Annotated in this window: 873 protein-coding genes, 20 tRNA genes, 10 rRNA genes, 3 other RNA genes, 1 pseudogene, 3 riboswitches and 1 other annotated feature (1 of these 911 running past the window's edge); of the genes and pseudogenes, 537 read left to right on the forward strand and 370 right to left on the reverse strand. The window is 54.9% G+C overall.

The window, feature by feature from the left end; genetic code table 11:
- From ACR8BF_RS00510 to ACR8BF_RS00530, 5 genes are all read right to left on the reverse strand, one after another.
- A protein-coding gene (locus ACR8BF_RS00510) for an oligosaccharide flippase family protein (RefSeq protein WP_434745417.1) crosses the window boundary here: on the reverse strand, positions 1–199 show its 5' portion. It extends 446 nt beyond the left edge of the window; 199 of the gene's 645 nt are visible here — the first part of the coding sequence; it begins with the start codon at positions 197–199; its stop codon lies off the left edge, out of view.
- Between the two features lie 781 nt (positions 200–980).
- Positions 981–1,376: a polyketide cyclase gene (locus ACR8BF_RS00515; protein ID WP_179899210.1), complete on the reverse strand. Its 396-nt coding sequence runs from the start codon at positions 1,374–1,376 to the stop codon at positions 981–983.
- A 136-nt stretch (positions 1,377–1,512) separates the two neighbouring features.
- Entirely contained in the window at positions 1,513–2,655 is a 1,143-nt protein-coding gene (locus tag ACR8BF_RS00520; protein WP_434745418.1) for an alanine racemase, read from the reverse strand.
- A gap of 193 nt (positions 2,656–2,848) precedes the next feature.
- Positions 2,849–3,772, reverse strand: a complete 924-nt coding sequence (lpxP, locus tag ACR8BF_RS00525; protein ID WP_179899212.1) for a kdo(2)-lipid IV(A) palmitoleoyltransferase — start codon at positions 3,770–3,772, stop codon at positions 2,849–2,851.
- Positions 3,773–4,198: 426 nt separating this feature from the next.
- Positions 4,199–5,062 (reverse strand): YicC/YloC family endoribonuclease, encoded by an 864-nt coding sequence (locus ACR8BF_RS00530; protein ID WP_292987340.1) that lies wholly within the window; start codon positions 5,060–5,062, stop codon positions 4,199–4,201.
- 155 nt (positions 5,063–5,217) lie between these two features.
- Between ACR8BF_RS00530 and ACR8BF_RS00535 the strand changes: the two genes are divergently transcribed.
- Positions 5,218–5,643 carry a DUF3574 domain-containing protein gene (locus ACR8BF_RS00535; RefSeq protein ID WP_179899214.1) on the forward strand — a complete coding sequence of 142 codons (426 nt, stop codon included), beginning with the start codon at positions 5,218–5,220 and terminating at the stop codon, positions 5,641–5,643.
- A 38-nt stretch (positions 5,644–5,681) separates the two neighbouring features.
- Here ACR8BF_RS00535 and ACR8BF_RS00540 read toward each other — a convergent pair whose 3' ends face one another.
- On the reverse strand, positions 5,682–6,866 hold the full coding sequence (locus ACR8BF_RS00540; RefSeq protein ID WP_179899215.1) for a NupC/NupG family nucleoside CNT transporter: 1,185 nt from the start codon (positions 6,864–6,866) through the stop codon (positions 5,682–5,684).
- A 150-nt stretch (positions 6,867–7,016) separates the two neighbouring features.
- Between ACR8BF_RS00540 and rph the strand changes: the two genes are divergently transcribed.
- Both rph and pyrE read left to right on the forward strand, forming a co-directional pair.
- Positions 7,017–7,733 (forward strand): ribonuclease PH, encoded by a 717-nt coding sequence (rph, locus tag ACR8BF_RS00545; protein ID WP_179899216.1) that lies wholly within the window; start codon positions 7,017–7,019, stop codon positions 7,731–7,733.
- 49 nt (positions 7,734–7,782) lie between these two features.
- Positions 7,783–8,424 (forward strand): orotate phosphoribosyltransferase, encoded by a 642-nt coding sequence (gene pyrE / locus ACR8BF_RS00550; protein ID WP_179899217.1) that lies wholly within the window; start codon positions 7,783–7,785, stop codon positions 8,422–8,424.
- 35 nt (positions 8,425–8,459) lie between these two features.
- On the opposite strand, the gene slmA is transcribed toward pyrE, so the two are convergent.
- From slmA to coaBC, 3 genes are all read right to left on the reverse strand, one after another.
- Positions 8,460–9,056, reverse strand: a complete 597-nt coding sequence (gene slmA, locus ACR8BF_RS00555; protein ID WP_010258372.1) for a nucleoid occlusion factor SlmA — start codon at positions 9,054–9,056, stop codon at positions 8,460–8,462.
- 119 nt (positions 9,057–9,175) lie between these two features.
- Entirely contained in the window at positions 9,176–9,634 is a 459-nt protein-coding gene (dut, locus tag ACR8BF_RS00560; RefSeq protein WP_179899218.1) for a dUTP diphosphatase, read from the reverse strand.
- Positions 9,612–10,832, reverse strand: a complete 1,221-nt coding sequence (gene coaBC, locus ACR8BF_RS00565; RefSeq protein ID WP_434745419.1) for a bifunctional phosphopantothenoylcysteine decarboxylase/phosphopantothenate--cysteine ligase CoaBC — start codon at positions 10,830–10,832, stop codon at positions 9,612–9,614. Before coaBC ends, dut begins: the two co-directional genes overlap by 23 nt.
- A 180-nt stretch (positions 10,833–11,012) precedes the next feature.
- On the opposite strand from coaBC, the gene radC reads away from it, so the two are divergent.
- From radC to mutM, 4 genes are all read left to right on the forward strand, one after another.
- Positions 11,013–11,669, forward strand: a complete 657-nt coding sequence (gene radC, locus ACR8BF_RS00570; protein WP_179899220.1) for a RadC family protein — start codon at positions 11,013–11,015, stop codon at positions 11,667–11,669.
- A 241-nt stretch (positions 11,670–11,910) separates the two neighbouring features.
- Positions 11,911–12,147, forward strand: coding sequence for a 50S ribosomal protein L28 (gene rpmB, locus ACR8BF_RS00575; protein ID WP_006121249.1), 237 nt, complete (start codon positions 11,911–11,913; stop codon positions 12,145–12,147).
- 19 nt (positions 12,148–12,166) lie between these two features.
- Positions 12,167–12,334: a 50S ribosomal protein L33 gene (gene rpmG / locus ACR8BF_RS00580; protein ID WP_003024094.1), complete on the forward strand. Its 168-nt coding sequence runs from the start codon at positions 12,167–12,169 to the stop codon at positions 12,332–12,334.
- 69 nt (positions 12,335–12,403) lie between these two features.
- On the forward strand, positions 12,404–13,213 hold the full coding sequence (gene mutM, locus ACR8BF_RS00585) for a bifunctional DNA-formamidopyrimidine glycosylase/DNA-(apurinic or apyrimidinic site) lyase (RefSeq protein WP_434745420.1): 810 nt from the start codon (positions 12,404–12,406) through the stop codon (positions 13,211–13,213).
- Here the strand turns inward: mutM and coaD are convergent.
- The 11 genes from coaD to rfaD form a co-directional block, all read right to left on the reverse strand.
- Positions 13,210–13,689, reverse strand: a complete 480-nt coding sequence (gene coaD, locus ACR8BF_RS00590) for a pantetheine-phosphate adenylyltransferase (RefSeq protein WP_313701182.1) — start codon at positions 13,687–13,689, stop codon at positions 13,210–13,212. The genes mutM and coaD overlap by 4 nt on opposite strands.
- Entirely contained in the window at positions 13,686–14,462 is a 777-nt protein-coding gene (locus ACR8BF_RS00595; protein WP_434745421.1) for a glycosyltransferase family 2 protein, read from the reverse strand. Before ACR8BF_RS00595 ends, coaD begins: the two co-directional genes overlap by 4 nt.
- The gene (waaA, locus tag ACR8BF_RS00600; protein ID WP_179899224.1) at positions 14,462–15,736 is read right to left on the reverse strand and encodes a lipid IV(A) 3-deoxy-D-manno-octulosonic acid transferase; all 1,275 of its coding nucleotides are present in this window, start codon (positions 15,734–15,736) and stop codon (positions 14,462–14,464) included. The genes ACR8BF_RS00595 and waaA overlap by 1 nt, the downstream gene beginning before the upstream one ends.
- Before the next feature lie 92 nt (positions 15,737–15,828).
- Positions 15,829–16,962 carry a glycosyltransferase family 4 protein gene (locus tag ACR8BF_RS00605; protein ID WP_179899225.1) on the reverse strand — a complete coding sequence of 378 codons (1,134 nt, stop codon included), beginning with the start codon at positions 16,960–16,962 and terminating at the stop codon, positions 15,829–15,831.
- Positions 16,955–18,031, reverse strand: a complete 1,077-nt coding sequence (gene rfaQ, locus ACR8BF_RS00610; RefSeq protein ID WP_434745422.1) for a putative lipopolysaccharide heptosyltransferase III — start codon at positions 18,029–18,031, stop codon at positions 16,955–16,957. Before rfaQ ends, ACR8BF_RS00605 begins: the two co-directional genes overlap by 8 nt.
- A gap of 73 nt (positions 18,032–18,104) precedes the next feature.
- Entirely contained in the window at positions 18,105–19,091 is a 987-nt protein-coding gene (locus tag ACR8BF_RS00615) for a glycosyltransferase (protein WP_434745423.1), read from the reverse strand.
- 327 nt (positions 19,092–19,418) lie between these two features.
- Entirely contained in the window at positions 19,419–20,423 is a 1,005-nt protein-coding gene (locus ACR8BF_RS00620; protein ID WP_179899228.1) for a glycosyltransferase family 8 protein, read from the reverse strand.
- Between the two features lie 9 nt (positions 20,424–20,432).
- Positions 20,433–21,509: a glycosyltransferase family 9 protein gene (locus tag ACR8BF_RS00625; protein ID WP_434745424.1), complete on the reverse strand. Its 1,077-nt coding sequence runs from the start codon at positions 21,507–21,509 to the stop codon at positions 20,433–20,435.
- The gene (gene rfaC, locus ACR8BF_RS00630; RefSeq protein WP_434745425.1) at positions 21,506–22,483 is read right to left on the reverse strand and encodes a lipopolysaccharide heptosyltransferase RfaC; all 978 of its coding nucleotides are present in this window, start codon (positions 22,481–22,483) and stop codon (positions 21,506–21,508) included. Before rfaC ends, ACR8BF_RS00625 begins: the two co-directional genes overlap by 4 nt.
- Positions 22,471–23,526 carry an ADP-heptose--LPS heptosyltransferase RfaF gene (rfaF, locus tag ACR8BF_RS00635; protein ID WP_434745426.1) on the reverse strand — a complete coding sequence of 352 codons (1,056 nt, stop codon included), beginning with the start codon at positions 23,524–23,526 and terminating at the stop codon, positions 22,471–22,473. Before rfaF ends, rfaC begins: the two co-directional genes overlap by 13 nt.
- A gap of 17 nt (positions 23,527–23,543) precedes the next feature.
- Positions 23,544–24,476: an ADP-glyceromanno-heptose 6-epimerase gene (rfaD, locus tag ACR8BF_RS00640; protein ID WP_313701170.1), complete on the reverse strand. Its 933-nt coding sequence runs from the start codon at positions 24,474–24,476 to the stop codon at positions 23,544–23,546.
- A 230-nt stretch (positions 24,477–24,706) separates the two neighbouring features.
- Here rfaD and ACR8BF_RS00645 point away from each other — a divergent pair, with 230 nt between their 5' ends.
- Both ACR8BF_RS00645 and tdh read left to right on the forward strand, forming a co-directional pair.
- Positions 24,707–25,903, forward strand: a complete 1,197-nt coding sequence (locus ACR8BF_RS00645) for a glycine C-acetyltransferase (protein WP_434745904.1) — start codon at positions 24,707–24,709, stop codon at positions 25,901–25,903.
- A gap of 10 nt (positions 25,904–25,913) precedes the next feature.
- On the forward strand, positions 25,914–26,942 hold the full coding sequence (gene tdh / locus ACR8BF_RS00650; protein ID WP_179899233.1) for an L-threonine 3-dehydrogenase: 1,029 nt from the start codon (positions 25,914–25,916) through the stop codon (positions 26,940–26,942).
- Between the two features lie 28 nt (positions 26,943–26,970).
- On the opposite strand, the gene ACR8BF_RS00655 is transcribed toward tdh, so the two are convergent.
- The 4 genes from ACR8BF_RS00655 to envC all read right to left on the reverse strand — a co-directional run bounded on the left by ACR8BF_RS00655 (position 26,971) and on the right by envC (position 31,416).
- On the reverse strand, positions 26,971–27,882 hold the full coding sequence (locus tag ACR8BF_RS00655; RefSeq protein WP_314985730.1) for a hypothetical protein: 912 nt from the start codon (positions 27,880–27,882) through the stop codon (positions 26,971–26,973).
- Complete coding sequence (locus tag ACR8BF_RS00660; RefSeq protein WP_292987300.1) at positions 27,875–29,104, reverse strand: glycosyltransferase; 1,230 nt, start codon at positions 29,102–29,104, stop codon at positions 27,875–27,877. Before ACR8BF_RS00660 ends, ACR8BF_RS00655 begins: the two co-directional genes overlap by 8 nt.
- A 104-nt stretch (positions 29,105–29,208) precedes the next feature.
- Complete coding sequence (locus ACR8BF_RS00665; RefSeq protein WP_179899236.1) at positions 29,209–30,111, reverse strand: divergent polysaccharide deacetylase family protein; 903 nt, start codon at positions 30,109–30,111, stop codon at positions 29,209–29,211.
- 3 nt (positions 30,112–30,114) lie between these two features.
- The gene (gene envC / locus ACR8BF_RS00670; RefSeq protein WP_434745427.1) at positions 30,115–31,416 is read right to left on the reverse strand and encodes a murein hydrolase activator EnvC; all 1,302 of its coding nucleotides are present in this window, start codon (positions 31,414–31,416) and stop codon (positions 30,115–30,117) included.
- 252 nt (positions 31,417–31,668) lie between these two features.
- On the opposite strand from envC, the gene ACR8BF_RS00675 reads away from it, so the two are divergent.
- The 5 genes from ACR8BF_RS00675 (at position 31,669) to cysE (ending at position 34,789) form a co-directional block, all read left to right on the forward strand.
- The gene (locus tag ACR8BF_RS00675) at positions 31,669–32,100 is read left to right on the forward strand and encodes a rhodanese-like domain-containing protein (RefSeq protein ID WP_109653815.1); all 432 of its coding nucleotides are present in this window, start codon (positions 31,669–31,671) and stop codon (positions 32,098–32,100) included.
- Positions 32,101–32,119: 19 nt separating this feature from the next.
- On the forward strand, positions 32,120–32,374 hold the full coding sequence (gene grxC, locus ACR8BF_RS00680; protein WP_179899238.1) for a glutaredoxin 3: 255 nt from the start codon (positions 32,120–32,122) through the stop codon (positions 32,372–32,374).
- Positions 32,375–32,412: 38 nt separating this feature from the next.
- Positions 32,413–32,883: a protein-export chaperone SecB gene (gene secB, locus ACR8BF_RS00685; RefSeq protein WP_179899239.1), complete on the forward strand. Its 471-nt coding sequence runs from the start codon at positions 32,413–32,415 to the stop codon at positions 32,881–32,883.
- Positions 32,883–33,899 (forward strand): NAD(P)H-dependent glycerol-3-phosphate dehydrogenase, encoded by a 1,017-nt coding sequence (gene gpsA, locus ACR8BF_RS00690; protein WP_179899240.1) that lies wholly within the window; start codon positions 32,883–32,885, stop codon positions 33,897–33,899. The genes secB and gpsA overlap by 1 nt, the downstream gene beginning before the upstream one ends.
- 68 nt (positions 33,900–33,967) lie before the next feature.
- A complete protein-coding gene (gene cysE / locus ACR8BF_RS00695) occupies positions 33,968–34,789 on the forward strand; it encodes a serine O-acetyltransferase (RefSeq protein WP_179899241.1) in 822 nt (273 codons plus the stop codon).
- Here cysE and trmL read toward each other — a convergent pair.
- From trmL to cpxR, 3 genes are read right to left on the reverse strand one after another with little or no spacing between them, the layout of a single operon-like run.
- A complete protein-coding gene (gene trmL / locus ACR8BF_RS00700; protein WP_313701162.1) occupies positions 34,786–35,259 on the reverse strand; it encodes a tRNA (uridine(34)/cytosine(34)/5-carboxymethylaminomethyluridine(34)-2'-O)-methyltransferase TrmL in 474 nt (157 codons plus the stop codon). The two genes, cysE and trmL, sit on opposite strands and share 4 nt — an antisense overlap.
- 35 nt (positions 35,260–35,294) lie before the next feature.
- On the reverse strand, positions 35,295–36,674 hold the full coding sequence (cpxA, locus tag ACR8BF_RS00705; RefSeq protein ID WP_179899243.1) for an envelope stress sensor histidine kinase CpxA: 1,380 nt from the start codon (positions 36,672–36,674) through the stop codon (positions 35,295–35,297).
- Positions 36,671–37,369, reverse strand: a complete 699-nt coding sequence (cpxR, locus tag ACR8BF_RS00710) for an envelope stress response regulator transcription factor CpxR (RefSeq protein WP_009088062.1) — start codon at positions 37,367–37,369, stop codon at positions 36,671–36,673. The genes cpxA and cpxR overlap by 4 nt, the downstream gene beginning before the upstream one ends.
- Before the next feature lie 148 nt (positions 37,370–37,517).
- Here cpxR and cpxP point away from each other — a divergent pair, with 148 nt between their 5' ends.
- From cpxP to ACR8BF_RS00740, 6 genes are all read left to right on the forward strand, one after another.
- Positions 37,518–38,027 carry a cell-envelope stress modulator CpxP gene (gene cpxP, locus ACR8BF_RS00715; protein ID WP_136196533.1) on the forward strand — a complete coding sequence of 170 codons (510 nt, stop codon included), beginning with the start codon at positions 37,518–37,520 and terminating at the stop codon, positions 38,025–38,027.
- Positions 38,028–38,483: 456 nt separating this feature from the next.
- Complete coding sequence (locus tag ACR8BF_RS00720) at positions 38,484–38,639, forward strand: general stress protein (RefSeq protein ID WP_003851267.1); 156 nt, start codon at positions 38,484–38,486, stop codon at positions 38,637–38,639.
- A gap of 249 nt (positions 38,640–38,888) precedes the next feature.
- The gene (fieF, locus tag ACR8BF_RS00725) at positions 38,889–39,791 is read left to right on the forward strand and encodes a CDF family cation-efflux transporter FieF (RefSeq protein ID WP_434745428.1); all 903 of its coding nucleotides are present in this window, start codon (positions 38,889–38,891) and stop codon (positions 39,789–39,791) included.
- 208 nt (positions 39,792–39,999) lie between these two features.
- Positions 40,000–40,962, forward strand: coding sequence for a 6-phosphofructokinase (gene pfkA / locus ACR8BF_RS00730; protein WP_003851263.1), 963 nt, complete (start codon positions 40,000–40,002; stop codon positions 40,960–40,962).
- Between the two features lie 144 nt (positions 40,963–41,106).
- Positions 41,107–42,096, forward strand: coding sequence for a sulfate ABC transporter substrate-binding protein (locus tag ACR8BF_RS00735; protein WP_434745429.1), 990 nt, complete (start codon positions 41,107–41,109; stop codon positions 42,094–42,096).
- A 162-nt stretch (positions 42,097–42,258) separates the two neighbouring features.
- Positions 42,259–43,032, forward strand: a complete 774-nt coding sequence (locus ACR8BF_RS00740; protein ID WP_434745430.1) for a CDP-diacylglycerol diphosphatase — start codon at positions 42,259–42,261, stop codon at positions 43,030–43,032.
- Between the two features lie 27 nt (positions 43,033–43,059).
- On the opposite strand, the gene tpiA is transcribed toward ACR8BF_RS00740, so the two are convergent.
- Complete coding sequence (gene tpiA / locus ACR8BF_RS00745) at positions 43,060–43,827, reverse strand: triose-phosphate isomerase (RefSeq protein WP_090967193.1); 768 nt, start codon at positions 43,825–43,827, stop codon at positions 43,060–43,062.
- A 120-nt stretch (positions 43,828–43,947) separates the two neighbouring features.
- Positions 43,948–44,538, reverse strand: coding sequence for a DUF1454 family protein (locus ACR8BF_RS00750; RefSeq protein WP_179899249.1), 591 nt, complete (start codon positions 44,536–44,538; stop codon positions 43,948–43,950).
- A gap of 98 nt (positions 44,539–44,636) precedes the next feature.
- Between ACR8BF_RS00750 and ACR8BF_RS00755 the strand changes: the two genes are divergently transcribed.
- Positions 44,637–45,071, forward strand: coding sequence for a DUF805 domain-containing protein (locus tag ACR8BF_RS00755; RefSeq protein WP_179899250.1), 435 nt, complete (start codon positions 44,637–44,639; stop codon positions 45,069–45,071).
- Here ACR8BF_RS00755 and fpr read toward each other — a convergent pair.
- Positions 45,062–45,808, reverse strand: a complete 747-nt coding sequence (gene fpr / locus ACR8BF_RS00760; protein ID WP_179899251.1) for a ferredoxin--NADP(+) reductase — start codon at positions 45,806–45,808, stop codon at positions 45,062–45,064. The two genes, ACR8BF_RS00755 and fpr, sit on opposite strands and share 10 nt — an antisense overlap.
- Before the next feature lie 273 nt (positions 45,809–46,081).
- Here fpr and emrD point away from each other — a divergent pair, with 273 nt between their 5' ends.
- Positions 46,082–47,275 (forward strand): multidrug efflux MFS transporter EmrD, encoded by a 1,194-nt coding sequence (emrD, locus tag ACR8BF_RS00765; protein ID WP_434745431.1) that lies wholly within the window; start codon positions 46,082–46,084, stop codon positions 47,273–47,275.
- Here the strand turns inward: emrD and glpX are convergent.
- The 3 genes from glpX to ACR8BF_RS00780 form a co-directional block, all read right to left on the reverse strand.
- Positions 47,265–48,275, reverse strand: a complete 1,011-nt coding sequence (gene glpX, locus ACR8BF_RS00770) for a class II fructose-bisphosphatase (protein ID WP_434745432.1) — start codon at positions 48,273–48,275, stop codon at positions 47,265–47,267. The genes emrD and glpX overlap by 11 nt on opposite strands.
- A 97-nt stretch (positions 48,276–48,372) precedes the next feature.
- Positions 48,373–49,884: a glycerol kinase GlpK gene (glpK, locus tag ACR8BF_RS00775; protein WP_179899254.1), complete on the reverse strand. Its 1,512-nt coding sequence runs from the start codon at positions 49,882–49,884 to the stop codon at positions 48,373–48,375.
- Between the two features lie 30 nt (positions 49,885–49,914).
- A complete protein-coding gene (locus ACR8BF_RS00780) occupies positions 49,915–50,766 on the reverse strand; it encodes an MIP/aquaporin family protein (protein WP_434745433.1) in 852 nt (283 codons plus the stop codon).
- A 405-nt stretch (positions 50,767–51,171) separates the two neighbouring features.
- Here ACR8BF_RS00780 and zapB point away from each other — a divergent pair, with 405 nt between their 5' ends.
- Positions 51,172–51,411 carry a cell division protein ZapB gene (gene zapB / locus ACR8BF_RS00785; protein WP_003851242.1) on the forward strand — a complete coding sequence of 80 codons (240 nt, stop codon included), beginning with the start codon at positions 51,172–51,174 and terminating at the stop codon, positions 51,409–51,411.
- Positions 51,412–51,464: 53 nt separating this feature from the next.
- On the opposite strand, the gene rraA is transcribed toward zapB, so the two are convergent.
- From rraA to priA, 6 genes are all read right to left on the reverse strand, one after another.
- Positions 51,465–51,950, reverse strand: coding sequence for a ribonuclease E activity regulator RraA (gene rraA / locus ACR8BF_RS00790; RefSeq protein WP_003851240.1), 486 nt, complete (start codon positions 51,948–51,950; stop codon positions 51,465–51,467).
- Between the two features lie 158 nt (positions 51,951–52,108).
- On the reverse strand, positions 52,109–53,446 hold the full coding sequence (hslU, locus tag ACR8BF_RS00795; RefSeq protein WP_090967185.1) for an HslU--HslV peptidase ATPase subunit: 1,338 nt from the start codon (positions 53,444–53,446) through the stop codon (positions 52,109–52,111).
- A gap of 10 nt (positions 53,447–53,456) precedes the next feature.
- The gene (gene hslV, locus ACR8BF_RS00800; protein ID WP_003851234.1) at positions 53,457–53,987 is read right to left on the reverse strand and encodes an ATP-dependent protease subunit HslV; all 531 of its coding nucleotides are present in this window, start codon (positions 53,985–53,987) and stop codon (positions 53,457–53,459) included.
- A gap of 88 nt (positions 53,988–54,075) precedes the next feature.
- Entirely contained in the window at positions 54,076–55,074 is a 999-nt protein-coding gene (gene ftsN / locus ACR8BF_RS00805) for a cell division protein FtsN (RefSeq protein ID WP_434745434.1), read from the reverse strand.
- A 152-nt stretch (positions 55,075–55,226) separates the two neighbouring features.
- On the reverse strand, positions 55,227–56,264 hold the full coding sequence (gene cytR / locus ACR8BF_RS00810) for a DNA-binding transcriptional regulator CytR (protein ID WP_179899257.1): 1,038 nt from the start codon (positions 56,262–56,264) through the stop codon (positions 55,227–55,229).
- A 164-nt stretch (positions 56,265–56,428) separates the two neighbouring features.
- A complete protein-coding gene (priA, locus tag ACR8BF_RS00815; protein WP_434745435.1) occupies positions 56,429–58,624 on the reverse strand; it encodes a primosomal protein N' in 2,196 nt (731 codons plus the stop codon).
- 225 nt (positions 58,625–58,849) lie between these two features.
- On the opposite strand from priA, the gene rpmE reads away from it, so the two are divergent.
- Positions 58,850–59,065: a 50S ribosomal protein L31 gene (gene rpmE, locus ACR8BF_RS00820; RefSeq protein ID WP_003851227.1), complete on the forward strand. Its 216-nt coding sequence runs from the start codon at positions 58,850–58,852 to the stop codon at positions 59,063–59,065.
- Between the two features lie 78 nt (positions 59,066–59,143).
- On the opposite strand, the gene metJ is transcribed toward rpmE, so the two are convergent.
- Positions 59,144–59,461, reverse strand: coding sequence for a met regulon transcriptional regulator MetJ (gene metJ / locus ACR8BF_RS00825; protein ID WP_009088019.1), 318 nt, complete (start codon positions 59,459–59,461; stop codon positions 59,144–59,146).
- A gap of 273 nt (positions 59,462–59,734) precedes the next feature.
- Between metJ and metB the strand changes: the two genes are divergently transcribed.
- From metB to metF, 3 genes are all read left to right on the forward strand, one after another.
- Positions 59,735–60,895: a cystathionine gamma-synthase gene (gene metB, locus ACR8BF_RS00830; protein ID WP_434745436.1), complete on the forward strand. Its 1,161-nt coding sequence runs from the start codon at positions 59,735–59,737 to the stop codon at positions 60,893–60,895.
- A gap of 2 nt (positions 60,896–60,897) precedes the next feature.
- Entirely contained in the window at positions 60,898–63,333 is a 2,436-nt protein-coding gene (locus ACR8BF_RS00835) for a bifunctional aspartate kinase/homoserine dehydrogenase II (RefSeq protein ID WP_179899260.1), read from the forward strand.
- Positions 63,334–63,535: 202 nt separating this feature from the next.
- Entirely contained in the window at positions 63,536–64,432 is an 897-nt protein-coding gene (gene metF / locus ACR8BF_RS00840) for a methylenetetrahydrofolate reductase (RefSeq protein ID WP_179899261.1), read from the forward strand.
- 95 nt (positions 64,433–64,527) lie between these two features.
- Here metF and ppc read toward each other — a convergent pair whose 3' ends face one another.
- Both ppc and argE read right to left on the reverse strand, forming a co-directional pair.
- Positions 64,528–67,179, reverse strand: coding sequence for a phosphoenolpyruvate carboxylase (ppc, locus tag ACR8BF_RS00845; protein WP_179899262.1), 2,652 nt, complete (start codon positions 67,177–67,179; stop codon positions 64,528–64,530).
- Positions 67,180–67,532: 353 nt separating this feature from the next.
- The gene (argE, locus tag ACR8BF_RS00850; protein WP_434745437.1) at positions 67,533–68,681 is read right to left on the reverse strand and encodes an acetylornithine deacetylase; all 1,149 of its coding nucleotides are present in this window, start codon (positions 68,679–68,681) and stop codon (positions 67,533–67,535) included.
- A gap of 167 nt (positions 68,682–68,848) precedes the next feature.
- Here argE and argC point away from each other — a divergent pair, with 167 nt between their 5' ends.
- From argC to argH, 4 genes are all read left to right on the forward strand, one after another.
- Positions 68,849–69,853 carry an N-acetyl-gamma-glutamyl-phosphate reductase gene (gene argC, locus ACR8BF_RS00855; protein WP_179899264.1) on the forward strand — a complete coding sequence of 335 codons (1,005 nt, stop codon included), beginning with the start codon at positions 68,849–68,851 and terminating at the stop codon, positions 69,851–69,853.
- Positions 69,854–69,867: 14 nt separating this feature from the next.
- The gene (gene argB, locus ACR8BF_RS00860; RefSeq protein ID WP_292987242.1) at positions 69,868–70,644 is read left to right on the forward strand and encodes an acetylglutamate kinase; all 777 of its coding nucleotides are present in this window, start codon (positions 69,868–69,870) and stop codon (positions 70,642–70,644) included.
- A gap of 24 nt (positions 70,645–70,668) precedes the next feature.
- A complete protein-coding gene (locus ACR8BF_RS00865) occupies positions 70,669–71,886 on the forward strand; it encodes an argininosuccinate synthase (protein WP_022624925.1) in 1,218 nt (405 codons plus the stop codon).
- 90 nt (positions 71,887–71,976) lie between these two features.
- Positions 71,977–73,350 (forward strand): argininosuccinate lyase, encoded by a 1,374-nt coding sequence (gene argH / locus ACR8BF_RS00870; RefSeq protein ID WP_434745438.1) that lies wholly within the window; start codon positions 71,977–71,979, stop codon positions 73,348–73,350.
- Between the two features lie 119 nt (positions 73,351–73,469).
- Here the strand turns inward: argH and ACR8BF_RS00875 are convergent, their stop codons facing one another.
- A complete protein-coding gene (locus ACR8BF_RS00875) occupies positions 73,470–74,204 on the reverse strand; it encodes a glutathione peroxidase (RefSeq protein ID WP_179899267.1) in 735 nt (244 codons plus the stop codon).
- A 123-nt stretch (positions 74,205–74,327) separates the two neighbouring features.
- Between ACR8BF_RS00875 and oxyR the strand changes: the two genes are divergently transcribed.
- Positions 74,328–75,245 (forward strand): DNA-binding transcriptional regulator OxyR, encoded by a 918-nt coding sequence (oxyR, locus tag ACR8BF_RS00880; protein WP_010258132.1) that lies wholly within the window; start codon positions 74,328–74,330, stop codon positions 75,243–75,245.
- Here the strand turns inward: oxyR and sthA are convergent.
- Positions 75,228–76,628, reverse strand: a complete 1,401-nt coding sequence (gene sthA / locus ACR8BF_RS00885; protein ID WP_090967168.1) for a Si-specific NAD(P)(+) transhydrogenase — start codon at positions 76,626–76,628, stop codon at positions 75,228–75,230. The genes oxyR and sthA overlap by 18 nt on opposite strands.
- Before the next feature lie 192 nt (positions 76,629–76,820).
- Here sthA and fabR point away from each other — a divergent pair, with 192 nt between their 5' ends.
- Together fabR and ACR8BF_RS00895 are read left to right on the forward strand one after the other, a co-directional pair.
- Positions 76,821–77,468, forward strand: coding sequence for an HTH-type transcriptional repressor FabR (gene fabR, locus ACR8BF_RS00890; RefSeq protein ID WP_179899268.1), 648 nt, complete (start codon positions 76,821–76,823; stop codon positions 77,466–77,468).
- A gap of 14 nt (positions 77,469–77,482) precedes the next feature.
- The gene (locus ACR8BF_RS00895; protein WP_179899269.1) at positions 77,483–77,836 is read left to right on the forward strand and encodes a YijD family membrane protein; all 354 of its coding nucleotides are present in this window, start codon (positions 77,483–77,485) and stop codon (positions 77,834–77,836) included.
- Between the two features lie 39 nt (positions 77,837–77,875).
- On the opposite strand, the gene trmA is transcribed toward ACR8BF_RS00895, so the two are convergent.
- Positions 77,876–78,979, reverse strand: coding sequence for a tRNA (uridine(54)-C5)-methyltransferase TrmA (gene trmA, locus ACR8BF_RS00900; protein WP_314985715.1), 1,104 nt, complete (start codon positions 78,977–78,979; stop codon positions 77,876–77,878).
- 98 nt (positions 78,980–79,077) lie between these two features.
- A riboswitch (cobalamin riboswitch) is annotated at positions 79,078–79,260 on the forward strand.
- 70 nt (positions 79,261–79,330) lie between these two features.
- Between trmA and btuB the strand changes: the two genes are divergently transcribed.
- The 9 genes from btuB to ACR8BF_RS00945 all read left to right on the forward strand — a co-directional run bounded on the left by btuB (position 79,331) and on the right by ACR8BF_RS00945 (position 87,875).
- Complete coding sequence (gene btuB / locus ACR8BF_RS00905) at positions 79,331–81,205, forward strand: TonB-dependent vitamin B12 receptor BtuB (protein ID WP_434745439.1); 1,875 nt, start codon at positions 79,331–79,333, stop codon at positions 81,203–81,205.
- On the forward strand, positions 81,150–82,001 hold the full coding sequence (murI, locus tag ACR8BF_RS00910) for a glutamate racemase (protein ID WP_434745440.1): 852 nt from the start codon (positions 81,150–81,152) through the stop codon (positions 81,999–82,001). Before btuB ends, murI begins: the two co-directional genes overlap by 56 nt.
- 394 nt (positions 82,002–82,395) lie before the next feature.
- Positions 82,396–83,936 (forward strand): 16S ribosomal RNA (locus ACR8BF_RS00915).
- A 73-nt stretch (positions 83,937–84,009) separates the two neighbouring features.
- A tRNA-Ile gene (locus tag ACR8BF_RS00920) sits at positions 84,010–84,086 on the forward strand.
- A gap of 142 nt (positions 84,087–84,228) precedes the next feature.
- A tRNA-Ala gene (locus tag ACR8BF_RS00925) sits at positions 84,229–84,304 on the forward strand.
- Positions 84,305–84,512: 208 nt separating this feature from the next.
- Positions 84,513–87,420, forward strand: a 23S ribosomal RNA gene (locus tag ACR8BF_RS00930).
- Between the two features lie 92 nt (positions 87,421–87,512).
- Positions 87,513–87,628 (forward strand): 5S ribosomal RNA (rrf, locus tag ACR8BF_RS00935).
- The 16S, 23S and 5S rRNA genes sit together here with 4 tRNA genes alongside, the layout of an rRNA operon.
- 87 nt (positions 87,629–87,715) lie before the next feature.
- Positions 87,716–87,792: transfer RNA gene (locus ACR8BF_RS00940), tRNA-Asp, on the forward strand.
- Positions 87,793–87,799: 7 nt separating this feature from the next.
- Positions 87,800–87,875: transfer RNA gene (locus ACR8BF_RS00945), tRNA-Trp, on the forward strand.
- 116 nt (positions 87,876–87,991) lie between these two features.
- Here ACR8BF_RS00945 and hdfR read toward each other — a convergent pair.
- Positions 87,992–88,825: an HTH-type transcriptional regulator HdfR gene (hdfR, locus tag ACR8BF_RS00950; protein WP_008926363.1), complete on the reverse strand. Its 834-nt coding sequence runs from the start codon at positions 88,823–88,825 to the stop codon at positions 87,992–87,994.
- A 120-nt stretch (positions 88,826–88,945) separates the two neighbouring features.
- On the opposite strand from hdfR, the gene ACR8BF_RS00955 reads away from it, so the two are divergent.
- Entirely contained in the window at positions 88,946–89,284 is a 339-nt protein-coding gene (locus ACR8BF_RS00955) for a DUF413 domain-containing protein (protein WP_010253568.1), read from the forward strand.
- A 25-nt stretch (positions 89,285–89,309) separates the two neighbouring features.
- Here the strand turns inward: ACR8BF_RS00955 and ACR8BF_RS00960 are convergent, their stop codons facing one another.
- A complete protein-coding gene (locus ACR8BF_RS00960; RefSeq protein WP_434745441.1) occupies positions 89,310–90,830 on the reverse strand; it encodes a YifB family Mg chelatase-like AAA ATPase in 1,521 nt (506 codons plus the stop codon).
- A gap of 330 nt (positions 90,831–91,160) precedes the next feature.
- Here ACR8BF_RS00960 and ilvL point away from each other — a divergent pair, with 330 nt between their 5' ends.
- From ilvL to ilvA, 6 genes are all read left to right on the forward strand, one after another.
- Positions 91,161–91,259, forward strand: coding sequence for an ilv operon leader peptide (ilvL, locus tag ACR8BF_RS00965; RefSeq protein ID WP_072101316.1), 99 nt, complete (start codon positions 91,161–91,163; stop codon positions 91,257–91,259).
- A 150-nt stretch (positions 91,260–91,409) separates the two neighbouring features.
- The gene (gene ilvG / locus ACR8BF_RS00970; RefSeq protein ID WP_314985396.1) at positions 91,410–93,056 is read left to right on the forward strand and encodes an acetolactate synthase 2 catalytic subunit; all 1,647 of its coding nucleotides are present in this window, start codon (positions 91,410–91,412) and stop codon (positions 93,054–93,056) included.
- Complete coding sequence (gene ilvM, locus ACR8BF_RS00975; RefSeq protein WP_179898703.1) at positions 93,053–93,310, forward strand: acetolactate synthase 2 small subunit; 258 nt, start codon at positions 93,053–93,055, stop codon at positions 93,308–93,310. Before ilvG ends, ilvM begins: the two co-directional genes overlap by 4 nt.
- A gap of 18 nt (positions 93,311–93,328) precedes the next feature.
- The gene (locus ACR8BF_RS00980; RefSeq protein ID WP_136196583.1) at positions 93,329–94,258 is read left to right on the forward strand and encodes a branched-chain amino acid transaminase; all 930 of its coding nucleotides are present in this window, start codon (positions 93,329–93,331) and stop codon (positions 94,256–94,258) included.
- Between the two features lie 62 nt (positions 94,259–94,320).
- Positions 94,321–96,171: a dihydroxy-acid dehydratase gene (gene ilvD / locus ACR8BF_RS00985; protein ID WP_095706524.1), complete on the forward strand. Its 1,851-nt coding sequence runs from the start codon at positions 94,321–94,323 to the stop codon at positions 96,169–96,171.
- A gap of 2 nt (positions 96,172–96,173) precedes the next feature.
- On the forward strand, positions 96,174–97,721 hold the full coding sequence (gene ilvA / locus ACR8BF_RS00990; protein ID WP_008926356.1) for a threonine ammonia-lyase, biosynthetic: 1,548 nt from the start codon (positions 96,174–96,176) through the stop codon (positions 97,719–97,721).
- Here ilvA and ilvY read toward each other — a convergent pair whose 3' ends face one another.
- Entirely contained in the window at positions 97,722–98,603 is an 882-nt protein-coding gene (gene ilvY, locus ACR8BF_RS00995; RefSeq protein WP_008926355.1) for an HTH-type transcriptional activator IlvY, read from the reverse strand.
- Between the two features lie 162 nt (positions 98,604–98,765).
- Here ilvY and ilvC point away from each other — a divergent pair, with 162 nt between their 5' ends.
- Entirely contained in the window at positions 98,766–100,241 is a 1,476-nt protein-coding gene (ilvC, locus tag ACR8BF_RS01000) for a ketol-acid reductoisomerase (protein ID WP_033784686.1), read from the forward strand.
- 355 nt (positions 100,242–100,596) lie between these two features.
- Here the strand turns inward: ilvC and ACR8BF_RS01005 are convergent, their stop codons facing one another.
- From ACR8BF_RS01005 to ACR8BF_RS01015, 3 genes are all read right to left on the reverse strand, one after another.
- Positions 100,597–101,928, reverse strand: coding sequence for an MFS transporter (locus tag ACR8BF_RS01005; RefSeq protein WP_434745442.1), 1,332 nt, complete (start codon positions 101,926–101,928; stop codon positions 100,597–100,599).
- Positions 101,929–102,200: 272 nt separating this feature from the next.
- Positions 102,201–103,220, reverse strand: coding sequence for an inner membrane protein YhjD (gene yhjD, locus ACR8BF_RS01010; protein WP_434745443.1), 1,020 nt, complete (start codon positions 103,218–103,220; stop codon positions 102,201–102,203).
- A gap of 45 nt (positions 103,221–103,265) precedes the next feature.
- Positions 103,266–104,165: a LysR family transcriptional regulator gene (locus tag ACR8BF_RS01015; protein ID WP_179898705.1), complete on the reverse strand. Its 900-nt coding sequence runs from the start codon at positions 104,163–104,165 to the stop codon at positions 103,266–103,268.
- A 115-nt stretch (positions 104,166–104,280) separates the two neighbouring features.
- Between ACR8BF_RS01015 and ACR8BF_RS01020 the strand changes: the two genes are divergently transcribed.
- A complete protein-coding gene (locus tag ACR8BF_RS01020; protein ID WP_179898706.1) occupies positions 104,281–105,039 on the forward strand; it encodes an SDR family NAD(P)-dependent oxidoreductase in 759 nt (252 codons plus the stop codon).
- Positions 105,040–105,078: 39 nt separating this feature from the next.
- Here the strand turns inward: ACR8BF_RS01020 and ACR8BF_RS01025 are convergent, their stop codons facing one another.
- On the reverse strand, positions 105,079–105,927 hold the full coding sequence (locus ACR8BF_RS01025) for a PhzF family phenazine biosynthesis protein (RefSeq protein ID WP_434745444.1): 849 nt from the start codon (positions 105,925–105,927) through the stop codon (positions 105,079–105,081).
- A gap of 106 nt (positions 105,928–106,033) precedes the next feature.
- On the opposite strand from ACR8BF_RS01025, the gene ACR8BF_RS01030 reads away from it, so the two are divergent.
- Positions 106,034–106,657: a glutathione S-transferase family protein gene (locus tag ACR8BF_RS01030; protein WP_313701112.1), complete on the forward strand. Its 624-nt coding sequence runs from the start codon at positions 106,034–106,036 to the stop codon at positions 106,655–106,657.
- Here the strand turns inward: ACR8BF_RS01030 and ACR8BF_RS01035 are convergent.
- Entirely contained in the window at positions 106,624–108,111 is a 1,488-nt protein-coding gene (locus ACR8BF_RS01035; protein WP_292987134.1) for a PLP-dependent aminotransferase family protein, read from the reverse strand. The two genes, ACR8BF_RS01030 and ACR8BF_RS01035, sit on opposite strands and share 34 nt — an antisense overlap.
- A 135-nt stretch (positions 108,112–108,246) precedes the next feature.
- Here ACR8BF_RS01035 and ACR8BF_RS01040 point away from each other — a divergent pair, with 135 nt between their 5' ends.
- Entirely contained in the window at positions 108,247–108,834 is a 588-nt protein-coding gene (locus ACR8BF_RS01040; protein WP_179898710.1) for a LysE family translocator, read from the forward strand.
- Here the strand turns inward: ACR8BF_RS01040 and ACR8BF_RS01045 are convergent.
- The 3 genes from ACR8BF_RS01045 to ACR8BF_RS01055 all read right to left on the reverse strand — a co-directional run bounded on the left by ACR8BF_RS01045 (position 108,831) and on the right by ACR8BF_RS01055 (position 113,925).
- Positions 108,831–111,215: a phosphoketolase family protein gene (locus ACR8BF_RS01045; RefSeq protein ID WP_434745445.1), complete on the reverse strand. Its 2,385-nt coding sequence runs from the start codon at positions 111,213–111,215 to the stop codon at positions 108,831–108,833. The genes ACR8BF_RS01040 and ACR8BF_RS01045 overlap by 4 nt on opposite strands.
- A gap of 126 nt (positions 111,216–111,341) precedes the next feature.
- Positions 111,342–112,958: a malate dehydrogenase (quinone) gene (mqo, locus tag ACR8BF_RS01050; protein ID WP_434745446.1), complete on the reverse strand. Its 1,617-nt coding sequence runs from the start codon at positions 112,956–112,958 to the stop codon at positions 111,342–111,344.
- Positions 112,959–113,469: 511 nt separating this feature from the next.
- A complete protein-coding gene (locus ACR8BF_RS01055) occupies positions 113,470–113,925 on the reverse strand; it encodes a carboxymuconolactone decarboxylase family protein (RefSeq protein ID WP_179898713.1) in 456 nt (151 codons plus the stop codon).
- A 57-nt stretch (positions 113,926–113,982) separates the two neighbouring features.
- On the opposite strand from ACR8BF_RS01055, the gene ACR8BF_RS01060 reads away from it, so the two are divergent.
- The gene (locus tag ACR8BF_RS01060) at positions 113,983–115,419 is read left to right on the forward strand and encodes a PLP-dependent aminotransferase family protein (RefSeq protein WP_179898714.1); all 1,437 of its coding nucleotides are present in this window, start codon (positions 113,983–113,985) and stop codon (positions 115,417–115,419) included.
- Here ACR8BF_RS01060 and ACR8BF_RS01065 read toward each other — a convergent pair.
- A complete protein-coding gene (locus ACR8BF_RS01065; protein ID WP_136197670.1) occupies positions 115,409–115,651 on the reverse strand; it encodes a DUF1158 domain-containing protein in 243 nt (80 codons plus the stop codon). The two genes, ACR8BF_RS01060 and ACR8BF_RS01065, sit on opposite strands and share 11 nt — an antisense overlap.
- Before the next feature lie 316 nt (positions 115,652–115,967).
- Here ACR8BF_RS01065 and mntP point away from each other — a divergent pair, with 316 nt between their 5' ends.
- Together mntP and azuC are read left to right on the forward strand one after the other, a co-directional pair.
- Positions 115,968–116,543 (forward strand): manganese efflux pump MntP, encoded by a 576-nt coding sequence (gene mntP, locus ACR8BF_RS01070; protein ID WP_179898715.1) that lies wholly within the window; start codon positions 115,968–115,970, stop codon positions 116,541–116,543.
- A gap of 117 nt (positions 116,544–116,660) precedes the next feature.
- Positions 116,661–116,738: a stress response protein AzuC gene (gene azuC / locus ACR8BF_RS01075; RefSeq protein ID WP_123809971.1), complete on the forward strand. Its 78-nt coding sequence runs from the start codon at positions 116,661–116,663 to the stop codon at positions 116,736–116,738.
- Between the two features lie 371 nt (positions 116,739–117,109).
- Here azuC and ACR8BF_RS01080 read toward each other — a convergent pair whose 3' ends face one another.
- Together ACR8BF_RS01080 and ACR8BF_RS01085 are read right to left on the reverse strand one after the other, a co-directional pair.
- Positions 117,110–117,706, reverse strand: a complete 597-nt coding sequence (locus ACR8BF_RS01080; protein WP_179898716.1) for a glutathione S-transferase family protein — start codon at positions 117,704–117,706, stop codon at positions 117,110–117,112.
- 255 nt (positions 117,707–117,961) lie between these two features.
- A complete protein-coding gene (locus ACR8BF_RS01085; RefSeq protein WP_179898717.1) occupies positions 117,962–118,864 on the reverse strand; it encodes a LysR family transcriptional regulator in 903 nt (300 codons plus the stop codon).
- 136 nt (positions 118,865–119,000) lie between these two features.
- On the opposite strand from ACR8BF_RS01085, the gene ACR8BF_RS01090 reads away from it, so the two are divergent.
- The 3 genes from ACR8BF_RS01090 to ACR8BF_RS01100 all read left to right on the forward strand — a co-directional run bounded on the left by ACR8BF_RS01090 (position 119,001) and on the right by ACR8BF_RS01100 (position 122,384).
- Positions 119,001–119,747, forward strand: a complete 747-nt coding sequence (locus ACR8BF_RS01090) for an SDR family oxidoreductase (RefSeq protein WP_434745447.1) — start codon at positions 119,001–119,003, stop codon at positions 119,745–119,747.
- A 341-nt stretch (positions 119,748–120,088) separates the two neighbouring features.
- Positions 120,089–121,000 carry an alpha/beta fold hydrolase gene (locus tag ACR8BF_RS01095; RefSeq protein ID WP_292987118.1) on the forward strand — a complete coding sequence of 304 codons (912 nt, stop codon included), beginning with the start codon at positions 120,089–120,091 and terminating at the stop codon, positions 120,998–121,000.
- Positions 120,993–122,384, forward strand: a complete 1,392-nt coding sequence (locus tag ACR8BF_RS01100; protein WP_292987116.1) for a hypothetical protein — start codon at positions 120,993–120,995, stop codon at positions 122,382–122,384. The genes ACR8BF_RS01095 and ACR8BF_RS01100 overlap by 8 nt, the downstream gene beginning before the upstream one ends.
- A 19-nt stretch (positions 122,385–122,403) precedes the next feature.
- Here the strand turns inward: ACR8BF_RS01100 and ACR8BF_RS01105 are convergent, their stop codons facing one another.
- Both ACR8BF_RS01105 and ACR8BF_RS01110 read right to left on the reverse strand, forming a co-directional pair.
- Positions 122,404–123,756 carry an MFS transporter gene (locus ACR8BF_RS01105; protein WP_179898721.1) on the reverse strand — a complete coding sequence of 451 codons (1,353 nt, stop codon included), beginning with the start codon at positions 123,754–123,756 and terminating at the stop codon, positions 122,404–122,406.
- A gap of 170 nt (positions 123,757–123,926) precedes the next feature.
- Positions 123,927–124,829, reverse strand: coding sequence for a GntR family transcriptional regulator (locus tag ACR8BF_RS01110; RefSeq protein WP_179898722.1), 903 nt, complete (start codon positions 124,827–124,829; stop codon positions 123,927–123,929).
- Between the two features lie 137 nt (positions 124,830–124,966).
- Here ACR8BF_RS01110 and ACR8BF_RS01115 point away from each other — a divergent pair, with 137 nt between their 5' ends.
- Complete coding sequence (locus tag ACR8BF_RS01115; protein WP_434745448.1) at positions 124,967–125,995, forward strand: zinc-binding alcohol dehydrogenase family protein; 1,029 nt, start codon at positions 124,967–124,969, stop codon at positions 125,993–125,995.
- A 17-nt stretch (positions 125,996–126,012) separates the two neighbouring features.
- On the opposite strand, the gene ACR8BF_RS01120 is transcribed toward ACR8BF_RS01115, so the two are convergent.
- Positions 126,013–126,933, reverse strand: a complete 921-nt coding sequence (locus ACR8BF_RS01120) for a nucleoside hydrolase (protein ID WP_434745449.1) — start codon at positions 126,931–126,933, stop codon at positions 126,013–126,015.
- Positions 126,934–127,050: 117 nt separating this feature from the next.
- Positions 127,051–127,126: riboswitch (Fluoride riboswitch) on the forward strand.
- A gap of 87 nt (positions 127,127–127,213) precedes the next feature.
- On the opposite strand from ACR8BF_RS01120, the gene crcB reads away from it, so the two are divergent.
- The gene (gene crcB, locus ACR8BF_RS01125) at positions 127,214–127,591 is read left to right on the forward strand and encodes a fluoride efflux transporter CrcB (RefSeq protein ID WP_136198120.1); all 378 of its coding nucleotides are present in this window, start codon (positions 127,214–127,216) and stop codon (positions 127,589–127,591) included.
- A 122-nt stretch (positions 127,592–127,713) separates the two neighbouring features.
- Positions 127,714–128,529, forward strand: coding sequence for a sugar phosphate isomerase/epimerase family protein (locus ACR8BF_RS01130; protein ID WP_434745450.1), 816 nt, complete (start codon positions 127,714–127,716; stop codon positions 128,527–128,529).
- On the opposite strand, the gene ACR8BF_RS01135 is transcribed toward ACR8BF_RS01130, so the two are convergent.
- The 3 genes from ACR8BF_RS01135 to ACR8BF_RS01145 form a co-directional block, all read right to left on the reverse strand.
- Positions 128,526–129,131 carry an alpha/beta hydrolase gene (locus tag ACR8BF_RS01135; RefSeq protein WP_434745905.1) on the reverse strand — a complete coding sequence of 202 codons (606 nt, stop codon included), beginning with the start codon at positions 129,129–129,131 and terminating at the stop codon, positions 128,526–128,528. The two genes, ACR8BF_RS01130 and ACR8BF_RS01135, sit on opposite strands and share 4 nt — an antisense overlap.
- Positions 129,132–129,142: 11 nt before the next feature.
- The gene (locus tag ACR8BF_RS01140; protein WP_179898726.1) at positions 129,143–130,084 is read right to left on the reverse strand and encodes a glutathione S-transferase family protein; all 942 of its coding nucleotides are present in this window, start codon (positions 130,082–130,084) and stop codon (positions 129,143–129,145) included.
- A gap of 98 nt (positions 130,085–130,182) precedes the next feature.
- Positions 130,183–131,088, reverse strand: coding sequence for a LysR family transcriptional regulator (locus ACR8BF_RS01145; protein WP_314985383.1), 906 nt, complete (start codon positions 131,086–131,088; stop codon positions 130,183–130,185).
- Positions 131,089–131,229: 141 nt separating this feature from the next.
- On the opposite strand from ACR8BF_RS01145, the gene ACR8BF_RS01150 reads away from it, so the two are divergent.
- Entirely contained in the window at positions 131,230–132,354 is a 1,125-nt protein-coding gene (locus tag ACR8BF_RS01150; RefSeq protein WP_179898728.1) for a GNAT family N-acetyltransferase, read from the forward strand.
- On the opposite strand, the gene ACR8BF_RS01155 is transcribed toward ACR8BF_RS01150, so the two are convergent.
- Positions 132,351–134,183, reverse strand: a complete 1,833-nt coding sequence (locus ACR8BF_RS01155; RefSeq protein ID WP_434745451.1) for an ABC transporter ATP-binding protein — start codon at positions 134,181–134,183, stop codon at positions 132,351–132,353. The genes ACR8BF_RS01150 and ACR8BF_RS01155 overlap by 4 nt on opposite strands.
- Positions 134,184–134,255: 72 nt before the next feature.
- On the opposite strand from ACR8BF_RS01155, the gene ACR8BF_RS01160 reads away from it, so the two are divergent.
- Positions 134,256–134,756 (forward strand): GNAT family N-acetyltransferase, encoded by a 501-nt coding sequence (locus ACR8BF_RS01160; RefSeq protein ID WP_179898730.1) that lies wholly within the window; start codon positions 134,256–134,258, stop codon positions 134,754–134,756.
- Positions 134,757–134,791: 35 nt separating this feature from the next.
- Here the strand turns inward: ACR8BF_RS01160 and ACR8BF_RS01165 are convergent, their stop codons facing one another.
- Positions 134,792–135,709: a sugar ABC transporter substrate-binding protein gene (locus tag ACR8BF_RS01165; RefSeq protein WP_292987103.1), complete on the reverse strand. Its 918-nt coding sequence runs from the start codon at positions 135,707–135,709 to the stop codon at positions 134,792–134,794.
- A 421-nt stretch (positions 135,710–136,130) separates the two neighbouring features.
- Here ACR8BF_RS01165 and ACR8BF_RS01170 point away from each other — a divergent pair, with 421 nt between their 5' ends.
- The 9 genes from ACR8BF_RS01170 to ACR8BF_RS01210 all read left to right on the forward strand — a co-directional run bounded on the left by ACR8BF_RS01170 (position 136,131) and on the right by ACR8BF_RS01210 (position 147,543).
- Complete coding sequence (locus ACR8BF_RS01170; protein ID WP_179898732.1) at positions 136,131–137,522, forward strand: MFS transporter; 1,392 nt, start codon at positions 136,131–136,133, stop codon at positions 137,520–137,522.
- A complete protein-coding gene (locus ACR8BF_RS01175) occupies positions 137,503–138,459 on the forward strand; it encodes a 2-hydroxyacid dehydrogenase (RefSeq protein WP_179898733.1) in 957 nt (318 codons plus the stop codon). Before ACR8BF_RS01170 ends, ACR8BF_RS01175 begins: the two co-directional genes overlap by 20 nt.
- A gap of 159 nt (positions 138,460–138,618) precedes the next feature.
- Positions 138,619–139,785, forward strand: a complete 1,167-nt coding sequence (locus ACR8BF_RS01180) for an HD-GYP domain-containing protein (protein WP_292987101.1) — start codon at positions 138,619–138,621, stop codon at positions 139,783–139,785.
- A gap of 108 nt (positions 139,786–139,893) precedes the next feature.
- A complete protein-coding gene (gene kdpF, locus ACR8BF_RS01185) occupies positions 139,894–139,983 on the forward strand; it encodes a K(+)-transporting ATPase subunit F (protein ID WP_010253443.1) in 90 nt (29 codons plus the stop codon).
- Positions 139,983–141,671 carry a potassium-transporting ATPase subunit KdpA gene (gene kdpA / locus ACR8BF_RS01190; protein ID WP_434745452.1) on the forward strand — a complete coding sequence of 563 codons (1,689 nt, stop codon included), beginning with the start codon at positions 139,983–139,985 and terminating at the stop codon, positions 141,669–141,671. The genes kdpF and kdpA overlap by 1 nt, the downstream gene beginning before the upstream one ends.
- The gene (gene kdpB / locus ACR8BF_RS01195; RefSeq protein WP_179898736.1) at positions 141,668–143,716 is read left to right on the forward strand and encodes a potassium-transporting ATPase subunit KdpB; all 2,049 of its coding nucleotides are present in this window, start codon (positions 141,668–141,670) and stop codon (positions 143,714–143,716) included. Before kdpA ends, kdpB begins: the two co-directional genes overlap by 4 nt.
- 10 nt (positions 143,717–143,726) lie before the next feature.
- On the forward strand, positions 143,727–144,293 hold the full coding sequence (kdpC, locus tag ACR8BF_RS01200) for a potassium-transporting ATPase subunit KdpC (protein WP_434745453.1): 567 nt from the start codon (positions 143,727–143,729) through the stop codon (positions 144,291–144,293).
- 16 nt (positions 144,294–144,309) lie between these two features.
- A complete protein-coding gene (kdpD, locus tag ACR8BF_RS01205) occupies positions 144,310–146,985 on the forward strand; it encodes a two-component system sensor histidine kinase KdpD (protein WP_179898738.1) in 2,676 nt (891 codons plus the stop codon).
- Positions 146,986–147,039: 54 nt separating this feature from the next.
- The gene (locus tag ACR8BF_RS01210; RefSeq protein WP_136199029.1) at positions 147,040–147,543 is read left to right on the forward strand and encodes a TIGR00645 family protein; all 504 of its coding nucleotides are present in this window, start codon (positions 147,040–147,042) and stop codon (positions 147,541–147,543) included.
- 34 nt (positions 147,544–147,577) lie between these two features.
- Here the strand turns inward: ACR8BF_RS01210 and ACR8BF_RS01215 are convergent, their stop codons facing one another.
- Positions 147,578–148,546: a LysR family transcriptional regulator gene (locus ACR8BF_RS01215; protein WP_292987081.1), complete on the reverse strand. Its 969-nt coding sequence runs from the start codon at positions 148,544–148,546 to the stop codon at positions 147,578–147,580.
- A 93-nt stretch (positions 148,547–148,639) separates the two neighbouring features.
- Between ACR8BF_RS01215 and ACR8BF_RS01220 the strand changes: the two genes are divergently transcribed.
- The 4 genes from ACR8BF_RS01220 to ACR8BF_RS01235 all read left to right on the forward strand — a co-directional run bounded on the left by ACR8BF_RS01220 (position 148,640) and on the right by ACR8BF_RS01235 (position 152,682).
- The gene (locus tag ACR8BF_RS01220; RefSeq protein WP_179898740.1) at positions 148,640–149,842 is read left to right on the forward strand and encodes an MFS transporter; all 1,203 of its coding nucleotides are present in this window, start codon (positions 148,640–148,642) and stop codon (positions 149,840–149,842) included.
- Positions 149,843–149,903: 61 nt separating this feature from the next.
- On the forward strand, positions 149,904–151,250 hold the full coding sequence (locus tag ACR8BF_RS01225; RefSeq protein ID WP_179898741.1) for a cation:proton antiporter: 1,347 nt from the start codon (positions 149,904–149,906) through the stop codon (positions 151,248–151,250).
- Positions 151,251–151,272: 22 nt separating this feature from the next.
- Positions 151,273–151,617, forward strand: coding sequence for a hypothetical protein (locus tag ACR8BF_RS01230; protein WP_434745454.1), 345 nt, complete (start codon positions 151,273–151,275; stop codon positions 151,615–151,617).
- A 168-nt stretch (positions 151,618–151,785) separates the two neighbouring features.
- Positions 151,786–152,682, forward strand: a complete 897-nt coding sequence (locus ACR8BF_RS01235; protein ID WP_434745455.1) for an alpha/beta hydrolase — start codon at positions 151,786–151,788, stop codon at positions 152,680–152,682.
- Between the two features lie 147 nt (positions 152,683–152,829).
- On the opposite strand, the gene ACR8BF_RS01240 is transcribed toward ACR8BF_RS01235, so the two are convergent.
- The 7 genes from ACR8BF_RS01240 to ACR8BF_RS01270 form a co-directional block, all read right to left on the reverse strand.
- Positions 152,830–153,909, reverse strand: a complete 1,080-nt coding sequence (locus ACR8BF_RS01240; protein WP_434745456.1) for a porin — start codon at positions 153,907–153,909, stop codon at positions 152,830–152,832.
- 193 nt (positions 153,910–154,102) lie between these two features.
- Entirely contained in the window at positions 154,103–154,849 is a 747-nt protein-coding gene (locus tag ACR8BF_RS01245; protein WP_434745457.1) for a glycerophosphodiester phosphodiesterase family protein, read from the reverse strand.
- A 37-nt stretch (positions 154,850–154,886) separates the two neighbouring features.
- Positions 154,887–155,990, reverse strand: coding sequence for an extracellular solute-binding protein (locus tag ACR8BF_RS01250; RefSeq protein ID WP_434745458.1), 1,104 nt, complete (start codon positions 155,988–155,990; stop codon positions 154,887–154,889).
- A gap of 31 nt (positions 155,991–156,021) precedes the next feature.
- On the reverse strand, positions 156,022–156,858 hold the full coding sequence (locus ACR8BF_RS01255) for an ABC transporter permease (protein ID WP_434745459.1): 837 nt from the start codon (positions 156,856–156,858) through the stop codon (positions 156,022–156,024).
- Complete coding sequence (locus ACR8BF_RS01260; RefSeq protein ID WP_434745460.1) at positions 156,855–157,724, reverse strand: ABC transporter permease; 870 nt, start codon at positions 157,722–157,724, stop codon at positions 156,855–156,857. The genes ACR8BF_RS01255 and ACR8BF_RS01260 overlap by 4 nt, the downstream gene beginning before the upstream one ends.
- On the reverse strand, positions 157,721–158,821 hold the full coding sequence (locus ACR8BF_RS01265) for an ABC transporter ATP-binding protein (protein ID WP_434745461.1): 1,101 nt from the start codon (positions 158,819–158,821) through the stop codon (positions 157,721–157,723). Before ACR8BF_RS01265 ends, ACR8BF_RS01260 begins: the two co-directional genes overlap by 4 nt.
- 292 nt (positions 158,822–159,113) lie before the next feature.
- Positions 159,114–159,887 (reverse strand): inositol monophosphatase family protein, encoded by a 774-nt coding sequence (locus tag ACR8BF_RS01270; protein ID WP_434745462.1) that lies wholly within the window; start codon positions 159,885–159,887, stop codon positions 159,114–159,116.
- 307 nt (positions 159,888–160,194) lie between these two features.
- On the opposite strand from ACR8BF_RS01270, the gene ACR8BF_RS01275 reads away from it, so the two are divergent.
- Positions 160,195–161,325 (forward strand): ROK family transcriptional regulator, encoded by a 1,131-nt coding sequence (locus tag ACR8BF_RS01275; protein ID WP_314985371.1) that lies wholly within the window; start codon positions 160,195–160,197, stop codon positions 161,323–161,325.
- A gap of 69 nt (positions 161,326–161,394) precedes the next feature.
- On the opposite strand, the gene gorA is transcribed toward ACR8BF_RS01275, so the two are convergent.
- Complete coding sequence (gene gorA / locus ACR8BF_RS01280) at positions 161,395–162,747, reverse strand: glutathione-disulfide reductase (RefSeq protein WP_179898751.1); 1,353 nt, start codon at positions 162,745–162,747, stop codon at positions 161,395–161,397.
- A gap of 127 nt (positions 162,748–162,874) precedes the next feature.
- On the opposite strand from gorA, the gene rnz reads away from it, so the two are divergent.
- A complete protein-coding gene (rnz, locus tag ACR8BF_RS01285) occupies positions 162,875–163,786 on the forward strand; it encodes a ribonuclease Z (protein WP_179898752.1) in 912 nt (303 codons plus the stop codon).
- On the opposite strand, the gene ACR8BF_RS01290 is transcribed toward rnz, so the two are convergent.
- A complete protein-coding gene (locus tag ACR8BF_RS01290; RefSeq protein ID WP_434745463.1) occupies positions 163,783–164,601 on the reverse strand; it encodes a lysostaphin resistance A-like protein in 819 nt (272 codons plus the stop codon). The genes rnz and ACR8BF_RS01290 overlap by 4 nt on opposite strands.
- A 6-nt stretch (positions 164,602–164,607) precedes the next feature.
- Positions 164,608–165,450 (reverse strand): 23S rRNA (adenine(2030)-N(6))-methyltransferase RlmJ, encoded by an 843-nt coding sequence (locus ACR8BF_RS01295; protein WP_179898754.1) that lies wholly within the window; start codon positions 165,448–165,450, stop codon positions 164,608–164,610.
- A 418-nt stretch (positions 165,451–165,868) separates the two neighbouring features.
- Between ACR8BF_RS01295 and prlC the strand changes: the two genes are divergently transcribed.
- Both prlC and rsmJ read left to right on the forward strand, forming a co-directional pair.
- Positions 165,869–167,911: an oligopeptidase A gene (prlC, locus tag ACR8BF_RS01300; RefSeq protein ID WP_434745464.1), complete on the forward strand. Its 2,043-nt coding sequence runs from the start codon at positions 165,869–165,871 to the stop codon at positions 167,909–167,911.
- An 8-nt stretch (positions 167,912–167,919) separates the two neighbouring features.
- The gene (rsmJ, locus tag ACR8BF_RS01305) at positions 167,920–168,666 is read left to right on the forward strand and encodes a 16S rRNA (guanine(1516)-N(2))-methyltransferase RsmJ (protein WP_179898756.1); all 747 of its coding nucleotides are present in this window, start codon (positions 167,920–167,922) and stop codon (positions 168,664–168,666) included.
- A 56-nt stretch (positions 168,667–168,722) separates the two neighbouring features.
- Here rsmJ and uspA read toward each other — a convergent pair whose 3' ends face one another.
- Positions 168,723–169,160, reverse strand: a complete 438-nt coding sequence (uspA, locus tag ACR8BF_RS01310) for a universal stress protein UspA (RefSeq protein ID WP_010253396.1) — start codon at positions 169,158–169,160, stop codon at positions 168,723–168,725.
- Positions 169,161–169,573: 413 nt separating this feature from the next.
- On the opposite strand from uspA, the gene uspB reads away from it, so the two are divergent.
- Complete coding sequence (gene uspB, locus ACR8BF_RS01315) at positions 169,574–169,909, forward strand: universal stress protein UspB (RefSeq protein WP_136196226.1); 336 nt, start codon at positions 169,574–169,576, stop codon at positions 169,907–169,909.
- 37 nt (positions 169,910–169,946) lie between these two features.
- Here uspB and pitA read toward each other — a convergent pair whose 3' ends face one another.
- Positions 169,947–171,449, reverse strand: coding sequence for an inorganic phosphate transporter PitA (pitA, locus tag ACR8BF_RS01320; RefSeq protein WP_313701052.1), 1,503 nt, complete (start codon positions 171,447–171,449; stop codon positions 169,947–169,949).
- A 242-nt stretch (positions 171,450–171,691) separates the two neighbouring features.
- Between pitA and ACR8BF_RS01325 the strand changes: the two genes are divergently transcribed.
- Positions 171,692–172,876 (forward strand): NAD(P)/FAD-dependent oxidoreductase, encoded by a 1,185-nt coding sequence (locus tag ACR8BF_RS01325; RefSeq protein ID WP_314985365.1) that lies wholly within the window; start codon positions 171,692–171,694, stop codon positions 172,874–172,876.
- A gap of 7 nt (positions 172,877–172,883) precedes the next feature.
- Here the strand turns inward: ACR8BF_RS01325 and ACR8BF_RS01330 are convergent, their stop codons facing one another.
- Positions 172,884–173,870 carry an aldo/keto reductase gene (locus tag ACR8BF_RS01330; RefSeq protein ID WP_434745465.1) on the reverse strand — a complete coding sequence of 329 codons (987 nt, stop codon included), beginning with the start codon at positions 173,868–173,870 and terminating at the stop codon, positions 172,884–172,886.
- Positions 173,871–174,162: 292 nt separating this feature from the next.
- On the opposite strand from ACR8BF_RS01330, the gene ACR8BF_RS01335 reads away from it, so the two are divergent.
- Positions 174,163–174,360 carry a hypothetical protein gene (locus ACR8BF_RS01335; protein ID WP_179898761.1) on the forward strand — a complete coding sequence of 66 codons (198 nt, stop codon included), beginning with the start codon at positions 174,163–174,165 and terminating at the stop codon, positions 174,358–174,360.
- Between the two features lies 1 nt (position 174,361).
- Entirely contained in the window at positions 174,362–175,189 is an 828-nt protein-coding gene (locus ACR8BF_RS01340; protein ID WP_179898762.1) for a hypothetical protein, read from the forward strand.
- Positions 175,190–175,244: 55 nt separating this feature from the next.
- Here the strand turns inward: ACR8BF_RS01340 and ACR8BF_RS01345 are convergent, their stop codons facing one another.
- Complete coding sequence (locus ACR8BF_RS01345; RefSeq protein ID WP_292987040.1) at positions 175,245–176,264, reverse strand: LacI family DNA-binding transcriptional regulator; 1,020 nt, start codon at positions 176,262–176,264, stop codon at positions 175,245–175,247.
- A 229-nt stretch (positions 176,265–176,493) separates the two neighbouring features.
- On the opposite strand from ACR8BF_RS01345, the gene ACR8BF_RS01350 reads away from it, so the two are divergent.
- Positions 176,494–177,171: an SDR family oxidoreductase gene (locus ACR8BF_RS01350; protein WP_179898764.1), complete on the forward strand. Its 678-nt coding sequence runs from the start codon at positions 176,494–176,496 to the stop codon at positions 177,169–177,171.
- A 15-nt stretch (positions 177,172–177,186) separates the two neighbouring features.
- On the opposite strand, the gene ACR8BF_RS01355 is transcribed toward ACR8BF_RS01350, so the two are convergent.
- Entirely contained in the window at positions 177,187–178,575 is a 1,389-nt protein-coding gene (locus tag ACR8BF_RS01355; protein ID WP_179898765.1) for a sugar porter family MFS transporter, read from the reverse strand.
- A gap of 272 nt (positions 178,576–178,847) precedes the next feature.
- Between ACR8BF_RS01355 and ACR8BF_RS01360 the strand changes: the two genes are divergently transcribed.
- Positions 178,848–179,507: an epoxyqueuosine reductase QueH gene (locus ACR8BF_RS01360; protein ID WP_179898766.1), complete on the forward strand. Its 660-nt coding sequence runs from the start codon at positions 178,848–178,850 to the stop codon at positions 179,505–179,507.
- Here ACR8BF_RS01360 and ACR8BF_RS01365 read toward each other — a convergent pair.
- A complete protein-coding gene (locus ACR8BF_RS01365; RefSeq protein ID WP_179898767.1) occupies positions 179,489–180,007 on the reverse strand; it encodes a helix-turn-helix domain-containing protein in 519 nt (172 codons plus the stop codon). The two genes, ACR8BF_RS01360 and ACR8BF_RS01365, sit on opposite strands and share 19 nt — an antisense overlap.
- 343 nt (positions 180,008–180,350) lie before the next feature.
- Here ACR8BF_RS01365 and ACR8BF_RS01370 point away from each other — a divergent pair, with 343 nt between their 5' ends.
- Positions 180,351–181,373 carry an alpha/beta fold hydrolase gene (locus ACR8BF_RS01370; protein WP_179898768.1) on the forward strand — a complete coding sequence of 341 codons (1,023 nt, stop codon included), beginning with the start codon at positions 180,351–180,353 and terminating at the stop codon, positions 181,371–181,373.
- A 26-nt stretch (positions 181,374–181,399) separates the two neighbouring features.
- Here ACR8BF_RS01370 and ACR8BF_RS01375 read toward each other — a convergent pair whose 3' ends face one another.
- The 5 genes from ACR8BF_RS01375 to uxuA form a co-directional block, all read right to left on the reverse strand.
- Positions 181,400–182,368, reverse strand: coding sequence for a sensor domain-containing diguanylate cyclase (locus ACR8BF_RS01375; protein ID WP_292987031.1), 969 nt, complete (start codon positions 182,366–182,368; stop codon positions 181,400–181,402).
- Between the two features lie 102 nt (positions 182,369–182,470).
- Entirely contained in the window at positions 182,471–183,448 is a 978-nt protein-coding gene (gene hemB / locus ACR8BF_RS01380; RefSeq protein WP_179898770.1) for a porphobilinogen synthase, read from the reverse strand.
- A gap of 127 nt (positions 183,449–183,575) precedes the next feature.
- Positions 183,576–185,081, reverse strand: coding sequence for a glycine betaine/L-proline transporter ProP (proP, locus tag ACR8BF_RS01385; RefSeq protein WP_179898771.1), 1,506 nt, complete (start codon positions 185,079–185,081; stop codon positions 183,576–183,578).
- Positions 185,082–185,531: 450 nt separating this feature from the next.
- Positions 185,532–187,145, reverse strand: coding sequence for an EAL domain-containing protein (locus ACR8BF_RS01390; RefSeq protein ID WP_434745466.1), 1,614 nt, complete (start codon positions 187,143–187,145; stop codon positions 185,532–185,534).
- A 285-nt stretch (positions 187,146–187,430) separates the two neighbouring features.
- Positions 187,431–188,615 (reverse strand): mannonate dehydratase, encoded by a 1,185-nt coding sequence (uxuA, locus tag ACR8BF_RS01395; RefSeq protein WP_314985361.1) that lies wholly within the window; start codon positions 188,613–188,615, stop codon positions 187,431–187,433.
- Between the two features lie 148 nt (positions 188,616–188,763).
- On the opposite strand from uxuA, the gene ACR8BF_RS01400 reads away from it, so the two are divergent.
- On the forward strand, positions 188,764–189,441 hold the full coding sequence (locus ACR8BF_RS01400; protein WP_179898774.1) for a FadR/GntR family transcriptional regulator: 678 nt from the start codon (positions 188,764–188,766) through the stop codon (positions 189,439–189,441).
- Here ACR8BF_RS01400 and ACR8BF_RS01405 read toward each other — a convergent pair.
- The gene (locus tag ACR8BF_RS01405) at positions 189,430–190,485 is read right to left on the reverse strand and encodes an AI-2E family transporter (RefSeq protein ID WP_292987021.1); all 1,056 of its coding nucleotides are present in this window, start codon (positions 190,483–190,485) and stop codon (positions 189,430–189,432) included. The genes ACR8BF_RS01400 and ACR8BF_RS01405 overlap by 12 nt on opposite strands.
- A gap of 278 nt (positions 190,486–190,763) precedes the next feature.
- Between ACR8BF_RS01405 and ACR8BF_RS01410 the strand changes: the two genes are divergently transcribed.
- Positions 190,764–191,987 (forward strand): MFS transporter, encoded by a 1,224-nt coding sequence (locus ACR8BF_RS01410; protein WP_313701024.1) that lies wholly within the window; start codon positions 190,764–190,766, stop codon positions 191,985–191,987.
- A 75-nt stretch (positions 191,988–192,062) separates the two neighbouring features.
- Here the strand turns inward: ACR8BF_RS01410 and ACR8BF_RS01415 are convergent, their stop codons facing one another.
- Positions 192,063–192,878 carry a TIM barrel protein gene (locus ACR8BF_RS01415; RefSeq protein ID WP_434745467.1) on the reverse strand — a complete coding sequence of 272 codons (816 nt, stop codon included), beginning with the start codon at positions 192,876–192,878 and terminating at the stop codon, positions 192,063–192,065.
- 419 nt (positions 192,879–193,297) lie between these two features.
- On the opposite strand from ACR8BF_RS01415, the gene ACR8BF_RS01420 reads away from it, so the two are divergent.
- Both ACR8BF_RS01420 and iolB read left to right on the forward strand, forming a co-directional pair.
- Positions 193,298–194,803, forward strand: a complete 1,506-nt coding sequence (locus ACR8BF_RS01420; RefSeq protein ID WP_179898778.1) for a CoA-acylating methylmalonate-semialdehyde dehydrogenase — start codon at positions 193,298–193,300, stop codon at positions 194,801–194,803.
- Positions 194,804–194,922: 119 nt separating this feature from the next.
- Entirely contained in the window at positions 194,923–195,741 is an 819-nt protein-coding gene (gene iolB / locus ACR8BF_RS01425; RefSeq protein ID WP_313701020.1) for a 5-deoxy-glucuronate isomerase, read from the forward strand.
- A gap of 82 nt (positions 195,742–195,823) precedes the next feature.
- On the opposite strand, the gene ACR8BF_RS01430 is transcribed toward iolB, so the two are convergent.
- Positions 195,824–196,672 (reverse strand): MurR/RpiR family transcriptional regulator, encoded by an 849-nt coding sequence (locus tag ACR8BF_RS01430; protein WP_033784214.1) that lies wholly within the window; start codon positions 196,670–196,672, stop codon positions 195,824–195,826.
- A 491-nt stretch (positions 196,673–197,163) separates the two neighbouring features.
- Complete coding sequence (locus tag ACR8BF_RS01435) at positions 197,164–199,077, reverse strand: bifunctional 5-dehydro-2-deoxygluconokinase/5-dehydro-2-deoxyphosphogluconate aldolase (RefSeq protein ID WP_292987013.1); 1,914 nt, start codon at positions 199,075–199,077, stop codon at positions 197,164–197,166.
- 545 nt (positions 199,078–199,622) lie between these two features.
- On the opposite strand from ACR8BF_RS01435, the gene iolD reads away from it, so the two are divergent.
- From iolD to iolE, 3 genes are all read left to right on the forward strand, one after another.
- The gene (gene iolD / locus ACR8BF_RS01440) at positions 199,623–201,563 is read left to right on the forward strand and encodes a 3D-(3,5/4)-trihydroxycyclohexane-1,2-dione acylhydrolase (decyclizing) (RefSeq protein WP_434745468.1); all 1,941 of its coding nucleotides are present in this window, start codon (positions 199,623–199,625) and stop codon (positions 201,561–201,563) included.
- Between the two features lie 62 nt (positions 201,564–201,625).
- Positions 201,626–202,636 (forward strand): Gfo/Idh/MocA family protein, encoded by a 1,011-nt coding sequence (locus ACR8BF_RS01445; RefSeq protein ID WP_013359358.1) that lies wholly within the window; start codon positions 201,626–201,628, stop codon positions 202,634–202,636.
- Positions 202,637–202,683: 47 nt separating this feature from the next.
- A complete protein-coding gene (gene iolE, locus ACR8BF_RS01450; RefSeq protein WP_434745469.1) occupies positions 202,684–203,580 on the forward strand; it encodes a myo-inosose-2 dehydratase in 897 nt (298 codons plus the stop codon).
- Positions 203,581–203,629: 49 nt separating this feature from the next.
- On the opposite strand, the gene ACR8BF_RS01455 is transcribed toward iolE, so the two are convergent.
- Together ACR8BF_RS01455 and ACR8BF_RS01460 are read right to left on the reverse strand one after the other, a co-directional pair.
- Positions 203,630–204,184: a DcrB family lipoprotein gene (locus ACR8BF_RS01455; protein WP_003852180.1), complete on the reverse strand. Its 555-nt coding sequence runs from the start codon at positions 204,182–204,184 to the stop codon at positions 203,630–203,632.
- Positions 204,185–204,301: 117 nt separating this feature from the next.
- Complete coding sequence (locus ACR8BF_RS01460; RefSeq protein ID WP_003852182.1) at positions 204,302–204,967, reverse strand: 7-cyano-7-deazaguanine/7-aminomethyl-7-deazaguanine transporter; 666 nt, start codon at positions 204,965–204,967, stop codon at positions 204,302–204,304.
- 204 nt (positions 204,968–205,171) lie between these two features.
- Between ACR8BF_RS01460 and tusA the strand changes: the two genes are divergently transcribed.
- Entirely contained in the window at positions 205,172–205,423 is a 252-nt protein-coding gene (gene tusA / locus ACR8BF_RS01465) for a sulfurtransferase TusA (RefSeq protein WP_003852184.1), read from the forward strand.
- Positions 205,424–205,476: 53 nt separating this feature from the next.
- Here tusA and ACR8BF_RS01470 read toward each other — a convergent pair whose 3' ends face one another.
- Positions 205,477–207,753, reverse strand: a complete 2,277-nt coding sequence (locus tag ACR8BF_RS01470) for a zinc/cadmium/mercury/lead-transporting ATPase (RefSeq protein ID WP_434745470.1) — start codon at positions 207,751–207,753, stop codon at positions 205,477–205,479.
- Between the two features lie 94 nt (positions 207,754–207,847).
- Positions 207,848–208,477, reverse strand: coding sequence for a lysoplasmalogenase (locus ACR8BF_RS01475; RefSeq protein ID WP_179898785.1), 630 nt, complete (start codon positions 208,475–208,477; stop codon positions 207,848–207,850).
- Positions 208,478–208,622: 145 nt separating this feature from the next.
- Here ACR8BF_RS01475 and ACR8BF_RS01480 point away from each other — a divergent pair, with 145 nt between their 5' ends.
- Positions 208,623–208,979 (forward strand): DUF2500 domain-containing protein, encoded by a 357-nt coding sequence (locus ACR8BF_RS01480; protein ID WP_179898786.1) that lies wholly within the window; start codon positions 208,623–208,625, stop codon positions 208,977–208,979.
- Between the two features lie 26 nt (positions 208,980–209,005).
- Here the strand turns inward: ACR8BF_RS01480 and ACR8BF_RS01485 are convergent, their stop codons facing one another.
- Together ACR8BF_RS01485 and rsmD are read right to left on the reverse strand one after the other, a co-directional pair.
- Positions 209,006–209,278, reverse strand: a complete 273-nt coding sequence (locus ACR8BF_RS01485; RefSeq protein WP_003852192.1) for a DUF1145 family protein — start codon at positions 209,276–209,278, stop codon at positions 209,006–209,008.
- A complete protein-coding gene (gene rsmD, locus ACR8BF_RS01490; RefSeq protein ID WP_010671526.1) occupies positions 209,268–209,867 on the reverse strand; it encodes a 16S rRNA (guanine(966)-N(2))-methyltransferase in 600 nt (199 codons plus the stop codon). Before rsmD ends, ACR8BF_RS01485 begins: the two co-directional genes overlap by 11 nt.
- 232 nt (positions 209,868–210,099) lie before the next feature.
- Here rsmD and ftsY point away from each other — a divergent pair, with 232 nt between their 5' ends.
- The 4 genes from ftsY (at position 210,100) to rpoH (ending at position 214,464) form a co-directional block, all read left to right on the forward strand.
- A complete protein-coding gene (gene ftsY, locus ACR8BF_RS01495) occupies positions 210,100–211,719 on the forward strand; it encodes a signal recognition particle-docking protein FtsY (RefSeq protein ID WP_434745471.1) in 1,620 nt (539 codons plus the stop codon).
- Between the two features lie 5 nt (positions 211,720–211,724).
- Complete coding sequence (ftsE, locus tag ACR8BF_RS01500; RefSeq protein WP_003852197.1) at positions 211,725–212,393, forward strand: cell division ATP-binding protein FtsE; 669 nt, start codon at positions 211,725–211,727, stop codon at positions 212,391–212,393.
- Positions 212,383–213,366 (forward strand): permease-like cell division protein FtsX, encoded by a 984-nt coding sequence (gene ftsX / locus ACR8BF_RS01505; protein WP_179898788.1) that lies wholly within the window; start codon positions 212,383–212,385, stop codon positions 213,364–213,366. Before ftsE ends, ftsX begins: the two co-directional genes overlap by 11 nt.
- A gap of 240 nt (positions 213,367–213,606) precedes the next feature.
- Positions 213,607–214,464, forward strand: coding sequence for an RNA polymerase sigma factor RpoH (rpoH, locus tag ACR8BF_RS01510; RefSeq protein WP_003852201.1), 858 nt, complete (start codon positions 213,607–213,609; stop codon positions 214,462–214,464).
- Between the two features lie 60 nt (positions 214,465–214,524).
- Here rpoH and panM read toward each other — a convergent pair whose 3' ends face one another.
- Entirely contained in the window at positions 214,525–214,920 is a 396-nt protein-coding gene (panM, locus tag ACR8BF_RS01515; RefSeq protein WP_292987000.1) for an aspartate 1-decarboxylase autocleavage activator PanM, read from the reverse strand.
- 396 nt (positions 214,921–215,316) lie between these two features.
- Here panM and ACR8BF_RS01520 point away from each other — a divergent pair, with 396 nt between their 5' ends.
- From ACR8BF_RS01520 to ugpQ, 10 genes are all read left to right on the forward strand, one after another.
- Positions 215,317–216,429, forward strand: a complete 1,113-nt coding sequence (locus tag ACR8BF_RS01520; protein WP_179898790.1) for a branched-chain amino acid ABC transporter substrate-binding protein — start codon at positions 215,317–215,319, stop codon at positions 216,427–216,429.
- A 134-nt stretch (positions 216,430–216,563) separates the two neighbouring features.
- The gene (gene livH, locus ACR8BF_RS01525) at positions 216,564–217,490 is read left to right on the forward strand and encodes a high-affinity branched-chain amino acid ABC transporter permease LivH (RefSeq protein WP_009087789.1); all 927 of its coding nucleotides are present in this window, start codon (positions 216,564–216,566) and stop codon (positions 217,488–217,490) included.
- The gene (locus tag ACR8BF_RS01530) at positions 217,487–218,758 is read left to right on the forward strand and encodes a high-affinity branched-chain amino acid ABC transporter permease LivM (RefSeq protein ID WP_179898791.1); all 1,272 of its coding nucleotides are present in this window, start codon (positions 217,487–217,489) and stop codon (positions 218,756–218,758) included. The genes livH and ACR8BF_RS01530 overlap by 4 nt, the downstream gene beginning before the upstream one ends.
- Positions 218,755–219,519, forward strand: a complete 765-nt coding sequence (gene livG, locus ACR8BF_RS01535) for a high-affinity branched-chain amino acid ABC transporter ATP-binding protein LivG (protein ID WP_179898792.1) — start codon at positions 218,755–218,757, stop codon at positions 219,517–219,519. Before ACR8BF_RS01530 ends, livG begins: the two co-directional genes overlap by 4 nt.
- 1 nt (position 219,520) lies before the next feature.
- A complete protein-coding gene (livF, locus tag ACR8BF_RS01540; RefSeq protein ID WP_008926291.1) occupies positions 219,521–220,234 on the forward strand; it encodes a high-affinity branched-chain amino acid ABC transporter ATP-binding protein LivF in 714 nt (237 codons plus the stop codon).
- Positions 220,235–220,634: 400 nt separating this feature from the next.
- A complete protein-coding gene (ugpB, locus tag ACR8BF_RS01545; RefSeq protein ID WP_434745472.1) occupies positions 220,635–221,951 on the forward strand; it encodes a sn-glycerol-3-phosphate ABC transporter substrate-binding protein UgpB in 1,317 nt (438 codons plus the stop codon).
- A gap of 55 nt (positions 221,952–222,006) precedes the next feature.
- Positions 222,007–222,894 (forward strand): sn-glycerol-3-phosphate ABC transporter permease UgpA, encoded by an 888-nt coding sequence (gene ugpA / locus ACR8BF_RS01550; RefSeq protein ID WP_179898794.1) that lies wholly within the window; start codon positions 222,007–222,009, stop codon positions 222,892–222,894.
- Positions 222,891–223,736, forward strand: a complete 846-nt coding sequence (gene ugpE, locus ACR8BF_RS01555) for a sn-glycerol-3-phosphate ABC transporter permease UgpE (RefSeq protein ID WP_179898795.1) — start codon at positions 222,891–222,893, stop codon at positions 223,734–223,736. Before ugpA ends, ugpE begins: the two co-directional genes overlap by 4 nt.
- 1 nt (position 223,737) lies before the next feature.
- Positions 223,738–224,811, forward strand: coding sequence for a sn-glycerol-3-phosphate import ATP-binding protein UgpC (locus ACR8BF_RS01560; RefSeq protein WP_136196369.1), 1,074 nt, complete (start codon positions 223,738–223,740; stop codon positions 224,809–224,811).
- Entirely contained in the window at positions 224,808–225,551 is a 744-nt protein-coding gene (gene ugpQ / locus ACR8BF_RS01565; protein ID WP_292986972.1) for a glycerophosphodiester phosphodiesterase, read from the forward strand. Before ACR8BF_RS01560 ends, ugpQ begins: the two co-directional genes overlap by 4 nt.
- Here the strand turns inward: ugpQ and ACR8BF_RS01570 are convergent.
- Positions 225,548–225,835 carry a DUF2756 domain-containing protein gene (locus ACR8BF_RS01570; RefSeq protein ID WP_179898798.1) on the reverse strand — a complete coding sequence of 96 codons (288 nt, stop codon included), beginning with the start codon at positions 225,833–225,835 and terminating at the stop codon, positions 225,548–225,550. The two genes, ugpQ and ACR8BF_RS01570, sit on opposite strands and share 4 nt — an antisense overlap.
- A 212-nt stretch (positions 225,836–226,047) precedes the next feature.
- Between ACR8BF_RS01570 and ggt the strand changes: the two genes are divergently transcribed.
- The gene (gene ggt, locus ACR8BF_RS01575; protein ID WP_434745473.1) at positions 226,048–227,793 is read left to right on the forward strand and encodes a gamma-glutamyltransferase; all 1,746 of its coding nucleotides are present in this window, start codon (positions 226,048–226,050) and stop codon (positions 227,791–227,793) included.
- 106 nt (positions 227,794–227,899) lie between these two features.
- On the opposite strand, the gene ACR8BF_RS01580 is transcribed toward ggt, so the two are convergent.
- Positions 227,900–228,394, reverse strand: coding sequence for a GNAT family N-acetyltransferase (locus ACR8BF_RS01580; RefSeq protein WP_179898800.1), 495 nt, complete (start codon positions 228,392–228,394; stop codon positions 227,900–227,902).
- Between the two features lie 347 nt (positions 228,395–228,741).
- On the opposite strand from ACR8BF_RS01580, the gene ACR8BF_RS01585 reads away from it, so the two are divergent.
- The 4 genes from ACR8BF_RS01585 (at position 228,742) to gntU (ending at position 232,555) form a co-directional block, all read left to right on the forward strand.
- On the forward strand, positions 228,742–229,437 hold the full coding sequence (locus ACR8BF_RS01585) for a pirin family protein (RefSeq protein WP_434745474.1): 696 nt from the start codon (positions 228,742–228,744) through the stop codon (positions 229,435–229,437).
- A 102-nt stretch (positions 229,438–229,539) separates the two neighbouring features.
- The gene (gntR, locus tag ACR8BF_RS01590) at positions 229,540–230,535 is read left to right on the forward strand and encodes a gluconate operon transcriptional repressor GntR (protein ID WP_292986965.1); all 996 of its coding nucleotides are present in this window, start codon (positions 229,540–229,542) and stop codon (positions 230,533–230,535) included.
- A 140-nt stretch (positions 230,536–230,675) separates the two neighbouring features.
- Positions 230,676–231,212, forward strand: a complete 537-nt coding sequence (gene gntK, locus ACR8BF_RS01595; protein ID WP_292986963.1) for a gluconokinase — start codon at positions 230,676–230,678, stop codon at positions 231,210–231,212.
- Positions 231,213–231,214: 2 nt separating this feature from the next.
- Positions 231,215–232,555 carry a gluconate transporter gene (gene gntU, locus ACR8BF_RS01600; protein ID WP_179898804.1) on the forward strand — a complete coding sequence of 447 codons (1,341 nt, stop codon included), beginning with the start codon at positions 231,215–231,217 and terminating at the stop codon, positions 232,553–232,555.
- A 24-nt stretch (positions 232,556–232,579) separates the two neighbouring features.
- Here gntU and ACR8BF_RS01605 read toward each other — a convergent pair whose 3' ends face one another.
- The 3 genes from ACR8BF_RS01605 to ACR8BF_RS01615 all read right to left on the reverse strand — a co-directional run bounded on the left by ACR8BF_RS01605 (position 232,580) and on the right by ACR8BF_RS01615 (position 234,094).
- On the reverse strand, positions 232,580–232,897 hold the full coding sequence (locus ACR8BF_RS01605) for a DUF805 domain-containing protein (protein ID WP_179898805.1): 318 nt from the start codon (positions 232,895–232,897) through the stop codon (positions 232,580–232,582).
- On the reverse strand, positions 232,894–233,319 hold the full coding sequence (locus ACR8BF_RS01610; protein ID WP_179898806.1) for a hypothetical protein: 426 nt from the start codon (positions 233,317–233,319) through the stop codon (positions 232,894–232,896). Before ACR8BF_RS01610 ends, ACR8BF_RS01605 begins: the two co-directional genes overlap by 4 nt.
- A gap of 181 nt (positions 233,320–233,500) precedes the next feature.
- On the reverse strand, positions 233,501–234,094 hold the full coding sequence (locus ACR8BF_RS01615; RefSeq protein ID WP_179898807.1) for a YhgN family NAAT transporter: 594 nt from the start codon (positions 234,092–234,094) through the stop codon (positions 233,501–233,503).
- 217 nt (positions 234,095–234,311) lie between these two features.
- Here ACR8BF_RS01615 and asd (ACR8BF_RS01620) point away from each other — a divergent pair, with 217 nt between their 5' ends.
- The 7 genes from asd (ACR8BF_RS01620) to ACR8BF_RS01650 all read left to right on the forward strand — a co-directional run bounded on the left by asd (ACR8BF_RS01620) (position 234,312) and on the right by ACR8BF_RS01650 (position 246,758).
- Positions 234,312–235,421 (forward strand): aspartate-semialdehyde dehydrogenase, encoded by a 1,110-nt coding sequence (gene asd, locus ACR8BF_RS01620; protein ID WP_434745475.1) that lies wholly within the window; start codon positions 234,312–234,314, stop codon positions 235,419–235,421.
- A gap of 751 nt (positions 235,422–236,172) precedes the next feature.
- Entirely contained in the window at positions 236,173–238,356 is a 2,184-nt protein-coding gene (gene glgB / locus ACR8BF_RS01625; protein ID WP_434745476.1) for a 1,4-alpha-glucan branching enzyme, read from the forward strand.
- Positions 238,353–240,335 carry a glycogen debranching protein GlgX gene (gene glgX / locus ACR8BF_RS01630; RefSeq protein ID WP_434745477.1) on the forward strand — a complete coding sequence of 661 codons (1,983 nt, stop codon included), beginning with the start codon at positions 238,353–238,355 and terminating at the stop codon, positions 240,333–240,335. The genes glgB and glgX overlap by 4 nt, the downstream gene beginning before the upstream one ends.
- Positions 240,336–240,345: 10 nt before the next feature.
- A complete protein-coding gene (glgC, locus tag ACR8BF_RS01635; protein WP_179898811.1) occupies positions 240,346–241,638 on the forward strand; it encodes a glucose-1-phosphate adenylyltransferase in 1,293 nt (430 codons plus the stop codon).
- Between the two features lie 63 nt (positions 241,639–241,701).
- On the forward strand, positions 241,702–243,135 hold the full coding sequence (gene glgA / locus ACR8BF_RS01640; protein WP_179898812.1) for a glycogen synthase GlgA: 1,434 nt from the start codon (positions 241,702–241,704) through the stop codon (positions 243,133–243,135).
- Positions 243,136–243,154: 19 nt separating this feature from the next.
- Positions 243,155–245,602 (forward strand): glycogen phosphorylase, encoded by a 2,448-nt coding sequence (gene glgP, locus ACR8BF_RS01645; RefSeq protein WP_179898813.1) that lies wholly within the window; start codon positions 243,155–243,157, stop codon positions 245,600–245,602.
- A 220-nt stretch (positions 245,603–245,822) separates the two neighbouring features.
- A complete protein-coding gene (locus ACR8BF_RS01650; protein WP_179898814.1) occupies positions 245,823–246,758 on the forward strand; it encodes a LysR family transcriptional regulator in 936 nt (311 codons plus the stop codon).
- Here ACR8BF_RS01650 and mdcH read toward each other — a convergent pair.
- From mdcH to glpD, 9 genes are all read right to left on the reverse strand, one after another.
- The gene (gene mdcH / locus ACR8BF_RS01655; RefSeq protein WP_179898815.1) at positions 246,739–247,641 is read right to left on the reverse strand and encodes a malonate decarboxylase subunit epsilon; all 903 of its coding nucleotides are present in this window, start codon (positions 247,639–247,641) and stop codon (positions 246,739–246,741) included. The genes ACR8BF_RS01650 and mdcH overlap by 20 nt on opposite strands.
- On the reverse strand, positions 247,638–248,255 hold the full coding sequence (locus tag ACR8BF_RS01660; protein ID WP_292986945.1) for a malonate decarboxylase holo-ACP synthase: 618 nt from the start codon (positions 248,253–248,255) through the stop codon (positions 247,638–247,640). Before ACR8BF_RS01660 ends, mdcH begins: the two co-directional genes overlap by 4 nt.
- A 1-nt stretch (position 248,256) precedes the next feature.
- Positions 248,257–249,216: an AEC family transporter gene (locus ACR8BF_RS01665; protein WP_292986943.1), complete on the reverse strand. Its 960-nt coding sequence runs from the start codon at positions 249,214–249,216 to the stop codon at positions 248,257–248,259.
- A 134-nt stretch (positions 249,217–249,350) separates the two neighbouring features.
- A complete protein-coding gene (gene mdcE, locus ACR8BF_RS01670; RefSeq protein ID WP_292986941.1) occupies positions 249,351–250,151 on the reverse strand; it encodes a biotin-independent malonate decarboxylase subunit gamma in 801 nt (266 codons plus the stop codon).
- Entirely contained in the window at positions 250,151–250,984 is an 834-nt protein-coding gene (locus ACR8BF_RS01675) for a biotin-independent malonate decarboxylase subunit beta (protein ID WP_179898819.1), read from the reverse strand. Before ACR8BF_RS01675 ends, mdcE begins: the two co-directional genes overlap by 1 nt.
- Positions 250,977–251,276 carry a malonate decarboxylase acyl carrier protein gene (gene mdcC / locus ACR8BF_RS01680; protein WP_179898820.1) on the reverse strand — a complete coding sequence of 100 codons (300 nt, stop codon included), beginning with the start codon at positions 251,274–251,276 and terminating at the stop codon, positions 250,977–250,979. The genes ACR8BF_RS01675 and mdcC overlap by 8 nt, the downstream gene beginning before the upstream one ends.
- 8 nt (positions 251,277–251,284) lie before the next feature.
- Positions 251,285–252,145: a triphosphoribosyl-dephospho-CoA synthase gene (locus tag ACR8BF_RS01685; RefSeq protein ID WP_179898821.1), complete on the reverse strand. Its 861-nt coding sequence runs from the start codon at positions 252,143–252,145 to the stop codon at positions 251,285–251,287.
- Positions 252,145–253,800: a malonate decarboxylase subunit alpha gene (mdcA, locus tag ACR8BF_RS01690; RefSeq protein ID WP_292986937.1), complete on the reverse strand. Its 1,656-nt coding sequence runs from the start codon at positions 253,798–253,800 to the stop codon at positions 252,145–252,147. The genes ACR8BF_RS01685 and mdcA overlap by 1 nt, the downstream gene beginning before the upstream one ends.
- Positions 253,801–254,134: 334 nt before the next feature.
- Positions 254,135–255,640: a glycerol-3-phosphate dehydrogenase gene (gene glpD / locus ACR8BF_RS01695; protein WP_179898823.1), complete on the reverse strand. Its 1,506-nt coding sequence runs from the start codon at positions 255,638–255,640 to the stop codon at positions 254,135–254,137.
- 227 nt (positions 255,641–255,867) lie between these two features.
- Between glpD and glpE the strand changes: the two genes are divergently transcribed.
- From glpE to malQ, 5 genes are all read left to right on the forward strand, one after another.
- The gene (glpE, locus tag ACR8BF_RS01700; protein ID WP_292986935.1) at positions 255,868–256,194 is read left to right on the forward strand and encodes a thiosulfate sulfurtransferase GlpE; all 327 of its coding nucleotides are present in this window, start codon (positions 255,868–255,870) and stop codon (positions 256,192–256,194) included.
- A gap of 29 nt (positions 256,195–256,223) precedes the next feature.
- On the forward strand, positions 256,224–257,045 hold the full coding sequence (gene glpG / locus ACR8BF_RS01705; RefSeq protein ID WP_136198033.1) for a rhomboid family intramembrane serine protease GlpG: 822 nt from the start codon (positions 256,224–256,226) through the stop codon (positions 257,043–257,045).
- Between the two features lie 31 nt (positions 257,046–257,076).
- Positions 257,077–257,835 carry a DeoR/GlpR family transcriptional regulator gene (locus ACR8BF_RS01710; RefSeq protein WP_179898825.1) on the forward strand — a complete coding sequence of 253 codons (759 nt, stop codon included), beginning with the start codon at positions 257,077–257,079 and terminating at the stop codon, positions 257,833–257,835.
- A 155-nt stretch (positions 257,836–257,990) separates the two neighbouring features.
- Positions 257,991–260,396, forward strand: coding sequence for a maltodextrin phosphorylase (gene malP / locus ACR8BF_RS01715; RefSeq protein ID WP_179898826.1), 2,406 nt, complete (start codon positions 257,991–257,993; stop codon positions 260,394–260,396).
- Positions 260,397–260,405: 9 nt separating this feature from the next.
- Positions 260,406–262,487: a 4-alpha-glucanotransferase gene (gene malQ, locus ACR8BF_RS01720; RefSeq protein WP_434745478.1), complete on the forward strand. Its 2,082-nt coding sequence runs from the start codon at positions 260,406–260,408 to the stop codon at positions 262,485–262,487.
- A gap of 46 nt (positions 262,488–262,533) precedes the next feature.
- Here malQ and nfuA read toward each other — a convergent pair whose 3' ends face one another.
- Both nfuA and gntX read right to left on the reverse strand, forming a co-directional pair.
- Positions 262,534–263,109 (reverse strand): Fe-S biogenesis protein NfuA, encoded by a 576-nt coding sequence (gene nfuA / locus ACR8BF_RS01725; RefSeq protein ID WP_010253194.1) that lies wholly within the window; start codon positions 263,107–263,109, stop codon positions 262,534–262,536.
- A gap of 58 nt (positions 263,110–263,167) precedes the next feature.
- Positions 263,168–263,848, reverse strand: a complete 681-nt coding sequence (gene gntX / locus ACR8BF_RS01730; RefSeq protein WP_179898828.1) for a DNA utilization protein GntX — start codon at positions 263,846–263,848, stop codon at positions 263,168–263,170.
- Positions 263,849–263,883: 35 nt separating this feature from the next.
- Between gntX and bioH the strand changes: the two genes are divergently transcribed.
- Both bioH and ACR8BF_RS01740 read left to right on the forward strand, forming a co-directional pair.
- Positions 263,884–264,660 (forward strand): pimeloyl-ACP methyl ester esterase BioH, encoded by a 777-nt coding sequence (gene bioH / locus ACR8BF_RS01735; RefSeq protein ID WP_179898829.1) that lies wholly within the window; start codon positions 263,884–263,886, stop codon positions 264,658–264,660.
- Positions 264,661–264,830: 170 nt separating this feature from the next.
- Positions 264,831–265,100, forward strand: a complete 270-nt coding sequence (locus tag ACR8BF_RS01740; RefSeq protein ID WP_010671554.1) for a YdgH/BhsA/McbA-like domain containing protein — start codon at positions 264,831–264,833, stop codon at positions 265,098–265,100.
- Here ACR8BF_RS01740 and ACR8BF_RS01745 read toward each other — a convergent pair whose 3' ends face one another.
- The 4 genes from ACR8BF_RS01745 to yjbE all read right to left on the reverse strand — a co-directional run bounded on the left by ACR8BF_RS01745 (position 265,101) and on the right by yjbE (position 270,251).
- A complete protein-coding gene (locus ACR8BF_RS01745; RefSeq protein WP_314985336.1) occupies positions 265,101–266,786 on the reverse strand; it encodes an alpha-amylase family glycosyl hydrolase in 1,686 nt (561 codons plus the stop codon).
- 127 nt (positions 266,787–266,913) lie between these two features.
- The gene (locus ACR8BF_RS01750) at positions 266,914–269,241 is read right to left on the reverse strand and encodes a Tex family protein (RefSeq protein ID WP_314985335.1); all 2,328 of its coding nucleotides are present in this window, start codon (positions 269,239–269,241) and stop codon (positions 266,914–266,916) included.
- A 103-nt stretch (positions 269,242–269,344) separates the two neighbouring features.
- Complete coding sequence (gene greB, locus ACR8BF_RS01755) at positions 269,345–269,818, reverse strand: transcription elongation factor GreB (protein ID WP_090966786.1); 474 nt, start codon at positions 269,816–269,818, stop codon at positions 269,345–269,347.
- Between the two features lie 184 nt (positions 269,819–270,002).
- The gene (gene yjbE / locus ACR8BF_RS01760) at positions 270,003–270,251 is read right to left on the reverse strand and encodes an exopolysaccharide production protein YjbE (protein WP_314985334.1); all 249 of its coding nucleotides are present in this window, start codon (positions 270,249–270,251) and stop codon (positions 270,003–270,005) included.
- A 536-nt stretch (positions 270,252–270,787) separates the two neighbouring features.
- Between yjbE and ompR the strand changes: the two genes are divergently transcribed.
- Positions 270,788–271,507: an osmolarity response regulator transcription factor OmpR gene (ompR, locus tag ACR8BF_RS01765; protein WP_003853014.1), complete on the forward strand. Its 720-nt coding sequence runs from the start codon at positions 270,788–270,790 to the stop codon at positions 271,505–271,507.
- Entirely contained in the window at positions 271,504–272,871 is a 1,368-nt protein-coding gene (gene envZ / locus ACR8BF_RS01770; RefSeq protein ID WP_179898833.1) for a two-component system sensor histidine kinase EnvZ, read from the forward strand. The genes ompR and envZ overlap by 4 nt, the downstream gene beginning before the upstream one ends.
- Before the next feature lie 39 nt (positions 272,872–272,910).
- Here envZ and pckA read toward each other — a convergent pair whose 3' ends face one another.
- The 5 genes from pckA to ACR8BF_RS01795 form a co-directional block, all read right to left on the reverse strand.
- On the reverse strand, positions 272,911–274,530 hold the full coding sequence (gene pckA / locus ACR8BF_RS01775) for a phosphoenolpyruvate carboxykinase (ATP) (protein WP_434745479.1): 1,620 nt from the start codon (positions 274,528–274,530) through the stop codon (positions 272,911–272,913).
- Between the two features lie 369 nt (positions 274,531–274,899).
- Positions 274,900–275,766 (reverse strand): Hsp33 family molecular chaperone HslO, encoded by an 867-nt coding sequence (gene hslO, locus ACR8BF_RS01780; protein ID WP_292986905.1) that lies wholly within the window; start codon positions 275,764–275,766, stop codon positions 274,900–274,902.
- 50 nt (positions 275,767–275,816) lie between these two features.
- On the reverse strand, positions 275,817–276,218 hold the full coding sequence (gene hslR / locus ACR8BF_RS01785; protein WP_179898836.1) for a ribosome-associated heat shock protein Hsp15: 402 nt from the start codon (positions 276,216–276,218) through the stop codon (positions 275,817–275,819).
- A gap of 13 nt (positions 276,219–276,231) precedes the next feature.
- Complete coding sequence (gene yrfG / locus ACR8BF_RS01790) at positions 276,232–276,879, reverse strand: GMP/IMP nucleotidase (RefSeq protein WP_434745480.1); 648 nt, start codon at positions 276,877–276,879, stop codon at positions 276,232–276,234.
- 52 nt (positions 276,880–276,931) lie between these two features.
- Complete coding sequence (locus tag ACR8BF_RS01795) at positions 276,932–279,067, reverse strand: intracellular growth attenuator family protein (RefSeq protein ID WP_179898838.1); 2,136 nt, start codon at positions 279,065–279,067, stop codon at positions 276,932–276,934.
- A 390-nt stretch (positions 279,068–279,457) separates the two neighbouring features.
- Between ACR8BF_RS01795 and nudE the strand changes: the two genes are divergently transcribed.
- Positions 279,458–280,021 (forward strand): ADP compounds hydrolase NudE, encoded by a 564-nt coding sequence (nudE, locus tag ACR8BF_RS01800; RefSeq protein ID WP_179898839.1) that lies wholly within the window; start codon positions 279,458–279,460, stop codon positions 280,019–280,021.
- Positions 280,022–280,093: 72 nt separating this feature from the next.
- Here the strand turns inward: nudE and mrcA are convergent, their stop codons facing one another.
- Positions 280,094–282,643 carry a peptidoglycan glycosyltransferase/peptidoglycan DD-transpeptidase MrcA gene (gene mrcA, locus ACR8BF_RS01805; protein ID WP_434745481.1) on the reverse strand — a complete coding sequence of 850 codons (2,550 nt, stop codon included), beginning with the start codon at positions 282,641–282,643 and terminating at the stop codon, positions 280,094–280,096.
- A gap of 117 nt (positions 282,644–282,760) precedes the next feature.
- Here mrcA and pilM point away from each other — a divergent pair, with 117 nt between their 5' ends.
- From pilM to hofQ, 5 genes are read left to right on the forward strand one after another with little or no spacing between them, the layout of a single operon-like run.
- Positions 282,761–283,567: a type IV pilus biogenesis protein PilM gene (gene pilM, locus ACR8BF_RS01810; RefSeq protein ID WP_434745482.1), complete on the forward strand. Its 807-nt coding sequence runs from the start codon at positions 282,761–282,763 to the stop codon at positions 283,565–283,567.
- The gene (locus tag ACR8BF_RS01815) at positions 283,564–284,109 is read left to right on the forward strand and encodes a PilN domain-containing protein (RefSeq protein ID WP_434745483.1); all 546 of its coding nucleotides are present in this window, start codon (positions 283,564–283,566) and stop codon (positions 284,107–284,109) included. Before pilM ends, ACR8BF_RS01815 begins: the two co-directional genes overlap by 4 nt.
- Complete coding sequence (locus ACR8BF_RS01820; protein WP_434745484.1) at positions 284,102–284,599, forward strand: hypothetical protein; 498 nt, start codon at positions 284,102–284,104, stop codon at positions 284,597–284,599. The genes ACR8BF_RS01815 and ACR8BF_RS01820 overlap by 8 nt, the downstream gene beginning before the upstream one ends.
- On the forward strand, positions 284,589–284,972 hold the full coding sequence (locus tag ACR8BF_RS01825; protein ID WP_434745485.1) for a HofP DNA utilization family protein: 384 nt from the start codon (positions 284,589–284,591) through the stop codon (positions 284,970–284,972). The genes ACR8BF_RS01820 and ACR8BF_RS01825 overlap by 11 nt, the downstream gene beginning before the upstream one ends.
- Complete coding sequence (hofQ, locus tag ACR8BF_RS01830) at positions 284,911–286,182, forward strand: DNA uptake porin HofQ (RefSeq protein ID WP_292986891.1); 1,272 nt, start codon at positions 284,911–284,913, stop codon at positions 286,180–286,182. The genes ACR8BF_RS01825 and hofQ overlap by 62 nt, the downstream gene beginning before the upstream one ends.
- A gap of 91 nt (positions 286,183–286,273) precedes the next feature.
- Here the strand turns inward: hofQ and ACR8BF_RS01835 are convergent, their stop codons facing one another.
- A complete protein-coding gene (locus tag ACR8BF_RS01835; protein ID WP_255434305.1) occupies positions 286,274–286,447 on the reverse strand; it encodes a hypothetical protein in 174 nt (57 codons plus the stop codon).
- 97 nt (positions 286,448–286,544) lie between these two features.
- Between ACR8BF_RS01835 and aroK the strand changes: the two genes are divergently transcribed.
- The 7 genes from aroK (at position 286,545) to trpS (ending at position 292,657) form a co-directional block, all read left to right on the forward strand.
- Complete coding sequence (aroK, locus tag ACR8BF_RS01840) at positions 286,545–287,066, forward strand: shikimate kinase AroK (RefSeq protein ID WP_003852989.1); 522 nt, start codon at positions 286,545–286,547, stop codon at positions 287,064–287,066.
- A 38-nt stretch (positions 287,067–287,104) separates the two neighbouring features.
- The gene (gene aroB, locus ACR8BF_RS01845) at positions 287,105–288,193 is read left to right on the forward strand and encodes a 3-dehydroquinate synthase (protein ID WP_434745486.1); all 1,089 of its coding nucleotides are present in this window, start codon (positions 287,105–287,107) and stop codon (positions 288,191–288,193) included.
- A gap of 72 nt (positions 288,194–288,265) precedes the next feature.
- Positions 288,266–289,318, forward strand: coding sequence for an SPOR domain-containing protein (locus ACR8BF_RS01850; RefSeq protein WP_434745487.1), 1,053 nt, complete (start codon positions 288,266–288,268; stop codon positions 289,316–289,318).
- A gap of 93 nt (positions 289,319–289,411) precedes the next feature.
- Positions 289,412–290,227 carry an adenine-specific DNA-methyltransferase gene (gene dam / locus ACR8BF_RS01855; RefSeq protein ID WP_179898848.1) on the forward strand — a complete coding sequence of 272 codons (816 nt, stop codon included), beginning with the start codon at positions 289,412–289,414 and terminating at the stop codon, positions 290,225–290,227.
- Between the two features lie 67 nt (positions 290,228–290,294).
- Positions 290,295–290,978: a ribulose-phosphate 3-epimerase gene (gene rpe, locus ACR8BF_RS01860; RefSeq protein ID WP_179898849.1), complete on the forward strand. Its 684-nt coding sequence runs from the start codon at positions 290,295–290,297 to the stop codon at positions 290,976–290,978.
- A complete protein-coding gene (locus ACR8BF_RS01865) occupies positions 290,962–291,639 on the forward strand; it encodes a phosphoglycolate phosphatase (protein ID WP_313701338.1) in 678 nt (225 codons plus the stop codon). Before rpe ends, ACR8BF_RS01865 begins: the two co-directional genes overlap by 17 nt.
- A gap of 16 nt (positions 291,640–291,655) precedes the next feature.
- Positions 291,656–292,657 (forward strand): tryptophan--tRNA ligase, encoded by a 1,002-nt coding sequence (trpS, locus tag ACR8BF_RS01870; RefSeq protein WP_136196875.1) that lies wholly within the window; start codon positions 291,656–291,658, stop codon positions 292,655–292,657.
- Between the two features lie 57 nt (positions 292,658–292,714).
- On the opposite strand, the gene cysG (ACR8BF_RS01875) is transcribed toward trpS, so the two are convergent.
- Genes cysG (ACR8BF_RS01875) through nirB form a run of 3 tightly spaced genes read right to left on the reverse strand, consistent with a single transcriptional unit; the run spans position 292,715 to position 296,988 of the window.
- Positions 292,715–294,079, reverse strand: a complete 1,365-nt coding sequence (gene cysG / locus ACR8BF_RS01875) for a siroheme synthase CysG (RefSeq protein ID WP_434745488.1) — start codon at positions 294,077–294,079, stop codon at positions 292,715–292,717.
- Positions 294,080–294,124: 45 nt separating this feature from the next.
- The gene (gene nirD, locus ACR8BF_RS01880; RefSeq protein WP_179898852.1) at positions 294,125–294,451 is read right to left on the reverse strand and encodes a nitrite reductase small subunit NirD; all 327 of its coding nucleotides are present in this window, start codon (positions 294,449–294,451) and stop codon (positions 294,125–294,127) included.
- The gene (gene nirB, locus ACR8BF_RS01885) at positions 294,448–296,988 is read right to left on the reverse strand and encodes a nitrite reductase large subunit NirB (RefSeq protein WP_434745489.1); all 2,541 of its coding nucleotides are present in this window, start codon (positions 296,986–296,988) and stop codon (positions 294,448–294,450) included. The genes nirD and nirB overlap by 4 nt, the downstream gene beginning before the upstream one ends.
- Positions 296,989–297,209: 221 nt before the next feature.
- Between nirB and ACR8BF_RS01890 the strand changes: the two genes are divergently transcribed.
- Positions 297,210–298,487, forward strand: a complete 1,278-nt coding sequence (locus ACR8BF_RS01890; RefSeq protein WP_179898854.1) for a cytosine deaminase — start codon at positions 297,210–297,212, stop codon at positions 298,485–298,487.
- A 35-nt stretch (positions 298,488–298,522) separates the two neighbouring features.
- Here the strand turns inward: ACR8BF_RS01890 and tsgA are convergent, their stop codons facing one another.
- Positions 298,523–299,701: an MFS transporter TsgA gene (gene tsgA, locus ACR8BF_RS01895; protein ID WP_179898855.1), complete on the reverse strand. Its 1,179-nt coding sequence runs from the start codon at positions 299,699–299,701 to the stop codon at positions 298,523–298,525.
- 261 nt (positions 299,702–299,962) lie between these two features.
- Between tsgA and ppiA the strand changes: the two genes are divergently transcribed.
- The 5 genes from ppiA to argD all read left to right on the forward strand — a co-directional run bounded on the left by ppiA (position 299,963) and on the right by argD (position 303,307).
- Complete coding sequence (gene ppiA, locus ACR8BF_RS01900) at positions 299,963–300,535, forward strand: peptidylprolyl isomerase A (RefSeq protein ID WP_003852970.1); 573 nt, start codon at positions 299,963–299,965, stop codon at positions 300,533–300,535.
- A 99-nt stretch (positions 300,536–300,634) separates the two neighbouring features.
- Positions 300,635–300,805 carry a YhfG family protein gene (locus tag ACR8BF_RS01905; protein WP_314985323.1) on the forward strand — a complete coding sequence of 57 codons (171 nt, stop codon included), beginning with the start codon at positions 300,635–300,637 and terminating at the stop codon, positions 300,803–300,805.
- Positions 300,795–301,388, forward strand: coding sequence for a putative adenosine monophosphate-protein transferase Fic (locus ACR8BF_RS01910; RefSeq protein ID WP_179898857.1), 594 nt, complete (start codon positions 300,795–300,797; stop codon positions 301,386–301,388). Before ACR8BF_RS01905 ends, ACR8BF_RS01910 begins: the two co-directional genes overlap by 11 nt.
- A gap of 41 nt (positions 301,389–301,429) precedes the next feature.
- Entirely contained in the window at positions 301,430–302,005 is a 576-nt protein-coding gene (locus ACR8BF_RS01915; protein WP_292986867.1) for an aminodeoxychorismate/anthranilate synthase component II, read from the forward strand.
- 81 nt (positions 302,006–302,086) lie between these two features.
- Complete coding sequence (argD, locus tag ACR8BF_RS01920; RefSeq protein ID WP_434745490.1) at positions 302,087–303,307, forward strand: bifunctional acetylornithine/succinyldiaminopimelate transaminase; 1,221 nt, start codon at positions 302,087–302,089, stop codon at positions 303,305–303,307.
- Position 303,308: 1 nt separating this feature from the next.
- Here the strand turns inward: argD and ACR8BF_RS01925 are convergent, their stop codons facing one another.
- Together ACR8BF_RS01925 and crp are read right to left on the reverse strand one after the other, a co-directional pair.
- Positions 303,309–305,384: a YccS/YhfK family putative transporter gene (locus ACR8BF_RS01925; protein ID WP_179898860.1), complete on the reverse strand. Its 2,076-nt coding sequence runs from the start codon at positions 305,382–305,384 to the stop codon at positions 303,309–303,311.
- Between the two features lie 57 nt (positions 305,385–305,441).
- Complete coding sequence (crp, locus tag ACR8BF_RS01930) at positions 305,442–306,074, reverse strand: cAMP-activated global transcriptional regulator CRP (protein ID WP_003852956.1); 633 nt, start codon at positions 306,072–306,074, stop codon at positions 305,442–305,444.
- 303 nt (positions 306,075–306,377) lie between these two features.
- Between crp and ACR8BF_RS01935 the strand changes: the two genes are divergently transcribed.
- Positions 306,378–306,782: an OsmC family protein gene (locus ACR8BF_RS01935; RefSeq protein WP_179898861.1), complete on the forward strand. Its 405-nt coding sequence runs from the start codon at positions 306,378–306,380 to the stop codon at positions 306,780–306,782.
- Positions 306,783–306,925: 143 nt separating this feature from the next.
- Here ACR8BF_RS01935 and ACR8BF_RS01940 read toward each other — a convergent pair whose 3' ends face one another.
- The 3 genes from ACR8BF_RS01940 to ACR8BF_RS01950 all read right to left on the reverse strand — a co-directional run bounded on the left by ACR8BF_RS01940 (position 306,926) and on the right by ACR8BF_RS01950 (position 309,096).
- Entirely contained in the window at positions 306,926–307,795 is an 870-nt protein-coding gene (locus ACR8BF_RS01940; RefSeq protein WP_179898862.1) for a phosphoribulokinase, read from the reverse strand.
- Between the two features lie 61 nt (positions 307,796–307,856).
- Positions 307,857–308,075 carry a YheU family protein gene (locus tag ACR8BF_RS01945; protein ID WP_003852945.1) on the reverse strand — a complete coding sequence of 73 codons (219 nt, stop codon included), beginning with the start codon at positions 308,073–308,075 and terminating at the stop codon, positions 307,857–307,859.
- A 4-nt stretch (positions 308,076–308,079) separates the two neighbouring features.
- Positions 308,080–309,096, reverse strand: coding sequence for a hydrolase (locus ACR8BF_RS01950; RefSeq protein ID WP_434745491.1), 1,017 nt, complete (start codon positions 309,094–309,096; stop codon positions 308,080–308,082).
- A gap of 57 nt (positions 309,097–309,153) precedes the next feature.
- Here ACR8BF_RS01950 and ACR8BF_RS01955 point away from each other — a divergent pair, with 57 nt between their 5' ends.
- Positions 309,154–309,756: a LysE family translocator gene (locus tag ACR8BF_RS01955; RefSeq protein WP_179898864.1), complete on the forward strand. Its 603-nt coding sequence runs from the start codon at positions 309,154–309,156 to the stop codon at positions 309,754–309,756.
- A 1-nt stretch (position 309,757) separates the two neighbouring features.
- Here the strand turns inward: ACR8BF_RS01955 and ACR8BF_RS01960 are convergent, their stop codons facing one another.
- A complete protein-coding gene (locus ACR8BF_RS01960; RefSeq protein WP_179898865.1) occupies positions 309,758–310,738 on the reverse strand; it encodes a LacI family DNA-binding transcriptional regulator in 981 nt (326 codons plus the stop codon).
- A gap of 236 nt (positions 310,739–310,974) precedes the next feature.
- Here ACR8BF_RS01960 and tauA point away from each other — a divergent pair, with 236 nt between their 5' ends.
- Genes tauA through tauD form a run of 4 tightly spaced genes read left to right on the forward strand, consistent with a single transcriptional unit; the run spans position 310,975 to position 314,389 of the window.
- A complete protein-coding gene (tauA, locus tag ACR8BF_RS01965; protein WP_434745492.1) occupies positions 310,975–311,952 on the forward strand; it encodes a taurine ABC transporter substrate-binding protein in 978 nt (325 codons plus the stop codon).
- Positions 311,953–311,961: 9 nt separating this feature from the next.
- Positions 311,962–312,729: a taurine ABC transporter ATP-binding subunit gene (gene tauB / locus ACR8BF_RS01970; protein WP_283546929.1), complete on the forward strand. Its 768-nt coding sequence runs from the start codon at positions 311,962–311,964 to the stop codon at positions 312,727–312,729.
- Positions 312,726–313,553, forward strand: coding sequence for a taurine ABC transporter permease TauC (gene tauC / locus ACR8BF_RS01975; RefSeq protein WP_434745493.1), 828 nt, complete (start codon positions 312,726–312,728; stop codon positions 313,551–313,553). Before tauB ends, tauC begins: the two co-directional genes overlap by 4 nt.
- Positions 313,550–314,389 carry a taurine dioxygenase gene (gene tauD / locus ACR8BF_RS01980; protein ID WP_434745494.1) on the forward strand — a complete coding sequence of 280 codons (840 nt, stop codon included), beginning with the start codon at positions 313,550–313,552 and terminating at the stop codon, positions 314,387–314,389. The genes tauC and tauD overlap by 4 nt, the downstream gene beginning before the upstream one ends.
- Before the next feature lie 33 nt (positions 314,390–314,422).
- Here the strand turns inward: tauD and ACR8BF_RS01985 are convergent, their stop codons facing one another.
- Positions 314,423–316,327, reverse strand: coding sequence for an ABC transporter ATP-binding protein (locus tag ACR8BF_RS01985; RefSeq protein ID WP_136196205.1), 1,905 nt, complete (start codon positions 316,325–316,327; stop codon positions 314,423–314,425).
- 112 nt (positions 316,328–316,439) lie between these two features.
- Between ACR8BF_RS01985 and kefG the strand changes: the two genes are divergently transcribed.
- The 4 genes from kefG (at position 316,440) to slyD (ending at position 319,779) form a co-directional block, all read left to right on the forward strand.
- Complete coding sequence (gene kefG, locus ACR8BF_RS01990) at positions 316,440–316,991, forward strand: glutathione-regulated potassium-efflux system ancillary protein KefG (RefSeq protein WP_179898871.1); 552 nt, start codon at positions 316,440–316,442, stop codon at positions 316,989–316,991.
- On the forward strand, positions 316,992–318,797 hold the full coding sequence (gene kefB / locus ACR8BF_RS01995) for a glutathione-regulated potassium-efflux system protein KefB (protein WP_179898872.1): 1,806 nt from the start codon (positions 316,992–316,994) through the stop codon (positions 318,795–318,797). It begins immediately after the preceding gene.
- A 23-nt stretch (positions 318,798–318,820) separates the two neighbouring features.
- The gene (locus ACR8BF_RS02000) at positions 318,821–319,015 is read left to right on the forward strand and encodes a YheV family putative zinc ribbon protein (RefSeq protein WP_010253033.1); all 195 of its coding nucleotides are present in this window, start codon (positions 318,821–318,823) and stop codon (positions 319,013–319,015) included.
- 197 nt (positions 319,016–319,212) lie between these two features.
- A complete protein-coding gene (gene slyD / locus ACR8BF_RS02005; RefSeq protein WP_010671583.1) occupies positions 319,213–319,779 on the forward strand; it encodes a peptidylprolyl isomerase in 567 nt (188 codons plus the stop codon).
- A gap of 95 nt (positions 319,780–319,874) precedes the next feature.
- Here the strand turns inward: slyD and ACR8BF_RS02010 are convergent, their stop codons facing one another.
- The gene (locus ACR8BF_RS02010; protein WP_010253031.1) at positions 319,875–320,093 is read right to left on the reverse strand and encodes a SlyX family protein; all 219 of its coding nucleotides are present in this window, start codon (positions 320,091–320,093) and stop codon (positions 319,875–319,877) included.
- A 269-nt stretch (positions 320,094–320,362) separates the two neighbouring features.
- Between ACR8BF_RS02010 and fkpA the strand changes: the two genes are divergently transcribed.
- The 11 genes from fkpA to bfr all read left to right on the forward strand — a co-directional run bounded on the left by fkpA (position 320,363) and on the right by bfr (position 328,602).
- Entirely contained in the window at positions 320,363–321,208 is an 846-nt protein-coding gene (gene fkpA, locus ACR8BF_RS02015) for an FKBP-type peptidyl-prolyl cis-trans isomerase (RefSeq protein ID WP_179898873.1), read from the forward strand.
- A gap of 165 nt (positions 321,209–321,373) precedes the next feature.
- Positions 321,374–322,096, forward strand: a complete 723-nt coding sequence (locus ACR8BF_RS02020) for a helix-turn-helix transcriptional regulator (RefSeq protein WP_136196209.1) — start codon at positions 321,374–321,376, stop codon at positions 322,094–322,096.
- Positions 322,096–322,482 carry a sulfurtransferase complex subunit TusD gene (tusD, locus tag ACR8BF_RS02025; protein WP_179898874.1) on the forward strand — a complete coding sequence of 129 codons (387 nt, stop codon included), beginning with the start codon at positions 322,096–322,098 and terminating at the stop codon, positions 322,480–322,482. Before ACR8BF_RS02020 ends, tusD begins: the two co-directional genes overlap by 1 nt.
- The gene (gene tusC / locus ACR8BF_RS02030) at positions 322,482–322,841 is read left to right on the forward strand and encodes a sulfurtransferase complex subunit TusC (protein ID WP_179898875.1); all 360 of its coding nucleotides are present in this window, start codon (positions 322,482–322,484) and stop codon (positions 322,839–322,841) included. Before tusD ends, tusC begins: the two co-directional genes overlap by 1 nt.
- A 9-nt stretch (positions 322,842–322,850) precedes the next feature.
- A complete protein-coding gene (gene tusB, locus ACR8BF_RS02035; protein WP_292986826.1) occupies positions 322,851–323,138 on the forward strand; it encodes a sulfurtransferase complex subunit TusB in 288 nt (95 codons plus the stop codon).
- A gap of 124 nt (positions 323,139–323,262) precedes the next feature.
- A complete protein-coding gene (gene rpsL / locus ACR8BF_RS02040) occupies positions 323,263–323,637 on the forward strand; it encodes a 30S ribosomal protein S12 (RefSeq protein WP_003852912.1) in 375 nt (124 codons plus the stop codon).
- A 96-nt stretch (positions 323,638–323,733) separates the two neighbouring features.
- On the forward strand, positions 323,734–324,204 hold the full coding sequence (rpsG, locus tag ACR8BF_RS02045) for a 30S ribosomal protein S7 (RefSeq protein WP_003852909.1): 471 nt from the start codon (positions 323,734–323,736) through the stop codon (positions 324,202–324,204).
- A 90-nt stretch (positions 324,205–324,294) separates the two neighbouring features.
- Positions 324,295–326,409 carry an elongation factor G gene (gene fusA, locus ACR8BF_RS02050; protein ID WP_179898877.1) on the forward strand — a complete coding sequence of 705 codons (2,115 nt, stop codon included), beginning with the start codon at positions 324,295–324,297 and terminating at the stop codon, positions 326,407–326,409.
- Positions 326,410–326,477: 68 nt separating this feature from the next.
- Positions 326,478–327,662, forward strand: coding sequence for an elongation factor Tu (tuf, locus tag ACR8BF_RS02055; RefSeq protein ID WP_179898878.1), 1,185 nt, complete (start codon positions 326,478–326,480; stop codon positions 327,660–327,662).
- Between the two features lie 172 nt (positions 327,663–327,834).
- Entirely contained in the window at positions 327,835–328,029 is a 195-nt protein-coding gene (bfd, locus tag ACR8BF_RS02060; protein ID WP_179898893.1) for a bacterioferritin-associated ferredoxin, read from the forward strand.
- Positions 328,030–328,128: 99 nt separating this feature from the next.
- Positions 328,129–328,602 carry a bacterioferritin gene (gene bfr, locus ACR8BF_RS02065; RefSeq protein ID WP_179898879.1) on the forward strand — a complete coding sequence of 158 codons (474 nt, stop codon included), beginning with the start codon at positions 328,129–328,131 and terminating at the stop codon, positions 328,600–328,602.
- Here the strand turns inward: bfr and ACR8BF_RS02070 are convergent.
- Positions 328,589–329,362 carry a prepilin peptidase gene (locus ACR8BF_RS02070; RefSeq protein ID WP_434745906.1) on the reverse strand — a complete coding sequence of 258 codons (774 nt, stop codon included), beginning with the start codon at positions 329,360–329,362 and terminating at the stop codon, positions 328,589–328,591. The two genes, bfr and ACR8BF_RS02070, sit on opposite strands and share 14 nt — an antisense overlap.
- Positions 329,363–329,755: 393 nt before the next feature.
- Between ACR8BF_RS02070 and rpsJ the strand changes: the two genes are divergently transcribed.
- The 32 genes from rpsJ (at position 329,756) to ACR8BF_RS02230 (ending at position 346,374) form a co-directional block, all read left to right on the forward strand.
- The gene (gene rpsJ / locus ACR8BF_RS02075) at positions 329,756–330,067 is read left to right on the forward strand and encodes a 30S ribosomal protein S10 (RefSeq protein ID WP_001181005.1); all 312 of its coding nucleotides are present in this window, start codon (positions 329,756–329,758) and stop codon (positions 330,065–330,067) included.
- Between the two features lie 32 nt (positions 330,068–330,099).
- Positions 330,100–330,729, forward strand: a complete 630-nt coding sequence (gene rplC, locus ACR8BF_RS02080) for a 50S ribosomal protein L3 (RefSeq protein ID WP_003850712.1) — start codon at positions 330,100–330,102, stop codon at positions 330,727–330,729.
- 10 nt (positions 330,730–330,739) lie between these two features.
- Positions 330,740–331,345: a 50S ribosomal protein L4 gene (rplD, locus tag ACR8BF_RS02085; RefSeq protein WP_003850711.1), complete on the forward strand. Its 606-nt coding sequence runs from the start codon at positions 330,740–330,742 to the stop codon at positions 331,343–331,345.
- Positions 331,342–331,644 (forward strand): 50S ribosomal protein L23, encoded by a 303-nt coding sequence (gene rplW, locus ACR8BF_RS02090; protein WP_003850708.1) that lies wholly within the window; start codon positions 331,342–331,344, stop codon positions 331,642–331,644. The genes rplD and rplW overlap by 4 nt, the downstream gene beginning before the upstream one ends.
- 17 nt (positions 331,645–331,661) lie before the next feature.
- On the forward strand, positions 331,662–332,483 hold the full coding sequence (rplB, locus tag ACR8BF_RS02095; RefSeq protein ID WP_008927137.1) for a 50S ribosomal protein L2: 822 nt from the start codon (positions 331,662–331,664) through the stop codon (positions 332,481–332,483).
- 16 nt (positions 332,484–332,499) lie between these two features.
- Positions 332,500–332,778, forward strand: a complete 279-nt coding sequence (rpsS, locus tag ACR8BF_RS02100; RefSeq protein ID WP_001138115.1) for a 30S ribosomal protein S19 — start codon at positions 332,500–332,502, stop codon at positions 332,776–332,778.
- Positions 332,779–332,791: 13 nt separating this feature from the next.
- Positions 332,792–333,124, forward strand: a complete 333-nt coding sequence (gene rplV, locus ACR8BF_RS02105; protein WP_008927136.1) for a 50S ribosomal protein L22 — start codon at positions 332,792–332,794, stop codon at positions 333,122–333,124.
- A gap of 17 nt (positions 333,125–333,141) precedes the next feature.
- A complete protein-coding gene (gene rpsC / locus ACR8BF_RS02110) occupies positions 333,142–333,840 on the forward strand; it encodes a 30S ribosomal protein S3 (protein WP_008927135.1) in 699 nt (232 codons plus the stop codon).
- A 12-nt stretch (positions 333,841–333,852) separates the two neighbouring features.
- Entirely contained in the window at positions 333,853–334,263 is a 411-nt protein-coding gene (gene rplP, locus ACR8BF_RS02115; protein ID WP_008927134.1) for a 50S ribosomal protein L16, read from the forward strand.
- Positions 334,263–334,454: a 50S ribosomal protein L29 gene (gene rpmC / locus ACR8BF_RS02120; protein ID WP_003850146.1), complete on the forward strand. Its 192-nt coding sequence runs from the start codon at positions 334,263–334,265 to the stop codon at positions 334,452–334,454. The genes rplP and rpmC overlap by 1 nt, the downstream gene beginning before the upstream one ends.
- The gene (gene rpsQ / locus ACR8BF_RS02125; protein WP_003850147.1) at positions 334,454–334,708 is read left to right on the forward strand and encodes a 30S ribosomal protein S17; all 255 of its coding nucleotides are present in this window, start codon (positions 334,454–334,456) and stop codon (positions 334,706–334,708) included. The genes rpmC and rpsQ overlap by 1 nt, the downstream gene beginning before the upstream one ends.
- Positions 334,709–335,066: 358 nt before the next feature.
- On the forward strand, positions 335,067–336,419 hold the full coding sequence (locus tag ACR8BF_RS02130) for an 8-oxoguanine deaminase (protein WP_313701937.1): 1,353 nt from the start codon (positions 335,067–335,069) through the stop codon (positions 336,417–336,419).
- Positions 336,420–336,667: 248 nt separating this feature from the next.
- Positions 336,668–337,039, forward strand: coding sequence for a 50S ribosomal protein L14 (rplN, locus tag ACR8BF_RS02135; protein WP_006120590.1), 372 nt, complete (start codon positions 336,668–336,670; stop codon positions 337,037–337,039).
- A 10-nt stretch (positions 337,040–337,049) separates the two neighbouring features.
- Entirely contained in the window at positions 337,050–337,364 is a 315-nt protein-coding gene (gene rplX / locus ACR8BF_RS02140; protein ID WP_003850150.1) for a 50S ribosomal protein L24, read from the forward strand.
- A 14-nt stretch (positions 337,365–337,378) separates the two neighbouring features.
- Positions 337,379–337,918, forward strand: coding sequence for a 50S ribosomal protein L5 (gene rplE / locus ACR8BF_RS02145; protein WP_003850155.1), 540 nt, complete (start codon positions 337,379–337,381; stop codon positions 337,916–337,918).
- 14 nt (positions 337,919–337,932) lie between these two features.
- Entirely contained in the window at positions 337,933–338,238 is a 306-nt protein-coding gene (gene rpsN, locus ACR8BF_RS02150; RefSeq protein WP_008927132.1) for a 30S ribosomal protein S14, read from the forward strand.
- Positions 338,239–338,270: 32 nt separating this feature from the next.
- Positions 338,271–338,663: a 30S ribosomal protein S8 gene (rpsH, locus tag ACR8BF_RS02155; protein WP_003850158.1), complete on the forward strand. Its 393-nt coding sequence runs from the start codon at positions 338,271–338,273 to the stop codon at positions 338,661–338,663.
- A gap of 13 nt (positions 338,664–338,676) precedes the next feature.
- Complete coding sequence (gene rplF, locus ACR8BF_RS02160; RefSeq protein WP_003850161.1) at positions 338,677–339,210, forward strand: 50S ribosomal protein L6; 534 nt, start codon at positions 338,677–338,679, stop codon at positions 339,208–339,210.
- A gap of 9 nt (positions 339,211–339,219) precedes the next feature.
- Positions 339,220–339,573: a 50S ribosomal protein L18 gene (gene rplR, locus ACR8BF_RS02165; protein WP_003850163.1), complete on the forward strand. Its 354-nt coding sequence runs from the start codon at positions 339,220–339,222 to the stop codon at positions 339,571–339,573.
- A gap of 14 nt (positions 339,574–339,587) precedes the next feature.
- The gene (gene rpsE, locus ACR8BF_RS02170) at positions 339,588–340,088 is read left to right on the forward strand and encodes a 30S ribosomal protein S5 (protein ID WP_003850164.1); all 501 of its coding nucleotides are present in this window, start codon (positions 339,588–339,590) and stop codon (positions 340,086–340,088) included.
- Positions 340,089–340,093: 5 nt separating this feature from the next.
- A complete protein-coding gene (gene rpmD / locus ACR8BF_RS02175; RefSeq protein WP_003850166.1) occupies positions 340,094–340,273 on the forward strand; it encodes a 50S ribosomal protein L30 in 180 nt (59 codons plus the stop codon).
- A gap of 3 nt (positions 340,274–340,276) precedes the next feature.
- Positions 340,277–340,711 carry a 50S ribosomal protein L15 gene (gene rplO / locus ACR8BF_RS02180; protein ID WP_090967264.1) on the forward strand — a complete coding sequence of 145 codons (435 nt, stop codon included), beginning with the start codon at positions 340,277–340,279 and terminating at the stop codon, positions 340,709–340,711.
- A gap of 7 nt (positions 340,712–340,718) precedes the next feature.
- On the forward strand, positions 340,719–342,050 hold the full coding sequence (gene secY, locus ACR8BF_RS02185) for a preprotein translocase subunit SecY (protein ID WP_090967263.1): 1,332 nt from the start codon (positions 340,719–340,721) through the stop codon (positions 342,048–342,050).
- Between the two features lie 32 nt (positions 342,051–342,082).
- Positions 342,083–342,199 (forward strand): 50S ribosomal protein L36, encoded by a 117-nt coding sequence (gene rpmJ, locus ACR8BF_RS02190; RefSeq protein ID WP_090967262.1) that lies wholly within the window; start codon positions 342,083–342,085, stop codon positions 342,197–342,199.
- Positions 342,200–342,344: 145 nt separating this feature from the next.
- Positions 342,345–342,701: a 30S ribosomal protein S13 gene (gene rpsM / locus ACR8BF_RS02195; protein ID WP_090967261.1), complete on the forward strand. Its 357-nt coding sequence runs from the start codon at positions 342,345–342,347 to the stop codon at positions 342,699–342,701.
- A gap of 16 nt (positions 342,702–342,717) precedes the next feature.
- The gene (gene rpsK / locus ACR8BF_RS02200; protein ID WP_004160563.1) at positions 342,718–343,107 is read left to right on the forward strand and encodes a 30S ribosomal protein S11; all 390 of its coding nucleotides are present in this window, start codon (positions 342,718–342,720) and stop codon (positions 343,105–343,107) included.
- A gap of 33 nt (positions 343,108–343,140) precedes the next feature.
- Positions 343,141–343,761, forward strand: coding sequence for a 30S ribosomal protein S4 (rpsD, locus tag ACR8BF_RS02205; protein ID WP_008927131.1), 621 nt, complete (start codon positions 343,141–343,143; stop codon positions 343,759–343,761).
- Positions 343,762–343,786: 25 nt separating this feature from the next.
- The gene (locus ACR8BF_RS02210) at positions 343,787–344,776 is read left to right on the forward strand and encodes a DNA-directed RNA polymerase subunit alpha (protein WP_003850179.1); all 990 of its coding nucleotides are present in this window, start codon (positions 343,787–343,789) and stop codon (positions 344,774–344,776) included.
- A 40-nt stretch (positions 344,777–344,816) separates the two neighbouring features.
- Positions 344,817–345,203 carry a 50S ribosomal protein L17 gene (gene rplQ, locus ACR8BF_RS02215; RefSeq protein ID WP_003850180.1) on the forward strand — a complete coding sequence of 129 codons (387 nt, stop codon included), beginning with the start codon at positions 344,817–344,819 and terminating at the stop codon, positions 345,201–345,203.
- 95 nt (positions 345,204–345,298) lie between these two features.
- Positions 345,299–345,670: a DUF1992 domain-containing protein gene (locus ACR8BF_RS02220; protein WP_292985770.1), complete on the forward strand. Its 372-nt coding sequence runs from the start codon at positions 345,299–345,301 to the stop codon at positions 345,668–345,670.
- Positions 345,671–346,087, forward strand: a complete 417-nt coding sequence (zntR, locus tag ACR8BF_RS02225) for a Zn(2+)-responsive transcriptional regulator (RefSeq protein ID WP_136196218.1) — start codon at positions 345,671–345,673, stop codon at positions 346,085–346,087. It begins immediately after the preceding gene.
- A gap of 59 nt (positions 346,088–346,146) precedes the next feature.
- Positions 346,147–346,374, forward strand: a complete 228-nt coding sequence (locus tag ACR8BF_RS02230; RefSeq protein ID WP_292985773.1) for an alternative ribosome-rescue factor A — start codon at positions 346,147–346,149, stop codon at positions 346,372–346,374.
- Between the two features lie 4 nt (positions 346,375–346,378).
- On the opposite strand, the gene mscL is transcribed toward ACR8BF_RS02230, so the two are convergent.
- From mscL to def, 5 genes are all read right to left on the reverse strand, one after another.
- Positions 346,379–346,789: a large-conductance mechanosensitive channel protein MscL gene (gene mscL / locus ACR8BF_RS02235; RefSeq protein WP_022625142.1), complete on the reverse strand. Its 411-nt coding sequence runs from the start codon at positions 346,787–346,789 to the stop codon at positions 346,379–346,381.
- Positions 346,790–346,913: 124 nt separating this feature from the next.
- On the reverse strand, positions 346,914–348,290 hold the full coding sequence (trkA, locus tag ACR8BF_RS02240) for a Trk system potassium transporter TrkA (protein ID WP_179898882.1): 1,377 nt from the start codon (positions 348,288–348,290) through the stop codon (positions 346,914–346,916).
- 18 nt (positions 348,291–348,308) lie between these two features.
- The gene (rsmB, locus tag ACR8BF_RS02245; RefSeq protein ID WP_314985282.1) at positions 348,309–349,610 is read right to left on the reverse strand and encodes a 16S rRNA (cytosine(967)-C(5))-methyltransferase RsmB; all 1,302 of its coding nucleotides are present in this window, start codon (positions 349,608–349,610) and stop codon (positions 348,309–348,311) included.
- Between the two features lie 49 nt (positions 349,611–349,659).
- Complete coding sequence (gene fmt, locus ACR8BF_RS02250) at positions 349,660–350,604, reverse strand: methionyl-tRNA formyltransferase (protein ID WP_434745495.1); 945 nt, start codon at positions 350,602–350,604, stop codon at positions 349,660–349,662.
- Positions 350,605–350,624: 20 nt separating this feature from the next.
- Entirely contained in the window at positions 350,625–351,137 is a 513-nt protein-coding gene (def, locus tag ACR8BF_RS02255) for a peptide deformylase (protein WP_013359230.1), read from the reverse strand.
- 115 nt (positions 351,138–351,252) lie between these two features.
- Between def and dprA the strand changes: the two genes are divergently transcribed.
- From dprA to ACR8BF_RS02285, 6 genes are read left to right on the forward strand one after another with little or no spacing between them, the layout of a single operon-like run.
- Positions 351,253–352,377, forward strand: coding sequence for a DNA-protecting protein DprA (gene dprA, locus ACR8BF_RS02260; RefSeq protein ID WP_434745496.1), 1,125 nt, complete (start codon positions 351,253–351,255; stop codon positions 352,375–352,377).
- Complete coding sequence (smg, locus tag ACR8BF_RS02265) at positions 352,349–352,822, forward strand: DUF494 family protein Smg (RefSeq protein WP_033784131.1); 474 nt, start codon at positions 352,349–352,351, stop codon at positions 352,820–352,822. Before dprA ends, smg begins: the two co-directional genes overlap by 29 nt.
- Before the next feature lie 24 nt (positions 352,823–352,846).
- Positions 352,847–353,395, forward strand: a complete 549-nt coding sequence (locus ACR8BF_RS02270; protein ID WP_434745497.1) for a DNA topoisomerase family protein — start codon at positions 352,847–352,849, stop codon at positions 353,393–353,395.
- Between the two features lie 3 nt (positions 353,396–353,398).
- Complete coding sequence (gene tsaC, locus ACR8BF_RS02275) at positions 353,399–353,971, forward strand: L-threonylcarbamoyladenylate synthase type 1 TsaC (protein WP_434745498.1); 573 nt, start codon at positions 353,399–353,401, stop codon at positions 353,969–353,971.
- Positions 353,972–353,974: 3 nt separating this feature from the next.
- Positions 353,975–354,793 (forward strand): shikimate dehydrogenase, encoded by an 819-nt coding sequence (gene aroE, locus ACR8BF_RS02280; protein ID WP_179898888.1) that lies wholly within the window; start codon positions 353,975–353,977, stop codon positions 354,791–354,793.
- Entirely contained in the window at positions 354,790–355,047 is a 258-nt protein-coding gene (locus tag ACR8BF_RS02285) for a DUF1488 domain-containing protein (RefSeq protein ID WP_434745499.1), read from the forward strand. Before aroE ends, ACR8BF_RS02285 begins: the two co-directional genes overlap by 4 nt.
- On the opposite strand, the gene ACR8BF_RS02290 is transcribed toward ACR8BF_RS02285, so the two are convergent.
- Positions 355,014–355,568: a gamma carbonic anhydrase family protein gene (locus tag ACR8BF_RS02290; RefSeq protein WP_179898895.1), complete on the reverse strand. Its 555-nt coding sequence runs from the start codon at positions 355,566–355,568 to the stop codon at positions 355,014–355,016. The two genes, ACR8BF_RS02285 and ACR8BF_RS02290, sit on opposite strands and share 34 nt — an antisense overlap.
- 489 nt (positions 355,569–356,057) lie before the next feature.
- Here ACR8BF_RS02290 and ACR8BF_RS02295 point away from each other — a divergent pair.
- From ACR8BF_RS02295 to rrf (ACR8BF_RS02320), 6 genes are all read left to right on the forward strand, one after another.
- Positions 356,058–357,600: ribosomal RNA gene (locus tag ACR8BF_RS02295) — 16S ribosomal RNA — on the forward strand.
- Positions 357,601–357,688: 88 nt separating this feature from the next.
- Positions 357,689–357,763: transfer RNA gene (locus ACR8BF_RS02300), tRNA-Glu, on the forward strand.
- A gap of 231 nt (positions 357,764–357,994) precedes the next feature.
- Positions 357,995–360,902: ribosomal RNA gene (locus ACR8BF_RS02305) — 23S ribosomal RNA — on the forward strand.
- 94 nt (positions 360,903–360,996) lie between these two features.
- Positions 360,997–361,112, forward strand: a 5S ribosomal RNA gene (gene rrf / locus ACR8BF_RS02310).
- A 14-nt stretch (positions 361,113–361,126) separates the two neighbouring features.
- A tRNA-Thr gene (locus ACR8BF_RS02315) sits at positions 361,127–361,202 on the forward strand.
- 34 nt (positions 361,203–361,236) lie between these two features.
- Positions 361,237–361,352 (forward strand): 5S ribosomal RNA (gene rrf / locus ACR8BF_RS02320).
- A 203-nt stretch (positions 361,353–361,555) separates the two neighbouring features.
- Here rrf (ACR8BF_RS02320) and ACR8BF_RS02325 read toward each other — a convergent pair.
- The 14 genes from ACR8BF_RS02325 to msrP all read right to left on the reverse strand — a co-directional run bounded on the left by ACR8BF_RS02325 (position 361,556) and on the right by msrP (position 374,700).
- Positions 361,556–362,317, reverse strand: coding sequence for an amino acid ABC transporter ATP-binding protein (locus tag ACR8BF_RS02325; RefSeq protein ID WP_090966293.1), 762 nt, complete (start codon positions 362,315–362,317; stop codon positions 361,556–361,558).
- A gap of 8 nt (positions 362,318–362,325) precedes the next feature.
- Positions 362,326–363,426: an amino acid ABC transporter permease gene (locus tag ACR8BF_RS02330; RefSeq protein WP_179898688.1), complete on the reverse strand. Its 1,101-nt coding sequence runs from the start codon at positions 363,424–363,426 to the stop codon at positions 362,326–362,328.
- Positions 363,427–363,441: 15 nt separating this feature from the next.
- On the reverse strand, positions 363,442–364,620 hold the full coding sequence (locus ACR8BF_RS02335) for an amino acid ABC transporter permease (protein ID WP_434745500.1): 1,179 nt from the start codon (positions 364,618–364,620) through the stop codon (positions 363,442–363,444).
- A 67-nt stretch (positions 364,621–364,687) separates the two neighbouring features.
- The gene (locus tag ACR8BF_RS02340) at positions 364,688–365,713 is read right to left on the reverse strand and encodes an amino acid ABC transporter substrate-binding protein (protein WP_434745501.1); all 1,026 of its coding nucleotides are present in this window, start codon (positions 365,711–365,713) and stop codon (positions 364,688–364,690) included.
- Between the two features lie 542 nt (positions 365,714–366,255).
- The gene (gene fis / locus ACR8BF_RS02345; protein WP_003855228.1) at positions 366,256–366,552 is read right to left on the reverse strand and encodes a DNA-binding transcriptional regulator Fis; all 297 of its coding nucleotides are present in this window, start codon (positions 366,550–366,552) and stop codon (positions 366,256–366,258) included.
- Positions 366,553–366,575: 23 nt separating this feature from the next.
- Positions 366,576–367,541, reverse strand: a complete 966-nt coding sequence (gene dusB / locus ACR8BF_RS02350; protein ID WP_008925814.1) for a tRNA dihydrouridine synthase DusB — start codon at positions 367,539–367,541, stop codon at positions 366,576–366,578.
- Between the two features lie 366 nt (positions 367,542–367,907).
- Positions 367,908–368,789: a 50S ribosomal protein L11 methyltransferase gene (gene prmA / locus ACR8BF_RS02355; RefSeq protein ID WP_434745502.1), complete on the reverse strand. Its 882-nt coding sequence runs from the start codon at positions 368,787–368,789 to the stop codon at positions 367,908–367,910.
- A 16-nt stretch (positions 368,790–368,805) separates the two neighbouring features.
- Positions 368,806–370,251: a sodium/pantothenate symporter gene (gene panF, locus ACR8BF_RS02360; protein ID WP_313701853.1), complete on the reverse strand. Its 1,446-nt coding sequence runs from the start codon at positions 370,249–370,251 to the stop codon at positions 368,806–368,808.
- A complete protein-coding gene (locus tag ACR8BF_RS02365; protein ID WP_179898683.1) occupies positions 370,241–370,483 on the reverse strand; it encodes a YhdT family protein in 243 nt (80 codons plus the stop codon). Before ACR8BF_RS02365 ends, panF begins: the two co-directional genes overlap by 11 nt.
- 72 nt (positions 370,484–370,555) lie before the next feature.
- Complete coding sequence (gene accC / locus ACR8BF_RS02370; RefSeq protein ID WP_136196658.1) at positions 370,556–371,905, reverse strand: acetyl-CoA carboxylase biotin carboxylase subunit; 1,350 nt, start codon at positions 371,903–371,905, stop codon at positions 370,556–370,558.
- A gap of 11 nt (positions 371,906–371,916) precedes the next feature.
- Positions 371,917–372,378 (reverse strand): acetyl-CoA carboxylase biotin carboxyl carrier protein, encoded by a 462-nt coding sequence (gene accB / locus ACR8BF_RS02375; protein WP_090966277.1) that lies wholly within the window; start codon positions 372,376–372,378, stop codon positions 371,917–371,919.
- Between the two features lie 26 nt (positions 372,379–372,404).
- A complete protein-coding gene (aroQ, locus tag ACR8BF_RS02380; RefSeq protein WP_179898700.1) occupies positions 372,405–372,857 on the reverse strand; it encodes a type II 3-dehydroquinate dehydratase in 453 nt (150 codons plus the stop codon).
- A gap of 232 nt (positions 372,858–373,089) precedes the next feature.
- Positions 373,090–373,695, reverse strand: coding sequence for a protein-methionine-sulfoxide reductase heme-binding subunit MsrQ (msrQ, locus tag ACR8BF_RS02385; protein WP_292989215.1), 606 nt, complete (start codon positions 373,693–373,695; stop codon positions 373,090–373,092).
- Entirely contained in the window at positions 373,696–374,700 is a 1,005-nt protein-coding gene (gene msrP / locus ACR8BF_RS02390) for a protein-methionine-sulfoxide reductase catalytic subunit MsrP (protein WP_179898681.1), read from the reverse strand.
- 284 nt (positions 374,701–374,984) lie between these two features.
- Here msrP and csrD point away from each other — a divergent pair, with 284 nt between their 5' ends.
- The 8 genes from csrD (at position 374,985) to tldD (ending at position 387,492) form a co-directional block, all read left to right on the forward strand.
- Positions 374,985–376,934 (forward strand): RNase E specificity factor CsrD, encoded by a 1,950-nt coding sequence (gene csrD, locus ACR8BF_RS02395; RefSeq protein WP_434745503.1) that lies wholly within the window; start codon positions 374,985–374,987, stop codon positions 376,932–376,934.
- 310 nt (positions 376,935–377,244) lie between these two features.
- Positions 377,245–378,288: a rod shape-determining protein MreB gene (mreB, locus tag ACR8BF_RS02400; RefSeq protein ID WP_003855260.1), complete on the forward strand. Its 1,044-nt coding sequence runs from the start codon at positions 377,245–377,247 to the stop codon at positions 378,286–378,288.
- 147 nt (positions 378,289–378,435) lie between these two features.
- Entirely contained in the window at positions 378,436–379,458 is a 1,023-nt protein-coding gene (mreC, locus tag ACR8BF_RS02405; RefSeq protein WP_179898679.1) for a rod shape-determining protein MreC, read from the forward strand.
- Entirely contained in the window at positions 379,455–379,943 is a 489-nt protein-coding gene (gene mreD, locus ACR8BF_RS02410; protein WP_090966267.1) for a rod shape-determining protein MreD, read from the forward strand. The genes mreC and mreD overlap by 4 nt, the downstream gene beginning before the upstream one ends.
- Positions 379,944–379,951: 8 nt before the next feature.
- Positions 379,952–380,545: a Maf family protein gene (locus ACR8BF_RS02415; RefSeq protein WP_179898678.1), complete on the forward strand. Its 594-nt coding sequence runs from the start codon at positions 379,952–379,954 to the stop codon at positions 380,543–380,545.
- On the forward strand, positions 380,535–382,004 hold the full coding sequence (gene rng, locus ACR8BF_RS02420) for a ribonuclease G (RefSeq protein ID WP_098052256.1): 1,470 nt from the start codon (positions 380,535–380,537) through the stop codon (positions 382,002–382,004). Before ACR8BF_RS02415 ends, rng begins: the two co-directional genes overlap by 11 nt.
- A gap of 147 nt (positions 382,005–382,151) precedes the next feature.
- A complete protein-coding gene (yhdP, locus tag ACR8BF_RS02425) occupies positions 382,152–385,982 on the forward strand; it encodes an AsmA2 domain-containing protein YhdP (RefSeq protein WP_434745504.1) in 3,831 nt (1,276 codons plus the stop codon).
- Positions 385,983–386,046: 64 nt separating this feature from the next.
- Positions 386,047–387,492 carry a metalloprotease TldD gene (gene tldD / locus ACR8BF_RS02430; protein ID WP_136196652.1) on the forward strand — a complete coding sequence of 482 codons (1,446 nt, stop codon included), beginning with the start codon at positions 386,047–386,049 and terminating at the stop codon, positions 387,490–387,492.
- A 33-nt stretch (positions 387,493–387,525) separates the two neighbouring features.
- On the opposite strand, the gene aaeR is transcribed toward tldD, so the two are convergent.
- The gene (gene aaeR / locus ACR8BF_RS02435) at positions 387,526–388,443 is read right to left on the reverse strand and encodes an HTH-type transcriptional activator AaeR (RefSeq protein ID WP_179898676.1); all 918 of its coding nucleotides are present in this window, start codon (positions 388,441–388,443) and stop codon (positions 387,526–387,528) included.
- A gap of 232 nt (positions 388,444–388,675) precedes the next feature.
- On the opposite strand from aaeR, the gene aaeX reads away from it, so the two are divergent.
- The 5 genes from aaeX (at position 388,676) to ACR8BF_RS02460 (ending at position 393,671) form a co-directional block, all read left to right on the forward strand.
- Positions 388,676–388,879, forward strand: coding sequence for a p-hydroxybenzoic acid efflux pump operon protein AaeX (gene aaeX / locus ACR8BF_RS02440; RefSeq protein ID WP_009087501.1), 204 nt, complete (start codon positions 388,676–388,678; stop codon positions 388,877–388,879).
- Positions 388,880–388,886: 7 nt separating this feature from the next.
- The gene (gene aaeA / locus ACR8BF_RS02445) at positions 388,887–389,819 is read left to right on the forward strand and encodes a p-hydroxybenzoic acid efflux pump subunit AaeA (RefSeq protein WP_179898675.1); all 933 of its coding nucleotides are present in this window, start codon (positions 388,887–388,889) and stop codon (positions 389,817–389,819) included.
- 9 nt (positions 389,820–389,828) lie between these two features.
- Entirely contained in the window at positions 389,829–391,781 is a 1,953-nt protein-coding gene (gene aaeB / locus ACR8BF_RS02450; RefSeq protein WP_179898674.1) for a p-hydroxybenzoic acid efflux pump subunit AaeB, read from the forward strand.
- Between the two features lie 113 nt (positions 391,782–391,894).
- A complete protein-coding gene (locus ACR8BF_RS02455; protein WP_434745505.1) occupies positions 391,895–393,346 on the forward strand; it encodes an NAD-dependent succinate-semialdehyde dehydrogenase in 1,452 nt (483 codons plus the stop codon).
- 55 nt (positions 393,347–393,401) lie between these two features.
- Complete coding sequence (locus ACR8BF_RS02460) at positions 393,402–393,671, forward strand: barstar family protein (protein ID WP_090966317.1); 270 nt, start codon at positions 393,402–393,404, stop codon at positions 393,669–393,671.
- 65 nt (positions 393,672–393,736) lie between these two features.
- Here ACR8BF_RS02460 and yhcN (ACR8BF_RS02465) read toward each other — a convergent pair whose 3' ends face one another.
- The 4 genes from yhcN (ACR8BF_RS02465) to argR form a co-directional block, all read right to left on the reverse strand.
- Complete coding sequence (gene yhcN, locus ACR8BF_RS02465) at positions 393,737–394,000, reverse strand: peroxide/acid stress response protein YhcN (protein WP_179898672.1); 264 nt, start codon at positions 393,998–394,000, stop codon at positions 393,737–393,739.
- Between the two features lie 94 nt (positions 394,001–394,094).
- Positions 394,095–394,361: a YdgH/BhsA/McbA-like domain containing protein gene (locus tag ACR8BF_RS02470; RefSeq protein WP_313701839.1), complete on the reverse strand. Its 267-nt coding sequence runs from the start codon at positions 394,359–394,361 to the stop codon at positions 394,095–394,097.
- 88 nt (positions 394,362–394,449) lie between these two features.
- On the reverse strand, positions 394,450–394,713 hold the full coding sequence (gene yhcN / locus ACR8BF_RS02475; RefSeq protein WP_179898671.1) for a peroxide/acid stress response protein YhcN: 264 nt from the start codon (positions 394,711–394,713) through the stop codon (positions 394,450–394,452).
- 473 nt (positions 394,714–395,186) lie between these two features.
- Positions 395,187–395,657: a transcriptional regulator ArgR gene (argR, locus tag ACR8BF_RS02480; RefSeq protein ID WP_179898670.1), complete on the reverse strand. Its 471-nt coding sequence runs from the start codon at positions 395,655–395,657 to the stop codon at positions 395,187–395,189.
- Between the two features lie 440 nt (positions 395,658–396,097).
- Here argR and mdh point away from each other — a divergent pair, with 440 nt between their 5' ends.
- Positions 396,098–397,036, forward strand: a complete 939-nt coding sequence (gene mdh / locus ACR8BF_RS02485) for a malate dehydrogenase (protein WP_434745506.1) — start codon at positions 396,098–396,100, stop codon at positions 397,034–397,036.
- Between the two features lie 49 nt (positions 397,037–397,085).
- On the opposite strand, the gene mscM is transcribed toward mdh, so the two are convergent.
- The 3 genes from mscM to rsgA all read right to left on the reverse strand — a co-directional run bounded on the left by mscM (position 397,086) and on the right by rsgA (position 402,550).
- Complete coding sequence (gene mscM, locus ACR8BF_RS02490) at positions 397,086–400,415, reverse strand: miniconductance mechanosensitive channel MscM (protein WP_179898669.1); 3,330 nt, start codon at positions 400,413–400,415, stop codon at positions 397,086–397,088.
- Positions 400,416–400,429: 14 nt separating this feature from the next.
- A complete protein-coding gene (gene asd, locus ACR8BF_RS02495; protein ID WP_434745507.1) occupies positions 400,430–401,329 on the reverse strand; it encodes an archaetidylserine decarboxylase in 900 nt (299 codons plus the stop codon).
- Between the two features lie 171 nt (positions 401,330–401,500).
- Positions 401,501–402,550 carry a small ribosomal subunit biogenesis GTPase RsgA gene (rsgA, locus tag ACR8BF_RS02500; RefSeq protein ID WP_179898667.1) on the reverse strand — a complete coding sequence of 350 codons (1,050 nt, stop codon included), beginning with the start codon at positions 402,548–402,550 and terminating at the stop codon, positions 401,501–401,503.
- Between the two features lie 101 nt (positions 402,551–402,651).
- On the opposite strand from rsgA, the gene orn reads away from it, so the two are divergent.
- The 4 genes from orn (at position 402,652) to ACR8BF_RS02520 (ending at position 403,639) form a co-directional block, all read left to right on the forward strand.
- Positions 402,652–403,200: an oligoribonuclease gene (gene orn, locus ACR8BF_RS02505; RefSeq protein ID WP_090966237.1), complete on the forward strand. Its 549-nt coding sequence runs from the start codon at positions 402,652–402,654 to the stop codon at positions 403,198–403,200.
- A gap of 154 nt (positions 403,201–403,354) precedes the next feature.
- Positions 403,355–403,430 (forward strand) — tRNA-Gly (locus tag ACR8BF_RS02510).
- A gap of 31 nt (positions 403,431–403,461) precedes the next feature.
- Positions 403,462–403,537: transfer RNA gene (locus ACR8BF_RS02515), tRNA-Gly, on the forward strand.
- A gap of 26 nt (positions 403,538–403,563) precedes the next feature.
- Positions 403,564–403,639 (forward strand) — tRNA-Gly (locus ACR8BF_RS02520).
- Between the two features lie 351 nt (positions 403,640–403,990).
- Here ACR8BF_RS02520 and queG read toward each other — a convergent pair.
- Positions 403,991–405,130: a tRNA epoxyqueuosine(34) reductase QueG gene (queG, locus tag ACR8BF_RS02525; RefSeq protein ID WP_434745508.1), complete on the reverse strand. Its 1,140-nt coding sequence runs from the start codon at positions 405,128–405,130 to the stop codon at positions 403,991–403,993.
- Between queG and nnr the strand changes: the two genes are divergently transcribed.
- The 15 genes from nnr to ACR8BF_RS02600 all read left to right on the forward strand — a co-directional run bounded on the left by nnr (position 405,129) and on the right by ACR8BF_RS02600 (position 423,371).
- Positions 405,129–406,649, forward strand: a complete 1,521-nt coding sequence (gene nnr, locus ACR8BF_RS02530) for a bifunctional ADP-dependent NAD(P)H-hydrate dehydratase/NAD(P)H-hydrate epimerase (RefSeq protein ID WP_313700184.1) — start codon at positions 405,129–405,131, stop codon at positions 406,647–406,649. The genes queG and nnr overlap by 2 nt on opposite strands.
- Complete coding sequence (gene tsaE, locus ACR8BF_RS02535; RefSeq protein ID WP_179898664.1) at positions 406,646–407,122, forward strand: tRNA (adenosine(37)-N6)-threonylcarbamoyltransferase complex ATPase subunit type 1 TsaE; 477 nt, start codon at positions 406,646–406,648, stop codon at positions 407,120–407,122. Before nnr ends, tsaE begins: the two co-directional genes overlap by 4 nt.
- Positions 407,119–408,789 (forward strand): N-acetylmuramoyl-L-alanine amidase AmiB, encoded by a 1,671-nt coding sequence (gene amiB / locus ACR8BF_RS02540; RefSeq protein ID WP_434745509.1) that lies wholly within the window; start codon positions 407,119–407,121, stop codon positions 408,787–408,789. The genes tsaE and amiB overlap by 4 nt, the downstream gene beginning before the upstream one ends.
- 46 nt (positions 408,790–408,835) lie before the next feature.
- On the forward strand, positions 408,836–410,701 hold the full coding sequence (mutL, locus tag ACR8BF_RS02545) for a DNA mismatch repair endonuclease MutL (protein ID WP_434745510.1): 1,866 nt from the start codon (positions 408,836–408,838) through the stop codon (positions 410,699–410,701).
- Positions 410,694–411,644, forward strand: a complete 951-nt coding sequence (miaA, locus tag ACR8BF_RS02550) for a tRNA (adenosine(37)-N6)-dimethylallyltransferase MiaA (RefSeq protein WP_179898661.1) — start codon at positions 410,694–410,696, stop codon at positions 411,642–411,644. The genes mutL and miaA overlap by 8 nt, the downstream gene beginning before the upstream one ends.
- A 103-nt stretch (positions 411,645–411,747) precedes the next feature.
- Entirely contained in the window at positions 411,748–412,059 is a 312-nt protein-coding gene (gene hfq / locus ACR8BF_RS02555; RefSeq protein WP_009087468.1) for an RNA chaperone Hfq, read from the forward strand.
- A gap of 72 nt (positions 412,060–412,131) precedes the next feature.
- The gene (hflX, locus tag ACR8BF_RS02560; RefSeq protein ID WP_090966223.1) at positions 412,132–413,412 is read left to right on the forward strand and encodes a ribosome rescue GTPase HflX; all 1,281 of its coding nucleotides are present in this window, start codon (positions 412,132–412,134) and stop codon (positions 413,410–413,412) included.
- A gap of 170 nt (positions 413,413–413,582) precedes the next feature.
- Positions 413,583–414,821, forward strand: a complete 1,239-nt coding sequence (gene hflK / locus ACR8BF_RS02565) for an FtsH protease activity modulator HflK (protein WP_179898659.1) — start codon at positions 413,583–413,585, stop codon at positions 414,819–414,821.
- Positions 414,822–414,824: 3 nt separating this feature from the next.
- Entirely contained in the window at positions 414,825–415,829 is a 1,005-nt protein-coding gene (hflC, locus tag ACR8BF_RS02570) for a protease modulator HflC (protein WP_003855319.1), read from the forward strand.
- 56 nt (positions 415,830–415,885) lie between these two features.
- Entirely contained in the window at positions 415,886–416,086 is a 201-nt protein-coding gene (locus ACR8BF_RS02575; protein WP_010256126.1) for a DUF2065 domain-containing protein, read from the forward strand.
- Positions 416,087–416,252: 166 nt separating this feature from the next.
- Positions 416,253–417,551 (forward strand): adenylosuccinate synthase, encoded by a 1,299-nt coding sequence (locus ACR8BF_RS02580; RefSeq protein ID WP_292989142.1) that lies wholly within the window; start codon positions 416,253–416,255, stop codon positions 417,549–417,551.
- A 218-nt stretch (positions 417,552–417,769) separates the two neighbouring features.
- On the forward strand, positions 417,770–418,213 hold the full coding sequence (nsrR, locus tag ACR8BF_RS02585) for a nitric oxide-sensing transcriptional repressor NsrR (RefSeq protein WP_003855325.1): 444 nt from the start codon (positions 417,770–417,772) through the stop codon (positions 418,211–418,213).
- 16 nt (positions 418,214–418,229) lie between these two features.
- Positions 418,230–420,719: a ribonuclease R gene (rnr, locus tag ACR8BF_RS02590; protein WP_179898657.1), complete on the forward strand. Its 2,490-nt coding sequence runs from the start codon at positions 418,230–418,232 to the stop codon at positions 420,717–420,719.
- A 68-nt stretch (positions 420,720–420,787) separates the two neighbouring features.
- Positions 420,788–421,522, forward strand: coding sequence for a 23S rRNA (guanosine(2251)-2'-O)-methyltransferase RlmB (gene rlmB / locus ACR8BF_RS02595; RefSeq protein WP_179898656.1), 735 nt, complete (start codon positions 420,788–420,790; stop codon positions 421,520–421,522).
- A gap of 220 nt (positions 421,523–421,742) precedes the next feature.
- Positions 421,743–423,371 carry an isovaleryl-CoA dehydrogenase gene (locus tag ACR8BF_RS02600; protein WP_292989134.1) on the forward strand — a complete coding sequence of 543 codons (1,629 nt, stop codon included), beginning with the start codon at positions 421,743–421,745 and terminating at the stop codon, positions 423,369–423,371.
- Here the strand turns inward: ACR8BF_RS02600 and bsmA are convergent.
- Positions 423,345–423,671: a biofilm peroxide resistance protein BsmA gene (bsmA, locus tag ACR8BF_RS02605; protein WP_179898654.1), complete on the reverse strand. Its 327-nt coding sequence runs from the start codon at positions 423,669–423,671 to the stop codon at positions 423,345–423,347. The two genes, ACR8BF_RS02600 and bsmA, sit on opposite strands and share 27 nt — an antisense overlap.
- Before the next feature lie 56 nt (positions 423,672–423,727).
- Positions 423,728–425,659 (reverse strand): methyl-accepting chemotaxis protein, encoded by a 1,932-nt coding sequence (locus ACR8BF_RS02610; RefSeq protein ID WP_434745511.1) that lies wholly within the window; start codon positions 425,657–425,659, stop codon positions 423,728–423,730.
- Between the two features lie 158 nt (positions 425,660–425,817).
- Between ACR8BF_RS02610 and yjfP the strand changes: the two genes are divergently transcribed.
- Positions 425,818–426,567, forward strand: coding sequence for an esterase (yjfP, locus tag ACR8BF_RS02615; RefSeq protein ID WP_434745512.1), 750 nt, complete (start codon positions 425,818–425,820; stop codon positions 426,565–426,567).
- 49 nt (positions 426,568–426,616) lie between these two features.
- Here the strand turns inward: yjfP and ACR8BF_RS02620 are convergent, their stop codons facing one another.
- Positions 426,617–426,823, reverse strand: a complete 207-nt coding sequence (locus ACR8BF_RS02620; protein WP_136197721.1) for a hypothetical protein — start codon at positions 426,821–426,823, stop codon at positions 426,617–426,619.
- A gap of 404 nt (positions 426,824–427,227) precedes the next feature.
- Here ACR8BF_RS02620 and rpsF point away from each other — a divergent pair, with 404 nt between their 5' ends.
- Genes rpsF through rplI form a run of 4 tightly spaced genes read left to right on the forward strand, consistent with a single transcriptional unit; the run spans position 427,228 to position 428,668 of the window.
- Positions 427,228–427,623: a 30S ribosomal protein S6 gene (gene rpsF / locus ACR8BF_RS02625; RefSeq protein WP_003855334.1), complete on the forward strand. Its 396-nt coding sequence runs from the start codon at positions 427,228–427,230 to the stop codon at positions 427,621–427,623.
- 6 nt (positions 427,624–427,629) lie between these two features.
- A complete protein-coding gene (priB, locus tag ACR8BF_RS02630; RefSeq protein WP_010256154.1) occupies positions 427,630–427,947 on the forward strand; it encodes a primosomal replication protein N in 318 nt (105 codons plus the stop codon).
- Between the two features lie 4 nt (positions 427,948–427,951).
- Positions 427,952–428,179 (forward strand): 30S ribosomal protein S18, encoded by a 228-nt coding sequence (rpsR, locus tag ACR8BF_RS02635; RefSeq protein ID WP_002210155.1) that lies wholly within the window; start codon positions 427,952–427,954, stop codon positions 428,177–428,179.
- A 39-nt stretch (positions 428,180–428,218) separates the two neighbouring features.
- Positions 428,219–428,668 carry a 50S ribosomal protein L9 gene (gene rplI, locus ACR8BF_RS02640; RefSeq protein ID WP_003855506.1) on the forward strand — a complete coding sequence of 150 codons (450 nt, stop codon included), beginning with the start codon at positions 428,219–428,221 and terminating at the stop codon, positions 428,666–428,668.
- Between the two features lie 81 nt (positions 428,669–428,749).
- Here rplI and ACR8BF_RS02645 read toward each other — a convergent pair whose 3' ends face one another.
- Positions 428,750–429,427: a LysM-like peptidoglycan-binding domain-containing protein gene (locus ACR8BF_RS02645; RefSeq protein ID WP_313700164.1), complete on the reverse strand. Its 678-nt coding sequence runs from the start codon at positions 429,425–429,427 to the stop codon at positions 428,750–428,752.
- 220 nt (positions 429,428–429,647) lie between these two features.
- Here ACR8BF_RS02645 and fklB point away from each other — a divergent pair, with 220 nt between their 5' ends.
- On the forward strand, positions 429,648–430,268 hold the full coding sequence (gene fklB, locus ACR8BF_RS02650; protein WP_090966197.1) for an FKBP-type peptidyl-prolyl cis-trans isomerase: 621 nt from the start codon (positions 429,648–429,650) through the stop codon (positions 430,266–430,268).
- Between the two features lie 45 nt (positions 430,269–430,313).
- Here fklB and ACR8BF_RS02655 read toward each other — a convergent pair whose 3' ends face one another.
- Positions 430,314–432,257 carry a bifunctional 2',3'-cyclic-nucleotide 2'-phosphodiesterase/3'-nucleotidase gene (locus ACR8BF_RS02655; protein ID WP_434745513.1) on the reverse strand — a complete coding sequence of 648 codons (1,944 nt, stop codon included), beginning with the start codon at positions 432,255–432,257 and terminating at the stop codon, positions 430,314–430,316.
- 294 nt (positions 432,258–432,551) lie between these two features.
- On the opposite strand from ACR8BF_RS02655, the gene cysQ reads away from it, so the two are divergent.
- A complete protein-coding gene (gene cysQ, locus ACR8BF_RS02660; protein WP_179898649.1) occupies positions 432,552–433,295 on the forward strand; it encodes a 3'(2'),5'-bisphosphate nucleotidase CysQ in 744 nt (247 codons plus the stop codon).
- A gap of 56 nt (positions 433,296–433,351) precedes the next feature.
- Here the strand turns inward: cysQ and ACR8BF_RS02665 are convergent, their stop codons facing one another.
- Positions 433,352–433,909 carry a YtfJ family protein gene (locus ACR8BF_RS02665; RefSeq protein WP_179898648.1) on the reverse strand — a complete coding sequence of 186 codons (558 nt, stop codon included), beginning with the start codon at positions 433,907–433,909 and terminating at the stop codon, positions 433,352–433,354.
- A 315-nt stretch (positions 433,910–434,224) separates the two neighbouring features.
- On the opposite strand from ACR8BF_RS02665, the gene ACR8BF_RS02670 reads away from it, so the two are divergent.
- Positions 434,225–434,431, forward strand: a complete 207-nt coding sequence (locus ACR8BF_RS02670; RefSeq protein WP_003855513.1) for a DUF1107 domain-containing protein — start codon at positions 434,225–434,227, stop codon at positions 434,429–434,431.
- A 52-nt stretch (positions 434,432–434,483) separates the two neighbouring features.
- On the opposite strand, the gene ACR8BF_RS02675 is transcribed toward ACR8BF_RS02670, so the two are convergent.
- The gene (locus ACR8BF_RS02675; RefSeq protein ID WP_179898647.1) at positions 434,484–435,806 is read right to left on the reverse strand and encodes a hemolysin family protein; all 1,323 of its coding nucleotides are present in this window, start codon (positions 435,804–435,806) and stop codon (positions 434,484–434,486) included.
- Between the two features lie 518 nt (positions 435,807–436,324).
- On the opposite strand from ACR8BF_RS02675, the gene tamA reads away from it, so the two are divergent.
- Genes tamA through ACR8BF_RS02690 form a run of 3 tightly spaced genes read left to right on the forward strand, consistent with a single transcriptional unit; the run spans position 436,325 to position 442,160 of the window.
- Positions 436,325–438,040, forward strand: a complete 1,716-nt coding sequence (gene tamA / locus ACR8BF_RS02680; RefSeq protein WP_292989277.1) for an autotransporter assembly complex protein TamA — start codon at positions 436,325–436,327, stop codon at positions 438,038–438,040.
- Complete coding sequence (gene tamB / locus ACR8BF_RS02685) at positions 438,037–441,804, forward strand: autotransporter assembly complex protein TamB (protein WP_292988057.1); 3,768 nt, start codon at positions 438,037–438,039, stop codon at positions 441,802–441,804. The genes tamA and tamB overlap by 4 nt, the downstream gene beginning before the upstream one ends.
- A 2-nt stretch (positions 441,805–441,806) precedes the next feature.
- Positions 441,807–442,160: a gamma-glutamylcyclotransferase family protein gene (locus ACR8BF_RS02690; RefSeq protein ID WP_179898645.1), complete on the forward strand. Its 354-nt coding sequence runs from the start codon at positions 441,807–441,809 to the stop codon at positions 442,158–442,160.
- Positions 442,161–442,219: 59 nt separating this feature from the next.
- Here the strand turns inward: ACR8BF_RS02690 and ppa are convergent, their stop codons facing one another.
- The 3 genes from ppa to ACR8BF_RS02705 all read right to left on the reverse strand — a co-directional run bounded on the left by ppa (position 442,220) and on the right by ACR8BF_RS02705 (position 443,772).
- Complete coding sequence (gene ppa, locus ACR8BF_RS02695) at positions 442,220–442,750, reverse strand: inorganic diphosphatase (RefSeq protein WP_003855519.1); 531 nt, start codon at positions 442,748–442,750, stop codon at positions 442,220–442,222.
- A gap of 100 nt (positions 442,751–442,850) precedes the next feature.
- Positions 442,851–443,300 carry a DUF441 domain-containing protein gene (locus ACR8BF_RS02700; RefSeq protein ID WP_179898644.1) on the reverse strand — a complete coding sequence of 150 codons (450 nt, stop codon included), beginning with the start codon at positions 443,298–443,300 and terminating at the stop codon, positions 442,851–442,853.
- Between the two features lie 61 nt (positions 443,301–443,361).
- The gene (locus ACR8BF_RS02705) at positions 443,362–443,772 is read right to left on the reverse strand and encodes a lysozyme inhibitor LprI family protein (protein ID WP_179898643.1); all 411 of its coding nucleotides are present in this window, start codon (positions 443,770–443,772) and stop codon (positions 443,362–443,364) included.
- Between the two features lie 168 nt (positions 443,773–443,940).
- On the opposite strand from ACR8BF_RS02705, the gene ACR8BF_RS02710 reads away from it, so the two are divergent.
- Entirely contained in the window at positions 443,941–445,500 is a 1,560-nt protein-coding gene (locus ACR8BF_RS02710; RefSeq protein WP_313700153.1) for a methyl-accepting chemotaxis protein, read from the forward strand.
- A 59-nt stretch (positions 445,501–445,559) separates the two neighbouring features.
- Here the strand turns inward: ACR8BF_RS02710 and fbp are convergent, their stop codons facing one another.
- Positions 445,560–446,567 (reverse strand): class 1 fructose-bisphosphatase, encoded by a 1,008-nt coding sequence (fbp, locus tag ACR8BF_RS02715; RefSeq protein WP_179898641.1) that lies wholly within the window; start codon positions 446,565–446,567, stop codon positions 445,560–445,562.
- 168 nt (positions 446,568–446,735) lie between these two features.
- Here fbp and mpl point away from each other — a divergent pair, with 168 nt between their 5' ends.
- Both mpl and ACR8BF_RS02725 read left to right on the forward strand, forming a co-directional pair.
- Entirely contained in the window at positions 446,736–448,088 is a 1,353-nt protein-coding gene (mpl, locus tag ACR8BF_RS02720; protein ID WP_434745514.1) for a UDP-N-acetylmuramate:L-alanyl-gamma-D-glutamyl-meso-diaminopimelate ligase, read from the forward strand.
- Between the two features lie 505 nt (positions 448,089–448,593).
- Entirely contained in the window at positions 448,594–448,899 is a 306-nt protein-coding gene (locus tag ACR8BF_RS02725; protein ID WP_313700148.1) for an oligogalacturonate-specific porin KdgM family protein, read from the forward strand.
- Positions 448,900–448,939: 40 nt separating this feature from the next.
- Here ACR8BF_RS02725 and yjgA read toward each other — a convergent pair whose 3' ends face one another.
- Positions 448,940–449,485, reverse strand: coding sequence for a ribosome biogenesis factor YjgA (yjgA, locus tag ACR8BF_RS02730; protein WP_179898639.1), 546 nt, complete (start codon positions 449,483–449,485; stop codon positions 448,940–448,942).
- 114 nt (positions 449,486–449,599) lie between these two features.
- Here yjgA and pmbA point away from each other — a divergent pair, with 114 nt between their 5' ends.
- From pmbA to ACR8BF_RS02785, 11 genes are all read left to right on the forward strand, one after another.
- Positions 449,600–450,940 carry a metalloprotease PmbA gene (pmbA, locus tag ACR8BF_RS02735; protein WP_370463491.1) on the forward strand — a complete coding sequence of 447 codons (1,341 nt, stop codon included), beginning with the start codon at positions 449,600–449,602 and terminating at the stop codon, positions 450,938–450,940.
- A 62-nt stretch (positions 450,941–451,002) separates the two neighbouring features.
- Positions 451,003–451,389 carry a cytochrome b562 gene (gene cybC / locus ACR8BF_RS02740; protein WP_434745907.1) on the forward strand — a complete coding sequence of 129 codons (387 nt, stop codon included), beginning with the start codon at positions 451,003–451,005 and terminating at the stop codon, positions 451,387–451,389.
- A gap of 295 nt (positions 451,390–451,684) precedes the next feature.
- Positions 451,685–452,020 carry a glycine dehydrogenase gene (locus ACR8BF_RS02745; protein ID WP_179898637.1) on the forward strand — a complete coding sequence of 112 codons (336 nt, stop codon included), beginning with the start codon at positions 451,685–451,687 and terminating at the stop codon, positions 452,018–452,020.
- Between the two features lie 13 nt (positions 452,021–452,033).
- A complete protein-coding gene (locus ACR8BF_RS02750) occupies positions 452,034–452,390 on the forward strand; it encodes an SFCGS family glycine-rich protein (protein WP_010256477.1) in 357 nt (118 codons plus the stop codon).
- A gap of 2 nt (positions 452,391–452,392) precedes the next feature.
- Complete coding sequence (locus ACR8BF_RS02755; protein ID WP_179898636.1) at positions 452,393–452,692, forward strand: DUF4312 family protein; 300 nt, start codon at positions 452,393–452,395, stop codon at positions 452,690–452,692.
- A 126-nt stretch (positions 452,693–452,818) separates the two neighbouring features.
- Complete coding sequence (locus tag ACR8BF_RS02760) at positions 452,819–453,589, forward strand: DUF4311 domain-containing protein (protein ID WP_434745515.1); 771 nt, start codon at positions 452,819–452,821, stop codon at positions 453,587–453,589.
- A gap of 11 nt (positions 453,590–453,600) precedes the next feature.
- Entirely contained in the window at positions 453,601–454,242 is a 642-nt protein-coding gene (locus ACR8BF_RS02765) for a DUF4310 family protein (protein ID WP_010256482.1), read from the forward strand.
- A 44-nt stretch (positions 454,243–454,286) separates the two neighbouring features.
- The gene (locus ACR8BF_RS02770) at positions 454,287–455,417 is read left to right on the forward strand and encodes an amidohydrolase/deacetylase family metallohydrolase (RefSeq protein WP_434745516.1); all 1,131 of its coding nucleotides are present in this window, start codon (positions 454,287–454,289) and stop codon (positions 455,415–455,417) included.
- Entirely contained in the window at positions 455,401–456,522 is a 1,122-nt protein-coding gene (locus ACR8BF_RS02775; protein WP_434745517.1) for a DgaE family pyridoxal phosphate-dependent ammonia lyase, read from the forward strand. Before ACR8BF_RS02770 ends, ACR8BF_RS02775 begins: the two co-directional genes overlap by 17 nt.
- Positions 456,519–457,262, forward strand: coding sequence for a 2-dehydro-3-deoxy-phosphogluconate aldolase (dagF, locus tag ACR8BF_RS02780; protein ID WP_179898632.1), 744 nt, complete (start codon positions 456,519–456,521; stop codon positions 457,260–457,262). The genes ACR8BF_RS02775 and dagF overlap by 4 nt, the downstream gene beginning before the upstream one ends.
- Before the next feature lie 104 nt (positions 457,263–457,366).
- Complete coding sequence (locus ACR8BF_RS02785) at positions 457,367–459,277, forward strand: BglG family transcription antiterminator (protein WP_434745518.1); 1,911 nt, start codon at positions 457,367–457,369, stop codon at positions 459,275–459,277.
- Between the two features lie 5 nt (positions 459,278–459,282).
- Here the strand turns inward: ACR8BF_RS02785 and ACR8BF_RS02790 are convergent, their stop codons facing one another.
- Positions 459,283–460,182, reverse strand: coding sequence for a LysR family transcriptional regulator (locus ACR8BF_RS02790; RefSeq protein ID WP_003855535.1), 900 nt, complete (start codon positions 460,180–460,182; stop codon positions 459,283–459,285).
- 129 nt (positions 460,183–460,311) lie between these two features.
- On the opposite strand from ACR8BF_RS02790, the gene ACR8BF_RS02795 reads away from it, so the two are divergent.
- Positions 460,312–461,016, forward strand: a complete 705-nt coding sequence (locus ACR8BF_RS02795; RefSeq protein ID WP_003855536.1) for a pirin family protein — start codon at positions 460,312–460,314, stop codon at positions 461,014–461,016.
- A gap of 52 nt (positions 461,017–461,068) precedes the next feature.
- Here the strand turns inward: ACR8BF_RS02795 and dolP are convergent, their stop codons facing one another.
- The 4 genes from dolP to ACR8BF_RS02815 are packed head-to-tail and all read right to left on the reverse strand — an operon-like array spanning position 461,069 to position 464,641.
- Positions 461,069–461,641, reverse strand: coding sequence for a division/outer membrane stress-associated lipid-binding lipoprotein (gene dolP, locus ACR8BF_RS02800; protein ID WP_008925774.1), 573 nt, complete (start codon positions 461,639–461,641; stop codon positions 461,069–461,071).
- 14 nt (positions 461,642–461,655) lie between these two features.
- Positions 461,656–462,243, reverse strand: coding sequence for a DnaA initiator-associating protein DiaA (gene diaA / locus ACR8BF_RS02805; RefSeq protein WP_003855538.1), 588 nt, complete (start codon positions 462,241–462,243; stop codon positions 461,656–461,658).
- 14 nt (positions 462,244–462,257) lie between these two features.
- Entirely contained in the window at positions 462,258–462,653 is a 396-nt protein-coding gene (locus tag ACR8BF_RS02810; protein ID WP_314985746.1) for a YraN family protein, read from the reverse strand.
- Positions 462,611–464,641 carry a penicillin-binding protein activator gene (locus ACR8BF_RS02815; protein WP_434745519.1) on the reverse strand — a complete coding sequence of 677 codons (2,031 nt, stop codon included), beginning with the start codon at positions 464,639–464,641 and terminating at the stop codon, positions 462,611–462,613. Before ACR8BF_RS02815 ends, ACR8BF_RS02810 begins: the two co-directional genes overlap by 43 nt.
- A 62-nt stretch (positions 464,642–464,703) precedes the next feature.
- On the opposite strand from ACR8BF_RS02815, the gene rsmI reads away from it, so the two are divergent.
- Positions 464,704–465,570, forward strand: a complete 867-nt coding sequence (gene rsmI / locus ACR8BF_RS02820) for a 16S rRNA (cytidine(1402)-2'-O)-methyltransferase (RefSeq protein ID WP_179898628.1) — start codon at positions 464,704–464,706, stop codon at positions 465,568–465,570.
- A 33-nt stretch (positions 465,571–465,603) separates the two neighbouring features.
- An RNA gene (gene rnpB / locus ACR8BF_RS02825) (RNase P RNA component class A) lies at positions 465,604–465,982 on the forward strand.
- Positions 465,983–466,039: 57 nt separating this feature from the next.
- On the opposite strand, the gene ACR8BF_RS02830 is transcribed toward rnpB, so the two are convergent.
- The 10 genes from ACR8BF_RS02830 to ACR8BF_RS02875 form a co-directional block, all read right to left on the reverse strand.
- Positions 466,040–467,014: a glutathione S-transferase family protein gene (locus ACR8BF_RS02830; protein ID WP_434745520.1), complete on the reverse strand. Its 975-nt coding sequence runs from the start codon at positions 467,012–467,014 to the stop codon at positions 466,040–466,042.
- A gap of 76 nt (positions 467,015–467,090) precedes the next feature.
- Entirely contained in the window at positions 467,091–467,501 is a 411-nt protein-coding gene (locus ACR8BF_RS02835; protein WP_434745908.1) for a DoxX family protein, read from the reverse strand.
- 202 nt (positions 467,502–467,703) lie between these two features.
- Positions 467,704–467,988 carry a YqjK-like family protein gene (locus tag ACR8BF_RS02840; RefSeq protein ID WP_179898626.1) on the reverse strand — a complete coding sequence of 95 codons (285 nt, stop codon included), beginning with the start codon at positions 467,986–467,988 and terminating at the stop codon, positions 467,704–467,706.
- Positions 467,988–468,383 (reverse strand): phage holin family protein, encoded by a 396-nt coding sequence (locus tag ACR8BF_RS02845; protein WP_090966137.1) that lies wholly within the window; start codon positions 468,381–468,383, stop codon positions 467,988–467,990. The genes ACR8BF_RS02840 and ACR8BF_RS02845 overlap by 1 nt, the downstream gene beginning before the upstream one ends.
- A gap of 2 nt (positions 468,384–468,385) precedes the next feature.
- Positions 468,386–468,691, reverse strand: a complete 306-nt coding sequence (locus tag ACR8BF_RS02850) for a DUF883 family protein (protein WP_179898625.1) — start codon at positions 468,689–468,691, stop codon at positions 468,386–468,388.
- A 35-nt stretch (positions 468,692–468,726) separates the two neighbouring features.
- Entirely contained in the window at positions 468,727–469,101 is a 375-nt protein-coding gene (locus ACR8BF_RS02855; protein ID WP_179898624.1) for a DUF1090 domain-containing protein, read from the reverse strand.
- Between the two features lie 192 nt (positions 469,102–469,293).
- On the reverse strand, positions 469,294–469,641 hold the full coding sequence (mzrA, locus tag ACR8BF_RS02860) for an EnvZ/OmpR regulon moderator MzrA (protein ID WP_003850221.1): 348 nt from the start codon (positions 469,639–469,641) through the stop codon (positions 469,294–469,296).
- Positions 469,641–470,315 (reverse strand): DedA family protein, encoded by a 675-nt coding sequence (locus tag ACR8BF_RS02865; RefSeq protein WP_434745521.1) that lies wholly within the window; start codon positions 470,313–470,315, stop codon positions 469,641–469,643. Before ACR8BF_RS02865 ends, mzrA begins: the two co-directional genes overlap by 1 nt.
- A 325-nt stretch (positions 470,316–470,640) precedes the next feature.
- On the reverse strand, positions 470,641–471,417 hold the full coding sequence (exuR, locus tag ACR8BF_RS02870) for a transcriptional regulator ExuR (RefSeq protein WP_179898622.1): 777 nt from the start codon (positions 471,415–471,417) through the stop codon (positions 470,641–470,643).
- A gap of 86 nt (positions 471,418–471,503) precedes the next feature.
- On the reverse strand, positions 471,504–472,808 hold the full coding sequence (locus tag ACR8BF_RS02875; RefSeq protein WP_179898621.1) for an MFS transporter: 1,305 nt from the start codon (positions 472,806–472,808) through the stop codon (positions 471,504–471,506).
- A 400-nt stretch (positions 472,809–473,208) separates the two neighbouring features.
- Here ACR8BF_RS02875 and uxaC point away from each other — a divergent pair, with 400 nt between their 5' ends.
- From uxaC to ACR8BF_RS02890, 3 genes are read left to right on the forward strand one after another with little or no spacing between them, the layout of a single operon-like run.
- The gene (gene uxaC, locus ACR8BF_RS02880) at positions 473,209–474,624 is read left to right on the forward strand and encodes a glucuronate isomerase (protein ID WP_434745522.1); all 1,416 of its coding nucleotides are present in this window, start codon (positions 473,209–473,211) and stop codon (positions 474,622–474,624) included.
- A gap of 2 nt (positions 474,625–474,626) precedes the next feature.
- Entirely contained in the window at positions 474,627–476,075 is a 1,449-nt protein-coding gene (locus ACR8BF_RS02885; protein WP_434745523.1) for a tagaturonate reductase, read from the forward strand.
- Positions 476,076–476,079: 4 nt separating this feature from the next.
- Positions 476,080–477,570 (forward strand): UxaA family hydrolase, encoded by a 1,491-nt coding sequence (locus tag ACR8BF_RS02890; protein WP_179898618.1) that lies wholly within the window; start codon positions 476,080–476,082, stop codon positions 477,568–477,570.
- Between the two features lie 187 nt (positions 477,571–477,757).
- Here the strand turns inward: ACR8BF_RS02890 and sstT are convergent, their stop codons facing one another.
- From sstT to ACR8BF_RS02905, 3 genes are all read right to left on the reverse strand, one after another.
- The gene (gene sstT / locus ACR8BF_RS02895) at positions 477,758–478,990 is read right to left on the reverse strand and encodes a serine/threonine transporter SstT (protein WP_179898617.1); all 1,233 of its coding nucleotides are present in this window, start codon (positions 478,988–478,990) and stop codon (positions 477,758–477,760) included.
- Between the two features lie 235 nt (positions 478,991–479,225).
- Positions 479,226–480,194 (reverse strand): TerC family protein, encoded by a 969-nt coding sequence (locus tag ACR8BF_RS02900; protein ID WP_179898616.1) that lies wholly within the window; start codon positions 480,192–480,194, stop codon positions 479,226–479,228.
- A 256-nt stretch (positions 480,195–480,450) separates the two neighbouring features.
- Entirely contained in the window at positions 480,451–481,437 is a 987-nt protein-coding gene (locus tag ACR8BF_RS02905) for a Gfo/Idh/MocA family protein (RefSeq protein WP_434745524.1), read from the reverse strand.
- Positions 481,438–481,583: 146 nt separating this feature from the next.
- Between ACR8BF_RS02905 and ACR8BF_RS02910 the strand changes: the two genes are divergently transcribed.
- Complete coding sequence (locus ACR8BF_RS02910) at positions 481,584–483,272, forward strand: chloride channel protein (RefSeq protein WP_434745525.1); 1,689 nt, start codon at positions 481,584–481,586, stop codon at positions 483,270–483,272.
- Here ACR8BF_RS02910 and ACR8BF_RS02915 read toward each other — a convergent pair.
- Positions 483,269–483,772 (reverse strand): M48 metallopeptidase family protein, encoded by a 504-nt coding sequence (locus ACR8BF_RS02915; protein WP_013359120.1) that lies wholly within the window; start codon positions 483,770–483,772, stop codon positions 483,269–483,271. The genes ACR8BF_RS02910 and ACR8BF_RS02915 overlap by 4 nt on opposite strands.
- 83 nt (positions 483,773–483,855) lie before the next feature.
- Between ACR8BF_RS02915 and rlmG the strand changes: the two genes are divergently transcribed.
- Positions 483,856–484,974, forward strand: a complete 1,119-nt coding sequence (rlmG, locus tag ACR8BF_RS02920) for a 23S rRNA (guanine(1835)-N(2))-methyltransferase RlmG (RefSeq protein ID WP_179898613.1) — start codon at positions 483,856–483,858, stop codon at positions 484,972–484,974.
- Here the strand turns inward: rlmG and ACR8BF_RS02925 are convergent, their stop codons facing one another.
- Together ACR8BF_RS02925 and ACR8BF_RS02930 are read right to left on the reverse strand one after the other, a co-directional pair.
- Positions 484,975–486,993 carry an FAD-dependent oxidoreductase gene (locus tag ACR8BF_RS02925; protein ID WP_434745526.1) on the reverse strand — a complete coding sequence of 673 codons (2,019 nt, stop codon included), beginning with the start codon at positions 486,991–486,993 and terminating at the stop codon, positions 484,975–484,977.
- Between the two features lie 199 nt (positions 486,994–487,192).
- Positions 487,193–487,900: a polyphenol oxidase family protein gene (locus ACR8BF_RS02930; RefSeq protein ID WP_434745527.1), complete on the reverse strand. Its 708-nt coding sequence runs from the start codon at positions 487,898–487,900 to the stop codon at positions 487,193–487,195.
- A gap of 106 nt (positions 487,901–488,006) precedes the next feature.
- Here ACR8BF_RS02930 and ACR8BF_RS02935 point away from each other — a divergent pair, with 106 nt between their 5' ends.
- The 4 genes from ACR8BF_RS02935 to ACR8BF_RS02950 all read left to right on the forward strand — a co-directional run bounded on the left by ACR8BF_RS02935 (position 488,007) and on the right by ACR8BF_RS02950 (position 493,193).
- A complete protein-coding gene (locus tag ACR8BF_RS02935; protein ID WP_434745909.1) occupies positions 488,007–488,816 on the forward strand; it encodes a 5'-nucleotidase, lipoprotein e(P4) family in 810 nt (269 codons plus the stop codon).
- Positions 488,817–489,395: 579 nt separating this feature from the next.
- Positions 489,396–490,031: a carbonic anhydrase gene (locus tag ACR8BF_RS02940; RefSeq protein WP_292987991.1), complete on the forward strand. Its 636-nt coding sequence runs from the start codon at positions 489,396–489,398 to the stop codon at positions 490,029–490,031.
- Complete coding sequence (locus ACR8BF_RS02945) at positions 490,028–491,503, forward strand: SulP family inorganic anion transporter (RefSeq protein WP_434745528.1); 1,476 nt, start codon at positions 490,028–490,030, stop codon at positions 491,501–491,503. Before ACR8BF_RS02940 ends, ACR8BF_RS02945 begins: the two co-directional genes overlap by 4 nt.
- 268 nt (positions 491,504–491,771) lie before the next feature.
- Complete coding sequence (locus tag ACR8BF_RS02950; protein WP_292987987.1) at positions 491,772–493,193, forward strand: GGDEF domain-containing protein; 1,422 nt, start codon at positions 491,772–491,774, stop codon at positions 493,191–493,193.
- A gap of 25 nt (positions 493,194–493,218) precedes the next feature.
- Here the strand turns inward: ACR8BF_RS02950 and ddlA are convergent, their stop codons facing one another.
- Complete coding sequence (gene ddlA, locus ACR8BF_RS02955; protein WP_434745529.1) at positions 493,219–494,316, reverse strand: D-alanine--D-alanine ligase; 1,098 nt, start codon at positions 494,314–494,316, stop codon at positions 493,219–493,221.
- Positions 494,317–495,693: 1,377 nt separating this feature from the next.
- Between ddlA and ACR8BF_RS02960 the strand changes: the two genes are divergently transcribed.
- Positions 495,694–497,043, forward strand: a complete 1,350-nt coding sequence (locus ACR8BF_RS02960; protein WP_292987981.1) for a DUF4145 domain-containing protein — start codon at positions 495,694–495,696, stop codon at positions 497,041–497,043.
- A gap of 59 nt (positions 497,044–497,102) precedes the next feature.
- Here ACR8BF_RS02960 and ACR8BF_RS02965 read toward each other — a convergent pair whose 3' ends face one another.
- Genes ACR8BF_RS02965 through ACR8BF_RS02980 form a run of 4 tightly spaced genes read right to left on the reverse strand, consistent with a single transcriptional unit; the run spans position 497,103 to position 499,542 of the window.
- The gene (locus tag ACR8BF_RS02965) at positions 497,103–497,672 is read right to left on the reverse strand and encodes a hypothetical protein (protein WP_434745530.1); all 570 of its coding nucleotides are present in this window, start codon (positions 497,670–497,672) and stop codon (positions 497,103–497,105) included.
- A 29-nt stretch (positions 497,673–497,701) separates the two neighbouring features.
- Complete coding sequence (locus ACR8BF_RS02970) at positions 497,702–497,878, reverse strand: hypothetical protein (protein WP_292987977.1); 177 nt, start codon at positions 497,876–497,878, stop codon at positions 497,702–497,704.
- A 32-nt stretch (positions 497,879–497,910) separates the two neighbouring features.
- Positions 497,911–498,927 (reverse strand): phage integrase, encoded by a 1,017-nt coding sequence (locus ACR8BF_RS02975; RefSeq protein WP_292987975.1) that lies wholly within the window; start codon positions 498,925–498,927, stop codon positions 497,911–497,913.
- A gap of 9 nt (positions 498,928–498,936) precedes the next feature.
- Positions 498,937–499,542: a phage repressor protein CI gene (locus ACR8BF_RS02980; RefSeq protein ID WP_434745531.1), complete on the reverse strand. Its 606-nt coding sequence runs from the start codon at positions 499,540–499,542 to the stop codon at positions 498,937–498,939.
- Positions 499,543–499,631: 89 nt separating this feature from the next.
- Between ACR8BF_RS02980 and ACR8BF_RS02985 the strand changes: the two genes are divergently transcribed.
- Genes ACR8BF_RS02985 through ACR8BF_RS02995 form a run of 3 tightly spaced genes read left to right on the forward strand, consistent with a single transcriptional unit; the run spans position 499,632 to position 500,617 of the window.
- A complete protein-coding gene (locus tag ACR8BF_RS02985; protein WP_211728512.1) occupies positions 499,632–499,868 on the forward strand; it encodes a regulator in 237 nt (78 codons plus the stop codon).
- Between the two features lie 34 nt (positions 499,869–499,902).
- The gene (locus ACR8BF_RS02990; RefSeq protein WP_292987967.1) at positions 499,903–500,412 is read left to right on the forward strand and encodes a phage regulatory CII family protein; all 510 of its coding nucleotides are present in this window, start codon (positions 499,903–499,905) and stop codon (positions 500,410–500,412) included.
- A 7-nt stretch (positions 500,413–500,419) separates the two neighbouring features.
- Positions 500,420–500,617, forward strand: coding sequence for a hypothetical protein (locus tag ACR8BF_RS02995; protein WP_292987965.1), 198 nt, complete (start codon positions 500,420–500,422; stop codon positions 500,615–500,617).
- Here ACR8BF_RS02995 and ACR8BF_RS03000 read toward each other — a convergent pair.
- On the reverse strand, positions 500,614–500,865 hold the full coding sequence (locus ACR8BF_RS03000) for a hypothetical protein (protein WP_292987963.1): 252 nt from the start codon (positions 500,863–500,865) through the stop codon (positions 500,614–500,616). The genes ACR8BF_RS02995 and ACR8BF_RS03000 overlap by 4 nt on opposite strands.
- A gap of 38 nt (positions 500,866–500,903) precedes the next feature.
- Here ACR8BF_RS03000 and ACR8BF_RS03005 point away from each other — a divergent pair, with 38 nt between their 5' ends.
- The 8 genes from ACR8BF_RS03005 (at position 500,904) to ACR8BF_RS03040 (ending at position 505,641) form a co-directional block, all read left to right on the forward strand.
- The gene (locus ACR8BF_RS03005) at positions 500,904–501,098 is read left to right on the forward strand and encodes a phage filamentation protein Fil family protein (RefSeq protein ID WP_292987961.1); all 195 of its coding nucleotides are present in this window, start codon (positions 500,904–500,906) and stop codon (positions 501,096–501,098) included.
- A complete protein-coding gene (locus tag ACR8BF_RS03010; RefSeq protein ID WP_292987959.1) occupies positions 501,062–501,400 on the forward strand; it encodes a DUF5347 family protein in 339 nt (112 codons plus the stop codon). The genes ACR8BF_RS03005 and ACR8BF_RS03010 overlap by 37 nt, the downstream gene beginning before the upstream one ends.
- 69 nt (positions 501,401–501,469) lie before the next feature.
- Positions 501,470–501,697, forward strand: a complete 228-nt coding sequence (locus ACR8BF_RS03015; protein ID WP_292987957.1) for a DUF2732 family protein — start codon at positions 501,470–501,472, stop codon at positions 501,695–501,697.
- Positions 501,697–501,924, forward strand: coding sequence for a TraR/DksA family transcriptional regulator (locus tag ACR8BF_RS03020; protein ID WP_292987955.1), 228 nt, complete (start codon positions 501,697–501,699; stop codon positions 501,922–501,924). Before ACR8BF_RS03015 ends, ACR8BF_RS03020 begins: the two co-directional genes overlap by 1 nt.
- Before the next feature lie 160 nt (positions 501,925–502,084).
- Positions 502,085–504,031, forward strand: coding sequence for a replication endonuclease (locus tag ACR8BF_RS03025; RefSeq protein WP_434745910.1), 1,947 nt, complete (start codon positions 502,085–502,087; stop codon positions 504,029–504,031).
- A gap of 107 nt (positions 504,032–504,138) precedes the next feature.
- The gene (locus ACR8BF_RS03030) at positions 504,139–504,327 is read left to right on the forward strand and encodes a hypothetical protein (RefSeq protein WP_187505866.1); all 189 of its coding nucleotides are present in this window, start codon (positions 504,139–504,141) and stop codon (positions 504,325–504,327) included.
- 312 nt (positions 504,328–504,639) lie between these two features.
- Positions 504,640–505,032, forward strand: a complete 393-nt coding sequence (locus ACR8BF_RS03035; protein ID WP_292987951.1) for a hypothetical protein — start codon at positions 504,640–504,642, stop codon at positions 505,030–505,032.
- On the forward strand, positions 505,033–505,641 hold the full coding sequence (locus ACR8BF_RS03040) for a toll/interleukin-1 receptor domain-containing protein (protein ID WP_292987949.1): 609 nt from the start codon (positions 505,033–505,035) through the stop codon (positions 505,639–505,641).
- A gap of 96 nt (positions 505,642–505,737) precedes the next feature.
- On the opposite strand, the gene ACR8BF_RS03045 is transcribed toward ACR8BF_RS03040, so the two are convergent.
- Positions 505,738–506,775 carry a phage portal protein gene (locus ACR8BF_RS03045; RefSeq protein WP_292987947.1) on the reverse strand — a complete coding sequence of 346 codons (1,038 nt, stop codon included), beginning with the start codon at positions 506,773–506,775 and terminating at the stop codon, positions 505,738–505,740.
- Positions 506,775–508,541, reverse strand: coding sequence for a terminase ATPase subunit family protein (locus ACR8BF_RS03050; RefSeq protein ID WP_211727605.1), 1,767 nt, complete (start codon positions 508,539–508,541; stop codon positions 506,775–506,777). The genes ACR8BF_RS03045 and ACR8BF_RS03050 overlap by 1 nt, the downstream gene beginning before the upstream one ends.
- A 142-nt stretch (positions 508,542–508,683) precedes the next feature.
- Here ACR8BF_RS03050 and ACR8BF_RS03055 point away from each other — a divergent pair, with 142 nt between their 5' ends.
- The 11 genes from ACR8BF_RS03055 to ACR8BF_RS03105 all read left to right on the forward strand — a co-directional run bounded on the left by ACR8BF_RS03055 (position 508,684) and on the right by ACR8BF_RS03105 (position 514,272).
- Positions 508,684–509,541, forward strand: a complete 858-nt coding sequence (locus ACR8BF_RS03055; protein ID WP_061902065.1) for a GPO family capsid scaffolding protein — start codon at positions 508,684–508,686, stop codon at positions 509,539–509,541.
- 44 nt (positions 509,542–509,585) lie between these two features.
- Positions 509,586–510,755: a phage major capsid protein, P2 family gene (locus ACR8BF_RS03060; protein ID WP_292987943.1), complete on the forward strand. Its 1,170-nt coding sequence runs from the start codon at positions 509,586–509,588 to the stop codon at positions 510,753–510,755.
- A gap of 3 nt (positions 510,756–510,758) precedes the next feature.
- Positions 510,759–511,403 carry a phage terminase small subunit gene (gene gpM, locus ACR8BF_RS03065; protein WP_292987941.1) on the forward strand — a complete coding sequence of 215 codons (645 nt, stop codon included), beginning with the start codon at positions 510,759–510,761 and terminating at the stop codon, positions 511,401–511,403.
- 99 nt (positions 511,404–511,502) lie between these two features.
- Positions 511,503–511,967, forward strand: coding sequence for a head completion/stabilization protein (locus ACR8BF_RS03070; RefSeq protein ID WP_292987939.1), 465 nt, complete (start codon positions 511,503–511,505; stop codon positions 511,965–511,967).
- Positions 511,967–512,170 (forward strand): tail protein X, encoded by a 204-nt coding sequence (locus tag ACR8BF_RS03075; RefSeq protein ID WP_033786650.1) that lies wholly within the window; start codon positions 511,967–511,969, stop codon positions 512,168–512,170. Before ACR8BF_RS03070 ends, ACR8BF_RS03075 begins: the two co-directional genes overlap by 1 nt.
- Positions 512,171–512,173: 3 nt before the next feature.
- Positions 512,174–512,386 (forward strand): HP1 family phage holin, encoded by a 213-nt coding sequence (locus tag ACR8BF_RS03080; RefSeq protein ID WP_060680980.1) that lies wholly within the window; start codon positions 512,174–512,176, stop codon positions 512,384–512,386.
- Complete coding sequence (locus ACR8BF_RS03085) at positions 512,367–512,876, forward strand: lysozyme (RefSeq protein WP_292987936.1); 510 nt, start codon at positions 512,367–512,369, stop codon at positions 512,874–512,876. Before ACR8BF_RS03080 ends, ACR8BF_RS03085 begins: the two co-directional genes overlap by 20 nt.
- Before the next feature lie 4 nt (positions 512,877–512,880).
- The gene (gene lysB / locus ACR8BF_RS03090) at positions 512,881–513,306 is read left to right on the forward strand and encodes an Rz-like lysis system protein LysB (RefSeq protein ID WP_292987934.1); all 426 of its coding nucleotides are present in this window, start codon (positions 512,881–512,883) and stop codon (positions 513,304–513,306) included.
- Positions 513,200–513,439, forward strand: a complete 240-nt coding sequence (gene lysC / locus ACR8BF_RS03095) for an Rz1-like lysis system protein LysC (RefSeq protein WP_233267932.1) — start codon at positions 513,200–513,202, stop codon at positions 513,437–513,439. The genes lysB (ACR8BF_RS03090) and lysC (ACR8BF_RS03095) overlap by 107 nt, the downstream gene beginning before the upstream one ends.
- A complete protein-coding gene (locus ACR8BF_RS03100) occupies positions 513,402–513,833 on the forward strand; it encodes a phage tail protein (protein ID WP_292987929.1) in 432 nt (143 codons plus the stop codon). Before lysC (ACR8BF_RS03095) ends, ACR8BF_RS03100 begins: the two co-directional genes overlap by 38 nt.
- The gene (locus ACR8BF_RS03105) at positions 513,826–514,272 is read left to right on the forward strand and encodes a phage virion morphogenesis protein (protein ID WP_292987927.1); all 447 of its coding nucleotides are present in this window, start codon (positions 513,826–513,828) and stop codon (positions 514,270–514,272) included. Before ACR8BF_RS03100 ends, ACR8BF_RS03105 begins: the two co-directional genes overlap by 8 nt.
- Before the next feature lie 71 nt (positions 514,273–514,343).
- Here ACR8BF_RS03105 and ACR8BF_RS03110 read toward each other — a convergent pair whose 3' ends face one another.
- Complete coding sequence (locus tag ACR8BF_RS03110; protein WP_292987925.1) at positions 514,344–515,789, reverse strand: hypothetical protein; 1,446 nt, start codon at positions 515,787–515,789, stop codon at positions 514,344–514,346.
- Positions 515,790–515,864: 75 nt separating this feature from the next.
- Between ACR8BF_RS03110 and ACR8BF_RS03115 the strand changes: the two genes are divergently transcribed.
- The 6 genes from ACR8BF_RS03115 to ACR8BF_RS03140 are packed head-to-tail and all read left to right on the forward strand — an operon-like array spanning position 515,865 to position 520,034.
- The gene (locus ACR8BF_RS03115) at positions 515,865–516,443 is read left to right on the forward strand and encodes a phage baseplate assembly protein V (RefSeq protein WP_434745532.1); all 579 of its coding nucleotides are present in this window, start codon (positions 515,865–515,867) and stop codon (positions 516,441–516,443) included.
- Positions 516,440–516,796: a GPW/gp25 family protein gene (locus ACR8BF_RS03120; RefSeq protein WP_434745533.1), complete on the forward strand. Its 357-nt coding sequence runs from the start codon at positions 516,440–516,442 to the stop codon at positions 516,794–516,796. The genes ACR8BF_RS03115 and ACR8BF_RS03120 overlap by 4 nt, the downstream gene beginning before the upstream one ends.
- Entirely contained in the window at positions 516,783–517,697 is a 915-nt protein-coding gene (locus tag ACR8BF_RS03125; RefSeq protein ID WP_434745534.1) for a baseplate J/gp47 family protein, read from the forward strand. Before ACR8BF_RS03120 ends, ACR8BF_RS03125 begins: the two co-directional genes overlap by 14 nt.
- Positions 517,694–518,305 carry a phage tail protein I gene (locus ACR8BF_RS03130; RefSeq protein ID WP_434745535.1) on the forward strand — a complete coding sequence of 204 codons (612 nt, stop codon included), beginning with the start codon at positions 517,694–517,696 and terminating at the stop codon, positions 518,303–518,305. The genes ACR8BF_RS03125 and ACR8BF_RS03130 overlap by 4 nt, the downstream gene beginning before the upstream one ends.
- Positions 518,302–519,441: a phage tail protein gene (locus ACR8BF_RS03135; protein ID WP_434745536.1), complete on the forward strand. Its 1,140-nt coding sequence runs from the start codon at positions 518,302–518,304 to the stop codon at positions 519,439–519,441. Before ACR8BF_RS03130 ends, ACR8BF_RS03135 begins: the two co-directional genes overlap by 4 nt.
- Positions 519,441–520,034, forward strand: a complete 594-nt coding sequence (locus ACR8BF_RS03140; protein WP_292987913.1) for a tail fiber assembly protein — start codon at positions 519,441–519,443, stop codon at positions 520,032–520,034. Before ACR8BF_RS03135 ends, ACR8BF_RS03140 begins: the two co-directional genes overlap by 1 nt.
- Before the next feature lie 3 nt (positions 520,035–520,037).
- Here ACR8BF_RS03140 and ACR8BF_RS03145 read toward each other — a convergent pair whose 3' ends face one another.
- Positions 520,038–520,556: a hypothetical protein gene (locus tag ACR8BF_RS03145; RefSeq protein ID WP_292987911.1), complete on the reverse strand. Its 519-nt coding sequence runs from the start codon at positions 520,554–520,556 to the stop codon at positions 520,038–520,040.
- 109 nt (positions 520,557–520,665) lie between these two features.
- On the opposite strand from ACR8BF_RS03145, the gene ACR8BF_RS03150 reads away from it, so the two are divergent.
- From ACR8BF_RS03150 to ACR8BF_RS03185, 8 genes are all read left to right on the forward strand, one after another.
- Positions 520,666–521,835 (forward strand): phage tail sheath protein, encoded by a 1,170-nt coding sequence (locus ACR8BF_RS03150; protein ID WP_292987909.1) that lies wholly within the window; start codon positions 520,666–520,668, stop codon positions 521,833–521,835.
- A gap of 12 nt (positions 521,836–521,847) precedes the next feature.
- The gene (locus tag ACR8BF_RS03155) at positions 521,848–522,363 is read left to right on the forward strand and encodes a phage major tail tube protein (RefSeq protein WP_292987907.1); all 516 of its coding nucleotides are present in this window, start codon (positions 521,848–521,850) and stop codon (positions 522,361–522,363) included.
- A gap of 56 nt (positions 522,364–522,419) precedes the next feature.
- The gene (locus ACR8BF_RS03160; protein WP_292987905.1) at positions 522,420–522,728 is read left to right on the forward strand and encodes a phage tail assembly protein; all 309 of its coding nucleotides are present in this window, start codon (positions 522,420–522,422) and stop codon (positions 522,726–522,728) included.
- Between the two features lie 14 nt (positions 522,729–522,742).
- A complete protein-coding gene (locus tag ACR8BF_RS03165; protein ID WP_033786692.1) occupies positions 522,743–522,862 on the forward strand; it encodes a GpE family phage tail protein in 120 nt (39 codons plus the stop codon).
- Complete coding sequence (locus ACR8BF_RS03170) at positions 522,855–525,560, forward strand: phage tail tape measure protein (protein ID WP_434745537.1); 2,706 nt, start codon at positions 522,855–522,857, stop codon at positions 525,558–525,560. The genes ACR8BF_RS03165 and ACR8BF_RS03170 overlap by 8 nt, the downstream gene beginning before the upstream one ends.
- The gene (locus ACR8BF_RS03175) at positions 525,557–526,042 is read left to right on the forward strand and encodes a phage tail protein (RefSeq protein WP_292987898.1); all 486 of its coding nucleotides are present in this window, start codon (positions 525,557–525,559) and stop codon (positions 526,040–526,042) included. Before ACR8BF_RS03170 ends, ACR8BF_RS03175 begins: the two co-directional genes overlap by 4 nt.
- Positions 526,039–527,142: a phage late control D family protein gene (locus ACR8BF_RS03180; protein WP_292987896.1), complete on the forward strand. Its 1,104-nt coding sequence runs from the start codon at positions 526,039–526,041 to the stop codon at positions 527,140–527,142. Before ACR8BF_RS03175 ends, ACR8BF_RS03180 begins: the two co-directional genes overlap by 4 nt.
- A 62-nt stretch (positions 527,143–527,204) precedes the next feature.
- Positions 527,205–527,423 (forward strand): ogr/Delta-like zinc finger family protein, encoded by a 219-nt coding sequence (locus ACR8BF_RS03185; protein WP_013510553.1) that lies wholly within the window; start codon positions 527,205–527,207, stop codon positions 527,421–527,423.
- Positions 527,424–527,501: 78 nt separating this feature from the next.
- Here the strand turns inward: ACR8BF_RS03185 and ACR8BF_RS03190 are convergent, their stop codons facing one another.
- From ACR8BF_RS03190 to ACR8BF_RS03200, 3 genes are all read right to left on the reverse strand, one after another.
- Complete coding sequence (locus ACR8BF_RS03190) at positions 527,502–528,353, reverse strand: hypothetical protein (protein ID WP_292987893.1); 852 nt, start codon at positions 528,351–528,353, stop codon at positions 527,502–527,504.
- Between the two features lie 376 nt (positions 528,354–528,729).
- Positions 528,730–528,805, reverse strand: a tRNA-Ile gene (locus ACR8BF_RS03195).
- Positions 528,806–529,007: 202 nt separating this feature from the next.
- The gene (locus ACR8BF_RS03200; protein WP_434745538.1) at positions 529,008–529,799 is read right to left on the reverse strand and encodes an SDR family NAD(P)-dependent oxidoreductase; all 792 of its coding nucleotides are present in this window, start codon (positions 529,797–529,799) and stop codon (positions 529,008–529,010) included.
- Positions 529,800–529,937: 138 nt separating this feature from the next.
- Here ACR8BF_RS03200 and ACR8BF_RS03205 point away from each other — a divergent pair, with 138 nt between their 5' ends.
- Both ACR8BF_RS03205 and mug read left to right on the forward strand, forming a co-directional pair.
- Positions 529,938–530,522, forward strand: coding sequence for a TetR/AcrR family transcriptional regulator (locus ACR8BF_RS03205; protein ID WP_434745539.1), 585 nt, complete (start codon positions 529,938–529,940; stop codon positions 530,520–530,522).
- Entirely contained in the window at positions 530,519–531,037 is a 519-nt protein-coding gene (mug, locus tag ACR8BF_RS03210; RefSeq protein ID WP_434745540.1) for a G/U mismatch-specific DNA glycosylase, read from the forward strand. The genes ACR8BF_RS03205 and mug overlap by 4 nt, the downstream gene beginning before the upstream one ends.
- A 79-nt stretch (positions 531,038–531,116) precedes the next feature.
- Here the strand turns inward: mug and rpoD are convergent, their stop codons facing one another.
- The 3 genes from rpoD to rpsU form a co-directional block, all read right to left on the reverse strand.
- On the reverse strand, positions 531,117–532,958 hold the full coding sequence (gene rpoD / locus ACR8BF_RS03215) for an RNA polymerase sigma factor RpoD (RefSeq protein WP_179898593.1): 1,842 nt from the start codon (positions 532,956–532,958) through the stop codon (positions 531,117–531,119).
- A gap of 242 nt (positions 532,959–533,200) precedes the next feature.
- Positions 533,201–534,946 (reverse strand): DNA primase, encoded by a 1,746-nt coding sequence (gene dnaG / locus ACR8BF_RS03220; RefSeq protein WP_179898592.1) that lies wholly within the window; start codon positions 534,944–534,946, stop codon positions 533,201–533,203.
- Positions 534,947–535,064: 118 nt separating this feature from the next.
- Positions 535,065–535,280: a 30S ribosomal protein S21 gene (rpsU, locus tag ACR8BF_RS03225; RefSeq protein ID WP_001144069.1), complete on the reverse strand. Its 216-nt coding sequence runs from the start codon at positions 535,278–535,280 to the stop codon at positions 535,065–535,067.
- 277 nt (positions 535,281–535,557) lie between these two features.
- Here rpsU and tsaD point away from each other — a divergent pair, with 277 nt between their 5' ends.
- Entirely contained in the window at positions 535,558–536,571 is a 1,014-nt protein-coding gene (tsaD, locus tag ACR8BF_RS03230) for a tRNA (adenosine(37)-N6)-threonylcarbamoyltransferase complex transferase subunit TsaD (RefSeq protein WP_179898591.1), read from the forward strand.
- A gap of 29 nt (positions 536,572–536,600) precedes the next feature.
- Here the strand turns inward: tsaD and plsY are convergent, their stop codons facing one another.
- Positions 536,601–537,206: a glycerol-3-phosphate 1-O-acyltransferase PlsY gene (plsY, locus tag ACR8BF_RS03235; RefSeq protein ID WP_179898590.1), complete on the reverse strand. Its 606-nt coding sequence runs from the start codon at positions 537,204–537,206 to the stop codon at positions 536,601–536,603.
- 108 nt (positions 537,207–537,314) lie between these two features.
- Between plsY and folB the strand changes: the two genes are divergently transcribed.
- Both folB and bacA read left to right on the forward strand, forming a co-directional pair.
- The gene (gene folB / locus ACR8BF_RS03240) at positions 537,315–537,674 is read left to right on the forward strand and encodes a bifunctional dihydroneopterin aldolase/7,8-dihydroneopterin epimerase (protein WP_314985511.1); all 360 of its coding nucleotides are present in this window, start codon (positions 537,315–537,317) and stop codon (positions 537,672–537,674) included.
- A 192-nt stretch (positions 537,675–537,866) separates the two neighbouring features.
- Entirely contained in the window at positions 537,867–538,685 is an 819-nt protein-coding gene (bacA, locus tag ACR8BF_RS03245; protein WP_179898588.1) for an undecaprenyl-diphosphate phosphatase, read from the forward strand.
- A 15-nt stretch (positions 538,686–538,700) separates the two neighbouring features.
- Here bacA and ACR8BF_RS03250 read toward each other — a convergent pair whose 3' ends face one another.
- Positions 538,701–539,933: a multifunctional CCA addition/repair protein gene (locus ACR8BF_RS03250; protein ID WP_292987882.1), complete on the reverse strand. Its 1,233-nt coding sequence runs from the start codon at positions 539,931–539,933 to the stop codon at positions 538,701–538,703.
- A gap of 158 nt (positions 539,934–540,091) precedes the next feature.
- A complete protein-coding gene (locus ACR8BF_RS03255) occupies positions 540,092–540,712 on the reverse strand; it encodes a TIGR04211 family SH3 domain-containing protein (RefSeq protein WP_292987880.1) in 621 nt (206 codons plus the stop codon).
- A gap of 272 nt (positions 540,713–540,984) precedes the next feature.
- On the opposite strand from ACR8BF_RS03255, the gene ACR8BF_RS03260 reads away from it, so the two are divergent.
- The 3 genes from ACR8BF_RS03260 to hldE all read left to right on the forward strand — a co-directional run bounded on the left by ACR8BF_RS03260 (position 540,985) and on the right by hldE (position 546,676).
- A complete protein-coding gene (locus ACR8BF_RS03260) occupies positions 540,985–542,295 on the forward strand; it encodes an inorganic triphosphatase (protein ID WP_434745541.1) in 1,311 nt (436 codons plus the stop codon).
- Between the two features lie 33 nt (positions 542,296–542,328).
- A complete protein-coding gene (glnE, locus tag ACR8BF_RS03265; protein WP_434745542.1) occupies positions 542,329–545,181 on the forward strand; it encodes a bifunctional [glutamate--ammonia ligase]-adenylyl-L-tyrosine phosphorylase/[glutamate--ammonia-ligase] adenylyltransferase in 2,853 nt (950 codons plus the stop codon).
- A 70-nt stretch (positions 545,182–545,251) separates the two neighbouring features.
- Positions 545,252–546,676 carry a bifunctional D-glycero-beta-D-manno-heptose-7-phosphate kinase/D-glycero-beta-D-manno-heptose 1-phosphate adenylyltransferase HldE gene (hldE, locus tag ACR8BF_RS03270; protein WP_179898583.1) on the forward strand — a complete coding sequence of 475 codons (1,425 nt, stop codon included), beginning with the start codon at positions 545,252–545,254 and terminating at the stop codon, positions 546,674–546,676.
- Positions 546,677–546,714: 38 nt separating this feature from the next.
- Here hldE and ubiK read toward each other — a convergent pair whose 3' ends face one another.
- On the reverse strand, positions 546,715–547,104 hold the full coding sequence (gene ubiK, locus ACR8BF_RS03275; protein ID WP_313700088.1) for a ubiquinone biosynthesis accessory factor UbiK: 390 nt from the start codon (positions 547,102–547,104) through the stop codon (positions 546,715–546,717).
- Positions 547,105–547,275: 171 nt separating this feature from the next.
- Positions 547,276–547,433, forward strand: a riboswitch (FMN riboswitch).
- Between the two features lie 110 nt (positions 547,434–547,543).
- On the opposite strand from ubiK, the gene ribB reads away from it, so the two are divergent.
- Together ribB and ygiD are read left to right on the forward strand one after the other, a co-directional pair.
- Positions 547,544–548,200: a 3,4-dihydroxy-2-butanone-4-phosphate synthase gene (gene ribB, locus ACR8BF_RS03280; RefSeq protein WP_292987872.1), complete on the forward strand. Its 657-nt coding sequence runs from the start codon at positions 547,544–547,546 to the stop codon at positions 548,198–548,200.
- Positions 548,201–548,427: 227 nt separating this feature from the next.
- Positions 548,428–549,213, forward strand: coding sequence for a 4,5-DOPA dioxygenase extradiol (gene ygiD, locus ACR8BF_RS03285; RefSeq protein WP_434745543.1), 786 nt, complete (start codon positions 548,428–548,430; stop codon positions 549,211–549,213).
- A 52-nt stretch (positions 549,214–549,265) separates the two neighbouring features.
- On the opposite strand, the gene ACR8BF_RS03290 is transcribed toward ygiD, so the two are convergent.
- From ACR8BF_RS03290 to tolC, 3 genes are all read right to left on the reverse strand, one after another.
- Positions 549,266–550,426, reverse strand: coding sequence for a glutathionylspermidine synthase family protein (locus ACR8BF_RS03290; protein WP_179898579.1), 1,161 nt, complete (start codon positions 550,424–550,426; stop codon positions 549,266–549,268).
- A gap of 7 nt (positions 550,427–550,433) precedes the next feature.
- Positions 550,434–551,105 (reverse strand): DUF1190 family protein, encoded by a 672-nt coding sequence (locus tag ACR8BF_RS03295; RefSeq protein ID WP_179898578.1) that lies wholly within the window; start codon positions 551,103–551,105, stop codon positions 550,434–550,436.
- Positions 551,106–551,247: 142 nt separating this feature from the next.
- Positions 551,248–552,714 carry an outer membrane channel protein TolC gene (gene tolC, locus ACR8BF_RS03300; RefSeq protein WP_179898577.1) on the reverse strand — a complete coding sequence of 489 codons (1,467 nt, stop codon included), beginning with the start codon at positions 552,712–552,714 and terminating at the stop codon, positions 551,248–551,250.
- A 214-nt stretch (positions 552,715–552,928) separates the two neighbouring features.
- Here tolC and nudF point away from each other — a divergent pair, with 214 nt between their 5' ends.
- From nudF to ACR8BF_RS03330, 6 genes are all read left to right on the forward strand, one after another.
- Complete coding sequence (gene nudF, locus ACR8BF_RS03305; RefSeq protein WP_179898695.1) at positions 552,929–553,564, forward strand: ADP-ribose diphosphatase; 636 nt, start codon at positions 552,929–552,931, stop codon at positions 553,562–553,564.
- The gene (locus tag ACR8BF_RS03310) at positions 553,561–553,986 is read left to right on the forward strand and encodes a DUF1249 family protein (protein WP_008925735.1); all 426 of its coding nucleotides are present in this window, start codon (positions 553,561–553,563) and stop codon (positions 553,984–553,986) included. Before nudF ends, ACR8BF_RS03310 begins: the two co-directional genes overlap by 4 nt.
- Positions 553,987–554,028: 42 nt before the next feature.
- Positions 554,029–554,856, forward strand: a complete 828-nt coding sequence (gene cpdA, locus ACR8BF_RS03315; protein ID WP_179898576.1) for a 3',5'-cyclic-AMP phosphodiesterase — start codon at positions 554,029–554,031, stop codon at positions 554,854–554,856.
- A gap of 3 nt (positions 554,857–554,859) precedes the next feature.
- The gene (gene yqiA, locus ACR8BF_RS03320; protein ID WP_313700079.1) at positions 554,860–555,441 is read left to right on the forward strand and encodes an esterase YqiA; all 582 of its coding nucleotides are present in this window, start codon (positions 554,860–554,862) and stop codon (positions 555,439–555,441) included.
- Between the two features lie 49 nt (positions 555,442–555,490).
- Positions 555,491–557,386 (forward strand): DNA topoisomerase IV subunit B, encoded by a 1,896-nt coding sequence (gene parE, locus ACR8BF_RS03325; RefSeq protein WP_179898574.1) that lies wholly within the window; start codon positions 555,491–555,493, stop codon positions 557,384–557,386.
- A 93-nt stretch (positions 557,387–557,479) separates the two neighbouring features.
- Positions 557,480–558,379 carry a LysR substrate-binding domain-containing protein gene (locus ACR8BF_RS03330; RefSeq protein ID WP_314985506.1) on the forward strand — a complete coding sequence of 300 codons (900 nt, stop codon included), beginning with the start codon at positions 557,480–557,482 and terminating at the stop codon, positions 558,377–558,379.
- Between the two features lie 180 nt (positions 558,380–558,559).
- Here ACR8BF_RS03330 and ACR8BF_RS03335 read toward each other — a convergent pair whose 3' ends face one another.
- A complete protein-coding gene (locus ACR8BF_RS03335; protein WP_031590861.1) occupies positions 558,560–558,868 on the reverse strand; it encodes a putative quinol monooxygenase in 309 nt (102 codons plus the stop codon).
- A 49-nt stretch (positions 558,869–558,917) separates the two neighbouring features.
- Positions 558,918–559,499, reverse strand: coding sequence for an NAD(P)H-dependent oxidoreductase (locus tag ACR8BF_RS03340; protein ID WP_179898572.1), 582 nt, complete (start codon positions 559,497–559,499; stop codon positions 558,918–558,920).
- A 168-nt stretch (positions 559,500–559,667) separates the two neighbouring features.
- Here ACR8BF_RS03340 and ACR8BF_RS03345 point away from each other — a divergent pair, with 168 nt between their 5' ends.
- The 4 genes from ACR8BF_RS03345 to ftsP all read left to right on the forward strand — a co-directional run bounded on the left by ACR8BF_RS03345 (position 559,668) and on the right by ftsP (position 565,254).
- Positions 559,668–560,432 (forward strand): transporter substrate-binding domain-containing protein, encoded by a 765-nt coding sequence (locus ACR8BF_RS03345; protein ID WP_434745544.1) that lies wholly within the window; start codon positions 559,668–559,670, stop codon positions 560,430–560,432.
- Positions 560,433–560,624: 192 nt separating this feature from the next.
- Positions 560,625–562,898 (forward strand): DNA topoisomerase IV subunit A, encoded by a 2,274-nt coding sequence (gene parC, locus ACR8BF_RS03350; protein WP_179898571.1) that lies wholly within the window; start codon positions 560,625–560,627, stop codon positions 562,896–562,898.
- A gap of 45 nt (positions 562,899–562,943) precedes the next feature.
- On the forward strand, positions 562,944–563,681 hold the full coding sequence (locus ACR8BF_RS03355; protein WP_136196741.1) for a 1-acylglycerol-3-phosphate O-acyltransferase: 738 nt from the start codon (positions 562,944–562,946) through the stop codon (positions 563,679–563,681).
- A gap of 142 nt (positions 563,682–563,823) precedes the next feature.
- Positions 563,824–565,254, forward strand: a complete 1,431-nt coding sequence (ftsP, locus tag ACR8BF_RS03360) for a cell division protein FtsP (protein WP_179898570.1) — start codon at positions 563,824–563,826, stop codon at positions 565,252–565,254.
- 91 nt (positions 565,255–565,345) lie between these two features.
- Here ftsP and dkgA read toward each other — a convergent pair whose 3' ends face one another.
- On the reverse strand, positions 565,346–566,170 hold the full coding sequence (gene dkgA / locus ACR8BF_RS03365) for a 2,5-didehydrogluconate reductase DkgA (protein ID WP_179898569.1): 825 nt from the start codon (positions 566,168–566,170) through the stop codon (positions 565,346–565,348).
- 204 nt (positions 566,171–566,374) lie between these two features.
- On the opposite strand from dkgA, the gene ACR8BF_RS03370 reads away from it, so the two are divergent.
- On the forward strand, positions 566,375–567,283 hold the full coding sequence (locus ACR8BF_RS03370; RefSeq protein ID WP_136197350.1) for an AraC family transcriptional regulator: 909 nt from the start codon (positions 566,375–566,377) through the stop codon (positions 567,281–567,283).
- A 28-nt stretch (positions 567,284–567,311) separates the two neighbouring features.
- Here the strand turns inward: ACR8BF_RS03370 and ACR8BF_RS03375 are convergent, their stop codons facing one another.
- The 5 genes from ACR8BF_RS03375 to ACR8BF_RS03395 form a co-directional block, all read right to left on the reverse strand.
- Positions 567,312–567,974, reverse strand: a complete 663-nt coding sequence (locus tag ACR8BF_RS03375; protein WP_179898568.1) for a DedA family protein — start codon at positions 567,972–567,974, stop codon at positions 567,312–567,314.
- A 175-nt stretch (positions 567,975–568,149) separates the two neighbouring features.
- Positions 568,150–569,340 carry a cystathionine beta-lyase gene (gene metC, locus ACR8BF_RS03380; RefSeq protein WP_292987851.1) on the reverse strand — a complete coding sequence of 397 codons (1,191 nt, stop codon included), beginning with the start codon at positions 569,338–569,340 and terminating at the stop codon, positions 568,150–568,152.
- Between the two features lie 131 nt (positions 569,341–569,471).
- Positions 569,472–570,758 carry a TRAP transporter large permease gene (locus ACR8BF_RS03385; protein WP_313700069.1) on the reverse strand — a complete coding sequence of 429 codons (1,287 nt, stop codon included), beginning with the start codon at positions 570,756–570,758 and terminating at the stop codon, positions 569,472–569,474.
- A gap of 13 nt (positions 570,759–570,771) precedes the next feature.
- Positions 570,772–571,278, reverse strand: coding sequence for a TRAP transporter small permease (locus ACR8BF_RS03390; protein ID WP_136197353.1), 507 nt, complete (start codon positions 571,276–571,278; stop codon positions 570,772–570,774).
- 46 nt (positions 571,279–571,324) lie between these two features.
- Positions 571,325–572,296 (reverse strand): TRAP transporter substrate-binding protein, encoded by a 972-nt coding sequence (locus tag ACR8BF_RS03395; protein WP_292987848.1) that lies wholly within the window; start codon positions 572,294–572,296, stop codon positions 571,325–571,327.
- Between the two features lie 348 nt (positions 572,297–572,644).
- Between ACR8BF_RS03395 and exbB the strand changes: the two genes are divergently transcribed.
- The 3 genes from exbB (at position 572,645) to ACR8BF_RS03410 (ending at position 575,358) form a co-directional block, all read left to right on the forward strand.
- Positions 572,645–573,367 (forward strand): tol-pal system-associated acyl-CoA thioesterase, encoded by a 723-nt coding sequence (gene exbB, locus ACR8BF_RS03400; RefSeq protein WP_179898564.1) that lies wholly within the window; start codon positions 572,645–572,647, stop codon positions 573,365–573,367.
- Between the two features lie 6 nt (positions 573,368–573,373).
- Complete coding sequence (gene exbD / locus ACR8BF_RS03405) at positions 573,374–573,796, forward strand: TonB system transport protein ExbD (RefSeq protein WP_434745545.1); 423 nt, start codon at positions 573,374–573,376, stop codon at positions 573,794–573,796.
- 236 nt (positions 573,797–574,032) lie between these two features.
- Entirely contained in the window at positions 574,033–575,358 is a 1,326-nt protein-coding gene (locus ACR8BF_RS03410; protein ID WP_434745546.1) for an MFS transporter, read from the forward strand.
- Here the strand turns inward: ACR8BF_RS03410 and ACR8BF_RS03415 are convergent.
- From ACR8BF_RS03415 to ACR8BF_RS03435, 5 genes are read right to left on the reverse strand one after another with little or no spacing between them, the layout of a single operon-like run.
- Positions 575,355–576,332, reverse strand: coding sequence for a Csu type fimbrial protein (locus tag ACR8BF_RS03415; protein ID WP_434745547.1), 978 nt, complete (start codon positions 576,330–576,332; stop codon positions 575,355–575,357). The genes ACR8BF_RS03410 and ACR8BF_RS03415 overlap by 4 nt on opposite strands.
- The gene (locus tag ACR8BF_RS03420) at positions 576,329–578,776 is read right to left on the reverse strand and encodes a fimbria/pilus outer membrane usher protein (protein WP_434745548.1); all 2,448 of its coding nucleotides are present in this window, start codon (positions 578,774–578,776) and stop codon (positions 576,329–576,331) included. The genes ACR8BF_RS03415 and ACR8BF_RS03420 overlap by 4 nt, the downstream gene beginning before the upstream one ends.
- A 7-nt stretch (positions 578,777–578,783) precedes the next feature.
- Entirely contained in the window at positions 578,784–579,479 is a 696-nt protein-coding gene (locus tag ACR8BF_RS03425) for a fimbrial biogenesis chaperone (protein WP_313700057.1), read from the reverse strand.
- Between the two features lie 25 nt (positions 579,480–579,504).
- Complete coding sequence (locus ACR8BF_RS03430) at positions 579,505–579,996, reverse strand: Csu type fimbrial protein (RefSeq protein ID WP_434745549.1); 492 nt, start codon at positions 579,994–579,996, stop codon at positions 579,505–579,507.
- A 46-nt stretch (positions 579,997–580,042) separates the two neighbouring features.
- Positions 580,043–580,612, reverse strand: coding sequence for a spore coat protein U domain-containing protein (locus ACR8BF_RS03435; RefSeq protein ID WP_179898558.1), 570 nt, complete (start codon positions 580,610–580,612; stop codon positions 580,043–580,045).
- A gap of 543 nt (positions 580,613–581,155) precedes the next feature.
- Between ACR8BF_RS03435 and ACR8BF_RS03440 the strand changes: the two genes are divergently transcribed.
- The 3 genes from ACR8BF_RS03440 (at position 581,156) to ACR8BF_RS03450 (ending at position 587,080) form a co-directional block, all read left to right on the forward strand.
- Positions 581,156–583,240 (forward strand): bifunctional diguanylate cyclase/phosphodiesterase, encoded by a 2,085-nt coding sequence (locus tag ACR8BF_RS03440; RefSeq protein ID WP_314985503.1) that lies wholly within the window; start codon positions 581,156–581,158, stop codon positions 583,238–583,240.
- 147 nt (positions 583,241–583,387) lie between these two features.
- A complete protein-coding gene (locus ACR8BF_RS03445; protein ID WP_292987835.1) occupies positions 583,388–585,535 on the forward strand; it encodes a putative bifunctional diguanylate cyclase/phosphodiesterase in 2,148 nt (715 codons plus the stop codon).
- A gap of 141 nt (positions 585,536–585,676) precedes the next feature.
- On the forward strand, positions 585,677–587,080 hold the full coding sequence (locus tag ACR8BF_RS03450) for a PLP-dependent aminotransferase family protein (protein WP_313700050.1): 1,404 nt from the start codon (positions 585,677–585,679) through the stop codon (positions 587,078–587,080).
- Here ACR8BF_RS03450 and ACR8BF_RS03455 read toward each other — a convergent pair.
- On the reverse strand, positions 587,077–587,559 hold the full coding sequence (locus ACR8BF_RS03455; protein WP_136197976.1) for a YlaC family protein: 483 nt from the start codon (positions 587,557–587,559) through the stop codon (positions 587,077–587,079). The genes ACR8BF_RS03450 and ACR8BF_RS03455 overlap by 4 nt on opposite strands.
- A 328-nt stretch (positions 587,560–587,887) precedes the next feature.
- On the opposite strand from ACR8BF_RS03455, the gene ACR8BF_RS03460 reads away from it, so the two are divergent.
- Both ACR8BF_RS03460 and ACR8BF_RS03465 read left to right on the forward strand, forming a co-directional pair.
- Positions 587,888–588,499, forward strand: a complete 612-nt coding sequence (locus ACR8BF_RS03460; RefSeq protein ID WP_313700048.1) for a cupin domain-containing protein — start codon at positions 587,888–587,890, stop codon at positions 588,497–588,499.
- A 273-nt stretch (positions 588,500–588,772) separates the two neighbouring features.
- Complete coding sequence (locus tag ACR8BF_RS03465; RefSeq protein WP_313700046.1) at positions 588,773–591,622, forward strand: bifunctional diguanylate cyclase/phosphodiesterase; 2,850 nt, start codon at positions 588,773–588,775, stop codon at positions 591,620–591,622.
- 10 nt (positions 591,623–591,632) lie between these two features.
- Here ACR8BF_RS03465 and ACR8BF_RS03470 read toward each other — a convergent pair whose 3' ends face one another.
- Complete coding sequence (locus ACR8BF_RS03470; protein ID WP_179898552.1) at positions 591,633–592,697, reverse strand: LacI family DNA-binding transcriptional regulator; 1,065 nt, start codon at positions 592,695–592,697, stop codon at positions 591,633–591,635.
- 223 nt (positions 592,698–592,920) lie between these two features.
- On the opposite strand from ACR8BF_RS03470, the gene ACR8BF_RS03475 reads away from it, so the two are divergent.
- Positions 592,921–594,231, forward strand: a complete 1,311-nt coding sequence (locus ACR8BF_RS03475) for an MFS transporter (RefSeq protein WP_179898551.1) — start codon at positions 592,921–592,923, stop codon at positions 594,229–594,231.
- Between the two features lie 10 nt (positions 594,232–594,241).
- Positions 594,242–596,605, forward strand: coding sequence for a TIM-barrel domain-containing protein (locus tag ACR8BF_RS03480; RefSeq protein ID WP_434745550.1), 2,364 nt, complete (start codon positions 594,242–594,244; stop codon positions 596,603–596,605).
- A gap of 60 nt (positions 596,606–596,665) precedes the next feature.
- On the opposite strand, the gene ftnA is transcribed toward ACR8BF_RS03480, so the two are convergent.
- Positions 596,666–597,172 (reverse strand): non-heme ferritin, encoded by a 507-nt coding sequence (gene ftnA, locus ACR8BF_RS03485; protein WP_179898549.1) that lies wholly within the window; start codon positions 597,170–597,172, stop codon positions 596,666–596,668.
- Positions 597,173–597,660: 488 nt separating this feature from the next.
- Between ftnA and ACR8BF_RS03490 the strand changes: the two genes are divergently transcribed.
- From ACR8BF_RS03490 to mrdA, 13 genes are all read left to right on the forward strand, one after another.
- A complete protein-coding gene (locus tag ACR8BF_RS03490; RefSeq protein ID WP_179898548.1) occupies positions 597,661–598,329 on the forward strand; it encodes a nucleoside recognition domain-containing protein in 669 nt (222 codons plus the stop codon).
- Positions 598,319–598,792 (forward strand): YjiG family protein, encoded by a 474-nt coding sequence (locus ACR8BF_RS03495; protein WP_010248980.1) that lies wholly within the window; start codon positions 598,319–598,321, stop codon positions 598,790–598,792. The genes ACR8BF_RS03490 and ACR8BF_RS03495 overlap by 11 nt, the downstream gene beginning before the upstream one ends.
- 4 nt (positions 598,793–598,796) lie before the next feature.
- Positions 598,797–599,900, forward strand: a complete 1,104-nt coding sequence (locus ACR8BF_RS03500) for an amidohydrolase (RefSeq protein ID WP_434745551.1) — start codon at positions 598,797–598,799, stop codon at positions 599,898–599,900.
- A 293-nt stretch (positions 599,901–600,193) separates the two neighbouring features.
- Entirely contained in the window at positions 600,194–601,780 is a 1,587-nt protein-coding gene (gene prfC, locus ACR8BF_RS03505) for a peptide chain release factor 3 (RefSeq protein WP_179898546.1), read from the forward strand.
- Positions 601,781–602,039: 259 nt separating this feature from the next.
- Positions 602,040–602,654, forward strand: a complete 615-nt coding sequence (gene osmY / locus ACR8BF_RS03510) for a molecular chaperone OsmY (RefSeq protein WP_179898545.1) — start codon at positions 602,040–602,042, stop codon at positions 602,652–602,654.
- Positions 602,655–602,750: 96 nt separating this feature from the next.
- The gene (locus tag ACR8BF_RS03515) at positions 602,751–602,912 is read left to right on the forward strand and encodes a DUF1328 domain-containing protein (RefSeq protein ID WP_003848537.1); all 162 of its coding nucleotides are present in this window, start codon (positions 602,751–602,753) and stop codon (positions 602,910–602,912) included.
- Between the two features lie 221 nt (positions 602,913–603,133).
- Positions 603,134–604,186, forward strand: coding sequence for a patatin-like phospholipase family protein (locus ACR8BF_RS03520; protein ID WP_434745552.1), 1,053 nt, complete (start codon positions 603,134–603,136; stop codon positions 604,184–604,186).
- Positions 604,183–604,980 (forward strand): TatD family hydrolase, encoded by a 798-nt coding sequence (locus ACR8BF_RS03525; protein WP_434745553.1) that lies wholly within the window; start codon positions 604,183–604,185, stop codon positions 604,978–604,980. Before ACR8BF_RS03520 ends, ACR8BF_RS03525 begins: the two co-directional genes overlap by 4 nt.
- Positions 604,981–605,228: 248 nt before the next feature.
- Positions 605,229–606,008, forward strand: a complete 780-nt coding sequence (gene deoC, locus ACR8BF_RS03530; RefSeq protein ID WP_292987805.1) for a deoxyribose-phosphate aldolase — start codon at positions 605,229–605,231, stop codon at positions 606,006–606,008.
- Between the two features lie 62 nt (positions 606,009–606,070).
- Positions 606,071–607,399 carry a thymidine phosphorylase gene (gene deoA / locus ACR8BF_RS03535; RefSeq protein WP_179898541.1) on the forward strand — a complete coding sequence of 443 codons (1,329 nt, stop codon included), beginning with the start codon at positions 606,071–606,073 and terminating at the stop codon, positions 607,397–607,399.
- Positions 607,400–607,494: 95 nt separating this feature from the next.
- A complete protein-coding gene (deoB, locus tag ACR8BF_RS03540; protein WP_179898540.1) occupies positions 607,495–608,718 on the forward strand; it encodes a phosphopentomutase in 1,224 nt (407 codons plus the stop codon).
- A gap of 26 nt (positions 608,719–608,744) precedes the next feature.
- A complete protein-coding gene (gene deoD, locus ACR8BF_RS03545) occupies positions 608,745–609,458 on the forward strand; it encodes a purine-nucleoside phosphorylase (protein WP_179898539.1) in 714 nt (237 codons plus the stop codon).
- A gap of 221 nt (positions 609,459–609,679) precedes the next feature.
- A complete protein-coding gene (gene mrdA, locus ACR8BF_RS03550; protein WP_292987800.1) occupies positions 609,680–611,551 on the forward strand; it encodes a penicillin-binding protein 2 in 1,872 nt (623 codons plus the stop codon).
- A gap of 27 nt (positions 611,552–611,578) precedes the next feature.
- Here the strand turns inward: mrdA and ACR8BF_RS03555 are convergent, their stop codons facing one another.
- Positions 611,579–612,898, reverse strand: a complete 1,320-nt coding sequence (locus ACR8BF_RS03555) for a methyl-accepting chemotaxis protein (protein ID WP_292987798.1) — start codon at positions 612,896–612,898, stop codon at positions 611,579–611,581.
- A 222-nt stretch (positions 612,899–613,120) separates the two neighbouring features.
- Between ACR8BF_RS03555 and ACR8BF_RS03560 the strand changes: the two genes are divergently transcribed.
- The 5 genes from ACR8BF_RS03560 (at position 613,121) to ACR8BF_RS03580 (ending at position 616,891) form a co-directional block, all read left to right on the forward strand.
- A tRNA-Phe gene (locus tag ACR8BF_RS03560) sits at positions 613,121–613,196 on the forward strand.
- A gap of 313 nt (positions 613,197–613,509) precedes the next feature.
- Positions 613,510–614,475 carry a diguanylate cyclase domain-containing protein gene (locus ACR8BF_RS03565; protein ID WP_434745554.1) on the forward strand — a complete coding sequence of 322 codons (966 nt, stop codon included), beginning with the start codon at positions 613,510–613,512 and terminating at the stop codon, positions 614,473–614,475.
- Positions 614,476–615,224: 749 nt separating this feature from the next.
- Positions 615,225–615,389 (forward strand): general stress protein, encoded by a 165-nt coding sequence (locus tag ACR8BF_RS03570; RefSeq protein WP_004571242.1) that lies wholly within the window; start codon positions 615,225–615,227, stop codon positions 615,387–615,389.
- Between the two features lie 502 nt (positions 615,390–615,891).
- Positions 615,892–616,374, forward strand: a complete 483-nt coding sequence (locus ACR8BF_RS03575; RefSeq protein WP_179898535.1) for a ferritin-like domain-containing protein — start codon at positions 615,892–615,894, stop codon at positions 616,372–616,374.
- A gap of 10 nt (positions 616,375–616,384) precedes the next feature.
- A complete protein-coding gene (locus ACR8BF_RS03580; protein ID WP_179898534.1) occupies positions 616,385–616,891 on the forward strand; it encodes a ferritin-like domain-containing protein in 507 nt (168 codons plus the stop codon).
- A 73-nt stretch (positions 616,892–616,964) separates the two neighbouring features.
- Here ACR8BF_RS03580 and treF read toward each other — a convergent pair whose 3' ends face one another.
- Complete coding sequence (gene treF, locus ACR8BF_RS03585; RefSeq protein WP_179898693.1) at positions 616,965–618,623, reverse strand: alpha,alpha-trehalase TreF; 1,659 nt, start codon at positions 618,621–618,623, stop codon at positions 616,965–616,967.
- A gap of 349 nt (positions 618,624–618,972) precedes the next feature.
- On the reverse strand, positions 618,973–619,830 hold the full coding sequence (locus ACR8BF_RS03590; protein ID WP_434745555.1) for an SDR family oxidoreductase: 858 nt from the start codon (positions 619,828–619,830) through the stop codon (positions 618,973–618,975).
- 98 nt (positions 619,831–619,928) lie between these two features.
- Here ACR8BF_RS03590 and ACR8BF_RS03595 point away from each other — a divergent pair, with 98 nt between their 5' ends.
- From ACR8BF_RS03595 to ACR8BF_RS03630, 8 genes are all read left to right on the forward strand, one after another.
- Entirely contained in the window at positions 619,929–620,339 is a 411-nt protein-coding gene (locus ACR8BF_RS03595) for a winged helix-turn-helix transcriptional regulator (protein ID WP_179898532.1), read from the forward strand.
- A 749-nt stretch (positions 620,340–621,088) separates the two neighbouring features.
- Positions 621,089–622,501, forward strand: a complete 1,413-nt coding sequence (locus ACR8BF_RS03600) for a cytochrome ubiquinol oxidase subunit I (protein ID WP_090965940.1) — start codon at positions 621,089–621,091, stop codon at positions 622,499–622,501.
- A 1-nt stretch (position 622,502) separates the two neighbouring features.
- On the forward strand, positions 622,503–623,507 hold the full coding sequence (cydB, locus tag ACR8BF_RS03605; protein ID WP_090965936.1) for a cytochrome d ubiquinol oxidase subunit II: 1,005 nt from the start codon (positions 622,503–622,505) through the stop codon (positions 623,505–623,507).
- 1 nt (position 623,508) lies between these two features.
- Positions 623,509–623,682, forward strand: a complete 174-nt coding sequence (locus tag ACR8BF_RS03610) for a DUF2474 domain-containing protein (RefSeq protein ID WP_434745556.1) — start codon at positions 623,509–623,511, stop codon at positions 623,680–623,682.
- A gap of 217 nt (positions 623,683–623,899) precedes the next feature.
- Positions 623,900–624,769: a helix-turn-helix domain-containing protein gene (locus ACR8BF_RS03615; RefSeq protein WP_292987785.1), complete on the forward strand. Its 870-nt coding sequence runs from the start codon at positions 623,900–623,902 to the stop codon at positions 624,767–624,769.
- Positions 624,770–624,977: 208 nt separating this feature from the next.
- Positions 624,978–625,172, forward strand: a complete 195-nt coding sequence (locus ACR8BF_RS03620) for a hypothetical protein (protein ID WP_179898530.1) — start codon at positions 624,978–624,980, stop codon at positions 625,170–625,172.
- A gap of 331 nt (positions 625,173–625,503) precedes the next feature.
- Entirely contained in the window at positions 625,504–626,286 is a 783-nt protein-coding gene (locus ACR8BF_RS03625; protein WP_434745557.1) for a siderophore-interacting protein, read from the forward strand.
- Positions 626,287–626,358: 72 nt separating this feature from the next.
- Positions 626,359–626,898 carry a PadR family transcriptional regulator gene (locus ACR8BF_RS03630; RefSeq protein WP_434745558.1) on the forward strand — a complete coding sequence of 180 codons (540 nt, stop codon included), beginning with the start codon at positions 626,359–626,361 and terminating at the stop codon, positions 626,896–626,898.
- Here ACR8BF_RS03630 and ACR8BF_RS03635 read toward each other — a convergent pair whose 3' ends face one another.
- Positions 626,899–627,195 carry a SelT/SelW/SelH family protein gene (locus ACR8BF_RS03635; protein ID WP_179898527.1) on the reverse strand — a complete coding sequence of 99 codons (297 nt, stop codon included), beginning with the start codon at positions 627,193–627,195 and terminating at the stop codon, positions 626,899–626,901.
- Positions 627,196–627,686: 491 nt separating this feature from the next.
- Between ACR8BF_RS03635 and ACR8BF_RS03640 the strand changes: the two genes are divergently transcribed.
- Positions 627,687–628,184 (forward strand): CinA family protein, encoded by a 498-nt coding sequence (locus tag ACR8BF_RS03640; protein WP_434745559.1) that lies wholly within the window; start codon positions 627,687–627,689, stop codon positions 628,182–628,184.
- 30 nt (positions 628,185–628,214) lie between these two features.
- Here the strand turns inward: ACR8BF_RS03640 and acuI are convergent, their stop codons facing one another.
- Positions 628,215–629,198 (reverse strand): acrylyl-CoA reductase (NADPH), encoded by a 984-nt coding sequence (gene acuI / locus ACR8BF_RS03645; protein WP_179898525.1) that lies wholly within the window; start codon positions 629,196–629,198, stop codon positions 628,215–628,217.
- 554 nt (positions 629,199–629,752) lie between these two features.
- On the opposite strand from acuI, the gene ACR8BF_RS03650 reads away from it, so the two are divergent.
- Positions 629,753–631,906: an ornithine decarboxylase gene (locus tag ACR8BF_RS03650; protein ID WP_434745560.1), complete on the forward strand. Its 2,154-nt coding sequence runs from the start codon at positions 629,753–629,755 to the stop codon at positions 631,904–631,906.
- Positions 631,907–632,706: 800 nt separating this feature from the next.
- On the opposite strand, the gene mltC is transcribed toward ACR8BF_RS03650, so the two are convergent.
- From mltC to mutY, 3 genes are read right to left on the reverse strand one after another with little or no spacing between them, the layout of a single operon-like run.
- Entirely contained in the window at positions 632,707–633,786 is a 1,080-nt protein-coding gene (gene mltC / locus ACR8BF_RS03655; RefSeq protein WP_179898523.1) for a membrane-bound lytic murein transglycosylase MltC, read from the reverse strand.
- 54 nt (positions 633,787–633,840) lie between these two features.
- Positions 633,841–634,113, reverse strand: coding sequence for an oxidative damage protection protein (locus ACR8BF_RS03660; protein ID WP_090965909.1), 273 nt, complete (start codon positions 634,111–634,113; stop codon positions 633,841–633,843).
- Positions 634,113–635,198 carry an A/G-specific adenine glycosylase gene (gene mutY, locus ACR8BF_RS03665; protein WP_179898522.1) on the reverse strand — a complete coding sequence of 362 codons (1,086 nt, stop codon included), beginning with the start codon at positions 635,196–635,198 and terminating at the stop codon, positions 634,113–634,115. Before mutY ends, ACR8BF_RS03660 begins: the two co-directional genes overlap by 1 nt.
- Positions 635,199–635,352: 154 nt before the next feature.
- On the opposite strand from mutY, the gene trmB reads away from it, so the two are divergent.
- The 3 genes from trmB (at position 635,353) to ACR8BF_RS03680 (ending at position 637,180) form a co-directional block, all read left to right on the forward strand.
- Positions 635,353–636,072, forward strand: coding sequence for a tRNA (guanosine(46)-N7)-methyltransferase TrmB (gene trmB / locus ACR8BF_RS03670; RefSeq protein WP_179898521.1), 720 nt, complete (start codon positions 635,353–635,355; stop codon positions 636,070–636,072).
- The gene (locus ACR8BF_RS03675) at positions 636,072–636,398 is read left to right on the forward strand and encodes a YggL family protein (protein WP_003853403.1); all 327 of its coding nucleotides are present in this window, start codon (positions 636,072–636,074) and stop codon (positions 636,396–636,398) included. The genes trmB and ACR8BF_RS03675 overlap by 1 nt, the downstream gene beginning before the upstream one ends.
- A 65-nt stretch (positions 636,399–636,463) precedes the next feature.
- Positions 636,464–637,180 carry a DUF2884 domain-containing protein gene (locus ACR8BF_RS03680; RefSeq protein WP_434745561.1) on the forward strand — a complete coding sequence of 239 codons (717 nt, stop codon included), beginning with the start codon at positions 636,464–636,466 and terminating at the stop codon, positions 637,178–637,180.
- A 50-nt stretch (positions 637,181–637,230) separates the two neighbouring features.
- Here the strand turns inward: ACR8BF_RS03680 and hemW are convergent, their stop codons facing one another.
- The 4 genes from hemW to ACR8BF_RS03700 are packed head-to-tail and all read right to left on the reverse strand — an operon-like array spanning position 637,231 to position 640,252.
- Complete coding sequence (hemW, locus tag ACR8BF_RS03685) at positions 637,231–638,370, reverse strand: radical SAM family heme chaperone HemW (RefSeq protein WP_179898519.1); 1,140 nt, start codon at positions 638,368–638,370, stop codon at positions 637,231–637,233.
- Positions 638,363–638,956, reverse strand: coding sequence for an XTP/dITP diphosphatase (locus ACR8BF_RS03690; protein ID WP_179898518.1), 594 nt, complete (start codon positions 638,954–638,956; stop codon positions 638,363–638,365). Before ACR8BF_RS03690 ends, hemW begins: the two co-directional genes overlap by 8 nt.
- 21 nt (positions 638,957–638,977) lie before the next feature.
- Complete coding sequence (locus tag ACR8BF_RS03695) at positions 638,978–639,532, reverse strand: YggT family protein (RefSeq protein WP_013358979.1); 555 nt, start codon at positions 639,530–639,532, stop codon at positions 638,978–638,980.
- A gap of 12 nt (positions 639,533–639,544) precedes the next feature.
- Positions 639,545–640,252, reverse strand: coding sequence for a YggS family pyridoxal phosphate-dependent enzyme (locus ACR8BF_RS03700; RefSeq protein WP_434745562.1), 708 nt, complete (start codon positions 640,250–640,252; stop codon positions 639,545–639,547).
- Between the two features lie 14 nt (positions 640,253–640,266).
- On the opposite strand from ACR8BF_RS03700, the gene ACR8BF_RS03705 reads away from it, so the two are divergent.
- Positions 640,267–641,262, forward strand: coding sequence for a type IV pilus twitching motility protein PilT (locus tag ACR8BF_RS03705; RefSeq protein ID WP_434745563.1), 996 nt, complete (start codon positions 640,267–640,269; stop codon positions 641,260–641,262).
- 5 nt (positions 641,263–641,267) lie between these two features.
- On the opposite strand, the gene ruvX is transcribed toward ACR8BF_RS03705, so the two are convergent.
- The 6 genes from ruvX to ACR8BF_RS03735 all read right to left on the reverse strand — a co-directional run bounded on the left by ruvX (position 641,268) and on the right by ACR8BF_RS03735 (position 645,480).
- A complete protein-coding gene (ruvX, locus tag ACR8BF_RS03710) occupies positions 641,268–641,687 on the reverse strand; it encodes a Holliday junction resolvase RuvX (RefSeq protein WP_179898515.1) in 420 nt (139 codons plus the stop codon).
- On the reverse strand, positions 641,687–642,250 hold the full coding sequence (locus tag ACR8BF_RS03715; protein ID WP_179898514.1) for a YqgE/AlgH family protein: 564 nt from the start codon (positions 642,248–642,250) through the stop codon (positions 641,687–641,689). The genes ruvX and ACR8BF_RS03715 overlap by 1 nt, the downstream gene beginning before the upstream one ends.
- Before the next feature lie 87 nt (positions 642,251–642,337).
- Complete coding sequence (gene gshB / locus ACR8BF_RS03720) at positions 642,338–643,282, reverse strand: glutathione synthase (RefSeq protein ID WP_179898513.1); 945 nt, start codon at positions 643,280–643,282, stop codon at positions 642,338–642,340.
- Between the two features lie 106 nt (positions 643,283–643,388).
- A complete protein-coding gene (gene rsmE, locus ACR8BF_RS03725; protein ID WP_179898512.1) occupies positions 643,389–644,120 on the reverse strand; it encodes a 16S rRNA (uracil(1498)-N(3))-methyltransferase in 732 nt (243 codons plus the stop codon).
- A 67-nt stretch (positions 644,121–644,187) separates the two neighbouring features.
- Entirely contained in the window at positions 644,188–644,892 is a 705-nt protein-coding gene (gene endA / locus ACR8BF_RS03730) for a deoxyribonuclease I (protein ID WP_434745564.1), read from the reverse strand.
- 75 nt (positions 644,893–644,967) lie between these two features.
- On the reverse strand, positions 644,968–645,480 hold the full coding sequence (locus ACR8BF_RS03735) for a SprT family zinc-dependent metalloprotease (RefSeq protein ID WP_179898510.1): 513 nt from the start codon (positions 645,478–645,480) through the stop codon (positions 644,968–644,970).
- Positions 645,481–645,621: 141 nt separating this feature from the next.
- Here ACR8BF_RS03735 and ACR8BF_RS03740 point away from each other — a divergent pair, with 141 nt between their 5' ends.
- Both ACR8BF_RS03740 and ACR8BF_RS03745 read left to right on the forward strand, forming a co-directional pair.
- A complete protein-coding gene (locus ACR8BF_RS03740) occupies positions 645,622–646,770 on the forward strand; it encodes a glycosyltransferase (RefSeq protein WP_434745565.1) in 1,149 nt (382 codons plus the stop codon).
- 25 nt (positions 646,771–646,795) lie between these two features.
- Complete coding sequence (locus ACR8BF_RS03745) at positions 646,796–648,031, forward strand: O-antigen ligase family protein (RefSeq protein ID WP_434745566.1); 1,236 nt, start codon at positions 646,796–646,798, stop codon at positions 648,029–648,031.
- 69 nt (positions 648,032–648,100) lie between these two features.
- Here ACR8BF_RS03745 and ACR8BF_RS03750 read toward each other — a convergent pair whose 3' ends face one another.
- Complete coding sequence (locus ACR8BF_RS03750; protein WP_179898507.1) at positions 648,101–649,498, reverse strand: sugar porter family MFS transporter; 1,398 nt, start codon at positions 649,496–649,498, stop codon at positions 648,101–648,103.
- Between the two features lie 534 nt (positions 649,499–650,032).
- On the reverse strand, positions 650,033–651,184 hold the full coding sequence (gene metK, locus ACR8BF_RS03755) for a methionine adenosyltransferase (RefSeq protein ID WP_179898506.1): 1,152 nt from the start codon (positions 651,182–651,184) through the stop codon (positions 650,033–650,035).
- A gap of 842 nt (positions 651,185–652,026) precedes the next feature.
- On the opposite strand from metK, the gene speA reads away from it, so the two are divergent.
- The 3 genes from speA (at position 652,027) to ACR8BF_RS03770 (ending at position 655,696) form a co-directional block, all read left to right on the forward strand.
- Positions 652,027–654,003: a biosynthetic arginine decarboxylase gene (gene speA / locus ACR8BF_RS03760; protein ID WP_090965877.1), complete on the forward strand. Its 1,977-nt coding sequence runs from the start codon at positions 652,027–652,029 to the stop codon at positions 654,001–654,003.
- Between the two features lie 171 nt (positions 654,004–654,174).
- A complete protein-coding gene (gene speB, locus ACR8BF_RS03765) occupies positions 654,175–655,095 on the forward strand; it encodes an agmatinase (protein ID WP_090965875.1) in 921 nt (306 codons plus the stop codon).
- A gap of 190 nt (positions 655,096–655,285) precedes the next feature.
- Entirely contained in the window at positions 655,286–655,696 is a 411-nt protein-coding gene (locus ACR8BF_RS03770) for a YidB family protein (protein ID WP_314985488.1), read from the forward strand.
- A gap of 64 nt (positions 655,697–655,760) precedes the next feature.
- Here the strand turns inward: ACR8BF_RS03770 and ACR8BF_RS03775 are convergent, their stop codons facing one another.
- Positions 655,761–656,516, reverse strand: a complete 756-nt coding sequence (locus ACR8BF_RS03775; protein WP_179898504.1) for a M48 family metallopeptidase — start codon at positions 656,514–656,516, stop codon at positions 655,761–655,763.
- 271 nt (positions 656,517–656,787) lie between these two features.
- Here ACR8BF_RS03775 and tkt point away from each other — a divergent pair, with 271 nt between their 5' ends.
- The 7 genes from tkt (at position 656,788) to ACR8BF_RS03810 (ending at position 665,208) form a co-directional block, all read left to right on the forward strand.
- Entirely contained in the window at positions 656,788–658,782 is a 1,995-nt protein-coding gene (gene tkt / locus ACR8BF_RS03780) for a transketolase (protein WP_314985487.1), read from the forward strand.
- A gap of 315 nt (positions 658,783–659,097) precedes the next feature.
- Positions 659,098–660,117: an erythrose-4-phosphate dehydrogenase gene (epd, locus tag ACR8BF_RS03785; RefSeq protein WP_179898502.1), complete on the forward strand. Its 1,020-nt coding sequence runs from the start codon at positions 659,098–659,100 to the stop codon at positions 660,115–660,117.
- 51 nt (positions 660,118–660,168) lie between these two features.
- On the forward strand, positions 660,169–661,332 hold the full coding sequence (gene pgk / locus ACR8BF_RS03790) for a phosphoglycerate kinase (protein WP_136196161.1): 1,164 nt from the start codon (positions 660,169–660,171) through the stop codon (positions 661,330–661,332).
- 105 nt (positions 661,333–661,437) lie between these two features.
- Complete coding sequence (gene fbaA / locus ACR8BF_RS03795) at positions 661,438–662,517, forward strand: class II fructose-bisphosphate aldolase (protein ID WP_010248835.1); 1,080 nt, start codon at positions 661,438–661,440, stop codon at positions 662,515–662,517.
- A 192-nt stretch (positions 662,518–662,709) separates the two neighbouring features.
- On the forward strand, positions 662,710–663,591 hold the full coding sequence (mscS, locus tag ACR8BF_RS03800) for a small-conductance mechanosensitive channel MscS (protein ID WP_179898500.1): 882 nt from the start codon (positions 662,710–662,712) through the stop codon (positions 663,589–663,591).
- A 126-nt stretch (positions 663,592–663,717) separates the two neighbouring features.
- On the forward strand, positions 663,718–664,341 hold the full coding sequence (gene argO, locus ACR8BF_RS03805) for an arginine exporter ArgO (RefSeq protein ID WP_434745567.1): 624 nt from the start codon (positions 663,718–663,720) through the stop codon (positions 664,339–664,341).
- 144 nt (positions 664,342–664,485) lie between these two features.
- Positions 664,486–665,208: an oxidative stress defense protein gene (locus ACR8BF_RS03810; RefSeq protein ID WP_292987745.1), complete on the forward strand. Its 723-nt coding sequence runs from the start codon at positions 664,486–664,488 to the stop codon at positions 665,206–665,208.
- A 32-nt stretch (positions 665,209–665,240) separates the two neighbouring features.
- Here ACR8BF_RS03810 and ACR8BF_RS03815 read toward each other — a convergent pair whose 3' ends face one another.
- A complete protein-coding gene (locus ACR8BF_RS03815) occupies positions 665,241–666,146 on the reverse strand; it encodes a LysR family transcriptional regulator ArgP (RefSeq protein WP_179898497.1) in 906 nt (301 codons plus the stop codon).
- A 181-nt stretch (positions 666,147–666,327) separates the two neighbouring features.
- On the opposite strand from ACR8BF_RS03815, the gene rpiA reads away from it, so the two are divergent.
- Positions 666,328–666,987 (forward strand): ribose-5-phosphate isomerase RpiA, encoded by a 660-nt coding sequence (gene rpiA / locus ACR8BF_RS03820; RefSeq protein WP_434745568.1) that lies wholly within the window; start codon positions 666,328–666,330, stop codon positions 666,985–666,987.
- A gap of 279 nt (positions 666,988–667,266) precedes the next feature.
- Entirely contained in the window at positions 667,267–668,505 is a 1,239-nt protein-coding gene (gene serA, locus ACR8BF_RS03825) for a phosphoglycerate dehydrogenase (RefSeq protein ID WP_434745569.1), read from the forward strand.
- Between the two features lie 257 nt (positions 668,506–668,762).
- Here serA and ACR8BF_RS03830 read toward each other — a convergent pair whose 3' ends face one another.
- The 3 genes from ACR8BF_RS03830 to zapA form a co-directional block, all read right to left on the reverse strand.
- Entirely contained in the window at positions 668,763–669,356 is a 594-nt protein-coding gene (locus ACR8BF_RS03830) for a 5-formyltetrahydrofolate cyclo-ligase (protein ID WP_434745911.1), read from the reverse strand.
- 91 nt (positions 669,357–669,447) lie between these two features.
- A non-coding RNA gene (gene ssrS, locus ACR8BF_RS03835) (6S RNA) lies at positions 669,448–669,630 on the reverse strand.
- 40 nt (positions 669,631–669,670) lie between these two features.
- Entirely contained in the window at positions 669,671–670,000 is a 330-nt protein-coding gene (zapA, locus tag ACR8BF_RS03840; RefSeq protein WP_090965854.1) for a cell division protein ZapA, read from the reverse strand.
- 170 nt (positions 670,001–670,170) lie between these two features.
- On the opposite strand from zapA, the gene ACR8BF_RS03845 reads away from it, so the two are divergent.
- From ACR8BF_RS03845 to ACR8BF_RS03880, 8 genes are all read left to right on the forward strand, one after another.
- Entirely contained in the window at positions 670,171–670,749 is a 579-nt protein-coding gene (locus tag ACR8BF_RS03845; protein WP_179898494.1) for a YecA family protein, read from the forward strand.
- A 46-nt stretch (positions 670,750–670,795) separates the two neighbouring features.
- Positions 670,796–672,118, forward strand: coding sequence for a Xaa-Pro aminopeptidase (gene pepP, locus ACR8BF_RS03850; RefSeq protein ID WP_434745570.1), 1,323 nt, complete (start codon positions 670,796–670,798; stop codon positions 672,116–672,118).
- The gene (gene ubiH / locus ACR8BF_RS03855; RefSeq protein WP_292987740.1) at positions 672,115–673,293 is read left to right on the forward strand and encodes a 2-octaprenyl-6-methoxyphenyl hydroxylase; all 1,179 of its coding nucleotides are present in this window, start codon (positions 672,115–672,117) and stop codon (positions 673,291–673,293) included. The genes pepP and ubiH overlap by 4 nt, the downstream gene beginning before the upstream one ends.
- Positions 673,294–673,306: 13 nt before the next feature.
- Entirely contained in the window at positions 673,307–674,509 is a 1,203-nt protein-coding gene (ubiI, locus tag ACR8BF_RS03860; protein ID WP_292987738.1) for an FAD-dependent 2-octaprenylphenol hydroxylase, read from the forward strand.
- Between the two features lie 431 nt (positions 674,510–674,940).
- Complete coding sequence (gene gcvT / locus ACR8BF_RS03865) at positions 674,941–676,038, forward strand: glycine cleavage system aminomethyltransferase GcvT (RefSeq protein ID WP_292987736.1); 1,098 nt, start codon at positions 674,941–674,943, stop codon at positions 676,036–676,038.
- Positions 676,039–676,061: 23 nt separating this feature from the next.
- Complete coding sequence (gene gcvH, locus ACR8BF_RS03870; RefSeq protein WP_136196821.1) at positions 676,062–676,448, forward strand: glycine cleavage system protein GcvH; 387 nt, start codon at positions 676,062–676,064, stop codon at positions 676,446–676,448.
- Between the two features lie 80 nt (positions 676,449–676,528).
- Complete coding sequence (gcvP, locus tag ACR8BF_RS03875) at positions 676,529–679,402, forward strand: aminomethyl-transferring glycine dehydrogenase (protein ID WP_292987734.1); 2,874 nt, start codon at positions 676,529–676,531, stop codon at positions 679,400–679,402.
- Between the two features lie 66 nt (positions 679,403–679,468).
- Positions 679,469–680,212, forward strand: a complete 744-nt coding sequence (locus ACR8BF_RS03880) for an SDR family oxidoreductase (protein ID WP_179898488.1) — start codon at positions 679,469–679,471, stop codon at positions 680,210–680,212.
- Positions 680,213–680,242: 30 nt separating this feature from the next.
- Here the strand turns inward: ACR8BF_RS03880 and ACR8BF_RS03885 are convergent, their stop codons facing one another.
- Complete coding sequence (locus ACR8BF_RS03885; RefSeq protein ID WP_314985481.1) at positions 680,243–681,682, reverse strand: 6-phospho-beta-glucosidase; 1,440 nt, start codon at positions 681,680–681,682, stop codon at positions 680,243–680,245.
- Positions 681,683–681,797: 115 nt separating this feature from the next.
- Complete coding sequence (locus tag ACR8BF_RS03890) at positions 681,798–682,517, reverse strand: MurR/RpiR family transcriptional regulator (protein WP_179898486.1); 720 nt, start codon at positions 682,515–682,517, stop codon at positions 681,798–681,800.
- Positions 682,518–682,686: 169 nt separating this feature from the next.
- Between ACR8BF_RS03890 and trhA the strand changes: the two genes are divergently transcribed.
- Positions 682,687–683,352 carry a PAQR family membrane homeostasis protein TrhA gene (trhA, locus tag ACR8BF_RS03895; protein ID WP_292987729.1) on the forward strand — a complete coding sequence of 222 codons (666 nt, stop codon included), beginning with the start codon at positions 682,687–682,689 and terminating at the stop codon, positions 683,350–683,352.
- A 49-nt stretch (positions 683,353–683,401) separates the two neighbouring features.
- Here the strand turns inward: trhA and ygfZ are convergent, their stop codons facing one another.
- Positions 683,402–684,388 carry a tRNA-modifying protein YgfZ gene (ygfZ, locus tag ACR8BF_RS03900; protein WP_179898484.1) on the reverse strand — a complete coding sequence of 329 codons (987 nt, stop codon included), beginning with the start codon at positions 684,386–684,388 and terminating at the stop codon, positions 683,402–683,404.
- A gap of 226 nt (positions 684,389–684,614) precedes the next feature.
- On the opposite strand from ygfZ, the gene sdhE reads away from it, so the two are divergent.
- Both sdhE and ACR8BF_RS03910 read left to right on the forward strand, forming a co-directional pair.
- Entirely contained in the window at positions 684,615–684,881 is a 267-nt protein-coding gene (gene sdhE / locus ACR8BF_RS03905; RefSeq protein WP_179898483.1) for an FAD assembly factor SdhE, read from the forward strand.
- Positions 684,856–685,266, forward strand: coding sequence for a protein YgfX (locus ACR8BF_RS03910; protein WP_434745571.1), 411 nt, complete (start codon positions 684,856–684,858; stop codon positions 685,264–685,266). Before sdhE ends, ACR8BF_RS03910 begins: the two co-directional genes overlap by 26 nt.
- Positions 685,267–685,351: 85 nt before the next feature.
- Here ACR8BF_RS03910 and fldB read toward each other — a convergent pair whose 3' ends face one another.
- Positions 685,352–685,870: a flavodoxin FldB gene (fldB, locus tag ACR8BF_RS03915; protein ID WP_292987723.1), complete on the reverse strand. Its 519-nt coding sequence runs from the start codon at positions 685,868–685,870 to the stop codon at positions 685,352–685,354.
- 102 nt (positions 685,871–685,972) lie between these two features.
- Between fldB and xerD the strand changes: the two genes are divergently transcribed.
- The 5 genes from xerD (at position 685,973) to lysS (ending at position 692,181) form a co-directional block, all read left to right on the forward strand.
- Complete coding sequence (gene xerD / locus ACR8BF_RS03920) at positions 685,973–686,866, forward strand: site-specific tyrosine recombinase XerD (protein WP_179898480.1); 894 nt, start codon at positions 685,973–685,975, stop codon at positions 686,864–686,866.
- 21 nt (positions 686,867–686,887) lie between these two features.
- Entirely contained in the window at positions 686,888–687,601 is a 714-nt protein-coding gene (gene dsbC / locus ACR8BF_RS03925; protein WP_003852889.1) for a bifunctional protein-disulfide isomerase/oxidoreductase DsbC, read from the forward strand.
- A gap of 3 nt (positions 687,602–687,604) precedes the next feature.
- The gene (recJ, locus tag ACR8BF_RS03930) at positions 687,605–689,341 is read left to right on the forward strand and encodes a single-stranded-DNA-specific exonuclease RecJ (protein WP_314985479.1); all 1,737 of its coding nucleotides are present in this window, start codon (positions 687,605–687,607) and stop codon (positions 689,339–689,341) included.
- Positions 689,342–689,559: 218 nt separating this feature from the next.
- A protein-coding gene (gene prfB / locus ACR8BF_RS03935) for a peptide chain release factor 2 (RefSeq protein ID WP_179898478.1) occupies positions 689,560–690,658 on the forward strand; the annotation gives its coding sequence in 2 pieces (ribosomal slippage) (positions 689,560–689,634 and positions 689,636–690,658; 1,098 coding nt in all).
- Positions 690,659–690,660: 2 nt separating this feature from the next.
- Entirely contained in the window at positions 690,661–692,181 is a 1,521-nt protein-coding gene (gene lysS / locus ACR8BF_RS03940) for a lysine--tRNA ligase (protein WP_179898477.1), read from the forward strand.
- 61 nt (positions 692,182–692,242) lie between these two features.
- On the opposite strand, the gene ACR8BF_RS03945 is transcribed toward lysS, so the two are convergent.
- Positions 692,243–692,869, reverse strand: coding sequence for a serine protease (locus ACR8BF_RS03945; protein WP_434745572.1), 627 nt, complete (start codon positions 692,867–692,869; stop codon positions 692,243–692,245).
- A gap of 361 nt (positions 692,870–693,230) precedes the next feature.
- Between ACR8BF_RS03945 and ACR8BF_RS03950 the strand changes: the two genes are divergently transcribed.
- On the forward strand, positions 693,231–694,394 hold the full coding sequence (locus ACR8BF_RS03950) for an MFS transporter (protein ID WP_179898475.1): 1,164 nt from the start codon (positions 693,231–693,233) through the stop codon (positions 694,392–694,394).
- Here ACR8BF_RS03950 and ACR8BF_RS03955 read toward each other — a convergent pair.
- Positions 694,391–695,311, reverse strand: coding sequence for a LysR family transcriptional regulator (locus tag ACR8BF_RS03955; RefSeq protein WP_179898474.1), 921 nt, complete (start codon positions 695,309–695,311; stop codon positions 694,391–694,393). The two genes, ACR8BF_RS03950 and ACR8BF_RS03955, sit on opposite strands and share 4 nt — an antisense overlap.
- Positions 695,312–695,413: 102 nt before the next feature.
- Here ACR8BF_RS03955 and lysA point away from each other — a divergent pair, with 102 nt between their 5' ends.
- Complete coding sequence (gene lysA / locus ACR8BF_RS03960; protein ID WP_434745573.1) at positions 695,414–696,670, forward strand: diaminopimelate decarboxylase; 1,257 nt, start codon at positions 695,414–695,416, stop codon at positions 696,668–696,670.
- A gap of 32 nt (positions 696,671–696,702) precedes the next feature.
- Here lysA and ACR8BF_RS03965 read toward each other — a convergent pair whose 3' ends face one another.
- Positions 696,703–697,011, reverse strand: a complete 309-nt coding sequence (locus tag ACR8BF_RS03965) for a PTS lactose/cellobiose transporter subunit IIA (protein WP_434745574.1) — start codon at positions 697,009–697,011, stop codon at positions 696,703–696,705.
- A 178-nt stretch (positions 697,012–697,189) separates the two neighbouring features.
- Here ACR8BF_RS03965 and ACR8BF_RS03970 point away from each other — a divergent pair, with 178 nt between their 5' ends.
- The 5 genes from ACR8BF_RS03970 (at position 697,190) to ACR8BF_RS03990 (ending at position 701,615) form a co-directional block, all read left to right on the forward strand.
- Positions 697,190–698,539, forward strand: a complete 1,350-nt coding sequence (locus tag ACR8BF_RS03970) for a PTS sugar transporter subunit IIC (protein ID WP_434745575.1) — start codon at positions 697,190–697,192, stop codon at positions 698,537–698,539.
- On the forward strand, positions 698,536–699,963 hold the full coding sequence (locus ACR8BF_RS03975; RefSeq protein WP_434745576.1) for a glycoside hydrolase family 1 protein: 1,428 nt from the start codon (positions 698,536–698,538) through the stop codon (positions 699,961–699,963). Before ACR8BF_RS03970 ends, ACR8BF_RS03975 begins: the two co-directional genes overlap by 4 nt.
- 15 nt (positions 699,964–699,978) lie before the next feature.
- Positions 699,979–700,296 carry a PTS sugar transporter subunit IIB gene (locus ACR8BF_RS03980; protein ID WP_003853964.1) on the forward strand — a complete coding sequence of 106 codons (318 nt, stop codon included), beginning with the start codon at positions 699,979–699,981 and terminating at the stop codon, positions 700,294–700,296.
- A gap of 96 nt (positions 700,297–700,392) precedes the next feature.
- The gene (locus ACR8BF_RS03985) at positions 700,393–701,166 is read left to right on the forward strand and encodes an FCD domain-containing protein (RefSeq protein ID WP_434745577.1); all 774 of its coding nucleotides are present in this window, start codon (positions 700,393–700,395) and stop codon (positions 701,164–701,166) included.
- The gene (locus tag ACR8BF_RS03990; protein ID WP_286865513.1) at positions 701,163–701,615 is read left to right on the forward strand and encodes a GNAT family N-acetyltransferase; all 453 of its coding nucleotides are present in this window, start codon (positions 701,163–701,165) and stop codon (positions 701,613–701,615) included. Before ACR8BF_RS03985 ends, ACR8BF_RS03990 begins: the two co-directional genes overlap by 4 nt.
- Positions 701,616–701,655: 40 nt before the next feature.
- On the opposite strand, the gene ACR8BF_RS03995 is transcribed toward ACR8BF_RS03990, so the two are convergent.
- The 4 genes from ACR8BF_RS03995 to mutH form a co-directional block, all read right to left on the reverse strand.
- Positions 701,656–702,696: an NADP(H)-dependent aldo-keto reductase gene (locus ACR8BF_RS03995; RefSeq protein WP_090965805.1), complete on the reverse strand. Its 1,041-nt coding sequence runs from the start codon at positions 702,694–702,696 to the stop codon at positions 701,656–701,658.
- 140 nt (positions 702,697–702,836) lie between these two features.
- A complete protein-coding gene (locus ACR8BF_RS04000) occupies positions 702,837–703,055 on the reverse strand; it encodes a YgdI/YgdR family lipoprotein (RefSeq protein ID WP_003853956.1) in 219 nt (72 codons plus the stop codon).
- A gap of 118 nt (positions 703,056–703,173) precedes the next feature.
- Positions 703,174–703,884, reverse strand: coding sequence for a TerC family protein (locus ACR8BF_RS04005; protein WP_003853954.1), 711 nt, complete (start codon positions 703,882–703,884; stop codon positions 703,174–703,176).
- Between the two features lie 99 nt (positions 703,885–703,983).
- Positions 703,984–704,661 (reverse strand): DNA mismatch repair endonuclease MutH, encoded by a 678-nt coding sequence (gene mutH / locus ACR8BF_RS04010; protein ID WP_179898469.1) that lies wholly within the window; start codon positions 704,659–704,661, stop codon positions 703,984–703,986.
- 683 nt (positions 704,662–705,344) lie between these two features.
- Here mutH and rppH point away from each other — a divergent pair.
- From rppH to recD, 12 genes are all read left to right on the forward strand, one after another.
- Positions 705,345–705,872 (forward strand): RNA pyrophosphohydrolase, encoded by a 528-nt coding sequence (rppH, locus tag ACR8BF_RS04015; protein ID WP_009087042.1) that lies wholly within the window; start codon positions 705,345–705,347, stop codon positions 705,870–705,872.
- 12 nt (positions 705,873–705,884) lie between these two features.
- Complete coding sequence (ptsP, locus tag ACR8BF_RS04020; RefSeq protein WP_179898468.1) at positions 705,885–708,131, forward strand: phosphoenolpyruvate--protein phosphotransferase; 2,247 nt, start codon at positions 705,885–705,887, stop codon at positions 708,129–708,131.
- Positions 708,132–708,273: 142 nt separating this feature from the next.
- Positions 708,274–709,155, forward strand: a complete 882-nt coding sequence (gene lgt, locus ACR8BF_RS04025; RefSeq protein ID WP_090966301.1) for a prolipoprotein diacylglyceryl transferase — start codon at positions 708,274–708,276, stop codon at positions 709,153–709,155.
- Positions 709,152–709,946 carry a thymidylate synthase gene (thyA, locus tag ACR8BF_RS04030; protein ID WP_179898467.1) on the forward strand — a complete coding sequence of 265 codons (795 nt, stop codon included), beginning with the start codon at positions 709,152–709,154 and terminating at the stop codon, positions 709,944–709,946. Before lgt ends, thyA begins: the two co-directional genes overlap by 4 nt.
- A gap of 186 nt (positions 709,947–710,132) precedes the next feature.
- Positions 710,133–710,603 carry a prepilin-type N-terminal cleavage/methylation domain-containing protein gene (locus ACR8BF_RS04035; RefSeq protein WP_434745578.1) on the forward strand — a complete coding sequence of 157 codons (471 nt, stop codon included), beginning with the start codon at positions 710,133–710,135 and terminating at the stop codon, positions 710,601–710,603.
- Positions 710,600–711,127, forward strand: a complete 528-nt coding sequence (locus ACR8BF_RS04040) for a prepilin peptidase-dependent protein (protein ID WP_434745912.1) — start codon at positions 710,600–710,602, stop codon at positions 711,125–711,127. The genes ACR8BF_RS04035 and ACR8BF_RS04040 overlap by 4 nt, the downstream gene beginning before the upstream one ends.
- Complete coding sequence (locus ACR8BF_RS04045) at positions 711,124–711,528, forward strand: DUF2509 family protein (RefSeq protein ID WP_313701652.1); 405 nt, start codon at positions 711,124–711,126, stop codon at positions 711,526–711,528. Before ACR8BF_RS04040 ends, ACR8BF_RS04045 begins: the two co-directional genes overlap by 4 nt.
- A 46-nt stretch (positions 711,529–711,574) precedes the next feature.
- Positions 711,575–711,814: a prepilin-type N-terminal cleavage/methylation domain-containing protein gene (locus tag ACR8BF_RS04050; protein WP_179898690.1), complete on the forward strand. Its 240-nt coding sequence runs from the start codon at positions 711,575–711,577 to the stop codon at positions 711,812–711,814.
- 101 nt (positions 711,815–711,915) lie between these two features.
- Positions 711,916–715,293, forward strand: coding sequence for an exodeoxyribonuclease V subunit gamma (gene recC / locus ACR8BF_RS04055; RefSeq protein WP_434745579.1), 3,378 nt, complete (start codon positions 711,916–711,918; stop codon positions 715,291–715,293).
- 108 nt (positions 715,294–715,401) lie between these two features.
- Complete coding sequence (ptrA, locus tag ACR8BF_RS04060) at positions 715,402–718,293, forward strand: pitrilysin (protein ID WP_292987686.1); 2,892 nt, start codon at positions 715,402–715,404, stop codon at positions 718,291–718,293.
- On the forward strand, positions 718,290–721,829 hold the full coding sequence (gene recB / locus ACR8BF_RS04065; RefSeq protein ID WP_434745580.1) for an exodeoxyribonuclease V subunit beta: 3,540 nt from the start codon (positions 718,290–718,292) through the stop codon (positions 721,827–721,829). The genes ptrA and recB overlap by 4 nt, the downstream gene beginning before the upstream one ends.
- Positions 721,826–723,667, forward strand: a complete 1,842-nt coding sequence (recD, locus tag ACR8BF_RS04070; protein WP_434745581.1) for an exodeoxyribonuclease V subunit alpha — start codon at positions 721,826–721,828, stop codon at positions 723,665–723,667. Before recB ends, recD begins: the two co-directional genes overlap by 4 nt.
- Positions 723,668–723,717: 50 nt before the next feature.
- On the opposite strand, the gene argA is transcribed toward recD, so the two are convergent.
- A complete protein-coding gene (argA, locus tag ACR8BF_RS04075; protein WP_003853937.1) occupies positions 723,718–725,046 on the reverse strand; it encodes an amino-acid N-acetyltransferase in 1,329 nt (442 codons plus the stop codon).
- A 232-nt stretch (positions 725,047–725,278) separates the two neighbouring features.
- Between argA and amiC the strand changes: the two genes are divergently transcribed.
- A complete protein-coding gene (gene amiC, locus ACR8BF_RS04080; RefSeq protein ID WP_434745582.1) occupies positions 725,279–726,523 on the forward strand; it encodes an N-acetylmuramoyl-L-alanine amidase AmiC in 1,245 nt (414 codons plus the stop codon).
- A 111-nt stretch (positions 726,524–726,634) separates the two neighbouring features.
- Here the strand turns inward: amiC and ACR8BF_RS04085 are convergent.
- The 3 genes from ACR8BF_RS04085 to ACR8BF_RS04095 form a co-directional block, all read right to left on the reverse strand.
- Positions 726,635–726,711, reverse strand: a tRNA-Met gene (locus tag ACR8BF_RS04085).
- Positions 726,712–726,765: 54 nt separating this feature from the next.
- A tRNA-Met gene (locus tag ACR8BF_RS04090) sits at positions 726,766–726,842 on the reverse strand.
- Positions 726,843–726,907: 65 nt separating this feature from the next.
- A tRNA-Met gene (locus tag ACR8BF_RS04095) sits at positions 726,908–726,984 on the reverse strand.
- Positions 726,985–727,187: 203 nt separating this feature from the next.
- Between ACR8BF_RS04095 and mltA the strand changes: the two genes are divergently transcribed.
- Together mltA and tcdA are read left to right on the forward strand one after the other, a co-directional pair.
- Positions 727,188–728,336: a murein transglycosylase A gene (gene mltA, locus ACR8BF_RS04100; protein WP_313700984.1), complete on the forward strand. Its 1,149-nt coding sequence runs from the start codon at positions 727,188–727,190 to the stop codon at positions 728,334–728,336.
- 48 nt (positions 728,337–728,384) lie between these two features.
- Positions 728,385–729,197 carry a tRNA cyclic N6-threonylcarbamoyladenosine(37) synthase TcdA gene (gene tcdA, locus ACR8BF_RS04105; protein WP_313700983.1) on the forward strand — a complete coding sequence of 271 codons (813 nt, stop codon included), beginning with the start codon at positions 728,385–728,387 and terminating at the stop codon, positions 729,195–729,197.
- Here the strand turns inward: tcdA and csdE are convergent.
- Together csdE and csdA are read right to left on the reverse strand one after the other, a co-directional pair.
- A complete protein-coding gene (csdE, locus tag ACR8BF_RS04110) occupies positions 729,176–729,631 on the reverse strand; it encodes a cysteine desulfurase sulfur acceptor subunit CsdE (RefSeq protein WP_179898457.1) in 456 nt (151 codons plus the stop codon). The two genes, tcdA and csdE, sit on opposite strands and share 22 nt — an antisense overlap.
- 2 nt (positions 729,632–729,633) lie before the next feature.
- Positions 729,634–730,842, reverse strand: coding sequence for a cysteine desulfurase CsdA (csdA, locus tag ACR8BF_RS04115; protein WP_434745583.1), 1,209 nt, complete (start codon positions 730,840–730,842; stop codon positions 729,634–729,636).
- 208 nt (positions 730,843–731,050) lie between these two features.
- Here csdA and ACR8BF_RS04120 point away from each other — a divergent pair, with 208 nt between their 5' ends.
- The 4 genes from ACR8BF_RS04120 (at position 731,051) to rlmM (ending at position 734,066) form a co-directional block, all read left to right on the forward strand.
- Positions 731,051–731,275: a YgdI/YgdR family lipoprotein gene (locus ACR8BF_RS04120; protein WP_090965769.1), complete on the forward strand. Its 225-nt coding sequence runs from the start codon at positions 731,051–731,053 to the stop codon at positions 731,273–731,275.
- 334 nt (positions 731,276–731,609) lie between these two features.
- Positions 731,610–732,527, forward strand: coding sequence for a transcriptional regulator GcvA (locus tag ACR8BF_RS04125; protein ID WP_136198173.1), 918 nt, complete (start codon positions 731,610–731,612; stop codon positions 732,525–732,527).
- A gap of 50 nt (positions 732,528–732,577) precedes the next feature.
- Positions 732,578–732,973, forward strand: a complete 396-nt coding sequence (locus ACR8BF_RS04130) for a DUF423 domain-containing protein (protein ID WP_013358901.1) — start codon at positions 732,578–732,580, stop codon at positions 732,971–732,973.
- Positions 732,966–734,066, forward strand: a complete 1,101-nt coding sequence (gene rlmM / locus ACR8BF_RS04135) for a 23S rRNA (cytidine(2498)-2'-O)-methyltransferase RlmM (protein WP_179898455.1) — start codon at positions 732,966–732,968, stop codon at positions 734,064–734,066. Before ACR8BF_RS04130 ends, rlmM begins: the two co-directional genes overlap by 8 nt.
- 24 nt (positions 734,067–734,090) lie before the next feature.
- On the opposite strand, the gene xni is transcribed toward rlmM, so the two are convergent.
- From xni to queF, 3 genes are all read right to left on the reverse strand, one after another.
- The gene (xni, locus tag ACR8BF_RS04140; protein WP_179898454.1) at positions 734,091–734,846 is read right to left on the reverse strand and encodes a flap endonuclease Xni; all 756 of its coding nucleotides are present in this window, start codon (positions 734,844–734,846) and stop codon (positions 734,091–734,093) included.
- Positions 734,847–734,880: 34 nt separating this feature from the next.
- Positions 734,881–736,245, reverse strand: a complete 1,365-nt coding sequence (ppnN, locus tag ACR8BF_RS04145) for a nucleotide 5'-monophosphate nucleosidase PpnN (RefSeq protein WP_179898453.1) — start codon at positions 736,243–736,245, stop codon at positions 734,881–734,883.
- Between the two features lie 169 nt (positions 736,246–736,414).
- Positions 736,415–737,260, reverse strand: a complete 846-nt coding sequence (queF, locus tag ACR8BF_RS04150; RefSeq protein WP_179898452.1) for an NADPH-dependent 7-cyano-7-deazaguanine reductase QueF — start codon at positions 737,258–737,260, stop codon at positions 736,415–736,417.
- A gap of 62 nt (positions 737,261–737,322) precedes the next feature.
- Between queF and syd the strand changes: the two genes are divergently transcribed.
- From syd to ACR8BF_RS04170, 4 genes are all read left to right on the forward strand, one after another.
- Entirely contained in the window at positions 737,323–737,871 is a 549-nt protein-coding gene (syd, locus tag ACR8BF_RS04155) for a SecY-interacting protein (RefSeq protein ID WP_179898451.1), read from the forward strand.
- 587 nt (positions 737,872–738,458) lie between these two features.
- Positions 738,459–738,788, forward strand: coding sequence for a YqcC family protein (locus ACR8BF_RS04160; protein WP_179898450.1), 330 nt, complete (start codon positions 738,459–738,461; stop codon positions 738,786–738,788).
- On the forward strand, positions 738,788–739,567 hold the full coding sequence (gene truC / locus ACR8BF_RS04165; RefSeq protein WP_179898449.1) for a tRNA pseudouridine(65) synthase TruC: 780 nt from the start codon (positions 738,788–738,790) through the stop codon (positions 739,565–739,567). The genes ACR8BF_RS04160 and truC overlap by 1 nt, the downstream gene beginning before the upstream one ends.
- A gap of 12 nt (positions 739,568–739,579) precedes the next feature.
- Positions 739,580–740,026, forward strand: coding sequence for a flavodoxin (locus ACR8BF_RS04170; RefSeq protein ID WP_313700968.1), 447 nt, complete (start codon positions 739,580–739,582; stop codon positions 740,024–740,026).
- A 63-nt stretch (positions 740,027–740,089) separates the two neighbouring features.
- Here ACR8BF_RS04170 and garD read toward each other — a convergent pair whose 3' ends face one another.
- Positions 740,090–741,649, reverse strand: coding sequence for a galactarate dehydratase (gene garD / locus ACR8BF_RS04175; RefSeq protein WP_314985775.1), 1,560 nt, complete (start codon positions 741,647–741,649; stop codon positions 740,090–740,092).
- Positions 741,650–742,222: 573 nt separating this feature from the next.
- Between garD and ACR8BF_RS04180 the strand changes: the two genes are divergently transcribed.
- The 6 genes from ACR8BF_RS04180 to ACR8BF_RS04205 all read left to right on the forward strand — a co-directional run bounded on the left by ACR8BF_RS04180 (position 742,223) and on the right by ACR8BF_RS04205 (position 749,201).
- Positions 742,223–743,584, forward strand: coding sequence for an MFS transporter (locus tag ACR8BF_RS04180; protein WP_314985776.1), 1,362 nt, complete (start codon positions 742,223–742,225; stop codon positions 743,582–743,584).
- A complete protein-coding gene (locus ACR8BF_RS04185) occupies positions 743,581–744,927 on the forward strand; it encodes an enolase C-terminal domain-like protein (protein WP_314985777.1) in 1,347 nt (448 codons plus the stop codon). The genes ACR8BF_RS04180 and ACR8BF_RS04185 overlap by 4 nt, the downstream gene beginning before the upstream one ends.
- Positions 744,928–744,937: 10 nt before the next feature.
- Positions 744,938–746,269, forward strand: coding sequence for a glucarate dehydratase (gudD, locus tag ACR8BF_RS04190; RefSeq protein WP_292987648.1), 1,332 nt, complete (start codon positions 744,938–744,940; stop codon positions 746,267–746,269).
- Positions 746,270–746,313: 44 nt separating this feature from the next.
- The gene (garL, locus tag ACR8BF_RS04195; protein WP_179898443.1) at positions 746,314–747,084 is read left to right on the forward strand and encodes a 2-dehydro-3-deoxyglucarate aldolase; all 771 of its coding nucleotides are present in this window, start codon (positions 746,314–746,316) and stop codon (positions 747,082–747,084) included.
- Between the two features lie 19 nt (positions 747,085–747,103).
- Positions 747,104–747,988, forward strand: coding sequence for a 2-hydroxy-3-oxopropionate reductase (gene garR, locus ACR8BF_RS04200; RefSeq protein ID WP_314985778.1), 885 nt, complete (start codon positions 747,104–747,106; stop codon positions 747,986–747,988).
- Positions 747,989–748,061: 73 nt separating this feature from the next.
- Positions 748,062–749,201, forward strand: coding sequence for a glycerate kinase (locus ACR8BF_RS04205; RefSeq protein ID WP_179898441.1), 1,140 nt, complete (start codon positions 748,062–748,064; stop codon positions 749,199–749,201).
- 171 nt (positions 749,202–749,372) lie between these two features.
- Here ACR8BF_RS04205 and barA read toward each other — a convergent pair whose 3' ends face one another.
- Entirely contained in the window at positions 749,373–752,102 is a 2,730-nt protein-coding gene (barA, locus tag ACR8BF_RS04210) for a two-component sensor histidine kinase BarA (RefSeq protein ID WP_314985779.1), read from the reverse strand.
- 94 nt (positions 752,103–752,196) lie between these two features.
- Between barA and rlmD the strand changes: the two genes are divergently transcribed.
- From rlmD to queE, 6 genes are all read left to right on the forward strand, one after another.
- Positions 752,197–753,513: a 23S rRNA (uracil(1939)-C(5))-methyltransferase RlmD gene (gene rlmD / locus ACR8BF_RS04215; RefSeq protein WP_434745584.1), complete on the forward strand. Its 1,317-nt coding sequence runs from the start codon at positions 752,197–752,199 to the stop codon at positions 753,511–753,513.
- Positions 753,514–753,542: 29 nt separating this feature from the next.
- Positions 753,543–755,774, forward strand: a complete 2,232-nt coding sequence (gene relA / locus ACR8BF_RS04220; protein WP_292987638.1) for a GTP diphosphokinase — start codon at positions 753,543–753,545, stop codon at positions 755,772–755,774.
- Positions 755,775–755,932: 158 nt separating this feature from the next.
- Positions 755,933–756,721 carry a nucleoside triphosphate pyrophosphohydrolase gene (gene mazG / locus ACR8BF_RS04225; RefSeq protein ID WP_434745585.1) on the forward strand — a complete coding sequence of 263 codons (789 nt, stop codon included), beginning with the start codon at positions 755,933–755,935 and terminating at the stop codon, positions 756,719–756,721.
- Between the two features lie 230 nt (positions 756,722–756,951).
- A complete protein-coding gene (pyrG, locus tag ACR8BF_RS04230; protein ID WP_434745586.1) occupies positions 756,952–758,589 on the forward strand; it encodes a glutamine hydrolyzing CTP synthase in 1,638 nt (545 codons plus the stop codon).
- A gap of 76 nt (positions 758,590–758,665) precedes the next feature.
- The gene (gene eno / locus ACR8BF_RS04235) at positions 758,666–759,961 is read left to right on the forward strand and encodes a phosphopyruvate hydratase (RefSeq protein ID WP_179898436.1); all 1,296 of its coding nucleotides are present in this window, start codon (positions 758,666–758,668) and stop codon (positions 759,959–759,961) included.
- A 149-nt stretch (positions 759,962–760,110) separates the two neighbouring features.
- The gene (gene queE / locus ACR8BF_RS04240) at positions 760,111–760,782 is read left to right on the forward strand and encodes a 7-carboxy-7-deazaguanine synthase QueE (protein ID WP_179898435.1); all 672 of its coding nucleotides are present in this window, start codon (positions 760,111–760,113) and stop codon (positions 760,780–760,782) included.
- Positions 760,783–760,879: 97 nt separating this feature from the next.
- Here the strand turns inward: queE and queD are convergent, their stop codons facing one another.
- Complete coding sequence (gene queD / locus ACR8BF_RS04245) at positions 760,880–761,239, reverse strand: 6-carboxytetrahydropterin synthase QueD (protein WP_179898434.1); 360 nt, start codon at positions 761,237–761,239, stop codon at positions 760,880–760,882.
- A 299-nt stretch (positions 761,240–761,538) separates the two neighbouring features.
- On the opposite strand from queD, the gene cysJ reads away from it, so the two are divergent.
- The 3 genes from cysJ to ACR8BF_RS04260 are packed head-to-tail and all read left to right on the forward strand — an operon-like array spanning position 761,539 to position 765,802.
- Complete coding sequence (gene cysJ, locus ACR8BF_RS04250) at positions 761,539–763,350, forward strand: NADPH-dependent assimilatory sulfite reductase flavoprotein subunit (RefSeq protein ID WP_179898433.1); 1,812 nt, start codon at positions 761,539–761,541, stop codon at positions 763,348–763,350.
- The gene (gene cysI / locus ACR8BF_RS04255; protein ID WP_434745587.1) at positions 763,350–765,071 is read left to right on the forward strand and encodes an assimilatory sulfite reductase (NADPH) hemoprotein subunit; all 1,722 of its coding nucleotides are present in this window, start codon (positions 763,350–763,352) and stop codon (positions 765,069–765,071) included. Before cysJ ends, cysI begins: the two co-directional genes overlap by 1 nt.
- On the forward strand, positions 765,068–765,802 hold the full coding sequence (locus tag ACR8BF_RS04260) for a phosphoadenylyl-sulfate reductase (protein ID WP_004571209.1): 735 nt from the start codon (positions 765,068–765,070) through the stop codon (positions 765,800–765,802). Before cysI ends, ACR8BF_RS04260 begins: the two co-directional genes overlap by 4 nt.
- Before the next feature lie 60 nt (positions 765,803–765,862).
- On the opposite strand, the gene ACR8BF_RS04265 is transcribed toward ACR8BF_RS04260, so the two are convergent.
- Both ACR8BF_RS04265 and ACR8BF_RS04270 read right to left on the reverse strand, forming a co-directional pair.
- The gene (locus ACR8BF_RS04265; protein WP_179898431.1) at positions 765,863–766,048 is read right to left on the reverse strand and encodes a hypothetical protein; all 186 of its coding nucleotides are present in this window, start codon (positions 766,046–766,048) and stop codon (positions 765,863–765,865) included.
- Between the two features lie 15 nt (positions 766,049–766,063).
- Positions 766,064–767,077: an aminopeptidase gene (locus tag ACR8BF_RS04270; RefSeq protein ID WP_179898430.1), complete on the reverse strand. Its 1,014-nt coding sequence runs from the start codon at positions 767,075–767,077 to the stop codon at positions 766,064–766,066.
- Between the two features lie 365 nt (positions 767,078–767,442).
- Here ACR8BF_RS04270 and cysG (ACR8BF_RS04275) point away from each other — a divergent pair, with 365 nt between their 5' ends.
- From cysG (ACR8BF_RS04275) to rpoS, 13 genes are all read left to right on the forward strand, one after another.
- A complete protein-coding gene (gene cysG / locus ACR8BF_RS04275) occupies positions 767,443–768,858 on the forward strand; it encodes a siroheme synthase CysG (protein WP_179898429.1) in 1,416 nt (471 codons plus the stop codon).
- A 9-nt stretch (positions 768,859–768,867) separates the two neighbouring features.
- Positions 768,868–769,776: a sulfate adenylyltransferase subunit CysD gene (gene cysD, locus ACR8BF_RS04280; protein WP_033733611.1), complete on the forward strand. Its 909-nt coding sequence runs from the start codon at positions 768,868–768,870 to the stop codon at positions 769,774–769,776.
- Positions 769,777–769,787: 11 nt separating this feature from the next.
- The gene (gene cysN / locus ACR8BF_RS04285; RefSeq protein WP_179898428.1) at positions 769,788–771,215 is read left to right on the forward strand and encodes a sulfate adenylyltransferase subunit CysN; all 1,428 of its coding nucleotides are present in this window, start codon (positions 769,788–769,790) and stop codon (positions 771,213–771,215) included.
- A complete protein-coding gene (gene cysC, locus ACR8BF_RS04290; RefSeq protein WP_434745588.1) occupies positions 771,215–771,820 on the forward strand; it encodes an adenylyl-sulfate kinase in 606 nt (201 codons plus the stop codon). The genes cysN and cysC overlap by 1 nt, the downstream gene beginning before the upstream one ends.
- 54 nt (positions 771,821–771,874) lie before the next feature.
- The gene (locus tag ACR8BF_RS04295; RefSeq protein ID WP_313700944.1) at positions 771,875–772,195 is read left to right on the forward strand and encodes a DUF3561 family protein; all 321 of its coding nucleotides are present in this window, start codon (positions 771,875–771,877) and stop codon (positions 772,193–772,195) included.
- Between the two features lie 169 nt (positions 772,196–772,364).
- Positions 772,365–772,682 carry a cell division protein FtsB gene (ftsB, locus tag ACR8BF_RS04300; protein ID WP_179898426.1) on the forward strand — a complete coding sequence of 106 codons (318 nt, stop codon included), beginning with the start codon at positions 772,365–772,367 and terminating at the stop codon, positions 772,680–772,682.
- A 3-nt stretch (positions 772,683–772,685) separates the two neighbouring features.
- Positions 772,686–773,402: a 2-C-methyl-D-erythritol 4-phosphate cytidylyltransferase gene (gene ispD / locus ACR8BF_RS04305; RefSeq protein WP_434745589.1), complete on the forward strand. Its 717-nt coding sequence runs from the start codon at positions 772,686–772,688 to the stop codon at positions 773,400–773,402.
- A complete protein-coding gene (ispF, locus tag ACR8BF_RS04310) occupies positions 773,402–773,884 on the forward strand; it encodes a 2-C-methyl-D-erythritol 2,4-cyclodiphosphate synthase (protein WP_008927107.1) in 483 nt (160 codons plus the stop codon). The genes ispD and ispF overlap by 1 nt, the downstream gene beginning before the upstream one ends.
- On the forward strand, positions 773,881–774,921 hold the full coding sequence (gene truD, locus ACR8BF_RS04315) for a tRNA pseudouridine(13) synthase TruD (RefSeq protein WP_434745590.1): 1,041 nt from the start codon (positions 773,881–773,883) through the stop codon (positions 774,919–774,921). The genes ispF and truD overlap by 4 nt, the downstream gene beginning before the upstream one ends.
- A 191-nt stretch (positions 774,922–775,112) precedes the next feature.
- Positions 775,113–775,874 carry a 5'/3'-nucleotidase SurE gene (gene surE / locus ACR8BF_RS04320; protein ID WP_179898423.1) on the forward strand — a complete coding sequence of 254 codons (762 nt, stop codon included), beginning with the start codon at positions 775,113–775,115 and terminating at the stop codon, positions 775,872–775,874.
- On the forward strand, positions 775,868–776,494 hold the full coding sequence (locus tag ACR8BF_RS04325; protein ID WP_179898422.1) for a protein-L-isoaspartate(D-aspartate) O-methyltransferase: 627 nt from the start codon (positions 775,868–775,870) through the stop codon (positions 776,492–776,494). The genes surE and ACR8BF_RS04325 overlap by 7 nt, the downstream gene beginning before the upstream one ends.
- 162 nt (positions 776,495–776,656) lie before the next feature.
- Entirely contained in the window at positions 776,657–777,757 is a 1,101-nt protein-coding gene (gene nlpD / locus ACR8BF_RS04330; RefSeq protein ID WP_179898421.1) for a murein hydrolase activator NlpD, read from the forward strand.
- 57 nt (positions 777,758–777,814) lie between these two features.
- Complete coding sequence (rpoS, locus tag ACR8BF_RS04335) at positions 777,815–778,807, forward strand: RNA polymerase sigma factor RpoS (RefSeq protein ID WP_003849090.1); 993 nt, start codon at positions 777,815–777,817, stop codon at positions 778,805–778,807.
- 131 nt (positions 778,808–778,938) lie between these two features.
- On the opposite strand, the gene mutS is transcribed toward rpoS, so the two are convergent.
- Together mutS and narL are read right to left on the reverse strand one after the other, a co-directional pair.
- On the reverse strand, positions 778,939–781,500 hold the full coding sequence (gene mutS, locus ACR8BF_RS04340; RefSeq protein ID WP_434745591.1) for a DNA mismatch repair protein MutS: 2,562 nt from the start codon (positions 781,498–781,500) through the stop codon (positions 778,939–778,941).
- Between the two features lie 306 nt (positions 781,501–781,806).
- Positions 781,807–782,475: a two-component system response regulator NarL gene (narL, locus tag ACR8BF_RS04345; protein WP_434745592.1), complete on the reverse strand. Its 669-nt coding sequence runs from the start codon at positions 782,473–782,475 to the stop codon at positions 781,807–781,809.
- A 294-nt stretch (positions 782,476–782,769) separates the two neighbouring features.
- Between narL and ACR8BF_RS04350 the strand changes: the two genes are divergently transcribed.
- The 7 genes from ACR8BF_RS04350 (at position 782,770) to ACR8BF_RS04380 (ending at position 792,615) form a co-directional block, all read left to right on the forward strand.
- Positions 782,770–784,161, forward strand: coding sequence for a NarK family nitrate/nitrite MFS transporter (locus ACR8BF_RS04350; protein WP_313700891.1), 1,392 nt, complete (start codon positions 782,770–782,772; stop codon positions 784,159–784,161).
- 101 nt (positions 784,162–784,262) lie between these two features.
- The gene (locus ACR8BF_RS04355) at positions 784,263–788,024 is read left to right on the forward strand and encodes a nitrate reductase subunit alpha (RefSeq protein ID WP_434745593.1); all 3,762 of its coding nucleotides are present in this window, start codon (positions 784,263–784,265) and stop codon (positions 788,022–788,024) included.
- Positions 788,021–789,565 carry a nitrate reductase subunit beta gene (narH, locus tag ACR8BF_RS04360; RefSeq protein ID WP_434745594.1) on the forward strand — a complete coding sequence of 515 codons (1,545 nt, stop codon included), beginning with the start codon at positions 788,021–788,023 and terminating at the stop codon, positions 789,563–789,565. Before ACR8BF_RS04355 ends, narH begins: the two co-directional genes overlap by 4 nt.
- Positions 789,562–790,290, forward strand: a complete 729-nt coding sequence (narJ, locus tag ACR8BF_RS04365; RefSeq protein WP_179898415.1) for a nitrate reductase molybdenum cofactor assembly chaperone — start codon at positions 789,562–789,564, stop codon at positions 790,288–790,290. Before narH ends, narJ begins: the two co-directional genes overlap by 4 nt.
- Entirely contained in the window at positions 790,287–790,964 is a 678-nt protein-coding gene (gene narI, locus ACR8BF_RS04370; protein WP_179898414.1) for a respiratory nitrate reductase subunit gamma, read from the forward strand. Before narJ ends, narI begins: the two co-directional genes overlap by 4 nt.
- 152 nt (positions 790,965–791,116) lie before the next feature.
- Positions 791,117–792,199, forward strand: coding sequence for a lytic murein transglycosylase B (gene mltB, locus ACR8BF_RS04375; RefSeq protein WP_136197516.1), 1,083 nt, complete (start codon positions 791,117–791,119; stop codon positions 792,197–792,199).
- Positions 792,200–792,279: 80 nt separating this feature from the next.
- Positions 792,280–792,615 (forward strand): zinc ribbon domain-containing protein YjdM, encoded by a 336-nt coding sequence (locus tag ACR8BF_RS04380; RefSeq protein ID WP_313700881.1) that lies wholly within the window; start codon positions 792,280–792,282, stop codon positions 792,613–792,615.
- Positions 792,616–792,645: 30 nt separating this feature from the next.
- Here the strand turns inward: ACR8BF_RS04380 and ACR8BF_RS04385 are convergent, their stop codons facing one another.
- A complete protein-coding gene (locus ACR8BF_RS04385) occupies positions 792,646–793,536 on the reverse strand; it encodes a dihydrodipicolinate synthase family protein (protein ID WP_434745595.1) in 891 nt (296 codons plus the stop codon).
- A gap of 166 nt (positions 793,537–793,702) precedes the next feature.
- Here ACR8BF_RS04385 and tam point away from each other — a divergent pair, with 166 nt between their 5' ends.
- From tam to luxS, 14 genes are all read left to right on the forward strand, one after another.
- Positions 793,703–794,479, forward strand: a complete 777-nt coding sequence (gene tam / locus ACR8BF_RS04390; protein ID WP_434745913.1) for a trans-aconitate 2-methyltransferase — start codon at positions 793,703–793,705, stop codon at positions 794,477–794,479.
- Between the two features lie 105 nt (positions 794,480–794,584).
- Entirely contained in the window at positions 794,585–795,079 is a 495-nt protein-coding gene (pncC, locus tag ACR8BF_RS04395; RefSeq protein WP_434745596.1) for a nicotinamide-nucleotide amidase, read from the forward strand.
- 95 nt (positions 795,080–795,174) lie between these two features.
- Entirely contained in the window at positions 795,175–796,245 is a 1,071-nt protein-coding gene (gene recA / locus ACR8BF_RS04400) for a recombinase RecA (protein ID WP_179898409.1), read from the forward strand.
- Positions 796,246–796,368: 123 nt separating this feature from the next.
- Positions 796,369–796,887, forward strand: coding sequence for a regulatory protein RecX (locus ACR8BF_RS04405; RefSeq protein WP_179898408.1), 519 nt, complete (start codon positions 796,369–796,371; stop codon positions 796,885–796,887).
- 133 nt (positions 796,888–797,020) lie between these two features.
- On the forward strand, positions 797,021–799,648 hold the full coding sequence (gene alaS / locus ACR8BF_RS04410; protein WP_434745597.1) for an alanine--tRNA ligase: 2,628 nt from the start codon (positions 797,021–797,023) through the stop codon (positions 799,646–799,648).
- A gap of 248 nt (positions 799,649–799,896) precedes the next feature.
- Positions 799,897–800,082: a carbon storage regulator CsrA gene (csrA, locus tag ACR8BF_RS04415; RefSeq protein WP_008927091.1), complete on the forward strand. Its 186-nt coding sequence runs from the start codon at positions 799,897–799,899 to the stop codon at positions 800,080–800,082.
- Between the two features lie 283 nt (positions 800,083–800,365).
- A tRNA-Ser gene (locus tag ACR8BF_RS04420) sits at positions 800,366–800,458 on the forward strand.
- An 8-nt stretch (positions 800,459–800,466) separates the two neighbouring features.
- Positions 800,467–800,543, forward strand: a tRNA-Arg gene (locus ACR8BF_RS04425).
- Between the two features lie 79 nt (positions 800,544–800,622).
- Positions 800,623–800,699: transfer RNA gene (locus tag ACR8BF_RS04430), tRNA-Arg, on the forward strand.
- 71 nt (positions 800,700–800,770) lie between these two features.
- Positions 800,771–800,847 (forward strand) — tRNA-Arg (locus ACR8BF_RS04435).
- A gap of 459 nt (positions 800,848–801,306) precedes the next feature.
- Positions 801,307–801,873 carry a fructose-1-phosphate/6-phosphogluconate phosphatase gene (gene yqaB, locus ACR8BF_RS04440; RefSeq protein WP_434745598.1) on the forward strand — a complete coding sequence of 189 codons (567 nt, stop codon included), beginning with the start codon at positions 801,307–801,309 and terminating at the stop codon, positions 801,871–801,873.
- Positions 801,870–802,298 (forward strand): YqaA family protein, encoded by a 429-nt coding sequence (locus ACR8BF_RS04445; protein WP_179898405.1) that lies wholly within the window; start codon positions 801,870–801,872, stop codon positions 802,296–802,298. Before yqaB ends, ACR8BF_RS04445 begins: the two co-directional genes overlap by 4 nt.
- 31 nt (positions 802,299–802,329) lie before the next feature.
- Positions 802,330–803,937 (forward strand): glutamate--cysteine ligase, encoded by a 1,608-nt coding sequence (gene gshA / locus ACR8BF_RS04450; protein ID WP_434745599.1) that lies wholly within the window; start codon positions 802,330–802,332, stop codon positions 803,935–803,937.
- A gap of 150 nt (positions 803,938–804,087) precedes the next feature.
- The gene (luxS, locus tag ACR8BF_RS04455) at positions 804,088–804,603 is read left to right on the forward strand and encodes an S-ribosylhomocysteine lyase (RefSeq protein WP_009086888.1); all 516 of its coding nucleotides are present in this window, start codon (positions 804,088–804,090) and stop codon (positions 804,601–804,603) included.
- A gap of 61 nt (positions 804,604–804,664) precedes the next feature.
- On the opposite strand, the gene ACR8BF_RS04460 is transcribed toward luxS, so the two are convergent.
- Together ACR8BF_RS04460 and ACR8BF_RS04465 are read right to left on the reverse strand one after the other, a co-directional pair.
- Positions 804,665–805,951: an HlyC/CorC family transporter gene (locus ACR8BF_RS04460; RefSeq protein WP_179898403.1), complete on the reverse strand. Its 1,287-nt coding sequence runs from the start codon at positions 805,949–805,951 to the stop codon at positions 804,665–804,667.
- A gap of 15 nt (positions 805,952–805,966) precedes the next feature.
- On the reverse strand, positions 805,967–806,767 hold the full coding sequence (locus ACR8BF_RS04465; protein ID WP_090965656.1) for a cytochrome C assembly family protein: 801 nt from the start codon (positions 806,765–806,767) through the stop codon (positions 805,967–805,969).
- 165 nt (positions 806,768–806,932) lie between these two features.
- Here ACR8BF_RS04465 and ffh point away from each other — a divergent pair, with 165 nt between their 5' ends.
- The 5 genes from ffh to rplS all read left to right on the forward strand — a co-directional run bounded on the left by ffh (position 806,933) and on the right by rplS (position 810,442).
- Complete coding sequence (ffh, locus tag ACR8BF_RS04470; protein WP_003849043.1) at positions 806,933–808,294, forward strand: signal recognition particle protein; 1,362 nt, start codon at positions 806,933–806,935, stop codon at positions 808,292–808,294.
- A gap of 142 nt (positions 808,295–808,436) precedes the next feature.
- Positions 808,437–808,685, forward strand: coding sequence for a 30S ribosomal protein S16 (gene rpsP / locus ACR8BF_RS04475; protein ID WP_003849041.1), 249 nt, complete (start codon positions 808,437–808,439; stop codon positions 808,683–808,685).
- A gap of 18 nt (positions 808,686–808,703) precedes the next feature.
- Complete coding sequence (rimM, locus tag ACR8BF_RS04480) at positions 808,704–809,252, forward strand: ribosome maturation factor RimM (RefSeq protein ID WP_003849039.1); 549 nt, start codon at positions 808,704–808,706, stop codon at positions 809,250–809,252.
- A gap of 35 nt (positions 809,253–809,287) precedes the next feature.
- The gene (gene trmD / locus ACR8BF_RS04485) at positions 809,288–810,052 is read left to right on the forward strand and encodes a tRNA (guanosine(37)-N1)-methyltransferase TrmD (protein ID WP_434745600.1); all 765 of its coding nucleotides are present in this window, start codon (positions 809,288–809,290) and stop codon (positions 810,050–810,052) included.
- A gap of 42 nt (positions 810,053–810,094) precedes the next feature.
- A complete protein-coding gene (gene rplS / locus ACR8BF_RS04490; protein ID WP_003849035.1) occupies positions 810,095–810,442 on the forward strand; it encodes a 50S ribosomal protein L19 in 348 nt (115 codons plus the stop codon).
- 147 nt (positions 810,443–810,589) lie between these two features.
- Here the strand turns inward: rplS and ACR8BF_RS04495 are convergent, their stop codons facing one another.
- From ACR8BF_RS04495 to ACR8BF_RS04535, 9 genes are all read right to left on the reverse strand, one after another.
- Positions 810,590–810,820 carry an ogr/Delta-like zinc finger family protein gene (locus ACR8BF_RS04495; RefSeq protein ID WP_072044056.1) on the reverse strand — a complete coding sequence of 77 codons (231 nt, stop codon included), beginning with the start codon at positions 810,818–810,820 and terminating at the stop codon, positions 810,590–810,592.
- 70 nt (positions 810,821–810,890) lie between these two features.
- Positions 810,891–811,994, reverse strand: a complete 1,104-nt coding sequence (locus ACR8BF_RS04500) for a phage late control D family protein (protein ID WP_434745601.1) — start codon at positions 811,992–811,994, stop codon at positions 810,891–810,893.
- Positions 811,991–812,476, reverse strand: coding sequence for a phage tail protein (locus tag ACR8BF_RS04505; RefSeq protein ID WP_434745602.1), 486 nt, complete (start codon positions 812,474–812,476; stop codon positions 811,991–811,993). The genes ACR8BF_RS04500 and ACR8BF_RS04505 overlap by 4 nt, the downstream gene beginning before the upstream one ends.
- Positions 812,473–815,178, reverse strand: coding sequence for a phage tail tape measure protein (locus ACR8BF_RS04510; RefSeq protein WP_434745603.1), 2,706 nt, complete (start codon positions 815,176–815,178; stop codon positions 812,473–812,475). The genes ACR8BF_RS04505 and ACR8BF_RS04510 overlap by 4 nt, the downstream gene beginning before the upstream one ends.
- Positions 815,171–815,290: a GpE family phage tail protein gene (locus ACR8BF_RS04515; protein WP_434745604.1), complete on the reverse strand. Its 120-nt coding sequence runs from the start codon at positions 815,288–815,290 to the stop codon at positions 815,171–815,173. Before ACR8BF_RS04515 ends, ACR8BF_RS04510 begins: the two co-directional genes overlap by 8 nt.
- A 14-nt stretch (positions 815,291–815,304) precedes the next feature.
- The gene (locus ACR8BF_RS04520; protein ID WP_434745605.1) at positions 815,305–815,613 is read right to left on the reverse strand and encodes a phage tail assembly protein; all 309 of its coding nucleotides are present in this window, start codon (positions 815,611–815,613) and stop codon (positions 815,305–815,307) included.
- Between the two features lie 56 nt (positions 815,614–815,669).
- A complete protein-coding gene (locus ACR8BF_RS04525; RefSeq protein ID WP_009086863.1) occupies positions 815,670–816,185 on the reverse strand; it encodes a phage major tail tube protein in 516 nt (171 codons plus the stop codon).
- Positions 816,186–816,197: 12 nt separating this feature from the next.
- Complete coding sequence (locus ACR8BF_RS04530) at positions 816,198–817,367, reverse strand: phage tail sheath protein (protein ID WP_434745606.1); 1,170 nt, start codon at positions 817,365–817,367, stop codon at positions 816,198–816,200.
- Positions 817,368–817,412: 45 nt separating this feature from the next.
- Positions 817,413–818,036, reverse strand: coding sequence for a recombinase family protein (locus tag ACR8BF_RS04535; protein WP_434745607.1), 624 nt, complete (start codon positions 818,034–818,036; stop codon positions 817,413–817,415).
- Between the two features lie 60 nt (positions 818,037–818,096).
- Between ACR8BF_RS04535 and ACR8BF_RS04540 the strand changes: the two genes are divergently transcribed.
- Together ACR8BF_RS04540 and ACR8BF_RS04545 are read left to right on the forward strand one after the other, a co-directional pair.
- Positions 818,097–818,849 carry a hypothetical protein gene (locus tag ACR8BF_RS04540; RefSeq protein ID WP_434745608.1) on the forward strand — a complete coding sequence of 251 codons (753 nt, stop codon included), beginning with the start codon at positions 818,097–818,099 and terminating at the stop codon, positions 818,847–818,849.
- On the forward strand, positions 818,849–819,061 hold the full coding sequence (locus tag ACR8BF_RS04545; protein WP_434745609.1) for a hypothetical protein: 213 nt from the start codon (positions 818,849–818,851) through the stop codon (positions 819,059–819,061). Before ACR8BF_RS04540 ends, ACR8BF_RS04545 begins: the two co-directional genes overlap by 1 nt.
- A 26-nt stretch (positions 819,062–819,087) precedes the next feature.
- On the opposite strand, the gene ACR8BF_RS04550 is transcribed toward ACR8BF_RS04545, so the two are convergent.
- The 6 genes from ACR8BF_RS04550 to ACR8BF_RS04575 are packed head-to-tail and all read right to left on the reverse strand — an operon-like array spanning position 819,088 to position 823,146.
- Complete coding sequence (locus ACR8BF_RS04550) at positions 819,088–819,480, reverse strand: tail fiber assembly protein (protein ID WP_191942342.1); 393 nt, start codon at positions 819,478–819,480, stop codon at positions 819,088–819,090.
- Entirely contained in the window at positions 819,480–820,709 is a 1,230-nt protein-coding gene (locus tag ACR8BF_RS04555; RefSeq protein ID WP_434745610.1) for a phage tail protein, read from the reverse strand. Before ACR8BF_RS04555 ends, ACR8BF_RS04550 begins: the two co-directional genes overlap by 1 nt.
- On the reverse strand, positions 820,706–821,317 hold the full coding sequence (locus ACR8BF_RS04560; protein ID WP_292987917.1) for a phage tail protein I: 612 nt from the start codon (positions 821,315–821,317) through the stop codon (positions 820,706–820,708). The genes ACR8BF_RS04555 and ACR8BF_RS04560 overlap by 4 nt, the downstream gene beginning before the upstream one ends.
- Positions 821,314–822,228, reverse strand: coding sequence for a baseplate J/gp47 family protein (locus tag ACR8BF_RS04565; RefSeq protein WP_434745611.1), 915 nt, complete (start codon positions 822,226–822,228; stop codon positions 821,314–821,316). Before ACR8BF_RS04565 ends, ACR8BF_RS04560 begins: the two co-directional genes overlap by 4 nt.
- Positions 822,215–822,568 (reverse strand): GPW/gp25 family protein, encoded by a 354-nt coding sequence (locus ACR8BF_RS04570; protein ID WP_111534581.1) that lies wholly within the window; start codon positions 822,566–822,568, stop codon positions 822,215–822,217. The genes ACR8BF_RS04565 and ACR8BF_RS04570 overlap by 14 nt, the downstream gene beginning before the upstream one ends.
- A complete protein-coding gene (locus tag ACR8BF_RS04575; protein WP_434745612.1) occupies positions 822,568–823,146 on the reverse strand; it encodes a phage baseplate assembly protein V in 579 nt (192 codons plus the stop codon). Before ACR8BF_RS04575 ends, ACR8BF_RS04570 begins: the two co-directional genes overlap by 1 nt.
- A gap of 84 nt (positions 823,147–823,230) precedes the next feature.
- Between ACR8BF_RS04575 and ACR8BF_RS04580 the strand changes: the two genes are divergently transcribed.
- Positions 823,231–825,066, forward strand: a complete 1,836-nt coding sequence (locus tag ACR8BF_RS04580; protein WP_434745613.1) for a P-loop NTPase fold protein — start codon at positions 823,231–823,233, stop codon at positions 825,064–825,066.
- 18 nt (positions 825,067–825,084) lie between these two features.
- Here the strand turns inward: ACR8BF_RS04580 and ACR8BF_RS04585 are convergent, their stop codons facing one another.
- From ACR8BF_RS04585 to ACR8BF_RS04635, 11 genes are all read right to left on the reverse strand, one after another.
- Positions 825,085–825,528 (reverse strand): phage virion morphogenesis protein, encoded by a 444-nt coding sequence (locus ACR8BF_RS04585; protein ID WP_434745614.1) that lies wholly within the window; start codon positions 825,526–825,528, stop codon positions 825,085–825,087.
- Positions 825,521–825,952, reverse strand: coding sequence for a phage tail protein (locus ACR8BF_RS04590; protein WP_434745615.1), 432 nt, complete (start codon positions 825,950–825,952; stop codon positions 825,521–825,523). Before ACR8BF_RS04590 ends, ACR8BF_RS04585 begins: the two co-directional genes overlap by 8 nt.
- Complete coding sequence (lysC, locus tag ACR8BF_RS04595; RefSeq protein WP_346549450.1) at positions 825,915–826,154, reverse strand: Rz1-like lysis system protein LysC; 240 nt, start codon at positions 826,152–826,154, stop codon at positions 825,915–825,917. Before lysC (ACR8BF_RS04595) ends, ACR8BF_RS04590 begins: the two co-directional genes overlap by 38 nt.
- Complete coding sequence (gene lysB / locus ACR8BF_RS04600; RefSeq protein WP_434745616.1) at positions 826,048–826,473, reverse strand: Rz-like lysis system protein LysB; 426 nt, start codon at positions 826,471–826,473, stop codon at positions 826,048–826,050. Before lysB (ACR8BF_RS04600) ends, lysC (ACR8BF_RS04595) begins: the two co-directional genes overlap by 107 nt.
- Before the next feature lie 4 nt (positions 826,474–826,477).
- Positions 826,478–826,987: a lysozyme gene (locus ACR8BF_RS04605; protein WP_434745617.1), complete on the reverse strand. Its 510-nt coding sequence runs from the start codon at positions 826,985–826,987 to the stop codon at positions 826,478–826,480.
- Complete coding sequence (locus ACR8BF_RS04610; RefSeq protein ID WP_191942352.1) at positions 826,968–827,180, reverse strand: HP1 family phage holin; 213 nt, start codon at positions 827,178–827,180, stop codon at positions 826,968–826,970. Before ACR8BF_RS04610 ends, ACR8BF_RS04605 begins: the two co-directional genes overlap by 20 nt.
- Before the next feature lie 3 nt (positions 827,181–827,183).
- Positions 827,184–827,387, reverse strand: a complete 204-nt coding sequence (locus ACR8BF_RS04615) for a tail protein X (RefSeq protein ID WP_434745618.1) — start codon at positions 827,385–827,387, stop codon at positions 827,184–827,186.
- The gene (locus ACR8BF_RS04620) at positions 827,387–827,851 is read right to left on the reverse strand and encodes a head completion/stabilization protein (protein ID WP_434745619.1); all 465 of its coding nucleotides are present in this window, start codon (positions 827,849–827,851) and stop codon (positions 827,387–827,389) included. The genes ACR8BF_RS04615 and ACR8BF_RS04620 overlap by 1 nt, the downstream gene beginning before the upstream one ends.
- Before the next feature lie 99 nt (positions 827,852–827,950).
- Positions 827,951–828,595 (reverse strand): phage terminase small subunit, encoded by a 645-nt coding sequence (gene gpM / locus ACR8BF_RS04625; protein WP_434745620.1) that lies wholly within the window; start codon positions 828,593–828,595, stop codon positions 827,951–827,953.
- Positions 828,596–828,598: 3 nt separating this feature from the next.
- Positions 828,599–829,795, reverse strand: coding sequence for a phage major capsid protein, P2 family (locus ACR8BF_RS04630; protein ID WP_434745621.1), 1,197 nt, complete (start codon positions 829,793–829,795; stop codon positions 828,599–828,601).
- Positions 829,796–829,837: 42 nt separating this feature from the next.
- Positions 829,838–830,695 (reverse strand): GPO family capsid scaffolding protein, encoded by an 858-nt coding sequence (locus ACR8BF_RS04635; protein ID WP_434745622.1) that lies wholly within the window; start codon positions 830,693–830,695, stop codon positions 829,838–829,840.
- A gap of 142 nt (positions 830,696–830,837) precedes the next feature.
- Between ACR8BF_RS04635 and ACR8BF_RS04640 the strand changes: the two genes are divergently transcribed.
- Together ACR8BF_RS04640 and ACR8BF_RS04645 are read left to right on the forward strand one after the other, a co-directional pair.
- A complete protein-coding gene (locus ACR8BF_RS04640) occupies positions 830,838–832,604 on the forward strand; it encodes a terminase ATPase subunit family protein (RefSeq protein ID WP_434745914.1) in 1,767 nt (588 codons plus the stop codon).
- A complete protein-coding gene (locus ACR8BF_RS04645; RefSeq protein ID WP_434745623.1) occupies positions 832,604–833,638 on the forward strand; it encodes a phage portal protein in 1,035 nt (344 codons plus the stop codon). The genes ACR8BF_RS04640 and ACR8BF_RS04645 overlap by 1 nt, the downstream gene beginning before the upstream one ends.
- A gap of 62 nt (positions 833,639–833,700) precedes the next feature.
- Here ACR8BF_RS04645 and ACR8BF_RS04650 read toward each other — a convergent pair whose 3' ends face one another.
- The 13 genes from ACR8BF_RS04650 to ACR8BF_RS04710 form a co-directional block, all read right to left on the reverse strand.
- Complete coding sequence (locus ACR8BF_RS04650; RefSeq protein ID WP_434745624.1) at positions 833,701–835,422, reverse strand: AIPR family protein; 1,722 nt, start codon at positions 835,420–835,422, stop codon at positions 833,701–833,703.
- Between the two features lie 261 nt (positions 835,423–835,683).
- Entirely contained in the window at positions 835,684–835,950 is a 267-nt protein-coding gene (locus ACR8BF_RS04655; RefSeq protein WP_434745625.1) for a hypothetical protein, read from the reverse strand.
- A gap of 99 nt (positions 835,951–836,049) precedes the next feature.
- Entirely contained in the window at positions 836,050–836,235 is a 186-nt protein-coding gene (locus tag ACR8BF_RS04660; protein WP_064690404.1) for a hypothetical protein, read from the reverse strand.
- Between the two features lie 198 nt (positions 836,236–836,433).
- On the reverse strand, positions 836,434–838,746 hold the full coding sequence (locus tag ACR8BF_RS04665) for a replication endonuclease (RefSeq protein ID WP_434745915.1): 2,313 nt from the start codon (positions 838,744–838,746) through the stop codon (positions 836,434–836,436).
- A 53-nt stretch (positions 838,747–838,799) separates the two neighbouring features.
- The gene (locus ACR8BF_RS04670) at positions 838,800–839,804 is read right to left on the reverse strand and encodes a phosphoadenosine phosphosulfate reductase family protein (RefSeq protein ID WP_434745626.1); all 1,005 of its coding nucleotides are present in this window, start codon (positions 839,802–839,804) and stop codon (positions 838,800–838,802) included.
- Positions 839,801–840,664, reverse strand: a complete 864-nt coding sequence (locus ACR8BF_RS04675) for a DNA adenine methylase (protein WP_434745627.1) — start codon at positions 840,662–840,664, stop codon at positions 839,801–839,803. The genes ACR8BF_RS04670 and ACR8BF_RS04675 overlap by 4 nt, the downstream gene beginning before the upstream one ends.
- A complete protein-coding gene (locus ACR8BF_RS04680) occupies positions 840,661–840,888 on the reverse strand; it encodes a TraR/DksA family transcriptional regulator (RefSeq protein ID WP_434745628.1) in 228 nt (75 codons plus the stop codon). The genes ACR8BF_RS04675 and ACR8BF_RS04680 overlap by 4 nt, the downstream gene beginning before the upstream one ends.
- Positions 840,888–841,115 carry a DUF2732 family protein gene (locus ACR8BF_RS04685; protein WP_434745629.1) on the reverse strand — a complete coding sequence of 76 codons (228 nt, stop codon included), beginning with the start codon at positions 841,113–841,115 and terminating at the stop codon, positions 840,888–840,890. The genes ACR8BF_RS04680 and ACR8BF_RS04685 overlap by 1 nt, the downstream gene beginning before the upstream one ends.
- 69 nt (positions 841,116–841,184) lie before the next feature.
- Positions 841,185–841,523, reverse strand: a complete 339-nt coding sequence (locus ACR8BF_RS04690; protein ID WP_434745630.1) for a DUF5347 family protein — start codon at positions 841,521–841,523, stop codon at positions 841,185–841,187.
- The gene (locus ACR8BF_RS04695; protein ID WP_434745631.1) at positions 841,487–841,681 is read right to left on the reverse strand and encodes a phage filamentation protein Fil family protein; all 195 of its coding nucleotides are present in this window, start codon (positions 841,679–841,681) and stop codon (positions 841,487–841,489) included. Before ACR8BF_RS04695 ends, ACR8BF_RS04690 begins: the two co-directional genes overlap by 37 nt.
- On the reverse strand, positions 841,666–841,863 hold the full coding sequence (locus tag ACR8BF_RS04700) for a hypothetical protein (protein WP_072044059.1): 198 nt from the start codon (positions 841,861–841,863) through the stop codon (positions 841,666–841,668). The genes ACR8BF_RS04695 and ACR8BF_RS04700 overlap by 16 nt, the downstream gene beginning before the upstream one ends.
- Positions 841,864–841,867: 4 nt before the next feature.
- Positions 841,868–842,377: a phage regulatory CII family protein gene (locus ACR8BF_RS04705; RefSeq protein WP_434745632.1), complete on the reverse strand. Its 510-nt coding sequence runs from the start codon at positions 842,375–842,377 to the stop codon at positions 841,868–841,870.
- Positions 842,378–842,412: 35 nt separating this feature from the next.
- Positions 842,413–842,637, reverse strand: a complete 225-nt coding sequence (locus ACR8BF_RS04710) for a hypothetical protein (RefSeq protein ID WP_045139711.1) — start codon at positions 842,635–842,637, stop codon at positions 842,413–842,415.
- A gap of 122 nt (positions 842,638–842,759) precedes the next feature.
- On the opposite strand from ACR8BF_RS04710, the gene ACR8BF_RS04715 reads away from it, so the two are divergent.
- From ACR8BF_RS04715 to ACR8BF_RS04745, 7 genes are all read left to right on the forward strand, one after another.
- On the forward strand, positions 842,760–843,611 hold the full coding sequence (locus ACR8BF_RS04715) for a phage repressor protein CI (protein ID WP_434745633.1): 852 nt from the start codon (positions 842,760–842,762) through the stop codon (positions 843,609–843,611).
- A 257-nt stretch (positions 843,612–843,868) separates the two neighbouring features.
- On the forward strand, positions 843,869–844,903 hold the full coding sequence (locus ACR8BF_RS04720; protein WP_434745634.1) for a phage integrase: 1,035 nt from the start codon (positions 843,869–843,871) through the stop codon (positions 844,901–844,903).
- Complete coding sequence (locus tag ACR8BF_RS04725; RefSeq protein ID WP_434745635.1) at positions 844,896–845,885, forward strand: GTP pyrophosphokinase; 990 nt, start codon at positions 844,896–844,898, stop codon at positions 845,883–845,885. Before ACR8BF_RS04720 ends, ACR8BF_RS04725 begins: the two co-directional genes overlap by 8 nt.
- A 448-nt stretch (positions 845,886–846,333) precedes the next feature.
- Positions 846,334–846,465, forward strand: coding sequence for a TIR domain-containing protein (locus ACR8BF_RS04730; RefSeq protein WP_434745916.1), 132 nt, complete (start codon positions 846,334–846,336; stop codon positions 846,463–846,465).
- Positions 846,466–846,543: 78 nt separating this feature from the next.
- A complete protein-coding gene (locus ACR8BF_RS04735; protein WP_434745636.1) occupies positions 846,544–846,852 on the forward strand; it encodes a hypothetical protein in 309 nt (102 codons plus the stop codon).
- 624 nt (positions 846,853–847,476) lie between these two features.
- Positions 847,477–847,842, forward strand: coding sequence for a tyrosine-type recombinase/integrase (locus ACR8BF_RS04740; protein ID WP_313700868.1), 366 nt, complete (start codon positions 847,477–847,479; stop codon positions 847,840–847,842).
- Positions 847,823–848,599, forward strand: a complete 777-nt coding sequence (locus ACR8BF_RS04745; protein ID WP_313700866.1) for a hypothetical protein — start codon at positions 847,823–847,825, stop codon at positions 848,597–848,599. Before ACR8BF_RS04740 ends, ACR8BF_RS04745 begins: the two co-directional genes overlap by 20 nt.
- A gap of 299 nt (positions 848,600–848,898) precedes the next feature.
- On the opposite strand, the gene ACR8BF_RS04750 is transcribed toward ACR8BF_RS04745, so the two are convergent.
- Positions 848,899–849,435, reverse strand: a complete 537-nt coding sequence (locus ACR8BF_RS04750; protein ID WP_434745637.1) for a GNAT family N-acetyltransferase — start codon at positions 849,433–849,435, stop codon at positions 848,899–848,901.
- Positions 849,436–849,722: 287 nt separating this feature from the next.
- Between ACR8BF_RS04750 and ACR8BF_RS04755 the strand changes: the two genes are divergently transcribed.
- Together ACR8BF_RS04755 and tyrA are read left to right on the forward strand one after the other, a co-directional pair.
- Positions 849,723–850,802, forward strand: coding sequence for a 3-deoxy-7-phosphoheptulonate synthase (locus ACR8BF_RS04755; RefSeq protein WP_179898400.1), 1,080 nt, complete (start codon positions 849,723–849,725; stop codon positions 850,800–850,802).
- A gap of 5 nt (positions 850,803–850,807) precedes the next feature.
- Complete coding sequence (tyrA, locus tag ACR8BF_RS04760) at positions 850,808–851,929, forward strand: bifunctional chorismate mutase/prephenate dehydrogenase (protein WP_434745638.1); 1,122 nt, start codon at positions 850,808–850,810, stop codon at positions 851,927–851,929.
- A gap of 32 nt (positions 851,930–851,961) precedes the next feature.
- Here tyrA and pheA read toward each other — a convergent pair whose 3' ends face one another.
- The 4 genes from pheA to bamD all read right to left on the reverse strand — a co-directional run bounded on the left by pheA (position 851,962) and on the right by bamD (position 854,721).
- Positions 851,962–853,137: a bifunctional chorismate mutase/prephenate dehydratase gene (gene pheA, locus ACR8BF_RS04765; RefSeq protein ID WP_434745639.1), complete on the reverse strand. Its 1,176-nt coding sequence runs from the start codon at positions 853,135–853,137 to the stop codon at positions 851,962–851,964.
- A 22-nt stretch (positions 853,138–853,159) separates the two neighbouring features.
- Positions 853,160–853,284: a sequence feature (Phe leader region), on the reverse strand.
- Positions 853,236–853,283, reverse strand: a complete 48-nt coding sequence (gene pheL / locus ACR8BF_RS04770) for a pheA operon leader peptide PheL (RefSeq protein ID WP_187507180.1) — start codon at positions 853,281–853,283, stop codon at positions 853,236–853,238. It overlaps the preceding feature by 48 nt.
- 88 nt (positions 853,285–853,372) lie before the next feature.
- Positions 853,373–853,708: a ribosome-associated translation inhibitor RaiA gene (gene raiA, locus ACR8BF_RS04775; RefSeq protein WP_003849030.1), complete on the reverse strand. Its 336-nt coding sequence runs from the start codon at positions 853,706–853,708 to the stop codon at positions 853,373–853,375.
- 281 nt (positions 853,709–853,989) lie between these two features.
- Positions 853,990–854,721, reverse strand: coding sequence for an outer membrane protein assembly factor BamD (bamD, locus tag ACR8BF_RS04780; RefSeq protein ID WP_090965572.1), 732 nt, complete (start codon positions 854,719–854,721; stop codon positions 853,990–853,992).
- Positions 854,722–854,850: 129 nt separating this feature from the next.
- Between bamD and rluD the strand changes: the two genes are divergently transcribed.
- The 9 genes from rluD to ACR8BF_RS04825 all read left to right on the forward strand — a co-directional run bounded on the left by rluD (position 854,851) and on the right by ACR8BF_RS04825 (position 866,527).
- Positions 854,851–855,828, forward strand: coding sequence for a 23S rRNA pseudouridine(1911/1915/1917) synthase RluD (rluD, locus tag ACR8BF_RS04785; protein WP_434745640.1), 978 nt, complete (start codon positions 854,851–854,853; stop codon positions 855,826–855,828).
- Complete coding sequence (gene yfiH / locus ACR8BF_RS04790; protein WP_434745641.1) at positions 855,828–856,556, forward strand: purine nucleoside phosphorylase YfiH; 729 nt, start codon at positions 855,828–855,830, stop codon at positions 856,554–856,556. The genes rluD and yfiH overlap by 1 nt, the downstream gene beginning before the upstream one ends.
- Positions 856,557–856,669: 113 nt before the next feature.
- Entirely contained in the window at positions 856,670–859,255 is a 2,586-nt protein-coding gene (gene clpB / locus ACR8BF_RS04795; RefSeq protein ID WP_179898395.1) for an ATP-dependent chaperone ClpB, read from the forward strand.
- Between the two features lie 474 nt (positions 859,256–859,729).
- Positions 859,730–861,270 (forward strand): 16S ribosomal RNA (locus tag ACR8BF_RS04800).
- A 73-nt stretch (positions 861,271–861,343) separates the two neighbouring features.
- Positions 861,344–861,420 (forward strand) — tRNA-Ile (locus tag ACR8BF_RS04805).
- 142 nt (positions 861,421–861,562) lie between these two features.
- Positions 861,563–861,638 (forward strand) — tRNA-Ala (locus tag ACR8BF_RS04810).
- Positions 861,639–861,846: 208 nt separating this feature from the next.
- Positions 861,847–864,755, forward strand: a 23S ribosomal RNA gene (locus ACR8BF_RS04815).
- Positions 864,756–864,847: 92 nt separating this feature from the next.
- A 5S ribosomal RNA gene (gene rrf, locus ACR8BF_RS04820) occupies positions 864,848–864,963 on the forward strand.
- 277 nt (positions 864,964–865,240) lie between these two features.
- The gene (locus ACR8BF_RS04825) at positions 865,241–866,527 is read left to right on the forward strand and encodes an MFS family transporter (protein WP_179894975.1); all 1,287 of its coding nucleotides are present in this window, start codon (positions 865,241–865,243) and stop codon (positions 866,525–866,527) included.
- Positions 866,528–866,694: 167 nt separating this feature from the next.
- Here the strand turns inward: ACR8BF_RS04825 and pssA are convergent, their stop codons facing one another.
- The 4 genes from pssA to trxC all read right to left on the reverse strand — a co-directional run bounded on the left by pssA (position 866,695) and on the right by trxC (position 872,143).
- A complete protein-coding gene (pssA, locus tag ACR8BF_RS04830) occupies positions 866,695–868,050 on the reverse strand; it encodes a CDP-diacylglycerol--serine O-phosphatidyltransferase (RefSeq protein WP_179894976.1) in 1,356 nt (451 codons plus the stop codon).
- Between the two features lie 117 nt (positions 868,051–868,167).
- Positions 868,168–870,825 (reverse strand): GNAT family N-acetyltransferase, encoded by a 2,658-nt coding sequence (locus ACR8BF_RS04835; protein ID WP_434745642.1) that lies wholly within the window; start codon positions 870,823–870,825, stop codon positions 868,168–868,170.
- Positions 870,826–870,964: 139 nt separating this feature from the next.
- The gene (locus ACR8BF_RS04840; RefSeq protein WP_292991181.1) at positions 870,965–871,642 is read right to left on the reverse strand and encodes a tRNA-uridine aminocarboxypropyltransferase; all 678 of its coding nucleotides are present in this window, start codon (positions 871,640–871,642) and stop codon (positions 870,965–870,967) included.
- 81 nt (positions 871,643–871,723) lie between these two features.
- Positions 871,724–872,143, reverse strand: coding sequence for a thioredoxin TrxC (gene trxC, locus ACR8BF_RS04845; RefSeq protein WP_008926766.1), 420 nt, complete (start codon positions 872,141–872,143; stop codon positions 871,724–871,726).
- 159 nt (positions 872,144–872,302) lie between these two features.
- Between trxC and ACR8BF_RS04850 the strand changes: the two genes are divergently transcribed.
- Positions 872,303–873,487 (forward strand): tRNA/rRNA methyltransferase, encoded by a 1,185-nt coding sequence (locus ACR8BF_RS04850; RefSeq protein WP_179894979.1) that lies wholly within the window; start codon positions 872,303–872,305, stop codon positions 873,485–873,487.
- Positions 873,488–873,577: 90 nt separating this feature from the next.
- Here ACR8BF_RS04850 and emrB read toward each other — a convergent pair whose 3' ends face one another.
- From emrB to ACR8BF_RS04895, 9 genes are all read right to left on the reverse strand, one after another.
- Positions 873,578–875,113: a multidrug efflux MFS transporter permease subunit EmrB gene (emrB, locus tag ACR8BF_RS04855; protein WP_179894980.1), complete on the reverse strand. Its 1,536-nt coding sequence runs from the start codon at positions 875,111–875,113 to the stop codon at positions 873,578–873,580.
- Between the two features lie 16 nt (positions 875,114–875,129).
- Entirely contained in the window at positions 875,130–876,302 is a 1,173-nt protein-coding gene (emrA, locus tag ACR8BF_RS04860; protein WP_179894981.1) for a multidrug efflux MFS transporter periplasmic adaptor subunit EmrA, read from the reverse strand.
- A gap of 149 nt (positions 876,303–876,451) precedes the next feature.
- Positions 876,452–876,982 (reverse strand): transcriptional repressor MprA, encoded by a 531-nt coding sequence (gene mprA, locus ACR8BF_RS04865; RefSeq protein WP_061063194.1) that lies wholly within the window; start codon positions 876,980–876,982, stop codon positions 876,452–876,454.
- A 302-nt stretch (positions 876,983–877,284) separates the two neighbouring features.
- Positions 877,285–878,472 (reverse strand): MFS transporter, encoded by a 1,188-nt coding sequence (locus tag ACR8BF_RS04870; protein ID WP_292991204.1) that lies wholly within the window; start codon positions 878,470–878,472, stop codon positions 877,285–877,287.
- A gap of 257 nt (positions 878,473–878,729) precedes the next feature.
- Positions 878,730–879,689: a class 1b ribonucleoside-diphosphate reductase subunit beta gene (gene nrdF / locus ACR8BF_RS04875; protein WP_434745917.1), complete on the reverse strand. Its 960-nt coding sequence runs from the start codon at positions 879,687–879,689 to the stop codon at positions 878,730–878,732.
- An 8-nt stretch (positions 879,690–879,697) separates the two neighbouring features.
- The gene (nrdE, locus tag ACR8BF_RS04880; RefSeq protein ID WP_434745643.1) at positions 879,698–881,836 is read right to left on the reverse strand and encodes a class 1b ribonucleoside-diphosphate reductase subunit alpha; all 2,139 of its coding nucleotides are present in this window, start codon (positions 881,834–881,836) and stop codon (positions 879,698–879,700) included.
- The gene (gene nrdI / locus ACR8BF_RS04885; protein WP_179894984.1) at positions 881,806–882,219 is read right to left on the reverse strand and encodes a class Ib ribonucleoside-diphosphate reductase assembly flavoprotein NrdI; all 414 of its coding nucleotides are present in this window, start codon (positions 882,217–882,219) and stop codon (positions 881,806–881,808) included. The genes nrdE and nrdI overlap by 31 nt, the downstream gene beginning before the upstream one ends.
- 4 nt (positions 882,220–882,223) lie before the next feature.
- Positions 882,224–882,466 carry a redoxin NrdH gene (locus tag ACR8BF_RS04890; RefSeq protein WP_434745644.1) on the reverse strand — a complete coding sequence of 81 codons (243 nt, stop codon included), beginning with the start codon at positions 882,464–882,466 and terminating at the stop codon, positions 882,224–882,226.
- A gap of 299 nt (positions 882,467–882,765) precedes the next feature.
- Positions 882,766–883,083: a DUF883 family protein gene (locus tag ACR8BF_RS04895; protein ID WP_010257764.1), complete on the reverse strand. Its 318-nt coding sequence runs from the start codon at positions 883,081–883,083 to the stop codon at positions 882,766–882,768.
- Positions 883,084–883,236: 153 nt separating this feature from the next.
- Here ACR8BF_RS04895 and ACR8BF_RS04900 point away from each other — a divergent pair, with 153 nt between their 5' ends.
- The 4 genes from ACR8BF_RS04900 to ACR8BF_RS04915 all read left to right on the forward strand — a co-directional run bounded on the left by ACR8BF_RS04900 (position 883,237) and on the right by ACR8BF_RS04915 (position 886,548).
- A complete protein-coding gene (locus tag ACR8BF_RS04900; RefSeq protein WP_003850360.1) occupies positions 883,237–883,572 on the forward strand; it encodes a DUF2002 family protein in 336 nt (111 codons plus the stop codon).
- Between the two features lie 136 nt (positions 883,573–883,708).
- A complete protein-coding gene (gene mmuP, locus ACR8BF_RS04905) occupies positions 883,709–885,118 on the forward strand; it encodes an S-methylmethionine permease (protein WP_179894986.1) in 1,410 nt (469 codons plus the stop codon).
- Positions 885,108–886,043, forward strand: a complete 936-nt coding sequence (gene mmuM / locus ACR8BF_RS04910; RefSeq protein WP_179896994.1) for a homocysteine S-methyltransferase — start codon at positions 885,108–885,110, stop codon at positions 886,041–886,043. Before mmuP ends, mmuM begins: the two co-directional genes overlap by 11 nt.
- 85 nt (positions 886,044–886,128) lie before the next feature.
- Complete coding sequence (locus ACR8BF_RS04915; protein WP_003850357.1) at positions 886,129–886,548, forward strand: hypothetical protein; 420 nt, start codon at positions 886,129–886,131, stop codon at positions 886,546–886,548.
- On the opposite strand, the gene speG is transcribed toward ACR8BF_RS04915, so the two are convergent.
- The 6 genes from speG to ACR8BF_RS04945 form a co-directional block, all read right to left on the reverse strand.
- Positions 886,549–887,094 carry a spermidine N1-acetyltransferase gene (gene speG / locus ACR8BF_RS04920; RefSeq protein ID WP_003850356.1) on the reverse strand — a complete coding sequence of 182 codons (546 nt, stop codon included), beginning with the start codon at positions 887,092–887,094 and terminating at the stop codon, positions 886,549–886,551. It lies immediately after the preceding gene.
- Between the two features lie 210 nt (positions 887,095–887,304).
- Positions 887,305–887,982: an ABC transporter ATP-binding protein gene (locus ACR8BF_RS04925; RefSeq protein WP_179894987.1), complete on the reverse strand. Its 678-nt coding sequence runs from the start codon at positions 887,980–887,982 to the stop codon at positions 887,305–887,307.
- Positions 887,975–888,805, reverse strand: a complete 831-nt coding sequence (locus tag ACR8BF_RS04930) for an ABC transporter ATP-binding protein (RefSeq protein ID WP_314985645.1) — start codon at positions 888,803–888,805, stop codon at positions 887,975–887,977. Before ACR8BF_RS04930 ends, ACR8BF_RS04925 begins: the two co-directional genes overlap by 8 nt.
- Positions 888,795–889,652 (reverse strand): ABC transporter permease, encoded by an 858-nt coding sequence (locus ACR8BF_RS04935; protein ID WP_010257750.1) that lies wholly within the window; start codon positions 889,650–889,652, stop codon positions 888,795–888,797. Before ACR8BF_RS04935 ends, ACR8BF_RS04930 begins: the two co-directional genes overlap by 11 nt.
- The gene (locus ACR8BF_RS04940; protein ID WP_179894989.1) at positions 889,649–890,701 is read right to left on the reverse strand and encodes an ABC transporter permease; all 1,053 of its coding nucleotides are present in this window, start codon (positions 890,699–890,701) and stop codon (positions 889,649–889,651) included. Before ACR8BF_RS04940 ends, ACR8BF_RS04935 begins: the two co-directional genes overlap by 4 nt.
- The gene (locus ACR8BF_RS04945) at positions 890,701–892,269 is read right to left on the reverse strand and encodes an ABC transporter substrate-binding protein (RefSeq protein WP_179894990.1); all 1,569 of its coding nucleotides are present in this window, start codon (positions 892,267–892,269) and stop codon (positions 890,701–890,703) included. The genes ACR8BF_RS04940 and ACR8BF_RS04945 overlap by 1 nt, the downstream gene beginning before the upstream one ends.
- 658 nt (positions 892,270–892,927) lie before the next feature.
- Here ACR8BF_RS04945 and mgtA point away from each other — a divergent pair.
- Together mgtA and mgtU are read left to right on the forward strand one after the other, a co-directional pair.
- Positions 892,928–895,630, forward strand: a complete 2,703-nt coding sequence (gene mgtA, locus ACR8BF_RS04950) for a magnesium-translocating P-type ATPase (protein ID WP_292991281.1) — start codon at positions 892,928–892,930, stop codon at positions 895,628–895,630.
- Between the two features lie 10 nt (positions 895,631–895,640).
- A complete protein-coding gene (mgtU, locus tag ACR8BF_RS04955) occupies positions 895,641–895,727 on the forward strand; it encodes a magnesium transporter protection protein MgtU (protein WP_370463438.1) in 87 nt (28 codons plus the stop codon).
- Positions 895,728–895,784: 57 nt separating this feature from the next.
- On the opposite strand, the gene ACR8BF_RS04960 is transcribed toward mgtU, so the two are convergent.
- The 3 genes from ACR8BF_RS04960 to ACR8BF_RS04970 form a co-directional block, all read right to left on the reverse strand.
- Positions 895,785–896,639, reverse strand: coding sequence for a PA4780 family RIO1-like protein kinase (locus tag ACR8BF_RS04960; RefSeq protein WP_179894992.1), 855 nt, complete (start codon positions 896,637–896,639; stop codon positions 895,785–895,787).
- 326 nt (positions 896,640–896,965) lie between these two features.
- Positions 896,966–897,454, reverse strand: a complete 489-nt coding sequence (locus ACR8BF_RS04965; RefSeq protein WP_179894993.1) for a cold-shock protein — start codon at positions 897,452–897,454, stop codon at positions 896,966–896,968.
- 144 nt (positions 897,455–897,598) lie between these two features.
- Positions 897,599–897,844: a YmjA family protein gene (locus ACR8BF_RS04970; protein ID WP_179894994.1), complete on the reverse strand. Its 246-nt coding sequence runs from the start codon at positions 897,842–897,844 to the stop codon at positions 897,599–897,601.
- 539 nt (positions 897,845–898,383) lie between these two features.
- On the opposite strand from ACR8BF_RS04970, the gene ACR8BF_RS04975 reads away from it, so the two are divergent.
- Both ACR8BF_RS04975 and cirA read left to right on the forward strand, forming a co-directional pair.
- Entirely contained in the window at positions 898,384–899,490 is a 1,107-nt protein-coding gene (locus tag ACR8BF_RS04975) for an ABC transporter substrate-binding protein (RefSeq protein ID WP_434745918.1), read from the forward strand.
- A 50-nt stretch (positions 899,491–899,540) separates the two neighbouring features.
- The gene (cirA, locus tag ACR8BF_RS04980; RefSeq protein WP_434745645.1) at positions 899,541–901,514 is read left to right on the forward strand and encodes a catecholate siderophore receptor CirA; all 1,974 of its coding nucleotides are present in this window, start codon (positions 899,541–899,543) and stop codon (positions 901,512–901,514) included.
- Between the two features lie 64 nt (positions 901,515–901,578).
- On the opposite strand, the gene oxlT is transcribed toward cirA, so the two are convergent.
- A complete protein-coding gene (oxlT, locus tag ACR8BF_RS04985) occupies positions 901,579–902,853 on the reverse strand; it encodes an oxalate/formate MFS antiporter (protein WP_434745646.1) in 1,275 nt (424 codons plus the stop codon).
- Between the two features lie 1,448 nt (positions 902,854–904,301).
- On the opposite strand from oxlT, the gene ACR8BF_RS04990 reads away from it, so the two are divergent.
- A complete protein-coding gene (locus tag ACR8BF_RS04990; RefSeq protein WP_434745647.1) occupies positions 904,302–905,522 on the forward strand; it encodes a potassium channel family protein in 1,221 nt (406 codons plus the stop codon).
- A gap of 242 nt (positions 905,523–905,764) precedes the next feature.
- Here ACR8BF_RS04990 and ACR8BF_RS04995 read toward each other — a convergent pair.
- The 3 genes and pseudogenes from ACR8BF_RS04995 to smpB all read right to left on the reverse strand — a co-directional run.
- Positions 905,765–907,160, reverse strand: a pseudogene (locus ACR8BF_RS04995) (DNA primase family protein); the annotation flags it as partial.
- Positions 907,161–907,541: 381 nt separating this feature from the next.
- Positions 907,542–907,903: a transfer-messenger RNA gene (gene ssrA / locus ACR8BF_RS05000) on the reverse strand.
- Between the two features lie 43 nt (positions 907,904–907,946).
- Positions 907,947–908,429: an SsrA-binding protein SmpB gene (smpB, locus tag ACR8BF_RS05005; RefSeq protein ID WP_010257694.1), complete on the reverse strand. Its 483-nt coding sequence runs from the start codon at positions 908,427–908,429 to the stop codon at positions 907,947–907,949.
- 158 nt (positions 908,430–908,587) lie between these two features.
- Here smpB and ACR8BF_RS05010 point away from each other — a divergent pair, with 158 nt between their 5' ends.
- Complete coding sequence (locus ACR8BF_RS05010) at positions 908,588–909,022, forward strand: type II toxin-antitoxin system RatA family toxin (protein ID WP_090958545.1); 435 nt, start codon at positions 908,588–908,590, stop codon at positions 909,020–909,022.
- Positions 909,015–909,308 (forward strand): RnfH family protein, encoded by a 294-nt coding sequence (locus tag ACR8BF_RS05015; protein ID WP_179895007.1) that lies wholly within the window; start codon positions 909,015–909,017, stop codon positions 909,306–909,308. Before ACR8BF_RS05010 ends, ACR8BF_RS05015 begins: the two co-directional genes overlap by 8 nt.
- 94 nt (positions 909,309–909,402) lie before the next feature.
- Here ACR8BF_RS05015 and bamE read toward each other — a convergent pair whose 3' ends face one another.
- From bamE to nadK, 3 genes are all read right to left on the reverse strand, one after another.
- Entirely contained in the window at positions 909,403–909,750 is a 348-nt protein-coding gene (bamE, locus tag ACR8BF_RS05020; protein WP_179895008.1) for an outer membrane protein assembly factor BamE, read from the reverse strand.
- A 186-nt stretch (positions 909,751–909,936) separates the two neighbouring features.
- A complete protein-coding gene (recN, locus tag ACR8BF_RS05025) occupies positions 909,937–911,598 on the reverse strand; it encodes a DNA repair protein RecN (protein ID WP_434745648.1) in 1,662 nt (553 codons plus the stop codon).
- Positions 911,599–911,682: 84 nt separating this feature from the next.
- Positions 911,683–912,561, reverse strand: coding sequence for an NAD(+) kinase (gene nadK / locus ACR8BF_RS05030; RefSeq protein WP_179895010.1), 879 nt, complete (start codon positions 912,559–912,561; stop codon positions 911,683–911,685).
- A 122-nt stretch (positions 912,562–912,683) separates the two neighbouring features.
- On the opposite strand from nadK, the gene grpE reads away from it, so the two are divergent.
- Entirely contained in the window at positions 912,684–913,265 is a 582-nt protein-coding gene (grpE, locus tag ACR8BF_RS05035) for a nucleotide exchange factor GrpE (RefSeq protein WP_010257683.1), read from the forward strand.
- A gap of 59 nt (positions 913,266–913,324) precedes the next feature.
- On the opposite strand, the gene ung is transcribed toward grpE, so the two are convergent.
- Positions 913,325–914,005, reverse strand: coding sequence for a uracil-DNA glycosylase (gene ung, locus ACR8BF_RS05040; protein WP_314985632.1), 681 nt, complete (start codon positions 914,003–914,005; stop codon positions 913,325–913,327).
- Positions 914,006–914,223 lie beyond the last annotated feature (218 nt).

Consider the following 914,223-nt stretch of genomic DNA (forward strand, 5'->3'; position numbering starts at 1 on the left):
TCAGCGTATTGGAGAAGCCGCGATCGGCCAGAGTGTCGATTGCCAGCAGAGCAATCACGGCAATCGCCAGCAGGTTCAGTTCATTCGCCTGCAGTATCTGCGCCAGCAATGAGAGCTGCAGTACGCCGATGCCAATAATTTTGATTGAGGAGAGCAGAGACCATTTTGCGCTATTAAGACTGCTTTCACGTATTGCCATAATATACTCGTTAGAGTCCATCGACTCTGTGAGAATTAAATAGTTGTGTAACGGCAAGTAGGGGTTGCTGTGACACCGTTAGTTAGTGCAATTTTTCCGGCCGAAGCCCTTAAAACCTCTCGAGGCTTGCCATGTTATTATGTGTTCAATCAAATGATGCCCGGATAAATAAAAGCTATCCCTGGTAAATTCTCTGTTTCGTGTCATGGCGGGATCCCATGCAGCTAATAAGAATCCCGCCAGATCACGAATAAATCCTGTTGTAGTTTTATATTCTCCAGCCAGCATCCTTGCGGCAATCTCAACGCATTCTTTTTGTGACAACTAAGGATACGTTGAGCGGTCCATGACTTTTTTCCTGCTTTATCATTATGGGTATTGCTGTGTGTGGAATGATTTATACATTGTTTTATTTAATTTAACACCATAAGAAAAGTCTGATTACGCGACAACAGAAATAAATGGTTTCACTCTATGCATGATAAATATTAAATCCCCAGCAGAGCAGTAATAAACAATTGTTGATGATTAATGTATGCGTTGGAAAGAAAGTGTTCACATGCAAGGTCAGGAGGCCTGAAATCAGGGGATCTACCTCTCTGTCAGGGGCATTTGCCAGGAATTTTCCTGGCAGCGATTCTTAAGCACGGGTTGTGGTAAATATGTAATGGGGGTGAGTAATCAGATAAGCGCTTTATGCTTTATTGTTAGAATTTTTTCTATTTTTTTTCATTAACGACCAGTGATAAGTACAGAGAAAAAAGCGAGCTAAGTCATTGATCTATTGTGTCAGAAGCTGGTTGAGTTTCTCCAGATCGCTGCTAACCCATTCAATATCAAGCTTAAATCGCTCATCTGAAGTAAATGGCTGGCGAAAAACCGTTACGATCACTTCGGCGCCCTGTTCGTTAGCTATCACGCGCATCGGCACGTAGATCTCCTTTCCTGAGCCGCTATCAATCCAGTGATCCATAACGCCAAACGGATTATAGGGTGAGAACCGGATCTTCACATTGCCCTGAGGGCCTTTAGCACGCCAGCGGTTGCCATCAGGTTCCAGTGCGCTTTGTGTCAGCCCGGAAGCCCACTTAGGGAAAAATTCTGGCTTCCAGATAGTTTCATAAAGATCTAACCACTGACGTGGAATTGTCAGGCTCAGAGTGCGCGAGGAGAGCATGTAACCTCCGGTAGATAGGCTAAAAAGGCATTAAAGCATGGGCCCAGGCTTGTTAAAACGTTGTTACAGCAGAAGTGTGGTGTTGACAGGGTTTCGTACAAACGACAGACAACGGATGAGGCTGTCTGTCTTTGATTCAGATGAAATTGCCGCGCGCAGAAATTGTATGCTCTTCGCTATGACCGCTGGTGTAACGAAGTATAAAGCCATCTGACTGGGCCATAACTGCGCAACTGTGATTCGGGAAGATACGCAGCAATGTGCCGACTTCCGGGCGGCGATCCTGATAAAGCAGAAAACCGTGCTCCTCCGATAACTTCGTCACCTCATATGTGTGGCCCGCTTCGTCAGCTGCAATACCAAAGCCGCTGGCGTTGGTGCCATGCGGTCCTTTATCCGAACTCAGCATTTTCGACCCGGCATCCACAATCGCAAAATGTTCGTTCACCGCGACCACGCGTGTAATGACACTCATTGCCAGCTGATCCACGTGACTCAACCCGAGGCGGCAGGCAGTAAGATCCAGCAGGGCATAGTTGCCGGGCCTGATTTCATTAATACAGGGTGCAATGTCTGCTGCCAGCGCGGTAGGCGTTGAACCTACGGAGAGTGGGCAGTCAGTAAACCCAGCAGCCTGCAGTTTTGCCTTTACTCGCTGCATCAGTGTTGTTTCCTGCCGCGCCACATCGGCAATGGCCGCAGCGTTACCGGCACCATAAGCGTGACCCGCATGCGACACTAATCCGCCAAAGCGTAACCCTTTGTCCTGCAGCGCCAGGGCAATCAGCACCGCTTCATCTGTATCTGGATTAACGCCAATCCGATGTAATCCAACATCAACCTTAATCGCCACCGCCAGTTCGCATTCTGGTTGCTGCTCACTGGCCTCAGCAATCGCTGCCACACCCTGCAGTCTGTCCGCAATCAGGGTGAGCCTGACCCGGTGAAGCACGGCGAGGCGCAGTAATTCTGCCACGCTTTGCGGGTGTACAACCGGATAGGCCAACAGCAAATCACTAACGCCACCCTGAATGAAACTGATGCCTTCGCTGGGTTTAGAGACGGTAATACCCTGTGCGCCGGACGCAATCTGACGTTGTGCAATCCAGACGCTTTTATGTGTTTTGATATGCGGACGCAGTGTGGCGCCAGCGGCACTGGCTTTGCGCTGCATATGCTGCAGGTTATGCTCCAGGCGATGTGCATCCACTTCAATATAGGGCGTAAGGCGATCATCAATCAGCGGGCGCTGCCACTGCTGTGTATCGTTGATATTCATAAGATTGTCCGGCATTTGACGAGGTAAGAGGATTCATCATTCCTTAATTACCTCTCTGATACCAGCCTGCCTGCCGCAGAACAGGTGTGCTGAATAGCTGAAGTTATTGGGACAGAGGAAGCGGACGTAACGCATGAGGGGTTCAGCAGATAAAAACAATAAAGCAGGCGCGTGGCCTGCTTTATCAGTTAACTCAGACGTAGAGCGATTTTTCACCCGGTGGGCGGGTTTTGAAGCGACGGTGCAGCCAGAGATATTGTTCGGGCGCACGCAGAATCTGATTTTCGATCACTTTGTTCATATAAGCTGCAGCAGCAGCCTCGTCCGTATGAGGGTAATTTTCCAGCATCGGTTCGATGATCAAGTGGTAGCCATCATTTCCTGGATTACGAATCAGCATAATCGGCACCATCGCTGGCTTCGCCAGACGCGACAGAACAAACGTCCCGTTAGTGGTGGCGGCTTTTTCCACTGCAAACAGCGGCGCAAAGGTGCTGCCTTTAGGGCCGTAATCCTGGTCAGGCGCAAACCAGACCGATTCACCCTGTTTCAGGGCATTAACCATACCGCGTAGATCACGACGGTCGATCATCGCTTTATTAGAGCGCATCCGACCTTTAGTCTGCACATATTCCATCGCCTGGTTATTGTGGGGGCGGTACATCGCCATCATTGGCTGACAGAGTCCGCTGATGCGGCCACCCAGTTCCAGTGACATGAAATGCACACCAATCAGCATCACACCACGATTTTCTTTCTGCGCAGCATGCAGGTTTTCCATTCCCGATACTTTAAACAGACGTCTTACTGCACGGTCAGACCAGAACCAGGCAATACCGGTTTCAGCCAGGGCCATGCCCAGCGACGCAAAGTTGCCGGCAATCATATGCTCTGTTTTTTCTTCACTGATGCCCGGGAAGCAGAGTTCGATGTTCCGTCGGGTGATGCGTTCGCGGCGCTGCAGGAAATGACGGGAAATTTTGCCCGCGCCGGTACCGAGACGCATAAGAACAGGATAGGGAAGCTGTACCAGAAGCCAGAGCACACCAAGGCCAAACCAGGTAAACCAATAACGCGGATGCAGCAGCGAACTGCTAAATTTTCCGTTGTTTTTCATTAACAACCTTCATGGAATAGGGGGAAGTATCGCATAAAGAGCACTTCCATGAGTCTTAAAGCGGTACGGCTGTACTGATTTCGACCAGTACTTTATCAAAAAGTGCCTTCAAAGAAAGGGAAACTCCGGAATCTACAGGATTGACCTGTTTCATGGAGAGGCGTTAATACCGGCTGTAAAAATACATTAATCCGATAAAAGGTTTACTTTTCAATTTTTTAAGCGAAGCCTAAAGGAGGCTTTAATTGTAAGCGAGGTCGTTTCAGGAACAGTCTGGAAATGATTATTTATTTATCTTTACCTGATTCTGATGCTGGCTGCGCTGAAAAAGCGATTAATTGTGGCGGAAGGAGTGAATACTTTAAGTGCTGACAGCAGCTGAAAGGGGTAACAAAGCGCTGCTGCGAGCGCTTTGTTGGGTAGAAATTACTCAATATTCTGAATCTGCTCGCGCATCTGTTCAATCAGCACTTTTAGTTCGATCGCTGAAGTGGTGATTTCTGCGTTAATCGACTTTGATGCCAGCGTATTCGACTCACGATTGAACTCCTGCATCATGAAATCGAGACGGCGGCCAACGGCCTCTTTCTTTTTTAGGATGTTGTAGGTCTCTTTCACGTGCGCATCCAGACGATCCAGCTCTTCAGAGACGTCGACACGCTGCGCCATCATCACCAGTTCCTGCTCAAGGCGATTGTTTTCCAGCTGGACTTCAGCATCTTCCAGCTTGGCGACCAGACGCTCACGCTGCCATTTAATCACTTCAGGCATCTGCGCGCGCACTTTGCTGACTTCCTGTGAGACGCCTTCCAGACGTTGCTCAATCATCGCTTTCAGTGCAGTGCCTTCGCTTTCACGTGCCGCAATAAAATCATCCAGCGCACCATCCAGTGCCTGTAATAACTGCGTGTTGATAGCATCCAGATCCTGCTCCTGCGCAGACATCACACCCGGCCAGCGCAGAATATCCAGCGGATTAATCGCGCCTTCATCGCTCTGCATTTTTACCCAGTTGGCAGCCTGCACCAGCTGTTTAGCCAGCGTTTCATTGAGCATCAGCTCGCCCTGCGCGCTGGGATCGGCATCATAACGCAGGTTGCACTCAATTTTACCGCGCGTCAGACGCTGGCGAATGCGCTCGCGGATAACCGGCTCCAGCCCACGAAACTGCTCCGGCAGACGGATATAAGTTTCCAGATAACGCTGGTTAACGGAACGCAGCTCCCAGGCGGCGCTGCCCCATTCGCCTTTGGCTTCACGGCGGGCATAAGCGGTCATACTGCGGATCATAAGCGGTACTCATTTGCGGAAAGATGGGTGAAGTATAGCGAGGCGAGCCACGGCATAACAGGCATAAGCGTCTCACAGGAAAATAACGAACCATTTCCGCTTTTAGTGACAGCCACTTATGATGAACGCTGACCCCTTGTGAGGATGACTAATCTATGTCTCGCGTTATTGCTCTTCCTGTTGTGATGGCGCTGCTGCTGGCGGGTTGCCAGATTCGCCACGCGCCGCCGACTAAACCGCAACCCATCTGTGCGGGTGGCGATATGATGATGCAGACCACGTTGTGGTTTGGACTAAGCAAGCCAGATGGCGGCAGTGTGAGTTCACTCGACTGGATGAACTTCGTAGATAACGAAGTCACGCCACGTTTCAAAGCGGGATTGTCGGTCTATGACGCTAAAGGTCAGTGGCTGGGCGAGAACGGTAAGCTGGCACGAGAGAACAGTAAGGCATTGATGCTCATCCATGGTATCGATCACGCCACCAATCAGGATATTGAGGCGTTACGCAATCTCTACAAAAAACGGTTTGATCAGGAGTCGGTGATGCGGGTAGATGCGCCCGTCTGTGTCGGATTCTAGGGCGAAAGCGGGCGGCAGCACTGCCGCCCGTTGAATCATCAGATAAACAGGCCCGCAAAGGCCGCAGAGAGCAGGCTGACCAGCGTGGAGCCATAGACCAGCTTCCAGCCAAACCGGGAAACCACATTTCCCTGTTTCTCGTTCAGGCCTTTTATTGCGCCCGCTACAATGCCGATCGAGGCAAAGTTAGCAAAGGAGACCAGGAACACCGACAGAATACCCAGCCCGCGCGCACTCATGCTCGACGCGACTTTCTGCAGTTCAATCATCGCCACAAATTCATTCGCAACCAGCTTGGTCGCCATGATGCTGGCTGCCTGCAGGGCATCGGCTTTGGGAATACCAATTAGCCAGGCCAGTGGATAGAACAGATAGCCGAGCAGCTGCTGGAAGCTGTAGCCGAACACCGCCGCAAACACCGCGTTCACGGCAGCAATCAGGGCAATAAAGCCAATCAGCATCGCCAGAATGATCATCGCAACTTTGAAACCGGCAAGTATGTACTCGCCCAGCATCTCAAAGAAGCTCTGCTCTTCATGCAGCTTTTCCAGCGCGATAGGCTGCTCATCCCGGCTTTCCATCGGGTTGATGATCGACAGGATAATAAAGGTGCTGAACATGTTAAGCAGCAGGGCCGCAACCACATACTTCGGTTCAATCATCGACATATAAGCCCCGACAATCGACAACGAAACGGTGGACATCGCGGTCGCTGCCATGGTGTAGAGACGGCGCGGCGGGATATCGCCCAGAATCCCTTTATAGGCGATAAAGTTTTCTGACTGACCCAGAATCAGTGTGCTGACGGCGTTAAACGACTCCAGCTTGCCCATGCCGTTAATCTTCGACAGCAGTGTCCCGAAAATACGGATCAGCAGGGGCAGAATACGCCAGTGCTGCAATATGCCGATCAGTGCTGAAATAAAGACAATCGGGCAAAGCACGCCAAGGAAGATAAATGCCAGCCCCTGTTTGCTCATTCCGCCAAACACGAATTCTGTGCCCTGTGCGGCAAAGCCCAGCAGCGTCTCAAAGAAACCGGCGAACGAGCTGACCAGCGCCAGACCTCCGGCAGAGTGAAGGAAGAACCAACCCAACGCGGCTTCCACCACAATCAGTTGAACAATAAAGCGCAGACGAATCTGTTTACGGTCATGACTGACCAGCAGCGCAAGGGCGAAAATCACCACCAGCGCCAGCAGGAAATGAAGAATGGCGGCCATATGTCTTTTTTATCAGAGAGAAAGGAAAGCGCATTTAGCCACAGCTGGCAGGGAATTTCATCTGATGCCTGCGCCGGACCTGCGTAAGAGACAGCGGGCAAGGAAGTCCGTATAATGCGCAGCCAATCATTAGCAAGCCGGAGAATACCCATGCGTCCAGCAGGCCGTAGCGCACAACAGGTGCGTCCAGTCACATTGACCCGCAATTACACCAAACACGCAGAGGGTTCCGTTCTGGTGGAATTCGGCGAAACAAAAGTGCTTTGCACTGCCTCCGTAGACGAAGGGGTTCCGCGTTTCCTTAAAGGCCAGGGCCAGGGTTGGGTTACCGCCGAATATGGCATGCTGCCGCGTTCGACCCACAGCCGTATGGCGCGTGAAGCCGCAAAAGGCAAGCAGGGCGGGCGAACCCTGGAGATTCAGCGTCTGATCGCCCGTTCACTGCGCGCCGCGGTGGATCTGAAAGCCCTGGGTGAATTTACCATCACGCTTGACTGTGACGTGATTCAGGCCGATGGCGGCACCCGTACCGCATCAATCACTGGCGCCTGTGTGGCACTGGCTGATGCGCTGAACAAACTTGTAGCCAGCGGCAAGCTGAAAGCAAACCCGATGAAGGGCATGGTCGCAGCGATTTCAGTGGGCATCGTCAGGGGCGAAGCGTTATGCGATCTGGAGTACGTTGAAGACTCAGCCGCAGAAACCGACATGAACGTCGTGATGCTGGAAGATGGCCGCATGATCGAGGTGCAGGGCACTGCCGAGGGCGAACCGTTCAGTCATGAAGAGTTGCTGACGCTACTGGCGCTGGCACGCGGCGGAATTGAGGAATTAATTCAGGCGCAGAAAGCAGCGCTGGAAAATTGATGTAACAGGCGACCTCAGAGTCGCCTTTTCTTTATTTGAGGAGTGAGAAATGAAAGCCTGGCAGCGTCAGTTTATTGAATTCGCCCTGAACAAACAGGTGCTGAAGTTCGGTGAGTTCACTTTGAAGTCCGGGCGTAAAAGCCCCTATTTCTTTAATGCCGGTCTGTTTAACAGCGGACGGGATTTAGCGCTGCTGGGACGCTTCTACGCGCAGGCGCTGGTGGATGGCGCTGTGGATTTCGATCTGCTGTTCGGTCCGGCCTATAAAGGCATTCCGATTGCCACCACTACAGCGGTGGCGCTGGCGGATCATCATGACCGCGATGTGCCTTACTGCTTCAACCGTAAAGAAGCCAAAGATCATGGTGAAGGCGGTCTGCTGGTGGGCAGCACGCTGCAGGGTAAAGTGATGCTGGTAGACGATGTGATCACCGCCGGCACGGCGATTCGTGAGTCGATGGATATTATCGGCGCGCACAACGCTACCCTGGCTGGCGTGCTGGTTTCGCTTGATCGTCAGGAGCGTGGACGCGGAGAAATGTCGGCGATTCAGGAAGTGGAACGTGATTACGGCTGTAAAGTAACCGCGATTATCACACTGGCAGACCTGATCGCCTGGCTGGAAGAGAAGCCGGAGATGGCCGATCATCTGGCCCAGGTCCGTGCTTATCAGAAAGCATACGGGATTTAACAGAGGCGGGCGCGATGCCCGCCTTCTCTGACTCTTTACGCCAGCTGTGCGGCAATCAGCGGCCAGCGAGCCTCAAAGTCTGCGGTAGGACTAAAACGAAACTCAGAACGGACATACCGCGACAATAAGCCTTCACAGAACGCCAGCAGCTGACTTGCCAGTAACGCCTCATCAGCCTGAAAGGCTTCGCCCTCTCGCATTTTCCGTTCACGCATGACCTGTCGCAGTTGCACTTCAATCCGCTCGAACAGTTGATTGATACGTCCCTGCAGCCGGTCCTGCTCAAACATCAGCGCATGGCCGGTCAGAATGCGCGTCAGTCCCGGATTACGCTCACCAAATCCCAGAATCAATTGCACGATCAGACGCAGACGCGTCATGGTCTCTTTTTCATCCTTGAGGATCAGATTGATGCGGGTAATCAGACTGTCTTCGATAAACTCAATCAGGCTATCGAACATTCGTGTCTTGCTGGGGAAATGACGATACAGCGCCGCTTCGGAAACCCCCACCGTGGCTGCCAGTTTGGCTGTGGTAATACGCTGACTACCATCACCCGACTCCAGCATCTGCGCCAGCGCCTGCAAAATCTCTTCGCGACGATTCCGCTTCGCGACTTTTTTTTCTGCCATGACCTTAAAGACCCCTGAAATTCACCTAAAAACAGGCAACACCTACGCATCTGCCACAGGAACGCGTCCTGCGGCGATGAGGAAAAATAACGGGCGTAAGTGAAAGTCGGTAATGCGGGTTACTGGCGGCCGGAGTGGCCGAAGCCGCCTTCGCCGCGCTGGCTGGCGTCGAAATCTTCGACCAGGTTAAATTCCGCCTGGACTACCGGTACAAACACCAGTTGTGCCATGCGATCGCCGGGCTGCAGTGAGAAGCTTTCCTGGCCACGATTCCAGACCGATACCATGAGCTGTCCCTGATAGTCCGAATCAATCAGACCTACCAGATTGCCCAGCACGATGCCATGCTTGTGGCCAAGGCCTGAGCGCGGCAGGATCACAGCGGCCAGATCGGGGTCGGCGATATGAATCGCCAGGCCGGTCGGAACCAGTGTCGTGGTGCCTGGTTCGATGTTGAGAACATCATCAATACAGGCGCGTAAATCTAACCCAGCGGAACCTGAAGTAGCGTAGGTCGGCAGTGGAAACTCTTTGCCGACGCGCGCATCCAGAATCTTAACGTCTATTTTTTTCATCATAACGGCTGACAATCTCGTCTATTAATTGTTGGCCAAGGAGAGACTTATCGCTGAGCGGTAAGCGTTTTTCTCCATCCTGCCAAAAAAGGTGAAGAGCATTGGTGTCGCTATTAAATCCCTGACCGGCCTTAGCGACGTCGTTAGCGCAGATCAGGTCCAGATTTTTGCGCACACGTTTTTGCCGGGCGTATTCTTCCACATTCTGTGTTTCAGCAGCAAATCCAACGACGAATGGCCGGTTTTCGTGAAGAGCAGCCACGCCAGCAACAATATCGGGATTTTTTACCAGGTGCAGCGTGACGTTATCATCACCGCCCTGTTTCTTGATTTTATCGGCCGCAATATCGGCTGCCCGGTAGTCTGCCACGGCTGCGCTTGCAATGAAAATATGTTGTTTATCTATCTCACTCATCACAGCGGCCTGCATCTCCAGCGCGCTGGTAACATCAATGCGCCGCACACCGGCAGGTGCAGCCAGGGTGACCGGGCCGCTGACCAGCGTCACCTGTGCGCCGCGGCTGGCCGCGGCTGCGGCAATAGCAAAGCCCATTTTACCGGAGCTGTGATTCGTGATGTAGCGCACCGGATCCAGTGCCTCTCGGGTCGGGCCGGCGGTAATCATAATGTTGAGATGTTGCAGATCGTTGACGGGCGCGGCCCACTGCACCGCATAGTCAACAATCGCCAGCGGGTCAAGCATCCGACCCGGCCCGACATCACCACAGGCCTGGCTGCCGCTGTCCGGTCCCCAAATCAGCACGCCTCGCTCGTGGAGCGTCTGAAGGTTTTGCTGGGTCACCGCCGCGCGATACATCTGCTGATTCATGGCAGGCACCACCGCGACGGGTGAAGCCGTCGCTAACACAGCGGTCGTCACCAGATCGTTTGCCATACCGGCAGTAACACGGGCAATCAGGTCGGCAGTGGCGGGTGCCAGCACAATCAGATCGGCCCATTTTGCCAGTTCAATATGACCCATCGCCGCTTCCGCAGCGGGATCAAGGAGATCGTCAAAAACCGGATAGCCGGAGACGGCCTGCAGGCTGAGCGGGGTAATAAACGCTTTGGCGCCCTCTGTCATCATTACGCGCACATCTGCCCCGCGATCGCGCAGGCGGCGTACCAGCTCAGGTGCTTTATAAGCGGCGATACCGCCGCTTACGCCAAGAAGAATTCTTTTGCCCGCTAATCCCATCATGATGTTGGCCTCACTAAGCTCTCTGCCGCTCGCGGCGGCGAATGCACGGACTTTATCACAAAAGTACGGATGCGCCTTTTCAGCGACTGCGTTTGCGAGCCGCCTCGTAGATTGCAGCTCCACTAATAGCCGCGTTCTCCAGGATAGGCCATTCTGAGGCTCATCTCAGGGAGAGCGAACATGAAAGTTAAGGGACCACGGGAAAAACTTCAGACGCTGGGTGCCCATTCGCTCAGCGATACTGAACTGCTGGCCATTTTTCTCCGTACCGGATCGCCCGGGCAAAATGTCCTTGAGCTGGCCGGGCAGATGCTGGAGGGTTTTGGCTCGCTTTATCAGCTCATGACGTCAGACAAAGCAGCACTCAGTAAAATCAAAGGCGTCGGCGATGCCAAGCTGGCGCAACTTCACGCAATTGCCGAACTGGCGAAGCGCTTTTTCGCCAGCAAGCTGGCCCGCGAAAGCGCAATGGAGAATCCACAAATCACGCGTCAGTATCTGCAAAGTCTGTTAGCCCATCAGGAGCGTGAGATCTTTATGGCCCTGTTTCTGGATAACCAGCATCGGGTCCTGCGGGCACAAAATATGTTCTCGGGCTCCATTAACAGCGTGGAAGTGCACCCCCGCGAGATCGTCCGTGAAGCGCTGAAGCTCAACGCGGCCGCCCTGATACTGGCGCATAATCACCCATCGGGCATGGCCGAACCCAGCAGGGCAGACCGTGAAGTGACGCATAAAGTCAGCGAAGCCTGCCAGCTACTCGACATCCGTTTGCTCGATCATCTGGTGATAGGTCACGGCGAATATGTCTCCTTTGCGGAGCGTGGATGGCTCTGATACCGGGAAATTTCACGCCAGGTGGCGGCTTTTTGCCCGATCATTCGGGATCTTTATCTGTTCGGGACTTGAGCACTTGGGCTGAGCGGCGTATACTACGCCACCTTTGAGAATCTCGGGTTTGGCGGTTAGGCCAGCTTAGCGGGTTCCATGGAATTCGCCTGGCGGGCTGCAAGCCTGACGAGGCGGCCCAAACCTAATTTTTAAAGCTCGAGCTGATTTGATTTTTGGAGATATTGACATGTCACGAGTCTGCCAGGTAACTGGAAAGCGTCCGGTGACGGGTAACAACCGTTCCCACGCAATGAACGCGACGAAACGCCGTTTCCTTCCGAACCTGCACTCACACCGTTTTTGGGTTGAGAGCGAGAAGCGCTTCGTTACTCTGCGTGTATCTGTTAAAGGTATGCGTATTATTGATAAAAAGGGCATTGATACGGTGTTAGCCGATATGCGTGCCCGTGGTGAGAAGTACTAAGGTACTAAGGAACTGAATCATGGCTAAAGGTATTCGTGAGAAGATCAAGCTGGTTTCCTCTGCTGGTACAGGTCACTTCTATACCACCACGAAGAACAAACGTACTAAACCAGAGAAGCTGGAACTGAAAAAGTTCGATCCGGTTGTACGTCAGCATGTGCTCTACAAAGAAGCTAAAATTAAGTAATTTTAGTGTTCTGCTAAAAACCCGGCTCCGGCCGGGTTTTTTGTTTGTGTAAAACGCTGAGGAGAGGGTATGCCAGAGTTGCCAGAGGTTGAAACCAGCCGCCGCGGTATCGAACCGCATTTGGTCGGTGAAACCATCCTTCACGCCGTGGTGCGTAATTCACGTCTGCGCTGGCCTGTTTCGCAGGAGATTCTGGCGCTGAGCGATCAGCCGGTTCTCAGCGTGCAGCGCCGGGCGAAATATCTGCTGCTGGAGCTGCCGCATGGCTGGATCATTATCCACCTTGGTATGTCAGGCAGCCTGCGCGTGCTGTCAGAAGAGCTGCCAGCGGCGAAGCATGACCATGTTGATTTAGTAATGAGCAACGGCAAAGTGCTGCGCTACACCGATCCGCGCCGCTTTGGCGCCTGGCTCTGGAGCAGCGATCTGGCAGGCAGTAGCGTACTGGCACATCTCGGGCCGGAGCCGCTCAGCGAGGCGTTTGACGGGGCTTACCTGTTCGATAAGTCACGCGGCAAAAGGACGCTCATCAAGCAGTGGCTGATGGATAACAAAGTGGTGGTGGGTGTGGGCAACATTTACGCCAGTGAGTCTCTGTTTACCGCCGGGATCATTCCCGATCGTGCTGCCGGAAGCCTGTCGCAGACTGAAGCGGAGCTACTGGTCAATACCATCAAAGCGGTGCTGTTACGCTCGATTGAGCAGGGCGGGACCACGCTGCGTGACTTCCTGCAGACCGACGGCAAGCCGGGCTATTTTGCACAGCAGTTGCAGGTTTATGGCCGGGCAGGTAAACCCTGCCGGGCATGCGGTACGCCGATTGTCAGCGGCAGGCATGGGCAGCGCAGCACTTACTGGTGCCCGAACTGCCAGCACTAAGCCAGTTTAGCCAGCAGTGCCTGATGCACCGGCGCGGGCAGGAAGGCGCTGACATCGCCGCCGTGACGCGCCACCTCTTTGACCAGTGAGGAAGAGATAAACGAAAAGCCTTCAGACGGCATCAGGAAGACACTCTCCAGCGTCGGCAGCAGGTGACGATTCATCTGCGCCAGCTGCATTTCATATTCAAAATCTGACACTGCACGCAAGCCACGGACCAGAACATTCGCCTGCTGGTCACGGGCGAAATTCGCCATCAGATCGCTGAAGCCGACGACCTCAACGTTGGGCAGATGAGCTATGACTTCACCAGCCAGCGCCACGCGCTCATCCAGACTGAACATCGGTTTTTTACTGGGGCTGGCGGCAACGGCCAGAATGACCTTATCAAACATCTGTGCTGCACGCGTCACGATGTCGACATGGCCAAGCGTCACAGGATCAAACGTACCGGGATAGATGGCTTTCGTAGTCATACTCGCCCTTTTGCCGAAGCATGATTCAGCGCCCAGAGGGCTGAATATTTATTGAAGGTATATTGCGCGTTGACCACCGCCAGAATCCAGCCCTGCGTGCCGTCGAGAAAGCCGGCACGCAGCAGCAACGTTTTCACAAACGCGCCCAGCGTATGGCTGAACACAGAAAACAGGCTGCAACGCTTACCACGCTGATGGCGTTCCGTAGCCCAGGCTTCAGCATAGGCCAGTTGCTTACGCTGAAAGGCGACTAAATCGCGGCAGGTCAGATGTTCCAGATCGCCAGGCAATGCCACTACCGGCGCGCCGTCACTCTGCAGTGATTCATGCACCAGATTGTCATTGTAGTGGAAGGTGCGAGGATAGAGACGCATTACGCGGTCGGGATACCAGCCACTGTGGCGCATGAAGCGACCGAGAAACAGATTAGTTCGGCCCAGGCTATAAACCGTGCGGCTGGGTGGGGCAATCAGTACCTGCTCAATCGCGGCTCGCAATTCGGGTGAAACACGCTCATCCGCATCGATCATCAGAATCATGTCGCCGGTGGCATAATCCTGCGCGCGCTGGCGCTGAATGCCATAGCCCTGCCAGTCATCATTGAGATAGACCTTTGCTCCCGCCTTTGTGGCAATGTTGACACTGTCGTCACTGCTGCCAGAATCCAGCATGATAATTTCATCGGCCCAGCTAACCGAAGCCAGGCAATCAGGCAGCAGTTCCGCTTCATTTTTGGCGATCATCACCACGGAAAGACGTTGGCGTGCTGACATTAGTGGGTCCGGGGTGGCAGATGCGGTTCGAGTAACTGTAGCAGACGCTGGAGTGCACCCTGATTCTGATGCAGCACGTCCACCGCATGGCGTCCGTAATAACGGCGGTAATCATCATCCTGCAACAGATTGGTGACCTCTTTTTCCAGCGAAATCACGTCGGTAACGGTGATCAGTCCCTGACCTTCCTGCAATTTGCTGCAGATATCTTTGAAATTCCAGATATGGGGTCCCATCAGAACCGGAAGTGCATGGGCGGCAGGTTCAAGCGGGTTGTGTCCGCCCCGTTCAACCAGGCTGCCACCGACAAACGCCAGATCGGCAATGCCATAAAGCAGCATCAGTTCCCCCATCGAATCACCAATGACCACCTGCGTTGAGCCAGAAGGGATCTCGCCGCTGCTGCGCAGGATAAAACTAAATCCTCGTGCCTGCGTCAGTTCGCGGGCATCGTTGAAGCGCTCGGGATGGCGGGGAACAAGAATCAGCAGCAGATCCGGAAACGTCTGCAACAGGCGGCGATGGGCATCCAGCACTATAGCCTCTTCGCCTTCGTGCGTGCTGGTAGCGATCCACACCGGACGGCGCGGCGCCCACTGGCGACGCAGTGTCACCGCTCTGGCGGCCAGTTCTGGCGTGACGGAAATATCAAATTTCAGGCTGCCGGTGACTGTCAGTTGTGAACGTTTAAGGCCCAGACTCAGGAAGCGGTCACCATCTTCTGCATTCTGCGCCGCAATCAGCGTGATGCTCTGCAACAACTGGCGCATGAATTTACCGAGCTTGCGGTAGCCTTTAGCGGATCGCGCCGAAAGGCGGGCATTGGCGATCACCAGCGGAATATTGCGCTGGTGCAGGATGCGGATAATGTTCGGCCATAGCTCGGTTTCCATGATGATTACCAGCCGTGGGTTGACCGTATCCAGAAAACGATTGATCGAACCCGGCAGGTCATAAGGCAGATAAACGTGATGCACATCTTTGCCAAAAGCAGACTGCGCGCGTTCAGAGCCGGTCGGCGTCATAGTCGTCACGGTAATCGGCAGGGTCGGGTAACGGTGACGCAGCGCACGCACCAGCGGAATAGCGGCCAGGGTTTCACCCACAGAGACCGAATGGAGCACAATGCCGTCGGGCTTCACTTTGCCGACACAATAGCCATAGCGTTCTGCCCAGCGCTTGCGATAGGCAGGCGCTTTACGACCGCGCAGCCACAGGCGCAGCCAAATCAGTGGCTGAATTAAGTAGAGCAATGCGGTGTAAATGGTCGTCATAGTTACCGTTACAGCAGGTTCGCGTCTAAAAACAGATTAAAATCAGATGACGGCATGTTATCAGAAACCCTGCATGCACTCATCCCACATTGTCAGTTGCTATTCAGTACCTGCTGATAAAGCGAGGTCAGTGACAGCGCCAGTCGTTGTGGGCTGTAAGGTTCAATTTTGCGCCGTGCCGCCTCACCCATTCGTGAATCCAGGGAAAGTGCCGGTATTGCGTTAATGGCCTTATTTAACCCATTGATATCCAAAGCATCACAAACGAAGCCTTCCTGACCAGCGGTAATAAATTCTGCGCCACCGCAACCGGTGCTGGTAATCACCGGTAAGCCGCAGGCCATCGCCTCCAGCACCACATTCGGGAATGGATCGTAGAGCGTGGGCAGCAGCAGGCCGTCCGCCGCGTGATAGTACGGCTGCACGTCCTGCTGTACGCCGATAAAGCGCAGGCGATCCAGACAGTTAAGCTGGTTTGCCAACTGCTGATAACGCTGTAATTGCTTATCCTGACCTACCACGATCAGATAACGATCGCTGGCGGCCAGCGCCTGGATTGCCGCTTTCAGTCCCTTACGTTCAAAGCCGGAGCCGACATAAATCAGTACGGTAGCGGCATCGGGCAGTTCCAGTTGCTGACGGGTAGCGCGACGAGCCGCTTCCGTGGCGGGCTGAAAACGGCTGGCGTCGATAGCGTTATGAATAACATGGATTTTACCGGCGTCGAGCGAGAAGCAGCGCAGGATATCGCGCTTTACCATCTCCGAATTACAGATCACCGCTTTTAGCGTCGGAGAGTTAAACATCTCCGCTTCCGCCTGCAGCACATAGCGATGGTAAGGACTCAGCGCCGCACTCAACCGTTGCCAGGATGAGACGATGCGGGCGCGCTGTTCCAGCCAGACGCGATGCACCCCATCACCCGCGCGGAAAATGTCACAGCCTGCGATGCGCTCATGGCTTTGCACAATATCGAACTTTTCTCGTTCCCAGCAGGCACGGGCTGCACGGGCAAAGCCGCGCTCACGGGATATCCGGCCCAGCTTTGCCGGATTGCAGATATGCAGATGCCAGTCGGGATTAGGCGTGCCCTGCCAGCTACGGGTAATGATATTGAGATCGAGCTGTTCGGTGCCCAGCGCTTCCAGCGCGCGTGAGATAAAACGCTCGGCACCGCCATCCGGACGATATTTCTGACGGACAATCGCCAGCCGTAGCTTACTCATTCAGGTAGGTCCTCGCTGCCGCGACCACATCCTTCACCGGAATGGCCGAGAGATAACGCTGGTCAGTTTTAGTATCGATGGAGTCGGGTGAGGGCAGTGGGCCATAATCGCCTGCCCAGATGACATGATTATTGTCACCCCAGGGCCGCCAGTGCTGAAGCTTGGTCGGGCCAAACAGCGCAATGCAGGGCGTTTCAAGCGCGGCAGCCATGTGCATCGGCGCAGAGTCGACACCTATAAACAGCCGGGCGTGATCGATCAGCGCTGCCAGCTGCGGCAGAGTAAACTGGCCCGCCAGAGAAACCACATTCTTTGATGCACAGAGCGCCCGAATACGGTTAATCATCGCCAGCTCCTGCTTGTCCGGCCCGGCGGTGAGCACCACTTTGCGGCCCGGCTGCGCCAGCTGATCGAGCGTGGCGGCAACGCTCTCCTCTTCCCAGCATTTGAAGCCCCAGCGTGAGGTCGGCTGCACCACAATATAGGGTGCGGTGACATGATGTTCCGCCAGTCTTGTCAGTACAGTTTGCCGGTCAGCATCGCTGTAGTGCATTGAAACGCGTGCGCCGTCGCTGCTGATGCCGAGGGGCGACAGCGCCGACATATTCTGCTCAACGGTATGCAGTTTGCTGTGATTGTGTGTGGGGACCAGGTCGTTGTGACACCAGCGCCACAGAACATTATCACGTTTTTTAAAAGCGAAGCCGATACGAACGGGTGCCGCAGAGAGCCGGGTAATCAAAGCCGCACGCCACTGATCGGCCAGATTAATCACCAGATCATAATCGGCGTCACGCACGGCACGAATTAATGCACGCTCATGGCCCAGCTTGCGCCAGGTGCCCTCCTGCTTCCATTTGCGGTCGATGACGTGCAAATGGCGGATAGCCGGATGCGCCTCCAGCATCGGACGCGTCTCCTTATAGAGCAACACGTCAATGCTGGCCTGCGGATAACGCTCATGAAGCGCATTGATGGCCGGCGTTGTGAGCAGCATGTCACCATGATGGCGCAGCTTTATCAGTAATATATTTTTTGGAGAGAAGTTTGCTGGAGTCAGGCTGGCCATAAACAAGAGTTCTCAGAATTCAGTGAACCGATTGTAGGGCAAACCCTTTTTAGGATAAAGCCAGCCTCAAAGGTTATTTATCACGCCAGCGATAGAGCCGCGCCAGCCATAACAGCAACTGATACCACTGCTTAATTCCCCGGGCATTACGTAACATGCGCAGGTGTGTCCCGGTCGCGAACAGATCGGCAATGATTGCCTGGCGTGAGCGGGCGTCAGGCTCTCGTCTCACACTGTGACAAACGCTGAGCGCTTCATGGGTCACCTGATAGTGAAATGACGGGTAGATCGTCACGTGGTCACGATAACGATTGTTGAGCTCTTCCAGCAGCCGCGCAATCTTCAGGTAATGACGCTGATATTCAACGTTACGCTCACCGGTGCGTTTGCGGTTGCTGATGGAGGCGTCGTGCATATAGTAGCGATAGAGCACCGCTTCGGTATAACGCACACGTTTTGCCAGCAGCATAAACTCGGTGGTCCAGGGAATATCCTGATGATGCAGGCCCGGTTCGAACTGCAGCTGATGCTGCTCAATCAGCTCCCGGCGATAGATACCCAGCCAGACCACATGCATATAACGACGGGTTTTCAACGCGGTATTGAGCCAGTCGGCACCGCTCAGTACCGGCGTGCTGCGCAAACGGTCCAGGGGAATAAGCGGCTTTACCCGCTGGCTATGTTTGAAAAACCACTCAGCATTGCACTGTGCTGCATCCAGATTGTCTGCTTCCGCCAGCGTTACGAGCGTCTGATACATATCGGGCTGCATTGTGTCATCTGCGTCAGGAAAGGTGACATATTTCCCGCGAGCTATCGCCAGACCCGCATTACGCGCGCGCGAAACACCGCCATTTTCCTGATGAACCACGCGAATATGAGAATGCTGCTGTGCATACTGGTCGGCACGCTCGCCTGAGCCGTCGGTGGAACCATCATCGACAATAATGATTTCCAGCGCGGTCAGTGTCTGCGCCAGCAGTGAGTGCATGAACTCATCAAACATGCTGCCCGCGTTGTACATCGGGGTAATAATACTCAGCAGAGGAGAAGTACTCATGACAATATCTGCACCAGCGTTGTATTCACTGCGAAAGGACGTTGCCTTGTCATAAATGATTTCCAAATCAGCAGAATGAAATCGGGGAGTTCATGATTATAAAACGGTGTAGCTTCCCTGCTTTACTAAAAACCACGCCCGACAATAATAATGCGCTATATGCGCTTTTTTTATGCAAACTGGTCGCGCAGGTAAACAGATTAGTATGTTGGCTTTCTGTCAGCGTCGTTTTTATAGCGGTATTGGCAAACAGCAGGCGGGATAAATGACGGGAAAGTCAGGCACTGCAATAACAGCGCCTGCATCAATCTGATAAACCTGTATGCGCTATTGCTCGCTTTGTTTAAAAAACTTGAGACTGACATACTTCATCATCCAGCTCAGGCTTTCAGCATACTGTTTCTGATGCCATTTTACGCGAGCGAATCGCTTCATCTCTTTATAATGCTTTGGCGTATCAAGGGGTTGTGCAGCCCAGGGTGAGCGCTGGTAATAGCTGTGGTAGCGCTGGGCAAGGTCGCTGCCAGCCCATGCATGCCAGGGTTTGCATTTACCGGTGTAGTGGATCATCACCGTCTCTTCAGGCACGCCCGAGTGATCCCAGACTTTATTAGCGATGATGTCGTAAATCTGGTTATAACGGTCCGGCAGGATCAGGATCTCATCTTCCAGCACGATATTAAGCGCATCCTGATCGGGAAAACCAAATTCTGCGCCCCGCGACACCAGCACCTCGGTAATGCGCGCGGTGGTCTGCCTTTCGAGCCAGCGTGGAATATTGATCAGCATAAAGCCGGAGTTGAAATAGTGATGATGCTTCAGCCCCAGCCGTGTGCACTGGTTCTGTCGCGCACGTGGCGTGTCATTACAGGCGGCCAGCGTGTAATCCGTGATATCCAGGGTGAACAGGGGAGAGTAATCACCTACTACCAGGGTATCTGCATCAATATAGATTACCCGATCGCTGTAGCTCGCCACGGTTCCAGGAATAAGGAAACGGTAGTGGATACTTTTAGGGTAGCGTCCGACCGCAGGCAACTGATCAACCCAGTCACTGTTAAAGATATGCAGCGTGATGGCCAGACGATGACCTGAGGCCAGCGAACGCAGTTTTTCCATATCCTCATCATGTAGCGAGTCTGAGAAAATATGAGCGTGGAAAGCCGTATCGGGATGATGGCTGAGAAGTGAAAACAACGTAATGCCCAGGCCACGCGCGTAGGCGTGGTTAATGCCAAACGCAACGTGAACCGGATTGTCATCCGTGTCAGCAAGCGTGTTAACCAGCAGCTGACTTTGCTGAACGGCATCAGCAAGAGGGGTAATTGCCATTACGCTTCACTATTCCAGATTATGAGTAATAAACGTTTGTATTCTAGTCAGTTTATCGTGATCCAGCCCGAATAATTTTTCAGCAGGCTGATCAAACTTAAACCGGGTGGCAAAAACGAACGTCGACGCAGCAATATCATCCGGTCCGATAAACAAAACATTATTGACTGGACGCTGCTCCCTGACTTCACACGGCCCATAAAGCATGATGATCGGGATCTGCTGCGCATCCGCAATATAGGCATTGCCAGAGTCAGAGGAGATATAAAAATCCATCTGCGAAATGGCCCACGGAACCTCTTCCAGTTTTAGCTCACCAATCAGACTGACGATATTCTCTTTCGGGCCGGTCAGGCTCAGTAACTCATCCAGCCACGGCTGCTCGGCTGGCGGACCAAACACATAAAAAGTGCAGGGCAGGTCAGACAGCGACGCCATCAGCTGCTGCCAGATGCTGGCAGGAATCGTCTTTGCTTTGTTACCGGCAGAAATACTGATGCCTATTTTAATGCCGCTGCGCGGATTCTGTAGCGCGGCGGGCGGCACGGACGGCTGCCAGAGCGGCGAGGTCGCGTGTTTAGGGAAATCGGTGTAGCGATAGTTGCGGTTAATCAGCTTCAGGTAACTGTCGAGCGTTAAGTCTGTCTTCGCATGGTCGACAATGCCGGTGGCGCTGCGATAGAAGGTCTTATGGTAAGACTTACGCACATAGGTACGCAGAAACTGTTTGTTCGGTGCGTTGCATAACGCGGCAAAGAACAGGTTTACGCTGTTTGGCTGCACCAGATAGACATTGTCATAGCGGTTCATCAGGGTGAACGCGAGCTTCAGTTTGGCAAAAAAGCTGCGCTTTGCGTCTTCAATCAGAAAATAACGGCTGACCGTGTCATCGTGACGCGCCAGCGGCTCTACCGCTTTGCTGATCAACAGCTCAGACTGACCCAGGGCGCGCAGCATCGGGGTGATATTGATAAAATCACCAATCTTCGCCGTCTGGATGATTAAGCTGCGTCCGGTTGGCCGATAGAACAGCCGCATTATGGCCCGGACAGGCAGCAGTAGCAGGTAGATCAGCACATAGTTCATGGCGTGTTTTCCGTAATAACGGCCTGCAGTTTTTCTGCTACCGTGTCAGCAGTCAGCTCCGCCAGATTATGATTCGGGGCGCTCAGTGCCTGTTGGTTCTGACCGTACCCGCCAATCAGGCCGGGATCGGTCGGGCCATACAGCGTGAGATTGGGGCGATCCAGCGCCGCCGTCAGATGGCTTAATCCGGTATCGACGGAGACCACTGCCCGGGCGCCCGCCAGCTGTCGGGCTATCGCTTCAAGCGTCAGCTTAGGCAGCACCTCAACATGCTCAAAACCTTCTGCAAGGCGCAGTGCGCGTTGATGCTCGTGTTCAGCACCCCAGGGCAGTTTCACTCGCAGACCGCTCGGCTGCATCTGTTCAATCAGCTGTCGCCAGTGCGATTCCGGCCAGTGCTTGTTATCACGGGTCGTGGCATGCAGGAAGACCAGGTAATGCTGTGCGTCAGCGGGCAGATGATGCAGGAAGTGTCCCGCAATTGCGTAGTCACCCTGGTGTTGCGGCTTTTCATAGCCCAGGCTTTTGGCAAACAGTTCGCGCGTCCGTTCAACCGCGTGCTGTCGCTTACTGACCTCATGGCGGACGTCATACCACCAGCTGGCAAACGGCTCACGCGCGCTGCGACTGTCCTGGCCATGCTTCACCCCTTTCGATAAACGGGTGACCAGTGCGGCACTTTTGATCAGTCCCTGCGCATCAATCACGACATCATACTCACGTGACTGTAACTCGCGCTTAAACTGCACGCGCTCTTCACGCTGCTGACTGCCGAACCAGTGTTTGCGCCAGCGGCGAATCGCAACCGGTAACACTTTGTCGACGGCAGGATGCCAGCCTGGGATCTGCGCAAAATTCTCTTCCACCACCCAGTCGAAGCGGATGTCGGGAATGGCATGCATCGCATCTGTCAGAGCAGGAAGCGAATGCAGAACATCGCCCATGGAGGAGGTTTTAACAATCAGGACGTGCATGGCACCTCCTGTGGCGCGAGCAGTTCGCTCAGCGTCTGATGTACGCGCGCAGGCTGGATATCGATCAGGCTCTGGTGATAGCCCTGTTCGGCATCGCCTTTGCGCACTTTGTGATAGCCGGTAATCAGGCGAATAATGCGCGCCTGACGTGCCAGCGGCGGCGTGAAGTCAGGGCTGCTGGGGCCATAGAGCGCGACCAGTGGACGATCCAGTGCCGCGGCGATATGCATCAGGCCGGAGTCATTGCTGACCACAGCACGGCATTGCGCCAGCAGAATTACCGCCTGTTCCAGCTGGGTTTCGCCCGCCAGATTACGGCAATGGCCGCGCGCCTCTTCAGGCAGCGCAGCGATAATCTCTTCGCCGGTCTGGCGGTCTTTGGCGGAGCCGAACAGCACGATCTGGAAGCCGTCAGCAATCAGCTGGTGGGCCAGCGTGGCGTAGTGATAGTGCGGCCAGCGTTTGGCCGGGCCAAATTCTGCGCCCGGACAAAAACCGATGATCGGACGGGTCGCCGCGAGCTGAAACTGTGCAGCCGTCTCAATCTTTTCCTGCTCTTCAACCTGCAATTTTGGCCACAACAGCGGCTGTGGCAGCTGCGCCGCCGAGGCAACAGGTATGTCGTAACCCAGCGCAACATAGCGCTCAACCATCAGCGGAAATGCGGCTTTATCCAGCACCCGCAAATCGTTCAGCAGGCCATAACGCATTTCACCGCGCCAGCCGACGCGGCGTTTTATTCCAGCGAAGAAGGGGACCAGCGCCGACTTAAAGGAGTTAGGCAGCACATAAGCACGGTCGTAATGACTGGCGCGTAGCATTTTTCCCAGTCGGCGACGCTCACCAATGCCCAGTGCGCCATGCCCGAGTGGCGTCGCCAGCGCCTGATTCACCTCCGGCATGCGTGACAGCAACGGACGGCACCACGCAGGAGCCATCACGTCAATCACTGCATCCGGATGTTCGGCCTTGAGTGTGCGATAGAGACTTTGCGACATCATCATATCGCCGACCCACGACGGGCCGATTACCAGAATTTTCATCGCCGGAGCAGCTTCCTTTATGCGTTACGGTTCAGCCAGACCATATATTCAGCAACGCCCTGGGCCACTGTTTTAAATGGCTTGTCGTAGCCAGCGGCACGCAGCTTCGTGAGATCGGCCTGGGTATAAGCCTGATAGCGTCCTTTGAGTTTTTCCGGGAACGGGATGTACTCAATCTGACCTTTCTGATGAAATCTGAGTACCGCATCAGCCACTTCCTGGAAGGATTCGGCGCGGCCTGTGCCACAGTTGTAAATCCCGGAGACACCATTTTCCCAGCACCACAGATTCACTTCAGCCACATCATCCACGTGGATGAAATCACGCTTAAAGCCGTCACTGCCTTCAAATAGTTTTGGATTTTCATCGTTGCTGATCTGCGTGTTCAGATGGAAAGCCACACTTGCCATGCTGCCTTTATGGCCTTCACGCGGTCCGTATACATTGAAATAGCGGAAGCCGCACACTGGCGAATTCGCTTCCGGTAGCATCTGGCGGACATAGTGGTCGAACAGCATTTTGGAGTAACCATAAACATTCAGCGGCTGCTCATACTGGCGCTCTTCAATGAAATTCTCGTTGCGTCCGCCGTAGGTCGCTGCAGAAGAGGCGTAGAGGAACGGGATCTCGCGCTCAAGACAGAAGTGCAGCAACTCTTTGGAGTACTGATAGTTGTTCTCCATCATGTACTTGCCATCCCACTCGGTGGTGGATGAGCAGGCGCCCTGATGGAATACCGCTTCGATCGGGCCTAAATCATCGCCCGCCATCACGCTCATCAGGAACTCTTCTTTATCCATGTAATCGACGATATCCAGGTCGACTAAATTGGCAAACTTGGTGCCATCTTTCAGATTATCCACCACCAGAATGTCGGTGTGACCGCGATCGTTCAGCGCTTTGACGATGTTGCTGCCAATCATTCCTGCGCCGCCAGTTACGATAATCATGTTGTTACCTTCAACGTTGTGGGGTGAAACAGGAGGTTTCACACACGAATACTTCACATCATAACATTTCATCAGGGTGCAGACAGCCAGATGACTCTGTAACACTTTGTGCGTACATCATCGCGGCGTGAACTATGCTGCAAAAATGACATTCTGTTGGGCGATTTATCGTGAAGAAGTGACCTGTTCAGTAAGATATGCCAGATTTTTGCCATCTGAGGAGAACAATGATGCCTGCGCAATTTTATCAACAGCTTCGTCAGCAACTTGATGATGCACGTCAGGAAGGACTGTTTAAACAGGAACGAATCATCACTTCTGCCCAGCAGACGGAAATCGCGGTTGGCAGCGATCCGGCAGTGATAAACTTCTGCGCCAATAACTATTTAGGTCTGGCGAACCATCCGGCGCTGATTCAGGCGGCGAAAGAGGGTATGGATTCTCATGGTTTTGGCATGGCGTCGGTGCGTTTTATTTGCGGCACGCAGGATAGCCATAAGCAGCTGGAAAAGCGTCTGGCAGAGTTTCTCGGCATGGAGGATGCCATTCTTTACTCCTCCTGTTTCGATGCCAACGGGGGCCTGTTTGAAACCCTGCTTGACGCACAGGATGCGGTCATCTCGGATGCGCTGAATCATGCATCCATTATCGACGGCGTCCGGCTGTGCAAAGCGCAGCGTTATCGCTACGCCAACAACGATATGGCGGCGCTGCGGGCCTGCCTGCAGGAAGCGCGCGATAAAGGCGCTCGCCATATTCTGATTGCCACCGATGGCGTCTTTTCCATGGATGGGGTGATTGCGAATCTGTCCGCCATATGCGACCTCGCCGATGAGTTCTCCGCGCTGGTGATGGTGGATGATTCCCATGCGGTGGGCTTTGTCGGAAACGCCGGACGTGGAACCCATGAATACTGCGATGTTATGGGCCGGGTCGACATCATTACCGGCACGCTGGGTAAAGCGCTCGGCGGCGCATCCGGTGGCTACACCGCAGCAAAGGCCGAAGTGGTGGAGTGGTTGCGTCAGCGTTCCCGTCCCTATCTGTTCTCTAATTCGCTGGCCCCGGCCATTGTGGCCGCCTCGCTGCGGGTGTTGGATCTGCTCAGCGAAGGTGACGGGCTGCGTCAGCGTCTGTGGGACAATGCCCGCTACTTTCGGGAGCAGATGACGGCGACGGGCTTTACGCTGGCCGGTGCCGATCACGCCATTATTCCGGTGATGCTGGGTGAAGCCAGTGTTGCTCAGGAGTTTGCCCGCCTGCTGCAACAGGAAGGTATTTACGTGACCGGCTTCTTCTATCCGGTGGTGCCAAAAGGTCAGGCACGCATTCGCACCCAAATCTCCGCGGCGCACACCCAGCAACAGCTGGAACGTGCGGTGACGGCTTTTACCCGCATCGGCAAACAACTGGGCGTCATCGCCTGAGGAGTCCGTCATGAAAGCACTCGCCAAACTGAAGAAGGAAGAGGGCATCTGGATGGTGACCGATGCGCCGGTTCCAGAGCCAGGTCACAACGATCTGTTGATTAAAATTCGTAAAACCGCCATCTGTGGCACCGATGTCCATATCTACAACTGGGATGACTGGTCGCGAAAAACCATTCCGGTGCCGATGATTGTCGGTCATGAATATGTGGGTGAGGTGGTTGCGACAGGACAGGAAGTGAAAGGTTTTACGATTGGCGATCGGGTCTCGGGCGAGGGGCATATCACCTGCGGGCACTGCCGCAACTGCCGCGCCGGGCGCACGCATTTATGCCGCAACACGATGGGCGTGGGCGTCAACCGCCAGGGCTGTTTCGCGGAGTATCTGGTTATCCCGGCCTTTAATGCGTTCAAAATTCCCGACAACATCTCCGATGAGCTGGCGGCAATCTTTGATCCGTTCGGCAATGCGGTGCATACCGCACTCTCGTTCGATCTGGTCGGCGAAGATGTGCTGATCTCCGGCGCAGGTCCAATCGGAATCATGGCCGCCGCGGTCTGTCGTCACGTCGGTGCGCGCAACGTCGTGATCACGGACATCAATGAGTACCGGCTGGCACTGGCACGAAAAATGGGTGTCACGCGCGCGGTCAATGTGGCGAATGAAAATCTGCGGGAAGTGATGCATTCACTGGGCATGACGGAGGGATTTGATGTCGGGCTGGAGATGTCGGGTGCGCCTCCTGCGTTTCGTAGCCTGCTGGAGGTGATGAATCACGGTGGGCGTATCGCACTGTTGGGCATCCCGCCGGGTGAAATGGCGATCGACTGGAACCAGGTGATCTTCAAAGGGCTTTTCATCAAGGGAATCTATGGCCGTGAGATGTTCGAAACCTGGTACAAAATGGCGGCACTGATTCAGTCCGGCCTCGATTTAACGCCGGTAATTACCCATCGCTATAGCATTGACGATTTCCAGCAGGGCTTTGATGAGATGCGATCAGGACGCTCGGGGAAAGTGATACTGAGCTGGGATTAAATTAACGGCCGCCGGGGCGGCCGCGTGATTAGCTTTGCTTCTTCTCTTCGTCGGTCAGGTAGCGCACTTTGCGCGTGTAGTCCTGACCTTTGAACTTCAGCGGCTGTTGCGGATCGGCGAGGTATTTTTGCCATTCCGACAGCGGGAATCCGCCATGTGCGCCCACCACGTCAGACGGGATCACCGCCGACTGACCGCCAATTTTCTTTGAGACCGGCCAGTTAGCCCATTCACCCAGATTGACGGTTTTAATATCCAGCATGTCCAGCAACACCGCGAGCGGCAGCTGGTCAGTCGGCGGCTGGCTGTCGTTCATCAAATTCCAGGTGTCATTAAACAGCGTCAGCCACAGCGGCGAAATGCGCTGCCAGACCTCACGCGTGGCAGCCAGGTAAGCGCCATTAACGTGGTCTGTCAGGTAGGGACGAATGCTGTGCTGATAGTAAGCGGGAATCGCCGCTTCTGGTGCGCCCTCCAGCTTGGCAATCATTTTACCCTGACGGAAGCTGGAGTAGAGATGGCCTCGCTTCATCATGATCTCCGGCATCTTAAGCAGATTGAGGTCGGAATCGATCATCAGAATGCCGTTGCCTTTTGCCTGCAGGGGCGCCTGCAATTTGATCAATCGGCTGCGATAGATCTGCTTGTAGCGATAGCTCTCTTCCCTGTGTGGCACATCCAGCGTTGCCACGCGGGTTTTCACTGGCAGGCTGCCAAAGGCGTGCGCGGGCTGATCGCTGACAATCACGATCTCTTCTGCCTCCGTCGCAAAGCGCGCCGCAAAATCGGCACTGAGCAGGGCTTCTTCAATATAGTCCGCGCCAGTGCAGGGGATCACGACCGACGTGACCGGAACGGTCCCCTCACCCCCCTGATGCGAATAAGGCAGGTTATGGCGCGATCTGATATGGCGGTAACGGGGATTTAAAAAATTAAGCATGGGGTTTCTTTTTAACGACGCTCTGCAGAATATTCTCGACGCCGCTGATATAGGTTTCAATAGCGTACTGTTCACGTACGCGTTTCGCTGCCGCATTGATCAGGCGTTGACGTAAATCCGCATCCTGCCACAGCGCGGTCAGGTTTTGGGTCAGCTGCACTACATTGCCATAGTCAAACAGCAGCCCGGTTTCGTCATGACTGATCAATTCGGCAGTGCCGACTACGCGTGATCCTACAACGGCGGTATTTACCAGCATCGCTTCCAGCACGACCCTGGGTAAGCCTTCACTGCGAGAGGCAAGAATAAAGGTATCAAAGGCGGTGAGGTAATCCAGCGCATTGTTCTGAAAGCCCGTAAAGACCACGTGATGCTGAATGTTCTCAGCGGTGGCGAGTTGCAGCAGATGCTGAAGCTCCGGACCCGCCCCGACAATCACCATCTTCCAGTCTGCATCGGGATTGGCACGTTTAAAGCGGCCCAGCGCCTGCAGAATATGGTGATTAGATTTACGTAATATCAGCGAGCCGATCGTGCCAAACACAAAGGTCGACGGAGAGAGTTTAAAGCGCTGGCGGACTTCAAGGCGGTCGGGCAGGGACTGATGAATGTCGATAGCGTTATTGACGGTAAAACAGCGCTCCGCATCCACACCATGAGTGCGCAGGGTGTTATTGACACCCTGTGACACCGCAATGACTGCCTGACAGTCCTGATTAACTATGTTGACCAGCCGCGGTTCCAGAACCGGATCGATACGGCAGTGTTGCACCACCGCAACCTCCAGGCTGCGCGCCGCCAGATACCCTTCCACATTGGTGCTCGGCTGATTATTCATGTAGAGCGTGTCAAACTTCCCCAGCTGTAGCAGTGAATTGATTTTGCTGGCATTAGGTATAATGCGCCAGTGGGTATCAATCTCATCGATGGCACGCTTCCTGAGCTTTTTATTGAAAAACAACAATGCCCTAGCGGCTTCTTTAACCAGTTTCGCCCAGCGTGGCTGCTTGATTTGTGGAATAAAAAAGACCGGAATAGCCAGCGCATTCAGCGTGGCCTCAATGGTTTCGTCGTTGCCACGGCTGTAGTTGTGATAGAAGCAGCAGGTGATATCAAACTTTTGACGATCGATACGTTTCAGCAGCTCCAGCATACTGTTGGTGCCGCCGCCCCACTCTCTGCCGTTATCCAGCAGCAGGATTTTTTGTTTATTAATCGTCATCCCTATTACTGCTCCCGCACAGCCCGTTCTAACCCGACCCAGGATTATAGTAATTTCTGCACATAAATGAACGCTTAGCCGACGACTTAGCATTCATAGCAAATTCAGAACAGATTTTTTAGCGTCTTAAACAGCGGGCTGTTATTCACGCTTTCGCCTATTACCGTTAAGGCTCTGGTAGCCGGAACCGGCGCCAGCGGCTGTTTCGGTTTACACAAACCGGCAGGCTGGAAGCGTGGAGGTACCGGTTTTGGCGGAGCCACAGGCGTCTGTGAGCCGCTATGGAGTGATTCGTTCAGCAACTGGCTGGGACGAACCAGCGTAATGTCGGCTGGCAGCGTGGGTAACATCTGTTGCAGCACCCGCACGGTAGTCGGGTGAGGATGACCAATGGCAATCGCGTAACCGTTGCGCTGTGCCAGTTTCACCGCCCGACTGAACTGCTGGCGGATGGCGTTAATATCCTGGCTGTCATCAAGGAATACCCGACGTTTTAACACTTTGACCTGGGTACCCTGCGCGGCAGGAATCGCCTGACTATTGGCGATGGTCATGCTATCCAGAAAGTAGAGATTGTAGTGGTTCAGCGCCTGCATCACCTTCTGCATGCCGGGCAGGCTTGAGGTCATCCTGCTGCCCATATGGTTGTTAAGTCCCACAGCATAAGGCACGTTGTTAACCGCATTGCGCATGATGCGTGAAACCTCTTCGCTGCTCATCTCCGGCGTTAAAGTATCTTTTTCCAGCGGCTGTTTGCTCAGGGGTGCCATCGGCAGATGGATCAGGACTTCGTGACCACTCTGATGCGCTTTAGTCGCCATTTCACGAGCGTGGGGCGCGTTGGGCAACACCGCCACTGAAATGGCCTGCGGCATCTGCAGGACTTTGTTCTCTTCGGTGGGGCGATAACCGACATCATCGATGACAATCGCCAGCTTGCCCGCCTGCGCAGCGCAGGAGAACAGCAGGGCGCTCAACAGAACGGGAATTTTTCGACGTTGCAGCAAAACTTATTTTCCTAACCACGGAAGTGGATTGACGGCCTGTCCCTGACGTCGGATTTCAAAATAGAGCGACGGGGTACCGCGGCCACCACTGGTGCCCACCAGCGCGATAGGCTGTCCTGCCTTCACCTGCGTACCTACGCTCACCAACGCACTTTGGTTGTAGCCATACAGACTCATATCGCCTTTACCGTGTTCCAGCACCACGACCAGACCATAGCCCTGTAACCAGTCGGCCATCAGCACACGACCGTCAGCGATAGCTTTCACCTCGGTGCCTTCCCGCGCATCAATCACCAGCCCTTTCCAGCGCAGTTCACCCTGTAACTGTTCACCAAAGCGGTGTTCAATACGTCCGCGTACTGGCCACAAGGCCTGTCCGCCCGCGCGACCCAGTCCACCGGTGCGGGCCACCAGTTCGCGTTCGCTCTGGGTTGGCTGATAGCTGGAACCTTTGGCTTTCGCCTGGGCCTGACGCTGACGCACTTTTTCCGCCTCACGCGCTTCACGGGCTGCGCGCTCGCGCGCCTCGCGTTCCGCACGGGCGATTTTATCCTGCAGGCGGCTTTCGTTTTGACGCATCTCAACCAGATCGGCCTGATCTTTTTCCAGCGCACTTTCCAGTGACGTCAGGGTCTTTTTACGCGCTTCGCTCGCCTGTTGCAGCTTCTGCTGCTGGCCCTGCTGCTGCGCTAACAAATCTTTCTGCTGCTGCTGTTTCTGCTCCAGCGATGCGCGTTGCTGATCTAAATCCTGACGTGTCTTTTGCAGCGATTCGATACTTTTCTGGCGGGCAGCATTCAGATAACCGAAATAGGCCAGAATACGCTCACTGCGCTGGCTCTCTTCACCGCCCATCAAGAGCTGTACACCGTTGTGCTTACCCTGGCGAAATGCCGCATCAAGTTGCTCTGAAAGCAGGCTTTCCTGACGAGTTTGCTGTTTTTCAAGACGGGCAATAGAAGAAGCGAGTTGTTTGATTTCGTCATTCAGGGCGGTAAGACTATTGCGTGTGTCACGTAGCTGTCGACTCGCCTGAGCAATGATTTTTTCCTGGCTCTGCAGCTGGTCGAGTAATTTGCTACGCTGCACCTTCTGCGCTTTGACGCTTTTCTCTTTCTCAGCAATGTTTTGCTGAATGGACTGCAGTTGAGATTTGCTGTCTTCTGCACTCCGGGCAACAGCAGGCAATAACAGTGCCCCCGCACAAAGCAGGCTAAGGGAGAGGCTGGACAAGTGTATGAACAACGGCAGGTTATCGCCGTTGGGACGGGTCCTTGTGTGCGAAACGGTTGTTTTTCCCTTCATAGGCCAATGATTATTCCACGATGAACCGCCGCTTACCAGTGCTCCCCACTGGCATTTGCTTTTCCAGTTATGTCCACTTTCGCAATGGCATGGATTAAGCCTTACGCCATTTTTGCTATTCAGCCACTTTTTTTGGAAAATGGCGCACAAATCGATACTCTGGCCGCATAGCATCTGTACATGCGAAGTGGCGCAGGTATACTCAGAACCCTTGTTTTAGCTTATTAGCCCGGTCTGGAGTCGTTACCCCTCATGCAAGAAATTATGCAGTTTGCAAGCAATCACCCCATCCTGAGTCTGGCATGGGTCGTTTTACTCGTTCTGGTGATTGTGACTACCGTTAAAGGAATGTTCTCTAAGGTAAAAACGATCAGCCGCGGTGAAGCAACCCGCCTGATTAACAAAGAGGACGCGGTAGTGGTAGACGTGCGTTCGCGTGACGATTTCCGCAGAGGGCATATTTCAGGTGCGCTGAATGTGGCAGCCGCTGAGATTAAAAAAGGCAACATCGACGAACTGGCAAAGCATAAAGCGCAGCCCATAATTGTGGTGTGTGCAACGGGACAAAGCGCGGGTGATTCTGCTGCGCATCTGAGCGCTGCTGGCTTTGAGCAGGTTTCAGTACTGAAAGATGGTATCAGTGGCTGGAGCGGCGAAAATCTGCCATTAGTTCGCGGTAAATAAACTCACAGAGGTGCTGATCATGGCAAATGTTGAAATGTATACCAAGGCTACCTGCCCTTATTGCCATCGGGCGAAGGCGCTGTTAACGCAAAAAGGCGTATCGTTTCAGGAGATCCCCATCGATGGAGACACGGCGAAACGCGAAGAAATGATAAAACGTAGCGGTCGCACCACCGTGCCTCAGATTTTTATTGATGCACTGCACATTGGCGGCTGCGACGACTTATTCGCACTCGATAACCGCGAAGGTTTAGATCCACTACTGCAGGCGTAACTTTACGCCGGATAATCTCATAAATAGGATTTGGTCACATGTCAGAACAAAACACTAACGAAATGCAATTCCAGATTCAGCGCGTATTCACCAAAGATATCTCTTTTGAAGCGCCCAATGCCCCGCAGGTTTTCCAGAAAGAGTGGGAACCGGACGTAAAACTGGATCTGGACACTGCATCTTCTCAGCTGGCTGACGAAGTTTACGAAGTGGTACTTCGTGTGACTGTAACCGCCACTGTGGGCGAAGAGACGGCTTTCCTGTGTGAAGTTCAGCAGGCTGGTATCTTCACCATTAGCGGGATCGAAGGAACGCAGATGGCACATTGCCTGGGTGCATACTGCCCGAACATCCTGTTCCCGTATGCACGCGAATGCATTACCAGTCTGGTATCACGTGGTACGTTCCCGCAGCTGAACCTGGCACCGGTTAACTTTGATGCGCTGTTCATGAACTACCTTCAGCAGCAGCAAGGCGAAGAAGGTGCAGCACCCCATCAGGATGCCTGATGACAACTCACGCTTCGATTAGCGTCATCGGTGCCGGTTCCTACGGCACCGCTTTGGCGATTACGCTGGCCCGTAATGGCCATCCGGTGCTGCTATGGGGACATAACCCGGCGCATCTGGCGCAACTTCAGAATGACCGCTGCAACACTGCTTTTCTGCCTGATGTCCCGTTCCCCGACAATCTTTCCCTTGAACCTGATCTGACCAAAGCTATTGCTGCCAGCCGCGACTTATTGATCGTGGTGCCGAGTCATGTGTTTGGCGATGTGCTGCAGCAGATCAAGCCTCATCTGCAGCCAGACTCGCGAATTGTCTGGGCGACCAAAGGACTGGAAAAAGAGACAGGCCGTTTGCTGCAGGATGTGGCGCGTGAAATCGTAGGTGATGCTATTCCGCTGGCCGTGATCTCCGGGCCGACCTTTGCGAAAGAGCTGGCAGCGGGCTTACCGACCGCTATCGCGCTGGCCGCAACGGATGCGCAGTTTGCTGACGACCTGCAGCAGAAGCTGCACTGTGGTAAAAGCTTCCGTGTTTATAACAACCCTGATTTTGTCGGCGTACAACTGGGTGGCGCGGTGAAAAACGTGATCGCTATCGGTGCCGGGATCTCTGACGGGATTGGTTTTGGCGCGAATGCGCGCACCGCACTGATCACTCGTGGTCTGGCAGAGATGAGCCGCTTAGGCGCAGCGTTGGGTGCCGATCCTACGACCTTTATGGGCATGGCAGGCCTGGGCGATCTGGTGCTGACATGTACCGATAATCAGTCGCGTAACCGACGTTTTGGCATGATGCTGGGCCAGGGCGAAGATGTAGATAGCGCGCAACGCATTATCGGACAAGTTGTAGAAGGCTACAGAAATACTAAAGAAGTCAAAGCACTGGCTGCACGTCTGGGCGTTGAAATGCCGATCACCGAGCAGATTTATCAGGTGCTGTATTGCGAAAAACCGGCGAGAGATGCAGCATTGAGCCTGCTGGGACGAACAAGGAAGGACGAAAACAGCACTGGCTAACGCAGGACGCGTAGCATCATCACCTGCAGCGCCCACTCAGGCGCTTTTTTTATCGGGAGAAAGCAGCAATGTCGTCTGATGAGTTAGAACTGGTCTGGAATAATATCAAAGCAGAAGCGCGCGCGCTGGCTGATTGTGAGCCGATGCTGGCCAGCTTCTTCCACGCGACATTGCTCAAGCATGAAAATCTCGGTAGCGCACTGAGTTATATGCTGGCTAATAAACTGGCTAACCCGATTATGCCCGCCATCGCCATTCGTGAAATCGTTGAAGAAGCTTACCGTGAAGATCCGTCGCTGATTATGTCAGCGGCCTACGATATTCAGGCCGTGCGTCAGCGCGATCCGGCAGTCGATAAATACTCCACGCCGCTGCTCTACCTCAAAGGTTTTCACGCCTTGCAGGCCTACCGCATTGGCCACTGGCTGTGGAATGAAGGCCGGCGTGCACTGGCGGTTTATCTGCAGAATGAAATCTCCGTCTCTTTTGCCGTCGATATTCATCCCGCTGCCAACATCGGCCACGGCATCATGCTCGACCATGCCACTGGCATTGTAATTGGCGAAACCGCCGTAGTTGAGCATGATGTCTCGATTCTGCAATCGGTGACCCTGGGCGGAACCGGTAAAACCAGCGGCGACCGTCATCCTAAAATTCGTGAAGGAGTGATGATTGGTGCCGGTGCGAAAGTACTCGGCAATATTGAAGTCGGCAAGGGAGCAAAAATCGGTGCTGGTTCTGTGGTTTTACAACCCGTGCCGCCGCATACCACCGCAGCAGGCGTACCCGCGCGTATCGTCGGTAAGCCAGGCAGTGAAAAGCCGTCGATGGATATGGATCAGCACTTCAATGGCAGCCTGGCCGGTTTTCAGTTTGGCGACGGTATCTAGTCTTTAACCAGCGCGCCCGCGTAATCCAGCTGGCGCCACGCTTCATAAACCACAACCGATACAGCATTCGACAAATTCATACTACGGCTTTCGGGTCTCATCGGGATGCGGATTTTTTGCTGTGCCGGTAACGCGGCCAGAATCTCAGCGGGCAGTCCACGGCTCTCCGGTCCAAACAGCAAATAATCCCCCGCCTGATAGGCGACGGCACTGTGCGCAGGTGTTCCCTTGGTCGTCAGCGCAAACAGACGCTCAGGCGACTCGCTGGCGACAAACGCCTGATAGTCAGCATGGAATTTAATGGCCGTAAATTCGTGGTAATCCAGCCCGGCGCGACGTAAACGCTTGTCATCCCAGGCAAAGCCGAGCGGCTGAATCAGATGAAGCTGGAAGCCCGTATTAGCGCACAGGCGAATGATGTTGCCGGTATTCGGCGGAATTTCTGGTTCAAACAAGACAATATTAAGCATAAGGCCCCCGATGACAGGGGCCGAAGCATAGCAAATTATTGACGGCCGGAGGAGTAGAGCGGCAACCAGAGGGTCAGACGCAGGCCGCCCAATGGGCTGTCATCGGCTTTAACCCAGCCGCGATGTTGCTGCACCGCGGTTTCGACAATCGCCAGACCGAGACCAGTGCCGCCTGATTCGCGATCGCGTGCTTCATCGGTACGGTAGAAGGGACGGAAAATCTGTTCACGATCTTCCGGACTTACGCCAGGACCATCATCATCAACATGTACCGTAATACCGGAAATATCCACGGAGAAGCTGACGCTAATGTGCGTGTGTGAATAGCGCAGCGCATTGCGCACGATATTTTCCAGCGCACTCTCCAGCGCATGAGGGTTGCCATAAAGCGGCCATGGCCCCGGCGGATAGGGGATATCCATCTTCTTGCCCATCTGCTCAGCTTCGAAACGGGCATCTTCCAGCACGCCATTCCACAACTGATTCGCCTTCATCGCTTCGCTGACCAGCGCATTTTTATGCTGGGTGCGCGAGAGCACCAGCAGATCGTTAATCATGCCGTCAAGTCGCTGTGCTTCCATCTCAATGCGGGCCAGCTCCTTACCTTCACCCTGTCGCCGACGCAGCAGCGCGGTAGCCAGTTGCAGGCGGGTAAGCGGGGTACGCAGTTCATGGCTGATATCCGATAACAGGCGTTGCTGACCGGTCATCATCCGTTCCAGCGCACTGACCATCTGGTTAAAGCTGGAACCCGCGGCCAGAAACTCCTGCGGACCTGACTCCAGTTCCGGATGCTGACGCAGGTTTCCACTTGCGACTTCATCGGCGGCATATTTCAGCTTACGTGCCGGGCGTGCCAGGCTCCATGCCAGCCACAGCAGCAGCGGTGAGCTGATCAGCATGGTGACGATAAGCAGCAATAATGGACGGTCAAACAGCAGATTGACAAAATCGAGCTGGGAACTGTTGGCGGGACGGATCATGTAAAGCTGGTAGTTATCTTCGCCATCCCGGACGGCAAAAGGCCCTACCAGCTCAACGCGACCATATTTCTTCTTTTGTGGATGATCGGCATTGTCAGACTGGCCGATAAAATTGCGGATAACCTGCATTTCATTATGTTGCGCGCCGATCACCCGACCTTCACTGGTTACTAACAGCAGCCGCTGACCCGGCGGTGCCCACTTTTCCACAGCCCGAAACAGGCGACGCCACCACATCAGATCGTTAGGGGGATCCTGTGACAGCTCTGCTTCGACGTGTTGCTCAATCATGATGCCCTGCCGCTGTTCACTCTCCAGCAGCGAGGTCATCTGTCGTGAATCAAGTTTGGGCACCATTAACACCAGCATCAACACCAGCGCCAGCGTTAACCAGAAGATAGCGAAGATACGGGTGGTCAGACTTCCAATCATGATGCCGAAACCATCAGATAGCCGCGGCCACGTAACGTTTTAAACCAGGGGTGACCGTCACGGCGCTCAGGCAGCTTGCGACGCAGATTCGAGATATGCATATCAATGGCACGGTCAAAAGGTGTCAGGCGTTTGCCCAGCACTTCCTGACTCAGATGTTCACGCGACACGACCTGGCCCAGATGCTGCGCCAGCAGGTAGAGCAGGGTGAACTCAGTACCGGTAAGATCCAGCGTGACATCATCAAAACTGGCCTCCTGACGGCCGGGATTGAGACGCAGGCAGTCCACTTCCAGCGTAGGTGAGCTGTTATCATGTTGCTGCTGCTGTTCACTCCAGTTTGAGCGCCGCAAAATAGCGCGGATACGCGCCACCAGTTCGCGATCGTTAAACGGCTTAGGCAGATAGTCATCTGCACCCAGTTCGAGGCCCAGAACGCGATCCAGCTCGCTTCCGCGCGCCGTTAGCATGATGACGGGGGTTTGATGTTGCTGGCGCAGTTCTTTCAGGGTGTCGATACCGTTTTTCTTCGGCATCATGACATCCAGTAAAAGCAAATCAATAGAGTTATCGAGCAGGTTCAGTGCTTGTTCACCATCACTGGCGACCACCACTTCAAACCCTTCCATTTCTAACAGTTCTTTTAAAAGCGAAGTTAATTCGCGGTCGTCATCTACCAACAGGATTTTATTCATTTTTGTAGCCCTCCGCAGGCAAAATACCGTGTTCCTGGCGCACCTATCCATCGCTTTACGTAGTTTTACACCCCCTGACGGATGTTTGCAGCTGTCGCCGTACACTGGCTCTCGTTGAATCGCAAAACGGAACGAACTGGAGTACACGATGCGCAAATTAACCGCCGTCGTCCTTGCCTCAGCGATGGCTCTGAGTGTCGCCAGCGCAGATGCTAAAGATGCGACGACGATTGACGAGATGCATCATGGCGGATTGCCGACAGGCAGTATGACGCAAAATCCGCAAAGCCACATGTTCGACGGTATCGAGCTGACTGAAGAGCAACGTCAGCAGATGCGTGACCTGATGCAACAGGCCCGACATGATCGCCCGGTCGTTCATATTGATGATATCGCAGCACTCCATGAGTTAGTGACTGCAGACCAGTTTAATGAAGCGGCCATCCGTCAGAAGGCGGAAGTTATCGCCAGAGTTCAGGTTGAACAGCAGGTCGAGATGGCGCGCGTACAGAATCAAATGTTTCAGCTGCTAACGCCGGCCCAGCAGTCCACGTTACAGAAGAATTACCAGCGGCGACTTAATGAGCTGCGACAGTTTTCGAATTTGCAGTCAGCGTCATCGCTGCAGGCAGTGAGTAGTACCAGCAGTAACCAGTAACATAGTATCCCTGTTTTCCTTGCCATAGACACATCCCTGTCTTCCCCCGCCATGATGGTGGGGGTTTTTTTTTATCTTTTTTTCACTTTTTTTATTTTGACAGGAATCATCACCTATCAATAAAACATCCGTTTTATTAGCGCGTATCGAGATTTATTACATCAGATTCATCGATTTCTTATTATTTGCGTCACGGCGTAAATTTAAACGGACCGGCAATCGTTCTGCTGACTGTAAAATATTATAACTCGCTGAAATTAAATGAATTACAGGTGGTCTCTGAGGTTTTTGTTCATATCTTTCAACCAGATAAAATCCCCGCGTTACGCTTGCCGGTTCAGGCGCATCACCTAGACTAAATCCTGTCACTGCAGGGAAGTTAAGTGTCTTTGCGAAGTCTCAGGGAGCAGCAACCACATTATGTAGTCCTGAATGAAACTATTAACGGAGTAAGTTATGGCAGAGCATCGTGGTGGTTCAGGTAATTTCGCAGATAATCCGCAAAAAGCGTCTGAAGCTGGCAAAAAAGGTGGACAGAACAGCGGCGGCGGGAACTTCAAAAACGATCGTGAAAAGGCATCAGAAGCCGGGAAAAAAGGCGGTAAAAAGTAGTTGCCGATCTTTTCTCAGCATCGGCCAGTCGCTAAGTATGGTCTGGCAATGATGTGTATGACACTTTGCCCCGTCCTCCAAAGGTCGGGGCTTGTTATTTTTGCCTGCTTTACTTAATACCCCTGCGTTTCTCAAATGAGCCTGATCCGGAAAATCACCCGTTAAGCACAGCCCGCCTCCTGGTGTTAAACTTCAGCCATTCATCCATTTAAGTGCGCATCCTCACTGATAGCGCATAGGGAATCTGGCATGCAACCCTCTTATGGCCGACTGGTAAAGCGTGCTGCGCTCGCTGCCACCATTCTTGCGTCTGTGCTTTTAATAGTGAAAATTTTTGCCTGGTGGTACACCGGTTCGGTGAGTTTACTGGCCTCACTGGTCGACTCACTGGTGGATATCGCCGCCTCGCTGACCAATCTGCTGGTCGTGCGTTATGCGCTGCAGCCTGCCGATGAAGATCACACGTTCGGGCACGGCAAAGCGGAGTCGCTGGCGGCCCTGGCGCAAAGCATGTTTATTTCCGGTTCGGCGCTATTTCTGTTTCTGACCGGCCTGCAGCATCTGGCAACGCCCAATGAGTTGCGGGCGCCAGGTGTCGGAATTGTGGTGACCGTTGTGGCACTGACTTCAACGCTGGTGCTGGTCGCCTTTCAGCGCTGGGTGGTGCGTAGAACCCGCAGTCAGGCGATTCGGGCTGACATGCTGCACTATCAGTCGGACGTCATCATGAATGGCGCCATTTTGATTGCGCTGGTGCTGAGCAGCTATGGCTTTGCCCGTGCGGATGCCCTGTTCGCCCTGGGGATTGGTGTTTTCATTCTCTATAGCGCATTACGGATGGGCTACGAAGCGGTGCAGTCATTGCTGGATCGCGCGTTACCGGAAGAGGAGCGGCAGCAAATCCTGACGCTGGCAACAAACTGGCCGCAGGTGCAGGGCGTTCACGATCTGCGAACGCGCCAGTCCGGCCCGACCAAATTTATTCAGTTGCATCTGGAACTGGAAGATCAGCTGCCACTGGTGCAGGCGCATCGGGTAGCCGATCAGGTTGAGAAGGCGTTACGCAAAGAATTTCCCGGTTCAGATGTAATTATCCATCAGGATCCCTGTTCTGTGGTACCGTTCGAGACGAAAGATTCTTTAGGTTTTTAACGTAAATGAATCAAATCGATACGTCAGGGATGACGTATCGCTAACATCGCTGCAAAAAATAGTGAAAAGTTGTCTGACCTGAATCAATTCAGCAGCAGGCCTTTGATATACTATCTGCCATCACATGTCGCGCTGGTCGTAAAAGTGAAAGTCAGCAGCGATCGACAGGCAGGATTAACCCTTAGTTTTGAACAATCCAGAGGTTGTCATGATCAAAAAAATTGGTGTATTAACCAGCGGCGGTGACGCCCCAGGCATGAACGCAGCTATTCGTGGAGTGGTTCGTTCCGCGCTGAGTGAAGGACTGGAAGTTTTTGGGATCTATGACGGTTATCTGGGATTGTACGAAGATCGCATGATCAATCTTGATCGCTACAGCGTCTCCGACATGATTAACCGCGGCGGCACTTTCCTGGGCTCAGCGCGTTTCCCTGAGTTCCGTAATGAAGATGTGCGCCAGGTCGCCATTGAGAACATGAAAAAGCGCGGCATCGATGCGCTGGTAGTGATTGGGGGTGACGGTTCCTACATGGGGGCTAAGCGCCTGACTGAAATGGGCTTCCCCTGCATTGGTCTGCCTGGCACCATCGACAATGACGTGGCCGGAACGGATTACACCATCGGCTATTTCACTGCACTGGAAACCGTGGTTGAAGCGATTGACCGCCTGCGTGACACCTCTTCCTCGCATCAGCGTATCTCAATTGTTGAAGTGATGGGCCGCTACTGTGGCGATTTGACCCTGGCGGCGGCGATTGCCGGTGGCTGTGAGTTCATCGTGCTGCCAGAATTCCCGTACACCCGCGAAGAGCTGGTAGCGGAAATTAAAGCGGGCATCGCCAAAGGTAAAAAGCACGCTATCGTGGCGATTACCGAGCACATCTGCGATATCGACGATCTGGCGCGTTTCATTGAAACAGAAACCAAACGTGAAACCCGTTCGACCGTTCTGGGCCATATTCAGCGTGGCGGTGCACCTTGTGCGTATGACCGTATCCTGGCGTCACGTATGGGAGCTTACTCTATTGAATTGCTGATGCAGGGTTACGGCGGCCGTTGCGTCGGCATTCAGAACGAGAAGATGGTGCATCACGACATCGTTGACGCGATTGAAAACATGAAGCGCCCGTTCAAGCGTGACTGGCTTGATACTGCAAAAAAACTCTATTAGTTCTGTTGCGGGGTGTGCTGCACAGCATGCCCCCTGCATTCTCGTTCGATATTCCCCAAAGTTATAACCGCTTATTTTTAATTCTTTTAGCTCTGTAATAGTTTATGTCACGCTGAGCCCATAACGACATTGGGAGAGTGCGTAATGAACAAGTGGAGTATCGGCGTTACCCTGTTGCTGGCCTCAACCAGCGTTCTGGCGAAAGACATTCAGCTGTTAAACGTTTCCTACGATCCAACCCGTGAGCTGTACGAACAGTACAACAAAGCGTTCAGTGCGTACTACAAACAGGAAACCGGGGATAATGTCGTGGTCCGTCAGTCGCATGGCGGTTCCGGTAAACAGGCGACCTCAGTGATTAATGGCATCCGTGCGGATGTCGTCACACTGGCGTTGCAATCGGATGTCGATGCTATTGCAGAACGCGGTCGTATTGATAAGAACTGGATTCAGCGTCTGCCTGATAACTCTGCGCCTTACACGTCCACCATTGTCTTCCTGGTCCGCAAAGATAATCCCAGGGGCATCCATGACTGGAGCGACCTGATCAAACCAGGCGTGTCCGTGATTACCCCTAACCCGAAAACCTCCGGCGGCGCACGCTGGAACTATCTGGCAGCCTGGGGCTGGGCGCTGGATCATAACAATGGTGATCAGGCCAAAGCGCTGGCGTACGTCAGAGCGCTGTTTAAAAACGTTGAAGTGCAGGATTCTGGCGCGCGCGGCGCAACTAACACCTTCGTTGAACGCGGGATTGGTGATGTACTGATCGCCTGGGAAAACGAAGCCTATCTGGCGGTTAACAAGCTGGGTAAAGACAAGTTCGAGATTGTCACCCCGAGCGAATCAATTCTGGCTGAACCGACCGTGTCAGTAGTTGATAAAGTGGTAGATGAAAAGGAAACGCGTAAAGTCGCAGACGCTTATCTGAAATACCTTTATTCGCCAGAAGGTCAGACTATCGCGGCACAAAACTACTATCGTCCGCGTGATGCTGAAATCGCGAAGAAATTCGCCAGCCAGTTTGCGCCAGTGAAACTGTTTACCATTCAGGATAAATTTGGTGGCTGGGCACAGGCCCAGAAAGCCCACTTCGCCGATGGCGGCAGCTATGACCAGGTCATGAAACCGTAATACGTTGCGGTCAGTCCATCCCTGCGCTGACCGCTTATCCGCAACAATCCCATCTTTCTCTCTTCGCTGCCCGGCCACTGGGTTAGCCGCCCGAATTCCCCGTGACATTCCTTTCTCCCCAGGCGAGGATGCAGGCTGCTAAACCATTCAGGAAGCGTTGTTATGCCGACAAATCGTCGTGCAACCAGTCTGGTTGCGGTTCTGCTGGTGCTGGTCATTGCGGGGATATTGGTTGCCGCACTGCATTTCAAAAAAAACAGTGATGCGCTGTGGCAGATTGTCAGCGAGAAATGTGTGCCTCATCAGCGGAGCAGCGGAGACCCTGCGCCCTGTCAGCGTGTCGATCAGCAGCATCGCTATGCCATGCTGAAGGATATGCATGGTCCATTGCAGTATCTGCTGATACCGCTCGACAAAATCACCGGCATCGAAAGCCCACGGTTACTGCAACCCGCAACGCCCAACTACTTTGCTCTTGCGTGGCATGAACGAATCCTGCTTGCACAACGACGCGGCTCACCCATTGATGATCGGGTTCTGTCACTGGCCATCAATTCACAGTATGGCCGGACGCAGAACCAGCTCCATATTCATCTCTCCTGTCTGCGACCCGACGTGCGTAAGCAACTGGATCAGCTGACACCGCAGCTTAGTGGGCAGTGGCAGGCCATCACGTTAATTAAGCACCGCTACTGGCTGCGAGCCCTTACGGCAGATGAGCTGACTCAGCAGAGTGCATTTATCCGGCTGGCCGATGAGCGACCAGAAGCTCGCACAGAGATGGGAAAATATGGGCTGGCACTGGCTGAGTTAAGCGATGGGCGACTGGTGCTGATGGCGATAGAGCGGAACTGGCTGCTGCTGAACAGTGGCTCGGCGGAGGAGTTGCAGGATCACGCCTGTGAGCTGATTGCGCCCATAAAAAAGGCGGCTTAAGCGCCGCCTTTGATCGGTACGTTAATGCTAGGCGCTTTTTGCAGCCGCCGCAGCTTTAACGATCACTGCGAAAGCATCTGCTTTCAGTGACGCACCGCCAACCAGCGCGCCATCGATATCAGGCTGAGTGAACAGCTCAGCAGCATTCTTATCGTTCACTGAACCGCCATACTGGATAATGACCTGTTCTGCGATAGCCGCATCTTTCTTCGCGATATGATCACGAATGAATTTGTGCACGGCCTGTGCCTGAGCAGGGGTCGCCGATTTTCCGGTACCGATGGCCCAGACTGGCTCATACGCGATGACCGCATCTTTGAACGCTTCGGCACCCTGGGTTTCCAGCACGGCATCCAGCTGACGAGCGCAGACTTCTTCGGTTTTACCCGCTTCGTTTTCTGCTTCGGTTTCACCAATGCACAGCACAGGAATCAGACCCACTGACTTCAGAACCGCGTATTTCTTCGCGATGAACTCGTCGCTCTCTTTGTGGTAAGTGCGGCGTTCTGAGTGACCGATAATGATGTATTTCGCACCGATATCTTTCAGCATTTCTGCGGAAACTTCACCGGTAAATGCACCAGACAGGTTAACGTCCACGTTCTGCGCACCCAGTGCGATGTGGCTACCGGAGATGGCGTGTTTTGCCTGCTCAAGATAGAGCGCTGGCGGTGCAATGGCGACGCCACAACCCTCTACGCCAGACAGTTCTTTGCGCAAGCCCGCGATCAGTTCAGCTGTGATCTGCTTGCTGCCATTCAACTTCCAGTTACCCATAACCAGTGGATGTCGCATTCTATCCTCCGCATAAAGCGATACATGAAAAATCACTGCCAGCTGGCAGCATTGTCTGCCAGACAGTATAGAGATCAAATGTAGCGATGGCTTTGCTTTTCGTCATTTTCAGCCACATCTTCAGGGGTTCGCGAGTGCCAGTTTTACCGGCTCAACGGCAAAGGTCAGCCCCTTGTCACCGTTGTCAGCCACCACAAAACGGAGCGCGCCGTCGACCTGCGCAAAGTAGGGCAAATCCTTACCTTCCTTCAGCAAACCTTCCAGCTTTTTACGCCCCTCATCGGCGCTGAGTCCCGGTACAAAGAAGCGCAGCATGGCCGTCATGTAGGCCAGCGCTTTTTGCTGCGAGGCGCTCTGATCCGGTCCTGGCAAGGGCAGCCAGGTAATTTGCAGCGTCTTGATTTTGCCGGTACCGGGTTCCAGTGCGGTAGATGCATAGAGCGTTTCATTGATTTTGCTGGCAGCGCGCGTCAGGTTACTTTTGTCACCCCGATTATCAATCGCGCGATATTCCGGCAGCATCAGCGTCGCATTGGCCAGATTATACTTTTCGCGAAACTGGCCGATAGTCATATCAAAGGTGGGAGCACCCGCCAGCAGATAGGGCGCGGTAGGCAAGGCTTCGGGCCGTTCCTGCGGTGGCGGATCGGCGGCAAAGACCGGAACCGTCAGCGCAAATGATAACAGCAGCGCGCCAGGCAAATTCTTCATTTTGTCGATCCTAACCCGTAAACTCAGGCGCAAATTAAAACGGTTTTTATCCGCGAGGTCAAAAGCGCGGCGGTTCTCTTCTCTCTGGATGATAATGCATGACGTTACAACAATGGTGTTTTTCCTGGCGCGGCCGTCTGGGACGACGTGATTTCTGGATCTGGCAGGCGGTCTGGGTGCTGACAACGACACTGTTATTTACCCTGGCAGCAAACGACTGGGTTGATACCCAGATGGCGGCCTTTGGCGTGGTTTGCCTGCTGTGGCCCGCCAGCGCAGTCATTGTAAAACGTCTGCACGATCGTAATCGTCCCGGCTACTGGGGATTTCTGGTGATTGTTGCCTGGCTGCTGGTGGCAGGAAACTGGAGCATGCTGAGCGGCATTCTGCCCTGGCTATTGGGTCGCGCTATTCCCTTTGTGTTAATCGCTGGCCTGCTGCTCGAACTTGGCGTTTTTCGCGGCACCCCCGGCGCTAACCGGTTTGGTACCGCGACCCAGCCGGTACGATACCGGCAAACGGCTCACCAGTAATGTTCGCTGGTGATATGGCCCGGCTTGCGCTTCAGGTGCTTCCGCATCTCGCGCGTCTCTTTCAGTAATTGTTGCGTATCACGCACCATCTGCGGATTGCCGCACAGCATCACATGGCTGCTATCGGCATCCAGCGTTAATCCTGTGGCACGCTCCAGCTCGCCATTTTCGATCAGCGCCGGAACCCGGCCCGTCAGCGAACCGGGGATCGTTTCGCGGCTCACCACCGTCTGGATGTGCAGCTTGCCCTGATAATGCTGCTGCAGTTGCTGCATCAGGGGCAAAAAGCTCAGGTCTGCCGCATAGCGTGCGGCATGGACCAGCACGATGTTTTCAAAGCGATCCAGCCCTTCGCCTTGCTGAAGCATGGAAAGGTAAGGGCCAATAGCGGTGCCGGTTGCCAGCATCCATAATGTTTTGCACTCCGGAACTTCATCAAGCACAAAGAATCCTGCGGCTTCTTTCGTGACCATCACCTGATCGCCAGGCTGGAGTGCCTGCAGATGCGGACTCAGCTTGCCCTCGGGCACGGTGACCAGGTAAAACTCCAGCAGATCATCTTTCGGCGCATTGACGAAAGAGTAAGCGCGCTGCACACGCTCACCGTCAATTTCCAGTGCCAGCTTGGCAAATTGCCCGGCGATAAAGGGATCGATAGGCGCTTTGACCCGGAGACTGAACAGCGCATCCGTCCAGTTTTTCACTTCCTTTACTTCCGCATTGACCCACTCAGCCATAATCACTCCCTGGTTGTTGATTATTCAGGCAGGTCACCATTTTCGCGACTAGCCAGTGAGAATGCCAGCTTGCGCCCAGGCAAAGGCTCTAATCGACAAACTGTTGCTTTGCCTTTACAGGCTGGCCCATAAACTTGACGGGCGCAAGCCGGGACCTTTCGGCCTGCCTCTCGCTTTGTCATCTAATCCTGATATTTTGCCCGCTATAACAAGATGACTGGCGGGTGAACCGCTGTTTTAACCTCCTTTCACAGAAAGAAATTTTGCATAATCATGATTAGTAAACTGGAAAATCGCCCGCTGCTGGTGATGCTCATTGTGCTGGTGGCCGTTGGGCAGATGGCACAGACCATCTATGTCCCGGCGATGTCGGTAATGGCGGACGCTCTGAATGTGCGGGATGGCGCGCTGCAGCGTGTAATGGCGGCTTATCTGATGACCTATGGCGGATCCCAGCTGATCTACGGACCACTGTCAGACAGCGTGGGTCGCCGTCCGGTGATCCTGGCAGGCATGGCGATCTTTATGATCGGCGCAATCACGGCTCTGATGGCGACCTCACTCGATATGCTGGTGCTCGGCAGCGCTATTCAGGGACTGGGAACCGGCGTGGCTGGCGTAATGGCCCGTACTATGCCGCGAGATCTGTATGAGGGGCACGCGCTGCGCCGCGCTAACAGCCTGCTTAATATGGGCATCCTGGTCAGCCCGCTGCTGGCACCGGTGATTGGCGCCCTGCTGACCCAACTCTTTGGCTGGCATGCCTGTTTCGCCTTCCTGCTGCTGCTTTGTCTGGCGGTTACGCTGTCAATGGCACGCTGGCTGCCGGAAACCCGGCCGGAGAGCACGGAAGTGACCCCTTTCTTCAAACGCTACGCTCGCCTGCTCAGCGACGCGAATTTCGTTCGCTACATTGTGCTGCTGATTGGCGCGCTGGCCGGGATTGCGGTATTTGAGTCGAGCTGTGGCGTGCTGCTGGGCGGCGTTCTCGGTCTGCATAGCCTGACCGTTAGCATCCTCTTCATCCTGCCAATTCCGGCGGCGTTCTTCGGTGCCTGGTTCGCTGGTCGCGAGCAGGGTTCATGGCACAGTCTGATGTGGTGGGGCGTGAATAGCTGTCTGCTGGCAGGCATTCTGATGTGGATCCCGGCGTGGTTCGGCATAATGAATATCTGGACGCTGCTGGTGCCTGCCGCGCTGTTCTTCTTTGGCGCTGGCATGCTCTTCCCGCTGGCGACTTCAGGGGCAATGGAGCCGTATGCCTGGCTGGCGGGTAGTGCGGGCGCGCTGATTGGCGGGATGCAGAACCTGGGATCGGGCCTGGTGGCGTGGCTGTCGGCCATGATGCCACAGCGCGATCAATTCAGCCTTGGCATGCTGATGTTCTTCACGGCGCTGGTGATGCTGCTCTGTTGGTTGCCACTCTCACGTCAGCCGGAGCGCGGCAACCAGCCGGTTACAGGATAAACGGATGGAGCGCCGGATCTTTACGGTCGAGATAGTGAATCGACTGGATGCGGCGAATGGTGCGTGATTTACCGCGAATCAGCAGGGTTTCGCTGGTGGCGATATTGCCCTGACGCGTAATGCCTTTCAGTAACTCGCCACTGGTAATGCCGGTGGCGGCAAACACCACGTTGTCATTGCGCGCCATCTCACCTAGCGTCAGCTTCTTACCCGCTTCAATCCCCATCTCTGCACAGCGTTGCAGTTCCTGCTCGCCAAGCCGACGATTTTCAGCGCTGTCGCCTTTGACGTGGTGACGCGCCAGCAACCGGCCCTGCATATCGCCATCCAGCGCGCGGATGACTGCCGCAGAGACCACGCCTTCGGGGGCGCCGCCGATGCCATACATCACATCCACTTCGCTGTCTGGCATGCAGGTCAGAATCGAGGCGGCGACATCGCCATCCGGGAAGGTAAATACCCGCACGCCCAGCTGCTGCAATTCGCTAATCACCGCATCATGACGCGGCTTAGCCAGGATCGACACAGTCAGCTGTGACAGCGGCTTATTCATCGCAATCGCGATATTACGCAGGTTAGTTTCCAGCGGCAGCTCGAGGTCGATCGCGCCATGTGCGGCAGGACCTACGATCAGTTTTTCCATATACATGTCGGGGGCGTGCAGAAAGCTGCCTTTATCGCCCACAGCCATTACGGCCAGCGCATTCGCCTGGCCAAGCGCCGTCATGCGGGTACCCTCAATCGGATCGACGGCAATATCGACTGCATCACCGTGACCGGTACCGACTTTTTCACCGATATAGAGCATCGGGGCTTCGTCGATTTCGCCTTCACCGATCACAATCTGACCGTCAATTTCAATGGAGTTCAGGACATGACGCATGGCATGGACAGCCGCTCCGTCAGCCGCATTTTTGTCGCCGCGTCCTAACCAGTGATAGCCTGCCAGGGCGGCAGCTTCGGTTACGCGGGAAAATTCAATCGCAAGTTCTCGTTTCATGGCATCTACCTGACAAAAAACCGGCAGGCAGTGTATCACAGCGGGGAGAGCGGGGCGGGGAAAAGGCCCGCGACGGCCAACGTCGCGGGCGTTGATATTACTCCTGTTCTTCCCATGCCTGGGCGCGGGCAACCGCTTTTTTCCAGCCAGCATAACGGAAGTTACGCTCGGTGGTTTCCAGACTTGGACGGAACTCACGCTCGATAACGGCTTTAGAGCGTACTTCATCCAGATCCTGCCAGAAGCCAACAGCCAGACCAGCCAGATACGCAGAACCCAGCGCGGTTACTTCACGCACTTCCGGACGCTCAACACGGGTGCCAAGGATGTCAGCCTGGAACTGCATCAGGAAGTTGTTGGATACCGCACCACCATCCACGCGCAGGGCCTGCAGGCGGGTATTGGCATCGTTCTGCATCGCTTCCAGAACGTCACGCGTCTGATAAGCGATTGACTCCAGCGTCGCGCGGATGATGTGGTTAGAGTTTGCGCCGCGGGTCAGACCGAAGATCGCGCCACGGGCATACGGGTCCCAGTAAGGTGCGCCCAGACCGGTGAAAGCAGGCACCATGTAAACGCCATTGGTATCTTTCACTTTCATCGCAAAGTATTCAGAGTCAGCCGCTTCGCTGATCAGCTTCATCTCATCACGCAGCCACTGAATAGAGGCACCACCGATAAATACAGCACCTTCCAGTGCATAGTTCACTTCACCGCGCGGGCCACAGGCGATAGTGGTGAGCAGGCCGTGAGTCGAGGTCACCGCTTCCGTACCGGTGTTCATCAGCATGAAGCAGCCGGTACCGTAGGTGTTTTTTGCCATGCCAGGCTGTACACAGAGCTGTCCGTACAGTGCGGCCTGCTGGTCACCGGCGATACCGGCGATAGGAATACGTGTACCGCCTTTACCACCAATGTTGGTCTGGCCGTAAACCTCAGAAGAGGACTTCACTTCTGGCAGCATTTCACGCGGGATATCCAGGATATCCAGCATGCGCTGATCCCACTCGAGCTTATGAATATTGAACATCATGGTACGGGAGGCGTTGGTGTAGTCGGTGATGTGCACGCGTCCCTGAGTCATTTTCCATACCAGCCAGGTATCAACGGTACCGAACAGCAGCTCGCCACGTTTTGCACGCTCACGCGAGCCTTCAACGTGATCCAGAATCCACTTCACTTTTGTACCGGAGAAGTAAGGGTTAATCACCAGACCGGTGGTGTGCTGGATGTACTCTTCCAGACCTTCTTTCTTCAGTTTGTGACAGTAGTCAGCGGTGCGGGGATCCTGCCAGACGATGGCGTTGTAGATCGGTTTGCCGGTCTCTTTTTCCCAGACAATAGCGGTTTCGCGCTGGTTGGTAATACCGATTGCCGCAATCTCATCAGAGCGGATATCGGCATGGGCCAGCACTTCGACCAGCGTCGAGCTTTGTGAAGCCCAGATATCCATCGGGTCATGTTCTACCCAACCCGCTTTCGGGTAGATCTGGGTGAATTCGCGCTGCGATACCGCGACGATATTGGAGTCATGGTCGAGAACGACGGCGCGGGAACTGGTTGTGCCCTGATCGAGCGCGACAATATATTTTTTATCTGTGGTAGTCATAAATTCAGTCCTGATGATAAAAAGTGAAACTTACGCTTTACGCTGCTGAGCGCGTGCAACCGGTTTTTCTGCTGGAACACTGGGTTCCTGCGCGGCACCTGGCAGGTAGCGGCCAATCAGTGTGCGATAACCTACTGCACCCAGGCAGGCACCGACCAGCGGGCCAAAAATAGGGACCAGGAAGTAAGGAATATCTTTACCACCCGTAAAGGCAACGTTACCCCAGCCAGCGAAGAAGGCGAACAGCTTAGGTCCGAAATCACGCGCCGGGTTAAGAGCAAAGCCGGTCAGCGGACCCATTGAGCCACCAATAACAGCGACCAGCAGGCCAATCAACAGCGGCGCCATCGGTCCACGCGGAACACCGTTGCCATCGTCGGTCAGCGCCATAATCACCGCCATAAGCACGGCGGTAATGACCATCTCGACCAGGAACGCCTGACCGACGCTGATGTGCGGGTTAGGATAGGTTGAGAAGATACCCGCCAGATCCAGACTCTGAACCGTACCGCGTACCATCTGATGACTTTGTTCGTAATCGACAAACAGGCTGTAGTAGAGACCATAAACCAGCGCGGCCGCGCAGAATGCTCCGGCGATTTGCGCCAGAATATACGGGACCACTTTACGGCCTTCGAAGTTGGCGAACAGACAAAGCGCAACCGTAACGGCAGGGTTCAGATGGGCACCTGATACCCCAGCGGTAAGATAGACAGCCATTGAGACCGCTAAGCCCCAGATGATGCAGATTTCCCACTGACCGAAGGCGGCACCGGCGAGTTTCAGTGCAGCCACACAGCCTGCACCAAAGAAAATAATCAAGCCTGTCCCCAGAAATTCGGCAATACACTGACCTTTGAGCGTGTTAGTTGTCTGACTCATAATAGTGGTTCCTGAAGCGAGGTTAAATTTTATCAGTTTTTGTTCTCAGTCCATGAGGCACCCCGTTTTAATGTAGGGCTGATGTGAATTTATCGTTAACGAACATAAACGAGAAATAGCGAAATCGTTTTTTGTGTACTGCGTCATAAAAATGCGCGTTTTCGCGTATTCTGGCTTTCCTTAGCCCATATTCGCGCCTGATTACAGGAAGAGTGGACCCTTGCCGAAAAGCAGCAACAGTAAGCGCAGCGTAAATTCAGGGATTGGCTGAAAAGTGTTACAGACTGCGCTCGCAGCGGCCACGTTGCTGGACTTGAGGGGTGAGGCTACATACAATCGGGACAACGTTGCTGGCTTAAGCTGGCATCATCAACGCCTTGCAGGAATTTAGGAGAGGTCAGAAAGATGTCATTTGAAGTGTTTGAGAAACTGGAAGCGAAAGTACAGCAGGCGATTGATACCATCACCCTGTTGCAGATGGAAATCGAAGAGCTGAAAGAGCAAAACAACTCACTGCGTAACGATGCGCAACAAGTCGCGGGCAACCACGATGCGCTGATGCGTGAAAATCAGCATCTGAAAGAAGAGCAACACGTGTGGCAGGAACGTCTGCGTGCATTGCTGGGAAAAATGGAAGAGGTTTGAAGCCTCAGCTGATGTGAAAAACGGGTGCTCTGGCACCCGTTTTCATGTCTGGCTTATTCGAGGTCCAGCGCATCCTCTGACAGAATGATACCGGTGTTGTCGGCATAAAGATGATCGCCGGAGAAGAAGGTGACGCCGCCGAAATTGACACGCACATCGCTTTCGCCAATCCCTTCACCTGCAGCGCCTGCCGGAATCGCGGCAATGGCCTGAATGCCAATCTCCAGCTCTTCCAGCTCATCAACCTGGCGTACCGAACCGTAAACCACCAGGCCTTCCCACTCATTAGTTGCCGCCAGGCGTGCCAGTTGGGCATCGACCAGCGCACGACGCACTGAGCCGCCGCCATCAATCACCAGTACGCGACCCCGACCATTCTCTTCCAGCAGATCGTAGAGTAAGCCGTTGTCTTCAAAGCATTTCACTGTGGTAATCTGACCACCGAATGAAGTGCGCCCACCAAAGTTTGAAAAAAGCGGTTCAACAACATTCACTTCTTCATGGTAGATATCGCAGAGTTCAGATGTATCGTATTTCATAAGGGTTTCGTCTGTTTGCCACAGGAAGGGTAAGTATATCGCTATATGCAGATTGTTGGCAAAATCATCAGTATGAAAAAAGCATCGTTCGATCAAGAACATGCATAAAAAAGCCCAGCCGGGTGGGCTGGGCTTCGGAAAAGCGCTGAATCCGTGAATCAGAGAATGAAGCGGCTAAGGTCTTCGTCAGCCACCAGTTCATCCAGATGTTTAGCCACATAGTCAGCATCGATGGTAAAGGATTCACCATGACGATCGCTGGCGTCATACGAGATATCTTCCATCAGACGCTCCAGCACGGTATGCAGGCGGCGCGCACCAATATTTTCGGTGGTTTCGTTAACCTGCCATGCGGCTTCAGCGATCCGGCGAATACCCTCTTCGGTGAACTCGATGTTCACGCCTTCGGTATTCATCAGTGCTTTGTACTGCACGGTAATCGAGGCATTCGGCTCGGTCAGGATGCGCTGGAAATCATTGACGGTCAGCGCCTGCAGCTCAACACGAATCGGCAGACGGCCCTGAAGTTCCGGAATCAGATCGGAAGGGCTGGCAACCTGGAACGCACCTGAGGCGATAAACAGGATGTGGTCAGTTTTCACCATGCCATGCTTGGTGGAGACGGTGCAGCCTTCAACCAGCGGCAGCAGGTCGCGCTGAACGCCTTCGCGAGAGACATCGGGTCCGCCCGCATTCTGGCCGCCGCGCTTACAAATTTTGTCGATCTCATCGATGAACACGATACCGTGCTGCTCGACCGCTTCAATCGCATCCTGCTTAAGCTCTTCCGGGTTAACCAGTTTTGCCGCTTCTTCTTCGATCAGGAGCTTCATCGCTTCTTTGATCTTCAGCTTGCGGGCTTTCTGCTTCTGGCCGCCGAGGTTCTGGAACATCGACTGCAGCTGGCTGGTCATCTCTTCCATGCCTGGAGGGGCCATGATTTCGACGCCTGGGCTGCTGGCAGCCAGATCGATCTCAATCTCTTTATCGTCCAGCTGGCCTTCGCGCAGCTTCTTGCGGAACGACTGGCGTGCCGCAGAAGGTTCAGCGCTCTGTTCTGACTGGCCCCAGTTGTTTTTCGCTGGCGGAATCAGCACATCAAGAATGCGCTCTTCTGCCATCTCTTCGGCACGATATTTGTTCTTTTCAATCGCCTGACTGCGCACCATCTTAATGGCCGAATCGGTCAGGTCACGAATGATAGAGTCCACTTCCTTACCGACATAACCGACTTCGGTAAATTTAGTCGCCTCGACTTTGATGAACGGTGCATTGGCCAGCTTGGCCAGACGACGTGCGATCTCGGTTTTACCGACACCGGTCGGACCGATCATCAGAATGTTTTTAGGGGTCACTTCATGGCGCAGCTCTTCGTCGAGCTGCATGCGGCGCCAGCGGTTGCGCAGTGCAATAGCCACGGCGCGCTTGGCGCTGTCCTGGCCGATGATAAAGCGGTTTAATTCGCTGACGATTTCGCGTGGAGTCATCTCAGACATATTTATACCTTTACGCCTTAGACGTTAATTCTTCGAAATTAACGTTGTGGTTAGTGTAGATGCAGATATCACCCGCGATATTCAGCGACTTCTCGACGATGTCGCGTGCGCCCATTTCGGTATTCTCCAGCAGCGCACGTGCCGCTGCCTGGGCGAAAGGCCCACCGGAGCCGATGGCGATCAAATCGTTTTCAGGCTGGATGACGTCACCGTTACCGCTGATGATCAGTGAGGCTGACTCATCCGCGACGGCCAGTAAGGCTTCAAGGCGACGCAGCATACGGTCGGTACGCCAGTCTTTGGCCAGCTCCACCGCTGCTTTCACCAGGTGGCCCTGATGCATTTCCAGTTTACGTTCGAAAAGTTCAAACAGGGTGAAGGCGTCTGCGGTGCCGCCAGCAAATCCGGCAATCACCTTATCATTGTATAAACGACGCACTTTTTTTACGTTGCCTTTCATCACGGTATTGCCGAGCGTAGCCTGGCCATCACCGCCAATGACTACCTGGCCGTTGCGTCGTACACTTACTATTGTTGTCACGGGCAGACCCCTTGTTGCTGTCGGAAAAGGACTCCGCGCACGGGGCGCGGAGTATCATGCAACAGATATGGGGCGGGTTTGACGGGTTTCAACCCCCGACAGAGAGCGGAATACAGCTGGAATGTCCGGAACTGCGCAGACGTTTCAGGGTACTGTCAGCGGATGCACGATCTTTATACGGACCAATCACGACGCGATTCCAGCCCCCACCGGTAGTAATGCGGCTTTCAAAGCCTTCAAAAGCTAAGCCCGCACGCACCGATTCAGCCTGGTCAGTACCTTTAAATGAACCACACTGCACCATCCAGCGCTGCGAAGAGGCTTTCTCCACCGGTTTCGCCTTCGCGGTCTCCTGCGGTTTTGACTCCACTTCCGGTTCCCGCGTTATAGGCGCAGGTTGCGACTGGCGTTGTACGTTTTGCTGCTGCTGCTGCTGCTGCTGCTGCTGCTGCTGCTGACGTTGCAATTGTTGCTGACGCTGTTGTTGTTGCTGCAACTGCTGCTGGCGTTGCTGTTGCTGCTGAGCCTGCAACTGCTGGCGTTGTTGCTGAACCTGTTGCTGCTGCTGTTGTTGCTGAACCTGCTGCTGTTGACGTTGCAGCTGTTGCAACTGCTGCTGATGCTGGAGTGTCTGCTGACGTTGCGCCGGCGTCTGTTCATTCCAGGGCACTTCATTGAGCTGCGTCGGCTGCTGACGCATATCCGCCTGCATCTGCTCCAGCAACTGGCGCTGCTCGTCGGTCAGCTGGGTCTGCGACTTCACTTCGCCACCCGAAGAGGGTTCGATAGGGGTCGGCACAGTAACCTGACGATTCTCCAGCTCTTTAATATATTTCCAGCGCTCCTCGGGCTTCGGCGGTAAGCCATTGCCGTTGGCTTTATGATCCGTAATGACCGGCACGTCTTCTTTCTTGTGATGCGCCAGGAACCATAAACCACCGGCAAAGGTCACCAACACTGCGACCGCCAGTACAATCATCAGTTTAGATGTTCCCGAACCGCCTTTGCTCTTCTTGCCACGGCTGGGGCTTTTTTTGCGACGCGTCCCTGTTGAACGCCCGCGGCCTACGTAATCTTTTTGTGCCACTCTCGTTCTTATACCCTTCAAAAATAGTGCCAGATGGGCGAAATGATGATTTTTACGCGCCCGGCAAGGAGTCCGCCATGTTACTTAAGGGTCGGAACTTTGACCAGCAGTGTTCGCCTTAAGAATCTACTGAAAAAAACAGACGAAAATGCTTATTTCTCGCGCTTTTTTGCTCGCGCTGTACTGCCCCGGATGGTCAATCCGGCATCCAGCAACCGCGAACCGCTGATCACCCGCTTACCATTTAACTCATCCAGCAGCAGCAGCATCGCTTCCCGGCCTATCTGATAGCGTGGCTGGGTGACCGTGGTCAGCGGCGGCTCGCAGTAACGTGATAACTCAATGTCATCGAATCCGACCACAGAGAGATCTTCAGGTATCCGCAATCCACAGCGTCTGGCCTGATTCATCGCCCCCAATGCCATAATGTCGCTGTGGCAGAACAGGGCACGCGGCGGTAGCGGCAGCGTCATCAGCTGATTCATGGCGGCAACGCCCGCCTCAAACGTGAAGTCACCGCGCACAATATAAGTGGGATCGACCGTCAGCCCGCTGCGGCGCATCGCCTGAACATATCCCTGCAGACGATACTGGCAGAGCGGCATCTCTTCCGGTCCGGCGATACAGGCGATCTGCGTATGGCCCAACTGCAGTAAATGATTCACCGCTTCAAACGCGGCGGTCAGGTTATCAATGTGAACCGTGGGCAGCGACATTTCCGGCGCAAACTCATTCGCCATCACCATGGGTGGCAGGTTACGTTGCTCATCAATGCTGGCATCAAAAGGCAGCTGTGAGCCAAGCAGCACCATGCCATCGATCTGTCGTGTGACCATCAGGTTGAGAAAGGTTCTCTCCTGCTGATTCTGATGGGCGCAGTCGCCGATCAGTACCAGATAGCCCTCTTCGGCTGCTGTGACTTCGACGCCACGAATGATTTCACTAAAGAAGGGATCGCAGATGTCAGGGACAATGACCAGGATGGTACGTGTCTCATTACGACGCGCGTTGCGTGTGGGGCCATGTGCCGCATAGCCGACGGCGGCAACCGCCTGCTCGACTTTATGGCGGGTGGCCGCAGAAACCTTTTCTGGATTCATCAGCGCACGCGATACGGTGGCGGTTGAGACGCCCGCGTGTTCCGCGACATCCTTCATCGTGGCGGCGGGCGATTGTTGATTCTGCTCCAACACATGCTCCTGACGCGTTATGGCGCGTTCGATTCTGTTTTTGCCTGACCTGAAAGCAAACCGGGCAACATTGTTAACGATTGCCCGGCTGGTTGTTACTTAATTTGCATAAAAATTGTGACTTATGCGACATTTTTCGATCTGGCTCGCAGTGTCAGAAAAAATCAGCTCTCGGTCGGGTCAATATCCAGCGTCCATTTCACTTTGCGCGCGGCGGGTAGCGTGGAAACCAGCGGCAATGAACTGCTCAGCAACTGCTGCAGACGCTGCCGGGAAGGATGCTGAAGCAGCAGTTGCCAGCGCCAGCGTCCACTGCGTTTTGGCTGCAGAGCAGGCAATGGACCCATAAACCACATCGCCTTGTCATTTAGCGGGCTCGCCTCCAGCAGATTGCGGAGTTGCTGCAGGAATTCCGCCGCCTGCTGATTATCCATATCTTCCGCGCGGAACAACGCATGGCGGCTCCAGGGCGGCAGGTGAACTGCCTGTCTCTCCAGCAGCGCCTGCTGAGCAAACGCCGAATAACCCTGGTGCAGCAGCGTCTGCAACAGCGGATGTTCCGGATGGTGCGTCTGCAGCAGCACCTCGCCCTGTTTGCCGGCACGGCCAGCGCGACCGGCGACCTGGGTATAGAGCTGCGCAAAGCGTTCCGCCGCACGAAAATCGGCTGAGAACAGTGCTCCATCGACATCCAGCAGTGACACCAGCGTGACATCGGGGAAGTGGTGGCCTTTGGCCAGCATCTGCGTGCCGACCAGAATACGTGCGCCACCGCGATGGACATCAGCCAGATGCTGCTCCAGCGCGCCTTTGCGGCTGGTGGTATCACGATCGATTCGCGACACCGGCACGCCAGGGAAGAGTGTGCCGAGCTGCTGCTCCAGCTGTTCTGTCCCGACACCTACCGGCAGCAGATGGGTTGAGCCACACTGCGGGCATTGATTAGGCAGTGGACGCTGGCTGTCACAATGGTGGCAGCGTAGCTGGCGATGATGCTGATGCAGCGTGTAATAGCGGTCACATCGGGTACACTCGGCAATCCAGCCGCAATCGTGACAGAGCAGGGCGGGCGAAAAGCCGCGGCGGTTAAGAAACAGCAGCACCTGATTATCGGCCTGCAGATGCTGGCGCATTTTACCAATCAGGCCCGGTGCAAGGCCGCCGATTAGCTGCACACCTTTTAAATCGATAAGCTGTTGCAGTGCCGGTCTGGCATTACCGGCACGCTTTGTCAGGTCGAGCTGGCGATACTTGCCGCTACGCACATTGTGCAGTGTTTCCAGCGCGGGCGTCGCCGATCCCATGACAATCGGGATATCCTCTTCATGGGCGCGGAAGACAGCCAGGTCACGCGCCTGATAGCGCCAGCCTTCCTGCTGCTTATAAGAGCTGTCATGCTCTTCATCAATAATGATGACGCCAGGACGGGCCAGCGGCGTAAACAGCGCCGATCGCGTGCCAATCACAATCGCCGTTTCGCCGCGCCGTGCACGTAACCACACCGCCAGCCGCTCACTGTCATTTAAGGCAGAGTGCAGCACATCGATGGGCGCATCAAAACGTTCGCGAAAACGGGCGATAGTCTGTGGGGTTAAGCCAATCTCCGGCACCAGCACCAGCGCCTGTTTACCGCGTGCCAGCACATTTTCCAGCACACTAAGGTAGACCTCAGTTTTGCCGGAACCGGTGATACCCGCCAACAGCCACGCTGCATAATGTTCATCATCTGCCCGAATCGCACCGACGGCCATCGCCTGATCGGTGTTCAGTCGCAGACGTTCACCTTTCACGGCATAGGTGGTACGCCAGTCATGCCTCTGCGGCTGATGCTCATGCAGTTCGCATAGCCCTTTGGCCCGCAGTGCCTGCAGTGTCGCCTCCGTCAGATCGTGTTCAGTGACCTGATGACGATAGAGCGGTTGCTGACGCAGAGCAGCCAGTGCCTGCTGCTGTTTAGGTGCCCGCTTTAAACTTTCTGGTGCAGTTTCCCGGCCCTGCTCGGTAATTTCCCAGCGCCACAGTGGATTGTCCTGCGCCGCTTTGCCCTGGCGCAGCAGTACCGGAATCGCGTGGCTCAGCACTTCTCCCTGCGGCGAGTGATAGTAGCTGGCGGCCCAGTTAAGAATGCGCCACAGTGAGGGCGGATAGAGAGACTCACTATCCAGTACCTCGATCACGTGCTTGAGTTGTGCTTCCGGCAGATCGCTGCTGTCACGAAAGGCGACCACAATCCCGATCATCCTGCGATTGCCAAAGGGCACACTCACGCGACCGCCGATGACCGGCTGCGCACCCTGTGGCGGCAGATAATCAAACAGGCGGGGCAAGGGGACGGGCAGGGCGACCTGGACTACGGGCATAACTCTCTCTTTCCGGCATAATCATAGGGTAAGCTAGTGTACACGCTGACCCTGACGGCGGGTATCTCAGCAGAAGTTTGCAGCAATCGAAAGTTACCTGTATAATATGCCGCCTTCGGTGAGAAAGATCTGGCCGGAGTACACCCTATAATGTTCAACCGCGTGTGGTGCTGTGCAGGTTAACGCCTGGCACGGAGAGCGACACGGCCTTCTATGAGGTTTCCCATGAAACAAGGTATTCACCCGAAATACGAAGCAGTTACTATCAAATGTACCTGCGGCAACGAGATTCACACCCGTTCAACACTGACTCACGAACTGAACCTGGACGTTTGTGGCAAATGCCACCCGTTCTATACCGGTAAGCAGCGTGAAGTGGCAACTGGTGGCCGTGTTGACCGCTTTAACAAGCGTTTCAGCGTGCCGGGCGCTAAAAAATAAGATTAAAAGGCACCTGAACCTGCGGGTTCGGCGGCAAGAAAAACCCAGCTTCGGCTGGGTTTTTTTATGGCTGAAAGATCAATACTCCCAGGTATCCGGGTCGACACCCATCTGGCGCATGATTGCTTTTGCTTCTTCCGGAATCTCATCACTGCGCTCTTTGCGCAGGTCGACGTCATCCGGCAGCGGTTGGCCCGTAAAGGCATGTAAAAAGGCTTCGCAAAGCAGCTCGCTGTTGGTGGCGTGACGCAGGTTGTTTACCTGACGACGGGTACGCTCATCCGTTAAAATCTTCAGCACGCTCAATGGGATAGATACTGTAATCTTCTTAACCTGCTCGCTCTTCTTACCGTGCTCAGCGTACGGGCTGATATATTCGCCGTTCCATTCAGCCATGGGTTACCTTAATTAATAAACGTTAAATGTGAGGAAATCAGCGGATTATGCCTGATTTTTTCCTGCCTGGCCCCTGATATGGCGGGTTTTCTTCGCTCACTACCACTGCATTGCAGAGGGGAACGCCAGGCGATGACGCATAATTTTAGCGGTTATTGCGTTTTTGCTCAATCTATACGCAAAGACATTTAGATGTCCAGATGTATTGACGTCTAATTAGGGGGTGATATCCTGTGGCCTACCTTTTATTCACTCTTCAGGAACAATTCGCTCATGACCCGTAAACCGGCAACCATCGCAGTGCGCAGCGGTTTGAATGATGACGAGCAATATGGCTGCGTTGTCCCGCCCATTCACCTCTCGACCACCTATAACTTCCTGGATTTCAATGAACCGCGTGCGCATGACTACTCCCGTCGTGGCAACCCCACTCGTGATGTCGTACAGCGTACCCTGGCCGAACTGGAAGGGGGAGCGGGCGCGGTATTAACCAATACCGGGATGTCGGCGATTCACCTGGTCACGACAGTGTTCCTGAAGCCTGGCGATCTGCTGGTTGCGCCACACGACTGTTATGGTGGCAGCTATCGACTGTTTGACAGCCTGAACAAGCGCGGCGCGTATCGGGTGAAATTTGTCGATCAGGGCGATCCGGTGGCGCTTAAGGCGGCACTGGATGAAAGTCCTAAACTGGTGCTGATTGAAAGCCCCAGCAATCCGCTGCTACGCGTAGTGGATATCAGTGCAATTTGCGCCGCCGCGCGTGCGGCAGGTGCCATCAGCGTGGTGGACAACACCTTTATGAGTCCGGCGCTGCAGAACCCTCTGGCGCTGGGCGCTGATCTGGTGATCCACTCCTGTACCAAATACCTCAATGGCCACTCCGATGTGGTGGCGGGCGCGGTGATTGCCAAAGATCCGCAACTGGCGACCGACCTGGCCTGGTGGGCTAATAACATTGGTGTGACCGGCGCGGCGTTTGACAGCTATCTGCTGCTGCGTGGGATTCGTACACTGTCGCCGCGTATTGCAGCGGCACAACGCAACGCACTTGCGATTGTTGAGTATCTGAAGCAGCAGAAGCGGGTGAAAAAGTTGTATCATCCTTCGCTGCCGGAAAACGCCGGACACGAACATGCCGTACGTCAGCAGCGCGGCTTTGGCGCGATGCTGAGTTTTGAAATCGACGGTGATGAGGCGCTGCTGCGCCGCTTCCTGAAAGCGTTGCGGCTATTTACGCTGGCGGAATCGCTGGGCGGAGTAGAGAGTCTGATCTCCCATACCGCCACCATGACGCACGCGGGGATGTCGGCAGAAGCACGCGCGGCAGCGGGCATTTCCGATACGCTGCTACGGATTTCTGTCGGTATTGAAGATCACGAAGATTTAATTGCCGATCTGGATAATGCATTCCGGGTCGCAGCCGAGGGTTAAGCATGACGATTTCAGCAGGCGCCGGAACGCCGAACATCAGGCAGTTGCATAAGTTTGGCGGCAGCAGCCTGGCCGATGCGCGTTGTTATCAGCGCGTTGCCAGCATTATGGCGGACTACAGCCAGCCGGGCGATCTGATGGTGGTCTCTGCGGCAGGCTCAACGACTAACCAGCTGATTAGCTGGCTGAAGCTGAGCCAGAACGATCGCCTCTCTGCGCACCAGGTGCAACAGGCTTTACGACGCTACCAGAGCGAACTGATCAGTGCGCTGCTGCCTGCTGAGATAGCCGAACCTTTAATTACCGCGTTTATTCACGATCTCGAAAAGCTGGCTGCCCTGCTGGATGCACCGATCACTGATGCGGTCTATGCCGAAGTGGTCGGGCACGGTGAAGTCTGGTCGGCACGCCTGATGTCAGCGGTACTGAGCCAGCGTGATCTGCAGGCCTGCTGGCTGGATGCGCGTGAGTTTCTGCGCGCTGAACGTGCTGCTCAACCGCAGGTGGATGAAGGTAAATCCTGGCCGCTGCTGCAGACTTTGCTGGCGCAACATCCGCACAAGCGCATCGTGGTAACCGGATTTATCAGCCGCAACGACGCCGGTGAAACCGTTCTGCTTGGCCGTAATGGCTCCGACTATTCTGCTACGCAGATTGGTGCGCTGGCGGGGGTCGGACGTGTGACCATCTGGAGCGATGTGGCGGGTGTTTACAGCGCCGATCCCCGCAAAGTCTCTGATGCCTGTCTGCTGCCGCTGCTAAGGCTTGATGAAGCCAGTGAGCTGGCGCGCCTGGCCGCGCCGGTGCTGCACACCCGTACGCTGCAGCCGGTTTCTGGCAGCGATATCGACCTGCAACTGCGCTGCAGTTATCAGCCGGAGCAGGGCTCAACCCGTATTGAACGCGTGCTGGCCTCCGGGACGGGCGCGCGTATTGTCACCAGTCACGATGATGTTTGCCTGATTGAGATTCAGCTGCCAGAGCAGCATGACTTCGTTATCCTGCATAAAGAGATCGACCTGTTGCTGAAACGCGCGCAGCTGCGTCCGCTGGCGTTTGGCGTCCATCCTGATCGTCAACTGCTGCAGCTCTGTTATACCTCCGAAGTGGTTAACAGCGCCTTTTCGCTGCTACAGGATGCCGGTTTCCCGGGCCATCTGCAGCTGCGTGACGGCCTGGCGCTGGTGGCGCTGGTTGGCGCAGGCGTTACCCGCAATCCGCTGCATACCCATCGCTTCTGGCAGCAGTTAAAAGATCAGCCGGTTGAGTTCATCTGGCAGTCAGAAGAGCACATCAGCGTGGTCGCGGTGCTGCGCGTCGGCCCGACTCAGCATCTTATTCAGGGACTGCATCAGTCACTGTTCCGGGCAGAAAAACGCATCGGTCTGATGCTGTTTGGCAAAGGCAATATCGGTTCACGCTGGCTGGAGCTGTTTGCCCGCGATCAGGAAACGCTGTCAGCGCGAACCGGCTTTGAATTTGTGCTGGCGGGCGTGGTGGATAGCCGTCGCAGCCTCCTGAGCTATGATGGACTGGATGCCAGCCGGGCACTCGCCTTCTTTGATGATGAAGCGGTGGAGCGCGATGAAGAGTCGCTGTTCCTGTGGATGCGTGCTCACCCGTTTGATGATCTGGTGGTGCTGGATGTTACGGCCAGCACACCGCTGGCGCAGCAGTATCTCGACTTCGCCAGCCACGGTTTTCATGTGATCAGCGCCAATAAGGTCGCGGGGGCGTCTGACAGTCAGACCTGGCGGCAGATTCGTGATGCCTTTACCAAAACCGGGCGTCACTGGCTGTATAACGCCACCGTCGGTGCCGGCCTGCCGATCAACTACACGGTGCGGGATCTGCGTGACAGTGGCGATACCATCCTGGCGATCAGTGGGATCTTCTCCGGCACCCTGTCGTGGCTGTTCCTGCAGTTTGATGGCACGGTGCCGTTTACTGAGCTCGTGGATCAGGCGTGGCAGCAGGGCCTGACCGAGCCCGATCCACGTGCCGATCTCTCGGGTCAGGATGTGATGCGCAAGCTGGTGATCCTGGCGCGTGAGGCAGGCTATAACATCGAGCCGGATCAGGTGCGGGTTGAATCGCTGGTGCCGACAAACTGTCAACAAGGCTCAGTGGACCACTTCTTTGAGAATGGTGAAGAGCTGAACGAGCAGATGCTGCAACGGCTGGAAGCTGCGCAGGAGATGGATCTGGTGCTGCGTTACGTTGCCCGTTTTGATGCCAATGGTAAGGCGCGCGTGGGTGTTGAAGCGGTGCGTCCGGAACATCCGCTGGCCTCACTGCTGCCGTGCGACAACGTCTTTGCGATTGAGAGTCGCTGGTATCGTGATAATCCGCTGGTGATCCGTGGACCTGGCGCAGGCCGGGATGTCACCGCTGGCGCTATCCAGTCAGATATTAATCGCCTTGCACAACTGCTGTAATTTTTCCTTATCAGGCGCTTCGGCGCCTGATTTCAATGCGTTATCTCTTTCCGGTTGAATTCCCTTCATGTTGATTGAAAAATGATCACCTCTGTTGATCATTTTTAGGTTGACGGCACTCTCAGATTACGTCATTTTGAACATCTGGACGTCTAAACGTTTAGATGTTCGTAGGCCAGTTGTTAATCGATGAGGGTGCAGGATGAGTTTCTTTCATGCCAATCAGCGCGAAGCGCTAAACCAGAGCCTGGCTGAGCTGAACGGGCAAATTAATGTTTCATTTGAATTCTTCCCGCCTCGTACCAGCGAAATGGAAGAGACCCTGTGGACCTCCATCGATCGTCTGAGCAGCCTGAAGCCGAAATTCGTTTCTGTCACCTACGGCGCGAACTCAGGCGAACGCGATCGCACTCACAGCATTATCAAAGGCATAAAAGATCGCACCGGTCTGGAGGCTGCTCCGCATCTGACCTGTGTCGATGCCACGCGGGATGAACTACGCTCCATCGCCCAGGATTACTGGAACAACGGCATTCGTCATATTGTGGCGCTGCGTGGCGATCTGCCGCCTGGCAGCGGTAAGCCAGAGATGTACGGCAGCGATCTGGTGTCGTTGCTGAAAGAGGTTGGCGATTTTGATATTTCCGTCGCTGCCTATCCGGAAGTCCATCCCGAAGCGAAAAGCGCCCAGGCCGATCTGATTAACCTGAAGCGAAAAATTGATGCTGGCGCAAACCGGGCCATTACCCAGTTTTTCTTCGACGTTGAAAGTTATCTGCGTTTTCGCGACCGCTGTGTTTCGACGGGTATTGACGTGGAAATCGTGCCGGGCATTCTGCCGGTTTCTAACTTCAAACAGCTGCAACGCTTTGCCACGCTGACCAATGTGCGCGTGCCGGGCTGGATGAGCGCGATGTTTGCTGGTCTGGATGATGACCCGGAAACGCGCAAAATGGTGGGCGCTAATATTGCGATGGACATGGTGAAAATCCTGTCACGTGAAGGGGTGAAAGATTTCCATTTTTACACGCTGAACCGTGCCGAAATGAGTTACGCCATCTGCCACACTTTAGGCGTGCGTCCTGCCGTTGCGGCTTGATTGCTGCGCTTCAGCCAATAAAAAAGTCGGGAGAGTCCCGACTTTTTTGTTTTTGCTGGGTGACGGCACCGACGATTATCAGCGCCTGACCACGTTTAACCGGTATTGCGCATACCTGCCGCCACACCTGCAATTGTCACCATCAGAGCCTGCTCTACGCGGGCATCCGGCTCATCGCCACGGGCTTCCTGCGCACGTGAACGATGCAGCAGTTCTGCCTGGAGTACGTTAAGCGGATCGGTATAGACGTTACGCAGCGCAATCGACTCGGCGATCCACGGCTGGTCAGCCATCAGATGTGAGTCATTGGCGATGGTCAGTACCGCTTTGATATCCGCAGCAAGCTGTTCGCGCAGCTGTTTACCCAGCGGCCAGAGTGATTTATCGACCAGACGCTGATCGTAATACTCCGCCAGCCACAGGTCGGCTTTCGAGAAGACCATCTCCAGCATCCCCAGACGGGTGGAGAAGAATGGCCAGTCGCGGCACATCGCTTCCAGCTGATCCTGATGACCGGCTGCCATCGCCTGCTGTAATGCAGCGCCGGCACCCAGCCACGCAGGCAGCATCAGACGGTTCTGCGTCCAGGCGAAAATCCACGGAATCGCACGCAATGACTCTACGCCGCCGGTAGGCCGGCGTTTGGCCGGACGTGAGCCCAGCGGTAATTTACCCAGCTCCTGTTCCGGCGTCGCCGAGCGGAAGTAGGGTACGAAGTCAGCATTTTCACGCACATAACCGCGATACATCGCACAGGAGTCAGCCGAGAGCTGATCCATGATATCGCGCCATTCGCGTTTTGGCTCCGGCGGCGGCATCAGGTTCGCTTCCAGAATCGCGCCGGTGTAGAGCGACAGGCTGGCGATAGTGACAGCCGGTAAGCCATATTTAAAGCGGATCATCTCACCCTGTTCAGTCACACGCAGACCACCGCGCAGGCTGCCTGGCGGTTGTGACAGCAGTGCAGCATGGGCGGGCGCGCCGCCACGACCAATACTGCCGCCGCGTCCGTGGAACAGCGTTAGTGAAATTCCCGCTTTCTCGCAGGTTTTAATCAGCGCATCCTGCGCCTGATATTGCGCCCAGCTGGCGGCCATCACACCGGCATCTTTCGCCGAGTCAGAATAGCCAATCATTACCATCTGTTTGCCCTGAATAAAGCCGCGATACCAGTCGATGCTCAGCAGCTGGCTCATGACGTCGTTCGCGTTGTTCAGGTCATCAAGCGTTTCAAATAGCGGGGCAACCGGCATGGCATAACCGATACCGGCTTCCTTCAGCAGCAGATGCACGGCCAGTACGTCAGAAGGCGTTTTCGCCATCGAAATAACATAGGCGGCGATAGAACCCTGTGGGGCTTCAGCCGCGACGCGGCAGGTCTCCAGCACTTCACGCGTCTCATCGCTGGGTTCCCAGGTCCGTGGCAGCAGTGGGCGCTTGGAATTCAGTTCACGGATCAGGAACGCCTGCTTGTCCGCTTCAGACCAGCTTTCATAATCGCCAAGGCCGAGATAGCGGGTCACTTCAGCGATCGCCTCTTTGTGACGGGTGCTCTCCTGGCGCAGATCGATTCGCACCAAAGGCACGCCGAAGCATTTCACGCGGCGCAGCGTATCGAGCAACTGACCGTTGGCGATAATGCCCATGCCGCACTGTTGCAGTGACTGATAGATGGCAAACAGCGGGTCCCACAGCTGATCGTTGGAAACCAGCAGATCGGCCGGACGCGGCAGACGTTCGCCTTTCAGGCGCCGTTCCAGGAAGGACTGGGTGGTCATTAACTGACTGCGCAGACGTTTCAGGATCACACGGTAAGGCTCAAGCGCTTCCGGATCGCCGCTGAGTTCGCGGATCTCTTCACTGCACTCGGACATCGACAACTCGGAGATCAGCACACCGATATCACGCAGGAACAGGTCAGTGGCTTTCCAGCGACTCAGCTGCATCACATGGCGGGTAATAGACGCCGTGACGTTCGGGTTACCATCGCGGTCCCCACCCATCCATGAGGTGAACTGAACCGGCACGAAATCGACCGGCAGCTTGAGGCCAAACGCCTCTTCGACCTGCTCGTTAAGCTCACGCAGGAAAGCAGGAACGCCTTCCCACAGGCTATTTTCTACGACGGCAAAGCCCCATTTGGCTTCATCGATAGGGGTCGGACGATATTTTCGGATCTCATCGGTGTGCCACGCCTGCGCCACCAGTTGACGCAGACGGCGCATAATCTGGTTACGTTCGTAATCGGAGACGTCACTGTGATCGAGCTGCTTCAGGCAGCTGTTCACCTCAACCAGCTTGTGAATCAGCGTACGACGGGTGATTTCGGTCGGGTGGGCGGTCAGCACCAGTTCCAGTGACAGCGACTCAATGGCCGCAAGGATGTCGCTTTCGCTGATATCTTTCTGCTGCTTCAGGGTATCAAAGGTCTTTTTCAGCAGTTCAGGATGGTTCTCACCCTCGCCACTTTGCGAGATGGTCTGATACTGCTCAGCCACATTGGTGAGGTTCAGAAACTGGCTAAAAGCGCGTGCAACCGGCAGAAGCTCCTCGTTGGAGAGATTCTGCAGCGTATTGAGCAGTTCTTTACGATGAGTGTCATTTCCTGCACGGGATGACTTGGAGAGCTTACGGATGGTTTCCACCTGGTCGAGGATGTTCTCACCCAGTGCATCCTTAATCGTATCCCCGAGCAGTTTGCCGAGCATACTGACATTACTTCGCATTGCGGAATATTGTTCGTTCATTGGACCCTGACACCCTTATCGTCTTGAAAAACCTCTACACCCGACCTTTCAGGCAGCAGAAAAAACAACAACATTGTGTTCCCCATAATCTACAGGGAACCGGCTCCGTTGCCGCCTGTCTGCATGCTGAAACGTTCTGGATAATCACCCGGTGGGCATAACATCGTCTTTTATCTAGCCACGTAATGTTGCGTTCGTCAAATGCGTTAAAGTGCGCCGAAGATGTGGCTAACTAACGGAAATTCGTAGAATTTATCGGGAAAGAAGCGGGATAAGTTATTCTTATTGTTAAATCCCGCAGAATGAAGGGGCATTTTGCTGTTAATACAGTGAAATGCCCCATTTGCTGTCAATCAGCGACAAAAATGCTGCACAACCTGACTAATAAGTGCCCGTGTCGGCTTAATAAATGCCGTATCGATAAATTCGTCTGGCTGATGTGCCTGATTTATTGAACCTGGACCCAGGACCAGCGTCGGACAGAGTTGCTGAATAAACGGTGCCTCGGTGCAGTAGTTCACCACCTCGGTTGGCGTCCCCAGTAATTTTTCAACCACACTCACCAGCTCATGATTTGCCGGACACTCATAGCCCGGAATCGGAGGATGCAGTTCAGCCACCGTGACACGGCCCGGCCAGCGTGCACTCACCGGAGCCAGCGCTTCGTTCAGTAATCCATCCAGATCGCTCAGCGACAGGCCCGGCAGTGGACGGATATCCATATGCAGTTCACAGCAGGCGCAGATACGGTTCGCGGCGTCTCCGCCATGAATATGGCCGAAATTCATGGTCGGATAGGGAATAGCAAAGCCGTCATGGTGATAACGCTCCTGCAGCGTCGTGCGCAGTTGCATAAGATGAGTAATTGACTCATGCATCAGTTCAATGGCGTTGACGCCACGCGCGGGATCGCTGGAATGGCCCGATTTCCCCTCAATACGAATCACGTTCGACAGATGGCCTTTGTGCGCGCGTACCGGTTTAAGCGAAGTCGGTTCACCGATGATGGCGCAGTCGGGGCGCAGTTGCGTCGATTCAGAGAAATATTTGGCACCTGCCATGGTGGTCTCTTCATCGGCCGTGGCGAGGATATAGAGCGGCTTGCTCAGCGTGCTGACATCCACATCGCGCAGCGTATCAAGAATAAAGGCGAAAAAGCCTTTCATGTCTGCCGTACCCAGGCCATAAAGCTTGTTGTCGTGCTCGGTCAGGGTAAAGGGATCGCGCGTCCAGCGGCCATCATCAAAGGGAACGGTATCGGTATGACCGGCTAACAGCAGGCCGCCTGCACCGGTGCCGGTTCTCGCCAGCATGTTAAATTTATTGCGGGTGCCGGGGACCGGCTGCACTTCAACACTGAAGCCAAGGTCCCGGAACCAGCCGGCCAGCAAATTGATTAAAGTTTCATTACTCTGATCCAGTGCGGCATCGGTTGCGCTGATCGACGGTGTGGCGATTAACTGGCTGTAGAGTTCAATAAAAGGCGGTAATTTTGTCTTCACTGTTGGCTTTCCTTGGGTTAGGATGTATCCATATTCATGCAGTAATAGTGAATAAAAATACATTAACGTCTTCTGCAAGGGAACCATAAATCACTGCAGATGACAGGGTGGGTAACGGGGCAAGGCCGCGACCCGGAACGTGCGACTGTAAAAAGGGTTACAGCCTGATGTTGAATACGCTGATCGTTGGTGCCAGTGGGTATGCTGGCACAGAGCTTGTCACCTTCCTGAATCGTCATCCACATATCAACATAACCGCTTTGGCGGTTTCGGCGCAAAGTCCTGATGCCGGCAAGCGCCTGTCCGATCTCCATCCGCAGCTGAAAGGTGTGGTGGATTTGCCGCTTCAGCCCCTGAGCAGTGCGGCCGAGTGGGCAGACAAAGTGGATGTTGTGTTTCTGGCGACGGCCCACGAAGTCAGCCACGATCTGGCGCCGGAATTTCTCAAAGCTGGTTGTGTGGTGTTCGACCTGTCGGGCGCGTTCCGCGTTAATGACGCTGATTTTTATACCCGCTTCTATGGCTTCACCCATCAGCATAGCGGCTGGCTGGATAAAGCCGTTTACGGCCTCGCGGAATACCAGCATGAGAAAATCCAGCAGGCGCAGCTGGTCGCGGTACCGGGTTGCTACCCGACCGCTGCGCAGCTGGCACTGAAACCCCTGGTGGATGCCGGACTGTTAAATGATGCGCAGTGGCCGGTTATTAACGCCACCAGCGGTGTGAGCGGAGCCGGACGTAAAGCGAATGTCGGTACCAGTTTCTGCGAAGTGAGCCTGCAGCCTTACGGCCTGTTCAACCATCGTCATCACCCTGAAATCGTCGCACACCTGGGAACACCCGTGATCTTCACGCCGCATCTGGGCAGTTTCCCGCGCGGTATTCTGGCAACCATCACCTGCCGTCTGAAAGCGGATGTCAGCCGCGAAGATATCGCCGCCGTTTTCCATCGCGCCTATGACAACAAGCCACTGGTACGGCTCTATGAAAAGGGTGTACCGGCGCTGAAAGCCGTTGTCGGCCTGCCTTACTGTGATATCGGTTTTGAAGTACAGGGCGAACATCTGATTGTCGTAGCCGCCGAAGATAATCTGCTCAAAGGTGCGGCATCGCAGGCGGTACAGTGCCTGAACATCCGGTTCGGCTTCCCTGAAACGCAGTCACTGATTTAACGGACCAATAAACCATGACCAATCCATTAATTATTAAGCTGGGCGGTGTGCTGTTAGACAGCGAAGAAGCGCTGGCCCGCCTGTTTGAAGCGCTGCTGAAGTACCGTAGCGCCCATCAGCGTCCGCTGATCATTGTCCACGGCGGCGGCTGTCTGGTCGATGAACTGATGAAAAAGCTGGCGCTGCCGGTGATGAAGAAAAATGGCCTGCGCGTTACCCCTGCCGATCAGATCGACATTATTACCGGTGCGCTGGCAGGTACTGCTAACAAAACGTTGCTGGCCTGGGCAAAAAAATCGGGCATCAATGCAGTCGGCCTCTGCCTGGGTGATGCGGGCATTGTCAATGTCGCCCCGTTTGATAAAGAACTCGGCCATGTAGGCCACGCAACGCCGGGTAATCCGGCCTTGCTGACCACCCTGCTGGCGGCCGGTTACATGCCAGTGGTGAGCTCCATTGGCATTACTGACAGCGGCGACCTGATGAACGTCAACGCTGACCAGGCGGCGACCGCACTGGCCTCGACGCTGGGTGCTGATCTGGTTCTGTTGTCAGACGTCAGTGGTATTCTTGACGGCAAAGGTCAGCGCATCGAAGAGATGACCGCCGACAAAGCTGAACAGCTGATTACCCAGGGCATTATTACCGATGGCATGATTGTTAAAGTGCACGCTGCGCTCGATGCGGCACGTACGCTTGGTCGCCCGGTGGATATTGCCAGCTGGCGTCACGCTGAGCGGCTGCCTGACCTGTTTAACGGCGTGTCGATTGGCACCCGGATTCTCGCTTAACGACTCTGATTCAAGGATTACGAAATGCAAACGCAAAACATCAAAAAAATCGTTCTGGCTTACTCCGGTGGTCTTGATACTTCGGCCATCATTCCATGGCTGAAAGAGAACTACGGCGGCTGTGAAGTGGTCGCTTTCGTAGCGGATATCGGTCAGGAGCGCGGCGATCTGGAAGGTGTGGAGAAAAAAGCCCTGCAGTCCGGCGCCTCTGAATGCCACGTGGTTGACCTGCGTGAAGAGTTCATCAGCGACTATGTTTATCCGGTACTGCAGACCGGTGCGCTGTATGAAGGCACCTATCTGCTGGGCACCTCTATGGCGCGTCCTATCATCGCTAAAGCGCAGGTTGAGCTGGCGCTGAAAGTGGGCGCGGATGCGCTGTGCCATGGCGCAACCGGTAAAGGGAATGACCAGGTGCGTTTCGAAACCACCTATACCGCGCTGGCTCCGCAGCTGAAAGTCGTGGCACCGTGGCGTGAATGGAACCTGCGTTCACGTGAAGCGCTGCTGGACTACCTGAAAGAGCGCAACATCCCGACGACTGCGTCACTGGAAAAAATCTACAGCCGTGACGAAAACGCCTGGCACATCTCCACTGAAGGCGGCGTGCTGGAAAGCCCGGCCAATGCACCGAATAAAGATTGCTGGGTCTGGACGGTCGATCCGCTGGAAGCGCCTGACCAGCCTGAAGAAGTGACTGTAACCGTTGAGAAAGGTCGGGTTGTGGCGGTTAACGGCGAAAAACTGAGTCCGTTCCAGTGTCTGGAAAAACTGAATGTGCTGGGCGCAAAACATGGCGTTGGCCGTATCGATATCGTTGAAAACCGTCTGGTGGGCATTAAATCCCGCGGCTGCTACGAAACCCCTGGCGGCACCATTATGGTGAATGCGCTGCGTGCAGTTGAGCAGCTGGTGCTGGATCGCGATAGCTTCAAATGGCGTGAGCAGCTGGGCCACGAGATGTCTTATGTAGTTTACGATGGTCGCTGGTTCGCCCCACTGCGTAAGTCGATTCAGGCTGCGGCCGAATCGCTGGCAGAAGAGGTTAACGGTGAAGTGGTGCTGCAGCTCTACAAAGGCCAGGCAACAGCTACCCAGAAGCGTTCTGCGAATAGCCTCTACTCGGAAGAGTTCGCCACCTTCGGTGAAGATGAAGTGTACGATCATCGTCATGCGGGCGGCTTTATCCGTCTGTTCTCGCTCTCTTCGCGTATCCGCGCCCTGAACGAGCAGAAGAAGTAATTTTCAGGCGGGGCACGCCTCGCCTCACAGTTTTAATTCAGGGGCGGCATTTATGCCGCCTCTTGTTTAACGATTCAGAGGAGTTTTCACATGGCACTTTGGGGTGGACGGTTTACTCAGGCAGCGGATCAGCGTTTTAAACAGTTCAATGACTCGCTGCGCTTCGATTACCGCCTGGCAGAGCAGGACATCATTGGCTCTGTTGCCTGGTCCAAAGCGCTGGTGACGGTCAATGTCCTGACTCAGGATGAGCAACAGCAGCTGGAAGTAGCCCTCAATACATTACTGGATGAAGTGCGTGAAAATCCTGAGCAGATCCTGCAGAGCGACGCTGAAGATATCCATAGCTGGGTGGAAGGCAAGCTGATCGATAAAGTCGGTTCGCTGGGTAAAAAGCTGCACACTGGCCGTAGCCGTAACGATCAGGTCGCGACCGATCTGAAACTGTGGTGCAAGGTGCAGATTGAAGCGCTGCTGGGTGCCACACGTGAACTGCAGCAGGCGCTGGTGGTGACTGCTGAAGCCAATCAGGATGCCGTGATGCCTGGCTACACCCACCTGCAGCGTGCGCAGCCGGTGACGTTTGCACACTGGTGTCTGGCCTACGTTGAAATGCTGGCGCGTGATGAGAGCCGTCTGCAGGATACCCTGAAGCGGCTTGATGTCAGCCCGCTGGGCTGTGGCGCACTGGCCGGAACCGCTTACGAGATCGATCGTCAGCAGCTGGCAGGCTGGCTGGGCTTCGCTTCCGCCACGCGCAACAGTCTGGATACGGTATCCGACCGCGATCACGTGCTGGAGCTGCTCTCTGACGCGGCTATCGGCATGGTGCATCTGTCGCGCTTTGCCGAAGATATGATTTTCTTCAACACCGGCGAAGCGGGCTTTATTGAGCTGTCAGATAAAGTGACCTCCGGCTCATCGCTGATGCCGCAGAAGAAAAACCCGGATGCATTGGAGCTGATTCGCGGCAAGTGTGGTCGGGTGCAGGGCGCACTGACTGGCATGATGATGACACTGAAAGGTCTGCCGCTGGCGTACAACAAAGATATGCAGGAAGATAAAGAGGGTCTGTTTGACGCGCTCGATACCTGGCTTGACTGTCTGCATATGTCAGTACTGGTGCTGGATGGGCTGCAGGTTAAACGCCCGCGCTGCCAGGAAGCGGCTGAACAGGGCTACGCCAATTCCACCGAGCTGGCCGACTATCTGGTCGCCAAAGGTGTGCCGTTCCGTGAAGCACACCATATCGTCGGTGAAGTCGTGGTGGCCGCTATCGGGCAGGGCGTGGCGCTGGAAGCGCTGTCGCTGGCGCAGCTGCAGCAGTTCAGTGCGGTGATTGGTGAGGATGTCTATCCGATCCTGGCGCTGCAATCCTGCCTGGATAAGCGTAATGCGCAGGGCGGTGTTTCACCACAGCAGGTTGCGCGTGCCATCGGTGACGCTAAGCAACGTCTGGCATGATTAGCAGGTAAAAAAAAGCGGGCATATTCAATGCCCGCCAACCTCTAGCTTCAGAATAACTACTTTTTTATAGGCACATCATCAAAGCGTCCACTCTCCCGGCCGACGCTCAGATTCTCTTACGCTGACAGCAAGTATTGATGCAGATCCTCGCTGCCGCCAATGTGACGACCGCCCATGAAGATCTGCGGTACCGTCGCCCGGCCTGAAACGGCACGCAGACTTACGGTTGTCGCATCCTGTCCCAGCACAATCTCTTCGTACTGAATGCCATGATCCATCAGCATCTGTTTTGCCTGGGTGCAGAAGCTGCAGCCTGGCTTAGTGAAAATAGAGACCGACTCCTGCGCTTTACACTCCGGCGCCAGATAGCGCAGCATGGTGTCGGCATCAGAAACCTCAAACGGATCGCCCGGCTTGTTCGGTTCTACAAACATTTTCTCTACCACGCCGTTACGTACCAGCATGGAGTAGCGCCATGAGCGTGGGCCAAAGCCGAGATCGGCCTTCTCAACCAGCATCTCCATGCCACGGGTGAACTCGCCGTTGCCATCAGGGATAAAGGTAATATTGTCTGCACGCTGTTCCGCTTTCCAGGCGTTCATCACAAAGGTGTCATTCACCGAGATGCACAGAATGCTATCCACACCCTGCTGAGCAAACAGACCTGCTAATTCGTTGTAACGCGGCAGATGGCTGGAAGAGCAGGTGGGTGTAAAGGCACCCGGCAGTGAAAAAACAATCACCGTTTTGTCTTTAAACAGCGCTTCGGTGGTTATATCGACCCAGCGATCGCCCTGACGTGTGTGAAAAATCACCGACGGAATCGCTTTACCTTCCTGACTTGCAAACATTTTTTCTCCTGACATACCGCGTCCCATTTGATGCGCGCATTATTCCCAACCACCCTTGATAGGGCCAATCGTTCATTGCTATTCTATCTATCGCCACGGGCTATCGTGGTTTGGAGGGTAATAATGAATATTCGTGATCTTGAATATCTGGTTTCGCTTGCTGAACACCGTCATTTCCGCCGCGCGGCGGATGCGTGTCATGTCAGTCAGCCGACGTTAAGCGGGCAGATCCGCAAGCTGGAAGATGAGCTGGGCGTGATGCTGCTGGAGCGCACCAGCCGTAAAGTGCTGTTCACGCAGGCAGGTTTGCTGCTGGTGGATCAGGCGCGTACGGTGCTGCGTGAAGTGAAAGTGCTGAAAGAGATGGCCAGTCAGCAAGGGGAAGCGATGTCAGGTCCGCTGCATATCGGACTCATCCCGACCACCGCGCCTTATTTACTGCCACAGATTATTCCGACGCTGCACCAGACATTCCCAAAACTGGAGATGTATCTGCACGAAGCGCAGACGCAGCAGCTGCTGGCGCAGCTCGACAGCGGCAAGCTGGACTGTGCGATTATCGCGCTGGTCAAAGAGAGCCAGGCCTTTATTGAAGTGCCATTATTTGATGAACCGATGAAGCTGGCGGTCTATGCCGATCATCCGTGGTGCGATCGCGATCGTGTGCCGATGTCTGATCTGGCTGGCGAGAAATTGCTGATGCTGGAAGATGGGCACTGTCTGCGTGACCAGGCAATGGGGTTCTGCTTTGAGGCGGGCGCCGATGAAGATACCCATTTCCGGGCGACCAGTCTTGAGACGCTGCGCAATATGGTAGCGGCAGGTAGCGGCATTACGCTGTTACCGGCGCTGGCAGTTCCACCAGAGCGTATCCGCGACGGTGTTTGCTATCTCACCTGCTACAAACCGGTGCCACAGCGCACGATTGCGCTGGTCTATCGTCCGGGTTCACCTCTGCGCAGCCGTTATGAACAGCTGGCAGAGGCAATTAAAACCCACATGCAGCACTATTTCGACGCTGCGTTAAAACAGGCGGTTTAAGCCGTTTAACGCCGCAACACGATAGGCTTCGGCCATGGTCGGATAGTTAAAGGTGGTATTCACGAAGTACTCAATCGTGTTGCCACCATTTTTTTGCTCCATGATCGCCTGACCGATGTGGATGATCTCGGCGGCACGCTCGCCAAAGCAGTGGATCCCCAGAATCTCTTTGGTTTCACGATGGAACAGGATCTTCAGGCTGCCGACGTTCATACCTACGATCTGCGCCCGCGCCAGATGCTTGAACTGCGCACGACCCACTTCGTAAGGCACCTTCATGGCCGTCAGCTGCTGCTCGGTTTTACCTACGGAGCTGATTTCCGGAATGGTGTAGATACCGGTTGGGATATCTTCAATCAGGTGCGCCGTAGCTTCCCCTTTGATAATCGCCTGTGCGGCAATACGGCCCTGATCGTAGGCGGCTGAGGCCAGACTCGGATAACCGATCACGTCACCGACAGCATAGATGTGCGGCTGAGCCGTCTGATACATGCTGTTCACCTTCAGCAGGCCACGACCATCCGCTTCCAGCCCCACATTTTCCAGCGACAGCGAATCGGTATTGCCGGTACGGCCATTGGCGTAAAGCAGGCAGTCCGCTTTCACTTTCTTGCCCGACTTCAGATGCATGATGACGCCATCTTCCACGCCTTCGATCTTCTCAAACTCTTCGTTGTGACGAATCACCACGCCGCTGTTCCAGAAGTGATAGGAGAGAGAATCTGACATCTCCTGGTCAAGGAACGCCAGCAGACGATCGCGGGTGTTAATCAGGTCAACCTTGACGTTCAGACCACGGAAAATCGACGCATATTCACAGCCAATCACGCCAGCGCCGTAAATAATGACGTGACCCGGTTCGTGGTGCAGGTTGAGGATAGAGTCGGAGTCATAAACGCGGGGATGGGTAAAGTCGACATCGTCAGGATGATAAGGTCGTGAACCACAGGCGATAACAAACTTCTCTGCTGTCAGCGTCTCACGCGTGCCATCGGGTTGCTCAATCTCAACGGTGTTGGCATCAACGAAATGCGCATCACCCTGATAAAGTTCACAGCGATTACGCTCATAGAAGCCCTGACGCATGGCTGTCTGCTGGCTGATCACGCTTTCAGTGTGATTAAGAATGTCGGCAAAAGAGGAGCGAAGCAGTCGGGTATGATCGCTGTAAAGCGGGTTCTGGTTGAATTCAATAATGCGGCTGACGGCGTGGCGAAGGGCTTTAGAAGGGATAGTACCCCAGTGCGTACAACCGCCGCCGATGTTGTGGTAGCGTTCGATCACGGCGATGCGCGCTCCCTGTTTTACCAGCCCCATCGCCGCCCCTTCACCGCCGGGTCCTGAGCCAATCACAATGGCATCGTAATCGTAAGACTTTTGCATACCGATACGTCCTATTATTTATACATTTTTACAACGAGATTCTAACATCTCGTCGCGCACTTCTGAATTCTATCAGCGATTTTCATCACATTTTGACAAAGAGTGAGGTTCACAGGCAGTGACAAAGATTGCCAATCTGTACGCTGAAAATTTTGTTATAGTGCCCCTTCAACACCGCTAAAGGCAGAGAGCATGGGCGTCAGAGCGCAACAAAAAGAACGTACACGACGTACACTGATTGAAGCAGCTTTCAGTCAGCTCAGCGCCGAGCGCAGTTTTGCCAGTTTGAGTCTGCGGGAAGTGGCCCGTGAAGCAGGCATTGCACCGACCTCCTTTTATCGTCATTTCAAGGATGTTGATGAGCTTGGTCTGACAATGGTAGATGAAAGCGGGCTGATGCTGCGACAGCTGATGCGCCAGGCGCGCCAGCGTATCGCCAAAGGCGGCAGCATCATTAAGACATCGGTGGCGACCTTTATGGAGTTCATCGGTAACAACCCCAACGCTTTCCGCCTGTTACTGCGTGAACGTTCCGGCACCTCTGCCGCGTTCCGTGCCGCCGTGGCGCGTGAAATTCAGCACTTTATCGCTGAACTGGCTGATTATCTTGAGGTCGAAAATCGCATGCCGCGCAGTTTCACCGAAGCGCAGGCTGAAGCGATGGTGACCATTGTCTTCAGCGCCGGAGCAGAAGCTCTGGATGTTGATGCTGAGCAGCGACGTAAGCTTGAGGATCGGCTGGTGTTACAGCTGCGCATGATCGCTAAAGGCGCTTATTACTGGTACCGCCGTGAGCAGGAACGACTGGCGGTCACCCTGGAAAAACCCGAAGAGCAATAAGTAAGGATTCGTCCATGACCCACCCAGGTACCCGCGATAAAAGCACTCTGGCACTGGCTTTTATTACCGGCTTAGCGATTAACGGCTCGTTTTCTGTACTGTTTAGCGCCTTTGTTCCCTTCTCGATTTTTCCGCTGATTTCGCTGGGTCTGGCGGCCTGGTGCCTGCATCAGCGTTATCTCAACACCAATATGCCAGACGGTATGCCAGGACTCGCGGCAGCATTTTTCCTGCTGGGGATTCTGGTTTATAGCGCACTGGTGCGGGCAGAATACCCGGACATTGGCTCCAACTTCGTTCCCACGGTTCTGATGGTGGCGCTGGTGTTCTGGATTGCGACGCGGTTTAAGCGCAAGCGTAATCAGTAGGGATAAAAGAAAACGGGAACCTCAGGGTTCCCGTTTTTTTTACGCTTTACGCGTCAGCAGGACGCCGCATTCCATATGATGGGTATAGGGGAATTGATCGAACAGCGCCAGCCGCGTCACGTCGTGCGTTTCTGCCAGTGTCTGCAGATTGTCGCTCAGGGTCTGCGGATTGCAGGAGATGTAAAGGATACGCGGATACGCCTGCACCATTTTCACCGTCTCTTCATCCAGGCCGCTGCGCGGCGGATCGACAAAAATCGTCTCGCAGTCGTAGCTGGTCAGGTCAATTCCTTCCAGACGATTGAAGCTGCGCACGCCATTCATCGCCTGCGTAAACTCTTCCGCCGCCATACGAATGATTTGCACATTATCAATCTGGTTCACGGCAATATTGTATTGCGCCGACGCAACAGAGGGCTTGGCGATTTCAGTCGCCAGAACGCGGCGGAAGTTACGCGCCAGCGCCAGCGAGAAGTTGCCGTTACCGCAGTAGAGTTCCAGCAGGTCGCCCTGTGAATCCTGCGTCACATCCAGCGCCCATTCCAGCATCTGAATATTCATCGCCGCGTTAGGCTGGGTGAAACTGTTCTCGACCTGACGATAGACAATCTCGCGGCCCGCCACCGGCAGACACTCATCCACATAGTCGCGATCCAGACAGATTTTGGTCTTAGTCGCACGGCCAATCAGCTGCACATCCAGACCTTCCGCACGCAGCTGGTCACGCAGTGCTGCGGCTGCCTGCTGCCACTCATCATCCAGCTTGCGGTGGTAGAGCAGTGAAATCACAATCTGATTGCTCAGGGTCGACAGATAGTCGATCTGGAACAGTTTATGACGCAGGGTGCGGTTATCACGGATCGCGGCGATCATCTTTGGCATCAGCTGATTGATCAGCTGGCTGGCCGCCGGGAACTGATCAACGCGGATCCGCTCGCGTGTCTGCTGATCAAAGATGATGTGATAAATATCATCGCCGTCGTGCCACAGGCGGAATTCGGCGCGCATCCGATAGTGGCTGACCGGCGAACGGAACACCTCCACGTCGGGCGCAGCAAACGGCGTCATCATCGTCTCTAAACGACTGACTTTTTCCGCCAGCTGTGCGTCATAGTCTTCAATGGGGAGATGTTCGGGTGTCATGAGCAATCCTGATTAATAGCTTACCAGCGGGCGATTGTAGGCATTCACTTGCTGATGTCCAGTCCTGCAGCGGCTGTCTGGACTTCCGTATCGCCACTCCGTAGACTGCAGACGCCGGCCTCAAGCCCGAGTTAATAGGGAATCCAGTGTGAATCTGGAGCTGACGCGCAGCGGTAAAGAATGTCGTGATGAGTGCAATTGCAGACACTGTCCTCCGGGATGGGAAGTCATCATCACTTATGGTTCCCAGCCCGAAGACCTGCCGGTGTAACGTCGCTACTCGTACAATCATCGCGTGCTATTGATTGTCGGCCTGCGGCATCCTGCTTCGTCTTATGGATGCAATTAAAAATGACAAAAAAAACGGCTTCGCTGTTCGCTCTGAGCGCAACGGCGATTTCTCTCTGGGCGCAAAACGGTTTTGCGCAGGGGAATGATGATACGCAGATAGTCACCGCCAACCGTTTTGCCGAACCTGTTTCCGGGGTGCTGGCTCCCACTACCGTCGTCACGCGTGATGAAATCGATCGCTGGCAGGCCAAAAGCCTCACGGATGTGATGCGCCGTCTGCCGGGTGTCGATGTCGCGCAAAGCGGCGGGTTAGGGCAGCAGAGTTCGCTGTTTATTCGGGGCACCGAGTCCAGACATGTGCTGATCCTTATTGATGGTATCCGGCTTAATCAGGCGGGTATCACCGGGTCGTCGGACCTCAGCCAGATCCCCCTGTCGCTGGTACAGCGCATCGAATATATTCGCGGCGCGCGTTCTGCGGTTTATGGTTCTGACGCGATTGGCGGCGTGGTGAATATTATTACGGGTCGATCGCAACCGGGCACCACGCTCACGGCGGGCATGGGGTCCAACGGCTATCAATCTTACGACGGCTCAACCCAGCAGATGCTGGGCGACGCGACAAAGCTCACTCTGGCTGGCAACTATACCTATACCAGAGGGTATGACGTAGTCGCGGGCTATCCCAATGACTATGGTCCGGCGCAGCACGATCGCGATGGCTTTATGAGCAAAACGCTGTATGGCAACCTTGAGCATCAGTTCAGCGAGGAACTCAGTGGTTTTGTGCGCGGCTACGGGTTTGATAACCGTACCGCCTACGACGGGCAATATAACTACGATGAGAGCGGCATTAACGGACTGGCGGATACCCGTCAGCTCTACAGCCAGACCTGGGACACCGGGTTACGCTTCAACCGTGACTTTTACTCTACTCAGCTCATCGCCAGTTATGGCCATACCAAAGACATTAACTACGATCCGCGCAATGGCCGCTATGGCGCCGCGTCGACCTTTGATGATGTCACTCAGTACAATCTGCAGTGGGGCAATACCGTGCAGGTGGGGCAGGGCGCCGTCAGCGCGGGTGTTGACTGGCAGAAGGAGACCACCGAGCCAGGCACGAACACTTTGTCAGATGGTTATGAACAGCGGAATACCGGCCTCTACGTGACCGGGCAGCAACAGTTTGGCAGCGTCACCCTTGAAGGCGCGGTCCGTGGTGACGATAACAATCAGTTTGGCTGGCATAACACCTGGCAGACGGCGGCCTCATGGGAGTTTATCTCCGGCTACCGCGCTTTCGCCTCTTATGGCACAGCTTTCAAAGCGCCGAATCTGTCGCAGGTTTACAGCCCGTTCTATGGTAACCGCGACCTCGACCCGGAAAAAAGTAAGCAGTGGGAAGGTGGTTTTGAAGGCCTGAGCGGGCCGGTGAACTGGCGGGTATCGGGCTATCGTAACGACATTGATAATCTGATTGAAGGTGATCCGCAGACCTTCCGCTATTACAACATTGAGCAGGCGCGTATTAAAGGCGTTGAAGCCACCGCGGGATTCGATACCGGGCCGCTGACGCATCAGCTCTCATATGATTATGTCGATGCGCGGGATGGCAGTACCGATCAGCCGCTCATTCGCCGGGCTAAGCAGCAGGTAAAGTATCAGCTCGACTGGACGCTGTATGAGTTTGACTGGTCCGTGACTTATCACTATCTGGGCGACCGTTATGATACCGACTTCAACAGCACGCCCAGCCGTCGTGTGAAGTTAGGTGGCGTCAGCCTGTGGGATCTCGCCGTCTCATATCCTGTCACTTCACAACTCACGGTTCGTGGTAGAATTGCCAACCTGTTCGATAAAGATTACGAGACAGTGTATGGCTATCAGACTCCAGGACGAGAGTATTACCTCAGCGGCAGCTACAACTTCTGATTTACGTCCCACCGTGCTGGTGTTTGATTCCGGCGTCGGTGGGCTTTCTGTCTATGATGAAGTCCGTCAGCTGTTGCCGGATCTTCATTATATTTACGCTTTTGATAACGCCGGCTTCCCCTATGGTGAGAAAAGCGAAACTTTCATCGTGGAACGGGTGGTCGCTATCGTTGAGGCCATTACGCAGCGTTATCCTCTCTCGTTAGTCATCATCGCCTGCAATACGGCCAGCACGGTTTCATTGCCCGCTTTACGTGAACGCTTTGCGTTTCCTGTCGTAGGTGTTGTTCCGGCAATTAAACCGGCCGCACGCCTGACACGTAATGGTGTGGTCGGGTTGCTGGCGACGCGGGCGACGGTGCGCCGTCCTTATACCCATGAGCTGGTGGCGCAATTTGCCGGTTCCTGCAACATCGAGATGCTGGGATCGGCGGAACTGGTGGAACTGGCCGAAGCGAAGCTGCACGGCGCAGAGGTTGCGCTGGATGAGGTGCGCCGCATTGTTCAGCCCTGGCTGCGGATGGCTGAACCACCAGATACGGTCGTTTTAGGCTGTACGCACTTTCCTTTACTGCGCGAAGAGTTACAGCAGGTACTACCTGAAGGGACGCGTTTGATTGATTCCGGTGCGGCAATCGCCCGACGTACTGTCTGGTTACTGGAACATGAAGCTCCTGAAGTACATTCTTCGCAACAGAACGTCGCATTCTGCACTGAGCTGGATGGCGAAGCGGTACAATTATCACCCGTTTTACAGCGTTATGGCTTTCCGTTGCTGGAAAAACTGGCGCTTTAGCGGCTTTTCGCTGAAAAAAGAAGCACTCGGAATTTTATTTCAAATTAGCTCTTGTCAGCCTCCGAGAACTCCCTATAATGCGCCTCCACTGACACGGCACAACGGCTTACGAAGCGCCGGGTTAAGTAGGTTCGAAATCATACGAACCAGTGAGTTAAGCGAAAATAAATGCTTGACTGACAATGCGGAAAGCGTAATATACGCAGCCCGCGCCGCAGTAAATCGCGGCATGCTCTTTAACAATTTATCAGACAATCTGTGTGGGCACTCGCAGGATTGATATCAGCGTCTCCGGACGTAAAATATATCAAGCCTCACGAGTGAACACATAATGAAATTCATTATGACGTTTTACAGATGAGCACCGCTTAACTTGTTTAAGCAAATCAAACTTAAATTGAAGAGTTTGATCATGGCTCAGATTGAACGCTGGCGGCAGGCCTAACACATGCAAGTCGGACGGTAGCACAGAGAGCTTGCTCTTGGGTGACGAGTGGCGGACGGGTGAGTAATGTCTGGGGATCTGCCCGATAGAGGGGGATAACCACTGGAAACGGTGGCTAATACCGCATAACGTCGCAAGACCAAAGAGGGGGACCTTCGGGCCTCTCACTATCGGATGAACCCAGATGGGATTAGCTAGTAGGCGGGGTAATGGCCCACCTAGGCGACGATCCCTAGCTGGTCTGAGAGGATGACCAGCCACACTGGAACTGAGACACGGTCCAGACTCCTACGGGAGGCAGCAGTGGGGAATATTGCACAATGGGCGCAAGCCTGATGCAGCCATGCCGCGTGTATGAAGAAGGCCTTCGGGTTGTAAAGTACTTTCAGCGGGGAGGAAGGCGATGCGGTTAATAACCGCGTCGATTGACGTTACCCGCAGAAGAAGCACCGGCTAACTCCGTGCCAGCAGCCGCGGTAATACGGAGGGTGCAAGCGTTAATCGGAATTACTGGGCGTAAAGCGCACGCAGGCGGTCTGTTAAGTCAGATGTGAAATCCCCGGGCTTAACCTGGGAACTGCATTTGAAACTGGCAGGCTTGAGTCTTGTAGAGGGGGGTAGAATTCCAGGTGTAGCGGTGAAATGCGTAGAGATCTGGAGGAATACCGGTGGCGAAGGCGGCCCCCTGGACAAAGACTGACGCTCAGGTGCGAAAGCGTGGGGAGCAAACAGGATTAGATACCCTGGTAGTCCACGCCGTAAACGATGTCGACTTGGAGGTTGTTCCCTTGAGGAGTGGCTTCCGGAGCTAACGCGTTAAGTCGACCGCCTGGGGAGTACGGCCGCAAGGTTAAAACTCAAATGAATTGACGGGGGCCCGCACAAGCGGTGGAGCATGTGGTTTAATTCGATGCAACGCGAAGAACCTTACCTACTCTTGACATCCACGGAATTTGGCAGAGATGCCTTAGTGCCTTCGGGAACCGTGAGACAGGTGCTGCATGGCTGTCGTCAGCTCGTGTTGTGAAATGTTGGGTTAAGTCCCGCAACGAGCGCAACCCTTATCCTTTGTTGCCAGCGAGTAATGTCGGGAACTCAAAGGAGACTGCCGGTGATAAACCGGAGGAAGGTGGGGATGACGTCAAGTCATCATGGCCCTTACGAGTAGGGCTACACACGTGCTACAATGGCGCATACAAAGAGAAGCGACCTCGCGAGAGCAAGCGGACCTCACAAAGTGCGTCGTAGTCCGGATCGGAGTCTGCAACTCGACTCCGTGAAGTCGGAATCGCTAGTAATCGTGGATCAGAATGCCACGGTGAATACGTTCCCGGGCCTTGTACACACCGCCCGTCACACCATGGGAGTGGGTTGCAAAAGAAGTAGGTAGCTTAACCTTCGGGAGGGCGCTTACCACTTTGTGATTCATGACTGGGGTGAAGTCGTAACAAGGTAACCGTAGGGGAACCTGCGGTTGGATCACCTCCTTACCTGAAGATACCTTCCCGCGCAGTGTCCACACAGATTGTCTGATAAAAAGTAACGAGCAGAAAAAACCTCTACAGGCTTGTAGCTCAGGTGGTTAGAGCGCACCCCTGATAAGGGTGAGGTCGGTGGTTCAAGTCCACTCAGGCCTACCAAATTCGCACTCACGCTGCGTTATGTTCCCGGCTCGCATAGTTCACTATGCTTCGCGGAAACATGCCTTGCCTGAGCACGAATTGCATTTCTCACGAAGTGTACTCGGTTGAGTGGTAGTAGTGGTCTCTGCAGTAACTGTATGGGGCTATAGCTCAGCTGGGAGAGCGCCTGCCTTGCACGCAGGAGGTCAGCGGTTCGATCCCGCTTAGCTCCACCATACCGTTAATCTGTTTTTTCTGAATACTTCAGAGCGTACCGGCAACGGTGCGCTGCGAAGTATTATGCTCTTTAACAATCCGGAACAAGCTGAAAATTGAAACGACGCGTCGTTTTCATTCTCCGTAATAAGAATGAAAAGCACGATGCGTTCGAGTCTCTCAAATGCTCGTGACTTGCAAGCGTTGTAAAACGCCTGTGGGTTGTGAGGTTAAGCGACTAAGCGTACACGGTGGATGCCCAGGCAGTCAGAGGCGATGAAGGACGTGCTAATCTGCGTAAAGCGACGGTAAGGTGATATGAACCGCTACAGCCGTCGATGTCCGAATGGGGAAACCCGGTGCACTCTGTGCATCATTGCAGCATGAATACATAGTGCTGCAAGGCGAACCGGGGGAACTGAAACATCTAAGTACCCCGAGGAAAAGAAATCAACCGAGATTCCCCCAGTAGCGGCGAGCGAACGGGGAGCAGCCCAGAGCCTGAATCAGCATGTGTGTTAGTGGAAGCGTCTGGAAAGTCGCAGGGTACAGGGTGATACTCCCGTACACAAAAGCACATATGCTGTGAGCTCGATGAGTAAGGCGGGACACGTGGTATCCTGTCTGAATATGGGGGGACCATCCTCCAAGGCTAAATACTCCTGACTGACCGATAGTGAACCAGTACCGTGAGGGAAAGGCGAAAAGAACCCCGGCGAGGGGAGTGAAACAGAACCTGAAACCGTGTACGTACAAGCAGTGGGAGCCTTCTTTATGGGGGTGACTGCGTACCTTTTGTATAATGGGTCAGCGACTTATATTCTGTAGCAAGGTTAACCGTATAGGGGAGCCGCAGGGAAACCGAGTCTTAACTGGGCGTTAAGTTGCAGGGTATAGACCCGAAACCCGGTGATCTAGCCATGGGCAGGTTGAAGGTTGGGTAACACTAACTGGAGGACCGAACCGACTAATGTTGAAAAATTAGCGGATGACCTGTGGCTGGGGGTGAAAGGCCAATCAAACCGGGAGATAGCTGGTTCTCCCCGAAAGCTATTTAGGTAGCGCCTCGTGAACTCATCTTCGGGGGTAGAGCACTGTTTCGGCTAGGGGGCCATCCCGGCTTACCAACCCGATGCAAACTGCGAATACCGGAGAATGTTATCACGGGAGACACACGGCGGGTGCTAACGTCCGTCGTGAAGAGGGAAACAACCCAGACCGCCAGCTAAGGTCCCAAAGTCATGGTTAAGTGGGAAACGATGTGGGAAGGCACAGACAGCCAGGATGTTGGCTTAGAAGCAGCCATCATTTAAAGAAAGCGTAATAGCTCACTGGTCGAGTCGGCCTGCGCGGAAGATGTAACGGGGCTAAACCATGCACCGAAGCTGCGGCAGCGACACTATGTGTTGTTGGGTAGGGGAGCGTTCTGTAAGCCGTCGAAGGTGGCCTGTGAGGGCTGCTGGAGGTATCAGAAGTGCGAATGCTGACATAAGTAACGATAAAGCGGGTGAAAAGCCCGCTCGCCGGAAGACCAAGGGTTCCTGTTCAACGTTAATCGGAGCAGGGTGAGTCGACCCCTAAGGCGAGGCCGAAAGGCGTAGTCGATGGGAAACAGGTTAATATTCCTGTACTCGGTGTTACTGCGAAGGGGGGACGGAGAAGGCTATATCAGCCGGGCGACGGTTGTCCCGGTTTAAGCGTGTAGGCGGAGGGTCCAGGTAAATCCGGTCCCTTATCAACGCTGAGGCGTGACGACGAGGCACTACGGTGCTGAAGTGATAAATGCCCAGCTTCCAGGAAAAGCCTCTAAGCATCAGGTAACACAGAATCGTACCCCAAACCGACACAGGTGGTCAGGTAGAGAATACCAAGGCGCTTGAGAGAACTCGGGTGAAGGAACTAGGCAAAATGGTGCCGTAACTTCGGGAGAAGGCACGCTGGCGCGTAGGTGGAGGGACCTGCTCCCCGAGCCGAAGCCAGTCGAAGATACCAGCTGGCTGCAACTGTTTATTAAAAACACAGCACTGTGCAAACACGAAAGTGGACGTATACGGTGTGACGCCTGCCCGGTGCCGGAAGGTTAATTGATGGGGTTATCCGCAAGGAGAAGCTCTTGATCGAAGCCCCGGTAAACGGCGGCCGTAACTATAACGGTCCTAAGGTAGCGAAATTCCTTGTCGGGTAAGTTCCGACCTGCACGAATGGCGTAATGATGGCCAGGCTGTCTCCACCCGAGACTCAGTGAAATTGAACTCGCTGTGAAGATGCAGTGTACCCGCGGCAAGACGGAAAGACCCCGTGAACCTTTACTACAGCTTGACACTGAACATTGAGCCTTGATGTGTAGGATAGGTGGGAGGCTTTGAAGCGCGGACGCCAGTTCGCGTGGAGCCAACCTTGAAATACCACCCTTTAATGTTTGATGTTCTAACGTAGGCCCGTTACCCGGGCTGCGGACAGTGTCTGGTGGGTAGTTTGACTGGGGCGGTCTCCTCCTAAAGAGTAACGGAGGAGCACGAAGGTCAGCTAATCACGGTCGGACATCGTGAGGTTAGTGCAATGGCATAAGCTGGCTTGACTGCGAGAGTGACGGCTCGAGCAGGTGCGAAAGCAGGTCATAGTGATCCGGTGGTTCTGAATGGAAGGGCCATCGCTCAACGGATAAAAGGTACTCCGGGGATAACAGGCTGATACCGCCCAAGAGTTCATATCGACGGCGGTGTTTGGCACCTCGATGTCGGCTCATCACATCCTGGGGCTGAAGTAGGTCCCAAGGGTACGGCTGTTCGCCGTTTAAAGTGGTACGCGAGCTGGGTTTAGAACGTCGTGAGACAGTTCGGTCCCTATCTGCCGTGGGCGCTGGAGAATTGAGGGGGGTTGCTCCTAGTACGAGAGGACCGGAGTGAACGCACCACTGGTGTTCGGGTTGTCATGCCAATGGCATTGCCCGGTAGCTAAGTGCGGAAAAGATAAGTGCTGAAAGCATCTAAGCACGAAACTTGCCCCGAGATGAGTTCTCCCTGACTCCTTGAGAGTCCTGAAGGGACGTTGAAGACTACGACGTTGATAGGCCGGGTGTGTAAGCGCAGCGATGCGTTGAGCTAACCGGTACTAATGACCCGTGAGGCTTAACCTTACAACGCCAGAGGCGTTTTTGAGAGACACGATTTTCAGCCTTGTACCGGATAATCTGCGCGGCCTTAACGGGCGGCGCGGAGACAGAATTTGCCTGGCGGCTTTAGCGCGGTGGTCCCACCTGACCCCATGCCGAACTCAGAAGTGAAACGCCGTAGCGCCGATGGTAGTGTGGGGTCTCCCCATGCGAGAGTAGGGAACTGCCAGGCATCAAATTCGTTCCTTTTCCTCTGACAGGGAAAATAACAGGAACAGACGGCTCTCAGCCGGTTGCTGAGCGCTGTGAAAGAATCGGTGGAGCGGTAGTTCAGTTGGTTAGAATACCTGCCTGTCACGCAGGGGGTCGCGGGTTCGAGCCCCGTCCGTTCCGCCACCCTATTAGGGGCGTAGTTCAATTGGTAGAGCACCGGTCTCCAAAACCGGGTGTTGGGGGTTCGAGTCCCTCCGCCCCTGCCAGAAAACGATCCTTTGCTTCGGCAAAGGATTTTTTTTTGCTTTTAAGAAAGCAAAAAGAAAAACCAGCTAACACTAACTGGCCTCTGTTCTTATCTGTTTAATCCCTGCCTGCAAATTCAGCTGTTTTGCCTGACCAGAATCGGGAATTTAAGCAACTGACGGATATGTGCCTGCTGATCGCTGTTCTGCAACCAGACAGCATAGAGCGGACGAACGGCAACAGGCGTATCCGGAATCATCATCAACTCACTGTAAACGCTCTGCCAGAAGTCCGGCAGGAAAGCGCACGCTCCCGTGGTATGCAGCAGTTCACGGGTGACATGCGCCGACGTTGTGGATAGTACTGGCACATCATCAGCCCCCGAGAGGTAGCTCTGGTGCTGATGAAAATCTGCCCCCCATTCCAGCTTAATATAATCATATTTTTCGCGTTTTTCGCTCTGCCGGGCACAAAACAACGCGAGTGAAATGTGACCAATCTGCTGACTGGTTAACTCATCCATTTTCGGCGCTTCAGTGGTGATCAACAAATCCAGCTGGCGCTCATGGAGCTGCTTAACCAGCAGATGCCGCTGTGCCACGCGTGCTTCTAAATGCAGGCTCTCACGATTCTCATACAGCGTCTGTAGCCATGGCGTAAGATAAGCCTCCCACAGAGATGCACTGGCACCTATCGAAAGCTCATGATGCTGCTGAGTGTGAGAAACCTCCTTCTTAGCCATCATCCAGGTGCTCATCAGGCTTTCAGCATAAGGAAGCAGTCGCTCTCCGGCCGCAGTCAGACGTATGTTATTGCGATGCCGTGTAAAAAGATTAACGCCAAGCTGATTCTCCAACTGACGGATGCGAAAACTGACAGCAGATTGCGTAAGGTAAAGTGCTTCTGCAGCACGCCCGAAATGGCGTGTTCTGCTCACTTCCAGGAAAGTTTTCAGTAATTCCGTATCCACAGCGTTCTCCCAAAAAATGTTTGTCGTATAGATTTAAATGTTTTGTTTTACACTCTGTCAAGCCTATCTAATACTCCGCGCCATTAACAGCACGGCATTAGAAAATCAGGAGCGTGTAACATGGCGGAAAGCTTCTCAACAGAGAATCGTTTCTTTGATAACAAACATTACCCGCGTGGTTTCTCACGCCACGGTGACTTTACTATTAAAGAAGCTCAGCTTCTTGAACGCCACGGTTTCGCTTTTAATGAGCTGGATTTATCAAAGCGTGAGCCTGCGACCGAAGAAGAACGTTTGTTTATTGAAGTGTGTCGTGGCGTGCGTGAGCCGCAAACGGAAGCTGAACGTGTTTGGTCTAAATATATGACCCGTATTAAGCGTCCTAAGCGTTTTCATACGCTGTCTGGCGGTAAACCGCAGATGGACACCGTTGAAGACTTTACTGACAGCGACGATTAATTGATAAGGGGCGAAAGCCCCTTTTTTATTGCAGGCTGTTATGCAGATGAATCATCAATCGATCAATCGTGCGATAACTGACGGCTTCCTGCAGATGATATCGTGTGATGTCTGCATCCCCCGCCAGATCGGCTACCGTGCGTGCCACTTTCAAAATCCGCTGCCATGCCCGTACCGATAAACCTAACTTCTCCAGCACGGACTCCAGCCACTCGGCATCCTCTTTAGCAGGCTGACACCAGCGCATAATCTCCGCATTGTTTAAATGCGCATTTATTTTGCCTGCGCGAGCCAGCTGAATCTCACGTGCCGCGACCACCCTATAACGAACCTGCTCAGACGCTTCCGCTCTGGCACGCTGACCGCTGAGCATGCCACTCGGCAGTAGTGGCACCTCCAGCGAAAGATCAAAACGATCAAGAAAAGGGCCTGATAGCTTACTGAGATACCGGAGCACCTGTTGGGGTGAGCAGCGGTTATGCTGTCCCTGATAATGCCCGGTTGGACTGGGGTTCATCGCAGCAATGAGCTGAAACCGTGCCGGGTAGGTGACTTTAGCGCGGGTACGTGAAATAGCGATGATGCCCGACTCTAACGGCTCGCGCAGGGAGTCCAGCACCTTGCGATCAAATTCCGGTAACTCATCCAGGAACAACACGCCGTTATGTGCCAGTGAGATCTCACCGGGCCGTGGCAGCGATCCGCCGCCAATTAAAGCATAGAGAGACGCGCTATGATGAGGTGACCTGAATGGCCGGGTGCGCCACTGTCGGTGCAGGGCACTGTTGTTCACCAGGCTGGCAATTGCCGCGCACTCCAGTGCTTCCTGATCGCTTAAAGCAGGCATAATGCCAGGCAGTCGGGTTGCGAGCATGGTTTTACCGGTGCCAGGTGGCCCAATCAGTAACAGGTTGTGCCCGCCAGCTGCAGTGATCTCCAGTGCTCTGCGACCCTGTTCCTGACCAATGATATCCGCGAGATCCTCAGCAGGCGCATCGCCCTGATGCTCTGGGTATTGGGCTGCTGGTAATGTAAGCTCATTGCGCAGAAAGCCGCACACTTCGCTGAGGTGAGCGGCGACCAGCGACGTACCCTGCCGGATGAGTCCGGCATCACCCTGATTTTCAGCCGAGAGAACGAGCTGCCGCCCATCCCGGATAGCCACCATGGCTGCAGGTATTGCGCCCTGTACACCGCATAGTGCGCCGTCGAGTGCCAGTTCACCCAGAAACTCATAGTGCGTCAGCTTGTCGGCAGGAAGCTGCTCAGAGGCGACCAGAATGGCGATTGCCATGGGTAAGTCATACCGCCCGCCCTCTTTGGGTAAATCCGCCGGTGCCAGATTGATGGTGACGCGTTTTGCCGGAAAGGTAAAACCGCTGTTGATGATGGCGCTGCGTACCCGCTCACGTGCTTCTTTCACAGTGATTTCAGGCAGACCCACCAGTGTTAATGCAGGCAGGCCGTTACTGATGTGTGCTTCAATGGTCACCAGCGGGGCCTGGACTCCCAGTGCTGCCCGGGTCAGAACTTTTGACAATGACATACTCGCTCCTTGTTGCCACCAGTCTGGCGACAGCGTTAAAGGAAGGCGAGGAGATGATCAGCACGGTTCGGGGTATCGCACAGCCCATAAGTGATTATTCCATGACGTATTAAAACGTTGTGTGGCTGCGCACAAATTCGCCAAAACATCATTACGTCACTAAAGTGATGAATAATTATCATCATATGATTTTTTCTTGTTTTACAAATCGATAGTGCGCCATTCAGCGTTATGCACTAAAAAAAGTCTGTGAAAAAAGTTGTGTCGTCACCCCTGACTATGATAACTCTGTAGGCATTACTTCGAACACGAAAAAGAATTGAACAACACATGAAAGCCCTTCTACAAGTGATTAGCCTGGTCGTGATTAGCGTGGTGGTGGTTATTAACCTACCGTGCGGGGCAACGCTTGGAGAAAGAAAGGCTTAAAAATCAAGCCTCGAATCCGAAAAAACCCCCGCACCGAAAGGTCCGGGGGTTTTTTTTCGACCCGAGGAAATATCAGTAAATCCACAAGGAACAAACAATGAACAGTAGCATAAAATTCTGTTGTTCCGGTCAGGACACAGGAGAATAGCGATGACAGGTGCACAGTGGGTAGTTCAGGCTTTACGCGCGCAAGGTGTTGATACCGTATTTGGTTACCCTGGCGGCGCAATCATGCCGGTATACGACGCGCTCTATGACGGCGGCGTGGAACACCTACTGTGTCGTCATGAGCAGGGCGCTGTGATGGCGGCCATTGGCTATGCCCGATCAACCGGCAAAACTGGCGTCTGTATCGCCACTTCAGGTCCTGGCGCAACTAACCTGATCACTGGCCTGGCGGATGCCATGATGGATTCGGTTCCGGTTGTCGCCATCACCGGTCAGGTTACCTCTGCCTTTATCGGCACCGATGCCTTCCAGGAGATCGACGTCCTGGGACTCTCGCTGGCCTGTACCAAACACAGCTTCCTGGTCGAATCTCTGGATGAGCTGCCCGCTATCATGGCAGAAGCCTTTGCGCTGGCGCAGTCGGGTCGTCCGGGTCCGGTGCTGGTTGATATTCCGAAAGACATTCAGATTGCACAGGGTGAACCCGTACCGCATCTGGTTCCGGTAGAAGAGGGAAGCGCACTGCCACATCAGGCGATTCACGAAGCACGTGCACTGATGGCGCAGGCCAGAAAACCAATGCTTTACGTTGGCGGTGGAGTGGGTCTGGCACAGGCAGTTCCTGCACTGCGCGCGCTGGCAGAAGAGACCGGCATCCCGGCTGTGGCTACCCTGAAGGGGCTGGGCAGCGTGGATCCAAACAGTGATGTCTATATGGGCATGCTGGGGATGCACGGCACCAAAGCCGCCAATCTGGCCGTACAGGCGTGTGACCTGCTGATCGCAATCGGTGCCCGATTCGACGACCGCGTAACCGGCAAGCTGGATACCTTTGCACCGCACGCCAGCGTAATTCATCTCGACATCGATCCTGCTGAGTTAAACAAATTGCGTCGCGCACATGTCTCTCTGCAGGGCGATCTCAACGAACTGCTGCCTGCCCTGAGTCAGCCTCTGCATATCGACGCCTGGCGTGATGAGGTGAAAGCCCTTAAAGCCAGTCATCCATGGCGCTATGACCATCCGGGCGAAGCGATCTATGCGCCGCTGTTGCTGAAGCAGCTTTCCGACCGCAAACCGGCCAATGCCGTGGTTACCACCGACGTCGGGCAGCACCAGATGTGGACGGCGCAACACATGGCATTCAGTGCGCCGGAGAACTTCATCACCTCCAGTGGCTTAGGCACCATGGGCTTTGGTTTACCAGCCGCTATCGGCGCGCAGGTTGCACGTCCGGAAGATACGGTTATCTGTGTTTCGGGCGATGGCTCGATCATGATGAACATCCAGGAGCTGGGCACGATTAAGCGCGGCAAGCTGCCGGTCAAAATCGTACTGATGGATAACCAGCGTCTGGGTATGGTGCGTCAGTGGCAGCAGCTCTTTTTCGATGGCCGCTACAGTGAAACCAATCTGTCCGACAATCCCGACTTCCTCACGCTGGCCAGCGCGTTCAACATCCCCGGCCAGCGCATTACCCGTAAAGATCAGGTCGACGCCGCCCTTGATGCTCTGCTGAACAGCGAAGGTCCTTACTTCCTGCATGTTGCAATAGATGAGCATGAAAACGTCTGGCCACTGGTACCGCCGGGTGCCAGCAATGCAAACATGATGGAGAAAACCGTATGAACCAGCATCAATTGTCTATCGAAGCCCGTTTCCGTCCTGAAATATTGGAGCGCATCTTACGCGTCGTGCGTCACCGCGGCTTTCAGGTCTGTTCTATGAACATGGCCTCAGTCGCCAACGCAGACAACATTAATATTGAAATGACCGTTGCCAGCCAGCGCTCCGTCGATTTACTGTCTTCGCAGTTAAGTAAATTGATCGACGTTGCATGCGTTCAGATTCAACAACAGACAACACAACAAATCCGCGCGTAGCCGCGAGAGGGAATAACAATGAGCACGAAGAAAGCAGACTTTATTTGGTTCAATGGCGAGATGGTTAAGTGGGAAGATGCGAAGGTCAGCGTCATGTCTCACGCGTTGCACTACGGTACGTCGGTATTTGAAGGCGTGCGTTGCTACGACTCTCACAAAGGACCGGTTGTGTTCCGTCATCGCGAACACATGCAACGTCTGCACGACTCCGCCAAAATCTACCGCTTCCCGATTAAAAGCAGCGTTGATGAGCTGATGGAAGCGTGCCGCGAAGTCATCCGCGTGAACAAACTGAAAAGTGCTTATATCCGTCCGCTGGCCTTTGTCGGCGATGTGGGCCTGGGCGTGAACCCGCCAGACGGCTTCACCACCGACGTGATCATTGCTGCCTTCCCGTGGGGCGCATATCTGGGTGCTGAAGCGCTGGAGAACGGCATCGATGCCATGGTCTCCTCATGGAACCGCGTTGCGCCAAATACCCTGCCAACCGCCGCTAAAGCAGGGGGTAACTACCTCTCCTCACTGCTGGTGGGCAGCGAAGCTCGTCGTCACGGCTATCAGGAAGGGATCGCGCTGGATACCAATGGCCTGATCTCCGAAGGTGCAGGCGAAAACCTGTTTGAAGTTAAAGATGGCGTGCTCTATACACCGCCATTTACCTCTTCGGCACTGCCGGGTATCACCCGCGATGCCATCATCACGCTGGCGCGCGATATGGGCATTGAAGTGCGTGAGCAGACGCTGTCGCGTGAATCACTTTACCTGGCAGACGAAATCTTTATGTCAGGCACCGCCGCAGAAATCACACCAGTGCGCAGCGTTGATCGCATTCAGGTTGGCGAAGGCAAACGTGGTCCGGTCACCAAACGTATCCAGGAAGCCTTCTTTGGCCTGTTCACTGGCGAAACCGAAGACAAATGGGGCTGGTTAGATCCGGTTAATCCATAATCAGATACAGCGCGGGCGTCATCTGACGTCCGCGAGCTTATTCTTACTGGAGTAAATAGAGTATGCCTAAGTACCGTTCCGCCACTACCACCCACGGCCGCAATATGGCGGGTGCCCGTGCCTTATGGCGCGCGACAGGAATGACCGACGACGATTTCGGCAAGCCGATTATCGCTGTGGTTAACTCATTCACCCAATTTGTACCTGGCCACGTTCACCTGCGCGACCTGGGTAAACTGGTTGCCGAACAGATCGAAGCGGCTGGCGGTGTGGCTAAAGAGTTCAACACCATCGCGGTGGATGACGGTATTGCCATGGGTCATGGCGGCATGCTGTATTCACTGCCTTCGCGCGAACTGATTGCTGACTCGGTCGAGTACATGGTCAACGCGCACTGCGCCGACGCCATGGTCTGCATCTCCAACTGCGACAAAATCACCCCAGGTATGCTGATGGCGTCCCTGCGCCTCAATATCCCGGTGATCTTTGTTTCCGGCGGCCCGATGGAAGCGGGTAAAACCAAGCTTTCTGATCAGATCATCAAGCTGGACCTGGTGGATGCGATGATTCAGGGTGCCAACCCGAACGTCAGCGATGCCGACAGCGATCAGATTGAACGCTCTGCCTGCCCGACCTGCGGCTCCTGTTCTGGTATGTTCACCGCCAACTCGATGAACTGCCTGACTGAAGCACTCGGCCTGTCGCAGCCTGGCAACGGTTCACTGCTGGCAACGCACGCCGATCGCAAAGAGCTGTTCATCAATGCCGGTAAGCGCATCGTCAGTCTGACCAAGCGCTACTACGAGCAGGATGACGTCAACATGCTGCCGCGTAACATCGCAAACAAGGCCGCGTTCGAAAACGCCATGATGCTGGATATCGCCATGGGCGGTTCCACCAACACCGTACTGCACCTGCTGGCGGCGGCACAGGAAGGCGACATCGACTTCAATATTTCCGACATCGATCGCCTGTCACGTAAAGTGCCTCAGCTGTGTAAAGTCGCGCCAAGCACCCCGAAATACCACATGGAAGATGTGCATCGCGCGGGCGGCGTTTTTGCCATTCTCGGCGAGCTGGATCGCGCAGGCCTGTTCGACAGCAGCGCCCGTAATATCCTGCAGCAGACGATGCGTGAAACACTGGATCAGTACGACATCATGCTGACCAAAGATCAGGCGGTTAAAGATATGTTCCGCGCTGGCCCGGCGGGCATCCGTACCACCCAGGCATTCTCGCAGAACTGCCGCTGGGACACGCTGGATGATGACCGTGCCGAAGGCTGTATCCGTACCCGCGAAAATGCTTACTCGCAGGATGGCGGTCTGGCCGTGCTTTACGGCAATATCGCCGAAGATGGCTGTATCGTTAAAACGGCGGGCGTCGACAAAGAGATTCTGACCTTCACCGGTCCGGCTAAAGTCTATGAAAGTCAGGATGACGCGGTAGAAGCGATTCTGGGCGGCAAAGTCGTAGCAGGCGACGTGGTCGTCATCCGCTACGAAGGACCAAAAGGCGGACCGGGCATGCAGGAAATGCTCTATCCGACCACCTATCTGAAATCGATGGGCCTGGGCAAAAGCTGTGCACTGATCACTGACGGTCGCTTCTCCGGCGGTACATCGGGCCTCTCTATCGGTCACGCTTCGCCTGAAGCAGCCAACGGCGGCACCATTGCGCTGGTCAAAGATGGCGACACCATTGAAATCGATATCCCTAATCGCGGCATCAAACTCGCTGTGCCGGATAACGAACTGCACGCCCGCCGTGAAGAGCAGCAGGCACGTGGCGATGCGGCGTATACGCCGGTCAATCGCCAGCGTGAAGTCTCCTTTGCGCTGCGTGCTTACGCATTACTCGCGACCAGTGCTGACAAAGGCGCCGTCCGCGATAAGAGCAAGCTGGGAGGCTAAAAATGGCCGAGTCTCAACCGCTACCTGACGCGCCTGGCGGCGCCGAATATTTGCGCGCAGTGCTGCGTTCCCCGGTGTATGAAGTTGCACAGGTGACGCCGCTGCAGGTTATGGAAAAAATTTCAGCGCGTCTCGGCAACACCATTCTGGTGAAGCGGGAAGATCGCCAGCCGGTGCACAGTTTCAAAGTGCGCGGTGCTTACGCGATGATTGCCGGTCTGAACGAAGAGCAGAAAGCGCGCGGCGTGGTGACGGCGTCAGCCGGTAACCATGCGCAGGGCGTGGCACTCTCCGCGACGAAACTGGGCATCAAGTCACTGATTGTGATGCCGCTGGCGACCGCAGACATCAAGGTTGATGCAGTGCGCGCATTTGGCGGTGAGGCTTTCCTGTTTGGCGCCAACTTTGATGAGGCGAAAGCCAAAGCGATAGAACTCGCTGAACAGCGCGGCTACACCTTCGTGCCGCCATTTGACCATCCGGCTGTCATTGCCGGACAGGGCACGCTGGCGATGGAGCTGTTGCAGCAGGATGCGCACCTCGACCGGGTCTTTGTCCCGGTTGGCGGCGGCGGTCTGGCGGCCGGCGTGGCTGTGCTGATTAAGCAACTCATGCCGCAAATCAAAGTGATTGCGGTGGAATCAGAAGATTCAGCCTGCCTGAAAGCTGCACTGGAAGCGGGTCATCCGGTCGATCTGCCGCGCGTCGGGCTGTTTGCCGAAGGCGTAGCGGTCAAACGGATTGGCAGCGAAACTTTCCGGCTCTGTCAGGCTTACATCGATGACATTATCACCGTCGATAGCGATGCGATTTGCGCGGCGATGAAAGATCTGTTCGAAGATGTTCGTGCCGTGGCGGAGCCGTCTGGCGCGCTGGCGCTGGCGGGCATGAAAAAGTATATCCAGCAGCACGAGATCAAAGGCGAGCGGCTGGCGCATGTGTTATCAGGTGCCAACGTCAACTTCCACGGCCTGCGTTACGTCTCCGAGCGTTGTGAGCTGGGCGAACAGCGTGAAGCGCTGCTGGCCGTCACCATCCCGGAACAGCAGGGCAGCTTCCTGCGCTTCTGCCAGACGCTGGGCGGACGTTCCATCACCGAGTTCAACTACCGCTACGCGGATGCGGACAAAGCCTGCATCTTTGTTGGCGTGCGTCTGACCCGTGGCGTGGAGGAGCGTAGCGAAATCATCAGCGAGCTCACCAGCGGCGGTTATCAGGTGGTCGATCTTTCAGATGATGAGATGGCGAAATTGCACGTGCGCTACATGGTGGGTGGACGTCCCTCCAAGCCGCTGCGTGAACGGCTCTTCAGCTTTGAATTCCCGGAGGCACCTGGCGCATTGCTGAAGTTCCTGCAGACGCTGGGCACTCACTGGAATATCTCGCTGTTTCATTACCGCAGCCACGGCACCGACTATGGTCGTGTGCTGGCAGCTTTTGAACTCGGCAGCGATGAGCCACGTTTCGAGGAGCATCTCACCGATCTGGGTTACGACTTTCATGACGAAAGCCAGAACCCGGCGTTCCGCTTCTTCCTGTCAGGCAACTGATTACAGCTGGCTCCAGAAAGCACTGATCAGCGGCTCTCCGAGCCGCTTTTTTTGCACGCAAATGCCGAGCTCGAACGGTGCAACCGAGTCAATATTCTCCAGTAACAGCACGCGGTTACGCACCGGGTCCGGGCTGTTCTCCAGCACCACATCCGGCAACAGTGCAATACCACAGCCCAGCGCCACCATTGAGACAATCGCCTCATGACCCGATACTGTGGCGTAAATCACCGGATTCGGTATGCGCTGACGGCGGAACCAGAGGTCGATACGCCGTCGTGCAGGCCCCTGCACCGGCAGGATAAACGGAATTTTTGACCAGTCGGGCTGCGGCTGTGTGGCCTGGGTGCGAACAGCACAGGGCAGCGCAGGCGCAATCAGTACCAGCGGGATCAGCCCCAGTGGCATAAAATCAATGCTGGCGGGCAGGGTTTCAGGCCGTCCCGCAATCGCCAGATCGGCATCGCCGGAGTGCACTTTTTCCACCGCATCCGCGGCATCGCCGGTATCCAGTTTGATTTCAACCTGCGGATGTTCAGCGCGAAAACGGTCAAGGATTGGCGGCAGATGACTATAGGCCGCCGTCACAGAACAGAACAGGCGTAGTTCGCCGCTGAGTGATGGGCCGTTAAGATCCATCACATGGCGCAGTTGCTGATACTGCAAAAGTGTCTGCTGGGCAAACTGGCGCAGGCGTTCGCCCGCTTCCGTCAGCGTCACGGTGCGGTTATCGCGCAGAAACAGCGCATGGCCGACATCTTCTTCAAGCCGCTGGATCTGGCGTGACAGCGTGGAAGGGCTGACGTGCATAGCACGCGCAGTGCGCCCGAAGTGGCAGCTTTCTGCCAGATGAAGAAACAGCTTCAGATCCCGTAAATCCATGTGCGCGTCGCCTCTGGGTGGTGTTGCATTTATTGCAATGTGACGTTGTTAATATATCAATTTAAGCAACAGAATTCCTGTCATATGATGGGGTCATTCGCGGCGCTGCATGATTCGCCGTTCCTGAACAAAAAAAGCAAACACAACCTTACCGGAGTACTCATGGCTAACTATTTCAACACATTGAACCTGCGCAACCAGCTGGCGCAATTAGGCAAATGTCGTTTCATGGCGCGTGATGAATTCGCGGATGGTGCCAGTTTCCTGAAAGGCAAAAAAGTCGTTATCGTTGGCTGTGGTGCGCAGGGCCTGAACCAGGGTCTGAACATGCGTGATTCCGGTCTGGACGTCGCCTATGCACTGCGTGCCGAAGCGATTGCGGAAAAACGCCCTTCATGGCGCAAAGCGACCGATAACGGTTTCAAAGTGGGGACTTACGAAGATCTGATCCCGCAGGCTGACCTGGTGGTTAACCTGACTCCAGACAAGCAGCACTCTGCTGTGGTTCAGGCTGTTCAGCCGCTGATGAAAGATGGCGCTGCGCTGGGTTACTCACACGGTTTCAACATCGTTGAAGTGGGCGAAAGCATTCGTAAAGACATCACCGTCGTGATGGTGGCACCGAAGTGCCCGGGAACTGAAGTGCGTGAAGAGTACAAACGTGGCTTTGGTGTGCCGACGCTGATCGCGGTTCACCCGGAAAACGATCCTAAAGGCGAAGGCATGGCGATTGCTAAAGCCTGGGCAGCAGCGACTGGCGGCGATCGTGCTGGCGTACTGGAGTCCTCCTTCGTAGCAGAAGTGAAATCAGACCTGATGGGTGAGCAGACTATCCTGTGCGGTATGTTGCAGGCCGGTTCACTGCTCTGCTTCGACAAGCTGGTGGCTGAAGGGACCGACCCGGCTTACGCAGAAAAACTGATTCAGTTCGGCTGGGAAACCATCACCGAGTCACTGAAATTTGGTGGTATCACCCTGATGATGGATCGTCTTTCTAACCCGGCGAAGCTGCGCGCTTATGCACTGTCGGAACAGCTGAAAACCATCATGGCGCCGCTGTTCCAGAAGCACATGGATGACATCATCTCCGGTGAATTCTCTTCCGGCATGATGGCTGACTGGGCGAATGATGATAAAAACCTGCTGACCTGGCGTGAAGAGACCGGCCAGACCGCATTCGAAACCGCCTCACAGTATGAAGGCAAAATCGAAGAGCAGGAGTACTACGACAAAGGTGTTGTGATGGTAGCGATGGTTAAAGCGGGCGTTGAGCTGGCGTTTGAAACCATGGTAGACGCTGGCATCATTGAAGAGTCTGCTTACTACGAATCACTGCATGAGCTGCCGCTGATTGCGAATACCATCGCCCGTAAGCGTCTGTATGAAATGAACGTGGTTATCTCTGATACTGCCGAATATGGTAACTATCTGTTCTCCTTCGCCGCAGTTCCGCTGCTGAAAGAGTTCATGACCACATTGCAGCCAGGCGATCTGGGTAAAGCGGTTGAAGGCACGCAGGTCGACAATGCGCAGCTGCGTGACGTCAACGAAGCCGTTCGCCAGCATCCGATTGAAACCGTTGGCCGCAAACTGCGTGGCTACATGACCGACATGAAGCGTATCGCTGTCGCGGGCTAATAAACCTCTTCACCATTTTCAGCAAAACAAACCCCGGCTTGCCGGGGTTTTTTATTTGTGAACACTGCCTGGAAGGTTCGCTGTAGGAACGGTGCCTGCACTGCCTGCTTCGCTGTAAGATCGAGCCTGTACAGGCAATACGGTCAGATCGGAAAGACGCAAAACCCGCCATCCCTGGCATGCTCTGCCCGCGCGATTACGCACCTCATCCCTGAGCCTTTCGCCTGACCTCAGGGCGATGCTTTTTAGCCCTTCAGGGGTCATGTCTATCCCCTGATGCCCCCTCTGTTTACTGAATCCAATCCATAAAAAAACCCGGCGGCTGCCGGGTTTCACTGATCTTCATCCAATCGGATTAAACGTCATACAGCGTCTGATTACGTGTCTCTTTACAGGCGAGTAACGCAATCAGCGTCAGTACGGCCATCGATGCCAGATACAGCCCCACCGCCTGCAAACCATAATGCGCATTCAGCCAGGTCGCGATATAAGGCGCAACGGAGGCACCCAGAATCGAGGAGAGGTTATAGGAGAACGATGCGCCGGTATAACGCACTTCCGTCGGGAACAGCTCTGGCAGCAGCGCGCCCATCGGGCCAAACGTCAGCCCCATAATGCTCAGACCCAGCAGCAGAAACGCCATCACCAGTGCCTGCGAACCCGAACCGAGCATCGTCGGGAACAGGAACGAAAACGCGATAATCATCAGCGTAATAGTAATCATCGTCTTGCGACGACCAAAACGGTCAGCCAGCAAACCGGCAATCGGCACCATCACGCCAAAACCGATCACCGCCAGCATCAGCATCCACAGCATGCTGTTACGCGGGATGCCCAGACCAGCAGGCGCTGCCGTGGTGCCATAACTCATCGAATAGACAGTCATGATATAGAACAGCGTATAGGTCGCCAGCATGATAAAGGTGCCGAGAATCGTGGCGGTCAGATGCTTGCTCAGCAGCGCCGCAATCGGCACCCGAACCTGCTTTTTCTCTTTCTGCACTTTGGCAAACACCGGGCTTTCATGCAGTGACACGCGGACATAGAGGCCAATCAACACCAGCACTGCAGAGAGAATAAACGGCACGCGCCAGCCCCACTGCATAAATTGCTCGTCGGTCAGCAGCCATGAAAGCAGCAAAAAAGTCCCGTTAGCGAAGAAAAAGCCAATCGGCGCACCCAGTTGAGGGAACGAACCATAAAGCGCACGCTTCTTTGCCGGTGCATTTTCCGTCGCCAGCAGCGCCGCGCCACCCCATTCACCGCCCAGCCCCAGTCCCTGACCAAAACGCGCCAGCGCCAGTAGCAGCGGTGCCATCACGCCGATCGTCTCATAGCTGGGCAGCAGACCAATTACCACGGTAGAAATGCCCATGGTCAGCAGCGAGGCAACCAGCGTGGCTTTGCGACCCACGCGATCGCCAAAATGACCAAACACCGCTGAGCCAATCGGACGCGCGATAAAGGCGATAGCGAAAGTGGCCAGCGACTGTAGCGTCGCGACCGTGGCATCACCCTGCGGGAAGAAAATGTGCGGGAAAACAATCACCGCAGCCGTGGCATAAATATAAAAGTCGAAGAATTCGATGGCCGTACCGACCAGCGAGGCAATCACCACTTTACTGCGTGAGTTAACCGGCGTGGGATCCTGCTGTTTGTCGAGCGTGTCTGTGAGAGAGGCTTGCATAACTGTTTCTTATTTGTAAATACAGACAAAGAATCTTACGCATCTGCCAGAGCGCATTCAATGATGAAAACCCGCGCCGCGTCTGGCTTCAGCGGGTGAAAAGTGGATAATTTGTGTGGTACTGCGAATAGCGGGTGATACCGGGGTAAACCGGACGATATCTGGCGGGATACTCTAAGAAAGGGCTAAATAAAAGTGACCCCTCAGCTATTCATCCTGTTATCTGATGAAAAAATAGCCGAGGGGTGATATTTTCCGCTGTTGTTAACGGATTACGATGTTTTGTGTCGGGAGGCGCTGCCCCCTTCGCGCATCTGTGGGTCATCTTTATATTTGGCCGTGGCGATCCATGCCGCACAGAACAGCGTCAGGCGGGCAAAGAAGTAGAAGAACGCCATCAGGCCGAGTACGGAACCAAAGGCCGCACCGGAAGGCGACGTCGCCATCTTCGGCAGCGTCAGCGTCATGACAAACTTGATCACCTCAAAGCCGATTGCCGCCAGCAGTGTGCCGCGGAACAGTGCTTTTTTACGCGGCTTATGACGCGGCAGGATCCAGAAAATCCACAGGAACAGCAGATAGTTAGCCATGACAGAAATCGAAGTGGCGATGATGGTCAGTGCAGGCCGTAACCAGTCGATGCCATCCAGGCCCAGTGCACTCACGGTAGAGGCCTGCGCAGAACCGGCTACCGAGGTCAGCGACAGCGTAATCACCAGCGCCAGCATCAGTCCAGCCAGCGATAGCAGATCGCGGATGTAACGTTTCCAGATCTTCTCTTTGTCATCCGGTTTGCGTTCCCAGACGTCGCGCGACTGGGCACGAATCGCTTCACGCAGGTTGCCCATCCAGTTAAGACCGGAGTAGAGCGCCAGCAGTAAACCGGTGATACCCACGGTGGCGCGCTGTTGAATGGCGGTATTCACCGTATTCTTCAACGTGGTCGCCAGCGTCGGATCGCTGATGCTGCTGACAATTTTGTTGATGATATCAGTCAGCAGATCCGGATTTGATGCCAGCACAAAACCCACGGCGGCAAATGACACCATCAGAATGGGAATCAGCGACAAAAATGAGAAATAGGTAATGGCCGCACCAAACTGGCTGCCGAGCCGATCGTTAAAGCGGTCAAGGGCGCGGATAAAATGCGCCACCGCAGGAATAGCCTGAAACCAGGTGGCGAAACGCGACACGCGATCAATGGATTCATCCACGGTGTGATTGCCGGTTTTAATGTCGATAAGCGGCTTTTGTGGCTGCAAATCCTGTGGGTTTTCCTGCTTGTCTGTCATAGACCTTCACTGTCCTGTTTATCATTAAAATCAAAGTATAGCCGCTCAGGTGACGTACTCCTGTAACACCTGACTCAGCCACTCCATAAATACCCGCACGCGACGTGCCACATTGCGGCGGTGCGGATAGAGCAGATGGATTGGCATCGGTCTGGCGGGGAAGCGATGCAACACTTCCACCAGCTCGCCCCTTTCCAGTAATGTCTGAATCCCGGCGGCAGGCACCTGAATAATGCCTAATCCTGCCAGACAGGCGGCGCGATAGGTTTCAGTGCTGTTCACCGTCACCACGCCGCCGGTATGAACGTAATGGCACTGCCTGCCATCAAAATATTCAAACCCGGGTGATGCCTGACCGAGCTGCTGGCTGTAATGCACCATCGCATGCTGCGACAGCTCTTCCAGACGCGTCGGCATGCCGAACCGCGAAAGGTAGCCAGGGCTGGCACAGTTGATCAAGGTGTGGGTACCAATTTTTCGCGCAATCAGGCCTGAATCTTTGAGTTCTCCGACCCGAAGTACACAATCAAACCCTTCGCGGATAACATCCACCTGCCGGTCGCTGCTGCTCAGCTCAATCTCCACACCGGGGTAGTGCTGCAAAAATTCTGGCAGCCTTGGCAGGACAAAACCGGTGGCCATCGCTACCGACATATCGACCCGCAGTTTACCGCTGAGTGAGGCGGGTTCGTGCTGGAACAGGCTGTCTAAATCGTCAATCATCGACAATAAATCCAGACAGCGATCGTAATAAACTAATCCATCCTGGGTCAGCTGCACCCGGCGCGTGGTGCGATGCAGCAAACGTGTTGCCATTTGATTCTCCAGCGCCTGAATCTGTCGCGATACGCTGCCTTTTGGTACGCCTAAACTCTCTGCGGCGCGGGTAAAACTGCCCATTTCGGCCACCCGCACAAACACCTGCATTGCGTGAATTTTGTCCATGTTGTTCACCGATTGTTGTCTTTATTGAAACAGTGATGCGCGTTTAACCCTGTTTATAGATCAATAATTCGCGAATATCCTTAACCCGTGTTCAATTTTTCAACAGGCGAGAGCGATGAATCAGAAAATAGCGTTAATTACCGGTGGAAACCGTGGTTTAGGCCGAAATGGAGCCTTAAAACTGGCTGCCAGAGGCACCGATATCATTCTGACGTACCGCAGCCATGCCGATGAGGCGCAGGCGGTCGTAAAGGAAATTGAGGCGCTGGGAAGGCGCGCCGTGGCGCTGGCCCTGGATGTCGGCGAAACCGGCCAGTTCGATCGCTTTGTCGGAGAAGTGAATCAGGCGCTTCAGCAGCAGTGGCAATGTGAGCGCTTTGATTATTTAGTGAACAATGCCGGTCACGGACACTACAAGCCCTTTACCGACACCACCGAGGCGGAATTTGATGCGCTGGTGAATGTGCATTTTAAAGGGCCTTACTTTCTCACCCAGAAACTGCTGCCGCTGATCAACGACGGCGGCCGCATCCTGAATATTTCCAGCGGGCTGACCCGGCTGGTCTATCCTGGCTCTTCGACCTATGCGTCGATGAAAGGGGCGATGGAAGTCCTGACGCGCTATCAGGCGAAAGAGCTGGGCGAACGGCGCATTCGCGTCAATATCCTGGCGCCTGGTGCGATAGAGACCGACTTCGGTGGTGGCCGTGTACGCGACACCCGCGAGATTAACGATCAGATTGCCGGACTGACGGCGCTTGGCCGGGTCGGACTGCCGGATGATATCGGCGATGCCATCAGTGCGATCCTGAGTGACGAAACCGGCTGGATTACCGCGCAGCGTATTGAAGCGTCAGGCGGTCAGGGAATTTAACGGCGGGCGGCGTCGCGGTTAACACGACGCCGCCGCCTTTCACAGCGTAATGGTGCCATCAATGACGGTAACCGTATTGCCGCCAATCCAGATGGTCTCACCGGCGAAAGATACGTTCACCCGGCCTGCACGCTGCAGGGCCGTTCCCTGGCGAACGCGATAGGCGGTGGTATGGCCTGCCGCTGCGAAGTAACGCGCCAGACAGGCGTTGGCGCTGCCGGTCACCGGATCTTCGGTCAGGCTACCATGCTCTACCAGCAGGCCACGCACTTCATACTGCTCAGGCTCGCCCTCAGGTAAGCGGCCAAACGGCATCACGCCCGCCACACCTGCATGTTTAATCAGGCGCTGCAAATCGCTGACATTGGGCTGCAGCGCCAGCACGGCGTCGGCGGTGATCATCGGTACCAGCAGCCAGCGAATTCCCATATCCACGATGGTCGGGCTTTGCGTCAGATCGAACGCATTGCTGTTAAAGGCGTTCCCCATCAGCGCATCCTGCCACGGCATCAGGGTGGCAGCAGGTGCGGCAAACGCCAGTTCACCTGTTTCACCCATCTTTACCGTCACGTTACCGACGCCGCACTCCTGCACAATTTCACCCGGTGTACGGATTGGCCAGCCCGCCTCCAGTAGCGCGTGCGCGGTGCCCAGCGTCGGATGACCGGCAAATGGCAGCTCGCCTTCCACGGTAAAAATACGTACCCGGTAGTCCGCCTCTTCGTGCTGTGGCGGCAGCACAAAGGTGGTTTCTGACAGGTTAGTCCAGCGGGCAATCGCTGCCAGCTGGCTATCGCTTAACCCCTGAGCATCCATAATCACCGCCAGCGGATTGCCATTAAAGGCGGATGAGGTAAACACATCGACTTGCTTAAACGCGACCTTCATTGTGACTCCTTGCTCTGGGTTCAGTGTGGCCTTTTCTCTGCCGGATGATTGCTTATAACAGCTAACAGCGTTATCAATAAGTTAAAGATTTTATCGGAGACTCTGAATGCTAACGATCCTGGGACGCGCCTCCTCAATCAACGTGCGCAAAGTTTTATGGCTGTGTGACGAGCTTGACCTTGCGTATCAGCGCGAAGAGTGGGGCGACGGCTTCCGCTCAACCCACCTGCCGGAATTCATGGCACTGAATCCGAATGCGATGGTGCCGGTTCTGAAAGATGATGACTTTGTGATGTGGGAGTCCAATGCCATTCTGCGCTATCTGGCGAATGCCTATGGCGGCGAATGGCTCTATCCTCATCATCCGCAAACGCGGGCGCCTGTGGATCAGTGGATAGACTGGCAAGCCACCGAACTCAACACCTCCTGGCGCTACGCATTTATGTCGCTGGTGCGAAATTCACCGGCTCATCAGGATCCACGTCTGCTGGCGGCAGCCAGTAAAGGCTGGGCACACACCATGAGCATTCTCAATCAGCAACTGGAAAAAACCGGTCGCTACGTTGCCGGGCGTAATTTCACGCTGGCAGATATTCCGATCGGTCTGGCGGTGAACCGCTGGTTTGAAACCCCGCTCGACCATCCCGATTACCCTGCGGTGCGGACTTATTATGAGCGCCTGACTGAACGTCGCGGCTATACCGTCTGGGGCCGCAACGGTACACCCTGAGCCTCGCCGCACGGGATTCCTGCCAGTTCACAGGCGATTTCACCCGCGCGCTGAATTGCCCGGGAGTAGCGCGCATCAAACGGATAGCAGCAGGAGAGTCGCAGCGCATGGTTGTAGCGTTCGCTCAGTGAATAGAGCGCGCCAGGCGTGACGCAAATTTGCTCCTGCAGCAGTCGATCAAACATCTCGGTGGTATTCACGCCGCCCGGTAACTCGACCCAGAAGACGAAGCCGCCACGCGGCAGCGTTGCGCGCGTGCCCTCCGGGAAGTAGCGGGCGATCAGACCCCGCGCCTCATCCAGGTTAGCTGCGTAACGACGGCGCAGCGTGCGCAAATGGTGGTCGTAACCGCCGGAAGCGAGAAACTCCGCCAGCGTTTCAGACAGCAGGGCGGACTCGGCCATCGATGACACTGCTTTCAGCCGGGCAATCGCATCATGAAAACGGCCAGCGGCGGTCCAGCCAATACGGAAATCGGGGGCCACAGTTTTGGTGAAGCTGGTGCAGTAGATCACCCAGCCATCGCGATCAAAGGCTTTCACGGCGGGCGAGAGCGGCCAGTCGAACTGCAACTCGTCATATAGCCCATCTTCTATCAGCGGAACGTGGTAAGTATTCACTAACTTCGCCAGCCGCTTCTTGTTCTCCAGCGACATACCGCAGCCCAGCGGGTTCTGCGCGCTCGGCATCGCAATCAGTGCCTTAATGCGCTGCTCCTGCAGCAGCATCTCCAGTGCATCCAGCGACAGCCCATGCTGCGGGTCGGTGGGGATTTCCAGCGCCTTCAGGCCGAGCGAGGCCAGCAGCGGGAAGAGGAAGAAGTAGGTCGGTGACTCCAGCCCGACGCAGTCACCAGGCTGCGTAACCGCCCGCAATGCCAGCTGAAGTGCCTCCATGCAGCCATGAGTCAGGGTGATCTCATCGGCGGTGAGCGTCTGCCCGGCGTGCAGCGCCCGTCGCGCTATCTCCTCCCGTAAGCGCTCACTACCGGGCGGAAGCGCATAGCGACCGATCATGTTGGGATGACGGCGCAACAAGGAGGCCGTAATCCGGGCGATGCGCACCGCAGGAAACAGTTCACTATCCTGCGGGCAGGCCAGAGAGATATTGGTGTAGTCCGGATGATTCTGCGCCGCAAATACCTTATCGATCAGGTCGAGCTTGCCGCTGCTGGGGTCGCGTACCCGGGTCTTATGCTGACCGTGACGGGTTACGGCAGGCAACACGCCGCGCACGTAATAGCCCGACTGCGGTCGCGCCTCAATCAACCCGCGATCTTCCAGCATCTGCCAGGCGTTGAGCACCGTATTGACGCTAACCTGGTGTGACTGGGCAACACGGCGAATCGCCGGCAGGCGTTTGCCCGGTTTCAGCGTGCCCTGATGGATGGCCTCAGCGAAGCTGTCTGCCAGCTGCTGATAGAGCGGCTGATCGGAAGTAGGAGCAAGGGACACAGTCGCCTCCGGTCTGGATGGGTACAATTGCTGTTAATAAGAACTGTATCCATAACAATAGTGATTTTGTGTCACTGTTACCATCCCTTTCCCCGCCGTAGCATAGAATTCTGCCCACTTTTCAGGAGAGCCATCATGCTCGATCCCTCTTTCTTCAGTTACGTTACCGTGATGTCCATTACGCCAGGCCCGAACAACCTGTTGCTGGCGACCTCCGGGGTCAATTTTGGCATGCGGCGAACCCTGCCGATGGTGTTCGGCATACTAGTGGGCTGTGCGGTGCAGACGGTGATGGCTGGCATGGCGCTGGAGGTGTTACTGCACTGGATGGCGGCGATTCGCCTGCCGCTGACGCTGGCAGGCTGTAGCTATCTGATGTGGTTATCCTGGAAGATTTTTCGCGCCGGTGCACCCGAAGCGCGAACCCGCCCACAGCCGATGACGCTGGTGGGCGGCGCCTGCTTCCAGGCGGTCAATCCTAAAGCCTGGCTGATGGCCACCAACGTCGCGCTGCTTTACAGCGGCAGCAACGGCGTGCTGACGGTGATGATCGGCTTTATGCTGCTCAATCTGCCCTGCATCCTGATCTGGGCTGCGCTGGGCGATCGCCTGCGCAGCCATCTGCAGATTGCCTGGAAGCGTCAGCTGTTTAACAGCCTGATGGCGCTGTCGCTGGTGGCGACCACCATCTGGATGCTGACCGACGCGCTGCTGGCCGCTTAATCAGGTGCACCCGGCGCGGTGGCCGACGGCCATTTCCAGTTCTGTACTTCCGGCAAATCTTCGCCATGTTCACGAACATAGCGATGATGCTCCGCCAGACGCTGCTGTAAATCTTCCAGCAGCTCCGGATGGGCATCGGCCAGGCCCGGCACGCGCAGAATCGCCTCCTGCGCCAGATGATAGCGGTCAAGCTCGTTCAGCACCGTCATATCAAATGGCGTGGTAGTGGTTCCCTCTTCATTAAAGCCGCGCACATGGAAGTTGCGGTGATTGGTGCGTGAATAGGTCAGCCGATGTATCAGCGTCGGATAGCCGTGGAAGGCAAAGATCACCGGTTTATCCTGGGTAAACAGTGCGTCGAATTCCGCATCAGATTTGCCATGCGGATGCTGATCTTCCGGCTGCAGCGCCAGCAGATCGACCACGTTCACCACGCGGATGCGCAGTTCGGGCAACATCTCACGCAGCAGATCCACCGCCGCCATGGTTTCCATAGTCGGCACATCACCGGCGCAGGCCATCACCACATCCGGCTGGTCATTCTCCGGTGTGGTGCCCGCCCAGCGCCACTCGCCCATACCCGCTTCACAATGGGTCACCGCACTGGCCATATCCAGCCACTGCGGCGCAGGCTGTTTGCCCGCCACAATCACATTAATCCGATCCCAGGTGCGCAGGCAGTGATCGCCCACCCACAGCAGCGTATTAGCATCGGGCGGCAGATAGATGCGCACGATGTCCGCTTTCTTGTTGGCGACATGATCGATAAAGCCCGGATCCTGATGGCTGTAACCATTGTGGTCCTGACGCCAGACGTGCGAAGAGAGCAGATAATTCAGTGACGAGATCGGTTTGCGCCAGCCCAGTTTACGTGACACTTTCAGCCACTTGGCGTGCTGGTTAAACATCGAATCGACGATATGAATAAAAGCTTCATAGCAGTTGAACAGCCCGTGGCGACCGGTCAGGAGATAGCCTTCAAGCCAGCCCTGACACTGATGCTCACTGAGGATTTCCATCACCCGGCCATCCCGCGCCAGCTGCTCATCGTACGGCTCGGTTCGTTCCAGCCAGGTGCGGCTGGTCACATCGAAGACAGGTGTCAGGCGGTTAGAGGCGGTTTCATCCGGGCCAAACAGGCGGAAATTATCGCGGTTCCGCTGGAACAGTACGCTGAGATAGCGCCCCAGATGCTCAGTGGCCTGCGCCATCTCCGTGCCTGGCTCGCTGACATCGCAGGCAAACTCCGCAATGTCAGGTGCATCCAGCTCACGGCGTAGCAGGCCGCCATTGGCATAAGGCGAAGCCCCCATGCGTTTTTCGCCTTCCGGTGCCAGCGCCTGCAGTTCTGGCTTCAGGCGACCCTGTTCATCAAACAGGTCGTCGGGCTGATAGCTGCGCATCCACGTTTCAAGGATCTGTCGATGACCTTCATCTTCACGACAGGCCGCGACCGGCACCTGATGCGCGCGCCAGAAATTCTCCACTTTTTTGCCATCCACCGTTTTTGGGCCGGTCCAGCCTTTGGGGCTGCGCAGGATAATCATCGGCCAGCGTGGCACGTCGGTGCTGGCGTTGCCGCTGCGCGCCTCACGCTGATACTCAGCGATCTTATTGAAGGCGTTATCCAGTGCCTCCGCCATCAGCGGATGCATTTTTTCCGGCTCATGCCCGCAGACGAATATTGGCTCATAGCCATAGCCGCTGAATAGCTGGTGCAGATCCTCATCGCTGCTTCGACCCAGTAGCGTCGGGTTAGCAATCTTGTAGCCATTAAGATGCAGAATCGGCAGCACCGCGCCGTCACGTTCAGGATTGAGGAATTTGATGCCGTGCCAGCTGGAGGCCAGCGGCCCGGTCTCCGCTTCGCCGTCGCCAATCACGCACGGCACCACCAGATCGGGATTATCGAAGGCCGCACCAAAGGCATGAGAGAGTGAGTAGCCCAGCTCACCGCCTTCATTAATCGAGCCGGGCGTTTCCGGCGCCGCATGGCTGGGAATGCCACCCGGAAAGGAGAACTGTTTAAACAGGCGCTGCATGCCTGCCGCATCCTGAGAGATGTGCGGATAAATTTCGCTGTAGCTGCCCTCCAGCCAGGTATTCGCCACCATGCCGGGGCCGCCATGACCTGGCCCGCAGATGTAGATCATATTCAGGTCGCGCAGGCGAATAACACGGTTGAGGTGGGCATAGATAAAATTCAGACCTGGCGTGGTGCCCCAGTGACCCAGCAGACGCGGTTTAATATGTTCCGGCCTGAGTGGCTCGCGCAACAGCGGGTTATCCATCAGGTAAATCTGTCCGACGGAGAGGTAATTCGCCGCCCGCCAGTAGCGGTCGAGCAGGGTAAGTTCGGGTGACGCAGGGGAGTAAGACATGCGGGTTCCTCCTGATCGTTCAGCTAAAAGATGTCTTAACCCTAATAGAGAATCCTCGGAACGACCAGGCAACCGCCCAATAAAAAAGGCCCCGCCATGCGGAGCCTTTTTATCAATGGCGCTGAATTACTTGCCGACGACGAATGCGGTTTCCCGTCCTTCATCGTTGGCCGCCATCGGGGTGACCGGCGAGTAGTCAAGCTGGAGAATACGGCTGGTTTCAGCTAACACTTTTTCTGTCAGCGCCACGTCGCCGTTCAGCTTACGACCCCAGGAGGGGACTACCGCACGGATTTTGTTCTGCCATTCCGGCGAAGCCATCTGCTCAGGACAGACCTTGTGCAGCAGCTCCAGCATGATCGGTGCTGCCGTAGACGCGCCCGGCGAGGCACCCAGCAGAGCTGAAATCGTACCATCCTGTGAAGCGACGACTTCGGTGCCCAGACGCAACACAGCGCCCTCTTTCTCATCTTTTTTTATGATCTGCACACGCTGACCGGCTGTGACAAGGCGCCAGTCCTCCTGTTTCGCCTGCGGCACATAGGCACGCAGCGCGTCCATACGGTCACGGTCACTTTGCAGTACCTGATCCATCAGGTATTTCACCAGATCAAAGCTTTTCAGCCCGACTTTAACCATTGGCAGCATATTGCTGCTGTTCAGCGAGGTGAACATATCCATCAGCGAACCCTGCTTCAGGAACCGGGTCGAGAAGGTGGCGAACGGGCCAAACAGCAACACCTGCTTGCCATCCAGCACGCGGGTGTCGACGTGTGGCACGGACATGGGTGGCGCACCCACGCTGGCTTTGCCGTAGACCTTGGCCATGTGCTGCTCGACGACCTGCGGGTTTTCCGTGACCAGGAACGAACCACCTACCGGGAAACCGGCGTAGCCGTTGGCTTCCGGAATGCCGGCCTTCTGCAACAGCGGTAACGCCGCGCCGCCAGCTCCGATAAATATTTTGCCTGCGGTCAGCGTGCGACGCGTGCCGCTGTTCAGACACTGCAGCGTGACCTGCCAGCGACCATCAGCCAGCTTTTTCAGCTCACGCACTTCCTGACGGAGACGCAGCTGGAAATTCTCTTTCTTCTCTAACGTGGCAATTAACTGACGGGTGATTTCACCGAAGTTCACATCGGTACCCATCTCCGTCCAGGTCGCGGCCACTTTCTGGCTGCGGTCACGGCCATTCATCACCAGCGGGATCCAGCGGGCAATCTGCTGCGGATCTTCGGAGTAGGCCATGCCACGGAACAGGGTGCTTTTCTGCAGTGCCTGGAAGCGCTTGCGCAGGAAGTCGACGTTGTCGTCACCCCAGACAAAGCTCATGTGCGGCGTACTGTGAATAAAGCTTTTAGGATTGCGCAGATTGCCTTTCTGGACCTGATAAGCCCAGAACTGGCGGGAAATCTGGAACGATTCGTTGATCGTTATCGCTTTGGAGATGTCGATGCTGCCATCGGTCTGCTGAGGTGTATAGTTCAGCTCCGCCAGCGCCGCATGACCGGTGCCCGCGTTATTCCAGCCATTGGATGACTCTTCGGCCACACTATCGAGCCGCTCCACCATTTCGATAGACCAGTCCGGCTCTAACTCCTGCAGCCATGCACCGAGGGTAGCGCTCATCACACCAGCACCAATCAGCAGCACGTCAACGTCTTTGCGCTCCTGCGCGGTAATAGTGGTGTCCTTTGCCATGGCACTCATCGCGAGCGCAAGGTTTACAGCTGAATTGCTCATGAGGCGACATCTCCTCTTCTGTTGACCTGAAGCCCAACAGTTTCGCAGGCGAAATAGTCACGCTTCTTACGAGCGCGTTGCGCTATTTCTCAAAGGTTAAGTCTCAGGTATAGGGTTAAAGCGGTGATAACGCGTTAACTGAACGTTATGCTTAGTCATCTGAATATAACATTCTCGCATCTGAATTAAACATTAGTTTATTTTTTAAATGCAGAAATGATTCAGCATAAGAATTAATCATCAGGCTCAGTGGCGTATTAGCGTTTTTTTAGAGGTAAGTCAGTGAGTTAACTGAAAATCCATGTTGCGGAAAAGCCCCATGCTGGTGCAGTGGCGGAAAGGATGCGAACAGGGCGGAATTATTTAATTAGCTGAAATTTAGCGATTTATTATGCAGCGAGGAATAACAGGAATCGGGAGCAGAGAGCCTTAACGCCCTCTGTTGTAAAAATAATGTTACATTTTTGTGAGTCTTAAAATGCGTTCGCACCCGCGCACGCATCGGATTCACTTATGACTGATTCGCGCTGGCAGGGAGCTTTTTCAGACTTATCGCCATGCGGTTATAGGTGTTCATCAGGCCAATTGCGATGTTCAGATCGACAATCTCTTTTTCACTGAAGTGGACTTTCAGTGCGTTATAGCGAGTGTCTGGCGCGCCCTGCTGAGCAATCAGTGTCAGGCATTCAGCCCAGTGCAGGGCCACCTTTTCTTTATCACTGAACAGCGTGCCGGATTCATGCCAGACAGATGTCAGTACGATCTTATCCCAGCTCATACCCGATTTATTCAGCGCTTTGGTATGCATATCAATGCAGTAGGCGCAGCCGTTAATCTGGGATATGCGCAGGAACAGCAGTTCCAGTAAAGTGAGCGGCAGATCGGTTTGCGCCAGATAACTGTATACGCCGCCCAGCGCTTTCATGCCTGCCGGTGCTGCACTGTGAAAATCAATACGTTCGCTCATCTTATTGCCTCCTGGGGTTGATGAGGCGATTTTCGGCCTTTCAATGGAGCAGATAAAGTGCCAAAAAATGAGAGTCTGACTGGTCCATCACCGTTTTCTACACTCACACTGCAGCGTGGCACTTCACGCGGCCTCAGCGAGCAATTGCGCCAGCTGATTGAACAGGCGATTGGTGAAGGGCGTTTACAGCCCGGCGCACGTCTGCCCTCCTGCCGCGATCTGGCGGCGCAGCTCGGCGTAGCGCGCGGCACCGTTCGTGCCAGCTATGACATGCTGGTTGAGGGTCAGTTTCTGCAGGCCAGAGGCGCGGCGGGCACCTTTGTCAGCGCATTACTACCGCTAAAACCGGCCGGTGCTAATACTGAACGTCTGCTACTGGAGGGCGCAGAAGAATATGACGCGGCACCGCTGACCTTTCAGATGGGCATTCCGGCCAGCGATGCATTCCCGGCGAAAGTCTGGCTGCGCATTCTCCAGCGTCATGCGCGCATGCAGGCCAGCAGAGCGGCCAGCTATCCCGATCCGCGCGGTAGCGTAGCGCTGCGTCAGGCGCTGGTGGCCTACCTGGCGGTGGCACGCGGCCTGCGCTGTCAGGCGGACCAGATCATTATCACCAGCGGTTATGCGGGCGCGATGGGCCTGATTGGGCTGGCGATGGATTTTCAGGGAAAAACAGCCTGGCTGGAAGATCCCGGCTTCTGGGTGGCACGTCGCGCGGTTGAAGCATTGCGTGTCACGCCGGTTTCCGTGCCGGTTGATGCTGAAGGGTTGCAGGTGGAGGCCGGGATTGCCCGCGCGCCGGATGCCGCTTTCGCGCTGGTCACCCCGGGACAGCAGGCGCCGCTTGGCATGACCATGAGCCTGGTACGCCGCCATGAATTGCTGAACTGGGCCAGCCGGGAGCAGCGCTGGATTATCGAAGATGACTATCTCGGCGAGCTTCAGCCCGGCAACCGTGCGGCTCCGGCACTCGCAGCACTCGATAGCGAGGGGCGGGTGCTGCACATCGGTACCTTCAGCAAGACGCTGACGCCGCAACTGCGGCTGGGTTTTATGGTGGTTCCGCCCGCGCTGACGTCGCGCTTCAGCGAGGTCTGCGCGTTGCTTTCGCCTGCATCCTCAGGATTGTTGCACAACGCGGTGGCGGAGTTTCTGCGGGAAGGTCACTTTATGCGGCATCTTCGGCGCATGAAGCGCATCTATCATGAGCGACTGGAACAGATGATCGCGGCGCTCCATCCTCACTTTCCTGACCTGCAACGTGCCGGGCTGGCGGTGATTGTCCGCTTACCCGCCGGTACGCCGGATGAGGCCATTGCGCAGCAGGCGGTGGAGTGGGGCATGGCACCTTCGCCGCTGTCGATCTGGTATCAGCAGGCCGATCAGCGCGGTGCGGGTCTGGTGCTGGGTGCGGCACATCTGCCGCGTGAAGGTTACGCGCGCAGCGCCGAACGGCTAAAAGCCCTGGTCGATGCGCAGGCGGTCAGCCTCTGAACCAGCGACGCCAGACAAAGCGGATAACAAAAAACTCTATGGCGCCCAGCAGCAAAAACCAGACGCAAAACACCACCGTGTAGAGCTGATTCAGATCCTGTAAATGGAACATCTGCAACAGATGCTGCGCCACCGTCACGCTAAAGGCGGGCGCGGGCAGCAGCAGCGCCGAGAGAAAACCCAGCAGCAAAATGCCGCCAGGCACGATCAATGTTTCAAAAGGGTTATTCATAACCGGTATCTCATATTTATCAGCCAGGCATTTTCCGGTAATCGGCGACAGGGTTCAATGGTGGCGTGCGGCAATACGCGCCCAGGGCGCATTGCAGGGCAAAGGAAACGGCCAGAAAAGGCTTTGCCACCATCGACTTAGCGCCATTCATAGCGAATGATAAGAGTTATAGCCTTTGCTATACTTAAAGCCCTGATTTTACTGTCTTTTTATCTTGAGGTTTGCGTGGTAGACTGCGCCCACTTTTTCATAACTGAACACTTTGTGTGGTGAATTCAGCGTGAATTGCCGCTTTTTCGCCCCAGGTGAATAAATCATGACCTTTATTGCCACTTTAATTCTTGCGCTGGGTATGTCGATGGACGCGTTTGCCGCTGCGCTGGGCAAAGGTGCCACATTGCATCGTCCTGGTTTTAAAGAAGCGCTGCGTACCGGTCTGATCTTCGGCTCTATTGAAGCGCTGACCCCACTGATTGGCTGGGCGCTTGGCCTGGCCGCCAGCCGTTACATCATGGCGTGGGATCACTGGGTTGCCTTCACCCTGCTGGCATTTCTGGGTGGCCGTATGATGATGGAAGGTTTTCGTCAGACAGCCGTCGCAGAACCTTGTGAAGCCCCGCAAAGTCATGGCTTTATGGTCCTGGCGACCACCGCCGTCGCGACCAGCCTGGATGCGCTGGCGGTCGGTGTTGGTCTGGCTTTCCTGCAGGTGAACATTCTCACTACTGCGCTGACCATTGGTGCTGCCACCACGGTGATGGCGACGACCGGTGTATTAGTCGGACGCTTTATCGGTCCGGTACTGGGCAAATGGGCGGAAGTGCTGGGTGGCGTGGTTTTAATCGCTGTCGGCTCCACCATTCTGTTGCAGCATCTTGGCTACACCGCCTAGGGCTTTTGCACATAAAAGCGTCATTTTTGTGATCTGGTTCAAATTTATTTGCTGTTAAAACGCACAGAGGCTATACTTTTTCGGTATATCTTCAACTAAATTTGAATCAGGTATTTTATGAAACGCATCATTAAACACGTGTTCCGCGCCTACGTTGAGACGTTCAAACACGTGCCGCCGGGTGCCATGTACTAAGTACAGTACCCCGCAAGAAACCCTCGATAATCGCGGTCAGGGATCGACCTGTGATTATCACCTTTTGCTTTTGCTTTCTTCTGAGTAAACCCGCGTTTTTGCACTTCCTGGTGCGTCTAATCTGCTTCTGTCACTCTTCTTGTTGTCTTCGCGCTAAAAACACTTTCTGGCGACAAAATGACGCCTTTTTGCTTCCGTGCTTTATGTGTCGGTTGTGATGTTTTTTATGTTTGGATTAAGCGGTGTCAGGCAAGTTGTCAGGTGATGACTCGTTGCTAATTTGACATTAATGTTTACTCACAATGAGGCTAAATGTCCGCTTTGTGCCAGATTCGAACGTTGATGAACCCTTAAGAGATGACAAAACCTGATTAGCGATTATTTACTTCCTGAGCCTTCAAGAAAGCGGGGCGACTCGTTGCTCTGCATATGTAGCTATCAATCTCTTCGGTGATTTCCAATCCGCACAGCTTTGCCCATAACAACGTATGAGAAAGAAAAATATCGGCCAGTGTAAAGTTATTACCTGCAATCCATGCTTGAGTGGGGTTAAAGCGAATCTGAGAAATAACTTTATCTGCTTCCTTACTGAGGTAATTCATTATATCCGGCGAACGTTGGTTTTCGGGAGTGAAGACAATATGTTTGAGCAGACCCCAGACGGGGGCTTCCAGATCGGATAGCGTGAAGCTTAACCACGAATTAACGGAGGCTTTTTCTTCAGCGGTTGCGGGATAAATAGAGATGTCTTTATGTTGTTCACACAGGTAAATACAGATCGCTAAGGTTTCACTGATTGACACGTCACCATCGGTCAAAAAAGGAACTTTTCCTAATGGATGGGGTGATTTAACCTCAGAAGCAGGGTTCAAAAGCTCGACTCTGATGGACTCGTAATTCGCGCCCATCTCTTCAAGAGCCCAGAGTACTCTTAATGATCGGCTTTTAGGGTAGGTATAGATCTTCAATTCAATATCCCTTTGTTGTGAAAGCAATTTTATAAGTTAAGTAGGTAGCTCATGTCAAAATTTCCGCTTTTCGCGCATAGCATATATCCCCCGCGGTTAGGTCCACTTTGTGCCAGGAGCGGACGCAGGGAGCTGCCTGAGCATAGTAAAACCGGTTGCCATTGGGCTATTTTTCAGGCGATGTAGAGGTTAAGAGAAACCGCCTGAAGTTGACTCAATATTACTGAAAATTCAGTAATATTCTGTATGTCATGCTCATTTCACGGGATTGCAAACCTTGAAGGCGTGATTTTTTTCAAAAATTCCTGCTACAAAATCCATGAATACAATCGCCCTTTTTGGCAAAAGTCGATTGGCAACATAAACGGCCTGAATGGGAACGGGCGACGCAGTGTAACCAGTCAGCAATAATTGTAATTCGCCACTTTCCAGCCCCTCTTTAAACAACCATTCCGGGCCCTGTGCGATTCCAATTCCCGCATTGACAAATTTCTGTACTGCTTCAGGTGAATTGACCCTGAGCCGACCAGAAACAGGAACAGTGATATCCTTAAATCTCCAGGTGGCGCCTGTTGTCAGCAGGGTATAGATCAAACACTCATGTTTTTTTAAATCTTCTGGCGTATCAGGAGTTCCATATTTAGTCAGGTACTTATTACTGGCAACACAGACTCGCTCAAACATGCCAAGCCTGCGGGCATGCATAGCACTGTCTTCCAGGTGGCCAATCCGTATGGCCAGCTCAGCCCCTTCATCAACGAGATTGACATAGCGGTCATTAATCTGCAGGTCCAGTGCCATTTCAGGGTTGCGTTCTAAAAAATCCGGGATGTGCGGAACTAAGAATGTATGAGCCAGTGCTGTGGGGCAGGCAACGCGTAACAGCCCTGTGGGTGTAACATTTTCTCTGAAAGAAGACTCTGACTCTTCGACAGCCTCAAGAATCCGCCTTGTTTCCAGATAATAACGTTCGCCTTCAGGCGTTAATGAGAGCTTGCGGGTCGATCTGTGAAGTAATCTGGTCTGCAAATGTTCTTCGAGGGTTGCTACATGACGGCTAATATTCGGTTGCCCTAAACCTAAATCTCTGCCAGCTGCGGAAAAGCTGCCTGTTTCAACGGTACGGACAAAACATCTCATCAAAAGTAATTTATCCATTCAATTGCTCATTTATGCTTTTAAAGCATGAAATATATTCAAATATACAATCTTATCACTCAGTTTGCATAAGCATATATTGTCTTCCTGTCGGTCATTCGCCGATCCGTTGTTAAAGCCAGCAGGAGATTTTCAGATGTCCAGATTACAAGGCAAGCGTGCACTGATTACAGGTGGAACAAGTGGTATTGGTCTTGAAACAGCGAAGCTGTTTGTTGCAGAAGGTGCACGCGTTATTGTTACCGGGGTTAACCCGGATTCAATTGCAAAGGCGAAAGCAGAACTGGGTTATGGAGTTTTAGTGGTAAGCGCTGATTCCGCTGATATAAATGCGCAAAAAGCGCTGGCTCACACTGTAAAGGAACACTTTGGTGAGTTGGATATCGCTTTCCTGAATGCAGGCATATCAATGTATATGCCAATTGAACAATGGACAGAGGAACTGTTCGACCGCATTTATGATATCAACGTCAAAGGTCCTTATTTCCTGATGCAGTCTCTGCTGCCCGTTTTCGCCAGCTCTGCATCAGTGATCTTTAATACATCTGTAAATGCTCATACAGGGCCCGTAAATTCTTCAGTTTACGGCTCAACGAAAGCAGCATTGCTTAACATGTCGAAAACACTCTCTAACGAGTTGCTTCCCCGTGGGATTCGTATCAATGCCGTGAGCCCCGGCCCGGTTGATACACCGCTTTATGATAAGGCGGGAATTCCGGTGGAATATCATGATCAGGTGATGAAAGATATCGTTGCAACCATCCCTGCAGGTCGTTTTGGTAAGCCTCAGGAAGTAGCGCAAGCGGTGCTTTATTTCGCCTCTGATGAGTCTGCCTGGACGGTGGGTTCAGAAATCATCATCGACGGCGGCGTTTTAATCTAAGCCACCATAATAAGGTTTACAGTGAATCAAGCCCGCCACCTTTTATAGCGACGGGTTTTGATTTTATCTGGAGTCTGAGATGTCTATCCATTGATCTGCTCAAGGTTAATTAACACTGCCGCAAGTGGGTAATACGTCCTTGAGGGACAATTGCAGAAGTCCGCTTTTCGCTCAAAGCAAACATACATCATTTCATACAGTAATTGCCTTTCTCTGCCACATCTCATCACCGTTTTCTTTAATACATAACCCCTCAATCTCTCACCCCCACCACACCATTAACCCGCCGCCCACCCGATCCCGTCCTACACTGAATTATTCCCCCCAACCAGGAGCAGCGGATGATCCAGAAGCATCGACGAAAACAGGCAGCGATTGTGGCAGGCGTAGGATTAGGTGTAGCGGCCACGCTTTGGGGTATGAAACGCTGGCAGGAACTCAAGCAAACGCCGCCGGTGTCGCCGCGTAGTCATCATGCGGGGCTGGCAGGCTACTTCCAGCAGGTGGGCGACTGGCGCATGTTTACCCGCGTTACACCCAATGAAGATCAGGGACTGCCGGTGGTATTGATTCACGGTCTGGTCATGTCGGGCCGGGCGATGGAGCCGCTGGCACTGGCGCTGGGACGTGACTATCACGTGCTGGTGCCGGATCTGCCTGGCTTTGGGGCCAGTACGCTGCCCGCGTCTGCGCCGGTCATGACGGTGGATCAGCAGGCGGACGCGCTCTGGCTCTGGCTGCAACACAACGGGTTTCAGCGTGCCATCTGGGTCGGTAACGGTTTTGGCTGCCAGATTCTGGCCGCGCTGGCGGTGAAATATCCGCAGGCAGTGGCGGGGCTGGTGCTGCAGGGGCCGACGGTGGATCGCCATGCGCGCAGCCTGACGCGTCAGCTCTGGCGCAGCTGGCGTAACACCGGACTGGAGGGGCATCGCTCGCCGGGTTCGCTGGCGCGCATTGATTATGCAAAAGCGGGACTGCGCCGTGCGTTTGGCACGTTGCGCGTCATGATGCGCGACCACATCGAACATCGCCTCACTTATATCAACGCGCCGACGCTGCTGCTGCGTGGCTCGCGCGATCCGATCTGCCCGGCGCGCTGGCTGGATGAACTCGCCGCGCTGATGCCGCGCAGTGAACGCCTGACGCTGCGCGACGGCACCCATACGCTGCACTACGTCTATCCGTGGAGTTTCTGCAACGCCATCCGCCCGTTCGTGGCGCGCATTCAGCAGGAGAATCAGCATGAGTAAACCGCCCAAGGGTATCGCCCGTTTTGACTCTGCCGCCGCCATGTTGCTGGCGCTGGCGAATGCGCTACACGATCGCCCCTTTGCCAGTCCGAGCCAGTCACCGACGCTTGACCGGCTGCTGCCTTCGCTGAATCGTCTGCCGACCGGGCTGCGTGAGTGGGGTTATGCGCTGGGCGGCATGGCCGAAGGCATCAGCCTGCGCCAGGCGGGTGAGCTGGATATAGAAGGCATCGCTGAATGGATGGTGAGTGAGTATCCACAGCAGGATTATCCGGCGGCCTTTATCGGCTCGTCGAACGGCGCGCTGGTGCATCTTGCATCGGCGATGAATGTCCCCTGGCTGCCGCAAACCTTCCTCTGTCCGGTGCGTGCCGCCAGCAACGATCCCGATGATGCGCAGGCGAGTTTTGAGCAGGGCAAAGAGGTGGCTGCCGCGCTGCTGGCCGCCTGGCCACGGCTGGCGGTTCACCACATGCATGATCCGAATCAGGATCGCCTGATGCTCGACCAGATGCGTTATTTCCGGCTGAAACTGCGCGAAATGCCACTGGCCTTCAACGAATTTCTGATGGGAAGTCTGCCTGCGGGTTCCACGCTGTTTATCAATCACTGCACCCAGCAGTGGCCGGTGACGCGCACCAGCGATCGCTCGTTCTTTCAGTTTGGTGCGCCGGGCGGGGCCAGTGAGAAAGAGTTTATGCAGGGCGGTCCGCGCGTGGCGGAATATCTGGCGCGCTATGGCGTCGAGCATGACCGCTGGACACCGCCAGCCATCACCGATCGGGTGCCAGAAGCGGAATGGGGGCTGGATGGCTATCTGATCCCACCACTGAAAAAGCTGGCCGAAGCACAGAACTGGAAGCTGATGGAGATTCGTTATGAAGACCCGGAAGCGATGAGTTTTGTGGTAGCGGAGATCTACCGCGACTGGTATCTGGCGGCGGGCATCTTACCGACCCGGCTGACGGTGGACAGTTTCCTGCTCATGGACCCCTGGTGTACCCAGCAGCAGCAGGCGATTCCGTTCTGGCTGAGTTTCAGTAGCGAATCCTCGGCGTTAGCGCTGCAGCGCTTCCTGGAAAAGCAGCCGCCGTTCCGCAACATCGACATGATGCTCTTTTCGCACGGCACTGACAGTATCGGGCTGGCGGAGATTGATCGCTGGCGGGCGCTGCTCTCTCATGCCCGTGATGAAGGCGTTTTCATTGGCGTGGATGAAGAGCGTTTCCCGCGTGATTTCGCCACCTTTGCCCGCTTCGACTCAGCGCTACGGGAACGGGCACCGCTGTTGCCACCACCGCCTCCGCTGAGTGCGGAGACGGTGATGTCAGGTATTAAGCGTTACGGAGCAAAACACGGTGTCACGCTGACGGCGCTGACGTAGCCGCCGCGTCATCCGGTGATTAGTCGCCGTCGGTGATGGGCTGGCGCACCAGCAGCAGATAAGCGAGTGCGCCAACCAGCGTCACACAGGCACAAATCATCAGCGCAAGGCTGAACGATTTGGTGGTGTCGAGCACCCAGCCGGTGATTACGGGCGCGAACGAGGCAAAGATAAAGCTGGCAAAGTTCTGGATGCTGCCGACCGAAGCGGTCATACGGGCGGTGACGTTGGCGTGAATCAGTCCCCAGCAAGACGTTCCGGCAAAGTGGATACAGAACAGCGCCATGCCAATCAGCGTTACGGCGCTGGTGGTATCGGTCGCGCGGGTCACTACGGCGGTGAATCCGGCTGAGAGCAGCATCCCGCTGACGATGCAGACTTTGCGGGTTTTTACTGCGTTAAAGCCACGACGCACCAGCGCGTCAACGACATAGCCATTCAGCAGCATGCCCGCCGCACCAAACAGGAACGGAATCGCCGCCAGCAGGCCAGTACTTTTCAGATCGAGGTGATAGGTGGACTGCAGGTAGCCCGGCAGCCAGGCGATATAGAGCCACGCGGTGTAGTTGATGCCGCTGAAGCCAATCATCATTCCCCACATGGTGCGCTGCTTAAACAGGCCGCGCCACTCTTTGAAACTGATCGGCTCTTTCCGCGACGCCACGCTGCCCGCCTGCAGATAGTGGATCTCTTCGGCGCTCAGGGTGTTGTTGTCACGGTCGCGGTAAATCATATACCAGCCGATAGCGAGGAACATACCGAGGATACCGATGGTGACAAACATGCCACGCCATCCCATTACCAGCATCATCGCCGCCAGAATCGGCGGGGCCACCGACAGCCCAATCATCGAAGCCGCATTAAACATCCCCATCGGCATGCCGCGATCTTTAATGTTGAACCAGTCGTTGATCACCTTCACGCCGCACGGGTTCATCGGCGCTTCGCCAATACCCAGACCGATGCGCACCAGGATGAACTGGGTGAAGTTATGCACCAGACCAGAGGCGGCCTGGAACAGCGACCAGATAAACATGCCGATGCCGAGCATAATGCGCGGCCCTTTACGATCCAGCAGCGCGCCACACGGCAGCTGCGCCAGGCCATACGCCAGCGAAAAAGCCGAGAGCAGGAAGCCGATTTCGGTGGCGCTCAGTCCCATTTCCTCACGGATGGTCATATTCGCGACCGACAGCGAGCTGCGATCCAGATAGTTGATGATGGCCGCGAACAGCAACAGCAGCATCGCCGTGATCTGCACCTTGCGGATACGCGGTGAACGTACCACGTCGCTGCGCATCGGCACGAAATCCTGGTCTGGTGGCGTGTTACCGGTCACGCTGTCGCGGCCGGTTACTGAGGTCTTTTCCATTGCACTCTCCCGAAACTGGGTACTTATCGTTATGGTGAGAAGGGGTCTGCGCGCAGCGGCAAAAGGCCGCTGTGACGTTGCAGTCGAGACTAAGAGCAAAGGGTTAAGTATGTTGCAAAGATGTTTCTGAATCGTGCGGGAGCTAGTGCTTTGTGGTTTTTAATCGGTTTTTAATTGTACTGACCGATTGAGCGCACCATCGAGGTTTTGGCGGTCGCCAGATGACTGTGTAATGCACAGAGCGCATCGATATCCTGACGGCTAATCAGTGCGGTCAGGATCGCCATATGCTCCTCCAGCGCGACGATATTACGCTGCTTAAGATCGCTTTCATCCCACTGATAATGCGAGTGAAAGATCACTGAGATAATCTCCAGTGACTGGTTGAAAAACGGGTTACTGGCGGCGGATAAAATCAGTGAATGCATCTGGCGATCCAGTGCAGCAAAGTGGCGATAGTTGCTGGCGATGGTATCGCGCATCGATCGGTGACGATCCAGCAGATCCCGTGCCTGAACCCAACGCTCATCGCTGGCGGGCAGATTCAGGAAGCGGCTCAGGGCGTGGGTTTCCAGCATCTCGCGCAGTTCAAACAGCTTCTCGGCGTAATCCTGAGTGAATTTTTTCATGCGCCACTGACCGCGTTTCACGGGCTCCAGCAGGTCATAGCGCATAAAGCGCAGCAGAAATTCGCGCACCACTACCGGGCTGACTTTCACCTGCTGCGCCAGTTGCAGCTCGCTGAAGGTATCGCCGGGCACCAGCTGCCGCTGATTAATCATATTAAAAAACATCTGCTCAAAGTGGCTGGCCTGCTGCTCAATCGGCGGCGTTAAGGCGCTAAAACTGTCATCTTCGCAGGGATCGCGCACGATTACGTAGGTTTGATCGACTTTGTCGAGCACGCCGCACTGATGCAGATAGTGCAGCGTATGGCGCACCGTGGTCCGGCTGATATTGAACATCTCGGCCAGTGCCGCCTGGGGGGGAAGGGGGGAACGAATATGACGCTGAGCAATGCTCTCAAGCATCTGGTTAATCACGTTCTGACGCAAATTCTGGCTGCGGCTCATCTGACTCTCCGGTTTTTTATGCATTAAAAACCATTCAAAGCCCAAAAAAATCGTCGTGCTTCACATTTCCCGCTAACGAACGCCGCGCAGCAAGCAGGATTCGCCATAACTGCCTGCAGGACAACCGGAGAATCACCATGACAACAATGAAAGCACTGGTCATCGCTGAACCACGTAAGATGGTCTGGGCCACCCGTGACACCCCTGAGCCTGCCGCTGGCGAGGTGCTGATTAAAATTCTCACCGCCGGGATCTGCGGCACTGATATCCACGCCTGGTCCGGCAATCAGCCGTTCTTCAGCTATCCACGGGTGCTGGGCCATGAAATCTGTGCCGAAGTGGTGGCGCTGGGTAGTGGCGCCGCGGGCTTTCAGCCAGGCCAGCGGGTGGCGTTAATGCCCTACATCTCCTGTCTGCGCTGCGACGCCTGTCAGAGTGGCAAGACTAACTGCTGTGAGCAGATCTCGGTCATTGGCGTGCATCAGGATGGCGGTTTCTGTGATTACCTGAGCGTGCCGGTCAGCACGTTGCTGGCGGTGGATGAGGTGGCTCCGGAAGCGGCCGCGCTGATTGAGCCGTTTGCCATCAGCGCCCATGCGGTGCGTCGCGCCGGAATCATGGCGGATGAGCAGGTGCTGGTAGTGGGAGCCGGACCGATAGGGTTGGGTGTCGCCGCCATTGCTGCCGCCAGCGGCGCGCAGGTGGTGGTGGCGGACACCAGCGAATTCCGTCGCCAGCATGTCGCTGACCAGCTCGGGCTGGCGGCACTGAATCCGGCGGATGAGGCGTTTTATAACGCGCTACGCGAGCAGTTTGGTGGCCGGCTGGCGCTGAAGGTGATCGACGCTACTGGCAGCCCGGCGGCGATGAACAATGCGGTCAACCTGATGCGACACGGCGGCACAATCGTCTATGTCGGCCTGCACAAAGGCGATCTGGTCATCCCGGACAGTGAATTCCACAAAAAAGAAACCACGCTAATGGGCAGCCGCAATGCCACCCGCGAAGATTTCGACCGGGTGAGTGCGCTGATGGCCAGCGGCCAGCTGCGCGCCGAAATGATGCTGAATCACCATCTGGCTTTTTCCACGCTGGATGAAACCTTCGAGGCGCAAATCATCAACAACCGCCAATTGATCAAAGGTGTGATCCACTTCGACCGGTAACGCGGTCAGCCAGCGTTTCAGGACGCGGTGAGGGTCTCAAAGAAGTGCGCCCGCACCGCGTCGGCATCCACGCCGAGCGCGATACGCTGGGCGGGCAGACCGGCAAACGGATCCGCTCGTGAGGCCAGCGCGCTCAGTTTACGCACCGTCTGACCGCAGGCGATGCCCTCTGTGATGACCCGCAGCGGATTTTCAGCGATCGTAAAAGCCTGCGGCAGCGTCAGCCACGCCACCGCCAGGGTGTCGTGCAACGCCATTCCATTAAATCCCTCTTTTGCCAGACTGTAAGCCAGGTAAGGGCGACAGATAGCGCTCAGCACCGGCTGGTTCAGACGCTGAACCTCATCGCCGCTGATCAGCACCTTGTGCGTGACATCCAGCGGGATCACCACCACGTTCAGCGCCGAGGCGAGCACCTGATCGGCCGCATGCGGATCTTTCCAGATATTGAATTCGCTGAAAGGCGTCACGTTGCCGCTGTGGCCATCGGTGCCAAACGCGCCGCCCATGATCACCAGCTCTTTCACCAGCGGAATAATATCCGGTGCCTGATTAATAGCCGTGGCGATGTTGGTCAGCGGACCAATCGCCACCAGGGTGATCTGATGCGGCTGTGCCCGCACGCTGTCGATAATAAACTGCACCGCGCCTGGCGCCTCATCGCTGAAGGGATTATCAAACGCGTCGCCCAGGCCGTCTTCACCGTGCAGCCTGGCGGACGCAGAGGGTGCCAGCGCCAGCGGCCGTGAACAGCCACGATAGACCTCTGCGTTAATCGCCATTTTGTCGCAAAACAGCCGGGCATTTTTCACCGCCTGCCCCACCGCCACGTTGCCAAACACCGTGGTAATCCCCAGCAGATGCTGCGTCCGCGCCGCATAAGCCAGCGCAAAGGCATCATCCACGCCGATATCAGTATCAAAAATCAGGGTCCGCATAGGGTCTCCGCAACAGGCTGTAAACCCTCAGCATTACCCCGTCAGCGTGCAGGGCGTCAAGCGATTCTGCCGCCACGAGCACACGCTTGCCAGCCTGAAACGGGCGTCGTATTATCACCCGCTCAAGGTGATGGCGTGCCACCTTTCCCAACCGCCGGTGGGCTTAACACCGGCTGATGACGCCTGACACTCAATCCTTTCGCGGGAGCTGAGGTGTCAGGCGCAGTTTATCTCTGCCTCTCCCCTCAGCCCGGCATTACTCTGTAATCAGGAGCAACACATGTTTAAACCATTACTGGCTGTGATGATCGGCGGCTCTGCCGGCTGTGTACTGCGCTGGCTTTTCTCGATGCGTTTTAATGCGCTCTTCCCTAATCTGCCGCCTGGCACGCTGCTGGTGAATCTGATTGGCGGTCTGGTGATCGGCGGCGCGATGGCCTGGTTTGTCCGCCATCCCGATGTCGATCCGATCTGGAAACTGCTTATCGTCACCGGACTCTGCGGCGGGCTGACCACCTTCTCCTCGTTTACTGCGGAATTAATGGGGCTGCTTCAGACAGGCAAATATCTCTGGGCGATGGCCAGTGCGCTGGTGCATGTGATCGGCTCACTGCTGATGGCGTTTGCCGGTTTCGCGCTGGTCACGCTGCTGGGCTGATCCGGCGAATCGGCGCTTGTCATAACGATTAAGAGGTAGATACTGTTTCAGGTTTTACGCGCGTGTTTCAGGGCGTAACACTGAACGTCACCGATTATTCCGGACGATTAAGGAGCCGAGCAATGCGAACCAATCCCACCTTCCTTAACCTGGTGTTGTTAAACGGTGAACCTGGCCAGAAACTGCAGGCGGCGCGTGACGCCGGTTTTGATCAGGTTGAGATCTGGCGCGAGGATGTCGAAGCAAACCAGGGCGGCGCGGCGGCTCTGGCTGAGATCGCCGCCCGACAGGGGCCTGGCTTTACCAATCTCCAGGTGCTGCGTGATTTTACCGGCGCACCCGGTGCGCTGCGCGGAAAGAAGCGCGAGGAGCTGCGCCAGTTTATTCAGATTGCTCAGACGCTGGGCTGCGACACGCTTCAGGCGCCAGCCACTACCCGCGAAGATTGCTGCGCCGACCAGATTGATGATGACCTGCGCTGGATGGCCTCTGAAGCTGCGCGCTACAACATGCGCATTATGTATGAGCCGATGGCCTGGTGCAGCGTGGACAACACGCTGCCGCTGGCGTGGCAGCGATTGCAGCGGCTCGACCAGCCCAATATCGGGCTGGTGGTTGATCTGTTCCACATCTGCGCGCTGGGGGGCGACGCCTCGCATCTGGATGGCATTCCCGCCGATCGCATTTATGAAGTACAGCTGTGTGATATGGCGGCCGTTCCCGCCCAGGATAAGCAGAGCCTGATGGCGATGGCAAAGCACCAGCGTCTGCTGCCCGGCGATGGCATTATCGATGTTGAACGCTTTGTCGATAAGCTCAAAAGTGCAGGCTATCAGGGGCCGGTGGGAATCGAAGTCTTTAATGATGCGCTGAAGCGCCTGCCGCCCGACATGGCTGCACGTCATGCCTGGCAGGCGTTAAAGCGTTGCTGGGGTTAATCCTGTAAGCACTGCCCGATAAATCCGGCGGCATGCATTGCACCCTGGGCTGAGATGGTGTGGCCGGTGGCGGGTTCAAAGCGCGCCTCGACCGGCACCAATGCGGCCCGGAGTCGTGCTGCGGCTGATTCGCTCTCCTGCCACGGGATCACCTCATCGGCCTGACCGTGGATCAGCAGCGCGGGCACATGAGCCTGCGGGGCTAATTCACCGTCAACCGCCAGACGACCGGAAAAGGCGACCACGCCCGCCAGCGGATAACGGCCAGAAGCCAGCGCATCCAGCGCCATGATCGATCCCTGAGAGAAGCCCACCAGCACCACATCCTGCCAGCGATCGGCGAAGCCGTGCTGCGCGACAATCTCGCTCAGTGTCGCATCAAACGCCGCCCGCGCGGCCCGAACCCGTCCCGGCCGGTTCTCTGGCGTCACGTCCTCCAGGCTGAACCACTGCCAGCCAAAACCGGCGGCAAAACGTTCAGGCGCATTGGGAGAGGCAAAAATCACATCCGGCAACAGCGTCGCCCAGTGACGGCCAATCGGTGCCAGATCGTCGCCGTTACTGCCCACGCCATGCAGAAAAATTACCAGTGCTTTTGCCATCATTGCTCCTTTTAAAAACCGTATTCACTCATATCAGGACCAGCCGGAACGATCCCGTTCGGGTTCAGCGCCTTGATCGAGTAGTAACCCTGTTTGATGTGATCGATGCTGACGGTCTCTCGCACGCCAGAGACCGACAACATGCTCTTAAGATAGCGGTTCAGCAACGTATAGTCGCGTATCCGGCGCAGATTGCATTTGAACAGGCCATAATAGGCCACGTCAAAACGAATCAGGGTCACGAACAGGCGAATATCAGCTTCCGTCAGCCGTTCACCCAGCAGGAAGGTGCGACCATCGCTGAGCAGGGCTTCCAGTTCGTCGAGCTGGCTGAAAACGTCATTAAATGCCTGGTGATAGCTGATTGATGTTGTCGCGAATCCGGCGCGGTAAACGCCGTTGTTCAGACGCGGATAGAGGCTCTCATTCAGCGCATCGATCTCAGCGCGCAGCGCGACGGGGTAGAGATCGATGCGGTTATTGGCCAGATCGCCAAAGCCGCTGTTAAACATGCGCACAATATCAGCGGACTCATTGTTGACGATGGTGCCGGTTTTCTTGTCCCACAGCACCGGCACGGTGGCGCGGCCCGTATAATCGGGCACCACGCGGGTGTAGATTTCATGCAGATACTGCGCGTTATTCAGCGGGTCCGGCTGCGCACCGGGGAAGTGACCAAAGCGCCAGCCCTGGGCATCGAGCTGCGGCTCCACCACCGTTACGCTAATCAGCGACTCCAGTCCTTTAAGTTTACGCGCCATCAGGGTGCGTGATGCCCACGGGCAGATCAGCCCCACATAGAGATGGTAGCGATCGGGTTCGGCCGCGAATTCGGTGGAGCCATCGCTGCTGATAAAATGCCGGAAGCCGGACGTCTGACGGACAAACCCGCCCTGTTTATCGGTAGCCTGTACTGGATGCCAGTCACTACTCCATTTGCCTTCTACTAACATCACGTCACCTCTCTCTATTTTGAGAAGTAGCTTAACTGATGACTAAATGGTTGATAATCCGGTCATAAAGACAATGATTTCTTCCATTATGGAAGAAATCACGTGGGTGGAAAATGGGTAAAGTGGGTCACCAGGAAGTCGATGAGCAGACGCGCCCGGTGTGCCAGATGGCGGGCAGGCGGGTAAACCGCAAACAGGCCAAGCGGCGGCGTGTCGAAGTTTTCCAGCAGCCGGACAATCTCACCGCGTTGCAGCGCGGGGGCTGCAACAAAACCGGGCAGACGCGCAATGCCTAATCCGGCGACTGCCGCCTGCAGACAGGCTTCGGTATTGGCAAAGCGCAGACGTCCGCGCACCGGTACGGTAACAATCTCGTTGCTGCCGTCACAACTGGCAAATGGCCAGTGCCAGGGATCGCGGAAGTTAGTGTCGATAATGCATTGATGCTGGGCTATTTCACGCCAGTGCTGCGGCGTGCCGAACTGCTCAAGATAGACCGGCGACGCGGCGATGCGCACATGCACTTCACCCAGCCTGCGCGCCACCAGACTGCTGTCGCTGAGGTTGCCGATACGGATCGCCATATCAAACCCCTCATCGACAATGTTTACGGCCCGGTCTGAAAAGCTGACATCCAGTTCAATCAGCGGATAGCGCCGGGCAAATGCCACCAGCACCTGGGAGAGTACCACCGTGCCAAAGGAGCCGGGCGCGCTGATTTTCAGCCTGCCGGTAGGCGTGGTGGCACTTTCACGTACGCTGGCATCCAGCGCCTCAAAGGCATCCAGCAGGTTTTTCACCCGCTCATAATAACTGCGGCCAACATCGGTGGGCGACAGGGCGCGCGTGCTGCGCTTAAACAGCTGAACGCCGAGCCGCTGCTCCAGTTTTGAAACCAGCTTCGAAGCCTGACTGCTGCTGGTGCCGAGACGTAACGCCGCCGCAGAAAAGCTGCCGGTTTCCAGCACCGTGACAAACATCCGGTCACAATCGAGTCGATCCATGGCCATGTCCTGTGGAGGTAAAGTGGCAGTATAGAAGCTGAGTCCTGGCGTTGCAGCCTTCACTTTGCGTGCCTTTACCCTTTCGCTGGGGTGGAAAACCTGCTTGACTGAACCTCTGCCCGACGTTTTCTGGAGTATTTCATGTCGCTGATTCACCTGACGTCACTGGCGGATATCCCGGCCGCCGAGTGGGATGCGCTGTTGCCTGATGACCAGCCTTTTTTGCGCCATGCGTTTCTGCTGACGCTGGAAGAGAGTGGCAGCGTGCGGCCCGAATCGGGCTGGCAGTCTGATCATCTGTTATGGCGGGAAAATGGCGTGACCCGCGCCGCGCTGCCGGGCTACCAGAAATATCATTCACAGGGCGAATATGTTTTTGATCACGCCTGGGCGGATGCCAGCCAGCGTGCCGGGATCCGCTACTATCCAAAGTGGCTGGGGGCGATCCCCTTTAGTCCGGTCAGCGGCGCGCGCCTGCTGGGGGAACCCTCTGCTGCCGCACAGCTGCTGTCAGCCCTGCCGGAGAGCCTGTTGCAGCAGGGCTTAAGCGGCGCGCACATTAACTTTACGGATGCGCAGGCGAACCAGCTGCTGGCCGATCAGCCCGACTGGCTCTCCCGGCTCGGCTGTCAGTATCACTGGCATAACCGTGGCTACCGCGATTTTCAGGATTTCCTGGATACGCTGATGTCGCGCAAGCGAAAGCAGCTGCGTAAAGAGCGTGAGCAGGTGGCGCAGAGCGGTTTTGTGTTTGACCGTTATCTGGGCTACCAGCTGCGCGAAGATCAGTGGGATTTTGTCTACACCTGTTATGCCAATACCTATGCGGTACGCGGCCAGCGGCCTTATCTGACGCGAAACTTCTTCAGCCTGCTGGCGGAACGGATGCCGCAGAATATTGTGGTGGTGATCGCCCGCTTACAGCAGCAACCGGCGGCGATGGCCTTTTATCTGCGGGACAGCCACTCGCTCTATGGCCGCTACTGGGGCTGTCTGGCGGAATTTGACCGGCTGCACTTCGAAACCTGTTTCTATCAGGGGATGGATTTAGCCCTTGATGAAGGGCTGACGCGGTTTGATGCGGGCGCGCAGGGTGAGCACAAGCTGGTGCGCGGCTTTGAGCCGCAGATCACCCACTCCTGGCACTATCTGCTGCATCCTGGCCTGCGCGATGCCGTGGCAGATTTTCTGGTGCAGGAGCGGGAAGGCGTGCGCGGCTGGGCGGAAGAAGCGCGCGACGCCTTACCCTATCGACGTGGCGATTAATCGATGCCGACAAAGCCGCCGGTCTGATGCTGCCACAGCCGGGCATACAGACCGTTCCGGGCCAGCAACTCGTGATGGCTGCCCATCTCGGCAATGCCGCCTTTATCCAGCACCACCAGTCGATCCATCTTCGCGATGGTCGACAGGCGGTGTGCAATCGCGATTACGGTTTTGCCCTGCATCAATGACTCCAGGCTCTCCTGAATCGCCGCTTCCACTTCGGAGTCGAGCGCAGAGGTAGCCTCATCCATGATCAGAACCGGGGCATCCTTCAGCAGCACACGGGCAATCGCCACACGCTGGCGCTGACCACCCGACAGTTTCACGCCTCGCTCGCCCACGTGCGCGTCCAGCCCGGTGCGGCCCAGCGAGTCGGAGAGCAGCGGAATAAACTCATCGGCGCGGGCGCGGTGAATGGCAAGCTGTAGCTCTTCTTCACTGGCGTCAGGACGGCCATAGAGCAGGTTTTCGCGGATTGAGCGGTGCAGCAGCGAGGTGTCCTGCGTAATCATGCCAATCTGGCTGCGCAGGCTCTCCTGCGTTACGGCGGCGATATCCTGATCGTCGATCACAATCCGCCCACCGTTCAGGTCATAAAGACGCAGCAGCAGGTTTACCAGCGTCGATTTACCGGCACCCGAAGGACCAATCAGACCAATCTTCTCGCCCGGTTTGATGTCGAGGTTAAAGCCGTTAATCACCTGGCGGCCACCGCCATAATCGAAGCGCACATCCTCAAAACGGATGTTGCCGCGCGTCACCTTCAGCTGCTCCGCCTGCGGCACATCCTGCACGCTCAGCGGCTGCGCGATGGTTTTCAGGCCATCCTGTACCGTGCCGATATTTTCGAAGATGCCATTGACCACCCACATGATCCAGCCGGACATGTTCACCAGGCGGATCACCAGACCCGTGGCCAGCGCAATCGCCCCAACGCTAATCAGTGACTGGCTCCACAACCACAGCGCCAGTCCGGATGTTGAGACAATCAGCAGGCCGTTCAGCGCCGACAGCGTCAGATCCATGCTGGTGACCATGCGGCCAGCGTGCTGGGTTTTTTCCGTCTGCTCCTGAATCGCCTCACGCGCATACTGCCGTTCCAGGTCGCTGTGGGCAAACAGCTTGATGGTGGCGATGTTGGTGTAACCGTCAACAATGGTGCCCATCAGCTTTGAGCGCGACTCCGAGGAGACCACCGAACGCGCTTTGACACGCGGCACAAAGAATCGCAGCGAGGCGCTGTAGGCCACCATCCATAGGATCAGCGGGATCATCAGCCGCCAGTCGGCACCGGCAAACAGTACCAGCGAGGTCACGGCGTAGATCAGCACATGCCAGATGGCATCGACCAGCTGCACCGCGGAATCACGCAGTGAACTGCCGGTTAGCATAATGCGCTGGGCAATACGACCCGCGAAATCGTTCTGAAAGAAGTTGAGGCTCTGGCGCAGTACGTAGTTGTGATTCTGCCAGCGGATCATGCTGGTCATACTCGGGCTGATGCTCTGGTGAACCAGCATGTCGTGCAGGGCGATAAAAATCGGCCGCAGAATCAGCGCCACCGCCCCCATCCACAGGAGTATCGGCCAGTTATCCCGGAACAGGGTGGCAGGTGTGGAGTGATTGACCATATCGATAATGCGGCTCAGATAGCTGAACAGCGATACTTCGATCAGCGCGGATGCCAGCCCTACCACCAGCAGCGCCGCAAAACTTGGCCAGACCTGACGCAGATAATAGCGGTAAAACGACCAGACCGTTGAGGGAGGCGAATCGGTGGGCGCGTCATGAAAAATATTGATAAAACGCTCAAAACGACGATACAACATAGCGATACTCTTTCCGTCCGGTAAAGAGCTACAGCTTAGTGCATGAACCTCGATCGGCTAAAAGGAGAAAATATGGAAATCATTATTCGGGCACGGGAACCGCAGGATGCTGCTGCCTATCAAAGGCTCTACAGTCATCCCGATGTCTATCCCTGGACACTGCAGTTGCCGTTTCCCAGTGTCGCCACCTGGGAGAAAAAATTCGCCAGAATGGATGCAGAGGGATTTATCGCCTTTGTGGCCGAGATTGATGGCGTGCTGGCCGGTGAGCTGACGCTGTTCGTGGATAACAAGCCGCGCACTCGCCACTGCATCAGCTTTGGGCTGGGCGTGCATCCCGATTTCGCCGGTCGCGGCGTCGGTGAGCGCCTGATCCGCACCGCGCTGGATTATTCCCGCAACTGGCTGGGCATTACGCGTATGGAGCTGGAGGTGTTTCATGACAACGAACGGGCGCTGCGGCTCTATGAACGACTGGGCTTTGAGCGTGAAGGGGTGATGCGGCAGGCTGCACTGCGCGACGGTCAGCTGCGCGATGTGGTGATGATGGCGAAACTGCTGCACGAGAAGTGATACCCGGAGCGGCATCACTGCCGCTCCATGTCGCGTTACGGATTTTTAGTGCGGTATTGCTGCATGTTCTGTTGCGTCACCAGCTCAAAGGGGATCCACTGGTGAGAATCCACCTTCTGGCCTTTGATCATCTGCTGCGCCACCTCAACCGATTTTTTGCCCTGACCCACGGCATCCTGGAACACCGTCACCGCCAGTTTACCGCTCGCCAGCGCTTTCAGGCCATCCGGCGTGGCATCAATGCCGCCCACCAGAATGGTTTTCTTCGGCTTCGCCTGCGCAATCGCCATCGTCGCGCCAATCGCCATCTCATCGTTGTTGGCGGCGACAATATCAATCTCTTCGCCGTTCGACAGCCAGTTGAGCATTAAATCCATGCCCTCATTGCGTGCATAGTTGGCGGTCTGCTTCAGCACCACTTTCATGTCGGGATATTTTGCCACCACCTGTTCCACATCTCGGGTGCGCTGCAGCGCACCCGCATCGCTGAGGTTACCGATCATGATGGCGACTTTGCCACGGTAACCGGCCTGCTTCGCCAGCGCTTCCATCTGCAATGTGCCGGACTCGCGTTCGTCAGAACCGACAAACACTACGCCCGGCGGCAGGGTTTTATCGCCCGGGGAGCGGTTAACATAGACCAGCGGAATGTGCGCCTGCTGCGCCAGTTTCGTCAGGGCAGGGGTACTGGCGGAGTCCACCGGATCGACAATAATCGCGTCCACGCCAGCACTGATAAAGCTCTGCACCTGGTCGGTCTGACGACCCACGTCACCGCGCGCATCTTCGAACTGCGCATCCAGCTGACGCACTTTGGCCTCTTTCTCAATCGACTGGCGAATAAGGGTGAGGAAGTTCTGGTCGAAATAGGCCATCGAGACGCCGATCTTTTCTGCCAGCGCCGACGTGGAAAGAGAGAGCAGACAGAGTATTGCCCATGCACGTTTTTTCATTGGTGACTCCCGAGGTAAACCGGATGGAATGGATTTTTCATTTTTTGTAAAAATGGATAAACCACGATCATTTGCAGCTTAGGAATTGCCGCCAGGTTTGACAACCGGCCCTTTTCACACTTGCTAGCGCCGCCACACTTTGCCGTAAAATCGCCGCGTCATAGCTGGCAGGGCCGGTGAAATCTCCGACCTGGCGCACACTCCGGGGCAGAGAGCCATGGCTTTTCGCGCTTTTGTGCAGCGCCGCACGGGCAGTTGTGGCGGTTGCCAGAAAAGCGCGTAATCGGACCCGACGATCTCAACATCCGCACAATGACCAATGGTTAGCGGCCTATCTATATTCCCTTAAACGGGATATCTCAGCGTTATTCCTGAAAAAAACCTCGTGGCGTAACCCGCCGCTTTTTAAGGAATTCAGCTCATGCCTAAAGACCAAAAGCCTCAACGGACGACGCATGTCCGCATCGGGATCCTCTGCCTGATCCTGTTTCTGTCGGTGGTGGCATACGCCGACCGCTCGATCCTCTCGATCTCCGGGTCGGCGATCAAAGAAGAGTTCGGGCTGTCAGCGATCCAGCTCGGATTGATCCTCTCTGCCTTTAGCTGGGCCTATGTTATCGGGCAGATCCCCGGCGGACTGTTGCTTGACCGCTTTGGAGCCAAAAAAGTCTATGGCGTCACGCTGGCGCTCTGGTCCGTGTCCACGCTGGCGATGGGATTCGTGGGCGAGTTCTCCAGCGGCATGACCGGCGCGCTGATGCTGATGTTTGGTCTGCGCTTTATGCTGGGATTGATTGAAGCGCCCAGCTTTCCCGCCAATGCGCGCGTGGTGATTATGTGGTTCCCGGGTGCAGAGCGGGGACGGGCTTCATCGCTGTTCAGTTCGGCGCAATATTTCGCCGTCGCCATCTTCTCGCCGCTTTCAGGCTGGCTGGTGTCGCGCTTTGGCTGGGAATGGCCATTCTTTGTGCTGGGCGGCATCGGTCTGGTGGCGGTGTTTGTCTGGGCGGCCTGGATGCGCGAGCCGCGCAATCACCCCGGCGTGTCGGAAAGCGAACTGCGCCACATCGTGGAGGGTGGTGCGCTGGTCGATATTGATGCGGCCCAGACGCTGAAAGCGCGGCCACCGGTCAGCAAAGCGATGTTCAGAAAGCTGCTCACCAATCGCATGCTGTGGTGCGCCTATCTCGGTCAGTACTGCATCATCGCGCTCAGCTACTTCTTTATTACCTGGTTTCCCATTTATCTGGTGCAGGCGCGCGGCATGAACATCATGGAGGCGGGATTCGCCACCGTTGCGCCGGCGCTGTTTGGTTTTCTGGGCGGGATTAGCGGCGGTTACCTGTCAGACACGTTAATCGCCCGAGGCTGGAGCGTCTCCTGGGCGCGCAAAACACCCTATATCGTCGGCATGCTGATGGCGTCGAGCCTGGTGCTGGCTGCAATCATTCCTGGTAACGGCGGCATCATCGCCATTATGTCCTTCGCCTTTTTCGGCAAAGGCATCGCGGCCGGAGCCGGCACCTGGACGGTGATCAGCGACACCGCACCGAAAGAGGCGGTGGGTCTGGCGGGGTCGATTTTTAACGGCATCGGCAATATCGCCGGTTTCACCACGCCGCTGCTATTCGGCATCATCGTCGGTCTGACCGGCAGCTACAGCATCGGACTGGCGTTTGTGGCGGCACACTGCGTGGTAGCGGCTCTGCTGTTCCTGCTGGTGATGGGACCGATTGAACGCGTCGGCGAAGAGACCCATCGCCCTGCATCCTATAACAATCAGGAGAAAGAAGATGGCCTTAAAGCAATGTAAGGTGCTGATAAAAGGGAAATATCTGCCGCCGCAGCTGATAGAGAATATCGAACAGTCGTTTACCGCGTTCCGGCTGTGGGAGGCGGATGATGAGGCGGCCTTTCTGGCTGAGCAGGGTGCAGATATCGACATGCTGGTCACCAGCGGCAACGCGGTGATGGGCGCACCAGCCGCGCTGATCGCCGCGCTACCCAATCTGAAAGCGATCTGCAGTAACGGCGTCGGGTATGACAGCATTGATACGGAGGCCGCCCGGTCACGCGGCATTGTGGTGACCAACACGCCAGAGGTGCTGAATGATTGCGTCGCGGATCTGGGGATGGCACTGCTGCTGGATGTGGCGCGCCGCATCAGTGAGGCCGATCGTTTCACGCGCGCAGGCCACTGGCAGCAGGGGCGCTTTCCGCTGAGCAGCAAAATCGGCGGCAAGGTGTGCGGCATTGTCGGGCTGGGTAATATCGGTCAGGCGGTGGCCAGGCGCGCGCAGGCGTTTGATATGCAGATACATTACTACAACCCACGTTCACGGCCTGATGTGCCCTATACCCGGCATGAGAGCCTGGTGGCCCTGGCGCAACAGGCCGATTTTCTGGTGCTGACGCTGCCGGGTGGTGCCACGACGCGTCATATTATCAACGCGGACGTATTGCAGGCGCTGGGACCGCAGGGCTATCTGATTAACATCGCACGCGGTAGCGTGGTCGATCAGCAGGCGCTGCTGAAGGCGCTGGAAACCGGGCAGATCGCCGGTGCCGGGCTGGATGTGTTTGAACAGGAGCCGCAGGTGCCGGATGCCCTGCGCCAGCGCGACAATGTGGTGATTACGCCGCATATCGCCAGCAGCACCTGCGAAACGATGGCAGCGATGGCTGACCTGGTGTTTGAGAACATGCTGGCCTTTGCCCGTGGTGAGCCGGTGCTGACCCGGGTGGTGTAACCACACCAATGACTTAGCCATGCGCAAGCACGAGAGAGGCAGGAGGCCTCTCCTCTGACCACACTCCCGACACCACACTTCGCACAAAACAGCCTGAAGAAAATTTGCCCGGCTGCCGATATCACCTTATCCCACCCGCTGATGTTAAGGAGTGATAGCGTGATAAAGCTGATTACCATTGATGAATTGCGTCCAGGGATGTTTATCCACAAGCTGGAGGTCTGGTGGATAAAGGACCAGCGCATTCATAATCAAATGCTGATCACCGATCCACGTCAAATCGCCACGCTACGCAGTGAAGGGATCCGCCAGCTCTGGATCGACCTCGATCGATCGGTTCAGACGCCGATCGCCACCTCGATCGCAAAGCGAACCATCGGGCGCACCCCGTTTTTTCAGGAACTGGATCAGGCACAGCAGATCTTTCAACAGGGCAAACCAAAAGTGCTGGCGATGTTCAACGAGGCGCGGCTGGGTAACGGCCTGAAGCTCGATTACATGATGGATCTGGTCGATGAAATTGCCGGATCGATCACGCGTGAACCCTCTGCCATGCTAAGCGTGGCACGGCTGAAAAATCATGATGACTACACCTATCTGCACTCTATGGCGGTCTGTGGACTGATGATCGCGCTGGGCAAAAAGCTCGGACTGGATGAGACTCAGCTGCGCCGGGTGGGGATGGGCGGTTTACTGCACGATGTTGGCAAAGCGGCTGTGCCGCTGGCGATCCTGAACAAAGCGGGCAAGCTGACTGAAGAGGAGTTCAGGGTGATGCGGGAGCATCCGGTGGTCGGCACACAGATGCTGATAGAAGCCAATGCCGATGACGACCTGCTCGATATCGCCCTGCATCATCATGAAAAATATGATGGCAGTGGCTATCCGCACCGCCTGAAAGGCGAGGCGATTTCGTTCTACGCCCGCATGGCGGCAGTGTGTGATGTCTATGATGCTGTCACCTCGACCCGCGCCTACCGCAAAGGCTGGACGCCTGCTGAGGCGATGCATCAGATGCTGAGCTGGCGCGGCCATTTTGATCCTGGGCTGCTGCACACCTTCGTGCGTACTATCGGGATCTATCCGGTGGGATCGCTGGTGCGTCTGGCCTCTGGTCGGGTGGCGCTGGTGGTGAAAGTGGGCGAAAAATCACTGATGCGTCCCTGTGTGCATGTCTTCTGGTCGCTACATGCCCAGCGTGAAGTGAAACCGGAGGAGCTCGACCTCGGCGACAGCTTCTGCACCGACAGCATTGTGGGCGCAGAAGACAGCACGCTGTGGGGTAACGTCGATCTCAATCGTATCTGGGCGCTGGAAGTCGCCTGATTTTTCGCCATTTTTACACTATTTTTACGCCCGCCCGCTGCATTTTAACCCCTTCTTTATACGCCTCCGCGCAAGCTAAGCCATAAATCCAATCCTCTGGAGGTTCCTGTGAGCGTGGGCGTAATAACTGGCATTGTGCTGGTGGTGTTGTTACTGGGCTATCTGATCTATGCCCTGTTAAACGCGGAGGCCTTCTGATGGCGGCCAATGCTTTTTTACTCATCGCATTTTATCTGGTGCTGCTGATGGTGCTGGCGCAGCCGCTTGGACGGGGCCTGGCTTCGTTAGTGGCTGATAAGCCGGTGTTTGCCCGCCTGGAAGCGCCACTGTGGCGACTGCTGGGCGCGCAGGCATCGGACATGCGCTGGCCGCACTACCTGCTGGCAATTCTGTTGTTCAACGCGCTGGGTTTCGTGGTGCTGCTGGGCATTTTGCTGTTGCAGGGCTCACTGCCGCTGAATCCTCAGCAGTTGCCTGGCCTGAGCTGGCATCTGGCGCTCAATACCGCCACGAGCTTCGTGACCAACACCAACTGGCAGTCCTACAGCGGCGAAAGCACCCTGAGCTATTTCAGTCAGATGGTGGGCCTGACGGTGCAGAACTTCCTCTCTGCCGCGACCGGTATCGCCGTCGCCTTTGCGCTGATCCGTGGCTTCGCCAATCGCAGCTCTGCTTCGCTGGGTAACGCCTGGCGCGACCTGACGCGCATCACACTCTACGTCTTACTGCCCATCAGCCTGCTGATGGCGCTGTTCTTTGTCAGTCAGGGCAGCATTCAGAACTTCGCGCCTTATCACAGCCTCTCCACGCTGGAAGGCGTGCAGCAGACGCTGTCGATGGGGCCGGTGGCGTCGCAGGAAGCGATCAAAATGCTGGGCACCAACGGTGGCGGCTTCTTTAACGCCAACTCCTCTCATCCGTTTGAAAACCCGACGGTGCTGACCAACCTGGTGCAGATGCTGAGCATCTTCCTGATTCCGGCGGCGCTCTGTTTCGCGTTTGGCGAAAGCGTGCGTGACCGTCGTCAGGGCCACATGTTGCTGTGGGCGATGACGCTGATGTTTGTGGCGGCGGTATCGGTCGTGATGTGGGCCGAACTGCAGGGCAACCCGCACTTCCTCCAGCTGGGTGCTGACAGCGCCGTCAATATGGAAGGCAAAGAGACGCGCTTTGGCATTCTTAACAGCAGCCTGTTTGCGGTCATCACCACTGCGGCCTCCTGCGGTGCGGTCAATGCCATGCATGACTCCTTTACCGCGCTGGGCGGCATGGTGCCGATGTGGCTGATGCAGCTGGGTGAAGTGGTGTTTGGCGGCGTTGGTGCCGGTCTCTACGGCATGCTGCTGTTTGTGCTGCTGGCGGTGTTTATCGCCGGACTGATGATTGGCCGTACCCCGGAGTTCCTGGGCAAAAAAGTCGATGTGTGGGAGATGAAAATGACCGCACTGGCGATTCTGGTCACCCCGGCGCTGGTGCTGATCGGCACTGCCCTGGCGATGATGACCGACGCCGGACGCAGCGCAATGGCGAACCCCGGCATTCACGGCTTCAGCGAAGTGCTCTACGCGGTCTCCTCGGCGGCTAACAACAACGGCAGTGCCTTTGCCGGACTGAGTGCGAACACGCCGTTCTGGAACCTGTTACTGGCTGCCTGCATGCTGCTGGGTCGCTTCGGCATCATCATTCCGGTGATGGCCATTGCCGGTGCGATGGCGGTGAAAAAAGTGCAGCCGGTAGGGAACGGCACGCTGCCAACCCACGGTCCGCTGTTTATTGCACTGCTGATCGGTACCGTGCTGCTGGTGGGTGCACTGACCTTTATTCCTGCTCTGGCGCTGGGCCCGGTGGCTGAGCATCTGCAACTTGTTCAGGGACAATCCTCATGAGTCGTCAACAACAGGCGTTATTTGACGCAGCCCTGCTGCGTACCTCGGCCTGGGATGCAGTAAAAAAGCTCGATCCCCGGGTACAGTTCCGTAACCCGGTGATGTTTGTGGTCTACCTCGGCAGCATCCTGACCTCACTGCTGGCGCTGGCGATGCTGACCGGACGTATCAGCGGCAGCGCCAGCTTTACTGGCTCGATTGCGGTCTGGCTCTGGTTTACCGTGCTGTTCGCCAACCTGGCAGAGGCGCTGGCAGAAGGGCGCAGTAAGGCCCAGGCGAGCAGCCTGAAAGGGGTCAAGAAGACCAGCTTTGCCAAAAAACTGTCATCGGCGCGCTATGGTGCCGGGTGGCAGCAGGTCAGTGCCGATGAGCTGCGTAAAGGCGATGCGGTGCTGGTGGAAGCGGGCGATATCATTCCCTGTGATGGCGAAGTGATGGAAGGCGGTGCCTCTGTCGATGAGAGCGCCATTACCGGTGAGTCTGCACCGGTCATCCGTGAGTCAGGGGGTGACTTCGCCTCTGTGACAGGGGGGACGCGTATTCTCTCTGACTGGCTGGTGATCACCTGTAGCGCCAACCCGGGCGAAACCTTCCTTGACCGGATGATCGCCATGGTGGAAGGCGCGAAACGCCGCAAAACCCCGAATGAGATCGCGCTGACTATTCTGCTGGTATCACTGACCATCGTGTTCCTGCTGGCGACCGTGACGCTCTGGCCGTTCTCGGCCTGGGGCGGCACGCCGGTCAGCGTCACGGTACTGGTGGCACTGCTGGTCTGCCTGATCCCGACCACGATCGGCGGCCTGCTGTCGGCGATTGGTGTGGCGGGGATGAGCCGCATGCTGGGCGCTAACGTCATTGCGACCAGCGGTCGTGCTGTGGAAGCCGCCGGGGATGTGGATGTGCTGATGCTGGACAAAACCGGCACCATCACGCTGGGTAACCGCCAGGCGACCCAGTTCATGCCCGCACCGGGCGTCAGCGAAGAGCAGCTGGCCGACGCCGCGCAGCTCGCCTCGCTGGCCGATGAGACGCCGGAAGGCCGCAGCATCGTGGTGCTGGCAAAACAGCGATTTAATCTGCGTGAGCGCGATCTCAGCAGCATGGGTGCCAGCTTTATTCCGTTCTCCGCCCAGACCCGCATGAGTGGCGTGAACGTGCAGGATCGGTTGATCCGCAAAGGCGCCGTCGATGCCGTTCGTCGCCATATCGAAGCGAACCACGGCCGTTTCCCTGCCGAAGTGAATGCCCAGGTGGAAGAGGTGGCACGCAGTGGCGGCACACCGCTGGTGGTGTCAGAGGGCGCGAACGTGCTGGGCGTGGTGGCGCTGAAAGATATCGTGAAAGGCGGCATCAAAGAGCGTTTTGCCGAACTGCGCAAAATGGGCATTAAAACGGTGATGATCACCGGTGATAACCCGCTGACCGCCGCGGCGATTGCCGCAGAAGCGGGCGTGGATGACTTCCTGTCAGAGGCTACGCCGGAAGCCAAACTGGCGCTGATCCGCCAGTATCAGGCAGAAGGGCGTTTAGTGGCGATGACCGGTGACGGCACCAATGATGCGCCAGCACTGGCGCAGGCAGATGTGGCGGTGGCGATGAACTCCGGTACCCAGGCGGCGAAAGAGGCGGGCAACATGGTCGACCTCGACTCGAACCCGACCAAGCTGCTGGAAGTGGTGCACATCGGTAAACAGATGCTGATGACGCGCGGTTCGCTGACCACCTTCAGTATTGCCAATGACGTGGCGAAATATTTCGCCATTATTCCGGCGGCGTTTGCGGCGACCTATCCGCAGCTCAACATGCTCAACGTGATGCATCTGCACTCGCCCGCCAGCGCAATCCTGTCGGCGGTGATCTTTAACGCCCTGGTAATTGTCTTCCTGATCCCGCTGGCCCTGAAAGGCGTCAGCTACCGCCCACTGAGTGCGGCTGCGCTGCTGCGCCGCAACCTGCTGGTTTACGGTCTGGGTGGCCTGCTGGTGCCGTTTATCGGCATCAAAGCGATCGATCTGCTGTTAGTGTTTTCAGGCATGGCCTGAGGAGAGAAAAATGAGTCAGTTACGTCCGGCAATTTTACTGTTGTTGCTGCTTACGCTTGTCACCGGCGTGGTTTATCCTTTGCTCACCACCGGTCTGGCGCAGTGGCTGTTTCCGTCCCAGTCCAGCGGCTCGTTGCTGGAGGATCATGGCGTGGCGCGCGGGTCAGTGCTGATTGGCCAGAACTTTACCCAGCCCGGCTATTTCTGGGGCCGCCCTTCAGCGACAGGTGATAAACCCTATAACCCGCTCTCCTCAGGCGGCAGCAATATGGCCGCCAGCAACCCGGCGCTGGATAAAGCGGTAGCCGACCGCGTCACTGCGCTCCGGGCCGCCAATCCGCAGGCACCGGCCGCCGTGCCGGTTGAGCTGGTCACTGCCTCAGCCAGCGGGCTGGATCCGGATATCTCGCCACAGGCTGCTCTCTGGCAGGCGCCACGCGTCGCTGCCAGCCGCAGGGTGCCAGTGGCGCAGGTCGAGGCGCTGATTGAAAAGATGACGCATCGTCCACTGATGCCATTCCTCGGCACACCGACGCTCAACGTATTGCAGCTGAATATGGCGCTCAACGAACTGTAAGGGTGTTAAGGAAGCGATGAACCACGAACCCCAGCGTCCCGATCCCGACGCACTGCTGCAGGCTAACCGCGAAACACATCGCGGCCAGCTGAAAATTTACTTTGGTGCCTGTGCTGGCGTGGGCAAAACCTACGCCATGCTGCAGGAGGCACAGCGGCTGCGTGCGCAGGGTCTGGATGTACTGATCGGCGTGGTAGAGACGCATGATCGGCCGGAAACCGCACAGCTGCTGACAGGATTAACCCTGCTGCCGCGTCGCGCGACTGGCCGTTCGCGTCATGCGGAGTTTGATCTCGATGCCGCACTGGCCCGCCATCCGGCCGTGATCCTGATGGATGAACTGGCGCACACCAACGTAAAGGGCTCACGCCATCCCAAGCGCTGGCAGGATATTGAGGAGCTGCTGGAGGCGGGCATCGACGTCCTGACAACCGTTAACGTGCAGCATCTTGAGAGCCTTAACGATGTGGTCGGCGGGGTCACCGGCATTCAGGTGCGCGAAACCGTGCCCGATCCCTTTTTTGACAGTGCCGACGAAGTGGTGCTGGTCGATCTGCCGCCCGACGACCTGCGGCAGCGGCTGAAAGAGGGCAAAGTCTACATTGGTGACCGTGCTGAGCGCGCCATCGAAAACTTTTTCCGCAAAGGTAACCTCTTCGCCCTGCGTGAGCTGGCTCTGCGTCGCACCGCCGACCGGGTCGATGATCAGATGCGCGCCTGGCGCGATCAGCAGGGACGGGAACGCGTCTGGCACACCCGTGACGCCATTCTCCTCTGCATTGGCGACGACAGCGGCAGTGAAAAGCTGGTGCGAACCGCTGCCCGCCTGGCGGCGCGACTCGGCAGTGAATGGCACGCGGTCTATGTCGAAACGCCCCGGCTCAACCGGCTACCGGAAGCGCGGCGACGGGCGATTCTGCGCACCCTACAGCTGGCGCAGGAGCTGGGCGCGGAAACCGCCACCCTCTCTGAACCGGATGAAGCGGAAGCGGTACTGGGCTATGCCCGCGAACACAATCTGGGCAAAATCGTCACCGGCCGTCGCCCGCTGCGGCGCTGGCGGCGTGACAGTTTTGCTGAACGTCTGGGCCAGCTTGGCCCGGATCTCGACCTGCTGGTCGTTGCGCTGGATGAGCCACTGAAGGATGCGCCGCATCCGCTGCCGGATGGCCGCGTTACCAGCGAAAAATGGCGTATTCAGCTGCGCGGCGTGATGATGGCGCTGGTGCTCTGCATCGTTGTCACCGCAGCCGGACAGTCGGTGCTGATCAATTTCGATCCCGCCAACTGCGTGATGATCTATCTGCTGGCGGTGGTGATCGTGGCGCTGCGCTATGGCCGCTGGCCGTCGGTGATCGCCACGGTGATGAATATCATCGCCTTCGATCTGTTCTTTGTGGCGCCCACCGGCACGGTGGCCGTCTCCGATCTGCAATATCTGGTGACCTTTGGCGTGATGCTGGCTGTGGGTGTCATTGTCGGCAATCTCACGGCAGGCGTACGCTATCAGGCGCGGGTGGCGCGCTACCGCGAGCAGCGGGCGCGCCAGCTCTATGAGATGGCGAAATCGCTGGGCAGCGCGTTAACGCCGCAGGATATTGCCGCCACCAGCCAGCGGGTGCTCGACGCCACACTACAGGCGCGCTGCCTGCTGCTGCTGCCGGATGATGAGGGCGAGCTGAAGCCGGTGGGTGATGCGTTACCGGCCAGCGAGCCGGATCGCGCGATTGCGAAATGGAGTTACAGCAAAGGCCAGCCTGCGGGCGCGGGCACCGATACCTTACCGGCGGTGCCTTATCAGATCCTGCCGCTGAAAAGCGGCGCGCACTGCCGGGGTTTACTGGTGGTGGAGCCGCAGAACCTGCGTCAGCTGATGATCCCCGAACAGCAGCGGCTGGTAGAGACCTTTACCGTATTGATCGCCAACGCCCTGGAGCGGATAGCGCTGTCGCACAGCGAGGCGGCCTCCCGTCTCTCGGCTGAGCGTGAACAGCTCCGCAATGCGCTGCTGTCGGCGCTGTCTCACGACCTTCGCACGCCGCTGACTGTGCTGTTTGGTCAGGCGGAAATGCTGATGCTCGACCTGGCCAGCGACAACTCAAAATATGTGCCACAGGCGAGCCAGATCCGCGAGCAGACGCTGAGCACCATCCGGCTGGTGAGCAACATGCTGGATATGGCGCGCATTCAGTCGGGTGGCCTCAATCTGCGGGAAGAGTGGCTGGCGCTGGAAGAGGTGATCGGCGGCGCGCTGAGCAGCATGGCTCCGTCGCTGAAAGGGCATGAGGTCCAGCTCGATCTGCCGGATGATATCGTGCTGATCAAAGGCGACAGCACGCTGCTGGAGCGGGTCTTTACTAACCTGATAGAAAACAGCCTGAAATATGCCGGTAACAGCGCACCACGCGGCATCCGCGCCTGGCGGGCAGCAACACGGCTGGAGATGGCGGTCTGGGACAGCGGGCCGGGCATTGCCGAAGACGATTTAACCCGGATATTCGATAAGTTCTGGCGCGGCAATAAAGAGTCGGCGGTGCCGGGCGTCGGGCTGGGTCTGGCGATCTGTAAAACCATTATCGAGAGTCACGGTGGCCAGATCTGGGCCGAAAACCGGCCCGAAGGTGGCGCCGCATTTCGTCTCTCGCTGCCGCTGCCGCCCGCCCCTGAAATTTCTGACGAAGGGCTGAAATAACTTCACAGTTGATCGGTTATACTGCCGGACCTGTTTGATTATTCGTGGGATTGTATGGAACGTTTTACCGAAAACCTGATGTATGCATCGCGCTGGTTGCTGGCCCCGGTTTACATTGGACTTTCGCTGGGATTGCTGGCGCTGACCATTAAATTTTTCCAGGAAATTTTCCACCTGCTGCCCAACATTTTCAGCATTGCGGAAAACGATCTGATCCTGCTGCTGCTGTCGCTGGTGGACATGACGCTGGTTGGCGGCCTGCTGGTGATGGTGATGCTGTCGGGTTATGAAAACTTTATCTCTAAGCTCGATATTGACGAAGATAAAGAGAAGCTGAGCTGGCTGGGCAAGATGGACTCCGGCTCGCTGAAAAACAAAGTCGCTGCCTCCATTGTCGCCATCTCCTCGATTCACCTGCTGCGGGTGTTTATGGAAGCGCGCAACGTCGAAAACGACAAACTGATGTGGTACGTGATTATCCACCTGACCTTTGTGCTCTCTGCCTTTGTCATGGGCTGGCTGGATCAAATGTCGCGCGCCGACAAAAAACCGAAGTAACCCCTCTGGCGGCCCGCTGACGCGGGCGCCTGCTTTATCCTTTCCGTTCTGTTCCCCCCGAATGACCTTCCGGCTTCGAGGCCGGGCGTGTGCCCGCCAGTTGCGGCATCACCTCTTTAATCATGGCAAAGAAGTGTTGCAGTCTGGCCGGGTAGTAACTCGCCCAGGGATAGGTCAGCCACACCGGCAGCGGCGGTGCCTGCCACGCAGGCATCAGCTGAACCAGGCCGCCATTCGCCAGATCTTCCTGCACCGCCCAGGACGAGACGATCGCAGCACCCATCCCCGCCAGTGCCGCTTTGCGCACCGCATATAAACTGTCGCTGCTCAGCCGGGGGGTAATCGCCAGATTCACCGGCTGGCCATCGTCAATCTTCTGCAACGCCACTTCGTTACGGTAAAAACTGGTCAGTGCCAGCCACGGCAGATCGCGCAGCTGTTCAATCTGCTCTATGGGCGGATGCTGCGCCAGCAGGTGCGGGGCCGCCACCACAATGCGCGGCACTTCGGCCAGCAGAATCGCCACCACTGAGGGATCGGTGGGTGCGCCGACCTGGATAGCGCAGTCGACATTCTCCGCCATAAAGTCGGGCGTACGGTCATTCAGCATCCACTCAATGTTGAGCCGGGGATAGCGGTGCAGATAGTCCACCAGTGGGGCGATGAGCTGATCCTGACCAAAGGCGTGCGGGGCACGAACCCGCAGCGTACCGACCGGATCGGCGCTGGCACCGGTCAGTTCATCTTCCAGCGCATGCCAGGTCGCCAGCAGCTGTCGCGCCTGGGCGTAGCAGCGTTCGCCATCATCGGTGAGCTTCAGCGCATGCGTGGTGCGCAGGATCAGCTTCAATCCCAGCCGCTGCTCCAGGGTCTGCAGCCGACGGCTGACGGTGGGCTGTGTCGTACCGAGCTGGGCGGCAGCGGCGGATAAGCTGCCGCTCTCGACGATACGGATAAATGTCTGCATCAGGTCGATGCGATCGCTGCTGTTAGGGTTGTTCATACGTACCACGCATAATGGTTTTGCCTGATGTTAGTCTACCGCGTATAACCGCGATGCGCTTTAATGGTGGTACGAATTGATGAGGATTACAGCATGTCAGCCATACAAACCCAGACTCAAAATGAAACGCTCTCTACGCCACTGGTGTTTACCCTGGCCGCCGGTGCCGGACTCAGCGTTGCGTCGATTTACTACAGCCAGCCGATGCTGGATATCATCAGCAAGCAGTTTAATGCCGGCATTGGCGCAGTTGGCATGGTGCCGATGCTGACCCAGGCGGGCTATGCGCTGGGTATTCTGCTGCTGGCCCCGCTGGGCGATCGCCATGACCGCCGCACCATTATCTTTATTAAAGGCTTATTGCTGGTAGCGGCGCTGCTGCTGTGTGGTTTTTCCGGTGGACTCAGCGCGCTGCTGGTTGCCAGTTTTATCACCGGCCTGACCGCCACGGTGGCGCAGGATATTGTGCCCGCGTCGGCGGCCCTGGCCCCGGAACGCAGCCGGGGTAAAATAGTCGGCACGGTGATGACCGGGCTGCTGGTCGGCATCCTGTTATCGCGGGTGGTCAGCGGGGTGGTGGCGGAGTATTTCGGCTGGCGCACCATGTACATGATCGCCGCGCTGGCGGTGCTGCTGATTACGCTGACGCTGTGGCGGGTCCTGCCGCGCTTCGCACCCGGCACCTCGGTGAGCTATCCGCGGCTGTTGCTGTCGCTGGTGCATCTGTGGCGTCACCATCAGACGCTGCGCCGCGCCGCGCTGGCTCAGGGTCTGCTCTCTGTGGCCTTCAGCGCCTTCTGGTCGACGCTGGCGTTAATGCTCAGCGACCGCTTTCATCTGGACAGTGCGGTGGCCGGCGCCTTTGGTTTAGCCGGTGCAGCGGGTGCCATGGCGGCACCGCTGGCAGGCAGCTTTGCTGACCGCATTGGTCCGGCAAGGGTCACGCAGGCAGGTGCCGCGCTGGTGACGATCTCCTTTGCGCTGATGTTCCTGCTGCCGCTACTGCCGATGCCGGCGCAGCTGGCGCTGATAGTCGTTTGTACCATCGGCTTTGATTTAGGCGTACAGGCCACGCTGGTGGCGCATCAGACGCTGGTTTATGGCCTGGCGCCGGAAGCGCGCAGTCGCCTGAATGCCCTGCTGTTTACCGTGGTCTTTATCGGTATGGCCACCGGTGCGGCGCTGGGCAGTCTGGCGCTGGCTCACTGGGGCTGGAATGGTGTGGTTGCGCTCGCCACCTTAGCCGGTGCAGCTGCTCTCGCGGTCCGCTTCGCCAGCCGTCACCTGAAAAACTGACACCTCGCCCGTCAAAAAATGTGCCAGGCTTATTCATAAACCCGAAATATTGTGGAGTATTATGAACTTTTTAGCCTGGACAGCAGCGACGGGCGGCCTCCTGCTGCTGATGTCGCTGGCTTCCGGTTGGATTCACCGGGGGCCTGTGACCTCATTTGGTCTGTTCCTTATCGCGGGCATGCTGTGCGGCCCGTGGGGATTTGATGTTATCCACCTTGATATCGTCACCCATTCCGAAGCCGTGGCCCATATTACTGAAATCACCATGGCGGCCTCGCTGTTTATCACCGGTCTCAAGCTGCGTCAGCCGCTGCAGAACAACTGCTGGCACACCGGGCTGAAACTGGCTTTTCCCGCCATGCTGCTCACCGTCGGCGCAATGACCCTGCTGGCACACTTCCTGGTGGGATTAGACTGGCCGATAGCGCTGGCGTTTGGGGCGATTGTCGCGCCGACCGATCCGGTGCTGGCGAGTTTAATCTCGGTCAACGATGCGCAGGATGATGATTCGCTGCGGGTGGCGATCTCCAGCGAGGCGGGCATGAACGATGGCTCCGCATTACCCCTGCTGATGCTGGCGCTGCTGCTGTTCAATGGCGAAAGCCTGAGTGGGGCGATGCTGGCCCACTGGGGTGCGGTCGAGGTGCTCTGGGCAATTGGCGGCGGTCTTGTTATCGGGTTTGTTCTGGGACAGTTAATCGGCATGCTGGCAACCCGACTGCGCAATGCTAATGGCGACGTTGCGCCCAATGATTTTCTGGCGCTGGCGCTGATTGCGCTAAGTTATGCGCTGGTGGAATACCTGGGTGCCTCCGGCTTCCTGGCCGCCTTCGCCGCCGGACTGGGGTTACGCCGTGCCGAGCTGGGCGTGTTTCGTCGCCATCAGCCTGACGATCTCTCTGACGACGAGCGTGTGTTGCCGTCTGAGGCGCTGGTGAATCCTAACAAACGTCTGGCGCATCAGGGCGACAACAATATGGTGAAGTCGATTGGGTTTGTAGTAGGCGACGCCCTCTCTTTTGGCGATACTATTGAACGTTTACTGGCGGCTGGCATGATGGTGGTGCTGGGCGTCACACTGGCGCAGCACTGGAATATCTATGGCGTGCTGATTGGCCTGGTGCTGTTTGCGGTGGTGCGACCGCTGGCCGTGTGGCTGGTGACAGTACGCGCCGGACTCCCGCTGGGGCAGCGTCTGCTGATTGGCTGGCTGGGTATCCGGGGAATTGGCAGCCTGAACTATATCGCCTATGCCTGGACGCACGGCATGCAAGGCCCGCAGATGGAAATCATGACGAATATGGCGTTAACGCTGGTGGTCTGCAGCGTGGTGGTTCACGGCACCACCGTGACGCCGCTGCTGAACTGGCGTCAGAAGCGCCTTGAAGCCCTTCAGCGCAAGGTATAACCCGAACAAACAGGAGTTAAGAATGAAAGTGACTCAGATAGTGCTGCTGAGCATCCTCGCCACCGGCAGCGCGCTGGCGGCGGACGACACTGACACCGAGCAGAATGTTTACGCCAGTCAGCTGTGCCACATTGTCAGCGGCGAGAAAAAGGTCGCGAGTGCGGATCAATATGTTGAACAGATGAAATCTTCAGTGGCGCGCAGTCAGTCATCATCGGCAATGAATCAGCCCGAATTTGATGAAGAGTCCGCGCGTGAAGTGGCCAGTGCCTGGCTGCAACTGGGTGACGATGAGCGTGCCCAACTGCGCGTCAACGAACAGCAGTGTGAGCAGGCCGTCATGGCGCAGTTCCAGCAGGAAGATTAACCACCCTGAATGAGATAAAAACGCGCCTGCCGGGCGCGTTTTTTTATGGCTTTTGACACTCGATTGCGTACATAATCGCCACCCATGGCACCAGACTTGCATTGATTCATTCTTCTGCAGCCTGCCGCACCGGTTTGCTGACACTTCGGGCTTCACAAAACAGGCATTATGATTACGCGTCGACGCTTTATACTCGGCACGGGAGCGCTCGGGCTCTCCATGACCACCGGCAAATTATTTGCCCGCGATGACATTATTCCCCTCTGGCCGGATGATCCGCCCGGCGGCGGCGGCCCATCCGGCCATTTGAAGATTAACAGCACGGGTTCCTGGTCAAATATCGTCAGCCCGGCAATTCAGCGGTTTAAACCGGAAAATCCGAATGGCGAAGCGGTATTAATTGCCGCTGGCGGCGGTTATCGCTGGATCGGCATGGGACGCGAAGCCTGGCCGGTCGCACGCTGGCTCAATGCCAATGGCTATACCGCCTATGTGCTCAGCTACCGGTTGCCGCATGAGAAGTGGCAGGCGGGTCGGTTGGCGCCGCTGCAGGATGCGCAGCGCGCCATCCGGCTGGTGCGATCCTTTGAGCGCAAGGTGCACGTACTGGGCTTCTCTGCCGGTGGGCATCTGCTGGGAATGGCGGCGGCGCGGCCGGACTTTGAATCGTATCCGGCCATCGACCCGCTGGATGAAGTGGTGCCGAAAGTTGACAGCGTTGGCCTGATCTATCCGGTCATTACGCTGGAAGCGCCTTATCAGCACACCAATACCCATCTGATGATGGTTGGTAAAAATGCCACGCCGCAGGATGAGGCGAACTGGTCAGTGCAGAACTATGTAACCCGACAGTATCCGCCAACGTTTCTGGCGCAGGCCGAGGACGATCACACCTCCAATCCGTTTAACACCGAACTGATGCGCGACACCTGTCGCCGTAACCGCGTGCCGGTTGAGCTGATTCAGATCAGCAAAGGCGGGCATGGATTCGGTCTTGGCAAGGCGGGCAGCCCGGCAGCCCTGTGGGATCAGGCGTATGTGCGCTGGCTGGATCGGGTTAGCTGAGTTGCACTGGCGCGGTGCGTCGCTGCACTCCGCAGCCCTGTTATCATTTCCCATTCGGCTGACATAAAAAAGCCGGCATTAGCCAGCCTCGCTAAATTAGCGATTTTCAGGACAGAAGCAATACCGTACAAAACATGATCAGCCTGGTCAGAACTGATAGGTCAGGCCCATGCCGATACTGTTTTTCGTCGTAATGCCGGTGGCACGCGTAAAGTCATTTTCCTTCAGCAAGTTAATGCGGTAGTCCACGTAGGTCAGCATGTTCTTGTTGAAATAGTAATAGGTGCCCACTGCAATATATTTCTGCATCGTCTCGTTGCCCCCGGCAAAATTCCCTGCGCCCTGCAGGTTTTCGCCACGCTGGGTAACAAAACCCACAGAAGGGCGCAAACCGTTCAGGAACTGGTACTGCGCAATCGCCTCAACGTTATGGGTTTTGTCGGCGACCTGTGCCAGCTGCCCATAAGGCGTAACGTTATTGGCTTCGCCATACATTGCGGCCAGATAGATCTGGCTGGCATCATATTTTGCAGAGGTTACCCAGGCGGTGGCTTCGTCTCCCTGCCCGTCAGCTTGCTGAGTCAGCGTCCGTTTTGCTTTCATCCCTGCCGCCGCAATGCTCAGTCCATCGGTAATGCTGTAAGTCAGACCAGCACCGTAACCATCCCCGTTAGCCAGTCTGGCGGTTGCGCGGTCATTTTTCCCTTGATACTGCAGGGTTAGCTTTAATCCACCCCAGTCCGGAGAGTGCCATGTCGCGAGGCCGGTTGAGCGTTTTGACAGGAAGTTATCGTTAGTGGTCATGGTGCCGGAACCGTAGACCGGTGCCATATCCGTATAGGCAGAAGCAACATACAGTGCCCCAAAGCTACGGCCATAATCGAACGAGCCGAAGTCGACCATTTTCAGACCTGCAAAGCCTAAACGTGTGGCATTACCCGTTTGTGCATCGCTAGCGCCTTCACTGTGATTCAGCTGGAAATTATATTCCCATTGACCATAACCGGTAAGCTGATCATTAATTTGCGTCTCACCTTTAAAACCCAGTCGTGCATAAGAGTTGTCGCCATCTTCTGCAATATTATCTGAGAAAACATGGCGCGCATCAACTTTACCGTACAGGTCGAGCTTATTTCCATTTTTATTATAAATCTCGGAAGAGTATGCAGAAAATGAGATCAGAAAACACATTGCATACGGCGCGATTTTTTTTATTTCATTGTGCATATCATCTGCCCTTATCAGTTAACTGAAGTATGAGGATATTACCGCTCAGGGCGGCATTCATTTCGATATCACTTTCGTCTTTTTTAATAAATAATAAAATGGTTGTAATGGCCATAAAGGCTATGGCCACTTTCTATAATAAATTTCCCTGGTGTTATTGCCTTCCTGCAGCGTATTTCCTGGCGATTTTTTATTAAAAGGCTAAGTCGGGGATATCGCTTAATACTGTTTGTGCGCCTGCATCAATATATTTTCGGGCAAGAACCGGGTCATTGATCGTGGCAATCGCGAATTCAATTCCTGAACGGGCCAGTCGCGCCAGGTCTTCGTCCGTCGCGAAGTCACCCAGGAAATGCAGGATCTGGCAATCTGTTCTGGCGAGGAGCGCCGCGGGGTCTTTCGGTGGGATGCAAACCGCCAGCCCACGCGGTACGTCAGGCATAAGCTTTGCGGCAACCTGCAGCGAAATCTCAGAGAAGCTGCTGATAAATAACTTCTTCTCGTTTGCTGGCCATAGTGATTTCAGCTGAGCGATCGCTATCTCCGCCGTTTCCACTTCCTGCCCGGAGGTGGGTTTGATTTCCAGTTGCAGCCCGACGCCTTTATCCAGTACAAAGCCGACTGTTTCAGCCAGCGTAGGCACTTTCACGCCCTTGAAAAGGTGGCCGTAACACACGCCAGCCTCCAGCGACCGAATCTCTTCCAGAGTTAAATTCGCCACATAGCCTTTGCCATTCGTTGTCCGGTTTACGGAATCGTCATGAATAATGACCGGGTGCATATCTTTGGTGAGTTTGACATCCACCTCAATCCACGTCGCGCCGCGTTCAACAGCCGCCTGAAACGAAGGTAACGTGTTTTCCGGTGCCAGCAGTGGTGCGCCCCGATGGGCAATCAGGCGTGAGTTCACTACACGTGCAGGTTGTTTTTTGGTCGACATTCCTGGCTTTACCTTCTGTTAGGGTTTTATCGCAGGTCTACCTGAGCAAAACCTGGTTAGAAAATTCGGTTCTGACTTCATCACCCAGCGGTTTAGGCATGGACTGAGTGCCATGAACGCGCTCTTTGTTGTTGATTAGCCCCGCATCGCGATTCACTTCTTTGTTTTGAGGGGTAATGCCGTAAACCTGTTGGAACAGCCGTTGGGTGGTGGGTAGCGTCAGCCAGTGAATAAACAGCAACGCTGCCGCTTTATGGGGGGCGTTTTTGGGTATCGCCACCATATTTCCGCCACCGGGCATGCCGAAATCGGGGATATAAAGCCGGATCGTTTTCGGGACTTCACCGTGGTTTTCTAATCCCATCAGGTAATCTTCCCAGGCGGGAACCAGCAGGAATTCACCGCTGACCAGTCGGGTGATGCTGTCGGCATTGGAGGCCGTAATGATGTAGTTGGGGCGCTGCTGCTTGAACCACTTCCAGGCGGGCTGAAGAGCCGTCAGGCTTTTTACATCCGCATCGCCTTTCGTGAAATCAAAACCCGGTACCAGTGTGCGCGTCACCGATTCAATGAAGGCCGGGCCGGATCCGCCGTTTTCAACGTTGAAGCCAAATTCCTGACGATGACTCTGCAAAAAAGCCGTAATCTGCGGCAGTGTTCGCGGTAACTCACTTTCTTTCAGGCGGCGCGAATCGTAGGCCAGACCGGTCTGGTTGCCCCAAAATGCCACGCCATAGCCTTTACTGTCCGTTCCCTCAATGGTGTAGTTCAGGGTTTTGCCTGCCGGCAGCAGTGTATTAATCGGGCCAAAAAACGTTTGCTGAGGTGATACGGTCCCGAAGGCCCCGCCGCCAATCGAAAACAGATCAATGTCACCCGTATCCCGTCCCCGGTCTGCCATGAGTTTATTAATATTGCCCTGTAGTGTGCCTTCAGACAGGGTAACGTTAATACCGTACTGTTTTTCAAACAGGCTGACCTGCTCTTTTAAACGGTCCTGGTAATACCATTGATACCAGGTTAATTCCCCTTCTTTTTTCGCCTGTTCGACAATCTGTTCCCAGTTCATCGTGGTTAAATCCTGAGCCCAACAACAGAAAGCCCCAGCCAGCAATAATATTGCAGCAACGAGTCTGAACATATGTTTCCCCAATAACGCGAATTAAAGACTGTCAGCCTTTTCCTGCAAAGGCGGCGACAGGATTTCTTGTCAGTAATTTTTCTGCAATCAACATTAAAATGACATTCGGTATAACCAGCATTAAAGAAATGACCGCCGCATTGGGTCGAATAAAGTTATAACCCAGATAAGAATACAGAATGGTAGGGACGGTAATAAAATCGGGTGAGCCAACAATGAAACTTATAGCGAACTCTTCTATTGATAACGTAAAAACAATAATTAATGCGGCAAATATTCCCGGTTTCAGGGTGGGCAGGCAGGCCACTAAAAAACGGTTTATCACCGAAGCGCCCATATCTCGTGCCGCATCAAGCGTATCCTGGCGTATCTGCGAAAACGACAGGGTCAGAATGCGTACGGCATAAGGCATCAGGATAATAATATGCCCTGTCAAAATGCCGCCAAACCGGCTGTGAATACCCACTACGTTGAGCAACATGGAAAAAAACAGCGCAACGACAAAGCCCGGAACGATAAGCGGCAATAAGATCGCATTCTGTAAAAGGTCTTTGCCCGTAAACGACATTCTGCCAAACGCCCACGCGGCAGGCAGAGACAGCACCAGCGTGCACACGGAGACGGTTGCCGCCAGTAAATAGCTGTTCCTGAGCGCCTGCGGTAACGCGGTCGTGGTCCATACTTCCACCCAGCGGCCCAGTGAGAGAACCGGCGGCAGAGCATCTGGCCATGCCCACGGATGGGTTTTATCGACCAGTGACCACAGGACGGTCAGGATCAAGGGAATAACCAGCCACAGCATAAAGAGAGCGGTGATAATGATCATCATGACGATCCGCAGCGGGGATAAGGTCTGTCTGGCTTTCATGATCGCTGTTCTCCGGCTTGTTGTAGCCACTTCGCCAGGGTGGCAAGCACGACTGCCCCGACAAAAGCCGCCAGCATTAAAATCACCGCGACAACGGCCGAGAGATTCCAGCCCTGCGCGCTCATTTCAGGGAAGCGCAGCATGTACTGCGAAAGAGAGAACACGCTGGTCGGGCCCGCAACGACCTGGAATGTAAAGTCACCCAGGGCACCGATGAAGATCAGTACCAGCGATACCTGAACGGACTTGATAGATAAGGGCAGGATGATGTGTAACAACCGGGCAGTCTTGCCAGCACCCAAATCCTGCGCGGCATTAAAAATTTCGTCGCCAATCGCGCGCAGGCTGGCGGTAATGATAAGCAGTGCATAGGGAAGCTGTTTCCAGACCTGCAAAATAATCACGCCAATTCCCCAGCGGTCATTCTGCATTCTGATGGGGTGAGAGATGATCCCCAGCTTGAGCAAGCCAAGGTTAATAAAGCCCTGCCAGGAAATCAGGTTGATAAACAACAGTGCAGCTACCAGCCCGTGTACCATCAGCGGGGCTTTGAGTAAGCCGCCTATCAGCATTGAGCCGGGGAAAGGCTTTCTCAGCCACAGTGCCAGCGGAAGCGCCAGGGCAACGGATAGCACCGCGCTGATGACGCCGATTCTGAGCGAATAGCCTGTCGCGCGCCATAGCTGGCTGTCATTCAGAATGGTTTGCCAGTACTGAAGCGTGAAGTGCGCCGGTGCGCCAAAATTAAACAGGCCAACGGATTGCGTCAACGCCATGATCACAATCAGCACCAGAGTGATGATTACCGGTGCGACCGCGGGCAGGACCAGCCACCAACAGAGCCTGTTCCGGTTGCGCGTTTTCATAAATAGCTTTCCCGTAAAAAGCGGATCTTATCTGGCGCAATAGAGAAATTTACATTGTCACCTTCGCGGATGGGGTTTTTACCGACCAGCTGGATACAACACGGATATTCCGTTTCTTCATGGCCCAACGGATGAACCTGAAGTTCAGAAAGGTTTCCCAGAAAACTGACTGCACCGATCCCGAAGGCCAGCGTGTTTTTCCCGGTACCGTGTTCGCTCAGCAGGGCATCCTCAGGGCGCCAGAAGGCATAGACCTTGTCCGATACGGGCGGCACAGGGCTATGGATTTCCATTTCGCCCAGTACGCACGCAATGCGATAAATACCGGTGCTGCTGTCGCTATCCAGTACGCGGGCTTTCATGACGTTAGCCTGACCGACAAAACCAGCGACAAAGCGGTTTATCGGGGAGTAATAGATCTCATCCGGCGTACCGGTTTGTTCAATCTTTCCGGCATTCATGACTACCACAACGTCCGACATCGACAGGGCTTCTGCACGGTCATGGGTAACATAAATGGCGGTAAACCCATGGGAGCGCTGAAGCTGTCTGATCTCCAGTCGTACCTTGTCGCGTAATTTGGCATCCAGATTTGACAGCGGCTCATCAAACAACACGATTTCCGGACGCACGGCCAGGGCTCTGGCCAGCGCCACGCGCTGCTGCTGACCGCCGGATAACTGCGCTGGCATTTTAGGCAAATGCGCATTCAGCGATACCTGAGCGGCGGTCTGCGCTACACGATCGTGAATGTCCGTTTTGGCCATCTTCATCTGCCTGAGACCAAACCCGATATTTTCAGCAACGGAAAGGTGAGGGAAAAGCGCATAGGACTGAAAGCACATCGCCGTATCGCGATGTTCAGGTTTGACATGATGCATGTCCTGCTGGTGGATCAGTACTTCGCCACTATCAAGACTGTAAAAGCCGGCAATAACTTTAAGCAGCGTGGTTTTGCCACAGCCAGAGGGGCCAAGCAGGGAAACAAATTGCCCTTTTTTGGCCTGCAGTGAAATGCCGTTCAGCGCGACAAAATCGTCGAACGTCAGCATGGCATTGTGGATTTCTAGCGTATTCACGTTGGGCTGCTCCGTCATAAAATGCCAGGTAATTCGTAATTAATGCGATATGCATAATAATTCGGCATATTGAATTTTAGCAATTTCAGACAGGTTAAGAATTTATTAACTTTTTAAAACCAAACAATAACAGTGAATTGGTTGTTTACTTTGAAGTCGTATGTTTAACGTGCTAAATATTTTTATGCGTTTCGATTAATATTAAGGATGAAAAGTAAGGCGATTCTAAAAGAATGCCTGTAGAGGGCAGGACAGCGGGAAGACGCTGTCCTTAAATGCAGTGATAAGGTAAGTCCGGGGCAATGCGTGGTCAGGCAGGAGTAAAACGAGGATAAGGGATAAACCGGGCGGCAAGGCGGTTCATTTCGGGTGTGCCGACACTCACATGTGTGCTGCTTTTTTCCTGTGTGCCGGCAAGATGCGCATCCAGTCCCGCCGCTTTACAGAGGGCATAGCCCGCAGAAACGTCCCACATGCTGCTGAAACATTCCTGATAACCGTCGACGTAACCCAGCACGCTGAAGGTTAAACCTACGGTGGCACAGCGATAGCGCACGACATTCCAGCCGTCGTCCCGATAGGCCTTTTCAATACAGAGCTGATGGGTGAAATCCCATGATGGACTGTCACCCATCGCCACAGTTTTAATCCCTTCGGCAACCACAGGCCGTTCAAAGGGTTCACCATTCAGATAAACCCCTGTCTCTTTGCCGCCGCTCACCATGAGGTTTAAAACGGGATGCACGATCACGCCCATAACCGGCTCGCCATCGTGTACATAGCCAACAGAAATCCCCCACAATGACGAGCCGCGCAGGAAGTTACTCGTACCATCAATAGGATCAACAGACCAGTAGCTGGCGCTGAGCTCACCGCCATGCTCTTCACCGATAATAGAATCCTGGGGGAAATGGTGTTCCAGACGCTGCCGAATCAGATTTTCCACTTCCCGATCGGCTTCACTGAAGACATCCTGCGGCCTTTTTTCGCAGACCGCTAATTCACTCAGCTGTCTGAAATAGTTAAGAGCCAAAAGTGAGGCCTCTTGTGCGATGCGTTCAGCCACCTTTAAGCGCGTTTCCATTGTTTACCGTTTACCTGATGCATAAAAAGAAGTGTGTGGATGCAGACAGAACCCTGTGCACAGTGCAAGTCCCCCTCCGTGCATAAGGCTCGCTTTTAATATAATGCACATTGCATTATATTAGAGTATCTCTCCGTTATGTTTCACTATTATGATGCTTTTATGATCGGAGAATGCAGGGCAGGAGAGGCTGAAAATCAGTACATTTTACTAAAACGTAAAGGCACAGCCCTTTACTATTCGTCATGCATAAAAGCATGCTAGGGTATTAACAGAACCCATTATTAAATACGGTGAGGACAACGCTGTGGTTCATGGATATTCCGCTGGTCGTGACGTCGAACTTAATCGCAGTGAAAAACTCATTCTGGAGCTTGTCCGCCGCAATGATGGCATTTCCCGCTCCTCGCTGGTTTCGCAAACCATTCTGAATCAGTCATCTGTTCACCGCATTGTTGATACGCTGACCGAAAACGGCTTTCTCAGCCTGGGGGAATCACCGTCCCAGGGAAGAGGTAAGCCCAGCCCGTCATTATCACTGAATGCGAATGCGCGTTATGGTTACGGCATCTCTATTAACTCAGACAGCGTTGCCGCCAGTCTGATTAATTTCCGCGGCGGTATTACAGAATACTGCGTACTGGATACGCATCCGCACGAACCTGCCCGTACTTTACTCAATATCAAACATCACTATCTGGATACCTTAAAACAATACGGTATTTCGCCAGAAAAAATCTGTGGTGTGGGATACAGCATGGCGGGCTTTCTTTATGATTCACGAAAGTATTTCAATCCGCCTGAACCTTTAAAAAACTGGATGGGCATCGATCTGCGCCGTGAAATTACCATGTTATTTGATCGGCCGGTATGGATTGAAAATAACGCCACGACGGCGGCGCACGCTGAAGCCTTTTTAGGTGCCGGGCTGAAATACGATACGTTTGGTTATCTCTCTTTTAATTATGGATTCGGCGGTGGCATCGTGATTAACGGTAAACCGTTTCAGGGTGCATTTGGTAATGCCGGGGAGATCAGCCGTATTTTTACGCCGGAAGAGGGCAAGCTGCGGCCGGCTCTGGGGATCCTGATCGATCGGTTACGTCACGGCGGTATTGAAATTAAAGATATTCGCGATCTCAATCATAAATTTGATCCGGCCTGGCCGATTGCGCAACAGTGGGTAGAAGACGTAACACCAAACCTGCATCGGGCAATGGATGCGATGAATGCGGTGATCGATCCCGCTGCCATTATCTTAGGAGGCGAAATTCCCCGTAAGCTGGGCGAGATGTTCTTAGCCATGCCGCGGACTTGTTCGGGTAAACGCTGGGATATTTCTGCGGAATATCCGGATATTCTGCTAAGCGCCATTGAGGGGGACAGTTCGGCACTGGGCGCGGCGTTGACGCCGTTGCGGGAAACCTATTTTCATTAAGGCCGTTACCCGCAGATCAACGTTTCAGCGGGTAACGGTAAGTCATGCGCATGACCAGGGAGTAAGTTGCTAGCGCATCGTCACAAACTCTTCTGCTGCGGTCGGGTGGATCGCCACGGTGTTATCAAAGTCTTTCTTGGTGGCACCCATTTTCAGCGCCACGGCGAAGCCCTGTAACATTTCATCCATACCGAATCCGATACCGTGAATGCCGACAATTTTCTCGTCTGCGCCCACACAGACCAGCTTCATACGGCACGGCTGACGATGCTGGGTGACGGCGGTGTACATCGCGGTGAACGACGATTTGTAGACCTTCACCTGGTCATCGCCATACTGTTCGCGTGCCTGCGGCTCGGTCAGTCCCACGGTGCCAATCGGCGGATGGCTAAACACCACGGTCGGGATATTGCTGTAATCCAGATGTTCGTCCGGTTTGTTGTTAAACAGACGCTCAGAGAGACGGCGACCTGCCGCAACCGCCACTGGCGTCAGCTCAACCGCACCGGTGTTGTCGCCCACGGCGTAGATGCCTGACACACTGGTGTTCTGGAATTTATCAACGCTGATATAGCCTTTGTCGTTCAACGCCACGCCAGCGGCTTGAATGTTGAGATTGTCAGTTTCAGGCTCACGGCCAATCGCCCATACCAGGCAATCCACGGTATAGTCACTGCCGTTTTCCAGCTGCAGCGTCAGGCTGCCATCGCCGTTTTTAATCACAGCTTTTGGAATGGATTCTGTGTGCAGCGCCGGGCCTTCAGTGTTCATCACCTCGACCAGCGTCTCAGTGAGCAGCGGATCGAAGCTGCGCAGCGGCGCATGTTTACGCACGAACAGGTGAGTTTCTGAACCCAGCGCGTTCACCACGCCTGCCAGTTCGACCGCGATATAGCCTGCACCGATCACCGCGGTGCGTTTTGGCAGGGCATCCAGTTCGAAGAAGCCATCGGAATCAATACCGTACTCCGCACCCGGAATGTTGGGGTGAACCGGACGACCGCCGGTGGCGATCAGAATATGGTTGGCTGTGATAATCTCGCCGTTAACTTCAACGCTGTGCGCATCGACAAAGCGGGCAAAGCCTTTGATGACTTCAACCTTGTTTTTACCCAGTACGTTGTCGTAAGAGTTATGGATGCGATCGATGTAGGCGCTGCGGTTTTTCACCAGTGTGGCCCAGTCGAAGCGATTCACGGTAGTGTCGAAGCCATAATCCGGCCCGTAGAGATGGATCGCTTCGGCGATTTGCGCGGCATGCCACATGATTTTTTTCGGCACGCAACCCACGTTCACGCAGGTGCCGCCCAGTTCTTTCGCTTCAATCAGGGCGCATTTCTGGCCATACATAGCTGCACGGTTAATCGAGGCGATGCCGCCGCTGCCGCCGCCAATGGCGAGATAGTCGAAATGTCGGGTCATTGAAGTATCCATCCGGTTGCATAAAAAATTGGGGTTGAGTGTAACGCTGCGGGTCGAAATGACGCAAAGTTTGCGCCTATGATTGTAATAGGGTTCTGTTTTTTATTCGCTTACAGGGAAGCATACCATGCACCTTACTTTTCTCGGCACCGGCGGCGGTGCTCCCAGCCTGCAACGTAACGTGACGTCCATTGCTTTTACCCGCGCGCTGAGTGGTGAAACCTGGCTGTTCGACTGCGGGGAAGGCACGCAATTACAGTTTATGCGCTCCAGCCTGAAACCGGGCAAGCTGGATAAGATTTTTATTACCCATCTGCATGGCGATCATATTTTCGGACTGCCAGGATTACTCACCAGCCGGTCGATGGCCGGACTGACCTCACCGATGACGGTCTATGGCCCCAAGGGATTAAAAACCTTTGTTGAGACAGCGCTGTCGATCAGCGGCTCCTACACCGACTACCCGCTGACCATTGTTGAGATTGAGGCGGGCTGGACGCTGGATGACGGTGAGTTTCGTATCAGTGCCTGGCCGCTGAGCCATCCGGTGGAGTGCTTTGGCTACCGCATTGAACAGCATGACAAACCCGGCCTGCTGGATGCCGCGCGGCTGAAAGCGGAAGGGGTACCACGCGGTCCGTGGTTTCAGCAGCTGAAACAGGGTGAGTGTGTGACGCTGGAGGATGGACGGGTGGTCAACGGTGCTGACTATCTGGGCCCGGCAACACCCGGCAAAAAGCTGGCCATCTTTGGCGATACCGCACCGACCGAGGTCGCGTTGCAACTGGCGGCGGATGTTGACCTGATGGTGCATGAAACCACGCTGGAGGCGGTAATGGTGGAAAAAGCCAACGGGCGCGGGCACTCCACAACGCTGCAGGCTGCCGACGTGGCAAAGCGCGCCGGGGCAAAAAGGATGATCGCCACCCATTTCAGCTCCCGCTATCTGGCAAAGGACATGAGCCGCCTGCTGGCAGAGTGCCAGACCATTTTTCCCTGCACCGAGCTGGCCTCGGACCTGGCCGTCTTCACTGTTTAGTGATGCAGTGCCGGATAAGTAAACAGCAGCAGATGGGTGAGGTTAAGAGCAAAGTGCAGGGCGGTCGCCAGCCATAAACGGCCGCTCCAGTGCCACGCCAGACCGTAAAGCAGACCAGCCAGAGAGGCGAAAACAACCAGCAGCACGCCGCCCTGGATATGTGCCAGCCCGAACAGCAGCGAACTTAACAACAGCGCGGGCATACCGCCTAACGCCTCTCTCAGCCGCTGTTGCAGATAGCCCCGGAACAGCGCCTCTTCGGCCAGCGAGACGAAGAACAGATTCGCCAGCATAAACGCGGCCAGCCACGGCGGATTGTGCGGCTCAAACGCCAGCCCTCCCAGCAGCACGGCGCTACCCAACAGCAGCGGCACGGCGGCGATTAACGCGAGTGCGGCTACCCATGGATAACGCGGCGGGCAGGCACGAGCGCGGAACAGCGTCGGCAGGCAGGCCAGCAGCACAAAGGGGATTAGCGCTTTATCGAAGTTGAAGGAAAAACTGAACGGCAGGCTCTGCGCGCCAATCTTTACCTCATCGATCTGGAGGGGATTGTTAAAGCCGGGCAAGAGATGGAGTAACAGTCCCAGCGAAATCAGCACCAGCAGCGCTTCGCTCAGGATTTGTAGTCGGGAATGCATCGGGTCAAAGCGGCGCAGTGCGACCAGTGCGGCGATTCCCGCCAGCAGCGGTAACACCGGCCACGTCAGGACCTGATGATAAAACCCCAGCAGCGCGGCGAGCGCTAACAGCAGTAACGCCAGCCGCCGTGCGGGTTGCAGCGCGCCCAGCGCGCCTGCCAGCAGAAGCCACATGAGGATTTATTCAGGAACGATCTGATTCACCGCATAGTGACCCGTTCCGGTCGGGACCAGTTTCTGGTGCAGCCACGGCAGCAGGGTATTCATCTGCTGGGCCAGCTTCCACGGTGGGTTAATCACGATCATGCCGGAGGCGGTCATGCCACGCTGATCGCTGTCCGGACGGGCAGCCAGTTCGATCTGCAGAATATTGCGGATGCCAGTCGCTTCCAGGTCGCGCAGCATATGTTTGATCTGCTGGCGTAACACCACCGGATACCACAGCGCAAAGACGCCGGTGCCAAAACGCTTATGGCCTTCCTGAATGCCTTTCACTACTGCCTGGTAGTCGCTTTTCATTTCATACGGCGGATCGATCAGTACCAGACCGCGACGCGACAGGGGGGGCAGTTTCGATTTTAACTGCTGATAACCGTCGGCACGATCGACGCGCGCGCGGTCATCTTTGCTGAATTCGTTACGCAGCAGCGGATAGTCGCTGGAGTGCAGCTCAGTGAGTTGCAGTCTGTCATCTTCACGCAGCAGATGACGGGCGATCAGCGGCGAACCCGGATAGTAGCGCAGCGTGCCACTGCGGTTCAGGGCACGAATCGCATCAAAATAGGGTTGCAGCAATTCCGGCGCATCCGGCTGCTGCCAGATACGAGAGATGCCTTCCAGATATTCACCGGTGCGCTCGGCGTGCTCGCCGCTCAGCTGATAGCGACCTGCGCCCGCATGGGTATCAAGGTAGAAAAACGGTTTCTCTTTCTCTTTCAGCGCCGTGATGATCAGGCTCAGAACGGTGTGCTTCAGCACGTCGGCGTGGTTGCCAGCATGGAAGCTATGGCGATAACTCAGCATTGTTTATCCTGTTGAATGTATAAGGTTTTAATTGATGGAAAATCAATTTATACCAATTATTACCCCACGTATTACCCACAGAACGACGCACAGCAACCGATGCAGGAAAAGCATGAGAATCGGCGATTATATCAGGGATGACCGGCTGATGGGCCAGAAGCGTGATAACAAATCGGGATTGCTGGGCGCGGTTCAGGGTGGCGAGTGAGGTTTGTGGTTTCCAGACGCGTAAATCTGCCTGGTGCGCCAGTCAGCATCCCGGGCATCAGACAAAAGCAGGCATCTTCCGTGCGGTGATCCGCGCGTTTCTTCCTCACCTCATCCTGGCTGCCATTGATTTTCACTACACTAAGCCGCATGTTACTTAGATTGCGTTGCGCGACCCGCTGCGCCCCATACATCTCTAAAGGACTGTGCTATGACCAATCCGCTACTGACATCTTTTACGCTACCGCCTTTTTCTGCCATTCAGCCTGAACATGTGGTGCCTGCCGTGACGGAAGTGCTGAGCCACTGTCGCGCTGAAGTTGAAAAAGTCGTTGCACAGGGCGCGCCCTATACCTGGGATAATCTGGTTCAGCCGCTGGCAGAAACCGACGATCGCCTGAGTCGTATTTTCTCACCGGTCAGCCATCTTAACGCGGTAAAAAATAGCCCGGAGCTGCGTGAAGCCTATGAGCAGACGCTGCCACTGCTCTCAGAATACAGCACCTGGGTCGGTCAGCATGAAGGCCTCTATCAGGCGTATCGCAACCTTAAAGAGGGTGATCAGTACGCGGCTCTGGATCTGGCGCAGAAGAAAGCGGTCGATAACGCCCTGCGTGATTTTGAACTCTCCGGTATTGGTCTGCCAAAAGATAAACAGCAGCGTTATGGCGAAATTGCCGCGCGCCTCTCTGAACTGGGTTCGGCTTACAGCAACAACGTGCTTGATGCCACCATGGGCTGGAGCAAGCTGATCACTGATGAAAGCGAGCTGGCGGGTATGCCGGAAAGCGCGATGGCGGCGGCGAAAGCACAGGCTGAAGCCAAAGAGCAGGAAGGCTGGTTGCTGACGCTGGATATCCCAAGCTATCTGCCGGTCATGACCTACTGCGACAACGCCGCGCTGCGTGAAGAGATGTATCGCGCCTATGCGACGCGCGCCTCCGATCAGGGTCCGAATGCCGGTAAATGGGATAACGGCCCTATCATGGCGGAAGAGCTGGCGCTGCGTCACGAGCTGGCACAGCTGCTGGGCTTTGACTCCTATGCGGATAAATCGCTGGCGACCAAAATGGCGCAAAGCCCGTCCCAGGTGATCGACTTCCTTAATGACCTGGCTAAACGCGCCCGTCCGCAGGGTGAAAAAGAGCTGGAGCAGCTGCGCGCCTTCACCCAAAAAGAGCATGGCGTCACTGAACTGAATCCGTGGGATCTCACCTATTACGGTGAAAAGCAGAAGCAGCATCTCTACACCATCAGCGATGAGCAACTGCGTCCTTACTTCCCGGAGGAGCGTGCGGTTGCCGGTCTGTTTGAAGTGGTCAAACGTATTTACGGTATCAGCGCGAAGCAGCGTACCGATGTTGAGGTTTACCATCCGGATGTGAAGTTCTTCGATCTGTTCGATGAAACCGGTGAACTGCGTGGCAGCTTCTATCTCGATCTTTACGCCCGCGAGCACAAACGTGGTGGGGCGTGGATGGATGACTGTGTGGGTCAGATGCGTAAAGCCGATGGCAGCCTGCAGAAGCCCGTTGCTTACCTGACCTGTAACTTTAACCGTCCGGTGAAAGGCAAACCTGCGCTGTTCACCCATGACGAAGTGATTACTCTGTTCCATGAGTTTGGTCATGGCCTGCACCATATGCTGACCCGCATCGAAGCGCCTGGCGTTTCCGGTATCAGCGGTGTGCCATGGGATGCGGTCGAACTGCCAAGCCAGTTCATGGAAAACTGGTGCTGGGAACCGGACGCGCTGGCGTTTATCTCGGGTCACTTTGAAACCGGCGAACCGCTGCCGAAAGCGTTGCTGGATAAAATGCTGGCGGCGAAGAACTACCAGGCCGCGCTGTTTATCCTGCGTCAGCTGGAGTTCGGCCTGTTCGATTTCCGTCTGCACACCGAGTTTAATCCGGAGAAAGGCGCGCAGATTCTGGAAACCCTGCGTGAAGTGAAAAGTCGCGTAGCGGTTGTCCCGAGTCCGGAATGGGGCCGTTTCCCGCACGCCTTCAGCCACATCTTTGCTGGCGGCTATGCGGCGGGTTACTACAGCTATCTGTGGGCAGACGTGCTGGCGGCGGATGCTTACTCCCGCTTCGAAGAAGAGGGCATCTTCAACCGTGAAACCGGTCAGTCCTTCCTGGATAACATCCTGACACGTGGCGGTTCTGAAGAGCCGATGGAGCTGTTCAAACGCTTCCGTGGCCGTGAGCCGCAGCTCGATGCGATGCTGGAACATTACGGCATTCAGGGATAAGTCGGTTCGTGAAAATCTGTTTACTCGATGAATCAGGCGCCGGAGACGGCGCCTTATCACTTTTAGCGCAGCGCTGGAAGCTGGAGCACGATGAAGCGTCGCTGCTGGCGCTGGTGCAGACCCCAACGCACCTTGAACTGCGCAAACGTGATGAGCCTAAGCTGGGCGGTATTTTTGTTGATTTCGTCACGGGTGCAATGGCACATCGCCGTCGCTTCGGGGGTGGACGCGGCGAAGCCGTCGCCAAAGCGGTGGGTATCAAAGGCGGTTACCTGCCGGACGTGGTCGACGCCACTGCCGGACTGGGACGTGATGCATTTGTGCTGGCGGCGCTCGGTTGCCGGGTGCGAATGCTGGAGCGCCATCCGGTGGTGGCTGCGCTGCTGGAAGATGGATTACAGCGCGGTTATCAGGATGCGGAAATTGGCCCATGGCTGCGCGATCGCCTGACGCTGATTCATGCGGCCAGCGCGCAGGCGCTGGGTGATATCACACCGCGGCCAGATGTGGTCTACCTCGATCCGATGTACCCGCATCGCCAGAAAAGTGCACTGGTGAAAAAGGAGATGCGGGTCTTTCAGTCGCTGGTGGGGCCGGATGAAGATGCGGATGCACTCCTGGAACCGGCCCGTCGGCTGGCAAAGAAACGCATCGTGGTAAAACGGCCAGACTATGCACCGCCACTGGCAGGTGTGGTAACGCAGGCGGCGGTCGTCACTAAAAGCCATCGCTTTGATATCTATCCCCCGCTCTGAACGTATAAAAAAAGCCGGCTTCAGGCCGGCTTTATTCATTTTGTTACGCGACTGATTTATGCCTCGTCTTCATCGCGCAGCGGCACAATCAGCATGTCGATGTGCACGGTGTTAATTAGCTGACGTGCTGAGGACATCAGCTTACTCCAGAAATCCTGATGATGACCACACACCACCAGGTCAACATCATATTTCCTTATCGCATCAACCAGAACCTGGCCGAGGTCGCCACTGCCGCTCAGCGTCTCACTGATCGGATAGCCTGCCGCATCTGACAACCCTTTCAGCGCCGCATGCGTCTCTTCAGATATGCGTTTCTGCATATCCCCTAAGTTGACATCAATCAGACCGGTGTAAAGGTCGGAGTAATTCACATCAACGTGAATCAGGGAAATTCTGGCATCGTACGGACGAGCCAGCGAGACGGCCTTATCCACCAGCAACTGGCTTTCGGGAGAAAGGTCTACTGCAATCAGGATGTGTTTATAAGCCATGATAAAACTCCTTTCACGAGATTAAGGATGGCATCCGGTGTTCCTGCCGCGTCACAGCTTAGCGAAATCCCTTGCGCGAGCGGGCGATGAGCGCCACCAAAGTGTCTACCTGCATTGCAGGTGATGATGTTGTTATGCCCTGAGTATAGCCTTCTCTCACTGTAAATGCTGCCGTTGCCGCCTGGCTTATGAATAAGATCAAGGCTATGCCGGTTTTACTCGCGCTGAACGAAAATCATCGTTGGAAAAAATGTAAAGAAATCTCCTACACTGAAAAAAGGCGGACCGGTTCACAGCCGCTCAGGGGGTCGAAAACTTTCGCAGTCCGGTGATTCAGTGGCTGGTTTTTTCTGCAGGCGGACTCGGTGTCTGACACGAGTTCTGTTTGCGATCCCAGCCGGGAGGGGGAGAATATGATCAGCACTATTGCGCTTTTTTGGGCTCTTTGTGTGGTGTGTATCGTGAATATGGCGCGCTATTTTTCGTCTCTTCGCGCGCTGCTGGCGGTATTACGGGGATGCGATCCGCTGCTGTATCAGTATGTCGATGGGGCAGGTTTTTTCACCTCTCACGGTCAGCCGAGCAAGCAGGTGCGCCTGGTCACCTATATCTGGGCAAAGCGCTATCTTGATCATCATGACGATGAGTTTATCCGGCGCTGCGAGCGGGTTCGGGGACAGTTTATTCTGACCAGTGCGCTGTGTGGATTGGTGGTCATTAGTCTGGTGGCGCTGGCAATCTGGCATTAAAAAAGGGCGACTTGCGTCGCCCTTTTGTCTGCTGGCATCACACCAGTTTTAAGGCAATCCAGTAGAGTGAACCTGACAGCAGAATACAAACCGGCAGGGTGAAAATCCACGCCATGGCGATGTTCTTGATGGTCCGGCTCTGCAATCCACCACCGTCGACCAGCATGGTACCGGCTACCGATGAGGAGAGGATATGCGTGGTGGAGACGGGCATGCCGGTATAGCTGGCAACGCCAATCGACAGCGCAGCTGTCACCTGTGCTGACATTCCCTGTGCATAGGTCATGCCTTTTTTACCAATCTTCTCACCAATGGTGGTGGCAACACGACGCCAGCCGATCATGGTACCGACGCCCAGCGCCAGTGCCACGGCCACAATAATCCAGATAGGCGCATACTCGATGGTGCCAAGCAGGTCGCTTTTCAGCTTATTGAGGAAGCGTTTGTCATCTGGCGAGGTCTCTTCCAGACGGGCCGCTTTGTCGGCAGTATCCGAGATACACAGCAGCAGACGACGCATCTGACCGCGCTGATCAACTGTCAGCTGATCGTAGCTCTGCAGATTATTCAGCAACACCTGAGCACGCTGTACCGCGTGCAATGCGCGCGCGCTGTCACAGTGGAACTCCTGCGAGCTGGTTGCGGGCACTTCTTCCGGCGTGGGCAGCTTAGGGGGTGCCATCTGGATGATGTGCGTCAGCGAGGCATTATGCTGCTGGTAATACTGCTCCAGGTGATTGACCGCATCGCGGGTGCGCGTGATGTCATAACCTGAGGCATTCATATTCACCACGAAACCGGCCGGTGCCACGCCAATCAGGACCAGCATGATCAGGCCAATACCTTTCTGACCGTCATTCGCACCATGCGAATAGCTCACACCAATTGCCGAAACAATCAGGGCGATACGGGTCCAGAACGGCGGCTTTTTCTTGCCATCGATCTTCTCGCGGTCAGCAGGCGTCATATGAATACGCGCACGCTTTTTGGTATTGCTCCAGTAGCGACGCAGAATAAAGATTAAGCCGCCCGCCATCGCCAGGCCGACAATCGGCGACAGGATCAGAGAAAGGAAGATGTTCAGGACTTTCGGAATGTTGAGCGCATCAACCACCGAGGTTCCGCTCATCAGGGCGTTGGTCAGACCGATACCGATAATGGCGCCGATCAACGTATGGGAGCTGGAGGCCGGCAGACCGAGATACCAGGTGCCGAGGTTCCAGATAATCGCCGCCAGCAGCATAGAAAACACCATGGCGAGACCGTGAGCCGATCCAACATTTAATAACAGATCGGTAGGAAGCATATGAACAATAGCGTAAGCGACACTCAATCCACCGAGCAGCACGCCAAGGAAGTTGAATACACCCGCCATCACCACAGCAAGCTGGGCACGCATGGCACGCGTATAGATGACCGTCGCAACTGCGTTGGCCGTGTCGTGGAAACCGTTGATCGCTTCGTAAAACAATACAAACAGCAGGGCAAGAACCAATAACAGACTCGTACTGAGGTCTAGACCAGCAAACAGATGTAGCATAACGTTACGCCATTTTTGGAGGACATGAACGCGGCGCATTATCCGCGACAACGTGCTGTATGGGAAAGGAAAATATAGTGCTAATTTAACCTTTCGCTGTAAGCCTTAAGGATAACCCAGCGAAAAAGGGTTAGATATTAGACAGATACAATATGACACATTTACGGCAATTTTTTGACGCTGGCGTCTCAGTGAGCAGATCACTACAATCTGCGCCTTTCCAGTAAAGTGAGTGAACCGCAGTGGAACAGTTTGACGTTATCATCATTGGTGCCGGAGCCGCAGGGCTGTTCTGTGCCGCTCAGGCCGGACAGCGGGGTCGCCGCGTGTTACTGCTGGATAACGGCAAAAAGCCGGGCCGTAAAATTCTGATGTCTGGCGGTGGCCGCTGCAACTTCACCAACCTCTATACCGAACCGGCGGCGTATCTGTCGCAAAATCCTCACTTCTGTAAATCGGCGCTGGCGCGTTATACCCAGTGGGATTTTATCGATCTGGTGAATCGCCACGGGATCGCCTGGCACGAGAAAACCCTGGGCCAGCTCTTCTGCGATGATTCCGCCCAGCAGATTGTCGATCTGCTGCTGGCCGAATGTGACAAAGGCAATGTCACCCTGCGGTTGCGCAGTGAAGTGCTCAGCGTGGTACGCGATGACAGCGGATATACCCTGCAACTCAACGGCAGCACGGTTCAGGCGGAAAAGCTGGTTATCGCCAGCGGCGGTCTGTCGATGCCTGGCCTGGGTGCCACGCCGTTTGGCTATAAAATAGCGGAGCAGTTCGGGCTAAGCGTCTTTCCGACGCGGGCGGCGCTGGTGCCTTTCACCCTGCACAAGCCGCTGCTGGAGCAGTTGCAGACCCTGTCAGGCGTCGCGCTGGAGACTACGATTGACGCGCAGGATGGCACCCGCTTCAAAGAGGCGATGCTCTTTACCCACCGGGGTCTCTCCGGTCCGGCGGTATTGCAGATTTCCAGCTACTGGCTGCCCGGTGAGTTCGTCACCATCGATCTCTCACCCGCCACGCCACTTGAAGCCTTTCTGACGGCGCAGCGTGAAGCACATCCGAATCTGAGCCTGAAAAACAGCCTGGCGAAAATCCTGCCGAAGCGTCTGGTGGAAGTCCTGCAGGCGCTGAAGGTGGTGCCGGATATCACCCTGAAGCAGCTCAACAGCAAACAGCAAACCGAGCTGGCGCTGTCACTGCACGCCTGGCGCATTCAGCCAAACGGTACCGAGGGATATCGTACTGCGGAAGTGACGATGGGCGGCGTGGATACGACGCAGCTCTCCTCAAAAACCATGGAGGCGCGCGCGGTACCGGGGCTTTACTTTATTGGTGAAGTGGCCGATGTCACCGGCTGGCTGGGTGGATATAACTTCCAGTGGGCCTGGAGTTCTGCCTGGGCTTGCGCCCAGGCGTTGTAACGCGCGTTTACCAGCGCTGATGCACGTGAGGCGCGATCTTCTCCTGATAGATCTGTTTCAGCGCCGTCATCGTTTCCGCAGAGAGCGCATCGACGTCGCTGGCACGGGCATTGGCTTCAGCCTGCTCGCGGTTTTTCGCGCCAGGAATCACCACGCTGACATCCTCGTTCATCAGGATCCAGCGCAGCGCAAACATCGCCATAGTCGTGTCGCCAGTAACAAAGCGGCGAATCTCCTCAACGGCCTCCAGTGCCACCTCATAAGGTACGCCGGAAAAGGTCTCACCTTTATCAAACGCTTCGCCATTACGGTTAAAGGCACGGTGGTCGTCAGCGGCAAAGACGCTGTCGGCGCGCATTTTGCCGGTCAGCAGGCCCGACGCCAGCGGCACACGGGCGATGATGGCCACATCACGGCGTTTCGCCTCACGCAGCAGCAGTTCAGCCGGACGCTGGCGGAAAATGTTATAGATGAGCTGAATTGACGAGACGTTTGGAAACTCCAGCGCCTTCAGGCCTTCCTCAACTTTTTCTACGGAAACACCGTAGTGACGGATTTTTCCGGCCGCGACCATCTCATCCATCACCGCAAAGACGTCCGGATTGTAGTAAACCTCGGTCGGTGGGCAATGCAGCTGCACCAGATCCAGCGTGTCAGTCTGCAGATTTTCCCGTGAGCGATCGATAAACGCGTTGAGGTTTTCGGCGGTGTAGCCCTCGGCCACGTGCGGTGAAAGGCGACGCCCCAGCTTGGTAGCCACAAACGGGCGCTCACCGCCGCGCTCATTCAGCACCTCTGCAATGATTTTTTCGGAGCGTCCATCGCCATAGACATCGGCGGTATCAATAAAGGTGATGCCCGCATCCAGCGCGGCGTTTAGCGCGGCTTTGGCATCCTCCATGCTCACTTCCCCCCAGGTTCCGCCAATAGCCCATGCGCCAAAGCCAATTTCGGAGACGCGCTGGCCGGTACGGCCCAGTGTTCTTAGTTTCATGCAAACATTCCTCGATGCGTTTCAGACAGGGTGACAGAAAGCGGTTAACCATTGAGCTTAGCGCGTCCTGACGGAGAGGGGATTTAACGTTATTGCCGATCAGCCCGGTAAAAATGCGATTCTGCTGCAGCAGGCCGCTGGTTACGTTGAAGATTTCAGTGAAAAATGGCATGAGCAGGGTGGCTGTCGCTTCGCTAATTTCTTGATTTTAAGAAATTTCACCCGAAATTAAACAGGCAAGAGTGTGGATTCAGTCACATACTTCAATTTTCAGGCCAACAAGTGGATCGCTATGTTTAAAATTATTAAGTCGGTCTTTGCCAGTCCCGATAAGTTTCTGCAGATCATGACCCGTCAGGATATCAACGATTCAATCGCTGAAGGTGAGCGCATCATTATTGATGAGAACGGCAATATCTCGGTCAACACGCTGAGCGAGGAAGTCCACGAAGATTTTGCCCGTCATGTGAATACATTAAAGGGAGTGTGAGGTGGGTACCGCAATATTCATGGTGTTAATGGTCAGTGGTTACTGGTACACCAGCCGCGATTTAAACAGCCGCTTTAAAATCCGTCGCTCGTCGGGTTGGGATGTCTACTTCCTGGTCGCGCTCTACGGCTGTATTTTTGTTCTTCAGGGTGTCTTCGCCACCGGCATCATCTGGTTACTGTTGCTCTGTATTTCCGGCATTGCCAACGCCGTTCAGATGATCCCCGGCGTGCATCTGAAGTGGCAGGTAGAGTTTATGAACTGGAGCTTCCTGGGTATCCAGGCACCGGTCGTAATCATGCTCGCCTTTTCCATCCTGCTCTGCCTTTATCGCTCAAACTGGGCAGGCAGTGCACGGCTGAACGTTTCAGGTCGTAAAGACCTTTATCAGCAACTTTCACGCTCCAATGGTGTGGAACAACTGCTGTTTCAGTGCATGGAAGAGGGTGAACTGGCATGGATTACCATGAAGTCGCGTCGCATTTACATCGGCATGATTCATGCCTCGACGTTTGAATATGAGAGCACCAAAAACATTGTACTGATCCCGATGCTGAGCGGATACCGCGATAGCAAGACACTGAAGCTGGCGGTGGAACACAACTACAGCAAGTGGTACGCGGAGCATGACATCACGCTCGATTCGAAACCCAAAGATGCAATGTCGTTCCGCAAAGTGATCATGGTTGAGCAGATTGAAAGTCTGTCACTGTTTGATCCCGCCAGTGCTGCCGCACTTTCAATGGGACATCCGCAGGAAGTGGAGAAGAGTCAGGGTAACGATGACGCGGACAGCCCGGATGATAAAAGCCGGGATGCTGCGGGTTAAAAGCTCGATCGGTTTCCCCTGATGATGTGACATCGTCAGGGGAAACCGATCCCCCTCACGCCATATTTTCCGCCGTAAAGAGCCGAAACGCGACTTTACCCGCCTGATAGACATCCGGTTGATAGCCGGTTTCCAGATGACTCAGCATCAGATCAATCGCTAACCGGGCATGCTGTTGAGCATGCTGATCCAGGGTATATGCCACTTCATCGTTCAGCAGCAGCTGGCGGGTCACCTCATAAAGCTCGTGCGTGATGTAGGTGCATTTACCCAGCAGCTGATGAGCGCGCAGGGTATCGCTGACATCGGTATTGCCCATGCCAGTGTTGTAGACGCCCGCAATCGCCTGCGATGGTTTCAGGTTGCGGGCCAGCACGCTGCGGATAGTTTCCCGCTGATCCTGACCCGATAGCACCTCACGCAGATGACGCTGCGGCGCACGCTGTTCCATCGACTCCCTGAAACCGGCGATACGCTGGCGATGGGCGCGATAATCAAAGCGGCCGCTGACCATCAGAATGTCACCGGGCTGGCTCACTGTTTTACTCATCAGTAATCCTGCCGTACGGCCCGCCTGATACTGGTCGATGCCGACATGACACAGGCGGTCAGCATCGGGCAGATCGGTGACGATGGTGATCACCGGCACATTGCGGCTGCGGCACAGCGCAAGAGCGCGATAGATGGGCGGCGAATCGTGCGCAAATACAATGATGCCGTCGCGGGTACTGCTGCGGGCGATAATGCTTTGCGCCAGCTGCTCAGGCTGCGCTTCAGCCACCAGGGTTTTGTGCAACTTCAATCGGCGATAGCCAAGCTGACTGGCGACCTCGCTGAAATGGGTAGTGAGCTGCTGAAAAAAGGATGAGCCGTTATTACTGAGGAACACCTCGATTTGCCACGGATGCTGGTACTCTTCTGGCAGCAGACGCTTGAGTCCCACTTCGCGCGCAGCTTTCAGGACCTTGCGGCTGGTCTCCAGCGACACGCCGCCACGCTCATTCAGCACCCGATCGACCGTCGCGATCCCGACGCCCGCCATTTTTGCCACCACCTCTAAGGTGAGCTTTTTCATTCAGACTCCACGGGAAAAATGGCGACTAGCTGCTGCCTGCCAGACTGTTTATCTCTTCTAACCGGTTAAAAGTAAAAGATAAAGCGATTTAATGATGGAAACCCATCATCGGCGCTGTGCCGCAAGGTTTTTACCGGCAGTGCGGTCGTCAGGCTAAAAAGCACAGCGAGCCGCTGTCCTGGCGGAATACCCGTTAAGCTTGTAATGGGACAATTAACGAGGAATGAATATGGCTCAGCAAAAAGAGGTTCTGATTATTGGCGCTTCACGCGGTATCGGGCTGGCGGTAGCACAGGCGTTTGCTGGTGAGGGCTGGCAGGTCACGGCGACGCATCGCAGTGGCATTCCGGAGCAGGGCAACAAGCCAGACATTCACTGGCATGCACTGGATATGACGCACTCATCGGCGGTTCAGCAGCTTGCCAGCCAGCTCAGTGGCAGGACGTTCGATGCGATTCTGATCAACGCCGGGATTTCCGGGCCTTCACACCAGAAGGTGTCGCAGAGTGACGATCAGGATCTGGCACAGCTTTTCCTGACCAATGCGATAGCACCGGTTCGCAGTGCAGAGATTCTACTGCCGCTGTTGAAACCGGAAGGCGTGCTGGCGCTGACCTCCTCTCAGCTCGGCAGCCTGAATGAAAACCCGCAGGCGCAGATGCCGATTTATTCGGCCAGCAAAGCCGCCCTGAATATGCTGAGCCGCACACTGACCCCGGCAGTTGACGCGCAGAGCGGGACGCTGCTAACGCTGCACCCCGGCTGGGTGAAAACGGATATGGGCGGTGAAAGCGCGCCCCTGACGGCTGAAGAGAGCGCGGCCGGTATCGTCCAGCAACTGACCCAGTGGCGCGGACGTGGGGGTCATCACTACGTTGATTACGCCGGCCAGCAGCTGCAATGGTAAGTTGATACGGGGCGGTTACGCCCCGATGTCACGTAGTGCTTTGCCCTTCATCAGGTTTCGTTCAATGTGCTCCAGCGTCACATGTTTGGTCTCGGGTACCAGCATCAGCGTCAGCACGATAAACACCAGATTGAGCGCGCCGTAGAACCAGAAAGTGTTGGCATTTCCCAGCTGATCCAGCATCGTCAGGAAAGTCGCACCCACAATCATATTACCGACCCAGTTAGTGGTGGTGGAGGCGGTAATGCCGAAGTCACGTCCTTTCAGCGGCTGGATCTCTGAACAGAGCAGCCAGATCACCGGTCCGGCCGCCATCGCGAAACCGACGATAAACATCAGCAGCATGGCGACAGCAAAGTATTTACGGAAATCGGTTTCGACGCCCATGTGCAGCAGCGTTCCCAGCACGCCCATTCCCACCGCCATCACCAGAAAACTGGTGGTGAGCATCGGCTTACGACCCCAGCGATCGACAAAGAAAATCGCAATCAGTGTGGCCAGCATGTTGACCAGCCCGACAATCACCGTGCCCCACATCTGCTCACTGGTGCTGGAGAAGCCAGCGATGTTGAAGATTTTAGGTGCGTAATACATCACCACATTCATACCGGTAAACTGCTGCATCACCTGTAGCAGCATGCCGAGCCACACCGCGCGGCGGAAATTACCATTAGAACGGAACAGCGACCAGCCACGTTGCTTCACCTGCAGGCTCTCACGAATCTCTTCCAGCTCCTCCCGGGCCTGCTCGCTGCTGTTACGCAGCCGATCCAGCACCCGCTGCGCCTCGTTAAAGCGTCCGTGCGCCGCCAGCCAGCGCGGGCTGTTGGGCAGAAACAGCACGCCGATAAACAGGATCACTGCCGGAATGGCGATAACGCCCAGCATCCCGCGCCAGTTGCCGCTGTAGCTGAACGCGGTGTCGGAGAGATAAGCCACCACGATGCCGGTGGTCAGCATCAGTTGATACATCGAAATCATTGAGCCACGAATGCGTTCCGGCGCAATCTCCGCCAGATAGAGAGGCGCGGTGTAAGAGGCAATCCCTACCGCCAGACCCAGCATCACGCGGGCACAGACCAGCGACTCCACATCGGGTGAAAAGGCTGACCACAGCGAGCCAATCACAAACAGCGTCGCGCCTGCCAGCATGCTTTTCTTGCGCCCCAGCTTTGATGACATCCAGCCCGCCGCCAGCGCGCCCAGCGCCGCACCAAACATCATCGAACTTACGACCCATTCCTGCTGATGGTTAGTGATCTGCAAATCCTTCGCCAGAAACGGCAAGGCTCCGGCAATGACGCCGATATCCAGACCAAACAGCAGACCGGAGAGTGCCGCCATAAAACAGACGAACCAGGTAAAGCGATTCTGTTGATTTCCCGATTTTTTTGCCGCAACCATGCCGGTCTCCTTACGGTGATGTCATGTCAATATTGTTAATGTTATGTAAACATAGTCGATACCAGTGTGGCACCGATCACACTTCCGGCCATGGCTGAGGTTGCACTGGATTTTACGTGACAATAAAGCACTGAAGATCAACCGCGTGGCACCGGGAGTCGAAGACTGCAGCAGAGGCATGAATATGCAAAGCAGAGGATTCGGTTCAGATTTTGCAACTGTCCGCCTGCGGCATTACACTGCCGCTTTTCTGCCATTGATTGAAGGTGCTTATGTCTGAACCTTTCCAGCGTCAGCCGCTGCCTTTGCCGGGCGGCCATAAAAAAGTGCTGCTGCACTCCTGTTGCGCACCCTGTTCGGGTGAAGTAATGGAAGCGATGCTGGCATCCGGTATTGAATATACAATCTATTTCTACAACCCGAATATTCATCCGCTCAAGGAGTATGAGCTGCGCAAAGAGGAGAATATTCGCTTTGCAGAAAAATTTGGTGTGCCTTTTGTTGATGCGGATTACGACCGGGATAACTGGTTTGAACGGGCGCGTGGGCTGGAGTGGTCACCGGAACGGGGTGAACGCTGCACCATGTGTTTTGATATGCGTTTTGAGCGCACGGCACTCTACGCCCACGAGAACGGCTTTCCGGTCATGACCAGTTGCCTGGGTATTTCACGCTGGAAAGATATGAAGCAGATTAACGACTGTGGTGTCCGTGCAGCGGCAGCGTATCCGGATCTGATGTACTGGGATTTTAACTGGCGTAAAGGCGGCGGATCGTCGCGCATGATTGAAATCAGTAAACGTGAGAGTTTCTATCAACAGGAATATTGTGGCTGCGTTTATTCACTGCGCGACACCAATCGTCATCGCGTCACCCAGGGACGTGAGCGTATTCAGATTGGCGTACAATATTATCAGCCGGATGAATCCTGATTAGCGTAAAGTGCAGAAGCGTCTGCCTGCGCATATCCGCGCACTAAGGGCGTAACAGATCGGACTGTTACGCCACAGCTCTGCTTCAGGCTTCCAGGCCGCACGTAACTGCACCGCGCACAGGGATCATCAGTGTCACTCATCTGCTGCTTCGCCTCGTCGTTCATCAGACGTTTACGGCAGGCGCTCGGCGTACAGCCCATAATCTGCTTAAACGAGCGGGTAAAAGATTGCTGGCTTTCAAAATGGTATTTCAGCGCCAGGCTGATAATGGGCGTGCGGCTGTTTTTTAAATCGTTTATACAGGCATTGAGCTTTTTCTTACGAATATAACGCGCCAGCGTTTCATTATGATAACGGGCAAAGAGCTTCTGTAAGTACCACTTAGAGTAGCCGGCCTTTTCTGCAATATCATCAACACTTAAGCGCTGATCCAGATTATGATTAATCCACTCAGTGATTGAGATAATCACACTCTCGTTATATTTATTTTCGTTCATAGATACCCCGCTATTTAATTCAGGAATTCTAATTAATTTATCTTAATGTGCTTATTCTTTGCGTAAAGTTTTTTCAGTATTTGAATCGTTATCTCTGATGATATTCATTTGAAGGATAGTTATTAATAAATAAGATGAATTGTGATTAATCTGTTTGTAATTATAGGTGAATGGATAATTCATTCAGCCAGAGAATAATTAAAACGAAGCATTATTCTGCTGTCAGTCTCCGGCTTAACCCTGTCAGCGCCCGTGTAATCAACGCGATAGCACAGCCCATCAATAGATTTTTGGCTGTGACATGCCAGGCTTATGAGTCACCTTTAACCTGGAGAATCCCCGGATGAGCCCGACATACGCGCTGAAAAAACCGCTTGCCGCCTTGCTCACCTCGCTGGCTTTATTTGCTCATGCCCCCGCTAGCGCCACGCCTGTCTATGGCGAGCAGCTTGAAGGATTTAAATACCCTTATCCTTTGCAGCATTTTGATTTTCAGTCCCAGCAGCAGCCGCTGAGTATGGGCTATATGGATGTGAAACCGACGCAACGGGCTAATGGCAAAACCGTGGTGCTGATGCACGGTAAAAACTTCTGTGGCGCGACCTGGGAAGAGACTATTCGCGCACTGAGCCAGCAGGGATATCGCGTTATCGCGCCCGATCAGATTGGCTTCTGCAGCTCGACCAAGCCCGCCAGTTATCAATACACCTTTCAGCAGCTGGCGGAGAACACCCATCAGCTACTTGCCCGGCTGGGTGTAGATAAGGCGGTAATTGTGGGTCACTCTACTGGCGGGATGCTGGCAACGCGTTATGCGCTGATGTATCCGGAACAGACGCAGAAGCTGGTGCTGGTTAACCCGATTGGGCTGGAGGACTGGAAAGCCAAAGGCGCGCCATGGCGCTCGGTGGATCAGTGGTATCAGCGCGAACTCAAACTCAGCGCAGAGGGCATTAAGAAGTATGAGCAGAAGACTTACTATGTCGGGCGCTGGAAACCGGAATATGATCAGTGGGTCGATATGCTGGCCGGACTCAACAGTGGGCCGGGTCATCAGAAGGTGGCATGGAACTCGGCCTTAATCTACGACATGATTTTCACGCAGCCGGTATTTTATGAATTCGGCGATCTGAACGTCCCGACGACTCTGATGATCGGCACCTCAGACACCACGGCCATCGGCAGTGATATCGCCTCTGCGGAGGTGAAAGCCCGGCTGGGTGATTACGCGGTGCTGGGGAAAGAGGTGGCAAAACGCATTCCGGGCGCGCGCTTAATTGAATTTCCCGGTATGGGACATGCGCCGCAAATGGAAGAACCGGCAACGTTTAATCAGACGCTGCTCGACGATCTGGCCCGGCCCTGAACCGTCAGGCGCTGCGGCGCCTGATCTTACACCGCGATGCGTTTCTGCTTTTTTCTGAGGTACATCTGCTCATCGCTGTCGTGCAGCAACTGCTCCAGCGACTGCGGGTTTTCCGCGTCAAACTCCACCACGCCGGAAGAGAATTGCAGGCGGTAACGACGGTTCAGGCTGATCGACTGCTGTTGCAGATAATGGTCGAACTGCATGAGTAGCGTTTCACTCTGCTGCTGCTGCAGGCCATTAAACAGCACAACAAATTCATCGCCGCCCAGACGGGCAAACAAATCGGAATGCTTGAACACCACTTTCATCGCATCAGAGAAGTCCATCAGCGCGCGGTCGCCTTCGCGATGGCCCAGCGTGTCATTAATCTGCTTAAATTTGTCGAGATCGAGGAAGGTCAGGCTGGCGGGACGGTTTTTCATCCGGCACTCATTCAGCACCATCTGACCCAGCGTCATAAAGCCGCGGCGATTGGTAATCTGCGTCAGTTCATCACAGGTGGCGGTCTGAAAGGCCACCAGTTCCGCTTCCGCCATGGCGGCCAGGTCGCGCATCGTGGCCTGGTCCTCTTCATTAAATTGACGTGGCTCACGACCAATAATACAGAGCGTACCCATTTTAGCGCCGCCTGGTGCTCGCAGCGGACAGCCCGCATAAAAGCGAATGTGCGGATCGCCTGTCACCAGCGGATTATCATGAAAGCGTTCATCTTTTAATGCATCTTCAACAATCATGATCTCATCCTGCAGGATGGCATGGGCGCAGAAAGAGATGTTCCGGGGCGATCCTGTGGGTTCATAGCCCTGAGCGGATTTAAACCACTGATGATCGGCTTCCAGCAGGCTGACTAGCGCGATAGGAACGTCATACAGGCGCCGTGCCAGCCGGGTTAAACGATCAAAACGTTCTTCCGCTGGGGTGTTCATGATGTTCAGCTTACGCAACTGCGATAAACGTTGTGCCTCATCGGCGGGGATTTCAGGTGCTTTCATCACAGAGCCCTTTGTTTTCTAGCTGAAGCCAGGTTCTGGTGTTTGCCTTACAGCGAAGAAGAAGAGCGTGATATCACGACCACGCTCTTTATGAGGAGGGGATCAGAGCACTTTTTGTTCGGCGAGATCAAGGGCGAAATAGCTGAAAATGAGGTCCGCACCGGCACGTTTAATCGCACCGAGACTCTCCAGCACCACATTACGCTCATCAATGGCACCAGCCTGTGCGGCAAATTTGATCATCGCGTATTCACCACTTACCTGATACGCCGCCAGCGGCAGTTCGGTGCGTTCACGGATGTCGCGCAGGATATCCAGATAAGCGCCTGCCGGTTTCACCATCAGTGAATCTGCGCCCTGCGCCGCATCGAGCAGCGATTCGCGGATCGCTTCACGGCGGTTCATCGGGTTCATCTGGTAGGTTTTACGATCGCCTTTCAGTGCGGTACCCGCTGCTTCACGGAACGGGCCGTAAAACGAGGAGGCGAACTTGGTGGAGTAAGACATGATGGCGGTCTGGGTAAAGCCCGCAGCGTCCAGTGCCCGGCGAATCGCCTCAACCTGACCATCCATCGCCGCTGACGGAGCGATGAAATCTGCACCGGCTGCTGCGGCTACCACCGCCTGCTTGCCCAGGTTTTCCAGGGTGGCATCGTTATCGACGCCGTGATCACACAGCACGCCACAGTGGCCGTGGCTGGTGTATTCACAGAAGCAGGTGTCAGACATCACGATCATTTCCGGCACGGTATCTTTGCAGATGCGGGACATGCGCGCCACCAGACCGTTTTCGTTCCAGGCATCGCTGCCGGTGGCATCGGTATGGTGCGAAATCCCAAAGGTCATCACCGAGCGGATACCTGCTTTGGCGATACGCTCAATCTCATAGGCGAGACGTTTTTCCGGAATACGCATTACGCCAGGCATCGCCTGAATCGCTTTGTAATCGTCGACTTCTTCTTCAACAAAAATAGGCAGAGCTAAATCGTTCAGGGTCAGGGAAGACTCCTGAAACATTTCACGCATCGAGGCGCTGGCGCGCAATCTTCTTGGGCGCTGGATAAGGGAATAATCAGACATTTTCATTCTTACGCAGGTGAAAAAAGTAACAACAGTTTACTCTCTTTGCCCGCGAGGTATGAAGGTTTGTGTGCGGTAAGAGAGGGGGAAAAGGGCTCTCCCGCCGGGCGGCGGGAGAGCAGAACAATTACTCGTTAATATCCGGATGCTGCTGCACCAGGTTTTTACGTTTCGCTTCCAGACGGGAGATCTCTTCGTCGATATCTTCGATTTTGTGCTCGATATTATCGTGATGCTCCTGCAGGATTTCGCGCGCTTCTTCCATATCTGACGCTGCCGGTGTCGCGCCTTTCAGCGGCTTATTGGCCGTTTCTTTCATGTACAGACCGGTAATCAGACCAATGACCGCCACCACCATCAGATAGTAGGCTGGCATGTAGAGGTTATTCGTCGTTTCCACCAGCCAGGCGGCCAGAGTAGGCGTCAGGCCCGCAATCAGTACCGAAATGTTAAACGCACTCGCCAGCGCACTGTAGCGGATATGGGTCGGGAACATGGCAGGCAGTGACGAAGCCATCACGCCAGTAAAGGCGTTGAGGATCACCGCCAGAAGCAGCAGACCGCCAAAAATCAGTCCCAGCACGCCACTGTTAATCATCATGAAGGCGGGAATCGAGAAAATCATCAGGGCAATACTGCCGATAATGACAAACGGACGACGGCCAAAGCGGTCACTCATCATGCCGATCATTGGCTGAACAAACAGCATACCGATCATGATGGCAATAATAATCATCACGCCGTGGTCTTCGCTGTAGTGCAGGTTATGCGACAGGTAGCTCGGCATGTACGTCAGCAACATGTAGTAGGTGACGTTAGTGGCGATAACCAGGCCGATACAGGAGAGCAGGCTACGCCAGTGTTTGGTCGCAATCTCTTTAAATGAAACCTGCGGACCATCCTGCAGGCCTTCGCGGTCGCCCTGTTCCAGTTTGTCCACGTGCTGCTGGAATGCCGGGGTTTCTTCCAGCGCATGACGCAGATAAAGACCGATAATGCCCAGCGGCAGCGCGACGAAGAACGGCAGACGCCAGCCCCACTCAAGGAAGCTCTCTTCCCCGATAATGGAGGAGATCAGCACCACCAGGCCCGCGCCGAGCACGAAGCCCGCAATCGAACCAAAGTCGAGCCAGCTGCCCATAAAACCGCGTTTGCGGTCAGGCGAGTACTCGGCCACAAAAATTGAAGCACCGGTATATTCACCACCTACCGAGAAGCCCTGCGCCATCTTCGCTAACAGCAGCAGAATCGGTGCCCAGATGCCGATGGAGGCATAGGAGGGTATCAGGCCGATACAGAAGGTACTGACCGACATGATGATAATGGTGATGGAAAGGATTTTCTGACGACCATATTTGTCGCCCAGCATCCCGAAGAACAGTCCACCCAGCGGGCGAATAAGAAATGGAACAGAGAAGGTGGCGAGCGCCGCGATCATCTGAATACCCGGCGAGACGTCCGGGAAAAACACTTTACCCAGCGCATAGGCGACGAAGCCATAAACACCGAAGTCGAACCACTCCATCGCGTTACCCAGAGAGGCCGCGGTGATAGCTTTACGTAAACGAGTATCATCGATGATAGTAACATCATCGATCCCAATTGGTTTTACACGCTTCCTACGCAATTTCATAGAATTACCCTGTAATGGAACACAAAAGTTCTCAACGGCGCGAGCCGTGGTGAGTCATCAGATCGCTGCGTTGAGAAATTTAAGCATAGCCGTAAATAAGCGCTATTTACGCGACGGCTGACACAATAATTACGGTTGTTATTATTGCGAACAGCGACAGAGTATACCGTTTTTGTGTGATATCTGTCATGTTTGAGCTAAAAATGGCCTCCAGAGAGGTGATTTTTCGCTGTTTAGCTCCACAAAAAAATTATCACTCTGCGTGACGACCGCCGTTTTTTTCAGCAAATCAGAGGATATGACAAGGATTAAGGAGGGAGGCAGACACCGTAGGTGGTTAAACAGTATACAAAGCCGGGCACCAGGCGGGGCGAATGCGTAAAAAATGGAACGCCGGAAAAGGAGATTGATGAGCTATTCAGCCGGAAACCTGGTCAGTTCAGATTGAGTTCAGACAGTGCCCTTTGGTCGGGCATCAGGAACGTGCTCCTGCTCATGCTCAACCGGCTGGTCACCCGCGGCGGCCAGCCAGGCGATGAACGCCTTGTTGTCCATTGGGCGTGCATAATAATAGCCCTGGATATAGACCACGCCGCGCCGTTGCAGATAGCTAAACTGTAAGGCGGACTCGACGCCCTCCCCAAGCACTTCCAGTTCCAGCTCATTGCTGAGCTGAATAATGACATCCAGCACCGGGGTTCTGCCTTCCAGGGATTCAATCGCGTTGATAAAGCCGCGATCGATCTTCAGATAATCCAGGGTGAAGGTCTGTAAATAGCTGAGCGAACAGTTACCGGTCCCAAAATCATCAATGGCGACCTTCATTCCACAACCGCGAAGCTGCTCCAGCTTGCGAGCGACCTCAGCGCCATCTTTTATCAGGCTTCGTTCGGTCAGCTCCAGGGTAATCAGGAACTGCTTGTCTTTTATCCGCTCGGCAAACTGCAGCATGTCGTCGACAAAGTCAGGATGCTGAAGATGATCTGCTGCCACGTTGATGGCCAGGTGGAAATGGGGTTTAACCTCCCAGTCCATCACATCCTCTGCGATTAAATTGAGCAGATGGCGGGTCAGCGGCACAATCATCCCTTCCGCTTCTGCTGCGCCAATGAAAATATCGGGCCGCACGCCGTTACCGTCTGGCGTTGTCCAGCGCAATAATGCCTCTACGCCGCTGCAGCGTTGCAGCCGGTTGTCATAGACCGGCTGATAATGCGCCCTGAACTGGTCGCTGTTGATTGCCCGCCGAATCTCATCGCGCCATGAAATACGTCGCTGAAGCCAGTTCGCCATCAGCATCATCAACAGAATCGAGAAGATAGCCGCCATCGGCATGATGATAAACATCACCTGACGCCATGCGGCGATCAGTTCAGAAGGCGAGGCAATCAGGGTGACAGAGAGCGGATAGCGGGTTGACCTGGCCTGATAAATCATCGGTTCAAACCAGCTGGACGCGGCGATTTGTGGATTGCCAAACGCGATCGGTGCACCGTCGCTGAAGTTCATGCTGAAATGATAGTGATGGGTGCTGTTGATAGCGCGCATAAAATCGATCAGATACTGGCCATCAATCATTGCCCAGAATCCCTCGCCATCGGGCAGGTCGCGCATAAAAATCACTGCCGGACGATCGGGAACGCCAGATGTTCTGGCAATCGACAGGCTCCACCAGGCTTTTCCGGTGACGGGCGCGTCGCGCAGGATCATATCCTTCAGGAAACCAGGCTCTGCTCCATAGGCTGAAGAACAGGCAATTCTGTTTTCTTCCATTTTACCGACGCCGCGGAAATAGGGATTCAGTGAGGCGATGCGCTGCAACTGATTTTGAATCTGGCTGCAGGGCTGGTGCTGAAACTGGCGCAGCTCGGTAATCATATCCCAGGCGCTGTCGCTCATTCTCTCAGCCTGAGATAACAGCGTATTTGCAGCGCTCACCTGCTGCTGCCTGACGGTGTGGCGCGTATCCAGGGCGGTAAAAAAAATGCCAATAATCAGAGGCAGCACGCCGGAGATAATAATCGCCAGCCTTGCGTAGTCGCGTTTTCGTTTCAGTAGCGGCACTGCTGAATCCTCTGAGTATTATTTGTTCAAGGCAGGGAGCTAATCAGTCGCGCAGCATAGCATTTCTCCGGGCCGGGCAGATTAGCGTTTCTGCGATCAACAGAACTGACCCAGGTCAATTATCGACCAGACAGGGCATTTATTGACAGGTTGTTTTGCTTTCATTGGGGGGCAGCAAAAAAATCAGGCGAGAAAATGGAACTGCCAGGGAAAAGGGCAGTTCGCCGCAGCGGATGAAGAAGATCCTGGCCCGTCAGCGGGCGGGCGCAGGGTAAGACACATTAACTAGTCGGCAAAATAGATCTGTTTCAGCGCCACTTCAACACCGCGCAGCTCAGCAAGTCCTTTCAGGCGGCCAATGGCGGAATATCCTGGATTGGTGCGCTTATGCAGGTCGTCCAGCATCTGATGGCCATGATCGGGACGCATCGGTATCGCCCGCTGATTGCCCGCCCGACGACGGCGCTGCTCTTCCGCCAGAATAACCCTGATGACGCCGACCATATCGACATCGCCCGCCAGATGGGCTGCTTCGTGGAAGCTGTCAGGGTTCTCCTCACGCTTCGTGGCGCGCAGGTGGATGAAGTTGATGCGGTCAGCATACGTTTCCGCCATCTCAACCAGCGCATTGTCGGCACGCACGCCATAAGAGCCGGTGCAGAAACAGAAACCGTTGTGCAGACTGTCCACGGTTTCTTTCAGCCATTGCATATCTTCCTGCGTAGAGATAATGCGCGGCAGGCCGAGAATAGGACGCGGTGGATCATCCGGATGCACCGCCAGTTTAATCCCCACTTCCTCCGCCACCGGTACGATGGCGCGCAGGAAGGTTGCCATATGCTCGCGCAGTTTCGCTTTGTCGATGCCGTCATACTGCGCCAGCTGCGCCTGAAACTGCTCCAGGGTGTAACCCTCTTCAGCACCTGGCAGACCGGCGATAATATTGCGCACCAGAGTATTTTTCTCTTCTTCACTCATCGCGGCAAAGCGCGCTGCGGCGGCCTGCTGCCCGGTAGCGCTGTAATCCTTCTCCGCACCGGGACGCTTGAGCAGATAAAGTTCGAAAGCCGCGAAGGCGTCGGCATCGAAGCGCAGCGCTTTTGCGCCATCCGGTAGCGTCCAGGCGAGGTCGGTACGCGTCCAGTCCAGCACCGGCATGAAGTTGTAGCAGACAGTATCAATGCCGCAGGCGCCCAGATTACGTATCGACTGCTGATAATTAGCGATATAGCGAAGGAAGTCACCACGCTGGGTTTTGATCGCCTCATGGACCGGGATGCTTTCCACCACCGACCAGACCAGACCTTTTTCTGCCAGCAGAGCCTGACGCGCTTTGATCTCCTCCACCGGCCAAACCTCGCCGTTAGGGATATGGTGCAGGGCCGTTACGATACCGGTCGCGCCCGCCTGACGCGCATCATCCAGTGAAACCGGATCATTCGGGCCGTACCATCGCCATGTATGTTCCATTTTTACTCCTTACTGTGATGTGGCCCAGTGGTCAGGCCGCTTGACCAAGAGTAGGATAGTGGACAAATCAGGGCCGTGATCGGGATCGCAGCATGACAAACTGCATCGACGAAGAGATCGGTTTTAAATGCAATAAGAGGAGAGGGTGATGACGCTACCCGTCATAAAAACCGAGCGGCTCTACCGTCAAATCGCCAACGTTATTATGGCCGGCATTACGCGCGGTGATTTTGTCGCCGGTGGCCTGCTGCCACCGGAGCGCGAGCTGGCGAAACAACTGGGTGTCAGCCGCTCGTCAGTGCGTGAAGCACTGATTGCGCTGGAAATGACTGGCTGGGTCGATATCCGCACGGGCAACGGCGTTTACGTCGCGCAGCCGCTGCCGCAGGCCGCCGTTCCGCAGGAGAGTTGCAGCCTGCAGGATCTGCTTCAGGCGCGTGAAGCGTTTGAGGGGATGCTGGCAGGATTTGCCGCACGGAACGGCACCGCCGGGCAGCGGGCGGCATTGCTGGCGCTGACCGCCGAACTGCAGCAGTACAATGAAAACGATGCGGCCTTTCTGGAGCAGGACAAGCGCTTCCACCTGCTGATTAGCGAGATGAGCGGCAATGATGTGTTACGCGACCTGCTGGAGCAGTTATGGAACCGGCGTCACAGCCCGCATGTGCAGCGACTGGAACGCCATTATGCCGATAACAGCTTTGCGCAGGAGATGAACGCTGACCATCAGCAGATCGCCGATGCGATTGTGGCGGGTGATGAAGCCGCAGCCCGCCAGGCGATGGAGAGTCATCTGCAGCACGTGCAGCAGCGGCTACTTGGTTAATGCCCGCGTCCGCTTAGGTCGTCCGGTGCCCAGCATAATCGCCAGACGGCTACCGCCTGGCGTGGTCTCCATCAGGATTTTGGTAATGCTGGTGAGCGGCACCGAGAGCAGCATACCGACCGGACCGAGCAGCCAGCCCCAGAATATCAGCGACAGAAATACTACCAGCGTTGATAAGCCCAGGCCGCGCCCCATCAGACGTGGTTCCAGCATATTGCCGAACACCATATGAATCGCGGTAAACAGTGCCGCCACCATCGCAGCATCAAACAGGCTGTTCAGTAACAGCGCCTGCAGAAAGGGCGGAATGCCGGCAATAATCGGGCCGATATTGGGAATGAAGTTGAGGATAAACGCCACAACAGCCCACAAAAGCGCGAATTTCACATCCAGCAGATAGAGACTCAGCCAGACGGCGATGCCGGTGATCAGACTCACCAGGGTTTTCAGCGCCAGATAGTGCGTCACGCCTTTCAGCGCTTTATGCAGCCCGGCGATACGAATTTTGGGGTTCACCAGCGCGTTACGCATTTTGTAAGGCAGGTGATGGACCTCAAACAGCATAAAGACGACGGTCAGCACCAGCAGCACGGTATTGGTCATTGCGCCGGAAAAGCCGCTCAGCGCCACGCTTGCCAGGTTCATCATGGTATTCGGGTCAAAACGCTGTACCAGCGCATTCGTTGAAATATTGAGATGAAAGCCCGCCGCCAGATGTTGCAGCAATGTCATTTTCTGCTCCATCGTGGCGCGCAGTTGCGGGTAGAGATCAGAAAACTCGCTCATGGAGCTGGCAATAATGGCACCCAGCAGCAGGATACCGCAGAAGATCACGGTAATGACCAGACCAATCGCCAGTCCGCGGCGGAAGCCACGACGCATCAGCATCGTCACCAGGGGATTCAGCACAATCGCAAAGAACGCCGCCAGCAGAAGCGGGACCAGAATATCGGACGCTGCCCGAACCCCGGCGAGGATGATGACCAGCATCGCCAGTTTTATCAGAATATTTTGTCCGATCTTTTCCCGTTGCAGCTCGCTCATTCTCTCTCTCGTAATGTAATTTGGCTGCTGAAAGTGTAGCTGAAAGAAAATTAACAATCTGATTTATCAGAGAAACGGTAAAGCGCGGCGGCAAAAGGGTGGGGTAATCAGCGCCACATTACTCAGCTATAGCGGCAGTGCAGCGACCTTCTTTTTTCCCGCTTTTCCCGCCGTTTTCATCTGCCTGATAACCGTGCCATTGTGATGCGCGGGTGGCGAAAGCGGGTATAGTTAAAGGATTAACCTTATCATTCAGCCAAATACGAGCGCGAGGACGCATGCCTGAACAGCCTGCAGTGGAACAGAACGTCCCATCCGGAAACCGGAATATCTCTCTGCTGATCCTCTCTATAGTGGCGTACAACTTTGCCAGCTATCTCACCATTGGTCTGCCGCTGGCAGTGTTGCCAGGCTGGGTGCATGACCAGCTGGGCTTCAGCGCATTCTGGGCGGGACTGGTAATCAGCCTGCAATATGTGGCGACGCTGCTGAGCCGGCCACACGCCGGACGCTATGCGGATAGCTGGGGACCAAAGAAAGTGGTGGTGACGGGCCTGGTGGGTTGTCTGATCAGCGGATTGTGTATTCTGCTGGCGGCCCTGATCGCATCACCGATATGGAGCCTGACGCTGCTCTGCATCGGCCGGATGATTTTGGGCGTGGGCCAGAGTTTTACCGGCACCGGCACCTCATTGTGGGGGGTGGCGCGGGTTGGTTCGCTGCACATTGGCCGGGTCATCTCCTGGAACGGTATTGTCACCTATGGCGCAATGGCAATCGGCGCACCGCTCGGCGTGGTGATCTTTCAGGCAGGTGGCCTGCTGTGGCTGTCACTGGTGATTGTGGCTATCTGTGCGGTGGGCATCGTCTGCGCTGTGCCGCGTCCGGCCGTAAAAGCCAGCCGGGCCAGACCGCTGCCGTTTCGGGCTGTGCTGGGAAAAATCGCCGGTTTTGGTGCGATTCTGGCGATGGGATCGGCGGGTTTTGGCGTTATCGCCACCTTTATTACCCTGTTCTATCAGGATAAAGGCTGGGAAGGAGCCGCTTTTGCGCTTTCCCTGTTCAGCATGGCTTTTGTTGGCGCACGCCTGCTGTTTCCCAATGCGATTAACCGCTACGGCGGTCTGCGGGTCGCCAGCGTTTGTCTGGCGGTTGAGGCTGCCGGACTGTTTCTGGTCGCCGCTGCGGGTAATCCCTGGATGGCAAACGCGGGTGCCTTTCTGACCGGGGCCGGATTTTCTTTGGTGTTCCCGGCGCTGGGCGTGGTGGCCGTAAAAGTGGTGCCGCAGCAGAATCAGGGCAGTGCCCTGGCAACCTATACCGCCTTTATGGATCTGTCGCTGGGGATTACCGGGCCACTGGCCGGATTCATCATGAATTATGCGGATGTCTCACGCGTCTATCTGCTCACGGCGCTGCTGGTCTGTGTTGCGTTTTTCTGTACGCTGCGCCTGTTGCGGCGTCAGGGATCGCTGCCAGCAGCAGACGGTTCTTCAGAATAAAAAAAATGGCCCAGTAGCGGGCCATAACGTCTTTTCAGACACAGATAAACGGATAAATGTGGGATACAACAGGCTTTATGCCTGCAGCAGTTCAATACTGTGGCGGATCTGGCGTTCAGTCTCCGCTGGGGTCCAGCTGTTGAGCTGGCCGGAGAAAGGCTCAAAGGAATAGATGCCCCTGTAGCCGAGCATCTCCAGCCGTTTAACCTGTACCACGCTCTTCAGCACATCGTTATCACTCAGCATGATGCGTTCTTCGTCGGTCAGCTCGGCGGTCGGACGTTGATCTTCAACGCCTGACAGGTGCACCAGTCCAATCTGGTCAATATCAATGCTCACCGGGAATTCCTGTTCAGCATTCTCATAGAGATGATGATGAAAGGTATCCAGCAGCAGTTTAAAGGGCACGCCTGCCGCAGCGATCAATGCCTGCGCCTGCACGGTCGAACGCAGTGAGCTGACCGGAAACCCCAGAGGCTCCACCAGCCCCAGAATGCCATAGTGGGCAAAGCGCGGCGCCAGCTCCTGCATTGCCGCCTGTGTCTGCTGAGGCGATACGGTAATCCCCTCATTCAGCGGACACATCACCAGCGCTTTCGCACCAATCTGTTGTGCCGTCTGTAACAGCGCCTCGGCCCGGCTCAGCAGCGCGTCATCAATACGGTTAAACGGATAGAGCGCATTAATGCTGATGATATCAATGTGATACCTGTCGATCAGGGCGCGCAGCTGATCGGTGCTGAGATCGTCAGTAACGCTGCCGCCCGGCATATCATTACGCAGTTCAACCTTGCTCAGGCCCAGACGCTGAACCAGCTGAAAGAAGGCTTCCAGCGAGAGCCGGGGCGCAATTTTGCGGTTAATACAAAAACGAGTGGGATCAATAGCCATGTGCTGACTCCGGGACAGGAGATGTTGCGGCTAAAGAAAACATTTATTTCATTGATAGTGAATTATGAAATGTAAATTATTAGATCAGCCTCGCATTAATTTCATATTTCGTTTCATCTCTATCCATAAACACTGGATCGACCTCGCAGTAATACCACCGATCCATATGACAATCATTTCCCTGCTGAGCTTGGTCTGGCCGCTGATAATGGCCTCGTCCCCTCATCATGTTTTCCATGACAGACGGATGGAAAAATGCGATCTGTGCCGCTAAAAGCAAATTTTTCAAAAAGAACTATTTGAAAAATTTATTCCACTGTAATAGCTTCTTAATACGCTTTCAGGTTTGCCGGGTCAGGCAGTGTGGCAGGCCACAGGGTCTGTCTGCAGCGAACTTAACCATCTTAAGAGGCAACATCATGACAATCATAGGTAACTTTATTGGCGGTAAAACCACTTTCAGCGCCAGCAACGAAACCATCCCTGTTTACGATCCGGCAACCGGCAAAGTGGTCCGTGAACTGACGCAAAGTACCGCTGATGAAGTGGCTCAGGCAATTGGTGTCGCGCATGACGCGTTTTCAGCCTGGTCTAAAACCTCGCCGCTGCGTCGCGCCCGCGTTCTGTTTAACTTTAAAGCGCTGATGGAGCAGCATCGTGATGAGCTGGCAGCGCTGATTGTTTCTGAGCATGGCAAAGTCTGGTCCGATGCACTGGGGGAACTGACGCGTGGCATTGAAGTCATTGAGTTTGCCTGCGGCATCCCTCATCTGCTCAAAGGCGAATATTCCCCGAACGTCGGCGGCGGCGTTGACAGCTTCTCGCTGATGCAGCCGGTCGGCGTTGTTGCGGGCATTACGCCGTTCAACTTCCCGGCGATGGTGCCATTGTGGATGTTCCCGATCGCACTGGCCTGCGGTAACACCTTTGTGCTGAAGCCACCGGCGCTGGATCCGTCTGCGGCCGTGCGTATGGCTGAACTGCTGACTGAAGCGGGCCTGCCGGATGGCGTATTTAACGTGGTGCACAGCTCTAATGAAGATGCTGAGCAGCTCTATAAGGATCCACGTATTGCCGCGGTGAGCTTCGTCGGCTCTTCAGGCGTCGCTGAGCATATCTATAAAACCGCCAGCGCCCACGGCAAGCGTGTGCAGGCATTTGGCGCGGCGAAAAACCACGCCATCGTCATGCCGGATGCCGATCTGGATGCCACCGTTAACGCCATCATGGGCGGTGCGTTTGGTTCTGCCGGTGAACGCTGTATGGCACTGCCGGTTGTTGTCGCCGTGGGCGATGACACAGCCGACAAACTGATTGCCCGCCTGACACCGCTGGTGAAAGCGCTGCGTATCGGCCCGGGAATGAGCCAGGGTGCCGATGAAAATGAGATGGGTCCGGTTGTCTCTGCCGCGCATCAGAAGAAGGTGCTGGGTTACATCGACAAAGGCGAGCAGGAAGGCGCGAAGCTGGTGGTCGATGGCCGTAACGTGCAGGTTGCGGGTCATGCAGAAGGTTACTACGTTGGCGGCACGCTGTTTGATAATGTCACTTCGGAGATGGTGATCTGGCGTGAAGAGATTTTTGGGCCGGTGCTGAGCATCATGCGCGCACCGGACTACGACAGTGCATTGCAACTGGTTAACAGCCATGAGTTTGGCAACGGCAGTGCGATTTTCACCAGCAACGGTCATACCGCGCGCGAGTTTGTGCAGAACGTTGAAGCGGGCATGGTGGGTGTCAACGTGCCGGTTCCGGTGCCGATGGCATTCCACAGCTTCGGTGGCTGGAAACGTTCTGTGTTTGGTGCGCTGAATGTCCACGGGCCGGATGGCGTGCGCTTCTATACGCGCATGAAAACCGCCACCGTGCGCTGGCCGTCCGGTCAGCAGACCGTGTCTGAATTCAGTATGCCAACCTTAGGCTAATTTATTTCAACGTCGATCACGGTGTGCGACCGGCAGGATACTCTGCCGGTCGCTTTGTTCGCTGGCATTGCGCCCGCGTAACACTCGCCGTGTTAATCGTGACAGAGAGGAGGATCAGGATGTCTTTACTGTCGAAAGCACAGGCCCCTGACGCGCAGGGCCGTATTCAGCATGTCACGCCTGAGCGCGCTGGCTGGCGTTATGTAGGGTTTGATGCTTATCTGCTGAAGAAAGGGGAAACCCTGCGTCTCAACAGCGGTGATAAAGAGCTGTGTCTGGTGCTGGTGGCCGGGCTGGCCTCGGTGAAAACCCGCCATGCTGAGTTTTCTGGTATTGGTAAGCGCATGTCGCCATTTGAGCGCGTGCCGCCTTATTCCGTTTATGTGCCGCATGACGATGAAGTTGAAGTTTACGCTGACAGCGATCTTGAACTGGCGGTCTGTAACGCGCCCGGTCAGGGAAATCTGCCTGCACGACTGATCGCGCCAGCTGATGTTGGTGTTGAGCATCGCGGAAAAGGGCGCAACCAGCGCCTGGTGCATAACATCCTGCCCGACACTGAACCGGCTGACAGCCTGCTGGTGGTTGAGGTCTATACCAACGAGGGCGATACCAGCTCTTATCCCAGCCACAAGCACGATCAGGAGGAGAGTGAAAGCGAAACCTACCTGGAAGAGACCTACTATCACCGTTTCGATCCGGAGCCTGGTTTTGCCATGCAGCGCGTCTACACCGACGACCGCTCACTGGATGTCTGTATGGCACCCTATAATCGCGACGTGGTAATGGTACCGCGCGGCTATCACCCCGTGGCGACGCTGGCAGGTTATAACAACTACTATCTGAACGTGATGGCAGGGCCAGTACGGTTGTGGAAATTCAGCTGGGAGAAAGATCACGCCTGGGTGAACAGCGACAGCTATCCGCGCAAAGCGTAAGTCACTGCGTTTTTATCAGTGCGTGGATAGCATCAAAAAGGGCAGCCGATTGAGCTGCCCTTTTTACTGTGCGGAACGCAGGTTACTGAGCCGAACTATCGGCATTGTTCAGAGCCAGTGACACCGCCAGTGTCTGCGCCAGGCAGAGTGAGGCAACCTGCGAACGGAAGCCATCGACCTGCGCTTCGCGTACCACAAAGCAGACATCGCTGAAAGCGGCCAGCGGGCTGACCTGGCTGTCGGTAATAGCGATCTGATGCGCGCCACGTTTAGCACCCATTTCCACCACTTCGACCGCTTCACGTGCATAAGGCGAGTAGCTGATCGCAATCACCACATCTTTCGGGTTTACCAGGCTGAGCTGCTCGGTAAACATCCCGCCCAGGCCATCAATCAGAAACGCGCGACGCTCCAGGTGACGCAGCGCGTACACCAGATAGGAGGCGACGCTGAAAGAGCGACGCAGGCCGATCACATAGATGTTCTCCGCCTCATTCAGCAGTTTTACCGCCTTGTTCAGTTGCTCAGGATTAACCTGCATCGCCAGCTGCTGCAGTGCCTGGCTGTTGACCATAGTAAAAACGTTAAGGATCTCTGCCGGACTTTCAGGCGCACTGGCGCTGTCATCCGTGGAGGTCTGACGAAACAGACGCGCGCGCTCGGTATAGTTGACCGTCTCCTCCATCAGGTGCTGACGAAAAACCTGTTTCATTTCGTTGAAACCGCTGAAGCCAAACGCATTCGCAAAACGGATCAGTGTCGACGGCGGCACATCGGCCTGCTGGGCAATGGAGGCGACGGTGTCGAAAGCAATACTGTTACTGTTATCAAGGATGTAGCGCGCAACCTGTTTAAGACGCTTGCTCAGCGTTTCGTAGCGGCGACGAATATCGTCCTGCAAGAGAGAAAGTTGGGTGGGATTATTGTTCATCACTTCTGCCCGTATAATTAGAATAATGGCTGCATAATGAGCGCTATATTACCAGATGGATGGAAAATTTCATTTCTTTGCGTCAACGATGCAGTTTATTTCATGGCTTTATGAAATGGTTCACAGATTAGCTTTAGCGCCCGATGCGTGACTTTTCGCGAACAATGTCAGGATGAAAGCCGGGATGAAATGCCAGCAGGCTGGGAGGGTAACCAGTAAAAAACGCCATCCCGGTTGGGATAGCGTGATGAAAAAGTCTGTCTCTGCCTGCTATGAGTTCGCGCCGGCGCAGGTAACATGGTCAGATCGGAAAGTCGCTTAAGCCATCCATGGCCGCTCGGCCCGCGCCGTCCCTGGCGCTGGACGCTTTGCTCCTCTGACCATGTTACCTGCGCGTTGAGCTTATTTGTTGCTGCAACATTTACCCTGCCTTGAGTAAGTCAGCAGTCTGAGGCCATCGCGGTTGAGACAGGTCATAGCAGAGCAGCAAATCAGGCGCGGGCAGCGCGCCAGTACTCAATCAGCCGCAGATAGTTGCCTTTTACGGTCTCTATCAGTGCCTGATCGTCCAGTTCACCCTGTAACCACTGGCGCGAAGGCTGGCCAAAGATGGTGCGACCCACCGCAAAGCCTTTCACCCACGGCGCCCTGGCCGCAGCCGCGAAGCCCGCTTTAAGCTTCTCTTCAGGTGCATCCAGACCGAGTAACAGAATGCCGCGACAGTGAGGATCCTGCTGCTCAATCAGCGTGCTGATTGCCTGCCAGCTTTCTGCCGACAGCGGTGGCAGTTTCCACCAGTCAGGCTGAATGCCCAGACTGTAGAAATGCGTCAGCATATCAAGGTAATAGGCTTCATTCTTATCCGGATTGCTTTCCGGCAGAATGACCTCCAGCAACAGTTCATGACCGCTTTTGTTACAGCCATTCCAGACGTCGAGCACCACATCATCCTGCTCTTTACGCAGTTCAGCGCTGTCATGGGGATGATAAAACACCAGACATTTCACTACGTGCTCGGCTGGCCAGTCGATCAGCTGCGAGCCAATGTTGCCATGCTCCAGGCGCAGCGGACGTGAGCTCGGCAGCTCAATCGGGCGGCCAATCCACCAGTTCTTACCGGTGATGGCATTCAGCGCTTTCTGTCCATAGGTGGTATCCGCCAGAATGCCGCTTTTGTTCTCTAAGCCCGCCTCTCCGGCAGCCTGCTGAGCGGCTTCCAGCAGCAGCAGTTTCAACTGTGGAATGCGGCTCTCGTCGACACCGGCTTCCTGCGCCATGTCCGCCAGCTGTTTGCGATGATCAAAAGCGAAAACGTTCAGCTCCGGCCACGCCTGCTTGCGGGTGGTCACGCGGTGAAGATGGTTAAGGCGGCTATCAAGATCGGGACGTTTCACCGCTTTGTCGCGGCTCAGGAAGTCATCCAGTTCCGCTTTGGTTGGCATGGCAGGAGCACAGCCGTGGCGTGAAACCACCAGCGCTCCGCAGGCGTTGGCGTAACGGCATGCCTGCTCCCAGCCTTCATCATTCAGCCAGCCGCGCAGCAGGCCAGACATAAAGGCATCGCCTGCGCCCAGCACATTGAGAACCTCGACGCGCACGCCAGTGTGCAACTGAGTCTCTTCCCAGCTATCCGGAATATCCCCTTCAAACACCACGCAACCCAGCGGACCGCGTTTGCAGACCAGCGTTGCCTGACTTGCCTTACGCACGTTTTTCAGCGCAGTCAGGGTATCAGTGCTGCCACCGGCAATATGAAACTCCTCTTCGGTGCCAACGATCAAATCGAAGTAGTGCACCACTTCCTGTAACTGCTGCGTAACCTGGGAGGACTCAATGAAACGCGTTTCACCGTCACCCAGAGAGGTCAGTCCCCACAGGACCGGGCGGTAATCAATATCCAGCGCCGTGCGCAGACCGTTGCGGCGGGCGATATCCAGCGCTTTCAGCACGGCTTCACGCGTTTGTGGATGCGATAAGTGCGTGCCGGTTACCGCTACCGCACGGGAAGAGGTAATAAAGGTTTCGTCGATATCTTCCGGCACCAGCCCCATATCAGCACAGTTATCACGGTAGAAAATCAGCGGAAAAGTCTCTTCATCTTTAATCCCAAGGATCACCATGCCGGTCAGACGTTTTGCATCGGTGATCAGGGCATCGGTGTTACAGCCAACACGCTGCAACGCTTCACGCAGAAAGCGACCATTATGCTCATCTCCCACCCGCGCCAGCATCGCCGATTTGAGCCCCTGAATCGCGGTGCCATAGGCGACGTTGCCCGACGATCCGCCCAGATATTTCGCAAAGGAGGTGACATCTTCCAGTCGCGCTCCGATTTGCTGGCCATAAAAATCAACGGCGATGCGCCCGATACAAATCACATCAAGCGGCTTCTGTTGTGTACTCATACCTGTGGTTTCCTTCTGTGATTGGCAGAGCGGGCGGGCGAAAAGACCGACACCAGGTGCGCTCTGCTTCCGGGTCTGTGGGTGTCTGACAAACGATAGGGGAATTATGAGGAATAAAAATTCCATATTCAATACGAAATGAAATATCCATCGCAATTTTGTGAACCAGTTAAAACTCCTGATTCTCTTCCGCCTGCGCAGTCTCTGTCGTCACGATGTGCGGTATGTCAGGGTTGTGAAGGGGATCGCAGGAATCCTCACGCCAGTCAGGCAAGCTGCCGCATTGAAATGAATTTTTTCATCATGCACCACACTCTGTTAAATGTTCCAGATTTCTCCTCTGCAATCCCCCGCCAGACCTGAAGCAGGCATTAAATTTGATCTCACTCGCAAAATGAAATGTTTCTTCTGTAATCGTGTTTTATGAAAAATATATTTGTTTATAATCGCCTCACGTTTCAGTTATTCCGGTCGCCTTTTCCGCCGATGACAACGCCTGGCGTGCTGTCGCGGAAGTCGGGGTCCACCAGCATGTAAGGAAGAATATGGGCACTATCAGACTGACCACGGCACAGGCGCTGGTTAAATTTTTAGATAATCAATTTATTGATGTCGATGGCGTTGAAACGAAGTTCGTCAAAGGCATCTTCGCGATCTTCGGACATGGCAACGTGCTGGGCCTGGGCCAGGCGCTGGAACAGGATAGCGGCGATCTGATGGTTTATCAGGGCCGTAATGAACAGGGTATGTCCCATGCCGCCACCGGCTTTGCCCGCCAGTCACTGCGTCGCCAGATTATTGCCTGCAGTTCATCCGTGGGGCCTGGTGCGGCGAATATGATCACTGCCGCCGCGACGGCTACGGCTAACCGCATTCCTCTGCTGCTGCTGCCCGGCGACGTCTTCGCTACCCGCCAGCCCGATCCGGTGCTGCAACAGATTGAGCAGAGCTACGACCTCAGCATCAGCACCAACGACGCCTTCCGCGCCGTCAGCAAATACTGGGATCGCGTCAGCCGCCCGGAGCAGCTGATGTCCGCCTGTATTAATGCCATGCGCGTACTGACCGATCCGGCAGAAACCGGCGCGGTCACGCTCTCTCTTCCACAGGATGTGCAGGGCGAAGCCTGGGATTACCCGGACTACTTCTTCCAGAAACGCGTGCACCGTCTGGATCGCCGTCTGCCGGTGGCGGCGCAGCTGGCGGATGCCCTGACGCTGATAAACCGTAAGCGCAAGCCGATGATTATCTGTGGCGGTGGTGTGAAATACTCCGAAGCAGGCGAGGCGCTGCGCCAGTTTGCTGAACGTTATCAGATTCCTTTTGCCGAGACGCAGGCGGGCAAAGGGACGCTGGTCTCTGACCATCCGCTGAATGTCGGCGGCGTGGGTGAAACCGGCTGTCTGGCCGCCAACCTGCTGGCAAAAGAAGCTGATTTAGTCATCGGCATCGGCACCCGCTACACCGATTTCACCACCGCATCGAAATGGATTTTCCAGCATCCCGATGTCAGCTTCCTGAACATCAACGTCAGCAACTTCGACAGCTACAAGCTGGATGGCGTGCAGCTGCTGGCCGATGCCCGCGAAGGGCTGACCGCGCTCACCGCCGCGCTGGCCTCACAGCACTACAGCAACGACTGGGGCAATCAGATTGAGCAGGCGCAGAGCCAGCTGCTGAAAGAGACACAGCGTGTCTACCAGGTGGAATATCACGATGGCGACTTTGTGCCAGAGATTGCTGACCATCTCGACCGCGAAGCGGTGTTCGCTGAATTTAACCGCCTGACGCAGTCGCTGCTGACGCAAAGCAGCGTGCTCGGCACCTTAAACGAGCAACTGCCGAAAGACGCCGTGGTCGTCGCGGCGGCAGGCAGTCTGCCGGGCGACCTGCAGCGCGTCTGGCGCACCAAAGATTACAACGCCTACCACGTCGAATATGGCTACTCCTGCATGGGTTATGAAGTGAATGCCGCGCTGGGTGTGAAGCTGGCGCAACCGCAGCGCGAGGTCTATGCGCTGGTCGGTGATGGCTCCTTTATGATGCTGCATTCAGAGCTGGTCACCTCAATTCAGGAAGGGGCGAAAATCAACGTGGTGCTGCTGGATAACATGACCAACGGCTGCATCAATAACCTGCAGATGGAACACGGCATGGACAGCTTCACCACCGAGTTCCGCTTCCGTAATCCCGAAGGCGGCAAGCTGGACGGCGGCTTTATTCCGGTCGATTTCGCCGCGATTGCTGCCGGTTATGGCTGCAAAACCTATCGCGTCACCACGCTGGAGCAGCTCAAAGCGGCGCTGGAAGATGCCCGCACTCAGACGGTTTCTACCCTTATCGACATCAAAGTGCTGCCTAAAACCATGATCCACAAATATTTCAGCTGGTGGCATGTCGGTGTGGCGCAGGCCTCGAAAACCGAACGTGCGCAGGCGGTGGCGGACACGCTCAACAGCCATCTGGATCAGGCGCGCAAATATTAATTTCCGGGCCGTGCTGCGGCCCGTTTTCCTCTTCTCCGTACGAACCCTACACAGGTGTAATTATGACTTTGAAACTTGGCGTCATCGGTACAGGTGCAATTGGTCAGGAACATATTCGCCGCTGCAGCCATGTGCTGCAGGGTGCTCAGGTGGTTGCCGTCTCTGACATTAATGTCGACGGCGCGCGTGCCGCACTGCAGCGCCTGAACATTGAGGCGGAGGTGTTCGAAAATGGGCACGATGTGATTCAGTCGCCGAATGTTGATGCGGTGCTGGTCACCTCATGGGATCCAACCCATGAAGAGTTCACCTTAGCGGCGATTGCCGCCGGTAAACCGGTCTTTTGTGAGAAGCCGCTGGCGATGAGCGCCGAGGGCTGTCGCCGGGTGGTGGATGCCGAGATTCAGGCAGGTAAACGCCTTGTGCAGGTCGGCTTTATGCGTCCTTACGATGCGGGCTATCGCGCCCTGAAAAAGGTGATTACCGATGGCGACATCGGTGAGCCGCTGATGCTGCACTGCGCACACCGTAATCCGACGGTGCCAGAGAACTACACCACGCCGATGGCGATCACCAACACCCTGATCCACGAGCTGGATGTGCTGCGCTGGCTGACAAACGACGACTATAAAACGGTGCAGGTGATCTTCCCGCGCGTGACGTCGAAATCGCATGGCCAGCTGAAAGATCCGCAGATCGTCCTGTTCGAAACCCACAAAGGGGTGCGCATCGACGTTGAGATCTTCGTTAACTGCGCTTACGGCTATGACATTCAGTGTGAAGTGGTCGGTGAAGAAGGGATTGCCCGCCTGCCGGAGCCTTCTTCAGTACAGCTGCGCAAAGATGCCCGTCTGTCGAACACCATTCTGGTGGACTGGAAAGATCGCTTTATCGAGGCGTATGACGTTGAGCTGCAGGCGTTTATCAACGACATCAAAGCGGGCCAGCTTACCGGTCCTTCTGCCTGGGATGGCTTTGCCGCCTCTGTGGCAGCCGATGCCTGCATCAAAGCGCAGAACAGTGGTGCGATTGAGCCGGTAGAGATGCCGCCGCGTCCTGCTTTTTATAACTGATTCAGCTGTCTATGCGGCCTGGCCGCTCTCCGCCTGGGAATAAGAAAATGAACAAAGAGAACGTAAAACTGGCGATCGCGCCGATCGGCTGGACCAATGATGACATGCCGGATCTCGGCAGTGAAAATACCTTCCAGCAGACCGTCAGTGAGATGGCGCTGGCTGGCTTTACCGGCAGCGAAGTGGGGAGCAAATACCCGCGCGATCCGGCGATTCTGAAGCCGATGCTCGACCTTCGCGGCATCGAAATCTGCAACGCCTGGTTCAGCACCTTTTTCGCCAACGGCGACAAAGAGAAAACCATCGAACAGTTCATTGAGCACATGAACTTCCTGCATGCGATGGGCGCACGGGTGATTGGCTGCTCCGAGCAGAGCAAAAGTATTCAGGGCACCACGCTGGCGGTGTTCGAGAAGAAAGCGATCTTCACCGATGAAGAGTGGCGGTTAACGGCAGAAGGCTATAACGAACTTGCCCGCATAGCGGCAGATAAGGGGATGCGCGTGACGCTGCATCACCACATGGGTACCGGCATTCAGACCACGGAAGAGATCGACCGGTTTATGGCGATGACCGACGAGCAGGTCGGGTTGCTGTATGACACCGGCCACGTTTACTACTCCGAAGGCTCCCAGCAGAAGATGCTGGCAGTGCTGGAAAAATATCTGCCGCGTATCTTCCACGTTCATCTCAAGGATGTGCGTGATGAGGTGGTCGCCGAGGTGCGTGAGAACCATCTCTCGTTCCTGGAGGGCGTGAAAAAGGGCACCTTTACCGTGCCGGGCGATGGCGTGATCGACTTCAAACCGGTTTTCAAAATCCTGGATGATTACGGCTACAAAGGCTGGATGGTGGTTGAAGCGGAGCAGGATCCTGCGCTGGCTAATCCCTTTGAATATGCAGTGAAAGCGCGGAAATATATTCGGGAAAATACAGGTTTATAACGTGCTCTGAACAAAGGCTGGCTTTCCTGTGGAGAGCCAGCCTTTTGTTTTATTTCAGCGTAATGCTTTTCACAATGTTGTCAGCATCGCTCTGCGCCTGCTGCTGATTATCGCCTGGCAGCGTAATCTGCAGTGTCACCAGCTTGCCATCCACTTTTGCCAGAACCACGGAAGACCATGAGGTCTGGTTATTGGCAGAAATCACGGTATCCAGCTGCTGTGCGGGCTGATCTTTCAGCGTCACAGATTTGTTCGAGACGACCTGCAACTGCGGGTCACGGTTACGCTGCTGCTGTTCCATGCGCTTTGACAGCACATCCAGCCCATCACTGGTCGGGTCACCGGCAATCACAATAATGGCGCGGGCACCGGTTTCATCCGCATAAACGTGCATGTTTGTGGTCTGCGAACCCAGTTTCCCGCTTTTGTCTGACATGCCTGGTGGCAGTGAGAAGCTCAGTTTGCCATCCATCAGCGTGACAGTCTGCGCCGACTGACTGGCGCTGACGCCGTTGTCATTTGCCGCTTCATCTTTCTTCTGGTCACAGGCCGCTAAGCCAAGAACCAGTAAACCCATTCCTACATATTTCACCAGGTTGCGCATCAGAATCCCTTTTTAAGTTTCCAGTCAGGCAGTAATACAACAGGAATCAGGTTGCAAACGCAACCTGATGATTGTCAGAAGATCTTAGCGGGTAATAGCAGAAAACTGTATGGGCGCTTAGCCGAAATTTACCTGGCGGGCGGTCTGGCGCTCCGCCAGACGCTTCAGCGCGGCGTTGAGCAGCACGCCGTAGGCGGGCAGGAAGAAGACCATGCAGATCAGCACTTTGAAGCTGTAATCCACGAGGGCGATCTCAACCCAGTGCTGCGCCATAAACGCATCAGGACTTTTATAGAAGGCGATAAAGAAGAAGGCCAGCGTATCGCTGATATTCCCCAGGAACATGGCACAGCCCGGTGCTATCCACCACTGTGGCAGACGACGCAGACGGTTGAACACGTGAACGTCGAGGATCTGACCCAGCGCATAAGCCATGAAGCTGGCGCAGGCGATACGGGCAACAAACAGGTTCATCACTTCCAGTGCCTGCCATCCCTGCCATTCACCCTGATAAAACAGCGCGGAGACGCCGTAAGAGATAAACAGCGCTGGGATCATCACGGCCAGAATAATGCGCCGGGCCAGCGGTGCGCCAAAAATACGCACGGTAAGATCGGTCGCCAGGAAGATAAAGGGAAAGCTGAATGCACCCCAGGTAGTATGGAAGCCAAAGACAGAAATAGGCAGCTGAACCAGATAGTTACTTGATGTGATCACCAGCAGGTGAAACAGCGACAACCAGAAAAGCGCATGCATGCGCTGACGCGAAGAAAATGCGAGCATATTCAACCTTTTTAATGTTGGGGTGAGGGAACCCATTGCGGGACGCCGTTCGGGCAGCGCCTGGCAGTTTTATGAGCAAAAAGCGGCGGCATCTTACCGCGTTGTGCTTTTTATGCAATGGTTAATTTTAGCGCAATCGTTATCGCCTTGATTCACCGCCAGCACGCGCTAGAATGAGCGCCCTTTACCTGAACCGAGTTGATTATGAGCGATGCTTTTTCCTCTGCCGACCATCAGCTGGATGCCCGTGGCCTGCGTTGCCCGGAGCCGGTGATGATGGTGCGCAAAACCGTACGCGGCCTGCAGGATGGCGAGACGTTGCTGATCATCGCCGATGATCCGGCGACGACCCGCGATATTCCCGGCTTCTGCCGCTTTATGGAACATGGCCTGCTGGCGCAGCAGACCGACACGCTGCCCTACCAGTTTCTGATCCGCAAAGGCATGGCAGGTTAACGACAGCCGTTCGGGCCGTCTTAAACCTCACTCTTCGATCAGAAGCCTCACAGTCAGGCGCGACGACGCAGTAACCGCAACGCGTTGGCGGTGACCAGCGCGGTCGCTCCCGAATCTGCCAGTACCGCCAGCCAGAGTCCGGTCAGGCCCATCAGGGTAGTGACCAGGAAAATCGCCTTCAGACCCAGCGCAATTCCGATATTCTGGCGAATGATGCGCCGTGTCCGGCGTGCCAGCGCAATCATCGGGGCCAGATTGCTGAGCTGGTTACGCGTCAGTGCTGCATCGGCCGCTTCCAGCGCGACATCGGTGCCACTGCCCATCGCAATGCCCAGCGTCGCCGCTTTCATCGCCGGGGCATCGTTAATGCCATCTCCGACCATCGCCAGCGGCTGTTGCTGACTCAGTTCACGGATCGCCGCCACCTTATCGGCGGGCAGCAGGCTGGCGCGATAATCTATATCCAGCTGGCGGGCTATCGCCGCCGCAGCGCGCGGATTGTCACCCGTCAGCATCAGGCTCTCAATACCCAGCTTTTTCAACGCTTTTAACGCCGCCACGGCGTCGTCGCGCAGCTGATCGCGCAGGGCCAGCGCACCCAGCGCTTCGCCATCGCGCATCAGCACCACCAGGGTTTCACCTTCGGCTTCCTGCTGAGCAATCTGCGCATTTTGCTGCGGCGTCAGACCGGGAGTATGGCCGGGCGTCAGCAGCTGAATCTGCTGGCCTGAGACCTGCGCACTGATACCGCGTCCGGCCTGTACCTGCTGATCCTGCGCGTCAGGAATAACAAGGTCACGCGCCTGCGCAGCCGACACGATAGCGCTGGCCAGTGGATGGGTCGCACCCTGTTCCGCAGCAGCGCTCAGCGCCAGTATCTCTGATTCGGCGGTCTTGCCAAATCGCAGGATCTGCGTCAGCTGTGGCTTGCCCAGCGTCAGCGTGCCGGTTTTATCAAACGCCATTCTGCGCAGCGAACTCAGCCGTTCCAGCGCCGCACCGCCTTTAATCAGTGCGCCCTGTCGCGCCGCCGCTGCCAGCCCGGAGGTGATTGCAGCGGGAGTTGAGATCACCAGTGCACAGGGGCAGCCAATCAGCAGCAGCGTCAGCCCTTTGTAGATCCACGGCTGCCAGTCACCTGCGAAGAACAGGGGCGGCACCACCATCACTAACAGTGACAACAGCATCACCAGCGGCGTGTAGATGCGACTGAACTGGTCGATAAAGCGTTCAACCGGCGCACGGTGCGTTTCCGCTTCCTCAATCAGCTGCAGGATACGATCAATCGCGCTTTCACCCGGCTTCGACACCACTTCAAGCATCACCAGCCGATCCACGCTGGTGGCACCGGCGAGGATTTTTTCGCCGCTGGCGCGGGTTACCGGCAATGATTCCCCGGTTAACGCACTCTCATCGAAACTGGCGAGTGTGCTCATTAAACGGCCGTCGACCGGCAGGCGGCTGCCCGCTGCCACTTCAATCACATCGCCGGGTTGCAGCGCCGCCAGCGGTACTTCAAGACGTTTGCCCTGTTCAAGGCGAATAGCCGATTCAGGCCGCAACGCCATCAGGCTGGTGACACCGCTGCGCGCCCTGGAGGCGGCATAGCTTTCCAGCTGTTCGCCCAGCTGAAACAGTACCAGCACCATCGCGGCTTCGGCATGCGCACCAATAATCAGCGCACCAGCCGACGCCAGGGTCATTAATGTTTCAATGGTAAAAGGCGATCCGCTGCGGATGCGCTGCCATGCACCGCGCGCGACCGGGACCAGACCAGCCAGTGTGGTCAGCACAAACAGCCGATCGCCCCAGGCGGGCGCGAACTGGCTGAGAATGCTGCTGGAAAGCACCAGCAATGCCAGCAAAATCAGCAGGCGGTTTTGCTGCCAGCCCGGACTGGCGGGCAGGGTGGCTGACGGGGTAGCGAGCTGGAAGCCGGCTTTTTTCACTGCCTGTTCAACGGCATTTTGCACATCCTGGTCGGCGTTGACGACCAGCTTCTCGCTGCTAAACAGCACGCGAGCGTCGGTCACGCCTTTTACCTGACGGACGGCGGTTTCAATAGTGCGGGCGCAGCCCGGGCAATCCATCCCGCTGACCTGCCAGCTAAAGGGCCTGGAGCCTCGCCGGTCGCTTTCTTCGGTGGCGTCGGCGTCATTGCCAGGGCTGCTGTTACTGTCACAGCAACAGCCCGCTGTATCCGCCGTTACCGGCGTAGCAGCATGAATAGAAAGGGAGAGGGGACGGGCCTGACGAACCTGGCACAGCGGTTTTGCTGCGGCGTGGCTGGCACGCGGTTTGCCGCAGCCACAGGCGTGATGTTGATGCATATGACCTCCAGAGTATAAAAAAAGCGGGATGAGCAACCCGGCTCATCCCGCTATCCTACACTCTGGAGTGAACTCCAGAGTCAAGACTATTTTCTCAGACGACCCACAAGGAGCGCACGATCATAAAGTGACCCGCAAAGTAGCAGGCGGCGACGATCGCGCTGTCAGCGGTGAAGCGACGGCGATAGTGCGAGATAAACCAGACGGCGTTTGCCAGCAGCAGCAGACCGGCACCGACCATGATCGAGAAGCTGTAATCGGTCGGGCGGAAGAAGTACTGCTCGGTTGCTATCCAGGTCATCACCAGCGTCATGCCGATAAACGTACAGACAGGCCAGCGCAGATCCTCCAGTCGGCTCCAGATGATGCCAATCAGTGCGGCACCGATGATCAGCAGCGTCAGCGGAATCGGCCAGAAGAAGGTCATGGTCATGCTGGCAGCGAAGCAAAGCGTATAGAGCAGGTGCGACAGGAAGAAAGCCCCGACGGCATAGAGCATCTGCTGACGTGGCAGCAGCGTTAACGCATCACCGACCAGCGTCGCGACCAGACCGGCCAGAATCAGGTAGTCAGTGGTCTGCAGCACCGGTGCCTGCCAGGCCAGCCCAACGAGAAGCAGCAGCGTGACCGGTTTAAACAGCCAGCGTTGCCACTGCGGGCCGCGATAGGTGGCATCGACATACAGCCAGCCGGAGAAAAGTACAGCGAGGAAAGACCAGAGCATTGTTTCTCCCTTTTTTTACTCAAAATGGTGAAAGATCCCAAAATATCCCTTCCAGTTTAGGTTAAGCCTCTGAGATGTGACAATCAGGCAACTCTGGTTGTATGCTTTGCCGCCTCATTCATTCTCCCGCAGGCAGGAAAGCGCTATGAGCAAACCGCCGCTAATTTTTATCATCGTCCTGGCAATTATCGCCGTGCTGGCGACCCGTCAGTTCATCAGGCAACGCCGTGAAGTGGCGGTCAATGATGCGTCACCGGCGCGTTCTCTGCAGGCTGAGGTCAAAACCAAACGTGAATTTCCTTCTCCCAATCGCCGTTCACGGCAGCGCGAAGTGATCGCCGGAGAAGAGATGCGATTTGAGGTGCTGTTTCATCCACTGAACGGGGCCAGCGACATTAAAGTGCAGCTGAAAGAAGAGGAATATCACCAGCTGGATAAAGGCGCGAGAGGCGAACTGAAGATGCAGGGCACGCGCTTTATCAGCTTCACGCCTTTACAGTAACGGGCGGGCATAGCGCCCGCACGGCACTATTTCTTGCGTGGGAAGTTTTTCTTCTGCCAGGCGACCAGTTCGAACACCCCGAACAGAAACACTTTGGCCTGGGTGACGCGGTCAATCGGCGGCGCATCTTTGGTCTGCGTGGTGCGCAGTAACACCAGCTGCAGACCGTGCATCAGGATCATGAAAATCAGCGCAACGTTAATAAAATAAGTCAGCGGTTTCGGGTAGGGATGAACCAGGTTAGCCAGTAAAAATCCCCACACGCAAAGCATCAACAGACGCCCCAAATTAAGTAACATCCTGCGTCTCCTGTTGACGTTGATACAAACGATAAGCCACTTGTCCGGCTATTTTCTCGCGATAAAGATCCCACTCTGGCGGCACCGGCGGTGCGCCATTTTCTACTTCACTTTCGACGTAAATCAGCGCCTGATCGGCCAGCCAGTGATTCTGCTCCAGCAACTGCAACGTCTGTTCCAGCAATCCCTGACGAAACGGCGGATCGATAAATACCACATCAAAGGGCTCGCCCGGCTGTGCCAGCCAGTTTAACGCATTGGTCTGGATCACGGTGCCATTACTGGCGCGCAGCGTCTGCAGATTTTTTGTCAGTTGCTGCGCCACCGGACGTTCCAGCTCCAGCAGGGTCGCCGATCCCGCGTAACGCGATAACGCTTCCAGTCCTAATGCGCCGCTTCCGGCAAAGCAGTCGAGGCAGCGCGCCTCTGGCAACACCGGGGCCAGCCAGTTAAACAGCGTTTCACGCACCCTATCGGTGGTCGGGCGCAGCCCGGCGCTATCCGGCACCGGTAATTTACGTCCGCGCCACTGGCCGCCAATGATGCGAATCTGCCCGGCACCGCCTGTACTGCGGGGGTTTTTGTTCATCTCGCTCACAACTCGTCATAATTTGTTGCGTAGTTTAACGGGCGAATGGGTGAGAAGAAACGTTAAAAAAGGGTGCTGTGGTGAGCTGGCTGGAAAGTGTTAGACTACTGAGTTGCTGAAGTCATGCATTATTCTGCGGTTTACGCTGGTCTGGCGCTGACCGACTTTCATTGATTTACCCCTGGAAACCACGCGCGACCAGGACAAAGCCATCGAGGAGTGTCGTCACACAATGGCAAAAGAGAAAAAACGTGGCTTTTTTTCCTGGCTGGGATTTGGCAAAGAGGAAGAGAAACAACCTGCAGCAGAGGAGCAGACGCAAGAGGTCACTGAACCTGCACAGCAGCAGACAGAACAGGAAGCCCCGGCATTAAGCCAGGCTGAAGCGCAAGCGGAAGAGACTGTCGTTATCACCGAAACGGTGGCCGGACAGCAGCGTGAGGCGGACGTCACCGCGGCAGCGCCGCATGAATCAGCACCCATGGTGCTCGATGAAGCTGAGCCGATTGAGGCCGATCCTGAAGCGCTACTGGACGTCTCCGCACCTGAACATGACGCGAAACCGGGTATCGGCGCCGACGACGTGGTCACGCCGATCGCTGATGAGGCTCCTGCAGACGCACCGTTAAGCGAAGAGGAGCTGACCGCGCTGGCGCTGGGCGACGCTCCGATTGTTGAAATCCCGGAGAGCGAAGCAGACGCACCGTTAAGCGAAGAAGAGCTGACCGCGCTGGCGCTGGATGACGCCGGGATTGTCGAAACGCCGCACAGCGAAGCAGATGCGCCGCTAAGCGAAGAAGAGCTGACTGCGCTGGCACTCGGTGACGCCGAAGTCACTGACGCGGAACCGGCTGATGCGTTATCCGATACCGTCAGCGATCTTCCGCTGGCCGCCGCGCCTCTCATCGTGCAGGAGCAGGAGCGTCCGAGCAAAGAGGGCTTCTTTGCCCGCCTGAAGCGCAGCCTGGTAAAAACCCGTCAGAACCTCGGTTCCGGTTTTATCAGCCTGTTCCGTGGCAAAAAAATTGATGATGACCTGTTTGATGAGCTGGAAGAGCAACTGCTGATTGCGGATGTGGGTGTGGATACCACTCGCCGCATCATCACCCATCTGACCCAGCAGGCAAACCGCAAGCAGCTGCGTGACGCGGAAGCGCTTTACGGCCTGCTGAAAGCGGAAATGGCTTCTATTCTGACGAAAGTGGATGCGCCACTGGATGTCTCAGGCAAAACGCCCTTTGTCATCCTGATGGTTGGCGTTAATGGCGTGGGTAAAACCACCACCATCGGTAAGCTGGCGCGCCAGTATCAGGCCGAAGGCAAAACGGTGATGTTAGCGGCTGGTGATACCTTCCGTGCGGCGGCGGTTGAGCAGCTGCAGGTGTGGGGTCAGCGCAATAACATTCCTGTGATTGCTCAGCACACGGGCGCAGATTCCGCTTCGGTGATCTTCGATGCCATTCAGGCAGCGAAATCGCGTGGCGTTGACGTGCTGATTGCCGATACGGCCGGTCGTCTGCAGAACAAATCGCATCTGATGGAAGAGCTGAAAAAAATCACCCGCGTGATGAAAAAACTGGATGATTCAGCGCCACACGAAGTGATGCTGACGCTGGATGCCAGCACCGGACAGAATGCGGTCAGCCAGGCCCGACTGTTTAACGAAGCCGTCGGCCTGACCGGTATTGCGCTCACCAAGCTGGATGGCACGGCCAAAGGCGGTGTGATCTTCTCGATAGCCGATCAGTTCGGTATTCCGATTCGCTACATTGGCGTGGGTGAAGGCATTGAAGATTTACGGCCGTTTAAGGCGGAAGATTTTATTGAGGCACTGTTTGCCCGAGAGGACTAATTAGGATGATTCGCTTTGAAGAGGTCAGTAAGGCATATCTCGGCGGACGTCAGGCGCTACAGGGCGTAGATTTCCGTCTGCGTCCTGGCGAAATGGCGTTTCTGACCGGCCACTCCGGTGCCGGTAAAAGTACCTTGCTGAAGCTGATTTGTGGCATTGAGCGCCCGAGTGCTGGAAAAATCTGGTTCAGCGGCCATGACATTTCCCGCCTGCGTAACAGTGAGGTGCCTTTTCTGCGTCGTCAGATTGGCATGATTTTCCAGGATCACCATCTGCTGATGGATCGTTCGGTTTATGACAATGTGGCTATCCCACTGATTATTTCCGGTGCCAGCGGCGAAGATATCCGTCGCCGCGTCTCGGCGGCACTGGATAAAGTCGGCCTGCTCGACAAAGCGAAAAGTTATCCGATTCAGCTTTCGGGCGGTGAACAGCAGCGTGTGGGCATCGCCCGGGCGGTGGTGAACAAACCGGCCGTACTGCTGGCAGATGAACCGACCGGTAACCTTGACGATGCGCTGTCAGAAGACATTCTGCGCCTGTTTGAAGAATTTAACCGTGTCGGCGTCACCGTTCTGATGGCGACGCATGACAGCGGCCTGATCGCCCGACGCAATTACCGGATGATGACGCTGAATCAGGGACGTCTGCACGGAGGCCACGATGGTCAATAAACGCATTAAACGTCCGGCTGCACCGAAAGCGAAGCAGCAGTCGAAGAGTAAAGCGCTGAAGGGCGGCTGGCAGGAGCAGTGGCGTTATGCACTGCGCGGCACGCTTTCTGATATGTGGCGTCAGCCGCTGGCTACGCTGCTGACGGTCATGGTTATCGCCATTTCACTGACGCTGCCCAGCGTCTGCTACATGGTGTGGAAAAATGTCAGCCAGGCGGCCACACAGTGGTATCCGGCTCCACAGTTAACGGTTTATCTCTCCAAAACGCTGGATGATACAGCGGCAGAAAACGTGGTGGCGCAGCTCAAGCAGGTCGACGGCGTGGATAACGTCAACTACCTGACGCGGGAAGAGGCGCTGAACGAGTTCCGCAACTGGTCAGGCTTTGGCGGCGCAATGGATATGCTGGAGCAGAATCCGCTGCCTGCGGTAGCCATCATCACGCCGAAGCTCAACTTCCAGAATTCAGACACCATGCAGAACCTGCGCGATCGGGTGAGCAAAGTGCAGGGCGTGGATGAAGTGCGGATGGATGACAGCTGGTTTGCAAGACTGGCAGCGCTGACCGGGCTGGTGGGGCAAATCGCCTCAATGATTGGCGTGCTGATGATTGTGGCGGTGTTCCTGGTGATCGGTAACAGCGTCCGTCTCAGTATCTTTGCCCGACGCGACACCATTAACGTGCAGAAGCTGATTGGTGCTACCGACGGCTTCATCCTGCGTCCTTTCCTTTACGGTGGGGCGCTACTGGGCTTCAGCGGCGCGGTGCTGTCATTGCTGCTGTCAGAAGTGCTGGTGCTGCGTCTGCAATCTGTTGTCGCCAGTGTGGCGACCGTATTTGGTACCACCTTCTCGCTGGAAGGCTTCTCCTGGGATGAGGCGCTGCTGCTGTTACTGATTTCAGCGATCATCGGCTGGGTAGCGGCGTGGCTGGCAACGGTACAACATTTACGTCGATTTACGCCGCAGTAAACGCCTGCAACATTTTTTTGTTATAATGGTCCTCTGCTGCCGAGGGTGGGTGCAGAGGATTTTTTCCCTCTTCCCTTCCTGTCATCTGTGTGTAAAATATTCACTGCTACAATTGAACTTGTGGATAACTTTACCACTCTAAGTAGCACAGATTGCTTTCGGATCTCGCGCGACGTTGACGTAATGTATCGTCTGCGCAGGGAAATGTGCGGCAATTCCACTAAATTTGTGAGGGTTTGAATGACCAAAGAAATGCAAACTTTAGCTATTGCTCCTCTTGGTAACCTGGAGTCTTACGTCCGGGCTGCGAATACCTGGCCGATGCTCTCGGCTGAAGAGGAAAAAGCGTTGGCTGAACGGCTGCATTACCAGGGCGATCTGGAAGCAGCAAAGACGCTGATCCTGTCTCACCTACGCTTTGTAGTTCATATCGCTCGTAATTACTCCGGCTACGGTCTGCCACAGGCTGACCTGGTCCAGGAAGGCAACATCGGCCTGATGAAAGCGGTACGTCGCTTCAACCCTGAAGTGGGCGTGCGTCTGGTTTCATTTGCCGTGCACTGGATTAAAGCGGAGATTCACGAATACGTGCTGCGTAACTGGCGTATCGTGAAAGTCGCGACCACCAAAGCACAGCGTAAGCTGTTCTTTAACCTGCGTAAAACCAAGCAGCGTCTGGGCTGGTTCAATCAGGACGAAGTCGAGATGGTTGCGCGTGAGCTGGGCGTAAGCAGCAAAGATGTACGTGAAATGGAGTCGCGTATGGCCGCGCAGGACATGACCTTTGATATGTCTGCTGACGACGAGAGCAGCGAAGGCCGTTCGATGGCGCCGGTGCTTTATCTCCAGGATAAAACCTCTGACTTTGCTGACGGCATTGAAGAGGATAACTGGGACGCACACGCCGCTGACAAGCTGAGCTATGCGATGGAAGGTCTGGATGAGCGTAGTCAGCACATCATTCGCGCCCGCTGGCTGGATGAAGACAATAAAACCACGCTGCAGGAGCTGGCCGATCAGTATGGTGTATCAGCCGAACGTGTCCGGCAGCTTGAAAAGAACGCCATGAAGAAACTGCGTATGGCGATCGAAGCGTAACGCACTTCAACACCTCAAGGGGCGACAGATGATGTCGCCCTTTTTGTTTTCTGCACCTGTCTATTCTACCGCCCGTATCCAGCCATCACTCTGCGCCCTGAAACCACACGCCTGCATGAACGCTGCCCGCACCTGCTGATCGTCACTGCCATCATCGGCAATCCACCAGTCTGATATCGACCCATTCTGCCTGATTGTATCTTCAAGCAGATACTGACCCACGCCGCGTCGGCGGGTGACATCGCGCACCGTCAGCCGGTGAATCTTGCCATGCATCCCCGAGATTTCCAGTTGCAAACCCGCCAGCAGCCGATCGTTAAAGCGCGCGGCGTAGAGACGATGTCGCTCACTCATACTCTGTTCCAGTTGTTCAATCTCCAGATCCGGCCAGACTTTGCCAAGATCGATGCGGTCCTGCGCAGTCAGCGTGGTTAAACGCTGAATAGTGAGCTTCATAACAAAAACCTCTGTAATAGGGGGAAAGTGCAGCGAAAGTATACAACCAGAGTGCCACCACATTTTCATCAATAAAACAGGTCAAAAGATGGCCTGGATGCCAGGATAATAGTTGTAAACAGGGATAGCAGGCGATCAATCCAGCACAACGCGCTGGCAAAGTGGTCATAAACCGGCCGTTGCCTCCAGTGTATTATGCTGTTTCACTCAGCCAATTCTGAATATGTCAGTTGATTTACAGAATAAACTTCCTGTTTAATAACCTGAAAAATAAAGCCTTATTACTAAAAAATGCCAGAAAAGTACGCTAACTCCTTCATGCTTAATCAGTTTTCGGCTTTATCTGGCAACGCAAGCACGCACAACATACACGACAAAACAAATGGGGTAGTCAGGATGAAAATGAAAGGTCGCGCATTACTGGCAGGATGTGTAGCACTGGCGATGAGCCATGCGGCGCTGGCTGAAGATATCAAAGTGGCAATTGTCGGCGCAATGTCGGGTCCGGTGGCACAGTACGGTGACATGGAGTTCGCGGGTGCCACGCAGGCGATTGAAGATATCAATGCCAAAGGTGGCGTAAACGGTAACAAGCTGGTTGCAGTGAAATATGATGACGCCTGTGACCCGAAACAGGCGGTTGCGGTAGCGAACAAGGTGATTAATGACGGTATCCATTACGTGATCGGCCACCTCTGCTCTTCCTCTACCCAGCCCGCGTCTGACATCTATGAAGATGAAGGCGTGCTGATGATTACCCCGGCCGCGACCGCACCTGACCTGACTGCCCGTGGCTATAAACTGATTATGCGCACCACCGGTCTCGACTCCGATCAGGGCCCGACTGCCGCAAAATATGTGATGAGCGAGCTTAAGCCTAAGCGCATCGCCGTGGTTCATGACAAACAGCAGTATGGCGAAGGCCTGGCGCGCTCCGTGCAGGAGAGCCTGAAAAAGCAGGGCGCTAATATTGTGATGTTTGAAGGTATCACCGCAGGCGACAAAGATTTCTCTACCCTGGTGGCGCGCTTCAAGAAAGAGAATGTCGATTTCGTCTATTTCGGCGGCTACTACCCGGAAATGGGCCAGATCGTGCGTCAGGCACGTGCTGCAGGCCTGAAAACCCAGTTTATGGGGCCTGAAGGCGTGGGTAACGCCTCGCTGTCGAATATCGCCGGTGCGGCTTCTGAAGGCATGCTGGTGACCCTGCCGAAACGCTACGACCAGGTTGAAACCAACAAACCGATCGTTGACGCGCTGAAAGCGAAGAAACTGGATCCGACCGGACCGTTCGTCTGGACTACCTATGCGGCTCTGCAGTCGCTGGCAACCGGTATGGAGCGCAGCAAAAGCACTGAGCCGGACGCTATCGTGAAAAACCTCAAGGAGGGCGCTGCGGTGCCAACCGTGATGGGCAACCTGAACTGGGATGAGAAGGGCGATCTCAAGGGCTTTGAATTCGGCGTCTTCAAATGGCATGCCGATGGCACCTCGACCGCAGTGAAGTAAACCAGGCTGTTTTGTGGTGAGCAGGAAGCCGAATAACCGGTTTCCTCTCACCAGCGACACGAACGCCTGGTGCTCGTCTGCCAGGCGTTTTTTGTACCCCGTTCGCCTGCGATCGGTTAAGTAAGGGTCAAGGTATGTCCGAGCAGTTCCTCTATTTTATTCAGCAGATGTTTAACGGTGTGACCCTGGGTAGCACCTACGCGCTGATCGCCATCGGTTACACCATGGTTTACGGCATTATCGGCATGATCAACTTCGCCCACGGCGAGGTCTACATGATCGGTAGCTACGTCTCCTTTATCGTCATTGCTGCCCTGATGATGATGGGCATCGACACCACCTGGCTGATGATTGCAGCCGGCTTTGTGATGGCCGTCATTATCTCCAGCGCCTATGGCTGGAGCATTGAGCGCGTCGCCTACCGGCCTGTGCGTTCATCCAAGCGCCTGATTGCGCTGATCTCCGCCATCGGGATGTCGATATTCCTGCAAAACTACGTCAGCCTGACGCAGGGCTCACGCGACCTGGCGCTGCCGAGCCTGATCACCGGACAGTGGACGGTAGGCGAGAGCAACGGTTTTGCCGCCACTATCTCCACCATGCAGATTGTGATCTGGGTGGTGACGTTCCTGGCGATGCTGGCGCTGACCACCTTTATCCGCTATTCCCGCATGGGACGCGCCTGTCGCGCCTGCGCTGAAGATCTGAAAATGGCCAGCCTGCTGGGAATAAACACCGACCGTGTGATCTCGCTGACCTTTGTGATCGGTGCCGCGATGGCGGCGGTCGCAGGCGTGCTGCTGGGCCAGTTCTATGGTTCGATCAACCCCTTCATCGGCTTTATGGCGGGCATGAAAGCCTTCACCGCCGCCGTGCTGGGCGGGATTGGCAGTATTCCGGGTGCGATGATTGGCGGCCTGGTGCTGGGCATTGCTGAAGCGCTGACTTCGGCGTATCTCAGCACAGAATATAAAGATGTGGTCTCGTTTGCCCTGCTGATTGTGGTGCTGCTGGTGATGCCAACCGGGATTCTGGGTCGCCCGGAGGTCGAAAAAGTATGAAGACTTCCTTTATCAACGCCCTGATCTCCTCAGTGATGTTGCTGGTGCTCGCCACCTTCTTTATGGGGCTACGCCTGAATCTGGACGGCACCAATCTGGTGGTTCAGAACGCCGGTAGTGTGCGCTGGAACTGGATCGCTGCAGGCTGTGCGGTGGTGTTCCTGTTCCAGCTGCTTCGCCCGGTATGGCAAAGCGGCCTGAAGAAAATTTCCGGCCCGGCGCTGGTGTTACCGGGTCTGGATGGTTCGACGCCGAAGCAGAAGCTGGTGATGGCGGTGATGATTATCGCCGCGATTGCCTGGCCATTCCTGGTATCACGCGGCACCGTCGATATCGCCACTATGACGCTGATCTACGTGATGCTCGGTCTGGGCTTAAACGTCGTCGTCGGACTCTCTGGCCTGCTGGTGCTGGGTTATGGCGGCTTCTATGCCATTGGTGCTTACACCTTTGCGCTGCTGAACCACTATTACGGTCTCGGTTTCTGGCAGTGCCTGCCGCTTTCCGGCATGGTAGCCGCACTGTTTGGTCTGCTGCTGGGCTTCCCGGTACTGCGACTGCGCGGTGACTACCTGGCGATTGTGACACTGGGCTTCGGTGAAATCGTGCGTATTCTGCTGCTGAACAACACTGCCCTGACCGGCGGACCGAATGGCATCAGCCAGATCCCGAAACCGACGCTGTTTGGTCTGGAGTTTGGCCGTACGCCACGTGAAGGCGGCTGGGATACCTTCCACAACTTCTTTGGGCTGAAGTATGATCCCAGCGACCGCATTATCTTTCTCTACCTGGTGGCGCTGCTGCTGGTGGTGCTGACCCTGTTCGTGATTAACCGGCTGCTGCGTATGCCGCTGGGCCGGGCCTGGGAAGCGCTGCGCGAAGATGAGATTGCCTGCCGTTCACTGGGCCTTAGCCCGACCCGCATTAAGCTGACTGCCTTTACCATCAGTGCCGCGTTTGCTGGCTTTGCCGGCAGCCTCTTCGCGGCGCGTCAGGGCTTTGTCAGCCCGGAATCCTTTACCTTTGTCGAATCCGCCTTTGTACTGGCGATTGTGGTTCTGGGCGGGATGGGCTCGCAATTTGCGGTGATTCTGGCGGCCATTCTGCTGGTGGTGTCACGCGAGCTGATGCGCGATCTTAATGAGTACAGCATGCTGGTGCTGGGTGGTCTGATGGTGCTGATGATGATCTGGCGTCCGCAGGGATTGTTGCCAATGAAGCGTCCGCATCTGAAGCTCAGAACCGCTAAAAAAGGAGAGCAGGCATGAAGCCTTTATTAGCCGTTGAAGGCCTGATGATGCGCTTCGGCGGTCTGTTAGCCGTGAACAATGTGGCGCTTGAGCTGCGTCCGCAGGAGATCGTTTCGCTGATTGGCCCCAACGGTGCTGGTAAAACCACCGTGTTCAACTGCCTGACCGGCTTTTACAAGCCCACCGGCGGCACGATTAAGTTACGTGAGCAGCATCTGGAAGGCTTGCCGGGCCAGAAGATTGCGCGGATGGGCATCGTGCGCACTTTCCAGCACGTGCGTCTGTTCCGTGAGATGACAGTGATTGAGAACCTGCTGGTGGCGCAGCATCAGCACCTGAAAAGTGGTGTCTTTTCCGGTTTACTGAAAACGCCGGCGTTTCGCCGCAGTGAGAGCGAGGCGCTGGATCGTGCGGCGACCTGGCTGGAGCGGGTCGGTCTGCTGGATCTGGCTAACCGGCAGGCAGGCAATCTGGCCTATGGTCAGCAGCGTCGGCTGGAGATTGCGCGCTGCATGGTGACGCGCCCGGAGATCCTGATGCTGGATGAACCGGCGGCGGGCCTTAATCCCAAAGAGACGCACGAGCTGGACGCGCTGATTGCGGAACTGCGTGGTGAACACAAGGTGTCGGTGCTGCTGATTGAACATGATATGAAGCTGGTGATGGGCATTTCTGATCGTATATACGTGGTCAATCAGGGAACGCCGCTGGCTAACGGAACGCCGGAGGAGATTCGTAATAACCCGGATGTCATTCGTGCCTATTTAGGAGAGGCCTGAGATGGCAAATGCGATGTTAACCATTGAGAACGTCAGTGCCCACTACGGCAAAATTCAGGCGCTGCACAACGTCAGCCTCTATATCAATCAGGGCGAAATCGTTACCCTGATTGGCGCTAACGGAGCCGGAAAAACCACGCTGCTGGGCACGCTCTGCGGCGAGCCGCGCGCGACCCAGGGCACCATTACCTTTGATGGCAAAGCCATTACCGACTGGCAAACGGCGCGCATCATGCGTGAAGCGATTGCCATCGTGCCAGAGGGACGGCGGGTATTCTCGCGTATGACGGTGGAAGAGAACCTGGCGATGGGCGGCTTTTTTGCCAGCCGACCGGACTATCTGACGCGGATTAAGCGCGTATATGAACTTTTTCCGCGTCTGGAAGAGCGTAAAATCCAGCGCGCCGGAACCATGTCAGGTGGCGAACAGCAGATGCTGGCGATTGGCCGTGCGCTGATGAGCCAGCCGCGCCTGCTGCTGCTGGATGAACCGTCGCTGGGACTGGCACCGATCATCATTCAGCAGATTTTCGATACCATTGAGCAGCTGCGCAGCGAGGGGATGACGATTTTCCTGGTAGAGCAGAATGCGAATCAGGCGCTGAAGCTGGCGGATCGGGGCTATGTGCTGGAGAACGGGCATGTGGTGCTTGAAGACACCGGTGCAGCGCTACTCTCCAACGAAGCCGTCCGCAGCGCGTACCTCGGAGCCTGATGGGGCACGGCCTGGCTTACTTGCCAGGTTCGGGTTGGGCAGTGCTCGCCATCCTCACGTACTATGTGTACGCTCCGGTGGCTGCGCGCTGTCCGCCCGCAACCTGCCTGCGCCGCCGACGGCCTTAAATATCGGTGTTGGTGGAGCCGCAATTAGCGTTTGAGTGAAGTGTAAACCCGCATCGCACGTTTTCACTTCCTGATCGCTCTGCCATTTATGTAACTAAAAACGGGCCGCGTGGGCGTTTTGCCGCCGCGCTGTCTGCATCCTCTTTTCCTCTCTTTCGCCTGTCATCTGGCTGTCATCTGGTTGTTATTAATCCGTCATTTCCCCGTGTCATGTTACTTCGCGAAACAGAAATCCGTGATTTCACGCGTATTTACCTGCACAGGAAAATTCTATGTCCGTCGTTACCTTTCGTCGTAGCCTGATGAGCGCGCTGCTCGGTCTGACGCTCAGCAGCCATGCCATGGCCGCCACTGAGATCCCTTTCTGGCACTCCATGGAAGGCGAGCTTGGCAAAGAAGTGGATTCGCTGGCACAGCGTTTTAACGAGACGCATCCCGATTACAAAATTGTTCCGACCTACAAAGGTAACTACGAGCAGAGCCTGGCAGCAGGGATTGCGGCAGTGCGTAGCGGCAAGGCGCCTGCCGTACTGCAGGTCTACGAAGTCGGTACGGCAACCATGATGGCCTCAAAAGCGATTGTGCCGGTGCATCAGGTTTTTAAAGACGCCGGAATTCCTTTCGATGAAAAACAGTTCGTGCCAACGGTAGCGGGCTACTACAGCGACAGCAAAGGTCAGTTGATCTCTCAGCCGTTCAACAGCTCAACGCCGGTACTCTATTACAACAAAGATGCCTTTAAGAAAGCGGGTCTGAACCCGGACCAGCCGCCTAAAACCTGGCAGGAGCTGGCGAGGGATGCCGCCGCACTGCGTAAATCGGGCATGAGCTGTGGCTACGCCAGCGGCTGGCAGGGCTGGATCCAGATTGAAAACTTCAGCGCCTGGCATGCTCTGCCGGTCGCGACTGAAAACAACGGATTTGACGGGCTTGATGCGGTGCTGGAGTTCAACAAGCCGGTACTGGTTCGTCATATCGAACTGCTGGAAGCGATGAACAAGAAAGGGGACTTCACCTACTTTGGCCGCAAAGATGAGTCCACCGCTAAGTTCTACAACGGCGACTGCGGTATCACCACCGCCTCATCCGGTTCACTGGCTGATATCCGTCACTATGCCAAATTCAACTTCGGCGTTGGCATGATGCCGTATGACGACACCGTGCCAGATGCGCCGCAGAACGCCCTGATCGGCGGTGCCAGCCTGTGGGTGATGAAAGGCAAAGATGCGGCAACCTACAAAGGCGTGGCCGAGTTCATGCAGTTCCTGGCTAAACCGGAAATTGCTGCGGAATGGCACCAGAAAACCGGCTATCTGCCGATTACTACCGCCGCCTACGAGCTGACGAAACAGCAGGGCTTCTACGATAAGAATCCGGGTGCGGATATCGCCACCCGCCAGATGATGAACAAGCCGCCATTGCCGTTCACCAAAGGGATGCGTCTGGGCAACATGCCGCAGATTCGTACCGTGATCGACGAAGAGCTGGAAAGCGTCTGGACCGGCAAACAATCACCGCAAAACGCGATGGATAACGCAGTGAAACGCGGCAACGAGCTGCTGCGCCGCTTCCAGCAGCAGGTGAAGTAATCTCCCCTTGCGGGCCAGCGCAGGCTGGCCCCTCTCTTCTGACGTCAGGTACGCCATGTCTTCATCTCGTCCGGTCTTTCGCACCAGTCTGTTGCCCTATCTTCTGGTGCTGCCGCAACTGCTGATTACCGCTATCTTCTTTCTCTGGCCTGCCGGTGAAGCGCTGTGGTACTCGCTGCAAAGCCTCGATCCTTTTGGCATCTCCAGCAGCTTTGTCGGGCTGGAAAACTTCAGACGGCTGTTTGCCGATCCTTACTATCTGGATTCGTTCTGGACCACCATCAAATTCAGCGGCATGGTTACGGTGTTCGGCATGGTCTTGTCGCTACTGCTGGCAGCGCTGGTGGATTATGTGGTGCGACTGCGCCGCCTCTATCAGACCCTGCTGCTGCTGCCCTACGCCGTTGCGCCCGTGGTAGCTGCGGTGCTGTGGATGTTTCTGTTTAACCCTGGCCTGGGCCTGTTCAGCTACCTGCTGAACCACGTCGGCTACAACTGGAACTACGCGCAGAACAGCGGTCAGGCGATGTTCCTGGTGGTGCTGGCATCGATCTGGCAGCAGATGAGCTACAACTTCCTGTTCTTCTTCGCCGCATTGCAGTCTATCCCCAAATCGCTGGTGGAAGCCGCCGCGATTGACGGTGCCGGACCGGTACGTCGTTTCTTCAACCTCTCACTGCCGCTGATTACGCCGGTCAGCTTCTTCCTGCTGGTGGTGAACCTGATCTACGCCTTCTTCGATACCTTCCCGGTGATCGATGCCGCAACCGGCGGCGGGCCGGTGCAGGCGACCACCACGCTTATCTACAAAATCTATCGCGAAGGCTTTACCGGGCTGGATCTCTCCTCGTCTGCGGCGCAGTCGGTAGTGCTGATGCTGCTGGTGATTGGGTTGACGGTGCTCCAGTTCCGCTTTGTTGAACGTAAGGTGCAATACCAATGATTGAGAATCGACGCGGACTGGATATCTTCAGCCACATTGTGCTGGTGCTGGGCGTGCTCACTATTCTGTTTCCGCTCTATGTCGCCTTTGTGGCGGCGACGCTGGATAACGAGGCGGTTTATCAGGTGCCGATGACGCTGGTGCCCGGCACGCACCTGTGGGAGAACATCTCGCGCATCTGGACGCATGGCGTCAACGGCAGCGGACCGGCGTTTGGCCTGATGCTGTTTAACAGCATGATCATGGCGCTGGGTATCACCTTCGGCAAAATTACCGTATCGATGCTGTCGGCGTTTGCGCTGGTCTGGTTCCGTTTTCCGCTACGGTCGCTCTTTTTCTGGCTGATTTTCATCACCCTGATGCTGCCGGTTGAGGTGCGTATCTTCCCCACGGTGCAGGTGATAGCCGACCTTAATCTGCTCGACAGCTACAGCGGATTAACCCTGCCGCTGATGGCCTCGGCGACCGCAACTTTCCTGTTCCGTCAGTTCTTTATGTCGCTGCCGGATGAGCTGGTGGAAGCCGCGCGCATCGACGGTGCCAGCGCAATGCGCTTCTTTATCGACATCGTTCTGCCGCTGTCGAAAACCAATCTGGCGGCGCTGTTTGTGATCACTTTTATCTACGGCTGGAACCAGTATCTCTGGCCACTGCTGATCATCAATGATGCCAGCCTCGGCACGGCGGTGGCGGGGATCAAAAGTATGATCTCCACCAGCGGATCACCGACCCAATGGAACGAAGTGATGGCGGCAATGTTATTAACCCTGATTCCGCCGCTGGTGGTGGTATTAGTCATGCAGCGTGCCTTTGTGCGCGGTCTGGTTGAGAGTGAGAAATAAGATGGCAGGCGTAACCCTTCAGGCAGTAACCAAGTCCTACGATGGCAAAAATCAGATCATTCAGCCGCTGAACGTCACCATCAATGAAGGCGAGTTTATGGTGATGGTCGGGCCATCTGGCTGCGGAAAATCGACCCTGCTGCGCATGGTGGCCGGACTGGAGCGCGTCACCTCTGGCGATATCTATATCGACAACCGCCGCGTCACCCAGGAAGAGCCGAAAGATCGCGGCATTGCGATGGTGTTCCAGAACTATGCGCTCTATCCCCATATGTCGGTGGAGGAGAACATGGCCTATGGCCTGAAAATCCGCGGGATGGGCAAAGAGCAGATCCGCCAGCGCGTGCTCGATGCGGCCCGCAGTCTGGAGCTGGATCACCTGCTGATGCGTCGGCCTCGCGAACTCTCCGGCGGACAGCGTCAGCGCGTGGCGATGGGACGCGCTATCGTGCGTGAACCGGCAGTGTTTCTGTTCGATGAGCCGCTATCGAATCTTGATGCCCGCCTGCGTGTGCAGATGCGTCTGGAGCTGCAACAGCTGCACCGCCGCCTGCAGACTACCAGCCTCTATGTGACGCACGATCAGGTCGAGGCGATGACGCTGGCGCAAAGAGTGATGGTGATGAACAAAGGCGTGGTCGAACAGCTCGGCACGCCGGTCGACGTATATGAACGTCCGGCCAGCCAGTTTGTGGCCTCGTTTATCGGCGCGCCCGCCATGAACCTGCTGAAAGGGCAGTTCAGCAGCGATGGCTCGCGCTTTAACCTCGATGCCTCGCATGCCCTGCCGCTCAGCGACAGTAAAGCGAAATGGGCCAACCGGCCGGTGGTGCTGGGCATCCGGCCAGAGCATATTCAGCTCAGCAGCCGCGAGCAGGGTGGTGTGCCGCTGCGGGTCGATACGCTGGAGATGCTGGGAGCCGATAATCTGGCACATGGCCGCATCGGTGACACGCCACTGGTGGTACGCTTAGCGCACAGCGAACGGCCGCAGCCTGGCAGTACGCTGTGGCTGCATCTGCCATCAGATGCGTTACACTTCTTTGATTCAACCCATGGAAAGCGACTGGAATGAGCACACAACACTGGCCCTATCCGCGCATCGTCGCCCATCGTGGCGGCGGTAAACTGGCACCGGAAAACACGCTGGCCGCGATTGACACGGGCGCGAAATATGGTCATCAGATGATTGAGTTTGATGCCAAATTATCAATGGATGCGCAGATCTTCCTGTTGCATGACGATACGCTGGATCGCACCAGCAACGGCTGGGGCGTGGCGGGGCAGTTGCCGTGGGAGAAGCTGTCGCAGCTTGATGCGGGCAGCTGGTTTGGTCATGCATTTACCGGCGAGAAGCTGGCGCGGCTGGATGAGGTGGCGGCACGCTGTCGTCAGCATCAGATGATGGCGAACATCGAGATCAAGCCGACCACCGGCAGTGACGCTGAAACCGGACGTGCCGTAGCGCAGGCTGCCGCGATCCTGTGGCAGGATCAGACAGCACCGTTGCTCTCTTCGTTCTCTTTTGACGCGCTGGAAGCGGCGATGCAGGTCGAGCCGCAACTGCCACGTGGCCTGCTTTCGCACAGCTGGGATCCAGCGTGGCAGGAAAAAACGACCGCGCTGAGGTGCGTGTCGATCCATCTCAATCACAAAGTGCTGACCGCAGAGCGGGTCGCCGAACTGAAAGCCGGCGGACTGAAGATTCTGGTTTATACCGTGAACAGCCCGGATCGGGCGCGGGAGTTACTGAAGTGGGGCGTCGATGCCATCTGTACCGACAGCATCGACATCATTGGCCCCGATTTTCATTAGTTCTGGTTTTGATTCTGATTCGGCTGGCCCGGCTGCGAGGTAATCACCCGCTGCTGGGCGCTGTTCCGCTGTTCCTGCATTTTACGCTGCATGTCCTGCGTCTGACGCTGCTGATCCTGGCGCAGCTTGAGCTGTTGCTGCTGCTGGCCGGTCTGCATCTGCGACTGCATCCGCTGCTGACTCGGGTTATAGCCAGGTTTATTCGGATCGTTGGTGCTGTTCAGCGTGTTCGCCTGGCTGGCGAAAGGCAGCAGGGCGGCTAAAACAATTATCCACTTTTTCATCTCTCCTCCTTCCTTAACGCGACAGGGTTTTGGGTGCACAACGGCGCACACCGATATCAGGGTCGCACTCATAAGTTTACCCGATATCACAGACCTTACTTTCAGATGTATTCCTGATTTGACTTAACCCTGATTATTTTGCTGTATTTGTAGAGACTTGCAGAAATGATAAAAAAATGTAAATAACAATACGGGATGGTGGCAGGATGAAAATGCAGCAAACAATGCGTCAGCTTAGCTGGTCGCTGGTGATGAGTTTCACGGTGGTGGCAGGTGCTAACGCTGCTCCTGTTCAGGCTCCGCCGGTCTCCTACGGCGTGGACAGTGATACTTTTCATCCGGTAAAAGCGCAGCACGGTATGGTGGCATCAGTGGATGCGATGGCAACCCAGGTCGGCGTTGAGATCCTGCGTCAGGGCGGGAATGCGGTGGATGCCGCGGTCGCTGTGGGTTTTGCGCTGGCCGTGACCCATCCGCAGGCAGGCAACCTGGGCGGCGGCGGCTTTATGCTGTTGCGCACCGCGTCTGGCCGCGCGACTGCCATCGATTTCCGTGAAATGGCACCGGGCCATGCGTCGCGCGATATGTTCCTGGATAAGCAGGGCAATGCCGACAGTAAGCTGTCGCTGACATCACATCTTGCCTCCGGTACGCCGGGTACCGTCGCCGGACTGGCGCTGGCGGCGCAGAAATATGGCACTCTGCCGCTGAGCACTCTGCTGGCACCGGCGATCAAACTGGCGCGTGACGGTATTCCGGTCAACGATGCGCTGGCGGATGATTTGAAAACTTACGGCAAAGAAGTACTGGTCACCCATCCCAACAGCAAAGCAATCTTCTATAAACCGGACGGCACGCCGTGGCAGAAGGGCGATCGGCTGGTGCAGAAAAACCTGGCCCACAGCCTGCAACTGATTGCCCGTCAGGGACCGGATGCCTTTTATAAAGGTGAAATCGCGGATGAGATCGCCGGAGAGATGGCGCAACACGGTGGTCTGATCAACAAAGCTGACCTGGCGGCCTATCGTGCGGTCGAGCGTAAGCCCGTCAGCGGGACTTACCGTGGTTATGAAGTTTTCTCGATGCCGCCTCCGTCATCCGGTGGTATCCACATCGTGCAGATCCTCAATATCCTGGAGAACTTTGATCTGGCGAAGATGGGCTTTGGCAGCGCTGACGCTATGCAGGTGATGGCGGAAGCGGAAAAATATGCTTATGCGGATCGCTCGGAGTATCTCGGCGACCCCGATTTCGTGAAGGTGCCGTGGCAGGCGCTGACCAGTAAAGCGTATGCCAGATCGCTGGCGCAGCACATCGATGTGGCGAAGGCGCGCCCTTCCAGCGAGATCAAGCCCGGCAAACTCGAACCTTATGAAAGTAATCAGACGACTCATTTCTCGGTGGTGGATAAGCAGGGCAATGCGGTCGCGGTAACCTATACGCTTAACACCTATTTCGGCAGCGGGATTGTGGCGGGCAACAGCGGCATCCTGATGAATAATGAAATGGATGACTTCTCAGCCAAGCCAGGCACGCCAAATGTCTATGGGCTGGTCGGCGGGGAAGCGAATGCGGTGCAGCCAGCGAAACGCCCGTTGTCATCAATGTCGCCGACTATCATCGCCAAAGGAGGCAAAACCTGGCTGGTAACTGGTAGTCCTGGCGGTAGCCGCATTATCACCACGGTGCTTCAGATGGTAGTTAACAGCATCGATTTTGGAATGAACGTGGCGGAAGCCACCAATGCACCGCGCTTCCATCATCAGTGGTTGCCGGATCAGCTGCGGGTGGAGAAGGGCTTCAGTCCGGATACGCTGCGTCTGCTGGAAGCCAAAGGTCAGCATGTGAAGGTACTGCCGTCGATGGGCAGTACGCAGAGCATCATGATCGGGCCGGATGGCATGCTCTATGGCGCTTCCGATCCGCGCAGTATTGATGATTTGAGTGCGGGTTATTGAGATTTGAGACTGCTGACAGCCTCAAACCCAGGTGATAACTGACAGCAAACCTTGTCAGGATTTATCAGAAGAAAGGGCACTTCGGTGTCTTTTCTGCTTCCACACGTCAGGCTTTAACCCGCGCCATATAATGCGCGTCGATTAGTTCACCGTGACGTAATGCGAAGCCTTTAGCCGTTCCCTCAATCTCAAAACCGAAACGCTGATAAAGGGCGATGGCCGGGCCATTATCGACGAATACCGTCAGCTCCATCCGGCTCACCTGTAACCAGTTGTCGCATAACATGACCATTTCACGCATGAGTGCAGTGCCGACGCCTCGCTGCCGGTAGCGTTCATCCACACCCATTCCCAGAGAGGCGACGTGACGGCGTCTGGCGCGATCTTCCACATGCAAAGCACACTGGCCGACGACCTCCTCATCAATACAGGCCACCAGCAGATGCGCATTGGGCTGAGGTGTGGCGAGACGGGTATGCCACATCTGGAGTGATGAGTGGGGCAGATGGAGTGTGCTGGCCTGGGTATCTGGCTGACCGTAAATCCTGTGCAGCGCAGCAGCATCTTCTGGCGTGACGTGACGGACAACGATTTCACTCATGGTCTCTCCTTTAGCCGATAAAACCTTTTAAACATCAAGGTATTCACCCTGAGAATCAAGCTAAAAAACAGGGAAAAGGCTTTACAGATACGAATGATAATGATTATTATTGCTATGCGTTCCCGGGAGGTCGCCTGACAGCCTGAGAAAGCACGACATTGCTCACATTGCTTCCAGTATTATTTCGCCAGCTTATCCGCTGGCTTTTTTTTGCCTCCTCTCCTTCAATGCTTTTCAGTCACGGGTTCACACTCATTCAACTATTTTGAACAGAGGGGTGAAGTTTTTCAGCTATCAATCAAACCACCTCAGAGACACACTATAAAAAACATTGAGGAGATTTGAACATGATCTATGTACGCAAAGCTGAAGAACGCGGTCACGCAAACCATGGCTGGCTGGATAGCTGGCACACCTTCTCTTTTGCCAGCTATCACGATGCGAACTTTATGGGTTTCTCCGCGCTGCGGGTCATCAATGAAGATGTGATCGATGGCGGTCAGGGGTTTGGCACCCATCCCCATAAAGATATGGAAATCCTGACCTACGTGCTTTCCGGCACGGTTGAGCATCAGGACAGCATGGGAAACAAAGAGCAGATCCCGGCAGGGGAGTTCCAGATCATGAGCGCCGGCACCGGCGTCCGTCACTCAGAATACAATGCCAGCGAAAGCGATCCGCTGCACCTCTATCAGATCTGGATCATTCCTGAGCGTGCCGGCATTGAGCCACGTTACGATCAGCGCCGCTTCCCGGATATTAAAGGGCGTCAGCTGGTGTTAAGCCCGGATGCACGTGAAGGTTCGCTGAAAGTTTATCAGGACATGACCTTATCACGCTGGGTACTGGCTGCCGGTGAGCAGGAAAGCGTCGCGATTGATGCAGGACGTCGTATCTGGATTCAGGTGGTTAAAGGTGATGTGACCGTTAACGGCAACGCGATCACCACCAGCGATGCCCTGGCGATCTGGGATGAAAGCGCGCTGACAATTGAAGCCAGCTCGGCTGCAGAAGTCCTGCTGTTTGATCTGCCACCGGTCTAAGCCGATAACGGGCGCGCATCGTCGCGCCCGGTTGGCAATTTTGTGACAGAAAAGTGATAGACTCATCGTACTTTAGCTTTCAGGGCGATCCCAGGCGCTACGATGAAGAAGAAAAGACCGGTATTACAGGACGTTGCCGATCGCGTCGGCATTACAAAAATGACCGTCAGCCGTTACCTGCGTAATCCTGAGCAGGTCTCTGTTGCCCTGCGGGACAAGATTGCAGTGGCACTGGATGAGCTGGGTTATATCCCTAATCGCGCCCCCGATATGCTTTCTAACGCCACCAGCCGCGCCATCGGCGTGCTGCTGCCGTCACTCACCAACCAGGTTTTTGCCGATGTCCTGCGCGGCATCGAAGCTGTCACCGACGAAGCCAACTATCAGACGCTGGTCGCCCACTTTGGCTACAACCCACAAAAAGAGGAGCTGCAACTGCGCTCGCTGCTGGGCTGGAACATTGATGGCGTGATCCTCACCGAACGCACCCATACGCCAGGCACGCTGCGTATGCTGGAAGTGGCCGGAATTCCGGTGATAGAGATGATGGACAGCGTCACACCCTGCCTGGATATGGCGGTCGGCTTTGATAACGTCGAAGCGGCCCGGCAGATGACGCGGGCTATCCTCAGCAAAGGCCATCGACACACCGTCTACCTTGGCGCACGTCTTGATGAACGTACGCTGCAGAAGCAACAGGGTTATGAAATCGCGATGTGTGAAGCGGGGCTGACGCCGCGCAGCGTGATGATGGAAGAGGCTTCTTCATTCAGCGCTGGTGGTGATTTGCTGCGTGAGGCGCAACGTCTCTATCCTGAAACGGATAGCCTGTTCTGCACCAATGACGATCTGGCGGTCGGCGCAATGTTTGAGTGCCAGCGCCAGGGGTTGCAGGTGCCCACCCAGATGGCGATTGCTGGTTTTCACGGGCATGACATCAGCCAGGTGGTGACGCCACAACTGGCAACGGTGCTGACACCACGTGACCGCATGGGACGTGAAGCGGCAGCACTATTACTGGCGCGAATCGCCGGTGAAAGCAGTGATAATCAGCTGCGGGATGTCGGTTTTGAGATCAGTGAAGGTGGCAGCATCTGATTGTGTTGTTTTTATGAGTCAGCTCACACTTTCGTGCTTTTCCTGGTAAAAAGGTTGCCAGGCTGTTAACCGGCCAGGAGAATGAGAGACGCCATTGTTATCGGTAACATTGGCAAATTCTCACCTGCCGGAGCAGAAAAATGACAACGCAATCCCCGTCACATCACGTCTTTATCCTGATGGGCGTTTCAGGCAGCGGAAAGTCTGCCGTCGCCAACCAGGTTTCTCACAAGCTCAATACGGCCTTTCTTGACGGTGATTTTCTTCATCCCCGCGCCAACATTCTGAAGATGGCCGATGGTCATCCGCTGGATGACAGCGATCGCCAGCCGTGGTTACAGGCGCTGAACGATGCCGCCTTTGCCATGCAGCGCACTCAGGCGATTTCAATCATTGTCTGTTCAGCCCTGAAGAAAAGTTATCGCGACATTCTGCGTCAGGGAAATGACAACCTGCGTTTCGTCTACCTGAAAGGCGATTTCGACACTATTGAAGCCCGCCTGAAAGCGCGTAAAGGGCACTTCTTTAAGCCGCAGATGCTGGTCACCCAGTTTGCCACGCTGCAAGAGCCGGCCAGTGATGAGTCGGATGTCCTGGTCGTGGATATCGCGCATTCACTCGACGACGTGGTGGCGGCTACGGTTGCGACTATCCAGGACGCTATCAGCCAGGATTAGAGATGAATACCGCAACACTCGTTTTGACCGCAGCAGGCTCCGTCCTGCTGCTGCTTTTTCTGGTGATGAAGGCGCGCATGCACGCCTTCGTCGCGCTGATGTTAGTCTCCATCGGTGCCGGCCTGTTTTCCGGCATGCCACTCAACAAAATCGCTGAAACGATGCAGAAGGGGATGGGCGGTACGCTCGGCTTCCTCGCCATTGTGGTCGCGCTGGGCGCAATGTTCGGCAAAATCCTGCATGAAACCGGCGCCGTGGATCAGATCGCTATACGGATGCTGAAAACCTTTGGTCAGAGCCGCGCCCATTATGCGATGGGCATTGCCGGTCTGATCTGCGCGCTGCCGCTCTTCTTTGAGGTTGCTGTGGTGCTGTTAATCAGCATTGCGTTTGCGGTGGCGCGGCGAACCGGCGGCAATCTGGTGAAGCTGGTGATCCCGCTGTTTGCGGGCGTTGCGGCGTCGGCGGCATTCCTGCTGCCCGGACCGGCCCCAATGCTGCTGGCCTCGCAGATGCATGCGGACTTTGGCTGGATGATCCTGCTGGGTCTCTGCGCGGCAATCCCCGGCATGCTGATTGCCGGGCCTCTGTTCGGCAACTTTATCGGCAACCACGTCACCTTCAGCGCGCCACCGGAAGATCATCAACCGGATGTTGATGAGAGCAAGCTGCCGTCATTTGGTTTCAGCCTCTCACTGATCCTGTTTCCACTGGTGCTGGTTGGCCTGAAAACCATCGGCGCACGCTTTACAACCGAAGGCACCACGCTTTACGAGTGGCTCGAATTTATCGGCCATCCTTTCACTGCGATCCTGCTGGCGTTGCTGGTGGCGATTTATGGCCTGGCTTACCGTCAGGGCATGGATAAAGAGCGGGTGATGCAGGTGTGCGGCAGCGCGCTGCAACCGGCCGGGATTATCCTGCTGGTGATTGGTGCGGGCGGGGTGTTTAAGCAGGTACTGGTAGATTCTGGCGTCGGTCCGGTGCTGGGTAATGCGCTGACCGGCGCAGGACTGCCCATTGCGCTGGCCTGCTTTATTCTGTCGGGTGCGGTGCGGGTGATTCAGGGATCGGCCACGGTCGCCTGTCTGACCACTGTGGGCTTAATCATGCCGGTGATTGAGCCGCTGCACTATAGCGGTGCCCAGCTGGCGGCACTGTCGATCTGCATCGGCGGTGGCTCTATCATTATCAGCCATGTGAATGATGCCGGTTTCTGGCTGTTTGGTCGTTTCACCGGGGCCAGCGAAGCGGAAACGCTGAAGACCTGGACGCTGATGGAGACCATTCTTGGTACTACCGGGGCTATCACAGGTATGATTGCTTTCGAACTGCTTTCCTGACCAACCCGACGGGTTATATGCCCGTCAGGTCTTTTCCCGCGAGCGGGGGAAGAGTAAAAAAGGGAACAGCAGATAAGGCGCAACTATCAAAAGAATAATGACGCCGGACGAATAGCCAGCGTCATTTATTCTTCTTACCGCGCAGGAAAAAACAGGCAAAATAAACAGCAGCAGCGCGATTAAGCCTATTTCACGCAGTGGCCCGGTAAACCATTGCAGATAACTGCAGAACCAGGCCAGCTGGAACAGCAGGAAAATAAAATAGCGCGTCCTTCCTTCACGCCCTTGATAGTTAAACGTGCGCAGCAGACAGCTTTTGATAATCTGCAGCAGACTGTTCATGCCCATTTTCTTCTTATCAAAGCAAAAACAACCAGCGTAATGGCGGAGGCAACTAAGTAAACCCAGGCAAAATCAGTGACGTCAACCTGCATCAGCTGCGCGTCATTCAGCGCCGCTTTCTGGCCCGAGAAGGATAGTACGGTCAGGCCAGCTAAACAGAGTATATTTGCCAGAAAAAACAGCGCCTGAAAGGCTGTTTCTTTAGCCACGGACAGGAAGGCAATTTTTCTGAACGCCCACCAGGCTGCCAGATAAACCAGCAGCCAGAGCAACGCGCAGAGTAGTGGAGCAACCAGATAACTGCGCATATCTGTGATCACCCCTGAATGGCCGCTGATGGCATACTGCAGGACTTCCTGAAGAGAGAAGTAACCTGTTATCAGATAGAGCGCGCCGAAAAAAAAGGGTAATAACAACCTCATTGCGTTTCCTTCCAGATTTTCAGACGCTGCATCTGATTTTCGATACTGCCCGCCATAGAAATCTCTTTTTTTACAAAACTATATAATACTATTGTTCATTTCAATGCCGTAACGCTCTGATAAAACGGCTGAATTAATGTGGCTGTCTGCCGGCCTTTCAGGGTAAACGGCAAAATTGTACTTACAGCTTCAGATAAGCCCGAATGCCATCCAGGAACATCTGGGTGGCCAGCATAATCAGTATCAATCCCATCAGTCGCTCTAGCGCATTCACACCCTTATCACCCAGCAGACGCAGGAACAGTCCTGACATCAGCAGAATGCCAACCGTCACGCCCCAGGCGATCAACAGTGCGCCGACCAGATGCGACATCTGATGCGGATACTGATGTGACAGCAGCATCAGCGTCGCTAGCAGCGATGGCCCGGCGACCAGTGGAATCGCCAGCGGTACCAGGAAGGGCTCTTCACCCGCCGGTAAGCCGGAACTGCTGCTTTCAGCCGACGGAAAAATCATCTTGATGGCAATCAGAAACAGGATAATCCCGCCGGAAATCGACACGGTTTCGGTGCGCAGATTTAAAAACGCCAGGATGCGTTCGCCAGTAAACAGGAACAGCAGCATGATGATCAGCGCGATCAACATTTCGCGCATTAGCACAACCCGCCGCCGTTTCGGCTCCAGATGCTTTAAAACCGACATAAAAATCGGCAGATTGCCCAGCGGATCCATAATTAACAACAATAATATTGTCGCCGAAATCATTTCAGTCATCGGTTTTGCGCCATGTTGTTCGCGAAAAAGCAGAGTTATTAGTTACGCTGCTGAAAAAGTTAGCGTAATCGAATTAATTCACTTGCTACCCGGCCTGCATTTTGTAGAGTGAGGGGACACAGGTAAATCTTATTATTACGCAGAGCGGCGTGAAAATAGCACGCCGCTCTCTCCTCTGAAATGAAAAGCAGGTGTAACTGCCTTAGACGGACACGACATGAAGAATGTAGGTTTTGTTGGTTGGCGCGGCATGGTCGGCTCAGTGCTGATGTCCCGCATGAGTGAAGAGCGTGATTTTGATGCAATCAATCCGGTCTTCTTCTCGACGTCGCAGCATGGTCAGGCGGCACCCGCGTTTGCGGGCAAACAGCAGGGCACATTGCAGGATGCGTTTGATATTGAGGCGCTGCGCGCGCTGGATATCATTATTACCTGCCAGGGCGGCGACTACACCAGTGACGTCTATCCTAAGCTGCGAGACAGCGGCTGGCAGGGATACTGGATTGATGCGGCCTCCACGCTGCGCATGAAAGAAGATGCCATCATCATCCTCGATCCGGTTAACCATGCTGTCATTCGCCAGGGCATCGACCGTGGCATCAAAACCTTTGTCGGGGGTAACTGTACTGTCAGCCTGATGCTGATGTCACTGGGCGGCCTGTTTGCGCAGGATCTGGTGGAGTGGGCTTCGGTTGCCACTTATCAGGCAGCCTCTGGCGGCGGCGCGCGCCACATGCGCGAACTGCTGACCCAGATGGGCATGCTGCACGATCACGTTGCGCCAGCGCTGCAGAACCCGGCTTCCGCCATCCTCGACATTGAGCGTAGCGTGACCAACTTTACCCGTTCTGGCACCTTACCGACCGATAACTTCGGCGTACCGCTGGCAGGCAGCCTGATTCCGTGGATTGATAAGCAGCTGGATAACGGCCAGAGCCGCGAAGAGTGGAAGGGCCAGGCAGAGACCAACAAGATCCTCGCCACTTCTAAGGTCATCCCGGTTGACGGATTGTGTGTGCGCGTCGGTGCGCTGCGCTGCCACAGCCAGGCCTTTACGCTGAAGCTGAAACGCGACCTGCCGCTGGCTGAAATCGAGCAGCTGCTGGCCTCTCACAATGAGTGGGTCAAAGTGGTGCCGAATGACCGCGAGCTGACGATGCGTGAACTGACCCCTGCCGCTGTGACTGGCACGCTGACCACACCGGTTGGCCGCCTGCGTAAACTGAACATGGGGCCGGAATATCTTTCTGCCTTCACAGTAGGCGACCAGCTGTTATGGGGCGCAGCCGAACCGCTGCGTCGCATGCTGCGGTTGTTAACCAACTAACCAGCAAACATCGCCACAGGGCGGATTGATGATCAATGCCGCTCCGGTGATACAGATGATCGGTTAACCGCCTGGTTGCTCTGTTAAAGCCCGTAATCATTCCTGATGGTTACGGGCTTTTTTGTTGTGCGTACAGGCGTGAAATTCATTAAACACAGGGTTTACAGACATTACAGCGCTGACTGGAAGCAGGTTTACTTCTTACCCTGTTGATGAACCCATGCTGCCCATAACAGAAACATGTCGTTAACCGTCGCTTTACAACACGTTATCAGGTAGCTTTTCTTAACTGTCGTCTGCACGCATCGCGCCTGGCGTCTGACCGGGAGCGGCGGCAGAGCTACCGTTTAGATACGATAAAAATGTTGTTTCATCAGTCAGGGCGTTCCGGGCAGCTTAAATGAAAATAATCATCACTTTATCCGGCTTTTTCATCTTTGCCGTACACGAAACAATCTGCCGTTTCGTTTACTAAGTGATCAGATTCCCTTTTTTGCCGTTCAATGAAGAATATTTTGCTTAAGTCCGTGGCAACTCCCGTGACCAAGCTATGATTTAACCATGATGTGCCACAGGTAACTCTTGTGCTTTCCGGATTAAATGGTTGTGGTACACGGCAAAAACACTTTTCCCACGGAATGGCCTGACTTCTTTGTCGTTGTACGTATGGCTCAATGAAGAGCAGCGCAGGTGACTCGCAACAGGTTATGTTGCGTTCATTTCGGCTGCCAATTATCACAGGAAGAAAGTCATGTCAGAGCTTCCCGATCGCGATGCGATCAATGCCCTTTTTGCGGGCAATTATGCTGACCCTTTTTCGTTACTAGGGATGCACCGAACTCAGCAAGGCCTCGAAGTCAGGGCCTTGCTCCCCGAAGCGCTGGAAGTGTGGGTCATTGAAACCTCCACCGGGCGCAAACTGGCTCAGCTGATGTGCGAAGATGCACGCGGCTTCTTCAGTGGCGTCATTCCACGCCGTAAAAACCCGTTCCGCTATCAGCTGGCGGTCAACTGGCATGGCCAGCAAAACCTCGTCGATGATGCCTATCGTTTCGGCCCGCTGCTGCAGGAGATGGATCTGTGGCTGCTGGCGGAAGGCACACACCTGCGCCCTTATGAGACGCTGGGCGCCCACGGCGACGTCATTGATGGCGTCTTTGGTACCCGCTTCTGCGTCTGGGCACCCAATGCCCGTCGCGTTTCAGTGGTTGGCGATTTCAACTTCTGGGATGGCCGCCGTCATCCGATGCGTCTGCGTCAGGAGCTGGGTATCTGGGAGCTGTTTGTGCCGGGTGCGGTCAACGGGCAGCTCTACAAATATGAAATCATTGATGCCAATGGTGAACTGCGCATCAAAGCGGACCCTTACGCCTTTGAGGCACAGATGCGTCCCCAAACGGCGTCGATGATTTGTGGTCTGCCAGAGCCGGTTGAGATGAAAGAGGAGCGCAAGGCCGCCAATGCCTTCGACGCACCGATTTCGATCTATGAAGTCCACCTGGGCTCCTGGCGTCGTCACACCGACAACAACTTCTGGCTGAGTTACAAAGAACTGGCAGAACAGCTGGTGCCCTACGTCAAAGAGATGGGCTTTACCCATATCGAACTGCTGCCGATCAATGAACATCCGTTTGATGGCAGCTGGGGCTATCAGCCACTGGGCATGTATGCACCGACCCGGCGTTTTGGTACCCGTGACGAGTTCCGCACCTTCATTGACGCCGCTCATGAAGCGGGTCTCAACGTGTTGCTCGACTGGGTGCCGGGTCATTTCCCCAGCGACGATTTCGGTCTGGCGAAGTACGACGGCACCGAACTCTATGAACATAGCGATCCGCGCGAAGGCTTCCATCAGGACTGGAATACCCTGATCTACAACTTTGGCCGCCGCGAAGTGAGCAACTATCTGTCAGGCAATGCGCTCTACTGGACCGAGCGCTTTGGCATTGATGGTCTGCGCGTGGATGCGGTAGCGTCGATGATCTACCGCGATTACAGCCGCAGTGAAGGAGAGTGGGTGCCGAATCAGTACGGTGGCCGTGAGAACCTTGAAGCGATTGAGTTTCTGCGTTACACCAACCGCACGCTCGGCACCGTAGCCTGCGGTTCAGTGACAATGGCCGAAGAGTCTACGGACTATCCTGGTGTGACGCGTCCGACGGAAGGCGGCGGGCTGGGCTTCTGGTTCAAATGGAATCTGGGCTGGATGCACGACACGCTCGACTACATGAAGGTCGATCCCATCTATCGCAAGCATCATCATGACCTGATGAGCTTCGGCATGATGTACAACTACACCGAAAACTTTGTGCTGCCGCTGTCGCATGACGAAGTGGTGCACGGTAAGCGCTCGATTCTCGATCGTATGCCGGGCGACGCCTGGCAGAAGTTTGCTAACCTGCGTGCCTACTACGGCTGGATGTGGGGCTTCCCGGGCAAGAAACTGCTGTTTATGGGTAACGAATTCGCCCAGGGACGCGAGTGGAACCACGACGTCAGCCTTGACTGGCATCTGCTGGAAGGGGAAGACAACTGGCACAATGGCGTTCACCGTCTGGTGCGCGATCTCAACCACACCTATCAGTACTACACGCCACTGCATCAGCTCGACTTCGATCCGGCAGGTTTTGAGTGGCTGGTGGTAAACGATGCAGAGCACTCCGTGTTCGCCTTTGTGCGTCGTGACCGTGAAGGTAACGAAGTGATCGTGGTCAGTAACTTTACTCCGGTGCCGCGTCCGGGCTATCGCTTTGGCGTCAATCAGCCAGGCTACTGGCGTGAAGTGCTGAACACCGATCAGCATGAATATCATGGCAGCGACGTGCGCAACAATCGGGTGCATACCGATGAGCAGGAGAGCCACGGACGACCGCAGTCGCTGAGTCTCAATCTTCCGCCGCTGGCAACAGTATGGCTGGTGCGGGAGGCTGAATGACAATCACTGCCGGCGATCCCGAACCGCTTGGTGCCAGCTACGATGGCAAAGGCGTTAACTTCACCCTCTTTTCTCAGCATGCAGAGCGCGTAGAGCTCTGCCTGTTTGATGAGCAGGGTGCAGAACAGCGTCTTGACCTGCCTGGCCGCAGTGGGGATATCTGGCATGGTTATGTTCCGGCGTTAAAACCGGGACAGCGCTACGGCTACCGGGTACATGGCCCCTGGGCGCCGAAGCAGGGACACCGTTTTAATCCGGCGAAGCTGCTGGTTGACCCCTGCGCCCGCGCGGTTGAAGGCGATGTTCCTGATGATCCCTTGTTTCATGGCGGCGAAGCGCAGCCCGACCCGCATGACAACGCGGCAATTGCGCCGACGTCCCGGGTAGTCGCGGAAGATTTTGACTGGCAGGGCGATGTCGCACCGCGAACCCCATGGGGCAACACGGTGATTTATGAAGCCCACGTGCGCGGCCTGACGCAGCAGCATCCGGAAATTCCGGAAACGCTGCGCGGGACTTACGCGGCGCTGGGTCATCCTGTTATGGTGAATTACCTGCGCAATCTGGGGATTACCACCCTTGAGCTGCTGCCGGTGGCCCATTTCGCCAGCGAACCGCGACTGCTGCAGCTCGGCCTGAGTAACTACTGGGGCTACAACCCGTTTGCGCTCTGGGCAGTGGATCCCCGTTACGCCTCCGGTCAGCCTGGCGTGACGCCACTGCAGGAGTTTCAGCAGGCGGTTAAAAATCTGCATGCTGCGGGTATCGAAGTGGTGCTGGATGTGGTGTTCAACCACACCGCCGAACTGGACGAGTCTGGCCCGACGATCTCTATGCGCGGCATCGACAATGCCAGCTATTACTGGCTGGATGAGCAGGGCGATTATCAGAACTGGACCGGTTGCGGCAACACGCTGAATATTCACCATCCGCAGGTGATGGCGTGGGCCCTGGAGGCGCTGCGCTACTGGGTGCGGGTCTGCCATGTCGACGGCTTCCGCTTTGACCTTGCACCCGTGCTGGGTCGCACGCCCGATTATCAGCGTGATGCGCCTTTTTTCGAGGCGATACGCGCCTGTCCGCTGCTTTCTCAGGTCAAGCTCATTGCTGAACCCTGGGATATCGGCCCTGACGGCTATCAGGTTGGCCGTTTTCCGCCGCTGTTTGCCGAATGGAACGATCAGTTTCGCGACACCGCGCGTCGTTACTGGCTGCACGGCGACGTAAGCAACGGCGACTTCGTCCGCCGCTTTGCCGCCTCCAGCGATCTCTACCAGCATGATGACCGGTCGCCCCACGCCACGGTTAACCTGATCACCGCCCATGACGGCTTTACGCTGTGGGATGTGGTGAGCTTCGAACGCAAGCACAACGAAGCGAACGGAGAAGATAACCGTGATGGCCATGGCGATAACTACAGCCACAATCACGGCAAAGAGGGGCTGAACGTCAGTTTTGACGTGATTGAACGGCGCCGTCGCAGCGTGCGGGCACTGCTGACCACGCTGCTGCTGTCACAGGGCACGCCGATGTTGCTGGCTGGCGATGAGCGCGGCCATACCCAGCGCGGCAACAACAACGCCTACTGTCAGGACAACGTCCTGAGCTGGCTTGACTGGCAGGCGGATGAGAAGGGATTAGTCGGATTCACCGCAGCACTGATTGCTCTGCGCCAGCGCATTCCGGCGCTGACCGCAGATCGCTGGTGGCAGGACGGTGACGGCAATGTGCAGTGGCTCAATGCCGGTGGCCAGCCACTGCAACACGATGAATGGGCTCAGGGGATGCACAGATTGCAGATCCTGCTGTCCGGCCGCTGGTTAATAACAATAAACGCCACGGATACGGTGAATGACATCGTGTTACCAGACGGAGAATGGCGTGCCCTTCCTCCTTTCGCCGGGGACGACAACCCCATCCTGCTAACTGTCTGGCATGGTCCCGCACACGGTGTGTGCGTGTTCCAAAAGCAATCATAAGGAGTCAGACATGGTTAAGTTAGATAGAACAGATCACCTGATGCTGGCTCGCCAGCTCCCTACACAGACGGTTGCTCTGATCCTCGCTGGCGGACGCGGCACGCGCCTGGTCGATTTAACGGCCAAACGAGCCAAACCGGCGGTGCATTTCGGCGGCAAGTTCCGCATTATCGACTTTGCCCTCTCCAACTGCGTCAACTCCGGTATCCGCCGGATTGGCGTCATTACTCAGTATCAGTCCCACACCCTGACTCAGCATATCCAGCGTGGCTGGTCGATCTTCAATGAAGAGATGAATGAGTTTGTTGATTTGCTGCCAGCGCAGCAGCGCTTTTCGACCGAACAGTGGTATCGCGGTACGGCAGATGCCGTGACGCAAAACCTTGATGTGATTCGCCGCTATCAGGCGCAGTACATCGTGATCCTGGCCGGGGACCACATTTATAAGATGGATTATTCACGCATGCTGCTGGATCACGTGGTCAACGAGGCGAAATGTACCATCGCCTGTTTGCCGGTGCCGGTGCATGAAGCTACGGCGTTTGGTGTGATGGCGGTGAATGAAGAGAACATGGTGATCGACTTCGTAGAAAAACCTGCGAAGCCGCCCACTATGCCGGGTGATGATACGCAGGCGCTCGCCAGCATGGGGATCTACGTTTTCAACGCAGACTATCTCTATGCGTTACTGGAGGAAGATCTGCAGACGCCTGGCTCTAACCATGACTTCGGCAAAGATATCCTGCCGAAAATCGTGGCAAGCGGCGAAGGCTATGCCCACTCTTTTGCGCTCTCCTGCGTACAGAACGACGATACCGCGCCGCCATACTGGCGTGACGTCGGGACGCTGGAGGCCTACTGGCGCGCCAACCTCGACCTGGCATCGGTGATGCCAGAGCTGGATATGTATGACGTCACCTGGCCGATTCGTACTCACATGGAGCCGCTGCCGCCAGCAAAATTTGTTCAGGATCGTTCCGGCAGTCACGGGATGACCATGAACTCCCTGGTGTCGGGCGGCTGCATCATCTCCGGTTCGGTCGTGGTCAACTCGGTGCTGTTTCCGCGCGTTCGTATTAACTCGTTTTGCAATATTGATTCAACCGTCCTTCTGCCTGATGTGGTGGTCGGCCGATCGTGTCGCCTGCGTCGCTGCGTGATTGATCGCGCCTGCGAACTGCCGGAAGGCATGGTTATCGGCGAAAACCCCGATGAAGACAGTCGCCGGTTTCACCGTTCGGAAGAAGGGATCGTACTGGTTACCCGCGCCATGCTGGCCAGATTGGCCAAAGCGGGGCAGTAAGCGATAAGCGGAACTTACGCAATCGGTACGCGGAGCGTGCCGGATAACTTAATGAGGTCGAGGATGCAGGTTTTACATGTCTGTTCAGAACTTTTCCCGCTGCTGAAAACAGGCGGACTGGCTGATGTTGTCGGGGCATTACCTCAGGCGCAAATTGCGGGCGGTACGGATACGCGGGTACTGTTGCCTGCTTTTCCCGCATTGCGCAAAGGCATACCTGATCTCCAGGTAGTGACGGAGCGAGAGACATTTGCCGGTCATATACGTCTGTTATATGGTGAATTTAACGGTGTGGGCATCTACTTAATTGATGCTCCCGGCCTCTACGATCGTCCCGGCAGTCCCTATCATGACGAGTCGCAGTTTGCGTATGTCGACAACTATCTGCGCTTTGCGCTGCTGGGCTGGGTCGGCTGTGAACTCGCGTGCGGTATGGACTCCATGTGGCGTCCCGATATCGTCCATGCGCATGACTGGCACGCGGGCCTGACCTGCGCCTATCTTGAAGCGCGTGGCCGTCCGGCTAAATCGGTGTTCACCGTGCACAACCTGGCGTATCAGGGACTGTTCATGGCGCACCATCTGGAAGAGATAGGCCTGCCGTGGTCGTTCTTTAACATGCATGGGCTGGAGTTCTTCGGTCAGATCTCCTTCCTGAAAGCGGGCCTCTTTTATGCCGACCATATCACGGCGGTCAGTCCGACTTATGCCCATGAAATTACCTCTGCCGAATATGCTTACGGCATGGAAACCCTGCTGGCACAGCGTATGCGCGAAGGGCGCCTTAGCGGAATCCTTAATGGCGTTGATCCCTCTATCTGGGACCCGGCCCACGACCTGCTGCTGAGCGCGCGCTATAACCGTGACACGCTGGAAGCGAAAGCAGAGAACAAACGTCAGCTGCAGGTGGCAATGGGTCTGAAGGTGGATGATAAAGCGCCGGTGTTCTGCGTCATCAGCCGTCTGACCAAACAGAAAGGGCTGGACCTGGTGCTGGAGGCGCTGCCTGGCTTGCTGGCGCAGGGCGGACAGCTGGTGCTGCTGGGTCAGGGCGATGCCGAACTGCAACAGGGATTTCTGGCGGCAGCGGCAGAGCATCCGGGCAGCGTGGGCGTGCAGATTGGCTATCACGAAGCATTTTCACACCGCATTGTCGGTGGCGCGGATGTGATCGTGGTGCCGAGTCGCTTTGAGCCCTGTGGTCTGACTCAACTCTACGGACTGAAGTATGGTACGTTGCCGTTAGTGCGCCGTACGGGTGGACTGGCCGATACCGTAAATGACAGTTCGTTAGAGAATCTGGCTGACGGTATTGCCAGTGGATTCAGTTTCGAAGATGCCAATGCCTGGTCGCTGTTGCGGGCCATCCGGCGCGCGTTTGTATTGTGGTCTCGTCCTTCGCTATGGCGCTATGTTCAGCGCCAGGCGATGGCAATGGACTTTAGCTGGCAGGTGGCAGCAACAGCCTACCGTGATCTCTACCAACGTTTGATGTAACGGATTGGGAAAACTGGATATGAATGCACCTTTCACTTACGCCTCACCAACGTTGACGGTTGATGCCTTAAAGCATTCGATTGCCTACAAACTGATGTTTACCATCGGCAAAGATCCCTCTATCGCCAATAAGCACGAGTGGCTCAACGCCTCGCTGCTGGCGGTGCGTGACCGGATGGTGGAGCGCTGGCTGCGTTCCAGCCGTGCGCAGCTCTCTCAGGATGTCCGCCAGGTTTATTATCTGTCGATGGAGTTCCTGATGGGCCGCACGCTGGGGAATGCGCTGCTGGCGATGGGGATTTATGACGATCTCAACCAGGCGCTGGATGAGATGGGTCTGGATCTGGCCGAGCTGATGGAAGAGGAGAACGATCCGGGGCTGGGCAACGGCGGTCTTGGTCGCCTGGCAGCCTGTTTCCTCGATTCGCTGGCGACGCTGGGCATGCCGGGCCGTGGCTACGGCATCCGCTATGATTACGGCATGTTCAAACAGAACATCGTGGAAGGTGAACAGAAAGAGTCACCGGATTACTGGCTTGAGTACGGTAATCCGTGGGAATTCCAGCGTTTCAATACCCGTTACAAAGTCCGTTTTGGCGGTCGCGTGCAGCACGAAGGCGCGAAAGTGCGCTGGCTGGAGACCGAAGAGATTCTGGCGATGGCCTATGACCAGATCATTCCAGGTTTTGACACCGATGCCACCAACACCCTGCGACTGTGGGGCGCCCAGGCCAGCAACGAAATCAACCTCGGTAAGTTCAACCAGGGTGATTACTTTGCGGCGGTGGAAGATAAAAACCACTCTGAAAACGTGTCGCGCGTGCTCTATCCGGATGACTCAACGTATTCAGGCCGTGAGCTGCGTCTGCGTCAGGAATATTTCCTGGTCTCTGCCACGGTTCAGGACATCCTGAATCGTCACTGGCGTATGCACCAGACCTGGGACAACCTGGCGGACAAAATCGCCATCCACCTGAATGATACGCATCCGGTGCTGGCGATTCCCGAACTGATGCGCCTGCTTATTGACGACCATAAATTCAGCTGGGATAGCGCCTTTGATGTCTGCTGTCAGGTCTTCTCCTATACCAACCATACGCTGATGACCGAAGCGCTGGAGACCTGGCCGGTGGATATGATCGGTAAGATCCTGCCGCGTCACCTCAGCATCATTTTCGAGATTAACGACTTCTTCCTCAAGACGATTCAGGATCACTATCCTGAGGACCTGGATCTGCTGTCGCGCATTTCGATCATCGATGAGAACGATGGCCGCCGGATTCGCATGGGCTGGCTGGCGGTTGTGGTCAGCCACAAAGTGAATGGCGTGTCTGAACTGCACTCGAATTTAATGGTGCAGTCGCTGTTTGCCGACTTCTCCCGCCTGTTCCCTGGACGCTTCTGCAATAAAACCAACGGCGTGACGCCACGTCGCTGGCTGGCGCTGGCAAACCCGGCGCTGTCAGAGGTGCTGGATGAGGAGATTGGTCGCAACTGGCGCACCGATCTCAGTCAACTGGGCGAACTGAAAGCGCAGATTGACTATCCGGCGTTTATCGAAAAAGTGGCGGTCGCCAAACATCAGAACAAACGTCGGCTGGCTGACTGGGTGGCGAAGAATCTGGACGTGGTGCTCGATCCTAATGCGCTATTCGATGTGCAGATCAAGCGTATTCACGAGTACAAACGCCAGTTGCTCAATGTGCTGCATGTGATAACGCGTTACAACCGCATCAAGGCCGATCCGCAGGCGGAATGGGTGCCGCGCGTCAATATTTTCGCCGGTAAAGCGGCATCGGCTTATTACGTTGCCAAGCACATCATTCATCTGATCAACGATGTCGCGAATGTGATCAACAACGATCCGCAGGTGAAGAACAAGCTGAAAGTGGTCTTCATCCCAAACTACAGCGTGAGCCTGGCGCAGATCATTATCCCGGCAGCCGATCTCTCTGAGCAGATATCGACCGCAGGAACGGAAGCGTCCGGCACCAGTAACATGAAGTTTGCACTCAATGGCGCGCTGACCATCGGTACGCTGGATGGGGCTAACGTTGAGATGCTGGATCACGTTGGTGAAGAGAACATCTTTATCTTCGGTAATACCACGCCGCAGGTCGAAGCGCTGCGTAAGAACGGCTACAACCCGCGAGACTATTACGAAAAGGATGAAGAGCTGCATCAGGTGCTGACCCAGATTGCGTCGGGTGTATTCAGCCCGCAGGATCCGGGCCGCTACCGCAATCTGTTCGATTCCCTGGTTAACTTCGGCGATCACTACCAGTTACTGGCGGACTATCGCAGCTACGTGGATACCCAGGATAAGGTGGATGCACTTTACCGTAAACCGGATGAGTGGCAGCGCCGCGCGGCGAAAAACATTGCCGGCATGGGCTACTTCTCGTCGGACCGTACTATTCAGGAGTACGCCGATGAGATCTGGAATATCTCGCCGGTAAGACTGTAAAGCACGTGCAGTAAGCTGTTCTGAATTTCCTTGCGGCCGAGGGATCGGCCGCACTCTTCGTTCTTCCTGCTCACCAGCCATCCCACACACCTCCAGAAAATTCAGCCTCTTATCATCTCTGCGCCCCTAAGTGCCCGTTGTGCGAACCAGATCATTACACCCTGGCTGAGAATCGCTACTATGCGGAAATGCAAAACGACCCTACAGGCAACTACAGCCAATGAGTGACAACATCAACCAGGAAATTACCTTTCGTAAGCTCAGCGTCTTCATGATGTTTATGAGCAAAGGGAATATCGCCCGCACGGCGGAAGCGCTGGAACTGAGCAGCGTCAGCGTGCATCGCGCACTGCACACGCTGGAAGAGGGCATCGACTGTCCGCTATTTATCCACAAGGGCCGCAATCTGGTGCCGCTGCCTGCCGCCTGGACGCTGCTGGAGTATTGCCGCGACGTGACCACCCTGATGGGCAAAGGCATTGAAGAGGCACGCAAGGTGGCGGGCATCGGTGGGGGTCGCCTGCGGCTTGGTACGCTCTATTCGCTGACGCTCGAAACCATTCCCCGGCTGATCATGGGTATGAAACTGCGCCGTCCCACGCTGGAGCTTGATCTGACCATGGGTTCGAATCAGATGCTGCTGAATATGCTGGAAGATGAGGCGCTGGATGCGATTCTGATCGCCACCGATGAGGGCGAACTCAGTGAGGCGCATTTCGATGTGATTCCGCTGTTTGAAGACAGGATCTTTCTGGCCGCACCGGCCGGAGAAACACAGCAGGAAACCGGTCCGGTTGATCTGCGTGAGTTTGCCGACCGGGATTTTGTCTCACTGGCGGAGGGGTTTGCCACCTATGCCGGTTCGCAGGAGGCATTTCAGATTGCCAGATTTGAACCGCGCATCGTCACCCAGGTAAATGACATCTTCTCGATGATAAGCCTGGTGCAGGCGGGCGTTGGCCTGGCGCTGATTCCGGGACGGATGAAGAAAGTCTATGAAAACAATATTCAGTTGCTGACGCTCGCGGAGCCTTATCAGATGCGTCAGCAGATCTCGATAGTCTACTCACATCACCGCGAACGGGATAATGACCTGCTGGCCCTGGCAGCAGAAGGGCGGATGTATGCCCGCAGCCTTACTGACTCAGCCGTTTAGCCAGATGCAGCGCAACCTCAACGCTGTTGCGCTCCAGACAAATTGCTTCGCCCTGCCAGTTGGCCTGCAGCGTCAGGCCGGTCAGCACATTGCCAGGCGGCATCTCAATCGCCAGTCGGGCATCGCGCTGATTAGCGGAAACCACCGCATCATTCCACTGCACCGTGCGTGCCATGTTAAAGGCAAGATCGTCGGCAATTTTCTCCGGCTCCCAAATCACCCGCGCGGTTGAGCCGCTGAGGTAAGCGCAGTCGGGGCGGGAGAGAGTGACGGACTCAAAGGCGCGAGCCAGTTCGGCGGCGGGCTTATCCAGCAGCGCACAGTGCGACGGCACGCTCACTGCGAGTTTAATCGCTTTGCTGGCACCGGCATCCAGTGCCTTCTGTGCAACCACCGCCATATCCTCGTCACGGCCGGCAATCACAATCTGCGTTTCCGCATTTAAATTCGCGATGTAGGTGTTGCTGTCAGGCAGCAGTTTCTCCAGACGACTCAGCGTTAAGCCGGCGATCGCCGTCAGGCCATATCCGTGTGGATACGCCTTTTCCATCAGATCGCCGCGCAGCGCAACCAGCCGCAGAGCGTCGCTGAAATCCAGCGCGCCGGCGATCACCGCAGCAGGAAACGCGCCAATCGACAGACCGCTGACCATATCCGGTTTGAGTCCGCGGCGGATTAGCTCACGCGCCCAGGCGACACCGGAAATCAGCAGACAGAGCTGCACGGCGCGGGTGTGGCGCAGCGCATCAACGCTGTCGAGCTGGTCAGTTTCGTCGCCCAGCACTGCACGTACGTGGCTTAAGATCGCCTCACCCTCGGGCAGATGCTGTAGCATTCCGGCACGCTGGGTGCCCTGGCCAGGAAAGGTAAAAAGTATTTTCATGGATTCTCCCTGCTCCAGGGTGAAGCGGTCAGTATCGGTCCGGTGTCGGTTTTTAACAGCACGCGTCCCTCGCGCAGCCACTCGTTCAGGGCAAATGCGCCAGCGGGCGTTTCCACCTGGGTATCCACCCTGCAGCCCAGCGCGTCGGTCTCTGTCTGCCACTGTTGCATCGCGTCGCGTGGCAGCGGCTGCGGGGCGCGGATGATTAAATCCAGATCGCTGGCGGCGTGCAACACAGGGCATTGCGTTGCCAGGGCATAACCGGTGCTGCCGGTAATGCCCCAGTGCCACGGCCAGACGGTCTCACTGAGCGCTATCGCCGCGCTGACAGGCGCATAAACAGTAAATGGCGAATCCAGCAGCAGAGTGCGTTCCGCCAGCCTCTCTGGCGTCATCACGCCGATAATATCGGCTGACGTGATCCAGCCGGCGGCACGCTGCTCACGTCGCTCACCACGCACACCAATCGGGATCAAGCCGGATTCACGGTGATCGCGCCGCACCACCACCGGCAGCTCGGGATGCCAGCACTGGCTGACCCAGCTCTCTTTGATCGTCGCTAACGCGCTGCTGTCTCGCAGCCACAGGAGATCGTGGGGGCGCGGCACACTCATATTACATTCCTGATGTCAGCGTGATGAACAACGGTAAAGATAAAATACACAGAATCGAGCTTAACAGCAGCACGGCTTCAGCATCGGGAGACTGCACGCCAAAGCGATTGCCGAACACCACGCCAAAGAAACCCGCTGAGAGTGCAATCATCAGAATCGCGGTAATCGCGACCGGTCCGCTTAAACCCAGTGCCAGTACGAGCCCCCAGGCAATAAACGGCTGAATCAACAGTTTAGTCACTGTACCGACGCCGACGACGGCATTAAGTTTCAGCCTGCGAGCAGAGAGGATCACGCCGGTCAGGAATAGCGCTGCAGCGGTGGCCGCCAGGCCCAGCGGTTTAATCGCAGCCAGGACCAGATCCGGCATTTTAATGCCCAGCGCCGACAACACCACGCCGATCAACGGTCCCATCACGATAGGTTTTTTCATTGAGCGCCACATCAGAATCGGCAGCATTGTCAGCGTTGAACCGTGTTCCATACCCGCCGCAAATGCTTTTTCGCGTTCCAGAATCAGCAGGCACAGTGGAGTAAGCAACACCGAACCACAGGCGATAGAGACAGCGACCGACAGCGACGTGGTGGCATTTTCACCCAGTACGCTGGCCAGAATCGGCAGGCCCAGGGCGGCATAGTTGGGCAGTGCCACGGTCAGCGTCAGCACAGCCGCATCCTGCGGTGATTTTTTGAAAACCCGGGTGGCAAGGAAATAGATCGCCGCATAGGTTATCCACATCGCGCCGGTAATCACCACAATAAGCGGCCATTGCGCCGCGATGCCCGACCAGGGCGTCTGTACCGTGGCGCTGAACAGTGCAGCGGGTAGCGCAAAATCCATTACGAAGATATTGAGCAGTGAAACATCTTTGTTATTGACCATTCCGGCCTTGCCGGCCCAGAAACCCAAAAGCATGATGACAAAGATAGGAGCAAGGGCATGAACAATTATATAAATCATAAATCACCTGTATTTAAGAAAGAATTCTTTAAAAAACAGCGATGTTTATAATTCTAAAAGCGGCCACTGCTCCGGGGCGCAATAAGCGATGCGCCCCGTCAGACCGGTTTCGGCAGGTTTATTTTTTTATGTAATTACCAGGTCGCGCGCATACGTTCGCGAACCAGGGAGGAACTGTGACGATTGGATGCGCCAAGGCGATTTTTCAGGGTGGGATCCTGACGCGCATCGCTAATCGCTTTCTGCACAGCGATCTCTACCATCGCCACATCGGCGTCAGAAGGCGCATCCGGGTCGGCAACGTTCAGCAGATCGGAGAGCAGTCCCAGTGTGGCGAAGTTATTTACGTCATACGCCATGGGGGGAATAGTGGCGGCCAGTTTTTCCAGCGCCTCCACCGAGCGCAGCGTAATTCGCGCTGCAGATTCTTTGCCCATCGCATGCACCAGCACGCCCTGATCGTTAAGCGCTATCAGCCGGTTGGCCTGATAACCATGTGCCAGGAACGCACCAGACATCGCCTTACCCACAATCAGGCCAATCACCGGATGACCGGCCAGCCGCGCTTTGGCATAAGCACCGGCAGCGCCAGCCAGTGCCTGATGAATACCAAAGGCTTCTTCACGGCGGCCATAGGCCTGACTCGGTACGTCGATCACTGCCACAATCGGGCGTTTTACGTCACTGTTGATATCCGCTTCAATGGTTTCATTTACCACTTTCGCCAGCGTCCAGCCTTCCAGCAGACCGACTTCACCCTGCGCGGCGCGCGGATAGTGGTTTTGTGCATCGGGCACCACGGCGATAAACCGTACGTTTTCGCCATTGAGCTGGCCGTCAGCCACCTGAACAGAGGCGCAGAGGCCATCAAGACGTTGAGCATGGGGTGCGAGTTTTTCCAGCCAGGTTGCACCGCGGCTGATTGTCTGCGTCATTATTTATCCTCCCGGGCGAAAAGCTGTTTAATCTGCGCCGTGTCCGCCTGCTGGCGGGTGTCGAACTGCATCAGACGTGGCAGAAAATCGGCATATTTGTCGCTACGGTTCTGCGCCGGAACGCCGCGGGCAATGAAATCATTTACGGCCGTTTTAACCGCGTTAATGCCATCACTGACGAGCGCATCGACCAGGCCGCTGGCGTAGCGGATTTCGCCGCCGGTCATGCTCCAGATAAACGGACGATCGCGTGAGTCATACTCTTCAATGCCCGCTTCCTGCTCAATCACCTGTGGACCGTTCAGTCCCAGACGGGCCTCGCGGGTCACAATCAGGTAGCTGCATAGCGCGGCGGCGATAGACATCCCGCCGAAGCAGCCAACCGTACCGCTGACGATGCCAATTACCGGCGTATAGCGACGCAGATCGACAATGGCTGCATGAATATCCGCAATCGCTGCCAGTCCCAGATTCGCTTCCTGTAAGCGCACGCCACCGGTCTCCAGGCAGAGCACCGCCTGGGTCGGGATTCCGTTGCGATTATCTTCTGCCGCCAGCTCCAGCGCCGCCGCCATTTTCGCACCGGAGACTTCGCCCATGCTGCCACCCTGGAAGGTGCCTTCGATGGCGATCACCACCGCAGACTGACCGTTCAGCGTGCCGCGAGCCACCACCATGCCATCATCTGACTGAGGTACCACGCCCTGCGGAGCCAGCCACGGCGACATGATGCCTTCAAAGGGATCAAGCAGTTCGCGGTAGCTGCCTGCGTCCAGCAATGCATGGGCACGTTCACGGGCCCGTAATTCAATAAAACTGGCATCGTTACGCATGGCTCACCTCTTCAAAAACCTGTTCAATACGGATACGCGCCACGCCGGGTGTCGCGCCGAAATCATGAATAATCATCTTTCCGGCGGGCAGGCCGTTGATTAAGTTCAGGCGGTCAAACAGCGCTTTCCAGCGGGCGTCGCTGTTATCCAGGGAGGTGGTGATATCAATGGTCAGTGTCTGGCCTTCGGTTGCGGTGTACAGCACTTCCATATCACCGGAACCAACGACCCCTGCCAGCGCTCTGCCACTGAGCAGGCGGTTAGCAGGTAGAGCTAATGTGATGTGTTCCATAATGGCCTCTAAAAATAAGTATGTTCAGGCGAACAGACCCGATCGATAAACAGCGTTGCGGCCAGCAAGTCGGCAGCTCCACCCGGCGAGGCGTTGAGCGCCAGCATCCGACGGTCGAGCTGCTGAAGCGCCACCTGACCCGCAGCTGTACGGCAGCCGCCCGCCAGCAGCACGGCACGTGCTCCCTGTTGCATGGCGTCGAGTCCGATCATGCCTGCACGTGACAGCACGCAGGTATCGCTGAGTGAAGTCATGATCGCCATCAGCGCATCCAGCCGGGCTTCGCTTTCACTGGCACCTACCGCACGGCTGGTCAGCAACTGCGGAAGCGCCAGTTTCATCACGTGAGGAAACGCCTGTTGCGCCTCTTCGCGTGCGCCGGGTACCTGATAGCGGTGCGTCGCTTTTAATCCTTTGCTGAACACTCTGGGGGCGTGGCTGTCGGGCAGGCTCGCCAGCGCGGCAGCGGTGCGGGTCAGATGATCAGCACTGACTGCACCACCCTGCATCGCTGCGGCACTGACCAGCAACCCCAGCGCCCAGATCGCGCCCCGATGGGTGTTCACGCCGCTGGTTGCTGCCATCATCTGCTGTTCGCCGTCGCGGCCAAGCCGACCGACTGTTTCGCGCAGGGCGATATCGGCGGGGCGAAGCCAGCTGTGACGGGCCAGCGCCAGAAAGGCTGGCATCAGGCTATGAGCGGAACGCTCCATCAGCGCCAGCGTCAGATCCCGATGTGCGCCGTTTCCCCGACTGTCTACCAGACCCGGCTTGGGGCTCAGGCGTGCTTCATCGATCAGGCAATCGCGCGCTATCGTCGCCAGATGACTGGCCTGCGCCTCGGCATGTGTCTGTGACAGGAGTTTCATTACCAGCTCCGGAATTTGGCTGGCGGGTTGTACAGGCCATCTGACCATTCAACCAGGTCAGCGACGCTGCCCGCTGCCAGCAGTGAACGGGTGGCGTCGGAGCGGCGGATACCCATATCTTCCGGATAAACGACTTTGCCGCTTTTACGCAGCGCGGCGACGCGGGCAGCATCCACGCCCAGACCAATATCGGTAATCCCGGCTACTGCAGCGACCATGGCGCGACGCTCTTCCAGACTTTCCGCCCGATAGAGATAGGCGATGCCTTCCTCGGTCAGCACATGCGTGACGTCATCGCCATAGATCATTACCGGAGCCAGCGGCATACCGGAGGATTTCGCGACTTCAACCGCATCCAGGGTTTCAACGAAGGTCGGTTTCGCACCGGCCTGGAAGGTTTCGACCATCTGCACCACCAGTTTTTTGCCGCGCTGCATCGGGTCTGGCTCGGTGATCATATTCAGCCAGGCGGGCGTCGCGTGACGGCGGCCATGGGGATCGTGACCCATGTTTGGTGCACCACCGAAGCCAGCAAGACGACCCCGGGTGACGGTAGAGGAGTTCGCCAGACCATCAACCTGCAGGGTGGCACCGATAAACATATCAACCGCGTACTGACCTGCCATCTGACAGAAAGCGCGGTTAGAGCGCATTGAGCCGTCGCTGCCGGTAAAGAAGATGTCGGGACGAGCACGAATGTACTCTTCCATCCCCATTTCGCCACCGAAGCAGTGCACGCTCTCTACCCAGCCGCTCTCAATTGCTGGGATCAGTGTTGGGTGTGGGTTCAGCGTCCAGTGTTTACAGATTTTGCCTTTCAGACCCAGCTGTTCACCGTAGGTGGGCAGCAGCAGTTCAATGGCGGCAGTGTTAAAACCGATTCCGTGGTTCAGTGACTGCACCTGGTGTTCAGCGTAGATACCTTTAATCGCCATCATCGCCATCAGGATGTGTTCCTGCTTAATCAGGCGCGGATCGCGGGTGAACAGCGGTTCGATAAAGAAGGGTTTATCAGCCACCACAACGTAGTCGATCCAGGAGCCAGGAATATCGACGCGCGGCAGGTCGGTTTCGTCATCGACCAGTTCATTGACCTGGGCTATCACGATACCGTCACGAAACGCGGCTGCTTCCACCAGCGCCGGGGTATCTTCAGTACTGGGGCCGGTATAGAGATTGCCTTTGCGGTCGGCTTTGTAGCCGGCAATCAGCGCCACATTCGGGCTAAGGTCAACGTAGAGACGGGAATAAAGTTCGATATAGGTATGAATAGCGCCGATTTCTAACTGACCATCCTGCAATAGCTGAGACATGCGCAGACTCTGCGGACCGGAGAAAGAGAAGTCGAGTTTGCGGGCAATGCCTTTTTCAAAAATATCGAGATGTTCGCTGCGGCCGACGCTGGGCATAATCATATGCAGGTCGTGAATCTTTGCCGGATTCACCGCAGCCAGCGTACGGGACAAAAAGTCAGCCTGCTTCTGGTTATTCCCTTCAAGCACCACGCGGTCGCCCGGCGCAATTAACTGTTCAAATGCTTCAACGGCTCTTTCGGTAGGAATTACTTTGCCATCAAGGGAAAAGGAGGTCATACGACGCGCTTTTTCACTGCGGCGTGTGTTCCATTCCCGGGCAGGCGTTTGGCCTGTGTTCATTTCAACCTCCTGATTAGAATCGGTCTGCTGACGTGTATGCTGAGGGAAGTCTGAGCTTTCTTATTACCCTGTTCAATTAAGCAAAAAAGCGGAACGTTAGATTTAAGGTAACGATGGAGAAAGGGGATGGATAAGCGAAGCCTGGAGTATAGGCTGTGAGAGATGAATTAAAGGTTACAGCGGTGAATATTTCTGGCTGGCACTAGTTATTGAAATAAAAGGTGGGTGAAAGCTATTCTTCAGCTAGCGTTTAACGGGCGAGGGGACCGAATAGCCGATAACCAGACAATAAAAAAGCAGGCCGGAGCCTGCTTTCTGATCGGTTACTGTCCGCTTATGAAGCCAGCGACAGTGCCGGTTTCGCTTTCGCGGCCAGCCATTCAGCCACGCGCGCCTGCTGCTCTTTGGTCAGCCACATGCCCTGTTTAGTACGACGCCAGATAGCATCATCCAGCTCACGCACCCACTCATGCTGGACCAGGTAGCGTAACTCCGCCTCATAGAAATCATGACCGAAATTCTCACCCAAATCGTCCAGGCTTTTCGCTCCGTTCAGCAGGGTTTCAGTGCTGCTGCCGTAAGTACGTGAGAAGTGGCGCGCCATGTTTTCGGTAATGAACGGATAACGACGACGCAGGCTGACCGCATAATCCTCGCTGGTGCCGTTAATGTTACCGCCCGGCAACACGCATTTCTTCGTCCAGGCCGGACCGGCGTTCGGGTAGTACTTCGCCAGTTTCTCCAGCGCATGTTCTGCCAGCTTACGATAGGTGGTCAGCTTGCCGCCAAACACGGAAAGCAGTGGAGCCTGACCGTTATCATCGCGCACATCCAGCGTGTAATCACGGGTGATTGCCTGCGGTGAATCAGATTCGTCATCACACAGCGGACGGACACCCGAGTAAGACCAGACGATATCGTCGGCGGTCAGTTGCTTTTTAAAGTGTCCGTTAAACACTTTCAGCAGGTACTCAGTCTCGCTGTCATCGATATGGACGCTTTTCGGATCGCCTTTGTACTCTACGTCGGTCGTCCCGATAATAGAGAATTCATCCATCCACGGGATGACAAACACGATGCGGTTATCTTCGTTCTGCAGAATATAAGCCTGCTTCTCGGTATGGACGCGCGGCACCACGATGTGGCTGCCTTTGATCAGACGGATACCATAAGGCGACTTCAGCTTCAGGCTGTCATCAAACAGCTGCTTAACCCACGGGCCGGCCGCGTTAACCAGACCTTTCGACTGCCAGGTAAAGGTTTTACCGGTGTCGACATCTTCCGCTTCGACCTTCCACAGGCCGCCTTCACGCCAGGCGCGCGTCACACGGGTGCGGGTACGCACTTCGCCGCCATGCTTCACCACTTCCTGCGCATTCAGTACCACCATGCGGGCATCATCGACCCAGCAGTCTGAATATTCGAATCCGCGCGTAATTTCCGGCTTAAGGGCCGAATCCGCGCCAAAGCGCAGACTTTTACTGCCTGGCAGGCTGGTACGCTTGCCAAGATGGTCATACATAAACAGGCCGGTGCGGATCATCCAGGCCGGACGCAGATGCGGACGGTGCGGAAGACGGAAGCGCATCGGGAACGCCAGGTGCGGCGCCATTTTCAGCAGTACTTCACGTTCGGCCAGTGCTTCACTGACCAGACGGAATTCGTAATGTTCAAGGTAGCGCAAGCCGCCGTGAATCAGTTTTGAACTGGCAGAGGAGGTCGCGCAAGCCAGATCCCGCGCCTCCAGCATTAACACCGACAGTCCGCGTCCTGCAGCGTCTGCTGCAATGCCGGCACCGTTGATGCCGCCGCCGATCACGATCAGGTCTTTGGTTTCCACGTCATCTCCTCCGATGTTCGGAATAGTTCATTAATGTTCGTTTTCGAGCATAATCATAATCGCAAACCAACATTGACGCCAGCTTTTAACCGGGTAAAAACATTTTTGCGTGATATAGCTAACATTCTGCCCACCAAAAAAACAGATACCCGTAACGATTGTCAGGTTATCGGCGTGGATTATCGGGTTACACTACGGGCTATTGTGACGCTGTTATGAGAGATCCCATGGAAACGTTCGAATGTATTGATGTGCAGCAGGCGCAGGCGCGTCTGGCGCAGGGTGCGCTGCTGGTGGATATCCGCGATCCGCAAAGTTATGCCCTGGGCCATGCGACGGGTGCGCTGCATTTGACCAACACTAACCTCAGCGACTTTGTCAGTGGTGCCGATCACAGCCTGCCCGTGCTGGTCATGTGCTATCACGGCAACAGCAGCAAAAGCGCAGCACACTATCTGCTGGGACAGGGTTTTAATGAGACCTACAGCATTGATGGCGGCTTTGATGCCTGGCGTGCCGCTTTCCCTCAGCAGGTTGCCTCTGGCAGTGAATAAATGGCTGCTCGTCACATGGAGAGTTACTGATGCGCATTACCCAATTTAATCAGCCGCGCATGGCGCAGGCGTTTGTTGACTACATGGCGACGCAGGGCATCACGCTGCGTATCGAGCATGAAAATCACTACGTCATCATGCTCGATGATGAGAGCAAAATTTCGGTGGTCGAAAACGAACTTCAGCAGTTTTTGCACGACCCTAACCATCCGCGTTATCAGGCCGCCAGCTGGCACAGCGGCAAAACCGACAGTGGTCTGCGCTATGAGCGCAGCAATATCTGGGCGAACATCCGTGAGCGTGCCGGTCCGCTGACCATGACCCTGATGGTGCTCTGCATCGCAGTCTTTATTCTGATGCAGGTCATGGGCGATCAGGCCGTGATGGCGTGGCTTTCCTGGCCGGATGCCGATCAGCACCTTCAGGTCTGGCGCTGGTTCAGCCATGCGCTGCTGCACTTCTCACTGCTGCACATCCTGTTTAATCTGATGTGGTGGTGGTATCTGGGCGGCGTGGTTGAGAAGCGTCTTGGCAGCGGCAAACTGTTTGTGATTATGCTGATTTCGGCGCTGCTCAGCGGCTGGCTGCAGGCGAAGTTCAGCGGCATCTGGTTTGGTGGTCTGTCGGGCGTGGTCTATGCCCTGATGGGTTACTGCTGGCTGCGCGGTGAGCGCGATCCCGACAGCGGCGTCTATCTTGAACGGGGATTGATCGGTTTTGCAGTGGTCTGGCTGGTGATTGGCTGGTTCGGCGTCTTTGGTCTGGCTATTGCCAACGCGGCGCATGTCGCTGGTCTGGTCGTTGGGCTGGCGATGGCGCTGGTCGATACGCGTAACGTCACGCGTCGATAGACAGTAATAAGCGGTTTAACAGGAGAGGAACGTGAAGCAGACGCAACGTCATGACGCGATTATCGATTTAGTCCGTCGTCAGGGATATGTCAGTACTGAGGAGCTGGTGGATCATTTTGAGGTCAGCCCGCAAACTATTCGTCGCGATCTCAACGATTTGGCCGATCAGAACAAAATTCAGCGCCACCACGGTGGCGCGGCGCTCCCTTCCAGCTCTGAGAATACCGCCTGGCACGATCGTAAAATGATGTGGTCAGCGGAAAAAGCGCGGATTGCGCAGCGGGTTGCCAGCCAGATCCCGGATGGGGCCACGCTGTTTATCGACATCGGCACCACGCCGGAAGCGGTGGCGCATGCGCTGCTCAACCACAGCGATTTACGCGTGGTGACCAACAACCTCAACGTCGCAATGCTGTTGATGGGCAAGCCCGATTTCCGGGTGATTATCGCGGGCGGTGAAGTGCGAACCCGCGATGGCGCGGTGATGGGGGAAGCGACGCTCGACTTTATATCCCAGTTCCGTCTCGATTACGGCATCCTGGGGATCAGCGGCATCGACATGGATGGGTCGCTGCTGGAGTTCGACTATCACGAGGTTCGCACCAAACGCGCCATCATTGAAAATTCGCGCTGCGCGATGCTGGTGGTGGATCACTCGAAATTTGGCCGCAACGCCATGGTTAATCTTGGCAACATGAGCCTGCTGGATTATCTCTACACCGATAAAGTGCCGCCAGCCAGCGTCATGAAAGTGATTGAGCAGCATGAGGTTCACCTGGAACTCTGCTGATTCCTGCCACGCCAGCCTCCCGGCTGGCGTTTTTCTTTGATTGTTGTCGCTTTTTCCCCCACTCGCGTCTTAACTTAACGGTTGCTGGCACCCGGTTGTCAGCCCGTGCGCTTTCTATTTTTGCTTCACCTCATTGCGTAACAGAAGGGAGTGATATGTCGCAGCAAAAATTTAATAAAGCCCGTTTTAATGCCGCACTGACCCGCCAGTGGCAACAGTTGAGTCTCAACGCCGCCCAACAGATGACCTCGCACCAGGCGTGGCAGGCGGTCAGCGCGGCACTGGCAGAACTGCTGGACACCCAACCGGCTCCGCGCCCGGCTAAGCAGCAGCGTCACGTAAATTACCTGTCGATGGAGTTTCTGATTGGTCGTCTGACCGGCAACAATCTGCTGAATCTGGGCTGGTATGACGAGGTTAAAGCAGCGCTGGCTGAGCAGCAGCTTGATTTAACGGAATTGCTGGAGCAGGAGATCGACCCGGCACTCGGCAACGGCGGGCTGGGACGACTCGCCGCCTGCTACATGGATTCGATGGCAACGGTGGGGCAGTCCGCCACCGGCCACGGACTGAATTATCAGTATGGCCTGTTCCGCCAGTCTTTCGGGGAGGGGAAGCAGATCGAAGCGCCCGATGACTGGCAGCGTGAACGCTATCCGTGGTTCCGCCACAATGCGGCGCTGGATGTGGAAGTCGCAATGGGGGGCCGGGTAGAAAAGCGGGAAAACGGCGGTGTACGCTGGCTTCCCGATTTTACGCTGCGTGGCGAGGCCTGGGATTTGCCAGTGACCGGCTACCACAACGGCGTGACACTGCCGCTGCGCCTGTGGCAGGCAGTGAGTGCGCATCCGTTTGATCTTACGGCCTTTAACGAGGGTAATTTCCTGCAGGCGGAGCAGCCGGGCATTGAGGCGGCAAAACTCACTAAGGTGCTCTATCCCAATGACAACCATCAGGCCGGCAAACGGCTGCGCCTGATGCAGCAATATTTTCAGTGCGCCTGCGCGGTGGCTGATATCCTCCGCCGTCACCATCTGGCGGGACGCAGCATTCACAGCCTGCCTGACTTTGAAGTGATCCAGCTCAACGATACCCATCCGACCATCGCCATCCCGGAGATGCTGCGTGTGCTGCTGGATGAGCATCAGCTGAGCTGGGATGAGGCATGGCAGATCACCAGCCGGTTGTTTGCTTACACCAACCACACGCTGATGCCGGAGGCGCTGGAGCGCTGGGATGAGAAGCTGATGCGTAATCTCCTGCCGCGCCACATGCTGATTATCAAAGAGATCAATCAACGGCTGAAAAAGCAGGTGAAACAGCACTGGCCCGATGACAAAGCGATGTGGCAAAAACTGGCAGTGGTGGCTGACGGTCAGGTGCGAATGGCCAATCTTTGCGTGGTCAGCGGGTTTGCGGTCAATGGCGTGGCGGCGCTGCACTCAAGCCTGGTTGTCAGCGATCTCTTTCCGGAATATCACCAGCTCTGGCCGCAAAAATTCCACAACGTCACCAACGGTATCACGCCGCGTCGCTGGCTGAAACAGTGCAATCCGGCCCTGGCGGAACTGATTGATGAGACGCTGAAAACGGAGTGGGTCAATAACCTTGATGCGTTAAGCGGTCTGGAGTCCTGTGCCGACGATCAGGCGTTTCGCCAGCGCTATCGCAGCATCAAGCAGCAAAACAAATTGCAGCTTACGGAATATATCGCCCGCCACACAGGCATCATCGTGAATCCGGCGGCACTGTTCGATGTGCAGATCAAGCGTCTGCATGAGTACAAGCGCCAGCACCTCAGCCTGCTGCATATCCTTTACTGCTATCAGAAGCTCCTGAATAACCCGGAAGATGTCAGCTTCACGCCTCGGGTATTCCTGTTTGGGGCCAAAGCCGCGCCGGGTTACTACCTGGCGAAAAACATTATCTACGCCATTAACAAGGTTGCGGAGGTGGTGAACAACGATCCTCGGGTCGGCGACAGGCTCAAAGTGGTGTTTATTCCCGACTACCGCATCACCGTGGCTGAACTGATGATCCCGGCAGCCGATCTCTCCGAGCAGATCTCTACAGCCGGTTATGAAGCGTCGGGTACCGGCAACATGAAGCTGGCGCTGAACGGTGCGCTGACTATCGGCACGCTGGATGGTGCCAATGTCGAGATTGCCGAACAGGTGGGTGAGGAGAATATCTTTATCTTCGGTCACACCGTGGATGAGGTGAAGGCGCTCAAGGCGAAAGGCTACAACCCTAAAAAGGTGCGTAAGCAGAATAAGCCGCTGGACGATTTACTGAAATCGCTGGAGAAGGGCAAATTCAGCGACGGAGATAAACATGCGTTTGATCTGATGCTTGAGAGCCTGACGAAACATGGCGATCCCTGGCTGGTACTGGCTGATTTCCAGGCCTATATCGAGGCGCAGCAACGGGTAGAAGCCCTGTGGCATGACCCGGAAGGCTGGACTCGCGCCGCCATCCTCAATACGGCCCGAACCGGCATGTTCAGCTCGGACCGTTCCATTCGTGACTATCAGCAACGTATCTGGCAGGCACCGCGCTAAGGAGCAGCAATGAAGCAAAATACACTCGATCAGGCCGCCCGTGCCGCAGGAATTTCACTGGATTACATCAACGTCAACGGCGAGAAAGAAGCGATCAGCGATGAGACCAAACGCGCGCTGCTGGCGGTGATGAACGATCCGCAGGACACCAAAAAAGCACCGCTGCCGCCGGTCGCCGTCTTCACCGGCAGTGGCAAGCGGCAGCTGACGCCACAGGGCAGCGGCGTCTACAGCTGGCAGTTGCAGACCGAAAAGGGCAAAACGCTTAGCGGCGAGTTAACCGCCGGGGAGCCTTTTACGCTGCCTGGCCCGCTGACGCAGGGTTATCACCAGCTGATGCTCAGCAAAGGGAAAAAGAGCTGGCAGACGCGGATTATCGTCGCGCCGCGCCGTTGCTATCTGCCGCCAGCGCTGGAGGCGGGAGAAAAACGCTGGGGCGCGCTGGTGCAGCTCTACACCGTGCGATCCGAACAGAACTGGGGTATTGGCGACTTTGGCGATCTCGACCAGCTGCTGGTGCAACTGGCTGAGCGTGGCGGCGATTTCGTCGGACTGAATCCGCTACATGCGCTTTATCCCGCCAGCGCCGGTTTTGCCAGTCCATACAGTCCGTCATCGCGCCGCTGGCTGAACGTGATTTATATCGACGTCAGTCAGGTAACCGATTTTCAGCAAAGCGCGGCGGCACAGAAGTGGTGGAAAAGTGCCAAAACCCAGAAGGCGCTGACTAAAGCGCGTGAGGCGGAACGGGTTGACTACGAGGCCGTAATGGCGCTTAAGCTCGCCGCGCTGCGGCACGCCTGGGCCCATTTCCAGGCGCGTGACAGTGGGAGCGAAGAGCATCAATCCTGGATGGCCTTTGTGCATGAAGGCGGCGACAGCCTGCGTTATCAGGCGGCCTACGATGGCATCCAGATGGAGCGGCAGGCGGATAAGACGCAGCAGGGCGGCTGGCCTGCGTGGCCGGAAGCGTGGCGCAACAGTCAGTTGCCCGAGGTGCAGCAGTGGTGTGAGCAGCATGAAGAGGAGATCGCCTTCTGGCAGTGGCTGCAATGGCTGGCACAGCAGCAGTTCTCTGGCTGCTGGACGCACAGTCAGGTGCTGGGCATGAGCGTGGGTCTCTATCGTGATCTGGCGGTTGGCGTAGCGGAAGGCAGCGCGGAAACCTGGCACGATCCTGAGCTTTATCGCCTCAAGGCCTCAGTCGGTGCGCCACCTGATCGTCTCGGTCCGCTGGGACAGAACTGGGGCTTGCCGCCGATGGATCCGCATGTGATGCAGGCGCGCGGTTATCAGCCGTTTATCGACATGCTGCGTGCTAACATGCGCGACTGCGGCGCGTTGCGCATCGACCATGTGATGTCGCTGCTGCGTCTGTGGTGGGTGCCAGCCGGAGAGACGGCGGATAAAGGCGCCTATGTGGCCTATCCGGTGGACGATCTGCTGGGCATCCTGGCGCTGGAAAGCCACCGTCTGCGCTGCATGGTGATTGGCGAAGACCTTGGCACTGTGCCTCAGGAGATCGTCAGCCTGCTGCGCAAAAGCGGCGTCTTCTCATGGAAAGTACTCTGGTTTGAGCAGGAGAAAGATCAGCGCTATCGTGCGCCTCAGGACTATCCACGGCAGTCTATCGCCAGTGCCAGTACTCATGACCTGCCGACGCTGACCGGTTTCTGGGAGCAGGGTGATCTGGACCTGGGGGAGAAGCTTGGTCTCTATCCGGGCGATGCGGTGAAAGCCTTGCATCAGCAGCGCGCCGCACAAAAGCAGGCGCTACTGGATGCGCTGCATCAGGCGGGCGCCTTACCGGCACGCAGTCAGAAGAAGGCAGAGAAGCTAACCATGACGCCTGCGCTGAACCGGGCGATCCATCGCTTCCTGGCGGATACCGACAGTGCGTTGCTTGGCCTGCAGCCTGAAGACTGGCTCGGCATGACCACGCCGGTTAACGTGCCCGGCACGGTGGATCAGTACCCTAACTGGCGACGCAAACTGAGTAAAACGCTGGAGGAGATCTTTGCGGACAAGGAAGTGAATGCGTTGCTGAAGGTGGTCAGCGAGCAGCGTCAGTCAGGAAAGAAAGGGAAGTAAGCAGGGTAATAAAATAGCGCGGCAGTCAGACTGCCGCGCGTTATTATCAGTAGAACGAGTGTTCGCCGCGCTGATGCTCGGTAATATCCCGTACGCCTTTCAGTTCCGGGAAGGCAGCCAGCAGCTCCTTCTCAATACCATCTTTCAGAGTCACGTCGATCATCGAACAGCCGTTACAGCCGCCGCCGAACTGCAGAATGGCGTAGCCCTCATCGGTGATCTCCATCAGCGACACACGACCGCCATGGCCCGCCAGCTGTGGGTTGATCTGCGCCTGAAGCAGATATTCAACGCGCTCAACCATTGGCGCATCATCAGAGACTTTACGCATTTTGGCATTCGGCGCTTTCAGCGTCAGCTGAGAACCCAGATTGTCGGTAACGAAGTCGATCTCTGCATCTTCCAGATAAGGTTTGCTCAGTTCATCAACATACGCTGAGAGCTTCTCGAACTTCAGTTCAGTATCGGTGGCTTCAACGGCATCGGGCGGACAGTAAGAGACGCCACACTCGGCTGTTGGCGTACCCGGGTTAATCACGAATACGCGAATCTGGGTGCCATCTTCTTGTTTGGATAGCAGTTTAGAAAAATGTTCCTGGGCAGAGTCAGTAATTCGGATCATGTCGATTGCTCAATAGTTGACTAATTTAGTTGGTTATAATACGCCCATCAATGACGCTCTACAAGGTACGGCACAGGCACCAGACCTGCACGCTGGCGGCACCCTGCGCCAGTAACAGGCGGCTGATTTCATCTACGGTACTGCCGGTAGTAATGACATCATCCAGCAAGGCGATATGGCGTCCCTGCACCGCCATTTCAAGGCGGAAAGCACCCTGTAAGTTGGTGCGGCGCTGGCGGGCGCTGAGCTTATGCTGTAATGCGCCCCTTCGCTTGCGGGAAAGCCCTTCGCGCCATTCACATCCCAGCCAGTGTGCCAGCGGTGCGGCCAGCAATACCGTCTGATTAAAGCCACGCTGCCAGCGACGTCGCCGATGCAGCGGAACCGGCAGCAACAGATCGGGACGCGGCACCGTGCTGTGCCGGTAAACATTAAGCCAGCTTAGCAAAATCAGCCGCGCCAGCATCACTCTAAGTGCGGTTATGTGAGAAAATTTCAGCTGATTAACCCACTGGCTGAACGGCGGACAATAGTCATTAACGCAGACCAGCGCCTGCCAGGCGGGCGGTTTAAGCTGGCAGCGGCCACAGGCGACTTTTGCTGAACCTGCCGGTAATCCGCAGCGCGGACAGAGCAATGGTAACGGCGGTAATCTGCGTAAACATAAGCTGCAGATGCCATGACGTGCTATCCGCAATGGCATCTGGCATAGCCAACACAGGGCGGGCATTGCTAGCATAGCGACCTCCTTATCAATTTTCGGGATAGTAACTGATGACGTCGCTCTACTGGCACACCTGCGGAGAAGGAAAACGCGATCTTGTGCTGCTGCACGGATGGGGACTGAATGCCGAAGTCTGGCAAAGCATTATTCCGCGACTCAGCCCGCACTATCGCCTGCATCTGGTCGATCTGCCCGGTTATGGCCGCAGTCAGAATTTTGGCGCGCTGACGCTGGAGCAGATGGCTGAGCAGGTGCGACCGTTGTTGCCACCGCAGGCGATTATTGCAGGCTGGTCGCTTGGCGGACTGGTGGCAACGCAGCTGGCGCTGACCGCGCCAGAAAAACTGGCTGCACTGATTACTGTTGCGTCGTCACCCTGTTTCACCGCCACAGAGCGCTGGCCCGGCATTAAACCGGAGACGCTGCAGAACTTCCAGCAGATGCTCAGCAACGACTTTCAGCGCACGGTAGAGCGCTTTCTGGCGCTGCAGACGCTGGGCACTGAAACGGCGCGTGCCGATGCGAGGCAGTTGAAAGAGGTGGTGCTGTCACAACCGATGCCAGAGGTACCGGTACTCGATGGCGGCCTGGAGATTCTGCGTCAGGTCGATCTGCGCGCTGCATTACCACAGATTACATTGCCGTTCCTGCGACTCTATGGCGCGTTAGATGGACTGGTGCCGCGCCGGATTGCCGCAGAGATAGATGAAATGTTGCCAGCCTCACCGTCAGTGATTATCGAAAAAGCCGCACATGCGCCTTTCATTTCCCATCCTGAGACCTTTTGTCAGCATATTGTTAATTTCATCAGTGATTTAGCGGGATAATCATGCTTTAAGTTGGCAAAATCTCAGGCAGCAGTAATACTTCTCTCTGTAAGCAAGGCCGCTGCAATTTTATGTGATTAGTCACGGAAATGACTATGCCGTTCCATACTGCCTTACGCGTTTAGCTGCTGCTTACATCTCACAATGGATCATGAATGAGGGTAAACATAATGAAGGTTTTCAAATGGGTTGTGGCTTCAATGATGATGGGCGCGATTTCATTTTCTGCGATGGCAGCAAAAGAAGTCACCCAGGAAGAAGTTAAGACAATGAACCTGCAAAAGATCGGCAACGTTAACACCACGGCGGAAACTACCTCGCCAATGGATGCTAAAAAAGTGCTGTCGAAGCTCGCTGACGAAAAAGGCGGTAAATATTACCGGGTGATCGCTGGCCGCGAACACGGTAAATTCAGCGCTACGGCTGAAGTCTACAAGTAATTAACGTAGCCACATGAACTGCCAGGCATCCAGCTTAACCGGCTGGGTGCCATCAACCTTCTCCCCGCTCACCACATCCTGCAACGTATGCGCCACCGGCAATCGCGTTTCCACTGACCGACCACTCAGATTAAACACGCACAGCAACCCCTCGCCGCTTTCAGGCTGATGACGGCTCAGCACCAGCACGGTGTTTTCGCTGTCATATAACGTCATCGGATTATCGGGATGGAAGGCCGGCTGGCGACGACGCAGCTGGATCAGCTGGCCGAGCCGGGTATAAATCTGCTGCCGCAGCCAGTCACCCCCCGCCAGTGCCATCTCAATCTGCTGCAAATCATACTTCTGACGATTAATCGCCCGGTTGTGTCCGGCGGCCCGCACGCCATCATAATGGTTACGACCGCCCAGAATGCTCTGGATATAGATGGCAGGCACGCCAGGAAAGACCAGCAGAATCGCATGGGCCAGTAAAAAGCGTTTCAGCCGGGTGGCGTCGTCGTCCTCTTCACGGTTGAGCGCATCCAGATAGGTGACGTTGATTTCATAGGGGCTGGTGGTGCCGTCAGGATTGTTTTTATAGGAGACCAGCGCGCCTTCCAGCGCCAGATCGCGCACCAGCGCCACAATCTCCACTTCAGACAAAATGCCGCGTGCTGGATTAAGCCCAATGCCATCGTGTGACGCGAGGAAGTTGAAGAAGGTGGTGTCATTACTGCTGAGATCCAGTGAGCTGGCCCACTGCCGCAGCGCGCGCGCCGATCCGGTATGAATAGCATGCAGCACCAGTGGTGGCAGAGAAAACTGATAGACCATCTGCGCCTCATCGTGCCCGTTACCCAGATAGCTGATGTTGTCCTGATGCGGCACGTTGGTCTCGGTAATAATCACCGTGCCGGGCGCGACATGGTCGGCAATGGCGCGAAACAGCTTCACCAGCTGGTGGGTTTTTTCCAGATGAATACAGCGTGTGCCGGGCGTTTTCCACATGTAGCCAACCGCATCGAGACGCACATAGTCGGCGCCGCGTATCAGGTAGTCGAGCAGCACGTTGACCATGCGCAGCAACACCTCAGGATTGGCAAAATTAAGGTCAATCTGATCGGCGCTGAAGGTGGTCCAGATAAAGCGGGTATCGCCATCGGCCATTTTAAACGGCGTCAGCAGCGGCGAGGTGCGCGGGCGCGTGACGGCGCTGAGATCGGTGGCGGGCGGCATGCTGATAAAGAAATCATTCCAGCCGGGATCCTGCGCCAGGAAGTGGCTGAACCAGGCACTCTTAGCCGACATATGGTTGCAGACGAAGTCGAACATCAGCCGGGTTTCCTGATGCAGGCGCGCAATATCCTGCCAGTCGCCGCACACGGGATCGACCTGATGGTAATCAATCACCGAAAAGCCGTCATCGGACGACCAGGGGAAAAAGGGCAGCAGGTGAACCAGCGGAAACGTGGATTGCAGGTGCTGCTGATAGAAGCGTGAAAAGGTGCTGAGCGTGGGTTTATCAGCTTCCCGAAACTGATCGGCATAGGTGATCAGCACCACATCCTGTTCATCCCAGTGGGCCTTACGCGGCAGCTTGATCGCCTCGTGGGCGGTCGCGATGTCAGCCCGCAGGCGCGCAAAGGTCACCTCCGGAAATGTGCCAGCATAAATCTTATCAATCAGATCGGTGATCGTTTCCATCGTGAATTGGGTGCCACAGCAGGTGTTGTTTTTATGACAGGCGTCTTTTTAGCGTAGCGCGATGATGGGGATTTTCAACCGTGAAGGAAGACGTGAAGAGGGGGCCAGATGTGGCCCCCTGAAAAGCTTAGCGTTTTTTACCCAAAGCGGCGGCCAGTGCATCACTCATCGCACTGTTACCGGCGGATGAACTGACCGGACGCGGACGGCCTTTACCGGCAGCCGGACGTTTCTCTTCGCGCGGCGCGGCATTCTTCGCGCCACCCCGTGCATTGCCTTCGCCCGGCTGCTCATCAAGACGCATGGTCAGGGCAATACGTTTGCGCTGGAGATCGACTTCCATCACTTTCACTTTGACAATATCGCCCGCTTTCACCACCTGATGCGGATCTTCCACAAAGCGATCAGCGAGCGAGGAGATATGCACCAGGCCATCCTGATGGACACCGATATCCACAAACGCACCGAAGTTAGTGACGTTGGTGACGGCACCTTCAAGGATCATGCCCGGCGTCAGATCGTTCAGGGTTTCGACGCCTTCCGCGAACTGTGCCGTTTTAAACTCAGGACGCGGATCGCGGCCCGGTTTCTCCAGCTCTTTCATGATGTCGGTGACGGTCGGCAGACCAAAACGTTCATCAATGAAATCACGCGGGCTGAGATTACGCAGGCTGCCCGCGTTGCCCATCAGATCGTTCAGCGCCTGCTCAGTGGCGGCCAGAATGCGTTCGACTACCGGATAGGCTTCCGGGTGAACGGTCGAGGCATCCAGCGGATTATCGCCATGGTTGATGCGCAGGAAGCCCGCACACTGTTCAAAGGCTTTTGGCCCAAGACGGCTTACTTTTAGCAACTGCTGGCGGTTCTGGAAACGGCCGTTCTCATCACGCCAGCCGACAATGTTCTGCGCCATCATGCGCGTCAGGCCCGCGACGCGGGTCAGCAGCGGTACTGAGGCGGTATTGAGGTCAACGCCGACGGCGTTCACGCAATCTTCCACTACGGCATCGAGTTTCTTCGCCAGCTGGCTCTGACTGACATCATGCTGATACTGGCCTACACCGATTGATTTCGGGTCGATTTTCACCAGTTCAGCCAGCGGATCCTGCAGACGGCGGGCAATCGACACCGCGCCACGCAGCGAAACATCGAGATCCGGGAACTCCAGCGCCGCCAGTTCAGAGGCCGAGTAAACCGAGGCCCCGGCTTCACTGACAATCACTTTCTGCGCCGTAACCTGCGGGAACTGCTGCTGCAGATCCAGGAAGAAGCGCTCGGTTTCACGTGAAGCCGTACCGTTGCCAATCGCCACCAGCTCAACCTGATGCCTGATGCAGAGCGCGGCTACCGCGGCGGCGGCTTTGGCAGTCTGACCGGTGTGCGGATAGACGGTATCGGTCGCCACGACTTTACCGGTGGCATCGACCACCGCCACTTTGACGCCGGTGCGCAGGCCGGGATCCAGTCCCATGGTGGCGCGCATGCCCGCAGGGGCGGCCATCAGCAAATCGTGCAGGTTGCGGGCAAAGACGTTAATGGCTTCATCTTCTGCGCGTTCGCGCACCGTGCCCATCAGCTCCGTTTCCAGATGCAGCATCACCTTGATGCGCCACGTCCAGCTCACTACCGCTTTACGCCAGCTGTCGGCCGGTGCGTTGTTCAGACGCAGGTTCAGGTGTTCAGCAATCAGCGTTTCGCCGTGGCTTTCTCGCGGCACTTCATCAAACTGCGGATCGGCATTCAGCGAGAGTTGCAGCACGCCTTCGTTGCGGCCACGCAGCATTGCCAGCGCACGGTGCGACGGCACGCCGCTCAGGGCTTCGTGGTGATCGAAGTAGTCGCGGAACTTCGCGCCCGCTTCCTCTTTCCCTTCCACCACGCGTGACACCAGATGGGCATTTTTCCACAGGTAGTTACGCACTTTCGCCAGCAGCGCGGCGTCTTCAGCGAAACGCTCCATCAGAATATAGCGGGCCCCATCCAGTGCGGCACGGACGTCAGCGACGCCTTTGTCGGCATCAACATACTGCTCAGCAAGCTGCTCAGGAATGTGTGAAGGCGCCTGCCAGAGCGTGTCCGCCAACGGTTCCAGACCAGCTTCAATAGCGATTTGTCCACGCGTCCGGCGTTTCTGTTTGTAGGGCAGGTAGAGATCTTCAAGCTCGGTTTTACTGAGGGTAGTGTTGATGGCGCGGGCGAGGTCGTCAGTGAGTTTACCCTGATCGTCAATCGACTTCAGAATCGACTGGCGTCGCTCTTCAAGTTCACGCAGATAGCTGAGACGGGTTTCCAGCTGGCGCAGTTGGGTATCATCCAGCCCGCCGGTGACCTCTTTACGATAGCGTGCGATAAACGGCACGGTATTCCCTTCATCTAACAGGCGAACGGCGGCGTCAACCTGCTCTGGTCGCGCCTGTAGCTCACTGGCAATTATCTGGCTCAGAACTTTCATCATCAGGACTGTCTTGCCTTCCGGGTTGAGAAATAGCCGACAGTTATACGGATTGATGGTTAAAATTGCCAGAGACGCGGGCGGCTTTCAGCGATAATCTGAATCGTTATTGCGGGTAGTCAATTGCGTTGACATACCACAGCGCAGGACCGAGTGGCGTTTCAACGGTGGCGGCATCGCCGACCTCTTTTTTGAGCAGCGCCCGCGCCATCGGCGAGTCGATGGAGATGTAATCTTTGCGGCCAAAAATCTCATCGTAGCCCACAATACGGAAGCGTTTGAGGTCGCCCTCATCGTTTTCAATTTCCACCCAGGCACCAAAGAAAACTTTGCCATCCTGCTGGGGTGAGTAATCCACGATACGCAGCTGTTCGATGCTTTTGGTCAGATAGCGTACGCGACGGTCGATTTCACGCAGTCGTTTTTTGTTGTACTGATAGTCGGCATTTTCACTGCGATCGCCAAGGCTGGCAGCCCAGGTGACTTTTTTTGTCACTTCTGGTCGCTCTTCACGCCATAGATAGTCGAGCTCCGCTTTCAGCTTATCAAAGCCTTCGCGGGTAATGAGTCGGGTTTTCATGCTATACCGGCCACAGAGATTCAAAGAGCGACAGTGTAAGGCAAAGAGGGCGCGGCAAAAAAGAGTCGGGGAAAGGGTTTTTAAAGGCTAAAAACCCATGTTGCTTTCCCCGGCGGCGAAAGGGTTGGTGCTGTGATTCAAAATAAAGCCAGTAATCTGAAGCGGTTACAGAGGATGCTTAAGCTTATTTTCCGGCTTGGGTCGCCGTGGTGGTCGATGTACCGGTGCTGTGACCGTCACCGCCGCCGCCGCCCATGGTGGCCAGCGCGACGCCCAGCAGGGCTGCGACTGCACCAACACCGATGGCGTTAGAGTTACCTTGTGCTGTTGTTGTCGCTGCTGCGCCAGCCGCTTCACCGGTGGCTGTGGCAGCATAAGCTGGGCTGACGCTGCTTAATGCCAGCGCGCTCAGCAGTAAAATTGTTTTTTTCATTGTGTGTTTCCCCGTTGAGACATCGAATGTTGCCTGAGCAGTCTGGTTTAAAACGGAGAAGGCGAAAAGTTGACTTTACTGATTGATTTTAAGGACTTTAATTTCAACTGGCCTTGCTGGTGCTGCCGCTGAAACTAATCCGAGAGGAGCGTGGGGTGTTATGCAGTATTACTGGAATATTATGCTGCCTGGCTGCTGTTGAGGTAGATTATCTGGAGCTTATCCACAGTGATGGCTGATTATTAAGTCAAATTGCCTGCTAACTCACTGAATTACCTCACTGATTAAAAAATGGCACATTTCCAACGCCAGCGATTCAGAGAAACCAGGCCGTTTTTTCAGATTTGCCGTATCAGGGGTCGGGCAGGGGTAAATACGTTAAAACTGACCCGGAATCCCCTTAAATCAAATATAAGCTCCTGTTTAATATGCTTTGTAACAATTTTGGCTAGAATATAAACCAATAATGACTGTCACTATAAGGCATCTTTTTTTAACAATGTTGGCTCAGGCAATAGCGCCTTTGGGAGTTGAAAATGCAAGAGAACTACAAAATTCTGGTCGTCGATGATGATATGCGTCTGCGAGCACTGCTTGAACGCTATCTCACCGAGCAGGGCTTTCAGGTGCGCAGTGTCGCTAACGCCGAGCAGATGGATCGTCTGTTAACCCGGGAATCCTTTCATCTGATGGTGCTCGACCTGATGTTACCAGGCGAAGATGGTCTCTCTATCTGCCGTCGTCTGCGCAGTCAGAGCAACCCGATGCCGATTATTATGGTGACCGCCAAAGGCGAAGAAGTGGATCGTATCGTGGGGCTGGAGATCGGCGCTGACGACTATATTCCCAAACCCTTTAACCCGCGTGAGCTGCTGGCCCGTATCCGTGCCGTGCTGCGACGTCAGGCCAATGAACTGCCAGGCGCACCTTCACAGGAAGAGGCGATTATCGCCTTCGGTAAATTCAAGCTTAACCTCGGCACCCGCGAGATGTTCCGCGAAGATGAGCCAATGCCGCTGACCAGTGGTGAGTTTGCCGTGCTGAAAGCACTGGTAAGCCATCCGCGTGAGCCGCTGTCTCGTGACAAGCTGATGAATCTGGCGCGTGGCCGTGAATACAGTGCCATGGAACGTTCGATTGACGTTCAGATCTCCCGCCTGCGTCGCATGGTGGAAGAGGATCCTGCGCATCCACGCTATATTCAGACCGTCTGGGGTCTGGGCTACGTCTTTGTGCCGGACGGCAGTAAAGCATGAAGCGACTGCGCTTCTCGCCACGGAGTTCGTTTGCCCGCACCCTGCTGCTGATCGTTACCCTGCTGTTCGTCAGCCTGGTAACGACCTATCTGGTGGTGCTGAACTTCGCCATTCTTCCCAGCCTGCAACAGTTCAATAAGGTGCTCGCTTACGAAGTTCGTATGCTGATGACCGACCGGTTGCAGCTGGAGGATGGCACGCAGCTGGAAGTGCCACCGGCGTTTCGCCGGGAGATCTATCGCGAACTGGGGATCTCGCTCTACACCAATGCAGCAGCAGAGGAGAGCGGATTGCGCTGGGCTCAGCATTATGAATTCCTCAGCGAGCAGATGGGTCAGCAGCTTGGCGGGCCAACCGATGTCCGGGTTGAGGTTAACAAAAACTCGCCGGTCGTCTGGCTGAAAACCTGGCTATCGCCTGATATCTGGGTGCGGGTGCCGCTGACTGAAATTCATCAGGGCGACTTCTCGCCGCTGTTCCGCTATACCCTGGCGATTATGCTGCTGGCGATTGGCGGAGCCTGGCTGTTTATCCGTATCCAGAACCGACCGCTGGTGGATCTGGAGCATGCTGCCCTGCAGGTCGGGCGCGGGATTATTCCGCCGCCGCTGCGCGAGTATGGCGCGTCAGAAGTGCGATCGGTGACCCGTGCCTTTAACCAGATGGCCGCCGGCGTGAAGCAGCTGGCGGATGATCGCACGCTGTTAATGGCGGGCGTCAGCCACGATTTGCGAACGCCGCTGACCCGCATTCGTCTCGCCACCGAGATGATGAGCGAGCAGGATGGCTATCTGGCCGAATCGATTAATAAAGATATCGAAGAGTGCAACGCCATCATTGAACAGTTCATCGACTATCTGCGTACCGGACAGGAGATGCAGACTGAGCGCGCAGATCTTAACAGCGTGCTGGGCGAAGTGGTGGCGGCTGAAAGTGGCTATGAACGTGAAATCGAAAATGCGGTGATGCCGGAAGAGTTAATGCTGGATATCAACCCGCTGTCGATTAAACGGGCACTGGCTAACCTGGTGGTCAACGCCGCGCGATACGGCAATGGCTGGATCAGGGTTAGCAGCGGACGGGAACTGCATCGCGCCTGGTTCCAGGTGGAAGATGATGGTCCTGGCATCAAGCCGGATCAGCTGGCGCATCTTTTCCAGCCGTTTGTGCGGGGCGATAGCGCCCGAAGCACCAGCGGTACTGGCCTCGGTCTGGCGATTGTTCAGCGTATTATTGATGCCCATCAGGGATCGCTGGAGATTGGCGAGAGCGAACGCGGGGGATTACGTATTCGTGCCTGGTTGCCGTTAGTGGAAACGATGGCGCTGAGCCATAACAACGGCAGTAATAGCGTGTCTGGCTGATAAAAGCGGCGCGGCATTATTATTGCCGCGCCGGTTCTTTTAGCGTTGCGGGCCAGCTTTCACCAGCGCAGCACCTACGGCGTTATCAGTATACTTATCGAAATTATCAATAAAGCGCTGTGCCAGACCGTCGGCGGCCGCGGTCCACTTCTCTTCACTCTCCCAGCTACGACGCGGATCGAGCGTGTCACTATCCAGCTCGCCCAGCGCAACCGGCATCTGCAGATTAAAGATTGGCAATGTTTCCGTCGGTGCATCATCCAGTTCCCCCGCCAGAATCGCATTGATGATGGCACGGGTATTTTTCAGAGAGATGCGTTTGCCACTGCCGTTCCAGCCGGTATTCACCAGGTAAGCCTGCGCACCGGATGCCTCCATCCGCTTCACCAGCACTTCAGCGTATTGCGTGGGATGCAGCATCAGGAATGCTGCGCCAAAACAGGCGGAGAAGGTCGGCGTCGGCGCAGTGACGCCACGCTCGGTACCGGCCAGCTTGGCGGTGAATCCTGACAGGAAATGATACTGCGTCTGCTCCGGTGTCAGACGGGAAACCGGGGGCAGCACGCCAAACGCATCGGCGGTCAGGAAAATCACTTTCTTCGCGTGGCCCGCTTTTGAAACCGGCTGCACGATATTGTCGATGTGATTAATCGGATAGGAGACGCGGGTGTTTTCCGTTTTACTGCCATCGTCGTAATCGACGCTGCCATCTTCGCGCACCACCACGTTTTCCAGCAGCGCATTACGACGAATGGCGCGGTAGATCTCCGGCTCAGCCTGCTCAGAAAGGTTAATAGTTTTGGCGTAGCAGCCGCCTTCGAAGTTAAACACGCCATCATCGTCCCAGCCGTGTTCATCATCGCCGATCAGCTGGCGGTCAGGATCGGTGGAGAGTGTGGTTTTACCGGTGCCAGAGAGGCCAAAGAAGACCGCCACATCACCCGCTTTACCGACGTTAGCAGAACAGTGCATCGAAGCGATGCCTTTCAGCGGCAGCAGGTAGTTCATAATGGCGAACAGACCTTTCTTCATTTCGCCGCCGTACCAGGTTCCGCCAATCAGCTGCATACGTTCAGTGAGATTGAAGGCGACAAAGTTTTCTGAGTGCAGACCCTGCGCCTGCCAGTCAGGATTGGTGCATTTGGCCCCGTTCATCACCACAAAGTCGGGCGTGAAGTCGGCCAGTTCAGCGTCGGTGGGCTGGATGAACATGTTTTTCACGAAGTGTGCCTGCCAGGCGACTTCGGTAACAAAACGTACGCTCAGACGTGAATCGGCATTCGCACCGCAGAACGCATCCACCACAAACAGACGCTTGCCGGAAAGCTGGCGGGTGACGCAGCTTTTCAGCGCACTCCAGGTTTCCTGAGACAGAGGCTGATTGTCGTTTTTGCCGGTGCCCTGGTCGTTCCACCACAGGGTATCGCGCGTGGTGTCATCACGTACAATGTACTTATCCTTAGGCGATCGTCCGGTGAAAATCCCGGTGTCTACTGCAATCGCGCCGCTCTGCGTCAGGGTGCCACGAGCAAAACCTTCGAGGTCCGGGCGCGTCTCTTCCTGAAATAGCGTGTCGTAATCAGGGTTGTAAACCACTTCCGTGGTATCCACGATGCCCAAAGCGGCAAGGTCTTGCGAGGTCAGGCCGTTAACGCGCATTTTACTGCTCCTTAAATCGGTGTCTGTTCTGCAAAGCAGAGATAGGTTGGGATCGTGCCAACCGGCTGTTGCATCAGGTGCGGCGAATCACTGACAGTCCACTGCGCTTCGTTACCACAGCCTGCAAAGAGAACCGGACTTTTCAGGGCATCTGCCTCTGGCTTCCGGGCGTTTGCACGATCGCGCGCAGTTTACTCTTCTGCGTTATGGGAAAAAGGGCAGTGATCTAAAAATGCGACTCAGGGCGCGTTAAGGCTATGTTTCGAACGTTTAAAAGATGTTATGAAAGTAAAAAAAGATAATTTGTCTGGAAAATTATGGGGATAGGAAGGGAGGAAGGAGGAGGGGCGGCAAAAGCCGCCCGATCAATCAGTGCAGACGGTCGTTATTCTCAAGAGAGTGGCTGCGGATACCCGCAATATCGACGGCATCAAACACGTAGTTTGAACCGCAATAGTCACAGTGCATGTCGATTTTGCCATCTTCCTCGATGATCTCATCCACTTCTTCCTGTGGCAGCGTCGTCAGCACTTCGCCACAGCGTTCACGCGAGCAGGTGCATTTGTAGATCACCGGCTGCGGATCGTAGAGGGTGACCTCTTCCTGATGATAGAGTCGCCACAGTGCTTCATTGGCAGGCAGATCGAGCAGCTCTTCTGTTTTAATGGTTTCAGTCAGTGTTGCCAGATGTTCGAAGACCTCTTTCTCTGTGTCCTGCGCGGGCAGCACCTGCAGCAGAATACCGGCGGCGCCTTTGTCGCTGGTGCGGATAAACAGACGCGTGGGCAGCTGCTCTGAGCGCATGAAGTAATCTTCCAGGCACTCCGCCAGGGTTTCACCTTCCAGTCCGACCACACCCTGATAACGCTCACCCTTCTCCGGGGAGATAGTGATGACCAGATAGCCATTGCCGACCATGCTTTTCAGGCTGCTGTCGTCCGGGATGTCGCCTTTGATACGCGCTACGCCGCGCAGTTCCTGACTGTTATTACCGTTAATCACGGCCAGCGACAGCGGACCGTCACCCTGCAACTGCACGGTGATTTCGCCATCAAACTTAAGCGTAGCGGTCAGCAGGCTGGTCGCGACCAGCATCTCACCCAGCAGCGTTTTGACCGGTGCCGGATAGTCGTGGTTCTTTACGGTTTCACGCCAGGTGTCAGAGACGTTCACCAGCTCGCCGCGCACGGCGGCATTTTCAAACAGATAACGGTGCAGTTGATCCGGGACTGACATATTTTTTTCTCTCACTGGAACGGAGCGATGGCGCGTCAGCTAAGACGGCGCTATTCATCGCCCGATAATTTAAACTTCATCAAATCGCGACGCTCTTTTTTGTCAGGTCGCCGATCGGGATGGGGCATAGTCAGCGCATTCATTTTGCGCGCCTGCGCCATTTTTTCGCGTTTTTCAATGCTGGCATCGGTTTCGCGATAGAGCTGCTGAGCCTCGCTGGCGGGGCGGCGCTGCGCGCTGATGTCTGCCACGATCACGGTGCGTTCATCGTTGCCCTGACGCAGTGTCAGTTCCGCATTCAGCTCCACCACTTTGCCAGGTTTGCTGCGCTGGCCGTTGTAATGCACTTTGCCGCCTTCAATCATCTCCCGCGCAATCGCCCGGGTTTTGTAGAAGCGCGCGGCCCACAGCCATTTGTCGAGGCGGACCTCTTCGCTGCTTTTCTCTTTCATTGCTGCTCCTGACTCAGATCAGCGTCCGGTAATCGCCAATGGCGCGGTGACGCTGAAAGATTTGCTCAGGACGACCCGAATCGGGATTCTTTACGCCTAAGCACCAGCCGATGCCCCATTGCTTTGCAGCATCCAGAATCACTTCGCTATCATCGATAAACAGCGTGCGCGGCGCAAAAAAGCCGGTGTGCTGTTGTACGGCCTGCCATAAACGTTGGTCTTCTTTCGGATACCCAAAGGTATGGGTAGAAAGTAATAAATCAAGGTGCGGCGCTAAACCGGTTTGCGCCAGTTTGACGTCCAGATTGTAAGGATGCGCGTTGGTCAGCAGGATGGTGGACTTGCCCGAGCAGCGCAGTGCCTGCAAAAAAGGCAATGTATCGTCACGCAGCGCGATACGGTTGCGCATCGCCAGCGTCATGGCACGGATGTCCAGCGCCAGCGACTCTGCCCAGTAATCCAGACAATACCAGTTTAGCGTATGGGCGGCGGCCTGATACTTTTCCGCAATGATCGCTTCGGCTTCCGCCCGGCTTATGCTGCGTTGCTGGCTGAGTTGTTCAGGCACATGTTCCAGCCAGAAGTGACGATCAAACGCCAAATCCAGCAGCGTGCCATCCATGTCGAGCAGCACGGTATCAATCTCAGACCAGTTGAGCATCCAGGTTCACCCCTAAAAAACCGGGCGACAGAGTAGCACAGAAGGGCAGGGCTCAGAATATCGAGCGCACACCCTGCAAAGTGCCAAGGTTATGGTTGAAACACTTTTCGTAGTATTGCTGGATATCGATCATGCGCTGGCGATTACGGTGCATACGGCGCAGCGCCAGTAGTCCGTTGATAATAGCGCAGGTGAGCAGTACCAGCAGCAGCAGCACAGTGCCGAGATAGCGCCACTGCGCCATGGTATCCGGTTCATTGTGCAGAACGATATGACGCGTGCCGTTGGCATCCGTTGAAATGCTGGTGATGATGCCGCTGGCGCTGAAAGGCGTGTGTAGCAGCATGGCGGAGATATTTTGCAGCTCGCGCCACTGAGAAGGCGGGTCGAGATCAAACAGAGACACAGTAGGCTGTGGCTGATTTACCAGCTGGCGACCCTCGTCGCTGACAATCAGGAATCCCCCTGGCGGTGGGCTGTTAAGGTTTTCTGCCGCACGACGGGTTTCACGGAAGAAGAAGGTCGAGGTTGCCGTGTTGACCAGGTTCTCCAGCGCTTCCGCACTCACCGGCCGCAGCAGCACATTCATGCCGTTTAACTGGCCGGAATCTGCCCGGCGCATCAGCGCTTCCCAGTCTTTGGCATTGCCCAGGTTTACCAGGGCATTTTTCAGGCGCATACAATCCTGTGGCTGATTACAGAGATCCTGCGTTTTCATCACCAGGTCTGAGAAGTCATCCAGCAGGATCATCCCGGATTTCTGAATCGCTGAGGCCAGTTGCGGGTTCAGTTTAGGGTCAGTATTGGTTTCCGGATGCAGCTGCTTTGTTGTGGTCTCCAGCAGAGCCGCAGCTTTATCAATAATGTCCGATTGCGGCTGCGGCAATGGCGTAGCGTTATTCCAGTACACTGCCGAGCAGTCGAACGGCATATAGGCGTAACTGCGGTTGCTCTGATAATTGTCCGGCACTGAACACATACCGGTCCCGCTTACCTTGAGGTTGTCGCCAATGTTCAACGCGACGCTGCTGAGTTTATCGACGCTGCTGACCTCCAGGCTGTCGGTGCCTCTGGCCCAGGCCAGACTGAGCTTGATTGGCATGCTGAGCGGAATCCAGGTGACCAGCATGATCAGCACCATTAGTGAACCACAAGCCAGCACCACGTTTTTCCGCCAGCGCTGAATCGGGAAGTTTTTGACTTCATCCTGCAGCGACAGGAAGCGGCCCTGACGCACCACCTGACGGTTGAGGTAGATCTCAACATCGGTCACCTGGCCAAGATCGTGCGCCACATAGGGCTGCCAGTGCGGCGGATAGGCGAGGTCGATAATCCCGAGCGTGATGTTGCTCTGCTCCTGGTTCGACTCGCTGAACAGGCCCCAGCGCTTTGGTGCACCGCGCAGACAGTGTATGTCACGCAGGCCACGTTCACCGGGAATACGATAGAGCAACCACAGGCTGGCACCAATCATGGCTGTACCGGTCAGCACCAGCCAAATCATCAGCGTGGCAGGCACTAACAGGCTGAAGAAGAACAATAAGAAGGCCAGGGCGATCATCACCGCTTCACGCGTGCCGTCTGGCCGCGACAGGCGATACTCTTCCGCAGTCTCTTTACGCACCTGAAGCAGTTCGACGTTTTCGGTTTCCGCCTTGCGGATAGAAGCATTGGTCGAGACCGGACGCATCAGCGTTGGCAGCGATTGCTGATCCACGGCGTAATCCACCAGCGAATGGCCGTTCAGCGAGATCACCAGAGGAATAGATTGGGTGCGGATTAACTCGACGTAGTTTTCGTCGGTGATGTATTGCTCCCACAGCGGCGGCAAATGAACTTCAACTTCATCCAGATAGTAGCGCCATTTGTGGGGATCATCCGTGGAGAGGCCGTAGCGGGTAATCGCGCGGGTAACCGGATAGACATTGTTGCTCTGCGCCGTCAGCGTCAGACGTTCAGAGGCGCTTCGCTTATCGGCAGTTACCGGGGCGCGCAGTTGTTTTTCCAGCGCGGCGACATACTTATCGACAGCCTCACGTTCCTGCGCAGAAAGCTTACGGCAGGGCGGGCTGATAAATGGCAGCGGTTTCGCCAACGGCGGACGATGCCGCATAGCGTACCAGAACCCAATACCTGCCAGGATTGAACAGGTCAGCACTATGGCCAGGATCATCAAGATTGTGCTCATGCTCTGCTCAATTCAGCCAAAATGCTGCCTTACTTTAAACTTTCGCTTTCGGTTATGCTCACTATAAAAGAGGCATTCCGGAAGATTATATAACCCTGAGGAGTCAGACACCCGATGAAATAGTGCCAGCGTATATCTGATTGGCATTTGTTAAACCCTGCCTTGTCCGAATGGTAACTGGCACACACTGGATTAAATATCGGTATTGTCTGAAACTTATCGCAGCATATTGACTAATGCAAATTTAGTCTTAACTGATAACCAAAGGCTGTTATTCAATCGCTTTAATCTGTGCAACGATAACGTCATTGTCTGACTGTCGCACAATTGCCTGTGGTTAGGTATGCTAATTCGCTACTGATAGCCGGCGCAGAATAATCTGGGGCTGATATGAAAATTCCAAAAAAACCTGACATCCTCAATATCACTGCCGTGGCACGTTCACGATTATTCACCATTGAATCAGTCGATCTGGCTTTCAGCAATGGAGTGCATCGCGTTTATGAGCGGATGAAGCCCTCAGAGCGTGAAGCGGTGATGATTGTGCCGATTATTGATGACCATCTGATCCTGATTCAGGAATACGCCGTCGGACTGGAAACCTATGAGCTGGGTTTCCCGAAAGGGCTGATTGATTCAGGTGAAACCGTGAATGAGGCGGCGGTGCGCGAATTAAAAGAAGAAGTCGGTTTTGGTGCCGACCAGCTGACAACGCTGGGAAAACTCACCATGGCACCTTCTTACTTTTCCAGCAAAATGAATATTGTGATAGCGGAAGGTCTTTACGCTGAAAAGCTGGAAGGTGATGAGCCGGAGCCGCTGATTATCCACCGCTGGCCGCTGACCGATATGCTGTCGCTGCTGGACGAACCTGATTTCCGCGAGGCGCGTAATGTCAGTGCGTTGTTTATGGCGCGCGAATGGCTGGTGAAGCAGGGGCGATTGAGTTACTGAATACACTGCGTGACTGAATAAAAAAGGCCGACTGATGTCGGCCTTTTTTATTGTGCGATTACGTCGGTCACATCAGAACAGCTCGTGACTCTCACCGTTATCCATAATAGTTGTACCCACGTCGTGAACCGAATATTCGGTCGGCTGGGTGCCATTGATGAAATACTCCTGACGGGTGTTACCCCCGCCATTTGCCAGTTTGCCGGTACTGCGATCGATCGTCACGGTGACCACGCCATCCGGCGGTGTTAACGGCTGCACCGGAACACCATCCAGCGCACTCTTCATATACTCATCCCATGCCGGTTGCGCACTCTTCGCGCCGCCTTCATAGCCCGAAATCTGATCGGGAATTGCGCCGGAAAGCGTGCTGCGGCCCAGGTTGCGGCGCGCATCATCAAAACCGATCCAGACTGACGTCACTACGCCAGGACCGTAACCTGAGAACCAGGCATCTTTCGAGCTATTAGTCGTACCCGTTTTGCCGCCGATATCGTTACGCTTGAGGTCACGCCCGGCACGCCAGCCGGTTCCCATCCAGCCGGGTTCGCCAAAGATATTACTGTTCAGCGCGCTCCTGATGAGGAAGCTGAGCGGAGTGTTGATCACGTGGGGCGCATATTGCTGCTCACCCTGTTGTGCCTGCGCCGGAACCTGCTCCAGTTCAGGCTGGGGAACCGCCTGATTCTGGTTGTTATTTGAGGCGGCAACGTTTTCAACGCTCTCTTCATTCAGCGCCAGCGCTTTCTTGGTCTCGCCGTAGATCACCGGCAGATTACACTGCGGACAGGCGATCTTCGGTTTCTCTTCAAAGACGGTGCCGCCCTGTTCATTCGTAATCTTCGTAATGAAGTAAGGATCAACCAGGAAGCCGCCATTCGCCATTACGGAGTAGCCACGCACGACCTGTAATGGGGTAAACGAAGCCGCACCCAGTGCCAGCGACTCGGTGTGAACAATGTTCTGCGCCGGGAAACCAAAGCGCTGCAGATACTCTGCGGCGTAATCCACGCCCATCGCACGCATCGCACGCACCATCACCACGTTTTTCGACTGACCTAATCCCTGACGCAAACGAATCGGACCATCGTACGTTGGCGGTGAGTTTTTTGGACGCCAGTCTGCACCGGCACCGGCATCCCAGCGTGAAATCGGCACATCGTTCAGGATGGAGGCGAGCGTCAGCCCGCGATCCATAGCGGCGGTATAGAGGAAAGGTTTGATGTTGGAACCGACCTGGCGCAGCGCCTGGGTCGCACGGTTAAACATGCTCTGGTTAAAGGCGAAACCGCCTACCAGCGCGCGCACCGCACCATCATTCGGATCCAGTGAGACAAGTGCCGAGTTCACATCCGGTACCTGACCCAGCCACCAGTCGTCACCCACTTTGCGCACCCAAATCTGCTGGCCAGCCTGCAGGACCTGCGTGACGCTTTTCGGCGTCGGGCCCTGCACGGTGTCAGACTTATAAGGACGCGCCCAGCGCACACCCGCTAATGACAGCGACACATTGCTGCCATCCTGCATCATCACGGTCGCTTCATCACTGCGCGCTTCCGTAACGACGGCCGGATGGAGTGGACCGTAGACCGGCAGCACCTTCAGCGCTTTCTCAATCTTCGTCTGATCCCAGGCCGGTTCACCTACTTTCCACAGCACGCTGGTCGGGCCGCGATAGCCATGACGCATATCGTAAGCCATAACGTTATTGCGAACCGAGGTCTGCGCAGCTTCCTGCAGGCGGCGGGTCACAGTGGTGTAGACCTTGTAACCGTCGGTGTAGGCATTGTTGCCGTAGCGCTTCACCATCTCCTGACGCACGATCTCACTGAGATAAGGGGCAGAGAAGGCGATTTCAGGACCGTGATACTTCGCCACCAGCGGTGTATTACGGGCCTCGTCATATTGCTGCTGCGTGATGTAATGCTGATCCAGCATACGCGCCAGTACCACGTTGCGGCGCGACAGGGCGCGGCTCGGCGAGTAGAGCGGGTTAAAGGTGGACGGCGCTTTCGGCAGACCGGCAATCATCGCCATCTCACTCAGCGACAGCTGGTCAACGGGCTTACCGAAATAGACCTGTGAGGCTGCACCGACGCCATAAGCGCGATAGCCAAGGTAGATCTTATTCAGGTAGAGCTCGAGGATTTCATCTTTATTCAGCAACTGCTCGATGCGGATCGCCAGGAACGCTTCCTTTATTTTACGCATCAGGGTGCGTTCCGGACTCAGGAAGAAGTTTCGGGCCAGCTGCTGAGTGATGGTACTGGCACCCTGTGAGGCATGACCGGAGACCAGCGCAATGCTGGCCGCACGGAAAATACCCACCGGATCAACACCATGGTGCTCATAAAAACGGCTGTCTTCGGTCGCAATAAACGCTTTCACCATCACAGGTGGCACTTGCTGCAGCGTCAAAGGGATACGGCGCATTTCGCCATACTGGGCGATTAAATCGCCATCGGCGCTGTAAACCTGCATAGGGGTTTGCAGACGCACATCTTTCAGCGTGTTCACGTCAGGCAGCTGTGGCTCTATGTATTTGTATAAACCATAAATCGAGCCAGCTCCCAACAGGATGCAACACACTGTAAGGATCAAGAGATACTTTACGAACTTCACCTGGAATTTCCCATCTGTTGTCGTTTGAGCAGTTTATAAACAACCGCGCGGTAGTATAAAGGCAAGCCAGACGCTTTGATATGTCCATCTTTCCCGGACGATAAGGAGATCGCGCGCATGGCTTTTCATACCTGGCAAATTGGGCTGGATATTCAGAATAGGCAGATTTGTGCCCTGGCCCTCCAGCCTCGTCGTGATGGCTGGCAGCTACGCCACTGGTGGCAGCAGCGGCTGCCGCAAGATACGTTAAGAAACGGCGTGCTGCAATCTTCACCTGAATTACTGGCGGCCTTAACGGGCTGGCGTCAGCGGTTGCCACGTCATTACTCACTGCGGGTCGCACTGCCTGCCCGGCTGGTGCTGCAGCGCCAGCTTCCCCTGCCAGCACAGTCACTGAATGAGCCTGCGCTGGGGCATTACGTGCAGGCGGCCGCGCGCCGTCTTTTTCCGCTGGAGCCGACTGCGCTGGCGCTGGACTACCGGCCGGATGCGCAGAGTGGCCAGCTCTGCGTCACGGCCGCGCGGCTGGAGATTATCGACCAGTGGGCGGCCCCCCTTTTGCAGGTCGGATTAAAGCCACAGGTGTTCGAACTGAGCACCGAAGCGCTGAAGCGGTTAGCCCAGCAGGCAGAACTGCAGAATGGCAGTGTGCTGGCCCTGCAGCAGGACAGCCTCTGGTTCTGGAGCGATGCACGCACTGTAGCTGAGAGCGGTGAAGGCGACACGCTGGAGACACTGAAACAGCAGGCCTTCCCCAGGGCCCCTTCTGTTGCCTGGTGTGCAGCGGAGGCGTGTACGCTGCCCGCTGACGCCATCGCATTTTCTCCTTTTGATCTGTTTCGTTATAAGCAGCCGCCCTTGCCGGAGAATCCGGGTGCTTTTGCGCTGGCGGCCGGTCTGGCGCTGCGCGACGGAGATGCATGATGGTGGCGGTTAATCTGCTGCCCTGGCGGCAGCGTCGTCAACAACATCAGCGGCGGCAGAGCCTGGTCGTGTTGTCACTGATGATGAGTGCTCTTCTGCTGGTGGTTGTGCAGCAAACCTGGCAGGTCCATCAGACGCGTCAGCAGGTTGCGCAGACGGGCAGGGTGCAGCAGCAGGCGCTGGCCATGCTGGAAAAGCAGTTAGCTGAGCAGAAGCAGTTACTGGCGCAAATAGCGGTCATACAAAAGCAACAGGCGAAGCAGCGCCAGCAGGTGGGACAACTGGCAGCCTGGCAACAGTTCTGGCTCGATTTACCTGCGTTGTTGCCTGACACCGCCTGGCTGACCCGGCTGGAGAAGCGCGACAACCATCTGACCCTGGAAGGCCAGGCGCAGGATATGGCGTCGGTGCGGCAGTTTCGCCAGCAGCTAACCCGCTTCGCCCTGCTGAGCCAGGTGAAGCAGGGCGGTGTTAAACGTCAGGCGGGTGGCAGCTACCGCTTTTCATTGCGGGCAGAGGTGCAGGAGGTCGCTGATGAATGAATGGTGGGATCGCTGGTGGCAAATGGACGCTCTTCCGCGCTACGGCTTGCTCGCCGTCCTCTCATCGGGTCTGCTGCTGCTCTCCTGGCTTCTTTGGTTACGGCCACATCAGCAGGCTTTGACCGCTGAAAAACAGGAGCTGCACAAGCTGAGCCGCACCCTGCAGCAGCGCCAGCAGCTGTGGCGTCAGAATCCGGATAATGCGCAGTTGCAGGCGCAACTGCAGTCGATGCAGATCGCCAGATCAACACCGGGCGCATCGGGCCGGGCATTGGAAGCGATTCTGGCTGCACGCCGTAATCAACTGGAGGAGTGGCAGCCGGATGCGCCTTCCCGCACGCTGACGCTGCATCTGCAGTGGCCGGCGTTCCAGTCGCTTTTTGCCGAGCTTGCCGATGCCTCCGCAGCGTTTCCGGTGCATTTCCAGCTGCTGGCGCAGCCGCAGTTCCTGGTTGCTCAACTCTGGCTGGAACCAGACGATGCGCCATAGCCTGCTGATTTTACTGCTGTGCTGTGGCGGAGTGCTGGCGCGTGACCCGTTCCGGCCGGTTGCCGGTTCAGTTTGTGAGGCGTCAGTAGAACCGCTCACCGGCTGGCGTCTGCAGGGGATCATTGGCCGGGAGGCGCATTTCCATGCCTGGCTGCTGGGCCCGCAGGGAGAGAGCGTCATCGCGCGCACCGGCAAACCATTTCCCGTATTGCCCTGGCAACTCGCTGATATGACCCGCCGCAGCATCACCCTGGCGGTGCAAAATAGCTGCACGGCACAACAGACTGCATTCTATTTAAAAGGACGTTCGCATGAAAAGGATAGTCACTCTGCTGCTGGTCATCAGCTGCCTGCTGCCGGTTTACGCCGCTGATGAGGAGCCTCTCAGCCTGACATTTGATAATGCGCCGGTAGAGCGTATTTTGCAGGCGCTGGCAGACTATCAGCAGATCAATCTGATGATTGCGCCAGAGGTGGAAGGTTCGTTATCGCTGCGGCTGGATAACCTGCCATGGCATCAGGCGCTTGACCTGGTGGCGCGCATGGCAAAGCTGACGCTGATAGAACAGGATGATGTCCTGCTGGTCTATCCGGAGAGCTGGCAGCAGGCTCAGCAGCAGGCACGGCAAGCGGAACAGCAGGAGCAGTTGCAGCAGATACCTTTGCAGCAGCGCGCGGTAATATTGCGCTATGCCAGCGCCAGCGAGGTACATGCCAGCCTTCTGACTGAGCGGCAGACGCTGATGACTGAGCGCGGCAGCGTGACGGTCGACAAACGTACTAACGCCCTGTTACTGCGCGATACGGCGGCGGCGTTGAAAGAGACGGAACGCTGGATACGGGCACTGGATCTGCCACTGGAGCAGATTGAGCTGTCGGCCCACATTGTTACCATCAGCGAAGAGCATCTGCAGGAGCTGGGTGTGAAGTGGGGATTGCAGGCGGGTGATGCTGCAGTGACTGACATCCTGCATCATCCCCGGCTGGATATTCCGCTGGCGGTGAGTTCTCCCGGCATCAGCGTGGGTATGGCACTCGCACGCATCGGGGGCCAGCTTCTGGATCTGGAGTTAAGCGCGCTGGAGCAGGAGAACCAGATCGAAATCATCGCCAGTCCGCGCCTCTTTACCTCACATCAGCAGACTGCATCGATCAAGCAGGGCACTGAAATTCCCTATGAAGTGTCGGCGGGAAACAGCGGTGCCACCAGTATTGAGTTTAAAGAAGCGGTGCTGGGCATGGAGGTGACCCCAACGATTTCAGGTAATGGCCGCATCCAGCTGAAGATCCATATCAGTCAGAATATGCCGGGTCGCAGCATCAGAACCGGCGATAGCGACATATTATCTATTGATAAACAGGAAATTGAGACTCAGGTCACGGTCAGTGACGGGCAAACTCTGGCGTTAGGCGGTATCTTTCAGCAGCAGCGTAGTCGTGGAGAAAATAAGGTGCCGCTGCTGGGAAATGTTCCGCTGATTGGCGGGTTGTTTCGCCAGCAATCTGAGCAGCGTAAAAAAAGAGAGTTGGTGATCTTCATAACGCCACGATTGGTCAGGGAAGCAGCGCTTACGGCTGGATAAAACGGAAAATGCGTCCCTTAGAGCCATCTGCGTTGACGCAGGGGACGAATTAGCTTACAAGGTTTAGCGATTTTCAATACGGTGTAACCGTCTATGTTGGGTAAATCCCGGCAAACAGATCAGAAAACTCCTCTGTAAGCAGCGTTGTAAAGACGCAGCGCTGGCGCGTTACAGTTTCGCGAACACAGGCTAATTCAGAAATGGATGTGCTGAAGGCAATATAATCGGTTGCCAAACAGCCTTGAGTGTTGAGATAATTTTTCATCTGACTCTTGCTAACGCTCATGAGGTCTCAGTTCCTGTCCCGCCAGCAAATGCTGAACGCGGGGTATCATTAACGAATTCTTAGTAATACCGACAAAATGGCAGAGAAACGCAATATCTTTCTGGTTGGGCCGATGGGTGCCGGCAAAAGCACTATTGGCCGTCAGTTGGCTCAGCAACTCAACATGGAGTTCTTCGATTCCGATCAGGAAATTGAGCGACGCACCGGAGCGGATGTGGGCTGGGTTTTTGATGTCGAAGGCGAAGCTGGCTTTCGCGATCGCGAAGAAAAAATCATTAACGAACTGACCGAGAAGCAAGGCATCGTCCTGGCGACAGGCGGTGGTTCCGTCAAATCACGGGAAACGCGTAATCGTCTCTCCGCCCGCGGTGTTGTGGTTTATCTTGAAACCACCATCGAGAAGCAACTGGCGCGCACCCAACGTGACAAAAAACGTCCGTTGCTGCAGGTGGATTCACCGCCGCGTGAAGTGCTCGAAGCGCTGGCTGGCGAACGTAACCCGCTCTACGAAGAGATCGCCGATGTAACCATTCGCACAGATGATCAGAGTGCGAAAGTGGTGGCGAATCAGATTATCCACATGTTGGAAAAAAGTTGATCCAACGTTCGAAGGCTCTTTAACAGGTATCGAGCATCATGGAGAAGATCACCGTCTCACTGGGGGAACGCAGTTACCCCATCACTATCGCCGCCGGACTGTTTAACGATCCGGCTTCTTTTTGGCCGCTAACAGCGGGCGAAAATGCCATGGTGGTGACAAACCAGACGCTGGCTCCGCTCTATCTTGACTCGCTGACAGCGTTGCTGACGGCGGCAGGTGTAAAAGTGGATCAGGTGATCTTACCCGACGGCGAGCAATATAAGACGCTGGCCGTGATGGATCAGGTTTTTACTGCACTTCTGCAAAAGCCGCACGGTCGTGATACGACGCTTATCGCCCTGGGCGGCGGCGTCATTGGCGATCTTACCGGTTTTGCTGCGGCCAGTTATCAGCGTGGCGTACGCTTTATTCAGGTACCGACTACCTTACTGTCGCAGGTTGATTCTTCGGTTGGCGGTAAAACGGCCGTTAACCATCCGCTGGGTAAAAACATGATCGGCGCATTTTATCAACCCGCGTCGGTGGTGATTGATACGGCCTGTCTGAAGACGCTTCCCGCCCGCGAAATGGCATCCGGTCTGGCGGAAGTGATTAAGTACGGCATCATCCTCGACGGTGCGTTTTTCCAGTGGCTGGAGCAAAATCTTGATGCTCTGCTGGCGCTGGATGAACAGGCACTTTCGTACTGTATTCGTCGCTGCTGTGAACTGAAAGCCGAGGTTGTAGCGGCCGATGAGCGTGAAAACGGTCAGCGGGCATTGCTAAATCTGGGCCATACTTTTGGTCATGCGATTGAAGCGCACATGGGGTACGGCAACTGGCTGCACGGTGAAGCCATTGCGGCGGGCATGGTCATGGCAGCACGCACGGCTGAACGTCTGGGGCAGTTCCAGGCGGAAGAGACCGAACGCATTATTGCCCTGTTCCGGCGTGCCGGTTTACCGGTGTATGGGCCGCAGACGATGAGTGCTGAGATGTATCTGCCGCACATGATGCGCGATAAAAAAGTTCTGGCGGGCGAACTGCGGCTGATACTCCCGCTGTCGATTGGCCGCTCTGAAGTGCGTGGTGGCGTGGCACATGATATGGTGCTGGCTGCAATTAACGATTGTCAGCAACCCTGAGATAAAGCAGTTGAGTGGTGACGCGGCGCGCAGGGTGCGCAGTGCGGAATGCCGCTTTACGGAGGAGCCAAAATGGATGAGTTTAAACCGGAAGACGAGTTAAAACCTGACGCCAGCGACCGCCGTCCCTCGCGCCCTCGTAAGTCGTCTACCGCGGCCAAAGCACCGGTTTCGCGCCAGCGCATCATGATGGGCGTTGGGATTTTGGTCCTGCTGTTACTGGTGCTGGGAATAGGTTCGGCGCTGAATGGCCCGGATGAGAAAAAACCTGCGACTGCAGGAACACCCCCTGCTGCCAATGGCAGTTCCGGCAGCGAGAAGAATATTGACCTGGGCGGCTCCTCTTCCATGTCCGGTGGACAGACTCCTCCGTCAGCCGGTCAGACCACGCCAGCCACCAGTGAAAATACCGCAACGACCAGCGGCGATGCTACGTCTGACCCGCAGCGCGACGTTTCGATGCCGCCTGTGGCGTCTACGCCTACGCAGGCCGCGCCAGTTGACGCGCCAGCGAATCAGCAGCGTGTCACGCTGCCAGGCGATCTGAATAGCGCGCTGACAAATCAGCAGCAGCAGGTCGACAATGCTGCCATGGGAACGCAGGGTGGAAGTTCACTGCCAACAGCACCTGCTACCGTTAGCGGCAATGCCGGTACGGCGGCGAATCCTGTCACGACACCTTCAGGCCGTCAGACGCCGAACAAATCCACTGCTTCTTCCCGTCCGGTGCACGAGTCATCGCATAAAACGGCGGCGAAGCCTGCAACCCGTGACAGCAAAACGCATACTACGCCAGCACGGACACCAGCCAGTCCGGCTCCGGCCACTGCGGCGGCAGGCAGCAGCTCAGTGAGTAAATCCGTGCCAGGCGGCAGCTATACACTGCAGCTGAGCGGTGCATCAAAGGCGGAAAGCCTGAATGCCTGGGCGAAGCAGCAGAATCTGAGTGGGTATCATGTCTACAAAACCACCCGTAACGGTGAGCCGTGGTACGTGCTGGTGAGTGGCTCTTATGCCACGCCGGCAGATGCTAAACGCGCTGTCGCGTCGCTGCCTGCGGAAGTTCGTGCGAAGAACCCCTGGGTTAAACCCGTTAGCCAGGTGAAAAAAGAAGCCAGCCAATAGCGGATGTGGGGCCAGTCTCTGGCCCCGTTTTAAGCGCAGATCTGCTGTCGGTACAGCCACAGCCTCACAATAAGATGTAATAACCACGACAGCATGAAAAAAAATCGCGCTTTCCTGAAATGGGCAGGGGGAAAATTTCCCTTAGTAGAAGAGATCCATCGTCATCTGCCGCAAGGCGACTGTCTGGTCGAGCCGTTTGTTGGTGCGGGTTCGGTGTTTCTGAATACTGAATTTGATCGCTACCATCTTGCTGATATCAACAGTGACCTGATTAATCTCTACAACATTGTTAAAACGCGCACGGCGGATTTCATCCGTGACGCGCAACTGCTGTTTACGCCGGAAGGTAACAACGAGATCTGTTATTACCAGCGGCGCACCGAATTTAACACCAGCACCGACGCCTACCAGCGTGCGCTGCTGTTCCTCTATCTGAACCGTCACTGTTACAACGGCCTCTGCCGCTATAACCTGCGTGGTGAGTTCAACGTGCCATTTGGCCGCTATCGCAAACCCTACTTTCCGGAGGCAGAACTGTTATGGTTTGCCGAGCGCGCGCAAAAAGCGACGTTTGTCTGTGAATCTTACGATGTTACCCTGACCAGCGCTGGCAAAGGCTCGGTGGTCTATTGCGATCCGCCTTATGCGCCACTGTCAGCGACGGCTAATTTTACGGCTTATCACACCAACAGCTTCAGCCTGCGTGAGCAGGAGAATCTGGCGGCGTTAGCGGCACAGCTGGCTTCGTCGGAGAACCGGATTCCGGTACTGATTTCTAACCACGATACTGCACTGACGCGTTTATGGTATCAGGATGCAGTGTTACATGTGGTCAAAGCCCGGCGTTCTATCAGCCGGAGCATAGCCGGTCGCACCAAGGTCGACGAACTGCTGGCACTTTATCGCTAGTCTGTTTCGTCCGCGACCAACGCATTACGCCAGCCGCAGGGCGGGCGCACAACAGTGGGAGAATCGGATGAAACAATATTTGCTGGCCCCTTCAATCCTTTCGGCGGACTTTGCTCGCCTGGGCGAAGACACAGCCAAAGCGCTGGCGGCCGGAGGTGACGTGGTTCACTTCGACGTGATGGACAACCATTACGTCCCTAATCTGACCATGGGTCCAATGGTGCTGAAAGCACTGCGTGACTATGGCATCACCGCCCCCATCGATGTGCATCTCATGGTGAAGCCGGTAGATGCGCTGATCCCGGAATTCGCCAAAGCCGGTGCCACCTACATCACCTTTCATCCGGAAGCCAGCCAGCACGTTGACCGCACTCTGCAGATAATTAAAGAGCACGGCTGCAAAGCGGGTCTGGTTTTTAACCCGGCGACCCCGCTGAGCTACCTCGATTACGTTATGGATAAGCTGGATATCATTCTGCTGATGTCAGTGAACCCTGGTTTTGGCGGTCAGTCATTTATTCCGGGCACCCTGGATAAACTGCGTGAAGCGCGCAGACGTATCGATCAGAGCGGTTACAGCATTCGTCTTGAAGTGGATGGTGGCGTTAAAATCGATAATATTGGCCAGATTGCTGCCGCAGGCGCCGACATGTTTGTCGCCGGTTCTGCCATCTTCGGTCACCCTGACTATAAAAAAGTGATCGACGATATGCGCAACGAACTGGAGAAGGCCAATGGCTCATTTCACTGATATTCGGGCGCTGGCGTTTGATCTTGATGGCACGCTGGTGGATAGCGCGCCAGGCCTGGCCGATGCGATTGATCGTACGCTGAAAGATCTTCGTCTGCCGCAGGCGGGCCTTGAGCGTGTCTCAACCTGGATTGGTAACGGTGCCGATATCATGATGGCCCGTGCGCTGACCTTCGCACTGGGCCGCGAGCCGCAGCCCGAAGAACAACGTGATGCGCGGGTGCTGTTTGACAGGCATTACGCTGATACTGTCGATGCCGGCAGTACACTGTTCCCAAAGGTGAAGCAGACGCTGGACGCATTAAAGGCTTCCGGTCTGCCGATGGCGATTGTGACTAACAAGCCGACACCCTTTGTGGCACCGCTGCTGGCGTCGCTTGGCATTGCCGATGCGTTTTCCCTGATTATCGGTGGCGACGATGTGCCGGTTAAGAAACCGCACCCTGCGGCGATCTTTATGGTGCTGGGGACCTTCGGCGTACTGCCAAATGAGTTGCTGTTTGTTGGCGACTCGCGCAATGATATCCAGGCGGCGCAGGCGGCCGGCGTACCTAATGTCGGTATGACGTTTGGCTATAACTATGGCGAGCCGATCGCGACCAGCCAGCCCGATTTAACCCTTGACGCTTTCGACGAACTTTTGCCCACACTGGGGCTGTAAATATCAGGACTTACGTATGAAACCCATCGTTTTCAGCGGCGCACAGCCGTCCGGCGAACTGACCATCGGCAACTATATGGGAGCGCTGCGTCAGTGGGTGCAGATGCAGGATGATTTCCACTGCATTTATTGCATCGTTGATTTGCACGCGATTACCGTGCGTCAGGATCCTGCTGCACTGCGTAAAGCGACGCTGGACACGCTGGCGCTCTATCTGGCCTGTGGTATCGACCCGCAAAAAAGCACCATCTTTGTTCAGTCGCATGTGCCAGAGCATACGCAGCTGAGCTGGATCCTGAACTGCTACGCCTATTTCGGCGAACTGAGCCGCATGACGCAGTTCAAGGATAAATCAGCGCGTTACGAAGAGAACATTAACGCCGGTCTGTTTGACTACCCGGTGCTGATGGCCGCTGACATTCTGCTTTATCAGACTAATCAGGTGCCGGTGGGTGAAGATCAGAAGCAGCATCTGGAGCTGAGCCGCGATATCGCGCATCGCTTCAATGCGATCTATGGCGATATCTTCCGGGTGCCAGAGCCATTCATTCCAAAATCCGGCGCACGCGTGATGTCGCTGCTGGAGCCGACCAAAAAAATGTCCAAGTCTGATGATAACCGTAACAACGTCATCGGCCTGCTGGAAGATCCTAAAGCGGTCGTGAAGAAGATCAAACGCGCCGTTACGGATTCAGAAGAGCCGCCAGTGGTGCGCTACGACATCAAAGAGAAAGCGGGCGTCTCTAACCTGCTGGATATTTTGTCTGGCGTAACCGGTAAAACCATCGCCGAGCTGGAGCAGGAATTCGAAGGTAAAATGTATGGCCATCTGAAAGGCGCAGTAGCCGATGCCGTGTCGGGCATGCTCTCTGAGCTGCAGGAACGTTATCATAGCTTCCGCAACGATGAAGCATTGCTGGAGCAGGTCATGCGTGATGGCGCGGCGAAAGCACGTGCACAGGCGCAGGAAACGCTGAAGAAGGTTTATCAGGCGGTAGGTTTTGTCGCGATGCCGTAATGGCTGAACAGACAAAAAGGACGGCGGGCTTTGTGCCCGCCGTTTTTATTTGCCGGCTCAGAACCAGCGCAGGCTGTCGCGCAGACTCACCACGCTGCCGATGATCATCAGGCTGGGACTGATCACCTGTCCGGCTAACATTTCCAGCTCGCTCAGTGTCCCGGTGACGACCCGCTGACGCGTGCTTGTGCCGTTTTCCACCAGCGCCACCGGCATATCGCTGCGCATCCCATGCTTTATTAACTGCTGCTGAATCTCTCTGGCCTGTGCCAGCCCCATATAAAACACCAGTGTCTGCTGTTCTGCCGCCAGCGTCTGCCAGGCGAGCGTGCCTGATTTCTGCAGATGCCCGGTAACCAGCCTCACGCTCTGCGCATGATCTCGATGTGTCAGGGGAATACCGCTGTAGGCCGCACAGCCTGATGCAGCAGTAATCCCCGGCACCACGCTGAATGGAATCTGCAACTGCGCCAGCGCCTCCAGCTCTTCACCGCCGCGACCAAAGATAAAGGGCTCGCCGCCTTTCAGTCGCACCACGCGCTTTCCGCGCTGCGCCTGGTCGCAGAGCAACTGGTTGATCTCATTCTGTGGCACGCAGTGATGTCCCGCCTGTTTCCCGACAAAGATGCGTTCAGCATCGCGGCGTACCAGGTTCAGGATCTCTTCGGAGACCAGACGGTCATAAACGATCACATCCGCCTGCTGGATCAGCTGAAGGCCTTTGAGGGTGAGCAATCCGGCATCGCCCGGACCGGCACCGACCAGTGCCACTTCACCCTGCTGAACAGGATCTGCGCTAAAAAGTGCATCAGTAATCTGTTCCGCACGTTCGCCGTCGCCGTTAGCCAGGGTCTGGGCGAGCCGCTCGCTGTTAAAAAATTGCTCCCAGAAGTGACGTCGGGCATTGATGGCGTTGAACTGCTTTTTTACCCGCTCGCGCAGGGTGCCCGCCCGCTGCGCCAGCTGGCCCAGATGCTGCGGCAGCATCGCTTCCAGCTTCTCCCGCAACAGACGCGCCAGCACCGGCGCGCGTCCACCGGAAGAGACGGCGACCATCAGCGGGGAGCGGTCGATGATCGACGGCATAATGGCGCTGGCCTGCTGCGGCGCATCCACCAGATTGCAGAAAATCTGCTGTTTTTCAGCTGCTTCCGCCACCTGCTGATTGACTGCGTCATCATTTGTCGCGGCGACAACCAGCCAGCAACCGGTCAGCCACTCAGGATCGAAATGCCCGGGCAACAGCGTGATGGCTTTCTGCTGCGCCCATTCCCGGAAGGTGGGGGAGAAATCAGGGGCACCAACCCAGAGCCCGGCGCCAGCTTCCAGCAGCAGGCGTGCTTTTCGCTCAGCCACGTCACCCGCGCCGACCAGCAGGCAGCGTCGGCCCTGCAGGCGGCAGAACAAGGGGAAGTAGTCCATCAGAGATCCTTAAAAAAGCCCGCAGAGGCGGGCTGTTGACGGGCGTTACAGGCAGACTTCGATCTGTCCGGCATTGACGCGCACTGGCCAGGACGCCACGGAGCGCGTTTCATCCTCCATGCAGAGGCCATCGCAGAGGCGAAAATGCTGTTTTTTCAACGGGCTGGCCACCCAGAGCGCATCCTGATGTTCGGCAATAATGCCGCGTGACAGCACACTGGCATCGGCAAACGGGTCGATATTGCTGATCGCATAGAGCTGTTCATCATCGCGCGGACGGAAGATAGCCACCTGCTGGCCTTTGACCAGCGCGCAGACGCCCGTGGCGGGCAGGATCTGTGTAAGCGGGCACACTGGATTCCACTGGCTCATGATTCGGTCTCCTCAATCAGGGTCACGGCAATACGTTCTTCGGGGCGTGCCGGGCGATGCTGGGCACGCTCTGCCACCCGCTGCACAGCAGGATCGCGCTGCGGCGAGTTGATGAAGTGGGCGAAGCGTGTCAGGTGGTCTTTATCTTCCAGCGTAGCTTGCCATTCACAGCTGACGCTGGCGCGCAGCTGTGCCAGTTGCTGTTCCATCTGGCTGTTAAGGCCGAGTTTGTCATCCACGATCACGTTGCGCAGATAGTCGATGCCGCCTTCCAGACTCTCCAGCCACAGCGAAGTGCGCTGCAGGCGGTCGGCGGTGCGGATATAGAACATCATGAAACGGTCGAGATAGGTGACCAGCGTCTGCTGATCGAGATCGGCCGCCAGCAGATCGCCGTGGCGCGGTTTCATGCCGCCGTTGCCGCAGACGTAAAGGCTCCACCCTTTTTCGGTGGCGATAATGCCGACATCTTTGCCCTGGGCTTCCGCACATTCACGGGTGCAGCCAGAGACGCCAAATTTCATTTTGTGTGGTGTGCGGATGCCTTTGTAGCGGTTCTCCAGCATCACGCCAAAGCCGAGGCTGTCGCCCACGCCGTAACGGCACCAGGCGCTGCCAACGCAGGTTTTCGCCATACGCAGCGCCTTGGCATAGGCCTGACCGGTTTCAAATCCGGCATCGATCAGCTGTGACCAGATAGCGGGCAGATCGTCTTTCTGCGCGCCAAACAGACCGATGCGCTGAGAGCCGGTAATTTTGGTGTAGAGCTGGTAGCGTTCGGCGATATCGCCAATCACCTTCAGGCCCTGTGGCGTGATTTCACCGCCAGGCGAACGCGGGATCACCGAATAGGTGCCATCTTTCTGGATATTACCCAGATAGAGGTCGTTGCTGTCCTGCAACGGCGCGTGCTGTGGCTTGAGCACATACTCATTCCAGCAGGACGCGAGCAGTGAGCCAACCGCAGGTTTACAGACTTCACAGCCATAACCCTGACCATAGCGGGCCAGCAGTTCGTCAAAGGTTTTGATCTCTTCCACCTGAATCAGATGGTAAAGCTCCTGACGGGACCAGGCGAAGTGCGCGCAAAGATGGTTATTGACCTCAATGCCCTGACGGCTGAGTTCGCTGTTAAGCACCTGAGTGATCAGAGGAATACAGCCACCGCAGCCCGTGCCTGCACGGGTACTGTTTTTCAGCGCCGCCACGGTGTGACAGCCGCCCTGAACCGCCTTGATGATGTCGCCTTTGCTGACGTCGAAGCAGGAGCAGATTTGCGCGCTATCTGGCAGGGAATCAACGCCGATGGCGGGTTTATCTCCACTGCCCGCCGGCAGAATCAACGCTTCCGGATTAGCGGGCAGCGGAATGGCATTCAGCGCCAGTTGCAGCAGGTTGCCATAGTCGCTGGTGTCGCCCACCAGCACGGCACCCAGCAGGGTTTTCTGATCTTCGCTGATAATCAGGCGCTTATAGACTGATTTGCCTTCATCCAGCCAGACTACGCTGCGCGCGCCTGGCGTAGTGCCGCGCGCATCACCAATGCCGCCGACATCGACACCCAGCAGCTTGAGTCTGGCGCTCATGTCCGCGCCGGTAAACGCATTGTCACGGCCCAACAGATGGTCGCTGGCGACCTGTGCCATTTTGTAACCCGGTGCCACCAGACCGTAGATGCGATGCTGCCAGGCCGCGCACTCACCGATGGCGTAAATGGCGGGATCGCTGGTCCGGCACTGGTCATCAATGGCGATGCCGCCACGCGGACCCAGCGTTAATCCACACTGCTTCGCCAGTTTGTCCTGCGGACGAATACCGGTAGAGAAGACGATGAAATCGACTTCCAGCGCGCTGCCATCGGCAAACTGCAGTGTTTTACCGCCATGCTCGTGGTGCACAATCTGCTGAGTATTTTTGCTGGTGTGGACCCGCACGCCCATCTGCTCAATCTTGCGACGCAACTGTTCACCGCCTTGCTGATCGAGCTGTTCTGCCATCAGCACGGGCGCAAACTCAATGACGTGGGTTTCAATGCCCAGATTTTTCAGTGCACCCGCGGCTTCCAGTCCCAGCAGACCGCCGCCAATTACCGCACCGCGTTTGCTGCGGCGTGAGCAGGCTTCAATGGCGTTGAGATCTTCGATGGTGCGATAGACAAAGCAGTCGCTACCTTCAGCACCGTTAATCGGCGGAATCCACGGATAAGATCCCGTAGCAAAAATCAGCGTGTCGTAGTGAACGGCGCGACCGGTGCTGGAGTGGATGAGTTTCTCATCACGGTTAATGGTGATGGCGCGCTCGCCCAGCAGCAGATTGACCTGATGCTTGTCGTAATAGCCTTCACGGACCAATGACAGTTCTTCAGCCGTGTGGTGAGAAAAGTAGGCGGACAGGTGGACACGATCGTAGGCGACGCGGGGTTCTTCACAAAAGACGGTCAGCGAAAACAGGTTGGGTTCTGCTTTCTCAAGTAACTCTTCTATGAAGCGGTGGCCGACCATGCCGTTACCGATAACGACGACATTGTGCTTGCTCATTTTGGCCTCAAATTTGCGATATCTGCGGCTACAATAGCGCGCCCTTTTTGGCGCTTATTGATATACATCAATCACGACCCTATATACCTATTAAGAGGTATATATTTGATTTTAATTAAGTTTATTCGTAAGGGCTAACCTGCTGAATATCCTGCATTGCCGCGTGAGGTATGAATCGTGCTAGTTTTAACCCCACAGGTTAACTGGATAAGGAATCAGCCATGCTGTCACCCAAGTGGATCAATAATGTGCGTCTACCCTGGCGGGAAGGTTTGTGGCAAATCGAAATCGCCGACGGAAAAATAGCCCGAATTTCAGCTCAACCGCAGCAGCCTTCACCGGTGCAACAATCGCTGGATGGCGAGGGCGGCCTGGCCTGCGCGCCCTTTATTGAGCCACATATTCATCTGGATACCACCCAGACGGCGGGTGAACCGGCATGGAACCAGTCCGGGACGCTGTTTGAAGGGATTGAGCGCTGGGCCGAACGCAAGGCGCTACTCAGCCACGAAGATGTTAAACAACGGGCATTGCAGACGCTGAAGTGGCAGATCGCCAACGGCATTCAGTTTGTCCGCACCCACGTTGACGTGTCAGACCCGTCACTGACGGCGCTGAAAGCGATGCTGGAAGTGAAAGCAGAGATGGCGCCATGGATCACCCTGCAGATTGTGGCGTTTCCTCAGGAAGGCATTCTCTCTTATCCCAACGGCGAAGCGTTGCTGGAGGAGGCGTTGCGGCTGGGCGCAGATGTGGTTGGCGCGATTCCGCATTACGAATTCACCCGCGAATATGGCGTCGAGTCGCTGCATAAAACCTTTGCGCTGGCTAACCGCTACGACCGGCTGATCGATGTTCACTGCGATGAGATCGATGATGAACAGTCGCGCTTTGTGGAAACCGTGGCGGCGCTGGCACATCGCGATGGCAACGGTGCACGCGTGACCGCCAGTCATACCACGGCGATGCACTCCTATAATGGCGCGTATGCCTCACGGCTGTTCCGGCTGCTTAAACTGTCGGGTATTAACTTTGTCGCCAACCCGCTGGTCAATATCCACCTGCAGGGACGCTTTGACACCTATCCTAAGCGGCGCGGGATAACGCGGGTGAAAGAGATGCTGGATGCGGAAATTAACGTCTGCTTCGGCCACGACGATGTGTTTGATCCCTGGTATCCGCTGGGCACTGCCAATATGCTGCAGGTACTGCATATGGGCTTACATGTCTGTCAGCTGATGGGCTATGAGCAGATCGATGCGGGCCTGGATCTGATTACGCATAACAGCGCGAAGACTATGCAGCTGTCAGGCTATGGCATTCAGAGCGGCAACGAGGCCAGTCTGATTATTCTGCCGGCAGAAAGCGGTTTTGATGCGGTGAGAAGGCAGGTTCCGGTGCGCTATTCGGTGCGTCGCGGCGTGGTGGTTGCAGAGACAAAGCCCGCAGAAAGCGAAATTTACTGGCGGGAACGGGAGCGCATCGACTTCCGGCGGTAAACAGCAGGGCGGCGATCACTCGCCGCCCTGAATGATTAATGCATGACGTGACCGTGAGTACGATGACGGCTGACAAAGCCGAGCAGGGCACACATCACAAACACCACGGCGTAGAGCGCGTTAGCCGTCGCCAGTGCGGTATGCACACCACTTTTCTCAACGATAGGCGCCGTGACCACAAAGGTCAGCATGGTGCCGACGGTACCGCAGGTCAGGATGAAGTTCACCAGTTTCGGTGACGCGACCCTGGTCTGCAGCGAGCCGAGCGTGATGATGGTGGTGTAAATCGCGCTGGAGCTGAAGCCCAGCACCATGATGATCCACTTCAGCATGCTGGCATCACTGCTGCTGACAAACCAGTACATCAGCACGGTTGCCAGACCCGCCAGCACCATCAGAATGCGTTGCAGATCGAAGAAGCGCAGCAGGAAGCTGAAGGCCCACATGCCGACCATATAAGCCGTCCAGAAGCTGCCCACCAGTTGTCCGGCGTCATTGATGTTCATGCCCATGACTTTCGTGGCATATTCCGGCACCCAGGAGATAAAGCCGAGCTGGCCCAGAATGTAGCAGAGTGCCGCGACAGCCAGCAGCAGCACGCCCACACCCCATTTTTCTTTCTCAACGGTCGGGCTGTTTTCAGGCTTACGCAGTACCGGGAACTCAACAAACAGCGTCATGATAAAGATGGCGACGTAGATAAAGCCGATGCAGACGTAGACCCAGTACCACGGCAGCTGACGCGCCAGCAGAACCCCTGCCAGTACCGGAAACAGCGTACCCGCCATGCTGAAGAAGGAGTCGGTAAACAGCAGGCGTGAACCACGCTGACGGCCTTCATACATGTGAGTGATCAGGAAGGTGCCGATCGACATGGTAATGCCGCTGACCACGCCCAGGACAAACATACAGAGCGAGAAAATGGTCAGATCGCGGCTGGTCATCAGCCCGATTATCGCCAGCACCATCAGGACGAAGCCGAAAATCAGCTGACGTTTCAGTGGCACAATCACCATCAGCCAGGCGTTCAGGAAAACCGCAGCCAGGATGCCGCTGTTGAGGAAGGTGAAGGTGTTACTCATGCTGGAGATGGGGATCTGGAAATCTTTTGCGATATCGCCCATTACCATGCCGGTAACGATCACCAGCGCGCCGGTCAGCGCGTAGGAGAAGAAGCTTATCCAGGTAAGGCCAATACGATTACGGTTTGTCATGTTCTGAACCTGTTGAGAACCGGGTGCCAAAAAGTGTCAGAAAGTGTAAACGGAACTGTGATCTTAATAAACAAGCAGTGAAATTACTGATCCATATTTCATGTGATGTGTGATTTTAATCACGTAATTGCGGAGGGTTAACGTTTGCTCACCTCATTTGCCCTAACAGCGTAAATATAGGTAAAACGCTGGCTCCTGGAATAGAGTCTCTTTACAATCAATCACGTTTTTGTGCCCGCTCTCCCAGGTAAGGAATCTCTCATGTTCAAACGTACTTTAACAGCGGCCATCACCCTGTTAGCGCTCTCTTCCGTTTCCGCCCAGGCGCTGGCCGCAAAAGGTGACACCCACGTTCTGCTCACCACCTCCGCCGGCAATATCGAACTCGAACTGAATAACCAAAAAGCGCCGGTCTCTGTGAAAAACTTCGTTGATTACGTCAACAACGGTTTTTACAACAACACTATTTTTCACCGCGTGATCCCGGGCTTTATGGTGCAGGGTGGTGGTTTCACCACTGACATGCAGCAGAAGCAGACCAACGCGCCGATTAAGAATGAAGCGGACAATGGCCTGCGTAACCTTCGCGGCACCATCTCTATGGCGCGTACCGCCGATAAAGACAGTGCGACCAGCCAGTTCTTCCTCAACGTCGCGGATAATGCCTTCCTCGACCACGGACAGCGTGATTTTGGCTACGCCGTATTTGGTAAGATTGTGAAAGGTCAGGATGTGGTTGAAAAAATTTCTCAGGTACCGACCAAAGATGTGGGTCCTTACCAGAATGTTCCGTCCAAACCGGTAGTTATCCTCTCCGCTAAAGTCCTGCCTTAACGCTTTTCGTCGCCATCTGCGGATGGCGACCGCCTGCCGCCTCCGGCAAAGCCAGAAATTGCTCTTATACTTAGGGCAAAAACCTGAGCAGGAGGCGGCATGGCGAACAAACTCACCGAAAAACAGAAGGTCACCCTGTGGCAACAGCGGCGTAGCGCCAGCTATCAGGCCAGCTGCCGGCTGGAAGGCTTCTCGCCGAATGAAACCAGCGTCAACAGCGATGATGCAGCCGCACGTCTGGCGTCACTGAGGAGGCAATATGGACTCTAATACCGCCGTCAGTCAGGATCCCTACCTGTGGCAGCATGACAATGTGCTGAAAAATCTGCCCGATATTCATGACGCTGCGCAGCTGCGCAAGGCGGAGCTGAGCTTTAGTGCGGCGCGCGCCGCCACGCTGGAGCTGGGTCCCCGTAATGCCGGGTTGCCTTACCTGCGTCAGATCCATCGCACGCTGTTTCAGGATGTCTACAGCTGGGCAGGTGAACTGCGCACTATCGATATCTGGCGTGATGAGACGCCGTTCTGTCATTTCGAATATATTGAAAAGGAAGGCAATGCCCTGATGGCCGCGCTGGAAGAGGAGAAGGGATTAGCTGATCTGCCGCGTGACGAATTTATTCAGCGCCTCGCTCACTACTATTGCGAAATCAATATGCTGCATCCTTTCCGCCACGGAAACGGTCGGGCACAGCGGATTTTCTTTGAACAGCTGGCGCTGCATGCCGGATATCTGCTGAACTGGGAAGAGACGGATGCTGAAAACTGGAAAGCGGCTAATCAGGCCGGTGTGGCCGGAGACCTGGCCCCGCTGGAGCAGGTCTTTGCGAAAGTGGTGAGTGAGGCGGCCTGACCGCGTAGAATAGCGGCGCGGTTTATCATTCTGGACACGTCATGCTGCTGATTATCGACAATTACGACTCCTTTACCTGGAATCTTTATCAATACTTCTGCGAGCTGGGCGCGCAGGTTCAGGTGGTACGAAATGATGCCATCACCCTGGAACAGATGGCGGTGCTACCATTGACGCATCTGGTGATTTCCCCAGGCCCCTGCACGCCATCGGAGTCAGGCATCTCTCTGGCAGCGATCAGGCACTTCGCCGGGCAGCTGCCGGTGCTGGGCGTCTGCCTGGGCCATCAGGCGATTGCGCAGGCGTATGGCGCACAGGTGGTGCGTGCGCGTCAGGTAATGCACGGCAAAACCTCCGCGATTCAGCACACCGGCCAGGGCGTGTTCCGCAATCTCAATAATCCCCTTACTGTGACCCGCTATCACTCGCTGATTGTGCAGCGCGATTCTCTGCCTGACGCATTCGAGGTGACTGCCTGGACGGTGCGTGACGGCGAGCCTGACGAGATTATGGGATTCCGCCATAAAACCCTGGCGCTGGAAGGCGTACAGTTCCATCCCGAAAGCATTCTCAGCGAGCAGGGACATCAGTTGCTGCGCAATTTCCTTGAGCAATAAGTTGCCTTTGAGTGGTTTTTTATGCATATTTTGTGATTATTATTTCAAGGCAGCACAACAATCATTCAGATGGGGTTACTAATGGCAGCGGAAAAAATTGCGGTCACGCGGGAGACGTTCGATAACGTTATTTTGCCTGTTTATGCACCTGCGCAGTTCGTGCCGGTAAAAGGCAAGGGCAGTCGCGTATGGGATCAGCAGGGCAAAGAGTATATCGATTTCTCGGGTGGTATTGCCGTCACCGCACTTGGACACTGTCATCCTGCGCTGGTAGAGACGCTGAAAAGCCAGGGCGAGACGCTGTGGCACACCAGCAACGTTTTCACCAACGAACCGGCGTTGCGCCTCGCCAGTAAGTTAATCCAGGCAACCTTTGCTGATCGCGTCTTCTTTGCCAACTCCGGTGCCGAAGCCAACGAAGCCGCGTTTAAGCTGGCGCGCTATTACGCCTGCAAACGTCACAGTCCGTTCAAAAGTAAGATTATTGCTTTCCATAACGCCTTTCATGGCCGGACGCTGTTTACCGTTACGGTCGGCGGACAGCCAAAGTATTCTGACGGGTTCGGGCCGAAACCGGCGGACATCGTCCACGTGCCGTTCAATGACCTGGATGCGGTAAAAGCGGTGATTGACGATCATACCTGCGCCATCGTGGTTGAACCGATTCAGGGTGAGGGCGGTGTCGTGCCCGCGACACAGGCGTTTATGCAGGGACTGCGTGAGCTTTGCGATCAGCATCAGGCGCTGCTGGTGCTGGATGAAGTGCAGAGTGGTATGGGACGCAGCGGCAAGCTGTTCACCTATGAGCATTATGGCATTCAGCCCGATATTCTGACCTCAGCCAAAGCGCTGGGCGGCGGTTTCCCGGTCAGCGCCATGCTGACGACCAACGAGATCGCCTCGACCATGGCGCCGGGCGTGCATGGCACCACGTATGGTGGCAATCCACTGGCCTGTGCTATCGCCGAAACGGCGCTGGATATCATCAATACGCCGGAGGTGCTGGCGGGTGTGGAGAGGCGTCGTCAGCACTTTGTCACGGCGCTGGAGGCCATCGACGCGAAGTATGATCTGTTCAGCGACATTCGCGGCAAAGGGCTGCTGATTGGTGCAGCGCTGAAACCTCAGCATGCCGGCAGGTCACGCGACATTCTGAATGCCGCCGCCGCTGAAGGCGTGATGGTGCTGGTAGCCGGCACCGACGTGATGCGTTTTGCCCCGTCACTGATTATCGAACCGGCCGACATTGAAGAGGGCATGAGCCGCTTCGCCACCGCCGTCGGCAACGTACTCAACGGCTAGATTAGTTTTTACGTAAGCGTCTGATTAGCCAGCGGCCATGTTGCGGTCGCTGGTTCCACGCCAGCGATGAAATGGTGTACATCACGCTCAGATGATCGAGAATGCGCCGTACATGCTGCTCCACCACCGTGATCGGTCCCTCGCTGATATTCTCCAGGTCATCCAGCAGATTCACCTGTGAGCTTTCACCATCATATTCCAGCCGCTGCTGACACCGCTGCAGCGCGATTTCACAGGATTGCAGATAGCGTTCAGCCAGTGCGCTCGTCAGCATGGTGTGCTCCCGCGCCAGAATCGTTATCGCATTGATATGCTCAACAATAAACTGGCTGTGCGTGACCCAGAGTCGCATATCACTCAGATAGCGGGAGTTAAACGCCGGTTCCTGCATCGCCTGATTGAGTGAGTTAAATAGCGCATTGTGTGCCTGATTAACCTTCACGCGCTGATAAGCCAGTTTCTCTGGTGACTGTTCGTCGCCCAGCAACAGCCGCAGAGCATCCTGATAGGTTTCCAGCGCATCATGGGCATTTTGCCGCAGTAAGCCGCTCTGCCACTGCGGCCACAGCCACAGCATTCCGCCGAAGGCGATCAGACAGCCCATCAGCGTATCCATCAGTCGCGGCAGCAGGAACTGCGCGCCATTCAGCGACAGCAGTTGAAGCGAGTAAACCGCCGTGACCGTAAAGCCAATCATCGACCAGCCATAGAACTGGCGGGTAAAGCGATAGCTGATAAAGGTTATCGCCAGCATGATCATCAGCACCAGCGATTCCGGCACCGCCAGGCGCAGCGTCGCGGCCGCGATGACCAGACCAGCAAAGGTGCCCAGCGCCCGGTGCTGGATGCGGACACGGGTGGCGCTGTAGCCGTTCTGGCTGACGAACATAATGGTCATCAGGATCCAGTAGGGTTTGGGGATGTTGAAGAACAGCGCCAGCGCGCTGCCCAGCATCAGCATCACCGCAAAGCGTCCGGCAGTGCGCAGCGCCGAGGAGCGGAACGAAAGATAACTGCGCAGTGCCGGTAACAGCGGCAGACGACGCTGACGGTCCGCCATGAGATCGCGCTGATACAGGGGTTTCTGCGTGCGCAGAACCCGCGCAATGCGGTTGAAGTGGTAAAGACAGAAGTTACCCACCGGATTGTCGGGATGCTGATGCGCGATCTTCTCCAGCGCGCCGAGCTGTTTATCCATCGCAAAGCGGTCGGGTAGCTGGTGATAAAGGATGTTATCCGCCAGCACCCGCAGCCGGGCTGAAATGGTTTTGGCATTCCAGCGGATCACCGCTTCCGCATGGCTCTGTTCGACCAGCTTCTGCACTTCTTCCGGCCGATGCAGGCTGACCGAGATATGTTCCTGCAGATCCAGCGCGACCTGAAAGGCGCGCGTCAGCCGTTTATGGCTGTGATCGCGACTTGCCGACAGCATATGCATCTGCTGATAACAGGTGTTAATCAGATCGACCACTTTTTGCTGACGGGCCAGCAGCGGTGGCAGTGCCTTTTCCGGGTCGGTCAGCTGCGTCAGCAGGGTATATTTGGCGTCGCAGTAGTTAGCCAGCTCGCGGTAGATTAGGCTCAGGCTCTCGCGCATCGGCTGCTCTTTCCACAGCCAGAACCAGAACCAGTTGAACAGCCCGTACCACAGCGTGCCGCCGATATAGAGCAGCGGGGGAACATAGATTGGCATGCGGCCAATCAGGCTCAGGGTAAAGATGGCGGCAATCAGGGTGCCGGGCAGCAGACGAGCATGCAGCGGGCTGATCTCGCCGGTAACGCCGAGCAATAAGGGCATGGCAAACAGGATCAGCGGCAGCGGAATAGCATGCAGGGTAAGCCACTGCATCAGAAAGCTGCCGAGGGCAAACAGGCTGCCGCCAACGATCAGGCGTTTGAAGAAGCGTTTATGCGGGGTATCCAGACCGGCGATGTTGCAGCAGGCGGGCACTAATGAGAACAGGAGACCTTTTTGCAGGTCGCCAGCCAGCCAGCCCAGCGCCACCGGCAGACAGAGCACCAGCGTTTGCCGCAAGGCGTAGTTAACTTCAGGATGGTAAATAATTCGACGCCACATCGGCCCAACACAAACAATAACGGCGTGATGTTGCCATCACGCCGTGGGTGACAGGAATTAGCGGGTGCCGTAAACGACGATGGTTTTGCCGTGTGCGGAGATCAGGTTCTGATCTTCCAGCATCTTCAAAATACGGCCCACGGTTTCACGTGAACAACCAACAATCTGGCCAATTTCCTGACGCGTGATTTTGATTTGCATGCCGTCGGGATGCGTCATGGCATCTGGCTGCTTCGCCAGGTTGAGCAGGGTCTGTGCAATGCGTCCGGTGACGTCGAGGAAAGCGAGGTTACCCACTTTTTCAGACGTGACCTGCAGGCGACGCGCCATCTGCGATGAGAGTCGCATCAGGATGTCAGGGTTAACCTGGATCAGCTGACGGAATTTCTTGTAAGAAATCTCCGCCACTTCGCACGCACTTTTCGCACGCACCCAGGCGCTGCGCTCCTGGCCTTCTTCGAACAGGCCAAGCTCACCAATAAAATCGCCCTGATTCAGGTAGGAAAGAATCATCTCTTTGCCTTCTTCATCTTTAATCAGAACCGCGACGGAACCTTTAACGATGTAGTAAAGCGTTTCTGCTTTTTCACCTTGGTGAATCAGCGTACTTTTGGATGGATACTTGTGAATATGGCAATGGGACAGGAACCATTCGAGTGTAGGGTCTGTTTGCGGTTTGCCGAGAACCATTCGCTATTATCCTCTGTTGTAATCGTGCCCAAAATACAGGGGGCAGTTTTCCCTGTCAGGCGGTGAAAGCTTCAAGCGTTTCCATTTCAGGAAATTATTCGGGCCGCATCAGGCGCAGTGCGCATCATCCTTCCCGGCTTCGCCATCGGGTGACGAAAAATATTTTCAGCACTGTTTGTAGCACAGCTTTTGCCGACTGTCTTCTGTTGTCTCGCTTCAGCTATAGGCGGATTTCTCTGGATTGCTGTTTACCAGGCGAAAGCGTACTCTGGCGAGAAAACAGCGTATTCCGGAGCAAAAATCATGCAGGCAAGAGTGAAATGGGTAGAAGGGCTGACATTCCTCGGAGAATCCTCATCCGGCCATCAGATACTGATGGATGGAAATTCGGGTGATAAAGCGCCCAGCCCAATGGAGATGGTGCTGATGGCGGCCGGCGGATGCAGCGCGATTGACGTGGTTTCAATTCTGCAAAAAGGCCGCAACGATGTGGCTGATTGTGAAGTAAAACTGACCTCAGAACGTCGTGAAGAGGCGCCGCGAATCTTTACGCACATCAACCTGCATTTTATCGTGAGTGGTAAAGGGCTCCAGGATAAAGCGGTCTCACGCGCGGTGGATCTTTCTGCTGAAAAATATTGTTCGGTGGCCATTATGCTGGGTAAAGGTGTGACGATTACCCATAGCTATGAAGTCATTGAGCTGTAACAGGCTGAGGGGCCGTTAAAGTCACGGGCAAAATCTGAGCCAGCCCGGTGTCAGGCGGCTCCCTGCGTGTGGAACGTACGTGTTGCTGTCAGATTCACCCTGATCAGGTCCAGTCACTCGGCTGAGAAGCCATGACTGGCCTTTTATTCAATCCGTTTGCCTTCCATCAGTCGCTTCACCAGCGGACCCATGATCAACTCCATCGCCAGACCCATTTTGCCGCCGGGCACTACCAGCGTATTGATGTGCGAGATAAACGAACCCTGCAGCATCGCCAAAAGGTAGGGGAAGTCGATATCTTCCAGCGCCTGAAAGTGAATCACCACAAAGCTCTCATCCAGTGACGGAATGGCGCGGGCAGCGAATGGGTTTGAGGTATCGACAGTCGGGACGCGTTGAAAGTTGAGGTGAGTGCGTGAGAACTGTGGCGTGATGAAATTGATGTAATCTTCCATCGAGCGCACCACGGAATCCATCACCGCTTCGCGTGAATGACCGCGCTCGCCGGTGTCGCGCACCAGCTTCTGAATCCACTCCAGATTAACAATCGGCACCACGCCCACCAGCAGATCGACCTGTTCCGCCACGTTGTGCTGCGCCGTCACCACGCCGCCATGCAGGCCTTCATAAAAGAGAATGTCGGTGTTCTGCGGCAGCGGCTGCCAGGGCGTAAAGGTGCCGGGCACCTGATTCCACGGCACGGCTTCATCGTAGGTGTGCAGATATTTACGTGATTGGCCCTGTCCGCTTTGACCATACTCTTTAAAGCTCTGCTCCAGCAGACCAAAGTCATTGGCTTCCGGGCCGAAGTAGCTGACATGACGTCCTAAATCGCGCGCCTTACGAATTGCCATATCCATTTCCGGGCGGGTAAAGCGGTGAAAGCTGTCACCTTCCAGTTCGGCCGCATGGAGATCGAGCTGCTGAAAGATTTTGCGAAACGCGAGGCTGGTGGTGGTGGTTCCTGCGCCGCTGGAACCGGTCACCGCGATAATGGGATGACGTGCAGACATAGAAAAGCTCCCTGTGAGGTCGGGCGATGAGCATTGTTATCATGAAATGATGCCGGGTGCATCAGCCGCGAAATTCTTTGCGTGGCATGATGTTGACCGATTCATGCAGTTCCGACCACACCAGCACCACTTCACCGGTTTCCAGCTGGCGTCGCACATCAGCTACTTTGTCCAGCAGGCTGCGTTCCTGCTCGCCGTAGTCTGTGCCTTCGCGTAGTACAAAGGTTTCAATCAGATTTTCAAGGGTCTCTGGTGAGACCTGTTGCCAGGGAATAATCACGTGATCAGTTATCCAGAAAAGGGGCGATCCACTGCGGGATGCGCTGTTCCAGCCACATTTCAGGCTGGCGTAACGTCCCGCCGACAAAACCTACGTGGCCGCCGTGGGGGGTCAGTTGATAAGTAATAGTGGCAGATAATTGGCTGCTGTGCGGGATCACTTCATCACTCATAAAGGGATCATCTTTGGCGTGGATGATCAGCAGCGGTTTCTCTGTGTGCTTCAGCCAGGGCATAGCGCTGGCGCGATGATAGTAATCTGCTGCATCAACAAAACCGTGGGCGCGGGCGGTAATCGCATCATCAAAATCGCGCAGTCGCCGCAGCGCTTTGAGTTGCGTCAGATTGACCGGCAGCGTGTCCGGCCAGGCATGCAGTTTGCGGCGGGCATTCTTCTTGAGCTGCGCCAGCAAGTAGTACTGATAGAAACGTGAGAAGCCGCGTTCCAGTTTCACGCTGCACGGTTCCAGCAGCAGCGGAGCGGAGACAATCACGGCCGCATCCACCTCAGCGGCTGTGCCCTGCTGGCCCAGCAGGCAGCCCAGCATGTTGCCGCCCAGTGAGAAACCGACGGCGGCGGTGGGAACGTGACCCCAGCGGCTGCGCAGCCAGTGCAGGAAGAAGCGGGCATCTTCAGTTTCGCCGGAGTGGTAGATGCGGTTCAGCCGGTTAGGTTCGCCGCTACAGCCGCGAAAATGCATCACCACTGCCAGCCAGCCGCGCGCGCGGCATACCGCCATCAGGCCATGAATATAGGGGCTGTGAAAGCTGCCCTCCAGGCCATGAAACAGGACAACGCGCGGTTTATGCTTTGCCAGCTGCGGATCTTCGCTCCATGCGAGATCAATGAAGTCGCCATCCGGCAGATCGAGGCGCTGCCAGTGAGGATCGACCGTGATACGGCGACGCAACAGGCGCGGCAGCATTGTCTGCAGGTGCGCGTTGCGCAGACTGTCAGGTGGCGTGAAGTGCTCGTTTTCCGGTCCGGTAAATTTCATGTGGTAAAAGCTTGTCTGTTCCATATCACACTGTTAGCTTCGATAAGTTTTTTCTTGCAGGGTAAGGAGTACCCGATTGCCATGGAACTGAGTCTTTTCTTATCAATGTTGGGATTTCTTTGGGTCGCGGCCATTACGCCAGGTCCCAATAATATGTTACTCACCGCCTCGGGCGCTAATTTTGGCTTTCTGCGCACTATTCCGCTGATGATCGGCATCATGATCGGCATGCAGGTGATGCTGCTGATGGTGGCTTTTGGCGTAGGCGGTCTGATCCTGCTCTATCCATCGCTGCATCTGGTACTGAAGATCGCCGGTAGCCTCTATCTGCTCTGGCTGGCGTGGAAGATAGCGACGTCCAGTTATGAAAAGCTGGAAACTGACCAGGCGCCGGATGCGCCGATGCCGTTCTGGCAGGGTGGGTTGCTGCAGCTGATCAATCCCAAGGCCTGGCTGATGGCGCTGGGTGCGGTCGCCAGCTTCAGTCTGGCCGGTGATGCATATCGCCATTCGGTCATGGCGATAAGCGTCGGCATGTTTCTGGTTAATCTGGTCTCGGGCGTGATCTGGATGGGATTTGGCGCGATGATCGGCCGCATCCTGCGCAGCCGACGCGCCTGGAAAATCTTTAACCTCGCCATGGGGCTGCTGACTGCGGCCTGCGTGCTGTTAATCTGGCACTGAGTTAACTGGATGCGCGTTCGACGCGCGTCCAGGGCAGCACCTCACGAATCACTGGCGCGTTCGGATTACGAATCTTCTGCAGCAGCAGCTGCACACTGCGCGCGCCCAGTTGGTTCATCGGTTGCTCGATGGTGGTCAGTGGCGGATTGAGGCTGCGGGTAAACGACACACCATCAAACCCGACCACCGCCAGATCTTCCGGCACGCGCAGACCCGCTTCCAGCGCCGCATGCACCACGCCCACCGCCAGCACGTCTGACACCGCAAACACTGCGTCCGGCGGTTCCGGTAGCGCCATGAGTTCTCTCAGTGCCTGGCTGCCCGCCTCACAGGAGATCTCGTAGGTATAGGAGATGCCGGACCATGCATATCCCAGCTCCTCAATTGCCTGCCGGTAACCCTTTTCCCGATGATGTGAGTACAGGTAACGCATATCGCCATTGACCAGCCCGATGCGTTTACGCCCTTTCCCGGCGAGATAATGGACGGTGTCGCGGGCTGCCTCCTGGTGATCAATGCTGACTGAGGAAGCGGGGATATCCGGATCAAATTCACAGCACTGCACCCAGGGCGCACCGGCGATCAGCGCCTGTAAATCCGGTAAGCCTGAAGCAGCATCCATGGTAATAACGCCATCCACCACTTTCCCGGTCAACAGGGAGAGATAGGCGGCTTCACGCTGAAGCTTCGAGGCGGAGTTGCAGAGCAGGATGTGATAACCGTGCAGTTCTGCTTCGGCCTCAATGCCCTGCACCACGCGTGAACAGAAGGGATTAGTGATATCCGATATCAGCACCAGCAGCATGTGGCTTTGCGCCGTGCGCAACTGACGCGCCAGTAAGTTGGGCTGATAGTCGCAGGCAGAGATGGCCGCCAGAACTTTCTCACGCGTATCGGGCTTTACGCCGGGATGCGCGTTGAGAACCCGCGATACTGTGGCTTTGGAAACGCCAGCCAGCTGAGCGACTTTCTCGATCGACATCGGATTCAGAGACCTTAACAGGCAATCATTGGGAACGCATATGAATAGCACAGGCACAATGTGAGCGCCTGACATTTTTGCTTACTTTAGCTATTTTCAGCATTTGCGATTTTCAGCTTAGTTTTGCAGATAGTGATCTAAGAACTTATTTCTATTAGGGATAATTTTTAATTCCTTTGTGAAACTATCGCGCGCAGAGACACTGCCTCTACGATTAAAAGGGTGGGGTAGTGATCATGGCAGCAACACGTTTAACTTTCTTAGCCGCAGCGCTGGCGCTGATGGCATTTCGGGCTGATGCAGTCAATGTCACTGTCGCGTACCAGACCTCTGCCGAACCGGCGAAAGTGGCACAGGCTGATAACAGTTTTGCCAAAGAGAGCGGGGCCAGCGTCGACTGGCGTAAGTTTGACAGCGGTGCAGGCGTATTACGCGCGCTGGCGTCCGGCGACGTCCAGATTGGTAACATCGGTTCCAGCCCGTTAGCGGTCGCGGCGGCGCAGAAGCTGCCAATTGAAGCCTTTTTACTTGCCTCTCAGCTGGGCAACTCTGAAGCGCTGGTAGTGAAGAAGAACATCACCACACCCAAAGATCTTATCGGCAAGCGCATCGCAGTGCCGTTCATCTCTACTACCCATTACAGCCTGTTGGCTGCACTGAAGCACTGGGGCATTCAACCGTCGCAGGTACAGCTGGTTAATCTGCAGCCGGCTGCGATTATCGCGGCCTGGCAGCGTGGCGACATTGATGGCGCTTACGTCTGGGCGCCTGCGGTGAATGAACTGGAAAAACAGGGCAAGGTGCTGACCGACTCAGCGGAAGTGGGGAGCTGGGGATCGCCGACGCTGGATGTCTGGGTGGTTCGTAAAGATTTCGCTGAGCAGCATCCGGAGATCGTGACCGCCTTTGCCCGCAGCGCGCTTGATGCGCAGCAGGCCTACCTTAACAGTCCCGACGGCTGGCTGAAGCAGCCTGATAACCTTAGCAAACTCTCTCGCCTCAGCGGGGTGCCGGAAGCGCAGGTGCCGGATCTGGTGAAGGGCAATACCTACCTCACGGCGCAGCAGCAGGTTGAGCAGCTGGGCAAACCGGTCAATAAAGCAATTGTCGATACTGCGCAGTTCCTGAAAGCGCAGGGCAGAGTGCCTCAGGCGGATAACGACTACAGCAGCTACGTGACCTCCCGTTTCGTCGCGCCATTAGTTAAACCCTAAGGAGGCACTATGCTGCGTATTGCTCACCTTAATGCACGTTATGCCGGACAGCCGGTGTTGCAGGATATCAATCTGCAGCTGGACAGCCATGAACTGCTGGTGGTGCTCGGTCCTTCCGGCTGCGGTAAAACCACGTTGCTGAATCTGGTTGCCGGATTTCTGCCGGTGGAATCGGGCAGCATCACGCTGGATAACCAGCCAGTAACGGGGCCTGGTGCCGAGCGCGGCGTGGTGTTTCAGAATGAAGGCTTACTGCCATGGCGTAACGTGCTGGATAACGTCGCTTTTGGCCTGCAGCTGGCGGGGATGTCGCGCCCGGCGCGCGAGGCCATCGCGCGGAAGCTCATCAGGCAGGTGGGGCTGGAGGGTGCGGAGAAGCGCGCCATCTGGCAGTTGTCCGGCGGTCAGCGTCAGCGGGTAGGTATTGCGCGTGCGCTCGCCACCGATCCGCAACTGCTGCTGCTGGATGAGCCTTTCGGCGCACTCGATGCCTTTACCCGCGAGCAGATGCAGACCCTGCTGCTGACGCTGTGGCGCGACAGCGGTAAACAGATCCTGCTGATTACGCACGATATTGAAGAGGCTATTTTTTTGGCCAGTGAACTGATTCTGTTGTCGCCAGGACCGGGCCGCATCGTGGAGCGGTTACGTCCCGGCTTTGGTCAGCGCTTTGCCGCAGGCGAGTCGTGCCGCAGCATCAAATCCGATCCGCAGTTTATCGCCCAGCGCGAATATGTACTGAGCCGGGTATTTGATCAGCGGGAGGCGTTTGCATGAGCGCATTAATCCACGACAAGTCTCTGCCAGTGCGCCGTCGTTTGCGCTGGCCGTTTTCAACCGCCTTTACGCTAAGCATGCTGAGTCTCTCTTTGCTGTTGCTGCTCTGGTGGGGTGTGACTGCGCTGGGTCTGATTGCTCCGCTGTTCCTGCCGTCACCCCAGCAGGTGTTCAGCAAGCTGCTGCTGATTGCCAGCGCGCAGGGCTTTATGGATGCCACGCTGTGGCAGCATCTGGCCGCCAGCCTGACACGGATGCTGATTGCGCTGACGGCGGCGGCCGCCATCGGCATTCCTGTGGGAATTCTGATGGGTCTCAGCCCGGTAGCACGCGGGATACTCGATCCGCTTATCGAAATCTATCGCCCGATTCCGCCACTCGCCTATCTGCCGCTGATGGTGATCTGGTTCGGCATTGGTGAGACGTCGAAAATCCTGCTGATCTACCTGGCCATCTTCGCGCCGGTGACACTCTCCACTCTGGCTGGGGTGCGAAACACCCAGCATGTGCGGATTCGTGCGGCACGCTCGCTGGGGGCTAACCGCTGGCAGTTGCTGCGCTGGGTGATTCTGCCGGGCGCGCTGCCAGAAATTCTCACCGGTCTGCGCATCGGGCTGGGGGTGGGCTGGTCAACGCTGGTGGCAGCGGAGCTGATTGCTGCCACGCGGGGCCTCGGTTTTATGGTGCAGTCAGCGGGAGAGTTTCTCGCCACCGATGTGGTGCTGGCGGGTATCGCAGTGATCGCTTTTATCGCTTTTAGCTTAGAACTTGGGCTTCGCGCGTTGCAGCGCCGTCTGACGCCCTGGAGTGGAGAACAATCATGAATGAACGTCTGCGTTTTACCCCGCTTGGTCCTTACATCGGCGCACAGGTCTCTAACCTGGATGTCTCTCGCCCATTGAGTGATGCGCAGTTTGAGCAGCTTTATCATGGTCTGCTGCGTCACCAGGTGCTGTTTCTGCGTGACCAGAAGATTACGCCGGAACAGCATCGTGCACTGGCGATCCGCTTTGGCGACCTGCATATCCATCCGGTCTATCCGCATGCGGAGGGCGTCGAAGAGATTATCGTCCTCGATACCCATCAGGATAATCCGCCGGATAATGACAACTGGCACACGGATGTCACCTTTATTGAGACACCACCCGCTGTCGCGCTGCTGGCCTCGAAGGTGTTACCGGAGTCGGGAGGTGACACGCTCTGGACCAGCGGGGTGGCGGCTTACGAGGCGCTGTCGGCGCCCTTTAAGCAGTTGCTGGCAGGTCTTTACGCCGAGCATGATTTCAAAAAGTCATTCCAGGAGTATAAGTACCGTAAAAGCGAGGAGGAGCACCAGCGCTGGCAGCAGGCGGTGGCGAAACATCCGCCGGTGCAGCACCCCGTGATCCGCACGCATCCGGTCAGCGGTAAAAAAGCGCTGTTTGTGAATGAGGGTTTTACCACGCGGATCGTGGATTTAAGCGAGAAGGAGAGTGATGCGGTGCTGAGCTTCCTGTTTGCGCACGCCACCAAACCGGAGTTTCAGGTGCGCTGGCGCTGGCAGCCAGACGATCTGGCTATCTGGGATAATCGGGTCACGCAGCATTATGCCAATGCCGACTACTATCCTGCGCGGCGGATCATGCAGCGCGCAACCGTGCTGGGTGATAAACCCCGTTAAAAGAGACGCTCCCCGCTCGTGGGGAGCGTATTTTTATGAGGCCATAATCTGTTCGAGTTGTTCCTGCGCTTCCAGCCACGCCATCTCAACCTCCTCCAGCGCAGATTTACTCTCTGCCTGACGCTGCAGCGCAGTGGTCAGGTCCGCTTTACGGCTCTGATCATAAATCGCACTGTCTGAGAGCTGAGCTTCGGCATCGGCCAGCTGGCTCTGCCACTTGCTCATCTGCTTTTCCAGCTTCTCTATCTCTTTGCGCAGCGGCTGGGTCTGGGTGCGAAGTTCGGCATCCCGGCGCTTCTGATCTTTACGCGCCTGGGCACTGTTGCCGTTATCCTGCTTTGGTGCGGCATCCTGTTGCGCCTGCTGCTTCTGCAGATCGCTCAGCCATTGCTGATAATCATCGAGGTCACCTTCAAACACATCCACTTTGCCATCGTGCACCAGATAGAGATCGTCGGTGGTCGCGCGCAGCAGGTGACGGTCGTGTGAGACCACGACCAGGGCACCTTCGAAGTCGATCAGCGCTTCGGTCAGCGCCTGGCGCATATCAAGATCAAGGTGGTTGGTAGGTTCATCCAGCAGCAGCAGGTTAGGGCGCTGCCAGACAATCAGCGCCAGCACCAGTCGCGCTTTCTCTCCGCCGGAGAAGCGCTCGGTGTTCTCAGTGACTTTGTCGCCACGGAAATCGAAGCCGCCCAGGTAGTCGCGCAGTTGCTGTTCCAGTACTTTAGGCGCTATGCGTGCCAGATGCTGCAGCGGCGACTCATCAGCCCGCAGGTACTCCAGCTGATGTTGGGCGAAGTAACCAAGCTTGATCCCTTTCGCCAGCCCCATCTTGCCATCCATCGCTTCCAGCTCTCCCGCCAGCAGCTTAATCAGGGTCGATTTACCGGCACCGTTACGACCCAGCAAGCCAATGCGCGAGCCTGGCACCAGGTTGAGCTTGATGGCGTCGAGAATAATACGATCGCCATAACCTGCGGTGACCTTCTCCATTTTCATCAGCGGATTAGGCAGGTTTTCCGGCTTGCGGAAGGTGAAGCTAAAGGGGTTGTCGACATGGGCAGGCGCGATCATCTCCATGCGCTCCAGCATCTTGATACGGCTCTGTGCCTGCTTCGCCTTAGTGGCCTGAGCACGGAAGCGATCAATGTAGCTGTGCAAGTGCGCCACTTTCTCCTGCTGGCTCTCATACAGCGCCTGTTGCTGAGCCAGTTTGGCGACGCGCTGCCGTTCAAAGGAGCTGTAGTTGCCGGTGTATTCGAACATCGACTCCTGTTCGATATGGATAATTTTGTCGATGACCGGATCGAGGAAATCACGATCGTGCGAGATCAGGATCAGCGTGCCTTCATAACTCTTCAGCCAGCGCTCCAGCCAAATGACCGCATCGAGATCGAGGTGGTTGGTCGGTTCATCCAGTAGCAGCAGATCGGAACGACAAATCAGCGCCTGTGCCAGGTTGAGGCGCATGCGCCAGCCACCGGAGAAGTCGCTGACCGGACGCTGCAGCTGTTCCTGGCTGAAGCCCAGACCATGCAGCAGGCTTGAGGCGCGCGCATGGATGCTCCATGCCTGCACCGCATCCAGCTTGCCATGCAGCAGCGCGATAGCATTGCCATCGTCGCGGAGATTAGCGTCTGCCAGTTCAGCTTCAAGCTGACGGAACTGGCGGTCGCCATCGATCACGTACTCCAGCGCGGCTTTATCCAGCGCAGGGGTTTCCTGATTCACCCAGGCCAGCGCCCAGTGAGTGGGGAATGTGACGGTACCGGCATCGCTGGTGATTTCACCTTTTAACAGCGACAGCAGCGTGGATTTTCCACAGCCGTTTTTACCCACCAGCCCGACCTTCTGGCCGGGATTAATGGTGGCGGTGGCGTTGTCGAGCAGGACGCGGATGCCGCGGCGAATTTGTAAGGCTGAGAAGACAATCATGTAAGCGCCGTATCGTCAGAATATGTTAATTTACTGGCAACATAATGAGATTTTGCTGCGTCGTGCATGGTAGCGGAAAACCGCACCAATGACGACGCTTTGGAGGGAAAGGATGTCGCAGCCACCCAGGGTTTTGCTGCTTTATGCTCACCCGGAATCACAGGATTCGATCGCGAATCGGATTTTGCTACAGCCGGCTCAGGCTCTGGAACATGTCACCGTGCACGATCTGTACGCGGCCTATCCGGATTTTTTTATCGATATTCATCATGAACAACAATTACTGCGCGAACATGACGTCATCATTTTCCAGCATCCAATCTATACCTATAGCTGTCCGGCGCTGCTGAAAGAGTGGCTGGACAGGGTCCTGTCACGCGGCTTCGCCAATGGCGTGGATGGCAATGCGCTGGAAGGAAAGTACTGGCGCAGCGTGGTCACGACCGGAGAACCGGAAAGTGCCTTTAAACAACAGGGTCTGAACCGCTATTCGCTTAACGACATTATGCGTCCTTTTGAGCTGACCGCGCAGATGTGCCGTATGCACTGGATGCCGCCGATGATTATTTACATGGCGCGTCGTCAGAGTCCTGAATTAATGAAAAATTACGCTCGCGCCTATGGTGACTGGCTGGCAGCACCGCTGCCGAATGGAGGGGTATAGATGGAAGGGCAAACGCTGCTGACCGCCGGGGTGATTTATCTGGTCGCGGCGGTATTGATTGTACCGGTGGCAGCGCGCCTCGGTATTGGTGCTGTTCTGGGTTATCTGGTGGCGGGCATCGCCATCGGCCCGTGGGGATTAGGCTTTATCAGCGACGTCGATGAGATTCTCCACTTCTCTGAGCTCGGTGTGGTTTTCCTGATGTTTATTATCGGGCTGGAGCTGAATCCGGCAAAGCTGTGGGCGCTGCGCCGCTCCATTTTTGGCGTCGGCGCAGCGCAGGTCATCTTCTCAGCAGCCATTCTCGGCGGCTTATTGTGGCTGACCGCCTTTAGCTGGCAGGCTGCGATCATCGGCGGTATAGGTCTGGCGATGTCCTCGACCGCCATGGCGCTGCAGCTGATGATGGATAAGGGCATGAACCGCAGCGAAGCGGGGCAACTGGGCTTTTCAGTGCTGCTGTTTCAGGATATCGCGGTGATTCCTGCCCTGGCGCTGATCCCGCTGCTGGCCGGAACCGACAGCGGTCATATCGACTGGATGAAGGTCGGCATGAAAGTGCTGGCGTTTGCCGGGATGCTGGTGGGCGGACGCTATCTGCTGCGGCCGATCTTCCGCTACATCGCTGCATCGGGCGTGCGCGAGGTCTTTACCGCAGCTTCGCTGTTGCTGGTGCTGGGTTCCGCGCTGTTTATGGATGCGCTGGGCCTGTCGATGGCGCTGGGGACATTTATTGCGGGGATCCTGCTGGCGGAAAGCGAATACCGGCATGAGCTGGAAGTCGCTATCGACCCGTTCAAGGGTTTACTGCTGGGCCTGTTCTTTATTTCAGTTGGCATGGCGCTCAACCTCGGTGTGCTCTATACCCATATTGTGACCATTCTGCTGGGTGTCGTGACGCTGGTGGCAGTGAAAACGCTGGTGCTCTATGTGCTGGGGCGCATTTATGGCCTGCGCAGTTCCGAGCGTCAGCAGTTCGCGGGCGTGCTGAGTCAGGGGGGCGAATTCGCTTTCGTGCTCTTTTCAGCGGCCTCTTCTGCAAAACTCTTCTCTGGCGATCAACTGCCGATGTTGCTGGTGACGGTTACCCTGTCGATGATGACCACGCCGCTACTGATGAAAGGCATCGATCGTCTGCTGGCACGCCGCTTCAACGAGCCAGATGAAGATGCAGAAAAACACTTTGTTGAAGACGATCAGCCGCAGGTGATTGTGGTGGGCTTTGGTCGCTTCGGGCAGGTGGTGGGCCGTCTGTTGATGGCGAATAACAAACGCATCACGGTGCTTGAGCGCGATATTAGCGTGGTGAGTCTGATGCGGAAATATGGCTATAAGGTCTACTACGGCGATGCCACGGAGCTGGAGCTGCTGCGGGCGGCCGGTGCGGCCAGCGCTCAGTCGATTGTGATCACCTGTAATGAACCGGAAGATGTGATGAATATTGTACATCTGTGCCAGCAGCATTTTCCGCAGTTACAGATTCAGGCGCGCGCCCGTGGCCGCGTTGAAGCACATGAGCTGTTACAGGCGGGCGTCACGCAGTTCTCACGTGAGACGTTCTCCAGTGCGCTGGAGCTGGGACGTAAGACTCTGATGACGCTGGGGATGCATCCGCATCAGGCGCATCGCGCCCAGCAGCATTTCCGCCGGCTTGACATGCGTATGCTGCGCGAGCTGATGCCCAATCTTTCTGAGAGCGCGCAGGCTTCGCGCGTCCGTGAAGCGCGGCGTGAACTGGAAGATATCTTCCAGCGCGAAATGCAGCGCGAAAAGCGGCAGATCGACGGCTGGGATGATGAAGAATAACCTTTATAAACAGGCAGAAGAAAATGCGTAAACGTTTTATTGCCGGTGCGACATGCCCGCACTGCCAGGAGAAGGACACGCTGGCGATGTGGCGTGAAAATAATGTCGATGTCGTGGAGTGCGTGAAGTGTGGTCACCAGATGCGTGAGGCGGATAAGCAGGCGCGCGATCAGGTTCGTACCAATGAGCAGGTTATCGGCATTTTCCATCCTGAGTAGCGGAATCGGGCAGCTTTTTTTACGCTTAAACTTACAGCGGGATTGAATTCCGTTACAATTGTCGCCATTAAGGCTGAAGTCGCAAGAGAAAGTGAAACCCCTCTTGTACTCAGCCCCGAACCTTTCTGGTTGGTGTTATTGCACGCAAGAATAGACCAATGAGACGGGATCTCAGCTCTCAACGGTTAGGAGATATCATGAAAGTAGCAAAAGACCTGGTGGTAAGCCTGGCCTATCAGGTACGTACAGAAGACGGCGTGTTAGTTGACGAGTCACCGGTGAGTGCACCGTTAGACTACCTGCACGGTCATGGTTCCCTGATTTCTGGTCTGGAAAATGCGCTGGAAAACCACATTGCCGGCGACAAGTTTGACGTGCATATTCCTGCAAACGATGCTTACGGGCAGTACGACGACAACCTGGTACAGCGCGTTCCTAAAGACGTCTTCATGGGCGTTGACGAACTGCAGGTTGGCATGCGCTTCCTGGCAGAGACCGATCAGGGTCCGGTACCGGTGGAAATCACCGAAGTGGAAGATGACCACGTTGTGGTTGATGGTAACCATATGCTGGCGGGTCAGAACCTGAACTTCAACGTTGAAGTCGTTGCTATCCGTGAAGCCACCCCGGAAGAACTGGCTCATGGCCACGTTCACGGTGCAGATGGCCATCATCACGACCACGATCACGGCCATGATCATGATCACGACCATGATCAAGGTAAAGGCGGTTGTGGAACTGGCGGTTGCGGCTGCAGCCACTAAGTCTCAACAGACCTTTAAAGGCCACCTCCGGGTGGCCTTTCTTTTGGCTGTTACTCTGGTTCTGCCCGGCTGAACCGGGGCCAGATGACCCGCAATCAGTAGTGCGGGGGTGGCGTTTCTTCAGACTGTGAGGCGACGATCGAGGGCGCATTCGCTTTGAGCTTGTCGGTTAAGATGCGCATCTGTTCACGCATCTTATTCATCTCCAGCTCGTGCTGAACCACCGCGCTGTTCAGCTGATCGATAGTCATCTCCTGAAAGGCCAGTTTGCTCTCTAACGTCTCCAGACGTTGTTCCCACTCAGATTGTTGCATGACCTGTTCCTCTGTTAAGGTGCGACTCCGGGCGTGATTCTACGACCTGAATGTCAGGAATCACCTGTTTTTTTCATGATTGACGGCGTTGCGCTTGAAAAAAGGCAGCGCGGCATCATCTCTGATGAAACTTCCCGATGTTATAAAGGTCGGAGGTAGACCGGGTAATTACATTGTGGGAGTGTTCGACACTGCCACGTAAAGTTATAGTGTGGGCCCTGAAGTCCGCAATGTTTCCCGAGGTTAGACGCTTCGGTTTTGGAGAATGGATGAAATCACTGTTTAAAGTCACATTGTTAGCTACCACTATGGCTGTTGCACTGAATGCACCAATGGCAATGGCAGCAGACACCGCTGCGGCGCCACAGGCTGCACCAGCCGCCGCGCCGCAGTCCGCGCCGCAGGCACCTAAAAATGCTGCTTTCAAAGATGAAGACCAGCAGTCTGCCTACGCACTGGGTGCTTCACTGGGTCGCTACATGGACAACTCCCTGAAGGAACAGGAAAAACTGGGCATCAAACTGGATAAGCAGCAGCTTATTGCGGGTGTTCAGGATGCGTTTGGTGGCAAGAGCAAGCTGTCTGATGAAGAGATTGAGCAGACGCTGCAATCCTTTGAAGGCCGCGTGAAAGGCGCAGCCTCAGCGAAAATGGAAAAAGATGCGAAAGAGAACTCTGAAAAGGGTGAAGCCTTCGCAACCAAATTTGCTAAAGAGAGCGGCGTGAAGAAAACCGAAAGCGGCCTGCTGTATAAAGTTGAGAAAGAGGGCACCGGCGACGCACCTAAAGACAGCGACACTGTAGTAGTGAACTACAAAGGTACGCTGATTGACGGTACTGAATTCGACAACTCTTATACCCGTGGCGAGCCACTTTCATTCCGTCTGGATGGTGTTATCCCGGGCTGGACTGAAGGCCTTAAGCACGTGAAGAAAGGCGGCAAGATTAAGCTGGTGATCCCACCAAACCTGGCTTACGGCAAAAATGGCGTTCCGGGCATCCCGGCTAACTCCACCCTGGTATTTGATGTTGAGCTGCTTGATATCAAACCAGCGCCTAAAGCAGATGAAAAAGCACAGGCCCCTGCGCCTGCTGCTGCTGAAAAAGCGCAGTAATCTGCTGACCGCCGCCTCCGGGCGGCGGTTTCATTTTAGCCTCACGACAAACCTCTGGCATAAGCCGACGACATTTGCCAGACTAATGCCTGCCTAATTATCCCATATTGAGTCTGCCCATAAGCCGCTGTGACAGGCTCCAGCCATTCAGGGTGATACTCTTCAATGTCTAATCCATTCAATCCGGGTGAACTGAGCGACTTCGATCTTCTGGAGCAGCGCCCGTTCGAACAAACTGATTACGATATTCTGAAATCGTACGAGGCTGTCGTGGATGGCCTGGCGATGTTGATCGGCTCGCATTGTGAAATCGTCCTGCATTCGCTTGAAGATCTTAAGTGTTCGGCTGTGCGTATTGCCAATGGGGAACATACCGGCCGTAAAGTGGGTTCGCCTATCACCGATTTAGCCCTGCGTATGCTGCACGACATGCATGGCGCTGACAGCAATGTCTCCCGCGCCTATTTCACGCGTGCCAAAAGCGGCGTGCTGATGAAGTCGGTCACGATTGCGATTCGCAACCGTCAGCAACGGGTCATTGGCCTGCTCTGCATTAATATGAACCTGGATGTGCCGTTCTCACAGATCATGTCGACCTTTATGCCGCCCGAGATGCAGCAGGTTGATTCCAACGTCAACTTTGCCAGTTCAGTCGATGATCTGGTGATGCAGACGCTGGAGTTCACCATTGAAGAAGTGAGCGCTGACCGCAATGTGTCGAACAACGCCAAGAACCGTCAGATTGTGCTCAACCTGTATGAGAAGGGAATCTTCGATATCAAGGATGCCATCAACCAGGTGGCTGATCGGCTGAACATTTCGAAGCACACCGTCTATCTCTACATTCGCCAGTTCAAAAATGGCGACTTCCAGGGACAGGATCGGTAATGCGTTACACGCTGATGGTCACCGGCCCGGCCTACGGAACGCAACAGGCGACCAGTGCATACCTGTTTGCCCGCGCGCTGCTGGCGGCGGGCCATGAGCTTGAAAGTGTTTTCTTCTATCGCGAAGGGGTGCTGAATGCTAACCAGCTCACCGCGCCGGCCAGTGATGAATTTGACCTGGTGCGCGCGTGGCAGGCATTACATCAGGAGGAGGGTGTGGCACTGAACATCTGTGTGGCGGCCGCGCTGCGGCGAGGTGTCAGCGATGCGCAGGAAGCGGCCCGGCTCCAGCTGGCAGGCAGTAACCTGCAGCCGGGCTTTACACTGAGTGGTCTGGGGGCGCTGGCGGAAGCGGCGCTGAGCTGTGAACGCATGGTGCAGTTCTGATGAATCGTGTCGCATTTGTTTTTACCCGGGCACCTCACGGCAGCAGTGCAGGGCGCGAAGGATTGGATGCCGCGCTGGCCACGGGTGCACTCAGCGAAGATATCGGCCTGTTTTTTATCGGTGATGGTGTTCTGCAGCTGAATCTGCATCAGCACCCTGAGACGATTAAGAGCCGTCACTATGCGGCGACCTTTGGCGTGCTGGCGCTGTATGACATTGAGCAGTGCTATCTCTGTCGGACATCGCTGATCGCGCGTGGATTAGAGGTTGACGCTGACCGGTTGCTGGATGTTACGCTACTGGACGCGCCGGCGTTGCGGCAGATGCTGGCCAGCTACGATCGCATCCTGACTTTTTAAGAGACGTTAATGCTGCACACTTTAATGCACTCACCGGCACACAGTGACCTTGAGACTCTGCTTTTAATGGCAGATGCAGGCGATGACCTGCTGCTGCTGCAGGATGGCGTGCTGGCCGCCTTAGCGGGGAGTCGCGCATTGATGCAGCTCTCCAGGAGCAATGCGACATTGTGGGTGCTGGACGAAGATGTTCAGGCTCGCGGCCTCACTGCACAAATTTCGACCAGTGTGCAGTCAATAGACTATAATGGCTTTGTCACGCTAACGATCAGGCATCAGCAACAAATCGTGTGGTAATCGGCTAAAACCTGGTTATTTCTTGACACCCCTTTGACTCAGCCCTAAAATTCTGCCTCCTCGTAATTCTACGAGGCGATTTATTACGTGTTTACGAAGCAAAAGCAAATCCAGGAGCTATTTAATGGCAACAGTTAACCAGCTGGTTCGCAAACCACGCGTCCGCAAAGTTGCAAAGAGCAACGTGCCGGCGCTGGAAGCTTGCCCGCAAAAACGTGGCGTTTGTACTCGTGTGTACACCACCACTCCTAAGAAACCAAACTCCGCACTGCGTAAAGTCTGCCGTGTGCGTTTGACCAACGGTTTTGAAGTTACCTCCTACATTGGTGGTGAAGGTCATAACCTGCAGGAACACTCCGTGATCCTGATCCGTGGCGGTCGTGTAAAAGACTTGCCAGGTGTGCGTTACCATACCGTTCGTGGCGCGCTTGACTGCTCAGGTGTTAAAGACCGTAAGCAGGCTCGCTCCAAGTACGGCGTGAAGAAGCCAAAGGCTTAATGGTTCTCCGTTAAGTAAGGCCAAACGTTTTAAATTAAATGTCATAATAAACTCATAGAGTTTTGGACAATCCTGAATTAACAACGGAGTATTTCCATGCCACGTCGTCGCGTCATTGGTCAGCGTAAAATTCTGCCAGATCCTAAGTTCGGATCAGAGCTGCTGGCCAAATTTGTAAATATCCTGATGGTAGATGGTAAAAAATCTACTGCAGAATCAATCGTTTATACCGCGCTTGAGACCCTGGCTCAGCGTTCAGGTAAAAACGCACTGGAATCTTTTGAAGTAGCCCTGGAAAACGTGCGTCCGACTGTCGAAGTTAAGTCACGTCGCGTTGGTGGTTCTACTTATCAGGTACCAGTTGAAGTCCGCCCGGTTCGTCGTAATGCTCTGGCAATGCGCTGGATCGTAGATGCTGCTCGTAAACGCGGTGATAAATCAATGGCTCTTCGCCTGGCGAACGAACTTTCTGATGCTGCAGAGAACAAAGGTACTGCAGTTAAGAAACGTGAAGACGTTCACCGCATGGCAGAAGCCAACAAGGCGTTCGCACACTACCGTTGGTAATCACCACGTAGTTGTTAAACCAGCGGGCGCTCAATCAGCCAACCCGCTGGGGTCGACTTACCTTGAACGCCCGAGAATCAGAGGAATCAAATGGCTCGTAAAACACCCATTGCTCGCTACCGTAACATCGGTATCAGTGCGCACATCGACGCCGGTAAGACTACCACTACCGAACGCGTTCTGTTCTACACCGGTGTAAACCACAAAATCGGTGAAGTACATGACGGCGCAGCAACCATGGACTGGATGGAGCAGGAACAGGAACGTGGTATTACCATCACTTCCGCTGCGACCACCTGTTACTGGTCTGGTATGGCCAAGCAGTTTGAACCGCACCACATCAACATCATCGACACCCCAGGACACGTTGACTTCACCATCGAAGTTGAACGTTCTATGCGTGTGCTTGATGGCGCGGTAATGGTTTACTGTGCAGTTGGTGGCGTTCAGCCACAGTCTGAGACCGTATGGCGTCAGGCTAACAAATATAAAGTTCCACGCATTGCGTTCGTTAACAAAATGGACCGCATGGGTGCTAACTTCCTGAAAGTTGTTAACCAGATGGAAGTTCGTCTGGGCGCAACTCCAGTTCCTCTGCAGCTGGCTATCGGCGCAGAAGAGAAATTCACTGGTGTGGTTGACCTGGTGAAAATGAAAGCTATCAACTGGAACGACGCAGATCAGGGCGTCACCTTCGACTACGAAGATATTCCAGCTGATATGCAGGAACTGGCTGAAGAATGGCATGCGAAGCTGGTTGAAGCCGCTGCTGAAGGCTCTGAAGAGCTGATGGAGAAATTCTTCAGCGGTGAAGAACTGACTGAAGAAGAGATCAAAACATCTCTGCGTAAGCGTGTTCTGAACAACGAAATCATCCTGGTTACCTGTGGTTCTGCATTTAAGAACAAAGGTGTTCAGGCGATGCTGGATGCAGTTGTAGAATATCTGCCAGCACCGACTGACGTTACCGCGATCAACGGTATGCTGGACGACGGTAAAGACACGCCGGCTGTTCGCCATTCTGACGACAGCGAGCCGTTTGCTGCACTGGCGTTCAAAATCGCTACCGACCCGTTCGTGGGTAACCTGACCTTCTTCCGCGTTTACTCCGGTATTGTTAACACGGGTGACACCGTGTTCAACCCGGTTAAGTCAAACCGTGAGCGTCTGGGCCGTATCGTTCAGATGCACGCTAACAAGCGTGAAGAGATTAAAGAAGTTCGTGCGGGTGATATCGCAGCTGCGATCGGCCTGAAAGATGTGACCACTGGTGACACCCTGTGTGATCCAGATAACGTCATCATCCTTGAGCGCATGGAGTTCCCGGAGCCGGTAATCTCTATCGCCGTTGAGCCGAAAACCAAAGCTGACCAGGAAAAAATGGGTCTGGCTCTGGGCCGTCTGGCAAAAGAAGATCCATCATTCCGCGTATGGACTGATGAAGAATCAAACCAGACCATCATCGCGGGTATGGGTGAATTGCACCTCGACATCATCGTTGACCGTATGAAGCGTGAATTCAACGTTGAAGCAAACGTGGGTAAACCACAGGTTGCTTACCGTGAAGCGATTCGTACCAAAGTTACCGATGTCGAAGGTAAACACGCCAAGCAGTCTGGTGGTCGTGGTCAGTACGGTCATGTTGTTATCGACATGTACCCACTGGAGCCAGGTTCGAATCCGAAAGGCTACGAATTTGTCAACGACATCAAAGGTGGTGTAATTCCTGGTGAATACATCCCTGCGGTTGATAAAGGCATCCAGGAGCAGCTGAAATCAGGCCCTCTGGCTGGCTATCCGGTTGTGGATCTGGGCGTGCGTCTGCACTATGGTTCATACCATGATGTCGACTCCTCAGAACTGGCGTTTAAACTGGCCGCATCTATTGCCTTCAAACAAGGCTTTAAACAAGCGAAACCAGTTCTGCTTGAGCCTATCATGAAGGTTGAAGTTGAAACGCCTGAAGAGAACACGGGTGATGTCATCGGTGACCTTAGCCGTCGTCGTGGTATGCTTAAAGGGCAGGAATCTAACGCTACTGGCGTTCAGATTCACGCTGAAGTTCCGTTGTCTGAGATGTTCGGATACGCAACTCAGCTGCGTTCTCTGACCAAAGGTCGTGCTTCTTACTCCATGGAGTTCCTGAAGTATGACGATGCGCCGAACAACGTAGCGCAGGCCGTTATTGAAGCTCGTAGCAAATAAGCTACGGTTTAAATTTGAACTGATGCCTTCACCCAGATGGTGAAGGCACAACGTAAGGAATTATCGCCATGGCGAAAGAGCAATTTCAGCGTAACAAACTGCACGTAAACGTGGGCACCATCGGTCACGTCGACCACGGTAAAACCACCCTGACTGCAGCTATCACCACCGTACTGTCTAAAACTTACGGCGGCCAGGCTCGTGCATTCGATCAGATCGATAACGCACCAGAAGAGAAAGCACGTGGTATCACCATCAACACTTCACACGTTGAGTATGAAACCCCGACTCGCCACTATGCGCACGTTGACTGCCCAGGCCACGCCGACTATGTGAAAAACATGATCACCGGTGCTGCGCAGATGGACGGCGCGATCCTGGTTGTTGCTGCGACTGATGGCCCGATGCCACAGACCCGTGAGCACATCCTGCTGGGTCGTCAGGTTGGCGTTCCTTACATCATCGTGTTCCTGAACAAGTGTGACATGGTTGATGATGAAGAGCTGCTGGAACTGGTTGAAATGGAAGTTCGTGACCTGCTGTCAGCCTATGACTTCCCAGGCGACGACACGCCAATCGTTCGTGGTTCTGCTCTGAAAGCACTGGAAGGCGAAGCTGACTGGGAAGCTAAAATCCTGGAACTGGCTGAGCATCTGGACAACTACATCCCAGAACCACAGCGTGCGATCGACATGCCGTTCCTGCTGCCAATCGAAGACGTATTCTCAATCTCTGGCCGTGGTACTGTTGTTACCGGTCGTGTTGAGCGCGGCATCGTTAAAGTCGGCGACGAAGTTGAAATCGTGGGTATCAAAGATACTGCGAAATCAACCTGTACCGGTGTTGAGATGTTCCGTAAGCTGCTGGACCAGGGTCAGGCAGGCGAAAACTGTGGTGTTCTGCTGCGCGGTATCAAGCGTGAAGACATCCAGCGTGGCCAGGTTCTGGCTAAGCCAGGCTCAATCAAGCCACACACCCAGTTCGAGTCAGAAGTTTACGTTCTGTCTAAAGACGAAGGTGGCCGCCATACTCCGTTCTTCAAAGGCTATCGTCCACAGTTCTACTTCCGTACAACTGATGTGACCGGCTCAGTAGAGCTGCCAGAAGGCGTTGAAATGGTAATGCCAGGCGACAACATCAAAATGGTTGTTACCCTGATTCACCCAATCGCAATGGACGAAGGTCTGCGCTTCGCAATCCGCGAAGGTGGCCGTACCGTTGGCGCGGGTGTTGTTGCTAAAGTTATCGCTTAATTGTGATATCTATAGTGGTCGTGTAACGGCCACTGTTGAAACACAGTGAAAAGAGCACTTCGGTGCTCTTTTTTTTTGCTTAAAAATCGACATAACCCTGTAAAGGGTGGTTTGTAATAAAAACGATTCGTATTTACACTGTGTGCAGAAAATGTACCCGAGTGATGAATCAATGTACGTCTGCCTGTGTAATGCCATCAGTGATAAAACGCTTCGTGAAGTCGTGCGTCGCTATCAGCCTAAATCTATCCAGCAATTGCGTCAGTTTGTGCCAGTTGGCAAACAATGCGGCAAATGTATTCGCGCTGCGCGGGAAATCATGGATGAAGAGATGCAACATGCACCGCTATATAAAGAGATAGCCTGACAGCGATTACTACGTGAATACCCACAATATTTGTCGCGTTTTTTTGACTTCTTTTTAACCGCATCTACGCTCTAATAAACCAGACGCGGAGGGTTAACAATGAAGGGCGATATAAAAGTTATTAGTCATCTCAACAAACTGCTTGGAAATGAGCTGGTTGCCATCAATCAGTATTTTCTGCATGCACGCATGTTTAAGAACTGGGGTCTGACGCGCCTCAATGATGTGGAGTACCACGAGTCGATCGATGAGATGAAGCATGCCGATAAATATATCGAGCGTATTCTTTTTCTTGAAGGCATCCCAAACCTTCAGGATCTGGGACGGTTGCGAATCGGTGAGGATGTTGAGGAGATGCTGAGTTCAGACCTGAATCTTGAGCTGGAAGGTGCTAAGGATCTTCGTGAAGCTATCTCCTATGCTGACAAAGTCCATGACTATGTCAGCCGTGACATGATGATTGAAATTCTGGCGGATGAAGAACATCACATCGACTGGATTGAAACGGAACTTGAGTTAATCCAGAAGATGGGTATCCAGAACTATCTGCAGGCTCAAATCAAAGAAGCGTGAAACGGGTCTGTAGAACGATTGTTACCCAGCCCGCAATGGCCAGGAAAGGGCCAAACGGTAGCGGGCTGTCCCCCTGAATTAACCCTCGCACTTGCAGCATCATGATAGTCGCCAGTGCCAGAACAGTGGCACCCAGCGCAATCCAGGGTAATGCCTGCCAGCCACAGCAGGCACCTAACGCTGCGAATAGCTTCATATCGCCATAACCTAATCCTTCGCACCCGCGAACCTGCCGATAGCTCCAGGCAAGTAGCCATAATGCACAGTAGCCCGACAGGGCACCCCCTATCGCCGTTGTTTCGTTTCCAGTCAGGGTCGCGTGGAGTAATCCCAGCCAGAGCAGCAGATAGCTTAGCGGGTCAGGTATGCAGAAGTGATGACGATCAATGGCAGCTGCCAGGAATAAGAGGCCGGAAGCAGTGAGGATGAAAATAGCATCGGTAGAATCAGTAAAGCTTTGCTGCACCAGCATGCAGAGCATTGCAAATAGCCATTCAGTGATAAAGCTATCTGCACTGAATGGATGATGACAGATACGACACCGTCCTTTTAACACCGGCCAGCTTATCAGGGGCAAAGTGTCGCGCCATAGCAGGCGCTGCTGACAATGGTCACAGTGTGAACCGGGAAAGCAGATTGCCGCAAACCATTGAGCGGGTGAGAGAGCGGGGGAGAAGCGCGCACAGGCCAGCGAAAGAAAACTTCCTAATACGCTTCCGCCAGCCAGGGCAGCAATTTGAGTAGTGACAGTAGGTGACATCATTCAGTTCCAGACAAAAGACTACAGGCACTCTCATCGGCTTCAGGTTCTGTGTCATCCAGGAATAAAGAACTGCGGAAATTCCCTCACAGCCGAATGACAGAATTATCAGCAATATGGCAACGTAATGCGGCACACGCCTCACGAATCGGCCACTATTTCATGGGTAAAAGGTCAGCACGGGTTGCTTCCTGAACAGATTTACGTATAATGCGCGGGCCTGCAGATATTGCAGGCGCGATTCGAGCAGAATCGCAGACGGCTGAAATATAGGCCGCCTGACAATACTCCCAATTGGGGAGTTATATGCTGAACGATTACACTCTCCCATCAATCGTAATGGGCTCGAGTAGTAATTTTTTTCGTCTATAAAAAGTTTGGAGCTCTGGTCTCATGCAGAACCAAAGAATCCGTATCCGTCTTAAAGCGTTTGATCATCGTCTGATCGATCAATCAACCGCGGAAATCGTTGAGACCGCCAAGCGCACTGGTGCGCAGGTTCGTGGTCCAATCCCGCTGCCAACCCGCAAAGAGCGTTTTACCGTTCTGATCTCTCCGCACGTTAACAAAGATGCGCGTGATCAGTACGAAATCCGCACTCACAAGCGTCTGGTAGACATCGTTGAGCCAACTGAAAAAACCGTTGATGCTCTGATGCGTCTGGATCTGGCTGCCGGTGTTGACGTGCAGATCAGCCTGGGTTAATCAGGTCATCGAGCGATTGAGAGGTTGAAACAATGATTGGTTTAGTCGGTAAAAAAGTGGGCATGACCCGCATCTTCACTGAAGATGGCGTTTCTATCCCCGTCACCGTAATCGAAGTTGAAGCGAACCGCGTTACTCAGGTCAAAGGCCTGGAAAACGATGGTTACCAGGCAATTCAGGTTACCACCGGTGCTAAAAAAGCAAACCGTGTGACCAAACCTGAAGCTGGTCATTTTGCTAAAGCTGGCGTTGAAGCTGGCCGTGGCCTGTGGGAATTCCGCACCGCTGAAGGTGAAGAATACTCTGTAGGTCAGAGCATCAGCGTTGAGATTTTCGCTGAAGTTAAGAAAGTTGACGTAACCGGTACCTCTAAAGGTAAAGGTTTCGCCGGTACCGTTAAGCGCTGGAACTTCCGTACCCAGGACGCTACTCACGGTAACTCCTTGTCTCACCGCGTTCCGGGTTCTATCGGTCAGAACCAGACTCCGGGCAAAGTGTTCAAAGGCAAGAAAATGGCAGGTCAGCTGGGTAATGAGCGCGTAACCGTTCAGAGTCTGGACGTAGTACGTGTTGACGCTGAGCGCAACCTGCTGCTGGTTAAAGGTGCAGTTCCCGGTGCTACCGGTAGCGACCTGATCGTTAAACCAGCTGTGAAGGCGTAAGGGGATAGCAATGGAATTAGTATTGAAAGACGCGCAGAGCGCGCTGACTGTTTCCGAAACTACCTTCGGTCGTGATTTCAACGAAGCGCTGGTTCACCAGGTTGTTGTTGCTTACGCATCTGGCGCCCGCCAGGGTACTCGTGCGCAGAAAACTCGCGCCGAAGTAACTGGTTCAGGCAAAAAGCCATGGCGTCAAAAAGGCACCGGCCGTGCGCGTGCAGGTTCTGTAAAGAGCCCAATCTGGCGTTCAGGTGGTGTGACCTTTGCTGCGAAGCCGCAGGACCACAGTCAAAAAGTTAACAAAAAGATGTACCGCGGCGCGCTGAAAAGCATCCTGTCCGAGCTGGTACGTCAAGATCGTCTGATCGTTGTCGAATCATTTGCTGTAGAAGCACCGAAAACCAAGCTGCTGGTACAGAAACTGAAAGACATGGCTCTGGAAGACGTGCTGATCATCACCGGTGAACTGGATGAGAATCTGTTCCTGGCTGCGCGTAACCTGTACAAGGTTGACGTGCGTGATGCATCCGGTATCGACCCAGTTAGCCTGATCGCCTTCGACAAAGTCGTTATGACTGCTGATGCAGTTAAGCAAGTTGAGGAGATGCTGGCATGATCCGTGAAGAACGTCTGCTGAAAGTACTGCGCGCGCCGCACGTATCTGAAAAAGCATCTAGCGCGATGGAAAAAACCAATACCATCGTTCTCAAAGTTGCTAATGACGCGACCAAAGCAGAGATCGTTGCTGCTGTTGAGAAACTGTTCGAAGTAGAAGTTAAAGACGTAAACACCCTGGTAGTTAAGGGCAAAGTTAAGCGTCAAGGACAGCGTATCGGTCGTCGTAGCGACTGGAAAAAAGCTTACGTCACCCTGAAAGAAGGCCAGAATCTGGACTTCGCTGGCGGCGCTGAGTAAGTCGGAGGAGAAAGACAATGGCAGTTGTTAAATGTAAACCGACATCTCCGGGTCGTCGCCATGTAGTTAAAGTGGTAAACGCGGAGCTGCACAAGGGCAAACCATTCGCCCCGCTGGTAGAAAAAAACAGCAAATCCGGTGGCCGTAACAACAATGGTCGTATCACTACCCGTCATATCGGTGGTGGTCACAAGCAGGCATATCGTATTGTTGACTTCAAACGCAACAAAGATGGTATCCCGGCAGTTGTTGAACGTCTTGAGTACGATCCGAACCGCTCTGCGAACATCGCACTGGTTCTGTACAAAGACGGCGAACGCCGTTACATCCTGGCCCCTAAAGGCCTGAAAGCCGGCGACCAGATCCAATCTGGCGTTGATGCTGCGATTAAAGCAGGTAACACTCTGCCGATGCGTAACATCCCGGTGGGTTCAACCGTGCATAACGTAGAAATGAAACCAGGCAAAGGCGGTCAGATTGCTCGCTCAGCCGGTGCTTACGTGCAGATCGTTGCGCGTGAAGGTTCTTACGTTACCCTGCGTCTGCGTTCTGGTGAAATGCGTAAAGTCGAGTCTGACTGCCGCGCAACACTGGGCGAAGTCGGCAATGCTGAGCATATGCTTCGCGTTCTGGGTAAAGCTGGTGCAGCCCGTTGGCGTGGTGTTCGTCCTACCGTTCGTGGTACCGCGATGAACCCAGTTGATCACCCGCACGGTGGTGGTGAAGGTCGTAACTTTGGTAAGCACCCGGTAACTCCGTGGGGCGTTCAGACCAAAGGTAAGAAGACCCGTAGCAACAAGCGTACCGATAAGTTTATCGTACGTCGCCGTAGCAAATAATATTAGAGGATAAGCCATGCCACGTTCTCTCAAGAAAGGTCCTTTTATTGACCTGCACTTGCTGAAGAAGGTAGAGAAAGCGGTGGAAAGCGGTGACAAGAAGCCTTTGCGCACTTGGTCCCGTCGTTCAACGATCTTTCCTAACATGATCGGTTTGACCATCGCTGTCCATAATGGTCGTCAGCACGTTCCTGTCTTTGTTTCCGACGAAATGGTTGGTCACAAACTGGGTGAATTCGCGCCGACACGTACTTATCGCGGTCACGCGGCTGATAAAAAAGCCAAGAAGAAATAAGTAGGAGGAAGAGATGGAAACTTTAGCTCAACATCGCCACGCTCGTTCTTCTGCTCAGAAGGTTCGCCTTGTTGCTGACCTGATTCGCGGTAAGAAAGTGTCGCAGGCACTGGACATTTTGACCTACACCAATAAGAAAGCGGCTGTACTGGTCAAAAAAGTTCTGGAATCTGCCATTGCTAACGCCGAACACAACGATGGCGCTGATATCGACGATCTGAAAATCACGAAAATTTTCGTTGATGAAGGTCCGACCATGAAACGCATTATGCCGCGTGCCAAAGGTCGTGCAGATCGCATCCTGAAGCGCACCAGCCACATTACTGTGGTTGTGTCCGATCGCTGAGACTCTGGAGACTAGCAATGGGTCAGAAAGTACATCCTAATGGTATTCGCCTGGGTATTGTAAAACCATGGAACTCTACCTGGTTTGCGAACACCAATGAATTCGCTGACAACCTGGACAGCGATTTTAAAGTACGTCAGTTCCTGACTAAGGAACTGGCTAAAGCATCTGTCTCTCGTATCGTTATCGAGCGTCCAGCGAAGAGCATCCGTGTGACTATTCACACCGCTCGTCCGGGCATCGTCATCGGTAAGAAAGGCGAAGATGTAGAAAAACTGCGTACGGTCGTCGCGAAAATCGCTGGCGTTCCTGCACAGATTAATATCGCCGAAGTCCGCAAGCCGGAACTGGACGCGAAACTGGTAGCTGACAGCATCACTTCACAGCTGGAGCGTCGTGTGATGTTCCGTCGTGCTATGAAGCGTGCAGTTCAGAACGCCATGCGTCTTGGCGCGAAGGGTATTAAAGTCGAAGTTAGCGGCCGTCTGGGTGGCGCCGAGATCGCACGTACCGAATGGTATCGTGAAGGTCGCGTGCCATTGCACACACTGCGTGCTGACATTGACTACAACACCTCTGAAGCGCACACCACTTATGGTGTAATCGGCGTTAAGGTATGGATCTTCAAAGGTGAGATCCTGGGTGGTATGGCTGCTGTTGAACAACCGGAACCGGCTGCTCAACCTAAAAAGCAGCAGCGTAAAGGCCGTAAGTAAGGAGAGTCGCTGATGTTACAACCAAAGCGTACGAAATTCCGTAAAGTGCACAAAGGCCGTAACCGCGGTCTGGCTGCGGGTACGGATGTCAGCTTCGGTACTTTCGGTCTGAAAGCTGTTGGCCGTGGTCGTCTGACTGCTCGTCAGATCGAAGCAGCACGTCGTGCTATGACCCGTGCAGTTAAGCGTCAAGGTAAGATCTGGATCCGAGTATTCCCGGACAAACCGATCACCGAGAAGCCGCTGGAAGTGCGTATGGGTAAAGGTAAGGGTAACGTAGAGTATTGGGTTGCCCTGATCCAGCCTGGTAAAGTCCTGTATGAAATGGACGGCGTACCAGAAGAGCTGGCCCGTGAAGCATTCAAGCTGGCAGCAGCAAAACTGCCTATCAAAACCACCTTTGTAACTAAGACGGTGATGTAATGAAAGCAACTGAGCTGCGTGAAAAAAGCGTTGAAGAGCTGAACACTGAGCTGCTTAATCTGCTGCGTGAGCAATTTAACCTGCGCATGCAGGCAGCATCTGGCCAACTGCAGCAGACTCATCTGCTGAAACAGGTTCGCCGTGATGTTGCACGCGTTAAGACTTTACTGACTGAGAAGGCGGGTTCGTAATGACCGATAAAATCCGTACTCTGCAGGGTCGTGTAGTAAGTGACAAAATGCAGAAATCTGCAGTTGTTGCTATCGAACGTTTCGTGAAACACCCGATCTACGGCAAATTCATTAAACGTACGACTAAGCTGCACATCCATGACGAGAACAATGAATGTGGAATTGGTGACGTGGTAGAAATCCGCGAATGCCGTCCACTGTCCAAGACTAAATCCTGGACCCTGGTTCGCGTAATCGAGAAAGCGGTTCTGTAATAAGAATTGTTTTTTCTGAGGAAACCCTCTGCTCCGGCAGAGGGTTTTTTTTTGTCTGTAATACGGGGTTGATCCATTTGTGCCTGTGACAGTCCAGATTTGATGGCGCTCAAGAATTTAGCAGATTGGCACGTCTAAGCTGAGACTCTTCAGGCAATGAAGTCTGAAAGCTACTGGCCCTAAAGGCCGGAGTTATCATAACTGTACAAGGAAATGTGCCGTGAAAATGGAGAGTCCTGACCGCTTACGCCGGTCACTGTTAAAGTTGCCACTGTTGGCTGCGTTACCTGCGATTAGCTCTGCCAAAAGCTTGCCGCTATTATCGGGTAGCATACAATCACAACCCACAGGCAATAGCATGGCACAAACGCTGTTACTGAAAAATGCCGAATGCGTGGTCTGCATGGATGCCGACCGTCGTGAAATACGTAACGCCAGCATTCTGATCAAAGGAAATCAGATCGTTGCTGTAGGGGAAGCAGGATCGTTACCCGATAGCGCGGATGAGATGATCGATCTGCGGGGACATATTGTTATTCCTGGCCTGATCAATACGCATCACCATATGTACCAGAGCCTGACCCGCGCCATCCCCGCCGTACAAAATGGCGAGCTTTTCAACTGGCTGACCCATCTCTATCCACTGTGGCAAAATCTGACGCCTGAGATGATTCATATCTCAACGCAGATCTCGATGGCTGAGTTAATGCTTTCCGGCTGTACCACCACCAGTGACCACCTCTATGTTTACCCTAATGACTGTAAGCTTGATGACAGCATAGAGGCGGCAGCCTTGATGGGTATGCGTTTTCATGCAAGCCGGGGCAGCATGAGCGTTGGTAAATCTCTGGGTGGCCTGCCGCCCGATTCACTGGTTGAGAATGAAGCCGCGATCCTTAAGGATACGCAGCGCGTGATTGAGCGCTACCACGATGACAGTCATGGTTCGATGCTACGTATCGTGGTGGCGCCATGCTCGCCGTTCTCAGTCAGCCGTGAGCTGATGAAGCAATCCGCTGCACTGGCACGCAGCTTCAAAGTTTCTATGCACACTCATCTGGCGGAGAACGACAGCGATATCCGTTATAGCCGCGAAAAATTCAGTATGACGCCAGCACAATATGTTGAAAGCCTTGGCTGGGTAGGACCAGATGTCTGGCATGCGCACTGCGTTAAACTGGATCAGCACGGTATAGAGCTCTTTGCGCGTACCGGTACTGGCATTGCTCACTGTCCCTGCTCGAACATGCGTCTCGGCTCGGGCATTGCGCCAATAAGACATATGTGCGATGCCGGTGTACACGTCGGAATGGGTGTGGATGGCTCCGCCTCTAATGACAGCTCAGACATGATGGCAGAGGTGCGTCAGGCGATGCTGCTACAGCGTGTCGGTTTCGGCCCGGATGCGATGACGGCCCGTCAGGCATTAGAGCTGGCAACCCTGGGCGGAGCAAAAGTGTTGAATCGTAATGACGTGGGCGCTATTGCGCCAGGCATGATGGCTGATCTTGCTATTTTTGATCTGAATCGCATTGGCCTGGGCGGGGCAGGGCACGATCCTGTCGCCGCTCTGGTGTTCTGTAATCCGGGACGGGTTGCTTACAGCATCATCAACGGAAAAGTCAGGGTGCGTGACGGACAACTGGCCGGAATTGAACTGCCAGCCGTGCTGCATCAGCATAACCAACTGGCCAGAAAACTGGTTGGTTGAGGGCTTAGGGCACTTTATTTGGGAGGCGACGAAAAATAAGGCAGATTACATTTGCTACTGTTCGCACTATTCCCTAGAATACGCCCTCCCTGTCATCAGGGAAAATCAGCGGCTCGATTGAGAGCCGTTTATTTTTTCTACCCATCTGTGAGAACCGGTGTTACAATGCCGCGCCCTCAATTATGGGGCTTTCTAACGACCTGAGGTTTAGGTCCCGAAGTAGTAGTTGACATTAGCGGAGCACTAAAATGATCCAAGAACAGACTATGCTGAACGTCGCCGACAACTCCGGTGCACGTCGCGTAATGTGTATCAAGGTTCTGGGTGGCTCGCACCGTCGCTACGCAGGCGTCGGTGACATCATCAAAGTTACCATCAAGGAAGCAATTCCTCGTGGTAAAGTCAAAAAAGGTGATGTCCTGAAGGCGGTAGTGGTGCGCACCAGGAAGGGTGTTCGTCGCCCGGACGGTTCTGTCATTCGCTTCGATGGTAATGCATGCGTTATTCTGAACAATAACAGTGAGCAGCCTATCGGTACGCGTATTTTTGGGCCGGTAACTCGTGAACTTCGTACTGAAAAGTTCATGAAAATTATCTCTCTGGCACCAGAAGTACTCTAAGGAGCGAACAATGGCAGCTAAAATCCGTCGTAACGACGAAGTTATCGTGTTAACCGGTAAAGATAAAGGTAAGCGCGGTAAAGTTAAGAATGTCCTGTCTTCTGGTAAGGTCATCGTTGAAGGTATCAACCTGGTGAAGAAACATCAGAAGCCGGTTCCGGCTCTGAATCAACCAGGTGGCATCGTTGAAAAAGAAGCTGCTATTCAGGTTTCTAACGTTGCGCTGTTCAACGCGGCAACTGGTAAGGCTGACCGTGTAGGCTTTAGATTCGAAGACGGCAAAAAAGTCCGTTTCTTCAAGTCTAATAGCGAAACTATCAAGTAATTTGGAGTAGTACGATGGCGAAACTGCATGATTACTACAAAGACGAAGTAGTCCAGAAACTCATGACAGAGTTTGGCTACAATTCTGTCATGCAAGTCCCTCGGGTCGAGAAGATCACCCTGAACATGGGTGTTGGTGAAGCGATCGCTGACAAGAAACTGCTGGATAACGCAGCAGCTGACCTGGCAGCAATCTCCGGTCAAAAACCGCTGGTCACCAAAGCACGCAAATCAGTTGCAGGCTTCAAAATCCGTCAGGGCTATCCGATCGGCTGTAAAGTAACTCTGCGTGGCGAGCGCATGTGGGAGTTCTTTGAGCGTCTGGTCACCATTGCTGTTCCGCGTATCCGTGACTTCCGTGGCTTGTCCGCTAAGTCATTCGATGGTCGTGGCAACTACAGCATGGGTGTACGTGAGCAGATCATCTTCCCAGAAATCGACTATGACAAAGTCGATCGCGTTCGTGGTTTGGATATCACCATTACCACTACTGCGAAATCTGATGATGAAGGCCGTGCTCTGCTGGCTGCCTTTGACTTCCCGTTCCGTAAGTAAGGTAGGGTTACTTAATGGCTAAGCAATCTATGAAAGCACGCGAAGTTAAGCGTGCAAAATTAGCAGACAAATTCTTCGCTAAACGCGCTGAACTGAAAGCGATCATCTCTGATGTGAACGCTTCCGACGAAGACCGTTGGGATGCTGTTCTGAAGCTGCAGAGTCTGCCGCGTGATTCCAGCCCTTCACGTCAGCGTAACCGCTGCCGTCAAACAGGTCGTCCGCACGGTTTCCTGCGGAAGTTTGGGTTGAGCCGTATCAAGGTCCGCGAAGCCGCCATGCGCGGTGAAATCCCGGGCCTGAAAAAGGCTAGCTGGTAATTGTCACCAATTGAATCACGGGAGTAACACAGATGAGCATGCAAGATCCGATCGCGGATATGCTGACCCGTATCCGTAACGGTCAGGCCGCAAACAAAGTTGCGGTCACCATGCCTTCCTCCAAGCTGAAATTGGCAATTGCCAACGTTCTGAAGGAAGAAGGATATATTGAAGATTTCAAAATCGAAGGCGACATCAAGCTGGAACTGGAACTTACTCTCAAGTATTTCCAGGGCAAAGCTGTTGTAGAAAGCATTCAGCGAGTAAGCCGTCCTGGTCTGCGCATCTATAAGAAAAAAGATGAGCTGCCAAAGGTAATGGCCGGTATGGGCATCGCTGTAGTTTCTACATCTAAAGGTGTCATGACTGATCGTGCAGCGCGCCAGGCAGGTCTTGGTGGCGAAATTATCTGCTACGTAGCGTAATCGGAGGATACATATGTCTCGTGTTGCTAAAGCACCTGTCGTTGTTCCTGCCGGCGTAGAGGTAAAACTCAACGGTCAGGTAATTTCGATTAAAGGTAAAAACGGCGAGCTGACTCGTACTATCAATGATGCTGTTGAAGTTAAGCATGCTGACAACGCTCTGACTTTCGCTCCACGCGAAGGTTTCGTTGACGGCTGGGCGCAGGCGGGTACTTCTCGCGCGCTGCTGAACGCAATGGTTATCGGTGTTACCGAAGGCTTCACTAAGAAGCTGCAGCTGGTTGGTGTAGGTTATCGTGCAGCCGTTAAAGGCGACGTGGTTAACCTTTCTCTGGGATTTTCTCATCCAGTCGATCACCAGCTGCCCGCGGGTATCACTGCAGAATGTCCAACTCAGACTGAGATCGTGCTGAAAGGCGCTGATAAACAGCTGATTGGTCAGGTTGCAGCGGACCTGCGCGCCTACCGTCGTCCTGAGCCTTATAAAGGCAAGGGTGTCCGTTACGCCGACGAAGTCGTGCGTACCAAAGAGGCTAAGAAGAAGTAAGGTAACACTATGGATAAGAAATCTGCTCGTATCCGTCGTGCGACCCGTGCACGTCGCAAGCTCAAAGAGCTGGGTGCTACTCGCCTGGTGGTACATCGTACCCCGCGTCATATTTACGCACAGGTAATCGCCCCGAACGGTTCCGAAGTTCTGGTCGCTGCTTCTACTGTAGAAAAAGCTATCACTGAACAACTGAAGTATACCGGTAATAAAGAAGCCGCAGCTGCAGTAGGTAAAGCTATCGCAGAACGCGCAATCGAAAAAGGCATCACTGGTGTTTCTTTCGACCGTTCCGGTTTCCAATATCATGGTCGCGTCCAGGCACTGGCAGATGCTGCCCGTGAAGCTGGCCTTCAGTTCTAAGGTAGAGGTCTAAGATGGCACACATCGAGAAACAAGCTGGCGAACTGCAGGAAAAACTGATCGCGGTAAACCGTGTTTCTAAAACTGTTAAAGGTGGTCGTATCTTCTCCTTCACAGCACTGACTGTGGTAGGCGATGGTAATGGTCGCGTAGGTTTTGGTTACGGTAAAGCGCGTGAAGTTCCAGCAGCGATCCAGAAAGCGATGGAGAAAGCCCGTCGCAACATGGTTAACGTCGCGCTGACCAACGGCACCCTGCAGCACCCAGTTAAAGGTGCACACACGGGTTCCCGCGTGTTCATGCAGCCGGCTTCAGAAGGTACCGGTATTATTGCCGGTGGTGCAATGCGCGCCGTTCTGGAAGTCGCTGGAGTTCATAACGTACTGGCAAAAGCGTATGGTTCTACAAACCCGATTAACGTGGTTCGTGCAACTATCGACGGCCTGGGCAATATGAAATCTCCGGAAATGGTCGCTGCTAAGCGTGGTAAATCCGTTGAAGAAATTCTGGGGTAATCACGATGGCTAAGACTATTAAAATCACTCAAACCCGTAGTTCAATCGGCCGCTTGCCTAAGCATAAAGCCACTCTGGTTGGCCTGGGTCTGCGTCGTATTGGCCACACCGTTGAGCGTGAAGACACGCCTGCAGTACGCGGTATGGTTAACGCGGTTTCCTATATGGTTAAAGTGGAGGAGTAAGAGATGCGTTTAAATACTCTGTCTCCGGCCGAAGGGTCTAAGCACGCTTCCAAGCGTCTGGGTCGTGGTATCGGTTCTGGCCTCGGAAAAACCGGTGGTCGTGGTCACAAAGGTCAGAACTCACGTTCTGGCGGTGGCGTACGTCGCGGTTTTGAAGGTGGCCAGATGCCTCTGTACCGTCGTCTGCCGAAGTTCGGTTTCACCTCTCGCAAATCAATGATCACTACAGAGATTCGTCTGTCTGATCTGGCGAAAGTTGAAGGCGGTATCGTCGACCTGAACGCGCTGAAAGCAGCCAACATTGTCGGTGTTCAGATTGAATTCGTTAAAGTAATTCTGTCTGGTGAAGTATCTACACCGGTAACGGTTCGCGGCCTGCGTGTCACCAAAGGTGCACGTGCTGCAATCGAAGCTGCTGGCGGTAAAATCGAGGAATAAGTAGCAGATGGCTAAACAACCGGGATTAGATTTTCAAAGTGCCAAAGGGGGCTTTGGTGAGCTGAAACGCAGACTGCTGTTTGTAATCGGCGCACTCATTGTCTTCCGTATTGGCTCTTTCATTCCAATCCCTGGTATTGATGCCACTGTACTTGCCAAACTGCTTGAGCAACAGCGTGGCACCATCATTGAAATGTTTAACATGTTCTCTGGTGGTGCTCTCAGCCGTGCTTCTATTTTCGCACTGGGCATCATGCCATATATTTCGGCATCGATTATCATCCAGTTATTAACGGTGGTTCATCCAGCGTTAGCGGAAATCAAGAAAGAAGGGGAGGCTGGCCGTCGTAAGATTAGCCAGTACACCCGATACGGTACGTTGGTATTGGCCATATTTCAGTCTATCGGTATTGCTACCGGTCTGCCGAATATGCCAGGGATGCAAGGCCTGGTAATGAATCCAGGCTTTGCCTTCTACTTTACCGCTGTTGTGAGTCTGGTCTCAGGAACGATGTTCCTGATGTGGCTGGGCGAACAGATTACTGAACGAGGTATTGGTAACGGTATTTCGATCATTATCTTCGCAGGTATCGTTGCGGGTCTCCCGCCGGCCATTGGCCATACCATCGAGCAAGCGCGGCAAGGCGACCTGCACTTCCTTCTGTTGCTGTTGGTTGCAGTACTCGTATTCGCAGTGACCTTCTTTGTTATCTTCGTTGAACGTGGTCAACGCCGCATTGTGGTGAACTACGCAAAACGTCAGCAGGGTCGTCGTGTTTACGCTGCACAGAGCACACATTTACCGTTGAAAGTGAATATGGCGGGCGTAATCCCAGCCATCTTTGCTTCCAGCATTATTCTGTTCCCGGCAACGATTGCATCGTGGTTTGGGGGCGGTACCGGTTGGAACTGGCTGACGACAATTTCGCTGTATTTGCAGCCAGGACAGCCGCTTTATGTGCTACTCTATGCGACTGCAATCATCTTCTTCTGTTTCTTCTACACGGCGTTGGTTTTCAACCCACGTGAAACAGCAGATAACCTGAAGAAGTCTGGTGCATTCGTACCGGGAATTCGTCCGGGAGAGCAAACGGCTAGGTATATTGATAAAGTAATGACGCGTTTGACCTTAATCGGCGCTTTATACATTACTTTTATCTGCCTTATCCCGGAGTTCATGCGTGATGCGATGAAGGTTCCCTTCTACTTTGGCGGTACTTCACTGCTCATCGTAGTTGTCGTCATCATGGACTTTATGGCTCAGGTGCAAACTCTGATGATGTCAAGTCAGTACGAGTCGGCACTGAAAAAAGCTAACCTGAAAGGCTACGGCCGTTAATTCAGTTGGTTGAGAAGTTACGGAGAGTAAAAATGAAAGTTCGTGCTTCCGTCAAGAGATTATGTCGTAACTGCAAAATCGTTCGTCGCGACGGTGTCGTCCGTGTGATTTGCAGCTCCGAGCCAAAGCATAAACAGCGCCAAGGCTGATTTGTCACATATTTTTCTTGCAAAGTTGGGTTGAGCTGGCTAGATTAGCCAGCCAATCTTTTGTATGTCAGTACGTTTCCATTTGAGTATCCTGAAAACGGGCTTTTCAGCATGGGACGTGCTTGTTTAATTATAGGAGTGCATAGTGGCCCGTATAGCAGGCATTAACATTCCTGATCAAAAACATACCGTTATCGCATTAACTTCGATCTTCGGTATCGGTAAAACCCGTTCTAAAGCCATCTGCGCTTCAACGGGTATTGCTGAAAATGTTAAGATCAGTGAGCTGTCTGAAGAACAAATTGATCTGCTGCGTGATGCAGTGGCGAAATTCGTTGTAGAAGGTGATCTGCGCCGTGAAATCACCCTGAGCATCAAGCGTCTTATGGACCTTGGTTGCTACCGTGGTTTGCGCCATCGTCGTGGTCTTCCGGTTCGCGGTCAGCGTACCAAGACCAACGCACGTACCCGTAAGGGTCCGCGTAAACCGATCAAGAAATAATCGGGGTGAGTAAATAATGGCAAAGGCACCAGTTCGTGCACGTAAGCGTGTAAGAAAACAAGTCTCAGATGGCGTGGCTCATGTCCATGCTTCTTTTAACAACACCATCGTTACCATTACTGATCGTCAGGGTAACGCACTGGGTTGGGCAACCGCCGGTGGTTCCGGTTTCCGCGGTTCACGTAAATCCACTCCGTTTGCTGCTCAGGTCGCTGCAGAGCGCTGTGCAGAAGCGGTAAAAGATTACGGAATTAAGAACCTGGAAGTTATGGTAAAGGGTCCGGGTCCAGGACGCGAATCTACGATTCGTGCTTTGAACGCCGCTGGTTTCCGCATCACTAATATTACTGATGTGACTCCTATCCCTCATAACGGTTGTCGTCCGCCGAAAAAACGTCGCGTATAACGCCCGTTTTTTTAGGATAGTTGGAGAAAGAAAATGGCAAGATATTTGGGTCCTAAGCTCAAGCTGAGCCGTCGTGAGGGCACTGACTTATTCCTTAAGTCTGGCGTTCGCGCGATTGATTCCAAGTGTAAGATTGAACAAGCCCCTGGTCAGCATGGTGCGCGTAAACCGCGTCTGTCTGATTACGGCGGCCAGTTACGTGAAAAGCAAAAAGTTCGTCGTATCTACGGTGTGCTGGAGCGTCAGTTCCGTAACTATTATAAAGAAGCAGCTCGTCTGAAAGGCAACACCGGTGAAAACCTGTTGGCTCTGCTGGAAGGTCGTCTTGACAACGTAGTTTATCGTATGGGCTTTGGTGCCACTCGTGCAGAAGCACGTCAGCTGGTAAGCCATAAGTCTGTTCTGGTAAATGGCCGCGTTGTTAACATCGCTTCTTATCAGGTATCTCCGAATGATGTCGTTAGCATCCGTGAGAAAGCCAAAAAGCAATCTCGCGTGAAGGCCGCTCTGGAGCTGGCTGAGCAGCGTGAAAAGCCAACCTGGCTGGAAGTTGATGCGACTAAGATGGAAGGTGTGTTCAAGCGTATTCCTGAACGTACTGATCTGTCTGCGGACATTAACGAACACCTGATCGTCGAGCTTTACTCCAAGTAAGGCTTAGTACCAAAGAGAGGACACAATGCAGGGTTCTGTGACAGAGTTTCTAAAACCGCGCCTGGTAGATATCGAGCAAGTGAGTTCGACGCACGCCAAGGTGACCCTTGAGCCTTTAGAGCGTGGCTTTGGCCATACTCTTGGTAACGCACTGCGCCGTATTCTGCTTTCATCCATGCCGGGTTGCGCGGTGACCGAGGTTGAAATTGATGGTGTACTTCATGAGTACAGCACCAAAGAGGGCGTACAGGAAGATATCCTGGAAATCCTGCTCAACCTGAAAGGGCTGGCGGTAAGAGTTCAGGGGAAAGATGAAGTCATTTTGACTCTGAATAAATCTGGCATTGGCCCTGTGACTGCAGCCGACATCACCCATGATGGTGATGTCGAAATCGTCAAGCCTCAGCATGTCATTTGCCATCTGACCGATGAGAACGCTGCTATCAGCATGCGTATCAAAGTTCAGCGTGGACGTGGCTATGTGCCGGCTTCTGCCCGAATTCATTCGGAAGAAGATGAGCGCCCAATCGGCCGCCTGTTAGTTGACGCTTGCTACAGCCCTGTAGACCGTATCGCCTACAATGTTGAAGCAGCGCGTGTAGAGCAGCGCACCGACCTGGACAAGCTGGTCATCGAAATGGAAACCAACGGCACAATCGATCCTGAAGAGGCGATTCGTCGTGCGGCAACCATTCTGGCAGAACAACTTGAAGCTTTCGTTGACTTACGTGATGTACGTCAGCCGGAAGTTAAAGAAGAGAAACCAGAATTCGATCCGATCCTGCTGCGCCCTGTTGACGATCTGGAATTGACTGTCCGCTCTGCTAACTGCCTTAAGGCAGAAGCTATCCACTACATCGGTGATCTGGTACAGCGTACCGAGGTTGAGCTGCTTAAAACGCCTAACCTTGGTAAAAAATCTCTTACCGAGATTAAAGATGTGCTGGCTTCGCGTGGTCTTTCTCTGGGCATGCGCCTCGAGAACTGGCCGCCAGCAAGCATTGCTGATGAATAATCAGATCACAGGTTAAGGTTTCACTGAGAAGGATAAGGTCATGCGCCATCGTAAGAGTGGTCGTCAACTGAACCGCAACAGCAGCCATCGTCAGGCTATGTTCCGCAACATGGCCGGTTCTCTGGTTCGTCATGAGATCATCAAAACGACTCTGCCGAAAGCCAAAGAACTGCGTCGCGTAGTTGAGCCGCTGATTACTCTTGCCAAGACCGACAGCGTAGCTAATCGTCGTCTGGCATTCGCCCGTACTCGTGATAACGAGATCGTGGCAAAACTGTTTAATGAGCTTGGCCCGCGTTTCGCGAGCCGTGCAGGTGGTTACACTCGTATTCTTAAGTGTGGCTTCCGTGCTGGTGACAACGCTCCGATGGCTTACATCGAGCTGGTTGATCGTCCAGAAGCTCAAGCAGAAGCAGCCGCAGAGTAATCTGTAGCAACGTAAAAAACCCGCTTCGGCGGGTTTTTTATTGCCTGAAATTTACTACCTTAAAACATCGTCTTTTATGTTCAAAGGAGCCAGATATGTGGCTGGTTGACCAACTTGCCGAACAGCACATTAAAGCAGCGCTGGAGAAAGGAGAGCTAAGTAATCTTCCTGGGTCTGGCAAGGCGCTGCAGCTGGATGATGATAGCCATGTTCCGCCTGAGTTAAGAGCGGGCTATCGGTTACTTAAGAATTCGGGCTATTTGCCGCCGGAGCTTGAGTTGCGGCGGGAAGCCATGGAAGTTAGCGATCTCATCCGACAGCTCGATCCTGAGGATGATCGCTATCAGGATCATTGTCATCGGCTTCAGGTGCTGGAGCTAAGATTACGTCAGGCAGGTATGAGTACCGATTTTCTTCATGGCAGTTATTCCATAGCCATTCAGCATCGTTTCCGTGAGGAGGGGTAAATGTTTCGTATTGGTCAGCTAGCTAAACTTGCAGAGGTGACGCCAGACACGATCCGTTTTTACGAAAAACAGCAGATGATGGATCATGATGGTCGGACAGAAGGCGGTTTTCGACTGTATAGCGAGGGTGATCTTCAGCGTCTGAAGTTTATCCGTTACGGTCGTAAACTTGGCTTTAGCCTGGAAGCCATCAGAGAACTGCTCTCGATCCGAGTCGATCCTGCACACCACACCTGTCAGGAATCAAAAGCGATCGTTGAAAAACGGCTGAATGAAGTTGCTCAAATGATCGCAGAATTAGAAACGATGCAGCGTTCTCTGCGGCACCTCTCGGATGCCTGTTGTGGTGACAGCCACAGTAGCGTTTCATGCTCAATTCTTGAGGCGCTGGAGCGGGGAGAGGCTTTGAGCAAATAAGGATATTGTTTTTTAGCTGCAAAGGAATAAAGTATCAGACCATCTTCACAGGAGGCGTCATGAGTAAATATCAGCATACCAAGGGGCAGATTCGCGATAACGCGATTCAGGCTCTGTTGCACGACCCGTTATTTCGGCAACGCATTGAGCAAAAGCAAAAGGGTAAAGGCAGTTTTAAGCGGAAAGAGAAACATGGCAAGGGGACAGGATGGGAGGGCAGTGATAAGAAAGCGTCTTATCACTGCCCTTCTGCCTTTACAGTCAAAAGCCACCAGAGCGGCGGCTGATTAACTATACGCGGGTGTTCTGCTGTTTCAGCAGATCGCGGATTTCAGTCAGCAACACTTCTTCGTTTGACGGTTTCGCAACAGGCTTCTCAACTTCCTTTTTCTTATACAAACGATTCATTAACTTAATTGCCATGAAGATTGCAAAAGCAATGATCACGAAATCAAAGATGGTCTGAAGGAAGATACCGTATTGCATTACAACGGCTGGCGCATCGCCAACTGCGGGCTTAAGTACCCAGGCGAATGATTTAAAATCGACGCCACCAATCAATAAGCCTAAGGGTGGCATGATGATGTTGGCGACTAATGATGAAACGATTTTACCGAAGGCAGCACCGATGATGACACCGACGGCTAAATCCATCACGTTGCCGCGCATTGCGAAGTCGCGAAACTCTTTGATTAAACTCATACTTATCTCCTTGCCTAAGCCAATGGCATAAAGTCTAACAAACCTTACTGGTTTTGCCATCACCACAGCCAATTAAGCAGCAGTTTTGCGTGCCTGATGCTCTGTTTCACTGTAAACGTGGCATTTACAGGAAAAACGGACTCGGCTGGAAGAGACGTTCCACATCTGACACAAATTTCTTGTCGGTCAGGAACATGATGACATGATCGCCTTGTTCAATACGCAGGTTGTTATTGGCAATCATTACATCATCACCGCGAACCACTGCGCCAATGATGGTTCCTGGTGGCAGCTTGATATCATCAATCGAACGGCCGACCACGCGTGACGTTGATTCGTCGCCATGTGCTATGGCTTCGATTGCCTCTGCAATACCACGCCGTAACGACGAAACGCCCACGATATCCGCTTTGCGCACGTGACCCAGCAGGGCAGATATCGTGGCCTGTTGAGGTGAAATAGCGATATCAATGACGCTGCCCTGAACCAGATCGACATAGGCGCGGCGCTGAATAAGCACCATAACCTTCTTCGCACCCATCTTTTTCGCCAGCATGGCTGACATGATGTTGGCTTCATCATCATTGGTGACGGCGATGAACAGATCGACCTGCTCCACATGTTCTTCAGCCAGCAACTCCTGATCTGAGGCATCGCCGTAAAAGACTACGGTGTCATGCAGGTGCTCTGCCAGTTCTGCTGCGCGCTGAGGGTTACGTTCAATCAGCTTAACGCTGTAATGTTTCTCAAGACGTTGCGCCAGACCGAAACCAATATTACCGCCACCCACGAGCATAATCCGCTTGTAAGGTTTCTCCAGCCGCTGCATCTCACTCATTACCGCACGAATATTCTGACTGGCAGCGATGAAAAACACCTCATCACCTGCTTCTACGATGGTTGAGCCCTGCGGACGAATAGGACGGTCCTGACGAAAAATAGCGGCTACCCGCGTATCAATGTGTGGCATATGCTCACGCATTATCGACAGCGGATTTCCCACCAGCGGCCCGCCATAATAGGCTTTCACCACTGCCAGGCTGACTTTGCCTTCAGCAAAGTTAACCACCTGCAGCGCGCCAGGGTACTGGATCAAACGGTAGATATTGTCGATCACCAACTGCTCAGGCGAGATCAGATGATCGATGGGCACCGCTTCAGGAATAAATAACTTGTCCGCATCACGTAGATAGTCTGCCGCGCGAATACGAGCGATACGATTCGGCGTATTAAAAAGCGAATAAGCAATCTGGCAGGCAATCATGTTGGTTTCATCCGAGTTAGTCACGGCAACCAGCATGTCGGCATCTTCCGCACCCGCTTCACGCAAAATTCGTGGATGAGAACCATGACCCTGCACGACGCGCAGATCGAACTTATCCTGGAGATGACGAAGGCGTGAAGAGTCAGTATCAACCACCGTGATATCATTGTTTTCACCCACCAGATTTTCTGCCAGAGTTCCGCCAACCTGTCCTGCGCCCAGAATGATTATTTTCATCGCTTATCAATACTCATCTCAGTTTTTACCCGATATCTTTATCAGCTTAGCGTAGAAGAAACCATCTCCGCCTTCGGCCTGTGGGAATACCTGCAAGCCGTTCAACGGCGCACCTCTGAGGGATTCTGCCTGTGCATCATGCTGGCGCTGCAGGAAAGCATCTATCTGCTGGTAATTCTCTTCAGGCAGGATGGAACAGGTAGCATAAATCAGCGTACCGCCAGGTTTCAGGTGCGGCCAGACAGCGTCGAGAATTTCACTCTGAAGCTTTGCCAGCTCGGCGATATCACGATCGCGACGCAGCCACTTAATGTCGGGATGGCGTCGGATAACACCAGTAGCAGAGCAGGGGGCATCCAGCAGAATTCGGTCAAACTGACGATCCCCGCACCACTGCTGCGGCGTCCGTCCATCACCCTGTTTAACATTGGCTTTCATGCCCAGTCGCTGCAGATTTTCCTCAACGCGTTTCAGGCGCTGTGCATCTACGTCGACGGCCATCACTTCTGCTTCCGGCGCAATTTCGAGAATATGGGTCGTTTTACCGCCGGGTGCAGCACATAGATCCAGAATCTGTTCGCCATTTTGGGGTTCAAGCAGCAAAGCACAGCGCTGAGCGGACAAGTCCTGCACGGTCACCCAACCCAGATCGAAGCCAGGTAACTGACTGACCGGGGCAGGGGCGTCAAGCCGCAGCGCATCCAGCACATCGTCAGCAGCCTGTGCATTCCTGCCACTTTCGACCAGCATAGCCAGCCATGCGTCACGCTCGTGGTGCTGGCGGTTAACCCGCAGCCACATCGGCGGACGAAGATTATTGGCTTCGACAATCTGCTGCCATTGTTCCGGCCAGGCATGCTGCAACCGCTTTAGAAGCCATCCCGGATGCAGATACCGCTGAGGGCCATCCTGAATGCTGGCGAGCAACTCTTCACGCTGGCGCTGAAACTGGCGTAACACACCATTCAACAAGCCTTTCAGGCTGGTGCGCTTCAGGACTTCGGCGCCCGCGACGGTTTCTGCCAGGGCGGCATGAGCAGGCACGCGGGTATATTCCAGCTGGTAAAGCCCGACCATGATGAGGTAATGCAAAACCCGCTGTTTGCCGGTAAGTGGACGCTCCATCAGTTTGCCGATTAGCGCTTCCAGCTGCGGTAATGTGCGTAACACGCCAAAACAGATCTCCTGCACTAACGCGCTATCTTTGTCAGAGAGTTTTTTCTGGGCGGCAGGAAGTGCCGTATTCAGGGATTCGCCCTTGTCGACAACGCGCTCAATAAGTTGAGCGGAGAGGCTACGCAGGTTGATTGATTTAGTCATAAGGTTTTGTCATTAAACAAAAGGCCCGGTGTGTGACCGGGCCTGAGAGTCAATCCAGAAGGGTTCCAGGTTCAAACCATTCCCGGCGCGAGTTGAGAAGATCCTGAGCCGACATCGGTTTTTTACCGGCGGGTTGTAACTGAAGCAGATTAAGCACGCCCTGAGCGGTCGCTACCTGAATGCCATGTTTATCCGCACTGATAATTTCTCCCGGCGAACGATCTCTGTGGGGCACAACGCTTGCCTGCCAGACTTTAACGGGTTGATCGTCGATAGTGAAAAAGCTCATCGGCCACGGATTAAACGCGCGAATACAACGTTCAAGTTGTTCTGCTGAGAGTGTCCAGTCAAGACGCGCCTCTTCTTTACTGAGTTTCTCTGCATAGTTGGCCAGCGTCTCATCCTGTTTTTCAGGCGAAGCCTGTTGCGTGCTCAGTAAGGTCAGCGTATCCAGCAGCCCCTGTGGTCCAAGCTGTGCCAGCTTGGCATAGAGTGTTGCACTGGTATCTTGGGCAGTAATCGGGCAGGCCAGTTTATGCAGCATATCGCCGGTATCCAGTCCCACATCCATCTGCATGATCGTCACGCCAGTTTCGCTGTCGCCAGCCCAGAGCGCACGTTGAATCGGTGCAGCTCCACGCCAGCGAGGCAGCAGCGATCCGTGAACGTTGATACAGCCCAGACGGGGCATATCAAGCACTGCTTTAGGCAGAATCAATCCATAGGCGACAACAACCATCACATCGGCGTTCAGGTCAGCAACCAACTGCTGATTTTCTTCCGGCCGCAGTGACTTAGGCTGATAAACCGGAATGTCATGTGCCAGCGCCAGCGTTTTGACCGGGCCCGGGGTTAATTTGTTACCGCGACCAGCAGGACGGTCGGGTTGGGTGAATACGCCGATAACCTGATGTTCAGAAGCAAGCAGCGCGTCAAGATGACGCGCTGCAAAGTCAGGTGTGCCGGCAAAGATGATTTTTAGCGGGGCAGACACGTTTATCCCTTCTTAAGATCTCAGGAAGCCTGCGCGTTCTGACGCGCCAGTTTCTCTAACTTAGTTTTGATTCGTTGCCGTTTCAGAGGCGACAGATAATCGATAAACAGTTTGCCTTCCAGATGATCGATCTCATGCTGGATACAGATAGCCAGTAACTCGCTGGCTTCCAGCTCGAAACTTTTACCGTCGCGATCAAGTGCGCGAACCTTTACCCGCTCCGCACGCGGAACAAATGCGCGCTGTTCCGGAATCGAGAGGCAACCCTCTTCAATACCGGTTTCGCCGCTTTTTTCCAGCAGCTCAGGGTTAATCAGTACTAAACGCTCTTCACGACTTTCAGAGACATCTATCACGATAATGCGCTGATGAATATCGACCTGCGTAGCCGCAAGCCCGATACCTTCTTCGGCGTACATGGTCTCGAACATATCATCAACGATACGCTGAATGTCTGCGTTAACTTCTTTAACGGGCGCGGCGACTTTGCGAAGACGCTCGTCAGGGAAATGTAATACCTGCAAAACTGACATAAATATCCAGATCTGTATTCGGTTAAGAAAAGATTACTGCCTCATATTGTAGACTTTTCGAGGCCTGATTGACAGCATTGTGCGGCAGGAAGCAAGGGCGATCAGGGAGCCGGAGATGGACAAAATAGCGCAGTATGTGCGGCTGGCAGCCGTCACTGGAATGACAGGCAAACGTTGGGTTGAAGTGGCGCAGCAGATGAGTGCTGAAGTGGCGGATAGTGACCAGCTTTTCCAGCTTGGGTTAGATGCCAGTCAGCGCCAGCAATATTTTGATTTTGATGAGAAGACGCTCTCTGAAGTTTATGCCTGGCTGGGGAAGCGTCCTGCACATCATCTGGTCACTGCTTTGGACGCAGCCTATCCTGTCCGACTTAAAGAGACGAGTCGCTTTCCGCCGCTACTCTATATTAATGGCGATCCTGAAGTGATTAGTACATCCCAGTTAGCGGTGGTAGGCAGCCGGAACTGTTCCCACAATGGTCGTTACTGGTGCGACTGGTTTACCCAGCAATTAAGCCTTAGCGGTCTGACCATTACCAGTGGACTGGCCCGGGGTATTGATGGCGTTGCGCATCAGGCAGCACTCAACGTGAAGGGTAGAACGGTAGCGGTGTTAGGCAGTGGATTACAACGGCTCTATCCAAAAAATCATGCCCAGCTTGCCGAAGCGATCGCAGAGCAGGGTGGTGCGGTTATTTCTGAGTTTCCGCTGATGACCCAGCCGCATCCGCTTAATTTTCCACGCCGCAATCGTATTATCAGCGGCCTGAGTCATGGGGTGCTGGTGGTCGAAGCCTCACTAAAGAGTGGTTCACTGGTGACGGCACGCTATGCGCTGGAACAAAACCGCAATGTTTACGCCTTACCTGGCGCACTCGGCAACCCGTTAAGCGAAGGCGTAAACTGGCTGATTCAGCAGGGGGCGCTGCTGGTGGCCCATCCCAATAACATCGTCGAAGATTTGGCAAGTGCGCTTAACTGGCGGCCAGCGACCCAGGTCAACGAAATTTATTCTGAGGTGAGTGACGATGCTCCATTGCCATTTGCTGATGTGTTGGCTAACGTAGGTGATGATGTTACACCTGTTGACGTTGTCGCTGAACGTGCCGGCCAATCTGTGCCAGTTATCTCAGCTCAGTTGCTGGAACTGGAGTTAGCAGGATGGATCGCAGCTGTACCCGGCGGCTATGTCCGATTGAGGAGGGCATGCCATGTTCGACGTACTGATGTATTTGTTTGAGACATATATCCACAACGAAGCAGAAATGGGTGTTGATCAGGACAGATTGACAGACGACCTGACGGATGCCGGGTTCCATCGTGAAGATGTTTACAGTGCGCTGAACTGGTTAGAAAGACTGGCTGACTATCAGGAAGGACTGGTAGCGCCAATTTTACTGACAAATGATCCGCTCTCCATGCGTATTTATACTGATGAAGAGAGCAAACGTTTAGATGCTGACAGCCGTGGTTTCCTGCTGTTCCTGGAGCAGATTCAGGTGCTGAACCTGGAAACCCGTGAAATGGTCATTGAACGTATCATGGCGCTGGATACCTCTGAGTTTGACCTGGAGGATCTCAAATGGGTGGTGCTGATGGTGTTGTTCAACATCCCGGGATGTGAAAATGCCTATCAGCAAATGGAAGAACTGCTATTCGACGCCAATGAAGGTATGCTGCATTAAATTTTCATTCATGCATTGATCGCTATGAGTAAAGCTGCACTCTTCACCGTGCGTAAACAGGACCCCTGCCCCGCTTGCGGGGCAGAACTGGTTATTCGTTCCGGTAAACACGGTCCTTTTCTGGGCTGCGCGAACTACCCGGCGTGCGACTACGTTCGACCATTAAAAGGTCAGGCGGATGGCCATGTGGTCAAAGTGCTGGAAGGTCATGCCTGCCCTGAATGCGGGGCGGATAAAGTATTGCGGCAGGGACGTTTTGGCATGTTCATTGGATGTAGCCTCTATCCGGAATGCGGATACACGGAAACCATCGACAAACCTGATGAAACCTCGCTGGCCTGTCCACAGTGCCATGAAGGCCGCTTAGTACAGCGGCGTTCCCGTTATGGCAAAACGTTTCACTCCTGCGATCACTATCCAGCCTGCCAGTTTGTCGTGAACCTGACGCCCGTTGCCGGAACCTGTCCTTATTGTAACTATCCACTGTTAGTGGAAAAAAAGACCGCGCAGGGCGTGAAGCGCTTTTGTGCCAGTAAGAGTTGTGGCAAAGCCATCGCTGAAGAGAATTCATAGACCATGGAAATTCAACACATCGCCGATTCACTTGAGACCTGCTTAGGGCATCTGAATCGTCAGGCGGTCATCGCCTATCCTACTGAAGCCGTATTTGGGCTGGGGTGTGACCCTGACAGTGAATCTGCCGTCATGGCCTTGCTAACGCTGAAACAGCGTCCGGTAGAAAAGGGACTCATCCTGATTGCGGCTGATTACACCCAGCTTGAGCCTTACATCTCTGCACGCGAACTTTCGGTGACTCAGCGTGAGCGGATGTTTTCCTCCTGGCCAGGCCCGGTGAGCTTTGTCGTTCCCGCTCCACCGCAAACGCCTCGCTGGCTGACCGGACAATTTGATTCACTGGCAATTCGCGTCAGTGACCATCCTGATGTACAGGCCCTTTGCCGCGCATTCGGTAAACCACTGGTTTCAACCAGTGCAAATCTGACTGGCCTGCCTCCATGCCGCACGGCTGAAGAAGTGAAACAGCAGTTTGGCGAGCATTTCCCGGTTCTGTCGGGAAAAACGGGCGGACGACTCAATCCTTCTGAAATCCGCGATGTTATCAGCGGCGAACTTATACGTCAGGGTTAATTCATGGATCAATTCGCCGTTTTCGGTAATCCTATCAGCCACAGTAAATCTCCGCTTATCCATCAGGCTTTTGCTGAGCAGACGGGTATTGAACATCGTTATGGCCGCATTTGTGCACCGGTTGATGGTTTTCCCCAGGCGCTCTCTGCCTTTTTCGACCATGGAGGTCGTGGTGCCAACGTGACGTTGCCTTTCAAACAGCAGGCATGGGAATTTGCCGATCAGCTGAGTGAAAGAGCTGCACTATCCGGCGCGGTTAACACAGTAAAGAGGCTCAGTGATGGGCAGATCCTGGGTGATAACACGGATGGGATTGGCCTGTTAAGCGATCTTGAACGGCTGAAGATGATCAACGCTGGCGATAATGTATTGCTGGTAGGAGCGGGCGGTGCCGCACGCGGTGTCATCCTGCCACTGCTTTCAGCAGGCGTGACGCTTACGGTGGTCAATCGTACGGCTGCGCGGGCAGAAGAGCTTGCGACTCTGTTTGGAGAGAGCGGTCCTATCCGTGCATGTAGTTTTGAGCAGCTGGCGGATCAAAACTTTGATCTGATCATCAATGCCACTTCAAGCGGTATTAATGGAGAAACGCCTCATTTATCTGCGGAAGTCATCCATCCGGATGTGTGCTGTTACGACATGTTTTACCAAAGCGGGCTGACGCCTTTCCTGCTCTGGTGTCAGGCGCAGGGTACACATCATCTTGCAGATGGACTGGGAATGCTGGTGGGTCAGGCTGCGCACGCCTTCTATATATGGCACGGTGTAATGCCGGAAATTGCCCCTGTTATTGCTCAGCTCAAGCAGGCCATGCAGCCATGAATCAGGCGATACAGTTTCCGGATGAGGAAACGTATGACGCTAAACTGAACGCAGTCTGTTTTCCGGTACTGGTTAACGGCATGCGGCTTAACTGTGCGATCAGTATGGAGTCGCTGGCTTCACGCTTTGGTGAAGGAGAGGCGATGGCGCTGTTTCAGCACCATCGCTGGGATCTGGAAGATGAGGCCGAAGCGGCTATTCGTCAGGATGATGTGGATACTCAGGGCTGGATCTGGTTATCTCCAGCCAGATAATCATCTTTCCAGCTGACATAGTTATTAGCGGAATAGAGTAAACCTTCCTTCTCACTGTCATTCAGCGGTCTGATCTGCTTCACCGGACTACCCAGATAGAGATAACCGCTCTCCAGCCTTTTACCTGGCGGTACCAGACTTCCGGCACCAATCATGACCTCTTCTTCTACGATTACACCATCAAGCAGAATCGATCCCATTCCGACCAGCACGCGATCGCCAATGGTGCAACCGTGCAGCATCGCTTTATGTCCGATCGTGACGTCCTCGCCAATAATAAGAGGGAAGCCTTGTGGATTGGAGGCAGATTTGTGCGTAACGTGCAGCACACTGCCGTCCTGTACATTGGTGCGGGCACCAATCCGGACCTGATTCACGTCACCCCTGATCGCAACCAGCGGCCAGATGCTCACGTCATCCTCCATAATTACATCACCAACAATAACACTGCCTGGATCAACCATAACGCGCTGACCAGTTTGCGGGAAAAGATCTTTATATGGACGTAGGGCGGAAGTCATCATGTTCTCCTTTGTTCTGTTTTCACTGCAGACTGATGCGATTATAGCCAGCTGACAAGGCAATTTTGACCCGGATCGGTGGCGATCTCATCAATCTGGATCATTTATAACCGTTCAGATAAAAGATCCCAAAAAAGGGTTGTGCTCTGAAGCGGGATCCCTATAATGCGCCTCCATCAACACGGAACACCGGCAACGGGAAACGGGCTGAGAGGCACAGGAGACTGGGCCGCCGGAGAAAAACTTCTGAAAAAGAGGTTGACTCTGCAGGAGGAAAGCGTAATATACGCCACCTCGCGACAGGACGCTAACGCACTGTTCGCACTGCTCTTTAACAATTTATCAGACAATCTGTGTGGGCACTCGCAGGATTGATATCAGCGTCTCCGGACGTAAAAAATATCAAGCCTCACGAGTGAACACATAATGAAATTCATTATGACGTTTTACAGATGAGCACAGCTTAACTTGTTTAAGCAAATCAAACTTAAATTGAAGAGTTTGATCATGGCTCAGATTGAACGCTGGCGGCAGGCCTAACACATGCAAGTCGGACGGTAGCACAGAGGAGCTTGCTCCTTGGGTGACGAGTGGCGGACGGGTGAGTAATGTCTGGGGATCTGCCCGATAGAGGGGGATAACCACTGGAAACGGTGGCTAATACCGCATAACGTCGCAAGACCAAAGAGGGGGACCTTCGGGCCTCTCACTATCGGATGAACCCAGATGGGATTAGCTAGTAGGCGGGGTAATGGCCCACCTAGGCGACGATCCCTAGCTGGTCTGAGAGGATGACCAGCCACACTGGAACTGAGACACGGTCCAGACTCCTACGGGAGGCAGCAGTGGGGAATATTGCACAATGGGCGCAAGCCTGATGCAGCCATGCCGCGTGTATGAAGAAGGCCTTCGGGTTGTAAAGTACTTTCAGCGGGGAGGAAGGCGATGCGGTTAATAACCGCGTCGATTGACGTTACCCGCAGAAGAAGCACCGGCTAACTCCGTGCCAGCAGCCGCGGTAATACGGAGGGTGCAAGCGTTAATCGGAATTACTGGGCGTAAAGCGCACGCAGGCGGTCTGTTAAGTCAGATGTGAAATCCCCGGGCTTAACCTGGGAACTGCATTTGAAACTGGCAGGCTTGAGTCTTGTAGAGGGGGGTAGAATTCCAGGTGTAGCGGTGAAATGCGTAGAGATCTGGAGGAATACCGGTGGCGAAGGCGGCCCCCTGGACAAAGACTGACGCTCAGGTGCGAAAGCGTGGGGAGCAAACAGGATTAGATACCCTGGTAGTCCACGCCGTAAACGATGTCGACTTGGAGGTTGTTCCCTTGAGGAGTGGCTTCCGGAGCTAACGCGTTAAGTCGACCGCCTGGGGAGTACGGCCGCAAGGTTAAAACTCAAATGAATTGACGGGGGCCCGCACAAGCGGTGGAGCATGTGGTTTAATTCGATGCAACGCGAAGAACCTTACCTACTCTTGACATCCACGGAATTTGGCAGAGATGCCTTAGTGCCTTCGGGAACCGTGAGACAGGTGCTGCATGGCTGTCGTCAGCTCGTGTTGTGAAATGTTGGGTTAAGTCCCGCAACGAGCGCAACCCTTATCCTTTGTTGCCAGCGAGTAATGTCGGGAACTCAAAGGAGACTGCCGGTGATAAACCGGAGGAAGGTGGGGATGACGTCAAGTCATCATGGCCCTTACGAGTAGGGCTACACACGTGCTACAATGGCGCATACAAAGAGAAGCGACCTCGCGAGAGCAAGCGGACCTCACAAAGTGCGTCGTAGTCCGGATCGGAGTCTGCAACTCGACTCCGTGAAGTCGGAATCGCTAGTAATCGTGGATCAGAATGCCACGGTGAATACGTTCCCGGGCCTTGTACACACCGCCCGTCACACCATGGGAGTGGGTTGCAAAAGAAGTAGGTAGCTTAACCTTCGGGAGGGCGCTTACCACTTTGTGATTCATGACTGGGGTGAAGTCGTAACAAGGTAACCGTAGGGGAACCTGCGGTTGGATCACCTCCTTACCTGAAGATACCTTCCCGCGCAGTGTCCACACAGATTGTCTGATAAAAAGTAATGAGCAGGACGGCTGCGAAGTCGTGACACGATCGTGTCCCCTTCGTCTAGCGGTTAGGACTCCGCCCTTTCACGGCGGCAACAGGGGTTCGAATCCCCTAGGGGACGCCACCTGCTTGGTGACAGGTGAAAGGTGTCTCCATACAGTATCTCAAAACCGTTCTGGTTGCGTAAGCAGCCGTGGCGCGTTTGAGATATTTGCTCTTTAACAATCCGGAACAAGCTGAAAATTGAAACGACGCGTCGTTTTCATTCTCCGTAATAAGAATGAAAAGCACGATGCGTTCGAGTCTCTCAAATGCTCGTGACTTACAAGCGTTGTAAAACGCCTGTGGGTTGTGAGGTTAAGCGACTAAGCGTACACGGTGGATGCCCAGGCAGTCAGAGGCGATGAAGGACGTGCTAATCTGCGTAAAGCGACGGTAAGGTGATATGAACCGCTACAGCCGTCGATGTCCGAATGGGGAAACCCGGTGCACTCTGTGCATCATTGCAGCATGAATACATAGTGCTGCAAGGCGAACCGGGGGAACTGAAACATCTAAGTACCCCGAGGAAAAGAAATCAACCGAGATTCCCCCAGTAGCGGCGAGCGAACGGGGAGCAGCCCAGAGCCTGAATCAGCATGTGTGTTAGTGGAAGCGTCTGGAAAGTCGCAGGGTACAGGGTGATACTCCCGTACACAAAAGCACACGTGCTGTGAGCTCGATGAGTAAGGCGGGACACGTGGTATCCTGTCTGAATATGGGGGGACCATCCTCCAAGGCTAAATACTCCTGACTGACCGATAGTGAACCAGTACCGTGAGGGAAAGGCGAAAAGAACCCCGGCGAGGGGAGTGAAACAGAACCTGAAACCGTGTACGTACAAGCAGTGGGAGCCTTCTTTATGGGGGTGACTGCGTACCTTTTGTATAATGGGTCAGCGACTTATATTCTGTAGCAAGGTTAACCGTATAGGGGAGCCGCAGGGAAACCGAGTCTTAACTGGGCGTTAAGTTGCAGGGTATAGACCCGAAACCCGGTGATCTAGCCATGGGCAGGTTGAAGGTTGGGTAACACTAACTGGAGGACCGAACCGACTAATGTTGAAAAATTAGCGGATGACCTGTGGCTGGGGGTGAAAGGCCAATCAAACCGGGAGATAGCTGGTTCTCCCCGAAAGCTATTTAGGTAGCGCCTCGTGAACTCATCTTCGGGGGTAGAGCACTGTTTCGGCTAGGGGGCCATCCCGGCTTACCAACCCGATGCAAACTGCGAATACCGGAGAATGTTATCACGGGAGACACACGGCGGGTGCTAACGTCCGTCGTGAAGAGGGAAACAACCCAGACCGCCAGCTAAGGTCCCAAAGTCATGGTTAAGTGGGAAACGATGTGGGAAGGCACAGACAGCCAGGATGTTGGCTTAGAAGCAGCCATCATTTAAAGAAAGCGTAATAGCTCACTGGTCGAGTCGGCCTGCGCGGAAGATGTAACGGGGCTAAACCATGCACCGAAGCTGCGGCAGCGACACTATGTGTTGTTGGGTAGGGGAGCGTTCTGTAAGCCGTCGAAGGTGGCCTGTGAGGGCTGCTGGAGGTATCAGAAGTGCGAATGCTGACATAAGTAACGATAAAGCGGGTGAAAAGCCCGCTCGCCGGAAGACCAAGGGTTCCTGTTCAACGTTAATCGGAGCAGGGTGAGTCGACCCCTAAGGCGAGGCCGAAAGGCGTAGTCGATGGGAAACAGGTTAATATTCCTGTACTCGGTGTTACTGCGAAGGGGGGACGGAGAAGGCTATATCAGCCGGGCGACGGTTGTCCCGGTTTAAGCGTGTAGGCGGAGGGTCCAGGTAAATCCGGTCCCTTATTAACGCTGAGGCGTGACGACGAGGCACTACGGTGCTGAAGTGATAAATGCCCAGCTTCCAGGAAAAGCCTCTAAGCATCAGGTAACACAGAATCGTACCCCAAACCGACACAGGTGGTCAGGTAGAGAATACCAAGGCGCTTGAGAGAACTCGGGTGAAGGAACTAGGCAAAATGGTGCCGTAACTTCGGGAGAAGGCACGCTGGCGCGTAGGTGGAGGGACCTGCTCCCCGAGCCGAAGCCAGTCGAAGATACCAGCTGGCTGCAACTGTTTATTAAAAACACAGCACTGTGCAAACACGAAAGTGGACGTATACGGTGTGACGCCTGCCCGGTGCCGGAAGGTTAATTGATGGGGTTATCCGCAAGGAGAAGCTCTTGATCGAAGCCCCGGTAAACGGCGGCCGTAACTATAACGGTCCTAAGGTAGCGAAATTCCTTGTCGGGTAAGTTCCGACCTGCACGAATGGCGTAATGATGGCCAGGCTGTCTCCACCCGAGACTCAGTGAAATTGAACTCGCTGTGAAGATGCAGTGTACCCGCGGCAAGACGGAAAGACCCCGTGAACCTTTACTACAGCTTGACACTGAACATTGAGCCTTGATGTGTAGGATAGGTGGGAGGCTTTGAAGCGCGGACGCCAGTTCGCGTGGAGCCAACCTTGAAATACCACCCTTTAATGTTTGATGTTCTAACGTAGGCCCGTTACCCGGGCTGCGGACAGTGTCTGGTGGGTAGTTTGACTGGGGCGGTCTCCTCCTAAAGAGTAACGGAGGAGCACGAAGGTCAGCTAATCACGGTCGGACATCGTGAGGTTAGTGCAATGGCATAAGCTGGCTTGACTGCGAGAGTGACGGCTCGAGCAGGTGCGAAAGCAGGTCATAGTGATCCGGTGGTTCTGAATGGAAGGGCCATCGCTCAACGGATAAAAGGTACTCCGGGGATAACAGGCTGATACCGCCCAAGAGTTCATATCGACGGCGGTGTTTGGCACCTCGATGTCGGCTCATCACATCCTGGGGCTGAAGTAGGTCCCAAGGGTACGGCTGTTCGCCGTTTAAAGTGGTACGCGAGCTGGGTTTAGAACGTCGTGAGACAGTTCGGTCCCTATCTGCCGTGGGCGCTGGAGAATTGAGGGGGGTTGCTCCTAGTACGAGAGGACCGGAGTGAACGCACCACTGGTGTTCGGGTTGTCATGCCAATGGCATTGCCCGGTAGCTAAGTGCGGAAAAGATAAGTGCTGAAAGCATCTAAGCACGAAACTTGCCCCGAGATGAGTTCTCCCTGACTCCTTGAGAGTCCTGAAGGGACGTTGAAGACTACGACGTTGATAGGCCGGGTGTGTAAGCGCAGCGATGCGTTGAGCTAACCGGTACTAATGACCCGTGAGGCTTAACCTTACAACGCCAGAGGCGTTTTTGCAGAGACACGATTTTCAGCCTTGTACCGGATAAATCTGCGCGGCCCCCGGGGCGGCGCGGAAGACAGAATTTGCCTGGCGGCTTTAGCGCGGTGGTCCCACCTGACCCCATGCCGAACTCAGAAGTGAAACGCCGTAGCGCCGATGGTAGTGTGGGGTCTCCCCATGCGAGAGTAGGGAACTGCCAGGCATCAAATTTAGTGCGCTGATATGGCTCAGTTGGTAGAGCGCACCCTTGGTAAGGGTGAGGTCCCCAGTTCGACTCTGGGTATCAGCACCAGTTAAGACACGAGTTCGGTAAATAAAAGAATTTGCCTGGCGGCTGTAGCGCGGTGGTCCCACCTGACCCCATGCCGAACTCAGAAGTGAAACGCCGTAGCGCCGATGGTAGTGTGGGGTCTCCCCATGCGAGAGTAGGGAACTGCCAGGCATCAAATAAGAGAGAGCCCTTCGCGTATGCGAAGGGCTTTTTTCGTTATGGCAATTCGATAATTCGCTATAAAAACCCCCCTCATATCAGCCCGGTTTCCAGTGCATTTATCCGGACGCCGACTTAGTCAGCTGATTGAACCTGGTTTTAAAGCCATAAAAAACCCGGCACCAGGCCGGGTAGTAAGATAGCTGAGTCGATAATCAATGAATAACCTGCGATAAAAACGCCCGGGTACGCTCTGATTTAGGATTCGCAAAGAACTCCTGCGGTGGCGCAACTTCAACGATCTCACCCCGATCCATAAAGATCACCCGGTCAGCCACCGTTCGGGCAAAGCCCATCTCGTGAGTGACGCATAGCATAGTCATCCCATCCTCAGCCAGACCAATCATCGTATCCAGCACCTCTTTAACCATCTCAGGATCCAACGCTGATGTTGGCTCATCAAACAGCATAATTTTAGGCTTCATACAGAGTGAGCGAGCTATGGCGACACGTTGCTGCTGTCCGCCAGAAAGCTGACCTGGAAACTTGTGTGCATGCTCGGCAATACGCACGCGTTCCAGATAGTGCATAGCCAGCTCATCCGCTTCTTTCTTAGGGATCTTCCTCACCCAGGAAGGTGCCAGCGTACAGTTCTGCAATACGGTCAGATGCGGGAAGAGATTGAAGTGCTGGAATACCATGCCGACTTCGGTACGAACGCGTTCAATGTTACGAACGTCATCGTTAAGGTGGATACCGTCAACAACAATACGGCCCTGCTGATGCTCTTCCAGATGGTTGATACAGCGGATCGTCGTCGATTTGCCGGAGCCGGAGGGTCCGCACAACACGATGCGCTCACGGGGTTTAACCTGCAGGTTGATGTCTTTCAGTACGTGGAACTGCCCGTACCATTTATTCACGTTCTCAAGGGAGATCATCAACGCGTCGGAAGAGTGTGTCATAGAGTCAGTCATGTAAAACCTCAGTGCGATGTACGCCCGGTGTGAAAGCGCTTTTCCAGATACTGGCTGTAGCGCGACATGCTAAAACAAAAGATCCAATAGACCAGCGCAGCAAAGACATAACCTTCAGTCGACATACCTAGCCAGGTCGGATCAACCGTTGCCTGCTGGACGCTGCTGAACAGATCGAAAAGACCAATGATGATGACCAGGCTGGTATCTTTGAATAGTGCAATGATGGTGTTAACCAGACCGGGGATGGTAAGTTTCAGCGCCTGCGGCAGGATCACCAGCATCTGCGTCTTCCAGTAGCCCAGCGCCAGAGACTCGGCCGCTTCATACTGACCTTTTGGTAGTGCCTGCAGGCCACCGCGAACCACTTCGGCCACATAGGCGGACTGGAACAGAATAACGCCCACCAGTGCCCGTACCAGTTTGTCGATGCTGGTGCCTTCAGACATAAAGAGCGGCAGCATCACGGATGACATGAACAGCACCGTAATCAGCGGCACGCCACGCCAGAACTCGATAAAGATAATCGACAAGGTGCGCACCACCGGCATACGTGAGCGACGGGCAAGCGCCAGCAAAATACCTAACGGCAGCGCACCGGCAATACCCACCGACGCGATAATCAGCGTCAGCGTTAATCCGCCCCACTGACGTGTTTCGACACGCTCCAGCCCCAGATACCCGCCATATAACAGGAACCAGACAATCACCGGATAGATGACAGCCCAGGCCGCAATGTAGCGTCCACGATACGGGAGGCTCTTCAGGAACATCGGTACAATCGACAGCAGGCCAATCACCAGCGCCAGGTTAATACGCCAGCGCAGCTCATGCGGATAAAGCCCATACATGAACTGGCCGAAACGCGCATGGATAAAGACCCAACAGGCACCCTCTTTGGTGCAATCAGCCCGCGTGGTGCCAATCCAGTTCGCCTGAAAGACCAGCCAGTTCAGCGCGGGCGGAATGACGTGCCAGATTACCCAGATGCAAAACAGCGTCAGTAACGTGTTAAACCAGCTGGAAAACAGATTTTTACGAGCCCAAAGCCAGGCACGACTGACAGGAGTCGTCGGGATGGGGGGTGTTTCATGCGTAGTCACAGACATAGTTATCCCGTTCTCTTAACGCTCAACCAGCGCAATTTTGCGGTTGTAGAAGTTCATAATCATCGATATCACCAGACTGATAATCAGGTAAACACCCATCGTAATTGCAATCGTCTCGATCGCCTGACCGGTCTGATTCAGTACCGACCCGGCAAACAACGACACCATATCGGGATAACCGATTGCGGCGGCCAGTGAGGAGTTCTTCACGATGTTCAGATACTGGCTGGTCAGCGGCGGAATAATGACACGCATGGCCTGAGGAATAATGACCTGACGCAGCGTAACCGGATTAGGCAGACCCAGCGATCGTGCGGCTTCATGCTGACCATACGGCACCGACTGAATCCCTGAACGAATCACTTCAGCGATAAACGATGAGGTATAGATCGACAGTGCCAGCGTCAGTGCCGCCAGCTCCGGAATCATCACCGAGCCGCCACGGAAATTGAACCCATGCAGTTGTGGCACATCCCAGTGCATAGCTGCGCCAAACCCAAGATGCGCCAGTAAAGGAAAAAGAATCAGCATCCCAATGGCAGCGGGCCAGGTGCGACGTAACTCGCCGGTTTTTAACTGGTGCTGTCGGTTAAAGCGGTACAGCCCATAGCTCACTGCCACGACCAGAAACAGGGCGATAACAAACGCCCAGCTGCCCGGTGCATAGGTTGGCCACGGAACATAGAGCCCACGATTGCTGACATAGGCCAGATCGAACGCATTCAGCGCCTGACGTGGGCCGGGCAGATTGCGTAAAACCGCGAAGTACCAGAAGAAGATCTGAAGCAGTGGCGGGATATTACGGAAGGTTTCAATATAGATATTCGACAGTTTCCGCAGCAGCCAGTTGTCAGAAAGGCGGGCAAGACCGACCGCGAACCCGAGAATCGACGCGAAAACAATACAGAGTGCAGAGACCAGCAGCGTGTTGGTTAATCCGACCAGAAACACACGCGCGTAGGTATCTCCCTCTGTGTACTCGATAAGATGCTGAACGATGCCGAAACCAGCAGTACGTTCAAGAAATCCAAATCCCGATGTAATGCCGCGATTGGCAAGGTTGATGATGGTGTTATGCACGAGATAACCCACCACACTAAGCACAGCGACGACGGCTATGAGCTGATAAATCCAGGCGCGAACCGTGGGATTACCAAATGAAAAATCCCTTTTCACGGTTGGGCGTTGTGACATGTCGAAACCTCAATGCGAAAGCTGGGGTAGGGCACCGCAGAATACGGTGCCCGATTGGTGAGGTCTGTTAACGTACCGGTGGTGCGTACTGAATTCCGCCCTGGTTCCACAACGCATTCTGACCACGTGCAATCTTCAGTGCACTGTCTTTTCCGACGTTACGGTCAAAGCTTTCCTGATAGTTACCTACCTGCTTGACGATGTTGAAGGCCCACTTGTTATCCAGCTTCAGATCTTTACCAAAATCACCTTCGGTGCCCAGAAAATGTGCCATATCTGGATTGGTTGGCTTGGCTGTCATCTGGTCAACGTTCTTCGAGTTGATACCCATCTCTTCCGCATTCAGCATGGCGTAGAGTGACCATTTGACGATGGTAAACCAGTCATCATCACCACGACGCACCAGCGGCCCCAGCGGCTCTTTGGAGATCACTTCTGGCAGGACGATAAACTCATCAGGTTTGCCGAGCTTAATGCGCAATGCGTAGAGCTGAGACTGGTCAGACGCCAGCGTATCGCAGCGGCCGCTATCCAGCGCTTTAGCGGATTCATCAGAGCGGTCAAAGGTCACCGGCGTGTATTGCATTTTGTTGGCTTTAAAGAAGTCCGCCACGTTCAGTTCGGTATCGGTACCCGCCTGAATACAGACAGTCGCACCATCCAGCTCTTTCGCACTTTTCAGACCGGCTTTCTGGTGAGTCAGGAAGCCGATACCGTCGTAATAGTTCACGCCCGCAAACAGGAAGCCCATGCCGCCATCGCGCGATGAAGTCCAGGTGGTATTACGTGAAAGTACATCCACTTCGCCTGACTGCAGGGCGGTAAAACGCTCTTTCGCAGTCAGCGGGGTATATTTCACTTTGGTGGCATCGCCAAACACAGCCGCAGCTGTCGCACGACACACATCCACATCGATACCAGTGAACTTGCCGCCAGCATCTGCATAGGAGAAGCCCGGCAAGCCATCACTGATACCACATTGAACAAAACCTTTTTTCTTTATCGCATCCAGTGTGGTACCTGCGTGAGCTTGCTGAGCAATGCCAACCAGCGAGGCGGCGGCGATCAGCGTAGAGAGCATCATCTTTTTCATAAAGCATCCTGTGTGGCGGGATCGTATTGTTATGTTTGCGCACTTTGATGTGCGTTTTTTCCTGTCTGTGGCAGTCAGCCATCCACGACTCTGCAAAGCTGATGCCAGGTTCGCAGAATCCTGAATTCTTATGAAAGAACGGTTAATAATCAGAAGCACTTAGAAAGTTCCGCTAATATGGCGCACCAAAAGGAAGCAAAGCGAGTCGACCCGATCACATTTAGTGCAAATAGTTTCACTATATATAAGCAGTGTGAGCGCTCGCTCAGGCAGAAATGTATGAAGAGATTGCGTTGCTATTTAATGCGCAGAAAGTCACATGCCCAGCAGTGGTGGGATGTTCAGCGAGGCGAGAGAGAGGACAAGCATTAAGTCAAATCAGAGCAGACTAAAGCGAGAGGGCGAAATATCACGTCAGCGATTGCAACTATAGTTACCATATAGAAAGCAACTGTTTCACCACTTTTACCGTTTATGTGCAGCGTTGCACAAATAAAAACGCCAGCCCGAAGGCTGGCGTAATTAACAGACCGAACTAAAAATCAGTTCATGCCGTATTTTTTCAATTTCTTACGCAGCGTACCGCGGTTGATACCCATCATCAGGGCAGCACGTGTCTGGTTGCCACGGGTATACTGCATCACCATGTCCAACAGAGGCTGCTCGACTTCAGCCAAAACCAGCTCATACAGGTCGCTCACATCCTGACCATTCAGTTGAGCAAAATAGTTCTTCAGTGCCTGTTTAACCGAATCACGCAAAGGTTTTTGAGTTACCTGATCCTGTGAGTTAACGGTAGAAACGGTCAGTACGTCAGAATTTACGCGTTGTTCGAACATAGTTCTTTCAGCTCTTTATTTCGTTACGCAAGATTTTCGAAGTATGCCTCCAACGCCTCCAGCTGTTCGCTGGCATCCTCAATGGCGTTGAATGTGCGCCGAAACTGGTCATTCGGGGCGTGCTCCTGCAGGTACCAGGAGACGTGCTTTCGCGCTATACGGTATCCCTTGCCTGAACCGTAAAAGTCGTGCAGCTCACGTATATGCGAAACAAGCAAGCGCTTGACCTCTGCCATCGGCAGCGGGGCAAGCAACTCCCCAGTGTCCAGATAATGCTGGATTTCCCGGAAGATCCACGGTCTTCCCTGAGCAGCGCGTCCTATCATCAGAGCATCGGCCCCTGTATAGTCGAGCACCGCTCTGGCTTTATGCGGGTCAGTTATGTCTCCATTCGCGATAATCGGAATGGAAACACTCTGCTTAACTGTCCGAATGCTGTCATATTCAGCTTCTCCGTTGAACAGGCAGGCACGAGTGCGACCATGTATCGTCAGAGCCTGTATACCGCAGCGTTCAGCCAATTGGGCAATCGCGACACAGTTCCTGTTTTCAGGATCCCAGCCAGTACGAATTTTCAGCGTAACCGGCACATTCACTGCATTAACCACTGCGGAGAGAATTGACTCCACCACGGTGGGATATTGCAGCAAGGCTGAACCCGCCATCTTGCGGTTAACCTTCTTGGCAGGGCATCCCATATTAATGTCGATGACCTGTGCACCAGCCTCAACATTAATGCGTGCGGCTTGCGCCATTTCACTGGGATCGCAACCGGCAATTTGCACGGCGCGAATGCCTGGCTCATCACTGTGAACCATGCGTAATCGGGATTTGTCACTAGCCCAGACTTCCGGGTTAGAAGACAACATCTCAGAAACTGCCATGCCTGCACCCATTTCATGACACAGCGCCCTGAACGGCCTGTCGGTAATACCGGCCATCGGTGCTGCAATCAGTCGATTTCTCAGCTGGAGGTTTCCAATACGCATGAAGTCAGAAGAGCCATACTGTGTCTGCAAGGCGGCGTATATTACGCATTTTTGATGGAAGATGAAAGGCCAAACTTTGAACAATCAGCAAGAAAGATCAATGATATCCGGGTGATGATTGTGTCTCTTAATTATTAATCTTATATATCAATGAATTAGTAATTTATGCTTAAATTGTGAACAAAAGTTTTTCCAGAAAAGTACGTCGATTAGCCAGATAAAAAACGTCACATGCCGTGATTAACGATACAAGCATCCATTTCATATCGTGAAAGCCCGCAGCTTACGCTACAGGCTGGCTTAATGTTCTGTGAAGGCACTTTGTACCGGCGAGAGCGATATCAGAAGGGCAGTCAGGCGCTAAATTCAGGATTTAATCCCGGTAATCCGGCACCACTCCTCTTTAACTGCCACCGGGTCGAGCGTGAACTCGCTGGCATACGCTTCGCAGACGCTCTCCGCCTGGCTCTCTAACACACCGGAGAGGCCCAGGTGACCACCAGACTTTGGCAGTACGCTGATCAGAGGGGCCAGTTCACGAAGCGGACCGGCCAGAATATTAGCGACCACCACATCAGCCTGCAGATTGTCGGGTTGCTGGTGGGGCAGGTAGAGGGACAGGCGATCGGAGACGCCATTGCGCTCAGCATTATCCCGGCTGGCCTGAATCGCCTGCGGATCGATATCAATGCCGATCGCCTGAGATGCGCCGAGTTTAAGCGCGGCGATCGCCAGGATCCCAGAGCCGCAGCCGAAATCGATCACCGTTTTGCCTTTCAGATCCAGCCCATCAAGCCAGGTGAGGCAGAGTGAGGTGGTAGGATGGGTGCCGGTTCCAAACGCCAGGCCCGGATCGAGCATCACGTTGACGGCATCAGGATCCGGTACATCACGCCAGCTTGGACAGATCCAGAGACGTTCACCGAAGCGCATCGGGTGGAAGTTTTCCATCCATTCGCGCTCCCAGTCTTTATCTTCGATCTGCTCGATCCGGTGACGAAAACCAGCGCCCAGCAGCGGATGTTGTTCCAGTTCGGCGGTAATAACGGCCATGTCAGTTTCTGCATTAAACAGTCCGATGACATCGGTATCGCCCCACAGGCGCGTTTCACCAGGCAGCGGCTCATATACCGGCGTGTCATGGGTATCCTGGAAGGTCACTGAAACCGCACCGATGTCCATCAGCGCATCGCTCAGCGTCTCCGCGTGTGCACCTGAGCTGTTAATTTTGATTTGAATCCACGGCATAACGTCTCTCTTTCTGTCAGTGTTGCGGCGCGTCGACCGATTGCGGCGCGCGTCCAAACAGGTTGCCCACTAAAAATGCCAGCAGGCTCAAAAGCAGTGAGGGCACGATGGGGTGAAAACCCAGAATCTGCAGGTTAAGGCTCGCCATAAAAGCGTAGCAGCCTCCACCCACCACCATGCCGGTGATGGCGCCTGCGGCATTAGCGCGTTCCCAGTAGAGGCCCAGTACCAGCGGCCAGAGGAAAACCGCCTCAAGGCCGCCAAATGCCAGCAGGTTAAGCCAGACAATCATATCGGGCGGATTCCATGCCGCAATCAGCAGCAGAATACCCAGTGCGAAGGTAATGGTGCCAGATAACAGCCGCAGCCGCGTCTCATTTTCCAGCTGTTGCGGAGCGACTCGCAGATAGAGATCTTTGATCAGCGTGGCCGAAGCCTGTAACAGTTGGGCATTGATGGTCGACATGATCGCGGCCATTGGAGCCGCCAGGAAGAGCCCGGCCGCTAACGGCGGCAGAACAGTAATCATCAGGGTCGGAATGATACTATCCGGAACGGTCAGATTCGGCAGTATCGCGCGGCCCAGCGCGCCGGCCAGATGCATCCCCAGCATCAGAATCACTACCACGATGGTGCCCAGAATGATGGCCCGATGAACGGCTTTACTGTCTCTGTAAGAGATGCAGCGCACTGCCGTATGTGGCAAGCCAATCACCCCAAAGCAGACCAGTACGACAAACGAACTGAGGAAGGTCGGCGTAATAATCTCGCCCGGTCCCTGTGGCGACAGCAGAGCAGGATCAATGTCATGCAGTTTTTGCACCGCCGTGCTCAGGCCACCAGCCTGATGGATCACCGCGAATAGCAGCAGAAAGGTGCCAATCAGCATCACAATGCCCTGCATTGCGTCATTGAGTACGCTGGCACGGAATCCGCCGAAAGCGGTGTAGAGCGCGATAGTGCCGCCGAAAATCAGCAGTCCTGTGTCATACGGAATGCCTGCGGCGGTTTCGAGCAGCCGCGCACCGCCAATAAACTGCACCGTCATGGCACCAATAAAGGCAATCAGCAGGCTCAGGCTCGCCAGCCAGATCAGCAGCGGGCTCTGATAGCGGGCGTAGAGCATGTCATTCAGCGTCACCGCATTATGTTTACGCGCCAGAATGGCAAACTTTTTCCCTAACACACCCAGCGAGAGCCAGACGGCAGGCACCTGCACCATCGCCAGCAATACCCATCCCAGCCCATATTTGTAGGCGGCACCGGGACCACCAATAAACGAACTGGCGCTGATATAGGTGGTAGTGAGCGTCATCGCCAGCACAAACCCGCCCATGGAGCGGCTGCCAAGGAAATATTCAGTCAGGAAACTGCCTTCACCTCTTTTACGGACCGCAAATATCGACAGCGCGGTAATCACAACCAGATAAATCAGTAACGGCAGGATAATTTCACTGTTCACTTTTATCCTCCAGCGGCATGTCGCGGAAAATGACCCGCACCATCATCCAGCACAGGAAAATGAACAACAAGGGAGCAAACAGGCAGGAGAGTTCAAACCAGCGTGGCAAGCCGGTGAGCCCGATTTCACTGCCACCCAGCCAGGCAGAAAGACCCCAGGCAGCGAGCCAGAGCAGGGTGAGATAGAGCGACCAGCGCGCCTCTTTATGAGCCTGTATAAAACGAGCGTCCATGATTCAACCTTAACGCCAGCGGCAATAGAAAAAGGCCGGATTAACCGGCCTCTGACTGACTCAGCGTTGCGATTACTTCTCGTGCAAGCCGAGTTTTTTCTCCAGATAGTGGATATTAGTTCCACCGTGCTGGAAGTTTTCGTCGGACATGATCTTCATCTGCAGTTCAACGTTGGTTTTGATACCGTCGATGATCAGTTCCGCCAGCGCATTTTTCATGCGGGCGATAGCCACGTCGCGTGATTCGCCATAAGTGATCAGTTTACCGATCATGGAATCATAATAAGGCGGCACGGTGTAGCCGGAGTAAATGTGCGACTCCCAGCGCACGCCAAAACCGCCTGGCGCGTGGAAACGAGTGATTTTACCGGGGCTTGGCAGGAAGGTCACCGGATCTTCGGCGTTGATACGGCACTCAACCGCATGTCCGCGAATGATCACATCTTCCTGTTTGATCGACAGTGGCTGACCCGCAGCAATGCGCAGCTGTTCTTTGATCAGATCCACACCGGTGATCATCTCGGTCACTGGGTGTTCTACCTGAATACGGGTGTTCATCTCAATGAAGTAGAACTCACCGTTTTCGTACAGGAACTCAAAGGTACCTGCGCCGCGATAGCCAATTTCAATACAGGCCTGGGAGCAGCGATTGCCGATAAAGCGACGCTGCTCTTCGGTGATGCCTGGGCCTGGCGCTTCTTCGACAACTTTCTGGTGACGACGCTGCATGGAGCAGTCACGTTCGCCCAGATAGATTGCGTTGCCCTGACCGTCAGCGAGTACCTGAATCTCAATGTGGCGCGGATTCTCCAGATACTTCTCCATGTAAACCATGTCGTTGTTGAAAGCCGCTTTGGCTTCCGCTTTCGTCATGTTGATGGATTCTTCCAGATCTTTGTCGCCGCGCACTACGCGCATACCACGACCGCCGCCGCCGCCAGACGCTTTGATGATGACCGGATAACCGATGCGCTTAGCAAAAGCACGGTTTTTTTCCATATCATCGGTCAGTGAACCGTCCGATCCTGGTACGGTCGGAACGCCTGCTTTCTTCATCGCATTGATTGCAGAGACCTTGTCGCCCATCAGGCGAATGGTGTCTGCTTTCGGGCCGATGAAGATAAAGCCAGAACGTTCAACCTGCTCAGCAAAATCGGCATTCTCAGAGAGGAAGCCGTAGCCTGGGTGAATCGCCACCGCGCCGGTAATCTCTGCAGCAGAGATCAGCGCCGGGATGTTGAGGTAACTTTTAACTGACTGCGCCGGTCCGATGCAGACGGTTTCGTCTGCCAGCAGCACGTGCTTCAGGTCACGATCCGCGCTTGAGTGAACCGCAACAGTCTTGATGCCCAGTTCTTTACAGGCACGCAGAATGCGCAGTGCGATCTCACCACGGTTAGCAATAACAATTTTATCCAGCATGATCTGCCCCGTTACTCGATGATAACCAGTGGCTCGTCAAATTCGACCGGCTGACCGCTTTCAACCAGGATAGCTTTCACCACGCCTGATTTGTCAGCTTCGATCTGGTTCATCATTTTCATGGCTTCGACGATGCACAATGTATCGCCAGCATTCACTTTCTGGCCGACTTCCACAAAGGCTTTCGCATCCGGGCTCGGCGTACGGTAGAAGGTCCCTACCATCGGTGAACGCACGATGTGACCACTGATCTCAGCCGGCGCCGCTTCGGCAACCGCTGCTACAGGGGCAACAGCTGTCGCCAGAGCGGGCTGTGGAGCTGGCGCAGCGTAAGCCTGCTGCATCATCGGATAACCTGTGTTTACAGGTGCGCGGCTGATGCGAACGGACTCTTCACCTTCGGAGATTTCCAGCTCAGAAATGCCAGACTCTTCAACCAGTTCGATCAGTTTTTTAATTTTACGAATATCCATGAGTGGGGGTTCCGTACTCAGTTTGATTAATGAGATTGAGACAGGCGTTTTACTGCCGTTTGTAAAGCCCATGTGTAGCCGTCAGCGCCAAGCCCACAGATCACGCCAGCAGAAACATCAGAAAGATAGGAGTGATGGCGGAAGGGCTCGCGGGCATGCACATTTGAGAGATGAACCTCGATAAACGGTATTTCTACCGCCAGCAGGGCATCACGTAGTGCAACACTGGTATGGGTAAACGCGGCAGGATTAATGATGATGTAATCCACATTGCCTTTGGCCTCATGAATGCGATCAATCAGCTGAAATTCAGCATTGGTCTGCAGGTGGCTCAACTCCACATTCAACTGGTCTGCCTGACGTGTCAAATCGTCCACAATCTGACGCAGCGTAGTATGACCATACTTCTCAGGCTCACGTGTCCCCAACAGGTTAAGGTTGGGCCCGTTTAAAAGCAGAATATGTAATTTATGCGCCATCGTGCTGCCATCTCCCGCAATCATTGAGGCATCGCGTAAAATACCTTGCGAATCTTCATTTGTCACCTTTCAGGGTGAAAAAGAAGACCCGACGAGCAATAAAGCCGGGCATTATATCCGTTTCGTGTCATTTCGCAGCAAAATACTGGTCTTATCTGCGAAGATGATCGGATGTGGCCTGCGGGCCACATCTTTTAGCAGAAAACAGCAGAGGAAAACAACGGGGCAAGCCCTAGCGGGGCCACCATTTAAGAAATTTTTTGTAACGCCACACTAACAGTATCGCAGCAAGCAGGGCATAGATAAGTGGCTGGGGTGACAGGATTTTCACTGACCAGATATAGTGAATCGGTACCAGAATCGCGACAAGATAGACCGCGTTGTGCAGGGTTTGCCAGCGCTTACCGAGCTTGCGCTGAGCGCGCTGGAACGAGGTTACTGCCAGGGCCAGTAATATCAGCCAGCTGATAATTCCCAGCGTCAGATAGGGGCGGGAGAGTAGCTCGCTGCCCAGCAGACGCAGGTTGTCAGCGCCCAGCTCCAGCAGGTAATAGCTCAGCAGATGAATGGAAGCCCAGACAAACGTCCAGACGCCAAGCAGACGGCGGGTGCGGATGAGAAGCGGCTGCCTGCCGTAACGTGCCAGCGGTGAAACCAGCAGCGTCCCCAGCAGCAGTTTCAGCGCCATACGGCCGGTAAAATGCTGAATATCTTTTGCCGGATCCGCACTCAGGCCACCCTGCATCGCCGCAAGAACGAGATAAACCAGCGGCAACAGGGCCGCCAGATGCAGAATCACCTTAAGCCATGTGATCTGTTTTATCGACAGGCGGACCACTTAGTAATTCTCCCGTAAATCCATGCCACGGTAGAGCGACGCCACTTGTTCGGCATAGCCGTTAAACAGCAGTGTCGGCTGACGCTCGACCTTCAGACTGCCGCCGGGGCCAATAAACCGCTCTGTCGCCTGCGACCAGCGTGGGTGATTGACGTGCGGATTCACATTGGCATAAAAGCCATACTCGTCGGCAGCAATCTGGTTCCAGGTTGTTGGTGGCTGTTTGTCGGTCAGCGTGATTTTGACAATCGACTTAATGCCTTTGAAGCCATACTTCCACGGCACCGTCAGACGAATCGGCGCGCCATTCTGCGGCGGCAGCGCTTTGCCATAGACGCCGGTAGTGAGTATCGTCAGCGGGTGCATCGCTTCATCCATCCGCAGACCTTCTACATAGGGATAGTTGAGTCCGCCGCCAATAAAGCGATCTTTCTGGCCGGGCATCTGCTCCGGGTCGTACAGCGTCTGGAAGGCAACAAAGCGCGCTTTGCTGGTGGGTTCCGCCAGCGAAAGAAGCTTATTCAGCTCAAAGCCTATCCAGGGCACCACCATCGACCAGGCTTCCACGCAGCGCATGCGATAGATCCGCTGCTCCATGGCAAACCGTTTAAAGATGTCATCCATATCCAGCGTTACGGGCTTAGCTACTTCGCCATCAATGGTCAGTTTCCAGGGTTCAGTTTTAAGCGTACCTGCATTAGCCGCTGGATCAGCCTTATCCAGGCCGAACTCATAGAAGTTGTTATAGCCTGAGACTTTATCCGCAGGCGTTAAGGTCAGATCAGCCTGATACTGCGCTGGTTTGGTAAAGTCCAGCGCCCGGCCTGCTGGCGCAGGTGGACGGTCATTGCCTTTGAACCAGCTGAGAATATCGGCATTCGCCACGCCCGGCATACCCATCGCCGCAGCGCTCAGTCCCAGCGTTTTTAGCACCTGGCGGCGCTTCATATTAAAGATGCTTTCCGGCGTTACGTCGGCTTCAGTCAGATGGGGTATGCGTTTCATTGGGCTTCTCCAGACAGGATGTCATCATCCAGCATGATGACTATCGCTGATATCAGCCAGTTTCGCTGTGAAAATGTGAAATTTCCTGGCTGACCGGTGCGATGAGAATGCACCGAAAAGTACCGCGATCAACGTCAGTGATGATATCTCAGGGATATACTTCGGCTTCATGCGTCCGGGCACTGTCGGCAGCGGCAAATTATGCTATTTTGCTCGCGTTTTCGTCAGGCTGACGGTACAAGGTTGGGTGATCCGGTTATCACCGCAGTAATACAGGCACAGGGATGCGATTAACCACAAAATTATCTGCGTTTATTACCTTTTTAAGCTTGCTGGCAATGTCATTAATGCTGGCTGGCTGCGCATTCAGTATTTTCTGGTTCAGTCATCAGCGGGTTGAACATCGGGCGCAGGTGCTGGCGACTGAGGTCGATCAGGCGATGTTTACCGAGACGCCGGCAGAGCTGCATAATTGGCTCACACGCATGATGCCGATAATGAATGCCGAGCAGATTTCCCTTCACAACGGCAAACAAACGTTTCTCACACTTTCCCGACACGAAAATCAGATGCTGGAAGACGAGCCCAATCGTTTTCTCCAGGTCGATGTGCCTTTGATGCATCAGACGGGTTTGCAGCTGCGGGTCGTCACTCTTGATCCTGCCAAAACCTGGCTGCGTTCTATCACCGGAACCTACACGCTGGGTATCCTCTTTACCGTCATGCTGGTGATGAGTCTGGTGCTGCTGATGATGCATCGCTGGCTCAGTCGTCAATGGCGTGGCATGGAGCATCTTGAAGTGCGGGCAGAGGCGATCATCAACGGTGAGCGCGGGGTCGTACCGAAACGAGGTGTGGATGAGTGGCCACCCAGGGCGAGCCGCGCGATGGATGTCCTGCTGTCGGATTTGCAGGAAGCGGGCGAACAGCGTCTGCGTATCGACACGCTGATCCGTACCTTTGCCGCGCAGGATGGCCGCACCGGACTTAATAACCGGCTCTTCTTTGATAACCAACTCGCCACCCTGCTGGAGGATCAGGAGGATGTCGGCACTCACGGTGTGGTGATGATGGTGCGCCTGCCCGATCTGGACACGCTGAAGGATTCGCTGGAGCCAGGGCTGGTGGAGGAATACCTGTTTAATTTCGTCAACATGCTCTCCACCTTTGTGCTGCGCTATCCCGGCGCCTTGCTGGCACGCTATTTCCGTAGTGATTTTACTGTGTTGCTGCCGCATCGCAGCCTCAAAGAGGCTAACAGCATCGCCGATCAGCTGATTAATGCCGTCGATTCTCTGCCGCCGATGCGCATGGTGAATCGCGATGATCTGATCCATATCGGTATCAGTGCCTGGCACAGCGGACAGACCGTACCGCAGGTGATGGAAAATGCCGAAATGGCCACGCGACGTGCTGCACTGCTGGGTGGCAACAACTGGACCAATGGTGCCGGAAATCCTCAGGATGCCGGACGGGGAAGTGTGCGCTGGCGAACCCTGCTTGAGAACACGCTTAGCCGGGGCGGTCCACGGCTCTACCATAAACCTGCTGTTAATATTGAAGGTAAAGTTCAGCATCGGGTGATGCTGACCCGCATCTTCGATGGCGATAAAGAAGTGCTCGCTGCTGAATATATGCCGCTGGTTCAGCAGCTCGGTATGGCCGATGCCTGGGACCGCCAGCTCATGACTCGCATCGCGGCACTCTCTGAACTCTGGCCTGAAGAGACGCTGGTAATCCCGGTGACGATAAACTCGCTGCTGCACCGTTCATTTGTACTCTGGCTGCAGAACATGTTGCTGCAGTGCCCTAAATCACAAAGAAAACGATTTTTATTTGAACTTGCCGAGGCAGATGTTTGTCAACACATCAACCGTTTAGCGCCAGTATTCCGCGCACTTAAAGCGTTTGGCTGCCGGGTGGCGGTAAATCAGGCAGGTCTGACCGTGGTCAGCAGCGCCTATATACGACAGCTACCGCTGGAACTGATCAAACTTGATGCCGGTCTGGTGCGCAACATTGAGCGCCGGACTGAAAATAAGCTTTTCGTGCAGAGTCTGCTGGAAGTCTGTAAGTGTACAGGCATTCAGGTGTTTGCTACCGGAGTACGCACAAAAGCGGAGTGGCAGACATTAGTCGCGCTGGGTGTTGCAGGCGGGCAGGGCGACTTTTTTGCGCCTTCGCTTCCGGTTAACAGTAGCGTGAAGAAGTATTCTCAACGTTACCGTATTTAATGAATTGACGTCGGACTGACAGAAATTTGCGGTTTTTTTTAATGTTTAGCCGCATCTGTACCCCTGACACTGCTGCCGGAAATGTTAGATTTTATGTCGGGCAGGACGAAGGGAAATCGCCTGAAATGCAGTGCTGATGGCGTCTGGTCGCCATTCTGCCGTTGTGGATCGCTGGTTCAGATGACTTAAACGCAATCAGGCCTCTTTTTTCACCGAAGCAGAACGTTTTTGCGCCTTGTGGCAGCTTCGTGTGGTTGGTAAAGTAAGCGGATTTTATTTTCCGCCCCCAGCTTGCAGGATTATCCCTTAGATGTTTAAAAAATTTCGTGGCATGTTTTCCAACGACTTGTCCATTGACCTGGGTACCGCGAATACCCTGATTTACGTAAAAGGACAGGGCATCGTGCTGAACGAGCCTTCCGTGGTGGCTATTCGTCAGGACCGTGCAGGTTCGCCGAAAAGTGTCGCGGCCGTGGGTCATGACGCCAAACAGATGCTTGGCCGTACGCCAGGCAACATTGCAGCTATCCGTCCGATGAAAGATGGCGTTATCGCTGACTTTTTCGTAACCGAAAAGATGCTGCAACACTTCATTAAGCAGGTTCACAGCAACAGCTTTATGCGTCCCAGCCCACGCGTGCTGGTCTGCGTACCGGTCGGTGCCACGCAGGTAGAGCGCCGTGCAATTCGTGAATCCGCTCAGGGCGCAGGTGCGCGTGAAGTCTTCCTGATTGAAGAGCCTATGGCTGCAGCCATTGGTGCAGGTCTGCCTGTTTCTGAAGCGACCGGTTCTATGGTCGTCGATATCGGTGGCGGTACCACAGAAGTGGCCGTGATCTCCCTTAACGGTGTGGTCTACTCTTCATCTGTACGTATTGGTGGCGATCGCTTCGATGAAGCTATCATTAATTATGTGCGTCGTAACTACGGTTCACTGATCGGCGAAGCGACCGCAGAACGTATCAAGCATGAGATCGGTTCAGCCTATCCGGGTGACGAAGTCCGTGAAATTGAAGTCCGTGGCCGTAATCTGGCCGAAGGTGTACCGCGTGGCTTCACGCTGAATTCCAACGAAATTCTCGAAGCGCTGCAGGAGCCGTTAACCGGCATCGTTAGCGCGGTGATGGTTGCCCTTGAGCAGTGTCCGCCAGAGCTGGCTTCTGATATCTCAGAGCGCGGCATGGTGCTGACCGGTGGTGGTGCGTTACTGCGCAACCTGGATCGCCTGCTGATGGAAGAGACAGGTATTCCTGTTGTGGTTGCTGAAGATCCGCTGACCTGTGTGGCTCGCGGTGGCGGCAAGGCGCTGGAAATGATCGACATGCATGGCGGCGATTTGTTCAGCGAAGAATAATTGCCTCAACCGGCTGAGAACGCAATGATCATGCGAGGGAGCGGCATGTGAACCGGCGATATCTGTGCCGGTACAGTGCGTTCAGCCCAGGGAAGCACGGTTTTTGCCGTCGCTTCCTCTCCTGTTGTCGAGGATCACGCAGATTATATGAAGCCGATTTTTAGCAGGGGGCCTTCCCTGCAGTTGCGTCTTTTTTTGGCGGTCATTGTGGCGATTGCCATCATTATTGCCGACAGTCGTGTGGGTTCTTTTACCCAAATACGCAACTATCTGGATACGTCGGTCAGTCCGTTTTACTTCCTGGCCAATGGGCCACGTCAGCTGCTGGATGGCGTGTCTGAGTCGCTGGCATCACGTCAGCAACTGGAGCAGGAAAACAAAGCGTTACGTCGTGAACTCTTCCTGAAAAACAGTAACCTGCTAATGCTGGGGCAATATAAGCAGGAAAACGCACGTCTGCGTGAACTGCTGGGTTCACCGCTGCGTCAGGATGAGCAAAAGATGGTGACACAGGTGATCTCCACCGGCACCGATCCTTATACCGACCAGGTTGTGATCGACAAGGGCAGCGTTAACGGTGTCTATGAAGGTCAGCCGGTCATCAGTGATAAGGGCGTAGTGGGTCAGGTCATCGCCGTCGGGCAACTCACCAGCCGCGTTCTGCTAATCTGTGATGCCTCTCATGCCCTGCCGATTCAGGTGCTGCGTAATGACATTCGTGTGATTGCCGCCGGTAACGGCTGTACTGAAGATCTCCAGCTTGAGCATCTGCCGGGTAATACAGACATTCGTGTCGGCGATGTGCTGGTGACTTCTGGTATTGGAGGGCGTTTCCCTGAAGGTTATCCGGTGGGCGTGGTCTCCTCTGTGAAAGTGGATACTCAGCGTGCTTATACGGTGATTCAGGCGCATCCTACCGCTGGTCTGCAGCGTCTGCGTTACCTGCTGTTGCTGTGGGGGGCCGATCGTAATGGCGATATGCCACTGCCGCAGGATGAAGTTCATCGCGTCGCGAATGAGCGTCTGATGCAAATGATGCCGCAGGTCTTACCGCCTGCCGGTGAAATGGGCCCGCCAGCGCCTGCCGCTCAGATGGGACCCCCTGCGCCGTCAGCCAGTAGCAGCAGCGGACAGAGCAGCACCTCGCGTTCACGCGGGGGCCAGCCTTGAGTCGATATCGTAGCCAGGGACGTTGGGTCATCTGGCTCTCTTTCCTGGTTGCGTTAGTCCTGCAGATCATGCCCTGGCCGGAAGAAATTTATATGTTCCGGCCCTCATGGCTGCTGTTGATCCTCATCTATTGGGTGCTCGCACTGCCACATCGGGTGAATGTCGGTACCGGATTCGTCCTGGGTGCCATCATGGATCTGATCGCCGGGTCCACACTCGGTGTACGTGCGCTGGCGCTCAGTATTATCGCCTACCTGATTGCCTTTAAGTTCCAGTTATTCCGCAACTTAGCGTTGTGGCAGCAAGCGTTAATGGTTATGGTGCTGTCACTGGCGATGGATGTGATTGTCTTCTGGGCAGAATTCCTGGTAATCAATGTTTCTTTCCGACCTGAAATTTTCTGGAGCAGTGTCGTCGACGGTATTCTCTGGCCCTGGCTATTCTTATTAATGAGAAAAATTCGTCGTCAGTTCGCTGTTCAATAAGGAAATTTATGGTAACCCTCTATCTTGCTTCCGGTTCACCGCGTCGTCGTGAGCTGTTAACTCAACTTGGCCTGACCTTTGAGCGCATCGTGACTGACGTGGAAGAGCAACGTCAGCCAAATGAAGCGGCGGAGAACTATGTCCGCCGTCTGGCGAATGACAAAGCGCAGGCGGGTGTCAGACTGGCCGCGCAGGATCTGCCGGTGCTGGGCGCGGATACCATTGTGGTGCTGAATGGCGAAGTGCTGGAAAAACCGCGTGATAACGCCCACGCCCACGCGATGCTGCGTAAACTTTCCGGTCATACGCATCAGGTGATGACGGCGGTGGCGCTGGCGGACAGCCAGCAGGCGCTGGATTGCGTCGTGACCACTGATGTGACATTCCGCACCTTAACTCAGACCGACATCGACGACTATATCGCTACCGGCGAACCGATGGATAAAGCGGGTGCATACGGTATTCAGGGCAGGGGAGGAAACTTTGTCCGCAAAATTAATGGAAGCTACCATGCAGTGGTCGGATTACCTCTGGTTGAGACAGCGGAGCTGATCAGCCATTTCCAGTCACTGCGTGCTGTAAGAGGTCAACATGACGGCTGAATTACTGGTTAATGTCACGCCTTCTGAAACACGTGTTGCCTATATCGACGGCGGCATCCTTCAGGAAATACATATTGAGCGTGAAGCGCGGCGCGGTATTGTTGGCAATATTTACAAAGGACGCGTAAGTCGTGTTCTGCCCGGCATGCAGGCCGCCTTTGTCGATATCGGTCTGGAAAAAGCAGCCTTTCTGCACGCCTCTGACATCATGCCGCATACTGAATGTGTGGCGGGTGACGAAAAGAAAAACTTCATCGTGCGTGATATCGCTGAGCTGGTGCGTCAGGGACAGGATCTGGTCGTTCAGGTTGTCAAAGATCCGCTGGGCACTAAAGGTGCCCGGCTGACCACAGACATTACCCTGCCTTCGCGTTACCTGGTCTTTATGCCGGGCGCATCGCATGTCGGTGTTTCTCAGCGTATTGAGAGTGAGAAAGAGCGCGATCGGCTTAAAGCCGTGGTGGCTGACTATTGCGACGACCTCGGCGGCTTTATCATCCGCACCGCCGCAGAGGGAATTGGAGAAGAGGAGCTGGCGCAGGACGCCGCTTTTCTCAAACGTCTCTGGACCAAAGTCAGCGAGCGTAAAAAGCGCAACCAGACCCGCTGCCTGCTCTACGGCGAGCTGGCACTGGCCCAGCGTATTCTGCGTGATTTTGCAGGTGCCGCGCTGGATCGCATCCGGGTCGACTCGCGTCTGACCTGCGACATGCTGGTGGAATTTACCGGTGAATATATCCCGGAGATGGCCGATAAGCTGGAGCTCTACAACGGTAAACAGCCTATTTTCGACCTGTTTGACGTCGAAAACGAGATTCAGCGTTCGCTGGATCGCAAAGTTGAACTAAAGTCAGGCGGATATCTGATCATCGACCAGACCGAAGCGATGACGACCATTGATATCAACACCGGTGCATTTGTCGGCCATCGTAATCTGGATGAAACGATCTTTAATACCAATGTTGAGGCCACTCAGGCGATCGCGCGTCAGCTGCGACTGCGTAATCTGGGGGGCATCATTATTATCGACTTCATTGACATGAGCAATGAAGACCATCGGCGTCGTGTACTGCATTCGCTGGAAAGTGCGCTCAGTAAAGATCGGGTCAAAACCGGTATTAATGGTTTCTCGGCGCTGGGTCTGGTGGAGATGACGCGTAAGCGTACCCGTGAAAGCATTGAGCACGTACTGTGCCAGGATTGCCCGGTCTGCAAAGGGCGCGGCACGCTGAAAACGGTTGAAACAGTCTGCTATGAAATCATGCGCGAGATTGTCCGGGTTCACCACGCCTATGATTCTGACCGTTTTCTGGTCTATGTTTCACCGACAGTCGGTGAGGCGTTAAAAACCGACGAGTCTCATGCACTGGCTGAAGTGGAAATCTTTGTCGGCAAACAGGTTAAAGTTCATGTCGAAGCGCTCTACACTCAGGAGCAGTTCGACGTGGTGATGATGTAACGCCAGCCCGACACCGGTTTCTTCGGATATCGGGCTGAAAAATCGCCCTTGTTTGGGATAAAATGCGCGTTTTAACGCTTTTATCTGAAGACGGTCGGGTATAAGAACCAACTATCCGTCGTTTACGGAACACAAGGAGAGGCGTGAGTGAGGCAGTTGCCGAGGATTTTGTTACTGCTGGTCGCGGCAATCATCGTGATTGTCGCGCTGCTGGTCAGCGGATTGCGTCTGGTGATGCCGCATCTCGACAGCTATCGCAGCAACCTTCTGCAATTCATCTCCGACAGCACGGGAGTGCCGGTTAACGCCAGTCAGTTAGAGGGCAAATGGGAGAATTTTGGCCCAACCCTGCAGGTTCGCGATCTTAGCGTCGATCTGCATGAGAACGGCAAACTCACGATTAACCGCATCAATCTGGCGCTCGACGTCTGGCAATCCCTGCTGCACTGGCGCTGGCAGTTCCGCGACCTGACCTTCTGGCAGTTGCATCTCGACACCAATCGTCCCTTACTGGACAACGACAAAGAGAAAAACAGCTTCCGTCCGGCACAGATTAACGAACTCTTCCTGCGGCAGTTTGACCACTTCGACCTGCGTGACAGCACTATCCGTTTCCGCACCCCATCTGGCCAGCATGCTGAGCTGGCGATCCCGCGACTCACCTGGGTCAATGAAAATAATCGCCACCGGGCCGAAGGCGAAGTCAGTCTGTCGAGCTTTACCGGCCAGCACGGCGTGGTGCAGGTACGACTCGATCTCAACGACAGCAACGGTTTACTCAATGATGGTCGTATCTGGATGCAGGCCGACGATGTCGATATGCGTCCGTGGCTGGGTCGCTGGGTGCGCGATAATACCCGGCTGGACAGCGCCCGCTTCAGCCTGGCAGCCTGGGTCAACCTGCGCGATGGTGACATCTATGCCGGAGACCTGCTGCTGCGTAAAGGCGGAGCCAGCTGGCAGGGCGAAACCGGACGACACCACATTGAGGTCGATGGGCTGACCGCGCACCTCTCACGTTTTCAGAATGGCTGGGTGGTCAATGTGCCGCAGACCCGGCTCAGCACCGACGGCCAGTCCTGGCCCGCCGGCCACTTCTCTTTGTTATGGCGTCCTGAAGATAAGCAGATGCTGGGGCCGGATGGTCAGCAGGAAGTCCGGGTTCGCGCTACACAGCTGGTATTGAGTCATATTGCGCCCATCATTCCGCTGTTTGCGCCGCTCTCTCCGGCGCTGTTTGAAAACTGGCAGACGCTGCAGCCACAAGGCACTATTGATGGCCTGGCGCTGGATATTCCGTTACAGCAGCCTGAAAAAACCCGCGTTCAGGTGAAGTGGCGTGATTTCAGCTGGCAGCACTGGAAACTGTTGCCGGGTATCAGCCATTTAAGCGGCGAAGCGCGCGGTAGCCTGAGCAATGGTCAGGTCACAGTAGATATGGGTGCGGCGACCGTTCCCTATGGCGATATGTTCCAGGCCCCGTTAGAGATTAAGCGGGTGACCGGTGCAGTGCGCTGGCTGAATGATGAACATGGTCTCACGCTGGCAGGCGAAAATCTTGACCTTGAAGCGCGGTCGCTCTGGGCGCGCGGCGACTTCAGCTACCAGCAGAATAGTGGCGGTGAGCCTCGTCTGGATATTCTGGCCGGTATCCGGCTGACCGATGCGGGCGATGCCTGGCGCTACTTCCCGGTGCCACTGCTGGGTAACAGTCTGACGCATTATCTGAGTGGGGCAGTGAAGGGCGGCAAGGTGGACAACGCCACGCTGCTGTTTGCCGGTAACCCGGCGCTGTTCCCGTTCAAACACAATGATGGCATGTTCCAGGTCTGGGTGCCGCTTCGTCAGGCGACCTATGCATTTCAGCCCAAATGGCCAGCGTTAAGCAATCTTGATATCGACCTCAATTTCCTGAACGACGGTCTGTGGATGAAAGCGCCGATGGCCCGACTGGGCGAGGTAAACGCGCGCAACGTTACCGCGGTGATTCCCGACTATCTGAAAGAAAAACTGATTATTGATGGGGATATCAGTGGTGAAGGCCAGCAGATCGCTGACTATTTCAATCAGACGCCGCTAAAACCTTCACTGGGTGCTGCGCTGGAGCAACTGGAAATTAAAGGCCGCGTCGGTGGTCACCTGAACCTGGATATTCCGCTGGATGGCCAGCAGGTACATGCCCGTGGCAATGTTGATTTGAACAATAATTCGCTGTTTATCAAACCGTTAAAAACCACGATCAATAACCTTTCAGGCCGCTTCCGTTACGATAACGGCAATCTGGCCAGTGAGGATCTGCGGGCAAACTGGTTTGGTCAGCCGATGGGTGTCCGTTTCAGCACCAAAGAGAACCCGGACGACTTTGGCGTGAACGTCAAACTTCAGGGCGACTGGCAACCCGCTAAAATCAGCGAGATCCCGGCCGCTGTCAGTAAGCAGCTGAGCGGACATCTCCCCTGGCAGGGCGACGTGAATATCACCTTGCCCCATCATGGCGGGGCGCGTTATGACGTGACGCTGAACGGCAATGCTAAAGAAGTAAGTAGTCACTTACCTGCACCGCTCGATAAGAAAGCCGGTGAGGCAATGCCGGTCGCTATTCAGGCCAGCGGCGACCTGACCCATTTCGATCTCAGTGGCAGCGTCGATGCAAATCATCGGTTTAACAGTCGCTGGTTGCTTGAGCCTGAGTTGCGTGTTGACCGTGGCATCTGGCTGAATGATGTACGGAAAACGCCCGCTCTGCCCGATCATCCCGGCATGGTATTGAACCTGCCTGCGCTGGATGGCGAGGCCTGGGTGGCGATGATGGCTGCCGGAGGCTCTGCAGGGGCGCACGAGTCAGGCGGCGGCAGTGATTTCAAGACCGGTGGCGTCACGCTGCCGGGTAACATTACTCTGCGCAGCCCGGCAGTCACGCTGGCGGGGCAGCAATGGCATGAGGTTGAAGCAACACTGGCTCAGAGTTCAGGCGGCAATGGCCAGGTCAGCGTCAATGCGAAAGAGCTGCGTGGTGCGCTGGCAATGGCGCCTAAAGCGCCCTGGCAAGTGAACCTGGATTACCTCTACTACAATCCGCAGTGGGATAACGATGCAGGTAAAAGCGGCAAAGCGCCTCCTCAGCAAGCCACCAGCATTAACTTCAGCCAGTGGCCCGCCCTGCAGTTGCGCTGCAAAGAGTGCTGGGTGCTGGGGCAGAAATATGGTCAGGTATCCGCTACGCTGCAACCTAAAGGAGATACGTTAGCGCTTACTAACGGGAAAGTGGATACCGGCAGTTCGCAGCTGAAAATCAACGGTGAGTGGATCAATCGTCCTGAAGATCAGCGCACCTCGCTGAAGGGCACGCTTAAGGGACCGAATATCAATAACGCGACCAACTGGTTTGGCGTCAACACGCCGCTGCGCGATGCGCCATTTGATATTGCTTATGACCTGCACTGGCGCTCTGCGCCCTGGCAGCCTTCGGCAGAGACGCTGAGCGGCACCCTGAAGACCCACTTTGGCAAAGGCCAGATTGCGGATGTAAATACCGGTACGGCGGGGAAAATCCTGCGGCTGGTAAGCTTTGATGCGCTGCTGCGCAAGCTGCGCTTCGACTTCAGCGACACCTTCACCAACTCGTTCTATTTCGATTCGATTAACGGCACCGCCTGGATCGAAAACGGCATGATGCGCACCGACAACCTGCTGGTGGATGGGCTGGAAGCGGACATCGCGATGCAGGGGAATCTCGACCTGGTGAAGCGTCAGATCGATATGGAAGCGGTGGTCGCCCCTGAAATATCCGCCTCCGTTGGTGTGGCAACGGCCTTTGCCATTAATCCGGTGATTGGCGCGGCGGTGTTTGCCGCCAGTAAAGTTCTGAGCCCCCTGTGGAACAGGATATCGCTGCTGCGTTATCACATCAGTGGCCCGCTGGATAAACCGGAAATCAATGAAGTGCTGCGTAAACCACGTGAAACAGTCAACAAGTGAATTTGACGCCGTACCGGAATTACCGCAGGCTATGATTATCTGAGCACATAATGAGTGAGAAACGATGACTCTGAACCTGGTAAGTGAGCAGTTACTGACTGCTAACGGCATTAATCAGCAGGACCTATTTTCCCTGTTAGGGCAGCTTTCAGAACGTCGTCTGGATTATGCCGATCTCTACTTTCAGTCCAGCTTTCACGAATCCTGGGTGCTGGAAGACAAAATTATTAAAGATGGCTCATACCATATCGATCAGGGTGTAGGTGTGCGCGCGGTCAGCGGTGAAAAGACCGGCTTCGCCTATGCAGACCAGATCACACTGAATGCGCTGCGTCTCTCTTCTGAAGCGGCACGCAGCATCGTTCGCGAACAGGGAAATGGCAAGGCACACACGCTGTCTGCTGTAATGAACCGTTCGCTCTATTCGGCGGTCGATCCGCTGAGCAGCCTGACGCGTGAAGATAAAATTGCCCTGCTGCATCGCGTTGATAAAGTGGCCCGTGCGGCTGACCCGCGCGTACAGGAAGTGAATGCCAGCCTGACCGGCGTTTACGAGCAGGTACTGGTGGCCGCGACTGACGGTACACTGGCGGCTGACGTTCGTCCGCTGGTTCGGCTCTCTATCAGCGTTCAGGTTGAAGATCAGGGCAAGCGTGAACGCGGCGCAAGCGGCGGTGGCGCACGTACCGGTTATGCATTCTTCCTTGAAGATGAAAATGGCGAAGTGCGCGCTGACGCATGGGCGCGTGAAGCGGTACGTATGGCACTGGTTAACCTCTCTGCCGTAGCGGCGCCTGCTGGCGCATTGCCGGTGGTGCTGGGCGCGGGCTGGCCTGGCGTCCTGCTTCATGAAGCGGTGGGTCACGGTCTGGAAGGTGACTTCAACCGCCGTGGCACCTCGGTATTCAGCGGTAAAATCGGTCAGCAGGTTGCATCTGAACTCTGTACCGTGGTGGATGACGGCACCCTTGAAGGGCTGCGCGGTTCACTGGCGGTGGATGATGAAGGCGTTCCCGGTCAGTACAACATGTTGATTGAGAACGGTGTGCTGAAAGGCTACATGCAGGACAAGCTGAACGCGCGCCTGATGGGCGTCAGCCCGACCGGCAACGGACGTCGTGAATCCTACGCGCATCTGCCGATGCCGCGCATGACCAACACCTATATGCTGGCAGGCAAATCCTCGCCGCAGGATATTATTGAAAGCGTTGAATACGGTATATATGCGCCGAACTTTGGTGGCGGTCAGGTGGATATCACCTCCGGCAAATTTGTCTTCTCAACCTCAGAAGCTTATCTGATTGAGAACGGTAAAATCACCAAACCGGTGAAAGGTGCCACGCTGATTGGCTCCGGCATTGAAGCAATGCAGCAGATCTCGATGGTAGGTAATGACCTGGCGCTGGATAAAGGCGTGGGCGTCTGCGGTAAAGAGGGCCAGAGCCTGCCGGTCGGCGTGGGTCAGCCCACCCTGAAGCTGGATAAACTGACCATCGGCGGCACCGCCTGATGTGACCTCAACAACCCGCCGCCTGGCGGGTTGTTAGCTTTTACGGTGCTGCTGATACTGTTCAGCCACCTGCTCAAAATAGCCGGTCAGATAATCAATACAGACCTGCACTTTAAGCGGTAACTTATCCTTCTCGGTATAGAGCGCATAAACCGGCCGTGGATCGGACTGATATTGCGGAAACAGGATATCGATCTCGCCTGCGGTGATCTCCTCAATCACCCACATCATCGGCACATAGGCGATGCCATTGCCAGACTTCAGCCAGCGGATCAGCGTCAGCGAATCATTGGTCACGAAACGTCCCTGCGGTGCCAGGCGGGTCACCAGACCTTCCGGCGCAATCAACTCAAAATTGTTGTCGGGCCTTACGCTATATTCCAGCCAGGAAAAATTATCGATATCGCCTGGCTTCTCCGGCGTGCCATGCTGTGCCAGATAGCTTCTTGCGGCGCACACCACCATCGGCATCGCGCCAAGGCGACGCGAAAAGAGGCTGGAGTCTTTTAATGCGCCCACCCGAATCACCAGATCCAGACCATCCGCAATCAGATCGGGTGCCGGAACACCGGTGACAAGATTCACACTCAGTCCGGGATATTCCCGCAACATGTCGCTGGTCATACCGGCTAACACATTCTGCGCCATGGTCGATGAGCTGCCAATTCGCAATACGCCAATCGGCGTATTGTTAAACGCGTAGAGTTGTTCATGCACCTGCGTCGCTTCCGCCAGCATACGACGACAGCCCTGATAATAGATTTTACCCGCTTCGGTTAGCCCGATACTGCGGGTACTGCGATTCAGCAGCTTAACCTGCAATGCATCTTCCAGTTTGGCGACGATCTGGCTAATCGATGAGACGCTCAGATGAAGCTGACGTGCCGCCGCGGTAAATGAGCCCAGCTCAACCACTCTGGCAAAGACAGACATGCCTTTTAGTCGTTCCATTGTTTACTCTGGCTTAAAAGTGATTTAGATCACATTCTGTAGAAAACGTATAGTCAGGCACGTTATTATAAGCGCGCCGGGGTATTTCCCGGTGATTCTTCACTGCCTGATACCCTTCGATGATACGCTATTATTAAGCCATCCGTGGTTCGCATAGCGCTGCCAGAGGGTTTCCCTGCGACATCTGAAGAGGCAACGAAGTATCCCGGCAAGGTCGAACTAAGGATTTGTGATGAGTGTGCTTCCGGTATTTGTCATGTTTGGGCTCTCTTTTCCGCCCGTTTTCATCGAACTTATTCTTTCACTGATGCTGTTCTGGTTAGTGAAACGCGTGCTGACGCCGAGCGGTATCTACGATCTTGTCTGGCATCCGGCACTTTTTAATACAGCGCTTTACTGCTGTGTGTTTTACCTTGTCTCCCGTTTATTAGTCTGAGGTTGAAGTGAAAGCACTCATAAGAAAAATCGCGCGCTACGCGATCACCATTCTGCTGGTCATCATCGCCGTGGTTATCATCTTCCGCGCCTGGGTGTTCTATACCGAATCCCCCTGGACCCGTGATGCGCGTTTTGCGGCTGACGTGGTGGCGATCTCGCCTGATGTTACCGGCCTGATTACCGAGGTTCCGGTACACGACAACCAACTGGTGAAGAAGGGCGATACGCTGTTTGTCGTTGATCGGCCGCGCTACCAGAAAGCGCTCGATCAGGCTCAGGCGGATGTTGAATACTATCAGGCGCTGGTGAGTGAGAAACGTCGCGAAGCCGGACGCCGTAATCAGCTTGGCACCTCAGCGATGTCCCGCGAGGCGATCGAGCAATCTAACAACGATCTGCAAACCAGCGAGCATCAGCTGGCGAAATCGGTGGCAACACGCGATCTGGCCGCGATCGACCTCGAACGTACCACCGTGAAAGCGCCATCCGACGGCTGGGTCACCAACCTCAATGTCTACCAGGGTGAGTTTATTACCCGTGGTTCTGTGGCGGTGGCGCTGGTTCAGCAGCACTCTTTCTATGTGCTGGCTTACCTGGAAGAGACCAAACTGCACGGTGTGGAGAAGGGCTTCCGCGCGGAAGTGACCCCGCTCGGTAGCAACATTGTGTTGCGTGGCACCGTCGACAGTGTGGCGGCGGGTGTGACTAACAGCAGCAGCTCAGTCGACAACAAAGGGATGGCAACGGTCGATTCCAATCTGGAGTGGGTCCGTCTGGCGCAGCGTGTCCCGGTCCGCATCCGGCTTGATCAGCAGCCCGGCAATCGCTTCCCGGCGGGAACCACGGCAACGGTGGTCATCACCGGTCAGGCCGATCGTCAGCCTGAGCATGTTTCACCGATGATCCGTCTGTTTAATCGCCTGCGTGAGTTTGGTTAAGAGGGCGATATGATCCAGTTCCTGCGGTTCCCGGTAAAGCTCACCTTTGCGCTGGTGTTAGCGTTAATGGTCGGTTTTCATCTCAACCTTGAAACGCCACGCTGGGCAGTCATGACCGCCGGGATCGTGGCGGGTGGCACCGCATTTGCGGCCGGTGGCGATCCGTATTCAGGGGCGCTGCGCTATCGCGGTGTGTTGCGTATTATCGGGACATTTATCGGCTGTATCGCCGCACTGACTATCATGATCGCCACCGTTCGTGCGCCTGTCGTGATGTTGCTGCTGTGCTGCATCTGGGCAGGACTCTGCGTCTGGCTCTCTTCGCTGATTAAGGTGGAAAACTCCTACGCGCTGGGACTGGCGGGCTACACCGCACTGATCATTGTGGTGACAGCCAACGCCAGCGGCGGTCTGACGCTGGTGCCCCAATATGCGGTAGAACGTTGCAGTGAAATCGTACTCGGCATTTTGTGTGCCATTCTGGCCGACATGATCTTCTCGCCTCGTTCGATTAAAAAAGTCATCGACGCGGAAGTTGATTCATTGCTGGTGGCCCACTATCAGCTGCTGCAACTCTGCGTCGCACACGGTGATAAAGACGAGGTCGATAAAGCCTGGAGCGCGCTGGTACGGCGTACCACGGCACTGAACAGCATGCGCAGCCAGCTAATGATGGAATCGTCACGCTGGAAGAACAGCAACCGCCGCTTGCAGATGCTTAATACTCTGTCGCTGACGCTGATTACGCAGGCCGCCGAAACCTTCCTGATCCAGAATTCCCGTCCTGATTACATTCCGCCACAGTATCGGTTGATGGTTGAAAAGCCAGCGTCGACCATTGAAGAGGTGCATAAGCGGATGAAAGTAATGCGGCGGGTAATGGGTGCCAGTGACAAGTCAACGCCGGTCACGCTAGCCAGCTGGGTGGGCACTGCCACTGAATATCTGCTGCTGCTTAAAGGGATCAAAAGCAATAGCCGGATTACCTCGCTGGAAGAGGAGATCCTGCAGCGTGAAGTGGTGATTCAGGCGCGTTCCGCCGAAACTCATCATGCGATGATCAACGGCATTCGCACCTTCGTTGCCACCGCGCTGGGCTCACTTTTCTGGCTCTACACGGGCTGGACGTCTGGCAGCGGCTGTATGGTGATGCTGGCTGTTATTACCGCGCTGGCGATGCGCATGCCCAACCCGCTGATGATGGCAAAGGATTTTCTCTACGGCATGACGGTCGCGGTTCCGCTGGGGGCGCTCTACTTTATGTATGTCCTGCCCGCGACGCAGCAGAGCGCACTGCTGCTCTGCATTGCCATCGGCATACTGGGTTTTGTCGGCGGCATCTTCATTCAGCGGCGTCAGCTTGGCACGCTGGGCGCGTTAATTGGTACCCTCAACGTGCTGGTGCTTGATAACCCGATGCAGTTCCGGTTTAACGTCTTTCTCGACAACGTGCTCGGTCAGGTTATCGGCTGCTTTGTGGCGATGATGGTCATCCTGCTGATTCGTGATAAATCGAAGGCGCGCACCGGCCGCAAACTGCTGAACCGTTTTATGTATGCCGCGGTCTCGGCCATGACCACCAATCAGGCGCGTCGGCGTGAAAACCATCTGCCGGCGCTCTATCAGCAATTGTTTCTGCTGCTCAACCTGTTTCCGGGCGACATCAATAAATATCGCATCGCCCTGACGCTAATCATCGGTCATCAGCGGTTACGCGATGCAGAAGTACCGGTTAACGCTGATCTCTCTGCTTATCATCGGCAGCTTCGTTACACCGCAGACCGGGTGATCTCGGCCAGCAGCGACGACAAACGGCGTTACTACTTTGAGCGTTTGCTGAAAGAGCTGGATGTCTATCAGGAAAAACTGGCCCATTACGAGGCGCCTGTCAGCGTAACGGAACCAGTAAAAAGACTGGCGATGATGCTGGATAAGTACCAGAACACGCTCATCCAAATCTGAATCTGGCCGCTGCGACCTGCAGCGGCCTGCACAATCCCCGCCCATCACTAAATCTGTCGCTTTTGCCAACTATACTCTCCAGACGGAAGAGCAAAACTGACAGGAGCGAATCAATGAAATCACTGCAAGAGAGCGAACTGTTCAAGACCGGCTATTTAGCGGCTGGTCAGTGGCATCAGGCGGCCTCCACCTTTGACGTGACCAATCCGGCAACCGGTGAAGTGATTGCGCAGGTGGCAAAAGCCGGTAGAGTTGAAACAGAACAGGCTATCGCCGCCGCAGAATGCGCCTTTCCCGCGTGGCGAGCGCAGACCGCAAAAGCACGCGCTGAAATTCTTACTCGCTGGTATCAGCTGATCATTGAAAACAAGCGCTGGCTGGGACAGCTGATGACGACCGAACAGGGTAAGCCCCTGAAAGAGGCGGAAGGGGAAGTTGAGTACGCCGCCAGTTTCATTCAGTGGTTTGCTGAACAGGCGAAACGGGCCAATGGTGAAATTATTCCGCCCGCAAAACCGGGTTCCCGGATTCTGGCAACCCGTGAGCCCATTGGCGTTGTCGCTGCTATCACGCCGTGGAATTTCCCGATGGCAATGCTGACCCGCAAACTGGGTCCAGCCCTGGCAGCGGGCTGTACCGGCATTATTAAACCGGCTAATAACACGCCACTTTCCGCCTTTGCCCTGCTGGCGCTGGCAAAGCAGGCGGGCGTACCTGATGGTGTATTAAACGCGGTGGCAGGTGACACCCATGCCATCAGTGATGCGATCATGGCCAGTAAAGCAGTGCGTAAAATCTCGTTCACTGGCTCCACCCAGGTCGGCAAGCTGTTAATGCGTAATGCTGCTGAAACCATGAAAAAAGTGTCGATGGAATTAGGCGGGAATGCCCCGTACATCGTTTTCGATGATGCTGACATTGATGCCGCCGTTCAGGGTGCGATTGCCAACAAATTTCGTAATGCGGGCCAGGTGTGCGTCAGCGTGAACCGCTTCTACATTCACAATGCTGTCTATGATCGTTTCACTCAGCAACTGGCTGCCGAAGTCAATAAGCTGAAGGTCGGCAACGGCATGGACGAAGGTGTGATTGTCGGTCCATTGATTGAAGCGTCGGCGGTGGAAAAGGTTGAGCAGCATGTTAAAGACGCGGTAGCCAAAGGCGGAAAATTGCTGGCGGGTGGCGAGCGACATGCGCTGGGCGGCAATTTCTGGCAACCGACCGTGATTACCGAGGCGCACGAAGGCATGCAGCTTGCCCAGGAAGAGACCTTTGGACCGGTGGCCGCCTGCTTTCGCTTTGATGATGAAGATGACGTGATCCGCCGCGCCAACGATACACCATTCGGCCTCGCCGCTTACTTCTATACCCAGAATCTGCAACGGGTGTTCCGCGTTTCGGCTGCGCTGGAAAGCGGCATGATCGGCATTAACGAATGTGCTGTTTCAACCGAGCTGGCACCGTTTGGTGGTGTGAAAGAGTCGGGTCTGGGCCGCGAAGGTTCGGTACTCGGGATGGAAGAGTATCTGGAGGTCAAAACGCTGCACTTAGGCGGTTTGAGCTAGCGGACACAGTCGGGCGGCGAAGGTCGCCCGTAGACGGAGCATGGGAGCCGTCAGCATGAAAATCGAGCGCTTTGATTTTAATGAAATTGTCGACCAGGCCCATTTCTTCCGCCAGTTTGCCGAGCGATTTGCGCTGGAGGAGCGCCGCATCTGTGATCTGGATGGATTATGGGACGTGGTGACGGGCGATCTATTACCTATGCCGCTGGAGATTGAGTTCGTCAATCTGGGCAGGGGACAACGACGGCGCTACGGCGCGCTTATTCTGTTATTTGACGAAGCGGAAGAAGAACTGGAGGGTCGGCTGCACTTTAATGTCAGATAAAACGTCAGATGAAAAAAGGCCCCGACGAGCGGGGCCAAAGGGTTCGTCATAAATCTGACGAGGAATTATTTATAAAGCTGTGCAGTGATGTGATAGTTGTCGCCGGTGCGTGCTTCGATCACTTTATAGGCGCTGGCACCCTGTTCATCCGCTTTCTGTGAAAGCTCAGCACGGTAATCCATTGGCGCTCCCGCGATTCCACTGATGCTTACGGTGCCCGCAGGCTGCAGGTTCTGAGTCTGATCGCCGGTTACCAGTTGTGCGGCTGATGCGCCGAACGCCATAACGGAAAGCAGACTGACTGTAGCGATGGTTGTTTTGATATTCATGGTTATCTCCTCAATACGTTCAACAACCTGCGGTTATTCGTAAAGGCGGGTCGTCGATATTTGTCATGCGCCATTCAGGCGTGATGACGGTTAATTATTTATAAAGCTCAGCGGTAACATGCCAGGTGTTGTCCTGGTTGTTTTCGATGATGCGATAATGGCTTGCGCCCTGTGCATCAGCTTTCTCTGACAGCACCTGACGGATATGCGTCTGGTCGCCGTTACGGCCACCAATGCTGATAGTCTGATTCATTGGCTGCAGACTCTGTGCCTGTTCATTGGATACCAGGCTTGCGGCACTGGCGCCTGCTGAGAACAGGGATGCCAGACTCAGTGCGGCAATCGCTAATTTCATTTTCATGGTCAAATCTCCTGAAATGTTTACTTCAGCTCTCCGGAGCGAAAAAGGCGCGTCAGACAGAGAGCCGATGGCATTAATGGGCCAGATCTTAGTTGTACAGTGCGGCGGTAGCGTGATAATTGCCGTTGTTATAAGCCTCAATCACGCGATAGGCTTTTGCGCCCTGTTGATCGGCTTTATCGCTGAGTTTCTGCTTTATATCCATGGGTGAACCAGATACGCCGCTGACACTGATGGTGCCGACAGCCTGCAGATCCTGTGCCTGAGAAGCATCGATAGATTCTGCTGCCACAGCACCAAATGATAGGGCAGAGAGAATGCTAAAAGCAGCGATGGTAGTTTTAATGTTCATAGGTATTTCCTCGTCGTCTATTTTTATCTTTTTAGTTAGTGTGATTTGCATCACGAAAAGAAGTATAGAACTAATAACGATAGAAATTAATACCCCGCTAATAATGTTTTCTCGTGATTCCTTATCCTTATGGCTACTTTTAATAACTTAACGTTATAAAAGCAGTATAAAAAATAGCCTTTGGTCTGTTTTTAATCAAAAAAACAGTGAGATAGATCACTTTAACGTTTAGTGCGAAAGTAGAGGGTGTATCGGACTGGAGTTTGATCTGGATCCGGGCAATGGTGCCGGATCAGTGATGTAAAGCAGTGTAAAATAGCGCAGAAGGTTAAGCAGAGTAACCGATCTCACCAATGGTCAGATGCATGAAAGCAGGCTTATTAATGACTAATCAGCGATGCAGAGTGACGCAAAGCTGAGGGACGAGAACACACAGACGACCTGGCGCGTGAAAGCAGGCCGTCAGTCAGCGATCAGAGTTCCTGTTCAAACAGGTTGAGGATCGCGCTGTGAAGCTGCTTAACCGTGAAGTCGCGCGCACGCGTGATAAAAATCGTGTCATCACCAGCAATGGTGCCAAGTATTCCGTGTGACTTACCCAGCGAATCCAGCATACGAGCAATCAGCTGTGCTGCACCTGGACTGGTATGAATCACGACCAGTGCATCGTTGTAGTCGATATCCAGTACCAGGTTTTTTAACGGGCTGGTGGTGGTCGGCACACCCAACTCGGCGGGCAGGCAATAAACCATCTCCATTCTGGCATTACGGGTGCGCACCGCGCCAAACTTGGTCAGCATCCGCGAGACTTTGGACTGATTAATATTTTCAAAGCCTTCATCCTGAAGTGCCTGAACAATTTCGCCCTGGGAACTGAATTTTTCTTCTTTTAATAAAGCTTTGAAAGCCTTGATCAGATCGTCTTGTTTCGATGGGTTTCGCATAGGTTACCAATAAATAGAGAGAATAACCGCGCAGCCGCCTGCGGCAGAGTGGTGATTATGCATTTAAATGCATTTTTATGCAATCGGTCGATTGGTGAGCAGAGTTTGGGCGGCCAGCGGGCGGCGATAATAGCAAATAAATCCGCTCAGACCAAAACCTCCGTCACAGCGCCGGAAGGCGAAGGTTGCAAAGTTGTTATATTATTGGTGGTGTAGTAACAGAAATAGCAACAGAAAACGCTGGTAGCCGTTCTCTGTCTGACGACGGCAAAGTTGTCGGTCATTCAGGCGCAATGATAAGTAACTTTTGAATCCGGCGATTAAGTGTGAAAACACGTAGAATTAACAGCGGATATTTATCATCGCCTGAGCAGTTGATTAAGGTCTGACACAGATAGAATTTCGGCCCATCTCTGCCCCACCTTAATAAGGAGTTAAGAATGAAAGTTGCCGTTCTCGGTGCCGCTGGCGGCATAGGCCAGGCGCTCGCACTTCTGCTCAAAACCCAGCTTCCCGCAGGTTCAGAACTCTCACTGTATGACATCGCACCGGTTACGCCAGGCGTTGCCGTTGACCTCAGCCATATTCCTACTGCAGTGGCTATTGAGGGGTTCAGTGGAGAAGACGCAACACCCGCTTTAAAGGGTGCCGATGTGGTACTGATTTCCGCAGGCGTTGCACGTAAACCGGGTATGGATCGTGCTGATCTGTTTAACGTTAATGCGGGCATCGTGCGCAACCTGATCGAACAGGTCGCTACCACGGCGCCTAAGGCGTTGATTGGTGTCATTACCAATCCAGTCAATACCACCGTTGCCATCGCAGCAGAAGTGCTGAAAAAGCACGGTGTCTACGACAAAAACCGTCTGTTCGGCGTGACTACGCTGGATATCATCCGCGCCAATACGTTCGTAGCGGCGCTGAAAGGAAAGCAACCTGATCAGGTAGAAGTTCCTGTGATTGGCGGCCACTCTGGCGTGACCATTCTGCCGCTGCTATCGCAGGTAAAAGGCGTCAGCTTCAGCGAGCAGGAAGTCGCCGATTTGACCAAACGCATTCAGAATGCCGGCACCGAAGTAGTGGAAGCCAAAGCGGGTGGCGGTTCGGCCACGCTGTCGATGGGCCAGGCAGCCGCCCGTTTCGGTTTATCACTGGTTCGTGCGCTGAAGGGTGAGGCCAATGTGGTGGAGTGTGCTTACGTGGAAGGTGAGGGTGAACATGCCCGCTTCTTCTCACAGCCGCTGCTGCTGGGTAAAAACGGGATTGCTGAGCGCAAGCCGATTGGAACGCTCAGCGCTTTCGAACAGCAGGCGCTGTCAGGCATGCTGGATACGCTGAAGAAAGATATCGCTCAGGGTGAAGAGTTCGTTAAGCAGTAACTGATGGCTCAGACTTGAAATAACGCCCGGCTTTGCCGGGCGTTTTGCATTACAGGCCGCCAGATTTGTAAGCGCGGGCTGCGGGCGTACCGTTGCTGGCAGGCAGCTTCTTGCCCAGGGTCTCCATACGCATCTGGAAAGGCGGGAACGGCATCTCGATACCGTGCTGATCAAATCCGCTCAGAATCAACTGATGCAGCTCGTGACGCAGCGGCATACGGTGTCCCATCTCAGCGGCATGCACACGGAGTTCAAACAGCTGAATTCCCTGCTGCAGATCGACCAGGAAGGCTTCCGGTTGCGGCGTGTCCAGGACATAGCTGCAGCGTTCAGCCGCCTGAATCAGAATGGTGGTGACCTGTTCACTGCTCACTTTCGCGGGAGCCGGAATGGTCAGCACCACGCGCGTCACGGAATCGGACAGCGACCAGTTGATAAACTGCTCGGTGATAAAGGCCTTGTTCGGCACGATGATCTCTTTGCGGTCCCAGTCTGTAATGGTGGTTGCGCGGGTGTTAATCCGCGTGATGCTACCGGTCAGGTCGCGGATCGTCACGGTATCGCCGATACGAATCGGCTTTTCGAACAGGATAATCAGACCGGAGATAAAGTTGGCAAAAATCTCCTGCAAACCAAACCCCAGTCCCACACCCAGTGCGGCAACCAGCCACTGCAGCTTCGACCACTCAATACCAATCATTGAGAATCCAATCAGCCCGCCAATCAGCAGCAGCAGATATTTAGTCAGGGTCGTGATGGCGTAACCGGTACCGGGCGTCAGATTAAGATGCTGCAGTAGCGCCAGCTCAAGCAGTGCGGGCATATTGCGTACCAGCTGGGTGGTAATAATAAACACCAGAATAGCGATCAGCACCGACCCCAGGGTGATGGGCTGAATAGATTCCACGCCCTGCACGGAGGTACTGACATCCCACAGCTGAATATTCTCCAGGAAGCCAAAGGCCGAATGGATTTCGGACCACAGCACAATCACGGAGACCAGGGCGATCAGCATCAGGATAGAACGTACCAGTCGCAGCGACTGCGCACTGATGGCATCCAGGTCAATCACCGGCTCTTCAATTTCAATCGCGTCAGTGTTCAGAGAGCCTTGCTCTTTCTCTTCTTCACTGCGCGCACGGTTAGCCAGCATGTCGGCCCGGCGCTGACGGGCGCGATCAAAGCCGAGACGGCGACGCTGAATCAGCATCCAGCGCCGGATAATGTGATAGATAACCAGCAGCAGGAACCAGATGGCGACGGAGGTCTCCAGCCTCGCCAGCAGCGCCTGCGCGGTAGCCAGATAGCCCACGGCGGAGGCAAGGGCAGCCATCAGCGGCATGGCGATCATCAGGTTCCACAGCATCCGGTTCACCATGTTCTCGCCATTCCCCTCTTTATCGAGATAGAGCGGAATCCCGGAACGCTTCAGGCTCACGGTGACAATACTGATTGCCCCGCAAATCAGGATGAAACAGAGACGGCCCAGTGAGGAGGAGAACTGCCGATCTTCCAGATTGCCAAAGGCGATCAGCAGCATAATCAGCGGCACAATCAATCCGATGCTCAGCGAGTAGTAGCGCATGGCGCGCGCCACCCGATTCTGCGGCCAGCGGAAATGCACAATGAACAGGCCATTAGGACGGGCAAAGGCAGCGCTAATCATAAACGCCCACAGCAGCGGCAGCGTGGCGGTGATGCCATCGCCAATCGCTACGGCGATAGGGTAGGGCCAGGCGTTTTGCAGGCCATAACCCAGTGCACCCCATAATACCGGCAGCGGCAGTGCCACCAGGATCGACCAGAACAGGGTACGAATAGTCAGGCGGAAACGATCCTGAGTGACCTTGCCGACTTTGCTGGCGGAACGGTCAAGGAAAGCGTTGAAGTGGCGGCGCGAACTGATGCTGAAGCCGACCAGCAGCAACGCACCAATAATCGGCAGCACCGAGTTACGGCTGGTGAACATCATTGCCATCGCTTTGCCGAGTTGTCCCAGTGTATCCAGCGACAGCAGACGGGAAAGATCCTTGGCCAGATCCAGCGGATAACTTAAACCAATCGGGTTAACGTCGGCGGTCCAGAACAGATAGCGGTGCGTCGCCTCTTTGACTTCCGTCAGCGCATCCTGCAACTGCGTGTTGCCAACCTTAAGCTTGGTGATCTCCAGAATCAGCGTGTCACAGCCGGATATCAACGAATTGAGCAGCTCGCGCTGTGTGCGTAGCTGCGCATCAAGAATACGCTTCTGGTCTGCGGTGAAGGGCTGACCATCGGCCTGCCGCCCCTTGCGTAGCATCTCCTGGCGTTCCAGCAGATCTTCATAATTGAGACGCTGCACGCGAAGCTGTGCCATCTCATTATCAATCTGCTGCGACTTGGGCATCTCCGGCAGGCGCGCGACCTGCGCTCGTAGCGCTTCACCCAGCAGATTAGAGGCACCCAGCCACTGCGACTGTTCACGCAGGGTAGAGAGTGCCTGACGGACCTGAATAATCTGGTTGGTGGCCAGCCGCTGCTGCGATGCCACCAGATCCATGCGCTGCGCCTGCTGATTCAGGGCAACAGAGAGTTCGCGGTTAACCCGAAACTGATCGCTAATCTCTGGCGGCAGATCGCCACTGTTTTCTGCCAGCTGCTCGGTGCGAGCCAGTGCGACTTCCGCTTCACGTTGCCGCTGATCGTTGAGCTGGTTGCGTAGCGCCTGCAGATAGTTATCGAGCTGCGTCGCTTTACGCTGGTGGGCTTCAGCCCGCATCCGCGCCAGTTCCTGTCGGTTGTTGGCGGAGAGCTGAGCGAGCTCAAGTTCATCGACGAGTGCTTTATTCGCAGCGCTTTCTGCCTGACGCGCCGCCAGTTGCAGCTGGCCCTGTGGCGAACTGCTGCTGACACCCTGCAGCCGGCGTTCACTCTCCGTCATCGCCCGGCGAGCTTCAGTCTGCTGCTGTGGCAACTGCGATAGAGAATCACTGATTTCCCGCGCGCGGTCCTGCTCCTGCCGCGCCTGACGACCCTCTTCCAGTAACTGGCTGCTGACCTGCAGGATCTCCTGATCCAGCTCGGCGCTGCTCATGTTGTTGCGCACGGTTTTGCCGCTGTCACTGAGTGCAGCAATCTGCTGACGCAGTTCGCGAGCCAGACGCGGGAAGTCATCAATGACCTGCTGATATTGCGCCGCGCGTTCCAGCGATTCATCACGTTCAGAAAGGAAGTTTAAGGCGGCTTCAATCGTCTGGATCTGCTCAGCCTGAGACGGTGAGCTTTTGGCAGATTTTACCTCTTCCAGCTGCTGTTTGAGCTGGCTGGCATCAGGAAGGCTGGCCGCAAAGGCCGGGCTGCTGAGCCACAGGCTCAGCAGCAGGAGGAGAATCGAACGCACAGAGGACACTCAATTTAATCGACGATGACGCCGGAAATGTTTGTTTCGACCGGTAGCACAATCGCCAGCGGTTGACCCAGACGGGTTTTGCTTTCGGCTTCCAGGCTTTCAGCCAGCTTGACCCGGCCCGGAGCAAACAGGTTGATGACGGTAGAGCCGAGTTTAAAGCGGCCCATTTCCTGGCCTTTCAGCAGCACCACTGCGCCTTCATCATCCGCTGCCGGATAGTGCCAGCGTTTGATCACACCTTCACGTGGTGGCGTGATGGTGCCAGCCCAGACGGTTTCAATGCTGCCGACAATGGTAGCGCCTACAAGGATCTGCACCATCGGCCCGATGTCGGTTTCGAAGTAGCAGATAACGCGCTCGTTACGGGCGAACAGGTTAGGAATATTACGCGCGGTCAGCGGGTTGACGGAGTAGAGGTCGCCAGGCACATAAATCATCTCACGCAGGATACCGTTGCACGGCATATGAACGCGGTGATAATCACGCGGTGCCAGATAGGTGGTGACGAACTCACCCTCAACAAACCGGGCCGCCATCTGCTCATCACCCGCCAGTAATGCATCGATGGTGTAATGATGGCCTTTTGCCTGGAAAATCTGATCGCCTTCAATGTGACCGAGCTGGCTGATAGCACCATCTGCGGGCAGGGCGATGAGGCTGGCGTCGGCATCTACCAGACGCGCATCATCTTTCAGTGGACGGACAAAAAAGTCATTAAAGGTGCGATAGCTGGCGGTATCGGGTTTGCGCGCTTCCGCCATGTCGACTTTGTAAAACCAGACAAAGATGTCAATGACCAGTTTGGTCAACCAACCACCGCGGCGACTGGCGCCCCAACCGGCAAGTTCAGTCAGCCATTTCTTCGGGAGAATATGATTCAAGCCGAGTTTTAAACGATCAAACACCTTAGCCTCCTGGCTATTTCAGGACGTTGTAAAAAAGGGGGCGGATTGTAGCAGCGCCCCGTTCAGATGGCGACTATACCCGATTTCCGGCACGCTGCACGGTCTGGACGCGCGACTGGAATGCACTTCGCAAAATGTACCGGCTTATCTGTTCAGACGCGGTTATACCGATTAACTTTCACCATCAGGGAAATTTTTACGCGTTTTTACCTGCGCCATGCTCTCCAGGATACGGTGGTAGTTATCGAAACGGGACCGGTTGATTTTTCCCTGTTCGACCGCTTCACGAATGGCACAGCCAGGATCGCTGCCGTGTTTACAATCACGGAATTTGCAATCGCCCAGGTATGCACGGAATTCGACAAACCCGCGGGTAACCTGTTCCGGCTCCAGATGCCACAAACCAAACTCACGCACGCCAGGAGAATCAATCACGTCGCCGCCGTCCGGGAAGTGATACAGGCGCGATGCAGTGGTCGTGTGCTGGCCTAAGCCTGAGCCGTCCGACACCTCATTGGTCAGAATCGCGACCTGCTCTTCTTTGTCGAAGCCGAGCAGGGCATTCAGCAGACTCGACTTACCGACACCAGACTGACCGGCAAAGATACTCACTCGGTCAGTTAACGCCGCTTTCAGATCGTCCAAACCGTTTTTCGCCCGGCTGGACACCATCACCACGCGATAACCAATATCGCGATAGATATCCATCTGCTGGTCGACAAAAGCGCGCGCCTTATCATCCAGCAGATCAGTTTTGTTCAGTACCAGCAACGGCTCAATGTCCAGCGTCTCGCTGGCAACCAGATAGCGATCGATGATGTTCAGCGACAGTTCCGGCAGGATTGCCGACACGACAATGATCTGATCGATATTTGCCGCCATCGGCTTCACACCGTCGTAGAAATCGGGGCGGGTTAACACGCTGGTGCGCTCATGCACCGCTTCAACAATGCCTTTGCCGCCGCTGGTGGCCGGACGCCACATCACCCGGTCGCCAGTCACCAGCGAACGGATAGTACGGCGGATATTGCAGCGGTGGGCGACGCCTGCGCTATCCTCAACATCAGCATGCATGCCAAAACGACTGACAACGACTCCATCTGCAGCTTCACCAAACAGGTTGTCATCCGCTTCCGGACGCTCTCTGCGTTGGGTGAGACGGCGATCGTGGTTAGCGCTTACGCGACGTTGTTGGCCTTTCGACAGTTTATTTTTACTCACTCACCCTCACAGCATTAGCCAGATTTCGCCCGGCTGGGCAAAACGACTATGATACACCTTATTCATTGTGAATGACGACTACAGCAACCGCAGGAAACAGCATGGCTACTGGAAATGAGCAGAATCTAATCTGGATTGATCTTGAGATGACCGGACTTGATCCGACGCACGATCGCATTATTGAGATTGCGACCCTGGTGACGGACGCCAACCTGAACATTCTGGCGGAAGGGCCGGTCATGGCCGTTCATCAGTCCGATGCGCAGCTGGCGTTGATGGATGAGTGGAACGTCCGCACCCATACCAACAGCGGTCTGGTTGCGCGGGTGAAGGAGAGTAAGATTGACGACCGCGCAGCAGAGCTGGCGACCATTGAGTTCCTGAAACAGTGGGTTCCGGCCAACACATCGCCTATTTGTGGCAACAGCATCGGGCAGGATCGCCGCTTCCTGTTTAAGTACATGCCTGAGCTGGAAGCCTATTTTCACTATCGCTACCTTGATGTGAGTACACTGAAAGAGCTGGCTCGTCGCTGGAAACCGGATATCCTGCCTGGCTTCAAAAAAGGCGGCACGCATCAGGCGCTGGACGATATCCGTGAATCAGTGGCGGAACTGGCATACTACCGCGAGCACTTTTTGCAGCTTTAGAGAGCGGTGGGTGCGCATGAAACCATCAGTTTGCTGTTTTAATCAGCAAACGCGCTGAAAGCGAAAATTTTTGCTTTCAGACGCTTGCAGCAGCAACGATTTCTCGTATAATGCGCACCCCGTACCGGTGAAGAATTTATTAACGGTACAAGGCGCGGGAATAGCTCAGTTGGTAGAGCACGACCTTGCCAAGGTCGGGGTCGCGAGTTCGAGTCTCGTTTCCCGCTCCAGTTTTAAAGTTTAAGCAGCAGTAACCTCTTTGCGGGAATAGCTCAGTTGGTAGAGCACGACCTTGCCAAGGTCGGGGTCGCGAGTTCGAGTCTCGTTTCCCGCTCCAGTTTTGATTTAGTAGTGCCCTTCTATGCGGGAATAGCTCAGTTGGTAGAGCACGACCTTGCCAAGGTCGGGGTCGCGAGTTCGAGTCTCGTTTCCCGCTCCAGTTTTAACATCACCCCTGTTTCAGTCCGTTTTACGGCTGTTTTACGTCGCGTGATTTTTGATTGTTTGCTGAAGGTTATCCACAGCACGATACCCCATTCTCAGCGCCTATTACGGCGATCTGTAAATTGCTTTTGAACAGAGTTATCCACAGCTTTGTACTTTAACCGAAGCGATAGCCTCATTATTAAATAAACACAAATTTTACATAAGTTGTTGATATTTATATCTATGAAAATATTTCAATTTGTTTTTTTGCAGCGAAATCAGCGTTGTTGCAGTTGAATGACAACAGCTTTTTATTTTTATTCACAGCATGTGGAAAACGATAATATGCATCATGGCTGGTCAATCACGCATCACGCGGCAAACCTTTCTCTACTGCACGAACCAGCCGCTTCTGCTGGGCAGGCTGCACTTCAACCACGAGTTGCTCGCGTTTCTGCTGCTGCTGAGTGATTGCCCACAGAATATGTTCATCCAGTAGTTCGCTCTCACCCAGTCGTTGTTCTAACACCTGAACGATTTCGGGCGACCAGGACGCATTACCCAGCGCAACGGCAATATTACGTAGCCAGCGTAAATGACCAATGCGGCGAATCGCTGAGCCTTCAGTGATGCGTAAAAACTTCGCTTCATCCCATTGAAACAGATCGACCAGCTCTGGCGCATGTAACGCAGCTCGCGGTGAAAAGTCACTTTCGTCACTAAGTTGTCCATAGCGATTCCATGGACAGATGAGCTGGCAGTCATCACAGCCATAAATCCGGTTGCCCATCAGCGGACGAAACTCTTCCGGGATAGCACCTTCCAGCTCAATGGTGAGATAGGAGATACAGCGACGGGCATCAACAACGTAAGGCTCAACGATAGCGCTGGTGGGGCAGATGGTCATGCAGGCGACACAGCGGCCACACTGCTCCTGCTGCGGTGTGTCTACCGGCAGCGGAATGTCGATCAGCAGTTCGCCAAGGAAAAACCATGAGCCTGCTTCCCGATTCAGTATCAGCGAATGTTTACCGGTCCAGCCGAGTCCTGCTTTGGCCGCCAGCGGTCGCTCAAGCAGCGGTGCCGAATCGACAAACGGCCGAAAATTCAGCTCGCCACAGTGCTGCTGGATCATTTCTCCAAGCTTTTTCAGTCGATTGCGTAATACTTTGTGGTAATCACGACCTAATGCATAACGGCTGACATAGCCCAGCTGGGGATTTTTAAGCGTACTGGCGAAGGCGGCTTTGGCCGGAAGGTAGTTCATGCGAACGCTGATGACGCGCAGCGTGCCGGGTAGCAGCTCATGAGGACGCGCCCGCATCATGCCGTGTCGCGCCATCCACTCCATCTCGCCATGATACTGCTTTTCCAGCCACGCCTGCAGGCGCGGCTCTTCTGCACTGAGATCGGTATCGGTGATGCCGACCTGCTGAAAGCCGAGATCCAATCCCCACTGTTTAATCTGTTGTGCGAGTTGATCAAGATCGAGAGGGTATGACATGAGTGACCAGGATTTGAAGAAAAACAGCCGCAGTTTACCATATTCTGTCTGGCCTGCGCAGGCCGTGGCGCAGCTTGAGCAACAGGGGGCCGATACGCTCGGGGTGACGCTGTATGAACTGATGCTGCGTGCCGGGCAGGCCGCTTACGAGCATCTGACTGCGCACTGGCCAGAATCCAGCCACTGGCTGATTCTGTGCGGACAGGGCAACAACGGCGGCGATGGCTATGTGCTGGCGAGGCTGGGGCAGGCGGCGGGCAAAACCGTTACGCTGCTGGCGTGCGATAGTGAAAAAGCATTGCCGGAAGAGGCGCAGCGCGCGCGGGAGGCATGGCTGGATGCGGGCGGTGAAATTCATGCGGCCAATGCGGCCTGGCCAGAGCAGATTGATGTGATTATCGATGCATTGCTGGGAACTGGCAGCAATCGTGCACCCGGAGAACCTTATGCCACGCTGATCCAGCAGGCTAACGCCCATGCAGCACCGATACTTGCCATTGATATGCCTTCCGGCTTATCCGCCCGCAGCGGCACTGCACCCGGCGAAGTGATTAATGCCAGCCATACGCTGAGTGTGGTCGCACTGAAACCGGGTCAGATCACCGGCAAGGCGCGAGACTTCATTGGAAAGCTCTACTATGCCGATCTCGGGCTAGCTGCTTTTCTGGCGGGGGAAGCGGCGCCCATCGCGCGTTATGATGCCAGCGCATTAACCCGCTGGCTTAAACCGCGTAAACCGACCTCGCACAAGGGAAGTCATGGCCGATTGCTTGTAGTAGGGGGCGATACCGGTACCGCGGGTGCAGTACGAATGACCGCTGAAGCGGCTCTGCGCAGCGGCAGTGGACTGGTGCGAGTACTCACTCACAAAGATAATATTATTCCGATTCTGACCGCCCGGCCCGAAATTATGGTTGATGAACTAACCGATGAACGACTGACTGAGGCGCTGGAGTGGGCCGATGTAATCGCAATTGGGCCAGGTCTGGGTCAGCGCGAATGGGGAAAGCGGGCGCTGAAGCGGGTTGCGGTCAGTGAAAAGCCGATGCTTTGGGACGCGGATGCGCTTAACCTGCTGGCAATCAGTGCTGAGAAACGTCAGAATCGCATTATTACGCCGCATCCTGGCGAAGCGGCGCGTTTGCTGAATATCGAGACCAGTGAAATTGAGAGTGACCGCTTACATGCAGCGCAGACATTGGCGCAGCGTTATGGTGGCGTCGTGGTACTGAAAGGTGCGGGGACGCTGATTGCCAGCGAGCAGGGCGAAATGGCCTTTGCGGATGTGGGCAATGCCGGTATGGCTTCTGGCGGGATGGGCGATCTCCTGAGTGGAATTATCGCCTCGCTGGTGGGTCAGAAACTGACGCTGTTTGATGCGGCCTGTGCTGGGTGCGTGGCTCATGGTGCAGCGGCCGATGCGGTGGCTGCAGAACGCGGTACACGCGGTATGCTCGCAACTGATTTACTGGATCTGCTGTGGCAGTTTGTTAATCCTGAGATGAATAAAGAAGCATGAAGACCTGTGTTATTTCTTTGCCCGATGAGGCGGCTACGCTCAGTTTGGGCGCTCAACTGGCGCGCGCCTGTGGCACTGCGGCAGTGATTTATCTCTATGGTGATCTGGGGGCGGGTAAAACCACCTTCAGCCGCGGCTTTCTGCAGGCGCTGGGCCATCAGGGTAACGTCAAAAGCCCGACTTACACCCTGGTTGAGCCGTACACGCTGAACGACCGTACGCTCTATCACTTTGACCTCTATCGTCTTGCCGATCCTGAAGAGCTCGAATTCATGGGTATCCGTGATTACTTCAGCGGTGATGCTCTCTGTCTGGTGGAATGGCCACAGCAGGGTGCAGGTTTTCTGCCGCCGCCGGATCTCACCTTAACGCTGCGTTATGTGGGTGAGGCGCGTGAGGCGGAGCTGGCGGCACAATCTCCGTCGGGCCAGCAATGGCTGGAACAAGTTGGTCAGGGCAAGGATCAGGCATGATGTCACGGATGAAAATAGCGCTGGTATCCCTGTTACTTCTGGTTAGTACGCCACTTTTTGCTGCCACTCTATCCGATATCAAAGTCGCGAACGGCGACAGTCAGGCCACGATCACCCTGAACTTTGCCGGACAGCCTGTCTACGCCTTCTTCCCCCTGCACAACCCGAATCGTGTCGTACTTGATGTGCGACAGAGTGGCGTGGTTCAGGGGCTGCCGCTTAATTTCAGCGGCGAAAATATCGTAAAGCGGATTCGTACCAGCACCCCTAAAGATAAGCAGAGTGTGCGCCTGGTGTTTGAACTGACACAGGCGGGCAAAACCCGGGCGGTCACGCAGCACAATGGCAATAGCTACAGTGTGGTCTTCACCATTACCGGCAAGGCACCTGCTATTACGCGCAGTGTGCCTGCGTCGGTCACGGCCCCGGCACGCGTGCCGACCCCGAGCGCCGATGCGGTTAACCCGTTTAATTCAAATCCAGTGACATCTGTGACCAGCACGGCCAGTACTGTACGTCCTGGCCGTGCCGTCAGCCAGAATGACACCGTGATTGTGGCGATTGATGCCGGACATGGTGGTCAGGATCCTGGCGCTATCGGGCAGCGCGGCCTGAAAGAGAAGAACGTCACTATCGCGATTGCCCGTAAACTGCGGGTGTTGCTGAATAACGATCCGATGTTCAAAGGCGTGCTGACGCGAGATGGCGACTATTTTATTTCGGTTATGGGCCGCTCTGATGTAGCGCGTAAAGCCAATGCCAACGTGCTGGTATCGATTCACGCTGACGCCGCGCCGAGCCATGCGGCGACCGGTGCATCGGTCTGGGTATTATCCAATCGTCGCGCGAATAACGAGATGGCTAACTGGCTTGAGCAAAAAGAGAAACAGTCAGAGCTGCTGGGCGGCGCAGGAGACCTGCTGGCTAACAGTCAGGCTGACCCTTACCTCAGCCAGGCGGTACTGGACCTTCAGTTTGGTCATTCGCAGCGGGTTGGTTATGACATCGCCCAGAAAGTCTTGCAGCAGCTGCGCGGCGTAACGTCGCTGCATAAACGTCTGCCTGAGCATGCCAGTCTTGGCGTGCTGCGTTCGCCAGATATCCCTTCATTGCTGGTGGAAACCGGTTTTATCAGTAATTCCTCGGAGGAGCGACTGCTTGGCAGTAGCGCACACCAGGATAAGATTGCGCAGTCGATCTACAGAGGTCTGCGCACTTATTTCCTGGCGCACCCGCTACAATCCATCCCAAAGGAGGAAAACCGGCCGCTGGACTCGTCGCCAGTGGTCAGCGTCGCCAGTAACCCGGCAACCGGGGTAACGCAATATACCGGTGTGACCCAACGTCATACGGTGACGCGCGGTGAGACACTTTCCGGCATTGCCGCGAAATATGGCGTCAGCATGGACACGCTGCGTGAAATGAACACGCTGAAGCGGGATGTGGTCTGGGTCGGACAGCGGCTGAAAGTGCCGGCCAGCGCGTCTGCCAGCCGTACTACGCGCGCCACGCCACGCGGTATGGTGCGCCATAAAGTTGTGGTAGGTGATTCACTGACCGGTATTGCCGCACACTATGGCGTCAGCCCGAAAGCGATTATGCAGACCAATAACCTGAAGTCGACCAACGTCATGTTGGGGCAGAACCTGAAAATTCCTGCATCCTGATTGTTTGCCCGGCCGCTGTGCCGGGCTGCCAGCTAAAAGGAAAACCATGCCGATTCAAATTTTACCGCCCCAGCTGGCAAACCAGATTGCGGCGGGTGAAGTGGTTGAGCGTCCTGCATCGGTTGTCAAAGAGCTGGTGGAGAACAGCCTGGATGCGGGTGCGAACCGCATTGACGTGGATATTGAAAAGGGTGGCGCAAAGCTTATCCGCATCCGTGATAACGGCTGCGGCATCGTGAAAAGCGAGCTGTCGATGGCACTGGCCCGACACGCTACCAGTAAAATAGCCTCTCTCGATGACCTGGAAGCGATTATGAGCCTGGGTTTTCGCGGCGAAGCGCTGGCCAGTATCAGTTCTGTCTCCCGCCTGACTTTAACTTCACGGACCGCCGATCAAACGGAAGCCTGGCAGGCCTATGCGGAAGGGCGTGACATGACGGTGACGGTCAAACCAGCGGCGCATCCCTGTGGTACCACGCTGGAAGTGCTGGACCTCTTTTATAACACGCCGGCACGCCGCAAATTTATGCGCACTGAGAAAACTGAATTCGGTCATATTGATGAAGTCATTCGTCGTATTGCACTGGCGCGTTTTGACGTCGCGATTTCGCTGAGCCATAACGGCAAGATGATGCGGCAGTATCGTGCCGTCAGCGAAGAGAGCCAGCGCGAACGGCGACTGGCGGCGATTTGCGGCACCACTTTTATGCAGCATGCGCTGCGAATCGACTGGCAGCATGATGACCTCTCGCTGCGCGGCTGGGTCGCCGATCCCGCCGGTTCGCGTCAGGTCACCGATTTGCAGTATTGCTACGTCAATGGCCGGATGATGCGCGATAAGCTGATCAACCACGCTATCCGCCAGGCATTCCAGACCCAGCTTCAGGATGACCAGCAGCCCGCTTACGTGCTCTATCTGGAAATCGATCCGCATCAGGTGGATGTCAACGTTCACCCGGCCAAACATGAAGTGCGGTTTCATCAGTCACGCCTGGTACATGATTTTATTTATCAGGGTGTGGTCAGTGCCCTTCAGGCGATGGCGGCACCCACCTTGCCCGCGCTGCAGGCCGAAGAAACCGCGCCGCGCTGGCAGCCTGAAAATCGTCAGGCAGCCGGGGGAAACCATTTTGCACAGCCTGCGGCATCCGCCAGTGAGCGAAAACCCTCAGCGTCCGCCCGTGAAACGCAGCCCGCAGCGGCGCCCGCCTGGCAGAACAAAGAGAATGTTTATCGCCAGCGTGAAGGCGCGGTTTATCAGCAACTATTGAAGACGCCTGCCAGCCCGACAGCGCCCATAAAAACTCGCGAGCCAGCTCCGCGTCCGGCCGAAAAACCCTCGCCGCTGCCCGCACATGCCCAGAGTTTTGGCCGGGTACTGACTGTGCTACATAGCCACTATGCACTACTGGAGCAGGATCAGACATTAATGCTGATGGCGCTGCCGGTTGCGGCGCGCTGGCTGAAACAGGCGCAGCTTGAACCGGGTGAAGAGGGGCTTAAACCGCAGCCGCTGCTGATTCCGGTACGGCTGAAAGTCGCCCTGGATGAACGCCAGGCGGGGAAAGAAAATAGCAGCCTGCTCAATCAGATGGGCATCGACATTCAGATCGAAGGGGACTACGTGACCTTACGCGCGGTGCCTTTACCGTTACGAACACAAAATTTACAAATCTTGATTCCTGAGCTGTTAGGCTATCTCGCCCGGCAGCAGGAGAACTCTGCGACGCAACTGGCCCAGTGGCTGGCGCGGCGTCAGGAAACAGAGTCCTCCGACTGGAATCACTCACAGGCGATCAACCTGCTGGCAGAGCTTGAACGGCTTTGCCCACAGCTACTTAAATCGCCGCCTTCAGGCTTATTACAGCCCATAGAGATTGAGAGCGCGGTCAACGCGTTGAAGCATGAGTGAACTAAACCAGGCTGGCCGGCCAAAGGCTATTTTTTTGATGGGACCCACGGCTTCTGGCAAGACGGCTTTAGCCATAGAGTTGCGTAAGCAATTACCAGTGGAACTAATCAGCGTTGATTCTGCCTTAATCTATCGTCAGATGGATATTGGCACGGCGAAACCGTCGGCTGAGGAGTTAGCAGTGGCGCCCCATCGTCTGCTCGACATCCGCGATCCCGCAGAAGCCTATTCGGCAGCGGAGTTCCGTCGGGATGCTTTAGCAGAAATGGCGGAGATCGTTGAAGCCGGACGAATACCGTTGCTTGTTGGTGGAACCATGCTCTACTTCAAGGCGTTACTTGAAGGATTGTCGCCGTTGCCCTCGGCCGATCCCGACGTTCGTCAACAGATAGAGCAAACGGCGCGTGAAAAAGGCTGGGATGCTTTACACCGCCAGCTGTGTGAAATCGACCCGGTTGCCGGTAGTCGTATTCATCCGAATGATCCGCAGAGACTTTCGCGAGCACTGGAAGTTTTTTTTATTTCGGGTAAAACTTTAACGGAACTGACAAAAACATCCGGTGAAGCGTTACCCTATGACGTGCAACAGTTTGCCATCGCTCCCGCGAGCCGTGAATTGCTGCATCAGCGCATCGCGTTGCGTTTTGAGCAGATGTTGGCGTCAGGATTTGAAGCGGAGTCTCGGGCCCTTTTTGCACGAGGTGATTTGCATACGGACATGCCTTCCATTCGTTGTGTTGGCTATCGTCAGATGTGGTCTTATTTATCGGGCGAAATTGATTACAGCGAGATGGTTTATCGTGGAATTTGCGCAACCCGGCAACTTGCTAAGCGACAGATGACCTGGTTACGCGGTTGGGAAAATGTTCACTGGCTTGACAGTGACGAGCCCCGGCTGGCGCGTGATACAGTGTTACAGGTTCTTAGTGCGAAGCATGGGTGATTGTGTACAATTGATGGGTTATCGTGCGCAAATTTTTACGCAGCTTTTTTCGAACCATAGGTTCTACTAGCAACAAACAACAAGCATATAAGGAAAAGATATAATGGCTAAGGGGCAATCATTACAAGACCCGTTTTTGAACGCACTGCGTCGTGAACGTGTTCCGGTTTCGATTTATCTGGTTAACGGTATTAAGCTGCAGGGTCAGATTGAGTCATTTGATCAGTTCGTCATTTTGCTGAAAAACACGGTAAGTCAGATGGTTTATAAGCATGCCATTTCTACCGTTGTTCCTTCGCGCCCGGTTTCTCACCATAGCAATAATACCGGTGGCGGCAGCAACAATTATCATCATGGCGGCAGCAACACATCTGCGCAGCCACAGCCACAACAAGACGGTGATAACGCAGAATAACGCGTCACCGTACAGCCAGGAACGGAGAACAGAGGTTTTCCGTCCTGGTCTTTTATTTAGCGAGGTTATAGCTTGTTTGACCGTTATGAAGCCGGTGAGCAGGCCGTACTGGTACACATCTGGTTCTCCCAAGACAAAGAAGTCGAAGATTTACAGGAGTTCGAAACCCTGGTCTCTTCTGCTGGCGTTGAGGCGCTGCAAGTGGTTACTGGCAGCCGTAAAGCGCCACATCCCAAGTATTTTGTCGGTGAAGGAAAGGCCGTTGAAATTGCCGATGCGGTAAAAACAACTGGAGCATCGGTCGTATTATTCGATCATGCCCTTACGCCCGCTCAGGAAAGAAACCTTGAGCGCCTGTGCGAATGCCGGGTCATTGATCGGACCGGTTTAATCCTGGATATCTTTGCCCAACGCGCACGTACCCATGAAGGTAAATTGCAGGTTGAGCTGGCACAGCTGCGCCATCTTGCAACACGTCTGGTGCGTGGCTGGACTCACCTTGAACGCCAGAAAGGCGGTATCGGTTTGCGTGGTCCGGGTGAAACGCAGCTGGAAACAGACCGCCGCCTGTTGCGCGGACGTATCAGCCAGATTTTGTCTCGTCTTGAGCGGGTTGAGAAACAGCGTGAACAGGGACGTCAGTCCCGTGCCAAAGCGGATGTGCCAACGGTTTCACTGGTGGGTTACACCAACGCCGGTAAGTCGACCCTTTTTAACGCCATGACCTCTGCCAACGTCTTTGCCGCAGACCAGCTGTTTGCGACACTCGATCCCACACTACGCCGTCTGAATGTTGCCGATGTCGGAGACGTGGTGCTGGCGGACACGGTCGGCTTTATTCGTCATCTTCCTCACGACCTTGTTGCCGCTTTTAAAGCCACGCTGCAGGAGACACGTCAGGCGACGCTGTTAATGCACGTGATCGATGGTGCTGACCTTCGCGTCACAGAAAATATTGCAGCCGTTGATGCCGTTCTGGAAGAGATTGAAGCGGATGAAATCCCGACGTTACTGGTAATGAATAAAATCGATATGCTCGACGGATTCGAACCGCGTATCGATCGTAACGAAGAGAACCTGCCAATTCGCGTCTGGCTTTCCGCCCAGACCGGCGTTGGCGTTCCGTTGCTATGGCAGGCGCTCTCTGAGCGTCTGGCGGGTGAAATTGCCCAGCACGCGTTACGTCTGCCACCCGAAGCGGGGCGTCTTCGCAGCCGTTTCTATCAGTTGCAGGCGATTGAGAAAGAGTGGAATGAAGAAGATGGCAGTGTAGGATTGCAGATACGTATGCCCATCATTGAATGGATGCGGTTATGTAAGCAGGAACCGTCGCTGACCAGTTACATTGTTTGATATTTCCCAATCCAACTTACCCAAAAGATTTCAGGTTTTAGCAAGGCTGCAATTAAATACATTACCGGGAGCTTACCCCTGTAAGTGACCGGGATGCGTGAACGCAGCCAACGCAGCAACAGCCTGAAAGATGACGGGTAAATCGTAATTACAATAAATGGAGTAGAAACATGGCGTGGAATCAGCCCGGAAATAACGGACAGGACCGCGACCCGTGGGGAAGCAGCAATAATCAAGGCGGCAACTCTGGGGGGAATAAGGGAGGACGGGAATCCGGGCCTCCTGATCTGGATGATATCTTCCGTAAGCTGAGCAAGAAGCTTGGTGGACTGGGCGGTGGCAAACAGAGCGACAACGGTCAGCGCGGCTCCGGCAGTGGTGGCAAAATTGTTGGCATCGTGGCTGTTGCTGCTGTAGTCATCTGGGCTGCAAGCGGTTTCTACACCATCAAAGAAGCGGAACGTGGCGTGGTGACGCGCTTCGGTAAGTTCAGTCACCTGGTCGAACCGGGCCTGAACTGGAAGCCGACGTTCATTGATCAGGTGCGTGCAGTTAACGTTGAATCGGTGCGTGAACTGGCCGCTTCTGGCGTCATGCTGACATCGGATGAGAACGTCGTGCGCGTCGAAATGAACGTGCAGTACCGTGTGACTGATCCTGAACGCTATCTCTATGCTGTGACCAGCGCGGATGACAGTCTGCGTCAGGCGACTGACAGCGCACTGCGCGGCGTGATTGGCCGTTCTACCATGGACCGCATTCTGACCGAAGGTCGTACCGTGGTGCGTAGCGAAACCCAGCGTGAAATCGACGAGACAATTCGTCCTTACGACATGGGCGTCGCGGTAGTGGACGTCAACTTCCAGGCTGCCCGTCCGCCGGAAGAAGTGAAGTCTGCGTTTGATGACGCGATTGCTGCACGCGAAAACCGTGAGCAGTACGTCCGTGAAGCAGAAGCATACGCCAACGAAGTTCAGCCGCGTGCTAACGGTCGTGCGCAACGTATTCTGGAAGAGGCGCGTGCGTACAAAGAGCGTACCGTTCTGGAAGCGCAGGGTGAAGTGGCGCGTTTCGCCAAGATTCTGCCGGAATATAAAGCCGCGCCTGAAATCACCAAAGAGCGTCTTTATATCGAGACCATGGAACGTGTGCTGAGCCATACCCGCAAAGTACTGGTTAACGATCGGGGTAATAACCTGATGGTGCTGCCGCTGGATCAACTGATGCGTGGCACGCAGGCTGCACCGGGCCAGAGCGGTCAGAAGGGCAGTAACAGTTCTTCGCTGCCAGCTATCTCCGATCGCGGCGCCAGCCGCAATGACACGTCGTCATACAGTCCGGACAACATCATGGATCAGCGTCGGGCAAATGCTCAGCGCAGCGACAGCCAGCGCGAAGGGAGAGAGTAATCGATGCGTAAGCCAATAGTATTTTTGATCATTGTCGTGCTGGTGGCGCTCTATGCGTCGCTGTTTGTGGTGCAGGAAGGGGAGCGAGGCATTGTCCTGCGCTTCGGGAAAGTTCTGCGCGACGGCGAAAACAAACCGCAGGTATTTGCGCCGGGTCTGCATTTTAAGATCCCATTCCTGGAAACGGTTAAAACACTGGATGCACGCATTCAGACCATGGACAACCAGGCGGATCGCTTCGTCACTAAAGAGAAGAAAGATCTGATCGTCGACTCTTACATCAAGTGGCGTATCAGTGACTTCAGTCGCTATTACCTGGCCACAGGTGGCGGTGATGTCTCGCAGGCGGAAGTGCTGCTGAAACGTAAGTTCAGTGACCGCTTACGTTCTGAAATGGGTCGTCTGGACGTGAAAGATATCGTAACGGATTCACGTGGTCGCCTGACTACGGATGTACGTGACGCGCTGAACACCGGTTCTGCTGGCAGCGATGATGAAATCGCAACCCCTGCGGCGGATGACGCCATTGCCAGTGCAGCGGCCCGAGTAGAGCGTGAAACTAACAGCAGCGAGCCCGCACCGAATCCAAACAGTATGGCGGCATTAGGTATTCAGGTTATGGATGTGCGTATCAAGCAGATCAACCTGCCTACCGAAGTGTCCGATGCGATCTTCAACCGTATGCGTGCTGAGCGTGAAGCGGTAGCACGTAGCCAGCGTTCGCAGGGTCAGGAAGAGGCAGAAAAACTGCGTGCTCAGGCCGATTATCAGGTCACGCGTACTCTGGCTGAAGCCCAGCGTGAAGCACTGATTACACGCGGTGACGGTGATGCGGAAACGGCGCGGTTGTTTGCCGATGCGTTCAGCAAAGATCCTGACTTCTACGCGTTTATTCGCAGCCTGCGTGCTTATGAAAACAGCTTCAGTGAAAATCAGGATGTGATGGTGTTAAGCCCGGATAGCGACTTCTTCCGATATATGAAGGCGCCCTCTAACGCGACTCGTTAAGAACTGATATAACCTGTGGGCCGACAATGTTGTCGGCCTTTTTTTTGGGTAGCAGAATGAAAACAAGCATCTGGATGGCGCTGGCGCTGGTATTAGTGCTGGAAGGGTTGGGACCGATGTTTATGCCACGCGCCTGGCGACGCATGATCCTGACGATGACCCGCTTACCCGATCGCCTGCTGCACCGGTTTGGTGGCGGTCTTGTGGTCGCTGGCATGGTGATTTATTGCATGCTCAGCCTGCACGGCAACCTGTAAAGCCCGGGTTCAGACCGGCTAAATTGTGCCTCTTCGCACCATTATCCCCAACATGTTGTAGTGATCAAAACTCAGGCAAAAAAGCGCGCAATCGTATGCTAAAAGTGCTGAAAACCATGGGATCAGATGGTAGAATCCTTTTTTAAGCAATCGGTGATTTTGAGAAATGGGTAAGAACGTCGTCGTACTGGGCACCCAATGGGGTGACGAAGGTAAAGGTAAGATTGTAGACCTTCTGACTGAGCGCGCGAATTACGTTGTGCGTTATCAAGGCGGCCACAATGCGGGCCACACGCTTGTCATCAACGGTGAAAAAACCGTCCTCCACCTGATCCCTTCTGGCATTCTGCGCGATAACGTCACCAGCATCATTGGTAACGGCGTAGTGCTTTCTCCTGAAGCCTTAATGAAAGAGATGAAAGGCCTGGAAGCGCGCGGGATTCCGGTACGCGAACGTCTGCTGATTTCTGAAGCCTGTCCGCTGATTCTGCAATATCACGTTGCGATGGATATGGCGCGTGAACGTGCCCGTGGTGCCAAAGCGATTGGTACCACCGGACGTGGCATCGGCCCTGCTTATGAAGACAAAGTGGCTCGCCGTGCATTGCGTGTCAGCGATCTGTTTAACAAAGAAACTTTTGCGGCCAAGCTGAAAGAAGTTGTCGATTTCTACAACTTCCAGCTGGTGGAGTACTACAAAGAGCCAGCAGTCGACTTCGATAAAGTCCTGAATGATGTGATGGAAGTCGCTGACATCCTGACTGGCATGGTGGTTGACGTCTCTGAACTGCTGGACGTCGCGCGCAAGCGTGGCGATCTGATTATGTTCGAAGGTGCGCAGGGTACGCTGCTGGATATCGATCACGGTACCTATCCGTACGTGACCTCATCCAACACTACCGCAGGTGGCGTTGCAACCGGTTCAGGTATTGGCCCACGTTATGTTGACTACGTGCTGGGTATTGTTAAAGCATACTCAACCCGTGTTGGCGCAGGCCCGTTCCCGACCGAGCTGTTCGACGAAACCGGCGAATTCCTCTGTGCACAGGGTAATGAGTTTGGCGCAACCACCGGTCGTCGTCGTCGTACCGGCTGGCTGGATGCGGTAGCGGTTCGCCGCGCGGTCCAGATCAACTCCCTGTCAGGTTTCTGCATGACCAAGCTGGACGTGCTGGATGGCCTGAAAGAAGTGAAAATCTGTGTTGCTTACCGTATGCCTGATGGCCGCGAAGTCACCACTACGCCACTGGCAGCAGAGAACTGGGAAGGGATTGAGCCGATCTATGAAACCCTGCCAGGCTGGAGCGAGACAACGTTTGGCGTTAAGACGCTGGAAGGTTTACCTCAGGCCGCGCGTGACTACATCAGACGTGTTGAAGAGGTAACAGGTGTGCCGATTGATATCATCTCAACCGGTCCCGATCGTAGTGAAACGATGATTCTGCGCGACCCGTTCGACGCATAATCATTCAGGCCGGACAGTGTCCGGCCTTTGTTTTTCCACTCTTTGATGCCACTTAATCTCCCTTCGCTTGTCAAACCTTGTGCTGGCTCAAAAAAACGCACGGCCGATCAGACTCTGGTTTATCATCGTAGTTAATCGAATGGCGATCCGATTTAGTCCTGACATCAATTGTAAGGCGAATAACGTCATGCCACGCCTGAAGGTTCACTGAGGTTACTGTGCAGCTCACGAGTTTTACTGATTATGGCTTACGAGCCCTGATTTATCTGGCATCGTTGCCTGAAGGTCAGCAGACCAATATTACGGAAGTGACGAACACGTATGGTTTGTCCCGAAATCATATGGTCAAAATCATCAATCAGCTGAGCCGGGCGGGTTATGTCGCTGCCACGCGGGGTAAAAACGGGGGCATTCGTCTGGGTATGCCAGCGCGTCAGATTGTCATTGGCGACGTGGTACGTAAGATGGAACCACTACAACTGGTGGATTGCGCCTCCTGTTCTATCACGCCAGCCTGTCGTCTGAAGCAGGCGTTACATGATGCGGTGCAGCGATTTTTGCAGGAGCTGGATAACTATACCCTGGCCGATCTGGTTGAAGGAAATACACCACTTTATGAGATCATCTTGTCCAGATCGCCAGTGGCAATAAATATTAAATGACATCGGAGGAACCGCTATGTCAAAAGATCCCTTTCAGGATAGAGAAGCTGAAAAATACGAAAACCCTATTCCGAGCCGTGAATTTATTCTGGCTCTGCTAGAAAAACGTGAAAAACCGGCCAGCCGTGAAGAGCTGGCTGAAGAGATGAATTTGCAGGAAGAAGAGCACCTTGAGGCGCTGCGTCGCCGCCTTCGCGCCATGGAGCGTGATGGTCAGCTGGTGTTCACCCGCCGTCAGTGTTATGCCCTGCCAGAACGTCTTGATCTCCTGCGCGGTAAAGTCATTGGCCATCGTGATGGCTACGGCTTCCTGCGGGCAGAAGGTCAGAAAGATGACCTTTACCTCTCCGCAGAACAGATGAAATTCTGTATGCACGGTGACGTGATCCTGGCGCAGCCGTTGGGTGCCGATCGTAAAGGCCGCCGCGAAGCGCGCGTAGTCCGCGTGCAGGAACCGCGCAACAATCAGATCGTTGGCCGTTACTTTACCGATGCCGGTGCCGGCTTCGTGGTGCCGGATGACAGTCGCCTGAGTTTTGACATTCTCATTCCACCTGAAGAGACGATGAATGCCCGCATGGGTTCCGTGGTGGTGGTTGAGCTGGTCCAGCGTCCGAACCGCCGCAGCAAAGCGATCGGTAAAATCGCTGAGATTCTGGGCGATGATATGGGCACCAGCCTGGCTGTGGATATGGCGCTGCGTACGCATGAAATCCCGCATACCTGGCCGCCGGAAGTGGAAGCTCAGGTCAGCAAACTGAAAGAAGACGTCCCGGAAGAGGCCAAAAAAGGCCGCGTCGATCTGCGTAAACTGCCGCTGGTCACCATTGATGGTGAAGATGCCCGTGACTTTGATGATGCTGTTTACTGTGAGAAGAAGCGCGGTGGCGGATGGCGTCTGTGGGTCGCTATCGCGGATGTCAGCTATTACGTTCGTCCTGGCACCCCACTGGATGACGAAGCGCATCAGCGCGGTACCTCGGTTTACTTCCCGTCGCAGGTTGTGCCGATGCTTCCGGAAGTGCTGTCGAATGGCTTATGTTCACTTAACCCGCAGGTCGATCGCCTCTGTATGGTGTGCGAGATGACTATCTCGACCAAAGGTAAACTGACCGGCTTTAAGCACTACGAAGCGGTAATGAACTCCCATGCGCGTCTGACCTACAACAAAGTCTGGAACATCCTGCAGGGCGACAAAGAGCTGCGCCAGCAGTATGCGCCGCTGGTCAAAGACCTTGAAGAGCTGAATAACCTTTATCATGCGCTGGAAGCTGCACGTGAAGAGCGTGGCGGCATTTCGTTTGAAACGGAAGAGGCGAAGTTCATCTTCAACGCCGAGCGCCGTATCGAACGTGTTGAGCGTGTGTCACGTAATGACGCCCACAAACTGATCGAGGAGTGCATGATCCTGGCGAACATCGCCTCAGCACGCTTCGTTGAGAAAAATCAGGAACCGGCGCTGTTCCGCGATCACGATCGCCCGACTGACGAAAGCATTAAAAGCTTCCGTACCGTGCTCAACGAGCTGGGACTGACTCTGCCTGGCGGCAACAAACCGCAGCCAATCGACTACGCGGCGTTGCTGAAGCAGGTTGCCGATCGTCCTGATGCGGAAATGCTGCAAACCATGCTGCTGCGTTCGATGAAGCAGGCCGTTTACGATCCGGAAAACCGCGGTCACTTTGGTCTGGCGCTTTCGTCGTATGCGCACTTTACTTCGCCGATTCGCCGTTATCCGGATCTGACGCTGCACCGCGCTATCAAGTATCTGCTCGCGAAAGAGCAGGGTGAAGGCAAGGGTCTGGTACAGCGTGCCATCAAGTACCTGATGCCAAAAGATAAAAATGCCAAAGATCTCACTACGGCAACCGGCGGCTATCACTACGAGATGCCGGAGATGCTGCAGCTGGGTCTGCACTGTTCCCTGACCGAGCGCCGCGCGGATGAAGCGACCCGCGACGTGGCTGACTGGCTGAAGTGTGACTTCATGCAGGATCAGGTCGGCAACGTCTTTAACGGCGTCATCTCCAGCGTCACCGGATTTGGCTTCTTTGTCCGCTTAAGCGATCTCTTCATCGACGGTCTGGTCCACGTTTCGACGCTCGACAACGATTACTACCGTTTTGACCCGGTAGGTCAGCGTCTGATCGGTGAATCGGGCGGTCGCACCTATCGTCTGGGTGACACAGTTGAAGTGCGTGTTGAAGCGGTCCACATGGACGAGCGTAAAATCGACTTTGCTCTGATCTCCAGCCAGCGTCAGGTGCGTGGTGAAGGTAAAACCGCGCGTGACCGGGCGAAGCGTGACGACAAAGCCCCAACCAAACGCCGTCGTGATGCGAGCAGGAAGTCTAACTTCGAGCCGGATTCTGCGTTCCGTGGTGACAAAGGCAAGCCCGCCGCTGCGGATACCGGGAATAAAAGTAAAAACGTCTCGGAAAAAACCCGTAAAATCGCCGCCGCCACCCGGGCGAAGCGCGCCAGAAAAAAGGCGCAGCCTGACTGATGCGCGCACCCGCCCTTTCTCAGGAGAAAGGGCGGTCATTCATTTTTTTCCAAACACTGAGCAGATCGATGAGCGAAATTATTTTTGGTATCCATGCCGTGCAGGCGCTGCTGGAACGTGACCCACAACGTTTCCAGGAAGTCTTTATCCTCAAAGGCCGCGACGATCGTCGCCTGCAACCTCTGGTTGCCGCGCTGGAAGCTCAGGGTGTTGTGATTCAGCTGGCCGAGCGCAAGTGGCTCGACAGCCAGGTTGAAGGCGGTGTGCATCAGGGTATCGTGGCGCGGGTGAAACCGGGTCGTCAGTATCAGGAAGGCGACCTGCCGGATCTGCTGCAGAGCCTGGAGAAACCGTTCCTGCTGGTACTGGACGGGGTCACCGATCCACACAACCTGGGTGCCTGCCTGCGCAGCGCCGATGCCGCCGGTGTGCACGCGATAATCGTACCGAAAGATCGCTCTGCTCCCCTGAATGCCACCGCCAAAAAAGTGGCCAGCGGCGCGGCAGAAAATGTGCCATTGATCCGCGTCACTAACCTGGCGCGTACCCTGCGTCTGTTGCAGGAGTACAACATCTGGGTGGTCGGCACCGCAGGTGAAGCTGACCATACTGTCTTCCAGAGCAAAATGACCGGCCCGATGGCGCTGGTGATGGGTGCGGAAGGGGAAGGCATGCGTCGTCTTACCCGTGAGCATTGCGATGAGTTAATCAGCATTCCGATGGCGGGCAGTGTCTCTTCGCTGAATGTCTCGGTCGCGACTGGCGTCTGCCTGTTTGAAGCGGTGCGTCAGCGCAACGCCTGATTCCCGATGTGATCCTCGCCACAAATTAGTCTCTGTACCAGGCATAACTGCGCGTTATTCGTATATACCCAAAGCATTTCGGGTTGCATTGAGGCGGCAAGAGAACGAATCCCGATGAGCTTACATGAGTAAGTGATTCGGGTGAGTGAACGCAGCCAACAAAAATGCAGCTTGAAAGACGACGGGTATACTTACTGAGTGACATCCGCAAGGAGTAGTTATGACCTGGACAACACACACCGTTTTTAATCAGCCTCATCCTCTGAGCAACAGCAACCTGTTCCTGTCTGATACGCCACTGAGCGACGCTTTGTCACGCGAAGGCGCAGGGTGGGACCGGGAATGGCTGGCGTCGGTAGGCCGACAGCTGGGTAGCGCCGAGTCGCTGGAGCTGGGTCGTCTCGCCAATGCTGAGCCGCCTGAACTGCTGCGCTACGACGCTCGTGGCGAACGCATGGACGAGGTCCGTTTTCATCCTGCCTGGCATCTGCTGATGCAGGGCGTCTGCGCCAGTCGCCTGCATAATCTCAGCTGGCAGCCCACCGTTCGTGAACAGGCCAGTGTGGCGCGCGCTGCCCGTTTTATTCTGCATGCGCAGGTTGAAGCAGGCACACTCTGCCCGGTGACCATGACGCACGCGGCCATTCCTCTGCTGCAGACTTATCTGCCCGCCGCGTTTGAGGGCTGGCTCGATCCGCTGCTCAGCGATCGCTACGACCCCCATGCACAGCCTGGTGACCAGAAGCGGGGTCTGCTGATTGGGATGGGCATGACGGAAAAGCAGGGCGGCAGCGATCTGCTCACCAGCACCACCCACGCCGAACCGCTGGGCGCGCGTGGTGCGGGTGAAGCCTACCGACTGACCGGCCATAAATGGTTCTTCTCTGTACCACAGAGCGATGCGCATCTGGTGCTGGCTCAGACGCCCGCCGGGTTAAGCTGCTTCTTCCTGCCACGCCTGTTGCCCGACGGTTCACGCAACACCATCCAGCTGGAGCGACTCAAAGATAAGCTGGGCAATCGCTCCAATGCCAGCTGTGAAGTGGAGTTTCGCGATGCAACCGGCTGGCTGCTGGGGGAGGAGGGCGAAGGCGTGCGGCTGATCCTGAAGATGGGCGGCATGACGCGTTTTGACTGCGCCCTTGGCAGTCACGGTCAGATGCGCCGTGCTTTCTCGGTAGCCATCTCGCACGCCCATCAGCGGCAGGTGATGGGAAAAAATCTGGTGGATCAGCCTCTGATGCGTCAGGTTCTGGCTCAGCAGGCATTGCAGCTGGAGGGACAAACCGCGCTGCTGATGCGGCTGGCGCGCGCCTGGTCACAACCGGCAAAACCGCATGAGGTCACCTTTGCCCGCCTGTTTACGCCAGCGGCAAAATATGAGATCTGCAAAGCGGGTGCGCCGTTCGTGGCGGAGTCGATGGAGGTGCTGGGAGGCATCGGTTACTGCGAAGCCAGTGAGCTACCGCGTCTCTATCGTGACATGCCGGTCAACAGCATCTGGGAAGGCTCGGGCAACGTGATGTGTCTTGATGTTCTGCGCGTGCTTGCCCGTCAGGCAGAAGTTACGGAGATGCTGAGTCAGGAGTTTGAAGCGGTGAAAGGGAGTAATCGCTATTTCGATACGCGCTGGCGACAGCTGCGTCTGAGGCTTAGTCACGTTCCTGAAGCGCAGGCGCGCGAGGTCACCCGCACGCTTCTGCAGCTGGCAATGGGGGCCCAGCTACTGAAATATGCCGAACCCCCGCTGGCGGATGCATGGTGCCAGCAGTGGCTCGACCAGCGTGGTTCACGCCCGCTGGAGGCTGCCATTACCGATCGCTTACTGGACCGCGCCTGTGGCAGATGATGCACCGTACAAAATCGCACTGGCGTACCAGAAGCCGGGCATGACCGTCTCGCTCAGCATCACAATCTGATAGTAAGCTGCTCCGGCCTGATTGGCCTGAGCGGCAACGGCACGCTGGGCATCATCCGGTGAGCCGTGCACGTTAACGGTAATATTACCCAGCTTCGGCAAACCTCCACTCTGCGCTCGTGAAATCTCCTGCGCCTGTTGTGCTGGCGCAGGTGGGGCTTTTGGCGTGGTTTCAAGCGCGGAACAGCCTGCCAGCAGCAGGCTGAACACCATTAAATAAGCGGAACGCATAGCAAAACCCTTATTCAGAACGAAACATTAAGTGTATGCCATCGCTCTGAGGGGCGTCAGGATTTAAGGCTAAATACGCTGACCAACTGGGTCAGGTGGTGCCCTTTATCACTCAGGTTCTGTGCACTGTTTTCCGCCTGTGCCACCAGTTGGCTGTTCTGGTGAGTTGCCTGGCTGATCTGGTTCATCGCAATATTAACCTGGCCGATGCCCACAGCCTGCTCCTGCGCCGCCACGTTGATCTCGCCCATCAGCGCCTGCACCTGCTCGATGTGCGTCACAATGTCGGTCATTGCATCGCGCGTCTGCTCGGAGAGCTGATGGCCCTCAGCCACGTGGCTGATAGAGGTCGCTATCAGTCCATCAATCTCTTTGGCGGCCTGCGCGGAACGCTGTGCCAGTGCACGGACTTCTGCAGCCACCACGGCGAAGCCACGGCCCTGTTCACCCGCTCGCGCCGCTTCAACGGCAGCATTCAGCGCCAGAATATTGGTCTGGAAGGCGATCGACTCAATCACATGCGTGATATCTGCAATGCTTTGCGATGAAACTTTAATAGCTGACATGGTATTGACTGAGCGCACCACCGTCTTGCTGCCGTGGCTGACGATATCGCTGGCCTGGGCCACCAGTGACATCGCCTGACGCAGGCTTTCGGCGGTGTGTTCAACCGTTGCACCAAACTGCTCCATGCTGGCAGAGGTCTGCTCCACACTGCTGGCCTGACGCCCGATCTGCTCGCTGATATTATGGCTGCTTGCCGCAATAGTGTCCGTGCCATTGCTGATCTCCTGCGCCGCGCCGCGCACCTGGCCGACAATCTTCTCCAGACCATCGCCAATGCCGTTAATCGCAATGATCAGCTGGCCTACTTCGTCGCGACGATGCGTATCCATATGGACCTGCAGATTGCCGGCGGCATACTGCTCCGCCAGATGAATCACCTGCTGCAACGGACGGGTAATCGCCCGACGGCTGTACCAGACAAAGCCCAGCGCAAAAACAATCACCAGAACCAGTCCGGTAATCAGGAACAGGTTACGGCTATGCGTAATCGGAGCCAGCAGGCTGTCACGGTTTACCTCACCGGTGATCACCCAGTTCCAGCCCGGCAACTGCTGCCAGGCCAGGATCTGCATCTCACCGTTGATCTCCACCTGCTGCATACCCTCCGGCTGCGTCAGCAGCGGTTTCAGCGTTGCATCATCCCAGGCGGGGCGTTTCCCTTCGTCGTGCCGATCGAACAGATACACGCCCTGGGTTTTACCGGGAGTGCCGTTGAGCACAAAGAAGTGACCGCTATCACCCAGCTGACGCGCCAGGATTTTTTCACGCATTAACGCATACTGTTTATCAATGCCAACACCGACAAACAGAATGGCAACGACTTTGCCACTCTCATCTTTCACTGGCTGATACTGCGTGATGTAGCGATGGCCGAACAGCGTCGCCAGCCCGCGGTAGACTTCGCCCTGGTGAACGCTTTTCCAGGCGGCACCGGTGCGGTCAAGCTGCGTACCGATTGCGCGACTGCCATCCTCTTTTTTCAGTGAGGTTGAAACACGAATAAAATCATCGCCATAGCGCACGAAAATGGTCGCTACGGCGGCGGTGCGTTCGGTGAAATCGTCAACTGCAGTCTGGTCGAGGTTCAGTGTCTTTAACCCGGCGCGCAGCACCGGCGTTGAAAAGGCTCCGACCTGGATCCGCGAGCTTTCATCCAGGCTAAAGCGCTTAGGCAGGAAGCTGGTAAAGAGATCGGTGTAGTGAGCCACCTCTTCGGTCAGGGTGGCGTTAAACATAGTGGCCATTTCACTGATGCCCTGCACCTGGTTGTGCATGTCATCGATGGCGAGATTTTCCAGCTGGCGCGAGGCGTTGTGGCTTTGAGTCAGTGTCAGAACCAGCAACAGCAGCGCTACGCTGAGAGACGTCAGTACAGACAGCTTAACTCCGAGACTCAGGCCGCTGAGAGAGAGACGCTTCATAAATTACCTTTGATCATGTTAGGGGCATACACGATCAACGGCACAGCACGGAAAAAGTTTAGGATTAAGTCGGATGACTAAGCGCAGCGGGGGATTTCGCAAATTAACCTGCAGAACGTAGACTTTATCGGCACGCCTCGCCCTTTTCAGGAGAAACCATGATTGAACTCAGTACCGAAACGCTGGCCGGTATCGAATGCCTGCACGCCACACCAGCCGGACAACGGCATCAGCCACTGCCCACCGTGTTGTTTTATCACGGCTTTACCTCATCAAAAGAGGTCTACGCCTACTTCGCTGTCGCGCTGGCGCAGGCGGGATTTCGGGCGGTGATGCCGGATGCGGAGCTGCACGGCGCGCGTTATCACGGTGATGCCAATGCACGGCTGGGCCGTTTCTGGGAGATTCTGAAACAGAACATTGATGAGCTGCCACTGCTTGAGGCCGCGCTGCATAAAGACAATTTGATCGCTGACAGGCGTTTCGCGGTAGCGGGTGCGTCGATGGGCGGCATGACGGCACTGGGCGCGATGGCGCGTTATCCGCAAATCCAGAGCGTCGCCTGCCTGATGGGATCGGGCTATTTTATGCAACTCAGTCAGTCCCTGTTTCCGCCGCTGGTGGCCGACACGCCTGAGCAGAAAGCGCAGTTTGCGGCCCGTATGGCACCGCTGGCGGACTACGATCCCTGCAACCGGCTGGAGGCTCTGGCAAACCGCCCGCTGCTATTGTGGCATGGGGAGGCGGATGAGGTCGTGCCCTGGGCGGAAAGCGTACGGCTGGAGAGGGCGCTGCATGACAACGGGCTGGCGCAGCATCTGACCTCGCTGTCAGAAAAACAGATCGGGCATAAGATCACGCCATCCGCCCTGACGGCGCTGGTCAGCTTTTTTAAACAGCAGTTATAAACAATGAACGGGCGGAGAAGGACTCTGCCGCCCGTAAACTTACCGGTACTTACCAGAACGCAGACGCTTTTTCTGCTGCGCTGGCAGGCGCACTGACCGGGTTTCTTTCCGGCGTATCCAGCCGGTTAACGTAGACATAACCCGATGCCGCTTCGCTGCTGTGACTTCTCATCTGCTGCGCACAGTCAGCATGGCTGGCAAGAGCGGGTGGAGACAGGAAGAGACCCAGTAAAGTGGCGATGACGAACGTTTTCATGCCCGACTCCTCACTTCAGGGAACACACTCTGCGCGACGCCACTAAGCGAACCGTAACGTCTTTAATCAGTTTAGCGACTGAGTAAATTATCGCCAGATCGTCTGCCTGAACCTCTTTGTCAGCATTTTTGAATATTCGTCGCCCAACCCGCTGTATTCCCATCATTAGCACAAAAAGCGACGGTATCTGGCACGACGCCTGCGATTTGTTTAAATGTGCGCTTGAGTTAAGGCACCTTCGCCGGTATGATTACGCGTCAATTTTTCAGCCGCATTCTCAGGCTGTGTCCCACAAACGCTCGTCACAGCGAACCTTTGTGGGACACAGCCTATAACGTTCCTTGCTTCCATGGGCCGCGGTTGACCCCGACAGGAGGCTGAATAATCCGTAAGGAGCAATTTCGATGCGTCATTACGAAATCGTATTTATGGTTCATCCTGACCAGAGCGAACAGGTTCCTGGCATGATCGAGCGTTACACTGGTGCTATCACTGGTGCTGAAGGCACGATTCACCGTCTGGAAGACTGGGGCCGCCGTCAGCTGGCTTACCCGATCAATAAACTGCACAAAGCGCATTACGTTCTGATGAATGTTGAAGCGCCGCAGGAAGCGATCGATGAGCTGGAAACGAACTTCCGCTTCAACGACGCCGTTATCCGTAGCATGGTTATGCGCGTTAAAAACGCGGTAACTGAAGCATCACCGATGGTTAAAGCGAAAGATGAGCGTCGTGATCGTCGCGAAGATTTTGCTAACGAATCCGCTGATGAGTCAGATGCTGGGGATTCTGAAGAGTAATCCATCGTGACGGTCAATCGACTTCGCCTGTCTGGCACTGTGTGCAAGACACCGGTTCGAAGAGTTAGCCCGTCAGGAATTCCTCACTGTCAGTTCGTGCTTGAGCACCGCTCAGTGCAGGAGGAGGCCGGATTTCACCGGCAAGCCTGGTGTCGTATGCCTGTTATTATTAGCGGCAGCGCCCATCAGGTGATTACTCAACATATAACGGTCGGCACGCAACTCACACTCGACGGTTTCATTAGTTGCCATCAGGCAAGAAATGGCCAGAGCAAAGTGGTGTTCCATGCCGAGCAGATTGAATTGATAGATTCTGGAGACTAGCCTAATGGCACGTTATTTCCGTCGTCGCAAGTTCTGCCGTTTCACCGCGGAAGGCGTTGTTGAGATCGATTACAAAGACATCGCAACGTTGAAAAACTACATTACCGAAAGCGGTAAAATTGTCCCGAGCCGTATCACCGGTACTCGTGCAAAATACCAGCGTCAGTTGGCTCGCTGCATCAAGCGTGCGCGTTACCTGTCTCTGCTGCCGTACACTGATCGTCATCAGTAATCGGCAACTGTCCATTAACGACTTTAAGAGGATAAGGTAATGCAAGTTATTCTGCTTGATAAAGTAGCAAACCTTGGCACCCTGGGTGATCAGGTTAACGTTAAAGCGGGCTACGCTCGTAACTTCCTGGTACCACAGGGCAAAGCTGTTCCTGCTACCAAGAAAAACGTTGAGTTCTTTGAAGCACGCCGTGCTGAACTGGAAGCCAAACTGGCTGACGTTCAGTCTGCAGCAACTGCACGCGCTGAGAAAATCAATGCACTGGGCACTGTAACCATCACGTCTAAAGCAGGCGATGAAGGTAAACTGTTCGGTTCAATCGGTACCCGCGACATCGCTGATGCAGTAACTGCAGCAGGCGTTGAAGTTGCTAAGAGCGAAGTTCGTCTGCCGAACGGCGTTCTGCGCACTACCGGTGAGCATGAAGTAAGCTTCCAGGTTCACAGCGAAGTATTCGCTAAACTGAACGTGAAAGTTGTTGCTGGTTAATTCTGATTAACTGAGCACGACATCAACGCCGGCCTTGTGCCGGCGTTTTTGTTTTATGCCTTTCTGCAGGCGCTGTTCGCGTTACTGCGCGCGAATAAAGCTGCCATCTGGCTGACGTGTAAACAGCACCGGGCCATTTGCGCCATCGACTGTCAGACCGGTTACGATCCCCTGCGCATCCTGACGAATTTTAACCTGCTGACCCGTTTTCAAAGAGCTGAGCGGCTGATCATTGCCTTCCACCCGCGCCATCGCAAACACATCATTAACCGGCAGACTGTTATCACGAAACAGCTGCGCCAGCGTCTGTCCGGAGGCGATAGTGAGGTTACGCCACTCGCCCTGAGAATCGGCTTTTGGCGTCTGCTGAGACGGTGAGGATGACGGCTGGCGGCTATTGTTGTTCTCGTAGATATCCGCCTGCATGGGCACCTCTTTCTCTGCAGAAGGCGTCACCGACTGTTCGACCGGATAGCGCAGCGTGCTGGCAGGCCAGAGAAACGCCACCAGCATCACCAGCAGAGCCGCCACAATGCCACGTCGGTGCGGTGCAGGCAGCGGATCCATCCAGCGAATGTGGTCGGTAAAATGCCAGATACGCTGAAGCCATGTCGGCAGGCGGGATGACGTGTCTGAAGCCATGCGGGGTTCCTCCTCTCCGGCAGTCTGCCGTGGCCTGCGTGCGGCAAGCCAGGTCTGCAGCCGGGATACCATTTGTGTCGCACGCATCCTGCGGCGTCGTGGGGCAATCTGGCCCATGTTTGCTCTCTTATTCAGGTGCTACAGACGGGATGATCCCCATCGATAGTTATAGTATGGGCAATACCGGCGCGAAGTGCCTGCCAGCATTGATAAATTTGACGGCTCTATTGTTTCTCTTTCAACCGCAAAAGTCATCTGCGACGCAGGGCATTTTACGCCAGCGGCCTGCGCTGCTATGCTGCCGGTTCGAATTTATCCGAGAGTGAAAGGAACGAAGATGACGACCCCTTCTTTCGACAGCGTCGAAGCACAAGCAAGTTACGGTATTGGTTTACAGGTTGGCCAGCAGTTGCTGGAATCTGGTCTGCAGGGTCTGCAACCAGAAGCACTGCTCGCGGGTCTGCGCGACGCGCTGGAAGGGAACTCGCCGGCCGTACCGGTTGATGTGGTTCATCGCGCACTGCGTGAAGTACACGAACGCGCTGAAGGCGTGCGTCGTGAGCGTACCGAAGCCATGGCCGCAGAAGGTCAGGCGTTCCTGCAGGAACATGCGCAGCGTGAAGGCGTGAGCAGCACCGAATCAGGTCTGCAGTTCAGCGTGATTACCCAGGGCGAGGGTCCAATCCCATCCCGTCAGGATCGCGTACGCGTTCACTACACTGGCAAACTGATCGACGGCACCGTGTTCGACAGCTCAGTTGCCCGTGGCGAACCGGCAGAATTCCCGGTTAGCGGCGTTATCCCAGGCTGGATTGAAGCACTGACCCTGATGCCGGTAGGCTCAAAATGGGAACTGGTGATCCCACAGAACCTCGCGTATGGCGAGCGCGGTGCGGGTGCCTCTATCCCACCATTCAGCACCCTGATGTTCGAAGTCGAACTGCTGGAAATTCTGTAATACCCGAGCGCTGCAACCCCCCCGGTTGCAGCGTTTTCTCCCGCCTTACTTCTGCTGTAAATTCACCTGCCACAGCGCAAAGCCAATCGCATCTGTCCCTTTGGGCTGAAGCGGATATTGCGCATGCTGCTGAATAAACCCGGTCGCCTTATCACCCGGTGCCGTTTCAAACTGAATATCGAGCGGGGTGGATGAGGTAATCGGTGCCAGACGCCAGTTATTGTCCGCCTTCGGCTGGACTGCGCCATGCGCTTTGGTTTCCGTGCTGATGTAGGCTGCTACCACCGAACGGTTCTCATCTGGAGAGGCAAAGGCAATGTACTTATCTCCGGTACCGGCAAACTTGCCGCCGTAAGCGCGATAGTTATTGGTCGCCACAAGGAAGGTCGCCTGCGGATCGATGGGCTTACCCTGCCACGTTAGCTGACGGATACGCGAGGCGTCCGGATGGATCAGCTGGCATTCCGCGTCGTAGCGGGCGGGCTGGGTCACATCGATCTGGTATTTCACCCCATCAATCACATCGAAGTTATAGGTGCGGAAATCCCAGTTGATCAGCGACTGCGTTTTGGTGCTGTGCGGATCAATCTGGTTAAACTGGCCTGCTGAACACTCCAGCCACTCTTTCACCTGCGCACCGGTCACTTTCATTACCACCAGGGTGTTGGGATAGAGATAGAGATCGGCCGCATTGCGGAAGGTCAGCGCGCCTTTCTCTACTTCAACATAACTGGCCGGATCGTTCTTACGTCCGCCCGCTTTAAACGGCGCGGCAGCAGAGAGCACCGGCAGACGACCCAGATCCGGATCGCCCTGAATGAAATGCTCCACGTAGGCGCGCTGAGCATTGTTGACGATCTGCACCGTCGGATCGTCCTGTACCAGTGACAGATAGCTGTACATCACGTCAGCGGACTTGCCAATGGGCTTCGCCACAAACTCCCGCGTGGCGCGGTGATCGTCAGCCAGCACTTTTACCAGCGCCGGATCCTCCGCCGCCAGCGATTTCTTCGCGGCAGTATCGTAGATGGGTCGCGCCTCTGCTTTGCCGCTGCTTACCTGCCAGCGTCCACCCTCATTGTTCAGCACCAGGTCGACCACGCCAAGGTGATCGCCCCACATACCTGGCATGACTGACGGAATCCCGTTCAGCGTGCCGTTGGCGATATCTGCCCCCTTGATGTCAGCAAACTCCTTGCTGGGGTAGACCGCATGCGCATGACCAAACAGGATGGCGCTGATGCCTTCTACCTGGCTGAGATAGTAAACCGAGTTCTCCGCCATCGTGTGATATGGCTCACTGCTCAAACCAGAGTGGGGAATAGCGATAATCAGATCGGCACCCTTCGCGCGCATCTCAGGCACATAGCGGCGAGCCGTTTCGGTGATGTCATCGACCCGCACCTTGCCCTGCAGATTGGCTTTATCCCACACCATGATCTGCGGGGGCACAAAGCCAATATAACCAATCTTCAGGGTCTGCGTTTTGCCCTCGCGATCAACCACGGAAGTGGATTTGATGATGTAAGGCGTAAACAGCGGTTTGCTGCTCTTCACATCAATGACATTAGCGTTCACATACGGAAAACGGGCACCCGCCAGCGCTTTTTTCAGGTAGGGAAGGCCATAATTGAATTCATGATTGCCGAGGTTGCCCACAGCGTAATCCAGCGTATTGAGCGCCTTGTAGACCGGATGGATCTCACCTTCGCGTAAACCTTTGGCCGCCATGTAGTCGCCGAGCGGACTGCCCTGAATGATGTCGCCGTTATCGACCAGCAGGCTGTTTTTCACCTCCTGACGTGCGGTGTGAATCAGCGTTGCGGTTCGCACCAGACCAAACTTCTCGGTTGGCGTGTCTTTGTAGTAGTCGAAATCCATCATATTGCTGTGCAGATCGGTGGTTTCCAGTACGCGTAAATCCACCGTCGCGGCCTGGGTGCCGACGGAAACGCTCAGGGCCAGTAACATCATTCCGGGCTTAAACATGCTTGCTCCTGCTGCAAATTAAATTCAGGCTCTCAAAATAATGTAAAAGCATGACAGATAGTCATTTTAAATCGTGATGGATATAACGTTTTGGTGCATCAGCCAGTGGATGATTCTTATACGTCGGAAGTCGATGCGTGTCGGCGTGGCGATAAGTGGGTAACTATGATATTGATATCTCTATAAATTGAATCGCTGAAGGCCCTCTGAATGGGCACTTCAGGCGGAACTGCTAAAATATCACTATCTGACGATGAGCTGATCCGGCAGCAGACAGACACAATGAGGTGAAAAATGTTAGAGCAAATCTGCCAACTGGCACGCGAAGCAGGCGACGCGATTATGCAGGTCTATGACGGTGCCGCGCCGCTTGACGTTTCTCACAAATCGGATGATTCACCGGTGACCGCCGCGGATATCGCTGCGCACGAGGTGATCCTCGCTGGCCTCAAAAAGTTAACCCCTGATGTTCCCGTTTTATCAGAGGAAGATCCGCCAGCCTGGGCGGTTCGTCAGCACTGGCAGCGCTACTGGCTGGTCGATCCGCTGGATGGCACCAAAGAGTTCATCAAGCGTAATGGCGAGTTCACCGTCAATATTGCGCTGATTGAAGAGGGGAAGCCGGTAATGGGCGTGGTCTATGCGCCGGTGCTGGGCGTAATGTACTCCGCGGCAGAGGGTAAAGCGTGGAAAGAAGAGGGCGGTCAGCGTGAACAGATTCATGTCCGTGACGCACGTCCTCCGCTGGTCGTGGTGAGCCGCTCACATGGCGATGACGACGAGATGAAAGAGTACCTGAAGCAGTTGGGTGAACATCAGACCGTTGCTACCGGCTCCTCACTGAAGTTCTGCCTGGTAGCGGAAGGTAAAGCCCAGCTCTATCCCCGTTTCGGGCCAACTAACATCTGGGATACTGGTGCAGGCCATGCCGTGGCGATGGCCGCCGGTGCACATGTGCATGACTGGCAGGGCAAAACCCTGGACTACGCGCCGCGCGAATCCTTCCTTAATCCCGGTTTCCGCGTCTCCCTGTTTTAAACCGGTCTGAGCATATATTCCCGGCGGTCGATTCTCTCGCCGCCGGGAGTACAGGATTATTCCTTCAGCAGCGAGGTGACCAGCGTCATCACTTTTGTCACTTCATCCTGCGTCAGCGATCCATCCTTCACAAATTTCACCTTGCCCTGTTTATCCAGCACCACAATGGCGGAACCGCCCGGCTGTAACTGCCAGGCATGCTGCACATTGCCTTTACTGTCGATAATAAACTGTGACCACGGATATTGCTGTTTGTTGGTCTCGACGCTGCTGCGCACAAACATGCCCGTGCCAGGAATCGCATCATCGGTGTTCACGATGGTGGTGGTTTGATAGCGATCATGCGGCAGCTTCGCGGCTTTGATCGCCTCTACCAGTGCCGCGTTCATCTCTTTCGCGGATGAGCGGCCAGCAATATGCTGCACCACGCGCACTTTTCCGCTGAGCTGCGCGCTATTCCAGTTTTTGTAGCTAAACTTCTCCTGCTGCAATAACAGCTCGCCCTTGTCATTCACGCCAACGGCCGGTACCCGTATATCCTGTTTGAGGTTATGGGCCATTACGCTTGCAGGTATCAGTAGAGACAACGCTACAGCTGCCAGAGTTATTCGCATTGTTTTTTCCTTAAGTGATCAGACCAGTCAGTCATTTTACTGCAATAGTAAGCAGGGATGATGCGCCTGTCCTGGAAAGGTGTCAGGTTTGTTATGGCCGCCACAATTCCGTAACCAACGAAGGTTTATACTGTGTTGTGTGAGCCTGATAACAGAGTGTTCTGTAATGATGTGTCAATTCAGTAAAAAAAATCACTTTCAGGAACACTAACAGGTGTGGGTGTTCTATAGTTATCGCGAATTCGCGCTTCATGGGCTGGAACCAAATTTGGAAACAGCGAAGTGTGCTTTAAAAATGTACAGGAGTCATACAGCATGAAGATCTTCCAGCGCTATAATCCGCTGCAAATAGCGAAATATGTAAAAACGCTGTTCAAGGGAAGGTTGTATATCAAGGACGTCGGCGCGTTTGAGTTCGATAAAGGGAAAGTTTTAATCCCGCGCGTCAAAGACAAACAGCACCTGAGCGTGATGTCAGAAATTAACCGCCAGGTCGTGCGTCTCAAGCTTGAGTTCAACTAATTACAAGTAATTAAAAGTAATCACAAGGGCGCCAATGGCGCCCTTAGTCATTCTACTCTTCTTCGCTTTTCGTCATGTTCAGCACCGGCGGTCGTTCATCGATGCGGGTGACCAGCAGCTGATCGATGCGATAGCTATCAATATCCACTACCTCGAACTTGTAGCCCGCAAACTTCACAAAATCGGTTCGTTTCGGAATTTTACGCAGCATATACATCATAAAGCCGCCGATGGTTTCGTAGTTGCCTGACTGCGGGAAATCATCAATATCCAGTACACGCATCACGTCATCGATCGGCGTACCGCCTTCAACCAGCCATGAGTTCTCATCACGCGCCACAATCTGCTCTTCCATGCCCTGACCGACCAGGTCGCCCATCAGTGTGGTCATTACGTCATTGAGGGTAATGATGCCCACGACCAGTGCATATTCGTTCATGATCACCGCGAAATCTTCGCCTGCGGTTTTAAAACTTTCGAGCGCTTCTGAGAGGGTCAGCGTGTCCGGCACAATCAGCGCAGAGCGGATCTGCAGGCCGCTGTTCAGCGCCATGCTCTGATTACCCAGTACGCGAAGCAGCAGCTCTTTTGAGTCGACATAGCCGACGATATGGTCGATATCGCCGCTGCAGACCAGAAACTTCGAGTGAGGATGCTGGGCGATTTTGGTTTTAAGGCTGGTCTCATCTTCATGTAGATCAAACCAGACAATATTTTCGCGCGAGGTCATGGAAGAGGGAACGGTACGTGACTCCAGCTCAAACACGTTTTCAATCAGCTCATGTTCCTGCTTACGCAGCACGCCAGCCAGTGCACCGGCTTCAACCACCGCGTAAATATCATCGGACGTGATGTCATCTTTGCGCACCATCGGCAGCTTGAAAATACGGAAGAAGACGTTAGCCAGGCCATTAAACAGAAACACCAGTGGACGCATCACCAGCAGGCAGAAACGCATCGGGTTGATGATGCGCAGCGCGATAGTTTCCGGGGCGACCATGCCAACCCGCTTTGGCGTTAAGTCAGCAAACAGGATAAACAGGCTGGTGACGATGGTGAAGGAACAGATAAAGCTAAGCTGTTCAGCCAGCTCTGGTGCGACAAAGCGGTTAAACAGGCCGCTGAACACCGGTGAAAAGGCCGCGTCACCAACAATACCGCCCAGAATGGCGACGGCGTTGAGGCCAATCTGCACCACGGTGAAGAACATGCCCGGCGTTTCCTGCATTTTCAGCACACGCTGCGCATTTACGTTGCCTTCATCGGCCAGCAGTTTCAGTTTGATCTTACGGGCGGCCGCCAGCGAGATCTCCGACAGGGAGAAAAAGGCACTGATTACGATCAGTAAAAGAATGACAAGTAAGCTATCTAACATATGAGATCCAAAGGGTTATCCACTTGTCATTTTTGGCCTGGGCAGCGTGGGTAAGCGCAAACAGAGTTGGTTTATCCGTGAAACAGAGCTATCCGTGCCAAAAATGTCTGCGCCAGTTCGACAACAAACAACATGTCGGGGCAGAAATGAAAACAGGCGGGATGCCTGTGGTGGCCGATTATAGCAGGAGCGCTCATCGCGCCGCCAGAGGACAAACCGCTGCTTAAGGGAGCATTAGCCGCCAGACCGGTCAGTTACAGACTCGGATTTATCTGAGTGAGTCATATCGGACTGATCATTCCCTCCCGCAGGAGTTGTATCGTTCACCCCATTTACCGACAATAGCCCGGTTATTTGAGTTAGATGCCAGCGATGTGCCGCCGTTTGCCATAAAGTGCGGCTATGATGAGGATATTGCCGTTGCGGTAGTGCGGGCAAAGATGATTAATAAGCGCCCCGCGGACAAGGGGCCGGCATGATTAACAGGAGTACAGGTGCCACGATTTTATGTTTGTTGCATGGCGAGCCTGCTGCTTGCCGCGCCCGCCCTTGAGGCGGCGACCGTGCGATTACAGGTAGATGGCTTAACCGGGGATCTGCAAAAGAATGTCAGAGCGCGCCTCTCCACCATCGGCAACGATGAGGTTTCTAATGATGGCCGTTTTCGCGCACGTGTCTCTGTTGCGATAAAAGAGGGACTGCGTGCACTCGGTTATTACGAGCCAACCATCGATTTTGAATCGCGCCCCGCGCCTGCGAAGGGTGGACGACCGGTGTTACTGGCCCATGTCACGCCTGGTGTACCGGTAAAAATCGGCGGCAGTAACATCGTGGTCGAAGGCGATGCTCGCAACGATCCTGATTACAAAGCCTGGGTGAAGGAGGGACGGCCCAAAGTGGGCACGCAGCTTAACCACGGGCAATATGACAAATTCAAAAGTGGCTTCTCTAATCTTGCGCTGCGTAACGGCTATTTCGACGGCACTTTTAAAAAAAGCCAGCTCGGCGTCTCGGTTGAACGTCATGAAGCGTTCTGGGATATCGACTACGACAGCGGCGAACGCTATCGCTTTGGTGACGTCACTTTCAAGGGATCGCAGATCCGCGAAGCGTACCTGCAAAATCTGGTGCCGTTTAAAGAAGGCGACAACTACAGCTCCCGCGATTTAGCCGAGCTGAACCGCCGCCTCTCCGCGACCGGCTGGTTTAATTCGGTGGTGGTCGCGCCGGAATTCAGCAAGGGGCGACAGACCAAAGTACTGCCGCTGAGCGCAGTCATGTCACCCCGCACTGAAAACACCATTGAAACCGGCGTGGGCTACTCCACAGACGTTGGGCCGCGCCTGAAAGGGACCTGGAAAAAACCGTGGATCAACGACAGCGGCCACAGCCTGACGGCCAGCGCCTACGTTTCCGCGCCGGAACAGCAGGTCGATCTCAGCTACAAAGTGCCGCTGCTGAAAAGTCCGCTTGAGCAGTACTACACCTTCTCCGGCGGCCTGAAGCGCACCGACCTCAACGACACGAAAGCGGACACCACGACACTTGCAATGTCGCGCAACTGGGACAGCAGCAGCGGCTGGCAGAAGGCGGTCAACCTGCGCTGGAGCCTGGATCACTTTACTCAGGGTAGCGTGACCAACACCACTATGCTGCTATACCCTGGCGTCAGCGTAAACCGCACCCGTTCCCGTGGCGGCCTGATGCCGACCTGGGGTGATTCACAGCGCTATTCGGCAGACGTCTCTGATTCCACCTGGGGGTCAGACGTCGACTTCCTGATCCTGCAGGCGCAAAACGTCTGGATCCGTACCCTGGGCGACAATCATCGCTTTGTGGCGCGCGGCAATCTGGGCTGGATCGAAACCAACGACTTCGAAAAAGTGCCGCCGGATCTGCGCTTCTTTGCCGGTGGTGACCGCAGTATTCGTGGTTACAAATACAAAAATATTTCACCGCGCGATGATGACGGCAAACTCACCGGTGCGTCAAAACTCGCCACCGGATCGCTGGAATACCAGTACAACGTCACCGGGAAATGGTGGGGTGCGGTGTTTGTCGACTCGGGCGAAGCGGTTAACGACATCAAACAAAGTAACGTCAAAACCGGTGCGGGCGTCGGCGTGCGCTGGTCTTCACCGGTTGGCCCCATCAAATTTGATATCGCCAGACCCATCGGGGATGACGAAGAGCATGGATTACAATTTTACGTAGGGCTGGGGCCAGAACTATGAAGCTGTGGAAAAAGGTCCTGATCGGCATTCTGATCTTTCTGGTCGTGCTGTTGGGCGGCGTGGCATTTTTAATTGGTACCACGCCTGGGCTGCATTTAGTGCTGAAAGGTGCATCGCGCTGGGTGCCTGGCCTGTCAATCAAACAGGTCGAGGGTGGCTGGCGGAACCTGACCCTTAACGGTCTGCGCTTTGAGATGCCAGGCGTCAGCGTCGATGCCGGGCAAATCCATCTGGCGGTAGATCTCAACTGCCTGCTGCACTCCTCCGTGTGCGTTAACGATGTCTCCCTGCGTGATATCAGCGTAGTGGTCGACAGCAAGAAAATGACGCCTGCCGCGCCCGCGCCGGAAGAGGAGAGTGGTAGCACTAACCTCAGCACGCCATACCCCATCACGCTGCGTCACTTTGGCCTGCACAATATCAATGTCAAAGTTGATGACACCGCAATCTCGCTGCTCGATTTCACCACTGGCCTGCAGTGGCAGGATCGCGCGCTGACGCTGAACCCGACTCACATCCAAAGTCTGCTGGTTGCGCTGCCGAAAGCGGCGAAAGTGGTGAATGACGAGGTGGTCGATCCGAAAGTGCAGCAGCCGCATCCGGACGAGAAACCGCTGGGCGAAACGTTGCAGGCGATGTTTGCACAACCGCTGCTGCCTGCACTGCCCGATTTCCGTCTGCCGCTGGATATTGACGTGCAGCAGGTTCTGGGTGAACAGCTGCGCATTACCGGCGACACGGATATCTCCGTCAGCCGGTTACTGTTAAAAGCCAGAACCGCCGACCGTCAGATGCAACTGACGACGCTGGAAGTGGACTCGAATCTTGGCAACCTGAAGGGTAGCGGTCAGGCGACGCTGGCAGATAACTGGCCGGTCGATTTCTCCCTGAACGGCACGGTCAATACCGATCCGATTAAGGGCGAGAAGCTGGCGCTGAAACTTAATGGCGCGATGCGCGACGAGCTGAAGCTGGGCCTGAATCTTTCAGGTCCGGTGAATGCGCAACTGGATGGGACGACCCAGCTGGCGGTTGCGGGACTGCCGCTGTCACTGCAGCTGACCAGTCCGCAGCTGCGCTGGCCATTAACCGGGCCGATACAGTATCAGGCCGATAACCTGGACTATCAGTTTAAAGGCAAAGCCACCGACTATGTGATGTCACTGCAGACCGCCGTGAAGGGCGAATCTGTGCCACCGGCTACTCTCTCGCTGACGGGTAAAGGCAACGTTGAGCAGTTCAGCCTCGATCGCCTGCGCGTGGCCGCGCTGCAGGGCAATATCGATCTCACTGCGCTGGTGGACTGGAGCAAAGCAATCAGCTGGCGCAGTGAACTGACGCTGGCGGGGATCAATACGGCTAAACAGTACCCCGACTGGCCCGCGCGGCTGGATGGCAAAATCACTACCCGCGGCAGTCTGTATGGTGGCACCTGGCAACTGAGCGTGCCGCAACTTCAGCTGAAAGGAAACGTGAAGCAGAATGCCGTGACGGCTGATGGCTCCCTGACCGGTAACAGCTACAACCAGTGGACAGTGCCGGGCATTCAGCTGGCGCTGGGACGCAACCATCTGGATGTCAAAGGCGCGCTGGGCGACAGTCTGGACCTTGATGCCAGTATTGATGCGCCACAGCTCGACAATGCGCTGCCAGGTCTGGGCGGTGTCGTCAACGGCACCCTTAAAGCGCGTGGCACCCTGAAGGCACCGCAGCTGCTGGCCGATCTCAATGCCCGTGGTCTGCGCTGGCAGCAGATGCAGATTAATCGCGTCACGCTGAATGGCGACGTCCGTTCCGGCGAGCAAGTGGCGGGTAAACTGCAACTGCGTGTCGAGCAGCTGAAGCAGGATGCGCTGAACATCAGTCTGCTAACGCTGAATGCGGACGGCAATGAGCATCAGCATCAGCTGAAGCTTAATGTGCAGGGTAAACCGGTCTCAGGTCAGCTGGCGCTGAACGGCAGCTTTGATCGTCAGGCCGGGCGCTGGAAAGGCTCCCTGAACGATACCCACTTTGATACCCCCGTTGGCGAGTGGCGTCTGACCCGTGCCATGGCCATCGACTATCTCAACAGCAGCCAGACGGCGACCATCGGGCCGCACTGCTGGCAGAACCCCAATGCGCAGCTCTGTGTGCCGGAGCCGGTTGAAGCGGGCCCGGCAGGTCATGCGCATGTGGTGCTGAACCGCTTTGACCTGGCAATGGCCAGGCCATTTATGCCGGAAGCGACCCAGCTCAGCGGCTTGTTCAGCGGCGACGTGCGCGTCAACTGGACCGCAGACGGTGGCCTGCCGACCGGCGCCGTGGCGCTGAAAGGCAACGGCGTGAAAGTGGTGCAGGATGTGCAGGGCAATAGCCTGCCGATCGTTTTCGACACGCTGAACCTTAATGCCGCGCTGCAAAACGGACGCGCTAAGCTCGACTGGCTGATCCGCATCGCCAAAAACGGGCAGCTGGATGGCAACGTGCAGATCGACGATCCACAAAACCGCCGCACGCTGGGCGGTAACGTCAACATCCGCAATATCTCGCTGGCGATGATCAATCCGGCGCTGATGCAGGGCGAGAAGATCAAAGGCAGCCTGAACAGCAGTCTGCGCCTGGGTGGCAGCGTACAGCAGCCGCAGGTGTTTGGTCAGCTTGGCCTGACGGGGGTTGATGTGGATGGCAACTTTATGCCGGTCGATCTCACTGCCGCTAACCTGAACCTGGTGTTCAATGGCATGAGCTCCACGCTGAACGGGCTGGTGCAGACTGCACAGGGCAACATCAACCTCAGCGGTAACGCAGACTGGAGCCAGCTTGATAACTGGCGTGCGCGCATTGCAGCGAAGGGCAGCCGGGTTCGCGTGACCGTGCCGCCGATGGTGCGCATGGATGTCTCGCCAGATCTGGTGTTTGAAGCAACGCCAGCCGCCTTTAACCTGGACGGCAGCGTCGATATTCCCTGGGCACGCATCACGGTGCAGGACGTGCCGGAAAGCGCCACTGGCGTCTCGTCGGATGAGGTGATGCTGGATAAACAGCTGAAGCCGATTGCACCGCAAACTGCCTCGATTCCGATTAACAGTAATCTGGTCATCCACGTCGGCAACGATGTGCGGCTCTCTGCGTTTGGCCTGAAAGCGAAGCTGAATGGCGATCTGAAAATGGTGCAGGATAAGTCAGGACTTGGCTTAAACGGTCAGATCAACATTCCGTCCGGTCGTTTCCACGCTTATGGTCAGGATCTGATCGTGCGTAAAGGCGAGCTGCAATTTGCCGGTCCGCCGGATCAGCCTTACGTTAATCTGGAAGCCATCCGTAACCCGGATGCGACGGAAGATGGCGTCACGGCGGGTCTGCGCGTCACTGGTCTTGCCGATGAACCGAAAGCGGAAGTCTTCTCCGATCCGGCGATGTCGCAACAGGAAGCGCTTTCTTACCTGCTGCGTGGTCAGGGATTGGGCAAAGACGGCGACAGTAACGCACTGACTTCGGCACTTGTTGGCTTAGGGGTTGCACAAAGTGGGCAGGTTGTGGGTAAAATCGGGGAGACCTTCGGTGTCAGCAATCTCGCCGTGGATACTGCCGGTGTTGGCGACAGTCAGCAGGTGCAGGTCAGCGGCTATGTGCTACCGGGTCTGCAGGTAAAATACGGTGTTGGCATATTTGATTCACTGGCGACGTTAACCTTGCGTTACCGCCTGATGCCTAAGCTCTATCTGGAAGCCGTGTCCGGTGTGGATCAGGCTCTCGATTTGCTCTATCAGTTTGAGTTTTAGCAATGCGAATAATTGTCTACGGCAGTTTACGGCGCAAACAGGGAAACAGTCACTGGATGACCAATGCGCAGTGGCTGGGTGATCACCAGATTGACGGCTTTGAGCTTTACAGTCTGGGCCATTATCCCGGCGTCATAGAGGGCAATGGAGCGGTACATTGTGAGGTGTACCGCATTGATGCCTCAACCCTTGCGGAGCTGGATGCGCTTCGCACCAAAGGGGGAGAGTACAAACGTTTTCTGACTCAGACGCCGTTTGGCAGTGCATGGCTTTATGTCTATCAACGCTCAGTGGCAGGACGCCAGCGCATTATGAGTGGTGACTGGCTAAAGCGTGATGAGGAGCCAGAGGCCTGAACAAAAACACCGTCCAGTTGGACGGTGTTTTTTTTTCGACTCACAAACCGGCAGCAGAATTACTTCTTCTGTGCGCGCTCGTAAGAGGAGATGATTTCAGCTTTGGCGGCTTCGGCGTTATCCCAGCCATCCACTTTCACCCATTTGCCTTTTTCCAGATCTTTGTAGTGTTCAAAGAAGTGGGTGATCTGTGCACGCAGCAGTTCTGGCAGGTCGTTCACATCTTTGATGTGATCGTACTCTTTGGACAGCTTGGTGTGCGGAACGGCAACCAGTTTGGCATCTTCGCCAGACTCGTCGGTCATTTTCAGCACGCCAACCGGACGGCAGCGGATCACTGAGCCTGGGACCAGCGGATACGGGGTCGGAACCAGTACGTCAACCGGATCACCATCCAGAGAAAGGGTATGGTTGATGTAACCGTAGTTGCACGGATAGAACATGGCGGTAGACATGAAACGGTCTACAAACAGGGCACCAGACTCTTTATCAACTTCATATTTGATCGGATCAGCGTTCGCTGGGATCTCAATGACAACGTAGATATCTTCTGGCAGGTCTTTACCTGCTGGCACCTGGTTCAAACTCATCTGGCATTCCTTCAGTAGTCGTATGTTGAGTGTCGGCTATTATAGCCAACTGACTCTGAATGTATGCCCCCTTTTTGGCGTTTCGGAATGCGCCCAAACGTTACTTCGCCGCTACCAACAGCGAAACAATGCCTGCGGCAATCAGTGGCCCTACCGGCACGCCCCGGAAGAACGCCACCCCAATCACTGTACCAATCAGCAACCCCCCGATTACCGAAGGCTGCACACTCATAAAGTTCACGCCACGACCGCCGAGCCAGGCCACAAAAATCCCCACCAGAATCGCCACAATCGACTTCCAGTTGGCAAAGGATTTGATCAGAGCGGAGGCGGGCAGTGAGCCGCTGGCCAGCGGAGCCATTACCGCCACGGTAAGAATAATAATGCCTAAGGTAATGCCCTGTTTTTCGACGTAGGGGAAGAACCGGGCCAGCGGGGTTATTTTAATCGCCAGCAGCACCAGAATGGAGATGGTGACCGCATTGTTGTGAACGAAATAACTCAGTACGGCGAGGCCGATCAGAATAAGGGTCGAGGCGTAAGCAGCCATGGTTTCTCCCTGAAGGTTATTGAACGCACTGACTTCCGCCAGTGCAAAAGCCCGTTATCGATCAGCAGTCATCGGGGTTCCCACAACTGCCTGCAGCCCATGACTGCAGCATCAGCGCCTGATTACGCACCAGGCTCAGACTCTGGGCGCTCAGAGCTACGCTACCCAGCGTTCCCTGAGAACTAAACTGACTGCGGCTCGCCTCAAGCCAGCTGTCGCGGTAGCGCAGCCAGGCACGCTGAGCGGCACGAAGTTTGTTTTTCGGTTCGCCGGAGAGTGTTTTCATCAGCTTGCTGTACTGCTTATTCATCTCCTGATCCCAGACCTTGTTTGCCGCCGCGTAGCACTGGTTCATGGCAAGAGTGGTCGAGGCATTATTGAGGCAACGATCAGGCGAGGCGTCTGATGGCATGTCCTCTGCCAGCGCCGATGTGCTGAGGCAGAGCAACATCAGAAACAATCCTGGTTTCATTCTTTTCTCCGGATAACGCAAGGGCGGCGATCAGCTTGATGGATGTTTCTGTGATGATCAAGTTGTTAACACTAATCAGCGTTAAAGTTTCGGACCGTTACTGCCGATAATTTCTCCGCTTTAGGGCCGCTTGAAATTCGCCTTTTCACATATACGGAAACTATCAGGATGAAACAGTTATCACTTCGCACGGGGTTGCTGGCATTGCTGGCATTCATGACACTGCTGCTGTTGGCGGTGAGTTTGATGGGTATCGTGGCAATCAATAAAGGAAATCGCTCGCTGGATGTGATCAACCGCATTCAGGGGATCGAGCTGAACAGTCTGTATAAGAGCAATTCGGATCTGATGCGGGCCCGCGCTAACGCGGCGCTGGCGGTACGTAAAATTGAAATTGGTATGCTGGAAGAGGGCGCGGCAGTCACAAAATTGTCGCAGGCAGATGTGGTGTCATCGCAGAAAAACCTGAAGCGTTTTGTGGACGCCGGAACGGTGACGGCGCACGGCAAAATGCTGGCGGATGCAGTTTCAGCCAGTTATAAAGCCTACCTCGACCAGGGCATCAAACCGATGATGGACGCGCTGGACAAGCAATACACTGACGAATATTACCAGCTGCTGGAAGGCAACCTGGCGACACTGGCGGCCAGTTACGATAAAGCGGTCAATGACTTCAGTCAGCTGGCCGATCAGATCACCCAGGCTCAGCTGGCAGAGGCAGCCTACAACGAAACCAAAATGAAAATCCTGATCGCCGTGGCGGGAGTGTTAACCCTGCTGTTGCTGGTACTCGCCTGGCAACTTCTGCGCCGGATGCTGCTTCAGCCGCTGAACCTGGCGATTGTCCATCTTGAGCAAATCGCGGCGGGCGATCTGTCGCAGGCGCTGCCACCGTCCAGCAACAATGAGCTGGGTCGGCTTAATCATGCCCTGAGCGGGATGCAGCAGTCGTTGCGCACTTCGGTGAATCAGGTGCGCGAAGCGAGTATGCAGATAGACATCGGCAGCCGTGAACTGGCAGCCGGTAACGTCAATCTGTCGCAGCGCACCGAAGAGTCCGCCGCCTCGCTGGAGCAGACAGCGGCCAGCATGGAGCAGCTCACGGCCACGGTGCGCCTTAATGCCACGAATGCTCAGCAGGCGAATCAGCTGGCTAGCGCGGTCTCTGAGACCGCCGATCGCGGCGCTGAGGTGGTCAGCTACGTGATGGAAAAAATGAATGAGATTACCGACAGCGCCAATCGCATCGGCGACATTCTTAGCGTGATTGACGGCATTGCCTTCCAGACCAATATCCTGGCGCTCAACGCTGCCGTGGAAGCGGCGCGAGCAGGTGAGCAGGGCCGTGGCTTTGCGGTAGTGGCAAATGAAGTGCGCACGCTGGCACAGCGCAGTGCTAACGCCGCCAAAGAGATCCGCACACTGATCAGTGATTCGCAGTCGCGGGTCAAAGAGGGCACCGAGATGGCGACGCGCGCCGGGGAAACCATGGATGAGATTTCTGGCGAAGTGATGCGCGTTACGGCACTGATGAAAGAGATCTCAATGGCCTCCGATGAGCAGAGCCGTGGCATTGAGCAGGTCAATCTGGCCGTCACACAAATGGATGCGGCGGCGCAGCAGAACGCCGCGCTGGTGGAACAGGCAACCGCTGCGACTCAGTCGCTGGAAGCACAATCCGACCAGCTTCAGGCAACTATGGCGCAGTTCAGATTACAGACGGCGTAAAAACAAAAGGGGCGCGAAATCGCGCCCCTTTTTATATCTCTTTTTATACCACTACCGGATTAACCCTGGCGGCAATCCGGGAACTCAGCCAGGAAACGCTCAACGTCGTTAACCATTGCCTCATTACCGCAGTAGAACGGGCAACGCTGATGCAGCGTGACCGGTGGAATATCCAGAATACGTTTCTGACCGTCGGTGGCTTTACCCCCCGCCTGCTCGGCCAGGAACGCCATCGGGTTGCACTCATACAGCAGACGCAGCTTACCCTGAGGATGGCTGGCGGTGCTTGGGTAGAGGTAGATGCCGCCTTTCAGCAGGTTACGATGGAAATCCGCAACCAGCGAGCCGATGTAACGTGAGGTATAAGGACGATGCGTTGGCAGATCCTCTTCCTGACAGAACTTCAGATATTTCTTCACACCCTGCGGGAAACGAATGTAGTTACCTTCGTTGATCGAATAGGTGTAACCGGTTGGTGGATAGGTCATACGTTCGTGACTGAGGCAGAACACACCCAGTGACGGATCGTAAGTAAACGCATGCACGCCTGCACCGGTGGTGTAAACCATCATGGTGGATGAGCCGTAGACTACGTAACCTGCCGCAACCTGCTTGTTGCCCGGCTGCATGAAGTCCGCTTCAACCACTGGCGTGCCAGGTTCACTGACGCGATGATAAATAGAGAAAATGGTGCCGACGGAAACGTTAACGTCGATGTTAGAAGAACCATCCAGTGGATCCATTAACACCACGTACTTACCGTTTTCCTCACCTTCAAAGATAACGAACTCGTCTTCTTCCTCAGAAGCGATACCGGCGACGATGCCACGTGCTTTCAGTGCTGCCTTCAGTTTTTCGTTAGCAAACAGATCCAGTTTCATCTGCTGCTCACCCTGAATATTCTCGACGCCGCTGGCACCAAGGATATCCACTAAACCGGCTTTATTGATGTCGCGGTGGATAATTTTGGCACCCAGCTTGATAGCTGAAATCAGCGCCGTCAGTTCACCTGTGGCGTGCGGAAAGTCGTGCTGCTTCTCGACGATAAATTCGCCCAACGTTTTCATAACACATTCCCTGAATCTTCGATGGAGTGGCAGCACGCGTAACAGTCTGCCAACGGATGCGTACGCAGTTTAGCCGAATGAACTTCAAAAACCATAGTCCTAATCCGTTTCTTCCGTCTGCGACCAGCGTTACACTGTGCGCCGAACTTTTGAGTAATGGATCATGTTATGCGCATTCACATCCTCGGGATTTGTGGCACTTTTATGGGCGGTCTGGCGATGCTGGCTCGTTCACTTGGTCATCAGGTGACCGGTTCAGACGCCAACGTTTACCCGCCAATGAGTACCCTGCTCGAACAGCAAGGTATTGAATTAACAGAAGGTTATGATGCCAGTCAACTCGATCCGGAGCCTGACTTAGTCATCATCGGCAATGCGATGACGCGGGGTAACCCTTGTGTGGAAGCGGTGCTGGAACGCAACATTCCTTACCTCTCTGGCCCGCAATGGCTGCACGATTTCGTGCTGCGCGATCACTGGGTGCTGGCCGTGGCCGGAACCCACGGCAAAACCACCACAGCAGGCATGGCAGCGTGGATTCTCGAGGCCTGCGGCCTTGAACCCGGCTTCATTATTGGGGGTGTGCCAGGAAACTTCGATGTCTCGGCAAAATTAGGAAAAAGTCCATTCTTCGTGATTGAAGCGGATGAGTACGACTGCGCGTTTTTCGACAAGCGTTCCAAGTTTGTCCATTACTGCCCACGCACCCTGATCCTCAACAACCTTGAGTTTGATCACGCCGACATCTTTGATGATCTGCGGGCGATCCAGAAGCAGTTCCATCATCTGGTGCGGATCGTGCCGGGGCAGGGCAAGATCATGTTGCCGGAACATGATCCTAACCTCAAACAGGTGATGGCGATGGGTTGCTGGAGCGAACAGGAAAGCGTTGGCGAGCACGGACGCTGGCAGGCGAAGAAGCTGACCAACGATGCGTCTCACTGGGAAATCTGGCTCGACGGCGAAAAAGTCGGGGAAGTGAACTGGTCGCTGGTTGGCGAACACAACATGCATAATGGATTGATGGCGATTGCTGCCGCGCGGCATGTGGGTGTGAAGCCGGAAGATGCTGGCCAGGCACTCAACACCTTTATCAATGCACGTCGCCGGCTGGAGCTGCGTGGCGAGGTTAACAGCATCAAAGTCTATGATGACTTCGCTCACCATCCGACCGCAATTCTGGCGACGCTGGCGGCTCTGCGCAGCAAAGTCGGCGGCAGAGCGCGCATCCTTGCTGTGCTGGAGCCCCGCTCCAACACGATGAAGATGGGTGTCAGTAAAAACGATCTGGCGCCGTCACTGGCGCGTGCGGATGAAGTCTTCCTGTTCCAGCCGCACCATATTCCGTGGCAGGTTTCAGACGTGGCAGAAGCGTGTATTCCGCCAGCGCACTGGAGTGCGGATATCGATACTCTGGTAGAGATGGTGGCGAAAGCCGCGCAACCAGGCGACACGATTCTGGTCATGAGCAACGGCGGGTTTGGTGGCATTCACCAGAAGCTGCTGGACAGGCTGGCCTGATATCAAGGGCGCCCACATCGGGCGCCTTTTTTAAAAAGTTATTCCCTGAATTAATACAGCATATTTTGAGTTCGATCTGTTCACTCTTTTCGTTATTGCCCTGTTTCTCCTGTTAGTGTCTGAAACCGAAAGGCCCCTCATGCTGGTTATTTTTAGCATCATCTCAGTTGCTGCTTAAATAAATTCTGAGGCGTTAAAAGAATCACTTACAGGTTTTAAATGTAAGTTAACGGCAGGTTAATAAAATAAGCCTGGGTAATGCATTGCCCTGATTGCCACTAATAAGGACGTTGTTATGGGAAATAATAAGTCATTACCCTTTTTACCGGGTGCCACGTTGATGTTTAGCGCTACTGCAGCGCTGGCGACGGCCACCGTTGACTATCGGCAACTCCTCGCGCACCGAATGGAACTTTGGTGTGGCACCCTGGTATAAAATTAATGACCGCTGGTCTGTCGGCGGATTATATCGCCTTGAGCTGACGGATTATGCGCATGAGGATCAATGCGCACCGGTGGCATTGATTATTATGATACTGACCGTCATCGTACTGCCAACCGATTTGATCTCTATCTGCGGAATAAAAGCGATCGGCTGACCACCACTTATAAGCTGGTATATAAGCACGCGGATGCGAAACTGTTTGCCAGTAAACATGATGATTACGAACAGGCGTTACAGTTCGATTATGCGACTGGCAACGGTCGCGTCTGGGTGCCATACGTCACCTTTGGCGATATCGGACGGTCTGCCACGGCGAGTCAACGCCAGCTGCGGCTGCGCACCGGTATTCTCTACATCTATCGGTAAATGCTCTGCCGGGAGGCGGGCGAGGCTGCCCGCCATGGCATTACTTCGCTTCGGCCAGTTCGCGCAGGTACTGGAAAATCTGACGGGCAGACTTCGGCGGCTTGCTGCCCGCTTTCTCTTTCTGCGCGTTACGGATCATGCTGCGCAACTGCTGACGATCGGCTTCAGGGTAAAGCGCAATCACGTCGCCCATTGCCTCATCGCCCTGTTCAATCAGACGATCGCGCAGCATTTCCAGTTTATGGAACAGCGCAACCTGCTGGTTATGGCGATTATTGAGCTTATCCAGCGCAACGCGGATCGGCTCCACATCAATACCACGCAGCAGTTTACCGATCAGCTGCAGCTGACGGCGGCGACCCTCTTTTTTGATGCGCTGCGCCAGTTCAACTTCGGTACGCAGGCGCTCATCCAGCGGGATTTTGTCCAGCGAGTTTTTACCCAGATCAACCAGTTCGGCACCCAGGCGCTTTAACTCTTCTGCATCGCGTTTAATTTCACTCTTACTGACCCAGATAATCTCTTCATCTTCTTCTTCGTCATTATCTGGCACATCGTCGAGCCACTCATCGGGCTGTTTGGTCATTTCCGGGCTCCCAAAAAAAAGAGGGTAATCCTACCAGTTTATCGGGTGACTGCGAAATTGTTCTCTGACTCTGATAGACTCAAATCATTCACACATAAGATTATGGGCAGGTCGATGAACGTATCTACTCAGGTTGCAGAACAGCGAAAAGTACTGGAGCAGGCCATTTCTCAGGCACTTGAACTGGCTAAAGCAGGCACTGACAGCGCGGAAGTGGCCGTCAGTAAAACCACCGGCATTGGGGTCAGCACCCGCTATGGCGAAGTGGAAAACGTCGAATTCAACAGCGACGGTGCGCTGGGCATCACCGTTTATCATCAGAATCGTAAAGGCAGCGCCTCATCGACCGACCTCAGCCCGGACGCGATCAAACGTACCGTGCAGGCGGCGATTGATATTGCGCGCTACACCTCGCCCGATCCGTTTGCCGGCCCGGCCGACGCGGAGCTGCTGGCCTATGATGCGCCGGACCTGGATCTTTATCATCCATGGGAGATTGATGCTGACCGCGCCATTGAACTGGCGGCACAGGCGGAACAGGCGTCGCTGCGTGCAGACAAACGGATTACTAACACCGAAGGTGGCAGTTTTAACAGCCACGTCGGCATCAAAGTCTTTGGCAACAGCCACGGTATGTTGCAGAGCTACTGCTCAAGCCGTCACTCGCTCTCCAGCAGCGTCATTGCCGAGCAGGATGGCAACATGGAGCGCGATTACGCCTATACCATTGGCCGCGCGTTTGAAGATCTGAAAAGCCCGGAATGGGTAGGTGCAGAGTGCGCACGCCGCACGCTCTCCCGTCTGGCCCCGCGTAAACTGCCGACCATGAAAGCCCCGGTAATTTTTGCTTCTGAAGTGGCGACCGGCTTATTTGGTCATCTGGTTGGCGCGATCAGCGGTGGCAGCGTGTACCGTAAATCGACCTTCCTGCTGGATTCAATGGGTCAGCAGATTCTGCCGGAGTGGCTTACCATCAATGAACAGCCGCATCTGCTGAAAGGACTGGCCTCTACGCCATTCGACAGCGAAGGCGTGCGGACTCAGGCGCGTGACATCATTAAAGATGGCGTACTGCAGACCTGGCTGTTGACCAGCTATTCAGCCCGTAAACTGGGCCTGACCAGCACAGGCCACGCTGGCGGCATCCATAACTGGCGCATCGCGGGTCAGGGCCACAGCTTTGAGGCGCTGCTGAAGCAGATGGGCACCGGATTAGTGGTGACCGAGCTGATGGGCCAGGGCGTCAGCGCCATTACCGGTGATTACTCACGCGGTGCGGCTGGTTTCTGGGTCGAGAATGGCGTTATTCAGTACCCGGTCAGCGAAGTCACTATCGCCGGAAATCTCAAAGAGATGTGGCGCAACATGGTGACCATTGGTGACGATATTGAAACCCGTAGCAATATCCAGTGCGGTTCCGTGTTACTGCCTGAGATGAAGATAGCGGGACAATAAGATGGATTCCTGAAGCAGCCTGTTGGCTGCTTTTTTTTCATCACAATAAAAAGGAAGTAATGATGCGTAAGCATGTGATTGCAATGTTGTCGGCTTCTCTGTTGTTCTCCAGCGTCAGCCTCTATGCGGCGGATCTGGAGCAGGATATGGACATGCTGAATGCGAACCTGAAAATCGTCAAGAAAAGTGACGATGCGCAGGAGATGCAGCAGGCGTTAACTAAAATGCGTGCCGCGGCGCAGGATGCTAAAAAATCGACGCCAGATAAGCTGGAAGGTCAGCCTGCTGACAGCGCGCAGGTCAAAGATTATCACGCGGGTCTCGACTCACTCATTGCACAGATCGACGTGGTCAGCGCGCTGGCGAAAGCCAACAACGTGGATGGCGCAAAGCGCGAAGCGGCCAAATTTGATGACATCCGCAATACCAACCATAAGAAATTCCGTTAATCAGATCGCCGGTCAGCCTGACCGGCGGTTTTTTACCATCACTTCTGCTTATCACCGCACCCTGAATCTCAACGCGCTGCGCCTGTCGCCGCACAACATCACCACCTGGCACCGATAAATCCCTCATTTTGCGCCTTATGCGACGTATGTCGCACTAAGTGTGCAGCCTGCGATCTGACGCACAACCTTCACGTCAATTTCCACTTGCTGCTGGAAATGTTGACTCTGCACAGCCGGGGCGATGACCGTTAATGTGTTTCTAACGCGAATTATCCGGTTTAACAGGAGTAGCAAGGTGAGCAATAACGGCGTCCCGGTGTATGAAGCGCCACCGGAGAAAGTGCAGCAGCTGGCTGACAGCGTGATGACGCAGATTGCGGCGATCTATCAGCAGCATGGCATTCAGCCCAATGCGGTTCAGCAGCAGATGCTGCAATCGCATGTCGGTGCCATGGCGTCGCGATCGCTGACCGGCGAGCCGCTGCCGGAAGTGGAAGCGGATCTGTTCGAGGATATTCCACCGGAAACGGTCGCGCTGGCACAGCAGGTCGTCGATCTGTTTGGCAATCTCCCCCGCGAAGAGGCCTGGCTGCTGTCAGTGCATATTGAAGTCGCGCGATCAAACAACTAAAGAGGAACACAAGATGGTAACAGTCGTGATTGGTGATCGTTTAGGTAAAGGCCAGAAAGTGGCGGCGGGCATCGAAAAAGCGGGTGGCCGTGCCGTCGTGGTGCCAGGTGTGGCCGCTGACATGAAACTGGGCGACGTGATGAAGGCAGAGAACGCCGATTTCGGCATCTCGTTCTGCGGCAGCGGCGGCGCAGGCGCTATCACCGCGCAGAACAAATATGGCTACAAAGCTAAGCATGGCATGCGCTCTGTCGACGAAGGCGTCACCGCCATTAATGAAGGTGCCACGGTGCTGGGCTTCGGCTTTATGGATAAAGAAGAGTTAGGCGAGCGGCTGGTGCAGGCCTGGAACAAGAAGCACGGCAGCTGATTATGAAAGAACAATACGTTACTCAGGTGACGGTCGAGGGCAAAGGCGACACCAAAGCGAAAGCCTTCGCCGATGCCCTGAGTCGGGTGCAGAACCAGGTTCTGCGCGCAACGCAAAAAATCCTGCTGCGCATTGAACCTCAGGATGTCCGGGTGCTGCGCGCGCAGGAGAGCGTCAAAACCGAGAAGTTTCTCTTCTTCTTTCTGGCGCGCCAGCGGCGGAACTTCAGTGTCACGCTGGAGATCACCGTCAGCGTCACCGTTTTCGACACCGAACAGGTGACGTTCACGGCGGCATCCTAAAACAGAGCCTGTTCATATCAGCCAGCCGTCTGCCCGATTCTCAGCTGTCGCGATCGCGCGGCAGTCAGGCGGGGCAATGGGGCGGCTGAGGCAGGACGGGTAAAAACGACAACAAGGTACAACAACATGTTTTTAATCATTTTGTTTAAGTCGTTGATTATTGGCGGGCTGGTTGGCGTCGGTGCGGGCGCTGCACGCATGTTTCACGCGCCAACCACTCAGGGCATGGGCGCCTTTCGTACACTGGGTGAGCTGAACTCGTGCGAAGGCGATCCGGCCTCCCACTTCTCCTTTGGTCTTGGCTTCTTTTTCAATGCCTGGGCATCGTCTGTCGCCGCCGGTTCATTCACGCAGGATGTGGATCATCGCATCATTCCAAACTGGGGTGCGGCCGCATTGATGGTGAAGAATCGCAATGTGGCTGAGACGCTGCATGACCCGAAAAAAATGGCCATCGCCTGCGGCATCATCGGCATGATCGTGGTCGCCTTCCTCAACTCCACTGCTTCGGCGGTTCCGGCTGCGCTGCAGGTTACGGCGGTCAAAGTGCTGGTGCCCGCCGCAAACCTGCTGGTGAACACGGTGATGCCCGTGATCTTCTGGCTGGCGGCAATTGATGCTGGCAAAAAGTCAGGCTTCTGGGCCACCATTTTTGGCGGTCTGGCGCAGCTGATCATGGGCAATGCTGTGCCTGGACTGGTGCTGGGTATCCTGATCGGTAAAGGCGTGGAAGAGAGCGGCTGGAACCGGGTCACCAAAGTGATGATGACCGCCATCGTGCTGCTGTTTGTGCTGAGCGCCTTCTTCCGGGGTTTTGACATGAAGCTGCTGCAGTCCTTCCAGCTCGGCATTCCCGGCTGGCTCGACATGATCCACAACTCAGTCAGCGGTAAATAAGAGGCGATGCGATGAACGAAAATAAAGGCTTCTGGTACGCCGACTGGTCTTTCCCGATCTTTGTTGGCCTGCTCTCCTCTGGTGTCTTTGCCGGGACCCACATGTACTACCTCTATGGCATTGGCGCGTTTAACGAAGTGGCGTTTGTATCGATGCTGCGTGCAGGCATGGAAACCGGCGTCTACGGCGCGGTCGCCGCCTTTGGTGCCAGCTTCCTGTTCGCCCGCATCATCGAAGGCTCACTGGTGGGCATTCTGGATATCGGCGGGGCAATTCAGACCGGCGTCGGGCTGGGCGTTCCGGCCCTGCTGCTGGGTGCAGGCATCGTCTTTCCGGTGGCGAATTTTGCGGCCTCGCTGGCGACCGGACTGGTGATCGGTGTGGCGATTGGCTACCTGATTATTCTGGCCCGTAAATTCACCATCAATCAGAGCGACTCCACCTACGGCGCAGACGTGATGATGGGGGCGGGTAATGCGTCAGGGCGCTTTCTGGGACCGCTGATCATCCTGTCTGCCATGGCGGCCTCTATTCCGATTGGTCTGGGTTCGCTGCTGGGTGCGCTGCTGTTCTATCTCTGGAACAAGCCGATTACCGGCGGCGCCATCCTCGGTGCGATGATCCTGGGTGCGCTGTTCCCGATTGCTCTCTGAATCTCACCGGCAGCCCGGCAGCGGGCTGCTGTTTAGGAGAAACCATGTACGACTTGATTATCCGCAATGCGCGCCTCAGCGATGAGCAGGTGGTCGACATTGCGTTGCAGAATGGCCGCATCGCCGACGTGGGCAAGGTGCAGGGCAAGGCACAGCGCGAGCGCGATCTGGCTGGCCGCTACTACCTTAGCGCCGGCTGGATCGACTCCCACGTTCACTGCTATCCCAAATCACCGATTTACCATGATGAAGCGGACGCGATTGGCGTGGCGTATGGCGTCACCACGGTGGTCGATGCGGGCAGTACCGGCGCAGAACATATTGATGATTTCTACCAGCTGACGCGCGCGGCGCAGACGCAGGTTTATGCGCTGATTAATATCGCCCGCACCGGCATCGTCACCCAGAATGAGCTGGCCGACATGGCGCAGATCGATGGCAAGGCGGTGCAACAGGCGGTAGCGCGACTGCCCGATTTTATTGTCGGCCTCAAGGCGCGCATCAGCAGCAGCGTGGTCGGTCAGAATGGCGTCCAGCCGCTGATAAAAGCCAAATCGATTCAGCAGGAGAGCGGCGGTCTGCCGCTGATGGTTCACATAGGCAACAATCCGCCCAGTCTCGACGAGATTGCGGATCTGCTCACCACGGGCGACATCATTACGCACTGCTTTAATGGCAAACCCAACCGCATCCTGACGTCACAGGGTGAACTTAAAGCGGCGGTCAAACAGGCTATCGCGCGGGGCGTCAGACTCGATATCGGCCATGGCAGCGCCAGTTTCAGCTTTGAGGTCGCTCGCGCGGCGATTGCGCAGGGCATCCTGCCCGACACCATCAGCTCTGACATCTACTGCCGCAATCGTCTGGCCGGGCCGGTTCACAGCCTGGCGCATGTGATGTCGAAATTCTTCAGCGTCGGCATGACACTGTCGCAGGTGATCGACTGCGTCACGGTTAACGCGGCCGCCGGACTGCGCCTGCTGCGCAAAGGCCAGCTGAAAGTCGGCTACGACGCCGATCTGACTGTTTTTAGCGTGAAAGAAGAAGCCCGGCCCTTCATTGATTCAGAAGGTGAAGAGGTAACCGGTGAGAAGCATCTGGTTCCGCTGGCAGCGGTGGTCGCTGGCACGTGGATCGCGACGGAAGAAGGAATAGCGCATGATCTCGGTTTATGAAAAATATGGCCTGAAGCCAGTCATTAACGCCTCTGGCCGTATGACGATCCTCGGCGTCTCAACGCCATCAAGTGACGTGATCGATACGGTGAAGTATGGCCTCGATCACTACTTCGAAATGAAAGATCTGGTGGATAAGACGGGTGCTTTTATCGCCGGTCTGCTGAAGGTGGAGAATGCGCTGGTGGTCTCCTGCGCCTCAGCCGGTATCGCCCAGTGTGTGGCTGCGGTGATTGTTAAAGACAACGACTGGCTGGTGGACAACCTGCATGCTGCGCCGCTGACCGTTCCGAACCAGATTGTGGTGCCCAAAGGGCACAACGTGAACTATGGCGCGCCGGTCGGCAGCATGGTGGCGCTGGGTGGCGGGCAACTGGTGGAAGCGGGTTACAGCAACGAATGCTCACCTGCCCAACTGGCGGCGGCGATCACGCCACAGACTGCAGCAATCCTCTATGTGAAATCGCATCATTGCGTACAGAAGAGCCATCTTGATGTGGGGCAGGCCGCGGCAGTTGCGCGTGAGCATGGCCTTCCGCTGATCGTCGATGCGGCAGCGGAAGAGGATCTGCAATGCTACTACCAGGTGGGTGCCGATCTGGTGATCTACAGCGGCGCCAAAGCGATTGAAGGGCCGACCAGCGGACTGGTGATTGGCAGACACCATTACGTTGAGTGGGTCAAACGCCAGACCAACGGCATTGGCCGCGCGATGAAAGTGGGCAAAGAGGGGATTCTGGGGCTGACCCAGGCGATTGAAAACTATCTGTCGCAGCCAAAAATCAGCGGCGCGCAGATGGTGGAGAAAATGACGCCGTTTATTGAACAGCTCAACGGCTTAACGGGTGTGACAGCCCGCATCGTATGGGATGCAGCCGGACGCGACATCGCCCGGGCTGAGATCACGTTCGACGAAGCCGTAATCCAGCAACGCACCGGCGATCTGGTGCAGGCGCTGAAAAAGGGCGACGTCGCCATCTACTTCCGTGGCTACAAAGCCAACGAGGGGATCATTGAGGCGGACGTGCGCAGCGTCAGCGCCGATCAACTGCACACTATTTTCACCCGCATTCAGGCCCTGTTAAACGGAGCGAAACACGCATGACGCTGACCCCCAATTTCTATCAGGATCGTCTCTGCCTTAACGTCCTGGCCGGATCTAAAGAGAATGCGCGCGCCATCTGGCAGGCAGCAGAAGGGCATGTGCTGGTTGGCGTGCTGTCAAAAAACTACGCCAGCAACGAAGCCGCGATCAAGGATATGCGCGAGTATGCCGCGCTGATCGATAATGCGCTCTCGGTAGGTCTCGGCGCGGGCGATCCTAATCAATCACAGATGGTGAGTGAGATTTCGGCGGTACTGCAACCGCAGCATGTGAATCAGGTCTTTACCGGCGTCGCCACCAGTCGTGCGTTGCTGGGCCAGTCACAGACGATAGTGAACGGTCTGATTTCGCCCACCGGTCAGCCTGGGCAGGTGAAAATCTCCACCGGACCGCGCAGCGCAAAATGCCAGGATGGGATCGTATCCATCGAAACGGCGATTGCGATGCTGCAGGATATGGGCGGCAGCTCGGTGAAATATTTCCCGATGGGCGGCTTGCAGGCGGTGGATGAGTATCGCGCTGTGGCGGAAGCCTGTGCAAAACAGGATTTCTGGCTGGAACCCACCGGCGGCATCGATCTGGAAAACGTCGGCGAGATCGTGCGCATTGCGCTGGACGCGGGTGTCAGCAAAGTGATCCCGCACGTCTACAGTTCGATCATCGATAAAACCAGCGGAGAGACCCGCATTGACGATGTGAAGCAACTGCTGGCCATCTGTAAAACAGTACTGGCCCGGTGATCGACACGATCGGCCTCTGACAGGCCGATCGCGCAACATGGACGTTGCGTGACGAACGCCGTAGGCTGACGTTCCCACTGGCTATCAGCAAACAGGTAATGCTTGTGAGATTTCCCAATCAGCGCCTTGCGCAACTGTTCGATGCCCTGCAAAACGAAACGCTGCCTCAGGATGAGCTGGCGCGGCGTTTTGCCGTCTCGACACGTACCGTGCGCACCGATATCACGGCGCTGAATGCGCTGCTGGCAGATCATGGCGCGCAGTTTATCCTGAGCCGAGGCGCGGGCTATCAGCTGAAGATAGAAGATGCCCAGCGCTTTCAGCATCTGCAGGAGCATGCCGCGTCGCCATTGCGGGTGCCGCGCACCTCGACGGATCGGGTTCGCTATCTGCTGACCCGCTTTCTCACGGCGGCTTACGCGCTGAAACTTGAAGAGCTGGCGGAAGAATGGTTTGTCAGCCGTGCTACCCTGCAGAACGATATGGCAGAAGTGCGCGAATGGCTGGGGCGCTATCACCTCACCATTGAGAGCAAGCCACATTACGGCATGAAGCTGTTTGGCAGCGAAGTGGCGATCCGGACCTGCCTCACCGACCTGTTATGGCAAATCGATCAGGCGCAGCCAGAAAGTCCGCTGCTGACGATCGAAGCGCTGAACAGCGGCATGCTGGAGACGCTGCGTCCGCTGCTGCAACGCTGTTTTGCACAGCACAACATTCGCCTCAGTGATGAAGGCGAACGCTATCTGCGGCTCTATTGCGCCGTGGCGGTGCGTCGCATCAGCGAAGGGTATCCGCTTAACGATCCAGGGGCCGAAGAGATTGATGATGAAGTGCGGGAAGCGGCACATCAGCTGATCAATCTGATGCGCCCGCTGGTCAGCAAACCGATTTCACCGGCGGAAGAGAGCTGGCTGCGGGTCAACATCGCCGCGCGGCGCATTCAGACGGTCGCCCCCAGCGCCATCAACGCAGATGATGCAGATGCGCTGGTGGATTACCTGCTCAGCTTTATCAACACGCACTACAACTTCACTCTGCAAAACGATCAGCAGCTGCGCGCCGATCTGCTCACCCACATCAAAACCATGATTACCCGGGTGCGCTATCAGATTCACATTCCCAACCCGCTGCTCAGCAACATCAAACAGCACTATCCCATGGCCTATGATGTCACCCTGGCGGCGGTGACCAGCTGGGGGAAATATACGCCTTATGTGATCACCGAGAATGAGATTGGCTTTCTGGTGCTGCACATCGGCGTCGGGCTGGAGCGCCACTATGACGTGGGCTATCAGCGTCATCCGCAGGTGTTACTGGTGTGCGACAGCGGTAACTCTACGCTGCGCATGATTGAAGCGATGCTGCTGCGTAAATATCCACAGTTGCAGGTCACAGCACGTCTGTCACAGCGCGAGTATGAGGAGCGCAGCCGCATCGACGAGGATTTTGTGATCTCCACCATCCGGCTCAGCGAAAAAGAGAAACCGGTGGTGGTGATCTCACCGTTTCCTACCGGTTTTCAGCTGGAGCAGATTGGCAAGCTGGTGCTGGTCGACCGGACGCGGCCCTACATGTTGGCGAAATTTTTTGATGCCCAGCACTTTCATATCGTCGACAAGCCGATGACCCGGTCTGCGCTGTTTCGCCAGCTGAGCGATCAGCTGCAGGAGGAGGGGTTTGTGGATGCGGCGTTTTATCCGTCGGTCGAAGAGCGCGAAGCGATTGTCAGCACCATGCTGGGTGACGGTATTGCGCTGCCCCACTCGCTGGGACTACTGGCAAAGAAAACCGTGGTGTATACCGTACTGGCACCGCACGGCATTCCCTGGGGAGACGATACCGCCTATGTCATCTTCCTGCTGGCGATCAGCAAAAGTGAATATGAAGAGGCGATGGCGATATACGATCTGTTTGTGACGTTCCTGCGTGAAAGGGCAATGACCCGCCTGCGGGACAGCACCGATTTCACCCGCTTCCGTGCGGTGGCGATGGATTGCCTGAGTCGGCCGTAGGCTTTTTAGTTTTTCTTCGCCAGCAGACGGGGAATTTCGCGCAGACACCAGGATTTGGCTTCGCCCATGCTGTCACGCCGCCACGCCATAATAATATCGACCTCGCGGGTATATTCCGGACTCACCACGCGCAGACGGCCTTCCGCAATATCCTGTTCCACCAGTGAATAGGGCATGGTTGCCACGCCCAGCCCGGCCAGCAGCGCACGGCGCTTATCGTCCATGCTGCTCACGGTCAGGCGCTGCTGCTTATCCAGCAACTGTACGGTCAGCACCGGGCGCTCACGCGCGGTATCTGCCACTGCAATGCCACGGTATTTGACCCGCGTCACTTCAGACTGAGGTTCAGGCTCGTTATGGATCGGATGGTCAGCACTGGCGACGTAAACACTCATCATGGTGTAGAGCTTACGGGTATTGATCTCGGTTGAGGCGCGGAAGTGCATATCGGGGGCAATCACGATATCGGCCCGGCCCTGTTCCAGCCGCTCCCACGCGCCCGCCAGTACTTCAGTGACCAGCGAAAATTGCGTATTGGCTTTATCGGCCAGCTTTGTCACCAAGGGGAAAAGTGCATCAATGGGCACCAGCGCTTCGGTGACGATCGTCAGATGGGTTTCCCAGCCACGAGCCAGCGCTTCCGCATCGGTGGTGAGCTTATCAGCCGCTTCCAGCAGTACCCGGCCACGCTCCAGCAGCATGCGTCCCACGTTGGTAAATTTAGTGCGGTGACCAGAGCGGTCAAACAGCACCACATCCAGCTCCTCTTCCAGCTTTTGCATGGTGTAGCTGAGGGCAGAAGGAACGCGCCCCAGTTCATCTGCTGCCGCTGCAAAACTGCCACGTCGATCAATCGCATCCATAACGCGTAAAGATTCAAGGGTTAACGCACGCTCTTTAGCCATCCCGGTTCTCTGTCAGGAAATTTGAACATGCCGGGCAGATTAACTGGCTAACAATCCGGCGTCCAGACTTTTACCATGGGGGTATAAAGTCCGTGGCCGATTCTCGTCACCGGATGCCGGAGGTAAATAATGATAACGACACGCAGTGCGTCGGCATGTGGCCAGGCCGATTTCGGTTGGTTACAGGGCCGATACAGTTTCTCTTTTGGCCACTATTTTGATCCCAAACTGATGGGCTATGCCTCGCTACGTGTGCTGAACCAGGAAGTGCTGGCACCGGGTGCGGCTTTTCAGCCGCGTACCTATCCTCAGGTCGATGTGCTGAACATCGTGCTGCAGGGTGAAGCTGAATACCGGGACAGTGAAGGCAACACCATCAGCGTGCGGGAAGGAGAGGCGCTGCTGCTCTCTGCCCAGCAGGGGGTGAGTTACACCGAAATTAACCTGAGCAAAGATCGTCCACTGACACGTATGCAGCTGTGGCTGTCTGCCTGTCCTGAGCGCGAAAATCCGCGGATGCAGAAGATTGCCCTGACGGAAGGCCGTTTGTCTCAGCTGATCGCCTCGCCGGATGGGATAGATGACAGTCTGCAGTTGCGTCAGCAGGTATGGATTCATCAGGTCGAGCTGGCGCCGGGCGAACAGCATTCGCTGCGGATACAGGGGCCACGAGCCTATCTGCAGTCAATTCATGGTTCGCTGGAGGCGATGTCCGGCACGGATCATCAGGAGAAGCTGGGCTGTGGCGATGGCGCCTTTTTGCAGGAAGAGAAGCTGTTGCAGCTGAAAGCGAAAACCGCGACCCGCGCGCTGGTCATCGATATTCCGGTCTGAGAATCAGGCAATAAAAAAGGCGGCCATGGCCGCCTTTCTTTTGTTTAGCGAATTACTTCAGCATGGTGAAGGCGGTAGTAACGTGCTTCACACCACTGACGCGGCTGGCGACATCCGCCGCGGCCTGCGCTTCCTGTTGTGTCACCAGACCCAGCAGGAACACTTCGCCATTCTCCGTCGTCACTTTCACGTTGGATGATTTCACCTGATCGCTGCCCAGCAGCTGCGAGCGGATTTTGGTGGTGATCCAGGTGTCGGATGACGTCGTGCCCAGCGTCACTTTCTGGCCAATGCGGATCTCGTTATAAACTTCGGTTGCGCCATCAACACCCATAGTGATCTGTTTGGCACGATTGGCGATCTCCTGCGAAGGCGCCTGACCAGTCAGCAACACTTTGCCCTGATAGGCGGTGGCGACAACACGGGCATCGGTTTTAATCTGCTGATCTTTTGCCAGCGCATTCGTGACGCGTAGCTCCAGCGTGCCGTCATCAACCTGCGTACCCACTGAGCGGGGATCGGTGGCCGTTTTGGTGGCCACAGCTGCGCCACCAGCGACCACGGCTACACATCCCTGTAGCAGCATGGCGGTTAACAGAATAGCTATAGCATTCAATGCTTTCATTCGTGCTCCTTCAGTCATTCCTGATGGGGAAAGAGAGTGTTATCGATCAGATCGCATAGGCAATTCACGGTCAGCATATGCATCTCCTGAATACGGGCGCTGCGGTGCGATGGAATACGGATTTCCACATCCTGCGGACCCAGCAGTCCGGCGAGCTCTCCGCCATCATACCCGGTAAGCGCAACGATAGTCATATCACGTGTTACCGCCGCTTCTACGGCCTTAACGATGTCACGGGTGTTGCCACGGGTTGAGATAGCCAGTAACACATCGCCTGCGTGTCCCAGCGCGCGTACCTGCTTGGCATAGATCTCATCGTGCAGACGGTCATTACCAATGGCAGTCAGCATCACATTGTCAGCACTTAACGCCAGCGCCGGTAAGCTGGGACGCTCGGTCTCAAAACGGTTAATCATGCTGGCGGCGAAGTGCTGGGCATTGGCGGATGAAGCGCCGTTGCCACAGCTCAGGATTTTATTGCCATTCAGTAACGACTGCACCAGCGTCATAGCTGCGCGGGAGATGGCATCGGGCAACGCCTCGGCTGCGGCAATCTGAGTCTGAATACTTTCGGTAAAACATGCTTTAATTCTTTCCTGCACACGACCACCTGGTTCTAAACGTCTGCATTAAAGGCATTCGGCAGCCACTCGAGCGCCGTGCCGGTAATGGCGATGATGTCGAAACGGCAATTCACTGTTTCAAAACTGCCGCCGCGTTGCGCCAGCCAGAGAGCGGCAGCGCGCAGCAGCTTATGTTGTTTATTCCGGGTTACGCTGGCGAGTGCACCACCGTAACGCGCATCGCGTCGGTAGCGGACTTCAACAAACACCCAACAGTGCCCGTCACGCATAATCAGGTCAAGTTCACCATTGCGAAAGTGAACATTACTGGCGACCCATATCAGGCCAGCCTGCTCCAGATAGCGCCGGGCATCTTCTTCATGCCCGGCACCAATCTGACGGCGATTTAGTTGGCCGGTGCGATTTCGCCCCGACGATACTGGTTCCATGTCAACTTCCTGTTGATCACACAATCCGTGTCGGCGCTGAGCTTGCCGGTATTGCCATCCAGCGTGAAGCCAGGAGACTGACGCATCTGGTTAAAGTGATTCGCCAGCGTCCAGGCATCCATACCCATGGCATACAGGCGCACCAGCGAGTAGTCATTATTGAATGACTTCGACGTCTGCTGCATCAGGCCAGGATTGCTGCCGGAGAGCAGCGGGATATCGCTGAACTGCAGGCCATCCATTTCTAACCGGAAGTCCGGGCCGGCACCGGCCTGCGCGCTGCGCGAGCTGGCGTAGAGCGAGATGTTGCTGCGACTGCCGGTGCGCATGGTGATCATCGGTTTAATCAGCTGCAGTTCATCCTGCGTTGAGACGATGTAAACCGCATCGACGCCGCCACCGCTGCTGGTGCTGACCACATTGGGCGTGCCCGGCTGCGGTGCCGGAATAGTCATGCCCGCAATCGAAACGCCTTGCGGCTCAGCAGGTGCAGCGTTTACTGGCGTGCCCGACAGGCTGATGCCCGCGCCGCTGTTGATGCCCTGTTTCAGCTCAGCGGTCGAGCCAAAGCGCTGCTGCATGACGGTACTGCCACCCAGTTTCTGCCACTCCTGCGCAAACGCGTTAGTCACGCGATCGCCCAGGCCGCTGCGCGGAACTAACAACAGTGGCTGGCGTTTGCCCTGTTCCCAGATATGGTGCGCGGCATCGCGCGCTTCGTCTTCAGGAGAAAGCGCAAAGTAGCAAATATTCGGATGGTTCTGGATCTTCTCTGGCTCGTTGAGTGCCAGCACGTTCAGCGGCGTCTGGCTGTTGGCGACCTTCTCAACGTTGCTCTTCAGCAGCGGGCCAACCACGATAGTGGCGCCATCCTGCTGTGCCTGCTGCATCACCTGCTCAATTGGCTGGCTGCTGGTGTCATAGACCTTGATCTGAGCGTTGCTGACCGGTGCGGCAGCAGCAGGCTGAGATTGGGGCTGTGACTGAGGCTGTGGTGCGGTGGCGGCAGACTGCTGCGGCGCGCTGATCGGATCGGCAGACGATCCCGCAGCGGCCGCAGGTTGGGTGCTGGCTGCTGCATCCGCAGCGGCGGGCTGGGCAGCCGCCGGCTGAGCGACTGGCGCGGAAACGCCATTCTTCGCATCGTTAAAGCCTTTCTGAATCGCATTCGCGAACACCTGCGCCTGGCCATTCAGCGGCAGCAGCAGGGCGATAATGCTGGTGGAGGCTTTGGTGTAGTTCTGCATCTGGCTCAGCTGCGTCGGCAGCGTTTTGGCGGCCGGGTTCTGCGGATAGCGGGTCTGCCAGTCTTTGATGCCGGACTTCAGCATCTCAGCATCCTGGGCATTGGCGCGCCAGACCGCGAGCAGATCCAGCCAGCCCTGCAGCACATTCTCATCAGCATTGATCACCAGGTTGCTGACATCCTGCGGCGACATTTGCGTCAGGGTCTGCCAGGTGGCGTCAATATTGCCCTGATGATCGGTGCCTTTCAGCAGCGGTTCCTGGGCAATATAGTTGCGCAGCAGTGAGAGTGAAGGGCGGCCCTGTGCGCTGGCAATCTGCAGGCTGTAATAACGCGCCAGCTGATCCTGCGACAGTGCGCCGGTTTTTACTGCCGCTAACAGCGGTTCAGCGTCTTTGATCTTCTGTTGTGTAATCAGCAATTGCGCTTTCAGCAGCAGGGATTCCTGTTGCTGCGTCTCAGAGAGCTGCTGCGGCAACTGACTCAGTTGCTGGGTCGCCTCAGGATACTTTCCTTCCTTCAACAGGGCGCGGATTGCAAGTAATTGCCAGTCGGTCTTGCTATCATCGCTGCTTTGCTGCGCTTGCTGCAGATAGTAAGCGGAGCTGGCGGTAACTGGCCCCTGAATATTGACGGTTGAGGTTTGCGGCCCCTGACCGCTACATGCGGCTAAAATCAGCCCAGCAAGAATGACAGGCAGAAAGCGTCCTGCTTTATGACGAACGACTTTTGAAGGAAGCATACTGTATCCAGTGATGTTTTTTTCAAGATGCTCAATATTAAATCGGCAATTCGGATGAAACAATGAAACAACACGATCGGGCAGAGATTTCTGCCAGCACGCTCTACATCGTTCCAACCCCGATTGGTAATTTGGGTGATATCACCCAGCGGGCGCTGACGGTGCTTTCGAGCGTCGATCTGGTCGCTGCGGAAGATACACGTCATACCGGACTGTTGCTACAACATTTCGCCATCAATGCGCGACTCTTCTCACTTCATGACCACAACGAGCAGCACAAGGCTGAGCTGCTGCTGACGAAGCTGCAGGAGGGTCAAAGCATAGCCTTAGTTTCTGATGCTGGCACGCCGCTGATTAACGATCCGGGCTACCATCTGGTGCGTCGCTGCCGTGAAGCGGGCATCCGTGTGGTGCCGCTGCCGGGCGCCTGTGCTGCCATTGCCGCGTTAAGTGCTGCAGGACTGCCCTCCGATCGGTTCTGTTACGAAGGGTTTCTGCCCGCCAAAACCAAAGGCCGTTGCGATGCCCTGCGGGCGCTGGTGCAGGAACCGCGTACGCTGATTTTCTATGAATCGACCCATCGTCTGATCGACAGCCTGCAGGATATGGTGAGTGAGCTGGGGCCTGAACGCTACGTCGTGCTGGCGCGCGAGCTGACCAAAACCTGGGAGTCGATTTACGGTGCGCCGGTCGGCGAGCTGCTGGCCTGGGTAAAAGAAGATGAGAATCGTCGTAAAGGCGAGATGGTGCTGATTGTCGAAGGGCACAAAGTCGATGATGACGATGCGTTACCCGCTGATGCACTGCGTACCCTCGCGCTGCTGCAAAAAGAGCTGCCGTTGAAGCGCGCGGCTGCGCTGACCGCTGAGATCCATAGCGTGAAGAAGAATGCCCTCTATAAGTATGCGCTGGAGCAGCAAGAGGCGTGACAAATGCCTTCGGATGTCCTATTATCCCGCGCCGAAGCTGACCAGACAGTCGCCGCTTTGTCGTCGTCCTCACTTGTGGGGAGACGGGCAGAGGGGAGGAAAGTCCGGGCTCCATAGGGCAGGGTGCCAGGTAACGCCTGGGAGGCGCAAGCCTACGACCAGTGCAACAGAGAGCAAACCGCCGATGGCCCAGAAATGGGATCAGGTAAGGGTGAAAGGGTGCGGTAAGAGCGCACCGCGCGACTGGCAACAGTTCGTGGCACGGTAAACTCCACCCGGAGCAAGGCCAAATAGGGGTTCACAAGGTACGGCCCGTACTGAACCCGGGTAGGCTGCTTGAGCCAGTGAGCGATTGCTGGCCTAGATGAATGACTGTCCACGACAGAACCCGGCTTAACGGTCAGCTTCGACTTTTTACCAGAAACCCCGCTTCGGCGGGGTTTTTAATGTGGCGCTATGCTAATGCAGCTTAACCACGGCCGTGCGGCTCATCCCAGTCAAACGCCGGACCCAGCGAAATCACGCCGTTCGGGTTGATAGTCTTGTGGCTGCAGTAATAGTGGTGACGGATATGCGGAAGATTGACTGTCTCTGCAATGCCCGGCATCTGATAGATATCACGCAGGAAACCACTGAGGTTTCTGTAGTCACTGATCCGGTGACGATCGCATTTAAAGTGGGTCACATAGACCGGATCGAAGCGAACCAGGGTGGTCCACAACCGCAGATCCGCTTCGGTCAGTTGATCGCCGGTGAGATAGCGATGCTGGCCCAGGATCTGCTCCAGTCGCGACAGCGAATGGAACAGCGCAGTCACTGCCTCATCGTACGCGGACTGCGACGTCGCAAAGCCCGATTTATACACGCCGTTGTTGACCGTGTCGTAGATCCAGCCATTCAGCTCATCAATCTTCTCGCGCAGCGCTACCGGATAGTAGTCACCGGCACGGGCACCGACCGCATCAAATGCACTGTTGAACATGCGGATGATATCAGCCGATTCATTGCTGACGATGGTGTTCTGCTGCTTGTCCCATAATACCGGCACGGTTACACGGCCACTGTACTGCGGGTCAGCATGCAAATAGAGCTGATAAATGAACTCGTTCTGATAGAGCTTATCGCCCGTCGCATCCTGAAAGGTGTCATCGAAGGTCCAGCCGTTCTCCAGCATCAGCGGATGCACCACGGAGACATCGATCATGCTATCCAGACCCTTCAGCTGACGCATCAGTAGCGTACGGTGCGCCCAGGGGCAGGCCAGCGAGACATAAAGATGATAGCGATCGCGCTCAGCAGCAAATCCTGCTTTGCCCACCGGACCGGCGCTACCGTCCGCCGTGACCCAGTTGCGAAAAGCCGACTCTGAACGTTTGAAACGTCCGCCAGTGGATTTGGTGTCGTACCAGGTGTCATGCCAGACACCGTCAATTAACTGTCCCATAATGGCTCCAATGCAAACAGGGCGGGGTAATTTCCCCGCCCTGCTAAGTATATGTGGCATTACGCTTTATGTGAGATTAGCGCGCAATCGTCTGTGGTTTTCTTTTGCTGATCAGGCGATCAATGCTGTATGCGCCTGGACCCACCAGACCTAACACCAGGAAACCACCCGCGATAGAGAGGTTTTTCATGAACATCAACTGATTCACACCTTCGGCAAAGTTACTGTGAAACAGAAACGCGGTCAGGATGGTGAAGCCTGCAGTGAACAGGGCAGTGAAGCGGGTCAGGAAACCAAACAGAATGGCCAGACCGCCGCCAAACTCCAGCAGAATAACCAGCGGCAGCATAAAGCCAGGGACGCCCATCGCTTCCATATATTGCTGAGTACCTGCATAACCGGTGATCTTGCCCCAGCCGGCCGTAATGAACAGGATTGGCATCAGGACGCGAGCCACTAATAAACCGACATCTTCGAATTTTTTCATCATTTACTCCAGCGCTATCAGGAATGCAGGGCAAGCTGCCCGCAGGGTTTATGCCCGCTGAAAGCACTACTGCGTTCATTGGGTTGATGGCTGGAGATGATAATCGCGGAGTGGAAAGGTTGTAAGCGAGATATACTGTCAGTGTTTTTCAGAAAATCTGATGAAGAAAAGCCGGCCTTTTCAGGACCGGCTTTAAGCAGGACTAACGCGGAGGCAATGCGGACTTAATCATGCGCCAGGTACTCCAGGCGCTGAATCCCCGTTTTGCCCAGCGTAACAGCATGTTGGGACTGCGAACTGAGTAGATGGCCAGCGCGCTGCTGCCAATCGCCAGATAGCGACGTAAGCTGAGGAAAGTAAACCAGCCACGATCGTAATGTGCGGTGCCTTCCAGCCAGTCACGCCGCGCAGCGCTTAAATCCAGCCGCTGCTGCTGCACGTGCTTAAGCAGTTCATGGATGCGTTCTTCACGCTCGCGGCGGCTCATCAGCGCTGGTCCTCAAGCAAATTACGATCAGTTTCAAGCTCTTTGCGCGTGTGGCGCAACAGCGTGGACTGACGCGATTTGCGCAGGGTCCACAGCCCCAGAATAACCGCCAGCAGCAGCAGTGTGCCGGTCGTGATGCCAATGGCCATCAGACGGTACTGCGCATCCACTGCCCAGATAATCAGAACCATCAGGCTCATCAGACCAAATGCAGTGAACAGCATTGTCAGGCCAACCATCAACAGCAGCTGAATCAGGTTAGCTTTCTCGTGCTCCAGTTCCACCACTGCCAGACGAACACGCGTCTCGACCATGCCAACCAGCGTGGTCACAATACGCTGGCCGATGTTAATGACCCCTTTAGCCGGGCCGTGGTTATGCTGTGAGTCAGCCATAGTTATCGACGCGAGATGAGCATGCCCAGTGCGACGCCAATCGCTGCACCGATGCCCACACCTTGCCATGGATTTTCACGCACGTAGCCTTCGGCTCTCTGCGCCGCTTCACGTGTGGTCGCAGCAATGCGCTCGCTTGATTCGCCCAGACGTTCACGTGAACTATCCAGCGCATCACGCGCTTTACTGCGAAGTTTATCCAGCTCGCCTTTGGATTTCTCAGTACTGCTGCTCAGCACTTCTTCCAGGGTATCAGCGAGGTTTTTCAGTTCAGCACGCAAATGTTCCGATGATGTGTCTTTAGACATAAAATACTCCTTTAACATCAGTTGGTTAATTCCAATTAATAGGGCTCCGCCTGTAACTTTTTCAGTTCCCGGCGCGCTTCATCCAGTTTTTGTTGTCGCTTAGCAATCTTGTCCCTGTCATGGCCCTCTCCACGCTCTTCCTTGAGTGCGTGCTCGCGCTCTGCAACTTTCTGCTTTTGAGCGTTAATTCTTTCCAGATGGGCGGCTTCCAGCTTTTTGTCGCTGCAATCCGCCCGGACTTCGGTCAGCGCACGCTCCAGGCCATTAACCCGGCGCTGGTTGTTATGCTTCTGCGCCATCCCGATTTCACGCTGAATATCCTGTTCTTTTTGCTCACATAGCGATTCCGACGCCAGCAGTGAACCCGACAGAGAAAACAGCGCGACGCCCAGTAATACTTGATATTTCATCGGTCCTGAACCTTCCATTGCGATCTGATTCGTCAGCACTCGCTGAATCTTATGCCTGCGGATGCCGGGAATCGACTCTCGGTTAAGCATAGACACCCATAGTAAAAAGTTCAAAGAAGACCGGGAGATAGAGTGCCTTTAAGACCGCCACACCACCCGTGGCGGTCTTAAAAAAAGAGGAGAGTCGTGAGATTACGCCAGTGAGAGGTGCTGAGAGTGATCGTGTTGCGCCACGATAAAGCCCTGTGGAAGCAGGCGGCGTAAGACCTTCTGTGCGGCCAGACTCTGCTCTTCGCTGTCAAAATGGATGATCAGTGCATCACCCGCGGGCGTAATGCTTTTGATCCGAATACCCTGCGCGCTTAATTGCTGATAAAGATAAAAACCATCCGGCAGCGTTGCGCCAGCATGGGAAACGCGAATCTGGACGACCGTCTCGTGTTTCATCAGCGGTGGGATCGCACAAAGTGCGACCAGCGCAAACGCGCCAGCAATCAACCACGGTAACCACCGTTTAGGAATAGCCTGCAACAGTTTCATTACTCGGCTTTCCCGTTCTTATTCGCCTGTCGCTTACGCCATATCACCACCAGCGATCCCACCAGACCAAACACCAGCAGTGCCAGCGGCAGCATCATCAGGAAGAACATCATCTCGTCTTCGTAACGACGGAAAATCGGGGTTTTACCCAGCGCGAAACCGATAACGGTAAGAATCACGACCCACAGGAACGCACTGACCCAGTTGAAGAACTGAAAGCGGGCATTGCTGAGGCCTGATAAACCCGCGATGGTCGGCAGCAGAGTTCGGACAAACGCGATAAAGCGACCAATCAGCAGTGCGGATAAGCCGTGACGGTGGAACATGCTGTGCGCACGCAGATGATACTGGGCGGGAAGATGGGAGAGCCACTTCTGTACCGTGGGTGTGTTACCCAGCCAGCGGCCCTGTATATAACTCACCCAGCAGCCAAGGCTGGCACCGGTGGTTAAAACCAGAATGGTGATGGGGAAACTCATGGCGCCTTTGGCAATCAGTACGCCGACCAGAATCAGCAGACTGTCACCCGGCAGAAATGCGGCGGGAAGAAGGCCATTTTCTAAAAACAAAATCATAAACAGCACGCCGTAAATGGCCCAGACCAGCGTGGGATCGGAGAGGGTTTCGTAGTCCTGCTGCCACAGGGCATGCAGCAACGATTGCAAAATATCCATCAATTCATTCCTGAACATCATTGTTAAAAATGTCCCACAGGGACTTAAGCGCAGACTGGCATTTCGTTATAAATTTTAGGCGCGCAGCCTGGGCGGGGCTTTTCCGGATCCTTCCAGAATTGATTGTTAAATCAGCGACTTTATAATCCCCTGTCGCAAAGGGTAATAAAAGGGCGATAACTGTAACAAAAATCGCCTGTCTGAGACAGGAAAACTCTCTTGCGAACAGGAGTTTTACCTTGTGAAACGGCCTGTAAAAAGGAGCTTTACATGACCTGACACTATTGCAGACTAACTGACCATTTCGGGGTGTTTTCAGGCAATTTTAGCGGGCGTTATCAAACCCATCAGGCAGGATGACCGGATTCTCACCAAACATGTAACGGTCCACGTTAAATTCAAAATCATCCGCCGTCGCGTTAAACAGCATCTGTTTAGTATTTTCCAGATGTTGCCACATCGCCAGTTTGCTGGCGGCGGGATCTTTACGCATCAGCGCCTTGAGAATCTGATCGTGGTCGTCACACCAGCTGAGAATGCTGCGCTGGTCGATGTGTTCGTGAAGTTTGAGCCAGTAGGGATTGTGAAGGCGATGCAGCCACATTTTCTCAACGATGGCGGCTAAGGCACTGTTCTGGGTGGATTGTGCGATACGCACATGGAACTGCATGTCCCACTCGGAATCGCGGAAGTGATCCTCCTGACGGGCTTTTTCCTGAATCGCCATCAGGTCGATGATGTCCTGACGTGTCACCTGTGTAGCAGCGAATTCCGCTACGTTACTCTCAATCAGCTGGCGCGCCTGCAGTAATTCAAACGGGCCAAACGTTGCGAACTCAAGCTGACTACTGGTCGGGGCGATGCGGTTCTGCTGCTGGCTGGCAATAACGTGAATGCCAGAACCTTTACGAACCTCAACATAGCCTTCAACTTCCAGCATGATGATCGCTTCGCGGACGACAGTGCGGCTCACTTCCATCTCTTCAGCAATCAGACGCTCAGCAGGCAGTTTTTCACCAACCGGATAGATCCCGGTTTCAATGCGGTTTTTCAGCTCGCTGGCCAGCTGTTGATAGAGTCGACGGGATTCAGTGAGGTCCATAGCACAATCCTGGTAGCAGACAGATAAGTTGTTATACCACTTCAGGCGGTGCGAGGAAATGGGCTGGCTTGCGCCAGCCCGGCAGATCAATTATGAACAGCGCTGGCTGGCGGAATCACCACCTCAGCATTCAGCTCTGAAATCGGTTTATTTTTCAGGACTGTCCAGATCACCACGGCACCCAGCAGATCAAACACGGCCAGTGCGGCAAACAGCGGGCTGAAGCCCAGCGTATCGGCCAGTGCACCGACAACCAGTGCAAACATGGTACTTGCGGTCCAGGCGGCCATACCGGTTAAGCCGTTAGCCGTCGCGACTTCATTGCGGCCGAAAACATCTGAGGACAGGGTGATCAGCGCGCCAGAGAGAGCCTGATGCGCGAAGCCGCCGATGCACAGCAGACCAATGGCGACATACGGGCTGGTGAACAGGCCGATGGTACCCGGCGCAATCATTAATACCGCACCCATCGTCACCACCATCTTGCGGGAAACGATCAGATTAACGCCGAACCAGCGCTGAAACAGCGGCGGCAGATAGCCACCCAGGATACAGCCGAAGTCCGCGAACAGCATTGGCATCCAGGCGAACATCGCAATCTCTTTCAGATTGAAGCCGTACACCTTGAACATGAACAGCGGAATCCAGGCGTTGAACGTGCCCCATGCCGGTTCTGCCAGAAAACGCGGCAGAGCAATGCCCCAGAACTGGCGGTTACGGATAATCTGCAGAGCCGACATTTTGCGGGTGTTGCCGGTCTGATGCTGCGCTTCCTGACCGGAAATAATATAGTCGCGCTCTTCATCGCTCAGCTTCTTCTGCTGTTTCGGATGCTTGTAAAACACCAGCCAGCAAAGTGCCCAGGCCATGCTCAGCACACCGGTCATGATAAAGGCCATCTGCCAGCTGTGCGCCACGATCGCCCAGACAACCAGCGGCGGAGCCAGCATCGCGCCGATAGATGAACCGACGTTAAAGTAGCCTACTGCGACCGAGCGCTCTTTAGCCGGGAACCACTCACTGCTCGCCTTCAGACCGGCCGGAATCATCGCCGCTTCAGCCGCACCGACGGCACCGCGCGCCAGGGCAAGGCCGCCCCAGCTGCCTGCCATCGCGGTGGCGGCACAGAAAATGGCCCACAGCACAGCAAACACCGCGTAGCCGACTTTGGTGCCCAGCAGATCCAGCACATAACCCGCCACCGGTTGCATCAGCGTGTAGCAGGCTGAATAGGCCGCAATGATGTAGGAGTACTGCTGCGTGGTGATATGCAGCTCTGACATTAATGTCGGGGCCGCCACGGCGATGGTGTTACGGGTCAGATACCCCAACACCGTACCGATCGTCACCAGTCCAATCATGTACCAGCGCAACCCTTTGATCTTACGCATCCTCTACCTCTTCCAGTTCTGTATGCGGTCTTGCCGCTGTTGTTATCTGGAGCGGGACAGCACGTGATGCAGCTCTGCTCACGCCCGCAGGTTCTGTCATAGCAACCCTGTTCTGACCTTGCCGTTATCTGAGTCACTAACGACCTCATGATGGAGCGAGAGCCTAACTTGTTATACAACTTTAAAAGTTGAGAGCCATCACAAAAACCCTTTCTGCACTGTGGGATACTGGAAACCTGCCTAATGACAGCCATTTAGCGCGCTACGAGCGACAAAAATGTCCATAACGGCAGTCTGGTACCGCCGTTTATGTGAGCAGGATCGCAAATAAATCCGTAACGGACTAAAATTGGTATGATAACTTTGAGCCATTAGTGGTTCAGTAGATGAGGAAGCATGTATGTCACGTTTCATGACCGAGGATTTTTTGCTGGATAGCGAATTCGCCCGTCGTCTCTATCACGACTACGCGAAAGATCAGCCGATTTTCGACTATCACTGCCACTTACCGCCGCAGCAGATTGCCGAAAATTATCGCTTCGCCAACCTTTATGACATCTGGCTGAAGGGCGATCACTACAAGTGGCGGGCAATGCGCGCCAACGGTGTGGCTGAGGCGTTCTGTACCGGCAACGCCAGCGATCGTGAAAAGTTTGACGCCTGGGCGCGCACCGTGCCGCACACCATCGGCAACCCGCTCTATCACTGGACCCATCTGGAATTACGCCGGCCTTTCGGCATCACTGACACGCTGCTTTCTGAGAAAACCGCCGACACCATCTGGCATCGCTGCAATGAACTGCTGGCGCAGGATAGCTTCACCACGCGCGGTATCATGCAACAGATGAAGGTGAAGATGGTCGGCACCACGGACGATCCGCTGGATGACCTGCGCCATCACCGCGCGCTGGCAGAAGACACCGGCTTCAGCGTCAAAGTGCTGCCGAGCTGGCGTCCGGATAAAGCCTTTAATATCGAAGCCGAAACCTTCCTGCCGTGGATCGAAACGCTGGAGCAGCTGACCGACATCAGCGTGCAGCGTTTTGACGATCTGCGCAGCGCCCTGTATCAGCGTCTGGATCACTTCGCGGCCCACGGCTGTAAAGTCTCTGATCACGCGCTGGATGTGGTCTGTTACGCCGAGGCGGATGACGCCACACTGGATGCGATACTGGCACGTCGTCGCAGCGGTGCCGCGCCGGATCCGCAGGAAACGGCACAGTTCAAAACGGCGGTACTGGTCTGGCTGGGCAGCGAATATGCGCGCCGTGGCTGGGTGCAGCAGTATCACATTGGCGCACTGCGCAACACCAACCCGCGCCAGTATCAGTTGCTGGGGCCGGATGTGGGCTTTGACTCCATCAACGACCAGCCGCTGGCTGAACCGCTGGCACGCCTGCTGGGCGCGCAGAATCTCAATAATGCGTTGCCGAAAACTATTCTCTACTGCCTGAACCCGCGCGACAACGAAGTGCTTGCGACGATGGCGGGTAACTTCCAGGGCGAAGGTCAGGCGGGCAAAATGCAGTTCGGTTCAGCCTGGTGGTTCAACGATCAGCTGGACGGTATGCAGCGTCAGATGACCCAGCTGGCGCAGATTGGCCTGCTGAGCCGCTTCGTCGGGATGCTGACCGACAGCCGCAGCTTCCTCTCTTACACCCGCCACGAATATTTCCGCCGGTTACTGTGCCAGATGATGGGCCGCTGGGTGGAGCAGGGTGAAGCGCCAGCCGATGAAGCGCTGTTAGGCCAGATGGTGCAGAACATCTGCTTCAACAATGCCCGTGATTACTTCGGCATCGAGCTGGGAGCCTGATAATGAAAAGGCTAAACCGCCACGATTTTCCGGGCGCGGTCTATCGCGACCGGGTTATCCAGTTCGGCGAGGGTAACTTCCTGCGCGCCTTTATTGACTGGCAGATTGACTGGCTGAATGAACATCAGGGTACCGATGCCGGGATCGTGGTGGTGCGGCCGCGTAACCGTGAAGTCAGCGACAGCCTGAATCAGCAGGATGGACTCTACACCACGCTGATCCGCGGACTGAACGACCAGGGGGAGCAGGTCAGTGAAACCCGGCTGATCCGCAGCCTCAACCGTGAGATCCAGCCCTGGCAGCAGTTTGGTGAATTTATGGCGCTGGCCCGGAACCCTGACCTGCGCATGGTCTTCTCCAACACCACCGAAGCGGGCATCGCCTTTGTGGGTACGGATCAGCTCACCGATCAGCCCGCCAGCAGCTTTCCCGGTAAACTGACGCAGCTGCTTTGGGCGCGCTATTCCCACTTCAATGGTGCCAGCGACCGGGGCTGGCTGGTGGTGCCGTGTGAGCTGATTGACCATAACGGCGACACGCTGCGCGATCTGGTGCTGCGCTACGCCGATTACTGGCATCTGCCATCAGAATTCAAAACCTGGATTCATCAGCACTGCGCCTTCTACAACACCCTGGTGGATCGCATCGTCACCGGCTTCCCGGCGGAGAGTGAGCAGCTGCAACGCGAACTGGGTTATGAAGACCGCTATCTGGTGGCAGGCGAAGTCTATTACCAGTTTGTGATTCAGGGACCGTCGGCTTTATTCAGTGAACTGAAGCTGGCGGCGCTGTCCCCGCTGGTCCGGCATGTAGATGACATTGCGCCTTATAAAGCGCAGAAAGTGGCCATCCTCAATGGCGCGCACACTGCGATGGTGCCGGTGGCGTTTCTGGCTGGTCTTGAAAGTGTGGGGGAGGCGATGGCCGATCCGGCGATTGCCGGATTTGTGGACAACCTGCTGCGTCACGAAGTGATCCCGACGCTGGATTTGCCTGCTGATGAGCTGCACGCCTTCGCCGATGCGGTTCAGCGCCGCTTTCGCAATCCGTTTATTCGCCACGCGCTGCTGTCGATTGCCCTTAATGGCATGACCAAGTTCCGCACCCGTCTGCTTACGCCACTGCTTGCCGCGCATCAGCAAACCGGTGAGTGGCCGACGCACATCACTTTTGCGCTGGCGGCGCTGATCGCTTTTTACCGTGGTGAGTCAGCCGGCAAAAGCTGGCCATTACAGGACGAGCCACAATGGTTACAGCACTACGCCGACGCCTGGAAAGCGGTTGATGCAGACCAGATGTCACCGGCACAGCTGGTAGACGGCGTGCTTAGCGACGCACAACACTGGGGCGAAGAGTTAACCCGTCAGCCCGGACTGGCTGCGATTGTCACCCAACACCTGCAAAATATCATCGCCCACGGAATGCGTGAGGCGCTGAGCCAACTGAGATAACGCTATGCAAGACGCAATTAAAATTGATCCCCGCGACAATGTCGCCGTGGCGTTACGTGACTTAGAGGCGGGCGCTACCATAGCGCTGCCGCCACTGAGTGTGGCGGTGCAACAGGCCGTCGGGCGCGGACATAAATTTGCCCTGCAGCCTATCGCCCAGAATGAGCTGGTGATTAAATATGGGCTGCCGATTGCCCATGCCACGCAGCCTGTGGCTGCCGGTGAGTTAATCCATTCTCAGAACGCCCGCACCAATCTCAGCGATCTGGATGAGTATGCGTATCAGCCCGAGTTCGTGACGTTACCGTCGCAGCCAGGTGACCGTGAGGTACAGATCTACCGTCGGGCTAACGGCGAGGTCGGCATCCGTAATGAACTGTGGATCCTGCCGACCGTCGGCTGTGTCAACGGCATTGCGCGTCAGATCCTGCAGCGTTTCCTGAAAGAGACACAGGAGGCCGAAGGGATCGATGGTGCATTCCTGTTCAGTCACACCTTCGGCTGTTCGCAACTGGGACAGGACCATGAAAATACCCGCACCATGCTGCAGAATATGGTGCGCCATCCCAACGCGGGCGCGGTGCTGGTGATTGGTCTTGGCTGTGAAAATAATCAGGTCGACGCCTTCCGTGACACGCTAGGCGCGTTTGAAAGCGACCGGGTCGAGTTTATGGTGTGCCAGCAGCATGATGATGAGGTTGAAGCCGGGCTGGAGCGTCTGCATGCCTTGTATGAAAAAATGCGGCATGACCGGCGCGAGCCAGGCAAACTCAGCGAGCTGAAGTTTGGTCTGGAATGCGGCGGTTCGGATGGTTTGTCCGGCATCACCGCCAACCCGCTGCTGGGACGTTTCTCGGACCAGATGATCGCCAATGGCGGCACGACCGTGCTGACTGAAGTGCCGGAAATGTTTGGCGCAGAGCGAATTCTGATGAGCCGCTGTCGCGATGAAGAAACCTTCAGCAAAACGGTGGCGATGATCAACGACTTCAAACAGTACTTTATCGATCACCAGCAGCCAATCTACGAAAACCCGTCGCCAGGAAACAAAGCGGGCGGCATCACCACGCTGGAAGAGAAGTCGCTGGGCTGTACCCAGAAAGCGGGGCAGAGCCAGGTGGTCGATGTGCTGAAATATGGCGAACGGTTAAAAACGCCTGGGCTGAATCTGCTGAGTGCACCGGGTAATGATGCGGTCGCCACCAGTGCGCTGGCGGGAGCCGGTTGTCACATGGTGCTGTTCAGTACCGGACGCGGCACGCCGTATGGCGGCTTTGTGCCGACGGTGAAGCTGGCGACTAACACGCCGCTGGCGGAGAAGAAGCCGCACTGGATCGACTTTAATGCCGGACGGTTGATCGAGGGGATGAGCATGGATGCAATGCTGGAAGATTTTGTCGACAGCATTGTGGCGATTGCCAGCGGTCAGCCGACCAACAACGAGAAGAACGACTTCCGCGAACTGGCGATTTTTAAAAGTGGCGTGACGCTTTAACACCAAAAAGCGATCTTGCTCGTTCAGAGAGCTCAAAAGCTCAGGGAGCGGGTGGCAGAGTCCGAAGAGCAAAGCGTCCCGCGCCAGAGAAGGCGCGGGCCGAGCGAGCAGGGATGCGTAAAGCGACTTTGCGATCGGACTCTGCCATCCGCGAAGAGCACAGAATTACCCGACAGTAATAACGAGCTTATGCCCGGCTGGTTTCACGGCCAGCTTCTGCCTGACAGACGGCCGCCGTAAACAGAATATCGGTAGAGGAATTCAGCGCGGTTTCCGCCGAATCCTGCAGTACGCCGATAATAAAGCCGACCGCCACGACCTGCATCGCCAGATCATTCGGAATACCGAACATATTACAGGCCACCGGGATCAGCAGCAGCGACCCGCCCGCCACGCCTGATGCCCCACAGGCACAAAGTGATGCCACCAGACTCAGCAGAATCGCCGTCGGCACATCAATGCTGATACCCAGCGTATGCACCGCCGCCAGCGTCAGCACGGTAATCGTGATCGACGCACCCGCCATACTGATGGTCGCACCCAGCGGAATCGACACCGAATAGGTATCTTCATCCAGATTCAGACGTTTCGCCAGCGCCATATTCACCGGAATGTTGGCGGCAGAACTGCGGGTAAAGAAGGCGGTCACGCCACTTTCACGCAGGCAGGTAAAGACCAGCGGATAGGGGTTACGGCGGATTTTAGAGAACACCAGCATCGGGTTCACTACCAGCGCCATCAGCAGCATACAGCCGATCAGTAATGTCAGCAGATGCGCATATTGCCACAGCGCGCCAAAGCCGGTAGACGCGAGGATCGAGGCCACCAGACCGAAAATCCCGATCGGCGCGCAGCGAATTACGCAGCGTACCAGCCAGGTCACGGCATGAGAGGCATCATTGAGCAGAGCGCGGGTGCTGTCACTGCTGTGACGGAACGCCAGACCGAGGCCAATCGCCCACACCAGAATGCCAATGTAATTAGCCTGCATCAGCGCAGTAATCGGGTTGGCGACCATGCTCATCAGCAGCCCACGTAACACTTCGGTAATACCGGAAGGCGGAACGATTTCCGTGGTGCCCACCGCCAGCGTCAGCGTCTGCGGCACCAGATGACTGAACACCACCGCGACCACCGCCGCGAAAAAGGTGCTCAGCAGATAAAGTACAATAATCGGCCGGATATTGGATTTCTGGCCCTGCTGGTGGTTAGCAATCGAAGCGATCACCAGCATCAGTACCAGTAACGGGGCGACCGCTTTCAGCGCACTGACAAACAGTTCACCCAGCAGACCGACCGCAATGGCGGCATCGTGTGAAATCCAGGCGAGCGCCACACCGGCGATCAACCCAATCATGATTTGCTTCACCAGGCTTCCGGCGAGCAGCGTGCCCAGACGTGCGGAGAGAGTTTTCTGCATAATATTTTCTATATTTTGTCGCGGATGTAGTTTCAGACGCGATGTTTTGCATCGGCTAAAACGGTTTGCCCGGCGGAGTATAAGGAAAAGATTGGACGAGAAAAGAGAAAATTCTGTCACTGTGGAGCAGGTCAGATTTTTATTATGCTGGATAGTGGAAGTGTGACAGAGGGATGAAATGGCGCGACAGGCTGCCACAAAATAAAACAGGGGCATCCGCTGCCCCTGCAGGTAATTATGGTGCGAGCTTTTTCTGGTCTCTCTTGCGGTTAACCCAGGCATTAATCAGCAGGGTTGAGGCCAGAATGGCACCGACTACACCCAGCGAGATACCGACCGGAATATGGTAGAGGTCGACAATCAGCATCTTAAAGCCGATAAACACCAGCACAATCGCCAGACCATACTTCAGCATCGAGAAGCGTTCCGCCACGTTCGCCAGCAGGAAATACATGGCACGCAAACCCAGGATAGCGAACAGGTTTGAGGTCAGCACGATGAACGGGTCAGTGGTCACCGCGAAGATCGCCGGGATACTGTCGACGGCAAAGATTACGTCACTGAGTTCCACCATGATCAGCACCAGCAACAGTGGGGTTGCAAACAGTACGCCGTTTTTGCGGGTGAAAAACTTCTCGCCGTCGAGATCGTCGGTCATGCGTAAATGCTTACGCAACCAGCGTACTACCGGTTTGTCGCCGACCGCACCATCATCCTCTTTTGCCAGCGCCATCTTCACGCCCGTAAACAGCAGGAAGGCACCGAACACATAGAGGATCCAGCTGAATTGCGTGACCAGCCAGCTCCCCGCGAAGATCATGATAGTACGCAGAATGATAGCGCCTAATACTCCGTAGATCAGCACACGGCGCTGCAGGTTGGCCGGAATAGAGAAGTAGCTGAACAGCATCAGCCAGACGAAGACGTTATCCACCGCCAGCGCTTTTTCCAGCACGTAACCAGTCAGGAAAGCGAGTGTCTGCGTATTAGCAACTTCACGTCCCGCACTGCCCTCCAGGTACCACCAGAAGGCGGCGCTGAACAGCAGTGAGACGGAAACCCAGATCAGCGACCAGACAGCCGCCTGTTTGAAAGACATGGTCTGCGCGCCGCGGCGTCCCTGCAACAGCAGGTCGATAGCCAGCATGATAAGCACCACAACCGCAAAGCTGCCCCACAGTAAAGGCGTACCCACAGTTTGCATATTCGTATCCTGTCTTAAAAAGAAAAAAAACGGCTGAAGTCAGAAGACGTCAGCCGCTTATTTTTGTGTAAGCAAACCTCGCCTTCCGGCAAGGTCTCACTTACAACACAGAAATGGATTCCGGGTTGCCTGATGACCGGATGCTTTCGCAACGTAGTGACGATCAATCAGCTTACAAGTTACTCCCCTTTGCAGGAGGCTAAGTTACGGTTTAGCCGCACAGGAAGCAACCTATCTCAGACATATTTAGAAATATTTACACAGCAGCCTCATCGGCCGGGAAGATTACACCAGTCTGGCGACGAATTTCGGTCAGAAGCGCAGCGGTAATGCGCGAAACCTCTATTCCGGGATGGTCCACCTGGCGCTGCTCAACCAGCCGCGCAAACGCGGCCGCTTCATACAGCATGGTGTTGATATGCTGCGGCTCACTCAGCGCCTGCTTTTCAGCACCACGAGGAATAAAGGTCAGTTGCTGGCACTCAGAGAGCTTTTCAATCACCAGCGCGCCTGCTTCACCCTGAATCTCGCTGGGCAGGCTGGAATCACTCACCTTCGAATGCAGAATCGTCACGTCGAAATCGCCGTAGCTCAGCACGACTACGCCATGTGCGTCCACACCGCTCGCAAGCAGCGTCGCGGTAGCGTGCACCCGGTCTGGCCGGCCCCACAGCGCCACCGCTGAAGCCAGGCAATAATAGCCGATATCCATAATAGAGCCATTCGACCAGCGCGGATCAAAAGTATTGGGGTTCTCGCCGTTGAGATAGCGCGGATAGCGTGAAGAGTACTGGCAGTAACACAGCAGCGCTTTCCGCAGTTTACCCACGTCAGGCAGCGCCTGCTGCAGCCGCAGGAAATTTGGCAGGCTGGCGGTTTTAAATGCCTCAAACAGCACCACCTGATGCTCACGGGCGCAGGTGATCATCTGCTCCACTTCGGCCAGATTAGAGGCCAGTGGTTTTTCGCAAATCACATGCTTGCCGTGCGACATAAACAGCAGCGCCTGCTGGCAGTGCAGGGCGTTGGGGCTGGCCAGATAGACTGCATCAATCTCCGGGCTGGCGGCCAGGGCTTCCAGTGAGGTAAAGGTCTGTTTGCAGGGATAATCGGCAATAAAAGCGTCGGCCTGCTGCTGACTGCGTGAATAGACCGCACAGAGCTTCATTGCTCCGGTTTCATGAGCGGCATCAATAAACTGGCGTGTAATCCAGTTTGTTCCCACAATGGCAAAACGAATCACGTCATCTCTCCGGCAGCGTTAAAGCGGCAGAGTAACATCTCTCCGACGCGGTGCAATGGTGCCGGGCGGGCAGGGATTGATCCTGCGATCCGCATTCCAATAATATGCGGAGGCGATGATCTTTATGTATCAACCAGGGAGCGCAGGTGAAAGCAAGTAAGCACGCATTAAACTGGACCACACTTCTGATCGCCATTCCGGTCGGGTGCGCGGCGTCGCTGGTGACGCTGGCTTTTCGCGGCGTGATTGAACTGATCAACCATCTGCTGTTTGCCCGCAGTGGTGAGATTACCGACTCCCTGCATCTCTGGCCGTGGATCTTCTGGCCGCTGCTGGTGGGGGCGGGCGGCGTGCTGGCGGGTTATTTCCTGCGTTACGCGGTTGCCATCGAGCAGCAGCAGACGGTGAAAACAGATTATCTTGAAGTGATTAATGCCCGGCTTGATGCGGTGCCGACCAAAACGTCGCTGTTCCGTGCCCTGTCGTCGATTGCCAGTATCGGCAGCGGGGCATCGATCGGTAAAGAGGGGCCGATGGTGCAGCTCTCGGCATTGTGCGGCAGTGCGATTGGCCGCCTGTTACCGGCGTCTCTTAATCTGAAGAACAGTGACGTGGTGGCGATGGCCGCCGCAGCCGGCCTTGCGTCGGTCTATCATGCGCCGCTGGCCTCGGCGATTTTTGTGGCGGAAATTGCGTTTGGTATTTCTGCGTTGCAGCGGCTAATCCCTCTGATTATCGCCTCAGCAACGGCGGTGATGACCATGTGGACGCTGGGCTTTCGTAGCGCGCTCTATCCGCTGGCGGATGCAAACTTCGCCATGGATCTCAGTAGCCTACTGATGACGGTCGTCATTGGTTTGAGCGCCGGTCTGGCGGGCTGGATTCTGATTAAATGCATCGCCCGCAGCAAAGTGCTCTTCAGCCGGGTCGCCTCGCTGCCCGTGCGTCTGGGCGCGGGCGGCTTTGCGGTGGGCTTACTGGCATTGATCTCCACCGATATCCTCGGCAATGGCTACGAAGTCATCGTCAAAGTCATGGCGGGCGACTATCTGCTGCCAGGGCTGCTGCTTTTGCTGGTGCTGAAAACCCTCGCGACCAGCCTGTCGGTGGGGTCGAACGCCGTTGGCGGACTCTTTACGCCCTCGCTGCTGATTGGCGCGCTGCTTGGCGTCATTATCGCGACGCTGGGGGCGGCGTTACATCTGCCGCTCGGCAATGTGCTGCTCTATGCCGCGATTGGCATGGCGGCGGTGCTGGCGGCGGTGAGTCAGGCGCCGTTGATGGCGATGCTGATGGTGCTGGAGATGACGCTCAACAGCAGCCTGCTGTTTCCGCTGATGATCGCGACTGTGCTGGCGTCGATGGTGGTCTATCGTCTGCAATCCGCCAGTACTTATCCGGTCGTGAGTCATCACTTCAGCCGTTCAGAAGCGAAATATGACTTCGATAACATGCGCATAGCTGAGCTGATCATTCCCGGTGCGGCGTTGCAGCCGGAGGAGTCAGTCGGGCAGGCGCTGGCGGTCAGCTCGCTGAAGCGTGAACGCTATGTCTATGTCATCAATGCCGCAGGCGCTTTCCTCGGCGTGGTCTCGATTCATGAGATTTCGCGCCGGGTGCTGGCGCAGGAGATCACCCTGGACTCACCGGTACAATGCGTCATGGATCAGGATTTTCCGGTGATCTTTGAAAATCAGAGTATGCGTGAGGGCTGGGAGGCGTTTGCGGCAGTCACGCTGGAGCGACTGCCGGTGCTGAATAATCCTCAGGAGCGACGCTTTCTGGGGGCGCTGACCAAAACCAGCCTGATTCAGAAAGCGCAGGAGTTTCTTTAAGCTGCGTTGCCGCGCATCGCCTGGTCTGTCATCCACAGGCGGGCATCAAATTCGAGCTGGTGGTAATCCGGCTCCATATGGCAGCAGAGCTGGTAAAACGCCTTGTCGTGATCTTTCTCTTTCAGGTGTGCCAGCTCATGCACCACGATCATCCGCAGAAATGGCTCCGGTGCGAGACGGAAAAAGGTCGAGATGCGGATTTCCGCTTTCGCTTTAAGCTTGCCGCCCTGGATGCGCGAGATGGCCGTGTGCAGCCCAAGTGCATGCTTCATCACCTTGATTTTGTTATCCCACATCACTTTGCTGATTGGCGGCGCGTTGCGCATATAGCGGTTTTTCAGCGCCTGCGTGTAGTCATACAGCGCTTTATCACTCATCACATCATGGGTGTCAGGATAACGTTCCTGCAGAAACGCGCCTAAGCGCTGATGGGTGATCAGCGTCTGAACCTGCTCAAGAAGGGGGGCAGGGTAACCCTGAAGGTAGATCAGTGAGGACATTAGGGATTCCAGGCGAAAGACAGTATACTGCGCCCCCGATTTTGGGGCGAAAATCAACCAAAGTGTACCACGCCGGAGAATTCATGAGCCAACTTGAACTGAACGATCGCACACTGATCCTGCATCGCTTCCCGCAGATGCGTGACGAAAGTCCATTACAAGCCTGGGATGCGGCTGATGAATATCTGTTACAGCAGGCGCTGCCGGAAGGACCGGTGCTGGTCTTCAACGACAGTTTCGGGGCATTAACCTGCGCCCTGAATCCGCGCACCGTCTGGCATGTCAGCGACTCCTGGCTGAGCCAGCAGGCTGCCCGTCAGAACCTGACTTTCAATGCGCTGGACGACAGCGAGGTTCACTTTGTTGATAGCCTGGCAGAATTGCCTGCGGCCCCGGCGGCGGTGCTGATTAAGATCCCTAAAACCCTGGCGCTGCTGGAGCACCAACTGCGCGCTATTCGCGAAGTCGTCACACCCGATACGGTGATTCTGGCGGCGGCGCGCGCCAAAGAGATCCATAACTCAACCCTGCAGCTGTTCGAACAGATCATCGGTGAAACCAAAACCTCACTGGCGTGGAAAAAAGCACGCCTGATCTACAGCCAGTTCAGTAAGCCTCAACTGCGTGAAGCCACACCTGCACTGGTCTGGCCGCTGGATGGCACTCCTTATCAGATCCACAATTACGCCAATGTCTTCTCGCGTTCTTCGCTGGATATCGGCGCACGACTGTTTGTGCAGCATCTGCCGGAAAACATTGAAGGTGAGATTGTCGATCTGGGCTGTGGCAACGGTGTGGTAGGACTGGTGGCGCTGGAACAGAATCCGCAGGCCGAGGTGCATTTCCTTGATGAGTCTTACATGGCGGTCGCCTCCAGCAAGCTGAATGTGGAAATGAACCGTCCTGATGATCTGTCGCGCTGTCAGTTCGTGGTGAACAATGTGCTGAGCGGCTATCCGTCGGATCGGCTGCACGCGGTGCTGTGCAACCCGCCGTTCCACCAGCAACATGCCGTCACCGATCATCTGGCATGGCAGATGTTCCGCGATGCCAAACGCTGCCTTCAGTATGGCGGCGAGTTGCGCATTGTCGGCAACCGCCACCTCGATTATCACCACAAGCTGAAAAAGCTGTTCGGCAACTGCACACTGATCGCCTCTAACCAGAAATTTGTGGTGCTGCGCGCGGTGAAAATGCGCTAGTCAGACCGTTAAGGCCAGCTGCGTCGCCTGCGCGATGGCGCGGCGCGCATCCAGCTCCTGCGCGACATCTGCACCGCCTATTACCGTCACCACCTGTCCTTTTGCACGCAGCGCGGCTTCCAGCTCGCGCTGCGGCTCCTGTCCGGCACAGATAATCACGTTATCGACCGCCAGCAGCAGGGTTTCGCCGTTGCGCCGCAGGTGCAGGCCGCTGTCATCAATCGCCTGATACTCCACGCTACCCCACATCGCCACGCCACGCGCCTGCAGGCTGGCGCGATGGATCCAGCCGGTGGTTTTTGCCAGCCCGGCGCCCGGCTTACCCGACCGGCGCTGCAGCAGCCAGATTTGTCGTAACGCGTCAGGCGGTTCAGGCTTCATCACGCCGCCGCGCTGCGTCAGGCTGTGGTCGATGCCCCATTCCGCATAAAACGCCGCCAGATCCTCGTCATGTGACGGCTGCGACAGGTACTCCGCCACATCGAAGCCAATGCCGCCAGCCCCGATAATGGCGACCCGTTTACCCACCGGGCGCTTATCGCGCAGCACCGCCAGATAACTCAGCACGCAGGGGTGATCGATGCCCGGAATATCAGGTGTACGCGGCAGTATGCCGGTCGCCAGTATCACTTCGTCGGCATCACTCAGTTGATCCGGCGTGACCCGACAGCCGGTTTTAACCGTCACGCCCGCGGCCGCCAGTTGATGACGAAAATAGCGCAGCGTTTCGCTGAACTCAGATTTGCCGGGAATCTGCCGGGCAATATTGAACTGACCGCCGATCTCCGGCGCGGCCTCATAGAGCGTCACCCGATGTCCGCGCTGCGCCGCCTGCAGCGCATACGCCATTCCAGCCGGACCGGCACCCACCACTGCCAGCCTGCGCGGAGCGGTGCTGGCGATAACCGGCATCAGCGACTCATGACAGGCGCGCGGATTAACCAGGCAGGAGGTGATTTTGCCGGCGAACACCTGGTCAAGGCAGGCCTGATTACAGGCAATGCAGGTATTGATGCTGTCCGGTTCCCCGCGCTGTGCTTTGCTGACAAAGGCGGGATCGGCGAGGAAAGGGCGCGCCATCGAGACCATATCAGCACAGCCTGACTGCAACAGCTCCTCCGCGACGGCCGGATGGTTGATGCGGTTGGTGGCGATCACCGGTACTGAAACATGGGCACGCAGGCGCTGCGTCACCCAGGCAAAGGCCGCGCGCGGCACGCAGGTGGCGATGGTCGGGATGCGCGCTTCGTGCCAGCCAATGCCGGTATTGAACAGCGTAACGCCGCACTGCTCCAGCTCGCCAGCCAGCAGCAATGTCTCCTCCAGCGTACTGCCTTCTTCGACCAGGTCCAGCATTGAGAGCCGGAAGATGATGATAAAGGCGTCGCCGGTGGCGGCGCGAACCGCGCGGGTAATCGCCAGCGCGAACTGCATCCGCTGCCGGAAGTCACCGCCCCAGCGGTCGGCGCGCTGATTGGTGTGCTTCACCAGAAACTGATTAATCAGATAGCCTTCGGAACCCATAATCTCCACACCATCATAGCCCGCCTGCTGAGCCAGTCGGGCGCAGCGGGCAAAGTCATCAATGGTCTGTTCAATCGCCGCCTCGCTCATCGCCTGTGGCGTAAACGGATTAATCGGTGCCTGACGCGCTGAAGGCGCAACCAGATCGGGCTGATAGCTGTAACGGCCGGTATGCAGGATCTGCAGGGCGATTTTGCCCTGATGCTGATGCACTGCCTCCGTGATCTGACGGTGCCAGCTGCACTGCGTCTCGTCGGTGAGCATCGCGCCATGCGCGGTGGTGACGCCCTGCGCATTGGGGGCAATTCCCCCGGTGACAATCAGCGCGACGCCTTCCCGCGCCCGCTCGCCGTAAAACGCCGCCAGGCGGGCTGCGCCATCCGGATGCTCTTCCAGGCCGGTGTGCATTGATCCCATCAGAAAGCGGTTTTTCAGTCGGGTAAAGCCAAGGTCCAGCGGCGTAAACAGTGCAGGATAATCAGGATTGACGGACATGATAGTCACTCACAATAAAGTGGTCGGATGAGTTTACTCTAGCCACTTCTGCGTTAAAAAAAAGTGAAAGAATGTCAGGGTGTGAGTGAAATCATAAACATCGGCAGGTGAGTAGGGCGAGTGGCGCAGTGAGCCTGTGCCTTAAGTAACACCGCCTTCCGTGGCGTGCAGGGCTTGTGATGTTCCTGACGCTGAACCGCTAACGCCGCCGGATCCAGGAATAGCGCGATCGATATCCGCTGCCATGGTGGGTATTAAAGCGGTAGCTGGAACCGCTCTCGGCCATGCAGTAGGTGCAGACATTGACGTTATCGATCTGCGCGGCCGGCACGCCCGCGTTGACCAGCAACTGTATCGCCAGTGCGGGCAGATCGAACCAGACACCCTGCTGATGGGCAGCGGCCTGTGGACGTTGTGCTTGTGAATTTACCGGCTGGTTCCGGTGCCAGCGCAGCCCGGTGGCAAACGCCGGGTTCTGTGCAATCTCCGCCAGCTGCGGTTTGGCCAGCTCATAGCAGCAGGGGCCCATCGCCGGGCCGATCGCCACGACCAGGTCCTGCGGGTTGCAGCCTTGCTCGCCCAGTTTTTCCACGGCGCGGGTCAGCACACCCGCCAGCGTGCCCTTAAGTCCGGCATGCACCGCCGCCACGATCCGCTGTTGGCGGTCGGCGAACAGCACCGGCAGGCAATCGGCGGTGTAGACCGCCACAGGCCGCGTCCCGCTGCCGATCACGCCATCGGACTCACAGCTTTTGGGCGGAATGTTCTCACTATCGGTGACCACGGTTGCGCTGTGGCGCTGATGTCCATAGGCGGCATCGGCGGGAGGCGGCGCACCCGCTGGCTGAAACGCGTAATCGAGCCACTCCAGCGAATCGAGCAACGACGAGCGGGGGATCACGGCCATAAGAATCTCCTGTTATAACAGCGTGCGTTGGGCTGCCCACAGCTTACGTTAACTGCTACATTTTTGAAGCTTCTCCTCAGACCTTTCTCACCTTAAGGATGAAATGATGAAAACCTCCGCAAAACTTGCTGCATCCGGACTGGTCGCGCTGCTGCTTACCGGCTGCGCCTCGTCTTCACATCAGACCGCGCAACAGCAGCTCGGCCAGCAATCGGTGCTGGCTTTAAACTGGTTCCAGCAGTCTGGCGAATATCAGGCGCTGACCTGGCAGGCGTTTAATACTGCGCGCATGGCATTTGATCAGGCACCCTCGCTGACCGGCAAACCCAAAGCGGTGATTGTCGATCTGGATGAAACCATGCTGGATAACAGTGCCTACAGCGCATGGCAGGCGAAGAATGGCCAGCCGTTCAGCAGCAAAACCTGGTCAGCCTGGACGCAGGCGCGTCAGGCGAAAGCGGTGCCGGGCGCGGTTGAGTTCGCACGTCATGTCACAGAAAATGGCGGCACGCTGTTCTACGTGTCGAACCGCGATCAGAAAGATTACGCTGCCACGGTCGCCAATATGGAGCAGCTCGGCTTCCCCAGCGTCAGTGACAAAACGGTACGTCTGAATACCAACAGCTCCAACAAACAGGCGCGTTTCGATGCTATCAAAAATGCGGGCTATAACGTGGTGCTCTATGTCGGTGATAACCTGAACGATTTCGGTGGGGCGACCTGGCATAAAGGGAATCAGACGCGTCGTGATTTTGTTAATCTCAACCATCAGCAGTTTGGGACGCAGTTCATCGTGCTGCCGAACCCACTCTACGGCGACTGGGAGAGCGGAATGGCGGAAAACTACAATAAACTGACCCCGGAACAGCAGCTGTCGGTACGTGAATCACGCCTGCAAAGCTGGAACGGTAAATAATTCGTCAAGAAAAAGAGCCTGCTCGTTCAGGCTCTGTTTATAACTGGCCCTTATTTACTTACCTCCGTCACTATTTTCCTGCAAATTAAATTAATTATCTCTTGCTCCCTTCTTAACTCAATACAGGAATATCTGACTGGCTTAAACCAGTTAAGCCGGTTGATTGTGCTAATGGTTAATTTTTTAATTAAGAGGATTCCTGGTAAAAAGCACGCCGGTTGGTATGGCAGTGAATATCCCTTCACCTATTGCGTGTATTTATTTGTCAGCAATAACTTTAGTTAATTATTGTTATTTTTCCATTTAATTGATTTTACTGGTTTATTAACACTTCCTGCCTGCTGGCACCGATCTTTCCTGCTTAATAAAATTTACGTAGCTCTGACTCTTACTGACGGTGAATTGACAAAAAGCGTGATGTGAAAATGCTGTGAAATATTACTCGTGCATTGAAATTAGTTAGCGTCTATAACCTTTTTCTGTGACTCAGTTCTTATTTACCTGGCGGCTCACGCTTTATTTATGAGCCGATACACTTTGTGGTTAGCCAGGATGCGACATCCCGGTAGTAGAGAGAAGATGATTGTGACGACACTTAAACCCTTATTAGCGAAAAATCGCAGTTGGGCATTACAGCGCCGCCAGCGTAATCCGGATTATTTTAAAAAATTCCTTCATCAGCAAAAGCCACACTCACTCTGGATTGGGTGTTCTGATAGTCGCGTTCCGGCTGAGGTATTAACCGGCTCCCATCCTGGCGAACTCTTTGTGCATCGTAATATCGCCAATATGGTGATTGAGGACGACGACAATTTACTGAGCGTGCTGCAATACGCGCTCTTCTTTCTCGGCGTGAAACGCATTGTACTGAGCGGCCACTATGGCTGCGGCGGCGTGGAAGCCGCACAAAACCTGCCGGGCAGCGTGCTGGACGGACAGGAAAGCGCGCTGGCGAGACGCATTCAGACGCTGCGAAATGATATTCAGCAGGGGCTGGCAGAAAGTCCCGCCTCAGACGCCGCGCCGGGTGAACAGCTCGACCGGCTGGTTGAGGCCAACGTTAAGGCGCAATTCGCCAGACTGGTGAAATCTGAACCGGTCCGGCAAATCTGGCAATCGGGCCAGGAACTGGAGGTGTTTGGTTGTGTTTATGACCTGCGCACCGGCCATCTCAAAGAGCTGATTCATCAATCTGCAGAGGAACCTTCATTATGAACCTCGATACCCTGCGCCGCGACATCCCGGCGGGTCTGGTGGTGTTTCTGGTCGCCTTACCGCTTTGTCTTGGCATCGCCCAGGCCAGCGGGCTACCGCCATTTGCCGGTCTGCTGACCGGTGTCATTGGCGGCCTGGTGGTCACCTCGCTGAGCCCATCCCGGTTTGCCGTCAGCGGCCCGGCGGCGGGCCTGGTTACCATCGTCGTCGCCTCAATGGCGTCGCTAGGCAGCTTCCCGGCTTTTCTCACCGCCCTGATTATCGCCGGCGCACTGCAATGTCTGTTTGGCCTGCTGCGCGCGGGACGGTTTATTTCGCTGGTGCCGGGCAGCGTCATTAAAGGCATGCTGGCGGCGATCGGTTTGCTGCTCATCATGCAGCAGATCCCGGTGGCGCTGGGTGCCGCTGGCGATGCGGAGCTGGTGTCACTGGTGACCGGCGAGATGACCTTCTCGCTGCCCGCAATCCTGGTAGCGGGTGTTGGATTAGCCATTTTATGTCTCTGGACCACCGCGCCGGTGAAACGCATCAAAGCGCTGGCCTGGATCCCCGGCCCGCTGATTGCCGTGCTGATCGGCTGCCTGGCGACAGTGGCAGGAGGGCGACTCTTCCCTGAGATGACCCAGGGCCTGGCGCGTATTTCGCTGCCCGCTTTTGACAGCGTCTCCGCGCTGATGGCGGAGCTGGAAACGCCCGACTGGATGGCCTGGCAGAATCCACAGGTCTGGGTCGTTGCGGTAACGCTCGCACTGGTCGCCAGTCTGGAGACCCTGCTGAGTCAGGAGGCGCTGAAAAAACTGCGTCCTCAGACGCCCGCGCCGTCGCCCAATAAAGAGATGTTCGCGCAGGGTATCGGTAACCTGGCGGCCGGTTTTCTTGGCGCGATGCCGATAACGGCGGTGATTGTGCGCAGTTCAGTCAACGTCAGTGCGGGCGCACAGACCAAACTGTCGATCTTCATTCACGGTGTGCTTTTGCTGATTTGCGGCATGTGGTTCAGTGAGATGCTGAATGCCATTCCGCTGGCCAGCCTCGCTGCCGTGCTGCTCTATACCGGTTATAAACTGGCGACACCGCGACTGTTCGTTGAGCAGTTCCGGATGGGCGCACAGCAGTACGTGCCGTTTCTGGCCACCATCGTTGGGATTATCACGCTGGGTATGCTGGTCGGTATTGGCATCGGCATCGCCACCCAGATCCTCTACAGCATCTACAAGAGTCATCGCAACGCGTTGCAGCTTACCCGCTACGACGACCACTACGTGCTGCGCTTTCAGCAGAACCTGACGTTTATGCACAATCCAAAGTTACAGGGATTGCTGGATGAGATCCCGGAGAACAGTGTGGTCATCGTCGATAACGACAATGCAGAATATATCGATCCCGATGTCAAAGCGGTGCTGAAAGATTTTGGCGATAACGCAGACAAACGCGGTATTCGTCTGAGCCAGTGGCCGGTTGCGGTAAAATAGCGTTAAACGCAACGGTAAAGTCGTCAGAAAGGCAAAAATCGGATATCTCGGATATCCGATTTTTTTATTTGCGAGGCATAATAAGTCCCCAATTTTTACTGTCATCTGATGGCGTTAACCTTTTCAGGCTCACTTCCCTGAGTCAGCCCATGAAGGGGGTTTGATTGCCAGATGACGGTGAGAGTATCCAGGATTTAATCATTCTGACACCACGCGCCTGACCGGGCTGACGTGGACAGCCAGCCTCTCTGCGACAAGGTCCGGATGTATGCGCATACAGCTGTTTGAAGAGCACGACGCTAAGAAGAACGTATTTTCGCTGTTTTTAGTTACGTTGCTATTTAGCTTTATCGGCGGACACCTGCGCATCCCTCAGGAGCTGTCGCTGTTCTGGCCGGTCAACGCGATCGTTACTGGCGTCATCGTCCGGAATCCCTTTCTGCATCGAACCCGCTATTACCTGGCCGTTTTTGCTGCGATGGTGTTTAACGACACTGTTTTTTCGGGCTGGACGCTCTCTGCCTTTACCCTCAACCTGGCGAATCTTCTGTTTGTGCTGGTGGCGGTGACGCTGCTGGTAAAGCATCTTCAGCACGACTCCGGCAGCGAGCGTATTACCAATGTGCTGCGTATTTTCCCGGCCTGTTTGCTGGCCGCGCTGGCCTGTGCCAGCTGGGGCGCACTGGCTCAGCAGGCTGATTTCACGGCCGGACTGGCGACGGCGTGGGGGGAGTGGTTCAGTGAACAATTCTCCACCGGGCTGATGGTGCTGCCGTTTTTGCTGACGCGTGACTGGTCGTCTCTGTCACCCCGCCAGTTTTTACAGATGCGTAAGCTGGCACCGGTTATTGCCGTGATCCTTTCGATGATGATCGGGACGATGATGGGCGTTGCGGGCAGCCTGACGTTTCCGGTTCCGGCGCTGGTGTGGTGCGCCGTCGTGTTGCCGATGCCACTGACCAGCCTGGTGATTCTGCTGGCCGGTATTGCTGAGATCATTCTGGTCTCCCATGGAGTGATGAATATTCGGGGCGATGACACACTGCTGCCGATCAGCCATCTGACCTCAGCGCGGCTGGGCGTGGCGACCATCGCAATCAGCCCACTGATTGTTGCCGCGAGCATGGATGCAATCCGCCAGCTTAATCAGCGGCTGGCGCTGCGCGCGAACTACGATTTCCTGACCCGCCTGCTGTCACGTTCCGGCTTATATGAAAGCCTGCGTGCGGAGCCTATTTTCCCGGATCGCAAGGTGGGCGTGATCCTGCTGGATGTCGACTACTTCAAAGCGATTAATGACAATTTTGGTCACGATGCGGGTGACAGCGTACTGGAAGAGATTGGCCGCCGGATACAGCGTGTAGTGGGTAAGGCGGGGCGCATCTGTCGCTTTGGCGGAGAGGAGTTTGTCGTCGTGCTGTTCGATCAGAACCCCGAAAAGCTCTATTTCCTTGCCGAAAGCATCCGACAAAAGATGGCGAAAGAGAAGTTCTGGCTGCAGGGCAGTACCGCCACGGTAACCGTCAGCCTGGGGCTGGCCCATGGCAGTGCCGATGAGGCGACGGAATGGCACCGCGTGATTAACCGGCTGATCTCTGCGGCGGATAAAAACCTTTATCTGTCGAAGCGCAATGGCCGTAATCAGACTTCGCCGGTTAACTATCGCGGCATTACCAGCGACGTGGCATAGCGCCACGTCACCGGATTCGGTTCGGTCAGCTGACGCTACTTTTCAGGGTGCTGGCCTGCTGGTGGCGTTCAATCGCCAGGTCAATCAGACGAGTGATCAGATCCTGATAGCTCAGTCCGGCCGCCTGCCAGAGTTTCGGGTACATGCTGATATTGGTGAAACCAGGCAGGGTATTCACTTCATTGACGATAATCTCACCATCGTCCGTCAGGAATACATCCACGCGCGCCATGCCAAAGCACTCCAGCGCGGAGAAGACTTTGATGGCAACGTCACGAATTGCATCACTGGTTTCCTGTGCGATGGCCGCCGGGACCACCGTCTGCGCACCGCTCTCAGAGATATATTTGGTGTCATACGAGTAGAAGGCGTCATGCACCACCACTTCGCCGCAGGGGCTGGCTTCCGGCGCATCGTTGCCCAGCACCGCACACTCGATCTCCCGGCCTTTGATACCTTGCTCAATCAGCACTTTGCGGTCGAAAGAAAAGGCCAGCGCCAGCGCAGCATCAAACTCTTCAATGCTATCCACTTTGCTGACGCCAACTGATGATCCCTGGTTGGCGGGTTTGATAAACAGTGGAAGACCAAAGCGGGCAATGACTGCCTCTGCGTCCAGCTGTGCGCGCTGGCCCTGAGTGACGCTCAGCCATGGCGCGACATTAAGCCCGGCATCACGTAACAGGCGTTTGGTGAAATCTTTGTCCATGCTGACCGCAGAGCCCAGCACGTCAGAACCGACAAAAGGTAACGAGGCCATACGCAACAGGCCCTGCAGGGAACCATCTTCACCCAGCGTACCGTGCACGATAGGGAAAATGACGTCGATCTGCGACAGCGGATGGGCGTTGTGGCGGGTGATGATCTGCTGCTGCGTCGTACCCGGCACCAGCGCCACATCTTCAGCGGCATGATTCAGGGCGATCAGCGCCGGATTTTCAGCGTTAAGTAAGAAGTTAGACGCATCATTAAGACGCCAGTGTCCCTGTTTGTCGATGCCCAGCAACACCACGTCAAACCTGGTCTTGTCGATCGCCTCAAGGATATTTTTGGCCGACTGCAACGACACCTCATGCTCAGCCGATTTCCCGCCAAACACGATCCCTACCCGCAACTTTGTCATCTGTTTTGCCCACTGAAAAAATCAAAACCACAAGATAGCATGGGGTTTGCGCGGGTTAAATTACCTGAAATCTAAATGCTGGCGACAGGAATTGCGTCGTCAGGCTGTTTTAATCGCAGCCACCTTTTCTCCATACGGTGTAGACAGGTCCCAGGGATTACTTTGGAGGAAGAGCGGTTGCAGATCAGAAAGGATGAGAGATGACTAAATCTGACGATCGGGCAGAGGGCAATGCGGGATACCGCCGGGTAGGGCTGGAGGATAGTGCAACCCGTTGTCGCACCTCGCTCAGTACGATGTCGTGGGCGCTTTCGGGATAGTGTCCTGAATGTGGCGATGACGCCACATTCAGGACAATGACTGACGATTCGCGAGGCCGCTTGAAAAGATGAAAACTGTGAGCTGAGGTGCAACGATCAGTGGGGGAAGATGACTTCTGCCTGCCTCGCTTGTGTTCACACCAGCAGATAGGAAGAAGAGTACGTTTTCTCAGTTGCTCTCATCTTTATGCGGTACATCATTTCTTTTTGGGTCGGTCGTTATCTTGCATAAAGGTTTGTAGTCAAGACGTGAGACCTTTCTTCTATCCCTGACTGGCTTTCTCTCTTTTTGCTTCCCTGACGTGGCAGGCCACACGCTAAATAACTCTGAGAGTATTTCGAAAATCGGATGCATGGTTATGTTGCTCTCGTCTTCAGGTCAGGCAATGCCAATGACTTTAACATGAAGCTAACATTTAATGAGCTGGATTAATGAGAGGCGTTTAGGGTTAGTTACAGGTGAGAAGCCGGGTCGCTGTTCCCGGCCTCAGCCATTATTGATGCGTCATGGATTCTTTGAAACCGTCTACCGATTCTGCTGTGTGGCGCCGGCCCTGTCATTGAGGATAAAGGCTGGCAGAAGGGACGACTATTCACGGCCTTGATTCGGGCTGCTCAGGATAATCAGTTGAGGATTTCCCATGGCAGTGAAAATGCATCGCCATATTACCGCCTCTCGAAAAGCCAGATACAAAAAAACCGCTTCAATGAGCGGCTTAAGCATATGTTTTCATATGATAAATTTGGTGGCCCCTGCTGGGCTTGAACCAGCGACCAAGCGATTATGAGTCCCAATTCGAAACGAGTGAAATCAGTAACTTACTGATTATTAGGTTTTCTTTAGACCGAATAGTGATGAAAAGTGGCATATAGCGTTGCGCTCTGCTGCCACTTTGCTGCCATTTTAATCCAACCAAAATGTAGATGATTGACGGTATAATTTCGTTGACAGTCAAAAAAAACATTAAAATCCGGTTAAAATTTGCCGATATTAGTATTTTACTAATTCGTATTTAGGTATATTAGTCAAAATTGTAATTAAATCAAAGGAGTAATTATGTCAAGCCTTAGGGATATGGAAGAACTTATTAGTGATATAGTTGATGTTGAGTTGAAAGAATACATGCGGGAAGCATTAACTTGCTATATGACCGGAGCACATCGAGCATGTGTCGTACTTTCATTTATTGCTATTTTTGAAGATCTATTCAAAAAGTTAGACGGGATGGCTACAACAAATAGAGTAGCTAGAGCAATTTTTATAGAAATCTCTAAAAAAAGAGATGAGCAAAAAGTTTATGAAAGTGATTTGCTTAATAAGTTGAAAGCTGAAAAAATAATTACAGAAATTGATGCGGATTTCCTTTCAGTACTAAGAACGCTCAGAAATAAAGCAGCACATCCTTCAGGCCATAAGCCCACTGCTGAAGAAGCTCGATACGTTTATTCTGAAACTATACATAGATTTCTATCTAAGCCAGTTTTATCAACAACTCAGGTTGCCGACCAAATCCTATCTAAGTTGACTAACTCATATTTATTCCCGACGTCAAACATTCAAGATCATGCTACAGTAGTAAATGAAGGTGTTAAAAACCTGCATCATGATGGGTATTCATATCTCCTAAAAAAACTAATCGAGTCACTCGACAATGCAAATGAACAAATAAAATTAAATGCGAAAAGATATCTCTTGGGTTTATCCATTAAACCTCTAAATGATGATGTCCTTGAGCAGATAAAAAAGCAACTTTTAATTGAATGTAGTACTGATGAAAGTAAAAGGCAATGCTTGATGGAGTGTATTTCAACCAATGGTAATCTACTCAAAAATATAGATGAAATTGTTTATTTGAGATTGAACAAAATGTTTGAGGACACTATTTCAGTTACAAAACCCTCTGATCAACATACATACTTAAGGCACCCTGTCCAAATTGCTAATAGTATTATTGGTTTAGATGCGATGGTCATTGACAGATGCTTTAAGTCTAGCCTTGCCGAAGTTTTTGAGACATACAAATTAAGCCCGGTATTAATGAAACATGTTAAAGGGCATGAATGGGCTAAAGATAAAGTTATACAATCAATTTTTGACCAGGCAGGCTCTTCGACTTTCTCCGAGGCAAACTCTTTTGCACAGAGTGCAAGCTCATATGATGGTGATATCTCAATTTTAATGGATGATTTAAATTGTTTTGAACTTATAATTCACATTTGTACAGCAGGCGACTGGGGAGCGTTTGGGGCTGAAGGGATGATGAAAGGGAAGTTTAATAATATTCCAAGGATTAAGGAAAAGGCAATTAAAGCTTTGAAAGATAATAATGATAATTGCCAGCAGGTGATTGAAAGAATCAGGCCATCAATTGGTAAAGCAGAAGATTTTGAGGGGAGTTATTTTTAATTTATGCGGCAAAAACAGAGAGCGTGGTTAACGCTCTCTGTTCGAAAATTAAGGTCTATTTAATTTAAAGTTTGCTGTATTATTGAGTTTAAATAATCTGACATTAACCGTTGTTTCGCGAAAATTAATTCCATTTTTACTTTCAAAGATTCATTTTCTAATTCGCTTATTTTAGTTTTGCATTCGTAGTCAATATTTATTTTTTTAAATCTATCCTTGTGATCATCAGTTGCTTTTTTGGATTCACACTTTTGGTTGGCAAGTGTGATTCTGTCATTTATTTTATTTAATGTATAATCATGCGTCTCTTTTTTATTAGAGTAATCTATAAATAACTTAGGGCTTTCCTTTTTGATGTTTTTCTTAAGGTTAACTTTATCTTTGATGTTGAGCTCTCGTAGGTTGTACGATTCAGCTATTTTATTAAAGCACTGTGATATATTGTTGGCGCTAGACAGTGATTTATAACATTCGGAGTAAGACAGTGATGTAAATTGTGATAGTAGGTGTACTCTTAATTCTGAGTATTGTTCGGAGAATTTACCTTGTACTATTTTAAGATTTGATTTAGCTGTGAGAGCTTCGTCCTTTGCTTGGTTGACGTCCTTCGAAAGCTGACTTAGTTCCATCGTTTTTTCATTCAAAGTTTCGTTAAGTTCTAAGAGCTTTTTGTCTTTTTTTCAAGTTCAAGAGTCTTTTTTGCTATTTCTTCATCAAGTAGTGATTTCTGATAAACAGGAAGTACGGTATAAAAATAACCAAAGGCTGCTAGTGCTAGAACTCCTATTTGTGAAAAATTCGCAATTCTTGTTGACCAGACATCTAACTTTGACATGTAACAATCCTGATTTTTGAGAGAATTAAACTTTAAATAATGTTAATTAGTGGATTCAGATTCTTAGCTTCATATAAATGTTCTGGAGCAAAATGTGCATAACGCATAGTCACTTTGATATCCGTATGTCCCAAAATTCGCTGAAGCACGAGAATGTTGCCGCCGTTCATCATGAAATGAGAAGCGAAGGTATGTCTTAAGACATGCGTCAGTTGTCCAGCTGGTGTTTCGATGCCAGCACGTTGCATAGCCTTTCTAAAAGCTGAATAGCATGGTTTAAAGAGCAACTGCGATTTCCTGCTCGATGGCAGTTCAGCTTGTAACTTTTCAGTTATCGGCACCGCGCGGTTTTTCTTACCTTTAGTTTTAACGTAGATGATTTGACCGGCGCGGATTTGATTGCCCTTCAAGCCTTCGGCTTCACTCCATCGTGCTCCTGTTGCCAGGCAAATTTTCACAATGGTCGTCAGATCTTTAGATCGGCTGTTCTCACACTCGGCGAGGAGGGTTCTGATTTCCTCAATGGTGAGATAGGCCATCTCCGATTCACTGATTTTAAACTCTCGCACGTTCTCTAACGGATTGGGTGCGGTCCATTCATCTAACCGGCGTAGTTCGTTAAACATCGCCCTGAAATATGCCAGCTCTAAATTAACAGTGCGCGGCGTAACCGTCTTCACTCGGCTGGAGCGGGTGATCTTCCCGCTTAAACGCTGCTCGCGATAAGACGCAAAAATTTTCGCGTTGAACTCGGTTGCGAGTGGGTTTCCCATTGCCTCGCAGGCGAACGCCATTGTGGTTCGCCGCTTCTCACCATCCGCCAAGGTAATGCCATGCGTGTTGAACCACAATTCAACCAGCTCTATTACCCGCCGCTTATCTGCTTTCTCTCCTAGCCAGGGCTTATCTTGAGCTTGCTCTTTTACGAACTTCTCAAAAGATTGCGCTTCACCTTTAGTGACGAACTGGCGGCGAATCCTTTTGCCGTCGCGGCCGTTTGGGAAAACTTGTGCCTGCCATTTCCCGTTGGGTAATTTACTGATCGCCATGCTGTGCCTTTATAGATACTCAGTGCGGGCAACGACTTTCCCCAATACCTTTATGTCATCTGCTTTGCATTCGAATGAGGCTTTTCCGTTCTCAACGCGAATACGTCCTCCAGGAAAACGATATAGCTCCTTAACGCTGATGAGCTTATCGATCTCGATGAGCCACAGACCATCTGTGATCTCTGCGACAGTCATATCAACCAGGTAGTTCTGCTTCTCAAAATGGACTAATAACGGGGCTTTAATATCACTGGGCAAGAGTTGCGCATCATATTCAACCCAATCAGATGATGAAAATTTCCCATTTGTGATTTTTTTAAATTGGATTTTAGTTGATGAAGCATCTTGGTTTGTGATGTTTGAATCCCCGCGGCCATATGTCAGCCACTCTAACGAAGTACCGGTTTCCATAGAGCAAATCAGAACCCAGTCAGCAGGAAAGTTCCCACGCATTATGCGGTTAGCCATAGTACTTTGAGACACATTCAAATGGCGGCAAAGTGCTTGTCGCGATGAAAAACCATATGCCTGAACGATACGTTCAATGGGATCTTTGCCACCCACTGGTAAAGCTGGTGCTTTACGACTCGTAAAATCTTTCGTTGACCTTTCCAATTTGTGATCCTAATATTCACTCGTCGTATCAAGACGTGTTTAATAGTGATGAATAGAGTTGGCTAAAACTCAACAGAGGATAGTGCATCATGACCCGTAAACTTTCAATGCGCCCATCAATCAATCTCGTGATTTCGGAACCCTACATTACCGTAGAAGAGTTCTGCCGCCGCACTGGTTACAAGGAAGGCACCGTACGCCAGATGTACCGCGAGAACCGCCTGCCCATCAGGAAGAAAGAAGGCGTTAACGGTCTCATCGAGATCAACATGGTTGCATTGACGATTGAAGCGGCCGCTGGCTGTGAAATCACAATGCAGGCTTGATGCATCCATATTGGGATAGCAGAAGGGAATTATCATGTTTGATTTTCGAGTCTCCACACATAGCCATTTCGATGATGCGTGCCGGGCATTTGCACTGACGCACAACATCATTCAGCTGGCTAATAAAGCCGGGCTGAATCCACAGACCATCCGTAACAAACTCAATCCGGAACAGGTTCACCAGTTAACCGTTCGTGAAATGCTGCTACTGACCGATCTGACCGAAGACGCAACGCTGATTGACGGCGCGCTGGCGCAGCTGCATTGCCTGCCATGCGTACCTGTTAACGAAATGGCGCAGGAGAATCTACCTGCTTATGTACTGAAAGCCACTGCCGAAGTAGGGCTGTTAGCTGCGGGCGTAGTGAGCCAGGAGCAATTAACAGCATCCTGCCGCCGTGGTCTGGTTCAGAACGTACACGCAGGGATCCGCTGCCTGACTCTGGCAGCACTGGCGGTTCAGGCACGAGTGCATTCTAACCCTGCACTTTCGGGTACTGCTGATGTGTTAAGTGGTATCGGTGCATCAATCGGGATGGTGTGAGGTAATTATGATCAAAGTATTGACCTACCAATTTAATTTACAAGGTAAGCGCGCAGAGGTTAAAGATTCGGATGTTGCGTTGTGCTTTCCATCCATTTCAGGTGATGGCAGTTATTTCTTTACTCTAAAAGATGGTACGAGGTTTCGCGGTGAAGAAGTCAAAGAAGTGATACGTAATAAAGTATCACCTCTTACATATATTTAATTGTTGTACCTGTTAACCCATTTTTCAATAGCGTTCATGAAAATGTGCTGGTTGTCAGAGCCGGGCGTAAGTTTGTTTAACTCACTGCGAACGGCAGAGTAGAAAAGAGAGTGATCATGTTTTTTATTAGTGAAGTAAGCGTTAAGAAGTCCTGAAATAACCATATTTTGAATTTCAACTTCGGAGCGGAGTTGCTGAAGGTTTTTCTCCAGGAGTTCGAAGCGTTCTATTTCTTTCTCATTCAGCATTTGCACCTCATGTCGTAATAGATAATGGAGTGAGGATTATGCAGGTTTTTGTAAGATTTTTGAAACAACAGTCACCACCACAGCAGTTACAAGCTTTAGGGCATGGCTGGATTGAAACTAAAACAGGCCAGCGCTGGCATCCGGCAATATCACAGGCCGAACTGCTGGCAAGATTAACCGGTAAGAGGAAAGAACCATGGGTTACAAGGTTGAAAGTGTCACTGTTCAGATGAATGCAGGACAGCGCGCTAGTGCGCTTAACCATATCTCTGCGCTTCGCACCATGATGTACGGCGATTGCAGCCACGAACTTAAACGCTTTATCGCAGACATGCGGAATAAGCGCGATCACCAGTCTGAACAGAATGGCCGCGCACTGAGCGCAATTTTCTTCCTGGCTAATATCAGCAAAGAACGTCACAGCGTTGATTTCAGTGAACTGACGAGTGACGAAAAAACGGCGCTGATTAGTGCAATGAATCACCTTCGCGCAGTCGTGAGTTTATTCCCAAAGAATCTGACGTTACCTAATTAATTAACCTAGCGGAATTAAATGGCGTAAACCCGCCGGGTATTCTTTTGCCCGAATTCAGGAGAAAGAGAAATGCGAAATATCCAAACCCGTAATTTTAAAGCTGACGACGACGCGCTTAATGCCCTGCTGATCAAGGCAAAAACTGAGCAGCGTTCTGATGATGCGTTGTCTGTTTCTATCCGTCTGGCCGCAATGGCAATTCATGCTCGCCAGAAGGAAATGTCTGCAGCAGAAATTATCGAACTGCTGGATAAAGAGGCTGAGCGCTTTGAGAACCAGGCACAGGAGATGCACTGATGGCCGACTCAATGGATCTGGTACAGCAGCGCGTGCAGGAAGAGCTGGCGCGCAATCTGGCTAACGCTACTCATCGTCCTGCGGGGGCGAGTGAATTTTTCTGCCTCACGTGCGGCGAAGAAATCCCGGAGCAGCGCCGCCGCGCACTGCCGGGCGTTTCCCTCTGCGTGACCTGCAAACAGATCAGTGAGCTGAAAAGCTTGCACTACAAAGGGGTGGCGTTATGAGCACCATCCTGAGGTGGGCAGGCAGTAAGTCCGGCCTTGCTGCCGAAGAAGGTAAGTGCGCCATGCAGACCATTGTCGTCTTTGAGCATATGGCTTCACTGTGACCGATATTGCCGTAAACGCTGTTGAGTTTAATGGTGCCTATCACGCTGCCCTGAAAATGCAGCGTGAGAATTATGGCATCAGAATGCCGCGTGACATGACCCTGGCTGAGCTGAAGCTGTGGAACGTCAATCCCGACGACCACAGCTGGCGCAGCCAGTACCTGCATGACATGCCAGACTACCTGGCCGGGTACTTCGCTGACCGCTATCAAAAAATCCTTTCAGGAAAGCATGGCCGTCGACGAGCCAATGCGTTTCTGCGCCAGACCATCGGCCAGAGCGTATTGCCACGTCTGCAGCTCGTACGCAGTCGCTACCGGTTGAACGATGCGGCGCAGTTTGAGTTGCCCTTTATCAGACAGCTTGATCGCCTTCCGACGCTGGACCGCCAGGATATTCGCGATCTGGCTTATAAGGTGGCCTCCTTCCTGTCACAAAGTCTGGTTGAGTTCGTTGATAAGGTCTCCATGCCACATGAGGCGGACGAACTGGCTGTGACGCTCACCGGGTACCGTTACATCGCTGAACTTGCTGCGCTGACAGGGACGCAGCCACCTTACTGGGCAGAGTTCTGTTCCGCTAAATGTGAACTGCCTCTGCGCAAAGCTCAATCCGGTCTGCTTCGCATGATGGCGCCTGAATGGTGGCGTGGCCGCCTGAAGCAGATGCGCGATTTACAGCGTGAACACATGGCCATTGCGGTAGGGCAGGTACAGAAAGCCGCATCACCTTACGTTTCCCGCAGCACGCTGGCCGAATGGATTGAGCAGAAAAAACGTAACCGCGAATTCTTCAAACGTTTTGATCTCATCAATCAGGAGGGGGACCGAATTGCGCTGGATGAAATGGTCAACCGCAGCGTGTCAAATCCGGCAATACGCCGCCGCGAACTGATGACCCGAATGCGCGGGTTCGAAGATGTCGCCAACGAGACAGGGTGCGTAGGTGAGTTTTATACAATCACTGCACCATCACGTTATCACGCAGCTTATAGCCAGGGCGGCTTTGTTTCTCAGTGGAACGGCTCTAGCCCGCGTGACACCCAACGTTATCTCTGCCGCGTATGGGCGCGGATCCGCGCGGCACTGTCCCGTGAAGATATTCATGTCTTCGGTTTTCGCGTTGTTGAACCTCACCACGACGGCACGCCGCACTGGCACATGCTGCTGTTTATGCGTCCTGAAAACGTCCAGCGGGTTCAGCAAATCATGCGTGATCAGGCTTACAAAGAGGATTCCGGGGAACTGACCTCGCCGCAGGCACGGAAAGCACGATTTCATGCTGAGCCAATCGACCCTGAGAAGGGCAGTGCTACAGGCTATATCGCCAAATACATTTCAAAAAATATCGACGGTTACGCGATGGAAGGTGAGAAAGATGATGAAACCGGCGCAAATATGCGCGACATGGCTAAGGCCGTTTCAGCATGGGCTTCACGCTGGCGTATTCGTCAGTTTCAGCAGATTGGCGGTGCGCCTGTGACTGTCTGGCGTGAGCTACGTCGTATGGGGGATACACGTTTGCCAGATAAGCAGATGGATGCGGTGCTGGCGTCAGCTTCTGTTGCCAGCTGTTGGGCGTCCTATACGATGGCGCAGGGCGGGCCATTAGTAGCGCGTGAGGATTTAGTGATCCGTCTTTGCTACGAACTTACGGAAATGGGCAATGAGTACGGCGAAGATGTTCAGCGGGTGCAGGGTATCTATTCGCCAATGGTGCCGGATTCAGAAGTCATGACGCGCCTGGTCAAATGGGAAAAGGTCGCTAAATTGGCCGAAGCGCCAGCGGAGGCTGGTTTTTTTGGCGGCATCGCCGCCCCTTGGAGTTCTGTCAATAACTGTACGGGGCAGCAGCGTCGACTGTTAGAGCTGGAACTAAAAGCCCGGAGGTTTAACAGTGATGAATATGAAATTGAGCTGTTGCTTAAGGGCTGTAGCCTCAATGCAGGTGCTGGAATGCGGCTTTTCTACCGGAACGGCAGACTACAGGAAGAACCATACTGATCTGACAAGGTTCAGATCAATCCCATTGATACATAAAAATAGTTTCAATTCCGGTTGGATTTTCTATACTGTATGCATAAACAGTAGTTGTAGGCAGAGGAGGGAACATGCAGGACTATCTTTTGGAGTCGGTGAAGCTTCAGCGTATTGATTTCTTTTTAAAACTTGTTGCTGTCAGTGATTGTAGTGATCAAGAAAAACGCATGGCAATTGAGTGGGTTTCCGAACTCACAGATGAGTTAATGGCGCGTCTGCGAAAGCATGAATACAGCCTTTCGATGAACCAGGCTGAATGAAAAAAGGCCCAACATAACTGCGAGCCGTGAGTGCATGACCATGCTGCATGAAATCGCATGATCCCAAAAGGATCTCTGATGCTCAGGCCCGCCAGTATTGGCGGGCCTTTGTATATGTCATGCACCTGCATGAAAACCGCTGCATAAAGCGCGCAGGCGTGGCGGGGCTACGAGCGCGCGCTACAAATTGCTGGCAGTAGCCAAAACGTTTAAGAAGCACTAGAATTGGAAAATAGGCAACATAAAAAATAATGACAAATATTGTCGTCACGAATGGGGTGTATTTTGATATTTTTTACAAGTAAATACTTTGTGGCGATCGGTATCCCTCTGTTATTGATCCTGTGCGGCGCAATAATAAAAAAACTGGTAAGAAGTACTTCATGGACGAGAAAGGATTTTTATTTTGGTAGTGAGCTTACTTTAACTGCACTTGGTGCTGCATTATTAAATTTATATGATTTGGCTAATGCCGCTAAAGGTAAAATAAGCTCATTAAAAGATAACCTCCTACAGCTTTTTTCAATTAATGCTGGTTTTGTGCTTTTTTCGTTAGTGATTTTATTGGTTCTGGTGGCTTTGCATCAGGACTGGGAAAATAGGACCGGCAACGTCACAGGCCAGTTTTTAAGGTTGACAGTCGCGGGGAATCTAATCGGAATTTTTATGTTCGCTTGCTTTGTTATATGGGTAAAAGGTGTTTAAATGAAACTTAATAAAATTATCTATATAGGTTCTTTTCTGTGTGTATTATTTGGTGCTATAGTTGCTTTTATGCCATATTTTTTCGATTTTTTAAATGGGCAAGATGAAAAGACATTAAATTATATATTTGCATTCTCATTAAGTTATGTTGGGTTGGCTGTTTTGGTTGTTTTCAAAATACGGGAAAAAAGAAAGTTGAGGCTAAATAAGATAAATAAGGTTTTCCTTGTTTATTCACCTAATGATTTAGATAAAGTTTCACCAGTAGCACATAAACTTAAAGAATTAGGATTTGAAATTTGGTTTAGTGCTGAGGATTTACTGCCGGGCCAAATAATTAATAAAAAAATACAATCAGTTTTAGATGATAGTTTTGCGGCTATTCTTTTTGCATCTTCATCAGGATTTTCTGAATTTGGAGAAAAAGAAATAGATTACTTATTAAAAAATCGAAGCGTAAAGGACGATAGGTTTATACCAATATTACCAGTCTTAATGGAAGGTGGAACGTTACCGCCAAGCTTGCAAAGTGTAATGTTTATCAGATATGAAGATGATAAGCTAATTGATAAGCTAGCAGAATCATTGAATAAATTAAAAAGTAAGTGATTGTGTTTTTATTGTTGTTGATTTGCACATGGCCACTTTTAAAATGGCTATGTGCATTATTTTTTTAGAAGCGTTTGATGTTTGTGTTTAAGCTAATCAAACATTAAGGTCATAACTTCTGAACTTAATTACTTCTTCATTTAAATAGTGGTTTAGCTCTTCAAATCGCCTCTGCAACGGCATAAGTTCATTACGCACAAACACTTTACTGGCCTTCTCAATGTCACCAAATCCCCCAACATTATTCGGCATAATCCCCATCAGCTGCGGTGGAACGCGATGCACGGCCAGCATGTCGTCGCGGCTCACGTTTTTGATGTTCAGGAATTCATCCTTTGCCGCCACCTCAGACAGCGGAATGATCTGAATGCCGTCCTTTTTCCCGTTCGGGCTGTACATAAACAGGTTGCGGAAGTTGCCAGGGCCCTTTGCGCTTTTCATGGCACCGCGGATATTGTCCACGTCCTGCTGGCTCTGCGCCGGGTCGGTCATGTACATGATGAAACCCGCATGGCTGCCGTTAAGGTAATACTTGCGGCGGAACAGCGTAGCCGATTCGTTTAGCAGCGCCGACGGGATGGCAGACAGGTAGCCCGGCAGGCCGTAAATCTCCTGATTGATGTCCGGCTCCATCAGGTGGAAGACACTGCCCTTCTCAAACTCATACGGCTCGGTGTTAATGCCATAGTGCGCATACCAGTACGTCTCCAGGTCAAGGCCGCGCCGGGTGAACTTTGCCAGCGACGGCTCCAGCTTCAGCGTGTTACCGAGGCGGCTGGTCCGCTTCTCCAGGTAGGCATTGCCGAAAATCAGGTAATCCAGCGCAAAGCGGCTGAACGCCTGCTGACTCAGCAGCGGGTGCGGGATAAAGGTACTCGCCAGAATGTTGCACTTAACGCTGATGGGTGAGCTGTGATGCACTGCGGCCCGGAACGTGCGCGCCAGCCCGTCAACGCTTACCGGCGGTTCATACCAGCGATCATTGATAACGCACTCCACGTAGTCCAGCAGTTCGCGGCGGTCCAGCACCGGAATCGGGTCGCCAAAGGTAAACGCCTCCGACGCTGCCCCGCTGGTCATGTTATCCGGCTGCGGCACGGGCTGGGTGCGGGTGCGGTTCCTGCGTTTGCTCATTAATAAATCTCCACAATGTTCTGCGTGTGTGCCGCCTGTCCCTGCAGCGGCTCGTTTGCCAGCGCGTGCATGGTCGCCCAGGCTAAATCGCCGTGGCTGACTTCCTCGCTGCGGCTGGTTTCATAGGTCGGACGGTTACCGCTGGCCGTGGTGGCCTTGCGGATAGACATGAATGACTGCGCGATGTCGAGGTGGCTGGCGTCAAACTCCAGCCGCCCGCTGGCGATGGTGTCGTAAGCCTTAAGCACCAGGGCGTTTTTAACGTTCGGGTTATAGACAAACTCCTTCACCTGCGGGAAAAATGCTTTGACGTTCTCGTATACGCCCAGCCCGACGCCGGTGGAGTCGATGCCGATATAGGTGACGTTATACTGCTGCGTCAGCGTTCTGATGGCATCGGCCTGCGCCCGGAAGTCCATCCCGCGCCACTGGTGGCGCTCAAGGATGCGGAACTTACCGCCCGGCACGGCAGGCGGTGCCATGACCACACATCCGGCGCTGTCGCCGTTCTGCGTTCCCTTCGCAGGGTCATAGCCGATCCAGACCTCTTTCCAGCCGAACGGCCGCAGCGCCAGCGCTTCAAAGTCGGTCCAGACTTCCCAACTGTCCACCATGCACTTCTGCAGCATGGCCAGCTGGAACACCGACGCCAGATCGTCCATAAAGACGCACATCAGCAGGTTCTGGTAATCCTCCGGGCTGTAGCGCGTGCGCAGTTGCTCCAGGTCAAACAGGTCACACCCGCCGCGCACCGCATCTTCAACCGTGACAATCTGGCGAAACTGGCCGTCTTCGCAGAGGCGACCGGCGGCCAGTGACTGATGGCTGAGGTCGATATCAACCCTGTCCGCTTTGGCCCGGCCCTTGTTGAACTGCGAACCGGACCAGAACGGATAGGCGCTGTGTGTGAGGCTGGACGGGGTGGAAAAGTAGGTTTCGCGCCACTTCTTGTGCAGCGCCATGCCGGACGCCACTTTCTGCAGTTCCTGAAACTTCGGGATCCAGAAATATTCATCCAGGTACAGATTGCCGTGATAGCTCTGCGCGGTGCGGGCGTTGGTGCCCAGGAAATACAGGCACGCGCCGTTACTGAGCGTCATCGGGTCGCCCTTCAGGTCTACGTCCACCTCGCGGGCAAATTCAATGATGTACTGCTTGAATACGTGCGCCTGCGCCTTACTGGCTGACAGGAAAATCTGATTACGCCCGGTGGTCAGCGCATCGATCAACGCCTCGCGGGCAAAAAAGAAGGTGGCCCCGATCTGGCGCGACTTCAGCAGGTTGCGGACTGAATACTTATTTCCGGCCTCCCACCACTGGCGCTGATAGCCGAACATCGAGCCGTGGAAAACCTCCTGCAGCTTCTCAATCTGTTCGTCGCTGAACAGGTTCTTTTCCGGGGGCTTACGAGGGCCTTTGTTGCGGTTCTCCACGTTCGGGTTCAGGTCCGCTTCATTGCCGCCGTTGCTGAATTTGCCGATCCGGGCATGGCGCTCGGACTGACGCGCCAGCAGGTCGATTTCCTTAAAGTCCTTACCTTCCTTCTGCTCCTTCATGATGAGCTGGCAGTAGCGTGCGGCAGTGGTCAGTTGCATCTGATCCAGCGGGCCATAGTCGCCCCACCTGTCGCGCTTCTTCCAGCTGTGAACGGTTGCGGGTTTCTCTCCCAGCATTTCAGCAATGCGGGCGATGCGGTATCCCTGAAAGTACAGCAGTAAAGCCTGCCTGCGGGGATCGAGGTCGTCGGGGGCGGGTGTCATGTTCATGCAGCCAAAATACGGCCCCGCCGCTTCCTTTTCCGCCATCCCTCATTGTGTGGTTTCCCGCACAACGTCCGCGCGTTGTTTCGATACCCCTGCCGCCGCAACCATAGAGCTTCACAGAGTTTTACTGACCGGAGCCTGGACAATGGCAAAGAAAGCAAAGCGTTTTCGTATCGGGGTGGAAGGTGCCACCACGGACGGGCGCACCATCGAGCGCAGCTGGCTTGAACAGATGGCGGCAAATTACAGCCCTGAGCTGTACACCGCCGTGATCAACATGGAGCACATCAAGGGCTATACGCCTGACAGCCCGTTTCGCCGCTTTGGCGTAGTGGAAGCGCTGGACGCTGAAGAAATCAGTGACGGCCCGCTGAAAGGCAAGCTGGGGCTGTATGCCCTGATCAACCCGACTGACGAGCTGGTCACGCTGACCGGCACCATGCAGAAAATCTTCACCTCTATGGAAATCCGCCCGGAGTTCGCGGACACCGGCGCGGCCTATCTGATTGGCCTGGCCGTTACCGACGATCCGGCCAGCCTCGGCACGGAAATGCTGCAGTTCAGCGCCAGCGCCGGAGCGAACCCGCTGGCAAACCGCAAGCAGCATCCTGACAACGTTTTCTCTGCCGCTGAAGAAACTCTGATCGAGTTTGAGGACGTGGCAGATGAAAAACCCGCCCTCTTTACCCGCATTAAGGCGATGTTCAGCAGACAGCAGCAGACCGACGCGGCCCGCTTCAGCGACGTGCATCAGGCCGTTGAGCTGATTGCCACCGAGCAGCAGGACCTGAGCGCGCGCATTGAAACGGCGCTGAGCGAACAGGCCGACAGCCTGAAATCGCATTTCAGCAGTGCGCTGGGTGAAGAAGTCCTGAAGCGCGAGCAGCTGCAGGCGGACTTCACCGAACTGCAGCAGCAGCTGAGCCGGGAAGATGGCCGTCAGCAGGTCCGCCCGCGCACGCAGGGTAACGGCAGCGGCGGCGAAGTGCGCACCGACTGCTGATACAGCGGCGGCAAACCTTTTTAACGAACAGAGAAAGCGAAGCAATGAAAAATACTACCCGTTTTAAGCTGAATGCTTACATGTCGGTGCTGGCAGAAATCAACAAGATTGACCTGTCCGCGCTGAACAGCAAATTCACCATTGAGCCGTCCGTGTCGCAGACGCTGGAAAGCAAAATTCAGGAGTCGTCCGCGTTCCTGCAGGCCATCAACATCATGCCGGTCAGTGAGCAGAGCGGCGAACGGCTGGGGCTTGGGATCGGCACCACCATTGCGGGCACCACCGATACCACCCAGAAAGAGCGTGAGCCGACCGATCCGACCTACATCGACGGCGACGGCTACAAATGTACCCAGACCAACTTTGACACGGCGCTGCCTTATTCAAAGCTGGACATGTGGGCGAAGTTCAGCGATTTCCAGGTGCGCATCCGTGACGCCATCGTGAAGCGTCAGGCGCTGGACCGCATCATGATCGGCTTCAACGGCCTGAAGCGTGAGAAAACATCCAACCGTGTGCAGAACCCGCTGCTGCAGGACGTGAACATCGGCTGGCTGGAAAAAATCCGCCAGGAAAAACCGGCGCAGGTGCTGGGTCAGCACATCGGTGACGACGGCAAGGTGGTGTCGGACAAAATCACCGTGGGCAAAAGCGGCCTGTTCCGTAACCTGGACGCCGTGGTGATGGGCGCGGTGTCGGAAAAAATCGGCGTGCAGTATCAGGACGACACCGAACTGGTGGTGATCTGTGGACGCCAGCTGCTGGCTGATAAGTATTTCCCGCTGGTCAATCAGAGCCAGCCCAACACCGAAGCGCTGGCCGCTGATCTGATCATCAGCCAGAAGCGCATCGGCGGCCTGCAGGCTGTCCGTGCTCCGTACTTCCCGGCGAATGCGCTGCTGATCACCCGCCTGGATAACCTGTCCATCTACTGGCAGGAAGAAACGCGCCGCCGCTCCATCATCGACAACCCGAAGCGTGACCGCATCGAAAACCTTGAGTCGGTCAACGAGGCTTACGTGGTCGAGGACTACGACTGCACCTGCCTGGTGGAAAACATCGAGCTGCTGGAACAGGAGCCGGAAAAAGAGCCGGGCGAAATGAGCGAAGCGGAAATCGCCCGCATCGCCGCCGTGGCGGCCAGCGTGGTCAAGTCCATGAGCGGCGCAGGTGACTCAACCGCCGCCGGAGCCAACCCGAGCGCCGGAGCGTAACCCGTGACCAACCCTTTCCGCGCGCATACGCGCTTTATTCAGGCTCAGGAGGCCGCCCGGTCGGGCGGCAGTGGCCGCAGCACAAAGGGTTATGACCTGATGCTGCTGCAGCTGAACGAAGACCGCCGCCGCCTCAAGGGCATTCAGTCCAACGTCCGTAAGGCCGAAATCAAGGTGGAGGTGCTGCCGAAGTACGCCGCCTGGGCTGAAGGCGTGCTGAGTGCTGACGGCGCGCAGCAGGACGACGTGCTGATGTACGTGATGCTCTGGCGCGTTGACGCCGGTGACTATGCCGGTGCGCTGGCGATTGGCCGCCATGCACTGAAGCACGGCTGGGCGATGCCGCTGGGAAACCGCACCACGGCGACGGTGCTGGCTGAAGAAATTGCTGACGCGGCAAAGGCCGCCATTCTGGCAAATACGCCTTTTGATCCTGCCCTGCTGCTGGAGGCGCTGGAGGTGGTGGACGCTCACGACATGCCCGATCAGTCACGTGCCCGCCTGCACAAGTCCATCGGCTGGGTGCTGACGGAAAGCAGCCCGGCGTCCGCGCTGAACCATCTGAAGCGCGCCCTGCAGCTGGACGAGAAATGCGGCGTTAAAAAAGACATTGAGCAGCTGGAGCGGAAAATCCGTAACGCCAGCTGATAACCGGACGTGCCCACGCGCGGGGCGGCACGGGGTGGCGACAGGCAGCGCCGCATCAAAACCCCGTCCACCGCCCACCTATTCAGGAGTAACAGAGCAATGGAATTTATCGCGCCACAGAAGGCGACGGGAACGCCGGACATCATCCCCAACAATTCATTCTGGCCCGACGTTGATCTGGCGAAGTTCCGCAGCGTCATGCGCGTTGATGGCACCGTGACGCCGGAGCGTCTGCGTCAGGTGCTGCTGACCGCGATGGCGGAGGTTAATGCGGAGCTTTACCCGTGGCGTGAGCGGCAGGAGCTGGCCGGTCATAACGGCCTGGCCGACGTTCCGGCTGAGAAGCTGGCCGGTGAGAGTGTGCGCCTGCATCACTACATGAACGCGGTGTGGTGCTGGACGCGAGCGGTACTGAACGAGCGCTATCAGGACTTTGACGCCACCGCCTCAGCCGTGAAGCGCGGCGAAGAACTGAGCGATGCCAGCGGCGATCTCTGGCGCGATGCGCGCTGGGCCATCAGCCGCGTGCAGGACATGCCGCACTGCACCGTGGAGCTTATCTGATGAAAGTGCGTGCGCAGCAGTATGACACGGTGGACGCACTCTGCTGGCGTCACTACGGGCGCACGCAGGGCATGACTGAACAGGTGCTGCAGGCAAATCCGGGGCTGGCGGAGCACGGCCCCCTCTTACCGCACGGGCTGGAGGTGGAGTTGCCGGACGTGACAGCGACGGCCACCGTGCAGGCCGTCCAGCTTTGGGACTGAATCATGTGGGAAAAAATCAGCACCTTTTTAACCTGGTGCATTGCGGTGGTGATGGCGTGGCTGGGCGGCATGGACCTGAAAGACATGTCCACCGTGGCCGGTGTGTTAATCGGCCTGCTGATGGCGCTTATCAGCTGGTACTACAAACACAAAACCTACCAGCTGCTGGCAAGCGGGCGCATTACGCGGAGTGAATATGAATCTGCAAACCGTTAAACGCTGCGCCGTTGGCGTGGTGCTGGCGCTGGCCGCCACGCTGCCCGGCTTTCAGCAGCTGCACACCTCCGTCGAGGGGCTGCGGCTGATTGCCGACTATGAGGGCTGCCGCCTGCAGCCGTACCAGTGCAGCGCGGGAAAGTGGACCGACGGGATCGGCAACACGTCCGGCGTTGTGCCGGGTAAATCCATCACGGAACGGCAGGCGGCGGGGAATTTCATCACCAACGTGTTACGCACTGAGGCGGCACTGGCGCGCTGCGTGGCGGTCTCTATGCCGCAGCAGGTTTATGACGCGCTGGTGTCGCTGGCGTTCAACGTCGGGACCGGCAACGTGTGCGGCTCAACAATGGTGGCGTTGCTGAAAAAGGGTAAATGGCGCGATGCGTGTTATCAGCTGCCGCGCTGGGTGTACGTGAAAGGCGTATTTAATCAGGGGCTGGACAACCGGCGCGGGCGTGAACTGGCCTGGTGCCTTAAGGGAGTCTGAGCACATGAAGAACATCATCGTGATGGTTCTTTTTTTTCTGGGGATTGTGTTGTGGCAGTCGTGGAACCTGCACAACGCCTATCAGAAGATTCACGCGCATGAGGCAGTCATAGAAACTCAGGGAAAAAAGCTGAGCCAGAAAAACAGCCAGCTGATTGCCCTGAACATCCTGACGCAGACCAGCAGCCAGGCGCAGGCGCAGCTTTACGCCGCCGCAGAACGCAACGGCCAGCTGCTGCGCGACCGGCAGCGAAAGATTGAGGAACTGAAACGTGAAAATGAAGACCTTCGCCGCTGGAGTGATACCGCTTTGCCTGATCCTGTTGTCCGGCTGCGCCAGCGACCGCCCCTCGCAGGAGGTGAATCTTACCGTGAGTGGCTGTCCGAAAATCACCCGCTGCCAGCTGGATCCGGCAGCGCCGCGCACTAACGGCGACCTTCTGGCCCTGCTGGACGAAACGGAGGCCGCCTGGGCGGCGTGTGCCGGTAAGGTCGATACCATCATCAGCTGTCAGGAAAAAGACGATGAACAAGCCGCAGTCCTTACGCAGCGCCCTGAATAAGTCGGTCCAGTATGTGGCCGACAACCCGGACCGCCTGCACCTGTTCGTGGACAGCGGCCAGCTGGTCGCCACGTCCGCCGCGTCCCTGTCGTGGGAGTATCGCTACACCCTGAACGTGGTGATCACCGACTTCACCGGCGATCAGAATCTGCTGATGGCCCCGGTGGCTTTGTGGCTGCGGGAAAATCAGCCCGATGCGCTGCAGAACAGTGATGCGCGCGAAAAGCTGTTTTCGTTTGAGGTCGATATACTGGCAAATGACCGCTGCGACATCAGCATGGATCTGAAGCTGACCGAGCGCGTCGTGGCAACCACTGTGGACGGTAAAATAAGCATTGAGGCGGTGCCGGAGCCGGACGTGCCGGTGGAATTCTGGACGGTGAAACATGGCTGAACTGCATGAGGTAGATGCCTGGCTGGCGGCGCTGCTTTCACAGCTGGAACCGGCGGCCCGAAAAAAGATGCTGCGGGAAGTGGCACGCGATGTGCGCCGCATTCAGCAGGCAAACATCACCGCGCAGCGTTCTCCGGACGGCACCGCATGGGAGCCGCGCCGCGTCAGCGCCCGCAGCAAAAAGGGCCGCATTCGTCGCGGCATGTTCGCGAAGCTGAAAACGGCAAAGTATCTCAAGACGCAGGCGAATGCAGACTCCGCTGATGTTGCCTTTGTGCCGTGGGTTCAGAAGCTGGCCCGCATCCATCACTATGGCCTGCGGGACCGGGTAAGTCGTCGCGGCCCGATAGTAAAATATGCTGAGCGCCCGTTGCTGGGTATAAATGGCAAGGTTGAAATTGCTATAAATGAGCTTCTATTACGATTGCTAGCAGGTTGAGTCGATAAGAAATTCATTTAACCTTTTTTATAAAAAATGTAGCTTAATAAGCCTATCCTTAATGTTAACCTTTATTTCTTCTCTGAGAAGAAAGAAAAAATATCAGAGAGCGAATCACTCAACACTTCCCCATCGAAAAGATGGTGTGTTGATATAAGATGATCGCTTCTTACTTGTGTCCTCTGTATCTCCCAATCCAAAAGAGAAAATACACATCGAATCAACAACACCCTTAAGTGATGAGATGCGATTGCAACACTTCTTAATGCATCAGGAGGCAGCAAATCTCCATGTATTAATACATTTCTAATGCTTGTAAGACCAATAATGCCTTTTCCTTTGTCATCAAACAAAGGCCACAGGCTACCCAGATCAATATCAAAGTGCTCTATAAAATTATTGGCTGCATCTTTAAGAGAGACTCTTCTTAACTCACCTAGTTTACCTTTAACCTTTTGTCTCAACTGCTTATCATCTGGGATATGCATGCTAATTGTTTTTTCAATAGAAACACGCATTAATTTAAAATCATTCTCGCTAAAAATGAATTCCGTACCCATTATTCTTTTAAATGTTAACACCATTGATTCAAAAGCTTGGAAATATGCAAGGTAAGATAGTTCAATTACAGTGCTATTACTTAGCATTAAAGTATAGATTGCATTATCAATTGAGTGTTTGTACGGTGATTTTTTATAAACTTTTAAAGTGGATGTAAGAAAATCCCTTACATTTTGCGGTTCAATTAGATTTTTAAATCTCCCGCTATCATTATCATCAGCTTTTTTTCTCGAACTCTTGTAATAAAGTATTGTTAAACCATCAGCTTCAGCTTTCCAGCTTGTATAAGCAACCTTGCCATCATGCAACAGAGATGAAAGCATTAAAAGGTCGTCTACTTGAGGTGATATTTCCTCTTGAATAAAATTAACAACATTTCTTTTTCGAGAAAAAGAGGTTGTTAATCTTTGATATCTTTTAGATTCGAAGTCATCGCCTTGTAAACTATAGCTAAATGCGACTTCTGATTTAATCTTTATTTTATTATCTAATATAATTTCCAGTGAAGGGTTGCTATTTTTCTTCACTTCGCCAAGTTCATTCGGGATAAGGCGATAGTATGGCGAAATCATTGGTGCTTTGTTTATATAGTAATGAAGGGTTACCTTTCTACGTTCAGTGGGCCTTGCATAGCGATGATATATATATACTTCTTTCGGATAAAGATAAAAACTGAAAGTCGGATCTTTTCTTCCTAAAGACATCCCAAAACCTTGAACGGATGCTTTGTTGATTTCAGTGTCTCTAGATGAGTCCCCAGTTATATTTCTAATTGAGATTTTTACGTCAACGCATTCGCAATCTTGAATCCTTATTATGTCTGGATTTTTCGTTACGACATTGATCTTATTCCAATTACTGTCATCGTCAACTTCAACACTGCATTCGATGTTTTCTAATTTTTCATTGCCGAATGAGAATGTTAACTCTTGCGATTCAAGTTTTTTCTTTGCCATAGATTTTCCTTTGTATGGTGATTGGCACAACTGCTGGCTCTTAATTATAACAAGTTAGCTTCTCATAATGTGGGAATGAATACACAACTCACCGAAATCATGCGCCTTATCACCAACCTGATCCGCACCGGCATTGTGTCCGACGTGGACCCGGTGAACTGGCTGTGCCGGGTGAAAACGGGCGATCTCAAAACCAACTGGATCAACTGGCTCACCCTGCGCGCCGGTAATACACGCACATGGTGGAAGCCCACAGTGGGGGAACAGGTCGTGCTGCTGAGCCTGGGCGGCAATCTTGAAACTGCCTTTGCGTTGCCTGCCATTTATTCCGAAGCCTTCCCGCCGCCTGACTACTCGGAAGATGGCACCACCACCGTGTTTAAGGATGGCGGCTGGTTTCAGTACGAGCCGGAAACCGGCCAGCTGCTGATAAAGAACATCAGAAGCGTGCGCATTGAAGCGGCGGACGGCATTCAGCTGATTACCGAGGCGCTGGGGATAGAGGCCAGCCAGACACGGATCAACGGTGACACCACGATGAACGGCGATGTAACACACGGCGGTGGTTCAATGAGTTCTAACGGCGTAATTGCTGATAAGCACTTACACAATAAAGTTAAGAGTGGCGGCGATATGTCAGGAGGCCCGCAATGATGTACCTCGGCATGAACCGCGGCACCGGCGAAGCCATTACCGACATCGATCACATCCGGCAGAGTGTGCGCGACATCCTGATCACCCCGGAAGGCAGCCGCATCGCCCGGCGTGATTACGGTTCGCTGCTGTCGGTGCTGATTGACCAGCCACAGAACGACGTGATCCGCCTGCAGGTCATGGCGGCGGTGTATGTCGCCATCAGCCGCTGGGAGCCTCGCGTGAGGCTGAGCACCGTAAACCTCACCAGCGATTTTGACGGTTCTATGGTGGTTGAGCTGACCGGCCAGCGCGATGACGGTTCGCCGGTTGCTATGTCTGTTCCAACGGGGGTGAACAGTGGCAGTAATTGACCTTTCCCAGCTGCCCGCACCGCAGATTATTGAGGTGCCGGACTTTGAAACGCTGCTGGCTGAGCGCAAAGAGGCGCTGATTGCGCTTTATCCGGCGGATAAACAGGCCGCCATGCGCCGCGTGCTGGCGCTGGAGTCTGAGCCGATTGTGAAAAGTCTGCAGGAAAACACCTACCGCGAAATCCTGTTGCGCCAGCGCATCAATGAGGCGGCGCAGGCGGTTATGGTGGCCTACGCAATCGGCAGCGATCTGGACCAGCAGGCTGCCCGCAATAACGTAAAGCGGCTGATCATTACGCCTGCGAATCCCGACGCGGTGCCGCCGGTGGATGCAGTGATGGAATCAGACGATGCACTGCGCGTGCGCGTGCCGGAGGCGTTTGAGGGGCTGAGCGTGGCCGGACCGACGGGCGCGTATGAGTTTCACGCTAAAAGCGCCGATGGCCGGGTGCAGGACGTGTCCGCCATCAGCCCGTCACCGGCGACAGTACTGATCACTGTCCTGAGTCGCGAAGGCGACGGCACGGCGGCAGCGGATTTGCTGACTACAGTGGACACAGCACTGAGCGCCGACAGCGTGCGCCCGGTGGCCGACCGTGTGACGGTTCAGGGGGCAACTATTCGCAACTACAGCGTGAAGGCCAGGCTGCACCTGTTCGACGGCGTGGCCGCCGGTCCCTGCCTTGAGGCGGCAAACGCTAATCTGGCGGCTTACCTTACTGAACAGAAAAAGCTGGGGCGTAGCGTGCGGCGTGAGTCATATGGGGCGGTGATGCGTGTGGCCGGTGTGGATTGGGTGGAAATCACCGAACCGGCGGAGGACATCATCATGGACCGCACGCAGGCGGGTTACTGCACTGGTACGGACATTTCCGTGGCGGGCGATCAGGGGGTGACATGAGCAACAGCAGCCTGATGCCGCCCGGTTCGTCTGCGCTGGAGCGCCGTTTAGCGCAGGCGTGCAGCGGGATTTCCGGGCTGAACGTGCCGCTGCGCGACCTGTGGAACCCGGCCACCTGCCCGGTGAGTTTTCTGCCCTATCTGGCCTGGGCCTTTTCGGTGGACCGCTGGGATGAAAGCTGGGCGGAGAGCGTCAAGCGGCAGGTGGTGAGCGATGCGTTTTACATTCATCAGCACAAGGGAACCATCAGCGCTATCCGTCGCGTGGTGGAGCCGTTCGGCTTCCTGATCCGGGTGATTGAGTGGTGGAAAACAAGTGAGCCGCCCGGCACGTTCCGGCTGGACATTGGCGTGCAGGACCAGGGCATAACCGAAGAAACCTATCAGGAGCTTGAGCGGCTGATCAGCGATGCGAAGCCGTGCAGCCGTCACCTGCTGGGAATGTCGATAAACCTGCAGGTCAGCGGTGAAACGATTATAGCGGCAGCCAGCTATGACGGTGATGACCTGACCGTTTACCCGTATATCCCGGAAATTATTTCCGTCAGCGGCGCAGTTTATGGCGGCGCGGCGGTTCACGTTATTGACCTGATGGAAGTGGGACCATGACACAAAAATACTATGCAATCGTAACCAACCTGGGCGCGTCGAAGATTGCCAACGCCGCTGCACTCGGTACAAAACTGAATATCACGCAGATGGCCGTGGGCGACGGCGGCGGCACCTTGCCGACACCGAACGCCAGCCAGACGAAGCTGGTTAACGAGGTGCGTCGCGCCGCCATCAATACGCTGAGCATTGACCCGGCCAACGCCAGCCAGATGATTGCCGAACAGGTGATCCCCGAAACGTCGGGCGGGTTCTGGATCCGGGAAATGGGCCTGTTCGACGCGGACGGGACGCTGATCGCGGTCTGCAACACGCCGGAAACCTACAAACCCGCACTGCAGGAAGGCAGTGGCCGCACGCAGACCGTGCGCATGATGCTGATCATTAACAGCACCGACGCTATCACCCTGAAGATTGACCCGTCAGTGGTGCTGGCAACGCGGAAGTATGTGGATGATGCCGTTATCGAAGTGAAGGCATACACAGACAGCGTAATGAAAAAACATGCTGATGCTGATAACCCACACAGCCAGTACCTGCAGATTGCAAATGCCCTGTCAGAAATCAAAGACGCCGGGCTGATTGCGGACCTTCTCAAAAACCTCGGTTTAGGCGAAGGCGCGCCCGTTATCGGCTCACCGTTCCCCTGGCCTCACGCAAAAATGCCTAATGAACTCTTTCCCTCAATGGCTGGCATAGTCTTTCTGAAAAGTAACGGGGCAAGCTTCAGCGGTACGCTATACCCGAAGCTGGCGCTGGCTTATCCGGGACTGAAGCTGGCTGATCTTCGTGGTGAGTTTATCCGTGGCTGGGATGATGGTCGCGGCGTTGATACCGGACGTGCATTGATTACCCCACAGGCAGCCACTGGCTTGAGAACGGCTGCTGTGGATTATCCCGGCATTGATGCAACGACTGCAGGGGCTACGGTAGGCACTGCTTTTAACCAGCCAGATTCAGTTTCAAAAATTCAGCCTTCAGATGCGAAAACCCCGGACAATGGGACGTTAGGATCAGTGCTAAGTGACAACTCAATCCAGGCCACTCAATTGCAGGCAGGCATTCCGGGTTTTGCTGTATGGATTACAGCACGCCCGCGTAACGTGGCATTTAATTACATTGTGAGGGCCGCATAATGGCTAAGGCAACGCTTGATAAAAACGGCCTGGCAAAATCGGCCGGCACACTGTCGATTTATAATTTTGATGCGGTAAGCGGCGAATTTACTGGCTCAAATGATGAGTATCTGGCGCAGGGTGTTGGCCTACCCGCTAATGCCTGCATCACTGCACCACCCATTACTGAAGCCGGGCGCGTAGCAATTTATCAGGATGGAGCCTGGACTGTTGTAGCAGATCATCGTGGGAAAACGGTTTATTCAGTCACTGACGGCACAGCAGTGATGATTAACGCACCGGGTGATTATCCGGTAGACACTACACCGCTAAAACCTGCAACCGCCTGGGATAAATGGGATGGTGAAAAGTGGATAACTGATTCAGCTAAAGAGAAAGCAGCAGCTGTCAAAGAAGCCAGAGAACGGCAGGCTCTTCTGATTGCCGAAGCGAACAGTATTACTCAGGCATGGCAAACGCAACTGCGCCTGGACATGATCACCGATAAGGATAAGGCTTCGCTCATCTCATGGATGAAATATATTCAGGCCTTACAAAATATCGACATCTCCCACACGTCTAAAATTAGCTGGCCGCCTCGCCCGGAAGTTTAATAACTACTTAATTGGTTGATGAATTATGTTCTGATACCTCATAAAGAAAGAAATCAACAGAACGATAAAGCCCATTCCCGCGAATGGGCCTTTTTCGGTCATTATCAGAAATGTAAGTAAAATTCTAGGCATAACTCCACCAATAAAAAAGTGCAATATTATACTGCTCACTAAGTTTAAAAGAAAATATCCACCTAAAGCTAAACTGATGGTACCAATCAAAGATATAAAAAAAGCTACAGAAGGATATCCGATTTTCATCAGTACGTTGATATTGTTAATCATAACCAATCCTAAGATTATCATGAATACTGATACTATTATTGCTTTATAATTTGATGTGATTTCTTTAATGAAATCCATCATCTTACTATCCACATTACTCTGAATAGTTAAAAATCGGTTTTTTAATTTGTTATTCATTTTTTCTCTCCATCTGGCTGGCATCAGATAGTCCCATCCCATCATCAATGCAGCTGTAACCTGAAAAGTAAAAACCGTCATATCGCTGAAATACATCATGGCTCCTTCCATTAAAAGTATTGTGCCATTTACGATACAACGATATTCGAATGATTGAAACTTAAGATAAAAGGACCATAGCGGAACCCCTTCACAGGAGAACCGCCATATGGCACAGGATTATCACCACGGCGTGCGCGTTGAGGAAATCAACGAAGGCACGCGAACTATCACCACCGTCAGCACCGCGATTGTCGGGCTGGTCTGTACCGGCGACGACGCCGACGCGGCCACCTTTCCGCTAAATCGCCCGGTGCTGTTAACCGACGTACTCACAGCCAGCGGCAAGGCCGGAGAGTCCGGCACGCTGGCGCGCTCACTGGACGCCATCGCTGATCAGTCCAAACCCGTCACCGTCGTCGTGCGCGTGCCGCAGGGCGAAACCGAAGCGGAAACCACCGCCAACATCATCGGCGGTGTGACCGACGGCCAGCGCACCGGCATGAAGGCGCTGCTGGCCGCGCAGTCCGTCTGCGGCGTAAAACCCCGCATTCTCGGCGTGCCGGGCCACGACACCAAAGCCGTCGCCACCGAGCTGCTGGGCGTGGCGCAGAGTCTGCGCGGCTTCGCCTACCTGTCCGCCTACGGCTGCAAGAGTGTTGAAGAGGCGATTGCCTACCGCAGCAATTTCAGCCAGCGCGAAGGGATGCTGATCTGGCCTGACTTCATCAACTTTGACACCGTGCTGAAGGCGGACGCTACGGCTTACGCCACCGCCCGCGCGCTGGGCCTGCGCGCCAAAATTGACGAGCAGACCGGCTGGCACAAGTCCCTGTCAAACGTCGGCGTGAACGGCGTCACCGGCATTTCAAAAGACGTCTTCTGGGACCTGCAGGATCCGGCCACTGATGCGGGCCTGCTGAACCAGAACGACGTCACCACGCTTATCCGTAAAGACGGCTTCCGCTTCTGGGGTCCCCGCTGCCTCAGTGATGACCCGCTCTTTCAGTTTGAGTGTTACACCCGCACCGCGCAGGTGCTGATGGACACGATGGCTGAAGGGCAGATGTGGTCCGTTGACGGTGCGCTGAACCCGTCGCTGGCCCGCGACATCATCGAGAGCATCCGCGCGAAGCTGCGCAGCCTGGTGACTCAGGGCTATCTGATTGGCGCGGACTGCTGGCTGGATGAGAGCGTGAACGATAAAGACACGCTCAAGGCGGGCAAGCTGCTGATCGATTACGACTACACGCCGGTGCCGCCGCTGGAAAACCTGCTGCTGCGCCAGCGCATCACAGACCAGTACCTGCTCGATTTCAGCAGCCGCGTCAGCGCATAAGGAGACGGAAAGATGGCATTACCCCGCAAACTCAAGCATCTGAACCTGTTCAACGCAGGCAATAACTGGCAGGGGCTGGTTGAGTCCGTGACGCTGCCGAAATTCACCCGCAAGTTTGAGAAGTATCGCGGCGGCGGCATGGCCGGTGCGGTGGATATCGACATGGGCCTGGACGACGGCGCGCTGGACACGGAATTCACCATTGGCGGCACTGAAGCACTGCTGATTAAGCAGATGGGCACCACCACCGTGGACGGCATTCAGCTGCGCTTTACCGGCTCTATTCAGCGCGACGACACCGGCGAAGTGCAGGCGGTCGAGCTGGTCACGCGCGGACGCTATAAAGAGCTGGATTCCGGTGAATGGAAGACCGGCGAATCCAGCACCACCAAAGTGTCCGGCACCAACAGTTACGCAAAGCTGACCATCAACGGTGAAGTGCTCTACGAATGCGATCTGGTGAACATGATCGAAATCGTTGACGGCAAAGACCTGATGGAAGCGCACCGCGACGCGCTGGGCCTGTAATCACCCCGGCAGGCGCTGAGCCTGCCGCTTATCTCTCTTTTTAACGGAATCAAATCATGCCTGATAAAACCGCTTCAAATGAAAAAGTCGTTGAGCTGGACACCCCTATCCTGCGCGGTAAAACAGAAATCACCTCCGTCACCGTGCGCAAGCCGCAGTCCGGCGCGCTGCGCGGCACCCGCCTGCAGGCGCTGCTGGACATGGACGTGAACGCACTGATCACCGTGCTGCCGCGTATCACCACCCCGGCGCTGACCACAGCGGAAATTAACGAAATGGACCCCGCCGATCTGGTCAGTTTGTCGGTAGAGGTGGTCACTTTTTTGCTGAAGAAGTCGGTCCTGTCGGATTTAGCGACAGCCTGACGGTAGACGATCTGGTGGCGGATATCGCCACCGTCTTTCACTGGCCGCCCTCCGTTACCGAGTCCATGACGCTGACCGAGGTGCTGGAATGGCGGCACAAAGCAATCCTGCGACACAGGGCCAGCGATGAGTGATAAAAATCTGCGTTTACAGGTCGCTCTGGGCGCGGTCGATAAGCTGACACGCCCCTTCCGCAGCGCCCGCGACAGCACACGTGAGCTGGCTGGCACGCTGCGCGACACCCGCAATACCCTCAAGGCACTGGACGCGCAGGCCGGGCGCATTGACGGCTTCCGTAAAACCCGCTCGCAGCTTGCCATCACTGCCAATAACCTTAAAGCCGCCCGCGAAGAAGCGGCGCGGCTGGCCGTGCAGTTTACGGAAACAAACAAGCCTACCGCCGCGCAGGCCCGCGTGCTGGAGCAGGCAAAAAACCGCGCCAGCCAGCTGCAGCAGACTTACAACGGGCTGCGCCTGTCAGTGCAGCGGCAGCGTGAGGCGCTGGGCGCTGCCGGTATCGACACGAAGAAACTGAGCCAGGCACAGCGCGAGCTTAAAAGTCAGTCGGACGAGGCGCGCGCCGCCATTGACCGGCAGCAGCTGTCCCTTAAAAAGCTGGGAGAGCGACAGGCAAAGCTGAGCGCGGTGCGTGAGCGATATTCCCGATCGCTTGAAGTGCGCGATCGCGTGGCTGGTGCCGGTGCCGCAACGTCTGCCGCCGGGCTGGCAATGGGCGCGCCGGTGCTGGCCGCCGTAAAGTCTTCAGCGGCAATGGAAGACGCCATGAAGGGTGTGGCAAAGCAGGTTAACGGGCTGCGTGACGACAGCGGCAACCGAACGAAGCAGTTCTATGACATGCAGGCCGCCATCAAGGCCGCCAGTGAGCAGTTGCCGATGGAAAACGGCGCGATTGACTACGCCGCGCTGGTTGAGGGCGGCGCGCGCATGGGCGTGACGAACCAGAATGATTCTTATGAGGACCAGAAACGCGACCTGATGGCCTTTGCCACCACGGCGGCAAAGGCGTCAACCGCGTTTGAGCTACCTGCCGGTGAGCTGGCTGAAGGGCTGGGCAAGATTGCGCAGTTGTACAACATCCCCACACGCAACATTGAGCAGCTGGGCGATGCGCTGAACTATCTGGACGATAACGCCATGTCCAAAGGTTCAGACATCATCGACGTGCTGCAGCGCATGGGTGGCGTGGCTGACAGGCTGGACTACCACAAAGCGGCCGCGCTCGGCTCAACCTTTCTGAGCCTGGGCGCAACGTCGGAAACCGCCGCCAGTGCAGCGAATGCCATGGTGCGCGAGCTGTCCGTAGCCACCATGCAGAGTGACCGCTTCATGGACGGCATGGACCTGCTAAAACTCGATCCGAAAAAGATTGAAAAGCAGATGACCACGGACGCAATGGGAACCATCCAGCGCGTGCTGGAAAAGGTCAACAACCTGCCCAAAGACAAGCGACTGACGGCCATGACTATGGTGTTCGGCAAGGAGTACGGCAAGGACGCGGCCAAACTCGCTAATAACATGCCGGAGCTGAGGCGACAGCTTCAGCTGACGCAGAGCGACGGGGCGAAAGGCTCCATGCAGAAAGAGTCAGACATCAACAAGGACTCGCTTTCTGCACAGTGGATGCTGACCAAAACCGGCGTATCTAACACCATGAGCGGCCTGGGCGATTCCCTGCGCACGCCGCTCATGGAGATCATGAATATGGTGAAGAAAGTCACCGGCGTGACTCGCCGCTGGGTGGAAAATAACAAGGAGCTGGCGGGCACGCTGGTAAAAGCTGCGGCAGTTATATCGGTGATTGTGCTGGCGCTGGGTACGCTCATGATCGGCCTTGCTGCTGTGCTGGGACCGATGGCGCTGCTTCGACTCAGCTTTAACGTGCTGGGAATAAAAGCATTCAGCGCCTTCGGGCTGATTAAAAGCGCCATCGGTATCGTGGGGAACGGTGTGTTGTGGCTGGGGCGGCTGATGTTTGCAAACCCGATCCTGGCCGTTATCGGGCTGATTGCCGCCGGGGCGCTGCTTATCTGGCAGAACTGGGACACGCTGGGGCCGAAACTTGCCGCCATCTGGGACGCTATCAGTACAAAGGTCAGCAGCATCTGGACCGCGATCCGCACCTACATCAGCACCAAGTGGGGTGAAATTGTCGCCGACGCGAAGGCGCTGCCTGCGCGTTTTCAGGAGGCCGGTTCACAGATGATTGACGGCCTGATGGCGGGTATCAGCCAGAAGTGGGACGCAATTAAAAACAAGCTGTCGTCACTGACCGACTACCTGCCGGACTTCCTGAAGCCGGGCGGCGATAAGTCCGGCGGGCCGCAGCTGCCGCGACCGGCAACAGTCAAAACGGATGGCGGTGTATCACTGCCTCCGGGCGGGTTCCCCGGATTTGCGGGCATGTATGACAGCGGCGGCTTCATCCCGTCCGGGCAGTTCGGCGTGGCCGGTGAGAACGGCCCGGAGCTGGTCATCGGTCCGGCAAACGTGACCAGCCGCCGGAGCACTGCACGGCTGGCAGCACTGGCGGCGCTGACGCTGGGCGGTGCCGGAACAACAGCGGAGGCGAAGCCGCTGCACCCGCTCAGCCTGCCGGTTCAGGCGTACCGGCAGGAAGCACCGCGCATGAGTGGCAGTGCTACACAGGGGGCTGCGCCGCAGATTCATGCCTCCTTCACCATTGTGCAGCAGCCCGGACAGAGCCAGCAGGATCTGGTTGATGAGGTGATGCGCAGGATAGAGGCAAAAGAGCGGCAGGCGCAGGCCCGTGCCCGCAGCAGTTACCGGGACAGGGGAGGATTTGAGGAATGATGATGACGCTGGGCTTATTTGTTTTCATGCTGAGGACGGTGCCCTATCAGGAACTGCAGTATCAGCGCAGCTGGCGTTTCCCGTCAAACAGCCGCGTAGGCGTGAGGCCGTCGCTGCAGTTCTTAGGCCCGGACAACGACACGCTGACACTTTCCGGCGTGCTACTGCCGGAGATTACCGGCGGCAGGCTGTCGCTGTTTGCGCTGGAGCAGATTGCAGAGCTGGGCCGCGCGTGGCCGCTTATTGAGGGCAGCGGGACGATTTATGGCATGTTCGTGATTGAAAGCCTGGGTCAGACCAAAGCGGAGTTCTTCAGCAGCGGCGTGTGCCGCCGCATTGAATTCACGCTGACGCTGAAGCGCACCGATGAATCACTGGGGGAAATGTTCGGCAGCCTCAGCGATCAGCTGTCTGCCATGCAGGGCGCAGCAGGTACCGCAGCCGGTAAGGTCAGCGCCGCAGCGGGAGGGTTATTCTCATGATGACAACCCCGTGGATTAACGGCCAGCAGAACTCACCGGCGTTCCGGCTGACGATGGACGGCGCAGACATCACGCAGAAGCTGGAAAAGCGCCTGCTGAGCCTGACGCTTACCGACAACCGGGGCTTTGAAGCGGACCAGCTGGACATCGAGCTGGACGACGCGGACGGCCAGCTGCAGCTGCCGCGCCGTGGTGTGGTGCTTTCCCTGTCGCTGGGCTGGCAGGATGCGCCGCTTTTCCCGAAAGGCAACTATACCGTTGACGAAATCGAACACAGCGGCACGCCGGACCGCCTGACGCTGCGGGCGCGCAGCGCGGACTTCAGGCAGACGCTGAACACGAAGCGTGAAAAGTCCTGGCACAAAACCAGCGTGGGCGAAATTGTCCGTGAGGTGGCCGCCCGGCATAAGCTGAAAATGGCGATGGGTGAGGATATGGCAAAGATGGATATTGACCACCTCGATCAGACCAACGAATCAGACGCCAGCTTTATGATGCGCCTGGCTAAACAGTGCGGAGCGGTTGCCTGCATCAAGGACGGTAATCTGCTATTTATCCGGCAGGGCCAGGGAAAGACGGCAAGCGGCAGAGCGCTGCCGGTTATCACCCTTCAGCGCAGGGACGGAGACGGCCACCGCTTCACCCTGGCGGACCGGGACGCCTACACCGGCGTTATTGCCAGCTGGCTGCACACCCGCGAACCGACAAAGAAGCCGGTGGCGAAGGTGAAGCGCAGGCGACGTAAAACCACGGCGAAGAAGAAAAAGGAGCCGGAGGCAAAACAGGGCGATTACCTGATCGGCACGGATGAGAACGTGCTGGTACTTAGCCGCACTTACGCGAATCGGGGCAACGCCGAACGGGCGGCCAAAATGCAGTGGGAGCGGCTGCAGCGCGGGGTGGCGACCTTCTCTATTCAGCTGGCGCGTGGTCGCGCAGATCTCTATACGGAAATGCCGGTAAAGGTGAGCGGGTTTAAACAGCCGATTGATGCCGGGGAATGGATTATCACCACGCTGACGCACAGCCTGAGCTCGGAAAACGGCTACACGACCAGCATTGAACTTGAAGTGAAAATAGATTCGCTTGAAATGGAATAGTGCTATCCCAAAATGGTTAAATTGAGTAATATTTATCTCAATTGGGTTTTGGAGACGACATAATGATGAATTGCCCTTTGTGCGGGAACGCCGCACATACCCGCAGCAGCTTTCAGGTATCAGCAACAACTAAAGAACGTTATAACCAGTGCCAGAACATCAATTGCAGCTGTACTTTTAAATCCCATGAGACTGTGTCTGAAATCATTATGAAGCCGGGTAGCGTTAAACCGGTGCCGCCGCATCCGGGAAGAAATCAGCAGCAACCATTGTGGTTGTGATTGCTGCTGTGGTTACGTTGCCCGTGTTTTGCGGGCTTCGATTTTAAAGACCATAATTTTATTATCAAACCGAAATTATTATTCTTGTTCTAATTTAACATTTAATGATTCAGATAAAGACTTCAAGATATTTTCTGATGTAGTTACCAATTTTTCGCTAACAACAGGATCGGATCCATGAACTACCGAATTTCTTAAAGTTATTAATTTTCTTAATTCATTATAAAGGTCTACGTCTATTTTCTCATCTTGCAAAATTATTTTAGCTAATTTTGAGTTGGGAATTCTACGCTGATAATTCGATTGGAAGTTATTTGATTGGATAGTATATGCTACAGGTTGAAGATTTTGTCCGTATTCTTGTAAAATAGATTCGATTTTATTGAAGTTTTTCAGGAAGGTCTCAAGGCTCCCTTTTTTTCTATTTTCATCAATCGGATCAAATTTTTGCTGAAGTCTCTTGCTGGCGTTTTCAATTCTTTTTGGGGCAATGATATCAAATATAAAATAAGATATTGTTAGTAAGCTAATTACAAATGAAGATTGTGCAACATTCATTATGATTGTTTTAAATGCTGATTTTTCTTCATCCTCCATCGATATTACTAGGTTACCAATAAAAAGCGTAAAAATTGATATTGAAGTTACATAAATAAGAAGTTTGAAGTATCTATTTTTTAAGCTTTCCACCGCATCTGTTAATGATTCGTCATCAGACTCTTCCCTGCTAAGTTCATTTCGAAAGAATATAAATCCTGTCAAAGTCAGCCCATATACACCAGCTAAAACTTGGGATGATGTTGAGTAAAGATAGAGTATTTGACTTTCGTTCAATATCCAAAAAGGACTATAAATGGCTATAATAGCAGAGGCAGCTGAAAAGATTAACAGCATTAGTAAGGAGATTAATATTAATTTGTTGGGTGACACTTTGAGTTCTCCATGAACATCATTCTAATAATAAAGCAATATCATATGTGATTATTAAAGCTACTATTTATAGCTAACTAATTTTATCTATTATTGGTGAGATGAAAATTAAACGTTATTATAGGTTGTGAACTAAATGGCCGCTTTATCTACCCATTAAACATTAGTTAGTACTATAACAATCATGCAAAAAGAACACAATTTAGGCAAGTGATTCCCTTTTTAGAGGCGTGATACACCCGTTAAGCATAGATGACGGTTGAAGGTTAGGAAGTAAGCAAAAAAACTGCTGCCATTTTGCTGCCAATGTTGGAATGAGCAAACAAAAAAGCCACCTCAAAAGGTGGCTTAACTGCATGATAAATATCATTAAATTTGGTGGCCCCTGCTGGGCTTGAACCAGCGACCAAGCGATTATGAGTCGCCTGCTCTAACCACTGAGCTAAGGGGCCAGCGGAGCGGGGATTATAAAGTATCTCTTCAGGGCGATCCAGCACTCAGCCACTGGTTGCTGAAATAAGCAGCAGCGATTTACCTGCTGATTTCTATAACAAATCTCTCTTGTCATGAAGTCGACGTCGCAAAACGGCATGGATAATGCTTATCCATGCCGTTAACTCAACAACACTTCAGCCGCTATGGGTTAATGCTGACTCAGCTCTGACGATAACGAGATGCTGATTGATTCCTTGAAAGATGGGGGACCATCGCGCCACGTGCCTGATCGTAGTCGTGCCACATCTGCAGATCTTCCAGCGCCGGAATGGTGACCGTCTCCTTGCTGTCGAGTCCGGCCAGCGCGGCGTCCACCATCTCATCGACGTCCATCAGCATTTCAGCCGGGATTTCATTAATAGACTGGCCTGCGCGATCAAAAATCTCTGTACGGGTTGCGCCGGGTAACACCGCCTGAACCTGCACACCGCTCTCCGCGAGTTCACGCTGCATGGCGCGCGTCAGAGTCAGCACATAAGACTTAGTGGCGTTATAGGCGCCATTGAACATCTCATGCACCAGCGACAGCACCGAGGCGATATTGATAATAGTGCCATGATCGCGTGCTTTAAATGCCCGGCCAGCCGCCTGTGCCAGACGCGTCGGTGCCAGAATATTTAACGCCAGCATGCTGTTGATGCGTGTGATGTCCGCCTCCAGAAACTCGCCTTCGACACCCATGCCTGCGTTGTTCAGCAGCAGCGTAATCTGAGCGTTGTTTGACAGCTCCGACTCCACGCGCTGCAGGTCCTGCTCATGCGTTAAGTCAGCCTTCATCACGGTTACCCGGACATCGTGCTGCTGCGTCAGCGCATCAGCCAGTGTGGTGAGTCGTGCCTGATCCCGTGCGATCAGGATCAGATCATAACCGCGTGCTGCCAGTTGTTTTGCGTAAGTTGCACCGATACCGCTGGATGCGCCGGTGATTAAAGCTGTGCCTGATTGTGACATGTTTGCTTCCTCGTATGATGGTCGTCATAATGATTATCAATATGACGATCATCATATGATTCGTCAAGCTGGAATATGATGAGCGTAATAATTACTATAATAGCCAGAAGCCATGCAGTTAAAACCGCAGGAGATGAGATGGAGAAGCAGAGCAGCAAGATGCAGACCCGCCAGCGTATCCTTGATGAGGCGGCGCGTGTGATGCGTGAAACCGGCACTGAAGGGATTGGGGTGGCGGCGCTGATGAAGCGTGTTGGCCTGACACATGGCGGCTTCTATGCACATTTTGCGTCACGCGAGGAGCTGGTTGAGGAGGTGCTGAAACATATGTTTGCTGAATCTGATACCTTCAAACCTACTAAATCCGTGACCCAGCCAGCAACGCAGCTGGCTGATTTTATTGATAGCTATCTTTCTGATGCGCATCGCATTGCACCAGCTCAGGGCTGTCCACTGGCGGCACTGGTGAGCGAAGTGGCCCATCTTCCACAGCCGACACGGCAGATCTTCGCCCAGGGCTTTAATACGATGCATGCCGGTCTGGCGCAGATACTGCGTGAGCTTAGATTGCCGGATGCGGAAGCGCTGGCCTCCAGCATGCTGGCAGAGATGGTGGGTGCACTGGCACTGGCGCGGGCCTGTCCGGATGCAGAGCAGGCCAGCCAGATGCTGCAACGCAGCCGCGATGCGCTGAAGCAGCGTACGCTGGAGGTGGCAGCATGAGTGAGCACGCTATCCGCGACATCATCAGTTCCGATCTTGATGTGCTGTTCTGTGGCATCAATCCAGGTCAGTCAACTGCCCATCAGGGGTTTCACTTCGCGCATCCCGGCAACCGGTTCTGGAAGGTGATTCATCTGGCGGGATTCACCCAACAGCAGCTGAAACCGGAAGAGGAGCAGCGTCTGACAGACACCGGCTGCGGCATCACCATGCTGGTTGAACGACCCACTGTACAGGCGAATGAGTTAGCGCCTGATGAGTTGCGCGATGGCGGTAAACGTCTGATGCAAAAGGTGCTGGATTATCAGCCCGCTGCGCTCGCGATTCTGGGTAAAGATGCTTTTCGTCGCGCCTTTAAGCAGAGCAAGGTCGAATGGGGCAAGCAGCCAATCTGTATGGGAAAAACGCAGGTGTGGGTATTGCCGAATCCGAGTGGGCTAAATCGCGCATCGCTGGACGAGATGGTAGGAGCGTATCGTCAGCTCTGGCTGGCGCTGCATCCGCAGAGCATATGAATCTGGGCAGGGCAGGGCAGGGGAGAGACGGTAAAAGGCAGGCATAAAAAACCCCGGCGAACCGGGGTTTTTGTCGGACTTAATCGTCGAGGAAGCTACGCAGTACTTCCGAACGGCTCGGATGGCGCAGTTTACGCAGGGCTTTCGCTTCAATCTGACGAATACGCTCACGCGTCACGTCGAACTGTTTGCCCACTTCTTCCAGCGTATGGTCCGTGTTCATATCGATACCAAAACGCATGCGAAGCACTTTCGCTTCACGGGCGGTCAGGCCAGCCAGCACATCGTGGGTGGCAGAACGCAGGCTCTCTGAAGTAGCAGAATCCAGCGGCAGCTCCAGCGTGGTGTCTTCGATAAAATCGCCCAGATGCGAATCTTCATCATCACCAATCGGCGTCTCCATCGAGATCGGCTCTTTAGCGATTTTCAGCACTTTGCGGATTTTATCTTCCGGCATCAGCATACGTTCAGCCAGCTCTTCCGGCGTTGGCTCGCGGCCCATCTCCTGCAGCATCTGGCGCGAAATACGGTTGAGCTTGTTGATGGTCTCAATCATATGCACCGGAATACGGATGGTACGCGCCTGGTCGGCGATAGAGCGGGTGATAGCCTGACGGATCCACCAGGTCGCATAGGTCGAGAACTTGTAACCACGGCGATATTCAAACTTATCAACCGCTTTCATCAGGCCGATGTTACCTTCCTGAATCAGGTCGAGGAACTGCAGACCGCGGTTGGTATATTTCTTCGCAATCGAAATAACCAGACGGAGGTTAGCTTCCACCATCTCTTTCTTGGCGCGACGCGCTTTGGCTTCACCGATCGACATGCGACGGTTAATGTCTTTGACCTGTTCAATAGTCAGGCCGGTCTCTTCTTCAACCTGTGCCAGTTTCTGCAGGGAACGTGTCACGTCATCCTGCACTTCCAGCAGCTTTTCAGACCACGGCTTGTTCATTGCCAGTGCGGCTTTGAACCAGGTTTCATTCGTCTCGTTGCCAGTGAACAGCGTGATGAAGTTTTTCTTCGGCATTTTGCACAGCTCAATACAGAGCTTCATGATCAGACGTTCCTGGGTACGGACGCGTTCCATCATGGTGCGCATGCTGCCTACCAGGTAATCGAACTGCTTCGGTACCAGGCGGAACTGCTTGAAGACGTCAGAGAGGTTCTGGATTTCAGCAACGGCAGCAGCATGACTGCGACCTTTGCTTTTAATCACGGCGCGGGTCGTTTCATACTGCTTACGCAGGTCAGAAAACTTCTCGCGTGCCAGCTCCGGATCGATTGAGTTATCGTCGTCGGAGCTGTCGTCATCGTCTTCGTCTTCTTCTTCATCGTCTTTACGATCGGCTTCAGAAAGTTCAGAGCCCACGTGCGTTGCCGTTGGGGCGATATCTGCTTCTGCGTTAGGATCGACAAAACCGGTGATCAGGTCGGAGAGGCGTGACTCGCCTGCTTCAACTTTGTCGTATTGATCCAAAAGATAAGTAATCGCTTCAGGGTATTCGGCGACAGAACACTGAACCTGGTTGATACCGTCTTCAATACGCTTAGCGATGTCGATTTCGCCTTCACGCGTCAGCAGTTCAACGGTACCCATTTCACGCATGTACATGCGAACCGGGTCAGTGGTGCGCCCGATCTCAGATTCAACGCTGGATAACACCTGAGCGGCAGCTTCCGCGGCATCTTCGTCAGTATCGGAGCTGTTTTCGTTCAGCATCAGATCGTCGGCATCAGGGGCTTCTTCAACCACCTGAATACCCATGTCGTTAATCATCTGGATGATGTCTTCGATCTGATCTGAGTCGACGATATCTTCCGGCAGATGGTCATTGACCTCAGCATAGGTCAGATAGCCTTGCTCCTTACCACGGGTGACAAGAAGCTTGAGCTGTGACTGCGGGTTTTGCTCCATAAGACGGTATCCACACTTCTGTTAAATTAGATTGGTGTCGGTCGGCAGCGCGCCAACAATAAGCAGTGAAGGCGTTTAGTTCTTGCCGCTGCCTTCGTCGCGGCGTGGGCTTTGCCCATCAGTAATCGGCACTTAAGCCGCTTGTGTTAACTCTGTGCTAAGGACCTGGCTGACTCGCCAAAACCTTAAAATCTGTGCGGCTGTCCTTTCATTGTTCGGAACGGGCAGCATGCTGATAACGGTTATTTCCTGGCAAACGCCTGACTGAGTGTCCAGAGTTCACGGCGCTCATCGGTGTTGAGTCCCAGGGTGCGCTCACGCGCAATCAAAAACTCCAGACGTTCTTCAAGAGCTGAATCATAAATGCTGGCCAGCGAGTCCTGAAACACCGCTTCGGCTTCTTCATCTACTATCATGTGGTTCCAGATCGCCAGTGTTTCAAGCGTCTGACTAAAATTTGTCCCGCGATATAACTCTAGTAGCTGTCCGGTGGTCAATCCAGGATTCTCAGTACAACGACCCACTAATTCAATAAATAGCGGTAAACCCGGCATTTTTGACTCAGACAGCCCATCAAGCGACGGCACCATCGTGGCCAGTTGCGGGTTCTGAATCAGCAAAGCAATCAGAACGCGCATAGTGGTGCGTTTCAGCGGTGGCGCTACCGGCGCCGTTCCGCTTGCGGCCAGCTTTGGCATCAGCTTTTCAAGCTGATTGTCATCAAGAATACCCAGCTTATTTCCCAGCTCCTGACGCATATAAATACGTAAGGTCTCACCGGGGATCTGCGTAATCAATGGTAAAGCCAGCGTGCTCAGGCGCGCTTTTCCGTCGCGTGAGCTCAGATCCACCTGCGGCAGCAGGCTATCAAATAAAAACGAAGAGAGCGGCATCGCCTGCTCCATCCTCGCTTCGAAGGCGGCTTTACCCTCTTTGCGTACCAGCGTATCCGGGTCTTCACCATCGGGTAAAAACATAAAGCGTAGCTGACGACCATCATTCATGTAAGGCAATGCGGTCTCTAGCGCACGCCATGCCGCTTCCCGCCCCGCCCTGTCGCCGTCGTAACAGCAGATCACCGTGTCGGTGCTGCGAAACAGCAACTGAATGTGTTCAGCTGTGGTGGAGGTGCCTAATGACGCGACAGCATAATCGATGCCGTACTGCGCCAGCGCAACCACGTCCATGTATCCCTCAACCACTAACAGGCGGGCGGGTTCAGGATGGTTCTTAACGGCTTCATACAGGCCATAGAGCTGGCGGCCTTTATGGAAAATAGGGGTTTCCGGCGAGTTCAGATACTTCGGCGTATCGTTGCCCAGCACGCGTCCGCCAAAACCAATGACGCGTCCACGCTTATCGCGGATCGGAAACATGACGCGGTCGCGAAACCGGTCATAGGTACGGCCTTTGTCATTGCTGACCAGCATGCCCGCTTCCATCAATGACTCGCGGTCTTCCGATTGCTTGCCAAAACGCTTGAGAACATTGTCCCAGCCGGCTGGCGCGTAACCTATAGCGAAATGATTGATGATGTCGGCGCTCAGACCACGACGATCAAGATAGTCGCGTGCTGGCTGCGCATTGGATTGCTGCAGACCCTGCTGATAAAAACCGTTCAGGTTCTCCATCAGCTGATACAGGCTCTGGCGCTGATGGCGTTCCATCTGGCTGGGCCCGCTGCCTGCTTCGTAAGGCACGTCTAAACCGTGGGAAGTGGCTAACTCTTCGATACTTTCAACAAACTCCAGACGATCAAAGTTCATTAAAAAGTCGATAGCGTTGCCGTGTGCACCACAGCCGAAACAGTGATAGAACTGTTTTTCGCCGTTTACGGTGAAAGAGGGCGTTTTTTCATTATGGAAAGGACAGCACGCATGGAAATTCTTACCCTGCTTTTTCAGCTTAACGCGGGCATCGATAAGATCCACGATATCCGTGCGGGCAAGTAAATCGTTGATAAATACGCGTGGAATTCGTCCAGCCATACGCCCCAGATTTTCAGCTCATAAACGGCAACAAGCCGCGCTTCCTTTCGGAAAGCACGGCCTTTTACTTGACTCTGTCTGCGTGAATCACGCGGTGGAGGCGAACCTCCGGAACGACTTAGTACAGACGAGTGCGGCGTGCGTTTTCGCGAGCCAGTTTCTTGGCGTGACGCTTAACTGCTGACGCTTTAGCGCGCTTACGTTCGGTAGTCGGTTTTTCATAGAACTCACGACGACGAACTTCAGCCAGAACGCCTGCTTTCTCGCATGAACGCTTGAAGCGACGCAGTGCTACGTCAAATGGCTCGTTTTCACGTACTTTAATTACCGGCATGTAACTCTCACCTCGATAAAATTCGGTTTTTGCTGCTGACTGCGGCGTCAGCAAATTCAAAATGGTGCAGCATTCTACTCCAACTCAAGTTGGTTTGTAAAGCACCATGGATAATTTGAAACCAACAGGAGCGTTTGCCTGTGCGGCTGCCGGTTTTTCCAGGGGCGGAAGTATAGCGCACTCTTTAGCCGACAGAAAATGACTTTTTACCTGGGGTGACCGCGCTGCACATCCAATTGCTGTGATAAACTGCGCGCCGCAAGAATGAGGTGATGCAATGCGAATTCTCGGTATTGAAACGTCGTGCGATGAAACCGGCATCGCAATCTATGATGATGAGGCTGGATTACTGGCTAACCAACTCTACAGCCAGGTAAAACTACACGCCGATTATGGCGGTGTGGTCCCGGAACTGGCCTCACGTGATCATGTGCGTAAAACTGTGCCGCTGATTCAGGCGGCGCTGAAAGAGGCGGGTCTGGAGCCGCAGCAGATCGATGCAGTGGCCTACACTGCCGGTCCCGGACTGGTCGGTGCGCTGCTGGTCGGCGCGACTATTGGCCGCGCCCTGGCGTTTGCCTGGAAAGTACCTGCCGTGCCGGTTCATCATATGGAAGGCCATCTGCTGGCACCGATGCTGGAAGAGAATCCACCGGCATTTCCGTTTGTCGCCCTGCTGGTGTCGGGCGGACATACTCAGCTGATTAGCGTCACCGGCGTTGGTGAATATGAATTGCTGGGTGAATCGATTGATGATGCTGCGGGCGAAGCCTTTGATAAGACAGCCAAGCTGCTCGGTCTGGATTATCCGGGCGGGCCTATGCTGTCGAAGATGGCGCAGCAGGGCACAGCGGGGCGCTTTACCTTCCCGCGTCCGATGACCGACCGCCCGGGGCTGGATTTCAGTTTCTCCGGCCTGAAAACCTTTGCGGCTAATACCATTCGCGCGAACCCTGACGATGAGCAAACGCGTGCTGACATCGCCCGCGCGTTTGAAGATGCGGTGGTGGATACGCTGTCGATCAAATGTAAGCGTGCGCTGGATCAGACCGGCTTTACGCGTCTGGTCATTGCGGGTGGCGTCAGCGCCAATCGCACACTGCGCGAGCAAATGGCGGTCATGATGCAAAAGCGTGGCGGAGACGTGTTCTACGCCCGCCCGGAGTTCTGTACCGATAATGGCGCGATGATCGCGTATGCGGGCATGGTGCGCTTAAAGGGCGGAACACGGGGAGAGTTAAGCATCAGCGTGCGACCGCGCTGGCCGCTGGCGGAACTGCCCGCCATCTGATGTAAAAAAAGCCGGCTTGCCGGCTTTTTTTATGACTGAGATTTCTTTTTGCGCTTCCAGATCTTGCCTTCCTGACCCCGCCACAGCCGCTGAATATTATCGTGATGACGCAGCAGGATGAGACAGGAGAGCATGGAAACCGGGAAGGTGAACTGCGGTTTGAACCACCAGACATAGAATGGCGCGATTAACGCGCTGACGATAGCACCCAGCGATGAATAGCCGCTGAGTAAAACCGTTAACAGCCAGGTGCCAGTGACCAGCCCGGTTAAGTCCCAGCCAATCGGCGCAATTGCGCCAAATGCCGTTGCCACACCTTTTCCACCCCGAAAGTGGAAAAACACCGGGTAGATATGCCCCAGACAGGCGGCAATGGCAGTCAGGCCGAGATAGAGCGGCGTCACGTGCATCAGATAGGCCAGCCAGACCGGCACCATTCCCTTCAGCACATCAAACACGAGTACGGTTACTGCTGCGGCTTTACCGCCCAGACGCAGTACGTTAGTGGCACCTGGATTGCCTGAACCGTGTGTGCGGGGATCGGGCAGGCCAGCGAGTTTGCAGACCAGAATCGCACTGGAAATCGAACCGCAAAGATACGCGAAAATAATCATACCAAGCGCGAAAGCACTCATAACACCGTACCGTTCCCTTTAGGGTCGTTTTGATCTCATCAACCGTGGATAATACGCATAATCCGCCGGAAGTGGTATCCGGCTTAGCCAAAAACAGAGACTCTCATCATGGATATCGTATTTATAGAACAACTCACGGTGTTCACCACCATTGGCGTTTACGACTGGGAACAGGGCATACAGCAGAAGCTGGTGCTCGATGTCGAAATGGCCTGGGATAACCGTCAGGCGGCGAGCAGCGACGATGTGAACGATTGTCTCAGCTATGCGGACGTCTCCTCCGCGATTCTGACGCATCTTAACGGCGGCCGTTTTGCCCTGGTTGAGCGGGTTGCTGAAGAAATCGCGGATCTGTTGATGAACCGTTTCAATTCGCCTGGCGTGCGTATAAAGGTAAGCAAACCGGGCGCTGTAGCCCAGGCGGCGCAGGTTGGCGTGCGAATTGAGCGCGGGACTATTCCTAAATAAATACGATGTGATTGCCATCACAATGAAACCAAACCAAATTACTGTCTGTCATAGCGTGTGCCGTTTCGTTACAGCAGGCGAAACGGTGTAGACCTTAAGGTTTAATTCAGGCTAATAGCGGCATAATTTCAGGCGATAGCAGCGCGCTACCGCCTTTTTAATGGTTTTGAAAACGGATAGAGGGAACATTTGATGGCAGATATTCATCAGCTTTGGGTAGCTGCAATCCTGGGCATTGTGGAAGGGCTGACCGAATTCTTACCGGTCTCTTCCACAGGGCACATGATTATAGTGGGTCACCTGCTGGGCTTTGAGGGTGAAAAAGCCGAGACCTTTGAAGTTGTGATCCAGTTAGGATCGATTCTGGCTGTGGTTGTCATGTTCTGGCGCCGTCTTTTTGGCCTGATTGGTATCCACTTTGGCGAAGTTAAGCATGAAGGTGTCGGCACCGGGCGTCTGTCGCTGATCCACATCCTGCTGGGTATGGTTCCGGCAGTGGTCGTGGGTCTGGTGCTGCACGATCAGATTAAAACACTGTTTAATCCGATCAACGTGATGTACGCGCTGGTTGTGGGTGGTGTGCTGCTGCTGGTCGCTGAGTACCTCAAGCCAAAACAGCCGAAAGCCGTTGGCGTCGATGACATTACCTATCGTCAGGCATTTATGATTGGCTGTTTCCAGTGCTTAGCCCTGTGGCCGGGCTTCTCGCGTTCTGGTGCAACCATCTCAGGCGGCATGCTGATGGGTGTGAGTCGATATGCAGCCTCGGAGTTCTCCTTCATCCTGGCGGTGCCAATGATGATGGGTGCGACCGTACTGGACATGTACAAGAGCATCGGCTTCCTGACGATGGCGGACTTCCCGATGTTCGCAGTGGGCTTTGTGACGGCGTTTATTGTGGCGCTGATTGCGATTAAAGTCTTCCTTGAGCTCATCAAGCGCATCTCTTTTGTCTCGTTCGCCATTTACCGCTTTATTGTGGCGGCAGCGGTTTACATGATCTTCATGTAAACCCCGGGCAGCCTGCTAGTCAGGCTGCCTGATCGCCAACCCCTGCGCGACGGCGTCAATGCGTCGTCGCGTCATCTCTTCCCGCACTTCCGCTCCTTTGAATCCCGCTTCGACCACCGCTTTCGTCGGCACCGCCTGCGCCAGCGCAAAAGCTCGACGCAGATAGTCGCCCTGCGGATAAGGCCTGCTCTCCAGTCCGGCACGTCCGCGGGCATCCGCTTCGCTGGTCAGCGCCATCTGCTCAACGCGCTGCGGCTTACGCCACGCATCGATCCGGTCAAACAGCGCCACCAGTGATGCTGCAGATTGCCGTTCAATGGTGTGCACAATGTCGTGAAATTCAGTCACGATCAGTGCCAGATCGCGAGTCGCATTGGGCACGCGCAGCCGCTGACACAGGGCCTCGACCAGCGGAACGCCCGCCAGTCCATGACCGTGATGGCTCGGCCACAGCTCAGGCGGCGTCAGCGCCTTGCCGACGTCATGAAAGAGCGTGGCAAAGCGCACATCGATCTCGCTGGAAAGGGCAGCGGCCATCGCCAGTGTCATCAGCGTATGGACGCCGGTGTCGATCTCCGGGTGCCACTTAATCGGCGCAGGAATACCAAAAAGATTATCCAGCTCAGGAAACAGCACCTGCAATGCGCCACAGTCGCGCAGAACCTGGAAATAGACCTGCGGATTACGGGAGCTCAGCGCCTTTTCGGTCTCTTTCCACACCCGCTCAGCGGTGAGATTTGACAGCTCACCGCTTTCGGCCATCTGCTGCATCAACTGCTGCGTCTCGGGAGCAATACGGAAATTGAGATGGGCAAAACGCGCAGCAAAGCGTGCGACGCGCAATACCCGCAACGGATCTTCACTGAAGGCTTCAGAGACGTGACGCAGCAGGCGCTGGGCGATATCACGCTGACCGTTATATGGATCAACCAGCGCGCCGTTCTCATCCTGTGCGATAGCATTGATGGTCAGATCGCGGCGCTGTAAGTCCTGCTCCAGCGTCACGTCGGGCGCAGACCAGGTGACAAATCCGGTGTAGCCTTTCCCGTTTTTCCGCTCGGTCCGTGCCAGCGCATACTCTTCACGACTGACGGGATGCAGGAAAACGGGAAAATCGCGACCGACCTGTTGATAGCCCTGCTCAAGCATGGCTTTGGGTGTAGAACCTGTTACTACCCAATCTTTGTCTGTAACCGGCAGATTCAGCAGCGCATCACGCACCGCACCGCCAACAAGAAACGTCTTCACGCAAAACTCCAGAGAAAAAGAAATGACCTGCACGCCGGGCACATCCCGCGCCTGAAATCAGCCGTGCATCTCATTTTATTGTTGCACAAATTCCCCGGATTGCAGACATGCCAAAAAGGGGATCCTGCAATCCCCTGCTTAAATTCGACAGAATAGTGTCAGTTCATCCAGCGATCGCTTTTCTTACGACGCGGCAGCATGTGAGGCAGTAACAGACCCAGCAGCAGGCCGACACCCAGCACGCCGCCGCCATACATAAACCACTGCATGATGATGGTGCGCTGTTTATCATCCAGCTGAACGTTGGCGGCGCTGACTTTCTTCTGCGCGACGATCAGCTCATTTTTCAGCTTCTGATTCTCGCCTTTCAGCCCGTTGATTACGCCGTCGCTGCTGGCGACTTTGTTCTGCATCTCCGCCGTACGCTGATTCCAGCTGTTGTCGATGTTATCCAGTTTGGCCGTCAGATCTTTCACCTGCTGCTCAAGCTGCGGAACTCGTGTACGCAGGCTCGGATTCGCGCTGAGCTGCGACAGGGGGATCCAGGTGGTGCGGCCTTCCGAATCACGGATCTGGCCATAATGGGTATCATTGTTAGTCTGTAATAGCTGCACCTCTTCCCCGGCATTCAGTTTGCCGAGCAGGCGGAACTGATCGCCTGGCCCGCTGCGTACCCAGGTCGAAAGCTCATCAGAAACATAGCGTTTTTCGTCGGCATGGGCAGGTGCAAGGGTGCTAAGGGTCAGCAAAGTGAGTCCAGCGAGTGTGATTTTTTTCATTCGATTTCGTTTGGCTTAGTCTGACTTAAAATTTACCGGCACAGTCTGGAGAGGCCTCGCATAAATCTGAATGAGAACTATCCTGGTCTCATGAGAGTGCGAAAAGGTCTGCGAAAGAGTAAAGAAAGCAGAGACAGCGCGGCTTCTGTGCATTAATCTTCGCCTGATAACCCCTTGCCCTCCAGGCGACAGCGTGAGTAACCTGCTGATAATCGCCTGAAATATGCAGGAAAAACCCTCTTAAGTGCCAGCGGCGTAGTGAATAAAAAATTATGACCATCGAAATCGAACTAAAGTTCATTGCAACTCCACAGGCAGCCGGGAAACTGGCTGAACTGTTTTCCACTCTGCCGCATCAGCATCAGGCTGCACGCGAGCTGACCAACATCTACTTCGAAACCGACGATAACCAGCTGCGACGCTGGGACATGGGATTGCGTATCCGGGGCGTTGACAGGCGTTATGAAATGACGCTCAAAGCGGCGGGGAAGACGATAGGCGGCCTGCATCAGCGTCCGGAATATAACGTTGAGCTCAGCGAGCCGGTGCTGGACATTGCTCGTCTCCCCGCAGAGATCTGGCCGCAGGGCACCGATATCCCGGCGCTGCAGTCGCGCTTACAGCCGCTGTTCACCACGCATTTCCAGCGCGAAGTCTGGCTGATCACCATCGGCAACAGTGAAATAGAAGTGGCATTTGATCAGGGCGCGGTCACGGCGGGTGAGCTCAGCGAACCGCTTTGCGAGATCGAACTGGAACTGAAACGTGGCGAACGTCAGGATCTGCTGGCCTTTGCACAGCAGCTGGTGGCGATGGGCGGTCTGCGTATGGGCAGCCTGAGCAAAGCGGCTCGCGGCTATCAGCTGGCGCAGGGGAATCCGCCGCGCCAGATTGAGGCCTTCCCGTTGCTGAAAGCCGGCACTAAAGCGACCGTAGAGCAGGGCATGGTTGCTGCAATGTCGGCTGGCCTGCGTCACTGGCAATATCATGAAGAAGTCTGGCTGCGCGGTAACGCGGCGGGGCAGGATGCGGTGCGCGAAGCGCTGGATCTGCTGCGTCAGGCCTTCAGCCTGTTTGGTGCGCTGGTGCCACGCAAAGCCAGCAGTGTCCTGCGTCAGCAGTTGACCACACTGGAAGAAACGCTGGTGAATGAGGAGCAGCAAGCAGCTGATTTCTGCCTCTCTTCCCTCTCTGTTGAAACGCAACTGGCGCTGACCCACTGGCTGGCCGAATCTCAGTGGCGTCAGTGGATCGATGCCAAAGGCGAAACCAAGCTGCAGGGTTCGTTTAAGCGCTTCAGCGATATCATGCTGAGCCGCGTGAATGCCGATCTGAGAGAAACTTTTATCACGGTAAAACAGCCCAATGAGTATCAGGATAAAGCCACCCGCCTGGCGCGTCAGCTTCTGACCGTTCACTTGCTGGCGGGTTCCTATCCCGTCGAAACGGTGATGGCCTGGCTCGACCCCTGGCAGCAACTGCTGTCGGCAATCCATGAAAAGCAGACATCCGGATTAGCCTGGCTGGCGATGCAGGCGCTGAAACAACAGCCGTTCTGGCTCACCAGCGGCGCTGCCCGCTAACGGATATTCCGTCACGCCATCAAGGAGGGAGTTATGTTGTCAGCACTTCCCGCGTTGCTACGCGACCAGGCCGAAGCGGCCGCCCGACAGCTTGGGGTTCCGCTGGCTTCGCTCAGTCCGGAGCAGGTAGCCGGGCTGGCTTTCAGCGATTTTGTGCTGGAAAACCTGCAACAACATCCCGACTGGTGGCAGTCGATGCTCGACCAGCCGCCGCAGCCTGATGAGTGGCAACACTACGCTGCATGGCTGAATCAGGCGCTGGACACAGTCGACAGTGAAGCGAGCCTGATGCGCGAACTGCGGCTGTTTCGACGCCGTATGCTGGTGCGTGTCGCCTGGATGCAGGCTCTGCAACACGCGACGACCGAAGAAAGCCTGCAGCAGCTCAGCGTATTAGCTGAAGTGCTGATCAGCCGGGCACGTGACTGGGTTTATCAGGATTGCTGTCGCGATTTTGGTACGCCCTGTAATGCGGACGGCGACGCGCAGCCGCTACTGATTCTGGGGATGGGTAAGCTGGGTGGCGGCGAACTTAATTTCTCCTCTGATATAGACCTGATTTTTGCCTGGCCGGAAAACGGCACCACGCGCGGCGGACGGCGTGAGCTCGACAACGCCCAGTTCTTTACCCGTATGGGGCAGCGGCTGATCAAAGTGCTTGATCAACCCACCATGGATGGCTTTGTCTATCGGGTGGATATGCGACTGCGTCCGTTTGGCGACAGTGGCCCGCTGGTGATGAGCTTTGCCGCGCTGGAAGATTACTACCAGGAGCAGGGACGCGACTGGGAGCGTTACGCCATGGTCAAGGCGCGACTCATGGGCGATGACCACGATCGCTGGAGCCTGGAGCTGCAACAGATGCTGCGGCCATTCGTCTACCGTCGCTACATCGACTTCAGCGTGATTCAGTCGCTGCGTAACATGAAAGGGATGATCAGCCGCGAAGTGCGGCGGCGCGGGCTGAAGAACAATATTAAACTCGGCGCGGGCGGCATTCGTGAAACCGAGTTTATCGTGCAGGTGTTTCAGCTGATCCGCGGCGGGCGTGAGCGCTCGCTGCAGTTGCGATCGCTGCTGCCGACGCTGGAGGCGATCAAAACGCTGGCCCTGTTACCAGCCGATCAGGTCGATGCACTGCGAGATGCCTACCTGTTCCTGCGGCGGCTGGAAAATCTGCTGCAAAGCCTGGGTGACGAGCAAACTCAGACGCTGCCAGAGGATGAACTTCATCGTGCCCGGCTTGCGTGGGCAATGGACTGTTATGACTGGGCTGAACTGATGACCTGGCTCGACAGCCAGATGGCGGCGGTGCGGGCCATTTTTGACGAGCTGATTGGCGAAGATACCCCTGAAATTGGCGATCAGCGTGAGCTGGCAGATTTTCAGGTGCTGTGGCAGGACCGGCTGGAAGATAGCGAACTGGCGCCGCTGGTACCGCAGCTCAGTGACGATCAGCGACTGACATTGCATCAGTCACTGGAAGCGTTTCGTCAGGATATTAACCGACGCACTATCGGTCCACGTGGCCGTCAGGCACTGGATCAGCTGATGCCGCGTCTGCTGAGTGAAGTCTGCCCGCGTGAAGATGCGGCCGTGACGCTTAGTCGCCTGACACCGCTGCTGATCGGCGTGCTGACACGCAGTACCTATCTTGAGTTGCTGACCGAGTATCACGGTGCCCTGCGTCATCTGATTCGTCTGTGTGCGGCCTCACCGATGGTGGCCAGCCAGCTGGCGCGTCACCCCTTATTGCTTGATGAACTACTCGACCCCGCCACGCTCTATCAGCCGACTGCCACTGACGCCTATCGTGATGAGCTGCGACAGTATCTGCTGCGCATCCCCACTGAAGATGAAGAGCAGCAGCTGGAAGCGGTACGGCAGTTTAAGCAGGCCCAGCATCTGCGCATTGCTGCTGCTGATATCGCTGGCACGCTGCCTGTGATGAAAGTCAGCGACCATCTCACCTGGCTGGCGGAAGCGATTATCGAATCAGTGGTCCGTCAGGCGTGGAATATGATGGTGCAACGTTATGGTCGTCCTTCTCACCTGAGTAATGAACATGAGCGTGGCTTTGCGGTGCTGGGCTACGGCAAGCTGGGGGGCTGGGAGCTGGGTTACAGTTCCGACCTCGATTTAGTCTTCCTGCATGACTGTCCGGCTGACGCGGTGACAGAAGGGGAGCGCAGCATTGATGGCCGTCAGTTCTATCTGCGCCTGGCCCAGCGGATCATGCATCTCTTCAGTACCCGTACCTCTTCCGGCATTCTTTATGAAGTCGACGCGCGGCTGCGTCCTTCGGGTGCGGCGGGCATGCTGGTCAGTACGTTTGAGGCCTTTGAAGAGTATCAGCGCAGTGAGGCCTGGACCTGGGAGCATCAGGCGCTGGTCCGGGCGCGGGTGGTGTTTGGCGAGGCGGCGCTTGGCGAGCGTTTCAACGTGATCCGTCAGGCCATTCTGTCGCTGTCACGTGCCGCAGACGCGCTGCAAACTGAAGTGCGTGAGATGCGTGAAAAGATGCGTGCTCACCTCAGCAACAAACATAAAGGGCGCTGGGATATCAAAGCCGATGCGGGCGGCATCACCGATATTGAATTCATCGCACAATATCTTGTCTTACGCTACGCCGCTGAACAGCCCGAACTGACGCGCTGGTCTGACAATGTGCGTATTTTTGAGCTGATGGCGAAGTACCATAAAATGCCTGCTGATGAAGCGCAGGCACTGACGCAGGCATATGTGACGCTGCGCGACGCATTGCACCATCGCGCCTTGCAGGAGCTGCCTGGTCACGTTGAACCCGAGGCTTACGCAACGGAGCGGCAGACGGTTCTGAACAGCTGGCAGCGCTGGCTGATAACGCCTGCGTCTATCCTGGCGTGATGCTGATAGCACAAATCGCAACTGTGCTATCATCCGCGCACTATTTTTAATGCAGTCTGGAGTGTCTGGAATGAAAGTGACTCTGCCCGCGTTCGGCCAAGCCTCAGTGCTGGTTGTTGGCGATGTAATGTTGGATCGTTACTGGTATGGCCCAACCAGCCGTATCTCCCCTGAAGCCCCGGTTCCGGTGGTGAAAGTGGACACGGTTGAAGAGCGCCCTGGCGGCGCAGCAAACGTGGCGATGAACATTGCAGCACTCGGTGCCGCGTCCCGCCTGATCGGTCTGACCGGTGAAGATGATGCGGCGCGCGTGTTGAGTAACACGCTGAAAGACGTCAACGTTCATTGTGATTTTGTGGCAGTCAAAAGCCATCCAACCATTACCAAACTGCGCGTGCTTTCACGCAATCAGCAACTGATCCGTCTCGATTTTGAAGAGGGCTTTGATCAGGTTGATCCGGAGCCGATTCACCAGAAAATGCGTGATTCGCTGGCCGCAGCGGGTGCGCTGGTGCTGTCCGACTATGCCAAAGGCGCGCTCTCCAGCGTCCAGACCATGATTACTCTGGCGCGCGAAGCAGGTGTGCCGGTATTAATCGATCCGAAGGGCACCGATTTTACGCGCTACCGGGGCGCGACGCTGCTGACGCCGAATCTCTCAGAGTTTGAAGCCGTAGTCGGCAAATGCAAAAACGAAGACGAGATCGTGGCGCGCGGCACGCAGCTGATCGCTGATTTTGATCTCTCTGCATTGCTGGTGACCCGTTCAGAAAATGGCATGACGCTGCTTCAGCCGGGCAAAGCGCCTCTGCATCTGCCGACTCAGGCGCAGGAAGTCTATGACGTGACCGGTGCAGGCGATACGGTGATCGGCGTGCTGGCTGCCGCTCTGGCTGCTGGCGACTCGCTGGAAGAAGCCTGTTTCCTGGCTAATGCGGCGGCGGGTGTCGTGGTGGGTAAACTGGGTACCTCGACCGTCAGCACCGTTGAGCTGGAAAATGCGATTCATGCCCGCCCGGAACAGGGTTTTGGCATCATGACGGAAGCGCAGTTAAAAGCCGCCGTTGAGATGGCCCGCCGTCGTGGCGAAAAAGTGGTGATGACCAACGGCGTCTTCGACATCCTGCATGCGGGTCATGTCTCTTACCTGGCAAACGCCCGCAAGCTCGGCGATCGACTGATTGTCGCGGTAAACAGCGATGCGTCGACTAAACGTCTGAAAGGTGAAAGTCGTCCGGTGAATCCGCAGGAAAACCGGATGATCGTGCTGGGCGCGCTGGAAGCGGTCGACTGGGTGGTGGTATTTGAAGAGGATACGCCGCAGCGGCTGATTGCGGGCATTCTGCCTGACCTGCTGGTCAAAGGTGGCGATTATAAGCCGGAAGATATCGCGGGCAGTAAAGAAGTCTGGGCAAATGGCGGTGACGTGCAGGTGCTGAACTTCGAAGATGGTATCTCTACCACCAACATTATCAAAACCATTCGCGGTAGCTGAAGCTGAGGTAAGCGGGAGCCGCGCTCCCGCTTAAGCGCTTATTCTGGCTTGTTGTCTACAACAGGTTTCACCACGTCCGCAACCGATGCCGGTGAAGCCGCTGGTGAACTCGCGACTGCAGAAGAGGGTGTAGCTGCTGCAACAGGAGTGGCTGGTGCAGTGGCAGTCGGTGGCGTACCGGTTGATGAACCCTGGCTTTCCAGCTGGGCCAGACGTTGCTCCAGCGCCGCCAGTTTCTCCCGCGTACGCAGTAGTACCTGCGTCTGCACATCAAACTCTTCACGGTTGACCAGATCCATACGGGTCAGCTGCGCCTGAAGAACCTGACGAATTTTCTTTTCGACATCATCACCAAACTCACGAACACCTTTAGGCATCGCTTCGTGAACCTGACGGGCAAGTTGTTCAATTTTTTTCGTGTCGATCATGATGATTTCCTGGTTACGGGGAGCTGTGTCAGCGTGTTTACCAACGTAATAAGTGTTAAGTGTAATGCCAGAAATGAAAAGGATAAACCTCAAATCGGTAACGCAGGAAATGCAAAAGCAATTGCGCTATTGATGATTGCCGCCTCAAACGATCAGCGTTATAGTTGAAAGGCTTATTCTCAGGGCGGGGCGCAATTCCCCACCGGCGGTAAATCAGCCTCGGCTGAAAGCCCGCGAGCGCTTTATCTTGATGAAAAGAGAGGTAAAGGTCAGCAGATCCGGTGTAATTCCGGGGCCGACGGTTACAGTCCGGATGGGAGAGGGTAACGACATCTGTCGGACAATTGTGTCTGCTTCACGTTATTGCCACGTCTTTTTGACGTCACTCCTAAGCACGCCCTGATTCTGGTAACCCATACATTTTAAGGTTTTTATTACCATGAATCAGACGCTACTTTCTGAATTTGGCACGCCTGAACAGCGTGTAGAACGTGCTATCGCCGCCCTGCGTGAGGGACGCGGTGTGATGGTACTCGACGATGAAAATCGCGAAAACGAAGGCGATATGATCTTCGCCGCAGAAACCATGACCGTTGAACAGATGGCGCTGACTATTCGTCACGGCAGCGGCATTGTCTGCCTCTGCCTGACCGAAGCGCGTCGCCAGCAGCTCGACCTGCCCATGATGGTGGAAAACAACACCAGCTCCTTTGGTACCGGCTTTACCGTGACTATTGAGGCCGCAGAAGGCGTCACCACGGGCGTTTCCGCGCAGGACCGTATCACCACTATCCGTACTGCCATTGCCGACAATGCTAAACCTGCCGACCTGCATCGCCCTGGCCATGTTTTTCCGTTGCGTGCCAGCGAAGGCGGCGTGTTAACACGTGGCGGACATACTGAAGCGACCATCGATTTAGTGACACTGGCTGGTTTTAAGCCTGCCGGTGTCCTGTGCGAACTGACCAATGACGACGGCACTATGGCCCATGCGCCAGAAGCGATTACCTTCGCTCGTCAGCACAACATGCCGGTAGTGACCATTGAAGATTTGATTGCCTGGCGTCGCGCGCACGAGACGCGCCACGCCAGCTAATTTGTCAGATGATAAACAGGCTCTTTTCAGGGCCTGTTTTTCTTCGCCCCGCACCGTAATGGCACAACCTGAACTCTGGCTTCCACTCATCCCTGAACACCCATTAAATCTGCCACGTTAAATTTCATTCAAATTTTCTGATGATCTCCATCACGCTTATCAGCGTGATAAAGCGGCGAATACGCGTATCGTAGTGGCTATCAAATAATCGATCCCGGGGATCACGAATGAGCCAGTTACGAATGCCAGCGCTGTTTTTAGGTCATGGCAGCCCGATGAATGCCCTTGAAGAGAACCGCTATACCGCTGCGTGGCGTCACGCGGGCGACACTCTGCCACGTCCACGCGCAATTATTGCGGTTTCGGCGCACTGGTATACGCGTGGCACCGCCGTAACAGCAATGGCAGAACCAAAAACCATTCATGATTTTGGCGGCTTTCCGCAGGCGCTGTTTGATACGCGCTATCCGGCTCCGGGATCGCCGGAACTGGCGCAGCAGCTTGTGGAGCAGTTAGCACCCGTCGAAGTCAGGCTGGATTATGATTGGGGACTGGATCATGGTTCCTGGGGCGTCCTGATTAAGATGTATCCGGATGCCGATATTCCGGTAGTGCAGCTAAGTATTGATGGCACCAAACCTGCGGAATGGCACTTTGAGATGGGCCAGAAACTGGCTGCGCTGCGCGATCAGGGTGTGATGATTGTCGCCAGCGGCAACGTGGTCCATAACCTGCGTAAAGTACGCTGGGATGGCAACAGCGATGTTTATCCCTGGGCCAGCAGTTTTGAACAGTTCGTCCGCGATAACCTGGCGGTGCAGAGCGATGCCGCTTCTCATCCTCTGGTTAACTTTATGGACCATCCAGGTGCAGCGCTCTCTAACCCGACACCTGAACACTATCTGCCGCTGCTCTATGTGCTTGGCGCACGTCAGCCAGACGAGGCAATCAGTATTCCGATTGACGGCATGGAGATGGGTGCCATCAGCATGTTGTCGGTACAGGTTGGTTAGAGCGAGGCTGAGAGAATACAGGCCAGAAGCTGGCCTGTATTCTCACGATGCATTAGCCGATAAAAGCGTGCGGATAAAAACGGGAGAGATCCTGAGTGATCAAATCGCGATCTTCACGCAGGCCAATGCCGGCGGGTTGATCGTCAATCAGCCAGCTGCCGATCAGCGTATAGCTGTCGCCAAATTTAGGCAGCGGATGGAACTGCTGGACGATCATTCCCTCTTCACCGTACGGCCCATCAACACGGGCAATCTCCTGACCATTTTCTACGATCCGGATGTTGGCTCCTTCACGTGAAAACAGCGGCTTCACCACATATTTGTCCAGATGCGGAACGTCATCTTCGGCGAACCAGGCAGGCAGCAGGTTAGGGTGATTCGGGAACATTTCCCACAGCAGTGGCAGCAAGGCTTTATTGGAGATAATGCTTTTCCATGCCGGTTCAAGCCAGCGTACGCCAGCATCACCCAGTTTGGTAGAGAACATCTCACGTAGCATAAACTCCCATGGATAGAGCTTGAACAGGTTGCTAATCACCTGATCCTGAGCGTCGGTAAATTCCCCTTTTTCGCCCAGACCAATCTCATCCATATAAAGGAATTCACTCGGAAGACCCGCTTCGGTGGCGCAATCCTGAAGATATTGTACGGTGCCACGATCTTCGTCGGTGTCACGGCAGCAGGCAAAGTGCAGCCAGTTAAAGCCATGCTGTTGATGTAGCGCGGCAAAGCGTTCAATCAGCTTTTCCTGCAGGCTATTAAACTGATCGCTGCCAGCAGGGAGTTGACCAGCGTTGAGCTGATCTTCCAGCCACAGCCACTGGAAAAACGCTGCTTCATACAGCGAGGTCGGCGTATCGGCATTGTTCTCCAGCAGCTTCACATCGCCTTTGCCATCCCAGGCGAGATCGAGACGTGAGTAAAGCGACGGCTGACGCTGATGCCATGAATCGCGCACGAAATCCCAGGTGTGTTTAGGAATACGGAATTTAGTCAGCAGCGCTTCGCTGTTAACCACTTTTTCCACCACCTGCAGGCACATCTGATGCAACTCTGCGGTCACATCTTCCAGATGCTCGATTTGCGCCAGCGTGAACTGGTAATAAGCATCTTCACACCAGTAGGGTTCCCCATGCATGGTGTGAAAACGAAAACCGAACTCGGTGGCTTTTTCGCGCCAGCCTGGGCGTTCTGAAATGGCAATGCGTTCCATTGGGGCGTTAGCCTCCCATTGAGCGGCTGGATGTGCCGCTGGCGCTGCTACGCTGCATGCTGTTCTGTTTCGCGACGGTTTCACCAAAGCCACCACGGGTAATGGTTGAGGTGGTCGCTGGTTTTGGTGCCATCGCCGTTTTAGGCACGGTCATGGTTTTGCCGGAGGTGGCAGCACCATAGTTACGGCCGGATGCATCAACAAACTGGCCGTTGGCCGGGCTGCGGGCGTTTTTCGGTGAGAATAGCGGTTGCTGCGCAAAGCCTGAACCACCGCCCATCATGCGGCCCATCATATAACCGGCCATCAGTGGCATCCAGAAGCTGCCGCCACTCTGCTGCGATTCGGCATTGGTGTTGCCCACGCCCGCCTGAGCCGGTGTCTGCTGACACTGGTTTTCGCCAAATTCAGCAACACAATCTTCACGGGTGGCATATTTTGGCGCGGTGCGCTCTGCCTCTTTTTTGGCGTCATTGAATGCGGTAGTACATTGTGCACTCTGACCCGGATTGGCTTTCGAACAGTCATCCGCGTTCTGGTACATCGAAACAGTTTCATCGTTCTGCTCGCAGCCAGCCAGCATAAATACTGCCGATACGGCGATAGCAACGGGCGTTAAATGGCGTGCCTGCCAGCTCTTGCGAAAAGCGGCATAGCGAATAGATTTTGTGCGTTTCATTATGATTATCCTGTGCCCAAAGGTAGCGCATAGAATAGGGGATGGGGGGGTAAAATTGAAGCTGGAGGCCTGATACAACAGGGATCTTTACTTAGTTATACGTTCAACAGAGAGACGGGCCGCAAAGCAGCCCGTCCGCTGATTAATTACCGAAAGGATTAGCACTGCTGTGGCGAGCTGCAGGACGCGCTGCCTCAGAAGAGCCGGTTGCCGCCGGGCCGCTATCCACACGCGCAGTCTGCTGTGCGTTTTCTGGTGCCACCGTTTCCGGTGAAGTCGGGATCTCTTTACCCAGCTGGCTGTTCAGTTTCTGCAGGCTCTGCTCATTGAGCGTACCCAGCGCATAGCTGATATTCAGCTGATTAATCAGGTAACTGTAGCGCGCATCAGAGAGTTGCTGCTTAGCATTGTAGAGCACGGTCGTCGCATCCAGCACATCGACGATGGTACGCGTACCGACCTGATAGCCCGCTTCTGACGCGTCCAGAGAACTTTGCGCAGAGACCACAGCCTGTTTGTAGGCGTTGATACTGCTGATAGACGCATTCACGTTGTTAAACGATGAGCGTACCGTCTGAACTGCAGAGCGGTGTGCGCTTTCCAGCGATTCACTGGCGCTGACGAAGCTATACTGCGCCTGTTTCACCTGAGAGGTGACGCTGCCGCCGCTATAGAGTGGCAGTGAGAAGCTGAGGCCAACCTGGTTAGAACCGGTAATGGAGTCAGTAGAACCCTGGCTCTGGTTCGCACGGCTGCCGCCATATTTGCTGTTTGACAGGCCGGTCGAGGCAGTCAGACCCAGCGTCGGCATATGACCAGTTTCAGCGGAGCGGATCTGCTCGCGGGCTAAATCCTGGTTCAGACGCGCAGAGAGCAGTGACAGGTTACGGGCTTCCGCCTGCTTGAGCAGGGCGCTCACCGCGTCAGGCTTATCAGTTCTGAAACGATCGATGCTCAGTGAAGCCAGCGACATGTAGTCCATGCCAGTGATCTGACGCAGCGTTTCAACATTGTTATCAAGATTGTTACGCGCGGTCACTTCGTTAGCCAGCACGCTGTCATATTGCGCCCGGGCGTTCTGAACGTCAGTAATGGCAACCAGGCCTACGTTAAAGCGCTGAGTCGTCTGGTCCAGTTCGCGGTAGATCGACTGTTTCTGCGCTTCGGTGTAAGAAAGCGTATCAATCGCTTTCAGCACGTTGAAGTAGGCGGTCGCGGTGTTCAGAATCAAATCCTGCTGCGCTACCTGATAGGTCACATCCTGGATACCGGCGGCTTTTTCCTGAAGGGTCAGCGCGCGCCATTTCGACATGTCGAAAATAGTCTGGGTTAATTGCAGCGAGCCGCTGGTCGTGTTGGAATGGAGACCGCTGCTGTCACGATAGCCGTTGGTGTAGGTATAGTCTGCACCCAGACCGAGCTGGGGTAATAATGGGCTACGCGCTTCATTAATTTTCTCAAAAGCAGAATCGCGATCGGCAGCGGCGCTGCGCAGATCCGGGTTGCTCAGACGTGCTTGTTGGTAAACCTGAAGCAGGTCTTCGGCCTGGCTGGCGAAGCTGAAACCGCCCAGGCTCAGCCCAATAAAAAATGGGAGCAGTTTTTTCATTTGCATTCCTTTTGTTGCAGCAAATTGCAGTGGGGTGCGCTGCCGGGTAAGCCAAAAAATTATCGCCGATTCTAGCAGAGGGCAACTGTGAGATAAGTTGGCTGAACGTGCCTTCTCCCCCTAATTTACGTAAATAATTCAGAAAGAACTACTTACATGGAGCACGGTTACAGGCTTTTTTCGCTCCACGCCAATCTGCACAAGGAACCTGATGATGCCGGAAGAAAAAAAATCCCCTGTGACTTTCACAAAAAACGATGTAGAAATTATTACACGCGAAACCGTCTATGATGGTTTTTTTTCCGTCGAACGTTACCGCTTCCGCCACCGCCAGTTTAATGGCGAAATGAGTGGAGAAGTGCAGCGCGAAGTTTTTGAGCGCGGACATGCCGCCGTGCTGCTACCTTATGATCCCTTACGCGATGAAGTGGTGCTGATTGAACAGATCCGCATCCCGGCTTATGACAGCAGTGCTTCACCCTGGCTGCTGGAGATGGTCGCCGGCATTATCGAGCCAGGTGAAACAGTCGAACAGGTTGTGCGCCGCGAAGCCGTTGAAGAAGCAGGATTAGAAGTCGGCCGCGTTAAGCCTATGCTTAGCTATCTGGCCAGCCCTGGTGGCACCAGCGAACGTCTGTCGGTGCTGATTGGGGAAGTGGATGCCAGCCAGGCAGAGGGATGCCATGGTCTGGAGGAAGAGAATGAGGATATTCTTGTCCATGTCGTGAGCCGCGAACAGGCTTACCGCTGGGTGGAAGAGGGGATAATCGATAATGCGGCGTCTGTCATCGCCCTGCAATGGCTGGCGTTGCACCATGAAAAACTACGCGAAGAGTGGATACAAAAATGAAACAGCGCTATACCCCTGACTTTCCCGAAATGATGCGGCTCTGCGAAACCAATTTCGCCCAGTTACGCCGCCTGCTGCCGCGTAACGATGAGGCGGGAGAATCGGTGATCTATCAGGTGAGTGGCGCCCGTTATCAGCTGACGATCCAGGAGTCGACACGCTACACCACGCTGGTGGAGATTCGCCAGGTCGCGCCTGCCGTGAGTTACTGGAGTCTGCCCTCGATGTCGGTCAGGCTCTATCACGATGCGATGGTCGCTGAAGTGTGTTCAACTCAACAGATCTATCGTTTCAAAGCGCGCTATGATTATCCTAATAAAAAATTGCATCAGCGCGATGAAAAACATCAGATAAACCAGTTCCTCGCAGACTGGCTGCGCTACTGCCTGGCACATGGCGCGATGGCAGTTCCGGTCTGCTGATGCGTATAATGCAGTAAATGGCGTGGAGACGAAGGAAACGCTTTGGATAGCCTGCTAACTCTTCCTGCAGCGAACGGTTCCGAAATCAGGATTTTGCAAATCACGGATACCCACCTGTTCGCGGGAAAACATGAATCGTTGCTTGGGGTGAATACCTGGTCGAGCTATAAAGCGGTGCTGGACGCGATTATTGCGCAACATCGCGACTACGACCTGATCATCGCCACCGGCGATCTCGCCCAGGATCACTCTATCGAAGCCTATCAGCATTTCGCTGAGGGTATCTCACGTTTGCCACGGCCCTGCGTCTGGCTGCCTGGTAATCACGATTTTCAGCCCGCGATGGTCGACACGCTGGCCGCATCCCACATCAATGCCCACAAGCAGGTGCTGGTGGGCGAGCAGTGGCAGATTGTGTTGCTCGACAGTCAGGTCTACGGTGTTCCGCATGGGATGCTGAGCGACTATCAACTGGATTGGCTCGACAATGCCCTGGCGCGCTTTCCGCAACGGCATACGCTGGTTATGCTGCATCACCATCCGCTGGCCTCTGGCTGTACCTGGCTTGATCAGCACAGCCTGCGCAATTCCCATCAGCTTGATGCCGTGCTGCAGCGCTACCCGTTAGCCCGGACGCTGGTCTGTGGTCATATTCACCAGGAGCTGGATATGGAGTGGCATGGTCGCCGGGTACTGGCCACGCCGTCAACCTGTGTCCAGTTCAAACCGCACTGTACCAGCTTTGCGATCGACACCGTAGCCCCCGGCTGGCGCTGGTTTACCCTGCATCCGGACGGCGGGCTTGAGACCGAAGTGAACCGGCTCGACACCGATGCTTTTCGTCCTGACTTAGACTCAGAAGGATACTGACGCGTGGCGGCATTGCTCTATCTGCACGGTTTTAACAGCTCGCCGCAGTCGGCCAAGGCGACTCAGTTCCGGCAATGGTTAGAGACGCAGCATCCTGAGATCGAAATGATCGTGCCACAGCTGCCGACCTTTCCGGCCGATGCTGCCGCCCTGCTGGAAGATCTGGTGTTGAGCCGGAGCGGCGAAACGTTGGGGCTGGTGGGCTCTTCGCTGGGCGGTTATTACGCCACCTGGCTGTCACAATGTTTTATGCTGCCAGCCGTCGTCGTCAACCCTGCGGTACGGCCTTTTGAGCTGCTGGCAGATTTCCTGGGCGAAAATCAGAATCCCTACACGGGCCAGCAATATGTGTTAGAGTCACGCCACATTTACGATCTCAAAGTAATGCAGATTGAACCGCTGGAAGCGCCCGATTTACTCTGGCTGCTGCAACAGACTGGCGATGAAGTTCTCGATTACCGACAGGCGCTCGACTATTACAGCGCGTGCCGTCACACGGTAGAAGAGGGCGGCAATCATGCATTTACTGGATTCGAGCGCCATTTCCCGCAGATTCTGAACTTTCTCGGTCTGAATCATTCCTGAGTAATGCGGAAATCGCACCCCATTTCACCCTTCTAATCAGACATTTACGATGAGTCAATCAAACTATAACGCGGATGCCATTGAGGTCCTGACTGGCCTTGAGCCTGTTCGCCGTCGTCCGGGCATGTACACCGATACGACGCGGCCCAACCATTTGGGTCAGGAAGTGATTGATAACAGCGTCGATGAGGCGCTGGGCGGCCATGCGAAGCGGGTTGAAGTGATTCTGCACGCTGACCAGTCGCTGGAAGTTATTGATGATGGTCGCGGCATGCCGGTGGATATCCACCCGGAAGAGGGCGTGCCCGCTGTCGAGCTGATCCTGTGTCGTCTGCACGCGGGCGGCAAGTTCTCCAATAAAAACTATCAGTTCTCTGGCGGTCTGCACGGCGTCGGTATTTCTGTGGTTAACGCCCTGTCAAAACGCGTCGAAGTCACGGTGCGCCGTAATGGCGAAATCTATGACATGGCGTTTGAAAATGGCGACAAGGTTCAGGATCTGACCGTCACGGGGACGGTGGCGAAACGCAATACCGGCACGCGCGTCCATTTCTGGCCCGATGAAAGCTTCTTCGACAGTCCACGCTTTTCGGTGTCACGTTTATCCCATCTGCTGAAAGCCAAGGCGGTACTCTGTCCTGGCGTTGAGATTGTTTTTAAAGACAAGCTGAACAATACCGAGCAGACCTGGTGCTACGAAGATGGCCTGACTGATTACCTGTGCGAAGCGGTGAATGGCTTACCGACGCTGCCGGAAAAACCCTTTGTCGGTAGCTTTTCCGGTGATGTGGAAGCGGTGGACTGGGCGCTGTTGTGGCTGCCGGAAGGCGGTGAGCTGTTAACTGAAAGCTACGTTAACCTGATCCCGACCATGCAGGGCGGGACGCACGTCAACGGTCTGCGTCAGGGACTGCTGGATGCGATGCGCGAGTTCTGCGAATACCGCAACATTCTGCCGCGTGGCGTGAAGCTCTCTGCGGAAGATATCTGGGATCGCTGCGCCTATGTGCTGTCGGTCAAGATGCAGGATCCGCAGTTCGCCGGGCAGACTAAAGAGCGTCTCTCTTCACGCCAATGCGCAGCCTTTGTCTCTGGCGTCGTCAAAGATGCCTTTAGTCTGTGGCTGAACCAGAATATTCAGACGGCAGAACAGCTGGCTGAACTGGCAATCTCCAGCGCCCAGCGGCGTATGCGTGCCGCCAAAAAAGTGGTGCGTAAAAAGCTCACCAGCGGGCCGGCTCTGCCTGGCAAACTGGCGGACTGCACCGCGCAGGATCTGAATAAAACAGAACTCTTCCTGGTGGAAGGGGACTCGGCAGGCGGATCGGCCAAGCAGGCACGCGATCGTGAATATCAGGCGATCATGCCGCTTAAAGGCAAGATCCTGAACACCTGGGAAGTCTCTTCCGATGAGGTGCTGGCGTCGCAGGAAGTGCATGATATTTCGGTAGCGATCGGCATCGATCCTGACAGCGAAGATCTTTCGCAGCTGCGCTATGGCAAGATCTGCATTCTGGCGGATGCGGACTCCGACGGTCTGCACATCGCTACACTGCTCTGTGCGCTGTTTGTGAAACATTTCCGCTCACTGGTCAGCAACGGACACGTCTACGTCGCCATGCCGCCGCTCTACCGTATCGATCTCGGTAAAGAGGTCTACTACGCGCTGGACGAGGATGAGAAAGAGGGCGTGCTGGAGCAGCTGAAACGCAAAAAGGGCAAACCTAACGTTCAGCGCTTTAAAGGGCTGGGTGAGATGAACCCACTGCAGCTGCGCGAAACAACGCTGGATCCGAATACCCGCCGCCTGGTTCAGCTGACCATCAGCGAAGAGGATATCGACCAGACGCTGCGCATGATGGATATGCTGCTGGCCAAGAAACGTTCCGAAGACCGGCGTAACTGGTTGCAGGAAAAAGGCGATAAGGCCGATATCGATGTGTAAAAAACAGGACGCGAAAGCGTCCTGTTCTCTTTGTGCTTCAGCAGGCACATCCTTAGAGAACCCGGCAGATTCAGAGCAGAGACAGTAACCATTGTGAAGATTACCCTGGAAGAGCTACGCGCCTGGGTGGCGGTGGTGGACAGCGGTTCCATTACAGCAGCGGCATCCCAGCTGGCACAGACCAGTTCCGGCATCAGCCGTGCATTGTCCCGGCTGGAGAGCAAGCTGCAGACTACCCTGTTGCATCGCACCACCCGACGGCTGGCGCTGACCGAAGAGGGACAGGTTTTTCTGGAGCATGCGCGCCAGATCCTGGCTTCGGTTGAGCAGGCGGAGGAGCAGATTGCCCTGCGGCGCGAGATGCCGTCAGGACGGCTGCGGGTAAACGCTGCAACGCCCTTTATGCTACATGTGATTGTGCCGCTGGTGGACGATTTCCGCGCCCGCTATCCGCTGATCCAGCTTGAACTGAATACCGACGATATCCTGATCGATCTCTTAGAGCAGCAGACCGACGTTGCCATTCGCATCGGCGAACTGCGTGACTCAACGCTGCGCGCCCGGCTGCTCGGCAGCAGTGCGATCCGGCTGATGGCCAGTCCGGCTTATCTGGCGAAAGCGGGCACGCCGCAGAGCGTTGCCGATCTCGCCCAGCATCAAACCATCGGCTTCAGTTATCCTGACACCCTCAACGTCTGGCCAGTCTGGCAGTCAGATGGCGATTTCATGCGTATCAAGCCAACTCTCTCTGCTTCCAGCGGCGAAACTATTCGGCAGCTGGCGCTGGCAGGACAGGGAATTGCACGGCTCTCGGACTTTGTCAGTCGGGAAGATTGCGCTGCGGGCAGGCTGGTGCAGGTGTTAACTGCTGAAACCCGCGAACTGCGGCTGCCGGTGCATGCGGTCTATTACCGTAACACTACGCTCTCTTCGCGCATCGGCTGCTTTCTGGATTTTCTTCGTAGCGAGATTGATCGGCGGCAACTACTGTAAACCGGTTTGTCAGAAACAAAAAACCTCTGTCACAGAGCAGAGGTTCAGAGGGTGACAATTTCGCCTTCGGGCAAATCTGGTCGCAATGCATTCGCTCAGCGTGCAGGGACCAGGGTCAGACCGGAATTTATCACCAGCCTGACCCCAGCGACACAACCGGAATCAAGGCTTCAGCAATAATCAGGCGCTGGGTTCCAGCACCAGAATCTTCACATCGACCACATCATCTTTAATGATGGCGCGATGCGCATCCATGTGTGGCATTTGCTGGTGCTGCTCCAGATGGCGCAGCGTTTCCCACTGTTCCAGCATGAAAATTGAGTCTGGCGAGTTCTGCTTCCACGGCACCTGTGCCTGATGGTCCAGCAGCGCGTCATACTGATGGCAGCCATCTTCTTCTAAGACCAGCGGGATTAGCTTTTTCACCGCATCCAGCACGGCCTGACGGCGACCGGGTTTAACACAAATTTCAGCAACGACTGTTAACATTCGTGAATTCCTCTTTCGTGGGAAAATAGGGGATAGCCCCTCAACCATCTTACGCAAAAACGCGGCTAAGATGGGTCCGATAAGCAGCAATATCGCGTGGCACGTCCGGCGCTTTAATCACGTCATTGCAGATAAAGGTCGGCAGCGCTTCCATTCCCAGGAACTGGTTAGCTTTGTGGAAGTGCAGATAGAGGCCGTCGACGCCGACGCCTTCAAAGAACTGCTCCGGGTCGGTAAAGGCCTGCAGCGGTGCATTCCAGGTCAGTGACAGCATATATTTTTTGCCCTGCAGCAGACCGCCTGAACCATATTTCTTCGCCGCATCAGCGCGGGTACGACCATCACTGGCGTAGAGCGAGCCGTGGCCTTCGGTAAAGACTTCATCGATGTAACGCTTCACGGTCCAGGGTTCGCCCATCCACCAGCCTGGCATCTGATAAATCACCACATCGCTGTCGACATATTTCTGCACTTCCCCGGCGACCACATAATTGCTGTCAGCCACAGTTACAGACACCTCATGCCCCATGTCACGCAACTGGCTTGCTGCGACATCGGTCAGGGTATGGTTCAGTTCGCCTTTGGAGTGGGCAAAGGTTTTGCCGCCATCAATAATTAAAATTTTGCTCATAAATAGGTTGCCTCGCTTTCTGAATATGGTGCCCAGCTTACGCGTGCCGGGACCGCAGAAAAATGGGAGGTTGATCACAAGACTTTTGCTGTGGCAGCAACAATACGCAGGTTTATGGCACCATCGATTGGCAAACTCATCATCAAAACATCAAAGAAAAAAATCAGAATGAAAAAAATCGTCCTCGCATTGTTGCTGGTCAGTGGTGCTGTCCAGGCACAATCTCATCTCGACACCATTCTCAGTTCTAAAACGCTTAAGGTCTGCACCACCGGCGATTACAAGCCTTACAGCTATCTGCGATCCGATGGTCAGTATGAAGGGCTGGATATCAGCATGGCGAACGCGCTGGCGACTTCACTTGGTGCAAAAGTGCAGTGGGTGCCGACCACCTGGAAAACCCTGATGCCGGACTTTCTGGCAAAGCAGTGTGATATCGCCGTCGGTGGCGTCTCCGTCACACTAAAGCGTCAGCAGACCGCCTGGTTTGCCCGGCCACTGGATGCAGACGGCAAAATCCCGCTGGTTCGCTGCACGGATAAAGATCGCTTCCAGACCATCGAAGAGCTTAACCGGCCTGATGTGCGGCTGATTGAACCGGCAGGCGGCACCAACGAAGCCTTTGTACGCAGCCATCTGCCGAAAGCCTCACTGACGCTGTTTCACGATAACGTCACCATCTTCCAGCAACTGGTAGATAACAAGGCGGATGTGATGATCACCGATGCCTCTGAAGCGCGTTTTCAGCAGCAGCATTACCCGACGCTCTGTGCGATCAATCCCGACAAACCGTTACAGTATGGCGAGAAGGCTTATATGATTCCGCGTGACGATATCAGCTGGAAGCTCTATGTCGATCAGTGGGTGCATCTCAGCACCGCCACCGGTGAATATGGTGACATTGCCCGCCAGTGGATGGGCGCAAAGTCCTGATTCACTTCCACAGACAGGTCAGGCACTTGCCGGTCTGAATCCGGCGTCCCTCCGGCACCTTAAATCGCGTAGCGGGACGCCCCTTGTCCCGCGCTTCCCCTGTGACTAACACCAGCGAATAAGGTACTATCCTCGCCAAACCACCGCCGGGTGTCCCGCCGTTGTGGGTCACGATGTGAGGATGAGAAATTCATGAGTGAACTGACGCAGGATGGTGCAGAGCGTCTTGCCCTGCATACCTTTACCGAGGATGCGTATTTAAAATATTCGATGTACGTCATCATGGACCGCGCGTTGCCTTATATCGGCGACGGGCTTAAGCCTGTACAGCGACGCATTATCTACGCGATGTCAGAACTGGGTCTCAATGCCAACGCCAAATTTAAAAAATCGGCGCGTACCGTAGGTGATGTACTGGGTAAATACCATCCACACGGTGACAGCGCCTGCTATGAAGCAATGGTATTGATGGCGCAACCGTTCTCCTACCGTTATCCGCTGGTGGATGGGCAGGGTAACTGGGGAGCACCGGATGACCCTAAGTCGTTTGCAGCGATGCGTTACACCGAATCCCGTCTATCCAAATATGCCGAGCTGTTATTAGGTGAGTTAGGCCAGGGAACGGTGGAATATCAGCCGAATTTTGACGGCACGTTGCAGGAGCCGAAAATTCTGCCGGCGCGCCTGCCCAATATTCTGCTCAATGGCACCACCGGTATTGCCGTCGGCATGGCGACTGATATTCCGCCACACAACCTGCGTGAAGTGGCTCAGGCTGCTATTGCGCTGATCGATTCGCCGAAAACCACGCTGGAACAGCTGCTGGATATTGTCCAGGGGCCTGATTACCCGACCGAGGCGGAGATCATTACGCCGCGTGACGAGATCCGCAAAATGTATCAGACCGGTCGCGGCTCTATTCGCCAGCGTGCGGTATGGAAGAAGGAAGAGGGCGAGGCGGTGATCACCGCGCTGCCACATCAGGTTTCAGGCGCGCGCGTGCTGGAGCAGATTGCTAACCAGATGCGCAATAAAAAGCTGCCGATGGTGGAGGATTTGCGTGATGAATCGGATCACGAGAACCCGACCCGCCTGGTCATCGTGCCGCGCTCCAACCGCGTCGATCTCGATCAGGTGATGAATCATCTGTTCGCCACCACCGATCTTGAGAAGAGCTACCGCGTTAACCTCAACATGATCGGGCTGGATAACCGTCCGGCGGTGAAAAACCTGCATGAGATCCTGACCGAATGGCTGGTGTTCCGTCGCGATACGGTCAAACGCCGTCTTAACTACCGACTGGATCGGGTGCTGCGTCGCCTGCATATCCTTGAAGGTTTGCTGGTTGCGTTCCTGAACATTGATGAAGTCATCGAGATCATCCGTGCTGAGGATGAGCCTAAGCCGGTTCTCATGTCGCGTTTTGGCATCAGCGAAACTCAGGCCGAATCGATCCTCGAGCTGAAGTTGCGCCACCTGGCAAAACTGGAAGAGATGAAGATTCGTGGCGAGCAGGCGGATCTGGAAAAAGAGCGCGATCAGCTGCAGGCTACGCTGGCCTCTGAACGCAAGATGAATACTCTGCTGAAAAAAGAATTACAGGCTGACAGCGCCAGTTACGGCGATGATCGTCGTTCGCCACTGCGTGAGCGTGAAGAAGCCAAAGCCCTGAGCGAAACCGAGCTGGTGCCGTCTGAACCGGTCACCATTGTGCTGTCGCAGATGGGCTGGGTGCGCAGCGCCAAAGGTCACGATATCGATCCGGCCGGCCTGAGCTATAAAGCGGGCGACAGCTATCTGGCTGCGGCACGCGGTAAGAGCAATCAGCCGGTGGCCTTTATTGACTCTACCGGCCGCAGCTACACACTGGATCCAACGTCGCTGCCTTCCGCGCGTGGGCAGGGCGAGCCGCTAACCGGCAAACTGACTCCACCGCCAGGGGCGGTGGTTGAACAGGTGCTGATGGAGCCGGATGACCAGCGTCTGCTGATGGCCTCTGATGCAGGCTATGGCTTTATCTGTACTTTCAACGATCTGGTATCACGTAACCGCGCCGGTAAAGCGCTGCTGACGCTGCCGGAAAATGCCCGCGTGATGACACCGATGGCAGTGCATCATGAAGATGACATGCTGCTGGCGATTACGCAGGCGGGCCGGATGCTGATGTTCCCGGTGGGCGAGCTGCCGCAGATGTCGAAAGGCAAGGGCAACAAAATCATCTCGATTCCGTCAGCGGAAGCGGCGGCTGGTCAGGATAAACTGGCCTGGCTGATGATCCTGCCGCCAGGCAGCGCGATTACACTGCACGTGGGCAAGCGTAAAATGTTGCTGCGCAGTGAAGAACTACAGAAATTCCGCGCCGATCGCGGACGTCGCGGTACGCTGTTACCGCGTGGCCTGCAAAAAATTGATCGTGTTGAACTGGATGCGCCTGCGCGTCCGGCGAGCCCGGATAGCGAAGCGTAAACTACCCGGCTGACCCTGCGTCAGCCGTGGCTCAATGAGGGAACTATGTTACTGATTCTGCGTGCCATTATCGTCGTCATTTATTCGATCCTAATCTGTATCTTTGGCTGTATCTGGTGTCTTTTTTCACCACGTGATCCGCGCCACGTCGCGACTTTTGGTCGTCTGTTCGGCAAATTGTCGACGGTATTTGGCCTTAAAGTAGAGCTGCGCAGACCGGAAGGCGCAGAGAATTATGGTAATGCGATCTACATCGCCAACCATCAGAACAATTATGACATGGTCACGGCGGCCAAAATGGTTCAGCCCTATACGGTCACCGTGGGCAAGAAGAGCCTGCTGTGGGTGCCATTTTTTGGCCTGCTCTACTGGCTGACCGGTAACCTGCTGATTGACCGCGATGACCGTGCTAAAGCGCGCGGCACCATTGGTGAGCTGGTGGATCAGTTCAACAGTAAGCGTATCTCGATCTGGATGTTCCCGGAAGGAACGCGCAGTCGTGGTCGTGGCTTGCTGCCGTTTAAAACCGGGGCTTTCCATGCAGCCGTGGCGGCGGGCGTACCGATCATTCCGATCGTGGTCTCAAACACCCATGGCAAGATCAATCTCAACCGCTGGAACAACGGCCTGGTCATTGTTGAGATGCTGCCACCGGTTGATGTAAAAGCGTTTGAGTCCTCGTCGGTGCGTAAGCTGGCCACGCACTGTCGCGAACAGATGGCGGCGAAGCTGGAAGAGCTGAACGCCGAAGTCGCAGAACGCGAAAAAAACGGAAAAATCTGACCGGCGAACCATTCGCCGAACTATCCTGCATGGATGCCGCACGGCGGGCCTTATCCGGCTCGCCGTGAACGCAGCACAGCAAAATCAGAGCAATAAAAACAGGGTCGGCGCTTAGCGCCACGCGTAAAGGGTCAGAAGTTTTATGTCTTTCAGCAGACGTCAGTTCATCCAGCTTTCTGCCGGAGCGGCGCTTAGCGCCAGTGTACTACCTCATGCGGCGCACGCCGCTTCTTCAGCTAATGGCGATACGCCACTTCCGATTCCGCCGTTGCTGGAATCCCGTCGCGGCCAGCCGTTGTTTCTGACGATGCAGCGCAGCCACTGGTCTTTTAATGGCGACAATAACAAAGTGCCGGTATGGGGCATCAACGGCCTCTACCTTGGCCCGACCGTTCGGGTATACAGCGGCGACGACGTTAAACTGATCTACAGCAACCGTCTGAATGAGCCTGTCTCGATGACCATCAGCGGCCTGCAGTTGCCGGGTGCACTGATGGGAGGTGCGCCGCGTATGATGTCGGCCGGTGTCGACTGGTCGCCGGTGCTGCCGATTCGTCAGGCGGCTGCAACCTGCTGGTATCATGCCAACACCCCAAACCGCATGGCTCCGCACATCTACAACGGTCTGGCGGGCATGTGGCTGGTGGAAGATGATATCGGCCGGCAGCTACCGCTGCCGAAGCATTACGGCGTCGATGACTTCCCGATTATCATTCAGGACAAACGGCTCGATAACTTTGCCACGCCGGTCTATGACCCGCCGCAGGATGGCGGCTTCCTGGGCGACACGCTGCTGGTAAATGGCGTGCGCAATCCGTTTGTGGAAGTGTCACGCGGCTGGGTGCGTCTGCGCTTGCTGAACGCGTCAAATGCGCGCCGCTATGAGATGGTGCTCAGCGATAACCGTCCATTTATGGTCATTGCCAGCGATCAGGGCTATCTGCCTGCACCGGTGGCGGTGCAGCGTCTGTCACTGGCGCCGGGCGAACGCCGCGAAGTGCTGGTAGATATGTCGCAGGGCGATGAAGTGTCGATTACTGCGGGGGCGGCGGCGGGCATTATGGATCGGCTGCGCGGTTTCTTTGAGCCATCCTCTATTCTTACCTCTACCCTGATCCTGACGCTGCGACCTACCGGCTTGCTGCCGCTGGTGACAGATAATCTGCCAATGCGACTGCTGGCCGATCAGATTCTGGATGGCGTGGCGGTTCGCACCCGTGAATTCCGCATCGGTGACAGCATGCCGGGCATTAACGGCGCGCTCTGGGATGTGAACCGCATCGACACCACCACGCAGCAGGGCACCTTTGAGCGCTGGATTCTGCACGCTGATCGGCCTCAGGCGCTGCATATTCAGGGCGTGATGTTCCTGATTAAAAGTGTCAATGGGGCTCAGCCGATGGGTGAAGATCGTGGCTGGAAAGATACGGTGTGGGTCGATGGCAGCGTGGAACTGCTGGTTACCTTCCCGCAAAGTTCGTCCGATCACTTCCCGTTCGTCTACTACAGTCAGACGCTGGAACTGGCCGACCGCGGGACAGCGGGCCAACTGGTGGTGCAACCCACCGCATAGCAGCGCGGTCAGGCGGAAAGAACCCGACTGACCGCGTGAATCGCTTTCTGTCCTGCAGCAGCAGGGCAGAGCGTGTCAGATCACTCTGACTTTAGTTAAAGGTTTCCGGGTCCGGCCCCAGACGATTGCCGCTGTCCAGTTTCGCAATATCACTCACTTCATGCTTATCCAGACGGAAGTCGAACACCTTAAAGTTTTCTTCGATACGCGCTGGCGTTACCGACTTCGGAATCACTACCAGGCCGCTATCCAGATGCCAGCGGATCACGATCTGCGCCGGTGTCTTGCCATATTTCTGCGCCAGCGACTTAATGATGTCCTGATCGAAAACGCCTTTACCACCCTGTGCCAGCGGACTCCATGATTCGGTCTGGATCTGATGCAGTGCGTTCCACGCGTGCAGCGTGCGCTGCTGCAGCATCGGGTGCAGCTCGATCTGGTTCACGACTGGCGTCACACCTGTTTCATCCAGCAGGCGCTTCAGGTGCGCTTCATGGAAGTTACAGACACCGATGCTTTTGGTCAGACCCTGCTGCTGCAGTTCGATCATCTTCTTCCAGGCATCAACATAATTGTCTTTCTCCGGGCACGGCCAGTGCATCAGATAGAGATCAACCTGATCCAGCTTCAGTTTCTCCAGGCTGGTTTCCATCGCCTGCTGAACGTTCTGTTGATCGTCATTCCACAGTTTGGTGGTCACGAAAATCTCTTCACGCGGCACGTCGGTTTCCTGCAGTGCCTGACCAATCGCCTCTTCATTCTTATAGGCGGCGGCGGTATCGATTGAGCGATAGCCGACCTCAAGCGCTTTCAGCACCGCATGGCGCGCATCTTCAATGCTGGCCTGCCACACACCGAGTCCGAGTTGCGGCATCATATTGCCATCGCGCAGTTTGATAATGGGTTGGTCTGCCATAGTTGCTCCTTTCCGTTGCGGTTAATCCGTGAGATTTCACTGTGCTTAAGTCTAGCCAACAATTGTCAGCCTGCTCAGCTCTTGTCACAACAGCAGTTCTGCAGGCATGCCCGATTCAGTAAATTTCTTGCCTGATTCTCCAGGTTGCTGGCGATTCAGGCATTCGCGCGGCACACTGGCTTTTTGGCCGAAACAGGAGTCGCTATGGCGCATGATGCACTGTGTCACCGGCTGGCACAGCAGGTAGTCACCTTAATGACCCACGGTCACGACCGTCTTTGTCCGGTCGAAAATGTGTCACTGATTTATGCGAATCAGTATCGTCCCCGCACGCCAATGATGTATCAGCCCGGCATTGTGATCCTGTTTCAGGGCAGCAAAACCGGCTATCTCGGCAGCACCGTATTTCAGTATGACGCCAGCAAGTATCTGATGCTCACCGTGCCACTCCCGGTGGAGTGCGAAACCTGGGCCTCACCGGAGATACCCATTGCCGGACTGTGCCTTAACGTCGATACCGCCAGCCTGCAGGATCTGCTGATTGAAATCGGCGATGACGATCAGTTCCAGCCGCAGCCGCAGACGTCGGGCATTCATTCCGCATGGCTGACGGAACCGATGCTATGTGCCGCTGAGCGGCTGCTGGATGTGATGACCCAGCCGCGTGACGCGCGTGTACTGGGGCCGCACATCGTGCGGGAGATTATCTACTACGTGCTGACCGGCCCGATTGGCGGCGCGCTGCTCTCTCTCGTGAGCCGACAGACGCAGTTCAGCCTGATCGCGCGTGCCCTGCGGCGAATCGAGAATCACTATGCAGAGAACCTCAGCGTCGATACGCTGGCGGCAGAAGTAAACATGAGCGTTTCAGCCTTTCACCATAACTTCAAAACGGTAACGCAGACCTCGCCGTTGCAGTATCTCAAGCGCTATCGCCTGCATCAGGCGCGATTGCTGATGCTGCACGATGGACTGAAAGCGAGTGCGGCGGCGGTGCGGGTTGGCTATGAAAGCCCTTCACAGTTTTCGCGGGAGTTTAAACGCTACTTTGGCGTAACGCCGGGGGAAGAGGTCAATCGTGTCAGACAGACAGTAGCAGACCCGTCCGCCTGAGTGGCGGCGGGTCAGTGTGCTAAGCGCGTCAGGCCCGTTTCTGCCGACGCTGTTTCCAGATCACCAGAATGCTGCCGAACAGGCCGAGCACCAGCAACACCATCGGCAGTATCATCAGAATCGCCATCACCTGATCTTCATGACGCTTGATGAACGGCACCTGGCTGATGCCATAGCCAAAGGTCACGACAATGCCGACCCACAACATGCCGCTGAGCCAGTTAAACAGCTGGAAGCGACCATTCTGTAAACCTGCAATGCCTGCCATAGTCGGCAGGATGGTGCGGATAAAAGCGAGGAAACGGCCGACCAGCAGCGCCATCAGACCGTGACGATTAAACATATTCCAGGCTCGCTGGTGATACTGCGCGGGCAGATGCATCAGCCAGCTTTTCACCAGTCGCGTATTGCCCAGCCAGCGGCCCTGCAGATAGCTCAGCCAGCAGCCGAGGCTGGCGGCCGTCGTCAGGATCACCATGGTCGGTACAAAATCCATCACCCCTTTAGCCACCATCGCGCCTGCCAGCAGAAGCAGACTGTCGCCCGGCAGGAAAGAGGCGGGTAACAGACCATTTTCCAGAAACAGCGTCAGAAACATCACGCCATACACCACCCACACCACATCCGGATTTGCCAGCGCAGCAAAATCCTGATGCCAGAGCGCCTGGACAATCTCGTGTAAAACACCCATTAGCGATTCCATCACGTCACAAGGAACATTCCGTCTGCGTTCAGACAGCGCAGTGATCTCACTGACAACCTGAACGATGCGGGATAAATTTTAACAATAAATAGGGCGTTGCCCGGCAAACTCTGCGGGCCACCGCAACCCGGTTTATCTTCTGTTTACTTTCTGATGTGCTGACTCAGCGCATCAGGCGTTCAAAACCGGCCTCCAGGTCAGCCAGCAGGTCATCAACATGCTCCAGGCCAATATGCAGCCGCACCAGCGTGCCGGTGAAATCCACGCCGCCCGCCGGACGAATCTCTGCCAGCTCTTCCGGCTGATTGGCCAGGATCAGCGATTCATAGCCGCCCCAGGAGTAAGCCATGCTGAAATGATGGAAGTGATCGAGATATTCCGCCAGCCTGGGCGCGTCTAATTTTTCCTGCAGGATAAATGAGAACAGGCCGCTGCTACCGTTAAAATCGCGCTGCCAGAATTCATGGCCTTTACTTTGCGCCAGCGCCGGATGATTCACCCTTGCCACGTCGGGACGCGCCGCCAGCCACTCAGCCACCTGAATCGCGCTCTCTTCATGCTGACGGAGACGGGTGCCCAGCGTACGCAGACCCCGGCTCGCCATGTAGGCGCTATCGGCATCGACCATCTGGCCCATCAGATAGGAGTTCTCGCGCAGCTGATCGATGCAGCGTGCATTGGCGACTGCGGTGCCAATCATCGCATCGCTGTGACCAATCAGATATTTGGTGCCGGCCTGAATAGAAATATCGATACCGTGCGCCAGCGCGTTGAACAGAATACCGGCCGCCCAGGTGTTGTCGATCATGATGATCGCTTCAGGCGCTTTGGCACGAACCGCCGCCACAATGGCCGGAATATCCTGAACTTCCATGGTAATTGAGGCAGGCGACTCCAGGAAAACCACCCGGGTGTTGGGCTGCACCAGTGCACCAATTTCACTGCCGATGCAGTGATCGAACCAGCCCGTTGTCACCTGCAGCTTAGCCAGGATTTTCGTGCAAAAGTCCTGCGTCGGTTCATAGACCGCACCGCTCATCAGCACGTGGTCGCCCGCTTCGACAAAGGCCAGAATCGCGTTCGCCACGGCAGCCGCGCCGCAGGGGTAGAGGACGCAGCCTGCGCCGCCTTCCAGCTCGGTCATCGCATCCTGCAACGCGAAGTGCGTCAGGGTGCCACGACGGCCATAAAAGAGTTCACCTTTTGCCCGACCGGCGGTGGCGCGTTTTTTTTCCGCGACCGTATCAAAAACCAGCGAGGAGGCCCGTTGAATCACGCTGTTCACCGAGCCCTGGGTATAACGCTTGCTGCGTCCTGCACTGACGAGCGTGGTATCAATTTTTCTGGTGGTCATGAGTCGCCTTTACCGCTTCAGACTAAGCCCTCACGTTACCACGAAACAGCCAGCAGGGTTGAGATTCAATGGTGATTATCAGAGTGCGCCGCAGGAAAAAAAGGCCCGCAAGCGGGCCCGTTTTCATTGTCTTACATCACGCCCATCAGGCGCGGTAACCAGAGCGAAATGGCGGGAATATAGGTAATCAGCATCAAAACAATAAACAGCATGCCGTAGAAGGGCAGCATCGCGCTCACCACCTGTTCAATCTTCTGCTTACTGACGGCGCTGGCGACAAACAGCACCGTGCCGACCGGCGGGGTTATCAGACCGATTCCGAGATTGGTCAGCATGATCATGCCGAAGTGCACCGGATCGATGCCCAGTGAGGTCGCCACCGGCAGCAATACGGGTGTAAGAATCAGAATCAGTGGTGCCATGTCCATCAGCGTACCCACCACCAGCAGCAGGATGTTGATGCACATCAGAATCACATATTTGTTATCGGAGAGGCTGGTAAAGGCTTCGGTGATCATCGTTGGCAGTTGCATGAACGTCATCACGGCGCCAAACCCGGCCGCGAAGGCGATCAGCACCATCACGATGGTGACGGTTTTAATGGTACGGAACAGCAGGATATGCAGCTGATTCCATTTAAAGTCGCGGTAGATAAACATGGTAACGAAGAAGGCCCAGATACAGGCGATCGCCGCAGATTCTGAAGCGGTGAAAATACCGGAGAGGATCCCACCCATAATGATGACGACGGTGAACAGGCCCCAGAACGCGTCGAAGAAAATCTTCAGCGCCTGACGAAACGGAATACGCTCGCCCTTAGGGTAGCCACGTTTACGCGCGAAACCGAGACACATCACCATCAGGCAGCCCCCCAGCATCAGTCCCGGCAGGATACCCGCGACAAACAGTGAGGAGATGGTGACCAGACCGCCAGTCGCCAGCGAGTAAATCACCGAGTTATGGCTGGGCGGCGTCAGCACCGCCTGCACGGAGCCGCTGGCGGTCACCGCCGCGGCAAAATCGCGAGGATAGCCTTTCTCCTCCATCTGCGGAATCATCACCGATCCAATCGAGGCGGTATCCGCCACCGACGACCCGGAGATGGCGCCAAAGAAGGTTGAGGCAACGATGTTAACCAGCGAGAGGCCGCCGCGAATAAAGCCGACAAAGATATAGGCGAAGTTGACCAGCCGCCGGGCAATGCCACCTTCCGCCATGATCGCACCTGCGAGGATAAAGAACGGGATGGTCAGCAGCGAAAATTTGTTAATCCCATTGGTAATCTGGATCACCACCGCTTCCAGCGGCAGATCGATCCACCAGGCACCGATAAAGGCGCTCAGGCCGACCGCAAAGGCGACCGGAAAACCCACTAACAGCAACACCAGCAAACTGCCTATCAAGATTAATGCATCCATCTTCTGCTCCGGATTAGTGGGTGCCGCCCAGTGTGACAATAGGCCGCTGACTTTGATCGCCGGTCAGCAATCGTTCAATGACAAACAGCAGGGTGAAGAGGGCACCAATCGGGATCGGCAGATACATCTCGCCGTAGGTCACCGCTGGAAGGGAAGCGAGCGTCTGCACCCACATTGCTTCGCACAGGCTGTAGCTGGCCTGAAAGATCACCAGACAGGTGATGATCATCAGCAGATCGCAGACCCGTAGCATCAGACGCTGCCGGGCAGGTGACAGACGATCCGTAACCATTGACACGCAGATATGGGTTCCGGCACGAAAGCCGACCGGCGCACCGATAAAGGTAAAAATAATCATGCAGATAATGGCGACCGGCTCAGGCCAGGAGAGCGCGCCGTTCATCACGTAGCGGGCGAAGATCCCAATCGGGATCACCGTCACCATGATCAACAGCGCCACGGCGGCCACCAGCATACAGAGCAGATAAAGCCCATCCATCAGACGCGTATAAGCAGACATAGTTGATCCCTGATTAAGTACGCCACACAGCAGTGTGGCGTCTGGGTTATTTCACCTCAGCGATCCGGGTCATCAGATCCTGATATTTGCCGCCAAACTGATCGCGCACTGGCTGGGTCGCTTTAACGAAGTAGTCGCGGTCTGTCTGCTGGAAGGTCACGCCGCCTGCCTTCATTTTGGCAATCGACTGTTCGGTGTAGGTCGCCCAGAGCTGGCGCTCCTCATCCTGCGCCTCTTTGCCGAGTTTCTTCAGCAGTGCCTGATCCTCGGGCTTCAGACGATCCCAGGCGCGCTTTGAAAACAGGATCATCTCTGGCTGGATAAAGTGGCCGGTGAGGGTGTAGTACTTCGCGACCGGCATGTAGTTATGGGCAACAAAGGTGGGTGGGTTGTTCTCGGTGCCATCGACCACGCCGGTCTGCATCGCACTGAACACTTCACTGACGCCCATCGCCACCGGATTCGCGCCCATCGCTTTCAGCGTCGCCAGTGAGATAGCGCTGTTCTGAACCCGGATCTTCATGCCTTTGAGATCGTCCGGCTTTGCCAGTGGCTTCTTGGTAATCATGTTGCGCTCACCGGCATCGGTCCAGCCCAGGAACACCATGCGGGCATTGGGATCTTTGTCGAACTTGTCAGCAATGTCGCGGCCTATCTCGCCATCCAGCACTTTGTGCATGTGGTCAACGTCGCGGAAAATGTAGGGCAGGGTGAGCACGCTGGTTTCCGGAGCAATCGAGGTGACCGGCGCCAGCGAGACCCGGATCATATCAATGGCACCCAACTGCACCTGTTGCAGCGTCTGATCTTCATCGCCCAGCACGCCACCGGCGTAGAGCTTCATCTCCAGCCGTCCATCGGTGGCCTGTTTCAGTTTGTCACCCATGTGTTGCAGGGCGACCACAGTGGGATAGCCGGCAGGCTGGACTTCAGCCACTTTAATTACCTGTGCCGTGGCGGTGGCGCTGATCATCATCGCCGCCAGGGCACTGGCCAGGCATGTTTTCGTCATTCTCATTATATGTCTCCCGCAGAGGTAGGACGGCCTGGAGTCTGGGCTAACCGCACAGGGCCGTGTGCAGCCAGCATAGTGAAAACGCGTCTGAGTAAAATGCAGCAATGCTGATTGAATGAATCACGTCACATTTTGAAACGTTGTTTTAATAAATTTTCATGCAACTTCACATTTTCGAAACATCCCTGAAAAAAGTGTTTAAACAAGGTCAATGGGAGGTCAATAACGGCGATTGGGTTTGTAAATACTAATGAGAACTACTATCAATTCGCCGCTATTTTGCTATTATTCGCGCTTGTTTCGCATCCCTGAATCAGAAGTTGGAGAAGCAGCGTGGTAGCCAGTGATTTGATGCAAACGGACCTTTCCGTTTGGGGCATGTATCAACATGCCGATATCGTGGTAAAGGTGGTCATGATTGGCCTGTTGTTGGCCTCAGTGGTGACCTGGGCGATTTTCTTCGGCAAATATGCCGAACTCAGCGCCGCTAAACGCCGTCTGAAGCGTGAGCAACTGGCTCTGGGCGAAGCCCGCAGTCTCAATGACGCCGCCCGCATTGCTCAGTCGTTTACCGGTCACAGCCACAGCATCGTGCTGCTGAACGATGCGCAGAATGAACTTGAACTTTCGGCGGGCGTGGAAGACACCAACGGCATTAAAGATCGCACCAGTTTCCGTCTTGAGCGTCGCGTTGCTGCTTTCAGCCGTCATGCAGGCCGTGGCAATGGCTTCCTGGCAACCATCGGTTCTGTCGCCCCGTTTATCGGCCTGTTCGGCACCGTCTGGGGCATTATGAACAGCTTTATCGGCATCGCGAAAACCCAGACCACCAACCTTGCGGTAGTGGCTCCGGGTATCGCCGAAGCGCTGCTGGCGACGGCGGTGGGCCTGGTGGCCGCTATTCCGGCCGTCGTGATCTACAACATCTTTGCCCGCATGATCGCTAACTATAAAGCCTCGCTGGGTGATGTCGCCGCTCAGGTCATGCTGCTGCAGAGTCGTGATATCGACCTGGGCACCGTCGCCACCGACGTTCCGCGTCCTGCGACCGCTCAGAAACTGCGTTTAGGGTAAGTTGTTATGGCAATGCGATTAAACGACGATCTGGAAACCGACGGTGAAATGCATGAAATCAACGTGACGCCGTTTATCGACGTCATGCTGGTGCTGCTGATCATTTTTATGGTGGCCGCGCCGCTGGCTACGGTCGACGTACGTGTCAATCTGCCCGCCTCAACCAGCGCCCCGCAGCCACGACCAGAGAAGCCGGTTTACCTGTCGATTAAAGCGGATAAGCAGCTTTACGTCGGTAACGATCAGGTCACGCCGGATTCGCTGGTGAACGTGCTGACCAGCCAGACTCAGGGCAATAAAGAGACCACCATTTTCTTCCAGGCAGATAAGTCGGTAGATTATGAAACACTGATGGGCGTGATGGACAAGCTGCGGACGGCGGGCTATCTGAAAATTGGTCTGATGGGCATGGAAACCGTGAAGAAATAGCGTGTTATCCGGCACGAATAAAAGGCGACTGCTCAGGTCGCCTTTTTTTATACTCGCGCGCCAGCCAGATAAAATCAGGAAGATCGCCGGTCAGGCCGATCACTTATGCTGCCTGCTCTGAATTGTTAATTGGTTGTTACTTATGTACATAGATTTGTAAAGTGCAATGGTGACTCAGGTCACATTAATCCTGCTTCAGGCAGGCTAAAACGGCTAAAAAACAACAGGAAGCCGTTATGAGTCACACCCCGTCTTTACAAAACACGCCGAAAAGTGCCGCCCGAACCATTTTTACCGTCACCAGTGGTAACTTCCTGGAGATGTACGATTTCATGGTGTTCGGCTACTACGCGACCGCCATTTCAAAAACCTTCTTCCCTGGTGATGACCCGTTTGCCTCCCTGATGCTGACCCTGATGACCTTTGGTGCTGGCTTCCTTATGCGCCCACTGGGGGCGATCATTCTGGGGGCCTACATCGACCATCATGGTCGTCGTAAAGGCCTGTTGCTGACGCTGGGCCTGATGGCGATCGGTACCCTGACCATTGCGGTGGTGCCAGGCTATGCCACGCTGGGCGTGGCAGCGCCCATTCTGATCCTGCTGGGACGACTGCTGCAGGGCTTCTCGGCGGGCGTTGAGCTGGGCGGGGTGTCGGTCTATCTGGCCGAAGTCGCGCCCGAAGGACGCAAAGGCTTCTTCGTGAGCTGGCAGTCGGGCAGTCAGCAGATTGCGGTGATCTTTGCTGCGCTGCTGGGTCTGATGCTGAATCATCTGCTGGCGAAAGAGGCGGTGACGGAGTGGGGCTGGCGTATCCCGTTTGTGGTCGGCTGCCTGATTGTGCCGTTCCTGTTCTATATCCGCCGGATGCTGGAAGAGACTGAAGCGTTCAGCAAACGTAAACATCATCCGAGCATGACGGAAATTATGCGCTCAGTCGCCAGCAACTGGGCGCTGGTGCTGGCAGGGATGCTGATGGTGGTCACCACCACGGTCATGTTCTACATGATCACCGCTTTTACGCCGACCTTTGGCAAAACCGTGTTGATGATGAGTGACAAGCAGGCGTTTCTGGTGACGCTCTGTGTGGGTGTTTCCAATCTCTTCTGGCTGCCGCTGATGGGCGCGCTGTCGGACCGCGTCGGACGCCGTCCGTTGCTGATTGGCTTTACCCTGCTGATGATTGTCACCACCTGGCCGGTGCTGCACTGGATGGTGGGGTCGGCCAGCTTCGCCCACCTGCTGGAAGCGGAACTGTGGCTGTCGTTCCTCTATGCCAGTTACAACGGTGCGATGGTGGTTTATCTGGCGGAGATTATGCCTGCCGAGGTGCGCGCTGCCGGTTTCTCCATGGCCTATAGCCTGGCGACGGCACTGTTTGGCGGCTTCACGCCAGCTATCTCCAGCTATCTGATCCACGCCACGGGCGATAAAGCGATGCCTGGTGTCTGGCTGACCTTTGCTGCCGTCTGCGGGCTGATTGGTACGCTGCTGATTGGCCGGATGGTGAAGCAGTATCGGTTGCGTCAGAACGGCACGACGGCGGTCAGCGCCTCACTTTAAAACGACAAATCGACCACCACGCTGTCGCTGTAGTTTCCCGCAGGCGGCGTGTTCTGAGTGGTCAGGATGCGCGCGGTGTAATTAAAGCCGCGCGTCAGTCCATCTGTGGATACCGCCGTCGAGGTGGTGCTGCTCCAGCGTTCCGTGCCCGTTGGTCCCCAGCGATTGCTGGTGGTGCCCTGGTAAATTTCATAGCTCAGACGATTCGCCCCGCTCGCCATATTTCTGACGCTGCCCGCCGGATAGCTGCCATTGCTCAGCCCGACGGTATAGGTGCTGCCTTTACTGCACAGCACATTGATGGTCTGCGATACGGCAGAGAAGCTGCCCACCAGCGGCGCACTGCCAAAGCTGATATTGGGCGCCGTAATCGTGGTGCAATCATTGGTGAGGATAACGGTGATGTTAATCGGGATCACGCCGCTGCCATTCTGCTCGTTTAAACAGAAATTGACGACATTGACACTGGTGCAGATGCGGTAAGTCACCGCCATATTCAGCGTGACGGTATAGGTACCCGCGGCCACCACCTGACCGGGCACGGTACGCAGATAAACCGGAATCGCGAAGTTAAGGCTGCCCAGCAGACCGGCCAGATTAGCCAGGGTCTGGGAGCTATAAACAAACGGCGTGCCGCCAATGGTCAGTTCACCGGCACAGGCGCTGTCGGTGCAGAGCCGTACCGGCACATTATCGCTGCCGGTATCTCCGCTGCGCTTCAGGACGCCGCGCGTGCCGCTGATATTGGTCGCACTGGTCAGCTGAAATGTGATCTGGTTATTGCCGAGCAGCGACACCGCCGAGCCTGACCCACAGTTGACGTTGGCGTTGGTGGTGACCGAACTGACGGCAGTGTTCGCTACAAAGGTAGTAACCGATCCAAAGCTGGCGGTGGAGGCGGGCAGGGTGCAGGCAGCGTAACCCAGTGAAGGCAGTATCAGCAGCAGGCCAGCCAGTAACAGCGATTTCATCATGGTTGGGTTCCGGACGTAAAAGATTCAGCGGGAGAGGCGGCGCTGCCAGCGGCGGGCGCGGGCAGCGCACAGGTCAGGGGGCCGTAAGTTTTCAGCGCCTGCGGCTGACCGCTAGCGATGCGCAGTTCGGTTTCACAGTGGCGGCCATCGGGCGTCACTACCTGCACCGGATTACGGGCAGTGAGATTTTCCATCCAGACGATGCCATCCCAGCCAACATACTCGGTGGGGTGGTCAGGACGCTGCACCAGGCTTGAGACCGGCAGCGGCTCGCCCTGCGCATCGACCAGGATCACGCTGGCTGAACGCAGTTTCTCCACCGGGAAGTTAAGCAGGTAGCCGCTCTGACGTTTCACCGCAAAACGCTGCTCAACATGAGGCGTGGTCATATCGGCGGGCAGGTCGAGCGTGTCGATATCATATTTGGCTGGGTAGTAACTGCTGATGGCGGGGACCAGCAGATAGCCCTGCTGATTGGTGCGTCCCATCGACTGATTTTCATAGCGCACGTTCACGTCGGGATAGCGGGTTTTCACCAGCACAAAGGCGTCGTTGATGGCGTTTGCGGCAAAGACGCTGTTGTCCATTAACACCAGCGCGCCAGAGAGATCAGCCCACTGCGTCAGGTTGTCATTATCGCCGTAGAAGCCGCCGGAGGTGTCGATCTGGTTGTTGCGATAGCGCAGACTACCCTGACGGTAATCACCGCTGTCACCGCTCTGATTCGCCCATGAGGCATCCCAGGCGAACCCGCCGTCGCTGGGCATGGCGCTGGAAGCATAGATACGCTGGCTGTCGCGGCCGCGCTGATCGCGTTCGGTGCTGATGGCCGCGCTGCCCTGTTCGCCAAACGGAATCACCAGCGAGAGGGCGCCGGTCCAGCTCTTCTCCTCCTGATCACGGCTGGCTGAGACATAGAGGCTGCTGTTGCCCCACAGATTTTTACTCCAGGAGAGGTTCCACAAGCGGGTACGATCGCCCTGGCCGTCGGTGATATCGATGAAGGCGGCACCGACGCTGCCAAAGCGGTTCAGTGAGACGCTGGCGCTGTACTGGGCACTGCGGCGCGACAGCGCGTAACGGCTATCCGCCTGGCTACCGGCACGGCTGCCGACCAGGGCCAGGTTGCCAAAGTCGCTGCTGCGCTGGGTCTGCTGCGTGCCGATGTTGAACCAGCGATTGTTGTACTGATAGCCCCAGCTATATTGTCTGCCGCTTTCACCATCGAGCTGACTTTGCGCCACTGCGCCGTTAACCACACCCCAGCTGCCGACACGCAGTTGTCCCCCCAGCCCACCCATCGCCAGGGTTTCGCTGCCTTCGGCATGACTCTCCAGCGTCAGCCAGTCGGTCATGCCGTAGCGATATGAGCCGCTGGCGGCCGCCGCACCGTAATCGAAGTTTTTAAGGCCGTAGTTCTCGCGTATTGCTCCGGCAGAGAATGCATAGTCCGACAACCCCGCTTTCAGCAGGTTACTGGAGACGTAAAACGGCATGGTGGTGGTGACGCGTCGGCCCACCGCGTCGGTAGTGGTAATCACCGCGTCACCCGCGCCGTTAACGAACGGCATATTGGTCATCGACCAGGGGCCTGGCTGCACGTTTGCCTGGCTGGAACGATAGCCGTTAATAAAAAGATCGACAGTGGAGGGAACGGCAGCCTGGCCGGAAAAGGCGGGCAGCGGATAAGTCAACAGATCGGGACGGACGCTGAAGTCGCGACCGACCCGGATACCGCCGAGCCGCACGCTGCTGCTCCAGGCGAGCGAGTCAGTCACCAGATCGCCGACCCGCCAGCTCACGGCCGTGTTCTCATCTTCGTTACTCCACCAGCTGTCGTAGCGGATATAGCCGTTGTCCTGAGACGTCGTTCGGCCTTCCAGCTGCTGCTGCCAGACGCCGTTGGTGGAGAAGTGTCCGGCATCACCAAACAGCCGCAGTTCGTTTCCGGCAGCAAGTCGGGTGCCGGTGGTATCGGTGCGGCTGGCGTAGAGGTCGTAGTTGATCAGCGCGCCGCTGCTGGTGCGCCCCGGATAGCGCGGTCCGTTCTTCGCCTCGCCAATCACCTGACCGGGCAGCCACTCAGGCGGCACGGTGAGTAGCAGTCGCTGCCGCGCAGCGTCATACTCCACCCTGACGGGTTGCAGGCTACTGATATCCACCTGTTCCTGCTGACCCAGCTTATCCGGTGGCAGACCGGCACGCTGCAGATCGCCGCTGCGTAGCCAGAAATGGCCGTCGCGCTGTTCGACCGGCACAATATTTCCGTTCTCCTGCTGGTTGATCACCAGCTCCAGCATATATTGCTGACCGCTGTTGCTGGTCTGCAGGCTGGGTGGCGGTGGCAGGGATGAGTAAGTCTCCGCCAGCGCAGGCTCCGGCGTAAAAGCGTAGATGACGCTGGCCACCGCCAGCGCGCAGGGATGGAGGGAAAAAGGTCTCATTCAGCGCTTACTTCTGGGCAGCGCTGCGCCACGGGCTCTTGTTGACCTCTGCGGTAAGCTCGCCGCTGACCGGCGAAGTGAGCGGCCAGCGGTAAGCGCTGTCCGCCAGCACATAGCCATATAAACCTTCACCCAGTTTGCGACCCCCAATCGCGACATTGCTCAGCCGGGCATGGCCGTTGCCGCTGTTAGTCAGTTGCAGCCAGCGCTTGCCGCCCTCGCTGACCTGTTGCCAGCGCAGAGCCGGGCGGGCGGTGTCGGTAGAGAGTCCGGCACCATAAACAAACAGCGGCACCGAATAGCGCATCTGGAAAGTCAGTCCGGCCTGATTCTCGCCAGGCGTGCGCGGTGTCGGGATCTCATCCAGCAACACCCGGTAGGCCAGCTCTTTACCGGCCGCGGGCGGCGTCTGTTTAATCAGCCTGACCAGCTGTTTCTGGCCCGGTTCCATCCGCACCATCGGCGGGCTGGCGACCACCTGCTGCTGGGTCTGATACTGCTCCTGGCCGTTGATTTGCTGCCAGTTGAAGACGCGGATCTGCATCATGGTGGTGCTGCTACCGCGATTCTCCAGCCAGAGCTCACTGGCTTTCTCTTCAGGATTAATCGCGGGATCAATAGGCCAGATCATCACCGAATTAGCGGCAAAGACCGGAGAGAGCAGGGTGGGACTCAGCAGCAGCAGGGCGCGCAGTGACTTCATGTTCATATCCTTGTTTTCTATTGCCTCACCAGCTCAGGGTGACGGTCAGCGTATCGGTATAAACGCCGGCGCGCGCGGTGCCGGGGAGTTGTAGCTGGCCATAGATCGGCAGCGTAATATTACTGGCATTGCTGTAGCTCAGCGGCACCGCCTGGTTGACCGGGATCACCGTGGTGTGGCTGGCGTTACTAAAGAGCGTATAGGGAACGGTATTGCTGAAATTGGGCAGCTTCAGGTTGCGGGTGGTGGTGAAATTGCTGCCCTGATTAATGCTCATACTCAGTGTGGTGCCCGGTGTACAGGCAAGATTTATCGAGGTGCTTTGCAGAAAGCTGGCGCTGACGGTTGTGGCCGCCACGCCAGACTGCGTACCGAAATTAAGCGTGCCAAAAACGCCGGTATTGGTACCAGATATCACGCAGCCTGCCACCACCGAAGCGGTAACCTGGAAGGTGCTGGTGGGCAGACTCCAGGCGCTGATGCTCACTATCAGCAGAGGCAGACCGCATGCGATCATCAGGCAGGATCGCCAGAGAACCACCCTTATTTACCTGCGACAGCAGTTAATAGTTCACGGCAACGTTAATCGTATCGGTATAGGTTCCGGCAGGAATCAGGGGATTAAAACCACCGCCAACTACCCGGCCATAAATGGCGTAGTTGGTTCCCCGCGTCGGGTCAGTGGTTCCACTGGCCGCGATAGGTGTATTGTTGGCGATCGCCGTGGTGAAGGAGGCGTCACTGTAGAGGGTATAGGCGATGCCCTGCGCATTATTCGATCCCAGAATCAGATAACGCGGCGATGTCGAGGCAGTGCCATAGATGGTCGCCGGCGCAGCATTACTGCTGGTCACCACCACGCTGTAGTCCTGACCCGTGGTACAGCGGACAAAAATACCGTTACCTGCCGCACCAACCAGTGTGGCGTTCAGAGTATCAAAGGTGGCGGCGCTGCTACCAAAGTTCAGGGTACCGAAGTTGACACCCGCCGTGGCTGACTGACCGTTCACCAGGCACCCGGTGGTCAGCGTTAACGTAGCATTGATGGTTCCCGAGGTCGTCGCCGCCTGGGTTAATGCGGGAATTGCGACAGTAAAACCTGCAATGGCACACAGAAAAAGCTTGAGTTTCATAATATTTCCTTACGGATTATCGAGAGTCAGTGCTTTTTCACCCGGTGTTTCTTAACGATTCAACCCAAAGTAAGGAAATAAAAGTAGCAAGGCGGGCAGTGCCGCTGTCTTAAGATAAATCTTAGACTTAAGAATGATGATTTATATCAATTTTACTTACTATAGATCACTTAATGCATTACGCGAAGTCCTGCCATTTATTTTCCATTAATCAAATGACTTCTCTGGCCGATAACCCAGTTACAGCAAGGCGTATAAGCAAAACGGGAAAGCAAAATCCCGGGTTTTTTTGGCATCTGACAGGCTTTCTGCTTCGGTGACCTGTTCCTGTACCAATCAGACATAATAACGATTTATCCGCTGGCAAAGCAGACGGGTAATAAGACGCAGGCCTTTAAGGGCCTGCGTCTGCGGACATGTTTTGCCGGGCCTTCGGGTTCACAACATACCGAAATTTAAACACCTTCACCCATCAGGTGTTTTTAGATCATTTATCAGACTACACACAGCATCCGTTTCTGCGCGGGTGGTGAGGAGCTACAGATGTTGCCTGTCACCTGGGATAACGTTCTGATCGGCGTTTCGCTGATCGTGGCGTTTATTGCTTCTTTTACAGCCCTGGATACCGCCGGACGGGTGGCAGTATCCCGTGGCTGGAGCGCCCGGTTATGGTTGCTGGTGAGCGGCACCGCCATGGGCATTGGCATCTGGGCGATGCACTTTATCGGGATGCTGGCGATGATGATGCCGATGACGATGCGTTTTGACACACGGCTGACGATCCTCTCGTTGCTGGTGGCTATTCTGGCGTCTATGCTCGCCTTTGGTCAGACGGTGGGCGGTCTGCATCTCACGCGTCCGCGGCTGCTGCGCGGCGCGCTAATCCTCAGCGCTGGGGTCGTAGTGATGCACTATCTCGGCATGTATGCACTGTTGATTGATCCGCGACCGGAGTGGGATGCACTGCGGATCGCGCTCTCCATACTGATTGCCTTAGCGGCCTCAGGTCTGGCGCTGTGGCTGGCGTTTCATCTGCGTCAGGCCGACCATCCTCTGCTGATGAGGCGGGGCCTTGCCTCGCTGGTAATGGGCATCGCCATCGCCGGTATGCACTATGTTGGCATGTCTGCAGCCCACTTCAGTGAGAGCAGCACAATGCAGCCGGGCGGCGTCAGTAATCCGGGGCTGGCGTTGTGGGTGACGCTGATTACGTTGATCATTCTGGGTGTCACGCTGCTGAGCTCCATGCTGGATGCGCAGCTGCGCGCCGCGCGGCTGGCGACCCGACTCCGGCGCGCTAACCAGGAGCTGCGTCAGCTGGCGCTGCATGACAACCTGACCACGCTGCCCAATCGGGTGATGCTGGAGCAGCAGCTCGATCTGGCCATTAAACAGGCGATGCTCCATGAGCATCGCTTTGCCGTGATCTACATGGATCTCGATGGCTTCAAAGCGGTGAATGACACCTGGGGGCACCACGTCGGTGATCGCTTGCTGGTGGCAGTAGCGGAGCGGTTGCGCAGCCAGCTCAGTAACACGATGCTGCTGGTGCGTCTGGGCGGCGATGAATTTGTGCTGATGGCAGAGGCGTGCGACATTAGCCCGTCCTGTCAGCTGGCGCAAAAACTGGTTAAAGTAATCAGTACGCCGTTCGAGCTGGATCGCTACGTGCTGCACGTTTCACTCAGCGCGGGCATCGCAATATTTCCGCTGCACGGCCTCAACCGGCAGGAGCTGCTGCTGAACGCGGATGCAGCGATGTACCACACCAAACACAGCGGACGAAACGGCTGGTGCCTGTTTGAAGCGGAGATGAGAATTGCGACACAGCATCAGCTGGAGCTGGCAAACGATCTTTGGGAGGCGATCGAGCGCCAGCAGATGCGGCTGTTCTATCAGCCTAAATTCCGTTCCGGTGGCACACGACTCATGGGGTTCGAAGCACTGCTGCGCTGGCAGCATCCGCAGCGCGGTATCCTGACGCCGGAACTGTTTCTGCCGCGTGCCGAAAAAACCGGCCAGATTGTCGCGCTCGGCAACTGGGTAATCGATGAGGCGTGCCGTCAGCTGAGAATCTGGCACAGTCAGGGACACAGCGACTGGACGGTCTCGGTGAATCTTTCCGCGTTGCAGTTTCACCAGCGTGATTTGCTGAACACCTTGACGCAGACGCTGGCGCGGTATCAGTTGCCCGGGAGTGCGCTGATGCTGGAGATCACGGAAGTGATAGCTATGCGCGATCCCGTTTTCAGCCAGCAGCGTATTCGTGAACTGCAGCAGGCGGGCGTCAGCGTGGCCATTGATAATTTCGGCATCGGCTATGCCAACCTGCTGCATCTTAAGGATCTGGATGCCAGTGAACTCAAAATCGATCGCAGCTTTATCAACTGTCTGCGCCCTGGCAGTGAAGATGCGACCGTGGTCAGCGCGATGCTGACGCTGGCGCAAAGCCTTAACCTGCGCATGGTGGCGGAAGGTGTTGAGACGGAAGAGCAGCAGCAGTTGCTCACCAGCCTGGGCTTTGATGCGCTGCAGGGGTATCTGCTGGGCAAGCCGACGCCAGCGGACCGGGTTGATGCGTTTAATTTTCCCCTGCTGCGAACGCCGACAGCCTCAGTGCCGGTCTGACGCTGGCGATAGATTTCATCACTCAGAATGAGTGGAAAGGGCGCAGGGTTCACGGCTTATTTACCGCCGGGCCGTGCCGATAACAAAGAGTATAAATTTAAAATACCTCTGCCTGACCATCAGCATGGCTTTTTGCGGGAATGCACTATGTTAGCAACCTCATACGACTCTTTTATCGTTATCGTCTCCGTTCTTGTGGCGATGCTGGCTTCGTTTACTGCCTTAGATATGGCGGGAAGAGTGGTGCATTCCACCGGCAAAGTCGCGCTGGTCTGGCTATTCGGCGGCGGGTTTTCCATGGGCATTGGCATCTGGGCGATGCACTTTATCGGCATGCTGTCGATGAGCATGGAGATGGTCATGAGCTACAACGCCGGACTGACGGCCTTCTCCGCCGCCATCGCGGTCTGTGCATCAATATTTGCGCTGTGGCTGGTCTGCAGCAGTGCCGATCTGCCCTTATCGCGTCTGGTGGGGGGGGCACTGATCCTCGGCAGTGGCGTGGTGGCGATGCACTACACCGGCATGGCGGCGCTGATGTTCTCGCCCGGCATTGTCTGGAAGTGGGGCTGGGTAGGGCTTTCAGTCGTGATCGCCCTGGCCGCCTCTGGTGCAGCGCTGTGGCTGGCGTTTAATCTTCGGGAAGGGCAGACCAGCCGGATCACTCTGCTGCGCATTGGTGCCTCGGTGGTGATGGGCTGTGCGATTGCGGGCATGCACTATACCGGCATGATGGCGGCAGAGTTTCCTGTCCATAGTCATCCGGTCGGTCAGGGTGTTAACAGCAACTGGCTGGCGATTCTGGTCACGGTGGTCACGATCTCGATTCTGGGCATAACGCTGCTGGTCTCGATGCTGGATGCGCGGATGCAGGCGCGTACGTCGATTCTCGCCAGCTCACTGGCTGAAGCGAACCGCGAGCTGGCACAGCTGGCGCTGCACGATAACCTGACGCGCCTGCCAAACCGCATTCTGCTGGAAGACCGGCTGGAGCAGGCGATCAATAAAGCGAACCGTGAGCAGACGCAGTTTGCCCTGATGTTTATGGATCTCGATAGGTTTAAGGCAGTTAACGACGCGTTCGGGCACCACATTGGCGACAGTCTGCTGGTCGGCGTGACCGAGCGGATGAGCCAGCAGATGAACGGTTACCACACGCTGGCGCGGCTCGGAGGTGACGAGTTCGTGCTGCTGGTGGAGATTGATGATCCCAACGATGCGGCGGCCATTGCCGATAAGCTGGTTAAAGCGGTGGGGCGTTCGTTTGATATCTCACGCTATGAACTGGTGGTCTCGTTGAGTCTTGGCATCGCGGTTTATCCTGGCGATGGCATGGATGAGCGCGAACTGATGTTTAACGCCGATGCGGCGATGTACCACACCAAAAATAATGGCCGCAACGGCTATACCTTCTTCCAGCCCTCAATGAACATTCAGGCGCAGAGCCAGCTTCAGCTGAATAACGATCTCTGGCAGGCGCTGGATAACGATGAATTGCGCCTGTTCTATCAGCCAAAATATTGCGCGCCGTGTGGCCCGATTCTCGGTTTCGAGGCGCTGCTGCGCTGGGAGCATCCGAAGCGCGGCCTGCTGTCGCCGGATAAATTCCTGCCGATGGCGGAAAAGACCGGCATGATTGTCAACATCGGCAACTGGGTGATCCATGAAGCCTGTCGCCAGCTGCGCCAGTGGCACCTGCAGGGCCATCCGGACTGGTCCGTGGCGGTGAACCTGTCAGCGCTGCAGTTTGAGCAGTCGAATCTGGTAGCGACGGTGGTGGATGCGCTGGAAAAACATCAGATTCCGGCTGAACTGCTGACCCTGGAAGTGACAGAAACGACCGCGATGCGCGATCCTGATGAGAGCGTACGTATTCTCACCGAGCTGACCCAGCTCGGCGTAAAAGCCTCAATTGATGACTTCGGCACGGGCTACTCCAGCCTGCTCTATCTGAAACGTCTGCCGGCCAGCGAGCTGAAGATCGACCGGGCCTTTGTGAATGAACTGCAGCATCAGAAAGAAGATGCCACCATTGTGTCGGCGATTGTGGCACTGGCGCAGTCGCTGCAACTGAAAGTGGTGGCTGAGGGTGTTGAAACCGCCGAACAGCAGGCTTTCCTGACCCGCCTGGGTTGTAACACGCTTCAGGGCTATCTGCTGGGCAAGCCGGTTCCCCCGGATCGGGTGCCAGACCTGGCTAATTTTGTGCTGGCGGAAACCGATGAGGCGTTGGCGGATGTCAGCCTGAGCCCTGAAGTCGATCCACTGTTGACGCCGCAAGTGGCGGCGGTCTGAGACGCCTGACGCCGCTCATAATCCGCGCGGTCGCATGCGCTAAGCGATAGCCGCCTGCCATTGGTCGCCTGCCGTGGTAAAGTCTCGCGCTTAAACTACTTGCGGTTTAACTATTCACGGTTAAACAGGGAGAGGCGACCCGTGGCGAAATACCAGCGATTGATGGATGAGATTCAGCAGCAGATTGAGGCCGGCATCTGGCTGCCGGGCACCCGTTTACCCTCTCTGCGTCAGCAGGTGGCGCAGCAGGGCGTCAGTCTGATGACGGTGCTGCATGCCTATGAATTGCTGGAGAGTCAGGGCTGGATCGTCTCCCGCCCACAGTCAGGTTACTACGTGGCACCGCGAGCCTTAGCCCCCGCACCGCTGAGTGTGGCAATCAGCGAACAGGTGGATATCAACGATTTTGTGTTTGATGTGCTGCAGGCCACGCGCGATCCCGCTATCGTGCCATTTGGTTCCGCTTTTCCCGATCCCGCGCTCTTTCCACAGCGCCAGCTGATGCGATCACTGGCGAACGTCTCTCATCATCTGACGCCAACCGATGCGCTGCACAATCTTCCACCCGGCAACGCCACGCTGCGACAGCTCCTCGCGCAGCGTTATGCGCGTCAGGGCATCACTCTGTCGCCGGATGAGATTGTTATTACCAGCGGGGCGCTGGAGGCGCTGAACCTCAGCCTGCAATCCCTGACCGAACCCGGCGACTATGTAGTAATTGAACATCCGGGTTTTTATGGCGCGCTGCAGGCGATAGAGCGACTGAAGCTCAAAGCGCTGGCGATTCCGGTCGATGCAAAACAGGGCATCGACCTTGTTCAGCTGGAGGAGGCTCTGCAACGCTGGCCGGTAAAGGCCTGCTGGCTAATGACAACCCTGCAGAATCCACTGAGCGTGACGTTAACCCCGGAACGCAAACAAGCGCTGGTGGCGCTGCTTGCACGCTATCAGGTACCGATGATCGAAGATGACGTCTATGCCGAACTCTGGGCGGGGAATGTGGCGCCATTGCCGGCGAAAGCCTGGGATCGCCAGGGGAACGTGCTGCACTGCGGGTCGTTTTCAAAGTCGCTGGTGGCGGGATTTCGCGTTGGCTGGGTTGCGGCAGGACAACATGCGCAGCGTATTCAGCGGCTACAGCTGATGAGCACGCTCTCGACCAGCGCCCCGATGCAGCTGGCGCTGGCCGATTTTCTTGCCACGCGGCGTTACGACACTCATCTGAAGCGGCTGCGGCAGATTCTGGCGAAGCGGCAGCAGATGGTGCGGCAGGCGTTGCTGAAGGTGCTGCCACCACAGGCCACGGTCAGCGAAGCACGCGGCGGCTATTTTCTCTGGGTGACGCTGCCGGATCGCATCAATACTACCCGGCTCTATCAGCAGGCGCTGGCGCGGGGGATCAGTATTGCACCGGGGCAGTTATTTTCGGCAGGGGAGCAGTTCAGTCACTGTTTTCGGCTGAATACCGCCTGGCCGTGGGATAGCCGGGCCGAGGCGGCAATAGCAACGCTGGGTCAGTTGATGGCGGAGCCGCAGAGCGATTAAACCCGTGCCGCTTCCTGATGGCCCCAGGTCAGGTAGTAGACATCATAGAAGTCCACTTCCCCTTTTTGTGTCAGCAGACGCTGGATGCCGGTTTTTACCCGCTCCGGCGTCTCAGGCAGCGACAGAATGCGGGAAATAGCCTGTTCGCGCACCGGCTGGACGTAATACCACTCGCCGTTGTAGCAGACGCGCAAATCGAGCGCATCGATATCTTCGAAGCGATATTTCGGGTTGATATCCAGCAGCATCAGCACGCTCATCACCAGCACAAACACGGTGGCAAACCAGAAAGCGGGCCAGCCGAGCATCTCGGTGGTGAAAATCAGCGCCACGCACAGCCCATAGCAGAGGTACATGACTGCCCAGAGGCCAGGATGGTTTTTCAGAAACGAGAGGCTAAAGCGCGGCAAATTGTCGCGACGTTCTTCGCGGTTCAGCGTGGCGATCTCGTCAATCAGAATTTGTTTAATAGCGTCCATTGGTTACCTCACTGTCATCTGTTAGCTATTACAACAGATAACAGTCAAGCATATCAGAAACAGATTTGTTCGATTTTTCTATAACAGTTGAGAAAATGCGTACCAGAAAAACGGGCTGAAGCGGCGGGGGTCTGTACATGTGACATTTTGCAACACTTTGCCGCAGTAAGAACCGCTTCCCGCCGTCCCGCAACGACCTCGTTGCAATATTGTTAACGACACATTTGGCTTTAGTCAGCAATATCAGTCAATTATCTCAATTGTGTTCTCTGGCGCACATTGCATTGTGCTGGAGGTTTGCCACACTTAGAAAAAACGGAGAACCTGTATGCGTGCCACATCCTCCAGTCTGATGTTAATGATGTCCTTTGCTGCGGGAACCTTCTCGGCCGGGGCCTCTGATAATCCTCAGCATCTTATGTTCGGTATCCCCTCGGGCGGCGTGCCTAATAACCCGTTACCTCTGATTATCTGGCCGCGGGTGGTGCCGGAAGATGAGGAGATCGCGACGTGGTTTGAAAAAACCTTCGAAGAAAACGGCTGGCCGCCTGCCTGGCGTTATCCGATTTTCCCCTATACCCATTATCATCCCAACACCCATGAACTGCTGGGCGTGGCGGAAGGCTGGGCGGAAGTGCTGTTTGGCGGCGACAGTGGCCGGATGGTCACCCTGCGCGCAGGCGATGCGGTGCTGATTCCGGCAGGTGTCGGCCATCGTCAGGTCAGCGCCAGCGAAGATTTTATGGTGGTGGGTGCCTATCCGCAGGGCATGTCGCCAGAGACGATGCGCGATGAGCCTGCGAAGCTGAAAATGGCCCAGGAGCAGGTGAAAAAAGTGCCCTTGCCGACGCAGGATCCTTTTACCGGCAAAGAGGGCGCCTTAACCGAGATCTGGCAGCCCATTGCCGCACTGCATTTACAGCAACAGATGGATCTGTAAATATCTGCGCCCGTCATGAAATAATTAAGCGCGAGCACGCCTCGCGCTTCTGCTTTTTTGCCCTGAAATCTCTTTTAAACGCCAATGCCATGCGCGTAATCCTGTTGTCATACCATTGAATATTTGGCCACCGCTGCCGATATATCACCTGCTAAGATTAGTTATTCTTCTTGATACGCTTGTGTTTGCAGACCTTTTCCGCTTTAGTCTCGGCCAGTTTATTAAGAACATTCTTAAGCCATTAACCGGCTCCCGAGCAGCAGGCAAATAACAATGGATAATAACTCTGATGTCATCTATCGCATGCTGGTACAAAGCGTGATCGATTATGCGATCACCATGCTTAAACCGGATGGAACCGTCGCCAGCTGGAACGGCGGGGGGCTGCACGTCCTGGGTTACAGGCCAGACGAAATTATTGGTCAGCATGCCGCTCTGTTTTACAACGAAGAGGATCGCCGTCGCGGTCAGCTTCAGCGCGAACTCGATACGGCAGCGACCACCGGACGGTTTGAAACCGAAGGCTGGCGCTGTCGTAAAGATGGCAGTACGTTCTGGGCTCACGTGGTGATCTATCCGATCCGCAATGAAGTGGCCCAGCTGGTCGGATTTGCTGCTATCTGCCGTGACTGTACCCGGCAACAGGAACAGCAGCACAAAGAGCGGGAGCAGGAGTCGCGCTTCCGTCTGCTGGTGGAAGGCGTCACCGATTACGCCATCTACATGCTCGATCACGACGGCAACGTGGTGAACTGGAATGCTGGCGCGCAGCGGGCCAAAGGTTATGTGGCGGAAGAGATCGTCGGTCAGCATTTTTCCCGCTTCTACAGCGCGCAGGATCGGCTGAATCATGTTCCTGAGCAGAACCTGCAAACCGCGTATCGCACCGGCCGGTTTGAAGATGAAGGCTGGCGCTATCGCAAAGATGGCAGCGCCTTCTGGGCGAATGTGGTGATCGACACGATCCGCGACGATCAGGGCAAGCTGCTGGGCTATGCCAAAATCACCCGCGACTGCACCGACCAGCAACGCATCCGCAGTGAGCAACGGGAGCAGGAGCAGCGTTTCCGTCTGCTGGTAGAAGGCGTTACCGATTACGCCATCTATATGCTCGACGTCGATGGCGTGGTGGTGAACTGGAATGCCGGCGCACAGCGCGCCAAAGGTTACACAGCGGAAGAAGTGGTCGGTCAGCACTTTTCACTGTTCTACAGTTCCCATGAGCGGCTGAACCGGACGCCGGAAGCCAACCTCGGTATCGCGCTGAAAACCGGCCGCTTTGAAGATGAGGGGTGGCGTTACCGCAAAGATGGCAGCGCTTTCTGGGCGCATGTGGTGATCGACGCCATCCATGATGATGACGGTAAACTGGTCGGCTTCGCCAAGATCACCCGCGACCGCACGGAACGCCGTGAACAGGAGCAGCAGATCCTGCGCGCCCGCGATCTGGCCGAAGCCCAGAGCACCCAGAAAACGGCGCTCTCCAGATTCCTCGATAACATCATCGCCAACATCCCCTCCTGCGTGATTGTGGAAGATGCGATCACACGTGAAATCCTGCTGGTTAATGACCGCACACAGCAGCTGTTCGGCCTGTCCAAATCACTGATCGTCAACAAGCGCCCGCACGAATGCATGTCGCCTGAACTCAGTGACTACTTTAATAATCTGGCCGATGTTGCACTGCGCAGTGAAGGCATGCATGAGCGCGAGCAGTTGCTGATGACCGCCAGCGGCGAACGCATTCTGCATACCCGCGCTACCGCGATTAATGGCCAGGATGCGCGCCGTAACTATCTGATGCTGCTAGTAGAAGATGTCACCGACCAGCGCGCCGCCGATGCCCGTATTCACCATATGGCGCACCACGATAACCTTACCAGCCTGCCGAACCGCATGCTGTTCCGCCAGCGTCTGAGTGAAGCCTTACGCAGCGCTGGTCAGGCACAGCGTCAGACCGCCGCGCTCTGCCTTGACCTCGATAACTTTAAAAATGTAAACGATGCACTGGGTCACCAGATTGGCGATGAGCTGCTGCGCAGCGTGGCAAAGCGTCTGCGCAACGTGCTGCGCGACCAGGATACGCTGGCGCGTATCGGTGGCGATGAGTTCGCCATCGTGCTGCCTTCGGTGGCGAACAGTGATGAGGCAAGCGCGGTAGCGCAGCGCCTGATCGAGGCGATTCGTTCGCCGGTTAATGTGGAAGGTCATAATCTGACGGTTGGGCTGAGCGTAGGTATTGCACTCAGCACCACTATTACCAATACGCCAGAGCAGCTGCTGCGCTGTGCGGACATGGCGCTGTATGAAGCCAAACGCAACGGCCGTAACCGCTATGAGCATTTTACGCTGGAGATGGACGATGTGGCGCGCAGCCGGCGTCTGATTGAAAACGATCTGCGTGATGCGATCAGTGGCGGGCATCTGCGGCTCTACTATCAGCCCATCACCAATGGCGATCACCACACAATTATTGGGTATGAGGCGCTGATGCGCTGGCATCATCCGATCCGTGGCTTGATCATGCCAAACGACTTTATCCCGATTGCGGAAGAGACCGGCCTGATCCATATGCTGGGAGCGTTTGCGCTTTACGAAGCCTGTCGTGAAGCGGCGAGCTGGGAAGGGGTGCAGTCGGTCTCGGTCAACCTCTCACCATTGCAGTTCAAAAACAGCTCGCTGGTGCCGGTGGTCGAAGGCGCGCTGAAGGAGTCGGGTCTCGATCCGGCGCGGCTGGAAGTTGAGATCACTGAATCGGTGCTGCTGGATGATTCACTGGGGAATATCCGTACCCTGCAAAACCTCAAGGCGCTGGGCGTGCAGATTGCGCTGGATGATTTCGGCACCGGCTATTCGTCGCTGAGCTACCTGCGCTCTTTCCCGTTCGACAAAATCAAAATCGACAAATCCTTTATCAACGATATGGGCGACAGCCGCGAGGCGCTGGCAATCATCCGTGCCATTACGGGCATGAGCCGCAGTCTGGATATCCAGATTACCGCCGAAGGGGTAGAGAGCGATGAGCAGTTCGCTAAGCTGCGCGATGAGGGCTGCACGCTGTTTCAGGGCTTTCTGTTTGGACGGCCTCAGCCGTCAGAATTGCGACTGAAGACGCTGAGTTAATCCTCCCGCATTAATCATAAAGGCCATGCTGCTGGACCGGCGCATGGCTGAGATTGTCGCGGATGCGACGCACAGACTCCCGCACCACCAGCCTGCCATTCAGCAGCAGGCTACCGGTGGGTGTGCCGGGATTCAGTCGCATCTCCTGTAGCATTCTCACTGCTGCAGCGCCCAGCTCATCACGCGGCACCTGCACCGACGTCAGCGGAATATCGTGAATAGCGGCCAGGTTAAACCCATCCATACTCATCACTGAAATATCCTGCGGCACCCGCAGGCCTGCTTGCTCAAGCGCAGTGACGGCGCCAGCGGCAATGTAATCTCCGCTCGCGAGAATCGCCGTTGGGCGCAGCGCATCCGGGCAGTGGCGCAGATATTCCCCTAATCGTTCCGCCGCCTCATTGCTGCTGAAGCTATTCAGGGTCAGCAGATGCTGGCGGCTGTCAAAGCGCAGGTTCATGGCATGCCAGGCGTCGCGCACGCCCTGAAGTCGTTGCTCCATGGTGTAACGGCGCAGGCAGTGCAGCGACAGGATCTGCCGGTGTCCCTGCTCAAACAGATAACGCGCTGAAAACTCGCCGATCAGCTGATGATGCGGCGAGACCGACGGCAGGCGCATACGACGATCGCGGGCGTTAATCAGCACGCAGGGTTTGTTCATCTCCGCCGCCAGCTGATGGATATGCTCATCATCAATGCCAATCAGCAACGCCGCTTCGGTCTGCTGCATCTTATCGATAAACAGCGCGGCATCACTTTCCACCTCTTCCAGCGGGCAGTAGCGCAGCCGTACCTCGTGAGGCTCCACCGCCTGGCTAATCCCCTGAATGACCTTGTAGTAGAAGATGTCACTGCGCACGTCGAAGGCGCGGGGTGGGGCAAAGACCATCAGGTTATTCAGCAGCAGGCGACCACTATGCAGGTTGTTAAGCACGCCCTGCTGCTGCGCCACGGCCAGCACTTTGTCCCGGGTAGCGGGCCGGGTATTCGCTTTACCCGCCAGCACGCGCGATACCGTGCTGATCGAGACGCCGCTCAGTGCTGCAATTTCGCCTACTTTCAGCCTTTGTTTCATTCTGTGATCGCCTTCAAATCTGCTAATGAAAAATTTTTCATAGTGTGCTGAATCGTGTCAGATAAGCGTTTCAGTGCTATTTCCTGTTGGTATTAAGCCTGCCATGAAAATCGTTGCAAAAAAGGGGCTGTACCCACGTTTCGCACTTTTCTAAGTTCGTGAAAAGGACACGCGGTACGCCTGCTGGCGGTGTGCGTCATCAATGGTAATCAGGAGTGGCACAATGAGCCTCGAATCAACAACGAAACCCATCAGTGCGTCACGCACGGTGCGCGTGATTAAAAATTTACGCTGGTGGATGCTGGGCATGTTCCTGCTGGGTGTCACCGTCAATTACATCACCCGCAACTCACTCGGCATTCTGGCACCGGAACTGAAAAACAGCCTGCATATGAGTACCGAACAGTACTCCTGGGTGGTCGCCGCGTTTCAGTTGGCCTATACCCTGTTTCAGCCCATCTGCGGCTGGCTGATCGATGTGATCGGACTGAAGATGGGGTTCCTGATTTGCGCGCTCATCTGGTCGGTGACCTGCCTGCTGCACGCTGGCGCGGGAAGCTGGCTGCATCTGGCGCTGCTGCGTTTCGTCATGGGGGCGTCAGAAGCGGCGGCCACACCGGCTAACGCCAAAGCGATCGGTGACTGGTTTCCCAAAAAGGAGCGTCCGGTTGCTGCGGGCTGGGCGGGCGTCGGCTTTTCAATTGGTGCCATGCTGGCTCCCCCGATTATCTATGTCGCGCATATTACTTTTGGCTGGCAGGGCGCCTTTCTGCTGACCGGCGGCCTGGGCCTGCTGTGGGTGGGACTCTGGTGGTGGGGCTATCACTCGCCGGAAACCCATCCTCGTCTCTCTGATGAAGAGCGCAACTTTATTAATCAGGACAACGAAACGATCGGTGAAAAATTGCCGTTTTTCACCGCGCTGAAAGTGATTGGTAAAGAGAAGAAATTCTACGGCATCGCTATTCCTGCGTTTCTGGCTGAACCGGCCTGGGCGGTGCTGAGCTTCTGGGTGCCACTCTATCTTGCCAATGAGCGCGGCATGGATCTCAAGCAGATTGTGATGTTCGCCTGGCTGCCATTCCTGGCCGCCGACCTTGGCAGCGTCGCCAGCGGCTATCTGACCAAAATCTACGTGCGCTGGTTTGGACTTACCCGCGTCAACTCCATTGTCGCCAGTTCGGTGACCGGCGCTCTGTTGATGGTCTCGCTGGCGCTGATGACGCTGGTGAAAGATCCCTGGCTGGCTATCGCCCTGATCTCCGTCGGTGGCTTCGGTCATCAGGTGATCTCCTGCATGCTGAGCGCGCTGGTGGTAGAGCGTTTTGATCGCCGCCAGATGGCCACGGTCAACGGCATGCGCGGCTCCTGCGCCTGGATCGCCAGCTTTATCTTCTCGCTGATTATCGGTGTCACCGCCGATACCATCGGCTTCAATCCGCTGTTTGTGGCGATGGGCTTTTTTGACCTGATTGGTGCCGTTTTCCTGGTGATGCTGATCGCCGAACGCCGCCAGCGCCCTGCTAACCCATAAGGATATCGCGATGAAAACCCTGAAGAACTGGACGCTGCATCAGCAGGCGGATCACTTTGTTGAGCTCAAAGTCGAACAACGTCATTTCCTGCGGCTTTATGTGCTGGAAGAAAAGCTGATGCGCGTGCTGCTGAAACGCGACGGTGAGCTGGCGCTGAACCGCACCTGGAGTATTGCGCCCGGTCAGGATGTGCCCTGGGAGGGACGTGACCGCGAGGCGCTGGATGGTTTTACGTTGCCGACGTTTCAGGTGGAACACGATGCGCAGCAACTGCGTCTCAGCACCCAACAGCTGCGCGTCACCGTGCATCAGCCGCTCTGCCTGAGCTGGGAGCAGTTCGATGGCGAGAACTGGCAGCCACTGACGGCCGATCGCCACACCGGCGCTTATCTGCTGAATGCGCACGGCGACGGTGTCGAGCACTATCAGCGTCGTCAGCCGCAGGATCGGGTGTATGGTCTGGGTGAGAAGAGTGGCGACCTGAACCGCGTTAACCGCCGTTTTGAGATGCGTAATCTCGACGCCATGGGCTACAACGCCGCCAGTACCGATCCGCTCTACAAACATATTCCGTTTACCCTGACGCAGCGCGATGGCGTCAGCTTTGGCCTGTTCTATGACAACCTCAGCAGCAGCTGGCTCGATCTGGGAAATGAGCTGGATAACTACCATCTGCCTTATCGCCGTTACCGCGCCGAGGCGGGTGATCTTGATTACTACATGATGCTTGGCCCGACGCTGCTCGACGTGACCAAAGCCTTTGTACGCCTGACCGGACGCACGCTGTTTCAGCCGAAGTGGAGCCTGGGTTACAGCGGTTCTACCATGCATTACACCGACGCGCCGGACGCACAGCAGCAGCTGCAATCCTTTATCCGCCTGTGTTGTGAGCATGAGATTCCCTGCGACTCGTTCCAGCTCTCATCCGGTTATACCTCGATTAATAACAAGCGCTACGTCTTCAACTGGAACTACGACAAAGTCCCGAATCCCAATGCGCTGAGCGACGCGTTTCATCGTGCCGGAATGAAGCTGGCGGCCAACATCAAGCCCTGTCTGCTGCAGGATCATCCTCGCTATCAGGAAGTCGCATCACAGGGGCTGTTTATTCGTGATTCTGAGCAGGATCGTCCTGAGCGTTCGGTGTTCTGGGATGATGAGGGATCGCACCTGGATTTCACCCATCCGCAGGCGGTGCGCTGGTGGCAGGAGAATGTTACTCAGCAGTTGCTGGAAAAAGGCATCGATTCCACCTGGAACGATAACAATGAATATGAGGTGTGGGATGGCGAAGCGCGCTGTCACGGTTTTGGTCAGCCCATTGCCATCAAGCATATCCGGCCGGTGATGCCGCTGCTGATGATGCGCGCCTCAATGGAAGCGCAGCAGCAGTTTGCTCCAGAGAAACGTCCTTATCTGATCTCCCGTTCCGGCTGTGCCGGGATGCAGCGCTATGTGCAGACCTGGAGCGGCGATAACCGCACCAGCTGGCAGACCCTGCGTTACAACATCCGCATGGGGCTGGGAATGAGCCTGTCCGGGCTGTTTAATGTCGGACACGATGTCGGCGGCTTCTCTGGTGATAAACCGGATGCCGAGCTGTTTGTGCGCTGGGTTCAGAATGGCGTAATGCATCCGCGCTTTACTATCCATTCGTGGAATGACGATCACACGGTGAACGAGCCGTGGATGTACCCGGCAGTCACACCGATGATCCGTGAGGCGATCCGGCTGCGTTATCGTCTGATGCCTTACCTCTATAATCTGGCGTGGCAGGCCAGTGTGGAAGATGAGCCGATGCTGCGTCCGACCTTCCTCGATCACGAGCAGGATCCGCAGACGTATCAGGAGTGCGATGACTTTATGCTGGGACGCGATTTGCTGGTCGCCAGCGTCGTAGAGCAGGGGGCGCGCAGCCGTGAAGTCTATCTGCCACGTAACCGTGACGGCTGGTATGACTGGCACAGCGGTAAGGCGTTTGCAGGTGGCGAGACCATCACGCTGGATGCACCGCTGGATCGGCTGCCATTGCTGGTGCGGGCTGGTGCAGTGATCCCGCTGGGCGAGTGCGAAAGCACCACCGATGCACGGCGCGATACGGTGCGGCAATGGCAGCTATGGCCAGCACCAGAAGGCATAACGACTCAGGGCGAAATGTTTGATGACGATGGCGAGAGCCACGGCTGGCAGCAGGGTAATGCACTGTGGCTGAGCTGGACATTGTGCAGCAGCGCTGACCGCATCGACCTGACGGTGGAAAAACGTGGTGATTACCAGCCTGCCTGGCGAGAGATCGCACTGTTACTGCCTGAAGGTGAACGTCGTGAACTGTGGGTGAATGGCGAGCAAGCGGCGAGTTACCGGCTGGAATAGCGGTGCAGTGGTGTCAGCAAGACGGAAATAAGATCGGCCCCGAAAAGGGGCCGATAACGCTTATTCTGCGTGGCTCTCGGTGCTCATGCGGCCCAGATCTTTATCGACCAGGAACAGACCGTTGCCGCTGTTGCTGACCAGCGCCAGTTTATCCAGCACGGTTTTGAACAGTTTCTCTTCTTCGTGCTGCTCGGCAACATACCACTGCAGGAAGTTGAAGGTAGAGTAATCCTGTGAGGTCATCGCAGCATGGGCCAGTTCATTGATTTTGCTGGTGATCAGCTGCTCATGCTCCAGCGCCTGCTGCAGAATCTCATTCAGTGAGGTGAAAGAGACGGGCGGCGCAGCGATGGTGCCCAGCACTGGCATGCCGCCGGTATCGCTCAGGTAATCAAACAGACGCTGCATATGCTGCATCTCTTCGCGTGAATGCATCTTCAGGAAGGAAGCGGCACCCTCAAATCCTTTGTCGCTGCACCAGGCGCTCATTTGCAGATAAAGATTGGCAGAGAAAAATTCCAGGTTCAGCTGGTCGTTTAAACGCCCAGTCATTTCAGCAGTCAGCATGGCCGAGTCCTTTTAAGAAGATGTTAAATACAGATATATAGTCGGTGAATTATGCATCAAACATGTTAGTAAAGTGAAGCCTTTTCGGCAAAATAAGCTAATTTATCTGATTGATTTAAATAGAATTATTTCGGAAATTGAATGCGACCAATTCTCATTGGGTATCACAGGTTATCGGGCAATAACGCCAGGGTAATCAGCACCATGATAGTGCGGGCGGGTGTGGATCTGCTGGTGCAACCATCACAAACGCAGGCGAAATAGCCGTCATCTGATGACGACCGAAAATATTACCTCGCGGTCGGAAAACGTTATTTCGGAAAGCGAATGACGGCTGGCAGGGATTAAACGTCCGGAAGCGACAGGCGCGATAGTAATCATCGCGCTCTGGTCGGCTCTGGCATAAATCCTGCTTAAGAATCATTTCCCTAAATTGAAATTTGCTACGCCAGGGAATTTGCGGCAAAGCAGCTTATCAGGAGAAAGAAATGTCAGAAGAGAGTGTGGTTAATCCGGTAAATATGACGGCGACCAAAGGCAGTTATGTCGCGTTAATTTTTGCCATTCTGTTTTTTTCAGGGCTGTTTTATCACGTTGAGGGGCTTGCATGGCTGGGTGCCTTTGACTTCACCACCCTGGGTGGCCGTTTTGGCACAATGAAAGATCCCGCCAGTAACACCTTTCTGGGCGCAGGCGGACTCAGCGCCAAAGCAGGTTTCCTGTTTGCGCTGTCGCTGACGCCCACGGTAATGCTGGCGCTGGGCGTACTGGAAATCTTCACCCATTACGGCGCCATTCGCGCGGCACACCGGTTGCTGACCCCGCTGCTAAAACCCCTGATGGGGCTGCCTGGCCATTGCGGTCTGGCGTTAATCACCGACCTGCAAAGTACCGATGCGGGCGCGGCATTAACCAAAGAGATGGCTGATCAGAAACAGATCGGTAAAAAAGAGGTGGTGGTGATGAGCGCCTGGCAATATTCGGGTGCCGGATTAATTAATAATTATTTCGCCATTGGTTCAGCGCTGTTCGCTTCAATGACGCTGCCAATTATTATTCCGCTGTTATTAATGTTCGTCCTTAAATTTGTCGGTGCGGCGATAACGCGCGCTGTGTTAAACAGTGTGTATAAGAAGGATTTCACTGATGGAAAATAAGATCACGACCAGCAGTAATCCATTTGATGTGTTTGTGACCGGTGCGCGTAAAGGCTTCCACATCGCCATTCACAACCTGATGCCGAATGTGGTGATGGCCTATGTGCTGGCAGAAGTGCTGAATCTGCTCGGTATCATGCAGTTTCTCGGGCATGTCTTTGCGCCGGTGATGGGACTGTTCGGCCTGCCGGGCGAGGCGATTACCGTGTTGCTCACCGCCTGGCTCTCATCGTCGGCGGGCACCGGCGTAGCGGTAAGCCTGCTGACCAAAGGGCTACTGACTGGCGCGGATATCACTATTCTGGCCCCGGCGATTTTCCTGATGGGATCGCAGCTGCAATATATGGGACGGCTGCTGGGTGTGGCTGATGTGCCCAAAAAATACTGGCCGCTACTGATGCTGGTGAGCATCATTAACGCGCTGATCGCGATGTCTGTTATGCGTCTGTTTATTCAGGAGTAACGCTGTGTCTAAGGTATTAGAGCATTACCACTATCTGCACGAAATTCCGGAGCTGGGTTTTCAGGAGGTGAAAACCTCGGCTTACATCGCAGACCAGCTGGAGAAAGCGGGCCTGAAGGTGACACGTAATATTAATAACACCACCGGCATCGTGGCGGAGATCGACAGTGGGGTGCCAGGGCCGGTGCTGGCGCTGCGTGCGGATATGGATGCGCTGGGCCACATCATTGATGGTGTGCCATGTGCGCGTCACACCTGTGGGCACGACGGTCACTCTTCAGTGGTGCTGACGGCGGCGACAGCGCTGCTTGCGGAGGGCGCAGTGAAACGTGGCCGGCTAAAGATCCTGTTCCAGCCCGCCGAGGAGCTGGGTGCCGGGGCGCTCTCAATGATCGAAGGGGGCGCTCTGGATGATGTGGAGATGATTCTGGGCTTTCATCTGCGGCCGCTTGAAGAGTGCGTAGTGGGTCAGGCGGTGCCTGCGGTGCTCTACTCCGCCTGCAGCACGCTGGAGGCGACCATCAAAGGCCAGCCCGCCCATGCGGCGCGTCCGCATCTTGGCGTAAACGCGCTGGATGCCGCCGCGCAAGCGGTCCAGGCGGTTAATGCCATCCATCTTTCGCCTGGCCTCACCTGGAGCGTCAAAGCGACCCGCTTCCTGTGCGATGCCGGTGTCACCAACTCGGTGCCGGATGAAGCCCGCGTGGTGTGGGATCTGCGTTCACAGGAGAACGGGCCGATGACGCTGCTGAAAGAGCAGGTCACGCGCGCCATTACCCACAGCGTGGCGGCACTGGGTGCCACTGCGGAGGTGCGGGTGCTGAAAGAGATGCCCGCCGCAGAGATTGATGATGAGGCGACGGCGGTGATCCGCGCCGCCATCGTCGAGGTGCTGGGCGAAGAGGGCGCACTGTCGACCCGGACCACGCCAGGCAGCGAGGACTTTTTTTACTATCCGGTGAAGTGTCCGGGTGTGAAAGCGGGCTTCTGGGGGCTGGGCACCAACCTGACGCCAGGACTGCATCATCCCGATATGCATTTTGATCTCAGCTCGCTTGAGATCGGTGTGCAGATCTTCAAAGCCTGCGTCAGAAAGGTGCTGGGATAATGGCGGCGGGGCGGATGCCGATCCGTCCCGCCCTGTTGCGGCATCCACTGTTCCCCGATTTCCTGCCCATGAAATCCTGCCCCCTTCCCTGTAGGCCGCGCGCGCAAAATATTGTATGCTATGCCGCCTTAAAGCTGACCAGGTAACCGGACTTCACGCCAATGTAACTTCGCGCTGACCCGCCAGCGATCACAGATCGTTTTTGGCACCGTTTACCCGCCGGTAAGGTTCTGCCGGCCACCGTGATTTATCAGCAGCGCCAGTACGTTGCGCTGCCTATTGAGAAGAATTCCATGTCTAATCCCTTTTTAGAAGAGGTGGCACGCCGCCGCACCTTCGCGATCATTTCGCACCCGGATGCCGGTAAAACCACCATTACCGAAAAAGTGTTGCTGTTCGGACAGGCTATCCAGACCGCCGGTACGGTAAAAGGCCGTGGCTCTAACCAGCACGCCAAGTCGGACTGGATGGAGATGGAGAAACAGCGTGGTATCTCCATTACGACCTCGGTGATGCAGTTCCCTTACCGTGATAGCCTGGTAAACCTGCTGGATACACCAGGTCACGAAGACTTCTCGGAAGATACTTACCGTACGCTGACTGCAGTCGACTGCTGTCTGATGGTGATCGATGCTGCGAAAGGCGTCGAGGATCGTACCCGCAAGCTGATGGAAGTGACCCGTCTGCGCGATACGCCGATCCTGACCTTTATGAACAAACTTGACCGTGACATCCGTGACCCGATGGAAGTGCTGGATGAGGTGGAAAGCGAGCTGAAAATCGCCTGCGCTCCTATCACCTGGCCTATCGGCTGCGGCAAGCTGTTCAAAGGGGTTTATCACCTCTACAAAGATGAGACTTACCTCTACCAGACCGGTAAAGGCCATACTATTCAGGATGTCCGCATCGTGAAGGGGCTGGACAACCCGGATCTCGACACCGCAGTGGGTGAAGATCTGGCGGCCCAGCTGCGCGAAGAGCTGGAGCTGGTGCAGGGCGCATCGCACGAGTTTGAGCAGGAGGCCTTCCTGAGCGGCAAACTGTCGCCTGTCTTCTTCGGCACCGCGCTGGGTAACTTTGGCGTTGATCATATGCTGGATGGCCTGGTTGCGTGGGCGCCACGTCCGATGCCACGTGATACCGACACCCGTACAGTAGAAGCGAAAGAGGAGAAGTTCACCGGCTTTGTGTTTAAGATCCAGGCGAACATGGACCCGAAACACCGCGACCGCGTGGCCTTTATGCGCGTGGTGTCCGGTAAATATGAAAAAGGGATGAAGCTGCGTCAGGTTCGTACCGGCAAAGATGTGGTGATCTCCGATGCGCTGACCTTTATGGCGGGTGACCGTTCACACGTTGAAGAAGCTTATCCTGGCGATATCATCGGTCTGCATAACCACGGCACCATTCAGATTGGCGACACCTTTACGCAGGGTGAAAACATGAAGTTCACCGGTATTCCGAACTTCGCGCCGGAACTGTTCCGCCGTATTCGTCTGCGCGATCCGCTGAAGCAGAAACAGCTACTGAAAGGGCTGGTTCAGCTGTCGGAAGAGGGGGCTGTGCAGGTGTTCCGTCCGGTGCATAACAACGATCTGATCGTGGGCGCGGTCGGGGTGCTGCAGTTCGATGTGGTGGTCGCACGTCTGAAAAGCGAATATAACGTCGAAGCCATCTACGAAGCGATTAACGTCTCTACCGCACGCTGGGTTGAATGCGACGATGCGAAAAAGTTTGAAGACTTCCAGCGTAAAAATGAAGTTAACCTGGCGCTCGATGGCGGTAATAATTTGGCTTATATCGCGCCGACCATGGTAAATCTGAATATTACGCAGGAACGTTATCCTGACGTCCGTTTCCGCAAAACGCGCGAGCACTAATCCCCTGTTTCCGGGCCATTCCAGCTGGGAATGGCCCTGTTTTCCCCGCTACAGACTCCTCCTAAAAACTTCATGTTTCTTCTGTTTTGACGTGTGATCAACCAGTTAGCCAGGCAAATTGCAAAATGCCGTCTATGATTATCCTATCGGACGGCGGAAGAGACTTCTCTTGTCCTTACGTCCTGTAACGCAGGGGCCCTGGTTGCCTCTGTTGCGCCCACAGTTTTTGGGTGAGTTAACTGATAGAAGGAAGATATCGATGAACAAGACTAAGATTGCTAAAACCCTGATGGCCGCCATGATTGGCTCAGCACTGATCAGCGGCAGCGCACTGGCTGACGAATCAATGTCGCAGAAAGCGTCACAGACAGCCGACAGCGCGGGTTCAAAAATCGATAGTTCTATGAAAAAAGTCGATGGTTATATGGATGACAGCGGCATCACTGCCAAAGCCAAAGCGGCACTGGTAGATGACGACGCAATTAAAAGTACGGATATCTCGGTAAAAACGCATAGCGGCGTCGTAACCTTAAGCGGTTTCGTCACCTCACAGGATCAGGCTGAAAAGGCTGTGGCTGTGGTGCAGAAAATCGAAGGTGTTAAATCCGTCAGCGATAAACTACACGTCAGAGACAGCAAATCATCTTCAATGAAAGGTTATGCCGGCGATGCCGCTACGACCAGCGAAATTAAAGCTAAGCTATTAGCAGACGACATTGTTCCGTCGCGCAACGTTAAAGTTGAGACCACCGACGGTGTTGTTCAGCTTTCAGGGCATGTTGCTAATCAGGCACAGTCAGATCGTGCAGAAAGCATCGCTAAAGCCATTGAAGGCGTGAAAAGCGTTAAGAATGACCTGACGGTTAAATCTTAAGCTTATGTGCGGTCACCCTGGTGGCCGCACGAATAAAAGACACCCATCCGGGGATGAAATAACCAGTTCGATTTTAAATTGGGTAAGGAGAGGCTTATGTTTCGTTGGGGCATTATTTTTCTGGTGATCGCACTGATCGCTGCAGCGTTAGGTTTTGGCGGTTTAGCGGGCACAGCAGCATGGGCAGCTAAAGTTGTCTTCGTCGTTGGTATTATCCTGTTCCTCATCAGCCTGTTTACCGGCCGTAAAAAGCTTTAGCCGATGAGTTCTGCAGTCTAATGCAACGCAAAGCATAGAGCGGAGACCAGTCATCTGTAGCGACTGACGTGAAGAGAGGAACACCTTCACATCGCTACAAGGTAAGCCAGCCCAGCTGGCCTGCCGGTTAAAGGATTAGATGACTGGTTCTCCGGAATGCTGCCGTAATAAATGGATTAACCCTCCAGCATACCCGGAACCCCTTTTTTGAGGTTCGCACAGTGGGTATACGCATTCCCGTCACACTCGGCGCCATTGAACCTCTGGCCCTGACACCGTTTAAATCTCAGAAAATTGCCCTGGTATGTGAAGGCGGCGGTCAGCGTGGCATTTTCACCGCAGGCGTACTCGACGAATTTCAGCGCGCCCGATTTAACCCTTTTCAGCTGATGCTCGGCACTTCTGCCGGTGCGCAAAATCTCTCTGCCTTTGTCTGTGCTCAGCCCGGCTATGCCCGTCGTGTCATTACCCGCTATACCACCAGTAAACTCTTTTTTGATCCGCTGCGCTTTGTGCGTGGAGGCAATCTGATTGACCTCGACTGGCTGATCGATATCACCCGCAGTGAATTTCCGCTGGCGATGAGCAGTGCGGAACCGCTGTTCTCCAGCGGTCGCGAATTCTATATGTGCGCCTGCCGCAGCGATGACTACACGCCCGGCTACTTCAATCCCAACGCCGATAACTGGCTGGATCTGATTAAAGCCTCCAGTGCCATTCCCGGTTTTTACCGGCTGGGCGTCAATCTGGAAGGGATCAGCTATCACGATGGCGGCATCAGCGATGCGATTCCGGTACGTGAAGCCGCGCGGCGCGGTGCCGATACCATTGTGGTGATCCGCACCGTGCCGTCGCAGATGTTCTATACCCCGAAATGGTTTAAGCGGATGGAGCGCTGGCTCAGCACCGGTGCGCTGCAGCCGATGATTAACGTGCTGAATAAGCATGAGCAGAGCTATCAGGAAATTCAGCAGTTTATTGAGAATCCACCCGATGATTTGCGCATCATTGAAATCTTCCCGCCGCACGTGCTGGCGAGCAGTGCGCTGGGTAGCAGCATCGCGGCGCTGAATCAGGATTATCACCTGGGACGACGCTGCGGTCGCTATTTCCTCGCCACGCTGGGCCAGTGGCTGAGCGATGCAGAACCCATGATCTCAGCGCGTATCGTTACGCCGCCTGCGCCGGTCGCCAATGCGCCGGATACCCGACTGATCGTCACACCGCCCCTGGCGGACAATGATGCGGATTACGACAAAGGATCGCTGGCATGAAGTTTATCGACACGCACTGTCACTTCGACTTTCCGCCGTTCGAAGGGGATATTGCCGCCAGCCTGGCACGCGCCGCTGAAGCGGGCGTGGAGAAGATTATTATTCCGGCGGTCGATGCCAGCCGCTTTGAGCGGGTCTGCGCGCTGGCCGCGGTGCATCCACCGCTCTATGCCGCGCTGGGCCTGCATCCGATTGCCATCGAACATCATCAGGATGTCCATCTCGATCAGCTGGAAACCTTTCTGCAACAGCGGCCGCGTAAGCTGGTGGCGATCGGCGAGATCGGACTGGATCTCTACCGCGACGATCCACAGTTTGATAAGCAGCAGCGCTTTCTTGACGCGCAGCTTAAGCTGGCAAAGCGTTATGCGTTGCCGGTGATCCTGCATTCGCGCCGGACCCATGACAAGCTGGCGCAGATTCTGCGTCGTCACGATGTGCCGCGCCGTGGCGTGGTGCACGGTTTCGCTGGCAGTCTGCAACAGGCGCAGGCCTTTATTAAGCTGGGTTATGCGATTGGGATTGGCGGGACCATTACCTATGAACGTGCCAGCAAGACCCGTCAGACCGTGGCACAGCTGCCGCTCTCTTCACTGCTGCTGGAAACCGATGCACCCGATATGCCGCTGCAGGGTTTTCAGGGCCAGCCAAACCGTCCGGAGCGGGCACGTCAGGTGTGGGAAGTGCTCTGCAGTCTGCGGGAAGAGTCACCTGAAGACATTGCTGATGCACTGTGGCACAACAGTCAGCAGCTGTTTCAGCTCGATCCCGCTTTCCCGGCGTTGCGTAACTGACTGTCCGTCTTTCGCCTGAACGACACCCCTTACGCTAAAATGTGATAATAGTAACATTGCTCCGGCTAGCGTATAATCACCATCAGGTAGTGTAATCTGCGATTTCAGTCACGTTTTCTGTGACCTGATTGCACCATTTTCTTATTTCTATGTGACTGCTGGCACATATCAGGCCGCTTCAGAGTGTTATTATTATAACATTCCGCCGGCAAGCCGGTGGGTTGCACCCCGATCCTTTGGAGAGCCTCATGACCGATATCAAACACCTTGCCCTGCGCGCCCTGAAACTGATGGATTTAACCACCCTGAATGACGACGACACCGACGCAAAAGTGATTGCCCTGTGCCATCAGGCTAAATCCCCGGCAGGCAACACCGCGGCAATCTGTATCTATCCGCGTTTTATTCCCATTGCGCGCAAAACGCTGCGCGAGCAGGGTACCCCGGAGATCCGCATCGCCACGGTGACCAATTTCCCGCACGGCAATGACGACATCGACATTGCACTGGCAGAAACCCGCGCCGCTATCGCTTACGGTGCCGATGAAGTGGATGTGGTGTTCCCGTACCGCGCGCTGATCGCCGGTAACAGTCAGGTCGGTTTCGATCTGGTGAAAGCCTGTAAAACCGCCTGTGCTGAAGCGGACGTGCTGCTGAAAGTGATCATCGAAACCGGTGAGCTGAAGGAGGACGCGCTGATCCGTCAGGCCTCTGAAATTGCCATTGATGCAGGTGCCGACTTCATCAAAACCTCTACCGGTAAAGTGCCGGTTAACGCCACGCCAGAAGTGGCGCAGATCATGATGAATGTGATCCGTGATAAAGGCGTCAGCAAGGACGTTGGCTTTAAGCCTGCGGGCGGCGTACGCACAGCGGAAGATGCCGCGATCTATCTGCAAATGGCAGAAGATACGCTGGGTGCCGACTGGGCTGATGCGCGCCATTTCCGCTTTGGTGCATCAAGCCTGCTGGCGAGCCTGCTCAACACACTGGGTCATGACAGCGACACCAGCAAAGCGGGTTACTGATTCTTCAGGCGGTCGCTGACCGCCTGTTCTCCATTCTGTTTTCCCTGAACCAGGGGGCTACCTTGTTCCTGCCACAAGAAATTATTCGCAAAAAACGTGACGGCCATGCGCTGACTGAAGAGGAGATTCGCTTCTTCATTAATGGCGTGCGTGATAACACCGTCTCAGAAGGTCAGATTGCCGCGCTGGCGATGACCATCTACTTCCACGACATGACGCTGCCAGAACGGGTCGCGCTGACGATGGCGATGCGTGATTCCGGTACGGTGCTTAACTGGAAATCCCTTAACCTTAACGGGCCAGTGGTGGATAAGCACTCGACCGGCGGCGTCGGCGATGTGACATCGCTGATGTTAGGGCCGATGGTCGCCGCCTGTGGTGGATATGTACCGATGATCTCCGGTCGTGGCCTCGGCCATACCGGCGGCACGCTGGATAAACTGGAAGCGATTCCGGGCTTCGATATCTTCCCCAGCGATGACCGCTTCCGCGAAATCATTAAGCAGGTCGGTGTCGCCATTATCGGCCAGACCAGTTCGCTGGCACCGGCGGATAAGCGTTTCTACGCCACGCGTGACATCACCGCCACCGTCGATTCTATTCCGCTGATCACCGCCTCGATTCTGGCGAAGAAGCTGGCAGAAGGGCTGGATGCGCTGGTGATGGATGTCAAAGTGGGTTCCGGTGCGTTTATGCCCACCTATGAAGCCTCAGAAAGTCTGGCGCAGTCGATTGTGGGCGTCGCTAACGGCGCAGGCTGTCAGACCACCGCGCTGCTGACGGACATGAATCAGGTTCTTGCCTCCTCAGCCGGTAATGCGCTGGAAGTGCGTGAAGCGGTTCGCTTCCTGACCGGTGAACAGCGCAATCCACGCCTGCTGGAAGTGACGCTGGCGCTTTGCAGCGAAATGCTGATCTCCGGCAAACTGGCCGCCAGCGACACCGAAGCGCGTCAGAAGCTGATGACGGTGCTGGATAACGGCAAAGCCGCCGAGGTGTTTGGTCGCATGGTGGCTGCCCAGCAGGGACCGGCTGATTTCGTCGAACGCTACGACACTTATCTGCCCGCGCCAATGCTGAGCAAACCGGTTTATGCCGACAATCCTGGCATCGTCAGCAGCATGGATACCCGTGCGCTGGGTCTGGCTGTCGTGGCAATGGGCGGCGGACGTCAGCGCGCCAGCGACAGCATCGATTACAGCGTCGGCTTCAGTGAGATGATCACCCTGGGCGAACGTGCCGATGCGCAGCGTCCGCTGGCGATGATTCATGCCAGCAGCGAAGACAAATGGCAGCAGGCCGCCGCAGCGGTCAAAGCCGCGCTGGTGCTCGGGGATTCTGCCCCGGCGGAGACGCCGGTTGTCTATCGCCGTGTGAGCGATATCAGCTAACTGAGCAGTAACCGGTGCCAGCTGTGATGCATTCGGGTATACTGATCTGATCGCTTTTTTTTGACTTGTCACGCGCCAATGCGCAGGAGACTTGCATGAAACGTGCTTTTATTATGGTGCTCGATTCCTTTGGAATTGGCTCCAGTAAAGATGCCGATAAATTCGGTGACGTGGGTTCAGATACCTTAGGTCATATTGCCGAAGCCTGTTTTAAAGGTGAAGCAGACAAGGGCCGTAAAGGTCCATTGCATCTGCCTAATCTCACCGCCCTGGGGCTGGGCAAAGCCGCTGAGCTGTCGACGGGTCGCTTCCCGCTGGGTCTTGATCCTGAAGCGAAGATCACCGGCGCGTATGCTTACGCCAGCGAGCTTTCGTCAGGTAAAGATACGCCATCAGGCCACTGGGAGATCGCCGGCGTGCCGGTGCTGTTTGACTGGGGCTACTTCAGCGACAAAGAGAACAGCTTCCCGCAGGAACTGCTGGACAAGCTGGTTGAGCGTGCAGACCTGCCGGGCTATCTCGGTAACTGCCATTCGTCAGGTACGGTGATCCTCGACCAGCTGGGCGAAGAGCACATGAAAACCGGCAAGCCGATTTTCTACACCTCTGCGGACTCCGTGTTCCAGATCGCCTGTCACGAAGAGACCTTTGGTCTGGATCGTCTCTATGCACTGTGCGAAATCGCCCGTGAAGAGCTGACTGAAGGTGGCTATAACATTGGTCGCGTCATCGCCCGTCCGTTTGTGGGTGACAAAGCGGGTCAGTTCGAGCGTACCGGTAACCGTCACGACCTGGCGGTCGAGCCGCCATCTGCCACCATGCTGAAAAAGCTGGTGGACGAGAAGGGTGGTCACGTGATTTCCGTGGGTAAAATCGCGGATATCTATGCTGAGCAGGGTATTACCAAAAAGGTCAAAGCGACCGGTCTGGATGCGCTGTTTGATGCGACGATTCAGGAGATGAAAATCGCGCCGGATCAGTCGATTGTGTTCACCAACTTTGTTGATTTCGACTCAACCTGGGGACATCGTCGCGATGTAGCCGGTTATGCGGGCGGGCTGGAGCTGTTTGACCGTCGTCTGCCTGAGCTGATGAAGCTGGTTGGCGAAGATGACATCCTGATCCTGACCGCTGACCACGGCTGTGACCCGACCTGGCAGGGCACTGAACATACACGTGAGCACATTCCGATTCTGATCTACGGACCGAATGTGGAGCCGGGTTCTCTGGGATACCGTGAAACGTTCGCCGATATAGGTCAGACAATTGCACATTACTTTGGCCTGTCCGAGATGGACTATGGCAAGAACATGCTGTAAATCAGCAATTTAATAAGGATTAAACAATGGCAACCCCTCATATTAATGCTGAAATGGGTGATTTCGCAGACGTCGTGCTGATGCCTGGCGATCCACTGCGTGCAAAACACATCGCAGAAACCTTCCTGGAAAACGCGGTTGAAGTGAACAACGTGCGCGGCATGCTGGGCTACACCGGCACTTACAAAGGCCGCAAAGTCTCTGTAATGGGTCACGGCATGGGTATTCCTTCCTGCTCCATCTACACCAAAGAGCTGATCACGGACTTCGGCGTTAAAAAGATCATCCGTGTTGGCTCCTGTGGTGCCGTACGTGCCGACGTAAAACTGCGTGACATCGTGATTGGTATGGGTGCCAGCACCGATTCCAAAGTAAACCGTATGCGTTTCAAAGATCACGACTTCGCTGCGATTGCTGACTTCGACATGGTGCGTAACGCAGTTGATGCAGCGAAAAACCTGGGCGTTGAAGCGCGCGTAGGTAACATCTTCTCTGCCGATCTTTTCTACACGCCGGATCCGCAGATGTTCGACGTGATGGAAAAATATGGCATCCTCGGCGTTGAGATGGAAGCCGCAGGTATCTACGGTGTAGCCGCTGAGTTCGGTGCCAAAGCGCTGACCATCTGCACAGTGTCAGACCACATCCGTACCGGCGAGCAGACCACCGCTGCTGAGCGTCAGACCACCTTCAACGATATGATCACTATTGCGCTGGAGTCTGTCCTGCTGGGTGATTAATCGGCGCGGCGGGTACCTGTTGATGCCTGCTGCCTGATTCGCCTGTTCAGATCCTCCTCTGCCGGAGGATCTGATTTTCCCGCCTCGCCGTCCTGGTAACATTCACATCAAATGACACACTTTTGCTGAGGCTTGTGCATCTTCGCGCTGGCACCGCTGTGATCCCGCTTTATCATAGTGCGCAATAACAGATAAAAATTAATCGCCTGATATGCCTCCTGATGAACTTTCGTAACTTCGACGCTGAAGAGAAGCTGTTTGCCCGTCGTGCCGCAATAGCCTTTGCTCTGGTCTGTATCTGCTTCACTATTCTTGGCGTAAACCTTTATCGTCTGCAGGTGCGCGATCATAGCTACTACCAGACGCGATCCAACCAGAACGACATCAAGATGATCCCCATTGCCCCGACGCGCGGGCTGATATATGACCGCAATGGTATTCCGCTGGTGCGCAACGTCAGCTGGTACGCCATTACGCTGACCCCTTACAAAATCACCGATATGGATGCCACACTGCGGGCGTTGACACCATTAATTAATCTGACGCCCGATGAGATTGATACGTTCCGCCACGCCCTGAAACAGACCAGTCGTTACAAGCCGGTGGTGCTGAAGGAGGAGCTGACTGAAGAGCAGGTCGCGCGCTTTGCGGTGAATCAGTTTCGCTTTACCGGTGCCAGTCTTGAAACCTATCAGGATCGCCAGTATCCCTATGGCGCGGATCTGGCACATGTGATCGGTTATGTATCGAAAATCAACGATAACGACTACAAACGACTGAATGCAGAGGGCATCGCCGAAAACTATGCCGCTGACCATAACATCGGTAAGCAGGGAATTGAGGGCTATTACGAAGCGCTGCTGCACGGCAAGCCGGGTTATCAGGAAGTGGAAGTGGATAACCACGGTCGCATTGTGCGGGTGCTGAAAGAGGTGCCGCCTGTGGCGGGTAAAAACCTGACACTGACGCTTGATCTGCATCTGCAACAATATATTGAGAGTCTGCTGGCAGGACAGCGTGCGGCGCTGCTGGTTGAAGATCCACACGACGGCTCCGTGCTGGCCATGGTCTCCAGCCCCAGCTACGACCCTAATCCGTTTGTGAAAGGCATCAGCTATCAGGCCTACAAAAAGCTGCTGCAGGATAAAGACCTGCCGCTGATTAACCGCGTCACGCAGGGCCTTTATCCGCCCGCCTCCACGGTGAAACCCTATATGGCGATGTCGGCGCTGCTGACGCATGTGATTACGCCACAAACGCAGTTCTTTGGTGCGCCCACCTGGACGCTGCCAGGCACGGACCGGCGTTATCGGGACTGGAAAAAAACCGGGCACGGCATGCTGGATGTCACCCGTGCGATTGAAGAGTCCGCCGACACCTTCTTCTATCAGGTGGCGTTTATGATGGGCATTGACCGGATTCACACCATGCTTAGCCAGTTTGGTTACGGAAAATCGACCGGCATCGACCTCAATGAAGAGTACAACGGCTTACTGCCGAGCCGTGAATGGAAGCAGAAGGTGCACAAAAAGACATGGTATCAGGGCGATACGGTTTCCGTTGGCATCGGGCAGGGCTACTGGGTTGCGACACCGATTCAGATGGTGAAAGCGATGGTGGCGCTGATTAACAATGGTCGGGTCATCGCACCGCATCTGCTGGAGAAAACCCAGCGTGGCACGCTGGTGGAGAATTACCATCCCGGGCAGCGCGAGGCGCAGATTGGCGATCCCCACTCACCCTACTGGTCGCTGGTTCGCCACGCGATGTTTGGCATGGCTAACGCGCCAAACGGCACCGGCTATAAATATTTCCACACGGCACCTTATGGCATCGCCGCGAAGAGTGGGACGTCGCAGGTGTTCAGCCTGCGCCAGAACCAGACCTATAACGCGAAGATGATCCCGGTACGGCTGCGAGACCATATCTTCTACACTGCCTTCGCGCCGTTTAACGACCCGAAAGTGGCGGTGGCGTTAATTCTGGAGAACGGCGGCAATGAAGGGATTACGGCGGCACCCGTGATGCGGGCGATTCTGGACCACATCTTTATTCCGCCGACGCCAGAAGCGCCGGTTCAGGCAACACCGTAAAAGAGGGACAACTGCTCCCACAGAGCGTCAGATTTTAAGCGTTTTGGTGACATGGCCGATGGCGCGCACGACGTCCGTTGCACCTTCACGGATTTCTGCAATCACGCCGCCCGCTTCCTGGGCCAGTTGTACGCCCTGATCGGCGCGCTTCAGGTTTGATTCAATCCCTTTCAGTGCCCGGCTCGCCAGAAGATGGTTTTGCTGTACCCGATTTTCAATATCGGTAGTGGCGCGGTTGATGTTCGCCGCCAGTGTGCGGACTTCGTTAGCCACCACCGCAAAGCTGCGGCCATGGGTTCCGGCCCGTGCCGCTTCAATAGCCGCATTCAGCGCCAGCAGGTTAGTCTGATCGGCGATCCGACGAATACCTTCCACAATCTCGCCGATACGATCTGAGGATTCACTCAGGCCGGTAATATCACCGGAGATCCCCTGGAGTTCACCCGCCAGGGCATTCATGGTTTGCACGCTGCTGGCGATAACATCGGCACCCAGCTTTGTACTTTGATCCGTTTGCAGTGCGGTATGATAAGCCTGCTGTGCCGCGTCATGCTCCTGCTGATTCTTTTCCACCTGTGCGGTGACATCCGTCGCGAATTTCACGATCTTGTAGAGTTTACCCTGTTCGTCAAACACCGGATTGTAGGTGGCGCGCAACCAGACCGTTTCACCGCGTTTATTCACCCGGGGAAACTGACCCGAGACAAATTCACCCCGATTCAGTTGCTGCCAGAACGCGCTATATTCGCGGCTGTCGCGCAGCGCCTGCGAGCAGAAATGACTGTGATGAACGCCTTCGACTTCCTCACGACGGTATCCCATCGTTTTCAGGAAGTTGTCATTGGCTTTAAGCACTTCACCTTTGAGGTTAAAGGCGATCACCGCCATTGACCGCTCAATGGCGGTGGTGATGGCGCGCTGTTCATGCGCATCGTTAATATGCTCGGTAATATCGGTGGCCAGTTTGACGATTTTAATCACGCGGCCATGGCGGTTCTGTACCGGCACATAATTGGCTTCAAGCCAGATCGGGCGGCTGTTTTTCGCCATACGCAGAAACTTATCGCTGAAGCTTTCACCCCGGTTGAGTCGCTGCCAGAAATCCTGATACGCCCGCGACTGAAGCTGCTCTGGGGTACAAAACAGGCTGTGGTGCTGGCCTTCGATCTCCGCCAGCGTGTAACCCATGCGCGCCAGAAACAGCGCATTGGCGCTAAGAATGGCGCCATCGGGGGAGAATTCAATCATGGCAATGGAGCCGTTGAGGGAGCTTAGCGTCGCGGCTGAGTGTGAGCGCTTCTGCCAGCTATGGCGCGAAGCGATGCCTGATGTAATGGTGGAAAACATGGCGATCTTTATTATTCATGTTGGTCTCGCATGCTATATCGGCAAAATCGCGGCACAATGGAGGTTGAGGCTGGCTTCTGATTGAAATTTATCCGGGCAGCCGGGAAATTCAGGTGCCACGTCAAAGACGGTATTTGAGTTGATGGAAAAGCGGTCAGTCGGGTGGGTTTTGGCGAAAAGCGTTTGACGCTGCCGGGCCGCTTTGGTTTAATGCGCCCCGTTGCCCGAATAGCTCAGTCGGTAGAGCAGGGGATTGAAAATCCCCGTGTCCCTGGTTCGATTCCGGGTTCGGGCACCATCTTTAAAGAACCCGCCTCTGGCGGGTTTTTGCGTTCCAGGGCGAACCTGGTTAGCCAGACTCCCCTCTATCCCCGAACATTCCGAATTTCAACGCCTTCTGGCCATATATCCCCCTCAATCCTGTAGCAACACAAATAGATTTCACGTCGAAACCACTTTGCCGTACCGGCTCTGTGCTGCGTTGCCAGAGCGTCACCGCCTGATATCCTGTCCAGCCTGCAATTGACCGGGGCTAATCGTGTTTTATAAGCCACCCTTTACAGAATCAACCTGACAGGCACAATAGCCCTTTTTCCAGCTCTGTCACGGTCATGTCAGAAGAAACGTTGCGTCTGCAGATACAGAACCTGAAAAAGCATAATGCGCGTCTGAAGCGTATAGCGCATGACGCCCGCACAAAACTCAATGCTGCGCTCGATGGCACCGGATTGTTCCTGTGGCAGCTCGATATTCCCAGCGGCAAACTGGTGATCTTCAACCGGCGCTGGGGGGCGATGCTGGGCTTCCAGCCTAAAGAGACCGACGCCAACTTCGAGTCCTGGAAAGAGAGTCTGCATCCCGATGATGCTGACGAAGTTTTGCAGGCATTCAATGATCACATTGCCGGGAAAGCGCCTTACTACGAAGCGCTTCACCGCATGATTGCCAAAAATGGCAGCATCACGTGGGTGCTGGATCGGGGCCGGGTAAGCGAGTGGAATGCACACGGAGAGCCAGTAAAAGTCATCGGCACGCACATCGACATGACCAAAGAGAAGCAATATGAAGAGCAGCTTGCTCTGCTGGCGCTGCACGATCCTCTTACGCTGCTCAACAATCGCCATGCCCTGCAGACCTATTTCTGTGAACTGAAAGCGCAGGGCCCCCTCTGCGTTGTCTTTATCGACCTGGATAACTTCAAACACGTCAACGACACCCTGGGGCATCGCAGCGGTGATGAAGTGTTAATCCAGTTAAGCCATCGGTTAACTGAACTCGCTCCGGCAGAGGTTATGATTGGCCGGCTCGGCGGCGATGAATTCGTCCTGTTATTGCCGTTTGCGATTGATCATCCTCAGGTCAGACAGCTGTCACACGCCTGTCTTGATGCCGTGCTTACCCCATTTGATATGGCCAACGGCCATGCGCTTATAGGCGCTTCAGTGGGCGTTTCTCAGGCGCAGTTGAAAGATGACTTTGATACCGCTCTGGCACGGGCTGATGAAGCGATGTACCGCATTAAGAAAAACGGCAAGCGCGGTGTTGCTTTTGATTCCAGTTTTTCGGGGCCCCTCTGACTCCGCTGAGTCGGGCATTTGCCTTGCAGGCGAGAGTAACGCGTTATCCCCCCTTCTGGGATAGCACCTGTCTTACGCCATAACTTTTCAGCTCCCCTTTTTGCAGGTGGCCAGGATGTATGCATACTCCTGTAGAAAACCCTTTTTAGTACTAATCCGAAAACCTGATTTTTGCTTTTAGAAAGCGTAAATTCTGCCGCTTCGTCTGGATTCACGTGTCAGTGAGAGATCTGACGTCCCTTTTAGAGAAAACATTCATTAAATCAGCATAATTGATTGTTTATTGATCGATATTGGTTATTTTAATCAGGTGCAATCACTGCATTACGCTTCGCTTATTTTTAAGGTAAAAGCAGAACGCCTGATTTTTATTTAGCGCTTCGCTTGGGTAAATTGATCGTTTGTTGATCATCTTCACTACCTTGTATTAGTGAAGTTATCACTATGCCGCTTCGCTTATGTTTTTTTCAATTGGACTTTTTTTGAAAATGATCGATTAATAGGGCGCGGCGACTTCCGGTATAAAGGTTTTTCACGCCGCGACTCTTTTATGAAAAGAAAAGAGCGATGGTTGAAATCCGTTATCAATACGGTTAAGCCTGGTACAAGCAATAAACCAGAACTGTGACGGGTTTTTTATTTATCTCACTTGAACGGTCCGATTTTTTGTCTACATTTATGTTGCTGAATCGGCCTGATGAAGCGTTAAGTGTGCAAGTTCTGATTTTTAAAATTCAAAGAGGACGCATATGACTCAATATCGCGGTGGGGCCGGGAATTTTGCGGCCGACAAAGAGCGTGCTGCTGAAGCAGGACGCAAAGGTGGCCAGAAAAGCGGCGGTAACTTTAAGAACGATCCTGAACGTGCCATTGAAGCGGGGCGCAAGGGAGGTAAGGTTAGCCGCCGGAGCTGAACGTCTTTAACACTGCTGTGACAGCAGGGTTACTCTGTCAGCCGGGCATTCTGACGCTATTTAGTTATTCTGCAATATAATTACGTCCTGAATTATGTCGGTGATGAATCATTGGCAATGGCCGGGCATTTTAATTAAGCCGGAAGGGTTTTCCCTTCCGGTTTTTTATTTCCGATAGATTGAAGTTATACGGTTTAATTCAACTTTGTACAGGTGAGAATTGGCTGGTACTTTTTTATGCGCTTAATCTGATAAAATGTATACAGCGATTTATAATTTTGTACAATTCTGGTTATGCAAGCGAAGCCGCAAAGGTAAAAACATTTTTCCAGCTAAATGTTTGCTGTAAAAAGGAAAATGCATTTTACATGCCACTTTTGTATTGAATTCATACTGATGTGGCGTGCGATATTAAAAATCTCCACTAGACTTTTCAGGTGCCAACGATATGACTGGCGCTGCGTTATTATTGACGCGGCTTTCTAATAAATGAGGCTATCTTATGACAGTGAAAACGTTAAACGATCTGTTCATCCATGACTTATCCGATGTATACAGCGCTGAGAAGCAGATAACCCGAGCATTGCCTAAAATGGCGCGTGCAGCCAGTGACGAAAATCTTATCGCTGCGTTTCATCAGCATCTGGAAGAGACCCGGGCTCAGATTGAACGACTCGACGAACTGGTAGAAGTGACGCCCGAAGTCAAAATCAAAAGAATGAAATGCCATGCGCTGGAAGGTCTGGTTGAAGAAGCGCAGGAAATTATCGACTCGGTCGAGAAGGGCGAAATTCGCGATCAGGGACTGATTGGTGCGGCGCAGAAAGTCGAACACTATGAGATTGCTACGTACGGCACCCTGCATGCGCTGGCGCTAAAGCTGGGTTACACGAAAGCCGCGCAACTGCTGGAAGCAACCCTGAATGAAGAGAAGCAAACGGATGAGAAGCTTACCCAGGTAGCTGAGTCCATTACTGTCTCTTAAGGAGTAACACATGACTGCGATTGAACATTATCACGACTGGCTGCGCGATGCGCATGCAATGGAAAAACAAGCAGAAAGCATGCTGAGTAAGATGTCAGGCCGTCTTGAACACTATCCGGCACTGGAACAGCGTCTGGCACAACATCTGGAAGAGACCAAACATCAGCTGACGCTGCTGGAACAGCTGCTCGACAGCCATGGTATCGATCACTCTGTGATGAAAGATGCGATGGGCAAAATGGCGGCTACAGGCCAGGCTGTTGGCGGTATGTTTAACTCGGATGAAGTGGTGAAGGGTGCCATCAGTGGCTATGTATTCGAGAATGCCGAGATTGCCAGTTACACCAGCCTGATTGCCGCGGCTGAGCAGGTAGGCGATACACAGGGCGTACGTGTACTGAATGAAATCCGTGATCAGGAAGTGGCAATGGCGGAGTGGCTGTTGCAGAACCTGCCTGACGTCACGCAGCAGTTCCTGCAGCGTGCGTCACAGCCAGGCACTGAAGCGAAAAAATAGCGCTTAGATACGTGCATAAAAAAAGCCGGGAATTCCCGGCTTTTTTACGTTAATGCTAATCAGTCTGTGATGTTTAGTCAGCCATCAAATGCCCGTACATTGTCATCAGCTTGCGGGTAACGCCGTTAGTCCAGCCGAAGCCATCCTGTAACGGATATTCACCGCCGCCGCCTGGACGGGCGCGATCGCCGCTGATGTCATACTTCTCGACCAGCTTGTGATGCAACTGATAGAAGTTACTGACCGTATTGAGCCAGTTCACCGCCACTTCAGTAGCCAGCGTTTCTTCACCGTAGTTATTCAGGCCAACAATCGCCATCCACTGCATCGGTGCCCAGCCGTTAGGTCTATCCCACTGCTCACCGCTTTCCACCATCGAGGTCAGCAGACCGCCGTTGCTCAACAGCAGATGACGCAATGAGATCGCCTGCAGGTGCGCCTGATGCGGCGTCGCCAGGCCCACGAACAGCGGCACGACCGAGGCCACGGTAAAGGCACCAAAACGCTCACGACGCCAGTCATAGTCGCGGAACACACCGGCGGTGCTGTCCCACAGATAGCGGGTAATAGCACGTTTACGCGCTTCCGCCTTTTTCTGCCATGCCAGCGCCGTCAGCTCTTCACCTTTCGCGTGCGACAGAGTCGCGATCATCAGCTCCAGCTTGTACAGGAACGAGTTCAGATCGATCGGGATAAACTGTGTAGTACGGATACTCGATAGCCGTTTCGGGTTACGCAGCCAGCGCGAGGAGTAATCCCAGCCCGATTCCGCACCCGCTCGCAGGTCACGATAGACTTCACTGGCCGGACGCTTAGATTCGCGGGCGGTTTCGACATCTTCCATCCACGACTCATCACGCGGCGTATCGCGGTCATCCCAGTAGCGGTTCAGCAGTGAGCCGTTTGGCATCCGCACCACGTGACGATAGGCCTGGTTTGGCATCAGAGAACCGGCACCATCCATCCAGAACTGATATTCCTTCATCAGCTGTTCCTGATAACGTTTCGCACCGCGCACGCCATCTTCTTCGAACAGTTCCACCATCAGTGCAAACACGGGCGGCTGAGAACGGCTGAGATAGTAGGTACGGTTGCCGTTAGGCACATGACCGTAGTTATCGATCAGCCAGGCAAAGTTATCCGCCATGTGACGTAGCAAATCATCACGGCCCGATTCTGCCAGCCCGAGCATAGTGAAGTAGGAGTCCCAGTAGTACGTTTCGCCAAAGCGTCCACCGGGCACGACATAGGGTTTTGGTAACGGCAGCAGTGATGAATGCGGCATATGCTGCTGCGGCATTTTGGTCAGAACCGGCCACAGGTCATCAATATGCTCGTTGAGCGTTTTATCCGGGTTGGAGACATAAAAGCTTTCGTTTACGCCAGGCAGATAAAAGTGATCGGCGACAAAACGTGACAGGTCGAAATCACTGCTGCGTTTCTGTCGACGATAGCGCATCAGCACATCCAGCGGATCGTACTTAGGCGAACAGTCGGGGAAGGTTTTGCTGTCCTCGAAAATCCGCGACATCTGGACATGTTCGAACAGTTCCAGATAACGATCGGCAGGCGTCAGCGCATCCGGAGCCGGTAAGCCTTCAATCAGCTCCGGTTCCGGTTCAGAATCCTGCATGCGATCCAGTTTCAGTTCATGGGGATCGTATTGATACTCAACTTCCGCCCCGGCACGAACCTCTTCAAGTGCATTTTGTTGCTGGCGATGGGTATTAATAACGGCCTCCTGAGCGGTCGTGGTTGCACAAAAGACAAATTATAGACCTCTCATCGAACGGAACAACAACGCAGAATATCTATGAACGTAATAAAAATTGTCGATTAATCGAGCTTTTTTAATAAATCCCAGACAATTCAACCAAATATAACGGTGTTCACAAAAAACACATTTCGGATGAATCTCTTAGCGACATGAATAAAAAAATTTAAGCTGAAGAAAACTGGCATTTATTCACATTTTGTAAAAGAAACCGCAGCCGCAAAGGGTGCAGAAAGTGGCATACGCAACGGAAATTCGGGTGATAGAGAAGTGAGCGAGCCAGGTTGCCCGCTCAGCGGCTGTCAAATTATGGGTTCGCCAGTGCCGCGCGAATCACTGCCTGCCAGCTCGTGGTCGGGCGACCAATCAGTTTGCTGAGTTGTCGTGAATCATCAAACAGCCCCCCTTTTTCTGCACCGGCATCGGAATCTGCCAGCATCTCTGCGAGACCCGCTGGCAGACCTGCGTCTTTCAGCGCGGCGGCAAAGTCAGCCTGAGACAGATTGACGTAATCGACCTTCTCCCCACTCTGTGTGGCAATCTCCGCAGCAAACTGCGCCAGCGTATAATTATCGTCACCCGACAGTTCATACACTTTACCCGCCTGATCATCACGGGTCATCACTTCAGCTGCGGCTTCAGCGTAATCCCGGCGGGCAGCTGAAGCGATGCGACCTTCACCTGCCGCGCCGATAAAGGCGTGATGCGCCAGCGCCGGTGGAATGCTGGCGGCATAGTTCTCGGTGTACCAGCCGTTACGCAGCAGGGCGAACGGAATGCCAGAGGTTTTCAGCAGCGCTTCTGTTGCGCGGTGTTCCACGCCTAAGGCCAGGGGTGAGGTATCCGCGTGCAGCAGGCTGGTATAGGCGATAAAGCCCACGCCTGCAGCCTGAGCCGCTTCAATGACGGCTTTGTGCTGCGCTTCACGCTGGCCGACTTCACTGCCGGAGATCAGCAGCAGCTTATCGACGCCTGCAAAAGCGGCCCTGAGCGTTGCTGGCTGACCATAATCGGCCTGGCGGACAACGACGCCCAGCGCGGCAAGATCGGCCGCTTTGGCGGGCGTACGCACTGTGGCGACGATCTCTCCCGCCGGCATTTTTTTCAGTAATGCATCAATCACAAAACGGCCCAGCTGGCCGGTGGCACCTGTTACTGCAATCATGTTGTTGCTCCTGTGGCTGTTGGTGAAATTCAGACTAAGATATAAACTAATTTTTAGTAAGTACTTACAGAATTGTTAGCTTAAGGTGTGCAGGTTAAATGACTGAAAAATTGAGTGAAAAATTTAGTCGTGGCGAGTTGCTTAATGTTAACTGTCCGTCGCGTGATGTGCTGAAACGCGTAACCAGCCGCTGGAGCGTACTGATTCTGCTGGCCCTGCAGGACCAGACGCTGCGCTTCAGTGCATTGCGCCGGGCGGTCGGTGGCGTCAGCGAACGGATGCTGGCGCAGAATCTGCGTTACCTTGAGGAAGATGGCTTTGTGCAGCGCATCGCTTACGATGTGGTGCCGCCGCACGTGGAATATCGCCTGACGCCGCTCGGACGTGAAGTCGGTGAACAGGTAGTCGGTCTGGCAGACTGGCTGGAGCTGAACCTTAGCCGGATTCTGGCACAGCGCGAAAAATCCGCAGCAGCGCAAAATCATCCCGACTTATCCGCCAGAATGTGACGGCATGACTATCCTTTCCGGAAAATGTCTGTTTTCGCTCGTCTGTGATCTCACCCTTCAAAACAGCAATAACGCCGCAGCAAGAAAATAATTCTGGCGGGCGTTCAGCACGGTTGATCATTATTAAATCGTTTTATCAGGGGCCGCGCTGGAATAATTGACTGCATAGCGTGCGCTGTTAATTCAGGCTGGATTTTTGACTCATTTATTTAACATTTACGCTGGCGTTTAACTGTGCCATTTCCACTTTGTTTTATCAAAACTGATTGCGTGATTAGAATGGATATAACAAAAAATAATACAAAGCGTCAGATGCAGATGTTTATGGGTTTAACTTGTTAAAAACTAAGCTTATTTTAAATTACCCATCCTCATTTTTAGCCGAGTTATATACAGTTTTTTTGAAAAAAATCTCCTGAAAACAGGCCGTTGGACATATTTTACAGGCAGGCTTTGCTTTAACTCTTCAGTTTTTAATGTAAGAAATACCGTAACATTAAAGATACATAAAACCCCTCTGATTAACCTTTACGCCTTATTTTTAAATAAATATTTCACGCTAAAAACAATGATCAAAATCAATAAAGACTGTTATAGTTTTCATTAACCCCACTGTTTCTGTTTCCCCGACGCAAATAGCTCTAAATTTGCGTCGGGAATTTCAATAAGCGCAGAGAAGTCAGCGCATCAGGCTTAAGTTGTTAATTATAAGTAAACACGTGGTTTTCTATGTGGCAAAGAGGTAAGCAATGTTCGGATTAGATGCCTTTCATCTGGCCAGGATTCAGTTCGCATTTACTGTTTCCTTCCATATTATCTTTCCCGCCATCACCATCGGTCTCGCCAGCTTTCTGGCCGTACTCGAAGGTATGTGGCTTAAAACCCGCGATCAAACCTATCGCGATCTCTACCATTTCTGGTCGAAAATCTTTGCCGTTAACTTCGGTATGGGTGTGGTCTCAGGACTGGTCATGGCTTATCAGTTCGGCACTAACTGGAGCGGCTTCTCGGCGTTTGCGGGCAGTATTACCGGTCCGCTGCTGACCTATGAAGTGCTGACAGCGTTCTTCCTGGAAGCGGGCTTCCTGGGCGTGATGCTGTTTGGCTGGAATCGCGTAGGTCCGGGCCTGCACTTCTTTGCTACCTGCATGGTGGCCCTGGGAACGCTGATTTCAACCTTCTGGATCCTTGCCTCTAACAGCTGGATGCAGACGCCTCAGGGCTTCATCATCGAAAACGGCATTGTGGTTCCGCAGGACTGGTTCAAAATTGTCTTTAACCCCTCTTTCCCTTACCGCCTGTTCCATATGTCGGTAGCGGCATTCCTGGCGAGTGCCTTCTTTGTGGGGTCGTCGGCGGCCTGGCATTTGCTGAAGGGGAATAACAATCCCGCTATCCGTAAAATGTTCTCCATGGCGCTGTGGATGGCGCTGATTGTCGCGCCGATTCAGGCGATGATTGGTGATGCACACGGTCTGAATACCCTGGAGCATCAGCCTGCCAAAATCGCGGCAATTGAAGGACACTGGGAAAACCCGCCGGGTGAAGCCACACCGCTTATCCTGTTCGGTATTCCTGATATGGAGCAGGAGCGCACCAAATATGCACTGGAAGTGCCTTACCTCGGCAGCCTGATTCTGACGCACAGCCTGGACAAGCAGGTTCCTGCACTGAAATCGTTCCCGAAAGAGGACCGGCCTAATTCGACGGTGATCTTCTGGTCGTTCCGCGTGATGGTGGCGCTGGGCCTGCTGATGATTACGCTGGGCGTGGTCAGTCTGTGGCTGCGTTTCAAAGGCCGTCTCTATGAGTCGCGTCCTTTCCTGTGGTTTGCGCTGTTGATGGGACCATCGGGTCTGATCGCGATTCTGGCGGGCTGGTTTACCACTGAAATCGGTCGTCAGCCGTGGGTGGTGTATGGCGTGCAGCGCACCATTGATGCGGTCTCGGCACATGGCGATATGCACATGAGCATCAGCCTGCTGGCCTTTATTCTGGTCTACAGCTCGGTGTTTGGTGTGGGGTATCACTACATGATGCGTCTGATTAAGCAGGGACCGGTTGTCGGCGAAGGTCATATCACTGAAGAGGGTGGACCGGGTCAGAAGAAAACGCCAGCGCGTCCGCTTTCCGCTGCCACCTTTAAGGATGGAGACCACTAAGATGATCGATTATTCCGTTATCTGGTTTGTGATTATCGTCTTCGCAACCCTGATGTATATCGTGATGGATGGTTTTGACCTGGGTATTGGTCTGCTGTTCCCGTTCAATAAAGATGCTGGCGAGCGTGACATGATGGTGAACACCGTGGCGCCGGTCTGGGATGGTAATGAAACCTGGCTGGTTCTGGGTGGTGCAGGCTTGTTTGGTGCGTTCCCGCTGGCTTATGCAGTGATTACCGATGCGCTGTCGATTCCGCTGACTGCCATGCTGATTGGCCTGATTTTCCGTGGTGTCGCCTTTGAGTTCCGCTTCAAGGCGGTTGAAGGTCATCGGGCATTCTGGGACAAATCATTTATTGCCGGGTCCGTTATCGCCACCTTCAGTCAGGGTGTCGCGGTGGGTGCGTTCCTGGATGGCATTCCGGTTGAGGGACGCCGTTTCGCCGGTTCCGCGCTGGACTGGCTGGCACCGTTCCCGCTGTTCTGCGGCGTAGGTCTGGTTGTGGCGTATGCGCTGCTGGGCTGTACCTGGCTCATCATGAAGACCGAGAACGAGCTGCACCGCAAGATGTCTGCGCTGGCGACGCCGCTGGTGATCGCACTGTTAGTGATTATCGGCATCGTCAGTCTGTGGACACCGTTTGCGCATGCAGATATCGCGCATCGCTGGTTCAGCAAGCCGAATCTGTTCCTGTTCCTGCCGGTTCCGGTGCTGGTGTTGCTCTGTTCGTGGGGCATTGTGCGCGCCATTAAGCGTGAGGCGCACTATTCACCGTTCCTGCTGACGCTGGCACTGGTCTTCCTGGGCTTCTCCGGGCTGGGTATCAGTGTATGGCCAAACATTATTCCGCCATCCGTGACCATCTGGGACGCCGCGTCGCCGCCGCAGAGCCAGGCGTTTATGCTGGTGGGTAGCCTGTTGATTATCCCGATGATCCTGGGCTACACCTTCTGGAGCTACTATGTATTCCGTGGAAAAATCAAAGCAGATGAAGGATATCATTGATATGAAAAGCCTCAGCAGCATGAAAGACCACAATCACCATGATGAGACGAAAGCACCCTGGTGGAAGCGCGTGATGTGGCTGGTGTTTATCTATGCCGCCAGCGTGCTGGCACTGGGCGTCGTCGCCTCGCTGTTCCGCATGATGATGACTGCCGCGGGTATGCGTAGTCATTAATTGTCGCAGACTGCGTCTCACCGCTATCCGGCGCAGTTTTTATCAATAATCAGAAGGCTGACATTGGTCAGCCTTTTTAGTTAGTAACCTAAGCAATTAATGCGGAATCGCCCCGAACAGGCGCATGTGCCTTACCCTTTCCTTACACCGATTCGCGATTTTTGTTATCCTTTTGTGACGAAAATCCCAGTCCTCATCCGCGTCGTAAATCGCCATCATGCTCAGTCAGGCCATTAAAAAACAGCACATTACCGATTTGGTCGAGTGGATAGAAGCCAATCTCACCGATGATCTCAATATCGATCAAATTACCCTTAAATCAGGTTACTCGAAATGGCACATGCAGCGCATGTTCAAGGAGATGACCGGACAGACGCTGGCGGCCTATACCCGTAAACGGCGTCTGACGATGGCAGCCATGGCGCTGCGTCTGACGCACATGACGCTGATCGATATCGCCGTGCGTTTTGGTTTTGATAACCAGCAAAACTTCACCCGAGTGTTCAAAGGTCACTTTTCGCTGACGCCTGGCGCATTTCGCCGTATTCCCCATTTGCCGGTGAAAAATTTCCATGGACGCATTCTGGCGCGGTCGCTGGCAGAACGTGCGACGCTGGTAGAACGCCAGGAAGAGCTGCATCTGCGCGGAGAGACGCAGGAGTGGGAATGTAAGTTCGGTGATTACATTGCCGATCGCGATCACCGGGTGGCTGAGCAGGCGCGGCAACTGGTTGCGCTGGCGGGCAGTCATGTTGCGCAGGGCTGGTTAGGCTTTCAGTATAGTCCCGGTCATAGCTCTGCTGACCAGCAGAATATCAGCCTGTTTCAGGCGCTGGAGCCGCAATATGCCGGTTTGCTGGGTGACCACACCGACAACTGGAGTGAAGTGCCGGGCCTCTATGCGTCGCTTCACTGGAGCGGCAGACCGGAGCAGCTGACGCGCTTTATCGAGGATATCTACTATCAGCATCTGCCAGCGCTGGGAATGTCCCGCCGTCCTGGCAAAGATCTGCTGCGTCTCGATTTTGCACAATGTAAGCCCGATTGGTTAAGCGGCGTTTTTTCTGTTCCGGTCATGCAGGCATAGCCTGCAGGGCAGGGAGAGAGGCTCAAATGCATAATTCGTGCGGTAAACCGTGACAAACCGCACGATTTTATAAAATAACTCGCCAGTCTGGCGTAAAATCCTCCACTGAAACCCCGTCATACCTGAATCATCGTTCATCCGTGATGGGGCTGGAACATTCATCTGCATTTCAGGCCTTTTCCGGCCAAAACAACAAACGAAGAAAACTATGCGACGCTTAATGATTTCACTGGTTCTGGCATTGCCTGTTATGGCAATGGCACAGCAGGCTGAGCCTTTCTCACCGCCCGCTGGACTGCATCCGCACTCTCACACCTCTCAGCATGAAATTCTGGGTGACGGTGAGCTGCCGGAACACACCAGCAGTAATGCTTCCCTCTCCGGATTCAACGACACGCTGTAAGTGCTGTTGCGCTGCCAAATCCCGGCGGTGCAACATGACCGGCTCATCTGGAGCCGGCAAGCCTTAACCTGATCAGCCTCCCTCACTAAACCAATCAGTCACCTTTCCATGAACGCTTTTGTCAGGGCCGCTTCACGCCTGCTATGCGCACAGCTGCATCTTCATAAAATATATCTTAACTTGCTGAATCGCATTTTTCGTTCTTGTTCTCAAGATATATCATAGCTAATCTGCCCGCTTGTAATGAGAATGATTGTTATTACATGTCAGTTTTATGATAGTGAGCATGCCCCTGAATCAGGGGCAGTGATCCCGATTGAGGAGAAACATTTTGACTGCATCAGCTAATCAGCGTTTACCCCAGCGCATCCGTAATGAACTGCGTTTCCGTCACATCCAGGTCGCCAGTAAAACTAATATTGCCGGTAAATTCTGGCGTATCCGGTTCACTGGCAGCGATCTGGCGGGCTTTACGTCTCAGGGATTTGATGACCACATCAAGGTATTTTTCCCTTCCGCTGAAGGTGAAAAACTGGCCCTGCCACAGATCACCGACGCGGGCATTGTCTGGCCCGAAGGTTTACGTCCGCAGGCGCGCGATTACACGCCGCTGGAATTCGATGGTGTCTCTTCACTGACCCTGGATTTCTATATTCATCAGCAGGGCGTAGCGAGTGACTGGGCAACGCAGGCACAGGTGGGCGATAAATTAATTATCGGTGGGCCACGGGGTTCGCTGGTGGTGCCGGCCGATTATACATTCCAGCTTTACGTCTGCGATGAAACCGGGCTGCCCGCCTTCGCACGTCGTCAGCGTGACGCAAATGCGCAGGCATTGCATCTCTACGCCTTTACCGATGAAGCGACGGGTCGCGACTATTTATCCGATACGGCGGGCGTAACGACAAGCTGGATGGGCAGCGGTCAGATGCAGAAAGCGCAGCTCAGCCAGCTGATTGCCCGACTGGATCAGCTCACGCTCCCTGCGGAAGATTACTTTATCTGGCTGACCGGCGAAGGTGAGTTCGTCAAAGCGCTGTCTGACTACTTCACCGTACAGCGCGGCCTCAACAGTGAGTTTGTTCGGGCAGTGGCTTACTGGCACCAGAAGTAAGCGGCTCTGGTAATTGAGTTTTGTCAGGTAGCGGACTACCATCAATCCGACTTTTTTCCCGCAGGGCAGGCCATGAAACAGCATCCGAATTCCACATCTTCTGACGGTCAGTCCGGGCACGCAGGTGGCTGCGGCGGACGACGCAAACGACGTGAAAAAATGCTGGAGGCGAGTGAGATTCGCCTGCTGATGCTCCATTTCCTGGCGCAAAATGCGGCGCACGGCTATGAGCTGATCAAGTCTGTTGAGGAGCTTTCTAAGGGCGAGTATTCACCCAGTCCGGGTATCATCTATCCCAATCTGACGCTGCTGGAAGAGATGAAGGCAATTGAGGTGGTGGATACGAAAGCAACCCGCAAAGCCTACCGCCTGACGACAGCGGGAGAGGGCCAGCTGGCTGATAACCGTGAAACGGTCTCCGGCCTGATTACGCGGCTTTCTACGCTGGCGATCCTGGTCAATAACCGCAGTATTCCTGCTGTTGAAGAGGCGATTCACGGGCTCAAAACAGCATTGAACCGGCGACTGGCGCAGGAAGATATCTCAGAAGCCGCGCTGCAGACGCTGATTAAGGCGCTGCACGACGCGGCTGAAAAAATCACTCACAGTTAATCAGCTGATTTCAGCTTTGTTTTTGTCGATGTGGCCCAGGGTACGATCCGGGAAACAGATGTCGCGTACGCGCTGTTTGAGCGTAGTCGCATCCGGGAAGCCACCATCGCGCTTACGTTCCCACAGCAGATGCTCATCCAGCGTAATTTCAAAGATACCGCCAGTGCCCGGTTTCAGCGTCACCTCTGACAGATCCTCAGCGAAAGTATGCAGGAGTTCCTGTGCCATCCACGCTGACCGCATCAGCCAGTTGCATTGCATACAGTAGTGAATAACAACCACAGGTTTTTGCGCCATAACTCTATTCCTTTACGTGTTGATAAATGCCAGTGCATTCGGGTTAAAAAAGTGTGCGCTGTGGTTTATTTATGAATTTATAAAGCTTTTAAAAACAGTTCTGAATTGCATCCTGTCGGGTACGAACCTTGCTTCATCAGCATACTGATCAACTTTTTTATGGCTTTTATGCAGCGCCATTTTTGTTATCCAGCAAGCAAGGGAGTGAATACTAACAACTAATCAGGGGATTCGCGCCTGTGCCACCTTGTTTTAGGAGATTGACTAAACCGCGTCGGTTTTAGCAGACGTTTTTCGCGACCCTCTCAGACTCATAAAGTAGAGACTCACAGTTCTCCGCCTCAAATGTTAGGGGAGTTCGATGAGGCGTAAATCGACCGGCATTCAGCTGAGGAATTCGACCGTTTCGCTTTAAAAACATTGCCTTGCGGAGTTTCATTCGATGATTTTGCGCTATACCTGGAGTTCCGGACCGTCTTAAGGAGACCATAATGGCAAAATCATTAGATCAAACCGCTGAGCAACTGGGGAATATTTTACTCTCCTCCGGACTTCAACTGGCGACCGCCGAATCCTGTACCGCCGGGCTGATCAGCATGACGCTGGCCGCCGTGGAAAATAGCGGTGACTTCTACACCAGCGGCTTCGTAACCTACAGCGAAAATGCCAAAATCCGTCTGCTGTGCGTAAAGCCCGAAACCCTGAAACAGCACACGGCGGTGAGTGAGCAGACGGCGCGGGAGATGGTGCAGGGAGCCTGCGCCCGTTCTGGTGAACCGGTGGGATTATCGATCACCGGTTATGCGGGGCCGGGTGGCGGCGAAGATGGCACACCAGCAGGTACTATCTGGTTTGGCTGGGCACTGCCCGATGGCAGTGACGAGGCGGAGTGCCACCAGTTCAGTGGCGATCCCAAATCGGTGATGGAGCAGGGCACGCAGTTTGCGCTGGAAGGGCTGATTAAACGGCTGCAGCGGGCCGATCGATAAAGGCGCGGTGTACGCGCCTTTTAAAACCGGTTAGCGGCAGTCGACAATCAGACGGCCCTGCACTTTGCCATCCAGCAGTGCCTGCGCACCCTCTCTGGCTTCACTCAGCGGAATGACCCGGCTCAACTGATTAAGCCGTTCGCTATCCATCAGCTCACCGAGTCGCTGCCACGCCTGTTCACGAAGCGGCTTCGGACACATTACGCTATCGACACCAGCCAGCGTAACGCCACGCAAAATAAAGGGTGCGACGCTGGCTGGCAGATCGAGTCCCTGCGCCATCCCGCAGGCGGCAACCACGCCGTCCCGCTGTGTAGCGGCCAGCACATTCGCCAGCGTGTGGCTCCCGACGCTGTCTATCGCGGCAGCCCAGTGCTCTTTAGCCAGCGGCTTGCCAGGCTGGGAGAGCGCTTCACGGTCAATCACCGATGCTGCGCCCAGCTTCTCGATCAGATACGTATGGTCGCTGGCGCGTCCGCTCGACGCGATCACCTCATAACCGAGGCGTGCCAGCATGCTGACGCTGTAGCTACCGACGCCGCCACTGGCACCGGTCACCAGCACCGGCCCGCGGTCAGGTGTGATGCCCTGTTTTTCCAGCGCCATCACGCAGAGCATCGCGGTCAGCCCCGCCGTACCGATGGCCATAGTTTGCAGCGGGCTCAGCGTGGCGGGCGGCCGCACCAGCCAGTCGCCGCTGACGCTGGCTTTCTGCGCCAGTCCGCCCCACTGTTTTTCGCCCACACCCCAGCCGGTCAGCAGCGCCACATCATCCTCTTTCCAGTCGGGATGGCGGCTTGCTGTCACCCGGCCCACAAAATCGATACCCGGCACCATCGGGAACTGGCGCACAATCGGGCCTTTGTTGCAGATAGCCAGGGCATCTTTGTAGTTCAGAGATGAGTAGCTGACGTCGAGCGTGACATCATGATCGGGCAGTTGGGATTCGGGGAGATCTTTCAGCAGGGAACGGTAACCTTGTTCGTCATTTTCAATGACCAGTGCCTTGAACATGCAGCCTCCGGCAGAGTGGGAGAGAGGGGATAAGTTTACGCCTGGCAAAAGGAATGCGGTAGGGCAATGGCCACTTCTGGACGTTAAAGCAGCGGCTGGCCCCAAAAATCGCGCAGCAAGCTATTTGCATAAATCTGCATATAATTCATCTGATTAGTCGTATTATGAATCTTATATGATAAATAGACTATATAAATCATGTCGTTACGTTTACAGGTGTGATTGAGTAATTGCCCGGCCTGGGTTGTTCATGCGTAAAAAAGATGACATTATGACCGCCACTTTTTGACCCTGCTTCACCACCACAGAGGACGTCGCCATGTCCGGTTCACCGCGCACTCGCCCGGATTACCGTTCGCTTTTTCCGGCGCTCACCGGGTTTTCCTCATTTCCGGACTCTGCGTTATTCCTCATCCGGTGAGGCCAGCCAGGCCGCGGCTGTGGGTTTTTTCTCCACAGACTGCGTAATGCCTCCTGACTGCTAATAATTCGCCGGGGCGTTGTCCCCATGATTGTGCCTCAGGCACTTCCTCCCTGACGTTGGGGATTCTGTTATGACTCCACTGAAAATTGCTGCCAGCGCCGCTGTCGCGCCCAGTCTGACCCTGAACACCGCGCGTGACGTAGTGACGCTGGATAACACCGACTTTACGGATGTGGCGGCGGTTGTCGTCTCGCTGGCGGATACCCGTAGCGGTGTGCTGGCGCTGCTGCGTCACACCGGCTTTAATCTGCCAGTGTTTGTCGCGAATGCGTTTGAAGAAGAGGTAATGCACCTGCCGGGCGTCAGCGGTGAACTGAATGGCGAGCCGCAGGAGTGGATTGCCCTGGAAGCTGCTGCGCAGGCATATGAAGCTGAGCTGCTGCCACCTTTCTTCGAGACGCTGACCCGCTATGTCGATATGCAGAACAGCACCTTTGCCTGTCCCGGACATCAGGGCGGCGCGTTCTTTAAAAAACATCCGGCGGGCAAACAGTTTTATGACTTCTACGGCGAGAATGTTTTCCGCTCTGATATGTGCAACGCCGACGTCAAACTGGGCGATCTTCTGATCCACGAAGGTTCAGCCAAAGATGCGCAGAAGTATGCGGCAAAAGTGTTTAACGCTGACAAAACCTACTTTGTGCTTAACGGCACCTCCAGCGCCAATAAAGTGGTGACTAATGCGCTGCTGACCCGTGGCGATTTAGTCCTGTTTGACCGCAACAATCACAAGTCGAACCATCACGGCGCATTGATTCAGGCGGGGGCGACCCCGATTTATCTGGAAGCAGCACGCAACCCCTTCGGCTTTATTGGCGGTATTGACGCGCACTGTTTTGATGAGGCTTATCTGCGCGAGCAGATCGCGGCAGTGGATCCGCAGCGCGCGGAAGAGGCGCGGCCTTTCCGTCTGGCGATTATTCAGCTGGGTACCTACGACGGCACGGTCTACAACGCACGTCAGGTGGTGGATCGCATTGGTCATCTGTGTGATTACATCCTGTTTGATTCCGCGTGGCTCGGCTATGAGCAGTTCATTCCGCTGATGGAAGGCTGTTCACCGCTGACCCTGGAGCTGAATGAGAACGATCCCGGCATCTTTGTCACTCAGTCCGTGCATAAGCAGCTGGCAGGCTTTTCGCAGACCTCGCAGATCCACAAAAAAGATAATCACATTCGTGGACAGCGGCGCTTTTGCCCGCACAAGCGACTGAATAACGCTTTTATGCTGCACGCCTCAACCAGTCCGTTTTATCCGCTGTTTGCCGCGCTGGATATCAACGCCAGGATGCATCAGGGCGAAGCGGGGCGTCGCATGTGGGATGAGTGCGTCGTGCTGGGTATTGAAGCGCGTAAAGCGATACTTGATCGCTGTGAAATGATCCTGCCGTTTGTGCCGGAGACGGTAGAGGGTCAGCGCTGGCAGGATGCACCCACGGAGACGATCGCCCGCGATCTGCGCTATTTCAGCTTTGAACCACAGGCGAAATGGCACGGCTTTGCAGGTTACGCGCGCGATCAGTATCGGGTCGATCCCTGCAAGCTGCTGCTGACTACGCCGGGCATTGACGCGGCCAGCGGGGAGTACAGTGATTTTGGGATCCCTGCGACCATTCTGGCGAACTACCTGCGTGAGAATGGCATTGTGCCGGAGAAGTGCGATCTCAACTCGATCCTGTTCCTGCTGACCCCGGCTGAGAGTCCGGAGAAGATGGCGAATCTGGTGGCGATGCTGGCGCAGTTTGAGCAGCACGTTAAAGAGGATGCGCCACTGGCCGAAGTGCTGCCGACGATTCATCGCAAAAACGCGCAACGCTATGCCGGTTATACCCTGCGTCGCCTCTGTCAGGAGATGCACGATCTTTACGTCAGTCACAACGTTAAAGATCTGCAGCGACTGATGTTCCGCGCTGCGGAGTTCCCCCCGGTCAGGGTCAATCCGCAGGATGCGCATCAGGCTTATATTCGCGGCGAAGTGGAGCTGGTCCCCATTGCTGATGCAGCCGGTCGTGTCGCTGCTGAAGGCGCGCTGCCTTACCCTCCAGGCGTGCTGTGCGTCGTGCCAGGGGAAGTCTGGGGCGGCGCGGTGCAGCGTTACTTCCTGGCGCTGGAAGAGGGACTTAATCTGCTGCCGGGCTTCTCACCGGAGCTGCAGGGCGTTTACACCGAAGAGGATGAGCAGGGACAGAAGTATCTGGTGGCGAATATGATGGTGGGGCACTGATCTGAGCGGGGCAGAGGCGGCTAGCGGCCCGCCGGGCCTTTTTGTTCGCTGCGCGAACGGGCTATGAGCAGGTTACGCCCGTCAGGCCTATGGTTCGCTGCGCGAATGAGGCTATGAGAAGGTTACGCCCGCCAGGCGGCAGGGAGTTTCAGGTCGCCCGTGCAGGCGGACGCGTTAAGGGGCGTACGCCCGCCCCTTAACAATCCCGGCGTCCGGCTGCCTGCGCGCCCCGCTTTGCGGGGTGCCCTCGTCACGCTCTGCGGCCGACGGACCGTCCGGACGCGCCATCCCTGGCGCGAACCGTCCTTTCGCCGACGTCCTGTCGGCTCATCCTGGCCTCCGGTTGTTCCTCAGCGCTTCGGATGCCTCTCACAAACCCTCGCCTGTGAATTTTTTATGTATTTTGATGCTGCGTTATCTGCCGGATAAAGACAGCTCCGGAAACGTAAAGCGATAAAGTACTCAACACAAAAAGAAGAGATAAAAGCGGGGGAGGAAGGCCGTCAGAACCGCTGAGCGGATGAGGGATTTCAGGACGAGCGACAGGGATGTCGCGAAGAGGCGGGTTCGTGCCAGGGATGGCGCGTCCCGGCGGTCCGTGAGAAATCCGGAAGACACGAAGGGACCGCGAAGCGGCGGTCAAGCAGGCCGGAGCGCGGGGTCAAGGGGGCGCGGCACTGGCGCCCCCTTGTGGGTCGCCTGCAGAGGCGTGTCTGAAACTGCCCAGCCTGCCAGGCGAACGAAACCTTCTCATAGCCCGTTCGCGCAGCGAACAATAATCCCCGCTGCAGCGGCGCCGATCAGAATCCCCGATAACTCTTCTGCGCAGTACTCACCTTATACAGATAACGACGCGACTCCGCAGACGGGTGCTGGTTTGCCAGGGTCGAGTAAACCTTGCTGGATGACATACCGTTGATCATCGAGAACGCCCGATCTTTATCGCTGGAGAAGACGCGCAACACGCTGCCTGCACCACCGTTATAGGCGGTGATCACCGCATAGCGGCGTGAGACCGGATCCTGAATGCCGCCCAGATAGCTACGCTGCAACAGCGACAGATAAGCCGTACCGGCATCGATATTGTTCTCCGGATCCAGCAGATAGCTGCGGCTCGGCTTGCCCCATTTCCCCTTCATGCGGAATACGTCAACACCGGCGGTATGCTGCACCACCTGCATCAGACCCAGCGCATCTGAATGACTCACGGCGTAGGGGTTGAAGCTCGACTCGGTCTGCATAATCGCCAGGATCAACGAGGCATCAACACCATACTGTTCGGCAGCTTTACGCACCATTGGCAGGTATTTGTGCGCACGCTTGTCCAGGTGGTTCGGCACCATCGGAATCGAAATGCTGTAAATCACATGCAGACCCGAGGTGCGGCGCATCAATTTATTCTGAATCAGATAGTCAGCAAAAGCTTCCGCGCGGCCCTGCCAGCGAATCGGCTGACCGGTATTATCCAGCACCTGCCCATACAGCAGCGGCTCTTTACTGATTTCAATGTCGTTGGCATCAGAATAGAGATCGACATTACCCGGATCTTCACCAATCAACAGCGTGGTCACGATCGCCTGACGCAGACTTGCCATCGGATCGGTACCGGAAATCGTCTCAATGGTCAGCTTACCGCTTTCAAAGTTGATGTGGCTGCGGGTGTAATAGTTGTCGCTATATTTGACGTAATCTTTAGGTCCGGCGATCAGGACCTCGTTGATACCCCAGATATTCTCAATATTGTGAGCAAACTGCCCCATCAGAATATCAAAGGCATTAGTATCTTTTACCCACTCCTCGTGGGACTGCGGCTTCTTTGACCCGGAGCAGGAAACCAAAAGTGGTGCTATCACCAGCAGGGCGATTAATTTTTTATTCATTGGGAGTGCAAGCCTGACCTGGATAACCGGCCTCAGCGATGAGGCCCGGAATGTTTACGCTTCTGGCGGTGTATAGCCTTCGATATGAACGTCTTTACCTTCGAACAGGAAATTGATCATCTCCTTCTCCAGCACTTTACGATCGTCGGGATTCATCATGTTGAGCTTCTTCTCGTTAATCAACATGGTTTGTTTCGCCATCCACTTCTGCCAGGCTTCTTTAGAAATATCATTGTAAATGCGCTTACCCAGATCGCCTGGATAGAGCTGAAAATCCTGTCCTTCGGCGTCGCGCTGTAAAAAAGTACAAAAAATGGTGCGGCTCATTATTCTTCCTCATTGATCTCACAACGGCTTAAAGCCAGTTGTCGGGGATGGCGTAGCTCGTTTAACAGGCGCTCAACGGGTGCGGCTAGTCCCACAGATGGTGGCAGCGCTAAGTTATACCAGAGACCGCCTGCTTCATCCATCGCCGACCCGGCAACAGGCCATGCCAGCCACATGGGTACGATATCAAGATGGAAATGGCTGAAGGTGTGACGAAATGCGGTGAGCTGCTGAGGTTTTGCATGGATGCCGCGCGTCGCCAGCCAGTCGGTCAGCGCCGCTTCCGTAGTAAACTGCGGGAAGCAGAACAGACCGCCCCACAGGCCCACAGGCGGCCGCTGCTCCAGCCAGACATCATCACCATCCTGCATCATCAGGAACCAGCCGCTGCGCTCTGGCAGCACCTGCTTAGGCTTCTTACCAGGATAGCTCGCCCAGCTGCTGGTGGCATAGGCCTCACACCCGCTGTTCAGCGGACAGATTTCGCACTTCGGCTTCGAACGGGTACAGACGATAGCCCCCAGATCCATCATCGCCTGATTAAACTGGCTGACGCCCTCGGCAGGCGTGACCTCCTCGCTAATCTGCCAGAGCCGCTTTTCAACCTCTTTCTTACCCGGCCAGCCGCTGACGGCATAGCAGCGAGCCAGCACGCGCTTAACGTTGCCATCCAGAATGGGGAAATGCTGCCCCAGCGACAGCGACAGAATCGCGCCCGCCGTTGAGCGGCCGACACCGGGCAGAGCAGAGACATCGTCGAAATTACGCGGGAACGTGCCCTCATGCACCTCGACAATCTGCTTTGCGGCTTTATGCAGATTACGCGCACGGGCGTAATAGCCAAGGCCGGTCCAGAGATGCAGCACCTCATCCAGCGGAGCCGCAGCCAGATCGGTGACCGTGGGGAAGCGCGCCATAAAGCGTTCAAAATAGGGGATTACCGTGGCAACCTGGGTTTGCTGTAGCATCACTTCGGAGAGCCACACCTTATAAGGCGTTTTCTCCAGCTGCCACGGCAGGGTTTTGCGACCAAAGCGCTGATACCAGTCCAGCACCTGTTGCGCGAACTGCGGCGCTTGCATCATAAGAAGGAAATTTTCCGTGTTTACTCTACACTCAGGCAGGAATTCCAGCACATGCGCACCTGGGTGTAAACCGGAAGATTGCAAAGGCTTGCTTCTGCTTATGAACTTTGCATAATGCCCGTTTCCCGGAACAGGCTAACCAGCAGGCTTTTACATGATTAATGACGTCATCACCCCAGAATTTGATGAGAACGGGCGGCCATTGCGCCGGATCCGCAGTTTTGTGCGCCGCCAGGGTCGCTTAACGAAAGGCCAGCAGCAGGCGCTGGATACCCTGTGGCCGGTCATGGGGGTGGAATATCAGCCGACGCCTGTCGATCTGCCCGCGCTATTTGGCCGTGAAGCCCCGGTGACGCTGGAGATTGGCTTTGGCATGGGCGCATCGCTGGTGACCATGGCGCAGAACACGCCGCATCAGGACTTCCTGGGTATTGAAGTGCACGCACCGGGCGTGGGTGCCTGTCTCGCCGCCGCCAAAGAAGCCGATTTACAGAACCTGCGGGTGATGTGTCACGATGCCGTGGAAGTGCTGGAGAAGATGATTCCGGATAACTCGCTGCGCATGGTACAGCTCTTCTTCCCCGATCCGTGGCATAAAGCACGCCACAACAAACGCCGTATCGTTCAGGTACCCTTCGCTGAGCTGGTGATGCGTAAACTGAAACTGGGCGGCGTTTTCCACATGGCGACCGACTGGGAAGCCTACGCGGAGCATATGCTTGAAGTGATGAACAGCATTGATGGCTACCGCAACCAGTCAGAACAACAGAATTACGTGCCGCGTCCTGAGACGCGTCCACTGACCAAGTTTGAGCAGCGCGGGCAGCGTTTAGGCCACGGCGTATGGGATTTAATGTTTGAGAGGGTGAAATAATGGCCACACAACGCAGCCGCCGTTTACGTAAAAAACTGCACATCGACGAGTTTCAGGAACTGGGCTTCTCGGTTGCCTGGCGCTTCCCGGAAGGCACCAGCGAAAGCGAAATTGATGAGACGCTGAACCAGTTCATCAATGAAGCGATCGATCCTAACGGTCTGGCTTTCGATGGCAGCGGTTACCTGGTGTGGGAAGGTCTGGTTTGCCTGCAGAAAACCGGCAAATGTACCGATGAGCATCGTGCGCTGGTCCGCAAATGGCTGGAAGACCGCAAACTGCAGGACGTGCAGATGACTGAACTCTTTGACGTCTGGTGGGACTAAGTCGTCACAACGTATCGGGCCCATGCCCGATCAGAGGGTTTCAGATCCGATCTTAGGGAGTAGATATGATGCGTAAAGCGCTTCTTGCTGTGCTGCTGGTAGCAGCAACTCAGGCTCAGGCAGCCTATGAATGCAGCGTTAAGCCACAGGACGATGTGGTCATCAGGCCGCAGAGTGTGCAGGTGGTCGGTGCTAACGGCAATATGGAAATCTCGCCGCAGGGTGACTTGCAGTTCAATGGACAGAAGGTCACGCTGGATAATGCTGAACGCCAGAAAGCGATCGACTATCAGAACGCGCTCCGTCGCGATCTGCCGTGGATCGACAGCGGGGCGACGTCACGTCTGGAGAAGGGGCGCGCGGCGCTGGATCGGGTCATCGTTGAGAAACTGGGCACCGACAGCAACGTACGTAACCGCCTGACCACGCTGAATGGCCAGCTGAAACAGCAGATGAACCGCATCATTGAACACCGTGAAGATGGGCTGACGTTCCACCACCAGGCGATCGATCAGGTGCGCGCCGAAGGCGAAAGACTGGTGCAGTCAACGCTGGGCGGCGTGATGCAGGATAGCCTGAATGAAATGGGCAGTAAGCAGGGCAGCGGCGGCAGTAATCCGCTGCAGGCGATTATGGGAAATCTGGGCGGTCTGCAGCAGTCAATTCAGGCTGAGTGGAGCAAGCAGGAGCAGGATTTCCAGAACTTCGGTCATGAGGTGTGTAATCGCGTTATTTCGCTGGAAGATCAGCGTAAACAGCTTACCGGCGCACTGAAAAAATAAAAAAGCGCTTCAGCCTGCCGGGCTGAGGCGCTTTTTTTCTCTTCCGCTTTTTACTCTTCCGCTAAAAACAGCTCCAGCAGTGAATTCAGGAACAACTTTCCTTTTTCCGTAATCTGCCACTGCTGCGGGGTTTCATTCACGTAACCGGCGGCAATCGCGGCATCCATCTGCGGACGGATCACCTGCTCTGATAAACCGGTGTAGCGGCTGAACTCATCGCGTGGTGCGGCTTCCAGCAGGCGAAAGCGGTTCATGAAATATTCGAACGGCTTGTCGCTATCGGCAACGTCATACTGCTTTTCGCGGTAGTTACCCTGCATGAATCCACGCGGATGACGGGTTTTCACCGTGCGGACAATGCGGCCATCCGGCTGCGTCAGCTTGCCGTGCGCGCCACACCCAATCCCCAGATAGTCGCCGAAGCGCCAGTAGTTGAGATTGTGTTCACAGCGATATCCCGGCTTCGCGTAGGCGGAGGTCTCATACTGCTGATAACCGGCAGCCTGCAGCAGCTGATCGCCCTGTTCGAAAATATCCCACAGCGCATCATCATCCGGCAGCACCGGCGGGCGTGAGCCAAATAGAGTGTTGGGTTCGATAGTGAGCTGATACCAGGAGAGATGCGGCGGATTTAGCGCAATCGCCTGACGAAGATCGTCGAGCGCCTCTTCCAGCGACTGATCGGGCAGGCCATGCATCAGGTCGAGGTTAAAGCTGCGCAGCGACAACGACTCCGCCAGTTCAGCGGCACGGACGGCCTCTTCCGGGCCATGAATGCGGCCAAGACGCTGCAGCTTTTGCGGACTGAAACTTTGCACACCAATCGAAATACGGTTGATACCGGCGCGCTGATAGGCGCTGAACCGGTCCGCTTCCACGGTGCCTGGATTAGCTTCCATGGTTACTTCAGCATCAGGAGAGAGCGTCAGACGCGCCCGAACCCCATCCATCAGCATCTGCATCGCACTGCTGCTCAGCAGGCTGGGCGTGCCGCCACCAATGAAGATAGTGCGCACTTCCCGGTCCCCGATCAGGGGTAAGTCGATCTCCAGGTCGCGCAGCAGGTGCTGCACGTATTCAACGTGCGGCACCTCATCTTTCAGCGCGTGGGAGTTGAAATCACAGTAGGGACATTTCTGTACGCACCACGGAATGTGGATGTAGAGACTTAACGGCGGCAGATTAGGCATTACGCATCGCTTCCAGCAACAGCGTCAATGCTTTACCCCGGTGAGAAACTGCACCTTTTTCCGCTTTACTCAGCTCGGCGGCTGTTTTTCCCAGCGCCGGGACAAAGAAAATCGGGTCGTATCCAAAGCCACCGGTGCCAGAGGCGGAGCGGGTGATCTCACCCTCCCAGCTGCCGTGGAACACCAGTGGAGTCGGGTCTTCCGCATGACGCAGATAGACCAGCACACAGTGAAACTGCGCCTGACGCTGACCGTCAGGCACGTTTTCCAGCGCCTGCAGCAGCTTTTCCAGATTCTGTTGATCACTGGCATCTTCACCGGCGTAGCGGGCTGAGTAGATGCCAGGCGCGCCGCCCAGTGCATCTACAGCCAGGCCGGAGTCATCAGCAATGGCCGGTAATCCGGTAATCTGTGCCGCGTGACGCGCCTTGAGAATTGCGTTCTCAATAAAGGTCAGGCCGGTCTCTTCCGCCGATTCAACCCCAAGGTCGGTCTGTGCGACGATATCCAGACCAAAGGCGGAGAGTAACTCCGCCAGCTCACGCACTTTGCCGGGATTGCCGGTTGCGAGGACAACTTTTTGCATAACAGTTCCAGTTTGATTCATTTACAGCAAGTACCAGAGACCCGGGAACAGGTCCATGCCGAGAAAGTTCAGGGCATACAGCACCAGGATAACGATCATCGCTGAGAAATCGATGCCGCCCATCGCAGGCAGAATACGGCGAATCGGTGCCATCATCGGCTCGGTTAACTGCACCAGCAGATAATCGACCGGGCCACGTCCCTGGCTGATCCAGCTCATCAGAGAGCGTACGATGATGACCCAGAAGACCAGGTAGCCAGCGGATTTGACCAGCGACAACAGGCCGACCAGCAGATTAGTCGGATCGACCGAGAATACACCCACCTGGATCAGCAATAAAATCGGGTATTTCAGCGTGGTCAGCACAAAGGCCAGCAGCAGCGAGGCAGTATCAATCGGCCCCAGAGCCGGGAGTATGCGGCGCAGCGGCTTAACAATTGGCTGGGTAACTTTAACGACAAACTGTGCCACTGGATTGTAAAAATCGCAGCGGGACCACTGCATCCAGATGCGTAACAGCAGCACCATGACGTAGAGATCGATCAGCGTTTTTACTAAAAACGTCAGTGTTAACATGAAGTTCCTCTATTATTGTTGTGAGTTGTGCGCATAATCTCGTGCGCCAAAAATGGCGGTGCCGATACGCACCATCGTACTGCCTGCGGCGATAGCCGCCTCCATGTCATCGCTCATTCCCAGTGAAAGCGTGTCAATGTCAGCATACTGCTGTTGCAGTTGCCTGAAGGCTTCCGCCATCTGCTGACACACCGCCAGCTGCCGCGGGTAATCACTTTCCGCTGCCGGAATGGCCATCAAACCCCGCAGCCGCAGTTGCGGCAGGGCAGCGATCTGCTCCGCCAGCCCGGAAACAGCCTCCAGCATGATGCCAGATTTGCTGTTTTCGTCACTGATATTTACCTGAATTAACACATTCAGCGGTGGCAGCGACGCGGGCCGCTGATCGTTGAGCCGCTGCGCAATACGCTGGCGGTCAATGGTGTGACACCAGGCGAAATTTTCTGCCACCAGACGGCTTTTATTGGACTGTAACGGGCCGATGAAGTGCCACTCCAGCTCAGGATGTGAGGCCAGTGCCTGAACCTTTTCAACCCCTTCCTGAACGTAATTTTCACCAAAGGCCATCTGGCCAGCGGCAAAGGCTTCTTCGACCGCGCTCGCAGGTTTGGTTTTACTGACTGCAAGCAGGGTAATTTCATCTGGTGCGCGGCCGCAACGCGCGGCAGCGGCGGCGATTCGCTGCCGCACTTGCTGTAGGTTCTGCTGGATTGAGGTCATAGTCAGGAGAAATTATGAATCTGGATGAAATGGTGGGGCTTAGTGTAAAGCATAATGCCGCCGATCTGCACCTTTGCAGCGGACATTTGCCCTACTGGCGGCGGGAGGGAAAGCTGGAAGTGATTCCGCAGCAGGCCAGGCTCTCTGCCGCCTGGATGGAGCAGTTTATGGCCCGCTGGCTGAGTGACCCGCAACGGCAGGCGCTGGAGCGCGCAGGGCAGCTTGATTTCGCCCTGAGCCTGGCCAGCGGCCAGCGTCTGAGGGCGAATCTGTTTATGCAGCGTAACGGCCTGTCTCTGGCCTTGCGCATTATCGCCACGACGTGCCCGACGATGGAGAGTTTGCAACTGCCCGCGATTGTGCCGACGTTGCTGGAACAGCAGGATGGGCTGATTCTGGTGACGGGGGCGACCGGCAGCGGGAAATCGACCACGCTGGCGGCGCTGGTCGATGCGCTGAACTGCCAGCAGGCGCGTCATATCATCACGCTGGAAGACCCGATTGAATTTATTCATCACAGCCAGCAGTCGCTGATTCAGCAGCGCGAAATCGGCCTGCACTGCGGTTCGTTCTCGCTAGGGATAAAGGGGGCACTGCGTGAAGATCCTGACGTCATTCTGCTGGGTGAACTGCGCGACAGCGATACCATTCGTCAGGCGCTCACGGCGGCAGAAACCGGCCATCTGGTGCTGGCAACGCTGCACACGCGTGGCGCGGCGCAGGCGGTAGATCGGCTGGTGGATGTCTTTCCGGCGGAGGAGAAGCAGCTGGTGCGTACTCAGCTGGCGGGCAGTCTGAAAGCCGTGATTGCGCAGCGGCTGGTACCCTCTGTTGCTGGATCGCGCATCGGACTGTTTGAAGTACTGATCGCCACACCCGGCATCACGAATCTGATCCGGGAAGGCAAGATGCACCAGATCCCCGCGCTGCTGCAGACCGGCGCGCAGGCCGGTATGCAGACGTTTGAGCAGAGCCGGCTGGCACGCCAGGCGGCCGGACTATTAGAATAAGTAGATCAGTAATGGTTTTCGAACCAGTCCTGCAAAATGATGGCGGCAGACTGTGAATCAACCGACCCTTTATTAAGCGCGCGATAGCCGCCGCGCTCAAACAGGCCAGCACGCGCTTCTACCGTGCTGAGCCGTTCATCCTGCAACTCTACCCGGATGCCGAAGCGACCGTGCAGACGGTTGGCAAATTTACGCGCGCGCTCAGTCAGTGGCTGCTCGGTGCCATCCATATTCAGCGGCAGGCCGACGACCACGAAATCGGGCTGCCACTCTTTCAGCAGTTTTTCAATCACCTGCCAGTCCGGGATGCCATCCTGCGCTTTGATCGCGGTCAACGGACGGGCGCTGCCAGTAAGCTCCTGACCTACGGCGACACCAATGCTTTTGGTGCCGAAATCGAAACCTAAAAGAGTCTGAGTTGACATCAGGCGTGTCCTGCGTCGCTGGCCATGTTGTGAATATCGACGCCAATACTGCGCGCCGCTTCGCGCCAGCGCTCTGAAATCGGCGTCTGGAACAGGATGTTGCTGTTAGCGGGCGTAGTCAGCCAGGCATTTTCCATCAGCTCATTTTCCAGCTGATCTTTTTCCCAGGCGCAGTAACCCAGTGCCACCAGGACATTGGTGGGCTGAGTGGCGGTGCCGATTGACTCCAGCACATCACGGGACGTGGTGATAATCGTGTTATCGGAGACACGAATACTGGAGGTAAAGGTACGTTGTGCTGAGTGCAGGATAAAGCCACGATCCTCTGCCAGCGGGCCGCCGGTAAACACCGGTTTATCCAGCTTGATCGACGGATCGCGATCGTCAGCAGATATTTTCAGCTTCTTCAGAATGCCTTCAACCGTCAGGTTTTCCATGGGTTTATTGATGATCAGTCCCATTGCACCCTCTTCGTTATGTTCGCAGAGATAAACTACGGAACGTTTGAAGAAAGGATCCTGCAATGAAGGCATGGCAATCAAAAAGTGATGTTGTAAATTCATTCTCACACGATGTACCAAAAAAATAACCGGCACGCGACTGCCGCACCGGTATTGGGTTGATCACGGAGCCACGCCCCGGCGTCATGCTCAGCCCAGGCGCTTCTCAATGGCATCCATCAACATGCCGGTGATGGAGATGGGGAACGCAGCCTCAATTTCACGAATGCAGGTTGGGCTGGTTACGTTAACTTCAGTCAGTTTATCACCGATGATGTCCAGACCGACAAAAATCAGCCCTTTTGCTTTTAGTGTCGGGCCAACACGGCGCGCAATTTCCCAATCGCTTTCGCTCAGCGGACGTGCTTCACCACGACCACCGGCGGCAAGGTTGCCGCGCGTTTCACCGCCCTGCGGGATACGTGCCAGGCAGTAAGGCACCGGCTCACCATCCACGACCAGCACGCGTTTGTCACCCTCGGTGATCGCCGCGATGTAGTTCTGCGCCATGCAGAAACGGCTCTCATGCTCGGTCAGGGTTTCGGTAATCACGCCAAAGTTAGGATCATCTTTCTTCACGCGGAAAATCGACGCGCCACCCATGCCATCCAGCGGCTTCATGATGATGTCACCATGCTCCTGCCAGAAGTCACGCAGCTGTGCTTTGCTGCGGGTCACCAGGGTGTCAGGCGTAAATTCCGCAAACCAGGCGGTATAGAGCTTTTCGTTACAGTCACGCAGGCTCTGCGGTTTATTCACGATCAGCGTACCCAGCTCTTCAGCGCGCTCCAGAATGTAGGTCGCATAGATGAACTCGGTATCGAATGGCGGATCTTTACGCATCAGCACCACGTTCAGATCAGCCAGCGGGATCACCTGCTCGCTGCCGAACTGGTACCAGTTCTCAGGGTTCTGCTCAACGGTCAGCAGGCGGGTGCGGGCAGACGCCACGCCACCGCGCAGGGAGAGATCGTGCATCTCCATGTAGTGAATTTCGTAACCACGGTGCTGTGCTTCCAGCAGCATAGCGAAGCTGGAGTCTTTTTTAATATTGATGGACGAAATAGGGTCCATCACGATGCCAAGTTTAATCATTATTATCTCCTCGGTGAGGCGGTATTTACCGTCTCGTCTGGTTCGGTCTGCAGTGGGCCGATCGGTCAGGACATCATGCCTGCTCTCTGTCCGCTGAAAGTATCGCTTAACCCAGGTCGCCAAACCTCACCTGAAGTGCCGTAATGGCGGTCAGTGCGGTAGTTTCGGTGCGTAATACCCGTGGGCCAAGCAGAATGTCAGTAAAATCGTGCTGCGCCGTCATCGCAATTTCGTCCGCAGACAAACCGCCTTCAGGGCCAATCAGCAGTCGTACACGCTCAACAGGCTGTGGCAGCGTGTTGATGCTGTGGCTGGCACGCGGATGCAGGTTGAGCTTCAGACCGCTATCCGCTTCTGCACACCACGCTTCCAGCGTCATCGCTTCACGAATCTCCGGCACGCGATTACGGCCGCACTGCTCGCAGGCGGCAATAGCAATTTTCTGCCACTGCTGGATCTTTTTCGCCAGACGCTCAGCATCAAGCTTTACGCCACAGCGCTCGGAAAACAAGGGTGTAATGACATTTACGCCCAGTTCGATCGATTTCTGGATAGTGAATTCCATTTTTTCACCGCGCGACATCACCTGACCTAAATGCAGATGTAAAGGCGACTCGCGATCATCCGGCTGGCTCTCTGTGACCGATACTTTTACACGCTTTTTATCAACATGCGTGATCTCTGCTGCAAAAGTCAGATTAGTGCCATCAAAGAGTTCCAGACGCTGACCTGCCGTCATCCGGAGTACCCGGCCCACATGATTGGATGCATCTTCATCCAGGGTAATTTCACTGCCGATGTCTAATGGCCCGGCGTGATAGATGCGAGGTATGCGCATAAGGTTCCTGAGACCGGACGCCGCGCAGCGGCGTCATGGGAAAAAGAGCTAGTGTAGGGCAGGGATTTTAGCGCTGGCAAGCCTGCTGCACATAAGGATTGTGATTGCCCTGAACCTTTGCAATGCGCTGATCGCGTTCACACTCCCATTGGGTGACGGGATAGAGCTTGTCCCAGGCGGTAAATAGCTGCGTCTGCTGGCGCGAAATACGCAGATTATACTGGTCGCGCATATAGAAATAGGTGCGGGCAATGGCGCCGCGCGCCCGTGCAGGTGGCTCTGCCTGTTTGAGTGTAAAGTCGATCTTCATCTCACACTGGCCATACTGCTTCTCGCTGCCATTCCATTGACTGTAGGCGAAGTTCCCACGGTCGCCATTCACTTCACCCACCGCCGGTTCCAGATTGTGCAGGTCACTTTCGATGCGGCGATAGTCGGGATCTTTGCTGCAGTTTTTGCGGCCACCGTCCTGCCAGCACTGGCGCTGATGACCAAACTCCCAGGCCGGCATCACATGTTCCCACTCAATGCGTGCGGCGCGATTCGCGTTTTTACGCGGCTGATAGCCACAGCTGTTGAGATCGGGAATGCCTTTTTTCCCCTGCCACTGAATCTTACAGCCACAGTAGAACGAACCCGGCGCATCGGCGTTAATCGCCGCAGCAAAGGTTTTTGCCTGCTGAAAATTATTTTGATGATAGTTATTCAGGTTCAGGGCGTCAGCGGCGGGTGCGAACAGCAGCGCAACCGCCAGACTTATTATGCGAGACATATTCCAGCTTCTACCTAATATGAAAAAGGGCGGCAGGTTAACAGAATGTGGAATAGTGCGGAATGGGGAGTGTTCTCAGGAGGCGATAAACTCCCCTGCGATCAGCAGGCTGCCACAGTGCACACAGCGATATTCACTCTCTTTGCGCAGCACCCGATTGTGGCGGCGCACCGTCAGCTGATGTTGCTGACACTGACAGCGGTAAGCAAAGGTCTTGCTGCGCACGGAGGCTATCTCAAACTGATGGGTGCGTCGTGCCGGAACACCCAGCACAGTCTCCATCATCCACTTCCACTCTTTACCGTGGGGGGCGACGCGACCGAACTGCTTCCAGACCAGCAGATGCGCCAGCTCGTGCGGCACTACTTCATCGATAAATGCCTGCTGGTTTTCCAGCAGCAGCACCGGATTGATGCGGATCTCCCAGGACGCCAGCCAGGCGGTACCCGCCGCCGTCCCACGCTGCTGGTAGAGCAGTTTCGGTTCCGGGTAGGCGGTTTTCAGTGCCTGATTTGCACGTTCAAGCGACTGGCGCAGTGAACGCATCACAGCCTGCTGCAGGGCAATGGGGAGACGAGAAGTTTTCATGGTGCTCAGAATAATCGCCGCCGTGCAGGAACTCAACGCTGGCAACCTCCGGCGCGGTTCTGGCGGGGAGGAAAATTCTGGTTTAAATATGGTTATGGCGTTTTTTAGAATATCCTATTGATAATATTCACCGCAGAGTGGATGAATGAGAAGCGAACGGCACAGAGCAGGGATAAGGCAATGAAAAATAATGATAACGTCAGGAAACAACGGATTGTGCTGGTGACGGATCTGATGGCCGGTCGGGGGGGAATGGAAAATGTCACCGGTCAGTTGATCACGGCTCTGAATGCGGAGCCCGGCACCGAAGCGGGGCTGTTTATTATTAACAGCGGAGAGGAGAGCCAGTCCCGCGCCTGGACCGCCAATGCCGTTCTGGCAGAGAGCCTCTGCACGCTGCGGAATAAGAAGATAAAAAATCTTATTCACACGCTGAGAATGGCCGCCTTCTTTCGTCGCTATCAGCCCGATCATATCCTGACGCTTAACACCATTCCCTGCCTGATGACGCGCCGGGCCATTACGCTTTCAGGGCGTAAAATCGTCCTGTCGAGCTGGATGCACCTGCCACCGCGTGAACGGTATCGTCCCCATTATCTGCTGCGGGCCGAGCACCATTTTGCCATCAGTAATCAGATCAAAGAGCAACTGGTGGAGTTAGGCGCACGCGCCAATGACGTTGACGTCATCTACAACCCCATCAGGCGCAATGATGTCGTTATCGGCAGACCGCAGGGGCTGAAGTTTCTCTATATCGGTCGCGTCCATTTTCAGCGGCAGAAACAGCTTAAAGATCTTTTTGATGCGTTAAAGCATCTGGATGCGCCGTGGACGCTGGAGATTGTGGGTGACGGGGAAGACCTGAAGCAGTGTCAGCACTACGTGGCGCAACTTGGGATTCAGGATCGCATTACCTGGCATGGCTGGCAGGAGAACGCCTGGGAGTATGTCCGCCACCATATTAAACAGGTTACCTGTCTGCTTATGACCTCCAACTTTGAAGGCTTCCCGCTGATCCTGCTGGAGGCGATGTCGCGTGGCGTTTATTGCGTGTCATCCGACTGTATCAGCGGCCCGTCAGAAATTATTCAGAACGGAATCAATGGTCAGCTCTATCCCACCAATGACAGCATGGCGCTGGCCGCTATTCTCAATGCCATGAGCGGGGATTTTCACTTCCCCGACCATCAGGTCATTAAAGCGAGCATCACCGGTTTTTATGAGGAAAATTATATGAAGCACCTGATGAGTGTGTTTAACCGCCTTACTGAGGTTAAGCATGACGAATAAAATCAGTCGCAATGGATTAACGATAATGGTTAATTTTTCAGTCATTGCGCTCTGCCTGGCGCTGTCACTGAATATGTTTGTCACCGGCCTGCCGCAAAAAATATTCTATCTGGTCTCTTATCTCTCCGTCGCATCCATCCTGTATGGCGTAGCGCGCAGGCGAATAGACTTTAAAGAAAATGGTTTTTATCTCGCCCTGTTTGCTGTGCTGATTATTTTCGCCCTGATCCGTCTCTTCTGGGCGATACATGTGAAAGGAATCGACACTGCGCCCTCAACCGATGCCATGACCAATATCGGCAATTATCTGTTGGGGGCGAAGCGGCTGCTACTCGGCGCTTTTGTGCTGCTCAGTCTGGCAATTTATGGGCATCGGGTCTCCACAACCACGCTCCGTATCGGAAGAGGGTTAATCCTTGTCGGACTGCTGATTACGCTGGGCTTTGGTATCCACGAGCATCTCTACACCGAGAATATCCGCATCAAACTCACCACCGAAGCGGCCTCGATGTCCTCGTATATGATTCTGTTTATCTACTGTGCCTGGCTGTGGCTGAGCCGCTTTGAGACACATGCATACTGGAAGGTGGCCGATGTCGTTGTGCTGGCCGTGACCTTTGCCTTGCTCTACCTCTGCGGTACCCGCGTGACCCTCATTGCGATGATTGCTGTGGGGCTGCTGTTCCTGGTGCAGACTTATCGGCTGTCGCTGCTGACTAACTGGCGGATCAGCGCTCTGCTGGTGGGCGTGCTGGCGGTGCTGATTCTGATGACCAGCAACCGCTGGGTGGAAGGGATGCAGGATATTGAGAACTACGGCTCAAACAGCTCGACCTCGCTGGGCGCACGTGTGGCTATCTGGGGCGGGGCGGTTAACTTTATTGAGCATCATGGCGGCGGCTTTACGACACCGGATGCACGCACCACCGAGGCGCGTCAGTTCATCATGGCGCACTATCCCCTCAACGTTGAAGGCTACACCAATGTCAAATACAACATGCATAACGAGTTTCTGGAAGTGACCACGCTGCAGGGCTGGCTGGGCACGCTGTCGCTGGCGCTGATCTATCTGACGGTGCTGACAGGCGTGCTGAAGAAGTGCGATCTGCGCGGCGTAGCGCTGCCGATGCTGGGGCTGTTTATCGCCGGATTGACCGATTCAGTGCTGCCTTATAATCAGACTGCTACCATCTTCATGATGGCGCTGGCGCTCTGCTGCATACGGCGGCCGCTGCCGGTGACGCGGGTGACGTCTGCATAGTGTTGGTCTGAACCAATAAAAACGGCGGGGTTTCCAGAGAAACCCCGCCGTTTTTTTTACCGCGTAATGTTAGTCGCGTGAACCGATGTCGCGCAGTTTCTTACCTGCCATCAGGTTACGTTCGATGTGTTCCAGCGAGACGTTTTTGGTCTCAGGAATCAGCATCACAGTCAGCAGGATGAAGAACAGGTTAAGCAGTCCGTAGACCCAGAAGGTGTTCGCGTTGCCCAGCGTATTCAGCATGGTCAGGAAGGTCGCACCTACGATCATGTTCGCGATCCAGTTGGTGGTCGTGGAGACAGTGATACCGAAATCGCGGCCTTTCAGCGGCTGAATTTCGGAACAGAGTACCCAGATCAACGGACCGGCTGACATGGCAAAACCGACGATGAACATCAGCAGCATACCGACCGCGAAGTACTGTGCACCCGCTGAGTGAATGCCGAAGTGCAGCATCGTGCCCAGCACGCCCATACCGGCTGCCATCACCATAAAGCCGAGGATCAGGGTAGGTTTACGACCCCAGCGATCCACCAGACCAATAGCAATGAAGGTCGCCAGTACGTTGACCAGACCCACAATTACCGTGCCCCACATCTGCTGGGTGGTATTGGTGAAGCCCGCAATTTCAAAGATTTTTGGCGCGTAGTACATGATGACGTTCATGCCGGTAAACTGCTGCATCACCTGCAACAGAATGCCGAGGTAGACCGCGCGACGGAAGTGGCTGCTGCTGGTGAACAGACCCCAGCCAGATTGCTTGACCTTCAGGCTCTCACGAATCTCTTCCAGCTCACGTTTTGCCTGTTCGCTGGTGTCACGCAGGCGATCCAGGACGCGTTGTGCATCGCGGAAGTTGCCTCGCGCCGCCAGCCAGCGTGGGCTGTTTGGCAGGAAGAAAACACCGACCAGCAACAGAAGTGCCGGAATAGTGATGATGCCCAGCATCCAGCGCCAGTTGCCGGTAAAGCTGAAGGCCGTATCGGTAAGGTAAGCACCCAGGATACCGATGGTGATCATCAGCTGGTAAAGCGAAATCATACTGCCGCGAATTTTTTCCGGCGCGATCTCAGAAAGATAAAGCGGGGCGGTATAAGAGGCGATACCGACAGCCAGGCCCAGCAGAACGCGGGCGCTGATCAGCATTTCCGGGTTTGGTGACATCGCTGACCAGAGTGAACCGATGACGAACAGAATCGCACCAGCCATCAGGCTTTTCTTACGGCCCAGGCGGGATGACATCCAGCCGCTGCCGATAGCACCGACCGCCGCACCAAACATCATGGAACTGACGATCCACTCCTGCTGATGAGGGGTGACGTTAAAGTCCTTTGCGATAAACGGCAGAGCACCGGCGATGACGCCGATATCCAGACCGAACAGCAGTCCCGCAAGGGCCGCCAGAAAGCAGACAAATAAGGTCATCGCCTTATTTGAAGTTCTGCTTTTGTGTGTATTGCCAGGCATTTTAGCCTCCAGGTTTATCCATCATTGTTTTTATCAATGTTAAAAAACCTTTTGCGGGAAAAAAGTGAGCCTGATCACATCAGTGTAATCGTTTACACACGCTGAAACCCTGAAATTCAGCATATTTTTCCCGGAAAGATTAATTAACCAGTGAGGTATAGCACTCATTAAGTTTCTGACAATGGTCTATTTAGTGGCTATCAGACGACGCTGAAAATAACGCATTTTCAGCATAATAACTACGTGCGTTAATTCCTAAATATCGGATAAACAAAGCATTTCAATTTGTAATCGTTAACATTTCGTCGTCAGAAAAAGCGAAAGGAATTGTAGTTGAGAATTGAAAATTTGCTGCAGAGTGAAGGAGATGCCGGAAAGATTCGTTTTTTCCATCGCCGGGCGCGCGCTGAAAACGGTGCGGTCAGCTCTTTCTGGACGATGGCGTAAGCAAAAATTCTCCGGTTAGCATTGGGGCTGAAAAGGCAATAAAAAACCCCGCCGCAGGGGCAGGGTTTTTATCATTAGCCGCTGACCTTACAGGCCAGCAGCTTCACGCAGCAGGGCCGCTTTGTCGGTTTTTTCCCACGGGAAGTGTTCACGACCAAAGTGACCATAAGCCGCGGTCTCTTTATAGATTGGGTGCAGCAGATCCAGCATCTGAATCAGACCGTATGGACGCAGGTCGAAGAACTCGCGTACCAGCAGGGTCAGCTGTTCAGTTGAAACTTTCTCGGTGCCGAAGGTTTCCACCATGATGGAAGTCGGTTCAGCGACGCCGATAGCGTAGGAGACCTGGATTTCACAACGGTCAGCCAGGCCGGCGGCCACGATGTTTTTCGCCACATAACGCGCCGCATAGGCTGCAGAGCGGTCAACTTTGGAAGGATCTTTACCCGAGAACGCACCGCCACCGTGACGCGCCATACCGCCGTAGGTGTCCACAATGATTTTACGACCGGTCAGACCGCAATCGCCCATCGGGCCGCCGATCACAAAGCGACCAGTTGGGTTGATGTGAAATTTGGTTGAGGCGCTCAGCCATTCTGCTGGCAGAACCGGCTTGATGATCTCTTCCATCACCGCTTCCTGCAGATCTTTCTGGCTGATGGATTCGGCGTGCTGTGTAGAAAGCACGACTGCATCGATACCCACGATTTTGCCATCGTCATACTGGAAAGTGACCTGGCTCTTGGCATCGGGACGCAGCCACGGCAGAGTACCATTTTTACGCACTTCAGCCTGACGCTGAACCAGACGGTGCGCATAGGTCACGGGCGCAGGCATCAGCACGTCTGTTTCATTGGTGGCATAGCCGAACATCAGACCCTGGTCACCCGCGCCCTGTTCCAGCGGATCGGTGCGGTCAACCCCCTGGTTGATATCCTGAGACTGTTTACCAATCGCGCTCAGTACCGCGCAGGAGTTGGCATCAAAGCCCATATCGGAATGAACATAGCCGATTTCACGTACGGTCTGACGGGTGATCTCTTCGATATCGACCCATGCGCTGGTGGTGATTTCACCGCCAACCAGCACCATACCGGTTTTAACGTAGGTTTCGCAGGCCACGCGTGCTTTAGGATCCTGTTCCAGGATTGCATCCAGCACAGCATCGGAAATCTGGTCGGCGATTTTATCGGGATGTCCTTCTGATACGGACTCGGACGTAAAAAGGTGTTTAGCCATTCTGTTCTTTACCTTAAATATGGTTTGAGTTCGACTGCATAGCGCCAGTGAGGTTGTCTGACCTGACGCCCCTTCAGGCAAAGCCGCGAGCAGTGAGGTGTATCAGCACAGCAGGCTGACACCGCCTGGATAATAACCTGTTTAGATGGAAAACCATCTGGACGGCTATTTTAGGATAGAGGGTAAACCAATTACCAGCCCTTTTTCTGTTTCGGCGCTTAACCTGTAATCGTTATCGGCATAATTTGCTGACACTCCACGCAATTCCCGGATAATATTTTTGCATTTTAGGGCTGTAAACTGTATAAAACGCCGCTGCTTCGATAGCAGCAGCAAGGATGACGCCACTGTTTGCGTCGCGCCTGTCAGACTCTGGTCTGGCTTTCACCCAGGTTGTTTTCCATGTGCCGCTGGCATATGCGGAGGTGATACAAGTAATGAACCACGCTTTTTCTTCTTTCGGTTCTTCGCGCTGCGACGCTGCGCTGGCTCTCTCCTGCCTCCCATCTGTTTCTTTTTCCTGCCGACACTATGTCCGATGCGGTAATTTTACCGACACAGGCGCAGGCTAATCTTTATCTCTGTTCGACCCGTTTTGTCTCTTCTCTGCGTCCGCGCAGCGGAACGACGCAGGTTATCCATGGTCAATACCAGACAGTTAAATGTTCTCTGTTTAAACGGAAATGGCCAGGGTGTTTTACACTTAACTCTCATGCGTGAATCGCGCTGACGGCAACGTCAGGTGAACAGGACAATGCGTTTAATGTGGCAACAGGTTTTCAGATTAGCGGCCATAAAGCCGGTTAACAGTTTTATCTTTCAACGGAAAATTGAGGTTCGCGATGTCTGACGACATGAAGAATATCAAAGGTTCGTCAGCTGGCGAACAGGGTGCACTCCGCTCCATGCAGGAGGTTGCAATGAACGATCAGGATGCGAGTAAAATGTTGCGAACCTACAACATCGCCTGGTGGGGCAACAACTATTACGACGTTAACGAACTGGGCCACATCAGTGTCTGCCCCGATCCGGACCGTCCGGACGTGCGCGTCGACTTAGCCCGCCTGGTTAAAGAGCGCGAAGCACAGGGCCAGCGTTTGCCTGCCTTGTTCTGCTTCCCACAGATTCTGCAACACCGTCTTCGCTCGATTAACGCCGCCTTTAAACGTGCGCGTGAATCTTACGGCTACAAAGGCGACTACTTCCTGGTTTACCCGATCAAAGTTAACCAGCACAAACGCGTCATCGAATCGCTGATCCACTCGGGCGAACCGCTGGGACTGGAAGCCGGCTCGAAAGCAGAGCTGATGGCCGTACTGGCGCACGCCGGTCAGACCCGCTCAGTGATCGTTTGCAACGGCTATAAAGACCGCGAATATATTCGTCTGGCGCTGATCGGCGAGAAGATGGGCCACAAGGTCTATCTGGTGCTGGAGAAGATGACGGAAGTGCGGCTGGTGCTGGAAGAAGCGGAGCGTCTGAATGTGGTGCCGCGTCTCGGTATCCGTGCGCGTCTGGCTTCACAGGGCTCCGGTAAATGGCAGTCGAGTGGCGGCGAAAAGTCGAAGTTTGGCCTGTCAGCGACCCAGGTGCTGAAGCTGGTTGAGATCATGCGTGAAGCCGGTCGCATCGACAGCCTGCAGCTGCTGCACTTCCATCTGGGCTCGCAGATGTCCAATATCCGCGACATCGCTACCGGCGTGCGTGAGTCGGCGCGTTTCTACGTCGAACTGGCGAAGCTGGGCGTTAACATCAAATGCTTCGACGTCGGCGGCGGTCTGGGCGTCGATTACGAAGGAACGCGCTCGCAGTCTGACTGCTCGGTCAACTATGGCCTGAATGAGTATGCCAACAATGTGATCTGGGCGATTGGTGCAGCCTGTGATGAGCACGGTCTGGAGCATCCGACGGTGATTACCGAGTCGGGTCGTGCTGTGACCGCGCACCACACGGTGCTGGTTTCCAATATCATTGGTGTGGAGCGTAACGAGTTCAGCGAACCTGAAACGCCGGATGCGGATGCGCCGCGCCCGATCCTCAGCATGTGGGAAACCTGGCAGGAGATGCATGAGCCAAGCACCCGCCGTTCGCTGCGTGAATGGCTGCACGACAGCCAGATGGATCTGTTTGATATCCATACCGGCTACTCGTCTGGCACCTACGATCTCAAGCAGCGTTCATGGGCTGAGCAGCTCTATCTGAGCATCTGCCACTATATTCAGCAGCATCTCGATCCCAGCAACCGTGCGCACCGTCCGATCATCGACGAGCTGCAGGAGCGGATGGCGGATAAGATCTACGTTAACTTCTCGCTGTTCCAGTCCATGCCGGATGCCTGGGGTATCGATCAGCTGTTCCCGGTACTGCCGCTGGAAGGGCTGAACAAGAAACCGGAGCGCCGCGCCGTGCTGCTCGACATCACCTGTGACTCTGATGGCACCATCGATCACTACGTGGATGGCGACGGTATCGCAACTACCATGCCGATGCCGGAATATGACCTGGATAACCCGCCAATGTTGGGCTTCTTCATGGTCGGGGCTTATCAGGAAATTCTGGGCAACATGCACAACCTGTTCGGTGACACCGAAGCGGTGGATGTCTACGCACGCGAAAATGGCGATGTGGAAGTGCAGCTTTCTGATGAAGGCGACACCGTGGCGGACATGCTGCGCTACGTGCAGCTTGATCCCAACGAGCTGATGGCGCTGTTCCGTAATCAGGTGCAGGCGTCCGATCTCGACGAAGAGCTGCGCGCGCAGTTCCTGGAAGAGTTTGAGAGTGGCCTTTACGGATACACCTATTTAGAAGATGAGTAATCGGCCCGGGCAGCCCGCAATCGCATATTGCAGTTGCCGTTAACTATGTCGATAATCTGACTCACTCAATCCCTTCCTCGTCGGGCCTAACGACGCGGAGGGGATTTTTTTTATCTCAGCCTGATGGCTTGCGGGCCTGGCCCGACTTACGCACATAGAGAGAGAGCAATTATGTATAACACGCTTGGCAATCAGTACGACAACTCCCTGGTTTCTAACGCCTTTGGTTTCATGCGTTTTCCGCTGAATTTCCAGCCTTACGACAGCGACGCCGAATGGGTTATCACCGGCGTGCCGTTTGATGCTGCAACATCGGGTCGTCCGGGCAGCCGCCTGGGTCCGGGCGCGATTCGTCAGATCTCCACCAATCTGGCCTGGGAAGGCTGCCGCTGGCCGTGGGATTTCGACCTGCGTCAGCGTCTGAACGTCGTGGATTGCGGCGATCTGGTTTACGCCTTTGGTGATTCGCAGGATCTCTCCGACAAGTTACAGGCCCACGCTGAAAAACTGCTGGCCAATGGTAAACGCATGATGACCTTTGGCGGCGACCACTACGTTACGCTGCCACTGCTGCGTGCCCATGCGAAACACTTCGGCAAGATGGCCCTGGTGCACTTTGATGCGCATACCGACACTTACTCCAACGGCCCGACCTTCGACCACGGCACCATGTTCTTCACCGCGCCGAAAGAGGGGCTGATTGATCCACAGCATTCTGTGCAGATCGGTATCCGTACCGAATTCGACAAGAGCCTGGGCTTCAACGTGCTGGATGCGGCGCAGGTCAATGATCGCAGCGTTGACGATATCCTCGCCGAAGTGAAACGCACTGTCGGCGATCTGCCGATCTATCTGACCTTCGACATTGACTGTCTGGATCCGGCGCATGCGCCTGGCACCGGCACACCGGTGATTGGCGGCCTGACCACCGATAAAGCGACCAAGCTGATTCGTGGCCTGCAGGGTATGAACATTGTCGGCATGGATCTGGTGGAAGTGGCGCCGGGTTACGATCACGCTGACCTGACCGCGCTGGCGGCGGCGACGCTCGCGCTGGATATGCTGCATGTTCAGGCTGCAAACAAAGGTTAATCCCGTTAAGAGCCTGCCGGATTAATCCGGCAGGCTCTGCGCTGCCGGCAAATGCGGCACAGCACCCGTAACGACCTCCATCCGCTTTCCCCCTCCAGATCGTTTCCTCTGTGACAGCGCATGCGCCTCAGGCGTAACCGCGCATCAGCAACTAAACTGACAGATATCAATTCTTAACGTGGAGGCAATGATGGGCTTTCTTGATGAACTGGCGGGATCGTTGCAGGGTAATCAGAGTGATGGGCATTTGCCCGGACAACTGCAGGCGGTCTGGCACTGGGTGCAGGAGCAGGGCGGTATTGAAGTGCTGCTGCAAAAATTCCAGCAGGGCGGGCTGGGTGAGGTGTTTGGCTCGTGGATCGGCACTGGAAGTAATCAGCCGGTAGAACACAGCGACATCCACTCTGCGTTTGGGCAGGCTGAACTGCAGTCACTGGCGGATAAGCTGGGAACCGACGTTAAGGGCGCAGCGGGCACGCTGGCGGTCATTCTGCCGCAGCTGATCGACAAAATGTCGCCCCAGGGGCATATGGATGAGGCGTCACTGCACGAGAACAAACTCGATTTAGGTTCGATGGTGGATCAGATATTCAAACGGTAGGTCTGTGATGCTGACCTGACCGGCACGACAGGCGCATGCACCGTGCATGCGCCTGCATTATGCGTTACTTCGCGTCAGCAGCAATGCGCTCACGGATGTGCGCGGCACGCGCTTCAGAAGCCGGGTGCGAGTCAAACATTGAACTCTGACGACCCTGTTCCAGTTTCGCCAGTTTTTCGAAGCTGGTCACCAGACCCTCTGGATTGATGTTGCGCTTCTTCATCAGATCGTAAGAGTAGTCATCTGCCTGCGATTCCTGAGTCTGGGAGAACTGAGCATTAACCAGCTTTTCACCCATTTCACCCAACTGCGACTGTGACAGTGAACCGATTACGCCGCCCACTGAGGCCGCTGCCGTGCGGGCGGCGGTCGTGGCATACGCCAGCTGCATTGCTTTACGCGTATGGCCTAACGCCACGTGGCCCATCTCATGGCCCAGCACGCCTTCCACTTCATTGTCGGTCATCATATCCATCAGACCGCTGTAAACGCGGATGCAGCCGTTTGCCATCGCCCAGGCGTTGACATCTTTAGTCTGATAAACCTTATAGTTCGCGGGAACCCCGTTGATGTTGTCGCCCAGCGCGGCCGCGATCTTGTTCAGACGCTGCTGATACTCGCTGTTGGCTGGCGCAAGCTGATTATCTTTGTCCATCTGCTCACAGGATTTATCGCTCAGAAGCTTTACCTGATCGTCGCTCAGGCTATAAGCCTGATACGCCTGCGCGCCAGATTGCATCAGCGCATTATTGTCTAAACCCTGACAACCGCTGAGCATTGCCGTCAGGCCAAGTGCTAACACCATTTTTTTGGTTTTCATGCTGTATCCCATCCATAACAAGGTAAGAAAAACAAACACCTGAAACACACTCAGATGAATAAACGATTTGGTTATAGCGTGCCAGTCTGCACTTTGCTAGCAGACCTCGCCGAAAAAGCCATACGAAGCGGTGACATTTAGCGTTTTACAACATGTACTTTTGACCTGACTTTCATGTACATTGATGGGCAACTTTTTCCTTGTTTTGCCCGATAACTCATTAATAACAATCAGTTAAGGTGCGAAGCATTAATCCGACCTGGAGTAGAAAATGCCCTCTCGTAAAGAGCTTGCCAACGCCATTCGTGCGTTAAGTATGGATGCAGTACAGAAAGCGAAATCGGGACATCCGGGTGCCCCAATGGGCATGGCGGACATCGCTGAAGTACTCTGGCGCGGCTACCTGAACCATAACCCAACCAACCCGCTGTGGGCTGACCGCGACCGTTTCGTGCTCTCTAACGGTCACGGCTCCATGCTGATCTACAGCCTGCTGCATCTGACCGGCTACGATCTGCCACTGAGCGAGCTGGAAAACTTCCGCCAGCTGCACTCAAAAACTCCAGGTCACCCTGAATATGGCTACACCGTGGGCGTTGAAACCACCACCGGTCCGCTGGGGCAGGGCATCGCCAACGCCGTCGGCTTCGCCATTGCTGAACGCACACTGGCCGCGCAGTTTAACCGTCCGGGTCATGACATCGTAGACCACAACACCTATGTCTTCATGGGTGATGGCTGCATGATGGAAGGTATTTCTCACGAAGTCTGCTCACTGGCGGGTACGCTGAAGCTGGGCAAACTGGTTGCGTTCTACGATGACAACGGTATTTCTATCGATGGTCACATTGATGGCTGGTTCACCGATGACACCGCTAAGCGCTTTGAAGCCTATGGCTGGCACGTGGTGCGCGGCGTTGATGGTCACGATGCAGATGCGATTGCTAAAGCGATCGACGAAGCGAAGCGCGTCAGCGACAAGCCTTCACTGCTGATGTGCAAAACAGTAATCGGCTTCGGTTCACCGAACAAAGCGGGCACCCACGATTCACACGGCGCACCGCTGGGTGATGACGAAGTGGCACTGACCCGCAAACAGCTGGGCTGGAACCACGCACCCTTCGTTATTCCTTCAGACATCTACGCTGAGTGGGACGCGAAAGAAGCAGGCAAGGCGAAAGAAGCTGCATGGGATGAGAAATTCGCTGCGTATGCGCAGGCACATCCTGAACTGGCCACCGAGTTCAAACGTCGCGTGAGCAACGAACTGCCTGCGAACTGGCAGGAAGAGTCGCAGAAATTCGTTGAGCAGCTGCAGGCGAACCCGGCGAAGATCGCCAGCCGTAAAGCCTCACAGAATGCTATCGAAGCCTTTGGTAAAATCCTGCCGGAATATCTGGGCGGCTCTGCCGACCTGGCACCGAGTAACCTGACTATCTGGTCTGGCTCTAAGCCTATCAACGAAGATGCGGCTGGTAACTACATCCATTACGGCGTACGCGAGTTCGGCATGACCGCCATCGCCAATGGCCTGGCGCTGCACGGCGGCTTCCTGCCTTACACCGCCACCTTCCTGATGTTCGTTGAATATGCGCGTAACGCAGCGCGTATGGCGGCACTGATGAAGATCCGTCAGATCATGGTCTACACCCACGACTCTATCGGTCTGGGCGAAGATGGCCCGACGCATCAGCCGGTAGAGCAGATGGCGAGCCTGCGTACCACACCAAACATGAGCCTGTGGCGTCCATGTGACCAGGTTGAATCCGCGGTGGCATGGAAATATGCCATCGAACGTCAGGATGGCCCGACGGCGCTGATCTTCTCCCGTCAGAACCTGGCGCAGCAGGAACGTGATGCTGCACAGCTGGCTAACGTGACGCGCGGTGGTTATGTGCTGAAAGATTGCGACGGTACGCCTGAGCTGATCCTGATCGCGACCGGTTCAGAAGTTGAACTGGCTGTCGGTGCCTGGGACAAACTCACCAGCGAAGGCCGCAAAGTGCGCGTGGTCTCTATGCCGTCAACCGATGCTTTCGACAAGCAGAGCGATGAGTACCGTGAATCTGTGCTGCCGAAAGCGGTCAGCGCTCGTGTTGCTATCGAAGCGGGCATCGCGGATTACTGGTTCAAATACACCGGCCTGAACGGTGCTATCGTGGGTATGACCAGCTTCGGCGAATCTGCTCCGGCTGATCAGCTGTTCGAGCTGTTTGGCTTCACCGTCGACAATGTGGTCGCGAAAGCGAAAGCGCTGCTGGCGTAAAAATCGGCCAGGCGGGCCTGCTCCCGTCTGGCAGTGAAACTAAAGGGACGAGCGTTTCGTCCCTTTTGCTATTTTATTCCTGCAGTAATAAACAATTCTGGCTTCAATTTGTGACGCAGATCCAAATTTAAGCAGTCAGATTGATCGCAATCATTCCTGTTATTCCTTCCTTCTATTATTCTGGCTGAACCGTTTCAGTTGCGGGGCGAACCGCCCTGATTTCGGACAATGCCGGGTAAGAATCTCCTGTACAAAGTGCAGTGAAACGCTCAGGCTAACGGCACGTTTTTTTCAGTCTGACGTGGCAGGAGAGAAATGACGGTACGGGTAGCGATAAATGGTTTTGGCCGGATTGGACGCAACGTCCTGCGTGCGCTCTATGAGACGGGCCGACGTGCAGAGATCACCGTCGTCGCGATTAACGAGCTGGCAGAAGCCACCGGTATGGCGCACCTGCTGAAATACGATACCAGCCATGGCCGTTTTGCTTTCGATGTCCGCCAGGAGCGTGATGTCATGTGGGTGGGGGGCGATACCCTGCGCATTTTGCACCGTGCAGAAATAGCCGATTTGCCGTGGCGTGAACTTGATGTGGATGTGGTGCTGGACTGCACCGGCGTCTATGGCTCACGGGCTGATGGCGAAGCCCATCTGCAGGCGGGTGCCAAAAAAGTGCTGTTCTCTCATCCCGGCGGAAACGATCTCGACGCCACCGTCGTGTTCGGCGTTAACCAGCAGGATCTCACCGCCAGCGACCGCATCGTTTCCAACGCTTCCTGTACCACGAACTGCATTATCCCGGTCATTAAACTGCTGGATGATGAGTTTGGTATCGAATCCGGCACTGTTACCACGATCCACTCGGCGATGCACGATCAGCAGGTGATCGACGCCTATCACAGCGATCTGCGCCGGACCCGCGCCGCCAGTCAGTCGATTATCCCGGTGGATACTCGCCTGGCGGCAGGCATTACCCGTATTTTTCCGAAATTCAACGATCGCTTTGAGGCGATAGCCGTTCGCGTCCCGACGATTAACGTGACGGCCATTGATCTCAGCGTCTCAGTGCATAACGCGGTAACAGCGTGTGACGTTAACACCTTGTTGCGAAGCGCGGCAGAAGGGGCATTTCGTGGTATAGTTGACTACACGGAATTACCGTTAGTCTCAGTAGATTTTAACCATGATCCGCACAGTGCCATTGTGGACGGAACACAAACGCGGGTCAGCGGTCAACACCTTATCAAGACACTGGTCTGGTGTGACAATGAATGGGGCTTTGCTAACCGAATGCTCGACACGACGTTAGCGATGGCCGCAAGCGGTTTCAGGTAAGACGCGGTTTGCGTCTGGCAAAACTTATGAGAATCAACGAGAGGATTCACCATGTCTGTAATTAAGATGACCGATCTGGATCTGGCGGGTAAACGCGTTCTGATCCGTGCCGATCTGAACGTACCAGTTAAAGAAGGTAAAGTGACGTCTGATGCACGTATCCGTGCTTCTCTGCCAACCATTGAAGCGGCGTTGAAACAGGGCGCGAAAGTAATGGTTACCTCTCACCTGGGTCGTCCGACCGAAGGTGAATACAACGAAGAGTTCTCGCTGCTGCCGGTAGTTAACTACCTGAAAGACAAGCTGAGCGGCACCACCGTCACCCTGGCAAAAGATTACCTCGATGGCGTTGAAGTCGGCGCTGGCGAACTGGTTGTGCTGGAAAACGTTCGCTTTAACAAAGGCGAGAAGAAAGATGACGAAGCACTGTCTAAAAAATATGCGGCCCTGTGCGACGTATTCGTGATGGACGCGTTTGGTACTGCACACCGCGCGCAGGCTTCTACCCACGGCGTTGGCAAATTTGCCCCTATCGCCTGTGCTGGTCCGCTGCTCTCAGCAGAACTGGAAGCACTGGGTAAAGTCATGAGCAACCCTGAGCGTCCGCTGGTGGCTGTCGTAGGCGGTTCTAAAGTCTCTACCAAATTTGACGTGCTGCAGTCTCTGGTCAAAATCGCGGATACCGTGATTGTAGGTGGCGGCATCGCAAACACCTTCGTGGCTATCGACAACAATGTCGGTAAGTCACTTTATGAACCCGACTTCGTTGAAGCGGCTAAGGGCCTGCGCGATCAGCACGGTATCCCGGTTCCAACTGACTCACGTGTCGGCACAGAATTCTCTGAAACTGCACCAGCAACCGTGAAAAAGGTTTCGGAAGTAGCGGATAACGAAGAGATTATGGACTTCGGCGATGAAACCGCTCAGGCCATGGCTGCCATCCTGAAGGATGCGAAAACCATCCTGTGGAACGGCCCGGTAGGCGTGTTTGAATTCCCTAACTTCCGTAAAGGCACCGAGATCGTGGCTAACGCCATTGCAGACAGCGATGCTTTCTCTGTTGCAGGCGGCGGCGATACCTTAGCGGCTATCGACCTGTTCGGCATCGAAGACAAAATTTCCTACATCTCTACCGGCGGCGGCGCGTTCCTTGAGTTCGTGGAAGGCAAAAAACTGCCTGCAGTTGCCATGCTGGAAGAGCGTGCGAAGCAGTAATCCTTTGGGGGCGATGCCTTGCGGTATCGCCTGAAGTCTTGCCCGTCTGGGCGTTTAAATCGACGTTCCTCAAGGGGAACAACGGTCACGAAACAGGACACAATCATGTCTAAAATTTTTGATTTCGTAAAACCCGGCGTTGTCACTGGTGATGACGTACAGAAGATCTTCAAAGTTGCGAAAGAGAACAAATTCGCACTGCCAGCCGTAAACTGCGTCGGCACCGACTCTATCAATGCAGCACTGGAAGCGGCGGCGAAAGTTAAAGCGCCAATCATCATCCAGTTCTCTAACGGTGGTGCTGCATTTATCGCCGGTAAAGGCTTCAAGACTGACAAACCACAGGGTGCGGCAATCTTCGGTGCTATCGCCGGTGCACACCACGTTCACCTGATGGCAGAGCAGTACGGCGTGCCGGTTATCCTGCATACTGACCACTGCGCTAAGAAACTGCTGCCGTGGATCGACGGTCTGCTGGACGCGGGTGAAGAGTACTTCCAGAAAAACGGTAAGCCACTTTTCTCTTCTCACATGATCGACCTGTCAGAAGAGTCACTGGAAGAAAACATCGAAATCAGCAGCAAGTACCTGGCGCGCATGGCGAAACTCGACATGACGCTGGAAATCGAGCTGGGCTGCACCGGTGGTGAAGAAGATGGCGTTGATAACAGCCATATGGACGCATCTGCCCTTTACACTCAGCCAGAAGATGTGAACTACGCATACGAAAAACTGAATGCTATCAGCCCGCGCTTCACCATTGCGGCCTCATTCGGCAACGTACACGGCGTTTATAAGCCAGGTAACGTGAAACTGACCCCAACCATTCTGCGTGATTCACAGAAATATGTATGTGAAAAACATGGTCTGCCGCACAACGCGCTGGACTTCGTTTTCCACGGCGGTTCAGGTTCTTCAGCTGCAGAAATCGAAGAGTCTATCAGCTACGGCGTGATCAAGATGAACATCGATACCGATACCCAATGGGCAACCTGGGACGGCATCCTGCAGTACTACAAAAAGAACGAAGGCTATCTGCAATCGCAGCTGGGTAATCCGGAAGGCGCCGACAAACCAAACAAAAAATACTACGACCCACGTGTCTGGCTGCGTTCTGCCCAGGCCTCTATGGTGGTGCGTCTGGAGCAGGCTTTCAAAGAGCTTAACGCTGTCGACGTTCTGTAACTGACGTTTAGTTACCGTACAAAAAAGGCCCGAAAGGGCCTTTTTTTTGACCTTTTTTTGCCTGATTTGCGTCAAAAGTCATGCAGGATTGGCACGCTGGCATTTATTGTTTACCCTTTTGTCAGGGATTGTCAGAGCGGTTCTGACAATATGTTGTTACTTCCCTTGGGAATTTAATTACAGGACGGTTCCATGCAGGATACGGGTATGTTTGATGAACTCAACAACGCAGGTAACTGGATAGTACGCAATCAGGAGCTCCTGATTAGCTATGCGGTCAACATTGTCGCAGCCATTGCGATTATCTTTGTGGGTATGATGATTGCACGCATCATCTCCAACGCCGCTAATCGTCTGCTGCTTGCGCGCCACATTGATACGACTGTTGCTGACTTTCTGTCGGCGCTGGTGCGCTACGGTATTATCGCATTCACACTTATCGCCGCACTCGGACGCATTGGTGTACAGACAACTTCGGTCATCGCAATCCTTGGTGCGGCCGGTCTGGCCGTGGGTCTGGCATTAAAGGATTCCCTGTCAAACCTTGCTGCTGGTGTGCTGCTGGTGATTTTCCGCCACTTCCGAACCGGTGAGTTTGTTGATCTGGGTGGGATCATGGGGACGGTAATGAACGTGCAGATCTTCTCCACAACGCTCAAGTCAGCTGATGGCAAGCGAGTGGTGGTGCCGAACGGTAAAATTCTTGCCGGAAACATCGTTAACTTTTCGCGTGAGCCGGTACGCCGCAATGAATTTATTATCGGCGTCTCCTACGATGCAGATGTTGATCAGGTTCTGACGCTGCTGCGGGAAGTCGTAGAAGCAGATGAGCGTGTATTAAAAGAGATGGGTATCCAGATTGGGCTTAATGAGTTAGCCGCATCCTCAATGAATTTTGTCGTGCGCTGCTGGAGCAACAGTGGAGACCTGCAGAACGTCTACTGGGACCTGATGAAGAACTTCAAGCGTACGCTGGATGGTAAAGGGATTGGTATTCCTTATCCGCAGATGGACGTGCATCTGCACCGCGTCAGACAGTCGGATGCACCTACGCCAGAGACACAGCCGCAGTAACGATTTTAATGGGCGGCATCGGTCGCCCATTAATTCTGCTAATCGCAGATTAATTTTTTCAATTTCCGCTAATCATTCCCTCTCTTTATACTTCCCCCACATCTGACCATGTGAGGAAAAAATCCAGTGATATCTCTCTACTTTCAGGGGCTTGCTCTGGGTGCTGCACTGATCCTGCCGCTGGGGCCGCAGAACGCTTTTGTGATGAATCAGGGCATAAAGCGCCAGTATCATCTTTTGACGGCGGCACTTTGCTCGCTGAGCGATATTCTGCTGATATGCGCTGGCATCTTTGGCGGTAGCGCGCTGCTTAGCCAGTCTCCGCTGCTATTGATGATGATTACCTGGGCGGGCGTGGCTTTTCTGGTCTGGTATGGCTGGGGAGCGCTGCGAAGCGCCTTTCGTGGCGACGCCGCTCTGGTGGATGGCGAGCCGTTAAAGCACAGCAGAGGACGTATTATTGCGACGCTGCTGGCGGTGACCTGGCTTAACCCGCACGTTTATCTCGACACCTTTGTGGTGCTCGGGAGTCTTGGCGGTCAGTTGCCGACCACCACGGCGCGTCAGTGGTTCGCGCTGGGTACTATCAGCGCGTCGATTCTCTGGTTCTTCGGTCTGGCCCTGCTGGCTGCGTGGCTCTCACCGCGCCTGCGCACCGCGAAAGCACAGCGCATTATTAACCTGCTGGTAGGTGCTGTGATGTGGTTTATCGCCCTGCAGCTGGCGCGCCAGGGCATTGCTGGTTTTTGATCCCAGCCTCGATCCGTGGCAGTAATTGCCGCGCTGCGGGCGAACTTTTGCCATAATGACCACTCAAAGCATGGCGCATACCCATGCGCTTTTGGGCTTCGCCGGTTGGAAGCCGTCATAGTGACCTTTTCAAGGAGGACTTTCATGAAACTGAAAGCATTGGCTCTGGCCGCAATCATGAGCGCTGGCGTATTGCCTGGCGTACACGCTGATGAGTTACCGAACGGACCGCACGTGGTGACCTCAGGCAAGGCAACGGTCGATGCCCGTCCCGATATCGCAACGCTCTCTATCGTGGTGAACGTGTCATCAAAAGATGCCGCAGATGCGAAGAAGCAGGCGGATAGCCGCGTTGCGCAATATTTCGATTTTCTGCAGAAAAACGGTATTGAGAAGAAAGACATCGATGCGGCTAACCTGAGCACGCAGCCAGAGTACGATTACACCAAAGAGGGTAAATCGGTACTGAAAGGCTATCGTGCGGTGCGTCAGGTACAGGTCACCCTGCGTCAACTGGACAAGCTGAATGATCTGCTGGACGGGGCGCTGAAGTCCGGTCTGAATGAAGTGCGCAGCGTCGAGTTGGGCGTGGCAAACCCGGAGAGCTACAAAGAGCAGGCACGTAAAGCCGCGATTAAAAACGCGACTCAGCAGGCATCTGAACTGGCTGAAGGCTTTAACGCGAAGCTGGGATCGATTTACAGCATTCGTTATCAGGTCGCCAACTATCAGCCGATGCCAATGAACCGCATGTATAAAGCGGCTGCAGCGGCAGATACCACGGCTCAGGAGACCTATGATCAGCAGAGCATCAACTTTGACGATCAGGTTGATGTAGTGTTTGAAATCAAGCCCAATACGCCATAATGCAAAACGGGGCTGATGCCCCGTTTTTGTTTTCAGGCTGCGACATGATCCTGACGCAGCACCCGATGCCCATGCGCAATCAGCGCATCGGTCACCCGACGCATTAACCGGCTTTCCGGCGCAAAGCGATGCCAGTAGAGCATCCGGCGCTGATACAAACCCGGCGTCAAATCAATTAACTCACCGCTCGCCAGCTCACGCTCAATCTGCAGATGCGGGATCATACAGCAGGTCGAACCCTGCCGGGCCATCTGCACAAAGGCCTCAGAAGAGTTCACGATGTGACAGGGTACGCTGCCCGGTGAAAGATCAAAGTTCTGTTGCAGGAAGGCCTGATGCATATCATCAAGATGGTCAAACGCCACCGCAGGCGCTTTTAGCAGGGCAGAGCGGGTGACGCCGTTCGGGAAGAAGCGATCGGCAAAGTCGCGTGACGCCACAAACAGGTAGTCGAGCGCACCGAGCTGATCCACCAGACAACTTGGCAGCGGCTGCGGCTGAATACTCACTGCACCCACCACTTCACCCCGGCGCAGACGCTCCTGGGTGCGGGTTTCATCTTCGACCTGCAGATTAAGGCGGACGGGAGAATCAGCCAGCACATCTTTCAGCGCAGGCAACAACCAGGTCGCCAGACTGTCGGCGTTGACCGCCAGCGACAGCAGCAGTGGCGTGGTACCACTGTTCTCATCGCCCAGCCACTCCTCTTCCAGCAGCTCAACCTGATGCAGTAACGCCAGCAGTTTCTGACCCTGTTCGGTCGGACGCGGCGGCACGGTGCGCACCAGCAGCGGCTGCCCAAACAGGTTCTCCAGCTGCTTGATACGCTGTGAAACTGCCGACTGGGTGATACACAATTTTTGTGCGGCACGCTCAAATCCGCGTTCGCGGATCACTGAATCCAGCGCCTGAAGCGTTCGATAATCCGGGCGTTTCATTATTGTTCTCTCTCCTCAGGGTGGACGTCACTATGCCACAAAAGTGTCACCTGTGATGGCTCTCTTGTTTTTTGTGGGCTGGCTTCCAAAGCGATAAATCCACGGCGGTCAGCCGAGCATTTTCAGCAAGCCTTGTTTTATACTACGCGCACTTCGTTGTCGCACAGGTTTTAAACATACCATGACCCAGGATGAACTGAAAAAAGCCGTTGGCTGGGCTGCACTTGAGTACGTGCAGCCGGGCACCGTTGTTGGCGTAGGCACCGGATCTACCGCAGCACACTTTATTGATGCGCTTGCCACGGTCAGGCATCAGATCGAAGGTGCTGTCTCCAGCTCCGATGCCTCCACCCAGAAGCTGAAAAGCCTGGGCATTCAGGTGTTCGATCTGAACGAGCTTGATGTGCTGTCGGTGTACGTTGATGGCGCGGATGAGATCAACCCACAGATGCAGATGATCAAAGGCGGTGGCGCAGCGCTGACGCGTGAAAAGATCGTGGCTGCGGTGGCAGAGACCTTTATCTGTATCGCTGACGCTTCAAAAGAGGTGGATGTGCTGGGCCGTTTCCCGCTGCCGGTTGAAGTGATTCCGATGGCGCGCAGCTATGTGGCGCGTCAGCTGGTGAAAATGGGGGGCTTACCGGAGTATCGTCAGAACGTGGTCACAGACAACGGCAACATTATTCTCGATGTGCATAATCTGCGTATTCTCGACCCGATTGAGCTGGAAAAAACTATCAACGCCTTACCTGGCGTGGTCACCGTGGGCCTTTTTGCTGCGCGCGGAGCCGATATCGCGTTAATTGGCGGGCCTGATGGGGTGAAAACCATCAAAAAATGATCTGTCTGGCGCTGTAAAGGCGCCGGTTATTTCTGCCTGCAAATCATCTTTTCTCGCGCCGGTGAAATTTGGTGACTTATGTCACATAAGCGTCATCGGCAGTGGGTTCGTTCTCTCATCTCCGCCGACCTCATGATTTTGTCCGGCAATGTGCGGCTGTCAGCCGTTGCCGTGCTGGCTGCCGGGCAATCGTTTGTATTGCCGGACGCGATTTTTTTGATATTTTGACAGAAGGCTGGCTTATGGTAGTCCTCATTGAATGCTGAATAGGATCGGGAAATGGCAAAGGTATCACTGGAAAAAGATAAGATTAAGTTCCTGCTGGTGGAAGGTGTCCATCAGAGCGCGCTAGAGAACCTGCGGGCTGCAGGCTATACCAACATCGAATTCCACAAGGGCGCGCTGGACTCCGATGCGTTAAAAGCATCGATCCGCGATGCGCACTTCATTGGTATCCGTTCCCGCTCCCAGCTCACTGAAGAGATTTTTGCGGCGGCTGAGAAGCTGGTCGCTGTTGGCTGTTTCTGTATCGGTACCAACCAGGTTGATCTTCAGGCTGCTGCCAGCCGGGGGATTCCGGTGTTCAATGCGCCATTCTCGAATACCCGTTCGGTTGCGGAGCTGGTGATTGGTGAGATGCTGCTGATGCTGCGTGGCATCCCGGAAGCGAATGCGAAAGCGCACCGAGGCATCTGGAACAAGATTGCCAAAGGCTCATTTGAAGCGCGTGGCAAAAAGCTGGGTATCATCGGTTACGGTCATATCGGCATGCAGCTGGGCGTACTGGCAGAAAGTCTGGGTATGCATGTTTTTTTCTACGACATTGAAAACAAGCTGCCGCTGGGTAATGCCACGCAGGTACGCCATCTTGCCGATCTGCTCAACATGAGCGACGTTGTCAGCCTGCATGTGCCGGAGACAGCCTCTACACAGGATATGATTGATGCAGAGGAGCTGGCGCAGATGAAGCCTGGTGCGCTGCTGATTAACGCCTCACGCGGTACCGTGGTCGATATTCCGGCGCTGTGCGATGCGCTGGCCAGTAAACATGTCGGTGGCGCGGCTATCGACGTCTTCCCGACAGAACCCGCCACTAACAGCGAGCCGTTTATTTCGCCACTGAGTGAGTTCGACAACGTGATCCTGACGCCGCACATTGGCGGATCGACGGAAGAAGCGCAGGAGAACATCGGGATTGAAGTTGCGGGTAAGCTGGCGAAATACTCCGATAACGGCTCCACCCTGTCAGCTGTTAACTTCCCGGAAGTGTCATTGCCGATTCACGGCATCAGCGCCAGTCGTCTGTTGCACATCCATGAGAACCGTCCTGGCGTGCTGACAGCCATCAACCAGATTTTTGCCGAGCAGGGCATTAACATCGCCGCCCAGTATCTGCAAACCTCGCCGTTTATGGGTTATGTAGTTATCGACATTGATGCAGAGCCGGAAGTGGCAGAGAACGCGCTGCAGCTGATGAAGGCCATTCCGGGTACTATCCGCGCCCGTCTGCTTTACTAAGCGATGCAGACATGAAGTGGCGCTGAATAGCCCCACTTCATGTTGTCAGTTACGATCTGACCGGGTTTACTGAGTCTGCTCAGTAAACCCGGTCAGATCGGAAAGTCGCAAACAGGTCATCCCTGACTGCTCGTCCCGCACGCGGGACGCTTTCCTCTTCAACCGTATTCCCTATGCGTGGTGCTATTCCATTGTTGCAGGCTTCACCCTGATTCGGGTTTCTGAGCCGTCTGAAAAAGCCCATAACAGCGGCTCTGCTACTCCCACTGCCAGAGTTTTGACGGCGTCATCACTGCCGGCAAAGGGACATCCCATTCCGCCACAGGCAGGTTGTCAACCTGCTGACAATCGTGTGCCAGACCCACGGGCAAAAAGCCATGCTGCCGCCAGTTCTGCAGGGTGCGATCATAGAAGCCTCCGCCCATCCCCAGTCGCTGCCCATGCTGATCAAACGCCACCAGCGGCACCATCATCAGATCCAGCTGATCAAGCGTAATCAACTGCCGGATATCCAGCGGCGGTTCAGGAATACGAAGTTTATTGATGTGCAAGGGAGTATCGGGCGAGTAGCGCAAAAACAGTAAATTACCGGGGGAGAAGGGGTGTAAAACGGGAAGATAGACGGCTTTCTTCAGATGCCAGAGTCTGGCAATCAGCGGACGGGTATTCAGCTCACCATCAACCGACAAAAACAGAGCAATATTGCGCGCGGCAGTCATGGGAGCGTAGTTAAGGGCGAGGTCAGCGAGTTGTTCGGCTGCCAGGGCCTGCTGATCATCAGTCATCGCACGACGCAGATGGCGTACCTGCTGACGGATAACCTGACGCTGTATCATTGAAGGTGATGACATGGAAGATTCAGACATGATTCCCCGCCGGATAAGTCGCTGAACAGCGACTATAACATGTCGGTATGGGGAAGAAAGCAGGACTACAGGAAGAGAGATCTCCGAGATGCCGCCGTAGGCTGTAACCCTTGAACCCTTGGTTCAAGGTGAATATGCCGTCATAACCATCAGGCTTCTCGGACGAACCGAGCATGCACACAGGTTACGAGCGTCACATTCTGTTTTTTCGAAATATCGGCTCAGGGGACTGGCCCACATGCAAACATCTCAGAGAAAATTTACCTCACCGTTACTTTAAGTATAGCAACCATGAAGTTTTATTCGAACTTCGCACCCTCACGATCAGAGATACGACCCTGCTCAACTAATGCCTGTTCAATCGTCTGCTGCAACATACGGATACGCTGTTCCATATTAGCAGCATAATCGCGCGTTTTCACTTTCTCTTGCGCCAGCTCGTGGCAGACGTTTAACGCGGCGATGAACACCAGTTGTTCTGTATTGGTGACTCTAGTGCGAACTTTTAGATCTTGCAACCGTTGATTGAGATCTTCAGCCGCGCTATTGAGCGCATCTTGCTGCTCTGGCGGACAATTCACTCTCAACGAACGACCAAAAATTTGTAAATCTACCGGTTGTGCAGACATGCCACCTTCCTGACTGATTACTTCGCTCGCAACTCCCTTAGCAGTCAATGGCTTGGGAGGCGGGCAACTATATAGACCCACGAAATAAGATACAACCCCTTTTCTGGAAACCTTGAGGCAGCTAGTGGTAGCATAACACGAACTTATTCTGCCAACGACGATGAAAACTTATGTCCTTACAGAACGCAACCCCCGATTACAACGCGCTCGCGGCGGTGCTCTCACAGCAGGGCATTGGAATGACGCCCGCTGAAATGCACGGCCTGCTGAGCGGGATCCTCTGTGGCGGCAACCAGGACACCAGCTGGAAGACGCTGGTACACGATCTGGCTAACGAAGGCATGGCGTTTTCACACACGCTTGCGGTGCCGCTGGCGGCCCTGCACGAGCACACCGCCACCACGCTGGAAGATGACGGCTTCCTGTTTCAGCTGCTGCTGCCTGCTGATGACGACATCACTGTCTTTGACCGTGCGGATGCGCTGGCAGGATGGGTTAACCATTTTCTGCTCGGCCTGGGGGTAACACAGCCTAAACTGGATAAAGTCACCGGCGAAACCGGCGAAGCAATCGATGATCTGCGTACTATCGCACAGCTTGGTTACGAAGAAGATGAAGACCAGGAAGAGCTGGAGCAGTCGCTGGAAGAGGTGATCGAGTATGTGCGTGTCGCTGCACTGCTGTGCCACGATACCTTCACCCGTCCGCAGCCAACCGCGCCAGAAGTGCAAAAACCGACGCTACACTAATTTCAGGTCAACGAATTTAACCGGTCAGTTTACAGGGAGTGCAGAGATGATTTCACTGGAACGATACCTGCAGCGTCGTCAGGCGCTGCTGGCGAAGATGGTGCCTGGCAGCGCAGCGTTGATTTTTGCTGCGCCTGAAGTAACGCGAAGTAATGACACGGAATATCCGTTCCGCCAGAGCAGCGACTTCAGCTATTTCACCGGCTTCAACGAGCCGCAGGCGCTGCTGGTGTTGATCAAAAGCGATGAAAATCATAATCACAGTGTGCTATTTAACCGCGTGCGTGACCCCGCAGCGGAAGTCTGGTCTGGCCGTCGGCTGGGCCAGGAGGCCGCGCCAGATAAACTGGGCGTGGATCGCGCTTTGCCCTGGAACGATATCGGTGAACAGCTGCACCTGCTGCTGAATGGTCTGGATGTGATTTACCATGCGCAGGGCGAATATGCCCATGCGGACACCCTTGTGTTCAGCGCGCTGGATAAACTGCGTCGCGGATTCCGCCAGAATCTCAGCGCGCCTGCTACCGTCATTGACTGGCGTCCGTGGGTGCATGAGATGCGCCTGTTTAAAGATGCGGACGAGGTTGAGCTGTTACGTCGCGCCGGGAAAATCAGCGCACTGGCGCATACCCGCGCGATGCTAACCTGCCAGCCGGGCATGTTTGAATATCAGCTCGAAGGGGAAATTCATCACGAATTTACTCGTCACGGCGCGCGTTATCCCTCCTATAACACCATCGTGGGTGCCGGGGAAAACGGCTGCATTCTGCACTACACCGAAAATGAAAGTGAAATGCGTGACGGCGATCTGGTGCTGATCGATGCAGGCTGTGAGTTCCATGGCTATGCCGGGGATATCACGCGCACCTTCCCGGTGAACGGCAGGTTCAGCCCGGCGCAGCGTGCCATTTATGACATCGTACTGGCTTCGCTGAAGCGGTCGCTTGAGATGTTCCGGCCTGGCGTCAGCATTCGGGAAGTGAATGATGAAGTGGTACGCATCATGATCACCGGTCTGGTTGAGCTGGGCATCCTGGAGGGCGACGTCGATACGCTGATCGCCGGAGAAGTGCATCGCCAGTTCTACATGCATGGCCTGGGCCACTGGCTGGGGCTGGATGTTCACGACGTCGGCCACTACGGCACACCGAGCCGCGACCGGATTCTGGAACCGGGCATGGTGTTAACCGTCGAGCCGGGTCTTTATATCGGACCGGATGCGGATGTGCCTGTGCAGTATCGCGGCATCGGCATCCGAATCGAAGATGACATCGTGATCACTGAAGATGGCATTGAGAATCTCACCGACAGCGTAGTTAAAGAGGCCGATGAGATTGAAGCACTGATGGCGGCGGCAAAACAGGCATGACGATTCTGATTGCCGGTGGCGGCATGACCGGGGCGACGCTGGCGCTGGCGATCTCCCATCTGACCCAGGGCACACTGCCGGTGACGCTGATTGAAAGCAGCGAGCCAGGCAGCCGGGCGCATCCTGGTTTCGATGGCCGCGCTATTGCGCTCTCTGCCGGAACCTGCCAGCAGCTGGCTGACATTAATCTGTGGCAGCACATCGCCCGTTGTGCTACGCCGATTACCGATATCCATGTTTCTGATCGCGGTCATGCGGGCTTTGTGTCGCTGGCGGCGGCTGACTACGCCATTCCGGCGCTGGGACAGGTTGTTGAGCTGTTTGACGTCGGTCAGCGTCTTTTCGCTGAACTGAAAAAAGCCCCTGGCGTGACGTTACGCTGTCCGGCGCGCGTCACCCAGGCACGCCGTAGCGAACAGCAGGTTGAGGTAACGCTGGACAGTGGCGAACAACTCAGCGGCAAACTGCTGGTGGCAGCAGATGGTACGCGCTCTGCGCTGGCTGCCTCGTGCGGCATTCAGTGGCAACGGGACGATTATCAGCAGCTTGCGGTGATTGCCAACGTCTCCACCGCGCTTCCCCATCAGGGCCGGGCATTCGAGCGTTTCACCGAACATGGCCCACTGGCGCTGTTGCCGATGTCCGGCAACCGTCTGTCACTGGTCTGGTGTCATCCGGTTTCGCAGCGTGAACGTATTGAGCAGTGGAGCGAGGCCGAATTCCTGAGCCATCTGCAACGTGCTTTTGGCTGGCGACTGGGCAAATTCACCCACACCGGCCAGCGTGAATTTTACCCGCTGGCGCTGCACCGGGCGATGTCGCCAGTGACGCATCGGGTGGCGGTGGTGGGCAATGCAGCACAGACGCTGCATCCGATTGCCGGGCAGGGCTTCAACCTGGGCTTGCGCGATGTGATGTCGCTGGCTGAAACGCTGGCAGCCGCCCATCGTCAACAGCAGGATCCCGGCAGCTATGCGGTGTTGCATCATTACCAGCAGCGCCGTCAGCCCGATCGCGCCGCCACTATCGGTATCACCGACGGACTGGTTCGCGCCTTTGCGAATCGCTATGGCCCGATGGTAGCTGGACGTAACCTGGGCCTGCTGGCGATGGATCATCTGCCGTGGTTACGAAATCAACTGGCTGAGCGTACGCTTGGCTGGGTTAAGCGTTAATAAAGAGGCTCAGATGCAAACTTTTGATGTGGTGATTGCCGGTGGCGGTATGGTGGGACTGGCTGTGGCCTGCGGCTTGCAGGGCAGCGGACTGCGCATCGCCGTACTGGAAAAATCGCCGGAGCCACCGCTGGCGCTGAGTGCGTCCCCGTCTATTCGCGTGTCGGCAATCAACGCCGCCAGCGAGCGGCTGCTGCAGAAGCTGGATGTCTGGTCGACCATACTCTCACTGCGTGCAAGCGCTTATCACGGCATGGAAGTGTGGGATAAGGACAGCTTCGGTTCCATTGCCTTTGATGATCAGCATCAGGGCTTGTCACATCTTGGCCATATCATCGAAAACCCGGTGATCCACAATGCACTCTGGCAGCGTGCCAGCGCCTGCAGCGACGTGACGATAATGGCACCCTCGCAGTTACAGCAGGTGGCGTTTGGTGATAATGAAGCCTTTGTTACCCTGGAAGATGGCAGCATGTTAAGTGCGCGATTAATGATTGCCGCTGATGGCGCTAACTCCTGGCTGCGCAACAAAGCCGATATCCCGCTCACCTTCTGGGACTACGATCACCATGCGTTAGTCGCTAACGTCCGCACTGAAAGACCGCACGACGCGGTGGCGCGACAGGTGTTCCACGGCGATGGTATTCTGGCTTTCCTGCCAATGCAGGATCCGCATATAAGCTCCATCGTCTGGTCGCTCTCGCCGCAGGAAGCGAGCCGTCTGGAGACCATGCCGGAAGCGTTGTTCAATCAGCAGCTCTCTGTCGCGTTTGATATGCGACTCGGCCTGTGCCAGCTGGAAAGCGAGCGCAAGTCGTTTCCGCTGGTGGCGCGCTATGCCCGCAACTTTGCGGCACACCGTCTGGCGCTGGTGGGCGATGCAGCTCATACCATTCATCCGCTGGCGGGCCAGGGCGTTAACCTTGGCTTTATGGATGCTGCCGAGCTGATTGGTGAGATTCGCCGTCTGCATCAGGAGGGCAAAGATATTGGTCAGCACCTCTATCTGCGTCGCTACGAGCGCAGCCGTAAACACAGCGCCGCAATGATGCTGGCAGGAATGCAGGGCTTCCGGGAGATGTTCGCAGGCAATAATCCGGCGAAAAAACTGCTGCGTGACGTCGGTCTGAAGCTGGCTGATCGGCTGCCAGGAGTAAAACCTCTAATGCTGAAGCAGGCGATGGGCCTGAATGATTTGCCCGCCTGGTTACGCTAAATCCACGCCTTCTTATAAGCCAGCGTCTGCTGGCTTTTTTTATGCCTGAATCCCTCTGCACCACCAAAAGGCAACGCTGCACCAGCAGAGGTCTTCGTTTGATTTATTCTAATTTTGCGAGCGAATTCGCATTACTTTTTCTCATCCATCTCTCTGCGCGCAAAGGGTTTTTTTTAACATCCTGAACGCCATCCCGCATAAATTTGCTGTGTATATTTAAAAGCCCTGCATTTATTGCGCGATTAATCACAAAATTGCAGTTTTTTATCCTGTCATTTCCTGTTCCTGGTTAGGCTGTGTATCTGCTTTCGACCCCGGTTTGCTTATGGTTAAACGTCAAATTCGGTGGTAACGTCAGCCATAAGAGAACGTTTGCGTCGGCACAAATTCCGACGCACTTTTGCCCTCACTCGCTTCTGCACAGGATGGTTATGACTCAGCAAACACCTCTGTTTGAACAGCATCAGGCCTGCGGTGCCCGTATGGTGGATTTTCATGGCTGGATGATGCCGCTGCACTATGGCTCCCAGATGGATGAACACCATGTGGTGCGCACTGACGCCGGGATGTTTGATGTTTCTCACATGACCATTGTCGATCTGACAGGCCCGCGTACCCGCGAATTCCTGCGCTACCTGCTGGCAAATGATGTGGCAAAACTGACGCAGCCAGGCAAAGCGCTCTATACCGGAATGCTGAATGCTTCGGGTGGCGTCATTGACGATTTGATTGTTTACTTTATGAGCGAGGAATTCTTCCGGCTGGTGGTGAACTCCGCGACCCGTGAAAACGATCTCGCCTGGATTACGCAACATGCGCAGGGCTATGGCATTACGCTGACGGAACGTGATGACCTGGCGCTGATTGCTGTGCAGGGCCCGCAGGCGCAGCAGAAAGCGCAGACGCTGTTCAGTGAGGAGCAGCGTCAGGCTGTTGCTGGCATGAAGCCGTTTTTTGGTGTGCAGTCAGGTGACCTGTTTATCGCGACCACCGGCTACACCGGCGAAGCGGGATATGAAATTGCGATGCCTGCAGATGAGGCGGCCGATTTCTGGCAGCGTCTGCTGGCCGCTGGCGTCAAACCTGCCGGACTGGGCGCACGCGACACGCTGCGTCTGGAAGCCGGAATGAATCTTTATGGTCAGGAGATGGACGAAGGCGTTTCACCGCTGGCCGCCAATATGGGCTGGACGGTCTGCTGGGAACCCGCTGACCGCGACTTCATTGGTCGGGAAGTGCTGGAACTGCAGCGTGAACGCGGCACCGAAAAACTGGTGGGGCTGATCCTCACTGAAAAAGGGGTGCTGCGTAACGGCCAGCCGGTGCGTTTCACCGATGACCAGGGGCAGCCGCAGGAGGGGATCATCACCAGTGGATCTTTCTCACCGACACTGGGTTGCAGCATCGCCCTGGCGCGTGTACCAGCCTCCGTAGGCAACACCGCCATTGTTGAGATCCGTAACCGCCAGATGCCCGTCCAGGTTACCCGTCCCGTTTTTGTCCGCGCCGGTAAACCGGTCGCCCAGTAAATTTTATTCAGGAGAAATGGCCAATGAGCAATGTGCCGAATACGTTGAAGTACCGCGACAGCCACGAATGGGTGCGCAAAGAAGCCGATGGCAGCTACACGGTGGGGATTACTGAACATGCGCAGGAATTACTGGGCGACATGGTATTTGTCGATCTGCCGGAAGTAGGCGCGACGTTTGCCGCTGGTGAAGAGTGCGCGGTTGCAGAATCCGTTAAAGCGGCTTCAGATATCTATGCGCCAGTCAGCGGTGAGATTGTCGCGGTCAATGAAGCACTGACTGACTCACCGGAGCAGGTCAACAGCGAGCCTTATGACGGCGGCTGGTTATTTAAAATTAAAGCCAGCGACGCGTCTGAAATCGACACGCTGCTGGATGCGGATGCTTATAAAGCCTCCATCGACGAGTAGTCGTCAGGCGGCCTCGTACAGAGGCCGCAGATTTCTGTTTGCTCTCCGGTTCCCCCAGCCCGATTCAGGATTTACAGCTAATGACCCAGACTCTCAGCCAGCTTGAACACAACGGTGCATTCATTGAGCGCCATATTGGTCCTTCACCTGAGCAGCAGGCGCAGATGCTTGACGCGATTGGTGCCCGTTCGCTGGACGCGTTAATCAGCACGATTGTGCCGGCAGACATTCAGCTGCCGGGCCCGCCCGCGGTTGGTGAAGCCGCGACTGAACAGCAGGCGCTGGCCGAACTGAAAGCCATTGCCAGCCAGAATCTGCGTTACAAATCCTGGATCGGTATGGGATACAGCGCGGTCATCACCCCGCCGGTTATCCTGCGTAATATGCTGGAAAATCCGGGCTGGTACACCGCCTATACCCCGTATCAGCCTGAGGTCTCGCAAGGCCGCTTAGAAGCGCTGCTCAACTTCCAGCAGCTGACGCTGGATCTCACCGGAATGGATATCGCGTCCGCCTCACTGCTGGATGAAGCCACTGCCGCCGCCGAAGCGATGGCGATGGCAAAACGCGTCAGTAAGCTAAAAAACGCCAATAAATTCTTCATTGCCGATGATATTCATCCGCAGACGCTGGATGTGGTGCGGACTCGTGCGGAGACGTTCGGTTTCGAACTGATCATCGATAGCGCCGATAAAGCATCCGATCACGACGACCTGTTTGGTGTATTGCTGCAACAGGTGGGCACCACCGGTGAAGCGCACGATTACAGCGCGCTGATTGCCGGGCTGAAAGCACGCAAAGTCGTGGTCAGCGTGGCGGCGGACTTTATGTCGCTGGTGTTACTGGAAGCGCCAGGCAAGCAGGGTGCAGACATTGTCTTTGGTTCCGCTCAGCGTTTCGGCGTGCCGATGGGTTATGGCGGCCCTCACGCTGCCTTCTTCGCCAGCCGCGACGAGCATAAACGCTCTATGCCAGGCCGTATCATCGGTGTGTCACGTGATGCCGCGGGTAACACGGCGCTGCGCATGGCGATGCAGACCCGTGAACAACATATCCGCCGTGAAAAGGCTAACTCCAACATCTGTACTTCACAGGTGCTGCTGGCAAACATCGCGGGTCTCTACGCGGTATTCCACGGCCCGACCGGTCTGAAGCGTATTGCCTCTCGCATTCACCGCTTCACCAACATCCTGGCAGCCGGACTGCAGCAGGGTGGCCTGAAGCTGCGCCATCAGCACTGGTTCGATACGCTGACGGTGGAAGTGACGGATAAAGCCGCCGTGCTGAACCGTGCCCTGAGCTTTGGCGTTAACCTGCGCAGCGACATCCATAACGCCGTCGGTATCACGCTGGATGAAACCACCAGCCGTGAAGATATTCTGGCGCTGTTTGCCATTCTGCTGGGTGATGAACACGGCCAGGATCTGGAGAAACTCGACAGCGAAGTCGCCAGCGAAAGCCACGCGATTCCTGCTGGCCTGCAACGTCACAGCGAAATTCTGACCCATCCGGTGTTCAACCGTCATCACAGCGAAACCGAGATGATGCGTTACATGCACAGCCTGGAGAAAAAGGACCTGGCGCTGAATCAGGCGATGATCCCGCTCGGCTCCTGCACCATGAAGCTCAACGCTGCCGCCGAGATGATCCCGATCACCTGGCCGGAATTCGCTGAGCTGCATCCGTTCTGTCCGGCTGAGCAGGCTACCGGCTATCTGCAGATGATCGGTCAGCTTTCGCAGTGGCTGGTACAACTCACCGGTTATGACGCACTGTGTATGCAGCCAAACTCCGGCGCGCAGGGTGAATATGCCGGGCTGCTGGCGATCCGCCGCTATCACGAAAGCCGTGGCGAGGGCGATCGTCATCTCTGTCTGATCCCGAGTTCGGCGCATGGGACGAACCCGGCATCAGCCCAGATGGCCGGCATGGACGTGGTGGTGGTGGCCTGTGATAAACAGGGCAACATCGACCTCGGCGACCTGCGTGAAAAGGCGGCGCAGGCGGGCGACAGGCTCTCCTGCATCATGGTGACTTATCCTTCTACCCACGGCGTCTATGAAGAGACCATCCGTGAAGTGTGCCAGATCGTGCATCAGTACGGCGGTCAGGTTTATCTGGATGGCGCGAACATGAATGCGCAGGTCGGCATCACCACGCCAGGCTACATCGGCGCAGATGTCTCGCACCTCAATCTGCACAAAACCTTCTGCATTCCGCACGGCGGTGGTGGTCCGGGTATGGGACCGATTGGCGTGAAAGCGCACCTGGCTCCCTTTGTTCCGGGACACAGCGTAGTGCAGATCGACGGTGTGCTGACGCAGCAGGGCGCGGTCTCCGCAGCACCGTTTGGCAGCGCCTCTATTCTGCCGATTAGCTGGATGTATATTCGCATGATGGGCGCCGAAGGGCTGAAACAGGCCAGTTCAGTCGCGATTCTGAATGCTAACTATATTGCCAGCCGCCTGCAGTCTGCCTATCCGGTGCTCTACACGGGCCGTGAGGGTCGCGTGGCGCACGAATGTATTCTCGACATCCGTCCGCTGAAAGAGCAGACCGGTATCAGTGAGCTGGATATTGCGAAGCGCCTGATCGATTATGGATTCCACGCGCCGACCATGTCATTCCCGGTAGCGGGTACGCTGATGGTGGAGCCGACCGAGTCAGAGAGCAAAATTGAACTGGATCGCTTTATTGACGCGATGCTGGCGATTCGTATGGAAATTGACCGGGTAGCGGCAGGTGAATGGCCGCTGGACGACAACCCACTGGTTAATGCGCCGCATACCCAACTGGAAATCGTCAGTGAGTGGTCACATCCTTACAGCCGTGAACTGGCGGTCTTCCCGGCGGGCAGCCATAACAAATACTGGCCGACGGTAAAACGTCTGGATGATGTGTTTGGCGATCGCAATCTGTTCTGCTCCTGTGTGCCGATGAGCGACTATCAGTAATCGCCTCGCAGGCAGGCAGTAACTTTACAGGGCCGATTTGTCGGCCCTTTGTTATGGAGAATCAGCATGAAACTGGCATTGGTCACGGGAGGCAGTCGCGGTATCGGGCGGGCTACGTCGCTGTTACTGGCAGCCCGGGGTTATCGGGTTGCGGTAAACTATCGTCATCGCGAGGCCGAAGCGCAACAGCTGGTGGCGCAGATCCGGCAGCAGGGCGGTGAAGCCTTTGCGGTTCAGGCAGATATCAGTGATGAACCTCAGGTGATGGCGATGTTTGCGCAGCTCGATCAGCAGTCTGAACCGCTGGCGTTGCTGGTGAACAACGCCGGGATTCTGTTTCAGCAATGCCGCACCGAACAGCTTGATGCGGCTCGCTTGCATAAGGTCTTTGCGACCAACGTCATCGGATCTTTTCTCTGCTGTCGTGAGGCGGTTAAGCGAATGGGTACCCATCATGGCGGTCAGGGTGGTGCGATTGTAAATGTCTCGTCGGCCGCGTCGCGTATCGGTGCGCCTGGCGAATATGTTGATTACGCCGCCTCAAAAGGGGCGATGGATACGCTGACCAAAGGATTGTCGCTGGAAGTGGCGCAGCAGGGGATTCGGGTCAATGGCGTACGCCCGGGATTCATCTATACAGAGATGCATGCCGATGGCGGAGAGCCGGGCAGGGTGGACAGGCTGGCCAGTGTCATTCCGATGGGGCGCGGCGGTGAGGCAGAAGAGGTGGCGGAAGCGATCGTCTGGCTGGCCAGCGACGCGGCCTCTTACATCACCGGCAGCATCATTGACGCTGCCGGTGGTCGTTAACTTGCTTCGTAGCTTATGCGGCTTGCGTAATCAGAGGTTTTCGCCGTTGCTGGCGATAACCTGCTGATACCAGCTGAAGCTCTTCTTCTTCGCACGAGAAAAATCGCCGCTGCCATCATCGTTTTTATTCACATGAATAAAGCCGTAGCGCTTATCGTACTGGCCGGTGGTAAAAGAGACGCAATCCAGGCAACCCCATGGGGTGTAGCCCATTAAATCCACACCATCATACGCCACGGCCTTCTTCATTTCTTCGATGTGCGCACGCAGATAGTCGATGCGGTAATCATCTTCAATCACGCCTTCCGCGTTGGGCTTATCGATCGCACCAAAGCCGTTTTCCACAATAAACAGCGGCTTCTGGTAACGCTCGTACATCTCGTTCATGGCATAGCGCAGGCCGACCGGATCGATCTGCCAGCCCCAGTCTGATGCTTTCACATGCGGGTTTTTCACTACGCCTTCAAAGCCGGTGATCGGATCGTCAACGCCGCTGGCATCGGTCTTCACGGCGTTGCTCATGTAGTAGCTGAAGCCGACATAGTCTGCGCAGCCCTGGCGCAGCGTCTCGGCATCGTCCGCTTCCATCTGGATATCATAACCTTTGCGTGCCCACTCTTTCAGGGTGTACGCCGGGTAGTAGCCGCGCATCTGCACGTCACTGAACACATAGCGCTGATGCATCGATTCCTGCGCCAGCACCACATCGTCCGGATGGCAGGAGAAGGGATAGATCGGCACCATGGCGATCATGCAGCCAATCTGTAAGTCAGGATTGATGTCGTGACCGAGTTTCACCACTTTGGCGCTGGCAACAAACTGGTGGTGCATGACCTGATACATCGCCTGTTCAGGTTTTTCATGCTCGGTAAAGATCACGCCTGAACAGCAGTAACCAAACAGCGGATATTGCCAGTTGCGCTGGTTGTTAATCTCGTTGAAGGTCATCCAGTATTTTACTTTGTTCTTATAGCGGTTCAGCACCACTTCGCTGAAGCGTACAAAGAAGTCGACTACTTTGCGGTTGTGCCATCCGCCATACTCTTTGACCAGGTGATAAGGCATTTCGAAGTGCGAAAGGGTGATGACCGGTTCAATGCCATATTTCAGTAGTTCATCAAACAGATTGTCATAGAATTGCAGGCCCGCTTCGTTAGGCTGCTGCTCATCCCCGTTGGGGAAGATGCGGGTCCAGGCTATTGAGGTGCGGAAACACTTGAAGCCCATCTCGGCAAACAGTGCGACATCCTGTTTGTAATGGGAGTAAAACTCCACGCCTTTGTGGTTCGGGTAGAAGTGGCCGGGCTGCACGCCATCGGTGATGACACGGTCAACACCGTGTGAACCGCCGGTCATCACGTCAGCAATACTGACGCCTTTGCCGCCCTGATCCCAGCCGCCTTCAACCTGATGTGCCGCGACCGCGCCGCCCCAAAGAAAGCCTTTTGGTAACTGCAATTCTGCACTCATGTTTCACCCCATTACGGATATTGAAATTGAGCTGAGTGTAGCAAGGCAATAATGAAAGTCACGATATAACAGCGCGCAGATAATTGCGTTTGTTACATCTAAAAAACAGCCTGTTTTATTTCCCCAGCTGGCGACCGATCGCTTCAATAATATAGGTCACCGGCACCTGAGTCGTAATGTCAGAATTGTCCGCCATGCGGATAATCGGCACATGGTAGCAGAGGTTGAAATCACCAATTTTCGCCAGTGAGCAGCTTTCCGTATTAGTTATTGCAATGATTTTGCACTTATTCAGGCTGAACTGGCTGGCTATGCGCAGGATCTCTTCCGTTTCGCCAGAGACCGATAAAATAATGGCGACAGCATTGTCATACAGATCAGGGCTGACCGGATAATAGGGATCGTCAATCGCATGGCTGAATTTACCAAGGTTAGAGAAAAAACGTGCGCCATATTTTGCCAGACTGCCGGAGGTGCCTACGCCAATAAAGAAGACCTGATCTGACTGATTGATTTTCTGTGCGGCCTGGGTGATGAGCTGTTCAAATTCCGGGTTATTAATACTTTTGAAAAAGCTCAGCATCTCGCTGACGCCCGCCGTGTTAAGCAGTGGCGCACTCTGTTGCTCGCTTAAGCGCAGGCGGATGCGGAACTCCGACCAGCCTTCGCAATCCATCTTGCGGCAGAAACGCAGCACGGTAGTGGTGGAGACACCGGCCTGCTCAGCCAGCTCGCGGATCGTCATGTAGCTGACGCCTTCACGGTGCTTAATGATGAACTGATAGACCTGCATTTCCAGGTCGTTAAGGCGGGCGAGATCGCGATGCGAAAACATGGAGGACTCATTGAACAGTTGACCGGCGGTCAGTTTACCAGATTCAGTACGGGGTTTAAGGGATAGTGAATTTCAGTGAGCATTTTTAGCGTACACGTGTACACTGAAAAAATTATTGGCTACGCTGGGTAACAGTTATTACTGCTATGGCGCTGTTCAGGAACCTGATATGACCACCACACTTTCTCAAAAACACCGACCCGCTGCGGGCTATTCCGTCGCCGAGGAAATTGCCAACAGTATCAGTCACGGTCTTGGCTGCCTGTTTGGTATCGTCGGGCTGATACTGATGCTCAATCAGGCCACTGTGAGGCAGGCTGACACCCTCACCTTTATCAGTTACAGCCTCTATGGCAGCAGCATGATCCTGTTGTTTCTGGCCTCAACGCTCTATCACGCTATTCCGGATGGAGCGGCCAGACCCTGGCTGAAAAAGCTGGATCACTGCGCCATCTATCTGCTGATCGCAGGCACCTATACGCCGTTTCTGCTGGTCGGACTAAGGACGCCGCTGGCGTATGGATTAATGGCGGTGATCTGGGGGCTGGCAATGGCGGGTATCGTGTTCAAGCTCACGATTGCGCATCGCTTTAAAGCGCTGTCGCTGGTGACCTATCTCTGTATGGGGTGGTTATCGCTGATTGTGGTTTATCAGCTGGCGATGATCCTGCCGGCGGGCTGCATCTGGCTGCTGGCCGCAGGCGGAATTATCTATTCGCTGGGGGTGATTTTCTATGTGGCGCGCCGCATTCCCTTTAACCACGCCATCTGGCATCTGTTCGTACTGGGCGGCAGTCTCTGTCACTTCTGCGCCATCTACTTCTATGTGCGCTGAGTAGATGGCGGCATAGCCCTTCGGTTAATGGAAGGGCTATGCCGTTAAATCACTCTTCAGTCAGCGAGTAGGGCAGCGGCTGAATGGTCAGATGCCCGCCTTCATCACCCTCAACCCGCAACACGCTATCTGGCTCCAGATCATTATTCATCACCACCTGAATCCAGCTGATTCCATCATCTAACTGCACCGCAGCCAGCACGCTGCCGGTACGACGCCAGCGCTCACCCATCTGTAACTCCAGCGGAGCATTGGCTTCTGGCAGATGACTTGCCTGACCCGCCAGCCAGTAGAGTGCGCGTTTATTGGCACCGCGATATTTCGCCCTGGCGACCATCTCCTGACCGGCATAGCAGCCCTTTTTGAAGCTGATAGCATCCAGTGCCTGCAGGTTAGTGGCCTGCGGAATAAACTGCACACTGGTGGCGGGATCGATAACCGGAATCCCCGCTTCAATATCCAGCGCCAGCCACTGCTGGCTGTCATTGAACTGGGCATCGTCATTAAGCTTCTGCTTCAGCGTTTCTGCCTGGGCCAGCGAGGTGACAATCAGAAAACGTTCGGCGGGTTGGGCAAACCATAGCAGCGTCGTTTCTCCCTGCTGCACGACCGGTTTCTCGCTGTCGGGCAGGCTATCAAACAGATTCGCCAGCGCGGCGCGTGCCTGAAAACCGGCCAGGCCCAGCAACACGGATTCATCGTCAGCTGCCATCGTCACTTTCGAAAATACCGCGTATTTTTTTAACTCGGGCAGCTGAGTGTCGCGCAGTTCACGACGGATCAGATAGGCATAGCCTTCACCGCGATGGAACAGGCGCATATTGCTCCACATTTTGCCTTTAGCATCGCAGTGTGCGGCAGGCGAATGATGGTCTGCATCCAGCGCCGCGACATCCAGCGTTAACTGACCCTGCAGGTAAGCGGTGCTGTCGGCACCGGTAATAGAAACCAGCGCCCAGCGATCCAGTGACATCAGGGTTAATGGCAAACGAGACGACGCGGCAGGCTGGCGCGGCGGTAAAGTAAAAGTGGGCATGGAGATATCCTGTATAAGAAGGTTCATCCGGAACATTATCTTTAATGTTAAAAGAGCCGACTGGCAATGCAACCTGTTTACGGAAAACGGCGCACAAAAGGCGTGATAACCCTGAAAAGATACAATCTGAAATGTGGCAGGTTGCACAGCCTGCGACGCTGTGCCTGCGAGCCGCATTAAACCAGGTTACACTAGCGGCCACGTTGTGAATTGTGGAACTTGCTGCATGGATATTAATGATAAATCACGTATTCAGTGGGCCTGCCGTCGCGGCATGCTGGAGCTGGATGTGGCTATTATGCCGTTCTTCAAATTTGAGTATGACACGCTGAACGATACCGATAAGCAGGTCTTTGTTGATTTGCTGAAGAGTGACGATCCCGATCTGTTCAACTGGCTGATGAATCACGGTGAGCCAAAAGATCCGGAGCTTAAGCGGATGGTGAATCTGATCCAGCAGCGTAACCATGACCGCGGCCCCGTGGCAATGTAAGCTGAGGCCTTCTCGCCTGGCGTGCGCCATACTGTGCGCCTGGCTGTTGGCCGCCGTCACCGGTGTCTTAATGATGCCCCTGCCTGTGGGCGGCTGGCTGATTAAGGCGCCGATTATTCTGCTGTTGCTGGCAGAGGGCTGGCTCAGCGTCTGGCGATTGATTCAGCGGCACGGCGGATTACAGCGGGAAGGCCCCCATTGCTGGATCTGGCAGGGAAAACGCTGGCGGCCAACTCAACCGCTACGCTGGTTACCGATTGGCGTGCTGATGGTGGCCCGGAGTGAAAACGGGGCCACGCTGCGCTGGTGGCTGATGCGGGACAATATGCAGCCTGGAGAATGGCGTGCTTTACGCGCCTGCTGTTTCAGCAAAGCGCGGCATTAATGGCAGCGGGGCAGGTGAGGGGCGGTGACAGCCGTTCATTTGCTGGCGCTCTGGTTCAGCAGCGGCAATCCAGAGCGCTGGCCGGTCAGAGCAGCGCGGCGGTTTCGGTTAACACCTGCTCGCACCATTGCTCAACGCGCTCATCGGTAATCTCAAACTGATTTACATCATCCAGCGCCAGACCCACAAACTGCGAACCATCGGCACTCAGCGGTTTAGGGCTGGTGAACTCGTAACCCTCAAGCGGCCAGTAGCCGACAAAATGCACGCCCATTGGCTGCAGCAAATCGTGCAGCATGCCGAGCGCATCTAAAAACCACTCGCCATAACCAATCTGATCGCCCATGCCATAGAGCGCGACAATCTTGTTTTGCAGATTCAGAGCGGGCAGCTGCGTCCAGATCGCCTCCCAGTCCTCCTGCAGCTCACCGAAATCCCAGGTCGGGATGCCCATGATCAGCAAGTCATATTGCTCCATCAGGCGCGGGTCGTCATCTTTCACGTTATGCAGCGTCACTAACTCTTCGCCAATAAAATCGCGAATTTTCTCCGCTACGATTTCGGTGTAACAGGTACTGGAACCGTAAAAAAGACCGATTTTCATGCAGATAACACTCTGTAAATACTGACTTTGGCGCAATTGTACCAGAAGCGCTGCTGAATCAGGCATAATGAGCATGATTTTACACCAGACGGCGGAGACAACGTGCAGGACAGCGATCTGACAGAACAGTTTCTTGATGCGCTCTGGATTGAACGCAATCTGGCGCAGAATACTCTCTCCTCTTATCGCCAGGATCTCCAGACGCTGACCGGCTGGCTGGCGCATCACCAGCTGACGTTGCTTAGCGTGACGCCGCTGGATCTGCAGCAGTTCCTGGCCGAACGGCTGGAGGGTGGCTACAAGGCGACCAGCTCCGCGCGGCTGCTCAGCGCCATGCGTCGCCTGTTTCAGTATCTTTATCGCGAAAAGCTGCGCCTGGACGATCCCAGCGCGCTGCTGTCCGCGCCAAAACTGCCGCAGCGTTTGCCGAAAGATCTGAGTGAAGCGCAGGTCGAGCGGCTGTTACAGGCGCCCAATATCGATATTCCGCTGGAGCTGCGCGACAAAGCAATGCTGGAGTTGCTCTATGCCACCGGCCTGCGCGTCTCTGAACTGATTGGCCTGACGCTCAGCGACATCAGCCTGCGTCAGGGCGTCGTGCGGGTTATCGGTAAGGGGGATAAAGAGCGGCTTGTGCCTTTAGGTGAAGAAGCGGTTTACTGGCTGGAGCAATATATGGAACATGGTCGTCCCTGGCTGCTCAATGGGCAGACGCTGGACGTGATGTTTCCCAGCAATCGGGCGCAGCAGATGACGCGCCAGACTTTCTGGCATCGCATCAAGCACTACGCCACGCTGGCGGGCATCGACAGCGAAAAGCTATCGCCGCATGTGATGCGCCATGCCTTTGCGACCCATCTGCTGAACCACGGCGCCGATCTGCGTGTCGTACAGATGCTGCTGGGACACAGCGATCTCTCCACTACCCAAATTTATACGCACGTCGCTACTGAGCGGCTGCGTCAGTTACATCAACAACACCATCCGCGAGCCTGATTCGCGGCCATAAGGATAAAAATGAACAAGCATTTTGCCATGCTGGCCCTGTTAGCCAGCGCCTTTTCCGGTCTCGCACAGGCCGATGACAGCGCCATTCAGCAATCACTTAAAAAGCTCGGTCTGAACCAGACGGAGATTAGCCCGTCACCGCTGCCGGGCTTTAAAACCGTGCTGTCGGAAAGCGGTGTCCTTTATGTGACCGATGACGGCAAACATATGATCCAGGGTCCGCTCTATGACGTCAGCGGCAAACAGCCGGTCAACGTCACCAACCAGCTGCTGGACAAAAAAGTCGAGGCGCTGGTGCCGGAGATGATCGTTTACAAAGCCCCGAAAGAGCAGCATGTGATCACCGTCTTCACCGATATCACCTGTGGCTATTGCCACAAGCTGCACGAGCAGATGGCCGACTACAATGCGCTGGGTATTACCGTGCGTTATCTGGCGTTCCCGCGAGAGGGGCTGAATGGTCAGATTGAACCGGCGATGAAGGCGATCTGGTGCAGCGCTGACCGGAATAAAGCGTTTGATGAGGCGATGAAAGGCAATGCGCCGAAGATGGCCGCACCAGACAGCTGCAAAATCGATATTTCTCAGCATTACAAACTGGGTGTGCTGTTTGGCATTCAGGGCACCCCTGCGATGCTGACGGATACCGGCATGATGATCCCGGGTTATCAGTCGCCGCAGGAGCTGAAGCAGGTACTGGACAATCAGAAGCGTGGTGGTTAATCGGTGGTAAAACAGGAAGTGGAACTGCGTCGCCGTGAGGTGACGGTTGACGATGCGTTACCGGCCACACTGCCACCGCTGCTGAAGCGGCTCTACCTGCAACGCGGCGTGCGTGACGCCGCTGAGCTGGAGCGCGGTGCGAAAAACCTGCTGTCGTATCAGTCCTTAAGCGGGATAGAGAGTGCAGTGGAACTGCTGCATCAGGCGCTGCTGGATGGACGTCGCATTATGGTCGTGGGCGACTTTGATGCCGACGGCGCGACCAGTACCGCGCTGACAGTAATGGCGCTGCGCAGCATGGGCGGCGGTAATGTGCAGTATCTGGTGCCTAACCGCTTTGAAGATGGTTATGGCCTCAGCCCGGAAGTGGTTGAGCAGGCGCGTGCGCGCGGCGCCGCGATGATCCTGACCGTCGATAACGGCATTTCCTCCCACGCTGGCGTTGATTTCGCCCACCAGCACGGGATTCCGGTGCTGATTACCGACCACCATCTGCCGGGCGAGACCTTACCGGCCGCTGAGGCGATCGTGAATCCCAATCTGCCGGACTGTAACTTTCCCTCGCGCGCGCTGGCGGGCGTGGGCGTGGCATTCTATCTGATGCTGGCGCTGCGTGCCCATCTGCGCGCCCAGGGATGGTTTGGCACTACACGCACGGAACCGAATCTGGCGGAGATGCTCGATCTGGTCGCGCTCGGTACGGTTGCTGATGTGGTGCCGCTCGACGTCAATAACCGCATTCTGGTGTGGCAGGGGCTCAGCCGTATCCGGGCCGGAAAATGCCGGCCAGGCATCCGGGCGCTGCTGGAAATTGCTAATCGCGATGCCCGTCAGCTGGCGGCCAGCGATCTTGGCTTTGCGCTGGGGCCACGGCTCAACGCCGCAGGCCGGCTCGATGATATGTCGGTGGGCGTGGCGCTGTTAATGACTGACGATCTCAGCCAGGCGCGGATGTTAGCCAGCGAACTGGATGCACTGAACCAGACACGCAAAGAGATAGAGCAGGGCATGCAGAGCGAAGCGCTGGCGCTGTGTCAGGCGCTGGAGCGCGAGCAGAGCGATCTGCCGTTGGGCCTGGCCTTCTATCATCCCGAATGGCATCAGGGCGTGGTGGGTATTCTCGCCTCGCGTTTGAAAGAGCGTTTCCATCGTCCGGTGATTGCCTTTGCTCCGGCGGGCGACGGCACACTGAAAGGATCGGGCCGCTCGATTGCCGGACTGCATCTGCGCGATGCGCTGGAGCGTCTGGATACGCTGCATCCTGGTCTGATGATGAAGTTTGGCGGTCACGCGATGGCGGCCGGCTTATCGCTGGAAACCGCACGCTACGAGGAGTTTCGTCAGCGCTTTGCCGATCTGGTCGGAGAGTGGCTGGATGGCGAATCGCTGCAGGGCATCATCTGGTCAGATGGCGGCCTGCAGCCGCAGGAGTTTTCCCTGCAGACCGCCGAAATGCTGCGCGAAGCCGGCCCCTGGGGCCAGGCGTTCCCGGAGCCCGCTTTTGACGGCAAATTTAAGCTGCTGCAACAGCGACTGGTGGGCGAGCGGCATCTGAAAGTGATGGTTGAGCCGCTGGACGGGGGGCCGCTAATCGACGGTATCGCCTTTAATGTTGATACCACGCTGTGGCCCGACAGCAGCATTCGTCAGGTTGAACTGGCCTACAAGCTGGATATCAATGAGTATCGCGGTAACCGTTCGGTGCAGCTGATCATCGACCATATCTGGCCGCTGAACTGAGTTAAACAGCGCGCGCGCGTCTCCGTCTACGGCAGACGCGCGTCAGCCTGGTTATCCCCGGCGTTCATCTGCTGCGCGCGAAGATGTCGCGCAAATGCGAGCCCTTACGCAACCCCGGCATCAGCCCCCTGTCTCAGCGCTACAATCTGCCGCCAGTTTCGGGTAAACTTGTGCGTTAATTTTCCTGTCCCATCGAACATAAAAAAGACGCTAAAGCCATGTTTGAAATCAACCCGGTCAAAAACCGTATTCAGGACCTCAGTGAGCGCAGCGACGTTCTTCGGGGGTATCTTTGACTACGATGCCAAGAAAGAACGCCTCGAAGAAGTAAACGCCGAGCTGGAACAGCCCGATGTCTGGAACGAACCTGAGCGTGCTCAGGCGCTGGGCAAAGAGCGCTCCTCACTGGAAGCGATCGTGCAGACGCTGGATCAGATGTCGCAGGGCCTGGAAGATGTGCAGGGCCTGCTTGAACTGGCAGTAGAAGCGGAAGACGAAGAGACTTTCAACGAAGCTGTCGTCGAGCTGGATGTCCTTGAGGGCAAGCTGGGCGAACTGGAATTCCGCCGCATGTTCTCTGGCGAGTATGACAGCGCCGACTGCTATATCGATCTGCAGGCGGGTTCCGGCGGCACCGAAGCGCAGGACTGGGCCAGCATGCTGATGCGTATGTATCTGCGCTGGGCTGAAGCCAAAGGCTTTAAAACAGAAATTATCGAAGAGTCTGAAGGTGAAGTTGCGGGCATCAAGTCTGTCACTATTCGCGTGTCAGGCGACTACGCCTTTGGCTGGTTACGCACCGAAACCGGCGTGCATCGCCTGGTGCGTAAGAGCCCGTTTGACTCTGGTGGCCGTCGTCACACCTCATTCAGCTCCGCCTTTATTTATCCGGAAGTGGATGACGATATTGATATCGACATCAACCCAGCCGATCTGCGCATTGACGTTTATCGCGCGTCGGGTGCGGGCGGCCAGCACGTTAACCGGACGGAATCTGCGGTGCGTATTACCCATATTCCAACCGGTACTGTCACCCAGTGTCAGAATGACCGTTCTCAGCACAAGAACAAAGATCAGGCGATGAAGCAGATGAAGGCGAAGCTGTACGAGCTTGAGATGCAGAAGAAAAATGCTGAGAAGCAGGCGCTGGAGGACAACAAGTCCGACATTGGCTGGGGAAGTCAGATCCGTTCTTACGTTCTCGATGATGCACGCATCAAAGATCTGCGCACCGGCGTAGAGACGCGTAACACCCAGGCGGTGCTGGACGGCGATCTGGATCGATTCATTGAAGCTAGTTTAAAAGCAGGGTTATAGACATGTCTGAACAACAACCGCAGAGCGCTGATGCCGCCGTTGAGTTAAATAACGAACTGAAAACGCGCCGCGAAAAGCTGAGTGCGCTGCGTGCCAATGGTCTGGCGTTTCCCAACGACTTCCGTCGTGACAGCCTTTCAAACCAGCTGCTGGAAAGCTATGGCGAGAAGAGCAACGAAGAGCTGGAAGAGGCAGGTATCGAAGTCAGCGTCGCCGGACGTATGATGACCCGTCGTATCATGGGTAAAGCCTCTTTCGTCACCCTGCAGGATGTGGGCGGCCGGATTCAGCTTTACGTTTCGCGTGACGATCTGGCTGAAGGCATCTACAACGAGCAGTTCAAGAAATGGGACCTCGGCGATATCCTCGGCGCGCGTGGCAAACTGTTCAGAACCAAAACCGGCGAACTGTCGATTCACTGTTCAGAACTGCGCCTGCTGACTAAAGCCCTGCGTCCACTGCCGGACAAGTTCCATGGCCTGGCCGATCAGGAAACCCGTTACCGTCAGCGTTACCTTGATCTGATCGCCAACGAAGAATCGCGCAATACCTTCAAAATTCGTTCGCAGATCATGGCCGGCATTCGCCAGTTCATGGTGGGCCGCGACTTTATGGAAGTGGAAACCCCGATGATGCAGGTGATTCCAGGCGGTGCTTCTGCACGTCCGTTCATCACCCATCATAATGCGCTGGATATCGACATGTATCTGCGTATCGCACCAGAACTCTACCTGAAGCGTCTGGTGGTGGGCGGTTTTGATCGCGTGTTCGAGATTAACCGTAACTTCCGCAACGAAGGTATTTCGCCACGCCATAACCCAGAGTTCACCATGATGGAACTCTATATGGCCTATGCGGATTATAAAGATCTGATCGAGCTGACCGAAAGCCTGTTCCGTACGCTGGCGCAGGATGTGCTGGGCAGCACGGTCGTGCCTTACGGCGAGCAGGAGTTTGACTTCGGTAAGCCATTTGAAAAGCTGACCATGCGTGAAGCGATCAAGAAATACCGTCCGGAAACGGATCTGGCCGATCTGGAAGACTTTGATAAAGCGGTGGCGATTGCACAATCCCTGCATATCAAAGTAGAGAAAAGCTGGGGTCTGGGCCGCGTTGTGACGGAGATCTTCGAAGAGACGGCCGAAGCGCATCTGATTCAGCCGACCTTTATCACCGAATACCCGGCTGAAGTCTCTCCGCTGGCCCGTCGTAACGACGAGAACCCGGAAATCACCGATCGCTTTGAGTTCTTCATTGGTGGTCGTGAAATCGGTAACGGCTTCTCTGAGCTGAACGATGCGGAAGATCAGGCTGAGCGTTTCCTGCAGCAGGTGAATGCCAAAGATGCGGGTGACGACGAAGCGATGTTCTACGACGAAGACTATGTCACCGCGCTGGAACATGGTCTGCCGCCTACCGCCGGTCTGGGTATCGGTATTGACCGTATGGTGATGCTGTTTACCAACAGCCACACAATCCGCGATGTGATTCTGTTCCCGGCACTGCGTCCAGGCAGCAAGTAAGCGTCATCAATCAAAAGGCCGGATCTTCCGGCCTTTTTTACCTCTATTCGTTCAGCAGATATCAGGATTTAATCGCCTGATCCAGCCAGCTTTGAAACCGCGCATAGGGCACATAGAGTGCAACGTTCTTATAGAGTGTCTTACCGCTGACATTGTCATTGATATTATTGCTGTAGCCGATAATTACGCCCGCCAGCGTATCATCAGAGGCGTTATAGACTGCGCCGCCTGACATCCCTTTGACCACACCCGCATTCGCCGCCACAACGACGCAGTCTGGCTTGTTCCAGCTGTTCGCCAGTGTGGTATTGATCAGGTTTTGCCCGCTGGAACTGACCGGCATGGCCGAAATAAAACTGTAGCCATAAAGATTGACCTGATCGCCGATATGGCTGTTGCGGAAGCTGGGTGGCAGATTCATTTCGCTGTTTTTATGGTAGATCACGGCCAGATCGCATTCCGGATGCCAGGCTTTGACGCGATAAAGGGAGAACTTCGCAACATGCGCGGCAGTCAGGCTATACTCCGGCGTCAGCGGGATGGTGGTACCAAGCGTGCCTAAACCCAGCACGGTAGGAATGCCGGTCACGGTCATATCAACCCGCCTTTCAGCCTCTTTACTGTACTCATAATGACCCACCGAGCAGCCGGTTAAGCCAAAAACCATTAAGGCTATGAGTCGTTGCATTCTCTCTCCCTGCGTCCGAAGTTCATTACATCACCTGGCAATTGATTAGGGATATATCGGCAACGTTAAGGATTTATTAATTAAATACGCACTAAAAAGCGTAACCGCTTAGCGGGAAATGACAACTGTGTCCTGGGCGTAAGACCTTTTGGCGGATTGTGTGCAGGCAGGTAGTAAGCGGTTTGTTTCAGGAAGAAGGCAGGATTATTGCGGTCGCGGCAATAATCCTTTGCTGTAAGCAGGCTATGTGGCGCATCAGCGCTGTGCTGTAATACTCAACGTGACGCAGATCAAATTTTAATAAACGTCGAGGGGCTGCGTGTCTGCGCGGTTCACCTGCATATGAAACCGGGAGAGTATTATGCCTGTAGCATTAATGGCGCTGGCGTTGAGTGCGTTCGCCATCGGAACCACTGAGTTTGTCATTATGGGATTGCTGCCGGAGGTGGCGCGCGACCTTCAGGTGTCGATTCCGTCGGCGGGCTGGCTGATCAGCGGCTATGCGCTGGGGGTAGCGATTGGTGCGCCGATTATGGCGCTGCTCACCGCCAGACTGCCACGCAAAAAAACGCTGATCCTGCTGATGGTGATCTTTATCGTCGGCAACCTGCTGTGTGCGCTGGCTTACAACTATAACCTGCTGATGCTGGCACGCATCGTTACCGCGCTCTGTCACGGTGCCTTCTTCGGTATTGGCGCGGTGGTGGCCGCCAGTCTGGTCCCTGCCGGTCGACAGGCTTCCGCTGTCGCGCTGATGTTCACCGGGCTCACCTTAGCCAACGTGCTGGGCGTGCCACTGGGAACCAGCTTCGGACAGATGTTTGGCTGGCGGGCCACCTTCTGGGGCGTGGCAGTCATCGGCGTACTGGCGTTTATCGCCTTAATCGTCAGTCTGCCCAACAACAAACAGGAAAAACCGGTTCATCTGGCGAGTGAAATTGGCGCACTGGCTAACGGCAAACTGTGGCTGTCGTTGCTGATGACAGTGTGCTTCGCGGCGGCAATGTTTGCGCTGTTCAGCTACATTGCGCCGCTGCTGTTAGAGGTGACGGGCATCAGCGATCGCGGTGTCAGCTGGACGCTGTTCCTGATTGGTGCGGGCCTGACGGTCGGTAATATTCTCGGCGGTAAACTGGCCGACTGGAAAGTCTCCTTCAGCCTGATCCTCAGCTTCTCACTGATTGCTATCTTCTCGCTGCTGTTCAGCTGGACCAGCCATGCGCTGTGGCTGGCGGAGATCACCCTGTTCCTGTGGGCGATGGCGACCTTTGCAACGGTGCCGGGCCTGCAAATTAACGTGGTGCGTCACGGCAAAGAGGCACCGAACCTGGTCTCAACCCTGAATATTTCGGCGTTTAATGTCGGTAATGCACTGGGTGCCTGGGTTGGCGGCGCAGTGATTGGTCGGGGTTTCGGCCTGACGGCGGTACCGGTAGCGGCGGCTGCGCTGGCCGTCATTGGTCTGCTGGTCTGCCTGATTACGTTCCGTAAATCGGGCCACGCGGCCACCAGAGTTCGCGCTTAAGCCAGGCGGGCGGTGATTCGTGCCGGAAAGTCAGCCACCTGCTGTTGCAGATGGCTGACAAAGGCATCAACCAGCGCTGAGGCGGGGCGGTGTTGCGGCCTCACCAGGCTGACGGTAAACGGCACCGCTACGCTGAATTTGCGCATCACGACACCGCTGTCGGCGTAATCCAGCGCTGTCAGCGGATTCACGATAGAAATCCCTACGCCCGCTCTGACCATCGCGCACACCGAAGCGGCGCTGTGCGTCTCCAGTACCAGCCGCCGTTCGACGCCCTGCTCCTGAAACAACGCATCCAGCAGCTGACGATAGCTGTCGCTGCGCGACAGGCTCACATACTTTTCGCCCGCAAAATCGTTCGGTGTCAGCACCTCACGCTGACTTAAGGGGTGATGCTGCGGCAACACGCATACTTCATCGCAGGTCAACAGGGCAAGGCGCTCAGTTCCGGCCGGCGCGTGCTGGGTCTCGGTTAAGCCGATATCGTAGCGCTGTGCTGACAGCCACTCCTCCAGCAGCGGTGACTCCTGAGGAATTACATTCAGGCTCACATCCGGATAGCGCTGTAAAAAGGGCTGACACAGCGGGGGCAGCAGCGACTGCGAAAAAACGGGCAGGCAGGCGATCGATAGCTCGCCCTGACGAAACTGGCGCAGGCCTTCCGCCGCTTCCATGATGCGGTCCAGACCGTACCAGGATCGCTGCACCTCTTCAAACAGACGCAATCCCTGCACCGTCGGCTGCAGGCGGCCGCGTACCCGCCCGAACAGCTCTAATCCCAGTTGCTGCTCCAGACGGGCCAGCTCCCGACTCACGGTAGGCTGTGAGGTGTGCAGCAGTGTGGCGGCCTGCGTCAGATTGCCGCTGGTCATCACCGCATGAAAAATTTCGATATGCCGCCAGTTAATGTTGGCCACGCCGCTTACCTATATCCATTCTGAATAGATGCTATTAAAACAGATATTTTTCGCTATGACACGATTCTGGCTTAATGCGGTTATCGCCACAGGAGAATTGCTATGCCACGTTCATTACAGAGTACTGAAACCGCACTCAACGTCGTTAATCTGCTGCCACTGGCACGCCGCTATGCCGGGCCATTCTGGGCCTACGACGCGCAGATTATCCAGGCGCGTATTGCTCAGCTGCAGTCGTTTGATGTGGTACGTTTTGCGCAGAAAGCCTGCTCGAATACGCATATCCTGCGGCTGATGCGCGCGGCGGGTGTAAAAGTGGATTCGGTATCGCTGGGCGAGATCGAACGTGCGCTGGCCGCTGGTTATCAGCCCGGCGGTGACGAGATCGTCTTTACCGCCGATCTGTTCGATCAACCTACCCTGGCGCGGGTAACGGCGTTGAAGGTGCCAGTAAATGCCGGTTCGATCGATATGCTGCATCAGCTCGGCGCAGTGTCTCCGGGACACGCGGTGTGGCTGCGGGTCAACCCTGGCTTTGGTCATGGCCACAGTCAGAAAACCAATACTGGCGGCGAAAACAGCAAGCACGGGATCTGGCATGGCGACTTAGCCGAGGCGCTGGCAGCTATTAACCAGCACGGTCTGCAGCTGGTGGGTATTCACATGCATATCGGCTCTGGCGTCGATTATGCGCATCTGCAGCAGGTCTGCGATGCGATGGTTGAACTGGTGATGGCGTCAGGTCAGGATCTGACGGCAATCTCTGCGGGGGGCGGGCTTTCTGTCCCTTATCGCTATGGCGAAGAGGCGATCGATACCCATCACTATTTCGGCCTGTGGGACGCGGCGCGGCAGCGTATCGCTCAGCATCTGGGGCACGCAGTAAAGCTGGAGATCGAACCGGGCCGTTTTCTGGTTGCTGAGGCTGGCGTGCTGGTGTCACAGGTACGGGCGGTGAAAGCGATGGGAAGCCGTCACTTTGTGCTGGTCGATGCCGGTTTCAGCGATCTGATGCGCCCCTCAATGTATGGCAGCTATCACCATATCTCGCTGATGGCGGGCGATGGGCGGGCGATTGATGAGCAGCAGACCCTCGACACGGTGGTCGCTGGCCCGCTGTGTGAATCGGGTGATGTCTTTACCCAGCTGGAGGGCGGCATGGTCGAACCACGCGCGATTCCGGCGGCGAAAGTGGGCGATTATCTGGTGTTCCACGACACTGGCGCTTACGGCGCATCCATGTCTTCTAACTACAACAGCCGTCCGCTGATCCCGGAGGTGCTGTTTGACCAGGGCCAGCCCCGCGAAATTCGACGTGCACAAACTATCGAGTCGCTGCTGGCACTGGAAATTATCTAATCACCTCGCTCAGGCGGCCCACGTGCCGCCTGTCAGCTATAGATCTCTTTTCGCAGCATGATCAGTTCCTCGGCCAGTTCGCGACACAGCATGGCATTCATCAGATGATCCTGCGCATGTACCAGAATCAGCGTGACCGGTAATTTTCCGCTTCCTTCGTCTGCGCCAATCAACGTGGTCTGGATTTTATGTGCCGCTTTTGCCGCAGTATCAGAGGCTGCCAGCCCCGCATCAGCCCCGGCCCAGTCGCGTTTGCGCGCGCACTGAATCGCCATCATCGCCGACGAGCGTGCTTCTCCCGCATTGATCAGTAATTCCATCATAGTCTGTTCGTAATCCATAACGCCTCCGCTATTGGTATGCCAAATTGGCCTTTTTAATCATACTGGAATGCCAAAAAACATTTCCGGGAGATTCATCACAGAAAAAAACGCGGGTATTCGTCATTTTGGTATGCCACTAACAAGGAAGATCATGATGATTACAGGACTACCGATCTTACATCTCTGAGGATTGATCATGTCTTTACAGGACCGCCTTATCGATTCCCTGGGCAGCTTCGCCACCCGCTTTAACAGTTATCGCTACATCATGGCGATTAAAGCCTCGTTCATTACCCTGATGCCGGTAATCATTGTTGGCGCCTTCTCGGTATTGATCTCTAACATGGTGCTGGACAGCAAAAATGGCCTTGCCAGCTTTGCCGCTCTGGCTTTCTTAGCTGACCTCAAGCCCATCACCAGCAGTATCAATTACGCCACGCTCAGCTTTCTTAACATTGGTGCGGTGTTCCTGATTGGTATTGAGCTTGGGCGCATCAACGGTATAAAAACGCTGTTTCCCGGTCTGCTGGCAATCATCTGCTTTATATCGGTGACGCCGACCACCTTACAGATGATGGTCGATGGGCAGATGCATCTGGTCACCGATGTGCTGGCCAAACAATTCTCCGATACCAAGAGCCTGTTTCTCGGCATGTTTATCGCCATTCTGTCGGTAGACATCTACTGCCGCCTTGAACAGGTTGAGCGGCTGAAAATCAAAATGCCCGACACTGTGCCGCCCAATGTGGCCGCCTCATTCTCTGCGCTTATCCCCTCAATTATTACTGTGACGCTGGTAGCGACCTTTGGCTTTATCTTCCATCGCGTTACCGGCATGTACCTCTACGACGCGGTATACCAGGTGGTGCAGCAGCCGCTGGAGTCGGTGGTGCAGAGTCTGTGGGGCATTCTGATTCTGATGTTCGTTGCCCAGCTGTTCTGGGTGATTGGCATACACGGTAACCAGATGGTGAAACCGATCCGTGAGCCACTGTTACTGGGCGCAATTCTGGTCAACATGACCGCTTTTGAGCAGGGAAAAGAGGCACCGAACATCATCACCATGCCGTTCTGGGATGTCTATATGAGCATCGGCGGATCCGGCCTGACCATCGGGCTACTCACTGCCGTAATGCTGGCGACGCGACGCAAAGAGATGCGTGAAATTGCCAAACTGTCGTTCGGCCCAGGCATTTTCAATATCAACGAACCGGTTATATTTGGTATGCCGATTATGCTTAACCCGATTCTGGCTATCCCTTTCATCATCACACCGCTGGTGACAGGTTCTATTGGCTATTTCGCGACGGTGATGGGCTTTGCCGGGAAAGCCGTGGTGATGGTGCCCTGGACCACGCCTCCGATTATCAATGCCTGGCTTTCAACGGCTGGATCGATGGGCGCAGTGGTGACACAGATCGTCTGCATTCTGGTGTCAGTACTCATCTATCTGCCCTTTGTGAAAGTCGCAGCCCGCCGCGCGGATGCAGCGGAAGCAAAAAGCCTGCAACCTGAGCTGAACCCCAACCGAACGGAGGTGTTATGAGTCGTCAGACTGTCCACATACCTGAGAATTTCATTCTGGGGGCTGCTGCCTCCGCCTGGCAGACGGAAGGCTGGAGCGGAAAAAAGCCGGGCCAGGACTCCTGGCCTGACGCCTGGTATCAGCAGGATCGTCACGTCTGGCACAACGGCTATGGCCCGGCGGTTGCCACTGACTTTATCAATCGCTTTAGTGAAGATGTGGCGCTAATGAAGGCCAGCGGGCTGACCCACTACCGGACTTCCATCAACTGGTCGCGTTTCCTGATCGATTATGAAACCGCCACGGTCGATGAGGAATATGCCGCTTACTATGACCGGCTGATTGATGAAATGCAGCGTCAGGGCATTGAACTGATGCTCTGTCTGGAGCATTACGAGCTGCCAGCCTTGCTGCTTGAGCAATATGGAGGCTGGCAGTCAAAGCATGTGGTTGAACTGTTTATTCGTTATGTCGAACAGGTTTTTAAACGTTATGCCGGTCGGGTCACACGCTGGTTTGTGTTTAATGAGCCCATTGTGGTGCAGACCCGCGTCTATCTCGACGCGCTGCGCTGGCCTTATGAGCAGAACACGCATAAATGGATGCAGTGGAACCACCATAAAAATCTCGCGACTGCCCGGGCAGTGCAGCTGTTCCGCAAGCGTGGCTATGCCGGTCGCATTGGTACCATTCTTAACCCGGAGGTCACCTATCCGCGATCATCCGCCCCGCACGACCAGAAGGCGGCGCATATTTATGACCTGTTCTACAACCGGGTGTTTCTCGACCCCGCGATTAAAGGCGAGTATCCGGCGGAGCTGCTGGCGCTGCTTGATCAGCATCAGATTGAGTGGGAAACCACGCCGGAAGAGCTGGCGATTATTGCTGCCAATACCGTCGATGAGGTCGGCCTTAATCTCTACTATCCCCATCGCGTGAAGGCGCCGTCCCGCGCCTGGCATCCCGAGACGCCCTTTCATCCTGCATGGTATTACGAACACTTTGAACTGCCTGGGCGGCGGATGAATCGTTCGCGCGGCTGGGAAATTCAGCCTGAAATTATCTGGGATATGGCACAACGAATGCGCGATGAGTACGGCAATATCCCGTGGTTTGTGGCGGAAAGCGGTATGGGCATTGAGAACGAAACCCAATTCAAAGATGCCGGTGGGGAAATTCAGGACGATTACCGTATCGCGTTTATCAGCGAACACCTGCATCAGGCGATACGCGCCAGCCAGGCGGGCATTAACTGTCAGGGCTACATGCTGTGGGCGTTTACCGACAACGTCTCACCAATGAATGCCTTTAAAAACCGCTATGGTCTGATCGAAATCGACTTAGATAAGCACCGTCAGCGCCGTATGAAGAAATCTGCCCATTGGTTCCGTACGCTGCGTGACACGCAGCAATTTACCCTGTGGCTTGATGATGAGCCGAAATAACGCGAGGAAACGAGCATGAAACGAATTGTTCTGGCCTGTGCTGCGGGCATGTCGACCTCAATGGTGGTCACGCGGATGGAAAAAGAGGTCGCCGCTCGCGGACTGGCATTTCAGATCTACGCTATTCCGGAGCAAAACCTGCGTGAAGAGCTGCAAAACTACGGCAGCGAGGTGGCGGTGGTGCTGCTCGGGCCACAGGTGCGCTTCAAACTGGAGGAGAACAGAAAACTCACTGACAGCTATCAGTTGCCTATCGCGGTAATCGATACGGTTGCTTACGGTACGCTGAATGGTGCAAAGGTACTCGATCAGGCGCTGGCTTTGATACACTGAGCCCCAGTTTGCGAGCCAGCCTCTCCGGTTCGCGGGCATTGTCGCGCAGGGAACGGCGGCAATGCCGTTAGCGCGTTGATTGCAAAGGGTGAAAGTGTGGACAAAGCCGAAGCGCCGCAAGAAAAAAAGCAGTACCAGGAAATTGGTCAGCACCTGCGTCAGCAGATCAGTGACGGACACTATCCGGTGGGATCGCGCCTGCCGCCTGAACGTCAGTTGGCTGAAACCTGGGGCGTCAGCCGGACCATCGTGCGCGAGGCATTATTGATGCTTGAGCTGGAAGGTACGGTGGATATCCGTCAGAGCTCCGGCGTCTATGTAATGCGTATTCCTTCCGCCAGTGATGATGAAGAAGAGGCTTTTTTCCGCAGCGACGTAGGCCCGTTTGAAATGCTACAGGCGCGTCAGTTGCTGGAGAGCAATATTGCCGCCTTTGCCGCAAAAATGGCGACTAAAGCGGACATTGAAAATCTGCGACGTACGCTGGAACAGGAGCAACGTGCCATCGCCGCCAACGACAGCAGTCAGGATAACGACAAATTGTTTCATCTGCTGCTGGCGGGTGCGAGTCAGAATCAGATGCTGCTCGATACCGTTACCAGTATCTGGCGGCATCACGACAGCAGCCCGCTCTGGCAGCAGCTGCGCCCGCAGTTTGAAACCCGCGCCTATCGCCTGAAGTGGCTCGGCGATCACCAGACTATCCTGGCTGCTCTGCGTCGGCGCGATGTGATGGGAGCCTGGCAGTCGACCTGGCAGCACCTTGAGAACGTCAAAAATACGCTGCTGGAGCTTTCCGACGCCGATGCGCCTGATTTTGATGGCTACCTGTTTGATTCAGTCCCGATCTTTCAGGGGAAACTGTTGTGATTGAGATTGTCTCGCTCAGTGATGCCCCACAGTTTGCCGATCAGATTATTGACTGGCAGTGGCGCGCATTTGGTGAAGCCAGTAGCCACGCGTTCTTTGCCAGTGTGGTGAACAGCAGCCTGAACGGTGCTGACTTCCCCGTAACCTTTGTCGCTCTGGAGGCGGGCAGGGCGGTCGGCACCGTAGGATTCTGGCGCTGCGACCTGATCAGCCGTCAGGATCTTTTCCCGTGGCTGGCGGCGCTATATGTTGATGATTCTTCGCGCGGCAAAGGTGTCAGTGAGGCGCTGCAGCAGCATGTCATTGCTTATGCACAGGCGCGGGGCTATTCACGGTTGTGGTTATGGTCGACGTTTGGGGGCTACTACGAACGTTATGGCTGGCTGCCACAGGGCGAAGCGCTGGAGTATCCCGATAAACCGGTAAAACTCTATTATCGCGACCTGTAAGAGAGGCCAGCCGCCACTGCGGCAGCTGGCAAAGGCGCACTTATGGCGCCGGGTAGGTATAACGACGGTGGATCGCCTCAATGCCTTCCAGGATCTCAGCGTTTAAGGTCAGATTGAAACTGTCGATATTGACCTGCAACTGCTCAAGCGTGGTGGCACCCAGCAGCGTACTGGCCACAAACGGCTGCTGACGCACATAGGCCAGTGCCATCTGCGACGGGTCGATCTGATGCTGTTGAGCCAGCGCCACATATTCGGCAATCGCCTTTTGTGACTGCTCGCCGCTGTAGCGGGTAAAGCGGCTGAACAGCGTGTTGCGTGCGCCCGCAGGCTGCGCGCCATTCAGGTATTTGCCGCTCAGCGTACCAAATGCCAGGCTGGAATACGCCAGCAACTCTACGCCTTCATGCTGGCTGATTTCGGCCAGACCCACTTCGAAGCTGCGGTTCAGCAGGCTGTAGGGATTCTGAATGCTGACGATGCGCGGCAGTTCATGCTTCTCTGCCAGCTGCAGATAACGCATCACACCCCACGCGGTTTCGTTCGACACCCCGATGTAGCGGATCTTACCGGCACGCACCTGTTCGGCCAGTGCTTCGAGCGTCTCCAGCAGCGTCACCTGAGCGGTGGTCTCGCTGTACTGATAGCCGAGTTTGCCGAAGTAGTTGGTCTGACGCTGCGGCCAGTGCAACTGGTAGAGATCAAGGTAATCGGTGTTCAGACGTTTCAGGCTGGCATCAAGTGCGGCGCGGATGTTTTTACGGTCCAGCGCCATATCCGGGCGAATCGACGCATCATTGCCGCGCGACGGTCCGGCCACTTTACTGGCCAGAATGATTTTGTCACGACTGCCGCGCTGTTTGAGCCAGCTGCCAATATAGTGTTCGGTCAGACCCTGGGTTTCCGGGCGCGGAGGCACCGGATACATCTCGGCAGTATCAATAAAGTTGATGCCGGAACGGAGTGCTAAATCCAGTTGAGCATGCGCGTCGGCTTCGCTGTTCTGTTCGCCAAACGTCATGGTGCCCAATCCCAGCTGACTCACTTCCAGCGTGCTGTGAGGAATACGATGATAGTGCATTGCCAGCTTCCTTTTCTTTATGGAATGGAATGTTGTGTTCTCAGGGACTATAGCGCGAGCAATGGCGGGGAAGGAAGGGGGAAAAGTCGGGGAAATCACCTGCCAGCGGGGAATCGGTGGCAGGTGATTAAATCGGGCAATTAACGTTCAATGATCGTTGAGACCTCATCGCTGTTAATCTGCACCATATGACCCGTCTGGTCAGTGTACTCCACCAGGCCGGTCTCTTTATCAATGCTCGGCTTGCCTTCGGTCATGATCATCCGGCCATCTTTGGTCGCCATGACATAATCAGAACTGCATCCACTTAAGAATGCGGCGGTTACCATCACCAGTGCTACTCCTGCCAACCCTTTCATCACGACTTATCCTCACAAATGGTCAAGTGCAAACAGTGTAGTAATAAATGGTTTTGCCGGCAGGGTTAATCGCAGAAATCTGAAAGTAACGGGGCGAGCAGGCTCGCCCTTGACTTTATCAGGCGTGCTTTTTCTTACTGCGCATCAGGTTAAGGCACTCAACCGCCATCGAGAAGAACATCGCGAAATAAATGTAACCTTTTGGTACATGGACCGCAAAACTCTCCAGAATCAGGGTAAAACCGACCAGGATCAGGAAAGAGAGCGCCAGCATTTTCACCGATGGATGACGTTCAACAAACTCACCAATGGCGCGTGCGGCGAACATCATCATCAGCACCGCAATTACAACGGCCGCCATCATAATGAACAGATGATCGGAGAGGCCGATAGCGGTGATGACCGAGTCGAGGCTGAAAATAATGTCGAGCATCATGATCTGCACAATCGCGCCGAGGAACGAATGGACGCGGGTGTTGTGCTCGCCTTCGCTGCCTTCGATCGTTTCATGGATCTCCATGCTCGATTTCCACAGCAGGAACAGTCCACCAAACAGCAGAATCAGATCGCGCGCCGAAAACGCATGATCCATCAGCGTAAACAGCGGGTTAGTCAGACGGGCAACCCACGCGATAGAGGCCAGCAGGCCAAGACGCATCAGCATCGCGCCCATCAGACCAATGCGACGTGCGCTGGCTTGCTGGTGCTTTGGCAGTTTAGCGACCACCAGCGACAGGAAAATGATGTTATCAATACCCAGCACCACTTCAAGGATGGTCAGGGTGCCCAGCGCCAGCCAGGCGTTGGGATCAGAAATCCACTCAAACATACCGACATTCAATCCTAAACGAAAAGTAAACGGCGATTATACGCATTCAATCCGCCGATCTCCCATAAAATTCCGAACTGACGGCGTGCGTGGTGACATTCAGAGGAGAAAATGACGTGCCAGCAGTGGCCCGGTGAAGCTCTTCTTGAGGTAGAAGCCGCGCGGCAGGGTCATGATTGGCTGGCCCTGATCGCCGATGCCCTCTGTCAGCGCCTTACTGTTGGCGGCTTTAGGGCGGATCTGCAGCCAGGCGCCATGTCGTGCGGTAATCTGCTCAACGCGTCCCAGCACAATCATATCCATCAGCTCTTCCCAGTCCTGACGCAGCATCTCATCTTCTTCTGTGTTCGGAGTCCATAACAGCGGCGCGCCAACACGGCGTTCCCGCAGCGGAATCTCACGCCCGCCTTCAACCGGGATCCATAACACCCGCGCCAGCTTGTGACGCACATGGCTGGTGAGCCAGGTGACGCCGCTGTTGCCGGTCAGCGGTGCGACACAGACAAAGGTGGTTTCCAGCGGTTTACCCTGCGCATCAATTGGGATGGTTTTCAGTTCGATACCCAGATGAGCAAAATCCTGTTCCGCTTTGCTGCCCGCGCTGGCACCCAGATGCCATTCCAGCAGCATGCCGACCCAGCCTTTATCGCGTTTAAGATCCGCAGGCATGGCCAGACCGGCGCGGGCGGCCAGCGTTTCCAGCGTCAATCCGGCTAAATCATGCGCGCGTGCCAGCAGGCTGGCCTCATCTTCAGGTGGTCCTGGCAGGTAACTCATGTTGATGACTCGCAGTGATTAAAATTTGTACAGTGGCGGCCGGGTTTATCTTTTCTCTAAAATAAACCGCGTCACGGATCGATAATAACATGATTGATCATGCTTTTTTTAGCGCATCTCCTGCTCAACATCTGCGGACAGTCAGGGTTATCCCAGCTTACCCGCAACAATGAACAGGATCTCCAGCCCGGTTATCCACAGAAAAATGGGATAACACTGTTTCTGTGCAGTACTGGTTCCATTTACAGCCTTGACTTTTCACGATATGAGCATAATTTCGCCTCTCTGGCCTAACCCTGAGCGATTAACTGTGGATAAAAAGCACTGTGCTTATATTTTAATCGATTGTCAGTTGTCGCGAACATATTGCCGTTTTATGAAAGTTTTATGGTTGGTCATTAAGATTTAATTTTGTTTAAATTCATTGTGATAAGGTAATAATGCTTTTCAGTCCGCAGGCGACCCCTGAAAATGTTATTCAGTTAACTCCCGCGTTCTGCACAAAGCTATCCACAGAAAACGTGAATAAGATCGATTTTTTTCGCGGTCTTTGTTTATAACTTTGCCCTTTTCTGTGAGTTATCCCAGCTTTGATGAGCTGATACCCCATGAATCCAGTGGTTTACCGCCTGTAAGGAGTGTGAAACAATCAGCGCATTCAAATTTTGCTTTGAGGTAGTCCGGTGATCGATGATGATGGCTACCGCCCGAATGTTGGTATCGTAATCTGTAACCGGCAGGGACAAGTGTTATGGGCCAGGCGCTTTGGACAGCACTCCTGGCAATTTCCTCAGGGAGGCATCAATCCCGGTGAAACCGCAGAGCAGGCGATGTATCGCGAATTGTTCGAAGAGGTTGGCTTACACCGGAAAGATGTTCGAATACTTGCTTCTACCCGCAACTGGTTGCGTTACAAGTTGCCAAAACGTTTGGTGCGTTGGGACACAAAGCCGGTATGTATCGGCCAGAAACAAAAGTGGTTTCTTCTGCAGTTAATGTGTAATGACGCGGATATCAATGTGCAGCACAGCAGTACGCCGGAATTTGACGGCTGGCGCTGGGTCAGTTTCTGGTATCCGGTGCGTCAGGTTGTCTCCTTTAAGCGCGACGTTTATCGTCGGGTAATGAAGGAATTCGCTGGCGTGGTGATGTCTATGCAGGAGAGTGCGGGGCAGCGAAATAATCCTGCCCATCGACGTAAGAGAGGATAGGCCACGCCCTTTATGCTCACTCAGTTGCGCGAAATTGTAGAAAAAGTGGCGAGTGCGCCGCGTCTCAATGAAGCACTCGACATCCTGGTCAATGAGATCTGTCTGGCGATGGATACGGAAGTCTGTTCCGTTTATCTCGCCGACCAGGACCGTCGCTGCTATTACCTGATGGCGACGCGCGGACTCAAAAAACCGCGTGGCCGCACCGTAACGCTGGCTTTTGACGAGGGTATCGTTGGTTTAGTGGGCCGTCTGGCTGAACCGATCAACCTTGCTGACGCCCAGAGTCACCCCAGCTTTAAATATATCCCCGCAGTAAAAGAGGAGCGCTATCGCTCCTTCCTCGGCGTGCCGGTGATCAGCCGTCGTCAGCTCCTTGGCGTGCTGGTCGTGCAGCAGCGCGAACACCGTCAGTTTGATGAAAGCGAAGAGTCATTCCTGGTCACGCTGGCTACCCAGATGGCGGCGCTGCTGTCGCAATCTCAGATGGGTCAGCTGTTTGGTCAGTTCCGCCAGACGCGGGTGCGCGCGATTGCAGCGGCACCCGGCGTCGCGGTGGCGCCGGGCTGGGTCGATGAGACGCAGCCTCTGCTCGATCAGGTATCGGCCGCCTCAACGCTGGATGTTCAGCGTGAACGTGAGCGTCTGTCGCTCGCGATGAGCGAAGCAACCAATGAATTTCGCCGTTTCAGCAAACGTTTCAGCGCCAGCGCACAGAAAGAGAGCGCGGCCATTTTCGATCTCTACTCGCACCTGTTAACCGATGCCCGTCTGAAGAAAGATCTGTTCGATGAGATCGAACGTGGATCGGTCGCCGAATGGGCGGTAAAACAGGTGATCGAGAAGTTTGCTGAACAGTTCGCCAGCCTGACGGACAATTACCTGCGTGAACGCGCGGGTGATCTGCGGGTACTTGGCCAGCGTCTGCTGTTCCACCTCGATGACACGCTGGTCGGCACGAATGCCTGGCCGGAACGCTTTGTGCTGGTGGCCGATGAACTTACTGCCACCACCTTAGCGGAGCTGCCGCAGGAGCGGCTGGCTGGCGTGGTAGTGCGTGACGGTGCAGCCAACTCCCATGCGGCGATCCTGACCCGCGCGATGGGGATCCCGACAGTCATGGGCGCTGACATCCAGCCTCATCAGCTCAACAAACGGCTGCTGATTGTCGACGGTTATCGCGGTGAGCTGCTGATCGATCCTGAGCCGGTGCTGGTGCAGGAGTATCAGCGGCTGATCAGCGAAGAGAACGCGCTGAGTAAAATGGCGGAAGGCGCAGTCGATCAGCCAGGTGAGCTGAAAAGCGGCGAACGCGTGCAGGTGATGCTCAATGCCGGACTAAGCCCGGAGCATGAGCAGGCACTTGGCAGCTGGGTGGATGGCATCGGCCTCTACCGCACCGAAATCCCGTTTATGTTGCAGAACGGCTTCCCGTCCGAAGAGGAGCAGGTGGCACAGTATCAGGGCATGCTGCAGCTGTTTCGCAACAAACCGGTCACGCTGCGAACGCTGGATGTGGGGGCAGATAAACAGCTGCCTTACATGCCGATTAGTGAAGAGAACCCCTGTCTGGGCTGGCGCGGCATTCGTCTGACGCTGGATCAGCCGGAAATTTTCCTGGTGCAGGTACGCGCGATGCTGCGTGCCAACGCCGCGTCCGGCAACCTCAGCATTCTGCTGCCAATGATCAGCCATATCGATGAGATCGATGACGCAAAACAGCTGATCGATCGCGCCGGACGCGAAGTGGAAGAGATGCTGGGCTTCCCGATTCCCAGGCCGCGCATTGGTATCATGATAGAAGTGCCGTCGATGCTGTTTATGATCCCGCATCTGGCGTCACGGGTCGATTTTGTTTCGGTCGGCACCAACGATCTGACGCAGTATCTGCTGGCGGTAGACCGTAACAACACCCGCGTCGCTAACCTATATGACTCACTGCATCCGGCGATGCTACGCGCACTGAATGCAATTGCGCAGGAAGCCCGCCTGGCCAATCTGGAATTGTGCCTGTGTGGTGAAATGGCGGGTGATCCAATGTGCGTCGCACTGCTGGTCGGGCTGGGGTATCACCATCTCAGCATGAACGGTAAAAATGTCCCGCGCGTCAAATACCTGCTGCGGCATCTGGATCACGAAGAAGCGCAGAAGCTCAGCGAGAGGGCGATGAATGCCCACACTGCCACTGAAGTTCGCCATCAGGTTTCGGCCTTTATGGAGCGGCGTGGCCTGGGTGGGCTGATCCGCGGCGGTCGTTAAATGCCTGGCCCGTCAGACCAGATGGGTTATCCGCGTTTACATTTGCAAGACAATTCACAAAACCGGCTGTGCTATTATGCGCAGCCTTAATTTATGTGCCTGACAACGCCCCTTTTCAGGGTTGAAAAATAGACGGTGAATGATGAATAACGGCTATATTGCATTTCCGCAGTTCGATCCGGTGATCTTCTCGATCGGACCGGTTTCGCTTCACTGGTACGGTCTGATGTATCTGGTGGGCTTTGTTTTCGCCATGTGGCTGGCTGTGCGTCGTGCAAATCAGCCTGGCAGCGGCTGGAAAAAAGAAGAAGTTGAGAACCTGCTTTACGCCGGTTTCCTGGGGGTATTCCTGGGCGGCCGTATCGGCTATGTCCTGTTCTACAACTTACCGCTGTTCCTGGAAAATCCGCTCTACCTGTTCAAAGTCTGGGATGGCGGCATGTCATTCCACGGTGGCCTGATCGGGGTCATTGTGGTGATGCTGGTCTTTGCCCGCCGTACTAAGCGCCATTTCTTCCAGGTCGCGGATTTCATTGCGCCGCTGATCCCGTTTGGTCTGGGTGCCGGTCGTCTTGGTAACTTCATTAACGGCGAGCTCTGGGGCCGTGTCGATCCGGGCTTCCGCTACGCCATGCTGTTCCCAGGCTCCCGCAGCGAAGATGTCGCGCTGGCCGCCACGAATCCGCAATATCAGGAACTGCTCAACACCTATGGAGTGCTGCCACGTCATCCTTCACAGCTTTACGAACTGGCGCTGGAAGGGGTGGTGCTGTTCATCATCCTGAACCTGTTTATTCGCAAGCCACGCCCGATGGGCAGCGTTTCTGGCCTGTTCCTGATCGGCTATGGTGCTTTCCGTATTATCGTTGAGTTCTTCCGCCAGCCGGATGCTCAGCTTGGCCTGTTTGAAGGCGGAATCAGTATGGGACAGATCCTCTCTGTGCCGATGATTGTTGCCGGTATTATTATGATGATCTGGGCGTATCGTCGTCGTCCGCAGCCACAATTTCGCGAGGAAAAATGAAACAGTATCTGGATTTAATGCAACACGTGCTGCACGAAGGCACACCAAAAGCTGACCGTACCGGCACCGGTACGCTTTCAATTTTTGGTCACCAGATGCGTTTCAATCTGCAGGATGGTTTTCCGCTGGTCACTACCAAGAAATGTCACATCCGCTCCATTATTCATGAGCTGCTGTGGTTCCTGAAAGGTGATACCAACATCGGTTATCTCAAGGAAAACAACGTCTCAATCTGGGATGAGTGGGCAGATGAGAAGGGCGATCTCGGTCCGGTGTATGGCAAGCAGTGGCGCAGCTGGGGAACGGCCAGCGGTCAGGAGATCGACCAGTTAAGCCAGGTGATGGAGCAGCTGAAGCGCGATCCGGACTCTCGCCGGATTATCGTTTCTGCCTGGAACGTCGGCGAACTCAGCGAGATGGCACTGGCTCCTTGTCATGCGTTTTTCCAGTTCTACGTGGCCGATGGCAAGCTCTCCTGCCAGCTTTATCAGCGCTCGTGTGACATCTTCCTGGGCCTGCCGTTTAACATCGCCAGCTATGCACTGCTGGTGCATATGGTGGCGCAGCAGTGCGATCTGCAGGTGGGCGACTTCGTCTGGACCGGTGGTGATACGCACCTCTACAGCAACCATCTGGAGCAGGCGCGCCTGCAGCTGACCCGCGAGCCGCGTCCGCTGCCATCACTTGTTATCAAACGCAAACCGGCGTCACTGTTTGACTACGAGTTCGACGATTTTGAGATTCAAGGCTACGATCCGCATCCTGCGATCAAAGCCCCTGTCGCTATCTGATTCGCGATAAAGATAACGCCCTGGCAACGTCGCCGGGGCTTTTTTTTGCCTGCACAACGGTAAGTCTGCAGCACCGCTCGCACGCTTCTGACACTGCCAGAGCGTAAGAAATATTCTCTGCGGCACGCTTTTCAGACTGACATCACTCACCTTGTTTCGCCTCTCCTTAACCCGCACGCTGACGCCATGAAAACAGCACACTTACGGGGTTTTACCCTGCCGGAGCTGCTGCTGGTGATGGTGATTGCCGGCTTGCTCAGTCTTGCTGCGCTGCACGGCTGGCAGCGCTGGCAACAGCGGCAGCAACTGCGCGACAGCGCTCAGCAATTGCAGGGATTCCTGCTACGCCTGCGCGCCCAGGCCAACCGGCAAAATAGCGACCTGGTTTTATGGTCACAGCCTGACGATCCCTGGTGTATCGGTGCCGGAAGTCGCCCCGTTGCGGGTTGTGGTCACGGGAAACGGCTGCATTTCATCGCGCCGTACCCGGGGGTTGTACTTTATGGCATCCGGGGGGAGCCGGGGTTTTATGGCCGTCGCAATGTGGCTAAAGCGGGCAGTATTGAACTGGGGAACAGCGCCGGACGTATGCGGCTGATTATCTCGGCCAGAGCCCGGATTCGTCTCTGCATGACAGATGAAGAGGCGTGCCGTTGAAAAGTGAGGGATTCAGCCTGCTGGAGATGCTAATCGCCATGGCAATCAGCGCGGTGCTCATGCTCAGTGCGGGCCGTTTTCTGCCGTTGCTGCTGGCTGAAAACGCTGGCGTGCTGCAACGGGCGCAGCTGCGGCAGGAGTTACAGCAGATGATGGCGACACTGGAAAAGGCGGTGCGACGGGCGGGTTACTGTCACGGTGCGTGTGGCAGTGGCGCACTGAAAATCAGTGAGAGCTGCCTGCTGCTGCGCTGGGACGAGAACAGCAACGGTAAATGGGAAGCGGTAAGCCATGCAGAGAGTGACTACTACGGTTATCGCCTGCGACAGAAGCAGCTTGAGATGCAGCGTGGTGTTGACCAGTGTCAGTCAGCGGGCTGGGAGCGACTCTCCGATCCCGCGTTCATGACGCTTGAGCAGTTCAGCGTCAGCCAGCAGGACGGCCAGGTAAGAATAGTGCTGCAGGGCCAGGCCGGTCACTGGCTTGAAACCGTGGAGAGCTGGGTTGAGGGAGAAAACCTGTGAAGCAGCGAGGCAGCAGCGCCTTGGGCATGGTGTTGATGATAATGGTCATCGGCAGCTTTACGCTGCATGCCAGCCGAAAGATGTCAGAGCAGGGAATGCGGCTTCTGGCCGATGAACAGCAGTTTTTGCAGGATTTCTGGCGGGCGCAGTCGGCACTGCAATGGGGCTTATCCCTGAACTGGCCTGTCACTGAGGCGGCCAGCTGTCAGCAGGATAATCACCAGGGCTGGCGCAGCTGCTTACAGCGAGGTGAAAAGGATGAAGGACTGCTTAAAGGTGAGGCGAGCGGCAGTGGCATGGCTGTCTGGCATTGGGTCCGCTTTCGGGGTAATCAAATTACTGCGCTGCCGCACGGCTGGATCGACTACTGCCCGCTCACGCCTCCGGCAGCCTGTTTGTAAGTGCGGTGGATTCAGCTTGCCGGAAGTGTTGTTTGCTCTGCTGTTAATGGCATTAAGCAGCAGCACCCTGTTGCACTATCATCGCGCACTGGCAGTGGGATTCAGCCAGCAGTGGTATCAGCGTGAGGCATGGCGGGTTGCTGAGCAGCGTCTGGCAGGGCATGAAGTAATAGGGTGGAAATCCACGCTGCAACAGCAGAGCGGCCCCTCAGGCTGCACCCTGGAGCGGGCTGAAGTAACGGGCCCCTGGCAGCGTAGTGCCACCCTGACACGACTGCGCTGTTAAACGCCACGGGTCGCCCTTTTGATGGGTTTCAACCGCGATACGCGGTAAAGTGGCAGAGCCGCATTACCGCAGTCATGTTCTGAATTATCACAGGAGTTGTCATGTTTCACGTTTATCACTCAAATCAGCTTGATGTGCTGAAGATTCTGGCGGCTGCGGTGATTAAACATGATCCTCTTGATGATCCTTTCGCTTCAGAAATGGTGCTGGTGCAGAGCCCGGGTATGGCGCAGTGGCTGCAAATGGAGCTGGCGCAAACCTTTGGGATTGCAGCCAATATCGAATTCCCGCTGCCCGCCAGTTTTATCTGGGAGATGTTCGTCCGCGTACTGCCCGATATCCCGGTAGAAAGTGCCTTCAGTAAGGCCAGCATGGGCTGGAAGCTGATGCACCGGCTGCCGGTAATGCTGGAGCATGAAGAATTCACCTCTTTGCGTCACTATCTCCATGACGACGGCGACAAGCGAAAACTGTTTCAGCTCAGCTCCCGCGTGGCCGATCTGTTCGACCAGTATCTGGTCTATCGTGCCGACTGGCTCAACAGCTGGGAGCGCGGCGAAACCATTGAGGGGCTCGGCGATGCTCAGCGCTGGCAGGCCGCACTCTGGCGCGATCTGGTGAGTTATACCCAGGCGCTGCGTCAGCCTGAATGGCACCGTGCCAATCTCTATTCTCGCTTTATCCAGACGCTGGAGCAGGCGAAAAGCACGCCAGAAAACCTGCCTAAGCGGGTCTTCATTTGTGGCATCTCCGCGCTGCCGCCGGTCTATCTGCAGGCGTTACAGGCGCTGGGACGCCACATTGATATCCATTTGCTGTTCACCAATCCCTGCCGCGATTACTGGGGCGACATTCAGGACTATGCGTTTCTGGCGAAACTGCAAAGCCGTCAGCGCCGACGTCATGGAGCAGATGATTCTCGCGGACTCTTCCGGGATGCACAGCAGGCAGCGGCGCTGTTTAACGAGGCTGGCGAACAGCAGCTGACCAACCCTTTGCTCGCCTCATGGGGCAAGCTGGGCCGCGACAACCTGTTTCTGCTCAGTCAGATGGAGTCGAATGACGACATTGATGCGTTTGTGGATGTGGAGCCGGATAACCTGCTGCACTGCATGCAGCACGATCTTCTCAATCTGCAGGATAACGCTGTCATCGGACTGAATGCGGAAGAACTGGCGCACAGCGATCAGAAGCGCCGCCTGGATCCGGATGATCGCTCAATTGCGGTGCAGGTCTGTCACAGCGCCCAGCGTGAAGTCGAAGTGTTGCAGGATCATCTGCTGGCGATGATGGAGGCCGACCCAACGCTGAAAGCGCGTGACATCATCGTCATGGTGGCGGATATCGACGCCTACGCGCCTTTTATTCAGGCCGTGTTCGCCAACGCACCTGCTGATCGCTATCTGCCTTTTGCAATTTCAGATCGCCGTGCCAGTCAGGCTCATCCGGCCATCGTGGCATTTCTTCATCTGCTGGCATTGCCGGACAGCCGTTTTGTCTCCGAGGATGTGCTGGCGCTGCTGGATGTTCCGGCGCTGGCTTCCCACTTCTCAATCGATGAAAGCGGCCTGCGTTTACTGCGGCGCTGGGTCAGCGAATCGGGTGTTCGCTGGGGGCTGGATGATGCCAGCGTAGAAGCCCTTTCACTTCCGATTACCGGCCAGCATACCTGGCGCTTTGGCCTGCAGCGTATGCTGCTGGGCTATGCGATGGAGAGCCACAACGGTGACTGGGAAGGGATTCTGCCTTATGACGAGTCGGGTGGTCTGGTGGGGGAGCTGGCGGGTCATCTGGCAGAGCTGCTCTCACGGCTTAATCACTGGCGACAACGGCTGGCTGAACACCGGCCACTGTCGGACTGGCTGCCCCTGTGCCGGGAACTGCTGAACGCTTTTTTCAGCCCCGATGCAGAAACCGAGGCCGCCTTGCTGCTGGTGGAGGAGCAGTGGCAGCAATTGATTGAATATGGGCTGGATGCGCGGTTTGAAGAGGCGATTCCGGTGGCGTTGTTGCGCGATGATCTGCGCAGCCGGCTTGATCAGCAACGCATTAGCCAGCGATTCCTGGCGGGGCAGATTAACTTCTGTACCCTGATGCCGATGCGCTCCATTCCTTTTCAGCTGGTCTGTCTGCTGGGCATGAACGACGGCGTCTATCCACGCACCTTAGCACCGTTAGGTTTTGATCTGATGCAGCAGCAGTCCCGCAAAGGCGATCGCAGTCGCCGTGATGATGACCGCTATCTGTTCCTGGAGGCGATGATCTCGGCACAGCAGCAGCTCTATATCAGCTATATTGGCCGGGCGATTCAGGACAATACGGAACGCTACCCTTCGGTGCTGGTTACAGAATTGCTGGATTACATTGGACAGAGTTTTTATCTGGACGGTGATAGTCATCTTGAGCTGGATGAGAGTGCCGAACGGGTGCGGATGCATCTGCAGCACCTGCACAGCCGGATGCCGTTTGCTGCGGAGAACTTCCAGCCAGCGGCCAGATTGCAGAGTTTCGCGCGTGAGTGGCTGCCTGCTGCGCAGGGCGCGGGGCAGCGCCAACCTGATTTTGTTCAGCCTCTTGAAACGCCACGCATAGATGCACTGACGCTGGAGGCATTTCTGCGCTTCTGGCGACATCCGGTGCGTGCCTGGTTCCATCAGCGTCTCGGCGTGAGTTTCTGGCTGGAGGAGAACGAACTGCCCGACAGTGAGCCGTTTGCCCTCGACAACCTGGAGCGTTATCAGATCAACGCCCAGTTGCTGAATGCCCTGGTCGAAGGCGAGGATACTCAGCGGCTTTATACGCACCATCGTGCGGCCGGGAATCTGCCTTACGGCGCGTTCGGTGAGCTGTTCTGGCAGGCGCAGCGCGATGAGATGCAGGAAGTGGCGGCAGAAGTGGTGACGCAACGCAGCGAAGGCGAGAGCTGGGAAGTGAATCTGCAACTGGAGCAGGTCAGTTTAACCGGCTGGCTGACGCAGGTGCAGAGTGATGGATTACTTCGCTGGCGGCCTGGCGTGCTCAACATGAACGACGGATTATTACTCTGGCTGGAGCACCTTGTTTACTGCGCGCTGGGCGGAACCGGCAGCAGCCGGATGTTTGGCCGGCAGCAGAGCCGCTGGTCTTTCCTTGCCGTGCCGCAGACAGAAGCGATTGCTGCACTGAATGAGTATGTTGCGGGATATCTCGCCGGTATGCGTCAGCCGCTGATGCTGCTTTCCAAAAGCGGCGGCGCCTGGCTCACTGCCTGTTACGACAAAAAAAGTCAGCAGTTACTGACCGATGAAGCGACGCAGCTCAAAGCGCGTAATCGCCTGCTGACCGCCTGGCAGGGTAACTATCAGGTTGAGGGTGAGGGCGGAGATCCCTATCTGCAACGGCTTTGCCGGGTACTGGACGAGCCACAACTACAGCAGATAACTGAGGCGGCACAGCGCTGGTATTTACCGGTTCTGGCTGCACATCAGGATGATGAATAGCAGGTCAGCGGGCATTTTTGCTTACTGACTCATTACACAAAAATTTTGCTCTGCTTTGAGCCGCCGCGTCCGACATTGGCGGTTTATCGGGAAACGAGAGGGGTTTACATGCGGGTATACGCACGCTGGATAGCGGCGCTACTGTTTAGCCTGGTGGCTTGCACAGCACAGGCGCAGACATCTTCAGGCTGGCAGCCAGTTAACGACACCATTCGCAAAAGTGAACAGGATCCTCGTCACTATCAGGCTATCCGGCTTGATAACGGGATGACGGTGTTACTGGTTTCCGATCCCGTGGCTCCGAAATCGCTGGCGGCGCTGACGCTGCCGATAGGATCGCTGGATGATCCCGATCAGCAGGCGGGGCTGGCGCACTACCTTGAGCATATGGTGCTGATGGGCTCAAAGCACTATCCGCAGCCCGATAACCTGGCTGAATTTCTGAAAAAGCATGGCGGCAGCCACAACGCCAGCACCGCCTCTTACCGCACTGCTTTTTACCTGGAAGTGGAAAATGATTCGCTGGAGCCGGCGGTCGATCGCCTGGCGGATGCGGTCGCTGAGCCACTGCTGGATCCGGTTAACGCTGACCGTGAACGCCATGCCGTGAATGCCGAGCTGACCATGGCGCGCTCGCGTGATGGCCTGCGTATGGCCCAGGTTGGCGCGGAAACCCTGAACCCGGCACATCCGGCGTCACGTTTCTCGGGCGGCAACCTTGAGACCCTGAAAGATAAGCCAGGCAGCAAACTGCACCAGGCGCTGCTGGATTTTTACCACACCCATTACTCTGCCAACCTGATGAAGGCGGTGATCTACAGCAACAAACCCCTGCCGGAAATGGCCTCGATTGCGGCTAAAACCTTTGGTCGGGTGCAAAACCATGACGCCAGCGTACCGGAGATTGCGGTGCCAGTGGTGACCGATGCGCAGCAGGGCATCATCATTCATTACGTTCCGGCCCAACCCCGCAAGCAGCTCAAAATTGAATTCCGTATTGCTAACAACAGCGATCGCTTCCGCAGTAAAACCGACACGCTGATCAGTTACTTAATCAGTAACCGAAGTAAAAACACGCTGACCGACTGGCTGCAAAAACAGGGGCTGGCGGATGGGGTGAACGCGGGCGCAGACCCGATGACCGAACGTAATAGCGGCGTGTTTGCGATTACCGCTTCACTCACAGATAAAGGTCTGGCACAGCGTGACGAAGTGGTGGCGGCGATATTCAGTTACATCAATCTGCTGCGTCAGCAGGCCGATGATAAGCGCTATTTCGACGAAGTCTCACACGTACTGGCGCTGGACTTCCGCTATCCTTCCATCACCCGCGATATGGATTACATCGAATGGCTGGTCGACACCATGCTTCGCGTGCCGGTCGAACACACGCTGGATGCGCCTTATCTGGCAGATCAGTACGATGCCGCCGCGATAAAAGCCCGGCTGGACGAGATGACCCCTGAACATGCGCGCATCTGGTACATCAGCCCGCAGGAGCCGCACAACAAAACGGCCTATTTTGTGGATGCGCCTTATCAGGTTGAGAAGATATCGCCACAAACTGTTGCCGACTGGCAGCAGCGCGCCAGCCAGATTACGCTGGCGATGCCTGTGCTGAATCCGTATATCCCGGATGACTTCACCCTGTTGCCGTCAGACGGTAAAACGTATCAGCATCCGGTGAAGCTGGATAATAACGACGGTATGCGCATTTACTGGATGCCCAGCCGTTATTACGCCAGCGAGCCTAAAGCCGCGATTACGCTGGCGTTACGCAATAAAAATGCCATTAGCGACGCCCGTCAGCAGGTGCTGTTTGGCCTTAATGACTACCTCTCCAGCCTGGCACTGGACGAGCTTAATTCGCAGGCTTCGGTGGGCGGCATCAGCTTCTCAACCGGCGAAGATGAAGGACTGGTGTTCAGCGCCAGTGGTTTCACTCAGCGGCTGCCCGTGCTGCTGAAGAAACTGGTGGAAGGTTATGCCACCTTCCAGCCAACAGAACAGCAACTGGAGCAGGCCAAATCCTGGTATCTCGAGCGGCTGGACGCGGCGGAAAAAGGCAAGGCGTTTGAACAGGCGATTCAGCCGATGCAGCTGCTGTCGCAGCTGCCTTATACCCAGCGCGAAACCCGCCGCAAGCTGGTAAACACTGTCACGCTCAGGGATGTGACGAGCTATCGCGATACGCTGTTCCGGGACGCCACGCCGGAGATGCTGGTGGTGGGTAACCTCAGTGCTGACAGCGTGAAGCAACTGGGGCATGAGCTTAAGCAGCAGATGCAGAGTAATGCGACCCGCGACTGGCGCAGCCAGTATATAGCCATTAAAAAACCGCTGAAAGCCAACCTGCAGCAGCAGGGCAGCAGCACCGACTCCGCCCTTGCCGCGCTCTATGTTCCCCTGGGATACAATGAATATCAGAGCATGGCGCACAGCGCCATGCTGAGCCAGATTGTGCAGCCCTGGTTCTACAATCAGCTGCGGACCAAAGAGCAGCTCGGCTATGCGGTCTTTGCTTTCCAGATGCCAGTGGGTCGCCAGTGGGGTATTGGCTTCCTGCTGCAAAGTAACAGCAAACAACCGGGCTGGCTGTTGCAGCGCTATCAGGCCTTCTATCCACAGGCGGAAAAACGGCTGCGCAGTATGAGTCAGGCTGACTTTGCTCAGTATCAGCAGGCGATGATCAATGATTTGCAGCAGCGTCCTCAGACGCTTTTTGAGGAAGCGGATCGCTTTAGTCGCGATTTTGATCGGCAGAACGATCAATTTGATACCCGGCAAAAAATGACAGAGCAGGTTCAGCGGTTAACCCCGGCCAGCCTGGCTGACTTTTTCCGGCAGGCCGTGATGGAACACAAGGGCATGGTGATGACCTCGCAGATTGCCGGCAATGGCAATGGCAAAATTGAATTTGCCCGCCAGCCTGGCTGGAAAACCTGGAATGAAGTGGCGCAATTGCAGCAGTCGCTGCCGGTAAAAAGTGAGACCCAATGACGCAGTTACCTCCCGTATCGCTGAATCCTTTAACTCTGCCGCTCAGAGGCGAGCGGCTGATTGAGGCGTCAGCGGGCACCGGAAAAACCTTTACCATTGGTCTGCTCTATCTGCGCCTGCTGCTGGGACTGGGCGGAGAAAACGCGTATAGCCGACCGCTGTCGGTAGAAGAAATTTTAGTGGTGACCTTCACCGAGGCCGCCACCGCTGAGCTGCGCGGCCGCATCCGCGAGAATATTCATCAGCTGCGCCTGGCCTGTATCCGCGGTAAAAGCAGCAATCCGATGCACCAGCTACTGCTGGAGCAGATGCCGGATCTGAATCAGGCCGCCGCGCAGTTGCTGGCGGCTGAGCGCCAGATGGACGAAGCCGCCATCTTCACCATTCACGGCTTTTGTCAGCGGATGCTGAATCTCAACGCCTTTGAATCGGGCATGCTGTTCGAGCAGGAACTGATTGAAGATGAGCAGGCGCTGCTGAAGCAGTCGACCGCCGATTTCTGGCGTCGTCAGTGCTATCCACTGACGCTTGATGTGGCGCGAATTATCGCCGCAGAGTGGAGCGGCCCGGACAGCCTGCTGACGACGCTGCGTCCCTGGCTTCAGGGTGAGTCGCCGGGCCTGAAACGTCCGCCCGCCGCTGGTGAGACGCTGGAATCACGCCATGCCCGCAATCTGGCCCGTATTGATGCCATCAAGCAGCAATGGCAGGCGCTTAGCGCCGATGTTGAGGGAATGATCAGCGCATCCGGTGTGGATAAACGCAGTTACAGCAGTAAACACCTGCCCAACTGGGTCGCCCGCGTTACGCAGTGGGCCAGCAGCGAAACGCTGGATTATCAGCTGCCTAAAGAACTGGAACGGTTTGGTCAGCAGGTGCTGGATGAGAAAACCAAAAAGGGTGAAGCGCCACGTCATTCATTGTTTGAGGCAATCGATCAGTTCCTGGCAGAACCGCTGTCGCTGCGGGATGTGATCATTGCGCAGGCGCTGACCGATGTGCGTGCCACGGTTCAGCGTGAGAAACGGTTACGTGCGCTGTTAGGCTTCGACGATCTGCTCAGTAAGCTGGATGAGGCATTGCAGCAGCCGGGCGGCGTTTTGCTGGCAGAAACCATCCGGGCACGCTTCCCGGTGGCCATGATTGATGAATTCCAGGATACCGATCCGCAGCAGTATCGTATCTTTCGTTCGCTCTATATTAATCAGCCGGAACAGGCGCTGTTTCTGATTGGCGATCCCAAGCAGGCCATCTATGCGTTTCGCGGTGCGGATATCTTTACCTATCTGCGTGCCAGAAACGAAGTCAGTGCTCACTACACACTGGATACCAACTGGCGTTCTTCACCCGAGATGGTAGAGAGCGTTAACCGCCTCTTTTCTCAGCTCGATTCGCCTTTCCTGTTCTCAGCGATTCCCTTTCAGCCGGTTATGCCCGCTGCGCCCAATCAGACGTTAAAGCTGATTTTTGACGAGCAGCAACAACCGGCATTACGGTTCTGGCTGCAGCCTGGTGAGGGCGTCGGTAACAGCGATTATCAGCAGTTTATGGCCCAGCAGTGTGCCGCCGATATCAGCCGCTGGCTGGTAGCAGGACAGCAGGGACGCGCCTGCCTGGGCAAAGGCGAGACGCTGAAGCCGGTGCGGGCTTCCGATATCACCGTGCTGGTGCGCAGTCGCAATGAAGCTGGCTTGATCCGCGATGCGCTGAATGCGCTGTCGATTCCTTCGGTCTATCTCTCCAGCCGGGACAGCGTCTATACCACGCCGGAAGCGCGCGAACTGCTCTGGTTACTGCAGGCGATTCAGGCTCCTGAGCAGGAGCGGCTGCTGCGCAGCGCACTGGCGACCTCTGTTTTCGCCATTGATGCGGCGACACTCGACGCGCTGACACAGAATGAACGCGAGTGGGATGCGCTGGTTGAGCAGTTTGCCGTCTGGCAGCAGCTGTGGCACCAGCGCGGTGTATTACCGATGCTGCGTGATGTCATGATTAAGCGGCAGCTGGCGGAAAATATGCTGGCCTCGGAGAATGGGGAACGTCGCCTGACTGACCTGATGCACTTGGGTGAACTCCTCCAGGAAGCTTCAGTACAGCTGGAAAGTCCGCATGCCCTGGTGCGCTTCCTGGCGCAGCAGATTGCCCGACCGAACAGCCAGGCTTCCAGCCAGCAGCTGCGTCTGGAAAGCGACCGTCATCTGGTGCAGATCATCACCATCCACAAATCAAAAGGGCTGCAATATCCGCTGGTCTGGCTGCCTTTTGCCGCCGGGTTCCGCGAGGCAGGCAGCGCGCTCTATCACGATCGCGACAATTTCACGGCACTGCTCGATGTACAGGGCGATGCACAGAGTCTGGCGCTGGCCGAAGAGGAGCGTCTGGCAGAGGATCTGCGTCTGCTCTACGTGGCGCTGACCCGTTCGGTTTATCATTGCAGCGTCGGCATTGCACCGCTGATCAAGGGCACCCGCAAGAAAGAGGGTGAAAGCGATCTGCACAAGAGCGCGCTGGGCTACCTGGTGCAGCAGGGCCAGGCGGCCGATGCGCAGCAGCTCAGCCAGCGGCTCACCGCATTAACTGGTGAAGGTATTGCACTGGTCGAAGCGGGGCTGATGCCGGGTGAAAGATGGCAGGACGCTGAGCAGGGGGATGAGGCATTAAGCAGCCGCGACGTGACCCGCGCGCTGGCGGATGTCTGGCGGGTAACCAGTTACTCCGGCCTGCAACAGCATCACAGCTCGCCGCTGCTGGATGCGCTTCCGAATTTCGATATTGATGCGGCGGGTGAAGAAGAGCGTGGTGAAGAGGCGGCATTGACGCCGCACCACTTTCCACGCGGCGCGGCACCTGGTACCTTCCTGCACGGCCTGTTTGAGTCAATCGACTTTACCGAGCCACCGGATCGCATCTGGCTGGAAGATCAGCTGCAGCATAATGGCTATCCGCTGAGCTGGTTGCCGGTCGTAGAACAGTGGATTGATCGGGTTTTACACACGCCGCTTAACGCGGAGGGGCTGATGCTGTCGGCGATCAAGAGCAGCGAGCGACTGATCGAAATGGAGTTCTATCTGCCGATCAACAATTTGCTGACGGCGGCCGATCTTGACGATCTGCTGCGCCGGCACGACAGCCTCTCTCAGCAGGCCGCTGCCCTGGATTTCCGTCAGGTGCGCGGCATGCTGAAAGGATTTATCGATCTGGTCTTCCGCTGGCAGGGAAAATATTATTTGCTCGATTACAAATCCAACTGGCTGGGTGACAGCCATGCCGCTTACACGCCAGAGGCGATGGCACAGGCGATGATTGGTCATCGCTACGATTTGCAGTATCAGCTCTATACGCTGGCGCTGCATCGCTATCTGCAGCATCGCCTGCCGGACTACCACTATCAGCAACATTTTGGTGGGGTGTTTTATCTGTTTTTACGCGGGATGGATGGCAGCTCACCGGACAACGGCATTTTTGCCACCCGGCCTGACGAAGCCTTTGTGGAAGAGATCGATGCACTGTTTGGTGAAACCGGGGAGATGTTATGAGTGACATGCTGGATCTGTTGCTGCAGGCGGTAGAGAAGCGTCTCCTGCGGCCACTGGATATTCAGTTTGCCCAACTGGTGGCGCCGGAATTACAGCCTGCGCTGTTGCTCGCGGCCGCCTGCGTCAGCGCTGAGGCCGGTGAAGGGCACGTCTGTTTACCGCTGAGCAATCTCAGTGAAGCGAACCTGTTTGCCGGGCGTCAGCCTGCGCTGGCGCAGGCCATCTGGCAGGCGGCTGGCGCGCCGGATGACTGGCCATCACACCTTGCAGACTGGCCGGCGGTCAGTGACGGCGGCCGGGTGACGCCACTGGTGCTGAGTAATCAGCGTTTATATCTGCATCGGCTCTGGCAAAGCGAAGGCCGGGTCGCTGACTTCTTTGCTGCGCAGGAAGTGAAAACCGCGTTTGATATCAGCGCCGCAGGCGAAGTCCTTAATAGCCTGTTTGGCGACCAGCCGGAAAACTGGCAGAAAATCGCTGCGGCCGTGGCGCTGACCCGCAAGACGGCAGTCATTTCCGGCGGGCCGGGCACCGGCAAAACCACCACTGTAGCGAAACTGCTCGCAGCCCTGATTCGCCTGAACCCCGGCACATTACGCATTCAGCTGGCGGCACCGACCGGCAAGGCCGCCGCGCGGCTGACTGAGTCACTGGGCAGGGCACTGCAGGACCTGGCAGTCAGCGACGAAGAACGGCGGCGTTTTCCTGCCGAAGCCACTACGCTTCATCGCCTGCTGGGCGCGCAGCCCGATACCCAGCGGTTGCGCTACCATGCCGGTAATCCATTGCATCTTGATGTGCTGGTGGTGGATGAAGCGTCGATGGTCGATCTCTCAATGATGGCAAAACTGATCGCGGCGCTGCCTGCCCATGCGCGCGTGGTGTTTCTGGGCGATCGCGATCAGCTGGCCTCCGTTGAAGCCGGAGCGGTGCTGGGTGATATCTGTCGCTGTACGGAAAGCGGCTACAGCCTGGCGCGGGCAGAGCAGCTCGCCCTGCTGACTGGCTGCACCCTGCAGGGCAGTGATGATGCGCAGGCACCGGCCGTGCGTGACAGCATCTGTCTGCTGCAGAAAAGTTATCGTTTTGACGCCTCATCCGGCATCGGCCAGCTGGCAAAAGCGATCAATCAGGGTGATGCTGAGCATGTCAGAGCGGTGTTTGCAGCGGCGCATCAGGATATCAGCTATCAGCCGCTGAACAGCGCGGAAGCGTATCAGGCGATGCTGGATGAGATCGCTCAGGGCTATCAGCCTTTCCTGCAACTCATCAGACAGCAGGCATCGCCTGCTGAGGTGATAGCCGCTTTTGGCCGTTATCAGCTACTGTGTGCACTCCGTGATGGGCCATTTGGCGTCCAGGGTCTGAACCAGCGTATTGAGCAGCGACTGATGCAGCTGCAGCGCATCCGGCGTCCCGGTATGGGCAGTCGCTGGTATGAAGGCCGTCCGGTGATGATTACCCGAAATGACAGTGCACTCGGCCTGTTTAACGGCGATATCGGCATTATGCTACGGGATGAAGAGAGCAACCTGAAGGTCTTTTTTCCGCTGCCGGACGGGTCGATTAAAGCGATTCAGCCGAGCCGTTTGCCTTCACATGAAACAGCCTGGGTGATGACAGTGCACAAATCGCAGGGATCGGAATTTGAACACACCGCGCTGGTTATGCCGACACAGTTTCTGCCGGTGCTGACCCGTGAACTGGTCTATACCGCGATTACACGTGCCCGCAAACAACTGACTATTTATAGCGAACCGGGCGTGTTTCAGCGTGCCGTACAGTTGCAAACGCAGCGACGCAGCGGTCTGGTGGATAGACTGGGGGAAACCATTTAAGACGGAAAGGGACAGAGCAACGGGGTGGTGTCTGTCCCTTTATGATTGAATCAGGTGAGGTCGGCCATCAGCACTTTTGAGCGGCGCTGATAGTTATACATCTCTTTTTTACTCTCAGGCAGTGACTCGATATCTACCGGCGTAAAGCCGCGTTCCTGGAACCAATGGATGCTGCGGGTGGTTAACACAAACAGCTTTTCCAGCCCCATCTGCTTTGCCTGCAACGCTACGCGCTGCAACAGCATCTCACCGCGTGAGGAGCTACGATAGTCAGGATGAACCGCCACACATGCCATCTCGCCAATCTTCTCGTCCATAAATGGATAGAGTGCAGCACAGGCGATAGTCAGATTGTCGCGCTGAATAATCGTGAACTTATCGATCTCCATTTCCAGCTGTTCGCGTGAGCGGCGCACCAGAATACCCTGCTGCTCCAGGGGACGAATCAGTTCGAGGATGCCGCCGATATCGTTGATATTGGCGCGACGGATCTGCTCTGCCGACTCCATAACGATCTGCGTACCGATACCGTCGCGAGAGAAGAGCTCCTGCAACAGCGCGCCATCTTCCTGATAACTGATTAAATGGCTACGGCGCACACCACTACGGCAGGCTTTAACCGCGCCACGCAGAAAGCGAACCGTTCCGGAAAGATAGTCGCCTTCCTTTTCAATCTCGTCGATACGGGCCTGCGCGTCATTCGGGAACAGCTCGGAAATGATTTCACCTTCGCTGTTCAGCACGCCCTGTTCAGAGCAGAAGCCGATCATTTTTTCCGCTTTGAGCTTAATCGCCAGTTGGGTGGCCACTTCTTCCGACGTCAGATTAAAGCTTTCGCCGGTCACGGAGACTGCCACCGGCCCCATAAGAACAATGGCATCGTTATCCAGCTGGCGATGAATCGCCTCTTCATCAATACGACGGATGCGCCCGCTGTGACAGTAGTCCACGCCATCATCCACGCCCAGTGGCTGTGAAATAATGAAGTTACCGCTGACCACATTGATATGCGCGCCCTGCAGTGGGGTGTTGTTGAGACTCATTGAAAGGCGGGCTGTAATATCTAACTGCAACCGGCCCGCAGCCTGCTTCACTAATTCCAGCGATTGCGCGTCGGTCACCCGGGTAAATTTATGATAAACCGGCTCCAGCTGCTGCTGGGCAAGGCTGGCATCAATCTGCGGCCGTGCGCCATAAACCACGACCAGGCGGATGCCCAGGCTATGCAGCAGTCCGATATCATTAACGATGCCAGAGAAGTTCTCATGCTCAATTGCTTCGCCACCCAGCATGATGACAAAGGTTTTACCCCGGTGGGCATTGATATAGGGAACGGTATGGCGAAAACCCTGAACCAGTTCGGTACTACGTTCCTTCACGGCCAACCCTCAGTGAATGTTTATTCGTATTTTTTGTATTTTTATGCTTTTGCGCCCGATTTTGCAAGTCTTAATCCTGACGAAAATTTACGTTTTTATGAGTGTCAAAGCCGCTAACAGCCTGCATTATTTAGAGTTTCCGGAGTGACATCATGCTGCGGATTGGATAAAGTTTTTGCCGCCATTTGATTAACTGGCGATTTTTTAGACATAACACAGCAGCTGGAGCGGCATGTCAGACGGTAATTCCCAATTTTCACGCAGACGATTTTTACAGGGGACGGGCGCCTTACTGCTGTTAAGTGTCAGCCGCACAGGGCTGGCGGCGAAAAATCACATTGTGGCGGTGCGTATCTGGCCCTCATCCACCTACTCGCGGATGACGCTGGAGTCCAATGTCGCGCTGAAGTACAAGCAGTTTGCGCTGAGCAATCCCGAACGCCTGGTGATCGATATTCAGGGCCTGCATCTCAATTCGGCCCTGAAAGGGGTGGATAAGCAGGTACGGGTCGACGATCCCTTCATTAAAAATGCGCGGGTCGGCCAGTTCGACAGCAACACGGTGCGTGTCGTTCTTGAGCTGAAGCGCAACGTTGCCCCGAAGATCTTTAATCTCTCGCCGGTCGCCGGAATCAATCACCGGCTGGTGGTTGATCTCTATCCGAGCCAGAATCCGGTAGAAGAGGATCCGCTGCTGGCGTTGCTGAAAGATTATAATCAGGGCGATCTGGAGAAAGATGAAGGTGTGCAGGCACCGTTGCCGGGTAAAGCGGGGCGTGATCGTCCGATCATCATCATGATCGATCCTGGTCACGGCGGGGAAGATCCGGGCGCGCACGGCAAATATAAAACCCGCGAGAAAGATATTGTGCTGAAGATTGGACGGCGGCTAAAAGCGCTAATCGATAAGCAGCCCAACATGAAAGCCTATATGACGCGCAATGAAGATGTCTTTATTCCGCTGCGCGTCAGGGTCGCCAAAGCCCGTAAACAGCGCGCCGATCTCTTTGTGTCGATCCATGCGGATGCCTTTACCAGCCGCGCAGCTCGCGGCTCTTCGGTGTTTGCCTTATCGACCAGCGGCGCCACCTCCGCAGCAGCCCGTTTCCTGGCGCAGACGCAGAATGAATCTGACCTGATTGGCGGTGTCAGCAAAAGCGGTGACCGCTATCTTGATCACACCATGTTCGATATGGTGCAGCGCCAGACGATTCATGACAGCCTGAAGTTTGGAAAAGAGGTGCTGCATCGCATGGGGCGCATCAACCATCTGCACAAACGCACTGTGGATCAGGCCGGATTCGCCGTGCTGAAAGCCCCGGATATCCCGTCCATCCTGGTAGAGACCGCATTTATCAGTAATGTGGAGGAGGAGCGAAAGTTGCGAACCACCCGCTATCAGCATCAGGTTGCGGAGGCGATTCTGGAGGGCATTAAAGCGTATGTGAAAAGTGGGGCGGCACTGGCCCATCGGTAAAGACAGGCGGGTAGCCAGGCTATCCGCGCGATTTTCGGAGCGAAGTGGGGGGCAAAGAAGTATCCGGGAACGGCAGAAACAAAAAAACACCCTTTCAGGTGTTTAAATGATTGGTTGCGGGGGCCGGATTTGAACCGACGACCTTCGGGTTATGAGCCCGACGAGCTACCAGGCTGCTCCACCCCGCGTCCGTATCATACTTTCTTCACATTGTGACTTCTGTAAAACAGCTGCAGAAGTATTGGTTGCGGGGGCCGGATTTGAACCGACGACCTTCGGGTTATGAGCCCGACGAGCTACCAGGCTGCTCCACCCCGCGTCCGTATTGCTTCTATTACTTTTACTTCTCACATTGTGACTTCTGTAAAACGCCTGCAGAAGTATTGGTTGCGGGGGCCGGATTTGAACCGACGACCTTCGGGTTATGAGCCCGACGAGCTACCAGGCTGCTCCACCCCGCGTCCGTGGAAGCGCACTATACTCTCCGCGCTAATTCATGCAACCCCTTTTTGCAGATAAACGTCAAATTAACAGCCAGTTGCTGAAGGATTCAACCATCTGATTAATTATTGAACTGATATGTGCCCGGTCAAAGCGGATGCATTTCATTCTGTCGGGGGCTTTGCTATCGTCGCGGGGCGAACAGTTATAAAAAGAGAAGATAATGAAATCACATTGGGCGAAGTATGCACTCACTGGCGCGTTAATCACGCTGCTGGCGGCCTGTAGCTCTAAACCGACCGATCGCGGTCAGCAATATAAAGATGGAAAACTGGAACAGCCGCTGGCGCTGGTAAATCAGCCCAATGCCAAAGGCGCGCCGGTTAATGGCAAAGACTTTGGCGATCAGGTTCGACAGATTCAGTCCGCCTCATCCGCGCTTTATAGTCGTCAGAACGGGACCTACAGCGCGATTGAAAGCTGGCTGATGGCGGGAGCCGATACCCGACAGCTTCGTCAGTATGGCCTCAACGCCTGGCAGATGGAGGGCACGGATAACTACGGTAACGTGCAGTTCACCGGTTATTATACGCCGGTCGTGGAAGCGCGTTACACCCGTCAGGGCGAGTTCCAGTATCCGATCTACCGCATGCCACCGCGCAAACGCGGTGAAAAATTGCCGAGCCGTGCCTCTATCTATAGTGGCGGACTTGATGACCGCTACGTCATTGCCTACAGCAACTCGCTGATTGACAACTTCATGATGGATGTACAGGGAAGTGGTTATGTCGACTTTGGCGATGGCCGCCCGATGACCTTCTTTGGTTACGCCGGTAAAAATGGCTGGGGTTACCACAGTATTGGTAAAGAGCTGATCGATCGCGGCGAAGTGAAACGCGAAGATATGTCGATGCAGGCGATTCGCCAGTGGGCGCAGGAGCACTCACCACAGGAAGTGCGTGCGTTGCTGGAAACCAATCCGTCATTCGTCTTCTTTAAAGCTGAGCCGTTTACACCAGTGCGCGGTGCCAGCGCCGTTCCGCTGGTTGCGAAAGCTTCCGTTGCCTCTGACCGCTCAATAATTCCGGCGGGTACCGTACTGCTGGCGGAAGTGCCGCAGTTAAATGAAAAGGGCAAATTCAACGGCAAATATGAGATGCGCCTGATGGTGGCGCTCGACGTGGGTGGCGCGATTAAAGGGCAGCACTTTGATATCTATCAGGGCATCGGTCCGGACGCCGCACATCTGGCGGGCTTCTATAATCACTACGGACGCGTCTGGGTGATCAAAGCCGCACCGGGGGCCGGACAGTCGCTGTTCTCCAGCGCGCAAAACGGTCATAATGGTTCACTGCTTCTCGGCGCTAACTAATTTCTTCTCTGCGGGCCTCTGGGCCCGCACGACGTAACAGGTTCAACTATGAAAGTGTTAAACGACGCCTGGCATCAGCGCTTTGGCGGCACGGCGCGTCTCTATGGCCAGGATGCGCTGCAACGTTTTGCTGACGCACACTTCTGCGTCATCGGTATTGGCGGCGTCGGATCCTGGGCGGCGGAAGCATTAGTGCGCACCGGGATTGGTAAAATCACTCTGATTGATATGGATGATGTCTGTATTACCAATACTAACCGACAGCTTCATGCGCTGCAGGGCAACGTCGGCAAAGCTAAAACGGACGTGATGGCAGATCGGCTGCGCGCGATCAATCCTGACTGCGAAGTGATTTGCATAGATGATTTTATTACGCCCGAGAACACTGCCGAACTGATGGCTGCCGGTTTCGACTACGTGATCGACGCTATCGACAGTGTGCGGCCTAAAGCGGCGCTGATCGCCTGGTGTCGCCGGAATAAGATCCCGTTGATCACCACGGGCGGGGCAGGCGGGCAGATTGATCCTACTCAGATCCAGGTAACCGATCTGGCAAAAACCATTCAGGATCCGCTGGCGGCGAAACTGCGCGAACGACTGAAAAGCCTGGGCGTAGTGAAAAACAGCAAAGGCAAACTTGGCATCGACTGTGTTTATTCCACCGAAGCGCTGGTCTATCCGCAGGCAGATGGCAGCGTCTGTGCTTCACGCAGCACGGCAGAAGGACCGAAGAGAATGGATTGTGCATCCGGCTTTGGCGCGGCAACGATGGTCACCGCCACCTTCGGCTTTGTCGCCGTTTCGCATGCGCTGAAGAAGTTTCTGGCGCGCGCCGCACGTCAGGACGCTGTCAGTGCCTGACGCGCGGCATGCCCGACTGCGGTGGCCAGCGCCTGCAGGCCACTGCTGCGGGAGGCGCTGAGCTGGGTGCGCAGGCCCAGTTCATCAAACAGGGCTAAGGGATCGGTGGCCAGCAACTGTTGCGGTGTCTGCCCCTCAACGGCTGTCAGCAGCACGGCCAGCAGGCCTCGCACAATGCGTCCTTCACTGTCACCGTAAAAGTGCATTGAGCCATCCTCACATGACTGGCTGCCCAGCCAGACCCGGTTTTCACACCCGCTGAGTTCAATTTCCGCTGTTTTCAGTTCCTCCGGCAAGGCAGGCAACTGACGACTCAGCTGGATCAGCTGACGATAACGATCCTCCCACTGATGAAAGCGGCCAAAGCTCTCTTTCAGGCTGGCAACGGTAATCTGTTCGCCAAACGGGTGTGGCGCTAACAGCGATGAACACATAATCAAAACTCCGATAACAGCGAGATGGCGCCTTTCATGGCGCGCACCAGCGCATCAACATCCTGCAAACTATTATAGGGGGCAAAAGAAGCCCGCAACGTGCCGCTGACGCCCAGCGCCGCCAGCAACGGCTGCGCACAGTGCTGGCCAGCGCGCAGGGCGATTCCCTGCTCAGCCAGCAGCGTCACCAGATCGCTGGGATGCAGGTCAGCAAATTCAAAAGCCAGCAGGCTGGCGTTGCCCGAACGGAAGCTGCGGAAGCCCGGTAATTCAGCCAGCTGCTCTTCCGCCAGTGAAGCCAGCTGCTGACTCCAGCGCTCAGCTTCTGGCAGGTCGTACTGCGCCAGCCAGCTCAACGCTGCACTCAGGCCTATCACGCCCGCCACATTTGGGGTGCCGGCCTCAAAACGCCATGGCACCGGCTGCGGCGTGAAACCACTGAAATCGACATCCGTGATCATTTTACCGCCGCCCTGCCAGGGCGCCATCGCTTCCAGCAATTCCGCTTTGCCATATAACGCGCCAATACCCATCGGGCCGTAAATCTTATGGCCGGAAAAAGCGTAAAAGTCGATATCCAGCGCCTGTACGTCAGGCGGGCAGTGCACCACGCCCTGCGCGCCATCGACCATCACTTTCGCACCCACAGCGTGCGCCAGCGGAATCGCCTGAGCGAGATCAGGACACCCGCCGGTGACATTCGACATCTGACCGACAGCCAGCAGTCGGGTACGGTTGTTGAGCAGGGCAGGTAGCTGGCTGATATCTGGCAGACGGTCCGACCCCAATGGCCATTTTACGACGCGGGCGCCGCAAGCTTCGGCAGCCATTAGCCAGGGGACCAGGTTGGCGTGGTGTTCAGCCTCGCTAACCACTATCTCATCACCGGGCTGCAGGCGCGGGCGCAACCAGCTGTTCGCCACCAGGTTTATCGCCTCTGTAGTGCCGCGCGTCCAGACAATCTCACGATCGTCTGCGGCGTTAAGCCAGCGGGCAACCTGATTGCGTGCCTGCTCATAGCGATGGGTTAAGGCCTGGGCGGCGGCAAACTGGCTACGATGTACCGTCCCCGCACTGAGGCTGTAAAACTGCTGGGTGCTATCAATAACGGCCTGCGGCTTTAGCGTGGTCGCGGCGCTGTCGAGATAAACGCCGGCGTCGGCGAGCGCGGGAAACTGCTGGCGGAATGCGGCGGGATTAAATGCGGTCATGCCTGGTCCATGATAAGAAAAATTAGGACCACACTGAAAGAATGGTCTGCGTCTGGCAAAGCTGGAAAAGCGCGTTATGCTGAATATTGCAAGGTTTGAACCAAACCCGCATAACTACGCGACGTTTACTAGTCGAACTCACTTATCGGCTGCCTCGGTTAGCGTAACGCGGGTGGTTTGATGCAATCAATCTACAAGGAGATAGCAGATGAAAAAATTAACCGCAGTACTGGCCATGTGTACCCTGGCTTTCACCCTGACTGCCTGTTCAAGCAACTACGTGATGCATACCAATGATGGACGCACCATTGTCGCTGCCGGCAAGCCTAAAGTCGATAACGATACCGGTATGATTAGCTATAAAGATGCGAATGGCAACGAGCAGCAAATCAACCGCTCTGATGTGAAAGAAATGGTCGAGTCTGGCAAGTAATAAGCAAAAAAAAAGCACCGCAATTAGCGGTGCTATTTAAAAATCACTATGGACAGACAGGGTAAATCTACAGGAATTAAGCGCTTGATCCGCAATCGTCGGACCAAAAATTGCAAACACAACATCACGACCACAAGCCAAAAGCTTTCAGAAAATCTGCGAACTCACTCACAATTCTAAAAACTTTTCGTTCCGGCTCAGGAAGTGCGGCAACTATAGGTATTTGCTGGAGGTTCCTCAACGGACAAATTATAATGCCTCGGATTAAAAATTCTAATACGTAAATGCTTTGTATGAGCCTGCGTATTTTTCGCCGATCCGGATACGGTAAAACATGTCGAAACGCCTTCCTCCTCTTAACGCACTGCGTGTTTTTGATGCAGCTGCGCGCCATTTAAGCTTTACCAAAGCCGCTGAAGAGCTGTTTGTCACCCAGGCTGCTGTAAGCCATCAGATTAAATCTCTGGAAGATTTTCTGGGGTTAAAGCTGTTTCGCCGGAGGAATCGTTCGCTGTTACTGACCGAAGAAGGACAAAGTTACTATCTCGATATTAAAGAGATTTTCTCGGCAATAAATGAAGCGACCCGCAAACTGCAGGCGCGTAGTGCCAAAGGTGCGCTGACGGTCAGTTTACTGCCGAGCTTTGCCATTCAGTGGCTGGTTCCCCGGCTCTCCAGCTTTAATATGGCTTATCCGGGAATCGACGTGCGTATCCAGGCGGTTGACCGCGACGAAGAGAAACTGGCCGATGATGTCGATGTGGCGATTTTTTACGGACGAGGAAACTGGCCCGGACTGCGGGTTGAAAAACTCTATGCCGAATATCTGCTGCCGGTCTGTTCGCCGTCACTGATGACAGGCGAGAACCCGCTGAAAACACCCATGGATCTGTCGCGCTTTACTCTGCTGCATGATGCGTCCCGTCGTGAGTGGCAATCGTATATCCGTCAACTGGGACTGCAGCACATCAATGTGCAGCAGGGGCCTATCTTCAGTCACAGCGCCATGGTTCTGCAGGCAGCGATTCATGGTCAGGGCGTGGCGCTGGCGAATAATGTGATGGCGCAGAGTGAAATAGAAGCCGGACGATTAATCTGTCCGTTTAATGACGTATTAGTCAGTAAAAACGCTTTTTATCTGGTTTGTCATGACAGTCAGGCAGAACTGGGTAAAATAGCCGCCTTCCGACAGTGGATCCTGGAAAAAGCTGCAACCGAACAAGAAAAATTCCGTTTCCGCTATCAACAGTAACGTATTGATTTTTTTGCATTCAGATGCAATAGCACCCTGAGGATCGGTTAATGTCCAGTCGTGCCATGTTTGTCTTTGCGGCTATCAGCGGATTTCTGCTGGTGGCTTTTGGCGCATTTGGTGCCCACGTTTTGAGTCAGTCGCTTGGCGCGGCTGAAATGGCCTGGATTCATACCGGGCTGGAATATCAGGCTTATCACACCTTAGCGGTGATGGGACTGGGTGCCGCGATGTTACGCCGCGCCAATATCTGGTTTTACTGGAGCAGTGCGCTGATGGCGCTCGGCACCGTGTTGTTTAGTGGCAGCCTCTATTGTCTGGCACTGTCACACCTGAAGTTTTGGGTTTTTATCACCCCCGTGGGCGGGATCTGCTTCCTTGCCGGTTGGGTATTGATGTTGATTGGCGCTCTGCGTCTTAAACGAAAGGCAGAACGCCATGAATAAAGTTTTACTCTATTGTCGTCCCGGTTTTGAAAAAGAGTGTGCGGCGGAAATCAGCGCCAAAGCGGCGGAACGTGAAATCTACGGCTTTCCCCGTGTTAAAGATGACTCTGGCTACGTGTTGTTTGAGTGCTATCAGTTCGAAGATGCTGACCGTCTGGCGCGTGAGTTGCCATTTGATGAGCTGATCTTTGCGCGCCAGATGCTGGTCGTCGGTGAAATGCTGCGTGACCTGCCACAGGAAGATCGCATTACCCCGATTGTCGGCATGCTGACCGGCGTGGTGGAAAAGGGCGGTGAATTGCGTGTTGAAGTGCCTGACACCAACGAAGCCAAAGAGCTGACCAAATTCTGCCGCAAGTTTACCGTGCCGCTACGTTCAGCACTACGCGAAAGCAAAATTCTGCTGAATTATGAAAGCGCGAAACGCCCGGTCGTGCATGTGTTTTTCATCGCACCTGGCACCTGCTACGTCGGCTACTCCGTTCGGGAAAACAGCTCGCCGTTTTACATGGGTATTCCACGCCTTAAGTTTCCTTCCGATGCGCCAAGCCGTTCCACGCTTAAGCTGGAAGAGGCGTTCCACGTCTTTATTCCTGCAGATGAGTGGGATGAGCGTTTAGCCAGCGGCATGTATGCCGTGGATCTCGGAGCCTGTCCGGGCGGCTGGACCTATCAACTGGTCCAGCGCAGTATGATGGTTTATGCGGTGGACAATGGACCGATGGCGCCGAGCCTTATGGATACCGGGCAGGTGATGCACGAGAAAGCCGATGGATTTAAATTCCGTCCACCACGTACCAACATCAGCTGGCTGGTGTGTGACATGGTGGAGAAGCCGGTTCGCGTAGCTAACCTGATGACCGACTGGCTGGTCAACGGCTGGTGCCGTGAAGCGATCTTCAACCTGAAATTGCCGATGAAAAAGCGTTATGAAGAGGTTACGCAGAATCTGGCAATGATGCAGGAGCGCTTTGATGAGAATGGCATCAACGTGCAGATTCGCGCCCGCCAGCTCTATCATGACCGCGAAGAAGTGACGGTTCATGTGCGCCGTATGTGGGCTGCAACCGGTGGCCGTCGCGACGAACGTTAATCGCCGGGCTGAGTGCAGCTGCACTCAGCCGGTATAACGCAGCGTATTCAGATTCCCCTGCAACACAAGATCCCGCTTCAGCGTAGCTACCTGACGGCTGATTTCTGCCATCTGCTGACCTTCAGCAAGCTTTTCCTGCCATTTTGCGGGCACCTTATCCAGTTGCTGATAGATCCCTTCGAGCGAGTGAAACTCGCTCAGCAGCTGTTTCGCGCTTTTCGGGCCGATACCGGTGATGCCCGGAATTTTACTGCTACTGATGCCGCACAACCCCCAGTAATCGGGCAACAGCTGGGGCGCCACGCCAAACTCAGCGTCGATAAAGGGCAGATCGAGCCAGCGTTTCTGGAAGTAATCACGTATGCGGATCTCGGGTGCCAGCAGCTGACAGTAACCTTTGTCAGTGGAAACAATGGTGGCCTGATGTCCGGCCTGGGCCATTTTTACCGCCAGCGTCGCCGCTAAATCATCTGCCTCATCCTCGCCTGCTATCCAGCAGCTTACGCCTGCGGCGCGAAAGGCGTCCTGTAACGCCGGCATCTCTGCCTGTAAATCCTCGGGCATTGGCGGGCGACCGCTTTTGTAGTCAGGAAGCAGCTGATGCCGCCAGCCCTGATGACGCGCTTCGCCATCAAACACCGCCACGGCGTGGGTAGGGTGGGCGTGACCCAGAACCTGGCGCAGCGCAGCCACGCAGCCCTCGACACAAGGTGAACCTTGTACCGCATGCAGACGGCGAATCAGATTCAACGCGTCAACAATAACAAGATGAAGAGCCATGAGAGTATGGGCAGCCCGGGGGCTGCCTCCTGGTTTATTTGATAATTTCGTAGCAGGGGATGTAGGCGGTGCCTGGCAGTTTCATGCGTTGCTGGGCAACAAATCCCTGCAGCAGTTCATCCATGCGGTGCATGATGTCGGGGTCGCCATGCAGTTTAAAGCGCCCCTTCTCACGGATTTCGCGGATGCCCATCTCTTTAACGTTACCCGCGACGATGCCTGAGAAGGCACGGCGCAGGTCGGCAGCCAGTTTTTCAGGAGGCTGATTGGTGTAGAGATTGAGGTTCGCCATATTTTCATGGGTTGGCAGGAATGGCACCTGCAGGTCGGGTTCAATGCGAATCGACCAGTTAAAGCTGTAAGCATCGCCGGTTTCGCGACGGTTTTCTTTCACCTGCGGCATCGCTTTCTTCATCAGGCGCGCCACTTCGGCTGCATCATCAATAATAATCTGATAATGCTTACGCGCCTGTTCACCCAGCGTGTTAACGATGAAATCATCCAGCACGCGGAAGTAGTCGGCGCTCTCTTCTGGTCCGGTCAGAATCAGCGGCAGCACCTGATCGCTGTTGTGCGGATTCATCAGGATGCCCAGCAGATAGAGCAACTCTTCTGCCGTACCGACGCCGCCAGGGAAAATGATGATGCCGTGGGCGATGCGCACAAACGCTTCCAGACGTTTTTCAATGTCTGGCATGATAATTAGCTCATTCACCAGCGGATTCGGCGGTTCAGCCGCAATGATTGAGGGTTCGGTCAGGCCGATAAAGCGGCTGTCACGATAGCGCTGCTGAGCATGACCAACGGCGGCTCCTTTCATCGGTGCTTCCATCACGCCCGGCCCGCAGCCAGTACAGATGTTCAGTTCACGCAGTCCAAGCTGCGTACCAACATTGCGGCAATACTGGTATTCAACGGCGTTGATTGAGTGACCACCCCAGCACACCACGGTGTTGGGATACTCGCCGATATGCAGTGCCCGCGCATTACGCAGAATGGAAAAGACGGTGTTGGTGATCGTAGCGGAATCGTTCTCTTCGGCTGCCGTGAAGCGGCCAGGCATGTTGAGCTGGCCGCTGACAAACAGGATGTCACGCAGCACCGCAAACAGGTTTGCCTGCAGGGAACGGATGATGCGGCCATCCACGAACGCCTCTTCCGGTGGATTGATCAGTTCCAGTTTGACGCCGCGCTCTCGGCGCAACACATTAATATCGAAATTTTCAAAGCGGGAGAGCAGCTCCTGGCTGCTGTCAGTCTGGCTGCCGGAGTTAAGCACGGCCAGAGAGCAATTGCGAAATAGCTGATAGAGGTCGCTGCTGGCTGTGCGCTTAAGCATGTCGACTTCCATCTGCGAAAGCAGATCCATTGAACCAAGTGGGCTGATATGGGTAATCAAATGAACTCCTTTACACCCGCCTGGGTGCGTGTTGGCACTGCAAAGGCAGTGACGAAAATCCCTGGTCGGCAACCCGCAGGTTACCGCTATCACCAGAGTAGCCTTGTCGGCCCGCACAGCTCAAGCGGAACTGCGCTTCCTGCACGCAGCCTGCGAGAAGTCTCGCAAACTACTGACGAACCAGGCGTGAAAAACCGGGAGAGAAGGGCACATTGGTGCGCCATGGGTTGATATCCAGCCCGCCACGACGTGTATAGCGTGCATAAACCGTGAGCGCTTCCGGATGACAGAAACGCATCACATCATTAAAGATCCGCTCGACACACTGCTCGTGAAATTCGTTGTGCTGGCGGAATGAGACCAGATAGCGCAGCAGCGCTTCACGGTCGATACGCGGGCCTGTATAGCGGATCATCACCGAGCCCCAGTCAGGCTGATTGGTAATGAGGCAGTTTGACTTGAGCAGATGACTGACCAGCGTCTCTGAAACAATTTCGCTGCCTGTGGCATCCGCCAGATAATCAGCATTGAAGCGATAATCCTCGATGGCGATATCCTGCTCATCAATGCAGTAACCCTCAAAGTGACCGATAGGCTGACCCTCTATTTCATTAAGACGGAACAGCGCGACCCGGACATCACCTTCTGCACAGGCACTCAGATCCCGCTCCAGCGTCTGCCGGACCTCGCCCCAGTCGGCAAAGCGGGTCTGGTTGAAGCTGTTCAGGTATAGCTTGAAGCTTTTCGACTCGATAAGATTTCGGCTCTGCGCATCCAGCACCACTTCGCCAACGGCAACCTGAGGCAGACCTTTACTGTTAAGCCACGAGAGTTCATACAGGGTCCAGATATCGCTGCCGGTAAAGGGCAGGCTGTCGGGAAACAGGCCAAGCGGTTCACGGTTCAGGCTGCGAGGCACCGACTGCAGTAGGCTGTTGTCATATTGATCGTGATAGGCTGTGGGTTTACCCAGCGTCAGGTTACTGAGTGCCTGATCCTGTTCGTGCGTAGTCATTGCGGTTACCACCAAAATTAATCAAAGTGGGTAAGTGTAACCCATCAGAAGTGAGAATAAGAATGATGCAGCAAACTGCCGCCACGTTGCGCGACTTCACCACCCGATACTGCCAGCACTGGCTTCAGGAGGCAGGACATGGGCCAGCCAGCAGCGATCTTTATGGCGTCCCCTCGCCCTGTACACTGGAGGAACGCGATCAGCGTGTCGTCTGGCAACCGCAGCCGTTTAGTCTGCCACCGACACTGGATGCGATTGAGCGGGCAATCGATATCCAGCTCCAGCCTTCGATCACGGATTTCTATACCACGCAGTTTGCCGGGGATATGCAGGCTCGTTTTGGTGAGAATCAGCTGACACTGTTGCAGGTGTGGAGTGAAGAGGATTTCCTGCGGTTACAGGAGAATCTGATTGGGCATCTGGTGATGCAGCGCCGCCTGAAACAGTCGCCTACGCTGTTTATTGCCACGACGGATTCAGAAGAGGAGATCATCTCGCTTTCCAATCTCAGTGGCGAAATCATTCTGGAGCAGCCTGGCCGCAAACAGCACAGCGTATTAGCCGAAAGTCTTGAGATATTTCTTAAGTCATTACAACCGGTTATCATCTGATTTGCAGTGATTTGCTGCTTACCTTGTAAGACATCTCTTACATCTGCTGTGAGAGATCGCCATATAACAGTTGAGACATCTGGAAGGCCAGGATGTAAAAATATTGTGAATCATAAACTTAATGGCGTTTATCCTAATTTGCGCAGCACATTTCGTAAAGTTCTGCTGTGAGTACCTTGTGCACGTAACGAGTTCTGTCAAAATGTTTCGCACTGCAGGACGCTCAGGAAACAGATATCGTCAGGATGATGATAAGCCATGAGGCAGGAACGTAACGGAGCTTACGGCACACGGAAGGTTTCAGGACGAAACAGGATCACTCAGGGTTGAGTAAGGGACACCTCCAGGATGGAGAATGAGAACCCCTCAGAAGAGGTGGTGGGCCAGGATGCTAAGGATACATCAGGACGATGCGCGACAGGAGTTCGCACTGGACAAGTTGTCATGGAAGAGCAGGGAGCAAAAATGTAGCAGGATGGCTGCAAACGAACCGGGAGCACTGTTTATACAGTGCTCCCTTTTTTTGTGCCTGTGCCAACAAGTGATATGCTTGCCGCCCATTTTTCACTGCTCGCTGGAGGTGGCGCATGACGCCTGAACAATTGATTACGCAACGGCTGGAGCAACTGGAAGCGGTGATGCGTGAGAACCATCTCTGGCAAAGTACCCCTCCGGCCGAGGGCGCGCTCGAGAGCCGGGAACCTTTTTGTCTGGATACGCTGGAGCCACTGCAGTGGCTGCAATGGGTCTTAATCCCCCGGATGCATGCCCTGATTGCCGCGAAGCACCCGCTGCCGCAAAACTTTGCCGTTGCCCCCTATTACGAGATTGCTCTGGTGCCTGATCAGCCCGGTATTGCACCGCTACTGCTGACCCTGCGTCAGCTGGATGCGTTGCTCACGGATGCTGCCCACTGATGCTGGAAATACTTTATCAGGATGAGTGGCTGGTTGCCGTCAACAAGCCTAGCGGCTGGCTGGTTCATCGCAGCTGGCTGGATCGCCACGAAACGGTGTTTGTGATGCAGACGGTTCGTGATCAGATCGGACAGCATGTCTTTACCGCGCATCGACTGGACAAACCCACGTCAGGCGTGCTGCTGATGGGGCTTTCGAGTGAAGTCGGACGTCTGCTTTCCCTGCAGTTTGAACAGCACCAGATGCAGAAAAGCTACCACGCCGTGGTACGCGGCTGGCTGGAGAGCAGCGGGACGCTTGATTATCCGCTGGTGGAAGAGCTGGATAAAATTGCTGATAAGCATGCCACGGAAGCGCGTATCGCGCAGCCCGCCGTCACCGATTATCAGTCACTGGCCACCGTTGAGATGCCGGTCGGCATTGGCCGTTATCCCACGTCGCGTTACAGCCTGGTTGAAATGGCCCCTAAAACCGGTCGCAAGCATCAGCTGCGTCGCCATATGTCACACCTGCGTCATCCGATTATTGGTGATTCGGCGCACGGTGATCTGCGTCAGAACCGGGGTGCCGCCGAACATTTCGGCGCTAACCGACTGATGCTGCACGCCAGCAGCCTGGCATTGACCCATCCGGTGACCGGTGAACCTTTGCTGATCCGTGCAGGACTGGATGGCGTCTGGCAAAATCTGATGAATCAGTTTGGCTGGCAGGATCAGATCCCTGAGGTGCCGCGGGTTGAGTTTGACGCAGCGCCAGGACAGGATAACGTTTCAGAATAAGGGAGAAAGCAGATGGCAAAGATTGGCATTTTTGTAGGTACGGTATATGGCAATGCATTGCTGGTGGCGGAAGAAGCGGAGCCGTTACTGCAGCAACAGGGGCACAGCGTCACCGTGTTTGATGATCCGACGCTGGCTGACTGGCAGAACTATGCCAGCGACGTGGCGCTGGTCGTCACGTCAACCACCGGACAGGGCGATTTTCCCGACACGATTTCAGGTCTGTTCCATGCGGTTAAAGATAAGCTGGGTCATCAGCCCACGCTGCGCTATGGCGTGATTGCGCTGGGTGACAGCAGTTATGACCATTTTTGTGGCGCGGGCAAAGCCTTTGATGCGCTGCTGCAGGAACAGGGCGCACAGCGGGTCGGTGAGGTATTACTGGTTGATGCCACTGAAAACCCTGAGCCTGAAGCAGTCACTTCTCCCTGGGTTGAAGCCTGGGGCGCACAGCTCTGATAGCGACGCCAGGCTTATCTCTGCTTTAGTAGCATACAGATAAGCCTGGCGTACATCGCGATATCACGTAACAGGTGCCGGGTTAAACACCGCCAGCTGATTACGGATGCCCCAGCGATCGGACCAGGTCTGCTTCCTGCCACTGGCAATGTCCAGAATCAACTCAAACAGTCGCCAGCCCACCTGCTCAATACTCTCTTCACCGGTAGCTATAGTCCCGGCATTGATGTCCATGAGATCGTGCCAGCGCTCTGCCAGCGCATTGCGTGTCGCCATCTTGATCACCGGAATCGCAGCCAGACCGTAAGGCGTACCCCGGCCCGTGGTGAACACCTGCAGCGTGATGCCGGACGCCAGCTGCTGCGTACCGCAGACAAAATCGCTGGCGGGCGTCGCCGCATAAATTAATCCACGCCGCGTGGGCCGCTGGCCAGGTGAAAGCACTTCGACAATGGCGCTGCGTCCCGATTTGGCGATCGATCCCAGTGCCTTTTCTACCACGTTGGCCAGTCCGCCTTTTTTATTGCCTGGAGACGGGTTAGCGCTGCGATCGGTCTGGCCCTGGTCGAGGTAATTGTCATACCAGGCCATCTCCTCCAGCAAGCGCTTACCCACTTCCTGATTAATCACCCGCGGTGTCAGCAGGTGAATCGCATCACGCACTTCAGTCACTTCCGAGAACATTACGGTAGCACCGCAGCGCACCAGCAGGTCAGAGGCGAAGCCCACTGCCGGATTAGCCGTCACGCCCGAAAACGCATCGCTGCCCCCACACTGCATACCGACAATCAGTTCTGCCGCGGAGCAGGTTTCGCGCTGGCGCTGATTGAGCCGCTGGAGATGACGTTCCGCCACCTGCAGGATCTCATTCACCATCGCACCGAAACCCACCAGCTTTTCATCCTGCAAACGCACGATGTCATGATCGTCCAGCGAAATCGCCTGCACGTCGGGCGTGCCGGTCAGCAGACGTTCTGGCTGTAACTTTTCACAGCCAAGGCTGACGATCATCACTTCGCCGCCGAAATTCGCATTCAGTGCCAGGTTATGAATGGTGCGAATCGGCACGACTGCGGCCGGTGCGTTGATCGCCACACCACAGCCATAAAGGTGGTTCAGGGCGACCACACCATCGACATTCGGATAGCGCGGCAGTAAATCCCGTTCAATGATCTGCACGACATGATCCACCACACCGGCCACGCAGTGGACGCTGGTGGTGATGCCAAGCAGATTACGCGTACCTACGCTGCCATCCGCATTACGGTAACCTTCAAAGGTATAGCCCTCCAGTGGCGGCAAATCAGGGGGAACCTGCGTGGCTAACGGCAGACTCTCCAGTGGAGGGGCTTCCGGCAGCGCCACCAGGGATTCATCAATCCAGCTACCATGGGCAATGTCCCGTAATGCGAAGCCTATGACTTCGCCATAACGCACGATCTCTGCACCCTGGTTAATCGCGCTCAGTGCCACTTTGTGGCCCTGCGGCACATGCTCTGTCAGGGTCAGGCCATCCGCAAACTGCGTGCCGGCTGGCAGACCCAGGCTGTTGACCACAATCGCCACATTGTCGTGCTCATGGACTTTGATATAGAGCGGTTGTTCATCTTTATTGGGGTTCATCGCTCACCTTCCTGTCTGTCGTACCGTACTTGTGCGGCACGTTGTAATGTTCTGACCTGTCACACGCTTGTTTGCCAGCTTCAGTATAGGGAGGCGAGGTAAATGGCGCATTGTGCAAATGACCACCATTAAGGTGATTCAGCTCGCTGTTTTGGGTCGGTTATCCAAAAGCAAGTGAAGAGCCTCACAAACAATGCGGGAGAGCGTCATTTGGGACGGTTTTCGAACGGGTATTTGCCACTTTCGTGAGCCACGCCGCAGGCTTTTGTGCATCCGCCAGACATTCAATTCAATAACGCGATTATTCCAGGGCGATTCGCCAATGTGATCGCTAAACCCTGTTCTTATACTGGGTTCCGTTAGCCAAAGTCAGGTTATCTGTCACGACGTATTACTCATCCGCAGAGGTTGAAGTGGCCTGTTACGGCCGCGTCTGTCTGCAGCTGGATGAATAAATAAAGGTTTGCCAAAACAACAAGATCGCCGTGTTTAACCCAACTTCTCTCTGATACCCAACGCGATGTGTATGCAGTCAGAGCGAATGTAGCTCACGCTATATTTCAGGAGTGCATCATGAATAGTTTTAGCCAGACCGCGGAAACGGTGCAGAAACGCACCAATGCCCGTTACTGGATTGTGGTGATGTTATTTATCGTCACCTCATTCAACTACGGTGACCGCGCTACCATCTCGATCGCCGGTTCGGCGATGTCCAAAGATATCGGCCTTGATTCGGTCGGACTGGGCTATATCTTCTCTGCCTTCTCATGGGCGTACGTTATTGGTCAGATTCCGGGCGGCTGGTTGCTCGATCGCTTCGGCTCAAAACGCGTCTACTTCTGGAGCATCTTCACCTGGTCGCTGTTTACCTTTCTGCAGGGATTCGTCGATCTGTTCAGCGGCTTCGGCATTATCATGTCGCTGTTTATCCTGCGTTTCCTGGTGGGGCTGGCCGAAGCGCCATCTTTCCCTGGTAATAGCCGCATTGTCGCGGCCTGGTTTCCGGCGCAGGAGCGTGGCACGGCCGTGGCGATCTTCAACTCAGCACAATACTTCGCTACCGTCATTTTCGCACCGATCATGGGCTGGCTGGTCTCATCCGTGGGCTGGGCGCATGTATTCTGGTTCATGGGCGGCCTGGGCATCATCCTCAGCTTTATCTGGCTGAAAGTGATCCACGATCCTACCGATCATCCTGGCGTGAACAAGGCTGAACTGGAGTACATGGAGCAGGGCGGTGCGCTGATCAATATGGATGTGAAAAAGGATAGCCGCAAAGTGAGCTGGAGCGAGAAGTGGTTCCAGATCAAGCAGCTGCTGACGTCACGCATGATGCTGGGTATCTACCTCGGTCAATACTGTGTTAACGCCTTAACCTATTTCTTTATTACCTGGTTCCCGGTTTATCTGGTGCAGGCGCGCGGCATGTCGATTCTCAAAGCGGGCTTTATTGCTTCGATTCCGGCGGTGTGCGGCTTCCTCGGCGGTGTACTGGGCGGCGTGATCTCCGACTGGCTGATGCGTAAAACCGGCTCGCTGAATATCGCCCGTAAAACACCGATCGTACTCGGTATGCTGCTCTCTATTTCAATGGTGATGTGTAACTACACCGATACCGAATGGTTGGTGGTGTTCTTTATGGCACTGGCGTTCTTTGGTAAAGGCATCGGTGCACTGGGCTGGGCGGTGATGGCAGATACTGCGCCGAAAGAGATCAGCGGCCTGAGCGGTGGTTTGTTTAACATGTTCGGTAACTTCTCCGGCATCGTGACCCCTATCGCCATCGGCTACATCATTGCCACGAGTGGCTCTTTTGAAGGCGCGCTGGTCTATGTCGGCATTCATGCCTTTGTCGCGGCATTCAGCTTCCTGGTCATTGCTGGCGATATCAAACGTGTCGAACTGAAAACCTGGCCCGGTAAGGACGCATCATGAATACGCAAAGTTCACCGGTGATTACTGAGATGCAGGTGATCCCGGTCGCCGGTTACGACAGCATGCTGCTCAATATTGGCGGTGCGCACAACGCCTGCTTTACCCGCAACATCGTGGTGCTCACCGATAGTGCCGGTCACACCGGCGTCGGTGAAGCGCCCGGCGGTAACACCATCTATCAGACGCTGGTGGAGGCGATTCCGCAGGTGAAAGGCCAGCAGATTGCCCGAATGAATCGTCTGGTGCAGCAGGTGCACAAAGGCAATCAGTCGGCCGACTTCACCACTTTCGGCAACGGTGCCTGGACCTTTGAGTTGCGGGTCAATGCGGTGGCCGCGCTGGAAGCGGCGCTGCTCGATCTGTTGGGACAGTGCCTGGGCGTACCGGTGGCTGAACTGCTGGGGCCAGGTAAACAGCGTGATGAAGTCACGGTGCTGGGCTATCTGTTTTATCTCGGCGACCGCTGCAAAACCGACCTCCCTTATCTCAGCGGCGAGCAGGCCAGCCACGACTGGTATCACCTGCGTCATCAGGAAGCACTGACCAGCGATGCGGTGGTGCGTCTGGCTGAAGCGGCACAGGATAAATATGGCTTTAAAGATTTCAAGCTCAAAGGTGGCGTGCTCCCCGGCGAGCAGGAGATCGCCACAGCGGCAGCCCTGAAGCAGCGCTTTCCCGATGCCCGTATCACAGTCGATCCCAATGGTGCCTGGCTGCTGGATGAAGCAATCGCGCTGTGTAAAGGGATGAAGGATGTGCTGAGCTACGCTGAAGATCCGTGCGGCGCAGAGCAGGGCTATTCCGGGCGTGAAGTGATGGCCGAGTTCCGGCGCGCAACCGGCCTGCCCGTCGCCACAAATATGATCGCCACCAACTGGCGCGAGATGAATCATGCGGTGATGGTCAATGCGGTCGATATTCCACTGGCCGATCCTCACTTCTGGACGCTGAGCGGTGCTGTACGTGTCGCGCAGTTATGTGATGAGTGGGGCCTAACCTGGGGCTGCCATTCCAATAACCACTTCGATATTTCGCTGGCGATGTTCACCCATGTTGGTGCAGCAGCGCCGGGTAATCCTACCGCGATTGACACCCACTGGATCTGGCAGGAGGGCGATCAGCGCCTGACCAAAAATCCGCTGCAAATCCGTAACGGAAAAATTGCCGTACCGGATGCGCCTGGCCTGGGCATTGAGCTCGACTGGGAGCAGGTAAACAAAGCCCATCAGCTTTATCAGTCACTGCCCGCCGGTGCGCGTAACGACGCCACGGCGATGCAGTATCTGGTCCCCGGCTGGACTTTTGATCGCAAGCGCCCGGCATTTGGCCGGGCAACAGCATAAGGAGCAGGAGATGAGTTCAACACCGAAAGTGACTGCCATGCAGGTTATTCCGGTCGCAGGCTACGACAGCATGCTGCTGAACCTCAGCGGCGCTCACTCGCCATTCTTTACCCGCAATATTGTGATTATCAAAGATAACGCCGGACACACTGGCGTCGGCGAGATCCCGGGCGGCGAGAAAATCCGCCAGACGCTGGAAGATGCCGCCTCGCTGGTGATCGGCAAAACGCTGGGTGAGTACAAAAATACCCTCAGCCTTGTGCGCAGCACCTTTGCGGACCGCGATGCGAATGGGCGCGGCAACCAGACGTTTGATCTGCGTACCACAATCCATGTGGTGACCGGCATTGAAGCGGCGCTGCTTGATTTGCTGGGCCAGCACCTGGGCGTTAATGTCGCCTCGCTGCTGGGCGACGGGCAGCAGCGCGACCGCGTTGAGATGCTCGGCTACCTGTTCTACATCGGCGACCGCAATAAAACCTCGCTCTCTTATCAGAACCAGCAGGACGATCCGTGCGACTGGTATCGCCTGCGCCATGAAGAGGCGCTCACCCCGGATGCGGTAGTGCGTCTGGCGGAAGCGGCTTATGAGAAATATGGCTTCAACGATTTCAAACTCAAAGGCGGCGTGCTGCGCGGCGGTGAAGAGGCCGAAGCCGTTACCGCGCTGGCAAAACGTTTTCCTGAAGCCCGTATTACTCTCGATCCCAACGGGGCCTGGTCGCTCAACGAGGCGATCATGCTCGGCAAACAGCTCAAAGATGTGCTGGCCTACGCGGAAGACCCTTGTGGAGCTGAACAGGGTTACTCTGGCCGCGAAGTGATGGCCGAGTTCCGCCGTGCTACCGGCATGCCAACTGCCACCAATATGATCGCCACCGACTGGCGGCAGATGGGCCATACCCTGTCACTACAGTCGGTAGACATTCCGCTGGCTGACCCGCACTTCTGGACCATGCAGGGCTCGGTGCGGGTGGCGCAGATGTGTCACGACTTCGGTCTGACCTGGGGCTCGCACTCCAATAACCACTTCGATATTTCGCTGGCGATGTTCACCCACGTTGCCGCGGCTGCGCCGGGCGCGATCACCGCCATTGATACCCACTGGATCTGGCAGGAGGGCAATCAGCGTCTGACCAAAGAGCCGTTCCAGATTAAAGGCGGTATGGTGCAGGTGCCGCAGAAACCGGGTCTCGGCGTGGAGCTGGATATGGATCAGGTGATGCAGGCCAATGCGCTCTATCAGAAGCAGGGTCTGGGCGCGCGTGACGATGCCGAAGCGATGCAATTTTTAGTGCCGGGATGGACTTTCGACAATAAACGCCCGTGCCTGGTACGTTAACCTTTACGGCTCCCCTGCGGAGCCATCGTCACAGGAGTTCAACCATGAGTAATGCAGCCTGGCCCAATGGATTTCGTCGTCGCCTGTTAGCGGGCGACACCCTGATTGGCAGCTGGTGCGCGCTGGCCAGCCCGATTTCGACTGAAATTCTGGGGCTTGCCGGTTTCGACTGGCTGGTCCTGGATGGAGAGCACGCGCCCAACGACATCACGACCTTTGTACCGCAACTGATGGCGCTGAAAGGCAGCCACAGTGCGCCCGTGGTGCGGCCGCCCTGCAACGAGCCGGTGATCATTAAGCGTCTGCTGGATATCGGGTTTAACAACTTCCTGGTGCCCTTTGTCGAGACCGAAGAGGAAGCTCTGCGAGCCGTCGCCTCAACCCGCTATCCGCCAGCCGGTATTCGCGGTGTCTCGGTGTCGCACCGCAGCAACATGTACGGCACGCTGCCGGATTACAACAGCACCATCAATGACAACATCACGGTGCTGGTGCAGATCGAAACGCAGCAGGCAGTCGACAACATTGACGCGATCGCAGCGGTGGACGGCGTCGACGGTATATTCGTCGGGCCGGGCGATCTCTCCGCTGCGCTGGGCTATCTCGGTCAGCCCGCACATCCTGACGTGCTGAAAGTGATTAAACACATTTTTGAACGTGCCAAAGCCGCCGGTAAGCCGAGCGGCATTCTGGCACCGGTAGAAGCGGACGCGCGTCGCTATCTGGAGTGGGGCGCCACCTTTGTGGCCGTCGGCAGCGATGTCGGGATGTTCCGCAACGCCTCGCAGGCGTTATGCGACAAATTTAAGCGCTAATCGATTAAGGGGAAACGCAATGAAAATTGGATTCATCGGCCTGGGCATTATGGGCAAACCCATGAGTAAAAATCTGGTGAAAGCCGGTTATTCGCTGGTGGTACGCGACAACAACGTCGAAAACGAAGCGGAGCTGGCTAAACTGGGCGCAACCGTGGCAAAAACGCCTAAAGAGGTGGCTGAGCTGTGTGATGTGGTGATTACCATGGTGCCCAACTCACCGCAGGTCATTGATGTTTGTCTGGGTAAAAACGGCATTATTGAAGGGGCGAAGCCAGGCCTGGTGGTCATCGACATGAGTTCGATTGCGCCACTGGCGAGCCGGGAAGTGCATGATGCGCTGGCAGAAAAGCAGATAAAAATGCTCGATGCGCCGGTCAGTGGTGGTGAGCCCAAAGCAATTGAAGGCACACTTTCTGTGATGGTTGGCGGTGATAAAGCGGTGTTTGATGCCTGCTATGACATCATGAAGTCCATGGCGGGATCGGTGGTGCATACCGGCGACATCGGCGCAGGTAACGTGACGAAGCTGGCTAACCAGGTCATTGTGGCGCTGAACATTGCGGCGATGTCAGAGGCGTTATCACTGGCGACCAAAGCAGGGGTAAATCCGGATCTGGTCTATCAGGCGATTCGCGGCGGCCTTGCCGGCAGTACAGTGCTGGATGCCAAAGCGCCGATGGTGATGGATCGTAACTTCAAGCCTGGCTTCCGTATTGATTTGCATATCAAGGATCTGGCGAACGCGCTGGATACTTCGCACAGCATCGGTGCGCATCTGCCGCTGACTGCGGCGGTGATGGAGATGATGCAGGCGCTGCGTAACGACGGACAGGGTAACGCCGACCACAGCGCGCTGGCCTGCTATTATGAGAAGTTAGCGAAGGTTGAAATCGCCCGCTAAAACCGGGTACCGGTCTCCCAAAACCGGACTGGTTAAGCGCCATTTCAATCACTCAACTGCGCTCGGATTGCCTATGAAAATCGTAATCGCACCGGATTCATATAAAGAGAGTTTATCCGCCCTGGATGTGGCATCGGCGATTGAAGCGGGTTTCCGTGACATCTTCCCCGATGCGCATTACGTGAAAATACCGGTCGCCGACGGTGGTGAAGGAACGGTAGAAGCGATGGTAGCGGCGACGAAGGGAAAAATCGTCAGGCTGAAGGTGACCGGGCCGCTGGGCACGCAGGTTGATGCCTTTTATGGTCTGTCCGGTGATGAGTCCACTGCCTTTATCGAAATGGCAGCGGCCAGCGGACTGGAGCGGGTGCCTGCTTCACAGCGTGACCCGCTGATAACGACCTCATTCGGCACCGGCGAGTTGATCAGACATGCGCTGGATAAGGGCGTCGGCCACATCATTGTTGGTATCGGTGGCAGCGCCACCAATGATGGCGGCGCCGGGATGATGCAGGCGCTGGGCGCACGATTGCTGGATGATCATGGCAGCGAGATTGGTTACGGTGGCGGTGCGCTCTCTGATCTTGCCAGCATTGATATTGATGCTCTGGATGCCCGCATTCATCAGTGCCGTATCGAAGTGGCCTGCGACGTCACTAATCCGCTGACCGGCAAAGAGGGCGCTTCGGCCATTTTCGGCCCGCAGAAAGGGGCGACACCGGCACTGGTGCAGCAACTCGATCAGGCGCTGGCCCATTACGCCGCGATTATCCATCGCGATCTCGATATTGATGTGCTGCATATTCCAGGCGGCGGCGCTGCGGGCGGTATGGGTGCGGCGCTTCACGCCTTCTGTCAGGCAGAACTGCGGCGCGGCATTGAGATTGTCACGGAGGCGCTGGGGCTGGCTGAAGAGGTGAAAGATGCTGACCTGGTGATTACGGGTGAAGGGCGCATCGACAGCCAGAGTATTAATGGCAAGGTGCCAATTGGGGTTGCCAGTGTGGCAAAGCGTTTTAACAAGCCGGTGATTGGCATCGCCGGAAGCCTGACGGCGGATGTCGGCGTGGTCCATCAGCATGGTATCGATGCGGTATTCAGCGTGCTCTACAGTATCTGCACGCTGGATGAGGCACTTGCCAGTGCCGGAAAGAATGTTGAGATGACGGCGCGTAATGTGGCCGCCACACTTAAAGTCGCCGGGTTTAAATAAGCGGGAAGCGGACGGTCAACTGACCCTGGCGGGATTCAGCAGGCTGAAGGTCTGACGCGATGCGTGTACTCACAGCGTCAGCCGGCAATCTTTATTACATCCGGTTGCGGTCAGTCAGCGCTGATCCGCAGCCCGGTGAGCTTCTGCGATAGCGACAGAATCGCAGAAGCCTTACACAATGCCTAAGAACTGCCGGGCTTCTCTGGCAACGTTCTCCATTTCATCCTGCAGCTCCAGCAGTTCCGGCTCTAGCGCGGCAATATCGCTGGCCTCCAGCAGCCCACGCTCCAGCTGATGACAAAGCTGCTTCATACGCAGCACGCCGCTGTAGCTGGCGCTGCCGTGTAGCTTATGAATGATCTCACGCAGGGCATTGACCTCATTGGCCGCCATAGACTGCGCCATCTTCGCATGCACTTCCGGTAAAAACTCCAGCAGCATCCGGAGCAGATCACGCGCCAGATCGGGTTTATTCGCCGCCTGTCGCAGCGCCAGTTGCCAGTCCAGCGTGGGTAATATCGGCAGCAGTTCCGGCACAGAGACCACTGGCGGTGGCGTATAGCGCGCCAGCAGCTGTCTTAACTTGCTTTCATCAATCGGCTTGGCCAGGTAGTCATTCATGCCCGCCTTGATCAGTTGTTCACGTTCGCCATCAATGGCATGGGCGGTCACCGCTACAATCGGTGTACTTGCATGATGGGACATGCTGCGAATAATTTCGCTGGCGCGAATCCCATCTATCTCAGGCATCTGAATATCCATCAGAATGACATCCAGCGACTGCTGGCGCGCCTCGCGAATGGCGTGTTCAGCACTGCTGCACAGCAGGATGCTCTGCACCTGCTCCTCCAGCAGCGCGCCAATCAGCTTGAGGTTGGCGGGGTTATCATCTACGGCCATCACCGTCAGCGGCAGGCGCGGCGAAAGCGGCACTTCACTGATCTGACGGGTATGCAGATCCAGTAACATCGGCAGGAGTCGCGTCAGGGAGATCGGCTTAGCGATACAGCCATCAATGCCGCGCACCTTCAGTTCATCAGCCAGCAACATCATCGGGCTGGGAAGCGCCATCAGCACATTGTCTGCCCGGTCCAGCAGCCCATTAATCAGGCGCTCATTAAGCAGTTCGGGCTGGCTGATATCGATCGGCATCGCCATCAGCAGCAGTGGGTAGTGAGGCTCTTTCAATCCCTCCAGTGTTTCGCTGTAGTCGATCTGCAATGGTGTGGCGCTCAGCATCTCCAGCGCCGGGCTGGCAACGTTTGCATCCGCTTCCACATAGGCAATGCGCACATTGGAGAGCGCCTCCAGCACGCGTGGCATGCCGGGCGCATTCGGGTTGAGATCCAGCTGCACGCGAATGACAAAGACAGAGCCCTGATCCGGCTGGCTGCTGAAGGTGATTTCACCGCCCATCTCCCGCACCAGTTTCTGGGTGATAACCAGCCCCAGCCCGGTGCCGCCGTGACGACGTGTAATGCTGGCGTCAGCCTGACGGAACGCCTGGAACAGCTGCGTCTGTTGCAGCTCCGAGATGCCGATACCGGTGTCCTCGACCTGAATCTCCAGCTCGACGCGCGACTGCGTAATTACCCGTTGTCCCACGCGCAGGCCGATATATCCTTTTTCGGTAAACTTGATGGCGTTACCGATCAGGTTAATCAGAATCTGTTGCAGGCGCAGCGCATCGCCAATCACGTTGTCCGGCACGCTGCTGTCACACACCACCGTCAGCTCCAGCCCTTTTTCATGCGCCGACGGGGCCAGCAGCACCAGCGTTTCATCCAGCGTGGCGCGCAGCGGGAAGGGGATAGCCTCCAGCATCAGCTTGCCCGCTTCCAGCTTCGAAAAATCGAGCACGTCATTGATAATACTGAGCAGATTATTAGCGGAACGTTCGATGGTCTGCATATAGTCGCGCTGCGTAGTGCGCAACTGAGTTTTCAGCATCTGCCGGGTAAAGCCCAGCACACCATTGAGCGGCGTTCGCAGCTCATGGGACATATTGGCCAGAAACTCAGATTTAATACGCGCCGCTTCCTGGGCGCGTTTTTTCGCCAGATCCAGTTCAACGTTCTGAATTTCCAGCTGTTCCAGCGTTTCACGTAAATCGTAGGTCGCCTGGTCGATATTGTGCTGCATCTCTTCGTGATAGGCGGTTAAAGACATCGCCATCGCATTGATACCGTTTTTCAGAATGCTGAGTTCACCCAGCATGTAGCCCTCAACGCGGCTGTCGAGCTGGCCGCGACGAATGCGGTCAACGGTGGTGACCATATTGCGGATCGGGCCGGTCACATCGCGCATCAGACGATAAGCAAAGAGCATGGCGAGACACAGGCAGAAGAGCAGCATCAGCGTGGCGACAAACACCTCTTTGTACTGCTGCAGCCGCACCGACTGCAAATCCAGTTCTATCGCCACATAGCCCAGCGGATTGCCCGATGGCTTAGCATCTTCATCCGGTAATTCATCCACATCGTAACGCTCGCTGGTAATCGGCGTGCGCAGAATAAGTATGTTGCCATGACGCTCCATCGAGACATCATCGGGCAGGCCGCGGATATCATCCTGTTGCAGCAGGCTGAGGTTTTGCTTGTGATTGGAAGTGACGTAGAGCTGGTTATGATTATCAAACACCGAGATCGCCCGGACGATGCCGGAGTGGCGACGGTGCAGCAGGCTCACCAGTTCACGCATGGCGTCACGGTTGTGCCAGGTCATGCTGTATTCACTGGAGATCGCCAGCGGTTCGATGATGTTGGCTCCGGCATCGATCACCTGACGCTGCAGTTCATTGTAGCGATGCACCACAAAAAATGAGCTGAGCAGCAGGCCAACCATCAGCGTGGGTGCCAGAATTAAAATCATCATTCGCGCCCGCAGGCTGTATTTGGTCATAATAGTCGCCTGGCTACTCCGGCATTAACGTCCCTGTGCATGCTGTCGATAAAAACGATGCAGGCCGTTTTCGATAAAGAGAATGAATAACACTATGGCGCAATTCTACGTTGCAAAACAGCGCGTGACGACGCAACAACGGATCACCGTCACCATTGAGGAGCTCGACCCGTTCGGACAAGGGGTGGCGCGCCACAAGGGCAAAACCCTGTTTGTTACGGGTGCCCTGCCGGGGGAACAGGCGGAGGTCATGCTGACAGAGGATAAACGTCAATTTGCCCGGGCGAAAGTCACACGACTGATTAGTCGCAGCCCGGCGCGCGTCACACCGCGCTGCCCACACTACGATCGCTGCGGTGGCTGCCAGCAGCAGCATGCCGATGTGGCGCTGCAACAGCAGAGTAAAGCCCAGGCGCTAAGCCGGATGCTGAGCCAGACTTCGGCACAGAACGTGACGGTGGATGAGGTGATTGCCGGTCAGCCCTGGGGCTATCGCCGTCGCGCTCGTCTGGGTCTGCAATGGCAAAATAAAGCGCAGCGGCTGCAGATGGGATTCCGACAGGAAGCCAGTAACGATCTGGTGAATATTCAGCATTGCCCTGTTTTAGCGCCCGAACTTGAGGCATTACTGGTTCCGCTGCATCAGTGTCTCAGCGACTTACGTGCCGTCAGGCGTCTCGGCCATGTGGAACTGGTGCTGGCCGACAATGGCCCGCTGATGATTCTGCGCCATCTTGATGCGCTGCATGCCGATGACCGTGAAAAACTGGAACAGTTTTCGCATAAGCATCAGCTGATGCTGTTTCTGGATGCCGGCGATGAAGCATTGATCGCGCTTAGTGAGTCGACGCCGTTTTATCAATCTCATCAGCTTAAGCTAACCTTTAGCCCACAGGATTTTATTCAGGTTAACGATGGTATTAATCAGCAGATGGTGGCGAAGGCGATCGCCTGGCTCGAACTGCAGCCGGAAGACCGGGTTCTGGATCTGTTTTGCGGCATGGGAAACTTCACACTTCCTATAGGAATCTTCGTACATAATGTGGTTGGTGTGGAGGGGATTGCAGCATTAGTGCGGCAGGCAGAGTATAATGCTGATTTGAATAATCTTAAAAATGTAAGTTTCTTTCAGCATAATCTGGAAGAAGAGGTGTCGCGCCAGCCGTGGGCGGCACAGGGTTTTAACAAGGTATTACTCGATCCGGCACGCGCCGGGGCTGCGGGCGTCATGGCGCATGTGATTAAACTTGCACCAGAACGCGTGGTCTATGTTTCGTGTAATCCCACAACACTCGCCCGCGACAGCCAGACATTGCTGTCGGCAGGCTACCACTTGGAAAGGGTCGCGATGCTGGATATGTTCCCACATACCCGTCATCTCGAATCCATGGTGCTGTTCAGAAAAACATAAGCGATGTAAGTCGTTGTGCAGGAGAGGTTATGGTTGCGGTCAGAAGTGCGCATTTAAATACTGAGGGGGATTTCGCCCTCGACCAGTGGATCGCCAGTCTCGGTATTGCCAACCCGCAATCATGTCAACGCGTTGCTGAGACCTGGCGCTACTGCGAAGCGCAGACGCAGGGCCATCCCGATCAGTCACTGCTGCTGTGGCGCGGTATTGAGATGGTGGAAATCCTCTCAATGCTCAGCATGGATATCGAAAGCTTGTGTGCGGCGCTGATTTTCCCGCTGGCTAACGATGAAGTGGTGAGCGAAGAGGAGCTGGGAAATGCCGTCGGCAAAGGCATCGTCTCGCTGGTACATGGCGTGCGCGATATGGACGCCATCCGCCAGCTGAAAGCGATCCACAACGACTCCATGGCCTCTGAACAGGTCGATAATGTCCGCCGTATGCTGCTGGCGATGGTGGAAGATTTCCGCTGCGTGGTGCTGAAGCTGGCCGAACGCATCATGAACCTGCGCGAAATGAAAGATGCGCCGGAAGATGAGCGCGTACTGGCCGCCAAAGAGAGCACCAACATCTATGCGCCACTGGCCAACCGTCTGGGTATTGGTCAGCTCAAATGGGAGCTGGAAGATTACTGCTTCCGCTACCTGCATCCCGACGAATATAAGCGCATTGCCAAATTACTGCATGAGCGAAGAATCGACCGCGAGCAGTACATCGATAATTTCGTCAGCAACCTGCGCAAAGAGATGGCCAAAGAGGGCGTGCGCGCCGAAGTCTATGGTCGTCCGAAACATATCTATAGCATCTGGCGCAAGATGCAGAAAAAGTCGCTGGCCTTTGATGAGCTGTTTGACGTGCGTGCGGTGCGCATTGTGGCCGACCGCCTGCAGGATTGCTACGGCGCGCTGGGCACGGTGCATACGCTCTATCGCCATCTGCCCAGCGAGTTTGATGACTACGTCGCTAACCCCAAACCCAACGGCTACCAGTCAATTCATACGGTGGTATTAGGCCCGCAGGGTAAAACGGTGGAGATACAGATCCGTACCCGCCAGATGCATGAAGATGCCGAGCTGGGTGTTGCGGCGCACTGGAAATATAAAGAAGGCCCTTCCAGCAGCAGCGCACGTGGCGCAGCGGGTCACGAAGAGCGTATTGCCTGGCTGCGTAAACTGATCAGCTGGCAGGAAGAGATGGCAGACTCTGGCGAGCTACTGGAAGAAGTCCGCAGCCAGGTGTTTGATGATCGGGTCTACGTCTTTACCCCGAAAGGCGACGTCGTGGATCTGCCTGCCGGATCGACGCCGCTCGACTTCGCCTACCATATTCACAGTGATATCGGTCACCGCTGCATCGGCGCGAAAATTGGTGGCCGCATCGTGCCGTTCACCTATCAGCTGCAGATGGGCGATCAGGTTGAAGTCATCACCCAGAAGCAGCCGAACCCGAGCCGTGACTGGCTCAATCCGAATCTGGGCTACATCACGACCAGCCGCGGGCGCTCGAAGATCCACAACTGGTTCCGCAAACAGGATCGTGACAAGAACATTGTCGCCGGACGACAAATTCTGGATAACGAACTGAATCAACTGGATATCAGCCTGCGCGAAGCGGAAAAACTGCTGCTGCCGCGTTATAACGTGACCTCGCTTGAAGAGCTGCTGGCGGCGATTGGCGGCGGGGATATTCGTCTTAACCAGATGGTTAACTTCCTGCAGGCGAAGCTCAACAAGCCAAGCGCCGAAGAGGAAGATCGCGAAGCGCTGCGTCAGCTGACCCAGAAATCGTATACCCCCTCCGCCCGTAAAGAGAGTGGACGCGTGGTCGTGGAAGGCGTTGGCAATCTGATGCACCACATTGCCCGCTGCTGCCAGCCGATTCCGGGGGATGACATTGTCGGCTTCATCACACAGGGGCGCGGTATCTCCATTCACCGCGCCGACTGCGACCAGCTGGCTGAACTCACTTCCCACGCGCCGGAACGTATCGTCGATGCGGTGTGGGGCGAAAGCTACTCCAGCGGCTACTCGCTGGTGGTGCGTGTCACCGCCAATGATCGCAGCGGCTTACTGCGCGACATTACTACCATTCTCGCCAATGAGAAAGTGAATGTACTGGGTGTTTCAAGCCGCAGCGACACTAAAAAGCAGCTGGCGACCATCGACATGGATATCGAGATCTACAATCACCAGGTACTGGGACGTGTCCTGGCACGCCTGAACCAGGTCTCTGATATCATTGACGCCCGCCGCCTGCACTGATATTCAGTCAGGCACTGCGGCAACCGGCAACAGGAGGTTGCGAGGGCGTTTTCTGCACCTTAAAACATGGCCGGACGCTGTTCACCGCGTCCGGCCATGTTGCACGCCTTGCCTCTTCGCCCGTTGCCTGTCACCTGACTACTCAAGGACCTCTCTGAATGAACGCTATTGAGCGCCTGCTTGGCATTATGAAAACCTTGCGCGATCCACAACATGGCTGCCCGTGGGATCGTGAACAGACCTTCGCCACCATCGCGCCCTACACGCTGGAAGAGACCTATGAAGTGCTGGACGCTATTCAGCGCGAAGATTTTGACGACCTGCGCGGCGAGCTGGGCGACCTGCTTTTTCAGGTGGTGTTTTATGCGCAGATGGCCAGCGAACAGGAACGCTTCAATTTTGAGGATATCTGCCACGCGATCAGCGACAAGCTGGAGCGCCGCCATCCGCATATTTTTGGCGATGCCACGGCAGAAACCAGCAGCGAAGTGCTGAAAAACTGGGAAGCGATTAAAACTGCCGAGCGGGCTGATAAAGCCCAGCATTCCGCGCTGGACGATATCCCCAAAGCCCTGCCTGCGTTGATGCGCGCCCATAAGATTCAGAAGCGTTGCCACAATGTCGGCTTTGACTGGACCACGCTGGGACCGGTTGTAGCGAAAGTGCATGAAGAGATTGATGAAGTGATGCATGAGGCGCAGCAGAGCGTGGTGGATGGCGAGAAGCTGGAAGAGGAGATTGGCGATCTGCTGTTTGCCACGGTTAATCTGTCACGCCATCTTGGCAGCAAAGCAGAAACCGCGCTGCAAAAGGCCAATGACAAGTTTGAGCGCCGGTTCCGCGAAGTGGAAGCGATCATCGCTGCGCAGGGGCTGAGCATGCCGGGTGCAACGCTGGAACAGATGGAAGCGGCCTGGCAGCAGGTGAAACAGGGCGAGAAGTGCTGATTATTCCAGCGCTGTGCATTAAGTCGCCGCTTGCGCTTACTCGATTCAGCGTGGCGGCAACTTTGTGACGCACATCAACATTTCATCGGCAGCTATCCGCTATGTTAAGGCGCAGCAATGCGTTGGAGGATGGCTGTGATTCATCAATTGTGGCTGATAGCGGTTTCCAGTATACTGTTTTCCCGTCCTGGTTATTCCACCGTCTTTAAACCTAAACTCTCAGGTTCAGCATGACAACGAATTATATTTTTGTGACCGGCGGGGTCGTTTCCTCTCTGGGTAAAGGCATTGCCGCAGCCTCCCTCGCAGCCATTCTTGAAGCCCGTGGTCTGAACGTGACCATCATGAAGCTGGACCCGTATATCAACGTGGATCCAGGCACCATGAGCCCGACGCAGCACGGTGAAGTTTTCGTCACTGATGACGGCGCTGAAACCGATCTGGATTTGGGTCACTACGAGCGCTTCATCCGTACCAAAATGTCGCGTCGTAACAACTTCACCACCGGCCGTATCTACTCAGAAGTCCTGCGCAAAGAGCGCCGTGGCGATTATCTGGGCGCAACCATTCAGGTTATCCCGCACATCACCAATGCCATCAAAGAACGCATTATTGAAGGCGGTGAAGGTCATGATGTGGTGCTGGTCGAAATCGGCGGCACGGTAGGGGATATCGAATCACTGCCGTTCCTGGAAGCGATTCGCCAGATGGCCGTAGATGTGGGCCGCGAACACACGATGTATATGCACCTGACGCTGGTGCCTTATATGGCGGCGGCGGGTGAAGTGAAAACCAAACCGACTCAGCACTCTGTAAAAGAGCTGCTGTCGATTGGTATCCAGCCAGACGTGCTGATTTGCCGTTCTGACCGTGCCGTACCGGCTAATGAACGCGCCAAAATCGCCCTGTTCTGTAACGTCCCTGAAAAAGCGGTTATCTCGCTGAAAGACGTCGATTCCATCTACAAGATTCCTGGCATGCTGAAATCGCAGGGTCTGGATGACTATATCTGCAAGCGCTTCAACCTGAACGCACCGGAAGCCAATCTGGCCGAGTGGGAGCAGGTGATCTACGAAGAAGCTAATCCAGGTGGTGAAGTCACCATCGGCATGGTGGGCAAGTATGTTGAGCTGCCGGATGCCTATAAGTCAGTTATCGAAGCGCTGAAACATGGCGGTCTGAAAAATCGCGTTACTGTGAACATCAAACTGATCGATTCGCAGGATGTTGAGTCACGTGGTGTCGAATTACTGAAAGATTTGGATGCGATTCTGATTCCAGGTGGCTTCGGTTACCGTGGCGTGGAAGGCAAGCTGATGACCGCGCAGTACGCACGTGAAAACAACGTGCCTTACCTCGGCATTTGCCTGGGTATGCAGGTCGCGCTGATGGAGTTTGCCCGCAATGTCGCTGGCATGCCTGGCGCCAACTCCACTGAATTTGTGCCAGACTGTAAATACCCGGTGGTGGCATTAATCACCGAATGGCGTGACGAAGAGGGCAACGTCGAAGTCCGCAGCGAGCAGAGCGATCTGGGCGGCACCATGCGTCTGGGCAGCCAGCAGTGTCAGTTAACGCCGGGCAGCCAGGTTCGCCAGCTCTACGGCTCTGACACCATCGTTGAGCGCCATCGCCACCGCTATGAAGTGAACAATATGCTGTTAAAGCAGATTGAAGCAGCCGGTCTGCGCGTAGCAGGTCGCTCGGGTGATGATCAACTGGTTGTGATTATTGAGATCCCGAACCATCCGTGGTTTGTGGCCTGCCAGTTCCACCCTGAGTTTACCTCGACCCCACGCGACGGCCATCCGTTGTTTGCCGGCTTTGTTAAAGCCGCGCATGAGCATCAGAAGCGTTTAGCGAAGTAAGTTTCACAGGCAGTGCGCGAACTTTTCGCGCGTTGCTTGTCTTAGGATTGACTAACTTGTACTGAGGAAAATCGTAATGTCCAAAATCGTAAAAGTCATCGGTCGCGAAATTATCGACTCACGTGGTAACCCGACTGTTGAAGCTGAAGTGCATCTGGAAGGCGGTTTCGTAGGCCTGGCCGCTGCGCCATCAGGTGCCTCTACCGGTTCACGCGAAGCGCTGGAACTGCGTGACGGTGACAAATCACGTTATATGGGCAAAGGCGTAACTAAAGCCGTTGCTGCAGTAAACGGTCCGATTGCTGAAGCGGTAAAAGGCAAAGACGCGAAAGATCAGGCGAACATCGATAAGATCATGATCGACCTGGACGGTACTGAGAACAAATCTAACTTCGGTGCTAACGCCATTCTGGCTGTTTCACTGGCAGCGGCTAAAGCTGCTGCAGCTTCAAAAGGTCAGCCGCTGTATGAGCACATCGCTGAACTGAACGGCACCCCAGGAAAATACTCTATGCCACTGCCAATGATGAACATCATCAACGGCGGCGAACATGCCGACAACAACGTCGACATCCAGGAATTCATGATCCAGCCGGTTGGCGCTTCTACACTGAAAGAAGCTATCCGTATGGGTTCTGAAGTTTTCCACAACCTGGCAAAAGTGCTGAAAAGCAAAGGCATGAGCACGGCAGTCGGTGATGAAGGCGGCTATGCGCCTAACCTGGCTTCCAACGCCGAAGCGCTGGCAGTTATCGCTGAAGCGGTAAAAGCAGCAGGCTACGAGCTGGGCAAAGACATCACCCTGGCGATGGACTGTGCGGCATCTGAGTTCTACAAAGATGGCAAATATGTTCTGGCCGGTGAAGGCGGTAAAGCGTTCACGTCTGAAGAGTTCACCCACTTCCTGGAAGATCTGACTAAACAGTATCCGATCGTATCTATCGAAGATGGCCTGGACGAATCTGACTGGGACGGCTTCGCTTACCAGACTAAAGTTCTGGGCGACAAAATCCAGCTGGTGGGCGATGACCTGTTCGTCACCAACACCAAAATCCTGAAAGAAGGTATCGATAAAGGTATCGCTAACTCCATTCTGATCAAATTCAACCAGATCGGTTCTCTGACCGAAACTCTGGCTGCGATCAAAATGGCGAAAGACGCGGGCTACACTGCCGTGATCTCTCACCGTTCAGGCGAAACCGAAGATGCGACCATCGCTGACCTGGCAGTAGGTACTGCAGCGGGCCAGATCAAAACCGGTTCAATGAGCCGTTCTGACCGTGTTGCTAAGTACAACCAGCTGATCCGTATCGAAGAAGCGCTGGGTTCTAAAGCGCCATTCAACGGTCTGAAAGAAGTTAAAGGTCAGTAATGACCCTGTGCTGATGTCGCGTTAAGCGGCATCGCATATTCTGAAAGCCCCGCCTTGTGCGGGGCTTTTGCTTTTTCGTGTCGCGCAGCTGTTGTTGTGCGGCACACGCTGGCATAATCAGCGCCCCGATTTCTCCAGGCGAGTAAAAAATGTTCTACCCGATTAACGAAATGTTCCAGACACTGCAGGGCGAAGGTTATTACACCGGCGTGCCTGCCATTTTCATTCGCCTGCAGGGATGCCCGGTGGGCTGTAGCTGGTGCGATACCAAGCACACCTGGGAAAAGCGGACAGATCGGGAAACGTCGCTGGGCGATATTTTGATCAAGACAGTGGAAAGCGATGCCTGGGGTGATGCCGACGCGGCGAGCCTGGTGAGCGCCATTGCACAGCAGGGCTGGACGGCGCGCCACGTGGTGATCACCGGCGGTGAACCAGCGATTTACGACCTGCGTCCGTTAACGACTGCGCTGGAACAACACGGTTTTCAGTGTCAGATTGAAACCAGCGGCACCCACGAAATCCACTGTTCCGAACAGACCTGGGTAACCGTTTCCCCGAAGGTGAATATGCGCGGCGGTTACGATGTGCTGCCCCAGGCGCTGAGCCGGGCCGATGAAATCAAACATCCGGTGGCGCGCGAGCGTGATGTGGAAGCGCTGGATCTGCTGCTGGCAGGGATAAATGACACCAAAGCCCGGATCATCGCGTTACAGCCGATCAGCCGCAAAGATGATGCCACCCGACTCTGTATTGAAACCTGCATTGCACGCAACTGGCGTCTGTCGATGCAGACCCATAAATACCTCAATATCGCCTGATAAAGCGCGTTGAGTGGTTAACCGCAGGGAAGAGGGGAATTCAGATGCGTGACGGAGAGGGGAATAGCGTCGGATCGAAGGGTTCGATCCGACAGGCCTAGCCGCGGTAAACGCAGCCTGCAGTACAGGTTTCTTTGATCATTACCGCGCTCAACAACGGCAGTTCTGGCTTCATCTGATCCCAGATCCATTTCGCCAGCACTTCGCTGGTGGGATTTTCCAGGCCAGGAATATCATTCAGATAGTAGTGGTCCAGCCGATTGTAGACCGGCTTAAACGCCGCCTTCAGTTCAGCAAAATCCATAACCCAGCCGGTATGCGCATCCACTTCGCCGGTAATCTCCAGACGAACCAGGAACGAATGACCGTGCAGACGGCCACATTTGTGTCCGGCCGGCACATTCGGAAGATGGTGCGCGGCTTCGAACTGGAACTCTTTAAACAAGGTGGTAGACATAGTGGTTCTCAGACATTAAAAAACCGCTGAATTCTACCTGATTACCGCTTTTTTCGCACCCGCACCGCACAAAGCGATACTTTTACTGCGCGTTCTCTCCCTGACGTCCAGCTAATTAACTGATATATCACCGCTTTGCTTACCACTTTTAACGATTATGACTACCTGGAAAACCATTTAGTCATTTTGGTTATTTGATATGTCGAAGGTGTATTTAATCGTTAATATACGGACCGGTAACCTACGCACTCTTCCGCCACTTTACGGTCCGGACTTCTGATACTGGAATTTTTAACGCGATGACGACTCAGGCACCTGGTTCAATGCTTCCGCTCTCCCCGGAACAACTCGCCCGCTTACAGGCGGCGACGACAGATTATTCCCCGACTCAACTGGCGTGGCTGTCAGGCTATTTCTGGGGCCGGGTTGAACAGACGCCGGGTAGCGCCGTCGCCAGCACTGCATCCGCGCCTGCTCCGGCTGAAGTGCCCGCCATTACGCTGCTTTCCGCTTCCCAGACCGGTAACGCCCGTCGTCTGGCTGAACAGTTGCGTGATGACCTGCTGGCCGCGAAGCTGAACGTCAATCTGGTGAATGCCGGTGATTACAAATTCAAACAGATTGGCCAGGAAAAAATGCTGGTGGTTGTGACCTCCACCCAGGGCGAAGGCGAGCCGCCGGAAGAGGCGGTGGCGCTGCATAAATTCCTGATGTCGAAAAAGGCACCCAAAATGGCCGGTGCAGCTTTTGCGGTGTTTGGCCTGGGCGATACCTCCTATGAATTCTTCAGTCAGGCGGGCAAAGATTTTGACACTCGTCTGGCCGAACTGGGCGGCGAACGTCTGCTGGATCGCGTCGATGCGGACGTCGAGTATGCAGAGCAGGCTACCGCCTGGCGCAGTGCGCTGACGGAAATTCTGAAAAAGCGCGTGCCGACCGAATCCCCGGCGCAGGCTGCGGCGACAGCGGCAGGCAGCGTCAACGAAGTCACCACCAGTCCCTACAGCAAAGAGTCTCCGCTCAGCGCCAGTCTGGCGGTGAATCAGAAAATTACAGGACGTGACTCAGACAAAGATGTGCGCCATATCGAAATCGATCTGGGCGACTCGGGTCTGCGCTACCAGCCTGGCGATGCGCTGGGCGTCTGGTATGAGAATGACGCGGCGCTGGTCAGCGAGCTGCTGGAGCTGGTGTGGCTGAAAGGCGATGAGTCAGTAGAGGTTCAGGGCAAAACCCTGCCGCTGGCTGAGGCGCTGCAGAAGCATTTCGAGCTGACGGTGAATACTGCGCAGATCGTGTCGCAGTACGCCCAGCTGTCCCGCAACGCCGAGCTGCTGTCGCTGGTGGATGATAAAGCCAGGTTGCAGCAGTATGCGCAGCACTATCCGATTGTGGATATGGTGCGTCTGGCGCCAGCTGAACTCACTGCAGAACAGCTGACCAGTATGTTGCGACCACTGACGCCGCGACTCTACTCTATTGCCTCTTCGCAGGCCGAAACCGAGTCCGAAGTGCACATCACCGTGGGTGCCGTGCGCTTTGATATTGAAGGTCGTCAGCGCGGCGGCGGTGCATCGACCTGGCTGGCCGATCGCATCGAAGAAGAGGGCGAAGTCCGCGTCTTCATCGAACACAACGACAATTTCCGCCTGCCGGCTAATCCGGACGCGCCGGTGATCATGATTGGCCCTGGCACCGGCATCGCGCCGTTCCGCGCCTTTATGCAGCAGCGCGACAACGACGGTGCCAGCGGCAAAAACTGGCTATTCTTTGGTAATCCGCACTTCACCGACGATTTCCTCTATCAGGTGGAGTGGCAGAAATATGTGAAGGATGGTCTGCTGACGAATATCGATCTCGCCTGGTCACGCGATCAGGCAGAGAAGATTTACGTACAGGATAAGATCCGCGCGAAAGGGGCCGAAGTCTGGCGCTGGATTGAAGAGGGCGCGCATCTTTATGTCTGTGGCGATGCGAACCGTATGGCAAAAGACGTCGAGCAGGCACTGCTGGATGTGGTGGTCGAACACGGCGGAATGGATCGTGAAACGGCCGACGAATTTTTAAGTGAGCTGCGCATTGAGCGCCGTTATCAGCGAGACGTTTACTAATGAGTGATAAACACCCTGGACCGCTGGTTGTCGAAGGCAAATTAACAGACGCTGAGCGTCTGAAGAAGCAGAGTAACTATCTGCGCGGCACCATCAAAGAAGATCTGGAAGAAGGTCTGACCGGCGGTTTTACCGGCGACAACTTCCTGTTAATCCGTTTTCACGGCATGTATCAGCAGGACGATCGCGACATTCGCGCCGAACGTGCCGAGCAGAAGCTGGAACCGCGCCATGCAATGATGCTGCGCTGCCGACTGCCGGGTGGCATCATTACGCCGACCCAGTGGCTGGCCATCGACAAATTTGCCACCGATAAAACCATTTATGGCAGCATCCGTCTGACCAACCGTCAGACCTTCCAGTTTCACGGTATTCTGAAGAAGAACGTCAAGCCAACGCACCAGATGCTGCATGAAGTCGGACTGGATGCGCTGGCGACCGCCAACGATGTGAACCGTAATGTGCTCTGTACTTCGAATCCGGTGGAATCGGAACTGCATCAGGAAGCCTATGAGTGGGCGAAGAAGCTCTCTGAGCATCTGCTGCCACGCACCCGTGCCTATGCAGAGATCTGGTGGGATAAAGAAAAAGTCGCCACCACCGATGAAGAACCGATCCTCGGTGAAACCTATCTGCCGCGTAAATTCAAAACCACGGTAGTGATCCCGCCGCATAACGATGTGGATCTGCATGCCAACGATCTGAACTTTGTCGCGGTCGCCGAGCACGGCAAGCTGGTGGGCTTCAACCTGCTGGTGGGCGGCGGCCTGTCGATTGAGCACGGTAACAAAGCAACGTATGCGCGCACCGCCAGCGAGTTTGGTTATTTCCCGGTTGAGAAGATCCTTGATGTGGCCGAGGCGGTTGTCACGACTCAGCGCGACTGGGGTAACCGTACCGACCGTAAAAACGCCAAAACTAAGTACACCCTGGAACGCGTTGGCGTCGAGACCTTTAAAGCAGAAGTTGAAAAACGTGCCGGTGTGACGTTTGAGCCGATCCGTCCGTACGAGTTCACCACCCGTGGCGATCGCATTGGCTGGATCAAAGGCATCGACAATAAATGGCACCTCACGCTGTTTATTGAAAATGGCCGACTGCTCGACTATCCGGGCCGACCGCTGAAAAGCGGCATCGCTGAAATTGCCAGAATCCATCAGGGCGATTTCCGCCTGACCGCTAATCAGAATCTGATTGTGGCAGGCGTGCCGGAAAGTGAAAAAGCGCAGATCGAAGCGATCGCCCGTGAACATGGTCTGATGGACCACGTCACGCCTCAGCGCGAAAACTCGATGGCCTGCGTCGCGTTCCCGACCTGTCCGCTGGCGATGGCAGAAGCCGAACGTTTCCTGCCAGCGTTTGTGACCAAAGTGGAAGGGATCATGCACGCGCATGGCGTCGGCGATGAGCACATAGTGTTACGCGTTACTGGTTGTCCGAACGGTTGTGGCCGTGCCATGCTGGCTGAGCTGGGTCTGGTGGGTAAAGCGCCAGGCCGCTACAACCTGCATCTGGGCGGAAACCGCAGCGGAACGCGTATTCCCCGTATGTACCGTGAAAACATTAACGAAAGCGAAATTCTCGCCACGATTGATGAGCTGGTGGGACGCTGGGCGACCGAGCGCCAGGCCGCAGAAGGCTTTGGTGACTTCACCATCCGCGCGGGCATTGTTGCGCCGGTGCTGGACCCGGCACGCGATTTTTGGGAGGAAGCAAAATGAGTCAGCCCGACCTCGCAGCACTGAATGAGATGTCCAAAGTCCAGCGTGCAATGGCGCTGGCTGCGACCAATGCGCAGCTGGAGAAGTCATCAGCGGAAGAGCGGGTCAGCTGGGCGCTGGAGAATCTGCCGGGCGCCTATGTGCTCTCCTCCAGTTTCGGTATTCAGGCCGCGGTGTCGCTGCATCTGGTGACGCGTCAGCAGCCCGATATTCCGGTGATCCTGACTGACACCGGCTATCTGTTCCCGGAGACCTATCGTTTTATTGATGAGCTGGCAGACCAGCTCAATCTCAACCTCAAAGTGTTTCGTGCTGAAACCTCACCGGCCTGGCAGGAAGCGCGTTACGGCAAACTGTGGGAGCAGGGCGTTGAGGGGATTGAGAAATATAACGAGATCAACAAAGTCGAGCCGATGAACCGCGCTATTGAAACCCTGGGCGCGCAGACCTGGTTTGCCGGCCTGCGCCGCGACCAGTCCGGCAGCCGGGCGAATCTGCCGGTGCTGGGCGTGCAGCGTGGCGTCTTCAAGCTGCTGCCGATTATCGACTGGGATAACCGCCAGATTCATCAGTATCTGGAGCAGCACAAGCTGAAGTACCATCCGCTGTGGGATGAAGGTTATCTTTCGGTGGGCGATACCCATACCACCCGCAAGTGGGAGCCGGGTATGGCAGAAGAAGAGACACGCTTCTTCGGTCTTAAGCGTGAGTGTGGTCTGCACGAAGGCTAATGCCGTACTTCTCTCCCTGAAATCAGGGAGAGAAGTGTTTCGCGACCGTCAGGCGGGAGGTTAAACGCCTTTTAATCCGGCAAACGCCTCCGCTGCACGGGTCACATTCACTTTCGTCACCTCATACTCTGCCACCGCGACAAACGGATCTTCCGCTAAGATCGCCTCCAGCGCTTCACGTTCCATCTCCCTGACCAGCAGCGCGTCAACGTCTTCTATCGGACGAAAATAATTCAGAAAGACCACGTACCTATCAGACCATCACACTTTGGGATTGCTCAGTTCGCTGATCAGCGGCAGCAGCACGCGGATGCTGTCGCGGGTTCGCACGGCTATCTGACCCGGCAGCCAGCGGTCGATATAGCTCAGATTATCCAGGTCAGTCTGATGACGGGTCACGCCATCAGGAAAGTGCGGGCTGCGATGACGCTGCAGCGCGCCATCTTTGTTACCCAGCGTCCAGTTGCTGGCGGTGACATCCAGCAACGGAAAGCCCGCCTTGTCGAAGGCATTCAGACCGTTAAAGTCCTTGCGATTCAGCTGATGACTGGCGGCGGGAATGCCCTGCTGACGCGCCAGTAGCAGGGCGCGATCGCTGGTCTGCTTGCGCACCGCCCTGGGCGTGTTCATGCCGCTATTGAAATAGAGATGATCGCCGGTGATCAGGCTGTTGAGATCGATGACCAGCAACGTGTTCTTCTTTTCGCGCGCGCTCATACGCTCAACATAATCATCCATGCCGTGCAAATCCATTTCTCCGGCGCTCAGGGCTACAAAGCGGATGCCATAGTGCAGCGGCTTGCGACTCAGCTGCTGTGCCAGCTCCAGCATCACGCCAAGGCCGGACGCATTATCGTCAACACCCTGCAGCCGTAAGCCACCCAGATTATGATGGACCTGGTTGCTGTTTTGCGGCGTCCAGGTATCCAGATGCGCCACGATCAGAATCTCCTGCGGCACGCTGCCTGCGCGCGCAGCAATCACCGAAGTGGCCGTGAGCTTATGCCAGCGCTGCGTGCCGTCATCTTCCTGCCACTTATAGCCGGTGTTGAACTGGCGGGTATTGGTTTTATAACCCAGCGCGGTAAATTGCTGTTGCAGGTAGTCAGCGGCCATCAGCTCAGCCGGACTGCCGCTCATGCGGCCAGGGAAATAAGTGGCGATGTGCCGGACCTGCTGTTCGGCAAACTGGCCAGTTTGCGAGGCCAGCGCCAGCGGGGAAATGAGTGCGCCAAAAAAAGCTGTCGCTACCCTCAAGCGGAGGGAACAAAACATAATGCATCCTTCTTTTCATTATCCGGGAGGCGTGCTGCATGCCGGCCAGGGCCAGTCATGTCGCGCGTATTATACTCTTTTTGTTCTGCGACCTGGTTAGCGGAATCGGGCGCTGCGTGAACAGAAAGAAGCGACGCGCACTTATCGCTGGCACTTATCTGCTTTTACAGCCGCAGGAACGAGTGCGAATCTGTGAACCTGTTCACGAAAAAGGCATTAAATTTCATCTGCTAAGACCAAATTGTTCTGTGCTTTGCGGCGTCGTTATTCCATTCGGTAACTACTCATTCCAATTCGTAATTTCATCTGGATAAACCCAGCGACGTATAGTCGCGTTAATACAAAGTTAAAACATCAGGGTTAACGTGGACTATTTGCCTCTTTTTGCCGATCTCTCTGGCCGCCCGGTTCTGGTTGTCGGCGGTGGAGATATTGCGTCGCGAAAAATTGAACTGTTGCGTCGTGCGCGTGCGCGCGTTCTGATCGCCTCTCGTGAACTTTGCCCTGAACTGCAGGAACTGCTGGATAAGCAGGAGCTGGAGTGGCTGGCGACCGAATTTGATCCGTCCCAGCTGGATGGCGTTTTCCTGGTGATTGCTGCCACCGATGACAACCATCTCAACGCCCAGGTGTTTGAAGCCGCTAACGCGCGGCATAAGCTGGTTAACGTGGTGGATGACCAGCCAAAATGCACCTTCATCTTCCCCTCGATTGTTGACCGCTCACCGCTGGTGGTGGCGATCTCCTCCAGCGGCACTGCACCGGTGCTGGCACGCATGCTGCGCGAAAAAATCGAAACGCTGCTGCCCGCCAGCCTCGGCCAGATGGCAGAAGTGGCCGGACTCTGGCGCGATAAAGTCAAACAGCGCTTCAGCCGCATGTCTGATCGTCGGCGCTTCTGGGAAAGGGCTTTTAACGGCCGGTTCGCCAGTGAGATGTCAGCCGGTAACGTCGAAGAGGCGAAACGCACGCTGGACCGTGAACTGCAGGAAGAGCCGACCCGCCAGGGCGAAATTTTTCTGGTGGGAGCCGGGCCTGGTGACAGCGGCCTGCTGACGCTGCGCGGGCTGCAGGTGATGCAGTTAGCCGATGTGGTGCTCTATGACCATCTGGTCAGCGAAGAAGTACTGGATCTGGTGCGCCGCGACGCCGATCGCATCTGCGTCGGCAAACGGGCCAGCGCACACACGTTGCCGCAGGAAGAGATAAACCAGTTACTGGTTTCACTGGCGCTGAAAGGCAAGCGTGTTGTCCGCCTTAAAGGTGGTGATCCGTTTATCTTTGGCCGTGGCGGCGAAGAACTGCAGGCGGCGCAGCAGGCGGGCATTCCTTTCCAGGTGGTGCCGGGCGTTACCGCGGCTGCCGGGGCGACAGCCTATGCCGGTATTCCGCTGACCCATCGCGATTACGCGCAGAGCGTGATGTTTATTACCGGTCACTGCCGTCCCGATGGGGATGACATTGACTGGCCATCGCTGGCGCGTGCGCGTCAGACGCTGGCGATCTACATGGGAACGGTTAAAGCGGCTGCCATCAGCCAGGCGCTGATTCAGCACGGTCGTGCGCCGTCAACGCCGGTGGCGGTAATCAGTCGCGGCACCCGTCAGGATCAACAGGTGCTGACCGGCACCTTAGAACAACTTGAGGCGCTGGCCGCCTCAGCACCTACTCCGGCGCTACTGGTGATCGGCGAGGTGGTTAATCTGCACGGGCAACTCGCCTGGTTTAAACATTCGGCACAGCAGGGGGCTCGCGAGTCCGCCGTTGTCAATCTGGCTTGAGGGAAAATCATGGACCAAAAACGACTCACTCATCTGCGTCAGCTGGAGGCGGAGAGTATTCACATCATTCGCGAAGTCGCGGCGGAGTTCAGCAACCCGGTGATGATGTACTCCATCGGTAAAGACTCTTCGGTGATGCTGCATCTGGCGCGTAAAGCCTTCTATCCAGGCACGCTGCCATTTCCGTTACTGCATGTGGATACCGGCTGGAAATTCCGCGAAATGTATGAATTTCGCGACCGCACCGTGAAAGCGATGGGCGCAGAGTTGCTGGTTCACCGCAACCCGGAAGGTGTGGCGATGGGGATTAACCCGTTTGTCCACGGCAGTGCTAAACACACTGACATTATGAAAACCGAAGGGCTGAAGCAGGCACTGAACAAATATGGTTTTGATGCGGCCTTTGGCGGCGCACGTCGCGATGAAGAGAAGTCACGTGCCAAAGAGCGTATCTACTCCTTCCGTGACCGCTTCCATCGCTGGGACCCGAAAAACCAGCGCCCTGAGCTGTGGCACAACTACAACGGTCAGATCAACAAGGGCGAGAGCATCCGCGTCTTCCCGCTGTCGAACTGGACCGAACTGGATATCTGGCAGTACATCTTCCTGGAAAACATCGAGATCGTACCGCTCTATCTCGCCGCGCCACGTCCGGTGCTGGAGCGTGATGGCATGCTGATGATGATCGACGACGATCGCATCAACCTGCAGCCGGGTGAAGAGATCACCCAGCGGATGGTCCGTTTCCGTACGCTCGGCTGCTGGCCGCTGACTGGTGCAGTCGAGTCCGAAGCGCAGACGCTGCCTGAGATCATCGAAGAGATGCTGGTTTCCACCACCAGCGAGCGTCAGGGCCGCATGATCGATCGCGATCAGTCCGGTTCGATGGAACTGAAAAAACGCCAGGGTTATTTCTAAGGAGACGCCAGATGAATACCGTAATTGCACAACAGATCGCTGACCAGGGCGGCGTTGAAGCCTGGCTGACCACTCAACAGCACAAGAGCCTGCTGCGTTTTCTGACCTGCGGCAGCGTTGACGACGGAAAAAGTACGCTGATTGGCCGTCTGTTGCACGATACCCGTCAGATCTATGAAGATCAGCTTTCCTCGCTGCACAACGACAGCAAACGCCATGGCACCCAGGGCGAGAAACTCGATCTGGCGCTGCTGGTAGATGGTCTGCAGGCTGAGCGTGAGCAGGGCATTACCATTGATGTGGCCTACCGCTACTTCTCGACTGAAAAGCGTAAATTTATTATCGCCGACACGCCGGGACATGAGCAGTACACCCGTAATATGGCGACCGGTGCATCTACCTGTGATCTGGCGATCCTGTTGATCGATGCGCGTAAAGGCGTGCTGGATCAGACCCGTCGTCACAGCTTTATCTCGACGCTGCTGGGGATCAAACACCTGGTGGTGGCGATCAACAAGATGGATCTGGTGGAGTACGATCAGGCACGCTACGAGCAGATCAAACAGGATTACCTGGATTTTGCTGGCCAGCTGCCGGACGACCTCGATATCCGCTTTGTGCCAATGTCGGCGCTGGAAGGGGATAACGTGGCCTCTGCCAGTCAGACGATGTCGTGGTACAGCGGCCCGACACTGCTGGATGTACTGGAGACTGTGGAGCTGAAGCGCGTCGTCGATCATCAGCCGATGCGTTTCCCGGTGCAGTATGTCAACCGTCCTAACCTGGATTTCCGTGGCTATGCCGGTACCCTGGCATCAGGCAGCGTGCAGGTGGGCCAGCGCGTTAAAGTACTGCCGTCTGGCGTGGAGTCGACCATTGCCCGCATTGTGACCTTTGATGGCGATCTGCAGGAAGCGGGCGCAGGCGAAGCGATCACCCTGGTACTGCAGGATGAGATTGATATCAGCCGTGGCGATCTGCTGGTCGATGCCAGCGAAACGCTGGCTGCGGTTCAGTCTGCCAGCGTTGACGTGGTCTGGATGGCAGAACAGCCGCTGCAGGCCGGTCAGAGCTATGATCTGAAAATCGCCGGTAAGAAAACCCGTGGTCGGGTAGAGAAGGTGCTGCATCAGGTCGAGATCAACTCGCTGGAGACGCGTCAGGTTGATGCACTGCCGCTGAACGGTATAGGTCGCATTGAGTTAACCTTCGACGAACCGATGGTACTCGACAGCTATCAGCAGAACCCGGTGACCGGCGGCATGATCTTTATCGATCGCCTGACCAACGTCACCGTAGGTGCCGGCATGATTCATCAGCCAAACCATGATGCCCCGGTTAACGCTGGTGAGTTCAGCGCATTTGAGCTGGAACTGAATGCGCTGGTGCGCCGTCATTTCCCACACTGGAATGCACGCGATCTGCTGGGCGGCCAATAATGGCTCAGCACGATGATAACGTGGTGTGGCATGACCATCCCGTAACACGTGCCTCACGCGAACAGCAACACGGTCATCAGGGCGTGGTGCTGTGGTTCACCGGGCTTTCGGGCTCGGGGAAATCCACAGTCGCAGGTGTACTGGAGCAGTCGCTGCATCGCATTGGTGTCAGCACCTATCTGCTGGATGGTGACAATGTGCGTCACGGCTTGTGTCGTGACCTTGGCTTCAGCGACGATGATCGCAAAGAGAACATCCGGCGGGTCGGCGAAGTGGCGAAACTGATGGTGGATGCCGGACTCGTGGTGCTCACTGCTTTTATTTCACCGCATCGCGCTGAGCGCCAGATGGTGCGCGACCTGCTGGAACCGGGTCAGTTTATTGAGGTATTTGTCGATACGCCGTTAGCGGTGTGTGAAGCGCGCGACCCGAAAGGGTTATACCGCAAAGCACGCGCTGGTGAGCTGCGTAATTTCACCGGTATCGACAGTGTGTATGAGGCGCCCGAAAGCCCGGAAATCCAGCTGGATGGCGAACAATTGGTTACAAAACTGGCCGCCCAATTGTTAGACGTGCTGCGCGACCGCGATATCATCAGATCCTGAAGAGACAGCGGCAAATCGCTTCGGGTTTGCCGCCCTCGCAACAACAGGATGCCTATGCAGAACATCACACCCATGCTCGCTCGTAAAGATGACTCCCCCCAGGATGAGCCACGCTCATTGCTGCCGGGCGGCGTTATCGGCTTACTCGCTTACTGGTGTGCGCTGGCACTTCCTTTCCTGCTGTTCGGCTCTAACACCCTGTTCTTCTTTCTCTATACCTGGCCATTCTTTCTGGCGCTGCTGCCGGTTGCCGTGGTCACGGGCATCGCACTGAACACGCTGCTGAGCGGACACTGGCTCTGGGCCGCCCTCGCCACGGTCATTATGGTGGTGACTCTCTTCTGGTTAATGTTCTCTTTTCTCTCCGGCTGGTAAGCCATTACGGCGTCCGCGCTGATGTGCAAACGCATCGGCAGGTTACAAAGCTTTTCCCGTCAGAATCGGTACTGATTACACAGACGCGCAGCAAAGCGCGCCATTTTCGCCGCTGGTGTGGAGTCCTGTGCAAAGTTATGGGATGATTGGGCCGTTTTTAGGGGGCGGGATGGGAAAACTGACGTTACTGTTATTGGTGCTGCTTGGCTGGCTACAATATTCGTTGTGGCTGGGGAAAAATGGCATCCATGACTATACGCGCGTCAATGATGATGTCGCGGTGCAACAGGCAAACAATGCCAAACTTAAATCGCGAAACGATCAGCTGTTTGCCGAAATTGACGATCTCAATGGCGGCTCGGAAGCGATCGAGGAGCGCGCACGCAATGAACTGGGCATGATTAAGCCCGGTGAGACTTTCTATCGTCTGGTGCCTGACCAGAGCAAACGCAACGCGCAACAAGCAGCGCTCAACCAACAACGATAAAACATGAACACTCTGGCCTCCCTTGCGGATGTGATTGCCGTGGTGCCTGCTGCCGGGATCGGCAGCCGCATGCAATCAACCTGTCCGAAGCAGTATCTGACGATTGGTCAGCACACCCTTCTGGAACACAGCATTGCGCGTCTGTTTTCCCATCCCGCCATCAAACAGGTGATTGTCGCCCTCAGCCCTGATGATCAGCATTTCGCTTCGCTGCCGCTGGCATGCGATCCTCGCGTGCTCAGGGTCACAGGCGGAGAGACCCGCGCCGAATCGGTGCTGGCCGGATTGCAGGCCGCACAGGGTTCCGCCTGGGTGCTGGTTCATGACGCTGCACGTCCCTGTCTGCATCCCGACGATCTCCAGAAACTGCTTAACGTGCGTGAACAGAGCCACGTGGGCGGAATTCTCGCTGCACCAGTGCGCGACACCATGAAACGGGGCGAGCCAGGCAAAGACGCAGTGGCCCATACCGTGGAACGCGACGATCTCTGGCACGCCTTAACACCGCAATTTTTCCCGCATGCGCTGCTTACTGCCTGCCTGACGCGGGCGCTGACAGAAGGCGCAACCATCACCGATGAAGCCTCGGCGCTGGAGTATTGCGGTTACCATCCGCTGCTGGTCAGCGGACGCAGTGATAACATCAAAGTCACCCGGCCAGAGGATCTGGCGCTGGCGGCTTTTTATCTGAATCAGATTCAATTAAAGGAGAGCGCATGATGCGTATCGGTCACGGTTTTGACGTTCACGCCTTTGGCGGAGAGGGTCCGTTAGTGATTGGCGGTGTGCGGATCCCGTTTGAACACGGTTTTATCGCCCATTCGGATGGCGATGTGGCGCTGCATGCGCTGACTGACGCGCTGCTTGGCGCAGTGGCAATGGGTGATATCGGCAAGCTGTTCCCCGACACCGATCCGGCCTTCAAAGGAGCCGACAGCCGCGGCCTGCTGCGTGAAGCCTGGCGTCGTATCGAAGCCAAAGGCTATCGCATCGGTAATGTCGACGTTACGATTATTGCTCAGGCACCGAAAATGCTGCCGCACGTGCCGCAGATGCGCATCAATATTGCAGAGGATCTGGGCTGCCATATGGACGCGGTCAACGTTAAAGCGACCACTACCGAGAAACTCGGCTTTACCGGGCGCGGCGAAGGCATCGCCTGCGAAGCGGTCGCGTTAGTCCTGAAAGCTGACAGCCAATGATTCTGAATTACCTGCACGGCACACCCATGGCTTCTGGCGTGATCAAAGCCAATCCGGAAGATTTCGTGGTGCTTGAAGATCTCGGTTATAGCGCGGATGGTGAAGGTGAGCACTTACTGGTGCGCATCCGCAAAGTCGGCGCCAATACCCGCTTTGTAGCGGAGGCACTGGCTAAGTATCTCGGTATTCATCAGCGCGACATGAGCTATGCCGGGATGAAAGATCGCCATGCGGTGACAGAACAGACGCTCTGTTTTCGTCTGCCGGGTAATGCAATGCCCGACCTGCGCGGTTTTGCGCTGGAAGGGATCGAGATACTTCAGGCGGTGCGCCACAAACGCAAGCTGCGCATCGGCGCGCTGGCAGGGAATGCGTTCCGTCTGGTCATCCGCCAGATCAGTGACCGTAATGCAGTCGAAACGCGACTGGCGCAGATTCGCGATGCGGGCGTACCCAACTATTTTGGTGAACAGCGCTTTGGCCGCGGTGGCAACAACCTGGTGATGGCGGAAAAATGGGCGCGCAATGAAATCATTGTTCGTGACCGCAACAAGCGCAGCCTGATGCTCTCTGCCGCGCGCAGTGCGCTGTTTAATCAGGTGACCAGTGCGCGTCTGCAACAGCAGGGCGGCCTGACTCAGGTGCTTAACGGCGATGCTTTACAGCTGACCGGACGCGGCAGCTGGTTTGTCGCTCAACCTGATGAACTTGAAGAGTCACAGCGCCGGGTTGATCAGCATGAGCTGCGCATTACCGCGCCGCTACCCGGACGTGGTGAGCCGGGCCCGCAGGCTGACGCGCTTGCCTTCGAACAGCAGGCGCTGGCGAATGACACGCTGCTGCTGGGACTGATTGAACGTGAAAAGGTTGATGCAGCCCGTCGCGCCATGCTGATGGTGCCGCGCGATATGCAGTGGAGCTGGTGGGATGACGTCACGCTGTCGCTGTCATTCTGGCTGCCCGCAGGCAGCTTTGCGACCAGCGTGGTTCGTGAGTTACTGACCCCCGCAGACTCGCCCGATCAGATTGATGAGTAATCTTCGCCGCAACCTGACCCGCTGTGTGGGTAATGTTGCGGCAAACCCCCACTGTCGTGTGATTTACGCCTACCACTTCCTGGCGCGCCTCGCTAGAATGCAAAAATCGCTGTCCATTTCTCACCTGTTGCCATGCAGTTAAAACAGGTTCAGTCACGGCGACCAGTCGAATAAAAAAAGGTCAGAACGAAATGCGGATATTGCTCAGCAACGATGACGGCATTCATGCGCCAGGCATTCAGACTCTGGCGAAAGCCCTGCGGCAGATTGCTGATGTACAGGTTGTTGCCCCCGATCGTAACCGAAGCGGTGCCTCAAACTCATTAACGCTGGAAACACCTCTGCGTACGTTCACCCATGAAAACGGTGATATCGCGGTTCAGATGGGGACGCCGACCGACTGCGTCTATCTGGGGGTGAATGCGCTGATGCAGCCGCGTCCCGACATTGTGGTATCAGGCATCAATGCTGGCCCCAATCTGGGCGACGATGTGATCTATTCCGGCACAGTGGCGGCAGCAATGGAGGGACGACATCTTGGCTTACCGGCAATCGCGGTGTCGCTCAATGGCCATCAGCATTACGACACCGCAGCGGCGGTGACCTGCGCACTCCTCAGGGCGCTGACGCATGAACCGCTGCGTACCGGCCGCATTCTCAACATCAATGTCCCTGATCTGCCGTTGTCCGAACTAAAAGGTATCCGCGTGACGCGCTGTGGCAGCCGCCATCCAGCGGATCAGGTGATTGCGCAGCAGGATCCGCGCGGCAATACCCTCTACTGGATTGGACCACCAGGCGAAAAGCTCGATGCGGGTCCGGATACGGATTTTGCTGCCGTGGATCAGGGCTACGTCTCGGTCACCGCGCTGCATGTCGACTTAACGGCGCACAGCGCGCAGGACGTGCTCAGTGACTGGCTGGCAAAAGCTGAGGTAAACCTGGCATGGTGAATCGGCGTATTGAGACACTGCTGTCACAACTGTGTCAGCAGGGCATTGATGATGAAAACCTGCTGAAAGCCATTAGCGAGGTCCCGCGCGAACGTTTTATTGACGAGGCGTTCGAGCATAAAGCCTGGGACAATGTTGCCCTGCCTATCGGCTCTGGCCAGACGATATCTCAGCCTTATATGGTCGCGCGGATGACCGCGCTGCTGGAACTTAATCCGCATTCTCGCGTACTTGAGATTGGGACGGGTTCAGGTTATCAGACGGCGATTCTTGCCTATCTGGTGGACCATGTCTATTCAGTGGAACGCATCAAAGGGCTGCAGTGGCAAGCTAAGCGTCGCCTGAAACAGCTGGATCTGCATAATGTCTCGACCCGTCATGGCGATGGCTGGCAGGGCTGGCCTTCACGTGGCCCGTTCGACGCCATTATCGTCACTGCCGCACCACCGGAAATTCCGATTGCGCTGATAGCACAACTGGCAGAAGGCGGCATCATGGTGCTGCCGGTTGGCGAAGATCAGCAGGTACTGAAGCGCCTGCGTCGTCAGGGCGAAGAGGTCACAGAAGAGATCATCGAACCAGTACGTTTTGTCCCACTGGTGCAGGGCGATCTGGCCTGACCCTCTTCGTATTTCTTCACAACTGTTTCATGGCACCACGTACCTGATGTTGTTACTATCCGGTTTATACAACGAAAACGCAGATTTTATCGCGCCGCGCAGAGTATCCTGCTGGCAGATACAGTGAAACAGATAGATCAGAGTTGCCATCACGGGGGATTAATGAGCACGGGAAGCACACTTTTTCAGTTACGCCGTCTGGCGGCGCTTTCACTGGTAGGTTTTTGGCTGGCAGGCTGCAGCTCCAGCGACAATTCACAGGCCCCCATCAGTCGCGTTGGCGATAATGGCGGCATGAACACAAACCAGTCTGGAGCAGACACGGTTTCAGGCGGCGTTCCTGCCACACCAGCCCAGGGACAAATGTTAAGCAAAAATTCAGCATCTGTCCCCGCTACTGGTGGAATGATTAGTACCAACAGTAATGTTGAGACGCAGAATGGCCGGATTGTTTACAATCGCAGTTATCAGAACATTCCTAAGGGTAGCTACTCCGGTGAAACTTATACCGTTAAGCGAGGCGACACATTATTTTACATCGCCTGGATTACCGGCAACGATTTCCGTGATTTAGCCCAGCGCAACAATGTTCCTGCGCCATATGGCCTGAATGTCGGCCAGACTTTACAGATTGGCAATGGGTCGGGTCAGCCGATTACCGGCGGCAATCCCATTACCGTTGCTGATGCAACGCAGGGCGGGGTTCCGGCGGCACCGCAAATTAAAGCGCCTGTTGTTGCACAGCAACCTGTTATTACGTATTCTGATGATTCGGGTAATTCGGGTGGCAGCAAATTGTTGCCTTCGAAAGGAGCAAATGTTGCAACGACAACAGCTCCAGTGGTTACCGCACCCCCAACGGTTAGCAGTACAACCAACAGTTCAACGCCGGTCGGAAGCTGGCGCTGGCCGACTGACGGGAAGATTATCGATAACTTCTCTGCCGCCGAAGGTGGCAACAAAGGCATCGATATCGCCGGGACGCGCGGACAATCTGTTGTGGCCACTGCTTCAGGACGAGTGGTTTACGCAGGTAACGCACTCCGGGGTTACGGTAATTTAATCATCATTAAACACAACGATGATTACCTGAGCGCCTACGCCCACAACGATACAATGCTGGTTCGGGAACAACAGGAAGTTAAGGCGGGGCAAAAGATCGCTACCATGGGTAGCACCGGAACCAGTTCAGTCAGATTACACTTTGAAATTCGTTACAAGGGGAAATCCGTAAACCCGTTGCGTTATTTACCGCAGCGATAATCCGGCAGAACAAAACAGATGTATGTTCTGCCCTGGAATCACGGGTAGGAGCCGCTTATGAGCCAGAATACGCTGAAAGTAAACGAGTTACATGAGAACGCGGAATTCGATGAGAACGGAGCTGAAATTTTTGACGAGAAGGCACTCGTTGAAAACGAAGCCAGTGATAGCGACGTAGCGGAAGAAGAGTTGCTATCACAGGGTGCGACGCAGCGTGTATTAGATGCGACGCAGCTCTATCTCGGGGAGATTGGCTATTCTCCGTTGTTAACGGCAGAGGAAGAAGTTTTCTTCGCTCGCCGTGCATTGCGGGGTGATATCCCTTCCCGTCGCCGCATGATCGAAAGTAACTTACGCCTGGTGGTAAAAATCGCCCGTCGTTACAGCAATCGTGGTTTAGCTCTGCTGGACCTGATTGAAGAAGGTAACCTCGGCCTGATTCGCGCCGTAGAGAAATTTGACCCGGAGCGCGGGTTCCGTTTCTCAACGTACGCCACCTGGTGGATTCGTCAGACTATTGAACGGGCGATAATGAATCAAACCCGTACCATTCGTCTGCCAATTCACATTGTGAAAGAACTGAATGTTTATCTGCGTACTGCGCGTGAACTTTCTCATAAACTCGACCACGAGCCGAGTGCAGAAGAGATCGCCGAACAGCTGGATAAACCGGTTGATGACGTAAGCCGCATGTTACGTCTTAACGAACGCATTACCTCGGTTGATACGCCATTAGGCGGTGATTCTGAAAAAGCGCTGCTGGACATTCTGGCCGATGAGAAAGACAACGGCCCGGAAGACACCACGCAGGACGATGATATGAAACAAAGCATCGTCAAATGGCTGTTCGAACTGAACGCCAAGCAGCGTGAAGTGCTGGCACGTCGTTTCGGCCTGTTGGGCTATGAAGCGGCAACGCTTGAGGATGTAGGTCGTGAAATCGGCTTAACCCGTGAGCGTGTACGCCAGATTCAGGTTGAAGGTTTGCGCCGTCTGCGTGAAATCCTGCAGGCGCAGGGCCTCAGCATTGAAGCACTTTTTCGTGAATAATCGTTTATAAGATTATCTGAGTACGAATGCAAAAAGCGATGGTGAAAACCATCGCTTTTTTTATGTCTGCAGAAAAGTGATTGCGGGTAAACAAAAGCACCGCACCGCGCATTAAGCGGTGCAGCGTATTATCAGACCAGCGATTTAAGACGATAAATCCAGTCGAGCGCCTGACGCGGTGTCAGTGTATCCGGATCCAGGGCCTCAAGTGCCTCTACGGCAGGCGAGGTCTCTTCGACCAGCAGCGGCAGCTGAGAACCATCGACCGTCGATGACGCGGAATGATTTGAAACGTTCTCCAGTTCCTTCAGCTTGTTGCGCGCCCGCTTAATCACCTCTTTGGGGACGCCAGCCAGTGCGGCTACCGCCAGACCATAACTCTTACTCGCGGCTCCTTCCTGCACGCTGTGCATAAAGGCGATGGTGTCACCGTGCTCAACGGCATCCAGATGGACGTTGACCACGCCTTCCATTTTTTCCGGCAGGGTGGTCAGCTCGAAGTAATGGGTGGCAAACAGCGTCATCGCTTTGATGCGGTTCGCCAGGTTTTCGGCGCAGGCCCAGGCCAGCGACAAACCGTCATAGGTGGAGGTTCCGCGTCCAATCTCATCCATCAACACCAGGCTGTTTTCAGTGGCGTTGTGCAGGATGTTGGCGGTTTCGGTCATCTCAACCATAAAGGTTGAGCGTCCGGAGGCGAGGTCATCAGCGGCACCGACGCGGGTAAAGATGCGATCCAGCGGGCCAATCAGTGTCTCATCGGCTGGAACAAAACTGCCAATCCATGCCATCAGCGCAATCAGCGCGGCCTGCCGCATATAGGTACTCTTACCGCCCATATTGGGGCCAGTAATGATCAGCATTCGGCGCTGGGGTGCCAGGGACAGCGGGTTGGCAATAAACGGCTCTTTCAGGACCTGTTCAACCACCGGATGGCGACCGCCGCTGATTTTAATCCCGGCTTTATCCTGCAACACCGGACGACAATAATTCAGCGACCAGGCGCGTTCCGCCAGGTTGCTTAACACATCCAGCTCTGCCAGCGCGGCAGCACTGAGCTGCAACGCTTCAAGATGCGGCAGCAGCTGATCGAACAGCGCCTCATACAGGCTTTTCTCCAGCGACAGCGCTTTGCCCTTAGAGGTGAGAACTTTGTCTTCGTACTCTTTCAGTTCCGGGATGATATAGCGCTCAGCGTTTTTCAGGGTCTGACGACGGACATAGTGCATCGGAACCTGATGACTCTGCCCACGGCTGACCTGGATGTAATAGCCATGCACACCGTTAAAACCAACTTTAAGGGTATCCAGTCCCAGCTTCTCGCGTTCGCGAATCTCCAGCCGATCGAGATAGTCGGTTGCGCCATCGGCCAGCGCGCGCCACTCATCCAGCTCTGCGTTATAACCGGGCGCAATCACTCCGCCATCACGGATCAGCACCGGTGGTGACTCAATTACCGCCTGCTCCAGCAGCTCACGTAACGCGGTGAACTCGCCCATCTGTGTGCGCAGTTTCTGCAGCTGCGGTGCTTCGACATCGGCCAGCAACTGGTTCAGTTCTGGCAGTTGCTGAAATGCATGACGCATGCGGGCCAGATCGCGCGGACGTGCTGTACGCAGCGCCAGGCGGGCCAGGATTCGCTCAAGATCGCCGACCTGACGCAGCACTGGCTGTAGCACGTCGCTGAGATTTTGCAGCTCAGCAATCGATTCCTGACGCTGGTTAATGATGCGCGCATCGCGCAGCGGCATATGCAGCCAGCGCTTGAGCATCCGGCTGCCCATCGGCGTGACGGTTTTATCCAGTACGGCCGCTAAGGTGTTGTCGGTGCCACCGGCCAGGTTCTGGGTAATCTCCAGATTACGGCGGGTGGCGGCATCCATGATGATGCTGTCCTGTTGCCGCTCCATGCTCAGCGAGCGGATGTGCGGCAGCGTGGTGCGCTGAGTATCTTTGACATATTGCAGCAGGCAGCCCGCCGCACTCAGTCCGAGGTGTGCGCTCTCCACGCCGAAGCCATTGAGGTCACGGGTGCCAAACTGCAGGTTCAGCTGCTGGCGCGCGGTATCAATCTCAAATTCCCACAGCGGGCGGCGGCGCAGGCCACGTCGCTGATCGATCAACGACATAGCCTGAAAATCTTCGGGATAGAGCATCTCAGCCGGATTGGTGCGCTGCAGCTCTGCCGCCATGGTTTCTGCATCGGCAGGTTCGCTCAGGCGAAAACGGCCGGAGCTGATATCCAGCGTGGCGTAACCAAAACCGCGCGGGCTTTGCACAATCGCTGCCAGCAGATTGTCGTGCCGCTCCTGTAGCAGCGCCTCATCACTGATGGTGCCTGGCGTGACGATACGAACCACTTTACGCTCAACCGGGCCTTTGCTCAGCGCCGGATCGCCTATCTGCTCGCAAATGGCTACGGACTCGCCCAGTTGAACCAGTTTAGCCAGATAGCCTTCCACCGCATGATAGGGTACCCCGGCCATCGGAATCGGTTCGCCCGCTGACGCACCGCGTTTGGTGAGTGAAATCTCCAGCAGCTGTGAGGCGCGCTTCGCATCGTCATAAAACAGCTCGTAGAAGTCACCCATACGGTAAAACAGCAGAATGTCAGGATGCTCTGCCTTGAGGCGAAGGTACTGCTGCATCATGGGCGTGTGAGAAGGAAAGTCCTTTTCAGTTGGCTCTTGCATAAGGTTTTGACTCATCTTTAATGCGGTAAATTTCTGGGGGTCAACGCCCATGAAACCGAAAGGGATTCCAGGCGTGCAGGATAGTCAGATGATAACGAATAGGGCAGGGCATATGCCAGCCTGATACATCGCCCTGATCCTGACCGGGTGTAACCTGAAGGGCATCCTGGCAAATGTGGCGGCGGCTGGCGACATAAAAGAGCCTTTTTTCAGGACTCTGACCCGGGGCTGCGAGGTGGCTCGCGATTTCTGCGACAGTTTACGGTGGGCAGGGCGGCAATGCACCGCATCAGGGTGGGGGGCGGGTTAGTGCAGCCCGTTCTGCAGCGCCCAGACGGCGGCTTCAAGCCGGGATTTAAGGTTCATCTTTTTCAGCAGATATTTGACGTGGACCTTGACTGTGCTTTCACTGATGTCCAGTTTGCGGGCAATCGCTTTGTTGGTCATCCCGTCGCTGATCAGTTGCAGGATGTCGCGTTCACGGCGGGTCAGCTGATTGATATCGCGCATCTGAGCAGGTTGCGCTTCGCGTAATCGGGCAACCAGAATCGGAGTCAGCGCTTCGCTCAGCACGATTTGCCCGGCAGCAGCCTGATGCAGCGCTTTTAGCAAGGCTTCCGGTTCCATATCCTTCAGCAGATAGCCATCCGCGCCGCGCTTCAGCGCGCAGACTACATCCTCTTCATTATCTGAAACGCTGAATACCACCACCCGGCCAGAGAGAGCAATTTCACGCAGCTGGGTCAGGGTATCCAGTCCGTTCAGACCCGGCATATTAAGATCAAGCAGGATCAGGTCGGGATCATGCTGCTGTGCCAGCGCCAGTCCATCGATGCCATTACCCGCTTCGGCAACCACCTGCAGTCGGTCATCCAGCGCAATCAGCTGCTTTAACCCGTTACGCAGCATGGGATGGTCGTCGATCAATAAGAGCGTGAATTTCTCTGTCGCCACAATGGCTCCTGTTCCTGTCATATTCGCCGGCCTGAGCGGGCGGGAGGCCTATCTTACCGATGAAGCGGGGTCACTATATACACCTAATGGACTACTCCTTTATTTCCATTCTGGCTCCCTTTTGCTGATGGCATCTGTCGCCTCAATTAAACCGCATGATTTATAAGGGTTATCCGGATTCATTAAACTACTTAACCGGGACAGGCTGGGGTTGCCACACCTTCGTAACCTGCCTTGCCGTTGATTTGTATCAAGCACGCCGCCAGGCCGGATGCGCAGGATATGCACAATTATTATTCTGCTGATGAGAGATTTATGACCCAATCCGCCTCTTTGCAAACCCCGACGCGCGGCGCGTTAATTCAGGACTGGCAACCGGAAAACGATGCGTTCTGGCAGTCACGCGGTAAACGTATCGCCAGCCGTAACCTGTGGATTTCTGTTTTCTGCCTGTTGCTGGGCTTCTGCGTCTGGATGCTGTTCAGCACCGTCGCGGTGAACCTGAACAAAGTTGGCTTTAACTTCAGTACCGAACAGCTCTTTTTACTGACCGCGCTGCCGTCGGTCTCCGGTGCCTTGCTGCGCGTCCCTTACTCTTTTGTTATTCCTATCTTTGGCGGACGCCGCTGGACCGCCTTCAGCACCGGTATCCTGATTATTCCCTGCCTGTGGCTTGGTTTTGCCGTGCAGGATAGTCAGACCTCATTCGCGACTTTCATGGTGATTTCACTGCTGTGCGGTTTTGGCGGCGCTAACTTCGCTTCGAGCATGGGCAACATCAGCTTCTTCTTTCCCAAAGCCCGCCAGGGCGGCGCGCTGGGCATCAACGGCGGCCTCGGTAATCTTGGCGTCAGCGTCATGCAGTTTGTCGCGCCGCTGGCGATCTCCTGCGCCATCTTTGGTTTTGCTGATGTGGGTCATACCACCGTCACCGGCGACAGCCTCTGGCTGGAAAATGCGGCCTGGATCTGGGTGCCGTTTCTGGCAATCGGCACGCTGGCAGCCTGGTTCGGCATGAACGACCTGGCAGCGGCGAAATCCTCGCTACGTGAGCAGTTGCCGGTGCTGAAACGTCCACACCTGTGGGTCATGGCGCTGCTCTATCTGGCGACCTTTGGTTCCTTTATTGGTTTCTCTGCCGGTTTTGCCATGCTGACGAAGACACAGTTTCCTGATGTCGTGATCATGCATTACGCCTTTTTCGGTCCGTTGATTGGCGCGCTGGCCCGTTCAGCAGGCGGCATCATATCTGACCGCCTCGGCGGAACCCGCGTCACGCTGGTCAACTACATCCTCATGGCGCTGTTTGCCGCGCTGCTGTTCCTCACCCTGCCGGGTAACGGACATGACGGTTCGTTTATCGCCTTCTTCGCCGTATTTATGGGCCTGTTCCTGACCTCCGGTCTGGGCAGCGGCTCCACCTATCAGATGATTGCGGTGCTCTTCCGCAAGTTGACGCTGGAACGTATCAAAGCCGAGGGTGGCGACGATACCCTGGCACAGCGTGAAGCGGCGACAGAAACCTCGGCTGCGCTGGGCTTTATCTCTGCGATTGGCGCGCTGGGCGGCTTCTTTATTCCGCAGACCTTTGGCCTGTCGCTCGCCATGACCGGTTCACCCGCTGGCGCGATGAAAATCTTCCTGGTCTTTTACCTCTGCTGTATCGCCGTGACCTGGGTGGTTTACGGGCGAAAAGCACGCGCCTGATAACGACAAAGCCGGTGTGGCGCACCGGCAAAATTTTACTTTCTGTGTCGCGACAGATGCAGAGTCAGCAATGTCATACCAGGCCTTCAGGAGTATTCCGGATGAGCAAGTTTCTTGATCGATTTCGTTATTTTAAACAGCTGGCTGAGCCGTTTTCCGGCCAGCATGGCCAGACCTTAAACAGTAATCGCGACTGGGAAGATGGCTACCGCAGCCGCTGGCAGCACGATAAAATTGTGCGATCCACCCACGGTGTTAACTGTACCGGCTCATGCAGCTGGAAAATCTACGTGAAAAACGGTCTGGTCACCTGGGAGACCCAGCAGACCGACTATCCACGTACCCGTCCCGATCTGCCCAACCATGAGCCGCGCGGCTGCCCACGCGGTGCCAGCTACTCCTGGTATCTTTACAGCGCTAACCGCCTGAAATATCCGCTAATGCGCAAGAAGCTGATTCAGTTGTGGCGTGATGCGAAAGCGCAGCACAGCGATCCGGTGGATGCCTGGGCATCCATTATCAGCAATCCTGAAAAGGCCAAAAGTTACAAGCAGGCCCGTGGACGCGGTGGCTTTGTTCGCTCCAGCTGGCAGGAAGTGAACGAGATGATCGCCGCCGCGAACATCTGCACCGCGAAGACCTATGGCCCTGACCGTATTATGGGATTCTCGCCGATTCCGGCGATGTCGATGGTCTCTTACGCTGCCGGCGCACGTTACCTGTCACTGATTGGTGGCACCTGCCTGAGCTTCTACGACTGGTACTGCGATCTGCCACCTGCGTCACCGATGACCTGGGGTGAGCAGACCGACGTGCCGGAATCGGCCGACTGGTACAACTCCTCATACATCATTGCCTGGGGCTCGAACGTGCCGCAGACCCGTACCCCGGATGCGCACTTCTTTACCGAAGTCCGCTATAAAGGGACAAAAACCGTGGCGATCACCCCGGACTATGCTGAAGTCGCGAAGCTATGCGACCAGTGGCTGAGTCCGAAGCAGGGCACCGACAGCGCGATGGCGCTGGCGATGGGCCACGTGATGCTGAAAGAGTTTCATCTTGATCGCGAAGTCAGTTATTTCCGCGACTACGTACGTCGTTATACCGATATGCCGATGCTGGTCATGCTGGAGCCCCGTGAGGGTGGTTACTACGCGGCGGGCCGTCAGCTGCGCGCCAGCGATCTGGTGGATGGCCTGGGTCAGGAAAATAACCCGGAATGGAAAACCGTGGCGCTGGATCAGGCGACCGGTGAACTGATTGCACCGCAGGGCTCTATCGGCTTCCGCTGGGGCGAAAAAGGCAAATGGAACCTGGAGCAGCGTGACGGCCTGTCACAGAAGGAAGTCGAGCTTCAGCTTAGTCTGCTCGGCAGCCACGATGAGGTGGTTGAGGTTGGTTTTCCTTACTTTGGTGGCATCACCAGCGAGCATTTCAACAGCGTCGCGCTGGATGAGATCCTGCTGCACAAGCTGCCGGTAAAACGTCTGCAGCTGGCCGATGGCAGTGAAGCGTGGGTCACCAGCGTCTACGACCTGACCCTGGCGAACTACGGTCTGGATCGCGGTCTGGATGATGCCAACTGCGCGCAAAACTACGACGAGATTAAAGCCTATAGCCCGGCCTGGGCGGAACAGATTACAGGTGTTTCGCGTCAAAACATCATTCGCATTGCCCGCGAGTTTGCCGAAAACGCAGAGAAAACCCGTGGCCGTTCAATGATCATCGTTGGTGCCGGTATGAACCACTGGTATCACATGGATATGAACTACCGTGGCCTGATGAACATGCTGATTTTTTGCGGCTGTGTCGGTCAGAGCGGGGGGGGCTGGGCGCACTATGTTGGCCAGGAGAAACTCCGTCCGCAGACCGGCTGGACTCCGCTGGCTTTTGGCCTCGACTGGCAGCGTCCGCCACGTCAGATGAACAGTACCTCTTTCTTCTATAACCACTCCAGTCAGTGGCGCTATGAAACCCTGGCCACCAGCGAACTGCTGTCACCGCTGGCGGACAAAAGCCGTTACAGCGGCAGTTTGATCGACCTTAATGTTCGTTCTGAACGCATGGGCTGGCTCCCTTCCGCGCCTCAGCTTAACGTCAACCCGCTGCACATCGCAGCGCAGGCGAAAGCCGCCGGTCAGTCACCGCTGGATTTCACCGTGGAAAGCCTGAAGCAGGGCACCATGCGGTTTGCCGCTGAACAGCCGGATGACCCGCAGAACTTCCCACGCAATCTGTTTGTCTGGCGTTCCAATTTACTTGGCTCATCCGGTAAAGGGCATGAGTACATGCTGAAATACCTGCTGGGCACCGAAAACGGTATTCAGGGAAAAGATTTGGGCCAGCAGGGTCGCGTGAAGCCCGAAGAAGTGGAATGGCTGGACCAGGGCGCCGAAGGCAAACTGGATCTGGTGGTCACACTCGACTTCCGCATGTCGAGCACCTGTCTCTACTCCGACGTGGTGTTGCCTACCGCTACCTGGTATGAAAAAGACGATATGAATACCTCGGATATGCATCCGTTTATTCATCCGCTTTCGGCCGCTGTTGACCCGGCCTGGGATTCCAAAAGCGACTGGGAGATCTATAAAGGCATTGCCAGAGCGTTCTCTGATCTCTGCCCTGGACATTTAGGCGTTGAAACGGATGTGGTTACGCTGCCGGTGTTGCATGACTCGCCTGCTGAACTGGCGCAGCCGTTTGAGGCAAAAGACTGGAAAAAAGGCGAGTGCGACCTGATTCCAGGCAAAACCGCGCCACACATTATGGTGGTCGAGCGCGACTATCCGGCGACCTGGGAGCGCTTTACCTCGCTGGGACCGTTGCTGGATACCCAGGGTAATGGCGGCAAAGGCATCAGCTGGAACACCAGCAAAGAGGTCGATTTCCTCAAACAGCTGAACTATGTCAAAGCGGATGGCCCGGCGGCGGGACGGCCGAATATCGACACGGCGATCGATGCAGCAGAAGTGATCCTGGCGCTGGCACCGGAAACTAATGGTCAGGTGGCGGTGAAAGCCTGGCAGGCACTGGGTGTGATTACCGGCCGTGACCACACGCATCTGGCTTTGAACAAGGAAGACGAGAAGATCCGCTTCCGCGATATCCAGGCGCAGCCGCGCAAAATTATCTCCAGCCCGACCTGGTCAGGCCTGGAAGATGAGCATGTCTCTTACAACGCCTGCTACACCAACGTCCATGAGCTGATCCCGTGGCGAACCCTGAGCGGCCGTCAGCAGCTCTATCAGGATCATGAGTGGATGCGCGCCTTCGGTGAAAGTCTGATGGTCTATCGTCCGCCCATCGATACCCGCGCGGCGGAGCCGTTGCTGAACAGCAAGCCCAACGGTAACCCGGAGAAGGCGCTGAACTTCCTGACGCCACATCAGAAATGGGGCATTCACTCTACCTACAGCGACAACCTGCTGATGCTGACGCTGTCACGCGGCGGACCCATCGTCTGGATGAGTGAAGATGATGCCCGCGAGCTGGGCATTGTGGATAACGACTGGATCGAGGCGTTCAACGCTAACGGTGCGCTGACCGCGCGTGCGGTGGTGAGCCAGCGTATACCGGCCGGCATGACCATGATGTACCACGCCCAGGAACGCATCGTGAATATCCCCGGCTCGGAGATCACCAGCCAGCGTGGCGGCATCCATAACTCTGTGACGCGAACCTGCCCGAAACCGACCCATATGATCGGCGGTTATGCGCAGCTCTCCTGGGGCTTTAACTACTACGGCACCGTCGGCTCTAACCGCGATGAGTTCGTGGTGGTGAGAAAAATGAACAACGTTAACTGGTTAGATGGGGAAGGCAACGATGCCTGCCAGGGCAGCCAGCAGGAGGTAAAACTATGAAAATTCGTTCACAGGTCGGCATGGTGCTGAACCTCGACAAATGTATCGGCTGCCACACCTGCTCGGTGACCTGTAAAAACGTCTGGACCAGCCGCGAGGGCATGGAATACGCCTGGTTCAACAATGTCGAAAGCAAACCTGGCGTCGGCTATCCGCACGCCTGGGAAGATCAGAAGAAGTGGAAGAGCGGCTGGATCCGTAAGATCAACGGCAAACTGGAGCCGCGCATGGGCAGTCGCGTCGGCCTGCTGTCGAAGATCTTCGCCAACCCGGATGTGCCTGCACTGGATGATTACTACGAGCCGTTCGATTTCGATTATCAGCATCTGCACAATGCACCTGCCGGTAAACATCAGCCGATCGCACGTCCGCGCTCGCTGATCACCGGTCAGCGGATGAAAAAGATCGAAAACGGCCCGAACTGGGAAGAGATCCTTGGCGGCGAGTTTGCCAAACGCTCGCAGGACAAGAACTTCGATAACATCCAGAAGGAGATTTACGGCCAGTTTGAACACACCTTCATGATGTACCTGCCACGCCTGTGTGAGCATTGCCTTAATCCAGCGTGTGTGGCGACCTGTCCAAGCGGCGCGATCTACAAGCGTGGCGAAGATGGCATCGTGCTGATCGACCAGGATAAATGTCGCGGCTGGCGCATGTGCCTGACCGGCTGTCCGTACAAGAAGATCTACTTCAACTGGAAAAGCGGCAAATCAGAAAAATGTATTTTCTGTTATCCACGCATCGAAGCGGGTCAGCCGACTGTTTGCTCGGAAACCTGTGTTGGCCGTATCCGCTACCTCGGCGTGCTGCTCTATGACGCTGACCGAATTGAAGAGGCTGCCGCAGCAGAAAACGAGAAAGATCTCTATCAGCGCCAGCTGGATATCTTCCTTGATCCCAACGATCCGGTGGTGATTGCGCAGGCGCTGAAAGATGGCGTCGCGCAGAGCGTGATCGACGCAGCACAGCGTTCACCGGTTTATAAAATGGCGATGGAGTGGAAGCTGGCGCTGCCGCTTCACCCTGAATACCGCACGCTGCCGATGGTCTGGTATGTGCCGCCGTTGTCACCCATTCAGTCGGTCGTGGATGGTGGGGCGCTGGCGCACACCGGCGTGCTGCCGGATGTGGAAAGCCTGCGCATTCCGGTTGAGTATCTGGCAAACCTGCTGACCGCAGGTGACACCGCGCCGGTACTGCTGGCACTAAAACGCATGCTGGCGATGCGCCATTACAAGCGCGCAGAAAGCGTAGACGGTGCGCATGACATTCGGGCGCTGGAGCAGGTCGGTCTGACTGAAGCACAGGCGCAGGAGATGTACCGTTATCTGGCGATTGCGAACTATGAAGATCGCTTTGTGGTGCCTTCAGGTCATCGCGAACTGGCGCGTGAAGCCTTCCCTGAAAGCAAAGGCTGCGGCTTTAGCTTTGGCGATGGCTGTCACGGCAGCGACAGCAAATTCAACCTGTTCAACAGCCGCCGTATCGATGCTATCGACGTTAGTAAGAAAACCACGCGTCCGGAGGATGCCTCATGATGACGCTGCGCGTGCTGTCGCGCCTGCTGGATTACCCGGATGAGGCGCTGTTTACCCACTATCCCGATCTGATCGCGGCGCTGGAAAACGCCCCTGAACTCAATCTGCAGCAGAGCGCACGGCTTTTGTGCTTCATCAGTCAGCTCTGCGCCAGGCCAATGCTGGATGTGCAGGCTGACTACTGCGAGCTGTTTGATCGCGGCCGCGCCACCTCGCTGCTGCTGTTTGAACATGTGCACGGTGAATCCCGCGATCGCGGTCAGGCGATGGTCGATCTGCTGGAACAGTACCGGGCCGACGGTCTGGAGCTGGACAGCAAAGAGTTGCCCGATTATCTGCCGCTCTACCTGGAATATCTCGCCTGTAAAAGTGATGAGGCCGCACGTCAGGGACTGGATGACATCGTGCCGATTCTGGCCTTACTGGCGGCGCGTCTGGAAGATCGCCAGAGTCCTTACGCCGATCTCTTCACGGTGTTACTGACGTTGTCCGGTAGTACGGTCGATCCTGCGGCCCTCAAACCCCAGGTGGCGCAGGAAGCGCGCGATGATACTCCGGCAGCACTCGATGCGGTGTGGGAAGAGGAACAGATTAAGTTTCTCGGCGAACAGGGCTGCGCCTCGGCCCAGCAGGCGATGCATCAGCGTCGCTTCGCCGATGCGGTCGCGCCGCAGTATCTCGATATCGCCGCAGCGACGGCGCGCACCACAGGAGAATCAGCATGAATTTTATTAACACTTTCTTCTTTGATATTTACCCCTATCTGGCCGGAACAGTCTTCCTGGTGGGGAGCTGGCTGCGCTATGACTATGGGCAGTACAGCTGGCGGGCCGGTTCCAGTCAGATGCTGGACAAAAAAGGGATGCGTCTTGCCTCTAACCTGTTCCACATCGGCATCATCGGTATTTTCTTCGGCCACATCGTCGGGATGCTGACGCCACACTGGATGTATGAATCGTTCCTGCCAATCGACGTGAAGCAGAAGCTGGCGATGATTGCCGGTGGGCTATTCGGTGCGATGACGCTGGCGGGTGGCGCGCTGCTGCTGAAGCGCCGTCTGACCAATCCTCGGGTGCGGGCGACCAGTAGCGTCGGCGACATTCTGATTATGACCCTGCTGGTGGCTCAGGCTACGCTGGGCTTACTGACCATTCCGTTCTCTGCCCAGCATATGGACGGCAGTGAAATGATGAAGCTGGTGGGCTGGGCGCAGGCGGTGGTGACCTTCCACGGTGGCGCGTCGCAGCATCTGGAAGGCGTAGCCGTGATCTACCGCGTGCACATGGTGCTGGGGATGACATTGTTCCTGCTGTTCCCGTTCTGCCGCCTGGTGCATATCTGGAGCGCGCCGGTTGAGTATCTGACCCGTCGTTATCAGCTGGTGAGAAACCGCCGCTAAACGCAGGATGGCTGCGGGGGAGACTCCACCCCGCAGCCGTTTTTAACCCACCGCTGCGTTGACGTTTTTTTAAGATTCCGGACTGTATGTCACCGCGCTGAACGACTACTATTACCGCATCTGAATTTACCCTCCTCGTTTATGGATAACCGATGCGTCTCAAGTTAGCCCTCCTTGCGTTCATTCCGCTTCTGGCCTCCTGCAGCAGCAAACCTGAAGTTCCGACCCAGCAGAAGATGCTGGCTGCGCCACAGGGCGGTTTTTTACTGCAGCCGTCGCACAGCGGACAGGCGATGTTTGGTGACTTCGCCGGTAATCCGGCAGCAGAGCAATTTATCGATAAGATGGTGGAGAAGCATGACTTTGATCGTGAGCAGTTACACAACATCATCGGTCAGGCAAAACGACTGGACTATGTACTGCGGTTAATGGATCGACAGGCACCAAGCTATACGCCCGCGCCGGGCCCTAATGGGGCCTGGATCCGCTATCGCAACAAGTTCATTACGCCGGATAACGTGCAAAACGGTGTGGCATTCTGGAACCAGTATCAGGATGCGCTGCAACGCGCGCAGCAGGTCTATGGCGTGCCGCCGGAAATTATTGTCGGCATCATTGGCGTGGAAACCCGCTGGGGTCGCGTGATGGGGAAAACGCGGATTCTGGATGCGCTTGCGACCTTATCGTTTAACTATCCGCGCCGCGCCGAATACTTCAGCAGCGAGCTGGAAACCTTCCTTCTGATGTCGCGTAAAGAACAGGATGACCCGCTGGCGCTAAAAGGGTCTTTCGCCGGGGCGATGGGTTATGGTCAGTTTATGCCTTCTTCTTACAACGATTATGCAGTTGATTTCAACGGTGACGGGCATGCAAACCTGTGGGATCCGGTGGATGCTATCGGCAGCGTGGCGCACTACTTCCAGAAGCACGGCTGGCGCAGTGGCGAAAATGTGGCGGTTCCGGCCAGCGGTCAGGCACCAATGCTGGAAGATGGTTTCAAAACCAGTTACAGCGTGAGCATGCTGGCGGCGTCAGGCCTGTCGCCACAGGGCTCGCTGGACGGTAACAATCAGGTCAGTCTGCTGCGCCTCGACTTAGGCACCAGCTACCAGTACTGGTACGGCCTGCCGAATTTTTATGTCATCACCCGCTACAACCATAGTACCCATTATGCGATGGCGGTATGGCAACTGGGTGAGGCCGTAAGCAAAGCACGGCAGGGCGGCTTGTTATAAAGACTATCCTTGTTAACTGTAAGGTTATATGATGACGCCCTTTTTCAGGCCACACAGCCACTGATACCTCTGGAGTCGTTATGTCTTTACCTTCCTGCCCAGCTTGTCATGCCGATTACACCTGGCAAGATGGCGAGAACCTCAACTGTCCCTCCTGCGGTCATATCTGGACCGAAGGAGAGGGTGACAGCAGCAACGGATCGCTGGAAGTGCGTGATGCCAACGGCAATTTGCTGGCAGATGGCGACAGCGTCACGGTGATCAAAGATCTCAAGGTGAAGGGCAGCTCTTCATCGCTTAAGATCGGCACCAAAGTGAAAGGTATTCGCCTGGTGGAAGGGGACCACAACATCGATTGTAAAATCGAGGGCTTTGGTCAGATGAAATTAAAATCTGAGTTCGTGAAAAAGAACTGAGATCCGGGGCGCAGGGACGCGCCCGTTATTCTATTCGCTGAACAGTCGATCGATCGCGGCGCACTGCTCCGCATTCAGCGTGCCACCGTAGTTTCTTGAGGTGCTGCTCATCGAGTTATAGCGTCGTGCCACAGCCGTTTTAATCGTCGTCACAAAATCATCGCCAACAGTGTAAATCGCCATCAGCCTGCCAATCTGCTGTTGCAGACGCGCCAGCTCAGGCAGATTGCCTGTCCGCCAGGCCGCCATCATTTCTGCAAAGTACTCCGGTACAATATTATTCAGGCCTGAAATCACCCCGGCACCGCCCGCCAGCAGATTGGGAAGCAGATATTCGTCATACCCCGACAGCACGGCAAAATCACTGCGTACCTTGCGGGTTTCTTCGATCATCGCCCGATTATGCGACAGGCAATCCACCGTATCTTTGATGCCGATAAAGTTGGGCAGCTTTGCCGCCAGCGCGGCAATTAACGCTGGTGTCAGATCGCAACCGGTGCGTGCAGGAAAATTGTAGGCAAACCATTTCCCCCCCAGCTGCGCATCAAGTGCTTCGAAGTAGTGCATCAGCTGCTTTTGCGTCTGGCCGTAATAGTAGGGCGGCAGCACCATCACCGCATCAAAGTCATTTTTCCAGGCGGCTTCAGCCAGCTTCAGCATGTCAGGGATACAGGTGGCCGAGACGTTAGCTACCATTTTCAGCGGTGATAAGGATCGGGCTTCCTGAATCAGCTGTAAACGCTCCTGCTGCGTCAGTGAGGCGAACTCGCCAATGCTGCCCATCACGAGCAGGGTATCGATACCGGCGTCATTGAGGCGGGAAAAGTGTCGCCCGAGCGCGTCGATATCGACGGCACCCTGCGCATTGAACGGGGTGACAGTAGGGCACCAGACACCGGCAAAGGCCGATTTTTCACTCATAGCGGACTCCTGAAGCAGATGTTGAAAAATGAAACAGCGTTTTAACTTAATTATTCCAGCCAGCCTCTGCCAGCGCATGATTCAAAAGTGAGCAACGGGTCGCACTTTTTCGTCTTTCGTCCGTCTCAGTAAGGAAATGCATCTGATAACTGAGTGAGAGGTGATGATGAAAGAGTGGGATCCTGTGCTGTATCGCAAATTTGAAGCGGAACGAACCCGTCCAGCCCGCGAATTGCTGGCGCGCATCAGCCTGGAACAGGTTGAGCAGGTAACCGATCTGGGGTGCGGGCCCGGCAACAGTACCGAGCTGCTCGCCGATGCCTGGCCGCTGGCGCAGATCACCGGGCTCGACAGTTCAGCGGCGATGTTATCTCAGGCCAGTGAACGGCTGCCGAATTGCCTTTTTCTCCAGGCAGACATCCGCAGCTGGCAGGCAGATGCGCCGCAGCAGGTGGTTTATGCCAACGCGTCTCTGCAATGGCTGGACAATCATACCGCCTTGTTTCCTCATCTTGTCAGCCAGCTGGCATCCGGTGGCGTGCTGGCGATCCAGATGCCTGATAACCTCAATGAGCCCTCGCATCAACTGATGCGCGAGGTGGCAGCCACGGAGCGCTGGCGTTCACGGATTAAAGCCGATGCCGCTGAGCGTACACAGCTGCTTTCCACTGGTGAATATTACAATTTGCTGACGCAGGCAGGCTGCGAAGTGGATATCTGGCGTACCACCTATTATCACGTGATGGCCGATGCGCAGGCGATTATCAGCTGGCTGCAGGCGACCGGATTACGGCCTTTCCTGGCGACGCTGGATGCATCTGAACAGAGAGATTTTCTGTCTGATTATCACCAGCGTCTGCTCACCGCCTATCCGGCTCAGGCCAATGGTCAGGTTCTGCTCGCTTTCCCGCGTTTTTTCATGGTTGCAGTGAAAAAAGAGTAAGCGTGATGGAAAGCCGGTCGCAAAAACAGTGCAATAGGATCGAGTGACCTTGAAAAAGTGGTCTTTCTGCACCACCTTCAACTCATAGCTTAAGGGAGAGCTGCAATGGATGATCAGCAATTACAGGCACTCAGTGCGCAGATAGGTGAGCAACTGAAGCAGCGCAATGCCACCGTAACCTGTGCGGAATCCTGCACGGGGGGGTGGATTGCCAAAGTCTTTACCGATATCAGCGGCAGTTCCGCCTGGTTCGAACGCGGTTTCGTGACCTACAGTAATGAGGCCAAACAGCAGCTGGTGAATGTTCAGGCTGACTCGCTGGCGCAGTATGGCGCGGTAAGTGATGCGGTAGTGCGTGAGATGGCGCTGGGAGCCTGCCAGGCGGCTCATGCTGACTATTCTATTTCTGTCAGCGGCATTGCCGGCCCGGATGGTGGCAGTGAAGAAAAACCGGTCGGCACGGTGTGGTTTGGCTTTGCCGGGCCGGAGGATAAAGTATTGACTTTTAAACAGATTTTTAATGGCAATCGCGATGCCGTTCGCCGCCAGTCGGTGGCATGGGCCTTACAGAAACTGTATGGCGAATTTCTGACAAATTAAACTTGATACTGTATGACTATACAGTATAATTGTCGGCAACAGAAAGAGTACAGGCACCCCGAGTGCGTGTTTACCCGGCTTGATTAGGAGTTGAAATGGCGATTGATGAAAACAAACAGAAGGCTTTAGCTGCCGCGCTTGGCCAGATTGAGAAACAATTTGGTAAAGGCTCCATCATGCGCTTGGGTGAAGACCGCTCAATGGATGTGGAAACGATCTCTACCGGCTCGCTGTCGCTGGATATCGCATTAGGTGCAGGCGGTCTGCCAATGGGCCGTATCGTTGAGATCTACGGACCCGAGTCTTCCGGTAAAACCACGCTGACTCTGCAGGTTATCGCCTCAGCACAGCGTAAAGGCAAAACCTGTGCCTTTATTGATGCCGAGCATGCGCTGGATCCGGTTTACGCCAAGAAACTGGGCGTAGACATTGATAACCTGCTCTGCTCACAGCCCGATACTGGTGAGCAGGCGCTGGAAATCTGTGATGCGCTGGCGCGCTCTGGTGCCGTTGATGTCATCATCGTCGACTCCGTTGCCGCTCTGACGCCTAAAGCGGAAATCGAAGGTGAAATCGGTGACTCACACATGGGCCTCGCGGCACGTATGATGAGCCAGGCGATGCGTAAACTGGCCGGTAACCTGAAGCAGTCCAATACTCTGCTGATTTTCATCAACCAGATCCGTATGAAAATTGGTGTCATGTTTGGTAACCCGGAAACCACCACGGGTGGTAACGCGCTGAAGTTCTATGCCTCTGTCCGTCTTGATATTCGCCGTATCGGTGCAATTAAAGAGGGCGATAACGTGGTCGGCAGTGAGACACGCGTTAAAGTGGTGAAAAACAAAATCGCTGCGCCATTCAAACAGGCTGAGTTCCAGATCATGTACGGCGAAGGTATTAATACCTTTGGCGAGCTGGTCGACCTGGGCGTGAAGCACAAGCTGATTGAAAAAGCGGGTGCCTGGTACAGCTACAATGGCGACAAGATTGGTCAGGGTAAATCGAATGCTGGCAACTTCCTGAAAGAGAATGCGGCTGTGGCAAACGAAATTGATCTGAAGTTGCGTGAGATGTTGCTCAACGGCGCGGATGACAAACTCGCAGCAGCCGACAAGGCTGCCGAGAAAGAAGATGCAGCAAGTGAAGCGAACGAAGACTTCTAATCTCTGATGCGGGAGGGGCGAAAGCCTCTCCCGTAGTTTTTTAGCCCCTCTATTGCCTTTCTTGCCTTCCCTCTGCTCTGTTCTGTCGCCATAATCTCATTCTGTTTGTACAAGGTGCGCAGTATGACTGAACCCTCTCAGCCCCAACCTAATGCCGTCTCTTACTCTCGTCTGCTTGACCGTGCGATGCGTATCCTGGGTCAGCGCGATCACAGCCGTGCAGAATTAGCCCGTAAGCTGCAACAGTCAGCTCAGCGTGCTGCATGGGCGCAAAAAAAAGAGCCCGAAATTATTACCGAAGCGCTGCTGGAGCAGGTACTGGACTGGTGCCAGGACAGCGGTTGGTTAAACGACGAACGCTTCACCGAACGGTTCATTCAGAGTCGAAGCCGTAAAGGCTTTGGCTCGCAGCGCGTGCGTCTTGAACTGGCCCAGAAAGGCATCGACCGTGAAGCCATTGATATTGCAATGGAAGAGACGGAAGTCGACTGGGCAGCATGCGCGGCTCAGCTGGCTGAACGAAAATTCGGACACCCGCTGCCTACAGAATGGAAAGAGAAGGCGAAAGTCTTACGCTATCTGCAGTCAAAGGGCTTTCAGACCGACGATATCCAGTCTGTTTTCAGAAATTTTGATGACTAAAAGCCGATGTAATTTTACTTCCCACTGAAGAAAATTTATCTTATTCCCACTTTTTGTTCCGCTAATCAGGCACCACGAGAATGTGGCCGCGCCGATCAGAGGGAACGTTCGTTAGCGTGATTCCAGGACATATATGAGCAAGAGCACTGCTGAGATCCGTCAAGCGTTTCTCGACTTTTTTCATAGCAAGGGACATGAGGTTGTAACCAGCAGCTCCCTCGTACCGAATAACGATCCAACCTTGTTGTTTACTAACGCCGGGATGAACCAGTTTAAAGATGTGTTCCTCGGTCAGGACAAACGTGATTACACACGTGCGACCACGTCACAGCGCTGCGTACGCGCAGGCGGTAAACACAACGATCTTGAAAACGTCGGTTACACCGCACGTCACCACACCTTCTTTGAAATGCTGGGTAACTTCAGCTTTGGTGACTACTTCAAGAGAGAGGCGATTGGTTTTGCCTGGGAACTGCTGACGAGCGAGCAGTGGTTCAGCCTGCCAAAAGAGCGTCTGTGGGTGACGGTCTATGAAACCGATGATGAAGCCTTTGATATCTGGGCGAATGAAATCGGTGTGCCACGCGAGCGTATTATTCGTATCGGCGACAACAAGGGCAGCGCGTATGCGTCAGATAACTTCTGGCAGATGGGCGATACCGGTCCTTGTGGTCCATGCAGCGAAATTTTCTACGATCACGGCGATCACATCTGGGGTGGCCCGCCGGGTAGCCCGGAGGAAGATGGGGACCGTTACATTGAGATCTGGAACATCGTCTTTATGCAGTTCAACCGCCAGGCTGATGGCACCATGCTGCCGCTGCCAAAACCGTCGGTTGATACCGGAATGGGCCTTGAGCGTATTTCTGCCGTTCTGCAGCACGTCAACTCCAACTATGAAATCGACCTGTTCCAGAAACTGATTCAGGCTGTTGCACGGGTTACCGGTGCGACTGACCTCAGTAACAAATCGCTGCGCGTTATTGCCGACCACATCCGCTCCTGTGCTTTCCTGATTGCCGATGGCGTGATTCCGTCGAATGAGAACCGTGGCTATGTGCTGCGTCGTATCATTCGTCGTGCCGTGCGTCATGGCAACATGCTGGGCGCCAAGGAAGCCTTTTTCTATAAGCTGGTTGCGCCACTGGTTGAGGTCATGGGTGCTGCAGGCGAAGAGTTACAGCGTCAGCAGGCTCAGGTTGAGCTGGTGCTGAAAAGCGAAGAAGACCAGTTTGCCAGAACGCTGGAGCGCGGACTGGCCCTGCTGGACGAAGAGCTGGAAAAACTGCAGGGCGACACGCTGGATGGCGAAATCGTCTTCCGGCTTTACGATACCTTTGGCTTCCCGGCTGATTTAACGGCTGATGTCTGCCGCGAACGTAATCTGAAAATCGACGAAGCGGGCTTTGAGCAGGCGATGGAGCAACAGCGTCAGCGCGCACGTGAAGCAAGTGGCTTCGGCGCTGACTACAGCAACGTTATTCGCATCGATGCCGCCTCCTCCTTCAAAGGCTACGACCAGCTCGATTTAGCCGCCACAGTTAAAGCGCTTTATGTTGCGGGCGAAGCGGTTGATGAAGTAACTGCGGGTCAGGATGCTGTGGTCGTGCTGGATGAAACGCCATTCTATGGTGAATCAGGTGGTCAGGTAGGCGATACCGGCCTGCTGAAAGGGAAGAATGCTGAATTTAGCGTCCAGGATACACAAAAATATGGTCAGGCAATCGGTCATGTCGGTAAGCTGACCGCAGGGCAATTGCGTATCGGTGATCGTCTTGAGGCGCAGGTTGATGCTGCACGTCGTGCGCGCATTCGTCTTAACCACTCTGCAACCCACTTGTTACATGCCGCATTGCGTCAGGTTTTAGGTGAGCATGTTGCGCAGAAAGGCTCGCTGGTTAACGATAAATACCTGCGTTTCGACTTCTCGCATTTTGAGGCGATGAAACCTCAGGAGATTCGTCAGGTCGAAGATATCGTCAATGCGCAGATTCGTCGCAACCTGCCGGTAGAAACCGAAGTGATGGATCTGGATGCGGCAAAGTCTAAAGGTGCAATGGCACTGTTTGGCGAGAAATATGATCAGCGCGTGCGCGTTCTGACTATGGGTGATTTCTCGGTTGAGCTGTGCGGTGGTACCCATGCTACGCGCACCGGTGATATCGGCCTGTTCCGTATTCAGGCTGAGTCAGGGACTGCAGCGGGTATTCGTCGTATCGAAGCGATTACGGGTGAAGGTGCGCTGGCGCAGGTCAATGCGCAGAGCAGCCAGCTACAGGATCTGGCGCAGCTGGTAAAAGCGAACATCAGCAACCTGAACGAGAAAGTGCGTGGTCTGGTTGATCATGTGCGGGCGCTGGAGAAAGAGTTGCAGCAACTGCGCGATCAGCAAGCCGCGCAGGAGAGCGCTTCACTGAGCAGCAATGCCATCGACGTTAAGGGAGTGAAACTGCTGGTCAGTGAGCTCAACAATGTTGAACCTAAAATGTTGCGTACCATGGTTGATGATCTTAAGAATCAACTGGGGTCGGCGATTATTGTGCTGGCGACGGTTGCTGAAGGTAAGGTGTCGCTGATTGCGGGTGTGACCAAAGATCTGACTGACCGCGTTAAAGCGGGTGAGTTGATTGCCGGTCTGGCACAGCAGGTTGGCGGGAAGGGCGGTGGGCGTCCTGACATGGCACAAGCTGGTGGTACTGATGCTGAAGCGCTGAAAGGGGCTCTGGCAGGGGTTGAGAGCTGGGTTAACAGCCGCCTGTAACATATAGAACAAGGCATTGTAAAAAGCGTCAGAACTCCGGTTCCGACGCTTTTTAATACGGTGCTAAAGCAGCAAATGACAAAGTCAGGTTGATGTAGTGTATTTCGGCTAAACTAACTATCAGCAGAATGTATTGGCGCATCGATGTGCATTGGTGTATTTCTCATAGTCAATGTGCAGCGTTAAATGATGGATAATGCCGGGAGCCTGTACTAGCCCGACTCTTTTAATCTTTCAAGGAGCAAAGAATGCTTATTCTAACTCGTCGAGTTGGTGAAACCCTCATGATCGGTGATGAGGTAACTGTAACGGTGCTGGGTGTTAAGGGTAACCAGGTTCGTATTGGGGTTAACGCGCCGAAAGAAGTGTCTGTGCATCGCGAAGAGATCTATCAACGCATCCAGGCTGAAAAAACGCAACAAACCAGCGTTTAACGGATTCAGCGTCTCGCACCTGTGCGAGGCGCTACCGCTTTATCTAAAAATCGTCTCTTTTCTTTTCTCCCGCTTCCCTACTGTTTTGTTAACCTCATCATCTTTCGTTGTTGATAAATCACTCTTTTTGTCGCCATTTTGTCCCAATTGTGTGTGATTTGCTCAATCAAACAAAGTTTCAGAAAAATTGTTTGACTTAAAAGTCCGGGAAAGTAATATGTGCGCCACGCAGTGCCGATGAGCAGAAACAACGTTCAGACGCACAGTTCGAAAGAAAGCGTATGGTGAGGTGGCCGAGAGGCTGAAGGCGCTCCCCTGCTAAGGGAGTATACGGTCAAAAGCTGTATCGAGGGTTCGAATCCCTCCCTCACCGCCATTTTCGATGCATCCATAGCTCAGCTGGATAGAGTACTCGGCTACGAACCGAGCGGTCGGAGGTTCGAATCCTCCTGGATGCACCATCGAAAAAAACAAAGCGAATTAGCAATTCCTTTCATGGTGAGTAGTTAGCACCCTGCGCTGTACAAGAATTAGATATATGCATCCATAGCTCAGCTGGATAGAGTACTCGGCTACGAACCGAGCGGTCGGAGGTTCGAATCCTCCTGGATGCACCATTCTTTGTAACATCCTCAGGTTGGTTTCTGTAAGTCCATAAAAAGCTGTACCTCAAAAGACAGACCCCAATGCATCCATAGCTCAGCTGGATAGAGTACTCGGCTACGAACCGAGCGGTCGGAGGTTCGAATCCTCCTGGATGCACCATTATCTTCAGTTTCAAAAACCCCCACTTTGTTATGACGTAAAAATCGTTCAGCGCTTATAGGCAGATATCACGTTTATCATCTCCGCAGAGCCTGGCGCGAATTGAATCACTATTCAGACCTCTCCCCTGCAGTTACCCTCTGGCTTTACCCGCACTGTTTTTCTGCGCAATCAGCCTCACTGATTCATCATCCTGACTTAAGCGACACGTAACACCTCTTTTCCGCGTCAGCGTTCTCCATTTTACTGCCCACGCCCGTCCGCCGCTGCTTGCTTGCAAGAATAATGTTAAAAAATCGCTGAAAATTCGTACGGTTATGACTGGCCGCGCACGATCACCTTTATCTGAAAACAAAAATTGCTAATGCTTTCAAAGCATTTGCTGTTCATCCGCCCTGGCGACAACCTGTCCACATTAGGCTAAAGTAATGTCTCATTTGGTGAACGTCCGGAGTGACAATGTACGATCAATATGACGCCCTGATTTTCGATATGGACGGCACGATTCTTGATACTGAGCCGACACATCGAAAAGCGTGGCGTCAGGTTCTCCAGCGTTACGGATTAACGCTGGATGAAGAACGTATTATCGACTTCAATGGCGCACCCGCCTGGCGGCTTGCGCAGTTCATCATTGAATCCAATCAGTCGTCACACGATCCCCATCTTCTTGCCGCAGAAAAAACCGCTGCTGTGAAAGCGATGCTGCTGGAAAATGTTAAGCCGCTGCCTTTAATGGACGTGGTGAAAGCGTACCACGGGCGTCGTCCGATGGCGGTAGGTACAGGAAGCGAACATAGCATGGCAGAGGCGTTATTAACGCAGTTGGGCGTGCGTGAGCTTTTTGCGGCAGTTGTCGGTGCTGACGACGTACAGTGTCATAAACCTGAGCCTGAAACCTTCTTACGCTGCGCTGAGCTGATGGGTGTGGCTCCGGCACGTTGTGTAGTGTTTGAGGATGCAGACTTTGGTATTCAGGCTGCGAAGGCGGCAGGCATGGCTGTGGTGGATGTCCGCTTACTGTGAGTGACGTTCTTACCTATGCCTCAATGTTTGGCAGCAGTTTTCTGAGTGCGACACTCCTGCCGGGAAGCTCTGAAGCATTGCTGATAGCACTATTAATCGCAAAAAAGACATCAGTTTACGGGTTGCTTTTAGCCGCATCACTGGGAAACACCTTGGGCGGTTTAACCAACATTCTTATTGGTCGCTTGCTGCCGCTAAAACGTCAGGGGCGATGGCATGACACAGCAATGACGTGGTTGCACCGACTGGGACCTGCAGCATTATTATTCAGCTGGCTGCCGGTGATAGGTGATCTGCTTTGCGTTCTCGCAGGCTGGTTACGTTTCGCCTGGCTGCCCGCGATGCTGTTTCTCGCTATCGGCAAAACACTGCGTTATATCGTTATCGCGACTGCCACATTACAGGGTTTGCAATGGTGGCATTGATTCGCACAGATTCGAGGCTACGGTTAACATTATGCTGAACAAAAATAAATTATTATCACAGCGGGGGGGTAATGTGATCCCAGACGTATCTAAAGCGCTTTCCTGGCTGGAAGCGCATCCCAATGCCCTTAAAGGGATTGGCCGTGGCATCGAACGTGAAACGCTGCGTGTACAGGAAAATGGCGATCTGGCAAAAAGCGGCCACCCGGAATATCTGGGCTCGGCGCTTAAGCATGACTGGATCACCACTGATTTTGCCGAAACATTACTGGAATTTATTACGCCAGTGGATCACAGCATCGATCATATGCTGGCATTCCTGCGCGATATTCACCGCCACGTTGCCCGTGAACTGGGTGATGAACGCATGTGGCCATTCAGTATGCCGTGTGTGATTGACGACGCAGACAACATCGAGCTGGCGCAATATGGCACATCCAATATCGGTAAGATGAAGACCCTCTATCGCGAAGGCCTGAAAAACCGCTACGGCGCGTTGATGCAGACCATCTCCGGCATTCACTACAACTTCTCGCTGCCACTTTCATTCTGGCAGGAGTGGGCTGACGTGAAAGATCAGGAAAGCGGAAAAGAGACCATCTCAGCGGGCTACCTGCGGCTGATCCGCAACTATTATCGCTTCGGCTGGGTGATCCCATATCTGTTTGGTGCCTCGCCAGCTATCAGCTCCAGCTTCCTGCAGGGCCGTGAGAGCGCGCTGCCCTTCGAAACCAATGACAAAGACACGATGTGGCTGCCGTACGCCACATCGCTGCGTCTGAGCGATTTAGGCTACACCAATAAATCGCAGAGCTCTCTGGGCATCACGTTTAATTCGCTGGAAGGCTATGTCACTGCACTGAAGAAGGCGATCAAAACGCCGTCAGAAGAGTATGCGGCGATGGGCACTAAAGATGCTGACGGTAACTGGCTGCAGCTCAACACCAACGTGCTGCAGATTGAGAACGAGCTCTATGCCCCAATCCGACCTAAGCGTGTCACACGTTCGGGTGAAGCGCCTTCTGATGCGCTGCTGCGTGGTGGCATCGAATACATTGAAGTGCGTTCGCTGGATATTAACCCGTTCTCTGCCATCGGCGTTGATGAGAATCAGGTTCGTTTCCTCGACCTGTTCCTGATCTGGTGTACTCTGGCCGATGCGCCGGAAATGAGTGCAGATGAGTTGCAGTGCACCCGCAAAAACTGGAATCGTGTGGTGCTGGAAGGGCGTAAACCGGATCAGAAAATTGCTGTGGGCTGCGGAGAAGCTGAACATTCGCTGGTTGAAGTGGGCAAAACCCTGTTTGCCGATCTGCGTCGGGTTGCTGAAGTCTTAGACAGTCATAATCAGGACAGCACGGAATATCAGCAGGTTTGCGATCAACTGGTAGCATCGTTCGACGATCCTGAGCTAACCTACTCGGCGCGCATCCTTCAGGCAATGAAGGAGAATGGTGTCACCGGAACCGGTGTGGCGCTGGCTGAACAGTATCGCCATCTGCTCTGCGAAGAGCCGCTGGAAGTGCTGACAGAAGAGGATTTCACGCGTCAGGCGCAGGAATCTGTAACTGCACAGCAGCAGCTGGAAGCAGATGATAAGCTGGATTTTGAAGCGTATCTGGCAGGCCGGGAAGGGTAGAAAAGAAAAAGGCCACATCAATGTGGCCAAATTAACATCTCTGTTGTCAGGGATGATGATAACAAATGCGCGTCTTTCATATATTCAGACGTTGGGCGAACAGAAAAGTTTCATCGTTTTAAAAAAAATTCTCAGAACAGGAGGTGACGTATGCCACTACTGGACAGTTTTACCGTTGACCACACCATCATGGGCGCACCGGCAGTACGCGTTGCGAAAACCATGAAGACTCCGCATGGCGATACGATTACCGTTTTTGACCTGCGTTTTTGCCGCCCGAACATTGATATCCTCACTGAGCGTGGCATTCATACGCTGGAGCATCTTTTCGCAGGCTTCATGCGTGACCACCTGAATGGTGACGGTGTGGAAATCGTCGATATCTCGCCAATGGGTTGCCGTACCGGTTTCTACATGAGCCTGATTGGTACGCCAGACGAGCAGCGCGTTGCGAAAGCGTGGAAAGGGGCGATGGAAGATGTTCTGAAAGTCAAAGACCAGAACCAGATCCCTGAGCTGAATGAATACCAGTGTGGCAGCTATAAGCTGCACTCACTGGATGAAGCGCAGCAGATCGCCCGCAATGTGCTGGCACATGAGATCGGCGTTAACCGCAATGAAGATCTGAAACTGCCTGCTGAAAAGCTGAAAGAATTGCACATCTAGTCAGGGCTTCTTTGCTAATAAAAACGCCGCATCATGCCGATTGCGGCGTTTTTTTATGGCTTCAGGATCCGACCGACTTTTTCAGTGGCGTAGCAGGCGTAATCCGCACCTGCTTAATCATGTTGTCCTGCACGTCCAGAATATCGACGTTGTAGTGACCGATCTGAACACGTGTGGCGATGGCAGGGATCTCTTCCAGTGCTTCCAGCAGCATGCCGTTGATGGTGCGGGCTTCCTGCTCTGGCAGATGCCAGTTAAACGCCTTATTGATTTCACGCACACTGGCACTGCCTTCAATCAGCACAGAGCCATCATTCTGCGGCATCACCTCTTCTGCCAGCGACGGTGACATGGAGGTTGTAAAGTCGCCGACAATCTCCTCCAGAATATCCTCTATTGTCACCAGCCCTTTGATGTCGCCATATTCATCCACCACCACGCCCGCTTTCTCTTTGTTGCGCTGAAACTTCACCAACTGGGTGTTTAGTGGCGTTCCTTCGGGGATGTAGTAGATCTCATCGGCGGCGCGCAGCAGCATCTCTTTGGTGAACTCTTTTTTCTCTGTCATCATGCGCCAGGCTTCACGCACGCGAAGCATGCCGACGCAGTCATCCAGTGAGTCCCGATACAGCACAATGCGGCCATGTGGCGAGTGGCTCAGCTGACGAACGACTGACTTCCAGTCATCGTTAATGTTGATACCCACGATCTCATTACGCGGCACCATAATGTCATCCACGCTCACTTTTTCCAGGTCGAGCACAGAGAGCAGCATGTCCTGATTACGGCGTGACATCAGGCTACGCGACTCATAGACGATGGTGCGTAACTCTTCTTTACTCAGCGCGGAGTTAACAGAGCCGTCAGAGCGAATCCCCACCATGCGCATCAGCAACCGTGTAATGGTGTTCAGCAGCCAGACCAGCGGTAACATGACGTATTGCAACGGGGTGAGTAAAAAGCTGCTGGGATAGGCCACTTTTTCCGGATAAAGCGCCGCCACGGTTTTGGGCAACACTTCAGCAAAGACCAGTACCACGAAGGTCAGCACGCCGGTTGCAATGGCGACGCCGGCATCACCATACAGACGCATTCCGACAATGGTGCCTAACGCGGAAGCAAGGATGTTGACCAGGTTATTACCAATCAGGACCAGACTGATCAGACGATCAGGGCGGCGCAGCAGTTTTTCGACACGTCGAGCTGCGCGATCACCATTTTTAGCCTGATGGCGCAATTTATAGCGATTCAGCGTCATCATGCCGGTTTCAGAACCTGAGAAATAAGCTGAAACCAGTACCATGACGCAGAGAATAATAATCAGCGTGGTGGTTGAAACATTCTCCAACGCAGAACTTCCTTTTTAACGAGAGGTAGGGACAAGCAGATGCTGCAGGATGCGACTGCCGAAGTAAGCCATGGTCAACAGCACCGCACCGCTGCAGTTAAACCAGACGACGCGGCGACCACGCCAGCCTTCATGATAGTGCCCCCAAAGCAAAACGATATAAACAAACCACGCGATGATCGAGAGCACCGCTTTATCAACGTTTTCTGCACTGAAGAGATCCTGCATATAAAACAGACCGGTGCAGAGCACCAGCGTTAACAGAACGACGCCGACCTGGGTGATATGAAACATCTTACGTTCAATGGTCAGCAGAGGCGGCATATCCTGCGTAAAGGCCAGTCGTTTGTTTTTTAACTGATAATCGATCCACGCCAGCTGAAGCGCATAGAGAGCAGCAATGATCAGCGTTGCGTAGGCAAACAGGGACAGGCCGATATGGATCATCATGCCTGGCGTGGTTTCCAGATGGGTGATGAATGCATTAGGGACAAAAGTGGCGAAGGCCAGATTGATCAGCGCGAAGCTGTAAACAATCGGCAGCAGCAGCCAGCCACGGTTACGTGCCGCCACAATGGTCATGATGGCGCAGATCAACAGACTAACCAGCGAGCCTATGTTGAGCAGGCTTAAATTCTGTCCGCTATCAACAGCAAATATGCGTTGCTGCAAGGCCACCGCGTGTGTCACCAGCGCCACACAGGCAGAGAGCATCGCCATTCGCCGCCAGCCGCCGTTGCGTTTCAACAGGCTGGGAATGATCAGGGCAAGACTTAAGGAGTAGGCGAATAGCGCCACTATCGCGAAAACGAACATAGATCCTTTCAGGTTCAGTCAGATAAGGAAAAGGCAGTATAGCGCCAGCCGAAGCAGGCTCCAAACGATCTGAGGGGCAATTGCAGAGATCGCCGAGGCTTCGTGTTATAATCCGCCGCATTCTGCCGATCAGGCGCCTCGCGATCTTTTTTTTAGTGAGAGACCATGTTTGATAATTTAACCGATCGTTTGTCGCAAACCCTGCGAAATATCAGCGGCCGCGGAAGGCTGACTGAAGAGAACATCAAAGAGACCCTGCGTGAAGTGCGTATGGCACTGCTTGAAGCTGACGTTGCGCTGCCCGTGGTGCGTGACTTCATCAACCGTGTGAAAGAGAGCGCGGTCGGTCATGATGTGAATAAAAGCCTGACCCCAGGTCAGGAGTTTATCAAAATCGTTCGTAACGAACTGGTTGCGGCGATGGGTGCTGAGAACAACGCACTCGACCTGGCCGCTCAGCCGCCAGCCGTAGTTCTGATGGCGGGCCTGCAGGGTGCCGGTAAAACGACCAGCGTCGCTAAGCTGGGTAAGTTCCTGCGTGAGAAGCACAAAAAGAAAGTCTTAGTGGTTTCGGCCGACGTTTATCGTCCGGCGGCAATCAAACAGCTGGAAACTCTGGCACAACAGGTTGGTGTAGATTTCTGCCCGTCCGATCTCAGCCAGAAGCCGGTTGATATCGTCAACAATGCGCTACGTGAAGCTCGCCTGAAGTTCTACGATGTGCTGCTGGTGGATACCGCCGGTCGTCTGCACGTTGACGAAGCGATGATGGACGAAATCAAGCAGGTTCATGCCGCGATCAAGCCGGTAGAAACGCTGTTTGTGGTCGATGCCATGACCGGCCAGGATGCGGCTAACACGGCTAAAGCCTTTAATGAAGCGCTGCCGCTGACCGGTGTTATTCTGACGAAAGTTGATGGTGATGCACGCGGTGGTGCGGCATTGTCAATTCGTCATATAACTGGCAAACCGATTAAATTCATGGGTGTCGGCGAAAAGACCGAAGCTCTTGAGCCGTTTTATCCGGAACGTATCGCTTCACGTATTCTCGGCATGGGTGACGTACTGTCACTGATCGAAGATATCGAAAGTAAGGTTGACCGCGATCAGGCCGAGAAACTGGCTAAGAAGCTGAAAACTGGCGACGGTTTTGATCTTAATGACTTCCTTGAGCAGTTGAAGCAGATGCGTAACATGGGCGGCATGGCCAGCCTGATGGGTAAACTCCCGGGTATGGGACAGCTGCCTGATAATGTGAAGTCACAGATGGATGACAAAGTCCTGGTGCGCATGGAAGCCATCATCAACTCGATGACACGCAAAGAGCGTGAGAAACCAGAAATCATCAAAGGCTCGCGCAAGCGCCGCATTGCTACCGGTTCCGGTATGCAGGTGCAGGACGTTAACCGCTTATTAAAGCAGTTCGACGACATGCAGCGTATGATGAAGAAAATGAAGAAGGGCGGTATGGCGAAAATGATGCGCGGCATGAAAGGTATGATGCCGCCAGGTTTCCCTGGCCGCTAAAGCGTTCCACAAAAAAGCCCGAAAAGGTACGGTTTAGGTTGCTTTTTTCGCCAAAATGATTAAAATTTTCGGGCTTTTTATACAGCACCCGGACCCCGTTCCTCGATGGGGGCCGGGTGTTTTATTAACTGAAGAGGATGTTATGGTAACAATTCGTTTGGCACGTCACGGCGCTAAAAAGCGTCCGTTCTATCAGGTCGTCGTCACTGACAGCCGCAATGCACGCAACGGTCGTTTCATCGAGCGCGTTGGTTTCTTCAACCCGATCGCATCTGGTCAGGCTGAAGGTCTGCGTCTTGATCTGGATCGTATCGAGCACTGGGTTGGCCAGGGCGCAACGCTTTCTGATCGCGTTAACGCGCTGGTCAAAGAAGCTAAGAAAGCAGCTTAATCTGTCACGGTGGTGAGCATGAGCAGACAACTTGCCGCACAGCCTCCTGTTAACCCAATTGTATTGGGTAAGATGGGAGCCGCCTACGGTATTCGCGGCTGGCTCAAAGTGTTTTCCTCCACTGAAGACGCTGAAAGCATCTTCAACTACCAACCCTGGTTCATCCAGCGTGCCGGTAAATGGCAGCAGGTCGAACTTGAAGGTTGGAAGCACCACAATCAGGACCTGATCATCAAAGTCAAAGGCATTGAAGATCGGGATGCGGCGGCTCAGTTAACCAATTGCGAAATTCAGGTTGACTCGACGCAGTTGCCATCGCTGGAAGAGGGCGACTACTACTGGAAAGACCTTATGGGCTGCCAGGTGGTTAACCTCGAAGGCTACGAGATGGGCAAAGTCATCGATATGATGGAAACCGGCTCGAACGACGTTCTCGTCGTTAAGGCAAACCTGAAGGATGCGTTCGGTGCTCAGGAGCGGTTAATTCCGTTTCTTGATGAACAGGTTATCAGGAAAGTCGATCTCTCTACTGGCGTCATTGAGGTAGATTGGGATCCTGGTTTTTGATCTCCGAATCGAACGGTAACGTAACGGCGAATACAATGTGGATTGGTGTTATTAGCCTGTTTCCAGAAATGTTTCGCGCTATTACCGATTACGGGGTAACTGGCCGGGCTGTAAAAAACGGTCTGCTCAGCATTCAGAGCTGGAGTCCTCGTGACTTCACGCACGACCGGCACCGTACCGTGGATGATCGTCCTTACGGTGGCGGACCGGGAATGCTGATGATGGTACAACCCTTACGGGATGCCATCTCCGCAGCGAAAGCAGCGGCAGGTGATGGGGCCAGGGTGATATATCTTTCACCTCAGGGTCGCAAATTAGACCAACAGGGCGTTTGCGAACTGGCGGCACGGGACAAGTTAATTCTGGTCTGTGGCCGTTATGAAGGGATTGATGAGCGCGTAATCCAGACCGAAATTGATGAAGAATGGTCAATCGGTGATTACGTTCTCAGTGGCGGGGAACTGCCAGCGATGACGATGATTGATGCAGTCGCCCGGTTTATTCCTGGCGTACTCGGCAAGCAGGCGTCAGCCGACGAGGATTCGTTCTCTGATGGCTTGCTGGATTGTCCGCACTATACCCGACCTGAAGTGTTAGATGGCGTGGAAGTCCCGGCAGTATTACTGTCAGGTAACCATGCTGATATTCGCCGCTGGCGTCTGAAGCAGTCGCTAGGCCGTACCTGGCTGAGAAGACCTGAACTTCTGGAAAACCTGGCTCTGACTGAAGAGCAAGCAAGGTTGCTGAGTGAGTTCCAGCGGGAATCTCAACAGCAACAAAACGATGATGTGGAAGAGTGATCTTCCCCGACTATCAGTTTACCCAGGATATGAGATTTAATTATGAGCAACATTATCAAGCAAATTGAACAAGAGCAGATGAAACAGGACGTACCTTCCTTCCGCCCGGGTGATTCCGTGGAAGTGAAAGTATGGGTCGTTGAAGGTTCTAAAAAACGTCTGCAGGCATTCGAGGGCGTGGTTATCGCTATTCGTAACCGCGGTCTGCACTCTGCATTCACTGTTCGCAAAATTTCTAACGGCGAAGGCGTTGAGCGTGTATTCCAGACTCATTCACCTGTAATTGACAGCATCGCTGTTAAACGTCGTGGCGCTGTGCGTAAAGCCAAACTGTACTACCTGCGTGAGCGTACTGGTAAGTCTGCTCGTATTAAAGAGCGTCTTAACTAAGGTATCGCTAACGCGACATCTAAAAGTTAATAGCAAACAAGGGGTTGGCGTGATGCCAGCCCCTTTTTTTATTGTCTTGTCCACGGATTGGCTACGCAGATTTATTTTGTAGTCAAATGTAGGCATTAAAAAACCCGCCGAAGCGGGTTAGAGCCAGAGTTGGCCTTGGGACGTTTTGGTGCCTCCGCGGGCAGGGTGGGGCGGTACGGGATTTACTCTACCTGGACACATGATTATATCAGTTACAGTTTCTAAGGATTTGAAAGTACATCCGCAGTTGATGTTCTGGCACTGGTTGTATCGTTCTTTTGTGTTCTCAGAGAGCACAACACTGCTGCGTGTATGTGCAGCGTGAGAGCACTTTGGACAATTCATCATTTAGGATTCGCCCTGTTGAATATTTAACTTGATCATACCTATTGATCACCCAAAAGGATAATAAATATTACTATTGCAAGCTTGAGTCCTCGATTTTAACTTCCAGTTCGATGCTAGTCGTATATCCGCTGTCAGCGCTCAGGCTGTGCGTCAGCGTTGTGATGATCCATTCCCCGGCATCTACCTGCTGTTTGAAGCCACTTACCTTCACCGGCATTTCCGTATATAGCTCTGCGCGTCCCTTCGCCAGCTGGATTGAGAACGTTGCTACACCACGCTGCAGGCGTTCCCACTGCATTTTGGCCGCCCGTTCGGCGTTGCCCCTGTTCGCGTAAGTGCGGCTCAATACCAGCACGTTTTCATCAGTGCCGATCAGATAATCTCCCTGCTTCGCCTCCGGTTCTTTCTTCTTCTTCGCCGTGGTTTTACGTCGCCTGCGCTTCACCTTCGCTACAGGCTTTTTTGCCGGTTCGCGGGTGTGGAGCCAGCTGGCGATCACGCCGGTATAGGCGTCGCGGTCCGCAAGGGTGAAGCGGTGGCTGTCTCCGTCCCTGCGCTGAAGGGTGATTACCGGCAGCGCTTTGCCGCTTGCTGTTTTACCCTGACCCTGGCGGATAAAAAGCAAACTACCGTCCTTGATGCAGGCCACTGCGCCGCACTGTTTAGCCAGGCGCATCAGAAAGCTGGCGTCTGATTCGTTGGTCTGATCAAGGTGGTCAATTTCTGCGGCGGCCATGTCTTCACCCATGGCCGCCTTTAGCTTATGGCGTCCGGCGAGGTCCCGGACAATTTCGCCTGCAGTGGTTTTGTGCCAGGACTTCTCCCGCTTCGTGTTCAGCGTCTGCCGGAAGTCCGCGCTGCGCGCCCTCAGCGTCAGCCGGTCAGGTGTGCCGCTGTGCTCGATTTCGTCAACCGTATAGCTGCCTTTCGGAAAAAGTGCCTCTCCCTGCCAGCCCAGCGACAGCGAGAGCACGACGCCCCGGCGCGGCAGCTGCAGCTGGCCGTCCGCGTCGTCCAGTTCAATGTCCAGCTGATCCGCCTCAAAGCCCCGGTTATCAGTGAGCGTCAGGCTCAGCAGGCGCTTTTCCAGCTTCTGCGTGATGTCTGCCCCGTCCATCGTCAGACGGAATGCGGGGGAATTCTGCTGGCCGTTAATCCACGGAGTTGTCATCATGAGAATAACCCTCCTGCTGCGGCGCTCACCCTCCCGGCAGCGGTAACTGCTGCGCCCTGCATGGCAGACAGCTGATCGCTGAGGCTGCCGAACATTTCCCCCAGTGATTCATCGGTGCGCTTCAGCGTCAGCGTAAATTCAATGCGGCGGCACACGCCGCTGCTGAAGAATTCCGCTTTGGTCTGACTCAGGCTTTCAATCACGAACATGCCGTAAATTGTCCCGCTGCCCTCAATAAGCGGCCACGCGCGGCCCAGCTCCGCAATCTGTTCCAGCGCAAACAGCGACAGCCTGCCGCCGGTAATCTCCGGCAGCAGCACGCCGGAAAGCGTCAGCGTGTCGTTGTCCGGGCCTAAGAACTGCAACGACGGCCTCACCCCAACGCGGTTGTTTGACGGAAAGCGCCAGCTGCGCTGATATTGCAGTTCCTGGTAGGGCACCGTCCTGAGCATGAAAACAAATAAGCCCAGCGTCATCATCATCCCTCAAATCCTCCTCTGTCACTGTAACTGCTGCGGGCGCGGGCCTGCGCCTGTCGCTCTTTTGCCTCAAGCCTGCGCATCACCTCATCAACCAGATCCTGCTGGCTCTGCCCCGGCTGCTGTACGATGGTGAAGGAGGCGTGAATCTGCGGCGCAGCTCCCTGTGTAGCGCTGCCACTCATGCGCGGTGTTTCCTGCCGGTACGCCTGAACCGGCAGGCTGAGCGGGTGCAGCGGCTTCGCCTCCGCTGTCGCTCCGGCACCGCCCAGCGTCAGCGCCGCCAGTGCTGCCAGCCGTGCGGTGCTTCGGCGGCTGGTCACGTTTGCCGGACCGCTGACCAGCTCCGGCCCGTTCTCACCGGCCACGCCGAACTGCCCGGACGGGATGAAGCCGCCGCTGTCGTACATGCCCGCAAATCCGGGGAACCCGCCCGGCGGCAGGGATACACCGCCACCCGTTTTTACAGTTGCCGGGCGCGGCAACTGCGGCCCGCCGGTCTTATCACCGCCCGGCTTAAGAAAGTCCGGCAGGTAGCCGGTCAGTGACGACAGCTTGTTTTTAATGGCGTCCCACTTTTGGCTGATACCCGCCATCAGTCCGTCAATCATCTGTGAACCGGCCTCCTGAAAACGCGCGGGCAGGGCCTTCGCGTCGGCGACAATCTCACCCCACTTAGTGCTGATGTAGGTGCGGATCGCAGTCCAGACGCTGCTGACCTTTGTGCTGATAGCGTCCCAGATAGCGGCAAGTTTCGGCCCCAGCGTGTCCCAGTTCTGCCAGATAAGCAGTGCCCCGGTGGCAATCAGCCCGATAACGGCCAGAATCGGGTTTGCCATCATCAGCCGTCCCAGCCACAGCACGCCGTTCCCCACGATCCCGATGGCACTTTTGATCAGCCCGAAGGAGCCGAATGCTTTAATACCTAACACGCTGAAGCTGAGCCTCAGCAGCGCAAGCGGTCCAAGCACTGCCGCCATGCCGATCATGAGCGTACCCAGCGCAATCACCACCACCGATACAACCGCCGCTGCCTTCACGAACGTGCCCGCCAGTTCCTTGTTGTTTTCCACCCAGCTGCGGGTCACACCGGTGACTTTCTTCACCATATCCATGATGTCCATCAGCGGCGTGCGCAGTGAATCGCCCAGGCCGCTCATGGTGTTGGATACGCCGGTTTTGGTCAGCATCCACTGTGCAGAAAGCGAGTCTTTATTGATGTCCGACTCTTTCTGCATCGAACCTTTTGCAGCATCTCCCTGTGTCAGTGCCAGCTGCCTGCGAAGCTCCGGCATGTTATTGACAAGCTTTGCCGCTGCAGGGCCGAACTCTTTGCCAAAGAGCATCGTCAGCGCGGGCACTCTCTTGCTGTCCGGCAGTTCTTTAACCTTTTCCAGAACGCGCATGATGGTGCCCATCGCATCCGTGGTCATCTGCTTTTCAATCTTTGCCGGGTCCAGTTTCAGCAGGTCCATGCCGTCCATAAACCGGTTGCTCTGCATCGTGGCTATAGACAGCTCGCGTACCATGGCATTAGCGGAACTGGCCGCAATCTCAGAGGTGGCGCCCAGCGTCAGGAATGTTGAACCCAGCGCCGCTACCTGTCGGAAGTTCATCCTGTCGGCCACGCCACCCATACGCTGTAGCACATCAATGATGTCCGCCCCTTTGGACATGGCGTTATCGTCCAGGTAGTTCAGCGCGTCGCCCAGCTGCTCGATATTGCGCGTGGGGATTTTGTACAGCTGCGCAATCTTGCCAAGCCCTTCGGCCAGCTCACCGGCGGGCAGCTCAAACGCGGTCGAGGCCTTCGCCGCCGTGGTGGCAAAGGCCATCAGGTCGCGTTTCTGGTCCTCATAGGAGTCGTTCTGGTTCGTCACGCCCATGCGCGCGCCGCCCTCAACCAGCGCGGCGTAGTCAATTGCGCCGTTTTCCATCGGCAGCTGCTCACTGGCGGCTTTGATGGCGGCCTGCATGTCATAGAACTGTTTTGTGCGGTTTCCTTTATAGTCGCGCAGTCCGTTAACCTGCTTTGCCACGCCCTTCATGGCGTCTTCCATTGCCGCTGATGCATGCACGGCAGCAGCAACCGGCGCAACCATCGCCAGCCCGGCGGCAGACGTTGCCGCTCCGGCACCGGCCACGCGATCGCGCACCTCAAGCGATCGGGAATATCGCTCACGTACCGCGCTCAGCTTTGCCTGCCGTTCTCCCAGCTTTTTAAGCGACTGCTGCTGCCGGTCAATGGCGGCGCGGGCCTCGTCAGACTGACTTTTAAGTTCGCGCTGTGCCTGGCTCAGTTTCTTCGTGTCGATACCGGCAGCGCCCAGCGCCTCACGCTGACGCTGCACCGACAGGCGCAGCCCGTTGTAAGTCTGCTGCAGCTGGCTGGCGCGGTTTTTTGCCTGCTCCAGCACGCGGGCCTGTGCAGCTGTGGGCCTGTTTGTTTCTGTAAACTGCACGGCCAGCCGCGCCGCTTCTTCGCGGGCGGCTTTAAGGTTATTGGCAGTGATGGCAAGCTGTGAGCGGGTCTTGCGGAAGCCGTCAATGCGCCCGGCCTGCGCGTCCAGCTCTTTAAGGGTGTTGCGGGTATCTCGCAGCGTACCAGCCAGCTCCCGTGTGCTGTCGCGGGCGCTGCGGAAGGGGCGCGTCAGCTTATCGACTGCGCCCAGCACGACCTGCAAACGCAGATTTTTATCACTCATCGCTGGCCCTGTGTCGCAGGATTGCTTTGTACCGCCACTCCAGAACTTCCGTCAGCGTCATGAACTCGGTAACGGAGGGCGGCCAGTGAAAGACGGTAGCGATATCCGCCACCAGATCGTCTACCGTCAGGCCGTCGCTAAATCCGACAGGACCGACTTCTTCAGCAAAAAAGTGACCAACTCTACAGACAGGCTCACCAGATCGGCGGGGTCCATTTCGTTGATTTCCGCCGTGGTCAGGGCCGGGGTTGTGATACGCGGCAGCACGGTGATCAGTGCGTTCACGTCCATGTCCAGCAGCGCCTGCAGGCGGGTGCCGCGCAGCGCACCGGACTGCGGCTTGCGCACGGTGACGGAGGTGATTTCGGTTTTGCCGCGCAGGATCGGGGTATCCAGCTCGACGACTTTTTCATTTGGAGCGGTTTTATCAGTCATGATGCTTTTCCGTTAAAAAGAGAGATAAGCGGCAGGCGCGCGGCCTGCCGGTGTGATTACAGGCCCAGCGCGTTGCGGTGCGCTTCCATCAGGTCCTTACCATCCACGATGTGGATCATGTTCACGATGTCGATCTCGTAAACCACTTCGCCGTTAATGGTCAGCTTTGCGTAGCTGTTGGTTGCGGACACTTTGGTGGTGCTGGATTCACCGGTTTTCCATTCGCCGGAGTCCAGCTCCTTATAGCGTCCGCGCGTGACCAGCTCTACCGCCTGCACTTCGCCGGTATCGTCGCGCTGAATGGAGCCGGTAAAGCGCAGCTGGATGCCGTCCACGGTTTCGGTGCCAAGCTGCTTAAACAGCAGCGCTTCAGTGCCGCCTACGGTGAACTCCGTATCCAGCGCACCGTCGTCCAGGCCCATGTCGATGTCCACCGCACCGGCCATGCCACCGCCGCGATATTTTTCGAACTTACGGGTGACTTTCGGCAGCGTCACGGACTCAACCAGCCCCTGCCAGTTGTTGCCTGCGTTGAACACGTTCAGGTGCTTGAGTTTGCGGGGTAATGCCATCTTTCAGTCTCCTTATGCGCTGACGCGGCTGCTGAAATCGACCAGGTACTGGTCAGTGATGCGCTGACGCAGCAGCAGGTTTTCCAGTGGCGGCACCGGCGTGTAGTCGTAATCGATCAGTAGCTTGCCTGCCTTGAGCGTGTCTTTATCGTTCACGCTCTCGTCCAGCCAGCAGTCCGCGCCAATCAGATAGCCCTGATTCACCAGGCTGCGCAGCTTCGCGCGGATGCTCTCGATGATGTCACGGGCCAGTGACGGGTTCAGCGCGCCGTCAACGGACCACATCTGCGCTTCAGCCATCGTGTCCATGAGCACCTGCGCCGTGCGGGTGTAACACTCAAACTGAAAGAGCGCGTCATCACTGAGGCAGCGGGAACCCCAGAAGCGGAAGCCGTCTTTGCGGATCAGCGTGGTCACGTCGTTCTGGTTCAGCAGGCCCGCATCAGTGGCCGGATCCTGCAGGTCCCAGAAGACGTCTTTAGAAATGCCGGTGACGCCGTTCACGCCCACGTTTGACAGGGATTTATGCCAGCCGGTCTGCTCGTCGATTTTGGCACGCAGGCCCAGCGCGCGGGCGGTGGCGTAGGCCGTTGCGTCCGCCTTCAGCGCGGTGTCAAAACTGATGAAGTCAGGCCAGATCAGCATCCCTTCGCGCTGGCTGAAGTTGCTGCGGTAGGCAATCGCCTCTTCAACGCTTTTGCAGCCATACGCGGACAGGTAGGCAAAGCCGCGCAGGCTCTGCGCCACGCTCAGCAGCTCGGTGGCGACGGCTTTTGTGTCGTGCCCCGGCACGCCCAGAATGCGGGGCTTTACGCCGCACACGGACTGCGCGGCCAGCAGCGCCTTCATGCCGGTGCGCTGGCCGTCCGTCACGCCGCCGATGATGTTAGCTGTGGTTTCCGCTTCAGTTTCGCCCTGCGGCACGCGCACAACGACGGTGACGGGTTTCGACTGGTCCGCGATGGCGTCCAGTGAACGGGCCAGCGTGCCGGACTCCCCGGCCTTGCCGCTGGCGGTGAGTACGTCGGTTAACAGCACCGGACGATTAAGCGGGAAGGTGGCCGCGTCGGCGTCGTCGCCGGTGCAGACCAGCCCGACAATCGCGGTGCTGACGGTGGTGATGGTTCGGGTGCCCTCGTTGATTTCCTCAACGCGCACGCCGTGGTGATAATCCTGTGCCATGTGGCGGTTCTCCTGTGAAGGGGTTCCGCTATGGTCTATGGTCCGCTATGACGGGGCACGCGCTGGCTGTTGTGCCATACCTGACACAACAGGCGCGCCGTTTTCACGCAGGGTTTTCTGTTCCGGGGCGGGGATATAGCGGTAAAGCGTCTTCACTGACACGTCCAGCACCAGTGACACCTGCAGCAGCGTTGCGCCCTGCGCCAGCATCCGCCGGGCACGCTCCACCGTTTCCGGCGTCATCTTCCGCCGCCTGCCGCCGATGCGCCCTTTATCACGCGCAGCGGCCAGCCCGGCACGGGTGCGCTCTACGATCAGCTCGCGTTCCATTTCCGCCAGGGCACCCATAACATGGAAGAAAAACCGGCCCATTGGCGTACTGGTATCAATGCTGTCGGTAAGACTGCGAAAATTTACGCCCCGTTCCCGCAGCTCTTCAGTCAGCATGACCAGATGGCGCATACTTCTGCCGAGCCGGTCCAGCTTCCACACAACCAGTGTGTCGCCCGCCTGCAGGCATCGCAGCGCCTTCTTCAGCCCCGGCCTGTCACTGGTTTTCCCGCTTATCCTGTCCTCGAAAATCAGCTCACAATCTGCGCTCTGCAGCGCAATCCGCTGTAAGTCCGTGTTCTGGTCATTTGTTGACACCCTGATGTAGCCAATCAGCACGCTGAGTTCTCCGCAAATGGCCGCAAGTGTGCCAGCGCGGCGCGGCGCAGGGCCAGGCGTTTGTTTCTCAAAAACCTCGGTTTAACAGAAAAGTTTTCCGGCAGGCTTTTGCGCACTGTAGTGATGACCGTTTCCGGCAATTACACGCCCGATCCGGCTGCTACAAAAGTGCGTGGTCAGATAGTCGGTGCCGGTGCCAGTGGAAGCAGCCCCGCTGCGGTTAATTCTGCCTCGTATACTGCTGCTGGCGGCGGCGGTGGCGGTGGCGGTTTTGTGGAGTTTGAAATTGATCTGACTAAAGCGAAGGTTGACAGTGTTCCTGTCACCATTGGTCTGGGCGGTGCAGCAGTAACCGGATCGGAAGGTATCAAAGGCGGCACTACATGGTTCGGTACCAAAATTTCTGCATCAGGTGGTAATACAGGCTCGTTAGCAACACGCCCGCGTGCTGATTATTCAAACACGGTCAGTTCACTAATGGTGATTCCCGGCCTGCCAGGTTTCGGAGAATTTAAAGAGACTGCGACCGGGTACAGGCTTATCCGTAAGGCTAACGGTAATTATGGCGGCTGGGGTTATCTGGGTACGCAGGGCCAGTTAGGCGGTTGCGGTGGTGCCAGCGCTCTGGCAGGCGAAACATCTGCAACGGGTAATAAAGGTAGCGGTGCGAACGGTGGTGATGCTGGTTATGGGGCCGGGGGAAGCGGAACCTGTAACCTTTATGACGAGACTAAACCGGATGCTGCAGTATACAGTGCCAAACCATCCGGCACAGGGGCTAATGGCGTTGCAATCTTTTACGAGTACGCATAATGAATAAACAATATTCAGTAATTAAAACAGGTGGTTACCTTGTTGAAAACACAATTGCCGCACCTTCTGGCTTTACAATCAAGGGCTGCTATTTGATAGAAATCGGTCAAGACAATGCCGCGCAGCCGGGGGCTTTTTATAATCCTGATGATGGCCGTTTTTATGGCGATGCGAAATATCAGACCGATTATAAAGAATTCAGACTGCCATAAAATTAGCCCGCGTATGCGGGCTTTGTTCACTGCGGCCTGACCGGCCATGTAATATCTGGAGCCTTACTGGTATCAATCCGGCTGAGTGCCACCCGGTAACGCTTCCATTCTGCCAGGCGGGCTATCTCAGCATCTGTTGCAATGCTGATATCGACCGCATCCTGAAGCGGCGCGATTGTCCGGTTTGCCACATCCATTTCAGCGCTAAGCCTGCTGCTGGCAATAAGTACTGCGTTATCAGCTTCTATAGCCGGGGCGCTAAACACGCCGTCACTGTAGCGATAATTTACATCGGGCTGTTCGGATAGCGCAGTAATATCCACCCATACCAGTGACGGATGATAGAGTTTTTCAGGCTTCACATTCAGCGAGACGATTTCAGCAACGCACTGATTTTCAATCCGGGCATAAGTTTTCATCAGCTGAACTCCTCAATGTAAATAATCCCGTTTGAACCATAATTGCCAATATATGGTGTTGAGCGAATATTACCGCCGCCGCCTGAACCAAATGTCGCCTGAGCACCTGACGTGGTTCCCTCTGCACTACGCGGGCCGCCTCCCCAATAGCTGACACCACCATCACCCGATCCGCCCCGGTAGGGGTTAGATGAGGCGCTGACCACGCCGGGCGCATCGCTGCCGTCTCCTCCCTGAATATTCAGATCGCCACCCACGGCCAGGCCGCCACCACCACCGGCATCACCGGCAGAGTTTCCACCGTTTGCGGCTGTCAGCTGACCGTTGAACGTGCTGCTGGTTGACGATTTTGTTTCATTACTGCCCTGACCAACAACACCCGCATAGGTTTTAGAATCATCAATGTCCAGCGTTGCGATCACCGTACCGCCAGCGCCACCGCCGCCACCGCGCGCGCGGTAGTTATCGCCCCAGCCCAGAAACCCATAACCGCGCCCGCCGCCACCGGTGACGATGATTCGGGCGCGTTTAGTACCGGGTGTAGGTTTGTAGCTGATAGCGCCCGGCGTGGTAAAAATCTGGCGGCCAATAAAACGCCCGGAAAACTTTTCTGTTAAACCGAGGTTTTTGAGAAGGTCAGCAACCAGCCCGGCGTCTTTGATTTCTGCCAGGGCGCTTGCGACCTGCAGATACTGGCTGTGTGGGTTTTTAGCATCGGTGTGAGTTTTCATTACGCTGTCAGCGTAGGCTTTCACCTCGATCACAGCATCATCAACATATTTACGCGTTGCCAGCACCACGGACGGGTCAATCTTAAGGGTTATGGCGTCGGTGCTGTTGATGATCAGAATCATGCGAACGGTCTGCGTGCGACCGCTGCCTTCCTGCAGCGCGGGCTTGTAAGTTTCCGGCGTGTTGCACACCGCAATCAGCGTGCCGTCGGCATCAAAGAGTCCCATTTCTCTGATCCAAAATCCTCCCGACGTTTCGGGGATCACCTGTTCGGCAATCATCTGGCTGGCGTTGGCTGGGTCAATGCTCAGCGTATTGATGGCGGCGCGGCGCACCTCGTTAACCAGCTTCGTCTGGCTGGCGTTCGGTGTCGGCAAGGTGCCGCCGCCGTCGCCCACGGCCATCTGCGTGATATTCAGTTTTGTACCGAGTGCAGCGGCGTTGGCAATCTTCGACGCGCCCAGGTTGGTTACGATTGCATAGTATTTTTGTGTCATGGTCCCACTTCCATCAGGTCAATAACGTGAACCGCCGCGCCGCCATAAACTGCGCCGCTGACGGAAATAATTTCCGGGGTATACGGATAAACGGTCAGGTCATCACCGTCATAGCTGGCCGCCGCTATAAGCGTTTCACCGCTGACCTGCAGGTTTATCGACATTCCCAGCAGGTGACGGCTGCAGGGTTTTGCATCGCTGATCAGCCGCTCAAGTTCCTGATAGGTTTCTTCGGTTATGCCCTGGTCCTGCACACCGATGTCCAGCCGGAACGTGCCGGGTGCTTCACCATTTTTCCACCACTCAACAACCCGGATCAGGAAGCCGAACGGCTCCACCACGCGACGGATGGCGCTGATAGTGCCCTTATGCTGATGGATGTAAAACGCATCGCTCACCACCTGCCGCTTGACGCTCTCCGCCCAGCTTTCGTCCCAGCGATCCACTGAAAACGCCCAGGCCAGATAAGGCAGAAAACTCACCGGACAGGTGGCCGGGTTCCACAGGTCGCGCAGCGGCACGTTCAGCCCGGAAATACCGCTACATGCCTGCGCTAAACGGCGCTCCAGCGCAGACGAACCGGGTGGCATCAGGCTGCTGTTGCTCATGTCACCCCCTGATCGCCCGCCACGGACACATCCGTGCCGGTGCAGTAACCCGCCTGCGTGCGGTCCATGATGATGTCCGCCGCCGGTTCGGTGATTTCCACCCAGTCCACACCGGCCACGCGCATCACCGCCCCGTAGGACTCTCGCCGCACGCTGCGCCCCAGCTTTTTCTGCTCGGTAAGATAACTCGCCAGCCTTGCGTTCGCCGCCTCAAGGCAGGGACCAGCGGCCACGCCGTCGAACAGGTGCAGCCTGGCCTTCACGCTGTAACTGCGGATGGCCGCGCCCTGAACCGTCACGCGGTCGGCTACCGGGCGCACACTGTCGGCGCTCAGCGCGGTGTTCACTGTGGTCAGCAAATCCTCCGACGCCGTGCCGTCACCTTCACGGCTCAGGACGGTGATCAGCACCGTCGCCGGTGACGGGCTGATCGCGGACACGTCCTGAACCCTGCCATCAGCGCTTTTTGCGTGAAACTCATATGCGCCCGTCGGTCCGGCCACGCTCAGCCCCTCAAACGCCTCCGGCACGCGCACGCGCAGCGCGTCGTCCGACTCCATCACCGCATCCACCGGCGGAACGGCGTCAGGATTCGCAGGCGTAATGGTCAGCCGCTTCACGTTATTGCGGGCGGCCTGCTGGTCCAGATCGCTGCCGATGGCGTAGGCCACCATTACCGCCTGCGCCGCCTCATTGATGCGCTGGCGCAACAGGATTTCGCGGTAGGTGTTTTCCTGCAGGCTTTTCACAATCGGCTCAGACTCCAGCGCCAGCACGCGGCGCATAGCGGCCTGTTCATCCGCCGGATAAAGTGCAACCAGCGCCTCTTTGCGATCAGCCAGCAGCGATTCAAAGTCCGGCACCTCAATAATCTGCGGTGCGGGCAGCTGGGACAGGTCAATTACCGCCACTTTTCACCCCCGTTGGTACAGACATAGCAACCGGCGAACCGTCATCCCGCTGGCCGGTCAGCTCAACCACCATAGAGCCGTCAAAGTCGCTGGTAAGGTTTACAGTGCTCAGCCTCACGCGAGGTTCCCAGCGGCTGATGGCGACATACACCGCCGCCATGACCTGCAGGCGGATCACGTCGTTCTGTGGCTGGTCAATCAGCACCGACAGCAGCGAACCGTAATCACGCCGGGCGATGCGGCTGCCTTCCGGGGTGATCAGGATGTCGCGCACGCTCTGCCGGATGTGATCGATATCGGTAATGGCTTTGCCGTTATCACGGTTCATGCCGAGATACATCACTGCGGGCCTCCTGACATATCGCCGCCACTCTTTACTTTGTTGTGTAAATGCTTATCAGCAATTACACCGTTAGAACTCATTGAACCGCCGCCGTGGGTCACATCACCGTTCATCGTGGTGTCACCGTTAATCCGTGTCTGGCTGGCCTCTATCCCCAGCGCATCGGTGATCAGCTGAATGCCGTCTGCCGCTTCAATGCGCACGCTTTTGATGTTTTTTATTAGCAGTTGGCCGGTTTCCGGCTCGTACTGAAACCAGCCGCCATCCTTAAACACGGTGGTGGTGCCGTCTTCCGAGTAGTCGGGCGGCGGAAAGGCTTCGGAATAAACGGCGGGTAGCGCAAAGGCAGTTTCAAGATTGCCGCCCAGGCTCAGCAGCACAACCTGTTCCCCCACGGTAGGTTGCCACCATGTGCGTGTATTACCGGCGCGCAGGGTGAGCCAGTTGATCCAGTTGGTTTCGAGGTCGCCCGTTTTCACCCGGCACAGCCAGTTCACCGGGTCCACTTCGGACACAATGCCGGTGCGGATCAGATTGGTGATAAGGCGCATGATTTCTGACAGTTGTGAGTTCATAGCGCTAGTATTAACATCATCATGATTTTATCTATTGATAACGATTGTGTGAGCTGTGAGACAATCAAGAAGGAACTTAATGTAATGAATGAGCATGTAAGAAACTACTTGAAGTATTATATTGAAATGAATCAGAAACCTAAGTTTGCGGTAGTTATAAACGGTGAGTGGGGTTCAGGGAAAACATGGCTTGTTGATGATATTTTAAAACCATACGACAAGAAAGAATATGCCATAATTAAAGTGAGTTTATATGGCCTAACTAACACAGGCCAAATAGATACTGAAATATACAAGAAAGTTCATCCTGTTTTATCTGGTAAAGGGATGTTGATTGCTGGGGCTCTGTCAAAAGCATTACTTAAAGGTACGTTAAAAATAGATTTCAATAGCGATCAGAAAGATGATGCATCTATGAGCCTTGGCATCCCGGAAATAAATTTTGAGAAACTATCAAAGAAACCAGAAGACACCATTTTAATATTTGATGACTTTGAACGATGCGAAATATCTTGGGAGCAATTTTTTGGTTACGTCAATCACTTTACTGAGGAAAGTGGTTGCAAAGCAATAATTATAACCAATGAGGAAAGCGAGAAAATTAAAAAAGATATAAGCAGCTATTTGACATCTAAAGAAAAAGTTGTAGGGCAGACATTGAAAGTAAAAGCCGATACTAATTCTGCGCTTTTAAGCTTTGCTGGCAATCATTCTACACCTTTATTTAAAGGCTTTATGCAGAGCAAGGGCTCTATATTATTGAGCACCATAGATATAGCCAAGTCTAATAACTTAAGACTGCTTAGGAAGTTCATTTTAGACTTTGAAAAGCTTTACAATGCCATCCCTTCAGATATTAGAAAGAATGACACTATAATGGAAAGGCTACTTGCAACTTACTTTATATTCTATTTCGAAAAAACATCTAACCATATTAATTTATTCGATGTGGAAAATATTTCGGATAACCTTATCAAGCGAAACGACGGTGCATTCAAAGCTTTGTATGAAAAATATTCCTTTAATACGTTCGGTGATTTAATTCTAAGCGACCCCACTTGGAATGAAATAATTAATAATGGCAATGTTGTGGGTAAAACAATAGAAGAGGAAATTAATTTCCGCTTAACTTCTATGAGTTCTCAAGAGGCAAACTGGGTTAAGCTCTGGGAATTTACCGTGTTAAAGGATGATGAATTTGCAAGATTGTACAAGCAAGTATTTTCAGAATTAGAGTCTTTGTCTTTCACTAATATTAATATTGTCAAACATATAGTTGGTATGATGGAACACTTTAATAAAATAGCACTTATTGATGCCGATATGAATAAAGTTTTAGCCTTATCTAAGAAATGCATTGATAAGATGGTTGAATCAGGAGGTGTGGAGTATGAAGACCACGCGCACCCTCAATATCGTTACAATGAGTCTTGGGGAGGGCTTGGCTTCTTTGAACGAGATAGCTTGGCTTTTAAGGATATTTGCAACTATGTAAAACTTGTTCAGCAGAAAGCTTTAGAAGCTGAACTCGTGAACGCATCTAAAAAGCTAGTTGAATTTATTAGAAATGATGACAAGGATTATTTCCTTCTTCTTAATTACAACGATCGTGGAATAAAATCTTACCATGATAAACCAATGCTGGCGTTTATTGACTGCGATGAATTAACGAAAGCTTTTCTAGCTTGTAGAAGTAAAAGTACGATAAGCTATGCTTTTAAAGAAAGATATGCTTACCAGCATTCTTCTAAAGAGTTAATATCTGAAATACCTGTATTTTCATCATTTGTAAAAAACATTAAGAAAATAGCAGATGAAAAATCAATGCCTTTATTATCCTATAATATTAAAGATAGTCTCGAAAGATATTTAGAGCCTTCTCTTTCACAACTCAAGCAGCTAGCTGACATCCCGACGTGAATTTTTTGAATGCGCTGTTTAGTTTAGCCAGCGCATCAGGGTTTCGCGCATTAAATTTTCAACCTCGCCATTAACGCCCAGCAGCGGACGTTCCGCATATTTCACCATCGGGCCGCGACGGCTTACCCGGTCCCGCAGGCCGTAGTGGTGAACGCGGGCCAGCTTCTGCACCCCCGGAATAAAGGCAACTTCAGCGGCGTCTGCATTCGCATGCGCCTTCAGGTATTTCGCCGTTTTCAGCTTCGCAAACATGCCGCGACGGATGCGGCCCTTTTTGCTGCGGGCACTGACGCGGCGCGGCTCCCATGCGGTGCCGTCCGGGCAATGCTGCGCGGTGATGTTCGCCTGCTGAATTCGTCGCACGTCGCGCGCCACCTCGCGCAGCATCTTTTTCCGGGCCGCCGGTTCCAGCTGTGACAACAGCGCCGCCAGCCAGGCATCCACTTCATGCAGTTCAGCCACGTTTCACCGCCCAGAATTCCTCCGGCACGTCCGGCTCCGGCACTGCCTCAATGTGTGCCTTCCCGTCCTCAATAGTCGCTATCACGCGCTCGGTCAGCTTCAGGTACATGCTGATATCGCAGCGGTCATTCCCCAGAATATCCACCTCAAAAGCAAACAGCCTTTCGCGCGCCTCACTGTTCTGCAGCGCATCGGGCTGGTTTTCCTGCAGCCACAAAAGCACCGGGGCCATCAGCAGATTCTGGTCGCCGGTGAAGTCGGTGATCACCACGTTCAGGGTGTAGCGATACTCCCACGACAGGGACGCGGCGGACGTGGCGACCAGCTGGCCGCTGTCCACGAACAGGTGCAGGCGGTCCGGGTTTTCGGCCACGTAAGGGACCGACTTATTCAGGGCGCTGCGTAAGGACTGCGGCTTGTTCATCGTCTTTTTCCTGACAGCTGATGATGATATCGACCTTACCGGCACACGCCGCCCAGGCGGCCTCCGTCTCGTCCAGCAGGGTCAGAAGGTCGCCGTTAGTGCGCGGCGCTGCCGGGTCCAGCTGGCAGCGGGTGATTTTCGGACAGCCACTCACGGTAAGATTCACCTCCTGCGAGGGCCGGTCGCTGGCGCAGCCGGACAAAAGGATCAGGCAAAGCGGTATCGCTCCAGCGGCGAAGGTCTTCATTTTCACGTTTTAGTTCCTCAATCTTTCGCTGCCGGTCGCGCAGCAGCTGGCTGTTGCGTTCAGCGGCGGCGTAAAGCTGCGTCTGCGCCTGGCTGCTTGTCTGCGTCAGGATGTTCAGGGCAATCAGCTGGCTGTTTTTCTGGCTCAGCTTTTTTCGCTGAGTTTCAATGACTGCCTCATGCGCGTGAATCTTCTGATAGGCGTTGTGCAGGTTCCACGACTGCCAAAACACAATTCCCAGAAAAAAAAGAACCATCACGATGATGTTCTTCATGTGCTCAGACTCCCTTAAGGCACCATGCCAGTTCACGTCCGCGCCGGTTATCCAGCCCCTGATTAAATACGCCTTTCACGTACACCCAGCGCGGCAGCTGATAACACGCCTCGCGCCATTTACCCTTTTTCAGCAGCGCCACCATCGCTGAGCCGCACACGTTGCCGGTTCCGACGTTGAACGCCAGCGACACCAGCGCGTCATAAACCTGCTGCGGCATGGAAACCGCCACGCAGCGCGCCAGTGCCGCCTCAGTGCGTAACACGTTGGTGATGAAATTCCCCGCCGCCTGCCGTTCCGTGATGGACTTACCCGGCACCACGCCGGACGTGTTACCAATGCCGTCGGTCCACTTTCCCGCGCTGCACTGGTACGGCTGCAGGCGGCAGCCCTCATAGTCGGCAATCAGCCTCAGCCCCTCCACGGAGGTGTGAAGCAGCTGAAAGCCGGGCATCGTGGCGGCCAGCGCCAGCACCACGCCCACGGCGCAGCGTTTAACGGTCTGCAGATTCATATTCACTCCGCGTAATGCGCCCGCTTGCCAGGAGCTGGTAGGTTTTGTGTTTGTAGTACCAGCTGATTAGCGCCATCAGCAGGCCGATAAGCACACCGGCCACGGTAGACATGTCCTTCAGGTCCATGCCGCCCAGCCACGCCATCACCACCGCAATGCACCAGGTTAAAAAGGTGCTGATTTTTTCCCACATGATTCAGTCCCAAAGCTGGATGGCCTGCACGGTGGCCGTCGCTGTCACGTCCGGCAACTCCACCTCCAGTCCGTGCGGTAAGAGGGGGCCGTGCTCCGCCAGCCCCGGATTTGCCTGCAGCACCTGTTCCGTCATGCCCTGCGTGCGCCCGTAGTGACGCCAGCAGAGTACGTCCACCGTGTCATACTGCTGCGCACGTACTTTCATCAGATAAGCTCCACGGTGCAGTGCGGCATGTCCTGCACGCGGCTGATGGCCCAGCGCGCATCGCGCCAGAGATCGCCGCTGGCATCATTCAGTTCTTCGCCGCGCTTCACGGCGGAGGCGGTGGCGTCAAAGTCCTGATAGCGCTCGTTCAGCACCGCGCGCGTCCAGCACCACACCGCATTTTCATAATGATGCAGCCGCACACTCACACCGGCCAGACGCTCCGCCGGAACGTCGGCCAGGCCGTTATGACCGGCCAGCTCCTGCCGCTCACGCCACGGGTAAAGCTCCGTGTTAACCTCCGCCATCGCGGTCAGTACCACCTGACGCAGACGCTCTGGCGTCACGGTGCCGTCAACGCGCATGACGCTGCGGAACTTCGCCAGATCAACGTCGGGCCAGAATGAATTGTTGGGGATGATGTCCGGCGTTCCCGTCGCCTTCTGTGGCGCGATAAATTCCATTGCTCTGTTACTCCTGAATAGGTGGGCGGTGGACGGGGTTTTGATGCGGCGCTGCCTGTCGCCACCCCGTGCCGCCCCGCGCGTGGGCACGTCCGGTTATCAGCTGGCGTTACGGATTTTCCGCTCCAGCTGCTCAATGTCTTTTTTAACGCCGCATTTCTCGTCCAGCTGCAGGGCGCGCTTCAGATGGTTCAGCGCGGACGCCGGGCTGCTTTCCGTCAGCACCCACCCAATGGACTTGTGCAGACGGGCGCGTGACTGATCGGGCATGTCGTGCGCGTCCACAACTTCCAGCGCCTCCAGCAGCAGGGCCGGATCAAACGGCGTCTGCGCCAGAATGGCGGCCTTTGCCGCGTCGGCAATTTCTTCGGCCAGCACCGTCGCCGTGGTGCGTTGTCCCAGCGGCATCGCCCAGCCGTGCTTCAGTGCGTGGCGGCCAATCGCCAGCGCACCGGCATAGTCACCGGCGTCAACGCGCCACAGCATCACGTACATCAGCACGTCGTCCTGCTGCGCGCCGTCCGCGCTCAGCACGCCCTCAGCCCAGGCGGCGTACTTCGGCAGCACCTCCACCTTGATTTCAGCTTTTCGGACGTTGGACTGAATGCCCTTGAGGCGGCGGCGGTCTTCGTTCAGCTGCAGCAGCATCAGGTCATAGCCCTTTGTGCTGCGGCCACTGCCGCCCGACCGGGCGGCCTCCTGTGCCTGAATAAAGCGCGTATGCGCGCGGAAGGGGTTAGTCACGGGTTACGCTCCGTCTTTGCTGCCATCACCGGCATCACCGGTCTGCGTGGTGTCCGCGCTGGCGGCTGAACTGCCCGCGCCGGTCATTGTCTTGACCACGCTGGCCGCCACGGCGGCGATGCGTGCAATTTCCGCTTCGCTCATTTCGCCCGGCTCTTTTTCCGGCTCCTGCTCCAGCAGCTCGATGTTTTCCACCAGGCAGGTGCAGTCGTAGTCCTCGACCACGTAAGCCTCGTTGACCGACTCAAGGTTTTCGATGCGGTCACGTTTCGGGTTGTCGATGATCGAGCGGCGGCGCGTTTCTTCCTGCCAGTAGATAGACAGGTTATCCAGGCGGGTGATCAGCAGCGCATTCGCCGGGAAGTACGGCGCACGGACTGCCTGCAGGCCGCCGATGCGCTTCTGGCTGATGATCAGATCAGCGGCCAGTGCTTCGGTGTTGGGCTGGCTCTGATTGACCAGCGGGAAATACTTATCAGCCAGCAGCTGGCGTCCGCAGATAACCACCAGTTCGGTGTCGTCCTGATACTGCACGCCGATTTTTTCCGATACCGCACCCATCACCACCGCGTCCAGGTTACGGAACAGGCCATTTTTACCCACGGTGATTTTGTCCGACACCACCTTGCCGTCGTCACCGATGTGCTGACCCAGCACCTGCGACGGTTTTTCCTGGCGGATTTTCTCCAGCCAGCCGATATTCACATCCTGCAGCAGCGGGTTCTGTACGCGGTTAGAGGTTTTCTCACGCTTCAGGCCGTTGAAGCCGATCATGATGCGGTCCAGCGCCTGACGCTTCACGATGGCATCACGGATGCGCACCTGGAAATCGCTGAACTTCGCCCACATGTCCAGCTTTGAATAAGGCAGCGCCGTGTCAAAGTTGGTCTGGGTACATTTGTATCCATCGCCGTCGATGTAGGTCGGATCGGTAGGCTCGCGCTCTTTCTGGGTGGTATCGGTGGTGCCCGCAATGGTGGTGCCGATCCCCAGCCCCAGCCGTTCGCCGTTCTGCTCACTGACCGGCATGATGTTGATGGCCTGCAGAAACGCGGACGATTCCTGAATTTTGCTTTCCAGCGTCTGCGACACGGACGGCTCAATGGTGAATTTGCTGTTCAGCGCGGACAGGTCAATCTTGTTGATTTCTGCCAGCACCGACATATAAGCATTCAGCTTAAAACGGGTAGTATTTTTCATCGTTTCGCTTTCTCTGTTCGTTAAAGGTTTGCCGCCGCTGTATCAGCAGTCGGTGCGCACTTCGCCGCCGCTGCCGTTACCCTGCGTGCGCGGGCGGACCTGCTGACGGCCATCTTCCCGGCTCAGCTGCTGCTGCAGTTCGGTGAAGTCCGCCTGCAGCTGTTCGCGCTTCAGCACTTCCTCACCCAGCGCACTGCTGAAATGTGATTTCAGGCTGTCGGCCTGTTCGCTCAGTGCCGTTTCAATGCGCGTGCTCAGGTCCTGCTGCTCCGTGGCAATCAGCTCAACGGCCTGGTGCACGTCGCTGAAGCGGTCCGCGTCGGTCTGCTGCTGTTTGCTGAACATCGCCTTGATGCGGGTAAACAGGGCGGGCTTTACGTCGGCCACGTCCTCAAACTCAATCAGGGTTTCTTCAGCGGCAGAGAAAACGTTGTCAGGATGCTGCTTGCGGTTTGCCAGCGGGTTCGCCCCGGCGCTGGCGCTGAACTGCAGCATTTCCGTGCCGAGGCTGGCCGGATCGTCTGTCACGGCCAGGCCAATCAGGTAAGCCGCGCCGGTGTCCGCGAACTCCGGGCGGATCTCCATAGAGGTGAAGATTTTCTGCATGGTGCCGGTCAGCGTGACCAGCTCGTCAGTCGGGTTGATCAGGGCATACAGCCCCAGCCTGCCTTTCAGCGGGCCGTCGCTGATTTCTTCTGCGTCCAGTGCTTCCACTACGCCAAAGCGGCGAAACGGACTGTCAGGCGTATAGCCCTTGATGTGCTCCATGTTGATCACGGCGGTGTACAGCTCAGGGCTGTAATTTGCCGCCATCTGCTCAAGCCAGCTGCGCTCGATGGTGCGCCCGTCCGTGGTGGCACCTTCCACCCCGATACGAAAACGCTTTGCTTTCTTTGCCATTGTCCAGGCTCCGGTAAGTAAAACTCTGTGAGGCCCTATGGTTGCGGCGGCAGGGGTATCGAAACAACGCGCGGACGTTGTGCGGGAAACCACACAATGAGGGATGGCGGAAAAGGAAGCGGCGGGGCCGTATTTTGACTGCATGAACATGACACCCGCCCCCGACGACCTCGATCCCCGCAGGCAGGCTTTACTGCTGTACTTTCAGGGATACCGCATCGCCCGCATTGCTGAAATGCTGGGAGAGAAACCCGCAACCGTTCACAGCTGGAAGAAGCGCGACAGGTGGGGCGACTATGGCCCGCTGGATCAGATGCAGCTGACCACCGCCGCACGCTACTGCCAGCTCATCATGAAGGAGCAGAAGGAAGGGAAAGACTTTAAGGAAATCGACCTGCTGGCGCGCCAGTCAGAGCGTCACGCCCGGATCGGTAAATTCAGCAACGGCGGCAATGAAGCGGATCTTAATCCGAACGTGGAGAACCGGAACAAAGGCCCGCGTAAGCCACCTGAAAAGAACCTGTTCAGCGACGAGCAGATTGAGAAGCTGCAGGAGGTTTTCCACGGCTCGATGTTCGGCTATCAGCGCCAGTGGTGGGAAGCCGGAAATAAATATTCGGTCCGCAACCTGCTGAAGTCGCGCCAGATCGGGGCGACCTTCTTTTTTGCCCGCGAGGCGCTGATCGATGCGCTGACCACCGGGCGCAACCAGATTTTTCTTTCGGCCAGCAAGGCGCAGGCGCACGTTTTCAAACAGTACATCATCGAATTTGCCCGCGAGGTGGACGTAGACCTGAAGGGCGACCCGATGACGCTGAGTAACGGCGCGTGCCTGTATTTCTTAGGCACCAACGCCCGCACCGCGCAGAGCTATCACGGCAATCTGTACCTGGATGAATATTTCTGGATCCCGAAGTTTCAGGAACTGCAGAAAGTGGCGTCCGGCATGGCGCTGCACAAGAAGTGGCGCGAAACCTACTTTTCCACGCCTTCCAGCCTCACGCACAGCGCCTATCCGTTCTGGTCCGGTTCACAGTTCAACAAGGGCCGGGTCAAAGCGGACCGGGTTGATATTGACCTCAGCCATCAGTCAGTGGCCGCCGGTCGCCTCTGCGAAGACGGCCAGTTTCGCCAGATTGTCACGGTGGAAGATGCGGTGCGCGGCGGCTGTGACCTGTTTGACCTTGAGCAGCTGCGCACGCGCTACAGCCCGGAGGATTACCAGAACCTGCTGATGTGCGTCTTTATGGACGATCTGGCATCGGTGTTTCAGCTGGCCATGCTGCAGAAGTGCATGGTGGACAGCTGGGAAGTCTGGACCGACTTTGAGGCGCTGGCACTGCGGCCGTTCGGCTGGAAAGAGGTATGGATCGGCTATGACCCGGCGAAGGGAACGCAGAACGGCGACAGTGCCGGATGTGTGGTCATGGCACCGCCTGCCGCGCCGGGCGGTAAGTTCCGCATCCTTGAGCGCCACCAGTGGCGCGGGATGGACTTCCGGGCGCAGGCTGACGCCATCAGGACGCTGACGCAGCAGTATAACGTTACCTATATCGGCATCGACTCCACCGGCGTCGGGCTGGGCGTGTATGAAAACGTCAAAGCGTTTTTCCCGCAGGTGAAGGAGTTTGTTTATAACCCGAACGTGAAAAATGCCCTGGTGCTGAAGGCTTACGACACCATCGCCAGCGGGCGGCTGGAGTTTGACGCCAGCCACCTCGACATCGCGCAGTCCTTCATGTCTATCCGCAAGGCCACCACGGCCAGCGGCAACCGTCCGACCTATGAAACCAGCCGCAGCGAAGAAGTCAGCCACGGCGATTTAGCCTGGGCGACCATGCACGCGCTGGCAAACGAGCCGCTGCAGGGACAGGCGGCACACACGCAGAACATTGTGGAGATTTATTAATGAGCAAACGCAGGAACCGCACCCGCACGCAGCCCGTGCCGCAGCCGGAAAACATGACCAGCGGGGCAGCGTCGGAGGCGTTCACCTTTGGCGACCCAATCCCGGTGCTGGACCGCCGCGAACTGCTGGACTACGTGGAGTGCGTAATCAATGATCGCTGGTATGAACCGCCTGTAAGCGTTGACGGGCTGGCGCGCACGTTCCGCGCCGCCGTGCATCACAGCTCACCCATCAGCGTAAAGTGCAATATTCTGGCGAGTACCTTTATCCCGCATCCGCTACTGAGTCAGCAGGCGTTCAGCCGCTTTGCGCTGGATTACCTGATTTTCGGCAATGCCTACCTGGAGAAGCGGACCAGCCGCCTCGGTAACGCGCTGAAGCTGGAGCCGTCGCTGGCAAAGTTCACCCGGCGCGGCTTCGACCTGGACACGTACTGGTATGCGCACTATGGCATTAACACGGAGCCGTATGAGTTTGCGAAGGGCAGCGTGTTTCACCTGATGGAGCCGGACATCAATCAGGAGATTTATGGTCTGCCGGGCTACCTGTCTGCCATCCCGTCGGCGCTGCTGAATGAGTCGGCTACGCTGTTCCGCCGTAAGTATTACCTTAACGGCAGCCATGCGGGTTTCATCATGTACATGACCGACCCTGCGCAGAGTCAGCAGGACGTGGACAATATCCGCGGCGCCATGAAAAGCGCAAAGGGCCCTGGCAACTTCCGCAACCTGTTTATGTACAGCCCGAACGGGAAAAAGGACGGCATCCAGATAATCCCGCTGTCTGAGGTAGCGGCGAAGGATGAATTCCTGAACATCAAAAACGTTAGCCGCGACGACATGCTGGCCGTGCATCGCGTTCCGCCGCAGCTGATGGGGATAATCCCGAACAACACAGGTGGGTTTGGTGATATTGAGAAAGCAAGTCTTGTATTCGTGCGAAATGAACTAATGCCGCTACAAAAAAGATTTGAAGAACTCAACCATTGGTTAGGTGAGGAAATCATTAAATTTGAAAGCTATAATCTCTCTTAAAATTAATTTATGAAAGAACTATTAAATTGGGGATACACCCCAATTTAATAAATTCCATCAAGCTAGCTTCGCAAATAAACCTCTGCTGCGGATTTGAGTTCGCTTGTATACTTTCCTCTTTTTATCTGGTCATCTGTAGGCCATGTAATAGAGTCAATAATATCTTGGCACTCTTTGAAGTAAGTGACATAGGCATCACTAGTCAATGTTTTCATTAGCTTATCACAGTAGGCTGTCATTTTTCCGGAGTTTGGTGCCGGAGTATCCACAGATTTATTGACCACCCAAGGATATAGCATTGCTATATGCCACCTGAGCTTATTGTACCGGGGTGAAGTTATCTTTCTCCCGTTAATCAAAGTATTGTACTTGTAGCAAATATATGCCGCCGTGTAATATGCTACTTCATTATCATTATCCAGATAACATGTATCTTTATTCTCATGCAATACTTTCTTAACATACATAGCTGCATTGTGAGGTCTTTGCTTAAATACAGATAAGAAACATCTAGCCATTTCAACTATATCAAATATCTTTGTGTTTTTTATAGATTTGTTTCTATACTCACTTTCCCTTCTTTCAAAATATAGTTGTTCCCTTCCTTCGATTCCTCTTTGGATTTCGAAGAACTTTTGTACCATTCTCGCCTTATCTCTTAGAGCGTAAAATGACGAGCTTTCGACTTTAGACTGATTATTAGTAGCTGTTACAATGTCAATTGCCACATCACTTTCATCCGATTGGATAAATTTAACCACCAGTTCCACAGAATCATTTAATAAGGCGTAATGGTTGAATAATGTGTTGGTGGTTTGACAGCCGTTTATTATTTGATAGTTTGCAATATGCATTGTTTTTTTGCTGGGAGTTAATGTCAACTCAGGAGCAATAATGGTTACACCATTATTCAAAACAGCAAACTGCTTCGACTTATCAGATTCGAGAGTTTTTGATATATCTAAATTTACACTGTTCTCCGCGCCAAGAAATGCTCGTACATTCTCATCAAAAACTTCTTCCCGAATGTTTCTGTCATCATCCATTGCCACTTTCTCAATAAACTCTTTAGCTTTAACCGTTGTTATATATGCTTGAGGTATTCCAGGCATTTCATTGATGCCCATGAAGTTTATAAGTTCTAAACTAGTTTCGCTTTTTTGAGTTATTGAGCGCCATAATTTCATTAACTCGCCGCGCCCTAATGGAGTGACATCTATATGGCCAAATAAATCAGCATTACGACAAGTATCTTCTACTAATTTGAATGCGGCCTCTAGTTCTCGTTCCGCAACGTACACACCGCTAGTACAAAAGTTTACTTTCAAATCCGGCAGCTTGTTCCTGACCTTTTTTAAATTGGCAATAATTATATTAAGGATTTCCACTGCAACTTTATTGTATATTCCATTGGGAAGCTTTGGGTCTAAGCTAAATAGATCTTGCAGTCCTAAGTTAAAATTTGAAATTTTTTCTTTCGAAAAGCGCTCACCTGATTTAGCTTGAGTTATAACAATTTCAACTGGGATATTATTTTTATGGCTCTCAAAAGCGGCCACAGCATCTTCAGAAGTTAAAATCAACTCCCCATCTATCAAAATTGTTATTCCATCAATTGATGCATCGTCTTCTTGAGTAGTAACTTCAACAGGATTGAATCGTCCCAAGTAACTTTTAGAAGTTATTACATAGTTGCAGAAGTATTCGAAAAGCTTTGCCTCATCATCTTCAATTTCCAACATTGTAGCTAAGTCATTGATATATTGATTCAATACAGGATGCATAGTTCCTCGCTAAACAGCGTGACATGTGATTTGAGAGATTCTCCTACACTATACATATAGATAATATTATTAAGCAATGCTACTCATTAAGGGTTTGCGCGCGCTCGTAGCCCCGCCACGCCTGCCCGCTTTATGCTGCGGTTTTCATGCAGGTGCATGACATAAACGAAAGCCCGCCATTACTGGCGGGCCGAAGGGTAAACGATCCTTTTGGGATCATGCGGATTCATGCAGCATAGACATGCACTTACCTGCAAAGAGTCAGAACAGGGGCAAGTTGTTATCTGGCTCAGTGATTTTCGGATCGACCGTAACAGGATTGTTTAGCGCCTGCAGATAAAGCAGCCCCTGAGAAAGAGAGACGGGAAAAGAAATCTCAAGCCAGAAAACACCATCATAAGTCCGGCCTAACCAGAAGCCGCCGCCGTTCTCTTTTGGCCGCTGAAAGAAAACTAATCCGCCAGGCCCATAATCAATCAGGCTTTCGCCGCGGTAAACTACCTGGTAATTCGAATCGCTTCCGGCCATAGCCTAACGCCTCGTGGGACTCGTTGTTCAACCTTGCCAGTGCCAAAAATAAATTTTGTCACCAGCAACGTTATCAATATGCCTGACTGCGGACTCACGCTACTCCGCAGCGTAAAAAATCTCATCGTCGGGGACTTTTTCGCAGCTAGAATGAGCTAACTCAGCGATGATACTCATCGCCAGTTTCATGTCAGATTGCTTGCAATTTGCTATAAGCGACACCTCAGCAATGAACTGAACGCAAGCCATCTTACGGTTTATAGGTGCCAAATCTTGAGTGTCCATCTTACCCTCCCTTAACTCTAAAGACTGTATAACCATACAGTAGTAGATGCGTTAAGAAATGTGAAATGTTTTTTCCTTCAATCGGTCCTAATCTGAAAATGAAAACTGCAATTTCCAGTGATCCCAAGCCGTTATTTTGATTGGATAAAGCGTGTACTACCTGCCGTTAGCGGCTTCGCTTATGCCAGCTTTATTAGTTCAGATCCACTGACGCCACTTATCATCTTCCTGCAGCCGTCCGTTCTGGTAAAAAATGCGCATACCTGCACCAGAATTAAGGCTCCCACAGGACAGAAGTAGGTTTATTTCTTTTTCTTCCCCGGTAAATCCTCTCACCTGCAGTTCTGCAACCAGAAGCGCCCGCTGATCATCGTCAATTTCCTGCTTATAACTCTGTTTCTGGCGCGGCTTCACCACCCGGAGACGCGCCAGCAGATCACGGCGCTGTTTTCTAGTCATGTTGTTGAAATCTGTCGGACCATACACAGGTGTTTCGCCCGGCTCTACAGGTTCAACTGATACCGGCTCACCCCCTGAAATGTTTAGTTTTTCATCAGGGGGACAGTTATTGCCACGAGTCCAAGGGGCGCGAGCGCCCTGGTCGGCTGTCGCCTCCTGAACGTCAACTGCCTTACGAACCATTTTCCACTTCGTTGCGTGCGTGCAGATGCGGCCAGCCACTAACGGGGACCAGATGCCATAAATGCGGGTGCCGTGATCGCCGTAAGGGGTTGGCTCGTCGTTAAGTTCGTAAGCAGTTCTGACGATGTGGTGTTTGCGCGGAACCAGTACGCCGCCCTGTTTCATGATGTAGGTGGCAAAGCAGCCCACATCTGCAGCGGCCAGCACAGCGTCCAGCTGCGCGTTTTCAAGCACTGGCGCACGGGCTTTTTTATCGCTCTGATTTCTCAACGCCTGACCGGCAAGCAGGCGTAATTCCCGGTAAGCCTGGCGGCCCGGAATGCCAAAGAAACGGAACTGCTGAACGCGATGAAGTGACGCCCACGCCCCGACGTTCTCTGCGCTGTCACGCAGTGATTTACCTGTTTCTGCACTGATTTCATCAGACAGGCCACGGCCATCAATATTTTTACTGACGTATTTAGCGATATAACTTGTCGGTGAACCTTTGCGCGGGTTGATTAATTCAGCTTTAAAGCGCGGCCCGGTATTGCTGCCAAGCTCTTCACGGTCTTCACGAATGGCGAATTTCCGCAGCAGCGCGGTGACTGAACGGCGCTCTTTTTTGCGCATGAAGCAAAGCAGGTGCCAGTGTACGGTGCCGTCATGATGTGGCTCAGCAACCCGCACGCCATACCAGCGCATACCGGCTTTGTGCATGGCCTTGCGGAAGGCGGCAAACGTATCAACCAGATAATCACTGCTCTGGCGAACGGTGGCCGTGGTCCACTTCGGATTCGGTCTGCCGTTGTTAAGCGTTGCGTGAAAACGTGACGGGCAGGTTATGGTGTAAAACACGGCGCAGTCGCCGCGCATTTCCGCGATAAGCTCCAGCCCTTTAACGCAGGCCATCATTTCATTGCGGCGGTGTGCCGGGTTGCTGTTACTGGCATTCACCACGTCTTCCATATCCAGCGTGTCGCCTTCATTGCTGACCAGCTCATGCGAACGGAAGAACTCCAGAGACTTCCGGCGCTGCTCTCGCTTATGAATCACCGCTTCAAAGCTGACGTAGGGGGACGCTTTTTTGTTGACCAGGCAGACAGCACGCAACTGCTCTTCACGCCATTCACAGCGCAGCTGCCATAACTTGCGATACCACCAGTCCGCGCAGAGCATACGGGCCAGCGAGGGCGGGATCAGATCATAGGGCACGGGCTTGCGACGGCGCTTTTTGCGGCGTAGCTGCTCAAAGGCCGGGGGGATTACGTCCAGGTGCATCGCTTCCGCTGCGACAAGTTCCCATGCCTGGCGGACCTGCTCCGGCGTCACGTCGTCACTGACGAACAGATGGCCGCTGGCCTTATCCAGACACATGCTCATGTGCGCAGCGACCAGTGTAGATAATCGCTTGACCTGATTCTGGTTCATTTCGGATAACGCCAGCAGGCCGTCCAGCCCGTCATGACCGGCCATAAAACGGAATGAGGCTGAAATCTGGCTTTCGCGCACGCGGGCCAGCCTCTCAAGGCAGGGGCGAATGGTTTCGCGCAGGTAGCGGGAATAAGCCTGCAGCCTGCCGAGATTGTGGAAAAACTTAACGCGCTCCATGAGTGGCTTACTGATGTGCGAAGGCTGGGCGCTGACATCGGCCACGATAACCAGATCGGGATTGTGTTGCTGCTGTTCGCGGGCCATCTTTGCCCGGCTGACAATTCTGTCCTGCACAATTTCACGCTGGACAGGATCGCGGGATTCGTTGAAAAAGTAGCGGTCCCAAACCTCATCACTCATTGCCTCACGGCGCAGCTGCTTCTGCTCGTTATCTGCAGCATAAAGACTGATCAGGTTTGAAAGCGCGGACACCGGCGCAACTTCCGCCGGGTCCATCTGTGGATTGATTGCCTTTTTTGGGGCATTCCATGGGTAAGCGTAGATATGGCTCACTCACAAACTCCCAGATAAACACTGCTGCAAACCGACTTGTTGTCCATGGCGGCCAGCATGTCGAACTGGCGACCGCCGCGTGTAGTCAGCGCCCAGTCCCGATAGGTTTCGATACCGTGCGAGGCGAGAGATACTTTGCTGCCGTTTGTTTCAGCTTTTACCGGGTCCAAACCTGAATGAAAAAACGCTGCGTTCCCGCGACGTGAGCACATGGCAACAATCCGTTCCCACTCAGCAACCCGGCTAATCTCTTCTGGCCAGCGGGTGAAAATCTCCGCCAGTTCAGCTTTATTAACGTTGACGCATGGCATGCAACCAACACGGCTGCACCCCTGCTGATAAAGCGGATTTGGCTTGATGCCGTGACGCCGGGCCAGTGCAAACACGTCATCATGTGTCCAGTTGAGAATCGGGCGGTATAGCGACAGACTAGGACCAAGGTCGAATCCTTCCTCCCATTCAGGCAGTGCCGCCCGGCTTGCTGATTCCTGGGCACGAACTCCCTGCCACGTGATGACGTGATTACCTTCAGCAATAAACCGGTCAACTACCTGCTTCTGCATCGGGATCTGTTTAAGCTCGAAAGAGCAGAACTTACGCTGGCTTGAAGGGAATGTGCCTTTCCAGATACATAAATCAAGAAAAGGGATGCCGGTAGGCTTCAGGGCATTCAGCGCCCGACGTACTGTCTGCGCAGCCTCTTCCTCTGTGAATCCTAAATCCCTGACCAGAGAGACAGGCCACTTATCTTTGACGAACGTTCTCTTGTCAGCGATACGCTGTGAGAAGTCAGCCCTGACGCGACGTAGCGGACCGAGCCTGGTTTCAAGGTAATCAAGATATTCGACAGTTTCTGGGTGCTCGTGACCTGTATCAGCGTGTGCGGCCTGAAACTCTACGCCGGACTCAATAGCAAGCAGCCAGTCTGCAAGGCTGTCTTTCCCTCCCGAAACGGTGACAAGGTTTATCATGCCTGGTCCGAAGCAACGAGCATCGATCATGGCTTCACCTCCGCTTCACAGGAGTAATCCGTTCCCGTTGCCACATCAAAGCCCATCCATATCGGTGAGGATTGAGGACGACGTACTGCGATGATTTCAGCCGCCTGCTTCTTCTCGCCCGCAGTCAGGCTGATAGAGCGGGCCGCAGTGACTTTATTCAGACCAAATTCTCGGTAGATACTGCGGGTAAACAGGGTGTCGCTGTTTGAAACAATGATCGGGTTACGCTCAGAGATACCCAGCAGGATGCAGGCCAGCGAGTGCTGATCATCGTCGCTGAACCCATCAGTGTGATAAGCGGTGAATGTGCCGTGATACGGTGGATCGCAGTACACAACATCACCGGCACGGACCATTCCCAATGTTTCGCTATAACCCTGGCATTCAAACGTTGCGCACTGTGCCTTCAGGGCAAAAGCCTCGATTTCGGCCAGCGGGAAATATGGCTGTTTGTAATAGCCGTAAGGATTATTGAATTCGCCGCGTTTGTTATAACGGCAAAGACCACGGTGGCCGTGGCGGTTCAGGTAGAGGAATTGCGCAGCACGTTCCAGCAGTGGCAGCGCCGCATTGAAGTTAAAATCTTTGCGAACCTGATAATAATTTTCTTCAGTTTGATTCTGATTAAAAAGCGATAACGCAACGACAATAAACGGGCGCGTATGCTCTTTAACCTGCCGATAAAGGTTAATCAGATCGAGATTAACATCCGCCACCAGATAAGCCGGGTAATCCGTATTCATCATGACGGCACAGGAACCGGCAAAAGGCTCAACCAGGCGATTACCGGCAGGCAGGTGTTTAACCAGCTCAGGCATCAGGCCGGACTTGCTGCCGGCCCATTTCAGGATGGTTTTCATAACGCTGCCCCTTTGTAATGCACGCTTTTCAGCTCACTGACTTCTTTACAGGTCACGCAGAGGGAAACGCCCGGCAGTGCGCGGCGGCGCAGCTCCGGGATTTCTTCGCCGCAAGACAAACAGAAAAACTCACTCGCCCCTGCCGGGCGGTGAGTCGCGTTAGCCAGATTGCGCGCCAGTTCTTCCTGCACGCGCTGCTGTACCATGTCCATTGAATCAGCCATCAGTGCAGCTCCTGCGCCTGGTTCTCAAAGCGTTCTGCTTCTTTGTCCAGCAGCTCGATGATTTCTGCTGCTGACATTTCCTGCTGGCGGGCATGAATTGCCAGTGCGGCCAGGCGGATAGAAACGGACAGCGCATCATCAGAACGCTGCTCGGTTTTTGCCTTGCTCAGCAGAGCGCTAAGCGCGTCGTCGTCAGCTTTAAAATTAAGGGTCTGGATATTTCGCATTTCTCTTTCTCCTGAATTCGGGCAAAAGAATGCCCGGCGGGTTTACGCCATTTAATTTCGATGTGTTGATTAGTTAGGTAACGTCAGATTCTTGGGAAATAAACTCACGACTGCTTTTAAGTGATTCATTACGCTAATTAGCGCAGTTTTCTCGTCACTCGTCAGTTCACTGAAATCAACGCTGTGACGTTCTTTGCTGATATTTGCCAGGAAGAAAATTGCGCTCAGTGCGCGGCCATTCTGTTCAGCCTGGTGATCGCGCTTATCACGCATATCTGCGATAAAGCGTTTCAGTTCGTGGCTGCAATCGCCGTACATCATGGTACGAAGCGCGGAAATATGATTAAGCGCACTGGCGCGCTGCCCCGCATTCATCTGAACAGTGATACTTTCAGCTTTGTAACCCATGATTCTTTCCTCTTACACGTTAATCCTGCCAGCAGTTCGGCCTGTGAGATTGCCGGGTGCCAGCTCTTACTTGCTTTCGTTTCTATCCATCCATGACCTGATGCTGCTAACTGCTGCGGTGGTGACTGATTTTTTAAAAGCCTTACAAATACCGGCATAATTCACTTTTCCCCTTACTTATTTCTCTTACATTTTCACCACGAAAACGCTCACCATTTACCAATGTAAAAAAGCCACTTCCGTCGCCTGAAATAGACGGGTAATAAAGCGCGACATTTTCAGCATCTACTGACATTTCTTTTCCGCGATAGCGAAAGAAATAGGTAAATTCCTGGCTCATATCCCTAGCTCATGCCTATTGAAGAACCGATTGCACCTGCAATATCTACAGTTGATGCGATGGTAGGATTTGAATGAATACGCGCCTGTACAGCGAGAGCCGCCAGCATCATGCAACGAATGCCGGTATTAGCTGCCTCAACAATCCCGCGACGGCATGAAGTCGTAATGCTGGTGTGATTTGCAGCACTGGCAGCAAGCGTTCCGACCTGCGCGGAGGCGTTGAGCACGTAAGCGGAAAACTTTTCTGCAGCATGTTCATTCACTGGAACGCAAGGCAGACAGTGCAACTGCGCCAGCATCCCATCCATCAGAGTCGCGTCCTCGGTCAGATCAGTCAGTAGCAGCACTTCTGTAACAGTCAGTTGATGCACCTGATCAGGATTCAGCTTGTTGCGAAGCGTCTGCACTTTCATGCCAGCTTGCTGGGCCAGCTCCCGCATATTGTGAGTCAGCGCAAACTTGCGGCAGGCGTCTTCATAGTGGTTATGGGTGGAAGTCTTAAAATCAAACATGGTCATTCCTTTGCTCAACTTAAATAATTAAGTTACTACGCAGCGACATAGCGGCAATTGACACCTTGAGCGAGCAAACGCGCGCGGAAGGCGACCATATTGATGCGTGCAGCACCACCAATTTTTTTACGTGGCATAACAAGCAGATCGCCGTCTTCAACCATCTGCTTCACAGTGCGAAGGCTGTAACCATAAGCCTGTGCGAACTGTTCATAAGTCATCAGGTCGGGGCCGCTAGGTATTGTAATTTGATTGGTCATCGGGGATTATCTCCAGTTGGCAGTATTTACAGTGCATTGGCGTGCATTTTCACTAACGAAGTGGATGATATATTCCAAATGGGTTTGTGTAAACAGATCATATTGGATTATTTGAAGGGTATATGACCGATTACAACAACGATGTTAAGGCCATACTGGAGAGAATCCTTAAATCTTATGGGGTTAGCTCACGCCCAGAGCTAGCGGAACTTCTAAAAATTCCGTTACCTACTATCCAAAATTGGGTGGCTCGCCAGAGTTTACCTGGTGATTACATCATTCAATGCGCATTGGATACGGGGGTAAGTCTTAGATGGCTAGTAAATGGTGAGCTTACAAATGTAAGTTCAGGTGAAGTGGGGCATCCCTCTCTTAAAGGGAAGAAACTTTACGACACTATGCTGGCTAATGGCGGGCGAGCAGTATTAGATCGCATAATGCACGCATATGGTTTTACTATGCAGAAGCAGCTAGGTGACTTGCTTGATATTCCTTCAGCGACGATGAGCGCATGGGTTCGCAGAGATTACTTTCCTGGTGATGTTGTCATTACATGCGCACTTGATACGGGGTTTTCTCTTTCCTGGTTAGCTACTGGCCATGAGGATGAGGCACTACCCACGAGAGATTTAGCTGATCAGCTGATACCATCCATACCTGCGCGAAAACTCTCCGGAGGCACATTAGAGAAACAGGCTGATGTGAGTTTTAATCTTTCTCTTTTTAGCCTTGATTTAACTAACCCCCTCTATATTCAACGCGGCTCCATGTCATGGATCGTGGAAGGGGACGCTCAGACCATTGGTAATGGTGATTGGCTATTAGATATTGATGGAAATAAAGATATTTATACGGTGTCTCGCCTTCCGGGAAATAGGATTAAAGTTACTAACAATTCATCTTCATTTGAATGTGCAGAAAGTGACGTAACGCCTATTGGCTTGGTAATGCTGGCAATATCAAAATGTTTATAGGTAAATCATGGTCGAATTTATTTTATTAATAATAGCGATAGTGAGCGGAATTGCTTCAGCACATTTTAATTGTAAAACCAAAAACATCAGAGTCTTCAAAGCTTTTATGAGTCTTTGCCTTGGTGGGGCAGTGCTGGGAACAATAATGCTTTTTAGTTTTTTAGCCCCTATGTGGGCTTCTTACACAATAGCGGCGTTTTGTATTGTCATCCTAATCAATAGTATATCTGTATTTAAAAAATCTCTGGTCAGATAACATGTCAATCAAAAAACTTTCGTCTGGCGAATGGCTTGCTGATTTTTATTTAGATGGGCGCGGTAGCCGACGTGTAAGGAAAAGCTTTGCAACGAAAGGCGAAGCGGTAGCCTTCGAAGATTACACGCGTGCGGAGGCCGAAAACAAACCGTGGATAAAAGAGAAGGAGGACCGCCGCAAGCTAAGTGAACTGATTAAGCTTTGGGATTCTCTGCATGGACAGTCACTCAAGGCCGTCAAGTCTCGTAAGGCGAAATTAAATATTGTGTGTGCCGGACTAGGGGACCCGATAGCTTCGCAACTGACGGCAAAAGATTGGGCGCATTATCGTGATCGTCGCCTTAAAGGCGAGATTTCTAACGGCTATCACGATGATGAATCAAAGTGGAAAGTAAGGCCTATAACGGTCAACAGAGAACAAAACTATCTTGCCGCTGTGTTCAATGAGTTGAAGAGGTTAGGTGAATGGTCTTTACCTAACCCACTGGATGGAGTGAGGACGTTCCGGGAAGATGAAAAGGAAATGTCCTGGCTTACCTTAAAGCAGATCGCAGAACTTCTTGATGGTTGCGAGCTTTATGGGAAGCCAGATTTAAAGATGATATGCAAAGTTTGCCTGGCTACTGGTGCGCGCTGGACTGAAGCGGAAACCCTGACCCGTTCACAGCTATCACCTAATAAAATTTCATTCTTTAAAACTAAAGGCGGCAAAAACAGAACGGTTCCTATCCAGCAATGGCTTTATGACGAGCTAAAGGAAAGACAGGGGAGGATGTTTAAGCCATGCTATCAGGACTTCAAGAAGATGCTGGCTACTACAACTATCCAGCTTATAGAAGGCCAGAAAACACATGTTCTCCGGCACACTTTTGCCAGTCATTTTATGATGAATGGTGGCAATATTCTGGTGCTGCAAAGAATACTCGGTCACGCCAACATCCGTGAAACCATGAAGTATGCTCACTTTGCTCCTGACCATTTAGAAGAAGCCGCCGCCCTTAACCCTCTAACTAAAATTAGGACTATATATGAATGATCTAGGTTTGGAGTTTGAACGAAAAAAACCCATCTACAAGAAATTAAAGAAAGGTATTGTGTCAGAATTAACTGAAGTATTAGAGCAAAATAGTATTTCATTATTTAATTTGGAGTCTAGAGTTAAGGATACCCAGTCTTTTATAGATAAGGTAACCAGAAAAGGCTATCAAAATCCATTTACGGAAGTCGAGGACATTTGTGGTGTTAGGCTTATTGCCTATTATGCTTCAGATTTGGACAAAATCCATGAAATAATTCATGATGAATTTAATGTTATCTCAGATAGCGATAAGCAATCAGAGGCTGCTGAAGATCGTTTTGGTTATGCGTCCCGCCACTACATTATAGAAATAAAAAAAGAATGGCTCAACGCTCCTTCATTTAGAGGCGTGCAGGGATTTAAAGCTGAAATTCAAGTGAGAACTATATTAATGCATTCTTGGGCGGCTATAAGTCATAAGTTACTTTATAAACGCGAAAGCGATGTGCCAAAACCGATAAAAAGAAAACTCCATAGGCTAAGCGCTTTAATAGAGTTAGCAGATGAGCAATTTGAAACCATAAAAAATGCAAAGAAATTTTACAATGAAGAAGTAATGAAGAAAGAGGATAATGAAAAGAAAAATATCGAATTAAATGTTGATAATCTTATGTCATTAGTGGAGAAATATTCACCGGGTAGAGAAGTTTACTATCAAGGAATGCATGATTTTTTAGAAGAGATTAAGCCTTTAAATATCTCACTTTGGGACATGGAGCAGTTCATCATTAAAGCACTACCAGTAATAGATTCTTTCGAAGCTTCAGAAGTAGAAAAGAATGATTATGAAGATCATCAGCTATGGAATAGTTTAGGTTATTGCCGAACTGTCCTTAACTTAACTCATGATGAATATTTTGAGAAATTCAGAAAATCAATTCCTTCTAATTTTGAGGATATAGTTGAAAATACTGAGGTTTATCGTAAGCGCCTTAAATAGTTGCCTACATAATGACTACGCAGCATGAACGCACCTGCATTTGGTTGCACCAGGTATGGGGTTAACTAACTGTTTAATAATTAAAAATCTTATATATCAATGGTGGCTAGAAAAAGCGTCTTAACTAAGGTATCGCTAACGCGACATCTAAAAGTTAATAGCAAACAAGGGGTTGGCATCTGCCAGCCCCTTTTTTTGGTGTTTATAAAGCACCTGTAGAATAGGGAAAAATATAGATGAAGTTGGATGAATCATTGGATTTTAAATAAATTAGTTGATAAGTTATTTAAAAATTCGCAGGAGTAAGAAAAGAATGGTTAAGCCAAAGATTTTTATCGCTTCATCTAGTGAAATTTTGTCAATAACAAGAGCTATTAGTACAAACCTAGAGCATGAATATTAAGTAACTCCTTGGAGTAGTGGCAGTTTCTCCTTATCGAGTACAACTATTAATGAGCTTGTTACAGAGTCATCAACGACACATTTCGCCGTTTTCGTGTTTCAGCCTGATGATTTAATCGAATCAAGGGGCAAGCAAGAACATGTGGTTCGCGATAATGTCTTGTTTGAGCTTGGTTAGTTTATTGGTGCCATTGGTGTTAAACGCTCTTTCATCGTAAAGCCTCGTGGAGAAGAATTAAAACTACCTAGCGACTTATTGGGTATGACACTGGCAGAATACGATGCGCAAAGGTCAGATAAGAATATCGATGCAGCTTTGTTTCCTGCATGCCATAAAATGGATACTGCGATGAAATCTCAGGGGCGGTTAAATCGTATCACCTTAACTACGAATGATAAATTAATAGTGAATCCTTATTGCTATGAACTTAATTATGCGTCTATTAAAGTTCTGGCAGCTTACCTTGTAACACACACTAAGTATCCTGATGGTATATCATCTGCATCTATTGTATGGTCTTTAAAAAAAGATTGGAGAACAGTTGGTAACAATTCAATTAGTTAAGCTGGAACGTATGTCATTTATTGAACGTTCGCTACAAGTTGATAATAACTCTGGGGATGAATACTAAGCTTACAGAATTACTGATGCTGGTATAGATAAGTTACTTAATCAGGAAGGTGAATTACTAATAAGGGATGTAAAAATCAACAAAAATGATGCTGCTTTAAATTTTTCTGACGATATATATTTTTAGCTTGGTGTTAGCATTTTTTAGTTTATCGTTTGATGAATAAGTAGGATGTGTGAGTTAGACTGTTAGCTATTGTTGATGCAATTAAGACAGGATGTATCACTAATCCTGTTTTGAAGAGCTTAATGATGGGGCTAGCAAAGCCCACATAATAAAAAATATAATCACTGTTGATATACTAACAATGGGTGTGAATTTTCTATGCTACATTAGATGCTGCCTTAATTTGATATCTTAGCTGCTGTCTCTGAATGTAGGACATGTCTTTACTGCTTGATAGCTAGATTAAGGCACTGCATAAGGTGTGCAAGTCTTTCGGCAAATTTTATCTGAAGTGTATCACTATGGTATACCTTACAACTGGCGCAAGATGGAGTGAAGCGGAGAGGCTTATCCGTTCTCAGTTATCACCTTAAAAGTTGACCTTTACCAAAATGAAAGGCGGTAAAAATAGATCCGATCCGATCCCACGTTGGCTCTATATGAACTATCGCCACTACAGGGTAAAATGTTCAACTCCTGCTATCAGGAATTTAAAAAAGCTGCTGGCCCTGACCGACATTGAATTGGCGGAAGGGCAAAAGACGCATGTACTGCGCCATACCTTCGCCAGTCACTTCATGATGAATGGGGGCAATATTTTGGTATTGCAGCGCATTCTCGGTCATGCCAATATTCGTGAAACTATGCGTTATGCTAACTTCGCTCCAGACCATTTAGAAGAGGCTGCTCAGTTCAACCCTATAGCTTCAATAATAGACTTTGATGAAAGGAATGACCATGTTAATAGATGGCTCTAATATAGAATACTATAAATGGATTTTGGGTGCATTTATATTTATTTTGGCTGTAATCAGGACGGGAGGGGTTTCCTTCGTTTTTAGATTTGCACTAAAGATTATAAGGTTAAAGTTTGATGATAAAAGTATTGAGGCAGAGAACAATAAGTTATTTGACCTTCAACTTTATAGGTTTATTAGTGGAGTGAATGTAAGTAATATAGAAGATGCATTGTTTATGCAGCGAAATATTCGCCAGGGTAAATTTAAAGGTGTGGCATTTTTAGGTGCGGGGTTTTTTGGTGCAGTAGGTAAAAAAATAAATTTTTGGGATTTCGTTGGCGTGGCAATTATTGCTTTCGCCTCTTTAGCTATTGCGTTTGCTTCTGGCTGGCAGGTTGCAAATTATAAACCAGGCTTTGCAAATTATAACTTTGATGATGGTTCATTTATGTATATAAATACTAATGAAGTACTGGATGAGAAAAATAATAAATACATCGATTGCAATAATAAAAGTGAAGTTAAGGCTGGAGGAGATAACTATGCTAATATATGTGACTATTTTTTACATATTGGAAGTAAAGAGAAAGATAAAATAAATATTAAGGTTGAATCTGCTAAAGAAGCGAGATCCGCATTCATGAGCATTTCGGTGCTTTCATTTGTTATTTTTACTGTTTTGCTACTTGGTTTTATGAATTACTTTCCATTAAATAAAAAATTTATAGAATTGAAGGAGTATGAAGCGTCAATGTCACCAAGCATAAAAGGTTAGTTTCGAATAACGCCGAACAACAGTTGCTGTTTGGTATGCATGATGACGAATTAGGGAGCCAAGCTTTATAAAACGCCATGTTACAGAGTGGCAGCAGAGATTTCATAACACTGCAACTTGGTGCATTGAATACTAGTTTAACTAGTTGTTTTTATTGATAAGTGCATGATGTATTGGGCGACTTAATAAAACCGTCTTAACTAAGGTATCGCTAACGCAACATCTAAAAGTTAATAGCAAACAAGGGGTTGGCATCTGCCAACCCTTTTTTTGTCCTGATGGCAGCCAGATGGCAGAAATTACCCGGCGTCCGGCCGCTGAAAATGATAAATCGCCGTATTAACCGGCCCGGCTTCTAATACGATCAGGCCATAGCGACAGCCAATAAACTGGCCACCGCACTTTTCAGCGACTCTCCGACTGGCCAGGTTATCTTCAGCCGCAAGAATTTCAATCACCCTGGTGTCATGTCGTGAAAACCCCATCGGTAGCAGCTTTGTCACCGCGCGGCTGGCGATCCCCTGACCCTGGGCGTCACTGCGAACCCAATAACCAATAGCGCTGGTATCGCCTGGATGACGGGCAAAGCGTATTCCTGCGCCACCCAGTAGCTGGTCATGCTGATCAACGATCGCAAACTCTTCCGCTTCTTCTTTCATCCGTTGCCAATGGGTAAAGCGGATCCAGCTTTCGGCGTCATGAGGCTGATAATCGTGATGTGCCCAGACCATCCACGGGATCAGGCTGTCCAGAGAGGCATTAACCGCAGCGGTAAATCCGGGGATATCGCTAAGTTCAAAAGGTCGCAGATGAATGACAGGTGAGGAAGAGTGCATGGTGAACCCGGATGAAAATAATCAATGTCCTCATTTTGCCTGCAGAAGGCAGAAACGCAACAAACCTTGATGTAAAGATATATGTACATATTGATTGATGTTTTTAAAATTCATTATAATTTAAATGTTTGATTTTTATGTATTTATTAAAGAATTAAGCTACAGGTTTTGATTGGTGGTAATAAAAGTGTACATATAATATTGCACTATGTATTGCCTGTGATACAGTATTTGCATTCCTCAACGAGGAGCCCTTATCCGCCAATACGAGCCAAAGGATCGCCATCATGCAAAAAGACGCGCTGAACAATGTGCATATCGCCGGTGAACAGGTATTAATCACGCCTGAAGAGCTGAAAGCAAAGTTCCCACTGACCACTGAACAGCAGGCTCAGGTCGCGGCATCCCGCCAGACCATCTCTGACATTATTGCCGGCCGCGATCCGCGTCTGCTGGTGGTATGCGGACCCTGTTCGATTCACGATACCGAAGTGGCTCTGGAATATGCTCGTCGTCTGCAAACCCTTTCCGAACAGCTGAAAGATCAGCTCTTTATCGTGATGCGCGTCTATTTTGAAAAGCCTCGTACTACCGTCGGCTGGAAAGGGCTGATCAACGATCCTTACATGGATAACTCGTTTGATATGGAAGCGGGTCTGCACATTGCGCGCCAGCTGCTGGTAAACCTGGTTGAAATGGGCCTGCCGCTGGCGACTGAAGCGCTGGATCCGAATAGCCCCCAATACCTGGGCGACCTGTTCAGCTGGTCCGCCATTGGCGCACGGACGACAGAATCTCAGACCCACCGTGAAATGGCCTCGGGCCTGTCGATGCCGGTCGGCTTTAAAAATGGCACCGATGGCAGCCTGGGAACGGCAATTAACGCCATGCGTGCTGCTGCAATGCCGCACCGTTTTGTCGGCATTAATCAGGCCGGTCAGGTCTGTCTGCTGCAGACTCAGGGCAATCCGGATGGTCACGTAATTCTGCGTGGCGGCAAAGCGCCCAACTACGGTCCTGAGGATGTTGCGCAGTGTGAAAAAGAGATGCTGAAGGCGGGACTGCGTCCAGCCTTAATGATAGATTGCAGCCATGGCAATTCGAACAAAGACTACAGCCGTCAGCCTGGCGTAGCGGAATCCGCTATTGCGCAGATCAAAGACGGAAACCGTTCAATCATTGGTTTGATGCTGGAAAGCCATATCAATGAAGGTAACCAGTCTTCTGAGCAGCCACGCAGCGAAATGAAGTATGGCGTTTCCGTCACTGATGCCTGTATCAGCTGGGAAGTGACCGAAACGTTGCTGCGTGAGATGCATCAGAATCTGCAGGGAGTGCTGTCGGCGCGTCTGTCACAAGAGGTGTAAGAGCAATGGTGGCTGAACTGACCGCGTTACGCGATCAAATTGACAGTGTTGATAAAGCGCTGCTGGATATGCTGGCTAAACGACTAGAGCTGGTAGCGGAAGTTGGGGAGGTCAAGAGCCGTTACGGTCTGCCTATCTATGTGCCTGAGCGTGAAGCATCAATGCTGGCTTCCCGTCGCAAAGAGGCTGAGGCGCTCGGTGTACCACCGGATCTCATTGAAGATATACTGCGTCGCGTGATGCGTGAGTCCTATACCAGCGAGAATGACAAAGGCTTTAAAACCCTCTGTCCTGAATTGCGGCCGGTGGTGATCGTCGGTGGTAAGGGCCAGATGGGCCGACTTTTTGAAAAAATGCTCGGCCTGTCGGGCTATACGGTAAAAACGCTGGATAAAGAGGACTGGCCGCAGGCTGAAACGCTGCTCAGCGATGCCGGTATGGTAATTATCAGCGTACCCATTCACCTGACTGAGCAGGTTATTGCCCAACTGCCACCACTGCCGGAAGATTGTATTCTGGTTGATCTGGCGTCTGTGAAAAACCGGCCTCTGCAGGCAATGCTGGCCGCCCATAGCGGTCCGGTTCTGGGTCTGCATCCGATGTTTGGCCCGGACAGCGGTAGCCTGGCAAAACAGGTGGTGGTCTGGTGTGATGGAAGACAGCCGGAAGCCTATCAGTGGTTCCTGGAGCAGATCCAGGTCTGGGGGGCGCGTCTGCATCGCATCAGCGCGGTTGAGCATGACCAGAATATGGCGTTTATTCAGGCGCTACGTCATTTTGCCACCTTTGCCTATGGCCTTCATTTAGCCGAAGAGAACGTCAATCTTGATCAGCTTCTGGCGCTCTCGTCACCGATTTACAGGCTGGAGCTGGCGATGGTAGGGCGACTATTTGCTCAGGACCCGCAACTTTATGCGGATATCATCATGTCGTCAGAGAGTAATCTGGCGCTAATCAAACGCTATTACCAGCGGTTTGGTGAAGCGATCGCGCTGCTTGAGCAGGGTGACAAGCAGGCATTTATTGCCAGCTTTAACCGGGTTGAACAGTGGTTTGGCGATCACGCGAAACGTTTCCTGGTGGAAAGTCGTAGCCTGTTGCGTTCGGCTAATGACAGCCGGCCATAAATGAAAAAGGCATCCTTGCGGATGCCTTTTTTCTATTCGGCAGTTTCATCGCCAGGTTCAGCGGGTACCACATTCTCGCTGGGATAGCAGCCCAGCACCTTCAGCGAGCGGGTCATGGTCTGTAGTTCCTGAAGAGCCTGCTGCATCCGTTCTGATTGCAGATTGCCCTGCACATCAATGTAAAACATCTCCTCCCACGGATTGCCATTAATCGGGCGGGACTCCAGCTTACTCATAATCAGGTTGTGCTGACGCAGAACCAGCAGCGCGTCGACCAGCGCACCCGCCTGCTGGCCGGTCGCCATAATCAGCGTGGTTTTGGCTGGCACCTGATCCGAAACTTCGATGGCTTTGCGGGCCAGCACGATAAAGCGGGTGTGGTTTTGCTGCTGATTCGCCAGATTACGCTCCAGCACCTGCAGCTGATAGAGCTCGCCACCGGCTTCACTGCCCAGCGCCGCCACCTTAGGCGAATTGAGCGCAGCCACTTTCTCCATCGCAGCCGCAGTACTCTCGGTGTATTCGATTTTCCAGTGTGGGAAACGGTTAATGAACTGACTGCACTGCTGGAAGGGCTGAGGATGGCTGTATACCGTCTCAATCTGCTGCAAATCGGTGGGGCCATTCACCAGCACGCAATGGTCTATAGGTAAGGTCAGCTCGCCCACGATGGAAAGGCTGGTCTGTTGTAGCAGATCGTAAACATCGTTGATCGAGCCAGAACTTGTGTTCTCAATCGGCATCACCGCGTAATCCGCTACGGCATTCTCGACCTGCTTAATGATGTCGTGAAACTTAAGGCAGCCACACTCCACCATGCTATCAAAATGACGTGATGCGTAGTTGCGTGCGGCAAGGTGTGAGTAAGAGCCTTTCGGGCCGAGGAATGCGATACGGGCGGCGTGTGCATGGGGATGGTTAAGGTTTTTCTGTAGCAGCGCTTGCTGAGTCAGCACAGAATCTTCGATGACCAGCTGAAACAGGCGGGTGATGAAGTGCGCATCCAGTTTGTGCGCTTTTCCCAGCACAATCAGATTCTCCAGCAGCGCGCGTTCACGTTCCACATCACGAATCGGACGATGCGTTGCCAGTTTTGCTTGTGCGACTTCCACTGCCAGCAGACGACGCTCGGCCAGCAGCGTCAGAAGTTTGTTATCCACTGCGCTGATCTTATCGCGTAGCGCCAGCAATGGATTGTCGGGATTCATAGGGCTCACCTGTATGCTATCCAATAAAAAAGCCTCCCGGTTGGGAGGCTTCGTTGTTCGTCTTCGCTTTCATTTTCACACGACGAATAGCCTCCCGTTCAGGGGAAGGTAAAAAAGAAAGCGAAGAAAAACAGGTCAAGTTTCATGGTAACGTCCGTAAAGAGAGTGACTTGAGAGTAACCGTACTGCTTAAAAGCTGTCAATAAAAAACGCGCCCGGAGGCGCGTTATGAAAATCAGGACTCTTCGTCGGCGGGGATAATGTCTTTTACGCTGGCACTGGCACGGCGCGCTTCAGACTTATGCTGAACTTTATTCAGCTGACGCTCGAGCTTCGCAATCAAATCGTTGATGGCGGTATACATATCATCATGTTTGGCACTGGCCACCAGAGTCCCGTTCGGTGTATTAATAGTGGCATCAGCCACGAATTCTTTGGGCTCTTTAGACAGGACAATATGCGGATTAATAAGGTCGGTTTGCCATTTTTCGAGTTTGGCGAGACGGTCTTCAACATGGCTTCGGATTGCCGGGGTGATGTCCATTTGTTTACTGGTAATGTTCAGAATCATCGTTCTTACCTCTCTGTCATTTCCGTCTTGGTCTTCTCAGCATAGCGCGAAAAAGCGTTGAATGTGAGATTTCTATCACGAAAAAATGTCACTTTTTGTCAGTCACAACATTCTGTGAGAAAGGCAGAGAAACTGTCTGAAATGGCTTGAAGCGAAACGATTAACACGGCATGCTTGATGAGTTAGCTCGCTGGCATCAGATCCACTTCTGACTGTTCTTTGAGCAAAAAAAAGCAGCCATCGCAGGCTGCTTTTTTTTATGGCTCAAATCTCTCGGGCTATCAGCTTTTGTTTGCTGCAATGATTTTCGCCACTTTATCGGCTTCTGCGTTCAGTTGCAGATTACGGTAGGCATTTTCCATCAGCGGCAGGGCATCGTGTGTCGCCTGCGTATCCGGATAATCGCGCATCATACCTTCGACACGGTTAACAACCGCGACATAAGCCTCACGCTTAGTATAGAATTGCGCCACTGACAGCTCATATTTAGCCAGACGGTCTTTCAGATAGACCAGACGTTTCTGAGCATCAGCCGCATACTGGCTGTTTGGGTAATTACGCAGCAGCTGGGAGAAGTCGCGGAAAGCATCACGAGCGTGCGTCGGATCGCGGTCAGAACGATCGATACCAAAGAAGCCCTGCAGCGCGGAGTCATCCAGCGCCATATCCGTCAGACCTTTCATATAGATGACATAGTCAATGTTCGGATGCGTAGGGTTCAGACGCATAAAGCGGGCAATGGCGGCCTGCGCCAGGGGCAGATCGGCATTTTTATAGTACGCGTAGATTAAATCCAGCTGCACCTGCTGCGAATAAGGACCGAACGGATAACGATTATCCAGCGCTTCCAGTTGCTTAATCGCGGCTTTAAAGTTACCGTCCTGCAGCTTTTGCTGCGCTGTAGCATAGATTTCAGAAGGCGGGTTGTCCGGTACCGCGTCATTTGAGCCGGAACAACCAACAAGTGCCAGGCTCAGTGTGGCAGCAGCCACCAGATGTTTCATACGCGTCATGACGAAGTGATTATCCTCAAATGTTATGGCGGAAGCTGTCCGTATAGCTCCCGTTAATGACCAGGTACGATAGCACATTATATTAAACGGCATCGCCGTGAAAACCCAACGTTAACGAAGAAGCTGTATATGGCACAACAAGTTCAACTCACCGCAACGGTATCCGAATCACAACTCGGACAACGCTTAGATCAGACTTTGGCGGAATTGTTCCCTGATTATTCACGTTCTCGCATAAAAGAGTGGATCCTTGACCGTCGCGTTACTGTAAACGGCGTCATGGTCGATACACCCAAAGAAAAAGTGCTGGGCGGCGAGCTGGTCACGATTGACGCTGAGATCGAAGAGGCACAGCGCTGGGAACCGCAGGATCTGCCACTCGACATCGTTTATGAAGATGAAGACATTATTGTCATCAACAAACCACGCGACTTCGTGGTTCACCCTGGCGCCGGTAATCCGGATGGCACGGTATTAAACGCCTTACTTCATCACTTTCCTGCGATCATGGATGTGCCACGCGCGGGCATCGTACACCGCCTGGATAAAGACACTACCGGTTTAATGGTGGTCGCGAAAACCGTTCCGGCTCAGACGCATCTGGTGGACTCGCTGCAACGTCGCGAAATCACCCGTGAATACGAAGCCGTTGCGATTGGAAATATGACTGCGGGCGGCACTGTTGAGCAGCCTATCAGCCGTCACTCAACCAAACGCACCCACATGGCGGTACACCCCATGGGTAAACCGGCGGTGACGCATTATCGCATCATGGAGCACTTCCGGGCTCATACCCGTCTGCGTCTGCGTCTGGAAACCGGTCGTACGCACCAGATCCGTGTGCATATGTCTCACATCAGCCATCCACTGGTGGGCGATCCGCTTTACGGTGGCCGTCCGCGTCCGCCAAAAGGAGCATCAGATGCATTCATTACTACGCTACGTGGTTTTGATCGTCAGGCGCTTCACGCCACGATGTTGCGCCTCTATCATCCTATAAGCGGTATTGAGATGGAATTCCATGCTGCGCTTCCGCAGGACATGGTTGATTTGATCGCGGCGTTAAAAGCAGACACAGAAGAGTTTAAAGACCAGATGAATTGGTGATGAAGTTGATCACTCCTCAATGGCCCGCTCCGTCACGTGTTCGGGCTTGCTCTACGCAGCGGCAGGGCGGCGTCAGTACATCGCCCTGGAATGCACTGAATCTCGGTGCACATGTGGGAGATAATCCGGATGCGGTGGCGCGTAACCGGCAATTGCTGTTAAAAGATGCGGGTTTGCCTGCAATGCCGCAGTGGCTGGAGCAGGTTCATGGTACTGAAGTGGTGCGTCTGACAGCGGGAGAAAGTACGCCATTACGTGCTGATGCCTGTATTACCGATCAGCCTGGCGTCGTCTGCGCCATCATGACCGCTGACTGTCTGCCGGTTCTGTTCTGTTCACAGGATGGGACGGAGGTGGCGGCGGCACATGCAGGCTGGCGCGGACTTTGTGCGGGTGTGCTGGAAAAGACGCTGGCGCAGTTTCGCTCGCCACCTGAGCAGATTCATGCCTGGCTGGGACCGGCGATTGGACCGGATGCGTTTGAGGTCGGTGCAGAAGTGCGTCAGGCCTTTATGATGCAGGATCCCCGCGCCGTGCAGGCTTTCCGTCCTTCAGGCGACCGTTTTTACGCTGATATCTGGCTGCTGGCGCGTATGCGACTGCAGGCAGCGGGCGTGAATTCAATCAGCGCCGACAGCCATTGTACCTTTACGCAGCGCGACGATTTCTTCTCCTTCCGCCGCGATGGGATCACCGGGCGTATGGCAACTTTGATCTGGCTGTTATAACCTTACGCCATAAGACGGTCCAGTTAGCGTGTTTTTTACTCAAATCTCAGGCCATTAACCTTGAAATTTTGAGGGATGACCTCATTTAATCTCCAGTAGCATTTTGACCTGTAATGGGAGGAATTATGCGTCTGGATCGTCTTACTAACAAATTTCAGCTGGCTCTCGCCGACGCGCAGTCCCTGGCTCTGGGACACGACAATCAATTCATAGAACCTCTGCACCTGATGAGCGCGTTGCTCAAACAGGAAGGCGGATCGGTTTCACCTTTACTGACGTCGGCCGGTGTCGATGTAGCGTCTTTTCGCGCTCAGGTTGAGCAGGCAATTGATCGCCTGCCACAAGTTGAAGGCAGCGAAGGGGATGTACAACCCTCATCTGACCTCGTCCGCGTATTAAACCTGTGCGACAAGCTGGCGCAGAAGCGCAACGATAACTTCATTTCATCAGAATTATTTGTTCTGGCCGCCCTGGAATCTCGTGGCTCACTGGCCGATCTGCTCAAAGCAGCGGGTGCAACACGCGAAAAAATCACCGGTGCGATTGAACAGATGCGGGGAGGAGACAACGTGAACGATCAGGGGGCTGAAGATCAGCGCCAGGCATTAAAGAAATACACGATTGATCTGACCGAGCGTGCCGAGAAGGGCAAACTCGATCCAGTCATTGGCCGTGACGAAGAGATTCGCCGCACCATCCAGGTTCTGCAGCGCCGTACTAAAAATAATCCGGTACTGATAGGTGAGCCTGGTGTGGGTAAAACCGCGATTGTTGAAGGACTGGCTCAGCGCATCATTAACGGCGAAGTGCCTGAAGGGCTGAAAGGTCGTCGGGTACTGGCGCTGGATATGGGGGCGCTGGTGGCCGGGGCGAAATATCGTGGTGAGTTCGAAGAGCGTCTGAAAGGTGTGCTTAGTGACCTGTCGAAACAGGAAGGCAACGTCATCCTGTTTATCGACGAACTGCACACTATGGTAGGTGCCGGTAAAGCGGACGGTGCGATGGATGCCGGTAACATGCTTAAGCCTGCGCTGGCTCGTGGTGAACTGCACTGCGTGGGTGCCACTACACTTGATGAGTACCGTCAGTACATTGAAAAAGATGCCGCGCTGGAGCGTCGTTTCCAGAAAGTTTTTGTGGCTGAGCCGAGTGTGGAAGACACCATCGCCATTTTGCGAGGCCTGAAAGAGCGTTACGAACTGCATCACCATGTGCAGATCACTGACCCGGCGATTGTCGCGGCGGCGACTCTGTCTCATCGTTACATTGCTGACCGTCAGTTGCCGGATAAAGCGATTGACCTGATTGATGAGGCGGCATCAAGCATTCGTATGCAGATGGACTCAAAACCGGAGTCACTGGATCGCCTGGAGCGCCGTATCATTCAGCTGAAGCTGGAACAGCAGGCGCTGAAGAAAGAGGCGGACGATGCCAGTATTAAGCGTCTGGAGATGCTGGAAACCGAGCTGAATCAGAAAGAGCGTGAATACGCCGAGCTGGAAGATGAGTGGAAGACTGAGAAAGCCTCACTGTCCGGCACGCAGAACATCAAAGCTGAACTGGAGCAGGCGCGTCTTAATTTAGAGCAGGCTCGTCGCCAGGGTGATCTCGCTCAGATGTCAGAGCTGCAGTACGGTAAAATTCCGGCACTGGAAAAACAGTTAGCCGCAGCGACTCAGGCGGAAGGTAAAACCATGAAGTTACTGCGTAACCGCGTAACGGATGTGGAGATTGCCGATGTGCTGGCTCGCTGGACGGGTATCCCGGTGGCAAGAATGATGGAAGGTGAACGCGATAAGTTGCTGCGCATGGAGCAGGATCTGCATGGCCGGGTCATCGGACAGGATGAAGCGGTTGAAGCGGTATCGAATGCTATCCGCCGAAGCCGTGCAGGTCTGTCTGATCCCAACCGGCCGATCGGTTCTTTCCTGTTCCTGGGACCTACCGGGGTAGGTAAGACCGAACTGTGTAAGTCGCTGGCTAACTTCCTGTTCGACAGTGACGATGCGATGGTGCGTATCGACATGTCCGAATTTATGGAAAAACACTCAGTGTCAAGGCTGGTGGGCGCGCCTCCGGGCTACGTCGGCTATGAAGAAGGCGGTTATCTGACCGAAGCTGTGCGCCGTCGCCCCTATTCAGTAATCCTGCTGGATGAAGTCGAGAAGGCGCATCCTGATGTCTTCAACATTCTGCTGCAGGTGCTGGATGATGGGCGTCTGACGGATGGGCAGGGTCGTACAGTCGATTTCCGTAACAGCGTGGTGATCATGACCTCTAACCTGGGATCAGATTTAATCCAGGAGCGGTTCGGCAATCTCAGCTATCCGGAAATGAAAGATATTGTGATGGGTGTGGTCGGCCAGCATTTCCGTCCTGAATTCGTCAACCGTATTGATGAGGTGGTGGTGTTCCATCCGCTGGCTGAGAAACACATTGCGTCTATTGCGCAGATTCAGCTGCAGCGGTTGTACAAACGTCTGGATGAACGTGGCTATCAGCTGCACATCTCTGATGAGGCAATCAAACTGCTGGCCGAGAATGGGTATGACCCGGTCTACGGTGCACGTCCGCTAAAACGTGCGATACAGCAGCAGATCGAGAACCCGCTGGCTCAGCAGATCCTCGCAGGGTCGCTGGTGCCGGGCAAAACCATCGAAATGGATGTGGAAAACGACGTCATTACTGCACATCAGTAATAGTGGGAATCAAAAAACGGGCCGCTGGCCCGTTTTTTTTGGCCCTTTTGAGGCGGTTTTGCTTATTTATTATTCCTTTTGAATGCAAATTGAACGATCAGCAAAAAAGTTGAAGTTTGCACTTGCGCTCTCTCAGCCGTTCCCTATAATGCGCCTCCATCAACACGGAACACCGGCAACGGGAAACGGGCTGAGAGGCACAGGAGACTGCGCCGCCGGAGAAAAACTTCTGAAAAAGAGGTTGACTCTGCAGGAGGAAAGCGTAATATACGCCACCTCGCGACAGGACGCTAACGCACTGTTCGCACTGCTCTTTAACAATTTATCAGACAATCTGTGTGGGCACTCGCAGGATTGATATCAGCGTCTCCGGACGTAAAAAATATATCAAGCCTCACGAGTGAACACATAATGAAATTCATTATGACGTTTTACAGATGAGCACCGCTTAACTTGTTTAAGCAAATCAAACTTAAATTGAAGAGTTTGATCATGGCTCAGATTGAACGCTGGCGGCAGGCCTAACACATGCAAGTCGGACGGTAGCACAGAGAGCTTGCTCTTGGGTGACGAGTGGCGGACGGGTGAGTAATGTCTGGGGATCTGCCCGATAGAGGGGGATAACCACTGGAAACGGTGGCTAATACCGCATAACGTCGCAAGACCAAAGAGGGGGACCTTCGGGCCTCTCACTATCGGATGAACCCAGATGGGATTAGCTAGTAGGCGGGGTAATGGCCCACCTAGGCGACGATCCCTAGCTGGTCTGAGAGGATGACCAGCCACACTGGAACTGAGACACGGTCCAGACTCCTACGGGAGGCAGCAGTGGGGAATATTGCACAATGGGCGCAAGCCTGATGCAGCCATGCCGCGTGTATGAAGAAGGCCTTCGGGTTGTAAAGTACTTTCAGCGGGGAGGAAGGCGATGCGGTTAATAACCGCGTCGATTGACGTTACCCGCAGAAGAAGCACCGGCTAACTCCGTGCCAGCAGCCGCGGTAATACGGAGGGTGCAAGCGTTAATCGGAATTACTGGGCGTAAAGCGCACGCAGGCGGTCTGTTAAGTCAGATGTGAAATCCCCGGGCTTAACCTGGGAACTGCATTTGAAACTGGCAGGCTTGAGTCTTGTAGAGGGGGGTAGAATTCCAGGTGTAGCGGTGAAATGCGTAGAGATCTGGAGGAATACCGGTGGCGAAGGCGGCCCCCTGGACAAAGACTGACGCTCAGGTGCGAAAGCGTGGGGAGCAAACAGGATTAGATACCCTGGTAGTCCACGCCGTAAACGATGTCGACTTGGAGGTTGTTCCCTTGAGGAGTGGCTTCCGGAGCTAACGCGTTAAGTCGACCGCCTGGGGAGTACGGCCGCAAGGTTAAAACTCAAATGAATTGACGGGGGCCCGCACAAGCGGTGGAGCATGTGGTTTAATTCGATGCAACGCGAAGAACCTTACCTACTCTTGACATCCACGGAATTTGGCAGAGATGCCTTAGTGCCTTCGGGAACCGTGAGACAGGTGCTGCATGGCTGTCGTCAGCTCGTGTTGTGAAATGTTGGGTTAAGTCCCGCAACGAGCGCAACCCTTATCCTTTGTTGCCAGCGAGTAATGTCGGGAACTCAAAGGAGACTGCCGGTGATAAACCGGAGGAAGGTGGGGATGACGTCAAGTCATCATGGCCCTTACGAGTAGGGCTACACACGTGCTACAATGGCGCATACAAAGAGAAGCGACCTCGCGAGAGCAAGCGGACCTCACAAAGTGCGTCGTAGTCCGGATCGGAGTCTGCAACTCGACTCCGTGAAGTCGGAATCGCTAGTAATCGTGGATCAGAATGCCACGGTGAATACGTTCCCGGGCCTTGTACACACCGCCCGTCACACCATGGGAGTGGGTTGCAAAAGAAGTAGGTAGCTTAACCTTCGGGAGGGCGCTTACCACTTTGTGATTCATGACTGGGGTGAAGTCGTAACAAGGTAACCGTAGGGGAACCTGCGGTTGGATCACCTCCTTACCTGAAGATACCTTCCCGCGCAGTGTCCACACAGATTGTCTGATAAAAAGTAACGAGCAGAAAAAACCTCTACAGGCTTGTAGCTCAGGTGGTTAGAGCGCACCCCTGATAAGGGTGAGGTCGGTGGTTCAAGTCCACTCAGGCCTACCAAATTCGCACTCACGCTGCGTTATGTTCCCGGCTCGCATAGTTCACTATGCTTCGCGGAAACATGCCTTGCCTGAGCACGAATTGCATTTCTCACGAAGTGTACTCGGTTGAGTGGTAGTAGTGGTCTCTGCAGTAACTGTATGGGGCTATAGCTCAGCTGGGAGAGCGCCTGCCTTGCACGCAGGAGGTCAGCGGTTCGATCCCGCTTAGCTCCACCATACCGTTAATCTGTTTTTTCTGAATACTTCAGAGCGTACCGGCAACGGTGCGCTGCGAAGTATTATGCTCTTTAACAATCCGGAACAAGCTGAAAATTGAAACGACGCGTCGTTTTCATTCTCCGTAATAAGAATGAAAAGCACGATGCGTTCGAGTCTCTCAAATGCTCGTGACTTGCAAGCGTTGTAAAACGCCTGTGGGTTGTGAGGTTAAGCGACTAAGCGTACACGGTGGATGCCCAGGCAGTCAGAGGCGATGAAGGACGTGCTAATCTGCGTAAAGCGACGGTAAGGTGATATGAACCGCTACAGCCGTCGATGTCCGAATGGGGAAACCCGGTGCACTCTGTGCATCATTGCAGCATGAATACATAGTGCTGCAAGGCGAACCGGGGGAACTGAAACATCTAAGTACCCCGAGGAAAAGAAATCAACCGAGATTCCCCCAGTAGCGGCGAGCGAACGGGGAGCAGCCCAGAGCCTGAATCAGCATGTGTGTTAGTGGAAGCGTCTGGAAAGTCGCAGGGTACAGGGTGATACTCCCGTACACAAAAGCACACGCGCTGTGAGCTCGATGAGTAAGGCGGGACACGTGGTATCCTGTCTGAATATGGGGGGACCATCCTCCAAGGCTAAATACTCCTGACTGACCGATAGTGAACCAGTACCGTGAGGGAAAGGCGAAAAGAACCCCGGCGAGGGGAGTGAAACAGAACCTGAAACCGTGTACGTACAAGCAGTGGGAGCCTTGATTTATCAGGGTGACTGCGTACCTTTTGTATAATGGGTCAGCGACTTATATTCTGTAGCAAGGTTAACCGTATAGGGGAGCCGCAGGGAAACCGAGTCTTAACTGGGCGTTAAGTTGCAGGGTATAGACCCGAAACCCGGTGATCTAGCCATGGGCAGGTTGAAGGTTGGGTAACACTAACTGGAGGACCGAACCGACTAATGTTGAAAAATTAGCGGATGACCTGTGGCTGGGGGTGAAAGGCCAATCAAACCGGGAGATAGCTGGTTCTCCCCGAAAGCTATTTAGGTAGCGCCTCGTGAACTCATCTTCGGGGGTAGAGCACTGTTTCGGCTAGGGGGCCATCCCGGCTTACCAACCCGATGCAAACTGCGAATACCGGAGAATGTTATCACGGGAGACACACGGCGGGTGCTAACGTCCGTCGTGAAGAGGGAAACAACCCAGACCGCCAGCTAAGGTCCCAAAGTCATGGTTAAGTGGGAAACGATGTGGGAAGGCACAGACAGCCAGGATGTTGGCTTAGAAGCAGCCATCATTTAAAGAAAGCGTAATAGCTCACTGGTCGAGTCGGCCTGCGCGGAAGATGTAACGGGGCTAAACCATGCACCGAAGCTGCGGCAGCGACACTATGTGTTGTTGGGTAGGGGAGCGTTCTGTAAGCCGTCGAAGGTGGCCTGTGAGGGCTGCTGGAGGTATCAGAAGTGCGAATGCTGACATAAGTAACGATAAAGCGGGTGAAAAGCCCGCTCGCCGGAAGACCAAGGGTTCCTGTTCAACGTTAATCGGAGCAGGGTGAGTCGACCCCTAAGGCGAGGCCGAAAGGCGTAGTCGATGGGAAACAGGTTAATATTCCTGTACTCGGTGTTACTGCGAAGGGGGGACGGAGAAGGCTATATCGGCCGGGCGACGGTTGTCCCGGTTTAAGCGTGTAGGCGGAGGGTCCAGGTAAATCCGGTCCCTTATTAACGCTGAGGCGTGACGACGAGGCACTACGGTGCTGAAGTGATAAATGCCCAGCTTCCAGGAAAAGCCTCTAAGCATCAGGTAACACAGAATCGTACCCCAAACCGACACAGGTGGTCAGGTAGAGAATACCAAGGCGCTTGAGAGAACTCGGGTGAAGGAACTAGGCAAAATGGTGCCGTAACTTCGGGAGAAGGCACGCTGGCGCGTAGGTGGAGGGACCTGCTCCCCGAGCCGAAGCCAGTCGAAGATACCAGCTGGCTGCAACTGTTTATTAAAAACACAGCACTGTGCAAACACGAAAGTGGACGTATACGGTGTGACGCCTGCCCGGTGCCGGAAGGTTAATTGATGGGGTTATCCGCAAGGAGAAGCTCTTGATCGAAGCCCCGGTAAACGGCGGCCGTAACTATAACGGTCCTAAGGTAGCGAAATTCCTTGTCGGGTAAGTTCCGACCTGCACGAATGGCGTAATGATGGCCAGGCTGTCTCCACCCGAGACTCAGTGAAATTGAACTCGCTGTGAAGATGCAGTGTACCCGCGGCAAGACGGAAAGACCCCGTGAACCTTTACTACAGCTTGACACTGAACATTGAGCCTTGATGTGTAGGATAGGTGGGAGGCTTTGAAGCGCGGACGCCAGTTCGCGTGGAGCCAACCTTGAAATACCACCCTTTAATGTTTGATGTTCTAACGTAGGCCCGTTACCCGGGCTGCGGACAGTGTCTGGTGGGTAGTTTGACTGGGGCGGTCTCCTCCTAAAGAGTAACGGAGGAGCACGAAGGTCAGCTAATCACGGTCGGACATCGTGAGGTTAGTGCAATGGCATAAGCTGGCTTGACTGCGAGAGTGACGGCTCGAGCAGGTGCGAAAGCAGGTCATAGTGATCCGGTGGTTCTGAATGGAAGGGCCATCGCTCAACGGATAAAAGGTACTCCGGGGATAACAGGCTGATACCGCCCAAGAGTTCATATCGACGGCGGTGTTTGGCACCTCGATGTCGGCTCATCACATCCTGGGGCTGAAGTAGGTCCCAAGGGTACGGCTGTTCGCCGTTTAAAGTGGTACGCGAGCTGGGTTTAGAACGTCGTGAGACAGTTCGGTCCCTATCTGCCGTGGGCGCTGGAGAATTGAGGGGGGTTGCTCCTAGTACGAGAGGACCGGAGTGAACGCACCACTGGTGTTCGGGTTGTCATGCCAATGGCATTGCCCGGTAGCTAAGTGCGGAAAAGATAAGTGCTGAAAGCATCTAAGCACGAAACTTGCCCCGAGATGAGTTCTCCCTGACTCCTTGAGAGTCCTGAAGGGACGTTGAAGACTACGACGTTGATAGGCCGGGTGTGTAAGCGCAGCGATGCGTTGAGCTAACCGGTACTAATGACCCGTGAGGCTTAACCTTACAACGCCAGAGGCGTTTTTGAGAGACACGATTTTCAGCCTTGTACCGGATAATCTGCGCGGCCTTAACGGGCGGCGCGGAGACAGAATTTGCCTGGCGGCTTTAGCGCGGTGGTCCCACCTGACCCCATGCCGAACTCAGAAGTGAAACGCCGTAGCGCCGATGGTAGTGTGGGGTCTCCCCATGCGAGAGTAGGGAACTGCCAGGCATTATATAAGTGAAGAAGCCCCGCACGGAAGTGCGGGGCTTTTTTACGTCTGAAGTCTGTCAGTTTAAGCTGGAATAGGGACCTTTAAGCCCGTTTCATGTAGCCCCTGTTACCTCATGTTTTCTCTGATAATCACCAGCAACCCGCTGATTTATCGATAATTAGCGACATGGTTCACAATAATCATTCCGGAATACCCCACCTTTACCTCTGGTAGACTTAAATGCTTTACTCACTCTTTTAAACGCTCTTTATCGGCAAGGGACAGAGGTAAAGCATGACACCCAATAATAAAACTCAAACAGATGATACAAAGAAACGCATCTGGGCTATCGTCGGCGCGTCCTCGGGCAACCTGGTTGAGTGGTTTGACTTCTACGTCTATTCATTCTTCTCGCTCTACTTTGCACACATTTTCTTCCCGCAGGGCGACACCACCACGCAGTTGTTACAGACGGCAGGTGTATTTGCGGCAGGATTTCTGATGCGTCCGATTGGCGGCTGGCTGTTCGGCTATATCGGCGACAAACATGGCCGAAAAAATTCGATGCTGGTTTCGGTCTGTATGATGTGCTTTGGTTCGCTGGTGATCGCCTGCCTGCCCGGTTATGCAACCATCGGCGTGGCGGCTCCCATTATTCTGCTGCTGGCACGTATGTTTCAGGGATTATCGGTGGGCGGGGAATATGGGACCAGCGCAACCTATATGAGCGAAGTAGCTCTGGAAGGACGTAAAGGGTTCTACGCCTCATTCCAGTATGTCACACTGATTGGTGGCCAGTTAGCGGCGGTACTGACTGTGGTGGTCCTGCAATTTCTGCTCACTGATGCAGAGCTGCGCAGCTGGGGCTGGCGCATTCCGTTCTTCCTCGGCGCACTGCTCGCCGTTGTCGCGTTATGGCTACGACGCTCTCTGGAAGAAACGTCAGATAAGGCCAGCCGTGAACACCGCGACGCAGGAAGCGTAATCGGGTTACTGCGCAATCACACTCGTCCCTTCCTGATGGTGCTGGGTTTCACCGCGGGCGGCTCCCTGAGTTTTTACACTTTCACCACCTACATGCAAAAGTATCTGGTTAACACGTCGGGTATGGATCCTAAAACAGCCAGCGGGCTGATGACCGGTGTGCTGCTGGTCTTTATGCTGATTCAGCCAATTATCGGAGCTCTGTCAGATAAAATCGGTCGTCGCACTTCGATGATGATCTTTGGCGCAGGCGCAGCGATCTGTACGGTACCGATTCTGACTCTGCTGCAAAACGTGCAAAGCCCTGGCGTCGCTTTCCTGTTGATTATGCTGGCACTGCTGATTACCAGTTTCTACACCGCCATCAGCGGCATTCTTAAAGCCGAAATGTTTCCACCACAGGTGCGCGCACTGGGTGTAGGGCTCTCGTATGCGGTAGCGAATGCGCTGTTCGGTGGGTCGGCAGAGTATGTGGCGTTGCTGATGAAGCAGCAGGGGATTGAGACCTCCTTCTTCTGGTATGTCTCAGCAATGGGCGCGGTGGCATTTCTGGTGTCGCTGTTGCTGCATAAGCGAGGGAAGGGTATTAAGCTTTAACGGGGCGACTGACACCAATTCAACAGGGCAATGCCGCTGGCAGCACCGGCGGCACCCCACGCGACATCTTTCCAGCGCCAGCCGCTGCCCTTTGGGCACATCCACAACACAGCAGCAGAGCAGGCAACACACTTCGTATAAGGGACACCCTCATAGAGCGGCAGTGATTAAAGAATACGGCTGATAAGGCGATCGATACGTATCCGGCGCAGACGGCGAATCAGTTTCCGCACTTTAGCCGGATAATCGGCAATACTCTCAAGCTCACGGAAGTGCGTCACTATCGTCGTGTTCTGGCGGATCAACATCAGCTCCTTCTCGCGCTGAGCGGCTAACTCCTGATGAGGATCGTGGATCAGCACCGCATTTTCCAGATCGAGCCGCCATGCTCGGGGATTGAGGTTATTACCGGTAATCAGCTGCCACTCATCATCAACCCACATTCCTTTTAGGTGATAACTGTTTTCACCATCTTTCCACAGTCTCACGACCAGCTGATCGGTCGTAACGTAGTAGTGCAGACGACTCATGAAACGACGCAGATTGATTTCATACAGGTAAGGCAGCGCGCCGATGATTTTGAACGGCTGATCGGGCGCGATATAGAAATCATTGGCTGTTTTATCACCAACGATGATCTCAACCTGTTTCCCCTGACGCAGCAGATGAATGATATTACGCACCAGTAGGGCCGGCATATTGAAATAGGGGGTACAGATAATCAGCTTCTGTTCCGCACAGGGCATCAGGTGGAAAATGGTTTTATTGAGCAGACTATGCTTACCCAGACCAACCAGCGGCGTAACCGTCAGTTCATCGTTGCCCGCATTGCCTTCAAACTGATAATTAAAACCTCGCAGATCCTGACGAAACTGGCGCGTCTCATTTTTAATTTCAGGGCTTGAAGGGCGCTCAGCAAAATCGAGCCGGTTGACCGCTTCCGCTGGCTTCAGATTGAGTGTGATCCAGTCATACATCGTATCGGTCAGTTGGGGATTACGGATAACCTGGTAGCGGTCATAACGATACTTATCATGCTGATGCAGGTAGACATCATTGATGCTGGCTCCGCTATAGAGCAGCATATCATCAATGATAAACCCTTTGAGATGCAGTACCCCCAGCGCTTCACGGGTATTAACCGGGATACCATAAACCGGGATGGCGATATCCGGATAGCGGGTTGCCATTTCGCAGTACCAGTCGGCATTGGTTACACCTCGTGCTGCGCCAATTCGGCCACGCTGCGCACGGTGCCAGTCAACCAGAATCGAAATATCCAGCTCCGGCCGCACCTGCTTCGCACTATAAAGCGCATCCATAACGGCACGTCCGGCGTCATCATTTTCCAGATAGAGCGCAACAATACAGATGCGTGTCTGCGCGGCCGCAATCTTCTCCAGCAACGTCTGGCGAAATTCGGCAGGCGAATAAAGTGTCGACACATCCGCAACGGATTGTGACAGTTTCGGCAGCTGTGCGAGGTGTTGTTGGTGTTTGTTACGTTTAAATTTAGACAACATCACAGTGCACTTCTTCTCTGTTCATTGCATGGCCTTTTGCCATCAAATCAGGGTTATAACCACAAATAATAACATCAACTCCGTCGATTCGAACGTTTTTTACCTTTCTCTACAAGGTTAGTTGATCTCATTCTGTAAAGACAATTTCAGGCTGACAATACCGTCATCCAGTTGAATATCAACATTAAAATTCAGTTTCCGGGCCAGCGTAATCATGCCGCGATTATGGGGCATCGTGATACCGTTCAATTGTTGCAAGCCGTGATGTCGGGTGTAACGAATCATCTTTTCAAGCAGACGACGACCCATGCCTAGCCCTTTCAGGTCGGAACGAACCAGTACTGAAAACTCCGCATCAATGTTATCCGCATCAGAAATAGCGCGGGTGACGCCGATGATCTCTGGGCGTCCCTGCTGCTGACGTACTGCCACAATCGCCATCTCACGGTCATAATCGATCTGGGTCATATTGGCGAGATCATCATGCGTAAACTCATTGATTTCACTGAAGTAGCGGTAGTAAAGATCCTCTTTAGTCACCTGACCGATGAAATCGCGCAGCAAGGGTTCATCTTCAGGCAGGATGGGCCGGAACAGGCAAAACTGCCCATCTTTTAATTCCACTTCTTCTTCCAGATGCTGCGGGTAGGGACGTATTGCCAGTCGTGCTTCGTTATCGCCATGGAACGGAGCCAGCGTCAGAGTCACATCCAGCAGAGTAAAATCATTGCCCGCCGCCAGCAACGGATGAATATCCAGTTGCTGGATTTCCGGGCAATCCACTACCAGGTTTGATACCTGCACCAGCAACTGACTCAGACCGGGGATATCAAGCGGATTCAGGGCGCTGCGGCTGCGGATTTTACCGCTCTTGATCGCCTGGATTACCAGATAGCGCGCCAGCGTCATGTTCAGCGGAGGCAGGGCAACGGCAGCCTGCTTATCGGCCTGCCATTCAAGGCCACCTTCGCCCAGCATAATGATCGGGCCAAAAAGGGCATCCTGTTCGACCACGACCCGCAGTTCCTGCGCGCCCGCACGGCTGGCCATGCTCTGAACCAGCAGCCCTTCGATACGTGCCTGCGGTAGTGTCTGTCTGACTCGATCAAAAATGGCCTCTGCGGCATGCTCCACTTCGCTGGCATTGCGCAGGTAGAGCATCACACCCTGTACCTCCGACTTATGGACGATATCGGGCGAACGCAATTTCAGCGCAACCGGATAGCCAATCTGATCGGCAATTGCCACAGCCGCCGCGCTGTCGCTGGCGATCCAGGTCGGCAGCGTCGCCAGCCCGTAAGCTTGCAGCACCGGCTGCACTTCGTGCGTATCCAGCGCGGTAATACCGCGCGCCAGCGCCTGTGACAGCAACTGGTGCGCATGGGCGCTGTCCTGATTCAGCGTGACGGGCAGGGCAGGGGTTTCACGCAGCTGCTTCTGGTTACGCCGGTACTCAACCTGATGCATAAAGGCGGTGACGGTACCTTCGGGTGTGCGCCAGGTCGGTATACCCGCCTGCGTAAAGGCACGACGCGCAGCCTGGGAAGAGAACTCGCCACTCCAGTTGGTCAGCAACGTCACCAGCTTACCGCGCGGGTGACGGGCAATGGTGTCGATCAGATGCGAGGCCGTTTCAGTCGCAGGCGCAACCGCGCTTGGCGCATGAATAATCATTAATGCATCAAGCTCATGGCTGTTGAGCAGGATCTCCACACAGGCAGCATAGCGCCCGGCGGTGGCATCATCTTTTAAATCCAACGGATTCCCACGCCCCGCACCTGCGGGCAACAACGCCTCCAGCTGCTGATACGTCTCATCGCTGAGTTGCGCCAGTTTCCCGTTGCGGGCATAGAGCTCATCCAGCGCCAGCGCGGCGGGTGCGGCACCATTGCTGATGATCATCAGCCTCTCGCCCCGCAGCGGCCGCATATGACTCAGTGACTCCACGGCGGAGAACAGCTCATGGGTATCCTGTACCCGCAGTAACCCCGCACGCTGAATGGCCGCATCCCAGGCCGCGTCCAGACCACTGTGGGTGCCAAGCAGCGCCTGCGCTTCACGGCTGCGGCCACTCTTGATGACCAGTATCGGTTTATTACGTGAGGCGCTGCGTGAGGCGGAAACAAAACGACGTGCGTCACTGAGGTGTTCAAGATAGAGCAGGATGGCGCTGGTTTTCCCGTCGCGAGCCAGGAAGTCGAGCAGGTCATCAACATCGGTATCCAGGCTGTCACCCAGCGCGATAAACCAGGAGAAACCGAGGTTACGCTGCTGCGCCCAGTCGAGAATGGTATTAGACACGGCGGCGGACTGAGAGATAAACGCAATGCGGCCTTTCTCTATCGGCACCGGCGAGAAGCTGGCATTCAATCCCTGCCAGGGTGCCAGCAGCCCCAGACTGTTCGGTCCCAGCAGACGTATCTGCCACCGGCTGGCGCAGGCTTTGAGTTCGGCTGACTGGCTGGCGGGTGCGGAGAGGATAATGCAGGCCTTGCAGCCTTTTTCGCCGAGCTGTTGCAGCAACTCAAGGTTACGTTTCGAGTGGGTGCAGATCACCGCAAGGTCTGGTGCAAAAGGTAAGCTGCCGATGGTGGGCCAGGCCAGTACACCGCTGACCGCTTTATATTTTGGTGTCACCGGCAATACTGGCCCGCTAAAACCGCCCGCCAGCAGGTTACGCATCATAAAGTATCCGGCACGCCCTGGCGTTACCGAGGCACCAATTACCGCAATTGATTTAGGTCGTAACAGCGCTTCCAGTCCGCGTTGGCTCATCTCGCCCTCCAGAGATCGGGATTTGCGTGATTGTAAACGCTTTTTGCGGTCAGTGCTTCCGGGCAGATCGCAGGCTGAACATCCGCAACCCGGGATCGGTCAGAGCAGGCTTTCGCCTGCCAGAAGAAGAGGGTGGAGGCTAAGCCTGTCCGGCGTGATGCGGTTTCCCAGCCAGGTAGGCCGCACGGAACTGATCAAAATGGTGAGATAGCGCTTCTGCTGCCCGCCAATCGCCCGCCTGTGCCAGCAGCGCCGCAGCGACTTCAGCGGTGCAGTGCTGACCTTCGCCGTGCGCTTCACGCAGCGTATAACGCGAAGGCGTGGTGACATCCAGCGACATCACCGGCAGGGCATCGAGCCAGGGGCTTTTGCGGAACATTTTGCGTGCTTCAGTCCAGGTGCCATCCAGCATGATAAACAGCGGCGGTTTGCCGCTGGTGGGTGGCGTTGTCAGCACCTCGCGACCGGGATCGGCATAGGCGGCCGGAAAGACGACCAGTGGCTGAAAATCGGGATTGCGCACGGCTGCCAGCAGCAGCGGATCCGGCTCGGTGCGTGACCAGCCAAAAGCCTGGGTATCCGGCAGAATATCGGCAATCAGACGCCCGGTATTGCTCGGCTTCATCGGCTCGGTATCAAACATCACCAGGCAGAAGCGGCTATGGGCAGTCTGCGGCACGATCTGACTGCAGAGACAGTTGGCCTCTGGGAGCAGACAGCCCTGGCAGCGAATGACCCGATTTCCGCGTGCGAGGAAAGGACGAGTGGCACGGGCCAGGCGTTGGGTGCGCAAGCGCAAAACAGCATTATCAGACATGAGTATTCAGGGCAGGAAAAACGTCAGTGTAATCGAAGCGCAGGTGAAAAGGAAAAGGCCAGACTGGCTGGCCTCTGAAGATTACAGTGATTCATCCAGCCATTCGTTAAACGGCGCTTTGGGCATGGCACCGTTCAGCATGTCGACCCGTTCGCCGTTCTTAAACAGCATGATGGTCGGAATACTGCGAATGTTGAAACGGGCGCTCAGGGCCGGTTCCGCTTCGGTGTTTACTTTAATAAAGCGAACTTTCCCGCTGCGCTCACTGGCGACATCTTTGAACACCGGCGCAAAATTGACGCAGGGACCGCACCAGGGTGCCCAGAAATCGATCACCACCGGCAGATCGTCCTGCAGATATTTGTCAAAGTTAGCGCTGGTGGCATTCACCACTTCGCCATCAAACAACGCATTTCCGCAGCGGCCACATTTCGCCGCGTCGGCAAGGCGTTCTTCAGGAACGCGATTGGTTGCCTGACAGGAAGCGCATACCGTATTCATAGGAACCTCTGGGGTTGAAAAGTGTCAGTCTGGTAATAGTTGTCCATTATGAAAGGGGGCGGATTTTTGCTCAATCTGGATTGATCTATAGGTTCAATAGTTGATAGCTAAGCGCCAGCACATCAGGTAATCTGCGCGCTCTAAATGCAGGAGGAAGACATGAACGACGAATTTAAAGGCAAGAGCGGCAAGGTTAAGGTGATGTACGTGCGTGGCGAGGACGATAAAAGCGCGCGTGCGCCGAATCCTCGTACAGGCAAAGGTGGTCACTCTGCTGCCCGCCCGGATGATAATCGTCGTTCGTCTGGCCCCCGAACTGAACGCAGTCAGGAAGGCGGTCGCTCTGCTGGCCGTCGCAGCGACGACACCGGTCGCAGCAGTTCACCACGCCGTGACGAAGGCGGACGTGGCGCACCACGCCGTTCAGACGATGGCGCAGGTCGCCGCAACGATCGTGGCGATGATAGCCGGGGTGCCTATGGCAGCAGCGATTCCCCGTGGCGCACTGTGTCACGTGCGCCATCAGCCGATCGTGCAGCATCGCCTGAGAGTGATAAGCCCGATCATGGCGGCATCAGCGGCAAGAGCTTTGTCGATCCTGAGCAGATTCGTCGTCAGCGCAACGAAGAAACCCGCGTCTATGGTGAGAACGCCTGTCAGGCACTGTTCCAGAGCCGTCCGGAAGCGATTGTTCGCGCCTGGTTCATTCAGGAAGTGACTCCGCGTTTCCGTGAATCGCTGCGCTGGCTGGCGGCTAATCGCAAAGCCTATCACGTGGTAGAAGATGCAGAGATCACTAAAGCGTCAGGCACTGAGCATCACGGCGGCGTCTGTTTCCTGATTAAAAAGCGCATGGGTATGGCGGTTTCAGAATGGCTGAGCCAGGCACCGGCCAAAGATTGCGTACTGGCACTGGAAGATGTCAGCAACCCGCATAACCTTGGCGCGATTATGCGCAGTTGCGCGCACTTTGGCGTAAAAGGTTTGCTGGTAAACGATGCTTCACTACTGGAGTCCGGCGCTGCCGTGCGCACTGCAGAAGGCGGTGCTGAGCATGTGCAGGCTATCAGCGGAGCAACCTTCAGCGAAGGTCTGGAAGCGTTCCGTAAAGCGGGTTACACCATCGTGACCACCTCCAGCCATCAGGGTACGCCGCTGGCGCAGGCTCAGCTGCCGGAGAAAATGGTGCTGGTGTTAGGTCAGGAGCGTGAAGGTCTTTCTGACACTGCGTTCAAACAGGGCGACATGAGCCTGTCGATTGGCGGCACTGGTAACGTAGAAAGTCTCAACGTCTCAGTCGCAACGGGCGTACTACTCGCCGAATGGTGGCGTCAGAACGCATAAAAAAACGGGCCGAAAGGCCCGTTTTTTTTGGCAGGTACGGGTCAGTGTTAAGCTAATCCGTTGCTGCCGGGTTTATCCAACTGCGTGATATCAGTGCGCGCCACCCCCACCACCGCCTGGGCTAAACGGCGGACGGGCAAACCAGATCAGCACCAGCAGGATAAGGAACACGCCTGCCGACGCCCAGAAGATTTCATTCGCTGAAATAATCAGTCCCTGATTGGTAATCTGCTGTGCGATATAGGCTGACGCCTGCTGCTGCGTCATCCCCAGGTTCTCCAGCTGGCTATACATCTGCTGCGAATTGACGTTGTACGGGGTAATCGACTCCGTCAGGTAGCTATGATGCATCGACTCGCGGTTAGTCCACATCGTGGTAGTAATCGACGTTCCCACCGAACCGGCAAAAGTACGCATAAAGTTCGACAGGCTGGATGCGGCGGCCATACGCTCTGGCGGCAGTCCCGACAGCGTAATGGTGGTCAGCGGCATAAAGAAGCAGGCCACGGCAAAGCCCTGGATAAACTGCGGCCACGCTGAGGCACCAAAATCCATCCCCGGTTCAAAGGTATACGCACGCCAGTAGAAGCAGACGGCATACATAATAAAGCTGAAGGTGACCAGCCGTCGCATGTCTAACTTATGGGCAAAGCGACCAATGATGGGCGACAGAATCACCGGCAAAATCCCCACTGGCGCAGACGCCAGACCGGCCCAGGTTGCGGTATAACCGTAAACCTCCTGTAGCAGTTGCGGCAACAGGACTATCGAGCCGAAGTAGAGCATGTAAGCCAGACTGATCGACAGACAGCCAATGGTGAAGTTTCGCGACTTAAACAGCGACAGGTCGATGATCGGATGATCGTCGGTCAGCTCCCACACCAGCAGCACGGATAGCGCAATCACGGCCACCACCCCAAGCACGATAATCTCGGACGAGTTGAACCAGTCGAGCTCCTTGCCGCGATCCAGCATCACCTGCAGACAGCCGATCCCCACCACCAGCAGCACCAGCCCGACCATATCGATCGGCCGGATTTCGGTTTTGGTTTCACGCCCACGCAGGGTTTGCAGCGTCAGTATCACCACGGCCACACCAATGGGCACGTTGATAAAGAAGATCCAGCCCCAGTGATAGTTATCGCTGATCCAGCCACCCAGTATCGGGCCGCAGATTGGTGCGACAATCACCGTCATCGCCCACAGTGACAGCGCAACACTGCGCTTAGCGGGCGGATAGTTGTTGAGCAGCAGGCTTTGCGACAGCGGGATCAAAGGACCCGCGACGATCCCCTGAATGACGCGGAAGAAGATCAACATCTCCAGGCTATCTGACATGCCGCACGCCCAGGAGGCGACAGCAAACAGAATGGTCGACCAGGTGAACAGCTTTACTTCACCGATGCGTTTTGCCAGCCAGCCGGTCAGGGGAATCGAGATCGCATTGGCAACGCCAAACGAGGTAATTACCCAGGTGCCCTGCGAGTTCGACGCGCCCAGGTTACCGGCAATCGTGGGGATAGCCACGTTGGCGATGGTCGAGTCCAGAACCTGCATGAACGTCGCCAGCGACAGCGCAATGGTCATCAGGACCAGCGGCATTCCTTCAAGCGGTTTTTGTGCCATTACAGACTCCGCGTCATCATCCGGCGTTGGCGCGGACGATATCGGTGATCAGCTGATTGACCGGCGCAAGATCAATCGCCAGGGCGTTGCTGCTGTAAGCGGCCTGCTGACGGGCGCTGGTGGCCAGCGCGCTGCCCTCGTTGCTGGTGGTATCGATTTTTACCAGCGTGGAGAGACCAATACGCAACGGATGTCTGGCGATATCTTCCTGATTCAGTTCAATACGAACGGGCAGGCGCTGAACCACTTTGATCCAGTTACCGGTGGCATTCTGTGCTGGCAGCAGCGAGAAGGCGCTGCCGGTGCCCATATCCAGTCCTGCCACTTTGCCATGATAAACGATGTCGTCACCGTAGATGTCGGCAACCACGGTGACAGGCTGACCAATGCGCACGCCAGCCAGTTGAGTCTCTTTGAAGTTGGCATCGACCCACAAATTGGTGGCAGGGACGACCGCCAGCAGCGGGGTGCTGGTGGAAATTTGCGAACCGACCTGCACGCTGCGACGGGAAATAAAACCATCCATCGGGCTGCGGATTTCAGTGCGTTGCAGCGCCAGCCAGGCGTCACGCAGCTCAGCCGCGCTCTGTTGAACGGCAGGCTGATTTTCCAGCGAGGTGTTGAGGATCATTGCCTGATTGGCATTGTATTGCTGAATCGCTACGTCCAGCTGCGCTTTTGCGGTGGCCACCGCGTCGCGGGCGTGCTGCAACTCTTCACGACCAATCAGGTTAGCTGCACCCAGCGGCTCACGACGTTTCAGGTCGGCTTCTGCCTGCGCCAGTGCGGTCTGTTGCAGCGTAATGCTGGCCTGATACTGTTTGCCATTGATCATCAGCTGATGCGTCTGACGCACGCTGGTGGCCAGAGCCGTTTGCGCTTTTTCAAACGCCTGTTCCGCATCGGTCTTATCGAGTGAAACCAGCACATCGCCTTTTTTGACGAAATCGGTATCTTCAAACCAGACTTTATTCACGCTACCGGAAACCTGTGCCATCACCTGTACCTGATTACCCGCAACGTAGGCGTCATCCGTTTCCTGAAAATGGCGCAGGACCAGGAACCAGTAAACACCCCAGGCAATACCAATCAGCACAAAGATCAGCGCCAGCACAATGAGCACACTTTTGCGCTTCTTCTTTTTGCTGGCTGATGGTTGCGGGCTTTGTGCTTCTGCCGTTGCACTCATGACTTTCTCCACATTTTCCATTTAGTCGGGCGGCAGAAATCCATTTCCGCCAGCGCCCGAGTCGAAAAAGCCAGCGACTGAGCGCTGGCCAGATAAAAAGGAAATTAAAATAACGATTTCGACAGGTGATTGTGTCGCACTTATTGCTATTAGCGGGACAGCGAGGCGATCAGCTGATCTTCATCCATTTTATCAAGACGATTAAGCAGCTTACGGGTGATGCCTTCCAGCTGGGATTTCTCATCGACCGACAGCGACGACCAGAGGTACTGCAGGCTCTGATGCTGAGGTGGCAGCAACTGACGCAGGAACTCCATCCCTTTTTCAGTCAGGTGCAGGTGCAGGCAACGACGGTCGTGATCGCTTTCGCGACGCTCGATCCAGCCGCGCTTCTCCAGCTCATCCGCAATGCGCGTCGCATTGGTGCGTGAGGAGCCAAGAGCAGAACTGAGCTCAGAAGGCTGAATGCTGTGATTTTCCTGCGCATCCAGCGTAATCAACGCCATAAACAGGGTTTCATTAATCCCCTGTGCTTTCAGCATCTTATTACGGTTGTCCAGCAGTTTACCCTGCATATGCATACAGAGACGCGTCAGAATAATTTCCTGTAACGGAAAATCCTTATGGCGATTGGCACGGATGTTTAGCATCTGCTCAATGGGAGTAAACGAACTTTCCATTAAAAAAAACCTCACTAATTGCAACTTGTATAATAACTATGGTGACAGGGTAAGCGTAGTCACTTTTTGGCAGGTGATCGCTCACAGACTCGCACTCTGTACCATCAAAGGTATTCCAGGCCATTCCCTGGCCCTGGGTCAAAAACCCTTACGTCCGGCAGTAGCGCTGAGCCGGGACGTTTTCAAAAGGGGGGCAAATTTAATAATATCGCGAGGAAAAATAACCGAAGTGAATAGCTTTGTTACTAACCATAACAAACCTAACCATTTGTGACCAGACCATTGCACTGTCCGGCCAGACTTCAGTTGATTTTTTCCGGCTCAAAGCGCGATCCGTTTGCCCAGATCAGCAGATTAATCAGCGTCAGCAGCGCGCCAGCACCACACACGCCATACCAGCCCCACAGATGGTAAGCGGTAGCGGAGAGTAACGAGCCAGCCGCACCGCCCATAAAGTAGCTGGTCATGTAACCGGCATTAAGACGATTACGTGCCTCCGGCATCTGCGCATAGATCACGCTTTGATTCGTGATATGGACGGCCTGAACCGCCAGATCCAGTAGCAGAATGCCGACGATCAGCGGTACCAGCTGCTCAGCACCCCACGCAATAGCAGCCCACGACAGCAGCATGAGCAGCAGGCCCAATCGGGTCGTCAGCTTCGCTTTACCCATGTCAGCCAGCGAACCCGCCTGACGTGCAGCCAGTGCACCTGCGGCACCGACCAGCCCCAGCAAGCCAATCTCGCCTTCTGAGAAGTGATAGGGCGCGCCAGAGAGAAGAAACGCCATTGAGGTCCACAGCAGACTGAAATTGGCAAATGAGAGGCAGCCAGTCCAGGCGCGGGTGCGTATCACCCGATTGCCTGCATAAAGACGAAAGATAGAGGCCAGCAGTTGCGGATAGCTCATAGGCAGGGACTGTTTCACGCGTGGCAGCGATCGCCACAGCGCCAGTGCCATAACCATCATCAGCAGGCTGGCGGTCCAGTAAACCGTGCGCCAGCCGCCAAGCTGCGCCAGACCGCCTGCCACGGTGCGTGCCAGCAGAATCCCCAGCAGCAAGCCGCTCATGACCGTACCGACGATTTTACCGCGCCGCTCCGGCTCAGCCAGCGTGGCGGCCAGCGGCACCAGGATTTGTGCGGCGACCGAGAACAAACCGGTCATCACCGTGCCCAGCAGTAAAAAAGCAAAGGAGTGCGAAAGGGCGATAATCACCATGCCCGCAGCAGCCAGCAGGATCATCGTCACAATCAGGCTGCGTCGTTCAAAGCGATCACCCAGCGGCACCAGCAACAACAGACCGCAGGCGTAGCCGAGTTGCGCCGTGGTGACAATAAACCCGGCGAGGCTCACAGAGAGATCAAACTGTTGGGCGATGGTATTGAGCAGTGGCTGAACGTAGTAGTTACTGGCTACGCAGAGGCCGGTTGCTACCGACATCAGGACCACTAAAGCAGGCGTCAGACCCTGGCGAGTCGCATTCATAAACAGCATCGGTCGCTAATAATCATTTGAGGTTAATAATAACTCAAAAAACTATTTCACACGTATGTTTATTAACAGGCCATACCAGTTATAACAACAGTTTAAACAACGGTAGAGGAGGTGTGCCCTAAGAGGATTGTGACAACTAACGGTCAGGGGCTTAACGTCTCACAGACAACGCAGAGGTTTAAAGCGACGGGAGCATCTTTGTCAGCTTTGGCAGGTCATCCTGACAATCAGAATGACCTGCCCGACCATCAGAAATTCCAGTCTTCGTCTTCGGTTTCGACCGCTTTTCCCATCACATAGGAGGAGCCTGAACCGGAGAAGAAGTCGTGGTTTTCGTCGGCGTTGGGCGACAGCGCCGACAGAATGGCCGGATTCACCGCCGTCAGCTCCGCCGGGAACAGCGCCTCGTAGCCCAGATTCATCAGCGCTTTATTGGCGTTGTAGTGCAGGAAGGTTTTCACCTCTTCCACCCAGCCAACGTCGGCATAGAGCGCTTCGGTGTAAGCCACTTCGTTCTCATACAGCGCCAGCAGCAGATCATAGGCAAACTGCTGCAGCTCTTCGCGACGCAGATCGTCAGTGGTCGCCAGCGCCTGCTGATATTTGTAGCCGATGTAGTAACCGTGCACCGCTTCATCGCGAATAATCAGCCGAATCAGATCTGCGGTGTTGGTCAGCTTGCCCCGGCTCGACCAGTACATTGGCAGCCAGAAGCCGGAATAGAACAGAAACGACTCCAGGAAGACGCTGACGATCTTCTTCTTCAGCGGATCATCGGCACGGTAATGTTCCAGGATAATGCGCGCCTTGTTCTGCAGCGGCGCATTCTCTTCGCTCCACTGATAGGCGGCATCCACATCCTGCGTGTTACACAGTGTAGAGAAGATCGAACTGTAAGAACGGGCATGCACCGCTTCCATAAAGCTGATATTCGACAACACCGCCTCTTCGTGCGGGGTAATGGCATCGTCCATCAGCCCCGGCGCGCCGATCACATTCTGGATGGTGTCGAGCAGCGTCAGGCCGGTGAAGACACGGATAGTCAGCTGCTGCTGCTGTTTATCCAGCGTCTGCCAGCCGGGCAGATCGTTAGAAAGCGGCACCTTCTCCGGCAGCCAGAAGTTGCTGGTGAGACGGTTCCACACCTCAAGATCTTTATCATCCTGAATGCGGTTCCAGTTAATAGCCTGAATTTGTTTAAGTTTCATCATTTTCATCACAGGGAGCAAGAGACGCAGCCCTGAACCTCCGTGCCCTGAAGCGCCATCTGACGCAGTCGAATGTAATAGAGCGTTTTGATGCCTTTTTTCCACGCGTAAATCTGCGCTTTATTGATGTCACGGGTTGTGACGTCATCGCGGAAGAACAGCGTCAGCGACAGGCCCTGATCGACGTGCTGAGTTGCTTCTGCGTAGGTATCAATAATCGCTTCCGGCCCAATCTGATACGCATCCTGATAGAGAGGGAGATTCTCATTGGTCATAAACGGCGCGGGATAGTAGACGCGGCCGGTTTTGCCCTCTTTGCGGATCTCAATAGGGGAGACAATCGGATGAATGCTGGAGGTCGCATGGTTAATATAGGAGATCGAACCGGTCGGCGGGATCGCCTGCAGATTCTGATTAAACAGCCCGTGCTGCATCACCGCATCACGCAGCGACCGCCAGTCCGACTGCGTCGGCAGCGTCAGTCCGGCATCGGCAAACAGCGTCGCAACGCGTTCAGTGCGCGGCAGCCATTCCCGCTGCAGATATTTATCGAAGTAGACGCCGCTGGCGTACTGCGAATCCGCAAAGCCGTCGAAGGTCTGCTGATGCTCCTGCGCCAGCTGATTTGAGGTGCGCAGCGCATAGTAAGTAATGCAATAGAAGTAGAGATTGGTGAAATCCAGCGCTTCCGGCGAACCGTAGGCGATGCCTTCACGCGCCAGATAGCCATGCAGATTCATCTGACCCAGACCAATGGCATGCGAACGGCGATTGCCTTCGGCGACGGAAGGCACGGAGCCAATCTCGCTCATCATCGATACCGCCGTCAGCGCGCGCACCGCTACCTCCACGGTGCGGGCCAGATCGCGTGAATCCATGGCGTGCGCAATATTCAGTGAGCCGAGATTACAGGAGATATCTTTGCCGACCCGGCGATAGCTCAGGTCATCATGGAACTCACTGGCGCTGTTCACCTGCAGAATCTCAGAGCAGAGGTTACTCATGTTGATGCGACCGGCAATCGGGTTGCTGCGGTTCACGCTGTCCTCATACATGATGTAGGGATAGCCCGACTCAAACTGAATCTCGGCCAGCGTCTGGAAGAAGTCGCGTGGCTGAATATACGTTTTACGGATGCGATCATCCGCCAGCATCTCGTCATACTTCTCGCTGATGCTGATATCGCCAAAGGCCTGGCCATAAATCCGCTCAACGTCATAAGGCGAGAACAGCGCCATCGGTTTGTTCTCTTTGGCCAGCTGGAAGGTGATATCGGGTATCACCACACCCAGCGACAGGGTTTTGATGCGGATCTTCTCGTCGGCATTTTCGCGTTTGGTATCAAGAAAGCGAAAAATATCGGGATGGTGCGCATTGAGCCACACCGCGCCAGCACCCTGACGTGCGCCAAGCTGATTCGCATAGGAGAAGGCATCTTCCAGCATCTTCATCACCGGGATAACGCCCGACGACTGATTTTCAATACGCTTAATCGGCGCACCAGACTCCCGGAGGTTCGACAGCAAAAAGGCGACGCCGCCGCCGCGTTTTGATAACTGCAGTGCCGAGTTCACGGCGCGACCAATCGACTCCATATTGTCTTCGATGCGCAGCAGGAAGCAGGAGACCAGCTCACCGCGCTGCTGTTTGCCGCAGTTCAGAAAGGTCGGCGTGGCGGGCTGGAAACGGCCGCTGAGGATCTCTTCGAGCAGTGCCCGTGCGAGTGTTTCATCACCCTGAGCCAGCGTCAGTGCTACCATGCAGGCGCGCTGTTCGAAGGTTTCCAGATAGCGTTTGCCGTCAAAGGTCTTCAGGGTGTAGCTGGTGTAGTACTTCCAGGCACCCAGAAAGGTTTTGAACTCAAATCCCCGGTTCTCCGCTTCCTCATGCAGCTCAAGCAGAAAATCAAAGTCGTACTGATTCAGTATGTCTGCTTCGTAATAGCTCTCTGCGACCAGATAGCGTAAACGCTCGGCGCTGCTGGAGAAGGGGACGGTATTGGGTTGCACATGCTGCAGATAAAACTGACGTGTCGCTTCGCGATCCTTGTCGAACTGGATGCGGCCCTCGGCGTCATAGAGGTTGAGCATGGCATTAAGGGCGTGATAATCGAGTGTCACGCCGTTGAGGGTATCTGTTGTTGCCAAAATTGGGTTACTCCCGCTTTAACTTTCGCAATATCGTCAGGCGTTCCCATCAGCTCGAAGCGGTAGAGACAAGGAACCTGACATTTTTTTGCAATGATGCTGCCCGCCAGGCAGTAACCGGCACCGAAGTTACGGTTGCCCGCCGCGATCACGCCACGAATACCGCACCGGTTCGCCTCATCATTAAGAAACTGAATCACCTGACCGGGCACGGCACCGCGACTGCTGCCACCGCCATAACTGGGCACCACCAGAATATAGGGCTGGTCGATATGGAGTTGCTGTCGGGCATCAAGCGGGATGCGCCGGGCGGGCAGGCCGAGGCGCGTCACAAACCGGTGGGTGTTTTCCGACTGGCTGGAAAAATAGACCAGCGGGAACATACGCTTAGCCTCCGACGGCAGAAAGGGAGCGCAGAGTGGCGATCTTGTCCGGGCGGAAGCCGCTCCAGTGATCGTTATCTGCCATTACTACCGGCACCTGGCGGTAACCCAGTGATTTCAGGCTGTCGATCGCGTCCGGCTGGCTGTCGAGATTGATCAACTCATAAGCGAGACCCTGACGGTCCATCGCATTTTTGGTCGCCGTGCACTGGACACAGTTATTTTTAGTGTAAATAATAATGCGCATGATTCGTATTTCCCTCTGTGTGCGGTTCTGATGCCCGGAAACAAAGCAGACGCGGCAGGTTGCGGGCTTCATTGTGGCGAACATCGGGTGTCGTGATGATGAGGTAAATACTAGATGTGGTGGTTTTTCAGGTCAAGCCCACCATATATAGGGCTTTAAGATTTGTATTTGCGCAACACAGGCAAAGCCAGTAGCAATGCGCTCTGCAGCCTGAAAAAAAATTTTGAAAATATTGCGATCAGAAAAAGGGCAAAAAAAAGCCCCGCACGGGGCAGGGCTCAGGGGATTATTTTTGGGGCTTAGCGGCGTGAAGCCAGCAGCACGCCCACGACGATACCGAATGCGGCACCGATACCTACACCGTGCCATGGCTTGTCATGGACATAGGTATCAACCTGCGCAGAGGCATCACGCGCAACCTGTGACACACGGTTGCTGCCGCCATTCAGTCTTGAACGGGTCTGTTTCAGCAGCTTTTCTGCCTGACTGCGGGCGGAGTCTACTTCGTCTTTGGCGTCACTGCCGTAAGATTTCAACAGCGCTTCCAGTGAATCGGCCAGTTCGTTAACGTCCTGATTGATATCAATGTCATCGTTTTTTACAGTGCGATTAAACATTTTTTAGCTCCCTTTGAATTAAAAACGTAATACTAGTGTAGACGACCTTTTGATAAACGAGACGCGGGAGTGTTCTTTAGGGAAAATTCCGAATGCCCACTCTGTCATGCTGATGTAAGGTTGCGAAGCTTTTGAAAGAGGAGAGGATCGAGCATGTATTTACGACCGGATGAGGTAGCGCGCGTACTGGAAAAAGCGGGTTTCGAAGTCGATGAAATTACCCCACGGGCCTATGGCTATCGCCGTGGAGAGAACTACGTTTATGTGAATCGTGAAGCGCGCATGGGGCGCATGGCTTTAGTCATTCACCCGACACTGAAAGAGAAGAGCCAGCCGTTCGCTGAACCTGCTTCAGAAATGAAGACCTGCGATCACTACACCCAATTCCCTCTCTACCTGGCGGGTGATTCACAGGAACACTACGGCATCCCGCACGGATTCAGTTCCCGCATGGCGCTGGAACGCTATATTCAAAGCGTTTTCGGCTAACGCATCAGGCCCCGCCGCGACGGGGCACTGAACAGCCTGACCGTCCTCCCTGTTTCCCCTGCCATTGCAATTACTGGCTGTGACGCGTATAAAATTGTCCACTATAGATGTTTAGACGTCCATACGGATAAAAGTGATGAGCGAACAGCCAACTCCCTCGCAGGAACAATTTAAACGCACCATGAAAGTGCGCCATCTGGTGATGTTATCGCTGGGCGGCGTAATCGGCACCGGCCTGTTTTTTAACACTGGCTATATCATTTCAACTACCGGGGCGGCAGGAACGCTGCTTGCCTATCTGATTGGCGCGCTGGTGGTCTGGCTGGTAATGGTCTGTCTGGGCGAACTCTCCGTGGCGATGCCGGAAACCGGCGCATTCCACGTTTACGCCGCGCGTTATCTCAGCCCGGCAACCGGCTATACCGTGGCCTGGCTCTACTGGCTCACCTGGACAGTGGCCCTGGGTTCCAGCCTGACGGCGGCGGGCTTCTGCATGCAGTACTGGTTCCCGCAGATTCCGGTGTGGATCTGGTGCCTGGTCTTCTGCTGCGCCATCTATCTGCTGAACGTCATCTCAACCCGCTTCTTCGCCGAAGGGGAGTTCTGGTTCTCGCTGATTAAGGTGGTCACGATTGTCGCCTTTATCGTGCTGGGCGGCGCAGCGATGTTTGGCTTTATCCCGATGAAAGATGGCACGCCCGCGCCGGGCCTGAGCAATCTTACCGCGCACGGCTGGCTGCCCAATGGCGTACTGCCGATTCTGATGACGATGGTGGCGGTGAACTTCGCCTTTTCCGGCACCGAGCTGATCGGGATTGCGGCCGGTGAAACCCAGCAGCCGGAGAAAGTGCTGCCGCTGGCGATCCGCACCACTGTGGCAAGGCTGATCATCTTCTTCATCGGCACGGTATTTGTACTGGCAGCGCTGATTCCCATGGATCAGGCGGGCATCGTGAAAAGCCCGTTTGTGCTGGTATTTGAAAAGATTGGCATCCCCTATGCCGCTGACATTATTAATTTTGTAATCCTGACCGCTATCCTGTCAGCAGCCAACTCCGGCCTTTATGCGTCAGGACGTATGCTCTGGTCGCTGGCCAATGAAAATACGCTGCCGCGCGCCTTTGCCCGGGTAAATAAGCGCGGCATACCGCTGCTGGCGATCACTGTCAGCATGGCGGGCGGCTTGCTGGCGCTGGTCTCCAGCGTGGTCGCGCCAGACACAGTGTTTGTGGCGCTGTCGGCTATCTCCGGTTTTGCAGTAGTTGCGGTCTGGCTCAGTATCTGCGCCTCACATTTCGTTTTCCGTCGCCGACATCTTCAGCAGGGCAAATCGCTGGCCGAGCTGGGCTACCGTGCGCCACTCTATCCGCTGACGCCGATCCTGGGTTTTCTGCTCTGCCTGCTGGCCTGTGTCGGTCTGGCGTTTGATCCGACCCAGCGTATCGCGCTGTGGTGTGGCATCCCGTTTGTGCTGTTCTGCTACGCCGCTTACCATCTGACCCACAAATCATCCCCGAAGCCTGAGGAGGCCAATGATGTCGCATAACCCTGTCGCGCAGGCTTTAACAGAGTCACCATTGCTGATTCTGGATGGCGCGCTGGCCACCGAACTGGAAGCCCGCGGCTGCCATCTGGCCGATGCGCTCTGGTCAGCAAAGGTGCTGATGGAAAATCCTGAGCTGATCTATCAGGTTCATTATGACTATTTTGTCGCTGGCGCACGTTGTGCCATTACCGCCAGCTACCAGGCGACGCCGCAGGGCTTTGCCACGCGTGGTCTCGATGAGGCACAGTCACTGGCGTTGATCGCCCAGAGCGTCGAGCTGGCGCGACGCGCCCGTCACGACTATCTGGCGGTGCGGCCCGACGCGAAAACGCTGCTGGTGGCGGGTTCGGTGGGTCCGTACGGCGCTTTCCTGGCAGATGGTTCGGAATATCGCGGCGACTATGCGTTACCGGAAGCGGAGATGATGGCGTTTCACCGCCCGCGCGTGCAGGCGCTGCTGGCGGCGGGAGCCGATCTGCTGGCCTGCGAAACCCTGCCTTCCTTTGCGGAAGCGCAGGCACTGGTGAAACTGCTGGCAGAATTCCCTGAAGGCCGCGCCTGGTTTACGTTTACCCTGCGCGACGCTGAACACATCAGCGACGGCACGCCGCTGTCAGAGGTGGTGAGCTGGCTGAATCAGCAGCCACAGGTGGTAGCGCTGGGGATCAACTGCGTGGCACTTGAGAGCGTGACGCCTGCGCTGCAACAGTTGCAGAAGCTGACCGACAAGCCGCTGGTGGCCTATCCCAACTCCGGCGAGCAGTACGATGCCGGCAGCAAAACCTGGCATTCCGCGCCGTCGGGCTGCACGCTGCATGACAAGCTGGATGAGTGGCAGCAGGCGGGCGCGAAGCTCATTGGCGGCTGCTGTCGCACCTCACCCAACGACATCGCGGCTATCGCCCGCGCTTGTCAACCGCAATAAGCTGGCTGAATCGGGCGATGATAGCCCGATTGAGTCTGAGAGGGCGGTCTACACTCTGATCATTGATCACTCTGTGGACCCCTTCATGAAACAGCGAATTCTGGCTCTGGCCGCCGCGCTGCTGCTTAGCGGCTGCGCCACCATTGTCGGCACTGAAACCCAAATGGTGCGCATCGACTCTCTGCCGCAGGGAGCGCGCTTCACCGTGCAGGATGAGCGTGGCTACGCGGTTGCGCAGGGTTTCACGCCGCAGACCGTTGAGCTGGCAAAATCTACCGGCCGCTACTTCGGCAAAAAGCACTATCTGCTGATGCTGGAAAGTCCGGGCTATGTGCCAGTCACAGTGCCAATCGAGGCACGCGCTAACCTCTGGTATCTGCTGGGCAACATTCCGCTGGGTGGATTCCCTGGCTGGCTGCTGGTCGATCCTTTCTATGGCGGCATGTACGACCTCAAGCCGGAACATCCACGTCCCTTCATGAACCCGGTTGGCGCGCGCGGCTGATTACTGCGCGGTCGGCTTCACCATTCCGCCTGGCGTTTTATGGCGTTCCAGATACTGATGCTGGAAAATGCACATGCGGATGGTGTTGCGGTACTCCCCGTTAATGAAAAACTCATGTTTAAGCACGCCTTCAATCTCGAAGCCGAGCTTGGTGTAGATGTGGATCGCTTTTTCGTTCTCCTGATCGACAATCAGGTAGAGCTTATAGAGATTCAGCACCGAAAAGCCGTAATCCATCGCCAGCTTAGCCGCCTGCGTCGCCAGCCCTTTGCCCTGATGCGCCGGATCGATAATGATCTGAAACTCGGCGCGGCGGTGCACATGGTTAATCTCGACCAGTTCCACTAATCCTGCTTTCTGCCCGCTGTGCTCCACCACAAAGCGGCGTTCGGTCTGATCGTGAATGTGCTTGTTGTAGAGATCGGACAGCTCGACAAAGGCCTCATACGGCTCCTCAAACCAGTAGCGCATCACGCTGGCGTTGTTATCCAGCTGATGGACAAAGTGCAGATCTTCCCGCTCCAGCGGACGCAGTTTTACCGTCATAGCCTTTTCCTCTCATGAAATAGTGGTCGCGATTATACCGCATCAGCCTGCCGCTGCGTTTTGCGCCGCTGGATACTTTGCTGGATTAAGTGAATAGGGTGCCGTTGTGGCAGGAGAGGGGAGAGGTTAACAGCGGGCATAGAGGAGCGTTAAGACAGGCGAGAGAAAACTGCAGTGCCGGACGGCAGATTAACGCCGCCCGGACTGGCTTCAGGCAGAGAGCTGTTCGATGATGCGACCCTGCGCCATGCGCACGGCACGATCACACATGTGATCGATAACATCGGGATCGTGGCTGACCAGCACCATCGTCAGCCCATCCTGCTGTTTCAGATCGTTAAGCAGATTCAGGATCTCCGCCTGCACGGACATATCCAGCGCTGACGTCGGCTCATCCAGCAGCAGGATTTTCGGCTGCAGCAGCAGGGCGCGCACGATAGCGACGCGCTGACGCTGACCGCCAGAGAGCTGATGCGGATAGCGATCCGCCAGTGCGGGATCGAGTCCGACGTGACGGAAGCCCTGATCGATACGATCGTTGATGTTGTCGCGTTTCAGCAGCTTCAGCGGCTCCGACAGCGTACGACGCAAACGGTGACGCGGATGCAGCGAGGCATAGGGATCCTGGAACACCATCTGCACTTCCTGACGCAGCGCGCCGGTGAAGGCTTTGCCCGGCTGAACCTCATGACCGGCAAGCTGCATCTGGCCCTGCCAGTGTGGGTTCAGACCCGCCAGCACCCACAACAGAGACGACTTGCCGCAGCCCGACGGACCCACCAGACCAAAACACTCGCCAGCGTTAACGTCCAGGTTGACCTCATGCACCACCGTGCGCAGGTCATAACCCTGTTTGTGGGCGACGCTGAGATTGTGTAACTCAATCATAATTGGCCTCCAGCGCAGCGCGATCCAGTACCGGTAATGTCTGTCCATGAGTCGCTTTGCCCGGACGGCAGGCCCACAGCGTGCGGGTATAAGGATGGGTCGCGTGGGGCAGTTCGGCTGCGGGCAGCGTATCCAGCAACCGGCCTTTGTACATCACCATCACCCGCTCACAATGTTCTGAGACCTGCTGCAAATCGTGGCTGATCAGCAGCAACCCCATATTGCGCGCTTCCACCAGACCGCGGATCAGTGCCAGCACCTGATCGCGCATGGCATGATCCAGCGCGGAGGTAGGTTCATCGGCGATCAGGAAGTCAGGATCGGTGATTAGCGCGATCGCCAGCATCACACGCTGGCCCATGCCGCCAGAGAGCTGATGCGGATACTGTTGCATCAGACGACGCGGATCGGGCAGGCCGACCGCATCCAGCATGTCACACACTTTCTCTTTACGTTCGGCACGACTCAGGCGGCGATGCAGGATCAGCGGCTCTTCCACCTGCCAGCCAATGGTGCGCGTCGGGTTAAGGGCATATTTCGGGTCCTGCATCACCATCGCCACGCGGTTACCGCGCAGCTGGTTCCAGTGACGCTCACTCAGCGTCAGTGCATTCTCACCGGCCACCTGAAGCTGGCTGGCCTGCAGATGCAGCGCGGGCGAGAGCAGTCCCATCAGGCTGCGGGCAGTCAGTGACTTGCCGGATCCGGATTCACCGACCAGCGCCACACGCTCGCGGCCCACGGAAAAGCTAATGTTATCGACCAGCAGCGCTTCATCACTGCGAATGGTCAGCCCTTCGGCAAGGAGCAGATTATTTTGCATGACGGGTATCCAGTCGGTCGCGCAGGCCATCGCCTGTCAGGTTAAAGGCCAGGCTGGCAAACAGAATAGCCGCGCCCGGTGCAGCAGCAACCCACCACTGATCGAAGATGACTTTACTGCCTTCGGCGACCATTGAGCCCCATTCTGCCGTTGGCGGCTGAACGCCCATGCCGAGGAAACCGAGTCCGGCCGCAGCCAGGATAATCCCGCCCAGGCTTAGCGCAGCGCGCACAACCGCAGTCGGCATGCAAAGCGGCAGAATATGACCGAACATCAGGCGAAAACCGGTAATCCCCTGCATCCGCGCGGCAGCAAGATAGTCGCTACGGCGCAGCGCCAGGGTTTCAGCGCGGGCCTGGCGGGCAAACGGCGGCCAGCTGGTCAGTGCCAGTGCCAGCGCACCGTTCATCAGGCCAGGGCCGAGAATCGCCACCAGCGCCAGCGCGATCACCAGGTTCGGCAGCGACAGGAAGATATCGGTAATGCGCATCAGCAGGCGTTCGGTCCAGCCGCCGACATAACCGGCGGTGATGCCAATCAGCAGTCCGGCCGGAATGGTCAGCACCAGGATCAGCGACACCAGCAGCAGAGTCGGGCGCGCACCGTAAATGACGCGTGACAGCAGATCGCGGCCAAAGCCATCGGTGCCGAACCAGTGCTGCGCTGACGGTGCCAGAAGGCGACTCGACATGGTCTGCACATTTGGGTCGAACGGCGCAATCAGCGGCGCCAGCAGCGCCATCAGGATAAGAATCGCGACCAGCGTCAGGCCAACGGTTAACGAGGTAACGCGTTGACGGCGACGGCGTGGTCGCAGCGTTTCGAGTTCAGAGAGTTGTTGCGTCATCGGGTTCTCGGATCGGTTAACCAGGTTAAGACATCCGCCAGGGTATTAATCAGAATAAAGCAGCCGCCGATCAACAGGGTTGAGCCCAGAATCGCCGGCACATCGCCGGAGAACAGCGCATTGGTCATATAGCGACCCACACCCGGCCAGGCGAAGACGGTTTCGGTCAGCACCGAGCCTTCCAGTAGGGTTGCGTAGGAGAGGGCAATCACCGTGACCAGCGTGCCCAGCACGTTGGGGAAAATATGGCGCAGCAGGATGCGTACCCGACCCGCGCCTTTGGCACGCGCCAGCACCACATACTCTTTGCTACTCTCTTCCAGCAGCGCAGCACGCAGCAGGCGGGTAATGCCCGCCATCGCCAGCAGGCCGAGGATCACTACCGGCAGCCAGAGGTGTGCAATCGCGTTGCGGAACATCTCCGGTTCGCCCGACAGCCAGCTGTCAATCAGCACAAAACCGGTCTTCGGCTCCAGGGTATAGACCCAGATATCATCAAGCCGTCCCGGTCCGGCGGACCAGTGCAGCACCGCATAAAACAGCAGCAGGCCCAGCAGGCCGAGCCAGAACACCGGCACCGAGTAGCCCAGCAGCGAGATAAAGCGGGCAAGGTTATCGATCCAGCTGCCCGGTTTCCACGCCGCAAGCAGCGCCAGCGAAACGCCGAACACCACCGCGAAGATCATCGCGCAGGTTGCCAGTTCAATGGTGGCGGGGAAGGTGGTCATCAGGTCGCCGCTCACCGACTGATTAGTCAGGCGGGAGACACCCAAATCGCCGTGCGCCAGATGTTCGACGTAGCGCCAGAACTGCATCAGCACCGGCTCATCAAGACCCAAATCATGACGCACCTGCGCATAGGTTGCTTCACTGGCGTGATCGCCGGCGATCTGCTGTACCGGATCGATCGGCGAGAGATGCGACAGCATAAAGGTGAAGGCGAGCAGGCCAAGCAGCGTGACCAGCAGCGATAACACGCTACCGATCAGCCGTCCGCCACGCTGCCAAAAAAGCCGGGCGAACCCGGCTGAAGGTACAGACTGTGCCATTACTTAGTGACCTGCGAGTAATACACCATGTCAGGGTTGATACCCTGCACATAGCCTTTCAGGTTGTCGCGCAGGGCGATCAGGTTCTTCGCCTGCATCCCAATCACGTAAGGTGAGTTCTTCATGACTTCACGCTGCATCGCTTCATACAGCGCGATGCGCTTCTTCGGATCACTTTCCGCAGTCGCCGCAATCACCTGCTTGTTCAGCTCCGGAGTGTGCCAGTCTGAACGGTAAGCGATGGTTTTGCTGCCATCTTCCGGGTTATAAGCAAACGAGGCGGCATTGGTGTTCGGATCGAAATAGTCAGAGCCCCAGGCGTTCAGTGTCGCTTCATATTTATGTGCTTTCACGTTGGTGGACACCTCTGAGCTCAGGCCCGGCACCACTTCCACTTTCACACCCGCTTTGGCGAAGCTGCCCTGCAGCGCCTGCGCGATATCCAGATAAGGCGGCTGGTTGCTGGTAGAAAGCTTGAACGTCACGTTGCTCAGGCCCGCTTTCTTCAGAATCGCTTTGGCTTTTTCCGGATCGTAGCTGTATGGCGTGTCGTTGATCGCGCCCAGGAAGCCCTTCGGCAGGAAACTCTGATGCACGTCGAACTGACCTTTCAGCAGCTCGTTAGCGATGCCTTTGTAATCCCACAGATAGCGTGCCGCTTCCCAGAAGGCTGGATTCTTCATCGTCTCGTTCGCGCCGATGTTGAACTGGATGTAGTAGAGGGACGCCATTGGAATCGCTTCCGTCTTCACGCCTTTCTTGCCGTTGAGCGCGGCGATCTGATCGGCACCCAGGTTACGGGCGATATCGGCATCGCCCTGTTCCAGCAGCAGACGACGCGCAGCCGGTTCCGGTACGTTTTTGATCAGGATATTCTTCATCTTCGGCGCGCCCGCCGGTGAGGTCGGGTTAGCGCTGAGCAGCACGACCTGATGCATCACCACTTTACGGATCTGATACGGACCGCTGCCCGCAGAGTGGGTTGCCAGCCAGGCGTTACCAAAATCGCCGTTCTTCTCGTTCGCCATCGCGGTTTTTTCATCGATGATGGAAGAAACCGGGGCAGAGAGCAGGCTCAGCACATAGGTCGGACTGACGTTAGCGGTCCAGCTGATCTGCACGTGATTGTCGTCGACTTTCTTCAGGAAGCCATCGACGTTATCTTTGGTCCAGCCAAGCTGCGTCAGGATGAAAGAGGGATCGAGGTTCAGCTTCACCACGCGGCCCAGCGAGAAGATCACATCTTCCGGACGCAGCGGGTTGCCGGTGGAGAATTTCGCATCTTTGCGCAGTTCAAAGGTCAGGCTGCGGTTGTCGCTGCCGGGCTGCCATGAGGTCGCCAGAGTAGGTTTCAGATCCACCGGATTCTGCGGATCAGACTGCACCAGACGCTGATAGATGTTTGTAAAAGCCTGAACGCTGGTCAGTTCAAACCCTTTGGCCGGGTCGAAGCTGTCGGCATCGTCAGTAGATTGTGCAATCACCAGGGTATCTTTCGGTGTTGCGGCCTGTGCTGTGAAGGCGGCAGCCAGCGTCAGCGCCAGCAGTGATGGAATTATAGTTTTCATGAAATTTCCTTGCCTCTAAAAAGTTACGCGAGTTTACGAAAGGGCCGATGCGAAGAATAGTCGAATATGGGCTAATCATATGCCAAAAGGTTATAAGGGTTAGCTGGTGGTTATAAGAAGATCGCTACAGTGTTAACGAAACGGCAATCTGAGCAGAAACAAATCCTCAACGAAAGCATTATTCAGGGCATTATTGCTTTACCGAAGCCCGCCTCTCTTTATAATGGCGGCAGATAACTTCAGGAGAATTCAGTTGGACAGTGATACGAGATTAACGTTAATTCTGGCAAGCTGAATTTCCTATGCTGCTTGCCACCCGGCGAGCAGCGATCCCCGCTTTAATTAACGATCGCGCTCCTTATTTTTAATCCTGCCATCCACAGGAGTGCGCGTTATGCTGCTGTTTGTATTCGCTCTTTTTCCTCCACCCCGACTGGCGTAGCTCAGTCTACGCCCGATTGCCGATCTCAGACTTTCAACACGCTGCGTTTAACCGACGTCGGCTAACCCTGTGTGCGTCGTTATTTTATGCGCAGGCGGAATAACGTGATTATTCCTGAAGGTCGCTGAATTAAATAACCCGGTCACGCCAGGTTTTATCTATGCACCTTATTTTGCGTGCAGAACGACTATTGCTTTAAATCAGGGAGATGTCGAAATGAGCGACATGAAACTGGAACAGGTTGCGATCAATTCAAGTGGCAACCGCGTTGATAAAAAAAGTAAAAAAATGTTTGCTGTGGCACAGCAGGCAGGCCAGCACATTGAGATCACGCTGAACAACCTGCGCAGCCATCGTCAGGGGCTGACTCAGGCGGAAGCGGCGAAACGACTGGCTTTATATGGCCGCAATGAAGTGGCTCATGAGAAAGCACCACCAGCGCTGATTCAGCTGCTGATGGCATTTAATAACCCGTTTATTTACGTACTACTGGTCCTGGCGCTGGTGAGTTTTGTGACTGACTTCTGGCTGCCGCTGCGCGCCGGTCAGGAAACCGATCTTTCCGGGGTGATCATCATCTGCACCATGGTGATGCTGAGCGGGCTGTTGCGCTTCTGGCAGGAGTTTCGTACCAACCGGGCGGCGCAGGCGCTGAAGTCACTGGTTCGCAGCCAGGTCACCGTGCTGCGGCGTGAGGCAGACAGCGAAACCGCGCAGCGCCAGGATGTGGATATGCGTGAACTGGTGCCGGGCGATATCATTCTGCTCAGCACCGGCGACCAGGTGCCAGCCGATGTTCGCCTGCTGAGTTCACGTAACCTGTTTATCAGTGAAGCCGTGCTGACCGGCGAGTCGCTGCCCGTTGAGAAACACAGCAGTGATGTGGGTATCGATGGCGAAGGCCAGACCGCTCAAGAGCTGCTGGCGTCACCGAATCTCTGCCTGATGGGCACCAGCGTGGCCAGCGGCACAGCCAGTGCAGTGGTGGTGGCGACCGGCGGCGAAACCTGGTTTGGCTCGCTGGCTTCATCACTGACCGGCAGCCGTCCGCAGACCGCGTTTGATCGCGGTGTCAACAGCGTCAGTAAGCTGCTGATCCGCTTCATGCTGGTGATGGTGCCAGTAGTGCTGCTGATTAACGGCTTCACCAAAGGCGACTGGATGGATGCCACGCTGTTTGCCCTGGCGGTTGCGGTCGGGCTGACGCCGGAAATGTTGCCGATGATTGTCAGCGCCAACCTGGCCAAAGGCGCGGTTGCGATGTCTCGTCGCAAAGTGATCGTCAAAAAGCTCAACGCCATTCAGAACCTCGGCGCGATGGATGTGCTCTGCACGGATAAAACCGGCACGCTGACCCAGGACACCATACTGCTGTCCCATCATCTGGACGCGCAGGGCAATGACGATGCAGAGGTGCTGCTGCTGGCATGGCTTAACAGCGGCAGCCAGAGTGGCGTGAAAAACCTGATGGACCGCGCTGTGCTCAGCGTGGGCGATAAAATCATTTCCCAGTCTCAGCGCAGCCAGTTTCAGCTGGTCGATGAACTGCCGTTCGATTTTACCCGCCGCCGGGTGTCGGTGCTGGTGGAGAATCTGGCTCAGCATCGTTCACAGCTGATCTGCAAAGGCGCAGTGGAAGAGATGCTGGCGGTGAGCACTGCCGTGCGGAAGGGCGATGCGGTAGTTGCACTGGATGCGGCGCAGCGTGCGGCGCTGCTGGCGCAGACTGAACACTATCATCAGCAGGGCTATCGTGTGCTGCTGGTGGCGACACGGGATGGCGAGCTGCGCGCGCCGCTCAGCGACAGTGATGAGCGCGATCTGGTTATCCAGGGCATGCTGACCTTCCGCGATCCGCCGAAAGCCAGTGCAGGTAAGGCGATTAAAGCTCTGCGCGACAGCGGCGTCACGGTGAAAGTGCTGACCGGCGACAATCCGCTGGTCACGCTGCGGGTCTGTGCCGATGTCGGGCTGACCGATCCGGCCATGCTGACCGGCGATCAGATTGAGGCGATGAATGACGATGAACTGGCGCTGGAAGCGGAGCGTTGCACCCTGTTTGCTCAGCTGACACCGCTGCAGAAATCACGTCTGGTGCGGTTGATGCAGCAGAACGGTCACACCGTCGGATTCCTTGGCGATGGCATCAATGACGCGCCCGCACTGCGGGCGGCCGACACCGGGATTTCCGTGGACAGCGCGGCAGATGTGGCGAAAGCCTCATCGGACATTATCCTGCTGGAGAAAGATCTGCAGGTGCTGAATGAGGGTGTACTCAAAGGACGTGAGACCTTTGGCAACATCATCAAGTATCTCAACATGACCGCCAGCTCGAACTTCGGCAACGTTTTCTCGCTGCTGGTGGCCAGTGCCTTTATTCCGTTTCTGCCGATGCTGTCGATTCATCTGCTGATTCAGAACCTGATGTATGACGTCTCACAGCTGGCGCTGCCGTGGGACAAGGTTGACCGTGAGTTTCTGAATAAGCCGCGTAAATGGGATGCTGGCAACATCAAACGCTTCATGCTGTGGATGGGGCCGACGTCGTCAATTTTTGACATCACAACGTTTGCGCTGATGTGGTTCGTATTCGGTGCTAATCATGCTGGCGTGCAGTCGCTGTTCCAGTCCGGCTGGTTTATTGAGGGGCTGCTGTCTCAGACGCTGGTGGTACATATGCTGCGTACCCGGAAGATTCCGTTTATCCAGAGTCGCGCCACCTTACCGGTGATGCTGACCACGCTAGCCGTGATGGTGCTGGGCATTCTGATTCCGTTCTCACCGCTGGGCGCGATGGTCGGTCTGGTGCCACTGCCATGGCAATACTTCCCGTGGCTGGTGCTGACGCTGTTCAGCTACTGCCTGGTCGCGCAGGGCATGAAACGTTTCTACATCCGCCGTTTTGGTCAGTGGTTCTAGGGAGGCGAAGATGAAAAAAAACAGGCTCGATAAGGTATTTGTCGGCGTGATGATCATCGGCTTAACTCTGATTGCGCTGACGGTCATCGTGCGGTGAGGGCGTTGTGATAGTGCGATAGTAAAAAGGCAGCGAGTCTACTCGCTGCCTTTTTATTTACTCTTCGTCGCGCTCACGGCTGGCGCGCTGACGCTCGTAATATTCATCTTCTGCGGTGATGATCTCATCCATCAGAGAATCCATATCCACCACACGCTCTTCTTCCACGAACTCGCCGGTAAGCGGCGTTTCGGGGGTCAGCTTGCCATCTTCATACAGAAGCCAGATCTCTTTGGCATAGCGCGTCTTCAGAAGCTGCGGAGCGAACTGGCCGTAGTAGGAGGTAATGTTGTCTACGTCGCGCTCAAACATCGACTCGGCATGGTTATTGGCTGCGGCATCAACCGCCTGTGGCAGGTCGATGATCACGGGTCCCTGATCATCCAGCAGCACATTGAACTCTGATAAGTCGCCATGCACGATACCGGCACAGAGCATGCGCACGATGTTGCGAATCATGGTGTGGAAATCGGTGACCGCCTCCTCTTCAGACAAAGAGACATCGCTGAGACGTGGCGCAACTGAGCCATTGGCGTCGGTCACCAGCTCCATCAGCAATACACCGTCTATGCAGAGATAAGGCTGGGGCACGCGAACACCGGCGTTAGCCAGGCGGAACAGGGCATCGACTTCGGCGGTCTGCCAGGACTCTTCCTGCTGCTTGCGGCCGAACTTCGTACCTTTCTGCATCGCGCGGGCGTTACGGCTGTTACGGGTTTTACGTCCTTCCTGATACTGCACCGCCTGCTTGAAGCTACGCTGGGTCGCTTCTTTATAGACTTTGGCGCACTGCACTTTGCCGCCGCATAGCACGGTATAGACGTCTGCTTCTTTGCCGCTTTTCAGCCGCTGCAGGACATCGTCAATCAGGCCGTCATCGACCAGTGGCTGGATTCTGTTTGGGATTTTCATGCGGCTTTATACCTTATTTCACCCGCTTTTCGTATCACTTTGCGATGATGGAAAACATTGGCAATGACTGAACAAAGTCTCCGATTCTACCCTGGAAAGTCGCCTTGTGGGGATGAACCTTGATGACCTGCGCTTTTGACCTGTGTTTTATCATAAACATATAGATTAGGGGGGAGTACAGGGCAGTTTTATCTGCAAGAGGAGTGCTTTGTCGCGGATCAACCCGGCGGCCGGGGATGTTGTGTCAGAGAAATGTGCCTGAAAAGCCGGCTGGTGGGACGTCAGAGCCGAAATCCTGAAACAGAATTTCGGCTCTGACTGCGGGATTATTTCAGGCCTTTAAGCACCTTAACCGTGCTTTCAATGTCGATCTCATCTTCGGAGAAGATCAGTGTCGTTCCCTGGAAGGTGGTCACTGCCAGCTTTTTCAGCGAGCGCATCTCACTGGCGTCAGGGTCAGATTTCGGCCGGATATTATTCAGCAACAGACCGACTGACAGCACGGCGTTCTCTTTGTCGACACCGGCATCGACCGGGACTTCTTCGTTGTAGACCAGATAAGACTTAATCGAGGTGATCTTCAGACGCTCACCTGCGATATAGATGTATTTGCTTGTCGGTGCCACTTTCACCGCATAGGCGGACAAGCCTTTGTTGTTGGTGGTGGGTTCAAAGGTCACCGCCGCATCTTTTTTGATCAGGTCAGGGTTGGCGACCTTAATCACATGAAAATAGCGGTTATCGCCGTTTTCATCTTTGATAAAGCCAAAACCTTTATCTTCAAACCAGGTTGTGATCGTTCCGTTCATCGCCATTTTTGCCTGCTTAATCTACTCAGTTTTTTACAGCGCGCAGTGTAAAACACAATGCCTGCACAGACTATATAAGTCTGGATGATAATTTTCAGCTGCGCCAGATGGCGAGGGGATGGCGCTCACTCGTCTGGCGGTGAGTGACAGTTACTCGTTGCCCCAGCGGTTCAAAAACTCCGCGATTTCATCAATACGCTGCTCATCAATGCCGGCTTCACGCGCCATATCCTGCTGCGATGCTTCACTGATCTCTTCGTTGTTCATCAAACGGGTGATCAGCAGCTGGAAGTAATGCGCCAGCGGGGTACGTTCTGCTTCGCTCACGGGCTTAGCAGACTCCGTCGCATACTCATCTGCGACATCATAGTATTTAAGGGAAATTTCGTTATTCATAGGGTGTCCGCAGCGTTGAAGTTAAGTTAAGGCCTTACCGTCATACGTGGTCTGGCTCGAAGGGAGATTATTTCGTGTTTGGGTTGGGGCTGTAAAGGGGAGTGAGGAAGCTTGCTGAGTAAGGAGTGAGGAAGGCCGCTATTTTCGACTGCAAAGAGCCTGAGCGTTACCTCTCGCCAGGGAATCGACTGATAGAGAGGTTATTGACTTAACCCGACCTATTCCCATCGCATTAAACAGAATATTCAGGCAAACGAGAGTCAGGGTAAATTGTGAGGAGTGTATGAAGTCCTGAAGCATGCCTCACGCTATGACGTCGTAACACGTCCCGTATACGCTTCCAGGGCTTCGTTGAGGTTTTCAGTCATCCTCATTTTCGTGCGCGCCCCCCTTCAGATTTAAAGATCCCTCCAAATGTAAATGTAATTGATAGTAGTTATCGTTTACATTATTGTTCGTTCCTCTTCAGGGAAACGAAAAGGAATCGGAAGAAGATGAATTATCCTCAGACACTATTAAAAGTGCTTTCTGGCAAGCAGATGGCTGCCGGATTCGCAGGCCTCACATTCGGCTTGCTCAGTGTAACGGCACAGGCGGTCACCGTCACAGACGTTGCGGGGCGCACGGTTACCGTACCGAATGATGTTCAGCGCGTAGTGCTCGGAGAGGGCCGCTTGTTCTTCGCTCTTTCGCTGCTTGAGGGCCAGAAACCGTTTGACCGTATCGTCGGCTGGCAGGGCGATTTCCGTAAGCTTGACCCGCAAACCTATGCCACTTATCGGGCGAAATTCCCGCAGATCGACAACATTCCGCTGATTGGCACCACCAGCGCCGACACCATCAGCCCGGAAAAAGTGCTGACGCTGAATCCGCAGCTGGCGATTTTCGGTTTGTCAGGCCATGGGCCGGGCAAAAACAGTGAGCTGGTGAAACAGCTGCAAAACGCCGGTGTTCCCGTAGTGTTTGTTGATTTCCGTACTTCTCCGCTCAAAAATACCCTGCCGAGTATGGAACTGCTGGGCAAAATCCTGAACCGCGAGAAGCAGGCGCAGGACTATATCCGCTTCTATCAGGACAATATCAGGCGTGTCACCGACGTAACTAAAGAGATTCCTCAGCAGGATAAACCGAAAGTCTTTATCGAACTGCGCGCCTCCACGGCGGATGAATGTTGCCGCTCAGCCGGTAACGGCAACATGGGTGACTTTATCGATCTGGCGGGTGGCGTGAATATCGCCCGACCGCTGCTCCCTGGCGCGCTCGGCCAGGTGAATCTGGAAAAAGTTATCGCTGCGCAACCGGATGTGTACCTGGTCAGCGGTGGCGCCAACCCGCCAAAAGCGGGCGATACGCTACCCGCCGGTTTAGTGCTGGGCGCGCAGACCACACCGCAACAGGCGAGCGCCAGCCTGAAGCCACTGCTGGCGCGTAAAGGCATCAACACGCTGAAAGCGGTGGAAGAGGGCCGCAGTTTTGGCATCTGGCACAACTATTACAACTCCCCCTATAACGTGCTGGCCGTGCAGCTCTTCGCCAAAGCGTTTTATCCGCAGAAGTTTGCCGATCTCGATCCGCAGCAAACGCAAAAACAACTCTATAAACAGTTCCTCGCCGTCGAACCGACCGGCACTTACTGGACCGAGTAAAAGGGACTTTGCCCCGGCTGCCGGGGCTTTAAACATCACGGAGAGACAAGATGGTTAAGGTTAAATTTACACCGGCCGTTAAAGCCGGGCTGCTCGCGCAACTGATTGCTGCCGCGATGCCGGTGATGGCGGAAGACGCCAGCGAAGTGAAAGAGAATGAAGAGCAGATGGTGGTCACTGCCTCCTCGATTGAACAGAATCTTAAAGATGCGCCTGCAAGTATCAGCGTAATAACCCGCGACGATCTGCAGAAGAAACCGGTACAAAATCTCAAAGATGTGCTGAAAGACGTTCCGGGCGTACAGATCACCAATGAAAGCGACAACCGTCAGGGCGTCAGCATCCGCGGACTGGGCAGCGGCTATACGCTGATCCTGGTCGACGGCAAACGCGTAAATTCCCGCAATGCCGTATTCCGCCATAACGATTTCGATCTGAGCTGGATCCCGGCGGAATCGATCGAACGTATAGAAGTGGTGCGCGGGCCGATGTCGTCTTTATATGGTTCCGATGCGCTGGGCGGCGTGGTTAACATCATTACCCGTAAAGTTGGCACGCAATGGCACGGCACGTTGAGCGCCGATACCACCGTTCAGGAACACCGCGATCGTGGCGACAGTGGCAACGGTAATGTCTTTGCCAGTGGTCCGCTCGTTGACGATTTACTGGGTGTGAAAGTTTACGGTGCGCTGGGTAAGCGCGAGAAAGATCAGGCCAGTTCGGCCAGCGGCAGCACCGGTCAGCCACGTATCGAAGGCTACACATCGCGTAACGCTAACGTCGAATTTTCCCTGACCCCGGATAAAGATCAGGACATCACGTTTGGATACGGGAAGGATCGTCAGGATCGTGATTCCGACTCGCTGGATAAAAACCGTATTGAGCGCGAAAACTACTCGCTCGGCCACAATGGACGCTGGGGAGGGGCGAACACCGAACTGCGGTTCTACGGTGAAAAAATCGAAAATAAAAACACCGAAACCATCACCTCGAAAAATAACACTCTCGATGGCAAAGTTGTGATCCCGTTAGGCGATTACACCCAGTTCCTGACGTTCGGCGGCGAATACCGCAACGATAAACTCGAAGACGCGGTAAATATGAAAAACGGCGGCAGCGCGCAGGCGAATCAGTACGCGCTGTTCCTGGAAGATGAGTGGCACATCTTTGAAAACCTGGCGCTGACCGGCGGCGTGCGTATGGATGACCACCAAAACTACGGCGTCAACTGGAGTCCGCGTGCTTATCTGGTTTACAACGCCACCGATACGGTCACAATGAAAGGCGGCTGGGCATCCGCTTTCAAAGCGCCTTCTTTACTGCAGCTGAGCCCGGACTGGCAAAGTGCTTCCTGCCGCGGCAGTTGTAATGTTGTAGGCAGCAAGGATCTGAAAGCGGAAACCAGCGAAAGCGTGGAATTCGGCCTGTATTATGCCGGTCAGGAAGGTCTGCTCGAAGATGTGACCGCCAGCGCAACGGTGTTTCAGAACGACATCGACGACATGATCACGGTTATCCGCACCGCTAACCGCAATCTGGCACAGACCTATCAGAACTTTGCCGGATTTGATGCCAGTGGCAATCCGATCTTCCGGTATTACAACGTGAATAAAGCACGTATCCGCGGGCTGGAAACTGAACTCGGTCTGCCGGTCTCCGATACGCTGAACCTCAAACTGAATTACACCTATAACGACGCCCGCGACCAAAGTAACGGCGGCAACAAACCGTTGTCCGAACTGCCGTTCCATACGAGTAATGCGACCCTCGACTGGAAACCGCTGGAGGACTGGAGCTTCTATCTTTCCGCGAATTATAAAGGCAAGAGCCGCACCGTGACCGACGGCAACGCTACACCGGGTGGATATACCGTCTGGAATACCGGCGGGTCGTATAAGGTGAACAAAGCGGTGAAGATCCGGGCAGGGGTTCTGAACCTGACAGATAAAGATCTCAACCGCGACGACTACAGCTATAACGAAGATGGGCGCAGATACTTTGCGGCCGTGGATTATAGTTTCTAGCGTTAACCGAGGCCGGGACGGTTAACGTCCCGGCTGTTTCAAGCGTTTTGTTCGCTACCGATAATCAGTGTGAAAGATTATTTTGCGCGTGCATGAATCGCGTACGCCAGGGCTTGAGCACCCACAACGCCAGACCGGCGGTGATGAAGTCGAAGGTAATCGCGCAGCCAAATACCAGGTGCCAGTTATGGGTGTGTTGATACATCAGGGCTGCCAGCGGGCCACCAAAGATCGAACCTATACCCTGCGACATATAGAGCCAGCCATAATTTGTTGAGGCATTTTCGCTGCCAAAGGTGTCGGTCAGTGTGGAGGGGAACAGCGAGAAGATTTCACCCCAGCCGAAGAACACGACGCCTGAAAGCAGAACGAACAGTACGGGATCTTCGCGGCAGGCAAGCCACAGCGTCATCGCAACACCTTCCAGTGCGAAGGCAATAAACATGGTATTTTCGCGGCCGTAGCGGTCGGAAATAAAACCAAACAGGGGGCGCGTTAAACCGTTAGTGAAACGGTCGATGGTCAGCGCCAGGGGCAGGGCGGCCATTCCGAAAACGACTGCCTTACTGATGCCGAAGTCTTCGGCAAAAATCGCCATCTGCGAGGTGACCATCAGCCCTGAGGTCGACATCATGGTCATCATCATGAACATCAGCCAGAACAGCGGCTGGCGCAGCATTTCCCTGGATTTAAACTGGCGCTGGCCCCGCAAGGGCGACGATGTGTTGCTGACCGGCATCATCGCGCTGCTTTCAGGCAGCCTCAGGTTCTGGCTGGCGAGAAGACCTACGGCAGCGAAGATGAGGCCAAATGTCGTCATCGTCTGTTCCAGTCCATAGCTATTCAGAGAAATGGAAATCGGGAAGGTGGTAAAAATTGCGCCCATGCCGTAGCCCGCCGCCACGGTTCCGGCGGCAAAACCGCGCTGCTGTGGAAACCACTTCATCACCAGTCCCACCACGCCGATATAAACAATACCCGTCCCCAGTCCGCCCAGGCAGCCATAGACCAGATAGAGTGCAGTCAGGCTGTCGACCCGGGCCGCGATTACCCAGCTGAAGCCGGCCATCAGCGTACCGATGGATATCAGCAGACGTGGACCAAAACGCTCAACCAGCCGACCCTGGAAGGGTGAAAAAAAGGTCTGCAGAATAATCAGCAGCGAGAAGGTGACCTGAAGTTCCGCCAGCCCGACGCCGAGTCTGGCAATCATCGGTTTGGTCAACAGCGTCCAGACGTACTGCGGGCTGGAAATAGCCGCCATGCAAATGAGTCCAAGCAGAAGCTGCACCCACTTACTGTGTTTCGCTATTACCACCGGTTCGCTTATCGAGGTCATTATTATGTCTCCACATTACGCTCTGCTACACAGCTGAAATCAGTCTGCTCTGTTTACACATTGTTCTGGCATTGCACGATTCACATCAATATCTGCTGATGCCAAATCCCTGATGTACATAACGCGACGAAGCAGGATATGTGCCAGTTTAAAAAAATCATTAAATTCAATTAGTAATAGAATTACAGGCAGAATAAATTTGATGGAGTGCAAAAAATGAGTGCGCCGGGATGGTGCGTGGGAGACGGTTGATAGCGAATCAGAAAGGCCATCCGGTACATTCTGATATTCAATGTGATGCTCAGAAAGACGTTATCGGAAAAAGAGGATCAGATGTTTGAAATGTTCGAAGTGAGGACACAAAAAAGCCCGCAAGGTTTTCACCTTGCGGGCTCTCAGGACTTCGATGATGGTTCTGGTAACCATCAACCAAGGATTTTGGTGGAGCTGGCGGAGTCTGAACAGAGTACACAATCATTTGAAATTAGTTGTTTTTTTTCAATTCAACTTTGGTTTGTGTACCTAAACGTGTACCAATTATTGGATCTCATACGCTGAAGCAGCACAGCAAGGATAACGAATGCCCGGCGCTAGATACAATTAAAATGATTTTAGAGAGAAGTATTCACACTGTTCACTTTTGGCTTTTTTTTATAAATTTCAATTCATTAGGTAATGAATGATTTGAGGCGAGATGTACACTAGTATGCACTTTTGGTGACCACCTTAGCCAAGATGACAAAAAGCAAACTGAGCCACTATGATAATGTGAGGTTATTAGACGCTGATGTTGTCAATGGTCCGCTTTGTGCCAGAAGCGGAAGTTTCTGGGGTAGCTTGTTTTAATCAAAGATGATTGGTCAACAATTCTGGGCGTGGCTAGACCGCCTCGATTTTGTCCGGGTTGAGATTGCACTTAACCGTCCGATAAAGCCCTGGAAGTTGAACAATAAATCTACGAAGCATGCGTTGCAGAAACCACTGAACGTAGATGGCCCAGCAATAAATGGGATACCTCAATAGCGATTTGTGTAATTCTTAAAGGCAACATGAGTTTGACATGGCGGCTGTAAGACACTTATTTAAGTCCGTTATGGCACTCAATGGCGTATTGATTGTCATGAAGAAAAATGCGTTATTAAGCAATGCTCGGTATAATAAGCCTAGCTTTAGCCTGCATGACATCAGAACGCAGCCGCTGGGCAAGATGTCCCTTCTTTTTGCGGTGCGGTTATGTATATTTAATGTTTTTTAGCACAGTTCGACAACGTTTGGAAAACGAGAATGGTTGATGGGTTTGGGTCTCCCTTTCAGTCTCTAAGAGGATTGATTGGGAAGTTACTAACTTAAACAGAGCCTGGTAATTTTGATTCCTTCCACTCATAATAAATTTAGTAATTGCTTTATGTTTTTTTTTAAAACTCATCTCTGAAAAGGAATTTTTACTTATGAAAAAAATGCCACTGCAAACAGACCTTCTCATTTCTGATGATGACGATTCATTGGCCACCCCACCAGATATTAAATATGAATTGTCATCCACCATAGGGAAATTAATTCAAAAAGCCACATACACTGACTTAATTATAGGCGCTGTCATGGTTATATTTTTGGGTTCAACTTTGATCACCCTCTTTGGAAAGCTAAATGATTCTCATGGTTTTATCGATTCGCTTTATTTCAGTTTTGTGACATTTACGACACTAGGTTATGGGGACCTAACCCCTGTCGGATTTGCTCGTTTTATATCAGTAATACTTACATTAAGTGGATTGCTCTTCACTTCATTATTAATAGGGAAATTTGCATCCGAACGGCAGCAAGCCATGCTCCTCTTAGTACATACAAGCGACTGCCAGAGACGCATTGATGCCTTTTGCATAGAACTTTATAAGCTCAATGATGATCTCATTAGTGCATTTAATGCGCAGAATATTCCGCTAACACAATCTATATTGAAAACAATAACATCACGATTTGAAGCCAGCTCTAATTATATTATTTTCCATGCTAACCAATCTGATTTAACGGGTTTTGGAAATGATTCCGTACTAATGAAGTTTTACCATGTACTTAATCTGATTCAGGAAAGTTGCTATACAATCCAAACACATAAGCAATCCTTTCCTGACGAACTGATATTTAACCGTAGTTTAGCACTTGCAAAAAGAAGCTGTTCATTAATTAGTATTATGTATAAGTTACATGTACGATCAATGAAAAGTTATGGTTACACTGATGCGCTCTTCATCAAAGTTAAAAACAACTTACTCTCAAAAAGATTTAATTTTAGAAAATTTTCATTCCTATCCTCTGCTTATAACCGCACAAGATTATTTATATATAATAAATTAGAAAAAATCACAATCACAAAAGAATATAATGACAATGACAGCTTACTGGTGGGGATAAGGAAAATAAGAAAACTGATGCAAGAAAGGTTGAGCGAAATTATTGTGTCACATAAAACTATCATAAACCCTAAGCTTCTCAATGAGGTGTATGATTTAATGCCTGAAGGAAATAAAACAAGTTGGGGAAAAGGCATACATAGAATCATAGCATCTAACCTGGCAATTTCAAACAGACTCGCCCAGTCCGCGATAGATACCTTAATCGCGCAAAAGAAATTACCTCGTTATCCACGCAGAGGTTCTAAAATAAAATAGATACGTTGATAGTATAAGTTTTAGGTTGGCATAGTTAGCTGCGTCAGCCTGAGCTTATCTTCTAATATTTAAATTGGATAGCTACGCGTTGATTAGTTCTAAAGTATGCAAGAAACGCCTCAATCGACTTCGAGGGAAATTACGAACGGCAGCTCTTCGCTCTTAGCGAACCTTGGCTGACATTAATATTTGCATCAAATATAAAAAAACCGGCCTAAGCCGGTTTACGTGGAATTATGTTATCAGATGCTACATGTGTGCAACCAATCCGCCTCGCTGTCCTCATGTAACGTGAGATTGGTCTGTATACCGTTATTCGTCCTGCGCTTAAGCAACACGCGCTCATACTCTTTCAGCGTCTGCGGCACCGCCTGGCCGAATGCGGTCAGGCTCAGGGGGTGCTGATGGCCGCGTGACTCCATAAACGACAGATACGCATGATAGAGATAACGCTTTGGGTTTATGAGGCGGATGTTTGCGTTACCCATAAACAGGCCGGTAGCCGTGCTTATCGGCATTAGATAGCCACAGAAATCGACCAGTGGATCAGCCTGTCTTTTAATCTCCAGTGCTTCGCCGGAAGTCTGCTGCGCCTGTAGTAATTCTCGCGCATCGTCGGGTCTGCTGAAACGCTGCATCAGATGACGAACGATGACGGCCAGCTCGTTGCTGATTTTATCCAGCAACTGCGGGTCACGCTCATTTGCCGGTATCACCTCGGGGAAGGTCAGGATTACCCGGCGACGTGACACGCCGCCGCTGCGGTCGCTGAAGCGCATCGGATTGTTGTTCAACGCCAGAATGACCGCCGGGATATGCGTTGAATAGGCGTCACGGTATTTTGGATCGATGGCTACTGCGTCGCCGCCGGTAATAGCCTTGATGCCTGCGCCGTCGCCGCTCCATTTTTCCTGGTCAGGCAGGATAAGGAGCGAAAAACCCACCACGCTGGCGCGCTCGCGTGAGGATTCCAGCGTGTCGATAGTGGCGGACGTGGTGTTGTCTTTTCCGGCCAGCAGAGTGGCTATCGAGGCCATGACGCTTTTACCGCTGCCGCCGGGGCCGGTGACTTTGAGAAACATCTGCCAGTCATAGCGATTTGCCAGCACCATAAATAATGCCGCGAGGATGCGCTCCTGCTTGTCGTGATTATGTCCGGCTGCCCGCGTTAACCAGCGCCAGAAGGCCGGGGCGTGGTCTGCGAGGTTCTCACCTGGACGCGGGGCGGTGTAGTCCACGCTGTTGACGGTGCGCAGCCAGTGCTCGCGGCGGTGCGGGCTGAATGTGCCTGTCGTGGTGTCATACACCATACACACCGTTACGGAAACCAATCAGCCGGCGGGACGGTTCACCCATCTGCGGCCCCATCAGCTTGAGTGTGTCCAGCACGCTGCCGATACCAGCGGCCGAGAACGGTGCGCGTACTTTCTGAAAAAGCGCGGCGATTTCCCGGCGCAGCGTCTTCGCCTCCATCACCTGCCATGCGCCGTTCTCATAGCGGCAGATTTCCTCCCCGACCGGCGGCACGGCCAGCGCCTCACCATAATGGGCGACCAGCAGCTCGGCCTTCTGGCTGGCGCTCATGGCCTTCAGGTTGGCCTCACTGACGGATTCAAACGGGCTGAGCGGCTGCGCCTGTTACACAGCCAGAGCCATTTGGTAATTATCAAAACGGAAGCTGTCTTTGTCTCAACATGTTGGGGAGGACGCGTGTTGCCAGTTTTGGTTCACGCTAAATGGGAGAGCGGGGAGAAACTATTTTCAGAATCTCGTGAGGCTTAGCTCTAAGAATTTCGTTTTTGGTATGGAAGTGGGGCTTTCACGCCATGGTTGATTGCTGTTCATAGTTGGCACATGTTTTGGCCTATCAAATAGAGTGTACCTGAAAGCCTAACCGTTACCTCTGGAGTCAAACAAATCGCCTTAGAGGATCACAGACACAAAAAAGCCCGCAAGGCTTTCACCTTGCGGGCTCTCAGGACTTAGATGATGGTTCTGGTAACCATCAACCAAGAATTTTGGTGGAGCTGGCGGGAGTTGAACCCGCGTCCGAAATTACTACACCGTCGGCACTACATGCTTAGTCAGTTTTTACATTCGCCGGTTAGCTGCGAACAGACACGCCACTAACAGACTAGCCTGATTGGATTTAACGCTTCAACCCCAGGCAAGGCATCCACGCGATCTCTTTTGGGTTTGACTTCTCTTGATCCCCGTCTTAAGAGCGGAAGCTAGGGAGAGAAGGCTCTAAGCAGGTTATTAAGCTGCTAGTGCGTAGTTTTCGTCGTTTGCGACTATTTTTTTGCGGCTTTTTACGAGGCAAACCGCCCCTCGGCATGCTCCTAAGGCTTCACAATCCCGTCGAGTCCAGAATCAGCCCCAGAACTTCAAATACTAGCAACAAAACAAATCAAAATCCAGTGCTTAACGCTTTGAATTCTTCATGATACGTGCTTTGTCTAACTGCCATTCGCGGTCTTTGATATCGTCGCGCTTGTCGTGCTCTTTCTTACCGCGTGCAACACCAATCTTCAGTTTGCACCAGGCATTCTTCCAGTACAGCGACAGTGCCACGATTGTGTAACCTTCGCGGTTCACGCGGCCATACAGGGAGTCGAGTTCACGTTGCTTCAACAGCAGCTTACGACTGCGTGTCGGATCACAGACCACATGGCTGGAGGCAACGGCTAAGGGTTGAAAGGTTGAACCGAACAGAAAGGCTTCGCCATCGCGCAGCAGAATATAGCTGTCGCTGATGTTGGCTTTACCGGCACGAAGTGATTTAACTTCCCATCCTTGTAACGACAATCCCGCTTCATACTCCTCTTCAATGAAGTACTCGTGGCGGGCGCGTTTGTTCATGGCAACAGTGGCAGAACCGGGTTTGTGTGCTTTTTTCTTTGTCATAGTGCGGCGTATTTTACATCACTTAGTCGGTTATCGCATCCCCAGTCCAGCGGGGCGGCAGGAAACGGGATATTCTAGCACACCCTCACCAGGGGACATTTTTGTTTAATCGCTGAAAATGCTATTATTCAGCGGTTTTGTGATGAACAGGAACCATTATGGCTCAGATTAGTCGTTCGGCGCTGGTCCCGTTTAGTGCCGGGCAGATGTACAAACTTGTAAATGATGTAGATGCTTATCCGCAATTCCTGCCGGGTTGCACCGGAAGCCGTGTGCTGGATGCGTCTGATAATCAGATGACGGCGTCCGTGGATGTGTCGAAAGCGGGCATCAGCAAAACATTTACCACCCGCAATACTCTCACGGATAACCAGAGCATCCATATGCAACTGGTTGATGGGCCATTCCGTAAACTGACCGGTGGCTGGACGTTTGTCTCGCTGGGTGATGACGCCTGCAAGGTTGAGTTAAGCCTGGAGTTCGAGTTCACCAATATGCTGGTAGAGATGGCCTTTGGACGTATCTTCAAAGAGCTGGCCAACAGCATGGTGCAGGCTTTCACCCAGCGCGCCAAAGAGGTTTACCGTGCCTGACATCTCCGTCGAGGTGGTCTATGCCTTGCCTGAAAAGCAGTATCAGCTTTACGTGAAAGTGGAGCAGGGCAGCACGGTAGAGCATGCCATCCTGAAATCAGGTTTGCTTGAACTGCGTCGGGAGATTGATCTCGCCAGCAATAAGGTCGGTATCTATAGTCGGCCTGTGAAACTGGATGATGTGGTGAATGAGGGCGATCGTATCGAAGTTTATCGTCCGCTGATTGCCGATCCTAAAGAGTTACGCAGGCAGCGCGCAGAGCGAGCGGCAGAAAGCAAAAAATAAGCCGTATCCCGCCATACTCAGCGGATAACAGGCATAAAAAAGGCGCTCAGTGCGCCTTTTTTGCTGTCTGACTTTCAAACGTTATCTCGTTCAGTCAGTCGTTGTTCGGTGACAGATTCTGCTTGTTGTCGATGTTAGTCAGCACACCTTTACCATCAAAGTTTAGCGTCAGCGTCTGCTGTTTCACGCTTTCATGACCTGGCTCCTGACGGAAAACGTAATACCAGACGTTGCTGCCAAACGGATCTTTCATCATCGGCGTACCGAGCGTGTAAGCCACCTGCTGCTGTGTCATACCGGTATGGATCTTGGCCACATCGTTGGCAACCAGATAGTTACCCTGGTTGATATCAGGACGATAGACCACGCGCTCTAAGGTGGAACATCCGGCGGTCATCATCAACATTACTACTGCCGCGGCAGTCAGCGTTTTACAGCGCATCTATACATTCCTTTTCCGGGGCCAAACGCCTTTTACAGGCGGCTTTCTTGCCATCAAAATCTGAACTCTGCCTGCGGCAGGCTTTATTACTCTGGCGACATAAGTGCCGATGATAATAAACCTTTTCGCCGTTGGAAACCTCTACAGAGCAAGCTTATGACCACGGTGAGTTAAAAAAGTGCGCTGCTATGCGGCTAAAAGTTCTTTTGCGTTGGCCAGAGTATTGCGGGTGACCTCGCTGCCGCCCAGCAGTCGCGCCAGTTCCTGCAGACGCGCCCGCTTGTCCAGCGGCTGCATATGGGTTTCAGTCATCGCGCCATCGGTCTCTTTGCTGACATAGAAATGCTGATGACCACAACCGGCAACCTGCGGCAGGTGAGTTACGCACATCACCTGGGTCGATTCACCCAGCTGACGCAGCAGTTTACCGACGACGGCGGCGGTCGGGCCGCTGATTCCGACATCCACTTCATCGAAAATCATCGCCGGTGTTTCCATTTTCTTCGCGGTAATCACCTGAATCGCCAGCGCGATACGTGACAGTTCACCACCGGAAGCCACTTTACCGAGTGGCTGCAGTGGCTGGCCTGGGTTAGTGGTAACCTGGAAATCGACGCGGCTCGCGCCGTCTGCCGTCAGTTGATCCGGATTAAAGGTCAGCGCGATTTTAAACTGGCCATGCGGCATCGAGAGCAGATGCATACTCTGGGTAATCAACTGCTGCAATTCATCAGCGAAGTGGTTGCGCTGCTGATGCAGCTGCTCAGCGCTTTGCAGCGCGGCCTGATAGTGTTCCCCCACCATTGACTGCAGGCTCTCCTGATCGCTCTCATGCTGTGAAAGCAACTCTGCTTCCGCCAGCAGTTGCTGATGCAGTTCAGGCAGTGCTTCTGGCGTGACGTGATGCTTACGCGCCAGAGCAATCTGGCGTGAAATACGCTGTTCCAGTTCATACAGGCGGTTAGGATCCAGATCCAGGCTGTCACAGTAATGGCGCAGCTCGTCGCTGGCTTCGGTCAGCTGAATTGCCGCCTCTTCAAGCAGATTCTGAACGCCGCTCAGCTTCTCATCCAGCGAGGTCAGTTCTGAAATCATCTCACGCGCGCTGTAAAGCAGGCTGTTGAGATTCGTGTCATCGCTGTCGGCTAAGAGTTGCAGCGCCTGCTGACTGGTCGACAGGAGCTGTCCGCTGTTAGCCAGACGCTTATACTCTTCGTCGATCTGCTCATATTCACCCTGTTGTGGCGCGAAGTCGTTCAGCTCTTTCAGCTGATACTGCAACAGCTCGCGACGTGATTCACGCTCCTGCGCCTGCTGCAGATGCAGCGCAAGGGTGCGGCAGCTCTGATGCCAGGTCTGATAGCTGGTACGCATTTGCTGCAACAGATCGTCATGACCGGCATAGGCATCCAGCAGATGTTTCTGGTGGTCGGGTTTGAGCAGAAGCTGATGGGCATGCTGACCGTGGATCTGAATCAGCAACTGGCCGAGATCGCGCAGTTGAGAGAGCGGCACCGCTGTGCCATTGATAAAGCCGCGCGAACGTCCGTCAGCGCTGATCACCCGGCGCAGCAAACATTCGTTGCCCTCATCCAGATGATTATCCATCAGCCAGCGCTGGGCAGAAGGGGAGGACTTCAGCTGGAAGCGGGCGCAGAGGTCAGCCCGGCTGGCACCCTGACGCACCATGTCAGCATCAGCACGACCGCCCAGACATAATCCCAGCGCATCAATTGCGATAGACTTGCCGGCACCGGTCTCACCAGTGATTGCTGTCATGCCGCGTTGGAAATCAATGTCGAGCTCACGAACGATAGCGAAATTACTGATGGTCAGTTGGGCCAGCATAGGTTCACCTGTATGAATAAACACATATGGTTTTTCATACAGTATAAACTGGTTTTTTATCCAGTAAAGGGGAGAGGCGGGTTTTCAGAACAATTTTTTTGACCAGCCCAGTTTTGAACTCAGCGTGTTGAAATAGCTGTAGTTTTTAGGATGGATTAAATCGAGATGACCGGAACTGCGTCTAATCAGTACATCCTCGCCTTCCTGGATGGGCAGCGCAATCTGGCTGTCACAGCTGATTTCCAGGTCGCTGCGACGTGAAGAAAAGCGCAGACGGATGGTACTGCTGCTGTTGATCACCAGTGGCCGTGCCGATAGCGTATGCGGGAACATCGGCACCAGCACGATCGCTTCGAGTGACGGCGTCAGAATCGGTCCGCCCGCAGAGAGTGAATAGGCGGTAGAGCCGGTGGGCGTCGAGATAATCAGACCGTCTGATCGCTGGGAAAAGGCGAACACTTCATCGATGTAGACTTCAAATTCGATCATGTGCGCGACTTTGCCGGGATGCAGCACTACTTCGTTGATGGCGGAGCCAATACGCGGCGAACAGTCAGATTTGCACACCTGCGCTTCCAGCAGAAAGCGGCTTTCGACGAAGTAGTTGCCCTGCAGCACCTCATCCAGTTGTTGCTGCGCGTTGTCCGGGTCCAGGTCAGTGAGAAAACCGAGATTACCACGGTTGATGCCAATCACTTTGATGTCGTAACGCGCCAGCACTCGCGCTGCGCCCAGCATATTGCCGTCACCGCCCACCACGACCGCTAAATCAGCCTGCTGGCCAATCTCCGCCAGCGTACCTGTCTGCACATCGTGAAGCGACAGCTCCTGTGCAATTTGCTTCTCAACGATCACTTGATAACCTTTGGCTGTCAGCCAGCGCCAGAGCATCTCATGCGTGGTTAACGCGGTGGGATGGCGCGGATGACCCACAATGCCAATGCAGTTAAAGTGTTTGTTCATCTGGTCGGTGTTCCTTATAAGCCAAAACGGTAAGGCAATGTGATAGGTTCCCTTGAATCCGTCATACCAATCCCCATAATAAGCCAACCAGCGAAATGAATGTGCAAAACGCGGAGAAATTCATGAGTAGTAAAGAACAGAACACCCCAAACGAGCAAGTCTCAGACGAAATTCAGCAGGATCAGCAGCAACCTCAGGAAGCGGAGACAGCGGCAGAGGTGGATCCGCGTGATGAGCGTATCGCCCAGCTCGAAGCTGAATTAGCGCAGTCGCAGACTGGTGTGCGTGATGCCCAGCTGCGTGCGCAGGCAGAAATTGAGAACATTCGTCGTCGTGCAGAGATGGACGTTGAGAAGGCGCATAAATTTGCGCTGGAGAAGTTTGCCAACGAATTGCTGCCGGTGATCGATAGCCTGGAACGTGCGCTGGAAGTGGCGAACAAAGAAGACCCACAGCTGGCATCCATGATTGAAGGGATTGAACTGACCCTGAAAGGACTGCTGGGTGCCGTGCGTAAATTCGGTGTTGAAGTGGTCGGCGAAACCGGCGTACCATTTAACCCGGAAGTGCATCAGGCGATGTCGATGATGGAGTCTGAAGAGTTTGAACCTAACCATGTCATGCTGGTGATGCAGCGTGGCTATACACTGAATGGTCGCCTGCTGCGCCCGGCGATGGTTGCGGTTTCTAAAGCGAAAAGCTGATTCAACGCCTGAATCCCGTTACACGGCCGCGCACTGACGCGGCCGTGTGCTTTCTGGCGTTATGCCGGTAGCTCCGGGGTCCAGTCCACCGGCTTTTTGCCGGCCGCGTTCAGCAATTCATTGGTCGTCGAAAAGTGTTTGCTGCCGAAAAAGCCACGGTGCGCGGAGAGCGGTGAAGGATGCGGTGCCTGCAACACATGATGGCGCTTCCGATCAATAATGCTGCCTTTCTTCTGCGCGTGTGAGCCCCACAGCAGAAAAATCACCCCTTCACAGTGCTGGTTAATCGCCGCAATCACGTTATCGGTAAAAGTCTCCCAGCCGAATCGCGCATGAGAATGGGCTTTGCCCGCTTCAACCGTCAACACCGTGTTCAGCAACATTACACCCTGTTTCGCCCAGCTCTCAAGAAAGCCGTGGTCAGGCTTCTGAAAGCCGGGAATATCCTGCACCAGCTCTTTGTAGATATTCTGCAATGAAGGCGGCACCTGAACGCCGGGCAGCACCGAGAAGGCCAGTCCATGCGCCTGATTAGGCCCGTGATAAGGATCCTGACCCAGGATGACGACGTTGACGTCACCCAGCTCCGTCAGGCGAAAAGCGTTGAACACATCTTTCTGTGGCGGATAGACCGTAACACCGGCGGCGCGTCGATCGGCGACCTGCTTCAGCGTCTCAATAAAATAGGGTTTCTCTTTCTCTTCAGCCAGCACGTCGTGCCAGGTCAGCTTTTCAGCCATGTTTAACTCCCTTAGCGTTAGTACCGTAAGCTTAGCGGTTCCAGCCCCCGACCTGAAGGCAAAATAATTTGAATAATACAAATTAAGTTGAGCTGGCGGGGTTGTTGAGATCAAGGGCTTAGCGGAAAAGCCGCCATAACGCCTGATTAATATTGACACAGGTCAAGGCTGACCAAAATGAAGAGTGCTATACCGGGGGCTTCAAATTTGATTTATTC

Origin of the sequence: Candidatus Pantoea rara (assembly GCF_051136265.1) — a bacterium.
GTDB lineage: Bacteria > Pseudomonadota > Gammaproteobacteria > Enterobacterales > Enterobacteriaceae > Pantoea > Pantoea rara.

Bases quoted from the DNA above. Each gene is read 5' to 3' on its own strand.
- ACR8BF_RS00515 (WP_179899210.1), bottom strand. From the start codon at position 1,376: ATGCTCTCCTCGCGCACTCTGAGCCTGACAATTCCACGTCAGTGGTTA.
- ACR8BF_RS00520 (WP_434745418.1), bottom strand. From the start codon at position 2,655: ATGAATATCAACGATACACAGCAGTGGCAGCGCCCGCTGATTGATGAT.
- lpxP (WP_179899212.1), bottom strand. From the start codon at position 3,772: ATGAAAAACAACGGAAAATTTAGCAGTTCGCTGCTGCATCCGCGTTAT.
- ACR8BF_RS00530 (WP_292987340.1), bottom strand. From the start codon at position 5,062: ATGATCCGCAGTATGACCGCTTATGCCCGCCGTGAAGCCAAAGGCGAA.
- ACR8BF_RS00535 (WP_179899214.1), top strand. From the start codon at position 5,218: ATGTCTCGCGTTATTGCTCTTCCTGTTGTGATGGCGCTGCTGCTGGCG.
- ACR8BF_RS00540 (WP_179899215.1), bottom strand. From the start codon at position 6,866: ATGGCCGCCATTCTTCATTTCCTGCTGGCGCTGGTGGTGATTTTCGCC.
- rph (WP_179899216.1), top strand. From the start codon at position 7,017: ATGCGTCCAGCAGGCCGTAGCGCACAACAGGTGCGTCCAGTCACATTG.
- pyrE (WP_179899217.1), top strand. From the start codon at position 7,783: ATGAAAGCCTGGCAGCGTCAGTTTATTGAATTCGCCCTGAACAAACAG.
- slmA (WP_010258372.1), bottom strand. From the start codon at position 9,056: ATGGCAGAAAAAAAAGTCGCGAAGCGGAATCGTCGCGAAGAGATTTTG.
- dut (WP_179899218.1), bottom strand. From the start codon at position 9,634: ATGATGAAAAAAATAGACGTTAAGATTCTGGATGCGCGCGTCGGCAAA.
- coaBC (WP_434745419.1), bottom strand. From the start codon at position 10,832: ATGATGGGATTAGCGGGCAAAAGAATTCTTCTTGGCGTAAGCGGCGGT.
- radC (WP_179899220.1), top strand. From the start codon at position 11,013: ATGAAAGTTAAGGGACCACGGGAAAAACTTCAGACGCTGGGTGCCCAT.
- rpmB (WP_006121249.1), top strand. From the start codon at position 11,911: ATGTCACGAGTCTGCCAGGTAACTGGAAAGCGTCCGGTGACGGGTAAC.
- rpmG (WP_003024094.1), top strand. From the start codon at position 12,167: ATGGCTAAAGGTATTCGTGAGAAGATCAAGCTGGTTTCCTCTGCTGGT.
- mutM (WP_434745420.1), top strand. From the start codon at position 12,404: ATGCCAGAGTTGCCAGAGGTTGAAACCAGCCGCCGCGGTATCGAACCG.
- coaD (WP_313701182.1), bottom strand. From the start codon at position 13,689: ATGACTACGAAAGCCATCTATCCCGGTACGTTTGATCCTGTGACGCTT.
- ACR8BF_RS00595 (WP_434745421.1), bottom strand. From the start codon at position 14,462: ATGTCAGCACGCCAACGTCTTTCCGTGGTGATGATCGCCAAAAATGAA.
- waaA (WP_179899224.1), bottom strand. From the start codon at position 15,736: ATGACGACCATTTACACCGCATTGCTCTACTTAATTCAGCCACTGATT.
- ACR8BF_RS00605 (WP_179899225.1), bottom strand. From the start codon at position 16,962: ATGAGTAAGCTACGGCTGGCGATTGTCCGTCAGAAATATCGTCCGGAT.
- rfaQ (WP_434745422.1), bottom strand. From the start codon at position 18,031: ATGGCCAGCCTGACTCCAGCAAACTTCTCTCCAAAAAATATATTACTG.
- ACR8BF_RS00615 (WP_434745423.1), bottom strand. From the start codon at position 19,091: ATGAGTACTTCTCCTCTGCTGAGTATTATTACCCCGATGTACAACGCG.
- ACR8BF_RS00620 (WP_179899228.1), bottom strand. From the start codon at position 20,423: ATGGCAATTACCCCTCTTGCTGATGCCGTTCAGCAAAGTCAGCTGCTG.
- ACR8BF_RS00625 (WP_434745424.1), bottom strand. From the start codon at position 21,509: ATGAACTATGTGCTGATCTACCTGCTACTGCTGCCTGTCCGGGCCATA.
- rfaC (WP_434745425.1), bottom strand. From the start codon at position 22,483: ATGCACGTCCTGATTGTTAAAACCTCCTCCATGGGCGATGTTCTGCAT.
- rfaF (WP_434745426.1), bottom strand. From the start codon at position 23,526: ATGAAAATTCTGGTAATCGGCCCGTCGTGGGTCGGCGATATGATGATG.
- rfaD (WP_313701170.1), bottom strand. From the start codon at position 24,476: ATGATTATCGTAACTGGCGGCGCAGGAATGATTGGCAGCAACATCGTC.
- ACR8BF_RS00645 (WP_434745904.1), top strand. From the start codon at position 24,707: ATGCCTGCGCAATTTTATCAACAGCTTCGTCAGCAACTTGATGATGCA.
- tdh (WP_179899233.1), top strand. From the start codon at position 25,914: ATGAAAGCACTCGCCAAACTGAAGAAGGAAGAGGGCATCTGGATGGTG.
- ACR8BF_RS00655 (WP_314985730.1), bottom strand. From the start codon at position 27,882: ATGCTTAATTTTTTAAATCCCCGTTACCGCCATATCAGATCGCGCCAT.
- ACR8BF_RS00660 (WP_292987300.1), bottom strand. From the start codon at position 29,104: ATGACGATTAATAAACAAAAAATCCTGCTGCTGGATAACGGCAGAGAG.
- envC (WP_434745427.1), bottom strand. From the start codon at position 31,416: ATGAAGGGAAAAACAACCGTTTCGCACACAAGGACCCGTCCCAACGGC.
- ACR8BF_RS00675 (WP_109653815.1), top strand. From the start codon at position 31,669: ATGCAAGAAATTATGCAGTTTGCAAGCAATCACCCCATCCTGAGTCTG.
- grxC (WP_179899238.1), top strand. From the start codon at position 32,120: ATGGCAAATGTTGAAATGTATACCAAGGCTACCTGCCCTTATTGCCAT.
- secB (WP_179899239.1), top strand. From the start codon at position 32,413: ATGTCAGAACAAAACACTAACGAAATGCAATTCCAGATTCAGCGCGTA.
- gpsA (WP_179899240.1), top strand. From the start codon at position 32,883: ATGACAACTCACGCTTCGATTAGCGTCATCGGTGCCGGTTCCTACGGC.
- cysE (WP_179899241.1), top strand. From the start codon at position 33,968: ATGTCGTCTGATGAGTTAGAACTGGTCTGGAATAATATCAAAGCAGAA.
- trmL (WP_313701162.1), bottom strand. From the start codon at position 35,259: ATGCTTAATATTGTCTTGTTTGAACCAGAAATTCCGCCGAATACCGGC.
- cpxA (WP_179899243.1), bottom strand. From the start codon at position 36,674: ATGATTGGAAGTCTGACCACCCGTATCTTCGCTATCTTCTGGTTAACG.
- cpxR (WP_009088062.1), bottom strand. From the start codon at position 37,369: ATGAATAAAATCCTGTTGGTAGATGACGACCGCGAATTAACTTCGCTT.
- cpxP (WP_136196533.1), top strand. From the start codon at position 37,518: ATGCGCAAATTAACCGCCGTCGTCCTTGCCTCAGCGATGGCTCTGAGT.
- ACR8BF_RS00720 (WP_003851267.1), top strand. From the start codon at position 38,484: ATGGCAGAGCATCGTGGTGGTTCAGGTAATTTCGCAGATAATCCGCAA.
- fieF (WP_434745428.1), top strand. From the start codon at position 38,889: ATGCAACCCTCTTATGGCCGACTGGTAAAGCGTGCTGCGCTCGCTGCC.
- pfkA (WP_003851263.1), top strand. From the start codon at position 40,000: ATGATCAAAAAAATTGGTGTATTAACCAGCGGCGGTGACGCCCCAGGC.
- ACR8BF_RS00735 (WP_434745429.1), top strand. From the start codon at position 41,107: ATGAACAAGTGGAGTATCGGCGTTACCCTGTTGCTGGCCTCAACCAGC.
- ACR8BF_RS00740 (WP_434745430.1), top strand. From the start codon at position 42,259: ATGCCGACAAATCGTCGTGCAACCAGTCTGGTTGCGGTTCTGCTGGTG.
- tpiA (WP_090967193.1), bottom strand. From the start codon at position 43,827: ATGCGACATCCACTGGTTATGGGTAACTGGAAGTTGAATGGCAGCAAG.
- ACR8BF_RS00750 (WP_179899249.1), bottom strand. From the start codon at position 44,538: ATGAAGAATTTGCCTGGCGCGCTGCTGTTATCATTTGCGCTGACGGTT.
- ACR8BF_RS00755 (WP_179899250.1), top strand. From the start codon at position 44,637: ATGACGTTACAACAATGGTGTTTTTCCTGGCGCGGCCGTCTGGGACGA.
- fpr (WP_179899251.1), bottom strand. From the start codon at position 45,808: ATGGCTGAGTGGGTCAATGCGGAAGTAAAGGAAGTGAAAAACTGGACG.
- emrD (WP_434745431.1), top strand. From the start codon at position 46,082: ATGATTAGTAAACTGGAAAATCGCCCGCTGCTGGTGATGCTCATTGTG.
- glpX (WP_434745432.1), bottom strand. From the start codon at position 48,275: ATGAAACGAGAACTTGCGATTGAATTTTCCCGCGTAACCGAAGCTGCC.
- glpK (WP_179899254.1), bottom strand. From the start codon at position 49,884: ATGACTACCACAGATAAAAAATATATTGTCGCGCTCGATCAGGGCACA.
- ACR8BF_RS00780 (WP_434745433.1), bottom strand. From the start codon at position 50,766: ATGAGTCAGACAACTAACACGCTCAAAGGTCAGTGTATTGCCGAATTT.
- zapB (WP_003851242.1), top strand. From the start codon at position 51,172: ATGTCATTTGAAGTGTTTGAGAAACTGGAAGCGAAAGTACAGCAGGCG.
- rraA (WP_003851240.1), bottom strand. From the start codon at position 51,950: ATGAAATACGATACATCTGAACTCTGCGATATCTACCATGAAGAAGTG.
- hslU (WP_090967185.1), bottom strand. From the start codon at position 53,446: ATGTCTGAGATGACTCCACGCGAAATCGTCAGCGAATTAAACCGCTTT.
- priA (WP_434745435.1), bottom strand. From the start codon at position 58,624: ATGCCCGTAGTCCAGGTCGCCCTGCCCGTCCCCTTGCCCCGCCTGTTT.
- rpmE (WP_003851227.1), top strand. From the start codon at position 58,850: ATGAAACAAGGTATTCACCCGAAATACGAAGCAGTTACTATCAAATGT.
- metJ (WP_009088019.1), bottom strand. From the start codon at position 59,461: ATGGCTGAATGGAACGGCGAATATATCAGCCCGTACGCTGAGCACGGT.
- metB (WP_434745436.1), top strand. From the start codon at position 59,735: ATGACCCGTAAACCGGCAACCATCGCAGTGCGCAGCGGTTTGAATGAT.
- ACR8BF_RS00835 (WP_179899260.1), top strand. From the start codon at position 60,898: ATGACGATTTCAGCAGGCGCCGGAACGCCGAACATCAGGCAGTTGCAT.
- metF (WP_179899261.1), top strand. From the start codon at position 63,536: ATGAGTTTCTTTCATGCCAATCAGCGCGAAGCGCTAAACCAGAGCCTG.
- ppc (WP_179899262.1), bottom strand. From the start codon at position 67,179: ATGAACGAACAATATTCCGCAATGCGAAGTAATGTCAGTATGCTCGGC.
- argC (WP_179899264.1), top strand. From the start codon at position 68,849: ATGTTGAATACGCTGATCGTTGGTGCCAGTGGGTATGCTGGCACAGAG.
- argB (WP_292987242.1), top strand. From the start codon at position 69,868: ATGACCAATCCATTAATTATTAAGCTGGGCGGTGTGCTGTTAGACAGC.
- ACR8BF_RS00865 (WP_022624925.1), top strand. From the start codon at position 70,669: ATGCAAACGCAAAACATCAAAAAAATCGTTCTGGCTTACTCCGGTGGT.
- argH (WP_434745438.1), top strand. From the start codon at position 71,977: ATGGCACTTTGGGGTGGACGGTTTACTCAGGCAGCGGATCAGCGTTTT.
- ACR8BF_RS00875 (WP_179899267.1), bottom strand. From the start codon at position 74,204: ATGTTTGCAAGTCAGGAAGGTAAAGCGATTCCGTCGGTGATTTTTCAC.
- oxyR (WP_010258132.1), top strand. From the start codon at position 74,328: ATGAATATTCGTGATCTTGAATATCTGGTTTCGCTTGCTGAACACCGT.
- sthA (WP_090967168.1), bottom strand. From the start codon at position 76,628: ATGCAAAAGTCTTACGATTACGATGCCATTGTGATTGGCTCAGGACCC.
- fabR (WP_179899268.1), top strand. From the start codon at position 76,821: ATGGGCGTCAGAGCGCAACAAAAAGAACGTACACGACGTACACTGATT.
- ACR8BF_RS00895 (WP_179899269.1), top strand. From the start codon at position 77,483: ATGACCCACCCAGGTACCCGCGATAAAAGCACTCTGGCACTGGCTTTT.
- trmA (WP_314985715.1), bottom strand. From the start codon at position 78,979: ATGACACCCGAACATCTCCCCATTGAAGACTATGACGCACAGCTGGCG.
- btuB (WP_434745439.1), top strand. From the start codon at position 79,331: ATGACAAAAAAAACGGCTTCGCTGTTCGCTCTGAGCGCAACGGCGATT.
- murI (WP_434745440.1), top strand. From the start codon at position 81,150: ATGGCTATCAGACTCCAGGACGAGAGTATTACCTCAGCGGCAGCTACA.
- ACR8BF_RS00955 (WP_010253568.1), top strand. From the start codon at position 88,946: ATGGCGGAAAGCTTCTCAACAGAGAATCGTTTCTTTGATAACAAACAT.
- ACR8BF_RS00960 (WP_434745441.1), bottom strand. From the start codon at position 90,830: ATGTCATTGTCAAAAGTTCTGACCCGGGCAGCACTGGGAGTCCAGGCC.
- ilvL (WP_072101316.1), top strand. From the start codon at position 91,161: ATGAAAGCCCTTCTACAAGTGATTAGCCTGGTCGTGATTAGCGTGGTG.
- ilvG (WP_314985396.1), top strand. From the start codon at position 91,410: ATGACAGGTGCACAGTGGGTAGTTCAGGCTTTACGCGCGCAAGGTGTT.
- ilvM (WP_179898703.1), top strand. From the start codon at position 93,053: ATGAACCAGCATCAATTGTCTATCGAAGCCCGTTTCCGTCCTGAAATA.
- ACR8BF_RS00980 (WP_136196583.1), top strand. From the start codon at position 93,329: ATGAGCACGAAGAAAGCAGACTTTATTTGGTTCAATGGCGAGATGGTT.
- ilvD (WP_095706524.1), top strand. From the start codon at position 94,321: ATGCCTAAGTACCGTTCCGCCACTACCACCCACGGCCGCAATATGGCG.
- ilvA (WP_008926356.1), top strand. From the start codon at position 96,174: ATGGCCGAGTCTCAACCGCTACCTGACGCGCCTGGCGGCGCCGAATAT.
- ilvY (WP_008926355.1), bottom strand. From the start codon at position 98,603: ATGGATTTACGGGATCTGAAGCTGTTTCTTCATCTGGCAGAAAGCTGC.
- ilvC (WP_033784686.1), top strand. From the start codon at position 98,766: ATGGCTAACTATTTCAACACATTGAACCTGCGCAACCAGCTGGCGCAA.
- ACR8BF_RS01005 (WP_434745442.1), bottom strand. From the start codon at position 101,928: ATGCAAGCCTCTCTCACAGACACGCTCGACAAACAGCAGGATCCCACG.
- yhjD (WP_434745443.1), bottom strand. From the start codon at position 103,220: ATGACAGACAAGCAGGAAAACCCACAGGATTTGCAGCCACAAAAGCCG.
- ACR8BF_RS01015 (WP_179898705.1), bottom strand. From the start codon at position 104,165: ATGGACAAAATTCACGCAATGCAGGTGTTTGTGCGGGTGGCCGAAATG.
- ACR8BF_RS01020 (WP_179898706.1), top strand. From the start codon at position 104,281: ATGAATCAGAAAATAGCGTTAATTACCGGTGGAAACCGTGGTTTAGGC.
- ACR8BF_RS01025 (WP_434745444.1), bottom strand. From the start codon at position 105,927: ATGAAGGTCGCGTTTAAGCAAGTCGATGTGTTTACCTCATCCGCCTTT.
- ACR8BF_RS01030 (WP_313701112.1), top strand. From the start codon at position 106,034: ATGCTAACGATCCTGGGACGCGCCTCCTCAATCAACGTGCGCAAAGTT.
- ACR8BF_RS01040 (WP_179898710.1), top strand. From the start codon at position 108,247: ATGCTCGATCCCTCTTTCTTCAGTTACGTTACCGTGATGTCCATTACG.
- ACR8BF_RS01045 (WP_434745445.1), bottom strand. From the start codon at position 111,215: ATGTCTTACTCCCCTGCGTCACCCGAACTTACCCTGCTCGACCGCTAC.
- mqo (WP_434745446.1), bottom strand. From the start codon at position 112,958: ATGAGCAATTCAGCTGTAAACCTTGCGCTCGCGATGAGTGCCATGGCA.
- ACR8BF_RS01055 (WP_179898713.1), bottom strand. From the start codon at position 113,925: ATGAGCGAACGTATTGATTTTCACAGTGCAGCACCGGCAGGCATGAAA.
- ACR8BF_RS01065 (WP_136197670.1), bottom strand. From the start codon at position 115,651: ATGAATAACCCTTTTGAAACATTGATCGTGCCTGGCGGCATTTTGCTG.
- mntP (WP_179898715.1), top strand. From the start codon at position 115,968: ATGACCTTTATTGCCACTTTAATTCTTGCGCTGGGTATGTCGATGGAC.
- azuC (WP_123809971.1), top strand. From the start codon at position 116,661: ATGAAACGCATCATTAAACACGTGTTCCGCGCCTACGTTGAGACGTTC.
- ACR8BF_RS01085 (WP_179898717.1), bottom strand. From the start codon at position 118,864: ATGGATAAATTACTTTTGATGAGATGTTTTGTCCGTACCGTTGAAACA.
- ACR8BF_RS01090 (WP_434745447.1), top strand. From the start codon at position 119,001: ATGTCCAGATTACAAGGCAAGCGTGCACTGATTACAGGTGGAACAAGT.
- ACR8BF_RS01095 (WP_292987118.1), top strand. From the start codon at position 120,089: ATGATCCAGAAGCATCGACGAAAACAGGCAGCGATTGTGGCAGGCGTA.
- ACR8BF_RS01100 (WP_292987116.1), top strand. From the start codon at position 120,993: ATGAGTAAACCGCCCAAGGGTATCGCCCGTTTTGACTCTGCCGCCGCC.
- ACR8BF_RS01105 (WP_179898721.1), bottom strand. From the start codon at position 123,756: ATGGAAAAGACCTCAGTAACCGGCCGCGACAGCGTGACCGGTAACACG.
- ACR8BF_RS01110 (WP_179898722.1), bottom strand. From the start codon at position 124,829: ATGAGCCGCAGCCAGAATTTGCGTCAGAACGTGATTAACCAGATGCTT.
- ACR8BF_RS01115 (WP_434745448.1), top strand. From the start codon at position 124,967: ATGACAACAATGAAAGCACTGGTCATCGCTGAACCACGTAAGATGGTC.
- ACR8BF_RS01120 (WP_434745449.1), bottom strand. From the start codon at position 126,933: ATGCGGACCCTGATTTTTGATACTGATATCGGCGTGGATGATGCCTTT.
- crcB (WP_136198120.1), top strand. From the start codon at position 127,214: ATGTTTAAACCATTACTGGCTGTGATGATCGGCGGCTCTGCCGGCTGT.
- ACR8BF_RS01130 (WP_434745450.1), top strand. From the start codon at position 127,714: ATGCGAACCAATCCCACCTTCCTTAACCTGGTGTTGTTAAACGGTGAA.
- ACR8BF_RS01135 (WP_434745905.1), bottom strand. From the start codon at position 129,131: ATGGCAAAAGCACTGGTAATTTTTCTGCATGGCGTGGGCAGTAACGGC.
- ACR8BF_RS01140 (WP_179898726.1), bottom strand. From the start codon at position 130,084: ATGTTAGTAGAAGGCAAATGGAGTAGTGACTGGCATCCAGTACAGGCT.
- ACR8BF_RS01145 (WP_314985383.1), bottom strand. From the start codon at position 131,088: ATGGATCGACTCGATTGTGACCGGATGTTTGTCACGGTGCTGGAAACC.
- ACR8BF_RS01150 (WP_179898728.1), top strand. From the start codon at position 131,230: ATGTCGCTGATTCACCTGACGTCACTGGCGGATATCCCGGCCGCCGAG.
- ACR8BF_RS01155 (WP_434745451.1), bottom strand. From the start codon at position 134,183: ATGTTGTATCGTCGTTTTGAGCGTTTTATCAATATTTTTCATGACGCG.
- ACR8BF_RS01160 (WP_179898730.1), top strand. From the start codon at position 134,256: ATGGAAATCATTATTCGGGCACGGGAACCGCAGGATGCTGCTGCCTAT.
- ACR8BF_RS01165 (WP_292987103.1), bottom strand. From the start codon at position 135,709: ATGAAAAAACGTGCATGGGCAATACTCTGTCTGCTCTCTCTTTCCACG.
- ACR8BF_RS01170 (WP_179898732.1), top strand. From the start codon at position 136,131: ATGCCTAAAGACCAAAAGCCTCAACGGACGACGCATGTCCGCATCGGG.
- ACR8BF_RS01175 (WP_179898733.1), top strand. From the start codon at position 137,503: ATGGCCTTAAAGCAATGTAAGGTGCTGATAAAAGGGAAATATCTGCCG.
- kdpA (WP_434745452.1), top strand. From the start codon at position 139,983: ATGGCGGCCAATGCTTTTTTACTCATCGCATTTTATCTGGTGCTGCTG.
- kdpB (WP_179898736.1), top strand. From the start codon at position 141,668: ATGAGTCGTCAACAACAGGCGTTATTTGACGCAGCCCTGCTGCGTACC.
- kdpC (WP_434745453.1), top strand. From the start codon at position 143,727: ATGAGTCAGTTACGTCCGGCAATTTTACTGTTGTTGCTGCTTACGCTT.
- kdpD (WP_179898738.1), top strand. From the start codon at position 144,310: ATGAACCACGAACCCCAGCGTCCCGATCCCGACGCACTGCTGCAGGCT.
- ACR8BF_RS01210 (WP_136199029.1), top strand. From the start codon at position 147,040: ATGGAACGTTTTACCGAAAACCTGATGTATGCATCGCGCTGGTTGCTG.
- ACR8BF_RS01215 (WP_292987081.1), bottom strand. From the start codon at position 148,546: ATGAACAACCCTAACAGCAGCGATCGCATCGACCTGATGCAGACATTT.
- ACR8BF_RS01220 (WP_179898740.1), top strand. From the start codon at position 148,640: ATGTCAGCCATACAAACCCAGACTCAAAATGAAACGCTCTCTACGCCA.
- ACR8BF_RS01225 (WP_179898741.1), top strand. From the start codon at position 149,904: ATGAACTTTTTAGCCTGGACAGCAGCGACGGGCGGCCTCCTGCTGCTG.
- ACR8BF_RS01230 (WP_434745454.1), top strand. From the start codon at position 151,273: ATGAAAGTGACTCAGATAGTGCTGCTGAGCATCCTCGCCACCGGCAGC.
- ACR8BF_RS01235 (WP_434745455.1), top strand. From the start codon at position 151,786: ATGATTACGCGTCGACGCTTTATACTCGGCACGGGAGCGCTCGGGCTC.
- ACR8BF_RS01240 (WP_434745456.1), bottom strand. From the start codon at position 153,909: ATGCACAATGAAATAAAAAAAATCGCGCCGTATGCAATGTGTTTTCTG.
- ACR8BF_RS01245 (WP_434745457.1), bottom strand. From the start codon at position 154,849: ATGTCGACCAAAAAACAACCTGCACGTGTAGTGAACTCACGCCTGATT.
- ACR8BF_RS01250 (WP_434745458.1), bottom strand. From the start codon at position 155,990: ATGTTCAGACTCGTTGCTGCAATATTATTGCTGGCTGGGGCTTTCTGT.
- ACR8BF_RS01255 (WP_434745459.1), bottom strand. From the start codon at position 156,858: ATGAAAGCCAGACAGACCTTATCCCCGCTGCGGATCGTCATGATGATC.
- ACR8BF_RS01260 (WP_434745460.1), bottom strand. From the start codon at position 157,724: ATGAAAACGCGCAACCGGAACAGGCTCTGTTGGTGGCTGGTCCTGCCC.
- ACR8BF_RS01265 (WP_434745461.1), bottom strand. From the start codon at position 158,821: ATGACGGAGCAGCCCAACGTGAATACGCTAGAAATCCACAATGCCATG.
- ACR8BF_RS01270 (WP_434745462.1), bottom strand. From the start codon at position 159,887: ATGGAAACGCGCTTAAAGGTGGCTGAACGCATCGCACAAGAGGCCTCA.
- gorA (WP_179898751.1), bottom strand. From the start codon at position 162,747: ATGACCCGACATTTCGACTATCTCGCCATTGGCGGCGGCAGCGGCGGC.
- rnz (WP_179898752.1), top strand. From the start codon at position 162,875: ATGCACCTTACTTTTCTCGGCACCGGCGGCGGTGCTCCCAGCCTGCAA.
- ACR8BF_RS01290 (WP_434745463.1), bottom strand. From the start codon at position 164,601: ATGTGGCTTCTGCTGGCAGGCGCGCTGGGCGCGCTGCAACCCGCACGG.
- ACR8BF_RS01295 (WP_179898754.1), bottom strand. From the start codon at position 165,450: ATGCTGAGTTATCGCCATAGCTTCCATGCTGGCAACCACGCCGACGTG.
- prlC (WP_434745464.1), top strand. From the start codon at position 165,869: ATGACCAATCCGCTACTGACATCTTTTACGCTACCGCCTTTTTCTGCC.
- uspA (WP_010253396.1), bottom strand. From the start codon at position 169,160: ATGGCTTATAAACACATCCTGATTGCAGTAGACCTTTCTCCCGAAAGC.
- uspB (WP_136196226.1), top strand. From the start codon at position 169,574: ATGATCAGCACTATTGCGCTTTTTTGGGCTCTTTGTGTGGTGTGTATC.
- pitA (WP_313701052.1), bottom strand. From the start codon at position 171,449: ATGCTACATCTGTTTGCTGGTCTAGACCTCAGTACGAGTCTGTTATTG.
- ACR8BF_RS01330 (WP_434745465.1), bottom strand. From the start codon at position 173,870: ATGAAACTAAGAACACTGGGCCGTACCGGCCAGCGCGTCTCCGAAATT.
- ACR8BF_RS01335 (WP_179898761.1), top strand. From the start codon at position 174,163: ATGTTTAAAATTATTAAGTCGGTCTTTGCCAGTCCCGATAAGTTTCTG.
- ACR8BF_RS01345 (WP_292987040.1), bottom strand. From the start codon at position 176,264: ATGAAAAAGCTCACCTTAGAGGTGGTGGCAAAAATGGCGGGCGTCGGG.
- ACR8BF_RS01350 (WP_179898764.1), top strand. From the start codon at position 176,494: ATGGCTCAGCAAAAAGAGGTTCTGATTATTGGCGCTTCACGCGGTATC.
- ACR8BF_RS01355 (WP_179898765.1), bottom strand. From the start codon at position 178,575: ATGGTTGCGGCAAAAAAATCGGGAAATCAACAGAATCGCTTTACCTGG.
- ACR8BF_RS01360 (WP_179898766.1), top strand. From the start codon at position 178,848: ATGTCTGAACCTTTCCAGCGTCAGCCGCTGCCTTTGCCGGGCGGCCAT.
- ACR8BF_RS01365 (WP_179898767.1), bottom strand. From the start codon at position 180,007: ATGAACGAAAATAAATATAACGAGAGTGTGATTATCTCAATCACTGAG.
- ACR8BF_RS01370 (WP_179898768.1), top strand. From the start codon at position 180,351: ATGAGCCCGACATACGCGCTGAAAAAACCGCTTGCCGCCTTGCTCACC.
- ACR8BF_RS01375 (WP_292987031.1), bottom strand. From the start codon at position 182,368: ATGAAAGCACCTGAAATCCCCGCCGATGAGGCACAACGTTTATCGCAG.
- hemB (WP_179898770.1), bottom strand. From the start codon at position 183,448: ATGTCTGATTATTCCCTTATCCAGCGCCCAAGAAGATTGCGCGCCAGC.
- proP (WP_179898771.1), bottom strand. From the start codon at position 185,081: ATGAAATTGCGTAGGAAGCGTGTAAAACCAATTGGGATCGATGATGTT.
- uxuA (WP_314985361.1), bottom strand. From the start codon at position 188,615: ATGGAACATACATGGCGATGGTACGGCCCGAATGATCCGGTTTCACTG.
- ACR8BF_RS01400 (WP_179898774.1), top strand. From the start codon at position 188,764: ATGACGCTACCCGTCATAAAAACCGAGCGGCTCTACCGTCAAATCGCC.
- ACR8BF_RS01405 (WP_292987021.1), bottom strand. From the start codon at position 190,485: ATGAGCGAGCTGCAACGGGAAAAGATCGGACAAAATATTCTGATAAAA.
- ACR8BF_RS01410 (WP_313701024.1), top strand. From the start codon at position 190,764: ATGCCTGAACAGCCTGCAGTGGAACAGAACGTCCCATCCGGAAACCGG.
- ACR8BF_RS01415 (WP_434745467.1), bottom strand. From the start codon at position 192,878: ATGGCTATTGATCCCACTCGTTTTTGTATTAACCGCAAAATTGCGCCC.
- ACR8BF_RS01420 (WP_179898778.1), top strand. From the start codon at position 193,298: ATGACAATCATAGGTAACTTTATTGGCGGTAAAACCACTTTCAGCGCC.
- iolB (WP_313701020.1), top strand. From the start codon at position 194,923: ATGTCTTTACTGTCGAAAGCACAGGCCCCTGACGCGCAGGGCCGTATT.
- ACR8BF_RS01430 (WP_033784214.1), bottom strand. From the start codon at position 196,672: ATGAACAATAATCCCACCCAACTTTCTCTCTTGCAGGACGATATTCGT.
- ACR8BF_RS01435 (WP_292987013.1), bottom strand. From the start codon at position 199,077: ATGAGTACACAACAGAAGCCGCTTGATGTGATTTGTATCGGGCGCATC.
- iolD (WP_434745468.1), top strand. From the start codon at position 199,623: ATGGGCACTATCAGACTGACCACGGCACAGGCGCTGGTTAAATTTTTA.
- ACR8BF_RS01445 (WP_013359358.1), top strand. From the start codon at position 201,626: ATGACTTTGAAACTTGGCGTCATCGGTACAGGTGCAATTGGTCAGGAA.
- iolE (WP_434745469.1), top strand. From the start codon at position 202,684: ATGAACAAAGAGAACGTAAAACTGGCGATCGCGCCGATCGGCTGGACC.
- ACR8BF_RS01455 (WP_003852180.1), bottom strand. From the start codon at position 204,184: ATGCGCAACCTGGTGAAATATGTAGGAATGGGTTTACTGGTTCTTGGC.
- ACR8BF_RS01460 (WP_003852182.1), bottom strand. From the start codon at position 204,967: ATGCTCGCATTTTCTTCGCGTCAGCGCATGCATGCGCTTTTCTGGTTG.
- tusA (WP_003852184.1), top strand. From the start codon at position 205,172: ATGAGCGATGCTTTTTCCTCTGCCGACCATCAGCTGGATGCCCGTGGC.
- ACR8BF_RS01470 (WP_434745470.1), bottom strand. From the start codon at position 207,753: ATGCATCAACATCACGCCTGTGGCTGCGGCAAACCGCGTGCCAGCCAC.
- ACR8BF_RS01475 (WP_179898785.1), bottom strand. From the start codon at position 208,477: ATGCTCTGGTCTTTCCTCGCTGTACTTTTCTCCGGCTGGCTGTATGTC.
- ACR8BF_RS01480 (WP_179898786.1), top strand. From the start codon at position 208,623: ATGAGCAAACCGCCGCTAATTTTTATCATCGTCCTGGCAATTATCGCC.
- ACR8BF_RS01485 (WP_003852192.1), bottom strand. From the start codon at position 209,278: ATGTTACTTAATTTGGGGCGTCTGTTGATGCTTTGCGTGTGGGGATTT.
- rsmD (WP_010671526.1), bottom strand. From the start codon at position 209,867: ATGAACAAAAACCCCCGCAGTACAGGCGGTGCCGGGCAGATTCGCATC.
- ftsY (WP_434745471.1), top strand. From the start codon at position 210,100: ATGGCAAAAGAGAAAAAACGTGGCTTTTTTTCCTGGCTGGGATTTGGC.
- ftsE (WP_003852197.1), top strand. From the start codon at position 211,725: ATGATTCGCTTTGAAGAGGTCAGTAAGGCATATCTCGGCGGACGTCAG.
- ftsX (WP_179898788.1), top strand. From the start codon at position 212,383: ATGGTCAATAAACGCATTAAACGTCCGGCTGCACCGAAAGCGAAGCAG.
- rpoH (WP_003852201.1), top strand. From the start codon at position 213,607: ATGACCAAAGAAATGCAAACTTTAGCTATTGCTCCTCTTGGTAACCTG.
- panM (WP_292987000.1), bottom strand. From the start codon at position 214,920: ATGAAGCTCACTATTCAGCGTTTAACCACGCTGACTGCGCAGGACCGC.
- ACR8BF_RS01520 (WP_179898790.1), top strand. From the start codon at position 215,317: ATGAAAATGAAAGGTCGCGCATTACTGGCAGGATGTGTAGCACTGGCG.
- livH (WP_009087789.1), top strand. From the start codon at position 216,564: ATGTCCGAGCAGTTCCTCTATTTTATTCAGCAGATGTTTAACGGTGTG.
- ACR8BF_RS01530 (WP_179898791.1), top strand. From the start codon at position 217,487: ATGAAGACTTCCTTTATCAACGCCCTGATCTCCTCAGTGATGTTGCTG.
- livG (WP_179898792.1), top strand. From the start codon at position 218,755: ATGAAGCCTTTATTAGCCGTTGAAGGCCTGATGATGCGCTTCGGCGGT.
- livF (WP_008926291.1), top strand. From the start codon at position 219,521: ATGGCAAATGCGATGTTAACCATTGAGAACGTCAGTGCCCACTACGGC.
- ugpB (WP_434745472.1), top strand. From the start codon at position 220,635: ATGTCCGTCGTTACCTTTCGTCGTAGCCTGATGAGCGCGCTGCTCGGT.
- ugpA (WP_179898794.1), top strand. From the start codon at position 222,007: ATGTCTTCATCTCGTCCGGTCTTTCGCACCAGTCTGTTGCCCTATCTT.
- ugpE (WP_179898795.1), top strand. From the start codon at position 222,891: ATGATTGAGAATCGACGCGGACTGGATATCTTCAGCCACATTGTGCTG.
- ACR8BF_RS01560 (WP_136196369.1), top strand. From the start codon at position 223,738: ATGGCAGGCGTAACCCTTCAGGCAGTAACCAAGTCCTACGATGGCAAA.
- ugpQ (WP_292986972.1), top strand. From the start codon at position 224,808: ATGAGCACACAACACTGGCCCTATCCGCGCATCGTCGCCCATCGTGGC.
- ACR8BF_RS01570 (WP_179898798.1), bottom strand. From the start codon at position 225,835: ATGAAAAAGTGGATAATTGTTTTAGCCGCCCTGCTGCCTTTCGCCAGC.
- ggt (WP_434745473.1), top strand. From the start codon at position 226,048: ATGCAGCAAACAATGCGTCAGCTTAGCTGGTCGCTGGTGATGAGTTTC.
- ACR8BF_RS01580 (WP_179898800.1), bottom strand. From the start codon at position 228,394: ATGAGTGAAATCGTTGTCCGTCACGTCACGCCAGAAGATGCTGCTGCG.
- ACR8BF_RS01585 (WP_434745474.1), top strand. From the start codon at position 228,742: ATGATCTATGTACGCAAAGCTGAAGAACGCGGTCACGCAAACCATGGC.
- gntR (WP_292986965.1), top strand. From the start codon at position 229,540: ATGAAGAAGAAAAGACCGGTATTACAGGACGTTGCCGATCGCGTCGGC.
- gntK (WP_292986963.1), top strand. From the start codon at position 230,676: ATGACAACGCAATCCCCGTCACATCACGTCTTTATCCTGATGGGCGTT.
- gntU (WP_179898804.1), top strand. From the start codon at position 231,215: ATGAATACCGCAACACTCGTTTTGACCGCAGCAGGCTCCGTCCTGCTG.
- ACR8BF_RS01605 (WP_179898805.1), bottom strand. From the start codon at position 232,897: ATGAACAGTCTGCTGCAGATTATCAAAAGCTGTCTGCTGCGCACGTTT.
- ACR8BF_RS01610 (WP_179898806.1), bottom strand. From the start codon at position 233,319: ATGAGGTTGTTATTACCCTTTTTTTTCGGCGCGCTCTATCTGATAACA.
- ACR8BF_RS01615 (WP_179898807.1), bottom strand. From the start codon at position 234,094: ATGACTGAAATGATTTCGGCGACAATATTATTGTTGTTAATTATGGAT.
- asd (WP_434745475.1), top strand. From the start codon at position 234,312: ATGAAGAATGTAGGTTTTGTTGGTTGGCGCGGCATGGTCGGCTCAGTG.
- glgB (WP_434745476.1), top strand. From the start codon at position 236,173: ATGTCAGAGCTTCCCGATCGCGATGCGATCAATGCCCTTTTTGCGGGC.
- glgX (WP_434745477.1), top strand. From the start codon at position 238,353: ATGACAATCACTGCCGGCGATCCCGAACCGCTTGGTGCCAGCTACGAT.
- glgC (WP_179898811.1), top strand. From the start codon at position 240,346: ATGGTTAAGTTAGATAGAACAGATCACCTGATGCTGGCTCGCCAGCTC.
- glgA (WP_179898812.1), top strand. From the start codon at position 241,702: ATGCAGGTTTTACATGTCTGTTCAGAACTTTTCCCGCTGCTGAAAACA.
- glgP (WP_179898813.1), top strand. From the start codon at position 243,155: ATGAATGCACCTTTCACTTACGCCTCACCAACGTTGACGGTTGATGCC.
- ACR8BF_RS01650 (WP_179898814.1), top strand. From the start codon at position 245,823: ATGAGTGACAACATCAACCAGGAAATTACCTTTCGTAAGCTCAGCGTC.
- mdcH (WP_179898815.1), bottom strand. From the start codon at position 247,641: ATGAAAATACTTTTTACCTTTCCTGGCCAGGGCACCCAGCGTGCCGGA.
- ACR8BF_RS01660 (WP_292986945.1), bottom strand. From the start codon at position 248,255: ATGAGTGTGCCGCGCCCCCACGATCTCCTGTGGCTGCGAGACAGCAGC.
- ACR8BF_RS01665 (WP_292986943.1), bottom strand. From the start codon at position 249,216: ATGATTTATATAATTGTTCATGCCCTTGCTCCTATCTTTGTCATCATG.
- mdcE (WP_292986941.1), bottom strand. From the start codon at position 250,151: ATGACGCAGACAATCAGCCGCGGTGCAACCTGGCTGGAAAAACTCGCA.
- ACR8BF_RS01675 (WP_179898819.1), bottom strand. From the start codon at position 250,984: ATGCGTAACGATGCCAGTTTTATTGAATTACGGGCCCGTGAACGTGCC.
- mdcC (WP_179898820.1), bottom strand. From the start codon at position 251,276: ATGGAACACATCACATTAGCTCTACCTGCTAACCGCCTGCTCAGTGGC.
- ACR8BF_RS01685 (WP_179898821.1), bottom strand. From the start codon at position 252,145: ATGAAACTCCTGTCACAGACACATGCCGAGGCGCAGGCCAGTCATCTG.
- mdcA (WP_292986937.1), bottom strand. From the start codon at position 253,800: ATGAACACAGGCCAAACGCCTGCCCGGGAATGGAACACACGCCGCAGT.
- glpE (WP_292986935.1), top strand. From the start codon at position 255,868: ATGGAAACGTTCGAATGTATTGATGTGCAGCAGGCGCAGGCGCGTCTG.
- glpG (WP_136198033.1), top strand. From the start codon at position 256,224: ATGCGCATTACCCAATTTAATCAGCCGCGCATGGCGCAGGCGTTTGTT.
- malP (WP_179898826.1), top strand. From the start codon at position 257,991: ATGTCGCAGCAAAAATTTAATAAAGCCCGTTTTAATGCCGCACTGACC.
- malQ (WP_434745478.1), top strand. From the start codon at position 260,406: ATGAAGCAAAATACACTCGATCAGGCCGCCCGTGCCGCAGGAATTTCA.
- nfuA (WP_010253194.1), bottom strand. From the start codon at position 263,109: ATGATCCGAATTACTGACTCTGCCCAGGAACATTTTTCTAAACTGCTA.
- gntX (WP_179898828.1), bottom strand. From the start codon at position 263,848: ATGCTAGCAATGCCCGCCCTGTGTTGGCTATGCCAGATGCCATTGCGG.
- bioH (WP_179898829.1), top strand. From the start codon at position 263,884: ATGACGTCGCTCTACTGGCACACCTGCGGAGAAGGAAAACGCGATCTT.
- ACR8BF_RS01740 (WP_010671554.1), top strand. From the start codon at position 264,831: ATGAAGGTTTTCAAATGGGTTGTGGCTTCAATGATGATGGGCGCGATT.
- ACR8BF_RS01745 (WP_314985336.1), bottom strand. From the start codon at position 266,786: ATGGAAACGATCACCGATCTGATTGATAAGATTTATGCTGGCACATTT.
- ACR8BF_RS01750 (WP_314985335.1), bottom strand. From the start codon at position 269,241: ATGATGAAAGTTCTGAGCCAGATAATTGCCAGTGAGCTACAGGCGCGA.
- greB (WP_090966786.1), bottom strand. From the start codon at position 269,818: ATGAAAACCCGACTCATTACCCGCGAAGGCTTTGATAAGCTGAAAGCG.
- yjbE (WP_314985334.1), bottom strand. From the start codon at position 270,251: ATGAAAAAAACAATTTTACTGCTGAGCGCGCTGGCATTAAGCAGCGTC.
- ompR (WP_003853014.1), top strand. From the start codon at position 270,788: ATGCAAGAGAACTACAAAATTCTGGTCGTCGATGATGATATGCGTCTG.
- envZ (WP_179898833.1), top strand. From the start codon at position 271,504: ATGAAGCGACTGCGCTTCTCGCCACGGAGTTCGTTTGCCCGCACCCTG.
- pckA (WP_434745479.1), bottom strand. From the start codon at position 274,530: ATGCGCGTTAACGGCCTGACCTCGCAAGACCTTGCCGCTTTGGGCATC.
- hslO (WP_292986905.1), bottom strand. From the start codon at position 275,766: ATGTCAGTCCCGGATCAACTGCACCGTTATCTGTTTGAAAATGCCGCC.
- hslR (WP_179898836.1), bottom strand. From the start codon at position 276,218: ATGAAAGAGAAAAGCAGCGAAGAGGTCCGCCTCGACAAATGGCTGTGG.
- yrfG (WP_434745480.1), bottom strand. From the start codon at position 276,879: ATGCTCAACTGGTCTGAGATTGATACCGTGCTGCTCGACATGGATGGC.
- ACR8BF_RS01795 (WP_179898838.1), bottom strand. From the start codon at position 279,067: ATGAGCACAATCTTGATGATCCTGGCCATAGTGCTGACCTGTTCAATC.
- nudE (WP_179898839.1), top strand. From the start codon at position 279,458: ATGAAAATTCCAAAAAAACCTGACATCCTCAATATCACTGCCGTGGCA.
- pilM (WP_434745482.1), top strand. From the start codon at position 282,761: ATGGCTTTTCATACCTGGCAAATTGGGCTGGATATTCAGAATAGGCAG.
- ACR8BF_RS01815 (WP_434745483.1), top strand. From the start codon at position 283,564: ATGATGGTGGCGGTTAATCTGCTGCCCTGGCGGCAGCGTCGTCAACAA.
- ACR8BF_RS01820 (WP_434745484.1), top strand. From the start codon at position 284,102: ATGAATGAATGGTGGGATCGCTGGTGGCAAATGGACGCTCTTCCGCGC.
- ACR8BF_RS01825 (WP_434745485.1), top strand. From the start codon at position 284,589: ATGCGCCATAGCCTGCTGATTTTACTGCTGTGCTGTGGCGGAGTGCTG.
- hofQ (WP_292986891.1), top strand. From the start codon at position 284,911: ATGAAAAGGATAGTCACTCTGCTGCTGGTCATCAGCTGCCTGCTGCCG.
- ACR8BF_RS01835 (WP_255434305.1), bottom strand. From the start codon at position 286,447: ATGAAAAATTATCTCAACACTCAAGGCTGTTTGGCAACCGATTATATT.
- aroK (WP_003852989.1), top strand. From the start codon at position 286,545: ATGGCAGAGAAACGCAATATCTTTCTGGTTGGGCCGATGGGTGCCGGC.
- aroB (WP_434745486.1), top strand. From the start codon at position 287,105: ATGGAGAAGATCACCGTCTCACTGGGGGAACGCAGTTACCCCATCACT.
- ACR8BF_RS01850 (WP_434745487.1), top strand. From the start codon at position 288,266: ATGGATGAGTTTAAACCGGAAGACGAGTTAAAACCTGACGCCAGCGAC.
- dam (WP_179898848.1), top strand. From the start codon at position 289,412: ATGAAAAAAAATCGCGCTTTCCTGAAATGGGCAGGGGGAAAATTTCCC.
- rpe (WP_179898849.1), top strand. From the start codon at position 290,295: ATGAAACAATATTTGCTGGCCCCTTCAATCCTTTCGGCGGACTTTGCT.
- ACR8BF_RS01865 (WP_313701338.1), top strand. From the start codon at position 290,962: ATGGCTCATTTCACTGATATTCGGGCGCTGGCGTTTGATCTTGATGGC.
- trpS (WP_136196875.1), top strand. From the start codon at position 291,656: ATGAAACCCATCGTTTTCAGCGGCGCACAGCCGTCCGGCGAACTGACC.
- cysG (WP_434745488.1), bottom strand. From the start codon at position 294,079: ATGGACTACTTCCCCTTGTTCTGCCGCCTGCAGGGCCGACGCTGCCTG.
- nirD (WP_179898852.1), bottom strand. From the start codon at position 294,451: ATGAGCCAGTGGAATCCAGTGTGCCCGCTTACACAGATCCTGCCCGCC.
- nirB (WP_434745489.1), bottom strand. From the start codon at position 296,988: ATGAGCAAGCACAATGTCGTCGTTATCGGTAACGGCATGGTCGGCCAC.
- ACR8BF_RS01890 (WP_179898854.1), top strand. From the start codon at position 297,210: ATGCTGTCACCCAAGTGGATCAATAATGTGCGTCTACCCTGGCGGGAA.
- tsgA (WP_179898855.1), bottom strand. From the start codon at position 299,701: ATGACAAACCGTAATCGTATTGGCCTTACCTGGATAAGCTTCTTCTCC.
- ppiA (WP_003852970.1), top strand. From the start codon at position 299,963: ATGTTCAAACGTACTTTAACAGCGGCCATCACCCTGTTAGCGCTCTCT.
- ACR8BF_RS01905 (WP_314985323.1), top strand. From the start codon at position 300,635: ATGGCGAACAAACTCACCGAAAAACAGAAGGTCACCCTGTGGCAACAG.
- ACR8BF_RS01910 (WP_179898857.1), top strand. From the start codon at position 300,795: ATGGACTCTAATACCGCCGTCAGTCAGGATCCCTACCTGTGGCAGCAT.
- ACR8BF_RS01915 (WP_292986867.1), top strand. From the start codon at position 301,430: ATGCTGCTGATTATCGACAATTACGACTCCTTTACCTGGAATCTTTAT.
- argD (WP_434745490.1), top strand. From the start codon at position 302,087: ATGGCAGCGGAAAAAATTGCGGTCACGCGGGAGACGTTCGATAACGTT.
- ACR8BF_RS01925 (WP_179898860.1), bottom strand. From the start codon at position 305,384: ATGTGGCGTCGAATTATTTACCATCCTGAAGTTAACTACGCCTTGCGG.
- crp (WP_003852956.1), bottom strand. From the start codon at position 306,074: ATGGTTCTCGGCAAACCGCAAACAGACCCTACACTCGAATGGTTCCTG.
- ACR8BF_RS01935 (WP_179898861.1), top strand. From the start codon at position 306,378: ATGCAGGCAAGAGTGAAATGGGTAGAAGGGCTGACATTCCTCGGAGAA.
- ACR8BF_RS01940 (WP_179898862.1), bottom strand. From the start codon at position 307,795: ATGTCTGCACGTCATCCCATTATCGCGGTGACCGGTTCCAGCGGCGCA.
- ACR8BF_RS01950 (WP_434745491.1), bottom strand. From the start codon at position 309,096: ATGGAACAGACAAGCTTTTACCACATGAAATTTACCGGACCGGAAAAC.
- ACR8BF_RS01955 (WP_179898864.1), top strand. From the start codon at position 309,154: ATGGAACTGAGTCTTTTCTTATCAATGTTGGGATTTCTTTGGGTCGCG.
- ACR8BF_RS01960 (WP_179898865.1), bottom strand. From the start codon at position 310,738: ATGTCGATCGAGAAAGTCGCTCAGCTGGCTGGCGTTTCCAAAGCCACA.
- tauA (WP_434745492.1), top strand. From the start codon at position 310,975: ATGGCAGCAACACGTTTAACTTTCTTAGCCGCAGCGCTGGCGCTGATG.
- tauB (WP_283546929.1), top strand. From the start codon at position 311,962: ATGCTGCGTATTGCTCACCTTAATGCACGTTATGCCGGACAGCCGGTG.
- tauC (WP_434745493.1), top strand. From the start codon at position 312,726: ATGAGCGCATTAATCCACGACAAGTCTCTGCCAGTGCGCCGTCGTTTG.
- tauD (WP_434745494.1), top strand. From the start codon at position 313,550: ATGAATGAACGTCTGCGTTTTACCCCGCTTGGTCCTTACATCGGCGCA.
- ACR8BF_RS01985 (WP_136196205.1), bottom strand. From the start codon at position 316,327: ATGATTGTCTTCTCAGCCTTACAAATTCGCCGCGGCATCCGCGTCCTG.
- kefG (WP_179898871.1), top strand. From the start codon at position 316,440: ATGTCGCAGCCACCCAGGGTTTTGCTGCTTTATGCTCACCCGGAATCA.
- kefB (WP_179898872.1), top strand. From the start codon at position 316,992: ATGGAAGGGCAAACGCTGCTGACCGCCGGGGTGATTTATCTGGTCGCG.
- ACR8BF_RS02000 (WP_010253033.1), top strand. From the start codon at position 318,821: ATGCGTAAACGTTTTATTGCCGGTGCGACATGCCCGCACTGCCAGGAG.
- slyD (WP_010671583.1), top strand. From the start codon at position 319,213: ATGAAAGTAGCAAAAGACCTGGTGGTAAGCCTGGCCTATCAGGTACGT.
- ACR8BF_RS02010 (WP_010253031.1), bottom strand. From the start codon at position 320,093: ATGCAACAATCTGAGTGGGAACAACGTCTGGAGACGTTAGAGAGCAAA.
- fkpA (WP_179898873.1), top strand. From the start codon at position 320,363: ATGAAATCACTGTTTAAAGTCACATTGTTAGCTACCACTATGGCTGTT.
- ACR8BF_RS02020 (WP_136196209.1), top strand. From the start codon at position 321,374: ATGTCTAATCCATTCAATCCGGGTGAACTGAGCGACTTCGATCTTCTG.
- tusD (WP_179898874.1), top strand. From the start codon at position 322,096: ATGCGTTACACGCTGATGGTCACCGGCCCGGCCTACGGAACGCAACAG.
- tusC (WP_179898875.1), top strand. From the start codon at position 322,482: ATGAATCGTGTCGCATTTGTTTTTACCCGGGCACCTCACGGCAGCAGT.
- tusB (WP_292986826.1), top strand. From the start codon at position 322,851: ATGCTGCACACTTTAATGCACTCACCGGCACACAGTGACCTTGAGACT.
- rpsL (WP_003852912.1), top strand. From the start codon at position 323,263: ATGGCAACAGTTAACCAGCTGGTTCGCAAACCACGCGTCCGCAAAGTT.
- rpsG (WP_003852909.1), top strand. From the start codon at position 323,734: ATGCCACGTCGTCGCGTCATTGGTCAGCGTAAAATTCTGCCAGATCCT.
- fusA (WP_179898877.1), top strand. From the start codon at position 324,295: ATGGCTCGTAAAACACCCATTGCTCGCTACCGTAACATCGGTATCAGT.
- tuf (WP_179898878.1), top strand. From the start codon at position 326,478: ATGGCGAAAGAGCAATTTCAGCGTAACAAACTGCACGTAAACGTGGGC.
- bfd (WP_179898893.1), top strand. From the start codon at position 327,835: ATGTACGTCTGCCTGTGTAATGCCATCAGTGATAAAACGCTTCGTGAA.
- bfr (WP_179898879.1), top strand. From the start codon at position 328,129: ATGAAGGGCGATATAAAAGTTATTAGTCATCTCAACAAACTGCTTGGA.
- ACR8BF_RS02070 (WP_434745906.1), bottom strand. From the start codon at position 329,362: ATGTCACCTACTGTCACTACTCAAATTGCTGCCCTGGCTGGCGGAAGC.
- rpsJ (WP_001181005.1), top strand. From the start codon at position 329,756: ATGCAGAACCAAAGAATCCGTATCCGTCTTAAAGCGTTTGATCATCGT.
- rplC (WP_003850712.1), top strand. From the start codon at position 330,100: ATGATTGGTTTAGTCGGTAAAAAAGTGGGCATGACCCGCATCTTCACT.
- rplD (WP_003850711.1), top strand. From the start codon at position 330,740: ATGGAATTAGTATTGAAAGACGCGCAGAGCGCGCTGACTGTTTCCGAA.
- rplW (WP_003850708.1), top strand. From the start codon at position 331,342: ATGATCCGTGAAGAACGTCTGCTGAAAGTACTGCGCGCGCCGCACGTA.
- rplB (WP_008927137.1), top strand. From the start codon at position 331,662: ATGGCAGTTGTTAAATGTAAACCGACATCTCCGGGTCGTCGCCATGTA.
- rpsS (WP_001138115.1), top strand. From the start codon at position 332,500: ATGCCACGTTCTCTCAAGAAAGGTCCTTTTATTGACCTGCACTTGCTG.
- rplV (WP_008927136.1), top strand. From the start codon at position 332,792: ATGGAAACTTTAGCTCAACATCGCCACGCTCGTTCTTCTGCTCAGAAG.
- rpsC (WP_008927135.1), top strand. From the start codon at position 333,142: ATGGGTCAGAAAGTACATCCTAATGGTATTCGCCTGGGTATTGTAAAA.
- rplP (WP_008927134.1), top strand. From the start codon at position 333,853: ATGTTACAACCAAAGCGTACGAAATTCCGTAAAGTGCACAAAGGCCGT.
- rpmC (WP_003850146.1), top strand. From the start codon at position 334,263: ATGAAAGCAACTGAGCTGCGTGAAAAAAGCGTTGAAGAGCTGAACACT.
- rpsQ (WP_003850147.1), top strand. From the start codon at position 334,454: ATGACCGATAAAATCCGTACTCTGCAGGGTCGTGTAGTAAGTGACAAA.
- ACR8BF_RS02130 (WP_313701937.1), top strand. From the start codon at position 335,067: ATGGCACAAACGCTGTTACTGAAAAATGCCGAATGCGTGGTCTGCATG.
- rplN (WP_006120590.1), top strand. From the start codon at position 336,668: ATGATCCAAGAACAGACTATGCTGAACGTCGCCGACAACTCCGGTGCA.
- rplX (WP_003850150.1), top strand. From the start codon at position 337,050: ATGGCAGCTAAAATCCGTCGTAACGACGAAGTTATCGTGTTAACCGGT.
- rplE (WP_003850155.1), top strand. From the start codon at position 337,379: ATGGCGAAACTGCATGATTACTACAAAGACGAAGTAGTCCAGAAACTC.
- rpsN (WP_008927132.1), top strand. From the start codon at position 337,933: ATGGCTAAGCAATCTATGAAAGCACGCGAAGTTAAGCGTGCAAAATTA.
- rpsH (WP_003850158.1), top strand. From the start codon at position 338,271: ATGAGCATGCAAGATCCGATCGCGGATATGCTGACCCGTATCCGTAAC.
- rplF (WP_003850161.1), top strand. From the start codon at position 338,677: ATGTCTCGTGTTGCTAAAGCACCTGTCGTTGTTCCTGCCGGCGTAGAG.
- rplR (WP_003850163.1), top strand. From the start codon at position 339,220: ATGGATAAGAAATCTGCTCGTATCCGTCGTGCGACCCGTGCACGTCGC.
- rpsE (WP_003850164.1), top strand. From the start codon at position 339,588: ATGGCACACATCGAGAAACAAGCTGGCGAACTGCAGGAAAAACTGATC.
- rpmD (WP_003850166.1), top strand. From the start codon at position 340,094: ATGGCTAAGACTATTAAAATCACTCAAACCCGTAGTTCAATCGGCCGC.
- rplO (WP_090967264.1), top strand. From the start codon at position 340,277: ATGCGTTTAAATACTCTGTCTCCGGCCGAAGGGTCTAAGCACGCTTCC.
- secY (WP_090967263.1), top strand. From the start codon at position 340,719: ATGGCTAAACAACCGGGATTAGATTTTCAAAGTGCCAAAGGGGGCTTT.
- rpmJ (WP_090967262.1), top strand. From the start codon at position 342,083: ATGAAAGTTCGTGCTTCCGTCAAGAGATTATGTCGTAACTGCAAAATC.
- rpsK (WP_004160563.1), top strand. From the start codon at position 342,718: ATGGCAAAGGCACCAGTTCGTGCACGTAAGCGTGTAAGAAAACAAGTC.
- rpsD (WP_008927131.1), top strand. From the start codon at position 343,141: ATGGCAAGATATTTGGGTCCTAAGCTCAAGCTGAGCCGTCGTGAGGGC.
- ACR8BF_RS02210 (WP_003850179.1), top strand. From the start codon at position 343,787: ATGCAGGGTTCTGTGACAGAGTTTCTAAAACCGCGCCTGGTAGATATC.
- rplQ (WP_003850180.1), top strand. From the start codon at position 344,817: ATGCGCCATCGTAAGAGTGGTCGTCAACTGAACCGCAACAGCAGCCAT.
- ACR8BF_RS02220 (WP_292985770.1), top strand. From the start codon at position 345,299: ATGTGGCTGGTTGACCAACTTGCCGAACAGCACATTAAAGCAGCGCTG.
- zntR (WP_136196218.1), top strand. From the start codon at position 345,671: ATGTTTCGTATTGGTCAGCTAGCTAAACTTGCAGAGGTGACGCCAGAC.
- ACR8BF_RS02230 (WP_292985773.1), top strand. From the start codon at position 346,147: ATGAGTAAATATCAGCATACCAAGGGGCAGATTCGCGATAACGCGATT.
- mscL (WP_022625142.1), bottom strand. From the start codon at position 346,789: ATGAGTTTAATCAAAGAGTTTCGCGACTTCGCAATGCGCGGCAACGTG.
- trkA (WP_179898882.1), bottom strand. From the start codon at position 348,290: ATGAAAATAATCATTCTGGGCGCAGGACAGGTTGGCGGAACTCTGGCA.
- rsmB (WP_314985282.1), bottom strand. From the start codon at position 349,610: ATGACTAAATCAATCAACCTGCGTAGCCTCTCCGCTCAACTTATTGAG.
- def (WP_013359230.1), bottom strand. From the start codon at position 351,137: ATGTCAGTTTTGCAGGTATTACATTTCCCTGACGAGCGTCTTCGCAAA.
- dprA (WP_434745496.1), top strand. From the start codon at position 351,253: ATGGACAAAATAGCGCAGTATGTGCGGCTGGCAGCCGTCACTGGAATG.
- smg (WP_033784131.1), top strand. From the start codon at position 352,349: ATGTTCGACGTACTGATGTATTTGTTTGAGACATATATCCACAACGAA.
- ACR8BF_RS02270 (WP_434745497.1), top strand. From the start codon at position 352,847: ATGAGTAAAGCTGCACTCTTCACCGTGCGTAAACAGGACCCCTGCCCC.
- tsaC (WP_434745498.1), top strand. From the start codon at position 353,399: ATGGAAATTCAACACATCGCCGATTCACTTGAGACCTGCTTAGGGCAT.
- aroE (WP_179898888.1), top strand. From the start codon at position 353,975: ATGGATCAATTCGCCGTTTTCGGTAATCCTATCAGCCACAGTAAATCT.
- ACR8BF_RS02285 (WP_434745499.1), top strand. From the start codon at position 354,790: ATGAATCAGGCGATACAGTTTCCGGATGAGGAAACGTATGACGCTAAA.
- ACR8BF_RS02290 (WP_179898895.1), bottom strand. From the start codon at position 355,568: ATGACTTCCGCCCTACGTCCATATAAAGATCTTTTCCCGCAAACTGGT.
- ACR8BF_RS02325 (WP_090966293.1), bottom strand. From the start codon at position 362,317: ATGACTGACTCTATGACACACTCTTCCGACGCGTTGATGATCTCCCTT.
- ACR8BF_RS02330 (WP_179898688.1), bottom strand. From the start codon at position 363,426: ATGTCTGTGACTACGCATGAAACACCCCCCATCCCGACGACTCCTGTC.
- ACR8BF_RS02335 (WP_434745500.1), bottom strand. From the start codon at position 364,620: ATGTCACAACGCCCAACCGTGAAAAGGGATTTTTCATTTGGTAATCCC.
- ACR8BF_RS02340 (WP_434745501.1), bottom strand. From the start codon at position 365,713: ATGAAAAAGATGATGCTCTCTACGCTGATCGCCGCCGCCTCGCTGGTT.
- fis (WP_003855228.1), bottom strand. From the start codon at position 366,552: ATGTTCGAACAACGCGTAAATTCTGACGTACTGACCGTTTCTACCGTT.
- dusB (WP_008925814.1), bottom strand. From the start codon at position 367,541: ATGCGTATTGGAAACCTCCAGCTGAGAAATCGACTGATTGCAGCACCG.
- prmA (WP_434745502.1), bottom strand. From the start codon at position 368,789: ATGCCGTGGATTCAAATCAAAATTAACAGCTCAGGTGCACACGCGGAG.
- ACR8BF_RS02365 (WP_179898683.1), bottom strand. From the start codon at position 370,483: ATGGACGCTCGTTTTATACAGGCTCATAAAGAGGCGCGCTGGTCGCTC.
- accC (WP_136196658.1), bottom strand. From the start codon at position 371,905: ATGCTGGATAAAATTGTTATTGCTAACCGTGGTGAGATCGCACTGCGC.
- accB (WP_090966277.1), bottom strand. From the start codon at position 372,378: ATGGATATTCGTAAAATTAAAAAACTGATCGAACTGGTTGAAGAGTCT.
- aroQ (WP_179898700.1), bottom strand. From the start codon at position 372,857: ATGGCGCATAAATTACATATTCTGCTTTTAAACGGGCCCAACCTTAAC.
- msrP (WP_179898681.1), bottom strand. From the start codon at position 374,700: ATGAAACGCATACCCCATCTGACTGAAGCCGACGTAACGCCGGAAAGC.
- csrD (WP_434745503.1), top strand. From the start codon at position 374,985: ATGCGATTAACCACAAAATTATCTGCGTTTATTACCTTTTTAAGCTTG.
- mreB (WP_003855260.1), top strand. From the start codon at position 377,245: ATGTTTAAAAAATTTCGTGGCATGTTTTCCAACGACTTGTCCATTGAC.
- mreC (WP_179898679.1), top strand. From the start codon at position 378,436: ATGAAGCCGATTTTTAGCAGGGGGCCTTCCCTGCAGTTGCGTCTTTTT.
- ACR8BF_RS02415 (WP_179898678.1), top strand. From the start codon at position 379,952: ATGGTAACCCTCTATCTTGCTTCCGGTTCACCGCGTCGTCGTGAGCTG.
- rng (WP_098052256.1), top strand. From the start codon at position 380,535: ATGACGGCTGAATTACTGGTTAATGTCACGCCTTCTGAAACACGTGTT.
- tldD (WP_136196652.1), top strand. From the start codon at position 386,047: ATGACTCTGAACCTGGTAAGTGAGCAGTTACTGACTGCTAACGGCATT.
- aaeR (WP_179898676.1), bottom strand. From the start codon at position 388,443: ATGGAACGACTAAAAGGCATGTCTGTCTTTGCCAGAGTGGTTGAGCTG.
- aaeX (WP_009087501.1), top strand. From the start codon at position 388,676: ATGAGTGTGCTTCCGGTATTTGTCATGTTTGGGCTCTCTTTTCCGCCC.
- aaeB (WP_179898674.1), top strand. From the start codon at position 389,829: ATGATCCAGTTCCTGCGGTTCCCGGTAAAGCTCACCTTTGCGCTGGTG.
- ACR8BF_RS02455 (WP_434745505.1), top strand. From the start codon at position 391,895: ATGAAATCACTGCAAGAGAGCGAACTGTTCAAGACCGGCTATTTAGCG.
- ACR8BF_RS02460 (WP_090966317.1), top strand. From the start codon at position 393,402: ATGAAAATCGAGCGCTTTGATTTTAATGAAATTGTCGACCAGGCCCAT.
- yhcN (WP_179898672.1), bottom strand. From the start codon at position 394,000: ATGAATATCAAAACAACCATCGCTACAGTCAGTCTGCTTTCCGTTATG.
- ACR8BF_RS02470 (WP_313701839.1), bottom strand. From the start codon at position 394,361: ATGAAAATGAAATTAGCGATTGCCGCACTGAGTCTGGCATCCCTGTTC.
- yhcN (WP_179898671.1), bottom strand. From the start codon at position 394,713: ATGAACATTAAAACTACCATCGCTGCTTTTAGCATTCTCTCTGCCCTA.
- argR (WP_179898670.1), bottom strand. From the start codon at position 395,657: ATGCGAAACCCATCGAAACAAGACGATCTGATCAAGGCTTTCAAAGCT.
- mdh (WP_434745506.1), top strand. From the start codon at position 396,098: ATGAAAGTTGCCGTTCTCGGTGCCGCTGGCGGCATAGGCCAGGCGCTC.
- orn (WP_090966237.1), top strand. From the start codon at position 402,652: ATGGCTACTGGAAATGAGCAGAATCTAATCTGGATTGATCTTGAGATG.
- nnr (WP_313700184.1), top strand. From the start codon at position 405,129: ATGAGTGACCAGGATTTGAAGAAAAACAGCCGCAGTTTACCATATTCT.
- queG (WP_434745508.1), bottom strand. From the start codon at position 405,130: ATGTCATACCCTCTCGATCTTGATCAACTCGCACAACAGATTAAACAG.
- tsaE (WP_179898664.1), top strand. From the start codon at position 406,646: ATGAAGACCTGTGTTATTTCTTTGCCCGATGAGGCGGCTACGCTCAGT.
- amiB (WP_434745509.1), top strand. From the start codon at position 407,119: ATGATGTCACGGATGAAAATAGCGCTGGTATCCCTGTTACTTCTGGTT.
- mutL (WP_434745510.1), top strand. From the start codon at position 408,836: ATGCCGATTCAAATTTTACCGCCCCAGCTGGCAAACCAGATTGCGGCG.
- miaA (WP_179898661.1), top strand. From the start codon at position 410,694: ATGAGTGAACTAAACCAGGCTGGCCGGCCAAAGGCTATTTTTTTGATG.
- hfq (WP_009087468.1), top strand. From the start codon at position 411,748: ATGGCTAAGGGGCAATCATTACAAGACCCGTTTTTGAACGCACTGCGT.
- hflK (WP_179898659.1), top strand. From the start codon at position 413,583: ATGGCGTGGAATCAGCCCGGAAATAACGGACAGGACCGCGACCCGTGG.
- hflC (WP_003855319.1), top strand. From the start codon at position 414,825: ATGCGTAAGCCAATAGTATTTTTGATCATTGTCGTGCTGGTGGCGCTC.
- ACR8BF_RS02575 (WP_010256126.1), top strand. From the start codon at position 415,886: ATGAAAACAAGCATCTGGATGGCGCTGGCGCTGGTATTAGTGCTGGAA.
- ACR8BF_RS02580 (WP_292989142.1), top strand. From the start codon at position 416,253: ATGGGTAAGAACGTCGTCGTACTGGGCACCCAATGGGGTGACGAAGGT.
- rnr (WP_179898657.1), top strand. From the start codon at position 418,230: ATGTCAAAAGATCCCTTTCAGGATAGAGAAGCTGAAAAATACGAAAAC.
- rlmB (WP_179898656.1), top strand. From the start codon at position 420,788: ATGAGCGAAATTATTTTTGGTATCCATGCCGTGCAGGCGCTGCTGGAA.
- ACR8BF_RS02600 (WP_292989134.1), top strand. From the start codon at position 421,743: ATGACCTGGACAACACACACCGTTTTTAATCAGCCTCATCCTCTGAGC.
- bsmA (WP_179898654.1), bottom strand. From the start codon at position 423,671: ATGCGTTCCGCTTATTTAATGGTGTTCAGCCTGCTGCTGGCAGGCTGT.
- ACR8BF_RS02610 (WP_434745511.1), bottom strand. From the start codon at position 425,659: ATGAAGCGTCTCTCTCTCAGCGGCCTGAGTCTCGGAGTTAAGCTGTCT.
- yjfP (WP_434745512.1), top strand. From the start codon at position 425,818: ATGATTGAACTCAGTACCGAAACGCTGGCCGGTATCGAATGCCTGCAC.
- ACR8BF_RS02620 (WP_136197721.1), bottom strand. From the start codon at position 426,823: ATGAAAACGTTCGTCATCGCCACTTTACTGGGTCTCTTCCTGTCTCCA.
- rpsF (WP_003855334.1), top strand. From the start codon at position 427,228: ATGCGTCATTACGAAATCGTATTTATGGTTCATCCTGACCAGAGCGAA.
- rpsR (WP_002210155.1), top strand. From the start codon at position 427,952: ATGGCACGTTATTTCCGTCGTCGCAAGTTCTGCCGTTTCACCGCGGAA.
- rplI (WP_003855506.1), top strand. From the start codon at position 428,219: ATGCAAGTTATTCTGCTTGATAAAGTAGCAAACCTTGGCACCCTGGGT.
- ACR8BF_RS02645 (WP_313700164.1), bottom strand. From the start codon at position 429,427: ATGGGCCAGATTGCCCCACGACGCCGCAGGATGCGTGCGACACAAATG.
- fklB (WP_090966197.1), top strand. From the start codon at position 429,648: ATGACGACCCCTTCTTTCGACAGCGTCGAAGCACAAGCAAGTTACGGT.
- ACR8BF_RS02655 (WP_434745513.1), bottom strand. From the start codon at position 432,257: ATGTTTAAGCCCGGAATGATGTTACTGGCCCTGAGCGTTTCCGTCGGC.
- cysQ (WP_179898649.1), top strand. From the start codon at position 432,552: ATGTTAGAGCAAATCTGCCAACTGGCACGCGAAGCAGGCGACGCGATT.
- ACR8BF_RS02665 (WP_179898648.1), bottom strand. From the start codon at position 433,909: ATGCGAATAACTCTGGCAGCTGTAGCGTTGTCTCTACTGATACCTGCA.
- ACR8BF_RS02670 (WP_003855513.1), top strand. From the start codon at position 434,225: ATGAAGATCTTCCAGCGCTATAATCCGCTGCAAATAGCGAAATATGTA.
- ACR8BF_RS02675 (WP_179898647.1), bottom strand. From the start codon at position 435,806: ATGTTAGATAGCTTACTTGTCATTCTTTTACTGATCGTAATCAGTGCC.
- tamA (WP_292989277.1), top strand. From the start codon at position 436,325: ATGGCGAGCCTGCTGCTTGCCGCGCCCGCCCTTGAGGCGGCGACCGTG.
- tamB (WP_292988057.1), top strand. From the start codon at position 438,037: ATGAAGCTGTGGAAAAAGGTCCTGATCGGCATTCTGATCTTTCTGGTC.
- ACR8BF_RS02690 (WP_179898645.1), top strand. From the start codon at position 441,807: ATGCGAATAATTGTCTACGGCAGTTTACGGCGCAAACAGGGAAACAGT.
- ppa (WP_003855519.1), bottom strand. From the start codon at position 442,750: ATGAGTTTGAACCAGGTGCCAGCAGGTAAAGACCTGCCAGAAGATATC.
- ACR8BF_RS02700 (WP_179898644.1), bottom strand. From the start codon at position 443,300: ATGGCTGCTTACGCCTCGACCCTTATTCTGATCGGCCTCGCCGTACTG.
- ACR8BF_RS02705 (WP_179898643.1), bottom strand. From the start codon at position 443,772: ATGAAACCAGGATTGTTTCTGATGTTGCTCTGCCTCAGCACATCGGCG.
- ACR8BF_RS02710 (WP_313700153.1), top strand. From the start codon at position 443,941: ATGAAACAGTTATCACTTCGCACGGGGTTGCTGGCATTGCTGGCATTC.
- fbp (WP_179898641.1), bottom strand. From the start codon at position 446,567: ATGAAAACGTTGGGCGAATTTATCGTCGAGAAGCAGCACGACTTTCCG.
- mpl (WP_434745514.1), top strand. From the start codon at position 446,736: ATGCGCATTCACATCCTCGGGATTTGTGGCACTTTTATGGGCGGTCTG.
- ACR8BF_RS02725 (WP_313700148.1), top strand. From the start codon at position 448,594: ATGCGCACCGGTGGCATTGATTATTATGATACTGACCGTCATCGTACT.
- yjgA (WP_179898639.1), bottom strand. From the start codon at position 449,485: ATGACCAAACAGCCCGATGAGTGGCTCGACGATGTGCCAGATAATGAC.
- pmbA (WP_370463491.1), top strand. From the start codon at position 449,600: ATGAACGTATCTACTCAGGTTGCAGAACAGCGAAAAGTACTGGAGCAG.
- cybC (WP_434745907.1), top strand. From the start codon at position 451,003: ATGCGTAAGCATGTGATTGCAATGTTGTCGGCTTCTCTGTTGTTCTCC.
- ACR8BF_RS02750 (WP_010256477.1), top strand. From the start codon at position 452,034: ATGGTAACAGTCGTGATTGGTGATCGTTTAGGTAAAGGCCAGAAAGTG.
- ACR8BF_RS02755 (WP_179898636.1), top strand. From the start codon at position 452,393: ATGAAAGAACAATACGTTACTCAGGTGACGGTCGAGGGCAAAGGCGAC.
- ACR8BF_RS02760 (WP_434745515.1), top strand. From the start codon at position 452,819: ATGTTTTTAATCATTTTGTTTAAGTCGTTGATTATTGGCGGGCTGGTT.
- ACR8BF_RS02765 (WP_010256482.1), top strand. From the start codon at position 453,601: ATGAACGAAAATAAAGGCTTCTGGTACGCCGACTGGTCTTTCCCGATC.
- ACR8BF_RS02770 (WP_434745516.1), top strand. From the start codon at position 454,287: ATGTACGACTTGATTATCCGCAATGCGCGCCTCAGCGATGAGCAGGTG.
- ACR8BF_RS02775 (WP_434745517.1), top strand. From the start codon at position 455,401: ATGATCTCGGTTTATGAAAAATATGGCCTGAAGCCAGTCATTAACGCC.
- dagF (WP_179898632.1), top strand. From the start codon at position 456,519: ATGACGCTGACCCCCAATTTCTATCAGGATCGTCTCTGCCTTAACGTC.
- ACR8BF_RS02790 (WP_003855535.1), bottom strand. From the start codon at position 460,182: ATGGCTAAAGAGCGTGCGTTAACCCTTGAATCTTTACGCGTTATGGAT.
- ACR8BF_RS02795 (WP_003855536.1), top strand. From the start codon at position 460,312: ATGATAACGACACGCAGTGCGTCGGCATGTGGCCAGGCCGATTTCGGT.
- dolP (WP_008925774.1), bottom strand. From the start codon at position 461,641: ATGAAAGCATTGAATGCTATAGCTATTCTGTTAACCGCCATGCTGCTA.
- ACR8BF_RS02810 (WP_314985746.1), bottom strand. From the start codon at position 462,653: ATGGAACCAGTATCGTCGGGGCGAAATCGCACCGGCCAACTAAATCGC.
- ACR8BF_RS02815 (WP_434745519.1), bottom strand. From the start codon at position 464,641: ATGCTTCCTTCAAAAGTCGTTCGTCATAAAGCAGGACGCTTTCTGCCT.
- rsmI (WP_179898628.1), top strand. From the start codon at position 464,704: ATGAAACAACACGATCGGGCAGAGATTTCTGCCAGCACGCTCTACATC.
- ACR8BF_RS02830 (WP_434745520.1), bottom strand. From the start codon at position 467,014: ATGGGACAGTTAATTGACGGTGTCTGGCATGACACCTGGTACGACACC.
- ACR8BF_RS02835 (WP_434745908.1), bottom strand. From the start codon at position 467,501: ATGAAAAAATTCGAAGATGTCGGTTTATTAGTGGCTCGCGTCCTGATG.
- ACR8BF_RS02840 (WP_179898626.1), bottom strand. From the start codon at position 467,988: ATGAGCCGCCGCGAGCGTGAAGAACGCATCCATGAACTGCTTAAGCAC.
- ACR8BF_RS02845 (WP_090966137.1), bottom strand. From the start codon at position 468,383: ATGGCTGACTCACAGCATAACCACGGCCCGGCTAAAGGGGTCATTAAC.
- ACR8BF_RS02850 (WP_179898625.1), bottom strand. From the start codon at position 468,691: ATGTCTAAAGACACATCATCGGAACATTTGCGTGCTGAACTGAAAAAC.
- ACR8BF_RS02855 (WP_179898624.1), bottom strand. From the start codon at position 469,101: ATGAAATATCAAGTATTACTGGGCGTCGCGCTGTTTTCTCTGTCGGGT.
- mzrA (WP_003850221.1), bottom strand. From the start codon at position 469,641: ATGAAACTGTTGCAGGCTATTCCTAAACGGTGGTTACCGTGGTTGATT.
- ACR8BF_RS02865 (WP_434745521.1), bottom strand. From the start codon at position 470,315: ATGGATATTTTGCAATCGTTGCTGCATGCCCTGTGGCAGCAGGACTAC.
- exuR (WP_179898622.1), bottom strand. From the start codon at position 471,417: ATGGACCTCACTGAATCCCGTCGACTCTATCAACAGCTGGCCAGCGAG.
- ACR8BF_RS02875 (WP_179898621.1), bottom strand. From the start codon at position 472,808: ATGCGTAAGATCAAAGGGTTGCGCTGGTACATGATTGGACTGGTGACG.
- uxaC (WP_434745522.1), top strand. From the start codon at position 473,209: ATGTCACGTTTCATGACCGAGGATTTTTTGCTGGATAGCGAATTCGCC.
- ACR8BF_RS02885 (WP_434745523.1), top strand. From the start codon at position 474,627: ATGAAAAGGCTAAACCGCCACGATTTTCCGGGCGCGGTCTATCGCGAC.
- ACR8BF_RS02890 (WP_179898618.1), top strand. From the start codon at position 476,080: ATGCAAGACGCAATTAAAATTGATCCCCGCGACAATGTCGCCGTGGCG.
- sstT (WP_179898617.1), bottom strand. From the start codon at position 478,990: ATGCAGAAAACTCTCTCCGCACGTCTGGGCACGCTGCTCGCCGGAAGC.
- ACR8BF_RS02900 (WP_179898616.1), bottom strand. From the start codon at position 480,194: ATGCAAACTGTGGGTACGCCTTTACTGTGGGGCAGCTTTGCGGTTGTG.
- ACR8BF_RS02915 (WP_013359120.1), bottom strand. From the start codon at position 483,772: ATGTCCTCACTGATCTACCTTCAGGGTTACCCTGCCCCCCTTCTTGAG.
- rlmG (WP_179898613.1), top strand. From the start codon at position 483,856: ATGAGCCAACTTGAACTGAACGATCGCACACTGATCCTGCATCGCTTC.
- ACR8BF_RS02925 (WP_434745526.1), bottom strand. From the start codon at position 486,993: ATGTCCGTCAATCCTGATTATCCTGCACTGTTTACGCCGCTGGACCTT.
- ACR8BF_RS02930 (WP_434745527.1), bottom strand. From the start codon at position 487,900: ATGGCCGTGATCCCCCGCTCGTCGTTGCTCGATTCGCTGGAGTGGCTC.
- ACR8BF_RS02935 (WP_434745909.1), top strand. From the start codon at position 488,007: ATGAAAACCTCCGCAAAACTTGCTGCATCCGGACTGGTCGCGCTGCTG.
- ACR8BF_RS02940 (WP_292987991.1), top strand. From the start codon at position 489,396: ATGATTGTGACGACACTTAAACCCTTATTAGCGAAAAATCGCAGTTGG.
- ACR8BF_RS02945 (WP_434745528.1), top strand. From the start codon at position 490,028: ATGAACCTCGATACCCTGCGCCGCGACATCCCGGCGGGTCTGGTGGTG.
- ACR8BF_RS02950 (WP_292987987.1), top strand. From the start codon at position 491,772: ATGCGCATACAGCTGTTTGAAGAGCACGACGCTAAGAAGAACGTATTT.
- ddlA (WP_434745529.1), bottom strand. From the start codon at position 494,316: ATGACAAAGTTGCGGGTAGGGATCGTGTTTGGCGGGAAATCGGCTGAG.
- ACR8BF_RS02960 (WP_292987981.1), top strand. From the start codon at position 495,694: ATGTCAAGCCTTAGGGATATGGAAGAACTTATTAGTGATATAGTTGAT.
- ACR8BF_RS02965 (WP_434745530.1), bottom strand. From the start codon at position 497,672: ATGGAACTAAGTCAGCTTTCGAAGGACGTCAACCAAGCAAAGGACGAA.
- ACR8BF_RS02970 (WP_292987977.1), bottom strand. From the start codon at position 497,878: ATGTCAAAGTTAGATGTCTGGTCAACAAGAATTGCGAATTTTTCACAA.
- ACR8BF_RS02975 (WP_292987975.1), bottom strand. From the start codon at position 498,927: ATGGCGATCAGTAAATTACCCAACGGGAAATGGCAGGCACAAGTTTTC.
- ACR8BF_RS02985 (WP_211728512.1), top strand. From the start codon at position 499,632: ATGACCCGTAAACTTTCAATGCGCCCATCAATCAATCTCGTGATTTCG.
- ACR8BF_RS02990 (WP_292987967.1), top strand. From the start codon at position 499,903: ATGTTTGATTTTCGAGTCTCCACACATAGCCATTTCGATGATGCGTGC.
- ACR8BF_RS02995 (WP_292987965.1), top strand. From the start codon at position 500,420: ATGATCAAAGTATTGACCTACCAATTTAATTTACAAGGTAAGCGCGCA.
- ACR8BF_RS03000 (WP_292987963.1), bottom strand. From the start codon at position 500,865: ATGCTGAATGAGAAAGAAATAGAACGCTTCGAACTCCTGGAGAAAAAC.
- ACR8BF_RS03005 (WP_292987961.1), top strand. From the start codon at position 500,904: ATGCAGGTTTTTGTAAGATTTTTGAAACAACAGTCACCACCACAGCAG.
- ACR8BF_RS03010 (WP_292987959.1), top strand. From the start codon at position 501,062: ATGGGTTACAAGGTTGAAAGTGTCACTGTTCAGATGAATGCAGGACAG.
- ACR8BF_RS03015 (WP_292987957.1), top strand. From the start codon at position 501,470: ATGCGAAATATCCAAACCCGTAATTTTAAAGCTGACGACGACGCGCTT.
- ACR8BF_RS03020 (WP_292987955.1), top strand. From the start codon at position 501,697: ATGGCCGACTCAATGGATCTGGTACAGCAGCGCGTGCAGGAAGAGCTG.
- ACR8BF_RS03025 (WP_434745910.1), top strand. From the start codon at position 502,085: ATGCAGCGTGAGAATTATGGCATCAGAATGCCGCGTGACATGACCCTG.
- ACR8BF_RS03030 (WP_187505866.1), top strand. From the start codon at position 504,139: ATGCAGGACTATCTTTTGGAGTCGGTGAAGCTTCAGCGTATTGATTTC.
- ACR8BF_RS03040 (WP_292987949.1), top strand. From the start codon at position 505,033: ATGAAACTTAATAAAATTATCTATATAGGTTCTTTTCTGTGTGTATTA.
- ACR8BF_RS03045 (WP_292987947.1), bottom strand. From the start codon at position 506,775: ATGAGCAAACGCAGGAACCGCACCCGCACCCAGCCCGTGCCGCAGCCG.
- ACR8BF_RS03050 (WP_211727605.1), bottom strand. From the start codon at position 508,541: ATGAACATGACACCCGCCCCCGACGACCTCGATCCCCGCAGGCAGGCT.
- ACR8BF_RS03055 (WP_061902065.1), top strand. From the start codon at position 508,684: ATGGCAAAGAAAGCAAAGCGTTTTCGTATCGGGGTGGAAGGTGCCACC.
- ACR8BF_RS03060 (WP_292987943.1), top strand. From the start codon at position 509,586: ATGAAAAATACTACCCGTTTTAAGCTGAATGCTTACATGTCGGTGCTG.
- ACR8BF_RS03070 (WP_292987939.1), top strand. From the start codon at position 511,503: ATGGAATTTATCGCGCCACAGAAGGCGACGGGAACGCCGGACATCATC.
- ACR8BF_RS03075 (WP_033786650.1), top strand. From the start codon at position 511,967: ATGAAAGTGCGTGCGCAGCAGTATGACACGGTGGACGCACTCTGCTGG.
- ACR8BF_RS03080 (WP_060680980.1), top strand. From the start codon at position 512,174: ATGTGGGAAAAAATCAGCACCTTTTTAACCTGGTGCATTGCGGTGGTG.
- ACR8BF_RS03085 (WP_292987936.1), top strand. From the start codon at position 512,367: ATGAATCTGCAAACCGTTAAACGCTGCGCCGTTGGCGTGGTGCTGGCG.
- lysB (WP_292987934.1), top strand. From the start codon at position 512,881: ATGAAGAACATCATCGTGATGGTTCTTTTTTTTCTGGGGATTGTGTTG.
- ACR8BF_RS03100 (WP_292987929.1), top strand. From the start codon at position 513,402: ATGAACAAGCCGCAGTCCTTACGCAGCGCCCTGAATAAGTCGGTCCAG.
- ACR8BF_RS03105 (WP_292987927.1), top strand. From the start codon at position 513,826: ATGGCTGAACTGCATGAGGTAGATGCCTGGCTGGCGGCGCTGCTTTCA.
- ACR8BF_RS03110 (WP_292987925.1), bottom strand. From the start codon at position 515,789: ATGGCAAAGAAAAAACTTGAATCGCAAGAGTTAACATTCTCATTCGGC.
- ACR8BF_RS03115 (WP_434745532.1), top strand. From the start codon at position 515,865: ATGAATACACAACTCACCGAAATCATGCGCCTTATCACCAACCTGATC.
- ACR8BF_RS03120 (WP_434745533.1), top strand. From the start codon at position 516,440: ATGATGTACCTCGGCATGAACCGCGGCACCGGCGAAGCCATTACCGAC.
- ACR8BF_RS03130 (WP_434745535.1), top strand. From the start codon at position 517,694: ATGAGCAACAGCAGCCTGATGCCGCCCGGTTCGTCTGCGCTGGAGCGC.
- ACR8BF_RS03135 (WP_434745536.1), top strand. From the start codon at position 518,302: ATGACACAAAAATACTATGCAATCGTAACCAACCTGGGCGCGTCGAAG.
- ACR8BF_RS03140 (WP_292987913.1), top strand. From the start codon at position 519,441: ATGGCTAAGGCAACGCTTGATAAAAACGGCCTGGCAAAATCGGCCGGC.
- ACR8BF_RS03145 (WP_292987911.1), bottom strand. From the start codon at position 520,556: ATGATGTATTTCAGCGATATGACGGTTTTTACTTTTCAGGTTACAGCT.
- ACR8BF_RS03150 (WP_292987909.1), top strand. From the start codon at position 520,666: ATGGCACAGGATTATCACCACGGCGTGCGCGTTGAGGAAATCAACGAA.
- ACR8BF_RS03155 (WP_292987907.1), top strand. From the start codon at position 521,848: ATGGCATTACCCCGCAAACTCAAGCATCTGAACCTGTTCAACGCAGGC.
- ACR8BF_RS03160 (WP_292987905.1), top strand. From the start codon at position 522,420: ATGCCTGATAAAACCGCTTCAAATGAAAAAGTCGTTGAGCTGGACACC.
- ACR8BF_RS03170 (WP_434745537.1), top strand. From the start codon at position 522,855: ATGAGTGATAAAAATCTGCGTTTACAGGTCGCTCTGGGCGCGGTCGAT.
- ACR8BF_RS03175 (WP_292987898.1), top strand. From the start codon at position 525,557: ATGATGATGACGCTGGGCTTATTTGTTTTCATGCTGAGGACGGTGCCC.
- ACR8BF_RS03180 (WP_292987896.1), top strand. From the start codon at position 526,039: ATGATGACAACCCCGTGGATTAACGGCCAGCAGAACTCACCGGCGTTC.
- ACR8BF_RS03185 (WP_013510553.1), top strand. From the start codon at position 527,205: ATGATGAATTGCCCTTTGTGCGGGAACGCCGCACATACCCGCAGCAGC.
- ACR8BF_RS03200 (WP_434745538.1), bottom strand. From the start codon at position 529,799: ATGTCACAATCAGGCACAGCTTTAATCACCGGCGCATCCAGCGGTATC.
- ACR8BF_RS03205 (WP_434745539.1), top strand. From the start codon at position 529,938: ATGGAGAAGCAGAGCAGCAAGATGCAGACCCGCCAGCGTATCCTTGAT.
- mug (WP_434745540.1), top strand. From the start codon at position 530,519: ATGAGTGAGCACGCTATCCGCGACATCATCAGTTCCGATCTTGATGTG.
- rpoD (WP_179898593.1), bottom strand. From the start codon at position 532,958: ATGGAGCAAAACCCGCAGTCACAGCTCAAGCTTCTTGTCACCCGTGGT.
- dnaG (WP_179898592.1), bottom strand. From the start codon at position 534,946: ATGGCTGGACGAATTCCACGCGTATTTATCAACGATTTACTTGCCCGC.
- rpsU (WP_001144069.1), bottom strand. From the start codon at position 535,280: ATGCCGGTAATTAAAGTACGTGAAAACGAGCCATTTGACGTAGCACTG.
- tsaD (WP_179898591.1), top strand. From the start codon at position 535,558: ATGCGAATTCTCGGTATTGAAACGTCGTGCGATGAAACCGGCATCGCA.
- plsY (WP_179898590.1), bottom strand. From the start codon at position 537,206: ATGAGTGCTTTCGCGCTTGGTATGATTATTTTCGCGTATCTTTGCGGT.
- folB (WP_314985511.1), top strand. From the start codon at position 537,315: ATGGATATCGTATTTATAGAACAACTCACGGTGTTCACCACCATTGGC.
- bacA (WP_179898588.1), top strand. From the start codon at position 537,867: ATGGCAGATATTCATCAGCTTTGGGTAGCTGCAATCCTGGGCATTGTG.
- ACR8BF_RS03255 (WP_292987880.1), bottom strand. From the start codon at position 540,712: ATGAAAAAAATCACACTCGCTGGACTCACTTTGCTGACCCTTAGCACC.
- ACR8BF_RS03260 (WP_434745541.1), top strand. From the start codon at position 540,985: ATGACCATCGAAATCGAACTAAAGTTCATTGCAACTCCACAGGCAGCC.
- glnE (WP_434745542.1), top strand. From the start codon at position 542,329: ATGTTGTCAGCACTTCCCGCGTTGCTACGCGACCAGGCCGAAGCGGCC.
- hldE (WP_179898583.1), top strand. From the start codon at position 545,252: ATGAAAGTGACTCTGCCCGCGTTCGGCCAAGCCTCAGTGCTGGTTGTT.
- ubiK (WP_313700088.1), bottom strand. From the start codon at position 547,104: ATGATCGACACGAAAAAAATTGAACAACTTGCCCGTCAGGTTCACGAA.
- ribB (WP_292987872.1), top strand. From the start codon at position 547,544: ATGAATCAGACGCTACTTTCTGAATTTGGCACGCCTGAACAGCGTGTA.
- ygiD (WP_434745543.1), top strand. From the start codon at position 548,428: ATGAGCCAGTTACGAATGCCAGCGCTGTTTTTAGGTCATGGCAGCCCG.
- ACR8BF_RS03290 (WP_179898579.1), bottom strand. From the start codon at position 550,426: ATGGAACGCATTGCCATTTCAGAACGCCCAGGCTGGCGCGAAAAAGCC.
- ACR8BF_RS03295 (WP_179898578.1), bottom strand. From the start codon at position 551,105: ATGAAACGCACAAAATCTATTCGCTATGCCGCTTTTCGCAAGAGCTGG.
- tolC (WP_179898577.1), bottom strand. From the start codon at position 552,714: ATGAAAAAACTGCTCCCATTTTTTATTGGGCTGAGCCTGGGCGGTTTC.
- nudF (WP_179898695.1), top strand. From the start codon at position 552,929: ATGCCGGAAGAAAAAAAATCCCCTGTGACTTTCACAAAAAACGATGTA.
- ACR8BF_RS03310 (WP_008925735.1), top strand. From the start codon at position 553,561: ATGAAACAGCGCTATACCCCTGACTTTCCCGAAATGATGCGGCTCTGC.
- parE (WP_179898574.1), top strand. From the start codon at position 555,491: ATGAGTCAATCAAACTATAACGCGGATGCCATTGAGGTCCTGACTGGC.
- ACR8BF_RS03335 (WP_031590861.1), bottom strand. From the start codon at position 558,868: ATGTTAACAGTCGTTGCTGAAATTTGTGTTAAACCCGGTCGCCGTCAG.
- ACR8BF_RS03340 (WP_179898572.1), bottom strand. From the start codon at position 559,499: ATGAGCAAAATTTTAATTATTGATGGCGGCAAAACCTTTGCCCACTCC.
- ACR8BF_RS03345 (WP_434745544.1), top strand. From the start codon at position 559,668: ATGAAAAAAATCGTCCTCGCATTGTTGCTGGTCAGTGGTGCTGTCCAG.
- parC (WP_179898571.1), top strand. From the start codon at position 560,625: ATGAGTGAACTGACGCAGGATGGTGCAGAGCGTCTTGCCCTGCATACC.
- ACR8BF_RS03355 (WP_136196741.1), top strand. From the start codon at position 562,944: ATGTTACTGATTCTGCGTGCCATTATCGTCGTCATTTATTCGATCCTA.
- ftsP (WP_179898570.1), top strand. From the start codon at position 563,824: ATGTCTTTCAGCAGACGTCAGTTCATCCAGCTTTCTGCCGGAGCGGCG.
- dkgA (WP_179898569.1), bottom strand. From the start codon at position 566,170: ATGGCAGACCAACCCATTATCAAACTGCGCGATGGCAATATGATGCCG.
- ACR8BF_RS03370 (WP_136197350.1), top strand. From the start codon at position 566,375: ATGGCGCATGATGCACTGTGTCACCGGCTGGCACAGCAGGTAGTCACC.
- ACR8BF_RS03375 (WP_179898568.1), bottom strand. From the start codon at position 567,974: ATGGGTGTTTTACACGAGATTGTCCAGGCGCTCTGGCATCAGGATTTT.
- metC (WP_292987851.1), bottom strand. From the start codon at position 569,340: ATGACCACCAGAAAAATTGATACCACGCTCGTCAGTGCAGGACGCAGC.
- ACR8BF_RS03385 (WP_313700069.1), bottom strand. From the start codon at position 570,758: ATGGATGCATTAATCTTGATAGGCAGTTTGCTGGTGTTGCTGTTAGTG.
- ACR8BF_RS03390 (WP_136197353.1), bottom strand. From the start codon at position 571,278: ATGTCTGCTTATACGCGTCTGATGGATGGGCTTTATCTGCTCTGTATG.
- ACR8BF_RS03395 (WP_292987848.1), bottom strand. From the start codon at position 572,296: ATGAGAATGACGAAAACATGCCTGGCCAGTGCCCTGGCGGCGATGATG.
- exbB (WP_179898564.1), top strand. From the start codon at position 572,645: ATGCAAACGGACCTTTCCGTTTGGGGCATGTATCAACATGCCGATATC.
- exbD (WP_434745545.1), top strand. From the start codon at position 573,374: ATGGCAATGCGATTAAACGACGATCTGGAAACCGACGGTGAAATGCAT.
- ACR8BF_RS03410 (WP_434745546.1), top strand. From the start codon at position 574,033: ATGAGTCACACCCCGTCTTTACAAAACACGCCGAAAAGTGCCGCCCGA.
- ACR8BF_RS03415 (WP_434745547.1), bottom strand. From the start codon at position 576,332: ATGATGAAATCGCTGTTACTGGCTGGCCTGCTGCTGATACTGCCTTCA.
- ACR8BF_RS03420 (WP_434745548.1), bottom strand. From the start codon at position 578,776: ATGAGACCTTTTTCCCTCCATCCCTGCGCGCTGGCGGTGGCCAGCGTC.
- ACR8BF_RS03425 (WP_313700057.1), bottom strand. From the start codon at position 579,479: ATGAAGTCACTGCGCGCCCTGCTGCTGCTGAGTCCCACCCTGCTCTCT.
- ACR8BF_RS03430 (WP_434745549.1), bottom strand. From the start codon at position 579,996: ATGATCGCATGCGGTCTGCCTCTGCTGATAGTGAGCATCAGCGCCTGG.
- ACR8BF_RS03435 (WP_179898558.1), bottom strand. From the start codon at position 580,612: ATGAAACTCAAGCTTTTTCTGTGTGCCATTGCAGGTTTTACTGTCGCA.
- ACR8BF_RS03440 (WP_314985503.1), top strand. From the start codon at position 581,156: ATGTTGCCTGTCACCTGGGATAACGTTCTGATCGGCGTTTCGCTGATC.
- ACR8BF_RS03445 (WP_292987835.1), top strand. From the start codon at position 583,388: ATGTTAGCAACCTCATACGACTCTTTTATCGTTATCGTCTCCGTTCTT.
- ACR8BF_RS03455 (WP_136197976.1), bottom strand. From the start codon at position 587,559: ATGGACGCTATTAAACAAATTCTGATTGACGAGATCGCCACGCTGAAC.
- ACR8BF_RS03460 (WP_313700048.1), top strand. From the start codon at position 587,888: ATGCGTGCCACATCCTCCAGTCTGATGTTAATGATGTCCTTTGCTGCG.
- ACR8BF_RS03465 (WP_313700046.1), top strand. From the start codon at position 588,773: ATGGATAATAACTCTGATGTCATCTATCGCATGCTGGTACAAAGCGTG.
- ACR8BF_RS03470 (WP_179898552.1), bottom strand. From the start codon at position 592,697: ATGAAACAAAGGCTGAAAGTAGGCGAAATTGCAGCACTGAGCGGCGTC.
- ACR8BF_RS03475 (WP_179898551.1), top strand. From the start codon at position 592,921: ATGAGCCTCGAATCAACAACGAAACCCATCAGTGCGTCACGCACGGTG.
- ACR8BF_RS03480 (WP_434745550.1), top strand. From the start codon at position 594,242: ATGAAAACCCTGAAGAACTGGACGCTGCATCAGCAGGCGGATCACTTT.
- ftnA (WP_179898549.1), bottom strand. From the start codon at position 597,172: ATGCTGACTGCTGAAATGACTGGGCGTTTAAACGACCAGCTGAACCTG.
- ACR8BF_RS03490 (WP_179898548.1), top strand. From the start codon at position 597,661: ATGTCAGAAGAGAGTGTGGTTAATCCGGTAAATATGACGGCGACCAAA.
- ACR8BF_RS03495 (WP_010248980.1), top strand. From the start codon at position 598,319: ATGGAAAATAAGATCACGACCAGCAGTAATCCATTTGATGTGTTTGTG.
- prfC (WP_179898546.1), top strand. From the start codon at position 600,194: ATGTCTAATCCCTTTTTAGAAGAGGTGGCACGCCGCCGCACCTTCGCG.
- osmY (WP_179898545.1), top strand. From the start codon at position 602,040: ATGAACAAGACTAAGATTGCTAAAACCCTGATGGCCGCCATGATTGGC.
- ACR8BF_RS03515 (WP_003848537.1), top strand. From the start codon at position 602,751: ATGTTTCGTTGGGGCATTATTTTTCTGGTGATCGCACTGATCGCTGCA.
- ACR8BF_RS03525 (WP_434745553.1), top strand. From the start codon at position 604,183: ATGAAGTTTATCGACACGCACTGTCACTTCGACTTTCCGCCGTTCGAA.
- deoC (WP_292987805.1), top strand. From the start codon at position 605,229: ATGACCGATATCAAACACCTTGCCCTGCGCGCCCTGAAACTGATGGAT.
- deoB (WP_179898540.1), top strand. From the start codon at position 607,495: ATGAAACGTGCTTTTATTATGGTGCTCGATTCCTTTGGAATTGGCTCC.
- deoD (WP_179898539.1), top strand. From the start codon at position 608,745: ATGGCAACCCCTCATATTAATGCTGAAATGGGTGATTTCGCAGACGTC.
- mrdA (WP_292987800.1), top strand. From the start codon at position 609,680: ATGAACTTTCGTAACTTCGACGCTGAAGAGAAGCTGTTTGCCCGTCGT.
- ACR8BF_RS03555 (WP_292987798.1), bottom strand. From the start codon at position 612,898: ATGTTTTCCACCATTACATCAGGCATCGCTTCGCGCCATAGCTGGCAG.
- ACR8BF_RS03565 (WP_434745554.1), top strand. From the start codon at position 613,510: ATGTCAGAAGAAACGTTGCGTCTGCAGATACAGAACCTGAAAAAGCAT.
- ACR8BF_RS03570 (WP_004571242.1), top strand. From the start codon at position 615,225: ATGACTCAATATCGCGGTGGGGCCGGGAATTTTGCGGCCGACAAAGAG.
- ACR8BF_RS03575 (WP_179898535.1), top strand. From the start codon at position 615,892: ATGACAGTGAAAACGTTAAACGATCTGTTCATCCATGACTTATCCGAT.
- ACR8BF_RS03580 (WP_179898534.1), top strand. From the start codon at position 616,385: ATGACTGCGATTGAACATTATCACGACTGGCTGCGCGATGCGCATGCA.
- ACR8BF_RS03590 (WP_434745555.1), bottom strand. From the start codon at position 619,830: ATGATTGCAGTAACAGGTGCCACCGGCCAGCTGGGCCGTTTTGTGATT.
- ACR8BF_RS03595 (WP_179898532.1), top strand. From the start codon at position 619,929: ATGACTGAAAAATTGAGTGAAAAATTTAGTCGTGGCGAGTTGCTTAAT.
- ACR8BF_RS03600 (WP_090965940.1), top strand. From the start codon at position 621,089: ATGTTCGGATTAGATGCCTTTCATCTGGCCAGGATTCAGTTCGCATTT.
- cydB (WP_090965936.1), top strand. From the start codon at position 622,503: ATGATCGATTATTCCGTTATCTGGTTTGTGATTATCGTCTTCGCAACC.
- ACR8BF_RS03610 (WP_434745556.1), top strand. From the start codon at position 623,509: ATGAAAAGCCTCAGCAGCATGAAAGACCACAATCACCATGATGAGACG.
- ACR8BF_RS03615 (WP_292987785.1), top strand. From the start codon at position 623,900: ATGCTCAGTCAGGCCATTAAAAAACAGCACATTACCGATTTGGTCGAG.
- ACR8BF_RS03620 (WP_179898530.1), top strand. From the start codon at position 624,978: ATGCGACGCTTAATGATTTCACTGGTTCTGGCATTGCCTGTTATGGCA.
- ACR8BF_RS03630 (WP_434745558.1), top strand. From the start codon at position 626,359: ATGAAACAGCATCCGAATTCCACATCTTCTGACGGTCAGTCCGGGCAC.
- ACR8BF_RS03635 (WP_179898527.1), bottom strand. From the start codon at position 627,195: ATGGCGCAAAAACCTGTGGTTGTTATTCACTACTGTATGCAATGCAAC.
- ACR8BF_RS03640 (WP_434745559.1), top strand. From the start codon at position 627,687: ATGGCAAAATCATTAGATCAAACCGCTGAGCAACTGGGGAATATTTTA.
- acuI (WP_179898525.1), bottom strand. From the start codon at position 629,198: ATGTTCAAGGCACTGGTCATTGAAAATGACGAACAAGGTTACCGTTCC.
- ACR8BF_RS03650 (WP_434745560.1), top strand. From the start codon at position 629,753: ATGACTCCACTGAAAATTGCTGCCAGCGCCGCTGTCGCGCCCAGTCTG.
- mltC (WP_179898523.1), bottom strand. From the start codon at position 633,786: ATGAATAAAAAATTAATCGCCCTGCTGGTGATAGCACCACTTTTGGTT.
- ACR8BF_RS03660 (WP_090965909.1), bottom strand. From the start codon at position 634,113: ATGAGCCGCACCATTTTTTGTACTTTTTTACAGCGCGACGCCGAAGGA.
- mutY (WP_179898522.1), bottom strand. From the start codon at position 635,198: ATGATGCAAGCGCCGCAGTTCGCGCAACAGGTGCTGGACTGGTATCAG.
- trmB (WP_179898521.1), top strand. From the start codon at position 635,353: ATGATTAATGACGTCATCACCCCAGAATTTGATGAGAACGGGCGGCCA.
- ACR8BF_RS03675 (WP_003853403.1), top strand. From the start codon at position 636,072: ATGGCCACACAACGCAGCCGCCGTTTACGTAAAAAACTGCACATCGAC.
- ACR8BF_RS03680 (WP_434745561.1), top strand. From the start codon at position 636,464: ATGATGCGTAAAGCGCTTCTTGCTGTGCTGCTGGTAGCAGCAACTCAG.
- hemW (WP_179898519.1), bottom strand. From the start codon at position 638,370: ATGCCTAATCTGCCGCCGTTAAGTCTCTACATCCACATTCCGTGGTGC.
- ACR8BF_RS03690 (WP_179898518.1), bottom strand. From the start codon at position 638,956: ATGCAAAAAGTTGTCCTCGCAACCGGCAATCCCGGCAAAGTGCGTGAG.
- ACR8BF_RS03695 (WP_013358979.1), bottom strand. From the start codon at position 639,532: ATGTTAACACTGACGTTTTTAGTAAAAACGCTGATCGATCTCTACGTC.
- ACR8BF_RS03700 (WP_434745562.1), bottom strand. From the start codon at position 640,252: ATGACCTCAATCCAGCAGAACCTACAGCAAGTGCGGCAGCGAATCGCC.
- ACR8BF_RS03705 (WP_434745563.1), top strand. From the start codon at position 640,267: ATGAATCTGGATGAAATGGTGGGGCTTAGTGTAAAGCATAATGCCGCC.
- ruvX (WP_179898515.1), bottom strand. From the start codon at position 641,687: ATGTCAACTCAGACTCTTTTAGGTTTCGATTTCGGCACCAAAAGCATT.
- ACR8BF_RS03715 (WP_179898514.1), bottom strand. From the start codon at position 642,250: ATGAATTTACAACATCACTTTTTGATTGCCATGCCTTCATTGCAGGAT.
- gshB (WP_179898513.1), bottom strand. From the start codon at position 643,282: ATGATTAAACTTGGCATCGTGATGGACCCTATTTCGTCCATCAATATT.
- rsmE (WP_179898512.1), bottom strand. From the start codon at position 644,120: ATGCGCATACCTCGCATCTATCACGCCGGGCCATTAGACATCGGCAGT.
- endA (WP_434745564.1), bottom strand. From the start codon at position 644,892: ATGTCTCGCATAATAAGTCTGGCGGTTGCGCTGCTGTTCGCACCCGCC.
- ACR8BF_RS03735 (WP_179898510.1), bottom strand. From the start codon at position 645,480: ATGAAAACTTCTCGTCTCCCCATTGCCCTGCAGCAGGCTGTGATGCGT.
- ACR8BF_RS03740 (WP_434745565.1), top strand. From the start codon at position 645,622: ATGAATGAGAAGCGAACGGCACAGAGCAGGGATAAGGCAATGAAAAAT.
- ACR8BF_RS03745 (WP_434745566.1), top strand. From the start codon at position 646,796: ATGGTTAATTTTTCAGTCATTGCGCTCTGCCTGGCGCTGTCACTGAAT.
- ACR8BF_RS03750 (WP_179898507.1), bottom strand. From the start codon at position 649,498: ATGCCTGGCAATACACACAAAAGCAGAACTTCAAATAAGGCGATGACC.
- metK (WP_179898506.1), bottom strand. From the start codon at position 651,184: ATGGCTAAACACCTTTTTACGTCCGAGTCCGTATCAGAAGGACATCCC.
- speA (WP_090965877.1), top strand. From the start codon at position 652,027: ATGTCTGACGACATGAAGAATATCAAAGGTTCGTCAGCTGGCGAACAG.
- speB (WP_090965875.1), top strand. From the start codon at position 654,175: ATGTATAACACGCTTGGCAATCAGTACGACAACTCCCTGGTTTCTAAC.
- ACR8BF_RS03770 (WP_314985488.1), top strand. From the start codon at position 655,286: ATGGGCTTTCTTGATGAACTGGCGGGATCGTTGCAGGGTAATCAGAGT.
- ACR8BF_RS03775 (WP_179898504.1), bottom strand. From the start codon at position 656,516: ATGAAAACCAAAAAAATGGTGTTAGCACTTGGCCTGACGGCAATGCTC.
- tkt (WP_314985487.1), top strand. From the start codon at position 656,788: ATGCCCTCTCGTAAAGAGCTTGCCAACGCCATTCGTGCGTTAAGTATG.
- epd (WP_179898502.1), top strand. From the start codon at position 659,098: ATGACGGTACGGGTAGCGATAAATGGTTTTGGCCGGATTGGACGCAAC.
- pgk (WP_136196161.1), top strand. From the start codon at position 660,169: ATGTCTGTAATTAAGATGACCGATCTGGATCTGGCGGGTAAACGCGTT.
- fbaA (WP_010248835.1), top strand. From the start codon at position 661,438: ATGTCTAAAATTTTTGATTTCGTAAAACCCGGCGTTGTCACTGGTGAT.
- mscS (WP_179898500.1), top strand. From the start codon at position 662,710: ATGCAGGATACGGGTATGTTTGATGAACTCAACAACGCAGGTAACTGG.
- ACR8BF_RS03810 (WP_292987745.1), top strand. From the start codon at position 664,486: ATGAAACTGAAAGCATTGGCTCTGGCCGCAATCATGAGCGCTGGCGTA.
- ACR8BF_RS03815 (WP_179898497.1), bottom strand. From the start codon at position 666,146: ATGAAACGCCCGGATTATCGAACGCTTCAGGCGCTGGATTCAGTGATC.
- rpiA (WP_434745568.1), top strand. From the start codon at position 666,328: ATGACCCAGGATGAACTGAAAAAAGCCGTTGGCTGGGCTGCACTTGAG.
- serA (WP_434745569.1), top strand. From the start codon at position 667,267: ATGGCAAAGGTATCACTGGAAAAAGATAAGATTAAGTTCCTGCTGGTG.
- ACR8BF_RS03830 (WP_434745911.1), bottom strand. From the start codon at position 669,356: ATGTCATCACCTTCAATGATACAGCGTCAGGTTATCCGTCAGCAGGTA.
- zapA (WP_090965854.1), bottom strand. From the start codon at position 670,000: ATGTCTGCACAACCGGTAGATTTACAAATTTTTGGTCGTTCGTTGAGA.
- ACR8BF_RS03845 (WP_179898494.1), top strand. From the start codon at position 670,171: ATGTCCTTACAGAACGCAACCCCCGATTACAACGCGCTCGCGGCGGTG.
- pepP (WP_434745570.1), top strand. From the start codon at position 670,796: ATGATTTCACTGGAACGATACCTGCAGCGTCGTCAGGCGCTGCTGGCG.
- ubiH (WP_292987740.1), top strand. From the start codon at position 672,115: ATGACGATTCTGATTGCCGGTGGCGGCATGACCGGGGCGACGCTGGCG.
- ubiI (WP_292987738.1), top strand. From the start codon at position 673,307: ATGCAAACTTTTGATGTGGTGATTGCCGGTGGCGGTATGGTGGGACTG.
- gcvT (WP_292987736.1), top strand. From the start codon at position 674,941: ATGACTCAGCAAACACCTCTGTTTGAACAGCATCAGGCCTGCGGTGCC.
- gcvH (WP_136196821.1), top strand. From the start codon at position 676,062: ATGAGCAATGTGCCGAATACGTTGAAGTACCGCGACAGCCACGAATGG.
- gcvP (WP_292987734.1), top strand. From the start codon at position 676,529: ATGACCCAGACTCTCAGCCAGCTTGAACACAACGGTGCATTCATTGAG.
- ACR8BF_RS03880 (WP_179898488.1), top strand. From the start codon at position 679,469: ATGAAACTGGCATTGGTCACGGGAGGCAGTCGCGGTATCGGGCGGGCT.
- ACR8BF_RS03885 (WP_314985481.1), bottom strand. From the start codon at position 681,682: ATGAGTGCAGAATTGCAGTTACCAAAAGGCTTTCTTTGGGGCGGCGCG.
- ACR8BF_RS03890 (WP_179898486.1), bottom strand. From the start codon at position 682,517: ATGTTTTCGCATCGCGATCTCGCCCGCCTTAACGACCTGGAAATGCAG.
- trhA (WP_292987729.1), top strand. From the start codon at position 682,687: ATGACCACCACACTTTCTCAAAAACACCGACCCGCTGCGGGCTATTCC.
- ygfZ (WP_179898484.1), bottom strand. From the start codon at position 684,388: ATGCCCACTTTTACTTTACCGCCGCGCCAGCCTGCCGCGTCGTCTCGT.
- sdhE (WP_179898483.1), top strand. From the start codon at position 684,615: ATGGATATTAATGATAAATCACGTATTCAGTGGGCCTGCCGTCGCGGC.
- ACR8BF_RS03910 (WP_434745571.1), top strand. From the start codon at position 684,856: ATGACCGCGGCCCCGTGGCAATGTAAGCTGAGGCCTTCTCGCCTGGCG.
- fldB (WP_292987723.1), bottom strand. From the start codon at position 685,870: ATGAAAATCGGTCTTTTTTACGGTTCCAGTACCTGTTACACCGAAATC.
- dsbC (WP_003852889.1), top strand. From the start codon at position 686,888: ATGAACAAGCATTTTGCCATGCTGGCCCTGTTAGCCAGCGCCTTTTCC.
- lysS (WP_179898477.1), top strand. From the start codon at position 690,661: ATGTCTGAACAACAACCGCAGAGCGCTGATGCCGCCGTTGAGTTAAAT.
- ACR8BF_RS03945 (WP_434745572.1), bottom strand. From the start codon at position 692,869: ATGCAACGACTCATAGCCTTAATGGTTTTTGGCTTAACCGGCTGCTCG.
- ACR8BF_RS03950 (WP_179898475.1), top strand. From the start codon at position 693,231: ATGCCTGTAGCATTAATGGCGCTGGCGTTGAGTGCGTTCGCCATCGGA.
- lysA (WP_434745573.1), top strand. From the start codon at position 695,414: ATGCCACGTTCATTACAGAGTACTGAAACCGCACTCAACGTCGTTAAT.
- ACR8BF_RS03965 (WP_434745574.1), bottom strand. From the start codon at position 697,011: ATGGATTACGAACAGACTATGATGGAATTACTGATCAATGCGGGAGAA.
- ACR8BF_RS03970 (WP_434745575.1), top strand. From the start codon at position 697,190: ATGTCTTTACAGGACCGCCTTATCGATTCCCTGGGCAGCTTCGCCACC.
- ACR8BF_RS03975 (WP_434745576.1), top strand. From the start codon at position 698,536: ATGAGTCGTCAGACTGTCCACATACCTGAGAATTTCATTCTGGGGGCT.
- ACR8BF_RS03980 (WP_003853964.1), top strand. From the start codon at position 699,979: ATGAAACGAATTGTTCTGGCCTGTGCTGCGGGCATGTCGACCTCAATG.
- ACR8BF_RS03995 (WP_090965805.1), bottom strand. From the start codon at position 702,696: ATGCACTATCATCGTATTCCTCACAGCACGCTGGAAGTGAGTCAGCTG.
- ACR8BF_RS04000 (WP_003853956.1), bottom strand. From the start codon at position 703,055: ATGAAAGGGTTGGCAGGAGTAGCACTGGTGATGGTAACCGCCGCATTC.
- ACR8BF_RS04005 (WP_003853954.1), bottom strand. From the start codon at position 703,884: ATGTTTGAGTGGATTTCTGATCCCAACGCCTGGCTGGCGCTGGGCACC.
- mutH (WP_179898469.1), bottom strand. From the start codon at position 704,661: ATGAGTTACCTGCCAGGACCACCTGAAGATGAGGCCAGCCTGCTGGCA.
- ptsP (WP_179898468.1), top strand. From the start codon at position 705,885: ATGCTCACTCAGTTGCGCGAAATTGTAGAAAAAGTGGCGAGTGCGCCG.
- lgt (WP_090966301.1), top strand. From the start codon at position 708,274: ATGAATAACGGCTATATTGCATTTCCGCAGTTCGATCCGGTGATCTTC.
- thyA (WP_179898467.1), top strand. From the start codon at position 709,152: ATGAAACAGTATCTGGATTTAATGCAACACGTGCTGCACGAAGGCACA.
- ACR8BF_RS04035 (WP_434745578.1), top strand. From the start codon at position 710,133: ATGAAAACAGCACACTTACGGGGTTTTACCCTGCCGGAGCTGCTGCTG.
- ACR8BF_RS04050 (WP_179898690.1), top strand. From the start codon at position 711,575: ATGGCATTAAGCAGCAGCACCCTGTTGCACTATCATCGCGCACTGGCA.
- recC (WP_434745579.1), top strand. From the start codon at position 711,916: ATGTTTCACGTTTATCACTCAAATCAGCTTGATGTGCTGAAGATTCTG.
- ptrA (WP_292987686.1), top strand. From the start codon at position 715,402: ATGCGGGTATACGCACGCTGGATAGCGGCGCTACTGTTTAGCCTGGTG.
- recB (WP_434745580.1), top strand. From the start codon at position 718,290: ATGACGCAGTTACCTCCCGTATCGCTGAATCCTTTAACTCTGCCGCTC.
- recD (WP_434745581.1), top strand. From the start codon at position 721,826: ATGAGTGACATGCTGGATCTGTTGCTGCAGGCGGTAGAGAAGCGTCTC.
- amiC (WP_434745582.1), top strand. From the start codon at position 725,279: ATGTCAGACGGTAATTCCCAATTTTCACGCAGACGATTTTTACAGGGG.
- mltA (WP_313700984.1), top strand. From the start codon at position 727,188: ATGAAATCACATTGGGCGAAGTATGCACTCACTGGCGCGTTAATCACG.
- tcdA (WP_313700983.1), top strand. From the start codon at position 728,385: ATGAAAGTGTTAAACGACGCCTGGCATCAGCGCTTTGGCGGCACGGCG.
- csdE (WP_179898457.1), bottom strand. From the start codon at position 729,631: ATGTGTTCATCGCTGTTAGCGCCACACCCGTTTGGCGAACAGATTACC.
- csdA (WP_434745583.1), bottom strand. From the start codon at position 730,842: ATGACCGCATTTAATCCCGCCGCATTCCGCCAGCAGTTTCCCGCGCTC.
- ACR8BF_RS04120 (WP_090965769.1), top strand. From the start codon at position 731,051: ATGAAAAAATTAACCGCAGTACTGGCCATGTGTACCCTGGCTTTCACC.
- ACR8BF_RS04125 (WP_136198173.1), top strand. From the start codon at position 731,610: ATGTCGAAACGCCTTCCTCCTCTTAACGCACTGCGTGTTTTTGATGCA.
- ACR8BF_RS04130 (WP_013358901.1), top strand. From the start codon at position 732,578: ATGTCCAGTCGTGCCATGTTTGTCTTTGCGGCTATCAGCGGATTTCTG.
- rlmM (WP_179898455.1), top strand. From the start codon at position 732,966: ATGAATAAAGTTTTACTCTATTGTCGTCCCGGTTTTGAAAAAGAGTGT.
- xni (WP_179898454.1), bottom strand. From the start codon at position 734,846: ATGGCTCTTCATCTTGTTATTGTTGACGCGTTGAATCTGATTCGCCGT.
- queF (WP_179898452.1), bottom strand. From the start codon at position 737,260: ATGACTACGCACGAACAGGATCAGGCACTCAGTAACCTGACGCTGGGT.
- syd (WP_179898451.1), top strand. From the start codon at position 737,323: ATGATGCAGCAAACTGCCGCCACGTTGCGCGACTTCACCACCCGATAC.
- ACR8BF_RS04160 (WP_179898450.1), top strand. From the start codon at position 738,459: ATGACGCCTGAACAATTGATTACGCAACGGCTGGAGCAACTGGAAGCG.
- truC (WP_179898449.1), top strand. From the start codon at position 738,788: ATGCTGGAAATACTTTATCAGGATGAGTGGCTGGTTGCCGTCAACAAG.
- ACR8BF_RS04170 (WP_313700968.1), top strand. From the start codon at position 739,580: ATGGCAAAGATTGGCATTTTTGTAGGTACGGTATATGGCAATGCATTG.
- garD (WP_314985775.1), bottom strand. From the start codon at position 741,649: ATGAACCCCAATAAAGATGAACAACCGCTCTATATCAAAGTCCATGAG.
- ACR8BF_RS04180 (WP_314985776.1), top strand. From the start codon at position 742,223: ATGAATAGTTTTAGCCAGACCGCGGAAACGGTGCAGAAACGCACCAAT.
- ACR8BF_RS04185 (WP_314985777.1), top strand. From the start codon at position 743,581: ATGAATACGCAAAGTTCACCGGTGATTACTGAGATGCAGGTGATCCCG.
- gudD (WP_292987648.1), top strand. From the start codon at position 744,938: ATGAGTTCAACACCGAAAGTGACTGCCATGCAGGTTATTCCGGTCGCA.
- garL (WP_179898443.1), top strand. From the start codon at position 746,314: ATGAGTAATGCAGCCTGGCCCAATGGATTTCGTCGTCGCCTGTTAGCG.
- garR (WP_314985778.1), top strand. From the start codon at position 747,104: ATGAAAATTGGATTCATCGGCCTGGGCATTATGGGCAAACCCATGAGT.
- ACR8BF_RS04205 (WP_179898441.1), top strand. From the start codon at position 748,062: ATGAAAATCGTAATCGCACCGGATTCATATAAAGAGAGTTTATCCGCC.
- barA (WP_314985779.1), bottom strand. From the start codon at position 752,102: ATGACCAAATACAGCCTGCGGGCGCGAATGATGATTTTAATTCTGGCA.
- rlmD (WP_434745584.1), top strand. From the start codon at position 752,197: ATGGCGCAATTCTACGTTGCAAAACAGCGCGTGACGACGCAACAACGG.
- relA (WP_292987638.1), top strand. From the start codon at position 753,543: ATGGTTGCGGTCAGAAGTGCGCATTTAAATACTGAGGGGGATTTCGCC.
- mazG (WP_434745585.1), top strand. From the start codon at position 755,933: ATGAACGCTATTGAGCGCCTGCTTGGCATTATGAAAACCTTGCGCGAT.
- pyrG (WP_434745586.1), top strand. From the start codon at position 756,952: ATGACAACGAATTATATTTTTGTGACCGGCGGGGTCGTTTCCTCTCTG.
- eno (WP_179898436.1), top strand. From the start codon at position 758,666: ATGTCCAAAATCGTAAAAGTCATCGGTCGCGAAATTATCGACTCACGT.
- queE (WP_179898435.1), top strand. From the start codon at position 760,111: ATGTTCTACCCGATTAACGAAATGTTCCAGACACTGCAGGGCGAAGGT.
- queD (WP_179898434.1), bottom strand. From the start codon at position 761,239: ATGTCTACCACCTTGTTTAAAGAGTTCCAGTTCGAAGCCGCGCACCAT.
- cysJ (WP_179898433.1), top strand. From the start codon at position 761,539: ATGACGACTCAGGCACCTGGTTCAATGCTTCCGCTCTCCCCGGAACAA.
- cysI (WP_434745587.1), top strand. From the start codon at position 763,350: ATGAGTGATAAACACCCTGGACCGCTGGTTGTCGAAGGCAAATTAACA.
- ACR8BF_RS04260 (WP_004571209.1), top strand. From the start codon at position 765,068: ATGAGTCAGCCCGACCTCGCAGCACTGAATGAGATGTCCAAAGTCCAG.
- ACR8BF_RS04270 (WP_179898430.1), bottom strand. From the start codon at position 767,077: ATGTTTTGTTCCCTCCGCTTGAGGGTAGCGACAGCTTTTTTTGGCGCA.
- cysD (WP_033733611.1), top strand. From the start codon at position 768,868: ATGGACCAAAAACGACTCACTCATCTGCGTCAGCTGGAGGCGGAGAGT.
- cysN (WP_179898428.1), top strand. From the start codon at position 769,788: ATGAATACCGTAATTGCACAACAGATCGCTGACCAGGGCGGCGTTGAA.
- cysC (WP_434745588.1), top strand. From the start codon at position 771,215: ATGGCTCAGCACGATGATAACGTGGTGTGGCATGACCATCCCGTAACA.
- ACR8BF_RS04295 (WP_313700944.1), top strand. From the start codon at position 771,875: ATGCAGAACATCACACCCATGCTCGCTCGTAAAGATGACTCCCCCCAG.
- ftsB (WP_179898426.1), top strand. From the start codon at position 772,365: ATGGGAAAACTGACGTTACTGTTATTGGTGCTGCTTGGCTGGCTACAA.
- ispD (WP_434745589.1), top strand. From the start codon at position 772,686: ATGAACACTCTGGCCTCCCTTGCGGATGTGATTGCCGTGGTGCCTGCT.
- ispF (WP_008927107.1), top strand. From the start codon at position 773,402: ATGCGTATCGGTCACGGTTTTGACGTTCACGCCTTTGGCGGAGAGGGT.
- truD (WP_434745590.1), top strand. From the start codon at position 773,881: ATGATTCTGAATTACCTGCACGGCACACCCATGGCTTCTGGCGTGATC.
- surE (WP_179898423.1), top strand. From the start codon at position 775,113: ATGCGGATATTGCTCAGCAACGATGACGGCATTCATGCGCCAGGCATT.
- ACR8BF_RS04325 (WP_179898422.1), top strand. From the start codon at position 775,868: ATGGTGAATCGGCGTATTGAGACACTGCTGTCACAACTGTGTCAGCAG.
- nlpD (WP_179898421.1), top strand. From the start codon at position 776,657: ATGAGCACGGGAAGCACACTTTTTCAGTTACGCCGTCTGGCGGCGCTT.
- rpoS (WP_003849090.1), top strand. From the start codon at position 777,815: ATGAGCCAGAATACGCTGAAAGTAAACGAGTTACATGAGAACGCGGAA.
- mutS (WP_434745591.1), bottom strand. From the start codon at position 781,500: ATGCAAGAGCCAACTGAAAAGGACTTTCCTTCTCACACGCCCATGATG.
- narL (WP_434745592.1), bottom strand. From the start codon at position 782,475: ATGACAGGAACAGGAGCCATTGTGGCGACAGAGAAATTCACGCTCTTA.
- ACR8BF_RS04350 (WP_313700891.1), top strand. From the start codon at position 782,770: ATGACCCAATCCGCCTCTTTGCAAACCCCGACGCGCGGCGCGTTAATT.
- ACR8BF_RS04355 (WP_434745593.1), top strand. From the start codon at position 784,263: ATGAGCAAGTTTCTTGATCGATTTCGTTATTTTAAACAGCTGGCTGAG.
- narH (WP_434745594.1), top strand. From the start codon at position 788,021: ATGAAAATTCGTTCACAGGTCGGCATGGTGCTGAACCTCGACAAATGT.
- narJ (WP_179898415.1), top strand. From the start codon at position 789,562: ATGATGACGCTGCGCGTGCTGTCGCGCCTGCTGGATTACCCGGATGAG.
- narI (WP_179898414.1), top strand. From the start codon at position 790,287: ATGAATTTTATTAACACTTTCTTCTTTGATATTTACCCCTATCTGGCC.
- mltB (WP_136197516.1), top strand. From the start codon at position 791,117: ATGCGTCTCAAGTTAGCCCTCCTTGCGTTCATTCCGCTTCTGGCCTCC.
- ACR8BF_RS04380 (WP_313700881.1), top strand. From the start codon at position 792,280: ATGTCTTTACCTTCCTGCCCAGCTTGTCATGCCGATTACACCTGGCAA.
- ACR8BF_RS04385 (WP_434745595.1), bottom strand. From the start codon at position 793,536: ATGAGTGAAAAATCGGCCTTTGCCGGTGTCTGGTGCCCTACTGTCACC.
- tam (WP_434745913.1), top strand. From the start codon at position 793,703: ATGAAAGAGTGGGATCCTGTGCTGTATCGCAAATTTGAAGCGGAACGA.
- pncC (WP_434745596.1), top strand. From the start codon at position 794,585: ATGGATGATCAGCAATTACAGGCACTCAGTGCGCAGATAGGTGAGCAA.
- recA (WP_179898409.1), top strand. From the start codon at position 795,175: ATGGCGATTGATGAAAACAAACAGAAGGCTTTAGCTGCCGCGCTTGGC.
- ACR8BF_RS04405 (WP_179898408.1), top strand. From the start codon at position 796,369: ATGACTGAACCCTCTCAGCCCCAACCTAATGCCGTCTCTTACTCTCGT.
- alaS (WP_434745597.1), top strand. From the start codon at position 797,021: ATGAGCAAGAGCACTGCTGAGATCCGTCAAGCGTTTCTCGACTTTTTT.
- csrA (WP_008927091.1), top strand. From the start codon at position 799,897: ATGCTTATTCTAACTCGTCGAGTTGGTGAAACCCTCATGATCGGTGAT.
- yqaB (WP_434745598.1), top strand. From the start codon at position 801,307: ATGTACGATCAATATGACGCCCTGATTTTCGATATGGACGGCACGATT.
- gshA (WP_434745599.1), top strand. From the start codon at position 802,330: ATGCTGAACAAAAATAAATTATTATCACAGCGGGGGGGTAATGTGATC.
- luxS (WP_009086888.1), top strand. From the start codon at position 804,088: ATGCCACTACTGGACAGTTTTACCGTTGACCACACCATCATGGGCGCA.
- ACR8BF_RS04465 (WP_090965656.1), bottom strand. From the start codon at position 806,767: ATGTTCGTTTTCGCGATAGTGGCGCTATTCGCCTACTCCTTAAGTCTT.
- ffh (WP_003849043.1), top strand. From the start codon at position 806,933: ATGTTTGATAATTTAACCGATCGTTTGTCGCAAACCCTGCGAAATATC.
- rpsP (WP_003849041.1), top strand. From the start codon at position 808,437: ATGGTAACAATTCGTTTGGCACGTCACGGCGCTAAAAAGCGTCCGTTC.
- rimM (WP_003849039.1), top strand. From the start codon at position 808,704: ATGAGCAGACAACTTGCCGCACAGCCTCCTGTTAACCCAATTGTATTG.
- trmD (WP_434745600.1), top strand. From the start codon at position 809,288: ATGTGGATTGGTGTTATTAGCCTGTTTCCAGAAATGTTTCGCGCTATT.
- rplS (WP_003849035.1), top strand. From the start codon at position 810,095: ATGAGCAACATTATCAAGCAAATTGAACAAGAGCAGATGAAACAGGAC.
- ACR8BF_RS04495 (WP_072044056.1), bottom strand. From the start codon at position 810,820: ATGATGAATTGTCCAAAGTGCTCTCACGCTGCACATACACGCAGCAGT.
- ACR8BF_RS04500 (WP_434745601.1), bottom strand. From the start codon at position 811,994: ATGATGACAACTCCGTGGATTAACGGCCAGCAGAATTCCCCCGCATTC.
- ACR8BF_RS04505 (WP_434745602.1), bottom strand. From the start codon at position 812,476: ATGATGATGACGCTGGGCTTATTTGTTTTCATGCTCAGGACGGTGCCC.
- ACR8BF_RS04510 (WP_434745603.1), bottom strand. From the start codon at position 815,178: ATGAGTGATAAAAATCTGCGTTTGCAGGTCGTGCTGGGCGCAGTCGAT.
- ACR8BF_RS04520 (WP_434745605.1), bottom strand. From the start codon at position 815,613: ATGACTGATAAAACCGCTCCAAATGAAAAAGTCGTCGAGCTGGATACC.
- ACR8BF_RS04525 (WP_009086863.1), bottom strand. From the start codon at position 816,185: ATGGCATTACCCCGCAAACTCAAGCACCTGAACGTGTTCAACGCAGGC.
- ACR8BF_RS04530 (WP_434745606.1), bottom strand. From the start codon at position 817,367: ATGGCACAGGATTATCACCACGGCGTGCGCGTTGAGGAAATCAACGAG.
- ACR8BF_RS04545 (WP_434745609.1), top strand. From the start codon at position 818,849: ATGAATAAACAATATTCAGTAATTAAAACAGGTGGTTACCTTGTTGAA.
- ACR8BF_RS04550 (WP_191942342.1), bottom strand. From the start codon at position 819,480: ATGAAAACTTATGCCCGGATTGAAAATCAGTGCGTTGCTGAAATCGTC.
- ACR8BF_RS04555 (WP_434745610.1), bottom strand. From the start codon at position 820,709: ATGACACAAAAATACTATGCAATCGTAACCAACCTGGGCGCGTCGAAG.
- ACR8BF_RS04560 (WP_292987917.1), bottom strand. From the start codon at position 821,317: ATGAGCAACAGCAGCCTGATGCCACCCGGTTCGTCTGCGCTGGAGCGC.
- ACR8BF_RS04570 (WP_111534581.1), bottom strand. From the start codon at position 822,568: ATGTATCTCGGCATGAACCGTGATAACGGCAAAGCCATTACCGATATC.
- ACR8BF_RS04575 (WP_434745612.1), bottom strand. From the start codon at position 823,146: ATGAACTCACAACTGTCAGAAATCATGCGCCTTATCACCAATCTGATC.
- ACR8BF_RS04580 (WP_434745613.1), top strand. From the start codon at position 823,231: ATGAATGAGCATGTAAGAAACTACTTGAAGTATTATATTGAAATGAAT.
- ACR8BF_RS04590 (WP_434745615.1), bottom strand. From the start codon at position 825,952: ATGAACAAGCCGCAGTCCTTACGCAGCGCCCTGAATAAGTCGGTCCCT.
- lysB (WP_434745616.1), bottom strand. From the start codon at position 826,473: ATGAAGAACATCATCGTGATGGTTCTTTTTTTTCTGGGAATTGTGTTT.
- ACR8BF_RS04605 (WP_434745617.1), bottom strand. From the start codon at position 826,987: ATGAATCTGCAGACCGTTAAACGCTGCGCCGTGGGCGTGGTGCTGGCG.
- ACR8BF_RS04610 (WP_191942352.1), bottom strand. From the start codon at position 827,180: ATGTGGGAAAAAATCAGCACCTTTTTAACCTGGTGCATTGCGGTGGTG.
- ACR8BF_RS04615 (WP_434745618.1), bottom strand. From the start codon at position 827,387: ATGAAAGTACGTGCGCAGCAGTATGACACGGTGGACGTACTCTGCTGG.
- ACR8BF_RS04620 (WP_434745619.1), bottom strand. From the start codon at position 827,851: ATGGAATTTATCGCGCCACAGAAGGCGACGGGAACGCCGGACATCATC.
- ACR8BF_RS04630 (WP_434745621.1), bottom strand. From the start codon at position 829,795: ATGAAAAATACTACCCGTTTTAAGCTGAATGCTTATATGTCGGTGCTG.
- ACR8BF_RS04635 (WP_434745622.1), bottom strand. From the start codon at position 830,695: ATGGCAAAGAAAGCAAAGCGTTTTCGTATCGGGGTGGAAGGTGCCACC.
- ACR8BF_RS04640 (WP_434745914.1), top strand. From the start codon at position 830,838: ATGAACATGACACCCGCCCCCGACGACCTCGATCCCCGCAGGCAGGCT.
- ACR8BF_RS04645 (WP_434745623.1), top strand. From the start codon at position 832,604: ATGAGCAAACGCAGGAACCGCACCCGCACGCAGCCCGTGCCGCAGCCG.
- ACR8BF_RS04650 (WP_434745624.1), bottom strand. From the start codon at position 835,422: ATGCATCCTGTATTGAATCAATATATCAATGACTTAGCTACAATGTTG.
- ACR8BF_RS04655 (WP_434745625.1), bottom strand. From the start codon at position 835,950: ATGGCCGGAAGCGATTCGAATTACCAGGTAGTTTACCGCGGCGAAAGC.
- ACR8BF_RS04660 (WP_064690404.1), bottom strand. From the start codon at position 836,235: ATGGACACTCAAGATTTGGCACCTATAAACCGTAAGATGGCTTGCGTT.
- ACR8BF_RS04665 (WP_434745915.1), bottom strand. From the start codon at position 838,746: ATGGACCCGGCGGAAGTTGCGCCGGTGTCCGCGCTTTCAAACCTGATC.
- ACR8BF_RS04670 (WP_434745626.1), bottom strand. From the start codon at position 839,804: ATGATCGATGCTCGTTGCTTCGGACCAGGCATGATAAACCTTGTCACC.
- ACR8BF_RS04675 (WP_434745627.1), bottom strand. From the start codon at position 840,664: ATGAAAACCATCCTGAAATGGGCCGGCAGCAAGTCCGGCCTGATGCCT.
- ACR8BF_RS04680 (WP_434745628.1), bottom strand. From the start codon at position 840,888: ATGGCTGATTCAATGGACATGGTACAGCAGCGCGTGCAGGAAGAACTG.
- ACR8BF_RS04685 (WP_434745629.1), bottom strand. From the start codon at position 841,115: ATGCGAAATATCCAGACCCTTAATTTTAAAGCTGACGACGACGCGCTT.
- ACR8BF_RS04690 (WP_434745630.1), bottom strand. From the start codon at position 841,523: ATGGGTTACAAAGCTGAAAGTATCACTGTTCAGATGAATGCGGGGCAG.
- ACR8BF_RS04695 (WP_434745631.1), bottom strand. From the start codon at position 841,681: ATGCCGGTATTTGTAAGGCTTTTAAAAAATCAGTCACCACCGCAGCAG.
- ACR8BF_RS04700 (WP_072044059.1), bottom strand. From the start codon at position 841,863: ATGAGCCAGGAATTTACCTATTTCTTTCGCTATCGCGGAAAAGAAATG.
- ACR8BF_RS04705 (WP_434745632.1), bottom strand. From the start codon at position 842,377: ATGTTTGATTTTAAGACTTCCACCCATAACCACTATGAAGACGCCTGC.
- ACR8BF_RS04710 (WP_045139711.1), bottom strand. From the start codon at position 842,637: ATGACCAATCAAATTACAATACCTAGCGGCCCCGACCTGATGACTTAT.
- ACR8BF_RS04715 (WP_434745633.1), top strand. From the start codon at position 842,760: ATGACCGATTACAACAACGATGTTAAGGCCATACTGGAGAGAATCCTT.
- ACR8BF_RS04720 (WP_434745634.1), top strand. From the start codon at position 843,869: ATGTCAATCAAAAAACTTTCGTCTGGCGAATGGCTTGCTGATTTTTAT.
- ACR8BF_RS04725 (WP_434745635.1), top strand. From the start codon at position 844,896: ATGAATGATCTAGGTTTGGAGTTTGAACGAAAAAAACCCATCTACAAG.
- ACR8BF_RS04740 (WP_313700868.1), top strand. From the start codon at position 847,477: ATGAAAGGCGGTAAAAATAGATCCGATCCGATCCCACGTTGGCTCTAT.
- ACR8BF_RS04745 (WP_313700866.1), top strand. From the start codon at position 847,823: ATGTTAATAGATGGCTCTAATATAGAATACTATAAATGGATTTTGGGT.
- ACR8BF_RS04750 (WP_434745637.1), bottom strand. From the start codon at position 849,435: ATGCACTCTTCCTCACCTGTCATTCATCTGCGACCTTTTGAACTTAGC.
- ACR8BF_RS04755 (WP_179898400.1), top strand. From the start codon at position 849,723: ATGCAAAAAGACGCGCTGAACAATGTGCATATCGCCGGTGAACAGGTA.
- tyrA (WP_434745638.1), top strand. From the start codon at position 850,808: ATGGTGGCTGAACTGACCGCGTTACGCGATCAAATTGACAGTGTTGAT.
- pheA (WP_434745639.1), bottom strand. From the start codon at position 853,137: ATGAATCCCGACAATCCATTGCTGGCGCTACGCGATAAGATCAGCGCA.
- raiA (WP_003849030.1), bottom strand. From the start codon at position 853,708: ATGATTCTGAACATTACCAGTAAACAAATGGACATCACCCCGGCAATC.
- bamD (WP_090965572.1), bottom strand. From the start codon at position 854,721: ATGACGCGTATGAAACATCTGGTGGCTGCTGCCACACTGAGCCTGGCA.
- rluD (WP_434745640.1), top strand. From the start codon at position 854,851: ATGGCACAACAAGTTCAACTCACCGCAACGGTATCCGAATCACAACTC.
- yfiH (WP_434745641.1), top strand. From the start codon at position 855,828: ATGAAGTTGATCACTCCTCAATGGCCCGCTCCGTCACGTGTTCGGGCT.
- clpB (WP_179898395.1), top strand. From the start codon at position 856,670: ATGGGAGGAATTATGCGTCTGGATCGTCTTACTAACAAATTTCAGCTG.
- ACR8BF_RS04825 (WP_179894975.1), top strand. From the start codon at position 865,241: ATGACACCCAATAATAAAACTCAAACAGATGATACAAAGAAACGCATC.
- pssA (WP_179894976.1), bottom strand. From the start codon at position 868,050: ATGTTGTCTAAATTTAAACGTAACAAACACCAACAACACCTCGCACAG.
- ACR8BF_RS04835 (WP_434745642.1), bottom strand. From the start codon at position 870,825: ATGAGCCAACGCGGACTGGAAGCGCTGTTACGACCTAAATCAATTGCG.
- ACR8BF_RS04840 (WP_292991181.1), bottom strand. From the start codon at position 871,642: ATGTCTGATAATGCTGTTTTGCGCTTGCGCACCCAACGCCTGGCCCGT.
- trxC (WP_008926766.1), bottom strand. From the start codon at position 872,143: ATGAATACGGTATGCGCTTCCTGTCAGGCAACCAATCGCGTTCCTGAA.
- ACR8BF_RS04850 (WP_179894979.1), top strand. From the start codon at position 872,303: ATGAACGACGAATTTAAAGGCAAGAGCGGCAAGGTTAAGGTGATGTAC.
- emrB (WP_179894980.1), bottom strand. From the start codon at position 875,113: ATGGCACAAAAACCGCTTGAAGGAATGCCGCTGGTCCTGATGACCATT.
- emrA (WP_179894981.1), bottom strand. From the start codon at position 876,302: ATGAGTGCAACGGCAGAAGCACAAAGCCCGCAACCATCAGCCAGCAAA.
- mprA (WP_061063194.1), bottom strand. From the start codon at position 876,982: ATGGAAAGTTCGTTTACTCCCATTGAGCAGATGCTAAACATCCGTGCC.
- ACR8BF_RS04870 (WP_292991204.1), bottom strand. From the start codon at position 878,472: ATGAATGCGACTCGCCAGGGTCTGACGCCTGCTTTAGTGGTCCTGATG.
- nrdF (WP_434745917.1), bottom strand. From the start codon at position 879,689: ATGAAACTTAAACAAATTCAGGCTATTAACTGGAACCGCATTCAGGAT.
- nrdI (WP_179894984.1), bottom strand. From the start codon at position 882,219: ATGTTCCCGCTGGTCTATTTTTCCAGCCAGTCGGAAAACACCCACCGG.
- ACR8BF_RS04890 (WP_434745644.1), bottom strand. From the start codon at position 882,466: ATGCGCATTATTATTTACACTAAAAATAACTGTGTCCAGTGCACGGCG.
- ACR8BF_RS04895 (WP_010257764.1), bottom strand. From the start codon at position 883,083: ATGTTTAATCGCACTGTAAAAAACGATGACATTGATATCAATCAGGAC.
- ACR8BF_RS04900 (WP_003850360.1), top strand. From the start codon at position 883,237: ATGTATTTACGACCGGATGAGGTAGCGCGCGTACTGGAAAAAGCGGGT.
- mmuP (WP_179894986.1), top strand. From the start codon at position 883,709: ATGAGCGAACAGCCAACTCCCTCGCAGGAACAATTTAAACGCACCATG.
- mmuM (WP_179896994.1), top strand. From the start codon at position 885,108: ATGTCGCATAACCCTGTCGCGCAGGCTTTAACAGAGTCACCATTGCTG.
- ACR8BF_RS04915 (WP_003850357.1), top strand. From the start codon at position 886,129: ATGAAACAGCGAATTCTGGCTCTGGCCGCCGCGCTGCTGCTTAGCGGC.
- speG (WP_003850356.1), bottom strand. From the start codon at position 887,094: ATGACGGTAAAACTGCGTCCGCTGGAGCGGGAAGATCTGCACTTTGTC.
- ACR8BF_RS04925 (WP_179894987.1), bottom strand. From the start codon at position 887,982: ATGATTGAGTTACACAATCTCAGCGTCGCCCACAAACAGGGTTATGAC.
- ACR8BF_RS04930 (WP_314985645.1), bottom strand. From the start codon at position 888,805: ATGCAAAATAATCTGCTCCTTGCCGAAGGGCTGACCATTCGCAGTGAT.
- ACR8BF_RS04935 (WP_010257750.1), bottom strand. From the start codon at position 889,652: ATGACGCAACAACTCTCTGAACTCGAAACGCTGCGACCACGCCGTCGC.
- ACR8BF_RS04940 (WP_179894989.1), bottom strand. From the start codon at position 890,701: ATGGCACAGTCTGTACCTTCAGCCGGGTTCGCCCGGCTTTTTTGGCAG.
- ACR8BF_RS04945 (WP_179894990.1), bottom strand. From the start codon at position 892,269: ATGAAAACTATAATTCCATCACTGCTGGCGCTGACGCTGGCTGCCGCC.
- mgtA (WP_292991281.1), top strand. From the start codon at position 892,928: ATGAGCGACATGAAACTGGAACAGGTTGCGATCAATTCAAGTGGCAAC.
- mgtU (WP_370463438.1), top strand. From the start codon at position 895,641: ATGAAAAAAAACAGGCTCGATAAGGTATTTGTCGGCGTGATGATCATC.
- ACR8BF_RS04960 (WP_179894992.1), bottom strand. From the start codon at position 896,639: ATGAAAATCCCAAACAGAATCCAGCCACTGGTCGATGACGGCCTGATT.
- ACR8BF_RS04965 (WP_179894993.1), bottom strand. From the start codon at position 897,454: ATGGCGATGAACGGAACGATCACAACCTGGTTTGAAGATAAAGGTTTT.
- ACR8BF_RS04970 (WP_179894994.1), bottom strand. From the start codon at position 897,844: ATGAATAACGAAATTTCCCTTAAATACTATGATGTCGCAGATGAGTAT.
- ACR8BF_RS04975 (WP_434745918.1), top strand. From the start codon at position 898,384: ATGGCTGCCGGATTCGCAGGCCTCACATTCGGCTTGCTCAGTGTAACG.
- cirA (WP_434745645.1), top strand. From the start codon at position 899,541: ATGGTTAAGGTTAAATTTACACCGGCCGTTAAAGCCGGGCTGCTCGCG.
- oxlT (WP_434745646.1), bottom strand. From the start codon at position 902,853: ATGACCTCGATAAGCGAACCGGTGGTAATAGCGAAACACAGTAAGTGG.
- ACR8BF_RS04990 (WP_434745647.1), top strand. From the start codon at position 904,302: ATGAAAAAAATGCCACTGCAAACAGACCTTCTCATTTCTGATGATGAC.
- smpB (WP_010257694.1), bottom strand. From the start codon at position 908,429: ATGACAAAGAAAAAAGCACACAAACCCGGTTCTGCCACTGTTGCCATG.
- ACR8BF_RS05010 (WP_090958545.1), top strand. From the start codon at position 908,588: ATGGCTCAGATTAGTCGTTCGGCGCTGGTCCCGTTTAGTGCCGGGCAG.
- bamE (WP_179895008.1), bottom strand. From the start codon at position 909,750: ATGCGCTGTAAAACGCTGACTGCCGCGGCAGTAGTAATGTTGATGATG.
- recN (WP_434745648.1), bottom strand. From the start codon at position 911,598: ATGCTGGCCCAACTGACCATCAGTAATTTCGCTATCGTTCGTGAGCTC.
- nadK (WP_179895010.1), bottom strand. From the start codon at position 912,561: ATGAACAAACACTTTAACTGCATTGGCATTGTGGGTCATCCGCGCCAT.
- grpE (WP_010257683.1), top strand. From the start codon at position 912,684: ATGAGTAGTAAAGAACAGAACACCCCAAACGAGCAAGTCTCAGACGAA.
- ung (WP_314985632.1), bottom strand. From the start codon at position 914,005: ATGGCTGAAAAGCTGACCTGGCACGACGTGCTGGCTGAAGAGAAAGAG.